Origin of the sequence: Pseudoalteromonas sp. D15MCD-2, from assembly GCF_038562745.1 — a bacterium.
In the GTDB taxonomy this organism is placed as follows: domain Bacteria; phylum Pseudomonadota; class Gammaproteobacteria; order Enterobacterales; family Alteromonadaceae; genus Pseudoalteromonas.
Genome location: NZ_JBCFQE010000001.1, coordinates 1,190,637 through 2,113,382 on the forward strand (window position 1 = coordinate 1,190,637; position 922,746 = coordinate 2,113,382).

Below are 922,746 nucleotides of genomic sequence, written 5' to 3' on the forward strand. Positions count from 1 at the left end.
CTACTTGTCTTATTTGGTTGAGGCTATTATTACTAACTTGAAGCGGACAAAACCTGTTCTAGATCAAAGTTTCAAAAATGTTTGAACTAAGTGAAGCCATTTATTGATTTAGATTAAGTTTTTAAACAGGTACAGCAAAAAAAAGATTGACTCTTATTGACTCTATATTCAGTTGCGGCTGGTAAACTAACAGGGTTATTTGCTTAATTAGGTGTTTTTCATGGCTGATCCTCAGCACTTATTTCTTCATGGCTCGATTTCAAAAGCGTTACTTAAATTAGGTATCCCGATCATCTTAATCAATATTTTGCAGTCTGCTTATCAGTTGACCGATGCATTTTGGGTAGGGCGCTTAGGGGCAGAACAAGTGGCTGCCGTTTCTGTCAGTATGCCCGTTACCTTTTTGGTGATTGCTATTGGCTCTGGTTTGGCAATGGCGGGCGCTATTTTATCCGCTCAATACATGGGAGCTGGTCAGCAAGATCAGGTAAACCATGTTGCTGCCCAAACTATGTTAATGGTGACAATTACCGCAACCATACTTGGTTTAATAGGCTATGTGCTTTCTCCTTACTTTTTGACTTTATTAGGTGTTGAAGATCAAGTGTTTGGTGATGCGCTTAAATTTATGCATGTATCTTTTATTGGCGTTGTGTTTGTATTTATTTATGCCATGTTTCAAGCCTTAATGCGTGGCATAGGGCAAACCAAGGTACCGCTTTATATTGTAAGCGCTACTGTATTACTCAATTTTGTGCTCGACCCTTTACTGATTTTTGGTTTTGGTGACTTTGCTGGATTTGGCGTAATGGGGGCTGCACTAGCCACACTAATCACGCAAAGCTTAGCGGCTGCAATCGGGGTATGGGTGTTTTTGCGAGGCCGCCACGGCATCCAACTTAAACTCTCTAGCTTTAAACCAGACTGGCAATATATGAAACAAGCCTTCTTTTTAGGGGCTCCTGGCTCGGTTGAACTTTCTGCGAGAGCCTTTGGCTTAATCATTATGTCGTTTTTGGTTGCCAGCTTTGGTACGCACACCATTGCCTCTTATGGTGTTGGTTCTAATATTTTACAAATGGTGATGATCCCTGCAATGGGTCTTTCAATGGCTGTTTCAACCTTGGTTGGTCAAAACATGGGGGCAAGAAATCCACAGCGTGCAGCACAAATAACACGTTTAGCCTCGCTTTGGGGATTACTAGGGCTAACATTAGTGGGCGTTGTTGCTTATCTGTTTGCTGAATACTTTGTGGCTTTTTTCATTCCTGATGATGAGTCTGTGATTGCTGGTGGCGCAGAGTTCATTCGCGTTATGTGTTTAACTTGGGGCGGAATAGGCGTGCAGCTTTGTGTGGTTGCTGCATTTAGGGCTTCAGGAAACATGCTCAATGCTATGGTTGTGTCACTGCTTTCGCAATGCGTTATTCAATTTCCTACCGCGTATATTTTGTCAAAGCATACTTCACTTGGACCACAGGGCATATGGTATTCGTTTGCTATTACTAATGTACTTGTGGCTATTATTACTTATCTTTGGTTCGCAGCTGGTCGTTGGCAGCGAACACAATTAACCAAAGAAGACAAAGATATTGCCAAGGTAACCCAAGAAACCCTCATTGAAGAAGGAAATCATTAATTTAAGTTTCACACTGCGGTCATAATCTCTCGTTGTAATAACCTAAGCTTTCTAACTGACTAGGGTTATTATGAGTTTGATATCAAATGCAGAGTTAGCAACGCGCTCAGTAGTGCAGTCTGACGTGGTAGAAACATTACAAACCTTGATCCGATTTAAATCGGTAACGCCTGCTCAAGCTGGTGCAATTGATTGGCTTGAAAGTAATTTAAGCCAGCTCGGCTTTGACTGTGAAGTATTTAGCTTTAATCATGTTACTAATTTAATTGCTAAAATCACCTTTGGTGATGGCCCTATCGTTGCTTTTTCTGGTCATATTGATGTGGTCCCTACTGCAGAAGGTGATTGGCGAGTTGATCCTTTTAGTGGTGAGATAGTCGATGGCAATATCTATGGCCGTGGCGCAGCAGACATGAAAGGCGGCGTTGCTGCTATGCTTTGCGCAACAAAACGTTTTTTAGCGCAAAATAGCAATAAACGCGGCACATTTTACTGGTTAATTACCTCAGATGAAGAGGGCGAGGCTGAATACGGCTCTTTACTGATTGCTGAGCGTCTAGCCAAACAAGGTGTTGTGCTTGATGGTTGCCTAGTAGGCGAGCCGACGAGTCATTTGCATGTGGGTGATACCATTAAAAATGGCAGAAGAGGCGCTTTGTCTGCTCGATTATCTATTCAAGGTAAAGCTGGGCATGTTGCTTATCCAGAAAACACCATAAACGCAGCGCATTTAAGTGCAGAGGTTGTGAAGCGCCTAACGGCAATTAGTTGGCACAAAGATGAAGCTAGTTCGGCTACAACACTGCAAGTGACCGGAATTAATATTGCCAATGTGGTCGATAATCTTGTTCCTGCTCAATGTGAGCTCACGTTTAACGTACGTTATAGTCATGGCTATAAAAGTAAAGACGTTAAAGAAGAAATTCAGTTTGCATTGGCAGATCTAGCATCACAGCTAACGCTTGTTTGGGAACGCCCGTGTGAATCATTTTATACCCTGCATCAAGCAAGCAATTGCTTATTGCAGCAGCTTGAACAAGCCGTGCATGAAATCACTGGCAGCTTTCCGATGCTTAGTACTAGTGGTGGCACATCAGATGGTCGCTTTTTTGCTAATGAGCACACGCAAGTGATTGAATGTGGAGTGCGAAACCATACCATTCATCAAGTTAATGAGCATGTTCCTATCACAGATTTAAAAACTATTGAGCAAATATATTTAGCTGCGCTTAGAAATACCTTTAATTAAAAAGAAAAAAGTCGGCGAGCGTGCCGACTTTTTTTAGCTATTTTATAACGACTATTCGCGTGTCTGTCCTAAGTATCGTTTGGCTTTACTCGCTTTCACTTTATCTAGGTCGACAAGCACTAAACCATCGATGCAGTTATTAAACTCAGGGTCGATGCTAAAACTTAAAAATTGTACGCCACCAGGTTCGCAAAGCTCGGTGTATTGTTTAAATAGGGTTGGGACTTGCGCGCCGATATTGGCAAGTACATGCTTAAGTTCAACAAAGTCTTCTTTAATATCATCCCCAGCAAATAGCTGAGCACATTGTTCTTTTTGTGATTCGGTATGGCGATATTCATTATTGGGGATAGCTAACACTTGTTTAGCACCATAATAATGCTGGTAATAATGAACGAGTAGTGATTTAGCTTGCTCGGGGAGTGCGTTAGATACGCTAACTGCGCCAAACAAATAGCGGTATTGCGGGTAGCGGTTCACAAATGCGCCAATGCCGAACCATAAATAATCTAAGCTCTTTCTGCCCCAGTACTTGGGTTGCACAAAGCTGCGACCAAGCTCAATGCCCTTTTCAAAATAAGGCGCAATATCATCGCTGTAGCTAAATAGGCTATCGGTATATAAACCTTTACGGCCATGTTTTTCTATAATGTCTTGTGCGCAGGCAAGTCGGTATGCGCCGACTAGTTCAAGTTGCTTAGCATCCCACAGCACAAGGTGTTGATAATCCATGTCGTATTTATCTATATCTCGGCGTTTGCCACTGCCTTCACCGACTGCCCGAAACGCAATTTCACGCAGTCGCCCCAGTTCACGGAAAATCGGTGAGCTACCACAGTATTGATATAAGTAAATTTTCATACCATCAGAGGTTTCACCTAATAACTCACATTCTTCAATGGCTTTTTTTAGGTCTTTCGTTGCTTCTGGACTGGCAATAGGGGTTTGCGTTTTTAACGGCAGAGGTTTTTTTGTGATAAGTCGATACAACTGCTTTCTTATCAGCTGAGCTATTTCTTTGTCTTTTAAATTCTCGATTAAATATGACTCAGGCGGGATGGACGCGCCAATTTCAAACTCTAATGATTTTTGTCGTTGTTTAAACATCTCTTTGACTAATAACAAACTGGCTAAGGGTTTGTAGATCATTGAGGTGCCGTAGAATAACGGGCTGTTTTTCGCTTTGATGTAAATAGGCAAAATAGGTGCGTTGGCCTTTTTCGCCATACGTAAAAAGCCAGTATTCCATTTACAGTCTTTAATGCCCGTTGGACTTAAGCGTGACACCTCTCCTGCAGGAAAGATTAATAACGCACCGTCTGATTTTAAATGCTGTTGGATATTAGCAAGCTCTTTCTTTTTGCTTGTACCAGAGAGGTTGTCAACGGGAAGAAGTAATGAATGCATCGGAGTGATTGACATCAGCATGCGGTTTGCAACGACTTTTAAGTCAGGGCGAACACTTGATAAGACTTTTATTAGCGCTAATGCATCAAGAGAACCGATAGGGTGGTTAGCGACAATAACGACATTACCTTCACTAGGAATATGTTCCATCTGCTTTGGCTTGTAGCGCGTGTCAAAGTCTAGCTCATCAAGTACTTGCTCTACAAACTCAAGTCCTTGTAAGTGTGGGTATGCATCACCAAAGGCAACAAACTCTTGCTCGTGTAATAAATAACCCAAACCTTTCTTTACTAAGCCTTTTACTTTTGGTGAATTTTCTAACTGTGGTAAATTTGCTTCTATTACTTTATCAACACTGATCATACAAACCTCAAACATAAACGCATTCAGCGATGAGGTTAGGGTAAGAGTTCGCTGTGACAGTTAGGTTGCAGTTGTGTGACTTTTTAAAGAGCGCTTCGAGTACGAGGCAAAATGGAGAAGACAATGATTTTACTTGTAGCTGTAACAGGCCGAGATTGCAGCCAATTAATTGCCCGATTACAAGCGTTATTACCAGAGGTTGACGTGCAGCTTTGGTCTGAATGCACTGATTACCAAGCCGTTGAGTTTGTACTGGCTTGGAATGCCCCTGCTGACTTATGGCCTAAGCTGGTAAATTTAAAAGCGGTTTCTTCATTTGGGGCTGGCGTTGATAGCATCGACTTAACGAAGATAGCGGCGCACGTCCCCGTTGTTAGAATTGTTGATGATAATCTTGCAAATGATATGGCAGAGTACGTGCTGACCCATGTGTTGGCACACAAGCTGAGACTCAAAGAATATTATTTAAAACAATCAGGCTGTACTTGGAAGCCAAAGCGAGCGTATTCACATCAACATGTGGGTATTTTGGGTTATGGTGAACTAGGTAAAGTCTGTGCTAAGCGGTTACTCGCAAATGGCTTTAGAGTGAGTGCTTGGTCTAATAGTGAAAAACACGATGCTGAAGTAAGTACCTATTACACACAGCAGGGATTAGATGACATGCTTGGTCAAATTGATTATCTCGTGTGCTTGTTGCCACTTAACCAACACACTCAGGGTATCATTAACAAATCACTGCTAAGTAAATTGCAAAATCATGCGGTGCTTATTAATGTTGCCAGAGGCAAGCATGTTGTCGATGAAGATTTGCTTGAAGCACTTGATAGTGAGCAATTACGCGGCGCTACCCTTGATGTGTTTAGCGAAGAGCCTTTACCTAAGTCGCATGCTTACTGGTCTCATGAAAAGGTGACCTTAACACCTCACTGTGCTGCATTGTCAGATTTAGAGACTGTGACTTTGCAAATTGCGGGTAATGTCAAAAGGTTAATTGAAGGTAAAAATCTAATAAATCAGGTTGATAGAACAAAAGGTTATTGACACATTACAAATTAGTTTAATGTACAGCTTGTTAACATCTGTAACTTTGCTATTCTGTTGTTGCTCAATAAAAAAACAACAATAAAAAAGAGGCGTTATGAAATCTAATCAAGGTGGAGCTAAATTTAGTCTAGTCGTAGTGTCAGTAATCGTTCTTGGTGTTTCAGCATGGTTTAATCAAGCGAATGCGTCGGAGCAGCCAGCTCAGGCTATTGAAGTAAGCCAATCATAACCAACCAATCACAGTTAATATGTGCAGCATGTTTTTATGCTGCACTTCAATCACTTATTCTATTAACTTCTTTTTGAATGGATTTCTCTGTTCTCGTGTTTCTTCTCGTCTGACTTTTTAATCATCACATACGTCGCACCGCTACCACCATGATGCTTAAGGGCGCTATGAAAGGCTAAAACCGCTGGAATTTCTTGCAGCCACTTATTGGTATAGCTCTTTAAAATACCCGGCTGTGATTTATTTTTGATACCAATACCATGGCGAATTAGTACGACACGAATATTTCGTTTATGGCAGTCATCAATAAAATTAAAAAGCGTACTGCGCGCTCGTTGAAGAGGCTGGCCATGCAAATCAAGCGTGGCATCGAGTTGATATTTAGCTAAGCGCAGATTTTTATATACTTGGCCTTGTACGCCATCTTTTTTAAATGCCAATATGGCATGAGGATCTAATAGCTCAACGAATTCAGTACGTAAATAGTTTTCATCAATTGCTAAATCACACTCAGCTGCTTTACGTTTTTCTTGTTGCGCTAAAGAAGGGCCCTGTTTCGTAGAATCAAATTGAACAGTGTCATGCTTAAGAGGTTTTACGTCTTCCATTGATGAGAGAAATAAGTCGAAGTCGTTTAATGACATAAGGTACCTCCAAATTATCTATACCCAAACCACCTCAAGATGCGAGTTTCAGTTGGAATTAAAAGCGATTTAGGCAAGGCATTGATTGCAAATAATAGTGGTTCTATTGTTAAAATCAATAACGCAGTATAAATCGCTTTTAAACCAACCCTCTGGGCGTTTCACAGGCACTTACTCTCATCGTTGTTACTTCTTAAAAGGGACCACCATTCTTGCAAAGTAACGCCTTGATATTAAGCACCTGTGAAACGCTGAATTCTGCATCTTGAGGTGGCTTGGGTATATATACGCCATTAATGGTATCTCAGTTCAATCATTTTGTAAGTAAAAAAAAGCCCAAGCAGAGGACTGCTTGGGCATAAAAGCTGATAGATGGGATAGCCTATTCTATCAATTTATCTTAGGAGAAGATTAACCTTGATTGATATTCAATTGGCCAAATGTGTAGACCTTGAATAAATAAAATGTGTTGATCAACACCAAGCTCATATTTGAGATAACGCTTGATGACATCAGATCTAAACTAAACGATAAAAATAATAAACTACACGCGCTAATCGCTGCAAAACGCAGTAATGTAAGCTGGTTAATAAAAAATGCACCTAGTCCTAGTGCAAGTAACGTTAAGTTTAAAAGCCAATCTAGCTCGTTTAGCATGGTCGTATCTGATCGTGTCTGTGTTGAAAAAGGAGCGCCATTATGGTGATCTTTTACACAGCTTTCAACCAAGTAATTTTAAATTTTCGGATTAGATTTTTTAATCCATTATTAGCTTTTTCATGGCAGCAAAAAAACCACTTTGCTCTGTCACGCGATACTTCTGGCAGGTATCTGGTTTGCGCTTATCCTGGCACAGGTAAATAATGTTGCGGCTTAGGTCTGCACGGGGGCTGAGGGTTGAATCAAATAAGTTTGCACCATAACCAAAAACCCCTGGCCAAAATACACTTTGCGAGACCATACCTAGCTTTTCATAAGTGATTAACACAGGTTTGGGCGTAATTAGCAGAATTAATACAACTGCTGCGAGCGCATACCACCGTGTTTTACTTTTTTTAAGTTCGACTTCAGGAACGCTTTGCTGCGCAGCTTGTGCACGCGCTTGTTGCTGGGGGGCTGGTCTTTGGCGCTTTGCTTGTGTTGGTTTTTTTCGTGCAGGTGTTTTACCAAGCAAAGATTGTTTTTTTATTTTATTAGACATAAAGCTTATCTGGCCTTTTAAACATAGGTCTCTATAATGAGATTATAACGAAGTTTTTGATATAATAGTCAAATTCAAATCACTTATAGCTTAAATGCGTTACACTCTACAGTGCAATGAGTGTTTATCTTCATAGTTTAAGAGGAATAGTATGGATACGCAGCTTTCAATTCTTATTGTGGACGACGTAGGCACAGTTCGCAGTTTTTTAAATCAAACATTAATGCACCTAGGTATCGATAATGTGCGTGAGGCTTCTACGGCCGCGCAGTGTTTAAGCGTATGTAAAGAAAAAGAGTTCAATATTATCTTTTTAGATATTGAATTACCCGATGGTGACGGCAAAGAGATTATCTCGCAAATCAACGAAATTTCGCCTGAAGCAAACGTAGTAATGGTTTCAGCCCATTCAACAGTAGAAAACGTTAAAGAAGCGATTGAGAAGGGCGCTAAAGGGTTTGTAGTAAAACCTTTCACACCTAAGAAGATTGCCGCTATGCTGAAAAAGTTTTATCCAGAGCTCGAAATTGTCTAGTTAACAACTTTAATGAGGCATATAGAACACGTGCCTTTTATACCAACCCGCAATAATACTTAATCATTTTGAGGGATTAAACCTGTCGCTAGCAGCGTTAAAAATTTCTCTTTTAGAACAACTAAATAACGAAATTTTTGCCTTTTTATCAACGAGGTTTTATTGCCTCAAAATAGACTACTTAATTAAGAGGATTGGTATTAAATTACAGATAAAAAAAAACCGGCAAAAGCCGGTTTTTTCATATTCATCAAAAACAAATTATAGCGCTTTGATTTTAGCTGCTAAACGACTCTTATGACGAGCTGCTTTGTTCTTGTGGATTAGACCTTTAGTTGCGTAACGGTCTAGGATAGGTGTTGCAACAGCGAATGCCGCTTGTGCAGCTTCTTTGTCGCCCGCTTCAATAGCAGTAACTACTTTTTTGAAGTAAGTACGCATCATTGAACGACGGCTTGCGTTATGTTGACGATTTTTTTCGCTCGTAATAGCGCGTTTTTTTGCAGACTTGATGTTAGCCAAGGTTTGCTCCTAACAATCTTAAAATAAGCTTAATTTAAAGGCCGTGGAATATGCCTGTTTTTATCATGAATGTCAACGAAATTTTGACATCTCAAGAAAAACTGCTCCTTATAACGAACATCAATTTGCCGCTTTAGCAGTTAATATCGCCATTGTAACAAAGGGTCGGGTTCGAGCCTAGTGCTTTAAAGATATTTTAGGCATAATCGCCCATCTTAGAAGTTTTTTGATAATGGGTTTAAGGTGGCAAAAGGATTATTTCGTTCTGGGATGATTGTTAGTGCAATGACGATGATCTCGCGTATTTTAGGGTTAGTACGAGATGCTGTTGTGGCAAATCTGCTAGGTGCCAGTGCTGCTGCGGATGTGTTTTTATTTGCCAATCGAATTCCTAACTTTTTAAGACGTTTGTTTGCCGAAGGTGCCTTTGCTCAAGCTTTTGTGCCGGTTTTATCTGAGATAAAAGAACAACAAGGCGATGATAAAGTGAGGCTGTTTGTAGCTCAAGCAGCCGGTACCCTAGGTACTATTTTATTAATTGTTACTTTGTTTGGGGTTGTTGCCTCTCCTGTGATAGCGGCCTTATTTGGTACTGGCTGGTTTATCGATTGGTGGCAAGGAGGCGAAAATGCAGAAAAGTTCGTACTGGCTAGTGCACTGTTAAAGCTGACTTTCCCTTATTTATTTTTTGTGAGTCTGGTTGCCTTAAGTGGTGCGGTTATGAACGTATATAATCGTTTTGCTGTGGCTGCATTTACGCCTGTGCTGTTAAATGTATCAATTATCACGTGTGCTGTTTTTCTACACGATAAATTTTCGGTGGGGGCATACGCGCTTGCCATCGGCGTGTTTGTAGGGGGCTTAGTACAGTTATTATTCCAGTTGCCATTTTTGTATCGTGCCCGCATGTTGAGCCGCCCTAAATGGGGCTGGCAAGATGAAAACGTTAAGAAAGTCCGAAAACTCATGCTACCAGCCTTGTTTGGCGTGTCTATCAGTCAAATAAACCTGTTACTCGACACTATGATCGCCTCAATGTTGATGACCGGCTCTATCGCGTGGCTCTACTACTCAGACCGTTTAATTGAGTTTCCTCTTGGTTTATTCGGTATCGGTATCGCGACGGTCATATTGCCTGCATTGTCTAAGTTACATAGCACCAATAGCACAAAAGATTTTCAACTAACCCTCGATTGGGGGGTGAGGTTTGTAATTTTCTTAGGCTTGCCGGCCATGTTTGGCTTAATGGTGATAAGCCCGCTCATTATTACGGTTTTATTTGATCATGGTGCGTTTCAAAACGGTGAAATTGATCATGTAAAAGCGGTAAGTTACGGTGTGATGGCCTACTCAGTGGGACTGGTTAGCTTTATGTTAATCAAGGTGTTAGCTCCAGGTTTTTATTCACGTCAAGATACTAAAACTCCAGTAAAAATAGGCATTAAAACACTGGTGTTAAATATGGTGTTTAACATTATGCTAGCTCCATTTATTGGCTATTTGGGGTTAGCGTTAGCAACCGCGATGTCGGCCAGTTGTAATGCCTATTTGTTGTACCATCAACTACGTAAAGAAGGCGTTTATCAGTTTTCTGCGATGAGCCTTGGCTTCACCTTTAAGTGTTTGTTTTCAAGTTTATTAATGGCTGCTGCAGTGTGGTATGTTGGCCAGCAATTTGCGTGGAAAACATGGTACTTTACTGAACAAGTGCTGCTGTTGAGTGGGTTATTAGTGCTGGCGGTTTTTGTTTACTTTGCTGCCTTATTCATTTTAGGTGTGCGACTAAATACGATAAAAAGTGTTGCAACTACTGAATCAAACTAAAAAAAAGATTATAATCGGCGCTTCAAGCCCGATATCAATCTTTTGGGCTCGCTGATAAAGGCAAAAAGGTGGCATGGAGTTAATTAGAGGTATTCACAATATTCGCGCGCAGCATTATGGCTGTGTGTTGACCATTGGTAATTTTGATGGCGTGCACTTAGGTCATGCAGAAGTGATTAAAGGCTTGCTGCAAGACGCAGAAAAGCATCAATTGCCAAGTACCGTGATGTTATTTGAGCCTCAGCCACAAGAGTTTTTTGCTAAAGATAATGCTCCCGCGCGTTTAACTCGACTACGTGATAAGCTCAGTTTGCTTGCTAAATTAGGCGTGGAGAGAGTGATTTGCATTAGCTTTAATCAGCAATTTGCCAACATGGAAGCAGAACAGTTTGTCAGCCAAGTACTGGTTGAAAAACTAGGCGTTAAGGCATTAACTGTTGGTGATGACTTTTGTTTTGGCAAACGTCGTCGTGGTGATTTTGCATTACTAAAAACCATGGGCACTGAGCTGAACATGGATGTGAAAAGTACTGCAAGTTTTCGCAGACTCAATGATAGAGTTAGTAGTACCCTTATTCGCCATGCGCTTGCTGCAGGGCAATTAGAAGATGCAAAAACCATGTTAGGTCATGGTTATGCGATTTCTGGACGTGTTATTCATGGCTGGGCGAAAGGTCGTGAATTAGGGTTCAGAACTGCCAACATAGCACTAAAACGCCAAGTATGCCCTGTAAATGGGGTATTTGCGGTACGAGCTAAAGTTGGTGATAAAGAATTATATGGGGTTGCAAATATTGGCAACAAACCCACATTTAATGGAACACGCGCATTGTTAGAAGTCCATCTTTTCGACTTTGCGCAAGACATTTACGGACAATTTATGCACGTGGAGCTAATTAAAAAGCTTCGCGATGAGAAAAAATTCGAGACATTAACACAACTGACGGCGCAGATTGCAGATGATGTAACCGCCGCTAAGCAGTGTTTTGGTTTAAATTAGGTAGCCGATACGGAAAGTAGGATTAATGAGCGACTACAAACATACTTTGAATTTACCGGAAACAGCGTTTCCAATGCGCGGCAATTTGGCACAACGTGAACCAAAGATGCTTAAGACATGGTATGAAGACGATCTTTACGGTCAAATTCGCAGCGCTAAAAAAGGTAAAAAAACCTTCATTTTGCATGACGGTCCTCCGTATGCAAACGGTGATATCCATTTAGGCCACTCGGTAAACAAAATTCTTAAAGATATTATTGTTAAGTCAAAAACTTTGTCTGACTTCGACGCACCTTACGTGCCGGGTTGGGACTGTCACGGTTTACCAATTGAATTAATGGTTGAAAAGAAAGTAGGCAAGCCAGGCGTGAAAGTGTCTGCTGCTGAGTTCCGTGAAAAATGTCGCGCATACGCAAAAAAACAAGTCGAAGGTCAAAAAACAGACTTTAAACGTCTTGGTGTATTTGGTGACTGGGACAAGCCTTACTTAACAATGAACTTTGACTTTGAAGCGAATGCAATTCGTGTACTTGGTCGCATCATTAAAAATGGTCACTTACACAAAGGTGCTAAGCCTGTTCACTGGTGTACAGATTGTGGTTCAGCACTTGCTGAAGCGGAAGTTGAATACCAAGATAAACAGTCTCCAGCAATCGATGTGCGTTTTCAGTTTGCTGATCAAGATGCTGTAATCAATGCGTTTGAACTTGCTGAAGGCCATGAAGGTACAGGTGCAGTTAGTACAGTGATCTGGACGACAACACCTTGGACATTACCAGCTAACCGTGCAGTAGCGGTTCACGAAAAGCTTGAATATGCTCTTGTTCAAATTGATGATGAAGGTGCACAGCAACGTCTAATTTTAGGTTCTGAGCTAGTTAAAGATGCTATGGACCGTTATGGCTTCAAACATTACCACGTACTCGGTTATGTAAAAGGTGCTGCACTTGAGAACTTACAAGTTGCTCACCCATTCTATGACTTCACAGTGCCTGTGATTGTTGCTGATCACGTAACGACTGATTCTGGTACTGGTGTTGTTCATACTGCACCTGGTCATGGTCAAGAGGATTTCGCGGCAGGTCTTGCTTATGGTTTAGAAGTAGCTAATCCGGTTGGGGCTAACGGTGTTTACTTACCTGACACACCAATGTTTGCAGGTCAGCACGTATTTAAAGCGAATGCGAGCGTTATTGACGTATTAACTGAAAACAATGCGTTATTGCATCATCATGCACTTACGCACAGCTACCCACATTGCTGGCGTCATAAAACTCCTATTATCTTCCGTGCTACGCCACAGTGGTTCGTAAGTATGGACCAAGCTAACCTTCGTCAAGATTCATTAAGCGAAATCAAAAAGACTGAGTGGTTACCTGAGTGGGGCGAGAGCCGCATTGCAAACATGGTTGAAGGCCGTCCTGATTGGTGTATTTCACGTCAACGTACATGGGGTGTGCCAATTGCATTATTCGTTGATAAAGACACTGGTGTGCTTCATCCGAATACTGAAGAGCTAATTGAAGAAGCTGCGAAATTGGTTGAAAAATCAGGTATTCAAGCTTGGTATGACTTAGATCCAGCAACCTTACTTGGCGATGACGCTGAGCAATACATGAAAGTACAAGATACGCTAGATGTATGGTTTGACTCAGGTGTGACTCACGCATGTGTGGTTGATGCACGTGAAGATTTAACCGGTCCTGCTGATCTTTACTTAGAAGGTTCTGATCAACACCGTGGTTGGTTTATGTCGTCAATGATGACATCGGTTGCTATTAATGGTCATGCGCCATATAAGCAAGTGCTAACACATGGTTTCACGGTTGATGAAAATGGCCGCAAGATGTCTAAATCATTAGGCAACGTAATTTCGCCACAAAACGTGATGAACAAACTAGGTGCTGACATCTTACGTTTATGGGTTGCATCAACTGATTTTACAGCTGAAATGACTGTATCTGATGAAATCTTTAAGCGTTCAGCAGACCGTTATCGTCGTATTCGTAACACGAGCCGTTACTTACTTGCGAACTTAAATGGTTTTGATCCAAAAACTGATCAAGTTGCTATTGAAGACATGGTTGAGCTTGACCGTTGGATTGTGGGCCGTGCAGCTGAACTTCAAGATGAAATCTTAGCGGCTTACGACAAGTATCAAATGCTACTTGTAACGCAAAAGCTAATGAACTTCTGTACTGGTGAGCTTGGTTCGTTCTACCTAGACGTAATCAAAGATCGTCAATACACAGCGAAAAGCGACAGCCATGCGCGTCGTTCATGTCAAACTGCGCTTTACCATATTGCTGAAGCAATGACGCGTTGGATGGCACCGATCTTAAGCTTCACCGCGCAAGAAATCTGGGAAGCATTACCAGGTGAGCGTGACAAATTTGTATTCACTTCAGTGTGGTACGATGGCTTGCAAGCCTCTTCACAAGGTAAATTCAGCAACGAGGATTGGTTAACAATCCTTAACGTGCGTGATGAAGTAAACCGTGTACTAGAAGCAGCTCGTAAAGAAGAAGTTATTGGTGCAACTCTACAAGCAAACGTAAACATTTATGCAGGTGAAGAGCTAAGCGCGAAATTAGCTGCATTAGGTGATGAACTACGCTTTGTACTATTAACGTCAGGCGTAACCGTTGAAACTGTGACAGCACAGCCAGAAGATACGCAAGCTACAGAAATTGATGGCTTATACATTAAAGTTGCTGCAACAACCGCTGAAAAATGTGAGCGTTGTTGGCATTACTGTGATGATGTAGGTGCTGATCCTGCTCACCCTGAGATCTGTGGCCGTTGTGTAAGCAATGTTGATGGCGATGGTGAACAGCGTCAGTTCGCATAGGAGTTGTTTGTGAGCAAACTAGCCGGAAAAAGTGGCTTGGTTTGGTTATGGCTTAGTCTACTACTTTTGGTAGTAGACTATGCGACAAAATCACTTGTCGTTAGTACCATGGCCTACGAAGAGTCGATTGATATTCTGCCGTTTTTTAATTTCACTTATGTACATAATTATGGTGCAGCCTTCAGCTTTTTAAGTGATTCAGGTGGCTGGCAGCGTTGGTTCTTTAGTTTGATTGCAGTGTCGATCAGTGTGCTTTTAGTGTGGTGGCTGAAACGCTTACCAGCGTCTAATAAAGTATTATGTTCTGCTTATGCGTTAGTATTAGCCGGTGCGATTGGCAACTTATACGACCGCATAGCTTATGGCTATGTCATTGACTTCCTGCATGTATATTACGAAAACTGGCACTTTCCTGTTTTTAATATTGCCGATTGTGCAATTTGTATCGGTGCCGCATTACTTTTATTTGATGCCTTCACAGGCGAAAGTCCTAAGGAGCAACAAGCATGAGCCAAGCTGTAATTGGTGAAAACTCTGAAGTGATCTTTCATTTCTCAATTAAGTTAGAAGATGGCTCAGCAGCCGATTCAACTAAGGTACATAATAAACCTGCAAAATTGCGAATGGGTGATGGTAGCCTGACAGAAAACTTTGAAAAGTGTTTACTCGGTTTAGCGGCTGGTGACAGTAAGTCATTTGCATTAGAGCCAGAAGATGCATTTGGTCAGCCAAACCCAGATAACATTTATTATGTTGACCGCAGTAAGTTTGGTGCAGACACTCCAGCTGAAGTAGGTAATATTATTGCCTTTACTCAGCCTGATGGCACTGAGCTTCCGGGTCTTGTTCGTGAAGTCCAAGGTGACTCAGTCACGATTGACTTCAATCACCCTCTTGCAGGGCAGCGATTAACCTTTGAAGTTGATATTTTAGAGGTAACAGGCTAATGGACATTTTATTAGCAAATCCACGTGGCTTTTGCGCAGGTGTAGACCGTGCAATTAGCATTGTGGAGCGTGCACTGGATATCTTTGAAAAGCCAATTTATGTGCGCCATGAAGTCGTTCACAACCGATATGTTGTTGATGGCTTAAAAAATCGCGGTGCTGTGTTTGTTGAAGAGCTAGATCAGGTTCCTGACGACAGCATTGTTATCTTCAGTGCGCATGGTGTATCGCAGGCAGTTCGTAGTGAAGCAAAACGCCGCGACCTTAAAGTGTTCGATGCCACTTGCCCACTGGTAACAAAAGTACATATGGAAGTAACACGCGCAAGTCGTAAAGGCACTGAGTGCGTGTTAATTGGTCACCATGGTCATCCTGAAGTAGAAGGCACAATGGGGCAGTACGACAACGAAGCGGGTGGTATTTACTTAGTAGAAACCCCTGAAGATGTTGCTGGCCTAACGGTTAAAAACCCTGAAAACCTGTTTTACTGTAGCCAAACGACGTTATCTGTAGATGATACGGCAGATGTGATAGATGCACTTCGTACTAAGTTTCCGGCAATTGATGGCCCGCGTAAAGATGACATTTGTTATGCTACGCAAAACCGTCAAGATGCAGTCCGTGACTTGGCAGATAAAGTGGATGTGCTGCTTGTAGTAGGGGCTAAAAATAGCTCTAACTCAAATCGTTTACGTGAACTTGCTGACAAAATGGGCACCACTGCTTATTTAATTGATGATGCGAGTAATGTTGAAGCGGATTGGTTCAACAGTGTCAATGCAGTGGGTGTGACTGCAGGTGCATCTGCACCAGAAGTTTTAGTTCAACAAGTAATTGCTCGTCTAAAAGAATTGGGTGGCAATCAAGTTGTTGAAAATCCTGGTGAAGAAGAGAACATAGTATTTGCCGTTCCTGTTGAGCTACGCTAATCTAAGCAAATAGCAGTCAACAGTTAAAAGAGGAGCCCATGAGCAAACAGCCTAATTCTAACGGCTTGCTGATTGCGGCTCTTTTTCAATCTCGCGGTGTCCTTGCCACACTGATCGTCAGCCAAGTCATCGCTATTTTGCTCGCCTTCTCCCCCATGAGCTTAGGTGATGTTTGGTTACGCCTTGCTATATTTAGTTGCTTTTTACATCTAATCTTTCTTTCAAGCTTGTCGTTACTGTATGTGTGCCGAGCCTTACTTACAAAGCTGTCACATTCAAAGCAGCTATTCATTCTGATATTCACGTTACTGGCATTAACGTATGTTTTTAGCTGGCTGTTTTTGTCAGTGTTTTCAGATGTGTTCCCTATGGAGTCGAGGGCTAGCTTTATTGTCAGCAATTTACTGATCATATTTTTGGTCACAGCGTTATTCAGCCAATTCCTGCTTATTCATAATCAAAAAGAGCAACAAACGAAAGCGTTAGCGCAGGCTGAACTTGATGCATTACAAGCAAGAATACGCCCTCACTTTTTGTTTAATAGTTTAAACACTGCTGCTGAGCTTACCCATTATGATGCTGAGGCGGCTGAACAAGCAATTTTGGCGCTGGCGGCGCTGTCGCAGGCCGCAATGCGCAGCGGTAAAGCCATAAAGCTTGCTGATGAAATCACTTTGTGCCAGCAGTATGTAGCCCTTGAGCGTTGGCGCTATGGCGAACGCCTAGCATTAAGCTGGCAATTACCTGACGAGTTGCCAGACATTGATATTCCGTGTTTAACAATACAGCCGATTATTGAAAATGCGGTATTTTATGGCGTCGAGCCAGCAGAACAAGGCAATATTTCTGTCGAGATGCATCAATCGGATAAAGCTTATACCTTCCTTATAACTAACCCAGTAGCATCACAAGTGAGCCATTCGCGGACAGGTAATGGTATGGCACTGGATAATATTCGCCAACGTTTGGCGCTTTTCTATCAACAAAAAGCGCAACTTACGACGACTATCCGTGAGGGAATTTTTAGAGTGAAGTTGGTTATACCAAAGCAGAGGGGCGCATGATAAAAGTATTGATTGCTGATGATGAGCCTTTAGCAAGGGCACGTATCAAACGTTTATTATCTACTAATGAAGATTGCACTATTGTTGGTGAAGCCAATAATGGTGAGCAAGCAATAGCGCTTTGTAAGCAGCTCCAGCCCGATTTAGTGATGCTTGATATTAATATGCCTAAGCAGTCTGGCCTTGAGGTGGCTGCAGAGCTAAAACAGTTTTCGATCCCGCCTGCAGTCATGTTTTTAACAGCGCATTCAGAACATGCATTAACCGCATTTGAGCTCGCTGTTGATGGCTATTTAGTTAAACCTGTGTCTGAGCAGGCATTAGCTAAAGCAATGGCACAACTGAGTAAACTAAATCGTACTCAAATAAGCCCCCCTGAAAATAATTACATTAGTTATCAACTTGCAGGTGTAATACGACGAGTCAATTTAGATGATGTGGTTTGCTGTATCGCAGAGCAAAAATATACCCGAGTAGTGTTTTTTGAAGGTGAGGCACTTGTTGAGCAAAGTTTAAAGCAACTAGAGCAAACCTATCCGCTGCAGCTACTTAGAATTCACCGAAATACACTTGTGAATAAGCAACATATTGTTAGCCTTAATAGCCCATCTTCAGGTGGGCATACAGTTACAATGAAGCAGTTTGAGGAGCCTTTGGCAGTTAGTCGCCGAGAGCTTAAAAATGTTAAAGCTGTAATGGGTAAATAATAAAAATTCTCAATACAGCAGCTTATCTCCTAAAGTCCCAGCTTCTTTATTATTCGCGACTTGGTTCTGAAGAAAGTTAAAGTGCCGTTTATCGCGCATTATGACCGCTTGTCCATATACAGATTGTTATTTATCTGTGTCGTAATATTCTTATGGTATGTAAAAGTATCATTGAACTTCACCATGATTAAACATTCTGAGCAGAACGGCTTTACGCTTATTGAAGTACTTATTGCCTTTGTTATTTTAAGCTTTGGTTTATTAGGCGCTGTGGCCCTGCAAGCAAAAGCGAAGCAGGCAAGCTTTGATTCTATGCAGCGTGCAGCTGCTGTAGCACTTGGTAATGACATTATCCAGCGTATGCGAGCGAACGACTCACCTGGCTTTGCAGCGTTATATAATGGCACTTTCGATAGTGATACAGCTCTAAATACGAGTTTGAGTTGCTATAACTCAGCATGTAGTGCTCAGCAATTGGCAGAATTAGATAAACAACAGTGGGTGCGTGCAATTCAGGCTCGTGAAAACACCGGCGCTTTAGACGATGCAACTGTGTGCATTAGTAGTACTCCCGTTGCTGCAGGCAATGCCAGCGAATTCAATATTGAGGTTGTGATCAGTTGGCAAGGCCGTCAAGAACTTAGTGCTAATAAAGATACAGCTGCAATTGATTGTGGTTCTAAAGGCGATAAGCGACGTTTGATTGTTCTACAAAGCTATATTTATTTAAGGTCTTGATATGAAAAAGCATAATGGATTTACTCTCGTCGAGATGATGGTTGCTTTATTCATCGGAGGTGTGGTGCTCGGCGGGGTGATGTTTACCTATATAAGCATGAAATCAACAACTCGTGACACGATGACAATTGGTGAGCTACAAGAAACTGGTAGACTGGCTATGAATATCATGCAACGTGATATTGAACAGATTGGTTTTTGGGGCACGTTTTATGAAGACTCATTTTCGGATGCAAATACAAACAGTTTAGGAAATCCCGGTAATGATTGTTCAGAAGGCCTTAATAATGGCAGCTTTCCAGATACAGCTGCAACCAGTAACTTTCGTTCTGTTTATGCAGTGCAAACAACCACTAGCACGGCACTTGGCTGTATTACTAATGTTGAGAAAAATACAGATGTACTGCAAATTAAGTTTTTAGAAGGCTTACAAATTCAACCTGCTGATACTAGTGATAACTATTACTATTTTATTGCTGAGCAAGAGCTTGCTGAGTTTCAGCGCGGCCCAATCGCGGCAGCAGCTGTAAATGGTAATGCTACGATTTGGCGTTATCGACATCATGTTTATTACATAACAAAGCAAACCTACACCATTAATGACCAAAGAGTGTCTGTTCCTTTACTTAGACGTAAACGCTTAACTCCTTCTGGGGGCATGACAACTGAAACGGTTATGGAAGGGGTAGAAAATATGCACTTTGTGTTTGGTCTTGATACTACAAATAACAGTCGTGTTGATACATATAAAAGTATCAGCCAGATGACCAACACTGATTGGGAAAATCGCCGTGGTATTTTGACAGTGCAAGTATTCTTACTTGTGAGATCGCTTTTACCAGATTCAAACCTTAAGTTAAAAAATCAAACTTATACATTGGGTGAAGACGCAAATAGCCGCGTTCTTACATTTGACGATAACTACCGACGCGCACTATTTACGACCACTATCCGCTTGAACAATGTTGGGGCAAACTTATGGCGCATTTAACTTTGATGCATAAGCAACAAGGTGTTGTATTAATCGTTGCTTTGATCATGGTTATTGCGATAACCGGTATTGCTGTGACTTTGATGAGTAGCAGTAGTGTAGATATTAAAATCACAAATGCCGCTCAAGAGAGAGAAGCGGCAGAGAATGAATTAATTGGTGATGTACAAAATCTCATTGCTAATGAAGCAAAAAAATTAGGTAACAGCCGATTTTTCTTTAGTCGAGGGCAAGTTCCTGAAACAGGCCTCGATCTAGGTAATACAAATGACACATCTAATACCATGTTTAACAAAAATGAAGGCCCTATGGCTTTAAGGTGCCCAAGACGTTTTGATGATACTGCAGGCTTAAGATGCAATATGGTTGAGATTAATTCAGTGATTGAATATGGCTCTAAAAGTAAGCATAACCTCACTATTACAACAGGGATTGCTCAAGAAATGCTGAGCTTAAATAGTGGAAATTAATGGAGTAAGGCGAGTATGAGAATGAAGTTAAACAGCCTATTTTTTATTTTTGCATGTGTATTTTGCCAAAATCTTTATGCTGAAGATATAGACCTATATGTAAATTATGAAGTAGCGGAAGATGAAAAATTACGGGTCTTACTTGTTTTTGATACATCGAATAGCATGGCATTCTCTATAGAGACGGGCAAAGTCTGTAGAAGTAAGGGGAAGCTTATACTATGTCCAGAAGGAAGTCGTTTAGAGGTCGCACAGGAGGCGATGATTAAATTAATTAACGACAATAGTGATATTGAGTTTGGTTTAATGCGGCTCATTAAAGGAACTGGTGGGTATATTATTCACGGAATTGGAACAAATCATAATAAGATAAAAAATACTATCCGAAACTGGGATGTAACTGATCTTGAAGGGGGAACACCACTTGTAGAAACTATTACAGAAGCATGGCGATATCTAACGGGCGACGAAATATCCTATGCTAATTTAGTAGATCCCGTTGAACGAGATACTTCTATAGAACAAAGTGGTAAGTATATTTCTCCATTCAAGCAGTACTCAGGTGATCCAATTCGTTGTGATAATAGCGTTAATATCATATTGATGACAGACGGTGAGCCTTATTGGGATGTTGATCAAGATGATTATATTAAACGCCTGTACAAAAGTATTTATGGTACTGAACCTCAAGCAGTTGGTAAGAGTCATTTACCATCAATGGCAACAATTCTTCATGGTAAAAAGAATGAAAATAGGGATATATACCCTGCAACAAGTGTTGTAGATGGCGCAAATGTTTACACGATAGGTTTTGGTAAAGGCTTAGTTAAAAACGCAGGAGATATTTTACAGGCGACTGCTGATAATGGTGGTGGTGATTATATTTTCGCAGAGTCTCCAGAAGAGTTAAGTGAGGCATTTGATTATGTTGTCGACAATATAAGAAAGGTTAACTCAACATTTTCTTCGCCAGCGGTAGCATCAAATAATTCAGATAAATTATCGCACCGTGATGCAGTTTATTATCCTATGTTTTTACCTTCAAACGATGCTCGATGGCGAGGGAACCTTAAAAAGCTAAAAGTATCCAGTGGTGTCGTAGTTGATGCTAACCTTGACTCTGCCCTTGATAATGATGGGGCGATTTTATCAACAGCAAAAACATATTGGCAATCTAATAGCAACCTCATTGCTGATGGTGGTTCCGTTGAAAAAGGAGGCGTAAACGCTTATTTAGCTGAACAATCGAGTATTCCAAATAAAGGCCGGAAAGTGATCACCAACTTATCGGGCGGTCGAATGCTCAATTTTACGGTTTATAGAGTTATTTTCCATTATGTAAATCGATTTAAGGCTGCCGTTGATTTTGAAGCAGACCCAGATGAAGTCTTTGATCTTATTAATTGGTCTCGTGGACTTGATGTTGATGATGAAGATCAGGACGGTTCAACAGACGATTCTCGCCATGATATTTTTGGTGATGTACTGCACTCTAAGCCTGTTACGATAGATTATGGCTACAATGATGTTCGTATTCTTATTGGCACTAATGCGGGCTATTTACATATGTTTAGGGACAGAAACGATGTTTTAAGCGAGAGCTGGGCATTTATGCCTGCGGAACTGTACTCAATTATTAAGCCATTACGCGATAAAAAGATACACACAAAAGTATATGGAGTGGATGGCCCAATAACCGTTTATTTTGATGATAAAAACGAAGACGGCATCGTTAATAATGATGACAGGGTATGGGCATTTTTCGGATTACGTCGAGGTGGTAGTAGCTATTACGGTTTAGATATAACTAACCCTAATTCACCTTCTCTGATGTGGGGTGGTCCGTTAAAAAGTGGTGATGGAAAATTTTTAGAACTAGCACAAACATGGTCTAAACCTCAAATTACATTTATCAATCTTAAAGGCTATGAAGATAGACCGCTATTGGTTTTTGGTGCTGGCTACGACACGAATAAAGATAATTCAATCTCAACAGATTCTAAAGGGCGAGGCTTATACATTGTTGATGCAGAAACTGGAAAACAAGTTTGGGCGTTAACAAACTCAGAAGGTGGCTTTAAAGGGCAGCACAGTATAGCGTCAGACATACATTTACTTGATTCTGATTACGATGGTTACACTGACAGATTGTATGCAAGTGATACTGGTGGTGGGATCTGGCGAGTTGACTTAGCAACAAACAACAAAAAAAATTGGACGCACTTTCAACTTGCAAAATTAGGCAATAATAACCGCCGCTTTTTTTATGAGCCATATGTTTCAAGAACTTTGTTCAGTAAAGTAACAGAAACAACACTTGATGGTGAAACAACTTACTCAAGAATTGATACCCCATTTGATGCAGTACTTATAGGAAGTGGTGATCGTACAGATCCATTGAATTTAAAAGTCGGTGATAAGCTCTATATGATTCGAGATATAAACACAGTAACTCGAAGCTTTGAAGAGAAAGAAATACCAGATTTAATTTGGCAATCAGATTTAATGAATGTAAATAGTGACCCATTTGCCAAAGTTACCGACAGTTTGAAAGACTTTGTTGAACTAGAAGCTGATTTAGCTGAAAAAGATGGTTGGTTTTATAATTTAGGGTGGGGTGAAAAGGCAACTTCGAAGGCTACCGTGTTAGGAGGCGTTGCTTATTTTACTACATATAAACCAGATACTAATTCTTCATCGGATTCACAGTGCTCAATTGCAGAAGGGCAAGGTTATCTTTATGCATTTCATCTTCACTATGGGACCAAAGTGTATAATTGGTTAAGAACCCCAACAGCGGCAGAACTACCAGATACACCAACTATGTATGTTGAAAATGGTGATGTGTATATCTTTCCATTACCAAATAAAGACCCAAATTGTACTGAAAACTGTGAGAAAATTGAGGCTAAAGTAGTTAATGGGCCAACTCCTAGCGTTGATGAAAATGGCAATGTTCAGCTTTATGATGAGGAACCACTTAAATTAGAAGTTCATCAAAGTTATATTTATAAGCAAGAAAGAAATGATAATAGCTTGTGATTAAACTGTTTTTTGCTTAATTTTTATATTTAATTTCTTATTTATTTAAATCGTATTTTCAACCTGGGAATTTGTCTGGGTTGGAAATTTTTTATAATCGCTATTTCATTGCTGGTTATCTAGTATTTATAATCTCCTGCCGTAACTTTGTCCTGAAAAGTTTACATTTAACCTGTTGTAATTTGGTTGATTTTTTCTTTTGATTCTAGGCGCTTTGTAACATTTTAAATTAATTGAAATTTTCTTTTTTACCTTTCTTATTTTTCTTTTATTAAATCTTTAAATATTTTAATAAATAACTGGAATGATGTTGTGTATTTATTATAATACTAATTAGTTAGCCTTAATTGGTTGCGTGTTTTAAATTTAAAAATACTTTTTACCTGATTTTGTTTTGCTGACTTAGATATTACTAGGCGAGATGTAGATGAAATATCAACACGAAGGTTTGCTATGAAAAACTTTTCAATTAATCGAAATAGAAAAAACAGTGTTCCTAATATACGAAAACAGCAAGGTATTGTGCTTATTATTGCTTTGATTATGGTCGTTGCTGTGACAGGTATAGCTGTGACTTTAATGAATAGCAGCAGTGTAGATATAAAAATTACAAACTCAGCTCAAGAGCGTGAGACTGCAGAAAATAGCTTAATTGGTACAGTGCAAAAAGTTATCGCTAATGAAGCGGCAGCAGGTGGTAATAGTGCTTTTTTAATGAAGGCATCTGAGATACCTGAGGGTGGTTTTGGTATGGATGATATGGATGGCGCATCTAATACTATGACAAATCTAAATAATGGTGCGCTAGATTTACCATGCCCACGTAAATTTAACTTTACCGCCGGTGTGTCATGTAACATGGTCCAAGTAGATACCACTATTACTTATGGCACTAAGAGTAAACATACCTTAACGATCAGCACAGGTGTTGCCCAAGAAATGGCTAGCCTCAATACCGGTGGTTAGTGGAGAAAAGTGATGAATTTAGAAAAAATAACTCAACGTATACTGCTAACTTCTTTAGCAGTGTTTAGTTTTTTGGGTCACGCTGAAGATATTGAATTATATGTCAATCACAATGCCAATCTAGATGAAAAACCTCGGGTTCTTATTGTTTTTGATACCTCAGGGAGTATGGCTTTTTCGACTAGTTCCGGTAACAGTTGTGGCTACTCAGGTGGTTATATTTTATGTAGTGATAGTCGTTTAGGCGTTGCGCAAGATGCTATCACTAAACTGGTTGATGGTAACGATGATATTGATTTTGGTTTAATGCGTTTTAACAGTACCAATGGTGGCTATGTGCTTGCTGGCATTGGTTCAGATATATCAGCCTTAAAGACTACAATTGCGGGTCTTCCAGCTGATGGCGGGACACCATTGACCGAAACGCTTTGGGAAGCCTATCTTTACATTACTGGGCAAAGCCTTTTCTACGGCGAAAAAGTTAATGCCGCACTACGTGATACCACAATAGAAAGAGGAACGCCTTATACGACATCAGTTAAGGTGTGCTCAGGTAAGGGGTGGAGAAGAGTTTGTTGGTACGAGCCACGCATTGAATATACCTATTCATACATTTCACCGTTTGATAATACTGAAGAAGTAAAACGCTGTGATAACTCAGTTAACATTATCTATATGACAGACGGTGACCCATCAGCTGGCTCTGATAATGAACAAGACTCTAATATTAGTGCTTTACACAAGTCGTATTTTGGTAGTTATTTAAGTGATAGCGATAAAATTGCCGGGGTGTATTTACACAAGCTCGCAAAAGTTATTCACGGTACTGATGATGTAGAGGTTGACTTAAGGCCAACGACGACAGATATTCACGAAACAGGTCGAGTCTATACCATAGGTTTTGGTTCTGGTATGAGTGATAATGGTAAGCGCTTACTATCAGAAACAGCAGCTGAAGGTGGCGGTAAGTACCTGCATGCCAACACTGCAGAGCAACTTTCTGAAGCCCTTAAAAATACCATAACTCAAATTCGAGAAGTGAACGATACGTTCACGGCGCCATCTATAGCAAGTAACAACGTTGACCAAACTCGTAGTCGCGAATCGATTTATTATGCGATGTTTTACCCTAAAACAGGGGCTCGTTGGCGCGGAAATCTGAAAAAGCTAAAAGTATCTGGCGATCAAATTATCGATAGAGATGGTAAATCTGCTTTAAATGAAGATGGTTTAATCGATAAAGACGCTAAAACCTTTTGGCTGCCTAGCGGTGAGAGCGCTGATGGTAATTCAGTTGAGTTAGGTGGTGTAAACCTGTATTTATCTAATTCTTCGAGCGTGCCAAATGAAGGGCGTAAAGTACTAACAAATGTAAACGGCCGCATGCTTAACTTTACCCGTTATCGGGTTGTATTCCATTATGGAACTATAGACAAGGCTGCCGTTGATTTTGAAGCTGATCCGGATGAAGTTGAAGACCTTATTAACTGGTCAAGAGGCCTAGATATTGATGATGAAGACAAAGATGGATCGACAACGGATTCGCGTAAAGATATCTTTGGTGACCCACTGCATTCAAAACCTGTAACAATTGACTATGGTAATGATGATATCCGAGTTTTAATAGGCACTAATGCCGGTTACTTGCACATGTTCCAAGATAAAAATGATGTGCTAAGTGAAAGCTGGGCGTTTATCCCCAGAAGCTTGTATAAAATAATAAAGCCACTTCGTGATAACCAAGCAGATACCAAGGTTTATGGTGTTGACGGGCCAATCTCAGTATTCTTTGATGATAAAAATAGTGATGGCGTAGTAAATGGCTCAGACCGAGTTTGGGCATTCTTTGGCTTAAGACGCGGTGGAAATTACTACTACGGACTCGATATAACTAACCCAGACTCGCCAAGTCTACTGTGGGATCAACCAATTGTAGGTGGCACAGGCGACTTTAAAGAATTAGGGCAAACTTGGTCTAAACCTTCTGTTACTTATGTGAATCTAGATGGTTACAAAGACAGACCTGTGCTTATTTTTGGCGCGGGTTATGATACAAACAAAGACAATGTTATTCGTACAGACGACACTCATGGACGTGGTATTTTTATTGTTGACGCGCAAACGGGCAAAAAAGTGTGGGCATTAACGCCGAGTGAGAATAGCTTTTTAGGTAAGCATAGTATTGCATCAGATATTAGTATCTTAGATTCTGACTATGATGGTTATATTGATAGGCTATATGCAACGGATACGGGCGGTGATGTGTGGCGTGTTGATATGCCTTCTGACAGCCCAACAGATTCAGAAAACCCATGGACACATTTTAAATTAGCAAGCTTAGGTAGCACACTTTCAACCCAAGATCGTCGCTTTTTCTATAAGCCTTTGATTGCAAGAACTATGTTCAGCAAAGTATCAGAAACATCTGTTAATGGTGAAACAGTAACTACACGAATTGATACGCCATTTGATGCTGTGCTAATAGGTAGTGGTAACCGCTCTAAACCAACGAGCACTGTTACCAACGATCAACTGTTCATGATCCGTGATATCAATACGGTAACTCAACCATTCCTTGGTAATGATGTACCCGCAGCAATTACACAAGCAGACTTGATGAATATGGATTCTGATCCATTTGGAAATTCACTGGACGACGTGGATAAATTTACTGACTTAGAAATTGAGTTAGGTGAGTATCACGGTTGGTATTACAATTTATCTTCTGCTGGTGAAAAATCCCTTGCAGCAAGTACAGTTATCGGTGGTGTAGCTTATTTCACCACTTATACACCAGCTTCAGCGACAGAAACAGCGAACCAGTGTTCACTAACTGGTGGTTCAGGAAGTTTATACGCTTTCCACTTACATTACGGTACAAAGGTGTATGACAGTTTGAAATTTACTACCTCGAATGATGTTCCTGATACTCCTCAACTTTATTTTGGTGTAGGTGACAGCTGTGTTGATGGTAATAGCGATGGTTACTGTGATGACAACACTGATGAAAAGGTTAAAGAGCAAAGTCAGTTTTTAACCATTGGTCCAGGTATCAAAGGTGAGCAAAATCCACTGAAAGTACAGGAGATCCAAGGTCCAGGTTTAGTTATCGAAGATGGTAAAATTAAACTTGTTAGTGATGCAGTGCCTATTGGCTTTGGCTTTAAAACGCAACAAACTTTCATTTATAAGCAAGAGCGAAACGATAATAGCCAATAATGCACTAAGTGACTGCTCTGCCTTACATGTTAAGGCAGAGCATGTGGTCGCTATTTGAATACTCGCCTTAATTGCATAATTATTGTTAGCCATCTAAGATAAGAACAAATAGAGGTAATTCCTCTAAAAAACAATTATATAGGTTTTTAAAATATGAACTTTATAAGAACAAAGAGTCATAATGGTTTTACGCTAATCGAGCTGATGATTACTGTAGCTATCTTAGGGATCATCGCTAGCATTGCTATTCCTAGTTATTTTGAGCACGTAAAACGTACCGCTCGAACTGAGGCAATTACTTCGTTATTAGATGCAGCTAATAAACAAGAGCAATACTTTGTTGATAATCGAGAATATACAAGCACAATTGCTGATTTAGGTGTTTCTAGTACTACAGAAAATAACTTCTATACCATTACTGTAGAAGTAGACAATAGTGCGGGTACATTTGCATTTAAAGCAACACCTAAATCAGGCCCACCATTACAAGATACCGAATGTAAAACATTGTCTATTTCAGATACGGGTTTAAAAACGTCAACGGGGTCTGCTGATTCAAGCACCTGTTGGGGTAAATAAGCTTTATCAATTATCAGTTTGGCATTTATCAGTATCAATTAATCTAACTCGGCCTATCGGGCTGACCCTAATTGCAAGCCCTTTGAGGCTTGCTTTTATGTATTCTGGGCAGTAGATAAATGTCCCGTTACCTAGCCCCATCGGCATACCTGCTGGGCTAAATGTGACTGAATGACGTGGATAAGTCAGCATATCAAACTTACTTATTGCTTCGATTTCCATTAGTTTAGTATCACCACTTTCAAATACACCTAGTTCGCCTTTGTCTACAAAAACGGTTAACGATTTGTGCCATATAGCTTTGTTGCATCTGTTGTGTTTTAAGGCGCAGAAGGTGACATAGGCATCATTTGTTTGCGCTTTTAGGCGAGTAAACTGCAGCGCTCTTTTCACCGTTTGCATGTTGCTTTCTAAACGGTTTGTAGCCAGAAGTGGCTTATATTCAAATAAGGCGATATGCAGCAGGAGTGATATAATTGATAGCACTACGAGGCTTTCAATTAACGTCGCTCCGTTGAGGCTGCGCAGAGTTGTAAATGCCTTCATCCTTGAAGATTCCAAATTTGCGGCTGTTTATTTAACTATAATTCGAGAAGGTGGGCTGTCAATTTCTGAAGCTTAATTACAGCCATCTGTCGTACTGCCAATATATAAAGCAGTCCCTGAGGCAAATACCTCAAGTTGTTTGTTATTATCGTCATCAGCTTTTGAAGGGCAGTAAGTGAATTTTCCAGTATTTGACGTGAGCATCCCGCTGGTATCAAATGTGATAAAGTTATCACCAGTGAAATTTAACTGACTGTTCTCTGGAACTTCTTCCATGACTCTTAAAATGATATCGCCAACTCTTGGGTTGTAAACACCATTTTGGTTTGAATCGAAAAAGACGAATACAGTACCTTGGCTCCAATCGTTTAAGCATGGAACTCGTCTGTTACTTTCAACTCTTGAAGTGTTGCCACTACAAACAACAATAATTGCATCACTACTTGTTGCTTTTGCTCGTGCAAAGCTGAGTGTACGTTTTAATTCTAATAAGTAGCTCTCAGCTCGGTCATTTTCAAGCATATCTGAGCTATCCCATAGTGCTATCAGTGCAACGATACCCACAATAGCAAGCGTGACCATCAGCTCTAATAATGTAAAACCCCGTTGTAATGATTTCATTGTTGTCTCTATTTTGAATCACTTTGTTTAATAATATCATGATTGCTGATTTAATCACCGTAATTCATAGCTTTGTTTGCCATCAGCAATGGGATTGTCTAAAATCGAGGCAATCGAGAAATAATAAGTAACCCGAAAATGAAAAAAATCGAAGCAATTATTAAACCATTTAAGCTTGATGATGTACGCGAAGCATTATCAGATGTGGGCATCACAGGTATGACGGTAAGTGAAGTAAAAGGCTTTGGCCGTCAAAAAGGACATACCGAGCTTTATCGCGGTGCTGAGTACATGGTGGACTTTTTACCTAAGGTAAAACTAGATATCGTATTAAGCGACGAAGATGTTGACCGTGCTATCGATGTTATCGTTAAAACATCGCAAACTGGTAAAATTGGTGACGGTAAAATCTTTGTCACTGACGTTGAGCGTGTAGTACGTATTCGTACCGCTGAAGAAGATGAAGATGCGATTTAATACAAATTTAAATTAACCGCAAACATTAAAAAAGGCGCCTAAGGCGCCTTTTTTGCTTTTAGTCTATTTTAACGCTTGTTAGCTTCTCGCGTCGCTTTAGCGTGTTCGCTCAACTCAGGTAAACCCAGCTTGTTGTAGCTTTTTTCCATGATCTCTAGTGCTTGATCAAGGTAGCTGCTTTGTGAGTAGTGCTCAACCACATATTTACCACGGTTTGCTGCAGCAAGGTATGCCTCACGCTCATAGTAGTATTCAGCAACTTTTAACTCGTAGCGTGCCATTTTATTCAGTAGCCATACTAAACGTTTTTTCGCTTCTGGTGCGTAGGCACTGTTAGGAAAACGCTTTAAAAGTGTTGATAAATCAGTAAATGCGACACGAGTACGATTTGCGTCTCTGTCGGCACGGTCTACACCAAAATATTCTTGGAATGCGTTTTCATCCGCTTTGATGTTTACCAAGCCACGCATGTAATACATGTAGTCTAAATCTTTGTGGTTTGGGTTTAAACGAATGAAACGGTCGATAGTTGCTAGTGCTTGCTCAGTATTACCTGCTTGATAATGCGCAAATACTAAGTCCATTTGTACTTGTTTTGATAAAGGACCAAAAGGATAGCGAGAATCAATAGCACTTAATAGCTCAATTGCACGAGCATACAAGCCAGAATCTAATGTTTGTTTTGCATCTTCATATAAAGCTTGCGCAGATTTATTAGGAACGCGTTGGATATCTTCTTGGTCTGGTGCTGATGAACAGGCACCTAAGCCAAGTACAGATACTGAAAAAACTATGGCGAACGCACGTTTCCCTATTTTATTTATCATTTTATTTCTTACCTTCGATGTCTTCGGCTAGGCCAAGTGAGGAAAACCGAGTAAACTATACGTATTATATTAAAGCGATTCTAACCCAGTCGAGCACAGCTTGCACTGGTAAATTGGGTAAAGTTACTAATGTCAGAGCAAATTTCTCTCCAAGCCGAGGTTCCAATTGACCTTGGCGGTAAACGTCTAGACCAAGTATTAGCGCAATTGTTCCCTGATTATTCTCGTTCACGCATAAAAACGTGGATTTTGGATGATAAAATCACAGTAAACGGCGAAATATTAAACACACCGCGCGAAAAACTACTCGGTGGCGAAACGGTGAGTGTTGAAACAACCATCGAAGCCCCTCGTGAATACGAGGCACAAAATATCAAATTAAACATCGTTTATGAAGACGATGATATTTTGGTGATCAATAAACCTATGGGATTAGTAGTACATCCAGGGGCGGGTAACCCAGATGGCACGGTATTAAATGCTTTGCTACATCATTATCCTGACATCATTAATGTGCCTCGTGCAGGTATTGTGCATCGTCTAGATAAAGACACCACCGGTTTAATGGTGGTGGCGAAAACAATTCCGGCACAAACTCATTTAGTTTCTGCTTTACAAAAGCGTGAAAACTTCACCCGTGAATACGAAGCAATCTGTAATGGCACAATGACAGCAGGTGGCATGGTTGAAAAACCAATTGGTCGCCATGCAACAAAACGTACTCACATGGCCGTGCATGAAATGGGCAAACCAGCTGTGACGCATTATCGTGTTGCAGAAAAATTCCGTGCACATACACGCTTACGTTTACGCCTAGAAACAGGCCGTACTCACCAAATCCGTGTACACATGGCTTATTTAAATCATCCATTAGTTGGCGATCAACTGTATGGTGGTCGTCCGCGCCCGCCAAAAGGTGCTACACCTGAGCTGTTTCAAATGCTACGCGACTTTAAACGCCAAGCATTACATGCTGTTAAGCTATCAATTGCACACCCAATTACAGGTGAGCTAATGACTTGGCAAGCGCCAATTCCAGATGATATGGCAGCTATGACAGAAGCATTACGCGCTGATACTAAAGCAAACCCAAATATCGAGTTCTAAGCGTTATGTTCAAACCAGCATGGACTGCACCAAACTCTGTTAGCGCGCTGAGTACCACCCGACAGGGTGGTGTTTCGGTTGCACCCTTTGATAGTTTTAATGTGGGTTTACATGTTGGTGATGATGAGCAAGCCGTGCTTGCAAATCGTGCCTTACTTGCAAATCAGCTGCCTAATCCTGCTGTGTGGTTAAACCAAACACATAGCAGCGATGTAGTCGTGATTGATGAAGAGTCTGATTTAAGCGAACTACGCTCTGCTGATGCGCTCTACACCCGTTTAGTAAAGCAGCCGCTTGCTATAATGACAGCAGACTGTTTGCCGGTACTACTTTGTTCGAGTTCTGGGGATGAAGTCGCTGCTGTACATGGTGGCTGGCGTGGTTTAGCGCAAGGTATATTGGCAAACACGGTTTCGCATTTTCAAGCGCCAGCAAGCGATATTATTGCTTGGTTAGGCCCAGCTATTGGTCCTTTACAATTTGAAGTCGGGCAAGAAGTAAGAGAGTGTTTTTGCTCACAAAACCCAGAGCATCAACAAGCTTTTACAGCCAAACATGAAAAATACATGGCTGATATCTATTTATTAGCACGTCAGCAATTAGCACAATTAGGTGTGGTCAAAATGTATGGTGGTGAGCACTGTACTGTTACTGAAAAATCACAGTTTTTCTCTTATCGCCGTGACGGACAAACAGGCCGTATGGCGAGCTTGATCTGGCGCAATTAATACGCCTTTTTTGCGATTAAATTTTCTTCTTTTACTTGAACAAATCACTAAGCATACCCATTAATTAAGCAATTAGATTTTTTAATAGGTAAACCCTTATGCGTTTAGATAGATTTACAAGTAAATTTCAATCTGCGCTTTCAGATGCGCAGTCATTAGCACTTGGGCGCGATCATCAATTTATTGAGCCTGTGCATTTAATGTATTCATTGCTTCAGCAAAATGGTTCAAGTGTGCGTGCGTTACTTGCACAAGCAGGTGTGAGTGCTGATGAGTTAAACACCAAGTTATCCCAAGAAATCGAGAAACTGTTTAAAGTTGAAGGTATTGGTGGCGATGTTCAGCTGTCAAATAACCTGATTTCATTAATTAACTTATGCGATAAATATGCTCAAAAACGAAAAGATAAATTCATTTCGAGTGAGTTGTTTGTTCTTGCCGCGTGTGATGATAAAGGTCCATTAGGTGACATTTTTAAAGCGCTGAATATTACTTCTAGCAAGATCGAATCTGCAATTGAAGCCATTCGTGGTGGCCAAAAAGTAGAAGACCCAAATGCTGAAGAAACTCGTCAGGCATTAAAAAAATTCACCATCGATTTAACTGAGCGAGCAGAGCAAGGTAAGCTTGATCCTGTTATTGGTCGTGATGACGAAATTCGTCGTACTATCCAAGTTTTACAGCGCCGAACTAAAAATAATCCGGTGTTAATTGGTGAGCCAGGTGTAGGTAAAACAGCGATCGCTGAGGGCCTTGCACAACGTATTATCAATGGTGAAGTACCTGAAGGCCTAAAAAACAAGCGAGTGTTATCGCTCGACTTAGGTGCTTTGGTTGCTGGCGCTAAATACCGTGGTGAGTTTGAAGAACGTTTAAAATCAGTATTGAATGAACTTGCCAAAGAAGAAGGCCAAGTCATCCTCTTTATTGATGAAATTCATACTATGGTAGGCGCAGGTAAAACAGACGGTGCAATGGATGCGGGTAATATGTTAAAGCCTGCACTTGCCCGTGGTGAGTTACATTGCGTGGGTGCTACAACTCTTGATGAGTATCGTCAATACATTGAAAAAGATGCGGCACTTGAGCGTCGTTTCCAAAAGGTATTTGTTGATGAACCATCGGTTGAAGACACCATTGCGATTTTACGTGGTTTAAAAGAGCGTTATGAGCTGCATCACTCAGTTGATATTACCGATCCGGCCATTGTTGCCGCGGCGCAGTTGTCGCACCGTTACATCAGCGATCGCCAATTACCAGATAAGGCAATAGATTTAATTGACGAAGCGGGTTCTTCAATTCGTTTGCAAATTGACTCAAAACCAGAGTCTTTAGACAAACTTGAGCGTCGTATTATTCAGTTAAAACTGGAAGACAATGCGTTGGCGAAAGAAAAAGACGAAGCAAGTCAAAAGCGCCGCACCGAAATGCAAGAGCTGATCACTGAACTTGAAGCGCAATACCGCGAACTAGATGAAGTGTGGAATGCTGAGAAGGCCTCACTGCAAGGCACGCAAGTTATCAAAGCAGAGCTTGAGCAGGCACGCCTTGATTTAGACGTGGCGCGTCGTGCCAGCGATTTACAGCGTATGTCTGAACTTCAATATGGTCGTATTCCTGAACTTGAGCGCAAACTCGACCTTGCTTCACAAGCTGAAATGCAAGAAATGAGCTTGCTTAAAAACCAAGTAGGTGAAGACGAAATCGCTGAGATTTTATCGCGTTGGACAGGTATTCCGGTATCGAAAATGCTGCAAGGCGAACGTGAAAAGCTACTGCAAATGGAAGATCAATTACACCACAAAGTGATTGGTCAAGATGAAGCTGTTGTAGCTGTTGCAAATGCAATTCGTCGTTCTCGCGCAGGGCTTGCTGATCCAAATCGCCCAATCGGCTCATTCTTATTCTTAGGCCCAACAGGGGTGGGTAAAACTGAGCTGACCAAAGCACTCGCCAGCTTCATGTTTGACACTGAAGATGCCATGGTGCGCATTGATATGTCGGAGTTTATGGAGAAACATTCGGTGGCACGTTTAGTCGGTGCACCTCCGGGTTATGTTGGCTATGAAGAGGGTGGCTATTTAACTGAAGCGGTACGCCGTCGTCCGTATTCCGTCATTTTATTGGATGAAGTCGAAAAAGCGCACCCTGATGTATTTAACATCTTACTGCAAGTTCTTGATGATGGGCGCTTAACGGATGGTCAGGGCCGTACCGTTGATTTTAAAAATACGGTGATCATCATGACCTCTAACTTGGGTTCAGATATTATCCAAGAGCAAGCAGGTTCAAATGATTATGCCGGGTTAAAAGAAAAAGTGATGGGCGTATTAGTTAGTCAGTTCCGCCCTGAGTTTATTAACCGAATCGACGAAACCGTGGTATTCCATCCACTTGCTAATGAGCACATTAAGGAAATTGCAGATATTCAGTTAAGTAAGCTACGTGAGCGATTAACTGAAAAAGGCTACATTCTTGAAGTTACGGATGCAGCTTTAGACCGCATCGCTGAAAGTGGTTTTGATCCTGTGTATGGGGCAAGGCCTTTAAAACGTGCTATTCAACATACCATTGAAAACCCATTAGCACAGCGCCTGCTCGGAGGGGATTACCAACCAGGTGCCATCATCCATATTGATGCTGATGAGAATGGACTTGTTTTCTCGAGTCGTTAATTAGCCCTAAAAACAAAAGCCGCATCAATTATGATGCGGCTTTTTTGTATCAGTTAAGTTTAAACTTTAAAGGTTAACAGCATATCGTTAACTTTGCGTGAGCCTTCAACAAGCCCCGCTGCATCTTTAGCCACGTTGTAGCTAAGCTTTAAGTTCTCTTCGCTGTGTCCTTTAATGCTTTCTACATTTTCGCGTATATCGGTGCTGACAACTTGTTGTTCCTCAGCAGCCGTCGAAATCTCCGTCGCAAGGCCTGATATTTCATCAATTTGTGCGAAGATGCTCGCAAGCTCAGTTTGAGTGTGAGCAGTCGTATCAACACAACTATCTGCTTGCGCTTTAGTTGATTGCATCACTTTAGACCAGCTAAATAACGTATCTTGGATCTCTTTAATTGAGCTATGAATTTGTGCCGTCGCATTTTGCGTGCGTGAAGAAAGTGCGCGTACTTCATCTGCTACAACCGCAAAACCACGGCCATGTTCACCGGCACGTGCTGCCTCAATTGCTGCATTCAGCGCTAATAAGTTCGTTTGTTCAGCAATGCCTTCAATCTCACTCATTACTTGGCCTATTTTGTCGGCTTCACTAGCAAGAGAATTAGCGGTAGTGGCTGCTTGCTCTACTTGGTTAGCTAGATCAGTCACCATGCTGCTATTATCTTCAATATGCAGTTTGATATCGTTACAGCTTTGGTAAGTGGTTTTAACCTTATCAGCAGTGTGATGGGTATTAGCTGAAATCTCGCCGATAGTTGCACTCATTTGTGTCATTGCCGTAGCAATATCACTTAAACGTTGGCCTTGTGCAGCAATACCTTGCTCGGTTAGTGACGATTGTTTATCTAAGTTGGTAGCAATGTCTTTAAATGAGTAAGTAGAGTCTTTAACACGACCTAATACAGTTCTAAGCTTAGCGAACAGCATTTGCTGATTATAGGCAGCAATACTAAATGGGTGCGAGCCCGAATACACATAACGTGATACTGAATCAAACTCTGCACGTTGCTGCTTTAAATGTCTTGGCGTAACTACGAGTTCGTCATAATTTAAAGCAAAAAGTAGTACTACAAGGACACAGGCGGTTAAAGCAATCATCCATGAGGCGGCCACAGCTAAACCAACAATGCCTGCAATTAATAAAATCGCAGACACTATTTGTCTAAGTGAAATATTCTCACGAAATGATGCGACTGATTTACCGTCATTAATTTTAGTGTAAAGGGCCATCGCACGGGTTTTTAATTGCTCAGATGGTTTGGTACGCACTGATTGATAGCCAACTAACTGGCCATGTTCATATATAGGTGTAACGAACGCATCAACCCAATAGTAGCGACCATCTTTACAGAGGTTTTTTACCATGCCACGCCAAGAGTGGCCCTCTTTAAGTTTTTCCCACATCTCTTTAAATGCCGCTTTAGGCATATCAGGGTGGCGTACAATATTATGATTTTTTCCGAGAAGCTCTTCTTCGGTGTAACCTGCTATAGTACAAAATTCCTTATTTACGTATGTGATTACACCGCGTAAATCTGTGGTAGAGACAAGCTCTTGATTATCTGAGTATGTCACTTCTTGATTGACGATTTCTTGCCCACGACGCATATGAGTCCTCGAAATATACTTTTTTATGGTGTGCGGATTATAGTCTCAGAAAAATGTAAGGGAAGGGGGGACATAGTGTTAACTGTGAAACTTTTAATAATTTCATCTTCCCTTTGATCTAAAACAATATCTTGCCTGAATTATTATGTTTAGCCTCAGTCTTTTATATTAGTTAAAAGGTCTAATATCCTCAAGGAAAAAGCCTAAATTGTATTTTTAACCGTTTTAGCAACAATGAAGTGCCACCAAAGCAATTGTATATTGTGACTCACAATGGCAAGATTGAGCTTCAAGTGTATGGGTAAATAATGAAACTGATATTTCTGACTTGAGTAATTGTTTTTTGCCCCCATACACTTAGGATTAAAGCCACGCGGCTCGAGGAAGCATTTTTGATAAAACATGATTTAAATAAAACGCTAGAAGCGTTAACGGCACAATTTCCTAACGCAATTAATGGGATTCAACGTGGTATCGAGCGAGAAGCATTAAGGATAAAACCAAGTGGTGTTATCTCACAGCAAGGTCATCCACAAGGCGTAGGTAGCGCTTTAACGAATGATCATGTCACCACTGATTTTTCAGAATCACTTTTAGAATTTATCACTCCGGTTAGTACATCTGCAGAGCAAACACTCGCGCAGCTAAAAGACTTGCAAAAGTTCACCTTATCGCAGATGGGCGATGAGCTGTTATGGCCGATTAGTATGCCATGCTTTATTGAACATCAAGATGACATTGTACTCGCACAGTTTGGTGACTCAAACATTGGCCGCATGAAAACACTTTACCGTGAAGGCTTAAAGAACCGTTATGGCAGCATGATGCAGGCCATTGCCGGTGTGCATTTTAATATCTCTTTCCCAGAGAGCTTATGGCAAAGCCTGTATAGCTTAAACGGCAACCAAGGTACATTAGCTGAGTCTATTTCGAATGGCTATTTAGGGCTTATTCGTAACTTTAAGCGTGAGCTTTGGTTGATCAGCTTTTTATTTGGTGCATCACCAGCATTATGTAGTTCATTCTTACAAGGGCGCGCGACTGATTTACCATTCAAAAAGCTAGGTAAAGGTACCCTTTACTTAGAAGTGGGTACAGCGCTGCGTTTGGGTAACCTTGGTTACACTAACAGTGCACAATCGTCTTTACGTGTTATGTATAACTCACTCGAAGAATATGTAGCAGGCTTAAAAGAGGCGATTCATACACCATCAGATATTTATGGCCATATAGATGACTACACGAGTGCTGAGCCAAAGCAATTAAATAAAAATATTCTGCAAATCGAAAACGAGTTTTACTCGCCAATTCGTCCTAAGCGCAATGCAGCATCGGGCGAAACACCAACCGATGCATTACTTCGCGGCGGTATAGAATACATCGAGGTACGTGCGCTTGATGTTAACCCGTTTAGCGAAACGGGTATCGATTTACAACAAATTCGTTTCTTAGACGTATTCTTAACTTATTGCCTCTTGAATGACTCGCCAGAAATGGATTGGCAAGAGCAAAAATTAAGTACCACTAACCTTGATGCGGTTGTCAATGAAGGTCGAGACCCAGAGCTAATGCTCAACAAGCAGGGGGAGATGGTGCGTCTAACTGATTGGGCCGAGACAATTTTTACTCAGCTATCTGAGGTTGCCCGTTACATGGATAATGCATATGGCGTGAGTTATTACAGCGAAACCATAGCTGAGCTTGCAACCTGGGTGAACAGCCCAAGTAAAACGTTCTCTGGCAAATATGTTAGTGCGCTGGCAAAAGAGAACCAGGATAATGGTCATTTCGCTTTAGCACTTGCACAGCAGTACAAGCAAAGCCACCTTGATGCTGATTACCAATTTTATGATCAAGCATTTTTGGCAAAGCAAGCGGTTGACTCTGTGCTTAAAGAGCGTGAAGTTAAAGCGGCAGACAGTGTATCTTTCACTGAATTTTTAGATGACTATTTTGCTAAAGCTTAGTATGGTGAAGGCATAAAAAAACGCAGCCTAGGGAGGCTGCGTCAAAGATTCTTCAGGGATGAAACAATGCTATACTGCTGCATTCATAAGTTCAGACTGACCTGATGAGAAAAAGTTCAGCGAGATCCATAAAAAAATGAAAAAAAGTATAATTATTTTATCGCTGGCCGCATCTTTGGCTGGTTGTGCAACGGCTCCCCCTGAGCAACCTCATGATATATGTAAGATTTTTGAAGAAAAACCTGACTGGTATTACGATGCTCGTGATGCACAAGAAAAATGGGGTTCGCCAAAACATGTGCTAATGAGCATGATGTATCAAGAAAGCTCATTCCGCCATGATGCAGCGCCACCAATGGAATACTTCTTATGGGTAATTCCAATCGGACGTGCTAGCTCTGCATATGGCTACTCTCAAGCAAAAACCCCAACATGGTCAGATTACATTCGTGAAACAGGTAACAGCGGTGCAGACAGAGATGATTTTGATGATGCTATCGATTTTATGGCCTGGTTCGTTTACAAAACTCATAAAGTAAATGGTATATCGAAATGGGACGCCTACGCGCAGTACCTAAATTACCACGAAGGGTGGGGCGGCTATAAGCGAGGCACTTATAAAAGTAAAAAATGGCTAATGAGCGTTGCTAATAAAGTTAAACATCGAGCTAGCCGCTATGGCGCACAACTTAAAAAGTGTGAAGCCGATTTAGACAAAAACTGGTTTGAACGCTTATTTAGTTAATGCATAAATTGAAAGCCCGCATCAATTAGCGGGCTTTTTGTTAGCTATTTACCAGGGAACTGGTGAATGTGAACATCCCTTTGCGGGAATGGAATAGTGATATCAGCGGCGTCAAAGGCAATTTTAACGCGTTCGTATAAGCCAAAATACACTGGCCAGTAGTTATCAGACTCAACCCACGCCCATACCAACATGCCAATATGGCTTTCACCGTGCTGGCTAACATGAACCGATGGTTTTTTATCTTCTATATCTTTTAGTATTAAATCATAGTCATTAAGCACGCTCATAAGCACATCACGGGCTTTATGGACATTATCTCCATAACTAATGCCAAATTCGATAGCAACGCGGTGTGTTGGCTCTGAAAACTTATTCTTAACGCAGCCATTTGATAGCGTGCCATTAGGAATAATGATTTTTTCATTGTCGTAGGTGAGTAAAACAGTGACAAAAATTTGTATCTCAACAACTGTACCCATGTAGCCTTGCGCTTCGATTACATCGCCAACTTTAAAAGGCTTAAAGAACAGGATAAGCACGCCACCTGCAAAGTTAGCAAGGCTACCTTGAAGAGCCATGCCGACCGCAAGGCCTGCAGCACCTAGCATTGCGATAAACGACGTGGTTTCTATGCCAATCATAGAAGCAACAGATATCAGCAACAGTACTTTTAAAATGACCGAGATAAAGGAGACTAAAAAGTGCGTAAGGCCAACTTCAAACTTGACCTTGTTCATTGATTTTTCGGCCATATTAGCAATTCTACCAATTAACCACCAACCTATAATTAAAACCAGTATTGCTAGAATAAACTTTGGCCCGTAAAGCATCAGCAATTCGATAGCTTGGTTATAGATTTTCTCGATTGATATTTCGTCCATTATTTTCCCTTTTATATCAATATATGCAAAAGAAAATAATAGTAGAGGAATTCGTGTTCGGGTGTGCGGGATAGCTAATAAAATGTGAATCTTCAGAGGTAATTCAGCTATAAGTAACAAAAAAGGAGTAGCAAGCTACTCCTTTTGTTTAGATGGTGTAGAAAATTATTCTGTACGTTTGCTTGGAATAACTTTAACTAACTTCACCATATTTTCTTTTATCTCGATAACTTCAATAGGGTATCCGGCAATACGCAAACTTAGGTTTGAGTCTGGGATGTCCTCTAAGTATTCAACAATTAAACCACTTAGCGTTTTCGGGCCATCAATCGGTAGCTCCCAACCCATTTCTTTATTTAAATCACGAATATTGGCACCGCCATCAACAAGTACTGAGCCATCATCTTGCTCTGTTACTTCTTCACTCGGTGTACGCGTTTGCGTTGTAGTGAAATCACCCACTACTTCTTCAAGAATATCTTCAAGGGTTACTAGACCTTGAATATCACCATACTCATCGACAACTAAGCCAATACGTTCTTTTGATTGCTGAAACTTAAGTAGTTGCGTGTTCAGTGATGTGCCTTCAGGAATAAAGTAGATTTCACGTACCGCACGCAGTAGTGATGGTTTATCAAACTGCTCTTTCGTTAATAGACGCAGTGCATCACGTGAGTGAATAAAGCCAACAGCATCATCAATTTGGTCACGATACAACAGTACACGGGTGTGCTGTGCATGAGTAAGTTGGCGGCTGATAAGCTTCCAATCATCATTGATATCAATAGCAACAATTTCGTTGCGTGGGATCATGATATCTTCAACAGTGACTTGCTCTAAATCTAAAATTGAAGTCAGCATGCTTTGGTGGCGAGCAGGTAATAGTGCACCTGATTCGTTCACCACCGTTTTTAATTCTTCTTTACTTAAGCTGTGCTCTTCAATTTGTGCTGTGGTAATGCCAAACAAGCGTAACATGCCGTTGGTCATCCAGTTTACGATAACCACAAACGGGAAAAGGATTTTCAAAAGGCCTTTGAGCACAATTGAGCTTGGAAAAGCAACCTTCTCTGGGTATAGCGCAGCAAGTGTTTTTGGCGTTACTTCGGCAAAGATTAAAACAACCAGTGTTAGCGCGCCGGTTGCAATAGCGATACCGAGATCACCATACAAACGAATACCAATAATCGTTGCAACCTGTGCTGCAGCGATGTTTACAAGGTTATTACCAATTAAGATCAGACCAATGAGTCTGTCAGGGCGACTTAATAGTTTGCTGACGCGCTTCGCTGCACGGTGATCTTCTTTAGCAAGATGACGCAGGCGAATACGGTTGATTGACATAATTCCAGTTTCAGAACCAGAAAAATAAGCAGAAATAAGTATCAATAATCCCAATATAATAAACAGGGTACTAGTCGATATGTCGTCCAAGGATGGATCCTTTTTTTATAAATCAGTGCATATTAAGCTAGAGACAGCTTGCTGAGTCAAGTTAAAACTTATTTAGAACCACTTCTTGGATGAAACGGCTGCCAAAATAAGCAAGTGACAAGATAAAAGCGGCTATCATGATCGAAAATACCACAGGCTTACCACGCCAGCCTTGGCGTAAATGACCTACAGTGACCACAGTGAAAATTAGCCAAGCAATTAATGATAAGACCGTTTTGTGGATAAACTCACTGGCAAACATTCCCTCTAAGAAGATGAACCCAGAAAGGAGAGCAAAAGTCAGTAAGATAGTACCCAGCGTGAGTAATTGATATAGCTGACGCTCAACCACCATCAAAGGAGGGAGGTGGCTGTGTACAATTGCCAAGTCTTTGCGTTTGAGGCGCTTATCAATAAAGTAGAACTGGACTGCATAAAGTGTTGAGATTATCAAAACACAATAGGCTAGCAGTGATAACGATATGTGAGTAACTAAACCAAGCTCAACATCGATTGACTGTAAAATCACATGATGCGGTATAAACAAACTGGCAAGGGTCAGTAAGGCTGCAAAACCATAAACAACTGGCAACAATAAAGTCGCGGGGAATTTGAGAGACACAGCAGTCACCGACACCACAATGACCCAACAGGTTAATAAGGCAACGTTGACGATACTTAAATCTTGGCCGTCAGCACGAAAAACTGAATTAACCAGTAATAGCATATGAGCAAGGATAGCCACAGTGCTAAGAATGACTGTGAGTTTTTGGCTTGGACCTTGTTTGTGAAAAAGGCGTGATAGCACATGTGACGTTGCTAACACATAAAACAAACTAGCAATAATAGTTAAACTAATAATCATCGTGTTTTGGCCACTTAATTTATATCGATAAATCCTTGTCTCTTTGATGCCATTGTATTTTATAGCAAGGCAAAAGCATAGAGTTTGTAAAAAGAAACTCAAACTGCACACTTGAACACTGTATTGTCGACCACCATTTACGGTATACTGCTAGGAATTAAATTTTAATATTGCCTGTATTGTCGCCAAACTTGTTTGATTTATGTACATTGCAGGTGCAACACGTTTTATCGGAACCTTTACATGTTTGAGAATCTCCAAGAACGCTTAGGTAAAACCTTAAAAAATATCAGTGGCCGCGGACGCCTAACTGAAGACAATATAAAAGATACATTACGCGAAGTCCGCATGGCATTTTTGGAAGCGGACGTAGCATTACCTGTTGTTCGTGAGTTCGTTAAGCAAGTTAAAGAACGCGCTGTAGGTGTTGAAGTAACAAAGAGCTTAAGCCCTGGCCAAGTCTTTATAAAGATTGTTCGTGAAGAACTTGAAAAAGCCATGGGTGAAGCTAATGAAGAGCTAAGCCTTAATGCACAGCCGCCAGCGGTCGTGATGATGGCGGGTTTACAAGGTGCTGGTAAAACGACCAGTGTTGGTAAACTAGCTAAATTCTTAAAAGAGCGTAAAAAGAAATCTGTATTAGTTGTGAGTGCTGACGTTTACCGTCCGGCAGCAATCAAACAGCTTGAAACACTTGCTGATGAAGTGGGTGTTGAGTTCTTCCCAAGTGACATTTCACAAAAGCCGGTTGATATTGCAAACAATGCGATTTCGCACGCGAAGAAGAAATTCATTGATGTGGTATTAGTTGATACCGCAGGTCGTTTACACGTCGATAACGACATGATGGACGAGATCAAAGCACTTCACAGCGCGATTAACCCAATCGAAACCTTGTTCGTTGTTGATGCGATGACAGGTCAAGATGCGGCAAACACTGCAAAAGCATTTGATGAGGCGCTTCCTCTAAGTGGTGTGATCTTAACTAAGACCGATGGTGATGCCCGTGGTGGTGCTGCATTATCGATTCGTCATATTACCGGTAAGCCAATTAAGTTTATGGGTGTGGGTGAGCGCACTGATGCTCTTGAACCATTCCACCCTGACCGTATTGCTTCTCGTATCCTAGGTATGGGTGATGTACTTTCATTAATCGAAGAAGTCGAAATGAAAGTAGATAAAGAGAAAGCCGCTAAAGTTGCCGAAAAAGTATTTAAAGGCGATGGTTTCACATTAGATGACTTTGCTGAGCAACTTCGTCAGATGAAGAACATGGGCGGTATGATGTCGATGCTTGATAAGCTGCCAGGCATGCAAAACCTACCAGACGCTGTAAAAGGCCAGATGGGTGATAAAACTTTCGTACAAATGGAAGCTATCATCAACTCTATGACGCCAAAAGAGCGTGCTCGCCCGGAAATCATCAAAGGCTCACGTAAAAAACGTATTGCTGCAGGTTCTGGCACTCAGGTGCAAGAAATCAATAAACTGCTTAAGCAATTTACGCAAATGCAGAAGATGATGAAGAAGATGAAAGGCAAAGGTGGCATGAAGAAAATGATGCGCGGCATGAAAGGCATGTTACCACCAGGTATGATGGGTGGCGGCCCTAAATTTTAATAGTGCTGTCTATTAAGTGTATAAAAAGGAGCATATAGCTCCTTTTTTTGTAGATAATTTATGCGTAGTTGTTAGCTGCATGTAAGATTTAAAGCCCAGATCAGTGTTTAATCAACTAAACTTACATTTTGCAGCAGTTCTTACTTGCAATGTTGCAAAAAACTCGTACAATTCCCCAGCTTCCCGTACTGGGGAGTAAATCTTATTAATGAAAACAGTCAATCTAATGTAGAGGACGGTATGGTAACTATTCGTTTGCAACGTGGTGGCGCTAAAAAACGCCCTTTCTATCAAATTGTGGTTGCGGATAGCCGTTTCTCGCGTGACGGTCGCTTCATCGAGAAAGTAGGTTTCTTTAACCCAATCGCTTCTGGTCAGGAAGAAAAAGTACGTTTAGATTTATCTCGTGTTGATCACTGGGTAGGTCAAGGCGCATCTCTTTCAGATCGCGTAGCTAAGTTAGTTAAAGACGCTCGTAAAGCGGCTTAATAGGCGTAAGAGTAACCATGAGTCAAGAGAACACCTCGTATATTACAGTAGGAAAGCTCGGTGCCCCGTATGGTATAAAGGGCTGGCTTAAGGTGCATTCATTTACTGATGATCCCGAAGGGATCTTCGATTTCAGCCCATGGTTGATAGGGCAACAAGGTAAATGGCAGACCTTAGAAGTGGTCGACTGGCGTCGCCACAACAAAGGCTTTATCGCTAAAGTTGCGCAAGTAAACGACCGAGACGAAGCAATGGCTTTAACCAATGCAGAAATCTCAGTAGATGCAGCGCAGCTACCAGAATTACCGCAAGGTGAATTCTATTGGCGAGATCTGATCGGCATGTCTGTTGTAACTGATAAAGGTTATAACTTAGGCACTGTTGATGACCTAATGGAGACAGGGTCAAATGACGTTTTGGTTGTGAAAGCAAACAAAAAAGATGCATTTGGCCAAGCAGAGCGTTTAATTCCTTTCTTAACAGATTCTGTTATTAAAGAAGTTAAACATGATGCAAGAGAAATTACCGTAGACTGGGACCCAGGGTTTTAATGTCACAAACGAGTTCGCTATGGGTAGGGGTGATAAGCCTTTTCCCGGACATGTTTGATGCGATTACCACCCAAGGGGTAACAGGTCGCGCAGTTAAAAATGGTCTAATCGACTTTAACTGTTGGAACCCACGTGACTATGCTACTGATAAGCATAGAACTGTGGATGATCGTCCTTACGGGGGCGGTCCTGGCATGTTAATGATGGTTGAACCATTGAAACAAGCTATCCTTGACGCTAAAAAAGCGGCAGGTGATGGTGCAAAAGTAATTTATATGTCACCGCAAGGGCGCAAATTAGATCAGCAAGGTGCAAGCGAGCTTGCACAATCAGAAAAGCTGATTTTAATTGCAGGTCGCTATGAAGGTATAGATGAGCGAATTATAGAATCATACGTTGACGAAGAATGGTCAATTGGTGATTTTATTTTAAGTGGTGGTGAGCTACCCGCGATGACGCTAATTGATGCAGCAGCACGATTAGTACCAGGGGTGTTAGGTCATAACCAGTCAGCTGAGCAGGATTCATTTTCGAATGGCTTGCTTGATTGTCCTCACTATACACGGCCAGAGACATTGGATGATAAACAGGTGCCTGCTGTATTACTCAGCGGAAACCACCAAGAAATCGCTAAGTGGCGCACAAAGCAATCACTTGGTAGAACTTGGCTTCGTCGTCCTGACTTGTTGCATAACCTAGCTCTGACTGAGGAGCAAGCGGCACTCCTTGCTGAATTTCAGCAAGAGTACCAACAAGCTTGTGGCTAGAAGACAGTTACACCTAGGAAAGTGAGAAATATAATGGCAAAAGTAAACCAAAATATTATTAAAGCGCTTGAAGAAGAGCAGCTTAAAACAGACGTACCAGCATTCGGCGCTGGTGATACAGTAGTTGTACAGGTACGTGTAAAAGAAGGTAACAAAGAGCGTCTACAGGCCTTTGAAGGTGTTGTAATCGCTAAGCGTAATCGTGGTCTTCACTCAGCATTCACAGTTCGTAAAATCTCGAGCGGTGAAGGTGTTGAGCGTGTATTCCAAACGCACAGCCCTCTTATCGATAGTATCTCAGTTAAACGTCGCGGTGCTGTTCGCCGTGCGAAACTTTACTATCTACGTGAGCGTTCTGGTAAATCTGCACGTATTAGAGAAAAACTTAACTAATACGCGCTGTTTTACAACGCAAAATAAAACGGGTTGCAGCCTTAGGTTGCAACCCGTTTTGGTTTTTATACCACAAAAAAATTTCTCTCCCCTGAGAAATACTCCCTTCTAAATTATCTGTTATCCCTTTATGAGCTATGCTACATGCACGTTAGGGCTTTGTGCTTTGGCTGTTATCCTGTTACTATAATTTGTATTAAAAGCTTTACTTTTTTGTATATAAATATTTACGTTTTAAGGGTTTGAGGTGTGGTAACGTGGTAACAGTGAATGATCTAGCTGATTTAAGAGCAGGAATAGATGAATGTGATGCGCAATTGGTGGCATTACTGGCAAAGCGTAATGGGATTACAGAAAAAATAGGCGCAATTAAGCAACAAATCGGTGCTCCATTACATGCACCTGATCGCGAGGCTGATTTACTCGCGGCACGTCGTCAAGAAGCAATCGCACAAGGGGTTAACCCTGAGTTAGTTGAGGACATCCTACGCCGTATGATGCGTGAAGCTTATCAGAATCAGCAAGGTAGCCTTGCTTGTGTTGCGCCTCAGTTATCACCTATTGTAATTGTTGGTGGTGAAGGTGCAATGGGCCAGTTGTTTGCACAACAGTTTACTCGTTCAGGTTATGAAGTGCGTATTTTAGATAAAGCACAGCAAGCACAAAGTGAAACGATATTAAAAGGGGCAAAATTGGTTCTTGTCAGTGTGCCAATTAATGCACTTGAGCAAATCGTCGCAGCATTGCCAACACTTGATGATGACTGTTTGCTGGTTGATATTACCTCTGTTAAGCAAAAGCCTTTAAAAGCACTTATGGCGGCTCATAGCGGCCCAGTAGTTGGCTTACACCCCATGTTTGGCCCAGATATTTCACACTGGGTAAAGCAAACGGTCGTCGTGTGTGAAGGGCGAGATCATGAAGTGGCTAAAGGGTTAATGGCACAACTACAAGTTTGGGGCTGTCAAGTAGTTGAAATGGATGCTAAAAAACACGATGAAGCAATGCAGATCATTCAGGTTATGCGCCACTTAACAACCTTTGTATATGGCCAGTTTCTTGCCAAGCAAAGCCATACACTTGCAGAGCTTCGCAGCTGCTCATCACCCATTTATCAATTAGAGTTAATGATGGTAGGGCGCTTATTTGCCCAATCGCCAGAGCTTTACTCTGACATCATGTTAGCGCAATTCGACGATGTAGAAGCACTGCTTGCCAACTACCAAGATACTTTTGCAGACACGCTAGAAAAGCTAAAAGCTGGGGATAAAGCATCATTGATTGCCGCATTTGCTGATGCAAAAGAATACTTCTCTGATGCAACTGCACATTTCTTAACGCAAAGCCGCAGCTTACTTAATAAAGCAAACGACGCGAAAGTACTTGATTAAATGCCTCTTATTTAGCAAAAAAGAGCTCTAGCAAAAAAGCCCGCATCAAACGGGCTTTTTAGTTGCAAATGTTTTGTTTTAAATAATCGTTTTAATGACCACCTAATGAGCCAGGTAACGCACCGCTGTGGTGATTGATTAATCCCCATTGATAAAGTAAGTCAGTCATATCTGAAAGGCTGAATAAGGTCATGCTCAAGCCAACAATCGTCAACACTATGGTATAAGGTAGCGCCATGTATACCATGCGTCCATAAGATAGCCTTAACACAGGGGCTAATGTTGATGTAAGCAAGAATAAGAATGCAGCTTGTCCATTTGGTGTAGCAACACTTGGCAGGTTGGTACCGGTATTAATTGCTACAGCTAACAAATCAAACTGATCACGGGTAATTTGACCTGCCTGTAACGCAGCAGCCACTTCATTGATATACACAGTACCCACGAAAACGTTATCGCTGACCATCGACAGAATACCGTTGGCAATAAAGAACATCACTAGTTGCAGCTGACCTTCAAAGGTAAGCACCCATGCGATCACAGGTGTAAATAAATGCTGGTCAATAATAACGGCAACGATAGAGAAGAAAACGCAAAGTAATGCTGTGAATGGTAGGGCTTCTTCAAATGCTTTACCTAACTGGTGTTCTTCAATAATACCAGCACTGGCTGTGGCAAAAATAATTACAGACAAACCAATTAAACCAACAGTGGCTAGGTGAAGGGCTAAACCTATGATCAACCAAACAGCAATGAAAGCTTGAATCGCTAGGTTCACTTTGTCGCGTGTGGTGCGTTTTTTCTCAAGCTTTTTAGCATGATCCGATAAAATCGTGTGGATGGGGGCAGGGAGTTTTGCGCCGTAACCAAAGGCTTTGGTTTTTTCGAGTAAGAAAGTAGTAGCAATACCGGCGATCATAACGGGTAAAGTAATAGGCAACATTCGGAAGAAAAATTCGCCAAATAACCAGCCAGCACGCTCTGCAATGATCAAGTTCTGTGGCTCACCTACCATGGTACAAACACCGCCTAAGGCAGTACCAATTGATGCATGCATTAATAAGTTACGAAGAAAAGCACGAAACTCTTCAAGCTCCTGACGATTGACAGGGCGAACTTGGTTATCGTCATTAATATCATGCTCGCTGCTAGAGTCTTTTCCTGATGCAACCTTGTGGTAAATACTGTAAAAGCCCATCGCGACAGCAATAACAACGGCCATCACCGTTAACGCATCTAAGAAAGCAGATAAAAAAGCCGCAGCAATCGTGAACGACAGCGACAATACGGTTTTACTTCGCACCGAAACAACCAGCTTTGTGAAGATATACAAAAGCAAGTCTTTCATAAAATAGATGCCGGCAACCATAAAGATAAGTAACAGGATCACATCGATATTCTGAACTATTTCATGTTCAACTTGGCCGGCGGTTGTCATGCCGATAAATAAGGCCTCAATTGCTAATAAGCCTCCCGGTTGTAGCGGGTAACATTTAAGCGCCATGGCGAGTGTAAAAATAAACTCTAGCACTAACACCCATCCTGCCAGGTAAGGGTTAAGTTGAAATAACACCGGGTTGATTAGTAAAAACGCAATAATGGTGTATTTATACCACTGTGGTGAAGTCCCCAAAAAATTTTTAAATATTGCTGGTAAAACGCGCTGCTGCATGGCCGTACCTTTTAATAGTGCTGGTTGTTATTGTTAATATTTGGAAATTCAATATACCGAAAGTATTGTTATTTGGTGTACTTTTAATCCAAAAGGTCATTTATTTATCGAGATTTTACAGATTTTTATGCACTGCGGAGTTAGTTTACTTGTTAGTTGCTGATCATCTGGTACAATCAGTGAGTTGAACACCAAATGCGGTAAAAGTAGTTGCTAACTCAAGTGGAAATTGGATGAGAATTTTTAAAGCGAAAAGCCCAGCAGGTTTTGCTGAAGAATACATTGTTGAATCTATTTGGAATGGTGACTTTCCGCCTGGCTCAATTCTTCCTGCTGAACGTGAATTGTCAGAGCTGATTGGTGTAACACGTACAACCTTACGTGAAGTACTTCAGCGTCTAGCCCGTGATGGCTGGCTAACGATTCAACACGGTAAACCTACCCGTGTAAATAACTTCTGGGAAACCTCGGGTCTTAACATTTTAGAGACGCTAGCACGTCTTGATGAAGACAAAATGCCAGAGCTTACAGACCAATTACTTTCTGCTCGCACTAATATCAGCGCAATTTATACCCGTGCGGCTATTAAACTTGCCCCAGAGCGTGTAATTGAAATTTTATCGCAAAGTGAAGAACTTGAAGACAGTGCTCAAGCATTTGCTGATTACGATTATAAAGTTCACCATGAATTAGCAGTAGCAGGTAATAATCGTATCTATGTGCTTATCTTAAATGGTTTTAAAGGTTTCTACTCAAAAATTGGCTGCCATTACTTCTCTGATTCACGTACTCGTGAATTAGCGCGTCAGTTTTATAAAGACCTAACAGAGCTTGCTGAGCGTCGTGAGCATGACGGTGCGATTTCTATGATGCGTAAATATGGTCATCAAACAGGTGAAATCTGGCAGCAAATCCGTGGTGATATGCCAGAAGATATCATGGACTAAGCGTCTGTATTGATATTCATTTAAGGACCCAGCTAAAAGCTGGGTTTTTTGTGTTCTGTGGGTCAATTTGCACACTAATATAGAGTTATCTCAATCCACGTTTATAGCGAATCAATTTTTCCGATTAAGCATATCGTTTTTTTCGATTGTTCATTTGTCTGTAACCTCATTAAACTATCTTGCAAATTATCAATACTTACTCTTGGTTTTTGATTTTTAGTAACCATATCTAAGTGAGTATTGCATAGGCAATTGGAAATAAACTCAAATATTTGGAGATAAAAATGGGTGTATTAGTTGGCCGTCAGGCACCAGACTTTACTGCAGCAGCTGTTCTTGGTAACGGTGAAATCGTTGAAAACTTCAACCTAAAAGAAACTATCAAAGGTAAAAAAGCAGTTATCTTCTTTTACCCGTTAGACTTCACTTTCGTTTGTCCTTCAGAGCTAATCGCTTTCGACAAGCGTTTTGAAGAGTTCCAAAAGCGTGGCGTTGAAGTAATCGGTGTTTCTATCGATTCACAATTCTCACACAATGCATGGCGTAACACTGCCGTTGCTGACGGTGGTATTGGTCAAGTTAAATATGCACTAGTTGCAGACGTTAAACACGAAATCTGTCAAGCATACGACGTTGAGCACCCAGAAGCAGGTGTTGCTTTCCGTGGTTCTTTCCTAATCGACGAAGAAGGTAACGTACGTCACCAAGTAGTTAACGACCTTCCACTAGGCCGTAACATCGACGAAATGATCCGCATGGTTGACGCGCTAGCGTTCCACAGCGAGCACGGTGAAGTATGTCCAGCTGGTTGGACTGAAGGTAAAAAAGGTATGGACGCAAGCCCTGCAGGTGTTGCTAAATTCCTTTCTGAAAACGAAGGTGACCTATAATCTAGGCCTTAGTTAAAGAATTAAAAAACCCGCCAATTGGCGGGTTTTTGTTTTTAAGCTCAACGAGATTAGTTAAAGCGCATTGTTAGCTTAGTATAGAAATAACGACCACGTGGGTTATGTACGCTTGATACATAGCCATATAAGTCGCCATCACCATCACCGATTGCAAACGGAGGATCTTCATCAAACACGTTATTCACACCCACAGAAAGTTTGATTTTCTCTGAGAAGTTATACGCAGTTTGTAAATCAACTAGCGTTTGTGAATCAACCATACGTGATGTGTTGCTATCAAAGTCTAGATTACCGTCAAAGTCGATATCTGGCGTATCTTCAAACTCGCCAGTGTAACTAACGTTTACATTAGTATTGAAGTCACCCATTTCCCAGTTTGTTGAGAAAATCCAACGGTTTTCAGGGTAACGGTACTCGCCAGTGTAATCGCGGCCATCTTTCTTAAATTCGTTTTGGTAAGCCCATTCTAAATTGAATTTTAAGAAGCCATAATCGTTCATCGCATGCGTGTAGTTAGCCGATACATCGACACCAGATACCTCTTGTGATGAAACGTTTTCAAAGGTGCTGTAAACTTTTTGGATTACACCTAAACTCTGACCATTTTGTGGTGCTAAACGCACACACACAGTGCTGTTTTGGTCATTACAGTTGTTATCGTAAATAGGGCCGAACTCTTGCTCGTCAATCTTATTATCTTGAGTAATGCTCCATACATCGATTCCAAAACCAAATTCAGCGGTAGGTGCCCAAATGAAACCCACATTCCATGACTCTGATTCTTCAGCTTCAAGGTTCGGGTTACCCGCAAATTGGATATTGTAATCAAGCGCATTACAGTCAAGTCCCGTTGCCTGACAACGGTAAGTATCTACAAAGAACTGACTCTCTTCAGATGGACCTAAACCAATTTGTGCCAGTGAAGGCGCGCGGAAACCTTGAGCCCATGAGCCACGCACAGTGATTGAATCAGTTGGTGCCCAGCGAACAGCTACTTTAGGGTTTGTTGTTGAGCCAAAATCGCTGTAGTCATCGTATCGACCCGCTAATTGCAGTTCTAGGTTATCCGCTAAAGGAATTGAAAACTCAATATATGCTGCGTATTGGTCGCGTTCAGCAGCGGCTGAGACAGATTCAGTACCAAAGATTAAACCACGTTGGAATTGGTCGTCTGGAATATCGCTTACATCTTCTTCACGGTATTCAATACCAGCAGCCATCATCACCACATCATCGCCAAAGCTGAATGCTTCACCACTGATATTTGCATCAAATGAAGTCATATGAGACTCACCACGGCGCACTAAGCTTGTCGTGATACGGTCAATCACTGCTTGGTCATTATAGGTGCCACCAAATGGGTTATAGTTACCAGCATCGATTTCTTGTTGTAAGAAATCAGTGCGCACCCAACCTTGGCTTCTGTCACCGGTTTGCATTGATTTACTGCGACCTTTTTGCACTGCGGCTTCCCAGCTCCAGTCACTGATCTCACCTTTTAGGCCTGCAACAAAACGCAGCGTATCTGATTCAATATCCCATTGGCGAGGGCCGGCATCTACCGTTCTGTAGCGACCAATTTCGATATCTTGGCCAAACGGGTTGTTAGGGTGGCTTGCTGGCACGGTAAGGCCTGCGTCTTCATCAAGAGGCGTTGGTGCACCTGCAGCTTGCGATGTATTATGTTGTACTGCAACCTCTAAGAAAGCTGAAATACCATTGTCGAAGTTATATTCAAATTGTGAGATAGCACCGACACGCTCAGATGCTGGAGTTACGTAACCATATGGGCCGTAGTCAAATAAGCAGCTGCCACTTGCAGTTGCATTTTCTGCCGGACAGGCCGGATCAATGGTTTTTTCACCATCTACATAGAAGTAGCCTGGGAAGCCACGGGATGAGCGAAAATCCATACCACCGTATGGTTCTTGGTTTGCTGTGCCTAGGCGGCCCATTTCATCAGAAGAGAGCGCGGTATTGTTAAAATAATCAATAATAATTGATGCGCTGCTTTTCTCTGTACTGGTACCCCAAACTAGGCTTGCTGTTTTTTCTTCGTAGTTAGGACCGTCAGTGCCACCATATCCAAGGTTTACCTCTAGGCCGTTAATATCTTTTTTTAAGATAATATTAACTACACCTGCAACTGCATCAGAACCATAAATAGCTGATGCGCCATCCTTTAAAATATCGATACGCTCAATCGCAGAGACAGGGATTGAGTTGATATCAACAAACGAATTAGTAATGCTTTCAGCAAAAGCGCTAATAGATACACGACGGCCATTAATAAGTACCAATGTTGCGTCTGAGCCTAAGCCTCGAAGGCTGACTGCTGCAGCACCATTAGCTGTAGAGTCTTGGTTATTACCGCGAGTAGAGAAAGTACCATTACCTGCAACTGGCATACGTTCTAATAGTTGTTGTAGGTTGTCGTAGCCCATGTTATCGATGTCTGCACGACTGATTGATTGAACCGGTGATGGCCCTTCAATATCTGAGCGCTTAATGCGAGAACCTGTAACTTCAATACGCTCGACCTTTTCAGCTCCGTCTGACTCTGCAGCAACTGACATAAAACTTGTGCCTGCTAATGCTGCAACTGTAAATGCATAGAGAGGTCGTTGTATAAAGCGATGGGTGTTCTTCATATATTTCAATCCTTGTATAATTGTGAAAGTGTTGTGAATTAATCACGACAAAGATTGATATCATGTAAATGCAGGAGATTGAAATAGCAAAAAAGTATGGGTTTATTAAGGGGTTAAGGTTCTTAAGTAGGGAAAGTCAGGACTGGTAAGGGGTACGAGCCTACCAAAAAGGTTAGGCTCATTTCATAAATTAAGCTTTATGTTTCATCAGGCGTTCTTTTTCACGCGCCCAATCTTTATTTTTTCCGTCTTCACGTTTGTCGTGCATCTTTTTACCTTTAGCAAGGTGGAACTCCAACTTCACCCAGCATTTTTTCCAGTACATTGCAGTCGCGATTAATGAAAAACCTTCGCGTTCTGTAGCACCGATAAGACGATCGATTTCACGCTTATTTAAAAGTAACTTACGATACCTTAAAGGATCGCAAATTACGTGAGTAGAAGCACTGTTGAGAGGCTGAATTTGACTGCCAAGTAAAAATGCTTCGCCGTTTTTAATGTGAATATAAGTCTCAGAGATGTTTACTTTACCAGCTCGGATACTTTTTACTTCCCAGCCCTGTAGTTCAACCCCTGCTTCGAACTTATCGTGTAAAAAATACTCATGACGCGCTTTTTTGTTAAGCGCGATGGTATTACTTGTCGATTTAGATGATTTTTTCTTAGCCATAGTGGCTCATATTATACGGAAAAACAGCGTTTTTACATCGCTTTTTTAAGGCTTTGCAGATATTTTCGTGTTACTAAAATTTGGGGAAATAGCCAAAGCTTGCTAAAATTCGCCGACAAAGTTGGGAGTGAATATGCCGCAAATAGAAAAAAGTGCGCTGGTAATGTACAGCAGCAAAGAAATGTTTGATTTAGTGAATGATGTTGATGCTTATCCAGAGTTTTTACCACATTGCTCAGATGCTAAAATCGTTACACAACAAGCCAGTGGCATGACGGCCAGTTTAGAGATCTCAAAAGCGGGTTTAAAAAAGTGGTTCACTACCGAAAATACCTTCATAGATGAGCAAACTGTTGCACTACGCTTAGTCGATGGCCCATTTAAAAAGCTGCAAGGTAAATGGCATTTTTTACCGCTGGACGATAAAGCATGTAAAGTTCAGCTTCACCTTGAGTTTGAATTTGCTAGTAAACTTATTGAGATGGCTTTCGGAAAAGTATTTAACGAAGTCGCTAAGAACATGGTTAATGCATTTACACAACGTGCTAAAACTGTATATGGAGTTCGCCCATGATCACTGTTGAAGTGGTTTTTGCTTTACCAACAACGGCAACCAGTTTGCTGGTAGAAGTACCAGTAGGTACTACAGCTGAGCAAGCGGTGATTAAGTCAGGTATTATTGATAAGTGCCCAGAAATAGACGCAAATAACCTAACGCTTGGGATTTGGAATCGTACTTGTAAACTGCATCAAGAAGTAAAAGATGGCGATCGCATAGAAATCTATCGACCGCTTATTGCTGATCCAAAGGATGCACGCAGACGCCGGGCTGAAAAAGCCAAAGAAGAGGGCCGAGCCAACAAAGTGACGGGCGGTCGCCCTTTAAATAAAGCATAAAAAAGGGTAGCTTAGGCTACCCTTAATAATTTGCGCTGCTATTACTCTTGTTCAAGCGGCGTATTAAATTCGCTAGGTTGTTCATAGTCTCCCGACAACGAAACAAGCTTATCGTTTTCAAAGTTAATAGTGAGTGACTTTCGTTGCTCGTTGCTACGACCAAGGTTGAATACGTACAGGTAGTGCCAGGTATTTTTATCAAATGAGTCTTCAGCTACTGGCTTGCCTAGTACATACAGTACTTGCTCGCGAGTCATATTTACACGAAGCTTATCTACATCTGATTGCTCTAGGAAGTTACCTTGAGGAATGTTGATTCGGTAAACCCAGCTTGAACACCCTGCTGTAGCACTTAAAGTAAGGGTAAGTACTAACCAAAAAGAAAAAGTTTTAAACGACTGCATTATTTGTTTGAATCCTTATTTTTTATACACTGCATGATACCGATTAGTCACAGAAGGTAAAACCCTTTTCAGTAATTGTTTTTACTGAAATGCGATTAACAATCACGAGGCACAGATTTGACCACAGCAAACCCAGAAAGTTTACAGCAGCTTATAAAAAACAACGAAAATTCAGAGGCTCTGTGGCATTTGTATATAGTGCAGACACGTTTAGGTCATTGGTACACTGGGATAAGCACTAACGTTGAAAAGCGCTTTATGCAGCATCAAGCGGGAAAAGGGGCTAAAAACCTCAAAGGCAAAGGGCCTTTAACACTTATCTATCAACAGCAGGTAGGTAATCGTAGTGAAGCAACTAAACTTGAAATAAGCGTAAAAAAGCTCAGCAAAGCACAAAAAAGGCAGTTTGTTTTAACCTCTGAACTACCCAAATAACTAACTTGGAAGCTTTTCAATAAATAGGGCTATTTTCGCCATGGCATATTCGAACAATGTAAAGTCGATGTGCGCCGCCGTGTCGGTGCTTTGATGATGATGTTTATCGTGTCCGATGCCAAAATAAATGTATGGGATCCCGGCTTTAGCGAATGAATAATGGTCACTTGCTCTGCGCCAATCAACTTTGAGATCAAATAATCGATTCAGCCTCGCTGACGAGCTAGTTGCCATAAAGGTTAGATGCTCATCAGATAGGGTTTTAATGTCAGTTTGATATTGCGCTAATGATTGCTTATCTAAAAACGCATAGATACGCGGTTTTCGTGGGTTTACAACGAGCATATCTAAATTAATATTAAGTTTGATTTCGTCTTTATTAAGTGTCGATACCAAGTACTCGCTACCATGTAGGCCATTTTCTTCTGCATCGGTTGCAACAAAAACTAATTGATAGGGCTGGGGGCTTTGTGCAAAGTGTTTAGCTAAATAAAGTAAAGCGGCAACGCCGCTGGCATTGTCATTAGCACCAGGATAAAGCCGACTGCCTTTTTGCCCTAGGTGATCATAGTGGGCAGTAAAAATAACTTTTTTACAGTTTTCACAGCGGCTATTTTGGGACGCAATAATGTTCCGTCCTGTAGCCTTGCCAAAGAATCCTGATTGATAAGTAAAACCTTGTTCATTAACCGAATAGCCAAGTGCTACAAAGCGCTCTACTATGAAGTCGGCGGCTAATTTCGCGCCCTCGGTATTCGTTTTTCGTCCTGCAAATTGAGCCGATGTTAGCGTTATGATGTCGTGTTCTAAGTCTGTATTGGCAAATGCTTGCCCAATGCTTATCAGTACAGCACTAGCGGTAATCAATAAGCTTTGCAGTATGCGAGCGAAGCGCTTGTAATTTACTCTCATAACGCTGTTTATCATGATCAAAGTCTGCTTTATTGTTAGCCATAGTTAAATACTTTTTAGCCAGCTTTAAGTCACCCAATTGATAGTAGGTTCTCGCTAAACCAAAATCAGTATCATGCAGGGTTGGATTTAAGTCACGGGCTTTTTTGTAGTGCTTTATAGCATCTTGATAACGGGCGGTTGTATAGGCGTCATTTCCTAAAGAAATATGGTAATAAGGGTTTGCTTGGCGCTTTTTATCAAGCTTGGCTAATATAGCTTGACCTTGCTCTTTACGATCGGTCAGGTTATAGAGTCTTGCTAAATTGCCTAATGCGGTATTGTTATCAGGATCTAAACTAATCGCGTATTGGTAGGCTGTTTCAGCACTTTGATAGTCATTTGTTAATCTGAATAACACGCCAAGGTTGCCCCATGCACCTGAGTAGTTGCTATCAATATCAACTGCTGCTTTGTAGTAGCTAAAAGCAGTATCATAATCATGTTTTAGCATCGCAGCTGCGCCTTTATTGTTATAAAACATTGCTGTGATGCGGTCTTTATTGATGTTGCTGGTTTTAAACGCTTCTTGGCGGCTGTTAGGATCAAAGTCTATCACTAAAGAGCGCTCTTCTGGGTAAATGACTTTTCTATTTACCACAAGTTTTTGAGCTTCACTTACTTTTAAGTTGATATGGCCTGTGAGTAAATTAAAGCCATTATCAAGTGCCCAATATTCTGGGATATGCACTTTTTGAAATTGCCCTGCAAGGCCGAGGTAGTCAGCAAGGCTATAGGCTAAAATCGATAACGATAAACAGTTAGCGTTTAAATTTGAGTAGGCTTGATTAGCGGTTAAGGTAGCACCAGATTGATAAGATAAAGACGCATCGCCATTTTGCAACAGGAACTTCAGCAAACGTTTAGTGCTTTGCAATGAACGGCTGTCTTTTGGAAAAGCACTATCAAGTTGCTCTTTAACATGTTCGCTTAATGCAAAAATCTCTTGTTGAGTTTCAACTGGGGTTTGAGTAAACGTATTACTTTGCGTCAAAGCAAATGGTGGGGGAGCGGTGTTATTTTCTGTACTACTACACGCCGTTAATAAGCAAAAGCTTGAGGCTAAAACAATGCTAGGTAATTTCATCTGACCCTCTTAAATCATGGCCTAATACCATTTAAGTATAGGCCGTGAATGAAAAAGGGTCAGGGTTAACTGTTACAAAACGTGTCAGCGTTTATCAAAAGTCGCAACAAGGTCATCAAGAGTTTGCGCACTGTTCGCTAAGTCTTTGATTGCTTGTTCACTGTCAATTTGTTCACGCATGACGTTATCACTAATGTCACTTATTTGCTCAATGTTACGACCCACATCTGCCACAACATTACTTTGCTCTTCGGTCGCAGTTGCTATTAAGGTTGCCATATCGTTTATTTCATTGGCAGCATCGTTAATGGCATTAAGTAATTCAACAGAGCTCTGCATTGCATCAACGCTTAATTGAGCTTGTGATTTCGAGTGATTGATGTGATTGACTACTAAATCAGAGGTACTGGTAAGTTCACTGATCATAGTTTGAATTTCAGTTGTTGATTGTGAAGTGCGATTTGCAAGCGCTCTTACTTCATCAGCTACAACAGCAAAGCCTCGGCCGTGCTCACCCGCACGAGCAGATTCAATCGCTGCGTTGAGTGCTAACAAGTTGGTTTGTTCAGAAATACCCCTGATAGAGTCAACAATACTGGCGATAGCTTGCGTTTTATTTGCCAGCTCGTTTACTTGCTCGGTGATATTATCGATATCACATGCCAGCTCTATTATCGCTTCTTTACTTTGCGTTACCTGAGTATGGCTTTGTTCAGTGTTCTGCTTACTATTCTCAGTGAGCTTAGCCGTGTTCGCTGCGCTTGAGGCAATTTCTTGCACTGTCGCACCCATTTCATTAATTGCCGCAGCAACAGAGATTGTTTGCTCTTTTTGATTATCAAGTGCTACTGAGTTCTTTTGTGCTTGCTGAAACACATGATCAGCGCTTTGTCTGATTTCACTACTCTCTTGAGCTACTTGGCTAATTGCAGTTTCAATCTTAGAGATAAATTGGTTAAAGCCAGCAGATAAGTTAGCAAGTTCTGGCTGCTCAGAGTCAGGAAGTCTATATGCTAAGTTAGCATCACCAGAGCCTAAACGGGTGAATAACTCAGCCATTTTCGACAGCGGCGATGAAAGCGTGCGTGCAAGCACTAAACCAGCAAAACTTGCGATCAGCGCAATCACTATTGCAAAGCTGATGATTTGCCATTGTAAAACCTGAATACTCGAAAACACTTCGTGCTTAGGTACTTGGGCAATAACAAATAAATCGGTGTTTTTAATTGGACTTGCAGCCACTAAGGTTGCTTCACCATTAAGCTCAATCTCTTGTAAATTGAAGTCGCTTTGCATAAGCAGAGTACGCGTGATTCCCGTTTTATAAACGTCATCCAATTTAGCTTTAGCGACCTTATTTTCGTCTTTATGTAACTGTATGAGGCCGTTTTTATCGGCAACAAATACAAAACCGGTTTCTTCGATTTGGAAGCGCTGCAGCATAGCCTGCATATCGTCAATGCTTTTAGCAAGGCCTGCTAAACCAATGCCGTTGGTTTGCTGGTGGTTTACAAACATTTTCACATCAGTCGGTGATTCTTGATAGATACTGATAGAAAAAGGCTGTGCGGTGTTTGTAAACGCAAAAAACCAACCATCTTGTTCTTGTGTTAAAACGCGCAAGAAACCGTCTTGGTTCCAATATTGTGCCGTTTCACGATTAGCCCACGAGGCGGTTGCTAAATCGTATTGCTTAACAAGGCGGTTAAGTTCTTTTAGCAGTGTTTTATCATCAGTATTGCCTGAACGCGCCCACTCTAATACAAACTCGTTACTAGAGAGTTGCTCAGCTGCACTGATCATTTGATTTATATCGTGAGTAATATAGTTATCAATTGCTTGAAGTTTGCTAGGTAGCTCAGATTCTATCATTCGTTTTTCGATGATTTGTTTTGCACTGTATATCGCTGTTGCGCCGATTAACGCAGCAACAATGAGAGCTATAGAACTGCCAAGCAGTGTAATTTTTTTAGTAATGGTGAGTTGATTTAACGCCATGAAAGTGTCTTAGTTTACAACATTTAAGTCAGTAATTTTAGCATACACTTTACAGATGACGAATCAATGTAGGGACAAAAAAAAAGCCCAAAGCATATAAGCAATTGGGCTTGGTTTCTAACAAGCGAAACTTACTTTCCAGGGTTAAACAATTTTCTTCATTGCTGACATGTAACCACGTAGCTTGCTACCAATGATTTCAACCGGGTGCTCGCGTAGTGCTTTATTCACGGCAATCAAGGTTTGGTTATCAACTTGGTTGCTTGCACTATCAAGACCTTTACCAATCACATCTGTATCGATGCCTTTCATAAAGTCTTGTAGCAGCGGTAAACACGCGTGGTTGTATAAGTAACAGCCATACTCTGCAGTATCTGAAATAGTTCGGTTCATTTCGAAAAGCTTCTTACGAGCAATGGTGTTTGCGATAAGCGGCGTTTCGTGTAGTGATTCATAGTAAGCAGATTCAGCGATGATACCTGCGGCAGTCATGGTTTCGAAAGCAAGCTCAACACCTGCTTTAACCATGGCAACCATTAAAATACCTTGATCGAAGAATGCTTGCTCGCTGATCTCTTGGTCGGTATTTTGTTGCTTTTCGAATGCAGTTTCGGCAGTTTCTGCGCGCCATGCTAGTAATTTTGCGTCATCTTCAGCCCAGTCAGCCATCATACCGCGAGAGAATTCGCCGCTGATGATATCGTCCATATGCTTGTTATAAAGTGGACGCATAATTGTTTTAAGTTCTTCACTTAATTCAAATGCTTTCACTTTTGCTGGGTTTGATAAGCGGTCAAGCATGTTAGTTACGCCACCATACTTAAGTGCTTCAGTGATCACTTCCCAACCGTATTGGATTAGTTTTGATGCGTAACTTGCATCAATGCCTTTTTCGACCATTTTATCGAAGCAAAGTAGTGAGCCTGTTTGTAACATGCCACATAGAATCGTTTGCTCACCCATTAAGTCAGATTTAACTTCTGCAATGAATGATGATTTTAATACACCCGCACGATGACCGCCGGTACCTGCTGCATACGCTTTAGCTTGTGCTAAACCATGGCCTTGAGGGTCGTTTTCTGGGTGAACCGCAATTAATGTTGGTACACCAAAGCCACGTTTGTACTCTTCACGTACTTCTGAACCAGGGCACTTAGGTGCAACCATGATTACTGTTAAGTCTTCACGGATTTGCATGCCTTCTTCAACAATGTTGAAGCCGTGTGAATAAGCAAGTGTTGCACCTTGTTTCATTAACGGCATGATGGCAGTTACAACAGCCGTATGTTGTTTATCAGGCGTTAGGTTTAATACTACATCTGCTGTTGGGATAAGCTCTTCATAAGTGCCTACAGTAAAACCATTTTCAGATGCGTTTAAGAAAGATTGACGACGCTCAGCAATAGCTGACTCACGAAGAGTATAAGAAACATCTAAACCTGAATCACGTAAATTTAAACCTTGGTTAAGGCCTTGTGCGCCACAACCGACAATAACGAGTTTTTTCCCTTTTAAAGCGTCTACACCATCAGCAAACTCTGCTGGGTCCATAAATTCACACTGCGCTAATTGCGCTAACTGCTCTCTTAAAGGAAGAGTATTAAAATAATTCGCCATTGTTAGTGTCCTATAAATACAATTTTGTTAGAAAATCAAAGAACCGACGTGGTGTTCTTTGTATGTATTAACACTATGCAATTTTTTACCTTGCGTAAAATGATATATTTGAATTAAAGTATTTCATAAAATGAAATGGTGGCGATATGGATCACAAACATCTTAATTACTTTTTGGCGTTAGCTAAGACGCTGCACTTTGCTAGGGCCAGTGAGCTTTGTCATATCAGTGCGCCAACATTGAGCCGCAACATCAAGCAACTTGAAGAAGAAGTTGGGGTAGTGCTGTTTAATCGGGATAATCGCACCGTCAAATTAACTCGCGAGGGTGAGTCATTTATTGAGTACGCTAATGCGACGCTGGCTAACTGGCACCGTTTTAAGGCTAACGTACAAGAGCCGCAACAGCATGTTTATGGCAATGTCAGTATTTATTGCTCAGTAACAGCCTCTTATAGTTTTTTACACCAAATACTTGAGCAACTGCGAATGCAGCATCCATATATTGAAATTACCCTCAATACCGGTGATCCTGCTCTTGCAATAAATCGTGTTTTAGATGGCCATGAAGATATGGCAATTGCTGCAAAACCCTTAAAGTTACCAGGGCAAATAGCCTTTACCAGCGTTGGTTACTCACCATTAGTATTGATAGCACCAAAAATAGTGTGCCCGATCAGCGAAAAGCTAACTGCCAGTGAACAAATTGATTGGTCAGATTTAGAATTTATTGTTGCTGAGCAGGGGTTATCAAGGCAACGTCTTGAGCAGTGGTGGCGTAAAAAGAATATTCATGGCCGTATATATGCGCAGGTTGCAGGTCATGAAGCTATGGTTTCTATGGTGAGCTTAGGCTTAGGTATTGCCATGGTGCCAAAAATTGTACTGGATAACAGCCCGCTCAAAGATAAAGTACAAATAGTGAGTGATGCAGAGCAGACTATTGCAGGATTTGAAATTGGTCTAGCTGTTTTAAATAAAGAGCGCCATGATCCGGCACTCAACGCAATTTGGAGTATTGCTCAATCGCTTACTCAGCAAGCAATCTAGCTTAAGATCTAGTCAATAACACTTTATTGTTAAATATATTATGTTGATACAAATGGCTTAATTTAAATTAATCATTTAGTATTGGTTTTTGTAAAAAATATTCGTGGTTTTTGCTGGTTTTACGTTTGTAAAATCCTTTTTCATTGATTTTTTTAATGGGGTTGATACCGTATTTTAAAATAATAAAACTTTCATGGCCTTGACTCATGATACTTTCAGCGCAAGCCGAACACTCTTTAAGCTACTCGAGCCACTGTCTGAAGCTCGCAATTCCTCTAATGGTTAAGTACAAAATGCCAATTACTCCGCTTAATTATGCGCTTTGGTATTGTTATGTTAGCGAAAAGAACCAAGACTTAAACGAAGAGCTTGATAGTATTATTAAAAAGCACAATACCTGTAGCCATGAGCAGGCAAAGCACCTTTTCAACAAGTATTTATCTCGGGACGACTTGGCACTATTTTATCAGCTATCTGGCGGCTTTAATGATGTTGTTGGTAAAGTGCATCAAGATATCAATGAGGCACTTAGTTACTCAGCTGAATTCAACCAAGCTTTGCAAGAATGCCGTGACACACTAACTAGTGCAGATATAAGTCAGGAAAGGGGCTTTGATGATGTACTTGATTGTGTCGAGCGCTTAAGTGACGAGTCGGCAGCTTTGCAAAGTCGTGCACAAGATTTTCAAAATCAGCTTGCGCTGGCATACTCAGAAATTACAGAATTAAAACAAGAGCTTGTCAGGTCTAGAAGTAAAGCCGAAAAAGACCCGCTTACAGGGCTTTATAACCGCGGTAAGTTTGATGAAGATATCACGCGGTTTTGTCAAACCAATGACTTAGCTGAAGTCACTGTTCTTACTATGGTTGATATCGATCACTTTAAACAATTTAACGACACTTTTGGTCATCAAAAAGGAGACCAAGTTTTGCGTGCAGTTTCAGCAAAACTACTTAAACATGTATCTAGTGTTGGTCAGGCCTATCGTTATGGTGGTGAAGAGTTTTGTTTCACCGCACAGTTTGCAAGTATCAGTGACATGACTAATTTTACTCAGCAGCTGCGTCATGCTGTCGCTAAATTACAGATTAAAGAGCCTAAATCTAATAAGGTGTTAAGCCAAGTCACTGCTAGCTTTGGTATTGCTATAAAAGCTAAAAATAGTAATCCAGAACAACTCATAGCAAAAGCCGATAAAGCACTCTATTTAGCCAAAGAGCATGGCCGAAATCGTATCGAAATCGTCGAAGAGTAACAAACTTAACCGATATATGTATCAAATTTGTGAATAGTTGTAACCTTGCAACGACAGTTTGTTCACATCTTGATATTATGCTCTTATTGCAAAACCCCTTTGGTCGTAAAATAACAATGAAATCTCAAACGATCAGGATGTGCGCAGCGGTTTATGTCTTGATAGGCATTCTAGTAAGTCAAGCAAGCGCCGATGACTCAACGCGCACTGAACGTGAAAGCCGTGTGGCAAATCAACAGATCGATACCCAGCAGTGGCACCTAAGTATTAATACGGGAGCTGGGGTGATCACGAACCCTCTTCATGGTGGTGATAACTTACCATTAATTGTGCTGCCTGAAATCGCTTTTTATGGTGAAAAATGGTTCTTTGATAATGGCCGTTTAGGTTATTCATTCCAAGAAAGCGATACTCATGTTGTTAATTTCGTAACCGAGTTCAACCCTGAGACTCGCTTCTTTATAGATTTTCACCCTAGCAATGTTTTCGCACTGCAAACATCGAATAGCTTTATTGTTGAATCGACCACCAGTAATGAACTGGCAGAAAAGTCAGTATCAACAAGCGATATCAAAAAGAGACGATGGGCATTAGATGCTGGCTTAAGCTATCACTATATTCATAATAATCATGTGATTTCTTTACAGGCACTAGCCGATGTTTCGGGCGTTTATAAAGGCCTTCGTAGTGCTTTACAATGGCAATCACATCACCGAATAGGAAACTTATCTGTCGCACCTAGCTTAGGGGTTTGGTACAAATCAGCCAGACTAAATGATTATTTTTATGGTTTATCGGCTAAAGAGTCCTCATATGGGGAAATAGATGTTGGCAGTAGTTGGCAACCTTATGCTAAAATCGACGCCCGTTGGCCCCTGAGTGAGGCTAACTCTCTTCGTTTTCATTTAGCATATTATGACTACTCAGCCGTGGATGACAGTCCGCTTTTTGAACACACGTACTCGATGACTGCATTTATAGGATTCAATCATATTTTTTAATATGAAGTATTTTGTTTTTAGTCTGTGTGTGTTTGTTGCTGTTATTTGGGTTACCCCAAGCCATGCGCAAGCGACTCAGTTTGATATCACGCCAAAAGTGTGTGTTGTATTACAACAGCACGAATTTTGTGATCTTGAGTTAAAAATCAGCTGGCAAACACAGCTGCCTCAAGATCTGTGTTTGTTTCAAAATAACCAACAAATTCAATGCTGGAACGACAGCAAAAAAGGGCTTTACAGCCATAAAGCGCGGGTTCAGGTTGAAACAATATACTCCTTAGTCAATCCGCACACGGGGAGCAAAATTGCGACCGCAAAAGTCGAAGTGCAAAGCACCGAAGCAAAAACAACGAGGCGTAGATTACGCTCACCGTGGAGCTTTTTTTAATTCAGGAGCAACCAATGGCAAAGATTTTACTTGTTGAAGATGATCTCGGCTTACAGCAGTTAACACGTGATTACCTTCAACATAATGGGTTGGATGTTGCGGTCCTTGAACGCGGCGACGAAGTATTTGAATACCTTGAAAACAACCCAGTTGATTTAATGATTTTAGATGTCATGTTACCGGGTAAAGATGGCTTTAGCGTTTGCCGTCAGGTACGTGATAAATTTAGCTTACCTATCTTAATGCTGACAGCTAAAGGTGAAGACTTTGACCAAGTGATTGGCCTTGAACTTGGCGCAGATGATTATGTAATTAAGCCTGCAGAACCTCGTGTATTGTTAGCACGTATCAATGCATTGTTACGTCGCGGTCAAGCTACAAACAAAGCGCCAGAAGAGCTTAGCTTTGGCGATTTAACCATTGATAAAACTAGCCGCATTGTTACACTTAAAGGCAGTGAAATTACACTGACTTCTCATGAATTTGAGCTGCTTTGGTTGCTTGCGTCAAATGCTGGTGAAGTGTTAAGTCGTGAGCATGTTCATCAACACATGATTGGTCGTCAATATGATGGTTTAGACCGAACCGTTGACGTACGTGTATCGCGTATCCGTAAGAAATTAGGTGATAACAGTGATAAACCATACCGAATTAAAACAGTTTGGGGACAGGGTTACCTTTTTGTATCTGACGCATGGGATATGTAATTTTTAATGGGGAAACTATTTGCTAGCTTATATCTTTATATAATAGTTTCTCTGTTTCTAGTTAGTGGGGTCATAGAGCAGTTATGGCCCTACGAAGAAACGCAACAGCAAATAGCCCTAGACCAAGAATTTGGTAAATCTCTGTGGTTCTTAAGCCAAACTGAAAATGGCTTAGCGACACTCCAACAAGAATTCGAAAGCGAGATAATTAATCTTACCGATCTAGCACTTCCTGAAGACCTAAAAACACAGCTCAACAATGACCATTACCTGTATTTGTTCAATCAAGAACAAAAAGTGGTTTGGTACATAGCTCTTAATGACACTCAGCTTTTACATGTAGGCCCACTTTCAGTTGAAAATCCAAACTTTAGCTCCGTTTGGCCATACTTTTTATTATTAACTGTGATTGGCCTACCAATTGGACTCTGGAGCCTATTGCTATGGCGTGACTTTAATAAATTGACGCTTGCCTGTGAAGCTGTAGGAGGATCGCAAGACTTTGAGCTTCAGGATGCCTCTAAATCATTTTTTCTGCCGATTACTGATACCCTAAACGCGATGCAAGAACGTATTCAGTATCTACTGGCTGCGCAGCAAGAGCTGACTTCTTCCGTTTCTCATGAGTTTAGAACACCCCTTGCGCGTTTAAAGTTTGCTGTTGCCATGCTCGAAGAGCAAATCGAGAATGAAAAGTCGTATGCATACATTGATAACATGCAGGCTGATATTGCAGAGCTTGAAGCACTGGTGTCAGAAATGCTTGAATACGCACGACTTGATTCACACCAACCAAGCTTAAAGCCCCGTTCCTGTGACCTAACAGCGCTTATCAATAGTGTGGTGAATAAACTTGAGTTTGCTACTGATATAGAGGTTGCAGTGAGTGCACCTAAGCAGCTTTACTACGAGTGTGACGAGCATTTTATGGCGCGTTGTATTCAAAACCTATTAGGCAATGCACAAAAATACGCCAATCATAAAATTCATGTAAGTCTTGAAGATTTAGGGGATTCGATACAAATAAGTGTTGAAGACGACGGCCCAGGGATCGCTAAATCTGAGTGGCAAAGTATTTTTAAGCCATTCACTCGTTTAGATAAAAGTCGTGATAAGAAAACCGGTGGTTTTGGGTTAGGTCTGGCGATTGTTGCTAAAATTGTTAGTTGGCATCAAGGGCAGTCTGAGGTGTGTGACTCACCATTAGGTGGAGCTAAATTTACTATTCATTTGTTTAAAAGTAACTCGCTTTAAATTGCAGGCATAAAAAAAGCGCCTAGGGCGCTTTTTAAAGATTAAAACCAAAAATAAACAAGTAGCAAAGTAATAGACCGCACTTAAAAATAAAAGTTCGAAAAAATTTTAATTATTTTTCATCTAATAATGGCATTAGCATTTTTTCAAGGCCATTGAGCTTCACTTCATACATCATTGCCAGCTGTGCGCCTAACTGGGAATCAGGAAATCCTTGCTGTTTAAACCAGACTAAATAAGGCTCTGGCAGCAACAATAAAGGGCGACCAGCATACTTTCCAAATGGCATCTTAGTATTTATGGCGCGTTTGAGTTGAGCTGAATCCATCTTTATCTCAAAGAAATTTTAAAGCTAGATGATACGGTAAAAAGGAGAGAGAAAATAGGCTGTGACGGGCAAGAAACAGCCTATTTAGTGAGGGATGTAGGCCCTCAGAATAACAACCACTAATTACGGCGTATTAGTGTAGTTGGTGACGACGCTTTTTCGTAAAGCCAAGTTTATTTAGCTTAACGACAATAGCTGGGTCGTCGATTCGTTCTGGTGTTTCACCATCACGAAGAAAATGATCGCTTGGTACTTGATATACATCGAGCATCTTGTTGAATAGCACTGTTCTAATATCCATTGCAGTCATGCCATTGTTTTGTAACTCATCAAGTTGCTGCTGAATATCTGAAAGTTTCCCAGCACGTGCATCATCCGTGTTTGCTAAAAATTCGTTGGTAAACTTATTTTTCATTTAAACAACCTCAATCCATCTAACAGTGCTGAATTAAAAACAGCGGTAATACACAACACTGTTAAACTTTTTTGTGTTAAAAATAGATACTTAGCTAAGCATCTTGAAATTAATTCTACTCTTTTTTTTAGCCTGATTGCTAATCTGGATGTAAAGCTTTGTAAATAAGCTTGACCCAATAGAGGGACTGATTTGATATGTCGTGAAAACTAGTTAGCCAACTAACTGAATACAGTGAAAATAATTCTCAGTACCATGAAAAGGTACCGAGAATTATTTTTTACATTAAGAGAAAAGTTTTTGTTTTACATGCTCTGCGAAGCCGCTACCAGCTTCTAAATAGAAGTTATAAGTAGAATCGACACCCATATCCTCTAGTTCTTTTTGCTGATCTGGATAGTTTGCAATCGCTGTAACTTGACCTTCATAACCAGAAGCACGCAGTTGCTCTAAGGCAAAAATATTTTGCATGTGTTTTGGCATTGCAAGCATCACCATACCTACATGTGAGTGGTTTACCCGCTGCCAAAAGTCAGGGTCAGTGGCATCAGCAAGTAACACTCTGCGGCCTCGTTTAATATGCTTATCAACAACATCCGGCTTAATATCGATACCAGCGACAAGGTTAGGGTGAGTTTGGCTGATTGTTTCATAGGCACCTGTACCAATTCGACCCATACCAAAGATCACGATTTTAGTGTCATTTAGATTAACTGGCAGCTCTTCTGCAAGACGGCTGTTACTTTCAAATTTAAGCAACCAATGTTCAATTTTTACATACACTTCATTCGAGCGTTTATTTAAAGGTGATGCGAGTATAAAGGTGATTGACACAGCGATAGCCATGACAGCTAGCCATTCAGACGTGATTAGATTGCTGGTGGCTGCAACGGCGCAGACAATCAAACCAAATTCACTGTAGTTAGCTAAGCTAAACGCGCTTAATAGTGAAGTACGAGCACGTAATTTGAAAGCGTTTGTCAGCACATAATAAAGTGCAACTTTTACAGGCAAAACCAAAATAATAATGAGTGCAACAATTACAGCATGGCTAGTCAGCTCTGCATTCAAACCAATATTTAAGAAAAAGCCAACCAGTAACACGTCTTTTAAATTAAGAAGTGATTTTGATAATTCACCGGCTTTTTTGTGCGACGCGAACATCATACCGATAATCAACGCACCTAAATCACCTTTAAGGCCTGCAAACTCGAAGGCTTGGTAACCAATAATTAGCGCAAAGAAAAAGCCAAACAGGGGCAATAACTCACCGTGTTTTGAGCGATTTAATACCCAAAACATCACAGGGCGTAAAATAGGTAAACCAACCAATAATGCCAAAGCCCAAATGTTAGGGGCTTTACCAGTGCTGATGGCTAAGAATATAACGGCAAAGATATCTTGCATAACTAAGATACCAATGGCGATTTTACCATGGAGGCTTGCCATTTCACCGCGTTCTTCAAGCACTTTTACGGCAAATACGGTGCTCGAGAAGCTAAAGGCAAAACCGACTAACAATGCACTTTGCCAACTAAGTTCGTTAAATAAAGGCAGTGCAAGGGCTCCTAGCAACAACATAAAACCACTAAAGAGCGTACTGCTTAAAACAATATGCATTGAGGCGGGCGCCCAAACTTGTGGTTTCATTAAGTTTGATACTTTGAGCTTAAGACCAATGCTAAACAATAACAAAGTAACTCCCAAGCTTGCCAACGTATTAAGCAGCTCGGTTGTCTTATATCCATATAGGTTAAGTGCAAAACCCGCTAATAAAAAGCCGATAAGAGGAGGCAGCTTTAGCTGGTAAACAGCAAAGCCACAAACGAACGCGGTAGCAAAGTAGATTAGTTCCATAGTTTTTCTTTTGACTTCATTTGCTAGAAGTGTAGCGAAATATTTGTTGTTGGAAAACAATATCAGACAGTGAGAGTTCAAAAAATAAGCACTTATACATGATTTATTGATTAATCCACCAAAAGCATCATTTTTTCGCTGACATTAGCTTTTAATTGTGGTTAAGATGCATTAACAAAGGAATTTAAGCCATAGGTTATAAGCTGGCTTAAGGAGAAAAGATGTTTAAGAAAATCCTTGCATCAGTAGGTATTGGTGCAGCAAAAGTTGACACTGTACTTGAGACAGAGCATTTACAACCGGGTCAAAAATTTAATGCCGTTATTGTTATTAAAGGCGGCGATGTTGATCAAGACATATCGGGTTTAGACTTAGCACTGATGACACGTGTTAAAGTCGAAGGTGAAGATGGTGAGTACTTTACAAACCATGTAATTGAAAAGTGGCGAATTACAGATATCGGCACGATTGCAGCAGGTGCAGAAAAACATATTCCATTTGAAGCGCGACTGCATTCAGAAACACCGATCACCGAAATTAACGCTGGTTATAACCAATCACATGTGTGGCTTGAAACAGGCCTAGATATTGATTTAGCACTTGATCCAACTGATCGTGATGCACTTCACATTTATCCTAATGATGCCGTAAGCACGTTAATGGAAGCGATGGATAGGCTTGGTTTTAGCCTAGTGAAAGCGGATGTTGAAAAAGGCTTCTTAAGAGCACCTACATTCCAATCACATTCGGGATGTTATCAAGAGCTAGAGTATCGCCCAAATAGCCGAAGCCTATTTGGTCTACAAGAGATAGAGTTGTCGTTTGTGCCTGAAGCGCACAAAACTCATGTACTGATTGAACTTGACCGTGCCTTTAGAGGGGATGGTTATGTCGATTTAACTATAGAGCATGATCATGTAAACCTATCGCAGTTGTGTGATCAGCTAGAACGATTATTTGCTTAAAGATTAACGACTAAATAGCTAGTTAAAACCCAGCTACGGCTGGGTTTTTTGTCTTCATAAAGGAGCGTTATGTTTACTGTTAAAAGTTATAGCGAACTCAGTAAAGATGAGTTATTTGCCATTTTACGGGCGCGGGTAGATGTATTTGTGGTAGAGCAAACTTGCCCTTACCCAGAAATTGACGAAGTGGATAACAATGAACTGACCCAGCACGTGTTCTTATTTAAAGGTCAGCAAGTGGCAGCCTATGCACGATGCTATAAAAAGAGTGAGCAATTTAGCGCATTTGGTCGTGTGCTGGTAGCAAAGCAATTTCGTGGTGAAGGTTTGGCGAGTAAGTTGGTGCAAACTGCGATAGACACATGTAAAGAGCATTGGCCTGACAAAGCGATTATGATTGGTGCTCAGTGTTATTTAACAGGGTTTTATCAGCAATTTGGTTTTGAAAATGTGGGCGATGATTACCTAGAAGATGGCATTCCACATCAAGATATGTGTTTGAAGTAGCCTAAATGGCCACTTCAAACATAAACATTTGTTAGCTTAACAGAGAGTTGGCAAATACCAGTGATATGGCTAGTGGGCAAATAAACTTGATATACCATGGCCATACTTTCCAGAAGAAGCTATTGGCAGCTTCAGGGCATCCTTGTTGAATTTCTTTTAGCAGTGACGCGCGATGCCAAATCCAACCGACAAAAATACAACACATTAAGCCTAGAATTGGTTGACCAATCTTAGTGGTTAAGGTGATCACAAAGCCAAACAAGGTGCCTAAGTTAAAGACAATTGTAAAACTAATGAGCGCAATAATACCGCCAATGATCCATGTTGCTTGCACACGCTTTAACGCAAAGCGTTCAACAGCATAGGAAACTGGTGCTTCTAGCATCGAAATCGATGAGGTTAACGCTGCAATACTCATTAACGCGAAAAAAGCAAAGCCAACAAAAATACCCACATCACCCATGCTAGTGAAAAGTGCCGGAAGAACTTGGAATACTAAGGTATCTTCAGAAAGTAGTGCACCCTCGGCTGAAAAAATTTGTACGCCTTGTGCCTGTGCTACATACATTGCAGGAATAATGAGTAAACCGGCTACAAAGGCAATGAACACATCGATTAAAGTCACATAAGCGCCTAACGATACTAAGTTCTCTTTCTTGCTGATGTATGAGCCATAGATGATCATTACGCTGGTACCAAGCGATAATGAGAAAAATGCTTGTCCTAACGCATTCACTAATAACTCAGGGTTTAAAATCGATGAAAAGTCTGGCACTAAATACGCTTTTAAGCCTTCCATTGCGCCATCTTGAGTCATTACATAGATAATTAGCATAAATAAAATGCCTAACAGGGCAGGCATTAAGCGCTTAGACCATTTTTCAATGCCGTTTTCGACGCCTTTAGAGATAATCGCAACAGTTAAAATAATAAATGCGGCAGTGAATAAAAGGTTTCTTGATAGTGACTGCTCACTAAGCCAAGTGCCAGCTTGCTCTTGCCCCGCTAATTGCGCAACGGGTTCGAGTGTCGCACTCAGCATCCAGCCTGCGACGATAGCATAGAAGCTTAAAATTAAACCCGCACAAATAATACCGCCAAAACCTACCATGAAGGCAAACTTCTTTTGCCATGCTTGATTTGTTACTTTTCGAAGTGAAGTGACGGCATTAGCTTGACCATGACGACCAATGACTAACTCAGCCATTAAAGCAGGATAAGCAAGACAAAATGCTAACACTAAATAAGCCACTAAAAATGCGGCACCGCCATTACTTGCAGTTTGTGTAGGGAAACCCCAAATATTTCCTAAGCCAACAGCAGAGCCTGCTGCAGCCATAATAAATCCAAAGCGGGAGCTAAACTCCCCACGTGATGCGCTCATATTGTTGTTACTTCTCTATTTGTGACGGCGCTGACAATCTACTTGAATTAACGCTAAATAAAAAGGATTAATCATCCGCATTTTCGTTGTTCTTCGTTATGTGCGAGCTGTCAGCGTAGATTTCGTGCAATTGCGCATTACAATACGAAACAATTAGCACAAATGAAACATGTTTAGTGGCTTTTATTTTGAATTGAAAGAGTAAAACACGCGCCACCTAGTTGCTTACTTTTTGATACTTCGACCGTACCATGATGCCAATCAACCACTTTCGCAACGATAGCAAGGCCAAGCCCGTAGCTTTCGCCATCCCGGTTACGATGTGTTTGTTCTTGGAAAAATGGAGTAAATACTTTTTGCCAGTTTTGTTCGCTGACACCCGGACCGTCATCTTCAATTTTTATGGTGACGGATTCACTGGTACTGGTTGCACTGAGCAAAATTTCTGATTCAGCAAAGTCGCAAGCATTACTTAATAAATTAACAATGGCCCGAGCTAACCAGTGTAAATCAGCACAAATATCACCGCCTTCAACTCGGTGATTAATGCGCAAGCTTTGTTGTTCAAGCTTAGGCTCAATTTGATGAATTAAAGTAAGAATATAGGTTTCTAGATCAGAATGATTAAAGGTCAACTGATTCGCTTTTTGCTCAAGGGTTGCAAATGCCAAGTAACTTTTTAGCATTGACTCCATTTGATCTAAGTCGTTTTCCATTCGAGCAAGATACTCAAGGCGCTTTTCGTTATTAGGGCAGTCTTGCGCTGCCTCGAGACCAAACCTTAAGCAGGCGATAGGTGTGCGAATATCGTGAGATAAACTTGATGCCATTAACTTATTTTCATCAAGAAGTTTTTCAATTTGACTCGCCATACGGTTAAATGTCAGCTCAACATCTTTGATATAGGTAAAGTGAGATAAGTGAATACGGCTTTTTAAATCACCTTTAGCAAAGCGTTGTGCCGCTTCGTTTAATACCGTTAAACGCTTGGCCAGTGGCGCAATGATAAAGCCCATAAATACGCATAACCCAGCGTAGAATAACAAGGTCAGTAATACATCGTTGCCTTGCTCGTGTGTTAAGTCTTTATCTAAACGCATTTTTAAGTGGTGTGTGCCTAAAGCTGCTTCACTGTAAAGTAAATAGTATCCTTGCTGATCTTCGAGGATAAGGCCACTAGGTTGGGTTATTTGTGTTAACAATGAATGAGGTAGCGCAAGCGACTGTGTAGGGCGATACTCTAGTTGCACAGCAAAGTTTTGGTTAATATCCGCAATAGCTTGCTCACGCTCTTTAGCATCATACTTAGCGAGTTGCTTTGCAAAGCCTTTAATCATTTGTGTTTCGCTAGAAAACACATCCTGAGGTGCTTGGGTTTGTTGGCTAAAAGCATCAATTAGCCAACCCAACACGATGATTGAAAGCAGGGCACTGCCAAGGAGTGAGATATAAAACTTTTTCACAGGCGCGAGTCGTTATTGCCAAGCGGTGGCAACAAGTAAATAGCCTTTGCCCCAGATAGTTTTAATTTTTTCAGGGTGCTGAGGGTCATCATTAAATTTTTTACGTAATGATGAAATCAGCACATCCACACTTCTGTCTAAGCCATCATATTCGCGCCCTTTCGTTGCCTTAAACACTGCATCACGTGAAACCACTTGACCTGCATTACTTGCTAAATAATGCAGTAGTAGGTACTCAGCGCTTGAGATATGAACCTCATCATTATTAAAGTAAACGGTACGTGACTCAGTATTGATTGATAACTTACCCACATTAATAAGCTCAGAGCTTGTGCTTGATTCTTGTGTATCTGATTTAGAGCGAAGTGCTGCTTTTATACGTGCTAATAAAGCGCGAGGGCGAACGGGTTTCATCATGTAATCACTGGCACCAACTTCAAGGCCAATCACTTCATCCATTTCATCATCACGTGCGGTGAGCATAATAATCGGGGCCTGATAAAACTGTCTTAAATCACGGCACACACTAATACCGTCTTGACCAGGCAGCATAATATCTAACAAAACTAAGTCAGGGTTTGTTTTACGCACCTGTTCAACCACTTGGTCGCCACGTTGGCATATTGTTGTTTGATAGCCTTGTTCAATTAAATATTCCGCAACCCAATTGGCGAGAGAAATATCATCTTCTACTAATAAGATAGTTCCGTAATGTTCCATTATTTACTCCTGCTTAGAACAGTCGCCAACGACGTTTCTTCTGACGATTTTGATAGACCCACTGTAATTGTATTTCAGTACTTGCGACAACCTTACCGTTATCACTGCTTATAAGTTCAAAACCTATGGTTTCTGCTGAATCAAATTGGTATCTAAATAAGCCCTTTTGTTGCATCAACCAGCACTGAATAATGTGCTTGCTTTGCGCATTACGTAAGCAGTAATTACCAACTTGCTGCTGATGCCATGTTAAATCAACTTCAGCGTAGCAATTCCTACCTTCACGCAGCGCTACGCAAGTGTCGGGCAGGGCAACTAACGCATTTTCAATATCTTTCTTGCCTACAGATTGCTGCTCAGCGAGTAATGGCCCTGACAGTAATAAGGTAAAGCACAAGTAATACTTAGAAAACATAACGCACGCCTACCTTGGCTTTATGCTGATACTCTTGAGAAATAATAGGGCTTTGGTGAATATCGTTTGAAAACCAAGTCGATAACCAACCAGTTAAAAACACCCAATGTCTGTTAATTGGGTATTCTGCATGAAATTCAAAAATAAGGCTGTAAGAGGTATCTGGGTTATATACAGGGCGAGTTTCGAGTGCTTCAGCTTCTGAAATGCCAAAGTAGTAATTTGTAAAGTCTGCTGAGTAGGCACTTAAGCCAACGCCAGAGCGAAACTCCCAATTTCGCCAAGGAATGATCTGACTAAAAAACGAATTCATTACCCAGCCATTATGCGCACCTGATATATCATGCAGGTATTCAAATGAAATTTGCGAGTTTTCAAAGCGACGTGATAGGCGAAGACCTACATCAAAGTCGTAGTCGCGTGTTCTGATCCCTTCAAGCTCTTTAATTACTTCGTTACCATAAATATTTAAGCCTGTTTCATCAAAGCCAGATTGAATGTTGGTGCCGACAATATCTAAGCCCCATTCAAATTTATCGATAACGCTGTAACCTAATGTTAAACCGCCGCTAAGTTGGCTTTGGTCGTAATCGAGGTAAAAGCTGTCGTAAGAAACTGCGAGGTGTACGTCTGGCTCTATGCCATCATTGTAAGAGTCCATGCCTACAAGGTAAGAATCTTCAATGTAGTAACCTAAACCAATGCCCCAGTCCCATGCAAAGCCTTGGCTTGGCTCTAAAGTATTGTCTGCATAATAGCGGTTACTTGCTTGGCTTGTGGTACTAAGCAAGGTTAAACATATCAATAATAGGGCACTGTAAGCTCGCAATGTTGCTTCCTTGTCTGTGAGAAAGGGTAATAGCTTATAGTATATTGTTAAGGAGTTCCTGTAATCTGTAAAAAAATGTAGTAATAGAAATTGCAAGTGTAAGAAAGTGTTGCAAATTCAAGGAGGGAAGCTGTTTGCCTATGGGCAGACAAACAGCAAAAGTTAGTTACTGAACTTTAATTTTATCGATTAAAATGCTGCTCAGGTAGTACTGCATCATAGGTGTAAGTGCACTAATTTCTGTACGGTTACACGGGCCTTGCTCTTTTTTTAAGGCGGTCATTTGCGTGATAGTTTGATAAGCAGGAATCGTCACTTCTTGATTAATTCGCGCCATGCGAGCTTGTTCCGAGTTTTGCTCGTGCACAAAGCTCGCTACTTCAAGCTCATTCTTGATTACTTGCTGTTGTACAAAGCTATAAATTAGGGGTTCACGGTGAAAGCTTGCGCTGTCAATTGATGACTTTGCAAACCACACAACATCACCGGTTTTCTTGTGAGTTAAGCGCATGCTTACTTGACCTAAAATAGTCGCACATTGCTGAACTGGAAACTGTTTTGCAACTTCATCAAATAAAGGCAGAGGCTTTTCTGGTTTGACTAATTGATATTCTGTGTCTTCAATCAGTTCAAGGTCAAGCTGGTGAATAGATAGGGTGTAATCTGCTTGAGTGCCATCTTCTACAACCTTTAATTGTTTGGCTGTAAGTGCTTCAGTCAGTTGCGTATAAAGTGTATCTGTCACACTGGTTTTGTCGGCAACTATCACCACAGTTTGGTTTTTACTAACTGCATGTGCAGGCAACTGTACTGACTTCACTTTAGGAGCTGCATGCTCTGTTTGATACTCTACTTGAAAGCGTTGGCTTTGTAAGCTTGGTTTCTTTGGCATCGAAAGTAATGGCGCAGGTTCAGGTTTAAGGGCACAACCAGCTGAAATTAAAGTAAAAAACAAAACTACAAGTAAGCGCATAAAGATTAATCTACCCATAAATATTTAAGATTAAGCGTATTGTACGTTAGTCGAGGCAAAAGTTCATGATATTATGTTATAAGAAACTTCCTAAACAGACTTAAAAAAATAAATAATGAAGTACAGCTTAACTTTAATTCCCTTTCTTTTTTCTTTTTTACTGCTTTTTGTTAGCGGAGAAGCTGCTTCGAGTGATAAGCAATGGCAAACTTTCGTTGCTGATTATAATAAACACCTTACCCGAAAATTAAAAAGTAAAGGGATACCAGGTGGTTCATTGGCGATTGTAAATATTGGTCATGATGATTTTATTAATGGTATTGGTCGAACAAAAATAGAAAAAGGTCGTAAAGTCGATAAACATACCCGCTTTCGATTGGCATCAGTCTCTAAAACCTTTGCGGGCTCATTAACTGCTAAACTTGCAGCGCAAGGGGAGTTTAATATTGATGACCCAATAAGTAAGTTTATTCCTGCTTTTTCTAATACTGCTTACAAAGATGACTTAAAAATTTATCATATCCTTAGTCATTCTAGTGGCCTAGTACCTAATGCATACGATAACCTAATTGAGTCGCGTATGAGTTACCCAGATATTGTCGAGCGGCTATTGACTGTTGAGCCTATCTGCAAACCAAGCGAGTGCTACGGCTATCAAAATGTGATGTTTAGTTTGATTGACTCAGTGATTTATCAATCAACACAGATGGACTACTCACATTGGATTTCAGAATATATCTTTGCACCTTTAAAAATGGTGGATGCCAGTGTTGGTTTTGAGGGGATGGTTAAAGACAACAACTATGCTCACCCTCATGTACGCGGTAGAAAGCGTTGGTATACATCTCGTTTAAAGAAAAATTACTATAAAGTGCCTGCAGCTGCAGGTGTAAACGCCAGCGCAAATGACATGGCTATTTGGTTAAATGCGCAGCTAGGACAATACCCAGATGTATTACCACTCGAAGCATTGATCAAACAAACCCGTCCTTATACACATACTAAAAAAGAAACTCGTCGCCGAGTTTGGCGAAGCCATGTTAAAGATGCTTACTATGGATTGGGTTGGCGTGTTTACAACTATGATGATGAAGTACTTTATTACCACAGTGGTTGGGTTCAAGGCTATCGCAGCGATATTGTAGTATTCCCGCATCTAAACATAGGGTTTAGCTTAGTTCTCAATGCAGAAACAGGGTTAATTAATGAATTAACTACCGAGTTTATTAATCGGGTTCTTAAATACACGCGAGAGCAAAAATAGCCTAGCTAAAAAGTTTAGTTACAAATTAATGCAAAATTATTTCTGCCTACAAAAAAGCCAGCATATTTGCTGGCTTTTTCTGATTCGAAATTTCACAAGGCAGGATTAACCGCGTGGTAATTGAATCTTTTTCTCTTCGCTTTGGCGATACAATACAATTGTATGGCCAATTGTTTGTAGTTTTATTGCGCCTGTCTCGCGAACAATTGCGTCAAAAATCAATGTTTTAGTTTCACGTTCATCTGTAGGAACTTTAACTTTGATTAGTTCATGAATTTCTAGGGCGCTTTCAATTTCAACTAAAACGCCTTCGGTTAATCCGTTTGCACCAAGTAATACAACAGGTTTTAAACTGTGCGCTTGGCCTTTTAAAAACTGCTTTTGTTTGTTCGATAATTTCATCATGTTACAAATTTTGCTGAATATGGCTTGAATTAAGGGTATTCTAACGCCATCTAGAGAATATTACTAATTAGTTACGTATTAATTTTATGGCAAATAAAAAACATTCAGCCAGTTCTAAGCGTTGGCTGAAAGAACATTTCGACGATCCTTATGTTCACGAAGCGCAAAAGAAAGGTTGGCGTTCTCGTGCGGTATTCAAATTAGACGAAATTCAAAACAAAGATAAATTAATCAAACCATCGATGACGGTGGTTGATTTAGGTGCTGCGCCAGGTAGTTGGTCGCAATATTTAGCAGAAAAAGTAGGTGATAAAGGTCAAGTAATTGCTTGTGATATCTTACCTATGGATTCCTTAGCAGGTGTTGACTTCTTACAAGGCGACTTTCGTGAAGAAGCGGTACTTGATGCACTATTGACCCGTATTGATGGAAAAAATGTTGATGTAGTTTTTTCTGATATGGCACCCAATATGAGCGGCAATACATCTGTTGACCAAGCTGGTAGTATGTACTTAGTTGAGTTGGCATTAGATATGTGCCACCAAGTTTTAAAGAAAAATGGCGCATTTTGTGTCAAAGTCTTCCAAGGCGAAGGATTTGATCAATACTTGCAGGAAGTACGTAATAGCTTTAAAGCGGTTAAAATTAGAAAGCCCGATGCATCACGCGCCCGTTCTCGGGAAGTTTATATAGTGGCGACAGGCTACAAACTGTAGTACAGTTGTGCTGCGTTAAGTTGAATTTAAATTAATTGGATACAAGAGGTTAACTCCTTGAGCGATATGGCGAAAAATCTAATACTCTGGCTGGTCATTGCAGTAGTGCTAATGTCAGTGTTTCAGAGCTTTAATGGTGGTGATCAGGCAGATCGCCAAACAAGTTACACTCAATTTGTTAGCGACGCTCGTAGTGGCGCTATCCAAGAAGTCTCAATTGAAAGCACCACAGGTACGATTACTGGTACTAAAACAAATGGTGAGCGCTTTCAAACCATCATGCCAATGTATGATAAAGACATCTTGAATGATCTTTTAAAAAGCAACGTTAATGTAAAAGGCGTTAAGCCAGAAGAGCAGTCATTCCTCGCCAGCATTTTAATCTCTTGGTTCCCGATGTTACTGCTTATTGGTGTGTGGATTTTCTTCATGCGTCAAATGCAAGGTGGTGGCGGTAAAGGCGCGATGTCTTTCGGTAAGAGTAAAGCGCGCCTGATGAGTGAAGACCAAGTTAAAACGACGTTTGCTGATGTTGCTGGTTGTGACGAAGCGAAAGAAGATGTAACTGAGCTGGTTGACTTCTTACGTGACCCATCAAAATTCCAAAAGCTAGGTGGTAGCATCCCGAAAGGCGTGTTGATGGTTGGTCCTCCAGGTACGGGTAAAACGTTACTTGCTAAAGCAGTAGCTGGTGAAGCTAAAGTGCCGTTTTTCACAATTTCAGGTTCTGATTTCGTAGAAATGTTTGTAGGTGTTGGTGCTTCACGTGTACGTGACATGTTCGAGCAAGCGAAAAAAGCAGCACCTTGTATCATCTTTATAGATGAAATCGATGCAGTAGGCCGTAAACGTGGCGCTGGTATGGGTGGTGGTCACGATGAGCGTGAGCAAACACTTAACCAAATGCTTGTTGAAATGGACGGCTTTGAAGGTAACGAAGGTATTATCGTTATCGCTGCAACGAACCGCCCAGATGTATTAGACCCTGCGTTATTACGTCCTGGTCGTTTTGACCGTCAAGTTGTTGTTGGACTTCCTGATATTCGTGGTCGTGAACAAATTCTTAAAGTTCACATGCGTAAAGTGCCACTAGGCGACAACGTAGAAGCCGCAGTTATTGCACGTGGTACGCCAGGTTTCTCTGGTGCTGACCTTGCAAACTTAGTTAACGAAGCCGCGTTATACGCAGCTCGTGGTAACAAACGTGTAGTAAGCATGGCAGAGTTTGACGCTGCAAAAGATAAAATCATGATGGGTGCAGAGCGCAAGACCATGGTGATGAGTGAGCAGGAAAAAGAAATGACTGCTTACCATGAAGCGGGTCACGCGATTGTTGGTCGCATGGTACCTGAACATGATCCAGTTTATAAAGTGTCTATCATTCCTCGTGGTCGTGCACTTGGTGTCACTATGTACCTGCCTGAGCAAGACCGTGTGAGCCACTCTAAAGAGCTATTAGAGTCAATGATCTCTAGCCTTTACGGTGGTCGTATAGCAGAAGCACTGATCTATGGTGAAGATAAAGTGACAACCGGTGCAAGTAACGATATTGAACGTGCAACCGATATTGCTCGTAAAATGGTTACTCAATGGGGTCTAAGTGAAAAACTAGGTCCATTACTTTACGCTGAAGATCAAAACGAAATGTACATGGGTGGCGGCGGTAGCCGTGCTATGAGCATGTCTGATGAAACTGCAAAAGTGATCGACACAGAAGTTCGTTTATTCTCAGATCGTAACTACCAACGTGCAGAGCAAATCCTTAAAGATAACATTGATATCTTACATGCGATGAAAGATGCACTTATGAAGTACGAGACGATTGATGCGGGTCAAATTGATGACTTAATGGCACGTCAGCCTGTACGTGAGCCACGTGATGTTCATGACCGCCGTTCAGATGATAAAAAGCCAGCTCCTTCTGCTGCAAAAGTTGTCGAAAACGACACAAAAGAGCCAGAAGAATCATCAGAAACAAAAACAAATGTTGATGACAAAGCCGAATAGTCGGTACAATTAGACACAGAAAGGCCCCGCTAGTCGGGGCTTTTTTATTTCAAAAAATGCGCAATTTTCAAACTGTTATCTAGAATAATAAATGCGCAATTGACGCTAATTTATAGCATAGGTGTTCAATGACCGTTCTTAACTTACCTCGAGGTCGCACATTACACCTCGATTCCCCAGTGGTGATGGGGATTTTAAATGTCACTCCAGATTCATTCTCTGATGGCGGTAGTTATTGCCAGCTAGACAGCGCTGTCAAACAAGCTCATGCGTTATTAAATCAAGGCGCAAAAATAATTGATATAGGTGGTGAGTCTACCCGCCCAGGGGCACCTGATGTATCTCTTGAAGATGAGCTTGAACGCGTTATTCCTTTAGTTAAAGCGCTTAGAGCAAGCAGTGATTGTATTATTTCGATTGATACCAGCAAGAGCGAAGTAATGCGCCAAGCGATAATCGCAGGAGCTGACATCATCAATGATGTTAGAGCGTTACAAGAACCTGGTGCAATTGAGGTACTGGCACAATACCCAGAGGTGGCAATTTGCTTAATGCATATGCAAGGTCAGCCTCGCACTATGCAAAGTAACCCGCATTATAATGACTTGTTTAATGATATTAATGAGTTCTTTGCAGAGCGTTTAGCTGTGTGTGAGCAAGCGGGCATTCAGCAACAACGTATTATTTTAGACCCGGGCTTTGGCTTTGGTAAGACTTTGGCTCATAATTATCAAATACTTAAAGAGTTTAATATATTTAATAAATTCAATTTACCAGTACTAGCAGGCCTTTCTCGTAAATCGATGATTGGTAATTTATTAAATAGAGACACACATGAACGCTTAGCGGGAAGCCTTGCCGGTGCGCTGATAGCAGCACAAAATGGCGCAAAAATTATTCGTGTTCATGACGTACAAGAAACAGCTGACGTGCTAGCGGTTTGGCAAGCATGTGATCGAGGAATTTCAAATGAGTAACACAAGAAAGTATTTTGGCACAGATGGTGTTCGTGGCATGGTGGGTGAGTTTCCAATCACACCTGAATTTGCTTTAAAGTTAGGTTGGGCTGCAGGGCGTGTATTATCAAAAATTGGCACAAAAAAAGTCATTATTGGTAAAGATACCCGTATTTCTGGCTACATGCTCGAAACATCACTTGAGGCAGGTTTAATTGCTGCTGGTATTGATGTTGTTTTGTTAGGCCCAATGCCGACACCAGCTGTTGCTTATTTAACGCAAACTTTCCGTGCTGAAGCGGGTATTGTGATTAGTGCATCTCATAACCCTTACCATGATAACGGTATTAAGTTTTTCAGTGGTCGTGGTTTAAAGCTTGCAGATGAAGTAGAACTTGAAATTGAAGCCATGATGGATGAACCAATGACCTGTGTTGCTTCTGATAAGCTTGGTAAAGCGCGTCGTTTAGAAACTGCTGATGGTCGCTACATTGAATTCTGCAAAAGCCAATTCCCGCAAGGCTTATCGCTTGAAGGTTTAAAAATTGTTCTCGATTGTGCTAACGGTGCTACTTATAACATTGCACCTTCAGTAATGCGTGAACTAGGCGCGGATGTTATCTGCCATGCCTGTGAGCCAAACGGGGTAAATATCAACTTAGAGTGTGGAGCAACTCATGTTGAAACGCTTAAACGCAAGGTATTAGAACACAATGCCGATGTTGGTATTGCCTACGATGGCGATGGTGACCGAGTAATGATGGTTGACCATAATGGCCGTGTATTTGATGGCGATGACATTGTCTATATCATTGCTTGCCAAGCTGCAAATGACGATATTTTAGGTGGTGGTGTCGTTGGCACTGTCATGTCAAATATGGGTCTTGAGAATGCCTTAAAGGCTCGTGGAATCGAGTTTGCTCGCAGCAAAGTGGGTGACCGCTATGTGATGGAGCTACTTCAAGAGAAGGGTTGGAAAATCGGCGGCGAGAGCTCAGGTCACGTATTAAATCTAGATTTAATTAGCACAGGTGATGGCATTATCTCAAGCTTGCAAGTATTAGCAGCGATGGTAGCGCAGAATAAAACATTGCAAGACTTAGGGGCTGGCTTTACAAAATATCCAATGAAAATGATTAATGTGCGCTACCCACAAGGTACTGATCCAACGCAAGATCAAACGGTGATTGATGCTGTTGCACAAGTTGAAGAAAAATTAGGTGATACAGGTCGTGTATTACTTCGTAAATCAGGTACTGAACCTGTTGTGCGAGTAATGGTTGAAGCTGAACAGGAAAAAGTTGTCCTTGATAGCGCACGTAAAATAGCCGCAGTTGTCGAAACTGTGAGCAAACAAACCCAGGCATAACAATAACCTCTTGTAACTTTGGGCAAGTCGAGTTAGTATCTTGCCCGCTTTCTAATGTGGAGTGGAATAATGGCAACACGTAAGCCGATGGTCGCAGGTAATTGGAAAATGAACGGCTCTCTAGAGCTTGTTGAACAGTTATCAACTGCTATCAAAAATGTTCAATCGGATGAACTGGATATAGTGGTCTTTCCACCATTCCCATTGTTGAGTTCTTTGCAGCAACAAAACGTCACGTTTGGTTCGCAAACAGTCTCTGAAAACCAAGCTGGTGCTTTTACTGGTGAAGTTGATGCTCAGCTAGTCAAAGACCTAGGCGCAGCTTACACTTTGGTTGGTCACTCTGAACGTCGTAGTATCTACGGAGAGTCAGATGAAGTTGTTGCAGATAAGTTTGCGCGAGCGCAGCAAGTTGGCTTAACTCCTATCCTTTGTGTGGGTGAAAGTGAGCAGCAACGTGAAGCAAACGAAACTGAATTAGTGGTTGCAGCTCAAATTGATGCTGTAATTAGCAAATTAGGTGTAGCAGCACTGAAGAATTCTGTGGTAGCATACGAGCCCGTTTGGGCCATTGGCACAGGTAAGACTGCCTCTCCTGAGCAAGCGCAAGCCGTGCACAAGTTTATCCGCGAGAAGATTGCTTCTTCAGATAGCGACGTAGCACAGCAATTAACCATCTTATATGGTGGTAGCGTGAATGAAAAAAATAGCGAATTATTATTTGCACAACCAGATATAGACGGCGGCCTTATTGGTGGCGCGAGTCTTAAAGCAGATTCATTTACTGCTATCTGTGAAAGTGCAAAAGGGACCGTATAAGATGTACGAAATTTTATTAGTAGTTTATTTAATTGTTGCTTTAGCATTAGTTGGTATGGTTTTAATCCAACAAGGTAAAGGCGCAGATATGGGTTCATCATTTGGTGCTGGCGCTTCTGGTACCGTATTTGGCTCATCAGGTGCTGGTAACTTCATGACTAAAACAACAACAATCTTAGCGACGATCTTCTTCGTACTAAGTATTGTTCTAGGTAACCTTACTGCAGGTCAAATCAAAAAGACTGATGAGTGGGAAAACCTAGAAGCTGCGCCAGCTGTTGAAACTGTAACGCCAGCACAATCTGATGTGCCTGCGACAGAAGATAAAACGTCTGACGTACCTAACTAATTAGCTTTGCTAATTATCGTTAAGCAGTTTTCATTCCTCAAGTAAACGTAAAGCTTAACAACATACAGAATTGTATGCGGATGTGGTGGAATTGGTAGACACGCCATCTTGAGGGGGTGGTGGCTTCGGCCGTGGGGGTTCAAGTCCCCCCATCCGCACCAAAATTAAAAAGCTGTAACTCACAGAGTTACAGCTTTTTTCGTTTTAGTGCTTCATAAAACAAAATGCGCACCTTTATAGTGCTTTTATTCTAATGTCATTCCCGTTCACGAAATTAACTAATTGATTATTAATTGAAATAAAAATTGGAGTCTTCCTTGCTTAACTAGAGTGGATATCACTACTTTGAGGAAGCAAGATGGCCAGAATGAGTTATTTAAGTGCTATAGAACGCTATGAAGAGCAACAACAGCTTATTCATGAACTTCTTCTTTCTATACTTGCCAGTGTTCAGGCATCGTTGACTAACAAGCAAGCCTACCAACAGCTCGTCAATCAATATCCATTTCTAGAATTGCAATATTGCTTGAATGAACAAGGCATTCAGCAAGGTGACAATGTTTGCTTTAAGCGTCAGTACAAAAAGAAACTGGGTCATATTGGGGCTGGGCAGGACTTAAGTGCTCGGCCTTATTTTTTACTCGCTTCGTCAACACCCGTGCCGCATTTTACTTCGCCATATATTTCGACTGCGACTAAGCACCTTTGTATCTCAGTGATCAAAACAATCCCTTCAGGCAACGATAAACAGCAGTTTTTGGTTATCGATGTGTGTTTAACAGAACTGATTGAATTTATTATGGGAGACACCAAGCGAGCCAGAATGACACCTTACTTTAAGGTGGGCTATGGCTTGATTGTCGCTTGTTTGTTCTGCTTGGTGTTCTATCTGTTATATAAAGTATTTGCCGGAATGGCGGACTTAGTCTTAAGCGAAGACACCCAGTCAGACCCGCTTAAACCATTTACTATTATTATCTTTGTTACTTTAGCGTTGGCTATTTTTGATTTAGGCAAAACAATTCTAGAAGAAGAAATCCTCATGCATAAGGATATTTTTCGGCACAGCTCGACAAGACGAACGATCACACGCTTTATCTCAACAATTTTGATTGCAGTATCGATAGAAGCCTTACTAACCATGTTTAAAGCAGCACTCGGGCAAACTGAGTATGTTATACCTGCTGTATTGATGATGTTTGCTGTGGTAGGTCTGTTGATTGCACTGGCAATTTACGTTTACCTAGGCGCCAAAGCTGAAGATGTGCTGACCCAGGTACAGCGCTTAAAAGTAAAACACTAATGATAGGGCGCTTTGTTTAAAACGCAGCGCCCTGAAATTGATTAAAGTGTACCGCCAATGCCAATACTTGGGTTAACGTACACAGGACCTACTTTAAATGGCGCATTAATATCTAGGCTTGCATAGGGGGTGCAGGCATTTAAAGCTAACATTGCAGCCGCAAGAGCAGCTAAGCGAATCATTTTTTTATTCATTACATTTGCTCCTGAATTACAATACCAGCACCCGCTGGATCACGAATAATGGCGACGCTGCCACTTCGTACTTTGTCATTTGGTGCCATTAGAACTATGCCGCCTGCGGCGGTTACTTTTAATAGGGTCGCGTCAACATCGGCTACTTTAATGTAATTCACCCATGTGTTGCCTATCTCGGCATCTGGTTTTTTTACAAAGCCAATCGCAGGTGTGCCATTTAAGGCTAAGTAGTTGTAATTGCCATTTTTAAGCGGTTTACTTTGTGCTGAATAATTACCAAGTGATTGGTAAAAGGCTTTGCTCTGCTCTGGGTTATCACTCCATACTTCTTGCCAAATCCAGCCGTTATCGGTTTGATGCGTTTCAGGGTCACCATTAACAGTATTGATCAGTGAAAAAACAGCCCCTTGGGGGTCTTCTAATACAGCAATAGTGCCACGGCCTTTAATTTCGGTACTGCTTACTAAGACTTTACCTCCGGCTTTGATAGTTTTTTCACTGACGGCAGCGATGTCTTTACTACTGATAAGGCTCAGCCAGTGGCTGGCATTTTGCTTATTATCAAGTTCAGCCATGCCTGCAATTAATTTTCCGTCTAAGGATGCCAGCGTATAGCTATCGTTAACGGCTTGAAACTGCCAACCAAATACACTGCCATAAAATGTTTGAGATTGTGCCAAATTGGGTGTAATCAAATCATGCCACACAACGTGACCTGAGTTTTTTGTTCCTGAATCACTGATTGCAGGTAATTCACTTGAGGTAAGCTGGCAACCTGTCAATGAGACCGCTGTGACTGCCATTAAAATTGTGGCGCGTAAGGGGGTGAGTACTTTCAAAGTTTGCTCCTTGCAAAATGGGGTCAAGTAAAAGCATAGACCATTATTTGTTTGTTATTCAATCAAAAACGATTTTCCCAAAAGGCAAAGAGTTAAATAATTATTTTGCAAAAATACTTAAAGCTTTGAGCAATGCTGTATAGCGCATGTTATAGGCGCTAGGATGGAAACAGAATTATGAGGCTGTACCAAGTTCCAACTTAATTGCAATTTAGCCCGCAAGCTTATTGAGTTTGTCTATATTTCTTTCGCACCACTGCAAGGCTTTTTGTTTGTTTTTAACATTAATTTTTTGGTAAATCTTGTGCAAGTGAACTCGCACCGTCGCTTCGCTAATAAATAAAGTATCGGCGATTTGAGGGCAGGTCGCGCCAGAAGAAAGCAAGTGCAGTACTTTAGATTCTTTAAACGTTAAGTTATTTGATTGAATTTGATTTTTTTGCTCAGTTTCGAGCATTTCTCTCATCCATTTATCGCTTACTGTTCTTGGAAACCACAAGGCTCCCTTTTTAATTTCTTGTAGCCCTTGTTCAAAAATATCAGTCTTGGTGTTTTTGAAAAATAACCCTTTTAGCTTTGGCCAGTCTTTTAATGGCAGCACATCCGCTCTATCAGGCATATTAAAAATTACCAGATGATGATAGCCATGAACCTTCATAAATTCACTTATTAATTCACGGTTGGTTAAAGTGTCTAAAGAGTCGTAATTAAGCAGCAGAGTTTTATCATCATTCGCAATACAGTAGGGAAGAGTCGAAGCAGGTGACACAGAATCAGCCGCGTTTTTATTAAAAAGAAAATCCATATTCACGCCAAAAACTATCGATAAATGATAACAAGTAAATTGTGTTGCTGATTATTACGTTTAAAAAATGAAATTCCAACAGAGGAAAATTTTGCGCACATTTTTGTTTAGTTAGCTTTTGCCAACTTGGCTGCACTTAATTAAACATTACCTGAGCTAGGTACTCTTTGGAAGCTGAGAAATTTCTGAAATTTGTTTCTACTTTATTGAAAAACAACAAAAATAATGTTCACTTTTTGTTCATTTTAATTGTGTTAACAAGTAAGTTTATAGCGGTAATACAGAGCTAAACATTTATTTTTATTTACTAATTTGCAAAGAATTTAGTAGCTTATAATTCGAAAATACGGAGGTGATGTGGTTTATTTATACAGTTTTTGATAAAAATTAAAATAATTATACATATTTTCACAAAACTAACATATAATACCCCTCCAGAGGAAAGATGCTTATACCTAAGCGTCTTTTTTTATGCCTGAAATTTACGGGTAAAAATACACACACACGGTATCCTTTGGAGTTTTAATTGAAATTACGTCACCTCTCACAGTTAACTGTAGCCATTGTTGCTGCATTATCTACTTCAGCCTTTGCTGAGCAAGAAAAAACCACTGCTAAACAAGATGCTTTTGAAAAAATCGAAGTAACAGCGCGTAAGCGTACAGAAAGCATTTTTGAGTCGCCAACAGCAGTGACATCAATCGGCGAAAACCTGATTGATAAAGCGAACATGAGCAACCTTGAAGACATCGGTAAATACGTACCTAACCTAAACATCACTCGTTATGGTGTAGGTAATGCGGCCCATGCATCTGTATTTATTCGTGGTATTGGTTTACAAGACCACGTGATCACAACTGATCCGGGGGTAGGTGTTTACTTAGACGGTGTTTACCTTGGTCGCCAAATGGGCTCTAACTTATCATTACCAAATGTTGAGCGTGTAGAGGTATTACGTGGTCCACAAGGTACTTTGTACGGTCGTAACACATTAGGTGGTGCAGTAAATATTATTACTAAACAACCTGGTGATGAAGGCATTGTGACTACAAATGCAAAAGTAGGTAGCCGTGGTCGTTTAGCCGGTGACGTTTACTTTAATAACAGCCTTACTGACACTGTAAGCATGTCTGCAAGCGTGTCTTATAAGCAACGCGATGGTGTAGGTGAAGCAATTAACCTTGCAAACCCAGAAAAAGAAATTGGTGAAGAGCAAGAGTTAAGCGGTCGTATGGCGCTTAAATGGCAAGCAAACAGCGACTTATCTTTTGTGTTCTCAATTGATGGTGTTGATAACGAATCAGGCCAATCACCATACACAATTGAACTAACGGCGCCACTTGACCCGAATGACCCATTCAATGGTGATTTCCCACTACTAACAGAAGACATGTTACCAAGCGATCCTGATGATTTAGCAACAACGGTAGCGGGTATTGAATCGACGGCTTATTCAGGCTGGGGTACTTCACTAACAGCTGACTGGGATATCAATAATACGTATACGGCTAAGTTCATCACCAGCTACCGTAGCTCAGAATACGAAGGGGGTCTTGATGATGACGCTGTTGCCCTTAACTTATCTGAATTCCCTGAAGAAGGCGGCGCAGATCAATATTCATTCGAAATCCAGTTAAACGGTAGCTTCGATAACATGGACTTTGTGTCTGGCTTATATTTCTTTAATGAAGATGGCTTCACAAGTTCTGGCCCGTTTGTATTTAGCCCATTCAATACACCTGATGGTCTTCTGAATGATGGTAATACAGCGTCTTTTGGTGATTACGGTTACTTTGATATCAACCAAGAAACTAACTCATACGCAGCTTATATCAATGCAAGCTATGACCTAAGCGACGATTTAACTGTGGGCGGTGGTCTACGTTATTCGAAAGATAAAAAAGAAGCAGATGCCTTATTCCCAACGTTTGCAACACGCAAATACGTAAGTGCTGATTTTGATGCAGTAACATGGGATTTAAATGCGTCGTACCAGCTTAGCAATAACATGAACGTGTATGGCCAAATCCAAAAAGGTTATCAAACAGGTGGTTTCCCTCCGCGTCCATTTGGTGGTCCTGATCAATTTGTTTCTTTCGATGAAACAAAAGCAATTAACTATGAGCTTGGCCTAAAAGGTCAAGTACATGAAGATGTATCTATGATGCTTGCTGTGTTTGTTACTGACTACACAGACCTGGCATTACCATTCTCAGATCCAACTGCAGGTGGCGGTTTCGTTACTATCGTAGAAAATGCGGGTGAGTCTAAAGCACAAGGTATCGAGCTTGAGACAACAATTGCATTTACTGATGACTTTACGCTACGTAGCGCAATTGGTTACCTAGATTCAGAAATCACAGAAGTAGATGACGGTGTATTAGGTATTGGTAAAGGTGACTCACCAGCACTAACACCACGTTGGACTGTGATGGTCGCACCTTCTTATTTCATTGATTTAAGTAACGGTGGCACAGTGGCAGTAAACGCTAACTACTCATACCGCAGCGATATGCAAGGTCAATCAGTTTACAACCAAAGTGAACACATTGACTCGCGTGAATTAGTGGGTTTCAACATCTCTTACTTAAACCCGAACGGTGACTTTGAAGTGACTCTTTACGGTGAGAACGTGTTAAACGAAGTGTACGATGTAGGTCGTTTACAACAATCTGGTTTTGTTGGCGTTATGCGCAGCAACGACCGCAGTGAATTTGGCTTAAAATTCAAAAAAGAATTTGAGCTTTAATTACTAACAAAAAAGGGCAAGTAAATACTTGCCCTTTCTTTTTAATTATTTTTCTCTTGTTCTCGCTTTTCGCGCGCTTCTCTTAATTCTTCAGCCAGTTCTTTTGCTTTTTGCTTGGTTTTTTCAGACAGCTCACCAGCCGCTTCTTTACTCTCAATCCATGCATCTAAGGCAATTTCTTTACCGTCGTCATACATGCTTAATCCCATTTTCTTACTCTCTTCGAGTAACTCTTGCAGTGAGTCGTCGTTAAACTCGTTGGTGGCGTCTTCTACGTCGCTCCAAGCATCATTTAGGGCTTGCTTTACTTCATCTTTTGCTTCGCTGGCATCTTTCTTGGCTTGTTCTGCGTCATCACAACCCGTTAAGGCAATACAGCCTAATAAAACTAAGCTTGCTAATTTGTTCATATTTTTCTCTAATGGTTAATCAACTCTTAAGCAGTATAAGCAATAAAAAATGAATATAGCTAGAACAGCACGATTAAGTTTTCGGTTAATGGATGAAAATGATGCCGAGCTACTTTATGAGCTCGATAACGACCCTGAGGTAATGAAACATTTAACGCGTGGCAAAGTATCCAGTATGCAGACCATTAAAGAGGTGTTTATTCCACGCTTGAATGCCTATAAAAATGAGCAAAAAGGGTGGGGGCTTTGGCAAGTAAACATCATCGAGAGCAATGAATTTATTGGTTGGGTATTAGTCAGGCCTATGGGCTTTTTTGAACAGCCTGATTTTAGTGATTTAGAAATTGGCTGGCGCTTTAAAAAAATGAGCTGGGGCAAAGGCTATGCGTCTGAGGCAGCACTTGCCATTGCTAAAGCCGTAAGCGAGCCAGAAGAAATAAAGTCGCTCAGTGCCACAGCACTTCAAGATAACCTAGGCTCAATAAAGGTGATGGAAAAACTAGGCCTTAAGTTTGTAAAAAACTATATCCATAAAGATGAGCAAGGTGAATTACCTGCAGTACTTTATTCATGTCCTAAAGAGCAGCTTAGCTAAGTTAATCGTAACTAATTGACCTTAAGGGTTTCGCATGTCTAAATGGTCAAAATAACATCAAGAAAAAGGAAGTACCATGGCAAATTTAGTCAAATACGCGGCACATCTGTTGATCGTTACCGCGATATTCTTTCATCCGTCAAGTTTTGCAAAACAAGCGGCCGTCGCGATGCCAGATAGTTACAGCAGTGATACGGCACGGGCTATTTTAGAGCAAGGCGGTAACGCCGTTGATGCGGCAATTGCAGCACAGTTTGTATTAGCGGTTACTTTACCAGAAGCCGGAAACATCGGTGGTGGGGGCTTTATGCTGATCCAAAAAGATGGCAAAGGTGATTTTATTGATTACCGCGAAACCGCCCCTGCTGCAGCTCATCGCGATATGTACCTTGATGATAAAGGCGATGTTATTGATAACATGTCAGTGTACGGTATTCACGCAAGTGGAGTTCCGGGCAGTGTTGCTGGAATGTGGCTTGCCCATCAAAAGCACGGAAGCTTAGAGTGGAAAACTCTGCTAGAGCCTGCGGTTAAATTAGCCGAGCAGGGCTTTATTGTGCATCCTAAGCTAGCCGCAAGTATCGAGCGTTACATTGCGCGAATGGCCAAAAAATCGGTAAACATTAACTTTGCCGATTACTTTGCTGATGCCAAAGCAAATAAGGTATTTAAACAGCCGGAACTTGCCGCCACACTAAAACGTATTCGTGATCAAGGTAAAGCAGGTTTCTACGAAGGTGAGACAGCGAAGATCATTGCGACGTTTATGAAGCAACACGGCGGTATTATTACTGAGCAAGACTTAAAAGCTTATCAAGCTAAATCGCGTACACCGATTAAAGGTAATTGGCGCGGTTACGAAGTGCTCACATCGCCACCGCCAAGTTCAGGTGGTATTGCTATTTTACAATGGCTAAAAATGTACGACTTGGCAAAGCCAGAAGAAAAGCTTGAGCACAACTCGACCACCTATGTTCATATTTTGGCTGAAGTAGGTAAACGCGTATTTGCCGACAGAGCAGAATATTTAGGCGACCCAGATTTTTATGAGGTGCCAGAAACAGCTCTACTTGCAGATGATTACCTTAACAATCGTGCAAGTACAATTCGCCCAGATGCCATTTCAACTACCGAGAACATCAAACCAGGTTTACACGAAAGTGAGCAAACAACGCATTTTTCTATTCTAGATAAGTGGGGTAATGCCGTTGCTAATACCACAACCATCAACTTAAGCTTTGGCAGTGGCGTGGTTGTATCGGGCGCAGGATTTATTTTGAATGATGAAATGGATGACTTTAGTGCCAAGCCAGGTGTGATGAATGTATTTGGTGCAATTGGTGGTAAAGCTAACGAAATTCAACCTCATAAACGTATGTTGAGCTCAATGACACCGACCATTCTACTTCAGGATAATAAAGTTAAAATGGTAACTGGCTCTCCGGGTGGCACCACGATTATTAGCTCTGTGTATGAGTCTATTTTAAATGCGGTTGAATTTGATATGACTGCAGAGCAAGTGGTAGACAGCCCACGTTTTCATCACCAGCTATGGCCTAAAAATGTGATTAGATACCACACAGGTCTTGAACCAAAGGTTGTTAAAGCGCTTGAGAAGATGGGTTATACACTTGATGAACGCCATTTTGGTGATATGCATGTGATCATCAATAAAGACGGTAAATTAGATGCAGCCTCTGAAGCATCTGGCCGTGGTAAAGCAATGGTGTTTTAATTAAGCTTTAAACCAGACACAAAAAAGCACCCTCGGGTGCTTTTTTTGATGAGCTGTTTAACCAATCGCTGGAATAAGCCCCGCCATTTGTAAACCTTGAGCACTAATAATAAGCACACCAAACAGGGCGGCCAGTGCTAAGCCAATATTACCACCTTTAACTTGGTAACCTGCATCAGGATTGCTGCTTCGTTGCTTATAGACCATAGCAACCGGTAAAAACACCGCTAAAATAACCAGCGCAATGGCGGCGTAGCCAAGTGCCATAATAAACCCTTGTGGATAGAATAGCGCAAAGCCTAGCGGTGGAATAAAGGTGATCAAGGCTGTTTTGATTCGATCTTTACTGCCATCACCTTTTTTGAATGCATCAGCAAAAAAGTCGAATAAACCTAAACTCACCCCTAAGAAAGATGTGGCTAACGCTAAATCAGCAAAAATGTTCACAGCAGTAGCAACATGTGGGCTGTGAGCAATGCTAGCAACACTGCTTACAAATCCAGGTAAGCCTTGGCTTTGCAATAAGTCGTTTTGACTCATTATGCCTTGGCTAAGTAACTGCCAAAAAATGTAAATGACTAAAGGTAGTGCCGCACCTGCCACCATTACTTTACGAAGTGTTTTGATATCTAAACCCACGTATTTCACAATCGATGGAATAGAGCCATGAAAACCAAATGAGGTAAACACCACCGGGATTGCAGATAAAATTAGACCTTGTTCAATCGGCATTTCAAGTAAGTGTTGACCGTGAACATAAGGCGTCAGCATATAAAATAAGCTGGCTAATACACACACTTTAATGGTGAACAGGACGCGGTTAAGTTTATCGACTTTGCTAGTACCTAGTGTCACCACAGTACCAATCACAACAGCCAGAATAACTGAGCCAACTTGCGGCGCTAAAGAAAGCGATAAACCATTGTTGAGCTTTTCTTGTAATTGCGCACCGCCACCTGCGATATAGGCAGCGCATAATGCGTAAAACAAAAACATCACCGAAAAGTTAGCGACCCATTGCCCACGTTTACCCAACCATGACTTAGCTAACGTATTGAGGGTTGCATCTCTGTCGGCATATTGATGGAGCTCTAGCATCAGCAATGCTGTGTAGGTCATTAAAACCCAAGTTAAAAAGATTAGTGATAACGCTGTTGTGAAACCAAGCCCTGCGGAGGCGATAGGCAATGCCAGCATCCCTGCACCTATGGTGGTGCCAGCAACAATTAACATGCTACCTATTGTTTTATTTTTAAGCACTTTTTGCCCCTTAAACTTCGTGAGAGGCAAGCAAGATATAACTTGTTTAACAAAACTTAAATAGTTTTGTTATAAATCAAAGAAATTAAATGTAACCTATGATTTACATGTGCAAACAGGCTGTTGAAATCAGCAAATAACTTTTTGCCAAATAGCATGAGTATTCGTGTTGACAAAATCACCATTTAGGCGGATTCTTAAGCTTCTTCAACTTACTTTATTAAATACCATGATGCAGCTAAACCAACGACCAACAAACAATTGTATGCGCCTGACCTCATCAGTCGTATGGTCTGTTATGTGCTGCGGTTAATTAAGTAAGTTTTACTAACCGCGTTCTAAGCGGTTGGTTATTTCCCTTTTAAATTCTCTTCCGCTTTTTTCGCCTTTTTAAAGGAATAAGCTTGTGCCTGTTAAAGCCTCATATTTTTTAATGGTGGTGATTTGGTCAACAACACCACTGGGTATTGTTTGGAGTAGTGAAACGGTAGCGCCGACTCTGGCTGTGTTTTTACGCATGCTGGTGGGGCTGGTGTTGGCTTGGTTTGTCGTTGCTGTTGCCAATATCCGAGTGCCATGGCATCGCCGTGCTTTATTCCTTTATGGCTATTCAAGCATAGGTATTTTTGGCGGCATGTTATTAAGCTACATGGCTGCTAAAACAGTGCCTTCAGGGTTAATATCATTGATGTTTGGCCTTGCGCCAATTTTATCGGGCTTACTTGCGCAAAAGATCTTGAATGAACCTAAGTTTAGCGCCATTAAGCTTGGCGCACTTGGCTGTGCTTTAATCGGTTTATTTTTAGTAAGCCAACGCCATATTCAAGGTGGGGTAGAGCAGCTTAGTGGTCTGTTATATGTATTTATGGCGGTGTGCTTTTTTAGTTTGAGCGGTGTGATGATCAAACGGGTAAGAATTGCTATTCATCCAATGGCCACCACATTTGGTGCGTTGGTTTTTGTAACCCCACTGTTTTTTATTACTTGGTTGCTTGTAGATGGCCAACTAAATAGCCAGATGTGGAGTGCAAAATCACTGTACTCAATTGTTTACTTAGGCGTGTTTGGTTCATTAGTTGGTGCGCTGGCGTATTTTCATGTATTGCAGAAGTTGAACGCCAGCACGGTCGCATTAACAACCCTGATCACACCAAGTTTTGCAATCGCGATTGGTGGTTTACTTAATGATGAGCCCATTGACCAAGCACTGATTGTTGGCGCGACCATCATTATGATTAGCCTCGCATTTTTTCAGTTTGGCGATAAGTGGCTAAAGCGCTTTAAAGGCGTGAAGTCGGTAGAAATGAGTTAAGGTTAGTAGCCGCTGCAGCGGCTACATTTTTGCAATTTGAATGACTAAACGACGGTTTTTGTTTCGGTCTAAAATGTTGTCGTTGCTAGCAACATGGCGCTTTTCACCGTAACCATCGGTATCTACTTTGCTTTCATCGACCCCTAAGCTAACAATGTAATCCTTAATCGCTTTAGCGCGTTTCTTTGATAATTCGAGGTTGTTCCAGCGACCACCGTAGCTGTCGGTGTAAGATGATATTGAAATAGACTCAATATTGGTGTCGTACTTTAAGTATTCGCCAATTTTGTCTAAGCGTTTTTGTGATGATTTAGTCAGCTTGCTGGTATTAGGCTCATAGTTCATCACTGTGAACGAAATATCTTCAAAGCTGTAAGGCAGCATTGCATCTCGGCACTGTAAAAACGCCCAATAGGCTTGCTTAAAGTTGACACTCGATAAACCAACGGCAATTTTATCGGCACTGTTTTGCCAGTCTTGGTAATAAAATGTCGGTTGGTAACCTTTTTCAAGTTCGGTCAGCATTTCCCAAGCAGTTTTGTTGCCAAGCTCGCCGTCAAATTTGCGTAATAGTTTCATATTCGCTAAGTCTCGAGCAGGCATACCTGCACGCCAACTAGGTGGTACGGCTTTTAGACCAGCAATACTGTAGTTGTCTGGGCGTACGACCATATCAAGGTTAAAGTTTACGTCTTTATTTTTACTGGCAGTGGTGCTGAAAATTGCTTCACCATAGTAAGGAACTTCATGATTTAATTGGCATTCTAAGCGAGATGTTTTAACCATTTGCCAGTTCGACATATCAGCATTAGCGGTATACTCACGCATGGCTGCATGCGCATTTATACTTGCAACTGAGGTTAATAGGCCTAGGCTTAAAGGAAGTAATGAAAGCTTCATCACGGTAATTCTCCAACAAATCATCAATGCCAAATAATTGGCAATTTTTGTGTTTAATTGCATCAGCATACTAAACACAGGGCTAGCTGATTAATGTAAAGCAAGTAATGTGCCTAAAAACTCAGTAAGAATCTGCGATTTCACACTATTTACTCTAGCAGAGTAGCCGTGGTTTTTGACATAATAGCCAGCTTACACTGGCAAACCAAGAAGACTATGGAAAATACTGAACAAACTCTTTTCGCAAAACGCTTTCGTGGCTTTTTTCCTGTTGTGATTGATGTTGAAACCGCAGGTTTTAACAAAGAGACCGATGCGTTATTAGAAATCGCTGCATCTGTCCTTAAAATGGATGACGACGGCGTGTTAAGTATTGATCATACTGTGCATTTTCATGTTGAGCCATTTGAAGGCGCGAATATTGAACAAGCGGCCATTGAGTTTAATGGTATTGATCCATTCTCTGCGCTGCGTGGTGCAGTGCCTGAAGAAGAAGCGATTAAAGAAATCTGTAAAGTTGTGCGCAAGGCACAAAAAGCAGCGGGTTGTCAGCGTTCAGTGGTAGTAGCACATAATGCAGCGTTTGATCACGGCTTTTTAAATGCCGCCATTGAGCGTTGTAAAATTAAGCGCACGCCATTTCACCCATTTGTTAGCTTTGATACCACATCACTGGCAGGTCTTGCACTAGGGCAAACAGTATTAGCTAAAGCTTGTAGGGCGGCAGGTATTGAGTTTGATAATAAACAAGCTCACTCAGCACTTTATGATACCGAGCGTACTGCAGAACTGTTTTGTTTAATCGTTAATCGCTGGCAACAACTCGGCGGTTGGCCATTGCCTGAAACTGAAGCAAGTGAAGAAGAGCAAGACTCAGCCGTTAAAACGACTGAGTGATCTTACCTTCAAAAAAACGCACCATGTTAGGAGGGTAAATACGTGAAAACTGTTTACTCTCTTGCGCTATCTTAAGCTCCACCCCTGGATGCATTAATTCATTCACTTTTAAGCGGCTTGTTGCCAATAAGCGCGCAATCTTAATTTTCACTAAGTGTTTCTTTTTCTTCGTGCTGGCTGTTTTAATTTTAATCTGCTGTTCGCTGGCAGTTATCTTTTTAATATAATGCGCACGCTGGGCTGGGTCGGGTATTTTATTGGCCTTTTTGCGAGCTTGTTGTAAGGCAGCTGCTTTTGTCGCTAATAACTTTTCAAAGTCATTAATTTGCTGCTGCTTTTGGCGTAAATCATGCCAGTACTGAGCAATGAAAACCCGTGTTTTAGTGCCTGATGGCGCACCAAGCTCGCCAGTTTCAATTCGCATCGCATCTAAAATATTGCCACCAATAATTTTGCCTCGCGGGTTATTGGCTTTGCCGACTCGAATAAGGCGGCGAGCGCTTAAATCACAATGTAAAGCTTGGCGTTCAATGAATAAATCTTGCTCTGTTTTTATATGGCAGTACTGAGCATAACCCACTGAGATAGTGCGCGAAGCCGTGATGTTACAGGTAAAGTTTTCGACGTTTTCACGTTTTCTGCCAACAGCCCCAAGCATGACGGTGACTTCACTTTTACTTTCAATTGTGGCTGATTCAACAAAGCCTAATACAGTGATATCCCCCGTGGCTTTGACGCGCATACCATCTTTTACATCACCACTAATAATAACACTGCCATCAAATTCGACATGGCCCGTACTCACATCTACATGATGAAAGCACAATACGTCGTCAACGCGCATACCGCGGGGTAGGGCAACAGGCACCCCCTTCGCATCGGCAATCAACATATCGCTATTATTAGGGTCAATACGCGTTCCTTCGAATGGCTCAAGGGGTAAGTCTTTACCGGGCTTAGCTGGCATCACATCACCAAACACAGTAAAGCCATCTTCACCGGGTGTTGCAGGAACTCGTTGCATTAATGGTGTACCCGGCTTAACGGTAATAATGGCACCTAAATTACGCATGTCGACTTTACCGCCAGAGGTCGCTTGCGGGCTAAGAACGCGGTCTTGGGCTGTAGAGCATAAGCGTACAAATTTAGCATCAGTGCCTTCTTTAGGCATTCTGCCATGGGCAACAATTGCGGTGTAATGGGCGCCCGGTGGTTGCTTAAATTGTTGGCCTAAAAAGGTATCAAGGGCACGTAAACTAATGCCTTTAATCACTCCCGCCTCTGCAAGCACCTCTTGCGCCATATCCATGCTAACAATTTTACCGCCACGGGCTGTTGTTAAGCTTGCTTCAACCACCATGTTTTTAGCATCGACTTTTACTTCAAGGTGAGCATCAACGGCTTTAGCAACCACTAAAGATTGGTTTTGATATTGGCTGCTAGGTATAAACAACTTACCTATATTGGCATCAATATATTCGTAGCAGGCATAAGCAGACTGCTCAAGTAATTCAATTAGTTGAGAACTTGTAGTAGGAAAACCCGCATCTCGAGGATGCTCACACAAAGTGACATAGCCGCTTTGTTCATCGAATGAAAACATCGACATCTGAAAAGCCCTGTAAAAAACTGCCTGTTATTATAGTTATGTGTTGTTACAGGTTATTTTTGAAGAAGGGTAACAACGTTTCCTATTTCAGCACAACTTTTGTACTATGTTAAGAAAATGTATGCATTAAATGTAAAAATATGTATAAAAACAGATTTTTCTTGCTGGAAAATTCAGCATTCAAAGGCACTTAGCAAAAATTTCCTGATTAATGCCTTGAGTATGAATAGGCTACTCAGTTATACTGCACGAACACTCTGAATGAGATACCAAATTCAGGGGCTGATTAGGATTCGACGGAATTCAAGACGCCCGAGGTGCATGTCGAGGTGCGGTTGGCCTCGTAAAAAAGCCGCAATTTAAAGTAATCGCAAACGACGATAACTACGCTCTAGCGGCATAATAGCCCGCTAGCACTTCTCCGGTGTATGTCTGTGGACCCGGTTCTGAAGTGTCACCCTACACGGACTCGCTACGGAAACCCTGGCCGGGGTTGAAGGGCTAAAACTAAGCGGCCTCGCCTTTGCAGATCGTGTTCGTCCGAGCTGTATAAGGTTAACTAAAAGACGATACTAAGCATGTAGTACCAAAGGTCGAGGCTTTTCGGACGGGGGTTCAAATCCCCCCAGCTCCACCAAATATGAAAAAGGCTGCTCTCAGAGCGGCCTTTTTTATTGTCTAAAATGTTTATAAAAATGTAATTTTACTTCGCATTAAGAGTGATATGCCATTTGACTAATCCACTTTTATAGAGTTAATAAACGATATATGCTCTGGAGTAGAAATAAACCCATTTGCTTTTAACCCCTCTGTTGCTGGGCCTGATAGAGCTTCTGTTAGTTTTAGTTTTATATAGGAGCGTTTATCAAGCTTGTTGGCGAATTGTTGGCTAATATCGATGTCTGTATCTTTCTCTATTTTCATTTTTTCATAGCTAGATTTATCTGAATAATTAGTATCCCAGCCTTCGGACTTAAACTTGTCGTATAGCACATAAGAAGTTCTCTTCAAGGGAAGGTTTTCACCAAGGACATCATCTTTCCTGAGTATATGTATTGTACCTTGAAACTCCAGAGTTGCATCGTTTTCAAGTAAAATCCTCTCTATGAAAAGTTGCTCCTCAGATGCACTTTTCCAAAGGTCAGTAACAATTGATCCTGCTAAACTTCCTAAAGTAGAGCTAATTGTTTGTCCTATTGTAATAAAAATACCAGCTAAACCAGGGCTGTCATCGTAAGCTTTTACAGCAGCTTTTTTTAAATCAAACCCCTCAACTTCATATAATTTGAATGTAACCCTATAAGGGTTATCTGCACCATGAGTAAACACAATTTTCTCAGAAGCATCTAATGCCACTTTAGCGTAAGATTCTGAGTTTATTTTTATGTTTGTCGTTTTGTAGTAGGTTTTGCTTTGTCGCTCTAATACATCTTCTGCTGATAAACTCTCAATCCTTGTTAAGAGCCAAAGCTCTTTCCCGAAAAGGTGGGAGGTTATTTTTTTTTCGAATCCTATGTATTTATCATCGTCTAAGGTAGGACTTGACTCACCGTTATGGATCCAGCCAGGCTGAAGGTAATCAATTTCTAATTGAAATACAGAATCAGTGTCGACGTAAATTGGATTATTTCCGGTTGATGGGATTTCGTAGATATTATTATTTTTTTGCTTATATAAAATAGCTTCTGAAAAGTGATTAGTCGTGCAGCCACAGAATGTTAATAAGACAAATAATATTCCATATCTCATAATTATCTCCTTAATACTATTTACTAATTTATACTTACTACATATAGCGAGGTAATAAATGAACTGCTTGAGATAAAGCTTTGCTTAAAATAAGAAGGTTTCAAGTTTTTGAGACATTTTGATTTTAAAATACGCAATATTTATGGTGCAGCTAGAGATTTTTTTAAAGATATTTAGTCTCTTTTTATTAGGTTTGTTAAAACCGCTTTTGAATTTTATCTGGGTTAATTGGGTTGTTTTTTATTTTATTTTTAATGATTTAGTTTTGGGTGCCTTCAACTCGAAGACACCTTTGTCCAGTTACAGCGTTTGTTTCCTAAACAACCAACTGAACGGCATCAATAATCGGTTTGTTTTCGGTATCAATGGTGTCGATGATGTGTTTGTGTAGGCGCTTTTTGTGCTCTGCGAAAATAGCGCGTTTTTTATCGAATTGGCTGGCAAATTCGAGGGCGGTATTAAATAAAGCTTCGCTGTTTGGGCAAGCTTGTTCGATAACATGATCTGTGGCAAGTTCGCCAGCGGTAACGCGGCGGCCAGTTAGCATCATTTCGTTAAAGCGATAGTCTGGAATGGCTTTTTTAATAAAGGCGAGCATGCCCGGTAAAAACGGGATCGATAAGTCCACTTCGGGGAAGCAGAAGAAACCACGGTCGCTTTGCATAAACCTAAAATCACAAGCGCACGATAAAATAGCGCCATTACCAAATGCGTGGCCATTTATCGCTGCGATTACTGGCATTGGGAAGAGTAATAGGCGTTTAAATACCGCATCCATCGAGTGCATAAAGCCACTTACTTCTGCAAATTCTTGTGCTTTTAATGCCGGCATAAGCCAATCGGTATCTATGCCCAAGCTCCATGATTTTTCGCTGCTTGAAGTGATCACCAGTGCTTTGTGTTCAGGATTGCGTTCGATTTCGTCAAGGCAATTTAAAAAAGCCTCTGCAAAAGCAGGGTTATGACGATTTTCAGCTGTTGTCATAGTTAAGATAGCAACAGAACCTTGTGTGCTTACATTCATCAGTGTCATGCTGTGCCTTCAATTTTATAGTGTTGTGGGCATAGTTATAACCCATAGGTTTAACAAAATAAACCACAAGTCTGACCAGTTGTGAATTTAGGGGCACTTCTCTTTTGGTTGATATGGTCTTTTAGTCGAAAGGGTTTTTCAAATAGTCGCTAATAGTGGTGAGCCATGATAGCGTTAGCTCAAACACACTATTTAAAGCGTAACAATGGATTTGATCAGTTGGCAGTTTTTGGGTGGAGATTTATTAAGTCCGATCAGCACTATAATGCTCATTGTGGTTGCGGGCTTTACTTCTATGATTTCAGCAGCTTTTGGTGCGGGTGGCGGCTTAATGCTGCTGGTGATCATGGCATCTATGCTTCCTATGAGTGTGGTTATTCCTGTCCATGGGTTAGTACAGTTAGGCTCTAACGCAAACCGCTTTTTATTTACGTTTAAACATATTGATGGCGCTATGTTTGTGTACTTCTCTTTAGGGGGAGTCATAGGAGCGCTGGTTGCCTCAACGATTGTCACATCAATTCCCCTTGAATTAATGAAAATAGTGGTCGCTGCCTTTGTGCTTTATTTACTGTGGGGTGTGACGCCAAAGCTCAGAGAAACCTCAAAGTTATGGCGTGTTCTTGCTGGGCTTTGGACCACGTTCATTTCGATGTTTGTAGGGGCAAGTGGGCCTTTGGTTGGCAGCTGCTTATATGTCAATAATTATAATAAGCTTAAGTTTACTGCCACATTTTCAAGCTGCATGACAGTACAACATACCTTAAAAGCGATTTTATATGGGGCTGTGGGGTTTGCATTTTGGCAGTGGTTGCCGCTGGTTATGCTCATGATATTGAGCGGTGCTTTAAGTACTTGGCTTGGCCTTAAGTTACTGCACCGCATTTCGTCAGATAAATTTAAAAAGATTTTTCGTTTAGTGTTAACGGTGCTTTCCCTGCAACTTGCGTGGCAGGGAATTATGGCTTTTAGTATTTAAACAAACCCAGTTTGGCAACGATGCCGCGTTCTAATTCATTGAGTTGGCCTATGGTGTTATCAAGGTGCTGAGCTTCTTGCGATAGGCTCTTAGCGCCTTGGTTAATGAGCTGCATGGTATTTAAGATATCAGCGGTCACACTGGTTTGCTCTTCAGAACTTGCTGCCACGCTTTCGTTCATTTGATTAATGGTATTGATTTGTTTAGCAATATCTTTAAACACCGCTTGGCTTTTTTGATTCGCTTGGCTCACTTTATCGCTGAGTGACTTACTTTGCTCCGTTGCGGTTACACAATCAGAGGTATTGTTGTGTAGCGATACAATAATCGACTCAATCTCAGACGTTGAATCATAGGTTTTACTAGCAAGCGCTCTTACTTCATCGGCCACCACCGCAAAGCCACGACCTGATTCCCCTGCACGAGCCGCTTCAATAGCAGCATTTAGAGCCAGTAAATTGGTTTGCTCGGCAATACTTTTTATAACATCGAGCACTTGGCTGATTTCGTTACTGCTGGCGTTTAATTGTTTAACTACGTTTGATGTATGGTCGAGTTGTGCAGCTAATTCGCCAACCATGTTGCCATTGGCATTCATATTTTGTTCGCCCTGTTGGCATAAGCGATGAACGTCGGTTGTTTGCTGTGCAGTTTGATTAGCTCCTTGCGCAATCTCTTTGGTTGCTTCACTTAACTGACTAAGCGCATTGGTTGCTGAATCAGTGCGGTTATATTCAAGCTCGGCTTCGTTTTTAGAGCGCACAGATGCTTCGTTTACTGTACTGGCTATCATTTCAAGTTCACTGGCTGTGCTGCCTAGCTCTGTAATTATTTCTTGTACTTGCGCTATAAATCGATTGAAACCATCAACCAAATAGCCTATTTCATCATTAGATTGATAGCTAATACGTTTTGTAAGGTCGCCTTCACCTTTGACAATTTCATCAACAAGGCTATTTACGCTATCTATTGGTTTTATCACTAACAGTCGCACGATATAAATAATCACCGCACCCAAGGCGATAAAAGAGACCAGCAAGGTAATAAACATGGTGCGTGTTGAATCAGCAATGGTGCTATGCAGTGCTTGTTGTGAGTAACCAATTTTTATGTGACCAATTAAATTATCTAAATAGTGCAAATCAATAGTTTTGCTAACCGATGCGTTATTGCTTTGTTTTGTAATAGCGGCCAGTGGCTTATTGCGATGATCTGTCACTGAAATGCTATGTACATGTTTGTTTTGCGAAAAGGCTTTAATAATCTGATTGATTAACGGTTCATCATAAGAGAATACCGGCTCGGCTAAAATAACCTGCATTTGCTCATTAAGAGCCGTGATGTCGTCTTGCCATTGTTGTGTTTGACTCGACTTTGCCAGCAGGTAGTTTGCACTGATCACGAAGATCACGCTCAGTAAAAGGCACAAAGACAGTGCCAAGGTCATTTTATATTTTAATGATTTCATTGTGCGCTCATTGAAATGGGTTAAACCACAAAGGGCTATTTTTATTAGGTGTGTTCGACGATAATGTTGGGTTATCTAGCTCAATAACGCGACGCGAGCTTAAGTTGGCTTTTGATAAAACCGTTTGTACTTGGCTGTCTGCCAAAAACATGGCGTTAAATGTGCCATCAGCAATCATCTCGTTTAGCGCATCATTTAGCTGTTTATGCAGCGTGTGGTTGTTTTTGTTGACGAAAAAGTAAAGTGGTGCGGTGTACTTAATGACCAAGTGTGGCTCAACAGTGAGGTTAAGCTCTGAGTGATTGGCAATTTCATCCCAAGGTTCATTCACACCGCGTGGGAAGTAATCAAAGCGCTCGCCTTCAAGCATTGGGAACAAATTAGGGTATTTTAATGTGGTAACAACGGGTAGTTGATTTGCTTTTAATATTTTAGTGTCTGGCCAGGTTTTACCTTGCCCAGCGGTAAAACGTTTTAAATCTTGTAAGCTAGTTACTGATCTAAACAGTTCGCGATTTTGTGCTTTCACAATCGCGACTCGCATGCCAAGTAAGCCACGAAACAAGGGAATATAAACGGCTTTATAATCCTGTTCTAACTGAGTTGATGTCATGCTCCACATCACATCAAGCTGGTTGTTTTTTACATCGTTTAAGATACGTGCATTAGAGATATCTTTATTGGTTTCATAAGGGTGAATATACTCTAAGTCAGCACGTTCGATGGCGCTGATCAGTAATTTGTGGGGAAGGGAGGTATCGCCACTGTAGCTTTGAACTTTTACCGGTGCGGCAAAACAAGCCGACGTAAAAGCAAAGCAAAAAAGTAAAGCAAAATGACGCATAAAGCACCTTTGTTATTATTATGTAAACAATAAACTAAAGTGCTTTACGCGCTTTCTCAATCTTATTTCTTATGCATACGTATTCATACCTAATCAATCGCCTAGTAGGCTGTCGATTGACTTATCACCATTAAATAATTCAAACACTTGTGGTTTTTTCGGTGTATGTTCAGCAAGGTATAGCAGGGTATCTGCTACATCTTCACGGTTGATCACCGCATCTTGGCGGGTTGCAGGCCGCGTGGTGGTTAATAGCCCTGTTGCAGCGTCATTTAATAGCGTGCCAGGTCTGACAATGCTGTGATTCAATTCGCTATTGATTAAATGTTGATCAGCCATGTGTTTTGCAACTAAATACGGTTTGATACTACTTTCAATGTTGTCAGGGGCATCAGCACCAATAGAGCTCACCATTATAAAGTGCTTAACCTTGGCATCTACCGCATAATTAATCGCTTTAACAGCGGCCCATAGATCTATCAGTAAGGTTTTATCAGCACCCGTTGCGCCGCCGGAGCCCGCGCTAAAAATCACTTGTTCAACGCCCTCGAAGGCACGACTAAAATCGTTTTCGAGGTCTTGCTCTACAATCATTAAATGACTACTTTCAAGTGTACTCAGTTTGCTTTTATCTCGAACCAGAGCCACTACATCATGACCGTTTGCCAGCATTTTTTCGGTGGTCATTTTACCTATTTGGCCCGTTGCGCCAATGATTAAGGTCTTCATATCAAACTCCTTCTAATTGCTTTGTTACTAAAGACCTTGGGGTGTGGATTTATTTTTAAAGGGGTACAAGCAAACTTTGAATAAAAAAGTATTATTTGGCATAGTACTGAACTAGGTACAAATTCAATTAAAAGGACTTAAAGTGAAAATATTTATTAAACCTTTGGTGTTAGTAATATTGGCATTTTGCAACGCGGTATCTGCTAATCAATGGTTATCACCTTATCCAAATAGTGACGTTGAAAAGTCGGTTAAACTAAGTGGCGAACAGACACAATTAATGAATCAGTTTGATGACAGTAAAAAGTCATCAGAGCGATTTAGTTACACAGACTTTATTGGCGATGTAACCCACACATTGTACGAAATAAACAATGTTGCCACTCTCAAAGTATTTGAAAACTATAAACACGCTTTACTCAGCGATGGTTTTAATATTGTTTATTCTTGTCAGCTAGACGCTTGCGGTGACAGCAGTGATTTTGCAGAGGAAGTCGGTTACTTTCAGCTCTATAATTATCATCGTAAGCCATATTATCTACTTGCCACTAAAGGTGAAAAGCCTGAGTTTGCTGTGTCATTATTTGTTGGCCAGTACAACAGTAAAACGCGTGTTATGAATAGCTCAATTGCGATTAAAGAGCTTGAAACAGACCTGATAAAAGCCAATACAGCTGCTTTTGCAAAACAGCAAACAAATCCCGTTACCAAAGCACCTAAAGACGATATTAGAGGCTCAAGCGATCATCCATTACTTAGCCGTTATCCTGGTAGTTTTATTGAAGACTACGAGCAAATTGATTACGAAGAATTTTCACTACCAACAGGAATATTCAACCGTAAAAACAAAGCGCTACCTGTTGAAGATGTGATAGGTGATATCACTCGTATTACTTATGAAATTAGAAAAGTATCAACCCTTAAGGTCTTTCATAACTATGTGTCTGCCTTAACAAAAGAAGGCTTCGAAACGGTTTTTAGTTGCGAGCGTCAAGCATGTGGTGACGACCGTAAGATAATACAAGCACTTGGTGATCACTTGTCGGTAAAACAAGTTTATAACTATTATCGCCAGCCGCGCTATCAGTTAATGAAAAGCACCATAGAAAATCAAACAACCTATGTCGCATTTTTTGTTGGGAATTACCAAGGCACTTCGCGAGTGCAGCTTGTTATAATTCGAACAGAGCCTTTACAAGGCGATTTAGTTAAAACCAATCCGGACCAAGTGTTAAAGCAACTAGAGCAAAAAGGTAAAGCAGCCATTTATGGCATTTACTTTGATCATGATAAATCAGACATTAAGCCAGAGTCAGCAGAGTCATTAAAAGTGATTGCAGATGTTTTAAATAAAAATAACAGCTTAAACTTGTACGTTGTTGGTCATACAGATGATAAAGGAAGCCCAGAATATAATTTAGGGCTGTCATCTAAGCGAGCTAAAGCAGTTGTTAAAGCGCTCGTGAGTCAATATGGCATTAAAGAGTCGCGTTTAATTAGTTATGGCGTAGGCCCTTATGCGCCAGCTGCCAATAATAAAAATGATTTGGGTCGTCAGCTAAACCGGCGCGTAGAGCTAGTTGAGCGATTAAGTAATTAACAATCAAAAGGGGCTTTTTGGCCCCTTTAAATTTTATTACGAATTAGGTCGCGAACAATAAAGCGGGCGGGGTGAATAGCCTGACTCACGCGCTCGCTAAACGGTCTTGGCTCATTGTTTAAACATGCAATTAAATGCTCAGCACACAAAGGGGCACTGCACAGGCCTCTTGCACCAAAGCCAGTGAGTAGATGCAAGCCTTGCTGAGGTTTCGTTAACGTTTGGTACTGATAACGCTTACCTAATCTTAAATTAGCAAACGCACTTACATAATCACTTTGTTCAGCCCATTCACCAGCCATAGGTAAATGGTCAATGAAGGTACACCTTACAGCTGCTTTCGCTGCAGTTATCTCACCTAAGGTCGTTGCAAACTCGCTGTTTGTGTAAAAACTTAATAGTTGTTCGCGATTGGTGTGGTTGTCTTGCTCTTTAACTTCACGGCTTTTTGAGTTTTTTTCAAAAGTCGCGCCCATGCAATGATGGCCCTGATATTCAGGAGTAAAATAGCCCTTATGGCAAAGCACGGTCTTTAGGCGTTTTGACTGCTCGCTTGCTTGCACATGCGAGACTTGGCCGCGCACACCAACAATAGGTAGCGCTTGAGTTTGGCTAAACTGGTCACTGTGTTCACCTGCACAATTAATCACATCACTAAATGGCCCGAAAGTTTGCTCTTTGCTGTGTAGTAACCAGCCATCAGCGGTTTTCTCGAGCTTTTCAATATGGCAATTAAAGTGACTGTCCATTTTATTATTGGTAGTTGCACTTAACGAATTTGCCGCATTAAATAATGCTGTAACCAGTGCTGGTGGATTTACCCAGCCACCTTTTGCAAAGAATACACCTGAGTAGCCTGTTTCTACACCGGCAATTTCGTCACCTTCTTCGGCGCTTACATTACGCATTAATTCAGCTGGCCAAAGTTCTTTATCGGCAAGGTTTTGATGTTTATCAGCTAGGCCTTGTTTAACCGCGTGCTGTAATACACCACACCACTGGTGAGGGTAGTCAAAACCATCATCAAGTAATTGTTGGTATAGACGCATCGTATATAAAAAACTATGGGCGAACATTTCACTGTGTGGTGAATTTTTCGCTTGTAAATGCGGATACACAGCCCCTTGTACATTGTGAGAAGCGCCCATGGCAAGCGCTTCGTCTTGGCAAAAAAGCGTGGCTTTTAGGCCTCTTTTTGCCAGTGAATACAGTACACTGCTACTGGCAATACCACCGCCAATAACAGCAACATTACTCAGTTCACTTTGCTGATGAGCAAAATAGGCAGGCCCTGACTGTTGCTCATTAGGCTCAGAGAGATCGCCAATCAGCATTTCGCGCTTTTTACCATAGCCTTTTGCTTTACTCATGCTAAAGCCAGCTTCGATGAGTCCTCTTCTGACAAAGCCTGCGGCAGTGAAAGTGGCGAGTGTGGCATTTGCTCTTGAGATAGCACGCATTTTGTTGAACAAACTCTGTTGCCACATATCTGGGTTTTTGCTCGGAGCAAAGCCGTCTAAATACCACGCATCGACAATCCCTTCACTTGGGTAGCTCATGGCATCAATACTGTCTTGCACGTCACCAAAGTAAAGGTCGAGTATTAGTTTGCCGCCTGCAAATTCAAGGCGATGACAGCCGGCCAAATTAATTGGGTATTGAGTAATTAGTTGCTCACTATACTTGCTTAAACTAGGCCAGGCTTTGAGTGCTTGAGCAAGGTCATCACGCTTAATAGGAAATTTTTCAAAAGAGATAAAGTGCAAGCGGGAAACACTCTTTTTACCACTATGGTCGGGTTGATTTTGAACTTCTTGCTCTGCATGCTGCCTATCTAGGTGAGCAGCAAAGTGCTGCCAGGTATTTAAAAAGTTAAGCCCCGTACCAAAGCCTGTTTCAGCAATTGCAAAGTGGTTACGGTCATGATTTTGTAATCGTTGCGGGATATGGTTTTGTTGATAAAACACATAATGTGATTCGGCTAAGCCATCCTCATTAGAGAAATAAACATCGTCAAACTGATCGGCGACAGGGGTACCAAGGTGATTAAAATGAATATGTGCGTTTTTGATCATGGTTTAACTAATTAACTACAAACTTTTTTCATTATTTTACGTGTTTTCTTTGAAATAGTCTGGCGTTATTTATAAGCTAGACATTCAGAGTACATGTGTACGCTAGAAAGCTGACCACTTCGAAAGTAATTTCAGCGTAAAATAGAACACAATTTAGTATAGAGCTAAGGTAATTACCCATGAGAAGAGCCGTTATTACGGGCATCGGTGTTGTTTCAAGCATCGGTAACAACAAAGAAGAAGTATTAGAATCATTAAAACAAGGCCGTAGTGGTATCGCGTTCAACCAAGAGTTTGCTGACTACAACCTACGTAGTACCGTATCTGGCAAAATCGATATTGATGTTAAAGAGTTTGTTGATCGTAAAGCAATGCGCTTTATGGGCGATGCTGCTGCATACGCTTATATCTCAATGTCACAAGCGATTGCAGATGCTGGCCTTAGTGAAGATCAAGTTTCAAACGAGCGCACTGGTTTATTAGTGGGTTCAGGTGGTGGTTCATCTAAATGGCAAGTTGAAGCGGCTGACATTTTACGTGAAAAAGGCGTAAAACGTGTTGGTCCTTACATGGTACCACGTACTATGGCTAGTACGACTTCGGCGTGTCTTGCAACACCATTTAAAATTAAAGGTGTTAACTACTCATTAAGCTCTGCATGTGCGACATCTGCACACTGTATCGGTCATGCGGTTGAGCAAATTCAATTAGGCAAGCAAGACGTAATCTTTGCAGGTGGTGGTGAAGAGCTTCACTGGACGCTAGCAATGGAATTCGATGCAATGGGTGCATTGTCTACTAAGTACAATGAAACACCAGAGAAAGCATCACGTACATACGATGCAAACCGTGACGGTTTCGTTATCTCTGGCGGTGGCGGTATCGTTGTTGTTGAAGAACTTGAGCATGCACTGGCTCGTGGCGCGCACATTTATGCAGAAATCACTGGTTACGGTGCAACTTCTGACGGCTACGACATGGTAGCTCCATCAGGTGAAGGCGCTGTACGTTGTATGAAGCAAGCAATGCAAGATCTTGAAGGCGGCATTGATTACTTAAATACTCACGGTACTTCAACACCTGTTGGTGATGTGAAAGAGCTTGGCGCTATTCAAGAAGTATTTGGTGGTAACTCGCCAATGATCAGTGCAACCAAAGCGATGACAGGTCACGCTTTAGGTGCAGCAGGCGTTCATGAAGCAATCTTCTCGCTATTAATGCTTGAGCATAACTTTGTTGCTCCATCTATCAACATTGATGAACTAGATGAGCAAGCTGAAGGTCTAAATATTGTAACTGAGCGTAAAGACGTTGAACTAAATACAGTTATGTCTAACAGCTTCGGTTTCGGTGGCACTAACGCCACATTAGTAATGAGCAAATATAAAGGTTAAACCTCTCCAGTATTTGCTTAAAGCCGAGCAATAGCTCGGCTTTTTCATTTGTTATAAAGTCTTAGTTGTTACCTATCCGAATACTGATAAATTCGCTACAATAGCGCCACTTTCTGCCTCTCGGACACACAAATGAAAATTCTTGCAGATCAAAATATGCCATTGGTTGAGCAGTACTTTGCCGATTTTGGTGATGTTGAGCGATTTGATGGCCGTAATCTTCAACCCGAGCAGCTAGTCGGGGTTGATATCTTGTTAACCCGCTCTGTTACCAATGTAGATAAAGCCTTACTCACTCAAGCAGATAAATTAAAATTTGTGGGCACAGCAACCATAGGTGTTGATCACATTGATACCGAGTTACTTGCTGAGCGAAATATCGCATTTAGCAGCGCACCAGGTTGTAATGCCGTGGCGGTTGCTGAATATGTTATTAGCTGCTTGTATGCCTTGAGCCAAGAAAATGCCAGTTCATTACAAGGTAAAACCATCGGCATAGTGGGTGTTGGCAGTATAGGTAGCTGTTTACGTGATAAGCTTAGCCTGCTTGGTATGAATGTATTGTTATGTGATCCACCAAAACATGAAGCCGGTGAGCTTGCAGAGCATATTGAGTTAGACACATTACTAGCCCAAGCCGATATTGTGACTTTTCACGTGCCATTGGTTAAACAAGGTCCGCATAAAACCTTGCACATGCTAGACGAAACTCGCTTAAAAGCACTTAAGCCGGGTATGACGATTATCAATGCAAGCCGTGGTGATGTGATTGATAACCAAGCATTGCTAGCATTGTTTGAGCAAGGCGCAAAATTAGATTGTGTGCTTGATGTTTGGGAAAACGAACCCAATATACTGACACCTCTGCTTGATTATGTACGTTATGCCAGTGTGCATATTGCAGGGCATACACTTGAAGGCAAAGCCCGCGGTACACAAATGCTGTATCAGCAAGTATGTGAGCTTGAAGGCATCGCAGCGCTTAAGTCTCTGGACGATTTTTTGCCAGAACCAATTAGCCACTCTGTCACGCTAGGTGAAACCTTTAACCTAGATGATATAGGTCGCTTAGTGCACTTAATTTATGATGTGCGTCGCGACGATGGCATTTTACGAAGTAAATTAGCAAGCGAAGGCTTTGATAGTTTACGCAAGAATTACCCGCCACGACGCGAGTTTAGTACTTTGTCGGTGGCTGCCAACAGTGCATGTGAAGGCGCATTAGCTGCACTGGGATTTAGAATTAACGAATAAAGCCATTTGCTTTATTCAAAAGAGGAAAACACATGTCGCAAAAATTTAATGTAGCCGTATTAGGTGCCACAGGTTTAGTGGGTCGTCAGATTATCGAAACTTTAGAAGATCGTAAGTTTCCGGTAGACCAATTATTTTTACTCGCAAGCAGCCGTAGTGCTGGTGAAGAAATTCAATTTCGCGGTGAGAGCATTGAAGTAATCGATGTTGAAGAGTTTGATTTTAGCCAAGCTCACATTGGTTTATTTTCAGCAGGCGGCAGTGTCTCTGAAAAATACGCACCGATTGCGGCGGACGCAGGCTGTGTGGTAATTGATAATACCTCACACTTTCGTAATGACTACGATGTGCCACTAATTATTCCTGAAGTGAATGCATCAAGCTTAGCGGATTTCAGAAACCGCAACATCATTGCAAACCCTAACTGCTCAACGATTCAAATGCTGGTGGCACTAAAGCCAATTTATGATGCTTATGGCATTGACCGCATTAACGTATCAACTTATCAAGCTGTATCGGGTGCGGGTAAAGAAGCCGTTGATGAACTAGCTAAGCAAACAGCAAACTTAATGAATGCGCGCCCGATGGATAATGCTGTTTTCCCTAAACAAATTGCTTTTAACGTGATCCCACAAATCGATAGCTTTGAAGATAACGGTTATACCCGCGAAGAAATGAAAATGGTCAACGAAACACAAAAAATCTTAGGTGATAACAGTGTTGTGGTTAACCCTACTTGTGTTCGTGTTCCCGTGTTCTTTGGTCACAGTGAAGCGATTAATATTGAAACGCGTATGCCAGTAGATATCGAACATGTGAAGCAGCTATTAAACGATGCACCTGGTGTAGAGTTTATTGAAGATTTAGCCGATTATCCAACTGCAGTATCAGACGCTAGTGGTAACGATACTGTATACGTAGGTCGTTTACGTGCTGATATTTCGCACCCGCATGGTTTAAACATGTGGGTTGTTAGCGATAATACGCGCAAAGGTGCGGCAACAAATAGTGTGCAGATTGCTGAAGAGCTAATCGCAAATTATTTATAAACCTGATGATTTAGGCTGAGCTAAATTTAAGAAAAGCGGCAATTTGCCGCTTTTTTTGTGAATTCACTGCCAAATTATTGCCGCATACGCTGTAAAAGCGTATAAACTTAACGATAACAATAAAAAAGCCTCTCAGCCGCTATTATTTAAGCTATTTACTATCAAGGTGTTGCAATAGATATTGCAAGGCAACTAAGTTATAGTTTGCAGCTGGAATAGAGCTTGCAAGAAAACATAATTAAGAATCAATTCTGCAAGAATTACTTGATGTTTAAGCAACCAAGGTTGCTGCGTTAACATTTAAAACATAAAGGATCAGCATGCGCGGTTTAGCAACACTCTTCATATTAGCGTCTGCATTGGTGGTAACACCGACATACTCTGATGAAGGCACCACACTTAAAGGCCCTAAAGGTGTCGATTACGGTGCGCAGGGGCGCTCTATTGGTCCAATTAAACCGACCGATACATTATGGCGTATTGCCGCTAAAATTCGCCCTGACAACTCTGTAAGCATTTATCAGGTCATGCAAGCTCTGTATGACAAAAACCCATCGTCATTTTTAGATCAAAACCTAAATCATATGCGTGATGGCGCATACCTAAAAATTCCAACCATTGCAGAAATGCGTGCGGTCAACCCGACATTAGCAAAAGCGCGTTCTGAACAAGATGATGAGCTGTGGGAAAAAAAGAAAAATGGTACGCTGACTACAGCTGAAATTAATGAATCGCAAAAGAAAGTAACTCAAGCCCGTAAAGTTGATGTAGACGAAGCAAAACAAGAACTTAAGCAAGAAATCAACACCATTAAAACAGAGCAGGGCACGCAGCTAGTAGAGCTTCAAAAGCAGTTTAAATCGTCGGTTGAGAATGTTGAAGAAATCCTAGCTGAGAACAACAAGCTCAAAAAGCAACTGAGCGGTATTTCTAAAGAGCTTGAAACCGTTCGTGATCAACTTGGCCAAGACAGTGAAATTCAAAAGCAGCTGAAAGAACTGATCAATAAACAAAATGAAATCATAGAGCAGCAAAAAGCAAAAAAGATTGAAGAGGACAGTGGATTTAGTTTTTCGAATTTACTGAGCAACCCATTTGTTCTCGGTGCTTTAATGTTTATTCCTGCATTACTTATCATTGCAGCCGTTGTGATGTTTTTGAAAAAACGCAACAGCGCCAATGATAATACAGATGCCAGCGATGACGATGAATTTTTACCACAAAGCCCAAGTTATAACCCTGATGATGATTTAGAGCCGATTGTAGAAACTGATCCGCTAGTTCCCGATCCGGTCGAAGACAATGATGACTTGAGTGTGCGGTTAGATGACGACTTAGACCAAGACATGTTGCCAGATGATGACATCATTTTTGACGACAGCATCGATGATAGTTTTGATGAAGATGACAGTGTTTTAAATCAAGATGAACTAGAAGGTTTATTAAGTGATGACATCGAGTTTAATGATGAGCCTTCAAGTAGTGCTGACGATGATGATTTAGATGCATTTTTACAGCAAGATTTCGATCAAACCGATGACGATAGTTTAGGTGATGAAATTGACCTAGATAGCGAACAGTCTCCAGCAGATTCATCGGGTGATATTTTAAGTGCTGATGACATTGATGACCTATTTGATACTGATGAAGATGACTCGTTAGATAACGCCAATGATGAAATGGCAGCGCTTAGTGAAGAGCTTGCAGAAGATGACGCTGAAGATGATTTTGACATTGATAGCTTAATTGATGAGCAAAACAACACGGATTCTAATCAAGATGTAAACCTAGACGATATTGATGACTTACTCGATGAAAATAATGATGCCTCAACAACTAATGTTGAAGCAGAACTTATTGATGAAGACGATTTCGATATCGACAGCTTAATTGATGAAGCGCAAACAGAAGAGCCAGCAGCCGAAGCTAACGATGCATTAGAAAGCGATGATCTTGATGATGCGCTGGATGTTGATGACATTGACTCGCTGTTAGATGAAGTTCAAGAAGAAGCGCCAGCCGAAGAACCAAGCGCGGATGAGCTCATCGATGAAGATGATTTCGATATCGACAGCTTAATTGATGATGCACAAACAGAAGAGCCAGTTGCTGAAGCTAACGATGCATTAGAAAACGATGCTCTTGATGATGCGCTGGATGTTGATGACATTGACTCACTATTAGACGAAGTTCAAGAAGAACCTGCAGAAGAACCTAGCGCAGACGATTTAATCGACGAAGACGAGCTTGATGATGCCCTTGATGTTGATGACATTGATTCATTGCTAGATGAGACACAAACAGAGCCTGAAGCTGAACTTGTTGAGGAGCAGCCTGAAGAGCTTGCAGAAGAACCTAGCGCAGACGATTTAATCGATGAAGATGAGCTTGATGATGATTTAGATGTCGATGACATTGATTCATTATTAGATGAGGCACAAGCAGAGCAAGAGCCTGAAGCGGAGCTTGTTGAGGAGCAGCCTGAAGATCTTGTTGAAGAAACTAGTGCAGACGATTTAATCGATGAAGACGAGCTCGGTGATGAACTAGATGTTGAGGACATTGACTCGTTATTAGATGAGGCACAAGCAGAGCAAGAGCCTGAAGCGGAGCTTGTTGAGGAGCAGCCTGAAGAGCTTGCAGAAGAACCAAGCGCAGACGATTTAATCGACGAAGACGAGCTTGATGATGCCCTCGATGTTAATGACATTGATTCATTACTAGATGAGACACAAGCAGAGCCTGAAGCAGAACTTGTTGAAGAGCAGCCGGAAGAGCTTGTTGAAGAACTTAGTGCAGACGATTTAATCGACGAAGACGAGCTTGATGATGATTTAGATGTTGATGACATTGATTCATTATTAGATGAGGCGCATGTAGAGCAAGAGCCTGAAGCGGAGCTTGTTGAGGAGCAGCCTGAAGAGCTTATAGAAGAACCTAGTACAGACGATTTAATCGACGAAGACGAGCTTGATGACGAACTAGATGTTGATGACATTGATTCATTATTAGATGAAGCTCAAACAGAGCATGAGCCTGAATCGGAACTTGTTGATGAGCAGCCTGAAGAGCTTGTAGAAGAACCAAGTGCAGACGATTTAATCGATGAAGATGAGCTTGATGATGCCCTAGATGTCGATGACATCGACTCACTATTAGATGAAGCTCAAGAAAAGCCTGAATCTGAAGAGCTGGTTGAAGAGTCAATTGAAGAACCTAGTGCAGACGATTTAATAGACGAAGATGAGCTTGATGATGATTTAGATGTCGATGACATCGACTCATTATTGGATGAAGCGCAGGAAGAGCCAGAAGAAGAACCAGTTGAAGAGCTTACCGAAGAGCCTATTACGGATGATTTAAGCGATGAGTTTGATACTGATGAAATAGACTCACTACTTCATGAGGTTGATGCAGAGTCAGAAGAACCTGAGTTAACAGATGAAAGTAGCTCAGATATTGATGACAATGCTGAGCAAGACGATGAGCTCGATGTAGCAGATATTGACTCATTACTTGATGAAGACGCTGGTGATGAGCAGGAATCTGACGTTAATGATGAGCTCGAAGAGCTTATTCAGCAAACAAATGAGCTGAAGCAAGACACTGAAGCCCAGATCTCAGATTTAAGTCATGAACAGAGTGACAGTGCAGAGCATGATGAGAATCTACAAGAATCGCTAGAAGATTTAGCCGATGCTGATCAAGCGGTTGATGACATGAATGTTGAATCGATTGCTTCAGAGTTGGTTGATGATACAGATGAAGTTGATATCGATGAAGCGCTCAATCAAGAGTTTAATGAAGATAGCGATGAGCTATTAGATGAAGATGATAGCCTTGACGAGTTTGCTGATCCGTCACTGAAAAGTGTTGATGAGTTATTAAATGAAATTGGTGAAGAAGATGACTATGTCGAAGCACCAGACTGGTCAATAGATGAACCAGAGCAAGACATAGAAGAAGTTGAAATTGATTTAGGTGATGATCCGCTAGCAGATGAAGACCTAACTGATGAATTTGATTTAACCGCCGACGAAGAGCCATTACAGCAAGATACGGTGACTCCTAGCCAAGAGTTGGAAGAGTATCCAGAGCTTGAGTTAGATGAAGCTGGTTTTGAATTGGATGAGTCTGATGAAGGCACTTCTAGTGAGTTAGATGAAGATGCACCATTACAGTTAAGTCAGGCAGAGCAAGACCTTGCTAATTCATTAGCAACGGGTAATGAGCTTGATCAGCTAGACGATGATTTTGATGATGAGATCTTGCTTGATAATGAATTTACAGAAGATGATATTCTTGATCCTGATGACGACTTATCGGAACAATCACAGAGTGAAGGCACAACAGAGTTAACGAGCGAAGCGCCAATTGACGATGAGGTGGCTGATAGCCAAGACGAATTAGAAGAGTTCCCTGAATTCGAATTGGACGATATTGAACTTGATGATGCCGTAGAAGCAGAGCAAACATTAGCTGATATCGAGTCCAATTTAGCTGACGAGGCTGATTTAAGTGAGCTGTCAGACGATGAAATCGATGATGATTTTATGGCTGACCTTACTCAAACAGACTTTGATGCGCTGTTAAATGAATTAGCAGAGCCAGATGAAGCTGATATTGCTGATGCCAGTGAGTTCGACGTTGATTTTAATGCACTATTAAATGAAGACTTACAGGGTGAAAGCGAACAGCCAGTTGAACCTGAAGTACAGGCATTAGATTCCGAGGGGCAACAAACTACTTCAACGGATGAGTTTGTAGATATCGATTCATTACTTGAACAAAGTGACGATGAAGCACTCGACCACGAACCTTATGATGAGGTTGATATGGATGTAGGGCTGAGTGATTTTAATGACTTACTAGCGGGTGAGAACCCAACTGATGTTGATGCCGAAAGTGGTGGTTACTCAGCGAAACTGGACTTAGCTCGGGCATATATCGAAATAGACGACTTTGACTCAGCGTTGCAAGCCATTGAAGATGTTATTGCCAATGGTCCAGAGGAAGTGCAAGAAGAAGCACAATCACTTAAGGCTAAAATTAACGAGTAATAAGTAAAACTGACAATAAAAAACCGAGCAACTAGCTCGGTTTTTTGTATCTAAGCGAAGACTATTGAGTGTCTTGTAAGCGACGAGCTTTGAAATCAGACTCGGCTTTCCACTTAGGCCAATCGCCGTTATCAGCAAGTTTGGCGGCAATATCAACAATCAGTTCAATATCTTGCTCAACACCGCCCATAGACCAATCTGCTGAATAGTCGTCAGCTTCTTTATGGTATTTGTGCGCGATGTAATCAGGATCTGTATCACCTAAACTCATAAATAGTAAGCTAGGAACGCCTTGTTTAGCTAAAGAGAAGTGATCAGAGCGGAAGAACAAACCATTTTGAGGACGAGGGTCCATTTTTACATGACGACCTTGTGCTTTCGCGGCATCTGCTAGGTAGTCTTCCATTTCAGACATGCCTTTACCGTATTGTAATATGTAGTCAACGCCATCAAGTACGTTCATACCATCAATATTAAGCAGTGCGACCATTTGCTTGGTTGGTACAATTTCGCCAGTAGCGAATTGCTCAGAACCAATAAGACCAGTTTCTTCAGCCGTAAAGTTGGCAAAGATAATCGAGCGTTTAAATGGTTTTTTCTTATGCATTTCAGTAAGAATACGGGCTATTTCTACCGTTGCTGCGCTACCTGATGCGTTATCAACAGCACCATTGTAGATTTTCACGCCGTCATCTGTTTGCTTGGTGCCAAAGTGGTCCCAGTGCGCACCAATTACAATGTACTCATTAGGGGTTTCTCTACCTTTAAGGGTTGCAACAACATTATGCGATTGCGCTTGAGAGATATCACTTTTCAGTGTCAACGCTGCTTTCGCTTTTAAGTCGACAGGTTTAAAGTCAGCTTTTAGCGCGTTGGCTTTTTCAGTTTGATAATCAAGGCCTGCTTGAGCAAAAATTTCATTTGCTGCTTGCTCATCAATCCAACCCATTACAGGGATGTCAGAAGCATTCTTATCTTGGTCGATTAAAGTATATTTGCTACCCGTGTTCGAGCTTTCTACAACGCCCCAAGGGTATGCGGCAGGAGCCGTTTCGTGAACGATAAATACTGCTTTTGCACCTTGGCGAGCACCTTCTTCATATTTGTAAGTCCAACGACCGTAGTAGGTCATAGCATTACCGGTGAAAAGCGCGTCGTCTTGGGTGGCAAAACCAGGATCATTAACAAGCACGATAATTGTTTTGTCTTTTACATCAATATCTGCAAAGTCATCCCAATTATATTCAGGTGCATTAATACCATAGCCAACAAAAACAACATCAGAGCCATCAATGTTGATTTCAGGGTTAATTTGTTGGGTACGGGCGGTAAAATCACTGCCAGCATTAAAGCTCAAATCACCCACTTGTAAGCTCATGTTTTGATCTGGAGTGAGTTTTGCCATAGTAACTGGTTGTAAAAACTCGCCATTAAAACTACCGCTTAAGCCGAGTTTTTTATATTCATCGGCTAAATAGTTAATAGTGAGCGTTTCGCCTTCAGTTAAAGGGCCACGGCCTAAAAATTCATCAGAGGCGAGGGTTTTAATATGTGAGCGTACATTGGCAATGTTTACGGCTTCATTGCTTTCAGCGTTTGGTTTATCAGTGCTTGTTGTTGGTTGCTCAGAGCAGCCGAATAAACCAATTGCAAGTGCCAAGCTTGCATACTTAAGGTGAGTTGTCATAGTTTTTCTGGTTGATTGTACAGGGTTTCACTATATGGGACGCGAAGGGGGGCTGTCCAGAAAGAGTCTACAAATAACTAATTATTCAGGATGAAAGGATAATAATGCACCTTTCATCCTGCCAATTTTACCACCACGTTTTATCAATCGCCGTATCTTGAATTTTAAATACCTCTCCAACTAGCGGAGTACTCAGTGATACTTGCTCTTGTCCTGCTTTTTTAGCGACACGTTTAAGTGGTTCATACCAAGCATGAAAGGCCAGATCGAATGTACCATTATGCACTGGCACCATCACATCACCTTGTAAGTCGAGGTGAGCTTGCACTGATTGTTCTGGTGTCATGTGAATGTCAGCCCAATCTTTGTCGTAAGCACCGGTTTCAATAAAAGTGATATCAAACGGCCCATAGCGATTACCAATCTCTTTAAAGCCAGCAAAATAGCCAGAGTCACCGCTAAAATAAAAGCGCTTGTCATTTACTTTAATAGCCCAAGAGCCCCAAAGAGTTTTATTGCCGTCTGTTAAGCCTCGGCCAGAAAAGTGCTGGGTTGGTGTAAATACAATTTGGCTATTTGCCATATTTTGCTCTTGCCACCAATCAAAGCTATGGACTTTTTGTTTATCAACGCCCCATTTTTTCAGGTCGTTTTCGACTCCTAATGGCACATAAAAAGAATCTGTTTTATCAACAAGCTGTTTAATTGCTGCTTTATCTAAGTGATCATAATGGTTGTGCGAAATAAACACTTTAGCAATGTTTGGTAGCTCTGCAATGCTGATAGGTGTTGGCTGAAAGCGCTTTGGCCCCATGAATGAAAAAGGCGAAGCGCGCTCTGAAAATACCGGATCAAATAGCCAGTATTCGTCATACACTTTCGCTAAAATAGAGGAGTGACCTAATTTCACAAAATGCACTGTGTCATTAGATAAACGCTCAAGCTGTGCATGAGAAACAGAATGCATAGGCAGTTCACCTTTTGGCTCTGCATCAATTTTCTTTTCTGTAATAAAGCGTTTGAAGATACCTAGCGTTTTCTTAAAGCTGGGTCTTTCTACCTCAGCAGTATTGTGGAACTTGCCATCAGATAATTGCGCAGAGTGGCTGTTATCACTCACGCCTTCAGCGGCTAATTGGTTATTCATAATAAACACTCCTATCACGATGCAGAGAGTGGCGATTGCGAGCCATTTTAGAAATTTCATATCGTCACCATAAGTAAACTACACGGTGTAGTTTTTCATGGTTTGCTATAAAAGTAAACTATCTAGTGCATTTTTTATTTTTGCGTTACACTAGTAACCCTTATCGGAGGGGTCCATGAAATTATCACAGAGAAAACGATTAGATATTTTGAATGCAGCTGAGACATTGTTTTTTCAGCAAGGTGTTGAGCATACCAGTATGGATCAGGTTGCAAGCTTAGCGGGTGCCTCAAAGCGTACCGTATATAATCACTTTGAAAATAAAGATGTGTTGTTTCAAGCCATTCTAGTGTTTATGTTTGAAAAAGTCCGCCAAGAGCAAGCGGTTGTATTTGATGCCGCTGTGCCAATTGCACAGCAGTTAACACGCATTGCTGAACAAGAAGTGGCACTTTTGACCTCTGAAGAGTTTTTAAAAGTAGCGAAAGTCGCTTTCATGCAGATGTTACAGCAGCCTGATTTAGCAAAATCATTAGCCAGTAATAACATGGGCTGTATGCAAGATCTGGTGGCGTTTTTAGAAGCAGCTGTGAAGGCACAGGTTTTAACTATTGATGATGTTGAGTTTGCAGCAAAACAGTTTGTGTATCAGTTAAAGTCTCTGATCTTTTATCCGTTGCTGTATGGCTTTGAGCGCCAAGAAGGCGACTCAGATAACAAAGTAATAAGCGAAACTGTAAAAATGTTCTTAGCGCGTTATGGGCGCTGATATTTTGGAACATAAAAAAGCCCGCTTAATGCGGGCTTTTTAAATATCTGCAAGAAGGTTTACTTCACTTCTTTACCAGCTGCTTGTTGGTCAGCATGGTAGCTTGAGCGAACAAATGGACCACAGGCCGCATGTGTAAAGCCAATTTCGTCTGCATAATCTTTTAAAGCATCAAACTCTGCTGGCGGCACATAGCGTTTGACCGGTAAGTGGTGCTTAGAAGGTTGTAGGTATTGACCTACTGTTAGCATATCAACGTTATGCTCGCGTAAGTCACGTAACACTTCTTCGATTTCGCTAATTTCTTCACCTAAACCTACCATCAAACCAGACTTAGTTTTCACATCTGGATGTGCTTCTTTGAAGCGGCGTAACAACTCAAGTGACCATTTATAGTCAGCACCTGGACGCGCTAATTTGTATAAACGCGGTGCTGTTTCTAAATTGTGGTTAAATACATCTGGCGGCGTCTCGATTAAGATATCAAGGGCTCTGTCCATACGACCACGGAAATCAGGTACTAGAATTTCAATCGTGATTTCTGGGTTGTGCTTACGAATTTCACGAATACAGTCAGCAAAGTGCTGTGCACCACCATCACGTAAATCATCACGGTCTACTGACGTGATTACAACATAGCTTAGCTTCATGTCTTTAATAGTCAGCGCTAGCTTTTCTGGCTCAGCTGCGTCTGGCTTTAATGGACGGCCATGGGCAACATCACAGAACGGACAACGACGAGTACAAATAGCACCTAAGATCATGAAAGTCGCAGTACCATGGTTGAAGCATTCAGATAGGTTAGGGCACGAAGCCTCTTCACACACTGAGTGTAAACCATGTTTACGCATCGCTTGTTTAATACCATCAATACGTTCAGTTGATTTTGGTAAGCGAATTTTAAGCCACTCTGGCTTACGCAACATTTCGTTTTTTTCAGTCGGTAAAACTTTAACTGGGATCAGTGCCATTTTTTCTGCATCACGCAGTTTTACGCCTGGTTCCATTTTGACTGGTTTATTCATTCGTTTTCAAACCCTTCAGTGTGCTTAACCACAGTAGCATTAAGCTTTTTAATCATGTGTTTTACAAGCCCTGCACCTGCTTGCTCGAGGTTTTGCGGACCGTTAAGATCGGTTGTTTGCACCATGTTCATGCCAGCATAGCCGCATGGATTAATACGTAAGAATGGACTTAGATCCATACTTACATTTAGTGCTAAACCGTGGAAAGAGCAACCGCGGCGAACGCGAAGGCCTAATGAGGCAACTTTGCTGTCGTTAACGTAAACACCGGGTGCATCCGCTTTCGCGTAGGCATCAATGTCGTAGTCTTTTAACGTATCAATAATGCACTCTTCAAGCCAGGTTACTAGCTCCCTTACACCAATGTTTAAACGACGTAAGTTGAATAGCACATACATCATTTGTTGGCCTGGTCCGTGATAGGTAACTTGACCACCACGATCCACTTGGATCACTTCGATATCACCGGTATTTAATAAGTGCTCAGCTTTGCCTGCTTGGCCTTGCGTAAATACTGGCTCGTGCTCTACAAGCCAAATTTCATCTGCTGTGTGCTCATCACGGGTGTCGGTAAAAGATTGCATTTTTTGCCAAATTGGCATGTAACGCTGACGACCTAATTGACGAACGATTAATTCTCTTTCACTCACGAGTTACTCCGTAATCGGCCTATAGCATGTGACGTACGTCATCGATGTTGCTGATCACGTTATAAATTTCTTCGATGTGCTCTTTACTTGTAACGGTTGCTACAAGCGTTACAGATTCGTAATTACCTTTGCTGCTTGGTTTTACCTTTGGCGCATAATCGCCAGGTGCAATTGGTTGCAGCTTTTCTAGGATCTGATCTGTTAGATTTACGTTAGCTAAGCCCATGATTTTAAATGTGAATGGGCAAGGGAAATCTAAATACTCATCAAACTTAGTATTTTTTACAGGTTGAACCACGACGGTGACTCCTCAAACAGTGAGTGTGCTTAATAGAGGTGTTCTCTGCCATTTCTTGGCGTTAAGCAAACTTAGATTACGACGCACTCGACCCAGCGCGACTGATATGGGGCGCATTCTATCATTTTTCAGACAAAAAAAAACGCCTTGCGGTGCAAGGCGTTTATAAACTTTATGACCAGATTACTGAATTTGTAAACGTAGGTAATCGTAGATCTTGCTAAAGAAGCTGCCTTCTTCCACTTCTTCTAGTGTAACTAGTGGATATTGTGCAATTTCTTCACCTTCAAGCTGTAAGAATAGCGTGCCTACTTTAGTACCTTTAGCAAGCGGCGCTTCTAATGTTTTATCAAGCTCGAAGTTCGCTTTTAAGTTTTTACGCTGACCACGTGGAATAGTAATAGGTGTATCTTCTAAGATACCTAACGATACGTTTTCTTTGTTACCCATCCAAATACGTTGCTCAGCAAAGCTGTCGCCTGCTTTATATGGCGTGATTGTTTCGAAAAAGCGGAAACCGTAGTTCAATAGTTTTTTGCTTTCAACTTTACGAGCACGTTCGCTTTCTGTGCCCATTACTACCGCGATTAAACGCATGTCATCTTTAGTTGCAGAAGTTACTAAGCTATAACCCGCTTCTGATGTATGGCCAGTTTTAATACCGTCAACGTTCATGCTTTCATCCCATAACAATGAGTTACGGTTGTATTGCTTGATGCCGTTAAAAGTGAATGATTTTTTCGCGTATACTTCGTACTCATCAGGTACATCGCGAATAAGTGCAGCACCTAAGGTTGCCATATCACGTGGTGTCGTGAAGTGTTCGTTAGTATCTAAACCATGGCTATTTACGAAGTGGCTGTTAGTCATGCCAAGCTTTTCAGCGTGGGCATTCATTAAATCAGCAAATGCGCTTTCACTACCAGCAATGTGTTCTGCCATTGCTACACAGGCATCGTTACCCGATTGAATAATGATACCGTGGTTTAAGTCATCAACGCTGATCTGCTTACCGACTTCGATAAACATTTTTGATGATTCAGGGAAATTTTTTGCCCAGGCTTTTTCACTGACTGTAACCATATCAGTTGGTGCAATATTACCTGCTTTGATTTCAGTACCAATTACATAACTGGTCATCATTTTGGTTAAACTAGCCGGTGCTAATTTTGTATCTGCTTCGCCTTCGGCAATCACTTTACCTGTGGTGAAATCAACCAAGAAATAACCTTTCGCATTAACTTGAGGTGGGGCAGGGATAATTTGGGCTGTTGCAGAAAATACGCTAGCAGTGCAAACAAGGCCACAAACGCCACTTAAGATTTTATATTTTATAGATTTCATCGTACTCATTAATGGTTAAAGTTAAACATGTTGCGTTGACCTATTCTAAAGGTCTTACTCACTGTAAAGCAAGAACGCGTTCTGAAATTGGTTTTGTTTTAGCTTTTCTAAAACTGCTTGTGCTTCTGCGGCATCTTTTATTGGACCAAGACGTAATCGATAGATTCCATCTTTTTCAACAATGTTTGTTGGCACATGATATTGCTGACGAAGTTGAAACGCGAGCGCTTCAACATTAGCAAGAGTACTTCCCGCTGCAACCTGAATGTAGCTTAAACGAGGGGCAGAATTGGCAAGGGTAACAGCCTCAACCTTAACACGGGCTGTACCTTGTCGGTAATAACCTAATTTATAGGCCGCAGAATAAGATAAATCGATAATTCGGTCATCATGAAATGGGCCACGGTCGTTTACACGAACAATTACTGATTTTCCGTTATCTAAATTTGTTACTCTGGCAAAGCTCGGTAGCGGCAGCGTTTTATGGGCTGCTGTCATCGCAAACATATCGTACACCTCGCCGTTTGAGGTGTGATAATTGTGAAACTTTCGACCATACCACGAAGCAATCCCTTCTTCTGCATAGCCTGTTTCATCTAACATCGGCGTGTAGCGTTTACCACGGACTTCGTAAGGGCGACTAGCGCTTGCGCTTTTAACAACCGGGGTGACTATGGCATCTTGCATTTCAAGTTCGGTTGGTTTTCGAAGCGGGGCTGCATCATGCTCCATAGCATAACGGCCTTGCTGAGATGAAGAGCTACATGCTGCTAGCAGCACAGAAAATAACGCTATAAGTAAGTAATTGACTCGCTGTGTCATTATTTTAAAAGCATCCTTTTATCGGTGGCGATAGACATGATAATGCCAAATCCGGCCATCAAGGTCACCATTGAGGTGCCACCATAGCTTATTAGTGGTAACGGAACACCTACTACAGGCAGTAAGCCCGAAACCATGCCAATATTTACAAATACATAAACGAAGAAGGTCAGTGTTAATGCGCCGGCAAGCAGTTTACCAAACGCATCTTGCGCATTGACTGCAATATATAAGCCACGGCCAATAATAAACAAGTACATACAAAGTAATAAACAAACCCCGAACAGGCCAAACTCTTCGCTCAGTACAGAAAAGATAAAATCGGTATGACGCTCAGGTAAAAACTCCAATTGTGATTGGGTGCCTTGCAGCCAGCCTTTACCCTCAATGCCACCAGAACCTATCGCAATTTTCGATTGAATAATGTGGTAACCCGAGCCAAGCGGATCGCTTTCAGGATCTAAAAAGGTCAGTACCCGTTGTTTTTGATAATCAAGCATCACGTAATGCCAAAACGGCCATGCTGCCAAACCAACAGCAGCAGATAAAAAGCCAATAAGACGCCAACTTAGTCCAGATAAAAACAATACAAATATCCCTGAGCTGGCAATCAAAATAGAGGTACCTAAGTCGGGTTGCTCTTTAATTAAAATGGTTGGCACCATTACAATCGCAAAGCCAATAATTAAATGGATGATTCTTGGCGGTAAATGGTTACGCCCGATATACCATGCAACCATCATTGGCACGGCAATTTTCATTAACTCTGACGGCTGGAAACGGGTCACACCTAAGTCAAGCCAGCGCTGTGCACCTTTTGAACTAACCCCAAATAACAACACCCCAACCAGCATCAAAAGCCCCACGCAGTAGAGCGGAATGACCATACTTTTTAATGTGTTAGGCGAAAACTGCGCGAGTATAAACATACCTAAGATAGCGCCAAACATACGTGTTGCGTGGCGTATCATCATCGCTGAGTCTTGGCCGCTGGCACTGTATACAATGGCAAGGCTGGCTACCATCATCGTCATCAGAGCTAGAAGCAACGGTAAGTCTAGGTGTAGGCGCTGCCAAATTGAGTGTTTTTTATTTAATGGGATCATGGCGCGTCACTTTGGGCTATTTGAATCGGGTTCGCTGAGAAGTAGTAATCCATTAATTGACGCGCAATTGGCGCACCAACGGTACTACCACCACCGGTGTTTTCAACCACCACAGAGACCACAATTTGTGGGTCGTTATAGGGTGCAAAACCAATGTAGATAGCGTTATCACGTTGGCGCTCTTTAAGTGACTTAGCATCATAACGCTCACCTTGAGCAATACTTACAACCTGAGCAGTACCCGTTTTACCTGCTGGGTCATAATTCGCCCCTTTAAATGCTTTATGTGCAGTACCTGTGACTTTATGTACGGTGTTGTGCATCGCATCTAGCGCAATTTGCCAATGATGAGGATTTTTTAATACTACAGGTGGCTTTTCATCATTATTGATTTGCGTTACTTCGTTTTCTTTTTTAGCGACTTGTACAAGGTGCGGAGGATGATCGAGCCCGCGGTTCACTAATATGTTGGTAGCATTAGCTATTTGCATTGGTGTTGCGGTCCAATAACCTTGCCCGATACCCACTGAAATGGTGTCGCCGCGCCACCATGACTCTCTAAAGCGGGCTTCTTTCCACTCTCGCGATGGCATAATGGCAGATGTTTCTTCGTGAATATCGATTCCAGAGAGCTCGCCAAAGCCAAACTGCGTCATAAAGTCACTTATTTTGGTGATCCCTAAACGGTAAGCAACATCGTAAAAATAGGTATCGCATGATTCTTCAATAGCACGATAAACATCAACATGACCATGGCCCCAACGTTTCCAGTCACGCCATTTGTGTTCCACATTAGGAATTTGGAAAAAGCCCGGATCCCAAATTTGTGTTTGCTCTGTTACCAGTCCTTCTTCAAGGGCAAGAATTGACATATGAGGTTTAACTGTAGAGGCAGGTGCATAACGCCCTTGCGTGGTACGGTTAATTAGCGGTCGGTCTGGGTTTAACAACTTTTTGTAATCTGTGCTGCTGATACCATGAACAAATAAATTCGGGTCATAACTTGGGTTAGAGTAGAGTGCTAAAACGCCGCCATCTTTAGCATCAAGCACTACAATGGCACCACGCATATCTTTTAAGGCATGTTGAGCAATTTGTTGCAGGCCAATATCCAAAGTAAGTACTAAGTCGTGACCTGGTTCAGGTGGCGTGAGGCTTAAAGTACGGATAACTCGGCCACGGTTATTCACTTCAACGCGCTGCGAACCAACCACACCATGAAGAAGTTCTTCGTAATACTTTTCGATACCGAGCTTACCAATGTCGTGCGTTGCACGGTAGTTGGTTGCTTGGTCTTCTGCTTCAAGTTTGGTGAGTTCTTTTTTGTTAAGTTTGGCAACATAACCTAAGGCATGGGTAAGGGTATCACCATAAGGGTAATAGCGAGCCAAACGTGCTTCGATACTAAAGCCTGGAAACTTATGCTGATTAACCGAGAACTTTGCAACTTCGGTTTCGTCTAAACGGGCTTTTAATACTTGGCTTTTAAAGCGGCGATTGTGCTTAATGTCATCTAGAAAGTCAGCTTTTTGTTGCTCAGTTATTTCAATAACTTTTTCAACTTCGCTCAGTGCCTCTTCAAGGTTATCAACTTCCTCGGGTATGACTTCTAAATTATAAACTGGCTTGTTTTCAGCCAGTAATACGCCATTTCTGTCGTAAATAAGCCCACGGTTAGGGGCAATTGGAATAACTTTGATGCGGTTATCGTTCGAACGTGTCTGGTAGTCTTGATGTTCGATAACTTGGATGTTGTATAGGTTAGATAACAACACACCAATTAACAGTGTAACAAACACAAAACCCACAAATGCTCGGCGAGCAAATAAGTTTGCCTCAGCCGAGTGGTCTCGAATCGTGGGTCTGTGTTTTCGCATTGGCTTTACTACTCGCGATGATAAGGGTGGTTGTTATTCAAGCTCCAGCCTCGGTATAGGCTTTCTGCAACAATAATGCGCACTAGAGGGTGCGGTAGTGTCAGGTTTGATAATGACCACTTTTGCTCAGACGCTGCAATACACTCAGGTGCTAAACCTTCTGGTCCGCCGATCAATAAGCTGACATCGCGACCATCAAGCTGCCATTTTTCCATACTTTTTGCCAGCTGATGGGTATCCATTGGCTTACCGGTGACCTCTAGCGTCACAATGCGGTTGCCTTTAGGGATAGCAGCAAGGGTCTTTTCGCCTTCAAGTTGTAAAATACGTTTGATATCCGCATTTTTACCACGTTTACCTGCGGGGATTTCAATTAGCTCAAGGGGCATATCACGTGGGAAGCGACGTTGATATTCTGTGAATCCGGTTTCAACCCATGCTGGCATTTTGGTACCAACAGCAATCAATTGTATTTTCAAAATGGTTACCTATGTCCTTGCTAAGGGTTAGCCCCAAAGTTTCTCTAGATCATAGAAGTCGCGAGATTGGTCTTGCATTACATGCACTACCACATCACCTAGGTCTACCAGCACCCATTCGCCTTCGTTTTGGCCTTCGTATCCGAGAGGCTCTTCACCTGCATGGCGTGCTTCTTTAGCAACGTGATCAGCAATCGATTGTACATGGCGTTTAGAGTTACCTGAGCACACTAACATGTAATCAGTAATGTCAGACTTACCACGAACATCAAGCTGTACCACATCACGGGCTTTCATATCGTCGACTTTATCAAGGGCAAATGCGAGTAGTTGTTTAGAATCCAAAGTGTTTTCTCAAAAATAAATAATCTTAATTTGTTATTTTATCACGCAGGCAGTATTTATTCATCTGTTTGGTAAAGATGATGCTGCGCAATGTATTGACTTACATTGGTAGGTAAAAGTTCCGCTATATCATTATTTAAATGCAGCTTTTTTCTGATTTCGCTTGAGGCGGCATTAACTTGTAAGCCATTTAAAAAGAATAACTTACCTGCAGGGGCCTGTTGTAGCTGGCTAAGTTGCTCTGTTACGGCATTCTCTTTATAAGCTGCAAGTTCACCAGATACTTGGCAGTGCTGCCCCGGGCGCTGGTACACGACGATATGACAAAGTTTGACAATCTCTTGCCATTTAAACCATTTATCTAGGCTATTGAATGAGTCCATGCCGATTAAAAACATAATTGGCGCTGCTGGGTTTTCTGCACGAAGCTCTTCTAAACTCAACAAAGAATAAGACGCACCTTCTCGGTTTAGTTCGCGGTAATCGATAGCAAAATGCGGATTGTCGGCAATCGCAAGTTTTAGCATATTAATGCGATGCTCATCACTAATTCCTGGCTTGGCTTTATGAGCAGGAATAGCACAAGGCATGAAGTAAAGGGTATCGAGTTGGCACTGCTGAACACACTGCTGGGCCATATTAATATGACCTAAGTGAATTGGATCAAAGGTGCCACCAAAAATAGCAATCATGAATTGTTACTCTTAGTCAAAGACCGGGTGGCAAGGTAAAGGTATCGCCACTGGTTGGCAAAACACTAAGCATATTTGCATTAATGCTTGGTAGGGGGCTACAAGGTTGCCTTGTTTATATGCAGCATCAAACTGAGCTAATTGTTTGGTAATTTGTTCAAGTACTTGGATGTTCAAGCGGTTTAAGGCCTGTTGTACAACAGCTTGTTGGTTTTTCCAAATATTATACTTTTTGTATAAATCAGCCATATTGGCACCATTCAAGCGCCCGTGTTGCATTGCCAGTAAGTTAGCTGCTTCTTTATTGATGGCCCAAAAAATACTCATGGCTTCAGTGTTATCGGCAGCCAGCTTAGTCATTACTTTAATCGCTTGTTCGGCGTGGCCATTTAATAAAGCATCACTCAAATCAAAAATATCAAACTTTGACTGATTTAGTAGCCCTTGCATCACAGCTTGTTGGTCAATTAGCTCACTACCATAAAGCAAAGATAGCTTTTCTAACTCTTGATGACAGGCAAGTAAATTTCCTTCAGTGGCATCAATTAAGCTTTGTTTCGCGTTGTTATGAAGGTTTAAGTTTAAACGATAGCACTGTTCATCTAACCAGCGGCTCAGGTGATTACCTGTTAATGGGTAACAAGGAACAAATAAGCCTTGCTTATCGAGGGCTTTAAACCAAGCACTGCGCTGAATATCTTGGCTGGCTTTGGCACCTTTTAAAACCAAAATAGTATCGGGATTAGAAAGCTCAACAAGCTGCTTAAAGATTTGACTGCCTTGCGTACCAGGTTTTTGCTCGTTTAAATCGAACTCAATTAGGGTACGAGCGCTGAACAGTGACATACTTTGGTATTGAGCAACAATTTCTTGCCAATCAAAACCCGGCATTAAGGTAAATTTAATGACTTCGTCAAAGCCTTGCTGTTTAGCTGCTTGACGAATTTGCAAGATGCACTGAGCAATTTGATAAGGCTCTTCACCAAACACCATGTAAAAAGGCGCGAGGCCTTTTTTTAACTGGCTAGGAAGCTGGTTTGCATAACAACGCATTACAGTTGTGATAACTCACGAACAATACGACGACTCGCTTGCTTACGAATTTCGCCTAATAGCAAATCAAGCTCTTTTGCTTTTGCAAGGGCATTGTCTGGGTCGTCTTGGTAGTTACGATACAATTCAAAGCTTTGATTAATCGCTTTTTGTCCAGGGCGCTTCAGGGTATAGCTTACGCTATAGGCAAGTTCATATTCAGCAACCTGACCATTATCAAATAATGACAAGATTTGACGCTCTAAGCGGTCTTTGTGAATCTTTAACTCAGGGTGTTTACCAACTTGGTTAAGCTCAACTTTACTCGCAATCAGTTCTTTTTCGACTAATTCGAATAAGGCTGACTTTTCATCATCACCAACAAGGGTGAGTACTTTCAAGTCGTCAGGCAAGTTAGAGGCTTTCTTTAAGTGAAAGCCACAACTTGTCAGCAGTAAACAGACTAGCGCAAGGGCTAGTCCGTTTTTCAGTGCTTGAAGCGCTGCCATCTTAGTTAGCAACCACGTTAAGTAGTTTGCCAGGTACGTAAATTACTTTACGGATAGTCGCGCCCTCAGTGAACTTAGTCACGTTTTCTTCAGCAAATGCTAATGCTTCAACTTGCTCTTTGGTTGCATCTGCAGGCACTGTTAACTTAGCACGTAGCTTACCGTTAACTTGTACAATGATTAGCTTCTCATCTTCAACAAGTGCTGACTCATCAACTGTTGGCCATGCTGCATCTAAGATGTCGCCTTCTTTGCCAAGGTCTTGCCATAACTGGTGACACATGTGTGGTGTGATAGGCGCAAGCATGATAAGTAATGCTTCAAGTGCTTCGTTAGCAATTGCTACATCTTGTTTATCAGCAAGTGGTGCTTTAAGTAACTTGTTCGAGATTTCCATGATAGCAGCGATTGCAGTGTTGAATGTTTGACGACGTTCAACGTCATCAGTCACTTTTGCAATTGCTTTATGAAGTTCACGACGAAGAACTTTTTGGTCGTTGTTTAATGCTGATTTATCAAGCGCTTGGTAGCCTACTGTTTCTACATCAACAGCGTATTTCCAAATACGTTTTAAGAAACGCATTGCACCTTCAACACCTGAATCAGACCATTCAAGAGTTTGCTCTGGTGGCGCTGTAAACATCATGAATAAACGAACTGTATCTGCACCGTATTCGGCAATAACTTGTTGTGGGTCGATACCGTTGTTTTTCGATTTCGACATTTTGCTCATGCCCGCAGAGAATACCGGCTCGCCATCTTCTTTGTGCCACGCTTTAACAACACGACCTTTGTCGTCTGTTTCAGTTTGTACATCAGTTGGTGAAATCCAGATATCACCGCCTTTCTCATCTTTACGATAGAAAGTATCAGCTAGTACCATGCCTTGACATAATAAGCGCTCAAATGGCTCATCTGAGTTTACTAAACCAAAGTCACGTAATAGTTTGTGGAAGAAACGCGAGTAAAGTAAGTGCAAGATCGCATGCTCAATACCACCAATGTATTGGTTTACTGGTAACCAGTAATTTGCAGCACCTGGCTCGATCATGCCTTCGTCAAAACGTGGGCTACAGTAACGAGCGTAGTACCAAGACGATTCCATGAAGGTATCGAAGGTATCTGTTTCGTGGAATGCAGGCGCGCCATTTACCGTTGTTTTAGCCCACTCAGGATCCGCTTTGATTGGTGAAGTCACACCATTCATAACTACGTCTTCTGGTAAGCGAACTGGTAGCATGTCTTCTGTTGCTGCAAGCTCATCACCATTTTCGTCGCTAAGCATTGGAATTGGAGAACCCCAGTAACGCTGACGGCTAACACCCCAGTCACGTAGACGGAAATTAACTTTACGCTCACCTACACCCAGCGCTTCTAGTTTGTCTGCAACGGCATTAAATGCTGCTTCAAACTCAAGACCATCGAACTCACCCGAGTTAACTAACACGCCTTTTTCAGTGAATGCTTGGTTGTCTAAATCAACCGTTTCTTCAGAACCTGCAGCTGGTGCGATAACTTGGGCAATTTCAAGGCCATAAGCTGATGCGAACTCGTAGTCACGTTGGTCATGTGCAGGAACAGCCATAACTGCGCCTGAGCCGTAATCCATTAATACAAAGTTAGCAACCCAAATCGGTACTTGCTTACCTGTTAATGGGTGAATCGCATAAAAGCCAGTTGCAATGCCTTTTTTGTCCATGGTTGCCATGTCTGCTTCAGCGATTTTCGTGTTTTTACACTCATCAACAAACATAGCTACAGCGTCGCTGTTTTTAGCGGCTTCTTGTGCAATTGGGTGACCTGCAGCAACAGCTACGTACGTCACACCCATAAAGGTATCTGGGCGTGTTGTATAAACACTGAATGTATCTTCGTTATCAGCACGCTTAAATTCGATTTCTAAACCTTCAGAGCGACCAATCCAGTTGCGCTGCATGGTTTTAACTTGCTCAGGCCAGTGATCAAGCTTATCTAAATCGTCTAGTAGCTCTTGTGCGTAATCAGTGATTTTGATGAACCATTGTGGAATTTCTTTTTGCTCAACAATGGCACCTGAACGCCAACCACGACCATCAATAACTTGTTCGTTAGCAAGTACAGTTTGGTCAACTGGATCCCAGTTTACTGTTGACATCTTTTTGTATACTAAGCCTTTTTCGTAAAGCTTAGTGAAGAACCACTGTTCCCACTTGTAGTATTCTGGGTGACATGTTGCGATTTCACGATCCCAGTCGTAACCAAAGCCTAATTGCTTTAATTGGTCGCGCATGTAATCGATGTTTTCGTAAGTCCACTTAGCAGGGGCTGTGTTATTTTTGATTGCCGCATTTTCAGCAGGTAGACCAAACGCATCCCAACCCATAGGTTGCATTACGTTTTTGCCTTGCAAGCGTTGGAAGCGTGATACTACGTCACCAATGGTGTAGTTACGAACGTGACCCATGTGGAGTCGGCCGCTTGGGTATGGGAACATAGATAGGCAGTAATACTTTTCTTTGCTCTCATCTTCAGTGACTTTAAATACTTGGTTTTCTTCCCAGTAGGCTTGTACTTTTGACTCAATGTCTTGCGGGTTATATTGCTCTTGCATCTACGATTCCAGACTTCTTGCAAATTAATAAAAAATTGTCGATAAGGATAACCCAAAATACATGCTAATCACAGCGGCAAATAGGCGCTTTTGTTAATTTTCCAATGAAATATATTTTCAGGGCAGGTTAACCTATACTCAACTAGAATAACGGTTGATTTTTCATCATTTTTGAAGGAGTAAACGATGGCAGATTATAAATCTTGGCTTAGCGATTTAAGTGCATGGCTTAAAGACGTAAAAGATCATGAGCTAAAAGATGCAATGGAAAAATTTGTTGAGTCAGAGCAGGCACTTAAAGACTTAGGACAAGAAAAGCTTAATCAGTATCGTGACTATCTACAGCGCGATATCGACCACATTAAAGAAAACGACAGTCACTATGATTCACTCGCATGGCTAGAGCTTAAAGAATCGCTTTGGTATGAGTTATCGCACATTGAAGATAAAACCCAGCTCGAATGGCAAGCCTTAAACCAAGATTTTCAACACAATGGTGTTTATCAAGAGGGAGAATGGATAGCCATGGGCACATTAGTATGTAAAAATTGTCAGCATAGTTACGATGTTTACCATGCTACGCAAATTACTCCTTGTACTGAATGTGGCGGTATTTATTTTCGCCGTAAGGCATTACAACCTTAATCAGTGACGCAGGCTTGTGCTGGGCGTTACCTATAATGCCCAGTCAAGACTGGGAAATAAGAAGTTAGAATGACAAAAAAACTAATCCCTCTACCTATTTCTGCGTTAGCGCCTAAGATTGCCGCAAGTCATGTTGCGACTTGTATGCAAAACCCATATCCAGAAGCGTTGCCATTTATTGGTCAACAACGTGCACAAAGTGCCCTCGACTTTTCACTCGGAATGGAATTACCGGGTTACAATGTTTATGTGATGGGTGAAGCGGCTCATGGTCGTTACACCTTAGTAAAAGACAAACTCACAGCCCATTCAAAAGACCGCCCAACGCCTAATGAGTGGTTGTATGTTAACAACTATGATGACCACCGCGAGCCAATCGCGTTATTCATGCAAGCAGGTCAATCAAAGCAGTTAGCTGACGATATAGACTCATTTATCGACGAAGTACTCGATACATTCCCAGCGGCTTTTGATAACCCGGGTTATCAGCGCAAGAAAAAGTCAATCGACCGTGAGTTTACCGATACTTACGATGCGGCAATTACTGCTGTTGAAATTGCAGCACTTGAGCAAAGCGTAGCATTGATTGAAGAAAATGGTGTTGTGGGATTTGCGCCTTTAGTGAATGGTAAACAACTGAGCGACAGTGAATTTGCAGCCCTTGATGAGCCACTGCGTATTGAATTTTATGAGGTTATCGAAAAGCTTGAAGATGCGTTAATCGAAGCATTAATTGAGCTCCCTCGCTGGAAACGAGAGTCATCTGAAAAACTGCGTAACCTTAAAAAATCAACTGCTGAGCTTGCCACTAAGCCACTCATTAAAGCCCTTGAACATAAATACGCTACGCACATTGGTGTATTACGTTATTTAAAAGACATTCGTGAAGAAATCATTGATGCGGTACTTGAATGGCTCGACGATGATGAAAACGACGAAAACAAAGAAGACTTTGACCGTAAAGGGATGCTCACAGACTTCTTTGCGCCAAATATTCTAGTCGAATACAAAGAGGGCGATGCAGCCCCTGTAGTGTATGAGCCAAACCCGACTTTTGGCAATATTTTCGGCAAAATTGAATATGCGACTTCGCAAGGCTCGCTTATCACCAGTTACCGCTCAATTCAGCCAGGTGCACTGCATCGTGCTAATGGTGGCTATTTGATTATGGATGCCGAGAAAGTCATGGCGAACCCACAAGTGTGGGATGGCCTTAAGCTTTCTTTAAAAACGCATCAAATCAAAAACGACTTACCCTATCAAGACAGCTCTGTGGGAAGTAGCTTTACGTTACGTCCGCAGCTTATTCCTCTTGATGTAAAAATAGTGCTGCTAGGCTCTCGCGACCTTTATTACACCATAGGTGAATATGACGAAGAGTTTGCAGAGTTATTCCGTGTCCTTGCTGACTTTGATTATTACTTGCCAAGTAGCGATAAACTGCAATATCAGTTCATTACCAAGGTGACTGAGTATTGTCAGCAAACACTCAACTGCACTGTAAATGAAGCGGCAATGGCGAGATTATTAAAGTTTAGTTATCGCCAAGCTGAGCACCATAACAAGCTCTCAGCTCGTTTTGCTGATGTATTAGAGTTAGTGGCAGAAGCCAGTTTTTATGCCAAACAAGATGGCCAAACAGTGATTGATGCTCATCACATAGATGAAGCCATTGTTGGTAAGCAATACCGTACAGGGCAAATTTCAGAAACCATGCTGAGTGATATCAAAGAAGGGCAAATTTTAATTGCAACCGAAGGTCACGCAGTGGGCAAAGTAAATGGCTTAACTGTGCTGCATATTGGCGATACCTCATTTGGCACACCAGCACGCATTACAGCCACTGTGTACGCAGGTGCTGATGGCGTAATTGACGTTGAACGAGAAGCTGAACTAGGTAAAGCCATTCACTCTAAAGGAGTGATGCTATTAACCGGTTACTTAGGAAATAAGTATGCTCAGCAATTTAGTCTAACGCTCAGTGCCAATATCGCAATAGAGCAAAGCTATGGCTATATCGACGGTGATAGCGCCTCATTAGCAGAGCTGTGCGCGCTTATATCAGCCATTACGAACTTACCTATTAGCCAATCTATCGCACTGACAGGTTCAATTAACCAGCATGGTGATGTGCAATCAATTGGTGGCGTAAACGAGAAAATAGAAGGCTTCTTCAAGCTTTGTAAAATGCGTGGCTTAACCGGTGAGCAAGGGGTGATTATTCCTAAATCAAACCAAGTTAATTTAGTGCTTGATGACGAAGTACTCGATGCGGTTGAAAAAGGGCGCTTTAATATTTATGCCGTTGAAACGGTTGATCAAGCACTGAGCTTATTAATGGATAAAGACGCAGGTGAAATGACCGCAGAAGGTTATCCCGAAGGCTCTATTAATGCACTTGCGTTAGCAAGGCTTGCCAATATTGCAGATATCGTAAATGGCGACAATGATGATGAGAAGGACGCAGAATGATTAATTTAATACTTTTACTGATCATTGGTATTTTTTGTTTTTTAATTTTTAAAAACAGTAAAAAGGCGAAGCTACAAGCCCTTGAAAATGAAAAGCTCGCCGCGGACTTTTTAGCAAATAACAGTAAAGCCGACGATGTTCATGAAACCGCATCTGGGCTGCAATACAAAATTGAGCAAAGTTCAGGTAATGACACAAAGCCAAGTGCAACTAGTAAAGTAAAGGTTCACTATCATGGCACGCTTATGGATGGCAGTGTTTTTGACAGCTCAGTGGTAAGAAATTCGCCAATCAGCTTTGGTTTGAATCAAGTCATTGCAGGTTGGACCGAAGGCTTACAGCTAATGAACGAAGGGGATAAGTTTACCTTTTATATCCCGCCTCAGCTTGCTTACGGCCGTAAACGCGTCGGTAGCATTCCAGCAGGCTCTCTACTTATATTTGATGTAGAGTTGATAAAGATAGAATCTTAAAATGTTAAAAAGGCTTCATCATGAAGCCTTTTTTAATTGCCTGCTAAAGTAGTTGAACAGATTTACCTCAATGCAAACATTATTGAATGTAAAGTAGCTGAGACTTTTAAAGTAATTTGCTCTTTCGAACATGCACGTTGCAGTGTAATAACTAGTTAATCTTGCGTTGACAAAATTGCTCGGTCGCTATATATGTTCTACAGTACCTTTTTTGGGTATTTTATTTGCACTGAAGTAGTAAAGCCTCATCTCATTTTTTAAAATGAACCTCTATAGCCCATAGAAAACCTTCAGAAAATTAGGTTGTTTCTTGTATTTTGGTTATTTTAAAGTTGCATTAATAAAAGGATTTTTGAATGTACAAACTTATATTATTGTTTATTATTTTTTCGGGAATATCCTTGCCTGCTTTTGGTCAGGCAGAAGTTGAAATCTGCAATAATTGCTCTCAAAGTCAAAAAGACAAGGTTGCAAGGCTAAGCGTTAACTCTGATACTAAAGCTGTCATTGTGGTCGATATGATTAATGAAACAGCATTAAAATATGATACTAACTACATTGAAGATCGTTATGGTGAGCCAGTAGTTAGTGTTTCTTTGTCTGAGCTTAGTAATGATGAAGCTTTTGATTTAGACCTTCTCTATGAATACCGCAAAGAGTTAGTACGTGTAATAACGCGTGCTTCTGAAAAGAGTATGCTTAAAAATGCGCAAAGTACTCAACGTAATATATCGACTCCTAAGTATACTAATTCCAATGTAAATGATAATTCTCCGATAGGAAAGGGGATTGAAGTCAAGGGAAGTCCCTATGACTTTTTGCTTGCCAGTTATTTTAGAAATGATGTTTATGACTTTTATTTTGCGGGTGAGACATTAGCTTTAACAAAAATATTATTACCAACTAAGGGAACAATTAAATTTCCGAATATGAATAAGTTAAAGCTATATGTTCGTATAAACTTTTATAGTGATGATTTGGCTAAAAGCCTAAATGGTTTTGTTAGCGTAACACTAAACCCAGTAATTAAGTCATTTAATATTTTAGGCGGGCGGGATGGATTTAAAAACTCAATTCCTTTGAACCAAGACGAAATTAGTGGTCATGATTTTATATTCGCAAATGCTAAGAGCGAAAGAAATGAACACGCCAAGTTTGAAAGATACTCCAGCTCACTAGACGGAGGAGTTAGCTGCCGAGTTGTGGAAACCAAAACGAAGGGAAATAAAAAAATATACACTTATCAATGCTAGCGTTATAAGTTAAAGAGTGGAGTTACCACTCTTTAACTGTTGTCTAAACTTTTATTTGTTATTTTTAATCCTAGCAAGCACACCAACAGTACTGAGTAGCATCACCACCGCCCATACCGGCCAATTGCCGTATTGGCTATAGATACTATCGCCTTTGATTAAAGTGATATTGGCCTCAAGTACATCAGCTTTAAATTGTGGCATAGCTAATTGTGATTGAGCGATAGGGTCGTAAACGGCGCTAATACCATTATTAGTAACACGAATTAGTGGGCGCTGTAACTCTAGGGCGCGCATACGCGCTATTTGCATGTGCTGATGCGGGCCATGTGAGTCACCGAACCACGCATCGTTACTCACCGTGAATAAAATGTCGGAGTCACTGCGATAATTTCCGCGAACCAACTCAGAAAAAGCAATTTCATAGCAAATAGCCGGTAAAATATTTAAGCCATTTGCGCGTAAATTGTTTTGCACTTCATCGCCACGAGTGAAAGATGACATAGGTAAATCAAACAGTGGCGCAATTGGACGCAAGAAGTCCTGAAACGGCACAAATTCACCAATAGGTAATAACTGATGCTTTTGATAGCGGTTTTTACCTAAATATTGATAGTGGCCTTCACTGTCATCGTGTTCTTTTTTACCAAGCACTATTAAAGTGTTAAAAATGTTACGCGTGTCGTATTGGTAATCAACGATACCAGTAATAAGCGCGGTGTCATTAAAGGTTGCGGCACTATCAAGGCCTGTTAAATACTCGGTTGATAAAGCTTCAAGCTCCGGCACCGCAGCTTCTGGCCAAACAATTAAATCAGCATCCCAATGTAAGCGAGTCATATCTTGGTATTTGCTCATAGTCGTCCAAAACTCAGACGGCTCAAAGCGAAGATGCTGCTTAATATTGCCCTGCACCAGTACAGTTTTAATGGTTTTGTCTTGGTAGTGTAGCTGGCTGCTGCTTGCTATCGTATATAAGCCAGCTAATAAGGCTACAGAGGCGATAAGTGGTTTGCCATCTTTGTAAGCTGTGCGATATAAAGCAAACGCAATTAACATACATACAAGCGTAATCCCAAACTCGCCAATTACCGGGGCTAAAAAATTAAGTGGGCTGTCTGTTTGCGTGTAACCAAAACTCAGCCACGGAAAGCCTGTTAACAATGTGCCACGTAAGTATTCTGTGGTTGCGATAGCGGCGAGTAACCAACATATAAAGCTATATGGGCCTTTAGCAAGGCGTGTTGCCAGCCAAGTAGCTAATGCAGGATAAAGGGCTAAATAAGCACAAAGCAGCACCATTAACGAAAGTGATGCGATTAATGGCATGCCACCAAAGGTCGCTATTGATACATGCACCCAGCTTATACCTGCACCAAACCAACCTAAACCAAATATAAAGCCATATTTAGCACTTTGTTTAGCGGCTAATTTACCGTTTGCGAGAGGGTTAATGCAGTAGAGTAGAGCACCAAGGGAAAGAAAAGTTATAAACCATAGGTTATAGGGTGCGTAACTTAAGGTTAAAAAGAGGCCCGCAATAAGTGCGAGCCAGGCTTTTTTATCTTTTGCAAGGTGACTTAGGTTAGTTAGCAGTTTCTTCACTGTCGTTATCATCAGCCTTTGGAATGGTGACTTGCAATTGTAAGATACGGCGGTTATCTGCGTTAGTGACTTTAAATTGTAAGCCTTCTACCTCGATTGTTTCACCACGGCTTGGCATGTGGCCAAATGCATGTAAAACAATACCACCTATGGTGTCAGCATCTGAGGTGCTGTAACCAGTTTTAAAATACTCATTAAAGTCATCAACTTCAGTCAGCGCTTGCACAGCGTAAACGTGTTTTGCAACTTGGCGAATATCTTGTAGGTCTTCACTTTCATCGTGCTCGTCTTCGATTTCACCCACGATGATTTCAAGGATATCTTCGATAGTGACAAGACCAGACACACCACCATACTCATCAATAACAATCGCCATGTGGTAACGTTGTTGACGGAACTCATTAAGCAGCGTGTCTACACGTTTACTTTCAGGCACTACAACTGCAGGACGCAAATATTCACGTAAAGAAGGCAGTTGCTCATCTTTGTTGATGATAAGTGGTAATAAATCTTTTGCTAATAAAATACCTTCAACATGGTCTTTGTCTTCACATACCACAGGAAAACGTGAATGTGTTGAATCAACCATCATAGGTAATAGCTCTTCTAATGGTGTATCAACCTCTAAGGTTACCATTTGCGAGCGTGGGATCATGATGTCCCGCACTTTTAGCTCTGATACACCTAGCACCCCTTCAATCATATCTTTGGTTTCAGGGTCGATAAGGTCGCGTTCTTGCGCATCGGCAATTACTTCTACCAGCTCTTCTCTATTCTGGGGTTCCCCTTGCAACATTTGGGCTATGCGGCCCAGCCACGTTTTGCCAGAAGAACCCTGGCTAGTTTGCGAGTTGTCGTCGCTCATTGCGTCTAATTGCTCCGTTAATTTAAATATCGTCTCGATATGGGTCAGCGATGTTCAGATCGGCAAGTAATTGCTTTTCAATGCTTTCCATTTCAAGTGCATCTTCGTCCTTTATATGGTCAAATCCAAGTAAATGCAAGCATCCATGGATAACCATATGGGCAAAATGGTCGTGAAAAGTTTTTTCTTGCTCAATTGATTCGGCTAAAACAATAGCCGGGCAAATGATTAAATCACCTACTAAAGGTAACTCAATGCCCGGTGGTGCTTCAAATGGAAAAGATAAGACATTAGTCGGTTTATCTTTGCCGCGGTAATCATTGTTGAGCTGCTGGCTTTGTGCTTCATCACTGATCACTATAGTCAGCTCTGCATCTTCACGGTAGTTGCTAAGGGCTTTGTCAGCCCATAGCTGGAATTGTTCAAAGCTTGGTAAGTCGTCAAACTCACAGGCTATTTGTAAATCTAATTCGGTCACGAGTTTGCTTCTTGTTGGTTTGCTTGTGCTTCTTTCAGACGTTGCTTCTCTGCACGTTTTAAACATTCTGCTTCATCGTTTCGCTCATAAGCTTCAACGATACGAGCAACAACCGGGTGGCGAACCACATCGTGTGATTGGAAGAAGTTAAAGCTAATTTCATCGACACCGTTTAATACTTCGATGGCATGACGTAGGCCTGAGCGGGCACCGCGCGGTAAATCGACTTGTGTAATATCACCCGTGATCACCGCTTTTGAATTAAAACCAATACGGGTTAAGAACATTTTCATTTGTTCTGCTGTGGTATTTTGGCTTTCATCGAGAATAATAAACGCGTCATTAAGCGTACGACCACGCATATAGGCAAGGGGCGCGACTTCAATCACATTTTTCTCAATTAGCTTTTCAACTCGTTCAAAACCCAGCATTTCAAATAATGCATCATATAAAGGGCGTAAATACGGGTCGATTTTTTGGCTTAAGTCACCCGGTAAAAAGCCTAGCTTTTCACCTGCTTCAACCGCAGGACGAGTTAACAAAATACGGCGAATTTCTTGACGCTCTAAGGCATCAACGGCTGCAGCAACCGCTAAATAAGTTTTACCTGTACCAGCAGGGCCAATACCAAAGGTAATATCGTGATGCAAAATATTTGCAACATACACGCCTTGATTATCATTGCGCGGTTTAATAACGCCACGGCGAGTTTTAATCACCATGTCTTTGCCATATACACCTGGGTTTTCATCTTGCTCTAGCGCATTTGATTCGCTAATTGCCAAATGTACGGCTTCAGGTTCAATCTCGCCAATCAGGCCGCGAATAGGTTGAGTTTCAATATAGAGGTTTTTTAGTATCTCAACAGCCGCAGCTGCAAGGTGCAGTTTACCGGTTACTCTGAAGAAATTATCACGGTGTGCAATCTCAACGCCAAGGCGGCGTTCAATTTGCTTAATGTTTTCGTCAAACGGACCACATAAAGATGAAAGGCGTTTGTTGTCGGCGGGTTCTAAATAAATCTCTAATGTTTTTAACTGATTACTCAAAATTGCTTCCTATTGATGGGTGCAGGCTGTGCCTGCACCAAGTGTCACCCTAAGGTACGAAAGTAGCAACGCCAATTTCGTTAGGGGCCGTAGCGGCCTCAGCTTCAGCAGCTTTATTTAAAATAGCTGAAGGTGCCACATCACGGCGTAAGTTCATTTCTGATTCTGTACGAATTAATTCACCACGTAAAGAGTTTGGCAATGCTTCTGTAATACGTACATCAACGAATTGACCGATCACTGAGTGAGGGCCTTCAAAGTTAACCACTCGGTTGTTCTCAGTACGGCCACGTAATTCCATTGGGTTCTTCTTAGAAGGACCTTCAACTAGGATACGCTGTTCGGTATCAAACATTTGGCGGCTGATTTGCTGCGCCATTTGCGTGATACGGTTTTGCAGAATGTATAAACGTTCTTTTTTCTCTTGCTCTGTTACGTCATCTGGTAAATCAGCAGCAGGCGTACCAGGGCGCGCACTGTAGATGAAGCTAAAGCTCATATCAAAGCCAATATCATTGATAAGGTTCATAGTTGCTTCAAAGTCCGCTTTACTTTCGCCAGGGAAACCAATGATGAAGTCTGAAGACATGCTTAGGTTAGGGCGAATTTTACGTAACTTACGAATCGTAGATTTGTACTCGAGTGCAGTGTGACCACGCTTCATAAGGTTAAGAACACGGTCTGAACCACTTTGCACTGGTAAGTGTAGGTGGTCAACAAGCTCAGGTACGTCTGCATACGCATCAATAATATCTGGCGTAAATTCTACAGGGTGCGATGTGGTGTAACGAATACGGTCAATACCGTCAATCGCAGCGACATAACGTAGTAGGTCAGAGAAGTAACAAATTTCACCGTCGTGAGTTTCACCGCGATACGCATTTACGTTTTGACCAAGTAGGTTTACTTCGCGAACACCTTGCTCTGCAAGTTGGGCAACTTCAAGTAAGACGTCATCAAGTGGGCGGCTTACTTCTTCACCACGCGTATAAGGAACTACGCAGAATGTACAGTATTTAGAACAACCTTCCATAATTGATACAAACGCAGTAGGGCCTTCCGCTTTTGGCTCAGGTAAACGATCGAACTTTTCAATCTCAGGGAATGAAACGTCAACTACCGAGCTGCTGTCGCCACTTTGCACTTGCTTAATCATTTCAGGTAAGCGGTGTAATGTTTGCGGGCCAAAGATTACGTCAACAAACGGCGCACGTTGACGAATTGAGTCACCTTCTTGCGATGCAACACAGCCACCAACACCAATGATTAACTCAGGTTTGTCGTCTTTTAATAGTTTCCAACGGCCAAGCTGATGGAATACTTTCTCTTGTGCCTTTTCACGGATTGAACAGGTATTGAGTAAGATCACGTCAGCGTCTTCAGCTTCTTCAGTTAACTGATAGCCGTTAGTCGCATCTAGTAGATCAGCCATTTTCTGAGAGTCGTACTCGTTCATCTGACAACCCCAGGTTTTAATATGCAGCTTTTTACTCATTGAAATATAGCCTCGTTTTCAATTCGGTAGTGACACAAAAATGTGTTAGAAACAGGATTAAGTGGCAAGTATGCCGACTTAAAGGACGCGTATTTTAGCTGGATACCCGCACAGATCCAAGTATAGTTTTTATCTTTGTGGTGTGAAATCAAACAAGTCACTGTTTTGAAATTCATAAGCAGTAAATGCACTGACACGCAATATTGAATTACGTTACAATTTATCCCGTATTTAAATAGCCAAATGAGCGAATATTAAATGAATAAAAATAAGGTAATTGTTGTCGGTGGCGGCATGGTAGGTGCTGCTACTGCTGTAAAACTGGCCAAGCAGGGTAGGGATGTCACCGTTATTGAAAAGCACCTTATCGATGCTGATCAAATTTTAAGCTCAGATAAGGTAGATATTCGCATTTCGGCTATTAATCGTTTTTCAGAGAATTTACTTGATGAGCTTGGTGCAATGCCGTTACTAAGACAAAATCGTATCGCACCCTATCAACAATTAGAGGCCTACCAGCAACAAGGCGAGAATTTATTGTTTGATAGCCATGAGATTGGCGAAACGCATTTAGGTCATTTAATCGAAAATAATTTAATTCAAGCAAGTCTTTGGCAGCAATTCGCCAAGTACAACATCGAAGTGATAGAGCAGTTATCTGCCATCACGGATATTACTCAAACGGCTGATTCAATCACCTTACATTATGGCGATACTCAATATACCGCTGATTTAGTTGTTGCTGCAGATGGTGGACAGTCACAATTGCGAACTAAAGCTGGTTTAGGTGTAACGGGTTGGCAATATGGCCAGCATTGCATGGGCGTGTTAATCAAATTAGATGCCCCACAGCAGGTAAAAACGTGGCAACAATTTACGCCAACCGGGCCTGTGGCGTTTCTACCGATGCAGGCGCCTTATGCTAATTTAATTTGTTATCACGATGCTGCAGTTTTAAAGCAGTGGCAAAAATTGTCGAATGAGCAACTCAAAGCAAAGTTCATTGACCATTTTCCTGAACTACCGGGTGACTTTGAATTACTTGAGCATGCTGTTTTTCCACTTGCACGCCAACATGCCAATGATTACTCGCACGGACGTTTAGTTTTGGTGGGTGATTCGGCGCACACAATTAACCCGCTCGCAGGGCAAGGTGTGAACCTAGGGTTTCAAGATGTTGTAGCACTGGCAGATATTTTGGCAGATCAACCTGATGTTGGTCAGCAAGCGTTATTAAAACGCTACGAGAAAAAACGCCGCCACGCTAATTTACTAATGATGAGTATGATGGATGCATGTTATTTTGGTTTTTCAAACGAGATTAAACCACTGAGCTGGGTGCGCAGTAAGTTTTTAAAGCTTGCTAATAACACAGGCCCTGCAAAGAACTGGGTTTTAAAGTATGCGATTAGCGGGACATTAAGTTAATCGTAAAAAATTAATTGTACAAAAGATAAAGAAGCGGGGTAATGAAAATTAGCCCGTTTTTTTTGTGCTAATTGTGCTAAAAATTACCGAATATACTTTGAGAAACTTGAAACTTGAAACTTGAAACTTGAAACTTGAAACTTGAAAGGGAAGTAAGTAGTTGGCTGGGATACCAGGATTTGAACCTGGGAATGGCAGGATCAAAACCTGCTGCCTTACCGCTTGGCGATATCCCAACGCTAAACTTGAAGAGTTTTAGTTCTACTTAAGAACATGGTGCGGAAGGAGAGACTTGAACTCTCACAACCGAAGTTACTGGAACCTAAATCCAGCGCGTCTACCAATTCCGCCACTCCCGCACATTGTGTGATGCAAGTGTATAGTAATGGAACCTAAATCCTGCGTCTAATCAAGACACCAGCCAATTCCGCCACTCCCGCATCAAAGTGTTTGCTAATTTAAACTCTTAGCGTGAGTTTTCTTATTCACTCTCTTGGTAGAGAAAGTGGCTGGGATACCAGGATTTGAACCTGGGAATGGCAGGATCAAAACCTGCTGCCTTACCGCTTGGCGATATCCCAACAAAGAATAAGTTGATAGTTTTGGTTCTTATCAAGAACATGGTGCGGAAGGAGAGACTTGAACTCTCACAACCGAAGTTACTGGAACCTAAATCCAGCGCGTCTACCAATTCCGCCACTCCCGCATCAAAGTGTTTGCTAATTTAAACTCTTAGCGTGAGTTATCTTATTCACTCTCTTGGTAGAGAAAGTGGCTGGGATACCAGGATTTGAACCTGGGAATGGCAGGATCAAAACCTGCTGCCTTACCGCTTGGCGATATCCCAACAAAGAATAAATTGATAGTTTTGGTTCTTATCAAGAACATGGTGCGGAAGGAGAGACTTGAACTCTCACAACCGAAGTTACTGGAACCTAAATCCAGCGCGTCTACCAATTCCGCCACTCCCGCATCATTCGTACTAAAAGTACTGGTAGTTATTTTAAACTCTTCATTGAGTGCAGCTTTAACTCCTGCAGAGCCATTCTAAAAGAAGAATGGTGGCTAAGACGGGATTTGAACCTGTGACCCCATCATTATGAGTGATGTGCTCTAACCAACTGAGCTACTTAGCCATCGTGGCTGGGATACCAGGATTTGAACCTGGGAATGGCAGGATCAAAACCTGCTGCCTTACCGCTTGGCGATATCCCAACAAAAGCTTGATAGTTTGAGTTCTTATCAAGAACATGGTGCGGAAGGAGAGACTTGAACTCTCACAACCGAAGTTACTGGAACCTAAATCCAGCGCGTCTACCAATTCCGCCACTCCCGCATCATTCGTACTTAAAGTACTGGTAGTTATTTTAAACTCTTCATTGAGCAACAAAAAGAATGGTGGCTAAGACGGGATTTGAACCTGTGACCCCATCATTATGAGTGATGTGCTCTAACCAACTGAGCTACTTAGCCATCTTTTTTGTTAGCACTTCATCGCTGAGTGCGGGGCGTATTATGCTGATATGACCTAAATCCGTCAACACCTTTTTTGCAAAAAAATGCTTATCAGTGTTTGTTTGCATTAAAATTAAGCTAAGTGGCGAAATTTCATTTAAATTGCTGTTTTTTTGACTGCAATTTATTAGTTTAATTCCCAAATGCATAATAAGAGTTTTAAAACGCACATTTAAAGTTGCTTGATTTTTATACAAAAATCAAGTTTCAAAATTAGTAAGTGTGTTTTTTTAACGTGTTTAACTGCAAAAAATGAAAAGCGAATGATTTTATACAGGCAAATTTGCGATTAATCGGCCTAGTTTTTACTTCTAAAATACCCACAATTTGCTAATCGAGCAGTCAATAGGTCGCAAAATTGCTAGCGAGTTTTTAAATCCCCTCTAATTGACAGTTGTTATCACTCATTTGCTTTCGACGTATTTATTAATACGATTTACTGTTAAGCATAAATAACACCGTACATCACTAAAAAGAACAAGCAGAGGTATTACTCACCATGCTTTAATGTTTTAGGAATATTTAGGCAATAAAAAAGGCTCGTAATAACGAGCCTTTTGTAATCGAATGAACGAATATGCTTATACGTTAAATAAGAAGTTCATCACATCGCCGTCTTTAACGATGTATTCTTTACCTTCTTGACGCATCTTACCAGCTTCTTTAGCACCGCTTTCGCCTTTAAACTCAATGTAGTCGTCAAATGCGATAGTTTGTGCACGGATAAAGCCACGCTCAAAGTCAGTGTGGATTTTACCCGCAGCTTGTGGTGCAGTCGCACCTACTGGGATTGTCCATGCACGTACTTCTTTAACGCCAGCAGTGAAGTAGGTTTGTAATTTAAGTAACTCGTAACCACCACGGATCACTAAGTTAAGACCTGGTTCTTCTAAACCTAGGTCAGCCATAAATTCTAGTTTATCTTCTTCTTCAAGTTCAGATAACTCAGATTCAATCGCTGCACATACTGGAATAACAACTGCGTCTTCTGCAGCGGCAATTTCACGTACTTTGTCTAGGTAAGGGTTATTTTCAAAACCATCTTCTGCCACGTTCGCAATGTACATGGTAGGTTTGATTGTTAAGAAGTTAAGTGGCTTAATTGCTGCTTTTTCTTCTTTTGTTAGTTCTAAAGAACGTAACGTTAAACCTTCATCTAAGTGTACTTTTACTTTTTCTAAAACAGCATTTTGCTCTTTAGCGTCTTTGTCGCCGCCTTTTGCTTTTTTAGCATTACGAACAATCGCTTTATCAGCACTGTCCATATCAGCAAGTACTAATTCAGTGTTAATTACATCGATATCATCAGCAGGGTCAATTGTGCCAGCAACGTGAACAATGTTTTCGTCTTCAAAACAACGAACAACGTGACCAATCGCATCTGTTTCACGAATGTTTGCTAGGAATTGGTTACCTAAACCTTCACCTTTCGATGCGCCTTTTACTAGACCGGCAATATCAACGAATTCCATCGTCGTTGGTAAAATACGCTGAGGATTTACGATAGCGGCTAAATCATTCAAGCGCGCATCAGGAACCGGTACCACACCCGTGTTAGGCTCAATGGTACAGAAAGGGAAGTTAGCGGCTTCAATACCCGCTTTAGTTAGTGCATTAAATAGAGTTGATTTACCAACGTTTGGCAAACCAACGATGCCACATTTAAAACCCATAGTAAGATACCTTGTGTAATTTCATTAAAACGGATTAAGGTTTAAATGAATGTAGTCTGTTTTGTGCTTTTAACACACCATCTTTTGCAAGTATTTCCATACAACGAACTGCTTCGTCAACGGCGGCATCCATTTTTTCTTGATCGTCTTTCGCGGCTTTACCTAGCACCCAGCCTGTTACCAATTCTCGGTGGCCTGGATGACCAATGCCTATGCGAAGGCGCATGAAATCTTTTTGGTTTGCCATTTTCGCAATAATATCTTTTAAACCATTGTGACCGCCGTGGCCGCCACCTTTTTTAAGTTTTGCAATCCCAGGATCTAAGTCCATTTCGTCATGAGCAACGAGAATGTTCTCAACAGGGATTTTAAAGAAATTAGCGAGACTACTCACCGCCTTACCACTTAAATTCATATAAGTTGTAGGGATCAGTAATTTAAATTCTTGGCCTTGAATAATCACTTTGCCGGTGAGGCCGTGATATTTAGGATCATGTTTGAGTGTGCAGTTATAACGTGCAGCCAGTTCTTCGATGAACCAAGCACCTGCATTATGGCGTGTGTTTGCGTATTCGGGGCCTGGATTAGCCAGGCCCACAAGCATTTGAATAGAATTCAAGGTGTTTACACCTTAAAAATTATTCTGCAGCGTCTTCTGAAGCTTCTTCTTCAGCTGGAGCTGCTTTGTTAGCTTTAACAGTAACAACTGACTGATCGTGATCAGCGCCTTTAGTTAGCTCAACAGATGAAACACCTGAAGGAAGTTTAAGGTCAGAAAGGTGGATTGAATCACCAGCTACTAAATCTGAAACGTTAACTTCAACGAACTCAGGAAGTGCTTTAGGAAGACACGTGATTTCGATTTCAGTTAATTGGTGAACAACAGTGTTACCAGCTTTAGTTACTTTCTCTTCACCGATGAAGTGTACAGGCACTTTAGTGTGAAGTTTGTGAGTAGCATCTACACGTTGGAAGTCTAAGTGAGTGATCTTAGGCTTGTACGGGTGACGTTGAATATCTTTAAGGATAGCTTCAACTGACTCGCCACCGATGTTTAAAGTAAGGATGTGCGTGTAGAAACCTTCGTCTTCTTGCGCTTTGATCATATCTTTGTGTGCAAGAACGATTGATGCAGCTTCTTTGTCAGCACCGTAAAGGATTGCAGGAACTTTATCTTCACGGCGTAGGCGGCGGCTCGCACCAGTACCTGTTTCTGTACGTAATTCTGCATTGTATGTGTAAGTTGACATAATGTCTCCAATAATTAATAGTCTTAGGGCCTTTGCGACCAAGGTCCCCAGCCAAAAGGCGCGCTATCATACCACCCCTTTCGGGGAAAATAAATAACGACTACAAAAAAAGCACCTAGACGGTGCTTTTTTTAGTATTGCAGTAATGTTGATTAGTGTTCAAACATCGCTGAAATAGATTCTTCGTTGCTGATACGACGGATTGTTTCAGCAAGCATATCTGCAAGTGTAAGCACTTTGATTTTATCAATTGCTTTAAGCTCATCAGATAGTGTGATTGAGTCAGTTACGATAACTTCGTCAATGACTGAGTTACGAATGTTCTCAGCTGCATTACCTGAAAGTACTGGGTGAGTAGCGTAAGCAAATACGCGTTTTGCACCGTGTTCTTTAAGCGCTGCTGCTGCTTTACATAAAGTGCCACCGGTATCGATCATGTCATCAACGATGATACAGTCACGACCTTCAACGTCACCAATAATGTGCATTACTTGTGAAACGTTTGCTTGTGGACGACGCTTGTCGATAATTGCAAGGTCTGTGTCGTTTAATAGCTTAGCGATTGCACGAGCACGAACAACACCACCGATATCAGGAGAAACAACAACAACGTCATCGAAGTCGCGTTCTTTCATATCTTCAAGTAGAACTGGGCTACCAAATACGTTATCAACTGGTACGTCGAAGAAACCTTGGATTTGTTCAGCGTGTAAATCAACCGTTAGAACGCGGTCAACACCAACACTTGAAAGGAAATCTGCAACTACTTTAGCTGTAATTGGTACACGAGCAGAACGCACGCGGCGGTCTTGACGTGAATAACCAAAGTAAGGGATAACGGCTGTAATACGTCCAGCAGACGCACGACGTAGGGCATCAACCATAACGATAAGCTCCATTAAGTTATCGTTAGTAGGGTTACAGGTTGATTGGACAATGAAAACGTCAGAGCCACGAACATTTTCATTAATTTGAACACTGATCTCACCGTCACTAAAACGGCCAACAACAGCATCGCCTAATTCAATATACAAACGTTTTGCAACTTTTTGAGCTAGCTCAGGTGTTGCGTTACCAGCGAAGAGCTTCATGTCAGGCACGGTAGGGTTCCTCAGGCACTGAATTTTGGGACTAACAGGCTATGGTAGGCACCAAAGCAGGTTAACATTTACTTGTACGTTACTTCATTTCAAAGTGAGCATTTAATGCTGTATGAGCAGGAGAAAGTGTAGCACTACTTGCAACAAAACCTGTCCATTTTTCTGGTAATTGAGCTAAAACTTGTTGTGCTTGTGCCTCGGTTGAAAACTCAGCAAAGCAGCAAGCGCCTGTACCAGTCATCTTTGACGGGGCGTATTTTAGCAACCACTGCAGGGCTTTTTCAACCTCGGGGCAGAGCTTTTTAACTAAAGCCTCACAATCATTGCCTAAATTTTCTGTTTGCCAGTCTGCTTTTAGCTTAGGTGTGTCGCGCTTTAAATCTGGGTGGGTAAAAATTTTCGCGGTGCTCACATGCTGCCCTGGATGCACCACACAGAACCAACTTTGCGGTAATTCAACATTTTCTAGTTGCTCGCCAATCCCATGCGCAATGGCAGTGTGACCATTTATAAATACCGGTACATCAGCGCCTAATTTCACCCCAAGCTCTGCTAATTCTGTAAGTGATAAATCACAGCCCCATAGTTTATTAAGAGCAAGTAGGGTAGTGGCGGCATCAGATGAGCCGCCGCCTACACCACCGCCCATTGGCAAACGTTTTAATAGCTTTATTGAAGCGCCTTGTTGGCAATTACAGTGTTGTTGTAATAAACGGGCTGCTTTATATATAAGGTTATCTGCAAGCTCAATACCGTTTGTATCACCGGTTACAGAAATACCTGGCTCGTTGTTGACAGTAAATGTTAAGTCATCACCAAACTCTAAAAAGGTAAATAAGGTTTCGAGTTCATGGTAGCCATCTTCACGGCGACCATTTATATGAAGGAATAAATTAAGTTTTGCAGGTGCTATTAAAGTTAGCGGGGCGGTTGAAGCGTGTGTCATGATTAATTTAACTGCCAATCATTAAGTTGAATTTTAATACGAATTTTATTGTTTTTAAGGCTTAGCTTAACAGGAAGCCAATAACCATCTTGTTTGATGTAGTCTGAATAGGTTATTTGCCACTGTTGACCATTGTGAGCTTGCCAAATAAGACTTTTTAAACGGCCTTGCTCATCATAGCTTGCTTGGTCGTTCTCGACGGTGCCTTTTAGCCATTTTGCGGCATTATCTAATGGGATTGAAAAACCGGTTAAACGATATAACAACATTGGGGCATCACGGTCGGTATACACATTGTCGTCATACTCAAGTTCAGCACCTTGTGCATTTTGTTTTAAAGACAAAATGCGGGTACCAATAAAACTGGTAAGTACCATGTCACTGTATTGCTCATCATGTTGCCAATTTAAATTGGCTGACTGGCGCTGCTTTGTACTAATAAATGCCATTTTGCCTTGCACTTGCCATTGAGCTTGTTGTTCTAATCGGCTTTTCCAGTCAGGATAAATGTAATCAACAGTTGAAATTTTTTGCGCACAACCGCCGATAAATAAAAAAAACATGAATAAAATCAAATATTGTTTAATCAAATGTCGTTCCTTACTTTCCATATTCCGCTGATTTTTGGTAAAATTAATGCCTTTACAGCTGGGCTTAGCAATATTTGGTACATATGACCATCGTAGCACTTGGTATAAATCACAAAACCGCATCCGTAGAATTACGCGAAAAAGTCGCGTTTTCGCCTGAGCAAATGTCTGAGGCGTTACAGCAATTAAGTGGTCATGCGCATTTTAATGAAGCGGTTATCGTTTCGACCTGCAACCGAACTGAAATCTATTGTAGCCTTGCCGAGCGTAATTCCCAAACCTTGTTGCGCTGGTTAGCCAGTTTCCATGGTTTGGATGAACAAGAACTGAGCAATAATATCTATTATCATGAAGATCACGAAGCAATTAATCACTTAATGCGGGTGTCTTGTGGTCTAGATTCGTTAGTACTCGGCGAGCCGCAAATTTTAGGGCAAATAAAACAAGCCTACCATAATGCAAAAACTCACGATGCCATTGGTGTAACCTTTGACCGCTTGTTTCAAAAAACATTTTCTGTGGCAAAACAAGTTCGTACCGAAACTGACATCGGTGCCAGCGCCGTATCTGTTGCGTATGCTGCGGTAAATCTTGCGAAACATATTTACGGTAAACTAGATAAAACCAATGTACTGCTAATTGGTGCAGGTGAGACGATTGAATTAGTTGCTAAGCACTTATACCAAAACGATCCGCAAAAAATAACGGTGGCAAACCGTACTATTGAACGCGCTAAAACCTTAGCCAGTGAAGTTAACGCGGATGTGATTGCACTTGCCCAGTTACCTGAGCGTTTACACGACGCCGATATTGTTATTAGTTCAACCGCCAGTACCTTGCCTATTATTGGTAAAGGGGTGGTAGAACAGGCGTTGAAAAAGCGCCGCCACAAACCAATGTTATTTATCGATATTGCGGTACCGCGTGATATCGAAAGCCAAGTAGGCGAATTAGATGCTGCCTATTTGTATTCAGTTGATGACTTACAAGCCATAGTAAGCGAGAATATCGCCGCCCGTGAGCAGGCTGCGGAGCAAGCGCAAGCTATTATTCGCTCACGTACCGATGAATTTGCTATGTGGTTGCGTTCACTCGATTCGGTGGATCTTATTCGCCATTATCGCAACGATGTACAAGATATAAAGTCAGAACTTGTCGAAAAAGCCCTTGGCCAGCTACAAGCAGGTAAAGAGGCAGAAAAAGTAATACTCGAGTTGGCAAACAAACTGACCAACCGCTTGATGCACGCACCTACCCGTGCCATTCAAGATGCTGCTAAAAAAGGTGAAGCAGCGGAGTTAAGCCAATTAAAGAAAATGTTAGGTATTGATCAGGAATAGTCGTTAAATGAAAGAGTCTGTTTATAGAAAATTAGAAACCTTAGTTGAGCGTTATGAGGAAGTGCAAGCGCTACTAAGCGACCCCTCTGTGATCAGCGACCAAAATCGCTTTCGTGCCTTATCTAAAGAATACTCAGAATTAGAAGAAATCGTAAAAGCATTTTTAGCGTACCAACAAGCACAAGATGATGTTGCTACAGCTGAAGAAATGTTAAAAGACTCTGATCCTGATATGCGTGAAATGGCGCAAGAAGAATACAAAGAAGCAAAAGCACAAATTATTGCATTAGAAGATGAAATCCAAATTCTAATGTTACCAAAAGACCCTAAAGACAATAATAACGTTTATTTAGAGGTTCGTGCCGGTACCGGTGGTGATGAAGCTGCTATTTTCGCAGGTGACTTATTCCGTATGTACAGCCGCTACGCTGAAACTAAAAAGTGGAAAGTAGAAGTAGTAAGTACTAACGAAGGTGAGCACGGCGGTTATAAAGAAGTCATTGCGCATATCTCTGGCGAAGGCGTGTATGGTCAGCTTAAGTTTGAATCAGGTGCGCACCGTGTACAACGTGTTCCAGAGACAGAATCGCAAGGCCGTGTTCATACTTCAGCTTGTACTGTAGCCGTTATGGCAGAAATTCCTGAAGCGGAAGCAATTGAAATTAACCCTGCTGATATTAAAGTCGATACCTTCCGTGCATCGGGTGCCGGTGGTCAGCACGTAAATAAAACTGACTCAGCAATCCGTATTACACACATTCCAACGGGTGTGGTTGTAGAGTGTCAGGATGAGCGTTCACAGCATAAAAACCGTGCCAAAGCGATGTCTGTACTAGGTGCACGTTTACAACAAGCTGAAGATGAAAAGCGTCAAGCGGCTGAAGCGTCAGAACGTCGTAACTTAGTAGGTAGTGGTGACCGCTCTGAGCGTATTCGTACTTATAACTACCCGCAAGGTCGTATTACCGATCACCGTATTAATTTAACACTTTATCGTTTGAATGAAGTGGTTGCCGGTGATTTAGGAAGTGTTATCGAACCTCTAATGCAAGAACACCAAGCTGACTTACTTGCTGCGATGGGCGATGAATAATCGTGCCACAAAGCATTGAACAAGCAATTGTTGCTGCAACGGCGTTATTAACGCCTAGCAGCGACAGTGCTAAGTTAGACGCACAAGTCCTGTTATTATCCATTCTTGATAAACCTCGCAGTTATTTATTTACCTGGCCCGAAAAACAACTTACCGAACAGCAACAAATTGACTTTGAACAAGCATGTCAGCGTCGTTTAAATGGTGAACCAGTTGCTCATATTGTTGGTTTTCGTGAATTTTGGAGTCTTCCTTTAAAGGTTAATCCAACAACTCTGATCCCAAGACCTGATACCGAAACATTAGTTGAATATGCTTTAGGCCTTGAGCTTCCTACTGCTGCAAACGTGCTTGACTTAGGCACTGGCACAGGGGCAATTGCCTTGGCATTAGCCAGTGAAATGCCTAATTGGCAGGTGACAGGGGTTGATAGAGTGGCTGATGCAGTTGAGCTTGCCGAAGAGAACAAACAACGACTCAATATTAACAACGCCACTTTTGCGTTAAGCAATTGGTTTAGTGCAGTAAGTACACAAAAGTTTGACCTAATTGTTAGCAACCCACCGTATATTGAACATGATGATGAGCACTTAAGCCAAGGTGATGTTCGCTTTGAACCGCTCTCTGCATTAGTTGCAGATGACGACGGTATGGCTGATATTAAACAAATTATTACTATCGCACGTGACTATTTAGCAACAAATGGCTATCTTTTAATTGAACATGGCTACAAACAAAGTGTGAAGGTACAAGAATTTTTTGCACAAATGTCGTATAGCCATATACTTACAATTAAAGATCTTGGCGGTAATGACCGTGTAACGTTAGCACAATGGCCTAAATAACAATTAAGTGCACTGTGCGTACATAGCCTTTGAGGATCCCATAGAATGGATGATTTTTTGTTTTCGGATGAAGCACTTGATGAAGTAAATGAGGTGGTTCAGGGTAGTTGGAAAGTCATCGTCGTTGATGACGAGCCAGAAGTACATGCCGTAACAAAGCTTGCGTTGAGTGACTTTGAATTTCAAGATAAACGTTTAGAGTTTATCAGCGCCTATTCGGGTGAAGAAGCCAAGCAGGTTATTCAACAGCACCCAGATGCTGCTATCGTGCTACTCGATGTGGTTATGGAAACCGATGATGCAGGTCTCAAAGTTGCTAAGTTCATTCGCGAAACCGCAAAAAATAATCACATTCGTATCATTCTTCGTACAGGTCAGCCTGGGCAAGCGCCAGAGCGTCAAGTTATCGTTAATTACGATATCAATGACTACAAATCAAAAACTGAACTAACAGCACAAAAACTATTCACTGTGGTGATGTCGAGCTTACGTTCTTACCGTGACATTTTATCGATTGAGCAATCTCGCCAAGGCCTTGAAAAAATTATTAAAGCATCTCGTAATATTTTCTCGACTCATTCACTAGAAAGCTTTATTGAAGGGGTGATGCAGCAACTTACCTCATTGCTAGGTACTGTTGATCAAGCTATGTATGCAACAAGTTTAGTTGCCAGTAACCCGCAAGATAACCAAAAGAAGCTTGTGGTGTTTTCAGGGCGAGGTGAGTTTGAACGCAGTGAAGGCAAGGCGATTGAAGAAGTGCTTGATGAGGAGCAGTTACAAGCCTGCCAACAAGCACTGAGCGAAAAAACCATCGTCTACCGTGAAAACTATTTATTTGCTTATTGCTGTAGTGAATGTAATCACAACTCGATGTTATTTATTTCCGGTATCCCTAAGCATTTAACCGACACTCAGCGTCATTTGATTGAAATTTTCTCGCAAAATGTACAGCTGGCGTATGAAAATGTGCAGCTACAATCTGAAATTGAAGCAACACAGCAAGAGTTAGTATTTAGACTTAGTGAAGCATTAGAGCAACGTTCAACAGAAACAGGTAATCATGTAAAACGTGTATCGCACATTTGTTATGAACTTGCCATGGGCTATGGTCTATCAAAACGCGAAGCAGAGCTTATTCGCTTAGCTGCGCCACTGCATGATGTGGGTAAAGTGGGTATTCCTGATGCTATCTTAAATAAGCCTGGGCCTTTAACCGACGAAGAGTGGGGCATCATGCAACAGCATGCTGAAAAAGGTCATTTAATTTTAAAAGGCTCAAATCGTGACATTGTTAATACTGGGGCGATTATTGCGTTATCGCACCATGAGCGTTGGGATGGTTCAGGCTATCCGAAAGGTCTAAAAGGTGATGACATTCCAATTGCTGGTCGCATTGTGGCTTTAGCTGATGTTTTTGATGCACTGCGCCATAAGCGTTGTTATAAAGAGCCGTGGTCACTAGACGATGTTGTGAAAGAAATTAATGCGCAACAGGGTAAACAATTTGATCCTAAGCTAATCGAAGTGTTTAATCAGCGTGTTAAAGAAATAGAAGACGTACTTGTACGTTATCCAGATTAATTAAAATAAAATTAGGGGCATATGGATTATTTAGCAGTAAAACATACTCACATGTTGTTTGCCGTGTTGAGTATTATCTTATTTTACGTTCGTTCTTTTTCACGCTTAAAGACGGGCGCTCTGGCAAAAAATAAAGTGGTGTTTATTGGCAGCCACAGTATCGACACCTTATTACTTGTTTCTGCCGTGGCATTGATTGTAATGGCAGGTTTTAACCCACTTGAACAATCTTGGTTATTAGAAAAGATAATCTTAGTGGTTGCTTATATTGTGCTAGGTATTGTTGCAGCTAAGCAAAGCGCACAAGGCGCGAAGGTTGTATTACTTGCTATAACCACGATTATTTTATTAGCAATTGGTTATTTAGCGTCTGCTAAAACAGCACTTCTTTTATAACAAATCTCTAGGCGGTATTTGATGGCATAGGCTGTCGTACCGCTTTTTTATATCTCATCGCTCAGTATTGGTAACTTAGGGCAAAAGTAGGTAAACTAGCTGTTCGTTTTTGAAAGAGATGTAGCAGTATAAATGACCACCCCTTGGTTTGAAGATCAAAATGAATCCTATCAAGATGAGGCCTTTGACGCATTTTCTTCTAAAGTGCTTTATCGTTGTATCGACGCCGAATTAAAGTGGGATCAACAAGCTGATTTAACAGCCTGTTATGACACTCTTAATGAGCTTGAAAATACGGTAACAGCTCTTTGCGCTGAATTAAAAGAGCCACATGAGCGTCTCGATAAGTTACTTGATACCTTTTATCAGCAATGGCTGTTTAGCTCATCAAGCTTAAAAGTGCCTGAGTATACGTTAAATAGTTTTAGCTATACCATTACCATGCGCAGTGGCACACAAACCACGCTGGCAATTTTACTTTGCCATTTATTACAGCATGCTGAACTTGATGCCACAGTCACGCTTAGTCAGGGAGACGTGCATGTTCACGTTGGGATGAGTGATGAAGAGGGTTATTTAATTGAGCCAAGCACAGGTCAGCAGAGTTGGTACATAACACCAGAGAATGCTTGTGAAGAAAATGGCGATGAGCAAGAACCGCTGGAACTGATTTTTGAAGAAGAGCTTTATAAGCTGTATCTAGCTCAACAAAAATGGTCGTTTATCAGCGAAAGTAAATTTGGCCATGCTTTGCATTGTGTGGAAATGCTGATGGAATTACTTGGTGATGATCCGTACGAGCGTCGTGACCGCGGCTATTTACTTAATCAGCTAGATTGCCCAAAAATGGCACGGGATGATTTGCAGTACTTTGTCAATGAGTGCCCAGATGATCCTGCTATCGAAGTTATTCAGCATCAAATTGCTGAAATAGAAGACAACAATAATACACACCACTAATTTAAAGGAACATTTATGACTGACGCCCACAGTGCGCTAATTACCAATGACGCAGTCGTACTTGGTTTGCTTGCCGTTATTTTGGGGTTTATTTTTAAAACCTCGCACAGTAATAATGCTGCCTGCCAAAAATTTTATAAATATGTACCGGCATTATTGCTTTGCTACTTTTTACCATCATTACTCAATACCTTTGGGATTGTTGATGGTCATTCTTCAAATGTATATTTTGTGGCGTCGCGCTATTTACTACCAGCTTGCTTAATATTGCTTACAATTAGTATTGATTTAAAAGCGATTTTAAACCTTGGGCCAAAAGCATTAATCATGTTTTTAACAGGCACCATGGGTATTGTTATCGGTGGCCCACTGGCTATCTTAGTGATGAGCGCCGTTTACCCAGAGGCTGTGGGTGGTCATGGCCCTGACGCTGTTTGGCGTGGTATGACGACCATTGCCGGCAGCTGGATTGGTGGCGGCGCAAACCAAGCTTCAATGAAAGAAATGTTTGAAGTAGGCGGCGATATCTTCTCTGCAATGGTGACTGTTGATGTGATAGTAGCTAACTTATGGATGGCTGTACTGTTATTAATGGCAGCAAACCATAAGGCGATTGATGCTAAAACAGGCGCAGATACGCGTGCAATTGAAGATTTAAAAGAGCGCGTAGAAAAGTATCATGCTGAGCATGCGCGCATGCCAACTCTAAATGATTATATGACGATTATTGCTATTGCCTTTGGTATTACAGGCCTTGCACATTTTTGTGCAGACTTTTTAGGTCCGTTTTTTGGGGCTAACTTCCCATGGGCACAAGAGTATAGTTTAAACAGTAAATTCTTTTGGTTAATTGTTATCTCTACCACAATTGGTATTAGTTTATCGTTTACTAAAGTTCGCCATATTGAAGCTTTTGGTGCGTCAAAAGTAGCATCAAGCTTTTTATATATCCTTGTTGCTTCAATTGGCTTACACATGAATATTACCGCGATTTTTGACTCGCCAATGTACTTTGTACTCGGTGCGATTTGGATGATTACCCATGCAAGCTTAATGCTTATTGTGGCGAAATTAATTAAAGCTCCACTGTTTTACATGGCAGTAGGCTCTCAAGCCAATGTAGGCGGCGCGGCATCAGCACCTGTTGTTGCATCAGCTTTCCACCCATCGCTTGCGCCAGTAGGTGTTTTACTTGCTGTTTTAGGCTATGGTGTTGGTACCTACATGGCTTATATTTGTGGATTAATGCTACAAGCTGTTGCACCTTAAGGAATAGAAATGAACAACCAGTTAATTAAAATTAACGAGATTGAATTAGCCAACGACAAACCATTTGTATTGTTTGGTGGTATGAACGTACTTGAATCACGTGATTTAGCGATGCGTATTGCGGAGCATTACGTAGAAGTAACATCAAAGCTAAACATTCCATACGTTTTTAAAGCCTCTTTTGATAAAGCTAATCGCTCTTCAATTAACTCATACCGTGGCCCGGGCATGGAAGAAGGTTTAAAAATCTTTGAAGAAATTAAATCTACTTTTAATGTGCCACTTATCACCGACGTACATGAGCCGCATCAAGCTGCTCCTGTAGCTGAAGTGGTTGATGTAATTCAGTTACCGGCATTCCTAGCTCGTCAAACTGACCTAGTTGTTGCTATGGCAAAAACGGGTGCCATCATCAACGTGAAAAAACCACAGTTTTTAGCACCACACGAAATGCGTCATATCATTAAAAAGTTTAATGAAGCGGGCAACAACAATGTTGCACTGTGTGAGCGTGGTACTAGCTTTGGTTATAACAACCTTGTGGTTGATATGCTTGGTATGGATGATATGAAACCTATGGCGCCGGTAATCTTTGATGCAACTCACGCATTACAACGCCCAGGTGGCCGAGCTGACTCTGCGGATGGTCGTCGTGCTCAAGCTGCAGAACTTGCTCGCAGTGGTATGGCATTAGGCATTGCGGGTTTATTTATTGAAGCGCATCCTAATCCGAATGAAGCAAAATGTGATGGTCCATGTGCACTTGCACTAAGCAAGCTAGAAGGTTATTTATCGCAAATGAAAGCGGTTGATGACTTAGTTAAAAGCTTTGCACCACTCGATACCAGCGCAAGCGATTTATAATTTAAGTATATAAGTATGAATAAGGCGACCATGGTCGCCTTTTTTTATTTGTATCGCTATAATCGATGCATAAGAAAAACTAATTCTAAGTTTGGTGTTTATGTCTCGTCGTTTACCTCCTTTAAATGCACTAAAAGCATTCGAAGCCGCTGCCCGCCATTTGAGCTTTACCAAAGCAGCAGAAGAGCTATATGTAACGCAGGCCGCGGTGAGCCACCAAATTAAAACCCTTGAAGAGCATTTAGGTTTAAAGCTGTTTTTACGTAAAAATCGTTCTTTGCTTTTAACTGAAGAAGGGCAAGGCTACTTTTTAGATATTAAAGAAATTTTTACCCAGCTGATCGATGCCACTGAAAAACTACTTGCCCGAGGTGCAAAAGGGTCATTAACGGTAAGTTTAACGCCAAGCTTTGCGATTCAATGGTTAGTACCCAGACTTAGTTTATTTAATGAATTACATCCAGAAATCGACGTGCGAATTAAAGCGCAAGATCAGGATGAAAATTCACTTTCTGACGATGTTGATATTGCTATTTACTACGGCCGTGGTCACTGGAGCGGGGTGCAGACATATAAGCTCCACACTGAATATCTAGTGCCTTTATGTAGCCCATTGTTGTTAACGGGCCCTAAGCCGCTTAATCAACCCAGTGATTTAGCAAATCATACCTTATTGCATGATACCACCCGTAAAAATTGGAAAACCTGGATGAAAACGGCAGGTGTACGTAATGTACAAGTTAACCAAGGGCCGATTTTTAGTCACTCATCGATGGTATTGCAAGCAGCGGTTCATGGGCAGGGGGTTGCAATTGGTAATAGCGTTTTAGCAAAACCTGATATTGATGCGGGCCGACTCGTCATTCCATTTAGTCACTCATTAGAAAGTAAAAATGCTTATTATTTAGTGATCCGCGAATCGCAAACAGAGCTTGGTAAAATAGTCTCTTTCAAAGACTGGATGCTGAGTTTAGTTGAGCAAGAACAAGAGTATTAACATGTTACAGTGGTTTAAAAGTGCAACGGGCAAGGCGCGTGCACAATTTATATTTGCCCATGGTGCAGGGGCAGGCAGTGATTCTGAGTTTATGCAAACAATGGCTAACTTGATTAGTCAGCATGATATTGATGTAGCGCTGTTTGATTTTCAGTATATGCAAATTGCAAAAGAAACAGGCAAGCGTAGACCTCCCGAGCGTGCTCCTAAGTTACTTGCCTACTTTAGTGAAGTTTTAGCCGAGCGCCAGCCAGATTTACCGCTATTTATTGGGGGGAAATCTATGGGTGGGCGTATGGCTTCTATGCTCTGTGCCGAGCAGGACCAAGCTCAAATTGCTGGCGTGGTTGCTTTTGGCTATCCGTTTCACCCACCGGGTAAACCCGAAAAACTTCGCATAGACCATTTTGTTGATATGCCATGCCCTTTTTTAGTCCTGCAAGGTGAGCGTGATACGTTTGGGAATCAGCAAGAACTCGCTGAGCTTGAAATGGTTAATCCGCCAGAGATTAAATTTCTCAAAGATGGTGACCACTCATTAAAACCTCGTAAAAAAAGTGGCATTACAGAACAAGAAAACTTACAGCAAGCTGCAGATTATGCAGCGCAGTTTATTATGAATTTAGCGGCTGGAGATGCGCAATGATCAAACTATATTTAATGATTGGTAGCTTATTTTGCATGCTTTCGGTAATGCTTGGCGCATTTGCTGCTCATGGTTTAAAAAGCCGTGTTTCTGAGTATGCGATTGGAATTTTTAAAACCGCCGCTGAATACCAAATGGTGCATGGCCTTGCATTGATAGCAATTGCTATCTTAATTAAGTGGGGCATGAACTTAAGCTGGGCTGGTGGATTTTTTATCGCAGGTACCGTGTTATTTAGCGGTAGTTTGTATTTACTCGCACTAACGGGCATGAAGTGGCTTGGGCCTATCACCCCAATTGGCGGTGTTTGTTTTATTATTGGTTGGGCTATTTTGTTAGTTCAAGCAGCACGATATAAGTTTTAAGGGTTGTCTATGTCGAGTGTAGTTATTTATTGTCGCAGTGGTTTTGAAAATGATGCCGCTGCTGAAATTACTTTTCAGGCTGCTGAACAAGGCTTTGCTGGTTACGTAAAAACAAAACCAAATACAGGTATTGTTGTTTACGAATGTTTTGATGCAAGCCACGGTGAAGAAATCATCAAAAAAGTAGATTTCAAGAATATGGTATTTGCTCGCCAATGGTTTACTGGCACCTTAGTCGATAACATGCCACTTGAAGACCGTGTAAGTGCTATTGTTGAAGCTGCCGCTGAGTTTCCTGAATGTGGTGACCTACGTGTAGAAACGCCAGACACCAACGAAGGTAAAGAGCTTAGTAAGTTCTGCAAGAAGATTTCGACGCCACTGAAAAAATCGCTTGAAAAGCGCTCGAAGGTAACACGCGAGCTTGCCGAGAAAAAACCAGTTATGCATGTGTTATTTTTAGCAAACGACAGTGCTTATGTTGGCTACTCATACACATTTAATAATTCGCCTTTCTTTATGGGCATTCCGCGTTTACGTATGCCTAATGATGCGCCAAGCCGCTCAACGTTAAAACTCGATGAAGCCTTTAACGTATTTATTCCACCTCATGAAGCTGAAGAGCGTATGCAACCTGGCATGCGAGGTGTTGATTTAGGTGCTTGCCCTGGTGGTTGGACTTATCAGCTAGTGCGCCGTGGAATGTTTGTAAGCGCAATCGATAATGGCCCTATGAATGATGACTTGATGGAAACTGGTCAGGTAAAGCACTTTAGAGTAGATGGTTTTAAATACCGCCCAGAAAAGCGCAATATTCAATGGTTAGTGTGTGACATGGTAGAAAAGCCGGCTAAAGTGACCAACCTTATGATAGATTGGGCGGTGAATGCCTACGCAAAAGAGCTTATTTTTAATCTTAAACTACCGATGAAAAAACGTTTTGATAGCGTTTACGAGTGTTTAAAAATGATTAAAGAAGAGCTTGAAAAGTATGGTGTAAGTTACGAATTACAAGCCAAGCATTTATATCATGACCGTGAAGAAGTCACCGTACATTTAAATGTAACCAAGGTGCCACAGAGCCTTTACAGTTAACCTTAATTTGAAATTAAAAAGGCCAATAGTGTGAGCTATTGGCCTTTTTAATAGGTATCTGAAAACCTAATTTTTAACGGTATTTACTACGATAATTATCGACCCATAAACGAGTACCACCGCACACAGCAACAGGCATGACAATTAAGTTTACGAATGGAATTGCAGTTAAAATCATTACCGCTAATCCAAAACCATAAGAAAGTGTTTGCTTTTGCTTTAAGTCATTTTTCATTTCGTTAAAGCTAATTTTATGGTTATCGAACGCGTAGTCTTCGTATTGCACTGCATACATCCAACAGGTGAATAACACCCATAAAACTTGCCCGATCACAGGTAAAATCCACAACAAAATAAAAAAGCCAATAGCACGTGGTAGGTAATAGCACAGTTTTGTCCATTCTCGGCCGAGCATACGTGGCACATCTTTCATTGTATCGAAAAGGCTGTCGTCATTAATTTTTTGCCCTGTTAAGTAAAGCTCAACTTTTTCACTGAGTAGGCCGTTAAATGGGGCTGCTATAAAATTAGTGATTACCGTAAAGAGCATGCTGTAACTAAATAAAATCACCAGCACGGCAATCGGCCACATTAGCCATTCGAGCCAGCTAAGCCATTCGGGTAATAACGAGTTCATGTAAGCAAAGCCATCGGTAAGCCAGCCATATAAAAAAAACAGCGAACTACCAAAAAGCAGGATATTGATTGTTAAAGGAATAAGTACAAAACGTTTCAACCCCTTTTGGCTAATTAACTTAAAGCCAGAAAAGAAGTATTCCATACCTTGAGTGAACTGCACGAGAAAACCTCATCTTTTTTCTTGTTGTTTGCAGTATATGGTTTTAACGATATTTGAACAGCTTTTTTCCGTAACAAAGTGTTTAACTCTTTACGTGGACAGTCATTTTAAGCCCAGTACTTAGTTGAAATCTAGAGGAACAAATTTAAATGGACAGTCACTACATTTAAGTGCTCTTGCAGCATAAAAATTTTTGTCTACACTTTAGTTACAGCTAATGCATTTCAAATTATCAGTTCAAGGAGTGGACGATGGCTTTAGCAAGGAAGCGGCAAATCTGTTTGTCGAACACCAAATATTATCATTGTGTATCCCGTTGTGTTAGGCGTGCCTACCTTTGCGGGGAAGACGTACTCACAGGTAAATCATATGAACATCGCAGATGGTGGGTTGAAGAGCGCCTGCTTGCTCTTGCAAAGGTATTTAGTATTGATGTATGTGCTTATGCGGTGATGAGCAATCATACTCATATTGTGCTTTATGTTGATGATAAAAAAGCAAATAGGCTAACCGATAAGGCCATCCTTTTACGCTGGTTTAAGCTCAGTAAAATGACCTCGTTAGGCCAAAAGTTTCTCTATGGTGAGCCGTTAAGTGACGGCCAACAAGTCTTCTTAAATAAAGAGGTTGCAGAATATAGATCGCGTCTTTCGAGCATTAGTTGGTTCATGAGGATGCTTAATGAATATATTGCCAGGCGTGCAAATAAAGAAGACGAGTGTACGGGTCACTTTTGGGAAGGACGCTTTAAGAGCCAAGCATTGCTTGATGAATCAGCGCTTTTAGCATGTATGGCCTATGTTGACTTAAACCCTGTTCGTGCTAAAGCTGCGAGCACGCCGGAGCAATCGGACTATACCAGTTTTAAAAAGCGATGCCAGAGCATGAAGGAGTCAAAGCAACCTAAAGTACTAGCTCGTTTTATTGGTGGTATGAGTAAGTATAAATCAAAGGGAATACCTTTTGAGTTAAAGTCATACCTGCTACTGGTAGAGCAAACTGGGCGTTGTATTTGTACTAATAAGCCCGGATTTATAGAACATCATTTACCTCCTATTCTTGAAAGGCTGAATTTCGAACCGGAAAAATGGTTAACACTAACAACCCACTTTGAAAACTTATTTCATGGAGCTGTAGGTCGAGTAGGTGCAATTGAAAATTATTGTAGTAAAACTGCTCGCAGGCGACGAAGTAACTGTACTAATAGTCGATTATTGTTTGCTAGCTAATTTCTATGTGATTTTTGTAAGAAGGATTTAAGTTCACTGCTTTAGTATGTCTAGAGGTTCTCATACATATTGAAATAGGTCCCAAAATTTAAGAATAAATCAGTACTTTCTAAATAAGTGGTTCTGCGAAGTCATTTTCAACTGAAACTAAGATGAATTTCATTTCAACTCTAAGGCTTTTATTTTTAAGTGACTGTCTTGTTAAAATTTGTCAGCAGAAAGCATTAATCCTAAATAGGGTGGTGTAGGTTGGACTTTAATTTTTATCAACTGGGCGTTTTTTCAGTTACATACCGTTGAACTAAGCGATAGTATGACGGTCTGAACAGTACCTATAAAAATGAATATTGAAAACAAGAGTAGAGGATCAGACTAATATCCGATATCATTGTTAACATCATTAACAAAAACGACATATAAAAATGGGAGTTTTATGCAGTTAGTCGATTTAAATCCACATGATCCTGAAGTAGTTAACGTGTTTTCTGATATAGACCGACTCATAAACTCATTATACCCCGTTGCTACAGCCCAATCTTTAAGCCTTGAAGAGCTAGCTGAGCCTAATGTTTATGCTATAGGCTTAAAAAATGAAGATGGTATCGTTGCATGTGGCGCAATCGTGATGCAAGAAGGCAACCCTCCATACGGTGAAATCCGCCGTCTATATGTAAAACCAAGTTACCGTGGTAAAGGCTTATCACGTCGAATTATGCAAATACTATTGCATCACGCTGGTGAGCAGCAAATTCCACTAATTCGATTAGAAACAGGTCCTAAGCAAACAGAATCTATTAGCTTATACGAAAACTTAGGTTTCAATCGTTGTGGTCCGTTTGGTAACTACAGTGAAAATCCACAAAGTTTATTTATGGAGTTAGGGCTTAACCAATAATTTAAGTGTTAAGCCATGTTTTAGTGAGGTCACCTTAATTTATAAATACTCCTTAAAAATCTTATGTTTTACTATGATTTTATTGATAGCTTCTTGCGGTGATAAACCGAAGCTATCTAATTTTACTAAAAATAAGCAGCCAGACCTTACTATTGGTGCCACTCAGTTCTATTTAAACTCATGTCATTCCCTCACTGGTGTCTTCAATCATAATGGCACTATAAAAACAAAAGTAATTCTTACACTTCCTACTCGTCCTTTAAGTGTTTGCAATAATAAGCAATCACAACTGAATTTTGATGGTACTTACCTTACTGTAAAAATTTGCCGTACTGCTTTTGGTGCTGGTGGCTGTGGGGTTGAAAAGTATCGCACAAAAGACTTCGAGAATTGGCAGGAATACATTGGTATTACTTGGCATGGCAATGAGCAATATGAAGCGTGGAGGCAACTAGGGTCAAACTCTTCAAAAGCTGATGACATCACAAAAGTAGTGCCTGTCCACTGAAATGAAGATGGATTTCACAAACACATATTTTCTAACATATATTTTTGCAGTGACTGTCTTTTTAAAAATTGCTCATTTGCCATATTGAGTGCCTGTCCATCTAAAGGAATTTTAAAATCTAACAACTAAATTAAACCCTAATAATATTGGAGTTTATCGATTAGTTTTTCACATCAAAAATCACTCGTTACGAGTAAAAATTCTTGTTGGACTTGAATCACTATTTTTCTTTTAATGCGCGGCAACAACCCTTGCCGATTTCGGCACTACTAAAATAAAAGAGAAAGATAGATGAAAGAGACAACATCACTAGAACAAGCTCGCACGAGTTACAATGTTCGTCATTGGAGCCAAGGTTTCTTTGGTATTAATGATCAAGGTGATGTGTATGTTGCGCCAAAGGCCCATGCCCCAGAGCAAACCATTGCACTAATCGATATCGCACAGCAGTTACAAGATAAAGGCTTAAGCTTGCCTGCGTTGGTTCGTTTTCCACAAATTTTACATCATCGTGTACATAGCTTATGTCAGGCATTTAACACGGCGATTGAAAATTATGGTTACCCGAAAGACTATTTGCTTGTTTACCCAATTAAAGTAAACCAACAGCGTGAAGTTGTTGAGGAAATTGTTGCAAGCCAAGCTGATATTGAAAAGAAACAATTAGGTCTAGAGGCGGGCAGTAAACCTGAGCTATTAACTGTATTAGCGATGGCTGAAAAAACCAGTGCTGTCATTGTGTGTAATGGCTACAAAGACCAAGAATACATTCGTTTAGCATTGATTGGCGAAAAGCTAGGTCACAAGGTTTACATTGTTCTCGAAAAACTGTCTGAGCTAGACATGGTGCTTAGCCAAGCTAAAGAGTTAAACGTAAAGCCACGCATTGGTATTCGCGTACGTTTAGCATCGCAAGGTAAGGGCAAATGGCAAGCAAGTGGTGGCGAAAAATCAAAATTTGGTTTGTCGGCATCGCAAGTACTCAGTGTGGTTAATCACCTTAAAGCGTCTGATCAACTCGATCTGATCCAACTTGTACACTTTCACTTAGGCTCGCAAATGGCAAACATCCGCGATGTTCGTTTAGGTGTGAGTGAAGCTGCGCGTTTTTACTGTGAGTTACGCAAGTTAGGTGCACAAATTGATTGCTTAGATGTGGGTGGCGGTTTAGCGGTAGATTATGACGGTACACGCAGCCAGTCTCATAACTCAATGAACTACAGCCTAAGTGAATACGCTAATAACATTGTATACACCATTGGTGATACCTGTAAGTTATATGAGCAGCCAATGCCGCGCATTATTTCTGAGTCAGGTCGTGCGTTAACAGCGCACCATGCTGTATTGATTTCGAATGTTATCGGCACCGAAAGCTATGTACCTGAAGAAATTCAAGCGCCAGCAGCAGATGCACCCCTATTGTTAAAAAACATGTGGACATCATGGCAACAGTTAAGTAATGACAATGACGACCGTGCATTAATCGAAATTTATCACGATAGCCAAGGTGATTTAGCCGAGGCACATAATCAATTTGCACTTGGTTTGTTAGATTTAACAGAGCGAGCATGGGCGGAGCAAGTTAACTTACGTGTATGTTATGAACTTAACAAACATATGGATAACAAAAACCGTTTTCATCGCCCGATTATTGATGAATTAAATGCGCGTTTAGCAGATAAGTTTTTTGTGAACTTTTCATTATTCCAGTCATTACCGGATGCATGGGGTATTGACCAAGTGTTTCCTGTTCTACCGCTAAGTGGTTTAACAGAAACACCACAAAAACGCGCTGTGTTACTTGATATCACTTGCGACTCAGATGGTGCTATGGAGCATTATGTAGACGGTCAAGGTATTGAAAGTACATTGCCTGTGCCAGCTTTTAGCGAAGAAAAACCTTACTTAATGGGCTTTTTCTTAGTGGGTGCTTATCAGGAGATTTTAGGTGATATGCACAACTTATTTGGCGACACACACAGTGCAATTATAAAAATGGATGAGCAAGGTCAGGCGCAAATCACTGAAGTTAACGAAGGTGATACCGTTGCAGACATGATGCGTTACGTACATTTAGATGTAGAAAGCTTCCAGCAATCTTACGCCCAGCTGGTGGCAGCTAAATTGCCAGAAACTGAGCAGCAAAGCGTATTAGATGAGCTGCAAACTGGCTTAAATGGTTACACTTATTTAGAAGAGTTATAAGCAATGTCGACATTGTTTGACCACACAGATCATTCATTGTACTCAAACGGCATGACGTTTTTACGTCAGCCGATGGTGCAAAACATCACAGCAATCGATGCCGATGTAGTGGTGTTAGGTTTACCCTTTGATTTGGCGACCTCAGGTCGCCCTGGTGCTCGTTTAGGGCCTGACGCAATTCGTCGTGCCTCAGTGCACCTGGCATGGGAAGAAACCAAGTACCCGTGGACGTTTCCGTTGTTTGAGCGTTTAAAATTAGCTGATGCAGGTGATTTTACTTACCCAGTAGGCGACCCAGAATATTTTACCGCGCAGTTAGAGTTAGCGGCTGAGCAAATTCTTCGCCAAGGTAAAACATTATTAGGTTTAGGTGGCGACCATTTTGTGACTTTGCCGCTACTGCGTGCCCATGCAAAACAACACGGTAAAATGGCATTAGTGCATTTTGATGCCCACACAGATACTTACAGCAATGGCTCTCGCTATGATCACGGCACCATGTTTTATCATGCTCCGATGGAAGGGCTTATTGATGTTGAGCACAGTATTCAAATTGGTATTCGTACTGACTTTGATCAGAGTAAGCATGAGTTTGCGGTAATTGATGCAATGGCAGCCAATGATTTGCCAGCGCAAGATATCGCAGAGCAAATCAAAGCGCGCGTCGGTGACTTACCTGTGTACTTAACCTTTGATATTGACTGCCTTGATCCCGCATTCGCTCCAGGGACAGGCACGCCAGTATGTGGTGGCTTAACCAGCGATAAAGTACTCAAAGTACTTCGTGCATTGAAAGGCATTAATATGGTCGGTATGGATGTGGTTGAAGTGTCGCCATCCTATGACCAAAGTGAATTAACGGCGATTGCCGCAGCGACTATTGCCAATGAGTTATTACACTTATGGGCTTTGAAGCATAAATACTAAATGAGAGAGACAAAGAGCGCCATTAGGCGCTCTTTTTTTTGATATTGGATGAAGCAATTAAGCGCTTCGAACATCAACCTTTAATTTAAGCTTTTGCCCAGGTTGAATGTATTTTTGCCCAGCTAATGAGTTCCATTTAATAATATCTTCTACAGACACATTAAACTTAGCAGCAATGCGCGCTAACGAGTCACCACGACGAACTTTATAGGTAATGGTGCGCTCTTTGATTTGTGTAGCAGCAAGTTGTGATTTTTCTTGCTTATACACAGTTAGCTTTTGACCAACACGCAGTACAGCGTCTTTTTTTAGCTTATTCCATGTTGCAAGTTCAGCTATGGTCACATCGTACTCACGGCTGATATCCCACAGTGTATCGCCACTGGCCACTTTATGGCTTAGCTTTTTACGTGTTGCTTTATTAGCCGCCATACGCACTGATTTTGGTAAATGCTGGCTATTAATCTCACCATCGCTCAGTGGCACAAGTAATTGCTGACCAACACGAATTGTATTCGATGAAAGCTTATTCAGGGTTTTAATAGCGTTTGTGCTTGTCGAAAACTTCTTCGCAATCACAGATAAACTGTCACCGCGTGCTACCACATATTGCTGCCAGCGTAGGCGGTCTTTTTGCTCTGTTTTTGCAAGCTTGTCAGTAAACGCTTCAACTTTATCAGACGGTAATAATAAAAAGTGTGGGCCATTTGGATCTGTCGCCCAGCGATTAAAACCAGGGTTTAAACGATAAAGCTCTGTTAAGCTAATACCTGCCATGTCAGCGGCAAGTGCTAAGTCAATTTGGCTCCCGACATTAACTGCTTCAACGACTTGAGCATTAATAATTGGTTGCCATTTAACACCAAATTCGTCACTGCGTTTTACTAGATCAGACAGCGCTAACAGCTTAGGTACGTAGGCAGTGGTCTCTCTTGGTAAATCAAGTGACCAAAAATCCGTTGGTAAATGCTTTTTACGGTTCTTTTTAATGGCACGCAGTAAACGACCTTCACCTGAGTTATAGGCTGCAATGGCATTTAGCCAATCGCCTTCTAAGGTTTTGTGTAAATATGATAAGTAATCTAGCGCTGCACGGGTCGATTGTACAATGTCACGGCGACCGTCATACCACCAGTTTTGTTTTAAATCGAAACGCTCACCAGTCTGTGGCATAAATTGCCAAATGCCAGAAGCACTGCGATGTGAATAACCAAATGGGTCAAACGCACTTTCTACAATAGGTAAAAGCGCAATTTCGATTGGCATTTGACGCTTTTCGACTTCTTCTACAATAAAGTATAAGTAAGGCTCAGCTCGCTTAGATATTCGATCTAAATAGGCCTGATGACGTGCATAATAGTTGCGCTCTGCAACAACTGGGCGGTTTTGTGGCACATCAATCGAAAGCTGATAACGAATACGTTCCCATACATCATCAAATACAGGAGGCGGCTCATCAATATCGGTTAATTGTTGATATTGAGCGTTAATCATCAATGCATCATTGATATCGCTCGGACTTGCGCCGTCTAATTGTTGCTCAACATTATTGCTTGCAACATCTGTACTTGCTGAATCAGAAGCTGTTAATTGACAGCCACTTAAAATCAACGCAAGTGATAAAACTAAAGGAGACTTATACATATATACCCATACATCAGGTAAAAAAACTCGGCGAATATTACCTGCTCTGAGAACATATTGCCACTTTATGACCAGTTTATGTCAGCTTATTATTGCAAGATGCTGATCTAAATATACAAAATTGTAACTACCGGTGTTTACGTTTTTTTAAAAGTTATCTTTCCAGGCTCTGAGACCTGCAAAGCGTTGCCAAGGTTCATTCAGATCCAAATTAATTTTTAGCTCATCAGGAAGCTCATCAGTGATTGTTGCTATATTGCTACGTAAAAATGGATTTATTTGTTTTTCAACACCTAATTGAGTTGGTAAACTTATTTCGTCTTTGGCACGCAGCGCATCTACTTCTTCACTGTAGCTGATAAGGTATTCGTTATTTGGTTCAACGGCTTTTGCGAAAGCTAAGTTGGCTTGCGTGTACTCATGGGTGCAGTAGATTTTACACTCATCTGGCAGGGCTCTTAGCTTACATAACGAGTGCCACATTTGTTCTGCGCTGCCTTCAAATAATCGTCCGCAGCCAGCACTAAATAAGGTGTCGCCAGTAAAACTTAATTCGTCATTAATGTAACAAACATGGTCTAGGGTATGACCAGGTGTCGCAAGCACAGTAAAGGTGTAATCATACACAGTGACTTTATCCGCTTCTGATACGCCATGAGTAATACCTTTAAAAGGGCTATGTCTTGGCCCATAAACCGGAATATCACGAAATTCCTTAACCAGTGCAGCCACACCATCGGTATGATCATAATGGTGGTGAGTAATCAAAATACCGCTAAGTGTTAAGTTATGCTCGCTCAGATAGTTTAAAACAGGCTCTGCTTGACCTGGGTCGACGACCCAGGCTGTTTGCTCAGCTTCATTGCTGATGCACCAAATGTAATTATCAGAAAAGGCTTTAATTGCTTTAACTTGCACCATGTTTAATTGCTCTATAAAGTGACAGTTAACACACAGTATAACGAGCTCAGAAAATGAAACCAGCCCTTAGTTTTCAAGAAGGTCCTAAGCCATACACTTGGCAGCAGTTCCCTCATGGCGACTATTTACGTGCTGAAATTGAACGTAAGCTAACGCCATGGTTGCCACGCATGTTTGGCTATCACATGCTCAAACTTGGTAATTTAAGTGGCGAGCTGGCAACCAGTGAAAGTCCTATTAAGCATCAAGTTTGTGTAGCAGAGCAAGGGTTATTTACAGGTGTTATTGCTGATGTAGACGAGCTGCCTTTTTATGAGCACAGTGTTGATGCTTGTATATTATCGCATTGCTTAGAATATCATTCTGATCCACACCACATCTTACGTGAAGCACATCGTACTTTAATTCCCGGTGGCTATCTGGTGATCACGGGCTTTAACCCGTTTAGCTTGTGTGGCTTGGCGCAGCTTTTACCTTTTAGTCGCCAAAAGTTACCTTGGACAGGGCGCTTTTTTACGCCATCACGAGTAAAAGACTGGTTGAATCTATTAGGCTTTGAGATTATTTCGGACGAGCGATTTATCCATTCATCGCTTGCAAGAGGCAACCGTTTGTCACGTTTTGCGGCGTGGCGCAGCTTTGGCCAGCAATATTTAAAGCCAATGGGCAGTGTTTATATGCTGGTGGCTCGAAAACGTGTGGCCCCGCTGACACCAATTAAACCTAAATGGCATGCAAGGCCGCAATTTTCGCCGGTAAAAGGAGCAGGGCTCAGGCAAACATCAAAGCAGCACTGTGAGCGGGATAGCTAAATAGTGTTGTTGCGTGTCTGTTTTACTTGGGTACTGGCCTGCACGAATATTTAATTGAATAGAAGGGTGCAACAGCTTTGGTACAGCCAAGGTTGCATCGCGGCCTTCCCGAGTCGCAATAAAGCTTTGTTTATCGCCTTTTAAATGAATGTTTTGCTCACGCTGCTCTTTCACTGTGGTTTTGTTCGCAAGAGGGCGGCCATCTGGTTGATAGTCATGACACATCCAAAGTACGGTATCGTCAGGAAAAGCTAAAATTCGCTGTAGTGAGTCATATAACTCACCGGCACTGCCTCCTGGGAAATCACAGCGGGCTGTGCCACTGTCTGGCATAAAGAAGGTGTCGCCAACAAATACATTGCCATTAATGTGAAAACACACGCTGTCAGGTGTATGGCCCGGTGTGGCAATCACATCTACTGTGTAATCACCTAACTGAAATTGTGCTTTATCAGCAAATAAAGCATCAAAAGGTTCACCATTACATGGCATATCAAGATTATAAAGTTGGCTAAAGTGTTGTTGCACTTGTGTGATCCCTTCACCCGTGCCGAGTTTACAAGGGTGTGTGTCTTGTAATTGCTGCTTTATGTAACTTGCTGCAGTGATATGGTCAGCATGGGCATGAGTTTCAAGGAGCCATTGTAGTGTCAGCTGCTCAGTCTTTATATAGTTAATGATCTCATTGGCGGTGGTAAAACTTAATTCGCCACTTGGCATATCAAAATCAGCTGGCGCATCAATTAGCAAGCACTGTTTAGTGCTTTCGCAACTGACTAAGTAACAGAGAGTGGCGCTTTGTTGATGAAAAAAAGAGTGAATGCGCAGAGCCATAATGAATCCTTTATATTTCGTTATAGCCAAATCTTATAACATATAACAAAAATATAAAACGACCTGCGCCAAGTTTATTTCAAGGTACTTTTAATTACCGTCGTAACCTGTGTCTTCAAGTAATTGATCGCTGCCAGCTGCTTCGCGGGCTAGATCGTCAACAATCTCATTGTATTTATTGCCGCTATGGCCTTTTACCCAACGCCACTCTACCTCGTGTTGTTGGCAGGCAGCATCGAGTCGTTTCCATAAATCGACATTCTTAACTGGTTTTTTAGCAGCGGTTTTCCAGCCGCGCTTTTTCCAATTTTCAACCCATGACTCAATGCCTTGTTTCACATATTGGCTATCGGTCGTCAGAATGACGTGACAAGAGCGGGTGAGGGTTTCTAGTGCAACGATAGCTGCGAGCATTTCCATCCGATTATTTGTTGTTAGGGTGTAGCCTTGACTTAACTGCTTTTCGTGGCCGTTGTATCGCATCACGATGCCATACCCTCCAGGCCCTGGATTTCCTAAACATGATCCATCGGTGTAAATCTCTACGGTTTTCTGCACTGTTTTACCTTGATATTGTGTACAATAAAGTGAATATAGAAAGATACCAGAGTCAGGCTTAAGACGATATGGCACATAGACAAATAGTTTTAGATACAGAAACCACGGGTATTGACCCAAAGCAAGGCCACCGCATTATTGAAATCGGTTGTGTTGAACTTGTAAATCGCCGTCTTACTGGCAACAACTTTCATGTGTATATCAATCCACAACGTGAAATAGAAGAAGAAGCAATAGACGTTCACGGTATCACCAATGAATTTTTGCGTGATAAACCCCTGTACCACCAAATTGCCCATGAGTTTTTAGAGTATATTCGTGGCGCTGAGCTTGTTATTCATAACGCAGCGTTCGATATCGGCCACATGGATAATGAGTTTGCATTGTTAAATCAAGGTTTTCCGAATACGGCCGATGTATGTACTGTACTTGATACTTTAAAAATGGCGCGTGACTTGCACCCAGGTCAAAAGAATAACCTTGATGCACTTTGCCGTCGTTACGATATTGATAACTCAAAGCGTACGTTACACGGCGCTTTACTGGATTCTGAGATCTTAGCCGATGTTTACTTGTCGATGACGGGTGGGCAAGTAAAGCTGAATCTTAATCAAAATAAAGATGAAGGCTCAACTCAACAAGCTGGTGGTATTCGCCGACTAAGTGCTGATAGAGCACCGCTTGTGGTATTAAGAGCAACAGAACAAGAGCACGCCGCTCACGAAGAGCGTTTAGACTTGGTTGCAAAGGGTGGCCAATGCCTATGGCGTGCAGAATAAGGTAATAAAATGAGAAAACAACTACTAGCAGGATTAGTGTGTTTAATTCCCTTAGCGGGATTTGCCAACGAGCAAGATAAAATAACCCCATTAGAACGTGATGGGGTGCAAAATGAAATTCCCCTGCTAGAGAACCGTTTTCGTATTGACCATAAAGTCGATAAAGTAACCTTACTCTTCTTTCGTAAACGCGGTGCTCCTGCCGTTGTGTTAGTACGCCCTGACGGCACTAAGTATTACGCTACTGATTCTGTAAACAATGATGACCTCGACTGGCATGATGAACTGAGCTACGACCTGATCACCATTAGCAACCCCATGCCTGGTCCTTGGCAAGTGGTCGGTAGTATCTTGCCAGATAGCCGTATTATGGTGCTGGGTGAAATAGAGCTTAATGTTGATCCACTCCCGCCCATGCTGTTTCGTGGCGAAACAGTAAAGCTGACTGGCCGCGTATTAAATGATGGTGAACCAATAGAAGTTGGTCAGTTTCGCGATGTGATAAGTTTGCACGTTGATTTTGTCAGCACTAATAATAGTGATTACGCAAACTTTGGTGCGGGCACGCAAAGTGTTACCGATTTTAGAGATGATGGCCGTGGCTTTGATGAGCGTCCGCTTGATGGTGTGTTTACCGGTGAGTTTAAACTGGTCTTTCCGGCAGGAGAGTGGCAACCAGAACTATATATAGAAACGCCTATATTAAAGCGTACTGTAGTACAAAAGCCAATTGTGGTGCATGAGCCGCCTTTTGATTATGAAGTAGCACTTGCTGAGCAAGATGAAGATGACCACATTTTAACAATCTCGCTAAATCCTGAAATCGTTAAACCAGAAACTGTACTTATTCAAGGAAAAATATATTACCCCAATAATGAAGAGCAAATGTTCTCTTTAGATGCTGATAAATCGCAAACACGAGAGCTTGCAATTAAAAATTATGATTGGGGACGATACAGTGTTGAGCTCTCTGTATTTGGTAGCAACATAAATGACCGTGAATTTATGGCGACGTTACCTACTTATAAATTTGAAATTGAGCGACCAATTGAAGCTGTACCAGAAATTGTTCGCCCTGAAATCGATTTAGAAGCGCAAGCAGAGCAACAACGAATTCTTGAAGAAGAACAAAAAGCGTCCACCATGCTCATGGTGACCTTAATTGTTGTTGGAAATTTAACCGTCCTTTTATTAGGTTGGCTGGCAATTAGAATTTTTGTTCAGAAGAAACCGCTGAAATTTAAAATTTCTTTACCGTTTTTAAAGAAAAAAAATCAAACCGAAAATGATGAGCAAACAACGAATGAAAATGAAGTTGGCAAAAATGGCTCAAAAAATGACAAATCAGGTGAAATTTTAAACCTTTCGATGTCAGATGACTAAAAAACCTGTAAAAATACAAAAAACCCCTTGACGAACCAGAGGGTGATTCGTATTATTCACGCCGCTGTCAGGGGAGACTCAGTCAGCAACGAAAATGTGGAGTGGTAGTTCAGTTGGTTAGAATACCGGCCTGTCACGCCGGGGGTCGCGGGTTCGAGTCCCGTCCACTCCGCCAATTTTCGACAATTTGTAAGTATGCGCTGGAGTGGTAGTTCAGTTGGTTAGAATACCGGCCTGTCACGCCGGGGGTCGCGGGTTCGAGTCCCGTCCACTCCGCCAATTACTTACACAACTTATGGTTGTAAAACATTTTCCTTTGCGGAGTGGTAGTTCAGTTGGTTAGAATACCGGCCTGTCACGCCGGGGGTCGCGGGTTCGAGTCCCGTCCACTCCGCCAATAGGAAAAATAAATAGCATTAGATACTGCGGAGTGGTAGTTCAGTTGGTTAGAATACCGGCCTGTCACGCCGGGGGTCGCGGGTTCGAGTCCCGTCCACTCCGCCACTATTTAAACGCTATTTTATTACAAAATTTGTATCGCGGAGTGGTAGTTCAGTTGGTTAGAATACCGGCCTGTCACGCCGGGGGTCGCGGGTTCGAGTCCCGTCCACTCCGCCAACAAATTAAGTAATAACAATGATATCTCTGCGGAGTGGTAGTTCAGTTGGTTAGAATACCGGCCTGTCACGCCGGGGGTCGCGGGTTCGAGTCCCGTCCACTCCGCCATTTGATATCATAAACAAATTAAGTGCATTACCCCATGCACATACCACTGCGGAGTGGTAGTTCAGTTGGTTAGAATACCGGCCTGTCACGCCGGGGGTCGCGGGTTCGAGTCCCGTCCACTCCGCCATTTGTTTTCCTCAAACAAATGATTAGATAAGTCTTTACATTAAAACGTACTTTTCTCTTATACTGTCAACGTATCTCGTATCTCGTATCTCGTATCTCGTATCTCGTATCTCGTATCTCGTATCTCGTATCTCGTATCTCGTATCTCGTATCTCGTATCTCGTATCTCGTATCTCGTATCTCGTATCTTGTATCTTGTATCTTGTATCTTGTATCTCGTATCTCGTATCTTTCATCCTATCTTGCTAATATTCTTCATTATTCCTATTTATTCAGCTTTTTATATCTGCATGAATAGCAAAGAATGGCGGCTCCACAACAAAAAGGAAATGCGTTATGAGTACATTCGGAACACAACTAAAACACTATCGCAGTGAGCTAAAACTAAGCCAACCAGAATTTGCAGAGCAAGTTGGAATAGAACAAAGTTACCTTTCAAAGCTTGAGAACGATAAATCAGTGCCTTCGAATGACACATTTCGTTCAATATTAACGGCGCTCAATCTAACAATTTGCGACTTTATGGAGCCATTAAAACATTCTGTAGATAAAGCTCGGTTGATTAATGTGCCTGACATTGAAGCTTGGTATAAGCAACAAAGTAATAAGCAATTCATTAAACAGCGTTCACTCGTCTATATTGCCATACTGTTAAGTGCGCTAGGCTGTGCCATGTTTTATTTAGGGCATCAAGAAAAGCTATTCAATACAAAGTTCTATGAGTACAAATCATATGGTGTAGTGAAAGATAATGAACCAGATGGTATTTTTCATGATTGGCGTACGCTACTCGTAGAACAAAGCAGCGAGAAAATAGATGCAAAACGTCGAGAAATGATCAGCAGGCATGATTTTAAGTTTATTATCTCAGCGGACTATAAAGGTATTTCGTTTGTAGAATCTGGCGAGCAAGGCAGGCGTTTATATAGCCTTACTTCAAAAACACCTATTATCAAGCCCCATAAAGGCCATGTGTGGCTTGAGTTTATAGGTATCTTATTGTTTGTAGTTGGTGCAGGTCTCATAACATTTGAGAGTAAACTGACAAGACAGCATTAATGAGTTGTAGAACCTGACGCGTGTTAGCTTGCGTCAGGATCTCGAGGAATTAAATGTGCAAATTGCTGCTGGTGGATTTGTTCATATAGGGTAGCTGCATAGCTTTGCGCATCATGTAATCTGCGCGTACTGATGTGTTTTCTAAGATCATCAAGTGCAGCCGTTGCAGGTTCATAACCTTGGCTACTTGCCAGACTTAACCACACCGCGCCATGAAAAACACTGTGCGGTACACCTTGTCCTTTGATGAAAAACAGCCCCATATAAAATTGCGCCCTATGGTTACCTGCCATAGCTGCTAAGCGCATCCATTTGGCAGCAAGGGGAGGCTGTTCATTTTTTAAATAATACAAAGCTTTGTTTAGTACGTTTTCAACAGATTGAGTACTTTTATTTGGCGCCGACCCTTTATCGGGTTGGGTAATAAAGGCAAGTACATTATCAAGCTGTTGCTCTAAATCTAAGCCTACTGGCGAATTATCAGACATAGTTTAGTTATTTTCTTGAAATAAAAGACCTTATTAGTTTAGAACATTGCAAGGTAAAATGTCCTCTTATTGAGATAAAATATGATAAAATTAGCCAATTAATCTCAACTTAAAGTTCAACATGTTCGAAAGACTTTTCAAAATCACTGAAAATAACACTTCTGTGCGCCGCGAGACTATTGCTGGCATCACAACATTCATTACCATGGTTTACATTGTATTTGTTAACCCTGCCATGCTTGCAGAAGCGGGAATGGATCAAGGTGCGGCATTCGTAGCAACCTGTATTGCTGCTGCAATTGGCTGTTTTATCATGGGTTTATGGGCAAACTACCCATTAGCACTGGCTCCGGGTATGGGCTTAAACGCCTTCTTCACTTATGGTGTTGTTTTGGGCATGGGCTACACTTGGCAAGCTGCATTAGGTGCAGTTTTTATGTCTGGCTGTATCTTCTTATTCTTAAGCCTATTTAAGGTGAGAGAGTGGATCATTGATGCTATTCCTCTGGTGTTAAAACGTGCCATTGCCACAGGTATCGGTGCTTTCTTAGCCCTTATTGCACTGAAAAACGCCGGTATTATCGTAGCAAGCCCTGCAACCTTAGTGCAGTTAGGCGATATCACAGCCCCAGGCCCACTACTTGCGATTTTTAGCTTCTTTGTTATTGCAGCACTGTTATACCGCGATATGAAAAGCGGCGTACTTATCAGTATTTTATTAGTAACCGCAATTGCGCTTGGTTTAGACCTTGTGGAGTATCAAGGAATTATTTCAATGCCGCCTTCAATTGCACCAACCTTTATGCAATTGGATTTTGCAGCAGCATTCGAAATCTCAATGCTAACAGTGGTTTTTGCGTTCTTATTTGTTGATTTGTTTGATACTTCAGGCACTTTAGTTGCTGTAACGCAAAAAGCAGGTATTGCTGATGAACAAGGTAAAATGCCTCGTTTAGGTCGCGCACTAAGTGCCGACAGTACAGCTACTATTGCAGGCTCAATGCTTGGTACGTCAACAACAACGTCTTACATTGAATCAGTAGCAGGTGTGTCTGTGGGCGGCCGTACAGGTCTTACCGCTGTGGTTGTAGGTATTTGTTTCTTGTTAATGATGTTCTTTGCGCCACTTGCTGGCATGATCCCAGCTTATGCAACGGCAGGTGCAATTTTATATGTTGCTGTGTTAATGATGCAAAACTTAAAGCTGGTAAATTGGGATGATATGACAGATGCCATTCCAGTGAGTGTGGTATTATTGATGACGCCGTTAACTTTCTCGATTGCGCACGGTATCGCCCTTGGTTTTATCTCGTATACTGCCGTGAAGTTGGTATGTGGTAAAAAAGATGAAATCAGTATTAGTGTGTGGGTATTAACAGCGCTGTTTATTGTTAAGTTTGCGTTTTTATCTTAATTTGCACAAAGCAAAGAAAAAGTGGTTTACCACTTTTTCTTTGGTGCGAATAATACGTCTAAATCGTCCTGCTCTTGTTCTGCTTTCTTCTTTAGTGACGTTGCATTTGATGCTTTCAACTCAGAGCTAATCGTTTCTAAATAGCCTTCAACTTCTTGTCTTTTCGAGTTTACATATTCATCGCTATAGCTAACTGAGGTCAGTGTTGCTAGTGCTTTTTCAAAATACTGTCTGGCAGAGCCCACCATATTTGCTGAGCGAGCTGAAATCCCGCGCTTAATTTGGCTTTCTACATTGATTCTTAACTGCAATTTTTCAAGGCGTTTATCTTCAGCAACAAATACTTGGCTATCTACCTTGCCTTTACCATGCTCTGAGCGAAGTACTGCTCGTAATTTCTTTATACCTTGAATTAGAGCTATTAATTGTTTGTCGTTATCTGGTAGTGCTAATGCATCGCTATTACTTGCTTCGATAGGAGAGGCTAGGCGTTCTTTAGATTCTTTTAGTCTGTTTTTTAATTCTTTTGAGCTTGGAGAAAGCTCGACCATTGAAACAAGTGCATCATAAATACGGCGTTGAATAATACGCAGAATATTTTCAGACATGGGGATATTGGCACTGTTAAGCAGTACATCTTCTGCCTCTTCAATGATTTTTTTTTGTTTTGTAAGCTCTTTACGGCGCTCTGCTTCTTGTTTTTCTTTATGTTGCTGCACAGCGCTGACCCATAAAGCGATCACGATTAATGCAACAATGAGCATGATGATGATAGAAACAATCATTACTAAATCTCAGTTTTAACTATCTAATTTTTTTATCTTACCTTAAAAAGATTAGATCTGAACAGTTTTGCGGTAGTTATCTCGAATAAACTTATTACGATTACTACTTTATAACGAGTATAGCGCTAAACTAGCACCTTTATTGAATATTTTGCGAGTAAACACGGCTACCGAGCAGTAATTTAATGTGTTAGCCTTAGAAACAATCGATATAAATGTATAGCGCGATGAAATATCGCTTGGCATTGCGCTTTGCAGCCTTTATAAATAAACAATAACAACGTTTACAATGCAGCCATGAAACTACAACAACTCAGATATATAGTCGAAGTCCAAAATCATAAACTGAATGTCTCTGCGACAGCCGAAAGTTTATTTACCTCGCAACCGGGGATCTCGAAACAAGTTCGTATGCTTGAAGACGAACTGGGTGTACAGATCTTTGGCCGTAGTGGCAAACACCTTACCCATGTAACCAGTGCCGGTAACGAAATTATTAATATTTCACGAGAAATACTGTCGAAAGTTGAAGGTATTAAAGCGGTTGCCAATGAGCATACCTTGCCTGATCAAGGTAAACTTAACATTGCGACCACTCATACTCAGGCTCGTTACGCATTACCGAATGTTATTCAAGGCTTTATGAAAAAGTACCCAGCAGTGTCTTTACACATGCATCAGGGTACGCCACAGCAAATTTCCGATGCGGCAGCACGCGGTGATGCTGATTTTGCCATTGCGACTGAGGCGCTGCATTTATATTCTGATTTAGTTATGTTGCCGTGCTATCACTGGAATCGCAGTATTGTTGTGGCAAAAACACACCCGCTTGCGCAAAAGGCTGATAATTTAACGGTTGCCGATGTGGCTAAATACCCACTTATTACTTATGTGTTTGGTTTTACTGGTCGTTCTGAGTTAGATAAGGCCTTCAATGCACATGGTCTTGAGCCGCATATTGTTTTTACTGCAACAGATGCTGATGTAATTAAAACCTATGTTCGTTTAGGCCTAGGTGTAGGTGTTGTGGCGTCTATGGCGATTGATCAAATAACAGATACTGATTTAGTGTGTATTGATGCAAGCCACTTATTTGAAGCTAGCACCACTAAAATTGGTTTTAGAAAGGGCAGCTTTTTACGCAGTTACATGTATGATTTTATTGAGCGTTTTGCACCGCACTTAACGAAAGAACTGGTTGAGCGAGCAAGCTTATTACGTAACCAAGAAGATGTTGATAAGCTCTTCGAAAACATTGAGTTACCAGTAAAATAGAGATAAAAAAGCCGCTTTAAAGCGGCTTTTTTATGCTGAAAGCGTGCTGTAAATTAACACTCGATGATATTAACTGCTAAGCCACCGCGAGCGGTTTCTTTGTATTTCGTTTTCATATCATTACCTGTGTCGAGCATGGTTTTAATTACCTTATCAAGGGTCACTTTTTGCTCGCCAGAACCACGCATTGCAAGGCGTGACGCATTAATTGCTTTAATTGAGCCCATCGCATTACGTTCAATACACGGTACTTGTACAAGGCCGCCAACCGGGTCACAGGTTAGGCCTAGGTTGTGCTCCATGCCGATTTCAGCGGCGTTTTCAACCTGTACTACATTGCCACCCATGATTTCAGTAAGTGCACCTGCTGCCATTGAGCAAGCAACGCCCACTTCACCTTGGCAACCTACTTCAGCACCCGAAATTGACGCGTTCTTTTTATATAAAATACCAATTGCTGCCGCCGTTAATAAGTAACGTGTTGCGATATCACGGTCTACTTCTTTAATGAAAGTGTGATAATACATTAATACCGCTGGCAAAATACCTGCAGCACCATTGGTTGGTGCGGTAACAACACGGCCGCCGGCAGCATTTTCTTCGTTTACTGCAAGGGCAAATAAATCAACCCAATCCATAGCACGTAATGGGTCGTTGTTTACCTCAATATTTAACTTAAGGTGTAAACTAGGGGCACGACGTTTTACTTTTAAACCACCTGGTAAGATACCTTCTGTACGCATACCACGCTCAATACAGGCTTTCATTACTTGCCAAATATTAAACAGCTCATCTTTGATGTCTTTTTCGCTGCGCAGGGTTTTTTCGTTGTGCATCATAAGCGTTGATACACTAAAACCTGACTCACGGCACAGTTCTAACAGCTCTTTTGCCGTGTTAAACGGATAAGGCGCTGGGTTTTCTTCGCGGATTTCGAGTGCTTTTTGTTTTTCGTTCTCGAACTCTTCATCACTGACGATAAAGCCGCCACCGATTGAGTAATACACTTTACTGAATAACTTTTCGCCATTTTGGCTGGCAATGATTTCCATTGCATTTGAATGTTTTGGTAATGTTTTACGACGATGAAATACAATCGCACCTTGTTTAGGGAAATTGGCTTTATGGCTTTGATTTAAATAAATAACCTGCTCTTTTTCGATTTTTGCGAGGATATCGTCGACTAAATCAGCATCAATGGTTTCTGGATCATAACCGGCAAGGCCTAAGATCACAGCTTTACCAGAGCCGTGACCAATACCTGTTTGGCCGAGTGAGCCAAATAGCTCAACTTTAATATCGGTGACGTTTGCAAGTAAGTTTTTTTCTTCTAGTTCGTTTACAAATAAACGCGAAGCGCGCATTGGGCCAACAGTGTGAGATGACGATGGGCCAATACCAATACTAAACATATCGAATGCACTGATCATAATTTGCTACTCATTTTTCTATTAACGGCATACTACCTGCCTTTGAACGGTGCCACATGATAACGTTTAAACGTGCCTGTGTAACCCTAAAAGCAGGATAATTAAACTGGTAGGGCGAGCTGTTTTATAAAGTTATTAATTATGCTCGCTGTTGCTCCCCAAAGCAGTCCATGGGGGGTCATCAAACCTTGCAAAGTAATGGTTTTACCATTTCGCACAAAGGGAAGGGGTTGCCAATTTTGTTGATTACTTAAATAAGATAAGGGCAGTAAAAAGCTGGCAGCAACTTCGTTGGGATCAGCTTGCCACGTTGTGCCTTCACTAAGCACACACACAAAAGGCTCAATAGTGAAACCGGTTAGGGTCGCGTACTGATGTAATTTACCGTGGACACTCACTTGGTGTGTCGCAATGTTAAGCTCTTCATTAAGCTCTCGAAGAGCGGTGTGCATTAACGTGTCATCTTGTTCTTCATACTTGCCACCCGGTAAGCAAATCTCCCCCGGGTGATGAAGTAAATAACTAGGTCGCTTGCACAGCAACAAATGCGCTTCGTCGTTAACATCAAGCAGAGGTAACATTACGGCACTGGCACGCTTTTCGGCATTAAAGCGAATGGTTGCTGGGCGCTCTGTGGTTTGACTTAAACTAAAACGGGCAATTATTTGCTGGCTATTCAAGGTAGTTACTTCAACTTTTACTTTAATAAAGGCAGTATTTTATTTACTTTATCGTAAGTTTCTTGGTACTCCAAGTCGACCTTTGAATCAGCCACAATGCCACCGCCAGCCCAGCAATAGATTGCACCTTTGTGGCACACTAAAGTACGAATTGTGATACTGGTATCCATGTTGCCACAGGCACTTAAATAGCCAATTGAGCCGCAGTACACACTACGGCGATGCGGCTCGAGCTCTTCTATGATTTCCATAGCGCGAATTTTCGGCGCTCCGGTAATTGAACCACCTGGGAAAGCGGCATGAATTTGGTCAACGGCATCTTTGCCATCTGCTAACTCTGCGCGCACTGTACTTACTAAATGATGCACAGCCGGAAAGCTTTCAATTGCAAATAACAAGGGGACGGTGACACTACCTGGGCGAGCCACTTTGCCTAAATCGTTGCGCAGCAGATCAACAATCATGACATTTTCTGCGCGGTCTTTTTCTGATTGTTGTAAACGAGTTGCTTGCGCTTGGTCTTGTTCAGAGCCAGCCAATCGAGGGAGCGTTCCTTTAATTGGCTTGGTTTCTATTTGGCCCTGATTAATCGAAATAAAACGCTCTGGTGAAATAGATAAAATAGCGCCATCTGGGTGATTTATATAGCTTGAAAAAGGTGCTTTATTGGCTTCTCGAAGTTGTTTATATGCTTGCCATGTTGAACCTGAAAATTCAGCTTTAAAACGCTGTGCAAGGTTGATCTGGTAGCAGTCACCACTTTTTAAATAAGCTTGAATTTTCTCGAACTTTTCGCTGTAGCTGGCTTGACTCATGTTTGATTGCCAGTCGCTTTGTAGCGCGAACTCTGCACTTGCTGGTGTTTCGTTTAGGTGCTGCTGGTATAGCGCTAAGCGATTATGATTTGGCTGACAGACGTAAAACCAGCTTTGTTGTTGCTTATCATAAATAAGAGCATCTGGATAAAGGCCTACAGCCATTTGTGGCATGTTAATGTCGTTTTCGGCAGTACTTGGCATGCTTTCAATCACACGACCTAGGTCATAACCAAAATAGCCAAGCCACCCACCTGTAAAGGGTAGGTTATTAGGGTTAGCTGTGTGATTAAATTCCTGAAGACCTTCTTTCATCAAGCTAAAACAATCACTTGATTGTGTTTTGCCGTCGACAAAGCATGTATTTTCGCGCACTTCTAATTGCTTTAATGGTGCAATAGCAATGATATCGAAGCGGCTATTTACATGCTCGCTATTGGCTGAATCGAGCAACACAGCATGAGGCAAATGAGCAAAATGACTAAATAGCGCGATGCAATCACCACTTAAATTTAATTTAATGCACAAATTTTCATCGTTTATCATCTACATTGCCCTGAATAACTAGCCCGAAACGGGCGAGGAGGGTATCATAAGTTAAATTTGATTGGCAGCGTTATGATTTCCTTTATAGTGATGCCATGACTAACCCGTAGAGTAAATCTTCGTCACCGGTTTACTCAGGATCACGTACAGCGCTACGCGATAAAAACTTAAGGAACCCGTAATGAGTACAATTCGTCAGCAAGACTTCATTGATAGCATTGAAGATGCATTGCAATACATTTCTTTTTATCACCCTCTCGATTTCGTACAAGCCTTAGAAAAAGCTTACAACAAAGAGCAAAGCAAAGCGGCAAAAGATGCCATTGCGCAAATTTTAATTAACTCTCGTATGTCTGCTGAAGGTAAACGTCCACTGTGCCAAGATACAGGTATCATTACTTGTTTCGTAAAAGTAGGTATGGATGTTAAGTGGGATAAAACAGACATGACTGTTCAGCAAATGGTTGATGAAGGTACACGTCGCGCATACTTAAACCCAGATAACCCATTACGTGCATCAATTGTTGCAGACCCTGCTGGCACGCGTAAAAACACCAAAGACAATACTCCATCAGTTGTTCATATCGACTTAGTGCCAGGCGCTGAAGTAGAAGTAATGGTGGCAGCGAAGGGCGGCGGCTCAGAAAATAAAACGAAAATGGTTATGCTTAACCCATCTGATGATGTGGCTGCATGGGTTGAAAAAACATTACCAACAATGGGTGCGGGCTGGTGTCCACCTGGCATGCTAGGTATAGGTATTGGTGGTACTGCAGAAAAAGCTGCGGTACTTGCTAAAGAATCATTAATGGATCCGGTTGATATTCACGAGCTTATTGAGCGCGGCGCAGAAACAACTGAAGAAAAAATGCGTATCGATATCTTCGAACGTGCTAATAAATTAGGTATTGGTGCACAAGGCCTAGGTGGTTTAACAACCGTAGTTGATGTGAAAGTTAAAACGGCACCGACCCACGCAGCATCAAAACCAGTGGTTATGATCCCGAACTGTGCGGCAACTCGTCACGTTCACTTCACATTAGATGGTTCAGGCCCAGCTGATCTTAAAGCGCCTAAACTTGAAGATTGGCCAGAAGTTACATTTGAAGTAGGTGAAGGTACACGTCGTGTTGATTTAAACACACTGACTAAAGAAGACACGCAAGAATGGAAGATGGGTGAAACGGTTCTTCTGTCTGGTACTATCTTAACGGGTCGTGATGCCGCGCATAAACGTTTACAAGATATGATCCAATCAGGTGAAGGTTTACCTGAAGGCGTTGATTTTGATAACAAGTTTATCTACTACGTTGGCCCTGTAGATGCAGTGGGTGATGAAGCGGTAGGTCCTGCTGGCCCTACAACTGCGACTCGTATGGATAAATTCACTGATATGATGTTAGAAAAAACGGGCATCATTGGTATGATTGGTAAAGCAGAGCGTGGTCCTGCAACAGTTGAATCAATCAAAAACAATAAATCTATCTACTTAATGGCAGTAGGTGGTGCAGCTTACCTTGTATCTAAAGCAATCAAGAAAGCACGTGTTGTTGCGTTCGAAGATTTAGGTATGGAAGCAATCTACGAGTTTGAAGTAGAAGATATGCCAGTAACGGTTGCTGTTGATAGTGAAGGCGCCAATGCGCATACGCAAGGTCCTGCTATTTGGAAAGCAAAAATCGAAGAACTTGATGGCAAATTAAAGTAACCATCTTGCAACTCTCTTGAAAAAACGGCGCACCTGCGCCGTTTTTTTTCAGCTCTGACCAGTCTCAGCTATTTCTCTAACATCTCTTTAAAAGCCGATTTTAATTGGCTTTATCGGCACATTCTTCTTGTCACTTTTTCTTTACGCTATACTTTACCTTTACGTTCACGTAATAAAGTTTGTAATGTTAATATTTTGTTTTGAATTAACAATGCTTAATGCGTACATTGATTGGTATATTTTTTCCATAAAGTGTTAGTTTTTGAGTTGTTATTTCGGTCTGAGAACTTTGCTTAGTTTTATCATCTCATTTAGTGGCAAGGGAGCAAACGAAGTGATAAAGTCTCGACACTTTCAGCGCTCACACCCCTTAGGGTAAGAAAATTTCGGAGTATTTAACTGTGGCTGTATTTAATAAAGTCGACTTTGATAACCACGAGCAAGTGGTGTTTTGTTCAGATAAAGAATCAGGCCTAAAAGCTATTATCGCGGTTCACAATACCAAGTTAGGTCCAGCGGTTGGTGGTTGCAGAATGTGGAACTACACAACTGATGAAGATGCTGTTACTGATGCACTTCGTTTATCAAAAGGTATGACCTACAAAAATGCTGTGGCACGTTTACCATTTGGTGGCGGTAAGTCAGTGATCATCGGTAATGCTAAAGAAATTAAATCAGAGCAACTTTTCCGTGCATTTGGTCGCCAGTTAGAGCGTTTAAGCGGTAGCTACTATTCAGCTGAAGATGTAAACATCACTTGTGATGATGTGGCAATCATGAATAAAGAAACTAACTATGTATTAGGCCTTGAAGGTAAAAGTGGTAACCCTTCACCGTTCACAGCATATGGTACATTCTTAGGTATTAAAGCCGCTTTACAACATCAACGAGGTCATCAAGATCTTGCTGGTATCAAAGTAGCCGTGCAAGGTTTAGGTGCAGTAGCATATGGCCTTTGTAAACACCTACATGAAGCGGGCGCAACATTATTTGTAACAGATATCAACGAACAAGCTGTTGAGCGTGTTGTAAATGACTTCAATGCAACGGCTGTGGGTATTGATGAAATCTACGACTTAGATGTTGATGTGTATGCACCATGTGCACTTGGCGCAACGGTAAATGACACGACTATCCCGCGTTTAAAAGCAACAATTATTGCAGGTTGTGCGAATAACCAATTAGCAGAGTCTCGTCACGGTGAGATCATCCGCGAAAAAGGTATCTTATATGCACCAGATTACGTAATTAACGCAGGTGGTATCATCAACGTTTATTACGAAACGGCACCAGAAGGTTATAGTGCAGAAGCATCAACGAAACACGTTGAAGGCATTTTTGATACGCTAACAGAAATCTTTGCTCGCTCTGAAAAAGAGCAGAAGTCGACGCATTTAATTGCCGATGAACTCGCATTAGAAATCATCGAAAACGGCTTATAATTTAGTAAATCGATAAATTTACAGGTAAAAAGGTGCGCAAGTCGCACCTTTTTTGTCTCTGTTATTTATCGCATCAAGGTGACGAAGTCACGCAGGCTAGGTAAACTCGGCTTTTAAATCTCGAGGGCACCTAATGAAAACTCCATCTTGTGAAATCACACCTATCGATCTAGCTACTTGGCCTCGCAAACAGCATTTCGCTTTTTTCAAAGAATTTTCTCTGCCATATTTTAATGTATGTGTTTCACTCGACATGGCGGCTCTTTACAACAAGTGCAAAGCAGAACCGTATTCCTTCTTTCACAGCTATGTTTACCTAACACTTGAAGCATGTCATGACTATGCACCAATGCGCCAACGTATTATTGATTCGTTGCCGGTACAACTGTCATCGGTAAGAGGAAGTGTGGTCGAGCTTGCAGAAGATGAAACATTTCGCTTTAGTTATTTTGAAAAACAAGCGTCGATGGCAGACTTTTCAAAACACGCTATTGCTGTGGGTAAAACAAGTAAAGCAAAACCATTTTTCTCTGATGCATTTGCTGCAACAGAAGGGCAGCCTGACCTTATTCATATCTCAGTACTTCCATGGTTAAACTTTAGCGGCTTCTCGCATGCTGTAAGTGAGGGGCATGGTCTTGGTATTCCTAAGTTTGTGTTTGGTCAATATGATTCACAAACTGGCAAGATGCCGCTTTCAATCGATGTGCATCATGCTTTGATGGATGGCTTGCATGTGGCACGATTTGTGAAAATACTGCAAGAAAAAATTACGAATTTTTGTAATTGATTGTTGCTAAATGTCATTAAAGTGAGTAAAAATTGCAACTAATGTAGTATTATCTGAAGTTAGGGATGACTTTGGCTTCACAGAGCTACATCACTGAATAGAACGATAATAAATATCAGGGTTTTAGTTTTATGGTGCGGGTAGTTAGTTGTATTTTTCTTTTATTGAGTTTCAGCGTTTTTGCTGATTCTGCACGCCTCTCTTTAAGTGATTATTTTACAGAGACTTGGAGCACTCGCGCCGGCCTTCCTCACAATAGCATTAATGGCGTAACGCAAACCAAAGATGGTTACATTTGGATAGCGACTTGGGAAGGGCTTGCCCGTTTTAATGGTCGTGAGTTTAAACTTTTTACTCGAACAGAAATTCCTGGCTTACCTGATTCTGGCTTACGTAGCCTGATCCCGATGGAGAATGGTGATTTATATATCGTGGGTGCTCGTGGCGGTATTGCGCTTCGTTCACAAGGGGGGTGGCGAGCATTACCTAGTTCATCAGCCATGGTTAACCATGCACTCGTTACTGAACAAGGTGAGCTATGGCTGGCACTTGAAGGACAAGGCATTGTGTATCGAGCCTCTGAAACTGCCACTGAGCAAAAACTGCTTGATAAGCTAAGCGCCTATCGTCTTTTACAAGACAAAACAGGCGTGATTTGGGCTGCCACCAGTGATGGTCTTTATCAAATAAAGAATAAGCAAGTTAGTAAGGTCAGTGAAGACTCTGGGCTCCCTAATGCCTCTGTGTTTACCTTATTACTTACTCATTCGGGCACTTTAATTGTCGGCACTGAAAAAGGCGCATGGCAAAAGCAAAACGATAAGTTTGTTGCTATTAATCCTGTCCTTAACAACGAATCAATTGCCAGCTTACTCGAAGATGCGCAGGGCGATTTGTGGTTTGGTACCATCAATAAAGGGGTGTTCAGACTCAGTAGTTTAGGCCTTGAAAACTTAGCGGCAGATGATGGCTTACCCAACAACCGTATTTTATCTTTACTGCAAGACCGCGAAAAAAGTATTTGGGTTGGCACTAATGCCGGGTTATTCCGCTTGCGTGAAGCACCATTTACTAATTGGAGTGAAAGTCGTGGGCTTGCATCCGACTATGTACGTACCGTGTTATCGCATTCTGATGGCAGCTTATGGGTGGGTAGCAGTAATGGCTTAAACCGCATTGAAAATGGCAAGCTTACAACCCTTACTCAAGCCTATGAAAAAGACCCACTATCCGTTTTAAGTTTAACCGAGGATAAGCAAGGTGGTGTTTGGTTAGGTACTTACACTGCCGGTTTAATGAAAGTGGTTAATGGGCAAATTTACCCAGTAAAAAACCGCAATAATGGCCTGAACAGTAACGAAGTTCGTGCTGTGTTGTTCGATAAAGCAGATAACTTATGGATTGGCACCGCCGGTGGTTTAACCAAAATAGACCCTGCTGGGCAAACCGAATTATTCACCACCGAAGATGGCTTAATTGGTGATTTTATTATGGCCCTTGTTGAGGATGACCATGGCAGGTTATGGGTCGGCACGGGAGTGGGTGTGTCCATTTATGACCCAGCGACAAAGCAGTTTAAAACACTCGAGTTTCCAAAGCAGTTCAGCACTGAATATGCATTCGGCTTTTACTTAGATGGCGATAAAATGTGGCTTGCGACCGATAGAGGTCTCGTTCGTTACAATCTCAGTACAGATAAAATGAGTTTGTTTGGTCGAGACCAAGGTTTACCGGTCGATAAGCTATTCCAAGTCATAGAGCAAGGTGATTCATTGTGGCTGACCAGTAACCGCGGTGTTATTCAAGTGAACAAAGCTCAGCTAGTTGCACTTTTAGATAACCCTGAAAAAGTTCAACCAATGAGCGTTTCGATGCAGCTTTATGATGAAGGCGATGGCATGCTAAGCGCGCAAGCGAATGGCGGTTCAAACCCTGCTGCTGTACTTCATTCAGATGGTCAAGTATGGGTTGCAACAGCCAAAGGCGTCGCTATTGCGACACCAGAGCGCTTAAAAGAAGCCAGTAAACGACGATTATCGACGGTTATTGAAAGCTTTGAAGTCGATGGCAAACCCATGACTTTACCTGTTGGTAATGAGGTTTTGAGCTTACCTGCTGGTGTTTCTCGTGTTTCGTTTAACTACGCTGGGCTAAGTTTTATCATGCCTGGGCGGTTAAATTACCAAACTCAACTAAGTGGTTACAATCAACAATGGGTAGACAGGGGGCGCTTGGCCATTACCGAGTACACCAATTTACCACCAGGTAAATATACCTTTAAAGTGCGTGCAGGTTACCCAAATAGTGACTGGCAAAATAATGAGCAAGTTCTGCGTTTTAAAATTGCCCCTTATTTTTGGCAAAAAACCAGCTTTAAGTTATTTGTCTTAGTTGCTGTGCTTTTTGCTGCTTATGCCATTTATAAATACCGCTTATATCATTACAAGCGCATTGAAATTGAGTTAACGGAAAAAGTTGAACAGCAAATGCATGATTTGCAAACGCAAGCCGATGCCTTTGCTCATTTAGCGAATCATGACCAATTAACGCAATTACCGAATAGACGTGCTTTCGATATGTGGCTGTCTGAAAACTTTAGTCAGTTCCAACGTGATAATAAAACGCTCAGTATTGCCATTATGGATATTGATCACTTCAAACTGATTAATGACAATTTCTCGCACTTAATTGGTGATAAAGTGATTTGTGAAATTGCTCGTTTACTGCGTATGAATTTCCCTGATGAAGGCTATGCGGCGCGTTGGGGTGGCGAAGAATTTACCCTGTTGTTCCCATACAAAAATGCTGAAGAAGCCGCAAGATTGTGTGAAATTATCCGTTTAGAGATAGCGGGTTACGATTTCTCAGAATTAGCAGATAGTCTTTCTGTCACGGTAAGTTTTGGTGTAGCAGATAACGCGCAAGTTGCTGATTATGACCGCTTGCTATCACATGCCGATAACGCTTTATACAATGCGAAGAATAACGGTCGAAACCAAATTTTTATTTATAATCAAGGCTGTATTACGCTCGATTAATCAGCTTTTCAAATAAAAATGTGTGTAAACAATTGATCTTTTTTTGTTTGCACACATTAAAGTATCAAGATTGTTTTTTAGGCGATAGTAATGCTGAACCTGGTTTTGATACTTTTTTTAATAATTTTTGTTGTGTGTTACTGGCGCTGGGACGATATCCGTAATCACTTTTGGCAGAAAAAATACCTTAATAACTCCCTCAATGTTCAGCAAAAAAATCTGCTGTTAAAATATATGCCTATCTACCGAAAGATGACGGATGCCGATCGTGAAAAGCTGGAGCGTCACATCGTTTGGTTTTTAAATGAAAAACGCTTTATTGGTTGTGATGGTCTTAAGCTTAATGATGCAATGAAGCTGATTGTAGCGGCAGATGCCTGTGTTTTAGTGCTTAATAAACCGTGGCCATTGTATCGTAATGTAAAAGAGATCCTTTTATACCCAAGCGCGTATTATGCCCCGCAAACTTCTCGTGATAATGCTGGGCTTGTGAGTTATCACAATACCGTGCGTCAAGGTGAATCATGGCCTGGTGGAACCTTGGTATTGAGTTGGCATGATGTCCTTGAGGGGAACCGCTTACCAAGTGATGGTCATAATTTGGTATTTCATGAATTTGCCCATCAGCTCGACCAAGAAACCGGTAAAACCACGGGTACACCACTGCTTTCGAGTAACGAAGATTACCAAAAGTGGGCAAAAGTATTTAGCCGCGCGTTTAATCAACTCAAAACCCATTTAGCTTATGGCATGCCTCATGTTATTCATAGCTATGGCGCGACCAATGAGGCAGAGTTTTTTGCTGTTATCACCGAAACCTTCTTAGAAAAACCCGCTGAGCTAAGACAGTTTGACCCAGAAATTTATCATTTACTGGTTGGCTTTTATCAGTTTGATCCGATTGCGTGGCATTAGTCGACTATTTACGTCTGTTTAACACGAATCACTGGAATCTTGCTATGCTATTTGGTGCAATCTTAAAAGTGTGCATATAAGCAAAACAATAAAAAGTGAGATTTCAATGAAGAAAATGCTTCATACAGCGCTCGCTGTATCTATTTCACTTGCTCTAACTGGGCAAGTGGCGGCAGCTGAGCAATCAAATGACGACAAATGGCAGGTGGACGCACCAAAAGGCCAATTCCTAGACGCTAAAATTAGTGTTGAGCAGGGCACGTGGATGAACGTAGATATTAGCCCTGATGGTAAAACAGTGGTGTTTGACCTACTCGGCGATATTTATACCATGCCAATGTCAGGTGGCACTGCAACTCAATTAACCAGTGATATTGCATGGCAAATGCAACCACGCTTTAGCCCTGATGGTAAGCACATTGCGTTTACTTCAGACCAAGGAGGTGGCGATAACATTTGGGTTATGGATTTAAACGGTGAAAACCAAAAAGCCGTAACGAACGAAACATTTCGTTTGTTAAACAGCCCAGCTTGGAGCCCAGATGGTGACTACTTAGTTGCGCGTAAGCACTTTACTGCAAGCCGCTCTTTAGGGGCTGGTGAAGTATGGCTCTACCACAAAGCGGGTGGTAAAGGTGTACAGCTAACCGCACGCGAAAACGACCAAAAAGACTTAGGCGAGCCAATGTTCTCACCAGATGGTCGTTATGTTTATTTCTCTCATGATGCAACGCCGGGTAAAACATTCCATTACTCTAAAGATTCTGTAGCGGGTATTTATAAAATTAAACGCTATGACCGTGAAACCGGCGAAATTGAAACAATTATAGATGGTATGGGTGGGGCTATTCGACCAACACCTTCACCAGATGGTAAAAAGCTTGCGTATATCAAGCGCGATGATTTCCAAACAAGCTTGTACTTATATGATCTTCACACCGGTGAGCATACCAAGCTGTATGGCGAGCTTGAGCGTGATATGCAAGAGACATGGGCAATTCATGGCGTATACCCAACAATTGCTTGGACACCAGATAATGAACAGCTGGTCTTTTGGGCGGGTGGTACCATTCATAAGCTAGATGTAGATGATAAGTCTGTCTCGACTATTCCATTTAAAGTTGAGACCAATAAGCAAATTCAAAAAGCGGTGCGTTTTACACAAAACATCGATAGCGATAATTTTGATGTGAAAATGCTGCGCAATGTACAAATTTCACCGGATGGTGAAACGGCTATTTTTGAAGCGCTAGGTCATATTTATAAACGTGATTTAGAGTCTGGCAAAGTAAAGCGCCTGACTAAGCAAGACGACCACTTTGAATTATTCCCGCAGTTCTCTCGTGATGGTAAGAAGGTTGTTTACACCACATGGGATGATAACGAACAGGGCTCAGTACGTGTTGTATCTGCGCGCAGTGGCCGTGGCGATACCATTACTAAAGAGCCGGGTAAATATGTAGAGCCAACTTTCAGCCCTGATGGCAAAACAGTTGTTTACCGTAAAGCGTCTGGCGGCAGTATCCTTAACCCAACATGGTCATTAGAGCCTGGCATTTACTCAGTAAGTGCTAAAGGTGGTAAAGCGACGCTAATCACTAAATCAGGATATCAGCCACAATTTGGTGCAGCGAATGACCGTATTTATGTGATGAGCACTTGGCCGAAACCAACATTAAGTGTTGTTGAGCTTGAATCAAAGCAAGTTCGTAAACTTTACGAATCAGAACATGCTACAGAGTTTAGAGTATCACCAGATGGCCAATACTTAGCGTTTGCAGAGCGTTTTAAAGTATTTGTTACGCCATTTGTTGAGCGTGGCAAAACCATTAATATTGGCCCGAAAGATAGCCAATTCCCAATTGAGCAGCTTTCTGTTCGCGCGGGTGAAAACATCAGCTGGAGTGGCACAAGCGATAAACTTTATTGGAGCTTAGGCCCAGAGTTATATCATGCAAGCTTAGCGGGTTTATTTGATATTAACCAAAATGCAGAGACTGACTTTAAAGTTAAAAGCGGCGATAACATCGGTTTTACAAAAACCATGGCGGAGCCTAAATCAATCTTTGCGTTAACTGGTGCGCGTATTATCACCATGAACGGTGAGCAGGTCATTGAAAACGGCGTTATTGTTACTGATGGTAAGCATATTAAAGCGGTTGGTAGTAAAGACAGTGTTGCTATTCCTAAAGGCGCAGAAGTAATTGATGTAACTGGCAAGACAATTATGCCGGGTATTGTTGATGCGCATGCGCACGGCTCACAAGGTAGCGATGAGATCATTCCACAGCAAAACTGGAAGAACTTAGCTGGCTTAGCGTTAGGTGTGACAACGATTCACGATCCATCAAACGACACCACAGAGATTTTTGCTGCAAGCGAAATGCAAAAAGCAGGCATGATTGTCGGCCCTCGTATTTTCTCAACGGGTACCATTTTATATGGTGCAAATATGCCAGGTTATACATCGCATATTGACTCGTTAGAAGATGCTAAATTCCATCTTGAGCGTTTAAAGAAAGTAGGTGCGTTTAGTGTTAAATCATATAACCAACCTCGTCGTGAACAGCGCCAACAAGTTATTGAAGCAGGTCGTGAACTTGAAATGATGGTTGTGCCAGAAGGCGGTTCATTACTGCAGCACAACTTAACTATGGTAGTTGATGGTCATACGGGTATTGAACACTCAATTCCTGTTGCCAATATTTACGATGATATTCGCCAGCTTTGGTCTCAAAGCGATGTGGGTTATACGCCGACACTGGGTGTAGCTTACGGTGGTATTTGGGGTGAAAATTATTGGTACGACAAGACGGATGTGTGGAATCACCCACGCTTAAGTAAGTTTGTACCAAAGAATCAGCTTTTACCTCGCTCAATGCGTCGTGTTAAGGCGCCCGATCATCACTATAACCACTTTAACAACGCCCGTGTTGCTAAAGAGCTGCAAGACTTAGGTGTTTTAGTAAACCTTGGTGCTCACGGTCAACGTGAAGGTTTAGCGGCACATTGGGAAATTTGGATGTTTGCGCAAGGTGGTATGACACCACTTGAAGCTATTCGTGCAGCAACCTTAGATCCTGCTAAATACATTGGCCTTGATAACAACATCGGTTCTCTTGAGCCGGGTAAACTTGCCGATTTAATTGTTATTGACGGGAACCCGCTAACTAACATTCGTGATACAGATAAAATCGATTACACCATGATCAATGGTCGTTTATTTGATGCTGCAACCATGAACGAAGTGGGTGAGAAAAAACGCGAAAAGTTATATTTTGAAAAAATCTAACATAGCAAAAATCTAAACTGAAAGCGGCCATTGTGCCGCTTTTTTATTGTTAATTTATTGTTTTAAATGAGGAAACTGTTTAATTCCTACTAGTTTTGCTTGGCAGATCATGCCCTCTACAAGCGTCATCAAATAGTGGCTGTGCGAGTCTAGCTGCGAACTTTCCATGTTATTACACGCTGATAAACGCTGTTTAATTAACTGCTGTACTGCCATTTTATGCTCTTTGCAGGCTTGGTTAATTGGGCTGGCCGGATCAGCAAACTCAGCGGCAGTGTTAATAAATAAACAGCCATTGAAATCTCCTAATTCAGTCACTTCAGAATTAAACCAAGCTTCATGGCAGCTGATCAAAGCGACTTTAAATTCTTCAATAGTGGTTAGCTTGCTGGTGGCATGCGTTAACCAATTTAAAAATCTGTTATGTCGCTCACTGAGGCACGCTAATAATAACTCATCTTTACTTGCGAAATGATGGTACATGGTTTTTTTGGCGACACCCGCCACACTAATAATTTCGTTTATTCCCACACTATGAATGCCTTTTTGATAAAAAAGTGACAGGGCGGTCATAATAATATGTGTTCGTTTATCCATAATAAGGTCTCATTAGGTGACTAAAGATAGCTTGACAGAAGTAGACCGACTTGTCTACCATTTGCTGGTAGACAAATCGGTCTACCTGTTGGAGGTTTTATGGAGAATAAAGTAATCAAGGCGGCCATTGCGGGTATATTTGCTTGTATGGCAATTTTTGTGTTGGCCTATTTACAGCAATTAGGAAGTTATGGTGTGTGGTTGATGGCTCCATTTGGAGCAACTGCGGTGCTGGTATTTGGTGTGCCACACAGTCCTTTAGCTAAAGCGAAGAATGTTATCGGTGGGCACTTTTTAACTGCACTAATCGGCGTTGTTTTTGTAAATTATGTCGGTGTAGGGCCTGTTGAAATTGCTATAGCTACAGGGTTGGCAATAAGTCTTATGATGTTGACAGATACCGTACATCCAGCGGCAGGCGCAAACCCAATTTTGATAATGCAATCTATGCAAAGCTGGGACTTTTTAGTGATGCCTGTATTGATTGGAACCGTATTTATAGTGTTGTTTGGCCATGTTAGCCAATGGATTATAACTAGCCAAATGAACAGCCATAAAAAAACCGCTAACGAGTAGCGGTTTTTAAAATTGCTAAGTGTAATTTGATTACACAACACCACGCGGTAAACGACAATCGTGGTCTTTTTCAGCTAGGTTAACAATCCAAAGCTCTTCAGCTTTGTAACCGTCATCGTTTGCTGTAACAACAGTGAACGATGCTTTCTTAGCTGTTTTAGCCGGTGCAGCGGTTTTAGTTTTGGTTTTTTTCGCTGGTGCTTTAGGTGCTTCTTCTGCTTTAGGCTCAGCTGTTTTACCAGAAGTGAGCTCTTCAGTCAGCGCTGCAACATCAGCAAGGCGCATATTTTTGCCACCGTCGATGCTATACCAACCAGGTTTTGTTGTGATTTCAGGTTTCTTACCATTCGCTGCTTCGTATGCTGCTTCGAAGGCATTTAACACTTCTGTTTTGTCTAGTTTGCTCATCAGAGACCCTATACGTTGTAAACACAGATTAAGAATATATATTTATACCTATTTTCAGCTTACTTTTCAATTTTTTGCGATTTTCCTTCCATTTTTCACTCATAAACGCCAAAATTTGCACAAAATAGAGGGTTGAAGGACGATTTTTATATGCAACGCAAACAATTTACTCAATTATTAAACGACATTCTTAAACCTGATTCTATCGCTGACTTTTGCCCAAATGGCTTACAAGTTGAAGGTGCGAGCGAAGTAAAAAAGATAGTGACGGGTGTCACCGCTAGCCAAGCATTGATTGATGCCGCTATTGCAGAAAATGCAGATACTATTTTGGTACACCATGGTTATTTCTGGAAAGGGGAATCGCAGCCAATCACGGGCATGAAAAAGCGCCGTATTGCAGCGCTTTTAAATAATGATATTAACTTATATGGCTATCATTTACCGCTAGATATACACCCTGAAATTGGTAATAACGCGCAACTGGCTAAGTTACTCGATATTGAGTTCACAGGTGGGCTTGAATCTGGCCCAAATAGTGTGCCGGTAAAAGGCCGTTTAAAAACACCTTTAAGTGGTGAAGAATTTACCGCCAAAATAACCCAAGTACTTGACCGTGCACCATTAACTAGTTTGGTAAGAAAAGAGAAAATCGAAACCATCGCTTGGTGCACAGGTGGCGGACAAGGGTATATTGATTTAGCGGCAGCTCAAGGTATTGATGCTTATCTTACAGGTGAAGCCTCTGAGCAAACGATTCATAGTTCACGCGAGCAAAGTATCGACTTTTTTGCAGCAGGGCACCATGCGACTGAGCGTTATGGCATTAAAGCCTTAGGCGAGCTTTTAGCTCAGCAGCATGGTTTTGATGTAACGTTTATCGATATCGACAATCCAGTCTGATGTTCTACAGCGCCTCTGGATCAATCCAGCGGCGCACACTCACCCATGCACTGCCAATTTTCTCATGCGCTACTCTGGTCACTGCAACAAGTACTGCAATGTTAGGTATAAACTGTTTGTACGTTGGATACTGACTAAAATCTTGAAAGTCGGTTGCCGCTGGGATCACATCAATGCCTTGTGCATTAAATAAGTCTTTCGCTCGCGGCATGTGGCTCGCTGAGGTGACTAAGGCAGTTTTTTTATCGACTAAATAAATGGCAAGTCGTTTCGCCTCTTCTGCGGTGTCCATAGCGAGGGGGTTTTGTTTAATTCTCGTTGCAGAAATACCTAACGCTTTTGCTGTCTCAAACATGAGCTGGCTATTGGTGGTATTAGCAAAGCCGCCTCCTGATACATAAAGGGTGGCATTTGGATAGTGATGGGCAAGCTTAACACCTTCAAGTAATCGAGCAAGCGCGCAATCGCCTAACTGGTGGTTTGCTTGAAGGCGCGAGTTGGGCATTATTGAGCAGCCAAGTACCACAATGTTATCGAGTTTAGGGTGTTTCGCTTGTTTAAATTGCCAAGCTGGGTTATTGCTTGCAGCTATCAGTGATTGACCAATAAATGGCGTGCTTATCAGCATTAAAGTTAAAATACTAACAAAGCCAAAATAGAGTGCTTTGCGTTTATGTGCAATGGCTAAAAATACCATCACTAAAGTAAGAAGCCCGAGCAAAGGCAGGGGCATTAATAATGAGCCAATGATCTTTTTAATTTCAAACATGTATCAACACTATTGTTTGTAACAGATGCAGCTATGTTAGTTATTTTGCCTAGCTTTAGCGACCGTTATTTTGCTTACATGTATTTAAAAAGTGGCGATAAACTGGGTTATCTTTCATATTCTTTTTCATCGCTAAATACATAGGGCGAGTAAGGCCTAGTGCACCTAACGGAATAGACTTAATGAGCCCTTGGCTTTCATAAGGGGTGACTAGCCAGTCTGGTAATGCTGCAACCCCCATACCTGCACTCACTAATTGAAATATCAATAAGCCTTGGTCAACCGTTTTAAGCGTGCCATCAAAGCGTGCATTTTGAATAAAATGTTTAAAGATGTCTTGGCGCTCACGGGGAATAGGGTACGAAATAATTGTTTCGTTCTTTAAATCAAGGGCGGTGACATAGGCTTTTTTAGCCAACTCATGATCCGGTGCAACGATTAGTTTTAATTTAAAATCAAACAGGTGAGCATACTCAAGTTGATCTGGTTCACGAATATCAGAAGTCAGCACTAGATCTAATTCATCATTAATTAAATCTGGAATGGCGTCGTAACTAAAGCCGCGCTCGTAATCAATTTTAATATCAGGCCAAAAATTATTAAATTCTTTGATGGTTGGGAGCAACCAATGAAAGCAGGCATGACACTCAACGCTTAAACGTAAATTTGAAATTGGCTGGTTAAGGCTTTCTTTTAACCGACATTTTGTTGCCTCAACACGAGGTAATACTTCATTAGCAAGCTCCAGAAGTAGCATACCTTGCGGAGTAAAACGCACAGGCTGTGTTTTACGTTCGAACAGCTGGCAATCTAACTTATTCTCGAGATCTTTAATTTGATGCGATAAAGCCGATTGAGTTAAAAACAACTCACGGGCGGTATTGACCAAAGAGCCTGTTTCTTTAAGGGTCGCTATGGTTTTTAGGTGCTTTATATCAATCATCTTTAAAAAATCTCATGGAAAATGTGAGCCTAACTCAGATTACGAACATACTACGCCTTAGAATTTATTTTTTCAACGTCTAGACGTCTAAAACCTGCAGTTATTTTAACTGCTTTTTTACAATACGCCTTTTGATAAATAATTGACAGCGTTGTCATGTGGTTTTTTGTAGTTTAACTATGAAATTCCATGAATTTACCTCAAGTTGAAACTTGAAGTTTAAATCGTGATACAGCTTGCGATTAGTAATTTGATTTTTAATTAAAATTACTGAGAGTAGGGTTTAGTTTTTTGCTAAGATATTATTTTTTAAGGTGTTATTATCTTCTATTAGGTGTAACGTGATTTTTAAAGGGATGCTTGTGATACGTACCGTACTTTTACTCTGTGCATGCTGGGTTTTGCCTGTTTGCGCTGGCACTATCTACAGCCAGTTTCCAACAGAGATTGACCCGCATGGTCACTATGTTTTTTATTCACATGGTTTTATCGTTGAAGGGACAAACCCTAAGCCTGTTCACAAAACCTTTGGTGTTTATGACTTTATTGCAGTAAAAGAAGCACTGGCAGATGAGAGCTATCATTTAATTGCCTATCACAGGCCAGAGGGCACTGAGCCATTTACGTTTGCGAAAAAGCTCGCTGTAGATGTTGAAGCATTGATCAGTGCCGGTGTTGCTGAGTCGAACATTAGTTTGGTTGGTTTTTCACGGGGCGGGGCATTGTCGATCCTAGCAGCCAATGAACTTAAGCGTACACATATTAACTTAATTATATTGGCAGGTTGTGCAGGCCTTATAAAAAATCACACATCAGTTAAGGCTTATGGCAAGGTGTATTCTATCTTTGAGCGCTCAGATCAGGTTGGCTCTTGCCAATTTTTAATTGATAGAAGTGACGTAACCAAGTTCGAAGAATTAAGCATTAATACAGGGCTCTCCCATGGCGCATTTTATAAACCAAAAGATGAGTGGCTGTTACCAATTAAGAAGTGGTTAAAGGATTAACTATGCCTTATATATTGCTCGTTTTGGTGATCAGTGTTTTGGGCGTGACCTCCGTAAGCTATGCTGAGCCGTTTACTTTGCCACATACTAATACTGTGTTACTTAAAGATAAACATACCGAAAACGAATACCCCATTACGATTAAATTGCCACGCAGCTACCAAAAGCAAAACCAGAAGCGCTACCCAGTTGTTTACCTGTTAGATGCAAACTACAGTTTGCCAATTACCTCTGGTGCTAGTCGCTTTATGATGAATTCGGGGACTATAGAAGAGGTAATTATCGTTGCAGTAGGATATCAAAAAGGTGTATCAGGGCTTGATAGCCGTATTTATGACTATACGCCATTTGAAGATAAAAATTGGCAGCGTAAAACTGGCGGAGCAAGTCAGTATCTAAACTACCTAAAACATACTGTATTGCCTTATATTGAGGCCGACTTCAGAACAACCCAAAAAAGTACGTTAGTCGGTAACTCACTTGGCGGTTTATTTGCGGCTTATACCTTATTCACTGAGCCTTCGCTTTTTTCAAATTATATTATCGGCAGTCCTTCAGTGTGGTTTAAAGAAAACTCAATATTAGCTATGGCTGTAAAACCAGCTGCCAACACAACAAAAGTTTACATCGCAGTGGGAGAACTTGAAGAAAGCGAAGGTGAAAAAATGGTGGCGGGCGCAAGGCAATTAGCAGCTAAAATTAATAAACATAGCGGCGCGCTGGTTACAACAAATTTATTTGTTATCCCTCAGGCACGCCATGCAACTGCATTCCCAACAACGATTACCCAAGCCTTAGACTGGATTTACCAGGTTAATGGTAATTAAAGAGCGTGACACTTTTTATATTTTTTGCCGCTCCCACAAGGGCACTCGTCGTTACGGCCAATTTTAATATCTGCAACTGGCGTTATATCACCATCTAAGTAACGCCATAGGCCATCTTCTTTAATAAAACGCGACTTTTCGTGTAACTCACAATACAAGTTTTGGTAAAAGTAATTAGCTTTAAATTCGACAAAACCTTCTTGATCATTATGTTCAGTATCTAAAACACTTAGCTTGGTAAAACGGCAGCTATTAGCAAAATCTTTAATTTCGCGAACAGGGTTAGCGGCTTGCTGGCTTTGTGCATAGGTACTGAATACATATTTCGCATCTTTCAGCGCGTATGCACTAAAACGAGAACGCATAAGTTGCTCTGGCGTATCAGCTTGGCTTGCACCTGTATGAAAAGGTTGGCAGCAAAGCTCGTAAGTCGATTCGCTGCCACAAGGACAAAGGGAGTGTGTGAGTGATGTCATAACAACTTACCTAAAACTATAAATTGTTATTTTAACAAGCCTATTGTGGCTGCGGTACTAAATTGTTTAATTGAGCGCTTTTTGTAAAACAATAAAACTTAGCAGATGCCTGCTCAAGGTTTAAGTTCATCGAATCAAGTTGATGATTGTTAACAATATCTGTCCATGTGATCACAGCAGCAAAATTACCGTTATGTAATGCTGAACTAAGAACATACTCAAGATTAACTAAATGTTTTTGTCTGATCACAAGAAGTTTGCTGGTATCAATCGAACACGAATCTAGTAAGGCTTTACTAGGAACATGATCAGGAGCAATTAATAGTGTCCATGCATTTTGGCTATTGTAATGATGCAATACTTTTAATAGCTCAAAGGTTGCTGATATTTCGTCTTCAATTTGAATTAAATTAACAGACGCTTTGTCGTTATCTTGTTGGTAGCTTTTAACTGTTCTTAAGGTAATTGGCTGTAACATAACTTTCACTCACTGGTTGTTTATACAGTATGTGTATACAGTAGTTTATACAGTGTTTTTGCGCAAGTACTTTTTTGCTATTTTTTAACCAATTATTCAGTTTTATTTTAGTTAATATTATTTAATTGTTATTAAACAGTTGCTTATGGTTTTATTTTGAAGGTTGGAAAAGGTGAAAAATTTACCATTAAATCCATACAGTATTTTATACAGTACTGTATAAACTGTTAAATTTTGATTCTATACAGGTGTTTTGCATAAAAAAGCCGGCATAATACCGGCTCTTTATCTTTGCAATTTTGCTATTTATCTAAGTAGGTATTTAAGAACTCAAGGTATGCATTTGAGGCTTTTATGCGGTTTTCTTTTTTAGTAAAACCATGGCCTTCATCATCGAATAATACATATTCAACAGGCACGCCATTTGCCTTTACAGCGGCAACAAGTTCATCGCTTTCAACTTGTAAAACGCGTGGGTCGTTAGCACCTTGGATCACCATTAATGGCTTGGTGATGTTTTTAGCATGAAATAGTGGCGAAATGGCACGGTGACGTTCACCGTCTGTCGCTGGGTCGCCCATTTCATCATACAGTGCCTTTTTAAAGCTTTCCCACCATGGTGGAATTGAGTTTAAGGTTCTAACCCAGTTTGTTACACCAAATATATTAATGCCTACTTTGAACTCTTCTGGTTCAAAGGCAAGTGCTGCGGCGGTCATAAAGCCACCATAGCTGCCCCCCATGATGCCAATTTTATCAGCATCAACCCAATCTAGGCTTTGCAGGTGTTTTTTACCGTAAACAATATCTTGTAAATCGTCAGTGCCGTGTTTTTTATCATCTAAATGGAAGAAGGTTTTACCATAGCCTGAGCTGCCACGGTTATTTACTGCAAAAATGGCATAACCATGATTGACTAGATGCTGCTGCATTGCACTATATCCTGTGCGACTTTGGCCGCCAGGACCGCCGTGCACCCAAACTAAAGCTGGTACTTTGTTGTTACTATTAGCTTGCTTAGGCTTATATAAAACCCCAGGGATCTCTAAACCATCAAAGCTTTTAAAGCGCACAATTGTGCTTTCAACCAAGTCATTTTGATCAATGGCATCACTTAATGTGTTGGTTAATTGTTTAGCTTTTGATTCACCGAGTTGCCACACAAATAGGTTACTTGGCGAGGTATCTGAATTTAAATAAAACGCCATGGTCTTTTCATCAGCTGAAAAGTTCACACCACGTAAGTTACCAGCTGGCAGCGATGGCATGGCAATAGCTTTACCTGTGGTGGTATCAATTATCGACACTTTAGTGCTTGCGTCAGCATTAACACCGCTTACTTGATAACGGCCAGATTTAGAGAAGTAAATGAAGCTCACATCCCACTCATCTTTGAGGGCAGGGCTGTGCTCGCCGGTCGTTAAGTCATAGCGCCACACTTCTGCAAATTCACCTTTGGCATCGGTTGAGTAATATAATGATTTACTGTCTCTTGAGAAGGTTTCAGGGCCATATTTTGCGTCGTCGTCATGACGGGTAATGAGTTCTGGTTTCAGTGTTTTCTTACGCGTATCGAGAATAAAAACATCGCTGTCTTTGTTCGAATTGTTTTTCGATAAAGCAATAAAGCGGCCGTCAGGGCTGATTGCGCCGACATCTAGCCCCATAGTATTTTGGTAAACAGGCGTTACTTTATAGCTGTTAGCATCAACACGATATAGGTCCATAAACTTAGCATCACGCTGATTGCTGGTTATAAAAAAGTGTTTACCGTCTTCTGTGAAGCCTGCAAATCCTGCACGGGTTTCTTCACCTGGCGTAAGATCTTTAACTGTGCCATCTGTTTCGCGAACGTAGATGTGATAACGCTCGTTACCACCAGAGTCTTTAGTAAATAGTACGCGCTCATCTTTAGGAAAATAAGCCACAGCATAGGTACTGTCTTCAAAGTCTGTTAAGCGGGTTTTTTGGGCGGTTTTTATATCTACTTCATACAGGCTATAAATGCCGCTTTCGTCACTGCTAACGAGTATTTTGTCGCCTTTCGGTGAAAAGCTGCTGCCCATAATTGAGGTTGTATCAAAAAAGGTTTCAGCGTCGTACTGTTTAACAGTTTGGCTTTGTTGCACGCTTTTGGTGCTACTTGTTGATGGGGTTGATTGAGAACATCCTGCAAGCGCAAGGCTAAGCGCGCATGCAACGGCAGCTAGTTGAAAACTCGGTTTCATTGTAATTATTCCTTGTTAATTTTTCGTTATCAAGTGTTGCCTGTTCATAATCTAAACGCAAGTTTTACCCGTTCGATATTTGTTACAAATCATGTAAATAAATAGGGACATGAGTGTGCTAGAGGGTTTATAAACAAAAAAAACCAGCGCAATTTGCGCTGGTTTGGTTTTTCATAACAATTGGAATTGTTTTGCTAGCTTAAGCGGCGTCTGCTTTTTTATCGCTCTCGCCGCGGGCAACATTACCTGCAACTAAGTCTGCTGGGTCAAAGTCGTCAACGTTAATAACGTCAAGACGGGCTTTTTCAACAGCAGCTAGTTTGTCGGCTTCAGCTTGGCTTAAAATGCCTGCTTCTAGGCCCATTTGCGCTACTTTATCAAGCTGGAAGAAAGGCAGTTTTACGCCTTTTCACGGCATACCTTGTCAAACAGAGGCTCAACTTCAAGAATGTCTTTAAGCGTTTGCTCTTGACGGCCAACAAGGTTAAGTGGCTCGTTTTTAAGGTAAATGTAGTTAGCCAAACGGTTACGAGTTTCGCTTGGTACTTGTAATAAGTGTGCAAGTTTGTGCTCAAGCTTATCAGTAGGCTTACGAACTGGACGACCGAATGGGAATAACATGATTTTTAGCATCGCACGTAGTGGTGCAGATGGCATGTTATTAATTAAGTCAGCGAGTGCACGTTGGCAGTGGTAAAGGTGATCTTGGCAGCTCCATTGAACAAGCGCAAAATCTTCTTTTTTACGGCCTTCGTCGTTGTAACGTTTAAGTGTTGCAGATACAAGGTATAAGTAGCTTAGTAAGTCACCTAAACGTGCAGAAATACGCTCTTTACGTTTTAATGAACCACCAAATACTGCCATGCTGATATCTGACATTAATGCTAATGATGCACTGAAACGTGACGCAACACGATAAAACTCAGCTGTTTCGTCTTTGTACGGTGTACTTGTGAAGCGAGCATTTGTTAATGCTAACCACTTAGTACGAACAAGGTTCGAAATAGTAAAGCCAACGTGACCCATTAATGCTTTATCGAATACTGCTAGCGCTTCTTCACGGTCTTCAATAGTACAAGCACCTAGCTCAGTTAACACGAATGGATGACAACGAATTGCACCTTGACCATAAATGATCATGTTACGCGTTAAGATATTTGCACCTTCAACGGTAATTGCAATTGGCGCACCTTGGTAACCGCGACCTAAGTAGTTGTTTGGACCAAGCATGATGCCTTTACCACCATGAACATCCATGCCGTGAATAGTCGCTTCACGCATTTGCTCAGTTAAGTGGTATTTGATAATCGCAGAGACAACCGATGGTTTTTCACCAAGGTCAACAGCCCCTGTAGACATGCTAACAGCAGCATCAGAGCTATATGCGTAACCTGCAAGTTTTGCCATTGATTCTTCAACACCTTCCATTTGACCAATTGGTAAACGGAATTGACGACGAATACGGCTGTAAGAGCCTGTTGCAAGCGCAATTGTTTTAATGCCACCTGTAGAGTTAGACGGCAATGTAATTGCACGACCAACAGATAAACATTCAACAAGCATACGCCAGCCTTGACCTGCCATTTTCGGGCCACCAATGATGTAATCAAGTGGTACGAAGATGTCTTTACCGCGAGTAGGACCATTTTGGAATGGTACGTTTAGCGGGAAGTGACGACGGCCAATTTCGACCCCTGGAGTATCTGTAGGGATCAGCGCACAGGTAATACCAGGTTCTTTGTCATCACCTAGTAAACCGTCAGGATCTTGTAGTTTAAATGCAAGACCAAGTACAGTCGCAACAGGAGCAAGAGTAATGTAACGCTTGTTCCATGTTAGGCTAATACCAACAACTTCTTCGCCGTTCCATTGACCTTTACAAACAACACCGTAATCAGGAATTGCACTTGCGTCAGAACCAGCTTCTGGTGATGTTAAAGCAAAACATGGGATCTCTTGACCACTTGCTAAACGTGGTAAGTAATGATCTTTTTGCTCTTTAGTACCATAGTGCTGAAGTAATTCGCCCGGACCTAATGAGTTAGGTACACCTACGATAGAAGAAAGTAACGTTGATTTACTGGTTAACTTTTGCAGTACACATGATTGTGCATAAGCAGAAAACTCTAAACCGCCGAATTCTTTTTTGATGATCATGGCAAAGAATTTATTATCTTTTAGATATTGCCAAACATCTTGCGGTAAATCAGTTAGTTCGTGAGTTGCGTGCCAGTCATCTAGCATGCTACACACTTCTTCAACAGGACCATCAATAAATGCTTGCTCTTCGATAGTCAGTTTAGGTGCTGGGTATTGGTGCAATTTGTTCCAGTCAGGACGACCACAAAACAGATCCGCTTCCCACCACGTAGTACCGGCATCGATTGCTGATTTTTCAGTATCCGACATAGTCGGGGTTACTTTTTTGAAAGCAGCGAAGATAGGTTTAATGATGTATTGTTGACGAACGCCAGTCACAGAAAGTGGCACAGCGATAAGTAAGAATAGTAGCCAACTAATTGCGCCAAACGCGCCAGCAAATGTGCCAACAAGTAAAGTCGCAACGGCAATACCTAAGCAGGTATTCCAGCTTGCTCTGTGGTAACTCGCGATACTAAGCAGCACGAGTAAACCAAGTAAAAATATGAGAGTCATTGATTATTCCTTAATAGAGGTCAGACCACCTCTTTTAGAGTAGCGCTAGAAAAGCGAATTATCAAGAGGGGAACAAGGATTAAAACGGCTTGTTTGGTGAGTTTTATTATTTTAAAAATGGCTATCAGTGCAAAAACATTTACAGCAGATGAGGAATTGTTGAGTAATTACTTATAATCAGCGCCGCTATACTTGCGATTAGTTGTGAATTGCTCAGATAGTTCTGAAAATCTCAGCATAGCAGTTGCCATCTTTAGCGCTATGATTAACAATGAGCGCAGGCAGGGATCAGCCCATCATGCCTTCCTTCGATTAGTTTTATAGGTTAAGAGTTCTATGTGTGAGTTGCTTGGCATGTCGGCCAATGTACCAACGGATATTTGTTTCAGTTTTTCAGGATTATTAGAGCGCGGTGGTAATACTGGCCCACATAAAGATGGCTGGGGCATCACTTTTTATGAAGGTAAAGGCTGTCGTACATTTAAAGATCCTGAGCCAAGCTGCCAGTCAGAAATTGCCAAACTCGTAAAAGCTTACCCAATAAAAAGTATTTCGGTGATAAGCCATATTCGCCAAGGTAATCGTGGTCGTGTCTGTCTTGAAAACACCCACCCATTTACTCGTGAGTTATGGGGACGCGAGATTACGTATGCCCACAATGGGCAATTATCAAATTATCATGATTTAAAACCAGACTATTACAGGCCTGTCGGTAATACCGACAGTGAACTGGCGTTTTGCTGGCTGCTCGATAAAATTCGCGAAAAATACCCTAAGCGCCCATCAAATATGGCGTCTGTATTTCGCTATGCTGCCAAGCTTGCTCACACACTGCGTGAAAAAGGCGTATTTAATATGCTACTTACCGATGGTGTTTTCGTTTTAGCTTATTGCACCAATAATCTACATTGGATCACACGCCGTGCGCCGTTTGGCAAAGCGACATTAATTGATGCAGACATGGTGGTTGATTTTCAAAAAGAAACCACACCTAACGATGTGGTTACTGTGATTGCAACAAGGCCACTCACCAATGATGAACGCTGGCAGAAAATGGAGCCCGGTGAGTTTGCACTTTTTAAAATGGGCGAAAAGATTTAAATAAAAGATGGAGCGCTACTCAGGCGCTTCATTACTCACTTCATTATTTGTTACGGCGACTGGCGTGGTCACGGTAAATGAATTAAGTTGCACTTCAAATTGCTCTACGCCTTTTTCACCTTTCCACATACGAACTAGCATGTAGTCCATTTCTGGGGCAAACCAAGCGAGTGCTTGACGCTTGTCGTTATCGTATAAACGTTTTACTTTAATCGCTTCTACATTGCCGATGGGCAATGAAATCATTTCTGTGCCGACAACTTCAAAGTTGTAGTTACGTAAATTGCCTTTTTTATCAACAAGTGGATAAGATAATTGCGTTTTGCCTTGTTTTAGCTCTTCGCGAACTTGCACTTGATAAGACAGTGAATCTTGAAATTCATCTGACCAATCAATTTTAAGAGGATATTTACTTTGGCTGCTTTGAACTTGTTTTTGCATCGCATCAAATTTCAAGCTGTATTCTTTATCAGGCCCTGTGCCTGAGCGCTCCATGGTGTAACTCATTGGAGAAACTTTCTGATCATGATAAGTAAACATGGATGTTTCTTTTCGTGAGTCCGAAAAAATCATCCATTCGATTTCACTGTGATAGGTGATCACGTAGTTACCGTCAGCGGCTTTTTTCAGCTCGCGTACTGCTTTACCATGGGTTTCGCCTTTACGAAGTACATCGTATTTGGCTTGGTATTGAGTGAGGTCGCCAGCTAAAACACTGGTAGGAAGTAATAAAGTGCCCACACAAGCGAGTAGGGCACTTAGATTTTTATTCTGGGTAGTGCGCGCCGTGTGCAGGAAGTTTCTTTTCGTCAAAAACTGCATAATCTGCTTCCATCTTGAGTCGTTGTTCACTGAACCACTTGACCACCAATGGATAGATTATATGTTCTTGCTGATGAACACGTTGTGCGAGTGTCTCTGCGGTATCGTTTTCGAGTACCGGAACTTTGGCTTGAAGAACAACGGGACCGCCGTCTAGCTCTTCTGTGACAAAGTGAACACTAACACCATGAACGTCATCTTTTGCATCTATCGCTCGTTGGTGGGTATTCAGCCCTTGGTACTTAGGCAACAAAGAAGGGTGAATGTTCAACATTTTTCCCTTAAACTTTTGCACTAAGCTAGGTGTAAGAATACGCATAAAACCAGCTAATACAACTAGATTTGGTTCAAAATTGCCAATAATGTCCATTAACTCAGCATCATAGGCCTCGCGCGAGTCAAAATCTTTATGGCTAAGTACACGTGTTTGTATACCTGCATTTTTTGCTCGCTCAAGGCCATAGGCGTCGGCTTTATTACTAATTACAGCGGCGATTTCGGCCTTTATCTCACCACGCGCACATGCGTCGATGATGGCTTGAAGGTTTGAACCGCTACCAGAAATTAATACAACAAGACGACAAGGGGTCATTAGTCACGACCACCTAAAATTTCTACTTGCTCTTCACCTGCTTTCGCATCTTGGATCTCACCGATATGCCATGCATTTTCGCCAAGATCTTTAAGAATTGTTAAGCTTTGCTCAAGTTTGTCAGCTGGAACAACTAAAACCATGCCTACACCACAGTTAAATGTACGGTACATTTCGTGTGTTGTGATGTTGCCGTTTTCTTGTAACCAGTTGAAAACAACAGGCCATTCCCAGCTATCACCTTTGATTACTGCTTTTGCAGATTCAGGAAGTACGCGCGGGATGTTTTCCCAGAAACCACCACCCGTGATGTGAGATAACGCGTGAACGTCAACCTGCTTGAATAGCTCAAGTAGTTGTTTAACGTAGATACGAGTTGGCTCTAAAAGGTGATCGCCTAGTGTTTTGCCTTCAAGCTCTGCACTTGTGTCTGCGCCAGATACTTCAAGAACTTTACGAATTAATGAGAAGCCGTTTGAGTGAGGACCACTTGATGCAAGAGCGATTAATTGGTCGCCTGCAGCAACTTTAGTACCGTCGATAATTTTTGATTTTTCTACAACACCAGTACAGAAACCAGCCATGTCGTAGTCTTCGCCGTCGTACATACCTGGCATTTCAGCAGTTTCACCACCGATTAAAGCGCAGCCAGAGAGCTCACAGCCTTTACCAATACCTGTTACAACATCAGCCGCAGTATCTACGTCTAATTTACCAGTTGCATAGTAATCAAGGAAAAATAGTGGCTCTGCACCTTGTACAATAAGGTCGTTTACACACATAGCAACAAGGTCGATACCCACTGTGTCGTGCTTTTTAAGATCGATTGCTAAACGTAGTTTTGTACCAACACCGTCTGTGCCAGCAACCAGTACAGGCTCTTTATAGCCAGTTGGTAGTTCGCAAAGTGCGCCAAAACCACCGATACCGCCCATTACTTCAGGACGTCTGGTTTTTTTTACTACGCCTTTAATACGCTCAACAAGTGCATTACCGGCATCGATATCTACGCCCGCGTCTTTATAGCTAAGAGACTGTTTTTGTTCGCTCACAGGTTTTCCTCAAAAAAGTTGCATGTGGGTTGCTTAGAAACGCGCGTATTTTACAACAATTGCACTGGCGCGGCTAGTTGAAAAATCACTTTAACCGACTTGACAAGGACAGTTGTCCGGTTTTTTGTTTTCAAGTTCCAAGGCAAAAGTATCAGGCAAATGAACTTTTAACCTTGAAACTCGAAACTTCTCACTATTTGTTAAGCTTTCGCGGTTAAAATAGCGCGAAGAGGGGCAGGGTAACCTTCAATGGTTTTGCTGGTGTCATTTGGGTCTAAAAAGTCGACTAATGATTCGTTTTCCATCCACTGGGTTTTACGTTGTTCTTCAAGCGTTGTGATTGCGCAGTCTTTAACTTGTACATCTTTAAAGCCAACGCGCTCCATCCATAGTTTTAATGCCGCGGTGCTTGGGATAAACCATACATTACGCATTTTCGCATAGCGGTCAGTTGGCACTAAAACTGTGTGCTCATCACCTTCAACAACCAGTGTTTCAAGGACTAACTCACCACCAGGGCGAAGCTGTGCTTTTAATTGCGCTAAAAAGTCGATAGGTGAACGACGATGATATAAAACACCCATTGAAAATACCGTATCGAATGCTTTTAGCTCTGGCAGAGCTTCAACACCTAACGGCAATAAATGCACGTTTTCATCTTGGTGATAATGCTTTATCGCTTGGAATTGGCATAAGAATAAATCAGATGGATCAATGCCCACTACAAAATTAGCGCCTTCACCGCGCATGCGCCACAAGTGATAACCTGAGCCACAGCCAATATCAAGCACAGTGCGGCCTTTTAACGGTTCTATATGAGGCAGTAAACGATCCCATTTCCAATCACTGCGCCACTCAGTATCAATTTCGATACCGTGTAAGCTAAATGGCCCTTTACGCCATGGCATCATGCGCTTTAATAAATGCGTTAACTGTTTTTGCTGACCTTCAGATAGCTCATCACCGGTGCCAATTTGTACTTTATCCTGAAGATTCACATGGTTTGTGCTTACCTCAGGTAAGTTTTTCAGCACTTTTTGCCATTTCGGTAAATCACCGTGGCTGGCTTCTAGTTCCCAGTGTTTTAATTGACCAGGCAAAGTTTCGAGCCAGTGGCTAAGCGGGCTTTGTGCAATCGCAGCGTAAAATTGGTTAAACCATTGAGACATGAAATACTCTTTATATCGTTGTGATGATTACTTGATTGCAATCATCGAGCAGAAGTTAAAACATTGATACCACACTTGCGTTTGGCTAAAACCAATTTCACTTAATCGGTTTAAGTGGGTAGATAAATGATCAGGGCGCATGACATTTTCGATAGCCGTACGCTTTTGGCTGATCTCAAGCTCTGAATAGCCGTTGTGACGTTTAAAGTCATGGTGTAAATCAATGAGCAAATTATCGCATTGCTCATTTTCACCTCTAATTTTTTCGCTCAGCAGCAAAACACCGCCTGGTTTTAAATTTGCGTAAATCTTTTCAAGCACCGCTTGGCGCTTTTCAGGTGGAATAAACTGTAGTGTAAAGTTCATCGCGACCACAGAGGCATTCTCGATAGCTAAATCGTTGATATCACCCAGTGTAACTGTGACTGGTACTTCAGAGCGAAAACCTTGTAAATGTAATTTACAGCGCTCAACCATCGCTTCTGAATTATCAACAGCAATGATATTACAGTTATCAGTGCGAATATTGCGGCGCATACTTAACGTTACAGCACCAAGAGAACAGCCTAAGTCGTATAGGTTTGAATTGCTTTGCGCGTACTCACCAGCCAGCTTACCCATGGTGCTAACAATAGTTGCATAACCTGGCACCGAGCGCTGGATCATATCAGGGAAAACTTCTACTACATGTTGGTCAAAGCTAAAGTCTTTAACCGCTTGCTCAGTGGCATAAATACTGTCTTTTTGCGTCACTTGAACAGTCTCTTTAAAAAATAATACCGCTATTTTAGCATTTTTAACTGGATAGTCAGTGATAAATTCAGTAGCTTGGCTAGAATTATCAATAACAAGTACAAAAAAGAGAAGTTTAATGACAAAAAGCAAAGTGATCAGTACTGAAGATATCTTATCAACTCTGTGTCATTCAGTGACTGGAGTTCTGTCTTCAGCAAGCGGTAACAGTATTAGTTATTCTGCTATGGTTCAAAAAATCACCCGCACCTGTATGCGCCCAGATATTGGCTGTTTTGTATTGTTCGATGGTGGCTTTACCGGTCTTGTGGTAACAAACTTCACAGCGCAAGCAGCCATGGAAATTTACCATGACTATATGCGTAACATGGGTATGCCTGAGGACGAAATTGCACAAAGCCATTTATCAGATGATGTGGCAAACGTACTCGGCGAGCTGATGAACCAAATCGTTGGTGACTTTACGTCAAAAGTACGCGACCAGCTGCATACTTCTATCACGCAAAACCAACCTAAGATGATGGCGATTAATAAACAAGTGCAAATCTCTGTTGATACCACCATGGATAGACCACAAGCGCGCCGTGTGACCTTCACTACAGCGAAGCAAAATATCTTCTATCTAGAACTGGCAATGGATAAAACTGAGTTTATCAAACTACATGATTTTGATATTTCAGAAGCCGTTGACCCGGATGACATCATCGAAAACGAAGCTAAACAAAAAGCTGAAAAGCAAAAAGCATCATCACAAGCAGACGATGCAGATGATGATTTTATGGCAGAGCTTGGTTTGTAACCTAACGACTTGAGCTGTCAGCTATCAGCCGTCAGATAAAATAGAGGCGCGGGTCAGACCGCGCTTTTTTGTTTTTAAAAGGCTATAGCACTTAGTGTTTTATGTTGAGTTTATTTCAACGCTGAAATTCAATTGAGGGTACTAAGCCCTAAGTTTGAAATATGGTTTTGCAGCTTTCGTTAAATTAATGTTTTGGTGTGTAATACATAAATTAATCTACTGAAATAACTCAATAGGCAATTGAATTGGAATTTAATCACATATATCAAGATGTTATAGTCGATGAAGTAAAGTTAAAACGCTCTGGGAGTGAGTTTCAAGTGTTTGTGACATTCCAAACTCAATCGGAGACTTTACATGTTGTACTTAATGGAGTCCGAGAGATTGATAATATTTCTGATTTGTTAGAGGCAAAACAACTTTGGCTTGAAGATAGCGAATCTAATCAAGCTGAGTATGGAAAATTTAACCTTGGTATTTCACATGAGAGTTACACGGAAATTTGCTTTGACTCATTAGGTTAAGGGCCTTGTAAGCTACCTTGGTATAAAAAATAGTGCTTGGTAGCAATTGCTTACATTCTTAGGTTAAGGAAAATAGTGCTACAAGAATTAGAAAATTGGAGAAATTCAAAATCTAAAATTTTGACAATTGAAAATCTCAAGGTGGTTCTTTCTGCTCAATTGGGTGAGCCAACTAAAGCTCAATACATTGAAATTAAGGGCAATGGCCTTATAGCAAGGGCAACACTTTGGGAAAATGGTAACCTTGTATTAAAAGCAGTTAGTTGTCAGTCTGATAAGCAGGTAATTTTAAAACATCTGAATTCATGTAAGGCATGGCAAATTGACGATGAACTTAACTGGTTGTTGAGTCAAATTGTTATTTACGAACCTTCATAATCGATGTAGTTGAGTAACTAGTCTTGGCTCAAAACTTACAGTTTAAAGCTTTGAACTTAAAGCTCGTTTTAAAGCCTACATTCATCCAATTTATGCTTTACTCATAAAGCCTTAAATGGATTTGATGATTACATGAATTACTTAAAAAACTTTATAACTAAATTTGTTTTCATGATGCAGAAGCGGCCGGGGTTGATGGCGGTGTTGGCTTTTTGCAGTGGTGTGGCAAGCTATGTCTTTGTTGAGCGAAAAGAATCGTTTTCGCAACTTATCTCTATTTTGCTATTAGTCACTTGGTTGTGGTTGTTAATAGATAACTGGCTAAGAGATAAAGTAGAGGAGCGTTTTGGTGTGGCAGTGTCGCCCAACGTGATGCGCTTTGCGCTGCAAGTTGTGCAGCAAGAAAGTTTGTTTTTTGCTTTACCATTTTTCTTGGCGGTGACTACTTGGGACCATGGTCAGGCCGCGTTTACCGCTTTAATTATACTTTGTGCGTTCGTTTCTGTTGTTGATCCCCTTTATTACAAAAAGCTTGCAAGGCACAGTGTCTGGTTTAGTGTGTTTCATAGCTTTTCTTTGTTTGTCGTGCTGTCGGTTACCTTGCCAATTTTATTAAAGTTAACAACCAGCCAAAGTTTTGAAATAGCGCTGATCACGGCTGTTATTTTAACGATTCCAAGTCTTGGTAATTTGATGCCCAATGCTAAATGGTGGCGTTTCCCGCTGTTGGTGTTATTGCTTTGTGCATTAGGTACCGGGCTTTGGCAATTACGTAGCTTTGTGCCACCTGCGGCACTGCGTTTAACCGATATGAGCATGTCGTATCAGCTTGATGCACAAGCACGTAAACCGCTTTCGCCAATATCAGAACTCACTGAGCAGAGCTTACATGAAAAAGGTCTATATAGTTTTAGTGCGGTAAAAGCACCGCGAGGTTTAAATGAAAAAATCTTCCACGTTTGGGTGCATAATCGAAAAGAAGTTGACCGCATAGCCTTGGATATTTCTGGTGGTCGTAAAGAGGGCTATCGAGCGTGGAGCCATAAAACGAATTTCCCTGCTAATGCTGCAGGGAAATGGGTCGTTAAAGTGGTTACCGAGTCTGGGCAGCTGATAGGGCAAAGAAGGTTTGAGGTTTCAGAAGTTTAGCTGTCAGCTTTCAGCCGTCAGTTTTTAGCTGATCGAGATGGAGGATAGTTATTAGAGTTTTTGAACAACAAGAGCTTAACATTCATTCCCCAGGTTTTATGTTTTTGATAGCTGATAGCTGATAGCTGATAGCTGATAGCTGATAGCTGATAGCTGATAGCTGATAGCTGATAGTTTTAATACGGATTTTTCCCTTCACCTACCAGCACACTGAATATTCTTAAATCTAGTTCTAGTTGATGATATTGCGGCTCCATGTGGCAGCATAGTTGATAGAAAGCTTTGTTGTGGTCTTTTTCTTTAAAATGAGCCAGCTCGTGTACGACGAGTGCTTTGAGAAGTGGCTCAGGTGCGCGAAGCAGGTCGCTATTAATGGCAAGGTCGTGTTTTCGGGTTTTACCTTGCATACGGAAAGTATGGGTGCCTAAGGCATTCGTGACCATATCGCCTTGTTTTTTGAATGCAGCACGACCAAAAGGCAGGGCATTTTTAAGGTAGCGCTTTTTCAGCTCAGTGGCGTAACTGTATAAAGCTTTATCGCTGGTAATGCTATGCGCATCAGGGTATTTGCCCTTTAGGTAGTTAGCAGCTCTGTCGCCATTAAATAGCTGTAACACTTGCTCAATGATGTGAGGCGGGTAACCTTGAAAATAACGGCTGTAATCTTTCATATTTTCTCTGATAAATCGGGCGCTAAAATAAACTGCTTTGGCTTGCTTCGCGTTCACCTATAAAAGGCGCAAGCACGGGGTGATTGTAACCTAAATCTTGGCAAAACTGTCTTGCTAAAAGTGGTGACTGGCGATTATCTGCGGTATGAAAAAACAAATAGGGTGATTTTCCTTCATCAAGCCATTGCTTTACTTTTTTCAGCCATGGCTGGTAATACGACTTGTATTCATGTTCAAGACTGGCAATCACTAAGCGCAGCATAGGCTGATTTCCTGTTGCAATGGCATGCACAGGTAAATAAGGTTTTTTCTTTTGCGCATCAATGAGTGCATCGGTATCGGCGGGTACAGCAAATAAAGCGCGGGTATCCATACTGATACGGTCTATATTATTTTCAATTAATAGCTGATTTAAACGAATTTCTGCATCATCTTTTTGAAAGAAACCGGGGTGACGTACTTCTATACCGTAACTAAGTTGTTTGGGTAGTTGTGCAATAAAATTAGCAAGCAGTGGCAGTGCATCTGGTCCAAAGGCACGGGGTAGCTGCAACATTATTTGCCCCGTTTTAGCAAAAATTGGCTCAAATAAGTTTAGCCACGCATTAAGCTCACTAGTTATATTCGTCAGTTGTAATTCGTGACTAAAACGCCGATGAAACTTAAAAGTAAATTTAAAGTCTTCGGGTACCGCATCATGCCAGCGCAATAATGACTCATGACTTGGATCAGCATAAAAACTGGTGTTGCCCTCGACTGAGTTAAAGCATTGCGCATATTCACTGAGCATGTCGGCGCTTTTACAGTGACTAGAGAGTAAATTTCCTTTCCATGCGGTGCTAGACCACTGCGGACAACCTAAATACAGCATTAAACCAACCAATAAATTTAAACTTTAGCTAGTGTATCAAAAGAAATGTTTGCTCAGAAGTCGGGGTATATGTTTAGCCCCCGACAGGCACTGCTGGCACTCGCATTTTGCGATGGTTTGGGTATAATGCTCTGCCTTAAATGATTACTTTGTATAGTGGCTTTTGCTCTCAAAATAGCGAACTCTTAAGAGCAGGCGGCTATAAGTCTTTAACTGACAGGAATACTATGCGCTCTATATATTGCGGACAGCTAAACAAATCTCACGTAGATCAAGAAGTTGAACTATGTGGTTGGATCAACAAACGCCGTGACCTTGGTGGCCTTATCTTCGTCGATTTACGTGACAGAGAAGGTTTAGTACAAGTTGTTTTTGATCCTGAAGTAGAAGGATTAATGGATACTGCGAATAAACTACGTCAAGAGTTTTGTGTGCAGTTAAAAGGTGTTGTTCGCGCACGCCCTGATAGCCAAGTAAATAAAGACATGGCAACAGGTGAAGTTGAAATTTTAGGCACAAGCTTAACTATCATCAACCGTTCAGAGCCATTACCACTTGATTTTAATCAGCAAAACTCTGAAGAGCGCCGCTTAAAATACCGTTACCTAGATTTACGTCGTCTTGAAATGAGCGATCGTATCAAACTTCGTGCAAAAGCGAGCAGCTTTGTGCGTCGTTTCTTAGATGACAACGGTTTCTTAGATATCGAAACACCGGTACTAACAAAAGCAACGCCAGAAGGTGCGCGTGACTACTTAGTACCTAGCCGTGTTCACAAGGGGAGCTTCTACGCTTTACCTCAGTCACCACAGTTATTTAAACAATTATTAATGATGTCGGGCTTTGACCGTTACTATCAAATTGTTAAATGTTTCCGTGACGAAGATTTACGTGCTGACCGTCAGCCAGAATTCACACAAATCGATTTAGAGACGTCATTCATGAGCTCTGATGAAGTGCGTGCAATGACTGAGAAAATGATCCGTGAAATGTGGCAATCATTATTAGACGTTGATTTAGGCGACTTCCCAGTAATGCCATACAGCGAAGCAATGAGTTTATATGGTTCTGATAAACCAGACTTACGTAACCCAATGCAACTTGTAGACGTTGCTGATTTAGTAAAAGACGTTGAGTTTAAAGTATTCTCTGGTCCTGCTAATGACGAAAAAGGCCGTGTTGCTGTATTAACTGTACCAGGCGGTGCTGAGCTTTCTCGTAAACAAATCGACGATTACACTAAGTTCATTGGTATCTATGGCGCGAAAGGCCTAGCATGGATGAAAGTGAACGACCGTGCTGCGGGCGTTGAAGGTGTACAATCACCAATCGCTAAGTTCTTAAACGAAGAGGTGATCAACCAGTTACTTGAGCGTACTAACGCACAATCTGGCGACATCATTTTATTTGGTGCTGACAAGCGCAACGTTGTAAACGAAGCAATGGGTGCGCTACGTCTTAAGATTGGTGTTGATTTAGGCATTACTGATCTAGATAGCTGGAAACCATTATGGGTTGTTGACTTCCCTATGTTCGAAGAAGACGACGAAGGTACATTGCATGCGGTTCACCACCCATTCACTGCACCGAAAGGTATTTCTCCTGAAGAGCTTGAAGCAAACCCAGCTGGTGCACTATCAGATGCATACGACATGGTATTAAACGGCTACGAAGTTGGTGGTGGTTCGGTACGTATTCACAATGCAGAAATGCAAGAAACAGCATTCAGAATTTTAGGTATCGAAGCGCAAGAGCAACAAGACAAGTTTGGTTTCTTACTTGATGCACTTAAATACGGTACGCCACCGCATGCAGGTCTTGCGTTTGGTCTTGACCGCTTAGTTATGTTGTTATGCGGTACTGATAACATTCGTGACGTTATTGCTTTCCCTAAAACAACTCAAGCATCATGTTTATTAACAGATGCACCAAGCAAAGCAAATGCAGATGCATTAACTGAGCTTGCTATTGATGTTGTAGCGAAAGACGCTGAATAATTCATAATAACCTGAATTATAAGACTTAATGAATAATAACCCTAAGGTGTATGCCTTAGGGTTTTTTTGTGCTTAAATGAATATTTAGTATGTTCTTCAAGGAGAGAGAATGAATATCAGTGCAACTTTTCTAGGTTATTTTGTACTTGTTATGGTCCCACTGTTTGCCGCTATCAGCTATTACTTAGGTAAGCGCAAAACTTCAACACCAATCGTGGTGGCCGCTATTGGTGGCTTTTTAGCGCTAATTCCATTGTTTGGTCTTATTTTTATTGCAGTACTTGTGCTTAAACAAGATATTGAGACCACCGCGTGATCGCAAGCCATTCGCTTTATTTTGAACACACCTTTGAAGCAAACCTTGCAGGGCAAACATTTTCGCATTGCGAATTTGAGCAATGTGAATTTATCGACTGTGACTTTAGCAATAGTCAGTTTGAAAACTGTCGGTTCATAGAGTGCGAGTTTAAAAACTCTAATTTAGCTGCCCTTGGGCTTAGATACACCTCGCTTGAAGAAGTAAGCTTTAAACAGTGTAAATTAACCAGCGTGCGCTTTACTGATGTTGATTGGCCACTACTCGCCAGCCGTGCTCCCGTGAGTTTTGTTGGTTGTGAACTTAGCCACAGCAGCTTTTTTGAACTTAGTTTAAAAGCTTTAAAAATGCGTAGCTGTTTTGCCAAAGATGTTGATTTTAGACATGCAGATTTATCTTCAGCTGATTTTACTGATACGGACTTTCGTGACAGCTTGTTCCAACAAACCAACCTCAGTAAGGCTAACTTTATTGGTGCCAGCCACTTCGCCATTGATATAACAGCTAACAATATCAGTAAGGCCAAATTTGAACGTTATGCCGCTTTGGATTTATTAGCAGGGCTCGATATAGAGCTGGTGGATTAAATATTATTGCTACTTAAGGTTAAGAAAAGTTATGGATTTAAGTCCCATCACCTTAGAAGGTCAATTTGTTAAATTAGTGCCGTTGACGCTTGAGCACCGTGATGCTTTAGTAAACGCAGCTTCAGATGGAAAGCTTTGGGAGCTTTGGTTTACCTCGGTGCCTAATGAAGAACGTGTTGACGATTATTTAAGTATGGCGTTTGAACAACAGTCACTTGGTCGCGCATTACCATTTGCTGTCATCGATAAACACACCGATGAGGTGATAGGCTCAACTCGCTTTTGTAATATCGACAATAAAAACCGCCGTTTAGAAATTGGCTATACCTGGTATGCCAAGCGTTTTCAGCGTACTGGGGTTAATACTGATTGTAAAAAACTGCTGCTGAGTTATGCATTTGAAACACTTAATGTGATTGCCGTTGAGTTTCGTACCCATTGGCATAACCAGGCTTCACGCAATGCCATTGCCCGCTTAGGAGCGAAACAAGATGGGGTGCTTCGTAATCACCAAATTATGGCCGATGGATGCGTACGCGACACCGTGGTGTTTTCAATTATTGATGGTGAGTGGCCTATGGTTAAACGTAGCTTAGAATTCAAATTAGCATGTTAAATATTAAAAAGGCGGCGCTAATGCTTGCTTTAACGCTTTGCGGGCAAACAGCCTTTGCAAATCAAACAGAGACACTGTTTGATACTGAGCGGGCACGCCATATTCCGGTGACCATTACAGCAGCCGATAGCAAATGCACGATAAAGAAGAAATGCCCCGTGGCGTTTATTGGGGCAGGCTATGGTATGGCACATACAGACTATCAATTTGCTCAGCAGGCCTTTCATCAGCATGGTTATTTAACGGTTGAAGTTGCTCATGAGTTAAAAGGTGATCCGAGTTTAAACCCTGAGCCACCATACATGACTACCCGTATGGAAAACTGGCACCGTGGTGTGCAAACCCTTGAGTTTTTAGCCGTAGAACTTGCAAAGCGTTACCCTGCGTATGACTTTAATCAGCTCACTTTATTTGGGCACTCAAATGGGGGAGATATTGCAGCATTATATGCCGCTATTTATCCCGCTAAGGTGTCTAAGCTGATCACCCTTGATCATCGCCGTATGCTGACCCCAAGGAACAAAAATATTGCTGTACTGACACTACGCGGTAGCGATTACCCGGCAGATGACAACGTATTGCTAACGCCGCAAGAGCTCGCTGTATACCCAGTGACGCAAATTAAGCTTAAAGATTCGCGCCATAACGATATGTATGATGGTGGCCCAAAATCGCTTGTTGCACGTATGAGTGAAGAACTTAACGCGTTTTTATCTCGCTATTGATGCTCAGTTAAAACTGAGCATCAATGTCGCTGCGAAAATTAAAATAACCCATCTCGACAAGGTTGTTATACACACCCTCAATATTCAGTGGTAGCCATTGCTGGTACATTTTTAAATGGCTGTATTTAGGCAAGCTTATTTCTTTTTGTAAGGTCGCAAGGTTTTTACCTTTTAACATGCCATCGCGCACGGCAGTGTGTAAGTCTTGAATATAGTGTAAGTACGAGACAACATCATCGCGGTTGCCAGTATCTGCATGGCCACCTATAAATGCAGCAAACGCAGGTTCATTTAGCACCGCTTTGGTTGAATGCAGCATGCCGTTAATATCGTAACCAATCAGGTTTTTATATGGCATGCGGCCAAGCACAATCCAATCAACAACATAAAGTACGTTGGCAGGCATAAAGCGCATACTGACATTGCCTCGGCCATTATTAGGCCCATAATATTTCAGCTGCACGTAACTATCACCTAAATCGACTTTTAGTGTATCGGTAAATGTAAGATCAGGCAGGGCAGTAGGCACTTTATTTAATTTAAGGTCCTCAGCTGCAAATTGATGAGCAACGACCGTGGTGTTGTTATCGATTAGCTCATTACCGCCCATCGCATGGTCAACATGGCTATGGCTGTACAGCATAAATTTGATTTCGGCGTTAAAGGTTTTCTTGATATAGCTTTTTAAGTATTTTGCGGCATCGCTATTAATAGGATCAGTCACTAAGGCCTGGTTATCAACAATCATAAAAGCGCTGTGATAATGGCCAGCACTAAAGCGATATACGTTGTCTTTAATATTTTCGACTTTATAGTTTGCTTGTTCTGCACAGATGGCCTGATTGGTTACAAGTATCAGCGCACTGAAAAGTAAGATTTGCAGACTTTTGAACATTAGCGATCCTTTTGCGTTGAAATGTGTCTAATTAACCATATCAAAGTTTAGGTAATAGTACATATTATACTACTTAAGGGGTTAGTTGATCTGTATCAAAGTTAAGGAGCTAAGCAAGGTGGGGCGGACATAAGTCCTTATGTTTTTGCCTGTGTTTCTCTATCCTCGCGAAGCGCTATAATGAAGAAATGCTATGCTTAGCACAGACTTCTAGAACCTTATTCACTGGAAAAGACAAATGCAACATTTACCTACCGTTGATTATAAAGCGAGCGATGCGGCCGCTCAATTTGTTGAGTCACTAAGAAACACAGGTTTCGGTGTATTAAAAAATCACCCAATCCCTCAGTCATTAGTTGAGTCTATTTACAAAAATTGGCAAGAATTCTTTAATTCTGAGCAAAAGCACGAGTTTTTATTTTCAAAAGAAACACAAGATGGTTACTTCCCACCATCAGTGTCAGAAGTTGCAAAAGGCTTTACCGTTAAAGATATTAAAGAGTATTACCACGTTTATCCAAAAGGCCGTGTTCCAGCACAGCTAGAAGAAGAAATCCGTGAGTACTACCGTTTAGCGAATGAGTTTGCAGCAACATTATTAAGCTGGGTTCAAGCTGAAGCTCCAGAAGAAGTGCGTGCTAAGTTCTCTATCGACCTTAAAGATATGATTGCTAACTCTGAGCAAACACTCCTGCGTATTCTGCATTACCCTCCAATGACAGGTGATGAAGAGCCAGGTGCAATCCGTGCAGCAGCGCATGGCGATATTAACTTACTAACTGTATTACCTGCGGCAAATGAGCCAGGTTTACAAGTACAAAAAACAGATGGTGGTTGGTTAGACGTACCATGTGATTTTGGTAACCTGATCATCAATATTGGTGACATGTTACAAGAAGCGTCAGGTGGTTACTTCCCATCAACGATTCACCGCGTGATCAACCCAACGGGCAAAGCGTCAACGAAATCACGTATTTCGTTACCATTATTCTTACACCCGCGTCCTGATGTTGTGCTTTCTGAGCGTTACACAGCAGACAGCTACTTACAAGAGCGTTTACGCGAACTTGGTGTTAAGTAAAGATAGGTTATAAGAATAAAGCGGCATTTGAGCCGCTTTTTTTATGTCTTAAATTTGTCTGCTAAGTTCAGCATTAAGTGTTAGTTTGCAAATAATTCCATGCATTATTGACTATCCTAGGTATAATGCGCGCACTTCGCCGTATCGGCTGAATTTTTTAAAGAGAGATAGTATGAGTTTTGATGGGTTAGGTTTATCACCAGCTTTAGTAAATGCAGTTTTAGAAAAGGGCTATGAAGCACCAACGCCTATTCAATCACAAGCTATCCCTGCGATCATTGAAGGCCGCGATGTTATGGCCGCAGCGCAAACTGGCACAGGTAAAACAGCAGGTTTTACGCTGCCGTTAATTGAGCGTTTGTCAAAAGGCCCTAAAGCGGGTGGCAACAAAGTACGCGCATTAGTATTGGCACCAACCCGTGAGCTGGCTTTACAAGTAAGCGAAAATGTTGAGCAATACGCTAAACATTCAAATGTTAGCTCATTTGTTGTTTATGGCGGCGTTAAAATTAATCCGCAAATGATGCGCCTTCGTAAAGGTGTTGATATTTTAGTTGCCACACCTGGTCGTTTATTAGACCTACACAATCAAAATGCTGTTAAGTTTGATGATTTAGAAGTGCTGATCCTTGATGAAGCCGACCGTATGCTTGATATGGGCTTTATACATGACATCAAACGTATCATTGCTAAATTGCCTGCTAAACGTCAAAACTTGATGTTCTCAGCGACTTTCTCAGATGAAATTCGTGAACTAGCAAAAGGGCTCATTAACGACCCCGTTGAAATTTCAGTCGCGGCAAAAAACACCACAGCTAAAACGGTTGCTCAATCTGTATATGCGGTAGATAAATCACGTAAAACAGCATTACTTAGCCATTTGATCCGTACCAATAATTGGCAACAAGTATTAGTATTTTGCCGTACCAAGCATGGTGCAAACCGTTTAGTTAAGCAGCTTGAACGCGATGATATTGTGGGTGCTGCCATTCACGGTAATAAATCGCAAGGCGCTCGCGTTAAGGCACTCGAAGGTTTTAAATCCGGTGAAGTGCGCGTATTAGTTGCAACCGATATTGTTGCCCGTGGTCTAGATATTGTTGAGCTGCCTCACGTTGTTAACTACGATTTACCAAATATTTATGAAGATTACGTACACCGTATTGGCCGTACAGGCCGAGCGGGTGCATCGGGTCATGCTATTTCGTTTGTAACAGTAGATGATGCCGACGATTTGTATGGTATTGAGCGCTTTATTGGTGAGCTTATTCCGCGTGCAACAGAAGCAGGTTTTGAGCCAAGCAAACCAGTTGCTGAAAAGCCGCTAGATACGCGTCCAATCAAGCCGAAAAAGCCAAAGAAACCGAAAAAGCCAAAAGCACCAGCTCAAGACGGTCAAGGTGCTGCAAAACCCTCACAAAAGCCAAAACCTAAATCGCAAAAGCGACCTTCACAAGGTAAGTGGCAGGGTAAGGGTAAAGAGCAGGGCCAAAACCAAAAAGGCGCTAACAACGGGAATAAATCGAATAACACTAAACCAGCAGGTAATAAACCTGCGGGTAATCGTCAGCGTGTATCGGGACCATCTCGCCCAAGACGTAAACCCGCTGCGGATAGTTAATAACAGTAAAAACAAAAAACGCGCAATTGCGCGTTTTTGTTTTTCTAAGCGATTAAACGAGTTTAATGCAATATAAGGTGGCGACACCAATAAAGAGTGTTACGGTGACACTTAACAAAGTGCCCAGCATGACATATTCAGTGAGTTGTTTTTCGCTACTTTCTTTTAAATCACCAAATCGAAAGATCGACTTGGCCGCTAGCAGAAAGCCCACGCCGCCGTATTCACCTAGCAAAATAAAGCTCAACATTAACACTCGCTCGAGCAAGCCTATAAAATGCCCCGCAGCAGGAATACTGCCTTCATTGTTTATCTGAATATTGATTTTCTCCAGCATCATGCGAATAAACACAGAGCTTGGGTTGAGCACCAATAAATAAGCTGCAATAACAAACAAGGTTTCGAGGGCAATCAGCTTCTGCCACGCTAAGCTATAAAATTCATTCTTATCACTAAGCCAAACGCTCAGCATTACAATCACAACAAGATGTGCCAATTGGTCGAGTAAAAACGGCACTACGCCTTTATTTGAGTATGACTTTGCCAAGTCAATGACATAGTGGCTTAGCATAATCGCACCAGCTGCTAACAATACACGAGAGAACTCTTGCCAGCCGTATGTGTATTCCCACAGTGTGAGTACAGCTAAAGAGGTCACACCATGTGTCAATACGTGCAAATAGAGCTTACTGGCACGAAAGTGACGGTTGTTTCTGTCGTGTACCCAGCTCATTGGCTGCCAATAAAAGTCAGCAAGTAAGTGACCTAGTACTAACGCGGTGAGTAATAGAGCAAAACTGGTCATAACAATCCTTTGAGTGTGGTTTGGCAGTAATTTATAAAGCGCTCGATAAGTTGATAATGGGCTAGGTTGAGTAACTTAGTGACATTCTCTCGGCTAGTATTAAGCTCTTTGGCAAGCTCTGCATGGCTATTGTTCTCGGCGGTTAAATAATAAAACAGGGCATTAGCCTGCTTTTGACTCATTTTTTCAAGCAGGACTTCGACAAGCGCAATATTAAGCGCAAAGCCTTCTTCAAGGGGGTTATTTTCAATATTAAACACTAAGCGTTGCTGGCTCATGTTATCTAAACCACGGCCTGATAAGGTATAAGCACTGCCTGTGGCTGTTTTTATATCGGCGCGTGGGTTGTCGAGTGAGCCAATAGCCAAGCTTTGTCGCAGCTCATAATTGGCTGCCTTCATTTGCAAATACAACAAGATGGCTGCATGACATACAAGCTCAGGCTCTTTTAGCTGTAATTGCAATGCATCGCCACGGTAAATGGTAAAGCTTGCGTTAAAGCGCTTAGCAACAAAGCGTAAGCTTTGATCGAGCTGATAAAGCATGGCGTCGTATTCTTGTTGTGGAATTTTTTGTGATTTAATTAAATCACCGCTGATCACCGCAATCATTATGATCCCTTAGATTAAGTAACTTAATTTAGTTACATCGCGATAAGTAACCAAATTTGGTTACTTTATTTTATGTAACCAATTTAGGTTACTTTTTCGTAAATATCAACCTAGATATGCTACAGTGAACACAAATCACTAAAAACAGAAAAATTATGTCAGTAGTTGATAAGCCAAGAGTCGGTATCTTTGTAGATGTACAAAACATTTATTACACCTGTAGAGAAAGCTACAAGAAAAATTTTGACTACAATGCCTTTTGGGCGCAAATGAGCGAACGCTACCAAATCGATTGCGCCATTGCGTATGCAATTTACCGTGGGGATGAAAAGCAATCGCAGTTTCAAAATATTTTGCGCGCAATTGGCTTTGAGGTAAAACTGAAACCTTTTATTCAGCGCAAAGATGGCAGTGCGAAAGGGGATTGGGATGTTGGCATTACCATTGACATGCTAGAACATGCCAAGCAGCTTGATAAAATGGTATTACTTTCGGGTGATGGTGATTTTGCATTATTACTTGGTCACTTAGCAAATAAGTATCAGCTACCGTGTGATGTCTATGGGGCAGAGCACCTTACCGCTGATGTTTTAAAGCAAGCTGCTGCTGAATTTCATTGTATTGATGATTCACTGCTACTATCAAGGTAAAAAAATATTCCTATAAAAATAAAATGTTTAACTAAAGTATTATTTCGGCTAAGCTAACATTAGCTACACTTGATGATAAATAAAGGAATAGTCACGCACAACGCACTAAATTATGCAAAAAAGCATAAATAAAGGTGTTATAGGACATTGTTGATGTGGTTTCTAATTTTCTTGTCTGTTAAATAAAGCGTTTTAATTCAATAAATTAAAAATAAATATGAAAGTTATACGAATTTTTATAAAAAATATAATGACAACGCTGTCATTTGTTGTGTAACATTAAATCAACAAAGGTTGAGATGATTTCGCATTCTGATAAGAAAAATAATGCGATTTAGACAAAAACTAAACGAAGGCTAGGGGTCGTTAAATGATGGCGAAGAGTGTGAATGAGGACCAATTGTTTATTGGTATCGATGGTGGCGGAACGAAATGTCGAGCAACTATCTACTCTGTTAAACAAGGTGTATTAGGAACTGGCCTAGGTGGTCCTGCAAATCCATTACATGGTTTGGAACGTACTCTCGAATCAATTATGGTCTCAACACAATTAGCACTTCGTGATGCGGGTTTACCGCTTGAAACCGTTCATCAGCTTTATGCCGGCTTAGGTTTAGCAGGCGTAAACCTACCAAGCTTGTACGACAAGATTATGGAATGGGAGCATCCATTTAAACAAATGTTCCTCACCACTGACTTACATACAGCCTGTATCGGCGCCCATGAAGGGAGTGATGGTGCGGTTATCATCACAGGCACTGGCTCTTGTGGTTTTTCTTGTGTAAATGGTCGCACAACTAACTTTGGCGGTCATGGCTTTGCTCTAGGCGATAAAGGCAGTGGTGCCTGGATGGGTCTTGAAGCAATAAAAGCAACCTTGTTAGACCTTGATGGCCTAGGTGAAGTAACAAATCTGACTAACGTGATCACCGAGCATTTTGCAGCTGACAATGCGATGGCGATTGTTGAGAAAATGTCTGGTCAGCCTCGAGTAGTTTTGCCAAATTAGCCCGCTATGTATTTGAAGCAGCCAATAACAATGACAAAGTTGCGGTTTCGATTGTTAAAGAGGGCGCTGATTATGTCAGTAAATTAGCTCAGCGTTTATTAGAGAATAACCCGCCACGCTTATCTATGATTGGTGGCTTAGCCGAGCCATTAAATAAGTGGCTTGCAGAGGATATTGCGAAACGCGTTGAATCTCCTATTCAACCACCGGAAATGGGCGCTGTGTATTTTGCTCAGCAATCTGTGCTTGAACAAAACCAAGAGGTAAGTTTGTAATGACGATTTATCATGCAAGTTCATTGTTTACCGGTGACGAATTTTTATCTGATGTGTATTTTAGCGTCGACAATGGTGTGTTTAAGCGTGTTGAAGCAAATGCTAATGCCGTTGCATTAACGGGTTTAGTGGCACCCGGTTTTATTGATGTACAAGTGAATGGCGGTGGCGGGGCGTTTTTTAACGCTGAACAAACGCCAGATTGCTTAGATAGAATAGCCAAAGCACATGGTCAGTTTGGTTCAACAGCGATTATGCCAACCCTGATTACCGACCAAGTCGAAGTCATGGCAAAAGCGGCCGATGCCACTGCACAAGCAATTGCTGAAGGTGTTCCGGGCGTAATGGGTGTGCACTTCGAGGGGCCACACCTTTCATTACCTAAAAAAGGCACCCACAGCGAGCAATTTATTCGACCTATTACAGAGCAAGAATTTGCGATTTATGCCCGCCAAGATCTAGGCATTAAAATGGTAACCCTAGCGCCTGAAAATGTCAGTGCTGATGATATCGCGCGCTTGGTTGAGTGTAGTGTAAAAGTATCAATTGGCCACACCAATGCAGACTTTGCGACCACTAATGCAGCACTTGCGGCAGGGGCTGATGGTTTTACCCACTTATTTAATGCTATGTCAGCATTTACATCACGAGAGCCGGGTGTTGTAGGTGCTGCACTTTGGGATGATAACAGCTGGTGCGGCTTAATTGTTGATGGTCACCATGTACACCCATCATCAGCAAAATTAGCAATTCGTAGCAAACAGCGCGGAAAAATTATGTTAGTCACAGATGCTATGCCACCTGTAGGGACTGACGATATGGAGTTTGATTTCTTTGATGGTCGTAAAGTTATTCGTACTGGCGATAGATTAAATTCAACGACCGGTGAATTAGCAGGCAGCGTACTTGATATGGCAAGTGCGGTGCGCAACACAGTGAACACATTGGATGTTAGCCTTGCTGAGAGCTTACGTATGGCATCACTTTATCCTGCACAATATTTAGGTTTACATAAAAAAGGTCGCTTACTGAGCGGGTTCGACGCTGACTTTGTGGTGTTAGACGCACAGCAAAATGTACAAGCCACCTTTATTGCTGGAAAAGCGCTATAACAAGCTTCCCTGGTAAAAACCCCGCCGTTGTATCGCGGGGCTTTTTCTATTTAAGGTAATACAATGACAACAACACAACCAACAAGAAAACGTTTGGCATCGCTGGATGCACTGCGCGGCATGGATATGTTTTGGATATTAGGCGGACAGTCACTATTCGCAGCGCTCTTCGTTTTAACTGGCTGGACTGGCTGGAAAGTTTTTGAAGCACACACCGTGCACAGCGTTTGGCATGGCTTCACATTTTACGATCTGATTTTCCCATTGTTTATATTCTTATCGGGTGTGGCGATGGGGTTAGCCCCGAAACGCATTGACCATTTACCGTTTGATGAGCGCAAAGTGTATTACCGTAAGGCGGGTAAACGTCTTTTACTATTGTGTTTATTAGGTATTTTGTATAACCACGGCTGGGGCACAGGGATGCCAATGGCGTTGGATGAAATTCGTTATGCCAGTGTGCTTGGCCGCATCGCTATTGCGTGGTTCTTCTGTGCAATGTTGGTTTGGCATACCAGTTTACGAACACAAATTATTACCGCAGCAGCTATTTTAGTGGGTTATTGGCTACTACTTTGTTTTGTTCCAGTGCCGGGTGGCAGTGCTGGCGACCTTTCAGCAGCAGGAAGTTGGAATGCATGGTTTGATGCACACTTACTACCGGGGATTAGTTATCAAAACCGTGTGGTAGACCCAGAAGGTGTATTGTCGAATATCCCAGCGATAGTTAATGCATTAATGGGTGTGTTTGCAGGTCAACTAGTGGCTCGTGCTCAGCAAATTGGCGAGTGGAAAATGACCGCCTTATTGTTCGCCGCAGGTGTGGTAAGTGTGTGTTTAGGTTGGTTATGGGATTTACAGTTCCCAGTAAATAAAGAGCTTTGGACTAGCTCATTTGTGCTTGTAACCGTTGGCTGGAGTGCCATATTGCTCGCCGTTTTTTATGCACTGGTGGATATTCTGCCAGGGCAACGCGCCGCGTATCCCTTTGTGATCATAGGTGCAAACTCTATTATTATTTACTTAGCGTCAAGTCTTGTGAATTGGGGCTATGTCAGCCAAAGCGTATTTGGTGGGGTGGTTCGAGCTGTGCCAGAGGCATGGCAACCCCTGATGGCGGTATTTGCATTATTAGCAGTACAAATGCTGGTATTGCATTGGATGTATCGCCGTAAGATCTTTGTTAGTGTTTAATAATTATTAGACACTAACAAAAAGAGTAATTTTTTATTCACTTTTACTTTACAAAGATAAAACTAGAAGTGATAATGACAGCGTTGTCATAATGGTTATAGCTACTGCATCGTATCCTGGCAGTGGTTTGATCTAAAACCCAGCTCGATTGCACGTGGGGTTGGGTTTTAGGTCCCATTTTTTTCCAACTTATAATTAGAGCTAATCGATATGCAAATAGTGATTCTTGATGATGCAGCCCAAGTTGCAGCGTATGGTGCCAACATCTTTGCGAAACAATTACTAAAAAAACCAGCCTCAGTACTTGGTCTTGCCACAGGGTCAACACCTGTTGCTTTGTATCAACAACTGATCGAAAAAAATAAAGCTGGCGATATTTCGTTTAGCCAAGCGACAACATTTAACTTAGATGAATACTTAGGTTTAACTGGCGAGCATCCACAAAGTTATCGTTACTTTATGAATGAACAGCTATTTAACCATGTTGATATCGATAAACAAAACACCCATGTACCGCCGGGTGATGCAGTAAACCCGCTTGTTGCTTGTAATGAATATGAGCAAAAAATCACAGCGGCTGGTGGTGTTGACGTACAACTACTTGGTATTGGCCGTAATGGTCATATTGGCTTTAACGAACCTTCATCTGGTTTGACATCACGCACCCGTGTTAAAACACTGACCAAAGCGACAATTGAAGACAATGCGCGATTTTTTGCTGAGGGTGAGTATCAACCGCATTTATCAATCACTATGGGTATTGGCACTATTTTAGAAGCCAAAAAAGTAGTGCTTTTAGCAACCGGTGCAAGTAAAGCTGATGCCGTTCATGCCATGGTAGAAGGCCCGTTAATGGCTAAATGCCCAGCTTCAGCACTGCAACTTCATAAAGATGCGGTGATCATCATTGATAAAGCTGCAGCGAGTCAATTAGAAGATTTAGAGTTCTATCAGCATATTGAAGCTGAGAACCAAAAACTACAAGCGCACCTAGCGACCTTGTAAAATTGTGAGAGAGAATAAAAAAGCCCAGTTTGGGCTTTTTTTATGCCTGTAATAAATTGGGTTTATCATCCGCTTATGGTAGTTTTAGCGAGTAAACTATTTTCAAGGAATGCCATGCTGAATTACTCTCAAATGCCATTGGATCGTGCATCAAATCGTCGTAAAGATCCAAAGTGGTTAAAGGCTCAAATGAATTCTCAGAGTCGCTGGTTATTGGTCAATAACAATCAAAGTTTATTTGTTAAAGACAGTCCTGAAGTGTGTTATTTACGCTTATCTCAAGTGGATCATCTCGACTTATCAAAAAGCATTTTATTGGGTTTAGACGACGATGATGTGGCTCATTTTGCTTTAGACGTCAGCCATGTTCCAGACTCACTTATTGAGCCTATGCTTAATGGCGCTGAATTTGTAGATATTCGCAAGTTAGGCCCACAAGTTGAGTTAAAACAAGGTTCGATTGCCGCACTGGCAAGGGGCCTGTGTTTTTGGCACGCAACGCACTGGTATTGTGGCCGTTGTGGTCATGAAAATAATATGGTTGAAGCTGGGCATTCACGATTATGTGAGAACCAAACTTGCCAGCATCAAACCTTTCCGCGAACCGATCCTGCGGTGATTATGATAGTTACTAAAACCTTTTCAGATGGGGTTGAGCGCTGCTTGTTAGGCCGTCAAGCAAGCTGGCCTGAAGGTGTTTTTTCAACTCTTGCTGGTTTTGTAGACCCTGGTGAAACACTAGAGCAGGCCGTTGCCCGCGAAGTCATGGAAGAAGCCGGTGTTGCGGTGACAGATATTCAATATATCGCTTCACAGCCTTGGCCATTTCCATCATCAATTATGTTTGGTTTTATGGCTACAGCGGTTTCAGAAGATATTCAGGTAGATAAAGACGAGTTAGACGATGCAAGATGGTTTAGCCGTGCTGAACTTAATGAATTCGGCCAATGGCATGAGCAGGGCAGTCATCTTAAACTAACCCGACAAGATTCTATTTCTCGATTTTTGGTTGAGCACTGGCGCAACCTGTAAAGCACAGCTTGGACAAATTATGACAAAGACAAATAAAAATACCCAAATCGTCTCTGCAGGGCGTAAAAAAGCGTACACACAAGGGGTTGTGAACCCTGTGGTGCAACGTGCATCAACGGTAGTATTCGATTCAGTGGCTGATTTAAAAGCAGCGGCGAAGAAACGAGGCGACAAAACGTTATTTTATGGCCGTCGCGGTACGACGACACACTTTGCTTTGCAAGAAGCCATTGCTGAACTTGAAGGTGGCGAAGGCTGTGCGCTATATCCATCAGGTGCGGCTGCAATAAGCAATGCGCTACTCTCGTTTGTGAAAGCGGGCGATCATATTTTAATGGTGGATACCGCTTACGAGCCGACCCGTGATTTTTGCGACAAAATACTGGCTGGATTAGGAATTGAAACAACTTATTACCCGCCGGGAATTGGTGCAGGGATTAGTGAGCTTATTAAAGATAACACTCGCGTATTGTTTTTAGAATCACCTGGCTCAATCACCATGGAAGTGCAAGATGTGCCAGCCATGGTTGCAAAGGCAAATGAGCGCGGTGTAATGACCATGCTAGATAACACCTGGGGGAATGGTCTGCATTTTAGACCGCTTGAGCATGGCGTAGATATTAGTATTCAAGCAGCGACAAAATATATCGTTGGTCACTCAGATGTGATGATGGGGGTGGCGGTTGCCAATAAAAAGTATTGGCCAACCCTTCGCGAAAATTCATACCTACTTGGTCAATGTACCTCTGCTGATGATGCTTATTTAGCGCTTCGTGGTCTGCGTACTATGGCTGTGCGTTTAAAGCAGCATGAACAAGCCGCCATCGAAGTGGCTAAATGGCTTGAAACACACCCATTGGTTGATCATATTCGCCATCCGGCTTTTGCAACGTGCCCGGGTCATGAGTTCTTTAAACGAGACTTTGATGGCAGCAACGGCTTATTTTCATTTGTAATGAAGCAGGGTAATCAACAAGCGATTGATTCGTTTTTAGATAGCTTGCACCATTTTAAAATGGGCTTTTCTTGGGGTGGTTATGAGAGTTTAGTCACAGCAAACCTGAGCATGAAAGGGCTTCGCTCTGAAACAGGTTGGTCGCAAGGTCCGGTAATAAGGCTACACATTGGTCTTGAAGATGTGGCTGATTTACTAGCCGACCTTGACCAAGCGCTTGCAGTGTACGAAAGCCACCTCTAGGTTAAAAGTTTATACTTTGTTACATAAGACCCGCTTGTCGGGTCTTTTTTTTCTGGTAATTCAAGCTGTTTCAACTTAGTGTAATTCTAATAATAAAATTCATTAAGGATTATGAGTGACGCAGTTACATCCTAAACGTCTTGCACAAATTGCCCAATTTGAGCTAGTACGACTATTTCTGACCAAACGTGGTTTGTTGGCGGTTGCCGCTTTTGCCATTTGTTGGCTACTTATTTTACGCTATCCTATAGCCCAATCTGTGACCTTGATTAGCTCACCTGATTTTGCCGACTTTGCAAGACAAGCATTTGGCGCCATTGGCATCAGTAAATTACTTGATTGGCCTGAATCTGAACTTGCTGTTTATTGGCTGATTGCTTTATTTAGTTTCCCAAGCTTCTGTTTGTTTTTATGTAGTGACCAAACAGTGGGCGATAGACAGCGAGGTACGTTACGCTTTTTATCACTTAGAGCGACTCGTTCAGAAATTATTATTGGCCGCTTTTTAGGGCAGCTACTCATTTTAGCAGCATTGTTGTTTGTTACCTTGATGGCAACGGTTGCAATGCTTGGCTATCGTGAGCCAAGTTTGCTGCTTTCTGGCTTATCGCGAAGCTTTATGTTGTTATTTTATTTGCTTGTTGCGGTTATGCCATTTATTGCGTTGATGAGCTTTTTGAATACATTTGCCCGTTCATCGCGCCTTGCATTTGTATTGGCTATTTTGTTCTTTGCTGGCGGTAATATTGTGATTGGCTTACTAACATGGCAATGGCCTGCATTTGAGGTTTTAAATTACATATTTCCGGGCTATCAACTTGATTTAATGGCAGGCCAGCGTGCAGGTGTCACATTGGCTCTAGGTTTACCACTTTTACAAACGGCAGTGCTACTGGTTGCTGGTGAACGAATTTTTGCGAGGAGCTCATTATGACCGTTTTAATTCAAGCACAAGGCTTGTCAAAAAACTACGGGGCTAAACGAGCGCTCGATAACGTCAGCTTTGAGATAAACAAAGGGGCACCGGTAGCGCTAGTTGGTCCAAATGGTGCGGGTAAAACAACGTTATTCAGTTTGTTATGTGGCTATATTTTACCAAGCTCAGGAAAGCTATCGGTAATGGGGCATACCCCAGGTAATGCGGCGTTATTCGGTAAGCTAACCGCGTTACCGCAAGATGCCCAGCTTGATCCTCGTTTTAGTATTGCGCATCAACTTAACTTTTATGGTCAATTACAAGGGCTCAGTGGTGCGGTTCGTAAAAAAGAAACGGCTCGTGTTTTAGAGCTCGTTGGTTTGTCAGAAGTGGCTAAGCAGCGACCGGATGACCTTTCTCATGGTATGCGTAAGCGAGTGACGATTGCACAGGCATTAATTGGTTCACCTGAAATAGTGATGCTTGATGAAGCAACTGCAGGCCTTGATCCAATTCATGCTCGTGAGGTAAGGGAGCTGGTAAGTTCTTTAAGTAACGAAGCAACATTTATTTTAAGCTCCCATGACTTAACTGAGCTTGAGCGTTTATGCTCTCAGGTTTTACACCTCGATAAAGGGGTGTTAAGTGAGCATCAAGCCCGTTCTAGCACGCAGGATAATAAACACTTTATTACGCTGCAGTTAAATCAACAATATGATGATGTAGAAGCAAAGCTTGCTGGCCTTGCCCATGTACATCATGTTTATATGAGCCAAGCAAAAGAATATGTGATCGAGTTTGAAAAAACCGCTGAGCCTTTTGATATCAATCTTCTACACTTTTGTTATCAACAAGGTTGGCAGTATCGTCAACTGGTAAATGGTCACACACTCGAAAACCAAATTTTTCATAAGGAGAGCTAATTATGGGTCTATTAAGCGGATTAATGGGTAACGCAAGTGAAGTCGATAACGATGATTTAGAAGAGCTGCTTGCTAATACCCTGATTGATGGTGAAACAGTACAAAAAGCCTATAAAGTCATTCGTGATATGTTCATCTTTACCAATAAAAGATTAATTATTATTGATAAACAAGGCGTTACTGGTTCTAAAGTTGAAATGCTGAGTATTGCTTACTCAAAAATTACTAAGTTTAGTAAAGAGAGTGCTGGGCATTTTGACCTTGATGCTGAACTAAAAATTTGGGTTGGTTCAGATCCAACGCCAATCAGTAAAGACTTTAAAGCAGGAGATAACATTAATGAGGTTTATAGAATTATAAGCGAGTTTGCTTTATAAGGTACTGACAAGCTTTATTTTTTCACTAAAAGTTGGTTTAGAGACGCAAGTTTCGGCCAACTTTTTCTTTACATTTGCCGACACTTTATTACAATTAATCAAGTAAAAACAAATGCTTAGTTAAGTTTCCATTCAGTTTTCTCACGTTAGCATGTGCCCAACTTAGCCATCAGGCTAGTTTTCAACAGCAATGAAACAATGTTAATAGGGAAATCTGTTTATGAAAAAGTTAGCAGTTATTATTTCGAGTATGCTTCTGTCAACTGCCGCGACTGCTGCGGATAGTTACCAATCAATCAGCCATTTAGGATACATGGACACCGATGGCAACGACACAGTAAGTGTTGATTCAACGTATTACTTCGCGCCAAAGAAAACAATGGGTCCATACGACCAGTTTGAATACATCAACAGAACAACCAACGTGTTTGGTTCGTACGCAGATGATGACTTTGGTGATGTAACTAATATCGGTGGTGAATACTTCGTACAAGATTTTGTATTTGGTGCGGGTTACAGCAACTACGATTACGGTTCAGATACTGATTTATTCAATGTGTCTGCAGGTTACTTCTTTAATCCTAACCTTCTTCTTAAAGCGACATTTATCGACGTAGAAGACGGTGATAACACTGTAATGTTCGACCTTAAATACAATCACCAGCTTAACAGCACTGATTACTTAGGTTTCACATTCACAGCAGACGATGAGTTTGATTACCGTGCAGTAAATGCAAAATACTTCATGGATCTTCAACAAGGTAACTACCTAACAATTGAAGGTACAATCTCAGATACAGACGATAGCGGTAGCTCTTGGGAACTAGGTTCTAACTACTACTTCTCTAAAGCAACGTCAGCATTTGTAACGTTTAATAAAGAAGATGACTACAGCTTTGGTGCACAGCACTTCTTTAACAAAAACATTGGTTTAAAAGCAGGTTATGCAAACAACTGGGATGACTCAGACTACGATGCATACTTTGCAAACGTAAGCTTACAGTTTTAATCATTAATTTGATGATATAAAAAAGCCCGCATTATGCGGGCTTTTTCGTTTTTATCATTACCAACCGCACTGGCGGCCTTCATTTTGCTCATCAAGGTATTTTTGTAACGGTGCAAAGTAATCTAAGATTGCTGTTGCATCCATTTCTTCTTTACCAGTGATAGTAGCAAGAGCTTCTTGCCATGGGCGGCTTGAGCCCATTTCTAACATAGCATTTAGTTTTTCACCTGCCTCAGCAGAGTTGTATACAGAACAACGGTGAATCGCTTCTTCGTTACCGGCAATTTCACATAAACTTCTGTGGAAGTCGAATTGTAAAATGTGCGCTAGGAAATAACGTGTGTAAGGCGTGTTGCCTGGTACGTGATACTTAGCACCTGGATCGAAGTCTGCTTCGCTACGTGCGATAGGCGCTTGTACACCTTGGTATTTTTCACGTAATTCCCACCACGCTTTGTTGTAGTTCTCAGGTGTTACTTCACCTGAGAAAACTTTCCAGCGCCATTGGTCTACTAATAAACCAAATGGAATAAATGCTACTTTGTCTAATGCCATTTTCATTAATAGGCCAATATCTTTAGATTCATCAGGTACTTCGTCTAATAAACCAATTTCTTTTAAATAACCTGGCGTTACAGAAAGAGCAATGGTGTCACCAATCGCTTCGTGGAAACCATCGTTCGCACTTTCTTGATAATAAATAGGCTGCGTGTTGTACGCGCGTTGATAGAAGTTATGGCCTAACTCATGGTGAATAACAGAGAATTCTTCACCTGTGCGTTGAATACACATCTTAATACGTAGGTCGTCTTTGCTATCAATATTCCAAGCTGACGCATGGCACTGTACGTCACGATCTTGAGGTTTAGTGAATAGTGAGCGCTCATAGAAGGTATCTGGCAATGGCGCAAAACCCATTGAGGTGAAGAACTTCTCAGCGCCACGTACCATTTTAAGTTCGTCGTAATCGTGCTCAGCTAATAGTTCTGTTACGTCATAACCAGGATCGGCATTTTCTGGTGCAACAACATCGTAAATGTTACCCCACGTTTGTGCCCACATATTTCCTAGTAGGTGTGCAGGGATAGGCTGGTCTTGTGGTACTTTATCTTCGCCATATTTTTCACCTAGCTTGGCACGAACATGACAATGTAATGAATCATAAAGCGGTTTAACTTGGCCCCAAATACGGTCGAGTTCTTTTGCAAAATCATCGGCTGGCATGTCGTATTTACTACGCCACATAGCACCTGTATCTGCATAACCTAGCTCTTTTGCACCTTCATTGGTGAGGGCAACTTGTTGCTCATAAAGCGGGCGCATAGGTTTTGAAACTTGACGCCAACCTTGCCATAAATCAAGCAATTCATTGTAATCACGGCTCGTTGCCATTTTTGCGGTCATGTCGCCAAGGCTTAAACAGCTACCATCTTCTTTACAGTATTTACCTTTACCATAAATACCCCCTAGCTCAGCCACTAATTGTGAGAGCTTAGCTGTTTTTTCAGCATCTTGTGGTGCAGGTAAGGTAAGCGCTAGTTTAAGTTTATCGAGTTTACGACGCGCATCGTAATCTAGCTCTAAACTATCGAATTTTGCAGCTTCATTAGCAAGGCGAACTACGGCTTCGGTCATCTTGCGATTTACTTCAGCAGATAGTTCCGCAGTATCATGGGTAATGAAGTTGGCATAAATCCATTCAGCACGGCTTGCTTCTAAATAAAGCGCGCTTAATTCTTTTTCAGTAGCGGCGATAAATTTATCGGCATCTTGTGCGGTAACTTGGCTTGTTTTGACTTCAGCAGTCGTTGTTTTATTGCTCGCAGTGTCATCATTACAGCCAGTAAGTGCTAGTGCACTTGCGACCATAAGCGCGCTGATGCTGAGCTTAAATGGAGTCTTTTTCATAACGTTCCCTAGAAGTTTATTGTTATTTATTGCCCATGCATAATAGCAGTGTCTTAGTAAACAACAAACTGCCTAGTTGAAAACAACCTAAGTAAGAGCTGCTTACGTTGTATTTATGGCACGATCAGTCATACTTGAAGCAGTTAATTAAAATAAAAGGATTGCACAATGACGACCGTAATCATTCTGTTACTGGTTGCTGTGATTGTAATTTTTGCGGTGAAAGACATTCGCCTCAATCTTGTCACACGACCTACGTTTAGTATGTTTAAAAAAGTTTTGCCGCCGTTATCGCAAACAGAACGTGAAGCTATGGAAGCAGGTGATGTTTGGTGGGATGGTGAACTATTCAGTGGTAACCCTGATTGGCAAAAACTGCATCGTTTTCCTAAACCTGAACTCAGCGAAAAAGAACGCGCATTTATGAGCGAGCAAGTCGAAACCTTGTTAGCCATGCTTGATGATTATCAAATCGTGCAAAAAGATAAAGACCTACCAAAAGAAGTGTGGGACTACCTAAAAAAAGAAGGATTTTTTGCGTTAATCATTCCTGAAAAATTTGGTGGTCGCGAGTTTTCGGCGATTGCAAATTCAACCATCGTATCGAAAATTGCCACTAAGAGCTTAACCGCTGCGGTCACCGTAATGGTGCCCAATAGTTTAGGTCCAGGTGAATTACTCCTTCATTATGGTACTACCGAGCAACAAGAGCGTTGGTTGCCAAGCCTGGCTAAGGGTGATGATGTGCCTTGTTTTGCATTAACGGGTCCTGAGGCTGGGTCTGATGCAGGCAGTATTCCTGATACAGGGGTGGTTTGTAAGGGCATGCATAATGGTGAAGAAGTGATTGGTTTAAAACTTAACTGGTCAAAACGTTATATCACCCTTGCGCCAATTGCCACAGTGCTGGGTCTTGCATTTAAAATGTACGATCCTGAGGGCTTATTAGGAGATAAAAAAGAGCTTGGCATTACGTGTGCGCTTATTCCAACTGATCACGAAGGTGTACAAACAGGTGAGCGTCATTATCCGTTAAACATGGCATTTATGAATGGCACAACATACGGTAAAGATGTGTTTATTCCGCTTGATTGGATCATCGGTGGTGAAAAGGGCGCTGGTCGAGGCTGGCGTATGTTAGTTGAATGTTTAAGTGCGGGCCGCGGTATTTCGTTACCGGCACTTAGTACAGCCACTGGCCACTTGGCTTCAAGAATGACATCAGCCTATGCAACCGTTCGCCAACAATTTGGTGTGTCAATTGGCCAGTTTGAAGGTGTTCAAGAGGCGCTTGCTCGCATTGGTGGTTTAACTTACACCTTAGAATCAGCAAGGCTAATGACCGCAGGGGCGATTGATTTAAAATTGAGCCCGTCTGTGGTTACCGCTATAGCTAAGTACCATATGACTGAAATGGGCCGTACAGTAATGAATGACGCTATGGACATTCATTCGGGTAAAGGTATTCAAGTCGGGCCGAATAACTATCTAGCTCATGGCTATATGGGGATCCCGGTATCGATTACCGTTGAAGGTGCAAATATTCTTACTCGTAATTTGATGATCTTTGGTCAAGGTGCCACTCGCTGTCATCCGTTTGTTTTAAAAGAAATGGAAGCAGCAGCAATGGAAGACCATGATGTTGCCTTAAAAGAATTTGATTCATTACTACTGCAACATATTTTATTTGCTGGCAGTAATGCAGGTATGGCATTTGTGCACGGTTTAACACGCAGTTACTTCGCTAAAGCCCCTGTATGTGGCGCAACTACTGTTTACTACAAACAGTTAAGCCGCATGAGTCGTGGTTTAGCATTTTGTACTGATGTTGCGATGCTAGTATTAGGTGGTGAGTTAAAACGCAAAGAGATGATTTCGGCGCGTTTAGGTGATGTGCTTAGCCACTTATATCTTGCTTCATGTGTACTGAAACGTTATGAAGATGAAGGACGCCAGCAAGCTGACCTGCCATTTGTGCAATATGCTGTTGAGCACTCGTTATTCTGCATTGGTCAGGCATTCGACGGCTTCTTTAAAAACTTCTCTAATCCTGTGGTTAATTTTTTACTAAAACGTATTGTGTTCCCACTTGGTAATCATTACCACCGTCCAAGCGATGAGTTAGCTCAAACTATGTGTGAACACATGAGCAAACCAGGAGTCTTTAGAGATAGATTAACCCACCTTTGTTATGTCGATGAAAATGCAGGGACTGGTGTAATGGAAAATGCCTTTTTAGCCATGATTGATACTCATGAAGACTTTAAGCAGCTTCGTAAATGGCAAAAAGAAGGCACTATTGCCAAAAATCTTGAACTTGAGGGCGCAATTGCCGAAGCAAAAGAGAAAAACTTGATTAACGAAACCGTTGCAGAGCGCATGAATCAAGCCAATGAGTTACGTAAACAAGCGATAGCCGTTGATAACTTTGCACCTGGCGAGCTGTAACTTTTTGTAAAGTATAAACAAACTAAGCCTTGTATTTGCAAGGCTTTTTTATATTAGCATTATAGGCCGTGAGTGATGACTTTTTCTGCTTCACTGGCTGGCATGGGTTTCGCTTTTAAAAAGCCTTGACCAAACTTACATTGAGTTTGTTTTAGGATTGCCAATTGTTTTTCTGTTTCAATCCCTTCAGCAACGACATCGAGTTTTAACGATTGTGCTAATGATAAAATGGCATCAACCAAGGGGTTATGCGCTTTGTTTAAGTGGTCAATGAAACTTTTATCAATTTTCATTATGTGAATCGGTAATTGATGTAAATAACCAAGCGCTGAGTAGCCTGTGCCAAAGTCATCTAAACACAGTTTTACTTCAAGAGGCTCAAGGCCCTTAATGATTTTTGTTGCCAGCTCTAAATTGCCAATAAGGCCAGACTCTGTGATTTCTAAGCATAGTGAGCCAAGTGGCAATTTATATTGTTTGTATAAGGAATGTATTTGCGCTACAAAATCTAGGCTCGCAAAATGACGTGATGATACATTCACAGTAATGCGGCCAAATGCTTTTCCTTCACTCGTCCACTTTGCGATTTGCTTTGCAGCAAGCTCAAGCAAATGTAAATCTAGATTAATAATCTGGCCGGTGTCTTCTGCAACCGGAATAAAATCATTTGGCGAGACGAAGCCTTTACTTGGGTGGTGCCAGCGTACAAGTGCTTCAAAACCTACAACTCTTGTGTCTTGAATGGTAAAAATTGGCTGGTAGTAAAGCTCAAAATCGTCATGCTCAATACCATGCTGTAAATCATTTTCTATATCCGCATGATTTTTAAGTTTTTTACGCATGGTATTGTTGAAAAACTTAACCTTACCACGGCCAGATGACTTTGCCTCGTACATTGCTGCATCGGCATGCTGCAGTAGCTTGTATGCTTGATCGCGACTGCTTTCACAAAAGGCAACGCCTATACTGGTAGATGCTTGCAATAGGTGGCCGTCAATATTGAGAGGCTCTGTTAGTACCTGTTGAATGCGATCTAGAGCATCATTAATTTGTTGTTTATCGGTGATGTTTTCCATAAAGATGGCAAACTCATCCCCCCCTAAACGGGCAAAGGTATCGGTATTGCGAATGGTACCTAAGATCAACTCACAGATTTTTACCAAAAAGTGGTCGCCAACCTCATGACCTAATGAATCATTGATACTCTTGAAGCGGTCAAAGTCTAGATAGAGCAGGGCATGTTGGTGACGCTTATCGGCTCTTGCAAGGCGAAGGATCGCATGTTTAATACGTTCTATTAATAACGAGCGATTAGCAAGGCCGGTTAATTCGTCGTGAAGAGCGCGGTGCTCAAGCTCTTGTCTTGATAATTGACGATCTATTGCCATGCTAATTTGGCGGCTCACATACGTAAGTAAGGCACGGTCATGTTCGTCATAATGATAGCTTTTACTGTAACTTTGTACGGCGATAACACCACTAATGCGCTCATTTACTTTAAATGGCACACCCAGCCAAGACTCGGCCTGACGACCAACCATTTTAAAATGACCAGCATCAATATGCTGTTGAAATTCTTCTTTCGTAAAAAGTAAAGATTGGTCGATATTTAATAAGTAATAAGATGCGGTGTCTTTTAATTGTTCTTTCGATATTTTCTTATGCGCGTTAGAACGCACGCCTTCTTCGATAATGTAAACTAAATCAAGTACATCTAGTTGCTTGTCATACAGGCCAATGAAGAAGTTATCAGCCCTAAGTAAAGAGGTAATAATGCCGTGTAAAGATTCAAAGAAGCTATCTAGCTCGCTTGATTGATAGGTTAAGTTAGCAATTTGCAGCATCGAGCGTTCTAGCTTTTGCGCATCATTTAACTGCATCACAGTTTGCTGTAAGTCTTCTACGGTGCGAACTTGATTTATCTTGGCACTTAATAGATGCGCCACTGTTGATAAAATCTCTAAATGGGCGTCGTTGTAGTAATCTTTTTGCGGGTGCTCACAGTCAATGACACCCAGTACTTTTTCTTTATAAACTAATGGTACGCAAAGCTCAGAAAGAGCAGGGCGAGAGTCAGCGATATAACGTGGGTCTTCACTGACATCGCCAATCATTAACGGTTTACCAGTGCTTGCGACATACCCCGTAATACCTTGGTCAAAGCTAATTTCTGTTCGGTCGATATGGTAAGTATCGTGGCTGCTTGCTGTGCCAATAGACGCCATTTCTTTGAGGGTGCGAGTTTTGTCATCGGCTAGATAAATAACACACTCTATAAAACCTAGGCGGCTTACCACTTCTGACGTGACATACTCTAACAATTCTTCAACTGTGTCTAATTGCATCACAGATGATGAGAACTGATTAATAATATGTAGTTGGTCTGTTTTGACCTCAAGTGCAAAAGCAGCGTCTAAACTCTTAGGCATAGAATAAAAGGTAACCGAAATGTTGTATTAATTTATTACGTTAACCTACTATCAAACTATCCACAAAGTTATTTTCAAAAAAAACTGGAACTGGTGTAAACTAGGCACCTGAATATGAACTTGGGTAAATAAGCGAGGTTATTTGCTCAATGTTTACGCTATCCCCCTAACTTTAGCCGTGGAAACAAGCAATGTCAGATTTAAATTCGATGCAAACTCTAACAATTACACGCCCTGATGATTGGCACATTCATTTACGTGATGGCGAGCAACTCGTTGATACCGTTCGTGATGCTAGCCGTTATATGGGTCGCGCGATCATCATGCCAAACCTTGTTCCACCGGCAACCTGCACAGACACTGCGTTATCTTACTATGAGCGAATTAAAGCTGCGGGCCCACAAGGTAACTTTGAGCCATTAATGGTGCTTTACCTAACAGACAAAACTACACCAGAAGAAATCAAAAAAGCTAAAGCGACAGGTAAAATTGTTGCTGCTAAGTTGTACCCAGCTGGTGCGACGACCAACTCAGATTCGGGTGTAACATCAATCAAAAACATTTACCCTGTACTTGAGGCAATGCAAGAAGTAGGAATGTTGCTGCTAGTGCACGGTGAAGTAACCGATTCATCAATTGATATTTTTGACCGTGAGAAGGTATTTTTAGAAACAATTCTAGCGGACGTGGTAAATGACTTCCCGAGTCTTAAAATTGTGCTTGAGCACATCACCACGAAAGATGCAGTAGAGTTTGTTAATAATGCACCAGAGAATGTTGCTGCAACAATTACTGCTCATCACCTTCTTTATAACCGTAATCATATGCTAGCAGGTGGTATTCGCCCGCATTATTACTGCTTACCTATTTTAAAGCGTAACATTCACCAGCAAGCGTTAATTGGTGCTGCAACAAGCGGCAGCAAAAAATTCTTCTTAGGTACTGACTCTGCACCACATTACAAAGACAAAAAAGAAGCGGCCTGTGGTTGTGCCGGTGCATATACTGCACATGCAGCTATTGAGCTTTATGCAGAAGCGTTTGAAGAAGCGGGTGCTTTAGACAAGCTTGAAGGTTTTGCGAGTCACTTTGGCCCTGACTTCTATGGTATGCCACGAAACCAAGATACAATTACACTAGTTAAAGAGAGCTGGACAGTACCAGCAAGCTATAAACTAGGTGATTCAGAAGTGGTACCAATCAAAGCAGAAGCGCAAATGGATTGGCAAGTTAAGTAAGTTTTAGCAAGCTATAAATTGAGATTTAAAAGCCCATCTATTTGATGGGCTTTTTTCATTGATAATTAATTGTTTATAAATAGTACTGTCATATATTTTTGTTTAGGCAGTTGACCTTAAAATTATTTTCGATTAATAGAGCTAAAAGCAATTTAATGTGTTAGTCTTAAATTGCTTTGAGTTTTTGCGTATTGAATTTACGGATAATGTGCGGCTGTACGGTTACCGGTTTGGTTATTGGTTCTTCCTGTACTTTACCCCAAGTTTTTTGGGCATTCACTCAGGGAGGATAGAGCCATTATGGCTGAATTTTAATAATTGACTTACAGGAAAATTTGGTATGTCAAACACGGTTACTGGTAAAGTTAAGTTCTTCAACGAAGCTAAAGGCTTCGGTTTTATTGAACAAGAAAATGGCCCTGATGTATTCGTACACTTCAGCGCTATCACAGGTACAGGCTTCCGCACTCTAAGCGAAGGTCAGCAAGTATCTTTCGGCATCAAACAAGGTCAAAAAGGCCCTGAAGCTGAGAACGTAGAAGTAGCATAATTAATTATGCGAACCTAAGCATTTTGGTGAAACAGTTTCTGTTTCACCAAAAATTCATTTTTATCTCCTGCCAAACCCCGAGTTTTAACTCTCTATAAATAGTCATAAACTGTACCGAAATTATATTCCTCCAAAGGCATTGTTTAAGACTAAATTAATCAGCCAATAAGCTAGAACTTCGCATTCTATGTCCTAAAAGCTACTCTCCATAACTAAAGTATTATATGCTGTACCGATAGGATTTATTTAACATGACATCACCCGTTATGTTTAGTTTGTAGTTTTAATCGAACTCGAAAGTGAGCAGCTAAAAAAGTTTATAGTTATTTTTCACCAATCTAGAAATAACCCGCTAAACTTAAATTATCCACATGTGGAATAAATGCTGAGTAACTTATACTTGTTTGATGAAATATAATGAAGGTTTGCTAATCGATGAGCATAGGAAACAATATACTTTTGGTAGACGACCACCCGATGGTAGCAACAGCAATTAAAATGGTACTCGCTAAGTCTACACTAGTTAACGAAGTACAAGCTGTTGGAAGTCAAAAGGAAGCATTGCAGTTTTTAAAAAGTAATAATGTAGCGCTGGCAATTTTAGACATTGAGTTAGAAGACTCAGATGGCTTTAGTTTATATAAGCGCGCAGTCAGTAGTGGGTTTACTGGCAAAGTATTGTTTTTATCTGCTAAGCAAGACAAACATATTATTCGCACTGCAGCAAAGCTAGGCGCTCAAGGATTTGTTAACAAGGCCGAAAGCCTTGAAGATATCTCCTCCGCAGTTGAAATGATTTTGCGTGGCTATACTTTCTTTCCACAAGAGCACCTAATAGCGTCTGAAAAAGACATAGACGAGTTACTCACTGAACGTGAACTCGCAGTGATGAATTATCTACTACAAGGCTTATCAAACAAAGATATTGGTGAAAAACTTTTCATCAGTAATAAAACGGTAAGTACATACAAAGCGAAAATATTTGAAAAACTTGAAGTTGATTCAATTATCTCTCTCGCTAAGCTAGTTAAAGACCGCGCCGTATTTTAACTCTCTCACCCGTAGCGGTGAGAGATTTCAACTCTCTCATTCTTGTGTTTAGTGTCTGATTTGGCTGCTTATTGAGCGGTTAGATGTATTGAGTGCATAAAAATTCTTCAAAACAGATTTTTTAGATGAACAAAGTGAATTTTTTTTTCATTTTTCTTCAGCACTTTCAGATTTCATAAAATGTTACATTTATGTTTAAGGTTGAACCTAATATGAATGCAATGTTCGCCAGTAAAGGGCTATAGAAGTACCACATGAATACCTCTGTTATATTTTTGTTAATTCATTGTTTTGGTTATTTTCATCTCAACGACGAGTCACCAAATTTTTCCGATGAAAGCCGAACATCAAGTTGACAGACTCTGAAGCATTTAGCATTATTGGAGAGTTGATATCTATTAAAAGATATCAGGGTTGTCCTCTTCGGAGGATAATTAAATTATAAAAGTAACATTACTTAATTGGTTGGGAACTATGTCTGTTAAAATCAGAAAGAGTCTTGTAGCATCAGCGTTGGTTGGCGCTTTTGCATTTGCAAGCAGCAATGTGATTGCAGATCCTTTGAAAGATGTGCAAGATGCAGGTCAACAAATTCAAAAGGCTGCTGTTAAGTCTCAAACTAAAATTGACAATGTATATGGTCAAACTCAAGAGCTAATCGCTGAGTACCGTAGCGTTGTTGACGAAACTGAGCTAATGAAGGTTTACAACGATCACGTAGCACGTTTGGTCGCTGACCAAAACGCTTCAATCGAATCGTTTGACCGTCAAATCGCAACTATCGATAACACGAAACAAAACGTTGTGCCTTTGATGTATCGCATGATCGATACGCTTGAGCAATTCATCAAAGCGGACGTTCCGTTCAATCTTGAAAACCGTCTTGCACGTGTTGAAAGACTTCGTGACATCATGGCGTCAGCATCAGTTACTACATCTGAAAAATTCCGCCAAGTTCTTGAAGCTTACACTGTTGAAACTGCATACAGCTCAGCTGTAACTGCTTCTCAAGGTACTCTTGAGATTGATGGTAAGAGCATCAACGTTGACTTCGGTCGTTTAGGTCGTATCACTTACGTAGCTCAGTCTTTTGACCTTAAGCACGCGTGGGTGTGGGATAACAACACTAAACAGTGGAAAGAATTAGGTGAAGAATACCTAAAACCTGTTAAAGAAGTTATCCGTATGGCGCGTAAACAAGCGACATTAGAACTTGTTAAACTACCAATTTTTGGCGCGGAGTAATCAATAATGAAGAAACTATTTAAAGGTTTTGCTGTTGCAGCAGTACTATCTGTTTCTGCAGGTACCGCGCTTAATGCACACGCAAACACTGATGCTTTAGACAAAATTCTTGAGCAAGTTAAGCAAGAACGTATCTCTGAAGGCAAATTAAATAAGCAACGTGAACAAGAGTTCCTTTCAGCTCGTGCTGACAAGCAAGCGTTACTTAACAAAGCTAAAAGCGACCTAGCTGCTGAAAAAGCACGTGGTGACCGTTTAGCTAAAGAATATGCTCAAAACGAAAATACTTTAGCAGAAAAAGAGCAAGCTCTTTTAAATGCTCAAGGTACATTAGGTGAGATGTTCGGTGTTGTACGTCGTGCAGCTGCTGATGCAATCGGTTCAATCGAAGCATCACTTGTTTCAGCTGAAAAACCAGGACGTGCTGAAGTACTTCGCTCACTAGCTGCTGCGAAAGAACTTCCAACTGTTCGTGAACTAGAAGAGCTTTGGATTTCTCTTCAAACTGAAATGACTGAGTCAGCTAAAGTTTCAACTTTCGAAACTGAAGTTGCAGGTCTTGACGGTTCATCTTCTGTGAAGAAAGTAACTCGTATCGGTAACTTCAACTTAGTAACTGACGACGGTTATTTAATCTACTCTCCAGAAACTAAAGCGATTCAACCTCTAGGTAAGCAACCTGATAGCTACATCCTAGCTGGTATCAGCGATTTAGAAGGTACTTCTGCAGATAACTATGCTGGCGTATACATCGACCCGACTCGTGGCGCGATCTTACGTATCAACACGCAGAAGAAATCACTAATGGAATACTACGAGCAAGGTGCTGAAGTAGGTTACATCATCACATTACTATTAATTGTTGGTCTACTTATCTTCATCGTTCGTTTCATTGATCTTGCGCTCACTAGCACTAAGATTAAGAGCCAGCTTAAAAACCTTTCTACTCCGAATACAAACAACCCACTGGGTCGTATTCTTAAGGTATACGCTGACAACAAGAATCAAGACGTTGAAAACCTTGAGCTTAAACTTGACGAAGCAATCCTACGTGAAACGCCTCGCATCGAAGCTGGTATCAACATCATCAAGATCTTGGCAGCAATCGCTCCATTACTAGGTCTACTAGGTACGGTAATCGGTATGATCCTTACGTTCCAAACAATCACATTGTTCGGTACAGGTGATCCGAAGATCATGGCTGGTAATATCTCTCTAGCACTTGTTACTACAGCGTTAGGTCTAATTGCAGCTCTACCACTTATCCTACTTCACTCAATTGTTGCGGGTCGTAGTAAGTCGGTTTTACATGTCCTTGATGAGCAAAGCGCTGGTATCATCGCTGCTCACGCGGAGAAGGAGAAAGCCTAATGCTAGTCCTGATGGAGATCTGGGAATCTATCAGGGATTTTGTTGGCACAGGCGGCCAGGTATTATACGTGGTCGCGATAGCACTCTTTCTTATGTGGGTTTTAATGATTGAGCGCTATTGGTTCCTACTAGCTGAGTTTCCTCGTATGACGAAGAACATTGTAGCTCAGTGGGATGCCCGCCAAGACACTACGTCTTGGTACGCACACAGAATCCGTGAAGCATGGATTTCTGAAGCGTCTGAAAAATTAGATCAGCGTATGTTGTTGATTAAGACATTAGTAGCTGTTTGTCCTTTAATCGGCTTATTAGGTACTGTAACGGGTATGATCGCGGTTTTCGAAACCATGGCTACTCAAGGTACTGGTAACGCACGTTTAATGGCATCAGGTATTTCAATGGCAACAATCCCAACAATGGCTGGAATGGTTGCGGCACTATCTGGAGTATTCTTTAGCTCACGTCTAGAAGCGAGAGCGAGAATGGCGAAAGCTAAACTTGTAGATAGCATGCCTCATCACTAGAGAGAGAATTAAATATGGCACGTAAACAACGTTTTCGTGAAGAAGAAGAAGCAGCGGTTGACATGACGCCAATGCTTGACATCGTATTTATCATGCTTATTTTCTTTATCGTAACTACATCGTTCGTTAAAGAGGCTGGTATCGAAGTCAATAAACCTAAAGCAGCTGCAGCTACGAAGCAAAAAAATGCAAACATTTTTGTTGCTATCCGCGCTGACGGTGCGATCTGGATTGATAAACAACAAGTAGACGTTGAGCGTGTATCAGCTAAGCTTGAAAGTTTATTAGCAGAACAACCTACTGAAGTTGTAATTTTGCAAGCTGATAAAGAAGCAAAACACGGCGTAGTAGTTAAAGTTATGGACCAGATCAAAGCGACGGGTGATAACCTTAAAATTTCAATAGCTGGAGATCAGTAATGATTCGTTTTCTGTTTTCACTGATTGCAGGTGGGGCAGTTACTTTCGGCTTGTTCTACTTCATGGCGTACCTCATCTCCGGTGGAGCTGATCGTGCGACTGAACAAAAAGAACAGATTGTAGTCGAAATTATGACGAATCCGCCTGAATCTAAGGTGCAGGAGAGGAAGCGTGTTCCGCCTCCGCCTCCGCCACCGCCAAAGCAGCCGCCTAAGCCGCAGCCGCCTCAGCCGGAAAACAGCAACCCGAACACTGGTGGTTTGTCATTTAATATGCCAAGCATCGATGTGGGTAGCACAGCTGGTGGCCTAAGTGGTCCAGGTGCATTTGGACGTGATGGTGACGCGACACCTATCGTTCGTATTGAACCAAAATACCCTACGCAAGCAGCGCGTGATGGTAAAGAAGGTTGGGTACAACTTTCATTCACTATCAATGAAGTGGGTGGTGTAGAAGATGTTCAAGTGATCGACGCAGATCCTAAACGTATCTTCGACCGCGAAGCTAAACGTGCGCTACGTAAGTGGAAATACCGTCCGAAAATCATCGATGGTAAACCACAGAAGCAATTTGGTCTTCAAGTACAATTAGACTTTAAACTTAACCAAGGCAACTAAGGAGGCGAGTAATGAGAAATTTATCTAAAGTAACTGCACTTGCGCTTCTTATGTCTCTATCAGGTGTAGCTTTCACTGCACCTGCTTTAGCGGCGCCAGATTACGCGAAAATTGAAGCGCGTAAAAAAGCAAAAACTAAAGTTATGGGCGAGCGCGTTGGTAAGAAAGTTATTAAAGCGTTTGACTTGTACAATGAAGATAAGCTTGATGAAGCGATTGCACTACTTAAAGAAATTGATCCTTCAGATGATTTCGATAAGGCAACGGTTGATCGTTACTTAGGCCAAATGTACGCTCAAAAAGAGCAGTACCAATTGGCTATTAAGCACATCTCAGCGGCAGTTAAGCCTGACGTTTTAAACTTTGCTGACCAAGAGCAAGGCCTAAAACTTCTAGGTGATATGTACGCGGGTACTGAGCAATATGCAAAAGCAAAAGAAGCTTATGCAGCTTGGATGGACTTCACAGGTGAGGAAGACGACAAAGTTTATACACGTATTGCGCAAGCAAACTACGAGCTAAAACTTTACAAAGACGTACTTCCTGCTGCAGACAAAGCAATCGAATTGGCAAAAGAACCTGCTAAAGCTTCTTACCAATTAAAGTTAGCTGCCTATTTTGAACTTAAACAGTACAAAAACATGGTAGCAGTAGCTGAAGAGATTGTTCGTGTTTGGCCTGAAGACAAAAAAGCCTGGGTTGGTTTAGGTAAATACTACCTACAAACCGAAGACTTCAAGAAAGGTCTAGCGACCATGGAAGTTGCCTACAAAAATGGCTATTTTGAAAACGAAGTTGAATACAAAGTACTTTCTAACTTCTATTCGTTAAATGATATTCCTTACAAAGCAGCAGTCGTGCTTGAAAAGGCAATCAACGAAGAAAAAGTTAAGCGTAACAAGCAAAATATCAGTGCAGTGGCATCTAACTACCACCGTTCTAAAGATATTGAAAAAGCAGCTAAATACTATGAAGAAGCGGCTAAATTTGATGACGATGCAGAGCTTTATCGCAAAGCGGGTTCATTACTTTTACAATCGCAAAACTATAGTGCAGCCGTTGTTCGTTTGAACAAGGCATTAGAGTTAGGTTCTGACAAAAAAGGAACTATCTACTCTGATTTAGCTGAAGCTTACTACTACCAAGAGAAGTACAAGCAAGCTTACAACGCTATCACTAAAGCAATGGATGATCCGCGCACGCGTCGTTTCGCGAAGAGCTGGTCAACCTTCATCAAAGATAAAGCCGCTCGTAACGGTGTAAAAATCTAATTGATGTTGTTTTAAATTAAAAAGCCCCTCTGGGGCTTTTTTTATGGAATTTTAAAATGCTAAGACAGATCGTATTATTAGTTGTCGCAAGTGTGATGCTGATAGCTTGCTCTGAGCAAACATCAGGTTTCAAAACATTTCGTGAAGGGCAGCAAGCGCTGCAAACTATTAATAATTTATTATCGACTCAAGAACAGCAAAGTGAAGCTGCTAGCTGGCCTTTCTCAGAAAGTTATTTGCAAGCGCGTCATCAAGCTTATCAAGGACTAAAAGCGATTAAGTTAGATGTGTCACAACATGCGCAATTAAATTATTTAATTATTGCTGAGCGTTATCCTGAGCGTTACTTTGTATGGCCTGTACAACGTGATGTTATTAGCCAAGCTCGTTCATTAGATGACTACTCAGTAAATGCACTAGCTAACTGGCTAGAGTTAGTTGAAACGCAGTTAATTGCAGCTGAGCAAAGCAATCTGAAATTAAATAAAATCGAATTAACGCTTTTACATAATATGGTCAAATCGCACCTTGATAATAGCGATGACAGTGTACAAGCAGCACTAAACAAACTTAATCAATATTTAACTCAGTATAAACCGCGTACAAAACTTGGTTTAGTTGGTTTGGCAAACGGTAAAGATTGGTATCAAAGTAAACTTAATTACTTTAGTGGTGAAACTAAGCCACCTTTAAATTGGTTAAGTGAGATACAGGCTTCGTTAAAGCAATCGCAGAGTGCAGATTTTGTATTACCTGTATCAGACTCTCACGCTAAACCATTAGTAATGAATTATTTTGTAGAAAATCATCAGCACACAGGCCTTGATTGGCAGCTTGATTATCTCGACCCGCTCAAAAGTAAGCGTAAATTAACACAAGGGGAGCAATATTTCTGGCAAGTTATGATGGAAACTGACTTAGGTATTCATTATCACACGTGGAGTGAACAGCAAGCACGTGTCAACTTGATGAAGCGTTTAGGTGTAGATCAGCAGCAAGCTGATTGGTTAATTGAGGATATCGTGCTTTATCCTGCGATGAGCTTTATTTTTATAAATTAGTACAGCGCTGCGCTCTATGGAGCGCAACGTCGACAGCGTTGGCTTGCAGGATCTGCAAGTAAACGTTCGTCATCAATTTTTTCTTCACAATCACAGCAATAGCCATACTGCCCAATATCGATTTGGCATAGTGCTGCTTCTAACTTTTCTATTCGAGCAATCAATATTTGATACTCAGAACCGAGATTATTTGCTGTCAGCTCTAACCAGTCTGAAGGGGGATTATCCTTGAGTTGCGATAGCAGTTGCTGATGATAGGCTTGATCAGAATTAGCCAGCATATCGAGTAAACGTTGTCTAACCTGCGCAAGTTCCGCAGATAACTTTGTTTGAATTTCAGTATTGTTCATCGCTTTTCTTCCAAGTGGGCAATACTGGTATTATCAAACAAAATCGATTTGCTAATTATGATTTGTATCAATACTCGGCGCTTTCGCGTACTTTCTTAGTACATCTGCAACTTCATCTTTGGCTTTTAGACGGCGGATCTCATCAAAAAGTGCGTTAGCTTGTGGGTATTGGCGTTTTAAATAGCCGAGCCACTGCTTAGTACGAGAAGCAAAATACTTTTCACATTTGCTCTCGTCTTGATGCATAGATGAATGAATAATGTGGTATATCACATGCTCCCATAACATCGGAGTGTAATGCTCGTTTTCTGCATGAGATTTTATTTGTTTTGCTAAATCAGGCATCGCTAATGCACCACGACCAAGCATTAAATCTTGGCAATGACTGCGCTTTTGACAAAGCATGGCATCTTCAACTTGCCAAATTTCGCCGTTAGCAACGACCGAAATATTTTTATCTTTGATCAATGGCGGGATTTTTTCCCAATATGCCGGTGGGTTGTAACCATCTCTTTTAGTTCTGGCATGAATAGCAAGACTTGAAGCACCAGCGCTAACAACAGCATCAACAATTTCTTGGCTATTACTATCATCATCAAAACCAAGCCTAATTTTGGCACTAACTTCATGGCAAGGGTCAACAGCATCACGTACGGTTTTAATAATTTCGTACATGTGTTCAGGATCTTTTAACAGTACCGCACCACCTTTACTTTTGTTCACTGTTTTAGCAGGGCAACCAAAATTTAAGTCGATACCATGCGAGCCTAGGCGTATTGCTTTGACAGCATTTGCTGCCAAAGCATCGGCAACTTGACCTAGCAACTGAATACGCACTGGCGTACCTGCACGGGTATAGCCTCCTGTTTTTAGCTCAGGACAATAGCGATGAAACACGCGTTCGGGTAGTATGTCTTCAACGACACGAACAAACTCTGTTACGCATAAATCAAATCCACCTAAATCAGTTAGGAGTTGTCGCATTTTAAAATCCACAACGCCTTCCATCGGTGCTAAAACTAGTCGCATGATACCTGTTAACTCATCAAAAATTAGGACGCGTATTCTAGCTGTTCTGGATTGTTTTATAAATCGTAATTTGCATTCTTGGCACTTTCAGAAAATAATTATAAAAATTTTGAAAGTAATTTTTAGTTCTCGGGTCTTGTTTAATAACCCTTTATAAAAAAGAGAGTCATCGAATGAACACAGTTAAGAAAAATTCAATTGCATTAACATTAGGTGCGGTTGTAGTAGGTGCGTCAAGTTTTGCAGCCACTGATGCCAGTGCAAACCCATTTGAATTTCAGCAAATGCAAGCAGGCTATCAACTAGATGCCGCAGAAGGTAAATGTGGTGAAGGTAAATGCGGCGGCGATAAAAAAGCCGAAAAAGAAGGCAAATGTGGCGAAGGTAAATGCGGCGCAGACAAAAAAGCAGCTAAAGAAGGCAAGTGCGGCGAAGGTAAATGTGGCGCAGACAAAAAAGCAGCTAAAGAAGGCAAGTGCGGCGAAGGTAAATGTGGCGCAGACAAAAAAGCAGCTAAAGAAGGCAAGTGCGGCGAAGGTAAATGCGGCGCGGACAAAAAAGCAGCTAAAGAAGGAAAGTGCGGCGAAGGTAAATGTGGCGCGGACAAAAAAGCAGCTAAAGAAGGAAAGTGCGGCGAAGGTAAATGTGGCGCAGACAAAAAGAAAGCTAAAGAAGGTAAGTGTGGTGAAGGAAAATGTGGTTCTAACCACTAAACGCTTATTTAGCTTTTAAAAGGGCCGTAAAGGCCCTTTTTAGTAGGAGGTAGTATGTTAAAAGAATCAGTAGCTGATTTTGGGCAGGTTGGTTTAGGTTTGCGCCGAGAAATGCTTGATGAAATGCTCATTGATGTTCCAAAACCCATTGAGTTTTTAGAAGTTGCACCAGAAAATTGGCTCAAGCTAGGCGGGCGTTTTGGAAAACAATTTAAACAGCTTACCGAACAACATGCCTTTGTATGCCATGGTTTATCGTTATCAATTGGCTCACCTGCAGCGCTTGATATTGACTTTGTGCAATCGCTTAAAACTTTCTTTAAAGAGCATAATATTCGTTTATTCAGCGAACACTTAAGCTACTGCTCGGGCGAAGGGCATATGTACGATTTAATGCCCATTCCGTTTACTGAAGATGCAATTAAACATGTGGCCTCTCGTATTAGGCAAGTACAAGATATTCTAGAGCAGCCAATTGCCATCGAAAATGTCTCTTACTATGGCGCGCCCGGCCAACAAATGACTGAACTTGAGTTCACTAATGCGGTGTTAGAAGAAGCGGATTGTAAACTACTGCTCGACGTGAATAACATTTATGTTAATTCGATTAATCATGGTTATGACGCAGAGCAATTCTTAGCGGCGTTACCAACAAAACGTATTGCCTATGGGCATGTTGCGGGCCACTACACTGAGGCAGAAGATTTACTGGTTGATACCCATGGTGCGCCAGTTATCGATCCTGTTTGGCAATTACTTGAAAAAGCTTATGAAGTTCATGGGGTATTTCCCACCTTATTAGAACGAGATTTTAATATTCCGCCGATGAGTGAGTTATTAGCTGAACTGAAAACCATTGAAGCACTACAGCAAACAGCCAACAAACAAAACCAAGCAAGGGTGAAACACAGTGCCTAATCATTTTACCCAAGTGCAGCAAGCGTTTATGGCGCATATCCGCGACCCTCAGCAACATGCTAAGCCTAGTGATGTTGAAGAGCGCCGTATGGCGATTTATCGCGACTTATTTTTTAACAATGTGGATGGCTTTGTTAGCTCTGCGTATCCAGTACTAAAAAGTTTATATTCAGAGCAAGCTTGGCATGGCCTCGTTAGACAGTTTTTTAGCCAGCATGATTGTAAATCACCTTATTTTTTAGATATTGCAGGGGAGTTTTTGGCCTTCCTTGCTAATGACTATGAAGTGCAAAGCGATGATCCCGCGTTTATGTTAGAGCTAGCGCACTATGAATGGGTTGAGCTTGATGTATCGGTTGCTCAAGAGGTGCCAGAAGAAGTGAGCTTATCGGCTCATCAAGTGACAAGCTCTGCATTATTCTTAAGTTCGCTTGCGCGTAACTTGAGTTACAGTTTTCCTGTTCATACCATTAGTGTAGATAATCAACCAAGTGAACCCGCGGCACAACCAAGTTACTTTGTGGTTTATCGTGATAGCGATGACGAAGTACAGTTTTTATCGACAAATGCGATGACTGCATTACTTCTTAATATCATAGAATCTCAGCCGGGTGCAGATTTAAATGATATATGCCAAGCAGTTGCAGAGCATGCGCCTCAATTTAGCCAGGAGCAGCTGTATCAGGGAGCGCTCAATACCTTAAGTGCCATGGCAGAGCGCGGCATTGTGGTGACTAATACATTGGTTTAAAAATCGGCTAAAGCTCTTTATTGATGAGGGCAGTTCGACTATTATGTGCGCCTTATTTTGTCGTGCTTAAATAAAGGTAGTAACTATGTCGAATGATAAAGACTTTAAAGATCCGTTCAATGCAACTTATTTCATTGCGTTTTTAGCTGTATTCGGTGGCATTGGCTGTCTAAACGCTATTCTTGGTTGGATCACTTCTTTATCTTAATCTGCGTAAGCAAATTTAAGACAATAGGCTGCATAATGCAGCCTTTTTTATAGTTGATATTTCTTGTTAAGTGATTAATTTCGAAACTTGCTACCGACTTTCCCCTAAGGTGATGTTATACTCTCGAGCTTTGTTAGATAAACTTTTTGAGCAGTATAATTATGACTCAAGCAACTTCAACGCTCATCAAACAGAGCATTGCAACGATCGCTGATTACCCAAAGCCGGGCATTATGTTCCGCGACGTAACAACTTTAATGGCTAATGCTGACGCATTTAAAGCAACTATCGACAGCTTTATTGCAGCATATAAAGACCAAGGTTTTACAAAAATCATCGGTACTGAATCTCGTGGCTTTATCTTTGGTGCACCACTTTCTTATGCACTAGGTATTCCATTCATTCCAGTTCGTAAACCAGGAAAACTTCCTCGCGAAGTGATTTCACAAAGTTACCAATTAGAGTATGGTGAAGATATTCTTGAGCTTCATACAGACGCAATTGTCCCTGGCGATAAAGTGTTACTGGTAGATGACTTACTGGCGACAGGTGGCACAATCGAAGCAACTGCAAAATTAGTTGCTAAACTAGGCGGTAACGCAACTGATGCCGCATTTGTTGTTTCTTTACCTGAGCTGGGTGGTGAGCAACGAGTTGCTGATATGGGCATCAAAATCTTAAAGTTGGTTGAATTCGAAGGCGAATAATTAATGAGTTATCAGGTTCTAGCAAGGAAATGGCGACCACAAACCTTTCACGAGTTAGTGGGGCAGTCTCATGTTAAACAGGCATTGGTTAATGCATTAACACAAAATAGACTCCATCATGCTTATCTCTTTACTGGAACCCGTGGGGTGGGTAAAACAACCATTGCACGTATATTCGCTAAAAGCCTCAACTGCGATAAGGGTATCTCTGCTGAGCCATGCGGCCAATGTTCAAGTTGTACTGACATTGAAGCAGGCCGTTATATCGATTTGTTAGAAATCGATGCGGCATCACGTACCAAAGTAGAAGATACCCGCGAAATCCTTGATAACGTTCAATACGCACCAACACGTGGTCGTTACAAGGTATACCTAATCGATGAAGTTCACATGCTGTCAAAGCATAGTTTCAATGCATTACTTAAAACATTGGAAGAGCCGCCAGAGCATGTGAAGTTTTTATTAGCGACAACCGATCCGCAGAAACTGCCAGTGACGATTTTATCGCGTTGCTTACAGTTTAATTTAAATGCTTTGTCGCAATCAGAAATTCATGATCAGCTTGCCCATGTTCTTAATCAAGAGCAGCTAAGTTTTGATGATAAATCATTGTCTATTTTAGCTAAGGCAGCCGATGGTAGTATGCGTGATGCACTGAGTCTTACAGACCAAGCAATTGCGCAAACCAATGGCAATATTAATCATCAGGCTGTGCAAACTATGCTTGGCTTGATGGATACTCAATATAGCCAAACCATGTTAGCAGCGTTATTGTGCCAAGATGGCGATGCATTACTTCAAGAAGTAAAAGCGGTCGTTAGCCGAAACCCTAACTTTGTAGCTTTGCTCGACGATTTAATTGCCTTGACGCATCTTATTCAGCTTGTGCAACTTGTGCCTAGTGCAGCGGCACTTGATGATACTAACCGAGATTTTATTGAGCAGGTGGCACAAACCACTGATGCACAGCAGATGCAGGTTTACTACCAATTGCTATTAAATGGTAAAAAAGATTTGCAATGGGCACCCGATGCTAAACTTGGCTTTGAAATGATCATGTTGCGACTGCTTGCATTCCAACCTACGCAATTTGCACAAAGCCAAACACCAACGAATACCCAGCAACAGGTTAAGCCAAGTGGTGCCGGTGCACTGCGTGATATTTTGAAAAAATCTACGGCGCAACGTGAACAAGCAGCTTCAGAGCAAGCACCAGTTGCACATAGCTCTGCACAGACAACTGCTGTTCCTTCAGAGCCTCAGCCAACACAAGCTGAGCCTATTCAAGCAGCCAAGGCAGAAACGGTACATAGCCATGAGCCTGCCCTGCAAGTTGAAGCAACAGCAGAAGAGCAGCCTGATGTTGGTCAACAGCCTCAGCAATCTGTTGAAACTGCAATGGCCGCTGAAGTTCAACCAGCGCCTCAACACCAAGAGCAAAGCCACTCAGAGCAAGTGCCTGCAGATGAGTACTCATCACCAGAGTATTCTTCGCAAGATTATATGGACGATCATGATGCGCAAATGGACCCATCACTTGCTGCGCAATACGATGATGTCATGAATAGCGCCTATGATCAGGGCTTTACTGCCAATGAAGCATCTGCGCCTCAGCAACAGCAAACTGCACCTGCACAATTACAACAGCAGCAAAGTCAGGCGCAGTCGGCCATTGCTCGTATTTTACAAGATCGCAATATTTCAGGTGCCGGGCGTTTAAGTGGTGCACCAACGCAAACTCATGCTAAAGCAGAACCACAGCCTGAAGCTAAGCCCAAAGCAGAGCCGCCAGCGCAACAAAGCACAGCCACGACCAATATTCAGTCTCAGCAGCAAGCAATGGCTGCTGAAGTAAAAAAGCCCATCCCCCAGCAAACGGGGGAGAGCAGTAGTAAAGTAAAAAAAGTCGACTTTCGAGAAAAGCATCAAACAATCACCGAAAACTTAGCGCCAGAGTTACTTGAGCAGATCAATCCACAAAAAGCGCCAGAGCCAGTAGTTGAAGAAGCCAGTATTCCGATACCTGATGATTTTGAAAGCCCGATCAGCAGTATTAAATTTGCACACGAACAAGACGAATGGGCGTATTTAATTAAACGCATGGGACTGGGTGGTCGCATGCGCCAATTTGCGCTGCATTCAATCTTTACCAAGCAGAATAATCAGCTGCACATTGAAGTTGATTCATCACAGCGCCATTTAGATAGCGCAGTGCTTAGACAAAAGCTCAATGCCGCATTAAGTGAAATTTACGGCCATAATGTTGAGCTTAGTATCGAGTTTGCTGATGGCGTAATTGATTCACCGTACTTGATTCAACAAAAAATTGATGCGGGACGTCATCAACAAGCGATTGATGTAATAAATAGCGATGAAAATATAGTGCAATTTCAACAGTTATTTAGCGCTATAATCGATGAAAACAGTATTCAGGCATTGTAATTAGTTACAATAGCCCTTATCTTCATGCCAATTAAAGTAGTTTAGAAAGAGAGACAGTTATGTTTAAAGGTGGAATGGGTAACATGATGAAGCAAGCGCAGCAAATGCAAGAGCGCATGCAAAAAGCCCAAGAAGAAATCGCAAACCTTGAAGTTGTAGGTGAAGCAGGTGCAGGCCTAGTTAAAGTAACTATGCTTGGTAACCACAATGTTCGTCGTGTTGAATTAGATGACAGCCTAATGGAAGACGACAAAGACATGATCGAAGATTTATTAGCGGCAGCGTGTAATGATGCTGTTCGTCGTGTTGCTGAAGAAACTCAAGAGCGCATGAGCAAAGTAACTGGCGGTATGCAATTACCACCAGGTATGAAAATGCCATTCTAAGTGATTTTGTATGCAACTATCTCCTAGTTTAACACAGCTAATTGAAGCGCTACGATGCCAGCCGGGCATAGGTCCTAAGTCGGCACAGCGCATTGCTTTTCATTTGCTTGAGCGTGACCGTCAGGGTGGTAAACAGCTTGGCCATGCGTTAACCAAGGCAATGGATGAAGTAGGGCATTGTCAATCTTGTCGTACTTTTACAGAGCAAGCTGTATGCGATATTTGTTCAAGTGTTAAACGCCAAGATAGTGGTTTATTGTGTGTGGTCGAATCACCAACCGATGTACTCGCTATTGAGCAAACTGGTCAATACCAAGGTCTCTACTTTGTTTTAATGGGTCACTTGTCGCCAATTGATGGCATAGGACCAAAAGAAATTGGCCTTGATATTCTTGAAAGCAAGTTGCAGCAAGGCGGCATTAATGAGGTGATCCTCGCGACCAATCCAAGTGTTGAAGGTGAAACCACTGCCCACTACATTGCTGAGCTTTGTCATAAGTATCAGGTAGGTGCATCTCGAATTGCTCACGGTGTCCCTGTTGGTGGTGAACTCGACTTACTCGATGGTATGACATTGATGCACGCATTTAGCGGACGACGCGCCGTAAACCAAAATTAATACCGAAAATGGTATCAAAAGCCTGCTTTAAGCAGGCTTTTTTGTGTATAGCCCCCCAATTTAGCCGTAAATTTAATTTTTTGCCTTGAAGTTCAAAAAGCCTGCCCCATATAAAGAGTCATAGTGCAGATTAGACACTTTGTTAATTGGAGATTTACACAATGACTGCAGCACAAAAAGAAACATTAGGCTTTCAAACAGAAGTCAAACAACTATTAAACCTGATGATTCATTCAATTTAGTCATTCAGAACAATTAATTACCTCTCCGCAACAAACCTTCTTATTATATAAAATTCAATACGTTACATCGATTTTAAACGGCTTTAATCCGCACTGTTAACGACTGAAAAGAACTGTTATGCTTGGCAAGCGCGTACCAAGCTGTGTACCATAAATTTAAAACGGCAAATTTGGTACGCATTTGGTACACAGTTAGAGCGTGAGCATAATGAAAATAACAGCTGCAAAACTTAAAAGCATAAGTGGGAAACCTTATAGCGGAAAGCCTGAAGTCTCTGATGGTGATAATTTGTCACTGCGTATTTCACCTAAAGGAAAGATCACGTTTCAGATTAGATACAGGCTAAAAGGTAAGCCTGCACGTTATAAGATAGGCACATACCCTGAAATGAGCTTGGCGAATGCAAGAGAGGAATGCGAACGTCAAATGACTCAGGTTAGAAAAGAGTTAGATCCGCGGAACATGAAAGCGGTAAATAATGTCAGCATTGTTGAAACAGAAAACCCTACTTTAATTGACGCAATTAATTTTTGGTACGCACAATACTGCGTCAACATGCGCGATCGCCCACAAGAAATTTATAACCGTATCGTTTCCTGTATTAATGACGATTGGCGCAATCAATACGTTGCTGAAATTAGTAAGCATCACTTTTCTGTTCTATTTAAGCAAATGAATACCGATAGTATTGCTGCTGGCCGTGGCGATGGTTTTGCTTTTAACTCTATCATTGAGCTGCGTTCAGCTTTGCGTTTTTGTTTGAGACAAGCTTATATAACGAATGCTGAATTTGAGGCATTGCGTCCTGGTGACTTTGCGAATGATTACCAACCAAGAGAGCACTTCTTAACAATAAATGAGTGCCGACTTATTTGGTCTAATATTGACAACCTTGCTCTTACTGATAGAAACAAAGTTATCCTTAAATGCGCTATGATTTTTGGTTGTCGTATTAGTGAAGTGTATACAGCACATAAAACTGATTTTGATTTAGAAGAGAAATTATTCACCGTTAGGCGTGAAAATACTAAAGGTAAAACACAGTCAATTGTTAGACCTATCCCTGACATTTTGATTGATGACCTTCAATATCTAAAAGATCTTAGTCCTGGCTTCATTCACATGTTCCATAATCGTGGAGGGGATAAGCCGGCGAGTGGATCAAGTGTCAGCACAATAGCCAATACATGCTATGAAGAAATTGAGGGCGTAAGGCCATTCAGAATGCACGATTTTAGACGAACCTTATCAACTCACTTAACAGATGCAGGTTGTCCACTGCAGTTTACTGAGAAGCTCCTAGGTCATAAGATGAAAGGAGTGCTTGCCATTTACAATAAATCCCCAATGCTTGATGGTTTGACTGAGTGGCTTGATAAGTGGATAGCAATGATCACGGAAAGAATTTAATTTTCAGAATTGTAGTTACATTCAAGTTGAATTTTATTAAAGCGTGCTTCTTCTTCGTTTCTCCACTTATCATAAACTTCAGACTCCAAAGGGAATCGCTTAGGTTTTGTGATGCCGTATTTTCTTGTTGGCTTGTGTGGTTCAGGGTGATTTTCAGTCGGTGTTAAATATGGTTTTTTAGATGCAATAAATGTTGAGTCAATTATATGGATTGAGCTGGTGTTAATTGCTTTTACATTACTTTCACTTAATGACCAAAAAAATGAAAATGGGCCGCTGGAACCGATATAAGTAAGACAAGAAATACTGGTCTCATTCTTTCCATATTTCACGGTTTGTATTTCCATCTTAGCTTCCTTTATTAAGTGCGGGGCTAAAGAGGTTCTATTTAGAATGGTAAATGCTGTAAACGTTAGTATAAGAAAACCAACAAAAAAAACAGGACGTTTAAATCTATTTATTTTTTCACGGATGGGATCTAACATCCTAATTTCATCATTAACTAAGAAAAGCTCTAATAGCGTGTAAATTATCATACTGAAAGACAATAACAGCATAAAAATATCTAGCGATGCTGTTATCTTTCTGATGCCTAAAATTAGATAATCAGAAAAAGTTGCATAGGCAAAAAAATCAATTCCAAATGCTGAAAACAACTGATTTGTAGTGGATAAACTGACAATTAAACACAGCGCTAAAATTACACTTGAAAAAATAGCACTGTATGTTTTGAAGTTATCAATAAGGTGTTGGATATGGTTGTTCATAATTGCACTGTAGGATTAAATATCTCAATTTAACAGATTAAAGCATTAATAACATTATAATTACTTGCGCTTTAACCTGTTAAGTCTTCCCATAAAATACCTTTGTAACAATTAAAATGCTTTGACTAATAAGCATATATTATGCGCTTTGTTTTAATGAGTCGTCTAAATCAGCGTAATGCTGATCTATTACGGTTTTTAACCAGCGATGTGGCCTACCTTCAATGGTAGGCTTCATAAAGTCACCTTTAGCAACCTGCTTTCTTAAGTAGTCTTCTGTTACACCTTCCATAGCGGCAACTTCTTTCGTTGTGTAAAATTTGCTTGATGGTAAGCTCATAAATCACCTATGCTGTTTTCTTGTTATAAATCGGGTTTGCAGCTAAATAGATGGCACTATTAATATGTCCCGCCACTGTATTTAAACGCTCTGAAAAATCTTCGTCTTGGTATGGTATTTCCATATCGTAATAAGTGCGGCCTTTCACAGTGCTGTAATAAATGCGTATCTTTGGCTCGGTCATTACATCATTCATAAACAGGTGAAAATGCTTGGCTGCTTCACCTGGCTTATCAGGCATTGCTATCCGCATTTGTTGGAATAAGTGCGTTAGGTACTGTTTGCAAGTTGGTCGTTTTTTCATGGTTTCACCTTTTGCTTTACTACCTTCATTTTGTGTTCGCATTTAAAATTGCCATGCGCCGCACACTTGCTATTAACACCAGCTTTGCCGCACAGGGCAAAAGCTTTTCCTACTTTGCCTAGTACGCCATCAACTCGGCATTTATACTCATTTTTTGCCATGGGCAACCCCTCTTTGTTATTGAGTGCAAACCAGTTATGCGCTCGGCGTTTAACGACTGCTTTCATTAAGCTGCTACCTCCATTACTTCCGCATGTTCAAAGTTTGCTTTTACTAATGCTTGCGCGATAGGTGGACATACTGCATTACCACATCGAGCAACTTGGTTTTTCTTGGTGTTCTTTTTGCCTTTAGAATCAAATGCAATTTGGTAGTCAGCAGGAAAGCCCATTGCTGCAAATAGTTCATGCGGTTCAAGCATCCTCATTCCTATATCAACTATTTGGTATTGCTCGCCCTTAACAGTTACCAGACCAAAACGATCTTTAGTTGTCACTGTTCCGAGTGGCTTCTTGACGTCTTGTGCATCAGATGTACCGTAATACTTAATTAAGAACGCTTGTACTTCACCAAAATGATTGCCGCCGGCTGATATTGTCTGCAATGGCTCACTGGTAGCGTGACCAACATTGTCACCACGCAGTTTTATCATATGGCTTGTTACAAGTGCTGATTTACCGCCACCGCCTGCAGTGATAGTTGCCAATGGAGCATTAGCTCGATTGCAAGTTGACGCGCTAAACTGCCTTTCAATGATTGGGGCCACTAGTGCAAAATGACCGCCTTTAACTTGAGCGCAAATAGTTCTTAGTGGCTCATTTACTGCCATGTTGCGCTGGTTAGAAGCATTCGCATGCTCTGTAATAAAGGGCGCTGCTTTTTCACTATCAACAATAAATGGCTCATCAGCTTCAACTATGAATTTTTGAATGCCTTTTGCTATGCGAGACATAGTTGATTCAGCTAAGTCTTTTTTTCGATTAAATATCGACTTAACTGGAATGGACCAGTCGATAATATCCGCTGCTGTTTTGTAGGGGGCTAAACCTGAGCCAGTTTTGCCGTGCGTTGGCATTGGCCAATTGATAGATAATCCATCATTTCGTCCAATCAGGAAAAGCCGCTTTCTTGTTGTTGGTGCGCCGAAATCGCAAGCAGTTAATATTTTATGTTCAATGTCATACCCTAATCCGGTTTCTAACTTGTCATATGGGAAGTCATCGCCAAGTACTTCTTTAATTTCAGTCCATGCAGGGTGATTTATATCCAAGCCTGTTGTCATGCAATCAATAAAGGCATTAAATGTTTCACCTTTTCGGTGAGGGCATGGCCTATATTTCCCTGGCTCAACTTCAATAACCGGTCCCCAGGTTAAAAACTCTTCAACATTCTCTAGCATGAATGTGCGCATTGGCACTAGAGCGGCCCAACGAACTACCACCCAAGCTAGACCTCGAATTGACTTTTCTACAGGTTTAGCGCCCTTGGCTTTACTAAAATGTTTACAGTCAGGACTAAACCAAGCTAGACCAACAGGGCGGCCAGCACATGCTTCAATAGGACTAACATCCCAAACTGATTCACAATAGTGTTTTGTTTCTGGGTGATTAACTTTGTGCATATCAATAGCCGCAGGGTCGTGATTGATTGCTATATCAACGTGCCTATTCAAGCCTAATTCCATGCCAGTGCTCGCGCCTCCACCTCCGGCAAAGTTATCAACGACGATTTCATTTTTTAATAAGCTCATGCCGCTTTCGCCTTCTTATTTAATTTACCCACTTCATTACCCCAAACAGACCAGCCTTTAACACGCTTACGAGAAAACAACTCGATACGAGGCACGTCACCTGCGAGCTCTACGCATGCCTCTCTAAACTCATTTGGCTTTTCGCTATGCTGTCCTACCTTAAAAGCACCGCTAAATATTGTGTGCTTCAAAACTTCATCTAAGCTTTCAGGATCGTAGTGACCCACGGCTCTAACTGAATGGCTTGCAACTTTTGGCTTACCTTTAATTGCGATAATGGCTGACTCGCTTCCACCGCGAGTCCAAAAGCCCATACCAAAAAATGGGATGTTATTTACAGTGAGCTTGTTCCATACGAAGCCATTCATATTTTTAAGTGTAAAACCCCATGCTTTCACAACGTCTAAAGCTTCTTGCGGCATTGCGCCGACATACCACAGAACCAATATGCAATTTTCGGCTGCAATGTCATCTATAGGCATTGCTTTTATTTCATCTACAGTCATTGTCGACTTGTATTGATGCTTAGCACCGCTTGTCATGCTTCCGCCTGTATTTTTATTGCTGAATGACCAAGCGGGGTCTGCGTATATCAGGTTGAATTTATTGCCTTTAAATTGTTTAAACATAAGCTATTACCTGTATCTCTTAAAAACTACCTAAGGCAGTTAGGATTGTTGAAATGCCAAATGTTAAGCTAATTATAAGAATTGAAATTGCTTTAACTAAGGCAGCTCTATCTGCACCTTTCGCTGTCATTTTCCCGGTAATCTGAACACTGCTTTTAAGTAAGTTATTCATGCAAATCTCCAATTTTGGGCTTGGTATTTGCTCTCCACTGAAGCGACACTAAATGACAGTTAGATTACTTAAAAATGACAGTAATGTTACAGAACCCACTCTCAAGTAATCCTCAGAACGGAATATCGTCGTCAAAATCAATAGGTGGTTCCATAGGGTTTTGCGGTCCGCCGTACTGCTGTGATTGTTGCGGTTTATGGGCATATCCACCTTGTGCATTGTTATTTCGCGAATTGCTTTGACGTTGGTTATTCTGTTGTCCGCCTTGATGTGGACTTCTTTGTTGCTGTCCACCTTGATAACCGGCTTGTTGATGGCCGCCCTGATAACCACCACCTTGATAGCCAGTTCCTTGATGTTGGTCGTAGCTTCGGCCACCAAGCATCTGCATCTGTCCGCCCATGTCGACAACGATTTCTGTTGTGAATTTTTCTTGGCCTGATTGGTCGGTCCATTTGCGAGTTTGCAAGCGACCTTCAATGTAAACCTGTGAACCTTTACGTAAGTATTCACCGGCTACTTCAGCAAGTTTCCCGAACAAAATGACGCGATGCCATTCTGTGCGCTCTTGCAATTGACCTGTATTTTTGTCCTTCCAGCTATCAGTTGTAGCCACACTGATATTTGCCACGCCATTGCCATTAGGCATGTAACGCACTTCAGGATCTTGGCCTAAGTTGCCTACTAAGATTACTTTATTAACTCCGCGAGCCATGGTTTACTCCTTACTTAACTAATACTTCTCGAGCGCCGTTATGACCAGGCGCGGTGATGATGCCGTTTGCTTCAAGCTGTTCAACTAATCGAGCAGCTCGGTTATAGCCAATTCGAAATTTACGCTGAATACATGAGACAGATGCGTGCTGAGACTTTTGAACAAATTTAACTGCTTCGGCATAGAATTCATCATTGCCATTGTTGTCTTGAAATTTTGAGAGCAATGATTCGTTAGAATCGTCTTGATCTTCAGGGAACCCATTAACAAGGCCGCCATTTGTAAGCTCGGTCACCATTTCGACCAATTCACTTGCAATTAAAATGAAGTCTGCATCTAACTTAATTGGCATATCTTCAGCAGGAATATCAGCGTTTTCTTCTTTCAGTGAGTCTGAATAGCCAACTTGTTTGATGGCACCATCATTTTGGAAGTTAAACTTGATACGGTCTTTCCAGTTAAGAGCTAGTTTTGTTACTCGTTTACCCAAATCTAAATGAGCTTTAATTTCGTCACCTTGTAAGTCATGGCCTTTCAGTTTTACAATTGCGCCACTATCGTCTGCCTCTTGCATTTCGGCATCTGCGCCAATTGAGAAGTTGGCAGGGGTAGAAAAGTTAGTTAACCAATCAGTAAGAAAGACATCCAAATCAAATTCGCCAAATGCTGGAACGATTGGCAGGGTGCCAAGTGACTTACGCAATAGGGCGGTGAGCTCTTCAGCCTTTCCAAAACTAGCGCTGTTAACCACTAATAAACCGCTGTCCATATCAATGAATGCGTATTGTAGGCTTGATTTAGTAAACGCTTGAGGTAGCAGCGTGTGCAAAGTGTTTTCTTTTAGTTCGTCACGTTCTTTCTTCTTAACTGTGCGATTTTCCTCAAGTTCAATTTGCTCAATTTTTTCGGCAACTATTTCATTAATCACAGCCGCTGGAAGGACTTTTTCTTCACGTTTAGCGCACACTAGGATTTTGCGATTTGAAAAGTGGCATAGTGCTTCACCATGCTTCCCAAAAGCTTTAGTCCAACCTAAAGTTGACAACTCTTGTTCACCACAATGACGAAACATATCTTGCTCAAGCGCTTCGTTGAATTGTTCATTATTGAACTCAATTTCTTGCTTGAATTTATAAATTATTAAATTTGAAAAAAGCATAAAATTACCTTTAAAAAAATTCTTCATTGATGAGCTCTTGAGTGAAATTTTGTTCAAGAGGTACCCACTCAAAAATTGGTTGTTTAGTACGCTTGGAGTATTGCAAGGCACCTTTTTTATCTGCTTTATGTACTCGTCTCATACCTTTTAAAGCTCGTATATCGCCCGTTTTATTTGCTAGCTCTATAAAGTCATCAACTAGGCTTGGACTTGATAATTCGCCGCTGACAGCTGTAGGTTTTGACTTTAAAAACAATTCTTCAGTCATAACCTCAACCAGTTGTTTGTGCTGTGCTGGATTTTTTGGCGCAAGTTCGCCACGCATAGCATTTACCTTCTTTTCAGCAGCGGCTTTAGATTTCTTTTTACTTACGCCAAAGACACAAAACATACTGGGCCTACTTGGTTGTGAGCCAGACAACGGTGGCAACTAAAATCACAATTGCCCCAATGACAGCAGTTAATTTGAAGAACTCTTTACGTTTTCGAGCTTTACAAGCACGTGTTGAGTTGCCGCGGATTGCCATGTAATCGTGCATCATAGTTAAGCCGCTCTATCTGCGTGAGTTAATGGTTTTATGCCGCCTAGAACCTCTATTAGGCTGTGCATCTTTCTGCACGTTTTAAAAGCCTCAGTTCTATTTCGAGTAAATTTCCCACCTGGTAAAACCCAACCTTCTACGTCTTCTTTTTTTGCACTTACTACTATTGCTGACCCAAAAATGATGTTGTTACATCGCAAGTGCTGAGTCATACGGTGTTGGGCTATTCTTGTTACTGATGACATAGTTTCTCCCCTTAAATGGCGCGCCCGAAGGCGCTAAATTTGTTTAAAGTTTGGAATTAAGCCGCAAGCGCTTTGTTTAATTCAGCTTCTAAGAATGCGATGTGACTTTCAGCTACTTCGAGCTGATCACAAACGCGGTCTAATTCATCGTTCTCTGCTCGGTCCATTGCACTCGGCCATAAGTCCAGAGGGATATAGCCATCAGTATTAGTTGTAGTTTCAAAAACATCTGACTTGATTGTCCCGCCTAGAAGCGGTGCATCTTGAGATTGAAGTTGGTTATCTTCTTGTTGTTCAAATTGAGCCTGCTGAACGCTATGCACATCTTGGTTGGTAGCTTGCTCTTCAATTGGCTGAGCAACTGAGTTAACAGATTCAAGTTGTATGGCTTGTGTAAGCATCATTCGCAATTGCTGAATTACCTGTGCTTGAAGCTGAATAACTTCATCTAGACGTGGTCCAAAGTCACTTTCAGTAGGTGTGTAGTTTTCTAACTGAGTAATACGGTCTTGGATCACTTGGCTAGACTTGCCAAAGAAATCCATAGGGCTGTTACGCAATTTATTAATGCGGTTTTCAATAGTACGCTCTTTTTCAATTTGCTCTTCTTTGGCGCGTAACTCAGCACGTTCAGCTTCAACTTTTTCATTAGCTTTTGCTGTCTGATACATTTCATTAAGTGTTTCGATCACTTCTTTTTTAGCGTCGATAGCTTCATGAATAATGTCTTTGTGGAATGAATCAGTTTCGATGAGATCTACTGACTCCAGTGCATCAGCGATATACTGAGAGTCTTTGCCTTTACATTGCTGAATAAAGCCTTTGAACTCAGCAATATCTAGGCGTTGCTTATCTAGCATCGCTTCGTGTTCTGCTTTAATGCGTGCAGCTTCTTCTTTACGGCGTTTATCCTCTGCTTCAAACGCTGTAATGATAGGATTGTAAATAACATCAATTTTATTTATTAAGTCATCACCGTGATCTTTTAGCTCACTAGTGAAGCTGATTCGACGATCATTGATTGCCTTTGCTAGCTTGTTACGCTCAGTTCGAATTTTACGGGCTTCTTTGAAGTCATCATCATCTTGCATATCAAGTTTTAAAGACTTCGGGTACTTCTTACGAAGTTCTGCCAGACCTTGCTTTGTTAGGTCTTCTTGAAATACGACTTCTACTAGGCTTGTTGCAGTGCTTTGCTTTGCTGTAGTCATGGTGCTATGCTCCATTTAGTTTCTTAGGTTGATTAGTGCTTGTTGATGCGCTTCGTTTACCTGGCTAACAAAATTGGTTGCGTCAATTTTGTTAGCTCTACAATGGCCCTTAACCTCTTGAAGCAGTTTCTTATGGTTAAGGTTTAAAATTGATTCGTTCTCAGCGCTTGTGATCAGGTCGCTGATTTTTGTTTTAATCCAATTCAAAAACTTTTTGTTTTTATTTATTGCCTCATCTTGGTTTTGCTTCTCAAGCTCAGCTTTTTTGCGGTCTTTGATTGCTATCGCTTTGTCACGAATATCGATTCTGTTTACAGCTTCAGCGTATTTGTATGCTTTGTTATAAGCTTCGCGCATTGATTCCATTAATTCTGCAGACTCAATCGCCTCTAAGTACTTATCGAATTTAGCTTTTGGTAACGCCCAATCTGGTAGTTGTGGAGGAAACCATTGCGCTTCCATTTTTGGGCCGTTTTTCTGTTGCTTATTAAGCGGAATGCGTATGTATTCACCATCACACTCGAAACGGTTATTAACTGGTGAGCAAGTTGCAAACTCTGATTCAAGAGAGTAGAGGTAACGGCCAATACCAAATTGAACGGCTGTTCGCTTCATAGCACCCGATAAAGCACCTTTGAGGGGTTCTATATTCGTGTACTCTGCGCCATCCCACTTAGTTACCCATTTATCACCAATGCGAACTTTTAACCCGCAAAGGTAGCCTTTACCGTTAGATGCTTCTTGATAGACATTCTCCCAGCCATCCAGACCTAGAACGTCATCTAATCGTTGTTGGATTGCGCGGTTAGTGATGTATGGAATAACCATTACCCAAGGCTTTTGATTGTTAGATACACCGCTTTGTTGAACACGCCATTCAATGTCATGTTCTTCAAAAGGATCTGCCAAAAGGTCTTTTATTTTTGTAACGTCCATGGTCTTAGCTCACTAAATCGAGAGGGCAGTTAAGCTGATTAAGCTCGTCGGTTACCGCATTGATTTTTTGCGCTGAATCTTTCGCATTTAGCAAAATGGTTTCTAAGACAACAGTCTCGTTTGACTCGTCTTTTATGAAGATTGAAACCACATCATTAGCTGGTGAAATATTCACGCAAGCTGTGTGCTTTGCTAGAGCGAAAGAAAGCGATGCTGAAATTAGACGATGTAGTGCTATTTCAACTGACTCTTTATGTTGTTTAGTGTTGCTATCCATGTTGATACCTTTGTTCATTTTTCTAAACTTTATTTAAGTTTATATATGCAAACAAATCTGTCAACAAAAAAGTTCAAAAAACTAAACTTTTTGTTCGGAGTTATAAATTTCTATTGGTGTTTCTGTGTGCTTAAGAATGTTTAAACGGGAATGTTGATATATAGCTATTTATTGTTTAGGGTTAGTTAAAACCTAAGTAAAGCGACGTGATTTATATGGATATAATTTTAATTATTGGTGGGATTTTCGTAGTTTGGTATTTACTTGATAATCGTGACTCAGATAAAACAAAGACTAAAGAAAAAAGATATGAGCGGTTTGAAACTGAGAATGGTTATGTAGAACGCGAACAAACAAGAGTTTTTACTAGTTCTTCTACAAAATTCAATGTAAATAATGAGAAGCTAGAAAAGCCTATAGACCATATTCCAAAAGTATCATCCAACGTTCAACAGCCCTTAGAACATAAACCAGACCTGATTTCTAGGCAAGAAGCAGCAGTTATTCAGCGTAATGCTGGTTCAAAAACCAAAAAGTGTTCCAAGTGCCTAAATAACCTTGCAATCTCATCCTTTGGGCAAAGCGAAAGAAATAAGGACGGTTTAACCAAGTGGTGCCTTGACTGCTTGAGAGCTGATAATAGCAGGAAGCAAATAAAGTATAAGATTTGCTCTGGTTGTGGGAAAAGGCGAAGAGGTACAAGTTTCTACCATTCTAATAAGACTCAAGATGGTCTTACAAAATGGTGCAAGTCTTGTCATAGAGGTTAGTTAAAAATCTTGTATGACTTGTTTGACTACCCCAATGATAGTGCAGTTTCCATTGATAGGCATTGTCGGGTAGCTGTTATTAAATGGCTTTAAGTATTTCGCACCTCCATCAATAACTAATTGCTTTAAAGTTGCTTCGTTGCTGTCTTCTAGTCTTGCGACGATTACTTTTCCATGTTCAGCTTGCATGTTCGGGTCAACTATTATTACAGAGCCCTCAGGTATTGATTTCCCACCCGTAAAACTCGTCATACTGTCACCTTTAACACGAAGTGCAAATGCTTCATCACTAACATTTGCTGTATGTTGATAGAAAGTGATGTCAGACGCTTGTTGCAAATTTTCCAAATCAATTTCTTTCCATTTGCCAGCCTGTACCCAAGATATTAGAGGGGCCTTGCCTCTAAGGTCTGGACCTAGCTCTAATTCTAGGTTTTTATTGGGTAACCCTTTTCCTTCAATTAACCATGTAAGATTACAGCGTAAAAACTTAGCTAATCTAACAGCGTTTTCGCCTCTAGGCTTGCTTACACCATTACGCCACTGACTTACGGTTCCCTTAGAGATTTTCAGTTTGTTGACTATATCAATTCCTTTAACACCCTCAGATTTCATCTGTGCTTCTAAACGTTCTTGAAATGTCATTTTTATATTCTCTAAGTATAGTTATCTAAACATCTTACTATTTTATTGGTTCACTTTGCTTGACTTGCAAATGTTCATAAAACTATACTTCTCGCATACTTATTTAGGAGATGTATATGAAAACCAGCGATGCAGTTTCATATTTTGGTAGTAAGTCAAAGTTAGCTAAAGCTTTTTCTCCACCGTTAAGCAAAGGATCAATAACCCATTGGACAAATGATGGTCGAGTTCCTCGCGGTCGAGCTTTTGAACTTCAAATGATCACAAAGGGGGCGCTTAAAGTTGATCTGTCTCTTTATGAGAATGACCAGCCTAAGTCAGCAGCATAAGGAAGAATATAAATGCTTTTATCTAAAAAAAGTACGTGTGCTCATGCACCAGCCGCACGATGCCCAATGGCAGCAGCTGAAAGTTATAAGAATGACTACAACATTGCTGAACTTGCTAGACAGATGGGTATGAATCCAACAGTTCTTAGAAGCAAGTTGGATGATGGTTGTGATACTCACATTCTTGGGTATCGACAAATTATTGCAATGTCAGACCTAACACAAGACTACCGTTCATTAGAAGCCTGGGCATTTAGCGTAGGCAAAACAGTTGTTGATTTGCCTGATGTTGGCTTATCAGATGAAGAACTAGCAGACCAAATACTTCAGTTACAAGCCGCATGCGGTGACTTTGCCAAAGCTGTTCACACTTCACGTTCTGATGGCGTTATTACCGAATCAAATTTTGATGTCATTCAAAAGCGAGCCCAACAAGCTATTACAGCTATTTTGCATGTGACCGCAGAGCTTGAGCAAATGGTTCGTCCTGATCCAAATGAACCAGCTTCAGTGAAAGCTACATCATTGAAGGTGGCTTGAATATGAGTGACGAGCTCATGAGTTTTATTAATGAAGATACGCCGCCACCTTGGCTGCATCTAGTTGATAAACCCATTTTTACAACGGAGCTTAAATGGGCTGAATGGCCTGAATCAAAACTTAGGGAATTCCGAGATCTGTTTTGCGAGCATGGCGAAGTGCGCCTTGATCGCATTATCTATTGGGACTTCATACCCACAGGGGCAAATGTACACCGATTGGTCATGAAACCAACTAGGCGGTTTATTGAATTTTGCTTTGCACACCGGGCAGAGCACAGGTGGTAAGTGATCAATATTTGGCATGTTTAGTCCTTTTGTTTGCTGTTTGTTTACTCGCATATTCATCCTAGCAAACGAAAGGACACTTTTTAATCAATATATGAAGGTGGTTTTACATGAGCGATAACAATTTAAATCTGGTTGATGGCAAGCTTTATTCGTTCTCTTTTAATGGGCGCACCTGTGCGGGTGTTTTTATCGAGGCGCTTGTAGAAGATACGGACGAAGAATCAGGTTTTTACTGTAATGGTAAAGCTATTTGCTCATTAACTGACGCTCAACAAATTACGCCTTTATATAGCGAGGGTGATTTCCCTAAAGCTAAAGATGAAGTTCGATTATCAGATGGGAAAAAAAGAGATAGCTATATCAAATATGACGAGGCAGCAAAAGGACTTGGCGAGCTAATAAGTACAAAGGCAGATGAATTGGGTTTTCATGGCAGTGCTCGTGATGGGTTTGTTCTTGATGTTACGAATTATGTGGAAGGCCTACGAAAAGGATCCGTAAGCCGGTAAATGAGTCGTGGGTTAACAGCCAACTTTGCCTTGGTCATATACAGAAGAAGATTTTTTGAACTCTTTTTCAAAATCGACTTTAAGAAGTTCTAGGCCTTTTGATGTTAAGTAGTAATTCGCGTTATCTGCGTGATCGCCTTCAAACATCAAGTAGTTATTTGCTGCTAGGTAATAAAGGGTTGCTCTTAGCAAAGGTATATCATTCTTTGCGTCGAAGTCTGGGGCTTCATAACGTTGAAGGTGGATCTTTAGTGGTAATGGGAATTGCTCAGCGAGGGTATTTAAAAGCGGTTTAGCAATTCTATTAAAAGAAGAAATATCGAAGTTCATTTTTAGTCCTTTTGTGTGGCTGGTTTTTGTAATTCGCACTTGCATGCTAGCAGACAAAAGGGCGCTTTAAAATTGGCAGTTTGTGATGTGTTAACCGTGAAAGGTTAACAGTTGTAGTGATCTTTACAGAGACTTGAAACTTCATGAGAAATCTCACTCCATCACAAGTCGCCGAGCGCTCAGCGACCAATGAAAATTTGGCCGACGAGTTCCGAGCCTTGCAAACTCGGAGGCAAGGGAGGGGGAGTCTATTAGTCCCTAATCACGTCTAGGGCAACGGTCTGTGCAAGCCAATAGACTAACTCTCCCTGTCGCTACCGCCTATAGCGAACACACAGAATGTGTATTTTTTAAAATTTATTCAAGTAGTTAATGGAGTCGTAATGGATGCAGCTGATAACGCTCAAATTGAAATAGAGCGAGAACAAGAAAGACAGTTAGCGAACTTAAGACAAGAAGATGTTCAAGAGTCATTAGAGTGTATTGATTGCGGTGCTGATATTCCCGAAGAGCGTAGAAAGGCAGTTAAAACTAATTTATGTATTGGCTGCGCTGAACTTCGAGAAATACAAAGACGCCAGTTTAGGCGTTGAGTATGAGCTTTATAGTTCGTCACTCTATAAGCATTGGGGTGCTGTTGATGGTGATAAGTACTCTCGTCAGTAAACATAAAACAATTTCTGATTTATTAGCCATGTTAGCTGTGATGGCTTTTGTAATTGACTTAATTGGTTGCGTGGTTATTGGAAGAAAAAAACTGAATAAAGCAAAAGAATTTAAGGCGCGAGCTACAGCAAAGGCTGATGTAACTCGCAGATAAAACAAAACCCGCATCAGCTTTGGTCGGCAGGATAGCGGGTTCAGTAATAACAGGAGTAATTATGGCTAATTTAGCAGAGATTTACAAGTTCCCATGTAGCCAGGAGCAAACCAAACAGGCCGAGGTCGTTACTGTGGCAAGTTTAGAAAAAGGCTTTACGCGCCTAGCAAATACATTGCTGGATGCTGCGATTAGTCATGATATGACAAAGCGTCAATATAAGGTGTTTCTAGCAGTCATACGTAAGACGTATGGCTTTCAGAAGAAGCGCGACCGTATTAGTGGCTCTCAGTTATCTGAGATAACTAATATGCCAAGAGCACGCTGTAGTGAAGTATTGAATGAATTGATTGAAATGAAGCTGATTATCCGTACAGGCGGAACTCAAGGCGAGCTAGAAATCAATAAAAAAACGAGCGAATGGACAGAGCATAAACCTAAGAAGTGTTACCAAAACAGTACTAGCAAAAAACCAAAACAGTACAGTACTGAAACAGTAACACTTACTAGTACTGAAACGGTAACACATGCTAGTACTGAAACAGTACACACAAAAGAAAGTCTTAAAGACAACTCTAAAGATAAAGAATTAACTAAAGTTAATTCTTGCTCAGAGCAAGGCTCTGAACCAGCCGTTGCATGGATACCGACCAACAAAAAAGATGAACGTTACGAAATAACTCAAACCCAAATTGATGAATGGTCTGAAACGTATCCGGCAGTTGATGTTTTACAGCAACTACGAGAAATGTATTCGTGGAGTAACGCAAACCCCACTCGTCGTAAAACACAGCGAGGTATGCCGCGATTTATTGTTAGCTGGTTATCGAGAGAGCAGGACCGGCCATCAGCATCAAGCCATTTTAGCCAACGCAAATCTAACAACGTTGGTGACCAACTAGCTGCAATGCAAGCAGCGGTGGCACACATGCCAGCACTTCATGATGATGAGGTGATCGGATGAACAATCAAATATCAAAACTCAATCAATCGCAACGCTGTCCTGATCAGGCGCTTGCAAGCCTGATCGGTGGTGAGATATTGCCAGCGCTAAGAGCTTACTACCCAGCAAGTGATTTTAATTGGCGTGGAAACTTAGAGCAGACAGCAATTGAATATGCGAATCAACTTTTTGGCATGAAGTTTTTGGTAAAGGAAATCAGAGCTGCACTTAACTTAGCTAGAACACGATCTGTTTCAGAACGTCACGCACCAAATCCCATTGAATTTAAAATTTTATGTTTGCATGCCCGCGGTATGCCAACACTTGCGCAATGCATGGCTGAGATAAACGACCAACGAGTTAAAAACTACGGCAAAGACAAAGAATGGTCTGAGCCATTAGTTTACTGGCTTAACCAAAGTATCGCTGCAGCAAGAGCAAATCTAACTGATAGCGCTTGGCAGAAAATGGCTAAAGAGAAATACACAAAGCTTGCAGAGCTATATGGCAAAGGAGAACTAAACCCTATACCGCTAAAGCTTGAGTACTCAGCGCCACCGGCTTACTTGAAGTACGTGGGGTGAGCCATGAAGTCTTACGAACAAGACCAAAAGCAATTCATCCGTGCACTAAAAGAGATTTTAGGTGATGGGTATTGGCTTGCAGTCGTTGAAGCGCGTAAGGCCAAGGAAGCGGTACTTAAAGGAATAAATGAGCCAAGCGCAAGAGACTTAAATGCAGCTACTGCAGCAGGCAATAGAGTAATGGCCAGAGCAGCAAAACTTGCTGGTGTTCAAAGTGTTCCTCAGTACATCAAAGATCAGAAAGAAGTATTTAAGCAGGAAAAGATAAAACGTGAAGAGTCCCGCCGTCAGCATCGTAAAGCTGCAAATCAAATGAGTAATGTAAAAGCTCACCCGGGTAACTTCACATCAAATAAAGTTCCATCACATCAGGGTTATTCGCTCAACGCTGAAATGGAAAAAACATTTAAACAAGCAAGAACCGCATAGAGGTTAATCATGGCACAAGTTAAGAAAAGCACATTACAGCAACTATCACCAACCGGCGAGCTGATCAGTGATGGGTTCCTATCAGCTGCAAAAGGGCATGCAGCAAAAGCTATCCAAGAGGGAAGCCAGGCAAATGTGAATAAAGCAATTGAACTACTGGTTAAGTCAACAACAGTGATCACTGAGCGATACAACTTGCCCCGTGATTTACGTGACTCAATGCTAGCTGCAACTGCAGAAGTATTGAAACTGGCACATCAAGAGGAAGTAGCCAAACAAGAGTCAGCAAAAGAACCTGAGAAGGCTGCGTAAATGGCAAAGAAAGTAATAACGGCTACTAATGCGCAGTATTACTTGCCTCAAATAGGGCAAGCAGTAAGAGATATGTTGCGCTTTGGTAAAGACGTTGTGATTGAGTTCAAAGAATTCAAAGCAAGGCGTTCTTTAGCTCAGAACCGACTTATGTGGGTGTGGAATCAGGAAATAGCTGAACACTTGCGAGAGCATTTTGGACAAGAAAACAGCTCAGAAGATGTTCACGAAGTATTTGTGCGCAAAAAGTTTGGTGTGCGCGTTATCCAAGCAGGCAATGAAGAGCCAATCATTGTCAGAAAACGCACTCGAAAGCTGAATACCAAAGAGTTTACTGAATACCTTAATTGGTTAGAGCAATACTGCGCAGAGTACTTAGAGCTAATGCTAACAAGGCCTGACGATTTATACATGCTCGCTCTATATGGGGAAACAAATGTCGCTCATTAGTAAGAAAATTCGAAATAGCGCCAGAGGCCAACAATGCCAAGTGCGCATACCTGGTGTGTGCAATGGCAATAGTGAAACAGTTGTACTTGCGCATGTAGGGAAAGGCTCAGGTATGGGCCAGAAGTGTGATGACATACATGCAACGTATGCGTGCTCGGCATGCCACGATGTTATTGATAACAGAACTCGAGTAGGCGATCCGCGTATCAACCGTTTGTATGCATATGAAGGGATGATCAGAACGCAATCAATTCTATTAGAGCAAGGTTTAATTGAGGTACCAAGCGCATGCTAACAATTGGAATAGATCCCGACTTTGTTAAAAGTGGTATTGCTGTCATTCAAGGAAAAACTATTTTACACCTTGAATCACTGAGCTTTGTTGACCTATTTGAATACATCGCTGCAGCTGGCCCAAAAGAGTCAATCACAATCAAAGTAGAAAACCCCGAAGCAATAAAGCCACTATTCGGTGAGAAAGTTAAGAACAAGCGCTCTGTACGCGAAAAAATTTGCCAAGACGTAGGAGCGTGTAAAGCGACTGCTCGACTAATTTGTGAAGTACTTGAAAGCCAAGGTTACCGAGTTACTAAAGTAAGACCTCTTAAAGGGCAACATAAGCGACAAGCTAAAAAAGATGGAAATTACTTTAATAAAATCACTGGATGGCAAGGCCGAACAAACGAAGACAAACGTGACGCAGCAATGATTGCGCTTTGGGGGTAAATAGAATGCAGCCGATTAAACTACTAGCAAAACTAACAACTAAAACACTTAATCTAACTGGTACGTTTGGCGGCAGCGGTCAAGACGTTATCGATTGGAGAACGGCAGCACATGCACTTGCTGGACTGCCACCATGTCAAACAAGCTGGGCTTACTTTCGATATGTAGGTGAAGAGCAGAGGCTTAAACGCGTAGTGCGCTCTTTAACGATGCATGCAACCTTGTTTATCAAAATACGACAGTACAAGATAAAGCCAGAAACATTGAACGGCCTGGTAATGTCGGCAATATATGAGCACGTACAGCCGGTATGTAATGAATGTGATGGAAACGGTTTAGCACCTGGGGAGAAAGCAACAAGTCCAAGCCCTGATATTTGCATTCACTGCCATGGTAGAGGGCGTAGGCCAATATCAAAGAGAAGCCGTTGCCAGATCATCGGTATCAATCACAAAAGCTACAGCTGTGCACATGACGAAGTAACCAAAGAGCTTTTAAGGCTAATTAGTGAATGGGAGAGAGGTATATTTAAAAACATCTATGAAAAGATGGAAGATGTAGCTTAAAATAACTGGTCGGAGCAGTTGTTTTGTATTATGATGTTGATGTGGGCGATTTTATAGCCCTCAAAGTAGTTAAGGCGCTACCAAACAATCGTTTGGTAGCAATTATTCATACAGAAACTAGTACAAATAATGTTGACACTAATATTTTAAGCTAGTTTCCTCTTTAGAGGAATAAAAAATGACAAAAAAGCGAATTATAGCAGCCAAAAAAGATAAAAAAGGAAATATCATTGCTGTTAAGGGTGAAGGTAATAAGAGGTTTTATAATAAGGATCAGGCAATAAAGCTAGCGGAAAAAGGAGTGCTAGATTTAGTTGTAGTAAACCCGAGCAATAAGGATAAACACATTAGGACTCCACCCAACAAAAAGGTAAAGGATAACTTAGATAACTTACCATCATCATAACATCATTAAGCCCAGTAGTCTGGGCTTTTACTTTTCCGCTTTTAACTTTTTAAAACAAGACATTTGCAAATTTTCTGCGCACTATTACTGCGCAGTATCTCATATTCCACTTTAGCTATTTGATTTAATTAATATATAAAATAAAGCATAATTACCAGAGTGCGCAGAATTACGATTAAATGCGCTATGATAAAAGAAGGTCGGCATAGCATTTAAAGGAGGTAACATGCAAAAAAAGCTCGCTAACATTAAAGTACAGCCAGTAGGATTTGGCGATTACTGTAATTTCACATTAGCTCTAGATATCGACAATGAACATTTAGAGGCTTATTTCAATAAGAATGATACCAAAGCGACGATTGCTTATAAGCTAAGAGCCTTGGCTGACAAAATTGAGCGAGATAAAAACAGTTAACCTAGCCCTAATGAAATACGAACTATACCTAGCAGGACTCAGAATTTACTGATTTTAATATTTTGAGAAACCACTAATTATTAATGTTATGTAAAACTCAAAAACAGGTAGAGCTATGAGCGTGTTGCTAAGTAATGTAATTAAAGGAGATAGTTATAATGCATTTCAAAATGGAGTTGCGGGGTTAATTGAAAAGAACAAAGATGCAACTTTTTATGGAATAGCCAGCGGTCGTTCTATGGAAGGAGTCGGAATTTTTGACGGTGACTTGCTAATCATTGACCGCAGCGTTGATGTTAAGCAGGGCGATGTTATTGTTTGTGCGTACAACGGTGTGTTTGTTTGTAAAATTGCTGACCTCAAAAATAACTTACTGCTTTCTGCAAGCGATGAATACCCACCAGTAAAAGTTACCAAGCATGATGAGTACCTTTTTGAAGGAGTTGTGATTAGTTCTGTGCGAATGCATAGAGGAAGTGTAAAAAGTGTTGTTTAAGGGTTAGTTTATGGAAAATCTGGACTTAGTTAGTAAGCACAAGAACTATCAAGAAAAGGAATATGAAAAGTGGAGGTTTAGGTTTGAAATTTCTCTTTCGTTAACTTGGATTTTACCGTTACTGCTATTAGGTGCTCAGTTTGCACTTGTTGGAAATCAAATCGACTATGATGTAATGAAGTTATCTAATTGGGTAGGCATAGAGGCTGCGTTTGCATTACCCATTAGACTTTTTGTATTAATGGTAACTATAACAACGTTATTGGGTTTATACGCTAGAAGTTTGCAGTTTTCCGAGCAGCTAAGATTATCAAAGATGCAGCAAAATTTAGCTTTTGAACAATTAAAGATAGCTCAAAAACAGTCTGATAGACTTGAGAGTCAATTGTCACTTTACATGAAAAAAGAAAGTTTCTTGCTTTATCATGAGCATATACAAAGGTTTAAGGATAAATTAGATAATTTGTTAACGTTAAGTAAGAAAATGTTTAGGTATAATTCTAAAGTTGAAGGGGAGAGTTTGTTAATTTTATCTGAAAGGCTATACAAGCATGCTTTTCCTGAGAACACTCATCTCGAAATTCAAAATGCTAATTTGAAATCTAGTAATGTCATCTTTAATAAAGACAACCCCATAGTAAGCTTTGATAGATTAAGCCAGTTGGATACTTCAGCAAAAGGCGTTGTTTTAGAAGAGCAACTAAGAATTGTAACTGAAAACTTTATGTTTATTGGGGTACATATAAAATTACACTCAAACTCTGGTACGGATTTTGATATAGCGTTGTTTGCAATTGATTTGCAGAGGGCGTTATTTTTGATAAATATGCTAGGCTTGATGAGCGATGAACATTTCGATGAAGTCTTTTCTAAGTCTCTACCTTATTTTAAACCATTTTTTGTTGAGTCAGAAAATGACGACTCTAACTTGCAAACCCCCCAATCCTGATATAGTATTTTCCATGTTGAAGAAATCCGCTTAGTTTATGACTTGGCGGATTTTTAGTTTTAAAGGGATGTAAAATGACCGTTCAAGATGATAGTAGTACTCTGGACCTATTCAGAGAAAGATTAGCAAGCCCATTCATTTTTACTTTTTTTTGGGTTTCTTGTACTTGGAACTGGAAGCTACTTTATTGGTTCTTTTATGAGCCGTTAAAGCCAAGCCTTAAATTACAGCAAATCCCTTACGAATGGCATTACATTTACCCTTTTCTGCTTACAATAGTCATTATTGTTGTCATCCCTTGGGTAAATAACCTTGTAGAACTTTTGAAACGCTTTGCGGGCAATTGGTTTAATAAATGGCTTCATTCCAAGGGCTGGAAGGAGATGGTTTCCAATGATGAACATTTACAAATACTAGATGAATTATCTATAACTAAATCTAGGGCCCATGACTTAACAAATAAATATGATGAATTATTAAGAAGAGAAAAAGAAGTACAAAAAAGTTTAATTAAAGAGCGTGAAGAAAATTCAAAATTATTGAGTGATATTGCCACTGAAAAAGAACGCTCCAGTATTTATGAAATCTCAAGAAATGAAATAAAAGAAAAGCAGCTTGAAGCTGAAGAACTTCATCTTAAGGCTCACAACGAAGCAATAGAGTTAACAAAAGAGCTGAAAAAAAGTAGAGGCGCATACCGACAACTTCTTTTTGAAAATTCGTCAATCAATGAAAAGCTAGATGGAATTAAAGTTGAAATAAATACGCTGCAAAATATATATAAACTCGATAGTGTGAATAATATAGTCATACCGAGGCATCATGAAGTAATAGATACCATCAATAGCTTACGAAATATAAGAAAAATATTAGAAAAATAGTTTTATTGTTATTTTTAACAACCCGCACCTCGCGGGTTTTTTTATGCCTAAATTTGAGAACAAACTATGAAAGCAGGAAAACTTATAGCGCTGGGGTTTTCCGGCATTCTTGCGGCTGCAGGTGTAACAATCGCTACTTTTGAGGGCCAAGAGTTAACTGGCTATGTTGACCCTGTTGGCATTGCAACCACTTGCTATGGCCATACTGAAACAGCTGTTGTTGGCAAAGAGTACACAGAAGATGAGTGTTTGAACTTGTTAGCTGATGATTTGGCAACTCATAACGAACAGCTAATGAGCGCTATTAATACAAAGCTGAGCCAAGGCGAGCACATTGCGTATTTATCATTTCACTACAACGTAGGCTCAGGCAACTTCCAAAGCAGCACATTACTTAAAAAACTAAACAACAATGATCGCATTGGCGCTTGCAATGAGTTGTCTCGATGGATTTTTGCTAAAGGCCAAAAGTTACCAGGCTTAATCATACGAAGAGAAAAAGAGCGTTCAATATGTCTTGATGGAGTAGCAAATGTTCAAAGCACTATTCAGCAGCATTGAAAGAATCGCTATCGTCGCATTACTAGTGGCACTGGCTTACGCAACATATCAGCTTGTGACGATTGAAAACGATCTTACAGAAGCTAATAAAACGATTAAAAGTAAAAGCTTAGAGATTGATAACTTAACAATGCAAACTGAGTTCTTAGCGCAAAGCGTCGAACTAACTGAAAAGCAGAATCAAAAATTAATACGTGAGCGAGAGTCATTGTCACGCATTAATCAAGCCTACCAAGATGAAGTAAGCCAGCTAACGAACAGCTTACATACATCACAATCTGAAATCGACAAGTTACGAGAGTCAAGCGATGAAGCTATTAAACAATGGGCTAATGATAGCGTTCCTTGTGATGCTATCCGCTTGCTCAAGTACGCAAGAGCCAGCGAGTGTGACAAGGACGGTGGTACAGACGAAATACGTGTACGTAACACCGCCGGAAGAATATCTATCCAACTGTAACATCGACATTAAACAAATAGCAGGAAATGCGAGTTTGTTAGCGTATGCGCAGTATTTAGAGTTTGTCATAGATAAATGCAATGAAAATATTAAACGAACCAAACAATGGGCCAGTGAATTTAACAATGGATAAATCAACAGCAGCAGCTAGTTACACCGCAAGTATCGGTACTGGTGTCGGTGGCTTATTGTCACTTAATAACATTGCCCTTGCGCTTGGTATTTTGTTCACAGTGATAACGTTTTTAATGAACTGGCGTTATCAGAGCAAAAAGCATGAGCTTGAACTTCAGAAACGCCGTGAAGATGCTGAGTACCATAAGGCACGTATGAGGGAACTGGTGCGTGATGATGAACAAGCATTAGCTGAGTGCAAGGCAGGCTACGGTGAACAGTAGTGTCAAAATGGGACGATTTAAAGACACTATTCTTAAAGGAGCATGAAGAAAGTGGTATAGGTCCGCGTGATTTCTGTGAAAGTCACGGCCTTAATTACGCAACAGCAAGACGTTATATAAAGCTGCCTCAAACCAATCTGAAGAAACAACCAAAGGCTAGAGAGCGTAAAACCAAGGAAGGCAAGCAAAAGCCCGGTGTAAAACCTGGTACTCGAAATCGGCACCTTGTAACGCATGGTGGTTATACAAAATACTTCGAGAATGAAGTAAATCAACTTGTAGAAGCCACAACCCTTGAAGATGAGCTCGCTCTTTGTCGAGCACGCATTCACATGGTTATGAAGGCCATGGAAGGGATCAATAAGAAGCTTGAAGATCCTGAAACGGATGTTGATACAGTTGCGCGGTTTTATGAGTCATTATTCAAAGCAGAGTCAGCGCTAGATAGAAACATTACACGCGTTGAATCAATTATAAAAACGCTATCAAATCTTGAAACGGACTCACTCGCACGCGGCAAGTTGATTGCTGAAACATCAAGAATATCACAACAAACTAAAGCACTGGTTCATGCAACTAAGCGCGGTAAACATCAAGCGGAAATTGCTGAACACGAAGCTACGAAAGCGAGAAAAGAAGCGGGTGGTACTAGCAAGCTTGATAACTTCATTGATAGTCGCACTGACGGCTTAGATCAGGTGGTAAGTGAATAATGCAGCCAAAGCTCGCTAAATATCCAAAAAGCACCTGGTTAACAGAAGAAGAACGCTTCACTTTAGATGATGTAGACCTGTTAGAACGTTGTGAGCCATATTTAGACTGTTGGTGGTGGCGACTAAACAACCTTTACATAATCGCTAACGAGAAAGGCCAAGAAGTTTTATTTCGTTGCCGGCTGGCACAGACCATGTTGTTTATGACCATGTGGTTTTTAAACATCATATTAAAAGCGCGTCAGTTGGGCTTTAGTACAGCTATTCAAGTTTTCATTCTTGATCACGCTATGTTTAACGATAACAGACAGTGTGGTGTTATTGCCCAAGGTAAAGATGAGGCAAGCGCGATATTCTCATCCAAGATACTTTACCCATACGAACGGTTACCAAGCTGGCTAAAGACAGGTAAGCGCTCGATTAAAAGTAAAACGGGCACTGGTATTTGGTTTAATAATGATAGCTGGGTACGTGTTGCTGTTTCGTTCCGCTCTGGAACACTTCAAGTCTTACACGTTTCCGAGTACGGCAAGATATGCGCGCAATACCCATTACGTGCAGAAGAAGTTAAAAGCGGCTCATTCAATGCTGTTCATGACGGCTCATTAATATTTGTTGAATCGACAGCAGAAGGCGCTGCAGGTAATTTTTTCGATATGTCTGTAGAAGCAATGGAGCTGCTAGAGTCAGGCATTGCATTAACGAGACAAAACTTTAAGTTTCACTTCTTTCCTTGGTTTGAAGATCCTAAGTATGTTGCAGCAGTCCCAACAAGCGGACTAAAGCTAACTAAAGAGCAAGTTAAATACTTTAAGTCAGTTGAAGCGGCTAATGGAATAACGCTCAGTGAAGAGCAAATATGTTGGTACATCGGCAAAGAACGCAACATGAAAGACAAGATGAAACAGGAGTTTCCATCTACGCCAATGGAAGCGTTTTTAACATCAGGTCGAAAAGTCTTTGCGAGTGACGATTTGATGCGTGTTGAAGGTCGTTGCAAAAAGCCTCTCATTGTTTATGAAATTGAGCCCTATACAGGCAAGCTCAAAAAGATGAATGGCAAAGTGGACCTGTCATCTAAAGCAGCTGACAAGCTAGCACAATCAACACTTGGTTACTTACTCGTTTGGGAACTGCCAGACGATGACGAAGAATATGCGATCGGCGGCGATGTTGCAGAAGGACTTGAGCACGGCGATCGCAGCTCATTAGATGTATGCGCGAAATCAGACGGTCGCCAAGTCGCTCATTGGTTTGGTCATATAGATCCTAAACGCTTTGCTCATATCAATAAGCATATTGGCCTGATGTATAACAAGGCGTTTATTGGCATAGAGCGTAACAACCACGGCCATGCAACACTTCAAGAGTTAGTTGAGATTTACCCGACTAGCCGGATTTACACAGAAGAACACATTGATCGTGAAGACACGGACGAAGAAACAAAAAAAGTAGGATGGCATACCAGTGCACAGTCTAAACCAATACTCACTAGTGGTTTGGATGAACTACTTACACATGACAAGGACGGCATTGTTTGGCGCGGAACAGCCAACGAATTAAACACCTTTGTTTACGATAAAAAAGGACGCATGGGCGCGCAGCCCGGCGGCTTTGATGACCAAGTAATGAGCTACATGATTGCTAAAGAAATGCTTGTCAGAATGCCGAAGAAACTCATTAAAGATAATACTCCCGCACCGCACAACCCTAACTCTTGGATGGCACGATAATAAATGGCTGATTTTGCAAAGAACAAAGATGGTTTGTCGTTAGATAAGCTATTGTCGATCCTTGGTGACATTGACTCACAACCTGATTGGCGAACACCCGCAACAAAAGCATGTGCGTATTATGATGGTGATCAATTAAGTGCAAAAGTTAAAGCTATTCTAGAAGAGCGTGGGCAACCAGACATAGTGCACAACATGATTGGCCCCACAATTGATGGCGTATTAGGTTTAGAAGCTCGTTCACGTTCTGACTTGATGGTTTCAGCTGATGACGAGCAAGGCGAAGAGTTAGCGAAGGCACTTAATGAAAAGTTCAAAGACTATTGGCGCTTAGCTAATGGCGACCGAGCGTGTTCCGATGCATACGCGAGCCAATTAAAAGCGGGTATTGGCTGGGTAGAAGTTACTAGAAATCCAATTCCTTTTGCAGCACCATACCGAATTAAGTTTATTCATCGTCGTGAGGTTTGGTGGGACTTTCACGCTGTTGAAGCTGATAGAAGTGATGCACGCTGGATTGCTCGCCGAAAATGGCTTGATTTAGATGAAGCAATAGCGACTTTTCCAGAGCATAAGGAAATCTTGGAGCAATCAGTTAATCACTGGGAAGACTTCTTAAGAACGTTGGATGAAGAACACACCGAAGATCATGCACTGCAATCTGCTTGGAGCGATGCACAAAGCTGGAATAGGTCAACTAGTGAGTGGTTAGACACAACACGTAAACGCGTGTTACTGCAAGTTATCTATTACAAAGTCTGGAAGCGTGCTCACATCATTCGACTGTCTGATGGCCGTGTTATCGAGTTTGATAAAAACAATACGGCACATGTTGCAGCTGTTAATAGCGGTAAAGTTCAGCTTGAATATGCTGCATTCCCTAATGTGCGTGAAGCATGGTTTATTGGTCCACATCGTATTATTGATCGACCAAGCGAAGCACCAGGTGGCATGTTTAACCTTGTTCCATTCATTGGTTATCAAAAAGACGCAAGCGGTGAACCTTATGGTTTAGTCAGTCGAATGATGCCTGCACAAGATGGTATTAATGCGCGTGTTATACGCCTGAACTACTTATTGCAGGCAAGGCGTGTTATCGCAGATGAAGATGCAACACAGTTATCAGATAGACGTGTGAAGGAAGAGGTCGAAAAGCCAGATGGCTACATTAAGCTTAATCCGGAGCGTAAGAATAAAGGCAAGGCTAGTGATGCAATAAGCATTCAAAACGACGTAGGCATTGCAGCACAGCAGTTTAACTTGATGCAGCATGATATGAAGCTGATACAAGATTGTGCTGGTGTTTATAACTCGATGTTAGGTCAAGACAGTAATGCAACAAGTGGTGTAGCTATTGCCAACTTGGTAGAACAAGGCACAACAACACTTGCTGAAATAAACGATAATTTCCATTACTCGCGAAACAAAGTAGGTGAGTTACTTCTTGCTTATATTATCGAAGAGCTTAAACCTCAAAATAACATCGAGGTAACTGTTAACCGTGAAGATAAAGCAAAACGCCGCTCTATCGTCATTAATGAGCCAAACCCTGAAGGGAAGCGCAATAACGACGTAACTCGTTGGCGCGGGCACATGGCACTGGCACCAGTTAAAGCCACGCCAACATACAGACAACAACAAGCAACACTGCTTACAAATACTATTAGCCAGTTACCACCAGAAGCACAAGCAGCAACTTTACCAATGCTTGTAGAGCTTATGGACCTACCAAACAAAGAAGAGTTTTTATCGACACTACGCCAAGCCTTGAACATTCCAAAAGCTAAAGAGGATATGACCGAGGAAGAATTAGCACAGGCACAAGCTCAGTCTGAAAAACAACAAGCAATGGAGCAACTGCAGCAACAAGAAATTCAGCAGAAGGTGCAAAAAATCGTACTAGAAAACAAGCAGCTTGAAGCACGTATCAATGAAATTCAGAAGAAAGCCGAAACTGAAGGCGTGAAAGACGAGAAGATCCAAGCCGAAACGCAAAATATCCTTGCTGAGGTGCAGAAGAAACAAGCAGAAGTCGCAGCGCTTAAGTCATCAATCCAAACAAACTTACAACAGCAACTAGACGCAATACAGGTGTAAAAATGAGTGAGCAAACCGAAGAATTAATAAATGTTTTAGTGTGCGGTAATGATGGCGCAACTGTTCATATTCGTGAAGTAATGGCTGAGTTTCAATGCTTCAAAGTGGTACAGGCAGCTGAAATTAAATCAGTAGCTAAGTTAGAGGAACAACCAGAGCTCTCTTTAATTATTGGTATACCGGGCACTGATGTCCAATTGCCGTATTTAGCAAGCACCGAACTTACGGCTAGATACAAGCCAGTAGCAGGTGATTATTTAGTACTTTATGAAAATGATTATGTCTCTTTTAGTCCTAAAGAAGTTTTCGAAGATGGATATAACAAAATTGAGTTTGCTGATTTTGAAGGCGCTGACGAGCTCGGCATTCCAAAAGAGCATATGGGGCAGGTGACAGCAATTGCTAAAATGTGCCATGAAGTAAACCGAGCTTATTGCAAAGCGCTTCGTGAAGAACAGCCAAGTTGGGAAATGGCACCACAATGGCAAATTGACTCAGCGATTAAAGGTGTTGCTTTTCATATTCTGAACCCTGATGCACCTGCTAGTGCTTCCCATGATAGCTGGATGGCTGAAAAAGCTATTCAAGGTTGGAAGTATGGCAAGGTTAAAGATGCTGATAAAAAAGAGCATCCTTGTATGGTCCCGTTCCACCATCTACCGGTAGAACAACAAGCGAAAGACTTTATTTTTAGCACCATAGTTAAACAAGCTATTCAGGGCTAAATATGAACTTATTAAAACACTTCTTTTTAAAGTTCATAATGCCAGCTTTCATGCCTGTTGAAAGCCATCAAATACAACAATTAAAACCAGAGCTAATAAATCAAAGTATTAAGCAACGCAAACCAGTTTATGTAATTAGCTGGGGAAGTGTTGATGTGAGGTTACGTAAACCTTACCGGTAATAAATCCAATTAAGTATGTACTACGCAGAAATTAAGCCGCTTTAGGGAAACCCAAGGCGGCTTTTTTGTGCGATGCACAACAACTCGCAAAGGCAGCGTACAGCCTACAACTTTAATTTTCGCAGCTATGTGTCAAATAGTGATGGAGTCATAAGTGGATAATCTCGACGATATTTTAGAAAACGGCACACCAGAAGAAATCGAAGCGGCATTGGCCGACGTTGATCTTGATGGTGACACGCTTTTTGGTGATGAAGATGGCAGCGAAGTAAGCGAGCCTGTAGTAGACACTAAAGAAGAGCCTGCAGCGGAAGCTGAAGCCGAACAGGAGCAAGGCAAAGAACAAGCTGAAACAGACGTAAATCCGGAATCGTCAACCGAAGCAAGTGAGCAAAAAGGTGATGTGCCTGAAGGTTTTGTGGAAATCGACGGTAAATACTACGTTGAAGCAACAGACATTACGAGTAAGAACGGCCAGCACAGCTTGCCTTATGATGTACTAGTCAAAGCGAGACAACGTGCGGCAGACGCAGAAGCGGCAAGCCAACGTATAGCCGATGAAAAAGCAGAGCTGGAAAGCAAGTACGAAGAAACTAAGCAGTTAGCTGAATTGCACAGCAGTCAGTTAAAAGACGCGGGTATCGACGCACGCAAATTGCCTAAGCAAATGCTTGAAGATCCTGAATTGTTGGCACGTATCAAAGAGGAATATCCAGACTTAGGGGAAATGGTCGGCGCTTTAGCTGAACAACTCCGAGAGCACAACGCTAATAAGCAAGCATCCCAAGAGCCTCAGAAGCAAGAAGAGCCCTCAAGTGATAATTCGGTCCAAACTGCTTTTGAAAGTTCAAAGCATCTGAAATCGTGGCGTGATAATGATTCAGACAAGTGGGAAATGGCCCAAGTTATTGATGAAAAGCTCGCAAGTGACCCGTCTTTTAAAAACAAATCAGTAGCAGAGCGCTTTGCAGAAGTTGAAAAGCGTGTTCAGTCAGCGTTTGGAGAGCAACACAAGCCTAAGCCAAGCGAAGTCCCATCTGCTGCAATCCCCAATTCACCGACCGACTTAGGATCACAAGCAAGCGACCTTAGCGCAAATGCAAGTTTGCTCGATAAGGACGCGGCAACGATGACTGATGAAATGTCAAACATGACAGAGGCTCAGATCGAAGCCTTGTTATCTGAAGCGTCGGACGTTTTATTCTAGGAATTAAATAATGAGTACGATCACTAGAGCACAGGCTGCAAAAGCATTTGGCGCAGCCTTGTTTACACACACTCGCCGTCAAAACACGTTTGTAAACATGTTGACCGGCGGTGCTCCGCAATCTGCGAAAAAAGACACGAACCATGGCAAAAACCAAACCGAGAAAGGTGCGCCAATTGTGATGATCCGTGACTTGGAATCTCAAGCCGGTGATACGGTTGAAATGGATTTATTCCACAACCTAAATGGTTTGCCAACTATGGGTGATAAGAAACTGGAAGGCCGCGGTGAGAGCTTAAGCAAAACAGTGTTTGAATTACGCATTGATCAAGGCCGTAAAATGGTTGATTCAGGTGGCAAGATGAGCCAAAAGCGTACTAAGCATAACCTGCTTAGCACTGCTAAAACGCTGTTAGGTAATTACTACAACGACCTGAAAGATGAAGTGGCAATGTATCACCTGGCAGGTGCACGCGGTTCATTTAACCCAAGTGACATTATCGTTCCACTTGAAGACCATGAAGAGTTTAACGAAATCATGGTTAATGAAGTTCAAGCGCCTACTTATGACCGTCATATCTTTGGTGGTGACGCAACGTCATTTGAAACGTTGGACCCAGCTGACATTTTAACGTTAGACAAATTAGATGATTTAGCGTTGATCCTTGAAGAGCAGCAAAACCCAATGAAGCATATTTCGTTTGAAAAAGACGAAATGGCTAACGAGTCGCCGTTCTTCATCCTGTTTGTTACTCCGCGTCAGTGGCGTGACTTATGGAATAGTGCGTCAGAGAAGAAAATGCAAGAGCTTATGTCTCGTGCAATGGCGCGTGGTCGCGGCTTTAACCATCCAGTATTCAAAGGTGATGTGATCATGTGGCGTAACATTCTTGTTCGTCAATATCGTAAGCCAGTACGTTTCTATGCAGGTGATACTGTCACTGTTTCAAACAATGACAAGTTAGCAACGACTAAACAAGTAACAGCTGGTGCGGATATCGACCGCGCAATCTTGCTGGGTGGTCAAGCGCTAGGTAATGCGTATGGTAAAGCTGAGTCAGGTACTCACTTCCATATGAGCACGAAGAAGGTCGACCATGACAACGGTAATGAAACAGCCATTGTTTGGATGAACGGCTGTAAGAAAGTGCGATTTGCAGACCGTGAAGGCCGTGTAAATGACTACGGCACGATGGTTCTTGATACTGCTGTAACACTTCAGTAAATCTTAAAGGCGGTTCATACCGCCTTTTAATTCTAACTTTATAAATAGTGAAAAAGATCATGAAAGAAACATTCTATCGCGGTGCGCAAGGTAATTTGTCATTACATGTGCTAACGCTATCGCTAGCTGCACTAGCAGCGGGTTCAACGGTCATTGCAGCCGAGCAACTGCCTATTGGTACACAAGTAACCGGTATTCGCGTTATTAATGGTGCGCTTGGTGCTGACACAGAGCTAACGACAAAGCTCGTTGATTCAAAAGGTACAGAAACTGAGTTGTCAGTTATTGATACTGTTTCAGCAGGTACTGATGTAACACCTGTAAAACCAATTTATATTGGTGATAAAGGACCGAGTGATTTGGTGATTGAAAACTCAGGTACGGCTGCTGCTACTGGTGAAGTAACACTTCAACTAGAGTATCGATTCAAAGGCTACTAAAAGCTATTTGATGTTGTAATTAAAACCCTGCAAATGCAGGGTTTTTTATTTTGAATTACTGACTTATGGAGTCATTAGAATGGCTACGAATATTGTTTATATTGGTTCAAAACCTGTAAAGAAAGATACGGTGTGTGGTACGCGCCTTATTTTTAAACGCCACGAACCTATTCCGGTAGATGATGCATTAGCGCCACGTTTTTTAGATTTTCCTACCGTGTGGGTAAAGGAAAGCCAGCTAGAAGGCGTTATTGAGCGACAAAAAATGCTAGACAAACTGGCTGAAGAAGAGCGACTTGCTGCAGAAGAGGCCGCTAAGAAAGCTGAAGCAGATGCCAACATGGTTGTGATTGTAGAAGGGGAAGAAGTTGATCTTGCTAAGTACAGCTCAAAACAGCTAGATACCTTTGTTGTCGCGCATGAATTAGAAATCGAAGGCCCTAAAAAGCCAGTAGATGACTACCGCAAAAAAGTGCGTGATGCATTTCGTACCTTAACGAGCAAAGAGGGCGAGGAATAATCATGGCTCAGCTGTCTACCTTGATCCCGCTTGTTCGAGAGCGTTGCGGTGGCGTTCTTGACAAATTTGCACTTGATCACCTTAAGCGTGCATATCAAAAGTTTTGCGCAGAGTCCTTGTATTTGGCTCGCTCACAACAATTCAATCAAGGTGAGGCAGCACTGTTAACCAGTGATGATGAGCATTCGTTTGGGGGTGTTAGTTTTGTTCTCGATACTAACGGCCATGAGCTAGAGCGGGGTATTGATTACAACGTATCAGTGAATGGCGAAGTATTTCTAACAAAGAATACCTCAGTCATTAAAGTGTTCTATTACATTACACCGCTGTTTTCACTACCTGATGATTTTAACGCAAATAACACGCTGATCAGTAAGTACGCTGATTACCTTGCCGATGGCGCAGCATCAACACTCATGAAAATGCCTAACACTCAATGGACTGATATTAATTTTTCAGAGCACTACCGTCGCAGCTTTATAGACGGTTACCGCCTTGCATACCGCGAAGCTATCAATGCGCTGGACGAACAGCGACCAACTAAACCTAGAGAGTTTTACTAATGGCTATTGTCACATCAAAAGAAATTACTACGCGAGTAAATAAGTTACTAAACGATCCGGGCTTTGTTCGCTGGCCTGAAGAAGAGTTATTGAATTACTTGAATGATGCGCAGCGTGCGATTGTTCTACGCCGTCCTGATTCATATAGCATTGATATTGATGATTTTGCATGTGTAGAAGGTACTAAACAAGCACTGCCAGCAGATGCGCTGCGATTGATTGATATTACTCGTAACGCAACCGGCAAGGCTATTCGCGGTCCATATAACCGTCAAGTGCTCGATGATAATCATGAGAACTGGTATGCAGGAACTGATGCTACTGAAGTTCAGCTCTATATTTATGATGAGCGTGTGCCAAAAACCTTTTATGTTTATCCAGGTGTAACAGCTGGTGTTCTATTGACATTAGCCTATTCGAAAGCGCCAGCGTCAATTGATATGACAGCTCATAATGCAAGCGAAGTCATTGCACTCGATGATATTTATGTTAACGCGATCATTGAGTGGGTTTTATATCGCTCATATATGAAAGACGCTGAATACGCAGCAGATCCAAACAAGAGCACTATGCACTTACAAGCTTTTGAGAACCAGCTGGGCCAGAAAAATCAAGCTGATAGTGCAATGATGGGTCAGCAGAAGGGGCAGTAAGATGACAGCAAGTGCAGGCGCGTGGTATCGCGTTGGAACAGTAAACGTAACTGGTGGTAGCCAATATGTAACAGGTGTAAGTACTAATTGGCAAAATGATGTTATCTCGATTGCAATAGGTGATATTTTTACGCTTGATGCTAAAACATGGTACGAAGTAACTGCTGTAAATAGTGATACAAACATTACATTAGATCGTGACTTCGAGGGAGTCACTTTAAACGGTCAAAGCTATGCAATTGTGCGCAATACATCCGGCACAATCCTAACGCGTATTGCGGGACAGATATCAGTACAGTTCAATCAAAAGCAGCTGTTCTTAGATGAATTACGCACTTGGCTAAACTCTGATAATGCTAGTGAGCCACTTACTGATAGCCACGGCGTTAAACAGTCCCTAAAAACACCAGCACAAATGGTTCGCGATCATGATGATAAGTTGGCTGCTTTAGATGCTATTCATCCTTATCCTTGGGCAATTCGCAAAGGTGTATTTGAGTCTAATAGAAACACTGGGCGTAAAAGATTTGCTGCAAGTTCATTTATATCGTTTGGTAAGCACTCAGGTGTTGATAACGTTATAGGAGAAGGATTACAGACCTACTCGTCATTTACAGTTGCGGAGCAAGCGAACTCTATTTTGCTAGGTAGAACAGCAGCAGAGTCAAGTTCAAGCGCCAAATCAAGCACCGATTCCGCAGTGCTCAATTTTGATGGTGTTGAAATAACGATTGATATGCAAGAGTCAATTCAGTACCACAGAACAAAAATTAACTTTCCGCCCCCAGAAGAAGGCACAAGAACGTACGATAACGAGGCAGGAATAAGCGTAGTTCATGCATCACCAGCAGTTGCATTTGTGAGTGAAACAGAAACAAACAAGGTCGTAACAGATCGAGTGGATTTATGGGGTTTTGAAATTTTCCTTAGAGAAATAAACGAAAACGACCCGTTTGTTTATGACAAAGGGATGCTACAAAGCAAAGCTTCAACTATTAATGGAGTACCCGCAACTTACAACGCTATTAGACCATTATCATACTTTGCTTGGTATATCGGTGATGAGTCAGTTCGTGGTCAAGGTGTTAACTGGTTAACTGCCAGTGAAGAAAGCAGAGCCAAAATTGCATCCGATCCGAGTCATAATATCTTTTTTGATGACGAAACGGGTAAGTTTTACCAGTGGACGGTAAGAGGTAGAACAATTGCAGGATTGGGTAATGGTGACTGGGCGTCTATCGATTCAGCAAAAGGCCCTAGTACTGCATACCCTATTTTAAAATGGGATGGATTGACTAAAGTCCGGCCTCAAGGTGTGTTTGATACTGTCGAAGAACCTTCAACACCTGAAGGTACTGGAATTTACACATCTAAAAACAACGGCGTATCTTGGGGTGGGGATAAAGAGATAAAAGATAGAGGTATTTATCAGGCATGGTCAAGTTCTGGTTACAAAAACACAGATTATTTTGCCTCGGGTTATAGGAACTGTTACTTCGTAGTTTGTGGCACATTACCTAGATTGAACCTCGGAGGGCACCACCCGCGTGAAAATCCGCTAGGTTCTAGAATGTGGACTAAACCAGGTAACACAACAGCAGGTGTTTGGTGTACCTCGCAGTTTATTGGAACACAGAATAAAGCTATGTGTTTTGAAGTAGGCTCAGTAGGAGATGGTGCACCTGTTGCTGTAGGTTCTGGTCGCATAGTAAGTGGTCTATCAGGTCGTGCAGACAAGCGTTATGCAGATGCAGTTTATGCGTCAGGGTTAGGCGGTATTTGTCGTGATATGCGCTATTCAGCAAAGGGTCTGCAACCTAAAGACTTTGCCGAGGGTGATTTACTAAATAAGGCGGGTCTGTTTAGAGGTAGGGAACTATTACCATTTACTCGAAATATTGTGGATTCTACAATTTCTATTTCTCGATCGGATAAGTATTTTACTATTTCAGTAACTGATAATACTGAAAGTGAGTTTGATTGGATTGATTCAACACAAGCGGCATTCCCCACTTTGGCGCATGGAACAATTTTTGTTGATGGCATCGCATATACTGTTTTAGGGGCATCTAAATCTGGCTCTACAGATATAATCTTAAATACCGATAGAGTTGTAACTTCAACTCAAGGTGAAGCAGTAACTGGCTGTTTTGGTTACTATATGAATGTATCCGTGGCTGGGGTTTATACTCATACAGATGTGATAGGTTCACCAGATAAAATTAAAGTTTGTATGGAATTAAAAGATGGCTGGCAAGGGAGTTGGATACCAAAAGTACCGGATGGTGTAATAGATAGTTTTCCACTGACTAAACCATTTTATGGAACAGGTAGCAGTATTGAGCGATTAACAACCCTTAATGATGGTGCAACCTGGAATGTTGAATCTATTAGCCTATGGAATGCCGTCACAAATGAAACAGGATACACAAATCTGTCAGCCTCAGCCGTTGTTGTACTATCGTATCAAACCAAATCAAAGACAACTGAACAAGCAGCAAATACAGCTATCCATGCGGGTGTCGAGGGTATCGGCAACGTATGGTTTTGTAACTTTGGTGGCGGGACAGTAATAAATGGTAGACTATTGGCCTACAGCCTAATTGATAAAATTACCACCGGTTCAAACTCTTACGCTAGAGAAGCGAATGCTACTTTAACACGATGGTCACTGGCTTCTAACCCATCATTATTTCCCAATGCAACGCCTGCTATTCTCAAGCATGAATCTCTAGAATTTGAAGCGAGCAACTCACCTACAGTTAAGGCTTTAAACTATTCAGTTAATGATATGGGCCAAGGCTACCTTCATTATGCCTTTGCAGAACTAGTGCATAACGGCACGGATTGGGGGGATGATGAGCAGATCCATATCACCGATAACTTATCTACGATGCTCGACGAAAACGGTAACACTGTTTTAGTAGGCACAGCCCGTTGTGTAGAACCATTAGGATGGATTAAAAATGACAAATAAATTAGACCCTATTTTAGATTTTATTGTACTCGATAACGAGCAGGTGCCACTTGTGGACGAGCGTGGTATTCCTTCGCTCAAACAACGTCCTATTGTTAAATCTATCCCTGATTTAATAGCAAAAGGCAAAGTCCAAAATATTGAAATGTTTGCAGAACAATTTGCGCAAGTTGAACAATGGGATTGGGCGGAACAGTACATTGCTTATCTGATTAGTGTTCATGAGGTAGAACAGCACAATGCGAATTTACCAACCTATTTGAACAATGAAGGGGAGGAAGTTGAAGCGTTACCTCTAGAATTACCTGAGGAACCAGAAAGGCCACCAATTCAAACGCCTACAGAAGTGCTTGAGCCGTATCAAAAGCAAATTACTAAAACGCTTGGCATAGAGTTCAAAGGGGTGCATGTATCACTTAATGAGTCAAACCAAAATGGCTTGTCTGCGTTAAAAAGTGCGCTTGAGCTATCCAAGGAATTTGAGGTTGATGACCAATTTTTTCCTATTAATTTTAACGCTGAAACATGCGATGGAACACGGGTATTAACTCTTATTAGTGAAGCAGAATTTAAAGATTTTGGTTTGCAATTTATTATGGCTAGAAAGGCTTTTTTTGAGTAGGTGAGTATGGAAAGTATTAAAACTTTAAGAACGTTAACGGGCTACATTTTATGTGGCCTTTTATTTATAGGGCCATTTATTTTTTTATCGGCATTTGCGTTGTTTGGTAGTGCCTGGGCTTTCAATAGTTTATATAGCATCGACATAGCGATTTGCAGTATTTGCCATGGCACCAAGCTCGAGTCAATTTCCGCTCGTAGCTACAGGTTGCGGCAGAATAAGCGTTACAACTATCAGATGCTCATTATTGATTTTTTAGCTAAGCCCTTCGATGGTGATAATCACTGCTACAAAGCTTACAAGTGGGAGAGCAAAGTAATAAAACTCAAGCAATAACACCACCTTTCAATTTCAACTTACACTAAGCGAATTACAATGCCTGCGATCACTGTTAAAACTTTTGCCGGTGAACGGCCTAAACTCGATCCTCGTTTACTTCCCAATGAATCTGCATCTATCGCATATGGTTGTCATTTTGATAATGGCAACCTATCACCACTAAAACGTCCAGCCTTGACAGGTATCGCGGTACAACAAACAGCAAAGACAATATACCAATACTTAAATGAATACTGGTTTGCTTGGGATAATCACGTTCATGCGGTGCCAAGTCCTATCGCAGATGATCCGTGGCAACGTGTGTATTTTACTGGCGATGGATACCCGAAAGTAACAAATAACGAAATATTCAGTGGCTCAAATATGCCTGCAGCATCTTACCGATTAGGCTTGCAAGCGCCAGAGGTGCCAATTATAGCGTCTGTAACTGAGAGAGTTGACGAAAACGAAGATGGTGCAAGCATTGACCCTAATGATGACGAAACAAGGTATTACACTCATACATTTGTCACTGCAGCAGGTGAGGAAGGACCACCAGGTGAAGCTTCACAGAGGGTTGAAATTAAATATCCAGATGAAGATAGCACCTATGTAACGCTGGTATTTTCTCCGCCGAACGTGAACGCATCAAACATAACACATAGACGTATTTATAGAACGGCAACCGGAGGCGGCTCAGCCGATTATTTATTTGTGGCTGAAATACCAATCTCGCAAAACGCTTTCACTGATGATATTCAAGGAGATGAATTAGGCGCGTCACTTGATACCTACGACTATGAAATGCCAAACGAAGCTATGATCGGACTAACGTCGATGGCGAACGGTATTCTTGCTGGCTTTTTTGATAGCACAGTTTGTTTTAGTGAGGCGTACCTGCCTTATGCATGGCCGAGTGATTATCAGCAGACTACAGAGCATGACATTGTGACAGTTGCTGCCCTAGGCAATACATTGGCGGTACTAACTAAAGGTTACCCGTACTTGTTCAGTGGTATCACGCCCAGTGCAATGGCAGGGCAAAAATTGGAATTTAATCAAGCGTGCGCAAGTGGGCGATCAGCAGTTATTGTTAATGGCTCGCTGATCTATGCAAGTCCAGATGGTTTAATTTCATTGTCAACAAGCGGCCTTAGCATGCTGACCAATCAAATAATTACTCGCGAACAATGGCAAGAGTATGAGCCTCAAACAATAGAAGCATATCACCAAGAAGGGCGCTACCTCGCGTTCTACGGAGAAAATTTAGACAAAGGTTTTATATTCGATCCAAACACAGGTGACTTTCGGCATTTTACAGCAACCGCAGACTGTGGCTTTAACAGCTTAGTTGATGATGCGTTATATACATGCCAAGGAGGAAATCTAAGCAAATGGGAGTCTAGCCCTTCTGTTATGAGTTATCAGTGGCGGTCTAAGGACTTTGAAGCACAAGACATAAGCTTTGCTTGTGGCATGGTTAAAGGGGTTAACGTTAACCAATCAGGTTTACGTATTTTTGCTGACGCAATAGAAGTGCTACACCTTGAGCCCGGTAAAATTCCTAGCGCAGCGTTCAGGCTCCCTCCATCTCGCGGCGATTCTTGGGCGTTTGAGGTTTATGGTAGAGGGACAATTCACAGTGTTTCAATTGCAACGACAATGCGTGAGGTTGTGGCTTAATGGTAAAGAAGCTAAAGAAAAGTGATTTTCCTGGTATTGGCCGACAAAGTGGCAAGCAAACGCAAAGTGCTTTAGCTGAAAATATAGAGTTACTTACAGGTCAACGTGGCGACGGTCAAAATAGGGCTTTATTAGTTAGAGATCTGGTTAACCTTGATCAGATGAAACTTGATGCACTGAGACAAAGTGCCACAAGTGGCAACACTAATAGTGGTGGTCTACCTATTGTGGTTGGAGGTGTCGAAAAGCCGCATAAGCCTGTTAACCTTTCTGGTACTGGCGGCTTTACTTTCATCGCACTTACTTGGGATAGCCCAACATATTGTGGTCATGCTTATGCTGAAATTTGGCGAAGTGAAACTGACTCATTTAGCAGTGCTGTACTTATTGCGACAGAAGTAGCCGATGTATTTAGTGACTCAGTTGGCATGGGTGCTGAATATTATTATTGGGTCCGCTTTGTAAACGTTGCAGATATGAAAGGCCCAACACACGCTGCAGCTGGTTTGAAAGTGGTAACACAAGAATCTGCGGCTATGATCCTAGATGAAATTGGCGGCTTGATTGAAAAGTCACATTTAGGTGATTTCCTCACTTCTGCCATAGACTCTATCCCCGATATTGAAAACATAATAGACAGTATAGTTTTAGAGGAAATACCAGCACTAAAAGTTGATATTGACGAATTTGAGATTGATATTGCTGAGTTACGAACCAATGTCGACCAGTTTTTTATTGATATTCCAGAGCTAAGATCAGATCTTGATAAAGTTAGTCTTGTAGAGATACCTGAGTTAAAGACTGATATTGACCAGTTTAAAATTGATATTCCCGCTTTGCGTGAGAACGTAGACCAATTTTTAATTGATATACCTAGTATTCAAGGTGCCGTTAGCAATATACAAGTAGAAATACCTAATATTAACAACTCGATCAATGCTTTAAACGTTGAAACTGAAAATGCTAAACAGAGCGCCGATGAAGCTAAAAACAGAGTTGAATCAATTGAAATAAGTAATGACGATTTAGCAAGACAGTTAATAGATGCGGCTCTTATTAACGACGAAAATTGGCAAAATAACGCGACTAAGTTTGTTCTGTTTGAGTCTGAACTTAATAACATGAGCGCTCGGATAGAGGCCGAGTTTCTAACCAAAACAGAAGCTAATGAAGCTATTGCTGCTGCAGCGGAAACAATACGTGTAGAAATTGAAGAACATGGCACATCATTAAGCGGTGACATATCAAATACGTACTACACAAAAGCGACCACTGATCAGGCGATAGCAACATCAAGAAATCAGCTTAAGGCAGAAATAGAAGATCCTGAAGGTACTAGTGTAGGGGCCCTACTCAATACGCAATATTACACGAAGGTTGATACCGATAGTGCTATTAGTCTATTCGCTCAGCAACTAAAGGCTGAAATCGAAAATCCAAGCGGTAATAGCTTGGGCGCTTTAATTAATAATGATTATTATACAAGCGTCGAAACTGACAGTGCTATCTCTGCTTATGGTATTCAGCTTAAGGCATTGATTGAAGATCCAGAAGGGGATAGCTTAGGGGCTTCACTCCAAACAAACTACTACACAAAAACGGACACGGATAGCGCTCTAAGCCAACTAACTACAAATCTTGAATCAGCCATTGAGATAGCAGGGCAAGACACTGAAAGTAGCATACAGGCCACATTAGACACGCAGTATTACACCATCACTGAAACTGATAGTGCAATTAGCCAAGCTACTACACAGTTAAAATCACAAATTGACGGTGAGATAAGTGCGACATTAACCAGTGATTATTTTACGAAAGCAGAAACTAACGAAGCAGTCACTACAGCATCGCAATTGCTCAAGTCAGAAATTGAAGATCCAGAAGGGAACAGCTTAGGCGCAACGCTTTTCACTGACTACTTTACGAAGGCAGATACCGAAGCCGCTATATCGCGCTCTATTTTTGAATTGAACAGCCAGTTTGACCCGCTAGCACAAGCTGTTATTGATAATGCGCTAGCTAATGATGAAGCACACAGCAAACAACAAGTTATAACGGCCAACATTCTACAGCAACAGCAAGTTACTACGGATGAGACAAAAGCGCTTGCAGAGTCATTAACTGTTATTGAGTCGCAATTCAATGACAGTAGCGCTCGCATAACAGAGTTAACCAAGTCATTTTCAGATAGCTTGGCAGCAAATGCAAAAAGCACGTTCCAACTACTTAGTACGATAAATGAAAACAAAGCATTCTTAGAAACAAATTATCTTACAAAGGTTGATACTGAAGAAGCCATAAGCCAAGCTGAAACGCGATTACAATCAAGCATAAACGGCACAAGTTCTGACATTTATCAAAACTTCTACACAAAATCGCAAACAGACAGCGCGATAAGTACAGCAGTAACCGTGCTGGGTTCAGCCATAGATAGCGATATAGGCGAAGTTTCCGCAGACTTACAAAACAACTATTTCACAAGCATTGAAACAGATAGCGCTATAAGCCAGGCAACGCAGCTTTTAAAAAGTGAAATAGAAGATCCAGAAGGCAATAGCATTGGCGCTATATTAATAAGCGACTATTCGACAAAAACAGAAATAGACAACGCTATAAGCGAAGCGTCCCTTCAACTGAGTAGCAGCATTGATGATTTAGAAGCCAGTATTTTTGATAGTGTTTACACTATTGCTGGTGCTGATGAAGCGATTGCAAATAGTGTTACAGCGTTGAGAGCAGAACTAAACCAAGCCATTGATAATGGGGATATCGAAACACTGCAAGCAGTCACTGCAGATTTACAAAGTAATTACTATACAAATGTGACTATTGATAGTGCGATTGCTCAAGCCACAACGACGCTAAAAAGTGAAATCGAAGACCCTAGCGGTGACAGCCTAGGCGCTGAGCTGTTTACTCAGTATTACACCAAGACTGATACAGACGGTGCGCTTGCTGAGTTAAATACACAGATCAGGGCTGAAATGGACCCATTAAGCCATGCTGCTATTGAAAACGCGCTGGCGAATGATGAATCAAACAGTCAAAGACTTCTTTTTGAAGCAGAAATAATATCCAAACAACAAGCGCTTGTTGACGAACAAGGGGCTATTGCTGAATCTATATTTGCACTACGCTCCGAATTTGGAGATAGCCAAGCAGAGCTATATAGGTTAGAGGAAACGTTTGCTGGAACCGTTCTAGCGACAGCTAAAGAAGTTACCCGACTAGAGTCATCCATAGACGACGTATCAGCAACATTATTGAACAGCTATGATACATCAGCAACGACAGCTGAAGCGATAACAAGCGCAACGACAGCGTTAAGAAGTTTAATTGAAGATCCAGATGGAAATAGTGTAGGAGCGAACTTACAGTTAAATTATTATACAAAGACAGATACTGACAACGCTTTAAGTGAATTAAACACGCAACTTCAATCATCAATAGATGGTGTGAGTGCTGATATTTACGAAAATTTTTACACGAAAGCGAATGCTGACAGTGCTATAAGTTCAGCAGTAACGGCGCTTCGATCCGACGTTGAAACTGATATAGGGCTAATTAATGCAGGTTTAGACCAAAACTATTACACTAAAACAGAAACGGATAGCTCTATTACACGGGCGGACCAATTACTAAAAGCCGCAATTGAAGATCCTGAAGGTGAGAGTTTAGGTGCTACCTTATTTAATTCATATTACTCAAAGGTGGCGACAGATAGCGCAATAAGCGACGCAACTACAGCCTTAAACTCAACGCTTAGCCAATTGGTTTCTGACGGTGACCAGACTGTTATTGATGAAATAAGCGCTGACTTACAAGTTAACTACTACACCAAGACAGTAACGGATCAGGCGATTGCTGATGCAACAACACAGTTACAGTCAAATATTGATGATGCAAATGCGGATTTATATGAAAACTTTTTCACGAAGTCTCAAACAAGCAGTGCCATAACAAATGCTACAACAGCGCTAAGATCTTCACTAACTCAAGATATTGAAGATGGTGATCAGGGCATTAAAGACGAAATAAACGCAGACTTACAAGTTAATTATTCAACTACGGCAGAAACCTACACAGCCATTAGCCAGGCAACCACTGCGTTAAAAAGTGAAATTGAAGATCCAGACGGGGATAGCTTAGGCGCTACGCTCTTTAAAGATTTTCAAACAAAAGCGGACGCAGTAGAAGCCAGTGCAAGCACCAGCCAACATTTAAGAGCCGAGTTTGAACCAAGTGCACAAGCGATTATCGAAAACGCGCTTGCTAATGACTTAGAAGGTGAAAGACGGATATTTGCCGAGGCTGACTTAATCCTCAATCAGCGTGTGCTTGCTAATGAGCAAACTGCTCTGTCTGAAAGTGTTTTTGCTTTGAATGCAGCTATAGATGAAAGCAACGCAGGCTTATACCAACTGCAAACAGCGTTTGCTACAAAGGCGCAAGCCACAGCACTAGACTTATTAAAGCTTGACAGTGATGTAGGTGACGTTAAAGCAGATTTAATAAACAACTACCTTACAAACGCTAGTGTAAACGAAGCAATTGCAAGTGCTGATCTTGCGTTGCGTGCAGCGATGGAAGATCCTGATGGTGATAGTATCGGCGCTGATTTACAAACGAACTACTATACGAAAGCCGCAGCTGATAGCGCCATTAGCTCAGCAACAACGCAATTGAAAAACGTAATCGAGGACCCAAGCGGCGACAGTATAGGTGCTGATTTATTTGTTAACTACTTAACAAAGGCAGAAACGAACGCTGTAATTAGCGAAGCTAAAACGCTTTTAAATTCGACTATTGATGATCTTGAATCAGACTTGCAGGTTAACTATTCAACAACTGTGGAAGTGGATGCAGCAATAAGCGAAGCATCAGAAGTTTTAAAATCTAACATCGATAGCAACCAAGCAATGCTAGTGTCTGATTATTACACGAAAGTTGCTACAGATGGCGCCATAAGCTCAGCAATCAATGCTCTTCAGTCTAGTTTTGATAGTGATATCGATTTCTTGGTGTCGGACTTACAAACCAATTATTACACAAAAACGGCTGCAGATAGTGCTATAAGCAATGCGACAACGCAATTAAAAAGCACCATAGAAGATCAGGCTGGTAGTAGCATAGGCGCGGATTTATACAACAACTACTATACAAAAACAGCAGCAAACAACGCTATTAGCACTGCAACAACAACGTTAAAATCACAAATTGAAGATACTAACGGTTCAAGCGTTGGCGCTAGCCTGCAAACACTAAGTCAAACAGTCGCGACAAACGAAGGTGTTTTTTCATCGCTTTGGGGAGTTAAAACGAATGTTAACGGCTTGCAGTCTAGTATTGGCCTTGTAAATGATGGTGTGGAACCTATATTTGCGGTGAAGGGCGCGAAGTTTGCTGTTATAACAGATCAAGATCCTACTAACTTAACTCCTGTATTTGCTGTTTCTGACGGCAAGACAGTTATAAATACGGCAGTAATTGACCAAGCATTTATTCAAAGCTTAGTTACCGATGAGTTGCTATCAAACCGTGTAGTTGTAGGCTCTCAATTAAGCTCTCCATCTATAAACTATAATCCGAGTACGGGAGCAAGAAGTAACAACTTCTCGATTGATCCTAATGGCAATATGCTAGCTAAAAGCGCAACTCTAGAATCAGTCACTATAAAAGATAGTAGTGGCAATGTAGTTATGTCGTCTACAGGGGCTATACCATCATCTAAAGTGACAGGACTAGGGACATTTGCGAGTAAAAATTCATTAAATTACAATGAGTTGGGAGGGAAACCTACGCTTGGAACTCTAGCGGCAAAAAATTCGCTCTCTTTCAATGAGTTAACAGGCTACTTGGATTATGACGAGATAACAGGAAAACCCGTGCTAGGCCCGTTTGCTGGACTTAGTAAAATCCTGAGCTCAAACGTTAGTACATATATTGCAAATGGTGCGATTGGCAGTGCTCAAATAGATCAGGCCTATATCAACACATTGTTTGGTAATAATGCGAGTTTCTATGGAACAGTTTACGCTGCAAATATTGAGGGTGATGTAACTGATTTAAGAGTGAAAACATCATCTAACGTAAATGCGACAACTCATAGCCAAGAATACACGGTGATCAGTTTCACAATTGCAAGTTTGCCATTTGCTCGAAGTGTTACAGTAAGTGGAATTAAGATTATTGGTAGTCACGGATTCAGCGCTGCACCCGAAGCGGAGGTATTGCTGTATGTGTCCGGTTTCAGCGGTGCACAAGATTCATACACGCATGCATTTAGTGGTGATGATGGAACGCGAACTGCGGTAACCAAAACATTAGCGGCAACAATACCAGCGAACTCTAGTAGAACAGTAACATTGAAAATCAAGAAGACATCAACGGAAGGAACGCAGACCGTTAACGCTCCGGCGCAAAGTATTATCTGCCAAACTTTCAAAGATGGCTCAACGATTAGTTAATGGCAAAACCCCCCAATATAGGTTAGTATTTTTACATAATGGACAAATCGTATCTGCAGTGTGTGTCATGGGCCAACCACCGTGACCGGCTTAAAGAGCCAATAACGCGAATAGGTAACACGGCGAACGAACCCAACTTGTTCAAAGAAATAGATAAAGCCTGCTCAAATGAGTGGGCTTTTTTGTTTGTAGCGCCCGATGGCTTCGTTGTTTTGAGGCCGCGTTCGCAAATGAAACATGAGTATATCCAAGTGTGCGTTGCTTCCTGTCATGGGGGCGATGCAATCAACCGGTATCTCTATCACATCATTCGCCTTGCCAAGTGTGGCCGGGCATCCTTCATAGAGTTTTCAACAGCACGTAAAGGTTTTAATAAAGTCGCACCGGCTTATGGTTGGCGTCGATTTTGTGTGCGTGACGGTTTAGTTGTCTGGCGGCATTTTTTAGAGGTTTGTAAAGCATGAGTAAATCAGGCGGGGATATTAAAGAGACTGAGTACGAGAAAGAACTCGCAAAAGTCTATGCAGAAGAATGGGCCTATTATCAAGATAGCATAGTCCCATTTGAAAACATGGTGATTGATGACGCTAAAGAAGCGAACGATGAAACTGTTTATTCAGACATTGCTGAAAGTGCAAACCTTGGTAGCCAAAAAGCATTCACTAATGCAAGAACAAACACCGCCACGAATTTAGCTGCAAGTGGTGTCAATCCAAATTCAGGTAAATTTAAAGGCACGTTAAGCGACTTTAGCGACAAGCAATCAGTTGTATCGAGTGACACCACAGCACGGTCACAGGTAGCAGGGCAAGAACGCTATATAGACAAAATGAGCAATGTAATGGCGATGGGCCAAGGTCAATCTCAAGAAGCAACAGCGACCTTAACGGAGATTGCCCAAGGCTCACAGCGTAAAGCCTTCAATGATGCAAGTATCTCGCAACAACAAAGCGACAACTTACTTGGCGCAGCTGGAGCAATAGCAGGTGCAGGGGCTAGTTATTACAAGAATCAGCCCGCTGTAAATTCAAACAATGCCAACACAATCACCTATAACGCAACCACTAACAGTAGCTTGCTCGACGATAGCAATATCAACGCAACTAGAACAACTTAGGAGATAACATCATGGCAGATACACCAGCAACAACAGATGACCCATTTGATCTTTATGCAGTTGATTCCAGCCAAATACGCACAGGTCGGTATCAAGATGCGTTAGCGGATCTAACGCGCCAACAATTTGAAGATTACAAAAAGCGTTACCTTCCTGTGCAAGAAAAATTATTTTCGTTAGCAACGGATGATTCGCTATTAACAGAACAGCTTGAACGAAATCAGCAGAACATTGATAGCAACTTCAAGATTGCTAAAGAAAGCGAGGAGCGGCAGCTAGCACGTTTTGGTGTTAACGCAGCAAACAGCAAGCAAGATAATAACAATAATAACCTGCTTAAAAGCCTCACAACGGCATCTGTCAATAATGAAACCCGCAGTTCAGTTGATGACCTGCAAAACAAAATACTTACCGGTCAAGGTGGTGCTACAAGCACGCTTGCTGATATAGGAAACGTCTAATGTCTTATTCAATTATGAACGCAGGCCAAAGCACTAAGGCCAAATCAACTCAGTCACTCAAAACGCTCTCAGATATGGAGCAAAACCGAGAAATTGCAAATGACCAAGCAGATCAGGCGCAAAAAAATTCGCAAATGAGCGGCACTGCAACCGGTGCAATGATTGGCACACAGATAATGCCAGGCTGGGGCACTGCTATTGGTGCTGTAATTGGTTTTGCTGCAGGTTCATTATAAGGGGGAGTTATGGCAGGTGCATTCGTAGATGGCGCGTTAAAGGGTTTCAATATGATGGAGCGCCATCAGTCTCGTCAATTCAATGAACAGCGTTTAAGTGATTTAGATAAGCGAAATGAGGAACGCTATCAGCAAGGTCAAATGCGACTTGCTGATTTAGACAAACAAAGAAAAGCAGAGCGTGCAGAAGATGTGGCATTTAGAAATCAGCAGGCCAAGCAAAACAATGAACATCGAAATGCAACGCTTAGGTCAATGAATGACTATCGTAATAAATCTCTAGAACAGCGTGCTGCTGAAACTACATGGCAGCAAAATTACCAAACGCAACAAGATAATTGGAAAAAAGACCAGCCAGTAATTTCTATGGCTTGGCAAGCATTCAGAGATACAGGAAAGATACCGGAAGATTTAGAGCCTGTAATGCAGAGAAATAAGGCGATGGATCCGCGGACTTACGCAAAGCCTGAAGCTAGAGAAAATATAAAAATGTTCGACTCTTTTCTCGGTGAAGTTGCAAAAACAGGCAAAGTATCAGAACTAAACTCGCCTAAATCAATAGAGCTAACAAACGCTGCTTTTTCCGACAAGCTAAATTCAACCATTGGACGGTACAACGAGAGTGTTAAATCGAAGGTAGCAAACAATAAAATTGTTAGATACGTGCCGCTTAGTGAAAAAGGCGAGCCTGCAAGATTTGGCTTTGAAATAGAGGTCACTTATGAAAATGGCATGAAAGAAATAAAACCAATGACCAAGGGCAGAACATCTGAACCTGATGATCCAGTAATGACCTATACGCCCAAAGAGCTTTTTGGCACTGTAAAAGCGCGCGCAATGATGGCAGATATGATGGAACGGCCAGAGTATTACGATCGTCTTGGTATGCAATTAAATGCGAATATGGGTATTCGAACCACCCCTCAATCTAAAGCTAATGACGCCAAAGAAGCTGAATATAGAAAAGCTAAGTTGCAACTGCTTGAGTCCAAGACAAAAGCGTTAGCAGATGTTGAATCAGGAAAAGGAACAACTGTTCCATTAGAGGGAGAAGCCAAAGAACAGGCGATCGCAGGTGTAGAGACTCAGTTTCAAAAGCAGATGGAACAATTAGACAGCATCTACGGGAAAAGTAGCTCTTCAGAAAAATCAAATAAAAAGCAAGTGGGAACAGTTAATTACACGAGTCATATTGATGGTGTGGATGCAAAAGGAGTGATTGCTAAATTTATGGAAGCCAATAAAAATTTGTCAGAACAACAAGCCATTCAAATTGCAATTCAGCAAGGGTATTTATCAAATGAACAATAAAATAATAGACCCATTCACTAAGAAAGAAATTGAATTTATAGATCCATTTGCTGAAGAACAGACAGAGAGTGGAATAGCTGCATCATTTGGTGCAGGTGTTGATAAGCTACAAGAGTTAGGTTACCGAGCTGTAAAAGGTTTCACAGATGTTGGCAAACCTAAAGAAGATCAAACAAATTCATTAGGCAGAGCTATAGGTCAAGGAGGTTCATTATCGAAATGGGCTCAAGAAGGCATTGACAGAAATATTGAAGAACAAAATAGCTATGAACCTACAGTTAAATCATACAAAGACATTGATAGCCTAGGTGATTTTGCGAGTTATGCAGGCGAGTTAACCGCTGGCTCTATTCCATACATGGTGGGAGCGGCAACGGGTGTAGGCGCTTTTGGTATGGCCGGTGGCCTTGCGCAAGAAGCTTACGAAAAACAGCCTGAAGGTGAAAAAGATGCAACACGCGCAGTTGTTTCAGGTGCTGGTCAAATGCTGCTTGAACGACTTGGCATTAAAGCTAGCATGGGCCAACTAGGTAAAGATATTTTAAGAGATGGAGTTCTTGAGACAGCAAAGCGTTATGGTAAAGGTGAATTAACAGAAGCTGTACGTGATCCTAGTATTGCTAAACGGCTACTAAAAGGCGCAGTTGGTGAAGGCGTTACAGAGACAGGCCAAGAAGCATTAGCGCAGTGGGGGGCTGGCAAAAGTCTGGATGAGTTTGAAAAATTGGACGAGGCTTTTGTAGGCGGTTTGGTTGTAGGGGGTATAGTTAGAACTGGCTCTGAGGCAACTCAAAAAGCACTGAGCTATCAGCAAAGAACAGCTGAGGTAGTGAAGAATAGTGCTGATAGTTTAGTAGAGTCAGGTGTACCTCAAGACGAAGCAATTGATATGGTACGAGTCAAACAGTTTGAAGCGGCTAAAAAGCAAGGTTTTACTGATGCTGAAGCCTCGGCAATTGTTGCTCGAACCATGAAAGAAAAGTTTGGTATAGATAACGACTTATTTAATGCAGCATCACAACCTGAGCCATTACCTGAGCAGGCTTCGCCTAATGAAAATCTGACAACTAATCTAGGTGAAAATGATGCAGTTAGTGATGTAAATTATGACGCACCAACTGCAGCGAGACAAGCTGGCTTTGGTGAGTCAAACAAAGATGCCGGGCAATATGGTGATATGCTTACAAGCCCAGCCCAAGAATCAATAAAAGCACTTAATGATGGCAATACATCTCCGACAGTCAATGAGCTAGTACAAGCAGCGGCTTTAGATAAATCACCAACTCCTGAGGACCGTTTTAGCCCTATTAAGTACACGCATGAAGGCGACTACCTAGAAGCTGAGCCTCAGAGTAGGCAAGGTATTGAAAAAGCTCCAATCGAAGGAACTACAGAACCAGAACAGGCTAGGCTCCCAACTTCACAAGAAACAGCGGATCGTCAAGAGCGTGAAAAGCTTTTTGCTGATCTTGCCGCGCAACCAGAAGGCATTGAACAAAAAGATATTATCTTTGCTGAAGATGGCAGGCCAAAGCAAGAAGCTCAACAACGAGTAGAGAAAGCAGGCCGTGACGCTGAGAATTTATTGCCACATAAAGATATAATTTTTTCAGGTAACCAAAGTGGTGTAAACGTTCAAAAAGACGGACAACCATTTAAGAGCAAACGCGATGCATTGTTAAGCAAAGAGGCGCGTGCAGCACGTAGAGCTGGCGATAAAACTAAAGCTGTTTCCTTTGATAATGGTTTTGGTTGGACGATTAAAAGTCCCGCTCAAAATAAAGGTAAGGGCACTGAGCCCGCATCAGAAGAAGCCACAGGACAACAGGCCGACATTAAAGGCGAAATGATAGATTCTGAATGGCAGGCTTTTTCACCACAAAGCCAAACTAAAAAAATACCGCGTGCTGAAATGCCACAAATAAAAGCGGAAAATCGCGGTGCCATGGTTAACTTCATGAAAGCCAGAGGCATTGAGCACAAGCAAGATACAGTTTCAGCACAGTCTTTAAAACCAACTCAAGCAGAGTTCTCACCTAACAAAGTTATACAAGCTAAAGAATACGATGGCGGCGAGCGTTCCATTTTAGTGTCGGATGATAACCATATATTAGATGGTCACCACCAATGGCTAGCTGCTAGTGAAAAAAATAAGCCTGTTAAAATAATTCGTTTAGATGCACCAATAGAGCGATTAGTGCCACTGGCAAAAGAAATGCCGAGTACTGAAACTCAAGACACCAATGGTAAATCAATTGAACAAGAGCCGGTAACCCTTGAACAAACAAACGAACTGCCAGCAATCCTGAAAACATCTAAACGGAAATGGCTTCAAACTGAAGCTAAAAAGCAAGGTCTTAAAAAAGATTCACCTGGCTATGACGCTGCTATGAAAAAACTAGATGAAGGGTATGAGTCTGCTGTTGATAAAGCGTTTGCAGAGCAGTCTTTTGAAACTTATCAGCGGTTTAATGCTGACACACCTGAAAGTATTAATCGGCAGGCTTATAACGAGTTAAGAAAAGAGTTCGGCATAAAAGACAATGAGCCGCCTATTTCTGACAAGAAACCAGATCAAAAATCAGAGCCGCCACAGAGCGGCTTTTCTGTGCGTAGCGAACAGGAAAGAAAAAAAACAAGTGATTCAGAAGTCATTGAAGATTTCGGTGAAAAGCTAGGTGGTGCTCGTAAAGATTTATGGGGCGGGTTTGCAGAAAGTCTTGATGAAAAATCAGATTCGATTAAATCGAAACCATTAAGCAAAGCCTTACCTCAACCTGATTATCAAAAAATGTCAGATGAAGGCGCAGATCCTAAAGTATTAACTTTTATTGCAATGGCTAGAGGAAGCATACCTTCAAAACCAAAATTGAGTCATAAGGTCAGTGACTGGGCTGATTATGTAGATAAAGTTAAGCAATCGATTAATCGAGTTTTGAAAGAAGGAGCAGATCCCGAAAGTGAAATTAATTTACTTAGTCACTTCATGCGCAAAGGGACCTTGAATGGCGCTAAAGAGGCTTTAGGCACAATTGCAAATGCGAACCCTGCAATTTTGAAAGAGGCGTCGAAATACCGCATACGTTCTGCAAAATATAGCTTGTTCAATGGTAAAGAGCACAAGCCAGCTAAAACTTTTTACACAATTGAAAAGCAAGGTCGCCGCATAAGCTTAGATAATGCAGTTGAGACATTAGAAGAAGCTCAAAAGCAGTTAGCTGAGATAATTAAGATTGAGAGTCAATCAACAAATAGACAAGCAAGACATTCCAAAATAAATGTGTTTCGTGATCGGTACACGGGCCAAGTTTATTTGGGCTGGAAGGGCGCGAGTGGTGTATTGAAGATTCAAGACTTCAAAACACCGGCAGAAGCTCGGGAGCATTTAAGCTTTAACAGAGATGCAGTTGAAGCGAATTTGCAGAAATTAAAGTCCACACCGAATATGCGTAAGCCTGTGAATGCGGAACGAACAGGACCAGAAAGACACTCTGATAATGTTACACCAGGTACGTTTACTGAAACATTTGGGTTTCGTGGTGTGGAATTTGGGAATTGGGTTGAACAGGGCAAGAGACAAAAGGATCTCAATCAAGCATATGATGCATTGATGGATTTAGCTGAAGCGATAGATGTGCCTCCGAAATCGCTTAGTCTAAATGGGCAGCTTGGCCTTGCATTTGGTGCCAGAGGAACGGGGGGCAAAGAGCCCGCAGCAGCACATTACGAATCAGGCAATATGGTTATTAACTTAACTAAGAAGTCGGGTTCAGGTTCCCTTGCTCATGAATGGTGGCACGCACTAGATAATTATTTTGGCAGGCAAAAAAATAGCGGCTCAGACTTTATTACAGAGTCACCATATCACTTAAAAGGCGATGAAGTTCGTCCAGAAATGGCTGAAGCGTTTAAGAGGGTGCGAAATGTTATTAATGCAAGCGATTTACCCAGCCGGTCATTGAAGTTAGATCAACGTAAATCTAAAAAGTACTGGTCTACAAATGTTGAAATGACAGCGCGTTCATTTGAGACATTCATAATTGATAAGTTAGAGAAAGGCAAAATCACAAACGATTATTTAGCAAATGTAGTAAGTGATGAAGCTTGGAGTGCTGCGGAGTCACTTGGTTTTGAAGATGGCAATACATTCCCTTACCCATTGAGTTCAGAACAAACCCCAATCAATGAAGCCTATCAAGCATTGTTTGACACAATCGAACATAAAGAAACGCCTGAAGGGATCAAGTTCTTCTCTAAATCTAATGCCAAAGAAAAGCCTAAAGGTATTGCAAAAGGTGATGCTGAAAAAACAGCAAATAGTTTCATTAAATCTTTGAATGGCGCCAATGGAATTAATGTTCATGTACTCGAATCAACTAAAGATGCTGAGAAGCTATGGCGTATGAGTTTAAGTGACTCAATCGTTAAGGGGGCTTATAACGATAAAACTAAAACGGTCTATGTAATAGCAGAGAATATTGAAAGTGAATCAGATTTAAAACGAACTTTAGCACATGAAACTATTGCTCATGGTGGTTTAGACACTGTTATAGGTAAGGAAGCACATCAAGAGTTCTTAAATCGCATAAAAAAAACGAAAGGTCGAAAAGCATTTGAACAATATTGGAAAGATGCCAATAAAGATTATTGGGATTCCAGTGATGACGTAAAAGCAGAAGAGATCTTTGCACGATTTGTTGAAAATGAGCCTAGTAAAGGTGAGCTTAAGTATTGGTGGCAGGCATTAAAGCGTTGGCTAAAAGCACAGCTTGATAAAGCTGGTATTATGTATCGTGAAGATGATGAAATTACTCATATGCGCGAAATGCTGCACAGTATTGTTAAAGGCTTTAAATCGAAAAGTGCTCCATACACCGACTCAATAGGGGAGTTAGCATACAGCCAGAAGGGGAACAAATTTAGTCAAACGACTACTTCAGATAACCGCACTGCCAAAGAAAAGCTGGGTTTAACTGAAAATGCTCAGAAAACCTTGTCAGATAAAGCGAAAGAGCGAACGGCTGAAGTTATGGGGACTTTAAAGAGTGCTCCATTTTGGAACCGTTTGAATGAAGGTATCTTTGATGGGCTTGCAGGTATTAAGCAAGCCGAGGAAGCGATTGGTGTAACAGATCCAAATAAACAAGGCTATGTGAGCGCACGTTTGGCAGCAGGGGTTTCTGACGTTTTACACGGTGTATTCAATTACGGTGCGCCGCAATGGAAAGACGGGATCATTCAACGCAAAGAAAACACGAAAGGCTTACTCGAAGTATTTAGTATGGTTGAAAACGATCTAAATGATTGGTTAGCGTGGATGGGGGCTCACAGAGCTGAACGATTAAAGGCACAAGGAAGAGAAAATAATTTATCAAAAGCTGATATTGAAGAGCTCAAGTCACTAGCGAAAGGAAAAGAAAAACTCTTTGAAGAGGTTAGAGCTGAGTACAATAAAATCAATTCAGCTATTCTCGATGTAGCCCAAGGTGCTGGGCTTATTAATACGCAACAGCGTAAATCATTCGATGAAGAATACTACGTCCCATTTTTCCGAGATATGGGTGAAACTGATCCAGAAATGGATGCAATCAAACGCTCTATCGTCGAGCCTCACACTCGCAAAGGGATTGCTGGCCAGTCAGCGCAAATTAAAGAACTTAAGGGCGGCAAGCAATCTACCAAGGACCTATTAGAGAACATTATCACTCGCCAAAGGACTTTAATAGAAGCATCACTCAAGAACAAAGCGATGCAGGAAGTCGTATCAAACCTTGATGGTACTGACTTTATGATCCATGAAAAAAGCGATGATGCTAAAAGCATGACGCAAGAAGAATTGAATCGAAACAGTAAAGTACGGGTTATGATAAACGGTGAGCCACAAGCTTACTTAGTTAGTGATCCTGCTCTCATGCGCTCACTTATTCAAGTGAACAGCTCTGGCAGCCATAACATCGTTAATAAAATCGGCCGTAGCGCAAAAAGGTTTTTAACTGCAGGTATCACATTATCACCTGACTTTATTGCAAAGAACTTTATTCGTGATGCGGCGCATGCTTGGATGATCAATAAAGATGGGTTCAAATTCGCTGCAGACAGCGTTAAAGGTTTGAAAAAAGCGTTTAAGGAAGATGAAGCGTACCGGGACCTTATATTCAGTGGAGCAGCCTTCCAAGGTGGTTATATTCATGGGGCAGATCCAGAAGCTGCCGCACAGCAAACTCGTAGAGCATTAGCAAAGAAAGGTTTATCTGAGAACGAGATAAATACTTATCTAGGCAGTTTAGTGACCAACGGTAAGCAGTTATTAGAGACATACCGAAATATAAGTGACAAAGTTGAGAATGCTAACCGGTTAAGCACTTATGAAGCGGCATTAGCAAACAATAAAAGTAAGCGACAAGCAGCTTTTGAAGCGAAAGACTTAATGGATTACAGTCTAAAAGGTAATTTTACGACAATTAATTTCATGGTTGATGTATTGCCATTCTTCAATGCTCGATTGCAAGGCATGAGCAAACTCGTCAGAGCGGCCAAAGCACAAGGTGATGATCAGTTAATTAAAGTGCTAAGTCGTGAACTGGCAATGAAAGGTATAAAAGTCGCAGCGTTTAGTCTTGCATTGGCTATGTATAATGATGATGACGAACGTTACCAGGCATTACCTGATTGGGACAAAGATGCTAACTGGCATTTCTTTTCTGGTGATGATCATTGGCGTATTCCAAAGCCATTTGAGTTAGGCGTGATTTTTGGCACCATACCAGAGAGGCTATTTAATTATGCCGCAGGTAATCAGAGCAGCAAGGACCTGCAAAAATCATTAATGCATGCAGCCCTGACAACGATGGCATTAAACCCTACACCCCAATTTATACTGCCGCTTGTTGAAACGTCTTTAAACCGTTCATTCTTTAGAGATGCACCTATTGAAGGCATGGCAGATCAAAATAAACAAGCCCAAGACCGTTATAGTGCTTTCACTAGCGATACAGCAATTGCATTGGGCAAAACGCTTGGTTGGTCACCTAAGAAAATTGAGCATGTGATTTTAGGTTATACCGGTACGATGGGGAGTTATGTTCTTGGAGTCAGCGATATGATAGCAAGACAAGCCATTGGTAAGGTTAATGCTGAAACGCCACTTAATAGATACCCGGTGATTAAATCTTTTTACCAAGGTAGCACACCCAAATCGAACACTAAGTTTGCAAATGAGTTCTATGATGCCCTTGATGCTGCAAATCAAGCCTATGGAAGTTATAAACGCGCTACGGAGCTTAGTGACACTACTCGTATTAAGGAGCTGCTTGAAGATGAAGGTAGCAAACTACGCTCTAGAGCAGGACTAGCAAAGGTTCAGCGTTCTATATCAAAATTAACCAAAGCCAAGGATGCAATTAATGATAGCAAGCAGTTAACTAGTTCTCAGAAACGAGAGAAGGTAGATAAAATCCAGAAGCAAATTAATGCTATTTACCATAAAGCTTACGTAGCATTTAGATTAGGCGGAAAATAAAAAAGCATACAAACAAATGAATGTAGGGAAGTTTGTATGCTTGGGTATTGAAATTATGTGGGTGTCTACTAAATATAGAATTTATGAAATTCATATTTAAGTTAGGAGCTGCAGTAACAGTTGTCAAATTATATTCTAAAAAAATTATATAACTCTATTTATTTATGCTAATTTCAAAGAATAAAGTAATTAAAAATTATGAATTTTATGGCTAGTGATAAGAGCTGTTTAGTAGCGAATTCAAATTTAATAAGAAGAATTGCATCTAAGCGAGAGGATTTACTCACCGATACACATCTATTCATGAAAGAGATTATCCTTTTGGGGCTTAATGCTTTAGATGTAAGTCGAATTTCAATTTGGATGATTGAAGATGGTAAATATTTGAAGTGTGTTTCGAATTCTGAGTGGTACTTTACGGAAGTTCCACCACACCCCCCAATCATCGAGAAAAAAAATCATCCAGAATACTTTTCTGCAATAGATTTTGGCAACTCAATTGTTGTCAATGATGCAGAAACAGATGAGCGAACCAAGAGCTTTTTCGATGATTACCTCAAGCCGCAGAACATTAAGTCAATGTTGGATACGATAATTTTTAAAGAAGGGTTTCCAATTGGTGTTGTTTGTTGTGAACAAGCAAATGAATCTAGAGAGTGGTCGGTAGAAGAGGTTCATTTCACAGAAGTTTTGGCGGATTGTTGTACATATCGATTTATGGCGAGAGAACAAGCTAAGCTTGAGAGAAAGCTTGAGACTTTAGCCTTTAAAGATGAATTAACGGGTGTCCATAATCGCAGATTCTTTTTCGAATCTATAGATGCAATTTTTAATCAACATGTAAGAGAGAAGCGACCTTTATCCTTTGCAATGATAGATCTTGATAATTTTAAATCAATAAACGATAAATTTGGCCATGAGGCAGGTGATTTAGTTCTTCGTAAATTCGCAGAAATTGTAAAATCATCATTGAGAAAAAGTGATCTTTTTTGTCGTTTAGGTGGAGAAGAGTTTGTCATCGCTTTTCAAGGATTAACTTCTGATAAAGCAAAAGAAGTATTGGAGAGAATTTCAAAATCGGTTCATGAATGCTCCATAGTTTACTTAAATGCTAAAGTAAAATTTACGTTTTCTGCAGGTATTAGTCAGTTGAATTATAATGAAACTGTTATTGCCTCAATTAGACATGCGGATGAAGCTGTCTATCAAGCAAAAAAGAGAGGCAAAGATCAAGTGTTTATAAGTAAGTAATCTGTTTTACTTACTTGATAAATTATAAACTTATAAAAGCCTAATTTAATCTCAATCAAAAGTAGGTCCAATACTATTATTGGACCTACTTCAATTGTCCAAAGCTTCTGACCCTTGGGTAGAGGGCCTCCACAGATGGAGTGTCCTAAAAGAATAAAACAATGAAGAAGCAAGTACTTTCGGTTTATAATTGCGGACAACATGAAGTTACATAAAACGATACCTCATAGTCAACGAGTTTTAACTGTTTTAAAGGGAATTCATATGAAACTGTTTATTTTTTTATCGTTATCCATTATTTCTTTATCATCTGCTGCTCATAGTGGACGAACAAATTCAGAGGGCTGTCATAATGACCGCAAAAATGGTGGTTATCATTGTCATGGCACAAAGACAAAGTCCTACACAAGTAAATCTACTTCAGTAATCTCACCAACTTCTCCGCCGCTTTTAACAAACTACAATAGAAAAGATTGGCCTCATTGGGTCGATGCTGATTCTGACTGCCAAGATACTCGCGCTGAGATACTGATCCGCGACTCTCGAACTCCTGTAAAATTCAAAAGAAATAAAGGCTGTAATGTTTCATGGGGGGAATGGTTAGATCCATACACTTCACAGGTTTTTACTAAAGCATCTGATTTAGACATTGACCACGTAGTCCCTCTAGCTCATGCACATGAAACAGGTGCTGCAAATTGGACTCGAGAACAAAAGCGGGCTTTTGCGAATGATTTTGAAAACTTACTAACAGTTGAAGATAATTCAAATCAAGCTAAAGGCTCTAAATCACCATTAGAATGGATGCCGGAAAATAAGGCTTTTCACTGTGAATATTTAGAAAAGTGGTTGAGGGTTAAAATTAAGTACAAACTATATCTTTCTAAAAGAGAGTCTAAATTTGTAATGACCAAAGTCTATGATTGCAGGAATAAATAAACCCGCAAGATACGGGTTTATTTACATAAAAGCTTTGTTTAAGCTAACTTTTTGCTTGCACGCTCATTTGCTCTTTGGTAGCGCTTAACAGACTCTTCAGGAGTCGGTTTGTTTCGTTCAAACAAATCCTTCATTAGCTTCTTCATACCGTCTTGTGAAGTGTTTTTAAAATCAGGTTTAAGATTCATCAGATTTTCCATCGTTTTCATCCTCCTCATTTGCATCTGGCACAATAAAGTCTTGCACCAAGTTTCTGCAATATAGCTCGGTAATGTTGAGTGTGCGTATTGTACGCATTAAATGTTCAAATTCAATGCTAGCATCTTCTACTTTATCGAATAATTCTTTGCTTTCATTTCTATCAATTACATATCCGTGTGAGGGATAAGTAGAAATTAATCTGTTAAGTGCTTTATCTTTCAGGTTTCCCGAATTTAAATTGGAACCATATTGTTCAGCAATCTGCATTGCTCTTTTAAATTCACCAAGTCGTACAGGTTCAATTTGTGCATAAATCGGGCTTAGAGAGTTTGTCGCCATTCTTTGTGCAACATCAAAAGCTTGTTTAGTACTTAAGCCTGCTCCATTTCTTAACTCGACAAAAGTGTTGGCTACAATGGACCTTGCCTGTTCATCTAAAAACTCTAGAGCCTGAAAAATATTCAGCCCTGATGCTAACTCACCAACTTCATCTTTTTTTGCTATCTGTATATCAAGTGGTCCGAATTCACCACGCTTACCCATTATTAAAGTGTTTGCAGATATAGACATTAGCGTACCAGTGCTTTTGCATAAACCTCCAATTGCATAGTACACATTTTTATATTCATTCTTTAAATATCTTGCAATTCGATACCCAATATCAGGCACACCACCAAGAGTTTGCAAAAATAATATTACATTATTTTTTTTATTTTCCTGCATTTCAACTATGTTTATAAACATATCATCTGCATGGGCGGTTAAATTCCCAGAAAATAAGAAAATATCTGCATCGTACTTATCTCTAATGCTTTTGACCGAAGTTTCTATCAATGGTTCCATAAACGTCCTTATTTGAAGATTAGATCAACTTTTATACACTACGCCAAAACATTTACATTTACAATTTACTAGCATAATTTAAGCCATATTAGTTAACTAATAGGGTTTCTTCGTTCAAATAATGTCTGTGATAAATAATACAATACAACACAGTAGTCCTAGTGACCAAAATAGACTCTCTTGTTCATTCCTCCATTTATCTGAGCCTATATTTAAGCAGGCTAACCCAAGCAGGCAAATTGGGCCTCCAATGATTAACCCCACCTTATCTATAAGAGCCAAGCCAAGTATCACTAAAATTAGCATTAAGACGATGTGCATATTTAAACCGCTTAAGTTAAATTGATGAAACGTTAGTAGACTGCTTCACTTAATTCCACGTGTTTTTTATTGCTGTTAGCACTTGAATTGTTTACCTAGTGACACAATATTCGTTTCAGAAGCGAAAGCTTAACAATTGAAATGCGTACCAAACTGTGTACCAAAAGTGTTAAAGGTATTACCATGGCAGAACAAAAAGATATTACAAAACATGAATTTGGCTCAGATACGGGCAAGTTATTGCATCTAATGATTCATTCTCTTTACTCTAATAAAGAGATTTTCCTACGTGAGCTTGTATCAAACGCGTCAGATGCGGCAGATAAATTACGTTTCCTTGCGCTTTCTAATGGCGATTTATACGAAAACGATGCGGAACTAAAAGTACGTATCAGTGCCGATAAAGAAGCAAACACGGTCACCATTACTGATAATGGTATTGGTATGAGCCGTGAAGATGTGATCAATTCACTAGGTACAATTGCAAAATCAGGCACCGCAGAATTTTTCCAAAACCTAACTGGTGACCAAAGCAAAGATTCACAATTGATTGGTCAATTTGGTGTTGGTTTTTACTCAGCGTTTATCGTTGCTGACAAAGTAACAGTACGTACGCGTAAAGCAGGTGAAAGCCAAGGTATTGAATGGCAATCTGCAGGTGAAGGTGAGTACACATTACAAGAGATTGATAAACCATCACGTGGTACCGAAATCATTCTTCACCTTCGTGAAGATGAAACAGAGTTTGCTGATGAGTTCCGTCTACGTAGCATCGTAACTAAATATTCAGACCATATTTCTATTCCAGTTGAGATGTATAAAGCAGAAGTACCTGAATCTGAAGGTCCTGACGGCGAGAAAATTCCAGCACAGCCAGGCGAGTGGGAAGGTATTAACCGCGCAACAGCACTATGGACTCGTGATAAGTCAGAAGTAACAGACGAAGAGTACAAAGAGTTTTATAAGCACATCGGTCATGATTGGGAAGAGCCACTAAGCTGGGCACATAACAAGGTTGAAGGTAAAACTGAATACACGAGCTTGTTATACATCCCGAAAAAAGCACCTTTCGATTTATGGAACCGTGAGCGTCAATCTGGTTTAAAACTGTATGTACAACGCGTTTTCATTATGGATGACGCTGAGCAGTTCATGCCAAGCTATTTACGTTTTGTGAAAGGTTTACTTGATTCAAACGACTTGCCACTTAACGTGTCACGTGAAATTTTACAAGACAACAAAGTAACGCAAGCAATCCGTAAAGGTTGTACATCGCGTGTACTTAAAATGCTTGAGCGTATGGCGAAAAACCGCGAAGAAGATTACCAATCTTTCTGGAATGAGTTTGGTCAGGTGTTAAAAGAAGGCCCAGCTGAAGATGCGGCTAACAAAGAAGCTATTGCTAAGCTATTGCGTTTCTCTTCTACACATACTGATGAAAGCACACAAAATGTATCGCTTGAGCAATATATTGAGCGTATGAAGCCAGAGCAAGACAAAATCTACTATGTAGTTGCTGATTCATTCGCTGCAGCGAAGAACTCACCACATTTAGAGATCTTCCGTAAGAAGGGCATCGAAGTATTGCTTCTAAGCGACCGTGTTGATGAGTGGATGATGAGCTACTTAACAGAGTTCAACGAAAAATCATTCCAGTCAATTACCCGTGGTGACTTAGATTTAGGCAACATGGATGACGAAGAAACGAAAAAAGCGCAAGAAGAGTCAGAAAAAGAAGTTGCTGGCCTAGTCGAGCGTATTAAAACAGCACTAGGTGATAACGTTAAAGACGTACGCTTTACGCACCGTCTAACTGACTCGCCTGCATGTGTTGTTGCTGATGAGCACGATATGAGCTCGCAAATGCAAAAGTTAATGGAATCAGTTGGTCAAACAGTGCCTGAGCAAAAGCCAATTTTTGAGCTTAACCCAGAGCATCAGCTTGTTAAACACCTAAATGTTGAACAAGACGAAGACAAGTTTGCTCAGTGGTCACAAGTACTTTTAGATCAAGCATTACTGGCTGAGCGCGGTACTTTAAAAGACCCTGCAGGCTTTGTAACTCGTTTGAACAAACTTATGCTAGATTTAAGCAAATAAGCGTTTTAGCTGAATGAGTTGGAAAAGGGAGCAAGGCTCCCTTTTTTATTGCCGCTAATATAGGCAATTGGTATAAGTTACTTGAGGTATAGCCTTAGTTGTGGAAGAATTCAGGCTCTAAAAACAAAACTCCACTGATCGACCATTTTTAAGATTAGTATCACACAGAGGACAATGATATGCGCATTATTCTTTTGGGCGCGCCGGGTGCAGGTAAAGGTACTCAAGCTCAGTTTTTGATGGACAAATACGGTATTCCACAAATTTCTACGGGCGATATGCTGCGTGCAGCAATCAAAGAAGGTACACCACTTGGTCTTGAAGCTAAAAAAGTAATGGATGCAGGTCAATTAGTATCTGACGAAATTATTATCGGTCTAGTTAAAGAGCGCATTGCTAAGCCAGATTGCGAAAAAGGTTTCTTACTAGACGGTTTCCCTCGTACTATTCCTCAAGCAGATGCAATGAAAGAGAATGGCGTGGTAGTTGATCACGTTATCGAATTTGACGTTGCTGATGAAATTATCGTTGAGCGTATGGGCGGCCGTCGCGTACACCCTGGCTCTGGCCGTGTTTATCACGTTGTTTATAATCCACCTAAAGTTGATGGCAAAGATGACATCACAGGTGAAGACCTAATCATTCGTGATGACGACACTGAAGAAACAGTTCGTAAGCGTTTAGGTATTTACCACGACCAAACTAAACCATTAGTTGATTACTACCAAGCTGAAGCAAAAGCAGGCAACACTCAGTACCACAAATTAGACGGTACACAAGCTGTTGAAGCTGTTAGCCAACAACTTGGTGAGCTTTTAGGTTAATTTACCTTTTAGAATCACAAATAAAAAACCGCCTCTGGGCGGTTTTTTTGTGTCTGTCTCACTGCAAGTTAAATTGCGCTTTACAGTTTCTTTAATGCCGCAATAGCACTGTCGTAATCAGGCTCTTTTGAAAGGTTATCGACAAGCTGCTTGTAAACGATGTTATGTTCTTTATCGAGCACAAATACGGCGCGGGTTAACAAGCCCATATCTTTGATAATCAAACCGTAGTTCTTACCAAAGTCACGCCATACTGAGTCAGATAAAGTCACTACTTTGTCTATATTCTCTGCTTTACAAAAACGCTTCTGTGCGAATGGTAAGTCTGCACTTAAGGTCAGCATCGCCACACTTGGGTATTCTGAAGCTACTTTTTCATTAAAGTGTTTGGTTTGAATACTACATACACCGGTGTCTAAACTTGGCACAACGCTTAAAAGCACGGCTTGGCCTTGATAGTTGTCTAGTGTAACTGGCGTAAAGCTGCCATCTACTACTTTAAAATTAGGCGCTTTTTGACCAACTTCAACACCTTGTCCTAGTATAGTGACTGGCTTAGACTGGGCAGAAACCTTACCAGCATCTAAACTATTTTCTGATAAATCACCTGCATAACTAAACGTGCACACTGCACTTAATGCAAATATAAGTGGACGTAACATAATAAGATTCCTTCAAATTAACGCATTTAACATCAGTGTATTATACTCATGAGGTGGCTCCAAGGATTAGTGCAATTTAAAATTGTAAATAACCAGTAGTTTGATTAACATGTGTTCGTGACCCTATTTTTTATATATAAAAATAAGAATAAAGTTGCTAGGCTGATTTGCGTCTAGTTAAAAAGTACGGATTTAGAGAGAGAGTATGTCAACATCGGTATTAGTTTGTGATGATTCAAAGTTAGCTCGTCGACAATTAGCACGCTCTTTACCCGATGATTGGGATATTAAAGTTGAGTTTGCTGAAGACGGTGTTCATTGTATTGAGCAAATCAAAAAAATTCAGCCTGAAATACTGTTTCTCGATTTAAACATGCCTGAAATGGATGGCTACGAAGTACTTCAAGCTATTCAAGAACAAGACCTTCATGTTCTCACCGTGGTTGTGTCTGGTGATATTCAGCCTAACGCTCACCAACGTGTGCTTGAGTTAGGCGCTATCGACTTTATTCAAAAACCTTGCTCTGCAGAAAAGCTTGCTAATATCATCGAGCACCATGGAATTAAAGATAAAGCCATGCGTGAGCGCCTTGCTAATAAGCTAGGTGAGCAAGTTGACCCTGATGTACGTGACATCTATCAAGAGCTCACAAACGTGGCTATGGGGCAAGCAGGGGACTTATTAGCGCGTCTTCTTAATGTATTCGTAAAGCTTCCTATTCCTAATGTAAATGTATTAGAGGTAAATGAGCTCGATATGGCTTTACGCTCGATTGATGCGAATGCCACTACATCTGGTGTGTGCCAAGGTTTTATCGGTGGTGGTGTATCTGGTGAAGCCTTATTACTGTTAAATGATTCAAGTTTTAAAGAAATTGCGTCACTTATGAATTACGAAGGCGAGCTTAACGATAAAGTTGAGCTTGAGCTGCTGATGGATGTCAGCAATATTCTAATTGGCGCGATTTTATCAGGGCTTTCTAAACAGCTCGATATGCGTTTTAGCCAAGGGCACCCTGTGGTGCTAGGACAACATTGTGATGTGACCGATTTAGTAAAAGCCAATAAATCTCGCTGGCAACGAACGCTGGCGATTGAGATCAGCTATGGCATCGAAAATCACAATATTAACTGTGATTTGATGTTGCTGTTCACCGAGGACTCATTAAAAACCCTTAAGTACAAAGTAGCTTATTTATTAGAAGACTAAACTATGCCTGCAGCCGATTTTAATATGAATGAACTCCATTGGTTAATGGATATGTTTAATACCGTTGATGTAGGCCTAGTGGTGCTCGATAGAGACTACAAAGTATGCATCTGGAATGGGTTTATGGAAAACCATTCCGGCTTATTGCCAAGCGCGGTAAAAGATAAAGACCTGTTTGACTTATTTCCATCAATCGATGAAAAATGGTTTCGCAGCAAATCTGAGTCTGTGTTCATTCTAAATAATCGCTCATTTACTATTTGGGAGCAGCAGCCGTATATTTTCCGTTTTAAAAATTACCGTCCAATTACCGGTAAAGCGGATCATATGTATCAAAATGCCACTTTTATTCCGCTGACGACGACCACAGGTGAAGTATCGCATATCTGTATCATTATCTATGATGTAACCGATGAAGCGGTGAATAAAAAAGAGCTAGAAGAAGCCAACAGTAAGCTTGAACAAATGAGCCGTACCGATGCACTTACTAAGCTTACTAACCGTGGTTATTGGGAAGAAAAGCTACGCAAAGAATATATGCGCATTGTGCGCAGTGGCGGATGTAGCAGTTTGTTGATGTTTGATATTGACCACTTTAAAAAGGTTAATGATGAGCATGGCCATCGTGGCGGTGATGAGGCACTGCGTCATATTGCAGACTTACTACGTAAAACTCTGCGTGAAACAGACTTAGCAGGTCGCTATGGTGGTGAAGAGTTTGCGGTAACATTGCTTGATACTGATCATGAAGGTGCACATATATTTGCTGAGCGACTAAGAACACTGATTGAGAACTCATCAATTTACTTTGATGGCAAACAAATTCAACTGACGGTCAGTATTGGTTTTGCTTGCTTTGACGAGAAGTTTGATCGCTACGAAAAATGGGTTGAAGCAGCCGATAAAGCTTTATATCACTCAAAAGAAAACGGCCGTAACAAGGTCACAGCTTATACAGATTTATAAACAAATAAGGGGCAAATAAGCCCCTTTTTGATATCTATTTGATTAAGTTTGCGGGTTAAACCCCAAGTGGTGGTAGAACAAGAATATCTGTTTTAAGTAGCTTCATGACTTTTTCGGCGGTATTACCAATTAAATGGCCTTTAATACCTGTATTACCTACCGAACCCATAATCACTAAGTCTGCATTTAATTTAGCTGCAACACTTGGGATCACTTGCTCAACGACACCGGCTTTGATTTTAAGTTTTTCTTTTAAGTCGTGGGCTTCGATTAAGGTACGCTGTGCTACGGGTAGCTTTTCAAAGGCGTTAATTACTTGCTCGTCTGAAAAGACAATGCCTAAATCACGTAAAAACGGCGATACATGTACGGTATAACAAGCGTAAAACTCGCTGTCGTAGTCTTTAGCATAGGCTAAGCCTGCTTTGATAATTGCTTCGTTTAAACAGTATTTAGTCGCCTTTTCGCTGCCTAAATCAAGGGCTGCCAGTACATTGGTATTGTTACGCCACTTGTTATCGGCGGCCAAATAAAGCGGTAGTGGACTAAAGCGAATAAGCTGCCAGTCTAGCTCTGTAAATTGCGTTTCTTCGTCGATGTGGCGAGTTTTAATCACCATTTCATAATCTGACGTATCAAGCTCATTGGCTAGCCACTGTACTGGGCTTTCATGCCACAGGGTTTGCAAAGTATAGCTACCATCATTTAAATGCTCACTGATAAGTGGACCAAGTGCTGCACGGACTTTAGCGAGCTCTTTGTCTTGAATAGCGAGCGCTTCATCAGGTGGAATAGAGAATAAAATGTTATTGGTGTCTTCGTAGCTAAAAGCAACAATATCAATATGCTTCACGCCTTTGGATTTTTGCTTTGCATGTAATATAGACGTTTTAGCATCGGCTGTAGAGTCGATGATCACCAGTATTTTTTTATTCATTTTTGGCTACTCTGTTGTGTGTCGGGTATCACTGCTTGGGCATTCACCCAATAATGAAACTTCACCTGTTGCGGTTTCTTGTTCCAGTTTTACCTTAAAGCCCCATAGCCTGTAAAGGTGTTTTAACACTTCATCTTTTGATTTAGCTAACGGAATATTGTTATGCGGTACATAACGCAGAGTAAGTGAACGATCTCCTCTAATATCAACATTATAGACTTGGATATTTGGTTCGTGATTACTTAGATTGTATTGTGCCGACAGAGTTTCACGAACCTGATGATAGCCCATTTCATCATGGATGGCACCGACATTGAGAGTCGGCTCTTTTTCATGATCAATAATGGTAAACAACTTAAAATCACGAATAATTTTTGGCGATAAAAACTGGCTAATAAAGCTCTCATCTTTAAAGTTTTGCATTGCAAAGTGCAGGGTTTCTAACCAATCACTGCCGGCATACTCCGGAAACCATTTCTTGTCTTCTTCTGTTGGGTTTTCGCAAATACGGCGAATATCAACCATCATGTTAAAGCCAAGAGCATAGGGGTTGATCCCTGAATAATAATTGCTGTTATAGGGCGGTTGATACACCACATTGGTGTGACTTTGTAAAAACTCAAGCATAAAGGCATCGGTGAGCTTACCTTCGTCGTACAGGTGGTTCAAAATGGTGTAATGCCAAAACGTAGCCCAGCCCTCATTCATCACTTGAGTTTGTTTTTGTGGGTAAAAATATTGCGAAATTTTACGCACAATACGAATTATTTCTCGTTGCCATGACTCAAGTAGTGGGGCATTTTTTTCTATGAAGTACAAAATGTTTTCTTGTGGCTCTTCTGGAAAACGACGCTCACGCTTTTTCGACTCTTGCTGCGAAGTAGGGATTGTGCGCCACAACTCGTTGACTTGCGATTGTAGGTAGTCTTCACGTTCTTGTTGGCGTTTTTGTTCTTCAAAAAGTGAAATACGTTGCGGGCGTTTGTAGCGGTCTACACCATAATTCATTAACGCATGGCATGAATCAATCAGGTTTTCGACCTCGGTAATACCGTATTTCTCTTCGCACTTGGCAATGTAATTTTTGGCAAATAATAAGTAATCGATAATTGAGCTGGCATCAGTCCAGGTTTTAAATAAGTAATTGCCTTTAAAAAAAGAGTTGTGACCATAGCAGGCGTGGGCCATTACCAAGGCTTGCATAGGCAGTGTGTTTTCTTCCATTAAATAGGCAATACACGGGTCTGAGTTAATAACTATTTCATAAGCAAGGCCCATTTGCCCACGCTTATAATTTTGCTCTGTTTGAATGAATTTTTTACCATACGACCAGTGGCTATAGCCAATCGGCATTCCCACACTCGAATAGGCATCCATCATTTGTTCAGCAGTGATCACCTCAATTTGATTTGGGTAGGTATCGAGTTTATAAATTTTCGCTACCCGTTCAATTTCAGTTTGATACTCTGTTAATAGATCAAATGTCCAATCAGGACCGTCGCTAATACGTTTATCGGCCATACTTTACCTCACTGGCAAGGCTATGCGGCGCCTTGCTGCTGACGATTCTTTTTAAATAATTCACGGAAAATAGGGTAAATGTCCTCAACGCCACGAATGTGCTGCATGGCAAAATTGTCGTGGGTTTGCACTATTGATTGATACTCTCGCCATAAACTTTGATGAGCACGAGCGGTAATTTCGATGTAGGCGTAATAGCGCACTGCCTTTAACAGTTTATTACGTAAAATTTCGCCACAGTTTGGCGAATCATCAGCCCAGTTATCACCATCAGAGGCTTGCGCTGCGTAAATATTCCACTCTTCAGGGTTATAACGTTCAGCGATTATTTCGTTCATCAGTTTTAATGCACTTGATACTATGGTGCCACCCGTTTCTTGAGAATAGAAAAACTCTTGCTCATCGACTTCTTTCGCTTGGGTATGATGACGAATATAGACAACCTCTATATTTTTGTAGCTACGAGTTAAAAATTGATAAAGCAGAATATAAAAGCGTTTTGCCATGTCTTTCGTTGCTTGATCCATCGAGCCAGACACATCCATTAAACAAAACATCACAGCTTTGCTTGTTGGGTGTGGTTGCTTTTCATAATTACGAAAACGTAAGTCGTAATTATCAATAAAAGGCACTGCTTTAATGCGGTTTTGCAACTCCTCAATTTGGCGTTCAAGTAAGGCAATTGCCGCCTTGTCTGGCTGCTGTTCAGCTTGTAGCAGAGCGAGCTGGCCTTCAAGCTCAGCAAGGTGACGTTTTTTGCCTGCAGTCATCGCCACTCTGCGAGCAAGCGAGCCTTGCAATGAGCGAACAATATCAATATTGCTTGGCATGCCGTCGTTACAAAAACCAGCGCGATGGGTTTTCATTTGCACCAGTTTATCGAGCTGGTTTTGTTGCAGGTTAGGCAGCTCAAGATCTTCGAACAATAAGTCTAAGTATTCATCTTTTGAAATAGAGAATACAAAGTCGTCTTGTCCTTCACCAGAGTCACTGGCTTCACCTTCGCCACTACCACCACCTTGACCGCCCCCTTGCGGGCGCTTGATTTTGTCGCCCGTAGAAAACTGGTCATTGCCTGGGTGGATCTGTTCACGGTCGCCACCACGTCCTTGATGAAAAATAGGCTCACTGATATCACGTTGCGGAATAGAGATACTCTCGCCGCTGGTGGTATCGGTTACACTGCGCTTATTAATGGCATCAGATACCGCTTCTTTAATCTGTTTTTTATAACGCCTGATGAACCGTTGACGATTCAAGGTACTTTTGTTTTTTCCATTCAGGCGTCGGTCAATAAAATGCGCCATAACAACCCCCTTAAAACAAACGTTTTTTACTGCGATTTCCTAACGCGTAAATACCATTCAGAAAGTAAACGTACTTGTTTTTGGGTATAGCCTTTCTCAACCATACGATTGACAAAGTCTTCGTGTTTTTTCTGATCTTCTGCAGAGGTTTTCGCATTGAAGGAAATAACCGGCAGCAGATCTTCGGTATTTGAGAACATTTTCTTCTCAATAACTGTGCGAAGTTTTTCGTAGCTGGTCCAAAGCGGATTCTTGCCTTGGTTGTGGGCACGCGCCCGCAGTACGAAATTAACTATCTCATTACGGAAATCTTTAGGGTTTGAAATACCCGCAGGTTTTTCAATCTTCTCAAGCTCTGCGTTAAGCGCAGCACGGTCAAATAACTGGCCAGTATCTGGGTCGCGGTATTCTTGATCTTGGATCCAGAAATCTGCATAAGTGACGTAGCGGTCAAAGATGTTTTGCCCATATTCTGAGTAAGATTCTAAATAGGCTGTTTGTAACTCTTTCCCGATAAACTCTACATACTGAGGAATGAGGTATCCTTTTAAGTGGCTTAAGTAACGCTCTTCAACATCGGCGGTAAATTGCTCTCGCTCAATTTGCTGTTCAAGAACATAGAATAAGTGCACTGGGTTGGCTGCCACTTCAGTGGTATCGAAGTTAAATACCCGCGATAGGATCTTGAACGCAAAGCGAGTAGAAAGCCCTGTCATGCCCTCATCAACACCCGCGTAATCGCGGTATTCTTGATACGACTTCGCCTTCGGATCGGTGTCTTTTAAGCTTTCGCCGTCATAGACCCGCATTTTTGAATAGATACTTGAGTTTTCAGGCTCTTTAATACGCGAAAGGGTGGTAAATTGTGCCAGTGTTTTTAATGTCCCCGGTGCACAAGGGGCATCATGTAATTCACTGTTTTCGAGTAGTTTATTGTAAATTTTAACTTCTTCAGATACACGTAAACAATAAGGCACTTTGACGATGTAAACACGGTCTAAAAATGCTTCATTGTTTTTGTTGTTCTTAAATGTTTGCCACTCAGATTCATTTGAGTGAGCTAAAATCATGCCATTGAACGGCAGGGCACTAATGCCTTCTGTGCCGTTGTAATTGCCTTCTTGCGTTGCTGTAAGTAGTGGGTGTAGCACCTTGATTGGCGCTTTAAACATTTCCACAAATTCCATTAAGCCTTGGTTTGCTAAACAAAGTGCACCTGAGTAGGCATACGCATCAGGGTCGTTCTGTGCAAAGTGCTCAAGCTGGCGAATATCTACCTTACCAACTAACGCTGAAATGTCTTGATTGTTTTCATCGCCGGGCTCAGTTTTCGCAATCGCAACTTGATTTAAAATAGATGGGAAGCGCTTAACCACTCTAAATTGGCTAATATCACCATTAAATTCACTTAAGCGTTTTGCGGCCCACGGTGACATCACCGTTTTTAAATAACGCGGTTTAATGCCGTATTCTTTTTCTAAAAGCTCTGCGTCTTCATTTGGGTCAAATAAGGCTAAAGGGTGGTCGTTAACAGGCGAACCTTTGATTGAGTAAATAGGTACCTGCTGCATTAAGTATTTTAGCTTTTCAGCAATGGATGATTTACCGCCACCTACTGGGCCAAGTAAATACAGTACTTGCTTACATTCTTCTAAGCCTTGCGCAGCATGTTTTAAATAAGAGACGATTTGCTCAATGGCATCTTCCATACCATAAAAATCGTGAAATGCAGGGTAGCGTGCGACTACGCGATTAGAAAACAGCCTGCTTAAGCGCGCATCGGTTGAAGTGTCGATAATCTCCGGCTCACCGATGGCCATTAATAGCCGCTCAGGTGCGCTGGCATAAGCTGATTTATCCTTCTTACAGATCTCGAGAAATTCCTCAATACTGTATTCTTCTTCTTGCGCTGCTTCGTATCGTGATTGGTAATGCTCAAAAATACTCATAGAGACCTCCGAAAACCCGCTAAAATGACGTGTAATTAGATTAAGAGAAAAGCAAAGGCTAATTAAAGCTTAGTCACGATTTTGAATTTTTGCGCAAGAAAATTAAGAATTTAATTGAAAAAAGCTCATCTTGATTACGCTTTTTGGCTGAGGGCTTGGCTGCGACTTAGAAGGGGCGTGCACTGGCAATAAAAAAGACGCCGAAGCGTCTTTTTTTGATTACTGCTAGTAACAGAAGATTAAGCGAAGTTAGCGTTCGCGAAGTCCCAGTTAACTAATGCCCAGAAACCTTTTAGGTAATCTGGACGAACGTTACGGTAATCGATGTAGTAAGCGTGTTCCCAAAGATCCACAGTTAGGATTGGAGTAACACCTTCATCAGTTAAAGGCGTTGCAGCATTTGATGTGTTAACGATATCAAGTGTGCCGTCAGCTAGTTTAACTAACCAAGTCCAGCTTGAACCGAAGTTGTTTACTGCTTTGTCGTTTAACGCTTCTTTGAATGCGTCGAAAGAACCCCATTTAGCGTTGATCGCGTCAGCGATTGCGCCTGTAGGCTCGCCACCGCCGTTTGGAGATAGGCTGTTCCAGTAGAACGTGTGGTTCCAGATTTGTGCAGCATTGTTAAATACGCCACCTTCTGAAGAACATACGATTTCTTCTAGAGATTTGTTTTCGAATTCTGTGCCTGGGATCAGACCGTTTAATTTCACAACGTAAGTGTTGTGGTGTTTACCGTGGTGAAACTCTAGAGTCTCTTTTGAAATATGTGGCTCTAATGCATCGATTGCGTATGGTAGTGACGGTAGTTCAAATGCCATTTTTTATCTCCATCTTCTTGGTTGATAGTCCACTCAGTTATAGGTAATAGCAAGGTAAACAGCGTACTTCCCTATACCAAGTGGTATTATAGTGTTACTATAATTGTTGAGTATTTTACTCAAGTTTTAGCAAACAGCAATGCTATTGCTAAAGACTATTTAAAATTGTGGCTACGAATGCCGATTTTAAGTTATATATCTGAGGCCACAGTGAAACTTTTTCAAGGCCAATGTAGTAAGCCAATGTCTTTTTTGAGGTTGTAAATGGAAACCATCGATAAAATTAAACAGCAAATTTCTGAAAATCCTATCCTTCTTTACATGAAAGGATCACCAAAGTTACCTAACTGTGGTTTTTCTTCACAAGCATCACAAGCACTTATGGCGTGTGGTGAGCAGTTTGCTTACGTTGACATTCTACTTAACCCAGATATCCGTGCAGAGTTACCTGCATACGCAAACTGGCCAACATTCCCACAACTATGGGTAGAAGGCGAGCTTATCGGTGGTTGTGACATTATCATCGAAATGTTTCAACGTGGTGAATTACAGCCACTAATCACTGAAACAGCTGCAAAGTACAAAGAAAAAGACGCTGAATAATTATATTTAGTGTAGAAAGAAGCCGCTGATTGCGGCTTTTTTTATACCAATTTGCTTAGTTAAGTACAGCTTAAAAATAAAATGCATGTTCAATTTTCTGCTGGGTTGATTATTAAATGAAATGTGAAGCTCCACCACTTGTTGTGTCTGATGCGCTAGTAAAACAGGAAAGTTCCTACTTTTTCAAAGGGGTGCCTTTTACGGGGGTTGCGATTTTCACTGAAAGCGGGGTTGTTGTTAGCAAAAAGCAATTTTTTAATGGCGAAATATTAGGAGATTACAATTTTCCTTATATCGATATTAAAGGGCTTGAGTTATTAGATAGTATCATTGATGAAAAATGGGATGGAAACTTACAGCTTTTTCATGAAGGTAAGCCTTTTAATGGTGTTGTTTATGAGATTGCTTATGACTGGGTGTGTGATGTACGTTGTATCATTGAAGGGTGGGAATTAGATGGTTTGTCTCAACATTTTCAAAAGCATGATTGTTACTCTGAATTAATTTATGGCGCTGGTCCTATTCAGTATGAATATATATGGAATGAGCCTTCAGTGTTGTCTTATTACAAAGTGAAGGTTCAAGCTGGGGATAAAAGAAGTTTAAAGTTATCATTTAATAAAGATAATAAGCTTCGTGGTATATATATCTATAAGAGTATTGACGATATCTTTTCTTTGAATGCTAAGGTTGATGACTCACCGCTAAAAATCACGAGTTTTAGCGATATAAAAAAATTGCTTTCTGATAATGTTATAGAGCTTAGCTTACAAGACGTAACGGATGTAAAATTTACAGAATTATTGCCGTCGCTGTTAGAGTTCCCAGTTAATACGCTTTTAGTTTCAAATATTAGCTGGGGTGTTTTATACGAGCTGAAAAAACATGCTTGGCTGGAGCTAGAAGAACTAAGCTTTCACCATTTAGTTAATTTAACATTAGATGAGGTCATTTCTTTTCGAAATGATAATTTTCAGAAGGTAAAAATATTATACAAACTTAAGCTTTATTAATGAGTTAAGATTTATGTTTTTTCATAAGTCTTTTCTCTATGTTCTTTTAAAGTTTTATTTACCAGTTGATCAGCTTGACGTGTTGTCTCGGGAAGTCTGTATTTAGGCGTTAGCTTGAGAACCCACTCAACTGCTGTATCTAAAGATACTTTATGGCCAATAGATACATAAACAGGTTTAATGTTATCTTGTGTGCGTAACACTTTGCCAATAACTTCGTCGTTATCTAATAAATCTGCCGTTGCGCCGCGGTGTTCTGCAAGTTTATTAAACTCGCCTAATAACTTGGTTTTTCCGCAACCTATGGTGGGGATATCTAATATGACACCCAAGTGGCAAGCAAGACCAAAACGCCGTGGATGTGCAAGGCCATGGCCATCGCAAACAATTAAATCAGGTGTTATGGCCAGTTTGTTATATGCATTTAAAAGCGGTGGCACTTCACGAAATGAAAATAGCCCTGGTATATAAGGAAAGCTGATGGGCTCAATACTAGTTTGTACTTCAAGTACTTTTAATGTATCAGCATTCAGTACCGCAATTGCGCCAACAACTTCAGATGATTGTTCGTTATAAGCAACATCGACACCAGCAATTGTCTTAACACACTGCTTTTCATCGGATGCTCTTACTTTTTTAGAGAGCGACAGCTGTGCTTCTCTTAAACTATTGATATCCATAAAATCTTAAAAATTCTAAGTATAATGTGAGATTTTATCATAATTAAAAAATGCTAGTTGTATGAAAAAAATAAAGTTTATTATTACTCCTCAAAAAAGCAGGTACATGTAAATAATGAATAAAAACTTAGAAAAATTTTTACGAAAGCGTAAGCGTGCAATCAAAGGCCCGGAAAAGTATAAAAATATTTTTGAGGATAATATTGTTAGAATTACTCACTATATTGAGCATGGTAAAACCCAGGGAGAAGAGTTTTCTAATGAGCGATTACCTTTTGCTCCTTGGGAAAAGCTTAATATTGAACTGTCAGGCCAATGTAAAATTTACGAAAATATTGCACAGGCTAGTTTAGTTAAGGACAGCGTGATTGATGCAGAGCACTTAAGTTATTATTTAAATTATGGATACTATGAATTAGCAATTGCGCATATAAAGCAAAAACGCTGTTTTATTCGTTTTGGAGTTGAAAACGAAGGAGTTATTTCACCTGGCAGTGTATTTCAATTAGCTACAGCTGTTTTATTACATCAGTATGATTATGCTCGGCAATTTTATAGATTATTCGAAAACGGTTATATGAAAAACTGGATAAACCGCTCAAAAAGTCATATTGGTGATTTTATCATCTTGTTGTTTGATAGGGCGAAAGGTGATAATACCCTAAAGCCGATTGTAGATGACTTTGCTTATCAAGCTATTTTAGATAACTGGGATAGTACAGACTTAACAAAAGTTACCGCTTATCTAAATCAGTTATGTGATGATCAAGTCGCTCAGGTTGCATCACCACCGAGTAAGATGTTTTTTGAGTTCGATAATATGAACTGGCAATTTACACCTTATGCTGCACTTATGCTGCTAACGCTAAGAGCACAACATGGCCTTGAAAACCCTGATTTTGATCACCCAGGTTTTGGCAATGTTACTTCTTTACTACTAACTCAGCCTGTAGCCCCTCAAAAAGATGAGGTGCTTGAACAACTCGTTGCCAAGTTACATGAGCAAGGTTTCAACGAAAAGGCTTTACTAGCATAGAGGTTTAAATAAGTGGTAATTTAATCAGTATGATACGGCTTAGCATTGCAAAAGCTCATATTATGTTACGGGTTTCTTTGTTAATCATGATCCATATCGAATGTGTTAAAGGCTATTAGGGCAGCATAACATGGACGCTTAATCCACCTTGCTCGCGGTTATGTAAGCTGATTTGCCCGTGGTGTGCTTCAACTATTTCCCTGCAAAGTGCTAACCCTAAGCCACTACCTGTTGCTTTGGTTGAGTAAAAGGGAATAAGTGCGTTCGCCATTACAGCTTCACTCATACCTTTGCCTTTATCACTCACCGTGATGTGTGTGCCACTTGCTTCTTGTTGCACTGTTAAGCTGACATCTTCGGGGTTTGACCCTGACTCATAGGCATTTTTTAATAGGTTTATAAGTAACTGTTCGAGCTGAGTGTGATCAGCATCAGTTGTCACTCGCTCATCAAGTGAGACCTCGACCTGCCACTGACTTTTTAATTGCTCAATCAGCGTCGGCCAGTTAATCGTTGATAGTTGAGGGGTGGGTAACTTGGCAAATTTACCATAGCCTTGCACAAACTCATTAAGGTGTTTTATGCGTTCTCCAATGGTGGTAAATACCCGTTTTAAGCGTGGCTCGTCAACTTCTTTTGTTAAAAGTTGCGCGCTATGAAGCATAGACGACATTGGTCCAAGGGAGTTGTTAAGCTCATGGCTAATAATACGAATAACTTTTTTCCAAACCTCTACTTCTTGGCGGCTTAGTTCACGGGTCAGTTGTTTAAAAACATACAGTTGGTGAAACTGATTATTAAGTAATAATCGACCTGTTGCCATATGCCAAGTTTGTGATTCTTGATCTGCTTTGTCGAGGGTAAATAAGCCATCAACGCCTTTGTGAATGGCACGCGTTAATTGCTCGCAGCTTGAATCTAATAAATGTTCAAGCTTGGCGCCTTCAAGGGCTGATTTAGCATCGAGTAAACTGCGAGCACTGTGGTTGCTATACACAATAAAGCCTTGGTCGTTAGTCAAAAGTACAGCTTGTGGCGAGCTTTGCAGTACTTTGTCGAGCATTAGCTCACGCTGATAAATCCATTGCTTTTCTTGGCGAAGCTGTTTTGCGGTTTGGTTATAAAGCCGGCATAAATCACCTAGCTCATCACTGCCATCATAGGCTAATAATGTGGCCAGCTCACCATCTTTAAAATTAAGCAGCCCGGTTTCGAGCGAGTTCATGCCATCAATGAGCGGAGCTGATAATTGCGCGGCAAAAAATCCGCTGATCAAGGTGCAAGCACTCAGGGCAAATAGGCTGTAAAGCAAGCTTATGCCCGCAAAATAACAAACCAATATAAGCGGCAATGCAGGCGCTGCAATACACAAAGTGATGATTTTATATCGAAACGAAAAACGCATTAGTATTCAATCTTAAATTTATCAAGCCTGCGATAAAGCGCTTGGCGGCTTAAGCCAAAATGGCGAGCCACTTTAGCAATCACACCTTTGTATTCGCGCATGGCAAGCTCAATCTCTTGTTTGTTAGGCTCTGCTCTTGTTTGTGTTGGGCTGTTTGTTTCAACTTGTAAGCCAAAATCAGCAAGCTCAATCACCCCTGTGGGTTTTAAAACTGCAGCACGTTTACAGGCATTTTCAAGCTCACGAACATTACCCGGCCAACTATGGGCGAGCAGGGCTTTTTCTGTACTTAGCGACAGTGTGCGCTCAGGTAAAAAGTGTGCGACTAAAGCTAAAATATCATCTGGGCGATGGGCAAGGCTTGGTAAATTTAACTCAATCACATTTAAGCGGTAGTAAAGGTCTTCTCGAAATTGACCTGTTTTAATTGCATGGCTTAAATCTTCATTGGTAGCTGAAATCACCCGCACATTCACTTTACGAGTTTGTGTTGAACCTAAACGTTCAAATTCACCGGTTTGTAAAATGCGTAATAATTTCATTTGCCCAGAAAGTGGTAAGTTACCAATTTCGTCTAAAAATAGGGTGCCACCATCGGCCGCTTCAAAACGACCAATACGCTGTTTAGTAATACCGGTGTAGGCGCCCGCTTCGGCACCAAATAATTCAGCCTCAATAAGCTCGCTTGGCAAAGCACCCGCATTAACAGTGATAAAGGGTTTATCAGCTAATAATGAATTAGCCTGTATTATTTGCGCAATTCGCTCTTTACCACTGCCGTTGGGGCCTGTGATCAGCACTGAAATATCCGATTTAGCCACTTGAACCGCAAGATTAACAATGTGCTCCATAGCGGTACTTTTATAAACCAAGCCCACCAAATTTGCTTGTTGCACAGATGCGTCACGCTCTTGCTGGTGGCGTGTAAAGGTTTCGTTTTGCTGTTTTGCTTTACCTAGCTCGATTAGGTTATTTACACAAGTAAGTAGCTTGGCATCGTCCCATGGTTTTGGTAAATAATCAGCAGCCCCTGCTTTGACAAGTTCAACGGCAGTAGAAAGCTCTGTCCATGCGGTGATCAAAATAATCGGTAGGTGAGGATTTATGTCTCGTAAGGCATAAAAAAGTTCTTTGCCTTCTTCGCCGGAAGTGGTGTCGGCGGTAAAGTTCATGTCTTGAATAACAAGCGCAATACGTTGGTATTGTACGGCTTGAATTGCCTCAAACGGGTTACTTGCTGTAACAACATCAAAACCGTGAATTTCGAGTAATAACGACAATGCATCCAAAATGGCTGGGTTATCGTCGACGATCAGTATTTTTTCCATATTATTGTTTTAGTTATTTTCCTAATAAGGGTGCAAGATGAATGCTACACTGTTAATCCAGTGTAGCATAGGTTGGAAGAACTAAATTGTTCGAGTTGCAATGCTCGGTGAGATATTCGCAGCCCGTTTTGCTGGAGCAAGTACTGCTAATAAACTCATAACGAACACTGACAGCGCAGTAGCAAGCACGTAGCTAATATCAAGCTGAGCAATTGAAAAGTGCTGCATGAGCAACTGGCCTAAATACACGGCAGCAATCACACCAATCACTAAACCAACTATACATATCATGGCGTTTTCAACTAAAAAGTAGCTGATGATGGCCGATTTTCTGGCCCCTAAAGCGCGGCGAGTACCTATTTGTTTAGTACGCTTGCTAATATTGAACAGCGTTAGGCCGAAAATACCCAGGGCCGTCACCAACACTAAAATAGTAATAAGTACAATCAGCATGCGCATCATTAATGTATCTTCAGCCATGTATGACTCTTTATCGTCATCTAAGCCACGAATGCGAGAAATAACACGTTTGTTGTAGTTTTTCAGCATGGCTTCTTCAACACGGTTCATGACCGATTGACGTTGACCAGGCTCTGTTCTAACCACAAAGCGTGCATTTGTACCAGGCTTAATAAAAGGCAGCAGTGCTACGTTATCTGGGCGGCTGTCTTTAAGCCATGGGCCCTTCATAAGATCAATTACACCAATTATTTTCATTGGAATATCACCAAAATAGACTGTTTGGCCTAAACCATTGCCGTCAGGGAACAGCTCATCGAGTAGAGTTTTAGTGACAACGGTTACTTTTGAAAGCTCATCATAGTTATCGGTGACGATCACTTCGTCTTCGGTGTAGTTACGCCCAGCAACGAGTTTAACGCCATAGGTATTGATACCATGCTCATCGATAAACATGTATGAAGTACGGGCTGATTTACTCTCTTCAGGTGCTGGTTTTAAGCTAAAATCTGACGAAGAACCACTGCCCGAAAGCGGTGTGTTACTCGAATAAGCAGCATCGACTACCCCAGGTATTTGACGAAGCATGGCTTCATCAAGCTCATATTGCTGAGACGGTGACACATCTTTGCCAAACATCATGACATTAAAAACGAAAATGTCTTGTTCAGGGTAGCCGGTTTCTTGGCTTAAATAGCTAACTCTGTCTTGGATAATAAACGCCGCATTACTAACAATGGCAGTGGTGATGGCAATTTGGATCAGTAATAAAATGGCGCCAACTTTTGAGCGGCATAAGGCGTGAAAGATAGGTTTAATTTCTAACATGGGTGTCTTCCTTATTGGCTCTTAAGATAAATAGCAGGGTTGGTTTTACATACCAGCCAAGCAGGGTATAGACCCGCTATCACACAGGTGCTAATTGCAATCACCGGTGCGCTAAGTAGCATGGTTAAGTCCATTGTGGCTAAGCTTTGATAGTAGCTATAGCTTTGACGTACGCCTAACAAACCTACTTGCGCCAATATAATACCCAAGATGCCACCTAAGAAACCTAACATCGCTACCTCAACAATATGTTGAAAGAATATTTGACGTTTACTGGCACCTAATGCACGGCGCACACCGACTTCAGGAGCACGGCGTAAGAATTTCGCTAGTAATAAACCTAAAATGTTGGCAAGGCATACCGCTAAAAACATAAAGCTAAGGCCAACCAGAATTTCGTTGTCTTCGCTAACGACATTGTTGTACTGCATCCACTCATTTACATCGCGTAAGGTGGCAGTTAATTTTTCACGGTTAAAACGACCTAGCTTTTGTTGCTCTTGCATATAGGCCATTAAAAAGTCTTGGTAAGCTTGCTTTTCTGCAGGAGTTTTTAGTTCAACCCAAAATTGTAACCACACCATTTCTGAATTGAGCTTATCGTTAAAGGTATTGGTTTTTTCGTGCTTCCAACCATTAGTATTACCCCAGTTTTCAAGCTCTCGGGCTTTCATTAGGCTAAATGGTAAAAATAGTTGCTCGGTCTTATTAAATGCACCGTTGTTCAGATCATAATATTTGGTGGTGATATCCCAATCATCAATCACGCCAATAACTTCGTAGCTGGCATCATCAAGGTACACCATTTTGCCTACTGGGTTTTCACCAGCAAAGAGCTTGTCGTTTAATTCTTTATTGATCACTACAACAGGTGCTGCATCGGCTTCTTGTTGCGCGCTCCAAACCCCACCGTAAATAAACGATAGGTTAAACATCTCGAAAAAATCAGGCGTGGTTAGGCGTGCTTGACCAATAAATGGTTTTACTTTGTCTGAGTCTAAATAAACCGAAAAACCCGTTCTAACCATAGTGACACGTTTACCACCTGCTTTGGCCTGATTAAGGTTAACAGCATCTTGATAGGTTAATTGCAGTGGCATATTATCTACTGTCCACCACGTACGGCCTTCATCCATGGTTTGTAACTGCACAGAATAAAGGTCACTACTTTTTTCAGGAATAGGGTCTGCCGACATCATGTGATACACAGATAAACTGGTCATGGTTACGCCAATACCAATAGCAATGGCCAATACCATTAAAAAGCTCACAAGTGGCGTGCGCTTAAAGCTGCGCCAGCTCAAATCTAAATAATGAAGGAACATGGTTACACTCCAGCCGCTTTAAGGTTTTGAGTGCCTTGATACAAGGTGAAGTCAGCTAGTTGGCCATCAACAACTTGGATGTTACGTGGTGCTCTGCGGGCAAGCTCTGGATCATGGGTAACCATGATGATAGTTGCGCCATCACGGTTGATTTGCTCAAGTAGCTCCATCACTTGACGCGCCATTAAACTATCTAAATTACCAGTTGGCTCATCGGCAAGTAAAAAACGCGGTTCACCAGCAAGGGCTCTGGCAATGGCCACACGTTGTTGTTGGCCACCAGAAAGTTGTTGCGGTAAGTGCTTAGCGCGTGATGCTAAACCAACTTGCTCTAGGCATTGCTCAATACGGCGCTTACGCTCGGCGGCCTTAATACCACGATAACGCAGTGGTACTTCAATATTTTCATAGAGGTTCAAATCTGGAATTAGGTTGAATCCTTGGAAAATAAAACCAATTTTTTGATTACGTAAGTCAGCACGCTGGTTGTCGTTGAGCTTACCCACATCAATACCGTCTAACATGTATTGGCCTTCGCTAAATGGTTCTAACATACCGGCGATGTTTAAAAATGTGGTTTTACCTGAGCCACTTGGGCCCGTTACGGCAATAAATTCACCTTCTTCAACTTGTAGATTAAAGTCGCGAAGGGCATGCGTTTGTACCATATCTGTTTGATACACTTTGCTGATGTTGTTCATTGTAAGCATGTTGATTATTCCTTTTATTTGTTAGCGTAAAACCAGTGTGGGTGCTTTTTTAAAGCGATCGTAGTTTGAGATAATTAACTTATCGCCAGGCTCTACACCTTCAATTATCTCGACAGCATTGATACTGCTTGCACCGGTTTTTATATCGATTAAATAAGCCATGTCACCATCAACTTTATAAGCATAGGTGCCACCTTGTTGTAAGAATGCGCCGCGTTTCACTTGCAATACATCGTCGCGATTCTCTAGTAAAATACGTGCGGTTAAGCGTTGGTTTTGGCGAATGCCAGAAATCTCATTGTCAAAGCGTACGCGGGTTGTGACCTCGCGATTATTTACTTCAGGTGATATAGCCGATAGCGTGCCTGTGACATGACGAGCACCTAAAGTAAGCTCAACTTGCATACCAAGACCCAGCTCATTGGCGTAGCTTTCTGGTACTTGCAGTTCTGCTTCAAAGTTACTTAAATCGACCAATGTCATTAATGGTTGGCTTTGTGTGACCGCTTCTTTTTGTTGCACTAATAAGTTACCCACAATGCCGCTTACACTCGCGGTAATAGTGAGTTCATTTACTTGTCTGAGTAAGTCATCCACAATTAGTTGTTGACGTGCCAGATCACGCTCTGCTGCTTTTAGCTCAAATGCGAGGGTATCTTTAGCTAAGCTGACTTCTTGCTCGGCGTGCTTATATGAAAGCTTGGCACGGGCTAAGTCATCAACGGCTTTTTCTAAATCTATTTGGCTAATTAAATGTTTCTCGATAGAGATTTTAGCTCGGCGGTTTTCTCTATCTGCGGCATTTAACTCAACTTGCGCTAAATCTAGCGCTTTAGTCAGGCTTAGTTTTTGTCTGCGCGCTTCAAGTTGTTTTCGTTGTAACTCGCCTTCTAATCGCGCTAATACTGATTGTTGCTGTTTTAGTTCGTTAGTCAGCTCAGGGCTGGTTACGGTTGCGATCACTTCATTTACTTCAACGCTATCACCGGCTTTTACTTTTAAATCGACAAAGCCGCGTTCTGGGCTGTAAACCTTTGGCGCATTAGCTGCAACGATTTTACCGCTCGCTGCCACATCTCTAGTAAGTGTCTTTTGGCTTACTTCACTAATTTGTAGGCTTGCTGCATCAACCGAAATGCTGCCATCGTTACTGGCAAACAATGCTTGAAAGCCGAGCGAACCAACAAGTATTACACCTGCAGCTATTATAAGTGGCTTTTTAATGGTGTTTTTCTTAGCCACGGTAATATCTTGGGCACTGGTATCCTTAATCATCATAACTCCTTACGATTCTCAAAACACACAATCATGAAGCCAACGGCAAGCATGGTAAGTGGAGAAGCCATAAACAAACTGATAGTGAACATTTTGAAATCCTCAATTTCGCTGATGTCTTATCTATACCAGTAGCATGCCAATTTTTAATATATTGATTTTTAATGATTTTATTTTTGAAGAATGGATTGATGTCTGTCCGCGGACAGAAAAAGTGTCCGCAGCGGACACTTTTAGATTGCTTATTGTTGACGCAAGGGTAAAGAAACTCGGTCATTGCGACTAAGGTAGTCTGCTCAGATACATAGTTTGTAACTATGCTAAAGCCAAGAGTAAATAATGATGCAGTTAGGCTAGGCGACACCCCGTAAAAAACTGCATTGATATTCATAATGTGAATAATTATTCAAAATAAAGCGCAGTTTACGTTAACGTAAAGCGGCGGGTTTTTAGATTGTTTTTTTACAAGTTGTTAAATTTGACACCAGTGTCATAAAAAAATAACGGGTAAAATGCGACTAAATGTAAAAAAATAGCATAGAATTTAAAAAGTGCTTTAAGTGAGAAATATTCATGAATATGAATATGTATTCAAAACTCTATTGACTCATGAGGTATTTGGCGATAGTTTTGTTCGTCTGCTAGCACTGTCACAAAAGACTGAACCGCTAGTCGTTGTAGCAAGGGGAGGGGTCTATGTTATACGACTCAAAATTAGAAAAAGATAATTGTGGCTTTGGCTTAATAGCCCAGGTCAATGGTCAGGCGAGTCACCGCTTGATTCGAACAGCAATCACTGGCTTAGATCGCATGGAACACCGTGGTGGTATTTCTGCTGATGGTAAAACAGGTGATGGCTGTGGTTTATTAATGCAAAAACCTGATAGCTTCTTTCGTGCTATTGCCAGCGAACATGATTGGCATCTAGGAAAGAACTACGCCGTTGGCATGGTATTTTTAAATGCTGATCCTGTACTTGCGCAAACAGCTAAAGATGTGTTGAGTGAAGAACTCGAAAAAGAAACCTTGAGCATTCAAGGCTGGCGTGTAGTACCTACCGATGCATCATGTTTAGGGCCAATTGCAAAAAAACAACTACCCGGCTTTGAACAAATTTTTGTAAGCGCACCAGAAGGCTGGCGTCCAAAAGATTTAGAACGTCGTTTATATGTAGCGCGTCGTCGTGCTGAAAAGCGCCTCGTAAATGATGAACATTTTTATATTGCCAGCTTATCTGGTTTAGTTACTGTCTATAAAGGCTTAATGATGCCTGTAGACTTACCTAACTTTTATTTAGACCTAGCTGACATTCGCATGACCAGTGCGATTTGTGTATTTCACCAACGTTTCTCTACTAATACACAACCTCGTTGGCCACTGGCGCAACCATTCCGCTATTTAGCGCATAATGGTGAAATTAATACGATTCAAGGTAACCGCCAATGGGCTCGTGCCCGTGCGTATAAGTTTGCCTCACCACTTATTCCTGATTTGCAATCAGCAGCACCATTCGTTAACGAAAGCGGCTCAGACTCTTCTAGCTTAGATAATATGCTTGAGTTGTTCTTAGCCGGTGGCATGGATTTATTCCGTGCAATGCGTATGCTTGTGCCGCCAGCTTGGCAAAAAAACCGTGCTATGGATGATGACCTACGTGCATTCTACGACTTTAACTCAATGCATATGGAACCATGGGATGGCCCCGCTGGTATTGTAATGTCTGACGGTCGTTTTGCCGCTTGTAACCTTGACCGTAACGGTTTACGCCCTGCGCGCTATGTCATCACTCAAGATGGTTTTATTACCCTTGCCTCAGAAGTAGGTATTTGGGACTACGCGCCAGACGAAGTGGTTGAGAAAGGCCGTGTTGGCCCTGGTGAGTTATTAGTTATTGATACTCATCAAGGTAAAATTTGGCATTCAGATGAGATTGACCAAGATCTTAAGTCACGCCATCCATATAAAGCATGGCTTGAAGCTAACGTTAAGCGTTTAACGCCATTTGAACAGTTATCTGAAAAAGATGCGGGTAACCGTTCATTTGATGACGAAACACTGCTTAAGTATCAAAAAATGTTTGGCTACACCAACGAAGAGCTTGATAGCGTTATTCGTGTAATGGGTGAAAATGGTCAAGAAGCAACGGGTTCAATGGGTGATGACACACCATTTGCGGTACTGTCAGAAGGTCATCGTTCACTGTTCGATTACTTCCGACAAAAATTTGCGCAAGTAACTAATCCACCGATTGACCCACTTCGTGAAAATCACGTTATGTCACTGGCAACTTGTATTGGTAGTGAGCAAAACGTATTTAACGAAACAACCGGCCACGCTAAGCGTTTACAGTTTGAGACGCCGATTTTGATGTACGCTGATATGCAACAGCTGATCAATGCTGACGATGAGCATTACAGCTACTGTAAAATTGATATCACTTACACGTTGGAAGAAGGCTTAGAAAACGCAATCACACGTATTTGTGATGAAGCACAAGAAAAAGCAGCGTCAGGCTGTGTCATGCTTATTTTAAGTGACCGTAACTTTAGCGAAACTCATTTGCCGATTCCTGCGGCGATGGCGGTTGGTTCAATTCAAAAGCGTTTAGTCGATAATAACTTACGTTGTGAATCTAATATCATCATCGAATCGGGCAGTGTCCGTGATGCGCATCAATTTGCGGTATTACTTGGTTTTGGTGCAACGGCAATTTATCCGTACCTTGCTTATGAATCATTAGTTGCAATGAGCGACAAAAAGACCCTGAACAAGAGCTATTGCGAAGTAACGCTTGCTTATCGTAATGCGATTAATAAGGGTCTGTATAAAATTATGTCAAAAATGGGTATCAGTACTGTCGCTTCGTACCGCTGCTCAATGTTATTTGAGGCAGTTGGATTATCAGATGCGGTTGTAGAAACCTGTTTTAACGGTGTAGCTAGTCGTATTAAAGGGGCGTGTTTCACTGATTTTGATGATGACCAACGTAAACTTCATAAGCTGGCATTTAGTAAACGTAAGTTATTAAGTCATGGTGGCTTACTAAAATATGTTCACGGTGGTGAGTACCATGCTTATAACCCAGATGTAATTCAAACACTACAAAAAGCAGTGCGCTCTGGGGATTATAAAGACTACTTGGCATATGCTGATTTAGTAAATAACCGCCCGATCACCAATTTACGTGACATGCTGGCGGTTAAAATTCCTGATACGGGTGTGAGTGTTGACGACGTAGAGCCTGCAACTGAGCTGTACAAACGTTTTGACTCAGCCGCAATGAGTATTGGTGCATTATCGCCAGAAGCGCATGAAGCACTCGCGATTGCAATGAACCGCTTAGGTGGTTGTTCAAACTCAGGTGAAGGTGGTGAAGACAAGCTTCGCTACGGTACAGAGAAAAACTCACGTATTAAGCAAGTTGCTTCGGGCCGTTTTGGTGTTACACCACATTACTTACGCAGCGCTGATGTCATTCAGATTAAAGTGGCGCAAGGTGCAAAACCAGGTGAGGGTGGTCAATTACCGGGTGAAAAAGTAACGCCGTATATTGCAAAATTACGTTATTCAGTGCCAGGTGTGACCTTGATTTCGCCTCCGCCGCATCACGATATTTACTCGATTGAAGATTTAGCCCAGCTTATTTTCGATTTAAAACAAGTAAACCCAGATGCACTAATTTCGGTGAAACTCGTTTCTGAGCCGGGTGTAGGTACTATCGCAACAGGCGTAGCTAAAGCCTATGCAGATTTAATTACCATTGCTGGTTATGACGGTGGTACAGGTGCAAGCCCGCTTACTTCTGTTAAGTATGCAGGTAGCCCTTGGGAGCTTGGTCTTGCTGAAACCCAGCAAGCGTTGGTAGAAAATGGTTTACGTCACCGTATTCGCCTACAAACAGATGGTGGTCTGAAAACGGGTCTAGATATTATTAAGGCGGCTATTTTAGGTGCTGAAAGCTTTGGCTTTGGTACGGGCCCTATGGTGGCACTAGGTTGTAAATACTTACGTATTTGTCACTTAAATAACTGTGCGACCGGTGTTGCAACGCAAGACGATACGCTGCGCCAAAAGCATTATCATGGCCTGCCAGAAATGGCGATGAACTACTTCAAGTTTATAGCCGAAGAAGCGCGCCAAATTATGGCAAGCTTAGGTGTAACTCGTTTAACTGATTTAATTGGTCGTTTGGACTTACTTGAAGCAATTGAAGGCAACACAGAGAAACAAAAGAAAGTAGATCTGTCGTCTGTGATTGCTGTGCCTAACAACCCTACGGGTGAAACCTTGTATTGTAGTGCGCCAAATAGCTCACACTACTTAGGTCAGCTAAATGAAACCTTGCTTGAAAAAGCCAAGCAAGCAATTGACGAAAAGTCGGGTATCTCACTGGTTAACCGTATTTGCAATACTGATCGCTCAGTGGGCGCTATGTTGTCTGGCTATATCGCTTCTAAACATGGTAACCAAGGTATGGCTGCTGATCCTGTCTCTATTGAGCTTCATGGTACAGCGGGACAATCCTTTGGTGTATGGAACGCTGGCGGCCTTGAAATGACACTCGTTGGTGATGCCAATGACTATGTTGGTAAAGGCATGGCTGGCGGTAAGCTAGTAATTCGCCCACCGCTGGGTTCATCTTTTGAAAGCCACAAAGCAACCATTGCCGGTAATACCTGTTTATATGGTGCAACGGGCGGTAAATTATTTGCTGCAGGCTGCGCTGGTGAGCGTTTTGCAGTGCGTAACTCAGGCGTGCAAGCGGTTGTAGAAGGTGTTGGTGACAACGGCTGTGAATACATGACAGGTGGTGTGGTTTGCGTACTTGGCAAAGTGGGTATCAACTTTGGTGCAGGTATGACAGGTGGTTTTGCTTATATTCTTGATGAAGGCAATGACTTTGAAAAACGCATTAACCCTGAGCTTGTTGAAATTGTTACGCTTGAAGGGTTGGCGTCACACCAAGAACATTTACGCGGTCTCATTGCTGAGCATTTAGAGCTTACAGGCTCAAACCGCGCTGAGCAGATTTTAGCTAACTTCGATTTATACATGCCAATGTTTAAATTAGTTAAGCCAAAATCTAGTGATGTAAAAAGTTTACTCGGACACCGAGCGCGCAGCAGCGCAGAGCTTCGTGTTCAGGCTCAGTAAGGGGGTAGTATGAGCGAAAATGTATACCAGTTTATCGATGTACAACGTGTAGATCCGCGTAAAAAGCCAATTTCAGCACGTAAACAATCTTTCGTAGAAATCTACGAGCCGTTTTCTGAGACACAAGTTAACTCACAGGCGGATCGCTGTTTAGATTGTGGTAACCCGTACTGTGAATGGAAATGCCCAGTACATAACTATATTCCACAATGGTTAAAGCTCATTCGTACTGGCCGTATTTTAGAAGCGGCAGAGCTGTCTCACCGTACAAACAGCTTACCAGAGGTGTGTGGACGAGTTTGTCCACAAGATCGCTTGTGTGAAGGCTCGTGCACACTTGAAGAAGAGTTTGGTGCTGTCACTATCGGTAATATCGAAAAGTACATCACTGATACGGCATTTAAAATGGGCTGGAAACCAGATATGTCGTATGTGGTTTGGTCTGACAAAAAAGTGGCTATCATTGGTGCAGGCCCAGCTGGTTTAGGTTGTGCGGATATTTTAGTACGTAACGGTGTTAAGCCTGTGGTGTTTGACCGTCACCCAGAAATCGGTGGTCTTCTTACGTTTGGTATTCCTTCATTCAAACTTGAAAAAGAAGTAATGCAAAAGCGTCGTGAAATTTTCACTGAAATGGGTGTCGAGTTTCAGCTAAACACTGAAGTTGGCGTTGATATTACGCTTGATGAAATCTTAGCAGAATATGATGCCGTATTCTTAGGTGTTGGTACCTATCAAAGTATGCGTGCAGGCCTTGAAAACGAAGATGCTGATGGTGTGTTTGATGCACTGCCGTTCTTAATTGGTAACACAAACCGAGTTATGGGCTATGCAGAAGATAAGCAAACTTATATCGATATGGCGAACGAAAAAGTCGTCGTGTTAGGCGGTGGTGATACAGCAATGGACTGTGTGAGAACCTCTATTCGACAAGGTGCTGCAAAAGTAACCTGTGCTTATCGTCGTGACGAAGAAAACATGCCAGGCTCAAAACGTGAAGTTAAAAATGCCCGTGAAGAGGGCGTAGAATTTACCTTTAACGTTCAACCTAAAGGCATTGTGGTTGATGAGCAAGGGAAAGTTGCTGGCGTTAAGATGGTGAAAACGCAACTTGGTGAGCCGGACGAAAATGGTCGTCGTCGTGCTGAAGAAGTAGCTGATTCTGAGCATGTTATTGAAGCAACCAAAGTGCTCATGGCGTTTGGTTTTAAACCTCATAAAATGGATTGGTTAGAACCGTACGGTGTTGAAATCAATCATTGGGGTGGTATCAATGCACCAGAAAAAGGTGAGTTTACTCACCAAACAACTAACCCGAAAATCTTTGCTGGTGGCGATATTGTCCGCGGCTCAGATTTAGTGGTAACGGCTATTTTCGAAGGCCGAAATGCCGCTGAAGGGATTATGGATTACTTAGACGTTTAATTCTAAAGCTCCATTCAACATTTTTAAAAGCAAGCTGCCTAGCTTGCTTTTTTATTGCCTAGTTTTATACCAATCCGCAATAATACTTAATCATTTAGAGGGATTAAACCTGTCGCTATCTGCGTTAAAAATATCTGATTTAGAACAACTAAATAACGAAATTTTTGCCTTGCTATCAACGAGGTTTTATTGCCTCAAAATAGATCACTTAATTAAGCGAAATGGTATTAGCTGTTTTGATAATCAAATCAAGATTCAGAAAAATAATGAAAAAATAACGCTTATTACCTACAATCTACGAATGAATTTTACAGTTAAATAGAAAAAATTCATTATTTCGTACTAGCTCCATATTTGCTCCATATTGTTGCGTTTTAATGTTTATCAGAGGCAGAAGCCCATCTGAATATTTGATGCTAACAACATGGATAAAAAGAAAATGTTTTGCGAACACACAAATAACGAGCAGTTAAGCTTTTTTCAGCCAAGTTCAAAATCTGAAAATGATTTACTCAATGAGGTCATGAATAGTGAAGACCTGCACGATATTCTGACTATGGTTTTACTAGATGAGACCTTATCAGACGCCCTTAAAGCGATGGTGAAGCAACAACTAAAAACAATAAAAAAAATATAAAACGGAAATAAAAATGCCGCAGATATTAGTCGTTGAAGACGACTTAGATATTGCAGAACAAGTGCTGTTGTTCTTCAATGCATCTGGCTTTACTACTCACCACATCACTGATGGCAGTGCTGTGGTGTCGTGGGTTAAAGAAAATAATCCTGATGCAATAATTCTAGATGTAATGTTACCCAATTTAGATGGCGTGGAGTGCATGAAGCAGATCCGCGCTTTTTCTATGGTGCCTATTATTATGGTAACCGCTAAAGTCGAAGAGGCTGATAGGTTAAAAGGGTTAGAACATGGTGCTGATGACTATGTCTGTAAACCTTTTAGCGGTGCAGAGCTGGTGATGCGTGTTAAAGCTATTTTAAGGCGCTGCGCGCCGGTATCTAATAGCAATGAAACTGTTGAAACGCCAGCTACTATTTGTTTAAACGAAGATGCGCTTGAAGTTGAGATTAAAGGCGTGTCTTTGGGTTTAACTAAAGTGGAATTTGACGTATTTAAGCTTTTGTATAAAGCCCCTAAGCGCGTTTTTTCAAGACAGCAGATACTTGATCATATCCAACCCAATAACTTTGATATTACCGACCGCGTAATCGACAGTCATATCAAAAATATTCGCAAAAAACTAAAGAATTTACAGTTCTCTCCTAAGATAGTCGCTTCCGTTTACGGTGCAGGCTATCGCTATGATGAACGTCAAATCAATTGATTTGGCGTTCATCGCTTTCATATCAGTTACACAAAGTACGTTCACCTTTTCGAATAGAATGGCTGAACACATACACTGATAATTCTCTTGCTTGAATATCTTGCCAAATGCGTTTGCTAGGACTAGGGCACAACGCATAATGTAAATATTGACTTAACGCCTCACCTTCAAGGGCTATCGCGGTAGGTGTTTGTACATAGACCTGAATCGCATTAGTTGAGTACTTTATTTGATTTAAGCGCCACTGGCCCATTAAGAATTGCTTTGCAAAGAACTGGGAGATACGTTGTTTAGCTGCTTCAGATAGTGGAGGGTACTCTATTGGCTTTTCGTAGCTTGCATAATAGAGTCCTGCACTTAACATTATGCTGGCAAGGGCCGCGTAAATTGGCAGTGGCGACTTTTTGGTTTTTTTAACTTTGCTTTGGCGGTGTTTACGCTCAACAGATTTTGCCCATTGAGCGTGCTTTAATGACTCTGACATGGTTCCATTCCACAGTAGTTTATAGTGCTATTTAAGCAATAAAATGTGGTGGAAAAATGGAGAGGCTTATTTATTCCCTAAAGGCAGTAATACTCTGATACATAAGCCACCTGACTTACCTGGTAATGCGTTAATAGTACCTGACATCAATTCGACAAAACTCTGGCAAATTGACAGTCCTAAACCAGAACCCCCCGATGCGCGGCTACGAGACTCTTCAACACGATATAAACGGTCAAAAAGTTTACCTATATGAGCTTTACCGACACCCGGAGAAGTATCATCGACTTGAATAAACAGCTCTTGCTTGTTGGCCCGAACTTTAAGTCGGACATGGCCTGGGGTGTCTGTGTATAGACACGCATTAGTAAAAATATTGTTGAGGATTTGGTCGAGCTTTTGTTTATCTACCGTGATTTCAACATCATCAGCAATAACAATGTCAGCAAAAAATGTGAGCTGATGACTGCAAACATAACGGCGCATGTCTTGCTCGTATTCAGCAAAAATTTGCGCGGCATTATATTGGTGAAGGTTCAATGTCAGGGTTTTGTTTTCAGCTTGAGATAACTGATATACATCTGAAATTAAGTTATTAAGTTGCGCTATCTTGCCATTAATTTTGCTGTAGGCGAGATCGCGGTTTTCTTGAATATCGAGCTCAAGCGCTTCTATATGCAGTTTCAATACACTCAGTGGAGTGCGTAATTCATGAGAGATATCAGCAAGCATTTTGTCTTTTTCAATTAAGTTATATTGATAAAGCTTGGCTTTAAATAACGCTTTTCGATGCTTGAAGTAATAGAGTACTAACGCAAGGGTACTAAACAACAAAACAATACCAGCAGATAACAACCAAATTTGTTTTTCTAGTCGCTGGTTATTCATTTGTGCAGTTGCGAGTTTGTTTTTTTGAATTTCATCATCAATACGTTGCTGTTGCTCGATTGCTGTTAATTGCTTTTTATTCTTTTCCACGGCTTTATTTAAATGCTCTTCAAATAAAGACGCGGCCAGTTTACTTTCAAGCTTTAGCTGCTCAGCAGCTAGCTTGTAATCACCGATAAGTTCAGCATAAATTGCGGTATAGCCGTGCTGTTTTTGATTCAATAAGCGGTTATCAATATCAGTTAACAACTCTTTTGTTCGACTTAAATAGAGACCAATTAGCTCAGAGTTTTTAAGTGCTAAATGTAATTCAACTAAGTTAAAGTAAGAGTAAATTTTACTTAAAGCCGAGCCAGATTTAAGCGCTGCGTTAAGCCCAGACTCAGCACTACTCAATGCCATATGCTGGTTGCCTATTTTCAAATACAATTGCATCAACGTATGCTTCGCCGTCGCCATATTCTCATAGGCATTGACGTCGGCTAATCGTGTATAGGCGGTATTTAATAAGGGAAGAGCCTGCTCTAAATCGCCTCGTTTATACACCAGCTTGGCTAGCTGTAAGCTGGTATCTGCAATATTCATTTGGTTTTTGGTTTTAATATCAAACTCGAGTGCTTTTTTATAGAAGTACTCAGATTGCGAGAGGTCATCAAGCCTGTGAGCAAGGTTTGCTAAGTTATAAAAATTAGTGGCAACTAGTTCATAATTATCGCTGTTTTCCAATAACGCTTGTGCTTTTACTTGATGATGCATTGATTGTTCAAGATCATTAAGCGTGTCGTATAGTGAACCCAAATTGCTATGGCTTTGTGCTTGTAGGTTTTTGTCTTCAAGCTCATTTGCAAGTGCTAAGGCTGCCATATAATGATTTTTTGCTTCTATTGTTTTTACTTGGCGACGGTAGTTGATCCCTAGCTCTTTTTGAATGTGGTATTGGTCTTTTTTACTCAAGCTAGCAAGCTTTTGTAATGGCGTTAGCAGTTCTATCGCCTCGTTATAATGACCTTGTTTACGTAAAAGAGGCGCTTGTGCCATAGCAATTTCGGTGGTCGATGTAGCGGTATTATTATCTTTGTATTGCTCAAGAATAGTGAGTGCTTCACTGAGCCTGCCTTGGTTCTCAAGGTCAGTGACTTGATTTAATAGAGAGCTGGGCAGTGAGGTTGCTACACACGAAAAAGACAGTAAACACGTAGCGATAAGTAAAGAGTATTTCATTTGTGGTTAGAATAAGCTTAATGTGTTCTTATACTAACCAGCAATTGTGTGCAAATTATGGAGTACGTAATCACTGCTTTTAAAGTGAGTTAACAGCTGCTTAATAGAAAAGTTGTATCCTTTATGTATTAAAGGCCTATATTTTATTGTTTTTAGCCTTTTCATACCATTATCAAAAATTTCTGATTGTATTCAATCGACTGAAGCCTAGAATTAGCTTGGACATAATTTATACATAATTAGGTTAATGATAAATAATTTATTTATCATTTTTGCTAATAATAAAGTTTTGGTTAATTCTTCAGGTGAAAACACAATGAAAAAATCTATTCTATCTGTATTGATGGTATGCGGAGCCGTAACTGCTGATGCTTCGGCAAATAGCTGCACAGGCGAGTTGTATGGTATTAACTCTGGTCGAGGTCATTTAGGCGTTGTTTTTTCGCTTGATGAACAAGCGCAAACAGCAGCTATCCATTCTAAAGCGAAGTTTTCTTCAGCTGCAATGGCGTTCGATAGTACTCGTAATCGTTTATATTATGTTTCGGCGCCACGCGCTTTAACATATAAGTTAGACCCAAGCTCATTGAATTTATCAGATGATGAATTAAAAGACTTACCAATCAAAGGCGAAAAGTATAAATACACAAAATTAGCCTATGTTGATATGGAAACAAATAAGCACACAGAAGTTGCTAGAACAAGTCCAATGACTCGTTTAGCGTATGATCCAAACCGTGATGTTATCTACGGCTCTAAAGGCAGTAAGTTTTATATTATTTATCCAGATTCTGGCGAGACACAGTTTGTAGGTAATATGACTGGCTATGGTAATAGCTTAGATATTTTCCGTGGTGATATGGTTGTTAAAAATGGTGAAGTCTATTTGATTTCTGCAACCAGCATTTTCTCTTTGGATCTTTCTACACTTGAGTTATCGAAAAAGTCTGAACATGGTTTAACAACGGTAACAGGTGCTGCACTTGATCAAAATGGTGAGCTGCTTATTTCTCGTGAAGTAATAAATGACCAAGGTAATCACAATGTAACTAAGCTGTATAAAGCGTCGATTGAAACGGGGAAAACATGTGCAATGGGTACTTACCCTATGCGTATTAACGATTTGGCACTTAATACATTAAAACCGGTTGCGTGCTATGCTCAGCCAACCTGTAGCACTGGTGCGGAGTCGTTTGTTATCACGAGTATCGATAAAGAGCGAAAAGCAACTTGGCAAAACTATACTTTGAATGGGAAGTTATTTTATGAGCCTATTGCAAAACTTATGAGCTCTACAAATTTTGGCGAAGGTGGAATTGTTAATAAAACAGTTTCAATAAATCATGATTTTGCTGCAGCAAACTCTATCACTGAAGCTGCTATCGATAGTTATGAGACAGATATCTTTTATATGGGTAGTTTCTATGATACAGATTTCACAGATGCTGAAATCCTAGAGCTTTATAACTGGTCAAAAAAATCAGGCAATGTCACTATTATTGCAGCCGATTCTGATATGCCAAATGAAAAAGTGTATGCGAAATGGGGCTACACGGTTACTCGTGTTGGTTATGTTGATGGTCCAAATACACAAAATCCTGAAGGTGTAGGTACTCAAGCTCAACAGGCTATTTTTGCTGGTCCATTTGGTGGTGTAACTAGTTTCTATCAAGCAGGTGGTGCTAAAGGATACTTCTCTGAAATGCCAGTGGGTACGCAAGTGTTAGCTGTAAACCAAGATGGCTTACCAACGATAGTGCTTGATTCAGAAACGGGTGACATTCTTTTATCAGATAGTGGGATGCTTACCAATCAAGGTAAAGTTGGTAACTATACTGAGGGTACAGGTGTTTCAAGTATGACAGACCGTTTATTTATGAACTTGATTAATTTCGCCAGCGAAATTGAGTAAGCTAACTAAGTCATGTGTACTTAAAGAATCGCGAAGCATTTTTGCTTCGCGATTTTGTATATTTAACGATGATTTTATTTACCAACAGCCTGTGAGGGTACTTTTCACTCTATTAGTGTGTTGCTTAACTAGTAAATAACTAATACCAACCAGCAATGTATGGCTGACTGCTAAAGCAATCAACCAAGACGACATACTCTGTGTTAATTGATTGATTGTTACTAGGCTAATAAGCATGAAAACTAACGATGAATTTAACACAGTTTGTAGTAACTGCTTAAAACGTAAATGCTTCCAACGACTCCAAATAACCAACAAAAATGCGGTAGTCGGGAGGGCAATTAAAATACATTCAAATAAAATAACGATTAATTGCGCACCTTGATAAGCTGAATCAGCTGTTGAACCCTGTGAATGGCTTGAACTCAGTGCAATCAAGCCAAGCACTAAAGCGGTACCCATATTTTTAATATTCATTTCTAAACTCTAACCAACTTAAACTCTCAACAGTATTAACTATTAACTTATGCATGTGCGCTAATAAGCTCTTTGGCATTCGCTCTTGCCATTTTACTGATGTTGTCACCAGCGAGTAGTCGGGCAATTTCATCGATACGGCCATCTTTTGAAAGTTTATTCATTTGCGTAAAGGTTTCGCCGTTTGCAATTTCTTTGGCTACAAAAAATTGCTGATGTCCAGAACTTGCAACCTGTGGCAAGTGAGTTACACAAATAACTTGGGTTGATTTACCTAATTGGCGTAATAGCTTGCCGACTGCAGAAGCTGTAGGGCCTGAAATACCCACATCAACTTCATCGAAAATGAGGGTCGGGGTAGTAACTCGCTGAGCAATAATGACCTGAATAGCTAAACTAATGCGCGATAACTCACCACCAGAGGCCACTTTAGACAGTGCTTGTAGCGGTTGACCTGGGTTGGTCGATACTAAAAACGACACAGTATCAAAACCCATTGCACTTGGTGCTTTATCGCTAGCTTGTTGAATATCAATAGCAAACTTGCCGTTTTCCATCGATAAATTCGCCATGCTATCACTAATTAACTGATTAAGCGTATCAGCATAACTATGGCGGCTTTCACTTAATAGTTGAGCTGCTTGTTTGTATTGCTCAAGGGCATCGCTGATTTCGCTTTCAAGTGCCACAAGGCGGTCGCTGTTATAACTAATTGATGCTAATTCTTCAGAGATTGACTGGTGAAACTCAACAAGCTCTTCTGGCTTTATGTGATGTTTACGGGCAAGATCCATAGCACCTGTTAAACGAGTTTCAACTTCGTCTAAGCGTGCTGGGTCTAAGTCGGTAACATCAACATAGCTGCGTATCTCGCGGCTTGCTTCTTCAACTTGAACGGCAGCTTCACTCAGTAGTGATGCTATGCTAGATAAGCTCTCATCGTAGCTTGCTAGTTCTGCAAATTGTTGAGCACTATGTTGCAATAATGAACACGCACTTTGCTCATCACTTTCGTATAAGTGTTGTAGCTCACGTTGGCATGACTCTAAAATAGTCTGGCTATGGCTTAGTTTATGATGCTCAGCTTCAATCTCTTCAAATTCACCCGGTTGCAGAGCAAATTCATCAAGTTCGGCTACTTGATACTCAAGTAATTGCTTTTGAGCGGCCTGTTGCTGCTGTTGTTGTTCAAGCTGGTTAAATTCTTTGAGTAAGGCTTGGTAGGCTTTAAAGCGTTCTTTAACATCAGCTAATAACTGATTGTGGCCGGCATAGGCATCAAGCAGATGTAGCTGGTGTTCAGCTTTTAATAAATGTTGATGGGCATGTTGGCCGTGAATAGAAATTAAGTACTGACCCAACTCTTTTAACTGTGCAGCGGTAACTGAGCTGCCATTAATATAGCTTTTGCTACGGCCATTTTTGCAAATAACACGGCGTAGTAAACATTCGCCTTCGTTGTTTGAGAGTAAATGTTGCTCTAAAAAGTGTTGGGCAAGAGGGAGTTGGCTAATATCAAATTGTGCGCATATTTCTGCACGATCAGTACCAGGGCGAACGGCACCAGCATCAGCGCGTTCACCTAAACATAATGAGAGGGCATCAATTGCAATTGATTTCCCCGCACCTGTTTCACCTGTAATGGCTGTCATACCATTGTGCCACTCAGTACTTAAATTACTTACAATGGCAAAGTTTTTAATTTCTAACCCGATTAACATACTGTTTATCCATCCAGCTAATTAACTGTTAATTTATACAGTGTTTTCGGGTTTTGCAAATTAAATTTTTAAGCTTTGCTTAATTCTGACAATTGATTTTCTGGTGTGGAATCGTCTGACGCTTGTGTGCTCTGGGCTGGCGGCTGATCGTCTTGTAAATCGGCGGGGGGCTGATATTTAATTACTTCAATCAGTGATGGAAGGGACTCTTGGTAAAACGCTTTGTTATATTCAATACCATTATAAGGTAATTCAGCCATGAAATACTGTAATCTGTCTGCAAGCTGATCAATCTGTTCTGGGTTTTGTGCTTTACTGGCTTCCATAATTATTGTGTTGAGCAGTAAATCACTAACGTATTCAAGATATGTGAGGTTTTCTTCGTTATGGGCTTGTACAACAAAGTAATTGCTAGTGATCATGCTCAAACGCGAGATGTTCTTCGGACGAATAATTTTACTCTCGCTGAAATCAATTAACTTATCTTTAAAATCATTATTGATTTCTTTTACTCGTTGATTAAAACGTTTTTTTTCAGCTTCAATAGCCTTGCGACGGTTGCTCTCAACCATCCAGTAACAACCTAGCAAGGTGATCAGTAATAACAGAGCAAGAAAAACGATATAGCTCATTTCGCCTTAGAATCCTTAAAAAAGTACAGCATTAAGTTTGATTATTTTGCGCTATTCAATGTGCCTTGGCAATCAATTGAGATAAAAAAGCCGCTTAAAATAAACGGCTTCCCCAGTTTAATTTTTTTCTTAATACATTGTAGTAAGAGTATTCTTTAGGGTGGATCAAGCGCAGACGCTTATCTGCTTTTTTTATCACCACTTCATCGCCAGGTAATACAGCTAAAACCACATGGCTGTCACAACTGACTTGCAAGCTATCAGTATTTTCAAGACTGAGCTTTAAACGCACTTCGTTATCAGCATCAACCACAAGAGGGCGGCTTGATAATGTGTGCGGGAACATAGGCACAAGTGAAATCGCATTAAGCTCTGGCGTCAAAATCGGCCCGCCACCAGATAATGAATAAGCAGTTGAGCCTGTAGGTGTTGAAACAATTAAACCGTCTGAGCGTTGCGAGAATACAAAATCGTTGTTAATAAAGGCCTCAAACTCAATCATATGAGCAACTTTATCGGCATGAAGTACTGCTTCATTCACTGCCAAGTTAGCACTTTTGAGTTCGGCATGGCGATATACTTCAACTTCAAGCAAGAAGCGTTTTTCTTCGAGGAACTGGCCACTTAATACTTGTTCAAGGCTGGCTTCGAAACCTTCTGGGTTTAAATCAGTTAAAAAGCCTAAATTACCACGGTTTACACCAATTACGGCAACATCAAAACGCGCTAAAACTCGAGCTGCGCCAAGCATATTGCCATCACCGCCGACGACTATGGCTAAGTCTGCACGTTCACCTAAATCTACCAATTTAACAAGGTTTTCTCGAGGAAGGTCTTCAAGTTGGCGGCCGGTGCGCTGTTCTACTAGCACTTCAAAACCCAAGGCTCGCAAAAATGTGTGCAGGCGAGCAAGTGTGGCAGCTGCTCCGCTGTGATTAGGTTTGCCAATTAAACCTATGGTTTTAAACGGTGAATCCATGTTATTTGCACTTAAACTTTCATATCGCTAGATTACATTAAAAACTAATGCTTTGAAAATAACTTGAAATAAACTTGCTGCGCCCAAATATCCACTGGCAAGTACCAAGATGTATAAATTATGAAATTAAATCCGCGTGACCAACAAATTTTTTCAGCTGTAATGAGCCTTTACTGTAACGGTGAAGGTCAGCCTGTTGCCTCTACCCGTATTGCCAAGCAAAAAGGCATGGCGGTATGTTCAGCTACTGTGCGCAATGCAATGGCTCGGCTAGAAAAAGTGGGCTTACTCTATTCGCCACATACTTCTGCTGGCCGCGTACCTACCAATGCCGGGTTTGATTATTGGCTTACTGAGTTTTTTGCTCTGCCTGAAATTGCAACATATTGGCAGCCCGAGCAAGCAGAATTAGTTGAGCTCGCCCATGGTTTGAGTCAGCGTTATAAAGTGTGCTGTTGTGTGGGCTTACCTCAAGTCAGCTCTCAGCTGGTCTTTCGAGTAGAGGTGCTTGATTTTGATGGTAGTAATTGGCTTATTCTACTCATCGATAGAGCAGGGCAAAGCCATAACATTTGCATTACCAAACCTGAAGATTCATCTGATGCCGTTCGTTACCAGTTTGCTACTTGGCTTAATACGGTGTTTAGCCAGCAAACCTTAATGGAAGGCTTATATCGAATGCAAGCAATGGCAGCCACTGCACCACATAATTGCCATGACTCTTTAACACAATGGACTCGGCAATTAAGTCAAAAACTCGGTTCAGATAACAGCATTGTGGTAGGTGAAAATTACCTTTACCGCCAAGTTGATTGCCAAACCAGTTTAAACATTGGTGTATCGTTTTTAAATTTTGTTGAAGATAAACTCGCATTTAAAAATGGGTTATCAGTGTTAAACACAGAACAGTTGCCATTTACAGACTGTAATGAGTTGATGGTGATCAGCGTTCCTTATTTTAATAACCATGAATACCAGAGCCGATTTTGTGTAATTTGTCCAAAATCAGCGCAAATAGAAGCAATCATCCAAGAATTTAAGTTAATCGGCTCATCAGCCTCTTGAATCTTTTAATTCAATCCCCATAATTACCGCAGTTGTAAAGAATTGGAGCATGTAAGCTATGTCTGAGCAGACAAAATCACCAGAGCAAGAAGTTGAACTAAACGAAGAATTTGAACAAATGCAAGCTGAAGTAGAAGCTGCAGAAAAAGCGGCTGAACAAGTTGACGGCGAAGAAATGAGCCCTGAAGCTGAAATCGCACTACTACACAGCGAATTAGAAGCGGCTAAACAAACGATCAACGATCAAAAAGACAGTGTTGTTCGTGCTGCTGCAGATGTTGAGAACATGCGTCGTCGTGCCGCTCAAGATGTAGAAAAAGCGCATAAGTTTGCACTTGAAAAGTTTGCTAACGAATTACTACCTGTTATCGATAACCTAGAGCGTGCGATTGAGTTTTCTGATAAAGAAAATGAGCAGCTTAAGCCTGTGCTTGAAGGTATCGAAATGACTGTTAAGAGCTTTAATGATGCGGTATCAAAATTCGGTGTTGAAATTGTTAACCCACAGGGTGAACAATTTAACCCTGAATTCCATCAAGCAATGTCAATTCAGCCAAGCAATGATGTAGCGCCAAATACTGTTCTTGCAGTAATGCAAAAAGGTTATACATTAAATGGCCGTTTATTACGCCCTGCAATGGTTATGGTATCGAAAGAAGCTGAATAAGCTTTAAAGAGATATAAAAAATGCCTGTTAATTACAGGCATTTTTTTATTACAATTGTGTTCAATATTTAAGTCGATTGGTATCGTTTTCGATGCAAAAGCTGTACAAGCAAGATCAGTATCAGTGCGCTGAACATCATAGCAGAAAATGGAATCGCACTTTGTGGGTGAACAAAAGCAAGGATAGGCCCAACTAAAGCGCCACTGCCGAATCTCAGGGTACCAATAACAGCTGTTGCAGTGCCTGACTTTTCCTCAAATTGCATCAGTATTAATGAGTCTGCATTACTCGCGACAATACCCAAGCTCATCATCAGTGGTGCGATGGTGGCAACGATAAAATACAGCGATAAATGCATCACACTGAATAACAACAATGCCCCGCCAGACACAAAGCCAATACCTAGCCCAATAAATAACAGTTTACGAGAACCCAAGCGCGGCACTAAACGTGTATTCATAAAGTTACCGAACATTAAAGCCAGCACGTTAAAGGCGAATAACACACCGAACAATTGCTCATCTACTTTGAAGAAATCGAGATATACATAAGGTACCGATGTTAAAAAGCAAAAGAATGCGAATGAGGCAAACATTGAACTGGCAATATCGGCAAGGGCACTACGACGAGAAAATACCGTTTTATAACTATTAAAGAACAGTGCCAAACCACGTTGCTGACTCTTAAAGATTGGAATATCGATTAAATGAATTTGCACCAAAGCTAAAATGGCAAAACTATAAGCAGCTAATGCGATGAAAATGACCTGCCATGTCGAAATTCCCATGATTAATGAGCCTAGAGTAGGGGCAATTAACGGGGCAACCATCATAATCATCGAGACATAAGACATGCCCTTGGCGGTGTTCTCTCGGTAAATGTGGCGAATAATACCCGGCACTACGACGGTTGCAGCAGCGCCAGTGAATGCTTGCACGGCTCTTAAAGACCAAAATAATTCGATGTTGGTACAAAATGCCAGTGCTAATGAGCTGATGCCAAATAGCGCTAAACCCACCTTAGCGAGTAATCGCCTACCAAGCTCATCGGCTATCGGGCCAAAGAACAACATACCCAGGGCATAACCCGCCAAATAAATACTGAGCGAGATTTGCACATTTGGCATGGTAGTTTGTAAGTCGTTGGCAATCACCAACATCGCCGGTAAATATAAATCAATTGCTAAAGGCGTAATTGCGACAATACTTGCCAGTAAAGGTAATAAAATGCGTTTATTTAAAGTTTCAGGGGAAGGCATTGTTTACTCATTCATCAAACATTAGGTCACTATTGTAGCAGTGTGAGTTACTGTGGTGAACTTAGTTTGCCTGCTAAGTAAAAGAATTAACTAAATGATAACAACTGAGCGGGTGATTGTTCATTTTCATATAAAATTAAGCAATGCTTTGCTATATTAGCCACAATTACACTAAGTATTTGAAGGACTAGTATGAAAAAGTTAATCATGGCAGTGTTAGCCACCGCTGTTTTAGCTGGCTGTAAAACCTCTCCAACAGGGCGTACACAAATCGCGCTTTATTCAGACCAACAAATGAGCCAAATGGGTCAAGCAAGCTTTGCTGAAATGAAAAAAACACAGCCTGTTAATACCGACCCTGGCGTCAATGCTTACGTGAAATGTATTGCCGATGATGTTATTGCCGTTTTACCTAATGAGTATGCAAAGCAGTCTTGGGAAGTTGTTGTGTTTGAAGAAGACTCAGCAAACGCATTTGCATTACCGGGGGGTTATATTGGCGTTCATACAGGTTTATTAAAAGTTGCTGTAAATCAAGACCAACTGGCAACGGTACTAGGTCACGAGGTTGCACACGTTATTGCTGAGCATTCTAATGAACGTGTATCACAAAATGCATTGTTACAAACAGGTCTGCAAGTTGGTGGTGCAGCACTTGATATGGGGAATGTGCAATATCGCGGCGAAATAATGCAAGCCTTAGGCTTAGGCGCACAGTATGGTGTTGTTTTGCCATTTAGCCGCTCACATGAATCAGAAGCAGATATTGTTGGCTTAGATTTAATGGCAAAAGCAGGGTTTAACCCAGAGCAATCAGTGTCGCTTTGGCAAAATATGAGTGCAGCTGGTAGTAGCGGTACCCCAGAGTTTATGTCGACTCACCCTGCACCAGGTAACCGCATCAAAGAGCTTCAAAAGCACATGTCGGATGCATTAAAAGCCCAACAAGCCGCTAAAGCAAAAGGCAAAACCCCACAGTGTAAACTGTAATTAAATCTTCCCAGAGCTGCTTACGCAGCTCTTTTTGTTTCATTTTTCATCGATGTCTATTATCATAAAATAACTATCTGATTTAATAATAAAAACAATTAAATGGAATTAATATGAAGTATTCTATCCCTACTTTTTTGCTATGTACTTTAGTGTCTTTAACCGCCTGTAAAAGCACCAAACAGCAGCAAACTCAAGCAATTGCCTTAAAGCCTACACCTCCTATAGCGTTAAATGCAGTGCATTTTGCCCTTGGAGTTGAAGCAGATAAAGTTCAACGTGATTGTGTCATGCTTGATAAGTTAGCTAATTCGATTACTGATTCAGCAAAAAATTATTTAGTAACATTAGTTGAACAACAAGAAAAATCCAAAGCAGAGTATGTCGTTGAAGCGAAATATATTGAAATTAACTCGCATAGATGGGTTTTTCCATCGGTGAGACCAAGCTCATCAGCAACATTACATGTGCAACTTAAAAAAGGTGATGAGATTATAGCTAAAACAACGAAGGAAATTGGTTCAGGAGTTGCTTTTGGTGCCTGCGACCGTTTAGAGAAAATAGCTGTTGCAGGTGGTCGCTATGTGTCTAAATGGACTTCTAATCAATTTAATTAAAACAAAGCCTGTATTCTAGCTGACTACAGGCTTTAATTCTTATGACTCGTAACTCGTAACTCGTAACTCGTAACTCGTTAGAACGTCCACTCAACGTGAAGTTGTGGTACTGACTCAGTTGTGTCTGTACCTAGCTTGTTGTGCCAATATTGCCATTCAAGGCCTAGCAGTAGCGTATTTTCTTTCATGCTCATTGCGTGACCTAAATCCCAGGTGATGATTGGCTGCGCTAAAATCCATGCTTTAACGTCTTCACCAAATTCATTTTCACGCTCTGCAATATATTCAACATGGCCTGTTACGTTGAACTTTTGTGAACCAATAGTGAATGGGTAGCCCCAAGCAACATCAATCATCCAGCTGTTTGTTTCAGTTGGTGCACCACCGCGTGCTACGCCTTCACTGTCATCGATGTAAGCGGTAAATAAAGTAGATAAAAAGCTAAAGCCCGGTGCTTGCCAGCTAAGCTTTACACCAGGTAAATACTTAAGAACTTTCGAGTCACCTGCGGCATTAAAACCTGCCGTTAAACCCACATCAGCAATTGCGCCGTATGAAAAATCACTGCCAGAGATTTTTGATAAGCTAAATGTTGAATACCACTCGCCGTAAAAGTCTTTATCTTGATAGCCATCTTGACGGTCGTCATTGCTGTAATCAATAAAAAAGAAATTGTCGCCATAGTCATAACCAGAGGCATGCTGTAGTGATACAACCGTGGTATTTGACTTAGTTAATGAAAACGGGTTTTTGTGTTCACCGTTATTAACGTGTAATTGCGTAGAGCTCCAATTAGCGGCATAGCTCGAAGTACTTACTGCACAAAGCGCAGCAACAGAAAGGATCTTTTTCAAGTTCATATCTCAATATTGATGGTGTAAAGGGGGATACAAAGGTTGGATTATAGCAGATACGCCCATATTTGGGCGTATCTTGAGAAAAATTATTTAACTTATGCTTTATTTCTGCGTAAGCAAATTACTGCAACGGCAGTAAAGGCAAGAATAAAGCAGTAGTAAGAAGAGGTAGAGACTTCCCATGGGCTAATTTTGAATGTTGCGCCGAGTAGAAGTGCTTGTGCGCCATACGGCAATGAGCCTTGCGTAACACAAGCAAAAATATCAAGTAAGCTTGCTGAACGCTTGCCTGTAATTTCGCCATCATCTGCTAATTTTTTAGCAATTGGGCCTGCAACAATAATAGATACGGTATTATTGGCAATACATAAGTTACTAGTCATAACCAGTGCAGCAATACCTAATTGATCTGCTACTTTACGGTGCCATTTTGCAATGATTTTTGTAATTGCCTGAATTTTGTTAGCAATATAATCAAGACCACCATTAATACGGATAAACTCTGAAAGACCGCCAATAAACATCGATAGCAAGAAAATTTCCTGCATATCAGTAAAGCCTTTATAAACATCTTTTACAAAGCTTGCACCTTCATAGCTGCCAGTAAAGCCCATAAGTGCAGCGAAGATTATACCGCTAAACAGCACCACGAATACGTTAAAGCCCATTACTGCGAGCACTAAGATAAAGGCATAAGGTAATACTAGTAAGATATCGAAGTCTTGTGTCTCTACAGCTTCTGCTGCAGGCGTTAAGAAGAATAACAAGCCGATAGTTAATGCCGCAGCAGGTAAGGCGATTTTTAAGTTCTCACGAAATTTATCTTTCATTTCACAGCCTTGCGTGCGGGTTGCAGCAATAGTTGTGTCAGAGATGATTGATAAGTTATCACCAAACATGGCACCTGATACAATCGTGCCTGCCATCAGAGATGGATCAATGCCTGTTTTTTGGGCGACGGCATAAGCAATCGGGCCAATCGCACCGATAGTACCCATTGAAGTACCCATCGCAGTCGACACTACCGCAGCAATTAAAAATAACCCTGGTAGTAACAGAGCAGGTGGAATAAGTGATAAACCGGCATTAACTACGGCATCAACACCACCGGTCGCACCAGCAACCGCAGAAAACGCACCTGCCAGCAGATAAATCAAACACATAGTGATAATGTTGCTATGGCCAGCACCTTTAATAAAGGTTTCAACACTGTGGTTGATGGTATTTTTATTTAAGATAAACGCCAGCATGATGGCTGGCAAAATTGCAACAGGAGCAGGCAATTGATAGAAGGCGTAATCGACACCTTGAGACTGTAAGTATAAGCCAGCGCCTAAAAATAAGCCGACAAACACCAAAAGCGGCAGCAAAGAAAGTTTTGCTTTTGTTTTATTAAATGATGGCTGCATCATATTCCTCGTTAGATAACCAATAACACAGCCAAACACTTCTTTTAGCTGTATTTAGTTGTGTCTAAAAGACAACAACAGCGCCCGCAAGCCAAAGACCAAATCGGCGCAAAGGAAGAAGTTTAAATGTATAGATGGCTAAATGCAAAGACTATCTGTTATTATTGTTGTTCTATTAATAAATCTAAAATTAGCTCTGTATTTTTTATAAGCTAACCTGACTATTACATGAGTTTTCGATAAAATCCAGCCAGCTAAGAAGAATAGATAAGGTAACTATATGAACCGCATAGGTGTATTTGGCGCAAACGGCCGCATGGGACTTGCACTTTTAGAAGCTGTCTCAAAAAAAGATGACGCAACATTAACGGGCGCGTACGTGCGTGATAACTCGCCACTTTTAGATATTGCGGTTAATCAATTAAACAGCGCTGCATCAGCAAATGTATCATTTAGTAAAGAAACAGACGTAAAAGATGCAGATGTATTGATTGATTTCACTTTACCGGCAGGAATGCGCAACCATTTAAAAACAGCGGTCGAAAAAAATATCGCCATGGTTATTGGTACTACGGGCCTTAACCAAGATGATCTTGATGCGCTTCATGAAGCGGCGAAACACATTCCGATTGTTTTTGCCCGCAACTATAGCGTAGGTGTGAATTTACTGCTTAACTTAGTGCAGACTGCGGCTGTGAAGTTTGGCGATGATATGGATATCGAAATATTTGAGGCCCACCATCGTCACAAAATCGATGCGCCATCAGGAACTGCATTGGCAATTGGTGAAGCTATTGCCGAGGCAAAAGGTTGGCAGCATGATGAAGTCGCGCGTTTTGATAGAAGCAATGACGAACACGCAAAATCGCAAAATGAAATCGGTTATTCAGTCATGAGAGGCGGAGATATAGTAGGTGAACACACCGCATATTTCGCAACTTCTGGCGAAAGGCTAGAATTAACTCATAAAGCAAGTTCAAGAATCACCTTCGCATTAGGTGCTGTAAGAGCTGCGGGCTGGTTGAAAAATAAACCAGCTGGACTTTATGACATGCAAGATGTGCTTGACTTGAAGTAGTTTAGTTTCTTTTTTGGCAGTTTCAGTGAATTTTTAGTTAATAACGCTTATTTTTACTATTTTATTAATTAAGATTAGATCTGAATGCTAATTTACTGTAGAATAGCGCCAATTTGCCAAAAATTCATAAATGCGTGTTTCCAATCGCTATAAACGGGCAGTAGAGCAAATGACTTTACTCCCGTTTTTTACTGTTAGGAGGTTAACTTGACTAAATCCGCTCTGTTAGTCCTAGAAGACGGCACAGTGTTTCGCGGTACTGCAATCGGCGCTGACGGCATGTCAGTCGGTGAAGTAGTATTCAATACGTCTATGACTGGTTATCAAGAAATTTTGACTGACCCTTCATACGCGGAACAAATCGTAACTTTGACGTACCCACATATCGGTAATACGGGTACTAACAGCGAAGACGAAGAAGCGGGTCAAATCTGGGCTAAAGGCCTAGTGATCCGTGATTTGCCACTGCTAGCAAGTAATTTCCGTAACGAGCAATCGTTAAGTGATTACTTAAAAGAACGCAATATCTTAGGTATTGCTGACATCGACACTCGTAAATTAACACGTATCTTACGTGATAAAGGCGCTCAAAATGGTTGTATCATTGCAGGCGACGAGTTAGATGAGAATAAAGCGCTTGAAGCTGCGCAAGCCTTCCCAGGCTTAAAAGGCATGGATTTAGCAAAAGTTGTCTCAACCAAGGAAAATTTTGAGTGGCGCGAATCAAGCTGGACGTTAGGTTCAGGCTTTAAAACGCTAGAAGCAGCAGACGAGAAGTTCCACGTTGTTGCTTATGACTTCGGTGTTAAACGTAATATCTTACGTATGTTAGTTGACCGCGGTTGTAAATTAACCGTTGTTCCTGCACAAACATCTGCAGAAGACGTACTGGCACTAAACCCAGACGGTATCTTCTTATCAAATGGCCCAGGCGACCCTGAGCCGTGTACATACGCGATTGAAGCAATTAAAACTTTCCTAGAAACAGACACGCCAATTTTTGGTATCTGTTTAGGTCACCAATTACTTGCACTTGCTTCAGGTGCACAAACGGTGAAAATGAAGTTTGGTCACCATGGTGGTAACCACCCAGTTAAAGACCTTGACCGCAATGTTGTAATGATCACAGCGCAAAACCACGGTTTCGCAGCTGACGAAGCAACATTACCAGCGAATTTACGTGCAACTCACGTTTCTTTATTCGATGGCACGCTACAAGGTATTCACCGCACAGATAAGCCTGCATTTAGCTTCCAAGGTCACCCTGAAGCAAGCCCTGGTCCACATGATGCGGCGCCATTATTTGACCACTTCATCGACCTGATGCAAGCACGTTCTAACTAATTTAACCGGAGTAACAATGCCAAAACGTACCGACATAAAAAGCATTCTTATCTTAGGCGCAGGCCCGATCGTAATCGGTCAAGCTTGTGAATTTGACTACTCTGGTGCACAAGCGTGTAAAGCACTACGAGAAGAAGGCTTTCGAGTAATTCTTGTAAACTCGAACCCTGCAACTATCATGACTGACCCTGAAATGGCGGATGCGACGTACATCGAGCCAATTCACTGGGAAGTGGTAGAGAAAATCATTGAAAAAGAAAAGCCAGATGCAGTGCTGCCTACTATGGGTGGTCAAACAGCATTAAACTGTGCACTTGATTTAGATAAGCACGGCGTACTGGCAAAACACGGTGTTGAGTTAATCGGTGCAACTGCTGATGCAATCGATAAAGCTGAAAACCGTGAGCGTTTTGACGTAGCAATGAAGAACATTGGCCTTGAGTGTCCGCGTGCAGAAATCGCTCACTCAATGGAAGAAGCACACGATGTACTTAGCCGTATCGGTTTCCCATGTATCATTCGTCCATCATTCACTATGGGTGGTACCGGTGGTGGTGTTGCATACAACCAAGAAGAATTTGATGAAATTTGTGAGCGTGGTTTAGATTTATCACCAACAAATGAACTTTTAATCGATGAATCATTAATCGGTTGGAAAGAGTACGAAATGGAAGTTGTTCGTGACAAAAACGACAACTGTATCATCGTATGTTCTATCGAAAACTTTGACCCTATGGGTGTTCACACTGGTGACTCAATCACGGTTGCTCCTGCGCAAACACTAACTGATAAAGAATACCAAATCATGCGTAATGCATCGATGGCGGTACTTCGTGAAATCGGTGTTGAAACAGGTGGTTCAAACGTACAGTTTGGTGTGAATCCAGTTGATGGCCGTATGGTTATCATCGAGATGAACCCACGTGTATCGCGTTCTTCAGCACTAGCATCAAAAGCAACGGGTTTCCCAATTGCGAAAATCGCTGCAAAACTAGCAGTAGGTTACACCCTTGATGAGCTACAAAACGACATCACTGGCGGTAAAACACCAGCGTCTTTCGAGCCGTCAATTGACTACGTTGTTACTAAGATCCCACGTTTTAACTTCGAAAAATTCGCAGGTTCAAACGACCGTCTAACAACACAGATGAAATCTGTGGGTGAAGTGATGGCAATTGGTCGTAACCAACAAGAGTCACTGCATAAAGCATTACGTGGTCTTGAAGTAGGCGCAACGGGCTTTAACCCAATTGTTGCCCTTGATGATCCGAAAGCAAAAGAAAAAATCATCCGTGAATTACGTGAGCCAGGTGCTGAGCGTATTTGGTACGTTGCTGATGCAATGCGTCACGGTATGAGCGTAGAAGACGTTTTCGAACTCACTAAGATTGACCCTTGGTACCTAGTACAAATCGAAGACATCTTAAAAGACGAAGCAACAATCAGCGAAGTAGGTATGGCTGGTTTAAATGCTGAGTTTTTACGCAAGCTTAAGCGTAAAGGTTTTGCTGATGCGCGTATCGCTGAAATTGCCGGTGTTTCTGAAGCAGAAATTCGTAAGAAGCGTCACCAGTTAGATATCGTGCCTGTATATAAGCGCGTTGATACGTGTGCTGCAGAGTTCAGCTCAGACACAGCTTACATGTACTCATCTTATGATGAAGAATGTGAAGCGAATCCATCTGAAAAAGATAAAATCATGGTAATCGGTGGTGGCCCTAACCGTATCGGTCAAGGTATCGAATTCGATTACTGTTGTGTTCACGCAGCATTAGCTTTACGTGAAGACGGCTATGAAACAATTATGGTTAACTGTAACCCTGAAACTGTTTCAACTGACTACGACACATCAGATCGCTTATTCTTCGAGCCAATCACGCTTGAAGATGTATTAGAAATCGTACGCGTTGAAAAGCCAAAAGGTGTTATCGTTCAGTACGGTGGTCAAACACCACTGAAACTTGCTCGTGAACTTGAAGCGAATGGTGTGCCAGTTATTGGTACTTCACCAGATGCAATCGACCGTGCAGAAGACCGTGAGCGTTTCCAACAGCTTGTTGAGCGTCTAGATCTTCTTCAACCAGAGAATGCAACGGTTACTTCTTTAGAAGAAGCGATTGTTAAGTCTGCTGAAATCGGCTTCCCACTTGTTGTACGTCCTTCATATGTATTAGGTGGTCGCGCAATGGAAGTAGTTTATGATGAAGACGATTTACGTCGTTACATGACAGAAGCAGTATCAGCGTCAAATGAAGCGCCAGTACTACTTGACCACTTCTTAGATAACGCAATCGAAGTTGACGTTGATGCTATCTGTGACGGTGAGCAAGTAATCATCGGTGGTATCATGGAGCACATTGAGCAAGCAGGTGTTCACTCAGGTGACTCAGCGTGTTCATTACCAGCTCACTCACTAACTGCTGAAGTACAAGACGTAATGCGTAAGCAAGTGACTGATATGGCACTAGAGCTTGGCGTAGTAGGTCTGATGAATACTCAGTTTGCTGTGAAAGACGGTAAAGTTTACTTAATCGAAGTAAACCCACGTGCTGCGCGTACAGTACCGTTTGTTTCTAAAGCGACAGGTATCGCACTTGCTAAAGTAGCGGCACGTTGTATGGCGGGTCAGTCGCTAGCAAGCCAAGGTATTACAAAAGAAGTAATCCCTCCTTACTACAGCGTAAAAGAAGTGGTACTGCCATTTGCTAAGTTCCAAGGTGTTGACCCAATCCGTGGCCCAGAAATGCGCTCAACGGGTGAGGTAATGGGTGTTGGTGAAACTTTCGCCGAAGCATTCGCAAAAGCACAATTAGGTGCAAGCAACACTTTACCACGCGGTGGTCGCGCGTTACTATCGGTACGCAACAGTGACAAACCACGTATCGTTGAACTAGCTAAAACCATGACTGATCTTGGTTTCGAGCTAGATGCGACAGGTGGCACTGCAAAAGCACTTGAAGAAGCAGGCATTGCAGTTCGTCGCGTGAATAAAGTATACGAAGGTCGTCCTCATATTCTTGATAGAATTAAAAATGGTGAATACAGCTACATTGTAAACACTACTGAAGGCCGCCAAGCGATTGAAGATTCGAAGGTGTTACGTCGTGGTGCGTTACAGCATAAGACTAACTACACAACGACTCTGAACGCGGCATTTGCTAACTGTACTGCAAACCAAGCAGACGACCGTAGCAAGGTGACGTCAGTTCAGGAACTACATCAGCGAATGAACTAAGGAAATGTGCCAAGGGCGAGGCAATCGCCCTTGGGATTAAGTGAGAATAATATGCAATCAATTCCGATGACAGTTCGTGGTGCAGCATTACTGCGCGAAGAACTTAACGAATTAAAAACAGTTACCCGTCCAAAAATCGTTGCTGATATCGCTGAAGCACGTGAGCACGGTGATTTGAAAGAAAACGCTGAATACCATGCTGCTCGTGAGCAACAAGGTTTCTGCGAAGGCCGTATTCAAGAAATTGAAGCGAAGCTTTCAAATGTGCAAATCATTGATGTAACTAAAATGCCTAACACAGGTAAAGTTATTTTTGGCACAACGGTTACTATCGTTAATGTTGAAACCGATGCTGAAGTAAAATACCGAATCGTAGGCGATGACGAAGCAGATATCAAAAATAACCTGATTTCTGTTAACTCACCAATCGCGCGTGGTTTAATTGGTAAAGAGGTAGATGATGCCGTTATCATTAAAACACCAAACGGTGAAGTAGAGTACGAAATCATTGAAGTTGAGTATATTTAGTAGCTTAACCAAGCATTGAGAAAAACCGCAGTTCATACTGCGGTTTTTTTATGCCTGTTTACAGGCGTGAATTTATTCGGTACGTTGGCTACAAGACAGTCGTAATGAAGGAGTAATAATGGCGAAAATTCAGTATCCTAAACCGCTTGAGCAAGGTGATAAAATAGCCATATGTGCTTTTTCATCTGGTGTTGATAAAGCCTTTTATGGGCGCTTAGACATAGTACTTAATGGCTTAACAGCCAAAGGTTTTACTGTTATTGAAGGTGCCTGCTTACGTCAGTCACACAACAGTGCAAAGCAACGTGCTGATGAGCTAATGCAGTATTTAACTGATGATTCAATCGCAGCCATCATGCCGCCATGGGGCGGTGATCTTACCATGGAAATTTTACCTCTTCTGGATTTCAATGCGATAAGTAAAGCAAGGCCTAAGTGGTTGGTTGGCTTTTCTGATATCAGCACGTTTGCATGTGCATTAACAACTCGTTGTGGCTGGGCAACTTTGCACGCTGCAAATTTAATGCAAATTCACCCTGACGATCCCGATGTTTATTTAGCAAATATATTCAGTGCCATGTCGCTTGAAGAAAAACAGCGACTCCATCAAGTCGCGTCGCCATTTTATCAGCAAAAACCAATTGATTATAAAGCTAAGCCAGAGGCTCAATTTGACTATACTGCTCCTAGCCAATGGCGATGTATTAACTATAAAGATAAACGCCAAATTGAAGTGTCTGGGCGATTAATTGGCGGTTGTTTAGATACGTTAGGTCTGTTGCTACCCTCAAATTACTATGCATTGCATGAGTTTAAAAAACAGTATGCACCAGAGGGGTTAATTTTATACCTAGAAAATGCAGAGCTTAGTCCGATGGCCCTTGCACGTTGTTTGTTATCGTTAAAGTTGAATGATGTTTTTACTGATGTAAATGCTGTGGTATTTGGCCGCAGCCCTGCAATTAATAACGACTGCTACTTCGATGAATACCAAGCAATAGAACTTGCATTTAAAGGCAATTTGTTCCCAGTTATCGTTGATGCCGACATTGGCCACGTAGCCCCTAATTTAGCATTAATTAATGGTGCTGTTGCCACAATTACTGCAGATTTGTGTGAAGGTATGGCGAGTAATGTGGTTGTGAAGACTGACCTTAAATAACAATTATGCAGGCCAAGCCTGCATAATCTTTAGGCTTTAAACTACAGTAATTACCGCATCTTTATCTAAACGCGATTTTGGTAATGCAGCATTATAATCTTGCTCTGGCTCGTGATAACCAATAGCGAGTGCCACTTCACATACATAACCATCTAACTCATCAGCGAATAGCTCACCGAGTAAGTCTTTATCGACACCTTCCATCGGTGTTGAATCTAAATCTAAACGAGCCACTGTGTGCATGGTATTACCTAATGCAATGTAGGTTTGAGCTTTAGTCCAAGCGGCGTTATCACCTTGCTCATCTGTATTTAAATCAACAAAGGCGAAGGCACCAAAAGCCTGCTCTTTGTTTTCAGCTTTTGTACGGCCATTAGCAATATCGGCATCAATTACTTTTTCATAATCAGCACGTTTATAGCTTGGGTTATAAGCAAATAAAATGGTGTGTGATGCCGCTTTTGCATGAACTTGGTTAAATTGAAACTTATTTGCAAAACTATCATGCAGACGCTGTTTACCTTGCTCTGATTCAATTACCACAAATTTCCATGGTTGAGAATTAATAGACGATGGCGACAGGCGTAATGCTTCTAAAATTACAGCTAAGTCTGCTTGGCTAATTTGTTTTGAAGCGTCGTAACGTTTACTTGTATAACGGCGTTGTAAGTCTGAAATGATTGGGTGTGTCATGATTTGCTCCCGCATGTATAACAATTAGGTGCAGTTTACGCCTTGCATACTATACGATAAAGCGCATAATCGAATAAACATTATCAAAAATTTTTAGTTAATATGTTGGTTGAAGATCTCAAATTAATCCTTAAGGTTGCTGAGTTTCGTAGTATTACAACCGCAGCAGCCAAATTAGACATGCGAGCCGCTACCGCCAGCGCTGCTATTAAGCGTGTTGAAGCAGCGCTGGGTGCTGAGTTATTTGTTCGTACAACTCGTCATTTGCGGTTATCTGCGGCTGGGGAGCGCTTTTTACCTCAGTGTCAGCAAGCAGTGCTCATGCTAGACCAAGCCACACTTGCCTTAAAAGGTGAGCATGATGAAATTGATGGGGAGCTAAGAGTCGCATTATCTTCAGACTTAGGCCGCAACATCATTATCCCATGGTTAGATGAGTTACTTGATGAGTATCCAAAGCTGAGTATGCGCCCGCATATTAGCGATAGTAATGTTGACTTTTACCGAGACTCCGTTGATTTTGCACTTAGGTATGGCTCGCCATCCGACTCAAATTTATATGGCTTTAAAATTTGTAATGTTCCGCGGCTGTTATGTGCAACCCCAGAGTACATTGCTGAACATGGCGCGCCGACACATCCCGATGAATTAAATCAGCATCAAGGCCTATTTTATCAACTGCAAGATATCATCAATAATGTCTGGGAATTTACCGATGGAACCGAGCGTTTTAAGGTGAAAATGCAAGGCCGTCGAGCATCTAATGATGGCGATTTGGTAAGGCGTTGGTGTGTGGCTGGTAAAGGCCTAGCGGTTAAATCTTGCATTGATATCAGTGATGATTTACTAAGTGGACGGGTAGTGCCCGTGATGCAAAATTATCCTCACTTATGTGCAGAGCTTTGGCTAATATGCCCAAGTCGACAATCTATTACACCCGCGGTTCGTCTAGTGCGTGATATATGCCGAGAAAAAACCAAGGCGATACTCAATCAACTGATTGAAAAAGGCATATTAGATAAGCGGGTACTCGATAACTAATTATTTTAGGTATAGAATAGCTTGGCTTATTCATCTTATTGATTAAGCAACATTCTCAGGGCGGGGTGAAATTCCCCACCGGCGGTATACTTTGAAATAAAGTGAGCCCGCGAGCGCTTTAACTTTGGTTAAAGGTCAGCAGATCTGGTGAGAGGCCAGAGCCGACGGTGATAGTCCGGATGAAAGAGAAAGATGATGTAGAAAATCTATAAAACAGTAATTGGCTGCCTGCGGGTGGTCTTTTTTGCTGTGCCTTTCAATGTCCTGAATCTTTTCATATTTAATTTAATAGGTATTAAAAATGATGATTCAGTCTTCTTTACTCAGCCAATTTGGCGAACCACTTGAACGCGTTGAACGTGCTATTGCTGCTTTGCAGCAGGGTGAAGGCGTGCTTGTAGTAGATGACGAAAACCGTGAAAACGAAGGTGATTTTGTGTACTCAGCACAGCACCTGACCACAGAGCAAATGGCCATGATGATCCGTGAAGGCAGCGGTATTGTGTGTCTTTGCATGGGCGATGAGCGTGTTAAACAGCTTGATTTACCACAAATGGTTGAGCATAACACCAGCCAGAACAAAACAGCGTATACAGTGACTATTGAAGCTAAAACGGGCGTGACAACTGGCGTTTCTGCGGCTGATCGTGTAACCACCATTAAAGCGGCAACAGCAGACAATGCAAAGCCTGAAGATTTATCTCGCCCAGGGCATGTGTTTGGACTGCGTGCACAAACGGGTGGTGTATTAGTCCGTCGTGGCCATACTGAGGCATCGGTTGATTTAATGCAGTTAGCGGGTTTAACACCGTTTGGTGTTATTTGCGAATTAACGAATCCAGATGGTTCAATGGCTCGCTTGCCTGAAGTTAGCAAGTTTGCCTGTGAGCACAATATGCCCGTTGTATCGATTGAAGATTTAGTTGCTTATATCCAAGCAACGCAAAAACAGGCTTGTTAAAAGCTTTATGCTTTGAGCTGTAAGTCAAAAAGTGAGGCCACTTTTGTGGCCTATATTTATTGTAATTTCTCAATCGCTTGTTTAGCACTTTCACTGTCAGGATTAAGTTTTAACGCACTTTTGTAACTTGCTAATGCTTTTTGTTTATCACCTGCTGCTAAATATGCTTCACCTAAACTGTCAAATGTATTTGCTGATTCTGGATAAGATTGATTATTGAGTTCAAACACCGTGATTGCGGCGCCTAGCTCATCCATTTGCATTAATTCATAGCCAAAGTAGTTTAGCGACCTTTCTCTAGGCGTATTACCCTCACTCACCATTTGCTGATAGGTATTCTTTAACCCTGCAATACCTTCACGTTTAAATACGTTATAAAGTTTACTATCTACATGCTCTGTAGCTTTTTCGTAGGGTTTGCCATAGTAGATTGCAAGTAAGCCATTAGTCATGGGTGTGAGTGGCGCACCACCGGTGTTATTTAAAATAATAACCAGTAATTTGTCTTCGATTATTCTACTTATAAATGCTTTAAAACCATTGATGCCACCGCCATGTTGAATACGGGTTAGCGGTTTTCCGTAGGTGCTTTTATCAAGGTTTGTAACTTCCCAACCAAGCGCATAATTTCTTTGCTCAGAAACTTGATACATCTGTTTCTTATACTCTTTGTTCAATAACTTATCCGTGTAGAGAGCTTGATCCCATTTTAGTAAATCCCGTGCTGTTGAGTACATTGATCCTGCTGCAAATGGGATAGACATATCTAAATAATCAGTATTGCTATAACCTCCTAGACCATTGTCGTAACCCGATACGCGAAATTTAATGATTTTATTGTGAGAATCATAGCCTGTATCCTTCATATCGAGTGGATCTAAAATATTCTTCTGTAATACATCTTGATATTTTTGACCTGTTACCTTTTCGATTACCGCACCCAAAATAAAATAGCCAGAGTTGCTATAACGAAATTCAGTGCCAGGCTCGAACACGAGATCATCACTACATAGCAAGCGAATAAATTCATCAACACTGTAAGGGTTTCGGCTGTACTCATCACGAAAAGATTTTGCCTGAGTATAATTTCCAAGACCAGAGGTGTGATTAAGTATTTGGCGAAGGGTAATTTTAGTGGCTATATCTTTTCTGTAATCAGGGAGGTATGTTGCAAGGTGATCATCGAGTTTAAGTTTTCCATCTTGTGCCAATTGCAGAATTAACATGGCGGTAAATTGTTTGGTAATTGAACCAATTCTAAATTTACTTTTATTACTATGTCTTATATCCCATTCAAAGTTGGCATAGCCAACGCTTTGTTCAAACAGTACTTTTCCATCCTTAGCAACTAATACATTGCCATTAAACTGCTTAAAGTTATGAAAGCCACTAATAAAGTCAGCCATCTCTGCTTGCATGTTTTGGCTATGTGCGAGGCTTGAAATTGCGACTAAATAAAAAACTACAAGCAACCTTAGCTTATTAAAGAATATGTTCATTGCTGTCCTTGTTATTTGTTGGTTACATTAATCGATGTAAAACCTCATTGCGCATAGCTTGATTAATAAGGCTTACCATTCTGGTGTGATCTAAATTACTGTAATGCACTATGGATACACTCTTATTTTGAAGTGCTTGCCAATAATCAGCAGGGCTTATAGGGTCTGCGTTACTAACATAGAGTGTGGTTCTATTAGCTGATTGTTTGTCGTTCAGTCGTGCGATTAAATCAAGCTGTGTTTCATCAATACCACTGTCGTGAATCACATTTTTTGCTGCGGTTTTAAAATCATCATCTTTGAAAAAGTAGCTTATGGTTGGGTGGTAATTTTTAGCTACGGACATTAATGCGGTGTCAAAATGCACCATTGGTGCAACCATAATTTGTTGATTTACATTAGGCATCTGCTTTGCAAGTTGCATAGCGGCAATACTGCCCATTGAATAACTTAAAATATCAATTTGTTGGTATTGGTTGGTATTTAAAAAATGCTTTAATACATCAAGACTATTTAGACCAAACTTGAATTCACTATACTGATTGCTCGCAGGCATAAGGATGACATCTTTGCCAGTAAAATGACTTAGCCAACGGGCTTGAAAACTATAAATCAAACTACTCACACCATAACCTGGGAATACTATAATCGCTGAATCGTTTTTCCGTTTGGCGCCATTTATAGAGGTCAAAGCTGTTTCAAATGTTTCTAATTCCTCTTTTGATTTAAGTTGAAAAGTTATGCCAAATTGTTCACCTTGCTCAAAATATTCTATTAAATCATTATGGGAAAATATTCTAACTGCTATACAGTTATGCGTAGTGTTACATGTTTTGTGAGGTATACCTTCGTAAACGGTATTTAACATTGGGTCGTCAGGGTCACCGTAAGATATTTCTTCTACAGGTTGAGTGATTTGATAAGCAATAAAACTCTGACAACCACTAAGGACTGAAATATAAAAAATGCAGAGGATAAAGCGCATAATTCCCTTTGTTGTTATTGTAGTATTTCCATTAATCACAACAACTTACCAATCAAGCAGTAATAATGCAATTGGATAATATTTAAACAAGGAATATATGAAGCTTGCAATTACCACCTAGCGGTAAATCCACGGTTATCTATGTGAACAAAACCACCGTGGTGGGAGGCGGGTTTATAACGGCCAATACCGCCATTATAGCGGCTCTGTTTTTGGAACTTTTCAAACACTTTATAAAGCACATCAACATCAGCAACCGTTAGTTTGCCATCGCCGTTTAAATCGTCCATTCGGCCATCACCATCTTCGTCTATATATAGGTCAAAGGCATCGCCGTATTGGTGTCGGCTGTGTTTGCCATTACCAATTGAGCGATTGTAATGGGGTGTTCTATAGCCGCTGATAAAGGCAAATTTACTGACTTTAATCCCTTCATTTTGTACAAACCTGAGCAGATCTTCGAGCATCATCAAGCCATCGTTGTTGACATAAAGATACTTTGGAAAGCCACTCACTTGCTTACAAATTACATTTTTAACTTGCACATGAGGAGTCAGCTGCCGTGATAAGTCTTTCTCAAAAATTTCTATAAACCCGTTTGGCGCACTGTACTGTGGGTAGTTTTTATACGGGGCAGGGTAGAGGCCTATTTGATAATTATTCAATTGCTTATTGTTAGCATTGAATGGTTTTTTCACTATAACGAGTAAGCGTTTGCTCGTTTTGTTGTTACTCAGTACTAGGCTATAAAACCCTGCATTTTCTGGGGCATAAACGGCAATGCTATTTGGCCCTAATCGCTCAGTCTCAACATCTGATACTGCAGTTGGAGCAAAATCAGCCGTGTTATCAAGTGTTAGAACTTGTTTTGCATCAAGTACAAGGCTGTGCAGCGAATCAGTTAATTCAATAGCAGCAACAGAGCATGTAGTTAACGCTAAGCACACACTAAAAATAATACGGCTGAAATACATAGTGACCTCTAAATTGTATTGTTTGCTAATGGTGTGGTGAGTGCTTTTAATAACGCGCCATCGCGATTATAAACGTCGGTATAAAATTGTAGGCCTTCGTCGTTACCCGCAACGGTCCAATACATTAAAAGTACGTCTAGCGGTTTTGATAAGCTGACTTTTTTAGTTTCTTTTGAAGCAATGGCGTCATCAATTTCACTACGGCTCCAATTATCCGAGGTTTCTAAGATTTTCTCAGCTAAGGTGAATGGATCATCAACTCTTACACAGCCGTGGCTAAATGCACGTTGGTCTTGCTGGAATAAACTTTTTGCAGGGGTATCGTGCAAATAGATTGAGTATTTATTTGGGAACATAAACTTGATTTGCCCCAATGAATTATTCTCTGAAGGCTGTTGTACAAACCAATACGGGAAGTTTTTTCGGCTAGCATTCGGCCAATCAATACTCTCGCTATCAACTGGGTTACGGCGACTATCAACTACTACAAAATCTTTCTCTTTTAAGTAGTTTGGGTTTTCTTTCATTTTTTTGATGATGCCACCTGAAATACTCCGCGGTACTGTCCACGTTGGATTCATCACGATATAGCTCATTTGCCCTTTAAATATTGGGGTTTTGGTGTAGTTTCTGCCTACAACTACATTGGTTTGCCATTTTAATTTATTGTCTTCAAATAAATACAGCAGGTAACCTGCGATATTTACCACTAAGAAGCGCTCTGTTAGCGTGTTATCAACCCAACGAATGCGCTCTAGGTTTACTAAAATATCATTAACATACTCACTGTAATCTTTGTTGAGTAGTTTTAACGTTGCATTGCCAATCACACCATCATCAGCAACTTGATGGGCATTTTGAAAGCGTTTAACTGCTGCGACTAGCTCATCGTTATAATCAGTGGCATCACTGTTACTGCCGTCAAAATACTTTAGTCGTTTTAACTTTTGTCTTAAAAGCGGCACTGCTGGGTCTGATTGCCCCGGTTTTAATACTTTATTTTGCAGTGCGAAGTCAGGTAACTCGCCAATGGCATCAAGCTCTCGATAAAACACGAGGGCGTCTTTTAAGCGCTTATAATGAGGTAAAACAGGTTTTAGGTTTTCAAGGCCCTTTTCAAGGCTTTTGGATTTTACATGTTTAAGTAATGAGGCCGCTGCAGCATCTGGGCTGACATCAAACTGTTCATAATTCCATGTGGCTGCCAATTGTTTTGGATTTACTTTTCCGCGAATTAAGTGTTTTGCATAGGTCATCACGGCATCTGTCATTAGAACATCAAACTGGGCTTCGACGGCATCTGCTCCGCGTTTATCTATTTCGCTGGCTAGCGCCATTAATGTATCAAAGTGATAGTCGTTAGGAGATAGCCCTTCAAGTTCTGCTTGCGCAATTAAGTTGAGCGCTTGCTTGGCATATTTTACGTTGTCCCACACTCGTTCAAAACTATTTGCTTTATAAGTAGCAACAGTCATTTCTGGGGAGTGGATTTGTTGTCCTTCTATACTGTGAGACTCACCAATCAGAATAGGCTCAAGCTGTTGTTGTAAGTATTGGTTTTCGGCCAGCACAGGCATACAAATGGATAAACAACTAACCAAAGCTGTGTAGCGTAGAATTTTCATAGCTATGTCCTTATAACGTATTTAGTAATTTGATGAATTGTTTCTTTTTTGCTCATTTAAGCTTAGCAAAACAATACGATTTATAGGAACATCTTTTTAAATAAAAAAAACGCTTGGCAAATTTATTGCCAAGCGTTCGGTTGGGAGCGTGAGAGGGGCTTAATTACTGGTTGTTTGTAATTTTGCTTCTGGCTCTGCTTTTTTACCTCTTAGCTTGCCAATTAAGCGTTTAAAGTCTTCTAAGGCGACGTACTGGCAAGGGATTAAAATAAGCGTAATGACCGTTGCAAATAACACCCCGAATGCTAGAGATACAGCCATTGGGATAACGATTTTTGCTTGTAAGCTTGTTTCCATAATGATTGGTAATACACCAATAAAGGTCGTTATTGAGGTCAGTAATATTGCTCTAAAACGACGCGCACCGGCTTGCATTACAGCCTCTTTGATTGCTACACCTTCGGCGCGAGCTTTATTGACAAAGTCGACCATCACTAGCGAGTCGTTTACGACCACACCTGCAACCGCGATAATACCAAATACTGACAAGCTGCTCATTGTCATACCTAAAATCATATGACCGAACATTGCACCAATGACACCAAATGGAATAACCGACATGATGATAAATGGCTGTGAGTACGAACGTAGTGGAATAGCAAGTAACGCAAAGATAATCATCATTGATAAAGCAAAATCACGTACTTGTTCTGCCACACTGTCCATTTCTTCTTGAATACGACCTGCCACATTACTTTCTACACCAGGGTAGCTTTTCAGTAGGCTAGGTAAGTATTCGTCACGAATTTCTTTTGCAATGGCAAATGGTTCAGCTTGGTCTGTGTTAACCGCAGCCCAAACGTTTACAGTACGTTTAGCGTTTTCACGACGAATACGGTTTACACCATCCACAATGTTGACTTTAGCAACTTCAGCAAGCGGTACTTCAACACCCGTTGGTGTAATGATACGTGCATCTGTGATGTCACTTACTGCGTTTCGCGATTCACGAGGGTAGCGGATCATCACTTTAATCTCTTCACCGTCACGTAAAATACGTTGTGCTTCTAAACCGTAGTAGCTAAAGCTAACTTGTGATGCCACATCTGAAAGGGTTAACCCTAAGCTGTAAGCAAGCGGTTTAAGTTCAAGTTGAACCTCGTCAGTTGCAGATTGGAGCGAGTCATTTACATCACCTACGCCTTGCATGCTATTTAGCTTTTCTTTTAACTTTGCAGCCACTTCTTTGAGCTTATTGATATCTTTGCCTTCTAAGCGAAAGCTAACATCACCGTCATCACGGCCGCCATTCATGATACTGTCTTCAATATTCAGCGTTTTCACACCTGGCAGTGGTGGCATTTGTTCGCGCCACATTGCACTTAACTGGAAAGTATCAATAGGGCGTAAGTCCGGTTCGACCAAAATCGCCATAATGCGTGCACTTGTACGACCACGTAAACTAACCGATAAGTCGCGGATCATCGCTTGACCATATTGCTCTTCAAGTTGTTTATCGACATCTAAAATCAGCTTTTCAATGGTTTGCGCTGTCTCAAGGGTTGCTTGCTCAGAAGAAGATAAATTCATTTCAACTGAGATACGCGGGAAATCATGTGGAATTTTAGGGTTCGCAACAAATTTCACTAAGCCACCAGCGAACATACCGCCACTAACAATAAGCACACAGATAAAGCCAACAATCACGGTGTAACGGTAATGAATACAGCGACCAATAAATGGTGTGTAGTAATTATCAACAAAGTTCTTTAAGCCATTATCCATACCTAAACGTAAGCGATGTAATGGATTTTTAGGGTTCGCAGGTTTATTTTTCATGGCTGCTAAGTGAGCCGGTAAAATTAGTTTTGACTCAATTAATGAAAAAATTAAACATAGGATAATTACACCACCAATGGCTTTAGAAAACGCAGAGCCAGGTCCTGATGCCAATGTTTGTGGTAGGAATGCGGCAATTGTGGTTAACACCCCAAAGGTTGCAGGAATAGCAACGCGTTTTACGCCGCGCACTACGTTATCTAGGCTGTGACCGTGTTTTTCAATTTCAGCACTGGCAGACTCACCGACGACGATAGCATCATCAACGACTATCCCGAGCACCAGTATAAATGCGAATAAAGAAGCTAAGTTAACAGTGATATCAATAAAGCCCAGTGGCATCATTAAAAATGCACCTAGGAATGACACAGGTAAGCCCATCATTACCCAAAACGCTAAGCGTAGTGGTAAAAATAGCGCCAGTACCACCATCACTAAAATACCACCCCAAATCATGTTGTCGATCATCATGTTTAGACGACCTTCAAGGTAGTAAGTTAAATCAACAATCGGTGATAGCTTTACGCCTGCTGGTAACTGTGGTGCTTTATCTGCTAGATATTTTTTTAATACCGCAGCAACTTTAGTGATATCTTGATCTTTCGAAGCATTTACTTCAAAAGTTAGTGAGTTTTTACCGTTGTACTTAGAGTATTGTAAGCCTTCTTCAAAGCCGTCATTAATTGTTGCTACATCACCTAAGAAAACTTGTGCACCATCTGGTAAGTGTAATAAAGGCAGATTTTCGAACTCTTTACCACGATACGCTTGATTTTCAACACGCATCGAAATGTAGCCATTTTCAGAGCGAATTTGACCTGCAGACATATTGGCAGAAAAGCTGCGAACGGCTGTGGCAATATCACGGAAAGTTAAACCATACTCACGTAGTTTATCTGGGCTGATTTCAATGCCAATTTCGTAGTTTAAGCCACTGTAAAAGTTGACCAAGTTAATTTGTGGTAAAGCTTGTAGCTCATCTTTTATGTCGTTACCAAGTTCTTTGAGCTGGTAGTTACTCATATCGCCATACAGCGCGAGTATCATCACTTCTTGCTCAAACTTTTCACGGCGAACAATTGGGCGTTCCATCTCTGCAGGGAAGGTATTGATTGAATCAACCTGCATCTTGATTTCATCGAGTACTTCTTGTGGATCGTACTTTTCTTCGATTTCTATCCAAGCTTGTGAAAAACCACGGTTCGAATAGGTAATTAAACGTTTAATGCCTTCGAGACCTTCTAATGACTCTTCGACCTTAATGGTGATGCCTTCTTCTACCTCTTGCGGCGCAGCCCCCGGATAAACAGCTTGAATACTGATCCAGTTACTTTCAAATTGTGGGAACATTTGCTTACGCACCGACATTGCTGTCAATAAGCCTCCCACTAAAATGAAAATCATAAGTAAGTTTGCTGCTACTGGGTTGCGAGCAAACCAGGCAATAAGCCCTTTTTCTCTGTGCGTGGTCATGGCTTATTCCTCTTTTAACGCTAACTGCGTTGTTGGCACACTCAGTTTTGCGTCATCTAGCTTGACCGCCATGCCTTCAGTTGGGTATTCAAGTGCCGAGGTAATCAGTTGCTCACCATTAGCAAGGCCATTATCGGCGATCACCTTGCCATTTTGTTCGCGAACGATGTTAAGTGTTTTAAAGGTAAGCGTTTCGCCATCTTGTAAAACAGCGACTTTTTTGTCTTTAACTAAATGGTGCGGAACAACAATCGCATTATCCAGCGCACGGCCTTCGATAGTGGCATTAATGTATGAGCCAAAACGTAATGGCTGCTTTTGCTCATAAGGCGTTGCTACTTGTGCTACTAAGTAATTCATGCGGCTACGTTGGTCTACAACTCCTTCGCTACGTACGATAGTTGCTTGCCAGGTTGTTTGTTTACCTGCAAATTCAGCATTAATTGATACGCTTGCACCAATTCCTTGGTTATTTAGGTATTGCAGATCTTTATCAGCAACAGGTAAACGAATTTCGGCCAGTGACGTTGAGCTCAGACTACCAAAGCTGTTACCAGGGTTTACTACACTGCCTAAACTAATTAGACGCTCGTCAATAATCGCGTCGTATGGTGCTTTAATATATGTACGTTCAAGATTACGTTTAGCTCGTTTTACACTCGCTTGCGCTGCACGGTAACTTGCAAGTTTTTCAGCAAGTTGTGGTTTACGTAAATAAAGCTCAGATGGAATAACTTGGTTTGAGTCACCTTTGATGCGGTCCCACTCAGCTTGCGCAACTGACACCTGTGCACGTTCAATCTCGAGTGCAGAGCTTGCTTGTGCCAAACCGGCTTCAGCTTCAATGAGTGCCGCTTCGTAATCATTTGGGTCAATACGTGCTAGAATGTCGCCTTGCTTAACAAATCCACCTTGTACAAATTGATCTGATAACGACACAACCTGACCACTCACTTGCGCAACAAGTTCAGTTTGGTTTTTAGGTTTAACAATACCGTATGATTTTACATCAAGGGTAATGGCGTCAAAGCTTAACGGTTTAATTGATACAAGCGGGCGCAGATCTTGTTCTGGTTTTTCGACTGGCGGTTGCTTCATAGAGGCAAATGCGAATGCCATTCCAAGTCCGCCGACTAATACGGCGATAGGGAGAATGATTTGTTTTTTACTAGCCACGGGATAGTCCCTCACGGTTGACGGTAATTAAAAATAAATTTGATAGGCTAAGCATACGCAATAAAGTGTTTACAAGGCGTTTGAAGATGTAACAAACCATTACACATATTACAAAGGCGCTACAAAGGTTCTATAAGAGGTACTCAATGACAGATAAAATGGCATGTAGATTAGGCTGTGGCGCCTGTTGTATTGCACCCAGTATTAGCTCACCGATCCCAGGAATGCCCAACGGGAAAGCCGCGGGAGAGCGCTGTATTCAACTTGATGATAATAACCTATGTAAATTATTTGGTGATGAATCAAGGCCTAAGGTGTGTAGTGACTTTTCTGCCACGATTGATGTGTGTGGCACCACTAACGAACAAGCACTGTATTTAATTACTGAACTTGAGCAGATGACTTAAAAAGATTAAACCTTTAACACTTTTTAACGGTTGCTGGGATCAGTTGTGTTTTATGGCTAAAGTTTTCTTTATGGCGTTTAATATAATTTTGTTATGGTTTGATAGATATCTCGGAAAGTAACGTGACACCAAAATGCCAGTCAATTGACTGGCATTATTGTTTTTGCTTACCACGTATAGGTAGCGCTAAGAGTATATTGTTCGCCGCGGCCTGGGGTACCCGGTACTTCTTCGAAAGATTCATCCCAAATGTTGTCAGCTGCAAAGGTAACAAACACATTATCAAGCTGAGCTGGGGTGAATTTTAGCGTTAACTGCGTGAAGAAGGCTTCATCATCAGAGTTACGTAAGCGGTTACTATGTTGCTTACGCCATTCGTTATCGATACGCAGCTCAAGCACATCCATTGGTTGCCATATTGCACCCAGTGTTACACGGTGATCAGGGTAGTTAAGCGCATAAAAGCTCGCATCAATATCTGCCGTGCCATAGTCTTCTGATTTTTCTAAATAGGTATAGCTGGCAATTAACTCAGTGCTTTCGAACGTTTTATTCGCTAAAAACTCAACGCCTAAGGTGTCTATATCAACCGGGTTTGCAAAACGTGCAGAGGTTGCATCAAAGCGATATGTCCAATCCGTAAGGTTTTTATCTTTACGGTAGAAAATAGCTGAATCTAAACGCCATGAAGACTGTTCAATCAGTAAACCTAATTCAAGGTTATCGGTGGTTTCGCGCTCAAGGCTGTAGTTACTTCTGAATAACCCGCCCGTTTCACTGCCGCCGATGGCGGTATAACCGGGAACTTGTGATGCTTCTGCGTATGACGCATACCAAGTATGTTCACTGCCATTTTGATTAGCTACTTTAAGGCTGGCATCGGCAATAAATGAGGTATCTGAGCTATCACGGTTCGTATCATCAAATGCAGCACCAACACGTAAAGTAAGCTCTTTGTTCGCTGTAAGAGCTGTCTTGTACTCAGGCAAGATACTTAGCTTGGTGTAATTGCGTGATGTAAAGTTGTTTTCAAGAGACGTTGATTCAATTTCATCAGCAATAAATTGGCCAGCATAATTAATTGCATAGTGGTCATTTAAACGGTGGCGTCCAGAGAGTGCCAATGACTTAACCGTGGTTTCGTGAAACGCTTCAAAAATAGCTGGGTTTTCACGAGACAAAACGTAATGGTCGTTATGTTTACGATAATAACCAGTCACTTCAAGGCTATTGCTCTTACCATACATTTGCTTGTGATTGAGCATGAAAAGCTTGGTTTCAAGATCTTCGGTTTCGTTAAAGTTAAATGGCGTATAAAGGTTTGGCCAACCAAAAAACTTCTCTTGGCGTCCGAACATTAAATCAGTTTGTGAGGTAGAGCTTGCGAGTTGAATACGCGCTGAGGCACGTTCGAAGTCGTGGTCGCCATTATCAATTGAGCCATCACTTTTTGAGTGAGAGTATTCCCCTTCAAAACCTAATCGCCAATCAGGTTTGCTATCAAGCTTTTGGCTATGGGCAGCATGAATGCTTTGTAAATTAAAGCCATTCGTACCTGTGCCAAGAGAAACGCTGCCAGTACTTGTGATAGGGCGCCAGCCAAATGAAACCGTACCAACCGAGCTATTCATACCATAAAGGGCATTATCAGCACCTGTAAGCACTGAAGGGCCTGTTAGCATCTGCGGCGCAATTGGAATTTCAGCAAAGTAGTGACCAGATTGAGGGTCAAATAATGTACTGCTGCCTACACGAAAGCCAGTATTTTCGAAAATACCACCACGAATGGTTACATCAGCTTGTGCTTCAGCCATATTGCGCGATTGCAAATCGACACGCGGGTCATATTCTAAGTTTGATACTGGCGCATCAAAAGTACCTACAGGTTCTTTATTTGCGGTTGCTGAAACTTCAACGGTGATTTGTTCAATATTGTTGGTGTCTTCTGCTAGCACTGAGCAAGTGACGAATAATGCGGGAAGTGTAAGCTGTACTGCGCGTACCATCTAAAACTCTCTTGATTTTGTTTAATCTGGGGTAGTGGGCTAGTTAGGCGCACTGAAAATTGCGGGTATTGTATCTGAATCACTGAGTTATACCACTCCAACCAGATTTAAACAGGCAATAAAAAACCGCGCTAATTGCGCGGTCTTTTAACTAAAACAGTGTTTAGTTTTGATTAATTGATTGCGGTGGGAAGTTACTTAGAATGTTAGCAACAGTCTCTTTGATAACTTCAGTGCGCTTTTCAGGTGATTGGTTCTTTTGCAAACGACCTTCTTTCGCACCACGCCAAACTAATTGGTTAGAAGCACGGTCTACCACGTCTAGAATTAACGTACCCACTTCATATTCGCGAGTGGTTGTTTGCGTGTTATAACCCATACCCCAGTAATTCCAGCGTGCGCCGTAACCGACGTTGAAGGTATCTACATCAATTTTAGTATCAACAGAGGCATGATAGTTAATCAGTACATCTGCTTGTGCTAAATCAACTAGCTTCATACCGCTTTTTTCAAGTTCAGCATTTACAGCGTCACGAACACGTTTTTCCATTAAAGGGCTAATTTGGTAGTTCGCTACGTTTTTAGTCAAGCTGGCATTAGGTACCCAAGAGAAGGTTTTATAATTACTAAAATCTGCTGATTTGTCGTAATCCCAATCAGGCGTTTTAGCACAAGCCGCTAAAAATAATACAGCCGTCGCGATTAATAAGTTCTTCATATTGTTTGCTCCTTGGCAAAATTTCCACTACTTGATTGATAACATAACACAAATAATACTCAACTGAATGATTATTTAAAAACTATGGCACATTTACAAAAAAGTACTGTAATAGTTTGTAAACATAGTCATCCTTGACTGAATCAATGATTAATTTTTGTAATTAAACAGTGTGTTCCACATCTATCCAGTCTTTTTCATCCACCCAGTTTTGTGCACCATCTTTAACAGTACGAATAGGGACGATGTAATCACAGCTAACTTGTGGTTTAACTGAGGCAAAAATCGGCACAAAGCCAAAGCTAAGAGCGGTTTCGATAATTGCTTTTTGGTTTTGTGGGTCGATATCGGCAGCTTCATCGATATAAATCGGAATACGATACAAGTTTTGTTCTTGGTCGCTTAATAAGTAACGAATAAACAGCATGCCGCAAAGTAGCTTAATGGTGATACGGGTACCGTTAGAGCCGGCTGAATCGATTTTTTCGAAGTGCTCAGTTTCACCAGCACGGTTTACTACTTCAAAACGAATATCAAATAAGTCGGTCAGTGTTAAACCGGCTTTTTCTGAGGCAAGCTTAATCAAATGATCTTTCGCTTCGTTTACAGCAGATTCGCTATAAGGCTCTTGGCTTAATAGGTCTAGGGTATCGCCTTGCTCAAACTGATTTGAGGTACTAATAATGGTATCAATGCTATCAACCAACATCTTGCGCGGAATAACATTAATTTTGAATGCTTGAAGATTAGAGATCCGATGCTGACTAATGCCTTTATTAAAGCTGTTCATTTCGCGGCGCAGGCGATCTAAGTCTTCACGCAAGCCTTTAATAGTAGCGGCTACTTCGGTTAACGCAACTCGGCCTTGACGTTCAACCGCATCGCGCTCGTTATCGATGTTATGAAACGCGCTAATAAGCTTTTCGTATTTAGTAAACTCATCGTTTTCGTTATCAAATTTAGTAATACCCGCATTGTAAATATGCATGTAGGTGTTACGTACGTTGATATCAAAGTTACGTAGCTCTTGGCAGTCTTTGTTAAAGTGATGAATGAGGTCACTTAAGTTATCAAAATCAATATTGATTTCAATCATGTACGGAGTGACTTTGCCTGAGTAAAAATCAAGCGTGTGATCGATACGTTCTGATTTAACTTGACGCAAACGGTCAGCTTGGCGAGCAAGCAGATCTTTTTTCGACTTGATAATTGAGCGACGATCGCTAATTGAGCCACTGTTCTTTTGAATATCTTGCAGGTAGTCGTCAACTTGCTCGCGTTCTGCATTTAACTGCTCTTTTAGCAGAGTTTGTGCATCGACAGATTGCTGCATCACTTCAAATTGTTCAAAGCGTTTTAATGCTTCTTCTGAAGCCATTAGCTCATCATATAAGGCATCTTTTTCTTTTTGCTTTTCGGCCACATTAGCAGCGACTTCGCGCTGTTGTTTAAACTCTTTCAGTGAGTTTTCAAGAGCAGCGAGTTGCGCGGTTAATTGCTCTTTATTTTCGCCCGTTTGCATTTGCACTGGGCTTAGCTTTTTAAGTTTAATCGTTGCGCCAGGAAGAGTCAGTACACCGCCTTTCACGTTAGCTGATAACTGCTCTAAAAACTCACCAAAGGCATCTTCGTCTGTTATATCAACATCACCATTGCTGGTGGTGGCAAACGATAAGATATCTGGGTTTAGAATACGCGAAATTTCTTCAACTTCTTTTAAAGACAAATCTTCACGCATGCGAGTGAATAAATTGAACTCGAGGTTCTTTAACTGCAGTTTTAAGCTCTTAATTTGCTTTTGTGTTTCGCTGATACGGTAATCTAGCGTGTGCAAGCTTTGACCTTGAGCACTGCTTAATGAATGCGATAGCGATTCATAATCTTGTTTAAGCTGAGTAAGGCTTACTTTTAAAGTGGCTTTATTAACTAGTTCAAACTCAGATTTAAGCGTTCGATAGTCTAAAAACCATTGTTCAATTTGTGTTTGCTTACGTTCAATATCACGGGATTGCTGAATATACAGCTGCTGCTTTTGGTCGAACTCATGCTTTTCGTTTTCAATATCTTCAAGGGCAATATTTAGCTCAGTGAGTTGGTCTTGTTGATAGGTTTCAAAGTCAATCAGTGCTTGGTCAATTTTTGGCGCATAGGCAGCAAGTTTGCCTTTTAAAACCGTTTGGTTTTCAAGCATAGATTCAAGGGCTGCGATAGGCTCTTGCATTGACTCAAGGGCTTTTAATTCACGTTTAGCGCGGTTCACTTTATCGAATGAACGTCGCCATACCTCATAAAAATCAACCCGTGAGTTTGACATATGGCGCTCAAATACACGTAACATAAAGCGCTTAACATCACTGGCACCTAACTTATGCAAGTTAAGAATACGGCGGAAAATTTCTTTGTAAATTGCTGAATCTTGCACGTTATTGAGGGGGATCATCTTTAAGTTGATATCGCCATCAAATGGGGTTGCGCCGCCAGTGAGTAGGGCGTTTAGCTCCTGCGCTTTTAATTCAATTGGATTGAAACCTTGCTCTTTTAAGTGATTAAAAAGCTTGGTGAATTTTACAATGGTTTTGCCTTGAGTGTAGTGATCAAGGTTCAACTTACCTTGGTAACAAAAAAACTGATGCGCGTAACCGGCAATTTTACCAAGGCCGGCAACACCAATCACCACAGGGCCATTAGGTAGGTCAGCTTCGAGTAAAATATAGGATTGATCTGACGAAAAGTAGAATTTTCGGGTTTCGTCTAAATCGTGGCCATCCCATTCTGTTAAACGCAAATCGTTAATCAATGGAAATTGCAGGGCATTAATTACCGAGCTTTTACCGGTATTATTCGGTGCACAAATAGAGCTACTTTTATCCAGTGGGATCACGCATTTTGCATAGCCTGCGGTATTTAAAAGCGCAAGTTTGCTGAGTCCGTATAGGCTTTGGCTTTGCATTAGTCGTCATCTCCTAGGTAGGTTTCTTCGTTTACTTCCATTAATGCATCGATATAACGATAAATAGGTGCTTGCAGCATAAAGCCGTTTTCTACTTCGCGAGCAAGACCTAAACGTACCATACGTAGATAAACGTCTTTACGTAAATCTGAGCCAGAGAAGATTTCTAATTGATCAAACAGGTGCTTGTTGATTTGCACTAAGGTTTGCATCAGTTCAAGGTCGTTTACTTCGTCAAACAAAGCACGCATTGGATCTTTACCGGTATTGGCATAGTGCTCAATTAAGATGTAGATAGTCAGTGCGATGGCACGCGAAATTTTACCCATGTTTGGGGTGCTTTCGTCGCTGCCAAAATAGTAAAAGCCACGGCTATCATGTTGTAGGTCATGGCCAAGGGCGTTAAATAACGCGCGATAAGCATCAATGTGTTGGTCAAGCTCTTGCCACATCAGCGTGTCTTGTTCGCTAATGTGGTAGCCTGATGTGAGCTTTTTATTAATAGCTTGCAGATGCGTTAAATCATCTAAATTAATATCTGTCATGGTTATTGCTCTGTTGCTTTTTTATCGTCAGCAATCGATGAGTTAAATGGGTAAAGAGAGAAGTGTTGCTGGGCAATTTTTATTTTTACTTTCTCTTGGCTTTGGCTGATTTCAAGGTCGCCATCGCTAATCAATTTTTGATACAAGAACAGCATTTCGTCAGCTTCTAAGTCTGGGTAGCTTTCATCTAAGAAACTAAGCAGCGGCTGAGCTTTTTTGCTGGCTTTTTTAAAGCGTTTTCTAAATTGTGTTTTAACGTCGTTGTAATCAGGAATATGCGGGCTTTGATAGGCGGGCACATCATCATGTTCAGGAAGCTGATATTCATCGTGCTCAAAGTCAACTAAGCCTGCCATATAAGCCACGATATGACGTTGCTGACCAAGTGAAAAACGTTGTGCGTCTGAGACAAAGTTAGGCTGTACTGCACTTAACATGTTATCGACGCCATTTTTACGCACTAAACCAAGCACTTTAGCCGCTTGGCGAGTAATTAGGTTGTTGCGACGTAACTCTTCACGTAGCGGCATCAGCATATCGGCGCTTTTACGTAAGCTTTCACGGCCAACTAAATGCATTTCTAGAATACGAGTACGTAATTGTTCAAGCATGCGCTTATCTTGATACGACTTACCAAGGCGGTCAATTTGCTCTATTTGCGCGCTAATTTGTGCTTCGATGGTATTAAAGCAAGCATGGAAGTCACCACGAATATCAACCATTTCAAGCATAGGCTCGATGTATTCATCGAACGCTTCAATTACAGCCTGATAGCGTTTTTGCAGTGATTGCACCGCGTTATCAGCTTTCGCTTGCTCAACAATATTTAAAATAGCGTTTTCATTGTGGGCAAACAATTTCATTATTTTGCGTACCCGATCATCCATAATACGGCTGAAGCGGCGAAGCTCGTCGTAATCTTCAATTTCACCGGCTTTAGCAAGGCGATTACCAAGGCGAGCTAAATCATCAACAAGCACACTTATTTCTTGGGCAAGACCTAAGTGTTCTTCTTGTAGCAAGAAAGTCGCAAAATCGGCGATCGCGCGGTTGATTTCTAACTGCGATGATTTTGCCAGTGGAATGATAATATCTTGATTCAATAAACGATTTGTTTCTTTATAAATGCGTTCATTTGACCATGAAGGTTGTTTTTGTTTTATCGCATTTTGTACGTCTTTCAAGCTGAAATCAGCCATCTTAAAACGTTTAAATAGCAGTTCTAACACCCCCCAATGCTCAGTAAGGGTATTTAATAACTTTTTAGCTGGGATCATAAGGCTCCAGTAAATTCAGACTTTGGTGTTAGCGATTAGTATTAAATTATGTAATTGAGAATAGTTTTATGCTTTCTATGCTGCTAGAATCCGCGCCGAAACACTCGACTTACAATTTTTACATTATTATAAAGGTTGTTCAAACACCATGGTAACCCCACTTATCCTAACCCTGATAGCGGTGGCATTTTTGCTTATCGTTATAGAGGATATTATCCATGTAAACAAGGCCAAAACGACGCTTTTTTTTGGCACTTTATGCTGGATTATCTTATTTATCTCTCCAATTCATGGGCAAAGCCCAGAAACCATACAACATCAACTGGATCACAACATATTAGAAATCGCGACTTTGTGGCTGTTCTTAATGGCTGCGATGACCTTTGTAGCGTATTTAAACTCTAAAGGTTTTATCCAGAATATTGTTCATAAAATTATGCCAAATCAAATCAGTGAACGAAAGCTGATGTTTCTGATTGGTGGGTTTGCGTTTCTATTTTCATCTATTTCAGACAACATAACTGCAACTTTAATCTCGCTTGCGGTGGTGATGTCACTTAAGTTAGATCCTAAAAAATTAATAAAATATGCGACCTTAATTGTATTTAGTGTTAATTCGGGTGGGGTGTCGTTGATTACGGGTGATGTTACAACCCTGATGATTTTCTTAGACGAAAAAGTCACGATTGCTAATCTACTATTATTAATTGCCCCTGCACTGACAAGTGTTGCACTGCTCGCGGCGATGTTGTCGGTGGGTATGTCGGGTAATGTTGTGTTTGAAAAACAAGCAGCCCGTCGTATCGAAAAGACAGATATTACTATTGCGGTTATCTTCTTCTCGACGATTATTGCTACGTTAACTTTGAGTGTGCTTTATAGTGTGCCGCCGTTATTAACCTTTTTATTTGGTTTATCTCTGATGTTTTTGGTTGCGCAATTCTTAATGCGCAAAAAAGACGTTAACAAAAAAATCATCGATTATATTCGTGAAATTGAATACGACACCTTATTGTTCTTCGTTGGTGTGTTATTGCTGGTTGGCGCATTAAAAGAAGTTGGTATGCTTGCTAAATTTACTCATTTATATGAGTTGATGGCACCGGAATATGCCAACTACTTGATGGGGCTATTATCAGCGGCGGTAGATAACGTACCTCTAACTGCAGCACTTTTAAAAGCTGATATTGTGATGAGTCCTCAGCAATGGCTGTCGTTTACTTACGCAACTGGGGTCGGTGGCTCAATGCTTATTATCGGCTCTGCGGCAGGTATTATTGCCATGAGTAAGGTTAAGGCACTGACCTTTATGAGCTATCTTAAAATGTCGGTTTATTTATTAGTTGCTTATACCGTTGGTTATTATGGTTCGCACTTAGCGGGCAGTTTAATTTCATAAAACAACTTGACAGCTAGACGTCTAAACGTTAACTTTCGAAGCCTGCTTTTAACAGCAGGCTTTGTTATTTTAACCAGGTGTTAACTTAACATTCAGAAGAGGTGCGATACTTAGGTAATTAATGTGAGGTGACGAACGCCGATGACCATTAATGAGGGAAGTACTCGCCGAGAAAATTAACCGGACGTCACGGTTATTTTTCGGTTTATGGGGCTGAATCCTCAAAACTGTCACCAAACTAGGTGGAGAGCTTCTGGCATGGACTACTCTTTATTTTCAAAGCACCCCCTTGCCGAGTTCTTCTTGAATTACTGTGGATAGTTTTCCACAAAAGGAGACGACATGAATACCCAATTAGCCGCCAACACAAAATCAGATTACGTTGTTGCAAAATTTGGTGGCACCAGTGTAGCTAACTTTGATGCTATGAGCCGCTGTGCAGAAATTATTTGTGCTGATAATCAAGTACGTATTGTTGCTGTGAGTGCCAGTGCAGGCGTGACCAATCATTTAGTTGCATTGTGTAAAGCTGATTTGAGTGCGGCTGAACGTGATGAGCATATTACTGGCGTTGTCGCCATTCAAGAAGCAATCTTGGCAGAGCTGTCACTGGATGCTGATTTAGCACATGGCTTTAATGAAACGCTTAAGGCTTTTCAAAAGCTAGCATCAGACGGGGCTAAGTCAGTAGCAGATCAAGATGAACTACTGAGCTTTGGCGAGCGTTTATCATCGTATTTATTTACTCAAGTATTACGAGGGCAAGGTCTTGATGCGGTGCGTTTTGATGTACGTAAAGTGCTAAAAACAGATAGCCAATTTGCTAAAGCTACCCCAAATGTTGCAGCAACCGCTGCGGCAGCTAAAGAGCATTTAGTGCCATTACTTGATGACCATGTTGTGGTAACTCAAGGTTTTATTGGTAGCAATGAGCACAATCAAACGACCACTTTAGGCCGTGGTGGTTCAGATTACAGTGCTGCATTACTCGCTGAAGCAATTAACGCAAAAAGCGTGCATATTTGGACCGATGTTGTGGGTATTTTCAGTACTGATCCGCGTTTATGCGCTAAAGCAAGCCCAATTGCACGCTTAAGCTTTGATGAAGCGGCAGAAATGGCAACGTTTGGGGCAAAAGTACTGCACCCGGCAACCATTTTACCTGCAAGCCGAAGCCATATTAGTGTGTTTGTTGGTTCAAGCCGTGAACCACAGTTAGGTGGTACATGGATTGAAAAAGAAAAATCTCAGCAACCAGGTATTCGAGCCGTAACACAGCGTAAAAATCAAATTCTGTTAACGGTTAAAAGCCCAGAAATGCTCCTAGCGAGTGGTTTCTTAGCCCGTGTATTCACCATTTTAAGTGAGTTTAATATTTCGGTTGATTTGGTTACTACCTCAGAGATCAGTGTTGCAATTACTTTGGATAACGCACCAAATGCATCACGCCCTGAGCTTGATCAAGCTTGTTTAGATAAGCTTTCTGAGTTTTGTCATGTGTCGGTTGAGAATAACTTAACGCTGGTGGCTTTAATTGGTTCTGAAATTCAATTACGTCAGCAAGAAATGAACTTAATGCAGGTATTGAGTGATTTTAATATTCGTTTAATTTGCCACGGTGCAAGTAAACATAACCTGTGCTTCTTAGTTGAGCAAAGTGAGTCAGATGAAGTCGTGCAGGCTATTCACAGCCGACTATTAGAAAGCCAAGTCGCGGCGTAAGTCGTTAAAATTAATAAAAGAGCACTGCCAGTCAGTGCTTTTTTGTGCCACAACACTTATATCAAAGCCTTCAACAGAGTTACTACTCGCGCTGAAATTATGTTTGCTCAATTCTTCAAATACATTAGGAGCAAGTAGTTTCGCAATTGGCTGAGCACTTGCTTTGGCAAGCGACTCTTTTAATGTCCAAATTCTAAAAAAGCACTGTGCCTGTTCATCGGGAGCGTCAAAACGGCTAATTAAGTCAACTTCATCTTGATGATAAAAATGCTTTGCGAGTTTGATAAAAGGGCGAGGCTTACTGCTTTGTTCAATATCAAAACCAAATCGCTGCTGTTCGGGGTTAAGGGCTGCGCCAATTAAACCATTTGAATGTGATAAACAGGCCCACACAGGTTCTCTGCGTTTTGTATGTAATTTGAGCTTACTGTCTTTGTCATTAAACTGGCTTGATATTTCATTGAGAGCTAAATCATCACTAGGGTAAGCATGTTGATACAAATACTTTAACGTTAGGCGAGTCGCTAAGTACTCTTGCTTGGCGCTAGGCACTTTGCGTTTTTCAAGCACGCTTAATTCAAACTCACTGAGTAATTTATCAACGGGTAAACTTGCAACATCAATACGTGTTGCATCCATCAGCATAATTTTTTTGGCCGTTGATTGGCTTTGCTGCTCGATGACAAGGGTGTTCGAAAAGTAGTGACTGCTCATGGTTTAACGCTTACACGAAGGCTCGTATTTAGTTTTGTTCATTTTTACAGCAGATGCACATTTATAGGCATGAACAAACGCAAATAGTTTACGCAGTTGACTGTAATTATGGTTTAATGATGAAAAATAATAACAGATTTGTAGATGTATGGCACAAGTTCGTGACGGCTTTCAAAGTCGATTAGGTTTCGTTTTAGCAGCTTCTGGTGCGGCGGTAGGTTTAGGTAATATTTGGGGCTTTCCAACACAAGCGGCAAACCATGGCGGCGGTGCATTTTTACTCGTTTACTTCATTGTTATCTTCTTATTAGCGCTTCCGGCTCTGTATACTGAGCTGTATTTAGGCCACCAAGCGCAAGCGAATCCAGTAAAAGCATTATCTAACGCATGGCAAGACACAGCGCCTAAAGTGGGGGCAGCAGCTGGTTATATTGGCCTGTTTGGTGCGGTTGTAATGCTGAGCTTTTATTCGATAGTTGCCGGGTGGATGCTCGCTTATGCGCTCGAGCCAGTCGCAAGCTTCTTTGGTTTTACTGAGTTAAGTAACTTTTTACACAGTGACTCTATGGCACGTAATTTTGTGTTTACGCCACTGATGCTTATTCTTACCGCGAGTATTATTTTAAAAGGCGTTAAATCAGGTATCGAAACTTGGTCACGCCGCTTAATGCCATTATTGCTAGTGTTATTAGTGGCGTTAATTGCTTATATCGCCACCCTAGATGGTGCGATGGATGGCTTTGCAGCCTATTTAGTGCCAGATTTTAGTCAAATTTTTGATGCAAACTTAATTATTGCGGCAATGGGACAAGCGTTCTTTTCATTGTCGTTAGGTGTTGGTTGTATGATGGTTTACGGCTCTTATTTAAAGCCAGATGCCAACCTGCCTAAATTAACTGGTACTGTGGCATTGCTTGATACTGGTGTAGCCTTTTTAGCGGGTTTATTGATTATTCCGGCTATTTTTGTTGCTCAACACAACGGTGTAGAGGTATTTAGCGGCGGTAAATTGGTCGGTGAAGGGCAGTTAATTTTTGCAATTTTACCTGAACTGTTTAGCACGATGGGCCAAATGGGTTTACTCGTTGGCTTATTATTTTTTGTATTAATGTCGATTGCCTCAGTGACATCAACCATCTCATCGACCGAAATTCCAGTAGCATTTTTAGTTGAGAATCACAGTGTAGAGCGCAAAAAAGCAACCTTATTTGTAACGTTAATCGTGTTTATTGCCTCATCACTGATTATCTTAAACTTTGACTGGTTATTTGGTTTAGTCATTATGGTGCTTACACAGTACCAATTACCTTTAATGGGACTGTTCTATTTCATTACTGTTGGCTGGTTATGGCAGCGTGGTAATAAATTGCATCAAGTATCGAGCGGTCCTCATTATTGGTTTGCCCAGTACATTCGCTTTGTCTGCCCGTTATTAATGACGGCGGTTTTTGTGAACGTGGCGTTGTTGAAATAGAGATTTGAGTTGCTAGTTGCTAGTTTTAAGTGAAAAGACAAAAAGTAAAAGGCGTGGGGGTTAAACCTCACGCCTTTTTAATTTAAGGGGCGCTTGCTTTAAATAACTTCGTTAGTTAGTGGTAAGTCTTGGCTTATTTCATTAGCACTTTGTAATGTGGTGCAGGCTATTTCGCTAAGTGCTTCTTGGGTGAAGAAGCCTTGGTGGCCTGTCACTAACACATTTGGAAAGCTAATAAGGCGTGAAAAAATATCGTCTTGCATGATTTCTTCACGATGATCTTTAAAGAATAACTCTGACTCTTGCTCATACACATCAAGCCCTAGGTGTCCGAGCTTTTTAGACTTAAGCGCCTGAATACATGCTTGGCTATCAAGAAGTGCACCACGAGAGGTGTTAATCAGCATGACACCATCTTTCATTTTCTCAAATGCGCTAGCATCAATTAAATGATGAGTATGCTCGTTGAGCGGGCAGTGCAATGAGATGACATCACTTTGTGTGAGTAAAGTGTCTAAATCGCACAGGGTATAAGGGCCTTCACCAGCCATTGGGTCGCAAACGAGTACCTTAGCTCCAAAGCCATTTAATATATTTACCAGCGCTAAACCGATTTTGCCGCAGCCTATAATCCCAATAGTTTTTTTAAACAGATTAAAACCAAGTAAACCGTTTAAATCAAAGTTACCTTCACGTACGCGGTTAAAGGCTTTATGGGTTTTTCGGTTGAGCGTTAGCATAAGGGCAATACAATGCTCTGCTACTGCTTCTGGGCTATATGCAGGGACGCGGCAAACCTTGATGTTATGCTCTTTGGCAGCATCAAGGTCTACATTATTGAAGCCTGCACAGCGTAATAAGATTGCTTTAATGCCAACAGCCGCCATATCTGCAATGACGTGTTTATCGACCGTATCGTTTACAAACACGCACACTGCATCGAAACCTTGGCAGAGGGGCGTGGTATTGCTGTTTAAGGATTGCTCAAAATAACTGAGCGAAACAGACTCAGCGTATTCAGTTAGATTCCTTTCAAAAAACGGTTGCTCATACTTTTGCGCACTGAATAAGGCCAGTTTCATCATTTAAATTACTCTCTATCACCATTTTGAGGGTTTCGGGTTTGGTGCGCGGGGCATATCGCGCAACGAGTTGACCCTCTGAGTTTATAAGAAATTTGGTGAAATTCCATTTAATTGCGCGGTTTTGTGCAATTCCACGGGTATGACACTTTAAATAATTAAATAACGGGTGGGCGTCTGGGCCGTTGACTAAGACCTTGTTAAAAATAGGAAAACTGACATCAAAGTGCTGCTGATAAAAGGCTTTAAGCTCATTGCCATCAAGTGGCTCATTGTGGCCAAATTGATTGCAGGCAAAACCCAGTACGGTAAAACCTTGCTGTTTATATTCTTGATACAACTTTTCAAGGCTTGCCATTTGAACTGAAAAATTACATTTGCTGGCAATATTGACGATAAGCGCTGTTTTTCCTTGTAACGATTCAAGGCTAAAGTTTTCACCAGATGCAAGCTGGGCATTGAAACGATATATACTATCCATGTTTTACCTGTGTGTTTTTAAACGGTTTAAATGAACTTTTTTTCATTCGCTTTTTAGTTATTCGGTTGAGATAATGAAATTGTTACTAATTTATCACTCAAATAGGTCAGTTTTATGTCAATGAAAGTCGCCTTCATCGGATTAGGTGTAATGGGTTATCCAATGGCGGGTCACCTTGCCAACGCAGGTCACAGTGTGACAGTTTACAACCGCACAACGGCTAAAGCGCAAAAGTGGGTATCAGAGTATCAAGGTGAATACTCTGAAACGCCAAGTGAAGCCGCAAAAGGGGCTGATATCGTTTTCATGTGCGTAGGCAATGATGATGATTTACGTTCAGTTGTTTATGGTGAAAATGGTGTGCTGGCAAGCATGCATGAGGGCAGCTATTTAGTTGACCACACTACAACATCAGCTGAAGTGGCACGTGAAGTTGGCGCTCAAGCAAAATTACAAGGCATCGGATTTTTAGATGCGCCGGTTTCTGGCGGCCAAGCGGGTGCAGAAAATGGTGTATTAACTGTGATGGTTGGTGGCGACGAAGCTGATTTTAATGTTGTTCAACCTGTCATGGCTGCTTTTAGCCGTTTTAGCCAATTATTAGGTGAAGTAGGTTCTGGTCAACTTTGTAAAATGGTAAATCAAATTTGTATTGCTGGTGTGGTGCAAGGCTTGGCTGAGGGTTTACACTTTGCAAAACAAGCTGGCCTTGATGGTGAAAAAGTAATTGAAACCATCTCTAAAGGCGCTGCAGGCTCATGGCAAATGGAAAACCGCTACAAAACAATGTGGGCTGGCGAATACGAGTTTGGTTTCGCTGTAGATTGGATGCGCAAAGATTTAGGCATCGCTTTGGATGAGGCAAAGGCAAACGGCGCAACTTTGCCGATGACGGCAACAGTTGATCAATATTACGCCGATGTACAAGCTTTAGGCGGCGGCCGTTTCGACACCTCTAGCTTATTAGCGCGTATCGAAGCGTTACATAAAAAGTAATATTCATAAAAAACGCGACAATAATTGTCGCGTTTTTTTACATGCTTTGTGCGTAATTGTACAAGGCTTTTAAAATATGCAGATTTTTCTCGTTATCATCATTTTCATGAGCCAGATTTTCCAGGGTGATCATGAAATCTTGGCCACTTATCGACGGGCTATCTTCGCCATGCATTAGCTTGTTTTGGCAATACTGGCGCCAACTGGCTAATTCATCTTGGCTAAGGGTGTGTGGCCAGTTTCGCGCGCGGTATCTAAATAACAAGGTAGCAAACTTTTTATCATCGAAATCAAGCTGCATTGAGGCTAATTGCTCAGGGCTTGCATCACGTATCATAGCAAATTTTGCTTTATCAGCATGGCTGGTAAAACCATCATAAAGTTGATAATCAGGGTTAGTGGTTTCGCCATAATCACGTTGTTCGTTAAACACTTCGGTGACTTTGTCGCGAAGCTCAGTATTGGATTTTAAAATAGCGAGATTTTGTAGGCATTTTTCGCGGTCAATACCTAAACGTGCTGCGTTCTCTGGTAACAAGGTTTTTGCTGGTGCAAGAATAGGGCACTTGTTTAAATGCACGAGTTTTAAGCCTACCGGTGCTTCGTCTTCGCCAAGGTCGCTGTGTTTTGTGTAAAGACGCGTTCGTAGCTCTTCAACTGATAAATCTAATAAGACTTGCGGATCTTCAGTCAAATTAAAGCAAATAATGGCGTTTTTATTGACTGGGTGAAAGCTCATTGGTGCAATCCAGCTGGTGCAGCCTTGGCTTGCTGGAATTCGTGATGAAGTGTGCACCAGTGGTGTCATGTTAAATACATCAACTAAATCAGCCAGTGCTTTTTTAGAGCGTAAGCTAAAGAAGAACTGATACAACTTAGGTTGTTTTTCTTTTATTAATTTTGCCAACGCTATGGTTGCCGTTACATCACTTAATGCATCGTGAGCAGCAGCGTGCTCAATGCCATTGGCAACGGTTAAATGCTCGAGCTTAAAGCTCGGTGACCCGTCTTCTTTAAGCGGCCATTCAATGCCTTCTGGGCGTAGTGCATAACAGGCACGCACTAAATCAATAATATCCCAGCGGCTATTATTGTTTTTGTATTCACGCTCGTATGGGTCATAAAAGTTACGATATAAGCTGTAACGTGTGACTTCATCATCAAAACGGATACTGTTATAGCCCGCAACACAGGTATTAGGTTGGCTAAATTCAGCATGGATCTTTGCCATAAACTCAGCTTCGACTAAGCCTTTTTGCATCGCAACTTGTGGGGTAATACCCGTTATTAAACACGCTTCAGGGTGGGGCAAATAATCGGCAGCTGGCTTGCAATACTCAATTAACGGCTCACCAATAATATTCAAATCGAGATCGGTACGAATACCTGCAAATTGACTCGGTCGGTCCTTTTGAGGGCTTGCGCCAAATGTTTCGTAGTCGTGCCAATAAATTGTTGGTTGCTGTTGTTCTGGATATGCCATGCATTAAACCTTGCTAAGCGTAGGACCGCTTTGACTTATTTTTTGAATTAACAGAATTATGGCATAGAGCCTAGCTAGTTTATAGAGCTAAACGGTTTGATGCCGTTCAGCGTACGTTTTGCATACACGGTTAGTATAAAAAATGGCCTAACGGTTTAATTTTATGCTTATATAGGGTCTAGTCGTTAGTTTTTACCCAAATTTGTATTTTAGTGGCTCGGTATTTGCTAACGAAAACTATCTTTAACAATGAAGGAACAAAAAAATGACTTTATCAGCTTTATTACTATCTGCTTTAGCATTCGACGCAGCACCAGTTTCAAGCTTTGATACTACAAAACTTCAAGGTACTGGTGGAATAATTATTCTAAACCCTAAAAAGAAAAATCAAGAATTACAGGGAACTGGTGGGATAATCATTCTTAACCCGAAGAAAAAAGAAAATTAATATAAATTAAAGAAAACCAGCCAAGAGCTGGTTTTTTTTATACTATAAGATTATGATTATGAACATCTTTAGTAGGATGATTCATGCAATATTTAGTCGAATTATACAATGAGTTGCTTGTAGCAACAGCTGTTCATAAAGTGTTTTCAGTGCAAGTTATCATTGCAATAAGTTATGCAGTTGCTTTAGTCCTATCATTTTATAGAGCACTACGAAATAGAGAGCTCTTCAGTGATTTCTTATCAATAGCCGTGGTTGTTTTTAAATATCAACTTACATCTCTACTGATGGAAAAAGTACTGATCTACGTGCAAGAAACCGGTGAAAGTGGAATTGCTCAAAATGTTTATCTGATTGTGGCTGGGATAAACCTATTAAGTTTATATATCCTATACAAATTGCATCAGCGATTCAGCTATAAGTATGGAGAGCTGTTTTTAAGTGTATTTAAGCTTACGATCGTAGTGACAATCGCACATTTAATTGTGTGGGTTAAATTTGTTGTCTTAAACATTCAAGAAGAACACGCCTATATACACTACATGTATAGCTTTATTGTGCTCTACATTAGTATTGTGCTTGCTGTTGTGATGTTGTTTCCGGGTCTTTTGAAAACCAAATTAAAACTATTACTTAGTCCAAGCTGGCCGTTTGGAACAAAAACTTAACATTAATTATTAGATGATTTTCAGTCTCATACTAGCATTTATAATGCTTTTTCCTGATGTATTACGGACCAAGTTTGGGTGTATAGTAACATTTAGTTTACCGAGGGATCGTAATGCTTGAACTAATTTACATAGCCATTGCCGTTTTAGCCATCTTGCTGATTGCAAGTACATGGTTGATTGCGCGCAAAAATATCTTTGAAGATCAAATCAGGTCTAAGTCTGTTGAGGTTGTTTGGTGCACGTTACAAGCCGAGCATGAAACAGATATCAGCAAAGCAATTAAACTATTCAATAAAGCTGAACAACTAAAGAACGAAATTGCGACCTTAATGGGCACTTCACCGCACGCTGCAAATTTTAAATTAGCAGAACCGACTGGGCTTGGTAGCGATAAAATAAAGGAGTTATCGCTTGGAGAGCTGCAGCGATACTACGATAAGCAAAACAACATATCTGACATTTACGAGAAAATGTACAAAGGTAAGAATTAGTAAAAAAGCCAGGTTATTTAACCTGGCTTTGTATTTTGAGCTCTTTTGCTATTTGTTTTAGCTGAATATCTGCAAGTTGACTAAGTGCTTCTTGCGTTTGATTTTCACCCTTAATTAACCCCGCCATTGATAGCTTTTTTATACTCTTGATAATACCGTTACTCACTGCTTCTAATACCGGCCCATCGAGTATAGCTGTGGTTTGGTTATTACCATTAAGTAGTGAATCAAAGCTAACCTCAGAAGCTTTAGTCACTTTATCAATTAACTCATAAGGAACAGTTGCAAGCTCAATGCTTTGCTCACAAAAGCCACGTTGTAATGATAAATGTTGCTCTAATTCTAAATTATTTTGCACCTGGCAAAGCGTACATAAGCGCATAAAAATATCACTTACATGCTGTTGCTCAGTGCTAAGCGTTTGATTGAACATAGCATGTCCTTGCACTGCTTTTTTATTTATATTAAACGACTTTTTAAAAAATCTCATGCATAAAGTGATACTTAGCGAATCTTTTAATTCATATACAATGCTATTTGATGATACAAGCCAATTCCTAGTAATACATTGAAAGGAAAGGTAATACCTAAAGAACATAACATGGCTAAGCCTATATCAGCATCAGGAATCGCTGCTTTAATAGCCGCTGGAGCAGCAATATAAGAGGCACTAGCAACTAGGCTTGCTAATATTACTACCGAGCCCAGTTCGAGTTGAAGGGCAGTACCAACACAGACGCCGATAGCACCCAATAGGTTAGGTGTTATAAGTGCAAATAATGCTAAACGCCAATGATGCCATGGAATAGGGCGCAGTGTTTGTGCAGCCATTAAACCCATTTCGAGCAAGAATAACGCTAATACAACTTTAAAGCTGTTTGTTAAAAGGCTAGTTACTTGGCTGCCTTGTTGTGTGCCGTACATCATGCCAATAATTACACCACCTACAAGCAGAATCACGCTTTTGTTAGTCAGTGTTTCATGCCATAGCGCTTTGAGTGATAGGTTTTGCCCAGACCCATTTCCCAGACGGCGGAATAGTAACAAACCAACGATGATGGCAGGTAACTCAAGCATTACTAAGTAAAGCGTGACTTCAGCACCCACATTAAGTGAGTTCGATTCGGCATATGCTAAAGCAACGGCGAATGTACCTGCACTTACTGAACCATAGTGGGCGGCAATACTTGCGCTATTAGCAACAGAGAGGTTTAGCAGTTTGTTTAAAACTGGGTAAAGCATTAAAGGTATTAAGCCGCCAAGCAGTAACACAGCGCCCATTTCGGGTAAGAGTTGCCAATGTAAATTGCCATGTAGCACCATGCCGCCTTTTAAGCCAATGGTGAGCATCAACAATAGGCTAAGAGTTTCATAGGTTGCTTGCGGAATTTTTAGGTCAGAGCGAAGTAATCCGGCTGTGAGTCCTAAAACAAAAAACATTACAACAATATCAGGCACTTTGTTCTCCTCTTGGTTAAAAGCGTCGCTATTCTAGATAAAAATTCACATAGTAAATAATTAAATAAGTGATAGTATCTTATAGATAATAATCTATGGGTTGGGTTTTATGGACTTAAGACATATTTCTTTTCGCTTACTAGAAGTGTTTATGTGTGTGGTAAAAACGCGCTCTATCAGTGAAACAGCAAGGCAGTTACACTTAACGCAACCAACGGTTTCGCAACAAATTAAACGCTTACAAGAAACAGTTAATGAGCCATTAGTGATGGTTAACCAGCAGCGTATACATGTTACAGAAGCAGGTTTTGCGTTGTTTCAAACATGTCAGCAGGTGTTTGGTCATTTTGATGACTATCAAGATTACTTAGCTGAGCTTAGAGGCGGTGAGCGCGGGCGCTGTAAAATAGCCATGGTTAACACCGCACAATATATTTTGCCTAAGTTACTTGGTCCGTATAGTAATTTACATCCGCATGTTGAATTGCCACTAGAAATTGGTAATCGTGCTGAGGTGCTTGCCCGGTTTGAAAGAGGCGAAGACGATATTTATGTATTTAGTCATCCCCCTTCGTTAGAACACGCAAAAGCGGGGCGGTTTTTACAAAATCCTCTTGTATTTATTGCGGCAAATAACCATAAGCTTGCGAGTAAAAGTCATGTAACTTTACATGACTTAGTGAGTGAACGTTTTTTACTTCGCGAGCCAGGTTCAGCTACGCGAATGCTGTTTGAGAGTGAACTGCAAAGCAGAGGTTTTGTCCTTAGCAACACAGTTCAAATGGCGAGTAACGAGGCTATTCGTGTTGCTGTTGGCTCAGGAATGGGGCTGGGGGTGGTTTCGCGCCATGTACTGCCACCTCACGATACGAGTTTTTGCATGCTAAATGTTGAAGATGTGAATTTGGCCAGCCATTGGTATTTTGTAGTGCGCACCGATCGCCATTTATCACATGCGGCGCGCAACTTTTTAAAATTTGCCCAACTGAACTTAGAGCAATGCTTAGATAAACAGTGGGTGACCAATGAGCTAAGCCAGCTAAATGAGAGCTTAAATTAAACTAACAAGTTGTTGCGTTAAAATGCCATGGTCACAACCTGATTACGGCCATTTAATTTTGCTTTGTATAAGCCTTTGTCGGCTTCTGCCAGTAACTCGTTAACATTATTTGTGCCCGATTTATGGGTGATGATGCCGATACTGATAGACAGGTTTATTTCATTGTCATTGTGCACAAAGCTATCATTATGAATGGCTAAACGAATTCGCTCAGATAAGATTTCTCCTTTAGCTTGGCTAGTATTGGGTAGTATTACTGCAAACTCTTCACCGCCAATCCTAGCTACTAGATCGTGCTCACGTAGCTGGCTTTTAATCTTTTTAGCAACCCACTTAAGTGCTTCATCACCCGTTTCGTGGCCATGCTGATCATTAACTCTCTTGAAGAAATCGATATCTATCATCAAAGCGCAAAGTTTTGTTAGGTTGTTGTTTGCTTGTTCTAAATAATTGTTACTAACGCTAATAAACGCACGACGATTCAATAAACCGGTTAGCGAATCACGATTAGCAAGGTCGCTCAGTACCTGCTCATGCTCTAAGAACATCATTAATGGCCAGATCATGGCGGTTAGTGTGGTAATAACAATATGGCTTATGAGAATAACAGCTAATATTTGTTTCAAGTCTGTTTGCAACAAACCTAGGTAATCACTAAGTAGTAGTGAAAACTGGGTTACCATAATCAAAGCGTGAATGACGAAACACAACTTGAGTAATACTAAATGCATGATGCGTTTAACATGCAACTTCCTTAGCGCGAAAGCTGCATAGCTAAAACATGCTGCAATTATGGCTGTTGTGAATAACTGGCTAAATGGTGAATCATAAACAAGGAGTAATATTACTGCAGCTGCAACTAACACATATGCACATTTATTTTGACATTTATTGTCTGATTGACTGTAAGCATGAATACCTAGTATGGCTGCTAAGGGAGCTGAAATTATCAGTAAATCAGCTAGATAATGTGTAATTAGAGGAAGGTCGATAAAAATACGCAGAGAAGCTGCTATTTGTGCGCCTACAAATATGAGACACGAGCTACCCCAATATAAATAACTTGATTGTTGTCTTAAAAAATACAAAGACAATAAGAACGACCCAATAATCACATTCAATAAAATTGATATGCTGATTATGGTGGGTAAATGCATCATGACTTTCCCTGAAGAATCACTCGACTAAAATCTATTTAATTATTATGTATTAGTTGGGTATTAGCAACCCGTACATTGTAACTATAATTTCAGGCTTTCTAATGCCGGCTGCAATGTTGGATAGTGGAAGCGGTAATTGTGACTAAGTAGTTTATTCGGAAGCACAAATTGACCATGAAGCAGAAGATCAGACATTTCTCCCATCATCAATTTTAAAACCCAGCTAGGCATACGTAGCATGGCAGGTCGCGAAATCACACTCGCGAGTGTTTGACTAAATTCATTATTATCAACAGGGTTTGGCGCAGTGGCATTGACAGGCCCGTGTATCTCTTGATGTGAAAGCACAAAAAGGATGAGTTGGATCATGTCGTCAATGTGGATCCACGACATTCCTTGTTGACCATGACCTACTGGTCCACCCAAGCCAAATTTAAAAGCAGGCAGCATTTTACCTAAAGCACCACCTTGCTTAGCTAATACGATACCTGTACGAAGTAGGCATACTCGAGTTTGGTCAGATTGTGCTTTCGTCGCTGCATGCTCCCAATCACGGCAAAGAACATGGCTAAACTCAGGGTAAATATCATTAAAGCTTTCATCAATTGGCTGGTTTTCTTGGCGGCCATAAAAGCCAATCGCACTGCCAGAAATAAAGGTATGAGGCGGCGATTCACAACGGCTAATTGCTTTAGATATCTGTAAAGTAAGAATGATCCGGCTATTCAGCAAAGTTCGTTTTTGCGACTCGCTCCAGCGCTTGTTGACGATTGGCTCTCCAGCTAGATTAATGACAGCGTCAACCTCTTCAAAGTTGACTTCATCGAGTGACTTAACAGTGTGTACTTGATGAGTCAGTATGACCGCGGCTTGAATAGGGTTGCGTGTTAGCACAGTAACCTTGTGGTGATTCAATAAAAAAGGGCACAAATGTCTACCAATAAGGCCCGTTCCACCTGTTAATAAAATATGCATAGTGCTGCCTTAATTAATATCTGTGTGTATTTTTTATACATAGTGATGGTGATTTTTGCAAATATATACGTATAAAGCAGTAATTTAGATTAGTCTTCTTGATTGTGGTTGTTGTAAATATGATAGCTATTTTTTAACTCATGTTTAGCGTGATACATTGCTTGGTCAGCTAATCTCAGCAATTCTTGGTGATCTAGGCTGTGATCTGGAGCAAGGGCTACCCCAATACTTAATGAAATATTTAATGTGAGCTGTTCAAATACAAATGGGTTATCAAAACGTGCCAATAGATGCGTGCTCATGGCATTAATGTGTCTGTATTTAACGATATTATGTGTAATTATGACGAATTCATCTCCCCCATAACGATACACATCATCATCGGCTCTAACTGATGACGTAATCCGTTTTGCGGTTTCAATAAGAACTTGGTCACCAATTAAATGGCCGTATTCATCATTGAGTTGTTTAAATTTATTTATATCTATAAATATAACAGCCAGTTTATTGTCTTCAGAGCAAGTAGTAATGGCTTGCTTCAATGCTGGCTTTAACTCTGTGCGATTTAAAACGCCTGTTAGATGATCATGACTAGCTTGAAAATTTAACTTACTCGTTCGCTCATAAACGATGTCACTCATGCGTGCAAAGCGTTTTAACACATAGCCAATTTCATCATGGCTACTAATCGTCAACGTTTTTGGTTTTTCGCCTTTTTCTAGTTGATCAGTGTTTTGAATTAATAACTTTAGAGGTTTAAAAAGCTTTGCATTGATATAAAAAGCGCAAAAAACTAACAAGATGAGCATTAATGGTATTTGCAAAGTTACGAAGCGAGTAATAAATAGTCTGTTTTTTTGGTAGTCAGCATTTTGCTGTTCTAACTTGGCAAGCTCAGTATTTTGAAACAGTAAAATATGCTCGCGGATCTGGTCCATATACTTTTTACCCTCATTCGTTAACACAACCGCTTTAGCTTCTTCGAGGGCATATGGCGTGCCCTGCATTACAAGTGTGACAGTTAATGCTAACTCTGCTAATTTTTTGTCGACCAGCTCATCAATTTCAGTAAGAGTGTCTTGTTGTTCGGGGTTATTTAGCGTTAGCTTATTGATAGTCAAAAAATGTTGTTTAACTTGTTCAAGTGCTGTGTAGTAGGGTTCTAAATAGTTGAGGTCTTGAGTTAATAAATAACCACGTTGCCCAGTTTCTGCGTTCGTTATTTGATTGTAGAGCTTTTCAGATTCATCGAGAGCATCATGAGTATGGATCACCGCCTCAAGCTAGCCTGACCTTGCTTATCTAATACATAGATAATGAAGGTATTGGCTACCACCACTAAAAAAATAGAGGAAAGTAGAAGGATAAATTTAGCTCTCAGCGACATTAAAATAGTAGTAACCTAAAATTATTAGCTCTTAGTTGAAAAGTATTGACCAATCATCGAACTTTGCCAATATATCAACAAGAAACGTCTGTTTTAATGCTATCTCATGATGTTTTTAATGAAATTTGGTTCTTTAGCCTGTTTTAAGTGTACGCTCAGTAATTTATTGATATGCTAACTTGAACTAGATGCAGTTTTAAGTGACAAGGAGTGACTGTGAACTTTCTGCGCCAATTCCACGATATAGTATCTAATCAAGAAATTGATTTTTCCGACAAAGTAATCAAGTTACTAGAATTTGGTTTAGAGGTATTTGATCTCGAATTTGCGATTGTGAGTCAAGTTGATGACAAGCTCTATACGGTCATTCATGTGGTGGCGCCTGATAATGCAATCCCGGTTGGTACGCAATTCGATCTGGAAGGTACCTATTGTGCTCACACTTTAGAAGCTAATAAAGCGCTTTCATTTCATCATGCCTCAAATAGTCGGATTGCACAGCACCCTTGTTATGTAAACTTTCAACTAGAATCTTACATTGGCGCACCTATTTTTGTTGGCAAAAGTGTTTTCGGCACAGTTAACTTCTCAGCGCCTAAAGTATCAAAACCTTTTAGTGAAGAGTCTCACGATTATGTAGAGTTATTTGCTCAATGGTTAGGTAACGAATTAGCACGTAATGCCTCATCTGAGAGATTAGTTAAAAAGAACTATATGCTCGCGCAAGTCGAAGAAGTTGCTCGTATAGGGTCTTGGGAACTCGACTTGCTAGAAAATAAGCTCTACTGGAGTAAACAAACTAAAGCAATCCATGAAGTCCCTGCAGATTATTCTCCAAACCTTGAAACGGCTATTGAATTTTATAAAGAAGGTGAAAGTCGTGATGCAATACAACAAGTAGTCCAAGAAGCAATTGAGCATGGTAAAGATTGGAATATTGAAATTCAGCTTATTACAGCGAAAGGGAATCCTGTATGGGTTTCAACCTATGGCGAAGCGGAATTTGAAAACGGGCAATGTGTTCGTTTAATAGGTACTTTTCAAGATGTAACGAAAGAGGTGCTACTTCGTGAGGAGCTTAAAAAGCAAAAAGCCGATGCTGAGCGAACTCTTGAAGACCGAAGTATCTTGCTTGCTAAGATCAGCCATGAACTGCGCACGCCGTTAAATGGCATTACAGGCATGCTAACGACTTTACTCTATGAAAAGTCAGAGCAAAAGCGAGAAGAAAAACTCAAAGTTGCATTACGAAGTGCAGATATTTTGTTAAATATAATTAACGAAGTGCTCGACTTTTCTAAAATAAATCATGGTGAACTGAAATTAGAGCCTAGTCACTTTTTATTAAAAACAATTTTTGTTGATTTAGCGTCGTTATATTTACCTTTATATCAAGAAAAGAATCTTTATTTTGACGTCGAAATTGATATTAGTGAAGAATGTTGGACTTACTGTGATAACACCCGACTCACCCAAATTGCGTCTAATTTATTGAGTAATGCATTAAAGTTTACTGAGCAAGGCACTATTAAGTTATACGTATCTGCTAGAGTTCAAAATGACGATGTCATCTTGAATTTGCAAGTTTCTGATACGGGTATAGGCATGACGGAAACCTTTATGAAGTCACTTTTTTCACCATTTACCCAAGAGCTAAATAAGGACCGAAAAAAGGGGGGCACAGGGCTTGGCCTTGCAATAGTGAAGGAACTTATCGATTATATGGGAGGCATAATAAAGGTCAGTAGCGAATTCCAAAAAGGCAGTTGTTTTGATATTCAATTACCTCTAAAACTAGGACAGCCACAATCACATGATACGCTGCATGCCTCTGATATCGACTTTTCAGCCTTACCTTTATCGATACTGGTTGTTGATGACAACCAAATTAACCGCTTTGTGTTAAAAGCACACCTAGAAAAGTTAGGCTTAACGGCCGATTATGCCTGCGATGGTATTGATGCGATAAATAAATGCAAGCAAAACAAATACAATCTGATTTTTATGGATTGCGTAATGCCAGAAATGGATGGCATTGAAGCAACACGTATTTTAAGAGATGAGCAAATTTGCCCAACTGATACAACTTATATTATTGCTTTAACAGCAAATACTTCTGCAGATGATAAAGCAGCTTGCAAACGAGCTGGAATGGATTTATTTGTTTCAAAGCCTGTTAAAAATACGGCTATTGAGCAAGCAATTGTGACAGCTAAAGAGCATTTTTTAATCTAAATAATTGTAGTTTGTGAATACTCGGCTTAGAAAAATCATTGCTGGGTAAATGAGTAGTTATTTTAGGCAATTTTCAAATTTAACCTATACTTTTAACGGGTTTAATATGTTGGAAATACTAAATGGGCTACTCAGATAACCGCCGAGACTTTTTAAAAACATTAGGTGTTGGTGCCATAGCATCAACAGTTGCCTTTAAAGCTCCCTATGTATTCGCTAAGAATACTCCCACAATTAGGGTTATGGGGACCCACGTAACTTTACAAGAAGAGCTCAGACAAAAAGCCATGCTTGAGCTGGGTATTAATATTGAATTTACCCCAATGGGCAGTGCTGCGGTGTTGCAAAAGGCAGCATCAGACCCAAGTAGTTTTGACTTATACGAGCAATGGTCAGATTCAATTAATATTCTTTGGCAAGCAGGTGCCATTCAACCTATAGAAACTGAGCGGTTAACCTATTGGCATGAAATCAATCCACTCTCTAAAACAGGTAAAATTGTGCCTGAAGCCAAGTTAGGCGCTGGTGACTCACCCAACAAACTTCTTTACGTGCAAGCAGATGGAACGCTTGCGACTACACCAAGCGATGCAATTAGTTTCTTGCCTTACGTGCATAATGTCGACTCGTTTGGTTACAACACTCAGTTCATAGAAAAGGGGATTCCTTATCAAACTGAGTCTTGGTCTTGGTTACTCGATGAAAAGAATAAAGGTAAGGTTGCGCTTGTTAATGCGCCAACAATCGGTATTTTTGATTCTGCTCTGGCTGCCGAAGCGCAGGGGCTGATGAAGTTTAAAGATATGGGCAATATGAGTATTAGCGAAATTGACCAGCTATTTGCAATTTTACTGCAAAAGAAAAGGCAAGGTCATTTTGCTGGCTTTTGGACTTCGGTGCCGCAGTCGGTCGACTTTATGAAAATGAAACGCGTCACTATTCAAAGTATGTTTTCGCCCGGAGTCAGTGCCTGCAAAGGGCAAGGTATCCCGGTTGTTTATGCTTCACCCAAAGAAGGTTATCGTGCTTGGCACGGGGTTATGTGCTTATCAGCAAATGCACAGGGACATGTTAAAGATGCTGCTTATGAATACATGAATTGGTGGCTTTCTGGCTATCCAGGCGCATTTATCGCAAGACAAGGTTATTACATTTCTAATCCTGAGCGGAGTCAGCCTCTTATGTCAAAAGCAGAATGGCAATATTGGTATGAAGGGCAAGAAGCATCCATGGATTTACGCGGAACAGACGGCAAAATATCTGTTCTAGCGGGTCAAGCTCGTGATGGAGGAAGCTATATCAAGCGTTTTTCGAATATAGCGGTCTGGAATACGGTAATGCCGAATTATGATTATAGTTTAGATAAATGGTATGAGTTGTTGAACTCATAAGGAGCTACATTGCTAACCATTTTTTCTAGGTCTTTAGCAGCCAAAGTGTTATTGGCATTGACACTCGTTTTACTTGTAATGGGGGCGAGTTATTTTGTCTTGAACAAGCGATTACAAAGAATTGAAACATCTTTTAACGATATAAGCCGCATTAGTAATTATGCCGTGGGTATACTTCGTATAAATAAAGATATTGTTGAAATGCAGCGTGATATTTCAGTTTATGGATTCTCAGGTAGTAAAACCGTATTTAGTAAAATAATAGAGAACTTTGAAAGTATAAAAGCACGTTTAGAAAGTGTTGATTTGAAAAGTGATGAACTTGAAAGCCAAGTTTATTTAAATTCAATGACACAGCTGATTTCTCGGTACGGTGAAAATCTAGATGTGCTTGCCAAGCGTTATGAAATAAAAACAGAGCTCACTGACGTTGAGTTACCGCAAATCTATTTAGCAGCTATTAATGAATTAACCAACCTCAAATTAACTGCGACTACCAATGAAAACAAATTGGCTATCACTGAACATCTCAATGTATGGCATGAATTACATCGTGATGCCTCTTTGTTTCTTGCCAAAAAAGATTATTCTAAAAGAGCAGCGGTTAATAAGGCGCTGGCTATTTTATCAAATCAGTCACAAACCAACACTGATCTAAGTAATAACCGTGAACATGCTAAAACATATAAACAGGCTTTTTCGAGAGGCGTGCAGGCTAACCGAAACTATTTAAGCTTGGTTAATGTTGTTATGGCTGGCGATGCTATAGAGTTCAGTACCCTTGCAGATAAACTAAGAGAGCAATCCCTAGCAAAATTGCAAAAGATTAAAAGTGAAGCGCAAGAAACAGTAATAAAAACAGATCAAACTCTGCGTTTTCTTGCTGTTGGTGTAGTTATCTACATTATCGCGCTTGCAATCTATTTCCATCTGCATATATCGCGTGCAATTACACGTTTAACCACAAGTTTTCAATACTTCTTAGCTGGTGATTTATCAGCTCCTATTTATGATTTAAAGCGTAACGATGAAATTGGTGTGCTTGCAACTGCGGCAGATAGATTTCGGGTGTTAAGCCAAGACCTTACCCAAGCCAAGAAAACGGCAGAACACACCACCAAGGTGAAATCAGAATTTTTGGCAAATATGAGCCATGAAATTAGAACCCCTATGAATGGCATTTTAGGAATGGCGCGGCAGTTGAGTCGTACCAGTTTGTCTCATGAACAAATGAAGATGCTTAATATTATACAATCGTCAGGGGCAGGTTTATTGGTAATCATCAACGACATTTTAGATATAAGTAAGATTGAGGCGTCTAAAATTGAGCTAGAGTCTGTGCCTATACATTTAAATTCGCTACTAGATGAGTTACAGCATTTATTTAAAGAGCAAGCCCAAAATAAGCATATTAAGTTGAATATTTCTGTTGCTGAAGAGTATCAACATTGTGTTTTCTTTGCTGATGAAGCCCGCCTAAAACAAGTGTTGATAAACCTTATTGGGAATGCAATTAAATTCACCGAGAAAGGCTGTGTGACCCTCAACGTAAAAATTAATGAGCTAGGCGGCGATGATTTGAGCATCAAATTTAGTGTGATTGATACAGGAATAGGTATCGCAAAAGAAAATCTCGGTAAGTTATTTGAAGCGTTTTCTCAAGCGGATACCTCAATTACAAGGCGCTTCGGTGGTACAGGGCTCGGCCTTGCTATCTCAAGCAAATTACTAATTTTGATGAATGCTCCTTTGCAGGTAGAAAGTGAGCTAGGGCAGGGTTCTTGTTTTTATTTTGAGCTAAAAACAACACAGGTTATTGAGCACTCTGAGTTTGAAACCGCAACGAGGCAAGAAAATGAAGAGGAACAAGTAGACTTTTCATCATTAAATGTATTGGTCGTCGAAGACAATGATATTAATCAGGTTGTTATCGAAGCTATGTTAAATGAGTTTGGTATAAGCTCAATAAAAATAGCAGGGGATGGCGAGCAGGCTGTTGCGCTATGTAAGGAACATAGTGGGGAAAATAATCTGCAAAACTGCTTTGATATTATATTTATGGATATGCAGATGCCTATACTTGATGGCCCGCAAGCAACAATACGCATAAGAGAAATGCCAGAGTATAAAGCGACTCCTATTATTGCCTTAACGGCCAATGTACTTGAAGGAGATAAGCAACGATGTTTTGCCGCAGGAATGAATGATTTTGTTGCCAAGCCGATTGACTACCAATGTGTTAAAACGGCTTTACTAAAGTGGTCTAAAAGTGAAGTGAGCGCTACGAGTGACTGTGATACCATCCCGCAATAATACTTAATCATTTTGAGGGATTAAACCTGTCGCTATCTGCGTTAAAAATTTCTGTTTTACGACTGCATGGATGCAGAAGGTAGAGCAATGCAGGAGCAATTGCCGAGCACAACTAAATAACGAAATTTTTGCCTTGCTATCAACGAGGTTTTATTGCCTCAAAATAGATCCACTTAATTAAGCGAATTGGTATTAAAAATTGATTTTAAGTCGCTAAAATAAAAAAGAGTTACCTCTTCGGTGTTAAAAACACTGAGGTAACTCTCTTATAGCTAATTAATTATGTTTAAATGAATTAAACCAGTTTAGCTAGGATGTCATTAAATGTTGAGCTTGGACGCATTGCTTTGAATGCTAACTCATCATTTGGTTGGAAGTAACCGCCAACACTCATTGCTGGACCTTGTGCATCGTTTAATTCAGTAACGATTTGGTCTTTTTGAGACTCAAGATCAGCAGCGATTTGTGTGAACTGTGCTTTTAATTCCGCATCATCATTTTGTGCAGCAAGTTCTTGTGCCCAGAATAAAGAAAGGAAGAAGTGCGAACCACGGTTATCAATCTCTTTCACTTTACGTGAAGGTGATTTGTTTTCAGCTAGGAAAGTACCAGTTGCTTTATCAAGCGTATCAGCAAGAACTTGTGCTTTCTTATTACCAGTATTAACTGCTAAGTGCTCTAAAGAAGCCGCAAGCGCTAAGAACTCACCTAATGAATCCCAACGTAAGTGGTTTTCTTTTTCGAACTGTTGAACGTGCTTAGGTGCTGAACCACCTGCACCTGTTTCGAATAAGCCACCACCATTCATAAGTGGTACGATTGAAAGCATTTTAGCACTTGTACCAAGCTCAAGAATTGGGAATAAGTCAGTTAGGTAGTCACGTAATACGTTACCAGTTACTGAAATAGTGTCTTTACCTTCTTTGATGCGCTCTAATGAGAACTTAGTCGCTTCAATTGGTGCTAAGATGTGGATTTCAAGACCATCAGTATCATGTTGCGGTAAATACGCGTTTACTTTTTTGATTAGCTCAGCATCGTGTGCACGGTTTTCGTCTAACCAGAAAACTGCTGGCGTGTTAGTTGCGCGAGCGCGATTAACAGCAAGTTTAACCCAATCTTGGATTGGTGCGTCTTTCACCTGACACATACGCCAGATATCACCTTGCTCAACAGCATGCTCAAGTAAAGTTGTACCAGCTGTGTCAACTACACGGATTGTACCAGCAGCAGCTACTTCAAACGTTTTGTCGTGTGAACCGTACTCTTCAGCTTTTTGAGCCATAAGACCAACGTTAGGTACGCTACCCATAGTTGTTGGATCGAATGCACCATTTTCTTTACAGAAATCGATAGTTGCTTGGTAAACACCTGAGTAACAACGATCTGGAATTACAAAGCTAGTGTCTTGTAATTTACCTTCGCTATTCCACATTTGACCGCTAGAACGGATTGCAGCAGGCATTGATGCATCGATGATCACATCACTTGGTACGTGAAGGTTAGTGATACCACGGTCAGAATCAACCATTGCAATAGCAGGGTTGTTGTCGTATACCGCTTGGATATCAGCTTCGATTTCAGCTTTCTTAGCTGCATCTAGGCTTTCGATTTTTGAGAATACATCACCAAAGCCGTTGTTTACGTCGACATCTAGTTCTTTGAAAAGATCAGCGTGTTTTGTGAATACGTCTTTGAAGAACACTTTTACAGCGTGACCGAAGATGATTGGGTCAGACACTTTCATCATAGTTGCTTTCATGTGTAATGAGAACAACACGCCTTTGTCTTTTGCTGCTTGAATTTCTTTTGCAAGAAAAGCTTGAAGCTTAGCAGCACTCATGCGAGACGCGTCAATTACTTCACCCGCTAGTAATGGTGTGCTTGCTTTAAGAACTGTAATGTCACCATTTTCAGCAACATGCTCGATACGTACGTCAGTTGCTTCTGCAACAGTCACTGATTGCTCAGAACCGAAGAAGTCACCTTCTTCCATGCTAGCAACGTAAGACTGAGAATCTTTGCTCCATGCACCCATTGAGTGTGGATTATTGCGAGCGTACTCTTTTACTGAACCTGGAGCACGACGGTCTGAGTTACCTTCACGAAGTACCGGGTTTACAGCAGAACCTTTGATTTTGTCGTAAGTTGCTTTAACTTTCTTTTCTTCATCAGTTTTTGGCTCTGAAGGGTAGTCAGGTAATGCGTAACCTTTTTCTTGTAACTCTTTGATTACTGCACGTAGCTGAGGGATAGAAGCACTGATATTAGGTAACTTGATAATGTTAGCTTCAGGTGTTTTAGCCATTTCACCTAACTCTGCAAGTGCATCATCAATACGTTGATCTTCAGTTAAGTACTCAGGGAAGTTTGCAATTACACGACCCGCTAATGAAATATCGCGAGTTTCAACTTCAACACCCGCAGCGTTTGTATACGCTTGGATGATTGGTAACAATGAATACGTTGCAAGAGCTGGCGCTTCATCTGTTTTAGTATAGATAATTTTTGATGTCATCATCATTCCTAGATAGTTGGCGTAATGTTTGGTAATGACTGCTAGCAGTAACCCTTAATTAGCCATATTCAACAATGCAATAGATAGCCTTGAATTACCAAGCTTAAGTGCCTTGATAAAACAACAGCAAGCAGTCTGTTAGCTGTTGCAACTCAATACATAGTATTAAAATAACCACAGCTGACAGACTGTAAAATTCTTATAGCTCAAATAAGCAAATTATGAAATTAGCCAAAAGCCTTACGTCAAAATGACGAAAAAGCTAAATTTAAGCAACAAGAGTGTAACAAGCTTGGCTCTAAAGGGCTAATAACAATTAAACAATTGGGGTAAAGAAATGGAATTTCAAGGGAAGTGAGAGATATATTTAAATGAGAAGAGTAAGCGAGGATCTTAACAAGGTCGCTCGCTTGATACTCGAATAGGTTTTACCTAAGAGATTTCATCGTTAGGCGCAATATTCGTTGCGTGTAACCCTTTTGGACCTTGTTGCAATTCGAATGTTACATCTTGACCAGCTTTAAGTGTTTTATAACCGTCCATTACAATCGTTGAGTAATGAGCGAATATATCAGTCTCGCTGCCGTCTTCTACGATGAAGCCAAAACCTTTGGCATTGTTGAACCATTTGACTTTTCCACAAGCCATACTTCTACATCCTTCTATAAGTTGACTAATTTAGTTATTCTAAACCGTGTAATTTGCTAGACTGACTAATGATTAATCAATCTATATTTGACTGTAGTTTATTTAGCCAGTCAGTCAAGTGTTTTAGACTATTTTTTAACAATTTATTTATTTTTTTATTCAAGTTTGCTTGAGTTCTAAAGACAAGACTATATTTAATTATGAGTGGCATGAAAGATTCTGGTGTTATTGAAACAGTTCGCGATAGTGAAAAGCAAAAATTGCAACCACCGCGAAAATATAAAGTCATTTTAAATAATGATGATTACACGCCTATGGACTTTGTGATAGAAGTACTAATGACGTTTTTTAATATGGATAGCGATAGAGCAACAGATGTGATGCTTCAAGTTCATCATAACGGTAAAGCAATTTGCGGTGTTTACAGCGCCGATGTAGCTCATACCAAAGCTGAACAAGTTAATCGTTACGCACGAGACAACGAGCATCCACTGCTATGTAGTTGTGAGCAGGAATAAATACCAAGGTAGGGTGAACCAATTAGCCCGTCACAACGGTATATAAATATTATCTCAGTAAGGGGTTGCCAATGCTAAACAAAGACTTAGAACTAACCTTGAATGCGGCGTTTCGCGAAGCGAGAACACGCCGTCATGAATTTATGACCGTCGAGCATCTTTTACTTGCACTGCTCGATAACCCTTCTGCTGGAGAAGCGCTTAACGCCTGCGGCGTTGATATGGGCGCATTAAAAGTCGAATTATCAGATTTTATTGATGAAACAACGCCGGTTATTCCTGATCTTGAAGAAGACAGAGAAACACAACCGACGTTAGGTTTTCAGCGTGTATTACAGCGCGCTGTGTTTCACGTGCAATCATCAGGCAAAAACGAAGTAACTGGCGTTAATGTGCTAGTGGCAATTTTTTCTGAGCAAGAAAGCCAAGCTGTTTATCTACTTAAAAAATCAGATGTTAATCGTTTAGATATTGTTAACTTCATTTCGCATGGCATTTCCAAAACAGATGACGACATTGGCGGTGAAGACCACGATGACATTCATGAAGAAGTGCAAGAAGTGCAAGGCGAGGAGCCGACTAAGCTTGAAAACTTTACGACTAATCTAAATCAGCAAGCAATTGATGGCAATATAGACCCATTAGTGGGTCGCGACAACGAAGTTGAACGCACTGTACAAGTGTTATGTCGTCGTAAGAAAAATAACCCGCTCTTGGTTGGTGAAGCTGGTGTGGGTAAAACAGCCATTGCTGAAGGCCTTGCTTATCGTATTGTAAATAAAGAAGTACCTGAAGTGATTGCCGATGCAGTTGTTTACTCACTCGATATGGGCGCATTATTAGCGGGTACCAAATACCGTGGTGATTTTGAAAAACGTTTTAAATCGCTGCTTAAAGAGTTACAAGCTAAACCAGGTTCAATTTTATTTATTGATGAAATTCATACCATCATTGGTGCCGGCGCAGCATCGGGTGGTGTAATGGATGCATCGAACCTAATTAAACCGCTACTTTCGAGTGGTAAGTTGCGCTGCATGGGCTCAACTACTTATAACGAGTTCAAGAATATCTTTGAAAAAGACCGTGCGCTAGTGCGTCGTTTCCAAAAAATTGATGTGCTTGAACCAAGTGTGGCTGATACCACGAAAATTCTTAACGGTTTAAAAGAGCGTTACGAAGAGCACCATGGTATTCGTTATACTCAAAAAGCATTGAAAGCAGCAGCAGAACTTAGTGCTAAATACATTAATGAACGTCACTTACCTGACAAGGCTATTGATGTTATTGATGAAGCAGGTGCTAATCAGCGTTTACAGCCCGTTTCTAAGCGTAAGAAAACAATCGGTGTGGCTGATATCGAGCTCATTGTATCTAAAATGGCGCGTATTCCTCAGCAAAGCGTTTCTTCTAGCGATAAAGAGACACTTAAGAACCTTGACCGTAACCTGAAAATGCTGGTGTTTGGTCAAGACCAATCAATCGATGCATTGACTTCAGCAATTCGTTTATCGCGCTCAGGCCTTGCTAACGAAGATAAACCGGTGGGTTCGTTCTTATTTGCAGGCCCAACAGGGGTTGGTAAAACAGAAGTCACTAAGCAGCTTGCTAAATGTATGGGTGTTGAGTTTATTCGCTTTGATATGTCTGAATACGTTGAACGTCATGCGGTCAGCCGTCTAATTGGTGCACCTCCTGGCTATGTAGGTTTTGAGCAAGGTGGTTTATTAACTGAAGCGGTAATTAAAAACCCGCATGCAGTTGTGCTACTGGACGAAATTGAAAAAGCACATTCAGATATTTACAACATTCTACTGCAAGTAATGGATCACGGTACCCTTACTGATAACAACGGTCGTAAAGCCGATTTCAGAAATGTAGTATTGGTGATGACGACGAATGCGGGTGTTCAAGAGACTGTACGTAAGTCGATTGGCTTTACCGAACAAGACCATTCTCATGATGCAATGAGTGAAATCAACAAAGTGTTTTCACCTGAGTTTAGAAACCGCTTAGATAATATCATTTGGTTTAATCACCTTGAGAAAGAGATTATCTTGCAAGTGGTTGATAAGTTCATTGTTGAGTTACAAGCACAACTTGATAAGAAGTCGGTTAACCTTGAACTTACATCCAAAGCAAGAGAGTGGTTGGCAGATAAAGGCTACGATAAAGCGATGGGTGCACGCCCGATGGCTCGTGTTATCCAAGATGAGCTTAAAAAGCCGCTTGCAAATGCAATCTTGTTTGGTGAGCTAGCCGATGGTGGTTCAGTTAAGGTATCGGTTAAAGATAAGAAAATTCACTTTGACTTTGAAACTAGCCTAGAAACAGCTTAAGTTGTTTTTAGCTGAAAACAAAAAGCCCAGCAATTGCTGGGCTTTTTGTTTATTAAATGGAATTAAAACTAAGTTAGTTTTAACACCATTTAACAAACGCTTTTAGCTCTTTGTAATAAACACACCTGCTCATTCAAAGCAGCAAAAAGCTAAATCTCTCGTTAACGCACTAACTTAGCGAGCACGGAATACGATGCGACCTTTCGATAAATCGTAAGGAGTCATTTCTACGGTTACTTTGTCGCCAGTTAAGATGCGGATGTAGTTTTTGCGCATTTTACCAGAGATATGAGCCACAACAACGTGACCATTTTCTAGCTCAACTCGGAACATTGTATTTGGTAAAGTATCAAGGACCGTACCTTGCATTTCGATTACGTCTTCTTTCGCCATGTTTAGCGTAACACCTCTTTAATAGTTAAACGCTGCAGATTTTGCCGAAAATACAGCAATAAGTAAAGCTACAGGGCTCAATTTTGTAAATTAAATCGCCAACCACTCGTCGCCAATGTGCTTTTGTGCAGGCAAAAATTGGGTTTTATATTTCATTTTAGTGCATTCGTCGATTTGGTAACCTAAATAGACAAATTGTTTTGCTTGTTGTTTTGCAAATTTAATTTGTTCCATGATCATGATGCTACCAATACTGTATTGCTCATAATCAGGGTCAAAAAAGGTATAAATCGCTGATAGGGCATTGGTCATGCAATCGGTTACCGCGACAGCAACTAATTTATCGCCATCTCTTAACTCTAAGAACGTAACGGGTAGCCACTGGCAAAACAAAAAGCTTTCGTACTGACTTTGATCAGGCGGAAACATTGAACCATCTTGATGCCTTTGCGTGATGTATTTGCAATATAACGGGTAATATTCTGCGCGTTCGTATTCACTATAACTGACTGTGAAAACCTTATTTGCTTTATTTAATTTGCGCTTTTGCGATTTTGAAGGGGTAAATTGTTGGGCCAAAACGCGCACTGAATTACAGGCATTACAAATAGGGCAATGTGGACGATAGATTTGGTCGCCACTGCGTCTAAAACCCAATGCTAATAACTGTTCAAATTTATCAGGGCAATAACAACTTGGATCAAGTATAACAAGTAGTTGCTCCTGACGGTCGGGTAAATAACTGCAATCAAATTGCTGGCTTAAACCAAGCCTAGCGGGTAAGTGCTCAGTCATAAATATTAATCAACTCTTGTGGTTGCCACATATCTTTTTTAGGCACATAACTGTGCGCTAATTTAAGTCTAGTTAAAAATTCTCTACGTGGGATAACTTTTGCACCTAAAGTGATTAAATAAGGGTTTTCTAGTTGGCAATCAATAAAATGGGCTTGGTGCTTCTTAAGCCAATTAACTAATGCCCACATCGCCAGCTTTGAGCCATTACTGACTTGATGAAACATTGATTCACCACAAAATATGCCATTTTGCATAATGCCATAGAGACCAGCTACGAGTTCATCTTGGTGCCATATTTCAAGGCTGTGCGCTAGACCCTGGTGGTGCGCTTCAATGTAGGCATGCATCATTTGCTCAGTGATCCAGGTACCTTCTGCATCGATACGTTGCTCACGACAGGCATTGATAACGTGGGAAAATGCATGATTTATGGTGACACGCACAGGAAAACGCTTTAAATGCTTTTTTAAGCTGCGACTAACATGAAATTCATTTAGCTCAATAACACCACGCATGCTAGGTGACCACCACATAATGGGCTCATAGTCACTAAACCAAGGAAAAATACCTGTGTTGTAGGAATTTTTAATGCGCTCAACTGATAAATCCCCGCCAATTGCCAACAGGCCATCGGGCTCATCAAGGGCGAGTTCTGGGTCTGGAAAATCAACAGTCTCGGGCGAGAGTTGGTACAGTTGCTTGATCATATCAGCGTATCGTTGTTATTTGCTCTGATTTTAACAAAAATTTAGCTATAAAAAAGGGGCTGTTTACAACAGCCCCTAGTATCTAGTGCTTTAGATCAACTATTTTATAGGTTATCTAAGAAGCGTTCTGCATCAAGTGCAGCCATACAACCCGTACCTGCTGATGTGATTGCTTGACGATAAATGTGATCAGACACGTCACCTGCAGCAAATACACCTGGTACGCTTGTTTGTGTTGCGTTACCGTTTAAACCAGACTGAACGACTAAATAGCCGTCTTTCATTTCTAGCTGACCTTCAAACATGTCAGTGTTTGGCTTATGGCCAATTGCAATGAATACACCGGCAAGATCTAAGTTTTCTGTTTCTTCAGAATCAGTTGCTTTAATACGGATGCCAGTTACGCCCATTTCATCACCAAGTACTTCATCCAAAGTGCGATTATAATGTAAAACAACGTTACCGTTTTCAGCTTTTTCTTTTAAACGATCAGCTAAGATTTTTTCACTACGGAAGCTGTCACGACGATGTATAACGTGAACTTCATCAACGATATTTGATAAGTAAAGTGCTTCTTCAACAGCAGTGTTACCACCGCCTACAACCGCTACTTTTTGACCACGGTAGAAGAAACCATCACAGGTTGCACAAGCAGAAACACCACGACCTTGGAAGTTAGTCTCTGATTCTAAACCTAAGTATTTAGCCGACGCGCCTGTTGCGATAATTAATGCATCACACGTATAAGTGCCTGAGTCACCAGTTAAAGTGAAAGGGCGCTTTGAAACATCAACTTTATTAATATGATCAAAAACAATTTCAGTCTCGAAACGTTCAGCGTGTTCTTTCATACGGTCCATTAATGCTGGGCCTGTTAAACCGTGTGCATCGCCAGGCCAGTTTTCAACTTCAGTGGTTGTCGTTAATTGACCACCTTGCTGAATACCAGTGATAAGAACAGGGTTAAGGTTGGCACGTGCTGCGTATACCGCTGCCGTGTAGCCTGCTGGGCCAGAACCTAAGATTAATAGTTTACAGTGTTTTGCGTCACTCATGGTTTTTCCTAAAAACGTTTCAATACGATGTCTATGCGCCCGATTCTAAGAAAAACAAGGCGGATGTAAACAAAAGCCCTGATTATTTTTTTAGTCAAATCGCTAAGCTGTCAAATAATCCTTACTTATTATAATTTAAATAACTCTTTTTGCTCATAAAACAGGCTAATTACAAATTGTTCTGTGATCAAAGTACGGTAATTCATGACCAAGCAATATTTTTTTGGTATGTTTTAGCTAATTTTGATATTAGCTCTTGGTATGAGCTAACTAAACGAACAGGCAATTATGGTATTTTGGCAGGAAAAGCCCGCTTTTGGGCTGACTACAGAAGACGTACAAGTCTTAACCAATGCAAAAGAGTATCGCACTGAACTATTGCGTTTAATTGGTGCAGCGAAAAAAAGAATTTATATTACTGCTTTATATTTGCAAGACGATGAAGCTGGGCGAGAAATATTAACTGCGTTACATGAAGCATCACTTGCTAACCCTGAGTTAGAAGTAAAAGTACTCGTTGATTTTCACCGAGCTCAACGTGGTTTAATTGGTGCGGCTAAGTCTGATGGCAATGCCAGCATGTATTGTGATTTTCAAGAGCAGTATCAATCAAATGTTAAAGTTCATGGTGTTCCAGTAAAAGCCAAAGAGCTTTTCGGAGTCCTGCATTTAAAAGGCTTTGTGATTGACGACACATTATTATACAGCGGCGCAAGCTTAAATAATGTGTATCTGCAGCAAGACGAACGTTACCGTTTAGACCGCTACTTTTTAGTTAGCCAAGCTGGATTATGTAATTCGGTCATCGAATTTATAGAAACACATCTTTTAAGCTCAGCTGCAGTGCCACGTATTGATATGCGTCCACTGGTAAAGTTTAATGATATTAAAGTCGCGCAAAAACAATTGATGCGTGAACTTAAATCGGCAAGTTACGAAAGTGCTGCAGAAGCCAGTGCCGGTGAGTTGGGTGTGCGTTTATTTTTAGGTTTAGGACGCAGAAGTAATAAGCTGAATCGTTTAATTAAGTCGTTATTCGATACCACAGAGCAAGAACTCGTTCTTTATACCCCTTACTTTAACTTTCCGGCACCATTAATGCGTTCATTACGCCGTTTATTGAAGCAAGGCAAGCAAGTAACTATTGTGGTAGGGGATAAAACCGCAAACGATTTTTACCTGCCGCCAAGTGAGCCGTTTAGTAAAATTGGTGCATTACCTTATTTATATGAAACCATTTTGTATAAGTTTTTAAAGTCACAAAAACGCCACATCAGTAATGGTAATTTGAATGTTTACCTTTGGAAACATGAAAGTAATTCTTTTCACTTAAAAGGGATTTGCTCAGATAAGCGCTTACATTTATTAAGTGGGCATAATTTAAATCCGCGCGCATGGGGCTTAGATATCGAAAACGGTATTTTAATTGACGACCCTAAGCAGCATATTCTTGAGCAAATAGAAAATGAAAAACAAGCTATTTTGCAGCATTGTCGTCGTTTAACAGGTCCACAGGATTTAGAGACGATGGATGACTATCCTGCACCGGTTAAAAAGCTATTGGGGCAGGCTAAACGTGTAAAAGTTGATTTTATTATCAAACGTTTTATTTAATCGAAAATTAAAAAAGCAGCGAAAGCTGCTTTTTTGTGTCTAGATATTAGTAATCTACTTTACTTTTGTTGAGCATCTAAAGACTGGCCGTTTACCTCTTTAGAGTCTTCGCTCATCAAGTATAAATATGTTGGCATTAAATCTTCAGGTGTTGCTAACTTATCTCTATCTTCACCTGGGTATGCTGATGCACGCATCGATGTGCGAGTAGCACCTGGGTTAATACAGTTTACGCGAATATTGGTTTTACCCACTTCACAAGCCCACGTTTGCATCATACCTTCAACAGCAAATTTTGAGATTGCATACGCACCCCAGTGTTCACGGCCTTGGCGACCAACACCTGACGAAGTAAAAATAACAGATGCGCTATCAGATTTGCGAAGCAGAGGGAACATGAATTTAGTGATCATCGCTTGTGCAGTTACATTCACTTTCATGATGTTTTCAAAGGTAGAAACACAGAAATGTTCTAGAGGACCTAATGAACCTAAAATACCTGCGTTATTGAGTAAACCATCTAACTTACCGAACTGCATTTCGATGGTTGCAGCTAAGTCACGGTAGTTTTGTTTTGTGGCACCTTTTAGATCCATTGGCACAATAGCCGGTTGTGGATAGCCTGCATTTACGATTTCATCATAAACACATTCAAGTTTATTGGTTGTTTTTCCAAGTAAAATAACAGTGGCACCATGCTTAGCATAAGTTAATGCGGCAACACGACCAATGCCGTCACCAGCACCTGTTATTAAAATTACTTTGTCTTTTAGCGCATTCTCTGCGGCTTTATAAGTATGCATAAACGTACCATCGATTAGATTTTTCATCATTTTACCATAGCAAAAAGCCAAGTTATCGAATTTATTGCAAATTAAGGTGGCGAAAATTGAAACTTTACGTTAACTTTAACTGGTCTAATGTCTCATTAATAACCTAATTACATTAAATTAACTTAGAATGAAGGTAGTAGAATAACTACTTTTAACCCTGAACACACAATAACAATAAGATTTGCGCGGAGCGAAATTATGAAAAAACTGCTACTCTCACTAGCCATTGCGTCAGCCATTACTGGCTGTGGTGGAGGAGAAACATTAGAAGATGTAAAAAATGATAATCCTCCTGTTCTCCCAACCGCGACAGTAAAATTTGACCCAGCGAATAGTGTAATCTCAGTACCGAATGATTTACTGATGAGTGGTACCCTTGATGGTACTTTAAACATGCCGGGTGAATTAGACGACAACAATGTCAGTGTTGAACGTGCAGCTTATGCTGATCCTCAGCTTGCACTTGGTGCCCTTGATGGCTGGTCAACACAAACTCCGTTTAAAATCGATTTAACTTTTCCTGCGGGTATTTCTCTTGATATGACTTCTGCTGCTTCACCAGGAGCTGTGCGTATTTTTGAAGTTGTAATGGGTGCAAGCCAAACAGATGAAACTTGCTCGCAAGTGCCAGCGGGTATTGCTTGTAAATTAGTGTCTGAATTAACCTTTGGCGTTGACTTCATTACTCAAGGTTCTGGTGATGCGGTTGCTGTTATCCCACTTAAGCCATTTAAAGCGGGAAGCACTTACATTAATGTTCTGACAACGTCATTAATGGACTCAGAAGGGCGTTCAATTGAGCCATCTTCAACTTATGCACTAGTGAGCGAAGAGACAACACTTATCACTGATTCGCAAAAGTCACTTCAAGCGGTTATCAATAGCTACGAAGATGCTGTGACATCGGGTGGTGCAATCACAAAAGATGAAATTATCTATTCTGCTGCGATGACAATGCAATCAGCAGGTCAAGTACTTGGTACAGTAAAACAGCTGCTTGCAGCAAGTTTAACGCAAGATGCTCTACCTACGCCGATGGTGCAAATTCCTGAGCAACCAGTTATTACAGTTGAGCAAGTATTCGCATCACAAGGTGTTACAGGTTTATCACCTGTGTTTGGTGGTGTGCAGTATCAAAAGGGTAGCGTAATGTTACCTATGTATTTAGCAACACCAACAGGCACAACGGTCGATGATTTATCAGCGACTTATTGGCAAGGTTTGTGTGATAGTGGTGTAGCTGTGTTAGGTTATGCGGCAGCAGCCGGTGACTCATTCCCAACAGACCCTATTAGCGAAACTGATGGCCTTTGTATGGCGTTAAGTGATGGTAAGTTACGTGATTTAGGGTTAGATCAAACAAAACACTTAACTAAGTACAACACAATTCCAAAAACACAAAGCATTGCTAATGTGCCGGTACAAATTACTAAACCAATTTTACCTGTGATTAATGCAGTGCGAGCTCAGCTTGGCTTAGACGCATTGAGCATGCCTGAGACAGGCTGGCCTGTTGTTATCCTTCAGCACGGCATTACTTCTAAAAAAGAAGATATGCTAGCTATTACCGCACAGCTAACAATGCAAGGCTTTGCAACAGCTGCAATCGATCACCCTATGCATGGTGAGCGTGGTGTAGATGTAGACGGCGACGGTACTGACGACTTTAATGCCTCTACAGGTTCTGTATTAAGCTATATGAACTTAAAGTCATTATTAGTAGCGCGTGATAGCTTACGCCAATCAGTTGCTGATTTACTTGGCTTACGCTTAGGTCTTAACTTTACCGGTGCTGCTGATTTAAATGCACAAGATGTATCATTCTTAGGTCATTCATTAGGCTCGGTAGTTGCTCCAGCATTTGTTGCTGTGACTAATGCACCGCTAGCTGACCAAGTTGATCCATTGTTCAACGTTAAAAGCGTAGCACTTGCCAGTGGTGGCGGTGGTATCGCCAGCTTCTTAATTGAGTCAAATACATTTGGCCCATTTGTACAAGGCTCTGTATTACTTGCAGCAGGCACAGCTGAATCAGCGGAGTTTGGTGCTTATACTCAAAATGAAGCGCTATCAAACTGTGGTTCACTTGCGTCTAACCAAACGGCTTTCGTTACATGTGCTTATAAAGAGTACGTAAGTTCGTTAACAATGGCAGGCGAAACAGCAAAATTAGCTAACATTCAAAGTGTGATCACTCAGTTTGCCTTTGCTGCGCAAACAGCACTTGATAGCGGCGACCCATCTAACTACGCAGCATCTGTTGCGGCGCTTGGTACGCCAGTCTACATGAGCGTAGTAGTAGGTGATGGTGAAAATAATAATGCTGATATGGTTATTCCACCTATGGTGGCGAGTAACCCAATTGCTGGCAGCTTACCTCTTGCTAACCTAATGGGCTTATCAACCGTGGTTGAAACTCAAGGGCCAACAGCTGATCCAATGAGCTATGTGGTTAAATTCACTAAAGGCCATCACAGCTCAGTGTTAACACCGGTTGCAACAGCAGATTCAGGTGCAACAGCTGAAGAAAGTGCAGCGGCAACTGCTGAAATGCAATTGCAAATCGCGACTTTCCTAGCTAGCCGTGGTCAGTATCTTCAGGTTACTAATACAGAAGTCGTTACTGAATAATCGGAACCTTACTAATTAAGTAATAACCAATTAAGTAAAAAGCCACATCATGTGGCTTTTTTTTACTTTAAAGCGTGGTAAATTGTGCCGATGCATTAATAAATGGAGAGTTTGATTGGAATTTTTATATGAATACGGGTTATTTTTTGCAAAGACCCTGACATTTGTCATCGCAATTGCTGTGATTGTTGCCATTATCATGGGCGCTGCAGTGAAACCCAAAGCGAAGAAAGGGGAGATAACGATTGATGATTTGAGTGAGCAACTTGATGATCTAAAACAAAGCTTTATCGAAAATACTCTTTCAAAAAAAGAGCTCAAGGCTCACCAAAAACAGCAAAAAGCTGAGACTAAAAAACAGCAAAACGACGAGCCTAAATCACGTTTATATGTAATTGACTTTAATGGCAGTGTTGATGCCCACGAAGTAGAAAGCCTACGAGAAGAAATTACCGCTATTTTAACCATTGCCGACAAAGAAAAAGATCGCGTGCTGGTACGCCTTGAAAGTGGTGGTGGTGTGGTACACGGCTATGGCCTTGCTGCCTCTCAACTACAACGCTTACGTAATGCTGGAATTCATTTAACTGTTGCTATTGATAAAGTAGCAGCAAGTGGTGGCTATATGATGGCCTGTGTGGCCAATGAGATTATTGCAGCACCTTTTGCAATTGTTGGCTCGATTGGTGTTATTGCGCAAATTCCTAACTTTAATAAAATCTTGAAAAAGAATGATGTTGATTTTGAGCAAATCACCGCAGGTGAATACAAGCGAACGCTAACTATCTTTGGTGAAAATACCGATAAAGGCCGTGAAAAATTCAAAGAAGAAATTGAACAGACTCACGGTTTATTTAAAACCTTTGTGAGTGAGCAGCGCCCATCTCTAGATATTGATACTGTTGCAACCGGTGAGCATTGGTTTGCTACCCAAGCGTTCGATAAAGGTTTAGTTGATAAGATTGACACAAGTGATGATATCTTATTGAGCCAAGCTAAAGAACGTCAAATTTATAAAGTTAAATACCGTATTAAGAAGAATTTAAGCGATAAGCTAGCCGTTGGTTTAAGTTCAGGGGTAAGTAAAGCGGGTGTTAGTTTAATGTCACGTCTTAAAGGCTTAAATCCATAACCAAGCACTATCAATAAAAAACCCGCTAACTTAGCGGGTTTTTTATGGGCTGCAGATAAGTAATTACTTAATTGACTTATGATAGTCCTCTAAATCTTTAGCTGCATTAGGGTCATTAAATACGTCCTCATCAAATTCACCTTCAGATTTTGCAACCACACAGGTAACCATACAGTCACCGGTTACGTTGACAGCGGTACGTGTCATATCGAGTAAACGGTCAACACCAATGATGATAGCAATACCTTCTACAGGTAAGCCTACTTGGTTTAACACCATGGCTAACATAATAAGACCAACACCAGGTACACCCGCAGTACCCACAGAAGCAAGTGTTGCGGTTAAAATTACCATTAAGTAATCAGAAATTGTTAAATCAACTGAAAATACCTGTGCGATGAACACGGTCGCAACACCTTGCATAATTGCTGTGCCGTCCATGTTAATGGTTGCGCCTAAAGGCACAGTAAACGAAGCAACTGAGTTGTGCGCACCTAACTTCTTGCTCGCAGTTTCAAGGGTAATAGGCATAGTTGCACTTGAGCTAGATGTACTAAATGCAAATAGGCAAGCGTTTTTCATCTTCTTTAAAAACGTAATTGGGTTAAGGCCGGTAAATAACTTTAACAAGACACTGTAGTTAACTAAACCGTGGAACAGAAGTGCAAATACAACCACACCGAAGTATAAAGCAAGGCTCTTAATTAGCTTTAAGTCGATGGTTGTAAAGAGTTTTGCCATCAAGAAGAACACACCATAAGGTGCAATGTTCATAAGTAAGGTAACTAGCTTTAAAATAACAGTATTTAAGTCTTCAAAAACATTTGCAACACGTTGGCCTGCTTTACCGCTAAGGGCCATAGCAACACCGAATAATAATGCAAAAACAATAACCTGTAGCATATTACCACTTGCCATAGCATCAATAGGGTTTGTTGGGAACATACCGATAATGACTTGCGCAAGGGTAGGTGCTTCTTTTGCACTGTAGTTAGCATCCGAAGGTAAATTGATTCCTTCACCTGGGTTAACTAATAAGGCTAAAGTAATAGCAACAGTAATCGCAATTGCGGTCGTTGCTAAATAAAGCAAAATTGACTTACCGCCTAAACGGCCTAATTTTTTAGGGTCGCTTAAGCTACAAGTACCACAGACTAATGATACAAAAACCAGTGGCACCACAAGCATCTTTAAGCTTGCAATGAAAATTTGACCACCAACATGGAAAATACCATCAACAAAAAATGCTTTAATTGGTAAAGAGAATAACCCTAGTGGAATAAGGAAATCGTCTTCACCCGCTAAAATGGCTTGAAAGATAAAACCAACGATTACACCTAGTACCATACCTACCATGATACGAGATGTAAGGCTTAAAGATCGTACTTTTGACATACACCCAGTCTATTTTTTTATAAATTTTGCCATAGACTACCAGCATGAAGATTTTTATACAGAAAAATTCGATAAATAGTTAAATAATTTCGTTGCCTTTAAAGGAAAAAAATTATGATCTTCGTTTAATTTTTAGGTTAATATTAGGTAAACAATCACATAAGTAAAAAATAGCTAACTAGGGAGAGGTCGATGCCTTTATTGCGATGGCTAAGTGTTTTAGTTTTCATCTCATTGTTAGCCGCCTGTGGCGGTGGAGGATCATTAGATAGTGATTCATCCGATGGAGATGATGACACAACCGTAGAAACAAACTATGTTGTGTCTGTTCAAGGCTACAACCAATCTACTACAGATGAAGCGAGTGCAGTTACAGCTGACACACCGTTAACCATCTCGGCAACATTGACTAATAATGACGAAGCCGTTGTAGGTGCAGTTATTAATTTCAGTCTAGATGGTGACATAGGTCTATTAGACCCAGTTTCTGGAACAGATTTAACTGATTCTGATGGTGTTGCATCAATTACGTTAACTGCGGGTGATACTGCGGGGGCAGGTATTGTTACTGCTACATATGTAATTGATAGTGAGACATATACTGATACGTTTGGTTTTACATCAGATGGCTCTGAAACAGATGACTCGAGTGTTAGCGGTAGTATTACGCTAAGCCTTAACATCGTAGATAGCTCAGGTCAGCCATTCTCTCTAGATAACCCAGTGAGTAAAGATAACAAAGGTACGGTTACTGCGACTTTACTTGATGAAGACACGCCACTCGATGGGCAACTTATTTCATTTACCACTAACTACACAGGTAAAATTACACCAGTACTAGGCACAGCCCTTACCGATGAAAATGGTGAGGCATTTGTAACGCTTAGCAGTGGTGACTCAAAAGGTGCAGGTCAAGTCGTTGCAACTTACACAGATGAAAGTGGTAACAGTATCACAAAAATCGCAGGCTTTATTTCAAATGGTGATGATGCCCCAGTTGAAAGTGCTGAAGCTGAGCTTGATATTAAACTACTTCAAGGCTGTGCGACTGATTGGGATGCCAATCGCAGTACAACATCTCTTGAAACTACTTACTTAACGTCAGGGTGTACAGTTGTAAATCAATTCTCATCTGACGAACTTATCGATGTAATGGTTAAAGTGACAGATACAAGCTCGGGCGACGGTATCGACGGTATTATCGCTGAGCTTTCAACAGATCTTGGTGGTTTATTACCAGAATCTGGAAAAGCCTTGACTGACAACTTTGGCTTTGCCATTTTAAAATTACAGCCTGGCGCCAATAGTGGTGCGGGCGAGGTTACTGTGACTGCTAAGTCTGTGACTTCTTCAAAAGCATTTGAAATTGCGACAGCTGAATTAAGCGTTGAAATTTCAAATGGTTTATATAACAAGCTTGATGACTCAGGCAATGTTATTGATGACGAATTTGTGCCGCTTGCTGCAGGTGCGACTACTGTTATTACAGTAACAATTTATGATGCAGCTGGTGATTTATATGTTTCTCCTCTTGATGTTGAGTTCACTTCAGGGTGTGTTGAATCAGATTTATCTGTAATGGATGAAACCGCGACGAGTATTAGCGGCATTGCTACAGCAACATACAGAAGCAACGGCTGTAACACTTCACAGGGCGATACAGTAACAGCAACAGTACTAACTGGTGGAACACCAAAAGTGGTATCAGTGAATGTGCCTGTATCAGCAGCTGAAGTAAGCTCAATCGAATTTGTAGAAGCGACAGAAAATGTGCTTGCTCTAAAAGGGACGGGTGGTGTTTCACGCCAAGAAACAAGCCAACTTACTTTTAAACTTACCGATGCAATTGGTAATGTTGCGAAGCAAAAACGTTTAGATTTTCGTTTAAGCTCTACTAATGGTGGAATTTCACTCTCTGAAGTTACAGATGCAAGTGGTTTTTCTCATGCCAGCGTGTCAACTGACTCAGAAGGTTTAGCTCGAATTCAGATAAACTCTGGTTTTGTTCCACAAGCAGTGCGTGTACAAGCTTGTTATATTCCTGATGACCAAATCCCAGCAGATCAAAATGATAATGTAACTTGTTGGAAAGAGCTTTATGACGAATGTCTTCTAGATGAAGCAGACCGTGATAGCAGTGTTTCATGTCCTTCTGGTGAGCTTTCGTTGGTTTCATTAGATGAGCAAGTAACAAGCGTATCAGATCTTGTTTCAATCAGCTCAGGCTTACCTGATGGTAATAGCTTTACCGCAGGCCCGGAAATCATCAACATTGAAGCATTAAATTACATTGGTGATACCACAGATATTTCGGTTTATGTTGCAGATCACTTCAATAACCCAGTACCAGATGGGACTTCGGTTTATTTAACGACAGAAGGCGGCGCTGTAGGGACACTAGATGGTGAGGAGTTTAACCCTCAACTTGAATGTAACACGGTTGATGGTGCGTGCGTTGCACAGTGGCGCTCACAAAACCCGATTCCATTTAGCGAAGATAAATGGGGCAATAAAATCAATAGCACTAACCCAAAAACAAGTGCAATTAACTGCGACCTATATTTTGGTGTGGCAGCACCTTGTATGGCGGGTATTTTAAATGCTGCGTTTGATGATGATGGTGTACCTCTCGGTGCTCGCGCAACAGTACTTGTGACTGCAAAAGGTCAAGAGTCATTTATCGACATTAATGGTAATGGACTTTATGACAAAAATGAGTATTACAGTGGTTATGACTTACCTGAAGCGTCTGTCGATCATAATGAAAATGGCGTTTATGACGGTCTAGCTGCAATTTATGACCCAGTTACAGCAGCGGTCACTAAAGCTGCTGAAAACTGTCAAGAAGGTGATGCAAGCGACCCATGTAGTGCAACGAATACTAATGCAGGTCATACAGAAGAAAACTTCGATATTGACTTAAATGAGATGCATACACTTGCTGATGGTAAATACAATGGTCTTGAGTGCTCTGCAGCCGCGACAGATCCTGATGAAGACGCAACATTTGAGACTTTATGTACCAAAGAGCTTATTGATGTTCGTGACTCATTTGAGATTATTATGTCAGGAAGCTTTGCATACAGTCGTTTTGTAGTAACAAAAGATGAGCTACGTAACCGCTTTGCTGAAGCACTTGCTGAAACAACAGAAGACGATCCAACTGTATTTACAGATAATGCAATGCAACTTGCTGTGGATATTGAGAACTGTAATACAATTTATCGACAAGCAGATACGCAGTCAGGTGCTATTATTGCTCGTTTAGAAGCCACAGCGAATACTGACTACTGTGATTTAGGCTCAATTAACATTACTACCGCTGATTCAGGTAACCAGTTGTCAGCGCTGAGTTTTGAGCTTTATTTCTCTGATATTTACAACAACCCAATGCCTTCAGGCACCGCGGTTGCAATTAGTGCAGATAATGGTGATTATAGTGGTACATCTGGTTTTGATATTGGTAATACAAGCCAAACAACAGCGACTGGGGTTGCCCTTACGATTAGCCGTGAAGCTGATCCAAATGATAAAACTGATGGTTTCTTAACTGTTGAATTCACAACAGGTAAAGACAATGTATCAACTGCTACAATAGCAATAAGTGACGATGGCTAATTAAGTAGATAATTGTTTAAATTTAAAAAAATGCCAACCAGAAGGTTGGCATTTTTGTTGCTGTTCTATATATTCCCCTTGAAATTACCGCAAAACACCACATTGACTAAATTAGCAACAAAAATTGTTTAATTATTCACTCAATGAAGAAAAGTTTCTATTAAAAGCTTGTAACAATTGGTGTTTGTAGATATACCTATAAATATTCGTGCTCCAATGTTAAAAAATCATACTTATTTGTTTAATGTGATGGATATACATTTATAAGGGCAAAAAACTTTTAAAATACTCGGTCAGAAATAGGCAGCTATGGGCAAATCACTTGTAATTGTAGAGTCTCCAGCAAAGGCAAAAACAATTAATAAATACTTAGGTAACGATTTCATCGTAAAGTCCAGCGTTGGACATGTGCGTGATCTACCAACTTCAGGTTCAGGCAAAACGAAGACTGCAGCTACGAAAACGCCTGCTGAAGTTCGAAAAATGTCACCAGAAGAAAAAGCTGCCTATAAGAAGCAACGCGATTATAAAAATCTTGTTGCTCGCATGGGTATTGATCCTGAAAAAGGCTGGGAACCACATTACGAAGTCTTACCGGGCAAAGAAAAAGTTGTACAAGAATTAAAAAAACTTGCTGAAAACGCCGATAAAATCTATCTCGCAACCGATTTGGATAGAGAAGGGGAAGCCATTGCATGGCACCTTGAACAGATTATCGGCGGTGAACCTGAAAAGTATAAGCGAGTTGTTTTTAACGAGATCACTAAGAATGCGATTCAGCAAGCATTCGAAACACCAGGTGAATTAAACACTGACATGGTTTACGCACAGCAAGCGCGTCGTTTCCTTGACCGTGTAGTGGGTTTTATGGTGTCGCCATTACTGTGGGCTAAAGTGGCACGTGGCTTATCAGCCGGTCGTGTGCAATCTGTTGCAGTACGTTTACTTGTTGAACGTGAACGCGAAATCAAAGCATTTATTCCTGAAGAGTTCTGGGATATCCATGCTGATGTTAAAAATACAGAAGCAGCTTTACGCCTAGAAGTGACTAAACACGCTGACAAGCCTTTTAAGCCAGTTAATGAAGAGCAGGCGATGTCTGCCGTTAGTCAACTTGAAAAAGCTGACTACAAGGTCATTAGCGTTGAAGAAAAGCCTAGTAAGAGTAAACCAAGCGCACCATTTATTACTTCAACCATGCAACAGGCAGCAAGTACACGCCTAGGTTATGGTGTTAAGAAGACCATGATGCTGGCTCAACGCTTATATGAAGCAGGTCACATTACCTATATGCGTACCGATTCAACTAACTTATCGAAAGATGCGGTTGAAATGTGTCGTGATTACGTGACAGAGCAGTTTGGTGAGAAGTATTTACCGAAAGCACCGATTAGTTATAGCTCAAAAGGTAATGCTCAAGAGGCGCACGAAGCGATTCGTCCTTCTAGTGTTACTGTGTTGTCTGGTCATTTAGACGGTGTTGAAGCGGATGCTAAAAAACTCTACGAATTAATTTGGCGTCAGTTTGTTGCCTGCCAAATGGTTCCAGCAGAATACGATTTAACAACTTTAACGGTTGGTGCTGGTGATTATCAGTTAAAAGCAAAAGGCCGCGTGCTTCGTTTTGATGGTTGGACTAAAGTTCAGCCAGCTGTTCGTAAAAAGAACGAAGAAGATCAATCACTGCCTGCAGTTAAAGAAGGTGATGTACTGACCCTTGTTGAGTTAGATCCTAAACAACATTTTACAAAGCCACCCGCACGTTTTAGTGAAGCAAGCTTAGTTAAAGAATTAGAAAAGCGCGGCATCGGCCGTCCTTCTACGTATGCATCTATTATCTCAACGATTCAAGACCGTGGTTACGTACGTGTTGAAAACCGCCGTTTCTTCGCCGAAAAAATGGGTGAGATTGTTACAGACCGCTTAGTTGAAAACTTCGAAGATCTGATGAACTTTGATTTTACCGCTAAGATGGAAGGTCGTCTGGATGATATTGCTGAAGGTGAGCGTGTTTGGACACAAGTTCTTGATAAATTCTATGCAGACTTTTCAACTCAGCTTGAAATTGCCTCTGGCGATGAAGAGCGCGGTGGTATGCGCCAAAACCAAATGGTTGAGACTGATATCGATTGTCCGACTTGTGGTCGTAAAATGGGTATTCGTACTGCATCAACCGGTGTATTCTTAGGTTGTACGGGTTACAACCTGCCACCTAAAGAGCGTTGTACTACGACCATGAACTTGGTGCCAGGCGATGAAGCCATTGCGGCTGATGTGGAAGATGTAGAAACTGAATCTTTGATGCAAATGAAGCGTTGCCCAATCTGTGAAACGGCAATGGATTCATACCTGATCGACGAAACACGTAAATTACATGTGTGCGGTAACAATCCAGCGTGTAAGGGTTATATCGTTGAACAAGGTACCTTTAAAATTAAAGGTTACGACGGCCCAATTATCGAATGTGATAAATGTGGCTCAGATATGCAGTTAAAATCGGGTCGTTTTGGTAAGTACTTCGGTTGTAGTAATGAAGAGTGTAAAAATACACGTAAGTTACTTAAAAACGGTGAAGCCGCGCCACCAAAAGAAGATCCAGTTCATTTACCTGAACTTGAATGTGAAAAATCAGAAGCTTACTTTGTACTGCGTGATGGTGCATCGGGTATTTTCTTAGCTGCAAATACCTTCCCTAAATCACGTGAAACGCGTGCGCCAAAAGTGGAAGAATTAAAACGTTTTAGAGATCGTATTTCTGAAAAGTTTTATTACCTTGCTGACGCACCTGCAAAAGACCCTGATGGTAATCCTTCAGTTGTTCGTTACAGCCGTAAAAATAAAGAGCAGTATGTAATGAGTGAAGTAGATGGTAAAGCCACAGGCTGGACTGCTCACTACCAAAATGGCAAGTGGGTAGAAGAGAGCAAAAAGAAAGCCCCAGCTAAGAAAAAAGCGGCGGCTAAAAAGTAAATTTACATCTATCTTGATTATAAAAAGGGATTGCAATTGCAATCCCTTTTTTGTGCTTGTATGACACTGCGAATGTCGTTTTTTACCAATATTTGCTTTTAGGCTGTTGTTATTCTGTCATCAACATCAAGACAGGAGATTTAAAATGCAAACACGTTTATCACAACAGCAGCTATATTCACTCAACCCAGGACTTGTTAAACATTTAACTGGGCTCAGCGCACTGCCAGAAGATACAAATATAACCGCGAAGCTCGCTGATTTAATAAGACTAAGAGTGTCGCAAATTAATGGCTGTGGGTTTTGTCAGCATATGCATTCAGCAGAGCTGAGAAGCCAAGGTGAGCGTCAACAGCGACTCGATGTACTAGCCGCTTGGCGTGAAGTCCCTGTATTTTCAGAACAAGAAACTGCAGCACTCGCTTGGGCGGAAGCCTTAACAAATATCATTGATAAACATGTTGAAGACGATGTTTACAACCAAGTATCTGCTATCTTAAACGAAAAAGACATTGTTGTATTAACGGCGGTAGTACTTGAGATAAACAGCTGGAATCGCATAGTTAAAGCATTTCACTTTATCCCTGAGTTAACAGAATAAGGAATGGTCATGAAGTTTACACTCGCACCTAAAGTTAATGCGTTGGTGAATATCATATCAGCATGCGCCTTTTTCTTTGGGAGTACCTTATTTCTACCTGCATTTATAGAATATGCCACAGTGGGGGTGGTGTTATTCATGGTAGGTTCGTTATTATTTTTATTAAGTGCATTAGCTGATTATTACAGTCATTAAAAACAAAAAACCGGAGCGCACATCATTGTGTCATTCCGGTTTTTCTATATTCTAAGTAGGCGTAAAATTAGATTTGTACGTCTTTTACTTTTTTATAGCCTTCAGCTTCAAGCTCATCGTTTAAACATTTTAATACGTATGGCTTTAACTCTTCGTTGCTGATGTCATCATCTTTTGCCCAGTTTAAGCACATTTCAGTGTATTCTTTGATCATTTCAGCTGATGCTTCAGGTGCTTCGTTAGCGATTGCATTCGTTGCTGACACACTTAAAACAGGTGCCAAAATTAGTGCTAGCAATGCTTTTTTCATTTAATTATTCCTAATCAACAAAAGTAATTATTACCGGCTCAATTGCACAGTAATGGTGCGCAATGTGTATCTCACTTTGCTTGAGTGAATTTATAAACTAAATTTCAAAAAAAGATAACGAAAAATTTTTATCGTAAAGATAAGCAAAAAATAACCATTCTTTTGCTTCTAATGCTGGTAATCGTAAGGTCAAAACACGTATTATCGCGCTAATTTTAAAAGAAAAGTGAACTAACTTATGTCTGAACAAGTGACTCATTCAAAAATAAAGAAAGTACCAACCAAACTAGAGCAAGTTGTGGAGACTTTTATCTTTCGCTCGCGTTGGTTATTAGCACCATTCTTTATTGGCTTATTAGTCGCTGTGGTATTACTGCTGCTAAAGTTCTTTAAGTATTTATACAGTATGGCCTTAAATACGTTCACTGCGTCAAACCAAGAGCTTTTGGTAGGTATTTTGACTTTAGTTGACACTGCACTACTAGCAGGGCTTTTGCTTATCATCATTTTCAGTGGCTATGAAAATTTTGTGTCAAAGTTGAATATAGACAATCATGAAGACAGGCCTGTGTGGATGGGTAAAGTTGGTTTCTCGGGTCTGAAGATGAAACTGATAAGCGCTATTGTCGCTATATCGGCTGTGGAGCTTTTAAAAGTCTTTATTAGCTCGAACAACCATTCAACAGATGAGCTACTCTGGAAGGTGTTAATACATGTCACGTTTGTGGTGTCGGGGGTGTTGTTTGCGCTCACAGATTACATTAATAGTAAAACCATGAACCACTAATACCACGATTAGGAATAAAAAAGCCCTGCATTGCAGGGCTTGGTTTTTAACAACTGATTATTAATTCAGGGTTGCGTAAAAGCAACCGAACCCGGGCAGAGTGACTGTATTATTGTTTAATTCAGCTGTGTGATGAGATATCTCAGTATGCTGTGAAGACACAGAATCAGAGATTGTCAGTTCACTAGTTTGTGCACCTAAGTTGAATGCACAAAGCATTTTAGTGTCGTTAAGCGTTCTATAAAAAGCAAGCACTGGCTCTTGCGTTTCGATAAATTCAATATCGCCTTCTAACAATACGTTCTTATCTTTACGCCATGCCATAAATTCACGATAAGCATTCAAAATTGAATCTTTATCTTGATCTTGCGTATTTACGGCGACTGATTTGTGCGCATCGCCCACAGGTAGCCAAGGTTTTACTGTTGAGAAACCTGCTTGCTCAGCATCTGCTGCATTCCATGGCATTGGTGTACGACACCCGTCACGTCCTTTAAAGTTTGGCCAAAATGTAATGCCATATGGGTCTTGTAAGTCTTCAAATGCAACTTCAGCTTCACCTAAACCAAGTTCTTCACCTTGGTACATACAAACGCTACCACGTAACGAAGCAAGTAGGGCTGTTAGCATCTTACATTGCTGAGGCTCAATTTTTTCACCTTGACTCCAACGGCTAGCAACACGTTCAACGTCGTGGTTGCTAAATGCCCAACATGGCCAACCTTCGGTCATGCGCTGCTCTAAAGTGCTAACTGTAGTACGAATATATTCCGCGCTATAGTCGTTAGTAAGTAGCTCAAAGCTATAACCCATATGAAGTTTGTCACCACCTGATGTGTACTCAGCCATGGTTGCGAGTGAATCTTCAGATGAGATTTCTCCTAATGCAACTGTACCAGGGTACTTGTTTAGTAGGGCACGAATGTCCTGCATAAAACTAAGGTTTTCAGGTTGCGTATTATTGTAGTAGTGATACTGGAACGCATAAGGGTTGTCTTCGCTAAAGCCACGGCCTTGACGTTTCTCTGGTGGCTTAGCTGGATTATCACGTAATTGAGCATCGTGATAGCAAAAGTTAATTGCATCTAAACGGAAGCCATCAACGCCTTTCTTCAGCCAAAACTCAACATTATCTAATACTGCTTTGCGTACTTCAGGGTTATGGAAGTTTAAATCTGGCTGCTCAGCAAAGAAGTTATGTAAGTAATATTGACCACGACGCGGTTCCCATTGCCATGCAGGGCCACCAAAAATTGATAACCAGTTATTTGGCTGTGTGCCATCAGGCTTTGCATCAGCCCAAACGTACCAATCTGATTTGTCGTTGGTTTTATCTTCACGGCTATCAAGGAACCATTGATGTTGATCTGAGGTATGGCTCAATACCTGATCAATAATGATCTTAATATCACGTTGATGAGCTTGTGCGATGAGTTCATCAAAATCGTCAAGGTTACCAAACAATGGGTCGATATCACGATAGTCACTGATGTCATAACCAAAGTCTTTCATTGGTGATTTAAAGAAAGGCGAAACCCAAATAGCATCAACACCTAGGCTTTTAATATAATCAATACGATCAATGATACCTTTGATATCACCAATGCCATCGCCATTGGTGTCTTGGAAACTGCGCGGGTAAACTTGATAAATAACCGCACCTTTATACCACTGCTTTTGAGCCATGTTTTTCTCCATCGTGACACTCAGTGTATGTAAACTGTTAGGCAACCGTTAATGCAATATGTTGCCGGAATGTCAAAAGCATACGTGAAGGGTGAGATACTGTAAAAACTCTGCATACGTATGCACGCCAAATTCATCTTTGTTCTCAGTAAAATTTATTAACTTGATTTAAAAGTAAACAACTCGAATTTCTATCAATAAAATTTACCAATTAGGTTTGCTGGGTTTTAATTATGATCGCGAACGCCAGCTTGGTGCATAATATAGCTGGCTTACACCATAATGGTGCAGAGGCTATATTGGTAAGACCAATTATCATTGGTATAGACTAGTACCTTTTATGATTGCGTTAAGTCACCATTTTACCGAGATAAATGGCTTAGTACCTATTTGTGTAACCAAATTTGGGGCGAAAATATAGCGAAAATGTTTCAATACTATTAAATCACACAATAAAATTGATAAATCATTTATATTCATATGGTTATAATTCTATTTTGTAAAAATGTTGTTAATTTTCGTGGTGGTGGGCTACGCTGAATACGTATGCATAAATTTGTTAAGAAAATAATCAGAGCGTTAATATTCAATTCGACAACAAAATCAGTCAGCGAATTACAGCTATTATGTTAATGAATAACTGCAACACGTTGGCATTACAATTTGGGTAATGGGAAAACATCATGTCTATGTTCAAACCAAGTATATTAACTCTGGCTTTAACAGCCGCAGGTTTAAATAGCTTTGTAGCGTATGCTGCAGAAGAAGACCAAAAAGCAAAAAACGATAACGTTGAAGTTATCGAAGTAAAAGGTTTTCGTGGCAGTGTTGTAGAATCTATTAATACTAAACGCTTCACGCCTGAAGTCGTTGAGTCAATTTCAGCAGAAGATATCGGTAAATTGCCTGATTCATCAATTGCAGAATCAATCGCACGCCTTCCTGGTTTAACAGCACAACGTCTAGACGGTCGAGCTAGCCGTGTAAGTGTTCGTGGTTTCAGTGAAGACGAAAGTGCAACAACATTCAACGGTCGTGAGCAAGTTTCAATTGGCGACAACCGTGGCGTTGAATTTGACCTTTACCCATCAGAAATTATGAGTGGTGTAACGGTATATAAAACACCAAGCGCAGGCATTGAAGCAGAGGGTATTGCTGGTGTAATCGACATGCAAACAATTAAGCCTTTGAGTAAAGGTGAGCAAGTTATCATGTTCAATGGCCAGTACGAGCAAACAGGTTTTGATAAATTAAACCCAGACGGTGACGATAAAGGTTTCCGCGGCACGGTTTCGTACATTGATCAATTTGCTGATGATACAATCGGTGTTGCATTCGCTTACAACACGATGAGCTCACCTAATCAAGAAAAACGTTGGAACGCATGGGGTTACCCAGAGTTTACTGCTGATGATGGCAATACATACTCAATTCTAGGTGGTGCAAAACCGTATGTTCGTTCATCGACTTTGGAGCGTGACTCAGCAATGCTAGTTGTTGAGGCATCGCCTAACGATCGTTTAAATATGACGTTTGATGCGCTATATATCGATTTTACAGATAAACAAATCTTACGTGGTATTGAAATACCATTTGCATGGGGCCAAGGTTCAATCGATCCAAGTTCAGCAGTTGTTGATGCTGAAAGTGGTTTTATCACAAGCGCAGTAACAGAAGGTCAACGTGTTGTTGTTCGTAATGATTACCAAGAGCGTGATGCGGATTTAACTCAATTTGGTTTCAATGCAAAATACGATATCAGCGATGACTGGTCAGTTGAATTTGACGCAAGCCGCTCTGAAGTTGAACGTAAACTATGGAGTGTTGAAAGTTATTCTGGCACAGGTCGTGGTAACGATAGAGGTGTTGCAGATAATCTTGGCTATGAACTTGACGGCGGTAATACAGGTGCAAAATTTTCTCATGAACTTGATTACAGCGATTATGATTTAATTCAGCTCGGTGGCCCACTATCATGGGGCGCTAGCAAACCGCTTAATTTAAAGTATGGCTTAGTAGATGAAGAAGGAAATGATATTTCTGGCTACAAGGACCAAGCACAAGATGGTTTTATAAATGCTCCTGAGATTAATGATGAATTAAGTACGCTAAAGCTTGCGGCTAGTAAAGTGCTCGATAATGAATATATTAGCCGTGTGTCATTTGGTATGTCTTATCGTGACCGTGAGAAAACTAAATTTTCTGAAGGTTACTTTATGACACTTTCAGGTTTCTCACTTGATAACCCAGGAATGGTGGTTGTACCTGAGCAATATCGCTTAGGAACTGCTAGTCTCGACTTCATTGGTATGGGTGATATGATCGCCTATGACACTAACGCGCTGATCAAAGACGGCTACTACGACCTTTTCCAAGAAAGTTTAAATGATGAAAAACACAAGACTCAGTCTTGGACAGTACAAGAGGAAGTAACCGCATTCTTCGCTCAAGCTGACATAAATGCAGAGCTGGGGTCTATCCCTGTAACAGGTAATGTTGGTGTGCGTTATGTAAGAACAGAGCAGTCATCTCAAGGGTTTGCGTCAAGTGGCGCTACAGGCGTGGTTGTCGTATCACCAACAGACATCAGCCACGATTATAGCCACTTCTTACCTAGCCTGAACTTATCGTTTGCCATTGATGAAGAGCAAACTGTACGTTTTGGTGCAGCTAAAACGATTTCACGAGCTCGCTTAGATGAAATGAATGCATCATTAAGTGCTAGTTATGGGCAAGTTCCAGATGAGAATGGTAACTACTGGAGTGTATCAGGTGGTAATCCTACGCTTGAACCAAAAGAAGCAGTTGGTTTTGATTTAAGCTACGAAAACTACTTCCATGAAGAAGGTTACTTCGCTGCTGCATTTTTCTATAAAGACATTAAGCAATGGATTTTCGATGGTACTTATGAAATCGACATGAGCGGTGTAGCTGACCCGTCTACTGGTGAAATCCCTGAAACTTCAACAGGCACGGGCTCTGGTAAAGTCAATGGCGGTGGTGGTGATCTGTGGGGCTATGAGCTATCACTTGCATTACCATTCTCTATCTTTAGTGAGTCACTGGAAGGTTTTGGCTTAATCGCGAGTCACACAGGTGTTGAACAGGATATTACAGACCAAAATGGTAATGAGTTTGAGCTACCAGGTTTATCAGAACAAATTGATAGCTTAACAGTTTACTTTGAGCGTAACGGTTTCCAAGCGCGTACTAGCATGCGTAAACGTAGCGACTTTAAAGGTAATGTTAACGGGCTAGGCCTCGCTGCAACTCAGGTTGATATCGAAGGCGAAACAATTTGGGATGCTCAGATTGGTTATGACTTTAGCGAAGGCGGTGTTGAGAGCCTTGACGGTTTATCTGTAACATTCCAAGTACAGAACATCACAGAAGAGCCGTTCACAACTTTATCAGGTGATAATTCACTTCAAGTACGTGACTATCAAGACTACGGTCGTACATTCCTGTTAGGCTTCAGCTACAAGCTGTAATTAGCTAAAACAGCGATAGAAAATTGCCCTTGTGATTTGTTTTACAAGGGCTTTTTTATATCAGTGAGCTACACTCAATGAATTGAAATTGGCGTTAGGTGTACTATGGAAACAAAAAAAATAACCAAGGTCGTGATTGCCGGTGGTGGTACTGCAGGTTGGATAACCGCTGCATTACTTAATAAAGTGTTAGGAAAAGTGCTTGATATCACCCTGGTTGAGTCAGCAGAGATTGGCACTGTTGGTGTAGGCGAAGCAAGCATCCCACCTATTTTGCATCTAAATGGTGCGCTAGGCATTTCTGAAAAAGAATTTATTAAGGCTACTGGTGCCACGATTAAGCTTGGTATCGAGTTTGAAAATTGGCGCAGCCAAGGCCACAGTTACATGCATGCATTTGGTGAGATAGGTAAGGATTTTCCGTTTTGTGAGTTTTATCATTTTTGGCTAAAAGCAAATCAAGCTAATAATGCGCCTGATTTTTGGGATTTTTCACTTAATTATCAAGCTGCAAAAGCGCATAAATTTGCTCACCTCAAGCACATTCCTAACACTCAGTTGGCGGGCTTACATTATGCCTACCATTTTGATGCCACTCGTTATGGCGAATTTTTAAAGGAATTAGCCCAATCACGAGGCGTAAAACGCATTGAAGGCAAAATTGAATCGGTTAACCAATGCCATGAAAGCGGGTATATTCGCTCTTTGCTACTTAAAAATGGCGAGCAAATAGACGGCGACTTATTTATTGATTGCACCGGTTTACGTGCTTTATTAATAGAACAAACTCTTAATACCGGCTTTGAAGATTGGTCGCATTGGTTACCATGTGATAGTGCGATTGCGGTGCAAAGTGAATCAGCTTCTGATGCAATTCCTTATACACGTTCAATTGCAAGAGACTCGGGTTGGCAGTGGCAAATTCCATTACAGCATCGTGTAGGCAACGGCCTTGTGTATTCTTCGCGCTTCTTATCAGACGAAGCGGCAAAACAACAGCTCTTAGAAAACCTACCTGCTAAACCACTGACAGAGCCCCGCGTTATTAAGTTTAAAACAGGTCGTCGCTTAAAACAGTGGCATAAAAATGTAGTATCAGTTGGCTTATCAAGCGGATTTTTAGAGCCATTAGAATCGACCAGTATTCATTTAATTCAAAGTGCAGCCATTCGTTTAATTAAGTTTTTTCCTCATCAAGGTATTAAACAAAGCCTTGTGGATGAATTTAATCAACAAAGTAAAACAGAATTTGAGCGAATTCGTGACTTTATTATTCTTCATTACAAGATTACTGAGCGTGATGACAGTGCGTTTTGGCGCTTTTGTAAAGGCATGGATATTCCAAGCAGTCTTAAAAAGAAAATTGAGCTATTTAAAACCAGCGGAAAGCTCGTAAGAGAAGACGATGAGCTATTTGCCGAAGTTGCGTGGCAGCAAGTGATGATAGGGCAAGGGCTAATTGCAGAGGATCACCATCCATTAACTGATGCGTTATCAGACGAGCAATTAAATGAGTTATTTAGCAATCTAAAAACCTTGATTAATAGCACTGTCGAGCAACTGCCGAGGCACAGTCAATTCTTAGAAAAAGTACAAAATTAACTATGAAAACAACACGAACATTTTTAGCGTTAACGACCGCATTTACACTTTTTAACTCAACAGCAAGTTTTGCTATTACTGCGTCACCAGAAAACTGGTGGGTGGGCATGCAAAATGACTCGTTACAAGTCATGCTTTACGATAACAATATTGCTAACAAAACGTGGCAAATGATGCCTTATAAAGGTGTTGAGTTTAAAGGGGTGACAACAACGAATAACCCTAACTACGCGTTTTTAGATTTAACCATTAGCGATAATGCAAAGGCGGGAACACTGACTTTTAAAGCTAAAGATGGCACAGAATTTACTTACCCATTAAATACCCGTGATAAGCAAAGTGCCAATCGTCATGGCTTTACAAATAAAGATACGCTTTATTTAATCAATCCTGATCGCTTTGTAAATGGTGACCCAAACAATGACACCGTTGCTGGTATGAAGGAGCCTGCAAACCCAAGCTTTAAAGGTGGCCGTCATGGCGGTGACATTCAAGGTGTTATTAATAGCCTAGATTATCTTGAGAACTTAGGCGTGACTCAACTTTGGTTAACGCCGGTGCTTGAAAATGACATGCCAAGTTATTCTTATCATGGTTATGCTATTACTGACTTTTACAAAGTTGATCCGCGTATGGGCAGTAATTCGCTTTATAAAACCTTATCTGCAGAAGCGAAAGAGCATGGTATCGGCTTAGTGATGGACATGGTACTTAACCACTTTGGTTCATCGCATCAGTGGATGTCTGATATGCCTACTGCTGATTGGGTTAACTTTGATGGCAAGTTTGAAAACGGTAAAAATGCAACCAGTCACGCCAGACAAACAATCCAAGACCCTCACGCAAGCAAATACGACAAACGTCAATTTAACGATGGTTGGTTTGTTGAGTCTATGCCTGATCTAAATCAGCGCCAGCCGTTACTATCAACGTATTTGATTCAAAATGCCATTTGGTGGATTGAATACGCCAACTTAAGCGGCATTCGTGTTGATACCTACTCATACTCAGATAAAGCATTTTTAGCCGATTGGACTAAAGCGATTATGACCGAGTATCCAAACTTTAATATTGTTGGCGAAGAGTGGACAACCAACCCGGCTATTGCATCTTATTGGCAGCGTGGCAAAGTCAATCAAGATGGTTATACCTCTGATTTACCAAGTGTGATGGACTTTTCATTACAAGAAGCGCTGATCCAAGCACTCAACGAAGAAGAAAGCTGGAATACAGGTTGGGTAAAAGTGTACCAATCGCTAGCGAATGACTTTTTATATGCTGATACAGATAACATTTTAGTGTTTGCTGATAATCATGACATGAGCCGTGTTTACACTGAGCTTGGTCAAGACCTCGCAAAAACAAAATTAGCCATGACGCTGCTGTTAACAACTCGTGGTATTCCACAAATTTATTACGGCACAGAACTGTTACTTGATAACACACCAAGTAATGACCACGGTGATATTCGCATTGACTTCCCGGGTGGGTTTAAAGGTCAAAAAGCGAATGCCTTCACAGGTAAGTGGCTTTCAGCTGATCAGCAAGAGATGTTAGCTAGCATGAAAAAACTGCTTAAGCTTCGTCAAGAAAAACCAGCGTTAAGCGAAGGTCGTTTAATGCATTTTTCACCCAAGCAAGGCGTGTATAGTTATGTGAGAGAACACAATGGCCAAACTGTATTGGTTATTCTTAACAAAAACCAACAAGCCATTGGTTGGGATTTAAGCTACATGCAAGAAGTGCTGAAAGGTAATAATAAAGGACGCGATTTAATCAGTGAAAAACGCGTTGATCTTGCAGCGACAATCCGCTTAAAAGCTATGCAAGCACGCTTAATCGAGCTTGAATAATTGCAACTAATAGGCTGAATACGTATGCATTTACTGTCCGTATGCAGCCCTTAACATTAGTATGAACTGATATTTACAGAAAAATGAAGTAATGATGACAACATACAAACTAACTGCGTTAGTAGTGGCTTCGGTTTTAGGTTTAACTGCCTGTGGTAACGATGCGCCAGTACAGCAGAACACGCAACAGCAACAATCAGAATCTAGCCAAGCAGCTATCTCTAAGCCTGTGGTTTACCAAGTATTCACTCGATTATTTGGTAACACTAACACCACCAATAAACCGTGGGGCACATTAGAAGAAAATGGGGTAGGTAAATTCGCTGATTTTAATGATGCAGCATTACAAGGCATTAAAGAGCTAGGAACAACACATGTTTGGTACACTGGTGTACCGCGTCATGCTTTAGTAACTGACTATACCGAATACGGTTTGTCACAAGATGACCCTGATGTTGTAAAAGGCCGTGCAGGCTCACCTTATGCAGTGAAAGACTATTACGATGTTAATCCTGATTTAGCAATTAACCCTGAGCGCCGCTTAGAAGAGTTTGTAGAGCTAATTAATCGTACTCATAAGCACGGTATGAAAGTTGTTATTGATATTGTGCCAAATCACGTAGCGCGTAATTACGAGTCAGTCGCCAAGCCTGAGGGCGTAAAGGATTTTGGTGCTGAAGATGACACGACGAAAACCTATGCTCGCGATAATAACTTTTACTATGTAACAGGGCAGTCATTTCAAGTGCCTACCAGCGATAGCTACCAAGTGTTAGGTGGTAACCCGCATCCTCTTGCTGATAATCAGTTTGCCGAAACCCCAGCAAAATGGACGGGTAATGGGGCCCGTGCCGCTAAACCTGACATTAATGATTGGTACGAAACAGTTAAAATCAATTACGGTGTGAAACCAGACGGTAGCTACGACTTCCCAACACTACCGGATGATTACGCTGATAAAGATTACCGTGCGCACTACGCCTTTTGGCAAGATAAAGATCTACCAAATAGCTGGTATAAATTCCGCGATATCGCGCTTTATTGGTTAGATAAAGGTGTCGATGGCTTCCGTTATGATATGGCCGAGATGGTGCCTGTTGAGTTTTGGAGCTTTTTAAATTCATCAATCAAGATGCAAAAAAGCGATGCCTTTATTTTGGCTGAGGTATATAACCCAACGCTTTACCGCCCATATATCCAACAAGGTAAGATGGATTACCTTTACGACAAAGTCGGTTTTTACGACACGGTTAAAGCTGTGATGCAAGGCAAGCAATCAGCGGATACTATTTTCGATATCCAAAGCCAAGTGGCTGATATTGAACAGCACATGCTGCACTTTTTAGAAAACCATGATGAGCAACGTATTGCTAGCCCAGATTTCGCTGGTAGTAGTGAAAAAGGTAAGCCAGCGATGGTGGTATCTACATTGATGTCGCGCTCGCCAACCTTACTTTATTTTGGTCAAGCTGTCGGTGAAGATGGCTCTGAGGACGGTGGTTTTGGCGACCCAACGCGTACCAGCATTTTCGATTATATGGGTGTACCTGCGCATCAAGCATGGATGAATAATGGTAAATTCGATGGCGGTTCGCTTTCAAAGCAGCAAGCTGATCTTCGCGCTTACTACACCAAGTTGATGTCGTTAAACACACTTCCTGCCATTGTTGGTGGTGACATGCAAGCGGTTGAATTGACAGGCTCAGAGCAAGTTATTGCGTTCACACGTAAGCTAGGCCAACAACTAGTGCTTGTAGTAAGTAACTTTTCAGAAAACCAACAAAATGTTGAGCTTACTCTTAACCAAGCGTTGTTACCTAAGCTTAACCACAGTGGTTTAACGTTTACTGATAACCTAGAAAATCATGCCGACATTGTGATTCCTGAGGCATCTACTAAGGCGCCAATTCAATTACAACTGAACGGCTTAAGCAGTGCAGTATTTACCTTAAAGGCTGACTATGAATAATAACAAACCAACGCTAAGCTTTTGGCAAATATGGAATATGTGTTTTGGATTCTTAGGGATCCAATTTGGCTTTGCATTACAGAACGGTAATGTAAGCCGTATTTTTCAAACCTTAGGTGCCAATGTAGATGATATTCCAATCCTGTGGGTTGCAGCACCATTAACAGGCCTTATTGTTCAGCCGATCATCGGTTATTGGAGTGATAAAACATGGAGTAAGTTAGGCCGTCGTCGTCCGTTCTTTTTCTATGGGGCTATTTTAACAACGTTATCGTTATTCATTATGCCTAACTCACCAAGCCTGTGGATTGCGGCGGGTATGTTATGGATCATGGATGCGTCAATTAACGTAACTATGGAGCCATTCCGTGCTCTTGTCAGTGATAACTTACCGAAAAAGCAACGTGCAACTGGTTATGCAATGCAAAGCTTCTTCATTGGTGTTGGTGCGGTTGTCGCGTCTGCATTACCTTGGATGATGACTAACTGGTTCGATATTGCCAATACTGCACCTGCAGGGCAAATTCCAGATTCTGTAAAATTCTCGTTTTACTTTGGCGCAGTAGTATTAATTATTGCTGTGTTTTGGACTGTCTTTACTACTAAAGAATATCCACCAGAAGAACTTGAAAGCTTTCATGAACAAGAGCAAAGCGATGACTCGGGCGATGTTCAAAGTGATGTAAACTTTAACAAAGGCGCTGCAATCTTTACGGTTCTTGGTCTAGTAGTACTTGGTATTGTTACGGGTCTATCGCTTGAAAAAGAGCTTTATTTACTTGCTGGTGGTTTGATTAGCTTTGGTGTTATTCAATTTATTGCTGGTGCTTTAAAGGCTAAAAACGCAACCAGTGGTGGCTTTTATCAAGTTGTGAATGATGTATTCACTATGCCAGAAACGATGAAACAATTGGCTTGGGTACAATTTTTTAGCTGGTTCTCATTGTTTGCAATGTGGATTTACACCACATCGGCAGTAACTAGCTTCCACTACGGCAGCAGTGATACAAGCTCTCTTGCCTACAATAACGGTGCGGATTGGGTTGGTGTATTATTTGCCGCTTACAATGGTTTTGCTGCCATTGCAGCACTGTGTATTCCGGTTATCGTTAAAAAAGTAGGACTAAAAATGGCTCACGCTATTAACCTAGTGCTAGGTGCATTGGGTCTGGTCAGCTTCATTATTATCAAAGATCCAAGTTTACTGATCTGGCCAATGATTGGAGTAGGGTTTGCTTGGGCGTCAATTCTATCTTTACCATACGCAATGTTAAGTACCTCAGTACCAAGTAAAAAAATGGGTGTGTACATGGGTATCTTTAACTTCTTTATTGTTATTCCGCAGCTTTTAGCGGCAAGCGTATTAGGCCTAATTTTACGTCACTTTTTTGATAATCAACCGATTTATGCGTTAGTGCTAGGTGCAGTGTCATTCGTACTAGCAGCGGTCGCTGTACTGCGCGTTAAGCAACAATAATAAGGACACACCATGAAAAAATTTAATCTCATTACAGCAAGCTTGTTAGTGTTAGGTTTAACAGCTTGTAGTTCAGAACAATCAGCTAATACAGCAGTTGAGCAGGTGTCTGCACCAGGAGCACCGGGTGTTGAGCCTTTTTGGGCATACTCTGGTAAAACGGGGATTGGTACCTCTTACGAGCAATACCAAGATGGCCACTACAGCGACGCAGCTGCTACCGGCAAAGTATCAAAAGTTTGGTTTTCAATCGCGAAAGGCATGATCACCGAAACCATGTTTGGTTTAATTCACCAAGCACAAATCAAAGATATGCAGTTTGTTGTAGTTGGTAAAGACTTTACCGTTACAGAAAACGATGATCTCGATGTAAGCATTGATTATTTATACAAAGACGACGCTGGTCGTCCATTATCGCTTGCTTACAAAGTAGTAAGTAAAGATAAACAAGGTCGTTTCACTTTAGAAAAACATATCTTTACAGATCCAAACGGCCAAACATTGTTTGTTCGTAGCGTATTTAATACTGAACTTGAAGGTGTGAAAGCCTACGTTAATGTGAACCCTTACATTGATAACAACGGTTTAGACGATTTTGCAAAAGTAACTGATAAGGGTCTAGTTGCTTGGCAAGATGATAACTTTTTATCTTTACAAGCCGCTCAACCATTTAAGCAAGCAAGCGTTGGCTTTACGGGTGTAAGTGATGGCTTAAAAGAGTTAGAAGCATCGCAATCATTATCAACGACTTACCAAAGTACTGGTGATAAGTCGGGTAATGTAAGCTTACTTGCAGAGCTTGGTGAAGTATCAAAAAACACCACCTTTGATTTAGCTTTAAGCTTTGGTAACTCTGAAGCTGCAAGCTTAAAAGAAGGTCAAGCAAGTTTAAATCAAGGCTACCAAAAAGTACTTGCTGCATATAACGGTGAAGGTGTTGCAATTGGTTGGCAAGACTACTTAGCAAGCCTTGAACCTTTGAGCACATTAACTAACAGCACCGCAGATAATGGAAAGTTGCTTTATACCAGCGCCATGGTATTAAAAGCGCAAGAAGATAAAACTCATGCCGGTGCTTTAATTGCGTCACTTTCTAACCCTTGGGGTGAAACGGTGTCGGCAAAAACAGGTTCTACTGGTTATAAAGCGGTTTGGGTACGTGATTTCTATCAAGTAGCAATGGCATTTATGGCCATGGGTGATACACGTACCGCAAAAACGGCGTTTGAATATCTAGAAAAAGTACAAGTAACAGATAACACACCAGGCAATGGTGGTGACACAGGTTGGTTCTTACAAAAGACTCATGTTGATGGTGAGCTTGAGTGGGTAGGTGTTCAGCTTGACCAAACAGCAATGCCAATTATGTTAGCGTGGAAACTACATCAAGCTGGCGTTCTTAGCGATCAAGAGCTGACAGATTGGTATGGCAAAATGTTAAAACCAGCTGCTGATTTCTTAGTTGATGGTGGCCTTGCGAAAATTCTTTGGAATGACACACAAATTACACCGCCAGCAACGCAACAAGAGCGTTGGGAAGAACAAAATGGTTTTTCACCATCAACAACGGCTGCGGTTGTTGCAGGCCTAGTTACAGCTGCTGATATTGCTAAAAAAGCAGGTGACACTAAAAATGCAGAGCGTTACCTAGCAACGGCTAAAACGTACAATAGTGAAATTGAAAGTACGATGTTTACGACTCAAGGTAACCTTAAGTCTGAAAACAGCGATGGTGAATATTTCATTCGTATCGGTCAAGACAAAGATCCAAACTCATCAACCACACTTAATGCCAATAACGGGCGTGAAGGCTTTGATAAAAAGCAAATCCTTGATGGTGGATTCTTAGAGCTTGTACGTTATGGTGTTCGTGATGCACTTGCGCCAAGCATTGTAAAAACATTACCAGAGTACGATGACGAAACCTTAGTCGATAATCTGCAAGTGCGTTACACCTTTAATTTTGCTGATGGCTCGGGTTCATTCCCAGGCTACCGCCGCTATGGTAACGATGGTTACGGTGAAGATGAAGTGACAGGTAATAACTATGCCGAAGGTGGCAATAACACCCCTGGTCAACGTGGTCGTGTATGGCCGTTTTTTACAGGTGAACGCGGTCACTATGAAATCGCCGCTGCAAACGCAACCAACAGCCTTGATGCGATGAAGCAACAAGCGATTAAAGACACTTATGTAAAAGGTATGGAAGCATTTGCCAATGAAGGCATGATGTTACCTGAACAAGTTTGGGATGGCGTAGGCAACAATAAAGCAGGCTATCAGCTAGGTGAGGGTACAAACTCAGCCACACCACTGGCTTGGACTCACGCTGAATACATTAAGTTACTCCGTTCAGTGAGCGATAAACATGTATGGGACCATTACCCAGTTGTTGAAGACGCATTGAAGTAAAAACTTATTTAACATGCCCAATATTTATTGGGCATGTTGCTTTTGGCAAAAGGAAAAATAATGTTAAAAAGAATGGCTTTATGTGCTCTATTAGCGGTAAGTACGCAAAGTAAAGCGGATGATTACTTGCTTTACTTTATGGGTGGCCAATCAAATATGGAAGGATTTGGCTTTAATAAAGATTTACCCGCGCAGTATAAAAAACCAGTTGAAAATACCTTACTCTTTTTTGGTAACCCTGTTGCTGATGATGCATTAAATGGTGGTAAAGGTGTTTGGACTAATTTAATGCCTGGCTTTGGAACAGGCGCTAGATCGACAGATCATTCAATTATTTTATCTGAAAGATTTGGTCCTGAATTGAGTTTTGGTAAACGCTTATCTGAGCTTACAGATAAGAAAATAGCCATTATTAAATATGCACGTGGAGGCTCATCTATTGCGCTTGGGGCATCTGGCTTTGGTACATGGGGGCAGAACTATGCTGACAACACTAAGATTAACCAATGGGATAACTTTCAAACTACCGTAAGAGCTGCGTTAGCTAACAATGATATAGATGGTGATGGTGAAGCCGATACTTTAGTCCCAGCAGGGATCATTTGGATGCAGGGTGAGGCAGATGCCTATCATGAGCAAGCATCTAAGGTTTATTTAGCTAATTTAACAAGTCTGATGAATGATATGAAGATGACTTTTGGCAATAAAGAGTTACCAATCATACTTGGCAGAATAGAAGACTCTGGTAAAACACCCCAAACACGAATGATGCCATATATTGAGAGTGTATGGGATGCTCAGGAAAAGTTCGTTAAATCAAATGCTAATGCTCATTTAGTTGCCTTTGATGAGCCTGTCGAATTCATTGAGGATAAATGGCACTATAAAAGTAATTACTATATAAAACTAGGTAACCTTTTTGCAGAAAAAGCAGCCGAAACATTAGCTAAGTAAGCTTCTTTTAAATAACTACTTAAATAATTAAACCGCCGAATTAACCTCGGCGGTTTTTTGTTTTGCACTTTTTTACAATTTAATTGTGCTTTCCTTATATAGGTACGTTAAGATAGCTTAACATTAATTCAGTAAACAAAAGCCATTACTATTTGGTGTAATTTGTAGCTGAACAATTAATTCAGGGAAGGTGCAAATATGTTCAAGGCTTTATCTACTTTGTTGGGTGTTGGTTTATTGTGTTCTTGTGCAATAAATACAAACGTGGGTGAGTATGTGCTTGGTGATGTTGAAACTTCAGTCCGAGGTCACAATGTTGAAGTATTTACAGAACGCCAATTAGTGAGCCACAGAGCAACATTTCTTGGCCAGGTTTCGAGCTATTATTGCCAATTAGAAAGTGATATGCATTTACCACAAGCGGGTCCGTTTGATGATATTAATGGTTCTAGAAGTCAACTCCAAGACACTCTTAAAAGTAAAGTACAGCAAAGGGGTGGCAACGCGATTGTATTTGGACAGTGTTATATCAGTGCTCATGCAGATACTGATTGCCAAAAAGCGCTGAGTTGTGAAGGGTTTGCGTACCAAGTTGAATATTAAAAACTTTTACTATTTCCATCTCGTTACTTAAGGTCTGGACTGTGGCGAATTATCCTAACGCTATCCTAGGTTTGATGTTACTTTTTCATGCTTCTATTACCAGTTGTGCTGAACTTAAACCCTTCACTACAGATGGTTGCAGCTCTTTTCCTGATGGAACAATAGAACATAAAAACTTATGGTTGGCGTGCTGTACAGCCCATGATCTTGCATATTGGCAAGGGGGGACTTTCAAGCAACGTGAGCAAGCTGATATAGATTTAAAAGCGTGTGTTGCACAAGTAGGTGAGCAAGAAATTGCAGTATTGATGCTTGCCGGTGTTAGAGTGGGTGGAACACCTTTTTTACCTACTAGCTTTCGCTGGGGTTATGGCTGGCCATACCCTAAGCTTTATGGTGAACTAACAGAGCAAGAGCGCTTACAAGTTGAAAGTCGTCTAGCTGAGCTTAAAACTAAATAACCTATAGCTATCTAAATTCTTTACAGGTTTTTGATGCATCGTTGATCACAGTTGCTTCAGCGCTTTTGGCAAAACGTGATGACATGTAAAGACCTAATTGATGGTCGGGCATTTTAATGCGTGTAATGCCATTAAAGCGGTGAGGCTCAATATCTTTTGCAATCACAGCAGGAAGGGCTGTTATACCAGCTCTGTTCTTAGCCACAAAATCAACGGCTTGTTGCCATGTACTGACTTGATGTTCATGGCTTATCGATTCATTTTTATCAATGCCTAAATATTTAAGCATTAAGGTACGTGCCCCAGTTCCGCGTTTATAGACGATACCATTTTAGTTTGCCTGTCTGCGTAAATTCTCGATACTCAAGTCTGGGTTAGTACTGTGGCTGATTAACTCATATCCAACTTGATAAATTGTTGCTGAGCGAGTCGCAAATAGATCTCTCTGTGGTAACGATAAAAGAGGCATGGCAATATCTACTTCATTGTTTTGCAGCATTTTAATATGCCGTGCTTGCGGTACAGTGATTACGTCGTAGTTGCTATCAAGTTGATTGATAACGCAGCTATAGGCTGATTTTAATTCACCGTTAAATTGTTTGCGTGAGTACTTTAATGACTCGCCATTTTCACTTGATACACCAATAAGCACTTTAGCGGAAATTGAATGACTGAGTGAAATACTCATTAGAGCGAATAAGGTAAATAAAAAACGTAATAAATCCATTTATTAAAACATAATGTGGTAAGAGGTGAGTAATTTAGCAATGGCTACTCATAAATACAATATGGTTGCTGGAGCCAAAGCAGTGTGATTAATTTTACATATCAGCTTGCTGACTATTTCTTACTTTAAAACAATGAAATAAAGAGATTTTTGCTCAGTTAAGCTGAAACTACCGCTGCTAAAATCATGTAGCATTTTGTAGCTTACAGATGAACTATCGAAAGATAAATTAAGAGCTCTGATTGTTCATAACATTGGCTGGGTTCCTAAAATGGAAGATAGGTTATTCACTTACAAAATTACAGGGCATTACCGATATAAACCCTAACATTCACATTAGGCTTCAATTAGTTACCACTTTAATATACATTTAAGATATCGTTTGTACCTCAATTGGGTTTAGTTTAATTTTAACTTATAAGGGATTTATATGAAAAATGTTAGTAAATGCATTGCTAGCTTATTGTTGCTACTTCCGACGACTATTTTTGCTGCTCAAGAAGTTGTGATTGAAAAGTCAGATAAATTTACCGAACTGTCAAAAGGCTTAAAGGTAAGTGTTAGAACTGGCCCTACAAAAAATGCCAAAATTTATGACTTTTCGACCAAAAAAATAACCATCAACGATGAGCATGGTGCGCCTTTTCAACGTTACTATTTGCAAATTGCCACAGCAGATAAAGAATGGGCTAAAGACATCATTACGTTTGATGATAAAACAAATACAATTGACTTAAATGCACTACTTTTTGGTCAATTGGTAGACACTTCTGAACTGAAGAAATTAGACTCAGCGCATGCTTTTTCTTTATATAATCGCCTTGAAAGTATCCTCTCGGAAGAATACGGAACATTTGAACAGGTTTATAATAATGGCCTTGCTGACTATTTAAATTATATGTCGATAGACGCCGGTTTTGAGAATTACATAGTAAGAACCGGGGGAGCGGGCGATAAACTCACAGAATCACTAAAAGAAATAAAGATGCCGCCTCTTGTTGAACACCAACAATTAATAAGTGAGTTTATTAAGGCTGTAAATCAAAAAGACAAAACATGGTTGTTGGCACAGCAAAGACCTAATTCCTCACAGCGAGACTCGGGAATTTATGCGCGCGGTCTAAACGTGCTGTTTGAGTATTTTGATAGCATAGGTAACCCTACAAAGTTTAATATTACCCGAGAAACACAAGGTCGCTCTTATGACCTTAATTCTAATAAATACTTTATTGTTGAATTACTTGAGCACAAAGGCCGAAGAGAAAAAATAGAGATGGAGTTTATGTTTGTAGATACTTATGGTGGCCGTTTCATTGCTGAATACGACATTACAGGTGTTCGTTTTCGTTAAGTAACGGGTTAAGTAAAGTTGAAAAGCCGCAAGTTACGAAAACGTGCGGCTTTGATATTTCTTCGTTATAGCCCTGCTTTTTTAGCGCGAGCAGCGTGTAGCTTTTTATAGCTTTCGATTAAACGAAGGTGCCTGTCTAAGCCCTCAAGCTTCATGCTGGTTTCTGTTAAACCATAGAACATAACATCGCCGTTGATTGAGCCAACGACTGCATCCATCGTTTCTTGACCAAACATACGGGTGAAGCTATGAATGTAATCTTCAATTTCTAGGTCATCGCTGAGTGCGACTTCCAATGTTGCATGCATTGCTTGGTAGAATAGGCCGCGTTCAACAATGGTATTGTCGTTATACTGTAAGAATGCTTCAACAAGCTCCATTGCTGCTTCTAAATCACCAAGTGCTAAGTAAATAAGTAGCTTCAGCTCAAGAATCGTTAGCTGACCCCACACTGTGTTTTCATCAAACTCAATACCGATTAAGGTGATGATATCTATGTAGTTATCTAGTTCACTTTCTTCTAAGCGCTCAACTAAATCAGCAAGTTGATCTTCTGATAAACGATGCAGGTTTAAGATATCCTCGCGGAAGTTAAGTGATTTATTGGTATTGTCCCAAATCAAGTCTTCCACAGGATAAACTTCTGAGTAATCAGGCACTAAAATACGACATGCAGTACCAAGGTCTGAGAACTCAGCAATGTAAGCTTCTTTACCTAAGCTTTCTAAAATACCGAATAAGCTCGCTGTTTCTTCTTCATTGCTACCTGAGAAATCCCATTCAACAAAATCATAATCGTGCTTAGCGCTGAAGAAGCGCCATGAGATCACGCCAGTTGAATCAATGAAGTGCTCTACAAAGTTTTCCGGTTCAAAAACTGCCATACTATTGAACGTTGGCTTAGGTACATCGTTTAAGCCTTCGAAGCTTCTGCCTTGTAATAACTCAGTTAAGCTGCGCTCTAATGCAACTTCAAAGCTTGGGTGCGCACCAAAAGAAGCAAATACACCGCCTGTTTTAGGGTTCATGAGTGTTACGCACATCACTGGGAACTGACCACCTAGCGAGGCATCTTTTACTACAACAGGGAAACCTTGTTCTTCAAGACCATTAATACCCGCAACAATACCTGGGTACTTGTTTAAAACCTCTTGAGGTACGTCTGGTAAAACAATTTCTTGCTCAATGATTTGGCGCTTAACTGCACGCTCAAAAATTTCAGATAAGCACTGTACTTTTGCTTCGGCAAAGTTGTTACCAGCACTCATACCATTACTTAAGAATAAGTTTTCAATTAGGTTTGAAGGGAAGTAAACCGTTTCACCGTCTGACTGGCGAACATAAGGAATAGAGCAAATACCACGTTCTTTATTACCAGAGTTAGTATCGATTAAGTGTGAGCCACATAGCTCACCATCTGGATTATAAATTTCACGGGTATAATCATCTAATATGCCCTCTGGTAGAGAGTCATCATCAGTCAGAGCAAACCACTTTTCATTTGGGTAATGAACAAACTCGCTATTGGCAATGTCTTCGCCTAAGAACTGATCGTTATAGAAGAAGTTACAGTTTAAGCGCTCAATAAACTCGCCTAAAGCTGAGCATAGCGCGCTTTCTTTCGTTGCACCTTTACCATTGGTAAAACACATTGGTGAGGCTGCATCACGAATATGAAGTGACCATACATTTGGCACAATATTACGCCAAGAAGAGATTTCGATTTTCATCCCTAACTCTTCAAGGATGGCCGTCATATTTGCGATGGTTTCTTCAAGGGGTAAGTCTTTACCTAAAATAAAGGTATTACTGTCATCACCTGGTTTTGCCATCAACATTGCTTGCGCGTCTGCTTCGATGCTTTCAACAGTATCGATTTTAAATTCTGGGCCAGTTTGAATAACACGTTTTACTGTACAACGCTCAACAGAACGTAAAATACCCGTGCGGTCTTTCTCAGAAAGGCTTTCTGGTAACTCAACCTGAATTTGGAAAATTTGGTTATAGCGGTCTTCTGGATCAACGATATTGTTTTGTGCAACACGAATACCATCTGTCGGGATATCGCGTGAATTACAATACACTTTAATAAAGTAAGCCGCACACAATGCAGAAGATGCTAAGAAGTAATCGAATGGACTTGGTGCAGTACCATCACCCTTATAGCGAATAGGTTGGTCTGCAATGACAGAGAAATCATCAAACTTGGCTTCAAGCCTGAGGTTGTCGAGAAAATTAACTTTAATTTCCATTAAAAAATTCCACCTTTGTGCGCGTTGTTATCTAAAGCTTTGTTTGCCAGATAAGCGTTTTCAACATAATAGGCGTAATTATCTGCTTTTTCGAAGTAATAGTCTTGGGTAAATCGAAAAAAAACTGATTTTAATGCAATAAGTTTCTGGTTGGGTAAGGAGGAGGCGATAACAAAGCTGTCATCGCTAAAAATTAAACACTCGAACCACGAATAATTAAACGCGGAGGTAAAAGGGTATTCTCTACATCTTCACCACGAATAAGTTTGAGCAGGTTATCGACCAACATTTGTCCGGCGAGGGTGGTGTCTTGCTGTACGGTGGTAAGTGGTGGGTTTACAAAGCTGGCAACAGCAATGTTATCAAAGCCAACAACATGTACATCATCAGGAACCTTGATTTTCGCTTCTTTCAAGGCGCGAATAGCACCAATAGCAATAAGGTCACTGGCGGCAAACAATGAGTTAAAGCGAATGTTATTTGCTATGAGGGAACGAGTCGCGTGATAGCCTGATTCTTCAGTTGAAATCGCATTTGCCATCTTACGTTCGTTTAAAGCCACGCCTTTGGCTAAGAAAGCATCTTTAAAACCTTGGTAGCGAGCAAAAAATTCAGGGCTATGATCAGAAGCATCACCAATAAATGCACAGTCGGTTCTACCTGTTGCGAGTAAATGTTCTGCTGCTAATTTACCACCGCCGTAGTTATCGCAGCTGACTGTTAAATCTGGGCGGTTATCTACGCTTGCACCCCAACAGACAAACTTAGTGTGTTGGTCAATTAAGGTTTTAAATTTAGGTTGATAATCGAGGTAATCACCATAACCAAGCAGTATTAAGCCATCTGCACGGTGGCTGTCTTCGTAATCGGCTTGCCAATCAGAGCTGCTCGACTGAAACGATACCAGTAAGTCGTAGCCTTCTTTTGCACAAGCTCTTGTAATACTGCCCAGCATCGCCAAAAAGAAAGGGTTTATTTGTGATTCATCCGAAGTGGGATCTTCAAATAATAACAGGGCGAGGGTGCTACTTTGTTGAGTTCTTAAGTTACTGGCATTTTTATCAACTTTATAGTTGAGTTGTTTTGCTACCTCATGAACACGTCGACGCGTTTCTTCGTTGACCAAAGGGCTATTTCGCAGCGCGCGAGACACGGTTGACTGCGACACACCCGCATAATGTGCAATGTCAAAAGATGTCGCCTTACCTTTCATATGGTTACCAAATAACAGAAGTAGTAATTGCCATTTTCGGCTATTTAATATTTTTTTCAAGCTATTTGTGACAAGTGGCGTGTGTGTGGCTGTTCTGTACACAGCTAGGCATTTTTTATGCGTATATAAATGCTTTTTCGATACTTAATACGCAGGTTTTATCAATAAATACGTATGCATGCACAAATAATGAAAATTTTTATTGATCCTAATCTGACACCGGTGTCATAATGTCACTGTTTTATCATTTTGTTGTCAAAACGTATTTGGCTGCCCATTCATTTGGGCAGCATTTTTTTAATACAAAAGATAGCTTCTTTGAGGCAATGACCCAAAGTTTAGCAGACACAGTGGCTTTGCCATTGAAAACTAGAAAAATAAGCGGCAACTAGCTTAGACAAATAGAGAAAACATCATGAACACACAGACAACTACAGAATTCGCTCCTATTCTTGTTGCCGATATCGGCGGCACTAACGCTCGTTTCGCTTTAATCACTGACTTTAATGCACAAACTAACCAGTTTGTTATCGAGCACAATTTAACTTTTCCAAGTGCTGACTTTGGCTCTTTAGAAAGTGCGATAAATCAGTACTTCAGCCAAATTTCGTTTCCAAAGCCAAGCCGTGCATGTTTAGCAGTAGCTGGCCCGATCAAAGCAGGCCAAGTTCACTTAACAAACCTTGGCTGGCACTTTAACGTTGCAGATTTAAAAGCTGAGTTTTCATTTGAGCAACTCGAAGTAATCAACGACTTTGCAGCATTTGCCTATGCAGCACCTTATTTAGATGATTCGCAAAATATGGCTGTTAAAGCAGGCCAGGCTGATGAAAATGCGAATATCGCAGTTATGGGGCCAGGTACAGGTTTTGGTGCTGCGTGTTTAGTTCGCACATCACAAGGCAGCGCTGTTCTTAGCTGCGAAGCAGGGCACATTACCCTTGCGGCAGTGACAGAGTTAGACCGCTTGTTAATCACTGAGCTTAAAAAGCAGTTAAATCATGTATCTGTTGAGACTGTGTTCTCAGGCCCTGGTATTGCGCATTTATATGGCGCTATGGCTGCGGTAAAAGGCGTTGAAGCGAAGAATTTAGATGCTGCACAAATCAGCGAGCTTGCAACCACTGGTCAGTGTGAAGTCTGTGATGCAACACTTAATCAATTTTGTGATTGGATTGGCAGCGTAGCAGGGGACTTAGCCCTGACATTTGGCGCATTAGGTGGCGTATTTATTGGCGGTGGTATTTTACCTCGCATGCAACAACGTCTATTATCTAGTCGATTTGTTGAGCGTTTTGCAGACAAAGGCATTATGTCGCAATATACTTCACAGATCCCCGTTACGCTTGTAACACAAGACAACATTCCATTCATTGGTGCTGCTGCGTGTATACATGTTAAAAGTAACGCGTAATTAGCAGTTGGATGTAGAGCGGATGAAGAAAGTAACCATCAACAGTGTCGCCAGCTATGCCGGTGTATCGAAAAAAACAGTATCTCGCGTGCTTAACAATGAGCCTAACGTGAGTGATGCAACGCGCGAAAAAGTACTTAAAGTATTTAAAGAGCTTGATTACACACCAAACCCAATCGCTCGTGGCTTGGCACAAAACCGCAGTTTCATAATTGGTTGCTTGTACGACAATCCGAGTAAAAGCTATATTACACGTGTACAAACCGGTGCTTTAGCGGCATGTCATGAGCTTAACTACAATTTATTGATCCACCCATGTGAATTACGCGGCGAAGAATTAATTAGTAACATTGAGCAATTAATTCAAACCTCACGTTTAGACGGCATTGTACTGACCCCACCATTTTCAGATTTCCCTGAACTTGTAAGCTTTTTGAAGTCGAAAAAGATCCCTTATGCCCGTGTCGCATCTGCGGTACTTGAAGACGACTCTATTTCGGTAAGAAGTAACGACGAGCAGGGAGCGTTTGAAATAACAGAGCATCTTATTAAGCTGGGCCATAAAGAAATCGCCTTCATCAAAGGTCACCCTGATCACAGTGCGACAGAGCAGCGTTTTAAAGGTTATAGAAGAGCGCTTGCGTCAAATGGTATTGAGTTTGATGAACGCTTAGTTGAAGAAGGTAACTTCAGTTATCACTCTGGTGTTGACAGTGCTCGTACAATCTTAGATTTGAACCCTCGCCCAACAGCGGTATTTGCTTCAAATGATTACATGGCAGCGGCGGTATTAAAGCTTGCTACGCAAATGCAGTTAAGAGTGCCAGATGATATTTCTATTGCTGGGTTTGATAATGCCCCAATTGCACGTCATATTTGGCCAGGGTTAACGACCATTGCACAACCAGTTGAAGAAATGACTCAGCAAGCAGTTAAGCAATTGATCACTCATATTGGTGATCCACAAGAGTCGCCTTATCAAGTAACCCTTGAAGCAAAACTCATTACTCGTGAGTCGACAGCAGCAATTAAATAAATTTCATCTTGTTTTTTCACAGTAGCCCGAGAATGAGTGACGCGTTCTCGGGCTTTTTTATTTCAAGCTTAAAAACTTAATGAAAAGCTATAAGTTACTGTTTTTATACCAATCCGCTTAATTAAGTAGCCTATTTTGAGGCAATAAAACCTCGTTGATAACAAGGCAAAAATTTCGTTATTTAGTTGTTCTAAATGAGAAATTTTTAACACAGTTAGCGACAGGTTTAATCCCTCAAAATGATTAAGTATTATTGCGGGTTGGTATTAATTAAAACAAACCCCAAAGCTTGTCTTGTCTATAGGCCTTTGATAGCGGTGCTTCACATGAATTCTACTCATATTCTACTAAAATTTAATTGTTCATTATTTGGTCATTTAAAAAAATTAAACTAAATTTAACAGATAAGGTTGACACCGGTGTCACAGTCATGAGTTAATACAGTGACACCGGTGTCAGGTTGGTTGTGAGAGACAGCCTGTCAGCGTACCTTTGAACGGGTAAATCAAAGTTGCTCAGTACAATTATTTTCGTGGAGTCTGTAATTGTTACTGAGCCTTTATCCTCTAACTATAGAGATGAGTCGAATTTATATGTTGCATCCTCGTATCCAAGAAGTCACCGAACGCGTTATCGAACGCAGTAAAGAGACCCGCCAAGCTTATTTAGAGAGAATCGCGCACGCAAAAAAACAAACAAGAGTTCGTGCTGGTTTAGGCTGTGGTAATATTGCACACGTTATGGCTGCTTGTAGCAGCGATGACAAAGCTCGTTTAAAATCAGACGAGCAACCAAATCTAGCTATCATCAACGCTTATAACGACATGCTTTCAGCGCATGTTCCTTACAAAGATTATCCAGAAATTATCAAAAGCCTTGCCACTAAGTTTGATGCTACAGCACAAGTTGCTGGTGGCGTACCTGCTATGTGTGACGGTGTTACACAAGGCCGTGATGGCATGGAGCTTTCATTGTTCTCGCGTGATGTGATTGCAATGTCTACTGCGGTTTCTTTATCGCATGACGTGTTCGACGGTGTTTTCTGTTTAGGTGTGTGTGACAAGATTGTCCCAGGACTTTTAATTGGTGCCTTATCATTTGGTCATTTACCAACGTATTTCTTACCAGCAGGTCCAATGCAATCGGGTATCCCGAATAAAGAAAAAGCCCGTGTACGTCAAAAATTTGCACAGGGCTTAGTAAGCCGTGAAGAGCTATTAGAAGCAGAAAGCGCATCGTATCACAGTGCAGGTACATGTACTTTCTACGGTACGGCAAACTCGAATCAAATGTTAATGGAAATCATGGGCCTACATTTACCAGGTAGCTCTTTCATTAACCCTTACACAGAACTACGTGATGGCTTAACAGGTCATGCTGTAGAAACCATGTTAAAGCAGCTAATCGAAACAAAAGATGCTAACTGCCTTGCAGACGTAGTAAGTGAAAAAACAATTATTAATGGTTTAGTTGGCTTGTTATCAACAGGCGGCTCAACAAACCACGCAATCCACCTAGTAGCTATCGCGAAAGCAGCGGGTGTAATCCTTACTTGGAAAGACATGGCTGACTTATCAGAAGTTGTGCCACTTCTTACACGTATTTACCCGAACGGCTCAGCAGATGTGAACCACTTCCAAGCTGCCGGCGGTATGGGCTTTTTAATGAAGCAACTACTAAGCAAAGGTTACTTACATAACGACGTGAAAACGATTGTGGGTGATGGCTTAGAAGCATACACCACAGAGCCAATGCTAGATAAAGATTCATCAGTGATCATGACTAACAGCACTGGCCCAAGCAAAGTTAAATGGGTAGCGTGCCCAGAAAAATCACACGATGAAGAAGTGTTACGTCCGATTGATAACCCGTTTAGCAAGCAGGGTGGATTACAGCTTCTTACAGGTAACCTTGGTAAAGCTGTTATCAAAGTATCGGCAGTGGCTGAGTCTCACCAAGTTGTTTCTGCACCAGCTAAAGTATTTAGCTCACAAGGTGAGTTACAAGAAGCGTATAGCCGTGGTGAATTAAACACAGACTTTATTGCTGTAATTAAAGAGCAAGGTCCAAAAGCGAAAGGCATGCCTGAGCTTCACAAATTAACGCCAGTAATGGCAACACTACAAGACCAAGGCTACAAAGTGGCGATTGTGACTGACGGCCGTATGTCGGGTGCATCAGGTAAAGTTCCTGCTGCAATCCACTTAGCACCAGAAGCGGTTGAAGGTGGTGTAATCGCAAAAATTCACGAAGGTGATTTAGTGACGCTTGATGCACCAGCGGGTGTATTGAAAGTACACGTAAGCGATGAAGAATTAGCAAAACGTGAATTACAACTTAGCCAACCAAGCCAAACATATGGTACAGGCCGAGAGTTATTCGCAGGTTTCAGAAATATAGTAAGTAGTGCAGACCTAGGCGCAAGTGCCTTTGGTTTAGAATAATAATACGCCGTTACTGGGCTATGAGGAACAAACAATGAGCATTGAGAAAATTTTATCATCGGCACCTGTGGTACCGGTTGTTGTTATCGAAAAACTTGAAGATGCAGCACCCCTTGCACGTGCGCTTTATAACGGTGGCTTAAAAGCACTAGAAATTACTTTACGTACGCCTATTGCGGCAGAAGCTGTAAAGCTAATGAAAGAAGCCGTACCAGAAGCATACGTTGGCACAGGTACTGTGGTTGATAAAGCGACATTTAATGCATCTGTTGAAGCCGGTGCTGACTTCATGGTTAGCCCAGGTGTAAACGACGAATTATTAGCACTGGCTAAAGACACTGATATTCCATTTTTACCAGGTGCAGCAACACCAAGTGAAGTAATGAAATTAGCAAGCCATGGCTTTAAGTTCTTAAAGTTCTTTCCTGCAGAAGCAGCAGGTGGCACTGCAATGCTGAAATCAATTGGTGGCCCTTTACCACAAGTAACTTTTTGCCCTACAGGCGGCATTAGCCTTGAAACAGCACCTAACTACCTGGCACTTAAAAACGTAATTTGTGTAGGTGGTACTTGGATGCTAGATAAACAACTTATTGAAAACAAAGACTGGCAAGCCATTGAAGCGCTTGCTCGCCAAGCAAGTGAAGTAAGATAATTAACGGGAGATATTAGAATGATTAATGTTGCAATTAATGGCTATGGACGTATCGGTCGTAACGTATTACGTGCCCTTTATGAGTCAGCTCAAAACAACGAAATCAAAATCGTTGCAATCAACGATTTAGCACCAGCAAATGTTAACGCGCATTTAACTCAATTTGACTCAGTACACGGTCAATTTTCTCAAAAGGTAACACTTGCTGAAAACACCATGCTAATTGGTAATGACGAAATTACCCTTACGCAAGAGCGTGATCCTGCAAACCTTCCTTGGAAAGCACTAAACGTAGATATCGTTTTAGAATGTACTGGTTTATTCACTTCACGTGACGCAGCGGCTAAACATATTGAAGCGGGTGCTAAAAAAGTAATCGTTTCTGCGCCTGGTACTGACATGGATGCAACAGTTGTTCATGGTGTTAACAGCGAAGTATTAAATGCTGACAGCAACATCATTTCAAATGCATCGTGTACAACAAACTGTCTAGCGCCAATTGCAAAAGCAATTAACGATACAGTAGGTATTGAGCAAGGTAGCATGACGACAATCCATGCTTACACAAACGATCAAAACTTATCTGACGTTTATCACCCAGACTTATACCGTGCACGTAGTGCAACTCAGTCAATGATCCCAACGAAAACAGGTGCAGCTAAAGCAGTTGGTTTAGTACTTCCTGAACTTGCGGGTAAACTTGACGGTATGGCAGTACGTGTACCAACAATCAACGTTTCTTTAGTAGACTTAACGTTTGTTGCTAAGCGTGAAACAACTGCAGCAGAAATCAACGAAGTCGTTAAAGCAGCATCAGAAGGTGCAATGCAAGGTATTCTTGAATACAACGAATTACCGCTTGTTTCTATCGACTTTAACCACAACCCTGCGTCTTCAATCTTCGATTCTACCCAAACTAAAGTAGATGGTAAGCTTGTTAAAGTGATGGCTTGGTACGATAACGAGTGGGGTTTCTCAAACCGCATGTTAGACCAAGTTAAAGCGCTAGGTCAGTTCTTATAATAGAACAGTAAAAGTTTAAGCTTTATCCAACAAAGCCACGTTTATCGTGGCTTTTTTGGTTTTGCTGGATAAAAGCATTTATTCACAGTATCTTGTCTTTAAACATTTTTAGGGGCAGATGATGAATAAATTTTTAATACCTTTATGCCTCTTGTTAGTGTCTTGCTCATCAACACAAGATAAAAACCTACCCGACTTTAATATTCCCAAAGATGTGATAACAAAAGCTAAAGACGACTTCAGACGATCTGATGATAAAATTTTATTTATGATGATGGTTAATCAAGCGGGTGATGTTGTGAAAGTCAGTGTATTAGATAATAAGCTGCAAAATAAGCAATTCTTAAATATGTTTAAAAAGAATATGTATAACCTTAAATATCCAAAAGCTCAGCAAGGGGACCCTGAATTTAGAGAATTCATTTTACCATTTGGTGTAAAAACTGAAGTAGAATTCTATGGTTAATCTCAGTTTATGAGGAAAATAATGAAAAAAATCTTATTAACTACTTCACTCTTTGTAATGTCGTTACTTCCTAGTTATGCTTCAGCATCAGAAGAAGCTCAGCAACTTGCAGTGTGTTTAACTGATTCACTAAATGGCAAAGAGCGGAAAAATCTCGCTAAGTGGATTTATCTGGGTATGTCGACGCATAGTATTATTAAGCCTTTCTCGAATGTGACAGAGCAAGATATAGATGACACTAATCGCTATGTTGGTGCATTAGTTACGCGTTTATTAACCGAAGACTGCCCAAAGCAAGCAAAGGCTGCGATTGAAGTCGGCGGTCAGGGAGCAATGGAAAACGCATTCGGTATTGTCGGTGAAGTTGCAATGCAAGAGTTAATGGCTGAGCCAAGTGTGGGGAATGCTCTAGGTGCATTCGATAAATACCTAGATCAAGATAAGTTTGATAAAGCATTTCAATAATAGTTTAAAGGCTTATTATTTTATAAGCCTAAATCGTTTCATAGGGATATGGATATTCAATAATCTTAGACAGTTATTCGCTAATAACTGGTTATGCACACATAATAGTAATGGTCTAGCGGATATTTGTTCCTAAATTCTTCTGTGTTAAGCTGCAAAAAATTGATAAATGGATTTTTATATCATGACACGTCTTTATCATCGGCTATTTAGGGCTGAGCAGTTTCAAGTGGGTGAAGGCAATATCAGTGGCTATATTGCTTGCTTCTTAGCGATTTTATCCTGTTTAGGGGTGTTAGCCTTTCATTTTCCAGAGTACTTAACGACCCCAGAGCTCAGGCAAAATTACAGTGTCGAGTTTTTACGCCAGCTGATGTTTGTGGCATTGATTATTTCAGGCAGTTTAGGGTTGTTGAACTTTGTTCGTAATACTAATAAGCGGCTCGGTGCAACAGCTTGGGTGTTGATCTTACTTGCTATTGCATTTGGTGGGCCGAATGTTGAAGTGGGTGATTTTAGAGATAATACGCCGTACTTGGGGCTTGATTGGTTCATTCTTGACTTACTTGGCTCCACACTGATTTTTATTCTAATTGAGAAGCTACTGCCGCACCGTAAAGAACAAAAAATTCTCCGCTCTGAGTGGCAGGGTGATTTAAACCATTTCTTTGTTAATCACTTAATTATTGGTTTTGTATTGCTGGCTACCAATCAGTTTGTGCATCACGCATTTGGCTGGGCTGTGTCTGATACTGTACAAGGCTTTATTATTCAACTGCCATTTGTACTGCAGTTATTTTTAATTATTTTAGTGGCCGATTTAATGCAGTATTTTGTGCATAGAGCTTATCACGAAGTACCCCTGCTTTGGCGTTTTCATGCCGTACATCACAGTGCAAAAGAAATGGATTGGCTTGCAGGCTCACGTCAGCATATTTTAGAAATACTCGTGACGCGTAGCTTAGTGCTCACACCTATTTTTGTGCTCGGCTTTCCATCGGATGTTATTAGCCTATATGTCATTATTGTTGGCTTTCAGGCTGTGTTTAACCACGCTAATGTTCGGGTGAAGTTTGGTTGGCTAAAGTATTTGCTGGTTACGCCTCAGTTTCATCATTGGCATCATTCATCTGATAAAGCGGCCATTGACCGTAACTATGCTGCGCATTTTTCTTTTTTAGATTATCTATTTGGTACTGCTGTAAAAGGTCAAGCAGAGTGGCCTGATAAATATGGTGTGGTTGGCGATTACATGCCAGAAGGTATGTTAAAGCAACAGGTGTTCCCGTTTAAAAAGCAAAAATAAAGCCTCACTGAGGCTTTATTTATAATTATCTACACTCATAATCGCGAAACTAGCTCAGAAAAGCGAGGGCGTTTGTCAGAGTTGAGTACTAAGCACTCTTGAGCTATGTCAGCAAGCATGTTGGTAATGTCGTTTTCTTCACTCACTACAGTCAGTAAATCATCGATGAAATAACCAAGGGCACGTACTTCAATGCCTTCTAATAGCAGCTGTTGATTAGGCGTCAGCATTGATAAGTCAGTTGCAGCACCAAAGTCACCAAATAATAACTCGCCATGTGAATTGATCATGCTGTTATGGGCATAAATGTCACCATGGCTTACTTGTTTTTGATGCAAATGGGCGAGGGTACTTGCCATTTGCTTGACAATTTTTAGTACCATTTCTGGCGAATACTGGCTGTTGTCTTCGAATGTGTCACGGGTACAAGTTGCAAGGGAGGGCGGCAAACCAAGATTTGTGAACTCTTTACTGATAAGCTCCATCACTAAACCAAGTTGTGACTCTTCATCAACATAGCCTAATGCTTTTATGAGATTTGGATGCTCACTTGCTTTTAAACAACAATTTAGCTCATCAAGTGGATAGCCATCACTGGTGATCTCGCCTTTAAATAACTTAAGGGCAACAGGACGTTGATGCCAATTGGCCAAATGAATAACCCCAGACGCACCTTGGCCAATCTGCTTTTTAACATCGATTTCATTCAGGGCGATTTTGCTAAACTGCTCACAGTGTAAGTTAGTTGAGCGATTTAAATCGTTACCAGAGAAGGCAAGCCAAGCAAGTTTCGGTAAAGCTAAAAGCCAATCTTCAACTTTTGTAAGCTTATTGGCACTTAAACGGATTAGCTCAAGCTCTTTACAATTAGCCATTGAAGCTGGCAAATCAGTTAACTGATTACCTGCCAGTGCGAGCTTTTTAAGCTTGCTGTACTCACCGAATGTATCAGGCAAAGCGGGAATTTGATTATCAGTTAAGATCAGCCATTCAATCTTCGTTGGTAAACAGTGCGCTTTAAATTCAGTAATTTGATTACCTTTAAATGCCACCATGATTAAGTTTGGGCATTGTCTTAGCACGTCTGGAATATGTTTAAACTGATTAAATGATAAAAACAGCCGTTTGAGATTTTTTAATTTGTAAAAATCGTCAGGTAAATCACTTAGCTGGTTATTAGATAAGTCGAGGATTTCTAACGTATCGGCTAGGGTATAAATTTCTTTTGGCAATTCGGTTAGTTCTGCAACAAGCTGAAGCCGTGTACAACCTTGTAGAGAACCGGCTTTTAACTCTTCGAGGGTATTCAATGTTGATTCCTTTGGGCTAAAGGTAAAAGGCCAACTTGGTTGGCCTTTTTAATTAAAACTGTGCGTTGTGGTAAACGTTTTGTACGTCGTCACAGTCTTCTAGCATGGCTAAAAAGCGTTCCATGACTTCAACGTCTTCACCTTCAATGGGTGCTTCTACTTGCGGCACAAAAGCAATTAGATCTTCGTGGAAATCAGTAATCCCCATTTCTTCAAGTGCTGTACGCGTGTTGTTGTACTCAGTGTGTGGAGCGAATACAGTCACTTTACCGTCTTCAACTTCTACATCTGTTACATCTACATCTGCCATCATTAGTGCTTCTAAAACAGCCTCGTCATCATCACCATCAAATACAAAAATAGCGAGGTGATCAAATAAGTGTGATACTGAGTTTTGCGCACCAATTTTTGCATTCGCTTTTGTAAAACAAACACGTACGTCAGCAAAGGTACGTTTGTTGTTGTCGGTTAAACAGTCAACAATGATCATACAGTTGCCCGGGCCGTAACCTTCGTAGCGAGTTGCTACATAATCTTCGCCGCCACCGCCTTTGGCTTTATCGATTGCACGCTCGATTACATGCGTAGGTACTTGGTCTTTCTTAGCACGCTCAATTAAGCGACGAAGCGCTAAGTTGCCATCGGGATCAACACCACCATTCTTAGCGCAGATATAAATTTCTTTTCCGTACTTTGAATAAACTTTGGTTTTTGCACCCGCAGTTTTTGCCATTGAGTCTTTTTTGTTTTGATAAGCTCTGCCCATCTGCGTGTTGCCTTTTTGTTATAGATAAAAATAAAGCGGTTATTCTAATCATTTAACCTACTAGTTAACAGTGTTTATTCATCGCTTTGCTGTAACTGCCACATTCGTGCGTATTCACCATTTGCTTCAAGCAGTTGTTGATGTTGACCTTGTTCAACAACCTGTCCTTGTTTCATAACAATAATTTTGTCTGCGTCAGTAATTGTTGATAAACGATGCGCAATGACTAAGCTGGTATGTCTTTGTGCAACTTCACGCATAGCGCTGAGAATGGCTTGTTCTGAATGCGAATCTAGCGCCGATGTTGCCTCATCAAATAATAAAATGGGTGAACCCTTTAAAATGGCTCTGGCAATTGCAATGCGTTGTTTTTCACCACCCGACACTTTTAAACCGCGTTCACCAACAAGGGTTTTATCGCCTTTATCTAGGCTGGCAATGAATCCATCTAAATGGGCAAGGCTTATGGCTTTATCAATTTCATCTTCGCTTGCCGTTGGATTCCCGTAGGCGATGTTTTCTCGAATGCTGGTATTAAATAGCACGGTATCCTGCGGTACGATGGCAATTGCTTGGCGCAAACTTTCAAGAGTCACTGTGTTGATTGCTTGCTCATCAATATAAATTTTACCCGCATCAACATCATAAAAACGATAGAGTAGGCGGCTTAGAGTGCTCTTACCTGCGCCACTGGCACCCACAATCGCTACTTTGCTACCAGAAGTAACTTCAAAACTTAACTTATTTAATATTCGCCTTTGTTTGTCGTAACTAAACGACACATTTTCAAATCGGATAGCTGCTTTGGTTGTTTTTAATGGTTTTGCATCTTTGTCATCGCTAATAGCGGCTTTTCGATTCAACAGCCCCAGCATGTTTTCAAGGTCAGTCAGCGCACGGCGTATCTCACGATAAACAAAACCTAAAAAGTTAAGCGGTAAAAATAACTGGATCATATAAGCATTGATCATCACAAGCTCACCTATTGTTAGCTCTTTGTTGACCACTGAGCTGGCACCTAGCCACATTAGCGCTGTAATAGCCGCGGCAATAATAAGTGCTTGCCCTGAATTAAGCGCAAGTAACGATAAACGATTTTTTAGCCTCGCTTGCTCCCATTTAGCTAAAAAGCCGTCGTAGGTGCTCGCTTCATAGTGTTCATTGTTGAAGTACTTAACGGTTTCGTAATTTAGTAAGCTGTCGATTGCACGGGTGTTTGAGTTGTTATCGGCAGCATTTGCTTCACGAATAAATCGGTTACGCCACTGAGTTACAATCACAGTAAAAGCAATGTAACTAGCAACCGCAATTAATGTGACCAGTGCAAACCAAGGTGAAAACAAGGTTGCAAAAATAATGGCTACTGTGATTATTTCAAATAGGGTTGGCACAATATTAAACATCAAAAAGCGCATTAAAAAGCTGAGGCCACTTGTGCCACGCTCTATATCGCGACTGATACCGCCTGTTTGCCTGTCAAGATGAAAGGCAAGTTCTAAACTATGCAAGTGTTTAAAAACTTTTAAGCCAATATGGCGCATAGCGTGCTCAGTAACACGGCCAAATAACGCATCGCGTACTTCACCAAAAAACACACTGGCAAAGCGCAGCAAACCATAGGCGATGAGCAAGGCAATAGGAACGCTTAATAGCGGGTTGATACTCGCATCAACCGCGTCAATTATTTCTTTTAGTGCCCAAGGCATCAGCAATGTTGCGCCTTTTGCAGCAATAAGCGCTAAGACGGCTAATATGACTCGGCCTTTAAAGCTCATTAAATAAGGCCAGAGTGTTTTGATGCTTTGTGATAGGTTCATTGCATCAGGCGATCTCGTCACCTGTTCTTTGCGGCTCATTCCACGCATGAGGGTCTCTTAAAATCAATTTGATAAAAATAGGCAAAAGCTTTCGCGTTTTAGGCAAGTGTAATTTGTTAATTTACCTCTATACTGAATGCATTATACACCAGCGCATTAGCAAATTAGTTAATGCATGAGTAAAACACGAAGAAAACTAAGGAGTAAGCATGAAAACCGTCGGTTATGCAGCACATGATTCTGAAAAACCATTAGAGCCGTATCATTTTGAACGCCGTGCACTTCGTGATGAAGATGTATCAATTGAAATTCTATATTGTGGCGTGTGCCATTCTGACTTACACACCGCAGAAAACGACTGGGGCTGGACTCAGTACCCAGTGGTACCAGGCCATGAAATCGTTGGTCGCGTCCTTGAAGTAGGCAGCGGCGTTACAAAATATAAAGTGGGCGATAATGTTGCTGTGGGTTGTATGGTTGATAGCTGTTTAAGCTGCGACCAGTGTCATAACGGTGAAGAGCAGTTTTGTCGCGAAGGGATGGTAGGAACTTACTCAGGACAAGACCGTATCAGTGGTGAGCTCACTCAAGGTGGTTATTCAAAACACATTGTGGTGCGTGAAGAGTTTGTATTGAGCGTGCCTGAAGGCTTAGACCTTGCTAAATGTGCACCAATTTTATGTGCGGGTATCACAACCTATTCGCCACTACGTACATGGAATGTGGGCCCAGGTAGCCGTGTTGGTGTGATTGGGCTAGGTGGTTTAGGTCATATGGCAATAAAAATCGCAGCTGCAATGGGCGCACATGTTACGGCAATTAGCCGTAGTGATAAGAAAAAACAGCAGGTTTTATCTTATGGCGCAAAAGATTTATTGGTATCGAGCGATGAAGCTGCCATGCAAGCGCATGCAAATCAATTTGATGTGATCATTAATACCATTCCGGTAAAACACGACTTTACGCCGTATATTCCGCTTTTAGATATTGATGGTACGCAAGTATTGGTTGGTCAAGTGGGTGAACTTGAAGAAACTAACTCAGTGCCATTATTAATGGGACGTCGCCGTGTTGCTGGCTCATTGATTGGTGGTATAGCGCAAACTCAAGAAATCCTCGATTTCTGTGCACTGCATAATATTCTGCCAGAAGTTGAAATGATTAAAATGGACCAAATAAATGACGCATTCGATAAGTTAAAGCAAGGTGATATGGCCTCACGCTTTGTTATCGATATGTCATCATTAGAAGTTTAACAAAGTTAAATTACTAAGCGGGCTTAATTAGGCCCGCTTTTATTGTAGTCACTTTTATTTTGTTACTGTTTGTTTAAGTAATAACTTGTGTTTTATTTTTTTGCCCTCATTATATCCCTGTTATCCACTTAATTTATTGGTCAGTTCTTGTTACGGTTTTTCTCAGTCATTTTCTTGCTATTTACTGTGTTCTTTAGCGCACAGAGCATGGCTATGCCTGACACGCACTCACACTTTGCTGCGACTAAATTGTTCCAAGTCGAGCTGACTAAAACCCCAGTTATTTCCCAAACTCATGCAGTTGAACATCCTAAACCGGTAGAACCATCCGGGTTTGATACCCTAGTGCCGCGTTTAACTGCCAGTAATTCATCATTATTTCTTTATCACAGTCAGGTTGACCCTGATTACGAGTTATTAATTGAATTCTTTGCTGAAGACTGGAGAAAAGAGCACTTTTTAGCGCCGCCAGGTGTAGTGCGTGTACTCCCATGGTTTGCATTAGCAACTCAACGAAAATCCCGCATTAGTGGCTGGAAAGACGCCAACCTCTTGTACAAAGCCAATACCACCTTCCATAGCTAAACGACTTCCTTCGTTACTTTTTATTTTTTTTAATTAAATATTTACCGGCTGACAATGCCGGAAGGAAGTCATGTATGTCACATAAATCAAAGCCGGCGCTATGGCGTCGTCTAAAAATGAGTTATGTCGCTATGATAGCGGCGTGTTTTTTATTAGCGGTTAGTGCACTACCTAACCTTTACCCTAACAAATCTTGGTTGCACATTAGCTTGCCAGATCAAACTGTGACGCTGCAAAGTGTGACAACATCACTAAATCAACATGGTTTTGAAGTGACTGAAGCCAATGATAGCCAAGCACTGCTGGCTATTTTATTAGCTGAGCCGACTCAAAGTGCCAATGCGTTGAGCTTTATAAAAACGCAATACCCACAGCTAGATGCTAAAATTGTTGAGCATGCGACAAGCCCACAATGGCTTCAGCAGCTGGGTCTTTCACCGATTAAATTGGGACTCGATTTAAATGGTGGGGTGTTATTTGTGCTTGATGTTGACCTAGATAAAGCAATGCAAGAGCACTTAAACAGTGTGTATCAACAAACAAAATTGACGCTTCGTAAAGACAAAATCCGTGGTATTCGGGCAAGTGAAGTAAAAGAAGGGGTTGAGCTACAAATTTTACCAAGTGGTGAGGAGCAACTCGCAGGGCTTGTATCAACGTTACAAGGCCAATTCAAAGGCCTGATGCAAACTAAATCAACAACGAATAACCTAACCACGGTATTACTGCATTTTAATGAGCAAAGCCAAAACGAATTCAATAAACAAGTTATGGCGCAAAGCTTAACAACCCTGCGTGGTCGCATTGAAGAGCTTGGTATCACTGAAGCGGTAACGCAAAGACAAGGTAAGCAGCGCATTCGCATTGAGTTACCCGGTGTGCAAGACCCATCTGAAGCTAAGCGTATTATTGGTGCAACTGCGACCCTCGATTTTTATCAGGTCGTCGAAGTAGGAGGTAAAGCGTTTAATTTACAAGGCGGTGGCGTTGTTAATTTAAACCCTGTTGCGATTTTTTCAGGTGATCACATTAATAATGCCAGTGTTGGCAAAGATGAATGGGGCAAGCCTTTAGTTCAGCTTAGTTTAGATTCGCAAGGTGGCGATGCGATGTCTGCATTTTCTAAGCACAATATAGGTAAGCCTATGGCCACGGTGTATTCGGAATACTCACGGGATGCAAATGGCGACGTTGTGAAAAAAAGCGAAGTGATCAATGTGGCAAACATTGCCCAGCATTTAAGTTCTCGTTTTAGTATTACTAATATGAAAAGCCCGCAAGCAGCCTACGATTTAGCGCTTTTACTGCGCGCAGGTTCACTCACAGCGCCAGTGACCATTGTACAAGAACAAACCATAGGCCCAAGCTTAGGCAGTGAAAACATTGAACACGGCTTAGCTGCGTTAATGCTGGGCATCGGTATTACCCTTGCATTTATGGCGCTTTGGTATCGTCGCTTAGGGTTGATTGCCAATATTGCTTTACTCCTTAATTTAACGGCTTTAGTTGGTTTAATGTCGTTATTGCCGGGTGTTGTGTTGACACTGCCAGGTATTGCAGGGCTTGTACTAACGATAGGTATGGCAGTTGATACAAATGTGATTATCTTTGAGCGAATAAAAGAAGAGAAACGTAAAGGTCGACCTACTTATCAAGCGATTGAACAAGGCTATAACCAAGCATTTACGACCATTTTTGATGCCAATGTAACAACCATGATCACAGCAATTATCCTATACGCCATTGGATATGGACCGGTGAAAGGCTTTGCAATCACATTAGCGCTTGGGCTATTAACCAGTGTCTTTACTGGCGTTTATATTTCAAAAGCGCTTAGCCAAACACTCTACATTAAACTAACCAATTTGACGGGGGCTAAAGCATGAGTTGGTCAATATTAACTGCAGCGAGTAAAGCACGCGTTTTAGGTCTAGTGCTAAGCTGTGTTTTAGTCATCGCGAGCCTAGGTGTTTTATCTTTAAAAGGACTAAATTTTGGCCTTGATTTTACAGGTGGCTACATCAGTGAAATCAACACAACGTCAGTCACGACAATTGCTGATTTAAAGGCAAAGTTAAGCCCCGAGGTTGCGAGCAAATTAACCATCACTAAAGCAGGTGAATATCACTTTGTTTTAAGAGAAGCACCAGAGGCTAGCAAAGCCAGTACTTGGCAAGCAGAGCTGAATGACCAAGGTGTAGAGTATAGCGTATTATCTAGCTCATTTTTAGGCTCACAAGTGGGTGATGAGCTTTTTGAACAAGGTTGTTTAGCTTTATTTGCGGCGCTGATTGCAATTATGGTTTATTTAGCAGTGCGCTTTGAATGGCGACTCGCGGTAGGTTCAGTGGTTGCACTGTTACATGATTTAACTTTAGTGCTTGGTTTGTTTTCCTTGCTAGAGCTTGAGTTTAATTTAACCGTGCTGGCGAGTTTACTGGCTATTATTGGTTATTCATTAAATGACTCAATTATAGTTGGCGACAGAGTTAGAGAGCTTTTACGTATTCAGCCAGACAATCAAAGCATTAACACCCATGTTGTGATTAATGATGCAATTGGCTCTACGTTAACGCGTACATTGATCACCTCAGGCACAACACTTGCGACCATTGCCTGTATTTGGTTGCTTGCTGGTGCTGCATTAACGGGCTTTGCCATTGCGTTATTTGCAGGCATTGTGGTGGGAACCTTCTCATCGATTTGTATCGCCGCTACCTTGCCGCAGTTATTGGGGTTAAGTTCAGAAAATTACACCCAAACACTGGATGATAAAACCAAAGCCTATATGGATATGCCGTAAGTCAGTTTTATAACTTACTTTCATCAGCCGCTATTTTTCCATAGAATAGCGGCTTTTCTGTTTTAACTGCTTTGATATGAATAAAACACACGTAATTGAACATTTACGCTTTGCGCTAGAGGCACAACTGCAAAACGCCAAAGCAGCTGCAAAAGCGGCTCATGACGCTGCAACCCACGAAGAAAGTGTTGCTGAAACCCAATACGATACCTTGGGTTTAGAGGCCGCATACTTAGCGCAAGGGCAAGCTGAACGAGTTAATGAGTGCTACCGTGATATTCAGGCATTCAATACGGTGTTTAAAGAAAGCGAATTTAATAAGGTTCGTGAAGGTGCATTAGTGTGTCTTGTCGATGAACAAGATTACGCAAAGTGGTTTTTTATGGGCCCAAGTGCAGGTGGCTTAGTGGTAACCGTAAAAGAGCAGCCTATTTATGTTGTGACAAGAGAAGCGCCGTTAGGTAAGCAATTGATTGGAAAGTGCCTTGATGATGAAGTTGAACTCTCTATTGCTGGCAATAAACAGTTGTACACCATAGATCAGTTAATTTAATTAATGGTATTTTTAATCAGTAAATTTAATCTTCAAGTAAAAAATATCTCGTTGGTCACAAAGCAAAAAAACCTCTATAAATCACATCAAGCTTAATGCTTATAAGCACCCATCTAGTTAAGTGAAGTTTAGCCTCATGCGTTCACTTAATTGGCTGGGTGTTTTCATTTTTTCATAAGACTTAATTTAGGAAAAGTCGTGTTTAAAACCTTGATTGTGGTTGATAACAATGAGCAACGTATTGCTCAAAATTTCGAAAATGTCATTACCTTTGACACCTACTTACGTGATTACCCAAAGCATAATGAGCCAAAAACACGCATTTTAAACTTGTGTGATACAGGGCAGTATTTAAGTAAAGGTTATTATTGTTCTTTGCTTGCTGAAGCAAGAAAGCACCAGGTATTACCGAGTGTAAAAACAATTAATGCGCTACGTAGCGATGAGTATAGCACGCGTCATAAAGCGCTTGCTGGTGGCACTGTCTTTTTTGGTCACACAGATCAAGAACAGCAAAGTAAGGCAACCAAAGCATTATTCTCGCAATATCCAGCGCCTATTTTGGTGTGTGATGATCACGGTGTTGTGAAGCAAGGCACGATTGCATCATTAGATGATATTGGCTTTACAGAGTTTGTAAAACAGCTCAATAGCTTTACGATGTCTGTATGGCGCATTCACGATAAAAAACGTCGTTACCGTTGGGATATGGCTATATTGGTTGATCACCAAGAAAAAGTGCCACCAAGTGATAAAGATGCCATTGCTAAATTTATTAAAGCAGCCGCTAAACATGGTATTTATGCCCAAGCACTGACATTTGATGAAATTACCAATATTGCACAATTTGATGCGTTATTTATTCGTCAAACAACTGCCATCGACCATCCAACCTATCGTTTAGCGAGTAAAGCACAAAGCTTAGGATTAGTGGTCATTGATGATGCAGAGTCAATACTGCGCTGTTGTAATAAAGTGTATTTGCACGATGCCTTTAATTATCAAAAAGTGCCGAGTTTAAAAACTCACGTTGTAGCTGATACAAGTGAAGAGACAATTGAAAGTTTAGAAGCAAACTTCAGCTACCCACTGGTATTAAAAATGCCAGAAGGCTCTTTCTCAAAAGGCGTATTTAAAGTCGCTAATCGTGATGAGTTAGTTGCTAAGTTAACAGAACTGTTTGAGTTCAGCGCACTTGTGCTAGCACAAGAGTACATGTACACCGAATATGATTGGCGTGTCGGGGTGTTAAATGGCCGTGCAATTTATGCGTGTCGTTATTTAATGGCGCGTAATCACTGGCAAATATACAACCATGATGCAAAACGATTTTTCTCAGGTGGCTTTGAAACCTTGCCAACGTTTGAGTTACCTAAAGTGGTACTTGATGCAGCATTAAAAGCCTGTAAAACAGTGGGTAAAGGTTTGTATGGCGTTGATGTTAAAGAGCATCAAGGTAAAGCATACGTGTTAGAAGTGAATGACAACCCGAGTATCGACCACAAAGTCGAAGATGCCTATTTAGGTGATGAGCTTTATATGATCATTATGGATGAGTTTAAACAACGCCTAGAAGCACGAGGCCGCGGTTAATGAACGTATCTGTTTGTCAAATCCGCTTTGCTAAGGCTGCGGATTTGACGGCTCTTGTCGTCATTGAAAAGCAAAGCTTTAACCAAGATAGATTAAGTAGCCGTAGTTTAAAACGCTGGATCAGCGCAAGCCACGGCTTACTGATGGTGGCTGAGGTAGATAATCAACTGGTTGGTTATGGTTTAGTGTGGTGTCACAAAGGAACGCGGCTTGCTCGGTTATATTCACTGGCGGTTTTGCAATCTCAGCAAGGTAAAGGTATTGCTTCAAAGTTACTACTTGCGCTTGAAAATGAAACGGCTAAACGGGGCCGTTTATACATGCGTTTAGAAGTTGCGGTAAACAACCAATCAGCAATTCGTTTATATGAAAAACTGGGTTACCAGGTGTTTGGTCATTATAGTGATTATTATGATGACCATAGTGATGCCCATCGAATGCAAAAAAACATTCGTCGTAATATCGAATTTAATGCCGATAAACACACACCTTGGTACCAGCAAACTACCGAATTTACCTGTGGCCCAGCGGCGTTATTAATGGCAATGTCATCATTGAATGATATCGCAATGAGCCAACTTAAAGAGCTGGATATATGGCGTGAAGCCACGACTATTTTCATGACTTCAGGGCATGGCGGTTGTCATCCTCTAGGGTTAGCACTTGCAGCAATGAAACGTGGTTTTAAAGCCGATGTTGTTTTAAATACCCGTGATACTTTGTTTATTGATGGTGTAAGAAGTGAAAAGAAAAAAGCCATTTTGCATACCGTACACAATCAGTTTGTGGCTGAATCAATAGCTGCAAAACTGCCTGTGAGGTATCAAGAGTTAACCTTGGCTACCATTGAGGATTGGCTTGCTGAGGGTAAAGCGGTGGTGTTATTGATCAGCACCTATCGGTTTGATGGTAAAAAGTCACCGCACTGGGTGTGTGTAACGCATATTGATGAGCATTGCTTGTACGTGCATGACCCGTTTTGTGAAAACGAAAAACAATTGGCGATTGATTGTCAGCATGTGCCAATAGCCAAAGCCGATTTTAGCAAAATGGCGAGTTTTGGTTCATCACGACTCAGCACTGCGATGGCCTTTTATTTATAATTTTGATTGTTAGTTTGATTTGGAAGTGCAGTGACACTGAGTAGTTTATTTGATATTGCCCCTTATTCTTGGTCAGCAATTGGTAGCGCTGCATTTTGCGGCGCAATTATTGGTATGGAGCGTCAATTACGCGGCAAACCTGTGGGTATTCGCACGTCAGCGCTCATTGTGTTAGGTACTTATTTGTTTCTATCAACAGCGTTTATGTTGCATGGAGAAGATATTGATCATTCACGTGTGGTTGGCCAAATTATCACCGGTATTGGCTTCTTAGGTGCAGGGGTGATGCTTGCAAAAGATGGCGCGGTAGTTGGTGTAACATCCGCTGCGACAATATGGGTATTAGCATCAATTGGTGTTGTCATTGCCACCGACAACTTGCTAGCTGCAATAAAGCTATCGGTGCTAGTGGTAGGTATTTTATATGGCGTAGATGTACTTGAAGCTAAATTTAAGAGCTTAGGGCGCGGTGTACATGCCCGTGTAAAACGCTATTCAAAGTTGTATTATCGAAAAGAAAAGTGAAGTTAGAAGGTAATAGAGGTTAGAATTTAGAAGTTAGAAGTGAGTTTCTAACCATAGTATTTAAATGCTTTTTGGTATTGATATACTTTGTTTCATAAGGCATAAAAAAGGGATTTATATATATGAAATTACTCTTGTTTATTCTGACTTCACTCTGTTTTGTTATAAGTCATACGGTTAATGCGATTGTACCAAACACTGAATATTATCAATCAGCGCTAGTGTATATTATTAAGTTAAATGAACAGCTTTCTAAAGTTGAAATTGCATTGAAAACAGAACATAACAAAGACGTTTATCAACAATTGCAAAAAAACTTACAAGATGAAATTGTATTAATCTAAAAGCGAGTTGCTTTATACAAACAAATAGAGCAACAAAATTTGATCATGTATTCAAGCACTCATACAACAAAGTAGCGAATGGAAAAAAGTTACATAATTAAGCCAGCTAGTTTAGAAGATTTGTTACTTGTCGATAGTCAAATTCCTGAGTTTGATGGTCGAAATACCCTTAGTAAATTACAAGCACAGTGTGCAGATGTTGACCACCTAGCTTTAGTCGCTTATATCGATAATAAGCCTGTGGCCTACAAACTGGGTTATGCGTTAGATTCAAACACCTTTTATAGTTGGCTTGGCGCGGTTGCGCCAGAATGTAGAGGGCAGGGCATTGCACAGGCTTTATTAAACGCGCAAGAAGCATGGGTTAAAGCCCACAGTTATCTAGCTATAAAAGTTAAGTCGATGAACCGTTTTCCTGCAATGCTGAGTCTGCTTATCAAAAATGACTATGCAATAGTAGGTTATGAAGACAGAGGCTGCACACAAACTAGTAAGATTTTATTCACGAAAGACATTTAAACTTTTTAGCTTACTTTGGCAAACTAATTAAAAAGTGGGCGCCTACATCACTTTCTTGTACGCAAATATCGCCTTGCAGTTGTTGGCTAACTATTTTCTTCGCTATGCTGAGGCCAAGCCCTATACCTGATTGGTTGTTTTTACCTTTATAAAATGGGGTGAAAATTGAGCTTAGTTCAGTACTGCTGATACCGGTGCCGTTATCGGTGTAGTGAATTTTTAACACCTCATCAAAATCAAAAATATCAATTTCTATTAAAGGGTCTGTAATATTGTTGAATGCATGCTCAATTGAGTTTTGCAATAAAATAAACAGCACTTGTTTTAGCAAGTCTATTTCAACTTCTAATTGGCTATGCGGGTTTTGATAATTAATGTCTAATTTGATACTGCGATGTTTTATTTGCTCTTCTAAGTGTTTATACAATGACTCAGAGAGTTGCTCTAACGTCATGATTGTTTTACTTGATTGTGATTTGGTATACAACAAATCTTGTAAAATACGTATTTTATAAGCAGATGATGTTAAGTTTCTATTTAGTAGTTCATTGGTATTTATCAATGTCTCTAAAGTATTTTGCAGTGCTTGTTGGCTAAGTCGTTTTTTTAAAAGTCTGGTTTGTGTTTCTTTGACAGCAAGTTGAGTAACATCTACTGCGGTAATGCAGTTACCGAGTGGTGTGTTGAGCTCGTGGGCTATTCCTCTAATTAAAGTGGCTAGTTCAGCAAACTGTTGCTGCTCAAACGCTTGTTTTTGCTGATACAATAATTTCAGTTGGGTTTCGAAGCTTTGCTTAATGGTTTCGAGTAGTTTTATCACAGGCTCGTTATATTCATGGGGTTTGCTATCTAAGATACAAATTGTGCCAAATGGGGTGGTGTCTCCTGCACATATAGGTAAACCTAAATAAGAAATCATATTAAGCTTGATATCTGGGTTTTCTTTGAAGTCTTCATCAATAAGTGCGTTTGGAATGTTCAGTAATTTCTGCGTTTTTACGACATGCTCACAATAAAGGCCTGAATCTTCTAACTCTTCACTGTCACCAATTTCATAAGGATTATCTTGGTTATTGTTTTTTGAAAATACACTAATAATATTGTTTTCTACTTTCATTACTAAGGCGACGGGCACATCAGCAAAAAGGGCTAAAACTTCGAGGGTTTTATTCCAACTTTGCACTAATTCATCATAATCAAGCTGATACATTTTTAGACTCAAACAAATACCTATACAACTAACTAAAAGCTTAGTAATAATTTTTAATTCAGCAACTTAAATATGATTAATCTGACCTTTGCTTAGAACATTTCCGGCATTTTAGCTTTATCCAAATAGTTTTCGTCTAACGACTGTGCGATATTCACTAGGTGTTTGTGAAAGCACTTTCTTGAATACCCGTGTTAAGTGACCTTGGTCGTTATAACCAACTTCCAGTGCAACTTCTTGAATAGACAAATTTGAAGACGCTAATAACTCTTTTGCAGTTTGTACCCGCAACTGTTGCCAATACTCCACAGGAGTTTGGCTGGTGGCTTGGCGAAAACGGCGTGTAAAGGTGCGGTAGCTTAAACTAAATTGTGCTGCAATTTCTTGCAGAGTCAGTTCAGATGTTAAATTGTTTTTTAGCCAAAATTGAATTTGTGCGATGAGTTCATCTGGGTGTTTATCGACGGCACCCTCAAGGTAGCGCTGATCTTCATAGGGCTTACGAATTTCATGGGAGAAATTACGCTCAACATGTTGTGCCGCTTCTCGTCCGTAATATTGACTAATAATATGCACAATAACATCGGCAAGGGCATTTAAACTCGCAACTGTATACATGCGCTCAGATTGTGTGATGAAAAAATCAGGCTTAAGCTGCACTTTAGGGTAGTCACGTTTAAATTGTTCTGCGTAATGCCAGTGGGTGGTAGCCGGGTGGCCATCCAATAAGCCTGCTTCTGCAACTAAACAATTACCTGTGCCTACACCAATGATATGACTGCCTTGTTGCCAAGAATCACCAAGCCAGTTCACCAAACTTTGCTGATTGCTCACCACAGGACGCGGGTTTCGCCAAATCCCAGGCACAATAATCAAGTCACTAGCAGGCGCGGTGACGGTTTCGCAATCGGGCATAATTGAAAGCCCAGTACGATTAGGGATCGCTTTTAGACTACTTGCCACTAAATTGATGTTTAGAGGTTTAAATTCGTTCTGCTGACGATGGCTTTTTGCAAAGGCCTCACCAGCTCTGAGCATTTCAATAGGCAGGGTTAAACTGGTTATTAATAAATGAGGATAAACCAAAATACTAATTTCAATGGCTTTTACTTGTTGAAGTTTCGTCACTTAAATTGCTCCGACCAGTTGTTTTTGGCCTATTGTGCATGTTATTTGGCTATTTAAGCATAAAGTGTGTTAATTAATCCATTTAAACTTGGTTTAATTCTCATAACACGTTTTCTCAAGGTTTTTTATGACAGCATTACCCGTTATTGTTGGTATGGGTGGTATTAATGCCGCTGGCCGCACTTCTTTTCATCAAGGTTATCGTCGTATCGTGTTAGACAGCTTGGACGCTAAAGCCCGTCAGGAGACATTTTTAGGTTTAGCGACATTAATGAACTTAGTCACTCTTACTGAAGGCGTACTTAAAGATGCCCAAGGCAATACCATTGCCGAATCAGACATCGAAGCTAAGTTCGGTGAACAAATTTTAGCTGGCACACTTATTCGTAAAATTGAAAAAAACCACTTCGATGTGGATGCGACTCCATGGCAGCAAAAAATGACGTTAACAGCGTCAGATGAACAGCAGATTGTTTTTGAAACGCGCCGCCGTGATTTACCAACTCCAGTACCAAGTGCTTGGCAGGTTGAAGAATTAACTGATAAAAAAGTTAAAGTCACAATTAGTGCTGATCTTGCTATTAAACATGACAGTACGCGCGATAATCCAATTAAAGCGGCCGGTCAATTACCATCAGGTTTTGAACCTTCGGCTATGTATAACAGCCGTTATCAACCAAGGGGTCTGCAAGCGACTATCTTTGCCGCAACCGATGCGATTCGTTCGACAGGTCTGGCGTGGCAGCAGGTGATGAATAGTGTTGAGCCTGATCAAATTGGCACTTACTCAGCTTCTGTGGCGGGTCAAGTTGATGATGAAGGATTTGGTGGATTAATACGTGCGCGTCAGCAGGGCGATCGTGTGAGTACAAAACAGCTTGCACTTGGCTTAAACACTATGTCTACTGACTTTATCAATGCTTATGTAACAGGCAATGTGGGTACAACCTTTACTACATCAGGTGCATGTGCAACTTTTTTATATAACTTACGTGCTGCAGTAAACGATATTCAAGCGGGTCGTACGCGTGTAGCTATTGTGGCGTCTGTTGAGTGTGCTATTACACCTGAAATTGTTGAAGGTTTTGGCAATATGAGCGCACTTGCAAATGAAGAAGGTCTAAAGCGCCTTGATAATACAGATGTGGTTGATCATCGCCGTACAAGTCGTCCATTTGGTGAAAACTGTGGTTTTACAATTGGTGAAGGCGCACAAGTTGCTATATTAATGGATGATGCATTGGCATTAGAGTTAGGCGCTGATGTGTTAGGCAGCGTTGCAGATGTGTTCGTCAATGCCGATGGTATTAAAAAATCAATTACAGCCCCGGGCCCAGGTAACTACATCACGATGGCAAAATCTGTTGCACTAGCAAACAGTATTGTTGGCCAAGAAGCGGTACAAAAGCGTAGCTTTATTTTGGCACATGGCTCAAGTACACCACAAAACCGCGTAACAGAATCACTGATCTATCATAAAGTGGCAGAAACATTTGCAATTGATAATTGGAAGGTTGCTGCGCCTAAAGCATATGTTGGCCATACCATTGCTCCAGCCAGTGGTGATCAATTAGCTATGGCATTAGGTGTGTTTAGTCACAACATTATGCCGGGTATTACGACAATCGATAAAGTGGCAGATGATGTGTATAGCGAGCATTTAGACATTCGTACTGAACACTATCAGTGTGATGCAATGGATATTGCCTTCATTAACTCAAAAGGCTTTGGTGGTAATAACGCAACTGCGACTGTGTTATCACCGGCAATTACATTAAAGATGCTAGCAAAGCGTCATGGTGATGAGGTTATGGCGCAATATCAAGACCGTCATACTCAGGTAGCCAAAGCGCAAGTTGACTATCAACAACACGCTGATTTAGGTCATTATGAGCTAATTTATCGTTTTGGTGATGGCTTAATTGATGAAAATGGCATTGAAATTAGTGAAGATTCAATGACAATCCCAGGTTTTGATAAAAAAGTTTTATTATCAAAACCAAACCCTTACCAGGATATGTTTTAAGATCAAGGCATGTTTAAGCACATTCTTGACAGCAAGGCGCTTTTAAAGCGCCTTTTTTAGTGCTATAAATGTTCCTATCAAAGGGAATTGGAGCCATTATCATGATTAAATTCACAAAACTCGCAGCACTTTGTTCACTTATCGCATTACCAACACAGGCTTTAGCACGAGACGTCAATGACTTAGGTGTTGATGTTCAAGCTGCTACCTCTGCTTATATTGTTAAAAATTCAAACAAACGTTACCCAGGTAGTTATAACGGCTCTCGTCTAGAAGGCTGGGCATTAATGTCTTATGTGGTTGATACACAAGGTAAGGCAAAAGACATTGAAGTGATCATGGCATCTGATACTCGGGGTAGTGAAGAAAATGCAGAGAAATACTTAACCAACTTAGAGTTTGCACCTGCCACAAAAGAAGGCAAAACCGTAGAAGGGGGTTACCTGTTTTCATTTGAAGTAGGTAAGTATTTTAATGGTTACTCAAATGATAAAGCGAGCCGTGGTTTTATTAATGAATACGATGAAATCAACAAAATGCTGCAAGCTAAAGAGTTTAAAAAAGCTGAGCAAGCATTGGCTGAGTTATATAAAGACCATACTAAAAACACCTCTGAACAGGCATTATTTGCATGGTTGAAAAGCCAATTTTATTATCATCAACAACAATGGTTTGGCTTTGATGAGCAGTTGTCTGTAGCCTATTTACTGCGAGCTAAGTTACCAACAGATATACAATATTTAGTCGCTAAAAGTGCTCTACAATGGTACAGCTTCAAGGGCGATTTTAATCTTGCATACAATGCTATTTATGCGTTAGATAATATCGAGGGTAAACAGTTTTCAGAAGAAAACAAACTTGCCACTATCAAGCAAATTGATGACTTATTGGCGCGAACACCGCAGATTAATTCACAAATCAATGTTTCAAAAGATAAGCTGTCATATTTATCTTTATCTCGCGGTTCTATCAAAATAGAAGGCGCGAGCGATGTTTCTAAATTACAGATCCGCTGTGCAGATCAAGTCATTGACCTTGAAGCAAGTGAATCGGTTAATTATGTCATTGATGAGCAGAGCAGACGTTGCGGTTTATTAGTTAAATCTGCAAGCCCTGCTGAGATTAAAGTTAAACAAACTGGCTATGCCATAGTTAACTCAAAATATGACGCGAGTTAATTGTTTACTTTAAGCGCTTAACATATCTTAGCGTTACGAAATTAATCAACGCCATTAAAAAGGCGATTTCGTAACGACTAAATGCCACAGCAATGCCAATAAGTCCCATGTTCCAAATACTGGCTGCTGTGGCTGTTCCATAGGTAGAGTTTTTGTTCTTCAAAATGGCACCACCGCCAATAAAGCCAATACCCGTGATAATCCCTTCGAGTACTTTTGATTCTGCCTCTGAACTTGTTAAAACAGACATGCCCACTAATGCATAACCACATGATGCAACAGCGACTAATGGAAATGTTCGTAGACCTGCACCATTACTGGTTTTTTCTCGATCAAAAGCCATTGGAAGGGCAAGTAAATAGGCAATACCTAGATGAATTAAATTATCGAGAATTTCATACCAATCAATATTAAAGTCCATGCTTTGCTCCTTGCTATAAAGATTATGATAGCTTTGCAATTTCAATACCCGATCAACAAATTAAATAAAATGAGGAAACTAGGGACATGTAGCCGGGTTTTTAAAAGCATGCCTTGCTATAATTTGCGATTTTTACGCAGTGCTATGTCATTTTTTCAGCCTTTTGGCTGTTTGAATTTTAGCCATGCTAACAGTATGCTAAACACGCTGACAAAATAGGCTTCACATTGAAACATTCCATCTCCTCTCTTGAAAAAACTGCGCTTGCACTGTGTATGTTTGGTGCACTGATTGCTGTGATTTTGCCTGATGTTATCACTGAGCAAGTTCAGCCGTTCGTACAAATGCTGTTAAAATGGACTGGTAGTAGCTTTTTCTTATTGGTGAATTTTTTATTGTTTGCCATCATTATTTTAGCAATTAGCCCACTCGGTAGCCGTAAAGTAGGTGGTGAGCAGGCTGTTGTTGAGTATTCAAACTTTGGCTGGTTTGCCATGTTGTTTGCAGCAGGAATGGGCTCTGGCTTGGTTTTTTGGGGCGTAGCAGAGCCTGCGTTACACTCACTCGACCCACCACTTAAACAAAGCTTATATCCAGATAGACTAGCCAGTAGCCTCGCTTTAACCCTAGTGAATTGGGGCGCTCATGCTTGGGCACTTTATGCTGTATTTGCGCTAGTGCTTGGCGGATTAACGCAATACAGTGGGAGGTCAGGAGATATTTGTGCCCCTGTTTTAACGGCGCTTGGTAATCGCATTGATAAGTCTGCAAAATTTACTGTGTCGTTTATTGTAAGGTTAATTGCGGTAATCGCTATTTTTTTTGGTGTCGTCGGCACCATAGCTAATTCCACTTTACTGATCAGTAAAGGCGTTGAAATAGAGTTGGGGGTTACTTCAACTTTATTAGTGGGTTCATTAATCGTTTGTTTGTTAGCAGTTATTTATTCGCTGTCGGTTAAATTTGGATTACGACGCGGGGTACAGTCACTAAGTATATTTAACGTATTTCTAGCATTTAGTCTGCTTTTTTGGTTGCTACTAGTGGTGCCAATTGAGCCTATTATAAAGATTGCTTTAGATGGAACAGGCTACTATTTACAGTTGCTTGCAACTGGCACTTGGCAATTCGATAGCCAATTAAAAGCCCCGGTATGGGCCACTCATTGGACATATAATTATTACTTTTGGTGGTTAGCGTGGGGGCCATTTGTTGGTGTGTTCCTAGCCAAAATTAGCCAGGGGCGTAAAGTTTGGCAATTTATTTTGGCGGTTGTGTGTATTCCAACTTTAGTGACTATTATTTGGTTTGCGACCTTTTCGGGGGCAGCAATTGAATGGGATAGACTTAACCAAGCGGGCATTTTAGTTGCTATAAAACAAGATTACAGCCAAGGCTTATTTGTATTTTTTAATCAACTAGACTGGCAAGGAACCGTGTTTATTTGGTTAAGCTTATTACTACTGTTGATATTTGTTGCTACATCCGCAGACTCTGCAATATTAGTCATAAGAGAGCTGGTTGGCTCTGAGCAAAATAACCGTGTGACACTCTACGCATGGTGTTTAGCATTATTCATATGTAGCTTTGCATTGTTACTGCTACAAGATGAGCCATTAAATCGTAGCGTTGCAATTTTAGGCGCTTTACCTTTCTTGTTAATATTCCTATTACAGTTAGTTGGGTTTTTAAAAGAGTTTATTCGTGATATTTGTGATTAATCTACAGTTTTTTACAGTTAAATTACCTGTTTGTTATTATGCTTAGAAAATAAGCTTAAGTGTATTGGAGGACCGATGCTTAAATCTTTGTACGTAATACTATCAGTAAGTTTACTCAGTGGCTGTACTGCAGTTGGCTTAGTTGCAGATGGAATTGGCGGACGCACGAGTCAGGCACAGCCGGCAAGCGCTTATGCAGATAAAAAAGATAATGACCGAGTTAACTATGGCATGACCATGACGATGCTAGGTTATGAAATCGACAAAGCGATTATTGAAGGCCTAGAGAGCGGTAGTAAAGACAAAGACGTTGAGCTTAAATGTCGTCAAATTAGTCGCGCAGTAAAAGAATGTGTTGAGGTTAAAGCTGAGCCAAAAAAAAGACCTACATTAATGGATAGTTTTAATAATGAAGATTAGCTTTTCAAAACTTGTTATTTGCTTAGTAAGCTACCAATTAGTGGGGTGTACAGTGGCGGGGTCAATAGTTGATGGCTATGCAAAAAACTCACAACCAACAAATCTTGCAACTACAAATGCAAATCAAAGTAACAGCACAGTAACGGACTCTGAAGGCTTTTCATTCGCAAAGTTAGGCTTTGAAATTGATAGCGCTGTTATTGGCTTACTCAAACCAAAAGAAGAACAACCGCAATTAGTTTGCAGGCAAATCACACGCAGTATTAAAGAGTGTGAGGAAGTTAAGCCCTCACACTAAAAATTAAGTATTAATTACAGATACTTTTGATGAAACATCAGGTGTTCGTCAATAAAGCTGCTGATAAAGAAGTAACTATGATCATAACCCGCGTGCATGTTGATCTCAGCTGGGTAATCTTTTTCGTTTACGACAGCAAATAAGTTCTCAGTTTTGAGTTGCTCAGTTAAGAAGTTATCGGCCTCACCTTGATCAATACGCATCGGTAAATAATCATCAGCGGCAGCTTTTTTCATCAATTCACAGCTGTCGTATTCAAGCCAACTTGCTTTATCACTACCTAGGTAATTACTGAACGCTTTTTCACCCCAAGGGCAATTAATCGGGTTCACAATCGGGCTAAAAGCACTGGCGCTGACGTATTGTTTAGGGTTTTTAAGTGCAATCATCAATGCGCCGTGACCACCCATAGAATGACCAGCAATGGCTTTTTTGGTCGTCACAGGGAAGTGCGCTTCGATAAGTGCGGGTAACTCAGAAACCACATAGTCGTACATGTTGTAGTGCACATTGTAAGGCGCTTGAGTCGCATTGACATAAAAACCAGCACCTTGACCAAAATCGTAATTTTCATCGTCAGGCACATTTTCACCGCGCGGGCTAGTATCTGGTGCGACAATCGCAATACCTAGTTCAGCCGCTTTTTTAAATGCTCCGGCTTTTTGCATAAAGTTTTCATCTGTACAGGTTAAACCTGACAACCAATACATCACTGGTACTTTATTCGTTTCGCTGGCACCTGGCGGTAAAAAAATCGCAAAGCGCATAGCACAATGTGTGCTGCTAGCTTGGTGGGTATATTGTTTATGCCAGCCACCGCTGACTTTTGTTGAGCTTATGTTTTCTAGCATAACCAAATCCTTGAAACAAAGGCGCTAGGAGTCAATCTAGCGCCAAATTAAAAGATTAATAATGAATAACTGAACGGATGCTCTTACCTTCGTGCATTAAGTCGAAAGCTTCATTGATATCTTCAAGTTTCATGGTGTGTGTGATGAAATCGTTTAACGCAAACTCACCATTCATATAGCGCTTAACAATCTCTGGTAATTCAGAGCGACCTTTAACGCCACCAAATGCACTACCGCGCCATACACGACCTGTTACTAGTTGGAAAGGACGAGTAGAGATCTCTTGGCCTGCACCTGCAACACCAATGATTACTGATTCACCCCAACCTTTGTGACAACACTCAAGAGCAGAACGCATTACATTAACGTTACCGATACATTCAAATGAGAAATCAACACCACCGTCAGTCATTTCAACGATAACTTCTTGGATTGGTTTGTCGAAGTCATTTGGATTGATTAAATCAGTTGCACCTAGTTTAGTAGCAAGATCAAACTTACTGGTGTTGATATCAACACCAATAATACGGCCAGCGCCCGCCATTTTCGCACCGATAATCGCCGATAAACCGATACCACCTAAGCCAAAAATAGCCACTGTATCGCCTTTTTGAACTTTTGCTGTTTTAGTAACAGCACCCATGCCGGTTGTTACACCACAACCAAGTAAACAAATTTCTTCAAGAGGCGCTTCTTTGCTTACTTTAGCAAGTGAAATTTCTGGTAATACAGTGTACTCAGAGAAGGTAGAGCAACCCATGTAGTGATAAATTGGTTGACCATCTTTATAGAAACGCGTTGTGCCATCAGGCATTAAACCTTTACCTTGCGTTTCACGTACCGCAGAGCATAAATTTGTTTTGCCCGATTTACACATTTTACACTCGCCACATTCAGCAGTGTAAAGAGGAATAACATGATCGCCTACTTCAACATGTGTTACACCTTCACCTACCGCTTCAACAATACCGCCACCTTCATGGCCAAGGATTGCTGGGAAAATACCTTCAGGGTCTTCACCAGATAAAGTAAATGCATCGGTATGACAAACACCTGTAGCAACAATCTTTACAAGCACTTCGCCTTTTTTAGGCATCATTACATCCACTTCTTCAATTGATAGTGGTTGATTTGGACCCCAAGCGATAGCCGCTTTTGATTTGATAAAATCAGTCATAACGTTCCCTTATAGTTGTTGGAAGTAAGTATTAAACTTAGTCTATTTTATTTGTTTCTCAATGAATGATAATCTTCGTTTTATTAAAACACTTTTACAGTATGGTAATAATGAATCGTTGGCACGGAATTGATGAGTTTTTAGCGGTAGCAGAAACAGGCAGTTTTACAAAAGCAAGTAAACTACTGGGTATGTCAGTGGCCCATGTAAGCCGGTATGTGAGTCAATTAGAAGAGCGATTAAACACACAATTGTTAACCCGAACAACCCGTAAAGTGGTGCTAACGCAAGAAGGGCAGGTGTTTGCGCATCAAACTAAACAATTACAGCATGCCATGGATGATGCCACGGCACTGCTTGCAGAGCAGCAACTGACACCAAAAGGTAGTATAAAACTAACAGCTCCTGTGATGTATGGTGAAAGTTTCATCATGCCTGCGGTACATTCGTTTATGCAAAAGCACCCAGATATTGAAGTGATCAGCCATTTAAGCAATGAGCAAGTCAATCTACTAGAAGATGGGTATGATCTCGCTATTCGCCTTGGTCATTTAAAAGATTCATCTTTAAAAGCACGGCGCATTAGTCAGCGCAGGCTTGTTATTTGTTGTAGCTCTGAATATATCAATAAATTCGGCCAACCACACAGTGTGAGTGAATTACATCAGCACAATTGCCTGATTGGTAATAACAGTTACTGGCGGGTAAAAGAGCAGGGTCAAGATAAGCACATCAAAGTGGCAGGGCGTTTGGCCTGTAACAGTGGCTGGGCATTGGTTGACGCTGCAATAAAAGGGTTAGGCATCGTGCAACTACCAGATTACTATGTCAATGACCACCTAGCCAATGGCAGGTTGAGTGCTGTACTTTCGAATGTTGCACCGGCACCTGAAGGTGTATGGGGGGTGTATCCACCAAGGCAGTTTATCGCAACCAATGTAAAAGCATTACTTGACCATTTGGTTGCTACTGTTCAAGTATCAGATTTATAATTATTTTTTACAATTTCGCGCATCCCATGCTAGCTAAATCTATGCTAATATGAGCGCATATTTAGCCCTTGGAATACCCATAATTTATTATGTTTCAACCTGTTAGCCTTTTTATAGGGCTGAGATATAGTCGCTCCTCAAAGGGCAATGCCTTTATCTCATTTATTTCATTTTTCTCTATCGCGGGCATTGCTATTGGTTTAATGGCCTTGTTTACAGTCAGTTCAGTAATGAATGGTTTTGAGAATAACCTTAAAACCAACATGCTTGGTTTAATTCCACATATTGAAGTATCAGCCGAAGATAACTCGAAAGAAACCATGTTGCAGTTAAAGCAGCAACTAGCAAATTCTCAAGATGTTAAACAAGTTAACCTATACCGCCATGGCGAAGCCATTTTACAAACTAACCAAGATTTGCACGGCGTATTGTTACAAGGCCTTTATGATGAAGGAAGCTCCATCTATAACGTAAAAGATAAAATTGTTGCCGGCAATTGGTCACAAGTAATGGACAGCAACTACCATATTGCGATTAGCCGCTACTTGAGTCGAAAATTGGGTATTTCTCTTGGGGATAAAGTACGGGTGATCATGCCTAATGCCAGTTCGTATACCCCCCTTGGTCGAGTACCGAGTCAGCGCTTGTTTACCGTTGCTGCACTTTATGAAACACAGTCAGAAATTGATATGTCATTGGCATTTACCAGTGGCTATTCGTTAGGCAGAGTTTTAAAACTAGCAAAATCAGCAGCCCCTAATTTGAGTGTATCGCTGTATGAACCATTTGCTGTTGAGCAAGTATTGCAATCGCAGTTAGCTATTTTAAACGATTACACAGTGACTGACTGGCGAGCTAGCCAAGGCACACTATTTGCCGCTGTGGCAATGGAAAAGCGCATTATGTCGATGTTACTTGGCTTAATCGTGCTCGTTGCAGTGTTTAATATCATTTCAGCATTAACCATGATGGTCAGTGAGAAGCAAAGTGAAGTCGCTATTTTACAAACACAGGGTTTAACTCCGTTACAAGTGCAGCACGTGTTTATGATCCAAGGCTTATATAACGGCCTTATCGGTACCAGTATTGGTGCGTTACTTGGTGTGCTATTGAGTAGCAACATTAATGAATTATTGAATATGTTAGGCATCAATTTACTAGCGGGCGTGAGTTTACCCGTTAAATTTGATGTTATGAGTTTGAGTTTTATTGCCGCAGGGAGTATTGCGATGAGCTTTTTAGCTACCTTGTATCCTGCCAGAAAAGCTGCAAAAGTGAATCCAGCAGAGGTATTACGTTATGAGTGATTTAGTTATCAATTGTCAGCAGTTAAATAAAGTCTATCAAGATGGCGATAACGAGGTTGCGGTATTAAAAGGGGTTGATTTAGCACTTAAACAAGGCGAAATGTTAGCTGTTGTAGGGAGCTCTGGCTCTGGTAAAAGTACCTTATTGCACATATTAGGCACCTTAGATAACGAAAGCTCAGGCAAGGTTGAAATTAAAGGTCAGCAGGTTTCTAAATTAAACCGTAAACAGCAAGCCAGTTTCCGAAATGAAAATTTGGGCTTTATTTATCAATTCCATCATCTATTAATGGAGTTTACTGCCATCGAAAATGTTGCAATGCCATTATTAATTAAAGGCTTAAGCGCAAAAGCGGCAACCGAAAAAGCCTGTAACATGCTAGATAAAGTAGGGTTATCTCATCGTAGCGAACATAAACCTTCGGCGTTATCAGGTGGTGAGAGGCAGCGGGTTGCAATAGCACGTGCATTAGTAACCGAGCCTGCTTTGGTGCTTGCCGATGAACCAACCGGTAACCTAGATAAACAAAACGCAATTAAGATTTACGATTTAATTAAAGAATTAAATACTAGCTTAAAAACCAGTTTTGTTGTGGTAACCCATGATTTAGAACTTGCAGATAAACTAGGCAAAATTGCCTATTTAGATGATGGTAAGCTCGCAATTAAAGAGTCTCAGCATGTTGCTTAGTGCCTTTATTTCAAAACGCTTTCGTGCCCATAGTGGCCAAAAAGACGGACAAAACGGTTTTGTTAGTTTTATCGCTAAAGCATCGACAATCGGCATTCTTTTAGGTGTCGCTGTGCTAATTGTTGCTTTATCAGTTATTAATGGTTTTGAGCAGCAGCTAGTACATCGGCTTTTATCGGTCGTACCTCAGGTTGAATATGTTGCGCCTAATAAACCAATCAATAATTGGCAGTCAAAAGTTGCACTACTGCGCTCTCAAGCCGGTGTAACAGGTGCTGCGCCGTTTATTAGTGTCAACGGCATGGCGCAATATAAAAGTGAGTTAAAAGCAGTTGAAGTGCGTGGTGTAAGCCCTGAATTTGAAAACCAAGTGTCGGCGTTAAATCAATTTACAGAAGGGCGCTTAGTTAGCCAGCTACAACAAGAAGATGTGCTTTTAGGCCAACAAATCGTTAACCGATTGGGCCTTAAAATTGGCGACCCAGTTACCTTATTAATCCCACAGATAAACCAGCAAAGTAACACTTTATTGGCGCCAAAGCGTGTTAGCTTGAATCTTGCGGGTATTATAAAAATGGGCGGCCCAATTGATGAAACAGCGGCTTTTATTCGCCTTGATAAAGCGCAAAGTGTGTTGAGTTTTGAGCAAAACCAAGTAACCGGTTTACGTCTACGAGTAGCTGATGTGTTCGCGGCCCATCAAACGGCGATGCGTGTGGGGCAAGTTATTCCTGATTATGTCTATGTCTCAAGTTGGTTTAGAACCCAGGGTAGCTTGTATCAAGATATTCAAATGGTTCGCACGATTGTGTATATCGTGGTGTTTTTAATAATTGCGGTAGCGAGTTTTAATATTGTTTCGTCATTAGTGATGGAAGTACGTGAAAAACAGGCAAATATCGCAATTTTAAAAACCATGGGCGCACAAGATAGCACCATTTTAGCAACCTTCGTAATGCAAGGTTTTACACAAGCTTTAATTGGTGTGATCTTAGGCACTGTTATCGGTGTGATGCTCGCGTTAAACATCAGTGAACTGTTCACTTGGGCAAGTAACTTACTTGGCGATAACCCGTTACAAGGTGTTTATTTTATTGAGTTTTTACCCAGTAAACTAGTTTGGCAAGATATTGTTATCACGGTGATTGTTACTTTTGTTCTCGCTATTTTGGCAACCTTATATCCTGCGTGGCAAGCAACCCGAGTTGACCCTGCAAAAGTTCTTGGTAATTAAGGAGTGTTTATGGATAAGCAACGCATTATCGATTTTTGGTTTAATGAATTAGGACCAGAAGCTTGGTATCAGCAATCAGATGAAGTTGATGCCTTAATTACACGTGAGTTTTCAGAGTGCCTTTTGCAGGTTATCGCTGGCGAGCATGCTGACTGGCGAGTTGATGCTCAAGGCTCTTTAGCTGAAATTATCGTGTTAGATCAGTTTTCACGCAATATTTACCGTAATACGGTGAAAGCGTTTAGCCAAGACCCACAAGCACTAAGCCTAGCGCAAAGAGCCATTGAATTAGGTTTTGATAAAAAATTACCTAGCTCTCAAGCTGCGTTTATTTATATGCCGTTTATGCACAGTGAATCGAAAGTCATTCATCAGCAAGCTGAGAAATTGTTTAAAGGCATGAGTAATTATGAATTTGAACTAAAACACAAAGTGATTATTGATAGGTTCGGTCGTTACCCACATCGAAATAAAATTTTAGGTCGTGAATCAACAGCTGAAGAGCTGCAATTTTTAACAGAGCCTAACTCTTCTTTCTGAGTTGATTGAATAGTACGCAAGTAAATTTAAATGCTCTTTGATTGCCCGTAAACACTTGCACAGCGCCATTTTAAACCTTAAAGTGTCAGAAATGTTGTAAAAGAGTAACTACCATGGAACAAAAACAAGCAAGACCATTAACACCAGAAGAACAAGCCGAAGCGCAAAAACAAAGTGTTATTTGGCAAAGAGAATGTTTCCAAAATGCACAAAAGCATTTAGCTGAAAAAGGCGTTATTCCGCAAACTGTTGTAGAAAAAGAAAGCCGTTTTATCGCCCCATTAGTAGCGATTTGGAAATTTAAAGCACAAAACGGTAAGAGCTATTGGGTGATCACCGGTCGTTTACCTACCGATCACGCTGAAGCAAGTGCAGCAAATAATGCACGTGAAGTATTACGTTATTTCTCAATGCAGTGGCAAATGAAGGCTGATCAGCTAATGCAATCAGGTGCGGTAGATAAAACCAAAGTTGATTTTGCTAACCTGTTAATCAACCGTGCTCATGGTTTATATGAGCTATTTGAAAAAGAAGAAATGTGGCAAAACGAGCCTGCATAACTTCTAATAAGAAAGCTGAATAATGTTATTCAGCTTTTTTATTTAACATATACCTTAATGCACCAAAGTGAATGGCCGCGTATCAAATTGCTTAATAGGGCAGAGCATTCGCTGCCTTGGAATACCAGCCTCCATAAATACTAAGCCATCAGCCGAAAAACCATTTCGTTTAAATCTATCTACTTCGTTCAATATGCAATTAATGCTGACGCAATCACAGCCTTGCTTTTCAGCCATGCCTACTAAGTAATTCAATAATGATTTGTAAACCGAACGGTTACGATGTTCAGGTAAAACTGCAATACGCCCAATGAGGCCATCATTACATAAACGCCCAGTGGCAACTGGGCATTTACACTCGTCGGTCACGAGTACGTGATGTGCTGTTTTATCTAAATGATCAAACTCAATGTCTTTAGGAATATGTAGTTCGCATACAAATACTCGCTCTCTGATCTGTTGTAAGAGTTCCTTGTCGATACTCCATTCAACTTCATCTATTTGATAGCTCATAAACACACGCTCCTAACAAAACCAAATACCCTCATTTAAAAGTGTAGTAAAGGTTTTCAAGAAAATGTGATTATTTTTTGAACTATTTATATCGGCAGCGGTCAGCCAGGTTTGATCTGTGAGCTTTGTTATTAATTCAAGGTCAGTTAAATCATGCATATAATTAACACCATTAATACTTAAAAGTATTTTATCGTCAATTACTTGATAAATGGCACGGGTACCACCTAAACGCTCAAAAACAACGTCCTCATCATTAAGTAAGTCATTTACGTCATCTAGTGTATATGGCTCCTCTAAAGGCGCTAAATCCATGTCATGTTTTGGCTGACTCATACTGTTACCAAGCCAAGTCTTGAATACTGCGTCATCATTAATCGCAGCAATCATAAGTTGCTTCACTTTTTCTGCTTCAGTTTGGTTAAGTTCACCTTTAGATGAACGCAACTTAAGCTCTGCATCACCATATCGTTGATTACCAAGCTCAGTATCGATGAGGTGATCGGCAAATTGTGATAATAAATCGCGTTGATTTGGCGCTCTAAAACCTACAGAGTAATTAAGTGCATTTTCAACTGCGTAACCTTCATGTGGGCAACCTGGTGGAATATAGAGAATATCTCCCGGCTCTAACACACAGTCGATCACGGCAGGAAATTGTTCAACTTGTAACAGGCTCTTATTTTGTGCAAATTGCTTTAAGTTCGCATCAGGTAAACCAACTCGCCAGTGGCGCTTTCCTTCACCTTGAATAATAAACACGTCGTATTGATCTAAATGCGGACCCACGCCACCACCCGGGGTAGAGTAGCTGATCATTAAATCATCGATACGCCAGTTTGGAATAAAGCGAAATGGCTCCAGTAGTTGCGCTGCATCGCTATGCCAATGGTCAACTGCTTGCACCAGTAATGTTGAGTGCTTTTCAGTTAGCAAGCTAAAGTCTTCAAAAGGACCATGGTATGCTTGCCAATCATCTGAGTGATTGGTCACAATACGTGATTCAATGCTTTCTTCCATGGCAAGACCGGCCAATTCTTCGGGCTCAATCGGATCTGCAAAATCCTTGAAGCCTTGCTTTATAAGTAATGGTTTTTTCTGCCAATACTCAGCTAAAAATTGCTCTTGGGTTAATGAATTGATGGTTAATTGATACATAACATGACCTAAGCGAATTGATATAAAAAAAGCGAAAGGAAGGCCTTTCGCTTTTTTAAGTCTTAATTTGAATTTAAGCTAAGTTGTCGATGAACTCAACAGCACGACCAATGTAATTAGCCGGAGTTAATTTTTTCATTTCTACTTTTGCTTCTTCAGGTAACTCAAGACCATCGATGAAATCAGCCATGATTTCTTGGTTTACGCGCTTACCACGAGTAAGGTCTTTAAGTTTTTCATATGGCTTTTCGATACCATATTTACGCATAACTGTTTGGATTGGCTCTGCTAGTAATTCCCAGTTTTGGTCTAGCTCTGCTAATAAACGCTCTTCGTTTACTTCAAGCTTGCTAACACCTTTTAATGTCGCTTGGTAAGCGATAAGTGTGTAGCCCATACCAACACCTAGGTTACGTAATACTGTTGAGTCAGTTAAGTCACGTTGCCAGCGAGAAACAGGTAGTTTTTGCGCAAGGTGAGTAAAGATAGCGTTAGCAATACCTAAGTTACCTTCAGAGTTTTCAAAATCAATCGGGTTTACTTTGTGAGGCATAGTTGATGAACCAATCTCACCTGCGATTGTTTTTTGTTTGAAGTGGTTAAGTGCAATGTAGCCCCAAACGTCACGGTCAAAATCAAGTAATACAGTGTTGAAACGTGCAACTGCATCGAATAACTCAGCAATGTAATCGTGTGGCTCGATTTGTGTTGTGAACGGGTTGAATGTTAAACCTAGGCTCGTTACGAACTGCTCAGCGTGGCTGTGCCAATCGTAATCTGGGTATGCACTTAGGTGAGCGTTGTAGTTACCTACAGCACCGTTGATTTTACCTAACATTTCTACGTTAGCAATTTGGTCACGTTGACGCTTTAAGCGCATGTAGACGTTTGCAAATTCTTTACCCATTGTAGAAGGGGTAGCTGGTTGACCGTGGGTACGTGTCATCATCGCAACTGACTTGTACTCAACTGCTTTTTCTTTTAATGCATTTAGAAGTTGGTCACAGTATGGAAGTAATACTTTGTCACGGGCTTCTGTCAGCATTAAACCGTGAGACAGGTTATTGATGTCTTCTGAAGTACAGGCAAAGTGAATGAATTCGTTAACTGCGTTAAGCTCTGCGTTATCAGCTACTTTTTCTTTAAGTAGGTATTCAACTGCTTTTACGTCATGGTTAGTTGTGCGCTCGATCTCTTTAACGCGTGCTGCATCAGCTTCGCTAAAGTTATCAACAATGGCATTAAGTAAAGCATTAGCCTCGTCGCTAAATGCCGGTACTTCTTTGATTGCGCTAGCTGCAGATAAAGCTTGTAACCAACGAACTTCAACAGTTACACGGTATTTGATTAAACCAAATTCGCTGAAAATGCTGCGTAGTTCCGTGGTCTTGCTGCCATAGCGACCATCTACCGGAGAGATAGCGGTTAACGCTGAAAGCTCCATAATGACTCCTAAATTGTCTAGTTTGAACGATAATTAAATTGATTGTTTAGCAATGGCGAGGATTTTTCTTTTTGCAAAGAAAAAGTGACGGCGTTTCCCGCCCATTTGTCGCCATAACACGGCACTACGAATTCCGGCCAATAATAGGGCACGAATTTTGTTTTGCGTGAGCTGCTGTTTTAATAACTCTGGCTTGCCATACACTTGAATACGATGCCCAAGGGGGCTTAGCACCGATGAGTAAATATCAGCAAGCGCTGCTACTACAGTATCATCTGTGATAGCAAAGTGGTCGAGGCGGCGTTTAACATCATCAATGCGACGACCTAATTCATTTAAGCTGTTTTGTTTTGAACTTAATGCACGTTCTAATTGCATTAAACCACCCACATATTTTACGATTTCGACGTCTTTGTCTGCGCCGGCAGAAAGCTGTGCAATCAAAATGCGATAGCCTTCACGTAAATTATGTTTACCCTGATACACGTCTTCAGGGCTATTTGGTGATGTTTCGACAATACAGTTTAGTAATTTTTCTAATTCGTGATCACTGCCTTGGCCATATTGCGCAACTTTTTGTACTTGTTTAGCAACTTGACACATGGCAGCTAAAGCCATGACTTGGTGCTCTGTCATTATTTGATCACCGAATCAATAATACCACCACCTAAACATACTTCGTCAGCGTAGAATACGGCTGATTGGCCCGGTGTCACTGCTTTTTGTGGCTCATCAAATAGTACGCGTGCCATACCATCTTCACCAACAAGTAAAGTACAGCTGATATCTTCTTGGCGATAACGAGTTTTAACAGTACAGCGTGTGGTCCCTTTAGGACCTTCGCGGTCAACCCAGTGAAGCTGGTTTGCATTTAAACCATTGCTGTAAAGGCGAGGGTGGTCTTTACCTTGACCAACCACTAATACGTTACGATCAACGTCTTTATCAACTACATACCAAGGTTCACCCGAACCTTCTTTCATGCCGCCAATTAATAGACCTTTACGTTGACCAAGTGTGTGGTACATTAAACCTTCGTGATCACCCACTTCATTGCCATCGGTATCTTCAATTTTACCTGGCTGTGCTGGTAAGAACTTCTGTAAGAAGTCTTTAAATTTACGCTCACCAATAAAACAAATACCGGTACTGTCTTTTTTATCGTGAGTGATTAAGTCTTGCTCTTCAGCGATGCGGCGTACTTCAGGCTTAGCAATATCGCCAACAGGGAAAAGTGTTTGCCCAATATGCTCATGGCTTAGAGTGTATAAGAAATAGCTTTGATCTTTGTTGTCATCAAGGCCACGACACATTACAAATTTATCACCGCGCTTTTCACGGCGAACATAGTGGCCAGTAGCGATGTAATCAGCACCAAGTGCTTGTGCTGCAAATTCTAAAAAAGCTTTGAATTTGATTTCTTTATTACACATGATGTCTGGGTTTGGTGTACGACCTGCTTTGTACTCTGCTAGAAAGTATTCAAACACGTTGTCCCAGTATTCGGCTGCAAAATTTACAGTGTGAAGCTCAATACCTAGCTTATCGCACACAGCTTGTGCGTCTTGTAGGTCTTCAGCTGCAGCGCAATATTCATCATTATCGTCTTCTTCCCAGTTTTTCATGAACAGGCCTTCAACTTGATAGCCTTGTTGCTTTAATAAATACGCTGATACAGAAGAATCAACACCGCCGGACATACCCACGATGACTTTAATGTGACTATTTTCGCTCATAATATTCGCTGTCATTTTTTAACTGCTATGGAAAGGCCGATATTATATACCCAAACCACCTCAAGATGCGAGTTTCAGTTGGAATTAAAAGCGATTTAGGCAAGGCATTGATTGCAAGTAATAGTGGTTTGGGCATAGCAAACTTTTAGACACCCAAACCAGCCAAAATCACAGCGGTTATTGGTAAATTAAACTAAGTGGGTAGGCTTTACCAGCTAAATGATCTTCAATGCATTTTAAAACCAGAGGGCTTCGAAGTGGCAGGTTTTTAATTTGCTCAAGGCTAAACCAATCTGCGCTAAGAATGTCATTATCTTGGGGAGATGGTTCAAATAGCTCTGGGCTATTAAAAGCAAAGCTAAAACGCATATAGTGAACGCCATTTGCGGCATGCAAATTATAAATGCCAACAAGGTGATTGGCATTAAGGCTAATGCCTGTTTCTTCAATAAGTTCGCGATGAGCTGCTTCTGCTAAGGTTTCATTGGCTTCTAAATGACCCGCAGGCTGGTTATAGCAAATATCACCTGTGTGTTTATCGCGCTCTTTAACAAGTAAAAAATTGTCTTGGCATGTGACGATGGCGGCCACTGTGACATTGGGTTTATGCATCAGGGTTGTTCACTACTTTAAACTGGCCATTCTCTAATCCATCAAGGGTATAGTTACCAATGCTGTAACGAATTAATCGCAAAGTAGGGAAGCCAACATGCGCTGTCATACGGCGAACTTGGCGATTACGCCCCTCAGTGATAGAGATTTCTAACCAGCTGGTTGGAATGTTTTTACGCTCGCGAACGGGCGGAGTACGAGGCCAAATTGACGGCTCGTCAATACGTCTAACTTTGGCAGGCTTGGTCATGCCATCTTTAAGCTCTACGCCTTTGTTAAGCGAAAAGATTGCCTCATCAGTAACATCACCTTCTACTTGCACCCAATAAGTTTTAGCTGTTTTTTTATTGGGTTCAGTGAGTGTGTGTTGTAATTTACCGCAGTTGGTAAGTAGCAACAGTCCCTCGCTATCTCTGTCTAGGCGTCCTGCTGCATACACGTCTTTAATAGTAATAAAGTCGGCAAGCGTTTTGCGGTTTTGGTCATCGGTAAATTGGCAAAGCACATCAAATGGTTTGTTAAATAGCACCACTTTGCGCTGCTCAGGGCTAATTGTTTTTTTAACTTGGCGTTTTTGAGTAGGCCTTGAATAAGTTCGGCCGCTGCTGCGGCGTGGTTTGCTATTGGCTTTATTAACCATTAAATACACCTAGCGGGTTTAGGTAAACCTGCAATTTTAGTCGCTTGCTTTGCTGGGCCTTTAGGGAATAGCTTATACAAATACATGCTATTACCTTTTTCCTCACCTAGCTTTTGGGCCATTGCTTTGACCAGCATGCGTATTGCAGGGCTAGTGTTGTACTCTACGTAAAAATCACGCACAAAATGCACAACTTCCCAGTGCTGCTCACTTAAGGTTATGTTCTCTTGTTCAGCAATAATAGGTGCAAGCTCTTCACACCAATCATTTGAATCAAGTAAATACCCTTGTTTGTCTGTTTCTATCTGTTTGTTATTAAATTCAAGCATGGTTTACCAAGTAATCGTGTTTTTTGCGTTTAAAGTCATTTCTACAAATTGTGCATAGTTTATTGCGATATCGCCTTGATTAAATGAAATATCACGGGCTACAGCGTCTTCTTCAAGTAAATGAATTGCTGAAGAGAATTGCTTAAACTGCATGTTGTTATAACAAGCGTCACTAACAAGTAGCACTGTATCTTGCGAAGAAATCAAATTTGCCAACATATTATTGCAATAGTGAGCTAAGGGTTTTGAAAAAATATGCAAGGTACTCATAAGGTCACCACTTGATGCTGCTCTGTAATTAATTCACGCTGTTGCTCAAAGTTAGCTACTTTAACATCGATAATCAGACTATCTTCTGAAAGGTTAAAATCCATTAACGACTTTTCACATACATATATGTTTTCAACATCGTATAACTCAAGGGTTTTAATGGTTTTAAAATAGTTTTTTATGCCAAGTTGCTCTGGCTGTTGATTTTTTTTCAAAGCTAAAACAGCCTCACCACTTAGAAGCCAACTAATGTTCTGTTCAATAGCAGCAAAAATCAGTGTGGTGTCGAGTGAGTCACGAATATGTTGATCATCAAATGGACTATGTTGGCTTATTACTAAAATGTTTTTCATTTAAATTGCACCCATTTATCCGCTTCACTGACAAGCATCGCAAATTCTGCAAGCCCAGCGACGGTAAACACGCCTGTGTTATCGATATCTAAACCACGCTTTTCAGCAGCAGTGACACATAGCAGTAGAGGGATCTCTTGCTCACTTAACGACTGCCACAAACGATTAATTGGAAGCTCGTCGCTGGCAAGTTCTAAATGGTTACTTGCGTGGTAAACACCAGCTTGATAAAGAAAGATAGCTGCAATTGAGTGACCAGAGTCAAGACAGGCCTGTGCAAATTTAATTAGCCGTTGAGTTGTGTCGTGATCGGTCGGCGCGGTATGAAGAGAAAGTACAAATTGTGCCAAAACGCATCCAATAAAAAAGCCCCTAGAAAGGGGCTATTTTAGCAGAACTATTTAATTAGTCATCACTTGCACCAAGTAGGTGAAGAAGAGACGTAAATAAATTATACACGTTCAGGTATAAAGCAACTGTTGCGCGAATGTAATTAGTCTCGCCGCCATTAATAATGCGGCTAGTATCAAATAAGATTAAACCAGACATGATTAGCACAACTGCAGCATTAATAACCATAAAGGTAATTGAGCTGCCAATAAATAAGTTAACTAGGCTTGCAATAATAACCACGATTAAACCTACAGTTAAAAAGCCACCCATAAATGAGAAGTCTTTTTTAGTGGTAAGCGCATAAGCCGACAAACCAAAGAAGATTAACGCAGTAGAGCCTAATGCTTGCATAATAAGCATAGGACCATTTGGCATTGCAGCGTAGTAGTTAAGCATTGGACCAAGTCCTGCGCCCATTAAACCTGTGAAAACAAATACCCAAGCAACACCTGAAGCACTGTCTGCTTTTTTGTGAACAACAAAAAGTACACCGAATGCAATCAAACTAAATACTAACCCCATAAAATAAGGTAGATTCATTGCCATTGATATACCTGCTGTCACTGCGCTAAATGCCAGTGTCATTGCCAGTAAGAAATAGGTATTCTTTAAAACTTTATTGGTTTCAATAGTCGACATTACTGGTCTTGCAGTATTGTACGATTGATTAAACGCCATTGTTAGAGCTCCTTTAAATGAACTTATACGTTCGTTAGTTCCAATTATTAAACTGAACTAAGCCTATCAAGAGTTATATATTTGGGCAAACTATTGTGGATCAATAGACAAGATAAATAATCGAAAAGTTCAATGTTGCGCACAATCTAAACGCTACTGTATTAATGCTGAGCAAATTAATTGTTTTTTAATCACTTAAACAGTTTTTTGAAAAAAAAGCTTCACAAGCACGGCCGCTTTATCTATTATGCACGCCGTCGGAGAGATGGCAGAGTGGTCGAATGCACCGGTCTTGAAAACCGGCAGGGGTTTGTAGCCCCTCTAGGGTTCAAATCCCTATCTCTCCACCATTATTTTTACTACTGGCGTAAGCGGGTAGGTTTCCGCATTCGGAGAGATGGCAGAGTGGTCGAATGCACCGGTCTTGAAAACCGGCAGGGGTTTGTAGCCCCTCTAGGGTTCAAATCCCTATCTCTCCACCATCATTTAAGCCGCTGAATTTATTCAGCGGCTTTTTTGTTTCTTGTGCTTTTCATTTGTTCTGCAAATTACGACTATTGTCGATATTTCGCATTTTAACTAGTTAGTCCATGCTTAACACTTCTCGTATTATCTTTGTGACATTAGGGAATTTATGAAACATCGTTTAGCAAAGAGTGTAGGACTTTCTTTATTATCGCCTGTGATCATCGGTTGTATCTTGGGTCTTTATTATGCGTTTACACTTGAAGGAAATGGTTTAAACATTTTCTTTAACTTATTCGTTAGCGCAATCGCCAATGCCCACATTGTAGGTCTTACTATGGCAGCGTTTGTGGTACCTGGTTATTTACTTATGTATAAGTATGCAAAGGTTAATTATTCAGGTGTTCTGACACTTGGCTTACTAGGTGGCGCTATTTTCAGCTACTTACTTAGCGCTACAACAGGTATGGCTTTTATAGTCAATGCTGTGATGTCTGCTCTGGCAGCTGGACTGTTTTTATTTGGTTTAAGACAGGGCCTTACAACACAATCTTCTCATCAATAGCAGAATATTTAATCAAGCTGACTGAAATTGAGGGCAAAATGTTTTTTTTTGCCCTTAAAAGGTTTCATTTGTCGTCTACAAAGAGTACCTTTAGCTACTGTATGTTTAATAAGAAGTAGTTTGGTATGCAAAAGCAAGATTTTTACCAGTCATTAGTTAAACAAACTGAGTCGCTAATCACTGGTGAATCAAATGTTATTGCCAACATGGCAAATATTAGTGCGCTGTTATTTACCTCTTTAGAGGATATCAATTGGGCGGGCTTTTATTTAATGGATTCACCTGAAGAATTAGTGCTAGGGCCGTTTCAAGGTAATCCTGCATGTATCCGTATTCCAGTAGGTAAAGGGGTATGTGGAACTGCCGCGCAAACACAACAAACACAACTCATTGAAGACGTGCATGCATTTGCCGGTCACATTGCCTGTGATGCTGCATCTAACTCTGAAGTAGTTGTGCCGATTTTCAAAGACGGTAAAGTATTTGCTGTACTTGATATCGACAGCCCAAGCATTGCGCGATTCGATGCTGATGATCAAGCTGGTTTAGAAGCATTGGTAAAGTGCTTTGAGGCAAATCTAAAATGAAAGATCTGCTAAATGTGCAAGATTACCTCTTTGCAATCCAAGATGTTGGTGATTGGGAAGGGGAAGAAGAAGTTGTTGCCGAAAGGCTCAACGACTTGATTCACATGGCATGGGAGCGTCTACCAGATGACCTTGACTGTGAATCAATTGATGAAATTATAAATGGTATTTGGGAACACCTTCGAGGTGATTTAGCGCTTATTGAAGCGGACTTCGAAGAGTTGACCGACTGGGTAACACACTATGTCGATTCATCACTTGATGAAAAGATGTAATAAAAGGTTCTAACATGGAAACCACAAACAAGCTAAAAGATATTAATGAAGTACTGGATTTCTTATACCAAGAATTTCCAAAATGTTTTAAACAAAAAGACGGTATTCAGCCGCTTAAAGTAGGTATTTTTAAAGATATCGCTGAGCGTATTGAAGGTTCTGAGAAAGTAAGTAAAACTCAGGTTCGTCAAGCACTAAGAAAGTACACCTCAAACTGGCGCTATTTAGAAGCTGTAACTAAGTCTGAGTTCCGTATCGATCTTGATGGTAATCAAGACGAAAAAGTAGAACAAGAGCACATTGAGCACGCACAAAAAGCGTTAGAAGAAAGCCGCGCTAAAATGGCAAAGCGTAAGAAGCCACAACGTCCACGTAAAGACGGTGACACAAAATCTTACAAAAAGAATAGTGGCCACCACGCTAAATCTGGCGAAAAAGGCGCTAAAGTAAATAATAAGACTGCTAAAGCTGCTCCTGCAAAACGTTCAGGAAAAGTTGAACCTTTACCTGCCTCAGAGGTCAAGGTTAATAGCAAAGTTAAAGTTAAACTTGGCCAAGCACTTGTAAACGCGGTTATTACTGAAGTGAATAAAGATGAAGTTCACGTTGAGTTAGTAACAGGGATGCAAGTTAAGACCAAAGCAGACAGCCTGTATATCATTTAATAGCTGTAAAAAATAAAGGAGTTGTGTATGAGTAAAAAGTTTACGCTCATTCCGTTAGTCGCTGCCCTGTTTTCAGGTTCATTATTGGCATCTTCAGATAATCTGACTGAAAAAGACCTGCCAGTACTCAAGCAAGAAAGCCAACATAGTACGGCAAGCAAACGGGTGACAAACTTATTTACTCGTGCACACTACAAACCAATTAAATTTAACGATGAATTATCTGAGAAGGTTTTTGATCGTTATATTGAATCTCTCGACTACAATAAAAATGTGTTTTTAGCCTCTGACATTGCCTCGTTTGAGCAATATAAAGACCAGTTTGATAATGCATTGTCGACAGGTAAATTGGGATTTGCCTTTGATATTTTTAACTTAAGTTTAAAACGTCGTTTTGAACGCTATGACTATTCTTTATCGTTACTTGAAAACGAAATGAAGTTCGATAAAGAAGATGAGTATCTGTTTGACCGCGAAGACGCAAACTGGGCAACAAGCCAAGCTGAGCTTGATGAACTTTGGCGTCAACGCGTTAAATACGATGCTTTACGATTAAAAATGACTGGTAAAGATTGGCAAGGGATTAAAGAAGTCTTGACCAAACGCTACCACAACGCACAAAAGCGTTTAGTACAAACTAACAGTGAAGATGCTTTTCAAATCGTGATGAATTCATTCGCACGAAGCATTGAAGCGCATACCTCTTATTTATCACCTCGTCGCGCTGAGCAATTCAAGATGGACATGGATCTTGAATTAGAAGGTATTGGTGCGGTACTTAGCTATGATGAAGACTACACAGTTATCCGTAGCTTAGTACCTGGCGGTCCGGCTGATAAGTCTGAACAAATTAAAGCAGATGACCGTATTATTGGTGTTGCTCAAGAAGGTGAAGAATTTGTTGATGTGATTGGCTGGCGTTTAGATGACGTAGTTGATTTAATCAAAGGCCCTAAAGGGACAAAAGTTCGTCTGCAATATCTAAAAGGGGCGGATGCTCACGGCACACCAAAAGTGGTTGAAATCACGCGTGATAAAATTCGCTTAGAAGACCGCGCTGCAAAATCTGAAGTATTTGAAGCAAAATATTCAGACTTAACCAGCAAAATTGGTGTGATTGAAATCCCAGGTTTCTATAACAACCTATCACAAGACGTTAAAGTTGAAATTGCAAAATTAAAAGAAGCCAAAGTAGACGGTATCATCATCGATTTACGTCAAAACGGCGGCGGTTCACTTTACGAAGCGACTCAGCTTTCTGGCTTATTTATCGATCAAGGTCCTGTAGTACAAATTCATACGCTAAATAATCGTATTGAAGAGCAAAAAGACCGTGACGGCGTCACTTTTTATGATGGCCCACTTACTGTGTTGGTTGATCGCTACAGCGCATCTGCCTCAGAGATTTTTGCAGCAGCGATGCAAGATTACGGCCGTGCTATTGTGATTGGTGAGCAAACCTTTGGTAAGGGTACTGTACAGCAGCACAAACCACTTGGCCGTGCTTATGACTTATATGATCATCCATTAGGTAGCGTGCAGTATACCATTGCAAAATTCTACCGAATTAATGGCGGAAGCACACAGCACAAAGGCGTTATTCCAGATGTGTCATTCCCATCGGCAATTGAGCCATCAGAGTGGGGCGAGAGTCAACAAGACAACGCGCTACCTTGGGATAGCATCATACGTGCTAAGTACAACTCGGTTGATAACCTAAAACCAGCGATTGCTTACGTTAATAAGCTTCATGATGCGCGTATTGCAGATGAGCCTGAATTTGGTTATGTGTTTGCTGATATTAAACGCTATCAAGAAGAGAAAGACCGTAAGACTATCTCATTGGTTGAAGCGACGCGTCTAAAAGAGAAAGACGAAGGTGAAGAACGCGCGTTAGAACGTGCTAATGAACGACTTGTTCGCCTTGGAGAAAAGCCAGTAGAGAAGCTTGACGATTTACCTGATAGCCTTGACGAGCTAGACCCTTTCTTAGAAGAAGCCGCATTAATCACCCAAGATTATATAAAATATGGTCGTATCGCTAAGAAATAATTAGCAATTAATTAGCAATATCGATTAATAAAAAGGCGCTTAAGCGCCTTTTTTGCTACCTAAAACAGGTTAGATTGGTATAATCACAAAATCTGGCTGCATAAGGCCACTGAAGTTTTGCGTCAAAGCTTACAATAATAATTAAACACGCCACATAAGACGTGTAGGAGACTATCTTTTGAATTCAATTGAAGAGAAGCCAATTAAACAGGCCAGTTTTTTAGATGCCTTAATCCCAATTACTGTGCTCGTGTGCCTACTAGGCGCTGCTGTTTATTTATTCGGTGATAATTCATCATCAGGTCCTAACCAAATTGCTTTATTATTCGCTACATTTACCGCGGCATTAATAGGCTTAAAAAATGGTTACACCTGGAAGAAACTAGAACAAGCTATGATTGAGGGGATCACCTTATCCCTTGGAGCAATCATTATATTATTAATGGTGGGTGCCTTAATTGGTACTTGGCTGTTATCAGGCACAGTACCCACTCTAATTTACTATGGCTTACAAATTATCAACCCAAGTTGGTTCTATGCCGCTAGTTGTTTAATTTGTGGCATTGTCGCTATGAGTATTGGTAGCTCTTGGACCACAGCAGCGACTATTGGTGTGGCGCTATTAGGTGTTGCAACCGGTCTTGGTTTAGAACAAGTTGTCACAGCAGGTGCGGTGATTTCTGGTGCCTACTTTGGTGATAAATTAAGCCCGCTTTCTGAAACAACAAACTTAGCACCAGCAGTGGCTGGGGCAGATTTATTTGAGCATATCCATCACATGCTTTGGACTACAGTGCCAAGCTTCATTATTGCGTTAATCATTTTTATTTTTATGGGCTTTAATGCCGGTGGTTCAGCTGAAGCTGGACGTATTGATGAAATCGTTAATTTATTAGAGCAAAACTTTAATATTGGTTTTGAAATGCTAGTACCACTGGTGGTGTTGCTGTTTTTAGCAATTCGTAAGATGCCAGCTTTCCCAGCTATATCGATTGGTGCCGTGCTAGGTGCAATTTGGGCTATGTTATTTCAATCAGATTTAATCAATAGTCAAATTGATGCCTCACAAGGCCAAGCAATTGGTTACTTCAAATTAGTTTGGACAACATTCTTCGATGGATTCAGCATTGATACTGGCGATGAAAAAATGGATTCATTATTAAGCGGTGGTGGTATGGCTGGCATGCTAACAACCACTTGGCTGATTATGACGGCCTTGATGTTTGGCGCTATCATGGAAAAAACCGGCTTACTTGATATGTTCGTAAAGAGCATCTTAAAAATTGCTAAAAGCACGGGTTCTCTTATCACAGCAACGATTGCAACGTGTATTGGTACCAATGCGGTTGCAGCTGACCAATATATCGCGATTGTTGTTCCTGGTCGTATGTTTAAAGATGAATATGAAAAACGCGGTTTAAAGCCTGTAAATTTATCTCGCACATTAGAAGATGGTGGCACAATTACTAGCCCACTTATTCCTTGGAATACCTGTGGTGCCTATATGCAAAGTGTTTTACTAATCAATCCATTTGACTATGCAATGTACGCCTTCTTTAATTTAATTAATCCATTCTTAGCGGTTGTTTATGCCTATTTTGGTATTAAAATTTTACGTATTACCCCAAAACATCTTAAACAAGAAGCTAACGCCGAATAAACTATTTAGGCCCTGCTAAGCAGGGCCATTTGGAGTCAGTAATGTCTGCTACGAGTAAACCTCAAGCTCAATATTTAAAAGATTACCAAGCCCCACAATTTTCAATCCAACATATCGATTTACGTTTCGAATTAGCCCCTTTAAAAACATCAGTGCAGTCAACAATGACAATCAATCGTACCGATGAAAGCAATGCAGATCTTGCGCTAGATGGTGTTGATTTAACGCTAATTTCAGTGATTGTTGATGACAAAGCGTATGATGATTTCACGCTTGAAGATGAAAAGCTGATCATTCATAACTTACCTGAAAGCTTTATTCTGAAAATTGAAAACCATATTGACCCGCAAACGAATACCTCGTTAGAAGGTTTGTACTTGTCGGGTGGTGCTTACTGTACGCAATGTGAGGCAGAAGGTTTTAGAAAGATTACCTATTACCTTGACCGCCCAGACGTGCTTGCTAGCTTTGATGTAACCATTATTGCCGACAAAAAGTACACTCACTTGCTGTCTAATGGTAACCAAATTGAATCAGGTAACTTAGATGACGGTCGTCATTTTGTAAAATGGCAAGACCCATTTAAAAAGCCTAGCTACTTATTTGCATTAGTCGCCGGTGATTTTGACGTATTACGTGACCATTACACGACGCAGTCTGGACGAAAAGTTGAATTAGCCTTGTTTGTTGATAAAGGTAATTTATCAAAAACGCCTCATGCCATGACTTCTTTAAAGAAATCAATGCAATGGGATGAAGAGCGCTTTAACCTTGAATACGATTTAGATATTTACATGATTGTTGCCGTTGATTTCTTCAACATGGGCGCAATGGAAAATAAAGGCCTGAATATCTTTAACTCTAAATGTGTTCTTGCTAATCAAGAAACAGCTACAGACAAAGATTACCATACGATTGAATCAATTGTAGGTCACGAGTACTTCCATAACTGGACCGGCAACCGTGTGACTTGCCGTGACTGGTTCCAGTTGTCTTTAAAAGAAGGCTTAACGGTTTTCCGTGACCAAGAGTTTAGTAGCGACTTAGGCTCACGTGCGCTTAATCGTATTGATGCGGTTAAAGTAATGCGTACTCACCAGTTTAGTGAAGATGCAGGCCCTATGGCTCACCCAATTCGCCCTGAAAAAGTCATTGAAATGAATAACTTTTATACAGTGACTGTGTATGACAAAGGGGCTGAAGTTATTCGCATGATGCACACCTTACTTGGAGAAGAAAAGTTCCAACAAGGTATGGCATTGTATTTCGAGCGCCATGACGGACAAGCAGTTACTTGTGATGATTTTGTCGCTGCCATGAGTGATGCGTCTGGCATTGATTTAACGCAATTTAAGCGCTGGTATAGTCAAGCGGGTACACCTAAGCTCAATGTAGAGCAAGCGTATGATGAACAAAACCAAACTTTCACATTAAGCATTGAGCAGTTTGCACCTGATAATCAGCCTAACAATGCCTTACTGCATATTCCTTTTGCTATTGAACTTTTAGATAGTGATGGGCAGTCGCTACCACTTTTGATTGATAATCAGCCACAAGATTCGGTATTGAATGTCACAGAAAAAACACAGCAGTTTGTTTTTGAGGGCATTAAACAGCGCCCAGTCGCAGTGCTATTAGAAGATTTCTCTGCGCCATGCATCGTTAATCAGAATACATCTGCCGCTGATCTGTTACATATTATGCGTTTTGCTCGCAGTGACTTTTCACGTTGGGATGCTCAGCAGCGCTTATTTACTAATGAAATGAAAGCAGCGATTGCCAGTGGTGAAGCTTGCTTATCGGATGATATCTTGTCGGCATTAAAGCTACTAGTTGATAATCGTGAAGGTGACCTTGCGCTGATTGCGGAGCTGTTAAAACTGCCTAGCTACGATACTCTTGCAGCTGAATATGCTGTCCTGTTGATGACATTATTGCTGTTCAAAATGCATTTGAATCGCAAATTGCCAACTTCCTAACAGAATCATTGGTTAATTGTTATAACGCGCTTGAAGATGATGGTTCAACATCTGCTACAGCCGTTGCAGTGCGTGCTCTTAAGCAACTTTGTTTACACTATTTAGCGAAAACAAATCACAGCGACGTTAATGGCCTTATCGAAGAGTCTGCCCACAGTAATAATATGACCAATGCACTTACTGCATTAAGTGCTGTTGTAAAAGCAAATCACTCACTATGTGATACGCTTTTAACAGAGTTTGATGCTAAATGGCGTCATGATGTGCTCGTTATGGATAAATGGTTTGCACTGCAAGCGATGAAAGATTCAGCAACGAGTATCAGCGATATTAAAGCGCTCTATGATCACCCAAGTTTTGACTTTGGTAATCCTAACCGTGTTCGTGCTTTGGTTGGTAGCTTTAGCCACTTTAATATCACTCAATTCCATCGAGCCGATGGTGAAGGGTATCAGCTATTAGGTGACTTATTAGTGAGGCTTAATGATATTAACCCGCAAAATGCATCACGCATGCTAACGCCATTTATGTCATGGAAACGCTACGATGAAAATCGTTCTGCGGCAATGAAAGCACAACTTCAACGTTTAGCTGATTTAGACGGCCTCAGTGATGATCTGTTTGAAAAAGTAGAGAAAGCACTTGAAAGTTAATGACAGAGTACTATTTTGCCTTGTATCTGAGTTACTCAGAGTGTCTTGATTACTATCATGGTAAATATAAATCTGTGCAAGTCACAGAAGATGGTGGTAAGACAGTTCGCTTTGACGCTCACCATTTGCGTCCTTTTATTTCTTCGCTAGGAATAAGAGGGCGCTTTAGGTTGACATTAACGGCTGAAAATCAGTTTTTAAAACTCGAGAAAATTAGTTAAAAAAGCAGCATTAGCTGCTTTTTTTGTAATATTTGTCTCCCAAAATGCTAAATTTCACTGTCCCCAATTCGCTAAATTTATTATATTTTTGTTAATTCGATTTGTTCTATTGTTAATTTACGTGTATAAAATATCTGGTATGACGTCTTACCAATACGTAAACGTCACATTTTTAAATAAATATTAACCGATTGAACGCGTTCTATATTGTAATTTTACTGTTTCGCTTCTATCGTTAGAAAGATACTAAAAACAACAATTTGATCACAAAACAACCCGTTACAGGGGGATGAACACAATGATAAAACGATCGCTTTTTGTTAAAAACAAAATAGCTTTGGGACTCGCGGCGGCTACACTCGGACTCTCAAGCACATCTTTGCATGCGGCAAACTTTGAGTTAGGTGACTTCGATATACGTTTTGACTCTAACTTCTCTTATGGCCAAAGCATTCGTGTCGAAGACCGAGATTTTCAACATATAGGTAAGAGTAATAATCCTTCATTTGACTGGACGGGTTATCATTCTGCTTTAAATCCAATTTATTCTTCTGCTGATGTATGGAACCAACCAGGTGCATACTCAAATAATGGTGATGCAGGTAACCTCAATTTTGATAGTGGTGATTCATTCTCAAAGTTATTAAAAGGTAACCATGAGTTATCAATCAGCAAAGATAATTTTGGTTTCTTCACTCGCTTTATGTACTTTTACGACTTTGCCTTGATGGATGGTGATTACGCTTATAGCAACCCAACATCAGGTAACAAAGTAGACCCATGTGACGATGATGACACAAAAGAACAAGTGTGTGCTGATTTACGTTTACTAGACGCTTATGTATGGGCAAACTTTGATTTAAATGAAGGCCGTAACCCGCTGTCTATTCGTTTAGGCCAACAAGTTGTGAACTGGGGTGAGAGTACCTTGATTTCTCATGGTATTAACGTTAACCCTGTTGATATCGATCGTTTAAAAGCGCCAGGTGCAGAGTTAAAAGAAGCTTTCATACCTGTTGGTATGCTTTGGGCATCACTAGGCATCACAGATAACTTAACGCTAGAAGGTTTCTACCAATATGAATGGCATGAAACACGCCTTCCAGCGGCTGGTACTTACTTCTCGACGAACGATTTCGCGTCAGAAAATGGTTATCAGCAAAATATTCAATTGGGCTTCACGTCTAACCCTGATATTGATTTAGCATTCTTAACTGAAAGCTTAAATAATTTAGATGACATTGTTCGCTCGCAAGGTGTTGATCCTACATCTGCACAAGGCCAAGCAATGATGGCGCAAATGTACCTAGCTTACCCAACCAAAGTGGCGTTAAAAGGCAAAGGTGGTGCAGGTAAAAACGAGCCAGACGATGGTGGCCAGTATGGTTTACGTTTAGGTATGTATTTACCTGAATTAAACGACACTGAAGTGGCGTTATACCACATTAACTATCATAGCCGTCGTCCGGTAATTTCTGGTCAGGTATCAAACTTCACTGATGCGGCAATCGCTGCTGATATCGGTATGTTATTAACTACAGATATCACAGAAGATAATGTAACTAGCCTTCAAGCATTCACTAAAGGTCAGTTAGAATATCCTGAAGATATTAAACTGTACGGTCTTAGCTTCAACACATCTGTGGGCGAAACGGCACTTGCTGGTGAATTTGCATTCCGCCAAGATGAGCCTCTGCAAATTGATGACGTAGAGCTGTTATATGCGGGTATGCCAGAGCAATTAGCAGTTGCAGGTATTCGTCCTGACTTTGCTGGTATTTCACAAATGAGCCCAGGCGATGCTACAAGCGTTGTAGGCCCTGGTGAAGTAGCACAAGGATTTATCCTACGTAACACTGCACAATTACAATTTACAGCAACACACCTATTTGGTCCTTCACTTGGAGCTGATAGCTGGGCGGTAGTTGGTGAAATTGGTGGTGTACGCATTAACGATATGCCAGATTACGATGAGCTTCGTTTAAATGTTGCTGGTACTGGTCGAAGCGGTATTATGCAAGGCCCATTAAGTGATGATTATTCAACACTGCACTTAGGTCTTTCTAATGGTCCTGAAACGAACCCGTTCCCAACGGCTTCTGCATGGGGTTATCGTTTAATTGCGAAAGGTGATTATTATAACTTCTTCAGTGGTGTTAACTTCTCTCCACGTTTTGTGTTCTCGCACGATGTGAATGGTATTACACCTGATCCAATGTTCTTATTTGTTGAAGACCGTAAATCGCTCGGTGTTACTATGAACTTCAATTATCAAAATGCGTGGTCGTTCGACTTTAGCTACAACTCATTCTGGGGTGGTGGTGCAACGAATACTTTCTCTGACCGCGATTATGTATCTTTCAATATTAAATATTCAATCTAAGGGTAAATTATGATTATTAGAAAACCTACCCTCATTGCTGCAGCATTTTGTGGCGTTTTCGCAAGCTCAAGTGTACTTGCAAAAATTACCGCTGATGAAGCGGCACGTTTAGGTAAAGATTTAACTCCTATTGGCGCAGAAAAAGCTGCGAATAAAGACGGTTCTATCCCAGCTTGGGATGGTGGTATCACAACACCACCTGCTGGTTATAAACCGGGAATGCATCATCCTGATCCGTTTGCTGATGATAAAATCTTATTCACGATTGATAAATCGAATGTAGCTGAGTACAAAGATTACTTGAGCCCAGGTCAAATTGAATTATTCAATACCTATCCTGATACGTTCAAAATGAACATCTATCCAACGCGTCGTAGCGCGTCGTATCCTCAGTTTGTATATGATGCAACTAAAAAATATGCAACGACAGCTGAGTTAGTAGAGGGCGGTAACGGTATTAAAAATACCGCTGTGGGTGTTCCGTTCCCAATCCCTAAAGATGGCTTAGAAGCGATTTGGAACCACTTATTACGTTTCCGTGGTTTATCAATTGAGCGTTCTGGTGGTCAAGCTGCACCGACAGCATCTGGTTCATATAACTATGTAGGTTTTGATGAGCAACTGTTAGTTGAGTATTCATCACCGGAAGCAACGCCTGAAAAGCTACAAGAATCTAATATCTTGTTTAAGTTTAAGCAAAAAGTAACTGAGCCAGCGCGTCTTGCTGGTACTGCGTTACTAGTTCATGAAACAATGGACCAAATCTTAACGCCACGCCAAGCATGGACATACAACTCAGGTCAGCGTCGTGTTCGTCGTGCACCTAATGTTGCCTATGATGCACCGGGAACAGCTGCAGATAGCTTACGTACAACTGATGACTTTGATATGTTCAACGGTTCTCCAAATCGTTACAACTGGACATTAAAAGGTAAGCAAGAGCTTTATATTCCTTATAACAGCTATAAGCTTCACAGTGACAAACTAAGCTACGATGATATTCTGCAAGCAGGTCATATCAATCCTGAACATGTTCGTTATGAAAAACACCGTGTTTGGGTTGTTGAAGCGAACCTGAAAGAGGGCACGCGTCATATCTATAAAAAACGTGTTTTCTATATTGATGAAGATAGCTGGCAAGTTCATGTAACGGATATCTATGATAACCGTGATCAAATGTATCGTGTAGCGATGGCGCATGGTCTTAACTACTATGAAGTACCAACTCATTGGAGTACGTTAGAAGTTTACCATGACCTTAACTCTCGTCGTTATTTAGCAATTGGTTTAGACAACCAAGAAAAAATGTATGATTTCTCACAATCATTCAACGATAACGAGTTTACTTCAAGCGCATTACGCCGCGAAGGTCGTTAATCAAATTAAGGCACCTGACCCCAGGTGCCTTTTGCAATTCGCGTAAGTCATCAGTACACGCAATAGATTTCTCAGTGGCTTTTTTGACTTCTCTTTTTATTTTTTCGAAGGCGATTTATCTTTATGAAGTATTTGCTTTATGCCTGTCTTGCTTATAGTGCTTCATGTTTTGCTCAAGACATGCCTATGCCGCAACAAGCGATTAGCGCTGTTAACGCAAACAAAACTCTTCTCACCGACATTGAACTAGCTGGCCCAAATCTCATTGCAGTTGGTAAACACGGTGTGGTTATCACAAGTACAGACGCTCAAACTTGGCAACAAGCCAGTGTGCCTACTCAAGTGCTGCTAACAGCGGTTGATTTTTATAATAACGATTTAGGCTGGGCATGTGGTCATGATGCAACCATCATTAATACTGTAGATGCAGGAAAAACCTGGCAGTTACAGCAATCTTTACCAAACATGGATAAGCCATGTTTAGATATTTTATTTACTACTGAACAACATGGCTATGCAGTCGGTGCATATGGAATGTTTTTTGAAACTAACGATGGTGGCCAAACTTGGCAGAAGCGTTTTTTAGATAGCCTGTTATTTGAAGAAGACCGTGAATACCTCAATGATTTAAAAGACAGTGACCCAGAAGGCTATGAAATTGAAACAGCTTCAATACTGCCACATTTTAATCGCATCGTTAAAACTGAGGAGAGTCTATTTCTAGCCGGTGAAATGGGTTTAATGGCACAAAGTTTCGACAATGGTCAAACCTGGCAGCGTCTTGAAGAGATCTATATGGGCTCTTTCTTTACGTTTGCGTCAACTGCAGATCAAGGTGGTGAAGATCTAGTTGCAGGCCTTCGAGGCAACATTTTCACTCGACAAGCCGGCAGTGATCAATGGCAACAAATACCACACGACAATTATGCAACCGTGAATAGCGCGATTAAATACAACAACCAGTGGTTATTATTTGCCAACAGCGGAGTGATTTTCCAAATTGAGAATGGCCAATTAACAGAACAACAAATGGCCGATGGTAAATCGTTACTTGATGGTGTTGTGTTTCAAGACAAACTAGTTATGGCTTCAGAAAATGGCATTAAAGTGAAGGAGTTGAATCCGTAATGCGTGGTTTTTTAGATATTTTAGAAAGAGCGGTGTTTCGTCATCGCTTATTCGCAATTATTTCCTTTGCTTTGATCACCTGTTTCTTATTATTCAAAGCAACACAAATACAATTAGACGCTTCTTTTAATAAAAATATTCCGCTTAATCATGACTACATGAAAGTTTACACCAAACATGAAAAACAGTTTGGTGGAGCAAACAGCATTTTGATTTCTGTCTGTGATGCAGATGGTGATATTTTTAATGAGGAATTTTTCACCCAACTTAAAGCAGTTCATGATCAGCTTTACTTTATTCCTGGTGTAAATCGCCCGTTAGTTAATTCAATCTTCGCACCGAGTGCGCGCTTTGTTGAAGTGGTTGAAGATGGTTTTGCTGGCGGTCCAATTATTCCGGCAAACTTTACCGCTGATAAACGTGGTCTTGCGGTTGTAAAAGAAAACATCGAAAAAGCAAAAGTCGTTGGCCGTATGATTGCCAGTGACTACTCGTGTGCGATGGTAACCGCCCAGCTACTTGAAACTGATCCACAAACACAAGAAAAACTAGATACTTTAGCGTTTGCAGAAAAGCTAGAAACACAAGTTCGTGAACCGCTAAGTACTGACAAGGTCAGTATTCATATTATCGGTTTTGCGAAAATGGCAGGGGATGTAGCAGAGGGTGCTAAAGGGGTACTGTTATTTTTTGCTATTGCCATTGCTTTCACATTCGTAATGGTTTGGCTGTTCTGCCATTCTTTAAAACTGACTATTTTACCAATTGCCTGTTCAATCATTGCTGTTGTTTGGCAGTTAGGCTTGCTTTCAAGCTTAGGCTTTGGTTTAGACCCTATGTCAATTTTAGTGCCGTTTTTAGTGTTTGCGATTGGTGTAAGCCATGGCGTGCAAATGATCAATGACATTGGCAAAAAAGTGTCTACGGGTAGTTCAACTCGGGTTTGTTGTCAGGCAAGCTTTAGAGCACTTCTGATCCCAGGTGGTATTGCACTGCTATCAGACACAATTGGTTTTTTAACCTTACTCACCATTGATATTGGTATTATTCGTGAACTTGCTATCACAGCAAGTTTAGGTGTGGCGGTAATTATTTTCACCAACTTAATTTTATTACCTGTATGGGCATCGTACATGCGTTTTGAAGGCTCTGTGCATATTCAAGCAGGTACTCACACAGACAAACCAAATCTACTAGACAAGTTACGCGAGCTATTAGTAAAAGCGACTGATCGTAAAACAGCTGGTTTTATTATCGTCTTTACGGCTGTGTTATTTGCAGTGGGTTACTGGCAAGCTGACAAAATGCGTATTGGTGACTTACATGCTGGTGCGCCATCTTTGCACCAAGATGCCCGCTATAACCAAGACACCTTTTTGATTTCTGATAAATACACCATTTCATCAGATATCCTAAAAGTGATTGTAGAAGCGTATCCTGCTGCGTGTACTGAGCATGATGTTATGGAGCGTATTAGTCGTTTCCAATGGCAGATGGAAAACGTTGCAGGGGTACAATCGGCTGTGAGCTTAAGCTCAGTTGCGCAATCTGTGAACGCCGGCTTCAACGAAGGTAACTTAAAATGGCAAAGCTTGCCGCGCAATACGGCAAGTTTAGTGCAAGCTACTTCACGGGTTGAAACAAGCTCAGGTTTACTCGATGGAAACTGCTCTGTAATGCCTGTGATTATTTTCTTGAATGACCACAAAGCAGAAACAATTGACCATGTGGTAGCTAAAGTTAAAGAGTTTGCTAAGGCTGAAGAAACCGATGAATTAAAGTTTAAGCTGGCGTCAGGCCCTGTCGGTGTAATGGCTGCAACGAACGAATCGGTATCGGCTGCACAGCTACCTATGATGCTTTACGTTTACGGCGCCGTAATCCTGCTATGCTTAATTAGCTTTAGAAGTGTTAAGGCAACGGTCGCGGTTGTATTACCTCTGTACATCGTATCAACCTTAGCGCAAGCGTTGATGGTACAACTTGAAATAGGTTTAACAGTGTCGACATTACCAGTTATCGCTTTAGGTGTTGGTATTGGTGTCGATTACGGGATTTACATACTTTCATCAATGATGGGGCAGCTAAAACAAGGTGTGGCACTCGAAGTGGCTTATCGTAATGCATTAGCAGAGCGTGGTAGTGCAGTGCTGTTCACAGGTATTACCTTAGCCATTGGTGTTAGCACATGGATTTTCTCTGATCTGAAGTTCCAAGTGGATATGGGTATTCTGCTAACCTTCATGTTTTTGGTTAACATGTTGGGTGCAGTACTACTTTTACCTGCTATTGGTAGCTTCCTCTGGACTGACCAGAAAAAATAATGTGAATAATTGTGCTCCAATATGGCCAGTAATGGCCATTTATATCTATATTTTGTGAATAGATGACCAAATAGCTGAAAAGCTTAAAATGATTTCATCGAAAAGGCTGTTTATTAGCTGTAAAAGAGTTAGAATTTACCTGACTCCACGCTAATAAATGGCTGTACAAATATTCTACTAATCGATAAGTAGTATAGATTAAGGAACATACAATGACACGAAATGAAGGGCAAGCCTCGGTTATCTTAGATAATGTCTGTAAGCTGATCCAGAAAAAAGTTCACGCTGATAATGTGTTACTCGTTGAGAAATTCGCCAAAGCCTTGTACAGCAATATGTCTAAAGAGGATTTGGCTCATCGCAACGATAGTGACTTATATGGCGCTGCACTAAGCCTATGGAACTCGCTAGAAAAAAATAATTCTGATGACGCGGTTGTCCGTGTTTTCAATCCTGAAGTAGCAAAAGATGGCTGGCAGTCATCGCACACTATTGTTGAAATCATCGCGAAAGACATGCCTTTCCTCGTTGATTCTGTGCGTATGGCCATGACCCGCGCAAACATCGCTTCTCACTTATTACTTCACTCTCCGCTGAAAATCCAACGTGATAAAAATGCTAAAATCACCGGTATTTCAAGCTTAAAAGCAGAGCAAGAATCAACGTCGACAAAAACTGTGTTCTTTATCGAAATTGATCGTCAAACAGATGCAAAAGTAATTGAGTCTTTCAAAAAAGAACTTGAGTCTGTGTTAGTTGACGTCTCTATCGCTGTAGAAGATTGGCAGCCAATTCGTGAAAAGCTAATTGCGGTAACGAAAGACTTACCTAAACGCCACCATAATAATAACGAAAGCGAAGTTGCAGAAACGGTAGAGTTTTTAGACTGGTTAGCTAAAGATAACTTTACGCTAATGGGTTACCGTGAATATGAACTTTCGCCAGTGCAAGGTGATTACCAGTTAAAAGGTAAAAAGGGCACTAGCCTTGGTCTAATGAAAAACACAGACGAAGAGCATAGCCGCTTACTTTCTGAGTTACCTGAAGTAGCGCGCCAAGAAGCGCGTAGCAGTAACTTATTAATTTTAACGAAAACAAATTCAGTGTCTCGTGTACATCGACCTGCATACATCGACTACGTGGGTATTAAGCGTTTTGATGATGAGGGCAATGTAATTGGTGAAGATCGCTTCCTTGGTTTATTCTCATCAAGCTTTTACAACAACAGCGCCGCTGATGTACCTGTACTGAAAAGTAAGATTAACCGCATTATGGAAATGTGTGACTTTGCTAAAGGCACCCATGCATACAAAGCGGTATTAAATATTTTAGAAACGTATCCACGTGATGAGCTTGTGCAAGCACGTGAAGCTGAACTACTTGAAGTTGCCATGGGCGTATTACAAGTACAAGAGCGTGATATGTGCCGTATTTTTGTGCGTAAAGACGCATATGGCCGTTTCTTCTCTTGCATGGTATATGTTCCGCGTGAGCGCTATAACACGGCACTACGTCGTGAAACGCAACGTATCTTAGCCAATGCATTTAATTCTGACGACAAAGTCGAATTTACTACTTTCTTCTCTGAGTCAACATTAGCCCGTACACATTACACGGTGCGTGTGACTGACAATAATATTGAATATAACGTGAAAGACATCGAAAACAACCTAATTGAAGCTGCCCGTACTTGGGAAGATAGACTCCAATCTGCACTACTTGAAAGCGCAGGTGAAGCACGCGGTAAAGAACTAAACCGTAAATATGCACAAGCGTTTGCAAGTGCGTATAAAGACCAGGTTTTACCAAGTGCAGCGGTTGTTGATATTGAAAAGCTAGAACTTCTAAACGACGAGAACAAACTTGAGATGTTGTTCTACCGTCCACAAGAAGAAGCAAACACAAATGTTGTTCGTTTAAGCTTATTCCATAAAGATGTGCCAATTCACTTATCTGACGTAATGCCGATGTTAGAAAACTTTGGTTTACGCGTAGTAGGTGAAACACCTTACTCAGTGAAAACAACTGACGGTAAAGTTAATTGGATCATGGATTTTACCATGCTAATTGACAACAAGGGCATTGCTGACTTTGATAAAGTGTCAGCGCGTTTCCGTGCTGCATTAACGAACGTGTGGAATAACCGTTTAGAAAATGATGGTTTCAACCGTTTAGTATTAATGGGTGGCTTAACAGGTCGTGAAGCGTCTATTCTACGTGCCTACGCTAAATACATGCGTCAAATTGGTGTAACTTTCTCGCAAACTTACATCGAAAGCACATTTGCAAATTACCCACACATTGCATCGCAAATTGTTAACTTATTCACTAAAAAGTTCTCAGTTAAGAACCCAGGTAGTGAAAAGACACTTGAGAAGCTAGTAGCACAAGTTAACCTTGAACTAGAAAACGTAGCAAACCTAGATGATGACCGTATCATCCGTTTATACGTTGATATGATCAATGCAACACTTAGAACGAACTTCTTCCAAAAAGAAGCGGACGGCCAATTTAAGTCATACGTATCGTTCAAAGTTCAGCCTTCTATGATCCCTGAAATGCCATTACCACTGCCTGCGTTTGAGATCTTTGTATACTCGCCGCGCGTTGAAGGCGTTCATTTACGTGGTGGTAAAGTTGCTCGTGGTGGTTTACGTTGGTCTGATCGTCGTGAAGACTTCCGTACTGAAGTACTGGGTCTTGTTAAAGCGCAACAAGTTAAAAACACGGTTATCGTACCAGTAGGTTCGAAAGGTGGTTTCGTATGTAAACAGCTACCGACAGACCGTGAAGCATTCTTCAAAGAAGGTCAAGAGTGTTACAAGATTTTCATCCGTGGTTTATTAGATATCACAGATAACATTGAACGTGGTGAGATTGTTCCACCAGTTGATGTTGTTCGTCATGATGAAGATGACCCGTATTTAGTTGTTGCTGCCGATAAGGGTACTGCGACTTTCTCTGATATCGCTAACGGCATTGCAAATGAATATAACTTCTGGCTAGGTGATGCATTCGCATCAGGTGGCTCAGTAGGTTACGACCACAAGAAAATGGGTATCACTGCAAAAGGTGCGTGGGAATCTGTTAAGCGTCATTTCCGTGAAATGGACATTGACTGTCAAACAACTGATTTCACTGTGGTGGCAATCGGCGACATGGCGGGTGACGTATTTGGTAATGGTATGTTGCTTTCTAAGCATATTCGCTTACAAGTAGCGTTTAACCACATGCACATCTTTGTTGATCCAAACCCAGATGCAGCGACATCTTACCCAGAGCGTGAGCGTTTATTTAATCTACCGCGTTCTTCTTGGGAAGATTACAATAAAGACCTCATTTCTCAAGGTGGTGGTATTTTCTCTCGTGCGGCTAAATCAATTAGCTTAAGCCCAGAAATGAAGAAAATGCTTGGCACTAAGAAAGCGAGCATGACACCTAACGAGTTAATCAAAGCAGCTCTAATGATGGAGTTTGATTTACTTTGGAATGGTGGTATCGGTACTTACATCAAGAACTCTAAAGAGACTGATGCTGATGTGGGTGACCGCGCGAATGATGCGCTTCGTATTAACGGTTCTGAGCTTGGTGCGAAGATCTTAGGTGAGGGCGGTAACTTAGGTGCGACTCAATTAGGTCGTATCGAATTTGCGGCTAAAGGCGGTCGCGTTAACACTGACTTCATCGATAACGTAGGTGGTGTTGCGTGTTCAGATAACGAAGTAAACATCAAAATCTTACTTAATGGCCTAGTTGCTGAAGGTGACTTAACACGTAAACAGCGTGATGAGTTACTTTATTCAATGACTGATGAAGTGTCTGAGTTAGTATTAAAAGATTGTTACCGTCAAACGCATACCTTATCGATTACTCAATCAAAAGGTACGTCAACGCTTAAAGAAAAAGTACGTTTCATCCATGCCCTTGAAAAAGATGGCAAGCTTAACCGTGCAATCGAGTTTATTCCAACGGATGAAGAGCTTGCAGAGCGCGCAGCAGCGGGTAAAGATTTAACTCGTCCAGAGCTTTCTGTACTTGTTTCTTACGCGAAGATGGTTCTTAAAGAGTCTCTAGTGGTTGATGAAATCACTGAAAACCCTTACTACCGTCAGTTATTAGTTAAGTCGTTCCCAGTGCCACTTCGTGAGAAGTTCAACGATGCAATGGATAACCACCCACTTCGTAAAGAGATTATCGCAACGAAACTTGCAAACAACATCGTTAACGATATGGGTCTTAACTTTATGATTCGTATGCACGAAGAAACAGGTGCTAACGAAGCTGAAATCGCACTTTGCTACTCAATCGCAAAAGAAGTGTTCGAGATGCCAGAAACATGGTCATCAATTGTTGCACTTGATAATAAGATCCCAGCAGCTGTACAAACAGAAATGCTATATCAATTACGTCGTACGGTTCGTCGTGCAACACGTTGGTTCTTACGTCATCGCAATAAAGCACAAACGATTGAGCAAGCAATTGAGTTCTTTGCACCAACATTTGCTGATTTAAGTGAAAACTTAAACAGCTACATGGTTGAAAAAGAAAGCGAGCGCCTAGTTAAAGCGGCAGATAAGCTAATTGACAGCAATGTACCAAAAGCACTTGCAACACGTATTGTGTCATTATCAAGCTTATTCTCTGTAATGGACTTAGCTGAAATTGCTAATAATTCAGAGCGTAGCATTGATATGGTTTCTAACACCTACTTCAAGCTAGGTGCGCGTATGGGCTTACATTGGTTCCTTGACCAAATCACCAACCAACCAGTTGCGAACCACTGGCAAGCACTTGCTCGTGCTTCTTACCGTGAAGAGCTAGATTGGCAACAACGTACATTATCAGCTGTGGTACTTAATAGCTTTGCTGCAGACAGCAAAGACATTGATGCACAAATTGATGAGTGGATGGATAACCAAGATCTACTATTACAACGTTGGAAGCAGATGCTATCTGAGTTCAAAACATCGCAAAGCCATGATTTTGCGAAGTTCTCAGTGGCACTTCGTGAACTAATGTTGTTAAGCCACAACTGTGACACTTCCAAATAAGTGAAAAGTCGTTAAAATACATACCCCAGCTCGCTGGGGTATTTTTTTGCCCTTAATTTGCAATGGTCCGTTTACAAACGGCTACCTTGTTTATTTTTACCTAAGGAACAAACCATGTTTTATGATCTAGCTCGCCGTTTTATGTTTACCCGTGATGCGGAGTGGGCTCATGAATTTGCACTTAATAATTTACGCCGATTTGCTCATACGCCATTGAGTGCTGCGTGGTCTCAATCTGTCCCTAATAAACCCGTTAACTTTTTAGGTTTAGAGTTTAAAAATCCAGTAGGGTTAGCGGCAGGCTTAGATAAAAATGCCGAGTGTATTGATGCATTTTCGCAAATGGGTTTTGGTTTTGTTGAAGTAGGTACTGTTACACCACGTCCTCAAGCGGGTAATGACAAGCCGCGTATTTTCCGCTTACCTGAATCAAATGCGATTATTAACCGCATGGGCTTTAACAATAAGGGCGTTGATAACCTAGTTAACAATGTTAAAGCAGCGAAATACGACGGTATTCTAGGTATTAATATTGGTAAAAATAAAGATACACCAAACGAACAGGGTAAAGATGATTACATTCACTGTATGCGTAAAGTATTTGAGCATGCATCGTATATCACAGTAAATATTTCTTCACCGAATACCCCAGGTCTTCGTGATTTACAATACGGCGAAGCGCTTGATGACTTATTGCAAAGCTTAAAGAATGAACAACTTGATCTAGTGGCCAAACATAACAAGCAAGTGCCTATGCTAGTTAAGATCGCCCCTGATCTTGATGAAGTACAAATCGGCCAAGTTAGTGAGTCATTGATCAACAATAAGATCGATGGTGTTATTGCTACAAACACCACACTTGAGCGCGCAATGGTACAAGGTCAACAGTATGCAAATGAAGCGGGTGGTTTATCAGGCCAGCCTGTGCGTCAGCGTTCAACCCACGTGGTTAGTGAGCTTAAGCGTTTAACCGAAGGTAAACTACCTATCATTGGTGTGGGTGGCATCGATGATGCTGATTCGGCAAAAGAAAAATTTGCAGCAGGTGCTGACCTTGTACAAGTTTACACTGGTTTCATTTATAAAGGCCCAGAATTGGTAAAAACGATCCTAAATAGCTTATAAGGATCAGTTATCTAAGCAATTGATCATTAATAAAATGTTCTAAGAAATCATTTTATTAATGGTCTGCTTTAGTTATAATTTGTGATTATGCGCACAGTATTTATTCGTTAGGGAGGAGACATGTTACAAGCATCTAAGCAATGGAAATGGCTTGCTTGTGCAAAAAACAATCGTCTTTTGGTTGACCTAGACCAAGATATGCAACTGTGCACGCCTTACAAACTTCGCCAACTCACCGATGCTGTTTTACAAGAGCCTAACTTTAGCCTTGAAGACGCTGCATTTTATCAGCAAGTTTATCAATACCTCGAAACTTTCTCACTATGGAACCCTGCGGAACTTTGCCAAATCGCGCTGAATGCCACTGCGGTCAAATTTCATTTAAAGCCAGTACTTGCAAAAAGTTGGTTCTTTCATGAGTATAATGGCAGCCAACCAAGTGTCGAAGCTGTAGTGAAATTGTGCTCACAGGCACAAGAAGGTGAGTTTTTAATTGTTGATCACTCAAGCGAAGCCTCAGTGTGTATTAACCTAAGCCAACACTTTCAATTAGACGAAAACCTTTCTCTTGAACAGTTTGAGGCTATTAAGGTTTTAAATAACCGTATCCATCCTGTTTATATTCAACAAAAACAGTTTAAATCTGCCTAATATCCCTGCAAATGTTGGCGTTTTTGTTCGCCAAGCTATGCTATAATCCTGCGCAATTAGCATTTAAGGGTTTTTACTTTGCAATTTATCGCACTTACTTCTATCGGAATAGAAAATTTACTTGTTGATGAGCTTACAGCACTCGGTGCAGAAGTCTCAAAACAAACCGTGGGCTCTGTACGTTTTGAAGCAGATAGCTTATTAGCACAAAAGATTTGTTTATCGAGCCGTTTTGCGACTCGTATCATGATGCTGATAGAAGAAAAAGAAGGCGTAAAAGACAAAGACAGCCTTTATCAATTTGCACGCTTACAGCCTTGGCAGGAGTGGTTTAGTCCTAAACAAACCTTTGCTGTTGATTTTACTGGTACTAATAACGATTTAAAAAATACGCAATTTTCAGGTCTAGTTGTAAAAGATGCGATTGTTGATTACTTCGCGGATTTATTCGAGCAACGTCCTGATGTTGATAAATACAATGCCAATGTACGTGTTGTAGCAAGGTTGAACCGTCAAGGTGTTGCGCTTTATATCGATTATTCTGGCCCGCGTTTATCTGAGCGTGGTTATCGTCAAGATCAAGGCAAAGCGCCGATTAAAGAGCATTTAGCTGCAGCCCTTGTGAAACGAAGTGGTTGGCTTGAAAACGTACAGCAACCTTTATTCGATCCATGTTGTGGCTCTGGTACCATTTTAATTGAAGCTGCAAGCATGGCACGCAATGAAGCGCCGGGCTTATTCCGTGAAGGTTTTGCCTTTGAGCGCCTGCCTAGTTTCCGAATTCAAAAATACAAAGAATTAAAAGCAGAACTAACTGCACAAATTACAGATCCTAAACTTTGGCTTATTGGCCATGATATTGACGCCAGTGTGATTTCAAAAGCTCAAGAAAACGCAGAGCGTGCTGACCTTGGTAATGTGATTAAGTTTAAACAAAGCGATGCCACTAAGTTAACCCCAGTTGCGAAACTACCTGGTGTGGTGATTTCAAACTTACCTTATGGTGAACGTTTAGGCTCAATGGCTGAGCTGGTTAACTTACACCGTAGCTTAGGTGTTGGCTTCAAAAAGCACTTTAATCATTGGAAACTTGCTTTACTTGGCACTGACGAAAGCTTATTTAAGTTATTAAAGTTAGTTAAGTTAAAACGCTATAAGTTTAAAAATGGCCCGTTAGATGTTGTATTAAATCTTTACCAACTTGACGATAAACAAGTAGAACTTAGCAAAGAAGATAAGCCGGCTCTTAATTTTGAAGGTTCAACAGCCTTTGCAAACCGTTTAAAGAAAAATAAGCAAAATTTAAAGAACTGGTTAAAGCAAAATGAAGTAAGCTGCTACCGTGTTTATGATGCGGATATTCCAGAATATAACGTAGCTGTAGATGTATACGATGATTCAGCGGTTATTTTTGAATATGCTGCACCGAAAGAAATCGATGACAATACGGCTCAAAAACGTTTGCAAGATGTGATCAGCTTGACCGCTGAGCAGTTAAATATAGCACCAGAAAATATTGCAGTTAAAGTGCGTAAAAAGCAAAAAGGTGAAGAGCAATATACCAAGGTAGCAAAACAAAATCGTACTCAAGTAGTGGAAGAGTTTGGCGCTAAATTCAAAGTAAACTTATTTGATTATTTAGATACTGGTTTGTTCTTAGATCACCGATTAGCTCGTCGTTATATCCAACAAAACGCACAAGGCAAACGTTTCTTAAATTTGTTTGCTTATACAGGCAGCGCATCTGTGCATGCTGCTGTGGGTGGTGCTAAAGCCATTACCACGGTTGATATGTCAAAAACCTACTTAAAGTGGGCGCAAGAAAACTTTGCTCTGAATGATATCAGTAATACCCGTTATCGTTTTGAGCAAGCAGACTGCTTGAAGTGGCTTGAGTATGCACAAGGCCAATATGATTTAATTTTCTTAGATCCACCGACGTTCTCAAACTCAAAACGTATGAAAGATGCGTTTGATGTACAACGCGACCATATCAAACTACTTACCTGGGTTAAGAAAATTTTAAGCCCTAACGGTACGCTTATATTCTCAAATAATAAGCGTGGCTTTAGCATAGATGAAGTAGGGCTAATGGGTCTGGGTTTAAAAGCAGAAAACATTTCTGACAAGACTTTATCACCAGATTTTAAACGTAATAAGCAAATTCATAATAGCTGGCTTATTACCCATGGCTAACTTTATCCTCTACCACACTAATGGCTGTCATCTGTGTGAAATGGCCGATGAATTATTAATTGCTACAAACGCTTCGTTTGTAGCAAAAGATATTATGGACAGTGAACAGCTGATTGAACTTTACCAAACCAGTATTCCGGTTGTGGAATCTCATCAAGGCAAGAAATTATTTTGGCCTTTTGATGCTGAGCAATTAGCGCAATTTATTGCTGATAATAAAGAATAAGAGTAGTAATCACGATGGATTTAATCAGAATAGCCAAAGCTCAACTCGCTTATGGTACGCATCCGCTACTAGATGATGCCGATGCCGTTATTGAGTCAGGTGAGCGCGTTTGTATCGTTGGTCGAAACGGTGCAGGTAAATCAACACTATTAAAAGTGCTTGATGGCCAAGTGACATTGGATGATGGTGAAATCAACCAATTAGGCGGTATTCGCATTTCACGTTTAGAGCAAGATCCACCAAAAGGGGCGGCAGGCTCAGTATTTGATTATGTCGCGCAGGGCATGCCTGATATTGCTAACTTACTGATAGAATATCACCAAGTTAGTAATCAAATGCAAACAGACTATAACGATAAATTGCTTAACAAATTAGAGCGTTTATCTAATCAATTAGAAACCGTTGATGGCTGGCGTTTTGATACCCGTATTCAGCTCGTTTTATCTCGCTTAGAGCTAGACCCAGAAGCCAAGCTTGAATCATTATCGGGTGGTTGGCTACGTAAAGTTGCTCTTGCACGAGCCTTGGTTAGTGAACCTGATTTACTGCTACTTGATGAGCCTACCAACCACTTAGATATGAGTAGTGTTATTTGGCTTGAGCAATTTTTAAAAGAGTTTAAAGGCGGCATCGTTTTTATTTCTCACGACCGTGCATTCATTCGAGCAGTTGCAACCCGTATTCTTGATTTAGACCGTGGTAAGCTGGTTTCATACCCTGGCGATTATGCGACATATCTTGAACAAAAAGCGCATGATCTAAAAGTAGAAGAAACACAAAACGCATTATTTGATAAGCGCTTAGCAGAAGAAGAAGCGTGGATCCGCCAAGGTATTAAAGCACGTAGAACGCGTAATGAAGGCCGTGTACGTGCTTTAAAAGAGTTACGTAAAGAGCGTAAGCAGCGTGTTGATCAAGTCGGTAAAACTGATTTCAATATTGAAACAGCGGATCGTTCGGGTAAATTAGTATTCGAAGCGAAAAACATCTGTCATGCATTTAAAGATAAAGTCATCGCAAAAGACTTTTCAACCCTTGTTATGCGTGGCGATCGTGTTGGCCTTGTTGGGCCAAATGGTATTGGTAAAACAACACTGCTTAAAATTTTATTTGGTGACTTAACACCTGATAGCGGCAGTGTTAAGCAAGGTGTTAACTTAGAGTTTGCTTATTTTGACCAGTATCGTCAAAAGCTTGATGAAGAAGCCACAGTACAAGATAACGTAGCTGAAGGTAAGCAAGAAGTGATGATGGGCGGGCGCTCACGTCATGTACTAGGTTACTTACAAGACTTCTTATTTCCACCGGCAAGAGCGCGTACGCCAGTAAAAGCGCTTTCAGGTGGTGAGAAAAACCGCTTATTATTAGCAAAGTTATTTTTAAAGCCATCTAACATTATTGTTCTCGATGAGCCAACCAATGACCTCGATATTGAAACTTTAGAGCTTTTAGAAGAGATCATTAACCAATATCAGGGCACTGTACTGATTGTAAGCCATGACCGTGAATTTATTGATAATACCTGTAATTCTGTATGGGCATTTGAAGGTAACGGCAAGATCACCGACATTGTTGGTGGTTATAGCGACTATGAAGCGTATGCAGCTCATTTAGCTGAGCAAGAAAAACAACAACAGCAACAAATTAAGCAAGAAAAGCCGGCCGTTGTTAGCCAAGATAAAACACCAAAGAAAAGTAATAAACTCTCTTACAAATTAAAACTTGAATTAGAAGAATTACCCAGTAAAGTGGAACAACTTGAAAAAGCGTTAGACGCTCAGCAAGTTGTGGTTAATGACCCTGACTTTTTTAAGCAAGATGCTGCAATTACAACAGAAGCATTGAACCATTTAGCCGAGTTAGAGTCTGAGCTTGAAGTCGCTTTTGAGCGCTGGGAAGAACTCGAAGATTTAAAGAATCAGTAGTAAGGATTAAAATGAAATACAAATTACTCGCTGCCAGTATTTTAGCCACCCTAAGTACCTCAGCGATAAGCGCAACCTATAAATTAGAAGAATTAGGTGGAATTGATGGCGCTAAATTTAACTACGTAACAGATGTTAGTGAAAACGGTCACATCATAGGCTTAGCAAATGGCCTTTACAAATTACCCGTTGATGTCTCTTATATCGATTTTACAGATTCGTCGATCAAAGATTCTTATGATACAGCTAAAAAGCAGTATGAACTCATTGATAAAGAAATTACATTCACGCTTGATGATATTGAGAATAACGATGCGGTAAATACAAATGCCGATGCTCATGCATTTATGGTAAGTTTTTTAACAGGTCGTTCAACTGACTCTGAATATCAAAAATTATCAAGTGCAATTGCAACGCTTTACACATCTGAAGGTGCTTCAGAGCAAGTTTTATTTGATGAACAGTCTCTTGATTTTGACGGCTTAACACGCTCGACTTCTAACTTACTAAATGCTGTAACAGATGACGGTGTAATGGTTGGTTGGGGCAGTGCACCTTACGAAAAAACATCGTTCACTCAAACAGATGAAGATGAAGAAGAAACCCACTTTTTAAGAGACTTCATTAGCCGTGCAATTGTTATTACCGAAGACGGTGTGAAAGTTGAACTTGCACCAGAGTTTGATGATTACGGCGGTATTAGCTCGGCAAATGACATTATCAAAACAGCTAATGGTTACGAAGTTGTAGGTACTGTTTCAACGAATATTGCGGTTGATCCACTGGATGATATTACTGATAACTGTGATGGCGAAGATGAACCAGTTTCAGACTGTGTTGAAGCGTACAACCGTACTTATTCAACGGGTATTTATAATAAACGTGCTGTTAAGTGGACATTAGACACTAATCTAAACATCACCAATACAGAAATGTATGGCTTAGGTTTAACGCCTGAAGATGATGAAGATTTCGCGTTCCGTAGCAATGCAATTGCAATCAACGAAAATGGTTTAGTGGTTGGTACGTCTGATGTGCGTTACAAGAGTAATAGCACACGTATTACTATGCCTGTTGTTTTCGAAAATGGTGAAGTAAAAGAATTTATCGACCAAGAGGATGATTGGATTTCGGGTCAGCCTTTAGCGGTTAATAATGATGATGTTATTGTTGGCTATGCGAGCAAGCGTATCGACGGTACAACGCGTACAAAATTTTTCTACTACGATAAAAATAGCGACAGCGTTGTTTTCCCAACTGATTACTTCTCAAGCTCAAGCTCATTAGCTAACGATATCAATGATAATGGTATAGTTGTTGGTGAGGGTGAAACAGATATTTATAATACTTCTACGCGTCGTCGTGAAGGTTTCATGTACACCATTGGTGAAGACTCAGTTGTAAACTTAAACGATTTATTACCTTGTTATGAAGAAGATGGTGAGACTCGCTTTAAATACACGGTTGCTGAAGCGAAATCAATTAACAACAATAATGAAATCTTCGGTGTTGCGACTAAAACTGTTGAAAAGACAGATTCATTCGGTAACGTTGTAGTCGATGTTAATGGCAATATCGAATATGAAAGTGTCGCAGTGGCTGTTAAGTTAACACCAATTGACGGCAGTGTTGAAGAATGTCCTGCAGAAGAGATTGAACAATACGAGCGTCAATCAGCAAGCTTCCCTTGGTATGCATTATTGCTATTACCATTTGCAGCAGCACGTCGTGTATTTCGTAAGAAGTAATAATTAGAGAGCTTTATGCAAAGCAAATAGCTTTCTTACAAGAAATAAAAAACCCAGCTTCAAGCTGGGTTTTTTGTCTATACTGAAATCAGTTATTTTTTATGGCGGTGTATCCATGCTTTACGGACTGAGCGTTTCCAAAGCATGTCGGTACCAAAATAACCAATGATTGCCGCAGCTGTTGCACAAATAAATGAGCCAACTAAAAACGCAGGGCCGATAGTTGTAAGGCTATCTATAAACCATTGCCAGCTTGGTTCAAATTGGAAGTGCTGCTGTGGTTGAGCAAGGGCAATCGTGCCTACAATATATGAACAATAGAAAATAGGAGGCATGGTTAGTGGGTTAGTGATCCACACTGTTGCAACAGAAATCGGTAAATTTACTCGAAATGGAATAGCCAGGGCGGCTGCAAGAACCATTTGAAAAGGAACAGGGATGAACGCAAAAAATAAACCAACCGCAAATGCACCGCGTGCTGAGCGTCTATTTAAGTGCCATAAATTGGCATCATGCAATAAACGACCAAAAATTCTTAAATACTTGTGTTCTTTTACCTTGTTATGATCAGGTAAAAAGCGTTGGATCGTTTTCTTAGCCATTTAAAGCAACCATTTACATCTATTTGGTTATGCAGCGGCTTTGTCATAGGCTGTTTTTTCACCCTATATACATTTGGCACTGCGGCGTTTTATATAATGAGTTTTGCTGTATTGCTAGCAGGTGCCTATTTTAAGCCTTTTTTAACTCTATTGTCAGGGTTTATTTGCGCTATTTTAGTAGTGATTTTTCATTACATCATCTTTTACTCTATCTCTAACTGTCAAATCGATTATCAACAAAGCCGATTAGTTCGATTTGAGGTAGCTGAAACTTACAGTGAACAAAGCCCTTATTACATTAAAGCAAGTCTAAAAAATATTGAATTTTGCTCTACAGGTATGCGACCTGCTCCTAATGCAATGCTAAGCATTACTTCAGATAGACCTGTTACTAGTGGAGATGAATTAAGCGCAGAACTCAAACTTAAACCTTACAGATCGGTAAAAAATTTCTATAGTTTTGATAGAGAACGGCAAGCATTACTTGAGCGAGTATTTTATAAAGGCCGAAGCGTAGGGGAGATAAGCTATTTAAATCATCATCGATATGACTCCCTTCGAGTGAGCTACCGCACATATATTGAAAAAGTGACGGCAAGCACCCAATTACAATGGCTTTATTATGCGCTTTTAACCGGTGACAAAAGTAAAATAAGCTATGAAGATAGAAAACACTTACGTGAATTAGGTTTGTCGCATCTGCTTGCTATTTCAGGTCTTCATATCGGACTTATCTTTGCAGTCGGCTTTTATAGTAGTAAGTGGCTGTTAAGAGTGAGTCATTTACGCGTAAGACAATCAATTCAATTAAATAAGTTATTTGTTTTTGTAGGGTTCTGTTGCTCGTTCGTCTATGTCTACTTAAGTGATTTTATAGTTTCCGCAAGCCGAGCACTGCTGATGTTAGGCTGTTACCTTGTTATTTATAACCTAGGGAAAAACCCAGTGCGTTGGCGTTCAATTTTGTACGCCTTGAGTGTTGTGTTGTTTATAGACCCATTTGCACTTTTGAACCCCGGGCTCTATTTCAGTTTTTTGGCCGTTACGCTCATCTTTCTACTGACTAAAAACACAGTTAATTTGTCACTTGGTTTTTTAAAGCGGTTTGCACAGCTACTGCAAGTTCAGTGCGCTTTATTTGTCGGTTTACTGCCTCTATCCTTATATTACTTCTCAGGCACTAGTGTCATAGGTTTATTGATTAACCTTATTGCTGTGCCCTTGGTTGGTGTGCTGTTATTGCCTTTCTTAATTTTTTATAGTTTGGTTTCTAGTCTACTGGATATTTCTGGTTTGTTATCACTCGTCGACAGTGCGCTGTATTATGGCTATCAATTACTACTTTCTATCCCTAATGACTGGCGTTGGTTCTCGCTCAATGAGTTTGGTTTTTCATTATTGATCATAAGTTACATAACACTTCTGCTGTTGTACTTTAGTCCAAATAAATATGTGTGCTTAATTCCTGTTTGTGTATATGCCGTTGATAGTGAATTACAGCCAGAAGCTAAGTTTCAGTTAGATGTGTTTGATGTAGGGCATGGATTAATGGTGATGGTAAGCCACAAAAACAAAGCGATAATTTATGATTTAGGGCCACAGTACTTTGGCCGTTATGATTATGTACGCCGTGTATTACTCAACAACATCAATAAACAACAGTTATCTATTATTGCAACAATAATAAGCCACTTAGATAACGACCATTCTGGCGGTTTAACAAGTTGGCAAATGGCAGGCTATCAACACACCTTAGCTACTTTTCATCCTCAGGGGCTTGGAAATAAGTGCAAAACAACAACGCTCAGGCCTGATGAGCTTAAAATCAGAAGTTTTACAGCAAAGGTAGAAAATGCAAGTCGTAATGATCAGTCGTGTTTATTAAAAGTAACGGGTTTTAATTATTCAGTGTTATTGACTGGGGATATATCTGCAGCGGCAGAAACTAAGCTTGTTGAAGAGGGGATGGATTTAGGAGCGACTATTTTAATAAGCCCCCATCATGGTAGTAATACCTCTTCAAGTTATGAATTTATAGGTGCAGTAAACCCTGAAGTGGTCATCCATTCATCTGCTTATCAAGGGCAATGGCACTTTCCTCATCCTGAGGTTGTAAATCGTTATAACCAACACTATATAAAGCAGTTATCGACGGCAGAGAATGGCCATATACGCATAAAATTTTATTCAGATACTTATCGCTTAGAATTTGCGCGAGAGCAGGAAAGTTATTGGTTCGAACAAGATTGACGTTTTGTTTTTACCCCCTAAAGGCTACAATAGTCGAAGTCTATGAATAAGAGAGTGTTATGGATCAAACTACATCCCAAATCTATAAGCGATTAATCAGTTATGTGGGTGATTATAAGTTAATCGCGTTTTTCGCCATTGTAGGCATGATTGGCTATTCAGCCATGGATGCATTGTTTATCAATTTAATGAAGCCCTTCATTGATGAAGGTTTAAATGATCGTAACACTGATGTTTTAACTTATGCACCATTTGTTGTAATTGCATTGGTATTAGGTCGTGGCATGTTTAACTATATGTCGTCGTACTGTTTAAGTTATGTTGGCTCGCAAGTTGTAAGAACGTTGCGCCAACAATTATTCGAACATATTTTACATCTGCCGGTGTCTTTTCATGATAAAAACTCAAATGGCGATTTAATCTCTAAAATCACCTTTGATACTGAGCAGGTTCAACAAGCCATTACTAAAGCCCTATTAATTGTTGTTAGAGAAGGGGCCTTTGTTGTTTTCTTACTATTTAATATGTTTTATACCAGTTGGAAGCTATCACTGATATTTTTAGTCATTATTCCGCTGGTGGCTGTGATCGTTGCCTTTGTATCGAAACGTTTTCGTATGATTTCGAAAAAAATCCAATCTGCTATGGGCCAAGTAACTCGCAGCTCAGAGCAAATGCTATCTGGTCACAAGGTGATTCATGGTTTTGGTGGTCAACAGCAAGAGATATCGCAATTCTCGGCTATTAATAATCATAATCGTCAGCAGCGCATTAAAATGGATGCAACTAAAGCGTTAAGCGTTTCTGTTATCCAAATTTTGGCAGCAAGCGCGATGGCCGTGATTTTATGGGTTGTGTCTATGCCATCGATGATTGATACCATCAGTTCAGGTGACTTTGTATTACTTATTTCTTCAATGATGATGTTATTACGCCCACTGAAGCAACTTTCAAACGTTAATAGCGATTTACAACGTGGTATTTCGGCAGCGCAAAGTATCTTTTTAGTACTTGATGAAGAAGTAGAAAAAGACACTGGCACTTACAGCGTTGACAAAGTAACTGGGAAAATTGAAGTGAACAATGTGACCTTTAAATACCCAACGAAAGATGAGCCTGTATTAAAGAATTTATCACTTTCGATTAATGCCGGTGAAAGCATCGCATTGGTTGGCCGTTCTGGCTCAGGTAAATCGACCATCTCAAATTTATTACCACGTTATTATGAGCTTGAAGGTGACAGTGAAATTTTGCTTGATGGCGTCAACATTGCTGATTACAAACTGACAGATTTACGTAAGCAATTTGCACTCGTTTCACAGCAAGTGGTTTTATTTAACGACACCATAACGAATAACATTTGCTATGGCCTCGACCGCGAATTAACAAACGAGGAGTTAATGGCCGTTGCCAAGCAAGCCCATGTTTGGGAGTTTGTTAAAGACTTACCAGAAGGTTTAGATACCATGGTGGGTGAAAACGGCGTTATGTTGTCAGGTGGCCAGCGTCAGCGAATAGCCATTGCACGTGCAATATTAAAAGATGCCCCTATTTTGATTCTAGATGAGGCGACATCTGCACTTGACACTGAATCTGAAAAACTGATCCAGCAAGCACTTGATAGCTTAATGAAAGAAAAAACATCGATTGTGATAGCACACCGTTTATCAACAATAGAAAACAGTGATTGCATTTATGTCATCGACCATGGTCAAGTTATCGAAAAGGGCACGCATAGCGAGCTGCTTGAAAAAGACGGTACCTATAGTGCGTTATGTAAAATGCAGTTTGGTGAGCAATAGTGAGTGTTATTGAAAAAAGCTGGTATAAAAAGCCAGGTTTAATCAGTGTTTTACTGTTACCTTTCAGTGTGCTTTTTTGGCTTATCTCAACACTTCGCGCTTTGTTTTATAAGCTTAATATTCTAAAAGCATTTAAAGCGCATCTTCCTGTCATTGTTGTTGGTAACATTAGTGTGGGTGGAAACGGCAAAACGCCATTTGTTATTTGGCTTGCTGAGTACTTACAGCAGCAAGGTTTAAAAGTGGCGGTGATCAGTCGTGGCTATGGTGGTCAGTCTGATTCGTATCCTTTGTTAGTGACTGAACATACGAGTACAGCGCAAGCTGGTGACGAACCTGTACTTATTAAACGCCGCCTAGGTTGTGTTGTAATGGTTGGCCCTGACCGACAAGCGAGTATAAAAAAATTAGAGCAACATGATATCGATGTCATTATTTCTGATGATGGCATGCAGCATTATAAAATGGCGCGTGATATCGAATGTTGTATCGTTGATAGTGAACGCCAATTTGGTAACGGTTTATTAATGCCTGCAGGTCCACTTCGTGAAACCAAAGCGCGCTTAAAATCGGTTGATTTAGTCATAGAAAATGGTGGCAACTCTCAAAGCCGCTATGATTTAACATCAAGCCCATTTCGAACCGTAAGTAATTCAGAACTTGCCAATTCAGTTCAAGATAAAGGCCATGCGGTCAGTGCTATTGGTAACCCCAAACGCTTTGAAATAAGTCTTGAGCAGCAAGGGATTAACTTACTATCGACTCATCATTTTCGTGATCATTATGCCTACCAAGCTAATGACTTTATCGATTTTGCAGATGACGCTGTATTTATGACAGAAAAAGATGCAGTTAAATGCTTTAGTTTTGCTAAACCAAATTGGTATTATTTACCTGTTGATGCAAAGCCAACAGCAGCAGTTATCGAAAAACTTAATTTATTATTAAAACAAAAAGGGATCCTCAATGGCCTTTGATACAAAATTACTTGAAATTATCGCTTGCCCAGTGTGTAAAGGTAAACTACGTCTTGATAAAGAAAATCAAGAGCTTATCAGTACTGCTGCGAAACTAGCGTACCCAATCAAAGACGATATCCCGGTGCTTTTAGAAAATGAAGCCCGTGAATTAAGCCAAGAAGAGGTTGATAAGTGGAATTCGTAGTTGTTATCCCAGCTCGCTACGCATCGACGCGTTTACCAGGTAAACCACTTGCTGATATTTGTGGTAAACCAATGATCCAACATGTTTATGAAAAAGCGGTAGCTTCAGGTGCTTCACAAGTTTATGTAGCGACTGATCATCAAACAGTGTTTGATGCAGTAAAGAAGTTTACTGATAATGTATTGATGACACGAGAAGATCACCAATCAGGCACAGAACGTTTAGCTGAAGTTGTTGAACAGTTAAAACTTGAAAGTGACACTATTGTTGTCAACGTGCAAGGTGATGAGCCTTTATTGGCAAGCGAAAATGTATCTCAAGTTGCCATGCTACTTGCTGATTCTGATGCGCCAATGGCGACTTTGAGCACCAGCATTGATGAGATTGATGATATATTTAATCCCAATTGCGTGAAAGTCATTAACGATGCAGACAACAACGCACTGTATTTTTCGCGTTCGCCAATCCCTTATCATCGTGATGCGATGATGAATGATGACCGAGAAAAGCTAAATCTTGCTGATTTTGCGCGCCATATTGGTATTTATGCTTATCGTGCTGGCTTTATTAAGGACTACATCGAATTACCAGAATCTCGATTAGAGCTTTTAGAGTCATTAGAGCAGCTTCGCGTACTTTATCATGGTCACAAAATTAAAATCGCAAAAGCTCTGTGTGCACCGCAAGCAGGCGTAGATACCCCTGAAGACTTAGCGCGCGTTATTGCAGTGCTTGGCAACTAAAAATGCATGATGTAAACAATGTTCATCTTCATGCCAGTGAAGATGACTTCTTTGTTTTTTATAAACCAGCAGGTGTGAGCTTTCATAGTGAACAATGTGCTGGTTTTGTCGTACTTGCTGAAGAGCATGTTAATGAGAAGCTCTATCCGGTTCATAGGCTAGATAAAGTAACATCAGGTTTAATTATATTAGCCCGTAACAAAGAAGCAGCAGCCGAATTCACTTCGCTATTTTCTGATCAAAAAATAAATAAGTTTTACCTAGCCGTAAGTGATGCTAAGCCTAAGAAAAAGCAAGGTTGGATAAAAGGGGATATGCAGAAAAGTCGTCGTGGTGCATTTAAGCTGTTAAAGAGCCAAACGAATCCTGCTATCACACGCTTTTACTCAAAAAGTATTCGACCAGGGCTTCGTGCATACTTGTTAAAGCCATTCTCTGGTAAGACACATCAGCTTAGAGTCGCGATGAAAAGCTTAGGCGCTCCAATTCTAGGTGATAGTACGTATGCTGGTAGTAAAGACGAGCGCACAAACTTGCATGCCTATGCACTACAATTTAGCTATAAAGAGCAGCTTAAAGAGTATCGATGTGATTACACTTTAGGTACTCATCTTAATGAAGTTTTTAACTCAGACGAATTCAAAGAGTGGACAGCTCCTTGGACGTTGGATTGGTAAATGAAAGAAACAACACAAGACATTCGTTTTGGTGGCATTAAACGTTTATATGGTCATCAACAATTTGATTGGTTACAACAAGCACATTTTTGTGTCATTGGAATTGGTGGCGTAGGTAGTTGGGCTGCTGAAGCATTGGCTCGAACGGGTGTAGGGCAACTAACCCTCATTGATTTAGATGATATTTGTGCAACCAATGTTAATCGTCAAATTCATGCTTTAACTGGCACCGTAGGCGAAGCAAAAGTAGAAGCGATGAAAACACGTTGTGAGCTTATAAATCCAGATATCAAAATTAATGTTATTGACGATTTCATTACGCTAGATAACATTCGTGAGCATATTCAAGGTTTTGACTATGTGATTGATTGTATTGATGCTGTAAAAGAAAAAGCTGCGCTTATTGCTCACTGTAAACGCATAAAACTACCGGTTATTACAACCGGAGGCGCAGGCGGGCAAACCGACCCTAGTCAAATCAGTTTGGGTGACGTTGCAAAGACAACCCATGATCCATTGCTTGCAAAAGTACGTTATATTTTGCGAAAACAGTACAACTTTAGTAGCAATCCAAAGCGAAAATTTAACGTTGATTGTGTTTATTCAACAGAGCAGCTTGTATATCCAACCTCTGAAGGTGAGGTTTGCCAAGCAAAACAAGGTGCAGATGGTTCAATGAATATGGACTGTAATAATGGTTTTGGCTCTGCAACTATGGTGACAGGCAGCTTTGGCTTTTTTGTTGCAGCCAAAGCGATTAGAAAATACCTCGATAAAAAACAGCGTAGTTTATAAAACTTATTGTTTTTGTTTAGCCATGGTTTGAATTTTATCAACCATGGCTTTAATACCATTACCACGAGAAGGGCTCAAATGGCTAATTAGACCGAGTCGTTCAAATTCATCATAGGCATTAATTTGCGCTGCTTGCTCCGGTGTTAGACCATTGTATAAGGCTAAAATTAAAGCCAATAGTCCTTTAACGATGCGAGTATCTGAATCGCCCGCTAATACTAGGCTGTTTTCTGTATGATCAAAGTCGATATATAGCCAAACTTTACTTTCACAGCCTTTAACTAGGGCATCATCTACTTTGAGCACTTCAGGCATAACAGGTAATTGCTTACCTAAGAGCATTATTTGGCGATATTTTTGCTGCCAGCCAGCAGCTGTTTCAATGTTTTTACTAACGGATTCAAACGCTGAATTCATAACTTATCCAAAATTAATCTAATAACTCGATACTACTTTTAACAGCACTGATAAAGGAATCGACATCAGCTTTATTGTTATATAACGCAAAACTTGCTCGTACAGTTCCTGGTATACCTAAATGGCTCATTATAGGTTGCGTACAATGATGACCACTTCGCACGGCAATGCCAAATCCATCAAGTAGGGTGGCTAAATCAAACGGATGTTCATCGCGATAATTAAAACTAATGTTACCGATGTTATCTATTTGGTTTGAATAGATATTAATACCATCAATAGCTGATAATTGTTTTATCGCATAGTCAAAAACTGTATGCTCATGTTGACGCATTTGCTGAAAATCTAACGATGTTAAATAATTTATTGCCTCACTAAAGGCAATGACACCTGCAATATTGGGTGTTCCTGCTTCAAATTTACCCGGTGCATCACGAAAAGTGCTGTGTGTTAGGCTCACTGTTTCGATCATTTCTCCACCGGTTTGATATACATCCAGCGAATTTAACAGCTCAAATCGGCCATAAAGGCCTCCTAAACCTGTCGGCCCGAGCATTTTATGGGCAGAAAATACGTAAAAATCACAGGAAATCTCTTGTAAATTAGGGCGTAAATGCATCGCTGCCTGCGCACCATCAACAACAGAAATAGCATTAATGGCTTTACATGCGCTAATGATTGGCGCTAAATCAGTGATGTTACCAAGGGTATTTGATGCATGGGTAATAGCGACTATTTTAGGCTTTTGTTGCTTGATAAATTCACTACAGTGCACGCTATTAATAGTTAAATCATTTTCTATCGGCAAAATAATGACTTCTGCACCGGTACGCTGAGCTAGCTGTTGCCAAGGGACGATGTTAGCGTGATGTTCAATAGCAGATAGGGCAATTTTATCGCCAGGATTGAGCCTCGAAGCCAGACCATTTGCGATTAAATTAATCGATTCGGTTGCCCCTTTGGTCCACACTATCTCATTATTTTTTACAGAAAAATAATCTGCAAGTAGCGTTCGTGTATGCTCATATTGGCGTGTCGCGTTTTCACTGAGTGTGTGGCGGCCGCGGTGCACATTGGCGTTCTCGTGCCTATAAAAACGGCTAAGAGCATTAATAACTGCCTGTGGTTTTTGCGAGGTAGCCGCAGAGTCTAAATACACCAAAGGCTGCTCATTGACTGTTTCATTCAGTATTGGAAAGTCAGCACGTATTTTTGTGATATCGAACATGAAAGGCCTTAAGCTACAAGAATGCGACGATTTTAATTACTTTGCACAAATAGACAAGTGCAGGGCAACAAAAAAGGCCGCATAGCGGCCTTTTTTAAACGCAAATTCGTATTAACGCTTGTCTGTTGGTACGTAATCGCGTGAAGTTTCACCAGTGTATAACTGACGAGGACGGCTGATCTTGTGACCAGGTTGAGAAAGCATCTCATCCCAGTGAGAGATCCAACCAACAGTACGTGACATTGCAAAGATTACAGTGAACATGCTTGTTGGAATACCGATTGCTTTTAAGATGATACCTGAGTAGAAATCTACGTTAGGGTAAAGTTTCTTCTCAACAAAGTATGGGTCTTCAAGTGCAATTTGCTCAAGCTTCATAGCGATATCAAGAAGTGGATCTTGAATGTTTAGCTCAGCAAGTACTTCGTGACATGTTTGACGCATTACTGTCGCACGAGGGTCGAAGTTTTTGTATACACGGTGACCAAAGCCCATAAGACGGAAAGGGTCAGACTTATCTTTTGCTTTAGCAACATACTCGTCGATACGGTCAACAGAGCCGATTTCTTCTAACATGTTAAGACAAGCTTCGTTAGCACCACCGTGCGCAGGGCCCCATAGAGATGCGATACCAGCCGCGATACACGCGTAAGGGTTAGCACCTGAAGAACCAGCTAGACGAACAGTTGACGTTGATGCGTTTTGCTCGTGGTCAGCGTGAAGCATGAAGATTTTGTCCATTGCTTTAGCAAGAACAGGGCTTACTTTGTATTCTTCAGCTGGTACTGAGAACATCATGTGTAAGAAGTTTTCAGCGAAGCTTAAGTCGTTACGCGGGTAAACAAACGGTTGACCTACATTGTATTTGTAAGCCATCGCAGCGATAGTTGGTAATTTAGCAACTAGCTTGATTGCGCTTGTTTTACGTTGTGTTGCGTCAGTGATGTCTAAATCTTCGTGGTAGAAAGAAGAAAGAGCACCTACAACACCACACAGCATTGCCATTGGGTGAGCGTCAAAGCGGAAACCTTGGAAGAAGTTTGCGATTTTAGTATCAAGCATTGTGTTGTGCGTGATTTCTTGAGCAAACGCTTCGTATTGTTCTTTAGTCGGTAATTCGCCGTTTAATAGTAAGTAGCAAAGCTCGATGTAGTTTGATTCATCAGCTAATTGCTCGATTGGGTAACCACGGTGTAATAAAACACCTTTGCCGCCATCGATGTAAGTGATTGAAGATTCACAAGAACCGGTCGACATGAAACCTGGGTCGTAAGTGAAGTGACCGTGTGAACCTAACGTACGTACGTCGATTACATCTTGGCCAGCAGTGCCTTGGTAAATTGGAAGTTCGATTGGATCAAGACCATCAATATGGACCGTGGCTTTCTTATCCGCCATCTATTTATCTCCTATTAAGATAACAACTCTGATTGTTATGTTCTGAATCTGTTTAAGCACATTCTTTTCATTTTAACGTGAAAGAGGGGTATAAAGTCAATTTTTATAAACATTATGCACAAATGGATAATAAATATTCTGCCAGGATTAAATATTATACTATTGGCTAATTCGCAAACGTCTCTTACTAAACAAGAATTGTAAAAAGACCTTTGGCTATATATACTATCCAAGGTTTTATACCGTATTGTCTGTAGGTAAACTTTATTTTTACATTTGAGTTTTGCATAAGTGTGAACTTTTTGTGTATCAACACGGTTTACTTAGATAGTTCCATCGAAATTCATTTTGATGGGTTTTAGAAAAACAAGTAGATGAGCTCCTTAGTGGGCAAGATGGGCAAGTAACTGTGAAAAAGCAAAGACCTGTAAATCTAGATCTAACAACTATATCTATGCCGGCAACGGCTAAAGCATCAATTTTTCACCGCGTCACCGGTGTAGCATTATTTTTTGCTTTAACGTTTGTCATTTGGGCTTGGTCTGAGTCTCTTTCTTCTGCAGAAGGTTTTGAATTCGTCAAGGGTCTGTTCAGCGGATTCATTGCCAAATTCATAGCATGGGGCACCATTTCTGTATTGGCGTATCACTTAATCGGTGGTATCCGTCATATCATTATGGACATGGGTCACTGGGAAGAACTTGAATCAGGTAACTTCAGCGCTAAAGTTGCATTAGCTTTAGGTGTTGTAGCTGCAATTCTAGCAGGAGTGTGGATATGGTTTTAAATCAAGCAACTCTTAAACGTGATGGTGTACAAGATTTCGTATCACTACGTGCAACAGCATTAATAATCAGCGCTTACGCGATTTTTATTATCGGCTATTTTTTATGTACGCCAGAAGTCACTTTCGAAGCCTGGCAAGGCCTATTCTCTAACCTAGCAATGAAAGGGTTTACCTTAATCACCCTAGTTTGCATCATGGTTCACACCCGTATCGGCCTTTGGCAAGTTCTTACTGACTATGTTAAATGCGCTAAATTACGTGCTGTTTTAGGCTTTGTATTAAACCTTATGGCTGTTGCTTACGTAGCAATTGGTCTAATCGTTTTATGGGGTGTTTAAGTGAATTATTCTGTTCGTGAATTTGACGCAGTAGTGATTGGTGCCGGTGGTGCGGGTATGCGCGCAGCACTAGCTATCACTGAATCAGGCAAAACCTGTGCACTTATCTCTAAAGTTTTCCCTACACGTTCTCACACTGTGTCTGCACAGGGTGGTATTACGGTTGCTCTGGGTAACTCACATGAAGATAACTGGGAATGGCACATGTACGATACGGTTAAAGGTTCCGATTTCATCGGTGACCAAGACGCTATCGAATATATGTGTAAAACAGGCCCAGAAGCTATTACTGAATTAGAAAACATGGGTTTACCATTTTCTCGTTTTGAAAATGGCCGTGTTTACCAACGTCCTTTCGGCGGTCAGTCGAAAAACTTTGGTGGTGAACAGGCTGCACGTACAGCTGCAGCAGCTGACCGTACTGGTCACGCGCTATTACACTGTTTATACCAACAGAACGTTAAAAACAAAACTAACGTATTCTCTGAGTGGTACGCACTAGATTTAGTTAAAAACAGCGACGGTCACGTTGTTGGTTGTACAGCAATCGACATCGAGTCTGGCGAAGTTGTTTACTTCAAATCAAAAGCTGTTGTTTTAGCAACAGGTGGTGCAGGCCGTATCTACGCATCGACAACGAATGCACACATCAATACTGGTGACGGTGTTGGTATGGCTACACGTGCTGGTGTTGCAATGCAAGATATGGAAATGTGGCAGTTCCACCCAACAGGTATCGCCGGTGCCGGTGTACTTGTAACTGAAGGTTGTCGTGGTGAAGGTGGTTACCTTCTAAATAAAGACGGCGAACGCTTCATGGAACGTTACGCACCAAATGCTAAAGACTTAGCGTCTCGTGACGTTGTTGCTCGTTCAATGATGACTGAGATCCGTGAAGGTCGTGGTTGTGATGGTCCTTACGGTCCACACATCAAGCTTAAGCTTGACCACTTAGGTGAAGAAACACTTAACTTACGTCTTCCAGGTGTATGTGACCTTGCGAAAACATTCGCACACGTTGATCCAGCTAAAGAACCAATTCCAGTTATCCCAACATGTCACTACATGATGGGTGGTGTTCCAACTAACGTAAATGGTCAAGCATTACAAATTGATGCAAACGGCCAAGAGAAAGTAGTTGAAGGTTTATTCGCTGTTGGTGAGATTGCATGTGTATCTGTACACGGTGCTAACCGCCTAGGTGGTAACTCACTACTTGACTTAGTTGTATTCGGCCGCGCAGCTGGTAACTTCTTAGGTAAGTACCTTAACGGTGTTGAAGCAGGTAAAGATGCGTCTGATTCAGACCTTGAAGCATCACTTGCACGCTTTAACCGTTGGGAAAACTCTAAAGCTGGCCAAGGTGAAGACCCAGTACAAATCAAGAAAGACCTTCAAATGTGTATGCAACTTAACTTCTCGGTATTCCGTGAAGGTGATGCAATGGCAACAGGTCTTAAAGAGCTTAAAGAAATTCGTGAACGTCTTCAGTACGCTCGTCTTGACGACAAGTCGACTGAGTTCAACACTGCACGTATCGAATGTCTAGAGCTTGATAACTTGATGGAAACAGCATACTCAACAGCAGTAGCTGCAAACTTCCGTACAGAAAGCCGTGGTGCACACTCTCGTTTTGATTTCCCAGATCGTGATGACGATAACTGGCTATGTCACTCTATCTATAACCCAGTTACAGATGAAATGACAAAACGTGAAGTAAACTACGCGCCGAAACTGCGTGAAGCTTTCCCACCTAAAGCACGTACATACTAGGAGCGAGACGATGGCACAAGTACAATTTTCGGTTTATCGTTACAATCCAGATGTTGATAATGCACCACGTATGCAGGACTTCTCGCTAGAAACGCAAGAAGGCCAAGATATGATGGTATTGGATGCGCTTATGCAATTAAAAGAGCAAGATCCAACATTATCATTCCGTCGTTCATGCCGTGAAGGTGTGTGTGGTTCAGACGGTATCAACATGAATGGTAAAAACGGTTTAGCGTGTATTACTCCTTTATCAACGCTACTTAAAGGTGGCAAAGGTAAAATCGTAATTCGTCCTTTACCAGGTTTACCAGTGGTACGTGACCTTGTTATTGACATGAGTCAGTTCTACACTCAATACGAAAAAGTTAAGCCTTACCTAATCAACGACACGCCTGCGGCGGGTGAGCGTCTTCAGTCAATCGAAGAACGTGATAAGTTAGATGGCTTATATGAGTGTATCTTATGTGCATGTTGTTCAACATCGTGTCCTTCGTTCTGGTGGAATCCAGACAAGTTCATCGGTCCTGCGGGTCTTCTTCATGCTTATCGTTTCTTGGCTGATAGCCGCGATACAGCTACTGAAGAGCGTCTTGCTGACCTTGACGATGCGTTCAGCGTGTTCCGTTGTCACAGTATCATGAACTGTGTTAGCGTGTGTCCAAAAGGTCTTAACCCGACCAAAGCAATTGGACAAATCAAATCAATGCTTTTAAACCGCGCTGTTTAAAGCTTGAATATGTAAGGTGGTTAAGTGATTAACCACCTTGTTTTTACAACAATTAATTTCTGCGCTAAAGAAAAGGGCTTATAAATGCACGAAGGTGTGATGAAGGCATGGCTAGAATCTTCTCACTTAAACGGCGGTAACGTTGCTTACGTAGAAGAGCTTTATGAAGCGTACTTAGATGATGCGACTTCTGTGCCAGAAGAATGGCGAGAAGTGTTCGAACAATTACCAAAAGTTGATGGTGTGGATGTTGACGTTAAACATTCAGAAGTTCGTTCACAATTTGCACAGCTTGCTAAAAACAAGCATAGAGAAGTAGTGGTAGCAGAGGGTGGCTCTGGCGATCCTAAACAGGTCAAGGTGCTACAACTTATTAATGCTTTCCGTTTCCGTGGTCACCAAAATGCCAACTTAGATCCATTAGGTATTTGGCAACGCGAACGTGTTCGTGATCTAGAATTAGAGTACCACGATTTATCTGAAGCTGATTTTGACCGTGAATTCAATGTGGGTTCGTTTGCTGTCGGTCGCGAAACCATGCCATTAGGTGAGCTATATCAAGCACTCAAAACGACTTATTGTGGGTCGGTAGGTGCTGAGTATATGCACATCACTTCAACTGAAGAAAAACGTTGGTTACAACAACGTTTAGAATCAGTGCAATCACGTCCAACGTTCTCTAAAGAAGAAAAGCTACGTATCCTTAAAGGATTAACAGCTGCAGATGGCCTTGAAAAATATTTAGGGGCTAAGTTCCCTGGTGCAAAACGTTTCTCACTTGAAGGTGGTGACGCATTAGTACCAATGCTTAAAGAACTAATTCATCGTGCAGGTGAAAGCGGACAAAAAGAAGCTGTTATTGGTATGGCTCACCGCGGTCGCTTGAACGTACTAGTGAACGTTTTAGGTAAAAACCCATCAGAATTATTCGATGAGTTCGCTGGTAAACACAAAGACACATTAGGCTCAGGTGATGTTAAATATCACATGGGTTATTCATCTGACTTTGCAACTAACGGTGGCAACGTGCACATGGCACTTGCATTTAACCCGTCTCACTTAGAAATCGTTAACCCGGTGGTTATGGGTTCGGTACGTGCTCGTTTAGACCGTCTAGGTGATAAGTCAGGTATTAAAGCATTACCAATTACTATTCACGGTGACTCTGCAATCGCAGGTCAAGGTGTTGTACAAGAAACATTTAACTTATCGCAAACTAATGCATTTAGTTGTGGTGGTAGTATCCGTATCGTTGTTAATAACCAAGTTGGTTTCACAACGTCTAAACAGTCTGATGTACGTTCTACACCATACTGTACTGATATTGCGAAAATGGTTCAGGCACCAATTTTCCACGTTAACTCTGACGATCCTGAAGCGGTTGCATTTGTTACTCAAATCGCACTTGATTTCAGAAACCAGTTTAAACGTGATGTAGTGATTGATTTAGTATGTTATCGCCGTCATGGTCATAACGAAGCGGATGAGCCGAACGCGACTCAACCACTTATGTACCAAAAAATCAAAAAGCATCCAGTACCTCGTCTAATTTACGCAGATCAATTAGTTGCTGAAGGTTCATTCTCAGAAAATGAAGTTAAAGCACTTGCTGATGATTACCGTAACGGTTTAGACAAAGGCAACTGTGTTGTTGAAGAAATTCAACTAGAAACATCGCACTCTTCTGATTGGGCTAAGTTTGTTGGTCATGATTGGGATGTTGAGTACGATGCAACAGTGTCGGTTGAGAAGTTAAAAGAGCTTGGCGAAAAAGTAGCAAGCTTCCCAGAAAGCCACAAAGCACAGTCGCGCGTTAAGAAAATCTACGACGACCGTAAGCTAATGGCAACAGGTGAAAAACCACTTGATTGGGGTATGGCTGAAACACTTGCTTATGCAACGCTTGTTGATGCGGGTACTGATATCCGTTTAACAGGTCAAGATTCAGGCCGTGGTACATTCTTCCACCGTCATGCTGTTGTTCATAACCAAACTGACGCATCAACATACTTGCCGCTGCAAAATATCAGCGAAAAGCAAGGTGCATTTGAAGTATATGACTCAGTTCTTTCTGAAGAAGCAGTACTTGCATTTGAATATGGTTACGCAACAGCTGAACCTACGTCACTTGTAATGTGGGAAGCACAATTTGGTGACTTCGCTAACGGTGCACAAGTTGTATTTGATCAATTCTTAAGTTCAGGTGAGCAGAAGTGGGGCCGTTTATGTGGTCTTACATGTTTACTTCCACATGGTTATGAAGGTCAAGGTCCTGAGCATAGCTCGGCACGTTTAGAGCGTTTCTTACAGTTGTGTGCTGATCACAACATGCAAGTATGTGTTCCTTCAACACCTGCGCAAGTTTATGCAATGCTTCGTCGTCAATCTGTACGTCCACTTCGTCGTCCATTGATTGTTATGACGCCTAAGTCGCTACTTCGTCACCCGTTGGCAACATCTTCACTTGAAGAGTTATCTGAAGGTGTGTTCCACAATATGATCGATGAAATCGATGATATTGCAGCAGATAAAGTAGATCGCGTTGTATTCTGTAGCGGTAAAGTTTACTACGAACTACTACAAGAGCGTCGTAAGCAAGAATTAAATAACATTGCTATTGTTCGTGTAGAACAATTATATCCATTCCCACACGCTGAGATGGATACAATCATGCAGCGTTACCAACACGTTAAAGATTTTGTTTGGTGTCAAGAAGAGCCGCAAAACCAAGGTGCATGGTATTGTTCTCAACACCACTTTGTTGACGCAATCCCAGCCGGTGCTAAATTAACTTACGCAGGTCGTAAAGCATCAGCATCACCAGCGTGTGGTTACATGTCAGTGCATAATAAAGAACAACAAGCGCTAATTGCAGATGCGCTTACTATTGAAAAGAAAGGATAAGCAATGAGCACAGAAATTAAAGTTCCTGTACTTCCTGAGTCGGTTGCTGATGCTACAGTTGCAACTTGGCACGTAAGTGTTGGCGACAAAGTAAGCCGCGACCAAAACTTAGTAGATATTGAAACAGATAAAGTTGTTTTAGAAGTTGTTGCACCAAATGACGGTGTAATCACTGAAATTTCACAAGAAGAAGGTGCAACGGTACTTGGCGAACAAGTAATTGCATTACTTGGTGATGCAGATGCTGCACCAGCAAGTGACGACTCTGCACCAGCTAAATCAGAAGACGCGCCAGCGGCGCAATCAGCACCAGCATCAGAAGGTAAAGAAGTGGACATTAAAGTACCTGTACTTCCAGAATCAGTCGCAGACGCGACAATTGCTACTTGGCACGTTCAACCAGGTGAAGCGGTAACTCGCGACCAAAACCTTGTTGACATCGAAACTGATAAAGTTGTTCTTGAAGTTGTTGCTCAAGAAGACGGTATCATGGGTGAGCACATTCACGCTGAAGGCGAAACAGTACTTGGTGAGCAAGTAATTGGTACAGTTAAAGCGGGTGCAGCACCGGCAGCAGCAGCTCCTAAAGCTGAAGCAGCACCAGCAAGCGAATCAAATGACAGCTCTGACGTATTAACGCCGTCAGTTCGTCGTTTAATCGCTGAGAAAGGCCTTGATGCATCAAAAATCAAAGGTACTGGCAAAAATGGCCGTGTAACTAAAGAAGATGTTGATACATTCTTAAAAGCACCGGCAGCAGCTCCTAAAGCGGAAGCAGCAGCGCCAGCAGCACCTATGGGTGACCGTACACAAAAACGTGTTCCTATGACTCGTTTACGTAAAACAATCGCTAATCGTCTTCTTGAAGCGAAAAACTCAACTGCAATGTTAACGACTTTCAACGAAGTTAACATGAAGCCAATCATGGACCTTCGTAAGCAGTACCAAGAAGTATTCGAAAAGCGTCACGGTATCCGTTTAGGCTTCATGTCTTTCTACGTGAAAGCAGTTACTGAAGCACTTAAGCGTTTCCCTGAAGTAAATGCGTCTATCGACGGTGATGATATTGTTTATCACAACTACTTCGACATCAGCATCGCGGTTTCTACACCACGTGGTCTTGTTACTCCAGTTCTTAAAGACTGTGACAAGCTATCAGTTGCTGAAATCGAAAAAGGTATCCGTGAGCTAGCGCTTAAAGGTCGTGACGGTAAATTATCAATTGATGACATGACAGGTGGTAACTTCACTATCACTAACGGTGGTGTATTCGGTTCATTACTATCTACACCAATCATCAACTTACCACAGTCTTCAATCTTAGGTATGCACAAAATCCAAGAGCGTCCTATGGCTGTAAATGGTAAAGTTGAAATCTTACCTATGATGTACTTAGCGTTATCTTATGATCACCGCCAAATCGATGGTAAAGAATCAGTAGGTTTCTTAGTAACAATTAAAGAGTTACTTGAAGATCCGACTCGTTTACTACTAGATGTTTAATCTGGTTGTATGAAAACTAAGCTGTGAACCTCGTTCACAGCTTTTTTTTTGCGCCTTTGGTCTAACTGGGGTTTTCATGTGGAGCCTTGGGATTTATACTAAGTGCGCAATTTGGGATAGCTGTTTATTTTGCATAAATATTCAGCTCTTTTAGTATAAAAAATTGGATAAAGCATCATGAATTTGCATGAGTATCAGGCAAAACAACTTTTTGCCGAATATGGTTTACCAGTTTCTCAAGGTTTCGCTTGCGATACACCTGAAGAAGCTGCAGCAGCTGCTGAGAAAATCGGCGGTGATATGTGGGTTGTTAAAACACAGGTTCACGCAGGTGGCCGTGGTAAAGCTGGCGGTGTTAAGCTAGTTAAAACAACTGACGAAGTTAAAGAGTTCGCTGCGAACTGGTTAGGTAAAAACTTAGTTACTTACCAAACAGACGAAAATGGTCAGCCAGTATCAAAAATTCTTGTTGAAAGCTGCACTGACATCGCTAACGAATTATACCTTGGCGCTGTAGTAGATCGTGCTTCTCGTAAAGTTGTTTTCATGGCATCTACTGAAGGTGGTGTTGAAATCGAGCAAGTTGCAGAAGAAACTCCAGAACTAATTCACAAAGCTGAGATCGATCCACTAGTTGGTCCTCAAGCTTACCAAGCTCGTGAGTTAGGCTTCAAACTAGGTTTAAACCCTACTCAAATGAAACAGTTCGTTAAGATCTTCATGGGTCTTGCTAACATGTTCAACGATTTCGATTTCGCTCTATTAGAAATCAACCCGCTAGTAATCACAGACGAAGGTAACCTTCACTGTCTAGACGGTAAAATCGGTGTAGATGGTAACGCGCTTTACCGTCAACCTAAAATCCGTGAAATGCACGATCCTTCACAAGAAGATGCGCGTGAAGCTCACGCTGCAAGCTTTGAGCTTAACTACGTTGCACTAGACGGTAACGTTGGTTGTATGGTTAACGGTGCAGGCCTAGCAATGGGTACTATGGACATCGTAAACCTACACGGTGGCAAGCCAGCTAACTTCCTAGATGTTGGTGGCGGTGCAACTAAAGAGCGTGTATCTGAAGCATTCAAGATCATCTTATCTGACGACAACGTTAAAGCTGTTTTAGTTAACATCTTTGGTGGTATCGTACGTTGTGACATGATCGCAGAAGGTATCATCGGCGCAGTTAAAGAAGTAGGTGTTAACGTTCCTGTAGTAGTACGTTTAGAAGGTACTAACGCTGAACTTGGTCGTGAAGTACTAGCTAGTTCTGACCTTAACATCATCGCTGCTGAATCACTAACAGACGCAGCTGAAAAAGTTGTTGCTGCTGCGGAGGGCAAATAATGTCTGTATTAATCAATAAAGATACAAAAGTTATCTGTCAAGGTTTCACAGGTGGCCAAGGTACTTTCCACTCTGAGCAAGCGCTTGAGTACGGTACACAAATGGTTGGTGGTGTAAGCCCAGGTAAAGGCGGTCAGACGCACCTTGGTCTTCCAGTATTCAACACAGTACGTGACGCTGTTGAAGCAACTGGCGCAACTGCATCAGTTATCTACGTACCAGCACCTTTCTGTAAAGATGCAATCTTAGAAGCAATCGATGCTGGCATCGAGCTAATCGTTTGTATCACTGAAGGTATCCCAACACTAGACATGGTTGACGTTAAAGTTAAGCTTGATGAAACTGGTGTTCGTATGATCGGTCCTAACTGCCCAGGTGTTATCACTCCGGGTGAAACTAAGATCGGTATCATGCCTGGCCACATCCACAAGCCTGGTAAAGTAGGTATCGTATCACGTTCTGGTACTCTTACTTACGAAGCGGTTAAGCAAACTACTGACGCTGGTTTCGGCCAATCAACATGTGTTGGTATCGGTGGTGACCCAATCCCTGGCACTAACTTCATCGACGTTTTAGAAATGTTCGAAAAAGACGAGCAAACTGAAGCTATCGTTATGATCGGTGAAATCGGTGGTACTGCAGAAGAAGAAGCTGCAGAATACATCAAGCACAACGTGACTAAACCAGTTGTTTCTTACATTGCGGGTGTTACTGCACCTCCAGGTAAGCGTATGGGTCACGCTGGTGCAATCATCGCAGGCGGTAAAGGTACTGCTGATGAGAAATTTGCTGCATTAGAAGCTGCTGGCGTAAAAACTGTACGTTCATTAGCTGATATCGGTAATGCACTTAAAGAGAAAACAGGCTGGTAATCAGTTCTAATCTCTTAAAAAAGGCTCGCTTATGCGGGCCTTTTTTGTATCTATCACATCCTTCTACCCGGCAAGAAAATTCCAATCATAAATTAAGAATAATAATGCTTTATTTGTGAATATAAATTCTCTACACTTGTGGCTTGTATATCTGTTTTTATTAAAACATTCGACTTTAATAAGGTAAATATTACGTGCGTACCACAGAATTGGTAGATGGATTTCGCCAGTCAACCCCATACGTTAATGCTCACCGCGGTAAAACATTCGTTGTTATGCTTGGCGGAGAGGCGATCGATCAGTCTGGTTGTCGTAGCATCATCAACGATGTCGCGCTATTAACTAGTCTTGGTATTAAGATTGTTTTAGTGTTTGGTGCTCGCCCACAGTTTAACGCAGCGCTTGAACAAGTTGGCATAACTAGTCAGTTTCATAATGAGATACGGGTAACTGATAACGCAACATTTGATGTGATTAAAAAGGTTGCGGGTGCAATGCAGTTCGATATAACCGCGCGTTTATCTACGTCTTTAAGTAGTACACCTATGTCTGGCTCATTTTTAAATGTGGTGAGTGGCAACTTTGTTATTGCTCAGCCTTTAGGTGTTGATGAAGGTGTTGACTATCATCATTCAGGTAGAGTGAGACGTATCGATGTTGCGGGTATTCGCCACCAGTTAGATAACAACGGAATTGTTCTGCTTGGGCCAATAGCGGCGTCTTTCACAGGTGAAAGCTTTAACTTAACTGCTGAAGAAATCGCTACGCAAGTAGCTCTCAAATTACGCGCCGATAAAATGCTTGGCTTTTGTAAAGAAGCCGGTATTTTGGATGAAAATGGTGAGGCGATTGCAGAGCTAATGCCAAATGAAGCTGAGCAGCTACTAGTAAACTATCGTAAGCAACCAGATTCATGTGTAAGCGCAACCGTATTCTTACAAGCTGCAATTGATGCATGTCGAGGTGGCGTACATCGTTGCCATCTTGTTAGTTACAAAGAAGATGGTGCACTATTACAAGAGCTGTTCTCTTTAGATGGTATTGGTACACAAATCGCTCCGCAAAGCTCTGAGCAATTACGAAGTGCTAGTATTGCTGATATTACCGGAATCATTAACCTTATTAGACCCCTTGAACAGCAAGGCTATTTGGTGCGCCGCTCTCGTGAACAGCTAGAAATTGAAATTGAACAATTTACGGTTATTGAGCGCGATGGTCTTATTATAGCCTGTGCTGCTTTGTATCCGTTTGCCGACGAACAAGTGGGGGAGTTTGCAAGTTTGGCTGTTCACCCTCAGTACCGAGATGCTGATCGCGGCAGTTATCTACTGAGGTTTATTATTAATAAGGCTAAACGTGCGGGTTATTCGCATTTATTTGCTCTCACCACACGCAGCATTCACTGGTTTTTAGAGCAAAGTTTTGAAATAGTGACAGTTGATGAACTACCTGCGAAGAAAAAAGCGCTTTATAACCATGAACGCCGCTCTAAAGTATTGCGTCTAGATTTAACTAAGCTAGGAAATAAGAGGTGACGCATGCGTCACCTCTTATATACCCAAACATCCTCACGGTGCGAGTTTCAGCATCTTGAGGGGGCTTGGTTATACTCTTAATATTGATAGTTAATGTGCTGATAAAAACGCACGCGTAAATCTTGGCGAGTTGGATTAAATGCCAGCTCGTCAGTAACTTCATTTATCGCACTTTGCACTTGATTCATAAACTTACCATAACCAATGTCATGCTTGTCTTTATCGGCTGCGGCAATCACAAAATGTAGTGAATCTACAAGTTGATCTGCATCCCAATACTGTTGTAATTGCACCTGCTCAGAGCTGCAATCAAAGGTTAGTTTTTGCAGTTCGCTGTTACTTTGTGCGTTATCAATATTGCTATTACGAACAATAGGGCGAGTACCGTTAGCGATGAAAGCGCCGAGTGTTAATCCGCGTTTATCACATGCTCGTTTGAACGCATCAAAGATATATTGATAAAACTGCGTATAATTCTCTTCATTCAACATATGCTGAAATTGCGTTTTAATGGCGCGAGTTACTGGAATCGAAAACCCAGCGTATGTCATTTCACTGTGTTCATTTGGTAAATGACATTGGCGAGACTGGTAACGTGGATATAAGCTACGTAATTTATAGCCATAGCTTTCTTTGTGACCTTTTGCTTTAGCAAATAAATCATAAGTGAGATGTTGGTGGTCACGAATTTTAAGAGGTGGTTGGCCGCTTAGTAGTTTTTCTTGTAGTGAGTTGATCACTCTTTGCACATTATGATGAAAACTAGCCGCATGAGCGCGAATATCTTCACCGGTCGCTAAGAATAATAAACGAATTTTTTTGCATTTTTGCTCACCATCAGCAAATACATTATGTGCTTCATGGTATTGTGGGTTATAGAAAAACAAAATTTGCTTAGCGGTTTCTAAGCTATATGCCTCATCATGGTAACGAACCACTGGCAGTTTATCGTTGGCGATTAGGTGTACATTATGTAATTCATACTCATCACATAGTGCAAATAACTCCCTTGCAAGACGCTTATAAGCACAGCTCACATTGGTGAACTGGGCAAAAAACTCATCAGTAGGTTTAAATTCAACTAACACATACTGGTTTGCACGTGCTGAGCTTGGAATATAGACTCGATGTTGATTGAGCGAAGCCATCTTTTTTCCTTATTGGTAGTGAAACTGACGGCACTATATCGCTAGTCAATGATCATTTTATTGCGTTAGAACAATTTTTTTACCGATTTTGTCGAGTCTGTGAACTATGTATTCAACATTCGACGTAATATCTTCAATAAACATGATGCAACCACTGTATGTTAGGGTTTGTTTTTGTAATAATGCATTAGTTTTGTCACCATGCAATATTCAGAGGATTATGCTCCTATGGCGGAAATTGAGAATCGCCCAAGTAACTTTATTAGAACGCGTATCGACGAAGATCTAGCAAGCGGTAAGCATGCGACTACACACACGCGTTTTCCACCAGAACCAAACGGTTTTTTACACATTGGTCATGCAAAGTCTATTTGTTTAAATTTTGGTATCGCCCAAGATTATCAAGGTCTTTGTAACTTACGTTTTGATGATACGAATCCAGAAAAAGAAGACATCAACTACGTAAACTCGATTAAAGAAGATGTGCAATGGTTAGGTTTCCAGTGGGATGGTGAAATTAAATATTCATCTAACTATTTCGATGCGTTATATGGCTATGCTGTTGAGCTTATCGAAAAAGGCCTAGCATATGTGTGTTTCTTATCGCCAGATCAAGCCCGTGAATACCGTGGTACTTTAAAAGAGCCAGGTAAAAACAGCCCATACCGTGATACGCCAGTTGAAGAAAACCTAGCGTTATTCGAAAAAATGCGTAATGGCGAATTCAAAGAAGGTGAGTGTGTACTGCGTGCTAAAATTGATATGGCAAGCTCATTCATGGTACTGCGTGATCCGATTATTTACCGTGTACGTTTTGCTCATCACCACCAAACTGGTGACAAGTGGTGCATTTACCCAATGTACGACTTCACGCACTGTATTTCAGATGCGCTAGAAGGTATTACACATTCATTATGTACGCTTGAGTTCCAAGATAACCGTCGCTTATACGATTGGGTATTAGATAACATCAGCCTTGAGTGTCATCCGCAACAAATCGAGTTCTCACGATTAAATCTTGAGTACACCATTATGTCTAAGCGTAAATTAAACGACTTAGTGGTAAATGGTCATGTTGAAGGCTGGGACGACCCACGTATGCCAACGATTGCTGGTTTACGTCGTCGTGGTTATACACCTGCATCAGTACGTGAGTTCTGTTCTCGTATCGGTATCACTAAACAAGAGAACATGGTTGAAATGGGTATGCTAGAAGCCTGTATCCGTGAAGACCTAAATGAGCATGCACCTCGTGCAATGGCTGTTCTTGATCCTGTGAAGATTGTTATCGAAAACTATGACGCAGATAAAGTAGAAACGTTATCTGTAGCTAATCACCCGAATAAAGAAGAGATGGGTCGCCGTGACGTACCTTTCACTCGCGAACTTTATATCGAGCGTGAAGACTTCCGTGAAGAAGCAAACAATAAGTTTAAGCGTTTAGTTCTTGATAAAGAAGTACGTTTACGTGGTGCTTATGTAATTAAAGCTGAGCGCGTTGAAAAAGACGAAAACGGCGAAATTACGACTATCTTCTGCTCTTATGATCCTGAAACTCTGGGTAAAAACCCAAGTGATGGCCGTAAAGTTAAAGGTGTTATCCATTGGGTATCAGCGAGTGAATCTATCACAGCTGAAGTTCGTTTATACGACCGTTTATTTAACGTACCAAACCCAGCGGCAGCAGAAGACTTTAACGCAACACTAAACCCTGAATCACTTGTGGTTCTTGAAAATGCGAAAGTTGAGCCATCACTTGCAAATGCACAAGCAGAGCAGGGCTTCCAGTTTGAGCGTACAGGTTACTTCTGTCGTGATAGCAAAGCAGAAACCTTAGTATTCAATCAAACTGTGGGTCTTCGTGATTCATGGGCAAAGATTGAACAAAAGGGCTAATAGCTAATTTTACTTAGTTTCTATGCTTAATAAAAAACCCTTTCACTTTAAAAGTGAAAGGGTTTTTTTATAACTATTAAAAGCGATTAGAAATAACCGCGAATACCCAAGCTGAAGTTACGACCAGGTAGTGGTGCTTTTTCTTTAATGAATGAGCTGTGTACGAAACCAAGTTCATCGGTTAAGTTGTCAACATTGATGTAAAGCTGTGTATCAACAGGACCTAAGTCAAGTTGGTAGTTAGCTGATGCATCAAACAGGGTATAACCGTCAGTTTTTGTCTCGTAAGCAGTAATGTCAGACTGCTCAAAATAATGAGTACCGGTTAGGCTAAACTTCCAATCAGACACTGTGTACTGTAATTCAGAACCCAGTTTATTAGCAGGGATACGAGGTAAGTAACCTTCATCATCTTTTAGCTTAGCCGTTGTTGAATCGCCAAACACTTTAACTAGCGCACTTGGCGTCACTTGATAATGTACGTCAAACTCAATACCGTATAATTTCGCATCTTTACTTGTAAATTGGTAAACCGCCATTGCATCTTCATCTGCATCAGCTGCTGATTCTAAGCCATGCTCTTCATCAAAAACTAAACCGGTGTTTTGCTGGTAGTAATAGTTTTCAATGTCGTTATAGAAGAAGTTAACTGTGTAACCAAAGTCACCAATAAAGCGGCGGAAACTTAAATCAAAGTTCGTTGCTGTTTCTTGCTCGATATCTTCTGGCTCAAAATGAATTTCGCCATCTTCAATATGATAACCAAGACCTAGCTCGTAAGTGCCTGTTGCGATATGAATGCCGTTTGATAGTAATTCAGCACTTAGAGGCGCACGTTCTGAACGAGATACACTTAAAGCAACACTTTGGCCTTCTTGATATTGCCAAATTGCACCTGCAGATAAGCTTAAGTTTGTGAAATCTTCACTGTAGTTAATGATTTCAGCTTCTTCTTCGTCATGGTGCTCTTCTTCCTCTTCATGATCGTGATGATGCTCAGCCATGCTTACAGCAGAGTCGATTTGGTAATCTTCAAGGCGTGCACCTAGCTCAACGGTCACATCACCAAACTGGCGTTCTTCAAGAACGAATAACGCGTTTGTTTTAGTAACACTTGCTGGCGTAAAGGCTTCTTCACCATCTGCATCATAGTCAGACTCAGTGTAGTGATAACCAGCCATACCGTGCCAAAGGCCTAACTTGTGCTCAACAGTTGCACGTGCTTCGGTTGTTTTGTTTGTAAACACCGTGCCCACTGCACCATCTTCAATTTCAGCGTGTTTGTAGTCTGTGTAGCCAACGCGTAGTGAGATATTTTCAATCCAGTTATCATGAAGTGCATAGCTCATGTAACCTTGCCAGCGGTCTTGCTCTAGCTGTGCAAATACTGATTCTTCGTGCTCTTCTTCACCTTCATGTTCATCATGATCTTCCTCTTCTTCATGATGATGATGCTCATGAGCAGGAATGCCATAATCTGTTTCGATGCGACCGAATGACACACCTAGCGTTAGGTGATCGCCTACGTAACTAGTACCAAAGTTAACTGTTTGGCTATCGATAAAGGTGTTTTCTACGCTATTAGCTGTTTCGTGTTCTTCATGCTCTTCACCTTCATGCTCCTCGTGCTCTTCATGTTCCTCAGGAAGCTCGAAGTTTGGCGTGTCATAATCGTGACCTTTGCGCTTTGTACCATCGAAATGGAAGTTGAAACCATCATTACCGGTTTCAAGTTTTGCAGCATAAGTGTTTGTATTTGATACTGTATCGTGTGTGTATTGTGCAGCACCGGTTAAAGAGTCAATGTTATCGGTAGGAATACGGTTATCAACAACGTTCACCACACCACCGATAGCACCAGAGCCATAAAGTAGGGTAGCAGGGCCGCGAAGTACTTCGATTTGCTCTGCTGCTAGGCTGTCATTTGATGTTGCGTGGTCAGGGCCGATACGAGATGCATCACTGCTATCAAGGCCATTTTGGGTGATCTTCACACGCGGACCATCTAAACCACGAATAATAGGGCTTGATGAAACTGGGCCAAAGTAGCTAGCATTAACGCCCGGTAAACCTTTTAGTGTTTCCCCTAATGTCGGTTTTGCTTTGTCTTTTAACTCATCACCGGCTAAAACATTCACAGGCGAAATCATTTCAAGACTATTTTTATGAAGTGCTGATGCATAAACAACAACAGTTTCAACCGATGTTGGTGTAAGCGTAACTACAACATTTTGGTCTTCGCCATTAATAGCAACACGCTTATCGATGAAATTGTTTTTACTGATGTGAAGCTGACCTTTATTGTCTACATCAATTTTAAACTGACCTTGTTTGTCAGTGACAACGCTTTGTGATTTGCCGTGTACATGTATTTCAGCATTGCTGATAGGTTGTTGGTTTTTATCTAATACTTGACCTGTGATCACAGCAGCCATTGTTGATTGAGAAAACAGCGCAGCGGCAACAGCACTAGAAAGAATTGAAACTTGTTTCATCATTACTACTTCTAAGTTTGTTGTTGAGTGTGGTGATATAATATAACACTGCAATTTTTTAACTGCAATAACGTTATACTATAACTTTACCTTAAGTCGCGATTTTAACACCATACACTATACTTAGACTGTTACACTGAGATGGCCAAATCTTATGTCTGATAAAAATAGGGTATTCAAAGCAAATTTTACCATTGCTGATTTAAGAGAGCATCGTAATCACAAAGAGGTGTTTACCACTGCTTGTGACCGTCGCGAAAGCTATGAACACTTTGTACTCAAGCTTTTAAGTTATTGCTTATTTTCACACAACGAAACAGCCATATTGAATGCAAGGTTCAGTCATGCTGAACCAGATGTATCAATAAAAGCGCTTGATGACCATTATCAAACATGGCTTGCTGTTGACCAACCGGATATTTTACAGCTCAACAAAATTGCAAAGCGGGTTGATGAGCTATGGGTCGTGACAACCTTAAATAACGATTGGCTTAAAGAAAATGAACACCAGTTAGAACTTATCAATAATGGTCATTTAATTGCGTTTGATGACAATTTCATTGAGCAATTAGCGAGTCATCTAACTAAAAACTTACAGTGGGATGTTACGATTGATCAGCAAATGGTGAGTGTGTCAGATAAAGAAAATTTCTACCAAACCAGTGAGCTTATTTGGCATTAAAGCTCAATTTTTATCTTTCCATTGGGTTTACTACAACACAGCAACACTTCGCCTGTTCGAACGAACGCAAGCGGCTCTTGATTGTAGCTCACATCACCTTCGACTAATTTTGCACGGCAAGCGCCACAATAACCTTCACGGCATTGGTAGGGGACATCTATTTTGTTTTGTTCTAGGCATTCAAGGAGAGATGAACAGCCAGAATCAAATTCAAGATTCTGGCTGTCTGTTCCTGCAAGGATAACCTCTGCAGTGTTGTTTGAGCTCATTACAGGTCGAAGTCACCAAAGTCAGATGCATCAACTTGAGAGTCAATTTGACCAACAAGGTAAGAGCTGATTTCAGCTTCTTGTGGAGCAACTTGAACGTTGTCTGATACTAACCAAGAGTTGATCCAAGGAATAGGGTTACTCTTACTTTCGAACTGTGCAGGTAGGCCTACCGCAGTCATACGTGCATTAGTGATGTATTCAACGTATTGGCATAATATATCTTTGTTAAGACCAATCATAGAACCATCTTTGAACAGGTATTCTGCCCAATCTTTTTCTTGTTCTGCTGCTTCAACAAACATCTGAATTGCTTCTTCACGACATTGTGCTGCAACGATTGCCATTTCTGGGTCGTCTTTACCTTCTTGCATAATGTTCAAGATGTGCTGTGTACCAGATAAGTGTAACGCTTCATCACGGGCGATTAGCTTGATGATTTTTGCATTACCTTCCATTAATTCACGCTCAGCGAAAGCAAATGAACAAGCAAAGCTTACATAGAAACGAATCGCTTCTAAGATGTTAACCGACATCATTGCTAGGTAAAGTTGCTTTTTAAGGTCAAATAAGCTGATTTTAACTTCTTCACCGTTGATCACATGTTTACCTTCACCGTATAGGTTGTAAACAGAAATCATGCTGATTAAATCATCGTAGTACTTAGTTACCGCATCAGCACGCTCACTGATTTTTTCGTTGCTTACGATATCGTCAAAGATAAGTTCAGGAGATTGCGTAACGTTACGGATAATGTGTGTGTATGAACGGCTGTGAATAGTTTCACTGAACGCCCATGTTTCAATCCAAGTTTCTAGCTCAGGAATAGACACAATAGGTAGTAACGCAACGTTAGGCGAACGACCTTGCACACTATCAAGTAGCGTTTGATATTTTAAGTTGCTTAAAAAGATGTGCTTTTCGTGCTCTGGTAACGCTTGGAAGTCAAGACGGTCTTTACTTACATCAACTTCTTCAGGACGCCAAAAGAACGAAAGTTGCTTTTCAATTAGCTTTTCGAAGATAGGGTACTTTTGTTGGTCGTAACGTGACACGTTTACCGTTTGGCCGAAAAACATCGGTTCTTGTAATTGGTTATTATGATTTCGGCTAAAAGTTGTATATGACATAGTGATTTCTCAAAAAACAGTCAGGACAAAGCGGGCTAATGAGCCCGCTTTTGTTATGTTATTAATTTAATTAGATTTTACAAGCGCCGCCTGCACAACCGTCATCTTCTACCTCTGGTGTTAACTCATCTTGAGAGTCTGATGCACCATCACGTGTGTTGTGATAGTACAGGGTTTTAACACCAAGTTTATACGCAGTCAGTAGGTCTTTTAATAGCACCTTCATAGGTACTTTACCGCCTTCGTACTTAGATGGATCATAGTTAGTGTTTGCAGAGATCGTTTGGTCAACGAATTTTTGCATAATACCAACCAGTTGTAGGTAACCATCGTTTGAAGGAATATCCCACAGTAGCTCGTAGTTATCTTTCAGATTTTCATAATCTGGCACTACTTGCTTTAAGATACCATCTTTACTTGCTTTAACGCTGATATGACCACGTGGTGGTTCAATACCATTTGTTGCGTTAGAGATTTGCGATGATGTCTCTGAAGGCATTAGGGCAGATAGCGTAGAGTTACGCATACCGTGCTCTTTAATGCTTTCTCGTAATGAGTCCCAATCTAAGTGAAGCGGCTCTTCACAGAACTGATCTAGGTCACGCTTGTAAGTATCTGTTGGCATAATGCCTTGAGAATACGTTGTCTCGTTAAATTTAGGACACGCACCACGTTCTTTCGCTAACTCATTTGATGCTTTCATTAGATAATATTGAATTGCTTCAAATGTTTTGTGAGTTAGGGCATTTGCGCTGCCATCTGAGTAACGCTTACCATTTTTCGCTAAGTAGTACGCGTAGTTAATAACACCAATACCTAGCGTACGACGACCCATAGTTGCGTTTTTCGCCGCAGGAACAGGGTAGTCTTGGAAATCAAGTAAGTTATCAAGAGCACGTACTGCAAGTTCAGCAAGTTCCTCTAATTCGTCAAGTGATTCAATTGCACCTAAGTTAAACGCCGACAGCGTACAAAGTGCAATTTCACCTTCTTCATCCATTACATTGCTAAGTGGCTTAGTTGGTAATGCAATTTCTAAACATAAGTTAGATTGACGAATTGGTGCCACAGTCGAGATGAACGGGCTGTGCGTATTACAGTGGTCAACGTTTTGTAAGTAGATACGACCTGTGCTCGCACGCTCTTGTGCAAACATTGAGAATAACTCAATCGCCTTAATACGTTTTTTACGAATTGACTCGTCTTGCTCGTATTTGATGTATAGCTCATCAAACTTTGCTTGATCTTCAAAGAACGCATCGTATAGACCTGGTACATCTGAAGGGCTAAATAATGTGATGTAATCGTCTTTGATTAAACGGCTATACATTAATTTGTTGAACTGCACACCGTAGTCAAGGTGACGTACACGGTTATCATCAACACCACGGTTGTTCTTAAGAACAAGTAGGTTTTCAACTTCTAAGTGCCAAAGCGGGTAGAACAGTGTTGCTGCGCCGCCACGAACACCACCTTGTGAACAGCTCTTAACCGCTGTTTGGAAGTGCTTATAAAACGGAATACAACCTGTGTGGTACGCTTCGCCGTTACGAATAGGGCTACCAAGCGCACGGATGCGACCGGCATTAATACCAATACCGGCACGTTGTGAAACGTATTTAACAATCGCAGACGATGTTGCATTGATAGAATCTAGGCTATCACCACATTCAATAAGTACACATGAGCTGAACTGACGTGTAGGGGTACGTACACCTGCCATGATAGGGGTAGGTAATGAAATTTTGAATGTAGATACTGCATCATAAAAACGCTTGATGTAATCAAGGCGTGTCTCTTTTGGATAATCAGAGAATAAGCTTGCAGCCACTAAGATATATAAAAACTGTGCACTTTCGTAGATTTCACCAGTAACACGGTTTTGAACTAAATACTTACCTTCAAGTTGCTTTACAGCAGCGTAGCTGAAGTTTAAGTCACGGTTGTGATCGATGTAAGCATCTAACTCGTCAATTTCTTGCTCGGTATAATCAACAAGTAGGTGTTGATCATAACGCTTGTCTTCAACTAATTTCGTGATGTGATCGTATAAGCGTGGTGGCTCAAATTGACCGTACGCTTTTTTACGTAAATGGAATACAGCTAAGCGAGCAGCTAGGTATTGGTAATCAGGCGTATCTTTAGAGATCTGATCAGCTGCAGCTTTGATGATTGTTTCATGAATGTCATCGGTACGAATGCCGTCATAAAATTGAATATGTGATTTTAATTCAACTTGTGAGACAGACACATTCTCTAGACCTTCTGCGGCCCAAGCGATCACGCGATGGATCTTATCTAGATCAAGTGACTCTTTACGGCCGTCACGTTTGCTTACAGATAGCTGTTGGTTCATAGTTTTGCCTGTATTCCTTGGGAAATTATAGTTGTAAAGACAAAGGTATTCTTTATGTAATTATTATTATTAAACGCCAGGGTGATCTAATTGAATAACATTTAGCCACAATATCTGGTGTTGTTTAAATTGCAGATCACAAGATAGTGTGGTCTGCGCTGTTTTGCAAGGGATAGAATTGCCCCATTTTGTGGATAACTATTGGATAAACGCATTGTGTTAGTGACCATTAACCTTTGAACATTCATAGACGACGAAATTTGTAGAAATCAACAAAAGATCCAGAAAATTTACCGTTTTTAAAAATAAATTTTGACTGATTTTTTTATCATCAATGAATGCTCAAAAGTAAATCAAATCACAATATATGGTGTTTCAGTTATCAAATAACACTATATATGGTTGAAACCATCAATCGGCGTTTGCCAATTGAAATCCGCTTGCCAGCCAAGTGCAGCGTCTACACTGGGTATATAACCCCATAACGCTGTTGCGCTGTACATATTGGCCGCTTTTGCAGCTTGAATATCACGTTCAGCATCACCGATATACAAACAACGGCTCGGATCAACGTCTAAGATCTCAGCGGTGTGTAATAGTGGATCCGGTGATGGTTTTGATACAGCTAATGTATCGCCACTCACAACTGCCTTTGCATCACGCAAGGAGGGAATAGCTTGCACTAAGGGCTCAGTTAAAAAGCCGGGCTTATTAGTCATAATGCCCCACTTAATATTGTTTTGCTCAAGTGCAATTAAAAGCTGTTCGATGCCATTGAAACATTTACTGTGCACAGCAATATCTTCGGCGTAGTAGTCAAGAAGCTGCTGGCGCAAGGCGAGTTGTTCAAGTTCGGGCCATTTATCCCCAAACCCTACTTCTAATAATGCATTTGCACCGTTAGACGCAGCAGGGCGATAAACATGCTCAGCAACAGGCGCCACATTGGCATCTGCTAACACGCGGTTCAATGCGCCACCTAAGTCATCTGCGGTATCGAGTAGTGTGCCATCTAAATCAAAGATAAAAGCATCAAAATCGATAGAGGGTGTTTGTACACCACTCATCAGGCTAGTTTCTCAAAGTGCAGGATGTAATTAACACTTACATCATCATTTAAGCTGTACTGCTTAGAAAACGGGTTATAGTTAAGGCCGGTACTGGCGCGTACTTTTAATCCCGCTTCTTCTGCCCATGCAATAAGCTGTGCAGGTTTAATAAACTTTTTATGGTCATGAGTACCTTCAGGAACCATCTTTAAAAGCTTTTCAGCACCGACAATAGCAAACAAATAAGCTTTTGGTGTTTTATTTAATGTTGAAAAGAAGACATCGGCGCCCGGTTTAGCAAGCTCTGCTACAGCACGAATAATAGAAGCAGGATCTGGAACATGCTCAAGCATTTCCATACAGGTCACAACATCAAAGCGAGCAGGGTGCTCAGCAGCAAATTGCTCTGCAGGTACTTTTATATAATCAACAGGTACGCCTGTTTCTAAACTATGTAACTTAGCAACGGTAAGTGGCTCTTGGCCCATATCGATGCCGGTTACTTTAGCGCCCATACGCGCCATACTTTCACTTAAGATGCCGCCACCACAGCCAACATCTAAGGTTTCCTTATCAAATAAGCCGCCTACTTTATCAGCGACAAAATCCAAACGTAGAGGATTTATTTCATGAAGGGGTTTGAACTCTCCGTCGCGGTCCCACCAACGTTCTGCGATGGCTTCAAACTTTGCAATTTCTGCATTATCTACATTTTGATGCTCGGTCATAAAAAACTTCCTCGTTAATCTGAGGCCATTATATAGGGGGAAATTAATAAATCGCAAAGATTTAGCGCCTGTAAATCTAAATAAATTGTGATAGCATGGTCTGGAAATAATAACTAAAGCTCTTAAGACGGCGGTTTGCCTCTTAATGAGTCAATACTGAAGGAATGTGAAATCAAATGACTGATCTCGCCAATGAAATTCTGCCAGTCAATATTGAAGATGAATTAAAAAACTCCTACCTTGATTACGCGATGAGTGTAATCGTAGGACGTGCATTGCCAGACGTACGTGACGGCTTAAAGCCAGTTCACCGCCGCGTTCTGTTTGCAATGAACGAACTCAATAATGATTGGAATAAACCTTACAAGAAATCAGCACGTGTTGTTGGTGATGTAATCGGTAAGTACCACCCACATGGCGACAGCGCGGTATATGACACCATCGTTCGTATGGCGCAGCCTTTCTCATTACGCTACATGCTTGTTGACGGCCAAGGTAACTTTGGTTCTGTTGACGGTGACTCTGCGGCAGCAATGCGTTATACGGAAGTCCGTATGGCGAAAATGTCACATGAATTATTAGCTGATTTAGAAAAAGAAACGGTTGATTACGTACCGAACTACGACGGTACTGAGCAAATTCCTGACGTATTACCTACTAAAGTACCTAACTTATTAGTAAATGGTTCTTCGGGTATCGCGGTTGGTATGGCGACTAACATTCCACCTCATAACTTAACAGAAGTTATCAATGGTTGTTTAGCGCTTATTCAAAACCCTGATATGTCAATTGCTGACCTTATTGAATATATCCCGGGTCCAGATTTCCCGACTGCGGCGATTATCAATGGTAAAAAAGGCATTGAGCAAGCGTACTTAACCGGTCGTGGTAAAGTATATATCCGTGCTCGCGCTGAAATCGAAGTTGACGAAAAAACCGGTCGTGAAACAATCATCGTTCACGAAATCCCTTATCAAGTTAACAAAGCACGCCTTATTGAAAAGATCGCAGAGCTTGTTAAAGATAAGAAGATTGAAGGTATTAGCGCACTACGTGACGAATCAGATAAAGACGGTATGCGTATCGTTATCGAAATCAAACGTGGTGATGTTGGTGAAGTAATCTTGAACAACCTATATGCACAAACTCAGTTACAAACTGTGTTTGGTATGAACATGGTTGCACTTGATAACAACCAACCTAAGTGTTTCAACCTAAAAGAAATGCTTGAAGCGTTTATCGTGCACCGTCGTGAAGTTGTTACACGTCGTACTGTATTCGATTTACGTAAAGCCCGTGACCGTGCTCACACGCTTGAAGGCCTCGCGATTGCCCTTGCGAATATCGACCCAATTATCGAACTTATTCGTAAGTCACCAACACCAGCAGAAGCAAAAGCTGCACTAACAGCACGTCCTTGGGAACTAGGCACTGTTAAAGCGATGCTTGAAAAAGCGGGTGAAGATAACGTAGCACGTCCTGATTGGTTAGCGGCTGAACTAGGTATCCGTGACGGTCAGTACTATCTATCTGACCAACAAGCACAGGCAATTCTAGACCTACGTTTACACAAACTAACAGGTCTTGAGCATGAGAAGATCTTAGACGAGTACCAAAACTTACTTGATCTAATTGCTGAGCTTTTACACATTCTTTCAAGCCCAGAGCGTCTAATGGAAGTTATCCGCGATGAGCTTGTAGAAATTAAAGAGCAATATGGTGACGAACGTCGTACTGAAATCAGTGCAGCTGCTCACGATATTAGCCTTGAAGACCTAATCAATGAAGAAGACGTTGTCGTAACGCTTTCTCACGAAGGTTACGTTAAGTATCAACCATTATCTGACTACGAAGCACAGCGTCGTGGTGGTAAAGGTAAATCAGCAACGAAGATGAAAGATGAAGACTTCATCGAACGTCTATTAGTTGCTAACACGCACGATACAATCTTATGTTTCTCAACAGCAGGTCGCTTATACTGGTTGAAAGTATATCAGTTACCATTAGCAAGCCGTGCAGCGCGTGGTAAGCCAATTGTTAACTTATTACCACTTGAAGCTGATGAACGTATTACTGCTATCTTACCAGTACGTGAGTACGAAGAAGATAAATTCATCTTCATGGCAACTGCGTTTGGTACAGTTAAGAAAACACCACTTACAGCATACAGCCGTCAACGTGCGAGCGGTATCATCGCTGTTAACTTAAATGAAGGCGATAGCCTAATTGGTGTTGATATCACTGATGGCACGAATGAAATCATGCTATTCACTGATGCTGGTAAAGTTGTTCGCTTTAAAGAAGCAGAAGAGTCAGAAGTTGTTGATGAAAACGGTAACCCAGTTCTAGACGAAAACGGTAACCCAGAAATCCGCTTCAAAGGTGTACGTCCAATGGGTCGTACAGCAACAGGTGTTCGTGGTATTAAGATGGCTGACGACCAACGCGTTGTGTCGTTAATCGTACCTAAGTCAGATGGTGCAATCCTAACTGTGACAGAAAACGGTTACGGTAAGCGTACAGCACTTGAAGATTACCCCTCGAAGAGCCGTGCAACACAAGGTGTTGTATCAATCAAAGTAAGCGAGCGTAATGGCGCTGTGGTTGGTGCAGTACAAGTTGACGATAACGACGAAATCATGATTATCTCTAATCGCGGTACCTTAGTACGTACCCGTGTAAACGAGGTTTCTACGGTTGGTCGTAATACTCAAGGCGTTATTTTGATACGAACTATTGACGAAGAGCAAGTAGTTGGTTTACAACGTATCGAAGAAATCGAAGTTGATGAGCTTGAAGCCATCGAAGGCGAGGCCGTTGAAGTAGTCGATACCAATACTGAAGAAACGGGTGATAACCCACCTTCAGAATAACATTGATTTAAAAAGCGGCTTCGGCCGCTTTTTTTATCCGCACTATAATTACTGGAATGAGGCAAAGTAATGACTAAGTATAATTTTTGTGCAGGACCGGCAATGCTACCGCCGGCAGTTATGCAAAAAGCACAAAAAGAATTTATAGATTGGCAAGGTTTAGGTGTCTCTGTGATGGAAATTAGCCATCGCAGCAGCGACTTTTTAGCGCTTACCACTAAATGTGAAGCAAGCCTGCGTCGTTTAATGAATATTAGCGATGAGTTTGAAGTGTTATTTATGCACGGCGGTGGCCGTGGTCAATTCAGTGCTGTACCATTGAATCTTCACCTTGATGATAAGCCAGCCGTGTACTGTGAAAACGGTGTGTGGTCTAAAGGGGCTACTTCAGAAGCGGCAAAATTCACTGCAGTTGAAAGCATCAATGTACGTGATGATGAGCAGCAAAATGGCCAGTTCTCTATAAAACCAGCAAGCAGCTGGGAATTACCAGCTGATGCGTCATACATTCACTATTGTCCGAATGAAACCGTAGATGGCATAGAAATTTTTGACGTACCATCACACCCATCAGCACCGATTGTGGCTGATATGTCATCGACTATTTTATCGCGCGAGTTTGACGTAAATCAGTTTGATCTTATTTACGCTGGCGCACAAAAGAATATTGGCCCATCTGGTTTATCGATTGTTATTGTACGTAAAACGCTATTAGAGCGTGAAGGGCTTGCAAAGCCAGGTATTCTTGATTACGCCTTAGAAGCAAAACAAGGCAGCATGTATAACACACCACCTACATTTGCGTGGTATTTAGCTGCTGAAGTATTTGAGTGGCTTGAAGCAAACGGCGGCGTTAAAGCGATGGAAGAACAAAACATCGCAAAAGCAGAACTTCTTTACAGCTACATTGATAGCTCAGATTTTTATAGCAACAAAGTTGCTAAGCATTGCCGTTCGCGTATGAACGTACCGTTTTGGTTAAACGACGAATCACTGAATGATAAATTCATTAGTGAGTCAAAAGAAGCAGGCTTATTAGCCCTTGAAGGTCACCGTATTGTCGGTGGTATGCGCGCAAGCATTTATAATGCGATGCCACTTGAAGGTGTTCAAGCCTTGGTTAATTTTATGGAAAAATTCGCCAAGGAGAACAGCTAATTATGGAACAGCTTCGTCTTGAACCGATTACAAAGGTAAATGGTAGTGTGACACTACCAGGCTCAAAAAGCTTATCAAACCGTATCTTACTGCTTGCTGCTCTTGCAGAGGGCACAACGGTTGTTGAAAACCTATTAGATAGTGATGATATTCGTCACATGCTAGGTGCATTAAATCTTTTAGGCGTAAATGTTTCGCTTAATGAAGATAAAACAGTGGCCACCGTAGAGGGTGTTGCAGGTAAATTTAAAACTCCGAGCGAGCCTTTATTTTTAGGTAATGCCGGTACTGCTTATCGTCCACTTACAGCCGTTTTAGCAGCTGTAGAAGGCGAGTACCAGCTGGTTGGCGAGCCTCGCATGGAAGAGCGCCCAATTGGCCATTTGGTAGATGCACTGCAAGCACTGGGTGGTGATGTTGAATACCTTAAGCATAAAGATTATCCACCACTGGCCATTAAAGGCGGCAAAATCAACGGTGGCAAAGTTGCAATTGATGGCAGCATTTCTAGCCAGTTCTTAACAGCGTTACTAATGGCAGCACCATTATTTAATGGCGATACAGAAATTACCATTAAAGGTACACTGGTATCAAAGCCTTACATTGACATTACCCTAGATGTAATGAAGCGTTTTGGCGTTACAGTAAGCCATGACAATTACGAAACATTTTACGTTAAAGGCTGTCAGCAGTATCAAGCACTTGAGCGCATTATGGTTGAAGGTGATGCATCAAGCGCCTCTTATTTTGTTGCGGCGGCTGCAATAGCAGGTGGCGAAATTGAAATTAACGGGGTAGGTGCGGTATCTGTTCAAGGTGATATTGGTTTTGCCAAAGTTATGGAGCAAGTAGGCGCCAAAATCGATTGGTATGATGAAAAGCTGGTGGTTCGTAAAGGCGAGCTAAACGCTGTCGATATTGATGCCAATGCAATTCCAGATGCGGCAATGACACTCGCCACTGTTGCGCTTTTTGCTAAAGGTAAAACAGCTATTCGTAATATCTATAACTGGCGTGTAAAAGAAACAGATCGCCTATATGCCATGGCGACTGAGCTTCGTAAAGTTGGTGCAGAAGTGGTTGAAGGTGAAGATTTCATCGAAATTACACCACCAGAAACATTTAACGATGTAGCGATTGATACCTATAACGATCACCGTATTGCCATGTGTTTTGCAATGGTTGCCGTTGGCGGAAAGCCGATAACCATTAACGATCCTAAGTGTACATACAAAACTTTTCCAACGTTTTTCAAAGTACTAGAGTCTGTCTCAAGTCAATAAAACAGAAGAAAATATAAAAAGTTACATTCTAAATGCGGATCTATTTCTAGAACTGGCGTATAATATCGCGGTTTTATTTTGGTGTGCATTGCAGGAGGTTATAAATGCAGGCGTTATCAATGCCCGTAATCACCATCGATGGCCCAAGTGGTTCAGGTAAAGGAACTGTTTGTCGCTTGTTAGCCGAGAAATTAGGTTGGGATGTATTAGACAGTGGAGCGATTTACCGTGTGCTGTCACTTGCAGCGCTTCATCATCAAATTGAACTAGATAATGAAGATGCGCTAGTACCGCTAGCTGCAAACTTAGATGTGCAGTTTTTGGTCGATAGCCAAACGCATACTTCTAAAATTGTATTGGAAGGCGAAGACGTCACAACCACAATTCGTAACGAAGAAGTGGGTGCTGCGGCATCAAAGATTGCTGCATTACCACGGGTGAGAGAAGCATTATTACGTCGTCAACGTGCGTTTCGTACTGAGAGCGGCTTAATTGCCGATGGTCGTGACATGGGCACAGTTGTGTTCCCTGATGCACCATTGAAGATTTATTTAACCGCATCAGCTGAAGAGCGCGCTCGTCGTCGCTTTGCTGAGTTGAACGAACGCGGTCTTGATGTTACACTAAGTGGTCTACTTGAGGACATAAAAGCTCGCGATCACCGTGATATGACGCGTGAAGTTGCGCCGCTTGTTCCTGCAGAAGACGCCATTGAGCTCGATACTAGCGAGCTTAATGCAATGCAAGTGTTTGATAAAGTTGTAACTTTACTCGACGAAGCAGTACTTGCAGGAAAGCTTCCAAAAGCTTAAAAGTAATTTATTAAGGTGCCGGCAGGAAGCTAGTGCTATTTTAACAACCCCATGCAGCATGGTTGCTAATTGGTTATTTAATTATTTAGAGACGTATAATGTCAGAAAATTTTGCGCAGTTATTTGAAGAAAGCCTTAAGGGTTTTGAAGCAGAGCAAGGCTCTATCGTTAAAGGTACTGTTATCTCAATCGAGAACAACATCGTACTTGTTGATGCTGGTCTTAAATCTGAAAGTGCAATCCCTGCTGAGCAATTCAAAAATGCTGCTGGTGAACTAGAAGTTGCTGTTGGCGACGAAGTAGATGTTGCTTTAGACGCAATCGAAGACGGTTTCGGTGAAACTATCCTTTCTCGTGAGAAAGCGAAGCGTCACGAAGCGTGGATCCGCTTAGAAAAAGCATGTGAAGAGCAAGAGACTGTTACTGGTGTTATCAACGGTAAAGTTAAAGGCGGTTTCACTGTTGAAGTTGATTCAATCCGTGCCTTCCTACCTGGTTCACTTGTTGATGTTCGTCCAGTACGTGACACAACTCACCTTGAAGGTAAAGAGCTTGAGTTCAAAGTAATCAAGCTTGACCAAAAACGTAACAACGTTGTTGTTTCTCGCCGTGCAGTTATCGAATCAGAGAACTCACAAGAGCGTGAAGAACTTCTTGCTAACCTTGTTGAAGGTCAAGAAGTTAAAGGTATCGTTAAGAACCTTACAGACTACGGTGCGTTCGTTGACCTTGGTGGTGTTGACGGTCTACTACACATCACAGACATGGCGTGGAAGCGTGTTAAGCACCCTTCAGAAATCGTTAATGTTGGCGACGAAATCGCAGTTAAAGTTCTTAAATTCGACAAAGAAAAGACTCGTGTATCTCTAGGCCTTAAACAGCTTGGCGAAGATCCATGGGCAGCTATCGCTGGTCGTTACCCAGAAGGTTCTAAGCTTTCTGGTCGTGTAACTAACCTTACTGACTACGGTTGTTTCGTTGAAATCGAAGAAGGCGTAGAAGGTCTAGTACACGTTTCTGAAATGGATTGGACTAACAAGAACATCCACCCTTCAAAAGTTGTTTCACTAGGTGACACTGTTGAAGTTATGGTTCTTGAAATCGACGAAGAGCGTCGTCGTATTTCTCTTGGTCTTAAGCAATGTATTGCTAACCCATGGCAAGAATTTGCTCGTCTACAAAACAAAGGCGACCAAGTTACTGGTAAGATCAAATCAATCACTGACTTCGGTATCTTCATCGGTCTTGAAGGCGGTATTGACGGTCTTGTTCACCTTTCAGACATTTCTTGGAACACGCCAGGCGAAGAAGCTGTACGTGAATTCAAGAAAGGCGACGAAATCACTGCTATCGTATTACAAGTTGACCCAGAGCGTGAGCGTATCTCTCTAGGCGTTAAACAAATCGAAGCTGACCCATTCAATAACTACCTGGACGCAAACAAAAAAGGTGCTATTGTTAAAGGTAAAGTGACTGAAGTTGATGCGAAAGGCGCAACTGTTGAGCTAATCGAAGGCGTTGAAGGTTACATCCGTGTAGCTGATATCGCTCAAGAGCGTGTTGAAGATGCTACTACTGTAGTTTCTGCAGGCGACGAAATCGAAGCGAAATACGTTGGTGTTGATCGTAAGAACCGCACTTTAAGCTTATCTGTTAAAGCTCTTTTCGAAGCAGAAGAGAAAGAAGTACTAGAGAAGCTTAAGAAAGAAGAGCCAGCGTTCGAAAACGCTATGGCTGCAGCATTCAAAAATGCTCAAAAAGACTAATATCTAGTCTTTTAAAATTGGAAGGGCAGTTTTGCCCTTCCTTTACCACTCTTTAAGGAAACGCTATGACTAAGTCAGAATTGATAGAACAACTTGCCGAGCAACACGCACACATCCCTGTGAAAGATGTTGAAAATGCCGTTAAAGAAATTCTTGAACAAATGGCCGGCTCATTATCTAGCTCAGATCGCATCGAGATCCGTGGCTTTGGAAGTTTCTCATTGCATTATCGTTCTCCTCGCACAGGTCGTAATCCAAAGACTGGCGAAACAGTTGAGTTAGACGGTAAGCACGTACCACATTTTAAACCAGGTAAAGAATTACGTGACCGCGTAAATGCGAGTATTGCCTAGTTTTATACAGGAGTAGTTACTTGTTTAGGGTATTAAAAATTGTATTAATTGCGCTGTGTTTATTTATTGCGTTTGTACTTGGTTCACAGAATCCACAATTGGTGCAAATCAATTATTTAATCGCCAGTAATACTTTGCCCTTAGCTGTTGTAATAAGTATCTGCTTTATTTTAGGTGTCGCAATTGGTTGTTTTATAAGCTTTACACTGTTTTCTCAGTTAAAGTGGCAAAATTATCGCTTAAAGAAAAAATTAGCGCCTGAAAAAAACAATAAAAAGCTTGTTGCTAATAAAGACACCTAATCATGATTGAGCTTCTGTTTTTACTTTTACCCGTTGCAGCCGGTTACGGTTGGATAATGGGTAAAAACAGCGCTAAAAACCAAGCTCATCAGCTTAATCGCCAAATTACCTCTGAATATTCTAAAGGCCTTAAATTTCTCTTAGACAGAGAAGAAGACCAAGGCTTAGAGCACCTTATCAACCTACTCGAAGTTGCCGCTGATTCAGTTGAACACTATTCAACGCTTGCAACAATGTTCCGCCGCCGTGGCGAACTTGACCGCGCCATTAAAATTCATGAGCTGCTATTAAAACATCCAAGTCTTGATGACCAACAAGCTGCAACCAGCCGCTTAGAACTTGCTGAAGATTACATTATGGCAGGCTTGTTAGATGGTGCAGAAGAGCATTTAGTATGGCTTGTTAAGGCAGGCTATAAAGAAGCCTTAGAGCCTATTATTAATCTTTATTCACAAACCCGTGAATGGGAAAAGGGCATTAACATGTACGAGGCCCACAGTGAGTTGTTCACTAAACCTCAGCATGTAAAAGCGATTGCCAATTTTTACTGTGAAGCAGCCTTACAAGATAACGATACGCAAATTATGCGTAAAGCCATTAGCTTAAACCACAAAGCCATTCGCCCACTGTATGAGCTTGGCCATAGTGCTTTCACCAAAGAAGATTATGTGAAAGCAATTTACTACTGGCGCGAGCTGATTAGCCAATTCACGTTTTTTGCGCCGGTATTTATTGAAGAATTAGCGCTCAGTTATCAAAAGCTCAATTTAACGCATCAGTTTTACGAATTACTCAATGAACTGCTCGATAAAGGTGGCGTATTAATAAAAATAAAACACTGCCAAGCGTTACTTGAGCAAGGTCACATAGAGCAAGCAATTAAATTTTTAACGGATAGTTTAAAGCGTCACCCAACTATTCGTGGCTTTAGCTTTTTATTACAGCTACTAGCTAAACAAAACAACGATATTAAAGATGTACTCGATCAAATTGATAAGCTAGTTACGTCTTATATCGCAACCAAACCTGATTTTCAGTGCCAACACTGTGGCTTTACCAGTCATACCATTTATTGGGTATGTCCATCTTGTAAGCACTGGGAAACAATTGTTCCAAGCCGTGGCATAGACGGTTTTTAATTCATATTAGTCCATTAGTTTTTAGGAAAGTTATGTCTGTCGAAGATTCAAAAAAAGTATTAATTGCCCTTGATTATGATGATCAACAAACAGCTCTTGCGTTTGTAAAGCAATTATCGCCTGATACGTGTCGCCTTAAAGTAGGCAAAGAAATGTTCACGTATTTTGGTCCTAGCTTTGTTAAGGAACTAATCGACTTAGGTTTTGATGTATTCTTAGACCTAAAATTTCACGATATTCCAAATACAGTGGCTAAAGCTGTAACAGCGGCTGCAAAAATGGGTGTGTGGATGGTTAACGTACATGCCTCTGGTGGCGTTGAAATGATGACTAAAGCAAAACAAGCTTTAGAGCAGTTTGGTGATGACGCACCATTACTGATTGCGGTAACCGTACTAACCAGTATGGATGCCGCAGAGCTTACTCGTTTAGGTGTAGATAAAACACCTGAAGAGCAAGTAATTTACCTAGCAAACCTTGCTAAAGAATCAGGCCTTGATGGGGTAGTGTGCTCAGCACAAGAAGCGAAAAAGCTAAAAGCAGAACTTGGCGCAGACTTTAAACTGGTTACTCCTGGTATTCGCCCAGCAGGCAGCGATGCAGGCGACCAAAAGCGCATCATGACACCAAAACAAGCCGTTGAAGATGGCAGCGACTATTTAGTTGTAGGCCGCCCAATCACCCAATCGGCAGATCCAGTTGCAACATTAAAAGAAATTAACGACTCACTAAAATAATCTCGTTATTTTCAAACAGTTTCTAAAGAGCATTGTAAGCGTGATTTATATCGCGCTATATACAATGCTCTTTTTGTTTTTGTGGCAAGCTCACAATACTTAATCAGGTGAATTCCCTAGAACTCTAGCGATCAAAAAGTGTTTATTAAGATTGGCTAAATATCATGTTTAATCAATTGCTAAACTGCTCTTTTCAGCAATGAACGTTGCGATCAGATTACTCATTTTAATTTGACTTTAATGTCTTAAAAAACTATGTGGTAGTAATCATTTAGGGAATTTGTTAAAAATGTAGAAATCTGATAATTGGCGTTAAGTCTGCAAAGTATGCGCGATGAACGCACCATTTAAATATTAGGTTTCTATGGATAAAGTATACCTGCTAGAGCATTTGCACATAATTTCTGAAAACAATGATTGTGTAAAGACAATCGGGATTTATGCTTCTGAGCAAGAGGCAATTGCTGCTGTTGGAAGGCTAAAAGAGCAACCTGGGTTTAGAGATTTTCCAAATATTAACCCCGCTTCTTGTGACGAAAGTGGTTTCTATATATCGTGTTACTCACTTGGTAAAGATAATTGGGCTGAAGGTTTCGTAATAATCGACACCTAACAAAGTCATAGTCATCAGCCTAAAAAGCTTGGTTTTCTCTCATTCCTAGCTAAATTTAGCCTAGCTTTTTAGGCACATATTAAGGCGTTAGTTGCCTATGAAACTTAAACGTGTAATTTATGAACTGTATGAAGTTGACTTTGGTTCGCTAAAAGGAGAATCAGGCTCTGATTCTCACGAAATAGATCGTGAGATATATTTGGAATTTGAATCGGGTAATAGGGTTTATTTTTCTTGGTGCTATGAGCCTGTTCAATACTGCATTGGTTTTCAATCTAGCAGATTCAATGCTAGTGAACCTGATCATGTCATTGAAGCAACTAACTGGAATATTTGGCGTGATTTAATTGGTCAAAGTCTTAATTTTGTCTTTATTGATGAGTCGCACCAAGTTTTGGAGTTAAAAGGCCAGATTTCATCTGTTTTTCTGTCTAGCCAAGAACAAGGGTCGTGGGTGGCAGATGTATTACATATTTCAAAAGATTTGCCAGTAATAGACAACTAACAAGTTACTCAAAAGGATTCAAAGCGCTTGGTTTGAACCCTTTTGTGGCAAATTTAAGCCAAGTATTTATGCGACTATTAGTAAGGGGATAGATAGCTACTTTAAGCTTAAATAGCTCTAAAACTCTTTTTAGTTTGCCAATTTAAAAAATGCTTCAGGGTTATTCGTAAGGAAAATATTAGGACATGGAAAAATTTGTACTCGCAATTTTAGTAATCCCACTGCTTATTGGGTTTGTAATTTTTTCTGTCAATTCAGTCTCTGAATTTAGAAAATCATTAGAAAATTGTTCTCATCCATTGCTCGTTAGTTGTTTCCCGTTTTTATTTCTAACTAATAACTTCTTCAATTCAATTGCGATTTCACATAAAAAAGAGGCTTTTAAAAACCTAGGACTGGCTTTATTGTGCTGGCTAACCGGAGCTGTTATTTTGAATGTTGCCCATCAATTCCAATATGTATAAGAAGCTAATGATTAGCGGTGGACTTGAATTAACTCTTTGTTTGATTGAGATATTACTTATTATTATGTGTTTGTTATTAATGACTCTTTTGGTATAAAAAGCTATGTACCTTTAAGTGATTATGAACAATAAGTTGTAATTGATGAAGAGCATCAGCTTTACCTTGAGCTTTCTATTTTATTTCTGGCCAAGCTAATTATCTGTTGCTAATGATTATTTTGAGTAAATATCTATTTTTTATTAGTTTCATTTACTTGTTTAGCTATACAAGGAAATGAATCGCCTGACACTGTTTGGGCTTATTCACCAAAGCATTTTGACTGTAGCCCTAATGAAATTAGCGTAAACGGTAGAGTCTCTATTATGTTTGGAGAGAACTCATTTAAAGAGTTAGCTATTTATCGTGAAGCCGATAGCACATGGTTATTTTTGGTTGTTGATAGTGCTCCAAAAGAAATGAAAAGTTTAATGTCTACTTCTCAGCTTAAAGCTACAAGTTTAGTCAGCTTAACCCCCGAAACCATGGGTTTTCGCTGGGAAGCTAATGGTTTTAATGAGATTCTTTTCACAGTTCCCGGTAAATACACTTTTTATAATAGTGATAATTTAGAAAGCGAAATGGGTGGGTATAAATGCGATATTGCTATTACCCGAAGCTGATTTTCTAAACTACAAGGTATGATATGTGGAGTGAAATTGATAACGGAGAAACCATAGGAACGATAGATCTGAAAGTGGTGAAATAATTAAAGACGAGGAGCATTCAAAAGGTGCTCGCCTAACTTTAGAAAAAGATAGTGTTAATGCACCATACACCTTAACAAGTGGGGTTTACGGTTGCTTCTTTCATACAACTCACTTATCAAACATAAAAGAGGGGATTAGTGAATTTGAAGCAATGAAAGCTGAAATATCAGAGTTCGTTAATAAAGAAACATCAACTGATGAAGAACATGATTGGATTTTAGCGTTTGTTGGTAGAAATAAATAACTATCAATTAATTATAAAGTAGAAATTAAACAGGTATAGCTTTATCGACAAACACTTTGTGTAAATATTAATACCTAATAGTAGCCTTTAACAGACAGTACAAAATAAGCTATGGAAAAATTTGAAGAAGAGCTAACAAACTACATTCACGATTTGTTTCTAGAGAATGAATTCTTACAATGGAGAAAAGGGCTTAAGCAATATTCAGAAGGCCAGTGGCACTCGCTAATCGTAAAGTTAGCTAACGCCAATGCACCGATAGATAAGTTAATGTACTTCGGTGAAAAAATTTATTCTCAATTAGTTTTCAATTATGTTAAAGCTCCGGATTACAAAGAATCTAGAATGTTAATGATCCAGTTTACTGTCACAGGGAGCCTATGGCACTGTTTGGTATGGCATTGTCCAGAACGAAATTAAAACGCTTATTAAATCACTCAACCTATACGCTTACTATTCTGACGCTAAGAAAGAACAGTCAAAATGTTTTTTAAATTGGGGATAGAAATTACAAATAGAGTTAGTTCAAAGAGAATGTTGTAAGCATTTATGTGTAGTTTATGCTCTTATTGAAGTATATAAACCATTATAATCTCTTAAGTAAAGGATTTAATTAATGGAAATCAAACTAGGTCATGGAATCGACACAATTCAATTTGGTCTTACAGAGACGCAAGCTGTTTCTGCGTTAGGAGTACCTGATAAGATATTTTTCACCGATTCAGAAAATAAGCGATTGCAGTTTAACCAGCTTTTAATAGAGCTGACTTTTGAAATTGACAATGATAATCGTCTTGGCTGGATCGAAGTTTACAATAAAAGTGCAGCTTTGTTTGGTTATCAACTTATAGGTAAGCCAATGGCCGAAGTTTTATCAATTATTAAGACCGAACTAGACTCTGAACCTTCTGTTGATGATTATGGCTCGTTTGTATCTGTAACGTTTGAAAAAGAATGGCTAGAACTTCAATTTCATTTTAATAACCTCACAAACATTAATTTTGGTGTTTTGTATAGCGATAACGATCAGCCTATATGGCCAACAACACCACAAGGATGCATTTAACAGCGAGTATAAAACCTTGTATGTTCAGATTAATTTAGGTTTACTATTAAATTTAATTAACTCAAACGTAAATTACATAGTTATTGAAACTAAAAAAAGAGTAAAGCTTTCACTTTACTCTTTCAGATAATTCATTATCTTGTTAACTCGCAACTCGCAACTCGCAACTCGCAACTCGCAACTCGCAACTTATTTCAATCTAATCGATGTCGCTTCAATCTCGATTAAACCTTGTTTAAACAAGCCGCCAATGGCTTTTTTGTAGTTTGCTTTACTGGTTGAGAAAGTCTTTTTAATTGCTTCTGGGTCTGACTTATCACCTAAGTGAAGTACGCCGCCTTCGGCTTTTAATTTAGCTAAGATTTTTTCGCCTAAGTCGTTTACTTTGCCCATACCTGGCTTTTCAAGTAGTACGTCGATTTTACCGTCTTCACGTACTTTTTGAATAAAGCCTTTTAAGCGTTGGCCAACAAACAGCTTTTTAAATACCGTGTTGTAATAAACAACGCCAATGTGAGCTTCGTTTACAAGTACTTTGTAGCCTAGGTCTGTTTTACCGGCAACGATTAAGTCAACTTCTTCCATTACAGAGTAAGTTGGTTCATCTTTCGATAAAAACTTATTAAAGTTGCTCGATGCACAAATACGTTGGCTGGCGTTATCGAGGTATAAACGTACAAGATACGAAAAGCTGTCTTTCATTTTTGGCTTTTGTTCGTTGTATGGCGCTAGTACGTCTTTTTCGAGGCCCCAATCCATAAACGCACCAGTGCTATTGATTGCTTTAACACGTAGTAGGGCAAATTCGCCTACTTCAGCTAAAGGTTTTTTTGTAGTGCCGGTTGGGTGACCAGCGTGATCTAAGTAAATAAATACTTGCACGCTGTCGCCAGCTTCTAGTTCGTAATCAATTTCTTTGCTTGGTAAGAATACTTCGCCTAAATCACGGCCATCTAAATAAGCACCTTCGTTAGACATTTCGTTAACGAAAAGGGTTTGTGTGGTTCCTAAAATACTCATTGTTATTCCTGTTCTGGCTTTTTCTTACGGCGCATTGGAGCAAAACCATCTACATCAATTGGTGCTTGAATAGGGGCTTTTGGCTTTTTAGGGGCTGCTTTGCGTTTTGGTTTTGCAGGTTTAGCAGCCACTTTTTTCTCTGCTTTTTTCCAAACTGTGTTTGGTTTTTTCTCACGCAGACCTTTAAATTTACCAACAAGGCCGTCAACGGTGAAAAAGCTTAATTCATCATTTAAAAATGCTTTAATTGCTTTGTAGCTTGGCCAATCTTTCGGGCCCACTAACGAAATAGCAGTTCCTTTAAAGCCTGCGCGACCAGTACGACCAATACGGTGCACATACTCTTCAGCATGTTTTGGTAGGTCGAAATTAATTACGTGGGTTACGCTTAATAAATCAAGACCACGTGATGCAACATCAGTGGTGATTAAGATTTTAAAGTTTTCACGGCTGAAGGCGTCCATAATTTCTAGGCGTTTGGCCTGTGTTAAGTCACCCGCAAGCGCTTGCGCTTTAAAGCCTTTATCATTTAATAGCTGGCTTAAACGCTGAGTGTCGGCACGTGTTGCGGTGAAAATAATGCACTGTCCAACATTGTCTTGTTTTACAAAGTGCTCAAGTAGAGCTTCTTTGTGATCTAAGTGATCAGCTAAATAAAGTTGCTGGGTAATGTCACTATGTTGCTCGTTAGAAGCACTTAACAGAATTTGTTTTGGCGAACGTAAAAGGTTACGTGACAGGGCATCAACTTGTGCATGGTCAAGAGTTGCAGAAAACAATAACGTTTGGCGTAAACGGTGATCAGCAAGCTCGTTAATCATTTTAACTTGATCGGTAAAACCTAAATCTAAAATACGGTCCGCTTCGTCAAAAATTAACAGTTCTAAGCCTGAAAGCTGTAATGAGCGTTGACTCAAATGGTCAGCTAAACGACCCGGTGTGCCCACCACAAAATGTGGATCTTTACGAAGAGCCTTTATTTGGTCATTAAAGTTTTCACCACCCAGTACTTTTACAGCACTAATATTTGTACCAGCAATTAATAGCCTTAATTGGCTGTACACTTGGGTTGCTAATTCGCGGGTAGGCGCAACGATTAAAACGCGAGGGTCGCGTTTACTGAGTGCTTTTTGTTTCATTACGCGCTGTACAGCAGGTAATAAAAACGCCAGCGTTTTGCCCGATCCTGTTTTTGACTGTGCAAAAATATCATGGCCTGCGATAGCTGTAGGTACCGCGTGAGCTTGAATGTCAGTGGGCTGGGTGATGCCTTGATGCGCAAGTTGTTTTTCGAGGCGTGTATCAATCCCAAGTTCAGTAAAATGCAATGCGTAATCTCCGATGAGCAAAATTTGTAAATCCTGTTCATTATAACGCACTTGCCTCACTTGGAGACAGTAAAAACACAGCTATTTCGCATCAGTTTTTGCAATTATCGCTAATTCGCGTAAAATACGCGCCCTCAATGCGCCGGATTTGCGATTCGGTTAACGCCCCACATGGGCATTTAAAGCAAAAGGTAAAACCATGACTGCTGTTCATAAAGACAATGTAACTAGCGAGCACTTTGTTGTTTGCGCACTTTACAAATTTGTAGCCCTTCCTGATTTTGAAGCGATTCGCCAACCACTACTTAAAGTAATGGAAGACAATGAAGTACGCGGTACTTTGTTACTTGCGGCTGAAGGTATCAACGGTACTGTTTCTGCTAAACGTGAAGGTATCGATAACCTACTTGCATGGTTAGATTCACAACCAAACCTAGACAACATTGTGACTAAAGAGTCATACGATGACGAATGCCCGTTCTACCGTACTAAGGTAAAGCTGAAAAAAGAAATCGTAACTATGGGTGTTGAAGGTATCGACCCACGTGAAGTTGTGGGTACATACGTAAAACCAGCTGACTGGAATGCGTTAATTTCAGACCCAGAAGTGATTCTTATCGATACACGTAACGATTACGAAATCGAAATTGGTACTTTCCAAAATGCGGTTGATCCAAACACCAAAACGTTCCGCGAATTCCCAGCGTGGGCGAAAGAAAACCTAGACCCAGAAAAGCACAAAAAAGTGGCGATGTTCTGTACCGGTGGTATTCGCTGTGAAAAATCAACTGCGTACATGAAAGAGCAAGGCTTTGACGAAGTATTCCACCTTGAAGGCGGCATTCTTAAGTACTTAGAAGAAGTACCAAAAGAAGAAACCATGTGGGAAGGTGAGTGTTTTGTTTTTGATAACCGTGTAGCGGTAAATCACGACTTACAAAAAGGCTCTTACGACCAATGTCACGCGTGTCGTATGCCTATCACTGAAGAAGAAAAGCAAAAGCCAGAATACATGGAAGGTGTATCGTGTCATCACTGTCACGACAGCCTAACAGAAGAGCAACGTGCACGTTTTGCTGAGCGTCAAAAGCAAATCGAACTAGCACAGGCGCGTGGCGAAGGTCACATCGGTAACGAAGCGCAAGAAGTTCTTCGTAAGCGAAAAGAAGCTAAAAAAGCGCAAAAAGAGGCACAGCGCCAACAGTAATTGTTAGCTTTATGAATTGATAGAAACCCCAGCATAGTCTGGGGTTTTTTTATGCCTATTCAAAAAGAACAAATAACTGATCAATCTGATTGTGTAGAGGTAACCATAGCAAGCGAAGCACACTTAAAAGAGGTCGATTCATCACATTGTCGTTTCTAATTAGAAAACAAAGGCGATGTATGGGTTTATTTCACCTTGGCTAATTGTTTATTAAACGAAGTCAGCTTTTTATTGATCACAAAGCTGTTACACTTCGTAACAATTAAAACGATTCTTATTTAGGTGAAATTTTGACAATTGGCAAATTACATACATGGACTTTAATTGCCTGTATTAGTTGTGTTTCCGTCGCTGAGGCGGCTAATGTAGTTGTAGAATCAGTGTCTGTTGAAAAGTCTAAACAACAGATAAAAGCAGTGGGTAATGCAGAAGCGATCCACTCAGTCACTCTTTACCCAGCCGTTGGGGACAGAGTCACTGCTGTTTACTTTAAACCAGGCGATAACGTTGCCAAAGGTGACTTACTTTTAGAGCTTGATTCACGTAGACAAAAAGCAGCGTTGATCGAAGCTGAAATTACTTTAAAAGATGCTGAGCGTACCATGAAAAGGCTTGAAGAAAGTCACGCCCGTGGTGCGGTGCCGCAAAGTGATTTAGATGATGCAAAAACGCTTTATGAGCTTGCAAAAGTTCAGTTAATGCAAGCGAAAACAGAGCGTGAAGACCGCGAAGTTCGTGCTCCTTTTAGTGGTGTTATGGGTTTAACTGACGTTGAAGTAGGCGATAGGATCACAACCCAAACAGCCATTGCGACTATCGATGATATTTCTGAGCTTTATATCAATTTTAATGCCCCAGAAGCCGCTATCTCAGTGCTTAAACAAAAGTCCTCGGTCGAAGTGGTGCCTTGGTTAGGCGATAAAGCTTACACGGCTAAGGTGGCAGAGCTTGATTCGCGTATCAATGCCCAAACCCGCACTCTTAGAACAAAAGCCAAACTTGATAATAATGCCCAGCAATTTATGCCGGGTATGAGCTTTCGTGTGCACATAAATATTCTAGGTGAAGAGCTTGCTGTAGTACCTGAAGCTGCGATGATGTGGGGGGCAGCAGGTCCTTACGTATGGAAAAGCGTCGATAAAAAAGCAACTCGCGTTGATGTAAAAATTGAGCAGCGTCTAGCAGGGCGCTTGTTAGTCTCTGGTGGCTTAAACGAAGGTGACTTATTGGTGACAGAAGGAGTTCAGCGCCTAAGACCTAATCAAGAGCTTAACTTCATCAATGACGTGCAGTTAGCCAAGGAGTAATGATGAAACAGCAACCTATGATGGAAGACTTACCATCAATGGCGATACGTCGCCCTGTTTTAATCGTGGTACTTAACTTACTCATTATTATCGCCGGTATTGCAGCAATAGCAGGGGTTGAAGTACGTGAGCTACCTGATGTTGATAGACCTCGTATTACTGTATCAGCGTCTTTTCCTGGTGGTTCACCGGAGACCGTAGATACCGAAGTAACTAGCAAGCTCGAAGGGGCGGTTGCTAGGGTTAGTGGTGTAAAGTCGATTCGCGCGCAAAGTGAAGAAAACAATGCTCGTATCGTGGTTGAGTTTCGTCCCGGTGTAAATTTAGATGATGCTGCAAACGAAACGCGTGAATCGGTAGCCCGTGTGCAGCGAGAATTACCCGAAGAAGTTGAACGGGTATCAATTATTAAAGCCGATAACGATGCCGAAGCGGTTGTATCGTTAACGGTATCAAGTGATAGCTTATCCCTTGAGGCGTTGACAGAGCGTGTTGATGTCGACTTAGCTCCGCAGTTTTTAACCATTCCTGGCGTTGCTGATGTTCGTTTAAATGGCGACCGTGAACGGGTGCTTAGAGTGCGCATCGACCCACTTAAGTTAAGCAGCTTTAACCTTACGGTACCAGATATTGCCAATGTACTTCGCCAAGCTCCCTTTGATGTGCCTGCGGGTAGTTTAAAATCAAGCGACCAACAGGTGATTGTTCGTGCTGATGCAACGTCAATATCAGCAGAACAAGTAGCCGATATCATCGTTCGTGACGATACCCGTATTGGCGATGTTGCGGCTGTTTACTTTGGCCCAGCCGATCCGCGTTCATTCGTAAGGCTTAATGGCACACCAGTGATTGGCATGGAAATTATTCGTCAGGCGCAATCTAATACCATTGAAATTTCTGATGAAGTGCTAACTTTAATCGAACGTATGCGAGTGCGTTTTCCTGAAATGGAATTTACTTTAACCTCTGACGATGCTCAGTTTATCAGAAGCTCAGTTGATGAAGTTATTAACTCACTGTTACTAACCGTGCTGTTAGTGGTGATCACACTGTGGGTGTTTATTGGCTCATGGCGCGCAACGCTGGTTCCTGCATTTGCGATACCTGTTGCATTAATTGGCTCTTTAGCACTTATTTGGGCGCTTGGTTTCTCAATTAATATTCTTACCTTGCTTGCACTCGTGTTAGCTACAGGCCTAATTGTAGATGATGCCATTGTGGTAAGTGAAAACATACAACGTCAGCGGGGCTTAGGTCTTGGTCGTCGAGCAGCTGCAGTGGTTGGTACCCGTGAAGTATTCTTTGCTGTTGTGGCAACAACCGCTGTATTGGCTGCGGTATTTGTGCCTATCGCTTTTTTACCATCAACAGCAGGGCGACTATTTAGAGAGTTTGGTGGGGTATTAGCTGGCGCTGTTATCATATCAAGCTTTGTTGCCCTGTCTTTGGTCCCTGCGCTGACATCAAAACTGAAATTAAAGCAGGGCGGTTTTCATCCATTTGCAAAAGTTGGCCATGTGTTAGCCGCTGTTTATAAGCGTACAATACATGGTGTACTTGAGCATGCATGGCTTACCTTCTTTGCATGTTTGTTGGTTGCTGCGGGCTCTGGGGCACTGTATTTCAATTTAGATAACGAGTTATTACCAACAGAAGATCGCGGTAAAATCCGTATTTTTGCCCGTGGCCCTGATGGTGTTGGCCTGAATTTTATGGACAGGCAAGCGGTTCAAATGGAAGATATCTTACTGCCGTATGTTGAAAGTGGTGATATTGAGTCTATTTACACTGTGGTTGGGCAGTGGGATCCAAATATTGTATTTATTACTGTGCCACTAAAACATTGGGACGAACGTCACTTTAGTCAGCAAGAAATTATCAATAAAATACGTGAGCCTTTAGGGAATATTCCTGGTGCGGCTGGTTACCCAGGTGGCTCAAATAGTTTGAACCTGCGTGGTCAAGGTGGTGGTATTGAACTTGCCTTATTGGGCCAAGACTACCTCGAGATATTTAAAGCCGCGCAAGTCTTCTCTGCTGAAATTGAAAAAGCAGTGCCAGAAGTGGCACCTGTACGTATTTCATATCAGCCGTCACAGCCACAATTACGGGTTAATATTGATAGACGTCGTGCTGAAGAGCTTGGCGTATCGCTCAATGATATCTCTGTGACACTTCGCGCTGCAATCAATGGTGATGATATTGCCGATTTAAACATTGGTGACCAATCAATCCCGATTATGTTGCAAGCACAAAACCAAACCATTACAAACCCGAGCGATTTAGCTAACTTGTATGTTGGTGGCCGTAATGGTCAGTTAGTGCCATTAAGTAGTGTGGCAACAATTACGGAAGAAGGTGTTGCAGCTGAGCTTGAGCGCCACGCGCAGCGCCGTGCTATTGAACTGAGTATGGAAATGCCAGAGGGCGTAACTATTGCTGAGCTGGTTACAAAAATCCGTGATATTTCCGAGCAATCTTTACCTGCAGGCATCAGCTTGGCGTTTAAAGGTGAGGCATTAACCTTTGAAGAAACTGCCAATGAAGTATTAGTGACCTATGTTCTGGCCTTTTTAATTGTTCTGCTGGTATTGGCAGCACAATTTGAAAGTGTGAATAGTGCAATCGTTGTTATGATCACAGTACCGTTTGGTATTACATCTGCAATTCTAGCGCTGTATCTAACGGGTACATCATTAAACATTTACTCGCAAATTGGTTTAGTGATGCTGATTGGTCTAATTGCTAAAAATGCCATCTTGCTGGTGGAGTTTGCTGACCAATTACGTGACCAAGGTCGCTCGGTTAGAGTTGCGGTAGAAGAGGCTGCACTAGTGCGCCTTCGCCCAATTGCGATGACACTGGTTTCAACCTTACTGGGTGCATTACCACTTATTTTATCTACCGGCGCAGGGGCTGAAGCTCGTAACGCCATTGGTTGGGTGGTATTTGGCGGTTTAGCACTGGCGGTGTTATTTACCCTGTATTTAACGCCTGTTATTTATCTTGGTTTAGCCCGCTTTACTAAACCAAGGGGAGATGAGTCGAAACTTCTGGCTGAAGAGTTAGAAAAGGCTTAATCCTACTTAATTGGCTATTTTTTCTTTGAAAAAATAGCCAATTACCCTCACAATTAAATCAAATGGTTTAATCTAGGTACGCGTATGCAAGCCGAACACGTCGATATCGCCCAATTTCTTTCTGATCATGCTCCATTTGATGATCTTCCTGAAGAGGCAGTAAATAAACTCGCAGCACAAATCGAAATCGCTTATTTTCGCGCAGGCACAGAAATATTAAATTATGGCGAAGATATCGCTGATTTATATGTCATACGCAGTGGTGCCGTTGAAATGTATCGCCGTGACGGTGATTTATACAACCGTTTAACTATCGGTGGGATCTTTGGTTCAATGGGCCTTCTTATGAACCGTAAAGTACGTTTTCCGGCAAAGGCGCTTGAAGATACCTTAGTTTATTGCATCAATGTTAAGTTGTTTAACGAGTTTTGTGATGAGTACGAAGTGTTCGCCGATTTCTTTGAAGCCGATGGTAATGTGCGCCTTCACCAAGCAATTGTTGAACAAGCTGACAGCAATGATTTAACAACTGCTAAGGTTAAGTCGCTTCTTCATCGTGATGTTGTCACTGTGGCAAAAGATGCCTCAGTGCAAATGGTTGCGCAATTGATGACGCAAGAGTCGGTATCGTCTGTGCTGGTTACTGATGCCGATAAACCAATCAGTGATGATCCTGATGACGACGACGGCCAAGTAGTTGGCATCATTACCGACCGTGACTTACGTACCAGTGTGATTGCTGAAGGGTTAAGTTACGAAGCGCCAGCCGCGCAAATAATGCAAAAGGACTTAGTACTTCTTGATAGCAATGCGTATGTGTTTGAAGCCGTGCTTGCAATGCTCAGAGATAATATTCACCACCTGCCTGTAGTCGTTAAGAAAAAACCGATTGGCGTTATTTCGTTATCAGATATTTTACGCTACGAGTCGCAAAGTAGCTTATTGTTAGTACGCGGTATATTAGCTCAGCAATCGGTTGAAGATTTAGCTCACTATGCAAGGCAGCTGCCTAATGTGTTTGTACGCATGGTTAACGAAGACGCTAACTCACACATGATTGGTACCGCAATGGCTGTAATAGGGCGTACCTTCAAACAGCGTTTACTTGATTTAGCTGAAGAAAAGTTTGGCCCACCGCCGGTTCCTTATTGCTTCATCGCTCTAGGTTCAATGGCGCGTGATGAGCAATTAATTGTTACTGACCAAGATAATGCCATTATCCTTGATAATAATTTTAACGAGGAGTTACATGACGAGTACTTCCAGAATTTGGCTGATTTTGTTTGTGACGGTTTAGCTGAGTGTGGCTACAAGTATTGTGAAGGCGAAATTATGGCGTCATTTAAAAAGTGGCGTTTAACACGCGAGCAGTGGAAAGAGCAATTTGCAGGTTGGATGGCCGAACCTAAACCGCAGGCTTTGTTACACAGCTCGATCTTTTTTGATTTAGACGGTGTTTACGGTAAAAACAAATGGGCCGATGAGCTCAAACGCTTTATCGCAACAGAAGGGCGTAAGAATAAACGTTTCTTGGCAAACCTTGCAGCGAATGCGCGTAACAGAACACCGCCTTTAGGTTTCTTTAAAGACTTTGTGTTAGAGCATAATGGACAACACAAGCGCTCTATGAACTTAAAACGCCGTGGTACAGCGCCTTTATCTGACGTAATACGCGTGCACGCATTAGCAACAGGTAGCCGTAAACAAAATTCATTCGAGCGTTTAGAGGATATTATCGAAGCTAAATTACTCCCTGAAGGTAAAGCACAAGATTTACGAGACGCCCTAGAATACATTGCCATGATCAGAATTAGACACCAAGCATGGCAAATAGAAAAGCTTGATGAAACGCCAGATAACGACTTAGAGCCTCATTTACTTTCTCCTTTTGAGCAGCGTAATCTCAAAGAGGCGTTTGCCATTTTAGATAAAGCGCAGAGCTTCCTTAAATTCAGGTATTCTGCTAACACTGGGATGAAGTAATGGCAAAACAAGGCGCAAAACTTGATTGGTCGACTCGGTATCAACAGTTATTAGCACAGAGCAAACAGCCACTAATTCAAGCGTTTTATGAATCAGCTCTTTGTGATTTAAACATGCCTATTAGCGATGTACCCTTAGTAGCGCTTGACTTTGAGACAACCGGTCTAAATTATCAAAATGACGATATCGTCAGTGTTGGTTTAATCCCATTCAATACTAAGCGTATTTTTTGTAAAGATAGCCAACATTGGATTGTTCAACCAAGGCGTAAGCTTGCTGAAGAGTCGATTGTTATACATGGTATAACTCACTCAGAAGTGAGCGATGCACCTGATTTTTCAACGATTATGGAGCCTTTGTTAGCAGCATTAAAAGGCAAAATTATAGTGGTGCATTTTGCTCCCATTGAACGGCACTTTTTATATCAAGCGTTGCAAGCTCGCTTAGGCGAAGGGCTTGAATTTGCTGTTATAGACACGCTAGATCTGGAAACTCGTGCTCTTAGAGCAAAGCAAGGGTTACTAGGGCGATTATTTAACTCTAAGCTTGATTCTGTGCGCTTAGCAGACTCTCGTATTCGTTATTCGTTACCTGCGTATCAAAACCACAACGCACTGAATGATGCCACAGCCACCGCAGAGCTGCTACAAGCGCAAATAGCTTACCACTACCGCCAAGATACACCGCTAAGCGAATTACTCATATAGCGCCAGTAGCAACGGCTTTTGCCAGTTAATTTAAATTATCTGAGCAAAGCTTATAAATAAAAAACGCCGCAAATGCGGCGTTTTTTATTATTTAACGGCAGGTTTAGTGTCTTGGTTCTGTTCGTAAGCCAAGAATTAAACTTACACACATTAATAGCAATACAAAGGTAAATGGCAAGCCCGTAGATACGGCGCCGGCTTGTAAGGCTTCGATTGCTTGTGTGCCACCAATCCAAACAAGTGCTGCTGCAATAGCACCCTCGATTGTTGCCCAGAAAATACGTTGAGGTACTGGTGCGTCAACTTTACCACCGGCAGTGATAGAGTCGATTACTAATGATCCTGAGTCTGATGAAGTAATAAAAAACACGAGTACTAACACAATTGCAATGAATGAAAGCACTTGCGACATTGGTAGGGCTTCAAACATTTGGAACATTGCAAGTGGTACATCAGTTAAGCCTTTTTCACCTAGTACACCCACTTTATCAATAACTTGTTCAATAGCGATACCACCATAAATCGACATCCAGAAGATAGTCACAACAGTAGGAACTAGTAATACAGCAATTAAGAACTCACGGATTGTACGGCCTTCAGATACGCGCGCAATGAACATACCTACAAACGGTGACCATGAAATCCACCAAGCCCAGTAGAATACAGTCCAGCCATGCATCCATGTTTCATCTTCACGACCATGAGGGTTACTTAATGGAATAATGTTCTCAACATAACCCATTACAGTATTTGGAAGGTTGCCAAATGCTGCAGAAAAACCAACAAGTGCAACAAATACAAGTAATACAAAAGCAATAAGCATGTTTACGTTACTAAGCAGTTTTACACCGCCATCAATACCGCGAACAACAGAAATCACAGCAAGTAACGTCACACCCACAATAACGCCAATTTGTAAGCCAATTCCGCTATCAGTACCAAATACATGGTTAATACCTGCAGCAGCTTGTTGCGCGCCTAAACCAAGAGACGTTGCAAGGCCAAATAGAGTGGCAAGTACAGCGAGAATATCAATAAGGTGGCCAGGCCAGCCCCATGCTTTGTCACCTAAAATAGGGTAAAAAATTGAACGAATTGATAACGGCAAACCTTTGTTATAGCAAAAGAATGCGAGAGAAAGCGAAACAACGGCGTAAATTGCCCAAGGGTGTAAACCCCAATGGAACATAGTTGCACCCATTGCCATTTTGGCAGCTTCTGGCGTGTTTGCTTCAACACCGAGAGGTGTTTCGTACCAGCCTGTAAAGTAAGCTACAGGTTCTGCTACGCCCCAGAACATTAAGCCTATACCCATACCTGCAGCAAATAACATTGCTAACCAAGAAATACGAGAGTGAGTTGGACGCGCTTCTTTACCACCAAGGCGGATGTTACCGTATGGTGAAACAATTAACGCTAAGCAAAACAATACGAATAAGTTTGCTGACCACATAAAAAAGCCATCAAAGTTATTAATAATGTCGTTCTTAATACCATTCAGGGTTGTTTTTGCTGTTTCAGCATCTGAAATAAGTGTTGCCACTAAGAATAGGGCAATTAAACCAGCACTAATGCCAAATACAGGGTTATGCACATCAAAACCCCATTTTTGTACATTGTCCTGACCGACGGTGTAGTCGGTATTGTCGATACTGTACTTATCATGATGTTCGCTCATGAATACCTCTTGTTGTAGTTATATCTAGCAGAAAGCTAAACGGCCGGATGGCACAAGTTCAACTAATACTCTTTACGTGTAAAACTTAAAATTAGTTTGTAGACGAACTAAATTTGTACCAAAGTCTAGTCTTTAGTGTAGGAGTTCGAAAAAAAATGTAAATGGTTTTGTCCCTAAACAGCCGAATAAATGCAGTTTTTTACGTTTTTTGTTGGAATTGTGAACAAATTGGGTAGGGGGAAGGAATAATTTGATGACAGTATTATTTCAAAGCAAATTATTTCAATTGAGAGGAAAGTGCTGCAAACACAGGGCTTGCAGCACAAAGTTACTACTTTTTGTAAGCGTCGTTATGAACGCCAGCAGCACGACCTGAAGGGTCAGCATTGTTTTGGAATGATGCATCCCAAGCTAGTGCTTCAGGAGTAGAACAAGCAACTGATTTGCCATGCGGAACACATTTCGCAGCTGCATCACCAGGGAAGTGCTCTTCGAAAATACTACGATAAAAATACGCTTCTTTAGAATCAGGCGTATTGATCGGGTATTTGTATTTTGCATTAGCAAGGTCTTGATCGCTTACTTGTTCGTTCACATACTCTTTTAAAGTATCAATCCAGTTATAGCCTACGCCATCAGAGAACTGCTCTTTTTGACGCCAAAGTACGTCGTCTGGTAGATAGCCGTCGAACGCTTCACGAATAATGTGTTTTTCGATTTTACCGTCTTTACACATTTTCGCTTCTGGGTTGATACGCATTGCTACGTCTACAAATTCTTTATCTAAGAATGGCACTCGCGCTTCAACGCCCCATGCTGCCATTGATTTATTCGCACGCAAGCAATCGAACATATGTAGTTTAGAGACTTTACGGTTAAGTTCTTCATGGAACTCTTGCGCATTTGGTGCTTTGTGGAAATAAAGGTAACCACCAAATAGCTCATCAGCACCTTCGCCCGATAACACCATTTTAATACCCATGGCTTTAATTTGGCGCGCCATTAAGTACATCGGCGTTGAGGCACGAATAGTTGTTACATCGTACGTTTCGATGTGATAAATCACTTCACGCAGGGCATCAATACCTTCTTGAATAGTAAAGTGAATAGGGTGGTGAACCGTACCAATCATATCAGCTACTTTTTGTGCAGCTGCTAAATCGGGTGAGCCTTCTAGACCCACAGAGAAAGAATGCAGTTTTGGCCACCATGCATCAGACTCGTCATTATCTTCGATACGTTTTGCAGCAAAACGCTGTGTGATAGCAGAGATAACCGATGAATCTAAACCACCAGATAATAGAACGCCATATGGAACGTCACACATTAGTTGACGTTTAACAGCTGCCTCTAAGCCTTCTTTAACATCGCTCACTTTAGCTTCGTTGTCTTTTACTGCATCATAGCTTTGCCAATCACGGCTGTAGTACTTACGAAGTTGACCATCTTTGCTCCACAAGAAATGACCCGGAGGGAACTCTTCAATATGTTTACAAATTGGCGATAATGCTTTTAATTCTGAGGCAACATAAAAGTTACCATGCTCATCATGACCCGTATAAAGCGGAATAATCCCGATATGGTCACGACCAATTAAGTAAGCATCTTGCTCTTCGTCGTATAAACAAAACGCAAAAATACCATTTAAATCGTCTAAAAACTCAGGGCCTTTTTGTTTATATAAAGCCAAAATAACTTCACAGTCTGATTGAGTTTGAAAAGTAAAATCAGTTTCTAAGCTAGCAGCGAGCTCTTTGTGATTATAAATTTCACCGTTAACAGCAAGAATATTTGTACGCTCAGGGTTGTACAAAGGCTGTGCACCACTTGATACGCCAACAATCGCTAGACGCTCGTGCACTAAAATAGCTTTATCTGATGAATACACGCCAGACCAATCTGGCCCGCGGTGCCTTAATAGTTTTGACATCTCAATTGCTTGGCTACGCAATTGAGCGGGATCAGATTTAATATCTAATACCCCAAAAATTGAACACATAGTGACTCCTCATTCCAAATATGTGCGCAGTTAACAGAATTTATATAACTGCGAATGTTTGTTTTAACAGAAATAATTACCTAAGTCACACAGGTTTTTTAATTAATTGAGAATAAAATATGCACCTGCGGTTACCTCTTTGCACCAGTATGGGGTAAGTGGTTAAAGGGTGAGCAGTTTAAATGCTTGATTTGTGCAAATTGGATGATAATGAGTCTGGAATAAAGGCTTTTGTTACTAAACTTTCTGCACAGCTTTGGTGCAAAGGAATACGTAGGGTTTTTACCTTTTTAAATGTATAGACAAGCTATGAAGTTAACGCGAGCAAAGACTTTCTTTGCTCGCATTTTAAACATCAATAAATTAAGCGCTATTTATTAATATAGTTTAGTGCTATCGCAAGTTGATTTAAGTGCGCAGTTAGCTTTTCTTGTGCCTCGTGGGCTTCGTTGAGTGTAACAAACTTAAAGTGAAGGAAGTCGCCGGGTTTTAATTGTGCAAAATGACGAAGATCCGCTTCGATCACGGTGCCGAGCAATGGATAACCACCCGTTGTTTGCGCATCGTTTAATAGCACTATGGGTTCACCATTTGGCGGAAGCTGAATACAGCCAGGAGCAACAGCCATAGAGGGTAATGAAACATCATGGCTGATATCACACTCATCACTTAATAGTCTTGTGCCCATGCGGTTACTATTAGGCGATACATGCCAAGAATGATTTATAAAGTTAACGATGGTTTCTTTTGGTAACAGTGCTGCATGTGGTGCAGCATGAATACGAATTTGTGTACTTTTAGGTGGTAGCATGGCACCTAAGCCAACTTTGGTATTGTACCTTGGCGTTATATCAAAACTATCGCCAGCCTGTAGTGCTTGACCGGTTAAGCCACCAAAACCCGCTAATATATCTGTTGAGTAAGAATCTAAAATGGGCTCAGGTAAATGCCACTCGCCGCCAATAGCAAGGTAGCTTCTAAAACCATGACGTGCAGCATTAAACTTTAATACATCGCCTTTTTTTATGTAAAAGCTCCAGCCAGGATCAACAGGGTTGCCATTCACTGTGGCTTTCATATCAGTGCCGTGCAGAGCAATGTAGTAATCGTTATCGAACTGAATTTCGGCAAGACCTAAAGTGATCTCAATAACGGGGTTGTTGTCGTCGTTGCCAACTAAACGATTTGTAATAACTTGAGCGTAAGGGTCTATGCAACCTGATTGACCAATGCCTAAATGGCGAGAGCCTGTTCGGCCTTGATCTTGTATAGACATTTGCATGCCAGGTTTGATGATAGTGATCATTTTAACACCTCCTGAATAACAAACTCTAAAGTATCACCAGGTTCAATAGCACAAGGCGAGGCTGCATTGATATCAAACAGACGAAAATCTGTATGACCAATAATTTGCCAGCCACCAGGTGAGCTTTCAGGGTAAATACCGGTTTGATCGCCGCCGATAGCAACAGAACCTTTTGGAACAGAGAGCCTTGGTTCAGCATGACGAGGTGTGTAAAGTTGTGGATTTAAACCATCTAAATAAGCAAAACCGGGCTTAAAGCCTAAAAAAAGCACGTGGTATTTGGCACTGCTGTGCATTTGAGCAACATCATCAACAGAAAGCTTATGATGTCTAGCAACATGCGCTATATCAGGCCCATATTCACCTCCATAACGAGTCGCAAGTTTATGATGACGTGAGTTAAAGTCTGTGGCTTTAAGTTCGTGCCATTGTTCTAGCAATCGTGGCAGCCAACCAGCAAGTTGAGCGGGCTCTTTCAGGTAAAGCGTTAAATTATTATTGGCAGGGACTACATCAACAAAGTCATCACTGCTTTGGCAATATTGGGCTAATGCCCATATTTTCTTTTGCGTAGTGAGTGTGTCGCTTGCTGTTTCATAGGCATCAAAAAAGATGCTATGCGTAGTGAGCGCCATAATTTTAGGTGTACTATTGGTCGTCGTCATTGCGTATCAATCTTATTATTATCCCTTAATGCTTATTAGCATATAGGCTGTTTGTTGATGATGTAAATGTGTCTTTAGTGTTAATTAGAAAAACTCAAGACAATCAAGTGGCTATAATAGCTTATAACCACTTGATAAAGTGCAATGCCTAATTACTGTGCGTTATTTAGTAACCAATTAGACAGTAAACGTACGCCATAGCCTGTACCGCCTTCAGCTAGTTCATCTTTTGCTTTAGAATTTAGCGCGTTACCAGCAATATCAATGTGAACCCAACGTGTGTCACCGGCAAAGTTTTGTAAGAAACTCGCTGCTGTAGTAGCACCTGGGCCATGTGAACCGATGTTTTTAAGATCAGCAATGTCTGACTTTAAAGCATCTTCATAACCTAGAGGTAAACGCCATAGGTTTTCGTTTACTTGTTTACCAGCAACAGTTAGTTGCTCTACAAGGGTGTCGTCGTCAGAAAACACAGCCGCATAGTCATTACCTACAGCACGAATTTTAGACCCTGTTAGGGTAGCAACATCAACCATAATACTTGGTTTGTACTTGTCGCGGGCATACCACATTGCATCACTTAATACTAAACGGCCTTCAGCATCTGTATTTACAATTTCAACGCTTAAACCTTCAGCGGTTCTTACAACGTCACCCGGCGCGACAGCAAATTGCGATACCATATTAGCTGCCATGCCCATTACAGCAACAACGTTTGTGTCGGCTTTAGCCAGTGCCATTGCTTTTACAGTACCCAGTACAGCAGCTGCACCTGCCATGTCTGATTTCATGCGGGCGATTGAAGCGCCTGTTTTAAGGCTGTAACCACCAGAATCAAAGGTAATACCTTTACCCACTAATGCGATAGGGGTGTTTTTATTACCTTGATAATGTGCAACCACTAAACGTGCACCTTCTTCGCTACCACGGCCAACAGCCTCAAGTGCACCCATGCCCAGCTTTTTAAGTTGCTTAGGCTCTAAAACAGTAATTTTAACACCTAACTTTTTAAGCTCTTTTGCCGCTTTAGCAAAATCAACCGGCGTCATTTCTGTTGCAACTTCAGACGTTAAGTCACGCGCTAAAAATACACCTTGTTCAATGCTTTGTAGTAGTTTATGGGTTTTGACCGCTTGGTCTAAATTTTCAACATCTAATGTGTAGTTAACAACATGGCTGTCTTGTTCTTTTTTGTATTGCTCAAAACGGTGGTCACGTAAATTTGCGCCATGTGCAAATTCTGCTGCATATTTAGCATTGATTGCGCTGTCTTTTAGCTCTGAAAAATCAAGGCTAACATTTTCCTGTTTAGCCGACTGCAATTTAGCGTGAACGTTACCACCTAGTTTTGCCATTTTTGCTGCATCTAGTTTTGGCTGCTCTCCTAAGCCAACAAGTAAGATGCGCTGATGGTCGCTACCGTTTGGTGCGATAACTTCTAAAGTTTTGCCATAGCCTGCTTTAAAGTCGCTAAATTCAATGACTTTATTTATGTGAGTTTGGGTTTCTGGCTTTAAATAATTAAAGTTAGCAACTTGGCTATCTGTATCTAAAAATAAAACTAGGGTGTTGTCGTTCGGTTTAATTGATTTCGCAAAAGTGAACTCTGCGGCATTCACTTGCGTAGCAAGTGTTAATCCTAATGCAATAGCAGATAAGCTGTGTGCAATTTTCATTTTTTAATATCCCAATGTTAAAAAGCTGTTTTTTACCGTAAATAAGGTTAAGAGTTAAATTGTTAGCGGTGAATCGCTGTTTGCATGCGTTTAAGTTGAAATTATTAATACCTATGCTCGGTCTGTCTTAAATACAGGCTTTTAAGAGGAAATTAGTATGACAATTAAGTCGATGTTACTGACACTATTCACTTGCAGTGCCATTTTTACCACCAGCCCAATTAAAGCTGACACAATGCCAGATAACGCGACAGGGCATATTGAAACCATTGTGCTTGGTTCAGGTTGCTTTTGGGGAGCAGAAAAACGATACGAAGCACTGGATGGTGTATTGGATGCGGTATCTGGCTATGCCGATGGGCATGGATTTAAAGCGACCTACAAGAACATAACACGTAGCTCACGACGCTTTGATAAAAACAATTATGCAGAAGTTGTTAAAGTGACATACAACAGCAACGAGTTAACAACACAATCACTGTTAAAGCATTATTTTGAAAATCATGATCCAACTCAGCTAAATCGCCAAGGGAATGATGTTGGTACTCAATACCGCTCAACAATTTTGGTAAGTAATAATGAGCAACAAGAAGTTGCGAATAAACTTAAAGATGAATACCAAAGCAAATTAACAGCAGCAGGCTACGGCAAGATTGTAACTGTGATAAAACCGCTTGATGCATTTTATGCCGCTGAGGATTATCACCAAGATTATTTAAAGAAAAACCCCAATGGCTATTGCCCTGATCATTCAACGGGCGTTGTATTTACACCAGTAGAAAAACAGCAGGTTGATAACACAGCCTTATTGGCAGGTAAGCAAATTGTAGTGATAGATGCAAAAGGTTATTGCCCATACTGTGAAAAATTTAAAAAAGAGGTCGCCAATCAGTACATGGGTTCGATACCAATGACCTTTCGACATGCTGATCAACTTGATGGCTTAACGGTTAAAACGCCGACTTGGGCAACACCCACGTTATTATTTATAGAAAATGGCGAAGAGGTTTATGGTCGCCAAGGGTATGTTAGTAAAGGTGAGTTTTACAAAGCCTTAGGGGCATTTAAACTAGGTGACAGTGAAGCTTTTAGAGTGGCATTTCATGCCAGAACTGACAGCCCATTTTGTAAGCAGTACGATATCTTTAAAAATACACCGGATGGAATTTTTATTGATAAGCTAAGTGGAGCGCCGCTATTCGATACCCGAGATAGATTTAACTCGGGCACTGGCTGGCTTTCTTTTACACATCCAGTAAAAGACAGTGTAACTATGCATGAAGACAACAGTTATGGCATGCAGCGTATTGAGCTTAAATCAAAAAGCTCGGGTATTCATTTAGGGCATTTGTTCCCTGGTGAAGGGCCAAGAGGTAAAGATAGATACTGTATTAATGCTACAGTGCTTGATTTTGTGCCAAGAGATAAATCTTAAAAGGTAACTGACGTAAGAAAACCAGCCGACATGGCTGGTTTTCTTTTAGCCTGATGACTTATTACCACAATTTTAATTCCTGTTTAGCGAGGTTTAAGTTGAACGACACCAGCTCGTTATTATTGAGCTGCACAGCCTCATAAAAGTCAGCAATGGCCGCGGTATCATTTTTTGCCATTAGTCGGGCAATACCTCTATTACTTAATGCATAAGACGTCAGTTCATTACGCTTATAGTGCGAGGCATTGACCTTTTTAAGCATCGCGATTGCTTGCGAGCAATCTTGATCAGCTTTATCAAACTGCTTCAGTTTCACACTCGCAACACAGCGGTTAAACGGCACGATATAGTTGTTAGCTTCGTTCATTGTATCTAATGAATTTGCAAAGTTGCCTTGCATAATTGCTTTTGAGCTTGCGTTATCGTCAACAACCATGAGTTTAAAGTCGTTATTGTTGGCAAGTGCAAAATTTGAACAAACAAATAATATTAACCACACGCAGGGTTTAAGATTTAATTTAAACATTGTTTTCTCCTTGTTAGCGTAAGCGTTGTGCTTACTCTATAAAGTTAGAAAACGGGGTATAAAACTGACAAACGATATAATCGCACCCATAAGGTGAAGAAAAGTATTCTATAACGCAGATATTTTAGACGAAAAAAAGCCCGGTCAGAACACACAAGAACCGGGCTTTCGACAACAATTTGGTTGGGGTTACTTTTACAGCGCTAGGTTTTGTTTTGCGCGGCTTAAGTTGTGGTTAACAAGTTCGTTTTTAGAAATTTGCACTGCTTCATAAAAGTCAGAAAGAGCAGCAGTATCGTTTTCAGACATGATGCGTGCAACACCACGGTTACTAAGTGCAAACGATGTTAGTTCACGGCGTTTGTAACCTGGTACTTTACTTGTGCTTAGAAGAGAAATTGCTTGTGTACACAGGCTTTCCGCTTCTGAAAAATTCTTTTCTTTAACGCTTAATGCACAGCGGTTGAAGGCAGTTTCGTATTGGCTAGTTGCATTGTCGTTAGTTTGAGCTTGCTCAATAACCATCAGTTTATAATCAGCTTGGTCGGCTACTGCCATCGCTGAGCAAGTTAATAAAGAGCTAAGTGCAATAGTTTTTACAAGTGTTTTTAACATGATAGTTTTCCTCTGAATAAGTTGGTATTTCTTGCCAACGAGTGAACTTTAAAATATTCCTATAAGCTAAACAAACGATTAAATTAAAACTGATAGATGAAGAAATTTAATCTATAGAGTAATTACTCAGGATTCAGGGTTTTACTGTGGTGTAGAGGAGGTGAAGTTGTTTTATTCCTGTATTGGAAAGTCAAAATAGCTTAGCTGAGTGCTGATAATTTAATGCCGTCACTTCATGTACAAATGTTATTTGGGTTTAAGGGACGCGGCCGTACTGTTAGAACAGTAGCAAAAGGTAAGTAACTTTGTTAAAAATAGTCTTTTAAGTAATATTCTGTCGAATTGTTCAAAGTGCTCAATATGCCTGTTAAAAAACTCTTGGTGGTTCATGAAGCTAATCGTATTGCTTGTTAGAAAAGCTATAGATTCTAAATTTAAAGTATTTGGCTTAAAAATTATACAGGATATAAAAACTGATGATTTTATAAATATATTAGACTTTTGCCTGAAAAATGGCTGGGTTAAAACTTATGAATACGATAATTTTGATGCATGGATTGATTACGGTAAGGTTAAGCTAGTAAAAGAAAATCGTGTACTTAAATTTGAGTGGGATCATTGGTTTGAAGGTGAAATATCAGGCAAAGCCGATGATATTGTTTTCATAGCTAAAAAATTTGGTTTAATACCCAGAGATAAACCGGCTTGGATTGAAGTTAAATAAAAGGCTCTTTTTCTAAATAGCGACAAAATTAGAAAATTTGAATTCTGTTCGCTTTGCAGTCATTTTAACCTACCGTTAAAGCTAATTAAGTTGGCGAAACAACTCAAGGAAAGGCATGGCTAAATTTATTTGGGAAATTACTGTTCAAGATCTTAATGAACATGCTGTTTGGCTTTTTAAGTATTGTAAGGATGATTCAGTTGATGAAACGATTGTAACACCAGCCTCTGAAGCTGATACATTAAACCCAAATAATCAGTTACTTGTAAAATCACAGTTTACTGATGCTATTGGCAATAAATTCTTGGGTTACATTCATATCGGCTTAGCCGGGATTGAGTATACGCAACCATGTATGTTTGTTGATGATGAACCAGTTGGCTTTTGGTTTGGCATATCAACACCTAATACAATTGATTTACCAAAACTAAACTTTCCAATTCAAGCTGTTTCAGAGCCTATCTATGGTCTGCCTTCTCAAATCGAGACAATTAGTGGTTATGGTTATTTAGACATGTACTCAAACAAAATTTATCTCGATTAGGCCTGATTAATAGCATTATTCTGTTTAGGATGTATTTTACTCGAAATTATTGAAATATACATTTGGACATTAACTTCTATAAAAAGGAATTCATTAATGAAGATCGCAGCAGCCAATTCAGCACCATGGAATATAGCAGAAAGTGATAATGGCGGTATGCCTAGACTAATTCGTTATCGAACTGATCTGGTATCTTTTATCGCAAGCAGTGATTATCCTCAAAGATTAGTTATCATATGGGAGTACGATGCAGATAACCTTAATGGAATGCCATCAACTGAGCAAAGTGAAACGATGAAATGTTTTGAGGACGCTTTAGATGCGACTCTTGACTCAGATCGTATAGCTGTCTTAGCGTTTGTACTTACTTGTAATGGAAGCCGTGAATGGCATTACTATATTAATCGTGTTGAAGAAGTCGGTCTTAGAATCAATACAGCCTTATCTGAGTTTCCAAAGTTACCTATACACCTGCAGGTTGAAAACGATCCTGAGTGGGAGCAAATTAGCCTTGTATACCAAATCTGCGGTGTTTAGCTAAAACAATTAAATGTTGTTCAAAGGATTTAATCCACGATGAATAAATTAATTATTTCAAGTTTAATGCTTGTTAGTATGATTGCATTTTCTGCACCTGATCAAATTATGCATTGGGGGGATTTAGCATCAATTAATAGTGAATTAATCGAAGATAAAGCAAGAACATTTTTGTTGCGTGAGAAGCCTGAACTAAAAAATGTTGCTGTTAAATTTGTTCAGATCGATGCTCAAATCCATAAAAACGAAGGCCCAACTTTGAATGTGGTGTTTATACATGCAAACTCCTTTAAACCAATCGAGCAAAGTGAACTTTACGGTGAGTTAAAGAATTCCAGTGAAATAAGATATTGTATGGAATTTATCCTCATCTTTTTTTCAAAAAATGGCGAACCAGAAAAATTGGTCGTCAAAGATGTTTTGCTTAGTAAAGATATTGATTATTCGAAGAAATTTTTTTTGGATACATACAATTCATTTTAATGCAGAAACAATGAGTTAAGATTTTAATCTTATTTTTACTTCTTGGTATGCTTGCAACAAATATTAACATTCTATTTTGAGTTTATATTTTTAAGGACAGAATTATGAAAAAAGGACTGTTATCGGTCGGATTATTATTTTTATCAAACCTTGCTTTTGCAGACTGTAAAGTAGCACTTGAAGAAAGGTTAAAAGACGATTTAAACCTCACATACCAACAATTTGATCAGACATACGATGCTGGGTTTAGGTTATTAGAAAAATTAGGTTGCCATGCTGAAGCCGCAATTCTAATAAAACGTTTTATTTCTCACAATAATTCAAAAGAAAGCTCATTAACTTGGCATTTAGCTCAAATGGAAGGGCTAGCGGGTGATTATCAACAAGCTGTCTTTTACGCTAAAAAAGTATTGGATCCCGATGAGAAGATAAGTAGTTCAAAAATGTATTGGAATGACTTTGTGTTAGGAAATATCGCCTTTTGGAATAAAGACAAAGCAAAACTAAAACAACACATAGCGAATATTGAAAAGGGACAAAGTTTTAAACCTAATCAGATAAACCTGAACTACTTAAATCAGTTACTCAAACATTTTGATTTAAGCTATAAACAAGCACTATCTGTGTAGCCAACTATGTAGACTGAATTACTGAAACATCAACGTATCTGACTTAAACCTTACAAATATTACTAAATATATTATGCAAAAATTATCTAAAGCTCTTTTACTGCCAACATTCATATCTGGAGTGCTTTCATTTAAGGCGTTTGCTAACGCCCAGTCAGCTGACGTCGAAGTAATTAATCTCGCTGATGATTTTTATACTTTATATCAGTCAAGCAAGACGTTGACTGCAGAAAATAGAGCAGAGCAGTTTTCTCAACATTTCACCTCTCAATTTGCGCCTTTTTATAGTGATAAAAGCTTTGTTAAAGCTATTGAGGGTTTCAGTGAAATAGAAGATGTATATTTATCAAAAAATAGGCGTTTATCTAAAGATTTAAACAGCAGTATGGAATCATTTATTGCTACTTTCCCTGATTTCAAATCTGAAACCCCCATTTACATACTTCACTCGTAAGGAAGGTTCAATGGGGCAACGCGAGAGTTAAATGGTAAGTCTTACTTAATGTTCGGCGTAGATCTTATGGCCAAGTATCATACTTGGAAAAACGATACGCCATTTTTTCATCACGAGTTATTTCATGTTTATCATGAAAAATTATTTCAATGTAAGGATGAGCTATGGTGCTCTATTTGGACTGAGGGGTTAGCTACTTACGTTTCATATAAATTAACTCCGTCAGCCAGTGATGATGAATTGATGCTAAACATACCTAGCAATCTGGTGAAAAAGATTCGCTCAAGACAGCTCGATTCTCTCGTTGACCTCAAGAAAAAGTTTTATTCAAAAAAACCTGAAATATATTCTTCATTTTTCAACTTTGCAAAGGACGAGACAAAGCTGCCATACCGAAGAGGTTATTACCTAGGATTTATTTTAGCCAAAGAAATTGGCAAAAATTACAGCTTAGAGCAATTGGCTAAAATGGATAAACAGACAGTAGAGAGCTTATTACTAAAAGAGCTTGATTTATTAATAAAAGCGGAAGGCTAAAAAACTAAACACCTAAACGACAAAACCCAGCCTAAGCTGGGTTTTGAGACAACACAATTCTGTGAGAACTTATAAAGCTAAGTTCTTTTTCGCACGAGTTAAGTTGTGCTCAACTAACTCGTTCCCTGAAATTTGTACTGCTTCGTAAAAGTCTGACAATGCAGCAGTGTCATTTTCAGACATGATGCGTGCAACACCACGGTTACTTAACGTAAATGACGTTAGTTCGCGACGTTTATAGCTAGGTACTTTACTCGTACTTAGTAAGCTGATTGCTTTTGAGCATAATGTTTCAGCTTCAGAGAATTTTTTCTCTTTAACACTCAAAGCACAGTCATTAAATGCTTGTTCGTATTGACGGTTCTCTGCAACATCAGCAGTGATAGATTGGTCAATTACCATCAATTTGTAGTCACTCTGATCAGCCACTGCCATAGCTGAACAAGTTAATAAAGAGCTAAGTGCAACGCGTTTCATAAGTGTACTAAACATAATCTTTTCCTCTATTTGAATCGGTATCAATCGCCGACAAATGAACTTTAATTGAGCAGAGCAAATTCAACAAACGATAAAAAATGACCTAATAGATGAAGAAATTTAACCTATAGACTTTAGTCTAATGTAGTGAGTTAGTCTTATAGCTGTCAGGTCTGTGATCTGACCCCGATAAAGTAGACACGGGGTTTAAATAGCTAATGTTTACGATAAAGAAAAATAAGGAGGCAGAGTACGCAAAACAAACAAATTGTTGTTAATTAAAAATAAAATCGGTACTTTATGATGGTATGTATAGTTGATGACTTAATTTATTTAGAATAAGCGTATAACCATGAAACTGATATTTGCGTTGTTACTTTTAGGATCTGTTATTGCCAATGCAGCTGAAGATAAAGTCGCTGTTTATCTTAATTTTGAGCAGGCTTATTTGAGCAATGATGTATCTTTGTTTACGCCATTATTAAGTAAAAACTATACGATTAGACAAACATTGCATATTCCAGGCATAGGGTCAGATACTGTACCTGTTACTAAAGCTCAGTTACTTGAAGGCATGAAGCAAAATCCTAACCCTAGTTCATTACCGCGCTCAAAAGCTGAATCAGTTATAATAGAAACAATTTCAAAACAGCAATTCTGTGCAAGTTCTCAAACTTTAGATCAAGTCGTAGTAGCAGGTAAAAACTACGAAGAGAAGGAACTAAGAAAAGCGTGTTTTAAACACGAAAATAATAGCTATGAAGCTATATCACATACCATTGATGTGTATTATCGAGAGCTTTGATAGAGATAGTTAACATTCAGAAATTTCCGTGTATCAAATAAACTTACTAACTGATATTAATTACAGATAAACCTTATAAATGAGATAAGGAAATAAATATGAACAAACAGTTAGGTTTAGTAGCTGGGGTATTACTAGCATCATCGAACTGTTTCGCAGCTGATAGTTTTCAAGTTGAAACTGCTGTTTATAGAGCGAATGAGCTTCTAGCATCGCCAGTAATGCTGGTGGAAGAAAAACAACCTGCGAGCATCTCTATAGGTGAGGGGTTTAGCTATGAAGTTACAGTGATACCACAACAAAATAATACGGCAGCTGTAGAAACATCAATCACACTCGCTGGCAGCTATTTTACTCCTTCTTTTATTGTGGAGTATGGTAAACAGGCGTCTTTCGAAATTGGTGAAAACAAAGTGAGTATTTTAGTAACCAAGTCGAAAAGTTAAATTAGCAATAAAAGACCCTCAACAAAATTGAGGGTCTTTTATCTATTATTTTAGATGTTTAAAAGTATCAATCATCCATTTTATAAATAGCTCTAATTGTGCATTAGTTTCGCTAGGATCGTGTTGCACTAAGTAATATTTATCTTTCGTTTTTAATGGCATATCGGTGAAATTAAATAACCACTGCTCATCAAACCAAGTCTGACTGATAGGTAAGGGGATTAGGGCAATACCCATACCCTGTTGCGCGGCACGTGCCACACCAAACATACTATCAACTTGAATAATTTGCTTTGGTGCAAAGTCTTCAATACCAGCATGCTCTGCCCATTGGTGCCAAGCCCAAGGACGCGCTTTATGAAGTATAAGAGGTACTTCATTTAATGCCTGAAACGGGTTTTCTTGCCATGCTTGCCAGTTTTCTTTATTGCAAGCTGGTGTATACGATAGCGAAAATAGCTCATGTACAACGCCTTCGTGCGGTTTAGACGAAGATAATACAATCGACAAATCGCTTTGCTTAGTCAGCTCTTTACGCGTTTTTAAGGTATTAAGCTGTAAGTTTGTATTTGGGTGCTCACTGGTCCATTCGCTCAGTTTTGGCATTAAAAGCTCACTGGCAAAAAACTCAGGTAGCGTAATACTGATCGTTACGTTTTCTTGTAACTGACTAAATTCATTGATGGTTTTTTCTAGCGCTTTGATCAGCGGTGATACAGAGTCATAAAAATTCTTCCCCGCAGCAGTTAGGCGGATAGAGCGGGTTTGACGTTCAAATAGTTCAATACCCAATTGTTCTTCTAATTGTTTGATCTGATGGCTTACGGCAGACGGTGTAAGGTAAAGTTGGTTTGCAGCATCTTTAAAGCTAAGGGTGCGTGCAGCAAAACAAAATGAGCGTAGGCCACGAATAGGTGTTTGCATAGTTAATTTCAGTAAGTCTCAATAGCGCTTGTTAGTTAATTAACTGCTAAGCAATTATTATCCCAAAATGTAAAAAAATAGAGAGTAAAGAATGAATATAGCTAACTCTTGCCATATTGTATAAAAAACAATCGTGAATCGCTCGTTTAATCTATGTTTAGGCAAATGTTTAGTATAAAAGTGATCTTAGCAGTTTTAGCTATTTCGTCATAGTCTCAGTATTAGATACTGCCAATTCACTAAAGCAGGGCATTTTATACTATTTATGTGACAAAATGGTGCGGCGAAAGGCTGACTTTAGATAAAAAAAATCCCTCTTGCGAGGGATTTTGGGTAACTCAGCGCCATTGGCACTGGGAATGAGGTCGGTACATGGGATGTGAGTGGCTTAAAAAGCCATCTCTGGAACATCACCTTCAACAAGCAATTTGCCTGCCGTTTTACTAATAATTTCATCTACCGACACGCCTGGAGCGCGTTCGATTAGATGAAATGCGCCGTCTTTAACTTGTAGTACGGCTAAATCAGTTACGATTTTCTTTACACAGTTAACCCCAGTTAGCGGTAAAGTGCAACTTTCTAATAACTTAGAGTCGCCATGCTTGCTTGCATGAGTCATCGTAACAATAATATTCTTCGCGCCAGCAACGAGGTCCATCGCGCCACCCATGCCTTTAATTAGCTTTTTTGGGATCATCCACGATGCGATGTTACCGTTCTGGTCAACTTCAAATGCACCTAATACTGTTAAGTCTACATGACCACCCCGTATCATGGCAAAACTATCTGCACTATTAAATATTGCTGCACCTGTGGCTGCTGTCACGGTTTCTTTACCCGCGTTGATCATATCTGCATCAACTTGGTCTTTGGTTGGGTACGCACCCATACCTAATAAGCCATTTTCAGACTGCAACATAACTTCGATACCGTCAGGTACATAGTTAGCAACCAGAGTAGGGATACCAATACCTAGGTTTACGTAATAGCCATCTTGTAGTTCTTGTGCAACACGCATTGCAACTTGTTCACGTGATAATGCCATTTTATTACTCCTTAATCGCGAGTTGTTACACGTTCAATGCGTTTTTCAAAGTCGCCTTTGATCACGCGATTAACATAAATACCTGGGGTATGAATTTGGCATGGTTCAAGTTCACCTGGCTCAACAATTTCTTCAACTTCAGCAACAGTAATTTTACCTGCTGTCGCGGCCATCGGGTTGAAGTTCATTGCTGTGTGGCGAAATACAAGATTACCGTAGCGGTCAGCTTTCCATGCTTTAACAATAGCAAACTCACCTGTAATTGACTCTTCTAAGATATATGGGCGACCATCAAATTCTTTGACTTCTTTACCTTCGGCAACAGGAGTACCGTAACCTGTAGCTGTATAAAACGCAGGAATACCCGCACCACCAGCGCGCATCTTCTCAGCGAGTGTCCCTTGTGGTGTTAAAACAACATCAATTTCGCCATCGAGTAGTTGTTTTTCGAATAGCGCATTTTCACCCACATAAGAAGCGATGATTTTTTTAATTTGCTTATCATGAAGTAAAACCCCTAAACCAAAATCATCAACACCGCAGTTGTTCGAAACAACGGTTAGATTTTTAGTCTGTTTACGCTTAATTTCACTGATAAGTCCTTCAGGAATACCACACAAGCCAAAGCCACCAGCGATAATAGTATCGCCATCTTTTAAACCTTCCATTGCAGCTTCATAACTTGAAACCACTTTATCGAAACCGGCCATGAGCCTACTCCTTAATTATTCTGAGTGTTCTTTAGAGCAAGTGATACCTTGCTGACAGGTTGTTTATTTAGTGCACTGCAAATAGCCCAACCAGCTTTCGCCAGTCTTTCTAAATCAATTCCATGCTCTATGCCAAGCCCTTGTAGTAAGTAAACTACATCTTCAGTGGCAACATTTCCTGACGCACCTTTGGCATAAGGGCAGCCACCAAGGCCTGCAACAGCACTATCAACCGTTGCTATACCGCGTGTTAGGGCGGTATAAATATTTGTGAGCGCTTGTCCGTAAGTGTCGTGAAAATGTACAGCGAGTTTTGATTTATCAATATGTTGCAAGAGTAAATCTAATAACTCATCGACTTTTTTCGCCGTACCTACACCAATGGTGTCGCCAAGGCTAATTTCGTAACAACCAAGCTCTAATAATCGCTCTGATACTTTTAATACATCATTGTAGTCGACATCACCTTGATATGGACAACCCATAACGCAGCTAACATAACCTCTAACACGAATGTTATTCGCTTTGGCAAAATCCATTACATCTTTAAAGCGGTCAATACTTTCATCAATAGAGCAGTTAATGTTCTTTTGACAAAACGCTTCACTTGCTGCTGTAAAGATTGCAAATTCTTGTATGCCGACTTGTTTTGCCGCCTCTGCACCCCGTAAATTCGGGGTGAGGGCACTTAAGTTAACATTAGGCAAATTTAACGCGCTAATTACATCGCTTGAGTCAGCCATTTGTGGCACCCATTTAGGTGACACAAAGGCGCCTGCTTCAATATCTTTAAGCCCAGCATCTGCAAGGGCGTTGATAAGAGCGACTTTATCTTGCGTGCTAACGGCGGCTTCATTTTGCAAACCGTCTCTGGCGCCAACTTCTACAATGCGAACAAAATCAGGAAACTGTGCCATTACGCCTCCGGCTCTTCAACAATCGCGAGCATATCACCATGACTCACCAGTTCACCTTCAGCAAAGCAATAGCTCGTTAATACACCATCATGCGGGGCATTAAGGGTGTATTCCATTTTCATCGCTTCAATGATGACAACAGCGTCACCTTTAGCGACAGTAGTACCTACCTCAACTAAATGTTTAACAACAGTACCATTGAGTGGTGCAGCGAGTGGCAATGCATCACTTTCGTGTTCACTAATATAGTGTTTATCAATCAGCTCTAGCACCTTTTGCTGTGCTTTGTACATCACTGTGATGTGAGAGTCTGTTTGATTAATATGAGCTACAACTTTTTCGCCATTAACGACTAGGTTTGCAAGGCCATTTTCAACCTTGCCCGAGGTTGTATAGTCAACTTCATTTAGGCTGATTTTAAAGCCATCTGAGGTCTTAACCGCATGAACGTTTAAATCCACAAACGGAATTGTTGTTTTAGCGTCACTGTTTAGCATAAAGCCTGTTAATTGTTGCCATGGGCTGCTGCTTTCACCTTTTAGTTGGTGTGCATACGCATAGGCTGCCACAACGCTTGCAATAACAGACTGTTGCTCGTTTTTAGCAACAAGGCGCTCACCTTGGTCTTCAATAAAGTGCGTATCGGGTGCACCAGCTTGAAAAGTAGGGTGGTTAGCAAGATTATGTAAGAAATTAACGTTGCAGCTAAAACCTGCTAGGTGGAATTGCTCTAGTGCTTTTGACAAACGCCCAAGCGCTGCCTCACGGTTATCGTCATGCACAATTAACTTAGCAATCATAGGGTCGTAAAACGGGCTGATTTCATCACCCGCTGCAATCCCTGTATCTATTCGAACAAATTCAGATTCGTTCGGTGTAAATAGGGCATCAATGTGACCAGAACACGGAATAAAGTCATTACTTGGATCTTCAGCATAAATACGCGCTTCAAAGCTGTGACCTTGTAGCTGAATATCTGCTTGGCTAAGTGGTAAAACTTCACCTGCCGCAATATTGATTTGCCAATTCACCAAATCAACACCGGTTACCATTTCTGTTACAGGGTGCTCTACTTGTAAACGGGTGTTCATTTCCATGAAGAAGAATTCATCACCGCATAATAAAAACTCAACCGTACCTGCACCGCGATAGTTAATCGCTTGGGCACAACGTACTGCTGCTTCACCCATTTCTTTGCGAAGCGCATCAGATAGACCCGGTGCAGGGGCTTCTTCAATTACTTTTTGGTGACGACGCTGTAAAGAGCAGTCACGGTCGCCTAAGTACACACAGTTACCATGGCTATCGGCAAAAACTTGTACTTCAACATGGCGAGGTTTGGTGACATAGCGCTCTAACAGTACTAAATCGTTACCAAAACCGGCTTTTGCTTCACGTTTTGCGCCTTCAAGTGCACTGATAAAATCTTTTGCGTGTTCTACAACTCGCATACCTTTACCACCGCCACCAAAAGCCGCTTTAATCAGTACCGGGTAACCAATTTTTTCAGCTTCGGCTTGTAAGAACTCAGTATCTTGGTTATCACCATAGTAACCAGGCACTAAAGGTACATTTGCTTGATGCATAATTTCTTTAGCGCGGGTTTTTGAGCCCATGGCTTCAATGCTTGATGCTGGCGGGCCTATAAAGGCGATATCATTTTTCTCACACGCGAGGGCAAAGTCACAGTTCTCAGATAAAAAACCATAGCCAGGGTGAATACAATCAACACCAGCTTGTTTTGCAACATCGATGATTTTGTCTGCCACTAAGTATGAGTCTTTACTTGGCGCAGGGCCAATATGATACGCCTCATCAGCAAGCTTTACGTGTTGAGCATGTTTATCGGCATCTGAGTACACTGCAACCGTTGTTAAGCCCATTTGTTTTGCTGTACGCATAACTCGGCAGGCAATTTCACCACGGTTGGCAACGAGAATTTTTTTCAATGATTTTGTTGTCATAATGGTTCCTATTTCTGCCAGTTAGGGGCACGTTTTTCAAAAAATGCAGTCAGGCCTTCTTGGCCTTCTTCAGATACACGAATGCGTGCAATACGCTCTGCGGTTAACTCAATCAGTGCATCATCTATTACGTTGCCAGCGACATCATTGATTAGCTGCTTTGCTGCTTTAACAGCAATAGGGCCATTGTTAACAAGGTTTTGTAAGTGTTTATCGAGCGCTGTTTGTAAATCGCCGGTGATCTGGTGAATTAAACCCAGTTGCTTAGCTGTATGCGCGTCAAAAATCTCTGCCGTTAAAAAATAACGACGTGCAGCGCGCTCACCGATAGCTTTAATGACATAAGGGCTGATAACCGCAGGAATAAGGCCCAGCTTTACTTCACTTAAGCAAAACTGTGCATCGTCTTGGCAAATTGCGATATCACAACACGCAATCAAGCCTAACGCACCGCCAAATGCAGCACCTTGTACGGCACAAATTGTTGGATGTGGGCTTGTAGCAAGAACTTTCATAAGCTTTGCTAGCTGCATAGAGTCCGCTAAGTTTTCTGCAAAGTCATTGCCAGCCATCGACTTCATCCAGTTTAAATCAGCGCCAGCAGAGAAGTGCTTACCTTCGGTTCTTAAAACCAGTGCGCGCACATCACAGCTATTTGCGTGTTCAATTAAACGGATCAGCTCACTGATGACTTCTTCGTTAAATGCATTGTGTTTTTCTGGGCGACTTAGTACCAGTACAGCCACATTTGATTTTGTTATTTCGAGTGTTACTGACATAAGGCCTCCATTACATTCTAAATACGCCGAACTGAGAATCGCGCTCTGGTGCATTTTTAGCTGCACTTAAGGCAAGCCCTAATACATTGCGAGTATCAGCAGGATCGATAATGCCATCATCCCAAAGGCGGGCACTGGCGTAATATGGATGACCTTGTTTTTCGTATTGCTCGATAATTGGCTTTTTAAACTCACTGACCTGCTCATCAGTCATGCTTTCGCCTTTACGGGCTAAACCATCTTGTTTAACTTGTGCAAGAACGCCTGCTGCTTGTTCACCACCCATTACAGATATACGGGCATTTGGCCACATCCACATCATGGTAGGTTCAAACGCGCGGCCACACATACCGTAGTTACCTGCACCATACGAGCCACCAATTAACACGGTGAATTTTGGCACATCAGCACATGACACAGCGGTTACCATTTTCGCACCATGTTTGGCGATGCCTTCGGCTTCGTATTTTTTACCAACCATAAAGCCAGTAATGTTTTGTAAAAACACTAAAGGAATTTTGCGTTGTGCACATAGTTGTATAAAGTGCGCGCCTTTTTGCGCTGATTCACTAAATAAAATGCCGTTGTTGGCAACAATACCGACAGGGTGACCAAATATTTTTGCAAAGCCGGTTACTAGTGTTTCGCCAAAGTAGCGTTTAAATTCATCAAACGATGAATCATCAACAACACGGGCAATTACTTCGCGTACATCAAATGGCTTTTTAAGGTCAGTACCCACAATGCCGTAAATTTCGTTAATGTCGTAACGCGGTGGTTTAACATCATCAAGTAATGGTGCAGTAGGGCGCTGATAGTTTATTCGTTCAATACATTGGCGCGCGATAGAAAGTGCATGGGCATCGTTTTCAGCATAGTGGTCAGCAACACCGGATGTTTTACAGTGAACATCGGCACCACCGAGCTCTTCAGCACTCACTTCTTCACCCGTAGCTGCTTTAACCAGTGGCGGGCCTGCTAAGAAAATTGTACCTTGCTCTTTTACGATAATACTTTCATCAGCCATCGCTGGTACATAAGCACCACCTGCGGTACATAAACCCATTACGACTGCAATTTGTGGAATGCCTTTACCAGACATACGAGCCTGATTATAGAAAATACGGCCAAAGTGTAATTTATCAGGAAATACATCATCTTGTTCAGGCAGGTTTGCACCGCCTGAATCAACTAAATAAATACACGGTAAATGACAACGTTCTGCGATATCTTGGGCACGTAGATGTTTTTTCACTGTTAGTGGAAAGTATGTACCGCCTTTTACGGTTGCATCATTGGCGATGATCATACATTCAACGCCTTTCACACGACCAATACCAGCCACAACACCGGCACAAGGAATAGCTTGTTCGTACACACCAAAGGCAGCAAATTGAGAAATCTCTAAAAATGGCGAGCCTTCATCAAGCAGCGTTTCAATACGGTCACGAACAAATAACTTACCACGGCCTTGGTGGCGCTCAATCAGGGCAGGGCCACCACCTAAACGGATATCAGCGACTTTTTCACGTAAATCACTTACGAGCGCTGCCATGTTGTCGTGATTTTGCAAAAATTGCGGATCGTGTGGATTTACACTCGATTTTAAAATCGTCATAACAAGGTCCTATCGGCTTTCAGTGAATAATTCGCGACCAATTAGCATGCGGCGGATTTCTGAAGTACCTGCGCCAATTTCATATAGTTTTGCATCACGTAATAAGCGACCAGTCGCATATTCGTTGATATAACCATTACCACCTAAGATTTGGATAGCATCTAGGGCCATCTTAGTTGCAAGCTCTGCTGCATATAAAATAGCGCCAGCGGCATCTTTACGCGTTGTTTCGCCGCGGTCACATGCACGAGCTACCGTGTAAACGTATGAACGAGCTGCATTCATTTGCGTGTACATGTCAGCAATTTTGCCTTGAATAAGTTGGAACTGACCAATTGGGCTATCAAATTGTTTACGTTCATGAATATAAGGAACCACAATGTCCATACATGCTTGCATAATACCAAGCGGGCCTGCAGCTAAAACAACACGCTCATAATCAAGGCCACTCATAAGTACTTTTACGCCTTCGTTTAAGTTACCTAGAATGTTTTCTGCTGGTACTTCGCAGTTCTCGAACACTAATTCACAGGTGTTAGAGCCACGCATACCAAGTTTGTCTAGCTTTTGTGCAGTAGAGAATCCTGGTGTGTTACGTTCTACGATGAACGCTGTAATGCCCTTAGGGCCGGCATTTAAATCTGTTTTTGCGTAGATAACAAAGGTATCGGCATCTGGACCATTAGTGATCCACATTTTGTTACCGTTAAGTACAAATACATCGCCTTTTTTCTCAGCTTTTAATTTCATTGATACAACATCAGAACCAGCATTTGGCTCACTCATCGCAAGGGCACCAATGTGCTCACCGCTGATAAGCTTAGGTAGGTATTTTTCTTTTTGAGCCTGAGACCCATTACGGTTAATTTGGTTAACACATAAATTTGAATGAGCACCATAACTTAAACCAATCGATGCACTTGCACGGCTAATTTCTTCCATTGCAATAACATGTTCAAGGTAGCCAAGGCCAGCACCGCCAAATTCTTCAGGTACTGTCATACCTAATAAGCCCATTTCGCCAAGCTGTGGCCAAAGTTGATTAGGGAAGGCATTGTCTACATCTGTTTGTTCTGCAAGTGGGGCAATTTCTTGGCTAGCAAAGCTATTTACATGATCGCGGATCATGTCTGCTGTTTCGCCAAGTCCGAAGTTCATTTCTTTATAAAGTGAAATAGTGCTCATAATGTGTGTTCCTGTGAGAGTCTGTTGACGAGATTGTTGTCAGGTTATTCGTCTAAATTATTAAGGGTTTCACGACAGCGACGTTCTGCGGTCACCAATTCCATTAGTACAACTTTAATGTCGTCCATTTGTTGGCTTAGGTCCGCTTTTTTCTCTGCGATAAGGTCAAGCATAGTGACTAGCTGTTTAGCGCTCGATTTATCTGCATCGTAAAGTTCAAACAAACGGCCCGTTTCAGCCAAGGTAAAGCCTAAGCGTTTACCACGTAGAATAAGTTTTAGTCTTACTTTGTCGCGTTTTGAATAAATACGGGTTTGACCATTGCGATCAGGTGAGATCAGGCCTTGGTCTTCATAAAAGCGGATAGAGCGGGTCGTTATATCAAATTCTTTTGCTAGTTCGCTGATACTAAACGTTTGCTCATTGCTAGCAGGTTCAACTGCTGCGCTTTCAAAGTTTGTTTGATTGTCTTGTTTCATGATTTATTTACCTCATTCGAATAACACCAATATAAGTGAAGTTTACGTAAAGGTAAAGGGGGATTTGGGAGTTATACTTTAGACTTATAAAGATAACTGGTTGGATTTGTTGAAAAGCCTTATTTATCTAGCCTTGTAAGCAGATGTTCGATTTTTCATACAACAAAATACAGATAAGTTTACAGTTTTACCGGCCGCAAAAATGTTGATTTTAGATTTACGTTGGCGTAAACGTAAATATTATGTATGCTGAATTAAATCGAAATTAAACTATAACAAATTAACTGTTTGGTTACACATGATTTGAACACATGATGATAACCACTTACATGGAGCCAATTATGACTACTGAAGCCGTTGTTATTGTTGCCGCAAAACGTACCCCTATGGGTGGTTTTATGGGCGCACTAAGTGGTGCACACGCAACTGATTTAGGTGCTACAGCTATTAAAAGTAGCTTAGAGCAAGCCGGTTTATCTGCCGATAAGATTGATGAAGTGATTATGGGCTGTGTATTACCAGCAGGTCTTGGTCAAGCACCTACACGCCAAGCAATGTTAAAAGCGGGTCTTAATCAAGGTACTGGTGCTACAACAATCAATAAAGTATGTGGCTCTGGCTTAAAAGCTGCAATGTTTGCCCATGACTTAATTAAATCAGGCTCTATCAACTCAGCGGTTGCTGGTGGCATGGAAAGCATGAGTAATGCCCCTTACATGTTACCAAATGCACGTTCAGGTATGCGTATGGGTCATGGCGAAGTAAAAGATCACATGATGTGTGATGGCCTTGAAGATGCTTACGACAACAAAGCAATGGGTTGTTTTGCACAAGACACTGCCGATCAGTATTCAATTGGTCGTGAACAAATGGATAACTTTGCACTTAGCTCTCTGACTAAAGCGAATAGTGCGATTGAAACAGGTGCATTTGCAAACGAGATTGCCGCGCACACTATTTCTACACGCAAAGGTGATGTGACCGTTGCGATTGATGAGCAACCAGGCAATGCACGTCCTGATAAAATCCCAGGTTTACGTCCTGCATTCAAAAAAGACGGCACTATTACAGCTGCAAACTCGTCATCAATTTCTGATGGTGCAGCAGCGCTTGTGTTAATGCGTGAATCTGATGCAAAAGCACAAGGTTTAACACCACTTTGTCGTATCGTTGCTCACAGCACACACTCTCAAGCACCAAGCGAATTTACTTTAGCACCAGTTGGCGCGATGCAATCGCTTTTAGAAAAAGCCGGTTGGTCTGTTAATGATGTTGATTTATGGGAAATCAACGAAGCGTTTGCCATGGTGACTATGCTTGCAATTAACGAGCTAAAACTTGATGAAAGCAAAGTAAACGTAAACGGCGGTGCCTGTGCACTTGGTCACCCAATCGGTGCAAGCGGCGCGCGTATCTTAGTTACCTTAATTCATGCATTAAAGAATCGTGGTCTTAGCAAAGGTGTTGCCTCATTGTGTATCGGTGGTGGTGAAGCTGTTGCTATGGCAGTTGAAGCTCTTTAATCGCTTTAGAATTTTAATCTCTCACAGCCGCAACGTATTTTAAAAACTATCATGTTGCGGCCTCTTTATACCCACTGGGGAGGAGTGCCTCATGCACCAAGTACCTTTATTTATCAACGGCGAATTTACCCAATCAAGTTCATCGCAGCTGATTGATGTTATCAATCCTGCAAACCAAGAAGTGTTAGCTCAAGTTCCGTGTGCAACAGATGCTGAAATGGATGCAGCCATTGCCTCTGCAAAAGAAACATTTAAAACATGGAAAGAAGTGCCAATTTCTGAACGTGCGCGCATTATGATGAAATACGCAGCACTACTAAAAGAAAACCATGATGAGCTTGCGACGATCATTTGTCATGAGCTGGGTAAAACATTTGAAGACGCCAAAGGTGATGTTTGGCGTGGTATTGAAGTTGTTGAGCAAGCAGCCAATGCACCATCATTAATGATGGGCGAAACAATGGAAAACGTAGCGCGTAAAATCGATACTTATTCTTACATGCAGCCACTGGGTGTATGTGCGGGTATTACGCCATTTAACTTCCCTGCGATGATCCCATTATGGATGTTCCCACTGGCTATTGTGTGTGGTAACACCTTTATTTTGAAACCTTCAGAGCAAGATCCACTAACACCAATGCGTTTAGCTGAACTATTTGTTGAAGCAGGTGCACCAAAAGGGGTGTTACAAGTTGTTCATGGTACAAAACCACAAGTTGACCGTTTATTAGAAGACCCAGCAGTACGTGCTATTTCATTTGTTGGTTCGTGTGGTGTAGGTGAATACATCTATTCAAAAGGCACTGCAAACCTTAAACGCGTGCAAGCTTGTGTAGGTGCAAAAAACCACATGGTTATTATGCCTGATGCAAGTAAATCGCATGTTGTAAACAACCTTGTAGGTGCGTCTGTAGGTGCTGCGGGTCAGCGCTGTATGGGTATTTCGGTTGCTGTATTCGTTGGTCAAGCAAAAGACTGGGTTGATGAAATTAAAGCAGGCTTTGAAAACGTACGCCCAGGTGTATGGGATGATGCTAACGCGGCTTACGGCCCACAAACATCAAAAGCAGCTAAAGATCGTATTTTATCACTTATCGCAAGTGGTAAAGAACAAGGTGCAACGTGTTTAATTGATGGCTCTGACTTTACTGTTGAAGGTTACGAGCAAGGTAACTGGGTTGGTCCAACGCTATTTACTGATGTAACCACCGAGATGGATTTATACAAAGAAGAGATCTTTGGTCCTGTACTGGCTTGTATGTTTGTAGATACTCTTGAAGAGGCGATTGAGCTTATCAATAACTCGCCTTACGGTAACGGTACTTCGTTATTCACATCAAGCGGTGCTGCTGCACGTAAATTCCAACATGAAATCGAAGTAGGTCAAGTTGGTATCAATGTGCCAATTCCTGTGCCACTACCGTTTTTCTCATTCACAGGTTGGAAAGGCTCATTCTACGGTGACCAACACACCTATGGTAAGCAAGGTATTCGTTTTTACACAGAAACGAAAACAATTACTTCACGTTGGTTCGAGGATGATATCGCCTCAGGTCCGAACATGAGTATCAACCTAAAATAAGCCGTAATTAATTTACTGCTGAGCGAGCACATGCTCGCTCAAAGAACACACATTTAAACGACAACAATCGTTATTCACACAAGAATAAGACAACAAAATAGAGGTCTACTATGGACTTTAATTTAACCGAAGATCAGCAAGCGTTTGCTGAAACAGCCCGTCAGTTTGCAGAGTCTGAACTTGCTCCACATGCTGCTAAGTGGGACCAAGAACACATTTTCCCTAAAGACACCATTAAAGCAGCCGGTGAGCTTGGCTTTTGTGGTTTATATACCCCAGAAGAAGCGGGCGGCTTAGGTTTATCTCGCTTAGATTCAAGCATTATCTTTGAACAGCTTGCAATGGGTTGTACAGCAACCACCGCTATGTTGACAATTCATAATATGGCAACCTGGATGATTGCAAGCTTTGGTACTGAAGATGTTAAAGCTCAGTACTGTGAGCAATTAGTCATGGGTGAGTTACTTGCTTCTTACTGCTTAACAGAGCCTGGCTCTGGCTCTGATGCAGCATCACTAAAAACTAAAGCGGTAAAAGAGGGCGATGAGTATGTGATCTCAGGCTCTAAAATGTTTATCTCGGGTGCTGGTGAAACTGATTTACTTGTAGTTATGGCGCGCACTGGTGGTGAAGGCGCAGCCGGTATTTCGGCATTTGTTGTGCCTGCTGACGCAGCAGGTATTGAATATGGTAAAGCTGAAGAAAAAATGGGCTGGAATGCACAGCCAACACGTTTAATTAGCTTTGAAGGTGTCAGAATTCCTGCGTCTAACTTACTAGGCCAAGAAGGCGAAGGCTTTAAGTTTGCAATGCAAGGCCTAGATGGTGGCCGAATTAATATTGCTACCTGTTCATTAGGTACAGCACAAGCAGCTCTTAATACTGCGCGCGAATACTTAAAAGAACGTGAGCAATTTGGTAAGCCATTAGCTGCTTTCCAAGCACTGCAATTTAAAATTGCCGACATGAACACCGAGCTTGTTGCAGCTCGTCAAATGGTGCGCTTAGCCGCATTTAAACTAGATACCGGTGACAGCGAAAAAACCACTTACTGCGCGATGGCAAAACGTTTTGCTACAGATGTTGGTTTTAAAGTATGTGACGACGCACTACAAATTCATGGTGGTTATGGTTACATCAAAGAATACCCATTAGAGCGTCATTTCAGAGACGTACGTGTGCATCAAATTCTTGAAGGCACAAACGAAATCATGCGTGTGATTATCGCACGTCGTATCTTAGCTGAGTCAGCTGGCGACATTCTATAAGGAGCATACTATGTCTAATCCATCGATTGATTTAAATATTGAAGGTAACGTAGCGGTTTTAACCATGAATAACCCGCCAGCGAATACCTGGACACAAGATACACTAACCGCGCTTAAAGACACTGTAACTGAGTTAAATGCTAACAAAAATGTCTATGCATTAGTGATTACAGGCCAAGGTGAAAAGTTCTTTAGTGCTGGTGCCGATCTGAACGTATTTGCCAGCGGTGACAAAGGCGTTGCTGCCACTATGTCAAAAGTGTTTGGTGATGCATTTGAGGCACTAACAAATTTCCGTGGTGTATCAATTGCTGCAATTAATGGTTATGCCATGGGCGGTGGTCTTGAAGTAGCCCTTGCTTGTGATATTCGTATTGCTGAAGAGCAAGCTCAAATGGCACTTCCTGAAGCGAAAGTTGGCTTGTTGCCTTGTGCTGGCGGTACGCAAAACCTTGCATGGCTTGTTGGTGAAGGTTGGGCAAAACGCATGATCTTATGTGGCGAGCGCCTAAAAGCTGAAAAAGCACGCGAAATTGGCCTTGTAGAAGAAGTGGTTGGTGCTGGCGAAAGTTTAGCTGCAGCAATGAAACTTGCTAACCAAGTTGGCGAGCAAAGCCCGGTTGCTGTGACTGCATGTAAAGAGCTTATTCAAAAAGGTCGCACACAACCTATGGCTCATGCGTTGCCATTAGAGCGTGAGCTATTTGTTCAGTTGTTTGATACGCAAGACCAAAAAGAAGGCGTGAATGCGTTCTTAGAAAAGCGTAAAGCAAATTGGGTAAATGGCTAATGACTAATGTAACACTACTAAATCATCAAGATGCGCCTGTGGTGTTTGAAACTGCAGAGGCCGAGAGTGGCCTCATTGCAATTGCGACACTCAATGCGCCGAAATCGTTAAATGCCTTAAATTACGACATGATCCAACTGCTTGAGCCTCAGCTTAGAAAATGGGCTGACGATGACGCCGTTGCCATGGTCGTGCTAAAAGGGGCTGGCGAAAAAGCATTTTGTGCCGGTGGCGATGTAGTAAGCCTGCATAAAGCAATGAGCACAGGTGAGCCTGCTAACTATATTGAAGACTTTTTTACCCTTGAGTACAAATTAGACTACCTAATTCACTGCTATGAAAAGCCAATATTACTTTGGGGTAATGGCATTGTTATGGGTGGCGGCCTTGGCTTAATGGCCGGGGCAAGTCACCGAGTGGTAACAGAAACATCGCGTATTGCAATGCCTGAACTAACCATTGGTTTATACCCTGATGTGGGCGGCAGTTACTTCTTACATAAAATGCCTGAGCAAGTGGGTCTATTCTTAGGGTTAACTGCTGCGTCTATCAATGCTGAAGATGCCTTGTTTGTTAATCTTGCTGATCACTATGCAACAGCAGATAAATATGACGCTATTTTAACGGCTATCACCGCTGAAAAATGGGGCAAAACAGCCTCATTAAATCACGAAAAGCTGACTAACATTCTAATCTCGATTGATAATATTTCAGGCCGTGTTCCTAAAGGTAATGTAAAAGATAACTTAGCGGTTATTCAAAAGCTGGCTGAATTTGACTCACTGCAGGGCAAAATTGACTACATTCAAGCTTTACAAACTGAAGACAAATGGCTTAATCGTGCGCAAAAATCATTAGCACATGGTTGTCCGCTTAGTTGTGCGCTGGTTGAACGTCAATTAGTTAATTCAAAAGAGATGACGTTAGCACAGTGCTTTAAAATGGAGCTAGGTATGTCAGTACGCTGTGGCGAAGTAGGCGAGTTCCAAGAGGGCGTTCGTGCGCTACTAATCGACAAAGACGGTGTACCTAACTGGCAGTTTAAATCGCTTAGCGATATCGACGAAGCAGTTGTAGATAGCTTCTTTACAGCACGCTGGGATGAGCAATCTCACCCACTAAACTCATTAACGTCATCTTAAGTCGAAGGGGTAAACAAATGGCTAAATTAACAATAGGATTTATTGGTTTAGGCAACATGGGTGGCCCAATGGCGGCAAACCTTGTCAATGCAGGTCATACAGTTCGTGTGTTTGACTTAAATAAAGCAGCGGTCAGTGAGCTTGCCGATAAAGGTGCAATTGCTGCTACCGATGCATCTGAGTGTGCCATTGGCGCTGATATTTTTATCAGTATGCTGCCAGCAAGCAAACACGTTAAGTCTCTTTATTTAGGCGAAACAGGCCTTATCAACTTACTTGATAGCAAAACTTTAGTGATTGACTGCTCAACCATTGATGCAGAATCAGCGCGTCAAGTGGGTAGCGAACTTGCTCAAAAAGGCATTGATTTTGTTGATGCTCCGGTATCAGGTGGTGTTGCAGGTGCAACAGCGGGTACTTTAACCTTTATCGTCGGTGGTGAGCAAAGCCACTTTGAAAAAGCCAAACTGGCTTTAGTGGATATGGGTAAAAACATCTTCCATGCTGGTGATATTGGTGCAGGCCAAGTCGCAAAAATATGTAACAACATGCTGCTAAGCATTTTAATGGCTGGTACTAGCGAAGCACTACAAATGGGCATTAACAACGGGCTTGATCCAAAAGTGTTAAGTGACATCATGACTGCAAGCTCTGGCCGTAACTGGACGCTTGAGCTTTACAACCCATGCCCTGGTGTAATGGAAACAGCACCAGCAAGTAATGATTATAAACCTGGCTTTATGGTTGATTTGATGGCAAAAGACTTAGGTCTTGCTATGGAAGCGGCTCAGCAAAGTAATTCATCTACCCCAATGGGGTCAATGGCGAAGAATCTATACACTATGCTTCAGCATCAAGGTGCGGGTAGTGATGATTTTAGCGCTATTTTTAAATTATTCTCGAAGTAGGAGATTGTTGTGGAAATTAAAAACAACAACATCGTAATTACCGGTGGTGCGCAAGGTTTAGGCTTTGCGATGGCCGAGAAATTTGCATCCCTTGGCGCGAACATCGCCCTTATCGATATGCAACAAGACGTTCTTGATACTGCAGTATCAGCGCTTGCTAAATATGGTACAAAAGTTATGGCGTATGCTGCTAATGTTACAGATGAAGATGCTGTGGTAGCAACGTTCAACACTATTAACAAAGACTTTGGCCATATCGGCGTGTTAATTAATAACGCAGGTATCTTACGCGATGGTATGTTTATCAAAGCAAAAGAAGGCAAAGTGGTAGATAAAATGTCGTTAGCTCAATTTCAATCTGTTATTGATGTGAACCTGACCGGTGTATTCTTAGCAGGTCGTGAAGCTGCGAGCCACATGATTGAGTCTAGCAAAGGTGGCGTTATTGTTAATATGTCGAGTGTTGCCCGTGCTGGTAACATTGGCCAAACAAACTATGCTGCGTCTAAAGCTGGTGTTGTTGCGATGACAACGGGTTGGGCGAAAGAATTAGGTCGCTTTGGTATCCGTGTTGGTGCAATCGCACCAGGTGTTATTCGCACAGCAATGACAGATGCAATGAAACCAGAAGCAAAACAACGCATGATGGCGGTAACGCCAGTGGGTCGTTTTGGTGAAGCAGAAGAAATTGCCCAAACAGCACAATACATTGTAGAGAATGACTTCTTTACAGGTCGTGTTGTTGAAATTGATGGCGGTATTCGCCTTTAATTTCAAAAGGTAACCCTTTACCCATTGAAAGTACCAAAACGGTAAGCCTAGCTTGCCGTTTTTTTATTTTTAAAGTATTTTAAATTCATAATGATAAGGAGATTTGTTATGAACACTGATGGCATTACAGTATCAATGAGCAAGGGAATCAAAGCTAACTTCAAACTAGGTGAACATTTAATTGAATACTGGGGTTCGGCTTATTCAGGAAAAGAAGTACTGAAAGTAGACGGTGAATTAATAGCAGAATCACGTAACTTTAAAACTAAATCTGTTCATGAGTTTAGTATTGATGGTAAAGCCTGTCAGTTGTGTGTAAGGGTTAAACCCTTTTTTAAGTTCTCAGCCGTTATTTCATTAGAGTGTGAAGGTGAATTAGTTCAGCGCTACAGACTCACATACGGTAAAACACGAAAAGTCGCTTGGTATTTCAGGTATCTCGATCTCTTAGCTTTTTTTGTTTTGGGATGGGTATTCATGGCAGAAGCAATATCAATGAACGAGCTAATTTTACTTGCTGGTGCCATTTTAATTTTTTCCGAAATAGTTTTTAAAAATCATGGCTGGATCATCGAAGAGCAAAAGCCTTGTAATTAACTGCCTAGCATTCAATAATTAAGCGGTTAAAAGCCGCTTAACTTTGAGAGATGTAGTGAATCCCAAACAAATCCGCAATTTTTATATCAATGAAGAACAGTCTGTTTATTTACTGTCTCACCATGATGCTAAAAAGCACCGCCAATGGCTTAATATTTGTATTAAACAGCTTACTTTGCTTGGTTACAGTGACGTTGAATTAATTGGCTCTGGTGCGTTTGGATTTGTTTTTGCCGGTGTTGATGATGAAGACTTACCTTGGGTATTTAAGTTTTCACGTATAACCCTTGCACAAAGTGTACGTGACCGTTTAGAAGACGAAGCGTACATGCTCTCGCAAGTTAATAATCCGCTCGTGCCAAAATTTTATGCCTTTGAACGCATTAAAAAGCAAGGCATTTTAATGATGGAGCGCGCTCTAGGTGAAGACTTAGAAAAAATCTCCATTAAACAGGGGCGTTTTAGTGCAGCAAAAGTTATGGCGCTGGCACTTAGGCTACGTAATGTGCTTTTAGATTTACGTGAACACAAAAATGGCTTAAGCCCACAGCCAATTGTGCATGGCGATATTAAACCCTCTAACATCGTTTATGATGAACAAACTAACAAGTTGTCTTTGGTAGACTGGGGCAGCTCTGTTTATGCACAAATAGATGCTGATGGTAATCCGGTTGCCAGCAATTTTATGGATCTTATGTCTGCTGATATCAGTACCACTAATGCACGTATGGGTGATGTGTACTTTATTGGTGATGAGCAAATGTCAGGCGGGCAGTCATCGCCACGTTTTGATGAACAAGGTGTTGCCTCAACCCTTTATGCATTGGCCTCTGCACAATCTTGTAGATTTGGTGCTGCGGTTATTCCGGCTACAAGCCTGAATTTACCTATGGAGCTTGCCCGGGTTATTGACGGTATGCTTTCAAAAGATAAGGCAACCAGAGATGGCGCAGGTGATTATTTTATGCGAAACATGCCTACAATGGCTAAAGCTTACCTCCCTGAGCTGCCCCGTAAAGTCATTCGCCCGTATATTCCTTATTGGTTTAGTGAGTTTGATGAACACCCAGACACGGTGGTATATAGCTCTCGTAAGCAATTTTTAAGACAAGCGGACCATAATCAACAATTACTAGATGTAAACGATGCCCAGCTCGACAGATACTACAAAGAGTTTTTATTTGATACCGGCGACACCGAAAAAGCATTTTTGGCCTCAATAAGCCGATTAGCAAAATACCCAGTAGTAGGGGGCTTGAGTTTTCATTGGAAAGAAAACTCACTGTTTGTCGAGTCTTCCCTTATTCTGCATGATGAAACGCTTGGCACTGCGTTTACCGATGCGATTAACAACACGGTGATGTTAGCGCAAGGAATTGAACAAAAAGGTCTCTTTAAATGTTGCTTGTTTGATGCGCGTAAAACCATTCAGCTCGAGCGTGATGGCACAGGTGCGTTTAAATTTGAACATTTACCTGAGCTTGATTACGAAGTAATGGATGTACAAGCCTCAGACGTAACCAGGCCACACTCTTACTTTGAAGATGGTAAAGACCCTGATGAGCAATTACAGCTCCCGAAAAAGGTTATAAAGTGCGTATTTGAGCTAAACCAAATACACCACACGGGCTGTATCATTTTCGAAGCCTTACCTGATAGGATGAAAATACATCATTACTATCGTTTGCTTGATGCCAGTAAAGAGCCTGAATTTAAACGCTTATTAAGTAAGCTTATGCAGTACGCAGTTAATATCACAGATGTCGGTGTGGCAGGCTTTATGAAGCTACCTTACAAAAATACCCGTGAATTTAATTTATGTACTAAACAGCCCGATGAGTTTTATCCGCGAGATCCCAAAAGAGTGGAATGCTAAAAGCTAACCTGATTCAAGCAGTTAAGGAGAATAATAAACATGGACTACAGCCCAAATTATAAAAATTATTCATTAGATGAGCTATTAGATGCTCAAAAGTATATTGATAAAGAAAGCTTCCCACAAAGAGCGCAAGAGTTAGAATTAGAGATTGCAAATAAATTAAAAGACCCAGAAATAAAAGCAGAGTTTGAAGAGCTAGAAACGAGTAAAAGGTATGCTACTTTTTGGCCTCGTTTTTGGGCTGCTATTATTGATGGCTTAATTTTTACAGCATTACTTTATATCGAATGCTTACTCTTTGACGTTGAATATTCTTACGAAAACTCGATTTTACAAGCTGTTAATGGCTTTCAGTACATTGGCTATGTTGTTTTCATGCATGGGTTTTATGGTCAAACACTTGGCAAGATGGTCATGGATGTTAAAGTCCTCAATCATGAAACCGAAACGAGCATTACGCTTAAGCAATCGGTTCGCAGAGAATCTGTTAATATTGCTATTAACTCGTCTTGGATACTATTAGTTTTTTCTATTTCAATATCGTTACAACAACTTGGTAGCGTACCTGCGGTTTTAACTTATTTAATTATGGGTCTGAATTCATTAGCTACAGTTTGGGCATTGTCAGAATTTATAACCATGCTGTTTAATGAAAAGCGTCGTGCAATACATGACTTCATCGGTAGAACGGTTGTTGTTAGATTGTAATAAGGAGATCTACAATGACAACCGTAAAAAAACACCTTAATTACCTAATGATGTAGTCGTTAGTTCTTTTTGTAGTGGCTAATAATAGGTATTGTTTATTCATCCTTTCAATTTATCTAAAGGCTTTCAGTGAATGCTAATGTCTAAAGTCCTTGTCGAGAATTTATATTATGATGGGCCAAGAGGGGGTATCACATCTATTGAGGGGAGACATTACAGGTTTGTTTCAGACTTCAATGATGACAGTGGTTTTACTGATGAGTTTTCTCTTTATTTAATATCGGAATCTGAACTTCAATTAGAGATTGAGCAATGGCAAATTTTTGTTAAATGAAATAAAAAATATCAGTCAGGTGAATTAAAAGCCGATAGTCATCCTGGGCATGGTGGTATATCTAAAAGATGGGATGAAATAGAGCAAGCTTTGGCAATTAACAGAAAAGATACGTCAAACTTTAAATTTAAAGCTACAGCGACCTTTACCCGGAATGATCAAGAACTGCAATATGATTTAAATGGCCCTTGTTATGATGTTTCTTGGCACTTTCTTTAATTATAAGTGTATTTAAAAAACGATGGCTACTCGCTAAAAGTTACAGTGTTTTTTATTCATTTCAAATAAAAAGCTTTTTATAGAGCCTGACATTCACTTGCTAATGCAAAACATACAAACACTGACTACTACATATCAAAAGCGTAAATTAAAAAACCTGCTAAATAGCAGGTTTGTGGGTAATTGGCTTTTACTTATGCTCTTCAATTATCTCAGTGATCCCTTCAGCAGAAAGTATCTCTATCCAATAACCATCTGGGTCTTTTATAAAGGCTAGACCTTTCATAGAGCCATCGTCTGGTTTTTTTACAAACTCAACATCGTATCTTGCAAAACGCTCGCATGCTGCATATACGTCTGGCACACTAATACCGATATGACCAAAGCCTTTTGGTTCATCATTACCACTATGGTAACCAGCAAAACTGTCGTCGTTTTCTGTGCCCCAATTGTGTGTAAGCTCGATAAGAGCAGGGCGACGAAACACCCACTGTGCTTTTTCTTTATCTGTGCCTTTTGGCATTTCTTGCTCATAACCTAAAAAGTACAGCGTAAACTCCATTTTAGGGAAGTCATATTTACCCAGTAACTTCATGCCTAAAACATTTTGATAGAAATCTAAAGAAGGCTTTGGATCTTTAATGCGCAACATTGTTTGTTGCATCACGAAATCTTGCGTTGCATTTGCGATTTGTTCAGGTGATTCGTTGTAGTTAGACATACACATCCTTTTTTAATTACATTAATGATGATTAACTCAGTCTAACATATTCAAGTTACGCTTCGATTAATAACAGATAAACTATGAGCCCTTTGTACTATGGTAAGTTAAAAATCATGGTGCTATAATTTGAAGATAGGTAACGGAGTTTTTGAACTAACGCACAAATGGAATAGCGAGCACATTATGGAAGATTTGCAAAATAAAAGAAGCTTTTCACAACGGTTCTTTGGTGAATACGCCAGCACTCCAAAGGTTTTGTGGACTATGTCTATCTGTATCATTGCTTTTTTATGGTTGACACGTGAAGGTGGACTTTTTGACATGCTTATTGCTGGTGATTTCAACTCTGCTTTCTTGCTGACAATAATTGGTTATTTATCAGAATTTAGATATCGAATTATAAAAGAATCAAGAAATGATTGACGTATTTAGGTAACCCTTCAATTCTCAACTTGCTAACTTGCTAACTTGCTAACTTGCTAACTTGCTAACTTGCTAACTTGCTAACTTGCTAACTTGCTAACTTGCTAACTTGCTAACTTGCTAACTTGCTAACTCAAATAAAAAACCGCCCTTAAAGGCGGCTTATTTCAACTAACAGCTTATAGCTCAGAGCTAAAGCTTAATTACCCCAAGGATTACTCGCACTTGAACGTTGTTTACGGGTGCGGGCTTTTTGCTTGGCTTCTTTTTTAGCGTGAATACGTTTAGCGTCAGTAAAACTTAACTCACATGGTTCACCTGGTTTTTGATCAGCAGGGATCACACGATCGCGCGGCGGTAATTCATAGTTTACATCATCTGGGCGTGGTAAATTTTTGAGACGATACAAATAAAAGTTCTCTACTTTTTCTTGTGCCCATTGGGTTTTACGTAAAAACTTAACCGCAGATTTTACATCTGGGTTATTCTTAAAGCAGTTCAAACGCATATAGGCGTGGAGTAATTCCCAGCCATATTGTTCGACAAGCTCTGTCACTACTTGCTCGATACCAACACCTTGCAGTGGGTTATTGCTGAAAATTTCTTTATTACTCATTAGACTGTCCGGTATTACAAAACTAGGGTAAGTATAATTGCCTTTACCCTAGTTTTATAGCTAACTTGCTAAGAATGTTTATATTCGAGCTAATTCTTTACAATTGACCACTACACGGCCGCGAATTTCACCTTTTAATAGGGCTTCTGCATTTGCAACGGCTTCAGAAAGTGGAATTTCTTGCGAAATAGCATCGAGGTACTGAGCTTCAACTAACTCACTTAGACGTTGCCATGCTTCAATTCGGTCAGCTTTAGGGCGCATTACACTATCTATACCCATTAGACTAATGCCACGAAGGATAAACGGCGCTACCGTTGCTGGAAAGTCCATACCTTGTGCTAAACCACACGCTGTTACAACACCACCGTATTTAATCGATGCACACACATTTGCAAGGGTGTGGCTACCCACAGAATCAATTGCGCCAGCGAATTGCTCTTTAGCGAGTGGTTTCCCAGGTGCTGAGAATTCTTCGCGAGATAAAACGCGTTTTGCGCCTAATTTTTCAAGGTGATCTGCTTCGTTCATTCGTCCTGTTGTCGCAACTACATCAAAACCTAGTTTATTTAATAAATAGATAGCAAAACTACCCACGCCGCCATTAGCACCGGTAACAAGAATTTCGCCACTTTGGGGTGTGATACCTTGTTTTTCTAAAGCGATGATACTCAGCATTGCCGTATAACCTGCAGTACCAATTTGCATAGCCTGTTTTGGTGTTAAATTAGCAGGGAGGGGGATGATCCAATCAGCACTCATAGACGCTTTTGAACTCAAACCACCTAGGTATTTTTCCCCAACACCAAAGCCATTTAACAGAACTTTATCACCTACTTTAAATTCATCGCTTTTAGAGTCTGTTACTGTACCTGCAAGGTCTATCCCGGGGATCATAGGAAATGTTCTTACCACAGGTCCTCTACCTGTAATGGCTAGGGCATCTTTGTAATTCAATGTACTGTAGTCAACATCAATATTTACATCTTGCTGGTGGATGCTTTCTACAGGAAAGTCTGTGTATTCGGCACGGTAGCCTTGATCATCTTTGTTTATAACTACCGATTTTACTGATGTTGTCATGTTGACTCCTTTTAGACCGATCGTCTTTTAATGGTTAAAATAAAACCGTATTTAAACGGCTTTATAAAATTAAGCGTAAAAATTGTGCTGTATAAAGGGTAAGCGGTTCACTTGATTTATCAAGTTTAGAGCGCATCACTGCGCCTTCCCAGCCAATCCAGAAGAACTCAGCAAGCATTTTGCAATCTGATGATTGAGGAATTTGCTTTTGCTTCTTAGCATCAACTAAGCATTGCTCGATTAAAGCTTGCCAGTTGGCGTAAGCCTGTTTTATGCGGTCAATCATAGGCTCATCAAGGTGACTGATTTCTTGGTTTAAATTACCTATTAAGCAGCCGCGTTTAAACTCAAACTTTGCCATGCCTTGCTTGGCGTCATTGGCAAATAGCACAATCCTCTCAAGAGGGGTTGTTGAATCGTTGTTTAGGTGGCGTTTTAACTTTGCCTGAAAATAGCTGTCGTAAGCATCAATGAGTGCTAAGCCAAAATCATTCTTGCTTTTGAAGTAATGATAAAAAGAGCCCTTAGGTACCTGAGCTGATTTTAAGATTAAATCAATACCCGTTGCACTAAAGCCTTTTTCGGTTAATACAGCTAGCCCCGTATTAATTAACAGGGCACGGGTATCTGCATTTGAACGCGCTATTTTTGGTGGCCTGCCACGACGGCTTGGCACAGAGTTATTTGTTTCCATACCGACTATATTAGACCGATCGGTTTTTAATATGCAAGCATTAAATTGACTAAATTGTAATCATCATAAATTTGTCATGATTACAATTTAATTGGGAACTTTGCCGAAATTGGCTTGGTCACAAATAATGAAGCTAAAAGAGCTGTATCGTTTTTAGCTGAATTTAAGTGTATTAATAGATGGTTTTAGTTAAAGAGGTACGACCACTTAGTCATTTAAAATGTTAATTCATTTGAGCATCAGCACGTTAGTTATTGTCAATTTATTTAATTGCTTTTTGCTATTTGAATTTAACAGTTTTATTAACTATTCATTAAATGTAGATGTCAATTTCGCTACATATCTATAAATATAAAAAGGTGAGGATATTACCTATGAAGAGACAGAAAAGAGATCGTTTAGAAAGAGCTCATTCTCAAGGTTATAAAGCAGGCTTGGCAGGCCGTTCCAAAGAACAATGCCCTTATCAACAAATCGACCCTAAATCTGAGTGGTTAGGTGGCTGGCGAGAAGCCATTGAAAACCGAAACATGTTTAAAACTTAATATAGGCACCTTATTTACGCAAAAAAGCCCCATCTAGGGGCTTTTTTGTATCTGCTATTTTGTATCTTAAATTAAAGATTAAAACGCAGATGTATCTTGGAAAAGACCTACTTTAAGATCTTTTGCTTCATAGATTACTCGGCCATCTACTTCTACAGTACCATCAGCCATACCCATGAATAATTTACGTTTAATAACACGCTTCATGTCTAAACGATAAGTTACTTTTTTAGCTGTTGGTAAGATTTGACCTGTGAATTTAACTTCACCTACACCAAGTGCACGACCAAGACCTGGACCACCAGACCAACCTAGGAAGAAACCAACTAATTGCCACATAGCATCAAGACCAAGACAACCAGGCATTACTGGGTCACCTTTAAAATGACAGTCGAAGAACCAAAGATCAGGGTTGATATCTAGTTCTGCAACGATTTGGCCTTTACCGTGCTCACCACCATCAGCAGTGATAGAGATAATGCGGTCCATCATTAGCATGTTGTCACTTGGTAAACGACAGTTGCCTTCACCGAACATTTCACCTTGACCGCAAAGGACCAATTCTTCTTTTGTATAGCTGTTTTTAGGTTCCATAACTCTCATTCATCGCTTAGAAATTGCCCCGTACTTTAGCGTACACTTGTACGCTAAACAACTCGGAGCAGTTAATTATTTGCTATTTTTAGCTTGTTTTATGACCATTTAATTAAACTGTCGCTGATAAAGGGAGATAAAACCGCGCATTGTGAAGTAAAAATCATTATAATTGCTGTGATTCTTTAACCAGTCTAAAGGAAATTTATGATCCTTTTTGTAAACTCACTGACAGTGATTGATTTTTCTTACTTGTGTAATAAACGCGGCGCAGTTGGCGAGAGCTGGATTGTGGATTTAACTCTGCACGGTCAATTAAATGATGAGTCGATGGTGCTTGATTTTGGCTTAGTTAAAAAGCAAATCAAGGGCATTATTGATAACTGTATCGACCATAAACTTGCTGTGCCAGCTTCTCTAAACGGTTCACTAAAACAGCATGCTGAGCACAGCGTGCTAGATTGTCACTTTGGTGATAATTATCACTTAGCTATGAGTGCTCCTAACCAAGCATACTGTTTAATCGATGCTGATGTTATTGATGAAAAATCTGTAACTGAGTTTTTAATTAAAACTATTATGCCTGAGCTCCCTAGCAACATCGAAAAGATTGAAATTAATTTATACCCAGAGCATAGCCAAAGTTTTTATTATCATTACAGCCATGGTCTTAAAAAGCACGATGGTAATTGTCAGCGTATTATTCATGGTCATCGCTCTCAGATTGGTATTAGCCTTGATGGTATGGCTATGCCTCGCTTACAAAAAGAGTGGGCAGATAAATGGGACGACATTTATCTAGCAACAGCTGAAGATGAAATCAATAAATCAGACCTTAAGCATGTAACTGCACAACAGAACGATGTGTGCTTTGCTTATACATCACAGCAGGGCTATTTTGAAATGGCGATAGACAAATCACGCTGTGACATTTTACCTTGCGATACTACGGTTGAGTGCATTGCAGACTACTTAAGTTCACAAGTTAAAAACCAATACCCTGATTCAGAAGTTAAAATTACAGCTTACGAAGGGGTTGGCAAGGGGTCAATCAGTTATGCGTAAAGGATTATTTATAGCAGCATTTGCAGGATTGTTTTCTTTAACTGCAAGTGCTGTTGAATTAAAAGGACATTTAACTCAAGGCGGTTTAGTAACAGGCCAAATTGATGGCGCTAAAAGTGTTAGCTTCAATGGTGAGCCTCTTAAGCTTTCAACAAATGGTGAGTTTGTATTTGGCTTTGGTCGTGATGCCAAGACAAATCATAGCCTTTCTTGGGTTGATAGTGCTGGTGTAAGCCACGAACAAGCAATTGTGATCACTAAGCGTGATTACAAAATTGATAAAATCACCGGTGTAGCAAAAAAATATGTTTCGCCACCTAAAGAAGTGTCTGAGCGTATTAGCCGTGAAGCTGTAGCTGTACGTAAAGCTAGGCAAGTCAATTCTGACTTAAGGTACTTTTTAGACCCTGTTTATAAGCCGGCAACGGGGCGCATTTCAGGTGTTTATGGTAGCCAGCGTTACTTTAATGGTGAACCTCGCCGCCCGCACTTTGGTTTAGACATTGCTAATAAAACGGGTAGCCCAGTGTATGCACCAGTGAGCGGCACAGTTGTTTTTGCTGATGCTGACTTATATTACTCTGGTGGTACCCTGATTCTTGACCATGGCCATGGTGTTACCTCTACTTATATTCATTTAAGCAAATTAGATGTAAAAGTAGGTGACGAAATTAAGCGTGGCGATAAAATTGCCGAGATCGGTGCGACCGGCCGCGTAACTGGCCCACATTTAGACTGGCGTTTTAATTGGAAAAATGAACGCCTTGACCCTGCGCTAATGATGCAAGACACATTAGCTAATAAAAAGTAGAGACTATGACACAACAAATCGATCGTGACGCTATTATTGCAAAGCGTATTGCTGACTCAACAACGTCGGTAACAAAAACAGTTTTTCCTGGCCGTACTAACCACCACAATACTTTGTTTGGCGGTGACGCGTTGGCATGGATGGATGAAGTAGCGTTTATTGCTGCTACACGTTTTTGCCGTAAGCCACTTGTAACGATTTCGTCTGACCGTGTTGATTTTAAAGAGGCCATTCCGGCTGGTACATTTGCAGAGCTTATTTCTAAAGTTGTACACGTAGGTAATACTAGCCTTAAAGTAGATGTTGAAATCTTCTTAGAAACAATGCACAAAGACGATAAACACTTAGCTATTTCGGGTAGCTTTACGTTTGTTGCTGTTGATGATAACCACAGACCAACTCCGGTAGTGTGCGACAAAATGATCAACGGATTCGAATAAGACTTACAGTAAGTTTTAAATAAATTAAGTACCTTCGGGTGCTTAATTTAATATATAATAAGAACACATCATACTATATTTGATTTAAGCATATCTCAGCAAGGAACAAAATATGCAGCTATAAGTTATCAGAGGAGGGGAGCGATGCGTTTAATATTTTTATTCTGTTATATAGCTATATTAGTGTTAGCATTTAATCAATTCGATGGTTACTTATTCGATTTGGCGGCCGCTTTACGAGGGTTGCTGATTGTATGTAGTTTTTTACCTGCATTTTTTTTGTTGTGGTGGAACAAAAAACTATCTCTCAGTTTAATTGCTCTAAGTATTTGCTTAGTACTATTTCATTTTAAACCTTACTCATCACCTGAAGCGACTCAAAACACAGATATCAAAATCGCCCAGGTAAATTTGCAATATAGTAACCCTAACTTAGCAAATATCATCACTAGCCAATTTATAAATGCGCAAAATGATATCTTAGTACTGTTTGAATTCAATGATACGCAGCGGCATGTGCTTGATGAGCTAAACTCTAAATATCATTTATTTGGTTATGCTGAAGTTGAAGGGGCGCCATTTGGCATTATTGTTCTATCAAAACTTCCAATCGTACAAAGGCAAATTAAACGCTTTGATAATCCTAAGCTTGGCTACGTAAAGCTTAGCTTTTTACATAATAACGTTATGTTAAATAGTGTGTTTTTACATCCTCCATCACCTAGAACTCAAAATTTGTGGAGTCAGAGAAACTTAGTTTTAAGTGAAGTTGCTTCAGAAATTAAAAAGTTAAAGGGGAGTTGGTTAGTTGCTGGTGATTTTAATACAGTACCTTGGTCACGATACTTTATGAGTATTAAAAGCAGTTGTTTTAATCACGCAGGTTTTTATACATCTTGGTCTTTAAAAAACCAGCTAAGTGATTTAAAAGTTTTGGGTTTACCAATAGATCATTGTTTAGTGAGTGAAGATGTTTCTTTATCTAATGTTGGTGTTAACTCTGTAAACGGCAGCGACCACAAACTGCTGCACTATGAACTCACATTTTCTACGGATTGATTAAATTTAAGGTGACTATTTTCAATTAATATATCAACAAGCATAGTTAGCTCAAAGTTATCCCAAGGTTTTGCGGTAATCATATTAGCTATATTATTGTTAAGCGCACTTTTAGAAGCTTCTAGCTCTGCATAGCCGGTAATCAAAAGGCGAGAGCAGTTCGGCTGTAGCAATTTAATGTCCTCTAAAACAGCAAAACCACTGATTGCAGGCATCAACAGATCACAAATGACTAAACTAATTGGGTACTGTTTCGCATACTCAATTGCCGATAGAGGGTCGCTGAAACAAATTACATGGTTATTAGTACCTAATAATCGTTTTAGCGACCTTAAAATTGCTTCATCATCATCGATGATTACAATGTTTTTTCTCATGAATGTGCTCCAAATAAGTGCTTCAAGTCATAGAGCATATGTTTAAAGTTTCGTTTATGAGGGAATAGCCAAAAGGCTTTATTCGAATACATAAGTGCTTTTGAATACTGACCAAGTTCACGATAGAACTCGCCATAACATTCACTTAAACGTGCTTTGATTTTTTTAAGTTCATTGTTTGATACAACAGATTGGTTACGATTAATAATTTCAACCATAGCCGCTAGTCTATTTTCTCTATTTGATGTTATAGAGTTAGCACGCATTAGATAGTGCATTGCACACAGCGTTGAATAACCTACATAACCTTTTTTTGCTATTTTTAACCAGCAATCTAAATCGGTAGCGCTACTTAACTTATTGTCAAAACCACCCACATCAACAATGGTTGAACGTTTAACCATGACCGACGAAGTCCCAACGATATTGGTTGTGATCATTTGGCTTATTGGATTATCTAGAAACTGGAAGTCTGTGTTTTCTTTATTGCATTTAAATTCGGGCCAATAATCAAAACAGCCAATTATATCTTCGTTGTTTTCATTAAAATGCATGTAGTCAGTAAAACTTAAAACACAGTCTGGATGTTTTTTATGAAATGCTAACTGAGCTGCAAGTTTATCGGCTGACCAATAATCATCTGCATCTAAAAAAGCTACGTACTCTGACTTTGCTTGCGTAATTGCAAGGTTACGAGCAGCGACAACGCCTTTTCTTTGTTGGCTAAATATGCGTACTTCACTTTTGTCAGCAGCAAGTTGCTCAAGGTATTCTTTACTGCCATCTGTAGAACCATCATCAACAATAATAATTTCGAAATTAACATTTTTTTGCTGGTAAATGCTGTTAATACAGGTATCTAGATACTGCAAACAGTTGTAGTTAGGAATGATAATACTGACTTGGCTGTTCATAATATGCTCCAATAGCATTTCTTCACGTAGTAAAGGATACGCAATTTAGACGCCAGCTTTAAATCTGTATTTTCTGTGAAATTACTCAGCCTTTTCTCTTTGTGCGTTGCATTTTGCAAATCTTCGGTAATTTTTTATCTCAATTCGGGAATATTTCGGTTTTTTTGCTGGGTATGGAACTTGCCATAGCTCTTATAACAGTTTTTATAGGAGCGTTTTTATGAAGCACATTGCTATTTTGGTTCCAAGCTTTCCAATTGCATCTGAAACATTTGTTGTAACGGAAATTAAAGCTCTTCTAAATGCAGGGCATAAGGTGACAGTTCTTACATTTGAAAAAACCAGTGTGATGATTAACTTAACCAGTGCCATTGAAGTTAAAAAAATCACTAAGCCTGCTTTTAAATCAATCTTACCTTTTATGTTTAACATTTATAAGTTAGCAAGGGCAACGCATACTGCAGCTCAATTTAAATCAATTTCAACACAATCCTTGCTTGCTTATGGTTATCAAATTGCACGTTATATAAAAGCTGCAAAGATAGATCATTTACATTGCCATTTTATGCATGGGCCTCTTGCATACGGTATCGTTGCGGCAAAACTTGCAGACATTACAGTATCTTCTATTGGTCATGGCCATGATGTTTACGTAAACAACGCAGACTTAAAACCCAAATTAGCTCTTTGTGATTTTTCAATAGCGGTTTGTGAAGAAATGGCTATGCAATTTAAACGCTTTTCGAAGAGCAATGTTAAATTGTTGCATTGTGGTATCGATACTAGCCAATTTAAGTTTGTACCATCCTCCCTAAATGAATCTGTTCGTTTAATTTTTATCGGTCGTCTAGTCGAAAAGAAAGGGCTGCAATTCCTATTACCGGCACTTAAGCATATTCCAAAAGAGTTTGGTATAACCCTAGATATAGTAGGGGACGGGCCAATGCTTAACGATTTAATGTATATGGCTGAAGAGCTTGGTATTCGTAAATCTATCCGTTTTCTAGGCGAAAAACCTCATGACTGGGTTAGCTCAAACCTGATTTACTATTCTGCGCTTATCGCCCCTTTTTGTGTCGCAGAAAATGGCGACCGTGATACAGGCCCGTTAGTTTTAAAAGAAGCCATGGCTTGTGGCCTTCCTGTTCTCACAACCACCTTAATGGGAGCAAACGAAATTGTAACCCCAAGTGTTGGTATGAAATGTATGCCAGGTAGTATCTCAGGACTCAGCAAAATGCTTTATAAATTTCACCAATTATCTCCACATAAGCGTTATCTACTTGGTCAAAATGCTAAGCAACATGTTAACGAGCATTACAACGCAGTTAAGCAAGCTAAGCAACTTTCCAAATGGGTTGAATCTTTATAGGGAGCTTTTATGAGTAACTTAAAACAAATTGGTTACTTTGCTTTAGCTATTTTTGCAGTAAAAGGGTTTGGCTTTTTACTTTTACCAATTACAACTCGCTTTTTAGAGAAGAGCGAGTTTGGTGAGCTGAACTTCTTAGTAACCATGTCAGCGCTATGCTCTTTAGTGGTTTCTCTTGGTTTACCTGAGCTACTACTAAAACAACAGTACCCATCTTTTCGTGAAAAAATGGCGTTATTTAGAGACTCTCTGGTATTAACAATCTGTTTTAGTGCGCTTTTTTTAGGCTGTAGCTTTATATTTAGCGAGCAAATTATTGCAACCTTACCTGCGCAAATAAAGGTGATTGATTTTAGGTTACTTATTTTAAATTTAACTTTTGCCTCGGTACTTGCTATCCCGTACACCTACTACCGGTTATTTGGTTACGCGCAAAAGTATTGTTTTTATAGTATTGCGCATGCTGTCATACAAACTTGTTTAACAATCACTTTGTTATTTCTTGGTTTTAATGTAACCGGTGTAATGGTTTCAGGTGTTGTCTGCACGTTCATTATTATGTGTTTAACCTTAAGTGATATGCGAAGTGCACTTAAAGTGAGCTATTCTCGCTTTAGCTGGAGAATAAAAAAATCACAGACTGTATTCTTAACTTCAATTATCGCATCAGGTTTGTTTGTTTATGCCGGTAATGGGGCTGAAAACTGGTTTATCGTTGCCGAATTTAACGAGAGTGTTTTAGCGAGTTATTACGTTGCAGCGCAATTTGCCATTATAACTTCGTTCACATTTGAGCCGATTAGGCTTTGGTGGTTCGCCAAACGTTTTAGCTTAATTAAGCAAGATAAAACGCAATATCAAAATTATGCAATAACCTCATTAAATGCAGGCTTAGCTATGTGTGTTTTAATGAGTTTATTGGCACCAATCGCATTAAACTCAGTACTTCCTGCTGAATACCATGGCAAAGATAGCTGGCTGATTCTGTTGATTATTGTTGTTGCCATACGCCATCACAGCGATATTTTTAATATTGGTTGCTACATGCATAAAAATGGTGTGTTTGTATCAATTATAAATTTCTTTACGGCACTTTTAGGCCTTAGCCTGCTGTACTTTTTAGTGCCAAAACTTGGTGTTGAAGGCGCTATTTTGGCGCTAATCATTATGCAAAGTTTTAAATTAGTTTGCCTTTACTCAGTTAGTCAGCATTTCGAACCTCTAAAGCTAAATTTTGCAGCATTAATACCAAGCTGGTTAGCATTAGGCTCTATAACACTGATCACTTTACTGTTTAGCGAACTAAGTTTGGCTAAATGGATTGTATGTTTTATCTATATTGTTGGTATGGCTTATCAATATAGAGCATTAATTAAGCAAGTAATAAAAAGCTTAATGAAGGAGCATCACTATGCTCAATTACTATAAACAAAATCAGTTATTCATTAATGGCATTTTAGTAACCTTACTTGTGGTTGTTACCTATGCCATTTTGGGCCCGATAGCAGTATTTGCATTGCTGCTATTACCTTTTGCCGCTTTCACTGCAGTAAAGGTAAGTGTGGCTTTTATAATTTTGTTTATTTTATTTAGCTACTTTAGATTACACGAAGCTTTTCCTTTTTTAATGCCTTTTAAAATTCCTAAGTTACTCGCGCTTGCGTCGCTATTGGGAATAGCTTGGCACCTGTTTATCTCACAAAAATTAAAGCCACATTGGCATACCAATCATCTGATATTTTTTGTTTGGTTTATTTGGCTGACTGTTTGCGTTTTTAGTGCCTCAAATCGGGGTTTAGCGATGGAGTACTGGTCAGGTGTACTAACAAAAGTACTCATTATGGTATTTGCAATCTCGTGGTGGATGAGCACATTAAAGCATTTTAATGTGGTTAGAATTGGCATCATGATCTCAGGTGCCGCCATTGCTTTAGTTGCCCTGAGTAACAAAATGAATGGTATTGGCCTTGTAGAAGGTACCCGCGTCACTATTTCGCGAGAACTTCGCTCACAACTTGGTGATCCTAACGATTTATCACTTGTAATGATGTTTCCCGTGTCTTTTTTAGCTGCTGAAGTATTTGATTCAAGTGCCCATAAATTTAGACGCATCATTGCATTTATTTGCTTAGTTATCGCAATCAGCGGTGTTATTGCAACACAAAGCCGAGGAGGCTTACTTGGCATTGCTGCTGTACTTAGTTTCTTTATTTACCAGAAAGTTAAAAATCCTGTAGTGGTCGGCTGCATTGGTGCCGTGGGCATGTTAGCCATGGTTGCTTTTGCAGGTATTGCAGATAGACAAAGTGGCGGCTCCCATGAGGGCGGTGTTGATGAATCTGCTATGGGCCGTATTTACGCATGGCAAGCTGCAATCAATATGGCAATACATAATCCATTAACAGGGGTTGGGGTTAATAACTTTGTCGTTAATTACTATTTCTACAGCCCACATTGGGATGGCAAGAATCATGCAGTACACAGTACGTGGTTTCAGGTATTAGGTGAAACGGGCATCGTAGGAATATGCATTTTTGTATTAGTGATTGCCTGTATTTATCGCACCTTGAACCGTGTGTTCTTAATGAATAAACAGATTAATGACAAACAAATAGATGTAAATGCGAAAGCTCTAAAGGGCGGCCTAATTGGCTTTATGGTGTCAGGCACCTTTTTAACTCAGGCATTTACATGGCCTATTTATATCATTCTTGCTTTAACTATTGCATTAGAAAAGCTTGTAATCGATAAACAAAGGGAGAGCTCACATGAGTGAAAATATTAAACAATGGCTTAAATCAAGTGACAGCCCATTTGCAAAATCACTTTTTCAATTTGCGAAATCGATTCGCAATCCGCAAATGTGGGTTATCCCAGGTATTCATTCATTTATATATAAATTGCATTTATTGGTTAAAACAGTAGTGAGTGAGCTAGGGCGCATTTTTTATTACACACCACTATTTAAAAGCCAAATCAAGGGCTCAAAAGCAAATTTATACCTATATTCTGGTATGCCGCAAATTTTAGGAAAACTTGAAATTAGCTGTAATGACAACACACGAATTAGTGGCATCAGTACTTTTTGTGGGCGTAGTCATGGTAATAACACACCCAAACTTATAATTGGCAGTAATGTAGATATTGGTTGGCAAAATGCGTTTTCTGTTGGTCGAAAAATTGTTTTAGAAGATGATGTTCGCCTTGCAGGTCGGGTATTTTTAGCTGGTTTTCCTGGTCACCCTCTAAACTCTGAAAGACGTGCTCTTGGTGAGCCTGATGATGAATGCCAAGTTGGCGATATCATTATCAAACAAGGCGCTTGGATAGGCACCGGCGCAACTGTGCTTGCAGGTGTAACAATAGGCGAGGGTGCTATAGTTGCTGCAAGCGCGGTAGTTACTAAAGATGTCCCAGCAAATACTATTGTTGCTGGCAATCCAGCAAAAATTGTTAAACAGCTGGAGGGGACGCTATGAAATTTATTGTATTCGGTGAAGACTGGCAAAGTCACCCAAGTAGTACACAGCACCTATTTAAACAACTATCAAAACAACATCATGTTATTTGGATTAACTCGATTGGTATGCGAAAACCAACATTTCGCTTGATTGATGTGAAACGAGTTTTTAATAAATTAAAAAGCCTTTTTTTATCAAAGCGCACAGGGTCAAATGCTAAAACAACGAATACTAGCCAAAACATTAATTTAACATCACACACATTAGCGGTTTTACCCTGGCACGATAACGTTATAGTAAGGCTATTTAATAAATGGATTTTTAATCGAAAAGGTTTCATAGATGATGAGCCAATTGTTTATTGGCTTAGTGTGCCTACTGCAATTAGTCTAATTTCACCGCGGGATCAAGATAAGGTAATTTATTATTGTGGTGATGACTTCTCTGCACTTGCGGGGGTTGATCATAAAATGGTCGCGCCTTTTGAAAGTGACCTTATCGAAAAAGCTGACACCATCTATGTTGTGAGTGAGTTTCTTGCCAACAAAATGCCTAAATCTAAAGTTAAAATGCTTTCTCATGGTGTCGATTTAGAACTTTTTACCGTGCAAACCACAAAAGCCGTTGAACTTGAGCAAATAAGCAAACCTATTATTGGGTTTTATGGTTCCTTGAATGCTTGGCTTGATAAAGCCTTATTGTTGAAGCTAGCCAAAGAAAGGCCTGAGTACCAATTAGTATTGATAGGCCACCTTGTCGAAGACTTCTCTGATCTACTCAAGTTAGACAATGTAACCCATATACCGGCTGTAGAGCATGATCGTTTAGCTTCATTTTCTCAGCATTGGCAGGTATCTATCTTGCCATTTGTTGATAATGAGCAGATCAGGGCCTGTGATCCACTTAAATTAAAAGAATACATAGCCACAGGCACACCAATTGTTACAACACGCTTTGCTGCGGTTAATCCGTACCAAGAGACCATATTAATAGCAGACAACCACCAGGGCTTTATTGAGCGATTAGACTATGCTGTAAGCCTAAGTAAATCAAACAACTTAAATTGGCGAGCCAACCAATCTCAGCAGGCAAGTGATCATAGCTGGCAAGCAAAAGCCAAGCTAGTCTGTAAACAACTTAGGTTTTGCTAAATAAACCTTTCAACCCAAAGCCGCATCTTGTATCGCTACAAGATGCGGCTTTTTCATTTTGGCTCATTAACTGCAATTAACTAACTATCTATAGAAATCTCGGTTGTTTTTATCAATTTGCAAATTAAAACCGAGCAATTTCGCAAAATGCAAAGCAAAAGGTAAAGTATGTTAGTTAAAGAGCAGATCAAACGGTTAATTTATTTAGGGCTTTATGCGCTTTACACGCGTATTAAGCTCTTTATTATTCCGTTTTGCATTGTGCCAATCGTCGTCATTGCACTTGGTTTATCTGCTCAAAAACAATATACCAATCACGCTACCATCTTAATTGAAGAGTCAGCACTACTTAATCCTTACTTAGATGATCTGTCTTTCTCGTTTCAGCTTTCTGACCGTATGGCAGCACTGCGTACCTTAGTTATAAGCCGCAAGGTACTTATTGCAGTAGCAAAAGAAACCCAATTAATAGCTGAAGATGCTACGCCAAAGCAAGTTGAAGAAATCCATCAAAAACTATCTAAAGCGTTATCACTTTCGTTAATTGGTGATGAGCTGGTCCGCATAAACTTTATTTGGCATGACCAATCACAAATGAAGCCAGTGCTTGAAAAGGTGGTAGAAAAATTTATTGAACGTTTATTAGCACCAACAAAGGCATCACTTGATACTTCTGAGCAGTTTTTCTTTAAGCAGCTGGATAGTTTACGCGAAGAACTTGAGTTATCTGAAGAGGCACTTGCTGATTTTAAAACCAAAAACAGTAACACCTTACCCGATGTTTTACATAGCAATCGCCAAACCTTCGACAGCTTACTAAGTGAAAAACAACAAAAGCTGATTGCTCTTTCAGGGGCTAAAGCAAAACTGAATGCCTTAGTGAGTAAAGTAGGGCAAGCCAATCCAATTTTAGGCAATTTAGAAGAAAAGATAATTCGTACTGAATCAGAGTTAAGTCTTTTGAGAACACGCTATACCGATAAACATAGCAAAATTATCGAGAAAAAACGCACCCTTGCAAATTTAAAAAGCCGCCAACAGGCGCTGTTAGCATCTAGTGAAGAGCTAGACACAACGAATCTTGATCAGTTATGGCAAATGGTTAATACGCTTCCTTCTGGTGATGGTAAAGAGAGCAGCGTTTTAGTTTCACAACTTCTTGCGCTTGAAGAGGCCCGTAATAATTTACTTCAGCAAGAACAAGAATTTGCAATGCTCGAAGAGCAAGTTCAGCTAGTCAGTGAACGTCTGTTAGTTACCAGTGATGTAGAAAAACAATTACGTAAACTAGAGCGTGATTACGATGTTAAACAGTCACTTTATAAAGATATGCTTAGCCGTTACGAAATGGCCAAAGTTACGGGCAAATTAGTTAAATACGAAGGACCTGACAAAGTTAAAACTATCGAGCGAGCTTATAGCCCAACACAACCTATCAATACCTCAATGCTGATGACCGTTATCGTTGGCATTGTGCTTGGGATTTTCACAGGTAGTGCAAGCGTATTTGTTGCTGCACTTTGTGACAGTCACTTAAAAGATATTAAAACCATCGAAAAACTTACCAGCGCAGAGGTGGTAACAGTACTTCCTATCGTCAATGCCGAAACTAACTTCGGTAATATTGAAGGAGATAAATCATGAATGTCATGCACTTAGTTCAACACCTACAAGTAGGTGGCCTAGAAAAAATGGCAATTACTTTACTCAAAAATAGTCAATTTAGTAGCTCGAGTATTATTGTTTCTCTTGAAGGAAACAGGCAATCTGCGTTTGAGCAATGGCCAGAGCTTGAACAATATAGCCATCGAGTTATTTGTTTAAACAAAAAACCAGGCGTGAGTATTTCTGTTATCGCAAAGATAAAGGCATTAATAAAAGAGCATGATATCGATATTATTCACAGTCATCATGTTGGTCCTGTTATTTATGCCGGCCTTGCTTGTGCGTTGACCGGTGATTCGGTTCGTCATATATCAACAATTCATGATGCCTGGTATTTAAATAACGTTAAGCAATGTACTTTCACTAAGTTACTTAACTCGTTAACGAATATTTATTGGGTCGCAGATGCACGTATTGTTGCTGATGAATTTAGAGCTAAAACAGCAATTATTCCTGAGCGCACCATTTTAAATGGTATAGATTGCGATAATTTTGTCGCAATTAATCAATCAACCGCCAGAAATCAGCTCAATTTACCCCACAAAGTTAAGCTAGTTGGCTGTGCTGCAAGGTTAATTGAAGGTAAAGGACACAAAGATCTTATTCATGCATTGCATTACTTACCTGAAGATTACCATATGGTGTTTGCTGGAGATGGCGATCTAAAAGTCATTTTAATGAATTTGGTACGTAATTTAGGGCTTAACGAGCGTGTGCACTTTTTAGGCAACGTTCACGATATGCGAGCCTTTTATTCGAGTATCGACGTGATGTGTTTGTATTCACAGCGTGAAGGTTTGCCATTATCGATTATTGAAGCCATGGCATGTGGTATTCCAGTTGTAGCGTCTGATGTAGGTGGAATTCATGAAGTTGTCACCGATAACGAAGGTGAGCTTGTGTCTTTGAACGAGTTTAACAAGCTTGCACCGGCTATTTTGAGAGCATGTAAACTGCCACATGGTCTTTGCATTCGTCATCATGCTATTGCAGTCGCTGATGCAAGAACCATGAGTAGTAAATACGATAATTTATATTCTGCATTAGCAGTGTAGGAGCCAACCATGACTATTTTTACTACATTATTTATCATTTTAATGTGTATTGCTGCGTATCATCATATTGGCTACCCATTATTACTAAAGTGTGTTGCAAGCAAAAAGCAAAAACCAAGCAAGCAAACCGTTTTTGATGACAGCTACACACCGAATATTGCTGTTTTGATGTGTGCTTACAATGAACAACAGCATATTGCAGAAAAGCTTTATAACTTAGCATCACTAGTTTATGACACTCATCATTATTCTATTCATGTTTATTTTGATGGTTGCACCGATAAAAGCTATCAACAAGCTCTTAAAGCACAGCAGGTATTACATAAGCAAGGCGTGCAGTGCTATTTTCACCATCGTGATGAAAACCAAGGGAAAGTACAAGGGTTAAATACCTTGATGGGGATGGCAAAATATCACAATGATATTTTACTGTTCACTGATGTTAGTGCTTTATTGAGTATTGATGCATTAAACAAAGTAGCTAAGCAATTTAGTGATCCGCAAGTGGCAATTTCGACAGGTGTTTACACCTTAGATGAAAATGCACCAGATGCGCAAAAAGCCTACTGGCAGTACCAAAACCAAGTGAAAAAATCCGAGTCAAACCTTGGCGCTGTGATTGGCGTACCTGGGGCAATGTTTGCAATGCGCGCTCAGTATGCAAATGAATTAGAAAAAAACACCATTAACGACGACTTCGTGCTATCAATGAAAGCTTTAAGTAAAGGTGGTAAAGCCATTGTCGATGAAGACGTAGTCATTTACGAGCGCGAATGCGATGAGCAAAGTGAAGATTATAAACGCCGAGTAAGATTAGGTGCCGGTAATTGGCAACAAATAAAAGCGCTGCTTTTATTACTTAACCCGCGTTTAGGTTGGACTTGTATGAACTTTTTCTCGCACAAAGTATTACGTGGGGTTATGCCAATTATTTTAGCCTGTATTTATGCTTGTGTATTTATAGAAGCTATCGTCACGCAATCTGTATGGTCACAATTGATTGCTACAGGCATTTTATCGCTTCACACACTGCAAGCGGTTAAAACTATATTCGCTTTTAAAAGACGCATTCCTATCGTCGATAAAGTTAATTACATCTTAAATAGCTACTTTTTAGCACTTTGGGGGATCATTCGTTATGAACAAGGTTACTTCGACACCCCTTGGCAACGTGTAAAATCTGCGAGTAAAGCACAAACCAAATCTGTTATTAAAGTCATCAAAAGAAGCTTAGATATTGCAGGTGCCTTATTTGCACTAAGTCTAGTTTGGCCTGTTTGTTTAATTGCAGCACTGGCTATAAAGCTTACATCTAAAGGTCCTATCATCTTTAAGCAACTTAGAGTGGGTGAAAGCTCAGATGACTTCGTTGAGTTATTTTATGTTTATAAGTTTCGCTCTATGGTGGTTGATGCTGAGTCACGTTCTGGTGCTGTGTGGGCCAGTAAAGATGATCCAAGAATAACGGCAGTAGGGCGCTTTATGCGTAAAACACGAATTGACGAACTTCCGCAATTAATTAATGTGCTTAAAGGTGAGATGTCATTAATTGGCCCAAGACCAGAGCGCCCTGTGTTTTATGGTAAATTAGAAAAAGACATTCCTTATTTTTGCCAGCGTACTTACGGGGTTAAACCAGGTATTTCTGGTCTTGCTCAAGTGATGAACGGCTACGATGAAACCATTGACGATGCACGCAGTAAAATTGGCTGGGATTACGCCTATTCACTGAGTATGTCATCACCGCGTGCTTGGGCGAAGCTTGAGTTCTCAATTGTGATTAAAACATTACAAGTTATCTTTACTGGCAAAGGGCAGTGATACCAATCCACGTCTTTTTACCAAATAAATTAAGCAAATCACGTTGCATAATGCAAATTAACAGTAAAAAGTTAATTGCATTATGCATCGCCCCATCATTTAACCTTTAAATTTCAACACCTTATAAACTGGCATTTTAGTTGTACTAGTTACTATGACTAACCAATTTAACTAAGGTGAAGATCATGGCTAACAACACATCATTTTCTAACAATACCAAACTAATTTCACTACCTAGTGACTTTTCTGGTCTAGCCGTTGATGGCTTTAAAGATCAGTTTGAAGAAGTTGCACACGGCAAACAGCAAAGTGTGGTACTCGATTTTAGCTCTACTACATTTATTGATTCATCTGGCATTGGTGCCATGGTGTTCCTATACAAACGGATTGAGAAAAAAGGGCAAAAACTATCACTGCTTAATGTGTCTGGGCAACCACACAAATTAATGAGTCTATTAAGAGTTGATAAGACGATTCCATTTATCGAACAAGCTGATATCGCGTGAGGTGATTTATGAAGCACATACTATTTACAATCATTTTGCTAACGCTTGGTGGATGTGCTTCTTGGCCTGATGAGGGGCAAGGAGGCTGGGCTGAAAAATATCAAAATTATCCGCTTACTGATGAACAACACGAGATGATTTACGACACACAAGAAACCGTGGTGCTAAGCGAATTTGAACATCATGTTTTAAAGTTAGATTTATTAAAAGCACAAGGGATACAGCAATGTATGCCAGCGCAATTGCTAAAAGCACAAATATACGAAAACCGTATAAGACGCCTAATAGCAGCGCAAATGTGGTCTGATGCTGAGCATGATTTACTTATTCACTATCACGGTTTAAATCAGCTTGCGAAGCACTTTGAAACTGTTAATGCGATGAGCCAATGTGCAGGCGTTACTGATACTGAAAAAAACATGACAGCATCACTTAAAGACCAGATCACTGAGCTTTTAAATAGTGATAACCAGTTTTCGTTAAATGATTTTCAGGTTACTCCTAAATACATCACACGTTTAGCACAAGCGGCTGACTTAATTAAACAAGTTGATGAGGTTAACTTACTGCTTGTTGGTCATGCTGACATTAGTGGTCAGCAACAAAACAACTATGAGTTAGCACTTAAGCGTGCCGAAACAGTAAAACACTGGCTAGGTATTTATGGTGTAAACCCAGCAACAATAACAACCTTAACGCAAGGTAGTCTAACACCGTACAGCGACGAACCTGACTCACGCTCAAAACGTCATTCAGATAGACGAGTAGAGGCAATTATTATCGACATGAGTGACGATAAAGCCACTAAACAAAAACATGCATTATCCAGCTGGACCAAAATCTTAAATGGTCCTAAGGAGCAATAACATGAAACAGTTAATCTTACTTTGCTTACTTATAATCGCGTTACCTACTTTCGCAGAAGAGATTGAAGTCGGTAATAAACTTTACTTATACCTACCAGGCGAAGCTGAATTTAGCGAACCGTTTGAAGTTGATAAAGAAGGTGCTATTACCTTACCAGAGCTAGGTCGTTTTAAAGTAGCAGGCTTACAGCTAGATGATGTGCAAAGCCAGCTACGCACAGCATTAAGTGAAATGTATGTGGCGATGGATGACTTTTATGTCGAAATTCATTCACGAGATATTTTTATCAATGTTATGGGCTATGTGAACGACCCATCACAAGTAAGTATTCCTAAAGATGGCAACATTCAAATGGTCATCGCCCGTGCAGGCGGCTTAAAACCAGGCGCTCAACTAGACCGTTTACAAATTCGCCGTGGCACCGAGATGATTGAGTTTAACTATAAAGCCTACTTAGACTCAGGCAACATTGATTTATTACCTGCATTACAAAGCGCTGACACGGTCTTTGTGCCTGTGTCTCCGCTGTTAGGTAACGTACAAATTGACTTTGATGCACAAACCTTAAGTGCATCAGGTGATGCAAGTGATAACAGTGCTATTACTTTGCTTGGCGAGGTGCACAATCCTGGTAGCTTTTCATTTAAAGAAAACATGAGTGTACTTGATGCGCTAATGCGTGCTGAGGGTGTAACCCGCTATGCAGATGTAACCAAAATTCGCGTTATCGTTGATAAAACCCCAGTCGTGTTCGATTTAAAAGCATATTTAGATAAACCTAATAACGACACTATGCCAGAGCTAAAAGCGGGTTCTACTATTTATGTGCCTATCATGGTTGATGATGTAAATACCACTTCAAGAACAGTTTATATCATGGGCGAAGTACAAAAGCCGGGCGCTTATGAAGCAGGCGAAAGCACCAGCTTTTTAGATATTCTGGCTAATGCAGGTGGCCCAACCCGTTTTGCAGAAACTCGTCAGATTAAAATCTTAACTCCAGCAGGAGAAAGCATCTTATTTGACTTACAAGGTTATAGCGAAGGCATAGTTACAGTAAAAGTGCCAAGCCTTAACCCTGGCGATGTGATTTTTGTACCAGAGAAAACCGATCAAAACGAAAAAAGCTGGTTAAAAGTACCCCCAAAACGTGCCATCAAAATTATCGGAGCCATTTTATCTCCGGGTCGTTATGAGTGGAGCCCTGAAATGGACTTTACCGATTTACTTGCGCATGCCGGCGGCCCAACTAAAGGTGCCAATATCAATGATATTAAAATTGTAAGAAACGGTGAGGTGACCAAACGTTTCGATTTAGAGCAATACACTATTAATGATTCGGGCAAATATGAACTGCCAAATTTAATGGCTGGCGATACCATTATTGTTGAAGAGTTACCAGTTGACCCTGCAGACAATAAGTCTCAATGGATCCGTCAAGAATCAAGCAAGTCTATTTACATTATGGGGCAAGTGGGCTCACCAGGTCGCTATGCATTTAATACTAATATGCACTTTATCGACATTTTAGCCGCTGCTGATGGCCCTACAGATAACGCTGACTTACGCAATATTCGTATTACTCATCGTAACGGCAATACAGCAAGAGTCAGCAAATTAAACCTTGCACTGTATTTTGAAACCGGTGATGAAACTTTATTTCCACACGTTTTACCGGGCGATACCATCTATATCCCAGAAAAAGATAAAGACTGGTTACGTACGCCAAAAGAGCAAGTAGTTCGCATCATGGGCGCAGTTGAAAAGCCTGGTCGTTATAGCTTTGATGACACTATGACTGTACTTGATGTACTTGCAGAAGCGGGCGGCCCATCAAGCTCAGCGCTTATCGACAAAATCGTGGTGGTAAATCATTCATGCTGTAAAGAGCAGTCTCGTGTATTTGATTTAGAAGAGTTCGTTAAAAACCCTAACTCAGCGTATATCCCTGTGTTACGTGCTGGCGATACCCTGTATGTACCAGACAAAGGCCAAGATTTAATGAGCCAGTTTAAATCAAACTTCTTAGATTTTATTACTGTTGTAGCTTTAGTGGTGGGCTTATGAAACTAATACCAGCGCAATACCAAGAACTTGAAGCCGTGTGTAACGAAATAGATAACAGTAAAGCCCGTTGTATCTGCTTTATTTCGTTAACCGGCAACGAAGGCTCTACATCACTTTGTGCGAGTGTTGCACAGCGCTTAAGTTTGCAAGCCGCCAAAGTACTTATAATCGACTTAAATCCGTTAAATCCATTTAAGTTTGATGAACCAAAAAAACCAGAATCTTGGTGCTTCAGCGATATTTCGTGTCAGCTGAATATCATCAATACTGAACAGGTAGACCTGCTCACCATGGCGCATCTTAAAGAGCTTGAATCGGTGAAAAACAAAAGCGTACTAAATGATGCAATAGAACGCATAAAACAAGAATATGACTATATATTTTTAGATATGAGCCCAGCTCTTAAATGTAATCGGGGCAATGTACCGCTGCATGCGCTTAGTTTATGTACCGAACTGACATTTTTAACGGTATCGCTTGGTTATAACGACGAAGAAGCTCTATGTCACGGTATGGCAAATCTTGAACACGCAGGCGTCAATAACGTAAAGATTGTTGTTGCGCAGCATCAGTTTGCTCCATTGGGTAGCCGCATCGTGAAAACGCTCAAAGCGTTTCAACCAAAATGGCCTAAACTCACAGAGTACTTATTAAACAAAGTTATTAAACAGCGCTGGTTGTTTTTACCTTATTGAGAACCTGTATGGACTGCTTATATCAAAAATCATTTAGTCTAGATTGGCCCACAGTCAGTGAGATTCGCCATATTTTAAAACATGTTTTGACGGCGATCAGTGTTAAAAATCAAGATATAGATGCAGCAGGGTTAGTAGCAACCGAATACCTAACTAATCTGTTACGCCATAGCCAAGAAACGTCAATGCATGTGCAGTTTGCTATGCATAAACTGCCCGATAAACAGCTGCTAATTGAATTTAAAGACAGTATGCCAAGCTATGATTTATTTAATCAACAACCATCAGGGTGGCAATTAGACAGTGGTGAATTAGTTGAAGGGGGTATGGGGGTGGCGCTTATAAAGCATTACTTTCCAAACGCTTGTTATAAAACTGTTGGCCAACAGAATACATTTTCTTTTTGTTTAACCAATATCGATAAACGACCTACGCTTATCTACATAGACGATGATAAAGCACAACTTGCTTTACTGAATGCTTATTTATCTGAGCATTTTCAGGTTATTTGCTGTGAGGATAGTGAATCGGGTTGGCAAGAAATTCTCACCTCTGGGGCAACAATTTTATTGCTTGATCATAAACTTAAAAATGGCACAAGTGAGCCTTTACTTAAAAAGCTTAATCAATCTAACCTAAAAACTAATTTATCTGTGGTTATGCTGACAGGTGATGACAGTGAAGAACTTATAAAACGTATAAACCTATTAGGGGTTGATGATTATTTAGTAAAACCCGTAAGCAAAACTCGGTTATTACAAAGTATTGAGCGCATTGTTCATCGTTTTTCTGCATTAAAGTATTTAATTAACGAAGAGCGCATGCAAACAAGGCAAAAAATAGGGGAGTTTAATGCCTATAATTTTGGCTCCATTATCAGCCAAAATGGCGGAGATTTTTGTATGTATCCCCACCAGCAGCAAGCACCTGTGATCATTGGCGATATGATGGGGCACGGTATAACAGCACTAAAAGAAAGTTTTGCCATAAAGGGCTTTTTAAGTGGCTGTTTAGCGACAGAAATACCAATAAGAAATGTTTTAACAACCTTGAACCAAGCCCTTTATGAACAGCGGTTATGTAAAACTAGTTTAGTCACTTTACTAATAAGTTTTATTGAAAATAACACACTTCACTGGTTTAACGCAGGTCATCCAGCCCCCTGTGTGATAACCAAAAATGGTAAATTGATCCAGCTAAGCGGCACTGATCCCTTGCTTGGCCTTAGTGATGATCATGTTTATCAACATTATAGTTATGACTTAAATGACGTTGAACACATTTTATTATTCACCGATGGTTGGCTTGATAATCAGCAATTAAGCGATGTAGACCAAATTATTACTAAATTAACTGACGAAAATGTGCAAAGTGAAGAGTTTGCTTATGCACTTTGGCAGGCAAGCCAAGTTGAGTTAACTGCTGAAATAGACGATGCCTCGTTAATTGTGATCAATAAACACTAAAGTTTGAGTTTACAAACCGGTCAAATACGCACTAAGCTACTAATAAGGAACTGTTAAATAATCACTTTATCTCAGCAAAAAAACGATAATAAAGGAAGTCTGTAATGCCACCTAAAATACTCATTGTTGAAGATACAGAATCGCTAGCGCTGATGTACCAATCATATTTGATCCCAACCGGGGTCGAAACACGCATTGCCTACAATGGTGAACAAGCCGTCGTTGCTCTGCAGGAGTTTGAGCCTGATTTAGTGATTTTAGATGTTATGTTGCCAGATATGAACGGGCTAGATATATTATCCTCTTTAGACCCTGACTCAGCTCCACAAGTGATTGTTTTAACAGGGCATGCCACTAAAGAAATGGCAATCAAAGCCATTAAACTCGGTGCCAGTGACTTTCTAGAAAAACCAATCGAAGCAGATCGTTTTCGCATTACAGTAAACAACGCATTAAAACTTAAAGATTTAAAACAAACAGTCAAAAGCTATCAAACAACTTACGAGAACGGTAAATACTATGATTTGATTGGTAGCTCATCAGAAATGCAATCTGTTTACCAAATCATAAAATCAGCATCGGCAAGTAAAGCCACAGTGTTTATTACTGGTGAAAGTGGTACCGGTAAAGAACTGTGCGCCCGTGCGGTACATTTAGCGTCACCGCGTGCGAATAAACCCTTTGTAGCCCTTAACTGTGCAGCAATACCAAAAGATCTAATCGAAAGTGAAATATTCGGTCACTTAAAAGGGGCGTTCACTGGCGCGATTGCCAATCGTGAAGGGGCGGCTGGCCAAGCTGATGGTGGTACGTTGTTTTTAGATGAACTATGTGAAATGGACATCAACTTACAAAGTAAGCTACTGCGCTTTATTCAAACCGGTTGTTACCAGCAGGTAGGCAGCGAAAAAGAAGTTAAAGTAGATGTGCGCTTTGTGTGCGCCACCAACCGCGACCCATTATTAGAAGTGCAAGAAGGCCGTTTTCGTGAAGACTTATATTATCGCCTACATGTTATCCCTATTGCCTTACCACCGTTGAATCAGCGTGGCAAAGATGTGATCGAAATTGCCGATGCATTATTTAAAAAAATAAGTAAAGAAGAAGGCCGTGCATACAAAGGCATGTCAGAAGGCGTTAAAAATCTATTTTTGAGCTATGGCTGGCCTGGTAATGTTCGCCAATTAGAAAACACCATACGTAACATTCTTGTTTTGCATGATGAATCTTACATTGAAGCGAGTATGATACCAGCACTACCAAACGCACAAAATCAATCACAACCAGTAGCAGCAACTGTTAATACTGTAGCCTCGGAGGTGATGCCGTCACAAAGCTTTACATCGCCATCAACTGAAGCCACTCCTGTTATCAGCGAAGTTGCAACAGCATTTTCTCAAGCCGATATTGAACCGCTTTGGTTGGTAGAAAAACGTTATATTGAGCAAGCCATTGATGCTTGTGATAACAATATTCCTAAAGCTGCAGCTCTTTTGGATGTGAGTCCATCTACGATTTATCGTAAAATTAAAAGCTGGGAAGAGATGCAAGTAAGCTAGAGCTATAGACTCTATCTAGCTGCTTAAATTGCTGCTCTCCAGAAAAACGTTGTTTAACAAGTCTTTGTGCATTGCCTAGCATGTAGCTTCTTTGATCAACACTCAACATAATTACGTTGTTCAGCTGTTTATGCAAAGCATCGCTTGTACTTTCAGTCATCATTAACCCATTTGATAGGTGATTAATTATCTGAGGTAACTGACCAACAGGCGATGCAATAACGAGTACCCCGTGTGCCATTGCTTCTAGTGCCACCATAGGTAGACCTTCAGCCCGAGAGCAGATCACCAATACATCGAGTTGTTGCCATATTTGTTGTTGCTCACACTGTCCATGATAACTCACCGCTGACATATCAAGCTCATTGAGCATAGGGCCATCACCAAACATATGAAATTTTAAGTTTGCCGTGTTGAATCGCTTGGCTGTTTCAATAAAAATGTCAGGGCCTTTTTCATGGGATAAACGACCAACAAATCCGACGTTTAATTGATCATTATTTTTTAGACCTAATACTTTAGTAGATTCATTTACCTGAATAAAATTTTCAAGTAATTCAGCATTGTAAAGCTCTTCGGTGAGTTTGCTAGACACAGCAAAGTTAAGTGAAAAGTAACTTAGTAGTTTGTCGAGCTTATTGTAAAAATAAACCTTACCCGTGCCTGCTTCACCGGCATGATAGGTTGAAATACAAGGGCGGTTTTGCCAGCGACACACTAACTTGCCCATGATACTTGCCTTGTACCCATGGGTATGGAGTAACGCTGAGCGAGGAAACATTTTTAGTATTTCGTTCAAGCTTTTTAAATTTCCGCCAGCAAAACCGAAAGTGATATTTGCATTTTCTAAGCGATTATATAATTCACGGTTATTATGATCTTGATAAAATAGTACCGAGCTCATAATATTATATCGTTCTAACAGCTTACTCATGGCAATCAAATGGCTTTCGATGCCACCAATTAAGCTTGAATCTACGAATAAAATAACACTATATTTCATATTCACTCCAAGGTGAGACCATGATAGATACTGCGACCTATACGCAATTACAACAGGATGTTGGTGACGACCTAGCAAAACAACTTTTGCAGGTATATATCACTGAGTCCCGCCAAATCGTTGCTGATCTTGCTGACGCAACGAAACAGTCTGAAATCGAAATAAATGCCCATAGTTTAAAAAGCAGTAGCCGTAGTTACGGGGCATTAGCCGTAGGCGGCCTTGCAGAACAAATTGAGCAAAAAGCGAAGGCATCACAATTTGACGATGAACTACAAAGCTTAATAGCCTTACTGCAAGACCAATTTGCACAAACGCTAACTCACGCGCAAAGTTTGATTGCTACTGACTAGTTCCTCAGCTTCTAGGCTTAACGGCATTTTTAATATTTCGCCAAATACATTACTTAGCTGCTCAATGTCGTGCTGCTGGTTTGGCGATTTAACAACATCGTCAAAGTGAGACACAATTTCACTAAGCGCATCTAAAGAGATACTCATGTCACAAAACCGGTAACCAAGCATGCCTTCGAGCCAATCAACCGGTTTCATATCGAGCGATTTAATTACGCTGGCTTCTTTGGCAATATTTTCGATAAACAATCGGCATGCTGATGTTTGTTGAACCGCTTTAGCTATGTCTTCAACTAACATGGCAGGCATTACACTGGTAATTAAACTTCCAGGGCCAATTATTAGCATATCGGCGTTTTCAATAGCTTGAACCACACCAGGAGCAGCATTCACATCTTGTGAGAGCGTTAAATAGTCTGGGAGCTCTTCTTGTGAATCAATATCGCATTCACCAAATACTTTTATGCCTGATGACATAACAGCTAGTAAATCGGTCGGCTCGTCTGACATGGGTAGAATCGTTTCTGAATTACCCAACATGGCATTGAACCATGCAACCGCTTGAGTTGCTGAGTTAGTTTGTTGGGTTAAGCTTAATAAGGCTAAATTACCAAGGCTGTGGCCATTGAGTTCACCCCCATCAAAACGGTGGTGAAAAACTTGGTGGATTAATGAGTCACTATCAGCTAATTGCAAACAACAACGTCTAATATCACCAAGGGCAACTACATCTTGGCTTTGACGTAATTTACCTGTGCTGCCGCCGTTGTCTGTGGTTGCAACGATAGCTGTCAGTTCGGCGCAGTGAGGTCTAATTGCACTTAACATATGGGATAAACCGTGTCCGCCGCCTATGCATACTATTTTCATAACTGTCACCTTGGTTAAACTTGATTAATATTTAGTTAGCATGGCCCGTACCAAGTGTTCGGATTTATATAACACAATGAAATTTAAATAATTTATTTTGATATTTTTATGGCTAAACTGAGAACTGTTTTCTATATTTGCAATATGCGATGCAATATTAACTAGGAATGGCAATGGCAGAGTTAAACTTAGAGCAATTACAACTTGAGCTAACAGCATTTCATGGCATAAATGATAGCCGTGCATTAAAAGCTCAACTTGAAAAAGTGCTTCTGCCATATTTTTCGTTTAAAGAGTTTTGTTTAATAAATTTCGAAGATTCAAAAGCATCCCTCGAAATGCGTACTATTAAGTACATTGAATTTGACGAAACAATATTAAAGTCAAAGATACAACAAGCGCAGTCACAGTGGTTATTTAATGAAGATAACTCACTGTTTTATAGTAATGAGTTCGTAAATAACCTAATTTTTCATGTTGATATCTCTGAACACACAACGCAGTGCTTGGTCTTTTTCGATATAAAAGAGCAGGCTAGTTTTAATGATAAATCACAAACCGCAATCAAAATCTTATTACAGCAAGTAGCGGTTCAATTAGCTGCGCAAACAAGGCTTAACCGGCAAAAGTTTCACTCAACCTCTTTACTAACAAGACTAGGCGAGTTATCTGAGTTATTTAGAGACTTTGCCAGCGAATGGTTTTGGCGTACTAATAAAGATGAGCACTTTATTAATGTTTTAACTACCGCCAGCCACAGTAACTTATACAAACGTCATTTTTTACATAAAAATTTTGATGCCATCATCACTGAGCAGGAACAAAATCAGTTAAAAAAGTGGTCGCACTTTAAACACTTGCTGGCTGAGCATGCCGAGTTTTTAGATTTTGAATTTGAAGTTAATTCGTCGCCTCCGGCCTGGGTCTCTTTAAGTGGTAAGCCACAATTTGATTCAAGCGGGAAATTTCGCGGCTATTTAGGTATTGCCAAAGATATCACTGTCAATAAAGACCGCGAGCAAGCACTACAATTAGCAAAAGAAAAAGCAGAAGAAGCAAACCAAGCAAAGTCTCAGTTTTTAACGGTGATGTCTCATGAGATCAGAACACCTATGAACGCCATTGTAGGCATGTTGGAGTTGTTAGCCGATTCAGAACTTAATGACAAGCAAACACGTTGGCTCGATTACGCAAACTCAAGCGCTGACTTATTACTTGATTTGATCAGTGATGTACTGGATTTTTCAAAAATTGAAAGTGGCTCGATGGAGCTTGATGTTAAAGCGACAGATATAAATGCGCTGGTTAAAAATATTACTGCACAGTTTCAAGAAACCACTCAAGGCTCTAATGTCTTGTTTACCACAGAGATAAGCGATGGCTTACCCAACAAAATTAATATTGATGGGGTTCGGGTCGGGCAAATTCTGTTTAATATTTTAGATAATGCCTTTAAGTTTACCAAAGTAGGCACCGTCAATTTCAGAGCAGATTTTAATGATACCCATTTGTTATTTGAGATAGCAGATACTGGGCAGGGAATCTCTCAATCTCAAATAGCCAGCATTTACGATGCCTTTAAACAGCATGATTATGGTGTAAATCGACAAGTTGAAGGGATTGGCCTTGGACTTAGCATTACCAAAAGCCTAGTTGATTTAATGAAAGGCGAGATTAGAGTAGCTAGTGCAATCAATATTGGTACTAAATTTAATATTTACATACCATACTCTATCGTCGCCGATGATCAGCAATCAATAGAGCATGAACAAACTCTTGAGCCCATGGCTATTCTTGTTACTGAAGATAACAAAACCAACCAAGTGCTAATCAAAACCTTTTTAGAAAAGCTCAATCACCATGTCACCCTTGCAGATAATGGCCAGCAAGCAATTGATAAAGTACAACAGCAAAACTTCGATTTAGTTTTAATGGATATGATGATGCCAGTGATGGATGGTATTACAGCAACTAAATACATGCGTGAAGAATTAAAAATGACTTTACCCATTGTCGCCTTAACAGCCAATGCATCTCATCAAGATAAAGCCACTTGCTTAGAAGCAGGAATGAACAAAGTGCTGACAAAACCCATTCGCTTTCATGATCTAAACCGCGCACTGCGTATTTTGTTTAGCCAATAAAAAAGCCCCAAATGGGGCTTTTAAAATGAAACTCGACTTTACAACACCATTGCCGCAACCCAGCCAGCAACAAGTAGCGGAATATTAAAATGGATGAAAGTAGGTACTACTGAATCCCAAATATGGTCGTGTTGACCATCTGCATTTAGGCCAGATGTTGGGCCAAGTGTTGAGTCAGAGGCAGGGGAGCCTGCATCACCTAGCGCTCCAGCAGTACCAACCAGTGCTGCAGTAGCCATAACAGAAAAGTTTAATTCCATACAAAGTGGTACAAACAGGGTGGCTATAATTGGCACTGTCGAAAACGAGCTACCAATGCCCATGGTGATCAATAAGCCAACGAGTAAAATTAATGCTGCGGCAAGTGGCTTGTTACCTTCAATCATTCCTGCAGCAGAGCTAACTAATGAAGCAACATCACCGGTTGCTTTCATCACCGAAGCAAAGCCTTGCGCAGAAATCATAATAAAGCCAATCATCGCCATCATAGCAATACCTTTGCTAAATACATCGCCGTTTTGCTCAAGCTTTACAACACCAAATAAGGTAAATATAGCTACCCCAACAAGACCACCTAGGATCATAGAGCCGCTAATATTTTGTGCCACTAATGAACAAAGTACGGCGGTAATTCCCACTGCTAACACCTTTTTAGGCTGCTCAATGACAACCTCTTGCTGTTGCTCTGTTAGGCTGTGAGACTCGTAACTACGGCGTTTTCGATAAGATATAAACACCGCAACCAATAAACCAAATGACATCCCAATGGCTGGAATGATCATTGCAATCGGCACTTGAGTATTAACAATCTCTAGGCCATTTTCAGTGAGGTTCTTGTGTAGTATCGAGTATAAGTAAATGCCACCAAAACCATAAGGTAGCACCATGTAAGAGGTGGCTAAGCCGAAGGTTAAGATACACGCAATTGCTCGTCTATCAAGGCGTAACTTGTTAAACACCACAAGTAGAGGCGGAATTAGAATTGGGATAAAAGCTATATGTACGGGTATCAAATTTTGCGACGAGATCGCACACAGCAAAATAATACTCAATATAAGATAACTAAGCGTCGTTTCGCCTTTATGGCTATTCTCGTTTACTTGCTTTAGTAACTTAGACGCTAAAATACGTGTTAAACCTGACTTAGAAATAGCCACCGCAAATGCACCTAACATCGCATAGCTAAGTGCTATTTCAGCGCCGCCCGATAAGCCATCATTAAATGCATTAACGGTTTGTGATAAACCAAGGCCTGCGGTCAAACCCGCAATAATTGCGCTTACCGTCATCGCCACAATGACATTAATTCGACAAAGTGTCAGGATCAGCATCAACATAACACCGACAATTACTGCATTCATATTGTTCTCTATTTGGCTGTTTTGAGAGAGTTTAACAGAACTCGTACGCGGTTTTTGCGATTTTGGTTATATGATTGCTGTTGGTAACGTACTTCGATGATTATTTGCTCAAACTCACATAAATATGCCTCTGTTCTAGGCTTTTGCTGTTTAATTAAAGCAATATTTTGTAGTGGCGTGTTGGTATCAAGTGGCTCAATGCCTTGCTTTTTTGCCCACAGGTAAAGCTTAGTGATGTCATTAACCAGCGGCTCTCTACTTCGAATAGGGCGTTTGTTATATAAGAAATAGCCAGTAAAGCTCACTAATAATGTGCCTAACACAATTAAAGGCGTTAGCCATGCTGACTTATTACCAAACAGTGAATCAAATAAATTTTGTTGTGATTCTTGGTCAAACGTAAGCACCCAGTTAGTCCATTTATAGTCGAGCTCTTCAAGATGAATTCTAAGCCAGTTTATTGCTTTAAAATGACTCCAGCGCTTTAGACCAAAGTTAAGATTGTCGTTAAAGCTTTCGTTTAAATCACCCAGTTGTGATAACGAACCGTTTAAACGCTCAGGAGCAACAACAGCGGTAGCATCAAAAATATGCCATTTTTCATCAAAGAACACTTCGACCCATGCATGGGCATCGTATTGATAAATGTTAAGCGTAGCGGCTTTAGTTTGCTCTCCACCTAAATAACCCGACACAACACGGGCAGGGTAGCCGGCAACACGAAACATAAATGCAGCGGTGCTGGCATAGTGACCACAAAAGCCACGTTTGGTATCAAACACGAACTGGTCTAGCGTATTATCACCATACATGGGTGTAGGTGTTAATGTGTAAGCAAACTGCTGCTGATTAAAGTAATCAAGTAGCGCGTTAAAGTAAGCTTGCGCATTTTCATGATCAGCAGCCAGCTGATTTGCCAGTGCCGTTGTTTGTGGATTAGTTGTTTTCGGTAAGCGGGTATATAAGCGTTTTTCAAAGTCATTTAGACTCAGCATAGCCTCACTACTGGTTACCGCGTATTTAATGTTTTTGTTTAAGTTACCTTTGCGCTTTAACAAACCATTGTAGGTTGAGTGCACATCAGAATTAGCACTTTGCGCAAAGCCAAGCCCAAACAACCAGTTTGATGATGAGGGCTCTGCAATAACCTGATAATTAACGCTATTACTTTGAGTAATTGTACGGCGAATTGGGTTAAATTGTTGAGACTTCAAAATGTCCGATATTAACCATTCACTGCCATTAAACTCATCATGAATAAGGCTGCGCCAGTAATAGGGGGCTTGTAAGGTTTGCCCTAGCTGTTGCTCTACCCGAAAAACCAAGTCATCTGACTCAGCTAATTTCGCAATAGAAAAGGGGTTAACTTGCTCTGATAAACCCGTTTTAGCAAGCTTTGGCCCCGGTAGCTGCCAAAACGCTGGAATTTTAGGTAAAAATAAAATCAAAAACGCCGCTATGGGTAAGGCTAGTAGTATGGTTTTAAAACTTTGTTTGTTAGCGGCCTTAAAGCTTTGCGGGCTAGTTAAATAGCCAAGTACCGCGAAGTTAACAATATAAAGTACACTGACTACCAAGGTTTCAAATAACCCTTGATGAAACAAATACACCGTTGAAAGGTTAAAAAACACCAGTAAACACACAGTTTGATACTGTTTAACAGTTTTCGCTTGTAGCAATTTAAAGCTGCTAGCAAGTAGCATCATGGATACAAATAGCTTGACCGTATCGCTCACGCCAACCAGAACAAATAAAGCAACTAAGCAAACCGCAGCCAAAATATTCGCCACCAATCCATTTAGTTTTTTATAAAACTTACCTAAAAACAAGTTTAAAAAGCTTAGGCCCGCCAATATGGCAAAGAATGGAGTAGGTACTTCAGTAAACAAAAAGCCACTGGTAACAATAAACAGCAGTGATAAAACGGTATTTATAAGCGGTGTATTCATAATTAAAACTCCGCTAATGCTTGCAAGCAGGCTTTTTGATGGTTGACCCCTTGGCCTTTCGCTATGGGTTTATTGGGTAAGGTTAACGAAAACGCCATTTGTTGGTCGGTTAATTGGTTCACCAAAAAACATAACTGGCTTAATCTATGCTCATTATTGCCACTCAACATATTGAAATTAAGCGCTAATTCCTGTGATGCGTCACTGGTAAATTCTTTCGTTAATAGTTGCTGAGTTTTAGCGTAGTGTTTCCACGATACCTTATTAAGCGCTGTTCCTTTCACAAAAGGGGTAAGCTGATAAAAGTCATCATTACCGGCTTTAACTTGTGCGTTATCGCCATCGTGTTCGTCATTGTCATGGAGCTGAGTATCAAGCTTTTCAGCGGCGATAGGTTGTGGGTAAACATAAACCGTATCTGTTGGCTCTATATAACTCCACACAGACACCAAACCAAATGGAAAGTGGCTAATGATTTTTATTCTATCAAAGCTATATGCACCACGTTCACTGCATTTTAGCGCTATTTCAACGGTCTTTTTCTCTTTACTTTGCAGTGACACAGTTTCAGATTTAAAGTTGTCATTAATAAGTTTTATAAGTTCACAGTATGATTGTGCTTGAATTTGAAAACGCGCAATAGGGGCTTTTGGCGCATAACTTTCGTTTACTGACTGGTATTTAACCGACAAACCTCTCACATTTTTATAGCCGGTGAGTATCGCAAACACCAAAACAACCACCATTAAATACGCCATGGCTAAAATCAGGTTGTTTTGATAGTTAATGCCCATTACAAAGTTTAGTAAGGCAATTAGTAAAAACTGCCCACCAAGTTTTGAGGGTAATACATAAATCGTTTTATGTTGAAGCTCAATTTCGTTCATTTTATGCTTGTTTTTTAATAACTTATTAAAAACAGACTGACGAAATTGATCAATAAAAGCAGGGCGCTTAAACATGTTCTATAAGCTTACAGGCACATGTTTAAGTGTATAGCCGCTGTCATCAGCGTTTAATCCAAGCCTGTGATCAGTCACACTAGGAAAAACAGCTTGTACATCTTCAGGCATTACAAAATCACGACCTTCAATATACGCCCATGACTTTGCAGCTCGGGCAAGCGCAATGCTGGCTCTTGGAGATAGTGGGTTTACAAAATGGTTATCTTGGCGAGTAAACGCAACTAGCTCAAGGATATAATCAACCACCGAGTTGCTGATCGTTACTTTGTTAATTTCTTTTTGAATAACAGAAAGTTGCTCAGGATTAATACGAACAGGCAAGTCGTCATAATTACGATTGTTTAGGCCTAAAATGAGGTTTTTCTCAGCTTGTTTATCAGGAAAACCTAAACTAATACGCATGAAAAAGCGGTCTAATTGTGACTCTGGTAACGGGTAAGTGCCAGATTGATGCACAGGATTTTGCGTAGCAATCACAAAAAATGGCGATGGTAGGGCGTGTTTAACCGAATCTACCGTCACTTGTTTTTCTTCCATAGCTTCTAATAGCGCACTTTGTGTTTTAGGGCCGGCACGATTAATTTCATCACCTAAAACAACTTGGCTAAATACTGGGCCTTGATGAAATGAAAAACTATGTTCTTTAGCATCAAAAATGTTTGTACCAAGAATGTCAGAAGGTAATAAATCGCTAGTGAATTGAATGCGTTGATATGACAAGCCAAGAACTGCGGCAAGTGCATGAGATAAAGTGGTTTTTCCCATGCCTGGTAAATCTTCAATTAACAGGTGGCCTTCACTAAATAAACACGTAAGGGCGAGTTTGATTTGTTGTTGTTTACCAAAAATAACCGTTGATAAGTCATCTATAATGAGTTGGATTGTCGAATTCATAAACTACTTAGTTTGTTATGGTTTCCATCAATTCTAGACGTTTCATAACAGAGTCGACTTTTTTTGCGTTGAATGGTTTAGCGATAAAACCTTTAGCACCTAATTCCCAGGTGTTTTGCACATTCTCAAGACTATTGTGGCCAGAGCACATAACAACATGAGTATGAGGATGGCGGTCATTTAAGTATTCAAGAATATCCGTACCGTCAGTATTAGGTAGTTCAATATCAAGAAAGATAACGTTAGGCGACTTTTCTTCAATAACGGTTTTAGCTGATTCAAAATCTCGACTTTCTAAAATATCGTCAAAACCAAGACCAGTTAAAATTTGATTTAGATAGTCGCGGATATCTTGCATATCATCGATTATCAAAATAGGTTCTAACGGCTTCACAAATTCCATATCGTTTACATCTTATCGTTACATCTCAAGTTGATAGTTTTAATATAAGTCATGAGATAACTAAGCTCAAGAAACAAGCACTAATAAAATGAATAATATGATAAAACACTACCAAAATGTCCGATACCGTCTAGTATTGGACTTAACATGCACAGAGAATAGGTGTAGATATGTATAGATACTTTACTTCCTATAATTTATATTATGTTAAATAACGTATTTATCTTTATAATCAGGTTCATTGGTCGTTAGATTTTAAGGTTTTTTAGCCCCTTTTTTACTTAATTTGGGCTTTCACGAATTTTTAGCCTTTTATGAGGTTCTCATTTTTACTTTGTAAATTTTCAAGCAAACTTACTTCATTCCAATAAGCCCACAACGGTGACTTTTTACTAACCTAGATTTGATATGTCTTACTTGTACGGCTCCCCAAAAATATAAAATCAATTTTGTTTTCACTGCCCGTAACCGTTATGGCTTTAAGTTCATTAACTATGATTGATTTCTACAACAGCTGCTCGTTATAACGAAAGCCATGTAGATGCCCTACAAGCTCAAATTGAACACCTTTATGATTTAGTTGAAGCCAGTGAAACCCTTAAAATCATTGGTAATGACTTAATCAAAATGAGTGATCAGCTTGCTTTAAAAGATATTGTGTTAAAGTATGGAGATAAGAAAACTGCATAAGATTTATTATGGCCGTTTTTAACGGTCATAATACTAAAAGGAATTATATGAAAAAAGAAATACCAAGAACTGAATTAATAAGAGGAAAACTCCCTGTCTTTTCGAGGCAAACAGCCTTTTCAGAACTTAATGACAAACATTCAGGGTATCGAAAATCAATGATATCGATGGCGATATTCTCATTACTTATCAACTTTTCTGGTATAAGAATCACAAAATCAGAGTTTGGAATTATCGGCGGCACAATATCGAATCCTGATATTATCCCACTCTTTTTGTTTATTATTTGTTGCTACTTAACAGTTTTGTTCGCTGCATATACCTCTTGTAGGCATAGCTTCTATGGCTTAAGTACAAAAAACTATATAAAAAGCACATTTTTTCGAGAGCTTGGTGAGGCAAGATTAACAGAACAACTATTTATATACCTCAAACAAAATATTCCAAATTTAGTTGATATCTACATTCCTGACTCACAAGGTGACCATCGAACAATTACATTCAAGCTCTTTTTCAAAAAATATCTAACTGGAGATGTTCAAAATAAGATTATTGAAACAGCGAAAACATATGGATTTGAAGTTACCTGTAGCAAAAAGCCACATAATACGATTACTGCGTATAGTGGTTATGAAGACGTAGTTGACCAATATTTTAACTGGACTTTTATCCCTTCTGTTGATGATGAAACTTTTATCGAAAACTACTACAAACCTCTTAGACTAAAAGACATTAGTAACTTTATAGAAATTAGGCTCCCTTTATATTTTTCAATTGCAGCTATTTATAGCTACGCCTTACAATTTGATTCTTTGATGGAATTTATTTCTTAGGATATTAAAAAGCCCACGAAATTGCGGGCTTTTTAGGTTTAAACCTTTAGAAGAAAGATTAATCTACTTTAAAGCTTCAGATAATGCATTAACTATTTCATCATAAGATTATTTTCTGACTTACTTGCCAAATGCCTTGCAGTAGCTAAACATACTCGTTTTATAAATGCTTCAGTTAGCAGTTTGGCTGATAAATATTTACCTAATGTCGCTATCATGATTTACCCTGTAGTTTCGTTATATCTTCACCGTGTTTTCAATTACATGCTTAATCCAAGTTATGTCTGTTATCAATGCGGCAACGAAGGCGATCTCGCCTCCAATTTGCACAATTACAATGAAAAGTAAGCTTATTGAGTTTGCATCGACTGTCATGCCCTACCCTTACCTTAAGATATTAAGAGAAATAAACTAATGCGCCCTTTATCTCAGTCCGATTGAATAAACATTAATCTTTAGTGTAATATCTCAAAGTCACCAGCGACAACACAGCCTATTCAAGTTTCTTTGTAGAGGTAGACGACATCGAATCCGGGCGCTTCACAGTACTAAATTGGGAAAAATGGTAACGTAGAAGTTGACCTATCTCCAATTCTAAAGTTATTAAAAAAATAAGTCATTCTGCAAGGAACTAAAATGACTCTGACAGATATTCTTCTATTCTGCTTAACAATTATTACTGTTTGTATTCCATTATATTTTAGAAAATATCTTTCAGAGAAAGGTAAAAACTTAGCTACAACTCAAGACATAGACAAAATTACGACTATTGTCGAAACCGTCAAAACAGAACATGCAAAAAAGTTAGAAGAAATTAAACAAAATTACCAACTTGCACTATCCACTAAAAACAAACACCAAGACTTAAAAATCAAGATCTATTGTGAAGCAATGGAAGCTATAAGCAGAGCTTCAAATTGTTTTGTCATGTTTTGTGACTTTACATATTCAGCAAAACATTTTAATGACGAACTAAAGTATGTAGGTTTTTCTATTTCTAAGGTTCAAGTTGTTGGAAATACCAACACTGTTAATAGCGTGCTTGAAGTGTTAGGGGTTTTTAACAAGGGAACTCTTGAACTAATGAAAGCTAGAGTCCCAATATTAGATAAAATCGAACTCATAAATTCACTAACAAGTGAGTTAAATGAATGCGGTCAAGCCGATGCAGAAAAAATCAACAATAGATTGAACGATTTAGAAAGTAGCATAGTTGATGACCAGCTTTCCTTTTCTCAACTATGTGTAGAAAAACATGATGAAGTAAGTGAGGCACTACCCCCTTTTATATCTGCCATAAGGCAAGAATTAGAATTAACGCCGCTAGATTTTGATCAAATAGGAAGCTTTTTAAGCGATATGAGCTCTACTTTTGATAGCTTTGTCGATGATATGAAAAAATACAATTAAAGCTTTGGTTAAATAATTATAAATTTCCCATTGAATTATGATAATTATTGAAAGGGATCGTTTTGTGGATTATATTACTAACAAGTCACATATTTTTGTTGTGACTGTCACACAGGAATTGATGACAAAGGGCTATTAAGGGAACACTTCCCTGAGGAGGTGACAAATGTTTGATTCTATTAAAAAATTCTTTACATATAAACCAAATACTGATGAAATCAAAGTTAAGGTTTCAGGTGGTAAGTATTTTATAGCTGATTTAAACTCACTTTCGAAAAGTGAAGTTGTCAAGCAGCAAGTAAAGCAAGCTAGGTCTTATGTAAAAAGAGCTAGTTGAGGAAAGCGCCTTAATGGCGCTTTTTTTATAGGGAAATTATGATTAAACCTACAGTTATTTTTATTATGGTTATCACTATTGCTGGCCATATCTACAGAAAGACTAACTATAAATTATATCCAAAATACGAGGCATCAGAGGGTTATCATACCTTTTTACTTGCAGCGTCAACTGGCATGTTGCTTTTTGTGTTTTCATATATTTTTGTAACTGATGTTTCTCATTATAGTTTTGCCAAGTCTATAGGAGCTTGGTTTAGTTCTAAATTAAGCATCCTGACCCCTTCTGTTGGTCAAAATTTTGAAATTGTTAATTTAATTTCAGTATTATTCTTCACAATTGTTTTCAGTTGGCTTGTGCCTAAACTTAAACTCTTTGTTGCTTCTTTCCGAGAAGACTCACCTCTTTACAACAGCTGGAAGGCAGCTGCGAGAAAAGATTTAACTCCTGAGTTTACTCATTTAGCATTTAATTCATGGGAATACGGGTTACCCGTAGCTTTAACTCTGTCTAACAATAAAGTATATATAGGTTATATTTCTGAAATTGGTATTGATAGCAATGATATACATTTGCTGCCAATTTTAAGTGGCTATAGATGTGATGATACAAAGGATCTTGTATATCTGATTGATTATAGCCCTGTAATTAGGCATATCCTTGAAGAGGAATGTACTGAAGGTAATGGAACAACAGATGTTGATTTAGCTAATGAGGAACTCGATAATGATGATTCATCGAGTACAATAGAACCCAATGATATTTATAAAAAGTTTGCAATTGCAATACCTCACCGAGAAATAATCCATGCAAACTTACATGATACAAAATATAAGAAACACTTTGATCGCTTCAGATATGATCGAAGTGAAGTAAAGGCTCAAACAGTTAAAATAAACTCAGAATTGATAAAGTAACTTTATAATCTCATATAAACACCCTCACATGCATTATTGGCAATTTTAGAAACTTCATAACTGACCGTTTTGGTAGTGAAGCGAAAGATAAAGTTGTGCCCGAATACGAATCAGAGTGGTTAAATGAAGAAACCATTTCGGAAATTCACTTCCCCCAATCAAACGCCCTAGCAACACCCAGCGCTATTTCATGCAATACAACAAAACCCGCACCGTAGAGAGTTGCCCAAGCAGGGATAATGATAAAGTCGAGAGTTGAGGTTGATGATGAAACTGAGACTTCTTGGTAATTAGTAAGCCATGGGTAAAAACCAAAGCAGTAAAATATAACAATTGGAGCAGCAAAGAGTACTAAACGTAGTTTTCGTGCTTTAAAAAACGGTATAAATGAAGCTCCTAGCATCAATAATAACGGCACGAACACGTATATCAACGAGATAAAATCATTCAGCGTTATGCCTAAACCTATGGTTAGAATCAGCATGAATAAAGCAGTGAAAATGCGGTAAGCGGCTGTAAAATTCATAGTCATTCCTTGTAATTTACCTACAACCACCCTAGCACGCTTAATTATAAATGACTATTTTATAGACCAATTTGCCTATTACAGCCGATACTTTCTACAAAATATTTATCATGACTCACAAGTATAAACCCACCTTTAAAGCCCTGTAATGATTGAGCCAAGAGCTGTTTTGATTCTAGGTCGAGATGATTATCGGGCTCATCGAGTAACAAAAATGCGGTGCTTTCAATATTACTGACGATACACATGGCGAGCTTCATTTTCTCGCCACCACTTAAAAGCGCTGCATGTTTAAAAACAGCGTCTTTTCTAAAGCCAATACTGGCAAGTAGAGTTCGTGTGGTGGTCTCATTAAGGTTTTTACAATAAGTTATCACGTTTTCAAGCAGGGTTAGCTCGTTGTTTATTAATGTAAAATGTTGGTCTAAATAATAGAGTGCTTGATTGCAATGTAACTGCCCTGCTTTTACTGGTATTTCGTAGTTCAGGGTTTTGAGTAAGGTTGATTTACCAGTACCATTTGCGCCAGCTAAATGAATTTTATCATCACTGAATACCTGAAAATTAAGTGGCTTTTGTGTGCCGTGAGCTATTACAACCTCCTCCAGGCTAAGTACCTTATGATGCTTAGCTTGATTTGATTGCGCTAAGTAAAATTGCTGCGCTTTAGTTTGTTCAAGCTGGCTAGAAAGCTCTTGTTTATTACGAGTGAGTTCACCTTCTCGCTTAGCTGTGTTTTTACTTTGTGATGATAAATTGGCGCTGGCTTTATCTTTTTTAGCATCCATCAGCACTTTAGGTTGGCTGCCTGATTTTCTTAGGGCGGTGCCCTGACTTGCTCGTTTTTGTGTTTTTTGCTTTTGTAGTTGCTCTGCTGCCTTGAGCTTACTTTGCTGTTTAACAACGTGGTTTAATTTGTTTTCAAGGGCAGCAACTTGCTGCTGTTTTTGTATTTGGTATTCAGAGAAATGCATACCATATTGTGTTAAGCCAAGGGTTGTTAGCTCCCAAATTTCATGGGCTTGTTCTAGTAATTCTATGTCGTGACTTATTAGTAATAATTGCCCATTAAAGTTGTGTATTTGCTTTATAAGCCAGCTTTTGCCTTTTTCATCTAGGTGGTTTGATGGCTCATCCAGTATTAAAATGTCGGGCTTTATGCAGGTAAATAGTGCCCAAAGCTTTAATTGGCTAAGCTGGCCACCACTTAAATGTTTGCTTAAGGAGTTAGGGGTTTTGTTGTTTATGCCAAGCCTTACAAGTTCTGCATTAAAGCGCTCTTCTAAATCCCAATTGCCTTCAAGTAAAGATAAATTTTGCTCTGTAACTTGCCCTTGGTTTATCGCATGAAGGGCTTTAAACACAGGCTCTTGCCCAATAGCCTCTGCAATTGTTAGGTTATCAACCTGATTCACATCGTTCATTTGCTCATAAAAGCCAAGGGCTGAATTACAAACAACCGTACCAGAGCTAGGCTCTCTTTGCTTAGCAAGTATTAACGCTAAGATAGATTTACCACAGCCATTTCTGCCGATTAGCGCGGTGACTTTAGCAGTGAGTGAAAATGAAAGGTCGTTAAATACAACATCGCCATTGCCATGTTGGTAACATAAATTAAAAGCTTGAAGATGTGGCATAGTGCCTCCTGTATTACAGGGGCATAAGCATTTGATCACACGAGAAGTAATATAATGTAAGTGATAGTGAGCAACGCCTACTAACCCTGTTGGTCCAAAAAGATAAAAATGAAATTGGATAACAGGTTTAGTTGTTCATGTTGGCGGTAACTCCTAAGAAGTGAGGCTAGATAATAACCACCCTCTGCTCAAATAGCAACGAGTTATGATAGTCTTAAATTATTAGCTTCTTAAAGGAATGTATTTTGAATTTAGTTAAAAGCCCTCTTGCCTCGCAAAACCCAATTCAAGTTAAGATGCAAATTAATGAAAGTAAACGTGTATTTGTTATTGGCGATTTAGATGCAGATTTAACTAAATTTGAACAGGCGCTTTGCTCTGTTAATTTTAACCCAAGCGAAGATATCTTGTTTTCATTGGGCGATGTGATTGACCGGGGTGAGCACAGCATTGCGTTACTTGCGCGTTTTAAAGAGCTTGGTGTACATATGTGCCTTGGTAACCATGAGCATATGTTGCTTGAGTCATTACTTACTAATGATAAAGGTTACTACCGTTTATGGGTTGAGAACGGCGGCCGTTGGCACCTAGAAGCAAGCGATGAAGAGCTCGCATTTGCCTGTAAGCAGCTACTTAAATGCCCGCTTTCTTACTATGTTGAATACGGTGCATTAAAAATTGGTTTATCACATACCATCTGTGCTGATTGGGATTGGCAAAACCCTACAACCGACAAACAACAAGCGATTGGCGCATTGCTTTGGGATAGAAGCTTAACCAAAGCGAAAAAGCCGGTAATAAATCCAAGTATCGACTTTTCTGTGCATGGCCATAACACCACCCAAAAGCCCTATTGGCTTGGCAATAGTTACCATCTTGATACCAATTATCTCAGCGGTAAGCCCACCATTGTTGAGCTTAGCACGCTGATCAAGTAGTTTTCATCAATGTAAACTTGCCAGTCGTTCGACCGTTTTCTCTTCAAGGTATTTTTTGTAGGTTAACCTTGCATGCCACAGTTGCTCATCGGTTTCTTGAATGTAGATGATAGGGCCGGCAATTTTGCTCGCTAAACTCGTAAGTTTACTGTATTCACGCGTATCAATTTTGCCATCGCTGAAGTAGCTTTGCGCGGTATTTAAAAACTGATCGTCTTTATAAATATCGCTATGCCAAATAAGCGAGCGATACATACTAGCGGTTATTTCGGTTGGCTTATCGTTGGAACGAAAGATTTTAACTTCGGTGTAAATTGAATTACCGGTAATTACAATCCCTATTAACGACAGCGTCGTAAGAGTCATCATCCATTTCATGCTCTATTCCTCACAGTTAGGTACTAATTTAACTATAGGAGAGAAAGATGAATGTATGCTGTTTATTTAATCAATTAGGATTGGCAAAACTATTTTCTGGAGACTTAATTATTGTTTTTAGTCCCTAATTTACTGCTTTGGGATAAAACATTAATTTGTGTATTAGGCTAAAAGGCCTAATACACAAGCATCACACTAGTGAAGCGCTGCTGTAAACGGAATATTTTTACAGATTTCGGCTTCTGCGATGAGGATCTCTTCAAGGCGTGTATCAACATCTTGCTTATCGAAATACTCGTAGGCAAGTTCAACGAATAAGTTTTTATGTTTTTCTTCTGATTTAGCAATCGCGACATAAAACTCTTTTTCTTTGCCTGCTGGTAAGGCTTCTGCTACAAGCGAAAAGCGCTCGTGTCCGCGTGCTTCAATAACGCCTGCTACTAATAAACGGTCCATTAAAAATTCATCACGACCATTTCTAAATACCGCACGAATTTGTTTGATGTAAGGATCTTTTTGGTCATTGCCAAGAGATACATCACGTTCCATTAATAGCTTTAAAACTTGCTTAAAGTGAATCATTTCTTCCAGAGCTAAGTCTGTCATGGCTCTAACAAGCTTACGACGGTCAGGGTAATGAGAAAGCATAGACATAGCCATACCAGAGGCTTTTTTCTCTGCTGCAGCATGATCTTGTAAAAAGGTATCGAAGTCAGCTAAGACACCTTCTGTCCATTCAAATGGCGTGTGGTATTTCAATTCAAACATGATAAGGAACAACTAAACTTATAATGGCGGCGATTTTAACGTATTTTACGTGTGATTATAACCAAGAGATTTATCAATTTTACCACTTCGGGTCGATGATACTTTATCGGGGTGTTTTATATCATTCCACGCTGTGACCTTACCGCCTATATTAAGCTGTTTAAAGTTAATTGGCTGCTGAGTGTTTAAAAACTGCTGTAGTAATTGCGAGCTGTTTGAGTCTGCTACATTAAGTGTTAATAACTGCTGTTCACGCCCTTTGAAGTAGTCTGCTACTTGCTGTTGGTGGCGGTTATAACACGCTGTTAAGTATTCATCAGATTCTAACTCTGCCAAGCTGTAATGGCCAAATACATCGAGGTAGCAGCGCTTTAAATGGATATTAAAGCCACCGTCTGGGCGCATTAAATTAGTGTGCATACGTGCTAATAACTGCCTAATCGAAGGCAGCCATTTAGTTAAATCACGTTCAAGGTTAATAAACCGGCTATTTGCAAAATGTTTATCAAGTAAGGCGTATTCGCTAAATACCGGGGTATCGGCAATAACATCTGCGGTTGTAATTGCTTGTTGGGTATAGGCTGTGTGGGCGGTTTTATATCCGAGTTGTAAAAAGCTATTACAGATACTGGTTGTGCCGGTTCGTGGCAAACCGATTATAAAAATTTTAGAGCTCATGGCACCTGATCAAGTGATAACCACAGAGACTTATCATCTACAGGAGTTAACTTAGGTAATTGGTTATTCTTTAATTCTATAATAATTTTGTCATGAAGATGGGCATTTTTAATGAAATCACCATTATATTTAAAAAATAGCTCGTCAAACTCACCACTTTTACGCATAACTTTTAAACCCTCATTCACTGCTTTTGCAATTTCAGGATTATCTTTATTAAAAAAGAAATAAATTGGGCTTTGATATTTCAGCATTAGTTGCGGTAATACAACTAGGTCAATTTTTTTCTCATAAAAATTTTTTTCACTCTCTATTTCAAGCAAAGAACGTGGAAATAACTGCCCTCTACCTTTATCAAGCATAACAAACAGTGACTCAAAATCTTGTGCGGTAGCGACGGTCAAATCGTTATCTCTTAAAATAAAGGTATCTGGCCAGTCCTCACCTTGTATAAAAATAATATTCTTTAAATCTTCGAAGGTTTTTACTTGGCTAAGATAAGGTAATTGTTTCTGTGTTGTGAACATTAACCGCCAACCAAAAAGCCCTTTGAAAATGGGGGTTCTAAGTGGTAACAACCTATTTTCACGATCAATATTAGTCATACTCCAGTTTACGTTTATGCCTGACCCTGTCTCTATTTCTTTAAGAACTCGGTTTTGACCTAACAGCTCAGATGCAGGATCGATAGTAAATTTATAACCACTTCTTTCAAGAGCGGTACGGAGGAGTATGAGCGGATAAAGTGTTTCTTCATTAAGGTTTGGCATCGTCTTAGGGTAAATCACCCTAAGAGTTTCAGGAGGAGCGTTAATGTTTTTTTTAGCATTGATTGTTTTCACATTAGCCATACTGATACTTGATAAAAGCAGAAGAGATAGTGTGAAAACAACTTTTTGCATATTAGAACACCTGTGTAACTAATAACATCACTGCACTGATCAACATAGTTAAGAAAGTTAGCATCATCCCTAATACACGTAATTTCATCAGATTATCAGCGAGTGCATAACTATGACAAAAACGGCCAGCCAAGAGCATTGCCCCTAAAATATAGCAATAATGGCTTGGAAGACCTTGGTACTCTAATAAAAATAGCATAATCAAGGAAAATGGCACATATTCAATAAAATTAGCATGAGCGCGTATTGCCGCTTGTAGGCTAGCATCGCCACCATCGCCAAGTGAAATGCGTTTTGCTTTACGCAGTTTAATTACACGAAAGCTAAGTTGAATGTATAAAATGGCCAAAATGGCAGCAAACGTTGAAACAATCACAGTTTTTCCAATTTTTATTTAAAGTTAGACGCTTAGCACTGTTTATTGCTAGGCTGTTAAGTAAGTAGTTAGGTTAGCTCAGTATGATATTTAATGTCTAACAGTTCTTAAGGAAGTGCATGTTTACGCCAAGAAAAATCGCCGATAACTACCGCGAGATGATCAGTAGTATCGGTTTTTACCCTTCAATGCTCTCTGTGGTGTTTTTAGTATTTGGATTAGTTACCACAGCAGTCGAGTATTCGTCTTTATCAATGGAATTTAAAAAGCTAATTGGCGTGTTATTGGTCGATAGCGAAGAGAATGCTCGAACCATCCTCAGCACACTTGCAGGCAGTATTATCTCATTAACCGTTTTTAGCTTTTCTATGGTTATGGTGGTGCTTAATAGTGCCAGTGCGAGCCTTTCACCGCGTGTGTTACCTGGGCTTATTACCCGTAAGTCACACCAATTAGTGCTAGGGTTTTATCTTGGCAGTATTATCTACACCATATTAATGTTGATAAACATACGCACCATTGGCGATGGCGACATGGGGATCCCATCGCTCGGTATCTTCTTTTCTTTGGTGTTTGGTTTAATTTCGCTGGGCTTTTTTGTGTTTTTTATTCACTCAATTTCAAAAGCAATTCAGGTCGATAATGTACTAAACGACTTGTTTAAAAAAACCAAAAGCGAGCTTAAATGCATAATTGACATGCAACAAGAAAACCCTGTTGAACATTTTCCTGAGTTTGATGACTGGCATAGTGTTAAAAGTAAAACAGAAGGCTACTTTAAGGGCGCTCATACCGACAAATTGTGCGCCTTGTGCCAACAGCACGGTATAAAAATTTATATTTCGGTTAAGCAAGGTTTCTTTACGGTTAAAGGTTATCCGTTTTTAAAGTGTGATACTGACTTATCTGACAAACCTGAGCTAGTAGAGCAATTACTAGACTGCTTTATCTTTTATATCGAAGAATATATTAGCGATCATTACCGCTACGGTATGACGCAAATTTCAGAAATCGCTGTAAAAGCTATGAGCCCGGGTATTAACGATCCCGGTACTGCGGTAAAAGCCATTGATATGTTGAGTATATTGCTCATATTGCGTTTAGACATTTACGATGTGAACTACTCGCTTAAACGATGCGAGAACAATCAACCGCACTTATTTATACACGAAACGTCATTCGATGAATTACTGCATGATAACTTTACGCCAATTCGTAACTACGCAAAAAATGATGCCTATGTAATGGTGAATGTATTAGAGGCGTTTAAAAACATATTGTTTAGGGCATCTGATAACGAAAAAGCAACTGATAGTCTATTTGTTTACTTAGGGGCGATTATTGAAGATGTAGATACGCATATTAGTAATGAGTACGACCGTGAACAAATTACTAATATGCTAAAAGCGATTGCTCGTATTTCAGAGCAACAGGGTGAAAAATTGCTGGCAAGGTTTGCCAGCAAAAAATAACTGAATTTAGTTTTCGATTAGATATACCGCATAGCTGCTTGCGGTAATCGTAAGCTCACCACCGTTGTATGCATCAGGTACATAGTTATCTGGTGCTGCTTCTGCCATAACCATTTTACTGGCACGCATATAAGGTTGGCTACCTGTATCGAGTGGGCTACTTGATGCAGTATAAAGGCCTTTAAGTTCAACCCCGTAATCACTGGCAAATTCTTTTGCAGCAGCACGGGCATCTTTAATAGCAAGTTTTTGCGCTTTCTTTTGTAGCTCTTCGTACTTGCTTGATAAAAACTGAGTTTGATTAATCTCATTAATACCCGAGTTCACTAGTTGCTGAAGCATTATTGGGTATTTTTTTATATCAGTTAACGTAACAGATAAACTACGCGTTACTCTGTAGCCTACAAAGTTTTGCTTACCTGTTTCGCGGTTATATTCTGTTTGGCGATGAATTGAGATATTAGAGGCATAAATGCCCTTTTCTTCTACACCTTGGCTTTTAGCAAGCTTAATTGCTTTCGCCATGGTTGCATCGGCTTTGTTTTTAGCGGCAATTAAATCTTTATCTACTTCAACAATACCTACTGTCAGTTTAACGTTATCAGGGATTGCTTTAACCGTTGCGTTACCTTGAATATAAATATGTGGCGCATCAGGTGTTGCTTCTGCTAATGCATTAAAACTTAGCGCGGCGGCCATAGCGGTAAAAACTAACTTACGCATAATACTGTTCCTTAATTTAAAACTCCGTTCATTATCACCTTAAAGGGTTAATTCAATATGAACAACCCCTGTTATCCAGATATAAAAAAACAGGCGTTAAAAGCCTGTTTTTTCAATTACTAAATGCGTTATAGCTTAGATACTACGACGCTTGTAGTTACGGTACTCTGGAAGCCAGTAGTTTTTCTCGATTGCTGCCCATAGTGCTTCATCGCTCAGCTCAAGTGCAACACCTTCTTCCATCGCTTTTTTCGCTACTGCAAATGCAATACGTTTACTTAACGATTGGATTTCTGTTAATGCTGGTAATAAGCTGCCTTTACCAGAGTTTGCACGTGGTGAAGACTCAGCCAGTGTTTCACTTGATACAATTAGCATTGCATCTGTGATACGTGTTGCTTTAGCAGCAATAACACCTAAACCAATACCCGGGAAAATGTAGCTGTTGTTACATTGTGGGATTGGGAACGTTTGGCCGTTATACTCAACCGGATCAAATGGGCTACCAGAGGCAACAATCGCTTGGCCGTCTGTCCATTCGATTACATCAGAAGGAAGCGCTTCAACTTGCTTAGACGGATTACTTAACGGGAAAATAATCGGTTGTGGGCAAGATGCGTGCATTGCACGAATAACTTGTTCTGTGAATAAACCAGGTTGGCCAGATACACCAATTAGGATGTCTGGTTGTGCACAGTGCATTACATCTAATAACGATGCGTACTCACCACTGTAAGTCCACTCGCTTAAGCCATCTTTAGATTGGCAAAGTGCTTGTTGGAAGTCACGTAAGCCTTCCATACCTTCAGTAAGTAGACCAAAACGGTCAACCATGAAGATTTGAGAACGCGCTTGTTCATCGCTAATGCCTTCAGCAACCATGGTACTGATAATTTGCTCAGCAATACCACAACCCGCAGAGCCTGCACCTACAAATACCACTTTTTGCTCAGAAAGCTTCGCACCTTTAACACGACATGCAGCAAGTAAAGAACCTACAGTTACCGCAGCAGTACCTTGAATGTCATCGTTAAAGCTACAGATTTCATCGCGGTAGCGTTTTAGTAATGGCATTGCATTTGGTTGTGCAAAGTCTTCGAACTGAAGTAACACACTTGGCCAACGACGTTTAACGGCTTTAATGAATAGATCTAAGAATTCGTCATACTCTTCTTGAGAAATACGTTTATGACGCGCACCCATGTACATAGGGTCGTTAAGTAGTTTTTCGTTGTTTGTACCAACATCAATCATTACTGGTAACGTATATGCTGGGCTAATACCACCACATGCTGTGTAAAGTGATAATTTACCAATTGGAATACCCATACCACCAATACCTTGGTCACCTAGACCAAGAATACGCTCACCGTCTGTCACAACGATAACTTTTACTTTGCCTTTAGTAGCGTTACGTAAAATATCATCAATTTGGAAACGATCTTCATAAGAGATAAATAGACCACGGGCACTGCGGTAGATGTCTGAGAATTTTTCACAGGCATCACCTACCGTAGGTGTGTAGATAATTGGCATCATTTCTTCAAGATGATCACGCACTAAACGGTAGTAAAGTGTTTCGTTGTTATCTTGAATAGCACGTAGGTAAATGTGCTTGTTTAAATTATCGCTAAAGCTTGAATACTGTTGGTAACAACGCTCAACTTGTTCTTCGATCGTTTCATAACGCGGTGGCAGTAAACCGGCTAAGTTGAAATTTTCCCTTTCTTTTTGTGAAAAAGCACTGCCTTTATTTAATAGTGGCGTTTCGATCAGACCTGGGCCTGAATAAGGAATATAAAGATAATTTGGATCGGTATTTGTAGTCATATTTCCAAGCTTTGATGCGTCATAATTATGACCTGACATTATTACTCTTGAAGGCGAAATTGCAATGACAATTCACCTTGTCAGACCATTGAAGAAAATGAATTATATGCTCTAAATAGCATAGCAGATAGTATACATGAAAACTCAGCAGCTTTAAGGCTGCTGAGCTTGTTTTTAGTGGCTTTTATCACTTAAAGCGATGCCTTCGCGGCGCGGATCGGCTGCGCCATAAAGTTTACCGTCTTTAACTTCAACAGCATGTAAACCAGAGTTTAAATCTAGGATACGAACTGTGTGTCCGCGGTTAACAAATTCAGCTTCAGCATTGGCAAGTTCAGTGCCCTTTTCTAGGCTTGTGTAATTATTGCGATTAGTAATGCGCGGTAAGTTAATAGCTGTTTGCGCATCTAGGTTCCAATCAAGCACACCTACAACCACTTGAGCTACATAATCAATGATACGGCTACCACCTGGTGAGCCAACCACTAAACGTAAGCTGCCGTCTTTGTTAAACACCATGACTGGCGACATTGAACTACGCGGGCGTTTACCCGCTTCAACGCGATTAGCTAATGGCTTACCATTTTTGGTAGGCGATAAAGCAAAGTCTGTTAGTTGATTGTTCAAAATATACCCGTTCACCATTACTGTTGAACCAAACGCCATTTCGATAGAGCTGGTCATCGAAACCGCATTACCTTGGCTATCAACAATCGATACATGGGTGGTTGATGGTAACTCGTATGCATCATCTTGCGCGTACGCAAGTGAGTTAGGCGGTGTGCCTGCTTCTGCGTGAGCATCTTTTTCAGAAATAAGCTTTGCACGACCTGCAAGGTAGTCTTTATCGAGTAATCCTTGTGTTGGGATTGGCATAAAGTCAGGGTCACCCATATACACGTTGCGATCAGCAAACGCTAAACGCGATGCTTGGGTAAAGTAATGCAATGCTTGAACAGAGTTTGGTTTGAGTTTTGCCATGTCTTTATGTTCAAGTAAGGCTAAAATCTGTAATACAGCTACACCACCACTACTTGGAGGTGCCATTGAGCACACTTCGTATTGGCGATAATCAACACACACAGGTGCACGCTCTTTACTTTTGTAATTAGCTAAGTCTTCAACCGTTAAAGTACCCGGTGCAACTGCTGAGTTTTGCACTGCATGCACAAGCTCTTTGGCGTTTTCACCTTTATAGAAAGCATCAATGCCTTGTTTCGCTATATCTTTATAAAGCGCAGCAAGTTCAGGGTTCTTTTTAACGGTACCTACAGCGAGTGGTTTACCATCAGGGAAAAAGTAGTCACGAATAACAGGTAGCTTAGTAACCCCAGGGTTTAATTCTTTAGCCAATAATTGATGTAAACGCGGCGAAACAATAAAGCCTTTATCAGCCAATTCAATGGCAGGGCCAAACAAGGTTTGCCATTCTAACTTACCGTAACGTTTATGGGCTGTGGCAAAAGCGTCTAAAATACCTGGAACACCAACAGAACGACCACCTACAACGGCTTCAATCCATTTTACGGCTTTACCATGCTTATCTAAAAATAGTGTTTCATCAGCATTGCTTGGAGCCGTTTCGCGGCCATCAAAGCTGGTTAGGCTTTTGGTTTTGCTGTCGAAGTACATCATAAATGTACCACCACCGATGCCCGATGATTGCGGTTCTACCAGTGTCAGTACTAATTGCGTTGCAATGGCTGCATCAACTGCGGAGCCGCCTAGCTCAAGCATTTTTTGCCCAGCTTTTACTGCATAAGGGTTTGCTGCTGCGACCATGTACTTATCACCTTCAACAACCTGTTTATGAGCAAAGCCTGTAGCAGCTTCAGGTTCGCGAGTTTCAATTTTTGCAGGGGTTGCAAAAATAGCCGTTGAATAAATTAATGAGGTGGACAGAGCTAACAGCGCTTTGGTTTTGAATAACATAAATAAACTTAATCCCGTAGTATATTTGGCATCTTAAAATTAAACGTGCACAATAGGCGACAATCTCAGATACAACAAAAATAACATGATAAACCTGCCCCTGAAACTAGAATATATTCTGCCGCCATTGTGTTTAGTAATACTAAGTTCCTTATTTGCTACTTTTAACTTAAATGAATATCTCGAATTTAACCGTGAGTTAGTTGCAAATGGTGAATTTTGGCGCATTTTCACTAGTCAATTTGTACACGCAAATTGGCCCCATTTAGGCTTAAATTGTGCCGGAATTTTATTAATTTGGGCGCTTCACGCTGAGCATACAAGCCCTGCTCGCTATGCGTTTAATATTGCCATTCTTGCATTATGGTGTGGCTTAGGTGTGTGGCTATTTTGCCCAGATATCCAAATTTACACCGGGTTAAGTGCCCTACTGCACGGTGTGATCATTTGGGGTGCAGTTAAAGATGTACAAGCAGGCATGTTTTCAGGCTGGTTATTGTTTGCTGGTACTTGGGCTAAAGTGATTTGGGAGCAAATAGCAGGCCCGAGTGAATCGGTGAGTCAGCTAATCGCCTCTAATGTTGCTATTGATGCCCACTTTATTGGCGCAATTGGCGGCACACTGTTGGCTTTGCCTGTCTTTATAAAAATAATAAAAAAGCGCGGGTAACCTTTCTCACTTTTTACAAATTCTCTTTTAACTCGAAAAAGGAACTTTAAATGAATGAAAATAAAGGACATATTTACCTTCGCATTATACTATTCTGTCTTTACGGGCCTCTATTGGCTGGGCTATTTGGCCAATTGGTAAACTTAAAATTTGTTTCACCAACGTTTATGGCAAGCCTTGATAATATTTATTACATCATAGTATTTTGCTCACTTTGTATTGGGTTTTGTCTGTTGTTAGCAAAATACAGTATCGTTAAAGAATCGTTTAAGAATAAAATTATTGCTCATTTGACCCTTATTCTTAGTATTTTATATTCATGCTTAATGTTCTTTGGTATTGGCTTACTTATATTATTCAACAACATATTTAACTCAAATACTGATTACGTTCACCAAGAACAGGCATTTGAATATCGCACCTTTTATGTCTACACATCAGACCCTGGAGCTTTTGGAACTGCTCACCATTATGTGTATTTAAAGTGTCCTGTTCCGTTTAATCGCTATGAATTGGAGTTAATAGCCAATCTATCATGGATGAGAGACTATAAAATGAGTTTAGAGGGTGATAATTTAATTTTTGAAAACGACTCAGAGCAAAGCAAGACTGTACTCGATGTGAGTGAATTTCATTGCAAATAACCCTTTATAGATAAATTCTATTACAAACAAAAACAGCCACTTAAAGTGGCTGTTTTTCATTTACGCTTATTAATTAAAGCGTTTCTTTAAATAGCTTATGAATACGGCGGTATTCATCTAACCAGCTTGATGGTTGTACAAAACCATGTGGTTCAACTGGGAAGATCGCTGTTTCAAAGTTTTCTTTTTCTAGCTCAATTAAGCGCTGTACTAAGCGTACTGAGTCTTGGAAGAATACATTGTCATCAACCATAGGCGCATTAATTAATAAATGACTCTTAAGACCTTCAGCAAAGTAAATTGGTGAGCTCTTTTCATAGGCAATTGGGTCAACATCTGGGTGGTTTAAGATGTTAGACGTATAAGGACCATTGTAGTGAGCCCAATCAGTTACCGGACGAAGTGCAGCACCTGCTTTGAATAAATCAGGTTGTGTGAATAGCGCCATAAACGTCATGAAACCACCGTAAGAACCACCATAAGTGCCTACAGCTTGTGTATCTACGTTTGCGTTGTCTGCCATCCAGCTTACGCCATCTGCTAAATCTTGGATCTCAGGTGTACCCATTTGACGATAAATAGCTGTACGCCAATCACGGCCGTAACCTTTCGATGCACGGTAATCCATGTCCATTACTACGTAGCCTTCTGAAGCAAGTAGTGAGTGGAACATAAACTCACGGAAGTAACCAGACCAACCCATGTGTGAGTTTTGTAGGTAACCAGCACCGTGGTTAAAGATAACTGCTTTACGGTTTTTACCTGTTTCACCTTCTTTATAATCAGCTGGGTAATATACTTTTGCATAAATTGGCTGATCAGTGTGGCTTGAAGGTACAGCAACAATCTTAGGTGCAATTAGTTTCTTCGCTAAAAACTCATCAGATACTGTATGCGTTAACTGAGTTGCTTGGGTGTTTGCTTTTGCATCAGCGACATAAAGCTCAGGCGGCGACATAATTTTTGAGTGAGTTAGCAATAGTTTGCTTTCATCTGGGCTTAACTGATAATCAGTCATACCATCAAGGTTGGTTACTTGCTCAGATTCACCGGTTGCAGGGTTTACACGATAGATTTCGTAAAGACCTGGGTGCTCAACGTTTGCTTTGTAGTAAATCGCTGAGTTATCAGCCGTTAAAGTTAAGTTAGAAACAACAAATTGGCCTTTAGTAAGCTGCGTTGCTTTACCATTAAGTGGCTTTTTATAAATGTGGCTGTAACCAGACTCTTCAGATAAGTAGTAAAGCGTGTCTGAGTTGTTCAACCAACCAAAATCGTTGTATGCATAGTTAACCCATGCATCGTCGTGTAAGCGGTGCTGCGAAACAAGTTTGTTGTTTTGTGTATCAACAGTGGCTAACCAACGGTCTTTGTTGTCCCATGCTTCAAGCATAAGAGCTACTTTTGAACCATCTGTGTTCCATTGGATTGCACTTTGGTCCCAGCCCCAATCCATCATTAAATTGATGGCACGTGGTGCTTTTTCAGACTTATAAGTTTTGCCATCACGAGCGTAGTTTTCTTTCTTAACTGCTGCAAGTACGTCTTCATCAAAACCTGGTAAGGTATCGAATGCAAGGGTTGTTTGCTCGCCTGATTTAAGGTCAATGTAAACAACGTCTGAGCTGATTGGTTTTTCATCAGCAACACGACGGCGTACTTTTTCTGCTTTTACGCGTGCATCATCGGCAATGTAATTAGGCATTATATCGCCTTCATCACGCCATGAACGGCTTTCTGTGGTTACTGCAACAAGGGCTTGGCCATTTGGTGAAAGCTGTACATCGGCTAAACGCTTACCTTTACCTAAATAAAATTGTGCGTTAGCAATGCTGTCGTTTTGCTCGTTAATTTGTGCTTTACGCTCTTCACGATCTTTTTTGTTTTTGTGCGTCAGCGCAATGTAATCAATTAGTTTGTGCTGCTCTTTTGCGATGTAAGTATCAGGCTCTTGTACACCTTTAGGTGCATCGTCTAGGTGTAAGTTAACTAATTCAACTTGACGACCCGTTGCTAAATCAACTTTATAAAACGCATTACCTTGGCGATATGCAAGGCTACCATCAGTTAAAAACTGTGGTTTTGATTGTTGTGCGCTGTCGTGAGTGATTTGTGTAATTTGACCAGTGCTTAGGTTTTTAACGAAGATATTACCTTCAAATGCATAAGCCTGTTGCTTTTTATCAGCTGAGTAAACGGCATTTTTAGCACCTACAGTGTGTAGTTTGTTTAACGCTAATTGTGACGCAGATTGGCTATTTACCGCTTGAATGTATAAATCGCGTAGCTCATTGCCTTGTTGCTTTTGTGCATAAACGATGCTGTTAGAATCACCATTCCAGAAAGCACGCTCAGGCTGACGGCCTAACCAATCAGGGTGAGCCATTGCTTGCTCTAACGTGATTTCAGCTGAACCTGTATCAGCAGGAGTAGCAACAACTGGGGCTACATTGGTAACTTGTTCTTCAGAAGGCGTTGAGGCGGTTGATTGACAACCTGCTAGCATGAAGCTAGATGCGACTGCGAGAGCCACTAACGTTTTATTAGCAGTGGTTTTGAATTTCATAGTGCTTCTTACGGGTTATTATAATTCGCCCTATTTAAGCAGAAGCACTTATGAAATAGCAATTTTTATAGGATAAACAGCCAAAGATTTCCGTTTAATAACAGCTTATTTTAAGCTGATATCAAGCCATACCATACGGTGATCAGACGATGCGTTACGATCTTTAATCAAACGGAACAGTTCAGAGTTTTTCTGTGGCCAAAAAACTCCACCATCGTTTATCTCAATACCATAATTTGATGGTAAAACGTAATCAGCACGAGCTTGCCAATAAGCGGTATAGTTTTTAGCGTAATCTTCTTTATACGATTCTTTAGCGCCTTTGCTTGTTGGCGTAAAAGAAGTATTCACTAATGGATTTTTTAAAATTTGGTCTGTGGTTTTCGGGCGTGCCTTACCCCCTTCTGGCGCAGCATTTAAATCACCAACAATAACAAAGCGGCTTTTCGCTTTTAAGCCACCTTTTTGACCTTTATCATCGTAAATGTAGTTAGCATTGTTGATGTAATCAGCAACTAGGCGTACTTCATCGTGGTTACGCTTACCGTTACGGTCTTCGTCACCATCAAATACTGGCGGCGTTGGGTGCGAAGCAAGTAAATGAACCGTTTTGCCTTTTACATCTATCGGTAAGTCCCAAAAAGACTTAGAGCTTAGGTGAATTGCTTGCCATTCCTCAGCAGAATACCAGTCTTTACCTGTTTTGGGGTCGATAGGCATTTGTGCATTTGGCATATCTTTATATTTGAATGTTTGTAATGTACGCGCTTTTTCTAAATCGATTGGGTAGCGCGACAATACGGCCATTGCATAATGCCCCTCAAAGAAGCCAAAGCCGTGTGCGTCACCTTTGTAATGCCCCTTTACACCATCGTTGTCTAGGTCAAACTCAGTAGGTAAACCAGTGTTAACAGGTGCAATAAAGTAATACGGGTAATCGATGGCAACTTGCTTATTTTGCGATACTTGCAGGTAGTTTTTACGAAATACGTTAATGCCTTTGTCGGCATCAATATAATCAAACTCATTGAGTAAAATTACATCAGGTCTTACGCGCTGAATAATTTCGGCAATATTGCGAATTTGCTGGTGGTTGCTCGCTAATGCTTTGCTTAAAGCGTCTTTATCTATTGCTTCGCCTTTTTTAGCATAGTTGGTTGCATCCATACTCACGTTAAAGGTAGCAACACGTAAATCAGCTGCCGATACATTGTTTGCAAATAAGCCTACAGCCACTGCTATTGAAGAAGTTAATAAAGCGTTTTTCATGAAATAAATCCGTCTACTATAAGTAGTAAAATAATACTGCTGACAATGATCCATAAGATCATCGCCATGATAAAAGGTTTAATGCCCGCTTGTTTTAAGACTGAAATAGATAAACCACTACCAATCAAAAATAAGGTCATTACTAACACTTGTTTAGCACCAACATTGAGTGCATGCCACAGTGTTTGATACTCAGGAAAGCTCGAATTAATCAGCGCCGCCGCTAAAAAACCAAATATAAACAACGGGATACTTGCTTTTTCATCTGATTTCCAAAACACACCCGCAATACTTGTATAAGGGATTATCCACATCGCTCTAGTAAGTTTAATGGTTGTGGCAATAGCAAGCGCTGATGCGCCATAGGCAGCGGAAGCCCCCACTACACTACTGGTGTCGTGAATCGCAAGTGCAGCCCAAACACCGAATTGTTGCTCAGTCAGGCCAAAGTAATGGCCAATCATCGGAAACAACACTAAGCCAAGGGCATTTAATAAAAACACCACAGCGAGTGATATAGCTACTTCGTGATCTTTGGCCTTTATAACCGGCGCCATTGCAGCAATTGCGCTACCACCACAAATGGCAGTACCAAATGAAATAAGTACACCGGTGTTTTTATTTAACTTAAATAACTGAGATAAAATTTCACCAAGGCCAATAATAGCGGTAATACTGACAATAGTAAGCACAATAGAGCTACGCCCTACTTCTATTACTTGATTAAAGTCAACAGCAAAACCTAAGCCAACTACCGCCAACTTTAGCATCCATTTACTTATTTTTTGTGACTGTGCTGCAAATGGATTACCCAATATCATTGCAAATAAAGCACCTACTACAAGTGCCGTAGCAGAACCAACAAATGGTAATGCTGATACTAAAAATAGCGCAATAAATAGAAACTGCTTTGGGCGTTCGGCTATCACAACGGTGCTCTGATAAGTTTATTGGTTAGCTTATGCACCACAGGTGCAACAAAAATAACGGTAGGAAATGCCACACAAAATGCAAAAGCCCATGCTTTAAGCCAAATGGTTGCAATGTTATCGATTAAACCAACGTTAAAGATGCTGATCACTAAAGACATAAATCCAGACATAAACAGCGCCATAAAGAACGCAAATACGACTGTTCTAAATCGAGGATGTAACATAACGAACTAATATTAATATAAAAATATTAGTCTATAGCAAGATGTTCCTGACGCAAGTGCTTTGAGACAAGAGGTACAAAATTAGCGAAGTTTGTGGATATATAATAGCGATTAAAAAGCCGAGATAAACTCGGCTTTTAAGAATTTAAACTGATTAGTTTAAAATAAGTTGAGTGCTGGTAGCTGCTACACCTGGGTAGTCTTGCTCTGGCAGAATTTCAGCCAGTGCCGCTAAACGCTCACCTAATTGGTGAAGGTTATCGGCCGATACATTGATATGACCCATCTTACGACCCGGTTTAGCCGTTTTACCATACCAGTGACTTGTAACGTCTTGCGTTGCGAGTACTGAATGTGGGATTGAAGGCTGACCTAATACGTTGATCATAGCAGTAGGACGAAGACACTCTGTACTACCTAATGGTAGACCTGCAACAGCGCGCATGTGGTTTTCGAACTGTGAGCAATGTGTACCCTGCTGTGTCCAGTGACCTGAGTTATGAACCCGTGGCGCAATTTCGTTTACTAATAACGTACCTTGTACATCAAAAAACTCAATTGCTAATACACCTACATAATCAAGTTCTTGCGCTAACTTGTTAAATGCCAGCTCTGCTTGTTCTTGAATTGCTGCTTTTTCTTTACCCGCAACTGAAAGCGTAAGTACACCATTGGTGTGTTGGTTTTCAGTTAATGGATAAATAACTGTGTTACCCGCTTTGTCGCGAGCACCAATGATAGATACTTCACGGTCAAATGGGATCATCTTTTCAGCGATAATAGAATGCGGCGCACTTTCAGTGCCTGATGCTATGAAATCTGCCATTTCTGACCAGATTTGGTCAATTTGATCATCAGACTTTAAGCGCCATTGCCCTTTACCATCGTAACCCGCTTGGCAAGTTTTGATCACAAGCGGCTTGCCTAAACGCTCTACAGCAGCAACAAGGTGCGCTTTTTCTGTAATTAATTGGTAAGGCGCACATTCAACATCTGTTTTATCAAGTAATGCTTTTTCAAGTGCGCGGTCGCCACCTGTTTTAATTGCCGCTTTACCCGGATAAAACTTATTGCTTTGACAACATAGTGTAAGTACATCATCAGGAATGTGTTCAAACTCTGCTGTTATCGCGTCTGCGTTATCAATAGCTTGTTGTAATGTGCTGTTATGAACTTCACCAGTTAATGGATGAATGATTTTTTCACTACCCACATCGTAGGCAACAACATTTAAATCAAGCGGTGCACCCGCTAAGCTCATCATGCGAGCTAACTGACCTGCACCTAAAATTAGAATATTCATATTACTCTGCAGGATTAGGGTTAGCTAAGATAGTGTCTGTTTGTTCTTTACGGAAAGCTTCTACTTTTGCGAAGATTTCAGGCTGTTGGCAACCTAAAATTTGTGCCGCTAAAAGGCCAGCATTTGCAGCGCCTGCTTCACCAATAGCAAGAGTACCTACCGCAACACCTTTAGGCATTTGGCAGATAGATAATAACGAATCAACACCATTAAGTGTTTTAGACTTAACTGGTACACCTAAAACTGGCAGTGATGTAAACGCCGCAGCCATACCTGGTAGGTGAGCAGCACCACCGGCACCTGCGATAATAATTTTAATGCCACGATCTGCAGCTGAGCTTGCATAGTCAGCAAGTAATTGAGGGGTACGGTGAGCAGAAACAACTTTAGTTTCGTATTCAATGCCGAATTTTTCTAGCATTAACGCCGCATGTTCCATCGTTGGCCAGTCTGATTTGGAACCCATAATAATGCCAACAGTCATAAATACACCTCAGTTAAATAGTTTTCTAAAAAGCGGACTTTTGTCCTTATTTTGTGGCGGGTATTATATACCTAACTCACATCAAGATGCGAGTTTCAGTTGGAATTAAAAGCGATTTTGCAAGGCGTTGATGCAAATAATAGAGGTTCTATTGTTAAAATCGATAACGCAGTATAAATCGCTCTTAGACCACATCAAGATGCGACTCTAGAAGCACAAAAAAGCCATGACATGCATGGCTTTTAATCACTCATCAGCTAATTAAGCTTCTTTGCTTGCTAGGTACTCAGTGTATGTACCTTTAAAGTCGATAACTTTACCGTCTTTGATTTCCCAAATACGGTTTGCAAGCGATGATACAAATTGCCTATCGTGTGATACGAACAATAATGTCCCTTCGTATGCTTCAAGCGCTAGGTTAAGCGCTTCGATAGATTCCATATCCATGTGGTTGGTTGGCTCATCCATTAATAAGATGTTTGGTTTATGCATCATAATTTTGCCAAACAACATACGGCCTTGCTCACCGCCTGAAATCACTTTTACTGACTTTTTGATATCGTTTTGTGAAAACAGCATACGACCTAAGAAACTACGAACAACTTGTTCGTCGTCACCTTCTTGTTGCCATTGTTCCATCCACTCAAATAAGTTCATGTCTTGTTCGAACTCGTCAGCATGGTCCTGAGCGTAATAACCGATATTAGCGTTATCAGACCATTTAAATTCACCTTGTTTTGGTGCTAAACGACCTGCAAGGGTATTTAATAGTGTGGTTTTACCAACACCGTTCTCACCGATAATTGCAATGCGCTCGCCTACTTCAACCAGGCCTTCAAGGCCACTGAATAATGTTTCTTCAAAGCCTTGTGTTAAATTTGTTAGCTCTAAGGCATTACGGAATAACTGCTTTTCTTGCTCAAAACGAATAAACGGGCTTTGACGAGAAGAAGCTTTAACTTCTTCAAGCTGAATTTTATCGATTTGTTTAGCACGTGATGTTGCTTGTTTTGCTTTTGAAGCATTCGCAGAGAAGCGCGATACGAACTGTTGAAGTTCGGCAATTTGGCTCTTCTTTTTCGCGTTTTCGCTTAGTAGACGCTCACGAGCTTGCGTTGCAGCAAACATGTACTCATCATAATTACCAGGGTAAATACGAAGCTCACCGTAATCGATGTCAGCCATGTGTGTACATACTGAGTTTAAGAAGTGACGGTCGTGCGAAATGATGATCATGGTACAGTCGCGCTGGTTTAGCACGTCTTCTAGCCACTTGATGGTGTAAATGTCCAAGTTATTGGTAGGCTCATCGAGTAGCATGATATCTGGATCAGAAAACAGCACCTGCGCAAGTAACACACGCAGTTTAAAACCTGGTGCAATTTCAGACATAAGGCCGTAGTGTTGCTCTGTGCCAATACCTACACCAATTAGTAACTCACCTGCTTTAGCTTCTGCTGAGTAACCATCCATTTCGGCAAACTCAGTTTCTAGGTCTGCTACACGCATACCGTCTTCTTCGCTCATCTCAGGTAAGCTGTAAATACGGTCACGTTCTTTTTTTACTTCCCACAGCTCTTTATGACCCATGATCACTGTGTCGATTACAGAAAACTCTTCGTAAGCAAACTGGTCTTGGTTTAGTTTAGCAATACGCTCGTTTGGATCTGTGCTGACATTGCCTGAAGATGGCTCTAGTTCACCACTTAGGATTTTCATGAAGGTTGATTTACCACAGCCATTCGCACCGATTAAACCGTAACGGTTACCATCGCCAAATTTTGCTGAGATATTTTCGAATAAAGGTTTAGCACCAAATTGCATGGTGATATTAGCTGTACTTATGATAGCGGTACCCTCCAGCGGGTAAAAAGTAAAAACGAAACTGCGTGCAATTTTAAACTAAAGCCGCTTTGCACGCCATGAAAGTTTAATTAAATACACAGGCTAATTTTACAAGATCAACACTTACGACTACCTTTAGTGAGCGCGCTCACTTAATTATATGAGCACGCTCACTTTTAAAATAACTAAATACAAACAGTAGGTTAAGAATGAGCAAACATGGAGACACTCACCAACGTATTTTAGATGCGGCTTGGCACCTTTTTACTGAGCAAGGGTTTAACGATACCTCTACACGGCAAATTTCAGCAGCAAGCAACATAGCGGTTGGCACCTTGTTTAATCATTTTGCAGATAAAGTGGCTATTTTAGAAGCTTGCCTCGAAGATAAATTCAATGATGTGTTAGAGCGCGCAAAAGAAACCGACATACACCGCCCTGCTCGCTTAAAGATTAATCATTACGCACAATATTTTTATCAGTTTTATTGTTTACATCACCGCTTTTATAAAGTGCTTTTTAGCCAGCGATTATTTTCGCAATCATTCCAGCAACAACACATGGAGCTAATTCAATCATTGGTTTTTGCCGACCAACCGCAATTTAATAAAGTAAAAGCAGCTATATTGCTCGACTGCTATTTTATGACCTTGTTGTATGGCTTAGGCGCCGAAACCCCAAACACTAAACTTATGCTCAGAACGCTAAGCCAGAAAGTGTCTATTTTTTAGGCTTAGTAACTCATTGATAATTCAATATAGTGAACCTAAAGTGAATAATTTTTCCTCAAAGTCGGTTTGTTGCATGATAATTTTTCACTTTTGACCCTATTTTAGCTTTGATAATCTCCGTTCCTTAACTAAATTATACCTATTAGGGACAATATTTAATCAAGGTACTTTATGAAAAGAACACACACTGCCTTATTTGTTGCAGGCATGCTTGCCATACCTACAGCCACTGCCATCGAGATCTATAACGATCAAACCAATAGCGTTACTTTTGGTGGCTTTATCGATGCAAGGGTGATTAATACGCAAGGCGAAACTGAGGTAGTAAACGGTGCATCACGCATTAATTTTGATTTTAAGCGCCAATTAAAAAACGGCTGGCAAGCGTTTGCTTTGCTTGAATGGGGTGTAAACCCTGTTGGTAGCAGCGATATCGTTTACAGCAATCGCTTTGAGTCTATTCAAGATGAGTTTTTATATAACCGCTTAGGTTATGTTGGCCTTAAACATGACGATTACGGCCAAGTGACATTAGGTAAACAATGGGGCGCATGGTACGACGTTGTTTACAACACCAACTACAGCTTAGTGTGGGATGGTAACGCTGCAGGTGTTTATACCTACAATAAAGATGATGGTGCTGTGAATGGTACAGGCCGCGGCGATAAAGTACTGCAGTATCGAAATACCTGGGGTGATTTTCATTTAGCACTTCAAGCACAGCTAAAATCTGATGAATTTTATACCTGCGACATCGTTGATATTTCAAGAAGCTCTTGTGAAGTACTTTGGAACCAAGGAAACAATGCTGCACAAAAAGTAGAATTTAACTCGACTTATGGGGCCGCACTCACCTACTCGGTTAGCCCTAATTTAAAAGTTACTGCCGGTGTTAACCGTGGCCAGTTTGATATTGTGTATGCCGGTGGCAGAAATCAATCAGTAAACGATTTAATTTATGGTATGGGCATTACCTATGGTGATTTTTATAAACCGGGTTGGTATGCATCAGCGAATATAAATAAAAACGAAAACCACGATACCGACAACTTAGGCCGCTTAATAAAAGATGCTGTTGGTTTAGAGTCAATTTTAAGCTACCGCTTTGATAATGACATACGTACTTTTGTTGCTTACAACGTATTTGATGCAGGTAGTGACTATGTTATTCAGCCGAACTTTAATGCCGACCCTGAAGATGTGTTTAAACGCCAATTTGCTGTGATAGGTGCGCACTACTTTATGGCAGAAGACACCATTTTATATATCGAAGCGCGTAAAGATTTTAGCGACTTCTCGAGTAATGACGCTGAGCAAGAAGCACAGATGTCACAAACCGAAGATGACGGTATAGCTATCGGATTTAATTACACTTTGTAGTTACGATAAACACTAAGCCCACTATTGTGGGCTTTTTTCTAATCCAATTGCACACTTTCAAGATTGTTCGCAATATCAATCAACGTCTGCTATTACTTAACAATCATAAAACTAAAATACGTCAATATTTGAGGTTGTTGTGTCTAACAAGATAAAGCTAATTCTACTTTCATCAATATCTAGCGTTTCGTTCATGCTCTTTTACTGGCTAACAAATGTTAGAGAATCGGATACGGTATTTGGTGTTAGTTCAGATTTGTCAGGTGGTTTAGTAATGGGCTTTGCTATTGGTGTGATGCTAGTTACATTAAGCACATTTAAGTTAAACAAGTATTGAGTGTTTTTTGGAATCAAACGTTTAAACCCTTTTGACTCTTCGCTTCCAAATAATGTGATTGTGGCTAATTATTTCATGAGCTCCTTTTTAGATCCTACACACTTACCCTGCTTATTAAAAAGCTTAAATTTAAGGATATGCTGAGATTGAAATTAACCTCAAATTAGTATGATGTGTTCTTTTGTGGTTAATGGCTATTTCAATGAATAATCACGTTCTACTTTAGCAATACGCGTTGTAAACGCACTGTACCATTTGTCTTTGCCGAGCTGTTGGGCTTTTAAGTGTTCAACGTTTTGTTTCCAGGCTTTTATTGCATCTAAGCTTTGCCAATACGACACCGTAATACCCAAACCATCACGAACAGACTCCATACCTAAGTACTCAGGTTGTTGCTCTGCAAGTTCCACCATTCTATTGGCCAGATCTTCATAACCGGCGGTATCATCTGATAAGGTATTCGTAAAAATCACGGCGTAATATGGCGGTTTTGGTGTATTCGCTATCATGGCTGTTACTTCCCTCTACTTGGTTCAAAACCATCATAACATGGGATTTTTGTGTTAAACGTATCCCAATTTGCTTTAGAGCTTACAAAGTTATGACTGATCGGGCGCTCATTTATATCGCTATCTAATAAACCTAAGCGAATACGTAATCGGCTTGGGTCATCTCTATTTTCGCTATAAATAGGCGAGCCACAACAGCTACAAAAATAGCGAATTCTGCCGGGTTTAAATTCAAACGCACTTAGATGCTGCTTGCCTTCTGTGAGGTTAAAACCATCTCGTTGAATAAAGCCATTGGTTGCGTAGGCTGTGCCTGAGTTTTTACGACATAAGGAGCAATGACAATGAATAATTGAGTCTATGCCACCAGCAATAGTTACTTTTACTTTCCCGCACAAACAACTTCCTTGATACATAGTCCCTCTCAGGTTTAAAGATTAATAACCGCGATGCTTCCAAAATTCAGTGGCAGTGCCTTCGGCTTCCTTTAATAAGTTAAAGGATTTATCAGCAATTATATGGCCATTTAACTCAATAGTCATGCGCCAAATACCTACTTTATTATCAACAGGTGCCCATATCGTATCACCTAAATAAAACTGCCAATCGTTTGTTTTAACGTACTGTTCGCCCTCAAACGGTGGCATGATCTCGCCATCTTCATCCGGAATATCTGGGTGGTAAACGCAAAATTTAATTTTTTGTCCTTTGGCCTTTTTAATGTTAACTATAAAGCCAAATTCAATATCTAACTGTGCAGGAACGTCTGTTGTAAACTCGGTGATTTGAGGCAGGTCTTTTTCTTTTGCATCCCAATGACTGTAAATGCCGTAACTTTCAATACTGGTAATTGGTTTGGCTTTTGCCATAGCTGCAAGCGCTCCTTTTTTAAAATAAGGCGCTATTTTATAGTAGCAACCCTAGCAGAACAAGATTGTACTATTATAGTAATTAGCTAACGTATTTTACCCAGTGAGTGTCATGTTGTTGAAAGCCACATTTAGTTAAAAGTTTAATACTTGCGCTATTATTTGGGTTAACTAAAGCTAACACACTGTTTAGCGGAGCAGGTACAAAGGTCGTCAGTTTTTCAAATAGCATATCTAGTACCTTTTGCATTACTCCTTTGCCAAAGTACTGCGATGCCAATTCAAACCCCAACATGCCCTGCCCGTCAATTATGTTAAATATGCCTACGCTGCCAATAACCTGCCCACTACTTCGTAAAACAATAACTAAACGAATGCCTTGTTGATTATAAAAACGTTCTATGTCGCCTTGAATAAAGTCGTACACGTCACCTTTCGTTATATCAGCGCCGTAATCATTAAACGTTTGTACTTGCGGATCTTTTAAAATATCCCATATCGCTTGGCAATCTCTATGACGAATTGGGCGTAAGTCAAAGGCTAGGTCATCGTGGCTAGACACGTTAATTTCTTCTTTTTGCTTTATGAGCTGGCATTATTGTCTTACTATAAACGCAATTTCAAGCAATTAGATTAAGTTCGATGAGTGAAGAATTTAAAGTAATTCAACCTACCACCACAGTATACTGTAAAGAACGCGGTGAAGGCTGGACCTTAACAGGGATCACCAGTATCGATGAGCATACTTCTGTGATGTTTGATGGCGTAAGGTATACCTTACCGGCCCGTGAAATTGTTGAGGTATTATTGCCACAACAACTCGAGCGAGAGAAAAATCAATAATAAAAAAAGCCAGCATCAAGCTGGCTTTTTCTCGTTTTAAATTAACGTAATGCGTTAATACGCTCATCAAGTGGTGGGTGCGATGAGAATAACTCGGCAACACCTTTACCGCTTGCAATACCAAATGCCATCATTGAACCTTCTAGTTGTGATGGGTGGTTTTGTTTTAAACGCTCAAGGGCGCTACGCATTTTATCTGCACCTACTAGTTTTGCTGCACCCGCATCCGCAGAGAATTCGCGTTTACGGCTGTAGTAAGCAACAATCACACTTGCTAGAACACCAAATAACATTTGGAAAATCATATCGAACAAGAAGTATGTCCAGCTACTACCGCCCTCTTCCTCATCACTATTAAGGAAGTTATCAACAATACCTGCCAATACTTTCGCCATAAAGATAACAAAGGTATTCACTACACCTTGAATAAGAGTAAGCGTTACCATGTCACCATTTGCAATGTGAGATACCTCATGAGCCAATACCGCCTCAGCTTGATCTTGATTCATGTTGTGTAATAAACCTGTGCTCACAGCCACCAGCGAGTTGTTCTTACTTGGGCCGGTCGCAAATGCGTTCATTTCAGGGCTATCGTAAATAGCCACTTCTGGCATCGCGATACCTGCTTTTTTCGCTTGCGCAGCTACCGTTGAAACCAACCATTGTTCTGTTTCAGAACGAGGCTGTTCAATAACATGTGCACCGGTTGATTTTTTTGCCATCCATTTCGACATAAATAACGAAATAAACGATCCACCAAAACCAAATACGGTTGAAATAACTAAAATGCCGCCTAAACTGCGATGGCTAATACCCAGTACGCTCATCACAATAGACAACACAATACCTAACACTAGCATTACCGCTAAGTTTGTAAGTAGAAACAGAAATACACGCTTCATAAAAACCTCAGAATAAACATACCAATTGTATTAACTAACGACATGGTTAAAAATCGTTAGTTAATAAAATTATCTGGGTACTCTACCAACTCAGTTTAGGGCTTATGCAATTGGTTGCAAGGAACTAATTGCAACCAATTGTGACAGAGTATGTCAAAAGTAACAACTCAATTATTATGGGTTGATAGATAAAATTTCAAGTAAGGTTTTGTAAATTTTTAATTTAGGGGTGCCGTCTGTATACGGACTAATCGCTAAAAGCGGGAAAGGTAGTGCTGATTTTAAAGTTTCTAAATTGGCGTCTTGTTCACGCATGTTTGGGTCTACATGATTTGCTATCCAACCCACACAATTTACACCGAGCGCTTTAAAGTGAGCAGCTGTCAATAGTGCGTGATTAAGGCAACCAAGCTTCATGCCTACTACTAGCACAACATTAAGGTTTTGTGATTTAACCCAATCGCTGAGTAAATCGGTTTCGTTGATAGGTAAACACCAACCGCCTGCACCTTCTGTAAGAATATAATCGGTATTGAGTGCTTTTACATTTGCATAAGCAACATCAAGTTTAGCAAATGTCAGTCTGTCACCTACTAGGGCAGCTGCAATATGCGGTGCAATGGGTGGCTCATAGGTAAAGGGGTTAACTATGTTATATTTAACCCCAATTGATGAGCTTTCCATTAAGGTTAATGCATCATCATTGACTAGCTGTCCAAATGCTTCTTCTGCACCTGCTGCAATGGGTTTAAAACCCACCGCACGCTGTTTATGTTGCGCTAGTAAGTTTAATAATAAACTGGTGACATGGGTTTTTCCGGCATCGGTGTCTGTACCCGTGATAAAAAATTCTTTCATTTTTGAGTTAATTCTATTTTTCTAGTTCTAAAAGGACAACTTGATAGCTCACTCTAGCATGCCCATCAACCAGAGGGTATGCCCTACAAACACTATTAAGTGCCTGCCTCGTTAATAACCCTTGGCGTTTTTGCTTAGTTTGCAATGAGGTAGCACCAATCGCTTTTATCGACCGCAGCGCATCTAAAGGAGAGTTATAGGCATCTATATAACATCTATCAGCGGCAAAATTGAGTTTAAACCCCGCCAATTTTGCATACTCAATAATGTGACTAGCACAATGAAACTGATTAATATGGTTTTGCTCATCTAAACAAGCAAAAGCCTGTTTGATTTCTTTGAGCGATCCATCTACCACGCAGCTTAAATAAACCTTACCACCCGCTTTTAATGCGGAAAAAAGATTTTTAAGTAGTGCCTCTAAATCAGCAGACCATTGCATTGCAAAATTACTAAACACACAATTTAGCGAACTTTGCTGTAATGGTAGGTTGTCCATATCAGCACACACTTTTAAACAATGCGGGTTTTGTTCTGTGCTGAGCATGGAATGACTTAAGTCCATTGCCAATACAGTATCAAAGTGTGTTTTAAGCATTGCCGTGTTAACTAAAGGCCCAGCACCTAAATCAAGGCAAGTACCCTGCTGATGTTTACTGGCCATCATTTTGAATAAGTGCGCAGCCGCTTGTTTTTGAACATTAGCATGGCTCGCGTAATTTGCAGCCGCTTTAGAGAACTTAGTTTGTGTTGTTAGCTTATTACTGTGTTGAAAGCTTAAAGGCGCTTGCAGTTGAACACTCATAAACACTCCACTAGCGAATAAACCAGCTGTTTTATATCCTCAGCTTGATGCGCGCTACTTATGGTTACTCTAAGTCGTGCCGTATTAAATGGCACCGTGGGAGGTCGAATAGCAGTTAACCACACGCCTTTATTTTTAAGATTATCAGCAACAGCAAGAGTATGTTCTGCATCGCCCAGTACCAAAGGCTGAATAGCCGTTGTTGATTCCATTAATGCTAAGTTATGCTCTTTAGCTAGCGCTCTAAAGTAGGTAATATTCTCTGTCAGCTGAGAGCGTCTCTTATCTGCTTTTAGTAACTTTTCGAGTCGTTCAAGAGTACAACTTGCCATCAGTGGTGACATCGCCGTTGAATATATGTATTCACGATTAAACTGCAACATGTAATCAATCATTTGCTTTGATGCAAGCAAGCAAGCGCCACTACTTGCCAATGCCTTGCCAAAGGTGATAATCAGTAAATCAGGCTTGATTGCCTCACAGCTCCCTAAGCCTTGCTCGCCTGACACGCCAAAGCCATGTGCGTCGTCAATCATCAACCACGCATTGTATTGTTTAGCAAGTTTACAGAGTGCTTCAATGGGGGCTTGATCGCCATCCATCGAAAACACCCCTTCGCTTACTATGAGCTTATGCTTTGCTTTCGATTTTTGTAACCGAGACTCTAAGTGCTTAAGGTCGTTATGATTAAAGCGCACCATGGCAGCGGCAGAATGAAGTCCGCCATCAATTAAGCTGGCATGATTAAGCTTATCTTGAAAAATTGCCGATGATTGCGCCACGCTTTTATCTTGAAACAGCGCTTTTAATACGCTGCTATTAGCACTAAATCCGCTATTAAATAACATGGCGCTTTCATAGCCTAATAACTCGCATAAACGCTGCTCAAGCTGTTGTTGTGGTTTATTATAACCATTCACTAATGCTGAACTGTGGCTACCTAGTTGCTGCGCTTGTATTTCAATAAAATCATCAGCAAAGCCAAGGTAGTCATTACTGGCAAAATTTAAATACTGTTTACCTGCAACCTGAATAAAGCGCCCGCTTGATTGCTCAACAAGTTGACGCTTTCTCAGTAATGCATCTGCTTGTCGCTCAACAAGATGCTCGGCAATAAAATCAAAAGCCATTTAAATATTACGCTTCGTAAAATAGTTCTGATGTTGCTTTATCAGCAACTTTTGATGAAAGTGATGCAGCAACCGCTTCATCAGAATAATCTTCACGGGTTTCTGGGTTCATGCCTAATTTTTTAATCAGCATCATGTCTGCGTCTGCTTCAGGGTTTTCTGTAGTCAGTAGTTTATCACCGTAGAAAATTGAATTAGCACCAGCAAAGAAACACATAGATTGCATTTGTTCATTCATCGCCGTACGACCAGCTGATAAACGAACATAGCTTTTCGGCATCATTATACGTGCAACAGCAATGGTACGAATAAACTCAAAGTGGTCTAAGTCTTCGACATCTTCAAGTGGCGTGCCTTTAACCTTAACCAACATATTAATTGGCACACTCTCTGGCTGCTGCGGCAAATTAGCTAATTGCATTAATAAACCAAAACGGTCAGCTGCCTGCTCGCCCATACCAACAATACCGCCAGAACACACTTTCATGCCGGCATCACGCACGTTATCGATGGTGTTTAAACGGTCTTGGTAAGTACGTGTTGTAATGATCTGCTGGTAATACTCAGGTGATGTATCTAGGTTATGGTTGTAGTAATCAAGGCCCGCGTCTTTTAATGCATGGGCTTTTTCGTTATCTAGCATGCCAAGCGTCATACAGGTTTCAAGGCCTAGCTCTTTAACCTCTTTTACCATTTTTGAAATATAAGGCATGTCACGTTCTTTCGGATCAGACCACGCAGCACCCATACAAAAACGGGTTGCGCCTTTTTCTTTTGCAACACGTGCTTGCTCAACCACTTTTTCTACTTCCATTAAACGTTCACGGTCTAAGTCTGTTTTATAATGACCTGACTGAGGACAATATTTGCAATCTTCTGGGCAAGCACCGGTTTTAATCGATAACAAAGTAGAAATTTGTACTTCATTTGGGTTGAAGTTTTCACGATGCACACTGGCCGCTTTAAATAACAAATCATTGAACGGCATTTCGAATAATGCTTTTACTTCTTGGTGACTCCAATCGTGACGGACAACTGCGTGCTCCATAATAGTCTCTTTTTTTAAATTATTGGGACGGTTTGATTGGCTTAGTCTACGACTTGACGTAACATTGTCAACGAAACGAAGCGATATAAAGTTTACATATGACCAATAAACAACCAATAGATTTAGATTTTGATCGTGAGCATATTTGGCACCCTTATACTTCTATGACTCAGCCCCTTCCTGTGTACCCAGTCAGTCATGCCAATGCAAATCGTATTTTCTTAGAAACAGGCGAAAGCCTAATAGATGGTATGGCCTCTTGGTGGAGTGCGATTCATGGTTACTGCCATCCTGTTTTAAATGAGGCAATCACTACACAGGTTAGTAAAATGAGCCATGTCATGTTTGGTGGCTTAACTCATGAGCCTGCTGTTGAGTTGTGTAAAAAGCTAGTCAGTATCACACCTAAGTCACTCGATAAGGTGTTCTTAGCCGACAGTGGCTCTGTGAGTGTTGAAGTTGCAATAAAAATGGCCTTGCAGTACTGGCTTAGCCAAGGTTACACCAGCAAACAAAAATTAATGACGCCGCTTAAGGGCTACCATGGCGATACTTTTGCAGCCATGAGCGTTTGCGATCCAGTTAATTCAATGCACAGCATGTACTCAGGGTTTTTACCTGAACATGTTTTTGTACCTGCGCCGAGTGCTAAATTTAATGGTGAGTTTAGCCCAACTGAGGCTGATACGCTTGAAAGCTACTTTGCAGCTCACCACCAAGATGTTGCTGCATTTATCATTGAACCCATTGTACAAAATGCTGGGGGCATGAATTTTTACCACCCTGATTACTTAAAACACCTGCGCATTCTTTGTGATAAATATGATGTTTTACTTATTTGTGACGAAATCGCTACAGGCTTTGGTCGCACCGGCACCTTGTTTGCTGTTGAACACGCCAACATTGAGCCGGATATTTTATGTATTGGCAAAGCATTAACGGGCGGCATGATGACCCTATCAGCGACATTAACCACTAGCAAAGTCGCTGTTGGCATTAGTGAGGGTGAAGCCGGCGTATTAATGCATGGCCCAACTTTTATGGGTAACCCGCTTGCCTGTGCCACAGCCTGCGCGAGTATTGATTTACTGTTAGAGCAACCTTGGCAAGAGCAAATTGAACATATAAATGATGTGCTAACAACCCAGCTTGCTAAATGTAAGCCGCTTAATGCAGTCGTTGATGTACGCACATTAGGTGCAATTGGAGTTGTTGAGCTTAATCGAAGTGTAGATGTAGCAAAAATTCAACGCTTTTTTATCGAGCAAGGTGTGTGGATCCGCCCGTTTGGTAAATTAATTTATTTGATGCCGCCTTACATAAGCGACGAACAAAGCTTAACTAAGTTATGCAATACTATTTATGCAGCCATTGAACAACAGGCGTATTAAAAAAGGAAGCTAATGCTTCCTTTTCCTTTAAACTTTACCATTCAAACATATAAGCCATTTTACTGATCATTCGAAGCGGTACTTTATGTTCACAGCGCTTGGCGTAAAGATGCTGCAATGATTTATCTTTAATTTCACCAACGATCACTTCTTTTACTTGATAACCCAGTGCAGTGGCCGCTTGTGCGTAGGCGATAAATTCCCACTTTTTAATATTAGTGTTATCAACAATTACTAACGGGATTTCTTCTGCTAGGGCATTAATAAAGCGGGCAAGGTTTAGATTGTGATACTCAGATAACTTGTACTTATCAAATTGATACACACCTTCGCTATTGTAAAAATAATCATCTGTTGCGCACACGACATAATCACTTTCATTACCAGCTACCAACTCATCAGCAAGGCTTTGTGCGTAATATGATTTACCTGAGCCTGGTAAGCCGCGAAGAATAAAAACTTGTTTCATAGCACCTGTTATACAATTTAATTAAAGACTAAAGGACAGTTATCCTATTGAGAATTGTTAATAATGCCACAAAATAACCAATTAGCGCAGCGAGAATTTAAATAAACGCAAATTTTACGCAAAATATTGCTGCTATTTTACTCAATTGAAGAAAAACTACTAAAGAGTACGCCTCAATAGTTTTTTTATTTGATTTACGAGGGTAAGATAGTCGATTCAAGTGCAATGCACAGCATTATTATATTAGGCAACTTATATCATTGGAGTGAAGATGAGCCATTTAGCGATTTCAGAGCTATTAAAAGGCAAGGTTGCGGTAGACAGCCAAGTAACAGTAAAAGGCTGGATCCGTACACGCCGCGATTCAAAAGCAGGAATTTCATTTTTAGCCGTTCATGACGGTTCGTGTTTTGATCCTATTCAAGCGGTAGTACCTAATTCACTCAATAATTATGATGAAGTAACACGTTTAACTGCAGGTTGTTCTGTATCTGTAACAGGTGTTCTTGTGCCTTCTGCAGGTCAAGGTCAGTCTTTCGAAATTCAAGCTAACTCTGTAGAAGTATTAGGTTGGGTTGAGAATCCAGACACCTACCCTATGTCTGCGAAACGTCACAGCATTGAATATTTACGTGAGCACGCACACCTTCGCCCTCGTACTAACATCATGGGCGCGGTAACCCGTGTACGTAACTGTTTAGCACAAGCGATTCACCGTTTTTATCATGAGCAAGGTTACTACTGGATCAGCACACCGATCATCACTGCAAGTGACTGTGAAGGCGCCGGTGAAATGTTCCGTGTGTCTACTTTAGATATGCAAAACTTACCACGCACAGATAAAGGCGACATCGATTACAGTGAAGATTTTTTCGGTAAAGAAGCATTCTTAACAGTATCTGGTCAATTAAATGGTGAGACATATGCCTCAGCAATGTCAAAAATCTATACCTTTGGCCCGACTTTCCGTGCTGAAAACTCAAATACATCTCGTCACTTAGCAGAGTTTTGGATGGTTGAACCTGAAGTTGCATTCGCGGATTTAGAAGATATCGCAAAACTTGCTGAAGACATGCTTAAATACGTTTTCAATGCAGTATTAACTGAGCGTCGTGATGATATGGAATTCTTTGCACAACGTGTTGAGAAAACAGCTATCTCTCGTTTAGAAGAGTTCGTAACTAAAGATTTCGCACAAGTTGATTACACAGATGCTATCGAAATCTTAAAAGCGTGTGGTAAGAAGTTCGAATACCCTGTTGAATGGGGTGTAGATTTACAGTCTGAGCACGAGCGTTACCTTGCTGAAGAGCACTTTAATGCGCCAGTAGTTATTAAAAACTACCCGCGTGATATTAAAGCCTTCTACATGCGTCAAAACGAAGACGGCAAAACAGTCGCTGCAATGGACGTAGTTGCACCAGGTATTGGTGAAATCATCGGTGGTTCTCAACGTGAAGAGCGTCTAGATGTACTAGATAAGCGTCTAGAAGAAATGGGCTTAAACAAAGAAGATTACAGCTGGTACCGCGACCTACGTAAATACGGCACTGTACCGCACTCAGGTTTTGGTCTAGGTTTTGAGCGTTTAGTTGCATATGTAACAGGTATGGGTAACGTACGTGACGTTATCGCCTTCCCTCGTACAAAAGGCAGCGCGACTTACTAATAAGAAACGCTACATAGTCTAAAAGCCGCTTTCGAGCGGCTTTTTTGTGTGTAAATCATTAAATGTTTTAAAAAATTACAGTATAAAGAATTAGCAAAGCCAGACATATTGCCTATATTGATAAGAAGCTAACTATTAAGGAGTTTGCGTCTACTATGCTATTTCGCTCTATGAAAGCCCTTTTGCTATCTACAACCCTTATCTCTGCACATAGTGCGTATGCAATTGAAGCAAATATTAATTCGAAGCCTATTTTTATTGCAGGCTCAACCACTGTCACTGAACTATTAATCGATATGAAAGCCGACTTAAGCCAAGAGTTTGGCAATAGCATACAAATCAGGCCAATGGGCAGTGATAAAGGCATTAAAGCCATTGCAGAAAATGTTATAGATATCGGCACCAGCTCTCGTTATTTAACAAAAGAAGAACAACAACGTTGGCCTTTTTTAAGGCAAATTATTATAGCCCAAGATGCAATCGCATTTTTTGTAAATAAAAACTTAAACATTACTGAAGTTACCACTAAAAAGCTGAGCGATATCTACCAAGGAAAACTAAAGGCGTGGTCTGAAGTTTCACCTTATACACCTGAGCTCAGTGCCAAAAATGACGAGATCCTACTTTTTAGTAAAGGCACTAGTCACGGTAGTTTTGATGTCTTTTTAGAGTATTTAAATTTAGATTATATTCAAGAACCAGGCAGTAACTTCATACGCTTAAAAATGGCGGGTAATAGAGGTTTATTTTCTAAACAAAAAGTAGAACTTTACGATCAGTTCAATCAAGCATTGGGTATAGTGCAGCGTATTCCAAATGCCATTGCTTACGATTCATATGGCGCTATTAGTAAATTAGAAAATGACAGACGTATTAACAGAGTAACTTTGCTTGAGATTGACGGTGTAAGCCCTTCCGTTGAATCAATTCAAAGTGGCGAATATGCCTTTGTTAGGCCGCTAGTGCTAATTGTAAACACACAATCATCCCGCTCAAAAAAGATTGGCGACAAACTTGCTGTGATTGTTAAATCAAACAAGATTCAACAGAAAATGCTTGAGTTTGGTTACCTTCCAGTAAAATAGTAATCTGAAGATATAAACGAAAAAAAGCTGCGCACCTAAAAGGTGAACAGCTTTTAACAACCAGAATCGTTATGAATTACAGAGCGCTTTCAAGCTCTGGTAACACATCAAATAAATCAGCAACTAAACCATAGTCAGCGACTTGGAAAATTGGTGCATCAGGGTCTTTATTGATGGCAACAATCACTTTTGAGTCTTTCATACCTGCTAAATGTTGAATCGCACCACTGATACCCACAGCAATATATAAATCTGGCGCAACAATTTTACCGGTTTGACCTACTTGCATATCGTTTGGTACAAAGCCCGCATCAACAGCAGCACGTGAAGCACCAATGGCTGCGCCTAGTTTATCGGCAATACCATTTAATAACGCAAAGTTTTCACCATTTTGCATACCACGACCACCTGAAATAACCACAGGTGCGGCTGTTAGCTCTGGACGCTCAGATTCAGTTTGTTCTTCTGATACAAACTCACTCAGACCAACAGAACCTTTACCAGTAACACTCGTTACAGCTACTGGCGCTTGCTCTTGTGCAATATCAAAGCTACTTGCACGAACAGTAATAACCTTTTTGCTATCTAGTGATTTAACTGTCGCAATTGCATTACCTGCATAAATAGGACGCTTAAAGGTATCTGCATCAATAACGTCGATGATTTCAGAGATTTGTGCAACATCTAAAAGTGCAGCAACACGTGGCATAAAGTTTTTACCCGTTGTTGTTGCGCTTGCGACAATGTGTGAATAGTTATCAGCTAAAGATAAAACTAGATCAGCTAGGTTTTCTGCAAGTTGATTAGCATAAGCTGCATCATCGGCAATCAGTACATTGCTAACACCTGCAATTGACGCTGCTTGCTCGCTCATTGCAGCTAAATTTTCGCCGGCAAGTAGTAAATCTACATCAAAGCCTAGTTTAACAGCAGCAGTAATCGTTTTATTGGTTTCAGGCTTTAGAACACCTTTATCGTGTTCGGCTATCACTAATGTTTTCATTTAGATCACCTTCGCTTCTGTTTTTAACTTTTCTACTAATGTCGCAACATCTTCAACGACAATACCGCCACTGCGTTTTTCTGGCTCGTTTACTTCTACCAGCTGTACGCGAGGCGCAAGGTCTACACCTAGGCTGTCAGCAGCAATTACATCTAGAGGTTTACGCTTTGCTTTCATAATGTTTGGTAATGAAGCATAGCGCGGTTCATTTAAACGTAAGTCTGTGGTTACGATAGCAGGTAGTTTAAGAGCGACTGTTTGTAAGCCACCGTCTACTTCACGCGTTACATTAACAGTACCTGCTTGAACATCGACTTTAGATGCAAAGGTACCTTGGCCACGACCCGTTAAAGCAGCAAGCATTTGACCGGTTTGATTGTTGTCAGAGTCAATCGATTGCTTACCTAAAATAACCAGCTCAGGTGATTCTTGCTCTACAATCTTGCTAAGTAATTTAGCAACATGTAAAGATTCAAGCTTTTCTTCTGTTTCAATATGAATGGCTTTATCAGCACCGAGTGCTAAGGCCGTACGTAATTGCTCTTGAGATGATTTATTACCAATAGTTACAGCAACAACCTCAGTGGCAGTTCCTGCTTCTTTTAAACGAATAGCTTCTTCAATTGCAATTTCACAAAATGGGTTCATCGCCATTTTTACATTAGCTAGATCAACATCCGTTTTATCGGCTTTAACGCGTGCTTTGACGTTGTAGTCAATTACTCTTTTAATTGGAACGAGGACTTTCATCGTGACTCCATCAATTGTGTGTTCTCAAAGTTGACCTAAACGTCAACTTATTTATTTTATGAATTCAGACTACTTCCTGTTGACGTAAACGTCAACCTAAAATAACCTTAATGTATTCACAGCCTGTAACGTTTCATTTGCAAGTATGAAATAAGGTTCTTTATAGCAGGTCCGTCACCGAGAAGAGGTTTATATGGTCGAACGCGAAACCATGGAATTTGATGTAGTCATCGTAGGCGCAGGCCCAGCAGGTTTATCAACTGCGATTAGATTGGCTCAACAAGCACAAGAAAAACAACAAGAATTAATGATCTGTGTGGTAGAAAAAGGCTCTGAGGTGGGCGCACACATTTTATCGGGTGCGGTTTTTGAAACTAAAGCGCTAGATGAATTATTACCTGATTGGCAGTCATTAGGCGCTCCAGTTACCACTAAAGTAACGCAAGATGATATTTACTGGTTCAATAACAGTGAAAAAGCCACCAGCATCCCCCACTTTGCTAGCCCTAAAACATTCCATAACGAAGGCAATTACATTGTCTCTATGGGTAATGTATGTCGCTTTTTAGCAGAGCAAGCGGAAAACTTAGGGGTAGAAATATTCCCTGGCTTTAGTGCTCACTCTTTGATTATTGAAGACGAAACAGTGAAAGGCATTATCACTGGCGATATGGGCCTTGATAAAGACGGCAACGAAAAAGATGGTTATATGCCGGGTATGGAGCTTAGAGCTAAATACACAGTATTTGCAGAAGGTTGCCGCGGTCATTTAGGTAAAGAGCTAATCAAACACTTTGCCCTTGATAAAGATGCATCACCACAGCATTACGGTTTAGGTTTCAAAGAAATTTGGCAAATCGACCCGAGTAAACACAAAGAAGGCACAGTAGTTCATGGCACAGGCTGGCCGTTAACCGGTGATACCAGTGGTGGTGCATTTATGTATCATAGCGATAACAACCAAGTTGTGGTGGGCTTAATTGTTGACCTTAACTACTCAAACCCACATCTAAGCCCGTTTGATGAATTTCAGCGCATGAAACATCACCCTGTCTTTAAAGGTGTTTTAGAAGGCGGAGAACGTATAGCCTATGGCGCAAGAGCCATTGCCAAAGGTGGCCTGCGCTCTTTACCGAAAATGCACTTCCCGGGGGGGTTACTTGTAGGTTGTGATGCGGGCACATTGAACTTTGCCAAGATCAAAGGTAACCACACAGCCATGAAATCAGGCATGGTTGCCGCTGATGTGATTGTTGCAGCCCTTAGCAACGGTAAAGAAAATGCCGATTTAACTGAATATAAATCAGCCTTTGAACAAAGCTGGGCGTACAAAGAGCTTTATCAATCGCGTAACTTTGGCCCTGTTATGCATAAACTTGGTAAGTTCTTAGGTGGTGCTTATAACACCCTCGATCAAAACCTATTTGGTGGCAACTTACCATTTAACTTTGAAGACAACATGCCAGATCATGCCACATTAGTTGCAGCTGACCAGGCCGAAAAAATCGATTACCCGAAAGCAGACGGCAAGCTTAGTTTCGATAAACTTTCATCGGTGTTTTTATCAAATACCAATCATGAAGAGTCACAGCCATGCCATTTAAAGCTAAATGATAACTCGATTCCAATTAAGTTGAATTTACCGCAATTTGATGAGCCAGCACAACGCTACTGCCCTGCGGGAGTTTACGAAGTACAAGAAGTTGAAGGTGAAAAAGAGTTTGTGATCAACTCACAAAACTGTGTGCACTGTAAAACCTGCGACATAAAAGACCCAAGTCAAAACATTACTTGGGTAACACCTGAGGGAGCTGGCGGGCCAAACTATCCTAATATGTAACGCACGTTACTCATTTAATTAAAATTTATCCTAAATTGCAGGGGCTTCGGCCCCTTTTTTAGGCTATGCTGAAAATGTCGTGTTTTATAAAAGTGAGTAAAGTATGCCGTCTTCAAGTGTAACCTTTCGTTTTTTAGCTGAACCTACTGATGTCAATTTTGGCGGTAAAGTTCATGGTGGTGTGGTAATGAAGTGGATTGACCAAGCTGGTTACGCCTGTGCTGCAGGTTGGAGCGGTCATTACTGCGTAACTGTCTCAGTTGCGGGTGTAAAGTTTCAGCGCCCTATTTTGGTTGGCCAAATAGTCGAAGTGAAAGCTAGTATCGCACACACAGGTAAAACCAGTATGCAAATCTTTATTCAAGTACGCTGCGGCGACCCTAAAACCCAAAACCTAGTTGAAACCAATCATTGTGTTATAAGTTTTATTGCTATGGATGAAGCAGGCTACCCAATCGAAGTACCTTCATATACAGCCGTAACAGACGAAGAAAAGAAAATCGAAAACTATGCGATAAAAATGAAAGAGATTGCGATAGAAACAGAAACCCTTTTACAAAAAGCCTAAAAGCTTAAAAGCTTAAAGGAACAAAAAATTATAAACCGTACCTAGTAACTTCTACAGAGCACCCTGAAATTGTTACGACTGCCAAACTGAATGCCTGATTACAGTTTCAACAAACTGCACAAAAAACCACTTAAAAAAGCCTAAAAACAATACTTTAGGCTTTGTTTTAAGCTTGGCATTGCCGTTGCAATACTCCTTGTGAATGACGCGAAACATTCGTTTATTTATTTTATAAAGGAGCTATTAAATGATTAAAGCAATTTCACTTTCTGCACTTTCTTTAGCACTACTAGGTTTTAATAATGCTGCACATGCAGATATTACCGAAATGGATTCTCCGCGTATTTATACCGGTATCGGCTACGGCCAATATTCTTTTGAGTTTGAAGACAGTGAAAATGACACTGACTTTGATGACGATTCACAAATGCTGAAAGGTTATATTGGTACTCAGTTTAACAAGTACTTGAGCCTTGAACTTGCCTATCAAAATTTTGATGAAGTAAGCGATATCGATTCTAAAGCCGAAATTGACGGTGTTTCATTAGCAGCACGCTTAGCAGCCCCAATTACAGATAGCTTTTCTGTTTATGCCAAAGGTGGTTGGCTAGAGTGGGATGCTGAAATTGAGCAAGACCTAGGCGAGCTTGGCAGTATCAGTGCTGATACAGACGGTGGTGATGTATTTTATGGTGCAGGTGTAGAATATGCTTTCACAACAAACATGCAAGTACGTTTAGAGTATGAGCGCTATAAATTAGAAGATGATATTGACCCAGATATGGATGTAGCGTCTGTATCATTCCAATACATGTTTTAATTTAGACTACATAGTCTAAATATTAAAAGGCAGTCTCGACTGCCTTTTTTTACGTTTGCATGTAAAATGTCGGCAGATTTTCTTAACAACAATGCACAATGAGCGAATACCAATTAACTGCCGTCGGCCATATTCAATCTCCTTATAAACAAAAGTTTGCCATACCTCGCCAACCTCGTTTGGTTCCTGAGGCTAAAGCAAAGCTGGTATTCAGCAGCGATTTTAATCGTGAAGAGTTTGTACGCGGCCTCGATGAATTTAGCCATATTTGGTTACTATTCAGATTTCATGAAACCGCAGATAAAGGCTATTCAGCAATGGTGAGACCCCCTCGCCTAGGCGGTAATGAACGTAAAGGTGTATTTGCAACACGTGCAACCTTTCGCCCAAATGCTATAGGCATGAGTGCTGTAAAACTTGAAGGCATTGAATATAAAAATGGTCAATTAAGCTTATTGCTTTCAGGTATCGATTTACTCGATGGCACACCTATTTTAGACATTAAACCTTATTTGCCCTACTCAGACGCAATGACCGATGCCACCGCAGGCTTTGCCGATACCCGACCAGAAACCGATATGAGCGTTGAGTTTAGTGAAGAAGCCCTGGCGTTTATCGAAAAACAGACCGAACAACCTGAATTAAAAGCGTTTATAAGCAATGTATTAAAGCAAGATCCTCGCCCAGCTTATAAAAAGCAACGTGACTCAGAACAAAGCTACGGCATGACCTTATATGATTTTAATATTAGGTGGCATGTTCAGGACAATCATAATACAGTGACCAGCATTGAAAAATGCTAGTTTTTAGCATATAGCGCTTTAGTGTCAGTGCTTCCACTGGTAAACTTAGCGCCTTGTTATTACTCAAACGTCTTGAGTAAACGATAATAATTTTAACACTACTTGGAATAGAGATGCGTACCAGTCAATATATACTCGCAACACTTAAAGAAACTCCGTCTGATGCAGAAATTGTTTCTCATCAATTAATGCTACGAGCAGGCATGATCCGCCGCGTTGCGTCGGGTTTGTATACATGGTTGCCCTCTGGTCTACGCGTACTTAAAAAAGTAGAAAACATCGTACGTGAAGAAATGGATAAAGCAGGCGCTATCGAAATGTTAATGCCTATAATCCAACCAGCTGATCTTTGGGAAGAGTCTGGTCGTTGGGAGCAATTTGGTCCTGAATTACTTCGTATTAATGACCGTCACAACCGCCCATTTGCACTTGGCCCTACACACGAAGAAGTGATCACTGATTTTGTACGTAAAGAAGTAAACTCTTATAAGCAATTACCGCTTACTCTTTACCAAGTACAAACAAAAGTACGTGACGAAGTTCGCCCTCGTTTTGGTGTAATGCGTGCTCGTGAATTTACGATGAAAGATGCTTACTCTTTTCACTTAAGTGATGAGTGTTTAGAGAAAACTTACCAAGTTATGCACAAAGCTTACTGCAACATCTTCGAGCGCCTTGGTCTTGATTACCGCCCTGTTATCGCTGATACCGGTTCTATCGGTGGTAGCGTGTCACATGAATTCCATGTGCTTGCAGAATCAGGCGAAGATGCAATCGCATTTAGTGATGCAAGTGATTATGCTGCAAATATCGAAAAAGCAGAAGCACTGGCACCGACTGAAGACCGCCCAGTTGCAAGCAAAGAACTAAAAGTGTTCCCAACGCCTGATGCAAAATCAATTGCTGAGCTTAAAAAGCACTATGGTGTTAAACCTCATCGCGGTGTAAAAACATTAATCGTGTATGGCGCACCAGATGAAAACGAACAACGTGGTTTAGTTGCCCTTGTATTACGTGGTGACCATGATCTAAACGAGTTAAAAGCTGAGAAACACCCGCTTGTTGACTCACCGCTTGAAATGGCAAAAGAAGAAGACATCGTTGCTGCTATTGGCGCAAAACCAGGTTCATTAGGCCCAGTCGGCCTATCAATGCCAATAATTGTTGACCGCACAGCTAACGTAATGGCTGATTTTGTAGCTGGTGCTAATAAAGATGGTGAACATTTCAGCGGTATCAACTGGGATCGCGATGTAGAAAACTACGAAGTGGCTGATATCCGTAATATCGTGGAAGGCGATCCAAGCCCGTGTGGCCAAGGTTCACTGCAAATTAAACGTGGTGTTGAAGTTGGCCATATTTTCCAACTTGGCACTAAGTACTCAGAAGCAATGAAAGCAGGCGTATTAAGTGAATCAGGTAAAAACCAAGTAATGACAATGGGTTGTTACGGCATAGGTGTATCACGTATCGTAGCTGCCGCTATTGAGCAAAACAACGACCAATACGGTATTAAATGGCCGCAACCTATCGCACCATTTGATTTAGCAATTGTACCTATGAACATGCATAAGTCTCATCGTATTCCTGATATTGCAGATAACCTTTACAAAGGTTTAAAAGATGCAGGTTTAGATGTGTTGTTTGATGACCGTAAAGAGCGCCCTGGCGTTATGTTTAACGACATGGAGTTATTAGGTGTGCCTTTCACGCTGGTTATTGGTGAGCGTAACCTTGATGAAAATAAGGTGGAGCTTAAAAACCGTCGTACTGGTGAAAAGCTAATGCTTGATTTAGACAGTGCCGCTTCCGAAATTGCCGCACTTGTTAAAGGCTAATTAAGTCAGCTCAACAAAATATAAAAAACCGCTTCGGCGGTTTTTTTGTATTTCTTAATTGTCATAGATGTTTCGCTAAAGCGTCTTTTAACTGTCATTGATTCTGCCTAGCATTTACTTTATTACACCATGAGTAAATGCCATGAATAACACCACTTGCAGTAGTAAAACCCACTATCCTGCCGTTTGGATTTCCGACGTTCACTTAGGTTATAAAGACTGCCAAGCGCAGTATTTACTAGACTTTTTAAATGCGATTGAATGCGATGTTCTGTATTTGGTCGGTGATATTGTCGATTTATGGTCGATGAAACGACAGTTCTTTTGGCACCCTAGTCATTATGATGTATTAGCGCTTATTCAACAAAAAGCGAAAGATGGCACTCGAGTGATCTATATACCGGGTAACCACGACGAAACCTTTCGCCATTATGCCAATGATTCATTATTCGGTATTGAAGTACATAAACAATATATCCATACCACAAAAGCCAACAAACGGTTTTTACTGTTGCATGGCGACGATTTTGATTCAGCAACCCGCTACAACAAATTAATCAGTATTGCGGGCGATGCAGGATACGACTTTTTACTTTTTTTAAATCGTTGGACTAATCGCATTCGCCGTTTATTTGGTGGTAATTATTGGTCATTGGCCTCTTGGATAAAAGCGCGAGTGCATAAAGCACGTGAAGCAATTGACGCATTTGAAAAAGCGGCAATCCACGAAGCAAAAAAACAAGCCGTCGATGGCATCATTTGTGGGCATATTCATCACCCAGCCGTTAAAGTGGTTGATGGAATTTTGTATTGCAATGATGGCGACTGGATTGAGAGCTGCACTGCATTAGTTGAAAACAGCTCTGGCCGTATTGAGTTATTGCACTGGAGTGAAACACAAAAAGTGATTCACTCTGCTGATATTAGTACATTAACGCCTAAACCTGCATTTAATAAAGATCGTGATGCCGCTTAAGTCTTCAGCCACATTGAGAGCTTTTTACGCAATGTGGCTTGTTTAATTGGCTTGGTGATATAGTCGTTCATACCAACACTGAGGCATTTTTCTCTATCGCCAGCCATCGCGCTTGCGGTCATGGCTATGATCACCACATCTTGGTATTTCTCACCTGTTTTTCCCTGCCTGATTGCTTTGGTACAGTCATACCCATTTAAGTTTGGCATTTGGCAATCCATTAAGATCAGATCAAATTGAGTTTCGCTGTTATTCAATACCTCAATTGCTTCAAGACCATCGCTGGCTGATTCAATATGAACATAGCTATCTCTTAAGATCGCTTTGCTCACCTCAATATTAATCATATTATCGTCGACGATAAGCACTGAACGAGATGTTAAATCAAGCTCAATAATTTCTTTTGTATCTGTATTTTTACGCTCAATAACAGAATCATTGTTATTAAATAAAACAGCGAGTTTGTAGGCTAATTCATCAGGAGTGACAGGTTTTGCAATAACAGTACAATTGCTCGGTAATGTTTCTTTTTGTTTAAGTGATGCCATAACACCTAAAATTAATACACAGGTGTCGGAGTATTTATTTGCAAAACTCAACACATTGTTTAGTTCTGGGTGTTTATGATCAATGATAAGTAAATCTAACTCATTGAAAACATTGTCAGGTATATCACTTAATCGAGAAACATTCGATGGCTGAGGCTGACAAGTTTTCTCTAATTGGGTTTCTATGTTTTGACCAAGCAGATCATATAAAACTGCACAACCAACGTGTTTGTTATTCAAAGCCGTAATCGCCCCCTGCTCTTTTAATGAGGCACTGAGTGATACTGTGATACTGGCACAAAAGCGGCTGCCCTTGCCTTTTTCACTTTCAACGATAATATCACCGCCCATCAACTGAGCGAGTTTTCGGCTTATTGAAAGGCCTAAACCACTGCCACCATAATGGCGTGTTGTACTTGAGTCCTCTTGAGTAAACACTTCAAACAATTTACTTTGGTTTTCTTTCGAAATACCAATACCTGTATCTTCAACTACAAAGCTTAGGCAAAGCGACTTATCTGTATGCAGCTGTTCCTTAACCGTTAAACTAACATGACCTTTATGAGTAAACTTAAATGCATTACTGAGTAAATTATTGAGAATTTGTTTTAAGCGGTGGCTATCCCCCATCACGGTTCGCTGAGTAATATCATGCGCATCGAACAGTATCTCAATACCTTTTTTCTGACCTTGAACAGCCATCGATGTTATTAAATCACTGCACACTGAAACGACATCAAATTCGTGACTATCTAAATCAAGTTTACCAGCTTCAATTTTTGAAAAATCTAGAATGTCATTAATCAGTGTCATCAATGAGTTAGCGCTGGTATTTGCATAATGTAAGTATTGCATTTGCTGAGTAGATAATGGCTCTTCTTCAAGCATTTCGAGCATGCCAAGTACGCCATTCATCGGGGTGCGGATTTCATGGGAGATATTGGCGACAAATTCACTTTTAGCTTTACTTGCAGCTAATGCTTCTTCGGTGGCCTTTTCGAGCTCGGCTGTGCGGCTTTTCACTTTTTCTTCTAGTGTCACATTAAGCTTTTCTAGTTGATGTTGAGCGCACTTAAGTGAATCAATATTGCGTAGTATTGCCGCTATTTGATATTGCTGTTTTGCTGCATCAAAAACAGGTGTCATGGTAATCGAGAAATAATGTGTGCTTAGCTCGCTGATGTGAACCGCTTCAAACGAGCACCGCTGCCCTTCTTTAATGGCTTGTGCAATCCCTTGAAAATCTTCATCGTTATAATTAAACAATGTATCAAAATGGGTGGTTTGTTCTGTTATACCAAAAAACGTTTTTGCCGTTTCATTGGCATTACAAATAACACCATCTGGCTGAACCATAATAATGGCATCTGTTGAGTTTTCTATAATTTTACTGTTCTTTTCTTTTAGAAAACTGAGCTCAATTTTTCTGTTGATGTCACGTTGATAGATTATAAATAACATCAGCACAACTAAAATGATTAAGCATAAAATGCCAATAAACCTTAATCGTTTTTGATGTATTTCATTCAGCAGTGTATCAGTGCTTATAGAGACAGCCAGTGTAAACGGCTGCATATGTACACCATCTTTAAACTCAATAATTTTATCTAGATAAAGTTTTTCAGGTAGGTTTACTACGTCAAAAAAATCAACTGAACTAATTTTGAGGTCGGCACTAAATTCCTCTGACCAATAATGTGGATCATCTAACTCAAAACTAAAACGGTATGATTCCTCTGGATGATAGATAAATTGTTGTTGAGCATTTAACAGATAAACAGAGAATTTATCTGATGATTTGCTTGTTAGCTTGTTAATAAGATCTTCTGCATAATAATTGAGGATAAGAACAGCAAAGGGCTTACCTTCGTTATCTTTCACCAGCTTTGCAATCCGGTATGTGCTGGTATAAGGCTGTTGTAAACGACCATTTTCGCGGTTGTAGTTAATTGGTGATAAGTAGATTTGACCATTTTCAAGCTTTGCCGTAATTTGCATGTAATCACGTTGGCCTTTGTGTTGTAAGTCCTCCTCACTAATTCTAAAGAGATGTTTATTCACACTATCAACGCGTACAACCTCTTTGCCGTTATCAGCAATGTAGATATAACGAGCCTGAGCTAAGTCTTTATCTGTTGTCATAAAACCAGTAAAGATTTTAGCTAGGCGATCTTTCCATGCCGAGATAGGCGTGCCTAAAACGGGATCTATATTTTGATCATTGGTTGCGCGCATAATTGCAAGCACTGGCGGCGTTGAATCTAAAAAGTTAAGTGCAGAAATATTCTCTCTTAAACTTGTTTTTAGTACACTTTCTTTAGTGTCGAGCTCTCTTTGCATCTGTTCAAAGGTGCGGCTGAACACATCCTCTCTAAGGTCGTATTCATACTTTACAGTTACAAAAATTGCCAATAGCAAGAGAATACAAAAAGCAAGTATTGGTAATTTGTGACGTTGATAGAAATGCGCTGAATGTCCAGAATCCATTGAATCGAAAGCCTTCTTTTCTACTCTGCTTTAGAGTATAGGAGAGAATAGTAATAAAAGCGGAGTATACAGAAAATATATTAATTAATAAGGATTAGCAGGTACTTAGCTTGGCTTACAAACAAATAAAGCACCAAAATGGTGCTTTATTATTAGGTAAAATCAGTATCTCTTATCTAAATAAGACATCTTCTTTATTAAACCATTTAACGCAAAACGCGAGTAATGCACCTGCCACAATCACTGTCGCTAAGAAAATTAAACCCACGAGTGTGTAATCAACTGTACCTTTAATAATTTCTTTGATTGCCAAAGCTACATTTGTAACAGGAATAAAAGCAGTTTTGCTCGTCAGTTCAACATTTGGCATCAAGGCAACCATAATTGGGAAAATTACACCCATGCTAAGTGGTGCCATGTAGTTTTGCGCTTCTTTAAAGGTTCGCGCATAAATTGAAATAGCCAACGCTAATGATGAGAAGATTGCGGCAATAGGTAATAACAACACAAAAATCAGCCCTAAATCTAATACGGTTAAAGAGCTAAATGCGTTTTTAACAACTGCTAAATCTACAAATGCAATGGCCACTGATATCCATACACCCATACTGAGTACAGTAATGGTGGTTGTTGCAATAGAAGAAGCAAGTAAGGTTACAAACTTACCTAACACCAGCTGTGTACGGGTGATTGGTGTAAGTAGAAGGGTTTCGAGGGTACCGCGCTCTTTTTCCCCAGCTCCTAAATCAATCGCCGGATACGTTGCGCCCATCAATACCAGAGGAATAAGTAGATAAGGAATAAACCCACCTATTTTCTCGCCAAGATTTTCACGTTTATCTGCAGTGTCGACCTTCACAACTTTAATAGGCTCGATAATGGCAGCTTGTTGCTCTTCTGATACACCAAAGCTTAATAGTTTGTTTGTACGCAGCGTATCGCCATATTCTTTTGCCAGTTCTTTTACACGGTCAAATAGGAAGTTAATTGCTTTTGCGTCGTTATACACAACTTGCCATTCGCTTTGCTTTGCATCATCTAACGTTTGCTTAGCGTCTGACGGTAAATAGATACCCATGTCTATGGTGCCTGCTTTTACCGCTTTAGTGAGATCTTCTACCGTATTAAAGGTTTCGTCGCCTTTATATAAAGCAAAGCTCTTATGGTAAAACACCTTATCTGTAAAATCTTGCGCGTAATTACCATTGATAATAGCGTAAGTATGGACCTCTTGTTCTGCCTCTAACGCCGCTTGTGAACTAATAAAGGCCATAACAGCAAATAAAAGTGGGAAGATAGCAACCGGTAGTGCAACAACGAATATCAATGTTTTACGGTCACGTAATAGCTCTTTTAATTCCTTTTTAAATACTTCAAACATCACGGCTCTCCGTTAAAATATTCATAAACGCTTGGTTTAATTCTTCACTTTGACCTGTTTGTTTAAACTCATCTAAGGTGCCATCAAAGCAACTAATTCCTTGGTTTATCACTGCAACACGGTCACAAAGTAAGGCAACTTCATCTAAATGGTGCGTTGAGAAAATAACTGGTGTGCCCTGCTCTTTAAGGCCGCGAATAAAGTTAATTACGGTTTGCGTAGTCATAATATCTAAACCAGTTGTCGGCTCATCAAGAATAACCACATCAGGATGATGAACAACAGCACGGGCAATATTGGCTTTTTGCTTCATACCTGTTGAAAGGTTTTCGGCGCGTTTATCAATAAAGCTGTGCATATCAAGTAAGGTGAATAGCTCATCACAACGAGCGGCTACCGCTTTTTTACTCATGCCATGTAAACGGGCAAAGTATTCAACGTTTTCTTTAACTGTTAAACGCCCATATAAGCCGGTACTACCTGACAGAAATCCAATTGATTTGCGGCCAACCAATGGCTTTTTAACGATATCGTGACCAGAGATGGTAATGCTGCCTTCATCTGGTTTTAAGGCTGTTGAAATCATTCTAAGGGTGGTTGTTTTACCGGCACCATTTGGGCCGAGTAAACCGAGTACTTCACCTTTGTTACATTGAAAGCTGACGTCTCTTACAGAATGAAAAAACTCTTTATCTTCACGGGGGTCTACGTTGTCCGTTTTATTTTTTTTATGATCTTTTGTTAGCTTAAACTTCTTTTTAAGCCCTGCCACTTCAATCATGTGCGTTTCCTTCGTTTCGGTCTAAAGTAATCAGTGTTACTGTAAAATTCTGGATCTTCATTGTCAGTCCACCATCCTGGTACGCCTAACAAGGGTAAGGGTGATAAGTTTTTATTATCACGCAAACAATCATCAAGCTTTATCATCTCATAAAGACGTTGATCTAGATACGCATATTGCTCGCTTAAATCTTTACAAAATATGTCATCAGGAACAATTACAAATAATGCTTTACCCGTTAAACCAATATACGGCTGAGTGAGCATTTCGTAGTTAGCATGACCAAACATAAATGGCCTAATGCTTTTACCCCAATGTTCACGTTGTTCTACAAAGGCTTGCTGCCATTGGTGGTCGCGTAATTGCTGCTGCCAGCTTTGCTCAGTAATTGCCAGTACCACACCGCATTCGTCAAATAAAGTAAGCGCATTTCGGTGTTTACTACGCTCTTTTAGACCATGCAGTTTAATTTCTTCGATATGCTGATGATTAATCAGCGCTTTGGTTTTTGGAAATAAACACCAAATAAAGCCACCAAAAAGGTCATGCCAATTTTGTTGTCTTGTTGGTACTTGCCCTGTCTCAAATATGATTTGCTCATAATAACGGGTTTCATCAGCAAACTTTTCATCTTCAACAAAGGTTATGGCTTTGCCCTGTGTAGTTTTCGCATTTAGATATTGATTAAACCACTGGCAAGATGGCCAATCTGACAGTTTATCTAAATTAAATAGCGTCGCTAGGTCACTAAAAGCACCCGTTGTCAGGTATTGTGTTGACCATTGCTCGGGAGCAGTAAATCGTTTCATTGCTTATTTTTTAACTTCTTGATGTATTGTGGGTAGTTTACCGTAAAAACTGGTTCTCATTAATAGAACCTCATATACTAATACCACCATAAAACAAAAAAAGAGCTATTATGAAACGCTATTTTCCAATGACAGTCCTTGCAAGTGCCATCCTTGCGGGCTGTGCTTCAACAAGTATCACATCAAGTGATGTCGAAAAAGCCTATCAAAGCATTAATTCAGAGCAATTAGCAGAGCATATTAAAGTGCTTGCCTCTGATGAGTTCGGTGGCCGTGCACCATCATCTAAAGGTGAAGAGCTAACGCTTGCCTATTTAACCGACCAATTTAAAGCATTGGGTTTTGAGCCGGGTAACGGTGATAGCTTCTTACAAGAAGTACCGCTTGTTTCACTAGAAGCTGATTCAGACATGGTACTTACCATTGGCGGCAAAGATTACCAATACAAAAAAGATATGGTAATGGGTAGCAGCCGTATTAGTGCTAAGCAAAGCATTAAAGATTCTGAATTAGTATTCGTTGGCTACGGTGTTAATGCACCAGAATACAACTGGAACGACTACGAAGGCCTAGATGTTAAAGGCAAAACAGTTGTTATGCTGGTAAACGATCCTGGTTTTGCGACGAAAAACCCTGATTTATTCACCGGCGATGCCATGACCTATTACGGTCGTTGGACATACAAATATGAAGAAGCAAGCCGTCAAGGTGCAGCAGGTGCGATTATCATTCACGAAACCGCACCGGCTTCTTACCCATGGTCAGTTGTTGAAAACTCTTGGAGCGGTGAGCAATTTGGTTTCCAAAAAGAAAATAACAACATGGACCGTGTTGCTGTTGAAGGCTGGGTAACAACTGATGTTGCTAAAGAGCTTTTCACAAAAGCAGGCTTAGATTTCGACACAATGAAAGCTAATGCGGCAAAAGGCGCTTACCATGTTGATATGGGCGACCTAACAGCAAGTGTTGAAGTAAATAACACAATCAAAAAGTCAATTTCGTATAATTTCATCGCGACGTTACCGGGTAGCGAAAAGCCAGACGAGCACATCATTTATTCAGCTCACTGGGATCACCTTGGTACTGATAAAACCCGCAAAGGCGACCAAATCTATAATGGTGCCCATGATAATGCAACGGGTACTGCTGGTTTAATAGAAGTTGCTGAAGCATTCGCTACTTTACCTGAGCACCCTAGCCGTTCAATGACTTTCTTAGCCGTTACTGCTGAAGAACAAGGTTTACTTGGCTCGAAATATTATGCTGCAAACCCAGTGATCCCAGCATCACAAACGGTTGCTAACATCAATATGGATAGCTTAAACCTATTAGGTAAAGTAAAAGACATCAGTGTTGTTGGTATTGGCAAATCAGAAATGGATAGCCTGCTAGAAACAGCTGCAAAAGCTCAAGGTCGTACAGTATCTGGTGATCCTAAACCGTCTTCAGGTGGTTATTACCGCTCTGATCACTTTGCATTTGCAAACATGGGTGTACCAGCAATGTATGCCGGTGGTGGTAGTGAAGCTCTTGACGAAGAAACGGCTAATTACCGTAAGCGTATGAGCTTAGTGCTTCGTGGTTGTTATCATCAGCCTTGCGACCGTTACCGTGATGAATGGGATTTATCAGGTGCCGTTCAGGACCTTCAGTTATTCTATCAAGTAGGTTTTGATATCTCAGAACGTAAAGAGTGGCCGACCTGGAATGCCACTTCTGAGTTCCAACGCAAATAGATACAAATGAGATTGATTTTCATTTAAAATCGTAATACAGTGTAACCTGATTAATTTTTAGGTTGCACTGTATGCTCTCACTAACACAAACGAGGTTTATTCCTAATAAAGCGAGGTGTTACATTACGGACAATAAACGCTTAATTTTACCCCTTTTATTACTGATTTCTTTAGCGGTACCTGCAAGCCGAGAATTCACCCTACAAGCGCTTAGTGATGCTTTTTTTCAAGTATCTGTATTTGTTGCAGCCACCTTATTAATCTATTACTACCTTATTGATCGACTTCCTCAATTACAGCTTAGCTATTTACGTGCTAAATCAGGCATTCTAGAGGTGAGCTTTGCATCTATTTTAGGTGCTTTGCCTGGCTGTGGGGGTGCCATTATTGTGGTAACCCAATTTACTAAAAAGCAGGCTAGCTTTGGCTCTGTTGTTGCTGTCTTAACCGCAACCATGGGCGATGCCGCCTTTTTACTGTTAGCAACCCGCCCGCTTGATGGTTTATTAATGATGTTAATCGGTGTTGCTGTAGGTATTATTAGCGGTCAGATAGTTAATACATTTCATAGCCCAGATAAATTTCAACCTGACGAAGCAAGTGAATATACTGAGCAGCCACAATGCCAACCAAGCGCTTTGAAATTTAGTCGCCCTATTTGGAAGTTTACCCTAGTACCAAGCTTGATTATTGCTTCTGTCATAGCTACCAATTCTGACCTTAGCGAATTTAGTCAAAGCGTTAATACTGGCGTCACCCTGTTTGGCTCAATCATGGCGCTATTCACCGTGGTTGTGTGGTCTCTGTCTTCTAAAGGCAGCAGTTATAAGCAAGTAACCAGTGAAGAAGCGCCTTGCACACCTCCCTCAAAGCTCACGAAAGTATTAATGGACACACACTTTGTTACTGCCTGGGTTGTTGCCAGTTTTATGCTGTTTGAAATTCTCGTTAACCTAGTCGGTGTTGATTTAACAGCCTGGTTTTCTGAGTATGCTTATCTTGCACCGCTGGTGGCTGTGGCTATTGGCTTATTACCTGGCTGCGGGCCACAAATCGTCGTAATGACACTCTATATTCAGGGTATTATTCCATTTAGTGCGATGACAGCCAATGCAATTTCAAATGACGGCGATGCCCTATTCCCAGCTATCGCATTAGCACCAAAAGCGGCCTTAATCGCGACGGTGTATTCATCAATACCTGCGCTGTTACTCGGTTATGGGTTGTATTTTTACGGAAAATAGCAAATACAAAATTTACAATTAAAAAAACCAGCCGAGGCTGGTTTTTTAATGCTTACTAATGTTAGCTCATCGCCATCATCATTTTTGCAGGGTCTTCTAAGTAAGACTTCCATAAGTTATTGAAACGGGCAATTGTACCGCCATCAATCACTCGGTGGTCTCCAGACCAGCTTACTTGCATAATAGCAGCTGAAACGACATTGCCTTGTGCATCAAAGCGAGGTAAATGCTGCAGTTTGCCTAAAGCAACAATAGCTACCTCAGGTTTATTGATGATCGGGGTTGCAATTGTGCCGCCAATCGCACCGATGTTAGAAATGCTAATAGTGCCGCCTTTCAAATCATCCGGTGAAACACGACCATCACGTGCTGCTTCAGTTAAACGAGTCACTTCGTTTGCAACATCTACGATACTCTTTGACTGACATGATTTAATGTTTGGTACGAGTAAACCAATCTTAGAATCAACCGCCATACCGATGTTATGATCATCAAAGTAAGTTAGCTCACTGCAATCATCATTTACTTGCGAGTTTAGTACTGGGAATTGCTTAATCGCTAACGACAGTGCTTTGATAAAGAACGGCATCATAGTGAGCTTAACGCCCTGTTGCTTATACTGCTCTTTAAGCTCACTGCGCATTGCAATTAGTTTAGTTAGGTCAATTTCATCACAGAAAGTAAAGTGAGGAATTGTCGAAACTGAAGCAACCATTTGCTTAGCCATTGCCGCTTTAATGCCTTTAATAGGCTCTACGCGATTGCCACTAGAAGACGCCACAGTTGAGACAGGCTCTGCCGCTTTTGGCGCAGTTTGTTGTGATGCTGCTTGGCTTGGTGTTTCATTCAAGAAATCTTCGATATCTTGCTTATAAATACGGCCATTTTTACCAGAGCCTGGCACTTGTGTTAAATCAACATCAAGTTCGCGGGCTTTACGACGAACAGCAGGTGAAGCAACAGCTTTCTTATTCAGTTGTTTGCTAGAGTTTGCTGAAGTCGCAGACTTCTGCGAAGGTTTAGTTGCTGCATTTGTTTGTGCTTTAACTACCGCAGAACTTACATCTGGCTCTGCACTTTGGCCTGCAATGCTCATTTGGAATAATGGGCTGTGAACCGCTGCAATATCACCTTTTTGATAATAAAGCTTTTCAACTTTACCTGTGTATTTAGCCGGAATTTGCACCAATGCTTTGTCTGTCATTACATCACACACAGCTTGGTCTTCTACGATTTCATCGCCTTCACTCACTAACCACTCAACGATTTCACACTCAACGATACCTTCACCGATATCTGGTAAAATGAAATCTTCTAAGTGCTCACCCGCCTCAGATGATGCTTCAGTTGGAGTTGCAGGAGCTTGCACTTCTTCGCTTTGTGTTGGTGCTTCGCCATCAACATCCATTGCAAATAATGGTGCATGTACTTTCGCAATATCCCCTTTTGCATAATAAAGCTTACTGATCACACCATCATGAACAGCAGGAATTTGCACAAGCGCCTTGTCGGTCATAACATCACAAATAGGCTGGTCTTCTTTTACAGAATCGCCTTCTGCAACTAACCATTCAACAATTTCACACTCTACGATGCCTTCGCCGATATCTGGCAAGATAAAATCTTTAGACATACTGACTCCTAAAACTCTACTGATTGCTTAATCGCAGCAAGCACTTTAAGTGCATCCGGCACATATTCTTTTTCAAGTGCTAATGGGTATGGCGTATCTAAACCACACACGCGAGCAATTGGCGATTCAAGGTGTAAGAAACACTCTTGTTGAATTGTTGCAACGATTTCCGCACCAAAACCATTCGTGATTGGTGCCTCGTGGCTTACCACTAAACGGCCTGTTTTAGTCACTGATTGAGCAATGGTCTCAACATCCCATGGTAAAATGGTACGTAAGTCGATCACTTCACAACTAATACCTTGCTCTGCAGCTTTTTTAGCGGCGTCTTCGATAATTTCCATCTGAGCACCCCAAGCAAGTACAGTGACATCAGTACCTTCTTGCACGATTTCAGCTTTACCGAGCTCGATGCTGTAATCTTCTTCTGGAACTTCACCTGTTGATGCACGGTACAAACGTTTCGGCTCAAAGAAAATAACAGGGTTATCATCTTTAATCGATGCACGAAGCAAACCTTTTGCTTGGTATGGGTTACGTGGCACCACCAACTTTAAACCCGGTGTGTGAGCAAAATAAGCTTCTGGTGATTGTGAGTGATATAAGCCGCCTGCAATACCACCACCGTACGGTGTACGAATTGTTAGATTGCCAACATTAAATTCATTACCACTACGGTAACGGAACTTAGCTGATTCATTCACGATTTGGTCAAATGCAGGGAAAATATAATCTGCAAACTGAATTTCAGCTAATGCAGGGGCACCAAACGCCGCTAAACCATTTGCAAAACCTAAAATACCTTGCTCAGTTAACGGTGTATTGAACACACGATGCTTACCATATTTTTCTTGTAAGCCAGATGTAGCACGGAATACACCACCAAAATAACCAACGTCTTCACCGAAAATACATGCATTTGGATGCTCTGCCATGGTGATATCAAGGGCAGAGTTAATTGCATGAAGCATGTTCATTTTAGCCATTACTTTAATCTCCCTGCAGTTGTTGGATAAGCATCAGGATGCTGCAAAATGTGCTCTTTTAGTTCTTCATATTGTTTTTGCAGTGATGGGATTGGCTTATCATAAACATCAGAAATAAGGTCTTCTAATGCTGGCTTTTCAACTTTTTCAGCGCGTTTAAGGGCTGCTAAAATTTCTTCACGAATAGTTTCTTTGTCTTTTGCGTCTTGCGCTTCGTCTAACCAACCTTGCTTTAATAGCCACTTACGGAAACGCTCGATTGGACAGCCTTTATGTTTTGCTTCTTCATCTTTTGTACGGTAACCGCTTGGATCGTCACTGGTTGAGTGAGCGCCTAGACGATAGGCAATCGATTCAATTAAAACAGGTTCACCTTTGGTAGTCGCAATTTCACGGGCTTTTTTCGTTGCTGCATAAACAGCAAGTGCATCAGCACCGTCAACACGGATTGTTTTAATGCCATAGCCAACACCACGTGATGCAATACCATCACCTTTAAATTGCTCGTCAGCAGGTGTAGAAATCGCATAACCATTGTTACGGGCAAAGAAAATTACCGGTGCTTCATGAACTGCGGCCATATTTAAACCAGCATGGAAATCACCTTCAGATGCAGCGCCTTCACCAAAGTAACAAATAGTGATGTTATCAATAGTGCTGTTTAACTCACCTGTTTGGGCATCAATATGACGAACTTTTTGGCCATATGCATAACCTGTTGCTTGCGGAATTTGTGTACCAAGCGGTGATGAAATAGTCATGTAGTTAAGTTCGCGTGAGCCATAGTGAATTGGCATTTGACGACCTTTACCCAAATCTTTTTCATTTGAGAACATTTGATTCATGAATTGGTCAAGGCTAAAACCACGATAACGTAAAGCTGCTTGCTCACGGTATTGGGCCATGATCATATCGTTTTGATCAAGCGCTGCAGCTGATGCTGTTACAGCCGCTTCTTCGCCTAGACATTGCATATAAAAGCTAACACGGCCTTGACGCTGTGCTGCTTGCATACGCTCATCAAGTGCTCTAATAAAACGCATTGTTTCATATAGGCGGATTGCCGTTGCTTTGTCGATATCAGGTGCGGTTGCACCTTCGTAGATGTCGCCTTCCTCATTAAGAATACTTAATGTAGGAATCGTTAATGCGTGACCATCAATAAATGACAGTTCATGATTAATGTTTAGCGATACGTTATTTGGATTACTCATAACCTACCTTCTTTCGTTGTCAGAAACCTACGCTACTGCCCTTAATTATATTTTTAATCAGCATGAGCTGTAAGGATAAAGTTTGCGCAATATTCAATCTAATTAAATTAAACTGCCGTCACTTTACGTTAACGTAAGTTGTTATTCAACTAATCATAGACGAATAGATGACAAATGGCTAAAAACGCATGGAAAGTTAACTATACAACAAGATAAGTTCTTTATAGTCATATAGTTAACTAAATATAGATGGGTGTTAATGCAGAGATTTTAAATAAAGTTGCTATCAACTTGCATTGGAATAACTGTAAGCAAAGCGCGCTGACCTAAGGCTACATCAGCGTTTGGGAAGATAATAGCTTCACCATCTACTTCCGCTTCATATCTGGTCTGACCATCAACTGCCATTAATTCACCCTTTGCGAAACCGGTGAAATTTTCCACATCATCAGCAAATGGAAAACTAAAGTCTTCGCAAGTACGGTTTATTGTTCTATATACTGAAAACAACTCGAAATCCTCTGCATTGAATTCTTTATATTCAACAGATTCTTGACTAATTAATGCAGTTAAGGTTTGTTTGGTTTTCTCAAATCGCGACATGTCATTTTCGCCAAATGGTTTTACTTGGCCAAGTTCTACCGTAAATGAGTCAGCTCCATGTACAAACGACGAGTAGTAACTGAAGGTAGTTGCCGCTGATTTCATCATTAGTACCGTGTTTACGCCACAGCTAAGTAAAAATTGCAGTTGTGATTTTTTCCACGGTTTACCATGTAAGAAAGGATACACTGCAAACTTTTCATTTTTAGAGCCACGAATTGCAGTGTGAAGATCATAATGAAAACGCTCACTGTCTTGGTTGCCTCTAGCAAAGAAATCAGTAACCACGTCTTCAAGTAGCTTTGCACGAACTCGCTCAGGGTTAGAAGCAATGCCTTCAACAGTATGATGACCATTAAACAAACGGTTTAAGTTTTCATCTACAAAACGCTTACCGATATTAATAGATTTAGGATTACCATAAATAAACAGTACACGCTGCTTCAAGGTAAGTTGTTCTGTAATGATTGACTTGATTAATTGATCGCAAATTTCAATTGGCGCAGTTTCGTTACCATGTACCGCACTTGAAAGTACAATATCTTTGTTTGTTTGCTGTGCAGGTTGAAACTCAATGATACCCGTGTCGTGAACAGTGACATCAGTACCGTTTGTAAGGGTAAATGCACAAGGTTCTAGTGAAAATTCATTGTTGCGGGTCAAGGTTAAAAAGTCGCCAGTACTTTTTAATTCTTCGAGATATGAAGGAGTTGAATAGCTCATTGTTCTATCCTAAAAATGCGTGAGAGTAGAATACAAAAACGGCTGAGAATCTCAGCCGTTTTAATAGGTAAAAAAGAAATTAGCTAATTACTGAATCAACCAGCTTTTTCGCTTCTTTTTCTAATAATGCTAGATGTTCTTCACCTTTGAATGATTCAAGGTAAATTTTATAAATGTCTTCAGTGCCAGATGGGCGTGCAGCAAACCAACCGTTTTCAGTAACAACTTTTAAACCGCCGATAGCAGCGTTATTACCAGGGGCATGGGTTAATTTTTGCGTAATAGCATCACCCGCTAATGTACTTGCAGTTACATCATCAGCTGATAACGCTTTTAAACGTGATTTTTGCTCAGCACTAGCTGGCGCATCAATACGTTTATAAATAGGCGCACCGAACTCTTGTTCAAGTTCTTTATAAAGCTGTGAAGGTGTTTTACCTGTTACAGCTAAAATTTCAGCAGCAAGTAGACCTAAGATGAAACCATCTTTATCAGTGTTCCAAACTGTTCCATCAAAACGTAAGAATGACGCCCCTGCACTTTCTTCACCACCAAAAGCAAGGGTACCTTTGCTTAGACCTTCTACAAACCATTTAAAGCCTACCGGTACTTCTTTTACTTCACGGTTATTACGTGCAACAACTTTATCAATCATGCCGCTTGATACCAGTGTTTTACCAATTGCGACATCTTTTGACCATTCGCGGTTATTTAATAAGTAGTCAATCGCAACTGCTAAAAAGTGATTTGGATTCATTAAACCGTCAGGCGTAACAATACCATGGCGGTCATAATCAGGGTCGTTACCAATACCGATATCATAGTCATCTTTTAATGCAATAAGGTTTGTCATTGCATAAGGAGAAGAGCAATCCATACGGATTTTGCCGTCTTTATCTAAAGGCATGAACGAAAATGTTGGGTCAACAGACTCATTTACGACCGTTAAGTCTAAATTATATTTTTCTGCAATGACTGGCCAAAAGTTGATACCAGAACCACCAAGTGGATCAACACCAATTTTGATTTTCGCATCGCTAATTGCTTTTAGATTAACGATATTAACTAAGTCATCAACATAAGGGGTAATTAAGTCTTGGTACTTAATAAAACCAGAACGTGATGCTTTAGCATATGGAAATAACTCTACCTCAACTAAGTCTTCTAAAAGTAATTGATTTGCTCTGTCTTCAATCCACTTAGTCACATCAGTATCTGCAGGTCCACCATTTGGCGGGTTATATTTAAAACCACCGTCTTCTGGCGGATTATGTGAAGGAGTTACCACAATACCATCAGCAAGTTCATTTGGGTTTTCTTTGTTATGGCAAACAACAGCATGACTGATCACCGGCGTTGGTGTGTAATCGTCATTTTCTTGTGCAATGACTTGCACTTCGTTTGCAACAAGTACTTCAATAGCAGAGTTAAAAGCCGCTTCACTCAATGCATGTGTATCTTTACCTAAGAAAAGTGGACCAAAAATATTGTTTTCTTTACGGTAATCACAAATTGCTTGAGTGATCGCTAAAATATGCGATTCATTAAATTTTACATCGAACGAACAACCACGATGGCCAGACGTCCCAAAAGCAACACAATGCTCTGGGTTTTGTTCTAGGTCAGGTTCATTTAAGTAATAAGCCGAGATCAGTTTTGGTACATTCACTAAGCTTGATTGCGGTGCAGGTTTACCTGCATCTGGATGAATCGCCATATTATTTCCTTATGGATTATAAGTAATCACGAATTTTTTCTGCTTCATCCGCACTGTAACCTAAGCACAGTGCAACTTCGTGAAGCATCATTTTTTTTCTGGTTGTATTTGAATTTGTCATCACCCAATACTCAGTATCAGTGATATTTTTTGGATTCATGCTGCTACCGCTTTCCAGTAGTGCTTCTTTGCTAGTGGCAAAATAAACACGGTCACGGCCTTTAATTTCAAGCACGTTAACAAAATCTTTTTTATGCGTTCTATATAAAGCAGCTAGTATAAATAAGAATCGACCAACAACACCTTTTTGCATTGCTAGCTCTTCTTTGTTTAATACATTAAACACATTACCTTTCACTTGTGTCGATGCTGTGACAGTTTGTGCAGCCTCTTCAACATTTTCGTCGCTTGGTTCAGGGCTTGTTTCTTGTTCTGCTTGTTCTTGTACTTCAACAACTGGGGTTTCTTGTTCAGTTTTAGTAGTTGTTTCAACTGGGGCATTGGCGCCATCAGAGAGGTTTAATAAACGACGCAAAATGGTTGATGCACTTTCACCAATACTTTGCGTGTTGCTTGCAATGTATTGATATAACTCGTCGTCTATGTCGATTTTTTTCATGTTATTCCTGTCTTTACGGGTCACATTTTAAAAGTTCTCAATGATTATACCTAAGCTCGCAGCAATTCTCTATGTTTTGCATTTTGTAATTTCACTAGGCAAAATACTGCCATTAAAATTAGGAGTTGAAAATGCTATTAAACTACCAACAAATGGGTCAAGGTTCAGACGTTGTATTGATCCACGGTTTGTTTGGCTCACTTGAAAACCTCAATGTAATCGCAAAAGCATTAGCTGAAAATTATCGTGTAACGAATATTGATTTACGTAACCACGGTAAATCATTCCATAGCAATACCATGAATTATCACGCTATGGCTGAAGATGTCAGTGAGTTACTTGAACACCTAAATATTAGTAAAGCGCACATCATAGGTCATTCAATGGGTGGCAAAGTGGCCATGCAATTAGCACTTAATCACTCTGCACTTATCGATAAGCTTGTAGTGTTAGATATTTCTCCTGTTGCTAATAACCCTCGTCACAGCGCTATTTTTGCAGGCCTAAACGAAGTTGCACAATCTAATATCACAGATAGAAAAGCGGCTGATGAAATACTTACCAAGCACATTGATGAAATTGGCGTACGTCAGTTTTTATTAAAAAGCTTTGCTAAAAATGATCAAGGTCACTATCAATGGCGCTTTAATTTAGCTGTTTTATACCAGCAATATGAAAATATTTTAGCGCAAGTTAGTGAAAATGATTCTTGTTTATGTGATACTTTATTCATTAAAGGTAATGATTCTGACTACATTTTAGCAGAACACCGCCCTGCTATTATGGCGTTATTCCCTAATGCAAAAGCAAAAATTATTCATGGTGCAGGTCACTGGCTACATGCCCAAAAACCACTTGCTGTAAATAAAGCAATCAGCGATTTTTTAGCTCATTAATTGGGCTGATAAAATTCGCTGTTTTTGATCGTGCGCACTAAATTATTACAAATTTGTGTGCTATAGTACGCGCCGTTTAATTTAAAGGTTTATACGTTGATGGTCAGTCAGTTAATTAACGAATTTGATACCTTAGGGTTGTATTTTGGCTTAGCCGGTATTTTCTTTTTTATTGGAATGGCAATTCAAGACGTCCTTAAAAAAGGTGATGTACCACGATTTGGCCGATACATCGTTTGGTTAGTGCTATTTTTAGGCTGTTCTGGGTTTATAGCGAAAGGACTTATTCAAGTCTTCTGGCAAGGCGCAGGTGTGGGCTAGACATGGCAAAGTCAGAAACAGATAGAACAACACCCGATTTATTTGAATACGAAAAGCGTCCAGGTAGGCCGAAAACAAATCCCCTACCTCGCGATATGCAATTAAAAGTAAATAAACGTAATCAAATAAAGCGAGATAAAGCACGTGGTTTAAAGCGTGTAGAATTTAAGGTTTCATCACAGTTATATCAAGCATTAAGCGATATGGCAGATGCGCAGAATATTAGCCGTAGCGCGTTGATTGAAACAATTTTACAAGAAAGATTGGCTATTGATAGATAGAAGGTTTTAAATCCATGTCAAGCGTAGGTATTTTTTTCGGAAGTGACACAGGCAATACTGAACACGTAGCTAAAATGATTCAAAAAGAATTAGGTAAAAAGCTAGTAGCGGTTCACGACATTGCAAAAAGTTCTAAAGAAGAGATTGCTGAATTCGATTTATTGTTATTCGGTATTCCAACTTGGTACTACGGTGAAGCTCAATGTGACTGGGACGATTTCTTCCCTGAATTAGAAGAAGTTGACTTCGAAGGTAAACTTGTTGCTATTTTCGGCTGCGGTGACCAAGAAGACTATGCAGAATACTTCTTAGATGCAATGGGCATGATCAACGATATCGTTACTGAGCGTGGCGCAATCGTAGTGGGTCATTGGTCAACTGAAGGCTACGACTTTGAAGCTTCAAAAGCACTAGTAGATGACAGCAATTTTGTTGGCCTTGGTATTGATGAAGACCGTCAACCAGAGCTTACTGAAAAGCGTGTTAAAGACTGGTGTGCTCAGGTTTATGACGAAATGTGTTTAGCGGAACTTGCTGATTAATAACAAGTACTACTCGCATTTACTAGCTGATGTAAAGATGCACAACCAGTTCATTTTTGTTTGAAAAATCGGCAAATAGACGAATTGTTCTTTGCACTTAGTAACTAGGCACGTTATTCTAATAGTTGCTAATGTGTCGTGTGCATCTTGATGATGCCTAGTATAACTAAATAAAATTGAGACAGATTGAATGACTGATCACAACTTGGAATTAAAAAAAGCAGGGTTAAAAGTAACTCTGCCGCGTATTAAAATTTTAGAGATTCTGCAATCTCCAGACAACCAACACATCAGCGCTGAAGATGTCTATAAAATTCTTTTAGACAAAGGCGAAGAGATTGGTCTTGCAACTGTCTACCGTGTTCTTAACCAATTTGATGATGCAGGTATTGTATCTCGCCACCACTTCGAAGGCGGCAAGTCAGTATTTGAATTATCAGGTAGCACTCACCATGACCACTTAGTGTGCCTAAAATGTGGTAAGGTTGTTGAGTTTGAAGACGATACAATTGAACGTCGTCAAGAAGAAATCGCAACAGAGAATGGTATTAAACTGACCAACCACTCTCTTTACCTATATGGTGAATGTGAAGACACTGCTGCGTGTAAAGAATACGCTGAATCAAATAGCTAATTAGCTATTTGTTTCAGACATAAAAAAACCTGCTTTAAGCAGGTTTTTTTATGTCTATTTGAAATCGATTAGATGATTTCTAATAGCTCAACGTCAAAGATTAGCGTTGAGAAAGGAGCGATTGCTGCACCAGCACCGCGCTCACCGTAAGCAAGTTCGTGTGGTACGTATAAGCGCCACTTAGAACCAGTACCCATCATTTGTACTGCTTCAGTCCAACCTTTGATTACACCGCCAACTGGGAATTCAGCTGGTTGACCACGCTCGTAAGAGCTGTCAAATACTGTACCGTTGATTAGTGTACCGTGGTAGTGTGCACGGATTGTTGAATCAGCAGTTGGTTTTTCACCGTCGCCTGCAGTAAGTACTTCGTATTGAAGGCCTGATTCAGTTACTGTTACTTCAGGACGTTTTGCATTTTCTTCTAAGAATGCAATACCTTCAGCTGCAAGAACTTTAGCTTCTTCTTCACGACGAGCTTGGATCTCAGCGTTGATTTTCTCAAAAGCTGCTTGAATTTCTGGGATTTCAACTTGGAAATCATTACCAGTGTATGCGTCTTTCATACCTTCAAATACAGAATTTAAGTTTAAACCTTCGAATGGATTCGCTTTTAATTGCTCACCCATTTGTAAACCAATACCGTAACTTGCTTTTTCAGCGTCTGTTGTAAAATTATCTGACATGTTTTAATTCACGTTTATTTAGTTAAAAGACGTGCTCATACTAACATAAAAAAACAACGAATATCGCCTAGTTTTACTGCGTTTGCTCAGTGTTTGCACTAATTCGCTGCTTTATTTTATCAATTACAAATGTCGCAACAGGTAATGTAGCGATCATCGAAGCAATAAAAAAGCCGCTCATTAAACCATCTTTGCCTAACATAATTAAAGGCACAGCAATAAGACCCACTGTAGAAATCACACATGCAGCAATGACAGGCCAATGCTTGTCGTATTTGCCAATAAGGTGCCCTACTAACACATTAAAGCCAATACCATAAGCGATTGAAGATATTAACCCGTAATCAGGCTGCGCATCATGGGCCATAGCTACAAGTACATTGATCCCGCTGTGATAAAAATAAGAAAAGATACACCAAAGCAGAACATGTTTAACAATGCGCATTAGTGTAGAAGAAGACTCGCTTGCTGACATTACTTATCTCCAGATAGCAAAAAACCGCCCTAAAGGCGGTTTTTCTAAATAATGGTGGAGAGATAGGGATTTGAACCCTAGAGGGGCTACAAACCCCTGCCGGTTTTCAAGACCGGTGCATTCGACCACTCTGCCATCTCTCCGTACGGCGCGCATAATAGTGCTTACTGCGTTCGTTGTAAAGCCATAAATGTAAAAAACTTTAAAAAAGTAATTTTAATAGTACTGCTTAGGGCGCTTTGCGATTAAAGAGCAAACTAAACAAACAATTAAACTAACAATTGCAAAGCCTGAACCCTGCACTATTACGTCAATTTTATTGAGGTTATAGCTAGGTATAATGACTAATGCAAAGGCTGGTAAGCAGGTGATCGTTAAAACGTAGCAACAAATTTTAAAAGCGCGGCCGAAATCGAAACGTTTAGTGCTTTGCATCCACCAAGTCAGTAGGAGTAATACCACTACAGCAGACAAGCCAAGGTAATGAGGTTGTTTCGTAGACATGGCAACAAAAAAAGTGACCACGGCACCAACTAAGCCCCAAATTGACCAAGCGAACCAATTTTCTTTTTCACGTAAAAATAAGTTTCCCATCGTTCTCGTCTTCTTTATCGTTATTTTTTTAAGACTATCCATACGTTAACAAAAAATAACCGATTAAAAAACACACTGAAGAAGAATTATTTCGTTTTTTGCATCCGTGCGCTTCTTACAGCTAAGCTAAATCTAAAAAAACTAACATATGTAAGCTTAATAGTGTCTGACTGCTTAACTGCAAAAAAGTTCCTAATATTTATAAATTCTCAAAAAACGTCTCTGGCTTGTGTCTTATTGGTTTTTTAATGTCTACTTCTGGTGTACCTAGATATAAGTAGCCAACAATCTCATCTTGTTCTTTACAACCTAATGCCGCTTTAACAGCAGGGCTCTGTGCAAAATAACCTGTGCGCCAAATGCCCCCTAAACCTTGCGCAAATGCCGCTTGTTGCATTGCAAGTACAGCGCAGCCTGCACTTTGTACTTGTTCAATACGTGGCACTTTTGGGTTTTCAGTTACATCAGCAATGGCAATGATCATCATAGGAGAGCGTAGAGGTAGATCTTTAGCGCGCTCAATGGTTCTTTCATCTTGATTTTCAGCGACTGCGGCTTGATGGTAGATATCGCCTAATTTATTACGTGCATTGCCTTCAACGAGAATAAATCGCCAAGGAGCAATACAGCCATGATCAGGCACTTTAATGGCCGCTCGCTTAATAATTTCAAGTTGTTCTGCAGTTGGTCCTGGTGCGATAAGGCGAGGATCTGATTGTCGAGTTTGTAATAGCGTCAAAGCGTCCATGAATATTCCGTAAATGCTTAAGTACGATGCCCCTTAATAATCGGGGCAGAAAACCCAAGCTTATCATTTATCTTTATTAGCAATAAAGCTATTCGATGCTTTTCTAGTTAACCAATAATCTAAACTGACGTAACGACCGCCACCTGCAAAAAATAAACTTAAAAGCATAACAAAGTATATTGCGGAAAACTCAATACCATTATTTAAGATCACAGGTTTCCCTTTCGCATAGAGGTACTCTGTATAACCATGCGTTTCTAGCAACTCGCGCATTTTGGTTAATCTTTCACTGGCTTCATTGGAATTAACTAAACTGGCTTCACTTCCTGGTATTGCTAGCCAATTCAGCACTCTCGCAGGGCTGGTACTGGCATCGGTAGGTGTTACAGCAAACCAACCATTACTGGCATGTACTGTTGTCGCTGCAACCAGCATGGTGATCATTAAAGGGATTGCTGTTAAACGAGTAAATAAACCCAATAATATAAAGATCCCCCCTAAAAACTCAGTCCATGCAGCTAAAAAGGCCAGTAGAGAGGGCATAGGTAGGCCTAAACCCCATTCACTATTTCCGAACCAAGCAACAATATCATCTGATGCTAAAAAGTATTGATAAAAATGAGTTACATCACCGCTTAAAGCTAGTTTATTAAAGCCGGCAATGATCATCACTGGGGCTAAGATCAAGCGAATTAACAGGCTGGGGAGCCCATCTAAAAACTGCAGTTTATTTAAAATGCGATGGTAAAGGGGTATTAGGTGTGTGTTCAACATAGCGGTCTCGTGACTAAATAGATTAATCACACAGACCGCACGTTTTCTAGTTTACTTTCAATTAAATTTTACGAGCAACTTGTAGCGCTTCAAAAATCGCACGTTTTGCATCAATAGCAGCAGCTAGTTTTGCGCCACCAATAACGTGTACTTTAGCGTTTTCGGTTTGATTATCGAACGTTTCAGTATTTGACACCTGACCAATACAGGCAATCACAGTATCAACATCGAGGATTTGCTCTTCACCTTTTACCGTTATCTTCAAACCTTGCTTATCAAAGCTTAGATACTGACACTCAGCGATTTGTTTAACACCGTGTTGTTTAGCAACTTGACGGTGGATCCAACCCGTTGTTTTACCCAGTTCACTACCAAAGCGCCCTGCACTTCGCTTAAGCATGTAAATTTGACGATTGTCTTTTTCAGGCGCAGCTTCGCATTCAATACCCCATTGAGTTTTGAATTGCTCAATTGTTTGGCCTTTGTGTTCACTTAAAAAGGCAACCATATCAAAACCGATACCACCGGCACCTAGAATCGCAATTTTATCCCCTAGTTCTACTTCACCACGAATTACTTCATCGTAGGCGAATACACGTTTGCCATCACTGCATTCTATTTTGGCTTCGCGCGGACGTACGCCTGTTGCAAACACCACATCATCGTATTGATTGAGCATATTGTCAGTAAATTCAGTACCGAGCTGTAAATCGACATTTAAACGTTTTAATTCATTAGTAAAGTAGTTAAGGGTATGGTTAAAGTCTTCTTTACCCGGCACTTGCATGGCTAAATTAAATTGGCCACCCATTTGTTCTTTACGTTCAATTAAAGTCACTTTGTGGCCTTTCGATGCTAAGTAACAACTTGCAGCAAGGCCAGCAGGGCCAGCACCCACAACCAGGACTAATCGAGAAGATGGTGCTTTTTCAAGGCTGTAATCTAACTCAAAAGCCGCTTGCGGGTTAACCAAACAGGTTGCACGTTTATTTTTAAACACATGGTCTAAGCAGCCCTGATTACAACCAATACAAATATTGATTTGCTCAGACTTATTATTAACGTATTTATTGAAAAACTCTGGGTCTGCTAATAAAGGACGTGCCATCGAAATTAAATCAGACTCGCCTGCTTCTAAAATTCCATTGGCAATTTCAGGAGTGTTAATACGGTTAACCGCGATCACTGGCACTGATACCGTTTCTTTTAAGCGTTTTGATGCTTCTTTAAATGCACCTGCTGGTACCATACTGGCAATGGTTGGTACACGAGCTTCGTGCCAACCAATACCCGTGTTAAAAATATCAACGCCAGCTTGTTCAAGTGCCAATGCTTGTTGTTTTACTTCATCAGGTGTTGATCCATTAGGAATTAAATCCATCACAGACAAACGAAATACAATAATGAACTTTTGACTTACTTTAGCGCGTACAGCTTTAACAATTTCAACAGCCAAGCGCATGCGGTTTTCTAAACTACCGCCATAGTTGTCTGTTCTTTTATTAGTGTGGTTAGCCATGAATTCATTAATCAAATAACCTTCAGAACCCATGATTTCAACACCGTCATAACCTGCTTTTTCAGCCAATTTTGCTGAGTTAGCAAAGTCTTTGATGGTTTTTTTAATTGAACCTAACGACATTTCTTTAGGTTTATACGGATTAATAGGTGCCTGAATTGAGCTTGGCGCTTGATTGAATGGATGATAAGCATAGCGACCTGCATGCAATAATTGTAAGCAAATTTTTCCGCCATGCTGATGCACTGCATCAGTATATGCTTTGTGTTTGATCACATCATAAAATGAGTTAAATGTTGATGCGAACGGAGATAGCTTGCCACGAATATTTGGGCTATAACCACCTGTAATGATTAAACCCGTGCCGCCTTTGGCACGTGCTTCGTAGAATGCACGTAAGCGTTTACGGTTATGCCAGCCTTCTTCTAAGCCGGTATGCATTGAGCCCATAACCAAACGATTACGAAGTTCGGTATGCGGTAATTGTAATTTTTGTTCTAACATTGTGTGCCCCGTTAACTGGTCGAACCTCTATTTGAAATAGATTCTGCGGCAATAACTTAGAATAATCAACTTTTCACTGGTAATTTATATGTAGCAAATTGTCGTTTTAAACACTCTGTTACTATTTAACAGTTAATTTTAAAGTTATTCTAAGCTAAGATGAGATCACTACTAAGCTGTACTGAATTAAGGATTTATTTTGCTAGCAAAGATATTTAAAGGCATTTGGACCGGGATTAATTTCTCCCGCCGTTTGGTCCTAAACATATTATTTCTATTACTAGTAATACTCTTCTTTGTTGCCATCACAGGTGAAGAAGACCAAGTAAAAGTAGCAGACGGAACCGTGCTACGCCTAAACTTAAATGGCCCTATTGTTGAAGAAAAAACGTATGTTGATCCTGTAGAAGCAGCAATCAACGATGCAACTATGGGTAAAGAAGCACCATCAGAAATTCTACTTGATGATGTTGTTGAAGTGATCAACCAAGCAACTAAAGATGATCGCATCAGTGTGATGCTTCTTGATCTACAAAAAATGCCAAGTGCACACATCAATAAGCTAAAACAAATAACTAAAGCAATTGATGCGTTTAAAGAAGCAGGCAAGCAAGTTATTGCAACGGGCTATTACTATACACAAGCTCAATACTATATTGCAGCCCACGCTAATGAAGTGTCTATGCACCCTTATGGTGGTGTGAGCATTGAAGGCTACGGTATGTTCCCGCTTTACTTCAAAGATGCGCTTGAAAAATTAAAAGTAACTCAACATATTTTCCGTGTTGGTACTTATAAGTCAGCGGTTGAGCCTTTTATTCGTAATGACATGTCAGATGCGGCAAAAGAAGCGAATAGCGTTTGGTTAACTGCACTTTGGAACGAGTATAAAACTGACGTTGCTGCGAGCCGTCCATTCGATGAAAGTAATTTCGATGAAGATATGGATGTTTACCTTGCAAAAATGCAAGCAGTAGACGGTAACTCGGGCCAATACGCTCTAAATAATCAGTGGGTTGATTCTTTAAAAACCTCACAACAAATTCGCCAACAGCTTATTGAGTTAGTTGGTGCAGAAGAAACAGGCAAAACCTTTAAGCAAGTAAGCTTCCGTGAGTATTTATCGCTGGTAAAACCGCCTGTTGAGTTCGATAACCCAATCACTGAAAAAGTAGCTGTGGTTGTTGCGAAAGGAACCATTGTTGATGGCGAGCGTAAAGCAGGTGAAATTGGTGGTGACTCTACAGCAGCCCTACTTCGCAAAGCGCGTCTTGATGACAAAGTGAAAGCCGTTGTACTACGCATCGATTCAGGTGGTGGTAGTATGTTTGCTTCTGAAGTTATCCGTGCTGAAGTATTAGCTCTTAAAGCAGCGGGTAAACCGGTTATCGCTTCAATGAGCTCAGTGGCAGCATCAGGTGGTTACTGGATTGCATCTGCAGCCAATGAAATTTGGGCAGCCCCTAGCACAATTACAGGTTCAATCGGTGTATTCGGTACTTTCATGACGTTTGAAAATACTATGGCTGAATTAGGTATATACTCAGATGGCGTTGCTACAACAGACCTTGCTGGCTTCTCTATTGCACGCCCACTTGACGAGAAAATGTCAGATATCATTCAAATGAGCGTTGAAAATGCATACAAACGTTTTTTAAATGTAGTGGCTGAAGCGCGTAACATGACCCCTGAGCAAGTTGATAAAATTGCCCAAGGCCGTGTATGGATTGCAACTCAAGCAAAAGAACTGGGTTTAGTTGATAAACTTGGTGATAAGCAAGATGCAATTAAGGCGGCAGCTGAGCTTGCTAAGCTTAATCATTATGATGTTAAAACCATCAAGCAATCGCTCACACCACAAGAGCAAATGCTGCAAGATATCTTTGGCACCGCGGCTGTTAAGAGCTTTTTTGCTAAATCTGATTCATCACAATCAGTACTAGCAACACAAGCCAACTTACAAAGCCTAATTAATCAGTTAAGTAGTGAAATTGATAACCTAAAAGATTACAACGATCCACAAGGCGTTTACGCTCGTTGTTTAGTGTGTAATGTAATTCAATAAGTTACTTAGCTAAGCGATTTTAGGTATACTAAGCCCAGTTATTTAACTGGGCTTTTTTTATGAAACGTAAACGTATATATATCGCCTATACGGGTGGTACTATCGGTATGAAAAAATCGAGCCGTGGCTATGTTCCAGCGGAAGGTTTTTTAACCGAAACAGTGGTCAATAATGCAGAGTTTAATCGTGATGAAATGCCTTTGTTTGATATTCACGAATATTGCCCGCTCATTGATTCTTCAGATATGTCCCCTGCCCACTGGCAATTAATTGCTGACGATATTAAGAGTAAATACCAAGACTATGATGGCTTTGTGGTTCTGCATGGTACCGATACCATGGCCTACACAGCTTCTGCTTTGTCTTTCATGTTCGAAAACCTCACAAAACCTGTAATTGTGACAGGCTCACAAATTCCATTGTCGCAACTTCGTTCTGATGGCCAAGTAAACTTACTTAATGCCATGTATTTAGCCGCTAATTACCCAATTGCTGAAGTAAGCCTGTTTTTTAATAACCAATTATTCCGCGGTAACCGTGCAACAAAAGCCCATGCTGATGGCTTTGATGCCTTTGCATCACCGAACCTTGAACCATTAGCACTATCAGGAATTAATATTCAACTGATCAAAGGGCAACTTAGCCCTTATGTTGATAACGAACTACAGGTGTCAAATATCACGCCACAGCCAATTGGTGTGCTTTATCTCTATCCTGGGATCAGCCCAAAAGTGGTTAAAAGTTTAGTTAATGACGACATCAAAGCACTAGTTTTATTAAGTTTTGGCGTAGGTAATGCCCCGCAAGATCCGGCGTTCTTAGATATTCTTAATGATGCAAGTAAACGCGGTATGGTGATTGTTAATCTAACGCAGTGCTTAAAAGGCCAAGTTAATATGGGCGGTTATGCAACCGGTAATGCCTTATTAAATTGTGGTGTGATCAGTGGCTACGATATGACATTAGAAGCGTGTTTGACCAAGTTACACTACTTATTTAGTCAAAAGCTTGAAGTAGAAACAATTCGTCACTTGATGCAAGACAACCTGCGCGGTGAGCTAAGTCGTTAATGCAGCAAATACAAAAAAAGGCACCAATTGGTGCCTTTTTTATGCTTTTTGATAATTAACGAACTTTTTCGTCAATCTCAACTAAGTCTGTTAAATGGCAAATCTCACCACTGTGAGTTTTAATACCATGTTCACCGAAGTAGTCACGTTGTGCTTGAACTAGATGACCATTACTTGGTGTTGTTAACGTCGCAATGTAAGTTTGCGTTGCTGTTAACACTGGGAATGCAAGACCAGATGAAACTGCTGCACCCGTTACTTTACGTAATGCTGCTGATTCACGCTGCATAGAATCAATAAATTCTACACCTTCAGCTACATTGTCTAAGTAATCAGCACGGATGATACAACCTGCGCGCCACGTTTGTAGCGTTTTAGAAAGATCTACTTTCCACTGATGCGCACGAGACGCACCTTTGATAAGCGCTAAACCTTGGCGGTAAGCAAGTAAACTTGCCAATGTGAATGCGTCTTTTAGCTCTGCTAAGTCTAAATCAACGGTATCAGTTGCTTTAGCAGCGTAAGTCATTTCTTTAGCAGCATGCGTATCACACGTATTTGTTAAGTGACGTGCTTGAACAGCTGCAACTAGTGATGGCACTGCAATACCAAGCTCTAGGGCATTTTGTGCAGTCCATAAACCCGTGCCTTTCGCGCCAACTTTATTGTCGATTAAATCAACTAGTGGCTCACCTTCTGTCGTTTCAAGGCTTAAGATATGGCTTGAAATTGACAATAAGTAGCTATTTAAAGTGCCTTCAGACCATTCATTGAAAATGTCAGCCACTTCTTTTGGTGAACGATTAGTACCTAAACGTAATAATTGATACATTTCTGCAATTAATTGCATTAAGGCATATTCGATACCGTTATGAACCATTTTCACAAAGTGACCACTTGCAGATTGGCCTACACGTGCAAAACACGACTCACCTTTGTAGCTTGCCGCTACTTTTTCAAACCACGGCTCGACACGCTCCCAGCCGCCTTCTGAACCACTTGCCATCATTGCAGGACCGTGACGTGCGCCTTCTGCACCGCCAGAAATACCCATAGTGGCAAATTCAAATTTGTTTTGATATTTAAGTTTACGGCTAATGCCATCTTTGTAGTTACTGTTGCCGCAATCTACGATAATGTCATCACAGTCAACACCTGCTTCTGCAAGCTCTGTACATACTTTATCAACCAATTCACCAGCAGGAACTAAAAGAAGAATCGAACGAGGCGGCTCTAAGCGTCTAACCATATCATTTAAATCAGACACAATATGTAAACGGTCTGCCAAACCTAGTGCTTTCGCACAGCTTAGTAACTCGGCACCCGCATCTGGGTTTTTATCATAAGCTACTAATGTCAGCCCTTTTTCAATCAGGTTGAGGGCAAGATTTTTACCCATAACGCCTAACCCTACTAATGCAACTTGCATTTAGTGTCCTCCTCGGTAACAACTATTGGTTAGTTAATCAAAATAATTACGCGCGCATTATACCCTAGCAGCCCAAAAATGCGAGCTTGACAGCCAACTTGAGATAAATCATCGAAATCATGAAGCGACGTTGCCCTCAGTATATCAAAATAACCAAGGCATCGGACCAGATTTTTATAATACCCTTTAAAAAGGTATGTGTATTGACGCTACCTGACACCGGTGTCATAATAACGTCATTCACCCTTTGTATACTCTATAATTAATACAAAGAGCCAGATTCTCATAAGTAAAAACAATCATTTTTTACTTATGAGTTCTACATTGTGCTTATGTATAAGCCTATATTAAAGGTTTATAGCACGACATTTTAATAGATAACCATCAATTCGCTTAATATATTTGAGCGCACAGGAGAATTTGATGCTAAGACGCACAAAAATTGTTGCGACCCTTGGACCGGCAACCGATCGCGATAACAACCTAGAAAAAATTATTCGTGCAGGTGCAAATGTGGTTCGTTTGAACTTCTCACATGGCGTAGCACAAGATCACAAAGACCGCGCAGAAGCGGTACGCAGCATTGCTAAGCGTTTAGGCAAACACGTTGCTATCCTTGCAGACTTACAAGGTCCTAAAATTCGTGTATCAACGTTTAAAGACGGTAAAGTAAACCTAGAAGTTGGCGCAAAATTTACCCTTGACGCAAAAATGGAAAAAGGCCAAGGCGACGTTAATGTGGTAGGTATCGACTATAAAGAGCTACCTAACGACGTTAAAACAGGCGACTTACTGTTATTAAACGACGGATTAATTCAATTAACAGTAGATAGCGTTGACGGTGACCTAGTGCACACGACTGTTACTGTTGGTGGTGTGCTTTCGAACAATAAAGGTATTAACCGTTTAGGTGGTGGTTTAACAGCCCCTGCTTTCACTGATAAAGATAAAGAAGATTTAATTACTGCCACTGAGATTGGCGTTGATTATATTGCTGTTTCATTCCCACGCAGTGGTGATGACATGCGTTATGTTCGCTCTTTAGCAGAAGCCGCTGGCTCAAACGCACAACTATTAGCGAAAATCGAACGTGCAGAAGCCGTTGAAAACGTTGAAGCAATTGACGATATCGTACTTGCTTCTGACGCTGTAATGGTTGCTCGTGGTGACTTAGGTGTTGAAATTGGTGATGCAGCCCTAGTTGGTAAGCAAAAGCTTATCATTAGCCGTGCTCGTTCACTTAACCGTACAGTTGTTACTGCAACACAAATGATGGAATCAATGATCGATAACCCTATGCCAACACGTGCAGAGGTTATGGACGTAGCAAACGCCGTATTAGATGGTACTGATGCAGTTATGTTATCTGCTGAAACAGCCGCTGGTGACTACCCTGAAGAAACAGTAGCGACTATGGCTCGCGTTTGTTTAGGTGCTGAATCACAAAAAGAAACGCACGTTTCTAAGCATCGTTTAGACAGCCGTTTTTCATCAAATGCTGAATCAATTGCATTATCTGCGATGTATGCAGCTAACCACTTAGATTCTGTTAAAGCTATTGTGACTCTGACTGAATCAGGTAGTACAGCTAAATTGATGTCGCGCATCAGCTCTGGTTTACCAATTTATTCATTATCACGTCATCCAAGCACACTGGGCCAAACAGCACTTTACCGTGGTGTTTATCCTGTATTTTTCGATTCAACGAAGTGTGAAGATGAAAGCATGGTACGTGATGCATTAAACACACTTGTTGAGCAAGGCTCACTAGTAGCTGGTGATACTGTGATTTTAACTCACGGTGATGCAATGGAAACGATTGGTGCAACAAACACAATGAAGATTGTAACTGTTTAATCTGTCAAAAATTTTCAATAAAAAAGGCGCAATTAATAATTGCGCCTTTTTTGTTTTTAACTTATTAAATTTTGAATAGCTATTAGCTAGCGAGCGCTGCTTTCACTTTATCGCGATAGCTACGGCTTACTTTTAGTTCTTGGCCGTTATCTAACACTAAAAGATACTCACCGCTTACTTGAGTTACAAGCTTGCTAATTTGCTTCGTATTCACAATGGCACTGCGATGAACTCGCACAAATAGTTGTGGATCAAGCTCTTGTTCAAGCTCTTTCATTGTTTTACGAAGGATATGCGTTTGCCCATCTTGGCAATGAAGGCACATATAATCACCAGCCGCATCAACCCATTGAATTGTAATAACAGGCACACGAACAATCTCGCCCTGCTCTTTTACAGCTAATGATTCTGGATAACGACGGTCAGCAAGGCTATCACCCGTTGCTAACTTCTTTAAAATTTCTTCGCAATTATTGCCTGTAATACCTGCAACAAAGCTCGCTAGTTTTTTCTTATGGGCGTTATCTTGTTGCGTTTTTAAATAGGTATGCACTTTTTCTACCGCCTGTTTTAGTCTGTTGTCATCGACTGGTTTAAGAATATAATCCAACGCATGAATCTCGAATGCTTTAACTGCAAACTGGTCAAAAGCCGTTACAAACACAATAGCGGGTAATGGATTTACGCTCTCACTAAGTGCTCTTGCAACTTCAAAACCGTTCATATTTGGCATTTGAATATCTAAGAAAACCAATTGAATATTGCCCGATAAGCATTCATCAATTGCCTCTTGACCATTGCTACATAAACGAATGACTTCTAAATCGTCAAACTCAGAAAGTCGAACTGCTAAGCCTTTTCTTGCTAGCGGTTCATCATCAACGATCAAAGTTCTAATTTTGCTCATTTCTTAACAGCCTTTTCAAACGGAACGCGCAGATTAACTTTTAATCCACTTGGCGTATTGTCAGAGAGAACAAACGAGTAGTTGTTCTCATAAAGTGTTTTTAAGCGGTCCTGTGTATTAGCTATGCCAACGCCTTGAGAATTAACCAGTTGGCCATTTTTAAGCTCAGTGCCAGGACCATTATCGCCTACTTCCAATAATAGTTCATTTGCAAAAACTTGTGCTTTAATATCAATCACACCACCTTCATTTAGTTGCGCTATCGCATACTTTATCGAGTTTTCGATAATCGGTTGGAGGATCAAGCTTGGTACCAAGGCTTCTTTTGCCTGCTCGCTTACATCTACATTAACTTGTAAACGTTCATCAAAGCGTACTTTTTCAATTTCTAAGTACAGCATGAGGGCATGAATTTCTTGCTCTAATGGCACCTTTTTTATTGGGTCGGTATTGAGTGTGTATCGTAAGAAGTCACTCAATTTTGACACCATTAAATTTGCATCTTTGTTCTCTTTTACCAAAATTAAGGTTGATATTGCATTTAAGGTATTAAATAAAAAGTGCGGATTAAGTTGATAGCGAAGCATTTTCAGCTGAGCTTCGTGAGCCATAGTCGTTGCTTTTAGGGCCTTTTGACGCTCACTTTGTAATAGCTGGTAATACTTAATACCAAAATACAAACCACTCCAACAAAGAATGATGTAAACCGAATCTAACCCTTGTTGTAAGTAATAAAACCATTCATTTGGTCGGTAACCGTGACGGTAGATTTCCCATAAATTGAATTTTTGTACAACGGCCCATAATGTGCCTGTGACATAGGAAGCACCAAAAACGACAAGCATTAATACCCAAGGTGAGGCATTCCAAACTTTACGATACATATAACGTAAAGGTACTGTCATTAAACAGCCTGCATAAGCGTTTAATACAATAACAAATACGTAAATATCACGCATTTCAAAGACTTTTGAGCCGATATAATTAACTAACGCATAACCTATCCAGCCTGCAATTTGCAAAACCCAGAAAAAGCGTTGTCGATTATCAACTAATGATTGCCAATTCAAAATATCAGATTACCTTTCATAATTATTTTTATTATACCGATAGTCACGAGAGCAAAGCACTGCCGCCTATCTTAATTTTTTATAGCCTTACCGCATTCTTCGGACATTAAAAAAGCGAAGGCCACAACAGCCTTCGCTTTTTCTCTGCTTTATTTTTAAGCTAGTTTATCTGAAGCCACTTTATAATTTGGATCTTCAATCACATTCACTTCAACTAAATCACGCGCATTGTGTAATAGTTGAATACAATCAGGGCTTAAATGACGTAAATGCAGTTTCTTACCCACTTTTGCGTATTTGTCTGCAAGACTGTCAATTGCTTCAATCGCACTGTGATCAGCAACACGGCTATGTTTGAATTCAATGATCACGTCTTCTGGGTCATTTTTAACATCAAATAACTCGGCAAAGTTCTTAACCGAACCAAAGAATAAAGGACCATGAAGCTCATACACTTTAGAGCCTTGCTCATCGATGTAATTGCTTGTGTAAATGTGTTTCGCATGTTGCCAAGCAAAAACCAAAGCCGAAACAATCACACCCACACATACCGCGATCGCAAGGTCTGTTGCTACGGTTACACCTGAAACAAGCACAATAACAAAAGCATCAGACTTAGGTACACGCTTCATCATCTTGAAGCTTGCCCACTCGAAGGTACCAAGTACAACCATGAACATAACGCCAACTAAGGCAGCTAATGGGATCATCTCAATGAGGCTGGCTGCAAAAATAATGAATGCTAGCAGTATTATTGCTGCACTAATACCAGATAATCGTGAGCGACCGCCCGAGTTAATATTGATCATTGATTGACCAATCATCGCACAACCACCCATTGCACCAAAGAAACCACAGGTAATATTTGCAGCGCCTTGACCAATACACTCTTTATTACTGTGACCACGGGTTTCAGTAATTTCGTCAATTAGGGTCAGTGTTAATAACGATTCAATTAAACCAATCGCCGCTAAAACTAAGGCATAAGGGAAGATAATTTTTAATGTTTCAAGATTAAATGGCACCATAGGAATATGGAACTCAGGCAAGCCACCGGCAATGGTTGCTTGCTCATTGCCTGTCATTCCTTTTAAGAAATCAAGTACAGTGCGCGCTTCTAAATCAAAACCAATCACAATCGCTGTTACAGTTACAATGGCAGCTAACGATGAAGGTACTGCAGTGGTTAGCTTAGGTAAGAAATGAATAATAGCCATAGTTAACGCTACTAAGCCAAGCATAATATAAAGTGCTTGCCCTTCCATCCACTGTTGACCGCCCATACCGTCTGGTACTTTAAATTGACCCAGTTGAGCTAAGAAAATAACAATCGCAAGACCATTTACAAAGCCCAGCATTACTGGGTGCGGAACCATGCGAATAAACTTGCCGAGCTTGAAGATACCTGCGAGTACCTGCAGTATCCCCATCAATAACACGGTAGCAAATAAATACTCTACACCATGATCTAAAACTAAACTTACCATTACAACGGCTAGTGCACCGGTAGCACCAGAAATCATACCTGGACGACCACCAAAAATAGCCGTAATTAAGCCAACAATAAATGCGGCATATAAACCAACCAAAGGCTCAACATTAGCAACAAAAGCAAACGCAACCGCTTCTGGTACCAATGCCAACGCAACGGTCAAGCCTGATAGAATATCGTTTTTAGCAGAGCTTGGCGCTTTGCTGAGTAAGTTAAACATTAAGATCCTCTTTATAGTGAATGCATTTCGGCAAGGCGCAGAATTCTAGCAAAATCCGCAAAAGTTAACAATTATTAACAACAAAACGGCTAGTACCTAAAAGCACTAACCGTTTTCGAAAAAATAAAACGTAGTAGAAAAAGATTAAAGAGGTAAAGACGTACTACGCTTAACGCATGTCATGGTCACGTTTGAGTGAACTTCTTGAACAAACTCAAGGTTTAGTAGGTTATCACGAACAAACTGCTCATAACCTTCAATACCTTTAGAAATAATTCGAAGCATGAAATCCATGGTACCCGCCATGCTGTAACACTCGGTTACTTCATCATAGCTCATAATTAAACGCTCAAACTCAGCTAGGTTCGTTCTACCGTGGTTAGAAAGACGAACATGGGCATAGACCAACATATCAAAGCCAAGCTTTTTCTCATCAAGCAAAGCAACTTTACCTTTGATATAGCCATCTTGCTCAAGCTTAGCAATACGACGCCAACATGGAGATTGAGATAAACCAACTTTATCGGCAATTTCTGCCGTAGATAAGCTAGCATCCTGCTGTAATAATGCCAAAATTTGGCGATCTACTTGGTTCAGAGACATTTTATTTCTTTTTCTGTAAAAATACTGGTTAAATTATATAACTGATTTAAAAATCAGTCTGCCTATTTTCTACTATTTATGCAAAAAAATTGCAATTTTATACCGTTCCACTTACAAACTACTTAACTTATGTTACGCGTTGGCATTAACCAAAACGTCCGCTAATAAATGGATTTGTTTTTCGCTCATGCCCTACGGTGGTATTCGGACCGTGGCCTGGCAAAATAGCAACTTCATCAGAGAATGATAAAATCTCAGACTTAATTGATTCGAGTAATTGCGCACTATCCCCTTTTGGAAAGTCAGTACGACCAACAGAGCCTTGAAAAATCACGTCACCCACTATCACCTGTTCTGAACCTTGGTGGTAAAAAACAACATGACCAGGAGTATGCCCTGGGCAATGGCGTACAGATAATTCAAGTTCACCCACTGTGATTGTATCGCCATGATTTAGCCACTTTGTTGGATAAAATGGTGTAATTGGTGAAAAACCAAACATTTGCGCTTGCATTGGCAAGGCATCAAACCAAAATTTATCATCTAAATGTGGGCCAATGATATCAACGCTAAAATGCTCTGCGAGTTGCTTTGCTGCGCCCACATGGTCTAAGTGGCCATGTGTTAAATAAATTGCCTCTAATTGGCAATTTAAAGCAGCAAGTTCTGTTTGAAGTTTATCTGCATCGCCACCAGGGTCAACCAATGCCGCTTTATTCGTTTGCTCACAAATAATAATGCGGCAATTTTGCGCAAAGCCAGTAACAGGAACAGCTTTCACTTTCATGTTATTGTCCTTTTTGTAACTGCTCAAACGCCATTAAAATTGGGTATTTTAAATAGCCTTGATCATAAAACGGTGTACGCTCATAGAGCCAATGCAAGCGCGCATCAGCATCTTTTGCAAAGTTTTTATCTTCACGAATTTTTTTATCGAACTCTAAAGCCAATGCAGGTTTTTCTTTAAGCATTTGTCGTGCATAAGGCATTAAAGCGTAATTCTCAACGTATTCAGTGCGCTGAAAAATAGTATTAAACTCGCCCCAAGCAAAGAATGAATCTGGCGCTTCTGGGTGTAGTAAGTGTGTAGCCAGTTCTGAGTATGGCTGCTCAGTTGAGACTTTGTACCAGCCGGTCATATCGACATTTTCTACGGTGTTGTAATCAAATGTCGCCTCTACACGAAAACGTCCTTCAAAAGGTGCTTTTGCAAATGAGTAATCAGCAACGCTTGCTTGCGTTAATGGCTCAGAAGCAAAACCATTCACTGTCGTTACCTCTACGCCGTGTAATTTAAGCTTACTTACCAATTGGCTGTACGCTGGCGGAATATAAAACGCTGCAGGAACGTTAACGGTCTTTTTAACCTCTTTCTGCCAGTAAATAGGCAAAGCGTCATAGTTTTTAGCTTCACCTAAATATTTAACTTCAGCTTGCCCTGACAATGCACTTTCAGTTCTTGAATAAGCGATACCTTTAAATTCGATGGTATCTGGCTCTTTTGCATAACCACGTTCAACAACTAATTGCGTAGGTTTGAAATCGAGCTCTTTTTGAACCGCTTCATTAAGGGCTTTATCATTTGCAGCTAAAGCGTCAATGGCACCATCAATAAATACATAAGTACCTAATACGCGCTGCTTATAAGGTTTTAAAGAGTGGTTCTCAACTAATATTGTTGGTAATGAACGTAAATCACCCCAACCATTTGAAAAACGTGGTGTTGCCACCCAACCAGCTAAACCTTTTTTAAATTCGCGCTTGTCCATTACAAAAACCAGTGGACCAGGAATATGCCCTGCTTTTTCGAGTTTGGCATCAATAACAGGTTTAAACAGATTATCTAACGCTTGTGACACACTTGGTGATTCACTAGAAAATACCGGATTATAGCCGTAGGTAACATCATATTGGTAATCAGCGCCATCTGTTACATGGACATCCAGGTATAAATCTGGCTTAAATTGATTAATAACCTGCATTACACCGCGTACTTCGGGTGTATCTAGCTTAGTGTAATCACGATTTAAATTTAAATTTAGACCATTCGTTCGAAAGCCCATTTCTACTGGGCCACGCTGATTAATACGGTTGTATTGGCTACTACGCTCGTGACCATCAACGTTTAAAATAGGAATAAACAGAATATTTACTTTGCTAAGAATATCGCGGCGTTTACCTGTTGCAATGTCGCGTAGCAACATAAACATGGCGTCTTTGCCATCAATTTCACCACTGTGAATGCCTGCTTGAATAAAGATGGTTGGTTTTGTATCAGCAACAAGTTGTTTGGCATCAAACAAACCTTGCTCATTCGCCACTAACATCTTAACCGCACGACCTGCACTGCTTGTCGCAATAGTCGTTACTTTGAATTGTGTTGGGTTTGCGGCAACAAGGCGTTCTACGAACGCCATAGTGTCTGCATAATCAGGCGATAAAGTGCCTTCGCTTAATTCGAAATCTGTGGTTAAAGGTCCTTTTTCTTGCATTAAAGACACACTATCGCCTTGCCATGGCAATAATGGGGGTAAGTGGCTGTCTAAAGTTACTGCAGCAGATAAAAACACTAAACTCGCAAACATATCACTCTCAAGTGCGGTACTTATTCTATATTGGGGAAATTATAACAACTAATCTGAATGGATTGCGTAAACTGCGGTGATTCAACAAAAAAATGGAGCAAACGACATACGCTATGCAAAATCGTTGTTAGTTATGAATATTAATTAAGATCAAAAAAAGGAGCACTAGGCTCCTTTTTAAACTTTATGAAAAGCGAAATTAAGCCGCTAGGCCTTCTTTTGCTTTTGCAACAAGCGCTGCGAATGCAACTTGGTCATAAACAGCGATATCTGCAAGGATCTTACGATCGATTTCTACAGAAGTCTTTTTAAGACCATTGATAAAACGGCTGTATGAAAGACCGTTTTGACGAGCTGCTGCATTGATACGTGCAATCCAAAGTTGACGGAAAGTACGTTTCTTAGCACGACGGTCACGGTAAGCGTATTGACCCGCTTTAGTAACTGCCTGGAAAGCTACGCGGTAAACACGTGAACGTGCTCCGTAGTAACCTTTAGCTTGCTTTAAAACTTTTTTGTGACGTGCACGTGCGATAACACCGCGTTTAACTCTTGCCATTTCTGAAGACTCCTATTAAGCGAATGGTAACATACGTGAAACTAGACCATGGTCATTCTTATGAACCATCATCTTAGGACGTAAGTGTAATTTACGCTTAGAAGTTTTCTTAGTCAGAATGTGACGAAGATGCGCTTGTTTACGCTTGAAACCGCCAGAAGCAGTTTTCTTGAAACGCTTAGCCGCGCCTCTGTGAGTTTTTAGCTTGTAAGCCATTGCAATAACTCCAAATGTATTGCTTAAAAATTAGCAAGCAGGCGAGAGATATAAAAATAGCTCTACTTTTAAGGCCTAACTTACTGCCATAATCCGGTGAAGGCTCACTACAAAAGCAGTGCAACCTTACTTATAACCGGTTATTTCAGGTGAACAGTAAACTGTTACTTGCAGACCTGAAATAAAATCGGTGCGTAATATACCCTGTTTATTGCTTTTTAGCAATAGGTGCCATCATCATAACCATCTGGCGACCTTCAACACGATTTGGGAATGATTCAACTTGTGAAACATCTTCCAAATCAGTTTTAACACGGTTTAATAATTCGATACCAATTTCTTGGTGAGCCATTTCACGACCACGGAAACGGATAGTGATTTTAGCTTTATCACCCGCTTCTAAGAACTTGCGTAAGTTGCGTAGCTTAACCTGGTAGTCACCTTCATCCGTACCTGGACGGAATTTGATTTCTTTAACCTGGATTTGCTTTTGCTTTTTCTTTTGTTCTTTTAGTTCTTTGCTTTTTTCAAAGATGAACTTACCGTAGTCCATAACCTTACAAACAGGTGGCTCAGCATTAGGACTGATTTCTACAAGATCTACACCCGCATCATCAGCGATAGCTTGCGCCTCTTTTAATGACACGATGCCAGCTTGCTCGCCGTCGATGCCAATTAAACGAACTTCTTTAGCTGTAATATCTTCGTTGATACGATTTTTTTGAGCTGTTTGTTGCCCTTTCTTGCCGCCTCTAATGGTACGATCCTCCAAGAATATAAAATAAAAAGCGTGTAGTTGGCTGTTTGTTTTGCCCTACACGCTCATGATTTATTGTCGATTTTTAATTTCTTCGCTTACTTTAGCAACGAAATCATCAACACTAAATTTGCCTAGGTCTTCACCTGTGCGAGTGCGTACTGCCACTTCTTGTTGTTCAACTTCTTTATCGCCAACAACAAGTAAATATGGAATACGTTTTAACGTATGTTCACGGATTTTAAAGCCAATCTTCTCATTTCTCAAGTCAGCAGCGGCTCTAATTCCAAGTTTATTTAATTTTTGTACAATTTCTTGCACATAATCTGCTTGTTTGTCCGTGATGTTCATGATCACAACTTGCTTAGGAGCAAGCCACGTTGGGAACAAGCCAGCGTATTCTTCAGTTAAAATACCGATGAAACGCTCAATTGAACCTAAAATTGCGCGGTGGATCATAACTGGTGTACGACGTTCGTTATTTTCAGCAACATAAGTTGCACCTAAACGACCTGGTAATGCAAAGTCTAGCTGTACAGTACCACATTGCCATGCACGGTCTAAACAGTCATAAAGTGTAAACTCAATCTTAGGACCGTAGAATGCACCTTCACCTGGTAGGTAATCAAACTCAATGTCGTTTGCTTTTAATGCATCAGCTAGTGCAAGCTCAGCTTTATCCCACATTTCGTCTTCACCGATACGTTTTTCTGGACGAGTAGATAGTTTTACAACGATCTTCTCAAAGCCAAACGTTTCGTATGTGTCGTAAACCATTTTGATACATGCAGACACTTCATCCATGATTTGCTCTTCAGTACAGAAGATATGCGCATCATCTTGAGTAAAGCCACGTACACGCATTAAGCCGTGTAATGCACCTGATGGTTCGTTACGGTGACAACAACCAAACTCTGCCATACGTAATGGAAGATCACGGTATGATTTTAAACCTTGGTTAAAGATTTGTACGTGACCCGGGCAGTTCATTGGTTTGATTGCGTATTCACGCTTTTCAGATTCAGTTGTGAACATCGCATCTGCGTATTTGTCCCAGTGACCTGATTTTTCCCATAAACCACGGTCCATCATTAATGGGCCTTTAACTTCTTCGTAATCGTACTCACGTAGTTTTTCACGAACGAAGTCTTCTAGTTCACGGTAAATGCTCCAACCATCGTTGTGCCAAAACACCATGCCTGGTGCTTCTTCTTGCCAGTGCCATAAATCAAGCGCTTTACCAATACGACGGTGATCACGTTTTTCAGCTTCTTCTAAACGTTTTAAATACGCTTTAAGTTGCTTTTTATCTGCCCATGCAGTGCCGTAGATACGTTGCAGCATCTTGTTTTCAGAATCACCGCGCCAATAAGCACCTGCCACTTTCATGATTTTGAAATGTTGACAGAATTTCATGTTTGGAACGTGTGGACCACGACACATGTCGATGTATTCTTCGTGATGGTATAAGCCTGGACGATCATCTTTCGCGATGTTCTCGTCTAGAATTTCCATTTTATAGGTTTCACCACGCGCTTCAAAAGTATCGCGTGCTTCTTGCCAGCTTACGGTCTTTTTAACAACGTCGTAGTTTGTTTTAGCAAGCTCAAGCATACGCTTTTCGATAGCATCTAAATCATCTTGGCTTAAAGAGTGTTCCATATCGATATCGTAATAGAATCCGTTATCGATGGTCGGACCGATTGCCATTTTTGCTTCAGGGAAAAGCTGCTTAACCGCATGACCAATAAGGTGCGCACATGAGTGACGGATAATCTCTAAACCATCATCATCTTTTGCTGTGATAATTTCTAAACGCGCATCTTCGGTGATTAAATCACATGCATCAACACGGGTACCATTAACACGGCCTGCAATTGTTGCTTTGGCAAGACCTGGACCAATATCGCTTGCTACGTCATATGTGCTTACTGGGTTTTCAAAACTACGCTGACTGCCGTCAGGGAGGGTAATAACTGGCATTATAAATCCTTAATACAGTGGTGATGCCTACAATGCATCACATGTAATATTTTTAAAAAATTTTATGTAACTCTGCAACGCTTTTACGAATAAGCATTGCTATTTAAGCTTGTATTTACTGAGTCTTCGCAAATACAAGCGACCATTGTCGCCGCTCACGTTCTTAAATACAAGTAGTTAGAAGAGTAAATTGACAATTAGTTAAGTCATTTCATACTTAGTGAGTCAGTACTTTTAGGGTGATGAAGATGCCAAACACGCGTACGTTCAAATTTGCAACGTTTAACTTATTAAATTATACCGCGCCACCCTATTCGTTTTACCAATTACATGAACGCTATAACAATACGCAATGGCAGCAAAAACAATCGTTTGTAGCTAATTTCTTAAATGAAGCAACCCCTGATGTGGTGGCGTTTCAAGAAGTGTTTAGTCAGCATGCTCTAGAAGTGCAATGCAAAGAAGCGGGATATGATTATTTTAAAACGGTCGATAGCCCGTCCCATGATAGCCTTTATCCGCAAGTGTTATTCAATCCTGTGGTTGCCATTGCCAGTAAATACCCGTTTAAATCGGCCGATGCATTGACACCATGCCCTGAATTACTTGAGTACTTAAACAATCAAAGTGAGTTCAAATTTAACCGCACCCCAATTAAATGTATGATTGATTTACCTGATTTTGGTGAAGTCTGCTTTTATGTTGTTCACTTTAAGTCACAACGTGTGCAGTCAATGGCACACATTCTTAACATTCACAACCTTGAAGATCCGTTGCTGCAGTTGTTACACCAAACAGTAGGTACCATGCAATCTCAAATATCGCGTTCATTAGAAGCATCCATTGTTTATTATGATGCGCTAAAAACCCAACGCGAAAAACAATGTGCAACACTCGTTATGGGTGATTTTAACGATGTACTAACCAGCCCTACTTTATCGTTTATGACACAAGGGTTTCATCCTACACGTTGTGAACCCTGCATAGAACATAACGAACCCGTTGTTGGCCTAACCGACAGCTATGAGTTTAGCCGCTCGTTTTATGATAAGAAAAACAAACCCTTTAGCCATTATTACCAAGGTAAAGGTAATGTACTAGATTATATTCTTGCCTCTGCACATTTTAATCCCGATTGCCAAGTTTCAAAGGTGAAAGCGCTCGACTATGAAAGTTATGACAAGCATATTTCCCCTACACAACTGACCGAAGACATTAGTGTAAGTGACCATAGTGTTATCGCTATAAAAATTCATTTTTAAAGCAACTGTTTTTCATAACGTTACTTGCTATAATTGCGCAAATTAAGTTATTTAGAGAATGACCATGAGAACATGCGGTGTAGAAATTACAGGTAGCGACGTACTACTGTGTATTTTAACCAAAGACAATGACGTATTTGATATCCGTGATGTCAGACAAACACGTTTTACCTTAGGTAACGGTAATGACACAGAAGTAATGCGTAAATTCCAATTTGATTTCAAAAAATTAATGGAAGATTACCAAATTGACTCTGTAGCAATCAAAGAGCGCCAAGCAAAAGGTAAATTCGCTGGTAGTGCGAAAGGTTTCAAAATGGAAACGGCTATTCAGTTAATTGAGCGCTTAGATGTGCAAGTTTTATCTGCAACTGAAATCAAAGAGCAGCTTAAGCGCAACCCAGTGCCTATTGATTTTGAAGACACAGGCCTGAAAAAATTCCAAGAAAACGCATTCATTAGTGCTTACGTGTACATTATGCGTAAAACTTATAAGCAAGATGAGCCAAAAGCTTAGTTGATACTTATTACCAAAAAACGTGCTACGGCACGTTTTTTTACACCCCAAAAACCACTCTTTATTCTGTTTTATTAAAATTACACTCTGTACATTAGTCTTATAAAGCTTTTCTTTGTCGACAATCTATGTTTAGTTAATCAGGTACGCATGTTTTGAAATCATCTTAAATGATAGTTTCAATTCTTTTGCATCAAGTCCATGACAACAAATTAACCGGACACGGAGAATACAATGCAGACAAAGAACACACACATCAATGCGCTTCCACTCACTCAAAGCTATTATCAAGGCCGTACAGACATTCCATTGATAGAACAAACAATTGGACAGTATCTTGACGATATTGTCGACAATTACCCTGATCACCCCGCAATTGTGGTTCATCATCAACAGATCCGATTAACCTATAGACAATACCAGCAGCAGATTAACCAGTTAGCAATGGGGTTATTATCACTTGGCGTAAAACCTGGCGATCGGGTTGGTATTTGGTCACCCAATAATATCGAATGGTGTTTAACTCAATTTGCTACAGCTAAAATTGGTGCAATCATGGTATGCATTAACCCTGCATATCGACCAAGCGAATTAAAATACGCACTCAATAGTGTTGAGTGTTCAACACTTATAACAGCGAGTGAATTTAAAGCCAGTAATTATATAAACATGCTCAATGAGCTCGCACCGGAACTTAAAGATTCACAAGCAGGTGAATTAAATTTAAACGCCCTGCCACACCTAAAAAATATAATTCGTATTGGTGATGAGCCTGCTGCTGGCATGTTTAGCTTTAGCGATATCATGCAGCGCGCAACAGATGCCCATAAGCTAGAGCTTGATGCAATAGCTGCTACTTTAAGCTGTGACCAAGATATCAATATTCAATTTACTTCTGGTACTACGGGTAATCCAAAAGGAGCGACCTTATCTCATAAAAACATCCTCAATAATGGATTTTTGATGGCCCAAGCGATGAAGCTTACACATGAAGATAAACTCTGTATTCCGGTGCCTTTATATCACTGCTTTGGTATGGTGCTTGGCAATTTAGTATGTATAAGTAAAGGTGCTACCGCAGTTTTCCCGGGTGATTCATTCGACCCTAAAACAACCCTTGAAGTTGTTGAAAAAGTACGTTGTACTGGCCTACATGGTGTTCCAACTATGTTTATCGCCGAGTTAGAGCTTAAAGACTTTGCAAACTATGACTTATCTAGCCTACGAACAGGCGTGATGGCCGGCTCAACCTGCCCCGAGCAAGTTATGCGTAAAGTTCACTCATTAATGCATATGAAAGAAGTTGTAATTGGTTATGGCCAAACAGAATGTAGCCCGATAAATAACGTGACCGAAACCGACTCACCACTCGAAAAACAAGTTACCACAGTGGGCCGTGCATTAGCCCATACTGAAGTGAAGATTATCGACGAGCTGGGTGATATTCAAAAAGTTGGCATACCGGGTGAAGTATGTAGTCGTGGTGCTGGAATTATGCGCTGCTATTGGAATGATGAAGAGAAAACGAAAGCAACAATTGATCAAGACGGTTGGTTACATTCTGGTGACTTAGGTGTTATGGACGAAGATGGCTTTGTTGCTATCGTTGGTCGAATAAAAGACATGATCATCCGTGGTGGTGAAAATATTTACCCAAGAGAAATAGAAGAAGTTCTCTACACCTACCCTGGTATTCAAGATGCAGCCATATTTGGCATTAGCGATGAAAAATACGGTGAAGAAGTATGCGCTTGGATCCAACCTAAAGATGATGCAGTACTTGATGAAAATGCCATTCGTGATTTCTTAAAAGATAAACTAGCCTATTTCAAAGTACCAAAGCACATCCGCTTTGTTGAAGAATACCCAATGACAGTAACAGGCAAACTTCAAAAATTTAAAATGCGCGAACAAATGCAAGAACTCCTAAGCGAAAAAGCCTTCTCGTAACCATTTACGTGCAAAAATACACCCTAATTTCAATCAAGCTCAGCACCGCTGAGCTTTTTAAATTAATTAAGACACCCAAATTATGAAAAGATATTAAGACACCCATATTAAATTAAGACGCTCATATTTATTTAAGGAGTTAACCGAGCTTCATATCTAAAGAATTAATTTAAGAAGACACCCAACTTAATATTTCTCACTTCTCAAAATTATGACTAAACTTAAATTGTTCAACTCATGGAGGAGAAGAGCATGGCAACCCCACGTAGAAACTTGATTAGCGTTTCAAACACGCCTTATTACCATTGTATTTCACGCTGCGTTCGTCGCGCTTATTTGTGCGGAAAAGATCCACTAACGGGTCGTTCGTATGAACACCGGCGCGATTGGGTTGAAAAGAAACTACTTCAACTTGGGCGAATATTTTGTATTGATATTTGCGCCTACGCTGTAATGAGTAATCACACTCATCTGGTTCTTCACATTGATATAGCAAAAGCTAGGCGTCTAAATAATAAAGCGATTCTTATTAGATGGCACAAATTATTCAAAAGTACATTCCTTTGCCAACGATTCTTAAATGGCGAATTGCTAACACAAACCGAGCTCGCTACGGTTAATACCAAAGTAAATTTATATAGAGAAAGGCTCAGCAGCATTAGTTGGTTTATGCGAGTTCTTAACGAGGGTATTGCACGAAAAGCGAATCAAGAAGATGGATGTAAAGGGCGGTTCTGGGAAGGTCGCTTTAAATCACAAGCTTTACTTGATGAAGCAGCACTTGCCGCTTGCCTTGCTTATGTTGATTTAAACCCAGTAAGAGCAAAAGCGGCTGATTTACCTGAGCAATCTGACTACACCAGTATTAAAGCCCGAATTCAGTTAGCTCAAAATAAAAAGCAACCGAAATCGCTTATGCGCTTTGCAGGTAAACCTCGTGAACATATGCCTAAGGGATTACCATTTGAGCTCAAGACATATCTGCAACTTGTAGATTGGACAGGCCGTTCAATACGAGAAGATAAGCCAGGTAAAATCCCAGAAAATGCGTTACCAATACTTGAAAGATTAAATATTTGTACAGAAAACTGGCTCACACTCACCACTTCCTTTACCCGCTCGTTTAAAAATACAGCGGGTAAAGAGCAAGCTATAACTGAGTATGCAAAACACATGAAACGAAAGAGAAGAAGCTCAATAACTAATAGCCAAGCTTTGTTTTGCTAAACACTTAAACTTTTCATTTACTACTTTTATTCATCTATTTTAAATAAATAGAAAATGTCTACGTTTATTTTAAATAAATAGTAAATGTCTACGTTCTGAAATTAACTTTAGCTAAAACTAAATGACCAACCCTTAAATCTAAATAATATAAAAGAACTAAACATCATTATATGCAAAATTAGTTCAATCAAAAGCTGTGACTATCTACTTTTTACATACTAAAAGTGGGTGTCTTTTTATAAAAATGGATGTCTTTTATTTATTACACTACTCCTTGTTTTAACATTGCATCTGCAACTCGTTCAAACCCAGCTATATTCGCACCAAGTACCAAGTCGTGTTCATTCGAGTACTGCTTGGCAGTAGCTGAAATTGTATCGAAAATAGACTTCATAACTTGCTGAAGTTTCTCATCAACTTGCTCAGCTCGCCACTTTTGCATACTGGCATTTTGAGCCATTTCAAATTGACTGGTAGCAACACCACCAGCATTTGCAGCCTTACTTGGCCCTAAAAATACATCGTTGTCTTTAAAAACTTTTAACGCATCAGCTGTGGTCGGCATGTTTGCCCCCTCGCATACAACAGAGCAGCCATTTTCAACCAAAGCTTCAGCATCTTTTTCGGTAATTTCATTTTGAGTTGCACAAGGAAGTGCAATATCTGCTTCATATCGCCACACTTGATGTCCGTCGCTAGGATATTGATTTACTGGCGTAAACTCAGCATCTTGGTGTTCATTCAAATAATCCCTAAGCTCTGCACCTCGTTCATTTTTCAAGTGTTTTACAAGAGCCACATCAAGCCCACCTTTACAATACAAGGTCCCTTTTGAATCACTACAGCTAAGAATAACAGCATCGTATTGGTCAAGCTTTTCCATCAAATACAATGCTACATTACCAGCACCAGAAACTAGGCATCGCTTACCTCTTAAAGAATCACCTTTAGCATCTAGCATGGCACTTAAAAAATATGCAACACCATAGCCAGTTGCTTCTGTTCTCAGTGAAGAACCTGCCATAATCTCAGGCTTACCAGTTAACACCCCTTCAAATTGATTAGTGATCCGTTTATATTGACCAAATAGATAACCAATTTCTCTCGCCCCAACGCCAATATCACCAGCAGGAACATCTGTGTTAGCACCTATGTGACGATAGAGTTCAGTCATATATGACTGACAAAAACGCATAATTTCATTGTCACTTTTTCCTTTAGGGTTAAAGTCAGCACCGCCTTTAGCCCCTCCTAATTGCAACCCTGTGAGTGCATTCTTCAAAACTTGCTCAAAGCCTAAAAACTTCACCACACTTTGATTGACACTCGGGTGGAACCTCAAGCCCCCTTTATAAGGGCCTAGAGTTGAGCTAAATTCGATTCTAAAACCACGGTTAACTTGCACTTTGCCGTCATCATCAAGCCAAGGAACCCTAAATATTGCTTGCCTTTCAGGCTCAACTAACCGCTCTAGAATTGCCTGCTGTTGATATTCACTATTCCCTTCTACTACCTGATTTATTGATGAAAGCACTTCTTCAACAGCTTGATAAAACTCAGGCTCATTTGGATTAGACTCTTTAACTGATTGCAGTACCTCTTCGATATATTGCATTACAAAATCCTCTTTCAAGCTGTTGAAAATATTCAGTCTATTAGAATTAAACTAACTTAGACATAATATCGATCACTCATGTTTAACGAATAATGAACACCGCTGATTGCTCCCCATCATATTGCCACTCAAAACGCAGTGGTTCATTTTGAGAATCATAAAACCAAACTTCTGCCACAAGCTCTAAAGCACTATTTGCCAGCATCACAGTCGACGTTAATTTGCTTTGTTTTAGAGGTGCCCGCAATAAGCATTGATTGTAATCAGCCTTATTATCATCGCCTTTCAAGCAGATATTTAAATACGCTCTGCTATCACCCATGTTCAAATCAACATCTATGTTTAGTTCTATCTTGCTACTTAAATCAAATTGAGGAGCAATCGTTAGGTCAGCCATTGTCTCTGTTTCTACACTCGTGTCAGGAGGTGTTGTTTCTGGTGGCGGCGTGCTTGTTGTGGGTGTCTGCGTAACAGTTGTACTTACCGCTTCAGTTGAAGAGCTACCTTCACCACCGCCACCACACGCAGATAACATTAAGCTAATGATTAATAAAGTATAATGTTTCATGACTATTCTCCTCGTAGAATAACATTTGCAAGTTTTGCATTATTAAACCAAAGCGGCTTTTCCCGTCCCTCTGATTCAGCAAATGCTCTAAAGTCACTATACGCATGTGTTATATCAACACTCTCTTTTGGATGCGCCCATGAACTGCCAATCTCCATTGCCCAAGGTAGACCAGTTTCAGTTTGGAAATAATATCTTTGAGCACTATTACTGGCATCATCAGAGTCAGTGATTGAAAATAATTGTGAATTGAATTTTTCGGTTGGTTGTTGATTCTTAATATGAACTTCCCAACCACGTGGGTTTTGTCCAACTAAAAACTCACCATGGTAGTGATCTTGAGCTGCGAAAATAAATGGGTCTAAAGTATATTTTGGCGCTTCAATTGTGGTCACTCCATTTTGAAGTGAAACGGTTAAACTAAACGAAACTTTGCTGTTGGTATCACAGCCTGTTTCAGTTCTAAAATAACTACAACTTGACTGCTTATCTGCATAATCCCAAGTGTCTGGCATGATAATGAAAATAGCATCTTCAACCCCTTGTTCTAATATAGAATGTGATTGTGTTTCGCCATTTATCGTTAAATTAATTGAACTTGTATCTATCTGACTTCTTAATATTCGTTTATCAACATCATCGGCTATCGTTTGATACAAACGAACTGCAAAGCCATTATGAAAATCAGCACCAATTCCAACCAACTCCCCTTCTATTTTGTAACCAATGGCCTGACCTTCTTTATCAATCAATGTAGTACGGTAATTTACAACTAAATCGTTAAAGTCATAATCACCAGCAAAAGGCCATTGATCTTCGTAGGCAAGGGTTACCCAGCCGTTTTCACTTGGGTATACCAAACTTCCATATGTTGTTACCGGGTAATCCTCGACTTCGCCGCCTGTTACCCCACCACTTGCGGTAATTGGGTTAGCCTCGCTGCCATCGGTTACACGAAAGCGTGCCCATGTTGCTCCCATCACAGCATCACTCGGTACATCCAACAGCACACTGTTATCACCTTGATTTAAGCTGTATTTACTTACTGTGATTTCGTCTGGATCAAACTGGAAATTTTGATCCCAATCGAACCAAGCATATAAATAACCATTATCATTAGGTGCGGTCACAATTATCTGGCTGGTAGAACCTGCAACAAAATCAGTGACAAATTTAACACCATCATCTGAGCTATCGACGGGCGATGCCTGTAAATCTGCAGGAGTGTTAATGTTTTCACCATCAACAACGGCTCCTAAATAAACTAAATTTGATTGGTCTTCATTAGGGTCAAACAGATGTCGGGCACCACTATCAGCAAGCGCTGTTTTATATGGCATAGGGGCATCGCCAAAGTCGATTGAGTTATCAGTTACTTTTACTTCTGCAATAGCACAGCGTGCACCATCATTTTGATTCGATGTTGGCCCTAAGGTGAAAACTGCTGCGGTAGGTGTATAACCAACCACAGGGCTGGTGCTTAAATCTACTTTATGGATTTTACCGCTGCGGTTATTACTAAAATAAAACTGACCTTGCACATCAAAGTAACCTGCACCATTAGCGCCAGTATCGCCAGCTATGTCGAGGTTTGCTATAAAAGTGGGTGTCTGATTATCTAAGTTGATTTCGTAAAGGTCGCCGTTAGACTCAACTGCATACAAAAGATTGCTATGTGGATGAAAAGCAAAATCATAAATAGCTAAATTCCAGTTCGCTGAGCCTGCAACTAATTGTGCCTGATACTCATCGGCCTCTTCAGTTAAATCAATGCCAAATAAACCAAATTTAGGGTGGTATAAATAGTAAACCGCCTGATTAGTTTCACTATTCACATGAATATCACCAACATAAAAATTGGTATCTGGTAGACCATTAACAATTAAACGTTGTAAAACATAATCATCACCAATACGTACAACACTTCTCGGGGCTTGTTTGCTAAAGCCATACATGTACTGGTCTTGATAATTAAAGCCAACCGCATTTACGCTGTCGTTATTCGCCTCTGTTGTAAAATCCATTGACGCCGCAAGCACGGTGGTTTTTGCAGATACTAGGTCAACGCCAAACATTTGCGCAGGCGAACCTTGAATCAAAAATGCTTTACTCGGGCACTGTTCAAATGGTGCAGCACTTACAAAGCCTGTTGCAAGTGCGGTTATTAGGTAAGCGGGTATGTTACTTTTCATAATTACACTCTCCTGTGGATGTGTTATTACTAAAAGCAGTAACCATTCCAAAATATAACTCACGCTATAACAAGGTGTTATGAAAAATCAGACTGAGTATTTGCAAGATGCAAGAGGCATAGTTGCATAATGCAATTCTTTTTAGCTATAAAAGCAAATCATTCCCACTTAAAAGAATGGCATGCTAGACTAGTTAGGAATAAAAATAATAATAAACCCCACTATGAAACTTAAAGCCCCTGTAATTCTGTACTTTGCCTTATCAATGAACAGTGCTTTTGCATCAACACTGCAACAAAACATTGATGAAGCCAGAACAATCAGTGACTACCAAAAACGATATGACTATTTAAAAGCCATCGATAAAAAGCTTATTGAGTCTGCCAGCCTTGCAGAACAAGTAAGCTATAACGTTAGATTAATTCACGTTCACATACACCTCGGCCAATTTCAACAAGCGCAAACTATCATTGATGAACTTGAAGCGGGCCCAAAATACAAAAAAGACTCCCCCATTTACAGCGAGTTGTATCTAGCGAAAGCGCGGTTGGCATATAGAAAAAGTGACTTAGAAACCGCAATTTATTTATCGCAACAAAATGTCGCCCTATTTCAGCGCTTACAACTTACCCATTATGAAATTGATGCCGTGGCGAGTCTTGTCAGTGCTTATCATAATGCTGGCGAGTATCAAGCAGCCTTAAACTTGCTTGAAGTTTATATTCACGACAACAATCGCGAATTAACCTTAAAGCAAAAAGAAATGCTCTATCATGGTTATTCGCGTAATCTTGAACAGTTAGACCGCTTAACGCTTGCACTCGAATATAAGCTAAAACGCCGTGAAGTTATTCAACAGATGTCGCCGTCTATCTCGTTACAAGCCGGCATTAGTTATTCAATTGCTCAAAGTTATTTAGATTTAGAACAATACGAAAAAGCAAAGAGCGAGTTTATTACAGCCCTTAGTTTTGATAGGCAAACGGGCTCACTTTCTGATATCGGACATAGTTTAGTTAAACTATCCCAATGCGAATATGGGCTAAAAAACTACAATGTAGCGCTTGAATACGCACAAGAGGCTCAACAGGTGTTCGCAAGTTATAACAGCGCACGAAATACTGCCTGGGCAAATCATAATATTGCGATAAATTTGCTCGAAGTCGATAAAGCAACTCAAGCATTAACCATTGAAAAACAAGTGATCACTGAACTCAAGCAAGACGATCACTTATATATTGATGTATTACTCACATTAGCAAAGCTATACATTGGCTCTACTGAGCACGAACAAGCTAAACATTTTGCTGAGCAAGCCTACAAGTTAAGCAACCAAAAAAATAAGCTGCAAAAGCAAATCACAGCCCTAGAACATTTGATCACTGTGGCAGTACAACAAGCTGATTACAAACAAGCGTTGTCGTACCAACGGACTATTACAGAGCTTGAAAAAGGCTTTGCCCACAACAACTACAATCAACGTTTAGCGGAGCTGCAAAACTCCATTGCAATGCGCGACCGCGATTTGGCCATTCAAGATTTAAAGCTCCTAGACAATGAAAAAAGCCAAGCAATTGCCTCACAGCGCCAAACTATCTTATACAGCATTTTATTATTTAGCCTGCTTTTAGCTGTAATGGGCATTGCTTTATTAAGAATAAGACAGAGAAAACAGCTTATTGAACAGCGCCGAAATTATCTGGATAAACAAATCAGTCAACGTAGTAAGTTATTATCACAAGTTGCTCACGAGTTAAGTGGTCCATTAACCGGGTTGCGCTTACACCTTGAAACGCTCCAAGCAGGCTTAACTCAATTTAATGAGCTTACATACGAAAAGCTCAACCAAAAAATCACCGATATGGCAACTTTAGTCACTGATTTAAATAAAATTTCACTTTTAGAGCAAAGCAGCTTTCAGCTCAACGTAACAACACTTAATGCAGCTGAGTATTTCCAAAGCTTACACGCAGATATGGCAATCCAGCTTGATAAATTTGAAGTGAGATTCTCACAAAATGTTGCTGATGAATTAAACTTTGAGTGCGATGCAACACGGCTTTCACAGTTATTTGCAAACTTAATCAGTAATTCGCTTAAGTACACAAATCACCCTGGTAAGATTAATTTGAGGATTAGCCAAAACCAAACTCAGCTCTTAATCTGCTATGAAGATTCAGCCCCTGGTGTCAGCGATGAAAGTTTAGCAAAGATTTTTGACCATCTTTATAGAGTGCCAGACTTAAAAACGGTGAAACAGTCAGGCTCAGGAATTGGGCTTGCGATAGTAAAACAAATTGTCGAAGCCCATAACTGGCATATTACAGCTGTTCATAGCGAACTGGGAGGTGTCCGCTATGACCTTACAATTCCTATTTAGTTGATTTTTCTGGCCATTCAAACGCGCCAACATCGCCAGGAAAGACAACCGGTGATTCAATACCGTCTTTGTTTACAGCGGCAACACCAAAATAGTAGTTATCGATAACAACATTTTTAAGGGTTGCTTCGGTTACATTGCCAACATCGCGGCTAAATTGCCATTGTGGTTCACTCGTGTAACGCCAATAGATTTTATAACTGACCACCGTTGGATCATCGCTTTTATGCCACGCTAATGTTGTACTTGGCTTTACTGCACCTGAAATACTAACGCCCGTTGGTGGCGCTGGAGCCCATGCCATCGAAGCCATCGTCACTGCATTAAGTGACGTTAACTTCGCCGCATAGGCAAAATCAACATGGTCAATGGTATCACCGTAGGTAATACCATTTTCAGTACGCAAGTCTTGATGCTGTTGATTATAGTTTTCGTTGGTTTCCATTATACGCACAGCTGCAAAGCCAACATCGTTAAATGGACGGTGATGCCCTCCTCGACCAAAACGATCGAGTCGATAAACCAACATGGTATCCAAATTCTCAATGTAGCGATCTGCGATTGTATCTATGTAACGCGCTAGGTTTCGACTTGCAGAGTCAACTTCACCACCCGTAAAACGGCGTTTATGGGCTTGCTCTTTGGTTTCAATAACGCGAGTACCTTCAGAGAAGATACGTGCAGTTGTGTTATCTGTTACCCCATTAATGCCGGTTGAATTACCAATCATGTCGTTGTTTAAAACACCATGAACACGCCAATTATGCTGTTGTGCATATTTAGCTAAAATTTTACCGCCAAACAAGCCTTGCTCTTCACCAGATAAAGCTGCATAAACAATTGAGCCATTAAATTTATACTTTGATAAAACACGCGCCGATTCCAGCACGCCAGCCACACCAGATGCATTATCGTTAGCCCCTGGCGCATCTGAGGTATAATCCATTACATCAGACACTCTCGAGTCAATATCACCCGACATCATAACCATTCGGTTCGCATCAACTTGACCGCGCTGAATAGCCACAATATTGACAACTTCAACCGGGTTTGGAATACGCTTTTCACCGGAAATAGTGTCTTTTACTTCGATGATTTCTAGGCAGTTACCGCAGGCTTTAGAAATTGCCTCAAACTCAGACTTGATCCAACGCCTTGCTGCTCCAATACCACGCGTATTTGATTTCGTCTCAGAGAGAGTATGGCGAGTGCCAAAATCAACCAGCGTTTGAATATCTTGCTCTATACGTGTTTTAGAAACAGCATTTGCAATATCATGTAAAGCTTGTTGATCTTTATATTGAGGTGTTGTGGCATGAGCTGCCGAGATCAATAACAGCGATGAGCTAAACAAAGCACCCGTTGTTGTTATTATTTTACGCTTAAACATAGTTTCACTCCTTCAATGAATCATTCAAGGCTAACTAATATTTCATTTCGCGCAATAGTTATGAGTTAGAAAACAAATTATTAGGTTGAAACCATATACCAGCATTGCCTTAAATAAGTTACCCTGTATTTTTAGCGCCGGGTAACTTTATTCCATCATTGTAAAACACCATACGATTACCCCCTTCATACTTTGCTTTGTACATGGCTTTATCGGCACACTGAATGAGATATTCTGCGTCACCATAATGCTCGGGGAACAATACGGCACCAATACTTGGCGAGTAAATAAGCTCTGCATCGTTATAAATTAAGGGTTGGCAAATCTCGGTTATTAATTCGTCAACCATTTCGATGACGTCTTTTTTGTGTTTAATGCTATTGAGGATCACCACAAATTCATCGCCCCCTAAGCGCCCTACACTGTCTTCTTTTTTTAAGACATGACGAATACGCATAGCAATGGTTTTTAAGAGCTTGTCTCCAGCGCCATGACCATGAATATCATTAACTTGCTTAAAGCCATCAATATCGATAAACAGTACTGCAATCACGGTTGAAATGGTGTTCGCAATCGACAATGATTCCTCAAGCTGGGTGGTTAAGAAACTGCGGTTGGGGAGATCGGTCAGAGGGTCGTGCCCAGCCATATAAATCAGTTTTTGTTCGAGCTTTTTTTGCTCTGTAATGTCATAAGCAATAGCCACTCTAACTTGCTTTTCTTTAGACCAATAAACAGACCATAAAACATGCACTATTCTGCCATCTTTTCTAACCCAGCGGTTTTCAAATCGTGGGTGCTGATCATTGACCACAATTTGATTAATGGCATTGATGGTTTTGGCTCTGTCTTCTGGATAAACAAAGTCCAACATTTTTCTATTAATGGCTTCTTCTGGCGCGTATCCGAAAATTGTTTCAAAGGCAGGATTAGTAAAAAGTAACGTGCCTTTGGCATCAACTACACATACTGCATCGAGTAGAAGCTCAATAATATCTGACAAATAATCCGATGTATCTATGTTCATACGCAACTTTTAGGCTAGGTCTACACTGAGTATAGACGAAACCTAACAAGTCACTGAAAGTTTAAGCCTTAATTGGATATAACTTTTTGCAAAGCCAAGCTGAAAAAGCACTGAAAACGGCAATACCCACAAAATCAGCGATTAAATCGACAAAATCTAGCGTCCGAGATTCGACAAAATACTGGCTTAGCTCTTCTAAAATCACAAATGTACTTACAATCAGCACAGCTAAATAAATAGGCCGCCCAGCAATATTCATTGTTTTAAACTTAAAGGCGAGGTTGATGAATAGCGTAAGTAGTCCAAATAAGCAAAAATGCCCCAACTTATCACCGTAAGGAATTGCCGCAACAAGTTCGAAAAACACCGACTTTTGCCCAGTATTGGCAAGATAGATAACCCAACCAATAAAACCAAAAAAGCTGATAGCAATTAACACAAGAATACGTTGAAACATCTTTTATGGCGCCATATGTGAGGTTAAAAATAAAAATTGATAGGCAATCACTTTATTCCAATAGTGCCAGTCATGAATGCCCGGACGTTCAACATAGTCATGGCGGATGCGCATTTTCAACATCGCTTGGTGTAGCGCTCGGTTTTGCTCAATAAAAAAGTCATCAACGCCTATATCAAGCATAATCGGTAAGGTATCAGCGCCCTTTTTCCATGCCGTATTGCCTGCAGCAATTTTATGGAGGTTATTAATAATGGCTATGCTATCCCATTTTTCTTTGTTTTCAGCGTAACTGCCGAGTACTTTTGCAAGATCAAACTCTGCACTAAAGGGCCTAACATCAACCCCAGCAGACATCCCTGAAACTGCTGCAAACAGGTTTGGGTGATTTATTGCAATGTGCAAAGCACCAAAGCCCCCCATTGATAAGCCTGTGATTGCACGGCCACTTTTAGACTGATTGGTCGAATATTTAGAATCGATATAATTTAGTAAGTCGTCTGCGATATAGGTTTCGTATTGTGAGCTTTTATCGATATCAGAATCGAGATACCACGAACCGAAGTTGCCATCAGGGTTAACAATGATGACATCATATTGGTCTGCCAGTTTTTCAATGTTTGTCAGCTTTGTCCAATCGCTGTGATTGCCACTATAGCCATGTAATACATAGATAACATTGTACTCTTTTGAGTCTTGATAGCCGTCAGGTAATGTCACCGTTACGGGTTTTTCGATGGCAGTTTTTTTGCCCTTAAATATGTGGGTGTCGGTTTGGTAGGCACAAAGCGGTAAACTAAAAACGAGAGACAGCGTACAAAGCAACTTTTTCATCATTAATTCCTTTTTCTTATTATATTTTCATTTCTCACACTAGATGTAAATAACTGAATAGTTGATAGATTTTAATCTTAGTTTTTAAATTAAATGAACTGATAAAAAACCACTCAAATGGTATAGTAAGGCTACTTTGATTTTTAAAAAGCGTCGTCTATGTATCGTTTATTTGAGCGGATGACTAATCCGTTTCCTAAAGAGCAACCCTCTCAGCCACCTAATAGCTTATTTGCTTTTTGCCGTCATTATACCCGTGGCATGGAACTATCACTGCTATTTATGTCTTTGAGTGCCGCAGCGCTCGCTATTTTAGAAGTATCGCTATTTAGTTACATGGGGCAACTGGTCGATTGGCTTGGCGAATATACCCCAGATACCTTGTTTGTAGAGCAGCAGGCTGAACTTACAAAAATGGCGATTATGTTGCTGGTGGTGTTACCTATTGTCGTGTTCTTTCACTCAGCGGTGTTACATCAAGCGCTCCTTGGCAACTATCCTATGTCTATCCGTTGGTTAGCACACCGTTATTTGCTTCGTCAGAGTGTTAGTTTTTATCAAAACGAATTTGCCGGCCGTATTGCGACAAAAGTCATGCAAACCTCATTAGCTGTTCGTGAATCAGTGATGAAATTGCTCGATGTATTAATGTATATCGTTGTCTACTTTGGCGCCATGGTGTTTTTGGTCGCAGAATCTGACTGGCGTTTGATGTTGCCATTATTGATTTGGCTAGTTTTATACGCAGTAATTCAAATGTATTTTGTTCCTAAGCTAAAAAAAGTAGCCAGCTCGCAAGCTGATGCACGCTCAGAAATGACCGGACGTGTAGTTGATAGCTACACTAACATTTCTACTATCAAATTGTTCTCCTACACACAGCGAGAAGAACAATATGCAAAAGACAGCATGGATGTGTTTTTACAACCGGTATATAAGCAAATGCGCTTAGTTACTAGCCTAAACTTCTCTATCAACACGCTAAATTACTTATTGGTATTTAGTATTGCTGCCCTCTCTTTATATCTATGGTCAATTAGCGCCATCAGTGTTGGTGCTATCGCCATTGCGGTGAGTTTATCGCTGAGATTAAACGGTATGGCACAGTGGATCATGTGGGAGATCAGTAGCCTATTTGAAAACATTGGTACTGTTGCTGATGGTATGAAAACCCTATCAACGCCGATTGAAGTTGATGATAAAGAAAACGCAAGCACTCTTACTGTTAATGAAGGGTCGATAAGCTTTGAGAATGTGCAATTTAACTATGGTAAAGCTGCCAACGAGACCCACCGCGGCCCTGTTATCAATGGCTTAAATTTAGACATTAAACCGGGTGAAAAAATAGGTTTAGTGGGTCGCTCTGGCGCGGGTAAATCTACCTTAGTGAATTTATTACTGCGTTTTTATGATGTTGACTCGGGCACAATTCGTATTGGTGGTCAAAACATCGCTGAGGTAAGCCAAGAAAGCTTACGTAAGCACATTGCGATGGTGACGCAAGATACCTCACTGTTACACCGCTCAGTAAAAGATAACATTCTTTATGGTAGACCCGATGCAACTGAAGATGAAATGCTTGCGGCCGCAAAGCAAGCAGAAGCAATTGAGTTCATCGAAGACCTTGAAGACAGCAAAGGCAATAAAGGCTTTGCCGCACAAGTTGGTGAACGCGGTGTGAAGCTTTCTGGTGGTCAACGTCAACGTATTGCTATTGCACGAGTCCTTCTAAAAGATGCGCCAATTCTTATATTGGATGAAGCAACCAGTGCTCTTGATTCTGAAGTTGAAGCCGCGATTCAAACCAGCCTAGACGATTTAATGACTGGCAAAACAGTAATTGCCATTGCACACCGTTTATCAACTATTGCACAAATGGATAGGCTCATTGTGCTTGATGAAGGTGGCGTGGTTGAACAAGGCTCTCATGAGCAATTAATCGCACAAGGTGGCATCTATGCTGCCCTGTGGTCACATCAGACCGGTGGCTTTATCGGCGTTGAGTAGCTAGGTTTTCACTATTAAAAAAGGCATTGAATGAGTATTCTTTCAATGCCTTTTTTATATGTTAGCAATGCTGTTTAAATCAAACGTAAACCAATCAGAACGAGCATCACAATATTTGCCAAAGCAGCGATTAAAAAGAAATAGCTGCGTGGGCTTGGATTCTTCTCAGTAGCCACACCATAATACAGCAGCATATGAATGATTCTGGCTATCACATACATCCAAATACACAGTGCAAATGCGCTGCTGTTCAAGTTTAAAAAGAACCCCAGAAATACGGTACCTAAAAATAACGGGCTATTTTCTAAGGTATTCATAAATGTGCGATGCGAACGAAACACAAAGCTGTCATGGCTTAATGAATTATCGAGTTTACCAGGCACCGCATTGGGTTGTTTGGCTTTAGTGACAGAAGCAATTATCCACTGAATAGTCAGCATAATTAGATAAACATACACAGCCGCATATGCTGAAAAAGTAAGTTCAGGCATTTTCATTTCCTTTTCTATAACAACATGAATGCCTATTCCTTGCAAAAAACCAACCAAACCAAAAAACTAAATTAACTTACTGATTTTAAATAATTATCTATCTGTTAAAAACTATGTATGCTGTGCCACTGTTACCTATTTTGTATAAAATTTACAGAGTGGATAGATATTTGTTAAACACATGAACTTAACGCAACTCGCCTCTTTTACTTTACCCTTGCTTCGACTCTCTATAGTCTTAAGATCTGTTTTATATAACGATAGCTGTTTTATCTATCAGTTAATGTACTAAAAATAATAATAAAAGGTTTTATCATGCGTTTAGGACCCGGACTTCTTGTTACCGCTGCTTTTATTGGCCCAGGTACTATCACCACAGCAAGTGTTGCTGGTGCTAATTTTGGCTTTGCTCTTATTTGGACTTTATTGTTCTCTGTCATAGCGACTATTTTGCTGCAATCTATGGCAGCTCGTCTTGGTGTGGCTACAGGGTTAGATTTAGCCTCTGCACTTAGAAGCACCATTCAAACACCGATTTTTAAAGCCCTGGCTGTAATATTAGTAATAAGTGCGATTGGCATTGGCAGTGCAGCTTATGAAGCTGGTAATCTGACTGGTGCCAGTTTAGGATTGCAAGAAATACTACCTTCTGTAAACCCATTACTCTCGACTCCCCTTATTGCAGTTTTAGGTGCAGTTCTTTTGTACACTGGCAAACATAAAGTCATTGAGGGTGCGTTAATTGTTCTAGTGGTGTTGATGAGTTTAGTATTTATTTCAACGCTGGTGATGGCGGCTCCGCCACTTGGTGAAGTGCTAAAAGGATTTATACCTAGCTTACCTGATAATTCAATTACCACGGTACTTGCCTTGATAGGCACAACAATTGTGCCCTACAACCTGTTTTTACACTCTGGGGTACTTGCAGAAAAACACGATAGTTCAAAAAATATCGACAAAGTAATCAAAGAAACAAACCTTGATACCGGTATTTCGATAACTTTAGGTGGCATAATCACGTTAGCTATCTTATCAACAGCCTCTGTGGCATTTTACGGTACTGATGCAGGTAAAATTTCAGCGGCCAATATGGCTGTGCAGCTTGAGCCACTTCTAGGTGGTATGGCTCATTATTTCTTTGCTATCGGTTTATGTTCTGCCGGGCTTACTAGCGCAATAACTGCACCTCTTGCGGGTGCTTACGCTGTTTGCGGCATGCTTGGTTGGTCAACACAAATGAGTGATACACGTTTTAAACTGGTTGCTATCACTATCCTTGTTTTCGGTGCACTGGTCGCATCGCTTGGGCTTGATCCGGTTGCGGTTATCATCTTTGCGCAAGCTGCCAATGGTTTATTACTGCCAATTGTAACCTGTTACCTTGTTTGGTTGGTAAATCAAAAATCGGTGATGAAAAGCTACACTAATTCGCTTTTACTTAACCTTGTAATTGTGCCAGTAATACTGCTTATATTTGGCCTTAGCCTTTATAAACTAAGCAATCTAATTTTTTAGTTTTTAGTTTGAAAATATGTATTAAAAAAAGGCCGCAAGTTTGCGGCCTTTTCATATGTTGAGCGCTTATTTAGTATAAGCGCGTGGCATCGCTGAATCAGTTGTATAACGATCGCGTAGTTTATCTTGACGCGCTTCGGTTGAAACCTCTTCACCGTTGATCCACATTTTGCTTACGTGTGAGTTAAGCTCAAATGGATCTGCAGACCACATAACTAGGTTTGCACGTTTACCTTTGGCAATTGCGCCTGAGTTTAAACCAAAAACATCAGCAATATTGCTGGTTACTGCGCTAAGTGCACCTTGTTGGCTCATACCGTATGACACAGCATTACCTGCATCAAAACGTAATTGGTATACATTGTGGCTTGAGTCACCAGCAACACCAATAATGACTTTTACACCAGCTTTTTCAAGCTTACCTGCGTTAGCAAGGTTTGCATGTAATGAGTCAAAGCTACCCGGTAAGTTAGCCATAGAGCTGATGATCACAGGAACATCCGCTTTAGCTAGAGCATCCGCAACCACAACAGCATCATCACCGCCATGAATCACTAAATTGATGCCATAGGTTTCTTTTAACTTAACAAGCTCATAGATGTCTGATGCGCGTTGAACACTCGCAATCAGTGGCATATCACCCGCAAGCACAGCTGCTAGCACTTTTTGCTCTGTTGATGGCTCTTTTTTGTCATCTTTTTTAGCTGACTTTTCGCCTTCAAGCTTGTCGATAAGTGTTTTCATCGACATAGCACGTGAGCCTTTACTCTTTTCACCTAAATGAACAACAAGTGCAACTTGCTTTTTATTTACGCTTTCAAAGCTACCTGATAGATCAACTACAGATGCAAGACCCGCAAAGATACTGTCACCGCCGTTTGGTACAATTACGTCTTGTGTAATGCCGCCTTTGCGTGCATAAGGAATTAAGCTACTGCGTGGGTTGAATGCAAGGCTTGGATCAAAATCAATGCCCGCTTTGTCGTCACCACCATCGCGCGACCCTGCAACAGCACCCACTTCGACTAAGCCTAATTGGTTCATAGTGCCAATAAAGCCAGCAGTCACGATTTGGCCTTTTGCATCAATGGTTGTATCCGCGTTGATAGATGCTGGGTTAATAGCAACAATTTTGCCATCTTCAATAACAATGCTTGCGCCTTCAAGTACGCCTTGCTCTGTTGAAGTGTGTAGTGTTGCATTTACAATCGCTACCGATGCAGCACTTGCTGTCGCAGAAAATAAGCCAGCAGCAACAAGTGACAGCTTTAATGATTTAGTTAATTTTGTCATCAATGTTACTCCTATTTTTGACCTAGCATGAAATCACTTTGTGCTTGGTATTTATCATCGTTACGATCATAAACTTTGGCACCATCGATAAATACTTGTTCAGCTTTCGCATAAACACTGAATGGGTTTTGGTTCCAAATAACCACATCAGCTTGCTTACCTGCTTCAAGTGAACCTGTTTTATCATCAATACCTAGCGATTTAGCCGCGTTTGAAGTGATCCACTTGATTGCGTGTTGCTCAGAGATGTCATAGCCCACATCATTCGCGCGATACATAACTTTACCGGCTTCTTGGTTTAAGCGTTGGATAGTTGTATCTGAATCAGAGTGAACAACGGCACATGAATTTTTAACAGCATCTACAATTGCTACGTTCTCTTGAACCATGTCGTAGGCTTCCATTTTAAAGCCCCACCAATCTGGCCAAAGTGCCGCACAGTTACCGTTCTCAGCAAGTAAATCAGCAATTTTGTATGCTTCAACACCGTGATGGAAAGTACCTGAGTGATAGCCGAACTCTTTACCAAGGTCGATCATCATGGCCATTTCTTCTGCTTTATAACAGTGGTTATGGATTAAAATGTCACCTTCTAACACACCAGCTAGTGTATCTAGCTTAATGTCGCGATGAGGTACTGCAGGGTTTTTACCCGCGGCATAATCACTTTCGTATTTATCCCACTCGCGTTTGTACTCAGTCGCTTCAATCCACGCTGTGCGATAGCCCGCCATGTTACCCATACGCGTTGATGGTAAAACACCTTTACGGCCATAAACACGTTTCGGGTTTTCACCACATGCCATTTTTAAACCATACGGTGCTTCAGGAAATTTCATACCCTGCATCGTGTGCGAAGGAATGTTTTTAAGTGTTACACCGCGGCCACCAATTAAGTTTGCTGAACCTGGTAGAATTTGTAATGACGTAATACCGCCTTCACGAGCACGGTTAAAGCCAGGATCTTGTGGCCATACTGAATGCTCAACCCATACTTCTGCAGTCACAGGGCTGGTCATTTCATTACCATCTTGGTGAGATGCCACTGATGGAGTTGGGTATGCACCTAAATGTGAATGCACGTCAATAATACCCGGCGTTACCCATTTACCTTCTGCATCAATTGTTTTATCAGCTTGTACAGAAAGGTCTTTACCTATTTGTTGTACTTTGCCATCAACAAAGAATACATCTGCGTCATCTAAACGTTCACCTGTGCCGGTTAAAACAGTGGCATTAGTGATTAACGTACTTTGTGATGCAAGTGGCTGATAAGTGCTTGGGTATGGGTTTTTGTTAATCGAGACTTTTGGATCTTGTGGGCCATTGTCTTGGCAACCCGCTAACGCGACACCAAGCGCCATAACCAACAAGGATGGTGCAAATTTTTGCATTCTTACGTTCCTCTTTTTTATTATTTAATTACTTTAACTAATTGTTAATTCTAATGCGAGTAAACGAGGCCAGTCACCAATATTCAAGACGAACAACCAGCCTCACAGAGCACTATTTCTTTATGTAGTTGTTATATAGCTGCTCTAACGCACCTTCGGTCGTCAAGCTCGGATCTTTGTTGATAAAATGTTTCACAGTTCGAGTTACAAAATCAGAGTTTTGCTTATGCTGCTTGGCAAAACTTTTAATCAGTGAATCAGCATCGTTAGCTGCGGTTACTTTTTCGTGTCGATGGCGGTATTGACTCAATGCACGGTTAAAATCGCCGTTATAATCTTCTACCACCAGCTTATAGAATTCTGTTCTGTCGACTTGTAAATCATTAATGCAGTAATTAAGCGCGTCTTTAAAGTCATAAAAGACTTTGCCTTGCACATCAAATTCAGCACGCTTCTCACGAATAGTGACACTGGCATCTTCAGTTGCATAGCTATAACCTTGAAATGCAAGTCGCTCTGCTGCCTCTGCACCTAACTTCATGCCTGCTTTAATACTGTGCACAAACTCATCACTCATATCGTGAAGTTCACTCTCATGCCACATGTGATAAATTCTCAGCGCTTTTGCATACTTTGTTGAAAGTTTCTTTTTAAGCTTTGTAACTCGCCCATCAATAGTCAGCACTCGTTCGTTATGCAGTAATGCAAAGCACTCATAACATGCTGGAATTGATATAAATTCAGCCTCTTCGCCTAAATCTATAATGCTTTGCAGCATATGCAGTGGCGGACAAAAATCTCGCTCAGTTGCTTCACAACCACAATAAAAACATTGATTAAAGTGTTTTGATTCAGATGCATAGGCTTGTTGATAATAGCCTGCTAATTTTGTGGTCACTCATGCTCCTTATACTCTGATTAGCCTTTTTAAGAAAAGCTAGAGTTAATACTTAAATGTAACAGCTACGTAAAAATTAAGCCTTTAATACGAGCCAAAACACGTTTTAAAAAATAAATGAAAAAAAATTTCAGCCTATTTGTGTCAAAATTCACACTTTAAAATAGCACTAATCAAGCGGTTAGTTTTACTTGTTCACATCTACATACTTACTTACATCTTGTCGATTTTCATTAACAGCAATTGTTCTTGTTTAGCGTAATACTTTAAATGTGCCCAGCAAACAGGAAGTGTGAAGTATCCATAAAAGCGAGGTCGCACATACTAAACGTAATACGGACAACAACTGGAGAGAAAGATGAATACGTTAACTACAGCACTAGGTACAGCATTAATTTTAGGTTCTTCATTAGCAGCAACTGATGCAAGTGCAGCACAATTTGTCGCAGCAGATAACTCTGTTGGCACGCAAGCTTGCATGGCCATTGCTTCTAACAAACCATTAAACGTATCAAGCACAATGCGCGATCTACGCTTAAGCAAACGAGTAATGACAGAAAAACTACTTTGCAATGATATGACGACTGATAAGTTTGCAAGCACTTATGGTTTTCATAACTCTGCGAAATACTTAAATTTTGAAACAGCAACAAAAACAAGTATTCAAGATATTGCTAAAGTATCTGATGACACAGTGATTGTTATTGCTGGTTCGAAATAATGATGAATTCACTGTAGCAGGTCTTTAAAGGCCTGCTACAAATTCCTTCTTCGTTAAACTAGCGCAGCGATCAGGCCAAATAGGCCGCCAAATACTCCGCCCCAAATCACTAACCAACCTAAATGTTCTTTGATCATGGTTTGAATAATATCTTTCACCATGGTTGGCGTAAGCTCATTCAAACGCTCATCAACTAAACGCTCAACAGTACTGTGCAATGAGCCACCAAGATGAGAGTTGGCAAATAGCTTTTCATCTAGAATGGTTTTAAATTCGTCGCTCTTTGAAATATCAATCACCGCTGCTTTCATTTTTTCAATGAAAGGTTCACGCATCGGCTCAAGCGCATCACGGCCACCAAACATTGATAGCATGCCACCAAACTGTGAGTTTTCGATAACCTCAATTAATGAGTCATAAGCCGGACTTAAATTAACTTCACTGATCACTGGCTCTAAATCAATATTTGGCTTAGCTAACGCCATTACCTGATCGATTTTCTCTTCGGCGAAGAACTCGGTCATTACCAAGTTACGAATAGCCACCTTAAAAGAGGCAAACTTTAAAGTGATAACCCCAGAGCCGTATAAAAATGGTACTTTTTCGAATAGCATGTGAATAGCAAGCCAGTTAGTTACTGCGCCCGATAACGCAAATAAACCAACAGAAAGCACAATTGCTTGTTCAAATAAAAATCCGACTAATACTAAGGCAAGCGCCACTAAATTAGTGATGAGACTTTTATTCATCTGACCCCTCATAAATACTTCGATAAACTTTAACAATATTAACGCTATGGGTTTGTTAATTCATCGTCTTTTTGCCATAGTTTAATTATATGGTTAAAAGGTGAACAAAATTATGTGGAATTCGGTGAATGAACAGATTAGCCAAGCGATGCACTTTGATTTTAAGCATACCTTTAAGCGCCAATTACAATCACCCAATAACGACAAATACTTCCAAATTGGTGATGATCTACACCACTTCTTTGTGAAAGTTGCTCACTTGAGTGATCTAGAGCGCCTAGAGTGCGAAGCCTTTAATCTTGAGCTATTAACCCAAGAAAGCCTATTTATGATCCCAGACTGCATCACCACAGGTTGCAATATTGAGTTTTCATTTATCGTGCTTGAATGGTTAGAGCTTGATAAACAGCCCCATACCAATTGGCATGAAATGGGGGAACACCTTGCCCATTTACACCAAAAGCATACCCAAGCCATGTTCGGCTTAGATAACGATAATTTTCTTGGCCCTACTCTACAACCAAATCGTTGGCACAAAAAATGGGATGTATTTTTTGCTGAAGAACGCATCGGTTGGCAATTGCAGTTATTACAAGAAAAAGGCGTTGAGCTTGTCAACCAAGACACCTTCATCGCTTTTGTTAAAGACGCACTGCATAGCCATGTTGTAGAGCCATCGTTATTGCATGGTGATTTTTGGCGTCGAAATATGGGCTTTTATAATAATGTACCCAGTGTATTTGACCCTGCTTGTTATTATGGTGATCGGGAATGCGATATTGCCATGAGTGAGCTATATGCGCCACTGCCTGATAGCTTTTATGATGCCTACAACGAAATCTATCCACTGCAAGCAGGTTACGAGCAACGTAGAGCTATCTATCAACTATACCCTATGCTCAATAATGCCAATATATTTGCTGGGCACTATCTTACTGAAGCAAAACAACAAATTGATCAGCTACTGAAATAAGCACGAAATCACTGTAAAAGGAATGTCACAAACCGCTAAACACAGCTATATTTATCTTATAAAGCGTATTAATAAAGATGCTAACCGAATTGGTAGCACTACGCTTATATCAATTCGGTTAGTGAGTTATATCAATCTAATTAAATCTAGATTCATTTTTGATGAGTTAGGGTTTAATGAAGATTGCAATTTAACGAACTCAGGCATGCCTGATTAAGGTAAAAGCTGATGAAAGACCAATACACACAACGGATTTCATGCCCTCACTGTGGCCACCATATTCATGTTGCACTTGATGCAAGCGACGGTGACCAAGATTACTATGAAGATTGCGCAGCATGTTGCAATCCCATTCATTTAAATATGCATATAGATTACGCACACAACAAACTCGAATTACATGTCGATAGTGACGACGAGCAAATTTTTTAATTTGCTCGTTTGCTATATTTATTAAGCTCGTTTGATGTATTTATTTTGCTTGTTGCGAAAGATAATTTTCGACCGTGTTGATAATGGTATAAGTTTGCTGATCGACTTCGATATTTAACTTATCACCCTCGCGGTAGTTATCAAGATTGGTAATAGAGAGTGTTTCTGGGATCAAGTGTAGCCAAAAGCCCTGCTCATCAACTTCACCTACAGTGAGGCTTGCCCCGTTAACGCTCACAAATCCCTTATAAAGCACGTATTTTTGCCACTCTTTTGCTAATGCTAATTGCATTTTACAGTTATCTTGATGGTGGTTAATTGAAAGTATCTCGGCCATACAATGAATGTGACCAGACACGATATGTCCGCCTAATTCAGTACCAAAAGTCACTGAACGTTCAAAATTCACCGTATCATTGACAGCCAGCATACCTAGGTTGGTTAACTTTAATGTTTCATCAATCACATCAAAATTTATAACACAGCACCCTTTCGTGTCTGATACAAACTTCACCACCGTTAAACAACAACCATTAATGGCTATGCTCGCACCGATATTCAAGTTTTCAGCATATTGCTGATCTACTTTTAAAGCTAGCCTTAGTACACCGCCTTGGTTAGTAGCGTCAACCACAACGGCTTGCGTTTGCACAATTCCAGTGAACATCGCTTTCTCTTTTCTTCATTAAATAGATAACTGCGATTTTTATTGATCTATGAATAGATTACAATGGCTGTCTGTTTATTTAGTCGTGTAATTTATGTCTTTTTGTAGTTGGGAAGCCAAAAGGTTAATTTCGTTAGCCATTCCTGTTTTTTTGGCACAGGTAACCCTTATTTTAATGACGGTTGTTGATACCGTGATGGCAGGCCAAGTGAGTGCAACAGACTTGGCAGCACTTTCTATTGCAACGGGTATTTGGAATCCGTTGATGCTTGCACTGCAAGGCATATTATTGGCGTTAACCGGGATCATAGCGCAGTTTGCTGGTTCAAACGATAAACAAGGTATTAGTCATTATTTTCAACAGGGCCTGTATCTGGCGTTAGTACTTGCCATAATCGGTTTAGGGCTGGCAAGCCTTGCTGATACTGTGCTTAGTCAATTAGATACTTCACAGTCTATTACCCACTTAGCTGAGCAATACATTCATTTTGTTAAATGGGGTATTTTTGGTTTTTTACTTTTCAGTGTGTACCGAAATATCACTGAAGGTATGGGAATGACCAAACCTGCTTTTTACATTAGTTTAATTGGCTTAGCAGTTAATATTCCGGCCAACTACGTATTTATACACGGTAAATTAGGTTTTCAAGCGTACGGTGGCGCGGGCTGTGGTATTGCCACGGCGCTGGTATTTACAGCAATGGCGTTAACTCAGGTTATTTATTGTCACTTTAACAAAAAGATTGATGCCAAAGCATTGCTAGCCAATTTCGAAGCGCCAAAGCCCGCTACTTTGTGGACTATCACCAAAGTAGGTATTCCAATTTCATTAGCTACTTTTTTTGAAGTAACGCTATTTGCTTGTATTCCTTTGTTTATAGCACACTTAGGTGCGGTTGCTGTTGCCGGTCACCAAATTGCAGCCAGTGTGACGACATTACTGTTTATGATGCCGTTGAGCCTCTCAATTGCCATTAGCATTCGAATAGGCAATTTGTTTGGCCAACAACATTATCAGCAGTTAAAAAATGCCGTTAAAACGAGTTATATTCTCGCGGCAATTATTGCTTTTTTACTGGCAAGTGTGACCTTTTTTGCTCGAGATATTATAAGCCAATTGTATTCTGACAACCCTGAAGTATTAGCTCTTGCTTCTTCAATCATGGTACTTGCTTGTATCTACCAGTTACCAGATGCCCTGCAAGTTTCTGCCAATGGTATTTTACGTGGATTGAAATACACGGCACCGATTGGTTATATCACCTTTGTATCCTATTGGTTGATCGGCTTTGCGCTTGGCTTCGTACTTGCTCGTACAGATTTAATTGTTCCAGCACTGGGCCCTCATGGCTTTTGGATAGGTATTATTGTGGGGTTAAGTGCCGCAGCAATTATGTTGATGTTCACTGTTCATAGGCGATTTAAACATGCACCTTTTTTGCAAAACCAATAGCCTTTTAAACTCTATCATCGCAACAGCGTGCCTGGCACTTATTGCCTGCACGCCCTCTTCCGGTGATGTAAATCACACCTACGCACAAAGATTAGAAAACGTACTTAAAACTGAAAGTTTTAAACTCTCTAAACCAAGTACACTAACTGTTAACCGCTTTTCTGAAAATACTGAAGATAAAGCAACCATTGGCATGCTTGAACTTGCCCAGTTACGTCAATGTAAACTTGCAACCCTTATTGCTGAGCACAATAACCAGCTTGGCAAAACAGCGACGCCTGCTAACATTCTTAGTTATCAAATTAAGTTTATTCAAAGCGCAAATGAGTGCTTAGAAAGCTTTGAAGATCAGGATGATCTGTTTGAAAAAATAAAACTCACCGCAGTACAAAAGCAAGCAAACCTTCCTAACTACTTTAAAGCTATGCTGCTCAACGAAAGCGAGTTTAAGCAAATCTGGCAGCTAAGTTCGACTCACATTGATGAAAACACCGCAGGTTTTAGCGAAACCGTGAGCGCGATGGAGCAAATTGCTAAATTAAACAACCATATTAATAACGGCAAAATAAACGCTGTAGACCCTGAGCAAATCATCAACCAACTCGAAGTATTAAACCGTTTTAAATACAACAAGCTTCTTATTTCGGCGGCAAGGGTGCAAACACATTACAATCAACAAATAACAGCGCTGCTCAAGCAGTACTCAAAAGATGAGCTCTGCCCTGCGAACAAGAATAAACAAAAGGCACAAACGCTAAGTAATGTGTTTAAAAAGTTTTATTTAGAGCAATTACAGCCCTATCAATCATTCTTAGTGGGTCGATTAGAAACCCTACAACCTCTTTACCAGCAAATATGGCGTGACACAGAAATGGGCAAATTTGTAGAGAGCGATAGTAATGATGCAATTTTACAAAATCTAAAGCGCTCAGCTAAAAGCCATGTCACTTGGTGGCAAGGTTTTTATAGAAGGTGCGAAATTAGTCCGTTATGAATAAAAAACCAGCACTTAGCATAAAAATAGCTAAAGCTGCTTGATTCACACAACCAGTCGCTATATATTAGCCTCCGTTGTTTAGCCACGCTAACAACCATTTAAAATCAAAATACAACCGTAGCTCAGTTGGTTAGAGCACTACCTTGACATGGTAGGGGTCGGTGGTTCGAATCCACTCGGTTGTACCATGATTTAGGTATAACCAAAGGAAAGAGCACTACCACTCTTAACGGCCCGCTCCAAAGGTCGGTGGTTCGAATCCACTCGGTTGTACCATGATTTAGGTATAACCAAAGGAAAGAGCACTACCACTCTTAATGGCCCGCTCCAAAGGTCGGTGGTTCGAATCCACTCGGTTGTACCAATCTTGATTTTAACATCTCAGTACGACCGTAGCTCAGTTGGTTAGAGCACTACCTTGACATGGTAGGGGTCGGTGGTTCGAATCCACTCGGTCGTACCAATTTATTCAAACTCCTCATAATTTTATTATCCTAAAATCAACATTATACAGTTCTATTTCAGTTGGTTAGAACACTACCGCTCTCTATGACCCGGCCCAAAAGTCAGTGGTTCGAATCCACTCGGTCGTACCAACTTATTCAATTCTTTATAATTTTTCTATCATAAAACCAAAATCATACAGTTGTAGCTCAGTTGATTAGCGCACTACCGCTATCTATGACCCACGCCAAAATCGGTGGTTCGAATCCACTCGGTCGTACCAATTCTAATTTTTCCGAATTATAAATTTAAAAGCTCAGTTGGTTAGAGCACTACCGCTCTCTATGACCCGCGCCAAAAGTTGGTGGTTCGAATCCACTCTGTGTACTAATTCTAAATTTCTCTAATTTAAAAAAATAAAAAGCTAAGTTTATTAGCGCATCCCTCCTCTCTGTGACCCACGTCTAATTTAACAAGGCAAATATAGCTATAAAAAAAGCGAGCAACCTGCTCGCTTTTCTCTACTTGGTTTTGTTTATCGCCTATTAACTCACATTTAGCGACCAATTATCAGTGCGCCACCTTGAGCTAGTAAGTTTAAGGTTAATTTACCACTGTTACTTACTGTGACTTGCTTACTACCTGCACTGCCATCTTTTTTATCAAACAACAGGGTGATTTTTTTACCTGCTAACATAGGCAAATCAATATCTAATGTTTTAGATTTATTTTCACCATTTATGGCTGCTACCCACCATGTTTGCTGGTGACGCCTCGCAATCGTTGCATCTTGACCCGGCTGACCTGCAATATAGCGTGTTTCATCCCATACCGTTGGCATCGCCTTTAAAGTATCAATAACAAATTTAGGTTGCTCTTCAAGGTTATTTGGCGTCAGGCCAAAATGTTGCACTGGTGATTGATAAAGCACACCTGTTGCCAGTTCAAATGTATCTGTGGTTTTACGAATATTGCCGACTGTTTGATCTTGAGATAAGCGTTTGTTTAAAAACACTGGGGCAAAGTCCATAGCGCCAATAGCATTACGAGTGAACGGTAAAATAGTCGCGTTATACGCATGTAAATCTAACGAATTTTGATGAAAAACAAGGTTCTCCGATGCCAGTACCGCTTCAGATGTGACGAAGTTAGGATACATTCTTTCCCAGCCACGCGGGATGGTGCTGCCATGAAAGGTGATCACTAAACCATACTGATTTGCATCTGTAAGAATATCTTCATAGAGTTTAATGGTCTCTTGTTTGTCACCACCAAAAAAATCTACTTTAAGCCCTTTAACACCAATGCTTTGCAACCACGCCATTTCATTTCGACGTGCTGGTGCACTGTTCATTCTATTTTGTGGGGTTTGAGGTGCGTCATTCCACCAGCCATTTGAGTTGTACCATAAAATAACATCAACGCCCTTTCCATTGGCGTACTTAACCAATTCAGCCATTCTCTCGCGGCCAATGTTTTTATCCCACCAATTGTCGATTAATACATATTCAAAATTTAATGATGCAGCTAAATCGATAAATTTGATTTGGTCATCGTAGTTGATACTTGGGTCTTGCCAAACAATCCAGCTCCATGTTGAACGACCCATTTTATATTCTTGGCTTGCTTGATAAAGGGGTTTAACCAAATCAAACGCCACGGTTGATTCAACAATTGGCTTTAAACTCGTTCCTAACGTGATGGTGCGCCAAGGTGTGGTTGCAGGCATTGCCATAGCCGCATAAGTTGCACCAATGCCATTGTTTTCTCCAGCCTGAGGAAATGAAATACGATAAACACCGTCTTTCGTGCCCTCGCTTAATTTTGAGCCAACATAATGGCTATCAACACCGGTTTCAGAAATTAATAACCAACCTTTATCGCTATTTTTAAATAATGCAGGAAATGTATAGCCCACGCCATTCGCTGACGGTGTTCCAAGGGCTTCGTTGAAGGTGTAAGGCTCTTCGTAACTTGGTTTTGTTTGCATCCAGCCCGTTTCAGGTAAGGCTTGTGGGCTTATAAACGTGGTTGCATTATCTGGTAGGTTAAAAGCACTGTATTCAGCTAACACCTTAATACGGGTATCAGTTTCAGCTCCCGATATCTGATAACGAAATGCAACATCGCTATCAGACACGTTAAACTCGACTCCTAGTACTTTGCCCTCTTGATTTTCAAATTGCGCTTTTAAGGTATTCGCCGTGTAGTTTACTTCACTCACCTTTGCATTATGCAGCTTATATCTTTCATTGACTGAAGCTGTTGTATGGCTTTTATATTTTAGGCTTTGTGAAAAATCACCCAGGTTGGTATTTAAACCAAGCTGTGATTGCTGCAAAAACTCTTGGTTGCCATAATTTACGCTATAAACAAGCTGATTTTGTTGTTTTTCGAGTTTTACAGTTATTTGTCCATCTGGGCTTGTAACGCTAAGCGGTAATTGTGCGTGAGCAAGCATAGAGCTTGTGAGAAGTGATATATAGATACTTGGTTTTATCATTGTTGTTATCCTTAAGCTGCAAAAGCATTAAGTGATATCATAATACAAATGTAAACTTTTTGTCACTCAAGTCTATTAATATAAGCTGTGATCGAAAAATGTACTCCATCCGTTAGATATTGTTACAGTTACTAGGTTGTATATTTACGGCAAAAGGCTAAGCTTTAGATAAATAACAAAAACTTAAACAATTTATGAAACTACTGACCGTATTTTTTTTATTCGCCTCATATCAAGCTCTTGCGGGCCTTACGCCTGTTAGCTTTGAAAAAAATGGCGAAATCATCACTGAAGAAGCGGTGCGTTTCAACGGCGGATATGGGTATAACTTAGATGCCAAACATGTATTAAAGCTCGTTACTTTAGATTGGCCTCCTTATATAGACGAAAACTTATGCAACAAAGGCTGGCTCTATCAATTTACTGTAAGCTCCTTACTTGAAAAAGGTTATGGCGTGCATATTGGTTTTTATCCTTGGGCACGTGCCGTAAGAGAAGCTGAACTAGGCCGCGCTGATATTCTTTTTCCTGAATATTTCGTTGAAGATGATGTTATTTCAGATAACTTCCTTGATAAAACCCGCAACGATTTACTCGCTTTGAGCCATGCCATTCCAGGTGGGGATCTTTCTTTCGTGGCGTTAAAGGGAACTCAAATTCCATTTAATGGCGATTTAAACTCTGTAAAAGACTTGCCTATTGGTGTAGTTCGCTCATATAAAAACACCAAAGAACTCGATGCCATGATTGATAATAAAGAAATCGATACAATCGTCGCTAATAATGAGTACCAACTAATTCATCTCTTACTTAGTAACCGCGTAAGCCTGATTGTGGCAGATCTTGAAGTGTTAAAAGCAAGCGTTTACAAGTCTGAATTATCAATTAGCGGCAAACGACAAATACTAGAATCACTGGTCGCATTAGAGCCTAAGCTTGAATACAAACCGCTATATTTTTCTGTCAGCAAATCAACGCCACACTGGCAAAAAGTTTTAGAAGACTTAAATGATGAAATAGAACTCATGCAACAGAGCGGCAAGTTTGATGAGTTTATTGAAGGTATGAAGCAACAATGCTACGGATTAGACAAAGCGGCGTAAACGCCGCTTTATTTTGATTATATCAGTACGCAAGTGAGTACTACTCGGGCACTCGAACCCAGCCTTCCATTAATACACGTGCACTTCGGCTCATACTTGCTTTTGTGACTTGCCAATTACCATCAACAAGTGTTGCAGCAGCGCCCACTTTTAAAGTGCCAGAAGGATGACCAAAGTTTACCTCCTGTCGCTCACCACCACCTGCAGCAAGGTTTACCAAGGTACCAGGAATAGAAGCTGCAGTACCTATTGCAACCGCAGCCGTGCCCATCATGGCATGGTGCAACTTACCCATCGACATAGCACGTACTACTAAATCAATATCAGCTTCGTTTACAACTTTACCGCTTGATGCATGATAAGTTTTAGCTGGTGCAACCCAAGCTACTTTTGGCGTATGTTGACGTGCCTTTGCTTCATCAATATGAGAAATTAGCCCCATTTTCAACGCCCCATAGGCACGAATCGTTTCTAACTTTTCAAGTGCCGATGCATCACCGTTAATGGCTTCTTGTAGCTCTGTGCCATCATAGCCAACTTCACTGGCGTTAATGAAAACTGTAGGAATACCCGCATTGATCATCGTTGCAGACAACATACCAATACCCGGCACTTCTAATTCATCGACTAAGTTACCTGTTGGGAACAAAGCCCCTTCGCCATCAGCAGGGTCCATAAATTCAAGTTTTACTTCAGCGGCTGGAAAGGTCACGCCATCAAGCTCAAAATCACCAGTTTCTTGCACTTCACCGTTAGTAATTGGCACGTGCACTATGATGGTTTTACTAATATTGACTTGCCATACTTTAACTTCAACAACGCCGTTCTCTGGAATTTTGCTGGCATCAACAAGACCATTTGACACAGCAAAGGCCCCGACTGCTGAAGTTAAATTACCGCAGTTACCACTCCAATCTACAAACGCTTTATCGATAGCAACTTGACCAAACAGATAATCAACATCGTGATCAGCTTTAGTACTTTTCGATAATATCACCGTCTTACTGGTGCTTGAGGTTGCACCGCCCATACCATCAGTTTGTTTTTGGTAAGGATCGGGGCTGCCAATCACACGTAATAACAGGTTGTCGCGCGCCTCACCTGCCACTTGAGCAGGCTCGGGTAAATCAGTCAAGTTAAAGAACACCCCTTTACTGGTGCCGCCACGCATATAGGTCGCTGGCACCTTAATTTGTGGTTTAAATACCATTGCTTAGTGCTCCTCAGATTCTAAAAAATCTTGCGCGAAACGTTGCAGTACACCACCCGCTGAATAAATTGACACTTCTTCAGCTGTATCTAAACGGCACGTCATTGGTACTTCAACGATTTCACCATTGGCACGGGTAATCACTAGTGTCAGTGTTGCGCCTGGTGTTGGCTCACCTTTAACACTGAAACTCTCACTACCATCAATACCTAGCGTAGTTCGCGTGGTACCTGCTTTAAACTCAAGCGGTAATACACCCATACCAATTAAGTTGGTACGGTGAATACGCTCAAAGCCTTCGGCTGCAATCACTTGAACACCAGCTAGGCGTACACCTTTTGCAGCCCAGTCACGTGATGACCCTTGACCATAATCGGCACCAGCCACAATGATAAGCGGTTGTTTGCGCTGCATGTAGGTTTCGATAGCTTCCCACATACGCGTCACTTTGCCTTCTGGTTCAATGCGAGCATATGAACCTTGCTTCACTTCACCATTTTCTTTAACCATTTCATTCAATAACTTAGGGTTAGCGAATGTAGCACGCTGTGCTGTTAAATGGTCACCTCGGTGAGTAGCATACGAGTTAAAATCTTCTTCTGGGAGACCCATTTTAGCGAGGTATTCACCAGCAGCACTTGACGCTAAAATCGCATTCGAAGGTGATAAATGGTCAGTAGTGATGTTGTCGCCCAACACAGCTAAGGCACGCATATCACTCAAAGAGCGTTCACCCGCTAATGCGCCTTCCCAATAAGGAGGACGGCGAATATAAGTACTTTGTGGACGCCATTGGTAAAGCGGATCGTTGTCTTCGCCATAATCTACACTTAAATCAAACATTGGCTCGTAAACCTTTTTGAACTGCTCAGGTTTAACACTTTGTTTAATCACTGCATCAATTTCTTCGTCTGATGGCCATAAATCCATAAGGCGAATTTCGTTGCCTTGTTGATCATGCCCTAATACATCTTTTTCGATATCAAAACGAATAGTACCGGCAATAGCATAAGCAACAACCAGTGGTGGTGAAGCTAAGAATGCTTGTTTAGCATAAGGGTGAATACGACCATCGAAGTTACGGTTGCCCGAAAGTACAGCCGTTGCGTATAGGTCACGGTCAATCACTTCTTGCTGAATTTTTGGATCAAGCGCACCACTCATGCCGTTACAGGTTGTACACGCGAAGGCAACAATACCAAAGCCAAGTTGTTCAAGCTCAGGTAATAAATTGGCTTCTTCTAAGTAAGATTTAACCGCTTTAGAACCCGGTGCCAGTGATGTTTTAACCCATGGCTTACGAGTTAACCCTTTAGCGTTGGCATTACGCGCAAGTAAACCTGCAGCAATAACGTTGCGTGGGTTACTGGTATTCGTACAACTTGTGATTGCAGCAATGATACAGGCGCCATCTGGCATTAAGCCTTCTTCATTCTCAACAACGCCAGTGATACCTGCTTTATCAAGTTCGCTTGTTGCAACACGGCGATGTGGATTTGAAGGGCCCGCAATATTGCGACCAACTGAAGACAGATCAAAAGTTAACACACGCTCATACTCGGCTGTTTTAAGGCTATCACTCCAAAGGCCAGTCTCTTTTGCGTAAGTTTCAACTAGTTTAACTTGCTCATCTTCACGGCCTGTTAAACGTAGGTAATCAAGTGTGTTGTCATCGATGTAGAACATCGCAGCTGTTGCGCCAAACTCTGGCGTCATATTAGAGATAGTTGCTCTATCACCTAGGGTAAGTGCATCGGCACCTTCACCATAAAATTCAAGGTAGGTCGACACAACTCTTTCATTACGTAAAAATTCGGTGATCGCTAATACGATATCGGTTGCAGTAATACCCGGTTGTGGCTTGCCTTTTAGTTCAACACCTACAATATCAGGTAAACGCATGTAAGATGCACGGCCAAGCATCACGCTTTCAGCTTCAAGGCCACCTACACCGACAGCAATTACACCTAGCGCATCAACCATAGGTGTGTGGCTATCTGTACCAACTAATGTATCTGGGAATGCCACGCCATCACGTTTTTGGATCACAGGTGACATTTTCTCTAAATTGATTTGATGCATAATGCCGTTACCCGGCGGGATCACATCAATATTTTTAAATGCTGTTTTTGTCCAATTGATAAAGTGGAATCGGTCATCGTTACGACGGTCTTCAATAGCACGGTTTTTTTCAAATGCGTCAGGTTCAAAACCTGCGTGTTCAACCGCTAATGAATGATCAACAATTAACTGTGTAGGTACCACAGGGTTCACTTTTGCAGGATCGCCGCCTTTTGCAGCTATTGCATCACGCAAGCCTGCTAAATCAACTAACGCTGTTTGACCTAAGATATCGTGACACACAACACGCGCAGGAAACCATGGAAAATCTAAATCACGCTTGCGGTCAATTAACTGCGACAGTGCATCATTTAGCATTTCAGGGTCACAGCGACGAACTAAGTTTTCGGCAAGTACTCTTGATGTGTAAGGAAGTGTGTCATAGCTGCCCGGTTTAATTGCATCAACAGCAGAGCGCGTATCAAAGTAATCGACGCCGGTGCCTGCTAATGGTTTTCTAAAATTTGTATTCATGATGATTCTACTTGTACTTGGTGACGGTGAACAAAGGTGGCCTGATTGTTTTTGTATTTATTTCGCCCCTTCATAAAGGGGCAGCCAAGCTACCCCTATCACTGATTTAATTACGATTAACGCTCAGAAATTGGCGTATAGCTACGCGCTTCTGGGCCCGTATAATCTGCACTTGGGCGAATAATACGGTTATTAGCACGTTGCTCTTTCACGTGCGCTGTCCAACCTGTTACACGGCTCATCACGAAAATTGGCGTGAATAACTTAGTTGGGATCCCCATGAAGTGATACGCAGATGCATGGAAGAAATCAGCATTACAGAATAATTTCTTTTCACGCCACATAACTTCTTCACAGCGAACAGACACAGGATATAGAACATCATCACCCACTTCTGCTGCCAGTTTTTCTGACCACTTTTTGATGATCACGTTGCGTGGATCTGATTCACGGTAAATGGCATGACCAAAGCCCATGATCTTGTCTTTACGCTCAAGCATACCCATCAGTGCATCTTCAGCTTGGTCTGCACTTGTGAAGCCTTCAATCATATCCATAGCCGCTTCGTTCGCACCACCATGTAATGGACCACGTAAACTACCAATAGCACCCGTTACACAAGAGTGAATATCAGACAATGTTGATGCACACACACGCGCAGTGAATGTTGATGCATTAAACTCATGCTCTGCATAAAGAATTAAAGACACATTCATTACTTGCTCGAACAGTGCTGATGGTGCTTCGTCATGTAATAAACGTAAGAAGTGTGCACCTACCGAATCATCATCTGTTTCAGTTTCAATACGAACGCCGTCATGGCTAAAACGATACCAGTAACAAATAATGCTTGGGAATACGGCAACTAGGCGATCAATCGCATCATTCGCTTGCGAGAAATCTTGCTCCATTTCTAGGTTACCTAGCATAGAACAACCCGTACGCATTACATCCATTGGATGCGCGTCTTTAGGAATGTTTTCAAGCACTGTTTTAAGTGCATCTGGTAAACCACGTAGTGATTTTAGCTTTGCTTTATATTCAGTCAGCTCAGACTCTGTTGGTAATTCACCGCGCGACAGTAAAAAAGACACTTCTTCAAACTGCGCTTTATCTGCTAATTCACTAATATCATAACCACAATAAGTTAAACCTGAACCTGACTTACCTACTGTACACAGTGCTGTTTCACCTGCTACTTGACCACGTAAACCTGCGCCGCCTAATGCTTTATCTACCATGAGTGTTCTCCTTATATGTTGTCGTTATGATTTTTTAGCTGAGAAAAGGTTATCGAGTGTGTTTTCATATGAGTGATAATCTAAAAACTCATATAATTCCGCACGTGTTTGCATATTGTCTACTTGGCTTTGTTGCGAGCCTTCGCTAAGAATAGACGAATACACATTAAGTGCGGCTTTGTTCATGGCTCTAAATGCACTAAGTGGATAAAGTACAATTTCAACACCCACTTCGCTCAATTGCTCTTTTGTATAAAGTGGCGTTTGACCAAATTCAGTGATATTTGCAAGAATCGGCACATTTAACGCTTTAGCAAACGCTTGGTAATCTGCTAAATCATGTACCGCTTCTGCGAAGATGGCGTCTGCACCTGCTTCAACACACGCTGCTGCGCGGTCAATCGCGGCATTTAAGCCTTCTTTTTGAAATGCATCAGTACGCGCCATAATATAAAAATCACTGTCTGTCTTGGCATCAACCGCAGCTTTAATACGGTCAACCATTTCATCTTTAGACACGATCTCTTTATTAGGACGGTGACCACAACGTTTTTGTGCTACTTGGTCTTCAATATGAAAGCCCGCTGCGCCTGCTTTGGTCATTTCTTTAACGGTACGAGCAATATTAAATGCACCGCCCCAACCTGTGTCAGCATCAACAAGAAGCGGTAAGTCGGTAGCGCTGGTGATTCGACGAATATCTTCAAGTACGTTATCAAGGCTAGTCATACCTAAATCTGGCATGCCGTATGATGCGTTAGCAACACCCGCACCTGAGAGGTAAAGTGCTTGGTGACCTGTTTTTTCTGCCATCATTGCGCAGTACGCGTTGACGGTGCCAACCACTTGCAATGGCTTGTTGTTGGCGATTGCCTGTTTGAATTTCAATCCTGCTGACATTGGATAACTCCTATCTTTGAACGGTTTTAGCTCTTTGGCTAACTCTATTTTTTAAATCTAAATTGTGACTGTTTAACTAAAGCGCTACTAATTTTTTGCTGCGAGTAAGTCAAACTTAGTCTGAATATTTGCCTGAGACGCACTGATATGGCGCTTCATAAGCATTTCGGCTAATTCACCGTCATGGTTTTCAATGGCATTAATAATAGCCAAGTGTTCATCAAACGCTTTTGATACACGCGGCCCAACCATCCCCATTTGTACACGGTACATACGAATTAACTGGTACAACTCATTACATAAAAGATGAATTAAGTGTGCGTTTTTCGACCCTTTAATAATGCGATAATGAAAATCAAGGTCGCCCGCTTCTTGGTAGTATGATTCACCTTCTTTTACACGCTGTGTTTGTAAGTGCTGGTTCAATAACTGTTTTAAACCCTGCACTTCTTCAGGTTCCATGTTATCGGCAGCTAAACGACAAGCCAGCCCTTCTAAGGCACTACGAACCTGATAGACTTCGATTAAACGCTCAGCTGTTAGTGCAACGACACGGCAACCGACATTTGCTTTACGCTCTACCAAATAACAGCTCTCTAAACGATTTAGCGCCTCACGTAAGGTGGCACGGCTTACACCATAGCGTTTAGCAAGTTCTGGCTCAGAAATTTTGCTACCCTGCTCGATGGTGCCTTGGACAATTTCACGACGCATGTCGACAAACACTTGGTCTGATGCTGTTGTTATCGTGATATCGTTGTAGTTATCGTTGGCTTTTTGCTCTGTCATAATAGGTCTATCAAAGTACTAAATTAAGATTGTCGACAATTTGTGAGTTCACTATGCGCCCTATCATTGCAAGTGTCAACCTTGAGATCGGAAAAATAGGCTAAAAAACCAACAGAATGTCGACATAAATTGATATTTATCAAAAATAATGGCTATAAAGAACATTTATATTGGCAATATGTCGACACATCAACCTCACTGTTAATAAGCTAAAAATATCCCCTGATAGCGCTATAAATGGTATGATCCAGCTATTATTACGTGATGTGAGAGCCATTTAGTGGACGCTAATACATATATACCTGACTCATTTATTGATGATGTAAAAAGCTACCTTCCCGAACATTTATCATTAGACGACTTTATTGCAGCCTGTCGCCGCCCACTCAGACGATCTGTTCGCGTAAATACCTTAAAAATGTCAGTCGATGAATTTCAGCGTCAATGCGCCAAAAAAGGATGGGAATTAACAGCAATTCCATGGTGTGAAGAAGGATTCTGGCTAACACGTCCTAGCGACGAAGAAGCGGCGCTTGCCATCGGAAATACCGATTTACACTTAAGTGGTGCTATGTATGTACAAGAAGCCAGCTCAATGTTACCGCCTGTAGCACTGAGAGCCGAAGTTCAGCAAAGCGATGCGGTACTTGATATGGCATCGGCACCGGGTTCAAAAACATCACAAATCGCTGCCATGATGGATAATAGTGGCGTGTTAGTGGCCAATGAGTTGTCATCGTCACGCTTAAAAGTATTAGCAGCAACCCTTAAACGTATGGGCGTAGGTAATTGTGCATTATCACATTTTGACGGTGTGATCTTTGGGGATTACATGTATGAGTGCTTCGACAGTATTTTGCTAGATGCCCCGTGTTCAGGTGAAGGCACGGTTCGTAAAGATGCAGACGCCCTAAAGAATTGGTCAATCGAATCTAATATTGATATTGCTGCTGTGCAAAAAGCCCTTATCAAAAGTGCCTTTTATGCATTAAAACCAGGCGGCACATTAGTGTATTCGACCTGTACTTTAACACCTCTTGAAAACCAACAAGTGTGTGAGTATCTATTAGCAGAGTTCCCTGATTGCATCGAAGTACAATCGCTCAATACTCTGTTTGATGGCGCAGACAAAGCGACAACCAGCGAAGGTTATTTGCATGTTTGGCCGCAAACTTACGACAGTGAAGGTTTCTTCATCGCTAAATTTAAAAAAATAGCGTCAAGCGATAACCCTAATCAAAAAGTTAAAAAAGGCGCATTTCCGTTTGCTGAGTTTGATAAAAAACAAAGCCAAGCGTTTATGCAAACAATTAAAAAACAGTTCGGTCTAAAATCACTCAAAGGCACGTTAATGCAGCGTGATAAAGAGCTTTGGTTGTTTCCTGGTGGCTTTGATGAACTGCAAGATAAAATTAAATACTCACGTTTAGGTATTCAACTTGGCGTGATCCACAAAGGCGGAGTTCGCTTAACTCACGAGTTTGCCACTGTCTTTGGCCAAGATTGCGATAAAAATACCTTTGAGATGTCTGCTTGCCAAGCAAACGATTACTTTAACGGTAAAGATATTAGGCTAGAAAAACCAACGCAAGATAATGGTGAAGTAGTTTTAATGTTATGTGGTTGTCCGGTAGGCCTAGGTAAGTGGCAAAAGAATAAAATTAAGAACTCATTACCTCGTGATTTGGTCCAAAATGCCCAGTTGATAACTTGGGTATAAGTTGCGCATAAAGACTGTATAAATAAGGCGCTAATTTAGGTAAAAAGCTGTAACAGACTGATTTTAAACTAGTATAAAATTTGTACATTTACCGTGCAATTTCCTGCTGATTAACTACACTTAAAAGTACTTTCTACTTCTCCCTACTGAATTTAGAAGGTGTTTTTTTATAGTTAGCGCAGGCTCACACGAGCCACCCCCTAAGCCCAGAACAATGCGGATTCGTTCTGGGCGTTTTTTTATTCAAAAGTCGCATAGCAAAGCATTAGCCTTTTTGATTTCATTGTAAAAACAATGATAAAGGATTGATTATGCTTAAACCCTTGTGCGTCGTACTACCACTTTTAATCAGCTGCCAAACTCTGGCAAAAAGCAGTGACTACCTAGGCTTTGACTACCCTAATAAGGCTAAAAATGCTGTCAGTATCACTTTTGATGATGCAAGACATAGCCAAGTTGATACCGGTTTAGCACTTTTAAACAAATACCAAATAAAAGCGACATTTTATGTATCCCCTTTTAACGTAAAAGAACGTGTTGAAAAGTGGCAAATGGCTGTAAAAACAGGTCACGAAATTGCTAATCATACGGCAAGCCACTTGTGTACCGGCAACTTTGAATGGCTTCGGGAACTTGGGGTGTCGCTTGAACAATTTACGTTAAAAGAAATGGAGCAAGATATCTTAAAGGGGCAAGATTATATAAAAGCCACACTCAACGTGACACCAACCGCTTTTGCCTACCCTTGCGGAAACACCTTTGTTGGCCGTGGTGCAAATACTAAAAGTTATGTACCGTTAATAGCCAAGCACTTTAAAACAGGTAGAACTTGGCTCGACGAAACGGCAAATAACCCCAACTTTACAGACTTTTCGCAGTTAACTAGCTTACCCATTGATGGACTTACTTTCGAAGAGATCCAAAAAACCATAGAGCAGCACCGAACTAACAATAGTTGGATCATTCTGGCAGGCCACGATATTGGCAAACGAGATCAGTACACTACCGGCACCGACGCGCTAGAGCAGCTCATTGTTTATCTACAAGATCCTAAAAATGGGTTTTGGTTAGATACAGTAAGTAATGTTGCTGACTACGTTGAGGCGAATCGCAAAGCAATAGATTAATTATCGTTTAAATCGAATTCAGTTATTTGGTTATCAGCGTGAATAAGTTCATATTTAGCAAGCAAACCGTCATTGAGCTCAATTAAGCTGATAGCCGCATTACTGACCAAATACTTTTGCCCTTCGCCTATGGTTTGGTGTTTATCAACTTCCATTTGCCAACGTTTAGTGAAAAAGTTAAGTGGGCTTTTTGGCGCATATAAAATTGAGTCGAGCTTATCGAGTACATTAATAAGTTTACGTGGGAACTCATTTTTAATGCCACTGGCGGTCAACTGCCAAATCCGATTTTTATGCTTACCAAAGCGTTTTTGCACTGAAAAACAAAATGAATAATGGACATCACCAGAGAGGATCAAGGTTTCTTTTGGCGTATCTTCACGGCGAAAAGTATCTAGCAACTTTTTAGCAGAACCTTCATGGGCCATCCAGTTTTCAACATCAACTAACAAGGGTTGCCCGCAAAAATTAAAAATCGCTTGAATTGCTTCAATCGATTTAACACCAAACACCGGAGCTGGAGATACGATAATCACTTTATCGTGAGACAATAAGCTTTCTTCTAATTCAGTGAGCCTTTCCCAATCAAGTAAACCTGATGGCTCATTGAAGTTTTGTTCATTACGCCAGCGATGGGTTCGGGTATCGAGCACTACAACCTTTGGAATGGTATTAAGCTCGTAATGCCAATGGTTAAAATTGAGTATTAACTTATCAAAGTCTTTAAAATACCAGCTCTGTTGCTGCAGACTTTCTTTAAAGCTGGGTAATAAAGACAGTGAGTTATCGCCTGCATCATTACCAATCCCCTGCATTAACCAATAACTAATTAAACCATTATTTACAATACGACGGCTAGCTGGGTGCTGATAAATAGCCTGCTCCCAGCCTGCGGTTAAGTTCCAATCATCGGTGACATCATGATCGTCAAACATCATTAATGTCGACACATTAGCGAATAACCTTTCAACGCTTTGAAGACCCTTTGCAAAGCCAACCAGTGCGTCCTTTTCAAGTTTAAATAAGTTAGCGTATTTAGGGGCTAATGCTGGGCATTCAATTGATTCAAAATCAATTAGCTGCCAAGTAACAGCGCTGAAGTTTAATAAATAAAGCGCAATAAATTCTTGAAAATGAATTAAGTGGTTTTCAGCTTTTAAACTTGAGAAGTGTGGCTCGTCTTTTTTGAGCCAATAACCAACACCAAATTTGCTCCGTTTCTGCCAAGGTACTTTGGGTAAGTGAAAATGGCGCTGATATAGTTGCTGCTCAAACTCTTCTGGCAAATCTAAATCAAGCTCTGGTTCTCGAAACACACCAAATAGGCTAATCACTTTTTCAATCGCGAGCAGCATTGGCCCTGCGACATCATCCGCATATATTTGGTCGCCAGATAACAATAATAAATCAGCACCTGCATTAAGCGATTGGCGCTGATCATTTTGCCAATTATCTGCAGCAACAAGGCTGTCTTTTGCAGGGTGATGAGGATTACGACACGAACCATGAAGAATTCTATCGAGTCGATTTGGGATCACAAATGCCGGAGATTCGGCACGTTCATAGCAATAAGACGATAAATCAAGGCTTTTTTCTTCATCATGTAATGAATAGTAGATCAGTGAATCAACTGCAAACTGGCCACTGACTGGCATGACATTAATGAAATTTAAGTAAAGGTGTTGCCCTAATTGGATTGATTCTAAGCTAGAGAATGTCTCAACACCTTTAAACTCTATTCGGTATTGGCAAGGCCTAGTTGTAACAAATTGAAAGCACACTCGCCCTGCATCTGCTCGGCGTACCATTGGCCCCATTACTAACTGAGGTAAATTCGATACGCCGTGCACTATTACGCCCTTTTAGCCTGATTGAACAACGAATAAAAGTTGTTAGTTGTTGCTTCAGCTAATTCGTTAAAAGTAAGCCCTTTTAACTCAGCGATGTAGTAAGCGACATCTTCAACATAGGCTGGTTGATTTGTTTTACCACGATATGGCACAGGCGCTAAATACGGTGAATCTGTTTCGATTAGTAAGCGATCTAGCGGAATTTGCTTTACAACGTCTTTTAACTCTACTGCATTTTTAAACGTAACAATGCCCGAAATCGAAATATAAAAGCCCATATCAATGGCTTTTTTGGCCATTTCCCAGTTCTCTGTAAAACAATGCAATACACCGCCACAATTCTCAGCATTGTGAGCGCGCATTAAGTTAATAGTGTCTTCTCTAGCGTCTCGTGTATGAATAATAAGCGGCTTATTTAGCTCATTGGCAACGTCGATATGACCCACAAAGCTTTCTTGCTGAACAATATGGGTGTCTTTTGAGTAATAGTAATCAAGACCCGTTTCGCCAATAGCAACCACTTTGTCGTGGCTTGCAAGTGAAATAAGCTTTTGCTTATCGAGTGCGTCTTTTTGATCGAGTGGATGCACACCGCATGATGCAGAAACATCTGGATAGTTCTTAATTTTATCCAGCATACTTGGGAATTGATCTAAAGTTACACTTACACATAAAAAGTGTTCTACTTTCTTTGCGCGAGCATTATCTAGTACTTGGTCTAAGTCTAAGTCTAGTTTTTCAAAATCTAAACGATCTAAATGACAATGAGAATCTACAATCATGGTACTTCTTTTATTACATGGTATAGGTCGGATTGCCGGAGTTTAACATAGTACCGAGTAGTTTTTCGATTTTCGCATTCAAATTGGTTTTATCATCGATAAAATTAACACCAATACCTGGTGGGTTTGAGCTTTGTGCACCTTGTGGTGTGATCCAAGCAACTTTACCCGTTACTACATCATCTTCTAGTGCATCTGGTAATGTGACCTTTAAAGCCAATGAATGACCCATTTCAAAGCGCATATTAGTGCGAACAAACAAACCACCATTTTTTAGATAAGGCATGTAACAGCGATATAATTCTTCTAAGTCTTCAATATCTACTAATAATTCTTGCACGATACTTCCTAATTTTGGCTTTCACGTAAAGTAAACGCTAATTGTGAAATGGCTAGTTCCATATTCAAGCCAAGCACATGTGAGTTATTATAAAGAAACTCTGAAATTGCAGTTTGTGCTTTCTGATAATTGAAAAAGTCCATTCCTAACATTAATTGCGTTTTAAGATGCTCTGTTAAGAACAAAGCAAATACATTAACCAAGCTATGATCTTTATTAAGGATGTCGACTAACGCACTGAAATTATGGCTGTCTTTTATCTCAGTTGCAAATTTATAAAGAGAATCGACAGCTTCAAGTTGGTTGTCATTTTGCCACTGCTGAACAAGTAAAGGTTGCCTAGCGAACAACTCTAACCATGAATAATTAGCAATATTTAATGATGCTAACCATTTTTTCGTATATTCAGAGTTAACTTTTATTTCGTGTACGGCACAGCGACTTAAAATTGTTGCAGGTAATAATGCTGTTTGCTCGCACGTTAACAATAAATAACGGCGTAAGCTTGGCTCTTCAAGGGTTTTTAATAAAGCATTAGCCGCAGCAGTGGTCATTTTGTGACACTGTTCGAGCACAACTACTTTGTTACCATTTTGCGCCGCTGAATGGTTGATAAAATCACTGATCTCACGAATTTCATCAACGCCTATTGTTTGGCCTTCCACCTTTACAACGCGTTTATCAGGATGAGTACCCGCTTGATTAAGTTGACAGCTTTTACAATTGCCACAGGCTTTTAAATTTACAGGTGACGCGCAAAGTAAGCCATCGGCGAGCGAATCGACTAAACATTGTTTGCCGACACCTTTATCACCATTAAATAGCTGGGCATGATGAAAGCGTTGCTGTGCAAAACTTTGCGCTAGTTGCTGATAAAGCCCTTCAAGCCACGGCAAAGGCATATTAATTTAAACCTGCAAAAAAGTTATCAAGCACAGTTGTGATTGCCGCATGTACTTCTGGCATTGTTTGGTTTGCATCCACTGTTTTGATACTGCTATCAGTTTTAGCTATTTCAAGGTAGCGTGCGCGCGTGCGCTCAAAAAAACCTAACGCTTCTTGTTCGATACGATCAAGTTCACCACGGCCTTTTGCACGGGCAAGCCCAACTGCAGGGTCAATGTCTAAATAAATGGTTAAATCAGGTTTTAAACCATTTAGCACCATATCAGCTAAAAAAGAGAGTTTAGTCTGTTCAATACCGCGACCCCCACCTTGATATGCTTGTGATGAAAGATCATGGCGATCACCTAAAACCCAAGTGCCCTTTTCAAGTGCCGGATTAATAACATTAGCAACTAATTGTGAGCGTGCTGCATACATGATTAACAGCTCTGTTTCACCCGTCACTGTTTCTTGGTGAGCCTGTTTGACGATATTACGCAGCTCTTCAGCCATAGCTGTACCGCCAGGCTCACGTACATTAATAAAATCGACTTGCTTGTTTTCTAAATAAGCTTGGCATACGGCAATGGCCGTTGATTTTCCGGCACCTTCTAGGCCTTCAATCACTATAAATTTCGCTGTCATAGACTCAATTCTGGTTGTTAGTTTAATTGGTACTGCTTTACCGCACGATTATGTTCTTGCAATGTTTTCGAAAATTGATGGCTACCATCCCCTTTCGCAACAAAATACACATATTCAGACTCAGGTGGATTAACCGCGGCCAAAATCGCTGCTTTCGAAGGCATGGCTATGGGTGTTGGCGGCAAGCCTTTTATCTTATACGTGTTATACGGTGTATAGGTTTTTAAATCTTTTCGTTTTATATCGCCATCAAAATCAGCACCAATACCATAAATAACAGTTGGATCGGTTTGTAAGCGCATATTGGTTTTTAAACGATTGGTAAATACCGCAGAAATTAATGGTCGCTCAGAAGCAAGGCCCGTTTCTTTTTCGATGATAGAAGCCAGTATTAACGCTTCATACGGTGAACTTAACACCAAATCTGCTGCTCTAGTTTGCCATGCGGTGTCTAATTCCTGCTGCATTTTGTTGTATGCGCGTTTTAATAAGCCGCTGGCACTATCTTCACTGTGGTAGTGATAGGTGTCAGGGAACAACCAGCCTTCTAAATTCTCTTGCGTGTTACTTATCTGCGCCGCTAAATTTTCTGTATCTAAGTCTTGGTTTAAATGCGCTTGCTTTTGAATATTAGCAACAACGTCTCGAAGTGGCTGACCTTCAATAATTGTGAAGCTAAAACTCACTTGTGCACCTTGATTGATACGACGAATATTATCAATAACAGCGCTTGTATCCAGTTCATATAGACCCGCTTTTAAATCGGTAAGCGTAGGATCTAATTTAGCAAGTACCTGAAATTTAAAACAGCTATCAACCCAGTGCTTTGTTTGCCATGCTTGGCAAAGCTGATTAAAGCCAGTGCCACGTTCTACTTTAAATAAAGTACTGTTTTCAACCTTTAACGGCATTTTTAATGCTGATTGAAGCTGTTTATAGCCAATACCACAACATAGCAATGCTAATAACAGCACGCTAACAATGACTTTTATCACACACTCTCCTTGGCAAACTGCGCCGTTAATAGCGCTTTACTGCATTCAATATCAAACTGTGTATCAGCAATCCGTGCAACGGGAACCACGCCCATTAAACTGTTACACATAAATACGGCATCCATAGCTAAAAGCTCATCTAATTGGATTGCTTTAAATTCAATGGCTAACTTATCACATAAAGCGCTGAGATAAACCCCAGTGATACCGCAGCGGTCTAACTTAGGTGACATAACTTGACCGTCTTTAATAGCAAATAAATTTGCAGCCGAACATTCAATCACATTGTTATCATAATCAAGAACAACAACGTCATCACATTCAAGGCTGCTCATTTGCTTTTTGATAAGCACTTGCTCTAGACGGTTCAATGTTTTTAAGCCTGCAAGTAAAGGTTGATGTGCAAGTTTCACGTCGCTGACTGCTAAGCTTACGCCCTGCTGCTGCCAACTTTTATAGTGTGAAACTACAGGCATTATACTAATCAGCACTTGAATACTTGGTGTATCTGGTAAGCCATAACCACGCCCACCTGCACCACGGGTGATAACTATTTTTAAAATACCGGTTTGTGTATCACTGATTGCGTGGTTAACTTCACGCTCAATTGCGGTTAAATCTAATTCGGGGAAAAATAGTCTTTGCGCGCATTCTTCTAAACGCGCTTTGTGTAAATCCCAGTGCTCAACGACAGAATTCACCACAGATGCTGTGGTAAAAAAGCCATCACCATAATTTAAGCCACGGTCTTGCGTGCTTATTGTGGTGTCTGGTGTGATTATTTTTATTGTTTGTTTTAATTTACTCATACAAAAAAGCCCAGTTAAACAACTGGGCTCTTCTTTTTAGTCCGTTGTTAAAAAGAATTATACCTTTTTAAATAGCAACGAGCCATTAGTACCACCAAAACCAAATGAATTACATAGTGCGTAATCCAATTTAGCATCACGTGCAGTATGCGGTACGTAGTCTAAATCACAGCCTTCATCTGGGTTATCAAGGTTGATTGTAGGGCTTACTTTCTGGTCAACAAGTGACAAGATAGTAATGATCGATTCTACCGAGCCTGCTGCACCTAACAAGTGACCCATCATTGATTTAGATGAACTTACCATCACATCTTTCGCTGCATCGCCAAAAATAGTTTTAACAGCTGATGTTTCGGCTTTATCGCCTGCATTCGTCGATGTACCGTGAGCATTAATGTAACCAACTTGGTCTGCATTAACTTGTGCATCATTTAGGGCATTTTCCATCGCTAGAGCTGCGCCTGCACCGTCTTCAGGTGGAGACGTCATGTGATATGCATCGCCACTCATACCAAAACCAACGAGTTCAGCGTAAATTTTCGCGCCACGTGCTTTAGCATGCTCATATTCTTCAAGTACGATAACACCAGCACCATCAGCAAGAACGAAACCGTCACGGTCTTTATCCCAAGGACGAGATGCTGCTTGTGGATCATCGTTACGAGTTGATAATGCACGTGCTGCATTAAAGCCACCCATACCAATTGGTGTCGATGCTTTTTCAGCACCACCGGCTACCATTGCATCTGCATCGCCGTATGCAATCATACGCGCAGCATGACCAATGTTATGTAGACCTGTAGTACAGGCTGTAACGATTGAAATATTAGGACCACGTAAACCGTGCATAATCGATAAATGACCAGAAATCATATTGATAATGGTCGAAGGCACGTAGAACGGAGAAAGCTTACGCGGGCCGCTGTTTAATAGTTTGATGTGGTTTTCTTCAATTAAAGTTAAACCACCGATGCCAGAACCCACTGCTACACCAACACGAGTGGCGTTTTCTTCAGTGATCTCTAGACCAGAATCTTGTAGTGCTTGTACACCCGCTGCAATGCCATATTGGATAAACAAATCCATTTTCTTTGCATCTTTCGGTGACATGTAAGCTGATGCATCAAAGTCATTCAGCAAACCTGCGAATTTGGTGCCGAAACTTGAGGTATCGAAATGCGTGATAGTTTGAATACCACTTTTACCGTTTAACAAACCTTGCCAAGTAGATTCAACATCATTACCTAGCGGTGTCAACATTCCTAAGCCAGTTACGACGACTCGACGTTTAGCCACGGGTTGCCTCCAATAAGGAAATTATTTTAGGTGGGGTGTATACCAAATTTATTAGTATCATTCTATAGATAGACTAAGGGCAGCTTAATGCTGCCCTTAAAATCAAAATGCGTAAAATTACTCAGCGTGAGCTGTAACGTAATCGATTGCAGCTTGAACTGTAGTGATCTTTTCAGCTTCTTCGTCTGGGATCTCAGTGTCGAATTCTTCTTCAAGAGCCATTACTAGTTCTACAGTGTCAAGTGAATCAGCACCTAAGTCGTCAACGAAAGAAGCTTCATGTTTTACTTCTTCTTCTTTAACACCTAGTTGCTCAATGATAATTTTCTTTACGCGTTCTTGGATGTCGCTCATTCTTCTTTCCTTTATTAAAAACGCCAATGCGTTATTTTCAGATTGCGGCGTAGTTTACGCCGCATAATTCTGTGATTCAAGGATTTGCTGATAATTACTTATCTGGTCAAACCTCTCGAATAGTATTTGTTCATTTATCGCTTATTTTCATAGCGAATTCAAGTATGTTTAAAGCAAGATCACAAAAATTTCAACAATTTTCGATAATCTTCCGTTAGCAAATTTTTGCTAACTTTCATTAAACCATGTACATCGCGCCATTTACGTGCAATGTTTCGCCTGATACATACGCAGCAGCGTCAGATGCTAAATAACATACCGCAGCAGCGATTTCTTCAGGTTGGCCTAAACGCCCTGCAGGTACATTTGCAAGCGTAGCTGCTTTTTGGTCTTCAGTCAGCTCGTCTGTCATATCTGTTTGGATAAAACCAGGTGCAACAACGTTCACTGTGATACCACGTGATGCAACTTCGCGTGCTAATGACTTAGTAAAACCAATTACACCCGCTTTCGCTGCAGCGTAGTTAGCTTGACCCGCATTACCCATAGTGCCCACAACAGAACCGATATTAATGATACGGCCATTTTTCTTTTTCATCATAGGGCGTAAAACAGCCTTAGATAAACGGAAAATTGAGCTTAGGTTCGTGTCGATGATGTCATCCCACTCACCGTCTTTCATACGCATTAATAAGTTATCGCGAGTAATACCCGCATTGTTAACTAATACGTCGATATCGCCTAAATCAGCCTTGATCGCAGCAAGTGTCGCCTCAATCGATTCAGGATCTGTAACGTTAAGGGCATAACCTTTACCGTTGTCACCCAGGTATTCACTGATTTTAGCAGCACCTGATTCGCTTGTTGCAGTGCCGGCTACTTTTGCACCTTGTGCAACTAGCGTATTTGCAATCGCTTTACCAATACCACGGCTTGCACCAGTGATTAGGACAACCTTGCCCTCAAGAGAAAATAAATTTGTCATTCTATTCCTACTTATTTCGCTTCATCAATAGCAGCTTGCGTATTAACCGCACCACATACCATTGCTTTATCAATTCGTTTAGCAAGACCCGTTAATACTTTACCTGGGCCAAACTCATAGCTTTGTGTGATACCTTGCGCAACTAATGCTTGTACAGTTTCAGTCCAGCGTACCGGGCTGTAAAGTTGGCGTACTAATGCATCTTTAATTGCTTCACTTGATTGCTCAGCTTTTACATCAACGTTGTTGATTACATCACACTTAGGTGTATTAAATGTTAAAGCCGCTAAATCAGCAGCTAATTTTTCAGCAGCTGGTTTCATTAGTTCACAGTGAGAAGGTACGCTTACTGCAAGTGGTAAAGCACGTTTAGCACCTGCTTCTTTACATGCTTCTGATGCACGCTCAACTGCCGCTTTGTGGCCGGCAATAACAACCTGACCTGGTGAGTTGTAGTTTACTGGTGAAACGACTTCACCATTTGCTGATGCTTCACACGCTGCTTTGATTTCGTCGTCACCTAAGCCGATGATTGCAGCCATAGAACCAACACCCGCAGGTACTGCTTCTTGCATATATAAACCACGATTTTCTACTAGTTTAACGGCTTCGCTTAAGCTTACAACGCCAGCACAAACTAATGCTGAATACTCGCCTAAACTGTGACCAGCCATAACAACATCGGCATCAGGGTTTGCGTCTAACCATTGACGGTAAATAGCAACACTAGCAGTAAGAAGTGCTGGTTGTGTACGATGGGTTTGATTTAATTCTTCTTCTGGACCATTTAGTACAAGTGCAGCTAGATCATAGCCAAGAGCTTCAGATGCTTCAGCGAATGTTGCTTTAGCAATTTGTGAATCAGCTAATAGTTCAGATAACATGCCCACAGTTTGTGAGCCTTGACCTGGAAATACGAGTGCAATTTTATGTGCCATACTTTGCTCTTATAATTAAACAAAAAAATATTCTGTAGCAGGCAGCATAACAAGTTTTAGATATGCTGCACTACTTTGTTGTTGGATGTGTTTGCTCAAAAATCGCAGCGATTTTTTCAGGGAGTTGGCGTTCGACTTCCCGCGCGGCTTCATCAATAGCAGCATGAAACGCCTTTGGTGAGGCATTGCCATGGCTTTTAACAACAATACCGCGCAATCCTACCAGACTTGCGCCGTTATACTGGTCGGGGTTCACCCGCTTGTAGAGTTTTTTTATCACTGGACGCAATAAAAACGCTAAACTTTTGTATAAGAAATGTTTGTGTAAGGCTTTGGTGAGTTTATGCATGATCAGTTTGGCAATACCTTCACAGGTTTTTAATGCCACATTACCTACAAATCCTTCGCACACTATAACATCGGCTTTTCCGCTGAAAATATCACTACCTTCACTGTAACCTGTGTAGTTGAGATATTCACACTGCTGCATTAACTGTGCAGCTTGTTTTATTCCTTCATGCCCTTTGATGTCTTCAGAGCCAATATTCAATAAACTAACTCTTGGGTTATCACACCCAAGTGCCTGCCCTGCTACCACAGAACCCATAATGCCAAATTGATAAAGGGTTTGTGCGTCACAATGCACATTCGCACCTAAATCAAGTAAATAAACAGGGTTTTTACGTTCGGTTGGAACAGCAGAGATTAATGCAGGCCGTTTTACGCCTGGAAGCATCTTTAATACATAATGCGCCATAAAAAATAACGCGCCTGTATTACCAGAGCTTACACACGCTTGCGCTTCACCCGATTTAACTAAATCGAGGGCAACTCGCATTGATGAATCTTTTTTAGAACGAACCGCTGAAGCAGGTTCACACGCATTTGTGACGACTTCGCTACAATGGCGAATAATTAAACGAGGGTGTGAAACAGAATCGAGTGCTTCGAGTTCTTTTAGAATAACTTGCTGATTACCACATAAGATGAGTCTTAAGTTGGTATTAGCATTTACCGCTTGCACGGCAGCGGGGATAGATGAACGGGGGCCGTAATCGCCCCCCATCATATCTAACGCTATGGTTAGATTGGTCAGCATATAGCAATCTCTTAGTTAGAAATTACTTTAACGCCTTTGTAGTAACCGTCAGCAGTTACGTGGTGACGACGGTGAGTCTCACCAGAAACTTGATCTACAGTTAAAGTTGGACCACTGATCGCATCGTGTGAACGGCGCATGCCGCGTCTTGCACGAGACTTTTTGCTTTTTTGTACAGCCATTAGTCTTCTCCTAAGAATCTTTCTTAAGTTGTTTCAAAATATCAAATGGATTTGGTTTGTCATCTTTTGCTGCTAATTTACCAAAGCTAGTAGGCTCTGATGAATAACTGCATGAAGCTTCGTTGTGTGTAGGCACTATTGGAATAGCTAAAATCAGTTCGTCTTCGATTAACTCAAATACGTTGATTTCACCGTTTTCGTCCAGCTCTACTTCATCGTAACCTTCAGGTAGATGATCTGACTCTGCATCCAAACCAATTGGCGAATACACAAAGTCTTGTTCCAAATCCAACCCTAATTCTCCATTACAGCGTTGACAAGTTACAGTTACATGTGTTGATAAGTTACCACTTATTACCACTAAACCTTGCTCGTCAATTTTGCAATGAATCTTTACCGCTATTTCACCTGCTTCCTCCTGCACAACTTGCTCTAAACGAGAAAGTTTTTCAAGCGGGACAATACCGTCATACGTTAAACGATGTTGAGCTGCTTTGCTGGGATGAAGAGTGATGGGAATTTTCACCTTTTGCATAGGGGCTGCATCATATAGATAGTTAGTAAGTTAGTCAAAGTAAAAAACCAATTTTGGTAGGTTTTTAACGATCTTCTGCTTTGTTTTCGGATTCATTGTGGCTTATCCTTGGCAAAATACAATTTTCATCCAGAATTTATTATGAAACCAACACTTATATTAGCGTCAAGCTCACCATTTAGACAGCAATTATTAACTAAGTTTAACTTACCTTTTCAAAGTTTTTCTCCAGATATTGATGAGTCCCCTATCGCAGCTGAAACGCCAGAGCAATTAGTTGCTCGTTTAAGCGAGCAAAAAGCCCGAGTAGCCAAACAACATTATAGTGAAGGTTTGGTAATTGGCTCTGATCAAGTTGCGGTATTCAACGATACAATTTTAGGTAAACCTCATACTAAAGAGAATGCCATTAAGCAGCTATCATCGTTTAGTGGCCATATAGTGACCTTTTTAACTGGTTTAAGTGTATTTGATATACAAAGCGACAAAGCAATTACCACCGTGGTGCCATTTGATGTGACATTTAAAGCACTCACACTTGAACAGATCAATGCTTATTGCGATGCAGAGCAGCCATACAACTGTGCAGGTAGCTTTAAAAGTGAAGGATTAGGCATCTGTTTATTTGAAAAGCTCAGTGGCGATGACCCTAATACATTGATAGGCCTGCCACTGATCACATTAACTAAAGTGCTGGCTGAGTTTGGTGTTGACGTGTTGACATGTCACAAAACTTAGTAAAATCTATTAAATAGCATAGATTAAAATTCAGCTAAAAAGGAAAGGCTTTATGACTCGACAAGGATTGTTAATAACCTTTTTTCTATCAGGGTTAAGTTTGTTTACGAGCAAAATGCATGCCTCACAAGGGTTATTAGAAGTGTACTCATGCAATACGTGTAATTATGAAAAAGCCAAAACAATTGCTAAAGAACACCACGTCAAACCTGACTGCCAAAGGGAACCTTCATCTAATGAAAGGTTACACCTTGGTCAGCCTATTCTTAAATGCGATACATCATCGAAAAACTTGATAATAGCAAATCCATTAGATAAAAGAGCTTTTAAATTTAATGTTAAGGCGACAAACAACTCATCAACTTCTCAAGAAAATGAGATTATTTCAACAATCGAAAGCTTGCCATTAAACACCTCAGAAAAAGATTTATTAAAAACTTTTTACGATATAGACCGAGATTTCAGAACCGCAGTATCGAAAAGTTCTTCCACAACATCCTCTAAAATTCAAAGTCCGCTTGAGCTTAATTCAACGAGTTCAAATAACGAAGATAGCTGTGCCTTACACCCAGTTAATTACTTTGGCAATCAACAATATCAAACCAACCTCCATGAAGATTTAACAAAATTCATAGAAAAAGAACTTTTTGATGCAAATTGGTTTGATAACTTTAAAGCCTCTGATACAACTGAAAGTGTGCTAAAACTACGTAAAGGCGACTCAGGATTTCAAATAAGTCTTCAACACAATGAAATAGGTTCTTATATTAGTAAGGTTTATGGAAGTTCGGATAACCTTTTAAACTTTGAAGTGAAATATAATGGTGAATTTAATATTGGTGGTACTCGTAAATTAAACTTAACTTACAAGTTAAACCGTGGCGCATCAATTATAGATGGTATGGCAATGAACTTATTATTCAGCCCTGTGGTGGATTTAACTGATGTAGCTATTTCAAATTGCCTACTTAAGTTTATTGAGGAAAATAGTAAAGAAATTGAAACGATTGATAGCCACACACGTGGTAATGCGCATTTAGCTGGGAATTGTAACCGAAAAATTAAAAAGGAATTGTGTTCTAATGAACACAATAGCCAAAAATGTACAAACTCGATTATTAGCTTACGTTGTTAGTGTTTAAATTGGCTAAGCAGTTAAAGCAAATATTGCTTTAACTGCTGGTATGAATCAACAACACATAACGGCGTATGTTGTTGCAACTGCGCCGGGCTATGGGCACCAAAACTCACTCCAATACAAGCAATACCTGCGGCATGAGCCATTGCCATATCGAGTTGGCTATCGCCAATCATCACAGCATCACTTTTTGCGATGCCCTGCTCGTGCAATATTTGCTCAAGCATATCTGGAGATGGCTTCGACTGTGCATCATCTGAGCATTTTACATTCAAAAAGTACTTCCCAAGACCTGACTCATTAAGAAGCCTATCAATGCCTTCACGTCCTTTACCGGTAGCCACAGCCAATTGCATACCTGCATCACTTAACTGCTTTAAAACGGATTCTACATCTTTAAATAAAGGTGTAGGTGTAACATCTAACTCACGGTACTGTGCTTTGTAACCTGCAACAAGTTCGTCGTTTAAATGTAAATGCGCCGGAAAAAGCACTTCAGTGGCTTTTGCCAGCGACAAACCAATGACGTCTTTCGCTTGTTGCTCTGTTGGAACAGGAATACCTAAGTCTCGCGCAGTATTTCGCAAGCAGGTAACAATTTTTGGCACAGAGTCCATCACAGTGCCATCCCAATCAAAAATAACCAGCTTAAACTTGTTCATTATCGGCACGTAGCTTTTTGATACAGTTTTGAAGTGCATTATCGAGTGGCGCTTCAACATGCATGGTTGTTTCGTTTTTAGGGTGCATAAAACGTAAATCATGGGCATGTAAAAACAAACGGTTTAAACCAGTCAGCTTATTTACGTATTGATCAAACTCTGCAACGCCATATTTATCATCACACGCGATTGGGTGACCTTTACATTGCGTATGCACACGAATTTGGTGAGTACGCCCCGTTACTGGCGACGCTTGCACTAATGAGCACTCAGCATATCGCTCAAGCACACGAAAACGCGTGTGCGATGGTTTACCTTCGGTATTATCAACACGAACCACACGCTCACCAGACTTCAAGGTGTTTTTACGAAGTCCTTCGGTAACGTTTTTCGTTTTAGAATCCCATTGACCATCAACTAATGCCCAATAGTTTTTCTCCATGGTTTTTTCACGTAACTGTTTATGTAAATCAGTTAACACTGAACGACGTTTAGAAATAAGCAAACAACCTGATGTGTCACGGTCTAGTCGGTGTACAAGCTCTAAACTACGCTCTTCAGGGCGAAGTACGCGAAGCGCTTCGATTAAGCCATAACTTAGGCCACTGCCACCATGCACAGCCATACCCGAAGGCTTGTTGATCACCATTAAATACTTGTCTTCAAACAAAATGGCGTCTTCAAGTTGTTTTACTTTATCGAGTTTTTTTGGCACAAACTCTTCTTTTTCGGCCACTTTAATAGGTGGAATACGAACCACATCATTTAGTTGTAGTTTGTAGACAGGTTTTATGCGTTTTTTATTTACTCGCACTTCGCCTTTACGAAGGATTTTATAAACTGCACTTTTAGGCACACCTTTTAGGTGAGTAATAAGAAAGTTATCAATACGTTGACCTAGATGGTCTTCACCTATGGTAACAAACGAAACTTGTAAGCCGGTTTTTTCTGACATTGCCTAATCACTGATTTAAGTAAATAATTTAGTTGCTAACGCGACGGTAATAGTGGGATAATCACCGTCGCGAACATAAAGTTTGCAAGTAACAACGGTGCTTTTATCACATTAATACATTCGTGAAGCATATTCTGGGTTGCCGATCATACAGATCCGCGCTAAGTTTTCCAAAGCTTTTATAATTACCCAGCCAACACGAGCGTTCAATTATCGGCGATGCGCGTAATATATTGCCTGAATAATTTGAGCACGAATGTTGATTAATGAACATAAAAAGCAATTGAACAAGATAAATTGACTGATAGTGACGACGTAGCAACGTCATTCAGAAGCAGCTGTTGTAGCAAGACATTGAATAAAAATTTGAACATGGTCGACTTCGGGACAAAACTCGTAAATTAAAACCGCAGAATTGGCGGCAGTTTTGACACCTATAAGAATTTAATAACGTGAGAACATGTTATTGTCAGCCACACTTAGTGATGCTCAATGTAAGCAAACAACTTCAGGTTTTGACTTTACCCAGTCGTGAGACTGCACAAAAACAACCGTCAGAAACCACTGAACAGACGAGTTTATATCGTCATGTCAGCGACAGAATTAGTAGAGTAACAATATGAAACGTATGCTAATCAATGCGACGCAGCAAGAAGAAATGCGCGTTGCACTGGTTGATGGCCAGCGCCTGTATGATTTAGACATAGAGAGCCCAGGTCACGAACAAAAAAAAGCAAATATTTACAAGGGTAAAATTACCCGTATCGAACCGTCACTAGAAGCTGCCTTTGTTGATTATGGCGCTGAAAGACACGGTTTCCTTCCTCTTAAAGAAATAGCTCGCACCTACTTCCCACAAGGCTATACATTCCAAGGTCGTCCAAATATCCGTGACGTGATCAAAGAAGGCCAAGAAGTCATTGTGCAAGTTGATAAAGAAGAGCGTGGCCAAAAAGGTGCTGCGTTAACGACTTTTATCAGCGTTGCAGGTAGCTATTTAGTACTTATGCCTAACAACCCTCGTGCCGGTGGTATTTCTCGCCGTATCGAAGGTGATGAGCGTACTGAACTTAAAGAAGCACTAAGCCGTTTAGAACTACCTAAAGGCATGGGCTTAATTGTTCGTACTGCGGGTGTTGGTAAATCATTTGAAGAACTAGAGTACGACTTAAAAGCCCTATTAGTGCATTGGCAAGCGATTCAGCAAGCTGCTGATAGCGGCCCTGCTCCGTTCTTAATTCACCAAGAAAGTAACGTAATTTTCCGCGCAATCCGTGACTATTTACGTCGTGACATTGGTGAAATTTTAATTGATAAAGCACGTGTATTTGAAGAAGCGAAAGCGCATATTGAGCGTTTCCGTCCTGACTTCATGAGCCGTGTTAAGCTTTATCAGGGCGATGTACCACTATTCACCCACTACCAAATTGAAAGCCAAATTGAGTCTGCTTTCCAACGTGAGGTTCGCTTACCATCAGGTGGTTCAATTGTAATTGACCCAACTGAAGCGCTAACGTCTATCGATATCAACTCATCTAAAGCCACTAAAGGCGGTGATATCGAAGAAACAGCACTTAATACTAACTTAGAAGCAGCAGACGAAATTGCCCGTCAATTACGTTTACGTGACTTAGGTGGTCTTATTGTTATCGACTTTATCGATATGACACCTCCACGCCACCAACGCGAAGTAGAGAATCGTTTAAAAGACGCTGCTCGCCCTGACCGTGCCCGTGTACAGATTGGTAAGATCTCACGCTTTGGTCTGCTTGAAATGTCGCGTCAGCGCTTACGCCCTTCATTAGGTGAAGCAAGCCAAGGCCCATGTCCTCGTTGTAATGGTCAAGGTACGATTCGTTCTAACGAATCAATTGCACTGTCTATCCTTCGTTTAATCGAAGAAGAAGCAATCAAAGACAACACATCACAAGTAAATGCACAAGTGCCTGTGGCTGTTGCCGCTTACCTATTAAACGAAAAACGTCGTAGTGTTCAACGCATCGAAAAGCGCCATAACGTTGATGTTGTGATCATTCCTAATCAACACATGGAAACGCCACATTACGAAGTAGTTCGCTTACGTAAAGACGAAACAATCGAAACAGTAAGCTACGAGCAAGTTGTTGCTCCTGAGCCAGAAGCATTTGAAATGGCTAAAGCGCCTTCAGCACCAGTTCGTGAAGAGCCGGTTCTTAAAGGTGTTGTTATGCCTACTACACCTGCACCTCAAGCTGCACCAAAAGCTGAGCAAACGACTCCTGCGGCTAAAAAGTCTGAAGGTGGCTTATTTGCTGCAATTGGTAAGTTCTTCAAGTCGTTATTCAGCAATGCCGAAGAAGAAGCTGAAAAAGAGCAAGAAGAGAAAAAAGCAGCACAAAGACGTAGCAATAATCGTCGCAACAACGACAACCGTCGTCGTAGCAACAACCAACGCCGTCGCAACTCTCGTAATAAACGTCCTGACGATGCACAAGCTAAAGAAGAAAACACAAATACTTCGAATAAGCCTGAGCAAAAAGAAGGTAACGAGAATCGCAACAAACGTCGTCGTAATTCTAACAACAGAAAACGTAATGAAAAACGTAATGATGATGTAGAACAAACGAATAAAGACACTGCACCAGAGACGAAATCTGAGCAACCAAAGGAAACTAAACCTAAGGTTCGTCGTCAACGTCGCAACTTACGCAAAAAAGTTCGCGTAACAGATGAAAGCGCAGATGAAGCAAAAGCAGTACAAACGACTGAAACAACTGAGCAAGCACCTAAAGCTGAAAAACCAGCCAAGCCTGCAAAAGAAAAAGTAGCAGTTGAAACTGAACAAGCAGAACAGCCAGTTGCTGAAAAGCAAGTATCTTCAGAGCCAGTAAAAGCTGACGCTGAGCCTAAACAAGCTGAGCAAACTGAATCGGTAGTTGAATCATCAACTGATGAAGATCAAGCTCAACCTCGTACACGCTCTCGTCGTTCACCTCGCCACTTACGTGCCGCAGGTCAACGTCGCCGTCGCCCTGAGCATGATGAAAAGTCAAGTGATGACAAAGCTGATGCGCCAGCATTTATTCCAGTTGCCGATCAAGCTGCTGCTGAATATGAAGCTGAGCTAAAAGCAAAACAGGCTCAGGCTGAAACTGAAGAACCAGTAAAAGCTGAAGAGCAAGTTAAAACTGAAGAGCCAGCTAAAGCTGAAGAGCCAGTTAAAGCTGAAGAGCCAGTTAAAACTGAAGAACCAGTGCAAGCTGAAGAACCAGTGCAAGCTGAAGAGCCAGTGAAAGCTGAAGAGCCAGTGAAAGCTGAAGAGCCAGTGAAAACTGAAGAACCAGTAAAAGCTGAAGAACCAGTAAAAGCTGAAGAGCCAGCACAAGCTGAAGAGCCAGTTAAAGCTGAAGAGCCAGTTAAAGCTGAAGAGCCAGTACAAGCTGAAGAACCAGTTAAAGCTGAAGAACCAGTACAAGCTGAAGAACCAGTACAAGCTGAAGAGTCAGTACAAGCTGAAGAACCAGTACAAGCTGAAGAGCCAGTACAAGCTGAAGAACCAGTTAAAGCTGAAGAGCCAGTGAAAGCTGAGGAACCAGTGAAAGCTGAAGAGCCAGCACAAGCTGAAGAGCCAGTACAAGCTGAAGAACCAGTGAAAGCTGTAGAACCTGCTAAAAATGAAAAAACTGTTTTAGTAAAAGGTTCAGCAAGCGCTGCAATGGCAAAACCTACGCCAGTTGCAGATAGTGAGCCAGAGCCAACACCAGAGGCTATGGCGCATGACAAGCGTACAGCTATTCCAGATAGCGGACTTCGTGCAGGTTCAATTAAACCTGCTGGCAGAGCCCGTGCTGATATGGCAAAAACCTTAGCGGCTGATTAATTTAGTCGCTTAATAAAAAAGCCGCGTTCATAACGCGGCTTTTTTGTGTGTAATGCTTTTAAATAACAACCTGTTGAGTACCTAGGTGATTTGCATAGCCACCTACAAGAACCTTATAAACACCCTGCTCATCCGAATAAACACTGGCAGAAATATGTGAACTGCACCCCATTGCTCTGCCTTGTTCAAACATAAAACGGTTTTCTTGCTGTATAAATACATGTTTTGATAAATAGCATGCAAGCGCGCCACTGGCGCTACCGGTTGCTGACTCTTCGGGTATACCAACCAAAGGCGCAAAGTTACGACAACTTGCAGTCAGCTCACTTTGCTCTTCACACAATTCAAAGGCATGCACACCAATCACGTTATGCTGTTGGCAGAAGTCTCTAAGCGCTGCCTCATCAATAACAATTTGATCTAAGTAGCCATTCGGCACAGCGACTATAATATCTGGCAATCCTGTAGTTATTACATCAATTGGCAAGCCTGTTTCTGCTAGAGTCGTTTCATCAAGTCCTAATAAGCCTGCAATGTCGTCATAAGCAAAATTACCTAAGTATTTTGGCAAGGCTTGCTCCATGGTAACTTGACCGTCTTCGGCAATTGTTACGCCTAACAAGCCCGCTTTTGTTCGCTGAGTGTAATAACCAGGTTTTAATAACCCTTGTTCGAAGAGCGTAGCAAACACCGCTAGGGTTGCGTGGCCACAAAAATCAACTTCTTCCGTTGTCGTAAAAAATGACACAGCAAAGTCAACTTCATGATCTTGCGCCACAAATGCGGTTTCTGAAAAGCCAATTTCTTTTGCAATCGTCAGTTTTTCTGCGTTTGTGAGTTTATCTGAATTCAACACGACACCTGCTGGGTTGCCGCCTGTATTATTTGCATTAAACGAGTTAACTAAAAATGCAGTTATTGTCATTATTGTATGCCTTGGTTTAAATTAAATTCATAAAACAACATGCCATTTTCCTTAGATGCTTGCTCTTCAAAAGCCAATTTTTTTAGAAGTTTAATTGATGGTGTATTTGATTCATCAACACCAGCAATAAGCTTATGCCAGTGTGGCTGAGTATCAGCCAAGTTTATAAATCCCTGCAATAACTCAAATGCAAGACCCTGCCCCCAATATTGCTCAGCTAACAAATAACCAATATGAGCATCATGGTTTTCGGTATATATAAATAAAAGCCCAACAACTTCTTGATGTTCAGATTGCAGCATTAATAAGCGGCACTCGTTAAGCATGTTAGCCAACCACTTTTCAGCAGCAGCTATAGAATCTATCCCCTGAAAATAACCAGGTAAGTTTGCAACTACAGCAGGGGTTAATATCGTTGGTAAGGCAATCGTTAATTGATGATGCTCATCCATTGACGAGCTTGCGTCTATTTCAATCACATTTAATCTTTTTGTAGTGAAAGATAAATTCATTTTTCATCACCTAGTAAAAGCAATAACAAAGTGAATTATTACTTAGACCATTTATTTGAAACAACTAAGATTGCAACACTAACGCTTATTACAGCAAATAAAAGACCTATAAGCAGTTGCTGGTATGCAATGAAGATTGAAAACCCAATAGCAGCACCGATACAAAAAAATAGCCCAGTATTAGCTTTGTTACGTTTTATCATGGTCGCGTCCCTTATTTAGCCACTGCTTTATTCCTAGTACTCATTTTTTACATTACTTCTGCCCTGAATATCCATGTTGCTGCAAGGCAAAATTATTAAATGAAGTTACTTTTCTATGACCTCTAGTACATCGTATTCATATTTTGAAATTTTTATTGCATAGGCTTTACTGCGCCACTTACTTCTCGACTCAGCGGATACATTTGCATGATCTAGCGTTGTTTTAATCATAAGTAAGAATGAATCATCATGTTCTACAAAACTAACGTATTGCCAACCTTTGGATTTTGGTAATTCAAATAAGGCTGGAACTTCGTAAAGATCGCCTGTATTTACTGATATGAATAACCTAGCATTTGGGCAAGTTTGATATTCACCATCACATTCAGTCTGCGACTCCCAGCTTTGAATGACCCTAATTTGCGGGAAAGATTTATTCTTATAAAGCACTTCCATAGAAGAAAGTATAAAGCTAAGTTCAGTATTAGACAGCTTCTGAACCGATTTAGCCTGAAAGCTTGACGCAAGCATTAACAACACTAGAACCCTGTACTTCATATAATCAACCTTGTTATTCGGTATTCATTACTGTTTCGGTAAGTCAGGGTCGAGCTTCCCGCCTTCGTTGATATAAACGCTGTCCTTTATCAATTCAGACAAGTACCCTGCATAGCCTTTTAACTCAGGATCAGTCACCAATTTCAATGATGTTTCCAAATCGTCTAAGTAATCTACATTTTTATTTTGCTCTGCAAACTGTTTTGAGTAGTTAGTCGCCAGATAAAGATATTCAAGTCGTTTATATCCATCTAAATCTCCATTTAGGGCATGTTGAATATCTTTAAATGCTCTAGCTCGATAATTATTTGCCTTATCAAGGTTCCCTAAAGACTGCTGCCAACGAGCAAGGATTCTTAGTAACTTATTTTTAAAAAATTCATCTTTTTCGCGAAGTGCGTAAGTTTGCTCGAGCAAAGCTAACTTTTGCTCGAGAGTTGGCTTCGAAATGTGTTGAGACGCAAGAAATTCCGTTATTCTCTCAATTTCTGCAGGTTTAAGTTCGTCAAAGTCCCCAGTTAAAGCTATAAAACCCGATGTTTCGCAAAACCAAATGCCATTTCTATCCGTATGCGGCCAAAACACCTGATCATATTTTGATGGCCAACTGTAAATATAACCACCATAGCTTGCAGGCTCAGCAACCGCACATTTTGCACCCTTAACGATTGGGTCATCTACTTCTAACTCTCCCCACGTTGTTGAGTTAGCAAAAGATGATAAAACCAATAAAGCCACTGATAACTTTTTTTTCATAAAAACTCTCTTATAAATATCTTTAAAAATTAGATTTGTTGTTACATCTTCACGATATTCACTAGAACGTTTCAAAATCAGTTAAGGGGTTATAATTGTCATTTTAATTTTCAGCTGGTTGGGTTTATGGATGAATTACCACTTGCCAGCAGCCTCCCGAGGGCATGCATTTTTTATCTCTGTGACAAGTTTTCTTTGCTGAGCCGTCGGTTCACCTTCAACATTCGCTACCTCATCGACGAGATAACAAATTGAAGCTGCTTGCTCTTTTGTTACTTTATCTAAGCATCGCTCAATTACTTTGTGAGGTTTATTGTAAACGTCACTAGTATGCCCTAATAAATGCACACTTGAGCTTAATAAATCTGTAGCTTCTTTCATACTTAAATGAAATTCACTGTTAAAAAGAGCTAGAATTTTTTCTTTTTGTTATTTACTCATTTCTCCATCTATTTTGGCCACTGCAACCATATATAACGCAGCCACATCCATCGGTGAATCTAACTTAAATGCGGGATTTAAATCATGGTGTTTTCTGAACTTACGACGTCGGTGCCAGCTAAAAGGATTCAACCAACCAATATCTATTCCCCCTTCTTGAAGTTTATTCAGTAACACCAAAATGGTCACTACAATACCTAAAACACCTAATACAACATGCATAGTTTTTCCTTATTTTTATCGCAGTTAATTGTTATTTATTTTTTAAATTCTTCAGCTGTAAAATTGCTTTTAAATGTGAAAGCATGTGGTGTGTCGCCGTTTTCTCGCAGATACTGCAACCTCTCTAATGCCTCTTGAGGGGTTGGAATATGGTTATCTTCAATCCACCATAAAACATAACTATCTTCTGCTAAGCGGTGAAACCATTCACCTTTTCTGCGCATGAAATCTCTGTGGTGAGTACGAAACATAAAATTTTTGAGATCTTCAACGCTTTCCCACACAGACATATTGATTATCATATTCGGATCATCAAACATTTTAATATTTGTGGCATCACCAGATTCGTCTTTTAATCGCCATACAAAACCAGCACTGCTTTCAGCAACGCCATTTATTAAATCAAGATTATCAACAAAATCTTTTATTTCTGGCGCATCTAATGGATATTTAGCAAGAGCGATATTCAATTGAGCAAGTTTCATTTATGACTCTCCTTAGCCATCGGGGAAGTTTGTACCTTGAGTGTATTAAAACTAAGCGATACTGAAAGAAAAGAAAAGCACTTTTACGCCTTCCACTATTCGAATTTTTATATTAATCATGCTAAAAACCATCTGTAGATGTTTTACTAAATCAATGATGGCAAATGGAACTACTTTATCTAATCTCCGCCACCGCAATCACCGCCGCCGTCAGAACATGAACTGTCCGATGAACAAAAGCAAAGTAAATATTAGAAGTAAATTTTTACTTAAGCTTAGGTAAAGCGAGTTGAAATTCTAAAGCTGTAAATTCATTTCTAGTGTAAGGCCCAAAAACGAACTCATTATGTTCTGCATATTTATGATCGTTCACTTTATCAATATAAAAGTAAGAACAAATATTTTCAGGGCAAGCCAAAACCGAAATGTATTTATCGTTAGACGCAATCAATTTAGGTTCATCTATACGTCCAATGAATGCACCTTCACCAAGCGAGTAGCCTAACTTTTTTGAGTTATCACTAAAATAGACTTGATATGGAGGTTCTTCCCAAAGCGGTGAACAACCAAGAACAAACAGTGATATGAATAATATAAGTTTCTTTGTCATTAATATACGAGCTAATTTTTGTTGTTATTTAACCATTCAAAATACTTCTCTAAGAACAAATGAGCATCACCCAACAAAAGTTTATCATGTGCCATTAAAAGCTTCTTAGCGTGCCAACCTAGCATGGTATTAAGATGGCTTTTGATCCTTAATCTCTTGGCATATAAGTTTAAACTTTGCTTTTTTAAAGCGATTCATAAAAGAGTTTAAATAAATTAACTGACCGTATTCATCCATAGTTGATTCTCTGTGAGATACACCTAACCAATGCTGGTAAAAGTCATCAAAGTCAGAATAAGCAATTTCTTTTGAGGCCCCTTCTACTAACCAACAATGCTCTATATCTATTAAATCGAGATTAATTGTTTTGCTTAAACTCAGCCCGAGCATTGCAAGCAATAATTTGAGCTCTTCTAAATTATTCAGGCATACAGATTCTTGCAACTCAAACCGAGACTCTAAGTTATTTAACATATTAGTATCTAAACTATTTACCGCTACAAAACTATAGTGATGCAATGTTTCTTCCTTGTAGTAGATAGTGTTTTATAGTACCCAAAACTAAAAAACCCAGCAAGTGCTGGGCTAAAAACGGTTATCTATCGTCTTATCGCTTAAAACTTGAAGCTTAAACCCGATTAACTTTCGTCCTGCTCCATAAAGCGCTGAAGCTGGTCTTTAAGATTAGGTGGAATACCTTTGATCACTAGTGTATCGGTTGCTTCGTTATACATTACGCGTTCACCTAAGTGTTTACGTTCAAAGCTCACGCTAACACCGCCGCCCATGCCAGAGAACTTCACCATACTAGTGACTGTTTTCTTATCAACAGGGAACGACTCTTCTAAGTCATAACTTTGCTCTTGGCAGAAGCTTTCAAATGGGCTGTCGTCATTTTTCGATAAGGTTGCAGAAAGCTCTTTAACGTTGGCATCTTCACCTGTTGTTACGCAATCATTACAGTAATCAAATACTTGCTTGCGTAGCTCGTCTTTTTCTGACTTATCGTATTGTTGCTCAGATAAATAATCTTCTACAGCACTAAGCATAACTTGGCTTTGCTGTTTAGGATCAATGCCCTCTTCGCAGCCTAAAAAGTCTAAAAAGAAGTCAGCCACTTTACGACCTGCACGACCTTTAATAAACGACACATAGCGATTATCTTCTGGTTGAGTATCCCACGCAGTTAAATCGACACGTGCAGCTAGTTGCATACGCGAAATATCTAAGTGACGTGATGAAGCTAAATCAAGCTCAGAAGTAATTGAATAATGCTCTTTAATATTGATCATCGCGATTAACAAAAAGTCACTTGCAACATATTGATAATGGCAAAAAACTAAATAACCCGTTTCATTAAAGGCATACTTATTTAACTCTTCTTTTAGCACATTTGTTGCTTGCTCTGTCATGTGCCAAAAGCCAAGTTCGTCGTTACGGTAACTTTGCATAGCCGAAGCAACAATGCTGTTTTTCTCGCCGCTGAATGCACAGTAGCCTTTACCTGGCTTACCATTATATGCATGGTGTAGCTGCTCTATAAAAACGGCTACTTTATCGTTAACAACCATCTCATCATTGCGTAAATGAATATCTGTATCGTCATCTTTTTTGTCTACATAATGAACGACTAATTTTTTAACATCTATTGTCATCTTTGTTTTTCACGCCTCTGGTGTTAAAATACGGGAATATAACTCTTTTTATCGAACCAACTGATGCCTATCATATCAAAATATTCTAATGACCAAGTAGAACAAATCGTTGATCAGCTGATTGATGTACTAACAGAGCACAAAGCGCCTGTTGATTTAAGCCTTATGTGTTTAGGAAATTCTATCACGCATATTTTAAAAGAGCATGTACCATCAGAGAAAAGACAAGCTGTTGCCGACAACTTTGCCAAAGCATTAGCACAGTCGGTTAAATAAGATTTATGAATTTATCGCAACAAAGTCAGTTTTCTTCAAAAGTAAGTCAGCTTTTAAGTTGGGGCCATTGGTTCACCTTTGCAAACATAGGTTTAGTGCTATTTATTAGCTTAAGCTACTTAGTTGCAGACAGTGCACCGACAACCTTCATGGGCTATTTATACATGCTCGTGACTTGGTTAAGCCACACCAGCTTTATTACTTTTATTGCCTTTGTTTTAACGATATTTCCATTAAGCTTAGTGTTTCCATACCCTCGGCATATCCGAGGGATGGCAGCCATTATTGCAACCCTCGGCGCGTCATTCTTAACGCTTGATGCCTATGTATATTTTAACTTGGGTTATCACTTAAATACGTCTGCTCTACCTGAAATCGTTTCTTTGTTGTGGCACCGTTTAACAAGCTCACCGGCATTAACAACAATTCTTGCAGGCGGCATTGTGCTGCTAATTCTAGCGTTCCAATTATTAGTCAGTAACTACACCTGGCACCACCTAGCGCGCTTAAAGCAATATAAGTTCCCGCGCTATGCAACCAGCACTATTTTAGTGTGCTTTGCACTTAGCCACAGTATTCATATTTGGGCAGATGCCAATTTAAAATTTGATATCACTAAACAAGATAATGTATTGCCGTTGTCTTACCCTACAACAGCAAAAAGCTTGTTAGCTAAAAACGATTTGCTCGATTTAGAAAGCTACAAAGAAGCACACGATGTGAGGCTTGACCCACATAATATCGATTACTTAGCACCTACTCCACTTGCCGAGTGTAAAGCTGAGTCGAGTGCGACTATCGATATTTTAGTATTTGAGAATAATGCTGACCTAGAGCAATTTGTTGCCACTGAGCCTGCACTACGCAAGACAGACTTGTTCTTACAACCTGTAGAAACCGAAGATACGTTATTTAGTTTAGTTTACGGCCTGCCAGCATTTTACAAAGCCCCTATTCTAGACAAACAGCAACTGCCTGTGTGGCTTGCTGATAATCGCTCAATTCAAATTAATGGTTTTGAGCAATTCGAATTTATTAATAACGACGACCAAAACCCAGCGGTTCGCCTTGTACGCGCAGACGCTACAACACAAGCACGTGAATCTGCTAATGCCGTATTTGCCTTTAGTCTTGCACAGCAGAGCAATGGTATTGTTACAGCCTCTCGTTTATACAGCTCAGATAAAAAAGTTGTACAAACCGAAGGCCTTATTCAACCAAGTGATATTATCGCCACCAGCGTGGGGCATTACCTTGGTTGTAAAACACTCGCAAAACAAAGCATGTTGGGTAGCAACTTATACAAACGCCATGACGACACCGGTGTTAACTACTCGCAAAATGTATTTATCGCATTTAAAAAAGACAGAATTACCCTGATAGATTCAGACGGTAACTTTAAAAACATTTCAGCAGCACAAGGCTTTGCCATTGAACAAGGATTAGATATTCCATTCCTAGTGCAAAGCATTAAAAAGCTGAAACGATATACGCCCTAGCGCTTATTGATAAATCTTTATTTCGAGCTAGCTTTAGATATTAGACACCTTATTTGATTAGGAGACACGGACGTCATGAAAGCCATAATCATTTATCTAATATCACTTACACTACTTTGTTTTACCAACACCTCACTTGCTGCCACCACAGAATACTATAAATGTGTCACAGACAGAGGCACGGTATTTAGTGAGTTCCCCTGTGGTAGCCGTGCAACCAAGCACAAAATTCAAGTCACCGACCCAGACTTACAAGCTCCGCAAAACTTCGTTAAAGAGCTCAACGAGCTTGAGCGCCAGCAAATTATCAGAAACCTCGAAGCCGAAATTCGAAGCTATAAACACCGTTTAGATATCTTAAGCCGTGATCGAGACCGAGCTCAGTACCAGCAAGAACAGCGCTTAAACCGAATTTTGTCTGATAAAGAAGCTAAAAAAATTAATAAAGACATTAAAAAACAGCTAAAAGCAATTAACAAGCAATACGGGCGCGACGTAAAAAGCGTTAATAAAAAACTCGCAAAACTTGAGAAAAAACTAGCTCGCTATAATTAAATACACTTTACTATTGGGTTTGAAGAATAAATAACATATTCTTAACACCAATAGAGTTATTGCTCTATGTTGGTTTAAGTAAGGAGTTTATATGCAGCCACAACACATTGCAGAGTTAATTTTATCTGGGTTTCGCAATCACTATAAACTCTTTCAAGCAATTACTGCCAAAGCACCACTCGCGTTTGCAGATCGTGATTGGCAAAAAATAAATGAGATAAGCAAACTCAGAATTAGCCATTACGATGATCGGGTTAACGAAACCATTGCTAAGCTAAAGTCGCTTAATGAACAGCAAATTATTACCTTAGATCAAACCTGCTGGCTCGAAACCAAACAGCTCTATCAGCAATTTTTGCGCTTTCACCCTCAGGCAGAACTTGCCGAAACCTTTTACAACTCTGTTTTTTGTCGTTTATTTCATCGTCGTTATTTTAATAATGACTTTATCTTTGTAAAAGCGACGCTTGCGGATGCCCCAGCACTACCAATGGAAGTTGAATACCGCAGTTACCACCCTGTTGTTGATGGCTTAAGACCCACAATACGCAAAATTATTAATCAGTTTGATTTTAAAGCACCCTTTGTTGATTTAGAACGCGATATTCGCTTGCTGGTAAAAGCCTTTTATAAACAAGCGCCCGATACACATCACCAAGCATGGCAAATGCGCTTTGATATACTGCAAGCCCCGTTTTACCGTAATAAAGCGGCTTATATTGTTGGCCGTGTGGTATCAGAAAGTGGCGTACAGCCATTTATTATTGCGGTATTGCATCATGAAGACAAAGGGTTATACCTTGATGCCCTACTCACCAAATCATCACAAATGCGCGTTATTTTTGGTTTTGCCCGTGCTTATTTTATGGTTGAAACTCATGCGCCATCTGCGTTAGTACGCTTTTTAAATCAGCTTATGCCGAACAAAACACTGGCTGAGCTATACAATGCAATAGGCTTTCATAAACAAGGTAAGACCGAGTTTTACCGAGAGTTTTTAAGTCATTTAGATCATTCAAACGATCAGCTTGTAATTGCCCCTGGTACACCGGGTATGGTGATGATGGTATTTACTCTGCCGTCGTTTGGTTATGTGTTTAAAGTCATTAAAGATACCTTTGGAGAAAGCAAACCCTTTGGCCGCGATACCGTATTAAAACGCTATCAATTAGTAAAAAGCCATGACCGTGTTGGCCGCATGGCCGACACCATAGAGTATTCGAACGTCGTATTTCCACTAGCCCGATTTGATAGTAAATTACTTGCAGAGTTACATAAAACCATTGGTTCTTCGATGGTTATTGAAGGCGAATGGTTAATCATCAAGCATTTGTATATAGAAAGACGCATGACACCGTTAAATCTGTATCTTGAAAATGCCAGTGAACAACAAGCGTTTGAAGCAATAGAAGAATATGGCCAAGCTTTAAAAGAAATGATCGCAGTAAATATTTTTCCAGGCGACATGCTGTTGAAAAACTTTGGGGTGAGTAAACATAATCGCATTATTTTTTACGACTATGATGAAGTTCAGTACCTAACAGACATGAACTTTCGCGCCTTACCAAAAGCAAAGTCGTACGATGATTACTTAACCAATGAGCAAAGTTACTCTGTGGCACCGCAAGATGTGTTTCCAGAGCAATTATGTACCTTTGTGACAGCAAATCCGGTGTATAAGCAATATTTATTGAGTACACACCCAGAGCTTGAAGATCCAGCCTATTGGCGACAAGCACAATACAATTATAAGCAAGGTGTAGTTAGCCACATTTATCCATACCCTGCTGCACAACGATTTATCCATTATTGGTAAACACCAAGGACACACAATGAATATAAGTAAAATAGATTTAAACTTACTTGTTTACCTAGATACGTTACTAAGGGAGTGTAATGTCACTAAAGCTGCTAACCAGCTAAGCATTACCCAACCTGCCATGAGTAATGGCCTAAAAAGACTCCGTAATTTATTTAACGACCCTATTTTAGTGCGTACCAGCGAAGGTATGGTACCAACAGAGCGCGCAAAAGAATTACAACCGGTGATCCGCGGCATTTTAATGACCCTTGAAGAAACACTGGCACCAAACCGCGAATTTGAAGCATCACAAAGTAAACGTGTTTTTCGTATCATGGCCAGTGACTACGCAGCAAGTACCCTTGCCCCACGCTTATTAAGTAAATTACACGAAGAAGCGCCCGATACCACACTCGATATTTTGACCCCAAGTGATGTTACCTTCCACGATGTTGAAAACGGTAAAGTAGATATGGCTATCAACCGCTTTGAAAACTTACCGCAATCGTTTCACTATAAACAAATTTGGAAAGACAGCTTTTGTTGCCTAGTAAAAGCAGATAACCCAATTATCAAAGACTTCAGCCTCGACAGTTATTTAAAAGCGCGCCACATCTGGGTTAGTAAAACAGGCTTTGGTGTAGGTGTGGGTATGGACCCTAAAGATGTGCAAAAGCTAGGTTGGGTGGATGAGGCGCTCGCTCACTTTGGTAAACACCGTAATATTGCCACCTTTACCCGTAACTACCACGTTGCTATTCACTTAGCGAAAGAACAAAACTTGGTTGCAACGTTGCCTTCAAAAGCGGCGAATATCTATTTAGATGATCCGGGCCTTAAAATTCTTGAGCCGCCATTCCCTATTCCGCCATTTGAGCTAGATATGATTTGGAGCCCGCTATTACACCGTGATGCAAGCCATATTTGGTTACGCCAAAAGGTTGCAGAAGTAGCCGACGAGCTTAAGTAAGATTTTACCAACAAAATTGTAATTATTGCTGATAAGCAAGGTGTTAGCTTAGCTTATCAGCAGCATCTCTCCTATTAAAAACCAATAACCAACTGAAATAAAATAACTTTATATTTAAGTAATGAACTGGAATATGCTTTGCAAGTATCTAATTGCATTGTTTTTAATATTCAAAAAGAGGTCATTATGAATACTCATCAAGGACAAGACGTTCATCATATTGCAGATATCATCCAAGTTATGAATAGCGGTATCGATTTTTATGAAAAAGCACAGGAAAAAGTAACCGACCCAAGCATTATTGCCCTATTTCAACGCATGATAGATGCGCGTAAAGTAAGTGTTGAACGCTTACAACCTTATGCTATTAACGAAAATGGCGAGCGCGAAAATGGTTCTGATTTTGCTGTAGAAGCACGTAAAGCCTATACATCACTAATTACTAAACTAGGTGCCGACAAAAACGCCACCTATGTTAGCGAACTTGAAGAAGTTGAAGATAAAACACTAGCCGAAATCAAACATGCGCTTAAAAAACCACAACCCCATGATTGTGAAGCCGCGTTATCTAAAACCCTGCTGACAATTCAAAGTTGTCATGCTGAAATGAGTAAAATGAAAAAGCATTAAATTGTGAGAGTGCAAAGCCCAGTTAAGCTGGGCTTTTATTTGTTTAGATTTAGATAAGCGGTTCGTATCTTATCTGAGAATTTTACTATTAGTTTGGAGCTTCATCTTTGGCAGCTTATATTCGCCATTTATCATTACATCGTCAGGGCCATAGCATCGAAGTGTTACGAAGAAGGGACCATCAGGCGCAGGTAGCCAATTAGTGTACTTATCGCCTTTAGGTTGCTCATGCTGAACATAAACCGTAAGTGATCCATCATCGTTATAGCGGATACCATCAGTTCTGGGACCTAGTGAATATCTGTCGATCGGATTAGCGACGAGATAGCGACCGGGAAGATCGAATAATGTTACAGACCAAAAGAATTTCACGTTCGGCAAATCTTTCTTCTCGAAATGAATGACGTATTTGTGTTTTCCGTCTAAGGGCTGACCACTAGAATCCAAAGACCACTGGCTATAAAAAGCCTCTTCTACAGAATTGGCGTAAATTCCTGCAAATGCCCCAGCAGCTCGATAAAGATAGTTATTTTTCAATTGTTCCCGTGAGCCATACACTTCGCCAGAATTGGTGAGTGAAGGCATCACCTCTTCGATTTCTTTCAATCCTTGCTCGACGCCATCAGTCAATGCTTGTTGGATATCTCGCGGTAGACTTTTGATATCGAATGGCGCACCAGCTTTGATGCCGATCTTTTCGAATCTTTTTAGAAGTTCCTTTTCAGATGGGTGAGGCTGAGTAAACTGCAAGAGAAAGTTTAAATAAGCGATGAATTCACCTGACAATGCACGACTCTCATTCCATGCCGGCCACGCTATCTCTGCAGCGGGTACCGGCGGCTTTTGACCTGCGAATTCACTGAGAGGCTGCAACACATATTTGTGCTGGATAGCCAACATGTTTTCCACATCACTCTCACCTTTGAGCTCTGTGCGAGTGAGAGTTCCTATAAATTCACTCTCACTGCGAAATACTTTCTTAATAGATGCAGGAACCTCGCCGTTCCATTCAGGCCCTGCGAAGAGATAGCTCCCCTCTCCAAATCCAGTTGCTCGAGCGCCAGTATAGGCAAAATTATGTGTGTAAAGATCAAACCACTGCTGTGTGTAATAGCGTTCTCCAGACACTTCGGGCAAGCTCAACACCCACGGTTCCGCCCTCAAGTCGAGCCACGCCCAGGAATAAGGAGTGTCATTATTGGGCGCATTTATATCCTTATCTTCAGGGGTGTTTAGTCTAGTGTAATGACGATATCTTCCGAATCCGCCAATAAAACCCGGATCAAGTGGATCTTGGGTTTGCGCCACCATGGTCTTATACCCGTATAGCATGGGATAGGCGAAGATAAATGCCTCTTTAGCAATCTTATGAGCTTCTTCAGGTGAAGTAATTATCTGTTGCGACTTTACGCCCTGAGCATACAATCCTAGCAGAGTGATTGAGAACATAAACAGTAAGCTTTTGATATTTATATGTTTTAGAAGTTTCATTCCATTTCCCTTTCTATTTAATCGCTTCAATGCATCCTCCGTATCAGGGCAGAGAGCATACTCTAAGAATAGGTATTTTTTGACCACTTATCAACACTGTAATTGTCCCGTTTACGTGATACATGAAAGGGCAAACTATAACTATTAGAAATCAAACTCATCCTTTAGCTTATACAACAGTCAGGTTTTATTAACTCCTTTTAATCAAGCATGACAAATACCCTTAATAATTATTCAATTTAGTGAGTTAACCCCAAGAAACTTATTGCCCCGTTAAACGCTTCGAAAATGAAATTGCATAAGCTGTTGAGCGTAATTTAAGTACTTTGTCATCACTTGGCATAAAGCCTTTAGATAGTAGATTTGGGTCATAATTAGTAAGGTCGCAACCTGACTCACCTGTTGATTCTATGGTGAGCTTTCCTAAATTAATTGTTTTGCGATCCGCAGGCCAACGAACTGAAGGGTCAGTTAATGCATCACCGGGCTTGGCTAATTGTGCTTGAAAACGATAATGCACCTTCCCTTTTGCTAAATCTTCTTCAAGTCGCTTAGCCAGAAATGATTTAGGGAAGGTTTTCATTTGCTCTTCAGTTAGCACCTGCTCTGGCTCTTCTGGCACCATGATCCATCTAAAGGCATGTTTAGCGCCCTTTTCATCAACCATGTAAAAGGTATGCACACCAAAATAACGTGAAGACACATAAGATGCTGGCGGGTTATGGCTTTGCAGCCAATTAAATTGCCCTAAGGTACTCGGGTTTTGATCTCTGTATGCTTTTACTTTTGCAAAATCGATTTGCCCAGTTTTTTCGTCAGGTACTAAAGTACTTAGCAAGCCAAAAAACGCTTCTGGGCTGTTACCTGCAAATACAGGTGTAGTTAGCCCTGCAATATTGTGTACATCACCATTTTCTAGCACAAACTGCACCCCCATTCCGCGTGGAGAGCGTGATGTTTCGTCAGCATGAGGGTTCCCCCCGCCCATAGAAAAACGAATATTTGCTTTTGATGGCGCATTGAATAAAGGGCTAATTGAATACTGTTTTGCTGCTTGATTAGGTGTAAATGTGCCGACAGCGCACACCCCTTTGGCGTGACCTTTTCTGATACCGGGCTGCTTTCCTGAAAGCTTTTCAAATAAATTTATAAAATCTTGCCCGTTTACTGGTTGCTCAGCAAAACTTGCTGTTGGTAAAACAAGGCACATAGCACAAACTAAAGGCTTAATTTTTAGCATTTATCCATCCTTTAAACTTAGTTCCAACAAAAATGACCAGACTAACCTCAAAATCATTTCATCAAAGCTAATAAATATTTTTACCAACAAAAACGCTACAAACATTTAATAAACTTAGAATATTTATTTAACCACCGTTTTTTTAAAAGCTGCTAACTTTAAATTTAGGATCCGAAAAACTGCTGTGGCGCCCAGCATTTTAAAATAATCCGTGTTTTTAACACGACTATGGCTAGTCCACTTAATCGTAAATTTTGTGGGTTAGTCAAAAACAACAAGGACCTAATTATGGTGAAACAACATAAAAAAACCACTGCAAACGCTGATGTAGATATGACTCCTATGCTCGATATTGTGTTTATCTTGCTGATATTTTTTATCGTCACAACCTCGTTTGTTAAAGAGCGCGCTATTGAAGTGAATCGCCCTTTAGCAAAACCAAGTCTTGAAAACCCTAAAAAACAAGCGCAATTTACTATCACTGAAAACGACAGTATTTACTTTGCAAACCGGCTTATCACACCAGAGCAGATAATCGCTAACCTTGCGTTATTTGCCGCACAGTTTGAAATGACCAATGTGCAAGTAACAGCAAGTGAGCAAAGCAGCCACAAAACCTTAGTAACCTTGCTTGATAAAATAAAACAATATCAAGATGTGCCAATTTCTATAAGCACGTCTTTATAACTAAAAAAGGGCCTAACGGCCCTTTGCAAGTTAAATAATAAAGGAATCTAAAGGGAGTTTAGAACTTGTACTCTGCACCTACGTAGTAGTACGCACCGTTAAAGCCAAATGGTGCTGAACGACGTGAGTAAGTGAATACACCTGGGCTTGAAACAATTGTGTTGCCGCTAGCATCAACAATCGTACCCGAGCGTGAATTACCTATGGTGTTCTTATCTGGATAAACATCAAATAAGTTATTTGCACCAATGTTAAATGACAGGTTTTCGTTAAAGAAGTAGTTAACTTTAACATCAGTTAAGATTTCAGCACCGTATGTTTGACGACCACCATCTTCAACTGTGTATTCGCCGTAACGGTTTAGAGATAGATTTACAGTCCAATCTTCTAAACGGTAAAGCGCGCTTAAGTTAATGCGGTCTTCTGGTTGCCATTCTTCAATAATTGATGTTTCTTGAGCAGAAAACACATCTTCTACCGGAATAGTCTCAAGACCACTGCCTGATGGCGTAAATAAATCAACTACATCTGTTTTAGTGAAGTTAGCAGCAAAGGTGAAATCTAAAGTACCGCCAAGGCCTTCTGTGTTCCATGTAGCAACTAAATCAACACCTTCTGTTTCTGTGTCTGCACCATTTAAGAAGAACTGACCCGCACCTGCGCCTGAGCTTTCAAGTGCAGCATCTAGCGTATCTGATAAACCTTTACCTAAACGGTTAGAAATAACGATACGGTCGTCGATATCAATCGAGTAGTAGTCAATGGTTAAATTGATATTGTCGGTTACGTTATACACAATACCTAAACTACGATTTTGTGATTTCTCTTCTTTTAGCTTAGGAATACCAATTGATTGCGCTAAGGTACTGTCGTTTCTAAACGTACCTACTTGCTCAGCCACTAAGCTGCCATCATCACCTACAACAAACTGTGTACTTACGTTATTAAAGTAAAGTTGTTGCATAGAAGGTGCTCTAAAACCTGTGCTTAATGCACCACGCAAAGACACATCTTCAGTGACAGACCAGTTACCCGCTAACTTAAAGTTAACTGTGTCACCAAAGCCTTTGTAGTTATCGTAACGTACCGCACCTGAAATAATTACATCATCGATAACATAGGTTTCTGCATCCATATAGAATGAGATCACATCGCGCGATTCATCAACAGATGATGCCGGGTCTGAACCACCAAAACCTTGCGTACCGCTTGCAGCGTCAACACTACCTACCCCGCCATTTAAGCCAGAATAGATGCTCATGCCATCAACAGTGTCGTAATCACGATATGCGTATTCGCTACCTTCAAGAATGCGGAACTCATCGGTACGAAGCTCAGCACCTAGTGCTAATGAGAAGTTGTCGTAATCTTTGGTGTAATCAAGATTTAAAGTTTGCAGTGATAATTCAAGGCCATATGCATACGCTGAACGCGGGATAGTGGCACGAATTTCATCAGCCGTTAAACCTTGATCATAACGAAGGTAGTTAGCGTAAGAGCCATTGATAGTATCACTTGTTGTGTAATCAATGCTGTTTTCACCGTAGGTGTACGATAAATCAATGCTTGAGTCATTATCGAACGATTTTTTATAACCAAAGTTATAAGACACGTCATCAATGACAGTATTAATTTTCGGTAAGAAACCCATAGGAATGGTTGCATCACCATCTTGTAATACAGGGTTACCATTAGCATTTGCGTTATGACGGAAAAACGCTGCTGATTCATTTTCACGATTTGAATAAGTGATAAAGCCATATAGCTCACCACCAGCAAGCTCATAGCCAGTATTAACTGTTAGAGCGAATTGTTGTGAATCTGCATCACCAATTCTAAACGTATCTCGAGGTGCTGTTAGCTCACGAGGGTCGCCTGCCAATAGCGTACCATCATCAAGTTCAGTACAGCCGTAAAATTGACATGAGCCATGAAAGCCTGCACGGTTAGTAGGTGCACGGTCACGGTAGTTGATTGTGGTGTTTAAATAACCTTCGTCACCTAAAGCAAATCCTTTGTTGAAATCAACAGTTACAGTTTCGCCATCGCCTTCTGAATACTCACCGTAGTTGATAGCCGCTTTACCGCCCTCTTCAGCGTCTTTTAATACGATATTAATAACACCTGCAATGGCATCTGAACCATATTGCGCAGCAGCACCATCACGTAAAACTTCAATACGTTTGATTGCAGCAGCAGGAATAGCATTCATGTCGGTACCCGCCGTACCACGACCTACTGACGTATTAATGTGAATAAGGCTCGCTTGGTGGCGGCGTTTACCATTGATAAGAACTAAGGTTTGATCTGGCCCTAAGCCACGTAAGGTTGCAGGACGAAGTGCATCAGTACCATCACTGATAGACGAGCTTGAAAAGTTAAAAGACGGTGCAATAGCCTGAAGCATACGGCCTACTTCTGTTTGACCTGTATTCTCTAGTGCTTCGGCACTTAAAATATCAACCGGAACCGGTAAATCTTCAACCGAGCGTCCTGCTACACGGCTACCGACAACGGCAATTTTTTCGATGTTTTGTTCTGCTGATTGATCTTCTGCTAACGCTTGCGTATTGGCGGCAAGCAGTAATGGCACGACTGCAGCGCTGACCCCTGATACTTTGATCATGTTATTATCTATCCTATCTACTTGTTTGAGTTTTATACTCAGCAAGCCTTGTTGATCAACAACCGCATCGAGCTCAGTGCCTTCTAGCATCGCATTCAGTGCATCAAGTTTGGTGTAAAAACCAAACACAGATTGCGCTTGATATTGCTTTGCTAATTCGAAAGAAAAAATGACTGTTTGTTCGGTTTGCTTTGCAAATTCGATTAACGCCAAATCAGCTCGTTGCGCTTTGATGTCAAATTGCAGCATTTGTTTTTCAGCCGCTATTGCTACTTGGCCTGTTGTAAGGCCATAAATAACAAAAGATGCAGGTAACAACGGCAATTGCTTACTGCGCAATTTAAACAAACAAGTGAGGAAGATAAATCCGCTATGTAAATTTAACTTTTTTTTAATTAATTTTTTGTGACGAGAAGGTGGCGCACAATTAACATCATTATATTGGCGTATTCTCATAGACAGAACTAACCTTTTGCAGCGATAGTTAAGCTAACACGATGTTCACCTAAACGTTGATGTTCTACACCTAAGTTGGCCTGTAAAGAATCAAGCAAACCTTTAATGTCGCCTGTTTTAAACACGCCAGCCACTTTTAACGAGGCAAGTTCTGGATCATTTAATTCAAAACGTGTGGCAGTATAACGACTCACCTCTTGTAGAGCTTCGCCTAAAGACTCGCCATTAAAAATCAGCATTTCTTGTTGCCATGCCAAATCACGCTGAACGTCATCAACCGATAACTGTTTAATTGGCTCAGTTTTACTTTGTTTTATCAGTGCTTTCTCACCAGATACAACAACATTAGCGCGAAGCGCTTTAATATCTGCACTGTTATCTGAGGCATCTTTTAAACGATTAAAGTCGCTAGCATCAACCTGAGTACTCGGATCAGCAATCATCACCTTGCCTTCAGTCACCACTAGCTCTAAGTCTGAAGCAGTATTTCGCTGAACATTAAACACCGTACCAAGTGCAGTAAATGATTTATCACCAGCAATAACCGTAAACGGACGGCTGGGATCTTTGGCAACATTGAAGCGCCCTTCACCGCGGCTCAAAATCAACTGCCGGCGATCGCCTGAATAGGCAACTTCGAGTTTAGTATTGGTATTAAGCTGAACAATAGTGCTGTCTGGCAGCACAAATTCAGCTTGCTCACCCACTTTGGTTCGGTAAATTTTGCTAAATTTGGCGTAATCGTTTTCTTCACTTTGCCAATAGCTTGAATAGATAAGCATGATAGAACCAAGCAGCATTGCCACTAAAAAGCTGGCAGCGGTTGCCATACCAAACACTGCTGGTTGTTTTTGCGGTGCTTTATAAGGAAACAAACTACTTAACTCATTAAGTACACTCATTTCATCCCATAAGGTCGCAAGTTCAAACAATGCCTCTTGATGAGCCGCACTTTGGTGAGCCCACAAATGTAGTTGGCTTACTTCATCTTTAGATAGGCCACGATCAATGGCACTGATCCACTGACTCGCCTGCTCTTGAATCATGTCTTTTGATGAAAATAGATGGACATTACTCATTTGTTCACCTCTTTTGCAGTGAACTCTGTGGTAGGGGTAAATGCCTGTGGTTGTACGTCGTGTGATTTCATTGCTCGGTGAACATGTAATAAGCCTTTGGCTATATGTTTTTCAACAGTACTTTCGCTAAGACTCATTTTAGCTGCAATTTCCTTTTGGCTTAAGCCATAGACTTTTTTTAAGATAAAACATTTTTTAACCTGAGGGCTTAATTCGTTAGTCACTCGGCAAAAAAACAAAAAACGCTCTTTAGAAGTCACTTCATCTTCAAGTGCCATTGAACGCATGTGATGCTCAACCTGCTGTTGTTCATCTAACGATTCTTTGTATTTATTGTCCCATTTAGCAATATGATTTAGCGCCAAATGCTTAGCCGTTTTCAGCATGTAACTGTGAGTATATTCGATATTTTGCTTAAGATCAGCTTCATAACTTTTTATAAACGTCTCTTGCACAATATCTTCTACATCATCAGGGCTGACGATACGTGATACAAAGCGCCTAAGCTTGCTCGATATCTCGGTAAAAGCGGTGATAACCCCAGTTTGATCTGTCATCCTTAACTCACCTTTATTATATTTTTATTGCTTTAGGGTACGAGATTTCAGTTTAATTACAAGCCATTTGTTAAGTTTTTGTACCTTAGGTAAACAAAGATTTCATAAACTCATAAAAAACCTCTGTTTTGCGCGTCACTAGGCTGTTTTGTGGTTTTAAAAACCATACTGGCGCGTCAGCATCAACAAGGCTATTAGGGAGTATTTCGATTAACCGTCCTTCGGCTAAATCATCTTTAATTGCAATATATGATTTAATCGCTATGCCATGGCCTGCAATCGCCGCCTGTGTCATGTTATCTGAGTTAGATACAGTAAAACGCGTTCTCGCATTATAGTTAACTATTTGCCCACCTTCGTTAAATTTAAGCTGTCGCTGCCATGGCAAACACACCCAGTAATGGTCTTTAAGATCAGCCACCGACTTAGGTTGCCCATATTTTTTAATATAGCTCGGTGCTGCGCACAAAATACGAGAGTTACTAACAAGCTTACGAGAAAGAAGGTTTGAATCTGCCAACTGACCTACTCGAATAGCCACATCTTGGGCGTCATCAACAATATTCACAAATTGATCTGTAATCATAAAATCGAGTTTTAAGTCGGGAAATTGCTGTTCAAAGTGGCCAAGCTCTGGCATCACGAATTTTGAAAAAACCCAAGGCGGCATAGTGACTCGTAAAAGCCCTGTTACTGCTGAACCTCGTGCGCCAATTTGATGCTCTGCATCATATAAAGCCTCTAAAATGGCACCAGCTCGTTGATAAAACAACTCCCCTGCAGGCGATAAGCGTATTCGCCGACTATCACGAAACAACAATACAGTACTTAAGGCTTTTTCTAACTTACTTAAGCGATGACTTACCGTCGCAGGTGAGAGGCCCTGAGCTTTAGCGGCGGCAACTACACCTTGGTTTTCAACTATGGCAATAAAGGTTTCTAAATCACATAAACTGTACATGGCTTTGATTCAATATTTTCGAATTTAGGTTTCAGTTTTGTATTGTATATATAAAAATTTAAAACTCTATACTTGCTACAAATTGTAAAAAATGATTGGAGTATGTATGTCTTTAAAAACCCAAATCGACGCATTTGAAGTGCAAAAGAAAGCCAATGCCCCAGCTGATATCTTAAATTTGATGGATGTCACGACTGAAAAACTGATTGCAGAACAATTAAGTAAACATGCTTTAAAAGTCGGTGATAAGTTTCCAGCATTTGAATTACCCGACAGCAAGGGCAAACAAATCAGCTCGACTGAATTGCTAGCGAAAGGCCCGCTTGTACTGAGTTTTTACCGTGGTGGTTGGTGCCCGTATTGTAATTTAGAGCTTCGCGCGCTTAACAATATGCAACAAGCATTTGCTGATCAAAATGCACAGTTAGTTGCTGTTTCGCCGCAGTTACCTGATGAAACACTGTCTACCCAACAGCAAAACGAGCTGGCTTATACGGTGCTTTCTGATGTGTCTAACTCTTTGGCTAAAAAGTGTGGCTTGGTATTCACCTTAGATGAACGCTTAATCCCAGTTTACGATCAACTTGGTTTAGATATTCCAAAAGCCAATGGTGACGAAAGCTACGAATTACCACTACCAGCAACCTATGTTATTGATTGCCAAGGGGTGATCCAATTTGCATTTGCTCATGAAGATTACACATTAAGAGCAGAGCCTTTAGATGTTCTTAACGCTGTTAAGGCACTAAATCATGTTTAAAAAAGTATTTTTTAGTCTAGTTTTATTGGTAACCCTAACTTACTCGGGAGGCACAATGGCAGAGTCTCAACACCAAGCTAAACCAAAAGTAATTGTGTTTGATGTCAACGAAACCTTGCTTGATCTTGAACAAATGCAAAGCTCAGTCGCTGAAGCGCTTAATGGCAATACCCAGCTATTACCACTTTGGTTTTCGACCATGCTGCATCACTCCTTAGTGAGTACGGTGTCTAATGATTATCATGACTTCGGTGAAATTGGCGTTGCTGCACTAATGATGGTGGCAAGTAATAATCAAATTTCGTTAACTAAAGAGCAAGCAAATCAGGCGATTGTGCCACCACTTTTATCTTTACCTGCGCATAGCGATGTTAAACCAGCTTTGGCGCAATTAAAGCAAGACTATAAACTGGTCAGCTTTACAAATTCGTCAAATAACGGTGTAAAAGCGCAGTTTCAACATGCTGGCTTAACAGATTACTTTACTCGCCGTTACAGTGTTGAAGATATTAAAGTGTATAAACCCGATCTGCGCGCTTACAAGTGGTTGCTTGAACAATTAAATGTAGCGCCTCACGAAGCTTTAATGGTTGCTGCGCACGGCTGGGATGTAGCAGGCGCTAAAGAAGCGGGTATGCAAACAGCGTTTATCGCAAGGCCCGGTAAAGCGCTTTACCCACTGGCAAAGCAGCCAGATTACATTGTTAAAAACCTTGAAGAGTTAGCCTCTTTACTAACGAAAAAGTAAAAAACGATTTAAACCGTTATATCAACGCAAAGCGAAAATGCTTTGCGTTTTTTTGCGCCTAACAAAAAAGTAAACTACAGGGTGTACCTTTCTCTTTTTTGGGTATAAACTAAACGCTAAATGAATATGCATAGTGACGTCTTTATTGCTAATAGACTATTTTTTATGCATACCTACTTAACAATTGGACTGTGGAGTAAACATGCGTCTGCCTTTCGCACCTGCCAAATTATCATTATCTGCGTTGTTATTTGTTTCTGCTCCTTTGCTACTGCAAGGTTGTTCTGAAGCGCCACAGCAACAACAGGGTCAAATGCACCCCGCTGCTGTCGCGACTATGACAATGGAAACTCACGATGCCCCTTTTACGATTGAGCTGCCAGCGACGTTGTCTGGCTCAAAAGAAGTTGAAGTTCGTGCCCGTGTCACCGGTATTCTTGAATCACGCAACTTTGAAGAAGGTCAGCGTGTAGAGCAAGGCCAATCATTATTTACTATTGACCTTGAACCTTATCAACTTGCGGTTGATCGTGCGCAAGCTGCACTTGATGGTGCAAAAGCAGCGCTTGTTCAAGCTGATCGTGACGTTAAACGATTAGCTAAACTACGTGCCGAAAAGTCCGTTTCACAACGTGATTACGATAACGCTAGTTCAGCCAATGATATTGCTAAAACTGATTTAGCCGCTGCAAAAGTCGCATTAAAAGAAGCGCAACTAAACCTTGAATATGCGCAAGTGAAAGCCCCTGTCGCAGGTGTAATGGGACGTGAGTTTGTTTCTGAAGGAACCTATGTTTCTGGTCCAGATTTATTACTGACTCAAATGACTCAGTTTGACCCTATTCGTATTCGTTTTGGCTTATCTGAGCGTGAACAACTGCAAATGCGTCAAGATGTTAAAAATGGCTCGCTGACATTACCTGAGCAAGGCCACTGGAAAACACAAATTAAACTGCAAGATGGTTCGTTATACGGGCAAACCGGTGAAGTTAACTTCTCTGATGTGCGTATTAATCCAAACACAGGTACCAGTGAGTTTCAGGCAATTATTCCTAACCCTGATTTTCAACTTCGCCCGGGCCAATTCGTTCGTGTTGAGTTAAGTGGTGCAGTACGCAAAAACGCTTTCATCGTTCCGCAACGTGCAGTGCTTGATAACGGCACTGGTAAGTTTGTTTATGTAGTAAGTAAAAACGAGCAAGGTATGGATGTCGCTTCACCTGCCCCTGTTACTGTAGGTGAATGGATCAAAAAACCAGAAAACGAGCAATACCAAAACTTTTGGTTAATTCGCAGTGGTTTAAAAGAAGGCGACCAAGTTATTGTTGATGGCATGGCACGTATTTTCTTCCCGGGTATGCCAGTCAATGTTGGCAAACCTGCCGCTAACCCAAGCCACGCAGAATAAGCACAGGGAGTCTTATGTTTTCTCGTTACTTTATAGACAGACCCATTTTTGCGTTTGTTATCTCTATTGTTATTGTGCTTGCGGGACTTGCTGCGATGCGCAGCTTACCTGTGGCGCAATATCCTGAAATAGCACCACCGGTTGTTCAAGTAACCGCAGCCTACCCCGGTGCATCTGCCGATGTGCTTGAGCAAACGGTAGCGACACCGATTGAAAATGCCATTACCGGTGTTGAAGGCATGATGTATATGTCATCAACGTCAACCAGTGCAGGTTCAACCACCATCGAAGTTACTTTTGAAATTGGCACTGATGTTGACCAAGCAGCCGTTAACGTAAACAACCGTGTTAAGCAGGTTGAAGCGCGTTTACCTGAAGAAACACGCCGCCAAGGTGTGGTAGTTCAAAAAGGTTCTTCTAGCTTTTTACAAGTTCATGCCTTTTACTCACCAGATGGAACACGTTCGAGTTTATGGACATCAAACTATGTCACTATGAACGTGCTTGACCGTGTTAAACGTATTCCTGGCACCACCAGTGTACAAATTTTTGGTGCCAAAGATTACGCAATGCGTATTTGGTTGCGCCCTGATGTGATGAGCCAGTTAGGTGTCACTGTTGAAGAAATTGCAGGGGCAATTCGCGTACAAAACTCGCAATACGCAGCAGGTAAAATTGGTGCGACGCCTACTACACAATCTCCTCAAGAGCTGGTTTACAGTGTAACTGCACAAGGGCGTTTGTCTGAGCCTGAGCAATTTGAAAATATCATTATTCGTTCAAATACCGATGGCAGTAGCTTACGCTTAAAAGACGTAGCCCGCGTTGAGCTTGGCTCAAAAGACTATAACTTCAAAGGGACAATTAACGGTAAAGAAGCGGTACTGTTAGGTATCTTCTTGCAACCAGGAGCAAACGCTCTTGATGTAGCTGAAGAAGTAAACAGTGTTATTGAAGAAATGAAAAGCCAGTTCCCGACCGGCCTTGCTCATTTAACGTCATACGACACAACCCGCTTTGTTGAAGTATCAATCCGTGAAGTTGTAAAAACACTACTTGAAGCCATGGTATTGGTATTCTTAGTAGTGTATTTATTCTTACAAAACTGGCGCGCAACGCTTATTCCAACCCTTGCAGTGCCAGTATCACTACTGGGCACATTTGCCGGCATGTATATGCTGGGTTACTCAATTAACTCTCTCACCTTATTCGGTATGGTGCTGTCGATTGGTATTGTTGTTGATGATGCCATCGTGGTACTTGAAAACGTTGAGCGTATCATGCACGAAGAAGGCCTAGGTGCCAGAGACGCCGCCGTTAAAGCGATGGGCGAAGTAAGCGGCCCGGTGGTGGCAATTGTTTTAGTACTTTGTTCAGTGTTTGTGCCAATTGCGTTTTTAGGTGGCTTAACCGGTGAGCTATTCCGCCAGTTCGCTATTACTATTTCGATTGCAGTAAGTTTATCGGGTGTCGTTGCTTTAACGATGACGCCAGCCCTTTGTGTACTTATTTTAAAACAAGAACACAAGCAAACTGCCCGCTTCTTCTTGTGGTTTAACGACATGTTTACCAAGATCACCGGCCGTTATGTTGGTGCTGTTGGCTTTATGGTGCGCCGTGGTCTGTTAGGGCTGATCTTAATGACAGGTATGATTGCCGCAACGATTGGCCTTTGGCAAAACACCCCTGGTTCACTTGTGCCAGATGAAGACCAAGGTTATTACATCTCTGCAATCTTCTTACCTGACGGTTCATCACTTGAACGCACAGAGCAAGTCACACAACAGGTTGTTGAGGCCGTACAATCAAACCCAGCGAACGAAAACGTGGTGGCGTTTACCGGTTTTGACTTTATTGGCGGTGGTTACAAAAACAGCGCTGCAACCTTATTCGTGACTCAAAAGCATTGGGATGAGCGTGAAGTTGATACCAAGGCACTGGTGCAAGAGCTATTCATGAAAACAGCAGGTATTAAAGAGGCGCTCGTTCTTGCCTTTAATCCTCCGGCTATTTTTGGTTTAGGTAACACAGGTGGCTTTGAATTTTACATTCAAAACAAAGGTGATAGCGACCCAGACAAACTTCAACATGCAATGCAGTTGATGACAGCTGAAGCACAAAAGAGTCCTATCATCAGTGGTCTGCAAACACTTTGGCGCCCTGATGCACCACAGCTACGTGTTGATGTTGACCGTGAACAAGCACGTGCAATGGGTGTCGAAATTGATGATGCGTTCACTGCTCTTGCAGGTAACTTAGGGACTTATTACGTTAACGACTTCAATAAATTTGGTCGCGCATGGCAAGTACTAATGTCTGCAGACGCTGAATTTAGAATGAAGCCTGATGACATTGGCCGTATCTATGTTAAAAACAACCAAGGTACTATGGTGCCGCTTTCAGCCTTTACCACTATCGAGTATAGCCGTGGCCCAGAAAACCTAAATCGTTATAACAACTTACCTGCTGTTAAACTGATGGGTAATGCAGCGCCGGGTTACAGCTCAGGTCAAGCTATTGCTGAAGTTGAACGTATTGCACAAGCAGTATTACCACCTAATATGACCTACGAGTGGACAGGCTCTGCATTCCAAGAGAAACGCAGTTCAGGCACCACAGGAATTGCCTTAGGCCTTGCTGTGATCATGGTATTTTTGATTCTAGCAGCGCTATATGAGCGTTGGTCACTACCACTGTCTGTGATGCTTGCCCTGCCATTTGGTACCTTTGGTGCGCTTATAGCAGTTTGGGTTGTTGGCATGACAAACGATGTGTACTTCCAAATTGGTCTAGTAACACTACTTGGTCTTGCCAGTAAGAACGCGATTCTTATTGTTGAATACGCCTTGATGAAACATCAACAAGGCTGGAGCGCAAGTACGGCTGCTCTTGAGGCTGCACGTTTACGTTTTCGACCAATCATTATGACTTCGCTTGCTTTCATTTTAGGCGTTGTGCCTTTAGTACTTAGCTCTGGCGCAGGTGCAGGTGCCCGCCACAGCGTTGGTACCGGTGTAATGGGCGGTATGATGGCAGCGACATTCCTTGCAGTATTCTTTGTGCCGCTGTTCTTTTATTGGTTAACGGCGCGAAAATTAACTGAAAAACGATCAAGACAAGAGCTTGCTGATGAGATAGCAGAACATCATCAACAAGAACATGTTAAAACCCAAGAGGGTAACCTGTAAAAAATGAAGGGCAAACAATGAGTTTGCCCTTTTTTTTGATTATTTGATTACTAGCAATTTACTGCTTCGAACGCTAGTATTAAGGAAAGATGTGTGGAGTACAGCATGAATAATCAAAAATTAGCCGAATTTGAACAGTTTTTTCAAATCAACGAGAGCAACCGTGTCAATTTATATGCGGTTGAACCTAGTGCTGTGCCAAAAACCAATGCTGAGCTCGAAGCGGATATCCCTGCCCTATTTAAACTTGCCAACGAAGTAAACGAACTTGAGCAAACAAGCTTACGACCACTGCGTAATCTGGGTGATGTTGCACAAGAACTCGCGGCCTTTTTACAGGCACAATCTCGTAAAATTGATTTAATCATGAGTCACATCTTAGCCTCAGAGCAGCCTGACGATAACGCAAACTATTGCGATAGTTATGGCGGTGGTGGTGTAAAACTTACCTCAGCTGATGTGTATGAATTAGGGCAAACATTTCGTACTAAGTTGTTCTTGCAGCACGAAGCATCTGCCATTTATTGCTATACCGAATTAGTCGCCATTGAAAAATGCGATGATGATAAATACCAATACACATTATTGTTTACTGCCATTCGCGATGCTGACCAAGATTTAGTCGTAAGAGCAGCCCTGCACGCACAAACACGCCAACTTAAAAAACGTCAGCAAGAAAACAATCAGCAAGACAGTTAAAAATCACGCTTTATCGCGCACAAAAAGCTGACATCTATGGCTAAAATGCTAAACTAGCCCCACCTTAGTTTGTTTAATACCTTCATGAAATTTAGACTTTTACCTGAATGGGCTGAGCAAGATGCCGTTATGCTCACTTGGCCTCATCAAGACACAGATTGGGCTGCAAATTTAACCGCTGTTGAGCCTGTGTATGTAGCACTTTGCCAAGCAATAAGCCAACAACAAGATGTTGTGATTGTGGCCCATGATAATGCTCTCAAAGCACATATTGCAGCTTTACTTGCAAATGCAGAGGTTGATGCTAATCGCATTCACTTTGTGGTTACACCGTGTAACGATACCTGGGCACGTGACCATGGCCCATTGACCTGTGCAAATATTGATGACGCAACTCAATTAAAAGTAATGGATTTTATTTTTAATGGTTGGGGCAATAAGTTTGCAAGTGATCTTGATAACCAAATTAATCAAGTACTTGTAAAGCAAGTCGCATGTCCTAAAAATGGTTATCAGCAAAGTGAACTGGTTCTTGAAGGCGGTGGCGTCGAGATCAATGAACACGGCGTGCTACTCACAACCAGCGAGTGCTTATTAAACCCAAATCGTAACCCAGAACTCACAAAAGCAGATATAGAACAAACGCTGGTCGAGCAACTGGGTGCTACGTCGTTTCTTTGGGTTGATCACGGTTATCTTGCAGGTGATGATACCGACAGCCATATTGATACGCTGGTACGTTTTGCACCAAACAACACCCTTGTTTATGTTAAGTGCGACGATAAAAATGATGAGCACTTTGCAGCCCTTGATGCAATGGAAAAGCAACTGCAATCATTTAAAACAGCAGAGGGTGAAAACTACACGCTGATTGCCTTACCTTGGCCAAAAGCTGTGTTCGATGAAGATGGCGACAGATTACCTGCCACATACGCTAATTATTTAATTATCAATAAAACCGTTTTAGTACCAATTTATGGTGATGAAAACGATCAACTGGCGCTTGGTCAGGTTGCCAAAGCATACCTAGATCACACTGTGGTGGGTATTAATTGTGTGCCAATTATTCACCAATTTGGCAGCTTACACTGTATTACAATGCAATTACCGCGCGGCTTTTTAGCAGGAACAAACAATGACTAAACCAACGCATTTAAAGGTTGCTCTTGTTCAGCAATCAAACACCGATAATGCTCAAGACAATATGGCAAAATCAATTGCCGGTATTCGTGATGCAGCAAGCCAAGGCGCTAAGCTTATTGTTCTTCAAGAGCTACACCGTAGCTTGTATTTTTGCCAAACCGAAGATGTAGACGTTTTTGATTTAGCAGAAACAATCCCGGGTCCAAGCACAGACACCTTAGGTGCACTTGCCAAAGAACTTAATGTGGTGATCGTGTCATCATTATTCGAAAAGCGTGCTACAGGACTTTATCACAATACTGCTGTGGTGCTTGAAACTGACGGCAGCATTGCCGGTAAATACCGTAAAATGCATATTCCTGATGACCCAGGCTTTTACGAGAAGTTTTATTTTACACCGGGTGATTTAGGTTTTGAGCCTATTCAAACCTCTGTTGGTAAACTAGGCGTATTAGTGTGTTGGGATCAATGGTTCCCAGAGGCTGCACGCTTAATGGCAATGGCCGGTGCTGAAATTTTAATTTACCCAACAGCCATTGGCTGGGACCCGCGTGATGAAAAAGACGAGCAAACACGTCAAAAAGACGCCTGGGTTATTTCACAACGTGCTCATGCAGTTGCCAACGGCGTGCCTGTGATCAGTTGTAACCGTGTTGGCCACGAAAGTGATCCAAGCGCTCAAAGTAAAGGTATTCAGTTCTGGGGTAACTCGTTTATCGCAGGCCCTCAAGGTGAAATCTTAGCCGAAGCGAACAACAGCGATGAGCAATTATTAGTTGTTGAATTAGACCAAGCGCGTAGTGAAAACATACGTCGAATTTGGCCTTACCTTCGTGATCGTCGCATCGATCACTATCAGGACTTAACCAAGATTTATCGAGACTAAGCAGTAAAAACAGTTTAAAGGAGTAGTAAATGGCGTTTGCGCAATGGGCAGCATTGCCTTGGGTAAAATCTGAAAAAGATAAAATTCAATGGGGACAACTTACCGGTAGCGGGCTTAGCATCGCTATCGCAGAAGGTGTAAAGCAACACAACGAGCTGGTTGTGATTGTCACCCCAGATACACCAAGCGCCCTACGCCTTGAAACTGAACTCGAATTTCTGTTGCCTGAAAACCCAGTCATGGTCTTCCCTGACTGGGAAACACTCCCTTACGATCATTTTTCGCCACATCAAGATATTATTTCAGCGCGCTTAGCCACGTTAAATACCTTAAAAAAAGAACAACAAAGCGTATTAATCGTGCCAGTTTCGACCTTGATGCTGCGTACTGCCCCTGCTTCGTTTATTTATGGTTCAACCCTTAACTTTAAAGTGGGCGATACCTTAGATACACACACACTACGTGAAAACTTAGAACAAGCAGGCTATTTACACGTACAACAAGTGATGGAGCATGGTGAATACGCGATTCGCGGCTCTATCGTTGACTTATACCCTATGGGTAGCCCGCACCCATTTCGTTTAGACTTTTTTGATGATGAGCTAGACAGCATTCGTTTATTTGATGTTGAAAGCCAACGCTCTGATGAAAAAGTCGACAAAATTGAGTTACTGCCAGCTCACGAGTTTCCAACTAACGACTCAGACATCGAGCGTTTTCGTATCAATTATCGTGAACAATTTGGCGCAAGCTCTGAGCAAGACTCAATTTATATGCAGGTGACTAAAGGAACTTGGCCTGCAGGTATCGAATATTATATGCCGCTGTTTTTTGATGAATTGGCAACTATCTTCGATTACTTACCAAGCAATACAACGTTTATGCATTTTGGCGATATTGAGCATGCTGCTGATCAGTTTTGGCATGATGTGAATGTACGCTATGAAAACCGTCGTGTTGATCCGCTCAGACCTTTACTTGAACCTGTAAAGCTGTATCAAAGCGTTAATGAACTATTTGGTGAGTTTGGTAAATATGCACGTATTCGCTTATCACAAGCAAAATTAGGCACCAAAGCGGGTCACACCAACCTTGCTAGTAAAGAGCTGCCAAATGTTCGTATTGATCATAAGTTACATGAACCTTACCAAGGTTTAATTGACTATGTTGCCAGTGAGAAAAAACAAAAAGGCCGCGTGCTGCTCTCGGTTGAATCGGATGGCCGCCGCGAATCATTACTCACCTTATTAAAGCCAAGTGGTTTAAAGCTTAAAGAATTTGAATCGTTTAGCGATTTTACCAATAGTTCGAGTGATGTTGGCCTAATTGTTTCGCCACTTGAGCAAAGTGTGGTGTTAGACGGTAAGCCGCGTTTAACTATTATCACAGAGCAAGAATTACTAGGCATTAAGGTCTCGCAACGTCGACGCCGTAAACACAAATACGAAGCCAGCCAAGATGCACTTATTCGTAACCTTGCTGAACTACGTGAAGGTCAACCTATTGTGCACCTTGATCATGGTGTAGGACGCTATCAAGGCCTTGAAACCATTGATGCTGCCGGTGTGATCACTGAGTTTGTTACGATCATCTACGCCAACGAGGCAAAGCTTTACGTGCCCGTTTCTGCGTTACATATGCTGAGCCGCTATTCAGGTGGTGAAGAAGCCTCTGCCCCGCTCCATAAATTAGGCTCCGATGCGTGGGAAAAAGCAAAAAAACGTGCCGCTGAAAAAGTGCGTGATGTGGCTGCTGAACTCTTAGATATTTACGCTAAACGCCAAGCAAAGCCTGGCAATAAATTTGAGCTTGATGGCAGTGCTTATCGTCAGTTTAGCGACAGCTTCCCATTTGAAGAAACTGACGATCAACGCAACGCCATTGAGTCTGTGCTCGGTGATATGCAAAGTAAGCAAGCGATGGATCGTTTAGTATGTGGTGACGTTGGCTTTGGTAAAACCGAAGTTGCAATGCGCGCAGCCTTTGTGGCCGTGAATGATAACAAGCAAGTTGCGGTACTTGTACCAACCACACTACTTGCACAGCAACATTATGAAAACTTTAAAGACCGCTTTGCCGATTTACCAATTGAGGTGGGTGTTTTATCGCGCTTTAACTCAACCAAAGAGCAAAAAGACACCCTAGATAAAATGGCTGAGGGTAAATTAGATATCGTAATTGGTACTCACAAGCTTATTCAACAAGATATTCAATTTAAAGATTTGGGCTTATTGATTGTTGACGAAGAGCACCGTTTTGGGGTGCGTCAAAAAGAAAAAATTAAAGCATTACGTGCAGATGTCGATATTTTAACGCTCACAGCGACCCCTATCCCACGTACATTAAACATGGCAATGAGTGGTATGCGTGACTTATCAATCATAGCTACACCGCCTGCGAAACGTTTAGCGGTTAAAACCTTTGTAAGACAAAGAGATGCTGAACTTATTCGCGAAGCAATTCTGCGTGAGATTAAACGCGGTGGTCAGGTGTATTTCTTACACAATAATGTTGAAACCATAGACCGAGTTGCTGAAGAAATTAGCGAATGGGTGCCTGAAGCCAGCGTAACAACCGCACATGGTCAAATGCGAGAACGCGAGCTTGAACAAATCATGAGTGATTTTTATCACCAAAAATATAACGTGATTGTGTGTACCACTATTATCGAAACCGGTATCGATGTACCCACTGCCAACACCATTATTATGGATAGAGCAGATAAACTCGGTCTGGCACAACTGCATCAGTTACGTGGTCGTGTTGGCCGTAGCCATCACCAAGCGTATGCATACCTACTCACTGGTAACCCTAAATCACTGAGTAAAGATGCGGTTAAACGATTAGAAGCGATAGAGTCACTTGAAGACTTGGGTGCAGGTTTTGCGCTTGCAACTCATGATTTAGAAATTCGTGGTGCTGGTGAACTGCTTGGTGATGATCAATCAGGTCAAATGCAAACCATTGGCTTTAGTTTGTATATGGAAATGCTTGAGCAAGCGGTTAACTCCCTCAAAGAAGGTAAAGAGCCAACCCTTGAGAACTTATTAGGTCAGCAAACTGAGGTTGACTTAAAGCTGCCAGCGTTATTGCCTGATGATTATATTCATGATGTAAATGCTCGTTTAGGTATCTATAAACGCATTGCAAGCTGTGCTAACCTCAATGATATGGACGAGTTACAGGTAGAGCTGATTGACCGTTTTGGTCTACTACCTGACGCCACAAAAAACTTATTCAGTTTGCAACATTTAAAACTGCAAGCAAGTAATATTGGCATTAAGAAGATTGAAGCAAACCCGAAAGGCGGTTATTTTGAGTTTAGCCAGCATACAAAGGTTAACCCTAGCTTCATTATAGGTTTGATACAAAGTGCACCGCAGGTGTATAAAATGGATGGCGCAAACAAACTGCGCTTTGCAATTAGCGAAGCTAACGCTCGCGAACGCTTAAAAATGGTCACTGCAATGATTGCAGATTTCGAAAAAAAGGTTAGCCATTAATGTTGTTTAGAAATAGTTTACTACTGCTTTGTTGCTTATTTACAAGCTCGTCATTTGCAGCACGTTGGTTCGAAATAGAAGTTCTTATTTATAAACAGCGCCCGGCTCCTTATTTACAGGAAGATTTCAGTTTAAAACACGATGAAATCAAGGATAAGCGTAGCAAAGATTTATTATCTCCTGCATACACAGAGCAAGCAAAACAGGCTTGTATTGAAGGCGATAGCCGCTTTCGCTCAGATTCGTTCACTGATTCTTTAGTCAATACCAACCCTCACTCAAACGTATGTGATGACAGTGTTGATTTTTTAGCAAGCTATAATCAACTGCCTGTGACACCCGTTGTTGAGCCCCGTGAAGACACTGACGAAATTTATTTAATGGCGCCAGAACAATTACAGTTTGTTGAGCAAAAAAATCAGCTTGATAGAAAAGGCTTAACCCCTATTTTGCACACCGGCTGGCGTTTTCCTGAAATGAGTGAAAGAAGAGCACCGAGTATCCGCCTCTTTGCCGGCGAGCACTTAGCAAAACACGCAAGTCCTGTAGAAGAAAACAACGATTTTATTAGTTTAGTCGGCCCTACTGAGCGCTACATTCCCGATCAGCTGCAAAATGTGCCTGAGTGGGAATTAGACGGTTTAATGAAGATTTATGTTCGTCACTACCTGTTTATAAATGCAGATTTTGATATTAGTCAGCGCTTAGAAACTGGTGATTACGAAAAAGCACGTTTTTCACAATTCAAACGTGTGATCAGTAACGAGATACATTATTTTGATCACCCACGTATGGGGATGATCGTGCAAATAAGACGCTACAACCATTAATGGATACAATTATGAAAAAATATATGGCAATTGCAGCTGCGGCTGCGGCACTTACTTTAGCTGGTTGCTCAAAAGTAAATTTAGAGAACTACGAAAAAATTGAAATTGGTATGGATAAAACTGAGGTTGAAGCTATTTTAGGTTCAGCTGATAAGTGTGAAGAAAAGACACTACACACTAACTGTATCTGGGGTAACAAAGATAAAAATATCGAAATTACCTTAGTATCAGACAAAGTGTCGCTTTACAGCAAAACAGGTTTAGACGCTAAATAAACCGAAATGGGTGGCCAAGGCCACCCTTTCATCTTTCATCTTTCATCTTTCATCTTTCATCTTTCAAAATGTCAGTTTGCGAGTAAATACGCTCAATATTGACAATTTTGCTGCGATTTAACGTAATCTTGTAGCGCTGATACAAAGTTTCATCTTCGCTTTGTGTAAACACTAATACCACATTTAACTGATAACGCCTCTCTACGGCTTTCTTAGAGATTTTATTGCTATCTAGATGATAGAGCTTACCTTCACCCCGCTTTAAATAGCGAGCAAACGGTGCCAAGCTAAATTGCATGGTTTGTTGCAAGGTATCGTAGCCAGGTAAAAACTCTTTAGCGTTAACTTGTGTTTCGCTTGCAAAATGCAGCCACTGAGCAGCCTGTTTATTTTGATGGCGGCGCTTTGAAAAAATTCTTCTTACCGCTTTAGGCAGGCGTTTAAAACTGGTGTATTCAAGCCAAATGTATTGGCTGGCAATTTTGTCTTTGGTTATGCTGTTTTTAAATTGAAAGCGCCATTTAGGTCGCCCTCGTACGATAGCTCGCCAGATCACCCGTGTTATGTCTTCTTTAAATATTTCACGAAGACCATAAATAACACCCAAGATCAAAATCAACGTCGCTGTTACTTCGGTAAAGTTTGAGCGAGCATTTAACACAACCAACATCACAAAGGCCATGATCACAGCGGTCACCGTGCCCTTTACCATACGTTTTAAATAACTGTTTAAGTGACGCGTGCTACGTGTAAGCACCACTCCATGCTCAATCAAACGTTGTAATAGGCGCATTTTGTTGGTGATACGGTTGGCATCTTCAAGTGTTGATTGCGAATTATATTCTTGCTCTTCACGGTAACTGTTTTCAGCTTTACAAAACTCTAATAGCTCACTGCGCTCTTTTGCAAAATCACTACTGCGCGGCCCTTCATCCAGTAGTTTCAAAAATGACTGCTCTACATGCCAGCTTAAGTAGTTATCAGCGTTTTTATAAAATGGCAGTAGCTTTTCATCATCTGGGGTGTAGCGTCTTAGTTTTTTCAACAAGCCTTTGGTTTGCTCGCACAACTCAATGGCTGCAGGGTAAAACTCATCGGCTTCTTGGTGTTTTAGGGTGTCTTTAATATCGGCATTCAGCGCGAGTCGAACTTGATAACAATATAAGTTTAAGTTTTGCCGATAATCTTGCTGTTCACCTTTGTTTTTACTAACAAAGCGGCTTCTAACTAAGGGTAAGTGAATGTTGTTAGCGTTATACGCAAGGTGCGATTTAAAGTTATTATTAAAGAATGATTCTTCGCTCAGTGTTTGTGGGTTAACACTCATTTCATTCGGAATGGAGAAATACAGGTCGAGTCGTTGCTCTGTGCGTGGTTTAAGCTCAGGCTCAATAATAAAAGATAAGTTTTCGTCTTGTTTAAGCAATATCACCTCGTTTGTTAAAAGTACCTCTATAGTTTACGCGTTGATAGGCTTTCAGACAATAAAAAAGGCCCAGTAAAAACTGGGCCTTAGTAATCATTTCAAACTAGATTAGAACTTGATGTTCATACCAGCGAAGAAACGACGACCTAGTACATCGTATGTGTACGGGTCAGTGTTTGAGTCATTGTTACCTGAGTAGTAAGGTGCTTGCTTATCGAATAAGTTGTTAACACCTGCAGAGAATGACACTGTGTCGTTCAGGATGTATGAACCGCTGATGTCGTGGTATACAACAGTACCAACGCTTGGTACTAGACACTCGCTGTCGTCAGCAAGACATGCGTAGCTGTCTAGACCGTCGATCATACGTGCTTGGTATTGTGCATCCCAGTTGTCGCCAGACGCGTTAAGAGTGAAGTTAGACTTAACTTTCGCGTAGCTACCGATACCTGAAGTTACAAGACCTGTGTAATCGATTGTGCTTGTGCCTGAATCAACGATGTACTCATCAAGGATTGTTACATCAAGACCTGTGCGCCAGTTAAGACCTGCAGCTTCAAATGCATACTTGAAGTTTACGTCGTAACCTTTAGTAGATTCATTACCAATGTTTTGTAATTGGTTGTTGAAGCTAATGCGACCAGTGCTTTGGTTGAAGTTGATTGCAGAAGACTGACATAGAGCAGTATCTTGGTTCTTGTATGCACCAGTAGAAGCATCAAGACAGTTTTCAACGATGTACTGGTTGTTTACGCTTGAAATTGAGTTTTCAATTTCGATTTCGTAGTAGTCAACAGTCATTGAGAAACCGTCGAACCATTCTGGAGCGTATACGAAACCAGCAGTTACTGTATCAGCAAGCTCTGGCGTTAATTGATCGTTACCACCAACAGTTACTTCAGCTTGGTCTTGTGCACCAGGGAAGTTAACTTGTTCGAATGAAGGTGATTTACCTTGGTAAAGCTCAGATACTGTAGGAGCACGGAATGCAGTTGAACGAACAGCACGTAGCATTAGTTCGTCGTTTACACGCCAAGTTAGACCTAATTTCCAAGTTTCATCTGAACCAAATGTGCTGTAATCGAATGCACGAACAGCAGCGCTTAAGTCAACCATTTGAGCAAATGGTGCGTCAGCTAGAAGTGGAACAGCGAATTCAACGTAAGCTTCGTTTACGTCAAAACGACCACCAGTTGGTTCAACACGTGGGTCATTTGCAAGACCTTGTGAAGTTAGTGAATCTGGAACGTACCATGCTTTTTCTTCACGACGCTCGATACCAGCAGCGAAACCAACATAACCAGCAGGAAGTTCCATTACTTCACCGTTAAGGCCAGCAGAAAGAACTAATAATTGGCTACCACCTGAGTTGTTTTCAGTGTAGTTGTACTGTGCAAGGTTGCTACCTGACCAATCAGCTTGGTTAAGTGGGTTGAAAGTACCCTCTTCGATTGCGTCTTGGATTGAACCCATGTTAAGTAGGTTAGTTGCGCGGTCAACTGAGTCGTTACGACCGAATACTACTGAAGTATCCCAGCCCCAACCGTTGTCAAATGCACCGTCAAGACCGATTACTGCACGTACAGTGTCAACAACTTGCTCATAGCCACGAGGACCTACGTCAGTCATACGACGACCGTAAGAGATGTCTTCACCGTCAGCTACGCCGTGAGAAAGAAGTGAGTCACCCATTGTGTCCGCATCGTAAGTGAAGTCAAACCATACTGGCTGTGGAGCCATTTGTTGAGTTGACCAACGCTTAGAGTAAGTGAACTCAGAAACTAAACGCGTTTCATCAGTTACGTCAAAATGGCCGATACCTGTTAGGTTTAAACGACGCATTGGCGTGTAAAGGTAGCTTGTTGCTGAGTAGTTGTAAGCATCACCTGCTGAAGTGAAGTCGTGCCACTCGCCGTCTGCTTGACCTTGTAAGCTTGCATTTTCAGCCCAAACGTGGCCGAAAGGCGTGTAAGAAGAACCACCACAGTAGAAGCTACCGTTTTCGTAATCTTCTTCGATTGGACAATCAGAGAAATCACGGTCTGCTTGAGAAGCGTCGCCACGGTCTGTGTATTGTAAACCAATTACAACGTTACCACGGTCAAAGCTTGAACCCATTGTGATATCGAAAGACGTTTCGTCTGCATCGCCTTCACCAGTGATAGCACCGTTAAGGTTCATGTCTAGACCTTCGAAGTCGTCTTTTAAGATGATGTTAACAACACCAGCTACCGCGTCAGTACCATATACAGCAGATGCGCCGTCTTTTAGTACTTCAACTTGCTTGATCATTGATACTGGGATTGTGTTTAAGTCAACAGTAGATGCTGCGCCAGTACCAGAGTTGATCATACGACGACCATTTACTAGTACTAGAGTACGTTGTGCGCCTAAACCACGTAGGTCAACACGTGCGTTACCGCCTGAACCGTTGTTAACAGCAGGGTTAGTCATCGCACCGCTTGCTGCAGTCATTTTTTGTAGAACGCCATCGATGCTTGATGCACCCATTGCTTTGATGTCATCTGCGCCGATTAAAGTTACAGGACTAGACGTCTCCATATCGGTACGCTTAATGCGAGAACCTGTAACTTGAATTTTTTCAATAGACTCTGCTGCATCATCAGCAGCTAAAACTTGCATGCTTGAGAACATTGGGATTGCTGAAACAACAGCTAAACCAAGAATTGATTTTTTCATGTGAAAACCCTACTTGTTGGAAATTTACCTTTAGTCAGGTAGCGCTCGTTATTATTAGAATCACGAGTCAGCGGAGGGCAACTTAGGCTCAGTTAACTGAACGAAAACTGAATGACAGGTCAAAGAAAAAACAACCCCAAAATAGCGTATCCATTTTGGGTAATAAGGTTTCACGATGTATCAATGTTAACAGAAAAAAACACTGCCACATCAGCAAGCTAACATTATTAAGTAGCAAAAAAAACACGATTGAAATCAATTGCACGCACTTTGTAATCAAGTGTAACTAAAGGCCGATTAGTGCTACAAATGAAATTTTTACAAGTTGATCACACAACGTTATAAAAACCGTAAAAGCTTGGTAAGACTGCTAACCATAGTTATTCACTAAAATTAACTAAATAGACAAAGTTAGTCCGTTAAACAGTGTATTAGAGAATGATTTCTTGGTTTTGTTCCGTCAGTTTGCAATACCGTATAAAGATACGACTAATAAAGAACATTAAAGTAGAAAAAGATGACGAAGGAATGACATAAATCACAGCTTTTAAATAATCAAAAGCTGTGATCAACAATAAATAAGGGAAGATGTTATCGAGTTTGCAGTGAATCGAAATAATAAAGCAAAGTTTGTGGTTGATTGTCACCAGTAGTATAAGTGAGCATCATTTTCCAGGTCATTACAGGCTCAGAGCATGCGCCAACCATAGTATCAGCAACCCAAACTTGCCCTGTCTGTTTAAACTGCAGTGGAATAAAACCCATATACATAGTGACCCCTTCAAGTTTTGCAGAGAGGTTTTTAGCATCTTTCGGCAGCTTTAGGTTGATTGCAAAAGGCAACTCAGGGCTGACATCTGGGTTGCTCAGCCAAACTTCTGCATTATTAGGGTAATAACAATGACTATTGTTCTCACAACTTGTACTTGTGCTGCCCTCTTCTATACTTTGGCTATCACATGCAGCTAAAAATACACTGAAAAGGAAAACGGGTAAAAAACTAGTTCGCACTCTATTTGCCTGTATAAAATAAAAGCGGATACTAGTGAGCTACCCGCGAAAAGACAACCATGCTAGATGGAATAAGCTAATAAAAATACAATCTCTGACAAAAAATAACCAACAAAGCGCTAAAATTTGATTGATGTCATAATTTTATGCAATTGACCTATCTTTTTAAGGTCAAAAATTTTATCATTTCCATCGCAAAAATAAGGGTTTCTCGAGTTTGTTTTCTGAAGCTAGCACCGCTAAGTTGGCTTTAGGTAACACGCTTGTGAAGTAATAGTAGGCCCCACTTTGTATTAAAGTGGGTAATTCATTTCTAAAACGCATTTATTGCAGCGGAAGCCAGAAAATGAGCCAAACAGTAGCATCACAAACTGAGTACAATTATAAAGTTGTACGCCAATTCGCTATTATGACAGTGATTTGGGGCATCGTTGGCATGAGTGTTGGGGTTCTGATTGCTGCCCAATTAGCTTGGCCAGCACTTAACTTTGATACACCATGGTTAACTTACTCTCGACTACGTCCGTTACACACGAACGCAGTAATTTTCGCATTTGGTACAAGTGCACTTTTTGCGACGTCTTATTACGTCGTACAACGTACATGTCAAACGCGCCTTTTCTCAGATAAACTAGCAGCCTTCACCTTCTGGGGTTGGCAACTTGTTATCGTACTAGCAGCGATTACCTTACCATTAGGTATCACCAGCTCAAAAGAATACGCTGAACTTGAATGGCCAATCGATATTCTTATCGCCGTTGTTTGGGTAACTTACGCAGTTGTATTCTTTGGTACGTTAATCAAGCGTAAAGTATCGCACATCTATGTTGCGAACTGGTTCTACGCTGGTTTCATCATTACTGTTGCCGTTTTACACATTGTAAACAGCATGGCAATTCCAGTTTCACTAACTAAATCATACTCTATCTACGCAGGTGCTGTAGATGCAATGGTTCAGTGGTGGTACGGTCACAACGCTGTTGGTTTCTTATTAACTGCTGGTTTCTTAGGTATGATGTACTACTTCGTACCAAAACAAGCAGGTCGCCCTGTTTACTCTTACCGTTTATCGGTAGTTCACTTCTGGGCTCTTGTTTCTTTATACATCTGGGCAGGTCCTCACCACCTACACTACACTGCGCTTCCAGACTGGACGCAAAGCTTAGGTATGGTTATGTCAGTAATCCTATTCGTTCCATCTTGGGGTGGTATGATCAACGGTATCATGACGTTATCAGGTGCATGGCATAAACTACGTACTGACCCAGTACTTCGTTTCTTAGTTGTTTCTCTATCTTTCTACGGTATGTCTACGTTCGAAGGCCCAATGATGGCTATTAAGTCAGTTAACGCGCTTTCTCACTACACTGACTGGACTGTAGGTCACGTACACTCAGGTGCACTAGGTTGGGTTGCAATGATTTCTATCGGTGCTATCTATCACCTAATCCCTGCACTATTCTCACAAGGCCGTATGTACAGTGTTAAACTAGTTAACACGCACTTCTGGTTACACACTGTTGGTGTTGTTCTATACATCGTAGCAATGTGGATTTCAGGTGTAATGCAAGGTCTAATGTGGCGTGCAGTAAACTCAGACGGTACGTTAATGTACAGCTTTGTACAGTCATTAGAAGCTTCGTATCCGTTCTATATCATGCGTTTCCTAGGCGGTGTATTCATCGTAACAGGTATGCTAATTATGGCTTACAACGTTTATCGTACTATTGCAGCGAAGAAAGATTCGCTTCAATTAGACGCTGACGCACAATTGGCATAATGGAGTAGCACGATGAGCAATAATAATTCACAAAACAAACACGAAATAGTCGAAAAGAACGTTGGCCTAATGGCTATCTTGACTGTCTTTGCAATCAGCTTTGGTGCGTTAGTTGAGATTACTCCACTAATGTTCCAAGACGATACGACTAAACCTGTTGATGGCTTACGCCCTCTTACAGCGTTAGAAATGGAAGGTCGTGATATCTACGTGCGTGAAGGTTGTTACAACTGTCACTCACAAATGATTCGTCCTTTCCGTGACGAGGTTGAGCGTTACGGTCACTACTCTGTAGCTGGTGAGTCAGTATGGGATCACCCATTCCAATGGGGTTCTAAGCGTACTGGTCCTGACCTAGCTCGTGTTGGTGAGCGTTACTCAGACGATTGGCACCATGCTCACTTAATGGACCCACGTGCTGTGGTTCCTGAGTCAAACATGCCAGCGTTTCCTTGGTTAGACGAAAACAGAGTCGATACGACCCATACACTTAAAAAGCTTCAAGTATTCCGTGATAGCTTCGGAATCGACAAAGCAAGCGACCGTTACGACGGTAAAGGTTACGGAAGCGACGAAGAGCTAAAAGCTGACATTGCGAAAATCGAAGCCATGAACAATGGTGAAGGCGCAACTGAAATGCAAGCTCTAATCGCTTACTTACAACAGCTTGGCACACACTTGAAGTAATTATTATGGATTACGGAACATACAGAGGCATTTTGACTCTGGTAATTTTAGTACTGTTTATTGTGATTGTTGTATGGGCATACAGCAAGCGTAGCAAAAGCCGATTTGATAACGCTGCTAATGCCATATTTGAAGATGAAAAAAAACACAACAACACAATCTCTAACGAGGAAAAGGAGTCTGAGAAATGACTAGCTTTTGGAGTATATGGGTTATCGTATTAACCCTAGCGTGTCTTGCTATCATCTTCGGCCTACTTCTGTGGAACTTAAAAAACTACACAGGTGTTAAAGAAGGCGAAAGCTGTGGTCACGAGTTTGACGGCATTGAAGAACTAAACAACCCACTACCAAAATGGTGGACTTACATGTTCTTCGCGACATTCATTTGGTCTGTATACTACCTTGCTGCTTACCCAGGTTTAGGTAACTGGGAAGGTTTAGGTAAATGGACAAGTTCTAACCAAGGTATTACTTCTTTAGCTGAGTCTAAAGAAGCGACTGAACAAGCATTAGCTAACGGTGAGAACGTTCAATTAGACCAAGAATTTATCGCTGCTGATGAGCGTTTTGGCCCAATCTTTGAGTCATTCGCAAAACAAGATATTGAAACACTAGTTAAAGATGAAAAAGCGCTTGAGATTGGTCAACGTTTATTCTCTCAAAACTGTGCACAATGTCATGGTTCAGATGCACGTGGTGGTCAAGGCTTCCCTAACCTAACGGATAACGATTGGTTATACGGCGGTACACCAGACAAGATCAAAGAAACACTTCTTTACGGTCGTGTTGCTGCGATGCCACCTTGGGGTGATGCACTTGGCGAGCAAGGCATTAAAGAAATGACTGCTCACGTACTTAGCCTTTCAGGCCGTACTGTTAACCAAAAAGACGCTGCTGCAGGTGCTGCTAAGTTTGCAATGTGTGCTGCGTGTCACGGTGCTGACGGTAAAGGTTCAGTTGCACACAATTTACCATTTGGTGCACCTAACCTAACAGATAACATCTGGTTATATGGTGGTTCTAAACGTGCTGTTGAAGAAACACTAATCAATGGCCGCGCCGGTGTAATGCCAGCATGGAAAGACATTTTAGGTGAAGATAAAGTTCACTTATTAACAGCGTACGTTTACAGCTTATCGCAAGATAAATAACCACGCGGTTAATAAAATGTATAAACAATTAATCTTTTAATTCAATAGATTAATTAAGATCAAAAAAGCCTCCATCTGGAGGCTTTTTTTTAGTCTTTTGCTTTTAAATCCGATAAAATGCGTACAACGTTTTTAAAGGTATAAGTACTATGAAACCCACTCCTTGGTATAAAAACTTTTGGCCATGGTTTTTAATCTCTTTTCCTCTTGCAGCCATCATCGGCTGTGCTGGTCTTATTTATATGGCGATTGGCAACGGCCCAGATATGGTTGTTGATGATTACTATAAAAAAGGCAAAGCAATTAACCTTGAACTCAGCAAATTTAATAAAGCAAAAGCACTTTATTTACATGGCGATTTAAATGTTGCAGGCGACAAAGTAACTTTCACTTTCACCAAGGGTGATGCAAGCAATGTTCACTCTTTAAAAATGTCATTTTATCATCGCACCATTAAAGCCAATGACTTTGATGTAAGCCTAATGAAAAACGCCCATGGCGATTTTACTGCCCTACTCGACACCCATGTTGACGGTGCATACACAGTGTTTATTGAACCAATCGATAACAGTTGGAAACTTAAAGAAGATGTCATTTTGCCAACTGATAAAACGATTTCGATTAGCCCTGAATATAAGTAGTAAACTCTAATGTCCGATAATTGCTTTCATTGTCTTGAAAGTGTGCCAAAAGGCTTTAATGCGACTGTCGAAATAGACGGTAAGGCACAACCTATGTGTTGTATTGGTTGCCAAACGGTTGCTGAGAATATCGTCGCCCAAGGCATGACCGATTACTATAAATTTAGAACTGTGCGCTCTGGTAAAGTTGAACAACTTGTTCCAGAGCAACTTGAGTTGATTAAAAGTTACGATAACGAAGATATTCAAGACGAGTTTATTTCAGCCACTAATGATTTATCAGAAGTACTATTAACGGTTGAAGGCATCACCTGTGCTGCCTGCGCTTGGTTAATCGAAAAACAACTACTTAACTTAAAAGCAATCAAACGTGTTGATGTAAATACTTCGACTAATCGTGCCATGATCCAATGGGATAAATCGGTTACACCGCTTAGCCAAATTATCACCTCATTACACGAAATCGGTTATAAAGCCTATCCGTTTCAGGCAGACCTTGAAGCGAGCCAAAAACAACAAGCCGCAAAAGCTTATATCCGCCGTTTAGGGGTTGCCGGTCTGATGACCATGCAAGTAATGATGTTTGCTTTTGCCATGTATTTTGGCATGTTCTCTGGCATGGAAGAGAATTTCGAGCAGTATTTTCGCTGGATAAGCTTAGTGCTTGCTTCTCCAGTTATTCTTTACAGTGCCCTGCCATTCTTAACCAATGCCATTAATGGTTTAAAAGCCAAACAGCTGAATATGGACTTACCCGTTTCATTAGCGATTTTTGGTGCTTATGGGGCAAGCTGTTATGCCACATTAATGTCGGTTGGCGAAGTTTATTTTGAATCTATCTGTATGTTTACCTTCTTATTATTATTAGGTAAATATTTAGAATTTAGAGCCCGTTTAAAAGCCAGTGAATTTACCGCTAACTTGCAAAAGTTACTGCCGCTTACAGCTCGTATTATCGATGAGAATAACCAAGAATCGATAATTGCCGCTAAAAAACTAAAACTGGGTGATATTGTATTAATCAAAGCAGGCGAGACTATTCCTGCTGATGGTATTGTTACAAAAGGTCAAACAACCGTTGATGAAGCCATGATGACGGGTGAACACCAGCCAGTTAACAAGTTTGTCAGCCATCAAGTTTACGCAGGAACGATTAACCACGATGGCGTGATCAGTATTGAGATCAACAAAATCGGTCAAAATACCCTGCTTAATCAAATTATTAAGTTACAACACACAGCGTTAACCAAGCGCCCGCGATTAGTTGAGATAACAGATAAAGTAGCGCAGTGGTTTGTTGCCTGCTTATTAGTGTTCGCCTCAATAACAGCAATTGGTTGGTATCAAATAGACCCCGAGCATGCCTTTTGGGTTACTATTTCTGTACTTGTTGCAACCTGCCCTTGTGCGCTTAGCTTAGCAATTCCAACCGCTCTCACATGTGCTGTAGCCAGCCTTACAAAGCGTGGAATTTTAATTAAACAAGCCCATGTGTTAGAAACGCTACCGCAACTAACCGATATTGCCTTTGATAAAACAGGCACCCTGACCCAAGGTCGTTTCACTATAGAGCGTGTTGAACTAGTAAATAGCCAGTACAGTGAAGCAGATACATTACGACTAGCAGCACAACTTGAAAGCTTCTCTGAGCACCCTATTGCTAATGCATTTGCAACTTACAATGACTCAGTTAATCCGATTGAGAATGTCACAATCGAACCAGGTAAAGGCATTACCGCTTTACTCAATGATCAGCACCTTGCGATAGGTAAAAGCGGTTGGTTCAATACCGAAAAAGCAGATGCTCAAGCAACCTTATATATCGATAAACAAGTCATTGCGCGCTTTTACTTAGCCGACAGCCTACGTAATAACGCAGAAAAATTGATTACTACACTTCATTCACAACAAATTAAGTGCCATATGTTAACGGGCGATGCCTCTAACAGTGGTGAGCGAATTGCAAAACAGCTCAATTTAGATACCGTGCATGCTGCATGTAGCCCTCGCGACAAACAAACCCATGTCGAAGCACTTGCAAGTAAAGGTGCCATTGTTGCTATGGTGGGTGATGGCGTAAATGACAGCCCAGTATTTGCCAGTGCCCATTTATCTATTGCAATGGAAACAGGCGCTGATATTTCCAAAAATAGTGCCGATGTGGTATTACTCAATAGTGATCTAACAGCCATAGAGCATTTGCTTACTGTCTCGAAAAAGACCCGCCGTATTGTTAAGCAAAACTTGGCATTATCACTTATTTACAATGGTTCGATTTTACCACTGGCAGCCCTTGGGCTTGTTGCTCCTTGGATGGCCGTAATTGGTATGTCTGCAAGCTCCATTTTGGTTATTACCAACTCATTAAGGTTATTAAAACTATGAGTATCATCTACATGCTTATCCCAATTGCCATTTTATTTGTGCTAATTGCCATTGGGGTATTCTTTTGGGCTGTAAAAAGCGAACAATTTTCTGATTTAAACAAACAGGGCCACAGTATCCTGTTCGAAGACGATAAAGAGCAGCACAACAAAAGTAATGATTGATCCGCTGTTTATTAGTGCATTTATAATGGGCTTGTTAGGCAGTGGTCATTGCCTAGCGATGTGTGGTGGCATTGCCAGTAGTTTACAACTTGCCGCCAACAAAAACCGTGCAGTGAGCTTTTCGGTTGCTTATAACCTAGGCCGCGCACTAAGTTACATGCTTGCCGGTGCTCTTGTAGCAGGAATTAGTAGTCGCTTTGCAGCGCAAAATACTTCTATATCGATAGCGTTGTCGTTTTTGAGTGGTATTTTTATGCTCCTTGTTGGGGTTTACATTATGCGTTTAGCGGCAACTCTACAGTGGCTAGAAAAACTTGGCAAAACCCTGGTATGGCAGCATTTAGCTAAACTTAATCGTTATTTATTACCGGTTGACACTACCCCAAAGGCCCTGCTCTATGGCGCTTTGTGGGGCTGGTTGCCCTGTGGATTAGTTTATTCAGCGCTAACCTGGGCACTGACTAGCCCATCAGCATCACATGGTGCAGGTGTGATGTTATTTTTCGCGTTAGGCACCTTTCCTGCCATGATAAGCGTAGGACTCGTCAGTCAGAAAATAAACACTATTTTCAACCATGTTTGGACTAGGGTTATTCTAGGCAGCGTAATAATATGGTACGGTATATACTTATTAATTATAGCAACCGATAAGCTAATTCATTAATCTTACCAGTTGTTAACTTATTTGAATGGATTTGATGTATGGACTTCTCACAAAACAAGTCAAAAGGCTTATGCACAATTAGCTGTAATAATTGCAGTATCAGCCAGCTATGTTTGCCATTTTCATTAAACGGCCAAGAAATGGATCGTCTCGATGAAATCATCGAACGTAAGAAACCACTGCATAAAGGTGATTATTTATTTGAGTCTGGCGAAAGCTTAAATGCCATTTATGCAGTACGCTCTGGTTCGTTTAAGTCTTATACTTTGTCAGAACAAGGTGATGAACAAATTACTGGTTTTCATCTAGCTGGTGATTTAGTTGGTTTCGATGCTATTAACAAAATGGCTCATCAAAGCTTCTCACAAGCCCTTGAAACTTCAATGGTATGTGAAATTCCATTCGATACTCTAGACGAATTAGCGGGTAAACTACCTAAGCTACGCCAACAAATTATGCGTTTAATGAGTAATGAAATTAACTATGACCAAGAAATGTTATTGTTACTCAATAAAAAGTCAGCTGAAGAGCGTTTAGCCAGTTTTATTTATAATCTTGCAGAGCGTTTTGGTGAACGTGGTTTCTCACGTAAAGAATTCCGTTTAACCATGACACGTGGTGAAATCGGTAATTATTTAGGCCTAACTGTTGAAACAATTAGCCGCCTTTTAAGCCGCTTCCAAAAAGCTGGTTTTATTAAGGTTGAAGGTAAATTTATCACCATTTTGGACCAGCAAGCGCTTGCAGCAACAGCAGCGATTAAATGTAAATAGAGTTTGATTTAACGCAACTTTATATTGTTTGCCCCTTTAACTGTTCTAAATTTAGGTTACACTCAAAGTACTACTTTTTGCGGAACAGTTAAGGAGCAGCACATGGACGCAATTAAACGAATTTTAGCAGTTATAGACCCAACCAAAGAGCAGCAACATAGTTTAAGCCGCTCAATTGATCTAGCCAAAAAATCTGGCGCGACCATCACCGCTTTCCTCAGTATCTACGACTTCTCTTATGAAATGACCACAATGCTTTCTGCTGATGAGCGTGAAGCAATGCGCGAAGCCGTCATAAAAGACCGCCAAGAATGGTTAAATGAACAAATTGCCCTTTACCCAGAGCTTACCATTGATAGCTGTGTGGTTTGGCATAACCGCCCTTACGAAGCCATTATCAATACCGTGATCAACGATGGTTTTGACCTTGTTGTCAAAGGCACTCATCAACACGATACACTTAAGTCTGTTATTTTCACGCCAACTGACTGGCACCTCATTCGTAAGTGCCCTGCTCCAGTTTTACTTGTTAAAGAGAAAGAGTGGCCGGAAAAAGGCAATATTTTAGCTGCTGTGAACGCAGTGAGTGAGAATGAACAACACCTTGAACTTAATAAGCGTATTATCAATGACGCTCGTTTCATTTGTGATTTGGCCAACGCAACGCTTAACTTAGTTAATGCCTACCCAGCAACTCCAGTTAATATCGCTATTGAAATCCCTGAATTCAACCCAGGTGTTTATAACGAATCAGTTAAAAAACATCACTTTGAATCAACGCTTTCATTAGCTGAAGGGTTTGATATTGATAAAGCTCATTGCCACATTGAAGAAGGCTTACCAGAAGATGTTATTCCTGATGTGGCTGCACGCCTCAACAGCGAATTAGTAGTGATAGGTACAGTTGGACGTACTGGCTTAAGTGCAGCGCTTGTCGGTAACACAGCAGAGCATGTTATTGATAGCCTTGACTGCGATGTTTTAGCACTAAAACCAGACGGCTATGTGAGCCCACTTGCTAAATAACCTTTTAAATATGCATTAAAAAAGCCCCAGTTTGGGGCTTTTTTCTTTTTATATATTTGTTACATCGATAAATAATGATTCATCAATGTTTGTCGATGAGACCACCGCCTCGCTAAAGTCATAGCTTTCACGATTGCCTTCTCTATCAAGTGGTAAATTTTCAAAATCAAATAAGTTTCTGTCAGCAAGCTGGCTTGGGCTAACATTTTGTAAAGACTTAAATATACTCTCAACACGGCCTGGAGTTTTCTTATCCCACTCAGTCAACATGGCTTTGATTGATTGACGCTGCAAGTTTTCTTGTGAGCCACATAAATTACAAGGAATAATTGGGAAGTCTTTGTGCTCAGCGTATTTAATTAAATCTTTTTCACGGCAATATGACAACGGACGGATTACCACGTTACGTTCATCATCAGAGCGCAATTTTGGTGGCATCGCTTTTAGTCGTGAACCATGGAACATATTTAAGAACATTGTCTCAACGATATCATCCATGTGATGACCAAGTGCTAGTTTAGTTGCACCAATTTTTTCTGCAAATGAATAAAGTGTGCCGCGACGAAGTCGTGAACACAGACCACAGGTAGTTTTGCCCTCTGGTACTTTTTCTTTTACTACTGAGTAAGTATCTTTATCAACGATGTAATACGGGATATTAAGCGTTTCAAAGTAATCAGGCAAAATGTGCTCAGGAAAACCAGGTTGCTTCTGATCAAGGTTTACTGCAATCACTTCAAATTTAATCGGCGCTGCTTTTTGTAAATTAAGCAAAATATCTAGCATTGCAAAAGAATCTTTACCACCACTGATACATGCCATAACAACATCACCGTCTTCAATCATGTTGTAATCAGTAATTGCGTTACCAACATGCCTTCTTAGACGCTTTTGAAGTTTATTAAATTCAAGAGTTTCTTTTCTAGTATCAGTTTGATTCATTTGCTCTGCTCATACAGGCTTTGTAAGCCATGTTTCATAGTAAAAAGTTCGGCGTGGATTATACGGACTTTTTGAGTCAGTTGAAATGATTAGCATGGGATAATTAAAGCGCTTCACTCGTAGAGATACCACGTAAAGCACAGCGCTTTGGGAATAAAGGTTAAGGATTCAGGTTATTTATATTTATAACAGGTTAAGTGGTGTTTTCTGGATTAACTAAATAATTTATATGAAACAACAATTAATCTAAAACGTTCGAAGCAGCTACTTCCGCCTCGATTATGGCTCGATGTGCTTTTAAACCAATATTTGTTGAATAAAAATCTGCTGCTATTTTGAGCTCTTGTGGTGTTAATAAACTAAGAATTTTAAGCTTAAAAGCCATCTTGGCGGCACTCATGTCTGTTGGCTCTGCCAATACAGATGTCCCCATCGCATTTATCAACAATTGCTTTTGACTTTCAGGTAAATCTTTTAGTGTATCTGCTAATATTTGCTTTGTATCAACCTCTACATTACCACCACCAAGGCCATTAAAAATTTCATCCATTTTCAATGCATTATAGAACCGTTCAAATTCTAATTCTGCATTTGGCTCAGACTGAGCCGAACACACCATAAATGGTAACGAAAACAAAATCAGCAAACAAACTCTCATTTAATTATCCTTATTTTTTAGTTTTACAACTTAGTAGAAAGCCAAATAGCAAATTTAGTGGAGTGCTTAACTACTAATCTGATTGGTGAATAGTAAAATGAACTTGTACCATTCACTTTGCCTAGGTTCTGGTGTTCAATTTCATCTTGTTGAATGCTTAGTACCGCTTGATATGCGCTTTTATTGTTGTTCTCTAAATAACTTAATTGCCATTCTAGATGATGTAGAACCGTTGATTCAACGGCTTCTGTACACACCCAAATTGCTTTACGTCCAAATAAAGCAGTAATCAAACCTAAACAATAACCACCCAAAGACCAAAACCAGATTGCGTAGCAATGCCGTATTTTATGTTCCTTTAACCAACAATCAAACGTTTTGAAATGCTCGATTTCATGATTTAGCATTTCTTTAAGCTGTACAGAGATATCTGGATATAAAAATTTAGAGACAAATAACTGAGCCTTATAAATACTTATCGCCCCAAATTCACCTGCATGATCAACACGCACAATCCTAGCGACTTCTTTTGAGATCATCTTAATTGCTTACTGTGCATTTGTAACGAGAAGCTGTACAAGCAAGGTCAGGCCAATCATCTCTGCCCCAACAGTATTTATCATTTCTAAGAGGTTTTAGATGCCAAACCACAGGCTTGCCCTTTTTATCTAAGCGGGTTTCATTTTCAAGCTGCACACGGATTAAATTTTTCTCTGCTGAGAGAATATTGTAAACGAAGGTTTTTCTCGCTTCAGACGCGGAAATATAGCCCTGCTCATCATAAGAGATTTCTAATGTTTTATTTTTAAACGTTATGGTATGAAAATTAGCTTCACAAACTGGGCTATTTGTAGACTGCCATGAGCCTTGCAACTTAGTTTGCATTTCTTGGTTGATAGGTGAATGACTGCTACAAGCTGAACATAGCAGTAAAATAACAAAAATAGGCGCTGAAGTTTTCATTAAGATGCTTTTAAGTCCCTGAAAAAGTAAGGTTTAGCATATCGAGAATCGTAAAAATGTCCAGCTATACGCTTAATAAAAAACAAAGGGCACATGAGCCCTGTGCCCTTTGTTAACTTTAAGCGCTTTTAGTTTTAGCTTTTTTATTCTTTGCCATTCGTTTAGCACGTTTTATTGCCGACTTTTTCGACGCATTTTTCTGCGCTATTTTTAACACTTTAGCCTCTTTTAATTGCTTTTTTGCTGCTTTCAAGCGCTTTTTAGCATTTTCGGCTAGTTTCTCTGCTTCACTAGCGCACTCTACAGCTGCTTGTGCTTTAAGTGCTGCATCTTTTGCAATTTCAGTGGTTTTGGCCACTTCTTTTTTACTCTTTTCGAGAATTTTTTCGAGCTTAGCAAGACGTTTCTCAAATACTGACTGTGAATTTTGCATAGTATTCTCCTTTACTGACGTGCAGACATGCGGGTAGGTTCTGTGACAATAAGCGGGTCGAGACGATTCACAATTTCGTGATCTTTTTCTGGGTAATCCAAACAGCTTAAGAAATGACGCATACAGTTGATACGCCCGCGCTTTTTATCATCAGAGCGAATTTGTGTCCAAGGTGCATCCTTAGTATGGGTATGAAACATCATGGCATCTTTGGCATCACTGTAATCATGCCATTTAGCCAGTGATGCCATATCAACTGGGCTTAGCTTCCATTGTTTGAGTGGATCATTTTGGCGAGATTTAAAGCGTCTAAATTGCTCTTCTCTGCTGACCGAAAACCAATATTTAAATAGCTTAATACCGCTATTCACCAACATACGTTCAAGTTGAGGAGTTTGACGCATAAACTCTAAATATTCGTGATCATCACAGAACCCCATTACCTTCTCAACACCGGCTCGGTTATACCAAGAACGGTCAAATAATATAATTTCACCCTTTGTTGGCAGGTGGTTAATGTAACGCTGAAAGTACCATTGATCACGCTCTCTTGCAGATGGTTTTTCTAAAGCCACCACGTGCGCCCCACGAGGGTTTAAATGCTCCATAAAGCGCTTAATAGTGCCACCTTTACCCGCCGCATCTCGACCTTCAAATAAAATCACAATTTGCTGGTTGGTCTCTTTTACCCAGCCTTGCATTTTTAAAAGCTCGATTTGCAGTTCGTGTTTATGACGCTCGTATTCAACTACGTCCATTTTGCGTTTATATGGGTATTTACCGTCAGCATTCCACTTTAAGCTTGGGTTTTTAACATTTAGATCAAAAACCACATCCTGCTTCGCATTGGCTTCGGCTAATTTCTGCTGTTTAATTGATACAGGTTCGACATTGACTGTCTGCATAACGACTCCTTTTAAACTATAACTACCTATATTGAGATCTTTATAGTTTTACTTTAAGCCAGTTATTGCTAAGTAACTTGATCTAAATCTATATTTTCAATTCTTGAAAAATCATTTAAAAATAGAAGGTTAGCACTTAATAATTAAGTAAAAATAAGGATGCTAAAATAAAATTAAACCTTTTATCTATAGCAAGAAACAATCAGTAAAAACGCATATCTTCATACTGTTTTCAGATCTAAAAACACGCTAATTCTTAAATGCACAGCAATACAAATAGTTAGAAAAGATATGAATTAAAGGGAATAATGTAGATAAAATAAACAGTCAAAGTAACTGCACTGCTTACGATGAATTTCAGATTTTGATGCTAAACCAAAATAACGAGGAAACTCTTTAAAAAAAGAGACATAAGAACTATCTGCTTCACAACGAAAAAAGGACCTAATAAGGTCCCTTTTGTCAATATTAAAACGCTTTACCAATATATGGTCGCTATTTAACAATCCACGGTGTGGCACTGATGAGCTCAGCATGACTGCTAAGCACTGTGTTATCGTCTTGCCAGTCGTCTGTTACTTTTATTGAACAACGCTGCTCTTTACAGCTAACGTCATTTGCCGAAATAGCATCTTGGCCATTAAATTTAAGAACAACACCTTGTTGTTCAGGCAGTAAAAACCACATTAATTTGCTAACAAAAAAGCCTGACAAATCAGATAACAGCTCGTCAAATTCTTCATTTAACGTATATAAGTTCGCTTTACTGAGTTCAAAATCAGCCAGATCAGTTGCTTCAATTTGTAACTTTAACTGGCATTCATGTTTTGGATTTTCAGGTTGAACAACAATTACGGCTTTATCAGTATCTAATTGCTTATCAAAAGGTAAAAGTAACTGAGCCTTATCTGTATATGTTAGGTCAAACTCTTGTTTTTCTGTAATTATTTTACCTGATTTAATTGTGCATACTTCGTTGCTAGCAATATCAGACAAATAAAAGTTAACTTGAGCGTATTGAAACTCGCCTTTATTAACAACTTTCAAACGATCGTAAAAGCCATCATAGGCAACAACAAATTCTGTTGCAGCGGCCTTTGAAGCAACTGCACCTAGCGCAACCGCGATGGTTGCTGCTTTTAACCATGGAAGGAGTTTATTCATCAAAGTAAGCTCTGTTTTGATTTATCATTTTATTCAATTCTTCAATGTACGCTTCACGTCGTTCAGAGTAAGACAGTAAACCTTGTGTTAGCTTAGTTGCATCAATTGGCTTTTGCTGGCGACGTAAATCAGCACGAATTGATCTTAAATCTTTATACGCCGCATGGGTATTAATATTTTTAAAATAAGAGTTTACAGCAGCACGTACCGATTGAAATGCAGCCACTTCGTGAGCAGCTTCGTTGGCACGGCGACGAGGAACCATGCCACAGCCTTTTTTATAACACCACTGACCGAAAAAGTTTAAGCCAATACGTGCAAAGCGTGACGTACCCCATGCTGACTCATTAGCTGCTTGCATAAGCGCAAGCTCTTTAGGAATGATATCAACACGACGAAGTGCCTGGGTAAGCGATAAAGTATCTATGGTGGTAGGCAACTTGTAGCTATTCAGTATTTTTTTAATATCTGATTGCTGTTTGCTACTTAGTGGCTCATTGTACTCCAGCATCATGCGCGCGATTTCTAGAGTCGCACGCTGCTGTAGAATCTTTTTATTTTCGGCCTCAACATGAGGGCGAATAAAATCAAAAAATGCATGTTTCTTTTCTTTCACATCAGTAAAAGCTGCAAAATCTGGCAGTTTCACATTATGTAATGGCTTTTCTTTTTTGATTACGCGCTGGGTCCCTTTTGGCGTTGTCTGCGATTGTTCAGACCCACTTTCTACTACTTCTTTATCTACAAATGGCGATAACAACGCCCATGCAAAAAAAGCAGCAAGTAAAGCTCGAAAAACGTAATTAAGCATGTATTCTCTCATATAAACTACTACTCATGTGCGGTAACGTCACGCACACACAAAGGCGAAGTATACCAAAACCCTCTATTTTTGGCGAATTTGCCCTAAGAAAATTACCTAAACCTTTACCAAAATAGCGTGATTTAGCGCCAATTTACTCGCAATTTTCAAGCGCTTGCGTATACTGAAAAGCAAGCAAACGAGAAAAAGGTAGGTTATTTTTATGTGCCAATCTTGGCAAGCTCGCATTATTGATCAGCAAAAATATCGTCCAAACGATAACCGCTCAGCTTGGCAAGTTGACCGCTCTCGAATCATCCACGCCGCAGCCTTTAGGCGGTTGCAGGCTAAAACCCAAATTATGGGTATTGGCTTAAATGATTTTTATAGAACCCGTCTGACCCATTCTTTAGAAGTTGCTCAAATTGGCAGTGGTTTATTACGTCATCTAAAAAAGCAGCACCCTGAATTTACGAATTTTCCGAGCGGTAGCCTACTCGAGACCCTATGTCTTGCTCATGATATTGGCCACCCTCCTTTTGGGCATGGTGGTGAAATAGCATTAAATTACATGATGCGCGAGCATGGAGGCTTTGAAGGTAACGCGCAAACATTAAGAATTGTGTCTAAGCTTGAGCCCTATTCAAATGGCTATGGTATGAATTTAACCAGACGCACCTTGTTAGGTTTTATTAAATACCCAGCCTTTATTGATGATTTATGGCACAGCATTCCACCTTTGAGTGAGCAGCGTAGCTTTATTAAAGCTGACCATTGGCGACCAGCCAAAGGCTTATATAAAGACGATAAAGATGTTTTCGACTGGATCATTGATCCACTGTCGAATAACGATAAAGCGCTGCTGAGTAGTCATTATAAGGTTGATGAGTTTAGAGCTAAAACCCATTACAAATCGATAGACTCAGCAATTATGGAATTAGCCGACGATATTGCTTATGCCGTACATGATTTAGAAGATGCCATAGCTACAGAGGTTTTAACGCTGGCTGATTGGCAAAATCATGCCCTTGTACAATTACAAGAGCTTGACTCTGCATGGCTAACCACCCATTTGAGCTCGATAACCGCCAGACTCTTTTCTCATCACGAGTATGAGCGTAAAGACGCTATTGGTGAGTTGGTTAACACCTTTATTATTAACGCTCAGTTAGTTGTACAAAACGCAGATTTCGAATCAGAAATACTGCAATACACAGTAAGCCTACCGGATGAATTTGCCGAAATTCTTAACGTGCTAAAACATTTTGTTTTTAAACGTTTAATTCGCGAGCCAAAGATGCAGCAAGTTGAATTTAAAGGGCAAAACCTGTTGATTGAGTTATTTAGTGCTTTTGCCAGCGACCCAATGCGCTTATTACCTGAAACAACCCAAGAAATGTGGCTAAATGCGCACCAGCAAGGTGATAATGCAATGCGCATAATATGTGACTACTTATCAGGGATGAGTGATGAATATGCTTATAAAACCTATCAGCGCTTGTTTTTGCCATCTGCTTAAGTAATTTTTGAACAGTAGTTGAAATTGTTCTAAAATTAAACAGGTCATAGTAATAACAACCTCACCCCTTGAATGCATTTTATTTAACATGGATTGAAATAATGCTCAAAAAATACCTGCTTATTAGTGCTGCTGTAGCAAGCTCATTTGCTTGCTATAGTGCAGAATCACTTCCTGATCCGCTTCTTGAAGAACGCGGCATAATCATAAAAGATGCCACTCATTTCGATTGGGTACGGCTAAATTCGGGCGAATGGCTCAAAGGCGAGCTAGTCTCCATGTATGATAAAGAGATTGAGTTCGACAGTGATGTGCTCGACACATTAATTATTGATCGCGAAGATGTCTACATGATTATCTCAGATCGCCACCATACTGTGCGCTTTAACGATGGTAATGAGCTAAGCGGCACATTAAATATCTCTGGTGGTTATGTGAAAGTTGGCGAACAAGAAGCTAAATACCGTTATCGCGATTTAGTCTCTATTGCTCCTTCAGTTGAAAGCGAACTCAGTGCATGGACAGTGAAAATATCACTAGGTGCCGATATATCAAAAGGTAATACTGACCAAACCGAATATTCGGCTCGTGCAGATATCAAGCGCCGTACGGCGTCTAGCCGTTTCCTCGCAGAGTTTTTAGGTTATCGCACCACCAGCGATGAGCAAGTCACTAAAAACAACATTCGCGCTAACGGTACCTTCGACTGGTTTCAGACCCAAAAAATGTATTACCGCCCTATCTTCTTTGAGTACTACCGTGATCCGTTTCAAAATATCGCTAACAAGTACACTGTGGGTGCCGGTGTTGGTTACTATGTAATGGATACCGATAAAACAGAATGGGATTTTTCAACAGGCCCTGCTTATCAAAAAACTGAGTTTGATACTGTCGCTACGGGTGAAGAAAAATCAAATTCATCTTGGTCATATTTTCTCGGCACTAATTACGAGCTAGAGGTCACCAAGAAAATTGATTTTACCTTTAATTACCGCTACCTAACTGCAAACAGTGATGCAGGTGGTGACTCTCAATATGCGATGGCTGCGTTTGAGTTTGAGATCACCGATGATATTGATTTTGATATGTCATTAGTATGGGACTATTTAGCTGACCCGATTGCCGATGAAAACGGTGTAGTACCAGAAAAAGAAGATTACAAAATGATTTTCGCGCTGGGTATCGATTTATAAACATCCCAATTAATCGATATAAAAACGCCGAGCTTAGCTCGGCGTTTTCATTTTAGTTAAGTATATCTTATAGCGATTTAACACCCATGTTGTATAGGGTAAAGCCATAAATATCAGCGTATTGATCAATGATCTTACTGGTTGGTGTTCCTGCACCATGACCTGCATTTGTTTCAATGCGAATAAGATACGGATTTTGTTTCGCACCTTTTTCTTGTAGCTCTGCTGCAAACTTAAATGAATGCGCAGGCACAACACGGTCATCATGATCCCCTGTTGTTACTAAGGTTGCTGGGTAGCTAACACCCTCTTTTACATTATGAACTGGTGAATAGCCTTTTAAGTACTCGAACATTTCTTTACTTTGTTCACTCGTACCGTAGTCATACGCCCAACCAGCACCCGCTGTAAAGGTGTGATAACGCAGCATATCTAAAACACCTACAGCAGGAAGCGCAACTTTAAATAGCTCAGGGCGCTGTGTCATAACCGCACCAACTAATAAGCCACCATTTGAGCCACCACGTACCGCTAGGTAATCAGGTGAGCTGTATTGTTTTTTGTTTAAGTACTCAGCCGCAGCAATAAAGTCATCAAATACATTTTGTTTCTTAAGCTGTGTACCATTTACATGCCATTCTTTACCGTATTCGCCACCACCACGAATATTAGCAACAGCATATACACCACCGTGCTCAAGCCATGCCGCAATTGTAGGGCTGTAGCTTGGTGTTAGGCTCACGTTAAAGCCACCATAACCATATAAAATAGTCGGATTTTTACCGTTAAGTTCGGTGCCCTTTTTGTACGAAATTATCATCGGAACTTTGGTGCCATCTTTTGATGTATAGAACACTTGTTCAGAGATATATTCTTCGCTATTAAATTTAGCGCCCGACTTGCGGTATACATCAGACTTACCTGATTCAACATCAAACGAATAGGTATTGCCTGGTGTAGTGTAATTAGTAAATGAGTAATACAGCGTTTGTGCATCGTGCTTACCGCTAAAGCCATATGCAGTACCCACACCTGGCAGGCTGATGTCACGCACCAATTTCCCTGATTTATCGTATTGTTTTACTTGCGAAATCGCATCAACCATATACTTAGCAAAGAAGTAGTCACCTCCTTTTGAAAGGCTAAGCACATTGTCAGTTTCTGGGATTAAATCTTGCCAATTTTCTGGGCTTGGATCAGCTGCATCAACAGTCACTACACGTTTATTTGGCGCGTTTAAGTTAGTCACTAAATACAGTTTCGAGCCGTCATTATCAATAATTGAGGTATCTGAGTCAGTGTTATCTAAAATCGTCACTAGCTCGCTGTCAGGCTTAGTTAAATCTTTGATAAAAAGTTTATTACCTGAAGTTGAAGTACTTGCAGCAATTATTAAATAACGATTATCACGGGTTACATCAGCACCAATATAACGATGTTTCTGAGCCTCTGTGCCACCATAAACTAATTGGTCATCTGCTTGTGCCGTGCCTAACTTATGGTAGTAAACTTTATGTTGATCTGTTTTTGCAGACAGCTCACTACCCTTTGGCTTATCGTAGCTCGAATAATAGAATCCTTCGTTGCCAAGCCAAGAGATACCGCTGAATTTTACATCGACTAATGCTTCTTCAATTGGTTGTTTAGTCGCTGTATCAATAATGATAATTTTGCGCCAGTCACTGCCGCCTTCAGAGATTTGATAAGCCGCTAGCGTGCCGTCTTCTGTGAATGTTAAGCCCGACATTGAGGTTGTGCCGTCGCTACTGAAAGTATTTGGATCTAAGAACACCTCAGCTTCTGAGTCACCTTTTTTACGATAAACTACATACTGATTTTGCAGACCATCGTTTTTATAAAAGTAGGTGTACTCACCCTCTTTAAATGGCGCTGTGACTTTTTCATAGTTCATCAACTTTTCAAGCGTAGTTTTTAGCTCATCGCGATACGGAATCTTTTTTAGATAAGAAAAGGTAACGTCATTTTCGGCTTTAACCCACTGGGCTGTTTCGTCGCTCATATCGTCTTCTAACCAACGGTATGGATCGGCTACTTTCTCTCCGAAGTATTCATCAACAACATTGCCTTTTTTAGTTTCTGGATAATTCACAGCAGCTTTAACCTCTGCAGTTTTCACTGTTTGTTCTTTTTTTGTTGGGGTAGATTCACCGCAGCCCGCCAATGCAACAACAATTGCACATGCTAGTGTTTTCTTGATCATAATTAATTTACTTTTAGTTATTGTTAATAAAATGAAAGTAAAATTAAAGCATTAGAATGTCTAGTAATTTGCGGTTAAACACAGGAACTGCTGTAAACCAATGTAAAAACAAAAAAGCCACGTAGTAACGTGGCTCTTCAAAGCATGTATTTGCTAAGCGATTATACTTTTGTTAACCAGCCATGAGTATCTGCTGATTTACCCCATTGAATATCATTCAATGCTTGGCGTAATTTAGCAACTTTCTCACCTGGTTCACCCGACCCCACTTTAAACTCTTGGTCGTTATGAATAAGTGTGCCAACCGAGGTAAGTACCGCAGCGGTACCTGATAACGCAGCTTCAGTACCTGGTTTAGCAGCTCTTTCTAGTAACTCAGACACAGTAAAGTTACGCTCAGATACTGTCATACCTAAATCTTTAGCAATCGTTAAAATACTATTACGCGTCACACCGTGTAAGAATGTGCTATCAAGTGCTTTAGTGATGATTTCATCACCATCAATTAGAATGAAGTTTGCAGCACCAGTTTCTTGTACATCACCACCAGGGCAGAATAAAATTTGGTCTGCTTGATGCTCTGAGCGAGCTTCTAAGATTGGACCTAATGCACTTGCATAGTTACCACCACTTTTAACCATACCCATGTGTGGTGCACAGCGCATGCCGTCTTCTTCAAGTAATACACGTAATGCTGTAGCACCGCCTGAGAAATAATCACCTACTGGCGAAAGCAATACATAAAGCAAGGAACTCATTGACGGTGCAGCCGCTTTACCGATTGCCGCTTCTGTACCAATGTGAGTTGGGCGAATATACATTGAACCCGGCGGTGTTGGTGTTTCGTCTGCGTACTCTTTTACAATGTCTTTGATCATTTGCTCAAGCATGCTTTCGTCAAAGTCAGGTAAGTTGAGTAACTTAGAGCTTTGTTTCATACGAGCAATGTTAGCATCCATACGAAAGATATAGACCGAGCCATCTTCGTGACGAAATGCTTTTAATCCTTCAAAACAGGTGCTTGAGTAATGTAATACGTGAGCACCCGCATGTAATTCGATTTTATCAGATGGGACCAGCGCGCTTTCACTCCATGAGTTATCAGCAAAACGTGCTTGGATCATTTGTGGCATAAATACAGTACCAAATGCGGCCATTGTTGTTCTCTCTTGTTTGGACTACTTTTACCCCATTGTATGCTAATCCATCCCCGTTTAACCATAGCAAACTAGTGCCTTTTATCGATTAAAGTGATAATAATCCGACCATTTGGTACAAAAAATGCGCAACCCAAGTTGCGCATTGTTTACTGAGAATCATTCGCTAACAAATGACTATAAATTATCTGTAGTTCATTTTTGCTGTGAGGCGATTAAAAAAGCCCGGGAAAAAACGCTTGATAGTCGGTGCTAAACCACTTATTCCTTCACCAATAACAACTTCATCTTTCTCGGCTTCAATGGCTTTAATCATTTTTGCAGCCGCTTTTGCCACATCCATACCGTTTTCAATTGATTCCTCTGGCTTATTTTGCGGTTTACCTTGGCCATCTAACGAATTATGCGCAATGGCTGTTTTAATTGAACCCGGGCAAATAGTCAGGCAATTCACATTTTTGTCGGCTAGTTCTGCTCTTAAGCAATCCATAAAGCCGACAACCGCATACTTAGAACCCGAATACCCAGTTCTGAACTTTGAACCGACTTTACCCGCTACACTGCTAATTGATACCACCATGCCCATACCTTGCTTCACCATCTGTGGTACGACCGCCTTAGTTAAAGCAATTAAACCAAAGTAATTTACTTCCATCAGTTGGCGATAAACAGTAAATTCATTTTCTAAAAATAGACTACGCTGCGACACCCCACCGTTATTGATAAGCACATCAATGCGGCCAATTCGCTCAATCACTGCTGGCATATCTTCAAGTAAGGCTTCGGGCTTTGCCAAATCAAGAGCGACCACATGATGATTACCACCGAGCCTTGTATTAAGAGCGTTGAGTTTTTCCTCATTGCGGGCAGACAGTACTAGCGTTGCCCCTTTTGCCGCCAATTGCTCACAAAGTGCCTCACCAATTCCAGAAGATGCCCCAGTAACCCAAACTGTTTTACCATTTAATTGCATGTGTGTTCCTTATTATTGTTGTTATGCTTTGTTAGGCCCTGCATTTTGTTCGATATGATCAGCAATATCTTTATAAAAACCAAGCATAATCAAAAACTCTGCTAATACAAATAACGGCCCTATGACCAAACCAATTAAATCATCAACAAAGGCTGGCTTTTTACCTTCAAAATAGTGACCAATAAACTGAAACACCCAACCAACAACGAAACTGCCAATGCTCACAGCTAGCCATAACTCTGTTGAAAGCGACACCACAGGCTCAGCAGCAATGCTTAACAAACTTAAGCATACAGCCATAATTAACCCCATAGATAAGCTAAGCATTAAGTAATAAAGACAGGTGAGTGCAATTACCACGGTTGCTAAAGAGATAACGGCAGGCTCTGAGATAAGCGTGACGCGTTGTAATAAACAAATAATTGCAAACACAATTAATGGAATGCCAATAAAGTGAGTGTAAATATTGCGTTTAGAACGGTGATAAAGGGCGTAATTTGTCAGTTGTTGTTTTAATGTTTTCATTGTTTTTCCTGCCAAAACTGTGTTCAAAATTCAGATTAGCAGAAAATTTACCATCAAGAATGTCAACTAGCCGACATTTAAAGTAGCTAGCTTAAACTCACACATTAAACCAGCGCATCAATAACTTTGCCTTTTTCAGCTTCTGGTCGCATATCCATGCGTTCGCGACCTTTTTGATACTCTTCATCGAGCATCGCTTGCAGCTCATTCATTTTTTCTTGCAGTGCTTTAGTATCGGCACCTTGTTGTTGCATTTGTTCAGCAAGCTTCTCTATTTGCGCTTTTATTTCATCAATTTTCTCTTTATCAACCCCGAGTCGCTGATAAACCAAAGCTTCTTGTGCCTGCGCTAAAAAAGAGCTGGACTCAGACTGCTTTTGTAAAAGTTGTTGTGCTGAAGATGCAGGCTTATGCATGGCTTTCACACCCTCAGTGCGAGCCGTTTGCGACAGCTTAGCAACAGCCGAAGCGTGATAAGGGTTATATTGATTATGAAATGTAATTGCCACAAGTGTCTTCCATTTAAGCTTGATTACAACCTTGTAGCAATTTTAGTTCCAAGCTAGCTTTGAGATTGCAATTTATCTATATCAATAATTTCAATCGTTTGATATTTAAGATTAATAATTGAATCAGCTTGCAGGGATTGTAATATTTGGTTAATAGTTTGCCGTGTTAAATAGGTCATATCGGCAAGTTGTTGCTGGGTAAGCGGCAAACAGCTTTGGAGTGACGATTGATAAAGCATGCACAACCGCTTACTTACCTTTTGCTTTGCTGTAAGGAGTGCGTGATCTTCTAATGAGTCAAACAGGTTTCGCACTTTATTGGTAAGCAGAAGCCCAAAATCATGCCAATATGCAGGGCTTTCTTGTAATAACTGGCTTAATGCCCGCTCAGGTACGTGTAAAAGTCGTACCGCAGTTTGAGCATACACATCGTGGGTGCGCTTACCACCATCAAACAGAGCAACTTCACCAAACCACATAGCACTGGTTACAAAACTGAGCACGGCTTCTTTGCCTTGGCTATTAACCCCAGAAACTCTAAGCACGCCATTAATAACACAATACAGACCGGTATTTTCATCACCACGCAAAAACAATGCATCACCAGCATTTAAGGTGATTAATTTAGCATTTTTTACTAGCTTGTCCCTAAATAATTGTGTGCGATTTTTAAACCATTTGTCTTGGTTAATTACCGAAAGGTCTTGTTCATTCAAGTGTTTATCCTTTACATTGGTGTAGTGTGCATATATCCAAGCCACCTCAAAATGCAGAATTCAGCGTTTCACAGGTTGTTTGGATATCTAAATAATAAAAGGATACGGGATGTTAAACAAACTACTTTCGACCAGCCTACTTCTCAGTGCTATTTCTACCCCTGCATTTGCGAGTGATATTAATACTGAACTTAAATCTGCCAATAAAAGCGTCAGCGAAAAAGTTATTAAATGGCGCCGTCATTTACACCAATACCCAGAGCTTAGTAACCGTGAGTTTGAAACAGCCAAATACGTGGCTAAGCATTTACGTTCGTTAGGCCTTGAGGTTCAAACAGGTGTGGCTCATACCGGTGTGGTTGCCAAACTTAAAGGGGGCAAAAAAGGTCCGCTTATTGCGCTACGTGCAGATATGGATGCACTACCTGTAAAAGAGCAAGTAGACTTACCTTTCGCGTCAACTCAAACAACAGAGTACAAAGGCAATACCGTTGGCGTAATGCATGCCTGTGGTCATGATAACCATGTGGCTATTTTAATGGCAGCAGCTGAGTCTTTAGTAAAAATTAAAGACCAACTAGCTGGTGATATTCTGTTTGTCTTCCAACCTGCTGAAGAAGGTGCACCAGATGGCGAAGAAGGCGGTGCAGAGCTGATGCTTAAAGAAGGCTTATTTAAAGAAAAGCCAGAAGCCGTATTTGGTTTACACGTAACCAGCTCACTTAATACCGGACAAATTGGTTTTCGTGAAGGGCCGCTAATGGCCAGCGCCGACAAATTTACAATTACAGTAAAAGGTCGCCAAACTCACGGCTCACGCCCTTGGAATGGGGTTGACCCAATTGTGGCGTCATCACAAATTATCATGGCAACACAAACCATTGCTTCTCGCCAAGTTGATGTGACCAAAGCGCCTTCTGTGGTTTCATTTGGTGCCATTAATGGCGGTGTGCGTAACAACATCATCCCTGATGAGGTTGAAATGGTGGGCACAATTCGTACCTTTGACCAAGAAATGCGTGCTGACATTAAAAAACGTTTAGCTAAAACCGCTGAGATGGTAGCTGAATCAGGGGGCGCAGAAGCACATGTTCACATTGACCATGGTTACCCAGTAACAGTGAACGATGTTGAATTAACCAAGAAAATGACACCAACTCTTGCTGGTGTGGTTGGCAAAGAAAACCTGATCACAACGCCACTTATCACAGGTGCCGAAGACTTTAGTTACTACGCCTTAGAAACACCAGGCATGTTCTTTTTCTTAGGTGTCACACCAGAAGGTCAAGATGCGGTTACAGCACCCAGTAACCATTCACCACACTTTTTTGCAGACGAAAAAGCTTTACAGCTTGGCGTAAATGCAATGACGCAATTAGTGGTTGATTACCTAAAATAATAAAAATTTTCTTACCGGCGGGTGACATCACTACCCGCCCTATTTTCTTAGCTGTTCAGCATCAATAAAGTTCATTTTGCTAGGGTTAGATTACTATAAACAGGTAAGGAAACCCCATGACATCAGAATACTTTCATTTTTTAAGCATTATCGGTGTAGCGTTTTTTGCTATTTCTGGCACCTTGCTGGGCCATGAAAAAAGTGTCGGTGGTTTTGGTGTGGTGGTCGTTGCCACAGTCACAGCTCTGGGTGGTGGCACACTTCGAGACATATTGCTTAACAAACCAGTATTTTGGATAGCTCAGCCCGATTATTTGTACGCAACTTATATAGCCATATTCGCGTCTATTTTATCTATTCGTCACTTACCCGATTTAAGTAACACCACAATGCTATTAATGGATGCCGTAGGGATGGCTATTTTCAACATTATTGGTATCGAAAAGGCACTGATCGGCGGCGCAGATATGGTTGTAGCCATCACCATGGGTATGACCACAGGTATTTTTGGTGGCCTGATGCGTGATGTGATCTGCCGAGAAGTGCCTTTAGTAATGGGCGAAGAACTTTATTCAACCGCTTGCTTATCTGGCGGGTTAACTTACGCAGCTTTATTCACCCTTGAGGTGAGTTATATTTGGTGCATTCTTGGCGCATTTGCTGTGACGGTATGTTTAAGATTAGGCGCCATACACTTTGGCTGGCAACCTAACCTGTTTCGTAAAAGCAGCTTTAAACGCTCTTAGCAAGTCATATAAATACAGCCATCGAGTGGCATGTCCGCTGGATACTGGGTTTGTATAAAACCCAGTTTTTCATAGGCTGTTTTAGCAAGGCTATTGTGGCTATACACAAACAACGACAAACTATCGCAGTTAAATTGCTGTTTACCCTGCTCTCCTAGTAAATTTATCAACACTTTTGCAAGACCTTTACCACGTTCACTTGGCGCGATAACTAGCCGCCCTAAATGGCAACGACCTTCACGTAAATAGTATTGACCAAACCCTAACATCTGGCCCTCGTCATTAATCAACGTGTAGGAATTCAGCGCATATAGGTTTAAATCATTCTTAAAGCTTTGCGTATCAAATGGGTAATTAAAAAATGGCCCAGACCAAATACGCAGTTCAGCCTCTGAGTTAAACCAACCCATTAACTCGTTGAGTTGGTCACTCGTTACTTTAACTAGCTTCATGTTTTAACCTATCGTATAAACCTGATGCACGAGTAACAGATTTATTCATTGCCATGAGCAATACATTTTTATCGGCCACCAGCTCAAATGTGGTTTTCGCGCGGGTGATACCCGTGTAAACCAACTGCCTGTTAATGCCCTGATTAGCCTGTTTTATTGGTGGTAAAATCATTGCTGTATAAGCAAATTCAGAACCTTGCGACTTATGAATTGTCATGGCATACACTTTGTCGTGAGCAGGTAAACGCGCGGGCGAAAAGGCACGAATATTTTCTTGCTCATCAACAAACATGGCTTTTAACTGACCTTGCTCATCGTGCATTAAAATACCTATGTCGCCATTAAACAGTTTTAGCTGGTAGTCGTTTTGGCTGATCATAATTGGCATACCCACGTAATGCCTTTGATATGGTAAGATTAAACCTTGTTGAGCCAGTGCTTTTTCAATACGCTGATTAAGGCTATTTACACCATAATCTCCCTCTCTGACTGCAGCTAACAACTGATAATGCGCAAATGCTTTATGCACACTGGCAACACTTGCCCCTTGCTGGATAAGCTGCAAATAATCGTGATATTGCAACGCCGCTTGTTGCACAAATTGCTCAATCGGTTTACTAATTACGCTGTAATTAAGTTTAAGGTCTTTAAAGCCACCTTGATTAATCGTTTGCTCAACGTAGCCTAGTAAGCCACTGTTATTGGTATTTACAGCTTGTGCTAATTGACCAATGCCGCTGCTGCCATCAAAACGATAACTTTGCTGTAAAAACGCAATACAATCGTTAAGTACAAAATGACTGCTCGCCGCGGGTATTTCGCTCTGATTATTAAAACAAACGCGATTAAGCTGCGCTGCTCTTTCACTGCTGTAATCAGGCATTTTGCCAAGCTCTAACCCTTGGCATAGGTCGCTGAGAATACTACCCGTATCAACCGAAGCTAATTGGTCTTTATCACCCAGTAAAATAAGTCTTGCATGACTCGGTAATGCCTCAATTAGTTTTGCCATAAGCGATAAATCTACCATCGATGCCTCATCAATGATCAGTACATCTAAATGCAGCGGATTACGCTTATTATGGCGAAACTTATTGGTATGCGGAATAACGCCCAGTAAACGGTGAATCGTTTGCGCGCTGTCAGGAATAAGTGGCGCGATATTATCAGGGATCATACTGAGCTTTTGCTTTGCCCCTAAAATCGACTCAGTTAAACGCGCTGCCGCTTTACCTGTCGGTGCAACCAGCTTAATTGTTAGCGGCGCACTGGCATACAAAGATTGTAATATGGCCAATAGCTTAGTTACAGTGGTGGTTTTACCTGTACCCGGGCCGCCAGTGATCACACTAAAGCCTTTTGTTGCAGCAATCGCACAGGCTACTTTTTGCCAGTTTAATGTTTTAATAGGATCGCTTGGGTTGGTTGTATGTTCACTGCTAGGAAAATACACCTCAAGTAATGCCTTTAATGCGGCTTCATCAAGTGCGAGTTCTTTCGTTGCTAAATGATGTAAACGCGAGGCCAGTGTGGTTTCGTACTCTGCCAATCGGGCAAAATAAAGTTTATTCGCAAACAATAGCAGTGGTTTGTCGTCCCCGACACACTCAGCATTCATTAGTTTATCAACGGCTTCAGCAAGGCCAAATTCCATATCAAACGGGGTTAAAACATCAGGGGCTGCAATGCTGGCATCAGCTAGGCTTTGCTGTTTAATTTCAAACGGGTTTTGCCAGTTTATATTCACCAGCTCTAAACAACTGTGCTGACTTTGCTGCGCAGCCGCAAGCAATAAAATCAGGTAAAAAACCTCACTGTGCGCTGCTTCGTTACTCTCTATCAGTGTTTGTGAACCGGCTACTGTTTCTGTGCCAGTCAATAGCTCTGCAAGTTTCACATCAACTAAGCGAATACGTTTTGCCTCCAGCAAATAACTCAGTAAAGGCTGTGTTTTAAGTTCTGTAGCAGGCAACACTGAATCGCTTTGGGCATGTTGTTCTGGTTGCTTATTCATTGGCTCGTTTGGCTCATGGTCATCAAAGCCGAATGTCATTTGACTCATAGCATGGCTCCTTGTGCGAATAAGCTATCAAGCTCAGTTATTTGCTGTTTTGTTAGCTGATTGAAATACACCCCTTGCCCTTCGCTCATACCACGTAAGAAGGTGTAGTAAACACCGCCTAAATGCATATCGCTATCGTAATCTTGAATACGTTGTTTTAATAAACGGTGCAATGCCACGGTATATATCAAATACTGCAAATGATACTGGTGACTGGTCATGGCTTGCTCTAGTTGCTCATGTTGGTAGTCAGTCGCACTATTGCCTAAAAAGTTCGATTTATAATCAAGAATATAATACTTACCCTGCCAGCAAAATATTAAATCGATAAAGCCTTTTAGTAGGCCTTGCACCTCACTAAAATCAAGCTGACCAGGTAAGTTAAAATGTTTTACTAACACTTGGTTAAGCTTATCACTTGAGAGTGATAACAGCGGTAAGTTAAATTCCATTTCGACCAAACAGGTATCAGGTTCAAGTACTGATAAACTAAGCCCTTTATCGTTTAATGGGCAATTCAGTGCAGCAAGGATCCACTGCTCGGTCATTTCCTGCCAGCTATCGTCAATATGGTATTTTTCGAATAACGTTTTGATCACTTTATCAAGTGCGTGGTCGTCTTGCTCAGTGGCTGGACGCTTTAACGCATAAGGGTCAGTAAAGTCTAATTGCTCAAAGATTTCATGCAAACAACTACCCGGCTTTGCGCCTTTAGGGAAGCTGTAAGGTGTTAAAGCATTGGCATTTTGGGCTAAAAACTCATCTTTTTCGTGATCTTCATCACTGCGACCAAGCTCAATATGATCAGTATGCTTTTTCAGCGTTAAGCTACTAAAGCTGGTTGAGCGCCAATCACGCTGAATGTCTGCTTTTACAGTATTAACTTGATAGGCTTGTTCACTGTCTGCACCAGCAAATGTTAACTTTTCAAGCTCATCTGCTTGGCTAAACGCCTCATAATGCATGTGCGCAGAGCCATCACAAAATTGTTGTAACAACGCGCGCCATTCATCGCCCGATTTAATCTCTAACCCTGCAAATAATACGTGGCCGATACTGGTACTTTGAATACCAGGGCGAGCACTGCGACCTTGGGCAATGTTATACATACCCACTGAACAAAAATGCACGGCACGAGTCAATGCCACATAAAGTAAGCGTAAATCTTCAGCCAAGCGCTCTTGCTCGGCTTTTTGCATTGCGTCGTCACCTTTAGCAAGGTCATAAATAAGCTTACCGTCTTTATGATAAAGGGCTTCTTTGCTTTCGCGATAGCCACAGGCAAACGGCATGAATACTATCGGGTACTCTAAGCCTTTTGAGGCATGCATAGTAACAATTTTCACCAAATTAGCATCGCTTTCTAGGCGTACTTGCACCGCTTCACCATCTTGTTGACTGACTTTTTGCGCAAACCAACGCAGCAATCTGTGGGTGCCCTCAAGCTCAATTTGCTTTTGCTGTAAGATTTCCCCTAAATGACGGAAATCGGTGAGCCAGCGTTCAACGTTGTAGCCTAAGCCTTGCCAACGCGCTGCGAGCTGATTATGGCTTAATAAACGCTCGAGCATCGCCATAGCGCCCTGTTTATGCCAAATGTGAGCAAGCTGAGCAAAAAAGTTTAAATGCTCTTGCCATGCGCTTTCATTTTCATGAAGCTCATAAATGCGGTTGTAGCTTAAGCAAAACAATGGCCCGGCTAGCACACCACGCAGTAACGACTCATCATACTGTCCATGCAATGCAGTTAAAAAGTTCAGTAAGTGATGACTAAGCTCTTGGTTAAAAACACTATCTCGCGATAAATACACGCTGGCAATGGCGGCTTCTGCCAGTGCTGTTTTCATCAGCTGTGCTTCGTTTCGGTCACGCACTAACACACAGATATCAGCGGCCGTGAGAGGCTTTCCTGCAATGGTTGCAGCGCCTGCATTAGCTTGCTTGAGTAGCTCAGTAATTTTTTTCGTATACTGCAAAGCCAATGCCTGTTGAGCCACCCCTTTGCTGGTTGGCTTGTTGTTGGCTTCGGCGTATTCATCAACAAAAACCGAAAATTCAAACGCACTTGGCATTTCACCGTTTATTAAAAACGCTTTGTCTTGCTGTTTTCCTTTGGCATTAACCTTTTGAAATGGGATCGCATCGTTGTAAATAAAGCTATTAGCATTTTTAGCAAATAAACGGTTTACGCTATCAACAACCCCTTCACTTGAGCGGTAGTTGGTATCTAGGGTGTATTGCTTATCCTCTGAAACAGCTTGTTTTGCGCCAATATAAGTAAAAATATCTGCACCACGGAAGCCATAAATAGCCTGTTTTGGATCACCTATCATGGCAAGCGTGGTGTTTTTAATGCCATAAATGCGGCTAAAAATACCATATTGAACTGGGTCAGTATCTTGGAATTCGTCAATCATGGCAACTGGAAACAAGGCGGCAATTTTTTCACTTAACGCTTGGCCTTGCTCACTTAAAAGCGCTTGATGCAAGTTACTTAATAAGTCATCAGGGGTGATCACGCCTTGTTCTTGCTTGCGTTTAACTAATGCATTTGCGACCCATTTAGCTGCGTATTGCACTATCGCAATATTCAAGCCGTTATTGATAAGGCTACTCAGTTCAGCCATTTCATCAAAACGAGCCAGCATTTCATGACTAAGCAAGCTGCCGTTTTTCTTATAATTTGCAGGATCGCTTAAATTTTCTGTGCCCCATACTTCAAACGAGTATTTACTGGTACCAAATACAAAAAATAGCTCATCATTGTTTATATACTCTTCAAGCGCTGCAAGGCTGTTTTTACGACCTGGAGTTTTTGAGCCACTTAAATCAGATGCTTTTACGGCATTAATAAATTCACTCTCACGGCACGCCGTTTTAAATGCTGGTACTTTTGCCACAAAGTTATCGCGCGCTTGCCATATTTCGTCAAGGTCATACTCAGGGGTAATCGTTGCCCCTTGTTTATTGAGTAGACTTACCACCTGTGAATACAGTGACGCTGGCACAGGGAAAATATCGGTAATTGCTTGGGTGCGCTCTTTTGATTGTGGGTAAACAAAGGCACGCCAAAAGTCATTAAGGGTTTCTTGAATAAGCTCTCGCTCATCTAAAATAAACTCTAAGTTAAACGCCACGCCGGATTCAAAGGCATGTTGTTTCAGCATTCGCTGACAAAAACCATGAATGGTGAATATAGCGGCTTCATCCATCGACTTTGCCGCGGCGTCTAATAAATCAAATGCGGCGTGTTTGTCAGTTACCTCGTCAATTACTTGCTCAATCAGCTCATCATCGGGCTTTTTACCAAGCAGTGCATCTCTGGCATTGATTATACGCGCCCTTACACGGTCTTTAATTTCTTGAGTTGCGGCTTCAGTGAAGGTCACCACCAGTATTTGCTCAACACTCAGCGGCGTATTTAATTGTTCATCTTCACCGGTCGCTTTTTGTAAGCCCAACAAATACCGTAAATACAAACCTGTGATGGTGTAGGTTTTACCTGTACCGGCACTGGCTTCAATAAGGCTTTGCCCACACAGCGCCATACTCATTGGATTAAGCGTTTGCATGATCTGCCTCCTGTGCTAATTCAACAATTGGCGATAACAGCAGCTCGCTCCATTTTATAAACTCTTCTTCACAGTCTTTAAGGCTCTTTATGGTTAAACGAATATACGGGTTTTCACCTTCACCTATGCCTATGTATTGCGGTGCGAACTTATTGTTTGCTTTAACCATATCTTTGTCTGTTTTTATGTACTCGTAACCACTGACCGGGAAAAACGCCACAGGGCGAGTTAAGAGCGTTTCATAAAGCGAAAACCAATTGTTTAAATAGCTGCGGGCATCGTCTTCTGACAAGGGTGAAAAACTAATTTGCTTGTCTAAACCAAGAATAAGGGTTTCAACCGGCTGCCCCATTATTTGCGCCGCTAAATGATGCACAAAGCCGCGAATAACATCTTTTGCTTTAATACTGGCGGTGCGATAAAACACCTGTTTTTGACCATAAATATGATTTAACCAACCTTCTAAAGTGGTGTTGGCTATTTTAATATTTACTTCAACGGGTAATGCTTCATCACCTTGAATATGCGCTTTCACTTGCCCAGCAAGCGCATCAACTCGGTGCTGCATACTTTCAAACACAAGATCGCCAACATGGGCTTGAGGTAATTCACCGCGCTGCATTATTTGCGCTTTGTTAAGCGGTTGCTCTTGAATGCTAGCTTCAAGAATTTCGTCAAGGTAAAAGTAACGACGTAATGCGTCTAAACTAAATGGCTCTTCATCTTTAGCGATATCGTTAAATTGCGGTAAGCGTAAACCCAAACTTTGCTGATAAAAGCTCTCGTGCGGCTGGCAAATACTGCGAATAAACTGAGTTAACTCAACACTGCTTTCTGGCTGAACACTAAGCGCTTGCTGTGGCTCAGGGTTAACAGCTTGAGTTGGCATCCACACAGGGTTATAGCTGTGTAATTGTGTGGCTAACGGTTTGTTTGCTTTTTGCTTGTCATCAATTTTCTCTGTTAGATAATAAGCCGAGTTAAATGGCTGTAAGTGCTGATAATTAATTAGCGCCTCTGGTAGCTTTAAGTGAGTGTCTTGATCAGCAAATTTAAAACTACGGGCTATGTATTCCAAAAGCTCGCTCACTAAGGTTGAGGGCATTCTTGGTTGGTTATCAAAGCAAGAACGGCCAATATAACTGATGTATAAATTCTCACGAGCACTTAAAATCGCTTCTAAAAACAGGTAACGATCGTCGAGTTTACGAGAACGGTCGCCTTTTTGGCGTTTTGAGTATGGAACTAAGTCAAAACCGATTGGCTGAACGGTACGCGGGTAATCTGCATCATTTAAACCTAGCATGCACACCACTTTAAATGGCACAGCGCGCATTGGCATCAACGTACAAAAGTTAACTTGCCCCACTAAAAAGCGCTGCCCTACACCTTTTTCTTGAATACCTTGTTTAACCAAGTAACTCACAATGCGCTGCGAAACAGCTTGTTGGTAATCGCCATTGTCATAATGCTTAATCAGTGTATCGAGCACTTTTTGCAGTACTAATAAATCCCAGCTTTGTTCACCTTCATCGCTGTACACATCGTTTAATAATTCTTTTAGAATTTCTGCCTTTTCGTTAAGCGGTGCATCAGCTTGAAGCTTGGCTTTATAACGGGCCAGTACATCAATAAATTCAATGAGTTTATTAAGTGTATTCAGTGCCATGCCTTCAACTTCATCGGCACTGTAAATCCCCGAAAACGGCAGTTGTTCATCACGTTGTGCAACACCTAATAACAAGCGGTTTAAGCCATGTTGCCAAGTGTTTAAATCTATTGCTGGTAAGCCAAAACTGTCTTTGTGTGCGGCATCTAAGCCCCATTTAACGCCAACGCGTTCAAGCCAAAAGCCAATTTGCTCATATTCATGAGGTTCAAGGTTAAACTTTTCGGCAATTTGTGTAACTTGCAGTAAATCAAGAATGTCAGACACACCAAAGCGTGAGTATGGTAAATCAGCTAAACTGGCAAACGAGCTAAGTACGGGTTTTTCTTGTTCTATGGCTAAATCGGCTAACGCATAAGGAATAAAACGTCGCCCTTCGGCACCACCAAACACCGCCTCAATATACGGGCTGTATGTGCCAACATCCGGCATCATTACAATAATATCTTTTGGTGTTAGCGCTTTATTTTCATTGAATAGATTGAGCAAGTAATCATGTAGTCGTTCGACTTCACGTAGTGGCGTGTGACAATCGCTCAGCACAATACTGGTATCGTCTGCCTGAATCGGCAATTTGCCTTCGTCATTAATAAACCATTCTTTATCAGGCGTTAATGACTCCCCCTTGAAGGCTAATTGGTAAATTTCAGACTGAATTTGCGATAACAAGCTTTGATCAAACTCGTTATCGAATCCGTCAAGCCACTGCGCGTCTAATTGTAGTAACTGCTCAAAATAGTCTCGTCCTAATTTACCCCACGACGAGAGTAACGGGTTACCAATAAAAAAATACTCGTGATCAGGGTTTTTAGCGCTGTCTTCAAGCGCTTGTAACTGCGGGCGTTTGGCATATTTAGCAGCAATCTTGGCTGCTGTTTTCTCATCGAGTGTGTCGCCCCAGTAATGTTCACTGGGGTTAAAGAAAAACAAAAATACCTGCGTTTTTTTCGCAATGGCCTGAAACACTTCAAGCTGGCTGCTCGCAATTGCAGAAATACCAAATAAACTAATGCGCTCAGGTAATAGGCTTGCGTCCATTTTTTCAAGGGCTGCAAGGAGTTTGTCTTGCATATTGGCGCGGTGATATTGGCTTTGCCCAAGTTCTTTACTATGCGCCACCAGCTTACGCCAGAGATCTGGCTGCCATGGCGCAATGCCCACATCAACATCATCAAGTTCATCGATGCCCTGCTCCCAAGTGGCAATCCAATTGGGGCGATACATTAAATATTGGTCATAAACGTCGGCAATTTTCTCGCACAAGGCAAAGGTTTTTTGCCCTTCACTGTCACCATCTAAATAGGTTTTAAGTGGTAAGTACAGCGGCTCATCAATGCAGTTTGGTAAAATCGCAAACAGCTTCCAAGCAAGGTTAGCTTTGTTATACGGTGATTCACTGGGTACATCAGGCAGCAATTGTTGGTAAAGCTGCCATATAAAACTTGAAGGCAGCGGAAAATCAACCTGAGCGGCAATCCCTAAGTGTTCACTTAAACCTATTTTTAGCCACTGCGACATACCCGGTGACTGCACAAGCACAATTTCTTTTTTAAAGGGACTCGTTAATGGATTAACTTTAATAACTTTATGAAAAAGCTCTTGCAGTGCTTCCATGCGATTTGATTGAATTATATTCAGCACTCTACACTGTCCTTGCTTGAAACTAACTAATTGACACAGTGTAAGATATTTTAATTAGATGGGATAGAGAGAAATACCCGCAAACAAGGCTTATTCCATGTTTACGGGTATGAGCTGCGGGCATGTGTTAAATATATGCGCAGCTGGCAATATTTACTGGTATGGGCTTATCGTCGATAACGCGAACTCGGTGTGCATGATCTCATCACCCTTAATACCTTTAAGCGCAATACGAATGGTAGGATCTGCTTTTTGCCAATCGATTGTTAAGTCGCCGTAGTTAACTTCATGAGTGTAATCACCCACACGGTGTTTATTAGGGCTAACATCTTTCCACTTTTCTGTAAGCCCAGAGCTGGTCATTTCATATAACGGGTAATCTAGGTTTTGTTGATATTTAGACAGCTCACCCCAGTGAGTATCACCACTGACAATAATCACACCATTTACTTTATGTTTTTTAATAAGCGCAAATAAACGCTCACGATCAGCCGGATAATTTGCCCATGACTCCCAGCCTGTAAAATCAGCCAATAACTGTAAGCTTGAGGCAATGATTTTTATCTTTTCATCTGACTTAAGCTCTTGTTCGAGCCATTGCCATTGGCTTTCGCCAAGCATAGAGGCGTTTTTATCGGTTGTTGGACTATAAGGCCCTTGTTTTGCCGGTTTACGCTCAAGTTGATAGGTCATCGCTGATACATGATTTAACGGCGCACGATTAAAACGAAGATCAGGCATGATGACCTTTACTGTTTGCTCACCTTCACCGTACGTGTACGAAGTGTAAATACCATCTTCACGAGTCCTGCGAGCAGAACCTGCTGGCTCTTGCCAAAAGTCGAGCATGATTTTTCGTGATTGCTGTTTTTTTGGGTATTCGCTGCCAGCGTCATTTTCGCCATAATCATGGTCATCCCACATGGCTATTATCGGTGTATTCGCACGTAATGTTTTAAAGCCCGGCTTTTGCCCTAAACGTTGATATTTATTGGCAAGTACCGACATATCTTCGGTATCTCCATAAATGTTGTCGCCAAGGAACATAAACAAATCGGCTTTCTCTTTGTTGATGGCGTCAAAAATTGGAATAGCCTTGTCTTGATGACCACATGAGCCAAACAAGATTTTACTTGGCGCGGCAATCGCACTCACACTACTAACGAGCATTAACCCAGATAAGGCGCTTTTAAACAAACGAAGAGTGAAACTCATTTTAAAATCTCCTTAATCGGCGCTGCCATCTTCGGGTTAACTTGCTGACTGTTGACGCCTAAAATATTCAGCACAGTTGCCGCTACTTGCGATTGTTTAAGCTCATTTTTGGGCTTAATTAAGCCTGTTGCTTTTATATCTGGGCCAATCGCTGCTAACCAAATATGCTCAGAGCCAACAATGCCGTTTGGAAAACGCTGCTTTCCTTGCTCTGAACGTGCTAAAGCACGCTTAGAACTATGATGTTGCCAATCATCAGCATGACTGCCACGGCCATGATCGGTCGTGATGATCATTGTGGTGTTGTCTTTATAGCCCGGTGTTTGTTGAATTGTTTGCCAAAGGTCACGAATAAACGCATCACTTTGTTTAGCCGATTTTAAATAGGCATCGTATTTACCGTTATGGGCAAAGTCATCGGTTTCACCCAAGCTAATAACAAGCAAACGCGGCTGTTTATTTAATAAATATTGTTTGGCAAATCGGTAGGTAAAGCTGTCGAGGCGCACATTGTGCCAAGGGCTTGGGATCTCGCTTTGCATTTGGTTTAGCAGAGTCACTTCGGCTGAGTTCACTGCATCAAAGGATTCAAAGCCAGCATTAACATAAACCCCACTGCGCTCACGATTTACAATATAAAAAAACACATCCCAGCTACCAAAAAGCGCGGTTTTACCTTTAAACTCTGGCTGAGAATTTAAACTCTCTAAAATGGTTTTATTGGGGTTAGGCACTTTATCGTTGCTATCGATATTCTCATCTACTATGCCAGTTAAAATTTCACTGTAACCTGGGTATGAGAAATACCACGGGTTGCTTACCGACATCAATGAGCCTTGAGTTCTATCGCCAATCAAAACGCCCTGCTTTGCCAGTGTTTCACTAAAAAATGGCATTAACGCTTGAGTTCGCTGTGCTTGGTCATCTCGCCAAAAAAGCGCCTTTAGTTCATCTGTATCTGCAACAAAATCAGTGTTATCGATTAGGTTTTTATCTGCACCAGAGAACACTTCTTGCCAGCGAAGCCCATCAAGAGTAACGAGCACAACATTGTCGGCAGCTTTACTGTTTAAGCTTAATAGTGATGCCGCTACCACCACCGTGGCTAAAATTAATTTTTTCATATTTCACCTGCAAAAAAGCCCATCAAAGATGGGCTGTTTAAACGTTAGCTTATTACTTAAAACTGCGCTGTCAGTGTTAAAGCTGCGGTACGTGGTGCACCAATAAAGTAGGTTGAACCATTACCTGTGCCACCTGCGAGATATGATTTATCAAACAGGTTATTCACCACAAATGCAAGGTCGATTGATTTAAACACGCCTGAATCAAGGCTGGTGTTATACCCAATGTTTAAATCAACCAAGGTGTAACCATCAACCTCATTACGCGAACGGGTTTGCTCATCAGTCCATGCACCTAAACGCTCACCTGTGTATTTAGCCGATAAACCAAAGCGGAAATCACCACTGTAGTAGTCTGCCGATACCACAAATAAATCTTGTGCTGAGTCAATCACTTCATCACCCGCTTTAAAGCTGGCTGATGCATCCTCAAGTAGCTCACCATCGCTGTTGTAAGCACTTGGATCGTTCGATTGATACTCAGAGTTATTGTAGGTATACGATGTGTAAAGATTCCATTTGTCAGTCAGCATATAGCTTGCTGATAGCTCCACACCCGTTGACTCAATACCACCAACGTTGATGTAAGAACCGTTCGTGCCAATGGTGTAATCAATACCATCGGTATCACTGCCCGGAGCAATAAAGGTAATACGGTTATCAAATTCGATGCTGTAAGCGGTTGCCGTTAAACGTAAACGGTCATCACTGTAACGCACACCTAGGTCGATGTTTTCAGCTGTTTCAGGTTCAATTTCGGTCAGTGTTGATGAATCACGTTCAAGTACACCATCTTTAATTGCCGCAAAGTTTTCGCTGTAGCTGGTGAATAGCTCTGTGCTTGCAGATAGCTGATACAGCACACCACCGCTGAAAAGTACGTCTGAATCACTGTCGATTTTATCTGAGTATTCATCTTCAAAATGATTATAACGCTGAAGCTCAACAAGGTACTGTTTAGCACCTAAATTAAGCGTGAAATCACCTAAACTGATTGAGTCTTGTACGTACCACTTGAATGTATCTGTTTCGAAGGTGTTTTTATACTGTGTCCAATACGGCGTATGGTCAAAGTGATGATAAATACGGGCATCAATAACTTTATGCCAGTCACGTGACTCATCACGGTCTGTTTGTTCAAACCAAAAACCAGCTTCAATATCATGATTACCAAGAGTTACTTGGTACTCACCGGTCATACCTAAGCGGTCTTTTTTATAGTGAGTATGACGATACGACATAACAGGAATAGCATCATCTGGGTAACAGGCAGGGTTTAAGCCAGGGCCAGATGACCATGGCCACTCTAAACTTGCCGTACAACCTGCAGCAGGTGCAAGTGGGTTACCGTCGCTGTCGGTGAAGCCGTAGCTACCAGCATTTTCGCCGCCAATTGTTGTTGGGTTGCCATCGCCATCAACAGGTGACGTTAAATAAGGCGGGATCCAATCGCCACGACCCGAGTTTTTATGGTAATACGGCGACAAGCTTAAGTTTGAAGTGGCACTAACGCGTAATCAAACTTTACATACGCAAGAGTATTTTCACGCAGTGTACCCCAGCCCTCAGCAAACATTTGATCAAAATGCGGCACGCCAGTCCAATTCCAAGTTAAACGATCCCAATCAGGGTTTTGTTCAAACTCACTAATGCTAATGCTGTTATAGTTAATTTCGTGAACATCATCATACGAAACACGACCCGTTACAGTTAAGTCACTAAAGTCTGATACAAACTTCGCTTCAATGTGCTGATTGTCTTTACCACCATTGCTGCCATCACCAATCCAGCGGCTGGTATCTGTTTGCGAATAGCTGATATAGGCTTGCGTGTTATCAAACACAGTGCCGGTTTCGTGCTTCACAAAGTAGCGGCTAGCATTATGATCGCCCGTTGTATAAGCAAACGTAGTGCTTTGCTCGGTACTCGGTTGTGCACTCACAAAATTGAAAGTACCGCCTAATGCTTCGAGTGATGCAGAGGCAATATCAGAAGTACCTTGCCCTACTTCAACCGTTGCTAAGTTTTCGCTGTCTAAGTAACGGTTTGCTTTTGCACCGCCACCATAGTTAGAACCACCATTAGGAATACCATCAATCGTCATACCTAATTGCTGTTGATTACCATCAATACTAAAGCCACGCATAGTAATGGTGGTTGACCAATCGTCACCACCAAATGCATCACCTTCGTTGATGCTAATACCCGGTAGGTTATCAATCACGGCTAACACGCTTGATACTGAACTTTGTTGCTCAAGCATGGCAGGTTCAATAACGTTATTTGCATAACTGGTTGGCTTTGCAACAACGGTAATTTCTTCAATTTCGTTATTCGTGTTTGCATTTGCCGATGTTGCTAAAAGCGTTGCGACTACAAGGCTTAGCTTTGTTTTTTTAGTTACTGTGCTCATTGTTTTTCCAAGGTTACGTATTTAAAAGCGGGCACAGTATGCAGAGCGCGTATGACATTTAGGGTCAAAATTTTTGACACAATAATTAAACAATTAATGCATTTTCATGGCAGATTTAAGACTTAACTGTTTAATAAATAAGAAAGTATTAGAAAAAACGCCCAGTTAAATTAACTGAGCGCTTGTTGGTTGGACAATATTATTAGGTTTGCTTAAATCAGTTCAGCCAGCATTTCGTCGCTGTATGGTGTTAACGCTTCACCATTTTTAACTTTACTGATGTAATCTGGGTTCGCAATGAATGGGCGACCAATCGCAATTAAGTCAAATTGGTTGTTATCGATAGCTTGATTAGCTGACTCAAAGCTATAGCTACCTACCCCGACTAAGGTACCTTTGTACGCACCGCGCATATATTCAGACGCTGACTTATCACCTAAGCTTGCAAAGCGCATGCTGTCATCAAAAATACCAACATGTAAGTACGCAAGGTTACGTGTTTCAAGGGCTGGTAATAGATAATCAAATACCGCCTTATCACCGTCACTTTCGGTCATATTAAAATACGCGCCTGGCGATAAACGTAATGCAGTTTTATTTGCACCAATTGCTGCCACTACTGCATCAACGACTTCAAGAGCAAAACGCGACATGTTTTCTGGTGTTTGACCGTATTGGTCTTCACGTTGGTTTGCAGCAAAGTGTAAGAATTGATCAATTAAGTAACCATTCGCACCATGAATTTCAACCCCGTCAAAACCCGCTTCAATAGCGTTTTCCGCCGCTTTTGCGTAGTCAGCAATCAAACCTTGGATGTCTTCGATGGTTGCCGCTTTTGGAGTAACGTAAGTTAACTCACGCATTCTTGGTACCGAACCTTCAATACCAATTGCTGATGGTGCCAGTACATCACCACCAAAAAAGTGAGGATGAGCAACACGACCAACATGCCAAAGCTGAGCAAACATTTTGCCGCCTTTAGCGTGCACAGCATCGGTCACTTTCTTCCAACCTTGTATTTGTTCACTAGTAAATAAACCCGGCGTATTTGGATAACCTTGGGCATCTGGGCGGATAATCGTTGCTTCGCTAATAATTAAGCCAGTATCAGCACGGCGTGCATAATAATCAACCATTGCTTGTGTAGGTACGAGGTTATCGTCGCTCATACAGCGCGTAAGTGGTGCCATTAGTACACGGTTTTGCAGCTCTATGCTGTCGTTTAATTTAAACGGAGAAAGTAAATCGGTTGTCATGGTTTTATCCTTATCTTGAACATACATTCAAGATAAGGGCGAAACATACACACTTCAAGGTTTATTTTGAATAATCGTTCAAGATTACGTAAACTTCGTTTATACCAATTCGCTTAATTAAGTGGTCTATTTTGAGGCAAGAAAACCTCGTTGATATCAAGGCAAAAATTTCGTTATTTAGTTGTTCTAAATCAGAAATTTTTAACGCGGGTAGCGACAGGTTTAATCCCTCAAAATGACTAAGTATTATTGCGGATTGGTATTATATACCGTGAGGAGCTTTAATGAGAACTGCTGAATTTGATACTGAATTTGTACTTCGCCAAGCCATGCATGCTTTTATGCAATATGGCTATGCGAAGACAAGTATGCAAAAGTTAAAAGAAGTAACTCACCTTCACCCGGGTTCTATTTACGCGGCTTATGGCAACAAAAAAGGCTTATTTTTAGCCGCCACCGAGCAATATCAAAAAGATAGAAACCAACAATTTACTGCCCTTTTTAATGACCAACAATCAATTTTATCGACCCTCAAACATTACTTAACTGTGATTGTTGATGAATGTATTGAAGGTGAAGTAGCTAAAGTGTGCTTGCTTACAAAGAGTATTTCTGAGGTTGAAGGCAACGACCCACAAATTTGCACTGTACTGCGTGGTAACTTAAACGCTTATGAGCATGCCCTCGCCGAACAACTTCAAAAAGCGCTAAATAACAACGAATTTGTAAGTAGCAAGTCAGCTCAACAGTTGGCGCGCTTTTTAGTCATGGGCATATACGGTATTCGTACCTATGCGCTGACAAATCAAGACCCTAAATCTCTGCAACAACTTGCTGACGATCTATTTGCCGCATTAGTAAATTAATTTAGCTATTAACTTTACTTGTCATATTAATTTATCACCTTATGATTAAGGTGTAGCTGTGTATAACTAAAAGAGTGAGCCTGTCATGAATAATGCAACTGCTAAACGTGTTGAAACTGAATTTGATGCTGTACTCGCCTTAGGCGCTAAGAAACGACTCGCTTATATGTTTGAAACGGTTCAAGAGTTTAAACAAGTGTGGATCCTCAATGATGAACATGGCTGCGTCATGCTCTCAAACGAAGACGACGACTGCGTGCCTGTGTGGCCTAGCCGTGAATTTGCCCAAAGCTGGGCAACCGGTGAATGGCAAGACTGCACGCCAAAAGCCATCCCTGTAAAAGACTGGTTAAGTCGCTGGACACCCGGCCTTGAGCAAGATGACTTACTCATTGCTGTATTCCCAACAGACCAAGACGACGGCACCATTTTATTCCCCGATGAGTTTGACTCACAACTAAGAATGCCAAAAAGACGATTTTAAGTACAAGGGAGCCAAGCGCTCCCTTTTTTATGCGATTTGTTGTAACCGAAGTGCCGAAATATCTTTTATCGGTGGCTTGCCAAAAAAGCGTGTGTACTCGCGGCTAAACTGCGATGGGCTTTCGTAACCCACTTTTAAAGCCGCAGAGCCCACATCAATTCGCTCATTCAGCATTAATTGCCTTGCCGCCTGCAACCGTAAGTTTTTTACGTATTGCAATGGGCTCATCTTTACCACATCACGAAAATGTAACCTGAATGTCGACGGACTCATGTGCGCATCACGGGCTAAATCATCAATTGAAAATTGACTCGTGTAGTTTTCTTTTAACCAACATAAGATCTTGGCTATTTTTTGATGGGCAGAGCCAGACATCACAATTTGCCTTAAATAAGGGCTGTGCGGACTATTTAACAGGCGCAATATAATTTCTTTTTTAATAAGTGGCGCAAGGTTAGCTTTTAATTGAGGCTCTTTGTCGAGTTGAATAAGCCTAAGTAAAGCATCAAGCAGGCCATTGTCAGTATCAACCACCGACATAGCTTGGTGCTTAGGGAACTTGTCTTGCCCAGCAAACTCCATTTCAGCAACAATATGGCTGATTTCATGGGCATCTAAGCGTAAGTAAATGCCGTAAAATGGCAGATCTTTACTAGCTCGCGTTATTTGTGAAGCTACAGGCACATCGACTGAGGTCACCAATGATTGGCCGTCAGTGTAATCATAACTATGTTCACCCAACACAACTCGCTTTGCACCTTGCAAGCTAATACCCAGACCTAACTCATACACGCAGGCCATCGGTAAAGAAACTTCGCTTCGTCTGAACACCAATAACTCAGGAATCGCCGTTTCAAAATTACCGTCTGCGATCGCTATCGCTTTAACCGCTTCTATTAATGCCTGACGCATTTAGATTACCTCTAAGAAATACTCAATTAAGTGTATCACCGTAATTTGAGGTTAGGACCATTTTAGGTAACAGTTCGTTATTTTAGGCAAAAATTAAATCATTTATGGCAAGCAGAAATCGCCATCATCAACCATAATGTATTTTCAATTTTTCGATTGCATGCTCTTTGCAATCAGCCAAAGCTACAAAACCTCAATACATTCAATACCTAAAATCAAAAGAGAAATTATGAACCATAACAACACGGATTTATTTGTGTTTGTCGCGATCGCTGCTTTGGTCACCGTTCATGACAAGCCCTTGTTAAAACGAGCATGTCAGCATGCATTGAATGATGGCGTTTCAATGCAAGAGTTGTGTGATACTTTACCGCATATCAGTGTGTATTCTGGGGTGCCAAAAGCATTGCTATCACTAGAGGTTTTAAAGTCCCTTGATGATATTAAAGGTTCACATACGTTGCTTATCAAACGCACAGAGCAGCAACTAAAAACCGCGCTCACATTTGGCCAGCTGCCATTTGGCATTGAGCAGCAAAATAACAGGGTATTTGAGCTTGCCTCTTTAGGCGCTTTATTTGCGCTAGACGATGCCAGCAGCTTAGTTAGCGAGCAACTTAAACGCTGTGTATTACTTGGTTATAGCCGTGAACAACTTGAATTATTAGTAATAGAACTTGCCAGAAAGGTCAGTAGCCACATTGCCATGCGCGCTAAATGTAATCTTGAAAAACACTTTGCTAAGGTGGGTTAAGAAAAGCGTATAAGTACTCTATTTTATCCGAGAATTTTGCTTCACATTGAAATTTGTCTAAGTTTTCGGATAGTTTAGAAAACGCCTCTGCTAAGCTTCAACTAAATAAATTATAGAGTATTGAAATCACTTGATTAACCCGCCTTAAGTTATAAAAAATAAAAATACTACTAAGATGAAAAAACTATAAGTTTGTCTATATTTAAGAAGATATTACTTAAATAGTGAATTGTATTAATGAAATCAACGATTTTGATAAAGCTCAACTCTTTTAAAAGTAAAGGGTTCACATTAGTTGAGCTTATGGTAGCCATCTCAATTATAGGGATCTTATCCTTAATCGCCTTGCCTAATTATCAAGGCTATGTAAATGAATCTAAGGCAGCCACCTTATTATATAGAATCCACTCTATTGGCCTTGCTTATCAGGATGTTATTGCAACTTCACCTGATGCAGTAGCAAAGCCAAATCAGCTTTCGAGTTCAAGCTTTGGTCAAGCCCCAAGCTATTTACCTGGGCTTGCCAATCAATTTTCAGAAGAGTTTGGTATTCAATTTTCAGCTCAGTTAGTTAATCACTCTGGTTTTTTTAATTTTACTGGTCATGAGGCTTTTCCTGTTTTATTTTTAAAAGCAAATAGTCAAAACGGATTGAATGTACTCAATGCCTTGGATCATGTAACTGAGTTAAAACATTCTTTTGTGACTCCTAATATGATGATTATTGCATTAGCAACACCTTATGAGACTCACCAAACCAATTTAATACCTTCAGAAACAAATACAAACCCTCCCAAAATAAATCAACCACCAAAATTAACTGATGCAGGGACTAATCAGCAACCTGATGCTAGCAATACAGGTAATACTCAACTTCCTGACGCAAGTAACACAGGTAACACCCAACCTCCAGATAGAAATAGTGGAGATAGCAACACAGGTAGCCAAACGAGTACAAGTACAGAAACTAGTACCAATGGTGATTCAGGATCGGGCAGTCGAAGCAATGCTGGTTCTAACTTGAATTGGCCTCCTGGCTGGGTAAAACATCCAGATCAACATATAGGCCAACAGCATGGGCATCATGATTAAAAAATTAGGAAGATAAAAATGATTTCAACCAATAAACGATGGCAAGAAAGTATCGCGGAAGCGATGGATGAAACGCAAAATAATCAACGAAATAAAAATAGAGCTTCCATTGTATTACCTAGCTGGCTTCCTTATGCCGCATATATTGCTTTTGGATTTTTGTTAGCAAAAACTCTACTAATTGGCCATGAAACCCACCCTGTAAATTACGACAGAGATTATCAAACAGGCAGCTCAGTGGCATTATTAATGATTGCAGAAGATGTTGAACATTACCGCACAACTTACGGAGAACTGCCAGACGATTTACCAAGCCCTATCGCATCTGTCATGGATGTAACTTATGAAAAAATTACCAATGAACATTTTCGCTTAACCATTCCACATGGTGATTCAACAATCACGTTTGATGCCAAAGACGACAAAATATATATGGAATGAGTATGATTGATAAAAATGAGGTACACAGAAGTAATGCCACTTTTAACTGGCTAAAACGATTTTGCATTGAAAAATCGACTAACAGCAATATTAATATTGAAGAAATGTATAACGGTGAGTCAGCCATTTCAGCATGGAAAAGTGCAGAGGCAATTTTGCAAGTCGACAGCAAAGTGTTAACAGCAATGATTGCAAAAAGTTACCAGTTAGATGTAGCAAAACTTCCTGATGATATGTCAGAAGAATTGCTTAATTATGTTTCTCTTAAAGTAGCTAGAGAGTATGGAATTTTTCCTTTAGGCTTTACAAATGGCTTATTAACAGTAGCTTCCCCTCACCCATTTGATACTGATATGGAATCAATGGTTGAATTTTTAACGACCCTTCATGTTAAGTCGGTATTGGCATCACCCGAGCTCATAGCAAAATGGACGGAAATGTTTTATCAGGAGCAAATGCTATCTGAAAATGACATTATTATAAAATCAAACCAACTCAACACACGAACAAAACAAAATGAGCCCGACTCTTCGAACTCAGCCATAGTTAAAATTGTATCCGAAATGCTGTTAGAAGCGTTTATATTCAAAGCCAGTGATATTCACATTGAACCCTTTAATAATGGCGGCATAATTCGTTACAGAATAGATGGCATGTTAAGGGTCATATCAGAATTACCAGCACAAGTTTTTATTCCAATAGTACAAAGAATAAAAGCATTATCTGGCCTTAACTTAGCAAAAAAAATGGTTCCACAAGATGGAAGTGCTAGTTTAGAGCTCAAAGGTCAGGATGTGGATCTACGGGTATCGACACTACCAGTTAAAGGGGGAGAAAAAGTAGTCATCCGTCTACTGATTAAATCTGTTGTAAATAAGTTAGATGATATTGGTTTACAACAGCAAGAGCTCAATACATTTAAAAACTTACTGCAAAGTAGCGAAGGTATCTTTGTAATAACAGGCCCTACTGGGTCAGGAAAGACAAGTACGCTTTATGCTGCTCTAAAAGAATTAAACACTCCGGAAAAATGCCTTGTCACCGTTGAAGACCCAATTGAATATGAGATTGAAGGTATTGCCCAGGTTAATATTAACCCACATCAGAACCTCACCTTCTCCAGCGCCCTCAGAAGCATTTTAAGACAAGATCCCGATGTAATATTAATGGGTGAAGTTCGCGATGAAGAAACGGCAGAAATGACCTTTCGCGCTGCAATAACTGGGCATTTTGTGATGACCACCTTACATACTAGTGATGCAATTACGACTATTTCAAGGTTAATAGGTTTAGGTGTGTCACGTCCTATTATTGCAGACTCCTTAAAAGGTGTTGCAGCGCAGCGATTAATTAGAAAACTATGCCCTAGTTGTAACCTAAGTGGCCCGTTGTCCACAGATACCTATGGTAAACGTTTTAAAAGCATCTTTCCTGATATAAATATTATGTCGCCATCAGGTTGCGATGACTGCGATCAGTCTGGTTACAAAGGACGTATTCCTCTGTTCGAAATAATCACTATTGATTATCAACTAGCCGATGCAATTCGTGCTGGAGAAAGTACCAGTAAGTTAAGAGAGATTGCAGCTAAATGCGGAGCGAGATCTTTATATAAAGTAGCCTTAGAAGCACTTTCAAAAGGCCTCACTTCAGTAGAAGAAATAAATAGAGTATTAGGACAGTCTTTTTGGAAAGAGTGTGAAAGAAATAACAGCTTAGATAATTAGACAAGCTAAAATGCGATTTAAAAGTATTTGTAAATGACTAAAGTTAGCTTATAAGATTAGAAATGGCGGTGACGGAGAGATTCGAACTCTCGATACGTTGCCGTATACACACTTTCCAGGCGTGCTCCTTCAGCCACTCGGACACGTCACCTAAGGCGCTTAGAGTTTAGCGCGGCGTTATAGTATGAAAACAACCCTACAGACGCAAGGGCTTTTTAAAATAGTGCAGTTAAGTGATTAGTAATCAAACAAAAAAGGCAAGGTAAACACCTTGCCTTTTGTATAGTCAATTCGTTCTTAGCGTTGAAGCGTTGCTGAAAAATCTAACATACGGTTAAGCGACTTTAATGCGCCTTCGCGCAAGTCCATATCAACAAACACTTCTTTACCTTCTGGGTCTGTCAGTGCTTCTTCAATCGCTTTTAAGCCATTCATTGCCATCCACGGGCAATGTGCGCAGCTTTTACAGGTTGCGCCTTCACCTGCTGTTGGTGCTTCAAAGAATTCTTTCTCTGGGCATAACTGCTGCATTTTGTAGAAAATGCCTCGGTCAGTTGCTACGATGAACTTTTTGTTGTCCATAGTTTGCGCTGCTTTGATTAGTTGGCTTGTTGAACCAACTGCATCAGCTAAGGCTACAATCTCCGCAGGAGACTCTGGGTGAACCAATACAGCCGCATCTGGGTGTAAGGCTTTCATATCCTTTAGTGCTTTGGTTTTAAACTCGTCATGAACGATACAGGCGCCATTCCACATGATCATGTCTGCACCTGTGTTCTTTTGAATGTAAGAACCTAAGTGTTTATCTGGACCCCAAATGATTTTTTCGCCTTGCTCATCAAGGTGCTCAACGATTTCTAGGGCACATGAAGAAGTAACAATCCAATCTGCACGCGCTTTAACAGCTGTTGATGTATTTGCATACACTACTACCTTGCGATCAGGGTGCTGATCACAAAACGCTGAGAATTCTTCAATTGGGCAACCTACGTCTAATGAACAAGTTGCAGCAAGCGTTGGCATAACAACCGTTTTATTTGGCGTTAGGATTTTTGCTGTTTCGCCCATAAAGCGAACACCGGCTACCACAATTACATCTGCGTCGTGCTTAGCGCCAAAACGCGCCATTTCTAGCGAGTCAGCAACACAACCGCCTGTTTCTTCAGCTAGTGCTTGAATTTCAGGATCAGTGTAATAATGGGCAACAAGAACCGCGTTCTTGTCTTTTAATAATTGTTTGATACGTGCCTTATACTCAGCTTGCTCGTCTTTTGATAACGGAGCTGGCTTTGGAGGGAAGATATAATCTTCAGGCATAATTTGTTCAGCTAGACTCATTTCTCGACCACTTAGTCCACAGTGCATTCATGGCGCGAATTATACGAGAATCTTAAGCTAAAGAACAGTATTGCTGTGAGCTGTTAAGATAAATAAAGGATAACTTAGAAAGAAAAGATAAATCAGGAATGGTGGGTCATGATGGACTTGAACCATCGACCAATGGATTAAAAGTCCACTGCTCTACCAACTGAGCTAATGACCCGCTCTGGATATTTAGATGCGTAAATCCGCCGATATGAGACCATTCGAAAAGAATGGTGGGTCATGATGGACTCGAACCATCGACCAATGGATTAAAAGTCCACTGCTCTACCAACTGAGCTAATGACCCGCTCTGGAAATTTAGACACGTAAATCCGTCGATATAAGACCATTCAAAGAATGGTGGGTCATGATGGACTCGAACCATCGACCAATGGATTAAAAGTCCACTGCTCTACCAACTGAGCTAATGACCCGCTCTGATGCTTGTAATAAGCTACGTAAATCCGCCGATATAAGACCATTCAAAGAATGGTGGGTCATGATGGACTCGAACCATCGACCAATGGATTAAAAGTCCACTGCTCTACCAACTGAGCTAATGACCCGCTCTGATGCTTGTAATAAGCTACGTAAATCCGCCGATATAAGACCATTCAAAGAATGGTGGGTCATGATGGACTTGAACCATCGACCAATGGATTAAAAGTCCACTGCTCTACCAACTGAGCTAATGACCCGCTCTGATGCTTGTAATAAGCTGCGTAAATCCGCCGATATAGAACCATTCAAAGAATGGTGGGTCATGATGGACTTGAACCATCGACCAATGGATTAAAAGTCCACTGCTCTACCAACTGAGCTAATGACCCGCTCTGATGCTTATAATAAGCTGCGTAAATCCGCCGATATAGAACCATTCAAAGAATGGTGGGTCATGATGGACTTGAACCATCGACCAATGGATTAAAAGTCCACTGCTCTACCAACTGAGCTAATGACCCGCTCTAATTGCTTATAAAAGCTATACGTAAATCCGTCGATTAAAGATTACCATTCTAAGAGAATGGTGGGTCATGATGGACTTGAACCATCGACCAATGGATTAAAAGTCCACTGCTCTACCAACTGAGCTAATGACCCGCTCTTTTTCCGCATTTTGGCTGTTGTTACCAATCGCCTGCTGCGGGCGCTTATAATACTTATTTAAATGCTGAGTGCAACAGAAAATATCTCTTTTTTTAAGTTTTTATGTCTAGTTGCCTAATTTTAGACCGCTTATGTCAAAAAGCAGTCTAATCAGGTCAAATCTACATTTGCGACAGACGTTCTGTGGCTAATTTAGCAGCGGTAGTACTTGGGTACTGATTAATTAAATCATTAAAGGTTTTAAGGGCTTGCTCGCCTAAACCTTGATCCGCTAATAAGTTTCCTAACTTTAACATCGCATCTGGGCGCTTATTAGAATTAGGGTATTCATTCACAACAACTTTAAAGTGCTCAGTTGCACCAGCTTGATCGTTTTGAATAGTTAACAGCTGACCTAACCAATAATGCGCATTAGATGCATACACTGAATTAGGGTAAGTAGTTAAGAATGTTTGGAACTCAGGAATTGCTTGCTCATAACGTTTATCTTTCATGATTAACGCTACAGCACGCTCATAGGCTTCGTTTTCAGATAAGTCTGAACTGATTGCCTGTGATGCACCCACATCCGTATAAGTGTTAGTAGGTTGAGTTTGTGTTGCAGCAGGCTGGCTATAAGCTTGGCTTACACGGTTCTCAATCTCTTGATAAAGCTCACGCTGACGTTGTAATACTTTTTCAAGCTTATAGCTTTGCTCTTCAGTAATACCACGTACTTGGCTCACTTCGTCTTGTAAAATATTAAGCTGCTGCTGAAGCTCAGCTTGCAATAAATTACGTGACTTCATCATGTTTTCTAAAGCGACTAAACGCTTCTCAATGCTCGATTGCGAGCTTGCAGCTTCTGAAACAGGAGCGGGAGCAGCCCATAACTGGGTGCTCCCGCTTAAGATCATTGCTGCCAAAATAATTTTCGGCTTCATAATGACTCTTTATTAGTAAACTAATACTGCGCGACGGTTCTTCGCGAACGCTTCTTCAGTGCGAGACTTAACCATTGGCTTCTCTTCACCATAGCTCACTACTGACATTTGGCTAGCAGAAACACCTAAACTTTGTAGGTATTTTTCTACTGCTTGACCACGGTGCTCACCTAGTGCGATGTTGTACTCAGGCGTACCGCGCTCATCTGCGTGACCTTCGATTAGAACTTTAACTGAAGGGTTTTGTACTAAGAACTCAGCGTGTGCTTGTAATAGTTCAGCATATTTGCTTTGGATTTTTGCGTTATCAAAACCAAAGTAAATGATTTGCTCTTGACGTAACGCTTCGTATTTTTCACGAAGTGCTTCTTCAGCTTGTTGCTCTGGAGTAAGCGTTGCAACTTCAACAGTATCAGTGTTGTTTGATTGCTCAACCATACCTTGGTTAGATTGGTTTGCAGCACCTTCGTCAACACCTGAAGAAGAGCTACACGCCGCTAATGTCATCACTGGCACAGCAATTAGCAGGCCTTTTAAAGTTTTATTAAGTTGCATTTAATTGATTCCTATATTGAGTAAACCAGTAAAATTACTGTAAATAAGGCGACCAAGCTGGTGCCTTTACTTGTCCGTTTAGCACAGGTAAGCGTGCTTTAAAGCGACCGTCCATAGAAACTAACGCCAACACCTGTTTATTATTATGAAGCGTGCTGTAGATAATCATCGAGCCGTTTGGAGCGATACTCGGTGATTCATCTAAGCGAGTTCTAGTTAATACTTGGAACGCGCCTGTAGCTAGCTCTTTCTTAGCAAGATGGTATTGACCGTTGGTACGGTTCACCATCACTAATTCTTTTCCGTCTGGAGAAACCGAACCTGCTAGGTTCATATCTCCGTCAAACGTCATGCGTTTTGACCTACCAGTTTGCAAATTTAACTTATAAATCTGGGCATTACCACCCCTTTCAGACGTAAACACAATATCTTGCCCATTAGGGAACCAAGATGGTTCAGTATCTATACTACGGTGGTTTGTAAGGCGTCTTTCTTTACGAGTTGCAAGGTCTAAAACATATACTTCTGTTGCACCATTTCGGTCTTTAGAAAGCACTAATAATAACTTTTTACCATCAGGCGAGAATTGCGGTGCACCATTAATACCAGGGTGACTTGTGATCAGCTCACGTTTACCTGTGTATAAATCTTGAATATAAATTTGGCTTTGACGATTCTCAAATGTTACGTACGCAAGCTTAGTACCGTCAGGTGACCACGCTGGTGACATTAATGGCTCTTTAGAGCGAAGTAACACTTGCTCATTAAAACCATCGTAATCAGCAACTACAAGCTGGTATGGCTTAGGCTCTTCTTCGCGAACAATCACATAAGCAATCTTCGTTAAGAATGCACCTTTTTCACCCGTAAGCGCTTCGTAAACTACATCACTAATGCGGTGCGCGTAACGGCGAAAACCTGTTTCAGCAATTACGCTTTCACGCGCGTCTAAAATGTGATCTTGGCTTTTAACTAATTGGCCATTGCTCATCATTTGCGTTTCGCCACCGGTAATTTGACCACGAATAACATCAATAAGCTCATACTTAACTAAGTAACGGCCATTTGTTTGCTGCTCTACTTGGCCTACAAGAACCGCTTCAACGCCTTTATTAACCCAAGCGCCGTAATCAACGTCGGTGTCAGTAGCTGGAAGCTGCGGCATTGTGTTCACGTCAATTGGCTTAAACTTACCACTACGCATTAAGTCAGCTGCAATCACTGAGCTTAATTTTTCAGGGATAGTTCCTACACCATTGTACTGGAAAGGTACAATCGCAATTGGACGTGCACCGTCAATACCATCGGTGATCACAATTTCTAGTGCAGCACTGGCAATGCCATGAAAGCCCAGTAATACAATAAAACATGCTGTTTTTATCTGGTTAAACATATCATTCCTTTAAAATTGAGGCGCTATTGTTAAATTAATATTTTTAAGTTGCTCAAATACTTCACGGTCTGGTGATACTGGTAGTGTGTCTGCCATACGCACCGCGCGCATTGCAGCTTCGCATACCAAGGTATCTCCGCCCAGTGATTTTACTTGAGTCACTAAGCCATTAAAACCAAGACGAATATTAAGACGACATTCTTTACCTTTCATCTTCTCATCTTTTAAGAAGTTTTGTTGAATGCGCGCCATAATTAACGCTTTATATTTTTCAACTTCGC

Annotated in this window: 835 protein-coding genes, 33 tRNA genes, 1 other RNA gene, 7 pseudogenes and 2 riboswitches (1 of these 878 cut by a window edge); of the genes and pseudogenes, 477 read left to right on the plus strand and 399 right to left on the minus strand. The window is 40.8% G+C overall.

The features are described from left to right. Nucleotides 1-220 precede the first annotated feature (220 nt). Nucleotides 221-1,639, plus strand: a complete 1,419-nt coding sequence (locus AADY36_RS05255) for an MATE family efflux transporter (RefSeq protein WP_239963801.1) — start codon at nt 221-223, stop codon at nt 1,637-1,639. Between the two features lie 70 nt (nt 1,640-1,709). Next, complete coding sequence (gene dapE / locus AADY36_RS05260) at nt 1,710-2,888, plus strand: succinyl-diaminopimelate desuccinylase (RefSeq protein WP_342408625.1); 1,179 nt, start codon at nt 1,710-1,712, stop codon at nt 2,886-2,888. A gap of 51 nt (nt 2,889-2,939) precedes the next feature. Here the strand turns inward: dapE and AADY36_RS05265 are convergent, their stop codons facing one another. After that, nucleotides 2,940-4,658: a lysophospholipid acyltransferase family protein gene (locus tag AADY36_RS05265; RefSeq protein ID WP_055198365.1), complete on the minus strand. Its 1,719-nt coding sequence runs from the start codon at nt 4,656-4,658 to the stop codon at nt 2,940-2,942. A gap of 123 nt (nt 4,659-4,781) precedes the next feature. On the opposite strand from AADY36_RS05265, the gene AADY36_RS05270 reads away from it, so the two are divergent. Further along, nucleotides 4,782-5,702 carry a 2-hydroxyacid dehydrogenase gene (locus AADY36_RS05270; protein WP_239963897.1) on the plus strand — a complete coding sequence of 307 codons (921 nt, stop codon included), beginning with the start codon at nt 4,782-4,784 and terminating at the stop codon, nt 5,700-5,702. A gap of 97 nt (nt 5,703-5,799) precedes the next feature. Continuing rightward, nucleotides 5,800-5,934 (plus strand): hypothetical protein, encoded by a 135-nt coding sequence (locus AADY36_RS05275; RefSeq protein WP_258535966.1) that lies wholly within the window; start codon nt 5,800-5,802, stop codon nt 5,932-5,934. Between the two features lie 62 nt (nt 5,935-5,996). On the opposite strand, the gene smrA is transcribed toward AADY36_RS05275, so the two are convergent. The 3 genes from smrA to AADY36_RS05290 all read right to left on the minus strand — a co-directional run bounded on the left by smrA (nt 5,997) and on the right by AADY36_RS05290 (nt 7,779). Then, entirely contained in the window at nt 5,997-6,578 is a 582-nt protein-coding gene (gene smrA, locus AADY36_RS05280; protein WP_054561916.1) for a DNA endonuclease SmrA, read from the minus strand. Nucleotides 6,579-6,989: 411 nt separating this feature from the next. Continuing rightward, nucleotides 6,990-7,235 (minus strand): hypothetical protein, encoded by a 246-nt coding sequence (locus tag AADY36_RS05285; protein WP_054551958.1) that lies wholly within the window; start codon nt 7,233-7,235, stop codon nt 6,990-6,992. Between the two features lie 100 nt (nt 7,236-7,335). Then, on the minus strand, nt 7,336-7,779 hold the full coding sequence (locus tag AADY36_RS05290; RefSeq protein ID WP_054561915.1) for a hypothetical protein: 444 nt from the start codon (nt 7,777-7,779) through the stop codon (nt 7,336-7,338). Nucleotides 7,780-7,930: 151 nt separating this feature from the next. Between AADY36_RS05290 and AADY36_RS05295 the strand changes: the two genes are divergently transcribed. After that, a complete protein-coding gene (locus tag AADY36_RS05295) occupies nt 7,931-8,314 on the plus strand; it encodes a response regulator (RefSeq protein ID WP_342408626.1) in 384 nt (127 codons plus the stop codon). A 261-nt stretch (nt 8,315-8,575) separates the two neighbouring features. Here AADY36_RS05295 and rpsT read toward each other — a convergent pair whose 3' ends face one another. Further along, nucleotides 8,576-8,836 (minus strand): 30S ribosomal protein S20, encoded by a 261-nt coding sequence (rpsT, locus tag AADY36_RS05300; protein WP_054561913.1) that lies wholly within the window; start codon nt 8,834-8,836, stop codon nt 8,576-8,578. A gap of 243 nt (nt 8,837-9,079) precedes the next feature. Here rpsT and murJ point away from each other — a divergent pair, with 243 nt between their 5' ends. From murJ to AADY36_RS05375, 15 genes are all read left to right on the plus strand, one after another. Beyond that, the gene (gene murJ, locus AADY36_RS05305; protein WP_268795220.1) at nt 9,080-10,660 is read left to right on the plus strand and encodes a murein biosynthesis integral membrane protein MurJ; all 1,581 of its coding nucleotides are present in this window, start codon (nt 9,080-9,082) and stop codon (nt 10,658-10,660) included. Between the two features lie 73 nt (nt 10,661-10,733). Then, complete coding sequence (gene ribF, locus AADY36_RS05310; protein ID WP_054561912.1) at nt 10,734-11,660, plus strand: bifunctional riboflavin kinase/FAD synthetase; 927 nt, start codon at nt 10,734-10,736, stop codon at nt 11,658-11,660. A 25-nt stretch (nt 11,661-11,685) separates the two neighbouring features. Continuing rightward, nucleotides 11,686-14,511: an isoleucine--tRNA ligase gene (gene ileS, locus AADY36_RS05315; protein ID WP_239963898.1), complete on the plus strand. Its 2,826-nt coding sequence runs from the start codon at nt 11,686-11,688 to the stop codon at nt 14,509-14,511. 9 nt (nt 14,512-14,520) lie between these two features. Then, a complete protein-coding gene (gene lspA / locus AADY36_RS05320) occupies nt 14,521-15,021 on the plus strand; it encodes a signal peptidase II (RefSeq protein WP_054561910.1) in 501 nt (166 codons plus the stop codon). After that, on the plus strand, nt 15,018-15,458 hold the full coding sequence (gene fkpB / locus AADY36_RS05325) for an FKBP-type peptidyl-prolyl cis-trans isomerase (RefSeq protein WP_239963899.1): 441 nt from the start codon (nt 15,018-15,020) through the stop codon (nt 15,456-15,458). The genes lspA and fkpB overlap by 4 nt, the downstream gene beginning before the upstream one ends. Continuing rightward, on the plus strand, nt 15,458-16,387 hold the full coding sequence (gene ispH / locus AADY36_RS05330) for a 4-hydroxy-3-methylbut-2-enyl diphosphate reductase (protein ID WP_062564284.1): 930 nt from the start codon (nt 15,458-15,460) through the stop codon (nt 16,385-16,387). The genes fkpB and ispH overlap by 1 nt, the downstream gene beginning before the upstream one ends. Before the next feature lie 38 nt (nt 16,388-16,425). Continuing rightward, a complete protein-coding gene (locus tag AADY36_RS05335) occupies nt 16,426-17,451 on the plus strand; it encodes a sensor histidine kinase (RefSeq protein ID WP_239963900.1) in 1,026 nt (341 codons plus the stop codon). Next, entirely contained in the window at nt 17,448-18,158 is a 711-nt protein-coding gene (locus tag AADY36_RS05340; RefSeq protein WP_275669182.1) for a LytR/AlgR family response regulator transcription factor, read from the plus strand. Before AADY36_RS05335 ends, AADY36_RS05340 begins: the two co-directional genes overlap by 4 nt. Before the next feature lie 183 nt (nt 18,159-18,341). Continuing rightward, nucleotides 18,342-18,896 carry a type IV pilus modification protein PilV gene (gene pilV / locus AADY36_RS05345; RefSeq protein ID WP_239963901.1) on the plus strand — a complete coding sequence of 185 codons (555 nt, stop codon included), beginning with the start codon at nt 18,342-18,344 and terminating at the stop codon, nt 18,894-18,896. A gap of 1 nt (nt 18,897) precedes the next feature. Next, nucleotides 18,898-19,887, plus strand: a complete 990-nt coding sequence (locus tag AADY36_RS05350; protein ID WP_239963902.1) for a PilW family protein — start codon at nt 18,898-18,900, stop codon at nt 19,885-19,887. Next, nucleotides 19,875-20,357 (plus strand): pilus assembly PilX family protein, encoded by a 483-nt coding sequence (locus AADY36_RS05355; protein WP_239963903.1) that lies wholly within the window; start codon nt 19,875-19,877, stop codon nt 20,355-20,357. The genes AADY36_RS05350 and AADY36_RS05355 overlap by 13 nt, the downstream gene beginning before the upstream one ends. A 21-nt stretch (nt 20,358-20,378) precedes the next feature. Next, a complete protein-coding gene (locus tag AADY36_RS05360) occupies nt 20,379-23,399 on the plus strand; it encodes a PilC/PilY family type IV pilus protein (protein ID WP_239963904.1) in 3,021 nt (1,006 codons plus the stop codon). A 453-nt stretch (nt 23,400-23,852) separates the two neighbouring features. Next, nucleotides 23,853-24,365 (plus strand): pilus assembly PilX family protein, encoded by a 513-nt coding sequence (locus tag AADY36_RS05365; RefSeq protein ID WP_130166997.1) that lies wholly within the window; start codon nt 23,853-23,855, stop codon nt 24,363-24,365. 12 nt (nt 24,366-24,377) lie between these two features. Further along, the gene (locus AADY36_RS05370; RefSeq protein WP_239963330.1) at nt 24,378-27,584 is read left to right on the plus strand and encodes a PilC/PilY family type IV pilus protein; all 3,207 of its coding nucleotides are present in this window, start codon (nt 24,378-24,380) and stop codon (nt 27,582-27,584) included. Between the two features lie 153 nt (nt 27,585-27,737). Continuing rightward, nucleotides 27,738-28,163: a type IV pilin protein gene (locus AADY36_RS05375; RefSeq protein ID WP_239963329.1), complete on the plus strand. Its 426-nt coding sequence runs from the start codon at nt 27,738-27,740 to the stop codon at nt 28,161-28,163. Between the two features lie 6 nt (nt 28,164-28,169). Here AADY36_RS05375 and AADY36_RS05380 read toward each other — a convergent pair whose 3' ends face one another. Both AADY36_RS05380 and AADY36_RS05385 read right to left on the minus strand, forming a co-directional pair. Further along, on the minus strand, nt 28,170-28,565 hold the full coding sequence (locus AADY36_RS05380) for a GspH/FimT family protein (protein ID WP_342408627.1): 396 nt from the start codon (nt 28,563-28,565) through the stop codon (nt 28,170-28,172). A gap of 216 nt (nt 28,566-28,781) precedes the next feature. Further along, nucleotides 28,782-29,330 (minus strand): GspH/FimT family pseudopilin, encoded by a 549-nt coding sequence (locus AADY36_RS05385; RefSeq protein ID WP_055197039.1) that lies wholly within the window; start codon nt 29,328-29,330, stop codon nt 28,782-28,784. Between the two features lie 138 nt (nt 29,331-29,468). On the opposite strand from AADY36_RS05385, the gene AADY36_RS05390 reads away from it, so the two are divergent. Further along, on the plus strand, nt 29,469-29,807 hold the full coding sequence (locus AADY36_RS05390) for a P-II family nitrogen regulator (protein ID WP_054551748.1): 339 nt from the start codon (nt 29,469-29,471) through the stop codon (nt 29,805-29,807). 68 nt (nt 29,808-29,875) lie between these two features. Here the strand turns inward: AADY36_RS05390 and AADY36_RS05395 are convergent, their stop codons facing one another. After that, nucleotides 29,876-30,634, minus strand: coding sequence for an outer membrane protein assembly factor BamD (locus tag AADY36_RS05395; RefSeq protein WP_054561898.1), 759 nt, complete (start codon nt 30,632-30,634; stop codon nt 29,876-29,878). Between the two features lie 129 nt (nt 30,635-30,763). Here AADY36_RS05395 and rluD point away from each other — a divergent pair, with 129 nt between their 5' ends. The 3 genes from rluD to clpB all read left to right on the plus strand — a co-directional run bounded on the left by rluD (nt 30,764) and on the right by clpB (nt 35,144). Beyond that, the gene (gene rluD / locus AADY36_RS05400) at nt 30,764-31,741 is read left to right on the plus strand and encodes a 23S rRNA pseudouridine(1911/1915/1917) synthase RluD (protein WP_239963327.1); all 978 of its coding nucleotides are present in this window, start codon (nt 30,764-30,766) and stop codon (nt 31,739-31,741) included. Nucleotides 31,742-31,746: 5 nt separating this feature from the next. Continuing rightward, nucleotides 31,747-32,469 carry a peptidoglycan editing factor PgeF gene (gene pgeF / locus AADY36_RS05405; RefSeq protein WP_239963326.1) on the plus strand — a complete coding sequence of 241 codons (723 nt, stop codon included), beginning with the start codon at nt 31,747-31,749 and terminating at the stop codon, nt 32,467-32,469. 98 nt (nt 32,470-32,567) lie between these two features. Continuing rightward, the gene (gene clpB / locus AADY36_RS05410; protein WP_054561895.1) at nt 32,568-35,144 is read left to right on the plus strand and encodes an ATP-dependent chaperone ClpB; all 2,577 of its coding nucleotides are present in this window, start codon (nt 32,568-32,570) and stop codon (nt 35,142-35,144) included. Nucleotides 35,145-35,203: 59 nt separating this feature from the next. Here clpB and AADY36_RS05415 read toward each other — a convergent pair whose 3' ends face one another. After that, on the minus strand, nt 35,204-36,751 hold the full coding sequence (locus AADY36_RS05415) for a methyl-accepting chemotaxis protein (RefSeq protein WP_342408628.1): 1,548 nt from the start codon (nt 36,749-36,751) through the stop codon (nt 35,204-35,206). A gap of 392 nt (nt 36,752-37,143) precedes the next feature. Between AADY36_RS05415 and gshA the strand changes: the two genes are divergently transcribed. Then, on the plus strand, nt 37,144-38,718 hold the full coding sequence (gene gshA / locus AADY36_RS05420) for a glutamate--cysteine ligase (protein WP_342408629.1): 1,575 nt from the start codon (nt 37,144-37,146) through the stop codon (nt 38,716-38,718). Nucleotides 38,719-38,854: 136 nt separating this feature from the next. After that, entirely contained in the window at nt 38,855-39,463 is a 609-nt protein-coding gene (locus AADY36_RS05425) for a transglycosylase SLT domain-containing protein (protein ID WP_054551741.1), read from the plus strand. A gap of 44 nt (nt 39,464-39,507) precedes the next feature. Here the strand turns inward: AADY36_RS05425 and AADY36_RS05430 are convergent, their stop codons facing one another. The 3 genes from AADY36_RS05430 to AADY36_RS05440 form a co-directional block, all read right to left on the minus strand. After that, on the minus strand, nt 39,508-40,347 hold the full coding sequence (locus tag AADY36_RS05430) for a mechanosensitive ion channel family protein (protein WP_054561892.1): 840 nt from the start codon (nt 40,345-40,347) through the stop codon (nt 39,508-39,510). A 165-nt stretch (nt 40,348-40,512) separates the two neighbouring features. Continuing rightward, on the minus strand, nt 40,513-41,781 hold the full coding sequence (locus AADY36_RS05435; protein ID WP_130051057.1) for an HlyC/CorC family transporter: 1,269 nt from the start codon (nt 41,779-41,781) through the stop codon (nt 40,513-40,515). Nucleotides 41,782-41,842: 61 nt separating this feature from the next. Continuing rightward, nucleotides 41,843-42,646 (minus strand): cytochrome C assembly family protein, encoded by an 804-nt coding sequence (locus AADY36_RS05440; protein WP_054551738.1) that lies wholly within the window; start codon nt 42,644-42,646, stop codon nt 41,843-41,845. A 243-nt stretch (nt 42,647-42,889) separates the two neighbouring features. Here AADY36_RS05440 and ffh point away from each other — a divergent pair, with 243 nt between their 5' ends. The 6 genes from ffh (at nt 42,890) to tyrA (ending at nt 47,857) form a co-directional block, all read left to right on the plus strand. Beyond that, entirely contained in the window at nt 42,890-44,266 is a 1,377-nt protein-coding gene (gene ffh, locus AADY36_RS05445; RefSeq protein WP_054551737.1) for a signal recognition particle protein, read from the plus strand. Between the two features lie 240 nt (nt 44,267-44,506). Then, entirely contained in the window at nt 44,507-44,755 is a 249-nt protein-coding gene (rpsP, locus tag AADY36_RS05450; RefSeq protein ID WP_054551736.1) for a 30S ribosomal protein S16, read from the plus strand. A gap of 17 nt (nt 44,756-44,772) precedes the next feature. Continuing rightward, entirely contained in the window at nt 44,773-45,306 is a 534-nt protein-coding gene (gene rimM, locus AADY36_RS05455; RefSeq protein ID WP_054561890.1) for a ribosome maturation factor RimM, read from the plus strand. Further along, the gene (gene trmD, locus AADY36_RS05460; RefSeq protein WP_342408630.1) at nt 45,306-46,073 is read left to right on the plus strand and encodes a tRNA (guanosine(37)-N1)-methyltransferase TrmD; all 768 of its coding nucleotides are present in this window, start codon (nt 45,306-45,308) and stop codon (nt 46,071-46,073) included. The genes rimM and trmD overlap by 1 nt, the downstream gene beginning before the upstream one ends. A 33-nt stretch (nt 46,074-46,106) precedes the next feature. Further along, the gene (gene rplS, locus AADY36_RS05465; RefSeq protein ID WP_054551733.1) at nt 46,107-46,466 is read left to right on the plus strand and encodes a 50S ribosomal protein L19; all 360 of its coding nucleotides are present in this window, start codon (nt 46,107-46,109) and stop codon (nt 46,464-46,466) included. 257 nt (nt 46,467-46,723) lie between these two features. Further along, nucleotides 46,724-47,857, plus strand: coding sequence for a bifunctional chorismate mutase/prephenate dehydrogenase (gene tyrA, locus AADY36_RS05470; protein WP_054561889.1), 1,134 nt, complete (start codon nt 46,724-46,726; stop codon nt 47,855-47,857). Between the two features lie 91 nt (nt 47,858-47,948). Here the strand turns inward: tyrA and nhaB are convergent, their stop codons facing one another. Next, entirely contained in the window at nt 47,949-49,529 is a 1,581-nt protein-coding gene (gene nhaB / locus AADY36_RS05475; protein WP_054561888.1) for a sodium/proton antiporter NhaB, read from the minus strand. Between the two features lie 233 nt (nt 49,530-49,762). Here nhaB and fadR point away from each other — a divergent pair, with 233 nt between their 5' ends. After that, on the plus strand, nt 49,763-50,476 hold the full coding sequence (gene fadR, locus AADY36_RS05480) for a fatty acid metabolism transcriptional regulator FadR (protein ID WP_054561887.1): 714 nt from the start codon (nt 49,763-49,765) through the stop codon (nt 50,474-50,476). Between the two features lie 284 nt (nt 50,477-50,760). Next, the gene (locus AADY36_RS05485; protein WP_054561886.1) at nt 50,761-51,366 is read left to right on the plus strand and encodes a peroxiredoxin C; all 606 of its coding nucleotides are present in this window, start codon (nt 50,761-50,763) and stop codon (nt 51,364-51,366) included. Between the two features lie 68 nt (nt 51,367-51,434). On the opposite strand, the gene AADY36_RS05490 is transcribed toward AADY36_RS05485, so the two are convergent. Further along, nucleotides 51,435-53,960 (minus strand): TonB-dependent receptor, encoded by a 2,526-nt coding sequence (locus AADY36_RS05490; RefSeq protein WP_446728738.1) that lies wholly within the window; start codon nt 53,958-53,960, stop codon nt 51,435-51,437. A gap of 265 nt (nt 53,961-54,225) precedes the next feature. Beyond that, nucleotides 54,226-54,705 carry an SsrA-binding protein SmpB gene (gene smpB, locus AADY36_RS05495; RefSeq protein WP_054551727.1) on the minus strand — a complete coding sequence of 160 codons (480 nt, stop codon included), beginning with the start codon at nt 54,703-54,705 and terminating at the stop codon, nt 54,226-54,228. 133 nt (nt 54,706-54,838) lie between these two features. Between smpB and AADY36_RS05500 the strand changes: the two genes are divergently transcribed. Continuing rightward, the gene (locus AADY36_RS05500; protein WP_054561884.1) at nt 54,839-55,279 is read left to right on the plus strand and encodes a type II toxin-antitoxin system RatA family toxin; all 441 of its coding nucleotides are present in this window, start codon (nt 54,839-54,841) and stop codon (nt 55,277-55,279) included. Then, entirely contained in the window at nt 55,276-55,602 is a 327-nt protein-coding gene (locus AADY36_RS05505; RefSeq protein WP_055197025.1) for an RnfH family protein, read from the plus strand. The genes AADY36_RS05500 and AADY36_RS05505 overlap by 4 nt, the downstream gene beginning before the upstream one ends. A gap of 41 nt (nt 55,603-55,643) precedes the next feature. Here AADY36_RS05505 and AADY36_RS05510 read toward each other — a convergent pair whose 3' ends face one another. Next, nucleotides 55,644-56,006 (minus strand): outer membrane protein assembly factor BamE, encoded by a 363-nt coding sequence (locus AADY36_RS05510; protein WP_054551724.1) that lies wholly within the window; start codon nt 56,004-56,006, stop codon nt 55,644-55,646. Nucleotides 56,007-56,123: 117 nt separating this feature from the next. Here AADY36_RS05510 and AADY36_RS05515 point away from each other — a divergent pair, with 117 nt between their 5' ends. After that, nucleotides 56,124-56,441 (plus strand): GIY-YIG nuclease family protein, encoded by a 318-nt coding sequence (locus AADY36_RS05515; protein ID WP_054561882.1) that lies wholly within the window; start codon nt 56,124-56,126, stop codon nt 56,439-56,441. Here AADY36_RS05515 and AADY36_RS05520 read toward each other — a convergent pair whose 3' ends face one another. From AADY36_RS05520 to ilvC, 4 genes are all read right to left on the minus strand, one after another. Next, nucleotides 56,442-57,353 carry a M20/M25/M40 family metallo-hydrolase gene (locus tag AADY36_RS05520; RefSeq protein WP_160316763.1) on the minus strand — a complete coding sequence of 304 codons (912 nt, stop codon included), beginning with the start codon at nt 57,351-57,353 and terminating at the stop codon, nt 56,442-56,444. Next, on the minus strand, nt 57,295-58,479 hold the full coding sequence (locus AADY36_RS05525) for a tetratricopeptide repeat protein (RefSeq protein ID WP_342408632.1): 1,185 nt from the start codon (nt 58,477-58,479) through the stop codon (nt 57,295-57,297). The genes AADY36_RS05520 and AADY36_RS05525 overlap by 59 nt, the downstream gene beginning before the upstream one ends. Nucleotides 58,480-58,563: 84 nt before the next feature. Next, the gene (locus tag AADY36_RS05530; protein WP_342408633.1) at nt 58,564-60,477 is read right to left on the minus strand and encodes a methyl-accepting chemotaxis protein; all 1,914 of its coding nucleotides are present in this window, start codon (nt 60,475-60,477) and stop codon (nt 58,564-58,566) included. A gap of 144 nt (nt 60,478-60,621) precedes the next feature. Continuing rightward, complete coding sequence (gene ilvC, locus AADY36_RS05535) at nt 60,622-62,094, minus strand: ketol-acid reductoisomerase (RefSeq protein WP_055020946.1); 1,473 nt, start codon at nt 62,092-62,094, stop codon at nt 60,622-60,624. Nucleotides 62,095-62,240: 146 nt separating this feature from the next. Between ilvC and ilvY the strand changes: the two genes are divergently transcribed. The 6 genes from ilvY to AADY36_RS05565 all read left to right on the plus strand — a co-directional run bounded on the left by ilvY (nt 62,241) and on the right by AADY36_RS05565 (nt 67,749). Then, on the plus strand, nt 62,241-63,143 hold the full coding sequence (gene ilvY, locus AADY36_RS05540) for an HTH-type transcriptional activator IlvY (protein ID WP_055197018.1): 903 nt from the start codon (nt 62,241-62,243) through the stop codon (nt 63,141-63,143). 278 nt (nt 63,144-63,421) lie between these two features. Further along, on the plus strand, nt 63,422-64,399 hold the full coding sequence (locus AADY36_RS05545; protein WP_239963975.1) for a GGDEF domain-containing protein: 978 nt from the start codon (nt 63,422-63,424) through the stop codon (nt 64,397-64,399). 116 nt (nt 64,400-64,515) lie between these two features. Beyond that, complete coding sequence (locus AADY36_RS05550) at nt 64,516-65,400, plus strand: MipA/OmpV family protein (protein ID WP_342408634.1); 885 nt, start codon at nt 64,516-64,518, stop codon at nt 65,398-65,400. Nucleotide 65,401: 1 nt separating this feature from the next. Next, nucleotides 65,402-65,788, plus strand: coding sequence for a DUF3019 domain-containing protein (locus AADY36_RS05555; protein WP_054561875.1), 387 nt, complete (start codon nt 65,402-65,404; stop codon nt 65,786-65,788). A 14-nt stretch (nt 65,789-65,802) separates the two neighbouring features. Beyond that, on the plus strand, nt 65,803-66,495 hold the full coding sequence (locus AADY36_RS05560) for a response regulator (RefSeq protein ID WP_054562019.1): 693 nt from the start codon (nt 65,803-65,805) through the stop codon (nt 66,493-66,495). A 6-nt stretch (nt 66,496-66,501) separates the two neighbouring features. Beyond that, the gene (locus AADY36_RS05565; RefSeq protein WP_342408635.1) at nt 66,502-67,749 is read left to right on the plus strand and encodes an ATP-binding protein; all 1,248 of its coding nucleotides are present in this window, start codon (nt 66,502-66,504) and stop codon (nt 67,747-67,749) included. Between the two features lie 112 nt (nt 67,750-67,861). Here the strand turns inward: AADY36_RS05565 and AADY36_RS05570 are convergent, their stop codons facing one another. The 3 genes from AADY36_RS05570 to AADY36_RS05580 all read right to left on the minus strand — a co-directional run bounded on the left by AADY36_RS05570 (nt 67,862) and on the right by AADY36_RS05580 (nt 70,349). Then, nucleotides 67,862-68,077 carry a DUF3820 family protein gene (locus tag AADY36_RS05570; RefSeq protein ID WP_054561873.1) on the minus strand — a complete coding sequence of 72 codons (216 nt, stop codon included), beginning with the start codon at nt 68,075-68,077 and terminating at the stop codon, nt 67,862-67,864. Between the two features lie 133 nt (nt 68,078-68,210). Beyond that, entirely contained in the window at nt 68,211-68,492 is a 282-nt protein-coding gene (locus tag AADY36_RS05575) for a hypothetical protein (protein ID WP_054561872.1), read from the minus strand. A gap of 285 nt (nt 68,493-68,777) precedes the next feature. Beyond that, a complete protein-coding gene (locus tag AADY36_RS05580; protein WP_054561871.1) occupies nt 68,778-70,349 on the minus strand; it encodes a cation:proton antiporter family protein in 1,572 nt (523 codons plus the stop codon). Nucleotides 70,350-70,570: 221 nt separating this feature from the next. Between AADY36_RS05580 and AADY36_RS05585 the strand changes: the two genes are divergently transcribed. Both AADY36_RS05585 and AADY36_RS05590 read left to right on the plus strand, forming a co-directional pair. Beyond that, a complete protein-coding gene (locus AADY36_RS05585) occupies nt 70,571-71,314 on the plus strand; it encodes a sporulation protein (RefSeq protein WP_054561870.1) in 744 nt (247 codons plus the stop codon). Nucleotides 71,315-71,383: 69 nt separating this feature from the next. After that, on the plus strand, nt 71,384-71,821 hold the full coding sequence (locus AADY36_RS05590) for a GNAT family N-acetyltransferase (protein WP_054561869.1): 438 nt from the start codon (nt 71,384-71,386) through the stop codon (nt 71,819-71,821). Between the two features lie 31 nt (nt 71,822-71,852). Here the strand turns inward: AADY36_RS05590 and AADY36_RS05595 are convergent, their stop codons facing one another. The 6 genes from AADY36_RS05595 to AADY36_RS05620 all read right to left on the minus strand — a co-directional run bounded on the left by AADY36_RS05595 (nt 71,853) and on the right by AADY36_RS05620 (nt 77,605). After that, nucleotides 71,853-73,205: a sodium-dependent transporter gene (locus AADY36_RS05595; protein ID WP_055197004.1), complete on the minus strand. Its 1,353-nt coding sequence runs from the start codon at nt 73,203-73,205 to the stop codon at nt 71,853-71,855. 173 nt (nt 73,206-73,378) lie between these two features. After that, a complete protein-coding gene (locus AADY36_RS05600; RefSeq protein ID WP_239963978.1) occupies nt 73,379-74,668 on the minus strand; it encodes an ATP-binding protein in 1,290 nt (429 codons plus the stop codon). 12 nt (nt 74,669-74,680) lie between these two features. Then, the gene (locus tag AADY36_RS05605) at nt 74,681-75,388 is read right to left on the minus strand and encodes a response regulator transcription factor (protein ID WP_054561866.1); all 708 of its coding nucleotides are present in this window, start codon (nt 75,386-75,388) and stop codon (nt 74,681-74,683) included. Nucleotides 75,389-75,401: 13 nt separating this feature from the next. Further along, the gene (locus AADY36_RS05610) at nt 75,402-75,803 is read right to left on the minus strand and encodes a DUF3019 domain-containing protein (RefSeq protein WP_054561865.1); all 402 of its coding nucleotides are present in this window, start codon (nt 75,801-75,803) and stop codon (nt 75,402-75,404) included. Beyond that, complete coding sequence (locus AADY36_RS05615; RefSeq protein WP_054561864.1) at nt 75,793-76,632, minus strand: MipA/OmpV family protein; 840 nt, start codon at nt 76,630-76,632, stop codon at nt 75,793-75,795. The genes AADY36_RS05610 and AADY36_RS05615 overlap by 11 nt, the downstream gene beginning before the upstream one ends. Before the next feature lie 166 nt (nt 76,633-76,798). Next, nucleotides 76,799-77,605 (minus strand): hypothetical protein, encoded by an 807-nt coding sequence (locus AADY36_RS05620; protein WP_054561863.1) that lies wholly within the window; start codon nt 77,603-77,605, stop codon nt 76,799-76,801. A 115-nt stretch (nt 77,606-77,720) separates the two neighbouring features. Here AADY36_RS05620 and AADY36_RS05625 point away from each other — a divergent pair, with 115 nt between their 5' ends. Continuing rightward, nucleotides 77,721-78,869: a serine hydrolase domain-containing protein gene (locus tag AADY36_RS05625; RefSeq protein WP_239963980.1), complete on the plus strand. Its 1,149-nt coding sequence runs from the start codon at nt 77,721-77,723 to the stop codon at nt 78,867-78,869. A gap of 105 nt (nt 78,870-78,974) precedes the next feature. Here AADY36_RS05625 and yhbY read toward each other — a convergent pair whose 3' ends face one another. Further along, nucleotides 78,975-79,271 (minus strand): ribosome assembly RNA-binding protein YhbY, encoded by a 297-nt coding sequence (gene yhbY, locus AADY36_RS05630; protein ID WP_054562018.1) that lies wholly within the window; start codon nt 79,269-79,271, stop codon nt 78,975-78,977. A gap of 89 nt (nt 79,272-79,360) precedes the next feature. On the opposite strand from yhbY, the gene rlmE reads away from it, so the two are divergent. From rlmE to AADY36_RS05670, 8 genes are all read left to right on the plus strand, one after another. Continuing rightward, entirely contained in the window at nt 79,361-79,990 is a 630-nt protein-coding gene (rlmE, locus tag AADY36_RS05635; RefSeq protein WP_054551703.1) for a 23S rRNA (uridine(2552)-2'-O)-methyltransferase RlmE, read from the plus strand. A 66-nt stretch (nt 79,991-80,056) separates the two neighbouring features. Continuing rightward, nucleotides 80,057-81,997 (plus strand): ATP-dependent zinc metalloprotease FtsH, encoded by a 1,941-nt coding sequence (ftsH, locus tag AADY36_RS05640; protein ID WP_054561861.1) that lies wholly within the window; start codon nt 80,057-80,059, stop codon nt 81,995-81,997. 128 nt (nt 81,998-82,125) lie between these two features. Next, the gene (gene folP / locus AADY36_RS05645) at nt 82,126-82,974 is read left to right on the plus strand and encodes a dihydropteroate synthase (RefSeq protein WP_054561860.1); all 849 of its coding nucleotides are present in this window, start codon (nt 82,126-82,128) and stop codon (nt 82,972-82,974) included. After that, entirely contained in the window at nt 82,967-84,322 is a 1,356-nt protein-coding gene (gene glmM / locus AADY36_RS05650) for a phosphoglucosamine mutase (RefSeq protein WP_054561859.1), read from the plus strand. Before folP ends, glmM begins: the two co-directional genes overlap by 8 nt. 69 nt (nt 84,323-84,391) lie before the next feature. Continuing rightward, the gene (gene tpiA / locus AADY36_RS05655) at nt 84,392-85,141 is read left to right on the plus strand and encodes a triose-phosphate isomerase (protein ID WP_055020942.1); all 750 of its coding nucleotides are present in this window, start codon (nt 84,392-84,394) and stop codon (nt 85,139-85,141) included. A 1-nt stretch (nt 85,142) separates the two neighbouring features. After that, complete coding sequence (secG, locus tag AADY36_RS05660; protein WP_054551698.1) at nt 85,143-85,490, plus strand: preprotein translocase subunit SecG; 348 nt, start codon at nt 85,143-85,145, stop codon at nt 85,488-85,490. Nucleotides 85,491-85,566: 76 nt separating this feature from the next. Next, nucleotides 85,567-85,651, plus strand: a tRNA-Leu gene (locus AADY36_RS05665). A 197-nt stretch (nt 85,652-85,848) separates the two neighbouring features. Then, the gene (locus tag AADY36_RS05670; protein WP_239964623.1) at nt 85,849-86,793 is read left to right on the plus strand and encodes a general glycosylation pathway protein; all 945 of its coding nucleotides are present in this window, start codon (nt 85,849-85,851) and stop codon (nt 86,791-86,793) included. A 41-nt stretch (nt 86,794-86,834) separates the two neighbouring features. Here AADY36_RS05670 and AADY36_RS05675 read toward each other — a convergent pair whose 3' ends face one another. The 3 genes from AADY36_RS05675 to AADY36_RS05685 form a co-directional block, all read right to left on the minus strand. Next, the gene (locus tag AADY36_RS05675; RefSeq protein ID WP_167350228.1) at nt 86,835-86,987 is read right to left on the minus strand and encodes a hypothetical protein; all 153 of its coding nucleotides are present in this window, start codon (nt 86,985-86,987) and stop codon (nt 86,835-86,837) included. Beyond that, on the minus strand, nt 86,987-87,829 hold the full coding sequence (locus AADY36_RS05680) for a VOC family protein (RefSeq protein ID WP_235575469.1): 843 nt from the start codon (nt 87,827-87,829) through the stop codon (nt 86,987-86,989). Before AADY36_RS05680 ends, AADY36_RS05675 begins: the two co-directional genes overlap by 1 nt. 211 nt (nt 87,830-88,040) lie before the next feature. Continuing rightward, a complete protein-coding gene (locus AADY36_RS05685) occupies nt 88,041-88,634 on the minus strand; it encodes a LuxR C-terminal-related transcriptional regulator (protein ID WP_054561856.1) in 594 nt (197 codons plus the stop codon). Between the two features lie 526 nt (nt 88,635-89,160). On the opposite strand from AADY36_RS05685, the gene AADY36_RS05690 reads away from it, so the two are divergent. After that, nucleotides 89,161-91,383 (plus strand): TonB-dependent receptor, encoded by a 2,223-nt coding sequence (locus AADY36_RS05690; RefSeq protein WP_054561855.1) that lies wholly within the window; start codon nt 89,161-89,163, stop codon nt 91,381-91,383. A gap of 41 nt (nt 91,384-91,424) precedes the next feature. Here AADY36_RS05690 and AADY36_RS05695 read toward each other — a convergent pair whose 3' ends face one another. Further along, nucleotides 91,425-91,793, minus strand: coding sequence for a hypothetical protein (locus AADY36_RS05695; protein WP_342408636.1), 369 nt, complete (start codon nt 91,791-91,793; stop codon nt 91,425-91,427). 49 nt (nt 91,794-91,842) lie between these two features. Here AADY36_RS05695 and AADY36_RS05700 point away from each other — a divergent pair, with 49 nt between their 5' ends. Both AADY36_RS05700 and ggt (AADY36_RS05705) read left to right on the plus strand, forming a co-directional pair. Then, entirely contained in the window at nt 91,843-92,388 is a 546-nt protein-coding gene (locus tag AADY36_RS05700) for a GNAT family N-acetyltransferase (protein WP_055020938.1), read from the plus strand. 76 nt (nt 92,389-92,464) lie between these two features. Further along, nucleotides 92,465-94,123, plus strand: a complete 1,659-nt coding sequence (ggt, locus tag AADY36_RS05705) for a gamma-glutamyltransferase (RefSeq protein ID WP_342408637.1) — start codon at nt 92,465-92,467, stop codon at nt 94,121-94,123. Nucleotides 94,124-94,180: 57 nt separating this feature from the next. Here the strand turns inward: ggt (AADY36_RS05705) and AADY36_RS05710 are convergent, their stop codons facing one another. Then, entirely contained in the window at nt 94,181-95,383 is a 1,203-nt protein-coding gene (locus AADY36_RS05710) for an aromatic amino acid transport family protein (protein ID WP_082422948.1), read from the minus strand. Between the two features lie 406 nt (nt 95,384-95,789). Here AADY36_RS05710 and AADY36_RS05715 point away from each other — a divergent pair, with 406 nt between their 5' ends. After that, nucleotides 95,790-96,695: a DMT family transporter gene (locus AADY36_RS05715; protein WP_342408638.1), complete on the plus strand. Its 906-nt coding sequence runs from the start codon at nt 95,790-95,792 to the stop codon at nt 96,693-96,695. Nucleotides 96,696-96,716: 21 nt separating this feature from the next. Here the strand turns inward: AADY36_RS05715 and AADY36_RS05720 are convergent, their stop codons facing one another. Further along, a complete protein-coding gene (locus AADY36_RS05720) occupies nt 96,717-97,595 on the minus strand; it encodes a flagellar protein MotY (RefSeq protein ID WP_054561850.1) in 879 nt (292 codons plus the stop codon). Between the two features lie 216 nt (nt 97,596-97,811). Here AADY36_RS05720 and rnt point away from each other — a divergent pair, with 216 nt between their 5' ends. Beyond that, complete coding sequence (gene rnt, locus AADY36_RS05725; RefSeq protein ID WP_054561849.1) at nt 97,812-98,492, plus strand: ribonuclease T; 681 nt, start codon at nt 97,812-97,814, stop codon at nt 98,490-98,492. On the opposite strand, the gene AADY36_RS05730 is transcribed toward rnt, so the two are convergent. After that, a complete protein-coding gene (locus tag AADY36_RS05730) occupies nt 98,476-100,101 on the minus strand; it encodes a FapA family protein (RefSeq protein ID WP_342408639.1) in 1,626 nt (541 codons plus the stop codon). The genes rnt and AADY36_RS05730 overlap by 17 nt on opposite strands. A 278-nt stretch (nt 100,102-100,379) precedes the next feature. Between AADY36_RS05730 and ssrA the strand changes: the two genes are divergently transcribed. Beyond that, nucleotides 100,380-100,738, plus strand: a transfer-messenger RNA (tmRNA) gene (gene ssrA, locus AADY36_RS05735). A 98-nt stretch (nt 100,739-100,836) separates the two neighbouring features. Here ssrA and AADY36_RS05740 read toward each other — a convergent pair. After that, complete coding sequence (locus tag AADY36_RS05740) at nt 100,837-101,850, minus strand: hypothetical protein (protein ID WP_342408640.1); 1,014 nt, start codon at nt 101,848-101,850, stop codon at nt 100,837-100,839. A gap of 316 nt (nt 101,851-102,166) precedes the next feature. After that, nucleotides 102,167-102,883 (minus strand): enoyl-CoA hydratase/isomerase family protein, encoded by a 717-nt coding sequence (locus tag AADY36_RS05745; RefSeq protein ID WP_054561844.1) that lies wholly within the window; start codon nt 102,881-102,883, stop codon nt 102,167-102,169. A gap of 205 nt (nt 102,884-103,088) precedes the next feature. Between AADY36_RS05745 and AADY36_RS05750 the strand changes: the two genes are divergently transcribed. Then, nucleotides 103,089-103,862: a sulfite exporter TauE/SafE family protein gene (locus AADY36_RS05750; RefSeq protein ID WP_342408641.1), complete on the plus strand. Its 774-nt coding sequence runs from the start codon at nt 103,089-103,091 to the stop codon at nt 103,860-103,862. Here AADY36_RS05750 and AADY36_RS05755 read toward each other — a convergent pair. The 3 genes from AADY36_RS05755 to AADY36_RS05765 form a co-directional block, all read right to left on the minus strand. Beyond that, on the minus strand, nt 103,852-105,330 hold the full coding sequence (locus AADY36_RS05755) for a methyl-accepting chemotaxis protein (protein WP_342408642.1): 1,479 nt from the start codon (nt 105,328-105,330) through the stop codon (nt 103,852-103,854). The genes AADY36_RS05750 and AADY36_RS05755 overlap by 11 nt on opposite strands. Before the next feature lie 7 nt (nt 105,331-105,337). Further along, a complete protein-coding gene (locus tag AADY36_RS05760; RefSeq protein ID WP_342408643.1) occupies nt 105,338-106,174 on the minus strand; it encodes a transporter substrate-binding domain-containing protein in 837 nt (278 codons plus the stop codon). A gap of 93 nt (nt 106,175-106,267) precedes the next feature. Then, nucleotides 106,268-106,903 carry an SDR family oxidoreductase gene (locus AADY36_RS05765; protein ID WP_055196939.1) on the minus strand — a complete coding sequence of 212 codons (636 nt, stop codon included), beginning with the start codon at nt 106,901-106,903 and terminating at the stop codon, nt 106,268-106,270. A 142-nt stretch (nt 106,904-107,045) separates the two neighbouring features. On the opposite strand from AADY36_RS05765, the gene AADY36_RS05770 reads away from it, so the two are divergent. Further along, nucleotides 107,046-108,503: an OmpA family protein gene (locus AADY36_RS05770; RefSeq protein WP_342408644.1), complete on the plus strand. Its 1,458-nt coding sequence runs from the start codon at nt 107,046-107,048 to the stop codon at nt 108,501-108,503. A 26-nt stretch (nt 108,504-108,529) separates the two neighbouring features. Here the strand turns inward: AADY36_RS05770 and mnmC are convergent, their stop codons facing one another. Continuing rightward, the gene (gene mnmC / locus AADY36_RS05775) at nt 108,530-110,578 is read right to left on the minus strand and encodes a bifunctional tRNA (5-methylaminomethyl-2-thiouridine)(34)-methyltransferase MnmD/FAD-dependent 5-carboxymethylaminomethyl-2-thiouridine(34) oxidoreductase MnmC (protein WP_342408645.1); all 2,049 of its coding nucleotides are present in this window, start codon (nt 110,576-110,578) and stop codon (nt 108,530-108,532) included. A 179-nt stretch (nt 110,579-110,757) separates the two neighbouring features. On the opposite strand from mnmC, the gene fabB reads away from it, so the two are divergent. The 4 genes from fabB to AADY36_RS05795 all read left to right on the plus strand — a co-directional run bounded on the left by fabB (nt 110,758) and on the right by AADY36_RS05795 (nt 119,335). Then, the gene (fabB, locus tag AADY36_RS05780) at nt 110,758-111,972 is read left to right on the plus strand and encodes a beta-ketoacyl-ACP synthase I (RefSeq protein WP_342408646.1); all 1,215 of its coding nucleotides are present in this window, start codon (nt 110,758-110,760) and stop codon (nt 111,970-111,972) included. A gap of 132 nt (nt 111,973-112,104) precedes the next feature. After that, complete coding sequence (locus AADY36_RS05785) at nt 112,105-113,226, plus strand: 4-phosphoerythronate dehydrogenase (RefSeq protein ID WP_054551680.1); 1,122 nt, start codon at nt 112,105-112,107, stop codon at nt 113,224-113,226. A 32-nt stretch (nt 113,227-113,258) separates the two neighbouring features. Then, a complete protein-coding gene (locus AADY36_RS05790; protein ID WP_054551679.1) occupies nt 113,259-114,275 on the plus strand; it encodes an aspartate-semialdehyde dehydrogenase in 1,017 nt (338 codons plus the stop codon). Nucleotides 114,276-114,595: 320 nt separating this feature from the next. Then, nucleotides 114,596-119,335 carry a FimV/HubP family polar landmark protein gene (locus AADY36_RS05795; protein WP_342408647.1) on the plus strand — a complete coding sequence of 1,580 codons (4,740 nt, stop codon included), beginning with the start codon at nt 114,596-114,598 and terminating at the stop codon, nt 119,333-119,335. Nucleotides 119,336-119,396: 61 nt separating this feature from the next. Here the strand turns inward: AADY36_RS05795 and AADY36_RS05800 are convergent, their stop codons facing one another. Together AADY36_RS05800 and AADY36_RS05805 are read right to left on the minus strand one after the other, a co-directional pair. Next, nucleotides 119,397-121,022 (minus strand): M28 family metallopeptidase, encoded by a 1,626-nt coding sequence (locus AADY36_RS05800; RefSeq protein WP_342408648.1) that lies wholly within the window; start codon nt 121,020-121,022, stop codon nt 119,397-119,399. A 127-nt stretch (nt 121,023-121,149) separates the two neighbouring features. Next, nucleotides 121,150-122,169, minus strand: coding sequence for an MBL fold metallo-hydrolase (locus AADY36_RS05805; protein WP_342408649.1), 1,020 nt, complete (start codon nt 122,167-122,169; stop codon nt 121,150-121,152). A gap of 175 nt (nt 122,170-122,344) precedes the next feature. Between AADY36_RS05805 and AADY36_RS05810 the strand changes: the two genes are divergently transcribed. After that, nucleotides 122,345-122,938, plus strand: coding sequence for a TetR/AcrR family transcriptional regulator (locus tag AADY36_RS05810; protein ID WP_342408650.1), 594 nt, complete (start codon nt 122,345-122,347; stop codon nt 122,936-122,938). A 59-nt stretch (nt 122,939-122,997) separates the two neighbouring features. Here the strand turns inward: AADY36_RS05810 and lipA are convergent, their stop codons facing one another. The 13 genes from lipA to leuS all read right to left on the minus strand — a co-directional run bounded on the left by lipA (nt 122,998) and on the right by leuS (nt 135,707). Further along, a complete protein-coding gene (gene lipA, locus AADY36_RS05815; protein ID WP_054551675.1) occupies nt 122,998-123,963 on the minus strand; it encodes a lipoyl synthase in 966 nt (321 codons plus the stop codon). After that, nucleotides 123,960-124,613, minus strand: coding sequence for a lipoyl(octanoyl) transferase LipB (gene lipB, locus AADY36_RS05820; protein WP_082389180.1), 654 nt, complete (start codon nt 124,611-124,613; stop codon nt 123,960-123,962). Before lipB ends, lipA begins: the two co-directional genes overlap by 4 nt. Before the next feature lie 19 nt (nt 124,614-124,632). Next, nucleotides 124,633-124,911 carry a DUF493 family protein YbeD gene (gene ybeD, locus AADY36_RS05825; protein ID WP_054551674.1) on the minus strand — a complete coding sequence of 93 codons (279 nt, stop codon included), beginning with the start codon at nt 124,909-124,911 and terminating at the stop codon, nt 124,633-124,635. A gap of 183 nt (nt 124,912-125,094) precedes the next feature. After that, nucleotides 125,095-126,255 (minus strand): serine hydrolase, encoded by a 1,161-nt coding sequence (locus AADY36_RS05830; RefSeq protein WP_054551673.1) that lies wholly within the window; start codon nt 126,253-126,255, stop codon nt 125,095-125,097. Between the two features lie 54 nt (nt 126,256-126,309). Beyond that, complete coding sequence (locus tag AADY36_RS05835) at nt 126,310-127,077, minus strand: septal ring lytic transglycosylase RlpA family protein (protein WP_054561832.1); 768 nt, start codon at nt 127,075-127,077, stop codon at nt 126,310-126,312. Further along, the gene (gene rodA / locus AADY36_RS05840; protein WP_342408651.1) at nt 127,077-128,183 is read right to left on the minus strand and encodes a rod shape-determining protein RodA; all 1,107 of its coding nucleotides are present in this window, start codon (nt 128,181-128,183) and stop codon (nt 127,077-127,079) included. The genes AADY36_RS05835 and rodA overlap by 1 nt, the downstream gene beginning before the upstream one ends. Further along, nucleotides 128,180-130,060 (minus strand): penicillin-binding protein 2, encoded by a 1,881-nt coding sequence (mrdA, locus tag AADY36_RS05845; RefSeq protein ID WP_342408652.1) that lies wholly within the window; start codon nt 130,058-130,060, stop codon nt 128,180-128,182. Before mrdA ends, rodA begins: the two co-directional genes overlap by 4 nt. Nucleotides 130,061-130,068: 8 nt before the next feature. Next, on the minus strand, nt 130,069-130,539 hold the full coding sequence (gene rlmH, locus AADY36_RS05850; RefSeq protein WP_036967350.1) for a 23S rRNA (pseudouridine(1915)-N(3))-methyltransferase RlmH: 471 nt from the start codon (nt 130,537-130,539) through the stop codon (nt 130,069-130,071). A 27-nt stretch (nt 130,540-130,566) separates the two neighbouring features. Next, the gene (rsfS, locus tag AADY36_RS05855) at nt 130,567-130,884 is read right to left on the minus strand and encodes a ribosome silencing factor (RefSeq protein ID WP_054561829.1); all 318 of its coding nucleotides are present in this window, start codon (nt 130,882-130,884) and stop codon (nt 130,567-130,569) included. Nucleotides 130,885-130,940: 56 nt separating this feature from the next. Further along, nucleotides 130,941-131,576, minus strand: coding sequence for a nicotinate-nucleotide adenylyltransferase (gene nadD / locus AADY36_RS05860; RefSeq protein WP_285220881.1), 636 nt, complete (start codon nt 131,574-131,576; stop codon nt 130,941-130,943). Nucleotides 131,577-131,588: 12 nt separating this feature from the next. Then, nucleotides 131,589-132,629: a DNA polymerase III subunit delta gene (holA, locus tag AADY36_RS05865; protein WP_342408653.1), complete on the minus strand. Its 1,041-nt coding sequence runs from the start codon at nt 132,627-132,629 to the stop codon at nt 131,589-131,591. Then, the gene (locus AADY36_RS05870; protein ID WP_054561826.1) at nt 132,629-133,117 is read right to left on the minus strand and encodes an LPS-assembly lipoprotein LptE; all 489 of its coding nucleotides are present in this window, start codon (nt 133,115-133,117) and stop codon (nt 132,629-132,631) included. The genes holA and AADY36_RS05870 overlap by 1 nt, the downstream gene beginning before the upstream one ends. A 1-nt stretch (nt 133,118) precedes the next feature. After that, nucleotides 133,119-135,707, minus strand: a complete 2,589-nt coding sequence (gene leuS / locus AADY36_RS05875) for a leucine--tRNA ligase (RefSeq protein WP_055020919.1) — start codon at nt 135,705-135,707, stop codon at nt 133,119-133,121. A 186-nt stretch (nt 135,708-135,893) separates the two neighbouring features. Here leuS and AADY36_RS05880 point away from each other — a divergent pair, with 186 nt between their 5' ends. The 4 genes from AADY36_RS05880 (at nt 135,894) to AADY36_RS05895 (ending at nt 140,550) form a co-directional block, all read left to right on the plus strand. After that, a complete protein-coding gene (locus tag AADY36_RS05880; protein WP_054551664.1) occupies nt 135,894-136,352 on the plus strand; it encodes a zinc ribbon-containing protein in 459 nt (152 codons plus the stop codon). 69 nt (nt 136,353-136,421) lie between these two features. Next, complete coding sequence (locus AADY36_RS05885) at nt 136,422-138,824, plus strand: Lon protease family protein (protein WP_055196909.1); 2,403 nt, start codon at nt 136,422-136,424, stop codon at nt 138,822-138,824. After that, nucleotides 138,821-139,297: an FKBP-type peptidyl-prolyl cis-trans isomerase gene (locus tag AADY36_RS05890; protein ID WP_055020917.1), complete on the plus strand. Its 477-nt coding sequence runs from the start codon at nt 138,821-138,823 to the stop codon at nt 139,295-139,297. The genes AADY36_RS05885 and AADY36_RS05890 overlap by 4 nt, the downstream gene beginning before the upstream one ends. Before the next feature lie 356 nt (nt 139,298-139,653). Further along, nucleotides 139,654-140,550 (plus strand): hypothetical protein, encoded by an 897-nt coding sequence (locus tag AADY36_RS05895; RefSeq protein WP_342408654.1) that lies wholly within the window; start codon nt 139,654-139,656, stop codon nt 140,548-140,550. 51 nt (nt 140,551-140,601) lie between these two features. Here the strand turns inward: AADY36_RS05895 and lnt are convergent, their stop codons facing one another. From lnt to miaB, 5 genes are read right to left on the minus strand one after another with little or no spacing between them, the layout of a single operon-like run. Next, nucleotides 140,602-142,155, minus strand: a complete 1,554-nt coding sequence (lnt, locus tag AADY36_RS05900) for an apolipoprotein N-acyltransferase (protein ID WP_342408655.1) — start codon at nt 142,153-142,155, stop codon at nt 140,602-140,604. Continuing rightward, entirely contained in the window at nt 142,136-143,020 is an 885-nt protein-coding gene (corC, locus tag AADY36_RS05905) for a CNNM family magnesium/cobalt transport protein CorC (protein ID WP_054551660.1), read from the minus strand. Before corC ends, lnt begins: the two co-directional genes overlap by 20 nt. 22 nt (nt 143,021-143,042) lie before the next feature. Next, the gene (gene ybeY, locus AADY36_RS05910) at nt 143,043-143,498 is read right to left on the minus strand and encodes an rRNA maturation RNase YbeY (protein ID WP_054551659.1); all 456 of its coding nucleotides are present in this window, start codon (nt 143,496-143,498) and stop codon (nt 143,043-143,045) included. Continuing rightward, nucleotides 143,495-144,547, minus strand: a complete 1,053-nt coding sequence (locus AADY36_RS05915) for a PhoH family protein (RefSeq protein ID WP_342408656.1) — start codon at nt 144,545-144,547, stop codon at nt 143,495-143,497. Before AADY36_RS05915 ends, ybeY begins: the two co-directional genes overlap by 4 nt. A gap of 49 nt (nt 144,548-144,596) precedes the next feature. Further along, nucleotides 144,597-146,042, minus strand: coding sequence for a tRNA (N6-isopentenyl adenosine(37)-C2)-methylthiotransferase MiaB (gene miaB, locus AADY36_RS05920; protein ID WP_054551657.1), 1,446 nt, complete (start codon nt 146,040-146,042; stop codon nt 144,597-144,599). Nucleotides 146,043-146,300: 258 nt separating this feature from the next. Between miaB and AADY36_RS05925 the strand changes: the two genes are divergently transcribed. Then, entirely contained in the window at nt 146,301-147,470 is a 1,170-nt protein-coding gene (locus AADY36_RS05925) for an FAD-dependent oxidoreductase (RefSeq protein ID WP_342408657.1), read from the plus strand. A 161-nt stretch (nt 147,471-147,631) separates the two neighbouring features. Here the strand turns inward: AADY36_RS05925 and AADY36_RS05930 are convergent. From AADY36_RS05930 to lolB, 17 genes are all read right to left on the minus strand, one after another. Continuing rightward, nucleotides 147,632-147,706: transfer RNA gene (locus AADY36_RS05930), tRNA-Gln, on the minus strand. A gap of 38 nt (nt 147,707-147,744) precedes the next feature. After that, nucleotides 147,745-147,829 (minus strand) — tRNA-Leu (locus AADY36_RS05935). Between the two features lie 147 nt (nt 147,830-147,976). Further along, nucleotides 147,977-148,051, minus strand: a tRNA-Gln gene (locus AADY36_RS05940). A 40-nt stretch (nt 148,052-148,091) separates the two neighbouring features. Beyond that, a tRNA-Leu gene (locus AADY36_RS05945) sits at nt 148,092-148,176 on the minus strand. A 66-nt stretch (nt 148,177-148,242) separates the two neighbouring features. After that, nucleotides 148,243-148,317 (minus strand) — tRNA-Gln (locus tag AADY36_RS05950). Between the two features lie 40 nt (nt 148,318-148,357). Beyond that, a tRNA-Leu gene (locus AADY36_RS05955) sits at nt 148,358-148,442 on the minus strand. 87 nt (nt 148,443-148,529) lie between these two features. Then, nucleotides 148,530-148,606 (minus strand) — tRNA-Met (locus AADY36_RS05960). 4 nt (nt 148,607-148,610) lie between these two features. Then, nucleotides 148,611-148,685, minus strand: a tRNA-Gln gene (locus AADY36_RS05965). Nucleotides 148,686-148,721: 36 nt separating this feature from the next. Then, nucleotides 148,722-148,806, minus strand: a tRNA-Leu gene (locus AADY36_RS05970). Nucleotides 148,807-148,866: 60 nt separating this feature from the next. Beyond that, nucleotides 148,867-148,943: transfer RNA gene (locus AADY36_RS05975), tRNA-Met, on the minus strand. After that, nucleotides 148,934-149,182 carry a hypothetical protein gene (locus AADY36_RS05980; protein ID WP_342408658.1) on the minus strand — a complete coding sequence of 83 codons (249 nt, stop codon included), beginning with the start codon at nt 149,180-149,182 and terminating at the stop codon, nt 148,934-148,936. The genes AADY36_RS05975 and AADY36_RS05980 overlap by 10 nt, the downstream gene beginning before the upstream one ends. A gap of 384 nt (nt 149,183-149,566) precedes the next feature. Continuing rightward, a complete protein-coding gene (ychF, locus tag AADY36_RS05985; RefSeq protein ID WP_055022130.1) occupies nt 149,567-150,658 on the minus strand; it encodes a redox-regulated ATPase YchF in 1,092 nt (363 codons plus the stop codon). Between the two features lie 34 nt (nt 150,659-150,692). Next, nucleotides 150,693-151,277, minus strand: a complete 585-nt coding sequence (pth, locus tag AADY36_RS05990) for an aminoacyl-tRNA hydrolase (RefSeq protein WP_082401577.1) — start codon at nt 151,275-151,277, stop codon at nt 150,693-150,695. A gap of 19 nt (nt 151,278-151,296) precedes the next feature. Beyond that, nucleotides 151,297-151,908 (minus strand): 50S ribosomal protein L25/general stress protein Ctc, encoded by a 612-nt coding sequence (locus AADY36_RS05995; RefSeq protein ID WP_054551653.1) that lies wholly within the window; start codon nt 151,906-151,908, stop codon nt 151,297-151,299. Between the two features lie 152 nt (nt 151,909-152,060). Further along, nucleotides 152,061-153,008: a ribose-phosphate pyrophosphokinase gene (locus tag AADY36_RS06000; protein WP_054551652.1), complete on the minus strand. Its 948-nt coding sequence runs from the start codon at nt 153,006-153,008 to the stop codon at nt 152,061-152,063. Between the two features lie 79 nt (nt 153,009-153,087). After that, nucleotides 153,088-153,954 (minus strand): 4-(cytidine 5'-diphospho)-2-C-methyl-D-erythritol kinase, encoded by an 867-nt coding sequence (gene ispE / locus AADY36_RS06005; protein WP_054561816.1) that lies wholly within the window; start codon nt 153,952-153,954, stop codon nt 153,088-153,090. Nucleotides 153,955-153,956: 2 nt separating this feature from the next. After that, nucleotides 153,957-154,517 carry a lipoprotein insertase outer membrane protein LolB gene (gene lolB, locus AADY36_RS06010; RefSeq protein ID WP_342408659.1) on the minus strand — a complete coding sequence of 187 codons (561 nt, stop codon included), beginning with the start codon at nt 154,515-154,517 and terminating at the stop codon, nt 153,957-153,959. 110 nt (nt 154,518-154,627) lie between these two features. Between lolB and hemA the strand changes: the two genes are divergently transcribed. The 12 genes from hemA to rlmM all read left to right on the plus strand — a co-directional run bounded on the left by hemA (nt 154,628) and on the right by rlmM (nt 165,998). Beyond that, a complete protein-coding gene (hemA, locus tag AADY36_RS06015) occupies nt 154,628-155,884 on the plus strand; it encodes a glutamyl-tRNA reductase (RefSeq protein ID WP_054561815.1) in 1,257 nt (418 codons plus the stop codon). Between the two features lie 7 nt (nt 155,885-155,891). Next, nucleotides 155,892-156,977, plus strand: coding sequence for a peptide chain release factor 1 (gene prfA / locus AADY36_RS06020; protein ID WP_054551648.1), 1,086 nt, complete (start codon nt 155,892-155,894; stop codon nt 156,975-156,977). A 2-nt stretch (nt 156,978-156,979) separates the two neighbouring features. After that, nucleotides 156,980-157,822: a peptide chain release factor N(5)-glutamine methyltransferase gene (gene prmC / locus AADY36_RS06025; RefSeq protein ID WP_342408660.1), complete on the plus strand. Its 843-nt coding sequence runs from the start codon at nt 156,980-156,982 to the stop codon at nt 157,820-157,822. Between the two features lie 45 nt (nt 157,823-157,867). Beyond that, nucleotides 157,868-159,406, plus strand: coding sequence for a DUF3369 domain-containing protein (locus tag AADY36_RS06030; RefSeq protein WP_342408661.1), 1,539 nt, complete (start codon nt 157,868-157,870; stop codon nt 159,404-159,406). A 21-nt stretch (nt 159,407-159,427) separates the two neighbouring features. Then, a complete protein-coding gene (locus AADY36_RS06035; protein WP_342408662.1) occupies nt 159,428-159,802 on the plus strand; it encodes a SirB2 family protein in 375 nt (124 codons plus the stop codon). A gap of 132 nt (nt 159,803-159,934) precedes the next feature. Further along, a complete protein-coding gene (locus tag AADY36_RS06040) occupies nt 159,935-160,762 on the plus strand; it encodes a tetratricopeptide repeat protein (RefSeq protein WP_054561811.1) in 828 nt (275 codons plus the stop codon). Nucleotides 160,763-160,777: 15 nt separating this feature from the next. Next, the gene (locus AADY36_RS06045; RefSeq protein ID WP_054561810.1) at nt 160,778-162,031 is read left to right on the plus strand and encodes a DUF819 family protein; all 1,254 of its coding nucleotides are present in this window, start codon (nt 160,778-160,780) and stop codon (nt 162,029-162,031) included. Nucleotides 162,032-162,040: 9 nt separating this feature from the next. Then, on the plus strand, nt 162,041-162,895 hold the full coding sequence (kdsA, locus tag AADY36_RS06050) for a 3-deoxy-8-phosphooctulonate synthase (RefSeq protein ID WP_054561809.1): 855 nt from the start codon (nt 162,041-162,043) through the stop codon (nt 162,893-162,895). Between the two features lie 100 nt (nt 162,896-162,995). Further along, nucleotides 162,996-163,892, plus strand: coding sequence for a transcriptional regulator GcvA (locus AADY36_RS06055; RefSeq protein WP_054561808.1), 897 nt, complete (start codon nt 162,996-162,998; stop codon nt 163,890-163,892). A 1-nt stretch (nt 163,893) separates the two neighbouring features. Then, nucleotides 163,894-164,538, plus strand: a complete 645-nt coding sequence (locus AADY36_RS06060) for an alpha/beta family hydrolase (RefSeq protein ID WP_342408663.1) — start codon at nt 163,894-163,896, stop codon at nt 164,536-164,538. After that, nucleotides 164,535-164,903 carry a DUF423 domain-containing protein gene (locus tag AADY36_RS06065; RefSeq protein WP_054551639.1) on the plus strand — a complete coding sequence of 123 codons (369 nt, stop codon included), beginning with the start codon at nt 164,535-164,537 and terminating at the stop codon, nt 164,901-164,903. Before AADY36_RS06060 ends, AADY36_RS06065 begins: the two co-directional genes overlap by 4 nt. 9 nt (nt 164,904-164,912) lie before the next feature. Further along, nucleotides 164,913-165,998, plus strand: a complete 1,086-nt coding sequence (gene rlmM / locus AADY36_RS06070; protein WP_055022133.1) for a 23S rRNA (cytidine(2498)-2'-O)-methyltransferase RlmM — start codon at nt 164,913-164,915, stop codon at nt 165,996-165,998. A gap of 73 nt (nt 165,999-166,071) precedes the next feature. Here the strand turns inward: rlmM and cysZ are convergent, their stop codons facing one another. Then, nucleotides 166,072-166,779, minus strand: a complete 708-nt coding sequence (cysZ, locus tag AADY36_RS06075) for a sulfate transporter CysZ (protein WP_290128525.1) — start codon at nt 166,777-166,779, stop codon at nt 166,072-166,074. A gap of 269 nt (nt 166,780-167,048) precedes the next feature. Here cysZ and AADY36_RS06080 point away from each other — a divergent pair, with 269 nt between their 5' ends. The 5 genes from AADY36_RS06080 to speB all read left to right on the plus strand — a co-directional run bounded on the left by AADY36_RS06080 (nt 167,049) and on the right by speB (nt 172,561). Next, complete coding sequence (locus AADY36_RS06080; protein ID WP_342408664.1) at nt 167,049-168,026, plus strand: transposase; 978 nt, start codon at nt 167,049-167,051, stop codon at nt 168,024-168,026. A 433-nt stretch (nt 168,027-168,459) separates the two neighbouring features. Continuing rightward, a complete protein-coding gene (locus tag AADY36_RS06085; RefSeq protein ID WP_054561803.1) occupies nt 168,460-168,921 on the plus strand; it encodes a GNAT family N-acetyltransferase in 462 nt (153 codons plus the stop codon). A 73-nt stretch (nt 168,922-168,994) separates the two neighbouring features. Next, the gene (locus AADY36_RS06090; protein WP_342408665.1) at nt 168,995-169,429 is read left to right on the plus strand and encodes a hypothetical protein; all 435 of its coding nucleotides are present in this window, start codon (nt 168,995-168,997) and stop codon (nt 169,427-169,429) included. 291 nt (nt 169,430-169,720) lie between these two features. Beyond that, a complete protein-coding gene (gene speA, locus AADY36_RS06095; RefSeq protein WP_342408666.1) occupies nt 169,721-171,634 on the plus strand; it encodes a biosynthetic arginine decarboxylase in 1,914 nt (637 codons plus the stop codon). A 3-nt stretch (nt 171,635-171,637) separates the two neighbouring features. After that, nucleotides 171,638-172,561, plus strand: coding sequence for an agmatinase (gene speB / locus AADY36_RS06100; protein WP_119852051.1), 924 nt, complete (start codon nt 171,638-171,640; stop codon nt 172,559-172,561). A gap of 57 nt (nt 172,562-172,618) precedes the next feature. On the opposite strand, the gene AADY36_RS06105 is transcribed toward speB, so the two are convergent. After that, nucleotides 172,619-174,205: a LysM peptidoglycan-binding domain-containing protein gene (locus AADY36_RS06105; protein WP_054561800.1), complete on the minus strand. Its 1,587-nt coding sequence runs from the start codon at nt 174,203-174,205 to the stop codon at nt 172,619-172,621. Nucleotides 174,206-174,352: 147 nt separating this feature from the next. Continuing rightward, the gene (gloB, locus tag AADY36_RS06110) at nt 174,353-175,126 is read right to left on the minus strand and encodes a hydroxyacylglutathione hydrolase (RefSeq protein ID WP_239962593.1); all 774 of its coding nucleotides are present in this window, start codon (nt 175,124-175,126) and stop codon (nt 174,353-174,355) included. 53 nt (nt 175,127-175,179) lie between these two features. On the opposite strand from gloB, the gene AADY36_RS06115 reads away from it, so the two are divergent. Further along, on the plus strand, nt 175,180-175,938 hold the full coding sequence (locus AADY36_RS06115; RefSeq protein WP_054551627.1) for a class I SAM-dependent methyltransferase: 759 nt from the start codon (nt 175,180-175,182) through the stop codon (nt 175,936-175,938). On the opposite strand, the gene AADY36_RS06120 is transcribed toward AADY36_RS06115, so the two are convergent. Both AADY36_RS06120 and rnhA read right to left on the minus strand, forming a co-directional pair. Next, nucleotides 175,909-176,772 carry an MBL fold metallo-hydrolase gene (locus tag AADY36_RS06120; RefSeq protein WP_239962592.1) on the minus strand — a complete coding sequence of 288 codons (864 nt, stop codon included), beginning with the start codon at nt 176,770-176,772 and terminating at the stop codon, nt 175,909-175,911. The genes AADY36_RS06115 and AADY36_RS06120 overlap by 30 nt on opposite strands. A 90-nt stretch (nt 176,773-176,862) precedes the next feature. Next, entirely contained in the window at nt 176,863-177,330 is a 468-nt protein-coding gene (gene rnhA, locus AADY36_RS06125; RefSeq protein WP_054561796.1) for a ribonuclease HI, read from the minus strand. 68 nt (nt 177,331-177,398) lie between these two features. Between rnhA and dnaQ the strand changes: the two genes are divergently transcribed. The 10 genes from dnaQ to AADY36_RS06175 all read left to right on the plus strand — a co-directional run bounded on the left by dnaQ (nt 177,399) and on the right by AADY36_RS06175 (nt 181,403). After that, nucleotides 177,399-178,109: a DNA polymerase III subunit epsilon gene (gene dnaQ / locus AADY36_RS06130; RefSeq protein WP_054561795.1), complete on the plus strand. Its 711-nt coding sequence runs from the start codon at nt 177,399-177,401 to the stop codon at nt 178,107-178,109. A gap of 9 nt (nt 178,110-178,118) precedes the next feature. Then, entirely contained in the window at nt 178,119-179,492 is a 1,374-nt protein-coding gene (locus tag AADY36_RS06135; RefSeq protein ID WP_342408667.1) for a TIGR03503 family protein, read from the plus strand. Nucleotides 179,493-179,590: 98 nt separating this feature from the next. Then, nucleotides 179,591-179,667, plus strand: a tRNA-Asp gene (locus AADY36_RS06140). 27 nt (nt 179,668-179,694) lie between these two features. Further along, nucleotides 179,695-179,771 (plus strand) — tRNA-Asp (locus AADY36_RS06145). Nucleotides 179,772-179,812: 41 nt separating this feature from the next. Continuing rightward, nucleotides 179,813-179,889, plus strand: a tRNA-Asp gene (locus AADY36_RS06150). Between the two features lie 30 nt (nt 179,890-179,919). Further along, a tRNA-Asp gene (locus AADY36_RS06155) sits at nt 179,920-179,996 on the plus strand. Nucleotides 179,997-180,033: 37 nt separating this feature from the next. Further along, nucleotides 180,034-180,110: transfer RNA gene (locus AADY36_RS06160), tRNA-Asp, on the plus strand. A 31-nt stretch (nt 180,111-180,141) separates the two neighbouring features. Beyond that, a tRNA-Asp gene (locus AADY36_RS06165) sits at nt 180,142-180,218 on the plus strand. A 50-nt stretch (nt 180,219-180,268) separates the two neighbouring features. Beyond that, nucleotides 180,269-180,345, plus strand: a tRNA-Asp gene (locus tag AADY36_RS06170). A 335-nt stretch (nt 180,346-180,680) separates the two neighbouring features. After that, complete coding sequence (locus tag AADY36_RS06175; RefSeq protein ID WP_055021511.1) at nt 180,681-181,403, plus strand: helix-turn-helix domain-containing protein; 723 nt, start codon at nt 180,681-180,683, stop codon at nt 181,401-181,403. A 23-nt stretch (nt 181,404-181,426) separates the two neighbouring features. On the opposite strand, the gene AADY36_RS06180 is transcribed toward AADY36_RS06175, so the two are convergent. Beyond that, nucleotides 181,427-181,891, minus strand: coding sequence for a sel1 repeat family protein (locus AADY36_RS06180; protein WP_054551621.1), 465 nt, complete (start codon nt 181,889-181,891; stop codon nt 181,427-181,429). Nucleotides 181,892-182,012: 121 nt separating this feature from the next. Between AADY36_RS06180 and AADY36_RS06185 the strand changes: the two genes are divergently transcribed. Continuing rightward, nucleotides 182,013-183,305, plus strand: coding sequence for an NCS2 family permease (locus tag AADY36_RS06185; protein ID WP_054551620.1), 1,293 nt, complete (start codon nt 182,013-182,015; stop codon nt 183,303-183,305). Nucleotides 183,306-183,331: 26 nt separating this feature from the next. Here AADY36_RS06185 and AADY36_RS06190 read toward each other — a convergent pair whose 3' ends face one another. Beyond that, nucleotides 183,332-184,090 carry a hypothetical protein gene (locus tag AADY36_RS06190; RefSeq protein ID WP_054561792.1) on the minus strand — a complete coding sequence of 253 codons (759 nt, stop codon included), beginning with the start codon at nt 184,088-184,090 and terminating at the stop codon, nt 183,332-183,334. 297 nt (nt 184,091-184,387) lie between these two features. On the opposite strand from AADY36_RS06190, the gene cysB reads away from it, so the two are divergent. Beyond that, nucleotides 184,388-185,365 carry an HTH-type transcriptional regulator CysB gene (gene cysB / locus AADY36_RS06195; protein WP_054551618.1) on the plus strand — a complete coding sequence of 326 codons (978 nt, stop codon included), beginning with the start codon at nt 184,388-184,390 and terminating at the stop codon, nt 185,363-185,365. 53 nt (nt 185,366-185,418) lie between these two features. On the opposite strand, the gene AADY36_RS06200 is transcribed toward cysB, so the two are convergent. From AADY36_RS06200 to pabB, 3 genes are all read right to left on the minus strand, one after another. Beyond that, nucleotides 185,419-186,795: an L-serine ammonia-lyase gene (locus AADY36_RS06200; protein WP_054551617.1), complete on the minus strand. Its 1,377-nt coding sequence runs from the start codon at nt 186,793-186,795 to the stop codon at nt 185,419-185,421. A gap of 101 nt (nt 186,796-186,896) precedes the next feature. Beyond that, nucleotides 186,897-187,475, minus strand: coding sequence for an NUDIX hydrolase (locus AADY36_RS06205; protein ID WP_342408668.1), 579 nt, complete (start codon nt 187,473-187,475; stop codon nt 186,897-186,899). Between the two features lie 17 nt (nt 187,476-187,492). After that, nucleotides 187,493-188,836, minus strand: coding sequence for an aminodeoxychorismate synthase component I (gene pabB / locus AADY36_RS06210; protein ID WP_342408669.1), 1,344 nt, complete (start codon nt 188,834-188,836; stop codon nt 187,493-187,495). Between the two features lie 181 nt (nt 188,837-189,017). Here pabB and AADY36_RS06215 point away from each other — a divergent pair, with 181 nt between their 5' ends. From AADY36_RS06215 to AADY36_RS06240, 6 genes are all read left to right on the plus strand, one after another. Continuing rightward, nucleotides 189,018-190,544 (plus strand): fumarate hydratase, encoded by a 1,527-nt coding sequence (locus AADY36_RS06215; protein ID WP_054551614.1) that lies wholly within the window; start codon nt 189,018-189,020, stop codon nt 190,542-190,544. Between the two features lie 401 nt (nt 190,545-190,945). Beyond that, a complete protein-coding gene (locus AADY36_RS06220) occupies nt 190,946-191,986 on the plus strand; it encodes a Leu/Phe/Val dehydrogenase (protein WP_054561789.1) in 1,041 nt (346 codons plus the stop codon). Between the two features lie 133 nt (nt 191,987-192,119). Then, nucleotides 192,120-192,776: a CatA-like O-acetyltransferase gene (locus tag AADY36_RS06225; RefSeq protein WP_054561788.1), complete on the plus strand. Its 657-nt coding sequence runs from the start codon at nt 192,120-192,122 to the stop codon at nt 192,774-192,776. Nucleotides 192,777-192,940: 164 nt separating this feature from the next. Continuing rightward, on the plus strand, nt 192,941-195,814 hold the full coding sequence (locus tag AADY36_RS06230) for a two-component regulator propeller domain-containing protein (protein WP_342408670.1): 2,874 nt from the start codon (nt 192,941-192,943) through the stop codon (nt 195,812-195,814). Nucleotides 195,815-195,904: 90 nt separating this feature from the next. Beyond that, entirely contained in the window at nt 195,905-196,729 is an 825-nt protein-coding gene (locus AADY36_RS06235; RefSeq protein WP_054551610.1) for a M90 family metallopeptidase, read from the plus strand. A gap of 106 nt (nt 196,730-196,835) precedes the next feature. Next, nucleotides 196,836-200,021, plus strand: coding sequence for an amidohydrolase family protein (locus tag AADY36_RS06240; RefSeq protein WP_342408671.1), 3,186 nt, complete (start codon nt 196,836-196,838; stop codon nt 200,019-200,021). A gap of 54 nt (nt 200,022-200,075) precedes the next feature. On the opposite strand, the gene AADY36_RS06245 is transcribed toward AADY36_RS06240, so the two are convergent. Next, nucleotides 200,076-200,618 carry a TetR/AcrR family transcriptional regulator gene (locus AADY36_RS06245; protein WP_342408672.1) on the minus strand — a complete coding sequence of 181 codons (543 nt, stop codon included), beginning with the start codon at nt 200,616-200,618 and terminating at the stop codon, nt 200,076-200,078. A 99-nt stretch (nt 200,619-200,717) separates the two neighbouring features. On the opposite strand from AADY36_RS06245, the gene AADY36_RS06250 reads away from it, so the two are divergent. Beyond that, a complete protein-coding gene (locus AADY36_RS06250; protein ID WP_342408673.1) occupies nt 200,718-201,194 on the plus strand; it encodes an HPP family protein in 477 nt (158 codons plus the stop codon). A gap of 30 nt (nt 201,195-201,224) precedes the next feature. Here the strand turns inward: AADY36_RS06250 and AADY36_RS06255 are convergent, their stop codons facing one another. After that, nucleotides 201,225-201,602, minus strand: coding sequence for a hypothetical protein (locus AADY36_RS06255; RefSeq protein WP_054561783.1), 378 nt, complete (start codon nt 201,600-201,602; stop codon nt 201,225-201,227). Between the two features lie 150 nt (nt 201,603-201,752). Here AADY36_RS06255 and AADY36_RS06260 point away from each other — a divergent pair, with 150 nt between their 5' ends. Beyond that, nucleotides 201,753-202,505 carry a Nif3-like dinuclear metal center hexameric protein gene (locus AADY36_RS06260; RefSeq protein WP_055196862.1) on the plus strand — a complete coding sequence of 251 codons (753 nt, stop codon included), beginning with the start codon at nt 201,753-201,755 and terminating at the stop codon, nt 202,503-202,505. 4 nt (nt 202,506-202,509) lie between these two features. Here the strand turns inward: AADY36_RS06260 and AADY36_RS06265 are convergent, their stop codons facing one another. Further along, a complete protein-coding gene (locus AADY36_RS06265; protein ID WP_287200096.1) occupies nt 202,510-203,274 on the minus strand; it encodes a YdcF family protein in 765 nt (254 codons plus the stop codon). 55 nt (nt 203,275-203,329) lie between these two features. Next, complete coding sequence (locus AADY36_RS06270) at nt 203,330-204,217, minus strand: LysR substrate-binding domain-containing protein (protein WP_054551603.1); 888 nt, start codon at nt 204,215-204,217, stop codon at nt 203,330-203,332. A gap of 362 nt (nt 204,218-204,579) precedes the next feature. Here AADY36_RS06270 and AADY36_RS06275 point away from each other — a divergent pair, with 362 nt between their 5' ends. After that, a complete protein-coding gene (locus AADY36_RS06275) occupies nt 204,580-205,224 on the plus strand; it encodes an alpha/beta hydrolase (protein WP_239964791.1) in 645 nt (214 codons plus the stop codon). A 2-nt stretch (nt 205,225-205,226) separates the two neighbouring features. Next, nucleotides 205,227-206,051, plus strand: a complete 825-nt coding sequence (locus AADY36_RS06280; protein WP_342408674.1) for an alpha/beta hydrolase — start codon at nt 205,227-205,229, stop codon at nt 206,049-206,051. Here AADY36_RS06280 and AADY36_RS06285 read toward each other — a convergent pair. The 4 genes and pseudogenes from AADY36_RS06285 to fadE form a co-directional block, all read right to left on the minus strand. After that, nucleotides 206,048-206,527 carry a YchJ family protein gene (locus AADY36_RS06285; RefSeq protein WP_055196855.1) on the minus strand — a complete coding sequence of 160 codons (480 nt, stop codon included), beginning with the start codon at nt 206,525-206,527 and terminating at the stop codon, nt 206,048-206,050. The genes AADY36_RS06280 and AADY36_RS06285 overlap by 4 nt on opposite strands. A 40-nt stretch (nt 206,528-206,567) precedes the next feature. Then, entirely contained in the window at nt 206,568-207,005 is a 438-nt protein-coding gene (locus AADY36_RS06290; protein WP_054551944.1) for a SulA-like leucine-rich domain-containing protein, read from the minus strand. 302 nt (nt 207,006-207,307) lie between these two features. Then, the gene (locus AADY36_RS06295; RefSeq protein ID WP_342408675.1) at nt 207,308-209,233 is read right to left on the minus strand and encodes a S9 family peptidase; all 1,926 of its coding nucleotides are present in this window, start codon (nt 209,231-209,233) and stop codon (nt 207,308-207,310) included. Nucleotides 209,234-209,432: 199 nt separating this feature from the next. Beyond that, nucleotides 209,433-211,888 (minus strand): annotated as a pseudogene (gene fadE, locus AADY36_RS06300) (acyl-CoA dehydrogenase FadE). A 336-nt stretch (nt 211,889-212,224) separates the two neighbouring features. Here fadE and AADY36_RS06305 point away from each other — a divergent pair. Next, entirely contained in the window at nt 212,225-212,989 is a 765-nt protein-coding gene (locus AADY36_RS06305; RefSeq protein ID WP_054561775.1) for a class II glutamine amidotransferase, read from the plus strand. 15 nt (nt 212,990-213,004) lie between these two features. On the opposite strand, the gene AADY36_RS06310 is transcribed toward AADY36_RS06305, so the two are convergent. From AADY36_RS06310 to cmoA, 5 genes are all read right to left on the minus strand, one after another. Further along, complete coding sequence (locus tag AADY36_RS06310; RefSeq protein WP_446728739.1) at nt 213,005-213,802, minus strand: DUF3108 domain-containing protein; 798 nt, start codon at nt 213,800-213,802, stop codon at nt 213,005-213,007. Beyond that, complete coding sequence (gene purN, locus AADY36_RS06315) at nt 213,756-214,403, minus strand: phosphoribosylglycinamide formyltransferase (protein WP_342408677.1); 648 nt, start codon at nt 214,401-214,403, stop codon at nt 213,756-213,758. The genes AADY36_RS06310 and purN overlap by 47 nt, the downstream gene beginning before the upstream one ends. After that, nucleotides 214,403-215,455, minus strand: a complete 1,053-nt coding sequence (gene purM / locus AADY36_RS06320; RefSeq protein WP_054551593.1) for a phosphoribosylformylglycinamidine cyclo-ligase — start codon at nt 215,453-215,455, stop codon at nt 214,403-214,405. Before purM ends, purN begins: the two co-directional genes overlap by 1 nt. 200 nt (nt 215,456-215,655) lie before the next feature. Next, nucleotides 215,656-216,624 (minus strand): tRNA 5-methoxyuridine(34)/uridine 5-oxyacetic acid(34) synthase CmoB, encoded by a 969-nt coding sequence (cmoB, locus tag AADY36_RS06325; protein WP_054551592.1) that lies wholly within the window; start codon nt 216,622-216,624, stop codon nt 215,656-215,658. 27 nt (nt 216,625-216,651) lie between these two features. Then, nucleotides 216,652-217,377, minus strand: a complete 726-nt coding sequence (gene cmoA / locus AADY36_RS06330; RefSeq protein ID WP_058585302.1) for a carboxy-S-adenosyl-L-methionine synthase CmoA — start codon at nt 217,375-217,377, stop codon at nt 216,652-216,654. Between the two features lie 118 nt (nt 217,378-217,495). Between cmoA and AADY36_RS06335 the strand changes: the two genes are divergently transcribed. From AADY36_RS06335 to AADY36_RS06350, 4 genes are all read left to right on the plus strand, one after another. After that, nucleotides 217,496-218,176, plus strand: coding sequence for a DUF3334 family protein (locus AADY36_RS06335; RefSeq protein WP_054561772.1), 681 nt, complete (start codon nt 217,496-217,498; stop codon nt 218,174-218,176). A gap of 245 nt (nt 218,177-218,421) precedes the next feature. Then, complete coding sequence (locus AADY36_RS06340; RefSeq protein ID WP_054561771.1) at nt 218,422-218,700, plus strand: hypothetical protein; 279 nt, start codon at nt 218,422-218,424, stop codon at nt 218,698-218,700. Nucleotides 218,701-218,775: 75 nt separating this feature from the next. After that, nucleotides 218,776-219,078, plus strand: coding sequence for an immunity protein TriTu family protein (locus AADY36_RS06345; RefSeq protein ID WP_054561770.1), 303 nt, complete (start codon nt 218,776-218,778; stop codon nt 219,076-219,078). A 132-nt stretch (nt 219,079-219,210) separates the two neighbouring features. Then, on the plus strand, nt 219,211-220,227 hold the full coding sequence (locus AADY36_RS06350; RefSeq protein ID WP_342408678.1) for a DUF5924 family protein: 1,017 nt from the start codon (nt 219,211-219,213) through the stop codon (nt 220,225-220,227). A 176-nt stretch (nt 220,228-220,403) separates the two neighbouring features. Here AADY36_RS06350 and AADY36_RS06355 read toward each other — a convergent pair whose 3' ends face one another. Together AADY36_RS06355 and AADY36_RS06360 are read right to left on the minus strand one after the other, a co-directional pair. Continuing rightward, nucleotides 220,404-220,898, minus strand: a complete 495-nt coding sequence (locus tag AADY36_RS06355; RefSeq protein ID WP_054561768.1) for a M48 metallopeptidase family protein — start codon at nt 220,896-220,898, stop codon at nt 220,404-220,406. A 22-nt stretch (nt 220,899-220,920) separates the two neighbouring features. After that, the gene (locus AADY36_RS06360) at nt 220,921-221,769 is read right to left on the minus strand and encodes a DUF72 domain-containing protein (RefSeq protein WP_342408679.1); all 849 of its coding nucleotides are present in this window, start codon (nt 221,767-221,769) and stop codon (nt 220,921-220,923) included. A gap of 227 nt (nt 221,770-221,996) precedes the next feature. Between AADY36_RS06360 and aspS the strand changes: the two genes are divergently transcribed. From aspS to AADY36_RS06385, 5 genes are all read left to right on the plus strand, one after another. Continuing rightward, nucleotides 221,997-223,766 carry an aspartate--tRNA ligase gene (aspS, locus tag AADY36_RS06365; protein ID WP_054561766.1) on the plus strand — a complete coding sequence of 590 codons (1,770 nt, stop codon included), beginning with the start codon at nt 221,997-221,999 and terminating at the stop codon, nt 223,764-223,766. 109 nt (nt 223,767-223,875) lie between these two features. Then, the gene (locus AADY36_RS06370; protein WP_342408680.1) at nt 223,876-224,082 is read left to right on the plus strand and encodes a hypothetical protein; all 207 of its coding nucleotides are present in this window, start codon (nt 223,876-223,878) and stop codon (nt 224,080-224,082) included. Next, nucleotides 224,079-224,669, plus strand: coding sequence for a pentapeptide repeat-containing protein (locus tag AADY36_RS06375; protein WP_342408681.1), 591 nt, complete (start codon nt 224,079-224,081; stop codon nt 224,667-224,669). The genes AADY36_RS06370 and AADY36_RS06375 overlap by 4 nt, the downstream gene beginning before the upstream one ends. Nucleotides 224,670-224,700: 31 nt before the next feature. Further along, the gene (locus AADY36_RS06380) at nt 224,701-225,285 is read left to right on the plus strand and encodes a GNAT family N-acetyltransferase (RefSeq protein ID WP_342408682.1); all 585 of its coding nucleotides are present in this window, start codon (nt 224,701-224,703) and stop codon (nt 225,283-225,285) included. Next, entirely contained in the window at nt 225,279-226,010 is a 732-nt protein-coding gene (locus AADY36_RS06385; protein WP_285221549.1) for an alpha/beta hydrolase, read from the plus strand. Before AADY36_RS06380 ends, AADY36_RS06385 begins: the two co-directional genes overlap by 7 nt. Before the next feature lie 7 nt (nt 226,011-226,017). On the opposite strand, the gene AADY36_RS06390 is transcribed toward AADY36_RS06385, so the two are convergent. Further along, the gene (locus AADY36_RS06390) at nt 226,018-226,905 is read right to left on the minus strand and encodes an MBL fold metallo-hydrolase (RefSeq protein ID WP_342408684.1); all 888 of its coding nucleotides are present in this window, start codon (nt 226,903-226,905) and stop codon (nt 226,018-226,020) included. A 238-nt stretch (nt 226,906-227,143) separates the two neighbouring features. Here AADY36_RS06390 and AADY36_RS06395 point away from each other — a divergent pair, with 238 nt between their 5' ends. Both AADY36_RS06395 and AADY36_RS06400 read left to right on the plus strand, forming a co-directional pair. Continuing rightward, nucleotides 227,144-227,986, plus strand: coding sequence for an isopenicillin N synthase family dioxygenase (locus AADY36_RS06395; RefSeq protein WP_054551580.1), 843 nt, complete (start codon nt 227,144-227,146; stop codon nt 227,984-227,986). A 172-nt stretch (nt 227,987-228,158) separates the two neighbouring features. Next, entirely contained in the window at nt 228,159-229,607 is a 1,449-nt protein-coding gene (locus AADY36_RS06400; protein WP_342408685.1) for a DEAD/DEAH box helicase, read from the plus strand. A 52-nt stretch (nt 229,608-229,659) separates the two neighbouring features. Here the strand turns inward: AADY36_RS06400 and AADY36_RS06405 are convergent, their stop codons facing one another. Next, entirely contained in the window at nt 229,660-230,412 is a 753-nt protein-coding gene (locus tag AADY36_RS06405) for a DUF3307 domain-containing protein (RefSeq protein WP_054561761.1), read from the minus strand. Next, on the minus strand, nt 230,409-231,023 hold the full coding sequence (locus tag AADY36_RS06410; RefSeq protein WP_342408686.1) for a hypothetical protein: 615 nt from the start codon (nt 231,021-231,023) through the stop codon (nt 230,409-230,411). The genes AADY36_RS06405 and AADY36_RS06410 overlap by 4 nt, the downstream gene beginning before the upstream one ends. A gap of 155 nt (nt 231,024-231,178) precedes the next feature. Between AADY36_RS06410 and AADY36_RS06415 the strand changes: the two genes are divergently transcribed. The 11 genes and pseudogenes from AADY36_RS06415 (at nt 231,179) to AADY36_RS06465 (ending at nt 241,723) form a co-directional block, all read left to right on the plus strand. Continuing rightward, entirely contained in the window at nt 231,179-231,673 is a 495-nt protein-coding gene (locus AADY36_RS06415; RefSeq protein WP_054561759.1) for a LabA-like NYN domain-containing protein, read from the plus strand. 370 nt (nt 231,674-232,043) lie between these two features. Then, nucleotides 232,044-232,957, plus strand: a pseudogene (gene nagK / locus AADY36_RS06420) (N-acetylglucosamine kinase). Next, nucleotides 232,957-234,069, plus strand: coding sequence for an N-acetylglucosamine-6-phosphate deacetylase (gene nagA / locus AADY36_RS06425; protein ID WP_342408687.1), 1,113 nt, complete (start codon nt 232,957-232,959; stop codon nt 234,067-234,069). The pseudogene nagK and the gene nagA overlap by 1 nt, the downstream one beginning before the upstream one ends. Nucleotides 234,070-234,132: 63 nt before the next feature. Beyond that, on the plus strand, nt 234,133-235,263 hold the full coding sequence (nagX, locus tag AADY36_RS06430; protein WP_342408688.1) for a transmembrane glucosamine N-acetyltransferase NagX: 1,131 nt from the start codon (nt 234,133-234,135) through the stop codon (nt 235,261-235,263). A 210-nt stretch (nt 235,264-235,473) separates the two neighbouring features. Next, on the plus strand, nt 235,474-236,268 hold the full coding sequence (gene nagB / locus AADY36_RS06435; RefSeq protein ID WP_054561755.1) for a glucosamine-6-phosphate deaminase: 795 nt from the start codon (nt 235,474-235,476) through the stop codon (nt 236,266-236,268). 114 nt (nt 236,269-236,382) lie between these two features. Then, the gene (nudC, locus tag AADY36_RS06440) at nt 236,383-237,300 is read left to right on the plus strand and encodes an NAD(+) diphosphatase (protein ID WP_342408689.1); all 918 of its coding nucleotides are present in this window, start codon (nt 236,383-236,385) and stop codon (nt 237,298-237,300) included. Nucleotides 237,301-237,319: 19 nt separating this feature from the next. After that, the gene (locus AADY36_RS06445; protein WP_239964594.1) at nt 237,320-238,498 is read left to right on the plus strand and encodes a cystathionine beta-lyase; all 1,179 of its coding nucleotides are present in this window, start codon (nt 237,320-237,322) and stop codon (nt 238,496-238,498) included. 115 nt (nt 238,499-238,613) lie between these two features. Further along, complete coding sequence (locus AADY36_RS06450) at nt 238,614-239,432, plus strand: ABC transporter permease (protein WP_054551569.1); 819 nt, start codon at nt 238,614-238,616, stop codon at nt 239,430-239,432. After that, on the plus strand, nt 239,429-240,337 hold the full coding sequence (locus tag AADY36_RS06455) for an ABC transporter ATP-binding protein (RefSeq protein WP_055021539.1): 909 nt from the start codon (nt 239,429-239,431) through the stop codon (nt 240,335-240,337). The genes AADY36_RS06450 and AADY36_RS06455 overlap by 4 nt, the downstream gene beginning before the upstream one ends. 2 nt (nt 240,338-240,339) lie before the next feature. Continuing rightward, complete coding sequence (locus AADY36_RS06460) at nt 240,340-240,714, plus strand: PH domain-containing protein (protein WP_054561750.1); 375 nt, start codon at nt 240,340-240,342, stop codon at nt 240,712-240,714. A 220-nt stretch (nt 240,715-240,934) separates the two neighbouring features. Beyond that, a complete protein-coding gene (locus AADY36_RS06465) occupies nt 240,935-241,723 on the plus strand; it encodes a putative porin (RefSeq protein WP_054561749.1) in 789 nt (262 codons plus the stop codon). A gap of 57 nt (nt 241,724-241,780) precedes the next feature. On the opposite strand, the gene AADY36_RS06470 is transcribed toward AADY36_RS06465, so the two are convergent. After that, nucleotides 241,781-243,631, minus strand: coding sequence for a M2 family metallopeptidase (locus AADY36_RS06470; RefSeq protein ID WP_054561748.1), 1,851 nt, complete (start codon nt 243,629-243,631; stop codon nt 241,781-241,783). A gap of 168 nt (nt 243,632-243,799) precedes the next feature. Here AADY36_RS06470 and AADY36_RS06475 point away from each other — a divergent pair, with 168 nt between their 5' ends. Continuing rightward, the gene (locus AADY36_RS06475) at nt 243,800-246,079 is read left to right on the plus strand and encodes an acyl-CoA dehydrogenase (protein WP_342408690.1); all 2,280 of its coding nucleotides are present in this window, start codon (nt 243,800-243,802) and stop codon (nt 246,077-246,079) included. 59 nt (nt 246,080-246,138) lie between these two features. On the opposite strand, the gene AADY36_RS06480 is transcribed toward AADY36_RS06475, so the two are convergent. Further along, nucleotides 246,139-248,508, minus strand: coding sequence for an EAL domain-containing protein (locus tag AADY36_RS06480; RefSeq protein WP_055196833.1), 2,370 nt, complete (start codon nt 248,506-248,508; stop codon nt 246,139-246,141). A gap of 191 nt (nt 248,509-248,699) precedes the next feature. Here AADY36_RS06480 and pyrC point away from each other — a divergent pair, with 191 nt between their 5' ends. The 10 genes from pyrC to AADY36_RS06530 all read left to right on the plus strand — a co-directional run bounded on the left by pyrC (nt 248,700) and on the right by AADY36_RS06530 (nt 257,854). Further along, the gene (gene pyrC, locus AADY36_RS06485) at nt 248,700-249,746 is read left to right on the plus strand and encodes a dihydroorotase (RefSeq protein WP_055196831.1); all 1,047 of its coding nucleotides are present in this window, start codon (nt 248,700-248,702) and stop codon (nt 249,744-249,746) included. A 340-nt stretch (nt 249,747-250,086) separates the two neighbouring features. Next, entirely contained in the window at nt 250,087-250,296 is a 210-nt protein-coding gene (locus AADY36_RS06490) for a cold-shock protein (protein ID WP_036967526.1), read from the plus strand. A gap of 435 nt (nt 250,297-250,731) precedes the next feature. Continuing rightward, nucleotides 250,732-251,346, plus strand: a complete 615-nt coding sequence (locus tag AADY36_RS06495) for a response regulator transcription factor (RefSeq protein ID WP_063705929.1) — start codon at nt 250,732-250,734, stop codon at nt 251,344-251,346. A 474-nt stretch (nt 251,347-251,820) separates the two neighbouring features. Beyond that, nucleotides 251,821-252,591, plus strand: a complete 771-nt coding sequence (locus AADY36_RS06500; RefSeq protein WP_054551560.1) for a DUF3450 domain-containing protein — start codon at nt 251,821-251,823, stop codon at nt 252,589-252,591. Nucleotides 252,592-252,597: 6 nt separating this feature from the next. Then, nucleotides 252,598-253,962, plus strand: coding sequence for a MotA/TolQ/ExbB proton channel family protein (locus AADY36_RS06505; RefSeq protein WP_054561743.1), 1,365 nt, complete (start codon nt 252,598-252,600; stop codon nt 253,960-253,962). Then, complete coding sequence (locus tag AADY36_RS06510; RefSeq protein ID WP_054551558.1) at nt 253,962-254,486, plus strand: MotA/TolQ/ExbB proton channel family protein; 525 nt, start codon at nt 253,962-253,964, stop codon at nt 254,484-254,486. Before AADY36_RS06505 ends, AADY36_RS06510 begins: the two co-directional genes overlap by 1 nt. A gap of 14 nt (nt 254,487-254,500) precedes the next feature. Beyond that, the gene (locus AADY36_RS06515; RefSeq protein WP_054551557.1) at nt 254,501-254,905 is read left to right on the plus strand and encodes an ExbD/TolR family protein; all 405 of its coding nucleotides are present in this window, start codon (nt 254,501-254,503) and stop codon (nt 254,903-254,905) included. Continuing rightward, nucleotides 254,905-255,522 carry an energy transducer TonB gene (locus tag AADY36_RS06520; protein ID WP_054561742.1) on the plus strand — a complete coding sequence of 206 codons (618 nt, stop codon included), beginning with the start codon at nt 254,905-254,907 and terminating at the stop codon, nt 255,520-255,522. Before AADY36_RS06515 ends, AADY36_RS06520 begins: the two co-directional genes overlap by 1 nt. 11 nt (nt 255,523-255,533) lie before the next feature. Next, complete coding sequence (locus AADY36_RS06525) at nt 255,534-256,793, plus strand: hypothetical protein (protein WP_055021542.1); 1,260 nt, start codon at nt 255,534-255,536, stop codon at nt 256,791-256,793. A gap of 56 nt (nt 256,794-256,849) precedes the next feature. After that, nucleotides 256,850-257,854, plus strand: a complete 1,005-nt coding sequence (locus AADY36_RS06530; protein ID WP_342408691.1) for a hypothetical protein — start codon at nt 256,850-256,852, stop codon at nt 257,852-257,854. Nucleotides 257,855-257,868: 14 nt separating this feature from the next. On the opposite strand, the gene AADY36_RS06535 is transcribed toward AADY36_RS06530, so the two are convergent. Continuing rightward, nucleotides 257,869-258,204, minus strand: coding sequence for a TraR/DksA family transcriptional regulator (locus AADY36_RS06535; protein WP_054561739.1), 336 nt, complete (start codon nt 258,202-258,204; stop codon nt 257,869-257,871). Nucleotides 258,205-258,255: 51 nt separating this feature from the next. Next, on the minus strand, nt 258,256-259,233 hold the full coding sequence (locus AADY36_RS06540) for a tRNA-dihydrouridine synthase (protein ID WP_342408692.1): 978 nt from the start codon (nt 259,231-259,233) through the stop codon (nt 258,256-258,258). 173 nt (nt 259,234-259,406) lie between these two features. Between AADY36_RS06540 and AADY36_RS06545 the strand changes: the two genes are divergently transcribed. From AADY36_RS06545 to AADY36_RS06585, 9 genes are all read left to right on the plus strand, one after another. Continuing rightward, nucleotides 259,407-259,946, plus strand: a complete 540-nt coding sequence (locus AADY36_RS06545) for an HvfA family oxazolone/thioamide-modified RiPP metallophore (RefSeq protein ID WP_054561737.1) — start codon at nt 259,407-259,409, stop codon at nt 259,944-259,946. 54 nt (nt 259,947-260,000) lie between these two features. Continuing rightward, nucleotides 260,001-260,864: an HvfB family MNIO-type RiPP peptide maturase gene (locus AADY36_RS06550; RefSeq protein WP_054561736.1), complete on the plus strand. Its 864-nt coding sequence runs from the start codon at nt 260,001-260,003 to the stop codon at nt 260,862-260,864. Next, entirely contained in the window at nt 260,857-261,615 is a 759-nt protein-coding gene (locus tag AADY36_RS06555; protein WP_342408693.1) for an HvfC family RiPP maturation protein, read from the plus strand. The genes AADY36_RS06550 and AADY36_RS06555 overlap by 8 nt, the downstream gene beginning before the upstream one ends. An 85-nt stretch (nt 261,616-261,700) precedes the next feature. Then, nucleotides 261,701-261,823: a hypothetical protein gene (locus AADY36_RS06560; RefSeq protein WP_254907726.1), complete on the plus strand. Its 123-nt coding sequence runs from the start codon at nt 261,701-261,703 to the stop codon at nt 261,821-261,823. A 161-nt stretch (nt 261,824-261,984) separates the two neighbouring features. Continuing rightward, nucleotides 261,985-262,530 carry an adenine phosphoribosyltransferase gene (gene apt / locus AADY36_RS06565; RefSeq protein WP_054551549.1) on the plus strand — a complete coding sequence of 182 codons (546 nt, stop codon included), beginning with the start codon at nt 261,985-261,987 and terminating at the stop codon, nt 262,528-262,530. Nucleotides 262,531-262,533: 3 nt separating this feature from the next. Continuing rightward, entirely contained in the window at nt 262,534-264,972 is a 2,439-nt protein-coding gene (gene dnaX, locus AADY36_RS06570; protein WP_342408694.1) for a DNA polymerase III subunit gamma/tau, read from the plus strand. 59 nt (nt 264,973-265,031) lie between these two features. Continuing rightward, on the plus strand, nt 265,032-265,358 hold the full coding sequence (locus AADY36_RS06575) for a YbaB/EbfC family nucleoid-associated protein (RefSeq protein ID WP_054551547.1): 327 nt from the start codon (nt 265,032-265,034) through the stop codon (nt 265,356-265,358). 10 nt (nt 265,359-265,368) lie between these two features. Further along, nucleotides 265,369-265,977, plus strand: a complete 609-nt coding sequence (gene recR, locus AADY36_RS06580; protein ID WP_054551546.1) for a recombination mediator RecR — start codon at nt 265,369-265,371, stop codon at nt 265,975-265,977. Between the two features lie 450 nt (nt 265,978-266,427). Continuing rightward, entirely contained in the window at nt 266,428-267,630 is a 1,203-nt protein-coding gene (locus AADY36_RS06585; protein ID WP_342408695.1) for a tyrosine-type recombinase/integrase, read from the plus strand. Here the strand turns inward: AADY36_RS06585 and AADY36_RS06590 are convergent. The 14 genes and pseudogenes from AADY36_RS06590 to AADY36_RS06655 form a co-directional block, all read right to left on the minus strand. Next, nucleotides 267,627-268,397 carry a hypothetical protein gene (locus tag AADY36_RS06590; protein ID WP_342408696.1) on the minus strand — a complete coding sequence of 257 codons (771 nt, stop codon included), beginning with the start codon at nt 268,395-268,397 and terminating at the stop codon, nt 267,627-267,629. The two genes, AADY36_RS06585 and AADY36_RS06590, sit on opposite strands and share 4 nt — an antisense overlap. A gap of 139 nt (nt 268,398-268,536) precedes the next feature. Beyond that, entirely contained in the window at nt 268,537-268,737 is a 201-nt protein-coding gene (locus tag AADY36_RS06595; protein ID WP_239977030.1) for a helix-turn-helix transcriptional regulator, read from the minus strand. A gap of 7 nt (nt 268,738-268,744) precedes the next feature. Beyond that, nucleotides 268,745-269,083 (minus strand): hypothetical protein, encoded by a 339-nt coding sequence (locus AADY36_RS06600; RefSeq protein ID WP_342408697.1) that lies wholly within the window; start codon nt 269,081-269,083, stop codon nt 268,745-268,747. Nucleotides 269,084-269,267: 184 nt separating this feature from the next. Beyond that, nucleotides 269,268-270,791 (minus strand): DNA cytosine methyltransferase, encoded by a 1,524-nt coding sequence (locus AADY36_RS06605; RefSeq protein WP_342408698.1) that lies wholly within the window; start codon nt 270,789-270,791, stop codon nt 269,268-269,270. After that, nucleotides 270,788-271,420: an MT-A70 family methyltransferase gene (locus tag AADY36_RS06610; protein ID WP_342408699.1), complete on the minus strand. Its 633-nt coding sequence runs from the start codon at nt 271,418-271,420 to the stop codon at nt 270,788-270,790. Before AADY36_RS06610 ends, AADY36_RS06605 begins: the two co-directional genes overlap by 4 nt. A gap of 19 nt (nt 271,421-271,439) precedes the next feature. Beyond that, entirely contained in the window at nt 271,440-271,592 is a 153-nt protein-coding gene (locus AADY36_RS06615) for a hypothetical protein (RefSeq protein ID WP_342408700.1), read from the minus strand. A 112-nt stretch (nt 271,593-271,704) separates the two neighbouring features. Next, nucleotides 271,705-272,307, minus strand: coding sequence for a single-stranded DNA-binding protein (gene ssb / locus AADY36_RS06620; RefSeq protein WP_342408701.1), 603 nt, complete (start codon nt 272,305-272,307; stop codon nt 271,705-271,707). A gap of 10 nt (nt 272,308-272,317) precedes the next feature. Continuing rightward, nucleotides 272,318-272,605, minus strand: coding sequence for a DNA translocase FtsK (locus AADY36_RS06625; protein WP_342409264.1), 288 nt, complete (start codon nt 272,603-272,605; stop codon nt 272,318-272,320). Beyond that, nucleotides 272,582-273,466: pseudogene (rdgC, locus tag AADY36_RS06630) on the minus strand (recombination-associated protein RdgC); the annotation flags it as partial. The gene AADY36_RS06625 and the pseudogene rdgC, both read right to left, overlap by 24 nt. Before the next feature lie 10 nt (nt 273,467-273,476). Beyond that, nucleotides 273,477-273,857, minus strand: a complete 381-nt coding sequence (locus AADY36_RS06635; protein WP_342408702.1) for a hypothetical protein — start codon at nt 273,855-273,857, stop codon at nt 273,477-273,479. 7 nt (nt 273,858-273,864) lie between these two features. Continuing rightward, the gene (locus AADY36_RS06640) at nt 273,865-274,008 is read right to left on the minus strand and encodes a hypothetical protein (protein ID WP_156426439.1); all 144 of its coding nucleotides are present in this window, start codon (nt 274,006-274,008) and stop codon (nt 273,865-273,867) included. A gap of 301 nt (nt 274,009-274,309) precedes the next feature. Continuing rightward, nucleotides 274,310-275,464, minus strand: a complete 1,155-nt coding sequence (locus tag AADY36_RS06645; RefSeq protein ID WP_156426438.1) for a hypothetical protein — start codon at nt 275,462-275,464, stop codon at nt 274,310-274,312. Nucleotides 275,465-275,479: 15 nt separating this feature from the next. Further along, nucleotides 275,480-276,400, minus strand: coding sequence for a Rad52/Rad22 family DNA repair protein (locus AADY36_RS06650; protein WP_342408703.1), 921 nt, complete (start codon nt 276,398-276,400; stop codon nt 275,480-275,482). Between the two features lie 4 nt (nt 276,401-276,404). Further along, complete coding sequence (locus AADY36_RS06655) at nt 276,405-276,677, minus strand: hypothetical protein (protein WP_342408704.1); 273 nt, start codon at nt 276,675-276,677, stop codon at nt 276,405-276,407. A 215-nt stretch (nt 276,678-276,892) separates the two neighbouring features. On the opposite strand from AADY36_RS06655, the gene AADY36_RS06660 reads away from it, so the two are divergent. Continuing rightward, nucleotides 276,893-277,447: a hypothetical protein gene (locus tag AADY36_RS06660; RefSeq protein WP_342408705.1), complete on the plus strand. Its 555-nt coding sequence runs from the start codon at nt 276,893-276,895 to the stop codon at nt 277,445-277,447. Here AADY36_RS06660 and AADY36_RS06665 read toward each other — a convergent pair whose 3' ends face one another. Beyond that, nucleotides 277,448-278,092, minus strand: coding sequence for a LexA family protein (locus tag AADY36_RS06665; protein ID WP_342408706.1), 645 nt, complete (start codon nt 278,090-278,092; stop codon nt 277,448-277,450). 116 nt (nt 278,093-278,208) lie between these two features. Between AADY36_RS06665 and AADY36_RS06670 the strand changes: the two genes are divergently transcribed. The 4 genes from AADY36_RS06670 to AADY36_RS06685 all read left to right on the plus strand — a co-directional run bounded on the left by AADY36_RS06670 (nt 278,209) and on the right by AADY36_RS06685 (nt 279,760). Continuing rightward, nucleotides 278,209-278,421, plus strand: a complete 213-nt coding sequence (locus AADY36_RS06670; RefSeq protein ID WP_217874312.1) for a Cro/CI family transcriptional regulator — start codon at nt 278,209-278,211, stop codon at nt 278,419-278,421. Nucleotides 278,422-278,433: 12 nt separating this feature from the next. After that, nucleotides 278,434-278,961 carry a phage regulatory CII family protein gene (locus AADY36_RS06675; RefSeq protein WP_062564183.1) on the plus strand — a complete coding sequence of 176 codons (528 nt, stop codon included), beginning with the start codon at nt 278,434-278,436 and terminating at the stop codon, nt 278,959-278,961. Nucleotides 278,962-278,963: 2 nt separating this feature from the next. Then, on the plus strand, nt 278,964-279,248 hold the full coding sequence (locus AADY36_RS06680; protein WP_062564182.1) for a hypothetical protein: 285 nt from the start codon (nt 278,964-278,966) through the stop codon (nt 279,246-279,248). Nucleotides 279,249-279,358: 110 nt separating this feature from the next. Beyond that, entirely contained in the window at nt 279,359-279,760 is a 402-nt protein-coding gene (locus tag AADY36_RS06685) for a hypothetical protein (protein WP_342408707.1), read from the plus strand. 12 nt (nt 279,761-279,772) lie between these two features. Here the strand turns inward: AADY36_RS06685 and AADY36_RS06690 are convergent, their stop codons facing one another. Continuing rightward, the gene (locus AADY36_RS06690) at nt 279,773-280,090 is read right to left on the minus strand and encodes a hypothetical protein (RefSeq protein WP_156426437.1); all 318 of its coding nucleotides are present in this window, start codon (nt 280,088-280,090) and stop codon (nt 279,773-279,775) included. A 383-nt stretch (nt 280,091-280,473) separates the two neighbouring features. Between AADY36_RS06690 and AADY36_RS06695 the strand changes: the two genes are divergently transcribed. From AADY36_RS06695 to AADY36_RS06895, 42 genes are all read left to right on the plus strand, one after another. Beyond that, the gene (locus AADY36_RS06695; RefSeq protein ID WP_342408708.1) at nt 280,474-280,683 is read left to right on the plus strand and encodes a TraR/DksA C4-type zinc finger protein; all 210 of its coding nucleotides are present in this window, start codon (nt 280,474-280,476) and stop codon (nt 280,681-280,683) included. Nucleotides 280,684-280,685: 2 nt separating this feature from the next. After that, a complete protein-coding gene (locus tag AADY36_RS06700; RefSeq protein WP_342408709.1) occupies nt 280,686-280,910 on the plus strand; it encodes a hypothetical protein in 225 nt (74 codons plus the stop codon). 61 nt (nt 280,911-280,971) lie between these two features. Next, nucleotides 280,972-281,874 carry a replication protein gene (locus AADY36_RS06705; RefSeq protein WP_342408710.1) on the plus strand — a complete coding sequence of 301 codons (903 nt, stop codon included), beginning with the start codon at nt 280,972-280,974 and terminating at the stop codon, nt 281,872-281,874. Then, nucleotides 281,871-282,437 (plus strand): hypothetical protein, encoded by a 567-nt coding sequence (locus AADY36_RS06710; protein ID WP_342408711.1) that lies wholly within the window; start codon nt 281,871-281,873, stop codon nt 282,435-282,437. Before AADY36_RS06705 ends, AADY36_RS06710 begins: the two co-directional genes overlap by 4 nt. A 3-nt stretch (nt 282,438-282,440) precedes the next feature. Further along, the gene (locus AADY36_RS06715; protein WP_342408712.1) at nt 282,441-282,866 is read left to right on the plus strand and encodes a hypothetical protein; all 426 of its coding nucleotides are present in this window, start codon (nt 282,441-282,443) and stop codon (nt 282,864-282,866) included. A gap of 9 nt (nt 282,867-282,875) precedes the next feature. Further along, complete coding sequence (locus tag AADY36_RS06720) at nt 282,876-283,178, plus strand: hypothetical protein (RefSeq protein WP_062564174.1); 303 nt, start codon at nt 282,876-282,878, stop codon at nt 283,176-283,178. Next, nucleotides 283,179-283,628, plus strand: a complete 450-nt coding sequence (locus AADY36_RS06725) for a recombination protein NinB (RefSeq protein WP_342408713.1) — start codon at nt 283,179-283,181, stop codon at nt 283,626-283,628. Beyond that, nucleotides 283,615-283,923 (plus strand): DUF1364 domain-containing protein, encoded by a 309-nt coding sequence (locus AADY36_RS06730; RefSeq protein ID WP_138557950.1) that lies wholly within the window; start codon nt 283,615-283,617, stop codon nt 283,921-283,923. Before AADY36_RS06725 ends, AADY36_RS06730 begins: the two co-directional genes overlap by 14 nt. Further along, complete coding sequence (locus tag AADY36_RS06735; RefSeq protein ID WP_062564171.1) at nt 283,917-284,354, plus strand: hypothetical protein; 438 nt, start codon at nt 283,917-283,919, stop codon at nt 284,352-284,354. Before AADY36_RS06730 ends, AADY36_RS06735 begins: the two co-directional genes overlap by 7 nt. Nucleotides 284,355-284,359: 5 nt before the next feature. After that, nucleotides 284,360-284,920, plus strand: a complete 561-nt coding sequence (locus tag AADY36_RS06740) for a hypothetical protein (protein WP_342408714.1) — start codon at nt 284,360-284,362, stop codon at nt 284,918-284,920. Nucleotides 284,921-285,098: 178 nt separating this feature from the next. After that, complete coding sequence (locus AADY36_RS06745) at nt 285,099-285,326, plus strand: DUF3892 domain-containing protein (RefSeq protein WP_062564169.1); 228 nt, start codon at nt 285,099-285,101, stop codon at nt 285,324-285,326. A gap of 226 nt (nt 285,327-285,552) precedes the next feature. Beyond that, nucleotides 285,553-285,741, plus strand: coding sequence for a hypothetical protein (locus AADY36_RS06750; protein WP_062564168.1), 189 nt, complete (start codon nt 285,553-285,555; stop codon nt 285,739-285,741). Nucleotides 285,742-285,856: 115 nt separating this feature from the next. Then, entirely contained in the window at nt 285,857-286,237 is a 381-nt protein-coding gene (locus tag AADY36_RS06755) for a LexA family protein (RefSeq protein WP_156426435.1), read from the plus strand. Nucleotides 286,238-286,247: 10 nt separating this feature from the next. Further along, complete coding sequence (locus tag AADY36_RS06760; RefSeq protein ID WP_062564167.1) at nt 286,248-287,186, plus strand: hypothetical protein; 939 nt, start codon at nt 286,248-286,250, stop codon at nt 287,184-287,186. A 74-nt stretch (nt 287,187-287,260) separates the two neighbouring features. Beyond that, entirely contained in the window at nt 287,261-288,067 is an 807-nt protein-coding gene (locus AADY36_RS06765; RefSeq protein ID WP_062564166.1) for a hypothetical protein, read from the plus strand. 66 nt (nt 288,068-288,133) lie between these two features. Then, nucleotides 288,134-288,628 (plus strand): lysozyme, encoded by a 495-nt coding sequence (locus AADY36_RS06770; RefSeq protein ID WP_062564165.1) that lies wholly within the window; start codon nt 288,134-288,136, stop codon nt 288,626-288,628. Continuing rightward, nucleotides 288,600-289,088, plus strand: coding sequence for a hypothetical protein (locus AADY36_RS06775; protein WP_342408715.1), 489 nt, complete (start codon nt 288,600-288,602; stop codon nt 289,086-289,088). Before AADY36_RS06770 ends, AADY36_RS06775 begins: the two co-directional genes overlap by 29 nt. Further along, nucleotides 288,979-289,221, plus strand: a complete 243-nt coding sequence (lysC, locus tag AADY36_RS20860) for an Rz1-like lysis system protein LysC (protein ID WP_425272492.1) — start codon at nt 288,979-288,981, stop codon at nt 289,219-289,221. Before AADY36_RS06775 ends, lysC (AADY36_RS20860) begins: the two co-directional genes overlap by 110 nt. Next, nucleotides 289,169-289,486 (plus strand): HP1 family phage holin, encoded by a 318-nt coding sequence (locus AADY36_RS06780; RefSeq protein WP_342408716.1) that lies wholly within the window; start codon nt 289,169-289,171, stop codon nt 289,484-289,486. The genes lysC (AADY36_RS20860) and AADY36_RS06780 overlap by 53 nt, the downstream gene beginning before the upstream one ends. Then, a complete protein-coding gene (locus AADY36_RS06785; RefSeq protein WP_342408717.1) occupies nt 289,486-290,199 on the plus strand; it encodes a hypothetical protein in 714 nt (237 codons plus the stop codon). The genes AADY36_RS06780 and AADY36_RS06785 overlap by 1 nt, the downstream gene beginning before the upstream one ends. Then, nucleotides 290,199-291,932: a terminase gene (locus AADY36_RS06790; RefSeq protein ID WP_208855476.1), complete on the plus strand. Its 1,734-nt coding sequence runs from the start codon at nt 290,199-290,201 to the stop codon at nt 291,930-291,932. The genes AADY36_RS06785 and AADY36_RS06790 overlap by 1 nt, the downstream gene beginning before the upstream one ends. 3 nt (nt 291,933-291,935) lie before the next feature. Continuing rightward, complete coding sequence (locus tag AADY36_RS06795) at nt 291,936-294,029, plus strand: portal protein (RefSeq protein WP_342408718.1); 2,094 nt, start codon at nt 291,936-291,938, stop codon at nt 294,027-294,029. A gap of 2 nt (nt 294,030-294,031) precedes the next feature. Next, the gene (locus AADY36_RS06800; RefSeq protein WP_342408719.1) at nt 294,032-294,754 is read left to right on the plus strand and encodes a RyR domain-containing protein; all 723 of its coding nucleotides are present in this window, start codon (nt 294,032-294,034) and stop codon (nt 294,752-294,754) included. Between the two features lie 336 nt (nt 294,755-295,090). After that, nucleotides 295,091-296,143, plus strand: coding sequence for a hypothetical protein (locus tag AADY36_RS06805; RefSeq protein ID WP_342408720.1), 1,053 nt, complete (start codon nt 295,091-295,093; stop codon nt 296,141-296,143). A 10-nt stretch (nt 296,144-296,153) separates the two neighbouring features. Further along, nucleotides 296,154-297,368: a N4-gp56 family major capsid protein gene (locus AADY36_RS06810; protein ID WP_062564158.1), complete on the plus strand. Its 1,215-nt coding sequence runs from the start codon at nt 296,154-296,156 to the stop codon at nt 297,366-297,368. Between the two features lie 59 nt (nt 297,369-297,427). Continuing rightward, nucleotides 297,428-297,808 (plus strand): hypothetical protein, encoded by a 381-nt coding sequence (locus AADY36_RS06815; protein ID WP_342408721.1) that lies wholly within the window; start codon nt 297,428-297,430, stop codon nt 297,806-297,808. Between the two features lie 79 nt (nt 297,809-297,887). Beyond that, nucleotides 297,888-298,328: a hypothetical protein gene (locus tag AADY36_RS06820; RefSeq protein ID WP_342408722.1), complete on the plus strand. Its 441-nt coding sequence runs from the start codon at nt 297,888-297,890 to the stop codon at nt 298,326-298,328. 2 nt (nt 298,329-298,330) lie between these two features. Beyond that, nucleotides 298,331-298,891 carry a hypothetical protein gene (locus AADY36_RS06825; protein WP_342408723.1) on the plus strand — a complete coding sequence of 187 codons (561 nt, stop codon included), beginning with the start codon at nt 298,331-298,333 and terminating at the stop codon, nt 298,889-298,891. Then, complete coding sequence (locus AADY36_RS06830; protein WP_342408724.1) at nt 298,891-299,544, plus strand: phage adaptor protein; 654 nt, start codon at nt 298,891-298,893, stop codon at nt 299,542-299,544. The genes AADY36_RS06825 and AADY36_RS06830 overlap by 1 nt, the downstream gene beginning before the upstream one ends. A gap of 1 nt (nt 299,545) precedes the next feature. Then, a complete protein-coding gene (locus tag AADY36_RS06835; protein WP_342408725.1) occupies nt 299,546-302,521 on the plus strand; it encodes a hypothetical protein in 2,976 nt (991 codons plus the stop codon). Then, nucleotides 302,511-303,143, plus strand: a complete 633-nt coding sequence (locus AADY36_RS06840; RefSeq protein WP_342408726.1) for a hypothetical protein — start codon at nt 302,511-302,513, stop codon at nt 303,141-303,143. The genes AADY36_RS06835 and AADY36_RS06840 overlap by 11 nt, the downstream gene beginning before the upstream one ends. Before the next feature lie 6 nt (nt 303,144-303,149). Continuing rightward, entirely contained in the window at nt 303,150-303,479 is a 330-nt protein-coding gene (locus tag AADY36_RS06845) for a hypothetical protein (RefSeq protein WP_342408727.1), read from the plus strand. Nucleotides 303,480-303,518: 39 nt separating this feature from the next. Further along, nucleotides 303,519-305,144 carry a hypothetical protein gene (locus AADY36_RS06850; RefSeq protein WP_342408728.1) on the plus strand — a complete coding sequence of 542 codons (1,626 nt, stop codon included), beginning with the start codon at nt 303,519-303,521 and terminating at the stop codon, nt 305,142-305,144. Beyond that, complete coding sequence (locus tag AADY36_RS06855) at nt 305,144-311,611, plus strand: hypothetical protein (protein WP_342408729.1); 6,468 nt, start codon at nt 305,144-305,146, stop codon at nt 311,609-311,611. The genes AADY36_RS06850 and AADY36_RS06855 overlap by 1 nt, the downstream gene beginning before the upstream one ends. A 38-nt stretch (nt 311,612-311,649) precedes the next feature. Continuing rightward, on the plus strand, nt 311,650-312,075 hold the full coding sequence (locus tag AADY36_RS06860) for a hypothetical protein (RefSeq protein ID WP_342408730.1): 426 nt from the start codon (nt 311,650-311,652) through the stop codon (nt 312,073-312,075). Further along, the gene (locus tag AADY36_RS06865; protein ID WP_342408731.1) at nt 312,072-312,728 is read left to right on the plus strand and encodes a hypothetical protein; all 657 of its coding nucleotides are present in this window, start codon (nt 312,072-312,074) and stop codon (nt 312,726-312,728) included. Before AADY36_RS06860 ends, AADY36_RS06865 begins: the two co-directional genes overlap by 4 nt. A gap of 11 nt (nt 312,729-312,739) precedes the next feature. Continuing rightward, the gene (locus tag AADY36_RS06870; RefSeq protein ID WP_342408732.1) at nt 312,740-313,189 is read left to right on the plus strand and encodes a hypothetical protein; all 450 of its coding nucleotides are present in this window, start codon (nt 312,740-312,742) and stop codon (nt 313,187-313,189) included. Next, entirely contained in the window at nt 313,189-313,425 is a 237-nt protein-coding gene (locus AADY36_RS06875) for a glycine zipper domain-containing protein (RefSeq protein WP_062564145.1), read from the plus strand. Before AADY36_RS06870 ends, AADY36_RS06875 begins: the two co-directional genes overlap by 1 nt. Nucleotides 313,426-313,434: 9 nt before the next feature. After that, nucleotides 313,435-314,736 carry a hypothetical protein gene (locus AADY36_RS06880; protein ID WP_342408733.1) on the plus strand — a complete coding sequence of 434 codons (1,302 nt, stop codon included), beginning with the start codon at nt 313,435-313,437 and terminating at the stop codon, nt 314,734-314,736. Then, nucleotides 314,726-322,255: an LPD38 domain-containing protein gene (locus AADY36_RS06885; protein ID WP_342408734.1), complete on the plus strand. Its 7,530-nt coding sequence runs from the start codon at nt 314,726-314,728 to the stop codon at nt 322,253-322,255. Before AADY36_RS06880 ends, AADY36_RS06885 begins: the two co-directional genes overlap by 11 nt. A 207-nt stretch (nt 322,256-322,462) precedes the next feature. Further along, nucleotides 322,463-323,506, plus strand: coding sequence for a sensor domain-containing diguanylate cyclase (locus AADY36_RS06890; RefSeq protein ID WP_342408735.1), 1,044 nt, complete (start codon nt 322,463-322,465; stop codon nt 323,504-323,506). Between the two features lie 201 nt (nt 323,507-323,707). Beyond that, nucleotides 323,708-324,445: an HNH endonuclease gene (locus AADY36_RS06895; RefSeq protein WP_342408736.1), complete on the plus strand. Its 738-nt coding sequence runs from the start codon at nt 323,708-323,710 to the stop codon at nt 324,443-324,445. 38 nt (nt 324,446-324,483) lie between these two features. Here the strand turns inward: AADY36_RS06895 and AADY36_RS06900 are convergent, their stop codons facing one another. Continuing rightward, nucleotides 324,484-324,633, minus strand: a complete 150-nt coding sequence (locus tag AADY36_RS06900; RefSeq protein WP_156426433.1) for a hypothetical protein — start codon at nt 324,631-324,633, stop codon at nt 324,484-324,486. Beyond that, nucleotides 324,623-325,489 (minus strand): hypothetical protein, encoded by an 867-nt coding sequence (locus AADY36_RS06905; RefSeq protein WP_342408737.1) that lies wholly within the window; start codon nt 325,487-325,489, stop codon nt 324,623-324,625. Before AADY36_RS06905 ends, AADY36_RS06900 begins: the two co-directional genes overlap by 11 nt. Before the next feature lie 504 nt (nt 325,490-325,993). Here AADY36_RS06905 and htpG point away from each other — a divergent pair. After that, a complete protein-coding gene (gene htpG / locus AADY36_RS06910; RefSeq protein WP_446728733.1) occupies nt 325,994-327,910 on the plus strand; it encodes a molecular chaperone HtpG in 1,917 nt (638 codons plus the stop codon). Between the two features lie 179 nt (nt 327,911-328,089). Next, nucleotides 328,090-328,734, plus strand: a complete 645-nt coding sequence (gene adk / locus AADY36_RS06915) for an adenylate kinase (protein WP_036967590.1) — start codon at nt 328,090-328,092, stop codon at nt 328,732-328,734. An 80-nt stretch (nt 328,735-328,814) separates the two neighbouring features. Here the strand turns inward: adk and tpx are convergent, their stop codons facing one another. Further along, nucleotides 328,815-329,396 carry a thiol peroxidase gene (gene tpx / locus AADY36_RS06920; protein WP_342408738.1) on the minus strand — a complete coding sequence of 194 codons (582 nt, stop codon included), beginning with the start codon at nt 329,394-329,396 and terminating at the stop codon, nt 328,815-328,817. Nucleotides 329,397-329,601: 205 nt separating this feature from the next. Here tpx and AADY36_RS06925 point away from each other — a divergent pair, with 205 nt between their 5' ends. Then, nucleotides 329,602-330,606, plus strand: a complete 1,005-nt coding sequence (locus AADY36_RS06925; RefSeq protein ID WP_054561731.1) for a response regulator — start codon at nt 329,602-329,604, stop codon at nt 330,604-330,606. 3 nt (nt 330,607-330,609) lie between these two features. Then, nucleotides 330,610-331,572 carry a sensor domain-containing diguanylate cyclase gene (locus AADY36_RS06930; RefSeq protein WP_054561730.1) on the plus strand — a complete coding sequence of 321 codons (963 nt, stop codon included), beginning with the start codon at nt 330,610-330,612 and terminating at the stop codon, nt 331,570-331,572. A 55-nt stretch (nt 331,573-331,627) separates the two neighbouring features. Here AADY36_RS06930 and AADY36_RS06935 read toward each other — a convergent pair whose 3' ends face one another. The 5 genes from AADY36_RS06935 to AADY36_RS06955 all read right to left on the minus strand — a co-directional run bounded on the left by AADY36_RS06935 (nt 331,628) and on the right by AADY36_RS06955 (nt 338,107). Next, nucleotides 331,628-332,509 (minus strand): universal stress protein, encoded by an 882-nt coding sequence (locus AADY36_RS06935; protein ID WP_342408739.1) that lies wholly within the window; start codon nt 332,507-332,509, stop codon nt 331,628-331,630. A 6-nt stretch (nt 332,510-332,515) separates the two neighbouring features. Next, nucleotides 332,516-334,030: a SpoVR family protein gene (locus AADY36_RS06940; RefSeq protein WP_054561728.1), complete on the minus strand. Its 1,515-nt coding sequence runs from the start codon at nt 334,028-334,030 to the stop codon at nt 332,516-332,518. 20 nt (nt 334,031-334,050) lie between these two features. Continuing rightward, entirely contained in the window at nt 334,051-335,337 is a 1,287-nt protein-coding gene (locus AADY36_RS06945; RefSeq protein WP_054561727.1) for a YeaH/YhbH family protein, read from the minus strand. Between the two features lie 26 nt (nt 335,338-335,363). Beyond that, nucleotides 335,364-337,286 (minus strand): PrkA family serine protein kinase, encoded by a 1,923-nt coding sequence (locus AADY36_RS06950; protein WP_054551538.1) that lies wholly within the window; start codon nt 337,284-337,286, stop codon nt 335,364-335,366. 239 nt (nt 337,287-337,525) lie between these two features. Beyond that, a complete protein-coding gene (locus AADY36_RS06955; RefSeq protein WP_054551537.1) occupies nt 337,526-338,107 on the minus strand; it encodes a superoxide dismutase in 582 nt (193 codons plus the stop codon). A 264-nt stretch (nt 338,108-338,371) separates the two neighbouring features. Here AADY36_RS06955 and AADY36_RS06960 point away from each other — a divergent pair, with 264 nt between their 5' ends. Both AADY36_RS06960 and AADY36_RS06965 read left to right on the plus strand, forming a co-directional pair. Beyond that, nucleotides 338,372-338,710 carry a Grx4 family monothiol glutaredoxin gene (locus AADY36_RS06960; RefSeq protein WP_054551536.1) on the plus strand — a complete coding sequence of 113 codons (339 nt, stop codon included), beginning with the start codon at nt 338,372-338,374 and terminating at the stop codon, nt 338,708-338,710. A 116-nt stretch (nt 338,711-338,826) separates the two neighbouring features. Beyond that, nucleotides 338,827-339,723: a hypothetical protein gene (locus tag AADY36_RS06965; protein WP_342408740.1), complete on the plus strand. Its 897-nt coding sequence runs from the start codon at nt 338,827-338,829 to the stop codon at nt 339,721-339,723. Nucleotides 339,724-339,734: 11 nt separating this feature from the next. On the opposite strand, the gene nfi is transcribed toward AADY36_RS06965, so the two are convergent. Then, a complete protein-coding gene (gene nfi / locus AADY36_RS06970) occupies nt 339,735-340,403 on the minus strand; it encodes a deoxyribonuclease V (protein ID WP_054561725.1) in 669 nt (222 codons plus the stop codon). Between the two features lie 115 nt (nt 340,404-340,518). On the opposite strand from nfi, the gene AADY36_RS06975 reads away from it, so the two are divergent. Then, entirely contained in the window at nt 340,519-341,439 is a 921-nt protein-coding gene (locus tag AADY36_RS06975; protein WP_054561724.1) for a hypothetical protein, read from the plus strand. Nucleotides 341,440-341,554: 115 nt separating this feature from the next. Here AADY36_RS06975 and AADY36_RS06980 read toward each other — a convergent pair whose 3' ends face one another. From AADY36_RS06980 to AADY36_RS07005, 6 genes are all read right to left on the minus strand, one after another. Then, nucleotides 341,555-342,844, minus strand: coding sequence for a sensor histidine kinase (locus AADY36_RS06980; protein ID WP_342408741.1), 1,290 nt, complete (start codon nt 342,842-342,844; stop codon nt 341,555-341,557). Beyond that, complete coding sequence (locus AADY36_RS06985) at nt 342,844-344,172, minus strand: sigma-54-dependent transcriptional regulator (protein WP_342408742.1); 1,329 nt, start codon at nt 344,170-344,172, stop codon at nt 342,844-342,846. The genes AADY36_RS06980 and AADY36_RS06985 overlap by 1 nt, the downstream gene beginning before the upstream one ends. Nucleotides 344,173-344,253: 81 nt before the next feature. After that, nucleotides 344,254-345,459, minus strand: a complete 1,206-nt coding sequence (locus AADY36_RS06990; RefSeq protein WP_342408743.1) for an ABC transporter permease — start codon at nt 345,457-345,459, stop codon at nt 344,254-344,256. An 11-nt stretch (nt 345,460-345,470) separates the two neighbouring features. After that, the gene (locus AADY36_RS06995) at nt 345,471-346,784 is read right to left on the minus strand and encodes an ABC transporter permease (protein WP_054561720.1); all 1,314 of its coding nucleotides are present in this window, start codon (nt 346,782-346,784) and stop codon (nt 345,471-345,473) included. A gap of 2 nt (nt 346,785-346,786) precedes the next feature. After that, a complete protein-coding gene (locus AADY36_RS07000) occupies nt 346,787-347,494 on the minus strand; it encodes an ABC transporter ATP-binding protein (RefSeq protein ID WP_054551528.1) in 708 nt (235 codons plus the stop codon). A 21-nt stretch (nt 347,495-347,515) separates the two neighbouring features. After that, complete coding sequence (locus AADY36_RS07005; RefSeq protein ID WP_054561719.1) at nt 347,516-348,769, minus strand: efflux RND transporter periplasmic adaptor subunit; 1,254 nt, start codon at nt 348,767-348,769, stop codon at nt 347,516-347,518. Nucleotides 348,770-349,465: 696 nt separating this feature from the next. Here AADY36_RS07005 and gltB point away from each other — a divergent pair. The 4 genes from gltB (at nt 349,466) to AADY36_RS07025 (ending at nt 356,691) form a co-directional block, all read left to right on the plus strand. Further along, a complete protein-coding gene (gene gltB, locus AADY36_RS07010; RefSeq protein WP_054561718.1) occupies nt 349,466-353,923 on the plus strand; it encodes a glutamate synthase large subunit in 4,458 nt (1,485 codons plus the stop codon). 9 nt (nt 353,924-353,932) lie between these two features. Next, nucleotides 353,933-355,348, plus strand: a complete 1,416-nt coding sequence (locus AADY36_RS07015) for an FAD-dependent oxidoreductase (RefSeq protein ID WP_054561717.1) — start codon at nt 353,933-353,935, stop codon at nt 355,346-355,348. Between the two features lie 424 nt (nt 355,349-355,772). Continuing rightward, on the plus strand, nt 355,773-355,985 hold the full coding sequence (locus AADY36_RS07020) for a hypothetical protein (RefSeq protein WP_235575464.1): 213 nt from the start codon (nt 355,773-355,775) through the stop codon (nt 355,983-355,985). 13 nt (nt 355,986-355,998) lie between these two features. Then, complete coding sequence (locus AADY36_RS07025) at nt 355,999-356,691, plus strand: response regulator (protein WP_054561716.1); 693 nt, start codon at nt 355,999-356,001, stop codon at nt 356,689-356,691. Between the two features lie 22 nt (nt 356,692-356,713). Here AADY36_RS07025 and AADY36_RS07030 read toward each other — a convergent pair whose 3' ends face one another. Both AADY36_RS07030 and AADY36_RS07035 read right to left on the minus strand, forming a co-directional pair. Continuing rightward, the gene (locus tag AADY36_RS07030; RefSeq protein ID WP_054561715.1) at nt 356,714-357,175 is read right to left on the minus strand and encodes a hypothetical protein; all 462 of its coding nucleotides are present in this window, start codon (nt 357,173-357,175) and stop codon (nt 356,714-356,716) included. A 66-nt stretch (nt 357,176-357,241) separates the two neighbouring features. Continuing rightward, on the minus strand, nt 357,242-359,284 hold the full coding sequence (locus tag AADY36_RS07035) for an ATP-binding protein (protein WP_054561714.1): 2,043 nt from the start codon (nt 359,282-359,284) through the stop codon (nt 357,242-357,244). A gap of 316 nt (nt 359,285-359,600) precedes the next feature. Between AADY36_RS07035 and AADY36_RS07040 the strand changes: the two genes are divergently transcribed. After that, nucleotides 359,601-361,196 carry a hypothetical protein gene (locus AADY36_RS07040; RefSeq protein ID WP_152966936.1) on the plus strand — a complete coding sequence of 532 codons (1,596 nt, stop codon included), beginning with the start codon at nt 359,601-359,603 and terminating at the stop codon, nt 361,194-361,196. Between the two features lie 78 nt (nt 361,197-361,274). Here AADY36_RS07040 and AADY36_RS07045 read toward each other — a convergent pair whose 3' ends face one another. The 4 genes from AADY36_RS07045 to nadK form a co-directional block, all read right to left on the minus strand. Further along, nucleotides 361,275-361,673 (minus strand): hypothetical protein, encoded by a 399-nt coding sequence (locus AADY36_RS07045; protein ID WP_054561712.1) that lies wholly within the window; start codon nt 361,671-361,673, stop codon nt 361,275-361,277. A 47-nt stretch (nt 361,674-361,720) separates the two neighbouring features. Continuing rightward, on the minus strand, nt 361,721-363,394 hold the full coding sequence (gene recN / locus AADY36_RS07050) for a DNA repair protein RecN (RefSeq protein ID WP_054561711.1): 1,674 nt from the start codon (nt 363,392-363,394) through the stop codon (nt 361,721-361,723). A 68-nt stretch (nt 363,395-363,462) separates the two neighbouring features. After that, a complete protein-coding gene (locus AADY36_RS07055) occupies nt 363,463-364,026 on the minus strand; it encodes a hypothetical protein (RefSeq protein WP_054561710.1) in 564 nt (187 codons plus the stop codon). A 94-nt stretch (nt 364,027-364,120) separates the two neighbouring features. Next, nucleotides 364,121-365,005 (minus strand): NAD(+) kinase, encoded by an 885-nt coding sequence (gene nadK, locus AADY36_RS07060; RefSeq protein ID WP_054561709.1) that lies wholly within the window; start codon nt 365,003-365,005, stop codon nt 364,121-364,123. 120 nt (nt 365,006-365,125) lie between these two features. Between nadK and AADY36_RS07065 the strand changes: the two genes are divergently transcribed. Then, nucleotides 365,126-366,070 carry an HrcA family transcriptional regulator gene (locus AADY36_RS07065; protein WP_054561708.1) on the plus strand — a complete coding sequence of 315 codons (945 nt, stop codon included), beginning with the start codon at nt 365,126-365,128 and terminating at the stop codon, nt 366,068-366,070. A 58-nt stretch (nt 366,071-366,128) separates the two neighbouring features. After that, on the plus strand, nt 366,129-366,737 hold the full coding sequence (gene grpE / locus AADY36_RS07070) for a nucleotide exchange factor GrpE (RefSeq protein ID WP_054551515.1): 609 nt from the start codon (nt 366,129-366,131) through the stop codon (nt 366,735-366,737). A 67-nt stretch (nt 366,738-366,804) separates the two neighbouring features. On the opposite strand, the gene AADY36_RS07075 is transcribed toward grpE, so the two are convergent. Next, nucleotides 366,805-367,995: a Bcr/CflA family efflux MFS transporter gene (locus tag AADY36_RS07075; RefSeq protein WP_054561707.1), complete on the minus strand. Its 1,191-nt coding sequence runs from the start codon at nt 367,993-367,995 to the stop codon at nt 366,805-366,807. A 192-nt stretch (nt 367,996-368,187) separates the two neighbouring features. On the opposite strand from AADY36_RS07075, the gene AADY36_RS07080 reads away from it, so the two are divergent. Both AADY36_RS07080 and AADY36_RS07085 read left to right on the plus strand, forming a co-directional pair. After that, on the plus strand, nt 368,188-368,985 hold the full coding sequence (locus AADY36_RS07080; protein WP_054561706.1) for a M48 family metallopeptidase: 798 nt from the start codon (nt 368,188-368,190) through the stop codon (nt 368,983-368,985). A gap of 113 nt (nt 368,986-369,098) precedes the next feature. Continuing rightward, nucleotides 369,099-369,602 carry a hypothetical protein gene (locus AADY36_RS07085; RefSeq protein WP_175079089.1) on the plus strand — a complete coding sequence of 168 codons (504 nt, stop codon included), beginning with the start codon at nt 369,099-369,101 and terminating at the stop codon, nt 369,600-369,602. A 77-nt stretch (nt 369,603-369,679) separates the two neighbouring features. Here the strand turns inward: AADY36_RS07085 and AADY36_RS07090 are convergent, their stop codons facing one another. Beyond that, nucleotides 369,680-370,462 (minus strand): outer membrane protein OmpK, encoded by a 783-nt coding sequence (locus AADY36_RS07090; RefSeq protein WP_054561705.1) that lies wholly within the window; start codon nt 370,460-370,462, stop codon nt 369,680-369,682. A gap of 92 nt (nt 370,463-370,554) precedes the next feature. After that, nucleotides 370,555-371,868 carry a Na+/H+ antiporter NhaC family protein gene (locus AADY36_RS07095; protein ID WP_054561704.1) on the minus strand — a complete coding sequence of 438 codons (1,314 nt, stop codon included), beginning with the start codon at nt 371,866-371,868 and terminating at the stop codon, nt 370,555-370,557. A gap of 280 nt (nt 371,869-372,148) precedes the next feature. On the opposite strand from AADY36_RS07095, the gene dapB reads away from it, so the two are divergent. The 5 genes from dapB (at nt 372,149) to AADY36_RS07120 (ending at nt 379,215) form a co-directional block, all read left to right on the plus strand. Then, entirely contained in the window at nt 372,149-372,946 is a 798-nt protein-coding gene (dapB, locus tag AADY36_RS07100; RefSeq protein WP_342408744.1) for a 4-hydroxy-tetrahydrodipicolinate reductase, read from the plus strand. 207 nt (nt 372,947-373,153) lie between these two features. After that, nucleotides 373,154-374,290, plus strand: coding sequence for a glutamine-hydrolyzing carbamoyl-phosphate synthase small subunit (gene carA / locus AADY36_RS07105; RefSeq protein WP_055020805.1), 1,137 nt, complete (start codon nt 373,154-373,156; stop codon nt 374,288-374,290). A 16-nt stretch (nt 374,291-374,306) separates the two neighbouring features. Then, on the plus strand, nt 374,307-377,525 hold the full coding sequence (gene carB, locus AADY36_RS07110) for a carbamoyl-phosphate synthase large subunit (protein WP_055020806.1): 3,219 nt from the start codon (nt 374,307-374,309) through the stop codon (nt 377,523-377,525). A gap of 51 nt (nt 377,526-377,576) precedes the next feature. Next, a complete protein-coding gene (greA, locus tag AADY36_RS07115) occupies nt 377,577-378,053 on the plus strand; it encodes a transcription elongation factor GreA (RefSeq protein WP_054561700.1) in 477 nt (158 codons plus the stop codon). A 118-nt stretch (nt 378,054-378,171) separates the two neighbouring features. Further along, nucleotides 378,172-379,215: a S66 family peptidase gene (locus AADY36_RS07120; protein WP_342408745.1), complete on the plus strand. Its 1,044-nt coding sequence runs from the start codon at nt 378,172-378,174 to the stop codon at nt 379,213-379,215. A gap of 36 nt (nt 379,216-379,251) precedes the next feature. On the opposite strand, the gene AADY36_RS07125 is transcribed toward AADY36_RS07120, so the two are convergent. Further along, nucleotides 379,252-379,908, minus strand: a complete 657-nt coding sequence (locus AADY36_RS07125; RefSeq protein WP_055020867.1) for a nitroreductase family protein — start codon at nt 379,906-379,908, stop codon at nt 379,252-379,254. Nucleotides 379,909-380,010: 102 nt separating this feature from the next. On the opposite strand from AADY36_RS07125, the gene AADY36_RS07130 reads away from it, so the two are divergent. Then, nucleotides 380,011-380,949, plus strand: a complete 939-nt coding sequence (locus AADY36_RS07130) for a LysR family transcriptional regulator (protein ID WP_054561698.1) — start codon at nt 380,011-380,013, stop codon at nt 380,947-380,949. 47 nt (nt 380,950-380,996) lie between these two features. Next, a riboswitch (FMN riboswitch) is annotated at nt 380,997-381,144 on the plus strand. Between the two features lie 112 nt (nt 381,145-381,256). Further along, nucleotides 381,257-381,910 (plus strand): 3,4-dihydroxy-2-butanone-4-phosphate synthase, encoded by a 654-nt coding sequence (gene ribB, locus AADY36_RS07135; RefSeq protein ID WP_095209697.1) that lies wholly within the window; start codon nt 381,257-381,259, stop codon nt 381,908-381,910. A 56-nt stretch (nt 381,911-381,966) separates the two neighbouring features. Here the strand turns inward: ribB and AADY36_RS07140 are convergent, their stop codons facing one another. From AADY36_RS07140 to AADY36_RS07165, 6 genes are all read right to left on the minus strand, one after another. Beyond that, entirely contained in the window at nt 381,967-383,409 is a 1,443-nt protein-coding gene (locus AADY36_RS07140) for a serine hydrolase (RefSeq protein WP_342408746.1), read from the minus strand. A gap of 22 nt (nt 383,410-383,431) precedes the next feature. Then, nucleotides 383,432-384,433: an alpha/beta hydrolase gene (locus tag AADY36_RS07145; RefSeq protein WP_342408747.1), complete on the minus strand. Its 1,002-nt coding sequence runs from the start codon at nt 384,431-384,433 to the stop codon at nt 383,432-383,434. Nucleotides 384,434-384,504: 71 nt separating this feature from the next. Further along, entirely contained in the window at nt 384,505-385,368 is an 864-nt protein-coding gene (locus AADY36_RS07150) for a D-Ala-D-Ala carboxypeptidase family metallohydrolase (RefSeq protein WP_342408748.1), read from the minus strand. Nucleotides 385,369-385,376: 8 nt separating this feature from the next. Next, a complete protein-coding gene (locus AADY36_RS07155) occupies nt 385,377-386,993 on the minus strand; it encodes a L,D-transpeptidase family protein (protein ID WP_342408749.1) in 1,617 nt (538 codons plus the stop codon). A 159-nt stretch (nt 386,994-387,152) separates the two neighbouring features. Next, nucleotides 387,153-390,305 carry an efflux RND transporter permease subunit gene (locus AADY36_RS07160; RefSeq protein WP_175081015.1) on the minus strand — a complete coding sequence of 1,051 codons (3,153 nt, stop codon included), beginning with the start codon at nt 390,303-390,305 and terminating at the stop codon, nt 387,153-387,155. Nucleotides 390,306-390,308: 3 nt separating this feature from the next. Continuing rightward, nucleotides 390,309-391,481, minus strand: coding sequence for an efflux RND transporter periplasmic adaptor subunit (locus AADY36_RS07165; RefSeq protein WP_342408750.1), 1,173 nt, complete (start codon nt 391,479-391,481; stop codon nt 390,309-390,311). A gap of 158 nt (nt 391,482-391,639) precedes the next feature. Between AADY36_RS07165 and AADY36_RS07170 the strand changes: the two genes are divergently transcribed. Further along, a complete protein-coding gene (locus AADY36_RS07170; protein ID WP_054562006.1) occupies nt 391,640-391,888 on the plus strand; it encodes a YkgJ family cysteine cluster protein in 249 nt (82 codons plus the stop codon). Between the two features lie 167 nt (nt 391,889-392,055). Here the strand turns inward: AADY36_RS07170 and AADY36_RS07175 are convergent, their stop codons facing one another. The 5 genes from AADY36_RS07175 to AADY36_RS07195 all read right to left on the minus strand — a co-directional run bounded on the left by AADY36_RS07175 (nt 392,056) and on the right by AADY36_RS07195 (nt 399,384). Next, the gene (locus tag AADY36_RS07175; RefSeq protein ID WP_342408751.1) at nt 392,056-393,894 is read right to left on the minus strand and encodes a TonB-dependent receptor plug domain-containing protein; all 1,839 of its coding nucleotides are present in this window, start codon (nt 393,892-393,894) and stop codon (nt 392,056-392,058) included. A gap of 163 nt (nt 393,895-394,057) precedes the next feature. Continuing rightward, on the minus strand, nt 394,058-394,612 hold the full coding sequence (locus tag AADY36_RS07180) for a DUF4136 domain-containing protein (RefSeq protein WP_054561689.1): 555 nt from the start codon (nt 394,610-394,612) through the stop codon (nt 394,058-394,060). 163 nt (nt 394,613-394,775) lie between these two features. Then, nucleotides 394,776-397,562 (minus strand): ATPase, encoded by a 2,787-nt coding sequence (locus AADY36_RS07185; RefSeq protein WP_342408752.1) that lies wholly within the window; start codon nt 397,560-397,562, stop codon nt 394,776-394,778. Continuing rightward, nucleotides 397,562-398,107 (minus strand): condensin complex protein MksE, encoded by a 546-nt coding sequence (locus tag AADY36_RS07190; RefSeq protein WP_054561687.1) that lies wholly within the window; start codon nt 398,105-398,107, stop codon nt 397,562-397,564. The genes AADY36_RS07185 and AADY36_RS07190 overlap by 1 nt, the downstream gene beginning before the upstream one ends. A 2-nt stretch (nt 398,108-398,109) precedes the next feature. Continuing rightward, nucleotides 398,110-399,384 carry a hypothetical protein gene (locus tag AADY36_RS07195; RefSeq protein ID WP_055196777.1) on the minus strand — a complete coding sequence of 425 codons (1,275 nt, stop codon included), beginning with the start codon at nt 399,382-399,384 and terminating at the stop codon, nt 398,110-398,112. A gap of 148 nt (nt 399,385-399,532) precedes the next feature. Here AADY36_RS07195 and nhaD point away from each other — a divergent pair, with 148 nt between their 5' ends. Together nhaD and lysC (AADY36_RS07205) are read left to right on the plus strand one after the other, a co-directional pair. Then, the gene (gene nhaD, locus AADY36_RS07200; protein WP_342408753.1) at nt 399,533-400,783 is read left to right on the plus strand and encodes a sodium:proton antiporter NhaD; all 1,251 of its coding nucleotides are present in this window, start codon (nt 399,533-399,535) and stop codon (nt 400,781-400,783) included. A gap of 88 nt (nt 400,784-400,871) precedes the next feature. Continuing rightward, nucleotides 400,872-401,044: riboswitch (Lysine riboswitch) on the plus strand. Between the two features lie 81 nt (nt 401,045-401,125). Then, nucleotides 401,126-402,505 (plus strand): lysine-sensitive aspartokinase 3, encoded by a 1,380-nt coding sequence (gene lysC / locus AADY36_RS07205; RefSeq protein WP_055020817.1) that lies wholly within the window; start codon nt 401,126-401,128, stop codon nt 402,503-402,505. On the opposite strand, the gene AADY36_RS07210 is transcribed toward lysC (AADY36_RS07205), so the two are convergent. Then, nucleotides 402,482-403,219, minus strand: a complete 738-nt coding sequence (locus tag AADY36_RS07210; RefSeq protein WP_342408754.1) for a 4'-phosphopantetheinyl transferase family protein — start codon at nt 403,217-403,219, stop codon at nt 402,482-402,484. The genes lysC (AADY36_RS07205) and AADY36_RS07210 overlap by 24 nt on opposite strands. A 148-nt stretch (nt 403,220-403,367) precedes the next feature. On the opposite strand from AADY36_RS07210, the gene AADY36_RS07215 reads away from it, so the two are divergent. Beyond that, nucleotides 403,368-404,693 (plus strand): sodium-dependent transporter, encoded by a 1,326-nt coding sequence (locus AADY36_RS07215; RefSeq protein ID WP_055196773.1) that lies wholly within the window; start codon nt 403,368-403,370, stop codon nt 404,691-404,693. A gap of 98 nt (nt 404,694-404,791) precedes the next feature. Here the strand turns inward: AADY36_RS07215 and AADY36_RS07220 are convergent, their stop codons facing one another. Then, nucleotides 404,792-405,775, minus strand: coding sequence for a 2-hydroxyacid dehydrogenase (locus AADY36_RS07220; protein ID WP_055020869.1), 984 nt, complete (start codon nt 405,773-405,775; stop codon nt 404,792-404,794). Beyond that, nucleotides 405,741-406,256: a glutathione peroxidase gene (locus AADY36_RS07225; RefSeq protein WP_054551485.1), complete on the minus strand. Its 516-nt coding sequence runs from the start codon at nt 406,254-406,256 to the stop codon at nt 405,741-405,743. The genes AADY36_RS07220 and AADY36_RS07225 overlap by 35 nt, the downstream gene beginning before the upstream one ends. A gap of 114 nt (nt 406,257-406,370) precedes the next feature. Between AADY36_RS07225 and AADY36_RS07230 the strand changes: the two genes are divergently transcribed. Beyond that, the gene (locus AADY36_RS07230; RefSeq protein ID WP_054561681.1) at nt 406,371-407,252 is read left to right on the plus strand and encodes an NAD(P)-dependent oxidoreductase; all 882 of its coding nucleotides are present in this window, start codon (nt 406,371-406,373) and stop codon (nt 407,250-407,252) included. A gap of 37 nt (nt 407,253-407,289) precedes the next feature. On the opposite strand, the gene sbcB is transcribed toward AADY36_RS07230, so the two are convergent. Next, nucleotides 407,290-408,735 carry an exodeoxyribonuclease I gene (gene sbcB / locus AADY36_RS07235; RefSeq protein ID WP_342408755.1) on the minus strand — a complete coding sequence of 482 codons (1,446 nt, stop codon included), beginning with the start codon at nt 408,733-408,735 and terminating at the stop codon, nt 407,290-407,292. A gap of 265 nt (nt 408,736-409,000) precedes the next feature. Between sbcB and AADY36_RS07240 the strand changes: the two genes are divergently transcribed. The 3 genes from AADY36_RS07240 to AADY36_RS07250 all read left to right on the plus strand — a co-directional run bounded on the left by AADY36_RS07240 (nt 409,001) and on the right by AADY36_RS07250 (nt 410,345). Beyond that, nucleotides 409,001-409,183: a hypothetical protein gene (locus tag AADY36_RS07240; protein ID WP_342408756.1), complete on the plus strand. Its 183-nt coding sequence runs from the start codon at nt 409,001-409,003 to the stop codon at nt 409,181-409,183. Nucleotides 409,184-409,266: 83 nt separating this feature from the next. Next, nucleotides 409,267-409,851, plus strand: coding sequence for a hypothetical protein (locus tag AADY36_RS07245; protein WP_055196762.1), 585 nt, complete (start codon nt 409,267-409,269; stop codon nt 409,849-409,851). Nucleotides 409,852-409,964: 113 nt separating this feature from the next. After that, nucleotides 409,965-410,345: a hypothetical protein gene (locus tag AADY36_RS07250; RefSeq protein WP_055196760.1), complete on the plus strand. Its 381-nt coding sequence runs from the start codon at nt 409,965-409,967 to the stop codon at nt 410,343-410,345. A gap of 13 nt (nt 410,346-410,358) precedes the next feature. Here AADY36_RS07250 and AADY36_RS07255 read toward each other — a convergent pair whose 3' ends face one another. Together AADY36_RS07255 and AADY36_RS07260 are read right to left on the minus strand one after the other, a co-directional pair. Next, on the minus strand, nt 410,359-410,778 hold the full coding sequence (locus tag AADY36_RS07255) for a hypothetical protein (protein ID WP_055196758.1): 420 nt from the start codon (nt 410,776-410,778) through the stop codon (nt 410,359-410,361). Nucleotides 410,779-410,861: 83 nt separating this feature from the next. Beyond that, nucleotides 410,862-411,803, minus strand: coding sequence for a sodium-dependent bicarbonate transport family permease (locus AADY36_RS07260; protein WP_054561675.1), 942 nt, complete (start codon nt 411,801-411,803; stop codon nt 410,862-410,864). 109 nt (nt 411,804-411,912) lie between these two features. Here AADY36_RS07260 and AADY36_RS07265 point away from each other — a divergent pair, with 109 nt between their 5' ends. Continuing rightward, on the plus strand, nt 411,913-412,863 hold the full coding sequence (locus tag AADY36_RS07265; protein WP_054561674.1) for a LysR family transcriptional regulator: 951 nt from the start codon (nt 411,913-411,915) through the stop codon (nt 412,861-412,863). 17 nt (nt 412,864-412,880) lie between these two features. Here the strand turns inward: AADY36_RS07265 and AADY36_RS07270 are convergent, their stop codons facing one another. The 3 genes from AADY36_RS07270 to AADY36_RS07280 all read right to left on the minus strand — a co-directional run bounded on the left by AADY36_RS07270 (nt 412,881) and on the right by AADY36_RS07280 (nt 416,272). Beyond that, nucleotides 412,881-413,546 (minus strand): GGDEF domain-containing protein, encoded by a 666-nt coding sequence (locus AADY36_RS07270; RefSeq protein ID WP_342408757.1) that lies wholly within the window; start codon nt 413,544-413,546, stop codon nt 412,881-412,883. A gap of 558 nt (nt 413,547-414,104) precedes the next feature. Then, a complete protein-coding gene (locus AADY36_RS07275) occupies nt 414,105-414,998 on the minus strand; it encodes a TIGR01777 family oxidoreductase (RefSeq protein WP_054561672.1) in 894 nt (297 codons plus the stop codon). Nucleotides 414,999-415,087: 89 nt separating this feature from the next. Then, a complete protein-coding gene (locus AADY36_RS07280; protein ID WP_342408758.1) occupies nt 415,088-416,272 on the minus strand; it encodes a diguanylate cyclase domain-containing protein in 1,185 nt (394 codons plus the stop codon). Between the two features lie 329 nt (nt 416,273-416,601). Between AADY36_RS07280 and AADY36_RS07285 the strand changes: the two genes are divergently transcribed. The 3 genes from AADY36_RS07285 (at nt 416,602) to AADY36_RS07295 (ending at nt 422,324) form a co-directional block, all read left to right on the plus strand. Then, complete coding sequence (locus AADY36_RS07285) at nt 416,602-418,620, plus strand: ATP-binding protein (RefSeq protein WP_342408759.1); 2,019 nt, start codon at nt 416,602-416,604, stop codon at nt 418,618-418,620. A 122-nt stretch (nt 418,621-418,742) separates the two neighbouring features. After that, entirely contained in the window at nt 418,743-420,011 is a 1,269-nt protein-coding gene (locus tag AADY36_RS07290) for an ABC transporter substrate-binding protein (protein WP_055020827.1), read from the plus strand. A 9-nt stretch (nt 420,012-420,020) separates the two neighbouring features. Beyond that, nucleotides 420,021-422,324, plus strand: a complete 2,304-nt coding sequence (locus AADY36_RS07295; protein WP_342408760.1) for a hybrid sensor histidine kinase/response regulator — start codon at nt 420,021-420,023, stop codon at nt 422,322-422,324. Nucleotides 422,325-422,619: 295 nt separating this feature from the next. Here AADY36_RS07295 and AADY36_RS07300 read toward each other — a convergent pair whose 3' ends face one another. Next, nucleotides 422,620-424,842, minus strand: coding sequence for an NADP-dependent isocitrate dehydrogenase (locus AADY36_RS07300; RefSeq protein WP_062564528.1), 2,223 nt, complete (start codon nt 424,840-424,842; stop codon nt 422,620-422,622). A gap of 432 nt (nt 424,843-425,274) precedes the next feature. Beyond that, nucleotides 425,275-425,490: a cold shock domain-containing protein CspD gene (gene cspD, locus AADY36_RS07305; RefSeq protein ID WP_036968098.1), complete on the minus strand. Its 216-nt coding sequence runs from the start codon at nt 425,488-425,490 to the stop codon at nt 425,275-425,277. A 209-nt stretch (nt 425,491-425,699) separates the two neighbouring features. Here cspD and clpS point away from each other — a divergent pair, with 209 nt between their 5' ends. Together clpS and clpA are read left to right on the plus strand one after the other, a co-directional pair. Further along, on the plus strand, nt 425,700-426,008 hold the full coding sequence (clpS, locus tag AADY36_RS07310) for an ATP-dependent Clp protease adapter ClpS (protein ID WP_161804337.1): 309 nt from the start codon (nt 425,700-425,702) through the stop codon (nt 426,006-426,008). A gap of 71 nt (nt 426,009-426,079) precedes the next feature. Next, a complete protein-coding gene (clpA, locus tag AADY36_RS07315; protein WP_054561665.1) occupies nt 426,080-428,344 on the plus strand; it encodes an ATP-dependent Clp protease ATP-binding subunit ClpA in 2,265 nt (754 codons plus the stop codon). A 174-nt stretch (nt 428,345-428,518) separates the two neighbouring features. On the opposite strand, the gene infA is transcribed toward clpA, so the two are convergent. The 4 genes from infA to trxB all read right to left on the minus strand — a co-directional run bounded on the left by infA (nt 428,519) and on the right by trxB (nt 431,296). Then, the gene (infA, locus tag AADY36_RS07320) at nt 428,519-428,737 is read right to left on the minus strand and encodes a translation initiation factor IF-1 (RefSeq protein ID WP_002962494.1); all 219 of its coding nucleotides are present in this window, start codon (nt 428,735-428,737) and stop codon (nt 428,519-428,521) included. 90 nt (nt 428,738-428,827) lie between these two features. Next, on the minus strand, nt 428,828-429,532 hold the full coding sequence (locus AADY36_RS07325) for an arginyltransferase (protein WP_054561664.1): 705 nt from the start codon (nt 429,530-429,532) through the stop codon (nt 428,828-428,830). After that, entirely contained in the window at nt 429,525-430,241 is a 717-nt protein-coding gene (gene aat / locus AADY36_RS07330) for a leucyl/phenylalanyl-tRNA--protein transferase (protein ID WP_342408761.1), read from the minus strand. Before aat ends, AADY36_RS07325 begins: the two co-directional genes overlap by 8 nt. Nucleotides 430,242-430,345: 104 nt before the next feature. Continuing rightward, nucleotides 430,346-431,296 (minus strand): thioredoxin-disulfide reductase, encoded by a 951-nt coding sequence (gene trxB / locus AADY36_RS07335; protein ID WP_342408762.1) that lies wholly within the window; start codon nt 431,294-431,296, stop codon nt 430,346-430,348. A 288-nt stretch (nt 431,297-431,584) separates the two neighbouring features. Here trxB and pssA point away from each other — a divergent pair, with 288 nt between their 5' ends. Then, nucleotides 431,585-432,910 (plus strand): CDP-diacylglycerol--serine O-phosphatidyltransferase, encoded by a 1,326-nt coding sequence (gene pssA / locus AADY36_RS07340; RefSeq protein WP_342408763.1) that lies wholly within the window; start codon nt 431,585-431,587, stop codon nt 432,908-432,910. Nucleotides 432,911-432,969: 59 nt separating this feature from the next. Here the strand turns inward: pssA and AADY36_RS07345 are convergent, their stop codons facing one another. Next, nucleotides 432,970-433,713, minus strand: coding sequence for a YciK family oxidoreductase (locus tag AADY36_RS07345; RefSeq protein WP_175079589.1), 744 nt, complete (start codon nt 433,711-433,713; stop codon nt 432,970-432,972). Between the two features lie 228 nt (nt 433,714-433,941). On the opposite strand from AADY36_RS07345, the gene AADY36_RS07350 reads away from it, so the two are divergent. Then, entirely contained in the window at nt 433,942-436,374 is a 2,433-nt protein-coding gene (locus AADY36_RS07350) for a VolA/Pla-1 family phospholipase (RefSeq protein ID WP_342408764.1), read from the plus strand. 115 nt (nt 436,375-436,489) lie between these two features. Continuing rightward, nucleotides 436,490-437,506 carry a protease SohB gene (sohB, locus tag AADY36_RS07355; protein ID WP_239964579.1) on the plus strand — a complete coding sequence of 339 codons (1,017 nt, stop codon included), beginning with the start codon at nt 436,490-436,492 and terminating at the stop codon, nt 437,504-437,506. Nucleotides 437,507-437,569: 63 nt separating this feature from the next. Here sohB and AADY36_RS07360 read toward each other — a convergent pair whose 3' ends face one another. Continuing rightward, nucleotides 437,570-438,901 carry a dicarboxylate/amino acid:cation symporter gene (locus tag AADY36_RS07360; protein WP_055020834.1) on the minus strand — a complete coding sequence of 444 codons (1,332 nt, stop codon included), beginning with the start codon at nt 438,899-438,901 and terminating at the stop codon, nt 437,570-437,572. Nucleotides 438,902-439,093: 192 nt separating this feature from the next. Between AADY36_RS07360 and AADY36_RS07365 the strand changes: the two genes are divergently transcribed. The 4 genes from AADY36_RS07365 to AADY36_RS07380 all read left to right on the plus strand — a co-directional run bounded on the left by AADY36_RS07365 (nt 439,094) and on the right by AADY36_RS07380 (nt 446,285). Beyond that, nucleotides 439,094-442,519 carry a hypothetical protein gene (locus tag AADY36_RS07365; RefSeq protein WP_342408765.1) on the plus strand — a complete coding sequence of 1,142 codons (3,426 nt, stop codon included), beginning with the start codon at nt 439,094-439,096 and terminating at the stop codon, nt 442,517-442,519. A gap of 309 nt (nt 442,520-442,828) precedes the next feature. Further along, nucleotides 442,829-445,489, plus strand: a complete 2,661-nt coding sequence (gene topA, locus AADY36_RS07370; RefSeq protein WP_055020836.1) for a type I DNA topoisomerase — start codon at nt 442,829-442,831, stop codon at nt 445,487-445,489. A gap of 145 nt (nt 445,490-445,634) precedes the next feature. After that, a complete protein-coding gene (locus tag AADY36_RS07375) occupies nt 445,635-446,090 on the plus strand; it encodes a carboxymuconolactone decarboxylase family protein (RefSeq protein ID WP_285221506.1) in 456 nt (151 codons plus the stop codon). A 9-nt stretch (nt 446,091-446,099) separates the two neighbouring features. After that, nucleotides 446,100-446,285, plus strand: coding sequence for a YrhK family protein (locus tag AADY36_RS07380; RefSeq protein ID WP_054561655.1), 186 nt, complete (start codon nt 446,100-446,102; stop codon nt 446,283-446,285). A 67-nt stretch (nt 446,286-446,352) separates the two neighbouring features. On the opposite strand, the gene AADY36_RS07385 is transcribed toward AADY36_RS07380, so the two are convergent. Further along, nucleotides 446,353-446,595 (minus strand): hypothetical protein, encoded by a 243-nt coding sequence (locus tag AADY36_RS07385; RefSeq protein ID WP_054561654.1) that lies wholly within the window; start codon nt 446,593-446,595, stop codon nt 446,353-446,355. A gap of 238 nt (nt 446,596-446,833) precedes the next feature. Between AADY36_RS07385 and AADY36_RS07390 the strand changes: the two genes are divergently transcribed. Further along, nucleotides 446,834-447,382 (plus strand): TIGR00645 family protein, encoded by a 549-nt coding sequence (locus AADY36_RS07390; RefSeq protein ID WP_055198746.1) that lies wholly within the window; start codon nt 446,834-446,836, stop codon nt 447,380-447,382. A 60-nt stretch (nt 447,383-447,442) separates the two neighbouring features. On the opposite strand, the gene AADY36_RS07395 is transcribed toward AADY36_RS07390, so the two are convergent. Next, nucleotides 447,443-449,068, minus strand: coding sequence for an alpha-glucosidase family protein (locus tag AADY36_RS07395; RefSeq protein ID WP_054561652.1), 1,626 nt, complete (start codon nt 449,066-449,068; stop codon nt 447,443-447,445). A 683-nt stretch (nt 449,069-449,751) separates the two neighbouring features. Here AADY36_RS07395 and AADY36_RS07400 point away from each other — a divergent pair. From AADY36_RS07400 to AADY36_RS07440, 9 genes are all read left to right on the plus strand, one after another. After that, nucleotides 449,752-452,559 carry a TonB-dependent receptor gene (locus tag AADY36_RS07400; RefSeq protein ID WP_342408766.1) on the plus strand — a complete coding sequence of 936 codons (2,808 nt, stop codon included), beginning with the start codon at nt 449,752-449,754 and terminating at the stop codon, nt 452,557-452,559. 105 nt (nt 452,560-452,664) lie between these two features. Further along, complete coding sequence (locus AADY36_RS07405) at nt 452,665-454,161, plus strand: tryptophan halogenase family protein (RefSeq protein ID WP_342408767.1); 1,497 nt, start codon at nt 452,665-452,667, stop codon at nt 454,159-454,161. Between the two features lie 2 nt (nt 454,162-454,163). Beyond that, on the plus strand, nt 454,164-456,014 hold the full coding sequence (locus AADY36_RS07410; protein ID WP_342408768.1) for a glycoside hydrolase family 13 protein: 1,851 nt from the start codon (nt 454,164-454,166) through the stop codon (nt 456,012-456,014). Nucleotides 456,015-456,108: 94 nt separating this feature from the next. Further along, nucleotides 456,109-457,983 carry an alpha-amylase family glycosyl hydrolase gene (locus tag AADY36_RS07415; protein ID WP_446728740.1) on the plus strand — a complete coding sequence of 625 codons (1,875 nt, stop codon included), beginning with the start codon at nt 456,109-456,111 and terminating at the stop codon, nt 457,981-457,983. Further along, nucleotides 457,976-459,460, plus strand: a complete 1,485-nt coding sequence (locus tag AADY36_RS07420; protein WP_342408770.1) for an MFS transporter — start codon at nt 457,976-457,978, stop codon at nt 459,458-459,460. The genes AADY36_RS07415 and AADY36_RS07420 overlap by 8 nt, the downstream gene beginning before the upstream one ends. Before the next feature lie 12 nt (nt 459,461-459,472). Continuing rightward, nucleotides 459,473-461,872, plus strand: coding sequence for a glucan 1,4-alpha-glucosidase (locus AADY36_RS07425; protein WP_342408771.1), 2,400 nt, complete (start codon nt 459,473-459,475; stop codon nt 461,870-461,872). A 42-nt stretch (nt 461,873-461,914) separates the two neighbouring features. After that, on the plus strand, nt 461,915-462,826 hold the full coding sequence (locus AADY36_RS07430; protein WP_342408772.1) for a sialate O-acetylesterase: 912 nt from the start codon (nt 461,915-461,917) through the stop codon (nt 462,824-462,826). A 198-nt stretch (nt 462,827-463,024) separates the two neighbouring features. After that, nucleotides 463,025-463,429, plus strand: coding sequence for a hypothetical protein (locus AADY36_RS07435; RefSeq protein ID WP_055020848.1), 405 nt, complete (start codon nt 463,025-463,027; stop codon nt 463,427-463,429). Between the two features lie 74 nt (nt 463,430-463,503). Next, complete coding sequence (locus AADY36_RS07440) at nt 463,504-463,890, plus strand: hypothetical protein (protein ID WP_055020870.1); 387 nt, start codon at nt 463,504-463,506, stop codon at nt 463,888-463,890. Between the two features lie 7 nt (nt 463,891-463,897). Here the strand turns inward: AADY36_RS07440 and AADY36_RS07445 are convergent, their stop codons facing one another. Together AADY36_RS07445 and AADY36_RS07450 are read right to left on the minus strand one after the other, a co-directional pair. Further along, nucleotides 463,898-464,179: a hypothetical protein gene (locus AADY36_RS07445; RefSeq protein WP_342408773.1), complete on the minus strand. Its 282-nt coding sequence runs from the start codon at nt 464,177-464,179 to the stop codon at nt 463,898-463,900. 42 nt (nt 464,180-464,221) lie between these two features. Then, complete coding sequence (locus AADY36_RS07450) at nt 464,222-464,617, minus strand: hypothetical protein (RefSeq protein ID WP_342408774.1); 396 nt, start codon at nt 464,615-464,617, stop codon at nt 464,222-464,224. A gap of 229 nt (nt 464,618-464,846) precedes the next feature. Between AADY36_RS07450 and AADY36_RS07455 the strand changes: the two are divergent. Further along, nucleotides 464,847-464,945, plus strand: a pseudogene (locus AADY36_RS07455) (DUF1287 domain-containing protein); the annotation flags it as partial. Between the two features lie 102 nt (nt 464,946-465,047). Further along, the gene (locus AADY36_RS07460) at nt 465,048-465,968 is read left to right on the plus strand and encodes a hypothetical protein (RefSeq protein WP_342408775.1); all 921 of its coding nucleotides are present in this window, start codon (nt 465,048-465,050) and stop codon (nt 465,966-465,968) included. Nucleotides 465,969-466,033: 65 nt separating this feature from the next. On the opposite strand, the gene AADY36_RS07465 is transcribed toward AADY36_RS07460, so the two are convergent. Beyond that, nucleotides 466,034-468,220 carry an OsmC domain/YcaO domain-containing protein gene (locus tag AADY36_RS07465; RefSeq protein ID WP_342408776.1) on the minus strand — a complete coding sequence of 729 codons (2,187 nt, stop codon included), beginning with the start codon at nt 468,218-468,220 and terminating at the stop codon, nt 466,034-466,036. 193 nt (nt 468,221-468,413) lie between these two features. Next, complete coding sequence (locus AADY36_RS07470) at nt 468,414-469,433, minus strand: LacI family DNA-binding transcriptional regulator (protein WP_055198756.1); 1,020 nt, start codon at nt 469,431-469,433, stop codon at nt 468,414-468,416. A gap of 415 nt (nt 469,434-469,848) precedes the next feature. Here AADY36_RS07470 and glk point away from each other — a divergent pair, with 415 nt between their 5' ends. The 8 genes from glk (at nt 469,849) to AADY36_RS07510 (ending at nt 478,242) form a co-directional block, all read left to right on the plus strand. Beyond that, nucleotides 469,849-470,847 (plus strand): glucokinase, encoded by a 999-nt coding sequence (gene glk / locus AADY36_RS07475; protein ID WP_055020853.1) that lies wholly within the window; start codon nt 469,849-469,851, stop codon nt 470,845-470,847. 22 nt (nt 470,848-470,869) lie between these two features. Beyond that, complete coding sequence (locus AADY36_RS07480) at nt 470,870-471,883, plus strand: LacI family DNA-binding transcriptional regulator (protein WP_054561637.1); 1,014 nt, start codon at nt 470,870-470,872, stop codon at nt 471,881-471,883. Between the two features lie 593 nt (nt 471,884-472,476). Continuing rightward, nucleotides 472,477-474,327 (plus strand): phosphogluconate dehydratase, encoded by a 1,851-nt coding sequence (gene edd, locus AADY36_RS07485; RefSeq protein ID WP_062564509.1) that lies wholly within the window; start codon nt 472,477-472,479, stop codon nt 474,325-474,327. A gap of 34 nt (nt 474,328-474,361) precedes the next feature. Further along, complete coding sequence (locus tag AADY36_RS07490) at nt 474,362-474,982, plus strand: bifunctional 4-hydroxy-2-oxoglutarate aldolase/2-dehydro-3-deoxy-phosphogluconate aldolase (protein WP_342408777.1); 621 nt, start codon at nt 474,362-474,364, stop codon at nt 474,980-474,982. An 18-nt stretch (nt 474,983-475,000) separates the two neighbouring features. Further along, nucleotides 475,001-476,005: a type I glyceraldehyde-3-phosphate dehydrogenase gene (gap, locus tag AADY36_RS07495; protein WP_054551438.1), complete on the plus strand. Its 1,005-nt coding sequence runs from the start codon at nt 475,001-475,003 to the stop codon at nt 476,003-476,005. A 121-nt stretch (nt 476,006-476,126) separates the two neighbouring features. Beyond that, nucleotides 476,127-476,471, plus strand: a complete 345-nt coding sequence (locus AADY36_RS07500) for a hypothetical protein (RefSeq protein ID WP_138600582.1) — start codon at nt 476,127-476,129, stop codon at nt 476,469-476,471. A gap of 21 nt (nt 476,472-476,492) precedes the next feature. Next, nucleotides 476,493-476,936, plus strand: coding sequence for a hypothetical protein (locus AADY36_RS07505; RefSeq protein ID WP_342408778.1), 444 nt, complete (start codon nt 476,493-476,495; stop codon nt 476,934-476,936). A gap of 169 nt (nt 476,937-477,105) precedes the next feature. After that, nucleotides 477,106-478,242, plus strand: coding sequence for a sterol desaturase family protein (locus tag AADY36_RS07510; protein WP_342408779.1), 1,137 nt, complete (start codon nt 477,106-477,108; stop codon nt 478,240-478,242). A 35-nt stretch (nt 478,243-478,277) separates the two neighbouring features. Here AADY36_RS07510 and AADY36_RS07515 read toward each other — a convergent pair whose 3' ends face one another. The 3 genes from AADY36_RS07515 to AADY36_RS07525 form a co-directional block, all read right to left on the minus strand. After that, entirely contained in the window at nt 478,278-479,552 is a 1,275-nt protein-coding gene (locus tag AADY36_RS07515; RefSeq protein WP_342408780.1) for a protein kinase, read from the minus strand. Nucleotides 479,553-479,604: 52 nt separating this feature from the next. After that, complete coding sequence (locus AADY36_RS07520; RefSeq protein WP_054561631.1) at nt 479,605-480,318, minus strand: YebC/PmpR family DNA-binding transcriptional regulator; 714 nt, start codon at nt 480,316-480,318, stop codon at nt 479,605-479,607. Between the two features lie 74 nt (nt 480,319-480,392). Beyond that, complete coding sequence (locus AADY36_RS07525; protein WP_446728741.1) at nt 480,393-482,135, minus strand: ABCB family ABC transporter ATP-binding protein/permease; 1,743 nt, start codon at nt 482,133-482,135, stop codon at nt 480,393-480,395. A gap of 209 nt (nt 482,136-482,344) precedes the next feature. On the opposite strand from AADY36_RS07525, the gene AADY36_RS07530 reads away from it, so the two are divergent. The 10 genes from AADY36_RS07530 (at nt 482,345) to AADY36_RS07575 (ending at nt 491,416) form a co-directional block, all read left to right on the plus strand. Then, the gene (locus tag AADY36_RS07530) at nt 482,345-483,391 is read left to right on the plus strand and encodes an NAD(P)-dependent alcohol dehydrogenase (protein WP_054561630.1); all 1,047 of its coding nucleotides are present in this window, start codon (nt 482,345-482,347) and stop codon (nt 483,389-483,391) included. Between the two features lie 213 nt (nt 483,392-483,604). Then, nucleotides 483,605-483,976 (plus strand): hypothetical protein, encoded by a 372-nt coding sequence (locus AADY36_RS07535; RefSeq protein ID WP_150114716.1) that lies wholly within the window; start codon nt 483,605-483,607, stop codon nt 483,974-483,976. A 74-nt stretch (nt 483,977-484,050) separates the two neighbouring features. Continuing rightward, a complete protein-coding gene (gene secD, locus AADY36_RS07540; protein ID WP_342408781.1) occupies nt 484,051-485,862 on the plus strand; it encodes a protein translocase subunit SecD in 1,812 nt (603 codons plus the stop codon). Continuing rightward, nucleotides 485,859-486,779 carry a protein translocase subunit SecF gene (secF, locus tag AADY36_RS07545; protein ID WP_342408782.1) on the plus strand — a complete coding sequence of 307 codons (921 nt, stop codon included), beginning with the start codon at nt 485,859-485,861 and terminating at the stop codon, nt 486,777-486,779. Before secD ends, secF begins: the two co-directional genes overlap by 4 nt. A gap of 76 nt (nt 486,780-486,855) precedes the next feature. Continuing rightward, on the plus strand, nt 486,856-487,332 hold the full coding sequence (locus AADY36_RS07550; RefSeq protein ID WP_342408783.1) for a transcription elongation factor GreAB: 477 nt from the start codon (nt 486,856-486,858) through the stop codon (nt 487,330-487,332). Between the two features lie 198 nt (nt 487,333-487,530). Further along, complete coding sequence (locus AADY36_RS07555; RefSeq protein ID WP_342408784.1) at nt 487,531-488,925, plus strand: RimK family protein; 1,395 nt, start codon at nt 487,531-487,533, stop codon at nt 488,923-488,925. Further along, nucleotides 488,925-490,028, plus strand: coding sequence for a GNAT family N-acetyltransferase/peptidase C39 family protein (locus AADY36_RS07560; protein WP_342408785.1), 1,104 nt, complete (start codon nt 488,925-488,927; stop codon nt 490,026-490,028). The genes AADY36_RS07555 and AADY36_RS07560 overlap by 1 nt, the downstream gene beginning before the upstream one ends. Before the next feature lie 30 nt (nt 490,029-490,058). Continuing rightward, on the plus strand, nt 490,059-490,553 hold the full coding sequence (locus tag AADY36_RS07565; RefSeq protein ID WP_054551426.1) for an MgtC/SapB family protein: 495 nt from the start codon (nt 490,059-490,061) through the stop codon (nt 490,551-490,553). Between the two features lie 122 nt (nt 490,554-490,675). Continuing rightward, on the plus strand, nt 490,676-490,897 hold the full coding sequence (locus AADY36_RS07570) for a hypothetical protein (protein WP_342408786.1): 222 nt from the start codon (nt 490,676-490,678) through the stop codon (nt 490,895-490,897). Between the two features lie 78 nt (nt 490,898-490,975). Further along, nucleotides 490,976-491,416 carry a GNAT family N-acetyltransferase gene (locus AADY36_RS07575; RefSeq protein ID WP_342408787.1) on the plus strand — a complete coding sequence of 147 codons (441 nt, stop codon included), beginning with the start codon at nt 490,976-490,978 and terminating at the stop codon, nt 491,414-491,416. A 10-nt stretch (nt 491,417-491,426) separates the two neighbouring features. On the opposite strand, the gene AADY36_RS07580 is transcribed toward AADY36_RS07575, so the two are convergent. Together AADY36_RS07580 and AADY36_RS07585 are read right to left on the minus strand one after the other, a co-directional pair. Continuing rightward, nucleotides 491,427-492,638 carry a GAF domain-containing sensor histidine kinase gene (locus AADY36_RS07580; RefSeq protein WP_342408788.1) on the minus strand — a complete coding sequence of 404 codons (1,212 nt, stop codon included), beginning with the start codon at nt 492,636-492,638 and terminating at the stop codon, nt 491,427-491,429. Between the two features lie 105 nt (nt 492,639-492,743). Next, a complete protein-coding gene (locus AADY36_RS07585; protein ID WP_239963460.1) occupies nt 492,744-493,754 on the minus strand; it encodes a GlxA family transcriptional regulator in 1,011 nt (336 codons plus the stop codon). 127 nt (nt 493,755-493,881) lie between these two features. On the opposite strand from AADY36_RS07585, the gene AADY36_RS07590 reads away from it, so the two are divergent. Together AADY36_RS07590 and AADY36_RS07595 are read left to right on the plus strand one after the other, a co-directional pair. Further along, nucleotides 493,882-495,780: a beta-ketoacyl synthase gene (locus tag AADY36_RS07590; RefSeq protein ID WP_342408789.1), complete on the plus strand. Its 1,899-nt coding sequence runs from the start codon at nt 493,882-493,884 to the stop codon at nt 495,778-495,780. A gap of 101 nt (nt 495,781-495,881) precedes the next feature. Next, entirely contained in the window at nt 495,882-496,958 is a 1,077-nt protein-coding gene (locus tag AADY36_RS07595; protein ID WP_054561618.1) for an energy transducer TonB, read from the plus strand. Nucleotides 496,959-496,962: 4 nt separating this feature from the next. Here the strand turns inward: AADY36_RS07595 and AADY36_RS07600 are convergent, their stop codons facing one another. Then, nucleotides 496,963-497,379, minus strand: a complete 417-nt coding sequence (locus AADY36_RS07600) for an MgtC/SapB family protein (RefSeq protein ID WP_054561617.1) — start codon at nt 497,377-497,379, stop codon at nt 496,963-496,965. Nucleotides 497,380-497,606: 227 nt separating this feature from the next. Between AADY36_RS07600 and AADY36_RS07605 the strand changes: the two genes are divergently transcribed. From AADY36_RS07605 to AADY36_RS07615, 3 genes are all read left to right on the plus strand, one after another. Then, on the plus strand, nt 497,607-499,100 hold the full coding sequence (locus AADY36_RS07605; RefSeq protein WP_342408790.1) for a BCCT family transporter: 1,494 nt from the start codon (nt 497,607-497,609) through the stop codon (nt 499,098-499,100). 75 nt (nt 499,101-499,175) lie between these two features. Continuing rightward, complete coding sequence (locus AADY36_RS07610; protein WP_054561615.1) at nt 499,176-499,520, plus strand: hypothetical protein; 345 nt, start codon at nt 499,176-499,178, stop codon at nt 499,518-499,520. Continuing rightward, nucleotides 499,510-499,818, plus strand: a complete 309-nt coding sequence (locus AADY36_RS07615; protein ID WP_342408791.1) for a hypothetical protein — start codon at nt 499,510-499,512, stop codon at nt 499,816-499,818. The genes AADY36_RS07610 and AADY36_RS07615 overlap by 11 nt, the downstream gene beginning before the upstream one ends. Before the next feature lie 14 nt (nt 499,819-499,832). Here AADY36_RS07615 and fghA read toward each other — a convergent pair whose 3' ends face one another. Together fghA and AADY36_RS07625 are read right to left on the minus strand one after the other, a co-directional pair. Next, nucleotides 499,833-500,669: an S-formylglutathione hydrolase gene (gene fghA, locus AADY36_RS07620; RefSeq protein WP_248526742.1), complete on the minus strand. Its 837-nt coding sequence runs from the start codon at nt 500,667-500,669 to the stop codon at nt 499,833-499,835. 55 nt (nt 500,670-500,724) lie between these two features. After that, nucleotides 500,725-501,846 carry an S-(hydroxymethyl)glutathione dehydrogenase/class III alcohol dehydrogenase gene (locus AADY36_RS07625; RefSeq protein ID WP_342408792.1) on the minus strand — a complete coding sequence of 374 codons (1,122 nt, stop codon included), beginning with the start codon at nt 501,844-501,846 and terminating at the stop codon, nt 500,725-500,727. Between the two features lie 110 nt (nt 501,847-501,956). Here AADY36_RS07625 and AADY36_RS07630 point away from each other — a divergent pair, with 110 nt between their 5' ends. The 6 genes from AADY36_RS07630 to AADY36_RS07655 all read left to right on the plus strand — a co-directional run bounded on the left by AADY36_RS07630 (nt 501,957) and on the right by AADY36_RS07655 (nt 507,170). Next, entirely contained in the window at nt 501,957-502,838 is an 882-nt protein-coding gene (locus AADY36_RS07630) for a LysR family transcriptional regulator (RefSeq protein WP_082401569.1), read from the plus strand. Between the two features lie 89 nt (nt 502,839-502,927). Further along, entirely contained in the window at nt 502,928-504,145 is a 1,218-nt protein-coding gene (locus AADY36_RS07635; RefSeq protein ID WP_342408793.1) for a lipoprotein-releasing ABC transporter permease subunit, read from the plus strand. After that, complete coding sequence (gene lolD / locus AADY36_RS07640) at nt 504,138-504,836, plus strand: lipoprotein-releasing ABC transporter ATP-binding protein LolD (RefSeq protein WP_342408794.1); 699 nt, start codon at nt 504,138-504,140, stop codon at nt 504,834-504,836. The genes AADY36_RS07635 and lolD overlap by 8 nt, the downstream gene beginning before the upstream one ends. Beyond that, entirely contained in the window at nt 504,826-506,070 is a 1,245-nt protein-coding gene (locus tag AADY36_RS07645; protein ID WP_342408795.1) for a lipoprotein-releasing ABC transporter permease subunit, read from the plus strand. Before lolD ends, AADY36_RS07645 begins: the two co-directional genes overlap by 11 nt. Nucleotides 506,071-506,079: 9 nt before the next feature. Continuing rightward, complete coding sequence (locus tag AADY36_RS07650) at nt 506,080-506,610, plus strand: DUF924 family protein (protein ID WP_342408796.1); 531 nt, start codon at nt 506,080-506,082, stop codon at nt 506,608-506,610. Nucleotides 506,611-506,723: 113 nt separating this feature from the next. Next, a complete protein-coding gene (locus AADY36_RS07655; protein ID WP_054561606.1) occupies nt 506,724-507,170 on the plus strand; it encodes a DUF4826 family protein in 447 nt (148 codons plus the stop codon). Between the two features lie 54 nt (nt 507,171-507,224). Here the strand turns inward: AADY36_RS07655 and AADY36_RS07660 are convergent, their stop codons facing one another. The 12 genes from AADY36_RS07660 to AADY36_RS07715 all read right to left on the minus strand — a co-directional run bounded on the left by AADY36_RS07660 (nt 507,225) and on the right by AADY36_RS07715 (nt 515,296). Then, nucleotides 507,225-507,683 (minus strand): GNAT family N-acetyltransferase, encoded by a 459-nt coding sequence (locus tag AADY36_RS07660; RefSeq protein WP_054561605.1) that lies wholly within the window; start codon nt 507,681-507,683, stop codon nt 507,225-507,227. 12 nt (nt 507,684-507,695) lie between these two features. Then, the gene (locus AADY36_RS07665) at nt 507,696-508,841 is read right to left on the minus strand and encodes a cupin domain-containing protein (protein WP_055198762.1); all 1,146 of its coding nucleotides are present in this window, start codon (nt 508,839-508,841) and stop codon (nt 507,696-507,698) included. Nucleotides 508,842-508,914: 73 nt separating this feature from the next. Continuing rightward, nucleotides 508,915-510,285 carry an adenylosuccinate lyase gene (purB, locus tag AADY36_RS07670; RefSeq protein ID WP_054561603.1) on the minus strand — a complete coding sequence of 457 codons (1,371 nt, stop codon included), beginning with the start codon at nt 510,283-510,285 and terminating at the stop codon, nt 508,915-508,917. Between the two features lie 33 nt (nt 510,286-510,318). Next, nucleotides 510,319-510,921: a high frequency lysogenization protein HflD gene (hflD, locus tag AADY36_RS07675; protein WP_054561602.1), complete on the minus strand. Its 603-nt coding sequence runs from the start codon at nt 510,919-510,921 to the stop codon at nt 510,319-510,321. Continuing rightward, nucleotides 510,921-512,021, minus strand: coding sequence for a tRNA 2-thiouridine(34) synthase MnmA (gene mnmA / locus AADY36_RS07680; RefSeq protein ID WP_054562001.1), 1,101 nt, complete (start codon nt 512,019-512,021; stop codon nt 510,921-510,923). The genes hflD and mnmA overlap by 1 nt, the downstream gene beginning before the upstream one ends. Nucleotides 512,022-512,198: 177 nt before the next feature. Continuing rightward, nucleotides 512,199-512,633, minus strand: a complete 435-nt coding sequence (locus tag AADY36_RS07685; protein WP_054561601.1) for an NUDIX hydrolase — start codon at nt 512,631-512,633, stop codon at nt 512,199-512,201. Next, nucleotides 512,626-513,273, minus strand: coding sequence for an rRNA large subunit pseudouridine synthase E (locus AADY36_RS07690; protein WP_054561600.1), 648 nt, complete (start codon nt 513,271-513,273; stop codon nt 512,626-512,628). Before AADY36_RS07690 ends, AADY36_RS07685 begins: the two co-directional genes overlap by 8 nt. Then, nucleotides 513,273-513,602: a TusE/DsrC/DsvC family sulfur relay protein gene (locus tag AADY36_RS07695; RefSeq protein WP_054561599.1), complete on the minus strand. Its 330-nt coding sequence runs from the start codon at nt 513,600-513,602 to the stop codon at nt 513,273-513,275. Before AADY36_RS07695 ends, AADY36_RS07690 begins: the two co-directional genes overlap by 1 nt. A 3-nt stretch (nt 513,603-513,605) precedes the next feature. Then, the gene (locus tag AADY36_RS07700; RefSeq protein ID WP_236702925.1) at nt 513,606-513,821 is read right to left on the minus strand and encodes a DsrH/TusB family sulfur relay protein; all 216 of its coding nucleotides are present in this window, start codon (nt 513,819-513,821) and stop codon (nt 513,606-513,608) included. A gap of 47 nt (nt 513,822-513,868) precedes the next feature. After that, nucleotides 513,869-514,225: a sulfurtransferase complex subunit TusC gene (tusC, locus tag AADY36_RS07705; RefSeq protein ID WP_054561597.1), complete on the minus strand. Its 357-nt coding sequence runs from the start codon at nt 514,223-514,225 to the stop codon at nt 513,869-513,871. Continuing rightward, nucleotides 514,222-514,575, minus strand: a complete 354-nt coding sequence (gene tusD, locus AADY36_RS07710; RefSeq protein ID WP_054551401.1) for a sulfurtransferase complex subunit TusD — start codon at nt 514,573-514,575, stop codon at nt 514,222-514,224. Before tusD ends, tusC begins: the two co-directional genes overlap by 4 nt. Nucleotides 514,576-514,630: 55 nt before the next feature. Continuing rightward, nucleotides 514,631-515,296: a Bax inhibitor-1/YccA family protein gene (locus tag AADY36_RS07715; RefSeq protein WP_054561596.1), complete on the minus strand. Its 666-nt coding sequence runs from the start codon at nt 515,294-515,296 to the stop codon at nt 514,631-514,633. A gap of 259 nt (nt 515,297-515,555) precedes the next feature. Between AADY36_RS07715 and AADY36_RS07720 the strand changes: the two genes are divergently transcribed. The 21 genes and pseudogenes from AADY36_RS07720 to AADY36_RS07820 all read left to right on the plus strand — a co-directional run bounded on the left by AADY36_RS07720 (nt 515,556) and on the right by AADY36_RS07820 (nt 544,552). Beyond that, a tRNA-Ser gene (locus AADY36_RS07720) sits at nt 515,556-515,646 on the plus strand. Nucleotides 515,647-515,687: 41 nt separating this feature from the next. After that, nucleotides 515,688-515,778: transfer RNA gene (locus AADY36_RS07725), tRNA-Ser, on the plus strand. Nucleotides 515,779-515,930: 152 nt separating this feature from the next. Further along, nucleotides 515,931-516,326, plus strand: a complete 396-nt coding sequence (locus AADY36_RS07730; protein ID WP_054561595.1) for a hypothetical protein — start codon at nt 515,931-515,933, stop codon at nt 516,324-516,326. Nucleotides 516,327-516,451: 125 nt separating this feature from the next. Continuing rightward, nucleotides 516,452-516,913 carry a GAF domain-containing protein gene (locus AADY36_RS07735; RefSeq protein ID WP_054561594.1) on the plus strand — a complete coding sequence of 154 codons (462 nt, stop codon included), beginning with the start codon at nt 516,452-516,454 and terminating at the stop codon, nt 516,911-516,913. Beyond that, the gene (locus AADY36_RS07740; protein ID WP_054561593.1) at nt 516,910-517,188 is read left to right on the plus strand and encodes a hypothetical protein; all 279 of its coding nucleotides are present in this window, start codon (nt 516,910-516,912) and stop codon (nt 517,186-517,188) included. Before AADY36_RS07735 ends, AADY36_RS07740 begins: the two co-directional genes overlap by 4 nt. Nucleotides 517,189-517,202: 14 nt before the next feature. Further along, a complete protein-coding gene (proQ, locus tag AADY36_RS07745; RefSeq protein WP_054561592.1) occupies nt 517,203-517,853 on the plus strand; it encodes an RNA chaperone ProQ in 651 nt (216 codons plus the stop codon). A 27-nt stretch (nt 517,854-517,880) separates the two neighbouring features. Next, nucleotides 517,881-519,905 carry a carboxy terminal-processing peptidase gene (gene prc, locus AADY36_RS07750; protein ID WP_054561591.1) on the plus strand — a complete coding sequence of 675 codons (2,025 nt, stop codon included), beginning with the start codon at nt 517,881-517,883 and terminating at the stop codon, nt 519,903-519,905. A gap of 178 nt (nt 519,906-520,083) precedes the next feature. Next, nucleotides 520,084-521,565, plus strand: coding sequence for a Na+/H+ antiporter NhaC (gene nhaC / locus AADY36_RS07755; RefSeq protein ID WP_054561590.1), 1,482 nt, complete (start codon nt 520,084-520,086; stop codon nt 521,563-521,565). Between the two features lie 41 nt (nt 521,566-521,606). After that, nucleotides 521,607-524,197 (plus strand): annotated as a pseudogene (pepN, locus tag AADY36_RS07760) (aminopeptidase N). Further along, nucleotides 524,197-524,418, plus strand: coding sequence for a DUF2835 domain-containing protein (locus tag AADY36_RS07765; protein WP_082401568.1), 222 nt, complete (start codon nt 524,197-524,199; stop codon nt 524,416-524,418). The pseudogene pepN and the gene AADY36_RS07765 overlap by 1 nt, the downstream one beginning before the upstream one ends. A gap of 298 nt (nt 524,419-524,716) precedes the next feature. Beyond that, nucleotides 524,717-526,801: a DUF1302 domain-containing protein gene (locus AADY36_RS07770; RefSeq protein WP_054561588.1), complete on the plus strand. Its 2,085-nt coding sequence runs from the start codon at nt 524,717-524,719 to the stop codon at nt 526,799-526,801. Nucleotides 526,802-526,813: 12 nt separating this feature from the next. Then, the gene (locus AADY36_RS07775; RefSeq protein ID WP_054562000.1) at nt 526,814-528,178 is read left to right on the plus strand and encodes a DUF1329 domain-containing protein; all 1,365 of its coding nucleotides are present in this window, start codon (nt 526,814-526,816) and stop codon (nt 528,176-528,178) included. Nucleotides 528,179-528,301: 123 nt separating this feature from the next. Beyond that, nucleotides 528,302-529,306: a WD40/YVTN/BNR-like repeat-containing protein gene (locus AADY36_RS07780; RefSeq protein WP_055198767.1), complete on the plus strand. Its 1,005-nt coding sequence runs from the start codon at nt 528,302-528,304 to the stop codon at nt 529,304-529,306. Further along, a complete protein-coding gene (locus AADY36_RS07785) occupies nt 529,306-531,630 on the plus strand; it encodes an efflux RND transporter permease subunit (RefSeq protein ID WP_054551390.1) in 2,325 nt (774 codons plus the stop codon). The genes AADY36_RS07780 and AADY36_RS07785 overlap by 1 nt, the downstream gene beginning before the upstream one ends. Before the next feature lie 212 nt (nt 531,631-531,842). Continuing rightward, a complete protein-coding gene (locus AADY36_RS07790; protein WP_342408797.1) occupies nt 531,843-536,681 on the plus strand; it encodes an NAD-glutamate dehydrogenase in 4,839 nt (1,612 codons plus the stop codon). Nucleotides 536,682-536,795: 114 nt separating this feature from the next. Next, nucleotides 536,796-537,806, plus strand: a complete 1,011-nt coding sequence (pyrD, locus tag AADY36_RS07795) for a quinone-dependent dihydroorotate dehydrogenase (protein ID WP_054561585.1) — start codon at nt 536,796-536,798, stop codon at nt 537,804-537,806. 120 nt (nt 537,807-537,926) lie between these two features. Then, on the plus strand, nt 537,927-538,457 hold the full coding sequence (locus AADY36_RS07800) for a cell division protein ZapC domain-containing protein (RefSeq protein ID WP_285221470.1): 531 nt from the start codon (nt 537,927-537,929) through the stop codon (nt 538,455-538,457). A 78-nt stretch (nt 538,458-538,535) separates the two neighbouring features. After that, nucleotides 538,536-540,653 carry a bifunctional 23S rRNA (guanine(2069)-N(7))-methyltransferase RlmK/23S rRNA (guanine(2445)-N(2))-methyltransferase RlmL gene (gene rlmKL, locus AADY36_RS07805; protein WP_054561583.1) on the plus strand — a complete coding sequence of 706 codons (2,118 nt, stop codon included), beginning with the start codon at nt 538,536-538,538 and terminating at the stop codon, nt 540,651-540,653. Then, entirely contained in the window at nt 540,646-540,879 is a 234-nt protein-coding gene (locus tag AADY36_RS07810; RefSeq protein WP_342408798.1) for a glutaredoxin family protein, read from the plus strand. The genes rlmKL and AADY36_RS07810 overlap by 8 nt, the downstream gene beginning before the upstream one ends. Nucleotides 540,880-540,893: 14 nt before the next feature. Further along, nucleotides 540,894-542,804 (plus strand): ATP-binding cassette ATPase Uup, encoded by a 1,911-nt coding sequence (uup, locus tag AADY36_RS07815; RefSeq protein WP_055197265.1) that lies wholly within the window; start codon nt 540,894-540,896, stop codon nt 542,802-542,804. An 11-nt stretch (nt 542,805-542,815) separates the two neighbouring features. Then, nucleotides 542,816-544,552 carry a DUF3466 family protein gene (locus AADY36_RS07820; protein ID WP_342408799.1) on the plus strand — a complete coding sequence of 579 codons (1,737 nt, stop codon included), beginning with the start codon at nt 542,816-542,818 and terminating at the stop codon, nt 544,550-544,552. A gap of 92 nt (nt 544,553-544,644) precedes the next feature. Here AADY36_RS07820 and AADY36_RS07825 read toward each other — a convergent pair whose 3' ends face one another. Then, on the minus strand, nt 544,645-545,154 hold the full coding sequence (locus AADY36_RS07825) for a DUF2062 domain-containing protein (protein ID WP_054561579.1): 510 nt from the start codon (nt 545,152-545,154) through the stop codon (nt 544,645-544,647). Between the two features lie 96 nt (nt 545,155-545,250). On the opposite strand from AADY36_RS07825, the gene AADY36_RS07830 reads away from it, so the two are divergent. The 7 genes from AADY36_RS07830 to tcdA are packed head-to-tail and all read left to right on the plus strand — an operon-like array spanning nt 545,251 to nt 552,585. Then, nucleotides 545,251-547,404: a DNA internalization-related competence protein ComEC/Rec2 gene (locus AADY36_RS07830; protein ID WP_342408800.1), complete on the plus strand. Its 2,154-nt coding sequence runs from the start codon at nt 545,251-545,253 to the stop codon at nt 547,402-547,404. Between the two features lie 59 nt (nt 547,405-547,463). Further along, nucleotides 547,464-549,206, plus strand: a complete 1,743-nt coding sequence (msbA, locus tag AADY36_RS07835) for a lipid A export permease/ATP-binding protein MsbA (protein WP_054561577.1) — start codon at nt 547,464-547,466, stop codon at nt 549,204-549,206. Further along, entirely contained in the window at nt 549,206-550,183 is a 978-nt protein-coding gene (gene lpxK, locus AADY36_RS07840) for a tetraacyldisaccharide 4'-kinase (protein ID WP_342408801.1), read from the plus strand. Before msbA ends, lpxK begins: the two co-directional genes overlap by 1 nt. Beyond that, a complete protein-coding gene (locus AADY36_RS07845) occupies nt 550,173-550,370 on the plus strand; it encodes a Trm112 family protein (protein WP_036968654.1) in 198 nt (65 codons plus the stop codon). The genes lpxK and AADY36_RS07845 overlap by 11 nt, the downstream gene beginning before the upstream one ends. Continuing rightward, nucleotides 550,358-551,113, plus strand: coding sequence for a 3-deoxy-manno-octulosonate cytidylyltransferase (kdsB, locus tag AADY36_RS07850; protein WP_054561575.1), 756 nt, complete (start codon nt 550,358-550,360; stop codon nt 551,111-551,113). Before AADY36_RS07845 ends, kdsB begins: the two co-directional genes overlap by 13 nt. A gap of 2 nt (nt 551,114-551,115) precedes the next feature. Beyond that, a complete protein-coding gene (locus AADY36_RS07855) occupies nt 551,116-551,790 on the plus strand; it encodes a TIGR01621 family pseudouridine synthase (protein ID WP_342408802.1) in 675 nt (224 codons plus the stop codon). Further along, complete coding sequence (gene tcdA / locus AADY36_RS07860; RefSeq protein ID WP_342408803.1) at nt 551,791-552,585, plus strand: tRNA cyclic N6-threonylcarbamoyladenosine(37) synthase TcdA; 795 nt, start codon at nt 551,791-551,793, stop codon at nt 552,583-552,585. It abuts the gene before it with no gap. Nucleotides 552,586-552,588: 3 nt separating this feature from the next. Here tcdA and AADY36_RS07865 read toward each other — a convergent pair whose 3' ends face one another. The 3 genes from AADY36_RS07865 to AADY36_RS07875 all read right to left on the minus strand — a co-directional run bounded on the left by AADY36_RS07865 (nt 552,589) and on the right by AADY36_RS07875 (nt 555,628). Then, the gene (locus AADY36_RS07865; RefSeq protein ID WP_055197255.1) at nt 552,589-553,002 is read right to left on the minus strand and encodes a SufE family protein; all 414 of its coding nucleotides are present in this window, start codon (nt 553,000-553,002) and stop codon (nt 552,589-552,591) included. Nucleotides 553,003-553,015: 13 nt separating this feature from the next. Beyond that, nucleotides 553,016-554,230: an aminotransferase class V-fold PLP-dependent enzyme gene (locus AADY36_RS07870; RefSeq protein WP_342408804.1), complete on the minus strand. Its 1,215-nt coding sequence runs from the start codon at nt 554,228-554,230 to the stop codon at nt 553,016-553,018. 111 nt (nt 554,231-554,341) lie between these two features. Next, nucleotides 554,342-555,628 (minus strand): citrate synthase, encoded by a 1,287-nt coding sequence (locus tag AADY36_RS07875; RefSeq protein WP_054551373.1) that lies wholly within the window; start codon nt 555,626-555,628, stop codon nt 554,342-554,344. A 409-nt stretch (nt 555,629-556,037) separates the two neighbouring features. Between AADY36_RS07875 and sdhC the strand changes: the two genes are divergently transcribed. The 9 genes from sdhC to argA all read left to right on the plus strand — a co-directional run bounded on the left by sdhC (nt 556,038) and on the right by argA (nt 567,411). After that, nucleotides 556,038-556,415, plus strand: a complete 378-nt coding sequence (gene sdhC / locus AADY36_RS07880; protein ID WP_082401567.1) for a succinate dehydrogenase, cytochrome b556 subunit — start codon at nt 556,038-556,040, stop codon at nt 556,413-556,415. Beyond that, nucleotides 556,406-556,753, plus strand: a complete 348-nt coding sequence (gene sdhD / locus AADY36_RS07885; RefSeq protein WP_054551371.1) for a succinate dehydrogenase, hydrophobic membrane anchor protein — start codon at nt 556,406-556,408, stop codon at nt 556,751-556,753. Before sdhC ends, sdhD begins: the two co-directional genes overlap by 10 nt. Beyond that, entirely contained in the window at nt 556,754-558,526 is a 1,773-nt protein-coding gene (gene sdhA, locus AADY36_RS07890; protein WP_054561569.1) for a succinate dehydrogenase flavoprotein subunit, read from the plus strand. It begins immediately after the preceding gene. 10 nt (nt 558,527-558,536) lie between these two features. Further along, entirely contained in the window at nt 558,537-559,253 is a 717-nt protein-coding gene (locus AADY36_RS07895) for a succinate dehydrogenase iron-sulfur subunit (protein WP_054551369.1), read from the plus strand. Nucleotides 559,254-559,337: 84 nt separating this feature from the next. Beyond that, nucleotides 559,338-562,157, plus strand: coding sequence for a 2-oxoglutarate dehydrogenase E1 component (locus AADY36_RS07900; protein ID WP_342408805.1), 2,820 nt, complete (start codon nt 559,338-559,340; stop codon nt 562,155-562,157). 3 nt (nt 562,158-562,160) lie between these two features. Next, on the plus strand, nt 562,161-563,660 hold the full coding sequence (odhB, locus tag AADY36_RS07905; protein ID WP_166340241.1) for a 2-oxoglutarate dehydrogenase complex dihydrolipoyllysine-residue succinyltransferase: 1,500 nt from the start codon (nt 562,161-562,163) through the stop codon (nt 563,658-563,660). 177 nt (nt 563,661-563,837) lie between these two features. Next, a complete protein-coding gene (gene sucC / locus AADY36_RS07910) occupies nt 563,838-565,004 on the plus strand; it encodes an ADP-forming succinate--CoA ligase subunit beta (protein ID WP_054561566.1) in 1,167 nt (388 codons plus the stop codon). After that, a complete protein-coding gene (gene sucD / locus AADY36_RS07915) occupies nt 565,004-565,876 on the plus strand; it encodes a succinate--CoA ligase subunit alpha (RefSeq protein ID WP_054561565.1) in 873 nt (290 codons plus the stop codon). Before sucC ends, sucD begins: the two co-directional genes overlap by 1 nt. Before the next feature lie 194 nt (nt 565,877-566,070). Beyond that, nucleotides 566,071-567,411 (plus strand): amino-acid N-acetyltransferase, encoded by a 1,341-nt coding sequence (gene argA / locus AADY36_RS07920; RefSeq protein WP_342408806.1) that lies wholly within the window; start codon nt 566,071-566,073, stop codon nt 567,409-567,411. 77 nt (nt 567,412-567,488) lie between these two features. On the opposite strand, the gene AADY36_RS07925 is transcribed toward argA, so the two are convergent. After that, on the minus strand, nt 567,489-568,559 hold the full coding sequence (locus tag AADY36_RS07925) for a DUF3083 family protein (protein WP_054561563.1): 1,071 nt from the start codon (nt 568,557-568,559) through the stop codon (nt 567,489-567,491). Nucleotides 568,560-568,787: 228 nt separating this feature from the next. Here AADY36_RS07925 and glnS point away from each other — a divergent pair, with 228 nt between their 5' ends. Then, on the plus strand, nt 568,788-570,455 hold the full coding sequence (gene glnS / locus AADY36_RS07930) for a glutamine--tRNA ligase (protein WP_054561562.1): 1,668 nt from the start codon (nt 568,788-568,790) through the stop codon (nt 570,453-570,455). Between the two features lie 86 nt (nt 570,456-570,541). Here glnS and AADY36_RS07935 read toward each other — a convergent pair whose 3' ends face one another. Beyond that, the gene (locus tag AADY36_RS07935) at nt 570,542-572,950 is read right to left on the minus strand and encodes a TonB-dependent receptor (RefSeq protein ID WP_285221582.1); all 2,409 of its coding nucleotides are present in this window, start codon (nt 572,948-572,950) and stop codon (nt 570,542-570,544) included. Nucleotides 572,951-573,104: 154 nt separating this feature from the next. Between AADY36_RS07935 and AADY36_RS07940 the strand changes: the two genes are divergently transcribed. Continuing rightward, nucleotides 573,105-573,632 (plus strand): YaeQ family protein, encoded by a 528-nt coding sequence (locus AADY36_RS07940; protein ID WP_342408807.1) that lies wholly within the window; start codon nt 573,105-573,107, stop codon nt 573,630-573,632. Here AADY36_RS07940 and yfaE read toward each other — a convergent pair. The 5 genes from yfaE to ubiG all read right to left on the minus strand — a co-directional run bounded on the left by yfaE (nt 573,629) and on the right by ubiG (nt 579,164). After that, nucleotides 573,629-573,901 (minus strand): class I ribonucleotide reductase maintenance protein YfaE, encoded by a 273-nt coding sequence (gene yfaE, locus AADY36_RS07945; RefSeq protein ID WP_055021952.1) that lies wholly within the window; start codon nt 573,899-573,901, stop codon nt 573,629-573,631. The two genes, AADY36_RS07940 and yfaE, sit on opposite strands and share 4 nt — an antisense overlap. Then, a complete protein-coding gene (gene nrdB / locus AADY36_RS07950; protein WP_054561558.1) occupies nt 573,901-575,031 on the minus strand; it encodes a class Ia ribonucleoside-diphosphate reductase subunit beta in 1,131 nt (376 codons plus the stop codon). The genes yfaE and nrdB overlap by 1 nt, the downstream gene beginning before the upstream one ends. 70 nt (nt 575,032-575,101) lie before the next feature. Further along, on the minus strand, nt 575,102-577,387 hold the full coding sequence (nrdA, locus tag AADY36_RS07955) for a class 1a ribonucleoside-diphosphate reductase subunit alpha (RefSeq protein WP_054561557.1): 2,286 nt from the start codon (nt 577,385-577,387) through the stop codon (nt 575,102-575,104). A 392-nt stretch (nt 577,388-577,779) separates the two neighbouring features. Next, the gene (locus tag AADY36_RS07960; protein ID WP_054561556.1) at nt 577,780-578,454 is read right to left on the minus strand and encodes an HAD family hydrolase; all 675 of its coding nucleotides are present in this window, start codon (nt 578,452-578,454) and stop codon (nt 577,780-577,782) included. Beyond that, nucleotides 578,454-579,164 carry a bifunctional 2-polyprenyl-6-hydroxyphenol methylase/3-demethylubiquinol 3-O-methyltransferase UbiG gene (gene ubiG, locus AADY36_RS07965; protein ID WP_105174078.1) on the minus strand — a complete coding sequence of 237 codons (711 nt, stop codon included), beginning with the start codon at nt 579,162-579,164 and terminating at the stop codon, nt 578,454-578,456. The genes AADY36_RS07960 and ubiG overlap by 1 nt, the downstream gene beginning before the upstream one ends. Nucleotides 579,165-579,340: 176 nt before the next feature. On the opposite strand from ubiG, the gene gyrA reads away from it, so the two are divergent. The 15 genes from gyrA to AADY36_RS08040 all read left to right on the plus strand — a co-directional run bounded on the left by gyrA (nt 579,341) and on the right by AADY36_RS08040 (nt 593,226). Further along, the gene (gyrA, locus tag AADY36_RS07970) at nt 579,341-582,037 is read left to right on the plus strand and encodes a DNA topoisomerase (ATP-hydrolyzing) subunit A (protein ID WP_342408808.1); all 2,697 of its coding nucleotides are present in this window, start codon (nt 579,341-579,343) and stop codon (nt 582,035-582,037) included. Between the two features lie 69 nt (nt 582,038-582,106). Beyond that, nucleotides 582,107-583,195, plus strand: a complete 1,089-nt coding sequence (gene serC, locus AADY36_RS07975; RefSeq protein ID WP_054561553.1) for a 3-phosphoserine/phosphohydroxythreonine transaminase — start codon at nt 582,107-582,109, stop codon at nt 583,193-583,195. A gap of 2 nt (nt 583,196-583,197) precedes the next feature. Next, complete coding sequence (gene aroA / locus AADY36_RS07980) at nt 583,198-584,478, plus strand: 3-phosphoshikimate 1-carboxyvinyltransferase (protein WP_342408809.1); 1,281 nt, start codon at nt 583,198-583,200, stop codon at nt 584,476-584,478. 104 nt (nt 584,479-584,582) lie between these two features. Beyond that, entirely contained in the window at nt 584,583-585,290 is a 708-nt protein-coding gene (gene cmk, locus AADY36_RS07985) for a (d)CMP kinase (RefSeq protein WP_058585079.1), read from the plus strand. Between the two features lie 98 nt (nt 585,291-585,388). Next, complete coding sequence (gene rpsA / locus AADY36_RS07990) at nt 585,389-587,056, plus strand: 30S ribosomal protein S1 (protein WP_054551350.1); 1,668 nt, start codon at nt 585,389-585,391, stop codon at nt 587,054-587,056. Nucleotides 587,057-587,121: 65 nt separating this feature from the next. After that, nucleotides 587,122-587,409 carry an integration host factor subunit beta gene (ihfB, locus tag AADY36_RS07995; protein WP_036968575.1) on the plus strand — a complete coding sequence of 96 codons (288 nt, stop codon included), beginning with the start codon at nt 587,122-587,124 and terminating at the stop codon, nt 587,407-587,409. Nucleotides 587,410-587,429: 20 nt separating this feature from the next. Then, nucleotides 587,430-587,711, plus strand: a complete 282-nt coding sequence (locus AADY36_RS08000) for a lipopolysaccharide assembly protein LapA domain-containing protein (protein WP_054551349.1) — start codon at nt 587,430-587,432, stop codon at nt 587,709-587,711. 2 nt (nt 587,712-587,713) lie between these two features. Beyond that, nucleotides 587,714-588,850 carry a lipopolysaccharide assembly protein LapB gene (gene lapB, locus AADY36_RS08005; protein WP_054561550.1) on the plus strand — a complete coding sequence of 379 codons (1,137 nt, stop codon included), beginning with the start codon at nt 587,714-587,716 and terminating at the stop codon, nt 588,848-588,850. A 32-nt stretch (nt 588,851-588,882) separates the two neighbouring features. Continuing rightward, nucleotides 588,883-589,587, plus strand: a complete 705-nt coding sequence (pyrF, locus tag AADY36_RS08010) for an orotidine-5'-phosphate decarboxylase (protein ID WP_063705476.1) — start codon at nt 588,883-588,885, stop codon at nt 589,585-589,587. A gap of 364 nt (nt 589,588-589,951) precedes the next feature. After that, on the plus strand, nt 589,952-590,200 hold the full coding sequence (locus AADY36_RS08015) for a DUF7336 domain-containing protein (RefSeq protein WP_342408810.1): 249 nt from the start codon (nt 589,952-589,954) through the stop codon (nt 590,198-590,200). A gap of 97 nt (nt 590,201-590,297) precedes the next feature. Beyond that, the gene (locus tag AADY36_RS08020) at nt 590,298-590,705 is read left to right on the plus strand and encodes a hypothetical protein (protein WP_342408811.1); all 408 of its coding nucleotides are present in this window, start codon (nt 590,298-590,300) and stop codon (nt 590,703-590,705) included. Between the two features lie 185 nt (nt 590,706-590,890). Next, the gene (locus AADY36_RS08025) at nt 590,891-591,169 is read left to right on the plus strand and encodes a hypothetical protein (RefSeq protein ID WP_342408812.1); all 279 of its coding nucleotides are present in this window, start codon (nt 590,891-590,893) and stop codon (nt 591,167-591,169) included. Between the two features lie 363 nt (nt 591,170-591,532). Continuing rightward, a complete protein-coding gene (locus AADY36_RS08030; RefSeq protein WP_055021948.1) occupies nt 591,533-591,829 on the plus strand; it encodes a hypothetical protein in 297 nt (98 codons plus the stop codon). 442 nt (nt 591,830-592,271) lie between these two features. Next, nucleotides 592,272-592,580 (plus strand): hypothetical protein, encoded by a 309-nt coding sequence (locus AADY36_RS08035; RefSeq protein ID WP_063705461.1) that lies wholly within the window; start codon nt 592,272-592,274, stop codon nt 592,578-592,580. A gap of 196 nt (nt 592,581-592,776) precedes the next feature. After that, nucleotides 592,777-593,226, plus strand: coding sequence for a hypothetical protein (locus tag AADY36_RS08040; RefSeq protein WP_063705457.1), 450 nt, complete (start codon nt 592,777-592,779; stop codon nt 593,224-593,226). Between the two features lie 189 nt (nt 593,227-593,415). On the opposite strand, the gene AADY36_RS08045 is transcribed toward AADY36_RS08040, so the two are convergent. Together AADY36_RS08045 and AADY36_RS08050 are read right to left on the minus strand one after the other, a co-directional pair. Further along, nucleotides 593,416-594,246: a CvfB family protein gene (locus AADY36_RS08045; RefSeq protein WP_342408813.1), complete on the minus strand. Its 831-nt coding sequence runs from the start codon at nt 594,244-594,246 to the stop codon at nt 593,416-593,418. A 2-nt stretch (nt 594,247-594,248) separates the two neighbouring features. Then, nucleotides 594,249-595,574: a DEAD/DEAH box helicase gene (locus tag AADY36_RS08050; protein ID WP_054551932.1), complete on the minus strand. Its 1,326-nt coding sequence runs from the start codon at nt 595,572-595,574 to the stop codon at nt 594,249-594,251. Between the two features lie 199 nt (nt 595,575-595,773). On the opposite strand from AADY36_RS08050, the gene trhO reads away from it, so the two are divergent. From trhO to AADY36_RS08075, 5 genes are all read left to right on the plus strand, one after another. Beyond that, nucleotides 595,774-596,781: an oxygen-dependent tRNA uridine(34) hydroxylase TrhO gene (gene trhO, locus AADY36_RS08055; RefSeq protein WP_055197229.1), complete on the plus strand. Its 1,008-nt coding sequence runs from the start codon at nt 595,774-595,776 to the stop codon at nt 596,779-596,781. A 290-nt stretch (nt 596,782-597,071) separates the two neighbouring features. Next, nucleotides 597,072-598,088, plus strand: coding sequence for an efflux RND transporter periplasmic adaptor subunit (locus tag AADY36_RS08060; protein ID WP_446728734.1), 1,017 nt, complete (start codon nt 597,072-597,074; stop codon nt 598,086-598,088). A 2-nt stretch (nt 598,089-598,090) separates the two neighbouring features. Continuing rightward, nucleotides 598,091-601,168: an efflux RND transporter permease subunit gene (locus tag AADY36_RS08065; RefSeq protein ID WP_342409268.1), complete on the plus strand. Its 3,078-nt coding sequence runs from the start codon at nt 598,091-598,093 to the stop codon at nt 601,166-601,168. 84 nt (nt 601,169-601,252) lie between these two features. Beyond that, nucleotides 601,253-603,151 carry a DUF294 nucleotidyltransferase-like domain-containing protein gene (locus AADY36_RS08070; protein ID WP_342408814.1) on the plus strand — a complete coding sequence of 633 codons (1,899 nt, stop codon included), beginning with the start codon at nt 601,253-601,255 and terminating at the stop codon, nt 603,149-603,151. Beyond that, nucleotides 603,151-603,858 (plus strand): 3'-5' exonuclease, encoded by a 708-nt coding sequence (locus tag AADY36_RS08075; RefSeq protein WP_342408815.1) that lies wholly within the window; start codon nt 603,151-603,153, stop codon nt 603,856-603,858. Before AADY36_RS08070 ends, AADY36_RS08075 begins: the two co-directional genes overlap by 1 nt. A 103-nt stretch (nt 603,859-603,961) precedes the next feature. On the opposite strand, the gene AADY36_RS08080 is transcribed toward AADY36_RS08075, so the two are convergent. The 5 genes from AADY36_RS08080 to AADY36_RS08100 form a co-directional block, all read right to left on the minus strand. Beyond that, complete coding sequence (locus tag AADY36_RS08080; RefSeq protein WP_054561539.1) at nt 603,962-605,536, minus strand: BCCT family transporter; 1,575 nt, start codon at nt 605,534-605,536, stop codon at nt 603,962-603,964. 331 nt (nt 605,537-605,867) lie between these two features. After that, entirely contained in the window at nt 605,868-607,535 is a 1,668-nt protein-coding gene (gene asnB / locus AADY36_RS08085; RefSeq protein WP_054561538.1) for an asparagine synthase B, read from the minus strand. 370 nt (nt 607,536-607,905) lie between these two features. Beyond that, nucleotides 607,906-608,841, minus strand: coding sequence for a 5-oxoprolinase subunit C family protein (locus AADY36_RS08090; protein ID WP_054561537.1), 936 nt, complete (start codon nt 608,839-608,841; stop codon nt 607,906-607,908). After that, a complete protein-coding gene (gene pxpB, locus AADY36_RS08095) occupies nt 608,838-609,506 on the minus strand; it encodes a 5-oxoprolinase subunit PxpB (protein WP_054561536.1) in 669 nt (222 codons plus the stop codon). Before pxpB ends, AADY36_RS08090 begins: the two co-directional genes overlap by 4 nt. A 152-nt stretch (nt 609,507-609,658) precedes the next feature. Next, nucleotides 609,659-611,182 carry a leucyl aminopeptidase gene (locus AADY36_RS08100; RefSeq protein ID WP_054561535.1) on the minus strand — a complete coding sequence of 508 codons (1,524 nt, stop codon included), beginning with the start codon at nt 611,180-611,182 and terminating at the stop codon, nt 609,659-609,661. A gap of 157 nt (nt 611,183-611,339) precedes the next feature. Here AADY36_RS08100 and msrA point away from each other — a divergent pair, with 157 nt between their 5' ends. Next, the gene (gene msrA / locus AADY36_RS08105) at nt 611,340-612,617 is read left to right on the plus strand and encodes a peptide-methionine (S)-S-oxide reductase MsrA (RefSeq protein ID WP_342408816.1); all 1,278 of its coding nucleotides are present in this window, start codon (nt 611,340-611,342) and stop codon (nt 612,615-612,617) included. 61 nt (nt 612,618-612,678) lie between these two features. Here the strand turns inward: msrA and AADY36_RS08110 are convergent, their stop codons facing one another. Together AADY36_RS08110 and AADY36_RS08115 are read right to left on the minus strand one after the other, a co-directional pair. Continuing rightward, nucleotides 612,679-613,143, minus strand: a complete 465-nt coding sequence (locus AADY36_RS08110) for a hypothetical protein (protein ID WP_342408817.1) — start codon at nt 613,141-613,143, stop codon at nt 612,679-612,681. Nucleotides 613,144-613,338: 195 nt separating this feature from the next. Then, nucleotides 613,339-613,758, minus strand: a complete 420-nt coding sequence (locus AADY36_RS08115) for a hypothetical protein (RefSeq protein WP_175081986.1) — start codon at nt 613,756-613,758, stop codon at nt 613,339-613,341. Nucleotides 613,759-614,146: 388 nt separating this feature from the next. Here AADY36_RS08115 and AADY36_RS08120 point away from each other — a divergent pair, with 388 nt between their 5' ends. The 7 genes from AADY36_RS08120 to AADY36_RS08150 all read left to right on the plus strand — a co-directional run bounded on the left by AADY36_RS08120 (nt 614,147) and on the right by AADY36_RS08150 (nt 617,666). Continuing rightward, nucleotides 614,147-614,482, plus strand: a complete 336-nt coding sequence (locus AADY36_RS08120) for a hypothetical protein (protein WP_287200680.1) — start codon at nt 614,147-614,149, stop codon at nt 614,480-614,482. Nucleotides 614,483-614,597: 115 nt separating this feature from the next. Further along, on the plus strand, nt 614,598-615,026 hold the full coding sequence (locus tag AADY36_RS08125; protein WP_342408818.1) for a hypothetical protein: 429 nt from the start codon (nt 614,598-614,600) through the stop codon (nt 615,024-615,026). Nucleotides 615,027-615,122: 96 nt separating this feature from the next. Then, complete coding sequence (locus tag AADY36_RS08130; RefSeq protein ID WP_342408819.1) at nt 615,123-615,563, plus strand: DUF695 domain-containing protein; 441 nt, start codon at nt 615,123-615,125, stop codon at nt 615,561-615,563. Between the two features lie 39 nt (nt 615,564-615,602). Further along, on the plus strand, nt 615,603-616,046 hold the full coding sequence (locus AADY36_RS08135) for a hypothetical protein (protein WP_239964824.1): 444 nt from the start codon (nt 615,603-615,605) through the stop codon (nt 616,044-616,046). Between the two features lie 104 nt (nt 616,047-616,150). Continuing rightward, nucleotides 616,151-616,675 carry a hypothetical protein gene (locus AADY36_RS08140; RefSeq protein WP_342408820.1) on the plus strand — a complete coding sequence of 175 codons (525 nt, stop codon included), beginning with the start codon at nt 616,151-616,153 and terminating at the stop codon, nt 616,673-616,675. 73 nt (nt 616,676-616,748) lie between these two features. Further along, complete coding sequence (locus AADY36_RS08145; protein WP_342408821.1) at nt 616,749-617,129, plus strand: hypothetical protein; 381 nt, start codon at nt 616,749-616,751, stop codon at nt 617,127-617,129. 66 nt (nt 617,130-617,195) lie between these two features. After that, nucleotides 617,196-617,666, plus strand: a complete 471-nt coding sequence (locus AADY36_RS08150; protein ID WP_342408822.1) for a hypothetical protein — start codon at nt 617,196-617,198, stop codon at nt 617,664-617,666. A gap of 69 nt (nt 617,667-617,735) precedes the next feature. Here the strand turns inward: AADY36_RS08150 and AADY36_RS08155 are convergent, their stop codons facing one another. Further along, nucleotides 617,736-618,158, minus strand: coding sequence for a hypothetical protein (locus AADY36_RS08155; protein WP_055197207.1), 423 nt, complete (start codon nt 618,156-618,158; stop codon nt 617,736-617,738). Nucleotides 618,159-618,495: 337 nt separating this feature from the next. On the opposite strand from AADY36_RS08155, the gene AADY36_RS08160 reads away from it, so the two are divergent. Together AADY36_RS08160 and AADY36_RS08165 are read left to right on the plus strand one after the other, a co-directional pair. Continuing rightward, on the plus strand, nt 618,496-618,948 hold the full coding sequence (locus AADY36_RS08160; protein WP_055197205.1) for a hypothetical protein: 453 nt from the start codon (nt 618,496-618,498) through the stop codon (nt 618,946-618,948). A 98-nt stretch (nt 618,949-619,046) separates the two neighbouring features. Next, on the plus strand, nt 619,047-619,394 hold the full coding sequence (locus tag AADY36_RS08165; protein WP_055197203.1) for a hypothetical protein: 348 nt from the start codon (nt 619,047-619,049) through the stop codon (nt 619,392-619,394). Between the two features lie 45 nt (nt 619,395-619,439). Here AADY36_RS08165 and AADY36_RS08170 read toward each other — a convergent pair whose 3' ends face one another. From AADY36_RS08170 to AADY36_RS08210, 9 genes are all read right to left on the minus strand, one after another. Next, complete coding sequence (locus AADY36_RS08170) at nt 619,440-620,318, minus strand: LysR family transcriptional regulator (RefSeq protein WP_054561525.1); 879 nt, start codon at nt 620,316-620,318, stop codon at nt 619,440-619,442. A 388-nt stretch (nt 620,319-620,706) separates the two neighbouring features. Beyond that, nucleotides 620,707-621,363 (minus strand): 3-oxoacid CoA-transferase subunit B, encoded by a 657-nt coding sequence (locus AADY36_RS08175; RefSeq protein ID WP_342408823.1) that lies wholly within the window; start codon nt 621,361-621,363, stop codon nt 620,707-620,709. An 11-nt stretch (nt 621,364-621,374) separates the two neighbouring features. Next, on the minus strand, nt 621,375-622,073 hold the full coding sequence (locus tag AADY36_RS08180; protein WP_342408824.1) for a CoA transferase subunit A: 699 nt from the start codon (nt 622,071-622,073) through the stop codon (nt 621,375-621,377). An 11-nt stretch (nt 622,074-622,084) separates the two neighbouring features. Further along, nucleotides 622,085-622,990, minus strand: coding sequence for a hydroxymethylglutaryl-CoA lyase (locus AADY36_RS08185; RefSeq protein ID WP_054561523.1), 906 nt, complete (start codon nt 622,988-622,990; stop codon nt 622,085-622,087). Next, nucleotides 622,990-624,954: an acetyl/propionyl/methylcrotonyl-CoA carboxylase subunit alpha gene (locus tag AADY36_RS08190; protein ID WP_342408825.1), complete on the minus strand. Its 1,965-nt coding sequence runs from the start codon at nt 624,952-624,954 to the stop codon at nt 622,990-622,992. Before AADY36_RS08190 ends, AADY36_RS08185 begins: the two co-directional genes overlap by 1 nt. An 8-nt stretch (nt 624,955-624,962) precedes the next feature. Beyond that, nucleotides 624,963-625,733, minus strand: a complete 771-nt coding sequence (locus AADY36_RS08195) for an enoyl-CoA hydratase/isomerase family protein (protein ID WP_055021361.1) — start codon at nt 625,731-625,733, stop codon at nt 624,963-624,965. A 10-nt stretch (nt 625,734-625,743) separates the two neighbouring features. Continuing rightward, entirely contained in the window at nt 625,744-627,351 is a 1,608-nt protein-coding gene (locus AADY36_RS08200) for a carboxyl transferase domain-containing protein (RefSeq protein WP_054561520.1), read from the minus strand. Nucleotides 627,352-627,360: 9 nt separating this feature from the next. Continuing rightward, entirely contained in the window at nt 627,361-628,536 is a 1,176-nt protein-coding gene (locus AADY36_RS08205; protein ID WP_054561519.1) for an isovaleryl-CoA dehydrogenase, read from the minus strand. A 44-nt stretch (nt 628,537-628,580) separates the two neighbouring features. Next, complete coding sequence (locus AADY36_RS08210) at nt 628,581-629,015, minus strand: MerR family transcriptional regulator (RefSeq protein ID WP_054553803.1); 435 nt, start codon at nt 629,013-629,015, stop codon at nt 628,581-628,583. Between the two features lie 341 nt (nt 629,016-629,356). Here AADY36_RS08210 and AADY36_RS08215 point away from each other — a divergent pair, with 341 nt between their 5' ends. From AADY36_RS08215 to AADY36_RS08260, 10 genes are all read left to right on the plus strand, one after another. Further along, entirely contained in the window at nt 629,357-630,538 is a 1,182-nt protein-coding gene (locus AADY36_RS08215; protein WP_342408826.1) for a thiolase family protein, read from the plus strand. Between the two features lie 91 nt (nt 630,539-630,629). Next, nucleotides 630,630-632,120 carry a CoA-acylating methylmalonate-semialdehyde dehydrogenase gene (locus tag AADY36_RS08220; protein ID WP_055197193.1) on the plus strand — a complete coding sequence of 497 codons (1,491 nt, stop codon included), beginning with the start codon at nt 630,630-630,632 and terminating at the stop codon, nt 632,118-632,120. Between the two features lie 110 nt (nt 632,121-632,230). Then, nucleotides 632,231-633,388, plus strand: coding sequence for an acyl-CoA dehydrogenase family protein (locus AADY36_RS08225; protein WP_239963621.1), 1,158 nt, complete (start codon nt 632,231-632,233; stop codon nt 633,386-633,388). 10 nt (nt 633,389-633,398) lie between these two features. Continuing rightward, entirely contained in the window at nt 633,399-634,178 is a 780-nt protein-coding gene (locus tag AADY36_RS08230; RefSeq protein ID WP_055021359.1) for an enoyl-CoA hydratase, read from the plus strand. Then, complete coding sequence (locus AADY36_RS08235; RefSeq protein ID WP_342408827.1) at nt 634,178-635,320, plus strand: enoyl-CoA hydratase/isomerase family protein; 1,143 nt, start codon at nt 634,178-634,180, stop codon at nt 635,318-635,320. Before AADY36_RS08230 ends, AADY36_RS08235 begins: the two co-directional genes overlap by 1 nt. A 17-nt stretch (nt 635,321-635,337) precedes the next feature. Beyond that, nucleotides 635,338-636,228 carry a 3-hydroxyisobutyrate dehydrogenase gene (gene mmsB / locus AADY36_RS08240; RefSeq protein ID WP_342408828.1) on the plus strand — a complete coding sequence of 297 codons (891 nt, stop codon included), beginning with the start codon at nt 635,338-635,340 and terminating at the stop codon, nt 636,226-636,228. A gap of 9 nt (nt 636,229-636,237) precedes the next feature. Then, nucleotides 636,238-636,999, plus strand: a complete 762-nt coding sequence (locus AADY36_RS08245) for an SDR family oxidoreductase (RefSeq protein ID WP_055021357.1) — start codon at nt 636,238-636,240, stop codon at nt 636,997-636,999. A gap of 108 nt (nt 637,000-637,107) precedes the next feature. Beyond that, entirely contained in the window at nt 637,108-637,596 is a 489-nt protein-coding gene (locus AADY36_RS08250; RefSeq protein WP_342408829.1) for a hypothetical protein, read from the plus strand. A gap of 55 nt (nt 637,597-637,651) precedes the next feature. Then, complete coding sequence (locus AADY36_RS08255) at nt 637,652-639,472, plus strand: protein kinase domain-containing protein (protein ID WP_342408830.1); 1,821 nt, start codon at nt 637,652-637,654, stop codon at nt 639,470-639,472. A gap of 39 nt (nt 639,473-639,511) precedes the next feature. Continuing rightward, on the plus strand, nt 639,512-640,183 hold the full coding sequence (locus tag AADY36_RS08260) for an RDD family protein (RefSeq protein ID WP_055021355.1): 672 nt from the start codon (nt 639,512-639,514) through the stop codon (nt 640,181-640,183). A gap of 743 nt (nt 640,184-640,926) precedes the next feature. On the opposite strand, the gene gloA is transcribed toward AADY36_RS08260, so the two are convergent. Then, the gene (gloA, locus tag AADY36_RS08265; protein WP_342408831.1) at nt 640,927-641,457 is read right to left on the minus strand and encodes a lactoylglutathione lyase; all 531 of its coding nucleotides are present in this window, start codon (nt 641,455-641,457) and stop codon (nt 640,927-640,929) included. Nucleotides 641,458-641,643: 186 nt separating this feature from the next. On the opposite strand from gloA, the gene AADY36_RS08270 reads away from it, so the two are divergent. Beyond that, a complete protein-coding gene (locus AADY36_RS08270; RefSeq protein WP_063529986.1) occupies nt 641,644-641,883 on the plus strand; it encodes a hypothetical protein in 240 nt (79 codons plus the stop codon). A gap of 199 nt (nt 641,884-642,082) precedes the next feature. On the opposite strand, the gene AADY36_RS08275 is transcribed toward AADY36_RS08270, so the two are convergent. From AADY36_RS08275 to acuR, 3 genes are all read right to left on the minus strand, one after another. Beyond that, entirely contained in the window at nt 642,083-642,499 is a 417-nt protein-coding gene (locus AADY36_RS08275) for a VF530 family protein (RefSeq protein WP_055021352.1), read from the minus strand. A gap of 78 nt (nt 642,500-642,577) precedes the next feature. Further along, nucleotides 642,578-643,582: an acrylyl-CoA reductase (NADPH) gene (gene acuI, locus AADY36_RS08280; protein WP_342408832.1), complete on the minus strand. Its 1,005-nt coding sequence runs from the start codon at nt 643,580-643,582 to the stop codon at nt 642,578-642,580. Nucleotides 643,583-643,643: 61 nt separating this feature from the next. Beyond that, on the minus strand, nt 643,644-644,276 hold the full coding sequence (gene acuR, locus AADY36_RS08285) for an acrylate utilization transcriptional regulator AcuR (RefSeq protein WP_055021350.1): 633 nt from the start codon (nt 644,274-644,276) through the stop codon (nt 643,644-643,646). Between the two features lie 374 nt (nt 644,277-644,650). Between acuR and rmf the strand changes: the two genes are divergently transcribed. Beyond that, entirely contained in the window at nt 644,651-644,821 is a 171-nt protein-coding gene (gene rmf, locus AADY36_RS08290) for a ribosome modulation factor (RefSeq protein ID WP_036968408.1), read from the plus strand. 78 nt (nt 644,822-644,899) lie between these two features. Here rmf and fabA read toward each other — a convergent pair whose 3' ends face one another. Beyond that, nucleotides 644,900-645,415 carry a bifunctional 3-hydroxydecanoyl-ACP dehydratase/trans-2-decenoyl-ACP isomerase gene (gene fabA, locus AADY36_RS08295; RefSeq protein ID WP_054553819.1) on the minus strand — a complete coding sequence of 172 codons (516 nt, stop codon included), beginning with the start codon at nt 645,413-645,415 and terminating at the stop codon, nt 644,900-644,902. 207 nt (nt 645,416-645,622) lie between these two features. On the opposite strand from fabA, the gene AADY36_RS08300 reads away from it, so the two are divergent. From AADY36_RS08300 to AADY36_RS08315, 4 genes are all read left to right on the plus strand, one after another. After that, nucleotides 645,623-646,480, plus strand: a complete 858-nt coding sequence (locus AADY36_RS08300) for a 6-carboxytetrahydropterin synthase (protein WP_342408833.1) — start codon at nt 645,623-645,625, stop codon at nt 646,478-646,480. Continuing rightward, the gene (locus tag AADY36_RS08305) at nt 646,473-647,291 is read left to right on the plus strand and encodes a M23 family metallopeptidase (RefSeq protein ID WP_054561503.1); all 819 of its coding nucleotides are present in this window, start codon (nt 646,473-646,475) and stop codon (nt 647,289-647,291) included. Before AADY36_RS08300 ends, AADY36_RS08305 begins: the two co-directional genes overlap by 8 nt. Before the next feature lie 5 nt (nt 647,292-647,296). Beyond that, nucleotides 647,297-647,731: an acyl-CoA thioesterase gene (locus tag AADY36_RS08310; RefSeq protein WP_054561502.1), complete on the plus strand. Its 435-nt coding sequence runs from the start codon at nt 647,297-647,299 to the stop codon at nt 647,729-647,731. 144 nt (nt 647,732-647,875) lie between these two features. After that, nucleotides 647,876-648,790, plus strand: a complete 915-nt coding sequence (locus AADY36_RS08315; protein ID WP_342408834.1) for an endonuclease/exonuclease/phosphatase family protein — start codon at nt 647,876-647,878, stop codon at nt 648,788-648,790. Here AADY36_RS08315 and AADY36_RS08320 read toward each other — a convergent pair. Both AADY36_RS08320 and AADY36_RS08325 read right to left on the minus strand, forming a co-directional pair. Beyond that, nucleotides 648,763-649,167 (minus strand): response regulator, encoded by a 405-nt coding sequence (locus AADY36_RS08320; protein WP_239963704.1) that lies wholly within the window; start codon nt 649,165-649,167, stop codon nt 648,763-648,765. The two genes, AADY36_RS08315 and AADY36_RS08320, sit on opposite strands and share 28 nt — an antisense overlap. Then, the gene (locus tag AADY36_RS08325) at nt 649,164-650,081 is read right to left on the minus strand and encodes a glycosyltransferase family 2 protein (protein WP_055021345.1); all 918 of its coding nucleotides are present in this window, start codon (nt 650,079-650,081) and stop codon (nt 649,164-649,166) included. Before AADY36_RS08325 ends, AADY36_RS08320 begins: the two co-directional genes overlap by 4 nt. A gap of 220 nt (nt 650,082-650,301) precedes the next feature. Between AADY36_RS08325 and AADY36_RS08330 the strand changes: the two genes are divergently transcribed. The 14 genes from AADY36_RS08330 (at nt 650,302) to AADY36_RS08395 (ending at nt 667,766) form a co-directional block, all read left to right on the plus strand. Continuing rightward, on the plus strand, nt 650,302-651,453 hold the full coding sequence (locus tag AADY36_RS08330) for a glycosyltransferase (RefSeq protein ID WP_239963705.1): 1,152 nt from the start codon (nt 650,302-650,304) through the stop codon (nt 651,451-651,453). A gap of 9 nt (nt 651,454-651,462) precedes the next feature. Then, nucleotides 651,463-652,881, plus strand: a complete 1,419-nt coding sequence (locus tag AADY36_RS08335; RefSeq protein WP_342408835.1) for a lipopolysaccharide biosynthesis protein — start codon at nt 651,463-651,465, stop codon at nt 652,879-652,881. Then, the gene (locus AADY36_RS08340; RefSeq protein WP_054561496.1) at nt 652,865-654,229 is read left to right on the plus strand and encodes an O-antigen ligase family protein; all 1,365 of its coding nucleotides are present in this window, start codon (nt 652,865-652,867) and stop codon (nt 654,227-654,229) included. The genes AADY36_RS08335 and AADY36_RS08340 overlap by 17 nt, the downstream gene beginning before the upstream one ends. After that, a complete protein-coding gene (locus AADY36_RS08345; RefSeq protein WP_054561495.1) occupies nt 654,222-654,932 on the plus strand; it encodes an acyltransferase in 711 nt (236 codons plus the stop codon). Before AADY36_RS08340 ends, AADY36_RS08345 begins: the two co-directional genes overlap by 8 nt. Next, complete coding sequence (locus AADY36_RS08350; RefSeq protein ID WP_342408836.1) at nt 654,929-656,065, plus strand: glycosyltransferase; 1,137 nt, start codon at nt 654,929-654,931, stop codon at nt 656,063-656,065. The genes AADY36_RS08345 and AADY36_RS08350 overlap by 4 nt, the downstream gene beginning before the upstream one ends. A 168-nt stretch (nt 656,066-656,233) precedes the next feature. Beyond that, complete coding sequence (locus AADY36_RS08355) at nt 656,234-657,709, plus strand: GumC family protein (RefSeq protein ID WP_054561493.1); 1,476 nt, start codon at nt 656,234-656,236, stop codon at nt 657,707-657,709. Further along, a complete protein-coding gene (locus AADY36_RS08360) occupies nt 657,706-658,785 on the plus strand; it encodes a glycosyltransferase (RefSeq protein ID WP_055197159.1) in 1,080 nt (359 codons plus the stop codon). Before AADY36_RS08355 ends, AADY36_RS08360 begins: the two co-directional genes overlap by 4 nt. Before the next feature lie 9 nt (nt 658,786-658,794). Next, nucleotides 658,795-660,606, plus strand: coding sequence for a sugar transferase (locus tag AADY36_RS08365; protein WP_342408837.1), 1,812 nt, complete (start codon nt 658,795-658,797; stop codon nt 660,604-660,606). 185 nt (nt 660,607-660,791) lie between these two features. After that, the gene (locus AADY36_RS08370; protein WP_342408838.1) at nt 660,792-661,112 is read left to right on the plus strand and encodes an STAS domain-containing protein; all 321 of its coding nucleotides are present in this window, start codon (nt 660,792-660,794) and stop codon (nt 661,110-661,112) included. Nucleotides 661,113-661,120: 8 nt separating this feature from the next. After that, nucleotides 661,121-661,978, plus strand: a complete 858-nt coding sequence (locus tag AADY36_RS08375; protein WP_054561489.1) for an OmpA family protein — start codon at nt 661,121-661,123, stop codon at nt 661,976-661,978. 1 nt (nt 661,979) lies between these two features. After that, nucleotides 661,980-664,046: an SLBB domain-containing protein gene (locus tag AADY36_RS08380; protein WP_342408839.1), complete on the plus strand. Its 2,067-nt coding sequence runs from the start codon at nt 661,980-661,982 to the stop codon at nt 664,044-664,046. Continuing rightward, a complete protein-coding gene (locus tag AADY36_RS08385; protein ID WP_054561487.1) occupies nt 664,043-664,741 on the plus strand; it encodes an AAA family ATPase in 699 nt (232 codons plus the stop codon). The genes AADY36_RS08380 and AADY36_RS08385 overlap by 4 nt, the downstream gene beginning before the upstream one ends. Before the next feature lie 8 nt (nt 664,742-664,749). Next, entirely contained in the window at nt 664,750-666,207 is a 1,458-nt protein-coding gene (locus AADY36_RS08390) for a SpoIIE family protein phosphatase (RefSeq protein WP_342408840.1), read from the plus strand. Nucleotides 666,208-666,311: 104 nt separating this feature from the next. Next, nucleotides 666,312-667,766 carry a sigma-54-dependent transcriptional regulator gene (locus AADY36_RS08395; protein ID WP_239963711.1) on the plus strand — a complete coding sequence of 485 codons (1,455 nt, stop codon included), beginning with the start codon at nt 666,312-666,314 and terminating at the stop codon, nt 667,764-667,766. Here AADY36_RS08395 and AADY36_RS08400 read toward each other — a convergent pair. Further along, entirely contained in the window at nt 667,735-668,769 is a 1,035-nt protein-coding gene (locus AADY36_RS08400; RefSeq protein ID WP_342408841.1) for a glycosyltransferase family 4 protein, read from the minus strand. The two genes, AADY36_RS08395 and AADY36_RS08400, sit on opposite strands and share 32 nt — an antisense overlap. A 20-nt stretch (nt 668,770-668,789) precedes the next feature. Between AADY36_RS08400 and AADY36_RS08405 the strand changes: the two genes are divergently transcribed. After that, nucleotides 668,790-669,122 (plus strand): Hpt domain-containing protein, encoded by a 333-nt coding sequence (locus tag AADY36_RS08405; RefSeq protein ID WP_054561483.1) that lies wholly within the window; start codon nt 668,790-668,792, stop codon nt 669,120-669,122. Here AADY36_RS08405 and AADY36_RS08410 read toward each other — a convergent pair. Then, nucleotides 669,087-669,992, minus strand: a complete 906-nt coding sequence (locus AADY36_RS08410) for a gluconeogenesis factor YvcK family protein (RefSeq protein ID WP_250659276.1) — start codon at nt 669,990-669,992, stop codon at nt 669,087-669,089. The genes AADY36_RS08405 and AADY36_RS08410 overlap by 36 nt on opposite strands. A 173-nt stretch (nt 669,993-670,165) precedes the next feature. Here AADY36_RS08410 and AADY36_RS08415 point away from each other — a divergent pair, with 173 nt between their 5' ends. Continuing rightward, nucleotides 670,166-672,136, plus strand: coding sequence for a response regulator (locus AADY36_RS08415; protein WP_055197144.1), 1,971 nt, complete (start codon nt 670,166-670,168; stop codon nt 672,134-672,136). A 38-nt stretch (nt 672,137-672,174) separates the two neighbouring features. Here AADY36_RS08415 and AADY36_RS08420 read toward each other — a convergent pair whose 3' ends face one another. From AADY36_RS08420 to AADY36_RS08440, 5 genes are read right to left on the minus strand one after another with little or no spacing between them, the layout of a single operon-like run. After that, entirely contained in the window at nt 672,175-673,497 is a 1,323-nt protein-coding gene (locus tag AADY36_RS08420; RefSeq protein WP_342408842.1) for a Na+/H+ antiporter family protein, read from the minus strand. 8 nt (nt 673,498-673,505) lie between these two features. Next, on the minus strand, nt 673,506-675,446 hold the full coding sequence (locus AADY36_RS08425; RefSeq protein ID WP_342408843.1) for a transglutaminase family protein: 1,941 nt from the start codon (nt 675,444-675,446) through the stop codon (nt 673,506-673,508). Nucleotides 675,447-675,448: 2 nt separating this feature from the next. Beyond that, nucleotides 675,449-676,408 (minus strand): DUF58 domain-containing protein, encoded by a 960-nt coding sequence (locus AADY36_RS08430; RefSeq protein ID WP_342408844.1) that lies wholly within the window; start codon nt 676,406-676,408, stop codon nt 675,449-675,451. A gap of 3 nt (nt 676,409-676,411) precedes the next feature. Further along, nucleotides 676,412-677,305: an AAA family ATPase gene (locus tag AADY36_RS08435; protein ID WP_342408845.1), complete on the minus strand. Its 894-nt coding sequence runs from the start codon at nt 677,303-677,305 to the stop codon at nt 676,412-676,414. Between the two features lie 7 nt (nt 677,306-677,312). Further along, nucleotides 677,313-677,708 (minus strand): response regulator, encoded by a 396-nt coding sequence (locus tag AADY36_RS08440; RefSeq protein ID WP_054561476.1) that lies wholly within the window; start codon nt 677,706-677,708, stop codon nt 677,313-677,315. A gap of 498 nt (nt 677,709-678,206) precedes the next feature. On the opposite strand from AADY36_RS08440, the gene AADY36_RS08445 reads away from it, so the two are divergent. From AADY36_RS08445 to AADY36_RS08465, 5 genes are all read left to right on the plus strand, one after another. After that, a complete protein-coding gene (locus AADY36_RS08445) occupies nt 678,207-678,398 on the plus strand; it encodes a hypothetical protein (protein ID WP_342408846.1) in 192 nt (63 codons plus the stop codon). A 47-nt stretch (nt 678,399-678,445) separates the two neighbouring features. Continuing rightward, a complete protein-coding gene (locus AADY36_RS08450; protein ID WP_342408847.1) occupies nt 678,446-679,231 on the plus strand; it encodes a hypothetical protein in 786 nt (261 codons plus the stop codon). A gap of 636 nt (nt 679,232-679,867) precedes the next feature. Then, entirely contained in the window at nt 679,868-680,641 is a 774-nt protein-coding gene (locus AADY36_RS08455) for a hypothetical protein (protein ID WP_342408848.1), read from the plus strand. Nucleotides 680,642-680,807: 166 nt separating this feature from the next. Next, nucleotides 680,808-680,978, plus strand: coding sequence for a hypothetical protein (locus tag AADY36_RS08460; protein ID WP_171041546.1), 171 nt, complete (start codon nt 680,808-680,810; stop codon nt 680,976-680,978). A gap of 38 nt (nt 680,979-681,016) precedes the next feature. Further along, entirely contained in the window at nt 681,017-681,895 is an 879-nt protein-coding gene (locus tag AADY36_RS08465) for a hypothetical protein (protein ID WP_342408849.1), read from the plus strand. A gap of 145 nt (nt 681,896-682,040) precedes the next feature. Here AADY36_RS08465 and AADY36_RS08470 read toward each other — a convergent pair whose 3' ends face one another. After that, nucleotides 682,041-682,421 carry a hypothetical protein gene (locus AADY36_RS08470; RefSeq protein ID WP_342408850.1) on the minus strand — a complete coding sequence of 127 codons (381 nt, stop codon included), beginning with the start codon at nt 682,419-682,421 and terminating at the stop codon, nt 682,041-682,043. A gap of 59 nt (nt 682,422-682,480) precedes the next feature. Continuing rightward, nucleotides 682,481-684,058 carry an ATP-binding cassette domain-containing protein gene (locus tag AADY36_RS08475; protein WP_342408851.1) on the minus strand — a complete coding sequence of 526 codons (1,578 nt, stop codon included), beginning with the start codon at nt 684,056-684,058 and terminating at the stop codon, nt 682,481-682,483. A gap of 245 nt (nt 684,059-684,303) precedes the next feature. Between AADY36_RS08475 and AADY36_RS08480 the strand changes: the two genes are divergently transcribed. Next, nucleotides 684,304-684,996 (plus strand): metallophosphoesterase, encoded by a 693-nt coding sequence (locus AADY36_RS08480; RefSeq protein WP_342408852.1) that lies wholly within the window; start codon nt 684,304-684,306, stop codon nt 684,994-684,996. Between the two features lie 6 nt (nt 684,997-685,002). On the opposite strand, the gene AADY36_RS08485 is transcribed toward AADY36_RS08480, so the two are convergent. The 5 genes from AADY36_RS08485 to AADY36_RS08505 all read right to left on the minus strand — a co-directional run bounded on the left by AADY36_RS08485 (nt 685,003) and on the right by AADY36_RS08505 (nt 688,098). Further along, nucleotides 685,003-685,374: a hypothetical protein gene (locus AADY36_RS08485; protein WP_055197077.1), complete on the minus strand. Its 372-nt coding sequence runs from the start codon at nt 685,372-685,374 to the stop codon at nt 685,003-685,005. Nucleotides 685,375-685,569: 195 nt separating this feature from the next. Further along, a complete protein-coding gene (gene miaE, locus AADY36_RS08490) occupies nt 685,570-686,142 on the minus strand; it encodes a tRNA-(ms[2]io[6]A)-hydroxylase (protein ID WP_054561468.1) in 573 nt (190 codons plus the stop codon). A gap of 45 nt (nt 686,143-686,187) precedes the next feature. Then, complete coding sequence (locus AADY36_RS08495) at nt 686,188-686,820, minus strand: sulfotransferase (RefSeq protein WP_342408853.1); 633 nt, start codon at nt 686,818-686,820, stop codon at nt 686,188-686,190. Further along, nucleotides 686,817-687,722, minus strand: a complete 906-nt coding sequence (locus tag AADY36_RS08500; RefSeq protein ID WP_342408854.1) for a substrate-binding periplasmic protein — start codon at nt 687,720-687,722, stop codon at nt 686,817-686,819. The genes AADY36_RS08495 and AADY36_RS08500 overlap by 4 nt, the downstream gene beginning before the upstream one ends. A 1-nt stretch (nt 687,723) precedes the next feature. Further along, entirely contained in the window at nt 687,724-688,098 is a 375-nt protein-coding gene (locus tag AADY36_RS08505) for an MAPEG family protein (RefSeq protein ID WP_054561465.1), read from the minus strand. Nucleotides 688,099-688,217: 119 nt separating this feature from the next. On the opposite strand from AADY36_RS08505, the gene AADY36_RS08510 reads away from it, so the two are divergent. Then, the gene (locus tag AADY36_RS08510) at nt 688,218-689,570 is read left to right on the plus strand and encodes a DUF2254 domain-containing protein (RefSeq protein ID WP_342408855.1); all 1,353 of its coding nucleotides are present in this window, start codon (nt 688,218-688,220) and stop codon (nt 689,568-689,570) included. Nucleotides 689,571-689,576: 6 nt separating this feature from the next. Here AADY36_RS08510 and AADY36_RS08515 read toward each other — a convergent pair whose 3' ends face one another. The 3 genes from AADY36_RS08515 to ggt (AADY36_RS08525) form a co-directional block, all read right to left on the minus strand. Then, nucleotides 689,577-690,293 carry an SIMPL domain-containing protein gene (locus AADY36_RS08515; RefSeq protein WP_342408856.1) on the minus strand — a complete coding sequence of 239 codons (717 nt, stop codon included), beginning with the start codon at nt 690,291-690,293 and terminating at the stop codon, nt 689,577-689,579. Nucleotides 690,294-690,428: 135 nt separating this feature from the next. After that, a complete protein-coding gene (locus tag AADY36_RS08520; RefSeq protein WP_342409269.1) occupies nt 690,429-692,123 on the minus strand; it encodes an NAD-dependent malic enzyme in 1,695 nt (564 codons plus the stop codon). Nucleotides 692,124-692,297: 174 nt separating this feature from the next. Next, nucleotides 692,298-694,055, minus strand: coding sequence for a gamma-glutamyltransferase (gene ggt / locus AADY36_RS08525; RefSeq protein ID WP_054561462.1), 1,758 nt, complete (start codon nt 694,053-694,055; stop codon nt 692,298-692,300). 85 nt (nt 694,056-694,140) lie between these two features. Between ggt (AADY36_RS08525) and rrtA the strand changes: the two genes are divergently transcribed. After that, entirely contained in the window at nt 694,141-694,725 is a 585-nt protein-coding gene (rrtA, locus tag AADY36_RS08530) for a rhombosortase (RefSeq protein WP_054561461.1), read from the plus strand. A 50-nt stretch (nt 694,726-694,775) separates the two neighbouring features. After that, nucleotides 694,776-695,369: a hypothetical protein gene (locus tag AADY36_RS08535; RefSeq protein WP_342408857.1), complete on the plus strand. Its 594-nt coding sequence runs from the start codon at nt 694,776-694,778 to the stop codon at nt 695,367-695,369. A gap of 73 nt (nt 695,370-695,442) precedes the next feature. Here the strand turns inward: AADY36_RS08535 and AADY36_RS08540 are convergent, their stop codons facing one another. The 7 genes from AADY36_RS08540 to AADY36_RS08570 form a co-directional block, all read right to left on the minus strand. Further along, entirely contained in the window at nt 695,443-697,935 is a 2,493-nt protein-coding gene (locus AADY36_RS08540) for a prolyl oligopeptidase family serine peptidase (protein ID WP_250660359.1), read from the minus strand. A gap of 105 nt (nt 697,936-698,040) precedes the next feature. Then, on the minus strand, nt 698,041-699,204 hold the full coding sequence (locus AADY36_RS08545) for an endonuclease/exonuclease/phosphatase family protein (protein WP_342408858.1): 1,164 nt from the start codon (nt 699,202-699,204) through the stop codon (nt 698,041-698,043). After that, nucleotides 699,201-700,133 carry a YeiH family protein gene (locus tag AADY36_RS08550; RefSeq protein WP_250660357.1) on the minus strand — a complete coding sequence of 311 codons (933 nt, stop codon included), beginning with the start codon at nt 700,131-700,133 and terminating at the stop codon, nt 699,201-699,203. The genes AADY36_RS08545 and AADY36_RS08550 overlap by 4 nt, the downstream gene beginning before the upstream one ends. Next, nucleotides 700,130-700,360, minus strand: coding sequence for a DUF2798 domain-containing protein (locus tag AADY36_RS08555; protein ID WP_054561456.1), 231 nt, complete (start codon nt 700,358-700,360; stop codon nt 700,130-700,132). The genes AADY36_RS08550 and AADY36_RS08555 overlap by 4 nt, the downstream gene beginning before the upstream one ends. A 154-nt stretch (nt 700,361-700,514) precedes the next feature. After that, nucleotides 700,515-701,663: a 5-(carboxyamino)imidazole ribonucleotide synthase gene (locus tag AADY36_RS08560; RefSeq protein WP_055021802.1), complete on the minus strand. Its 1,149-nt coding sequence runs from the start codon at nt 701,661-701,663 to the stop codon at nt 700,515-700,517. A gap of 1 nt (nt 701,664) precedes the next feature. After that, entirely contained in the window at nt 701,665-702,147 is a 483-nt protein-coding gene (purE, locus tag AADY36_RS08565) for a 5-(carboxyamino)imidazole ribonucleotide mutase (RefSeq protein WP_054553887.1), read from the minus strand. A gap of 261 nt (nt 702,148-702,408) precedes the next feature. Further along, a complete protein-coding gene (locus AADY36_RS08570) occupies nt 702,409-703,995 on the minus strand; it encodes an ABC-F family ATPase (protein WP_095209684.1) in 1,587 nt (528 codons plus the stop codon). 206 nt (nt 703,996-704,201) lie between these two features. Here AADY36_RS08570 and AADY36_RS08575 point away from each other — a divergent pair, with 206 nt between their 5' ends. Next, nucleotides 704,202-704,723, plus strand: a complete 522-nt coding sequence (locus AADY36_RS08575; protein ID WP_054561452.1) for a TetR/AcrR family transcriptional regulator — start codon at nt 704,202-704,204, stop codon at nt 704,721-704,723. A 171-nt stretch (nt 704,724-704,894) separates the two neighbouring features. Continuing rightward, entirely contained in the window at nt 704,895-706,103 is a 1,209-nt protein-coding gene (locus tag AADY36_RS08580; protein WP_055197061.1) for a porin, read from the plus strand. A gap of 531 nt (nt 706,104-706,634) precedes the next feature. Here AADY36_RS08580 and AADY36_RS08585 read toward each other — a convergent pair. The 4 genes from AADY36_RS08585 to AADY36_RS08600 form a co-directional block, all read right to left on the minus strand. Continuing rightward, nucleotides 706,635-706,949, minus strand: a complete 315-nt coding sequence (locus AADY36_RS08585) for an antibiotic biosynthesis monooxygenase family protein (protein ID WP_342408859.1) — start codon at nt 706,947-706,949, stop codon at nt 706,635-706,637. A 5-nt stretch (nt 706,950-706,954) separates the two neighbouring features. Then, the gene (locus AADY36_RS08590) at nt 706,955-707,365 is read right to left on the minus strand and encodes a GFA family protein (protein ID WP_055197057.1); all 411 of its coding nucleotides are present in this window, start codon (nt 707,363-707,365) and stop codon (nt 706,955-706,957) included. A 21-nt stretch (nt 707,366-707,386) separates the two neighbouring features. Continuing rightward, entirely contained in the window at nt 707,387-707,818 is a 432-nt protein-coding gene (locus AADY36_RS08595; protein ID WP_054553896.1) for a DUF3859 domain-containing protein, read from the minus strand. Nucleotides 707,819-707,900: 82 nt separating this feature from the next. Beyond that, nucleotides 707,901-708,380, minus strand: a complete 480-nt coding sequence (locus AADY36_RS08600) for a GNAT family N-acetyltransferase (RefSeq protein WP_055197055.1) — start codon at nt 708,378-708,380, stop codon at nt 707,901-707,903. Between the two features lie 80 nt (nt 708,381-708,460). Between AADY36_RS08600 and AADY36_RS08605 the strand changes: the two genes are divergently transcribed. Beyond that, on the plus strand, nt 708,461-708,661 hold the full coding sequence (locus AADY36_RS08605) for a hypothetical protein (RefSeq protein WP_054553898.1): 201 nt from the start codon (nt 708,461-708,463) through the stop codon (nt 708,659-708,661). Between the two features lie 41 nt (nt 708,662-708,702). Here the strand turns inward: AADY36_RS08605 and htpX are convergent, their stop codons facing one another. The 5 genes from htpX to bioB form a co-directional block, all read right to left on the minus strand. Next, nucleotides 708,703-709,563, minus strand: coding sequence for a protease HtpX (gene htpX, locus AADY36_RS08610; RefSeq protein ID WP_054561446.1), 861 nt, complete (start codon nt 709,561-709,563; stop codon nt 708,703-708,705). 174 nt (nt 709,564-709,737) lie between these two features. Then, nucleotides 709,738-710,421 carry a dethiobiotin synthase gene (gene bioD / locus AADY36_RS08615; protein WP_239963845.1) on the minus strand — a complete coding sequence of 228 codons (684 nt, stop codon included), beginning with the start codon at nt 710,419-710,421 and terminating at the stop codon, nt 709,738-709,740. 13 nt (nt 710,422-710,434) lie between these two features. After that, the gene (locus AADY36_RS08620) at nt 710,435-711,226 is read right to left on the minus strand and encodes a methyltransferase domain-containing protein (RefSeq protein WP_055197052.1); all 792 of its coding nucleotides are present in this window, start codon (nt 711,224-711,226) and stop codon (nt 710,435-710,437) included. Then, nucleotides 711,223-712,356: an aminotransferase class I/II-fold pyridoxal phosphate-dependent enzyme gene (locus tag AADY36_RS08625; RefSeq protein ID WP_342408861.1), complete on the minus strand. Its 1,134-nt coding sequence runs from the start codon at nt 712,354-712,356 to the stop codon at nt 711,223-711,225. Before AADY36_RS08625 ends, AADY36_RS08620 begins: the two co-directional genes overlap by 4 nt. A gap of 7 nt (nt 712,357-712,363) precedes the next feature. After that, nucleotides 712,364-713,404: a biotin synthase BioB gene (gene bioB / locus AADY36_RS08630; RefSeq protein WP_055197048.1), complete on the minus strand. Its 1,041-nt coding sequence runs from the start codon at nt 713,402-713,404 to the stop codon at nt 712,364-712,366. A gap of 98 nt (nt 713,405-713,502) precedes the next feature. Here bioB and bioA point away from each other — a divergent pair, with 98 nt between their 5' ends. Then, nucleotides 713,503-714,795 carry an adenosylmethionine--8-amino-7-oxononanoate transaminase gene (bioA, locus tag AADY36_RS08635; RefSeq protein ID WP_342408862.1) on the plus strand — a complete coding sequence of 431 codons (1,293 nt, stop codon included), beginning with the start codon at nt 713,503-713,505 and terminating at the stop codon, nt 714,793-714,795. A 34-nt stretch (nt 714,796-714,829) separates the two neighbouring features. On the opposite strand, the gene AADY36_RS08640 is transcribed toward bioA, so the two are convergent. After that, complete coding sequence (locus AADY36_RS08640) at nt 714,830-715,264, minus strand: ATP-binding protein (RefSeq protein ID WP_054561441.1); 435 nt, start codon at nt 715,262-715,264, stop codon at nt 714,830-714,832. A gap of 271 nt (nt 715,265-715,535) precedes the next feature. On the opposite strand from AADY36_RS08640, the gene asnS reads away from it, so the two are divergent. Beyond that, nucleotides 715,536-716,933: an asparagine--tRNA ligase gene (gene asnS, locus AADY36_RS08645; RefSeq protein ID WP_054553906.1), complete on the plus strand. Its 1,398-nt coding sequence runs from the start codon at nt 715,536-715,538 to the stop codon at nt 716,931-716,933. A gap of 155 nt (nt 716,934-717,088) precedes the next feature. Then, a complete protein-coding gene (locus tag AADY36_RS08650) occupies nt 717,089-718,018 on the plus strand; it encodes a substrate-binding domain-containing protein (RefSeq protein ID WP_342408863.1) in 930 nt (309 codons plus the stop codon). A 76-nt stretch (nt 718,019-718,094) separates the two neighbouring features. Here AADY36_RS08650 and AADY36_RS08655 read toward each other — a convergent pair whose 3' ends face one another. Beyond that, the gene (locus AADY36_RS08655; RefSeq protein WP_055021813.1) at nt 718,095-719,021 is read right to left on the minus strand and encodes an electron transfer flavoprotein subunit alpha/FixB family protein; all 927 of its coding nucleotides are present in this window, start codon (nt 719,019-719,021) and stop codon (nt 718,095-718,097) included. Beyond that, nucleotides 719,022-719,771 (minus strand): electron transfer flavoprotein subunit beta/FixA family protein, encoded by a 750-nt coding sequence (locus AADY36_RS08660; protein ID WP_054561438.1) that lies wholly within the window; start codon nt 719,769-719,771, stop codon nt 719,022-719,024. 193 nt (nt 719,772-719,964) lie between these two features. On the opposite strand from AADY36_RS08660, the gene AADY36_RS08665 reads away from it, so the two are divergent. The 6 genes from AADY36_RS08665 to AADY36_RS08690 all read left to right on the plus strand — a co-directional run bounded on the left by AADY36_RS08665 (nt 719,965) and on the right by AADY36_RS08690 (nt 726,616). Further along, entirely contained in the window at nt 719,965-721,611 is a 1,647-nt protein-coding gene (locus AADY36_RS08665) for an electron transfer flavoprotein-ubiquinone oxidoreductase (protein ID WP_342408864.1), read from the plus strand. A gap of 103 nt (nt 721,612-721,714) precedes the next feature. Continuing rightward, complete coding sequence (locus tag AADY36_RS08670) at nt 721,715-722,179, plus strand: acyl-CoA thioesterase (RefSeq protein ID WP_054561436.1); 465 nt, start codon at nt 721,715-721,717, stop codon at nt 722,177-722,179. A 247-nt stretch (nt 722,180-722,426) separates the two neighbouring features. After that, nucleotides 722,427-722,999: an outer membrane beta-barrel protein gene (locus AADY36_RS08675; RefSeq protein ID WP_054561435.1), complete on the plus strand. Its 573-nt coding sequence runs from the start codon at nt 722,427-722,429 to the stop codon at nt 722,997-722,999. A 98-nt stretch (nt 723,000-723,097) separates the two neighbouring features. After that, on the plus strand, nt 723,098-723,802 hold the full coding sequence (gene tsaA / locus AADY36_RS08680) for a tRNA (N6-threonylcarbamoyladenosine(37)-N6)-methyltransferase TrmO (RefSeq protein WP_054561434.1): 705 nt from the start codon (nt 723,098-723,100) through the stop codon (nt 723,800-723,802). A 113-nt stretch (nt 723,803-723,915) separates the two neighbouring features. Continuing rightward, the gene (locus AADY36_RS08685; RefSeq protein WP_342408865.1) at nt 723,916-725,640 is read left to right on the plus strand and encodes a proline--tRNA ligase; all 1,725 of its coding nucleotides are present in this window, start codon (nt 723,916-723,918) and stop codon (nt 725,638-725,640) included. A gap of 142 nt (nt 725,641-725,782) precedes the next feature. Continuing rightward, nucleotides 725,783-726,616, plus strand: a complete 834-nt coding sequence (locus AADY36_RS08690) for a UDP-2,3-diacylglucosamine diphosphatase (protein WP_054561432.1) — start codon at nt 725,783-725,785, stop codon at nt 726,614-726,616. On the opposite strand, the gene AADY36_RS08695 is transcribed toward AADY36_RS08690, so the two are convergent. From AADY36_RS08695 to AADY36_RS08710, 4 genes are all read right to left on the minus strand, one after another. Beyond that, nucleotides 726,613-729,651, minus strand: a complete 3,039-nt coding sequence (locus AADY36_RS08695; protein WP_342408866.1) for an ATP-binding protein — start codon at nt 729,649-729,651, stop codon at nt 726,613-726,615. The genes AADY36_RS08690 and AADY36_RS08695 overlap by 4 nt on opposite strands. 172 nt (nt 729,652-729,823) lie before the next feature. After that, nucleotides 729,824-731,032: an ABC transporter permease subunit gene (locus AADY36_RS08700; protein WP_054553916.1), complete on the minus strand. Its 1,209-nt coding sequence runs from the start codon at nt 731,030-731,032 to the stop codon at nt 729,824-729,826. After that, nucleotides 731,025-731,813, minus strand: coding sequence for an ABC transporter ATP-binding protein (locus AADY36_RS08705; RefSeq protein ID WP_054561430.1), 789 nt, complete (start codon nt 731,811-731,813; stop codon nt 731,025-731,027). The genes AADY36_RS08700 and AADY36_RS08705 overlap by 8 nt, the downstream gene beginning before the upstream one ends. Next, nucleotides 731,810-732,622 (minus strand): DUF3025 domain-containing protein, encoded by an 813-nt coding sequence (locus tag AADY36_RS08710; protein ID WP_055021818.1) that lies wholly within the window; start codon nt 732,620-732,622, stop codon nt 731,810-731,812. The genes AADY36_RS08705 and AADY36_RS08710 overlap by 4 nt, the downstream gene beginning before the upstream one ends. 110 nt (nt 732,623-732,732) lie before the next feature. Between AADY36_RS08710 and AADY36_RS08715 the strand changes: the two genes are divergently transcribed. Beyond that, the gene (locus AADY36_RS08715; RefSeq protein WP_054553919.1) at nt 732,733-734,358 is read left to right on the plus strand and encodes a M28 family metallopeptidase; all 1,626 of its coding nucleotides are present in this window, start codon (nt 732,733-732,735) and stop codon (nt 734,356-734,358) included. Nucleotides 734,359-734,429: 71 nt separating this feature from the next. Next, nucleotides 734,430-735,602 carry a putative manganese transporter gene (locus AADY36_RS08720; protein WP_054561427.1) on the plus strand — a complete coding sequence of 391 codons (1,173 nt, stop codon included), beginning with the start codon at nt 734,430-734,432 and terminating at the stop codon, nt 735,600-735,602. Between the two features lie 61 nt (nt 735,603-735,663). Here AADY36_RS08720 and AADY36_RS08725 read toward each other — a convergent pair whose 3' ends face one another. The 6 genes from AADY36_RS08725 to seqA all read right to left on the minus strand — a co-directional run bounded on the left by AADY36_RS08725 (nt 735,664) and on the right by seqA (nt 743,097). After that, on the minus strand, nt 735,664-737,235 hold the full coding sequence (locus AADY36_RS08725; RefSeq protein WP_055198348.1) for a dihydrolipoyllysine-residue acetyltransferase: 1,572 nt from the start codon (nt 737,233-737,235) through the stop codon (nt 735,664-735,666). 8 nt (nt 737,236-737,243) lie between these two features. Beyond that, the gene (locus AADY36_RS08730; RefSeq protein ID WP_054561425.1) at nt 737,244-738,221 is read right to left on the minus strand and encodes an alpha-ketoacid dehydrogenase subunit beta; all 978 of its coding nucleotides are present in this window, start codon (nt 738,219-738,221) and stop codon (nt 737,244-737,246) included. Then, nucleotides 738,221-739,435 (minus strand): thiamine pyrophosphate-dependent dehydrogenase E1 component subunit alpha, encoded by a 1,215-nt coding sequence (locus AADY36_RS08735; RefSeq protein WP_054561424.1) that lies wholly within the window; start codon nt 739,433-739,435, stop codon nt 738,221-738,223. Before AADY36_RS08735 ends, AADY36_RS08730 begins: the two co-directional genes overlap by 1 nt. Before the next feature lie 270 nt (nt 739,436-739,705). Then, nucleotides 739,706-740,761 (minus strand): succinylglutamate desuccinylase, encoded by a 1,056-nt coding sequence (gene astE / locus AADY36_RS08740; RefSeq protein ID WP_054561423.1) that lies wholly within the window; start codon nt 740,759-740,761, stop codon nt 739,706-739,708. Nucleotides 740,762-740,840: 79 nt separating this feature from the next. Beyond that, a complete protein-coding gene (gene pgm, locus AADY36_RS08745) occupies nt 740,841-742,478 on the minus strand; it encodes a phosphoglucomutase (alpha-D-glucose-1,6-bisphosphate-dependent) (RefSeq protein WP_054561422.1) in 1,638 nt (545 codons plus the stop codon). A gap of 16 nt (nt 742,479-742,494) precedes the next feature. Further along, nucleotides 742,495-743,097, minus strand: a complete 603-nt coding sequence (seqA, locus tag AADY36_RS08750) for a replication initiation negative regulator SeqA (protein WP_054561421.1) — start codon at nt 743,095-743,097, stop codon at nt 742,495-742,497. A 131-nt stretch (nt 743,098-743,228) separates the two neighbouring features. Here seqA and AADY36_RS08755 point away from each other — a divergent pair, with 131 nt between their 5' ends. The 5 genes from AADY36_RS08755 (at nt 743,229) to fur (ending at nt 745,771) form a co-directional block, all read left to right on the plus strand. Further along, entirely contained in the window at nt 743,229-743,993 is a 765-nt protein-coding gene (locus AADY36_RS08755) for an alpha/beta fold hydrolase (protein WP_342408867.1), read from the plus strand. A gap of 99 nt (nt 743,994-744,092) precedes the next feature. Further along, on the plus strand, nt 744,093-744,314 hold the full coding sequence (locus tag AADY36_RS08760) for a DUF2788 domain-containing protein (protein ID WP_036968243.1): 222 nt from the start codon (nt 744,093-744,095) through the stop codon (nt 744,312-744,314). A 2-nt stretch (nt 744,315-744,316) separates the two neighbouring features. Further along, nucleotides 744,317-744,595 carry a LexA regulated protein gene (gene ybfE / locus AADY36_RS08765; protein WP_004586673.1) on the plus strand — a complete coding sequence of 93 codons (279 nt, stop codon included), beginning with the start codon at nt 744,317-744,319 and terminating at the stop codon, nt 744,593-744,595. A gap of 14 nt (nt 744,596-744,609) precedes the next feature. Beyond that, nucleotides 744,610-745,137 (plus strand): flavodoxin FldA, encoded by a 528-nt coding sequence (fldA, locus tag AADY36_RS08770; RefSeq protein WP_054553928.1) that lies wholly within the window; start codon nt 744,610-744,612, stop codon nt 745,135-745,137. Nucleotides 745,138-745,327: 190 nt separating this feature from the next. Next, complete coding sequence (gene fur, locus AADY36_RS08775) at nt 745,328-745,771, plus strand: ferric iron uptake transcriptional regulator (protein ID WP_054561419.1); 444 nt, start codon at nt 745,328-745,330, stop codon at nt 745,769-745,771. A gap of 68 nt (nt 745,772-745,839) precedes the next feature. On the opposite strand, the gene AADY36_RS08780 is transcribed toward fur, so the two are convergent. The 7 genes from AADY36_RS08780 to AADY36_RS08810 all read right to left on the minus strand — a co-directional run bounded on the left by AADY36_RS08780 (nt 745,840) and on the right by AADY36_RS08810 (nt 751,071). After that, a complete protein-coding gene (locus AADY36_RS08780) occupies nt 745,840-746,457 on the minus strand; it encodes an FKBP-type peptidyl-prolyl cis-trans isomerase (RefSeq protein ID WP_054561418.1) in 618 nt (205 codons plus the stop codon). A 73-nt stretch (nt 746,458-746,530) separates the two neighbouring features. Further along, the gene (locus AADY36_RS08785; protein WP_054553931.1) at nt 746,531-746,932 is read right to left on the minus strand and encodes a hypothetical protein; all 402 of its coding nucleotides are present in this window, start codon (nt 746,930-746,932) and stop codon (nt 746,531-746,533) included. A 52-nt stretch (nt 746,933-746,984) separates the two neighbouring features. After that, nucleotides 746,985-747,075 (minus strand) — tRNA-Ser (locus AADY36_RS08790). A gap of 73 nt (nt 747,076-747,148) precedes the next feature. Then, the gene (locus tag AADY36_RS08795) at nt 747,149-747,526 is read right to left on the minus strand and encodes a hypothetical protein (protein ID WP_054561417.1); all 378 of its coding nucleotides are present in this window, start codon (nt 747,524-747,526) and stop codon (nt 747,149-747,151) included. Between the two features lie 199 nt (nt 747,527-747,725). Beyond that, nucleotides 747,726-748,274 (minus strand): NAD(P)H nitroreductase, encoded by a 549-nt coding sequence (locus AADY36_RS08800; RefSeq protein WP_054561416.1) that lies wholly within the window; start codon nt 748,272-748,274, stop codon nt 747,726-747,728. A gap of 63 nt (nt 748,275-748,337) precedes the next feature. Then, nucleotides 748,338-749,048, minus strand: coding sequence for an HvfX family Cu-binding RiPP maturation protein (locus AADY36_RS08805; RefSeq protein WP_054561995.1), 711 nt, complete (start codon nt 749,046-749,048; stop codon nt 748,338-748,340). 61 nt (nt 749,049-749,109) lie between these two features. Then, on the minus strand, nt 749,110-751,071 hold the full coding sequence (locus AADY36_RS08810; protein ID WP_054561415.1) for an oxidoreductase: 1,962 nt from the start codon (nt 751,069-751,071) through the stop codon (nt 749,110-749,112). A 199-nt stretch (nt 751,072-751,270) separates the two neighbouring features. On the opposite strand from AADY36_RS08810, the gene sppA reads away from it, so the two are divergent. Both sppA and ansA read left to right on the plus strand, forming a co-directional pair. Beyond that, on the plus strand, nt 751,271-753,136 hold the full coding sequence (gene sppA, locus AADY36_RS08815; protein WP_054561414.1) for a signal peptide peptidase SppA: 1,866 nt from the start codon (nt 751,271-751,273) through the stop codon (nt 753,134-753,136). Between the two features lie 59 nt (nt 753,137-753,195). Beyond that, nucleotides 753,196-754,206, plus strand: coding sequence for an asparaginase (ansA, locus tag AADY36_RS08820; RefSeq protein WP_054561413.1), 1,011 nt, complete (start codon nt 753,196-753,198; stop codon nt 754,204-754,206). 55 nt (nt 754,207-754,261) lie between these two features. On the opposite strand, the gene gndA is transcribed toward ansA, so the two are convergent. Further along, a complete protein-coding gene (gene gndA / locus AADY36_RS08825; protein ID WP_055022232.1) occupies nt 754,262-755,635 on the minus strand; it encodes an NADP-dependent phosphogluconate dehydrogenase in 1,374 nt (457 codons plus the stop codon). Between the two features lie 423 nt (nt 755,636-756,058). Between gndA and pyk the strand changes: the two genes are divergently transcribed. Beyond that, nucleotides 756,059-757,492: a pyruvate kinase gene (pyk, locus tag AADY36_RS08830; protein WP_342408868.1), complete on the plus strand. Its 1,434-nt coding sequence runs from the start codon at nt 756,059-756,061 to the stop codon at nt 757,490-757,492. Nucleotides 757,493-757,574: 82 nt separating this feature from the next. Here the strand turns inward: pyk and AADY36_RS08835 are convergent, their stop codons facing one another. The 10 genes from AADY36_RS08835 to thrS form a co-directional block, all read right to left on the minus strand. Beyond that, nucleotides 757,575-758,399, minus strand: a complete 825-nt coding sequence (locus tag AADY36_RS08835; RefSeq protein WP_054554883.1) for a LytR/AlgR family response regulator transcription factor — start codon at nt 758,397-758,399, stop codon at nt 757,575-757,577. Then, nucleotides 758,396-759,469, minus strand: a complete 1,074-nt coding sequence (locus AADY36_RS08840; protein ID WP_055198338.1) for a sensor histidine kinase — start codon at nt 759,467-759,469, stop codon at nt 758,396-758,398. The genes AADY36_RS08835 and AADY36_RS08840 overlap by 4 nt, the downstream gene beginning before the upstream one ends. A gap of 155 nt (nt 759,470-759,624) precedes the next feature. Beyond that, entirely contained in the window at nt 759,625-761,181 is a 1,557-nt protein-coding gene (locus AADY36_RS08845; RefSeq protein ID WP_055022230.1) for a SulP family inorganic anion transporter, read from the minus strand. A 144-nt stretch (nt 761,182-761,325) separates the two neighbouring features. Beyond that, on the minus strand, nt 761,326-761,784 hold the full coding sequence (locus tag AADY36_RS08850) for an Lrp/AsnC family transcriptional regulator (RefSeq protein WP_036968198.1): 459 nt from the start codon (nt 761,782-761,784) through the stop codon (nt 761,326-761,328). Nucleotides 761,785-761,929: 145 nt separating this feature from the next. After that, nucleotides 761,930-762,571 carry an MBL fold metallo-hydrolase gene (locus AADY36_RS08855; RefSeq protein WP_285221381.1) on the minus strand — a complete coding sequence of 214 codons (642 nt, stop codon included), beginning with the start codon at nt 762,569-762,571 and terminating at the stop codon, nt 761,930-761,932. Nucleotide 762,572: 1 nt separating this feature from the next. Beyond that, on the minus strand, nt 762,573-764,369 hold the full coding sequence (locus AADY36_RS08860; protein WP_342408869.1) for a M14 family metallopeptidase: 1,797 nt from the start codon (nt 764,367-764,369) through the stop codon (nt 762,573-762,575). Nucleotides 764,370-764,568: 199 nt separating this feature from the next. Next, on the minus strand, nt 764,569-764,928 hold the full coding sequence (rplT, locus tag AADY36_RS08865; RefSeq protein WP_036968189.1) for a 50S ribosomal protein L20: 360 nt from the start codon (nt 764,926-764,928) through the stop codon (nt 764,569-764,571). 15 nt (nt 764,929-764,943) lie between these two features. Next, complete coding sequence (gene rpmI, locus AADY36_RS08870; RefSeq protein ID WP_054554888.1) at nt 764,944-765,144, minus strand: 50S ribosomal protein L35; 201 nt, start codon at nt 765,142-765,144, stop codon at nt 764,944-764,946. A gap of 208 nt (nt 765,145-765,352) precedes the next feature. Beyond that, nucleotides 765,353-765,916 carry a translation initiation factor IF-3 gene (gene infC, locus AADY36_RS08875; protein WP_082401559.1) on the minus strand — a complete coding sequence of 188 codons (564 nt, stop codon included), beginning with the start codon at nt 765,914-765,916 and terminating at the stop codon, nt 765,353-765,355. A 57-nt stretch (nt 765,917-765,973) separates the two neighbouring features. Next, nucleotides 765,974-767,884: a threonine--tRNA ligase gene (gene thrS / locus AADY36_RS08880; RefSeq protein WP_054561407.1), complete on the minus strand. Its 1,911-nt coding sequence runs from the start codon at nt 767,882-767,884 to the stop codon at nt 765,974-765,976. A 248-nt stretch (nt 767,885-768,132) separates the two neighbouring features. On the opposite strand from thrS, the gene AADY36_RS08885 reads away from it, so the two are divergent. The 4 genes from AADY36_RS08885 to AADY36_RS08900 all read left to right on the plus strand — a co-directional run bounded on the left by AADY36_RS08885 (nt 768,133) and on the right by AADY36_RS08900 (nt 772,840). After that, nucleotides 768,133-769,146, plus strand: coding sequence for an endonuclease/exonuclease/phosphatase family protein (locus tag AADY36_RS08885; protein WP_342408870.1), 1,014 nt, complete (start codon nt 768,133-768,135; stop codon nt 769,144-769,146). A gap of 64 nt (nt 769,147-769,210) precedes the next feature. Continuing rightward, nucleotides 769,211-769,663: a DUF3010 family protein gene (locus tag AADY36_RS08890; protein ID WP_054561405.1), complete on the plus strand. Its 453-nt coding sequence runs from the start codon at nt 769,211-769,213 to the stop codon at nt 769,661-769,663. A 234-nt stretch (nt 769,664-769,897) separates the two neighbouring features. Next, nucleotides 769,898-771,613, plus strand: a complete 1,716-nt coding sequence (locus AADY36_RS08895; protein WP_342408871.1) for an AMP-binding protein — start codon at nt 769,898-769,900, stop codon at nt 771,611-771,613. A gap of 252 nt (nt 771,614-771,865) precedes the next feature. Further along, the gene (locus AADY36_RS08900; RefSeq protein ID WP_287199958.1) at nt 771,866-772,840 is read left to right on the plus strand and encodes a transposase; all 975 of its coding nucleotides are present in this window, start codon (nt 771,866-771,868) and stop codon (nt 772,838-772,840) included. Nucleotides 772,841-773,102: 262 nt separating this feature from the next. On the opposite strand, the gene gdhA is transcribed toward AADY36_RS08900, so the two are convergent. The 3 genes from gdhA to AADY36_RS08915 form a co-directional block, all read right to left on the minus strand. Continuing rightward, complete coding sequence (gene gdhA, locus AADY36_RS08905) at nt 773,103-774,455, minus strand: NADP-specific glutamate dehydrogenase (protein ID WP_342408872.1); 1,353 nt, start codon at nt 774,453-774,455, stop codon at nt 773,103-773,105. A gap of 82 nt (nt 774,456-774,537) precedes the next feature. Continuing rightward, nucleotides 774,538-775,023 (minus strand): hypothetical protein, encoded by a 486-nt coding sequence (locus AADY36_RS08910; RefSeq protein ID WP_250660325.1) that lies wholly within the window; start codon nt 775,021-775,023, stop codon nt 774,538-774,540. A 2-nt stretch (nt 775,024-775,025) separates the two neighbouring features. Further along, nucleotides 775,026-777,215 (minus strand): LruC domain-containing protein, encoded by a 2,190-nt coding sequence (locus tag AADY36_RS08915; RefSeq protein WP_342408873.1) that lies wholly within the window; start codon nt 777,213-777,215, stop codon nt 775,026-775,028. A 223-nt stretch (nt 777,216-777,438) separates the two neighbouring features. Here AADY36_RS08915 and AADY36_RS08920 point away from each other — a divergent pair, with 223 nt between their 5' ends. Further along, nucleotides 777,439-779,595, plus strand: coding sequence for an ATP-binding protein (locus tag AADY36_RS08920; RefSeq protein WP_342408874.1), 2,157 nt, complete (start codon nt 777,439-777,441; stop codon nt 779,593-779,595). Here AADY36_RS08920 and AADY36_RS08925 read toward each other — a convergent pair. From AADY36_RS08925 to AADY36_RS08940, 4 genes are all read right to left on the minus strand, one after another. Beyond that, nucleotides 779,588-780,985: a M28 family metallopeptidase gene (locus AADY36_RS08925; RefSeq protein WP_342408875.1), complete on the minus strand. Its 1,398-nt coding sequence runs from the start codon at nt 780,983-780,985 to the stop codon at nt 779,588-779,590. The genes AADY36_RS08920 and AADY36_RS08925 overlap by 8 nt on opposite strands. 118 nt (nt 780,986-781,103) lie before the next feature. Beyond that, complete coding sequence (locus tag AADY36_RS08930; protein WP_054561397.1) at nt 781,104-782,012, minus strand: sensor domain-containing diguanylate cyclase; 909 nt, start codon at nt 782,010-782,012, stop codon at nt 781,104-781,106. A gap of 61 nt (nt 782,013-782,073) precedes the next feature. Then, nucleotides 782,074-782,469, minus strand: a complete 396-nt coding sequence (locus AADY36_RS08935) for a VanZ family protein (protein ID WP_054561396.1) — start codon at nt 782,467-782,469, stop codon at nt 782,074-782,076. A gap of 3 nt (nt 782,470-782,472) precedes the next feature. Next, a complete protein-coding gene (locus AADY36_RS08940) occupies nt 782,473-783,306 on the minus strand; it encodes an alpha/beta hydrolase (protein WP_342408876.1) in 834 nt (277 codons plus the stop codon). A 156-nt stretch (nt 783,307-783,462) separates the two neighbouring features. On the opposite strand from AADY36_RS08940, the gene AADY36_RS08945 reads away from it, so the two are divergent. Beyond that, nucleotides 783,463-785,310 (plus strand): ABC transporter ATP-binding protein, encoded by a 1,848-nt coding sequence (locus AADY36_RS08945; RefSeq protein WP_342408877.1) that lies wholly within the window; start codon nt 783,463-783,465, stop codon nt 785,308-785,310. 74 nt (nt 785,311-785,384) lie between these two features. On the opposite strand, the gene AADY36_RS08950 is transcribed toward AADY36_RS08945, so the two are convergent. Next, a complete protein-coding gene (locus AADY36_RS08950; protein ID WP_342408878.1) occupies nt 785,385-785,801 on the minus strand; it encodes an MAPEG family protein in 417 nt (138 codons plus the stop codon). A gap of 315 nt (nt 785,802-786,116) precedes the next feature. On the opposite strand from AADY36_RS08950, the gene AADY36_RS08955 reads away from it, so the two are divergent. Next, the gene (locus tag AADY36_RS08955) at nt 786,117-787,316 is read left to right on the plus strand and encodes an Nramp family divalent metal transporter (RefSeq protein ID WP_055022252.1); all 1,200 of its coding nucleotides are present in this window, start codon (nt 786,117-786,119) and stop codon (nt 787,314-787,316) included. Nucleotides 787,317-787,382: 66 nt separating this feature from the next. Here the strand turns inward: AADY36_RS08955 and AADY36_RS08960 are convergent, their stop codons facing one another. The 3 genes from AADY36_RS08960 to AADY36_RS08970 form a co-directional block, all read right to left on the minus strand. Continuing rightward, nucleotides 787,383-788,609, minus strand: coding sequence for an amidohydrolase family protein (locus AADY36_RS08960; RefSeq protein ID WP_054561391.1), 1,227 nt, complete (start codon nt 788,607-788,609; stop codon nt 787,383-787,385). A gap of 11 nt (nt 788,610-788,620) precedes the next feature. Beyond that, complete coding sequence (locus AADY36_RS08965) at nt 788,621-790,003, minus strand: amidohydrolase (protein WP_054561390.1); 1,383 nt, start codon at nt 790,001-790,003, stop codon at nt 788,621-788,623. A 112-nt stretch (nt 790,004-790,115) separates the two neighbouring features. After that, nucleotides 790,116-790,901, minus strand: coding sequence for a hypothetical protein (locus tag AADY36_RS08970; protein ID WP_054561389.1), 786 nt, complete (start codon nt 790,899-790,901; stop codon nt 790,116-790,118). A gap of 358 nt (nt 790,902-791,259) precedes the next feature. On the opposite strand from AADY36_RS08970, the gene AADY36_RS08975 reads away from it, so the two are divergent. Next, nucleotides 791,260-791,622: a DUF3718 domain-containing protein gene (locus tag AADY36_RS08975; RefSeq protein ID WP_054561388.1), complete on the plus strand. Its 363-nt coding sequence runs from the start codon at nt 791,260-791,262 to the stop codon at nt 791,620-791,622. 53 nt (nt 791,623-791,675) lie between these two features. On the opposite strand, the gene AADY36_RS08980 is transcribed toward AADY36_RS08975, so the two are convergent. Beyond that, nucleotides 791,676-792,371, minus strand: a complete 696-nt coding sequence (locus tag AADY36_RS08980) for a hypothetical protein (protein ID WP_054561387.1) — start codon at nt 792,369-792,371, stop codon at nt 791,676-791,678. A 112-nt stretch (nt 792,372-792,483) separates the two neighbouring features. On the opposite strand from AADY36_RS08980, the gene AADY36_RS08985 reads away from it, so the two are divergent. Together AADY36_RS08985 and AADY36_RS08990 are read left to right on the plus strand one after the other, a co-directional pair. Continuing rightward, the gene (locus tag AADY36_RS08985; protein ID WP_055022253.1) at nt 792,484-793,344 is read left to right on the plus strand and encodes a fructosamine kinase family protein; all 861 of its coding nucleotides are present in this window, start codon (nt 792,484-792,486) and stop codon (nt 793,342-793,344) included. Between the two features lie 228 nt (nt 793,345-793,572). Further along, nucleotides 793,573-793,776, plus strand: a complete 204-nt coding sequence (locus tag AADY36_RS08990) for a CPXCG motif-containing cysteine-rich protein (protein WP_054561385.1) — start codon at nt 793,573-793,575, stop codon at nt 793,774-793,776. 40 nt (nt 793,777-793,816) lie between these two features. Here the strand turns inward: AADY36_RS08990 and AADY36_RS08995 are convergent, their stop codons facing one another. Beyond that, nucleotides 793,817-794,443, minus strand: a complete 627-nt coding sequence (locus AADY36_RS08995) for a riboflavin synthase (protein WP_055022255.1) — start codon at nt 794,441-794,443, stop codon at nt 793,817-793,819. 94 nt (nt 794,444-794,537) lie between these two features. On the opposite strand from AADY36_RS08995, the gene AADY36_RS09000 reads away from it, so the two are divergent. From AADY36_RS09000 to AADY36_RS09020, 5 genes are all read left to right on the plus strand, one after another. After that, nucleotides 794,538-795,896: an MATE family efflux transporter gene (locus tag AADY36_RS09000; protein WP_054561383.1), complete on the plus strand. Its 1,359-nt coding sequence runs from the start codon at nt 794,538-794,540 to the stop codon at nt 795,894-795,896. After that, entirely contained in the window at nt 795,871-796,890 is a 1,020-nt protein-coding gene (locus AADY36_RS09005) for a DUF3080 family protein (RefSeq protein WP_055022257.1), read from the plus strand. Before AADY36_RS09000 ends, AADY36_RS09005 begins: the two co-directional genes overlap by 26 nt. A 114-nt stretch (nt 796,891-797,004) precedes the next feature. Continuing rightward, nucleotides 797,005-797,081 (plus strand) — tRNA-Val (locus AADY36_RS09010). A gap of 198 nt (nt 797,082-797,279) precedes the next feature. Beyond that, nucleotides 797,280-797,356 (plus strand) — tRNA-Val (locus tag AADY36_RS09015). A gap of 294 nt (nt 797,357-797,650) precedes the next feature. Next, nucleotides 797,651-797,718 (plus strand) — tRNA-OTHER (locus AADY36_RS09020). A gap of 175 nt (nt 797,719-797,893) precedes the next feature. On the opposite strand, the gene AADY36_RS09025 is transcribed toward AADY36_RS09020, so the two are convergent. Continuing rightward, entirely contained in the window at nt 797,894-799,840 is a 1,947-nt protein-coding gene (locus AADY36_RS09025) for a glycoside hydrolase family 97 protein (RefSeq protein WP_055021024.1), read from the minus strand. Nucleotides 799,841-800,034: 194 nt separating this feature from the next. Here AADY36_RS09025 and AADY36_RS09030 point away from each other — a divergent pair, with 194 nt between their 5' ends. Continuing rightward, entirely contained in the window at nt 800,035-800,943 is a 909-nt protein-coding gene (locus AADY36_RS09030) for a substrate-binding periplasmic protein (protein WP_054561379.1), read from the plus strand. A 40-nt stretch (nt 800,944-800,983) separates the two neighbouring features. Here AADY36_RS09030 and prpF read toward each other — a convergent pair whose 3' ends face one another. The 5 genes from prpF to AADY36_RS09055 form a co-directional block, all read right to left on the minus strand. Continuing rightward, on the minus strand, nt 800,984-802,153 hold the full coding sequence (gene prpF / locus AADY36_RS09035; RefSeq protein WP_054561378.1) for a 2-methylaconitate cis-trans isomerase PrpF: 1,170 nt from the start codon (nt 802,151-802,153) through the stop codon (nt 800,984-800,986). 3 nt (nt 802,154-802,156) lie between these two features. Continuing rightward, nucleotides 802,157-804,748, minus strand: a complete 2,592-nt coding sequence (acnD, locus tag AADY36_RS09040) for a Fe/S-dependent 2-methylisocitrate dehydratase AcnD (protein WP_342408879.1) — start codon at nt 804,746-804,748, stop codon at nt 802,157-802,159. A 116-nt stretch (nt 804,749-804,864) separates the two neighbouring features. After that, on the minus strand, nt 804,865-805,989 hold the full coding sequence (gene prpC, locus AADY36_RS09045; protein WP_054554725.1) for a bifunctional 2-methylcitrate synthase/citrate synthase: 1,125 nt from the start codon (nt 805,987-805,989) through the stop codon (nt 804,865-804,867). Between the two features lie 24 nt (nt 805,990-806,013). Beyond that, nucleotides 806,014-806,889 (minus strand): methylisocitrate lyase, encoded by an 876-nt coding sequence (gene prpB / locus AADY36_RS09050; protein WP_054561375.1) that lies wholly within the window; start codon nt 806,887-806,889, stop codon nt 806,014-806,016. Nucleotides 806,890-806,976: 87 nt separating this feature from the next. Further along, nucleotides 806,977-807,678, minus strand: a complete 702-nt coding sequence (locus tag AADY36_RS09055) for a GntR family transcriptional regulator (RefSeq protein WP_054561374.1) — start codon at nt 807,676-807,678, stop codon at nt 806,977-806,979. Between the two features lie 280 nt (nt 807,679-807,958). Between AADY36_RS09055 and rsmF the strand changes: the two genes are divergently transcribed. Both rsmF and AADY36_RS09065 read left to right on the plus strand, forming a co-directional pair. Further along, the gene (gene rsmF / locus AADY36_RS09060) at nt 807,959-809,398 is read left to right on the plus strand and encodes a 16S rRNA (cytosine(1407)-C(5))-methyltransferase RsmF (protein WP_054561373.1); all 1,440 of its coding nucleotides are present in this window, start codon (nt 807,959-807,961) and stop codon (nt 809,396-809,398) included. Nucleotides 809,399-809,709: 311 nt separating this feature from the next. Further along, entirely contained in the window at nt 809,710-810,525 is an 816-nt protein-coding gene (locus AADY36_RS09065; protein WP_054561372.1) for a polysaccharide deacetylase family protein, read from the plus strand. Here AADY36_RS09065 and AADY36_RS09070 read toward each other — a convergent pair. The 14 genes from AADY36_RS09070 to yceD form a co-directional block, all read right to left on the minus strand. After that, nucleotides 810,522-812,342, minus strand: coding sequence for an alkaline phosphatase D family protein (locus AADY36_RS09070; protein ID WP_342409270.1), 1,821 nt, complete (start codon nt 812,340-812,342; stop codon nt 810,522-810,524). The genes AADY36_RS09065 and AADY36_RS09070 overlap by 4 nt on opposite strands. Before the next feature lie 35 nt (nt 812,343-812,377). Further along, the gene (locus tag AADY36_RS09075) at nt 812,378-813,157 is read right to left on the minus strand and encodes a TatD family hydrolase (RefSeq protein WP_054561371.1); all 780 of its coding nucleotides are present in this window, start codon (nt 813,155-813,157) and stop codon (nt 812,378-812,380) included. 13 nt (nt 813,158-813,170) lie between these two features. Further along, entirely contained in the window at nt 813,171-813,497 is a 327-nt protein-coding gene (locus AADY36_RS09080) for a PilZ domain-containing protein (RefSeq protein WP_054554720.1), read from the minus strand. An 8-nt stretch (nt 813,498-813,505) separates the two neighbouring features. After that, the gene (locus AADY36_RS09085) at nt 813,506-814,399 is read right to left on the minus strand and encodes a DNA polymerase III subunit (RefSeq protein ID WP_054561370.1); all 894 of its coding nucleotides are present in this window, start codon (nt 814,397-814,399) and stop codon (nt 813,506-813,508) included. A gap of 1 nt (nt 814,400) precedes the next feature. After that, nucleotides 814,401-815,027 carry a dTMP kinase gene (gene tmk, locus AADY36_RS09090; protein ID WP_054561369.1) on the minus strand — a complete coding sequence of 209 codons (627 nt, stop codon included), beginning with the start codon at nt 815,025-815,027 and terminating at the stop codon, nt 814,401-814,403. A 17-nt stretch (nt 815,028-815,044) separates the two neighbouring features. After that, a complete protein-coding gene (gene mltG / locus AADY36_RS09095; protein ID WP_342408881.1) occupies nt 815,045-816,022 on the minus strand; it encodes an endolytic transglycosylase MltG in 978 nt (325 codons plus the stop codon). Next, nucleotides 816,019-816,831, minus strand: coding sequence for an aminodeoxychorismate lyase (gene pabC / locus AADY36_RS09100; RefSeq protein ID WP_342408882.1), 813 nt, complete (start codon nt 816,829-816,831; stop codon nt 816,019-816,021). The genes mltG and pabC overlap by 4 nt, the downstream gene beginning before the upstream one ends. A gap of 57 nt (nt 816,832-816,888) precedes the next feature. Next, nucleotides 816,889-818,127, minus strand: coding sequence for a beta-ketoacyl-ACP synthase II (gene fabF / locus AADY36_RS09105; protein ID WP_054554715.1), 1,239 nt, complete (start codon nt 818,125-818,127; stop codon nt 816,889-816,891). Nucleotides 818,128-818,244: 117 nt separating this feature from the next. Further along, nucleotides 818,245-818,481: an acyl carrier protein gene (gene acpP, locus AADY36_RS09110; RefSeq protein WP_016707440.1), complete on the minus strand. Its 237-nt coding sequence runs from the start codon at nt 818,479-818,481 to the stop codon at nt 818,245-818,247. Nucleotides 818,482-818,719: 238 nt separating this feature from the next. Continuing rightward, the gene (fabG, locus tag AADY36_RS09115; protein WP_054554714.1) at nt 818,720-819,466 is read right to left on the minus strand and encodes a 3-oxoacyl-ACP reductase FabG; all 747 of its coding nucleotides are present in this window, start codon (nt 819,464-819,466) and stop codon (nt 818,720-818,722) included. 11 nt (nt 819,467-819,477) lie between these two features. Then, nucleotides 819,478-820,404: an ACP S-malonyltransferase gene (gene fabD / locus AADY36_RS09120; protein WP_054561366.1), complete on the minus strand. Its 927-nt coding sequence runs from the start codon at nt 820,402-820,404 to the stop codon at nt 819,478-819,480. 70 nt (nt 820,405-820,474) lie between these two features. Then, entirely contained in the window at nt 820,475-821,503 is a 1,029-nt protein-coding gene (gene plsX, locus AADY36_RS09125; RefSeq protein WP_054554712.1) for a phosphate acyltransferase PlsX, read from the minus strand. A gap of 11 nt (nt 821,504-821,514) precedes the next feature. Then, nucleotides 821,515-821,685 carry a 50S ribosomal protein L32 gene (rpmF, locus tag AADY36_RS09130; protein WP_036967969.1) on the minus strand — a complete coding sequence of 57 codons (171 nt, stop codon included), beginning with the start codon at nt 821,683-821,685 and terminating at the stop codon, nt 821,515-821,517. A gap of 10 nt (nt 821,686-821,695) precedes the next feature. Continuing rightward, complete coding sequence (gene yceD / locus AADY36_RS09135; protein ID WP_054554711.1) at nt 821,696-822,220, minus strand: 23S rRNA accumulation protein YceD; 525 nt, start codon at nt 822,218-822,220, stop codon at nt 821,696-821,698. Nucleotides 822,221-822,361: 141 nt separating this feature from the next. Between yceD and AADY36_RS09140 the strand changes: the two genes are divergently transcribed. Beyond that, nucleotides 822,362-822,958, plus strand: coding sequence for a Maf family protein (locus tag AADY36_RS09140; protein ID WP_054561365.1), 597 nt, complete (start codon nt 822,362-822,364; stop codon nt 822,956-822,958). Between the two features lie 52 nt (nt 822,959-823,010). Further along, entirely contained in the window at nt 823,011-824,093 is a 1,083-nt protein-coding gene (locus AADY36_RS09145) for a hypothetical protein (RefSeq protein WP_054561364.1), read from the plus strand. A 20-nt stretch (nt 824,094-824,113) separates the two neighbouring features. Here AADY36_RS09145 and AADY36_RS09150 read toward each other — a convergent pair whose 3' ends face one another. Next, nucleotides 824,114-824,758, minus strand: coding sequence for an HAD family hydrolase (locus tag AADY36_RS09150; protein WP_054561363.1), 645 nt, complete (start codon nt 824,756-824,758; stop codon nt 824,114-824,116). Continuing rightward, nucleotides 824,745-825,713: a 23S rRNA pseudouridine(955/2504/2580) synthase RluC gene (gene rluC, locus AADY36_RS09155; protein ID WP_054561362.1), complete on the minus strand. Its 969-nt coding sequence runs from the start codon at nt 825,711-825,713 to the stop codon at nt 824,745-824,747. The genes AADY36_RS09150 and rluC overlap by 14 nt, the downstream gene beginning before the upstream one ends. 619 nt (nt 825,714-826,332) lie before the next feature. On the opposite strand from rluC, the gene rne reads away from it, so the two are divergent. Then, nucleotides 826,333-829,572 (plus strand): ribonuclease E, encoded by a 3,240-nt coding sequence (rne, locus tag AADY36_RS09160; RefSeq protein ID WP_285221347.1) that lies wholly within the window; start codon nt 826,333-826,335, stop codon nt 829,570-829,572. A 58-nt stretch (nt 829,573-829,630) separates the two neighbouring features. Here the strand turns inward: rne and AADY36_RS09165 are convergent, their stop codons facing one another. The 10 genes from AADY36_RS09165 to yejK form a co-directional block, all read right to left on the minus strand. Further along, a complete protein-coding gene (locus AADY36_RS09165; RefSeq protein ID WP_054561360.1) occupies nt 829,631-830,497 on the minus strand; it encodes a PhzF family phenazine biosynthesis protein in 867 nt (288 codons plus the stop codon). Next, nucleotides 830,497-831,009, minus strand: a complete 513-nt coding sequence (locus AADY36_RS09170) for a GNAT family N-acetyltransferase (RefSeq protein ID WP_054561359.1) — start codon at nt 831,007-831,009, stop codon at nt 830,497-830,499. The genes AADY36_RS09165 and AADY36_RS09170 overlap by 1 nt, the downstream gene beginning before the upstream one ends. A gap of 308 nt (nt 831,010-831,317) precedes the next feature. Next, the gene (locus tag AADY36_RS09175; RefSeq protein WP_054561358.1) at nt 831,318-831,770 is read right to left on the minus strand and encodes a hypothetical protein; all 453 of its coding nucleotides are present in this window, start codon (nt 831,768-831,770) and stop codon (nt 831,318-831,320) included. Between the two features lie 27 nt (nt 831,771-831,797). Continuing rightward, nucleotides 831,798-832,526, minus strand: a complete 729-nt coding sequence (locus tag AADY36_RS09180) for a hypothetical protein (protein WP_054561357.1) — start codon at nt 832,524-832,526, stop codon at nt 831,798-831,800. 135 nt (nt 832,527-832,661) lie between these two features. Then, entirely contained in the window at nt 832,662-832,907 is a 246-nt protein-coding gene (locus AADY36_RS09185) for a hypothetical protein (protein ID WP_055021029.1), read from the minus strand. Nucleotides 832,908-832,955: 48 nt separating this feature from the next. After that, the gene (locus AADY36_RS09190; protein WP_054561355.1) at nt 832,956-833,189 is read right to left on the minus strand and encodes a hypothetical protein; all 234 of its coding nucleotides are present in this window, start codon (nt 833,187-833,189) and stop codon (nt 832,956-832,958) included. Nucleotides 833,190-833,224: 35 nt separating this feature from the next. Continuing rightward, nucleotides 833,225-833,674 (minus strand): DUF3291 domain-containing protein, encoded by a 450-nt coding sequence (locus AADY36_RS09195; RefSeq protein ID WP_054561354.1) that lies wholly within the window; start codon nt 833,672-833,674, stop codon nt 833,225-833,227. A gap of 265 nt (nt 833,675-833,939) precedes the next feature. Then, nucleotides 833,940-834,284 carry a hypothetical protein gene (locus AADY36_RS09200; RefSeq protein WP_054561353.1) on the minus strand — a complete coding sequence of 115 codons (345 nt, stop codon included), beginning with the start codon at nt 834,282-834,284 and terminating at the stop codon, nt 833,940-833,942. Between the two features lie 129 nt (nt 834,285-834,413). Further along, on the minus strand, nt 834,414-834,758 hold the full coding sequence (locus AADY36_RS09205; protein WP_152966932.1) for a hypothetical protein: 345 nt from the start codon (nt 834,756-834,758) through the stop codon (nt 834,414-834,416). Nucleotides 834,759-834,922: 164 nt separating this feature from the next. Then, on the minus strand, nt 834,923-835,939 hold the full coding sequence (gene yejK / locus AADY36_RS09210) for a nucleoid-associated protein YejK (protein WP_054554703.1): 1,017 nt from the start codon (nt 835,937-835,939) through the stop codon (nt 834,923-834,925). Between the two features lie 63 nt (nt 835,940-836,002). Here yejK and AADY36_RS09215 point away from each other — a divergent pair, with 63 nt between their 5' ends. The 6 genes from AADY36_RS09215 (at nt 836,003) to AADY36_RS09240 (ending at nt 841,670) form a co-directional block, all read left to right on the plus strand. Continuing rightward, on the plus strand, nt 836,003-836,215 hold the full coding sequence (locus AADY36_RS09215) for a DUF1414 domain-containing protein (RefSeq protein ID WP_054554702.1): 213 nt from the start codon (nt 836,003-836,005) through the stop codon (nt 836,213-836,215). Nucleotides 836,216-836,220: 5 nt separating this feature from the next. Then, a complete protein-coding gene (locus tag AADY36_RS09220) occupies nt 836,221-837,714 on the plus strand; it encodes a DUF3413 domain-containing protein (protein ID WP_054561351.1) in 1,494 nt (497 codons plus the stop codon). Between the two features lie 75 nt (nt 837,715-837,789). After that, entirely contained in the window at nt 837,790-838,269 is a 480-nt protein-coding gene (locus tag AADY36_RS09225) for a DUF4124 domain-containing protein (protein ID WP_055021030.1), read from the plus strand. Between the two features lie 91 nt (nt 838,270-838,360). Beyond that, complete coding sequence (gene aceK / locus AADY36_RS09230; protein WP_055021031.1) at nt 838,361-840,085, plus strand: bifunctional isocitrate dehydrogenase kinase/phosphatase; 1,725 nt, start codon at nt 838,361-838,363, stop codon at nt 840,083-840,085. 16 nt (nt 840,086-840,101) lie between these two features. After that, complete coding sequence (locus tag AADY36_RS09235) at nt 840,102-841,040, plus strand: LysR family transcriptional regulator (RefSeq protein WP_054554698.1); 939 nt, start codon at nt 840,102-840,104, stop codon at nt 841,038-841,040. Nucleotides 841,041-841,226: 186 nt separating this feature from the next. Continuing rightward, on the plus strand, nt 841,227-841,670 hold the full coding sequence (locus AADY36_RS09240; protein ID WP_054554697.1) for a ferritin-like domain-containing protein: 444 nt from the start codon (nt 841,227-841,229) through the stop codon (nt 841,668-841,670). Nucleotides 841,671-841,739: 69 nt separating this feature from the next. On the opposite strand, the gene AADY36_RS09245 is transcribed toward AADY36_RS09240, so the two are convergent. Both AADY36_RS09245 and AADY36_RS09250 read right to left on the minus strand, forming a co-directional pair. Then, nucleotides 841,740-843,161 (minus strand): DUF1254 domain-containing protein, encoded by a 1,422-nt coding sequence (locus tag AADY36_RS09245; RefSeq protein ID WP_342408883.1) that lies wholly within the window; start codon nt 843,159-843,161, stop codon nt 841,740-841,742. A gap of 262 nt (nt 843,162-843,423) precedes the next feature. Then, nucleotides 843,424-844,401 carry a catalase family peroxidase gene (locus AADY36_RS09250; protein WP_054561347.1) on the minus strand — a complete coding sequence of 326 codons (978 nt, stop codon included), beginning with the start codon at nt 844,399-844,401 and terminating at the stop codon, nt 843,424-843,426. A 288-nt stretch (nt 844,402-844,689) separates the two neighbouring features. Here AADY36_RS09250 and AADY36_RS09255 point away from each other — a divergent pair, with 288 nt between their 5' ends. Next, nucleotides 844,690-845,088, plus strand: a complete 399-nt coding sequence (locus tag AADY36_RS09255) for an ExbD/TolR family protein (RefSeq protein WP_055021032.1) — start codon at nt 844,690-844,692, stop codon at nt 845,086-845,088. 58 nt (nt 845,089-845,146) lie between these two features. On the opposite strand, the gene AADY36_RS09260 is transcribed toward AADY36_RS09255, so the two are convergent. From AADY36_RS09260 to AADY36_RS09275, 4 genes are all read right to left on the minus strand, one after another. After that, complete coding sequence (locus AADY36_RS09260; RefSeq protein ID WP_442960159.1) at nt 845,147-848,053, minus strand: TonB-dependent receptor plug domain-containing protein; 2,907 nt, start codon at nt 848,051-848,053, stop codon at nt 845,147-845,149. A gap of 125 nt (nt 848,054-848,178) precedes the next feature. Beyond that, nucleotides 848,179-849,249, minus strand: coding sequence for a FecR family protein (locus AADY36_RS09265; RefSeq protein ID WP_054561344.1), 1,071 nt, complete (start codon nt 849,247-849,249; stop codon nt 848,179-848,181). Then, nucleotides 849,246-849,806 carry an RNA polymerase sigma factor gene (locus AADY36_RS09270; protein WP_055021034.1) on the minus strand — a complete coding sequence of 187 codons (561 nt, stop codon included), beginning with the start codon at nt 849,804-849,806 and terminating at the stop codon, nt 849,246-849,248. Before AADY36_RS09270 ends, AADY36_RS09265 begins: the two co-directional genes overlap by 4 nt. An 85-nt stretch (nt 849,807-849,891) precedes the next feature. Beyond that, nucleotides 849,892-850,767: a LysR family transcriptional regulator gene (locus AADY36_RS09275; protein ID WP_054561342.1), complete on the minus strand. Its 876-nt coding sequence runs from the start codon at nt 850,765-850,767 to the stop codon at nt 849,892-849,894. Nucleotides 850,768-850,873: 106 nt separating this feature from the next. Between AADY36_RS09275 and AADY36_RS09280 the strand changes: the two genes are divergently transcribed. From AADY36_RS09280 to AADY36_RS09325, 10 genes are all read left to right on the plus strand, one after another. Continuing rightward, nucleotides 850,874-851,527, plus strand: coding sequence for a peroxiredoxin-like family protein (locus tag AADY36_RS09280; RefSeq protein ID WP_342408884.1), 654 nt, complete (start codon nt 850,874-850,876; stop codon nt 851,525-851,527). A gap of 55 nt (nt 851,528-851,582) precedes the next feature. Further along, nucleotides 851,583-852,275, plus strand: coding sequence for a haloacid dehalogenase type II (locus tag AADY36_RS09285; RefSeq protein ID WP_342408885.1), 693 nt, complete (start codon nt 851,583-851,585; stop codon nt 852,273-852,275). A 202-nt stretch (nt 852,276-852,477) separates the two neighbouring features. Then, nucleotides 852,478-853,683: an efflux RND transporter periplasmic adaptor subunit gene (locus AADY36_RS09290; RefSeq protein WP_342408886.1), complete on the plus strand. Its 1,206-nt coding sequence runs from the start codon at nt 852,478-852,480 to the stop codon at nt 853,681-853,683. A 14-nt stretch (nt 853,684-853,697) separates the two neighbouring features. Next, nucleotides 853,698-856,871: an efflux RND transporter permease subunit gene (locus tag AADY36_RS09295; protein ID WP_062565233.1), complete on the plus strand. Its 3,174-nt coding sequence runs from the start codon at nt 853,698-853,700 to the stop codon at nt 856,869-856,871. Nucleotides 856,872-856,976: 105 nt separating this feature from the next. Continuing rightward, nucleotides 856,977-857,570 carry a PilZ domain-containing protein gene (locus AADY36_RS09300; RefSeq protein WP_054561991.1) on the plus strand — a complete coding sequence of 198 codons (594 nt, stop codon included), beginning with the start codon at nt 856,977-856,979 and terminating at the stop codon, nt 857,568-857,570. 84 nt (nt 857,571-857,654) lie between these two features. Then, nucleotides 857,655-858,713, plus strand: coding sequence for an agmatine deiminase family protein (locus AADY36_RS09305; protein ID WP_342408887.1), 1,059 nt, complete (start codon nt 857,655-857,657; stop codon nt 858,711-858,713). Continuing rightward, the gene (locus AADY36_RS09310; protein WP_342408888.1) at nt 858,706-859,599 is read left to right on the plus strand and encodes a carbon-nitrogen hydrolase; all 894 of its coding nucleotides are present in this window, start codon (nt 858,706-858,708) and stop codon (nt 859,597-859,599) included. Before AADY36_RS09305 ends, AADY36_RS09310 begins: the two co-directional genes overlap by 8 nt. Nucleotides 859,600-859,628: 29 nt before the next feature. Next, on the plus strand, nt 859,629-863,102 hold the full coding sequence (gene mfd / locus AADY36_RS09315; RefSeq protein ID WP_342408889.1) for a transcription-repair coupling factor: 3,474 nt from the start codon (nt 859,629-859,631) through the stop codon (nt 863,100-863,102). Beyond that, the gene (locus tag AADY36_RS09320; protein WP_285221334.1) at nt 863,102-863,932 is read left to right on the plus strand and encodes a peptidoglycan binding protein CsiV; all 831 of its coding nucleotides are present in this window, start codon (nt 863,102-863,104) and stop codon (nt 863,930-863,932) included. The genes mfd and AADY36_RS09320 overlap by 1 nt, the downstream gene beginning before the upstream one ends. A gap of 11 nt (nt 863,933-863,943) precedes the next feature. After that, nucleotides 863,944-864,207 carry a hypothetical protein gene (locus AADY36_RS09325; protein WP_055198739.1) on the plus strand — a complete coding sequence of 88 codons (264 nt, stop codon included), beginning with the start codon at nt 863,944-863,946 and terminating at the stop codon, nt 864,205-864,207. Nucleotides 864,208-864,256: 49 nt separating this feature from the next. Here the strand turns inward: AADY36_RS09325 and AADY36_RS09330 are convergent, their stop codons facing one another. From AADY36_RS09330 to AADY36_RS09340, 3 genes are all read right to left on the minus strand, one after another. Beyond that, the gene (locus tag AADY36_RS09330) at nt 864,257-865,633 is read right to left on the minus strand and encodes a hypothetical protein (protein ID WP_054561335.1); all 1,377 of its coding nucleotides are present in this window, start codon (nt 865,631-865,633) and stop codon (nt 864,257-864,259) included. 108 nt (nt 865,634-865,741) lie between these two features. Next, a complete protein-coding gene (locus AADY36_RS09335; RefSeq protein ID WP_054561334.1) occupies nt 865,742-868,333 on the minus strand; it encodes a TonB-dependent receptor plug domain-containing protein in 2,592 nt (863 codons plus the stop codon). A gap of 591 nt (nt 868,334-868,924) precedes the next feature. Beyond that, on the minus strand, nt 868,925-869,344 hold the full coding sequence (locus AADY36_RS09340; RefSeq protein ID WP_054561333.1) for a hypothetical protein: 420 nt from the start codon (nt 869,342-869,344) through the stop codon (nt 868,925-868,927). Between the two features lie 346 nt (nt 869,345-869,690). On the opposite strand from AADY36_RS09340, the gene ccoN reads away from it, so the two are divergent. The 10 genes from ccoN (at nt 869,691) to uspE (ending at nt 878,617) form a co-directional block, all read left to right on the plus strand. Continuing rightward, nucleotides 869,691-871,124: a cytochrome-c oxidase, cbb3-type subunit I gene (gene ccoN, locus AADY36_RS09345; RefSeq protein ID WP_036967883.1), complete on the plus strand. Its 1,434-nt coding sequence runs from the start codon at nt 869,691-869,693 to the stop codon at nt 871,122-871,124. A gap of 12 nt (nt 871,125-871,136) precedes the next feature. Further along, nucleotides 871,137-871,811 (plus strand): cytochrome-c oxidase, cbb3-type subunit II, encoded by a 675-nt coding sequence (ccoO, locus tag AADY36_RS09350; RefSeq protein WP_054561332.1) that lies wholly within the window; start codon nt 871,137-871,139, stop codon nt 871,809-871,811. Nucleotides 871,812-871,816: 5 nt separating this feature from the next. Continuing rightward, complete coding sequence (locus tag AADY36_RS09355) at nt 871,817-872,002, plus strand: cbb3-type cytochrome oxidase subunit 3 (protein ID WP_054561331.1); 186 nt, start codon at nt 871,817-871,819, stop codon at nt 872,000-872,002. Continuing rightward, nucleotides 871,999-872,964, plus strand: a complete 966-nt coding sequence (ccoP, locus tag AADY36_RS09360) for a cytochrome-c oxidase, cbb3-type subunit III (protein WP_054561330.1) — start codon at nt 871,999-872,001, stop codon at nt 872,962-872,964. The genes AADY36_RS09355 and ccoP overlap by 4 nt, the downstream gene beginning before the upstream one ends. A gap of 149 nt (nt 872,965-873,113) precedes the next feature. Further along, complete coding sequence (locus AADY36_RS09365) at nt 873,114-873,605, plus strand: FixH family protein (RefSeq protein WP_054561329.1); 492 nt, start codon at nt 873,114-873,116, stop codon at nt 873,603-873,605. Nucleotides 873,606-873,614: 9 nt separating this feature from the next. Next, nucleotides 873,615-875,990 (plus strand): heavy metal translocating P-type ATPase, encoded by a 2,376-nt coding sequence (locus AADY36_RS09370; protein ID WP_342408890.1) that lies wholly within the window; start codon nt 873,615-873,617, stop codon nt 875,988-875,990. Further along, nucleotides 875,987-876,154, plus strand: a complete 168-nt coding sequence (ccoS, locus tag AADY36_RS09375) for a cbb3-type cytochrome oxidase assembly protein CcoS (protein ID WP_054553052.1) — start codon at nt 875,987-875,989, stop codon at nt 876,152-876,154. Before AADY36_RS09370 ends, ccoS begins: the two co-directional genes overlap by 4 nt. Further along, entirely contained in the window at nt 876,147-876,818 is a 672-nt protein-coding gene (locus AADY36_RS09380; RefSeq protein ID WP_054561327.1) for a sulfite exporter TauE/SafE family protein, read from the plus strand. Before ccoS ends, AADY36_RS09380 begins: the two co-directional genes overlap by 8 nt. Nucleotides 876,819-876,856: 38 nt before the next feature. Further along, the gene (locus tag AADY36_RS09385) at nt 876,857-877,591 is read left to right on the plus strand and encodes an FNR family transcription factor (protein ID WP_054553050.1); all 735 of its coding nucleotides are present in this window, start codon (nt 876,857-876,859) and stop codon (nt 877,589-877,591) included. A 102-nt stretch (nt 877,592-877,693) separates the two neighbouring features. Beyond that, nucleotides 877,694-878,617, plus strand: a complete 924-nt coding sequence (gene uspE, locus AADY36_RS09390; protein WP_055021043.1) for a universal stress protein UspE — start codon at nt 877,694-877,696, stop codon at nt 878,615-878,617. A 48-nt stretch (nt 878,618-878,665) separates the two neighbouring features. Here uspE and ttcA read toward each other — a convergent pair whose 3' ends face one another. The 8 genes from ttcA to AADY36_RS09430 form a co-directional block, all read right to left on the minus strand. Continuing rightward, nucleotides 878,666-879,559, minus strand: a complete 894-nt coding sequence (ttcA, locus tag AADY36_RS09395) for a tRNA 2-thiocytidine(32) synthetase TtcA (RefSeq protein WP_054561325.1) — start codon at nt 879,557-879,559, stop codon at nt 878,666-878,668. A gap of 241 nt (nt 879,560-879,800) precedes the next feature. Beyond that, nucleotides 879,801-880,217: a hypothetical protein gene (locus AADY36_RS09400; RefSeq protein WP_054561324.1), complete on the minus strand. Its 417-nt coding sequence runs from the start codon at nt 880,215-880,217 to the stop codon at nt 879,801-879,803. A gap of 23 nt (nt 880,218-880,240) precedes the next feature. After that, nucleotides 880,241-880,756: a demethoxyubiquinone hydroxylase family protein gene (locus AADY36_RS09405; RefSeq protein WP_342408891.1), complete on the minus strand. Its 516-nt coding sequence runs from the start codon at nt 880,754-880,756 to the stop codon at nt 880,241-880,243. Nucleotide 880,757: 1 nt separating this feature from the next. Beyond that, nucleotides 880,758-881,180 (minus strand): hypothetical protein, encoded by a 423-nt coding sequence (locus tag AADY36_RS09410; RefSeq protein ID WP_054561322.1) that lies wholly within the window; start codon nt 881,178-881,180, stop codon nt 880,758-880,760. Between the two features lie 118 nt (nt 881,181-881,298). Further along, nucleotides 881,299-881,613, minus strand: coding sequence for a hypothetical protein (locus tag AADY36_RS09415; RefSeq protein WP_054561321.1), 315 nt, complete (start codon nt 881,611-881,613; stop codon nt 881,299-881,301). Between the two features lie 11 nt (nt 881,614-881,624). Further along, nucleotides 881,625-882,518, minus strand: coding sequence for a polyphosphate kinase 2 (gene ppk2, locus AADY36_RS09420; RefSeq protein ID WP_342408892.1), 894 nt, complete (start codon nt 882,516-882,518; stop codon nt 881,625-881,627). A gap of 495 nt (nt 882,519-883,013) precedes the next feature. Further along, a complete protein-coding gene (locus tag AADY36_RS09425) occupies nt 883,014-883,682 on the minus strand; it encodes a DUF2987 domain-containing protein (RefSeq protein ID WP_054561320.1) in 669 nt (222 codons plus the stop codon). Then, on the minus strand, nt 883,675-884,493 hold the full coding sequence (locus AADY36_RS09430) for a glucosaminidase domain-containing protein (protein ID WP_058584850.1): 819 nt from the start codon (nt 884,491-884,493) through the stop codon (nt 883,675-883,677). The genes AADY36_RS09425 and AADY36_RS09430 overlap by 8 nt, the downstream gene beginning before the upstream one ends. A 214-nt stretch (nt 884,494-884,707) precedes the next feature. On the opposite strand from AADY36_RS09430, the gene AADY36_RS09435 reads away from it, so the two are divergent. Together AADY36_RS09435 and AADY36_RS09440 are read left to right on the plus strand one after the other, a co-directional pair. Next, nucleotides 884,708-886,003, plus strand: a complete 1,296-nt coding sequence (locus AADY36_RS09435) for an anti-phage deoxyguanosine triphosphatase (protein ID WP_054561318.1) — start codon at nt 884,708-884,710, stop codon at nt 886,001-886,003. 101 nt (nt 886,004-886,104) lie between these two features. Continuing rightward, the gene (locus AADY36_RS09440; RefSeq protein ID WP_342408893.1) at nt 886,105-887,196 is read left to right on the plus strand and encodes a DUF481 domain-containing protein; all 1,092 of its coding nucleotides are present in this window, start codon (nt 886,105-886,107) and stop codon (nt 887,194-887,196) included. 67 nt (nt 887,197-887,263) lie between these two features. Here the strand turns inward: AADY36_RS09440 and AADY36_RS09445 are convergent, their stop codons facing one another. The 6 genes and pseudogenes from AADY36_RS09445 to AADY36_RS09470 form a co-directional block, all read right to left on the minus strand. Next, complete coding sequence (locus tag AADY36_RS09445; RefSeq protein WP_285221324.1) at nt 887,264-889,417, minus strand: prolyl oligopeptidase family serine peptidase; 2,154 nt, start codon at nt 889,415-889,417, stop codon at nt 887,264-887,266. A gap of 161 nt (nt 889,418-889,578) precedes the next feature. Further along, a pseudogene (locus AADY36_RS09450) lies at nt 889,579-890,580 on the minus strand (branched-chain amino acid aminotransferase); the annotation flags it as partial. A gap of 178 nt (nt 890,581-890,758) precedes the next feature. Next, nucleotides 890,759-891,547: an SDR family oxidoreductase gene (locus AADY36_RS09455; RefSeq protein ID WP_054561314.1), complete on the minus strand. Its 789-nt coding sequence runs from the start codon at nt 891,545-891,547 to the stop codon at nt 890,759-890,761. Nucleotides 891,548-891,568: 21 nt separating this feature from the next. Continuing rightward, a complete protein-coding gene (locus AADY36_RS09460) occupies nt 891,569-892,072 on the minus strand; it encodes an Mpo1 family 2-hydroxy fatty acid dioxygenase (RefSeq protein ID WP_239963665.1) in 504 nt (167 codons plus the stop codon). A gap of 104 nt (nt 892,073-892,176) precedes the next feature. Further along, on the minus strand, nt 892,177-892,581 hold the full coding sequence (locus tag AADY36_RS09465; RefSeq protein WP_342408894.1) for a hypothetical protein: 405 nt from the start codon (nt 892,579-892,581) through the stop codon (nt 892,177-892,179). A gap of 53 nt (nt 892,582-892,634) precedes the next feature. Beyond that, nucleotides 892,635-893,297 carry a Crp/Fnr family transcriptional regulator gene (locus tag AADY36_RS09470; protein WP_055021052.1) on the minus strand — a complete coding sequence of 221 codons (663 nt, stop codon included), beginning with the start codon at nt 893,295-893,297 and terminating at the stop codon, nt 892,635-892,637. A gap of 109 nt (nt 893,298-893,406) precedes the next feature. On the opposite strand from AADY36_RS09470, the gene AADY36_RS09475 reads away from it, so the two are divergent. Both AADY36_RS09475 and AADY36_RS09480 read left to right on the plus strand, forming a co-directional pair. After that, on the plus strand, nt 893,407-894,696 hold the full coding sequence (locus AADY36_RS09475) for an amidohydrolase (RefSeq protein ID WP_342408895.1): 1,290 nt from the start codon (nt 893,407-893,409) through the stop codon (nt 894,694-894,696). Between the two features lie 116 nt (nt 894,697-894,812). Continuing rightward, nucleotides 894,813-895,442 (plus strand): trimeric intracellular cation channel family protein, encoded by a 630-nt coding sequence (locus tag AADY36_RS09480; protein WP_062565213.1) that lies wholly within the window; start codon nt 894,813-894,815, stop codon nt 895,440-895,442. Here AADY36_RS09480 and AADY36_RS09485 read toward each other — a convergent pair. The 8 genes and pseudogenes from AADY36_RS09485 to AADY36_RS09520 form a co-directional block, all read right to left on the minus strand. Then, nucleotides 895,439-895,894 carry a GNAT family N-acetyltransferase gene (locus AADY36_RS09485; protein WP_342408896.1) on the minus strand — a complete coding sequence of 152 codons (456 nt, stop codon included), beginning with the start codon at nt 895,892-895,894 and terminating at the stop codon, nt 895,439-895,441. The genes AADY36_RS09480 and AADY36_RS09485 overlap by 4 nt on opposite strands. Continuing rightward, on the minus strand, nt 895,881-897,956 hold the full coding sequence (gene recD / locus AADY36_RS09490; protein WP_446728735.1) for an exodeoxyribonuclease V subunit alpha: 2,076 nt from the start codon (nt 897,954-897,956) through the stop codon (nt 895,881-895,883). The genes AADY36_RS09485 and recD overlap by 14 nt, the downstream gene beginning before the upstream one ends. Next, the gene (gene recB / locus AADY36_RS09495; protein WP_342408897.1) at nt 897,953-901,528 is read right to left on the minus strand and encodes an exodeoxyribonuclease V subunit beta; all 3,576 of its coding nucleotides are present in this window, start codon (nt 901,526-901,528) and stop codon (nt 897,953-897,955) included. Before recB ends, recD begins: the two co-directional genes overlap by 4 nt. Then, nucleotides 901,515-904,838 carry an exodeoxyribonuclease V subunit gamma gene (gene recC / locus AADY36_RS09500; RefSeq protein ID WP_054561305.1) on the minus strand — a complete coding sequence of 1,108 codons (3,324 nt, stop codon included), beginning with the start codon at nt 904,836-904,838 and terminating at the stop codon, nt 901,515-901,517. Before recC ends, recB begins: the two co-directional genes overlap by 14 nt. A 153-nt stretch (nt 904,839-904,991) precedes the next feature. Then, a complete protein-coding gene (locus tag AADY36_RS09505) occupies nt 904,992-906,053 on the minus strand; it encodes an alkaline phosphatase D family protein (protein WP_054561304.1) in 1,062 nt (353 codons plus the stop codon). Then, nucleotides 906,050-907,177 (minus strand): sulfatase-like hydrolase/transferase, encoded by a 1,128-nt coding sequence (locus tag AADY36_RS09510; protein WP_054561303.1) that lies wholly within the window; start codon nt 907,175-907,177, stop codon nt 906,050-906,052. The genes AADY36_RS09505 and AADY36_RS09510 overlap by 4 nt, the downstream gene beginning before the upstream one ends. Nucleotides 907,178-907,233: 56 nt before the next feature. Further along, a pseudogene (locus tag AADY36_RS09515) lies at nt 907,234-909,590 on the minus strand (TonB-dependent receptor domain-containing protein). A 212-nt stretch (nt 909,591-909,802) separates the two neighbouring features. Further along, a complete protein-coding gene (locus tag AADY36_RS09520; RefSeq protein ID WP_054561301.1) occupies nt 909,803-910,846 on the minus strand; it encodes an alkene reductase in 1,044 nt (347 codons plus the stop codon). 284 nt (nt 910,847-911,130) lie between these two features. On the opposite strand from AADY36_RS09520, the gene AADY36_RS09525 reads away from it, so the two are divergent. Together AADY36_RS09525 and AADY36_RS09530 are read left to right on the plus strand one after the other, a co-directional pair. Continuing rightward, nucleotides 911,131-911,712 carry a TetR/AcrR family transcriptional regulator gene (locus AADY36_RS09525; RefSeq protein WP_054561300.1) on the plus strand — a complete coding sequence of 194 codons (582 nt, stop codon included), beginning with the start codon at nt 911,131-911,133 and terminating at the stop codon, nt 911,710-911,712. Nucleotides 911,713-911,797: 85 nt separating this feature from the next. Beyond that, on the plus strand, nt 911,798-912,196 hold the full coding sequence (locus tag AADY36_RS09530) for a DUF2750 domain-containing protein (protein WP_054561299.1): 399 nt from the start codon (nt 911,798-911,800) through the stop codon (nt 912,194-912,196). A gap of 27 nt (nt 912,197-912,223) precedes the next feature. Here the strand turns inward: AADY36_RS09530 and AADY36_RS09535 are convergent, their stop codons facing one another. Continuing rightward, nucleotides 912,224-913,108 (minus strand): AraC family transcriptional regulator, encoded by an 885-nt coding sequence (locus tag AADY36_RS09535; protein WP_054561298.1) that lies wholly within the window; start codon nt 913,106-913,108, stop codon nt 912,224-912,226. A gap of 229 nt (nt 913,109-913,337) precedes the next feature. Between AADY36_RS09535 and AADY36_RS09540 the strand changes: the two genes are divergently transcribed. From AADY36_RS09540 to AADY36_RS09555, 4 genes are all read left to right on the plus strand, one after another. After that, nucleotides 913,338-913,862, plus strand: coding sequence for a carboxymuconolactone decarboxylase family protein (locus AADY36_RS09540; protein ID WP_054561297.1), 525 nt, complete (start codon nt 913,338-913,340; stop codon nt 913,860-913,862). Nucleotides 913,863-914,099: 237 nt separating this feature from the next. Next, on the plus strand, nt 914,100-914,954 hold the full coding sequence (locus AADY36_RS09545) for a prepilin-type N-terminal cleavage/methylation domain-containing protein (RefSeq protein ID WP_054561296.1): 855 nt from the start codon (nt 914,100-914,102) through the stop codon (nt 914,952-914,954). Between the two features lie 18 nt (nt 914,955-914,972). Continuing rightward, the gene (locus AADY36_RS09550; protein ID WP_054561295.1) at nt 914,973-915,395 is read left to right on the plus strand and encodes a hypothetical protein; all 423 of its coding nucleotides are present in this window, start codon (nt 914,973-914,975) and stop codon (nt 915,393-915,395) included. Between the two features lie 2 nt (nt 915,396-915,397). Beyond that, on the plus strand, nt 915,398-917,122 hold the full coding sequence (locus tag AADY36_RS09555) for a GspE/PulE family protein (RefSeq protein WP_054561294.1): 1,725 nt from the start codon (nt 915,398-915,400) through the stop codon (nt 917,120-917,122). A gap of 63 nt (nt 917,123-917,185) precedes the next feature. Here AADY36_RS09555 and AADY36_RS09560 read toward each other — a convergent pair. The 14 genes from AADY36_RS09560 to tolA form a co-directional block, all read right to left on the minus strand. Continuing rightward, nucleotides 917,186-917,273: transfer RNA gene (locus AADY36_RS09560), tRNA-Ser, on the minus strand. A 146-nt stretch (nt 917,274-917,419) separates the two neighbouring features. Beyond that, on the minus strand, nt 917,420-918,460 hold the full coding sequence (gene nadA / locus AADY36_RS09565) for a quinolinate synthase NadA (protein WP_054561293.1): 1,041 nt from the start codon (nt 918,458-918,460) through the stop codon (nt 917,420-917,422). A gap of 129 nt (nt 918,461-918,589) precedes the next feature. Beyond that, nucleotides 918,590-918,665, minus strand: a tRNA-Lys gene (locus tag AADY36_RS09570). A 53-nt stretch (nt 918,666-918,718) separates the two neighbouring features. Further along, nucleotides 918,719-918,794: transfer RNA gene (locus AADY36_RS09575), tRNA-Lys, on the minus strand. A gap of 51 nt (nt 918,795-918,845) precedes the next feature. Further along, nucleotides 918,846-918,921 (minus strand) — tRNA-Lys (locus AADY36_RS09580). 56 nt (nt 918,922-918,977) lie between these two features. Next, a tRNA-Lys gene (locus AADY36_RS09585) sits at nt 918,978-919,053 on the minus strand. 56 nt (nt 919,054-919,109) lie between these two features. After that, nucleotides 919,110-919,185 (minus strand) — tRNA-Lys (locus AADY36_RS09590). Nucleotides 919,186-919,241: 56 nt separating this feature from the next. After that, nucleotides 919,242-919,317: transfer RNA gene (locus AADY36_RS09595), tRNA-Lys, on the minus strand. A gap of 56 nt (nt 919,318-919,373) precedes the next feature. Further along, nucleotides 919,374-919,449 (minus strand) — tRNA-Lys (locus AADY36_RS09600). Nucleotides 919,450-919,512: 63 nt separating this feature from the next. After that, a tRNA-Lys gene (locus AADY36_RS09605) sits at nt 919,513-919,588 on the minus strand. Nucleotides 919,589-919,755: 167 nt separating this feature from the next. Further along, nucleotides 919,756-920,517 (minus strand): tol-pal system protein YbgF, encoded by a 762-nt coding sequence (ybgF, locus tag AADY36_RS09610; protein WP_054561292.1) that lies wholly within the window; start codon nt 920,515-920,517, stop codon nt 919,756-919,758. Between the two features lie 12 nt (nt 920,518-920,529). Next, nucleotides 920,530-921,072 (minus strand): peptidoglycan-associated lipoprotein Pal, encoded by a 543-nt coding sequence (pal, locus tag AADY36_RS09615; protein WP_054553016.1) that lies wholly within the window; start codon nt 921,070-921,072, stop codon nt 920,530-920,532. Between the two features lie 34 nt (nt 921,073-921,106). Then, nucleotides 921,107-922,465: a Tol-Pal system beta propeller repeat protein TolB gene (gene tolB, locus AADY36_RS09620; protein WP_054561291.1), complete on the minus strand. Its 1,359-nt coding sequence runs from the start codon at nt 922,463-922,465 to the stop codon at nt 921,107-921,109. A 9-nt stretch (nt 922,466-922,474) separates the two neighbouring features. Further along, nucleotides 922,475-922,746: the final stretch of a cell envelope integrity protein TolA gene (tolA, locus tag AADY36_RS09625; protein ID WP_054561290.1), read on the minus strand. The gene runs 667 nt beyond the window's last position; the window shows 272 of its 939 coding nt (coding positions 668-939); its start codon lies beyond the right edge, outside the window — the gene reads right to left on this strand; its stop codon occupies nt 922,475-922,477.

Bases quoted from the DNA above. Each gene is read 5' to 3' on its own strand.
- AADY36_RS07465 (WP_342408776.1), bottom strand. From the start codon at position 468,220: ATGGAAATTAAAGTTAATTTTCTCGACAACCTCAGGCTTGAAGCCAAG.
- AADY36_RS08700 (WP_054553916.1), bottom strand. From the start codon at position 731,032: ATGTTTGAAGTATTTAAAAAGGAATTAAAAGAGCTATTACGTGACCGT.
- AADY36_RS07715 (WP_054561596.1), bottom strand. From the start codon at position 515,296: ATGGCGTTTAATCAATCGTACAATACTGCAAGACCAGTAATGTCGACT.
- AADY36_RS08340 (WP_054561496.1), top strand. From the start codon at position 652,865: ATGCTCAATTACTATAAACAAAATCAGTTATTCATTAATGGCATTTTA.
- AADY36_RS09555 (WP_054561294.1), top strand. From the start codon at position 915,398: ATGATTGATAAAAATGAGGTACACAGAAGTAATGCCACTTTTAACTGG.
- AADY36_RS05745 (WP_054561844.1), bottom strand. From the start codon at position 102,883: ATGACACTGATGAATGTAAGCACACAAGGTTCTGTTGCTATCTTAACT.
- AADY36_RS08175 (WP_342408823.1), bottom strand. From the start codon at position 621,363: ATGGCATTATCACGTGAACAAGTTGCAATGCGTGTTGCACAAGAACTA.
- AADY36_RS06825 (WP_342408723.1), top strand. From the start codon at position 298,331: ATGGCTCAGCTGTCTACCTTGATCCCGCTTGTTCGAGAGCGTTGCGGT.
- AADY36_RS05550 (WP_342408634.1), top strand. From the start codon at position 64,516: ATGAAATCTCAAACGATCAGGATGTGCGCAGCGGTTTATGTCTTGATA.
- AADY36_RS05255 (WP_239963801.1), top strand. From the start codon at position 221: ATGGCTGATCCTCAGCACTTATTTCTTCATGGCTCGATTTCAAAAGCG.
- AADY36_RS08475 (WP_342408851.1), bottom strand. From the start codon at position 684,058: ATGCCACATCTTCAAGCTTTTAATTTATGTTACCAACATGGCAATGGC.
- AADY36_RS08950 (WP_342408878.1), bottom strand. From the start codon at position 785,801: ATGCCTGAACTTACTTTTTCAGCATATGCGGCTGTGTATGTTTATCTA.
- infA (WP_002962494.1), bottom strand. From the start codon at position 428,737: ATGGCGAAAGAAGACGTAATCGAAATGCAAGGTACGGTCCTTGATACT.
- gap (WP_054551438.1), top strand. From the start codon at position 475,001: ATGATTAATGTTGCAATTAATGGCTATGGACGTATCGGTCGTAACGTA.
- ychF (WP_055022130.1), bottom strand. From the start codon at position 150,658: ATGGGTTTTAAATGTGGCATCGTTGGTTTGCCAAACGTTGGTAAATCA.
- AADY36_RS08195 (WP_055021361.1), bottom strand. From the start codon at position 625,733: ATGTCAGTAACACTCGAAATAACAAAATCAAATGTGGCTGTACTGGTA.
- prc (WP_054561591.1), top strand. From the start codon at position 517,881: ATGAGTAAAAAGTTTACGCTCATTCCGTTAGTCGCTGCCCTGTTTTCA.
- AADY36_RS07770 (WP_054561588.1), top strand. From the start codon at position 524,717: ATGATAAAACGATCGCTTTTTGTTAAAAACAAAATAGCTTTGGGACTC.
- gyrA (WP_342408808.1), top strand. From the start codon at position 579,341: ATGACTGATCTCGCCAATGAAATTCTGCCAGTCAATATTGAAGATGAA.
- AADY36_RS05365 (WP_130166997.1), top strand. From the start codon at position 23,853: ATGAAAAACTTTTCAATTAATCGAAATAGAAAAAACAGTGTTCCTAAT.
- smpB (WP_054551727.1), bottom strand. From the start codon at position 54,705: ATGGCTAAGAAAAAATCATCTAAATCGACAAGTAATACCATCGCGCTT.
- tmk (WP_054561369.1), bottom strand. From the start codon at position 815,027: ATGACAGCGAAATTTATAGTGATTGAAGGCCTAGAAGGTGCCGGAAAA.
- AADY36_RS07505 (WP_342408778.1), top strand. From the start codon at position 476,493: ATGAAAAAAATCTTATTAACTACTTCACTCTTTGTAATGTCGTTACTT.
- AADY36_RS08500 (WP_342408854.1), bottom strand. From the start codon at position 687,722: ATGCAAAAAGTTGTTTTCACACTATCTCTTCTGCTTTTATCAAGTATC.
- AADY36_RS07380 (WP_054561655.1), top strand. From the start codon at position 446,100: ATGAAGTTTACACTCGCACCTAAAGTTAATGCGTTGGTGAATATCATA.
- asnB (WP_054561538.1), bottom strand. From the start codon at position 607,535: ATGTGTTCAATTTTTGGGGTATTAGATATTAAATCTGATCCCGCTCAA.
- AADY36_RS07395 (WP_054561652.1), bottom strand. From the start codon at position 449,068: ATGGCTCAAAAGCAGTGGTATAAAGGTGCGGTTATTTATCAAGTTTAC.
- AADY36_RS07025 (WP_054561716.1), top strand. From the start codon at position 355,999: ATGCCGCAGATATTAGTCGTTGAAGACGACTTAGATATTGCAGAACAA.
- ffh (WP_054551737.1), top strand. From the start codon at position 42,890: ATGTTTGAGAATCTCCAAGAACGCTTAGGTAAAACCTTAAAAAATATC.
- AADY36_RS09510 (WP_054561303.1), bottom strand. From the start codon at position 907,177: ATGAAAAAATTAATTTTAGCCACGGTGGTGGTAGCGGCATCACTATTA.
- AADY36_RS05890 (WP_055020917.1), top strand. From the start codon at position 138,821: ATGATTAATTTAATACTTTTACTGATCATTGGTATTTTTTGTTTTTTA.
- smrA (WP_054561916.1), bottom strand. From the start codon at position 6,578: ATGTCATTAAACGACTTCGACTTATTTCTCTCATCAATGGAAGACGTA.
- edd (WP_062564509.1), top strand. From the start codon at position 472,477: ATGTTGCATCCTCGTATCCAAGAAGTCACCGAACGCGTTATCGAACGC.
- AADY36_RS05485 (WP_054561886.1), top strand. From the start codon at position 50,761: ATGGGTGTATTAGTTGGCCGTCAGGCACCAGACTTTACTGCAGCAGCT.
- AADY36_RS06880 (WP_342408733.1), top strand. From the start codon at position 313,435: ATGGCAGGTGCATTCGTAGATGGCGCGTTAAAGGGTTTCAATATGATG.
- AADY36_RS06820 (WP_342408722.1), top strand. From the start codon at position 297,888: ATGGCTACGAATATTGTTTATATTGGTTCAAAACCTGTAAAGAAAGAT.
- AADY36_RS08230 (WP_055021359.1), top strand. From the start codon at position 633,399: ATGTCTAATCCATCGATTGATTTAAATATTGAAGGTAACGTAGCGGTT.
- AADY36_RS08810 (WP_054561415.1), bottom strand. From the start codon at position 751,071: ATGTTAGAACAAAAATTACAATTACCGCATACCGAACTTCGTAATCGT.
- purB (WP_054561603.1), bottom strand. From the start codon at position 510,285: ATGGAGCTTTCAGCGTTAACCGCTATCTCTCCGGTAGATGGTCGCTAT.
- AADY36_RS06490 (WP_036967526.1), top strand. From the start codon at position 250,087: ATGTCAAACACGGTTACTGGTAAAGTTAAGTTCTTCAACGAAGCTAAA.
- AADY36_RS08015 (WP_342408810.1), top strand. From the start codon at position 589,952: ATGGATAAAGTATACCTGCTAGAGCATTTGCACATAATTTCTGAAAAC.
- AADY36_RS07655 (WP_054561606.1), top strand. From the start codon at position 506,724: ATGGAACAAAAACAAGCAAGACCATTAACACCAGAAGAACAAGCCGAA.
- AADY36_RS08520 (WP_342409269.1), bottom strand. From the start codon at position 692,123: ATGACTACAAATACCGATCCAAATTATCTTTATATTCCTTATTCAGGC.
- adk (WP_036967590.1), top strand. From the start codon at position 328,090: ATGCGCATTATTCTTTTGGGCGCGCCGGGTGCAGGTAAAGGTACTCAA.
- AADY36_RS08225 (WP_239963621.1), top strand. From the start codon at position 632,231: ATGGACTTTAATTTAACCGAAGATCAGCAAGCGTTTGCTGAAACAGCC.
- AADY36_RS07300 (WP_062564528.1), bottom strand. From the start codon at position 424,842: ATGACATCAAAAATTATCTATACTAAAACAGATGAAGCGCCAGCTCTT.
- rlmE (WP_054551703.1), top strand. From the start codon at position 79,361: ATGGCAAATAAAAAACATTCAGCCAGTTCTAAGCGTTGGCTGAAAGAA.
- AADY36_RS06640 (WP_156426439.1), bottom strand. From the start codon at position 274,008: ATGATGCACGATTACATGGCAATCCGCGGCAACTCAACACGTGCTTGT.
- mnmA (WP_054562001.1), bottom strand. From the start codon at position 512,021: ATGAGCGAAAATAGTCACATTAAAGTCATCGTGGGTATGTCCGGCGGT.
- AADY36_RS07935 (WP_285221582.1), bottom strand. From the start codon at position 572,950: ATGAAACAAGTTTCAATTCTTTCTAGTGCTGTTGCCGCTGCGCTGTTT.
- AADY36_RS06705 (WP_342408710.1), top strand. From the start codon at position 280,972: ATGGCTAATTTAGCAGAGATTTACAAGTTCCCATGTAGCCAGGAGCAA.
- AADY36_RS09425 (WP_054561320.1), bottom strand. From the start codon at position 883,682: ATGAATAAACTCCTTCCATGGTTAAAAGCAGCAACCATCGCGGTTGCG.
- AADY36_RS09000 (WP_054561383.1), top strand. From the start codon at position 794,538: ATGTCTTTTTGTAGTTGGGAAGCCAAAAGGTTAATTTCGTTAGCCATT.
- AADY36_RS08040 (WP_063705457.1), top strand. From the start codon at position 592,777: ATGGAAATCAAACTAGGTCATGGAATCGACACAATTCAATTTGGTCTT.
- AADY36_RS06590 (WP_342408696.1), bottom strand. From the start codon at position 268,397: ATGAACAACCATATCCAACACCTTATTGATAACTTCAAAACATACAGT.
- AADY36_RS05760 (WP_342408643.1), bottom strand. From the start codon at position 106,174: ATGCGTCATTTTGCTTTACTTTTTTGCTTTGCTTTTACGTCGGCTTGT.
- AADY36_RS06855 (WP_342408729.1), top strand. From the start codon at position 305,144: ATGGTAAAGAAGCTAAAGAAAAGTGATTTTCCTGGTATTGGCCGACAA.
- AADY36_RS08460 (WP_171041546.1), top strand. From the start codon at position 680,808: ATGTTTGATTCTATTAAAAAATTCTTTACATATAAACCAAATACTGAT.
- AADY36_RS05295 (WP_342408626.1), top strand. From the start codon at position 7,931: ATGGATACGCAGCTTTCAATTCTTATTGTGGACGACGTAGGCACAGTT.
- AADY36_RS08515 (WP_342408856.1), bottom strand. From the start codon at position 690,293: ATGCGTAAGTTAGTTTTTACCGCTATGGCCGCCGCGCTAAGTTTTAAT.
- purN (WP_342408677.1), bottom strand. From the start codon at position 214,403: ATGACCCCTTGTCGTCTTGTTGTATTAATTTCTGGTAGCGGTTCAAAC.
- AADY36_RS07075 (WP_054561707.1), bottom strand. From the start codon at position 367,995: ATGCCTTCCCCTGAAACTTTAAATAAACGCATTTTATTACCTTTACTG.
- AADY36_RS08685 (WP_342408865.1), top strand. From the start codon at position 723,916: ATGCGTACCAGTCAATATATACTCGCAACACTTAAAGAAACTCCGTCT.
- AADY36_RS06540 (WP_342408692.1), bottom strand. From the start codon at position 259,233: ATGCGACTAGTTTTAGCACCGATGGAAGGCGTTGTGGATTTTAAAATG.
- AADY36_RS06980 (WP_342408741.1), bottom strand. From the start codon at position 342,844: ATGCGTTTTTCGTTTCGATATAAAATCATCACTTTGTGTATTGCAGCG.
- AADY36_RS06525 (WP_055021542.1), top strand. From the start codon at position 255,534: ATGAGAAATTTATCTAAAGTAACTGCACTTGCGCTTCTTATGTCTCTA.
- AADY36_RS08535 (WP_342408857.1), top strand. From the start codon at position 694,776: ATGAATGAAAATAAAGGACATATTTACCTTCGCATTATACTATTCTGT.
- AADY36_RS06225 (WP_054561788.1), top strand. From the start codon at position 192,120: ATGAAAACTCCATCTTGTGAAATCACACCTATCGATCTAGCTACTTGG.
- AADY36_RS08725 (WP_055198348.1), bottom strand. From the start codon at position 737,235: ATGTCTAAAGATTTTATCTTGCCAGATATCGGCGAAGGCATCGTAGAG.
- AADY36_RS06850 (WP_342408728.1), top strand. From the start codon at position 303,519: ATGCCTGCGATCACTGTTAAAACTTTTGCCGGTGAACGGCCTAAACTC.
- AADY36_RS05800 (WP_342408648.1), bottom strand. From the start codon at position 121,022: ATGACAACTCACCTTAAGTATGCAAGCTTGGCACTTGCAATTGGTTTA.
- AADY36_RS08360 (WP_055197159.1), top strand. From the start codon at position 657,706: ATGAATGTCATGCACTTAGTTCAACACCTACAAGTAGGTGGCCTAGAA.
- AADY36_RS05510 (WP_054551724.1), bottom strand. From the start codon at position 56,006: ATGCAGTCGTTTAAAACTTTTTCTTTTTGGTTAGTACTTACCCTTACT.
- AADY36_RS06635 (WP_342408702.1), bottom strand. From the start codon at position 273,857: ATGTTTTGTGTCTTTGGCGTAAGTAAAAAGAAATCTAAAGCCGCTGCT.
- AADY36_RS06510 (WP_054551558.1), top strand. From the start codon at position 253,962: ATGCTAGTCCTGATGGAGATCTGGGAATCTATCAGGGATTTTGTTGGC.
- rlmM (WP_055022133.1), top strand. From the start codon at position 164,913: ATGTCGAGTGTAGTTATTTATTGTCGCAGTGGTTTTGAAAATGATGCC.
- AADY36_RS07875 (WP_054551373.1), bottom strand. From the start codon at position 555,628: ATGGCGGATAAGAAAGCCACGGTCCATATTGATGGTCTTGATCCAATC.
- AADY36_RS09025 (WP_055021024.1), bottom strand. From the start codon at position 799,840: ATGATAAAACCAAGTATCTATATATCACTTCTCACAAGCTCTATGCTT.
- AADY36_RS05375 (WP_239963329.1), top strand. From the start codon at position 27,738: ATGAACTTTATAAGAACAAAGAGTCATAATGGTTTTACGCTAATCGAG.
- AADY36_RS08780 (WP_054561418.1), bottom strand. From the start codon at position 746,457: ATGTCAGATAATTTTACAACAGACGCTGAAAAAGCAAGTTACGGTATT.
- AADY36_RS09460 (WP_239963665.1), bottom strand. From the start codon at position 892,072: ATGAAAACATTAAAACAACAACTGACAAATTACGCCCTTTATCACCGT.
- AADY36_RS09540 (WP_054561297.1), top strand. From the start codon at position 913,338: ATGAACCATAACAACACGGATTTATTTGTGTTTGTCGCGATCGCTGCT.
- AADY36_RS08735 (WP_054561424.1), bottom strand. From the start codon at position 739,435: ATGAGTAATCCAAATAACGTATCGCTAAACATTAATCATGAACTGTCA.
- AADY36_RS07000 (WP_054551528.1), bottom strand. From the start codon at position 347,494: ATGCTTACAATGAACAACATCAGCAAAGTGTATCAAACAGATATGGTA.
- AADY36_RS07405 (WP_342408767.1), top strand. From the start codon at position 452,665: ATGGAAACAAAAAAAATAACCAAGGTCGTGATTGCCGGTGGTGGTACT.
- AADY36_RS08185 (WP_054561523.1), bottom strand. From the start codon at position 622,990: ATGGCACAGTTTCCTGATTTTGTTCGCATTGTAGAAGTTGGCGCCAGA.
- sucD (WP_054561565.1), top strand. From the start codon at position 565,004: ATGTCTGTATTAATCAATAAAGATACAAAAGTTATCTGTCAAGGTTTC.
- AADY36_RS08835 (WP_054554883.1), bottom strand. From the start codon at position 758,399: ATGAGCAAAATTAGAACTTTGATCGTTGATGATGAACCGCTAGCAAGA.
- gltB (WP_054561718.1), top strand. From the start codon at position 349,466: ATGTTATACGACTCAAAATTAGAAAAAGATAATTGTGGCTTTGGCTTA.
- AADY36_RS08235 (WP_342408827.1), top strand. From the start codon at position 634,178: ATGACTAATGTAACACTACTAAATCATCAAGATGCGCCTGTGGTGTTT.
- AADY36_RS09410 (WP_054561322.1), bottom strand. From the start codon at position 881,180: ATGAAAACTTCAGCGCCTATTTTTGTTATTTTACTGCTATGTTCAGCT.
- AADY36_RS06610 (WP_342408699.1), bottom strand. From the start codon at position 271,420: ATGTTTAAACAATTTAAAGGCAATAAATTCAACCTGATATACGCAGAC.
- AADY36_RS08660 (WP_054561438.1), bottom strand. From the start codon at position 719,771: ATGAAAGTCCTCGTTCCAATTAAAAGAGTAATTGACTACAACGTCAAA.
- AADY36_RS06775 (WP_342408715.1), top strand. From the start codon at position 288,600: ATGTTCAAAGCACTATTCAGCAGCATTGAAAGAATCGCTATCGTCGCA.
- AADY36_RS07215 (WP_055196773.1), top strand. From the start codon at position 403,368: ATGGCACAAGTTCGTGACGGCTTTCAAAGTCGATTAGGTTTCGTTTTA.
- dnaQ (WP_054561795.1), top strand. From the start codon at position 177,399: ATGGCACATAGACAAATAGTTTTAGATACAGAAACCACGGGTATTGAC.
- dnaX (WP_342408694.1), top strand. From the start codon at position 262,534: ATGAGTTATCAGGTTCTAGCAAGGAAATGGCGACCACAAACCTTTCAC.
- lapB (WP_054561550.1), top strand. From the start codon at position 587,714: ATGATTGAGCTTCTGTTTTTACTTTTACCCGTTGCAGCCGGTTACGGT.
- AADY36_RS06745 (WP_062564169.1), top strand. From the start codon at position 285,099: ATGACAAAAAAGCGAATTATAGCAGCCAAAAAAGATAAAAAAGGAAAT.
- AADY36_RS05565 (WP_342408635.1), top strand. From the start codon at position 66,502: ATGGGGAAACTATTTGCTAGCTTATATCTTTATATAATAGTTTCTCTG.
- glmM (WP_054561859.1), top strand. From the start codon at position 82,967: ATGAGTAACACAAGAAAGTATTTTGGCACAGATGGTGTTCGTGGCATG.
- AADY36_RS07175 (WP_342408751.1), bottom strand. From the start codon at position 393,894: ATGGTACGCGCAGTACAGCTTACACTTCCCGCATTATTCGTCACTTGC.
- AADY36_RS07425 (WP_342408771.1), top strand. From the start codon at position 459,473: ATGAAAAAATTTAATCTCATTACAGCAAGCTTGTTAGTGTTAGGTTTA.
- AADY36_RS08940 (WP_342408876.1), bottom strand. From the start codon at position 783,306: ATGATGAAAAAGTTGCTTTGTACGCTGTCTCTCGTTTTTAGTTTACCG.
- AADY36_RS08855 (WP_285221381.1), bottom strand. From the start codon at position 762,571: ATGAAAGTGAAAGCTGTTCCTGTTACTGGCTTTGCGCAAAATTGCCGC.
- AADY36_RS05275 (WP_258535966.1), top strand. From the start codon at position 5,800: ATGAAATCTAATCAAGGTGGAGCTAAATTTAGTCTAGTCGTAGTGTCA.
- AADY36_RS08275 (WP_055021352.1), bottom strand. From the start codon at position 642,499: ATGAGTAATAAAGAAATTTTCAGCAATAACCCACTGCAAGGTGTTGGT.
- AADY36_RS09225 (WP_055021030.1), top strand. From the start codon at position 837,790: ATGAAAGCCATAATCATTTATCTAATATCACTTACACTACTTTGTTTT.
- AADY36_RS07870 (WP_342408804.1), bottom strand. From the start codon at position 554,230: ATGTTCGATATCACAAAAATACGTGCTGACTTTCCAATACTGAATGAA.
- yceD (WP_054554711.1), bottom strand. From the start codon at position 822,220: ATGCAAAAGGTGAAAATTCCCATCACTCTTCATCCCAGCAAAGCAGCT.
- AADY36_RS08670 (WP_054561436.1), top strand. From the start codon at position 721,715: ATGCCGTCTTCAAGTGTAACCTTTCGTTTTTTAGCTGAACCTACTGAT.
- AADY36_RS08100 (WP_054561535.1), bottom strand. From the start codon at position 611,182: ATGAAAATTGCACACAGCTTATCTGCTATTGCATTAGGATTAACACTT.
- mfd (WP_342408889.1), top strand. From the start codon at position 859,629: ATGGCGTTTGCGCAATGGGCAGCATTGCCTTGGGTAAAATCTGAAAAA.
- uspE (WP_055021043.1), top strand. From the start codon at position 877,694: ATGGACGCAATTAAACGAATTTTAGCAGTTATAGACCCAACCAAAGAG.
- htpG (WP_446728733.1), top strand. From the start codon at position 325,994: ATGGCAGAACAAAAAGATATTACAAAACATGAATTTGGCTCAGATACG.
- AADY36_RS06505 (WP_054561743.1), top strand. From the start codon at position 252,598: ATGAAGAAACTATTTAAAGGTTTTGCTGTTGCAGCAGTACTATCTGTT.
- AADY36_RS07410 (WP_342408768.1), top strand. From the start codon at position 454,164: ATGAAAACAACACGAACATTTTTAGCGTTAACGACCGCATTTACACTT.
- AADY36_RS06800 (WP_342408719.1), top strand. From the start codon at position 294,032: ATGAGTGAGCAAACCGAAGAATTAATAAATGTTTTAGTGTGCGGTAAT.
- AADY36_RS06770 (WP_062564165.1), top strand. From the start codon at position 288,134: ATGAAAGCAGGAAAACTTATAGCGCTGGGGTTTTCCGGCATTCTTGCG.
- AADY36_RS07195 (WP_055196777.1), bottom strand. From the start codon at position 399,384: ATGATCCCAGCTAAAAAGTTATTAAATACCCTTACTGAGCATTGGGGG.
- pgm (WP_054561422.1), bottom strand. From the start codon at position 742,478: ATGGCGATTCATCCAGATGCAGGTAAACCTGCACCGCAATCAAGCTTA.
- AADY36_RS07130 (WP_054561698.1), top strand. From the start codon at position 380,011: ATGTTGGTTGAAGATCTCAAATTAATCCTTAAGGTTGCTGAGTTTCGT.
- AADY36_RS07020 (WP_235575464.1), top strand. From the start codon at position 355,773: ATGGATAAAAAGAAAATGTTTTGCGAACACACAAATAACGAGCAGTTA.
- AADY36_RS08430 (WP_342408844.1), bottom strand. From the start codon at position 676,408: ATGTTTAAGCGCCCTGCTTTTATTGATCAATTTCGTCAGTCTGTTTTT.
- AADY36_RS08710 (WP_055021818.1), bottom strand. From the start codon at position 732,622: ATGAAACGATTTACTGCTCCCGAGCAATGGTCAACACAATACCTGACA.
- AADY36_RS06960 (WP_054551536.1), top strand. From the start codon at position 338,372: ATGGAAACCATCGATAAAATTAAACAGCAAATTTCTGAAAATCCTATC.
- AADY36_RS08260 (WP_055021355.1), top strand. From the start codon at position 639,512: ATGGACTACAGCCCAAATTATAAAAATTATTCATTAGATGAGCTATTA.
- AADY36_RS06965 (WP_342408740.1), top strand. From the start codon at position 338,827: ATGAAATGTGAAGCTCCACCACTTGTTGTGTCTGATGCGCTAGTAAAA.
- AADY36_RS05560 (WP_054562019.1), top strand. From the start codon at position 65,803: ATGGCAAAGATTTTACTTGTTGAAGATGATCTCGGCTTACAGCAGTTA.
- AADY36_RS06060 (WP_342408663.1), top strand. From the start codon at position 163,894: ATGTTACAGTGGTTTAAAAGTGCAACGGGCAAGGCGCGTGCACAATTT.
- AADY36_RS07385 (WP_054561654.1), bottom strand. From the start codon at position 446,595: ATGAAAAAAGCATTGCTAGCACTAATTTTGGCACCTGTTTTAAGTGTG.
- pyrF (WP_063705476.1), top strand. From the start codon at position 588,883: ATGTCTGTCGAAGATTCAAAAAAAGTATTAATTGCCCTTGATTATGAT.
- tusC (WP_054561597.1), bottom strand. From the start codon at position 514,225: ATGAAAAACATTTTAGTAATAAGCCAACATAGTCCATTTGATGATCAA.
- AADY36_RS07690 (WP_054561600.1), bottom strand. From the start codon at position 513,273: ATGGTTAATAAAGCCAATAGCAAACCACGCCGCAGCAGCGGCCGAACT.
- plsX (WP_054554712.1), bottom strand. From the start codon at position 821,503: ATGCTGACCAATCTAACCATAGCGTTAGATATGATGGGGGGCGATTAC.
- AADY36_RS05895 (WP_342408654.1), top strand. From the start codon at position 139,654: ATGTACAAACTTATATTATTGTTTATTATTTTTTCGGGAATATCCTTG.
- greA (WP_054561700.1), top strand. From the start codon at position 377,577: ATGCAATCAATTCCGATGACAGTTCGTGGTGCAGCATTACTGCGCGAA.
- AADY36_RS08625 (WP_342408861.1), bottom strand. From the start codon at position 712,356: ATGGCTTTTGATTTTATTGCCGAGCATCTTGTTGAGCGACAAGCAGAT.
- AADY36_RS06520 (WP_054561742.1), top strand. From the start codon at position 254,905: ATGATTCGTTTTCTGTTTTCACTGATTGCAGGTGGGGCAGTTACTTTC.
- AADY36_RS06650 (WP_342408703.1), bottom strand. From the start codon at position 276,400: ATGGACGTTACAAAAATAAAAGACCTTTTGGCAGATCCTTTTGAAGAA.
- ftsH (WP_054561861.1), top strand. From the start codon at position 80,057: ATGGCGAAAAATCTAATACTCTGGCTGGTCATTGCAGTAGTGCTAATG.
- sucC (WP_054561566.1), top strand. From the start codon at position 563,838: ATGAATTTGCATGAGTATCAGGCAAAACAACTTTTTGCCGAATATGGT.
- AADY36_RS06090 (WP_342408665.1), top strand. From the start codon at position 168,995: ATGATTTTATTGATAGCTTCTTGCGGTGATAAACCGAAGCTATCTAAT.
- trmD (WP_342408630.1), top strand. From the start codon at position 45,306: ATGTCACAAACGAGTTCGCTATGGGTAGGGGTGATAAGCCTTTTCCCG.
- AADY36_RS07650 (WP_342408796.1), top strand. From the start codon at position 506,080: ATGGATAAGCAACGCATTATCGATTTTTGGTTTAATGAATTAGGACCA.
- AADY36_RS08595 (WP_054553896.1), bottom strand. From the start codon at position 707,818: ATGGCAAAAGCCAAACCAATTACCAGTATTGAAAGTTACGGCATTTAC.
- AADY36_RS05385 (WP_055197039.1), bottom strand. From the start codon at position 29,330: ATGAAATCATTACAACGGGGTTTTACATTATTAGAGCTGATGGTCACG.
- AADY36_RS07480 (WP_054561637.1), top strand. From the start codon at position 470,870: ATGAAGAAAGTAACCATCAACAGTGTCGCCAGCTATGCCGGTGTATCG.
- sdhD (WP_054551371.1), top strand. From the start codon at position 556,406: ATGGTTTTAAATCAAGCAACTCTTAAACGTGATGGTGTACAAGATTTC.
- AADY36_RS05340 (WP_275669182.1), top strand. From the start codon at position 17,448: ATGATAAAAGTATTGATTGCTGATGATGAGCCTTTAGCAAGGGCACGT.
- AADY36_RS06930 (WP_054561730.1), top strand. From the start codon at position 330,610: ATGCCTGCAGCCGATTTTAATATGAATGAACTCCATTGGTTAATGGAT.
- AADY36_RS07150 (WP_342408748.1), bottom strand. From the start codon at position 385,368: ATGTATTTCAGCCGTATTATTTTTAGTGTGTGCTTAGCGTTAACTACA.
- AADY36_RS06985 (WP_342408742.1), bottom strand. From the start codon at position 344,172: ATGGAAAAAATACTGATCGTCGACGATAACCCAGCCATTTTGGATGCA.
- AADY36_RS09475 (WP_342408895.1), top strand. From the start codon at position 893,407: ATGTTAAACAAACTACTTTCGACCAGCCTACTTCTCAGTGCTATTTCT.
- AADY36_RS05805 (WP_342408649.1), bottom strand. From the start codon at position 122,169: ATGAATAACCAATTAGCCGCTGAAGGCGTGAGTGATAACAGCCACTCT.
- AADY36_RS08390 (WP_342408840.1), top strand. From the start codon at position 664,750: ATGGACTGCTTATATCAAAAATCATTTAGTCTAGATTGGCCCACAGTC.
- AADY36_RS09525 (WP_054561300.1), top strand. From the start codon at position 911,131: ATGAGAACTGCTGAATTTGATACTGAATTTGTACTTCGCCAAGCCATG.
- AADY36_RS08495 (WP_342408853.1), bottom strand. From the start codon at position 686,820: ATGAGCTCTAAAATTTTTATAATCGGTTTGCCACGAACCGGCACAACC.
- bioB (WP_055197048.1), bottom strand. From the start codon at position 713,404: ATGGAGCACGCAGTTGTCCGTCACGATTGGAGTCACCAAGAAGTAAAA.
- AADY36_RS08215 (WP_342408826.1), top strand. From the start codon at position 629,357: ATGACTACTGAAGCCGTTGTTATTGTTGCCGCAAAACGTACCCCTATG.
- lolD (WP_342408794.1), top strand. From the start codon at position 504,138: ATGAGTGATTTAGTTATCAATTGTCAGCAGTTAAATAAAGTCTATCAA.
- AADY36_RS07645 (WP_342408795.1), top strand. From the start codon at position 504,826: ATGTTGCTTAGTGCCTTTATTTCAAAACGCTTTCGTGCCCATAGTGGC.
- AADY36_RS08980 (WP_054561387.1), bottom strand. From the start codon at position 792,371: ATGAATAAAAGTCTCATCACTAATTTAGTGGCGCTTGCCTTAGTATTA.
- ssb (WP_342408701.1), bottom strand. From the start codon at position 272,307: ATGGCTCGCGGAGTTAATAAAGTAATCTTAGTAGGCAACTTAGGCCAA.
- cysB (WP_054551618.1), top strand. From the start codon at position 184,388: ATGAAACTACAACAACTCAGATATATAGTCGAAGTCCAAAATCATAAA.
- AADY36_RS06245 (WP_342408672.1), bottom strand. From the start codon at position 200,618: ATGGATAAACGAACACATATTATTATGACCGCCCTGTCACTTTTTTAT.
- AADY36_RS08300 (WP_342408833.1), top strand. From the start codon at position 645,623: ATGATCCTTTTTGTAAACTCACTGACAGTGATTGATTTTTCTTACTTG.
- AADY36_RS06645 (WP_156426438.1), bottom strand. From the start codon at position 275,464: ATGACTACAGCAAAGCAAAGCACTGCAACAAGCCTAGTAGAAGTCGTA.
- ilvC (WP_055020946.1), bottom strand. From the start codon at position 62,094: ATGGCGAATTATTTTAATACTCTTCCTTTAAGAGAGCAGTTAGCGCAA.
- AADY36_RS06710 (WP_342408711.1), top strand. From the start codon at position 281,871: ATGAACAATCAAATATCAAAACTCAATCAATCGCAACGCTGTCCTGAT.
- AADY36_RS06990 (WP_342408743.1), bottom strand. From the start codon at position 345,459: ATGTTAGAAATTAAACCTATCTTTCACGCCTTATGCCGCTCAAAAGTT.
- AADY36_RS07275 (WP_054561672.1), bottom strand. From the start codon at position 414,998: ATGCATATTTTATTAACAGGTGGAACGGGCCTTATTGGTAGACATTTG.
- AADY36_RS05595 (WP_055197004.1), bottom strand. From the start codon at position 73,205: ATGAGCGCATCACGTGGGGAGTTTAGCTCCCGCTTTGGATTTATTATG.
- AADY36_RS09195 (WP_054561354.1), bottom strand. From the start codon at position 833,674: ATGAAACTTGCTCAATTGAATATCGCTCTTGCTAAATATCCATTAGAT.
- fur (WP_054561419.1), top strand. From the start codon at position 745,328: ATGACTGATCACAACTTGGAATTAAAAAAAGCAGGGTTAAAAGTAACT.
- AADY36_RS09245 (WP_342408883.1), bottom strand. From the start codon at position 843,161: ATGAAACTTCTAAAACATATAAATATCAAAAGCTTACTGTTTATGTTC.
- AADY36_RS06480 (WP_055196833.1), bottom strand. From the start codon at position 248,508: ATGCCTAAGAGTTTAGACGCTGCTTTTGCACTTGAGGTCAAAACAGAC.
- AADY36_RS07470 (WP_055198756.1), bottom strand. From the start codon at position 469,433: ATGAAAGGTAAGGCGACATCTTTTGACATTGCACATTATGCGGGTGTG.
- AADY36_RS09165 (WP_054561360.1), bottom strand. From the start codon at position 830,497: ATGACAATAACTGCATTTTTAGTTAACTCGTTTAATGCAAATAATACA.
- yejK (WP_054554703.1), bottom strand. From the start codon at position 835,939: ATGACAATAGATGTTAAAAAATTAGTCGTTCATTATGTAGACAAAAAA.
- AADY36_RS08590 (WP_055197057.1), bottom strand. From the start codon at position 707,365: ATGTATCAAGGAAGTTGTTTGTGCGGGAAAGTAAAAGTAACTATTGCT.
- AADY36_RS09300 (WP_054561991.1), top strand. From the start codon at position 856,977: ATGAATAATCAAAAATTAGCCGAATTTGAACAGTTTTTTCAAATCAAC.
- AADY36_RS06115 (WP_054551627.1), top strand. From the start codon at position 175,180: ATGAAACCAGCCCTTAGTTTTCAAGAAGGTCCTAAGCCATACACTTGG.
- ccoS (WP_054553052.1), top strand. From the start codon at position 875,987: ATGAGTATCATCTACATGCTTATCCCAATTGCCATTTTATTTGTGCTA.
- AADY36_RS05505 (WP_055197025.1), top strand. From the start codon at position 55,276: ATGATCACTGTTGAAGTGGTTTTTGCTTTACCAACAACGGCAACCAGT.
- AADY36_RS06030 (WP_342408661.1), top strand. From the start codon at position 157,868: ATGGATGATTTTTTGTTTTCGGATGAAGCACTTGATGAAGTAAATGAG.
- AADY36_RS07180 (WP_054561689.1), bottom strand. From the start codon at position 394,612: ATGAAGAACTTATTAATCGCGACGGCTGTATTATTTTTAGCGGCTTGT.
- pal (WP_054553016.1), bottom strand. From the start codon at position 921,072: ATGCAACTTAATAAAACTTTAAAAGGCCTGCTAATTGCTGTGCCAGTG.
- AADY36_RS07800 (WP_285221470.1), top strand. From the start codon at position 537,927: ATGTTACAAGCATCTAAGCAATGGAAATGGCTTGCTTGTGCAAAAAAC.
- AADY36_RS05750 (WP_342408641.1), top strand. From the start codon at position 103,089: ATGGATTTGATCAGTTGGCAGTTTTTGGGTGGAGATTTATTAAGTCCG.
- AADY36_RS08075 (WP_342408815.1), top strand. From the start codon at position 603,151: ATGGCAAAACAAGGCGCAAAACTTGATTGGTCGACTCGGTATCAACAG.
- clpB (WP_054561895.1), top strand. From the start codon at position 32,568: ATGCGTTTAGATAGATTTACAAGTAAATTTCAATCTGCGCTTTCAGAT.
- AADY36_RS05625 (WP_239963980.1), top strand. From the start codon at position 77,721: ATGAAGTACAGCTTAACTTTAATTCCCTTTCTTTTTTCTTTTTTACTG.
- AADY36_RS09430 (WP_058584850.1), bottom strand. From the start codon at position 884,493: ATGCTTAATTACGTTTTTCGAGCTTTACTTGCTGCTTTTTTTGCATGG.
- ybfE (WP_004586673.1), top strand. From the start codon at position 744,317: ATGGCAAAGTCAGAAACAGATAGAACAACACCCGATTTATTTGAATAC.
- AADY36_RS06665 (WP_342408706.1), bottom strand. From the start codon at position 278,092: ATGACATTTCAAGAACGTTTAGAAGCACAGATGAAATCTGAGGGTGTT.
- ilvY (WP_055197018.1), top strand. From the start codon at position 62,241: ATGGATCACAAACATCTTAATTACTTTTTGGCGTTAGCTAAGACGCTG.
- AADY36_RS09380 (WP_054561327.1), top strand. From the start codon at position 876,147: ATGATTGATCCGCTGTTTATTAGTGCATTTATAATGGGCTTGTTAGGC.
- carB (WP_055020806.1), top strand. From the start codon at position 374,307: ATGCCAAAACGTACCGACATAAAAAGCATTCTTATCTTAGGCGCAGGC.
- rrtA (WP_054561461.1), top strand. From the start codon at position 694,141: ATGATAAACCTGCCCCTGAAACTAGAATATATTCTGCCGCCATTGTGT.
- AADY36_RS07155 (WP_342408749.1), bottom strand. From the start codon at position 386,993: ATGAAAATTCTACGCTACACAGCTTTGGTTAGTTGTTTATCCATTTGT.
- AADY36_RS08205 (WP_054561519.1), bottom strand. From the start codon at position 628,536: ATGAGCACTATTTCACTTTATAAAGAAATGAACTTCGGACTTGGCGAA.
- AADY36_RS06255 (WP_054561783.1), bottom strand. From the start codon at position 201,602: ATGAGCAAACTAGACAAAACAGAAGTGTTAAATGCCTTCGAAGCAGCA.
- AADY36_RS08020 (WP_342408811.1), top strand. From the start codon at position 590,298: ATGAAACTTAAACGTGTAATTTATGAACTGTATGAAGTTGACTTTGGT.
- AADY36_RS07610 (WP_054561615.1), top strand. From the start codon at position 499,176: ATGCTTAAATCTTTGTACGTAATACTATCAGTAAGTTTACTCAGTGGC.
- AADY36_RS06740 (WP_342408714.1), top strand. From the start codon at position 284,360: ATGCAGCCGATTAAACTACTAGCAAAACTAACAACTAAAACACTTAAT.
- rluC (WP_054561362.1), bottom strand. From the start codon at position 825,713: ATGTCAGAAAAAACCGGCTTACAAGTTTCGTTTGTTACCATAGGTGAA.
- AADY36_RS06190 (WP_054561792.1), bottom strand. From the start codon at position 184,090: ATGATTGTTTCTATCATCATCATGCTCATTGTTGCATTAATCGTGATC.
- AADY36_RS06445 (WP_239964594.1), top strand. From the start codon at position 237,320: ATGACAAAGACAAATAAAAATACCCAAATCGTCTCTGCAGGGCGTAAA.
- AADY36_RS06720 (WP_062564174.1), top strand. From the start codon at position 282,876: ATGGCACAAGTTAAGAAAAGCACATTACAGCAACTATCACCAACCGGC.
- lolB (WP_342408659.1), bottom strand. From the start codon at position 154,517: ATGTTTTTTTTATTTATCGGCGGTTGTGCGCAAAAAATTTCAACTGTT.
- AADY36_RS05335 (WP_239963900.1), top strand. From the start codon at position 16,426: ATGAGCAAACAGCCTAATTCTAACGGCTTGCTGATTGCGGCTCTTTTT.
- AADY36_RS05350 (WP_239963902.1), top strand. From the start codon at position 18,898: ATGAAAAAGCATAATGGATTTACTCTCGTCGAGATGATGGTTGCTTTA.
- AADY36_RS08785 (WP_054553931.1), bottom strand. From the start codon at position 746,932: ATGTCAGCAAGCGAGTCTTCTTCTACACTAATGCGCATTGTTAAACAT.
- AADY36_RS08045 (WP_342408813.1), bottom strand. From the start codon at position 594,246: ATGAGTATTTTAGGAACCACACAAACCCTTTTCGTTAACGAAATGTCT.
- AADY36_RS08125 (WP_342408818.1), top strand. From the start codon at position 614,598: ATGGCTAAATTTATTTGGGAAATTACTGTTCAAGATCTTAATGAACAT.
- AADY36_RS09285 (WP_342408885.1), top strand. From the start codon at position 851,583: ATGGCAGAGTCTCAACACCAAGCTAAACCAAAAGTAATTGTGTTTGAT.
- AADY36_RS06945 (WP_054561727.1), bottom strand. From the start codon at position 335,337: ATGGCGCATTTTATTGACCGACGCCTGAATGGAAAAAACAAAAGTACC.
- AADY36_RS08915 (WP_342408873.1), bottom strand. From the start codon at position 777,215: ATGAAAAGTAACATACCCGCTTACCTAATAACCGCACTTGCAACAGGC.
- AADY36_RS07855 (WP_342408802.1), top strand. From the start codon at position 551,116: ATGCATGATGTAAACAATGTTCATCTTCATGCCAGTGAAGATGACTTC.
- AADY36_RS09365 (WP_054561329.1), top strand. From the start codon at position 873,114: ATGAAACCCACTCCTTGGTATAAAAACTTTTGGCCATGGTTTTTAATC.
- AADY36_RS07035 (WP_054561714.1), bottom strand. From the start codon at position 359,284: ATGAAATACTCTTTACTTATCGCTACGTGTTTACTGTCTTTTTCGTGT.
- AADY36_RS06035 (WP_342408662.1), top strand. From the start codon at position 159,428: ATGGATTATTTAGCAGTAAAACATACTCACATGTTGTTTGCCGTGTTG.
- AADY36_RS08435 (WP_342408845.1), bottom strand. From the start codon at position 677,305: ATGAATTCGACAATCCAACTCATTATAGATGACTTATCAACGGTTATT.
- tcdA (WP_342408803.1), top strand. From the start codon at position 551,791: ATGAAAGAAACAACACAAGACATTCGTTTTGGTGGCATTAAACGTTTA.
- AADY36_RS08350 (WP_342408836.1), top strand. From the start codon at position 654,929: ATGAAATTTATTGTATTCGGTGAAGACTGGCAAAGTCACCCAAGTAGT.
- AADY36_RS06750 (WP_062564168.1), top strand. From the start codon at position 285,553: ATGCAAAAAAAGCTCGCTAACATTAAAGTACAGCCAGTAGGATTTGGC.
- AADY36_RS07630 (WP_082401569.1), top strand. From the start codon at position 501,957: ATGAATCGTTGGCACGGAATTGATGAGTTTTTAGCGGTAGCAGAAACA.
- AADY36_RS09205 (WP_152966932.1), bottom strand. From the start codon at position 834,758: ATGTTAAATAACTTAGAGTCTCGGTTTGAGTTGCAAGAATCTGTATGC.
- AADY36_RS07820 (WP_342408799.1), top strand. From the start codon at position 542,816: ATGAAATACAAATTACTCGCTGCCAGTATTTTAGCCACCCTAAGTACC.
- ihfB (WP_036968575.1), top strand. From the start codon at position 587,122: ATGACTAAGTCAGAATTGATAGAACAACTTGCCGAGCAACACGCACAC.
- AADY36_RS06875 (WP_062564145.1), top strand. From the start codon at position 313,189: ATGTCTTATTCAATTATGAACGCAGGCCAAAGCACTAAGGCCAAATCA.
- AADY36_RS08375 (WP_054561489.1), top strand. From the start codon at position 661,121: ATGAAGCACATACTATTTACAATCATTTTGCTAACGCTTGGTGGATGT.
- seqA (WP_054561421.1), bottom strand. From the start codon at position 743,097: ATGAAAAAAATCGACATAGACGACGAGTTATATCAATACATTGCAAGC.
- dapB (WP_342408744.1), top strand. From the start codon at position 372,149: ATGAACCGCATAGGTGTATTTGGCGCAAACGGCCGCATGGGACTTGCA.
- AADY36_RS08985 (WP_055022253.1), top strand. From the start codon at position 792,484: ATGTGGAATTCGGTGAATGAACAGATTAGCCAAGCGATGCACTTTGAT.
- AADY36_RS09075 (WP_054561371.1), bottom strand. From the start codon at position 813,157: ATGATTGTAGATTCTCATTGTCATTTAGATCGTTTAGATTTTGAAAAA.
- recB (WP_342408897.1), bottom strand. From the start codon at position 901,528: ATGCAAACGCTTAATCCAATGAGTATGGCGCTGTGTGGGCAAAGCCTT.
- AADY36_RS09535 (WP_054561298.1), bottom strand. From the start codon at position 913,108: ATGCGTCAGGCATTAATAGAAGCGGTTAAAGCGATAGCGATCGCAGAC.
- AADY36_RS05670 (WP_239964623.1), top strand. From the start codon at position 85,849: ATGGCCAGAATGAGTTATTTAAGTGCTATAGAACGCTATGAAGAGCAA.
- AADY36_RS06860 (WP_342408730.1), top strand. From the start codon at position 311,650: ATGGACAAATCGTATCTGCAGTGTGTGTCATGGGCCAACCACCGTGAC.
- nudC (WP_342408689.1), top strand. From the start codon at position 236,383: ATGCTGAATTACTCTCAAATGCCATTGGATCGTGCATCAAATCGTCGT.
- AADY36_RS05830 (WP_054551673.1), bottom strand. From the start codon at position 126,255: ATGAAATCTATAAAATATAAAATCTTAAGTGGCGTTTGTGGCCTTGTT.
- ybgF (WP_054561292.1), bottom strand. From the start codon at position 920,517: ATGAAGCCGAAAATTATTTTGGCAGCAATGATCTTAAGCGGGAGCACC.
- AADY36_RS07245 (WP_055196762.1), top strand. From the start codon at position 409,267: ATGCAATATTTAGTCGAATTATACAATGAGTTGCTTGTAGCAACAGCT.
- AADY36_RS05835 (WP_054561832.1), bottom strand. From the start codon at position 127,077: ATGACACAGCGAGTCAATTACTTACTTATAGCGTTATTTTCTGTGCTG.
- AADY36_RS06180 (WP_054551621.1), bottom strand. From the start codon at position 181,891: ATGTCTGATAATTCGCCAGTAGGCTTAGATTTAGAGCAACAGCTTGAT.
- AADY36_RS05795 (WP_342408647.1), top strand. From the start codon at position 114,596: ATGCGCGGTTTAGCAACACTCTTCATATTAGCGTCTGCATTGGTGGTA.
- AADY36_RS08325 (WP_055021345.1), bottom strand. From the start codon at position 650,081: ATGAACAGCCAAGTCAGTATTATCATTCCTAACTACAACTGTTTGCAG.
- nrdB (WP_054561558.1), bottom strand. From the start codon at position 575,031: ATGTCATATACAACTTTTAGCCGAAATCATAATAACCAATTACAAGAA.
- rpsP (WP_054551736.1), top strand. From the start codon at position 44,507: ATGGTAACTATTCGTTTGCAACGTGGTGGCGCTAAAAAACGCCCTTTC.
- AADY36_RS07625 (WP_342408792.1), bottom strand. From the start codon at position 501,846: ATGACTGATTTTATCAAATCAAAAGCGGCTATCGCTTGGGGTCCAAAT.
- AADY36_RS07845 (WP_036968654.1), top strand. From the start codon at position 550,173: ATGGCCTTTGATACAAAATTACTTGAAATTATCGCTTGCCCAGTGTGT.
- AADY36_RS06975 (WP_054561724.1), top strand. From the start codon at position 340,519: ATGAATAAAAACTTAGAAAAATTTTTACGAAAGCGTAAGCGTGCAATC.
- AADY36_RS06410 (WP_342408686.1), bottom strand. From the start codon at position 231,023: ATGATTGCGGTGATCAGCGGTGATTTAATTAAATCACAAAAAATTCCA.
- AADY36_RS06270 (WP_054551603.1), bottom strand. From the start codon at position 204,217: ATGATTGATATAAAGCACCTAAAAACCATAGCGACCCTTAAAGAAACA.
- AADY36_RS06460 (WP_054561750.1), top strand. From the start codon at position 240,340: ATGGGTCTATTAAGCGGATTAATGGGTAACGCAAGTGAAGTCGATAAC.
- AADY36_RS08800 (WP_054561416.1), bottom strand. From the start codon at position 748,274: ATGGACGCTTTGACGCTATTACAAACTCGACAATCAGATCCTCGCCTT.
- hemA (WP_054561815.1), top strand. From the start codon at position 154,628: ATGACCATCGTAGCACTTGGTATAAATCACAAAACCGCATCCGTAGAA.
- rnt (WP_054561849.1), top strand. From the start codon at position 97,812: ATGGAAAATACTGAACAAACTCTTTTCGCAAAACGCTTTCGTGGCTTT.
- AADY36_RS06380 (WP_342408682.1), top strand. From the start codon at position 224,701: ATGGATTTAAGTCCCATCACCTTAGAAGGTCAATTTGTTAAATTAGTG.
- AADY36_RS08665 (WP_342408864.1), top strand. From the start codon at position 719,965: ATGGTCGAACGCGAAACCATGGAATTTGATGTAGTCATCGTAGGCGCA.
- AADY36_RS06285 (WP_055196855.1), bottom strand. From the start codon at position 206,527: ATGACATCACTCACACACTCCCTTTGTCCTTGTGGCAGCGAATCGACT.
- trhO (WP_055197229.1), top strand. From the start codon at position 595,774: ATGACTGCTGTTCATAAAGACAATGTAACTAGCGAGCACTTTGTTGTT.
- AADY36_RS09170 (WP_054561359.1), bottom strand. From the start codon at position 831,009: ATGAATTTATCTTTCACTACAAAAAGATTAAATGTGATTGAAATAGAC.
- AADY36_RS07225 (WP_054551485.1), bottom strand. From the start codon at position 406,256: ATGGATAGTATATATCGTTTCAATGCCCAGCTTGCATCTGGTGAAAAC.
- ccoP (WP_054561330.1), top strand. From the start codon at position 871,999: ATGACTAGCTTTTGGAGTATATGGGTTATCGTATTAACCCTAGCGTGT.
- AADY36_RS08405 (WP_054561483.1), top strand. From the start codon at position 668,790: ATGATAGATACTGCGACCTATACGCAATTACAACAGGATGTTGGTGAC.
- proQ (WP_054561592.1), top strand. From the start codon at position 517,203: ATGGAAACCACAAACAAGCTAAAAGATATTAATGAAGTACTGGATTTC.
- bioD (WP_239963845.1), bottom strand. From the start codon at position 710,421: ATGAAAGAATTTTTTATCACGGGTACAGACACCGATGCCGGAAAAACC.
- AADY36_RS06655 (WP_342408704.1), bottom strand. From the start codon at position 276,677: ATGGATAGCAACACTAAACAACATAAAGAGTCAGTTGAAATAGCACTA.
- AADY36_RS07255 (WP_055196758.1), bottom strand. From the start codon at position 410,778: ATGTTCAATCAAACGCTTAGCACTGAGCAACAGCATGTAAGTGATATT.
- AADY36_RS09325 (WP_055198739.1), top strand. From the start codon at position 863,944: ATGAAAAAATATATGGCAATTGCAGCTGCGGCTGCGGCACTTACTTTA.
- AADY36_RS08955 (WP_055022252.1), top strand. From the start codon at position 786,117: ATGCGTTTAGGACCCGGACTTCTTGTTACCGCTGCTTTTATTGGCCCA.
- AADY36_RS08305 (WP_054561503.1), top strand. From the start codon at position 646,473: ATGCGTAAAGGATTATTTATAGCAGCATTTGCAGGATTGTTTTCTTTA.
- AADY36_RS08850 (WP_036968198.1), bottom strand. From the start codon at position 761,784: ATGTCTCTGAACCAAGTAGATCGCCAAATTTTGGCATTATTACAGCAG.
- AADY36_RS08455 (WP_342408848.1), top strand. From the start codon at position 679,868: ATGACTCTGACAGATATTCTTCTATTCTGCTTAACAATTATTACTGTT.
- AADY36_RS08355 (WP_054561493.1), top strand. From the start codon at position 656,234: ATGTTAGTTAAAGAGCAGATCAAACGGTTAATTTATTTAGGGCTTTAT.
- lysC (WP_055020817.1), top strand. From the start codon at position 401,126: ATGAATACCCAATTAGCCGCCAACACAAAATCAGATTACGTTGTTGCA.
- AADY36_RS07040 (WP_152966936.1), top strand. From the start codon at position 359,601: ATGAAAAAATCTATTCTATCTGTATTGATGGTATGCGGAGCCGTAACT.
- pyk (WP_342408868.1), top strand. From the start codon at position 756,059: ATGCTAAGACGCACAAAAATTGTTGCGACCCTTGGACCGGCAACCGAT.
- AADY36_RS07595 (WP_054561618.1), top strand. From the start codon at position 495,882: ATGATTAAATTCACAAAACTCGCAGCACTTTGTTCACTTATCGCATTA.
- AADY36_RS09240 (WP_054554697.1), top strand. From the start codon at position 841,227: ATGAATACTCATCAAGGACAAGACGTTCATCATATTGCAGATATCATC.
- AADY36_RS08510 (WP_342408855.1), top strand. From the start codon at position 688,218: ATGTTTACGCCAAGAAAAATCGCCGATAACTACCGCGAGATGATCAGT.
- kdsA (WP_054561809.1), top strand. From the start codon at position 162,041: ATGAACAACCAGTTAATTAAAATTAACGAGATTGAATTAGCCAACGAC.
- AADY36_RS05695 (WP_342408636.1), bottom strand. From the start codon at position 91,793: ATGAACAAATTAGCAAGCTTAGTTTTATTAGGCTGTATTGCCTTAACG.
- AADY36_RS05790 (WP_054551679.1), top strand. From the start codon at position 113,259: ATGTCGCAAAAATTTAATGTAGCCGTATTAGGTGCCACAGGTTTAGTG.
- prpF (WP_054561378.1), bottom strand. From the start codon at position 802,153: ATGGTATTTAAACCACAAATTAAGGTGCCAGCGACCTATATGCGTGGC.
- AADY36_RS08705 (WP_054561430.1), bottom strand. From the start codon at position 731,813: ATGATTGAAGTGGCAGGGCTTAAAAAGAAGTTTAAGCTAACAAAAGAT.
- AADY36_RS06085 (WP_054561803.1), top strand. From the start codon at position 168,460: ATGCAGTTAGTCGATTTAAATCCACATGATCCTGAAGTAGTTAACGTG.
- acpP (WP_016707440.1), bottom strand. From the start codon at position 818,481: ATGAGCGACATCCAAGAACGCGTAAAGAAAATTATCATTGAGCAACTA.
- AADY36_RS07895 (WP_054551369.1), top strand. From the start codon at position 558,537: ATGGCACAAGTACAATTTTCGGTTTATCGTTACAATCCAGATGTTGAT.
- tpx (WP_342408738.1), bottom strand. From the start codon at position 329,396: ATGTTACGTCCACTTATATTTGCATTAAGTGCAGTGTGCACGTTTAGT.
- AADY36_RS07250 (WP_055196760.1), top strand. From the start codon at position 409,965: ATGCTTGAACTAATTTACATAGCCATTGCCGTTTTAGCCATCTTGCTG.
- AADY36_RS09275 (WP_054561342.1), bottom strand. From the start codon at position 850,767: ATGTACAGTTTATGTGATTTAGAAACCTTTATTGCCATAGTTGAAAAC.
- tolB (WP_054561291.1), bottom strand. From the start codon at position 922,465: ATGTTTAACCAGATAAAAACAGCATGTTTTATTGTATTACTGGGCTTT.
- AADY36_RS07865 (WP_055197255.1), bottom strand. From the start codon at position 553,002: ATGAATTCAGCGTTTGAATCCGTTAGTAAAAACATTGAAACAGCTGCT.
- AADY36_RS07055 (WP_054561710.1), bottom strand. From the start codon at position 364,026: ATGAGCTATATCGTTTTTCTTGCTCTGTTATTACTGATCACCTTGCTA.
- AADY36_RS07350 (WP_342408764.1), top strand. From the start codon at position 433,942: ATGAAAAAACTGCTACTCTCACTAGCCATTGCGTCAGCCATTACTGGC.
- AADY36_RS05440 (WP_054551738.1), bottom strand. From the start codon at position 42,646: ATGATTATTAGTTTAACTATTATTGCTAGTTTGTTTTATGTGTTAGCA.
- AADY36_RS07825 (WP_054561579.1), bottom strand. From the start codon at position 545,154: ATGGCTAAGAAAACGATCCAACGCTTTTTACCTGATCATAACAAGGTA.
- nagA (WP_342408687.1), top strand. From the start codon at position 232,957: ATGACGATTTATCATGCAAGTTCATTGTTTACCGGTGACGAATTTTTA.
- AADY36_RS06415 (WP_054561759.1), top strand. From the start codon at position 231,179: ATGTCAGTAGTTGATAAGCCAAGAGTCGGTATCTTTGTAGATGTACAA.
- AADY36_RS09055 (WP_054561374.1), bottom strand. From the start codon at position 807,678: ATGACAGAGCAAAAAGCCAACGATAACTACAACGATATCACGATAACA.
- AADY36_RS05590 (WP_054561869.1), top strand. From the start codon at position 71,384: ATGTTTACTGTTAAAAGTTATAGCGAACTCAGTAAAGATGAGTTATTT.
- AADY36_RS05765 (WP_055196939.1), bottom strand. From the start codon at position 106,903: ATGAAGACCTTAATCATTGGCGCAACGGGCCAAATAGGTAAAATGACC.
- AADY36_RS06995 (WP_054561720.1), bottom strand. From the start codon at position 346,784: ATGTTCCTTCATTATTTAGATTTGAGCTGGCGCAGCTTTAAGCGCACG.
- AADY36_RS06260 (WP_055196862.1), top strand. From the start codon at position 201,753: ATGCAACGCAAACAATTTACTCAATTATTAAACGACATTCTTAAACCT.
- AADY36_RS08945 (WP_342408877.1), top strand. From the start codon at position 783,463: ATGTATCGTTTATTTGAGCGGATGACTAATCCGTTTCCTAAAGAGCAA.
- AADY36_RS08795 (WP_054561417.1), bottom strand. From the start codon at position 747,526: ATGGGAAACTTATTTTTACGTGAAAAAGAAAATTGGTTCGCTTGGTCA.
- AADY36_RS05885 (WP_055196909.1), top strand. From the start codon at position 136,422: ATGACAAAAAAACTAATCCCTCTACCTATTTCTGCGTTAGCGCCTAAG.
- glk (WP_055020853.1), top strand. From the start codon at position 469,849: ATGAACACACAGACAACTACAGAATTCGCTCCTATTCTTGTTGCCGAT.
- AADY36_RS08165 (WP_055197203.1), top strand. From the start codon at position 619,047: ATGAACAAACAGTTAGGTTTAGTAGCTGGGGTATTACTAGCATCATCG.
- AADY36_RS05425 (WP_054551741.1), top strand. From the start codon at position 38,855: ATGAAAAAAAGTATAATTATTTTATCGCTGGCCGCATCTTTGGCTGGT.
- AADY36_RS05675 (WP_167350228.1), bottom strand. From the start codon at position 86,987: ATGAATAAAAAAATGATTCGCTTAGCTGCTCTTGCGGCTGCAATGTTA.
- AADY36_RS08965 (WP_054561390.1), bottom strand. From the start codon at position 790,003: ATGCAAAAATTTGCACCATCCTTGTTGGTTATGGCGCTTGGTGTCGCG.
- AADY36_RS07530 (WP_054561630.1), top strand. From the start codon at position 482,345: ATGAAAACCGTCGGTTATGCAGCACATGATTCTGAAAAACCATTAGAG.
- AADY36_RS07065 (WP_054561708.1), top strand. From the start codon at position 365,126: ATGAAATTAAATCCGCGTGACCAACAAATTTTTTCAGCTGTAATGAGC.
- nagX (WP_342408688.1), top strand. From the start codon at position 234,133: ATGACAACAACACAACCAACAAGAAAACGTTTGGCATCGCTGGATGCA.
- AADY36_RS08370 (WP_342408838.1), top strand. From the start codon at position 660,792: ATGGCTAACAACACATCATTTTCTAACAATACCAAACTAATTTCACTA.
- ttcA (WP_054561325.1), bottom strand. From the start codon at position 879,559: ATGAATCAAACTGATACTAGAAAAGAAACTCTTGAATTTAATAAACTT.
- AADY36_RS09235 (WP_054554698.1), top strand. From the start codon at position 840,102: ATGAATATAAGTAAAATAGATTTAAACTTACTTGTTTACCTAGATACG.
- speA (WP_342408666.1), top strand. From the start codon at position 169,721: ATGAAAGAGACAACATCACTAGAACAAGCTCGCACGAGTTACAATGTT.
- AADY36_RS07560 (WP_342408785.1), top strand. From the start codon at position 488,925: ATGAACGTATCTGTTTGTCAAATCCGCTTTGCTAAGGCTGCGGATTTG.
- rpsA (WP_054551350.1), top strand. From the start codon at position 585,389: ATGTCAGAAAATTTTGCGCAGTTATTTGAAGAAAGCCTTAAGGGTTTT.
- AADY36_RS05755 (WP_342408642.1), bottom strand. From the start codon at position 105,330: ATGAAATCATTAAAATATAAAATGACCTTGGCACTGTCTTTGTGCCTT.
- AADY36_RS05870 (WP_054561826.1), bottom strand. From the start codon at position 133,117: ATGGCAGCGCTTCAAGCACTGAAAAACGGACTAGCCCTTGCGCTAGTC.
- AADY36_RS09265 (WP_054561344.1), bottom strand. From the start codon at position 849,249: ATGAGTAATGTCCATCTATTTTCATCAAAAGACATGATTCAAGAGCAG.
- AADY36_RS07265 (WP_054561674.1), top strand. From the start codon at position 411,913: ATGGACTTAAGACATATTTCTTTTCGCTTACTAGAAGTGTTTATGTGT.
- ppk2 (WP_342408892.1), bottom strand. From the start codon at position 882,518: ATGCAGACAGTCAATGTCGAACCTGTATCAATTAAACAGCAGAAATTA.
- AADY36_RS07525 (WP_446728741.1), bottom strand. From the start codon at position 482,135: ATGAACCTATCACAAAGCATCAAAACACTCTGGCCTTATTTAATGAGC.
- AADY36_RS08575 (WP_054561452.1), top strand. From the start codon at position 704,202: ATGAGCAAACATGGAGACACTCACCAACGTATTTTAGATGCGGCTTGG.
- AADY36_RS07090 (WP_054561705.1), bottom strand. From the start codon at position 370,462: ATGAACTTGAAAAAGATCCTTTCTGTTGCTGCGCTTTGTGCAGTAAGT.
- AADY36_RS07460 (WP_342408775.1), top strand. From the start codon at position 465,048: ATGAAAAATGTTAGTAAATGCATTGCTAGCTTATTGTTGCTACTTCCG.
- tsaA (WP_054561434.1), top strand. From the start codon at position 723,098: ATGAGCGAATACCAATTAACTGCCGTCGGCCATATTCAATCTCCTTAT.
- gloA (WP_342408831.1), bottom strand. From the start codon at position 641,457: ATGTCTAACTACAACGAATCACCTGAACAAATCGCAAATGCAACGCAA.
- AADY36_RS09270 (WP_055021034.1), bottom strand. From the start codon at position 849,806: ATGACAGATCAAACTGGGGTTATCACCGCTTTTACCGAGATATCGAGC.
- recR (WP_054551546.1), top strand. From the start codon at position 265,369: ATGCAACTATCTCCTAGTTTAACACAGCTAATTGAAGCGCTACGATGC.
- AADY36_RS09445 (WP_285221324.1), bottom strand. From the start codon at position 889,417: ATGATCAAGAAAACACTAGCATGTGCAATTGTTGTTGCATTGGCGGGC.
- AADY36_RS06690 (WP_156426437.1), bottom strand. From the start codon at position 280,090: ATGAACTTCGATATTTCTTCTTTTAATAGAATTGCTAAACCGCTTTTA.
- aroA (WP_342408809.1), top strand. From the start codon at position 583,198: ATGGAACAGCTTCGTCTTGAACCGATTACAAAGGTAAATGGTAGTGTG.
- pabB (WP_342408669.1), bottom strand. From the start codon at position 188,836: ATGATAAACGATGAAAATTTGTGCATTAAATTAAATTTAAGTGGTGAT.
- AADY36_RS08540 (WP_250660359.1), bottom strand. From the start codon at position 697,935: ATGAAATTCAAAACCACTGCTAATAAAACGTTAGTGGCTCTCGCAGTC.
- AADY36_RS08380 (WP_342408839.1), top strand. From the start codon at position 661,980: ATGAAACAGTTAATCTTACTTTGCTTACTTATAATCGCGTTACCTACT.
- rluD (WP_239963327.1), top strand. From the start codon at position 30,764: ATGTCAGAGCAAATTTCTCTCCAAGCCGAGGTTCCAATTGACCTTGGC.
- AADY36_RS06215 (WP_054551614.1), top strand. From the start codon at position 189,018: ATGAGTACAATTCGTCAGCAAGACTTCATTGATAGCATTGAAGATGCA.
- corC (WP_054551660.1), bottom strand. From the start codon at position 143,020: ATGAGCGACGACAACTCGCAAACTAGCCAGGGTTCTTCTGGCAAAACG.
- AADY36_RS07665 (WP_055198762.1), bottom strand. From the start codon at position 508,841: ATGTATCAATTAACCATCAATTCATTAACCCAAGAGCAATTTTTAGCT.
- AADY36_RS05395 (WP_054561898.1), bottom strand. From the start codon at position 30,634: ATGATAAATAAAATAGGGAAACGTGCGTTCGCCATAGTTTTTTCAGTA.
- AADY36_RS09455 (WP_054561314.1), bottom strand. From the start codon at position 891,547: ATGCAATTAAATGGTAAAACAGTTTGGGTTACTGGGGCATCTTCTGGA.
- htpX (WP_054561446.1), bottom strand. From the start codon at position 709,563: ATGAAGCGTGTATTTCTGTTTCTACTTACAAACTTAGCGGTAATGCTA.
- AADY36_RS07365 (WP_342408765.1), top strand. From the start codon at position 439,094: ATGCCTTTATTGCGATGGCTAAGTGTTTTAGTTTTCATCTCATTGTTA.
- secD (WP_342408781.1), top strand. From the start codon at position 484,051: ATGTCACATAAATCAAAGCCGGCGCTATGGCGTCGTCTAAAAATGAGT.
- AADY36_RS05355 (WP_239963903.1), top strand. From the start codon at position 19,875: ATGGCGCATTTAACTTTGATGCATAAGCAACAAGGTGTTGTATTAATC.
- AADY36_RS07445 (WP_342408773.1), bottom strand. From the start codon at position 464,179: ATGCTTAAATATTTAGGCATTGATAAAAATGAATCGATAAGCCATGAA.
- AADY36_RS09355 (WP_054561331.1), top strand. From the start codon at position 871,817: ATGGATTACGGAACATACAGAGGCATTTTGACTCTGGTAATTTTAGTA.
- AADY36_RS09250 (WP_054561347.1), bottom strand. From the start codon at position 844,401: ATGCTAAAAATTAAGCCTTTAGTTTGTGCTATGTGCCTTGTTTTACCA.
- AADY36_RS05380 (WP_342408627.1), bottom strand. From the start codon at position 28,565: ATGCAAACGGTGAAAAGAGCGCTGCAGTTTACTCGCCTAAAAGCGCAA.
- acuI (WP_342408832.1), bottom strand. From the start codon at position 643,582: ATGACAACATCAGTAAAATCGGTAGTTATAAACAAAGATGATCAAGGC.
- AADY36_RS07360 (WP_055020834.1), bottom strand. From the start codon at position 438,901: ATGTCAAAAGTACGATCTTTAAGCCTTACATCTCGTATCATGGTAGGT.
- trxB (WP_342408762.1), bottom strand. From the start codon at position 431,296: ATGAGTGACGCAAAACACTGTAAACTATTAATCTTAGGTTCTGGCCCA.
- AADY36_RS08465 (WP_342408849.1), top strand. From the start codon at position 681,017: ATGATTAAACCTACAGTTATTTTTATTATGGTTATCACTATTGCTGGC.
- AADY36_RS05390 (WP_054551748.1), top strand. From the start codon at position 29,469: ATGAAAAAAATCGAAGCAATTATTAAACCATTTAAGCTTGATGATGTA.
- AADY36_RS06175 (WP_055021511.1), top strand. From the start codon at position 180,681: ATGAGTACATTCGGAACACAACTAAAACACTATCGCAGTGAGCTAAAA.
- AADY36_RS07730 (WP_054561595.1), top strand. From the start codon at position 515,931: ATGAAACATCGTTTAGCAAAGAGTGTAGGACTTTCTTTATTATCGCCT.
- fabA (WP_054553819.1), bottom strand. From the start codon at position 645,415: ATGGAACCTAAAAACAGCTATACAAAAGAAGAATTGGTCCTTTGCGGT.
- AADY36_RS06465 (WP_054561749.1), top strand. From the start codon at position 240,935: ATGAAAAAGTTAGCAGTTATTATTTCGAGTATGCTTCTGTCAACTGCC.
- cmoB (WP_054551592.1), bottom strand. From the start codon at position 216,624: ATGTCTCAATGGTTTAACCAATTTTACGCTGCGATTGCACAAAGCCCG.
- ispH (WP_062564284.1), top strand. From the start codon at position 15,458: ATGGACATTTTATTAGCAAATCCACGTGGCTTTTGCGCAGGTGTAGAC.
- AADY36_RS08315 (WP_342408834.1), top strand. From the start codon at position 647,876: ATGCGTTTAATATTTTTATTCTGTTATATAGCTATATTAGTGTTAGCA.
- sbcB (WP_342408755.1), bottom strand. From the start codon at position 408,735: ATGGCATATCCAGAACAACAGCAACCAACAATTTATTGGCACGACTAC.
- fabG (WP_054554714.1), bottom strand. From the start codon at position 819,466: ATGACAAATTTATTTTCTCTTGAGGGCAAGGTTGTCCTAATCACTGGT.
- AADY36_RS06405 (WP_054561761.1), bottom strand. From the start codon at position 230,412: ATGACCAGTTTTGCTCTATTACTCACCGCGTTAGTACTAGGTCACTTA.
- AADY36_RS08730 (WP_054561425.1), bottom strand. From the start codon at position 738,221: ATGGCTAAAATGAACATGCTTCATGCAATTAACTCTGCCCTTGATATC.
- rplT (WP_036968189.1), bottom strand. From the start codon at position 764,928: ATGGCAAGAGTTAAACGCGGTGTTATCGCACGTGCACGTCACAAAAAA.
- gndA (WP_055022232.1), bottom strand. From the start codon at position 755,635: ATGCAAGTTGCATTAGTAGGGTTAGGCGTTATGGGTAAAAATCTTGCC.
- secG (WP_054551698.1), top strand. From the start codon at position 85,143: ATGTACGAAATTTTATTAGTAGTTTATTTAATTGTTGCTTTAGCATTA.
- AADY36_RS08755 (WP_342408867.1), top strand. From the start codon at position 743,229: ATGCTATTAAACTACCAACAAATGGGTCAAGGTTCAGACGTTGTATTG.
- AADY36_RS08065 (WP_342409268.1), top strand. From the start codon at position 598,091: ATGAAACAGCAACCTATGATGGAAGACTTACCATCAATGGCGATACGT.
- aceK (WP_055021031.1), top strand. From the start codon at position 838,361: ATGCAGCCACAACACATTGCAGAGTTAATTTTATCTGGGTTTCGCAAT.
- AADY36_RS09030 (WP_054561379.1), top strand. From the start codon at position 800,035: ATGAAACTACTGACCGTATTTTTTTTATTCGCCTCATATCAAGCTCTT.
- nadD (WP_285220881.1), bottom strand. From the start codon at position 131,576: ATGATTGCTATTTTTGGTGGCACCTTTGATCCAATTCACTTAGGTCAT.
- AADY36_RS08930 (WP_054561397.1), bottom strand. From the start codon at position 782,012: ATGAACATAGATACATCGGATTATTTGTCAGATATTATTGAGCTTCTA.
- AADY36_RS08220 (WP_055197193.1), top strand. From the start codon at position 630,630: ATGCACCAAGTACCTTTATTTATCAACGGCGAATTTACCCAATCAAGT.
- AADY36_RS07490 (WP_342408777.1), top strand. From the start codon at position 474,362: ATGAGCATTGAGAAAATTTTATCATCGGCACCTGTGGTACCGGTTGTT.
- AADY36_RS07185 (WP_342408752.1), bottom strand. From the start codon at position 397,562: ATGCAAAGCCAAAGCCTATACGGACTCAGCAAACTTGCGCTTTTAAAT.
- AADY36_RS06390 (WP_342408684.1), bottom strand. From the start codon at position 226,905: ATGTTCAAAAGTCTGCAAATCTTACTTTTCAGTGCGCTGATACTTGTA.
- rplS (WP_054551733.1), top strand. From the start codon at position 46,107: ATGGCAAAAGTAAACCAAAATATTATTAAAGCGCTTGAAGAAGAGCAG.
- AADY36_RS06925 (WP_054561731.1), top strand. From the start codon at position 329,602: ATGTCAACATCGGTATTAGTTTGTGATGATTCAAAGTTAGCTCGTCGA.
- AADY36_RS06280 (WP_342408674.1), top strand. From the start codon at position 205,227: ATGCCTTATATATTGCTCGTTTTGGTGATCAGTGTTTTGGGCGTGACC.
- clpS (WP_161804337.1), top strand. From the start codon at position 425,700: ATGAAAGATTCTGGTGTTATTGAAACAGTTCGCGATAGTGAAAAGCAA.
- AADY36_RS07575 (WP_342408787.1), top strand. From the start codon at position 490,976: ATGGAAAAAAGTTACATAATTAAGCCAGCTAGTTTAGAAGATTTGTTA.
- AADY36_RS05270 (WP_239963897.1), top strand. From the start codon at position 4,782: ATGATTTTACTTGTAGCTGTAACAGGCCGAGATTGCAGCCAATTAATT.
- AADY36_RS08210 (WP_054553803.1), bottom strand. From the start codon at position 629,015: ATGAAACAAGACAATCAAACAAACTTTGAAAGCGCAGCAGTTGAACCT.
- AADY36_RS05570 (WP_054561873.1), bottom strand. From the start codon at position 68,077: ATGGATTCAGCTCAACTCAAACGCGCCATAAATACTAAGATGCCATTT.
- prpB (WP_054561375.1), bottom strand. From the start codon at position 806,889: ATGTCAGCAGGATTGAAATTCAAACAGGCAATCGCCAACAACAAGCCA.
- nfi (WP_054561725.1), bottom strand. From the start codon at position 340,403: ATGGATATCAATAGTTTAAGAGAAGCACAGCTGTCGCTCTCTAAAAAA.
- AADY36_RS07420 (WP_342408770.1), top strand. From the start codon at position 457,976: ATGAATAATAACAAACCAACGCTAAGCTTTTGGCAAATATGGAATATG.
- AADY36_RS07190 (WP_054561687.1), bottom strand. From the start codon at position 398,107: ATGACAGATATTAATTTAGATGATTTAACGCATCTGCAAGCTATTAAT.
- rodA (WP_342408651.1), bottom strand. From the start codon at position 128,183: ATGATCCCATTAAATAAAAAACACTCAATTTGGCAGCGCCTACACCTA.
- folP (WP_054561860.1), top strand. From the start codon at position 82,126: ATGACCGTTCTTAACTTACCTCGAGGTCGCACATTACACCTCGATTCC.
- AADY36_RS06545 (WP_054561737.1), top strand. From the start codon at position 259,407: ATGAACACAGTTAAGAAAAATTCAATTGCATTAACATTAGGTGCGGTT.
- AADY36_RS08140 (WP_342408820.1), top strand. From the start codon at position 616,151: ATGAAAAAAGGACTGTTATCGGTCGGATTATTATTTTTATCAAACCTT.
- pxpB (WP_054561536.1), bottom strand. From the start codon at position 609,506: ATGACGACGACCAATAGTACACCTAAAATTATGGCGCTCACTACGCAT.
- AADY36_RS06835 (WP_342408725.1), top strand. From the start codon at position 299,546: ATGACAGCAAGTGCAGGCGCGTGGTATCGCGTTGGAACAGTAAACGTA.
- AADY36_RS05360 (WP_239963904.1), top strand. From the start codon at position 20,379: ATGAAGTTAAACAGCCTATTTTTTATTTTTGCATGTGTATTTTGCCAA.
- AADY36_RS06475 (WP_342408690.1), top strand. From the start codon at position 243,800: ATGACGACCGTAATCATTCTGTTACTGGTTGCTGTGATTGTAATTTTT.
- AADY36_RS09310 (WP_342408888.1), top strand. From the start codon at position 858,706: ATGACTAAACCAACGCATTTAAAGGTTGCTCTTGTTCAGCAATCAAAC.
- AADY36_RS08990 (WP_054561385.1), top strand. From the start codon at position 793,573: ATGAAAGACCAATACACACAACGGATTTCATGCCCTCACTGTGGCCAC.
- aat (WP_342408761.1), bottom strand. From the start codon at position 430,241: ATGATCAAGCAACTGTACCAACTCTCGCCCGAGACTGTTGATTTTCCA.
- AADY36_RS06625 (WP_342409264.1), bottom strand. From the start codon at position 272,605: ATGGTGACCGAGCTTACAAATGGCGGCCTTGTTAATGGGTTCCCTGAA.
- AADY36_RS06105 (WP_054561800.1), bottom strand. From the start codon at position 174,205: ATGTATAAGTCTCCTTTAGTTTTATCACTTGCGTTGATTTTAAGTGGC.
- AADY36_RS07140 (WP_342408746.1), bottom strand. From the start codon at position 383,409: ATGAACATATTCTTTAATAAGCTAAGGTTGCTTGTAGTTTTTTATTTA.
- AADY36_RS07685 (WP_054561601.1), bottom strand. From the start codon at position 512,633: ATGCATAAACCCAATGTCACAGTGGCCGCCATCGTCACATGCCAAGAC.
- acnD (WP_342408879.1), bottom strand. From the start codon at position 804,748: ATGAATACAAATTTTAGAAAACCATTAGCAGGCACCGGCGTCGATTAC.
- AADY36_RS08310 (WP_054561502.1), top strand. From the start codon at position 647,297: ATGACACAACAAATCGATCGTGACGCTATTATTGCAAAGCGTATTGCT.
- AADY36_RS08555 (WP_054561456.1), bottom strand. From the start codon at position 700,360: ATGTTACATCCTCGATTTAGAACAGTCGTATTTGCGTTCTTTATGGCG.
- AADY36_RS09415 (WP_054561321.1), bottom strand. From the start codon at position 881,613: ATGCAAAATTCACAGTCAGTATTTGAGAAACGTCTTGCTAAGCTCGAA.
- AADY36_RS08090 (WP_054561537.1), bottom strand. From the start codon at position 608,841: ATGATCACTATCATCAAACCTGGCATGCAAATGTCTATACAAGATCAA.
- AADY36_RS06955 (WP_054551537.1), bottom strand. From the start codon at position 338,107: ATGGCATTTGAACTACCGTCACTACCATACGCAATCGATGCATTAGAG.
- AADY36_RS09180 (WP_054561357.1), bottom strand. From the start codon at position 832,526: ATGAAAAAAAAGTTATCAGTGGCTTTATTGGTTTTATCATCTTTTGCT.
- AADY36_RS06595 (WP_239977030.1), bottom strand. From the start codon at position 268,737: ATGAGCTTACCATCAAGCAAATTTTACACAACGAAAGAAGTTGCCGCT.
- AADY36_RS09370 (WP_342408890.1), top strand. From the start codon at position 873,615: ATGTCCGATAATTGCTTTCATTGTCTTGAAAGTGTGCCAAAAGGCTTT.
- AADY36_RS06795 (WP_342408718.1), top strand. From the start codon at position 291,936: ATGGCTGATTTTGCAAAGAACAAAGATGGTTTGTCGTTAGATAAGCTA.
- AADY36_RS09085 (WP_054561370.1), bottom strand. From the start codon at position 814,399: ATGCCTTTGCCGTGGCTTGAAGGGCTTTATCAGCAACTAGCGCAAAGT.
- AADY36_RS08470 (WP_342408850.1), bottom strand. From the start codon at position 682,421: ATGAATTTTACAGCCGCTTACCGCATTTTCACTGCTTTATTCATGCTG.
- recD (WP_446728735.1), bottom strand. From the start codon at position 897,956: ATGAGTCAAATGACATTCGGCTTTGATGACCATGAGCCAAACGAGCCA.
- AADY36_RS09385 (WP_054553050.1), top strand. From the start codon at position 876,857: ATGGACTTCTCACAAAACAAGTCAAAAGGCTTATGCACAATTAGCTGT.
- AADY36_RS05730 (WP_342408639.1), bottom strand. From the start codon at position 100,101: ATGTCGATGTTTTCATTCGATGAACAAAGCGGCTATGTCACTTTGTGT.
- AADY36_RS08035 (WP_063705461.1), top strand. From the start codon at position 592,272: ATGGAAAAATTTGAAGAAGAGCTAACAAACTACATTCACGATTTGTTT.
- glnS (WP_054561562.1), top strand. From the start codon at position 568,788: ATGGCGGAAATTGAGAATCGCCCAAGTAACTTTATTAGAACGCGTATC.
- AADY36_RS07700 (WP_236702925.1), bottom strand. From the start codon at position 513,821: ATGTTGGCAAATTTGATTTCTTCGCAAGATACAGTGCTACTTGTTAGT.
- leuS (WP_055020919.1), bottom strand. From the start codon at position 135,707: ATGCAAGAGCAATATAACCCGCAAGACATTGAGTCAAAAGTACAAGCC.
- AADY36_RS08030 (WP_055021948.1), top strand. From the start codon at position 591,533: ATGTTTGGAGAGAACTCATTTAAAGAGTTAGCTATTTATCGTGAAGCC.
- astE (WP_054561423.1), bottom strand. From the start codon at position 740,761: ATGAGCTATTCAACTCCTTCATATCTCGAAGAATTAAAAAGTACTGGC.
- AADY36_RS09400 (WP_054561324.1), bottom strand. From the start codon at position 880,217: ATGAGAGTTTGTTTGCTGATTTTGTTTTCGTTACCATTTATGGTGTGT.
- AADY36_RS05585 (WP_054561870.1), top strand. From the start codon at position 70,571: ATGTTTAAGAAAATCCTTGCATCAGTAGGTATTGGTGCAGCAAAAGTT.
- cysZ (WP_290128525.1), bottom strand. From the start codon at position 166,779: ATGGAATACTTCTTTTCTGGCTTTAAGTTAATTAGCCAAAAGGGGTTG.
- AADY36_RS08580 (WP_055197061.1), top strand. From the start codon at position 704,895: ATGAAAAGAACACACACTGCCTTATTTGTTGCAGGCATGCTTGCCATA.
- AADY36_RS09280 (WP_342408884.1), top strand. From the start codon at position 850,874: ATGTCTTTAAAAACCCAAATCGACGCATTTGAAGTGCAAAAGAAAGCC.
- AADY36_RS07695 (WP_054561599.1), bottom strand. From the start codon at position 513,602: ATGCTTGAATTTAATAACAAACAGATAGAAACAGACAAACAAGGGTAT.
- AADY36_RS06815 (WP_342408721.1), top strand. From the start codon at position 297,428: ATGAAAGAAACATTCTATCGCGGTGCGCAAGGTAATTTGTCATTACAT.
- nadK (WP_054561709.1), bottom strand. From the start codon at position 365,005: ATGGATTCACCGTTTAAAACCATAGGTTTAATTGGCAAACCTAATCAC.
- AADY36_RS05880 (WP_054551664.1), top strand. From the start codon at position 135,894: ATGGCAGATTATAAATCTTGGCTTAGCGATTTAAGTGCATGGCTTAAA.
- AADY36_RS06515 (WP_054551557.1), top strand. From the start codon at position 254,501: ATGGCACGTAAACAACGTTTTCGTGAAGAAGAAGAAGCAGCGGTTGAC.
- AADY36_RS06240 (WP_342408671.1), top strand. From the start codon at position 196,836: ATGAAGAAAATGCTTCATACAGCGCTCGCTGTATCTATTTCACTTGCT.
- fkpB (WP_239963899.1), top strand. From the start codon at position 15,018: ATGAGCCAAGCTGTAATTGGTGAAAACTCTGAAGTGATCTTTCATTTC.
- mrdA (WP_342408652.1), bottom strand. From the start codon at position 130,060: ATGCGAAAACACAGACCCACGATTCGAGACCACTCGGCTGAGGCAAAC.
- mnmC (WP_342408645.1), bottom strand. From the start codon at position 110,578: ATGATCAAAAACGCACATATTCATTTTAATCACCTTGGTACCCCTGTC.
- AADY36_RS05620 (WP_054561863.1), bottom strand. From the start codon at position 77,605: ATGCGCTTACTTGTAGTTTTGTTTTTTACTTTAATTTCAGCTGGTTGT.
- AADY36_RS08250 (WP_342408829.1), top strand. From the start codon at position 637,108: ATGAACACTGATGGCATTACAGTATCAATGAGCAAGGGAATCAAAGCT.
- AADY36_RS07960 (WP_054561556.1), bottom strand. From the start codon at position 578,454: ATGAGTGGTGTACAAACACCCTCTATCGATTTTGATGCTTTTATCTTT.
- AADY36_RS08345 (WP_054561495.1), top strand. From the start codon at position 654,222: ATGAGTGAAAATATTAAACAATGGCTTAAATCAAGTGACAGCCCATTT.
- AADY36_RS06780 (WP_342408716.1), top strand. From the start codon at position 289,169: ATGAAAATATTAAACGAACCAAACAATGGGCCAGTGAATTTAACAATG.
- AADY36_RS08440 (WP_054561476.1), bottom strand. From the start codon at position 677,708: ATGGAATTTGTGAAGCCGTTAGAACCTATTTTGATAATCGATGATATG.
- AADY36_RS06810 (WP_062564158.1), top strand. From the start codon at position 296,154: ATGAGTACGATCACTAGAGCACAGGCTGCAAAAGCATTTGGCGCAGCC.
- AADY36_RS06400 (WP_342408685.1), top strand. From the start codon at position 228,159: ATGAGTTTTGATGGGTTAGGTTTATCACCAGCTTTAGTAAATGCAGTT.
- AADY36_RS07290 (WP_055020827.1), top strand. From the start codon at position 418,743: ATGGGCTACTCAGATAACCGCCGAGACTTTTTAAAAACATTAGGTGTT.
- AADY36_RS06200 (WP_054551617.1), bottom strand. From the start codon at position 186,795: ATGATCAGTGCATTCGATATGTTTAGTATTGGTATTGGCCCATCGTCA.
- grpE (WP_054551515.1), top strand. From the start codon at position 366,129: ATGTCTGAGCAGACAAAATCACCAGAGCAAGAAGTTGAACTAAACGAA.
- miaE (WP_054561468.1), bottom strand. From the start codon at position 686,142: ATGTTTGAATTGAAATACCACACGCCATTTGAATGGACAGAAGGTGTC.
- AADY36_RS07510 (WP_342408779.1), top strand. From the start codon at position 477,106: ATGGATTTTTATATCATGACACGTCTTTATCATCGGCTATTTAGGGCT.
- AADY36_RS08895 (WP_342408871.1), top strand. From the start codon at position 769,898: ATGCAGACAAAGAACACACACATCAATGCGCTTCCACTCACTCAAAGC.
- mmsB (WP_342408828.1), top strand. From the start codon at position 635,338: ATGGCTAAATTAACAATAGGATTTATTGGTTTAGGCAACATGGGTGGC.
- AADY36_RS08935 (WP_054561396.1), bottom strand. From the start codon at position 782,469: ATGTTTCAACGTATTCTTGTGTTAATTGCTATCAGCTTTTTTGGTTTT.
- AADY36_RS05545 (WP_239963975.1), top strand. From the start codon at position 63,422: ATGGTTAAGTACAAAATGCCAATTACTCCGCTTAATTATGCGCTTTGG.
- AADY36_RS09070 (WP_342409270.1), bottom strand. From the start codon at position 812,342: ATGGGGCCAATGGTACGCCGAGCAGATGCAGGGCGAGTGTGCTTTCAA.
- aspS (WP_054561766.1), top strand. From the start codon at position 221,997: ATGCGCTCTATATATTGCGGACAGCTAAACAAATCTCACGTAGATCAA.
- AADY36_RS08410 (WP_250659276.1), bottom strand. From the start codon at position 669,992: ATGAAAATAGTATGCATAGGCGGCGGACACGGTTTATCCCATATGTTA.
- AADY36_RS07230 (WP_054561681.1), top strand. From the start codon at position 406,371: ATGTCAATGAAAGTCGCCTTCATCGGATTAGGTGTAATGGGTTATCCA.
- AADY36_RS08860 (WP_342408869.1), bottom strand. From the start codon at position 764,369: ATGTTTGCGAGTTTAGTGTTTTTATCTGCTGCAGTAACTTTAGACAGC.
- AADY36_RS06940 (WP_054561728.1), bottom strand. From the start codon at position 334,030: ATGGCCGATAAACGTATTAGCGACGGTCCTGATTGGACATTTGATCTA.
- AADY36_RS08960 (WP_054561391.1), bottom strand. From the start codon at position 788,609: ATGACAAAATTAACTAAATCATTAAAGCTGTCACTTGTTGCTGCTGGC.
- prpC (WP_054554725.1), bottom strand. From the start codon at position 805,989: ATGGTAGATAAAGCATTAGGCGGCGCAGGTTTACGTGGTCAAGTAGCA.
- AADY36_RS05500 (WP_054561884.1), top strand. From the start codon at position 54,839: ATGCCGCAAATAGAAAAAAGTGCGCTGGTAATGTACAGCAGCAAAGAA.
- pilV (WP_239963901.1), top strand. From the start codon at position 18,342: ATGATTAAACATTCTGAGCAGAACGGCTTTACGCTTATTGAAGTACTT.
- odhB (WP_166340241.1), top strand. From the start codon at position 562,161: ATGAGCACAGAAATTAAAGTTCCTGTACTTCCTGAGTCGGTTGCTGAT.
- AADY36_RS09520 (WP_054561301.1), bottom strand. From the start codon at position 910,846: ATGACAACCGATTTACTTTCTCCGTTTAAATTAAACGACAGCATAGAG.
- AADY36_RS07120 (WP_342408745.1), top strand. From the start codon at position 378,172: ATGGCGAAAATTCAGTATCCTAAACCGCTTGAGCAAGGTGATAAAATA.
- AADY36_RS07095 (WP_054561704.1), bottom strand. From the start codon at position 371,868: ATGCAGCCATCATTTAATAAAACAAAAGCAAAACTTTCTTTGCTGCCG.
- AADY36_RS05290 (WP_054561915.1), bottom strand. From the start codon at position 7,779: ATGTCTAATAAAATAAAAAAACAATCTTTGCTTGGTAAAACACCTGCA.
- thrS (WP_054561407.1), bottom strand. From the start codon at position 767,884: ATGCCAGTTATTACCCTCCCTGACGGCAGTCAGCGTAGTTTTGAAAAC.
- AADY36_RS07440 (WP_055020870.1), top strand. From the start codon at position 463,504: ATGTTACTTTTTCATGCTTCTATTACCAGTTGTGCTGAACTTAAACCC.
- AADY36_RS07450 (WP_342408774.1), bottom strand. From the start codon at position 464,617: ATGGATTTATTACGTTTTTTATTTACCTTATTCGCTCTAATGAGTATT.
- AADY36_RS07030 (WP_054561715.1), bottom strand. From the start codon at position 357,175: ATGTCAGAGTCATTAAAGCACGCTCAATGGGCAAAATCTGTTGAGCGT.
- AADY36_RS07925 (WP_054561563.1), bottom strand. From the start codon at position 568,559: ATGGCTTCGCTCAATCAACATCGAGTCTATATTCCAAGCTCAGCACGT.
- AADY36_RS06575 (WP_054551547.1), top strand. From the start codon at position 265,032: ATGTTTAAAGGTGGAATGGGTAACATGATGAAGCAAGCGCAGCAAATG.
- AADY36_RS06725 (WP_342408713.1), top strand. From the start codon at position 283,179: ATGGCAAAGAAAGTAATAACGGCTACTAATGCGCAGTATTACTTGCCT.
- AADY36_RS06585 (WP_342408695.1), top strand. From the start codon at position 266,428: ATGAAAATAACAGCTGCAAAACTTAAAAGCATAAGTGGGAAACCTTAT.
- pabC (WP_342408882.1), bottom strand. From the start codon at position 816,831: ATGAGTAAATTAAAACAAACAATAAAAATAATCACACCAGACACCACA.
- AADY36_RS07210 (WP_342408754.1), bottom strand. From the start codon at position 403,219: ATGAGCAGTCACTACTTTTCGAACACCCTTGTCATCGAGCAGCAAAGC.
- AADY36_RS09005 (WP_055022257.1), top strand. From the start codon at position 795,871: ATGCACCTTTTTTGCAAAACCAATAGCCTTTTAAACTCTATCATCGCA.
- AADY36_RS08135 (WP_239964824.1), top strand. From the start codon at position 615,603: ATGAATAAATTAATTATTTCAAGTTTAATGCTTGTTAGTATGATTGCA.
- miaB (WP_054551657.1), bottom strand. From the start codon at position 146,042: ATGAGTAAAAAGCTGCATATTAAAACCTGGGGTTGTCAGATGAACGAG.
- AADY36_RS06495 (WP_063705929.1), top strand. From the start codon at position 250,732: ATGAGCATAGGAAACAATATACTTTTGGTAGACGACCACCCGATGGTA.
- AADY36_RS07325 (WP_054561664.1), bottom strand. From the start codon at position 429,532: ATGACTGAGCACTTACCCGCTAGGCTTGGTTTAAGCCAGCAATTTGAT.
- AADY36_RS05575 (WP_054561872.1), bottom strand. From the start codon at position 68,492: ATGAAAAATAAGTTTACCAACGAATTTTTAGCAAACACGGATGATGCA.
- AADY36_RS06055 (WP_054561808.1), top strand. From the start codon at position 162,996: ATGTCTCGTCGTTTACCTCCTTTAAATGCACTAAAAGCATTCGAAGCC.
- topA (WP_055020836.1), top strand. From the start codon at position 442,829: ATGGGCAAATCACTTGTAATTGTAGAGTCTCCAGCAAAGGCAAAAACA.
- nadA (WP_054561293.1), bottom strand. From the start codon at position 918,460: ATGAGTCTAGCTGAACAAATTATGCCTGAAGATTATATCTTCCCTCCA.
- cmk (WP_058585079.1), top strand. From the start codon at position 584,583: ATGCAGGCGTTATCAATGCCCGTAATCACCATCGATGGCCCAAGTGGT.
- AADY36_RS06600 (WP_342408697.1), bottom strand. From the start codon at position 269,083: ATGCGAACACAAAATGAAGGTAGTAAAGCAAAAGGTGAAACCATGAAA.
- AADY36_RS08170 (WP_054561525.1), bottom strand. From the start codon at position 620,318: ATGCAAACACCTATTCGTGGCCTACGCTCATTTTGTTTTGCTGCACGC.
- AADY36_RS08120 (WP_287200680.1), top strand. From the start codon at position 614,147: ATGAAGCTAATCGTATTGCTTGTTAGAAAAGCTATAGATTCTAAATTT.
- AADY36_RS08110 (WP_342408817.1), bottom strand. From the start codon at position 613,143: ATGTTTAAATTAAATCTTAAACCCTGCGTGTGGTTAATATTATTTGTT.
- AADY36_RS06455 (WP_055021539.1), top strand. From the start codon at position 239,429: ATGACCGTTTTAATTCAAGCACAAGGCTTGTCAAAAAACTACGGGGCT.
- AADY36_RS07160 (WP_175081015.1), bottom strand. From the start codon at position 390,305: ATGACCACGCACAGAGAAAAAGGGCTTATTGCCTGGTTTGCTCGCAAC.
- AADY36_RS05285 (WP_054551958.1), bottom strand. From the start codon at position 7,235: ATGCTAAACGAGCTAGATTGGCTTTTAAACTTAACGTTACTTGCACTA.
- nhaD (WP_342408753.1), top strand. From the start codon at position 399,533: ATGGTAACCCCACTTATCCTAACCCTGATAGCGGTGGCATTTTTGCTT.
- msbA (WP_054561577.1), top strand. From the start codon at position 547,464: ATGGATCAAACTACATCCCAAATCTATAAGCGATTAATCAGTTATGTG.
- AADY36_RS06715 (WP_342408712.1), top strand. From the start codon at position 282,441: ATGAAGTCTTACGAACAAGACCAAAAGCAATTCATCCGTGCACTAAAA.
- ispE (WP_054561816.1), bottom strand. From the start codon at position 153,954: ATGACACACGCTTCAACCGCCCCGCTAACTTTAATAGCACCTGCAAAA.
- AADY36_RS06870 (WP_342408732.1), top strand. From the start codon at position 312,740: ATGGCAGATACACCAGCAACAACAGATGACCCATTTGATCTTTATGCA.
- ubiG (WP_105174078.1), bottom strand. From the start codon at position 579,164: ATGACCGAGCATCAAAATGTAGATAATGCAGAAATTGCAAAGTTTGAA.
- AADY36_RS07435 (WP_055020848.1), top strand. From the start codon at position 463,025: ATGTTCAAGGCTTTATCTACTTTGTTGGGTGTTGGTTTATTGTGTTCT.
- rmf (WP_036968408.1), top strand. From the start codon at position 644,651: ATGAAGAGACAGAAAAGAGATCGTTTAGAAAGAGCTCATTCTCAAGGT.
- AADY36_RS05685 (WP_054561856.1), bottom strand. From the start codon at position 88,634: ATGGATTTTCTTTTTAATAAAAACGCGGCTGATTCTGTGTCACCTGCT.
- AADY36_RS09145 (WP_054561364.1), top strand. From the start codon at position 823,011: ATGACTCGACAAGGATTGTTAATAACCTTTTTTCTATCAGGGTTAAGT.
- AADY36_RS09175 (WP_054561358.1), bottom strand. From the start codon at position 831,770: ATGAAGTACAGGGTTCTAGTGTTGTTAATGCTTGCGTCAAGCTTTCAG.
- AADY36_RS05415 (WP_342408628.1), bottom strand. From the start codon at position 36,751: ATGCGTCGTGGGCAAGAAATCGTCAATCAAGAAGTGACATACTCAGAT.
- AADY36_RS06120 (WP_239962592.1), bottom strand. From the start codon at position 176,772: ATGGCTCTGCGCATTCACTCTTTTTTTCATCAACAAAGCGCCACTCTC.
- AADY36_RS05490 (WP_446728738.1), bottom strand. From the start codon at position 53,960: ATGTCAGTTGCTGCAGAGTCAGACGGAGCTGAAAAGGTCGAGCGTATT.
- AADY36_RS08080 (WP_054561539.1), bottom strand. From the start codon at position 605,536: ATGAGCGAACATCATGATAAGTACAGTATCGACAATACCGACTACACC.
- AADY36_RS09215 (WP_054554702.1), top strand. From the start codon at position 836,003: ATGCCTATCATATCAAAATATTCTAATGACCAAGTAGAACAAATCGTT.
- AADY36_RS08415 (WP_055197144.1), top strand. From the start codon at position 670,166: ATGGCAGAGTTAAACTTAGAGCAATTACAACTTGAGCTAACAGCATTT.
- AADY36_RS05925 (WP_342408657.1), top strand. From the start codon at position 146,301: ATGAATAAAAATAAGGTAATTGTTGTCGGTGGCGGCATGGTAGGTGCT.
- AADY36_RS08425 (WP_342408843.1), bottom strand. From the start codon at position 675,446: ATGAATACACCGCTTATAAATACCGTTTTATCACTGCTGTTTATTGTT.
- AADY36_RS09530 (WP_054561299.1), top strand. From the start codon at position 911,798: ATGAATAATGCAACTGCTAAACGTGTTGAAACTGAATTTGATGCTGTA.
- AADY36_RS05740 (WP_342408640.1), bottom strand. From the start codon at position 101,850: ATGAGATATGGAATATTATTTGTCTTATTAACATTCTGTGGCTGCACG.
- AADY36_RS06305 (WP_054561775.1), top strand. From the start codon at position 212,225: ATGTGTGAGTTGCTTGGCATGTCGGCCAATGTACCAACGGATATTTGT.
- AADY36_RS08925 (WP_342408875.1), bottom strand. From the start codon at position 780,985: ATGTTTAAGCGTAAAATAATAACAACAACGGGTGCTTTGTTTAGCTCA.
- AADY36_RS08845 (WP_055022230.1), bottom strand. From the start codon at position 761,181: ATGTTTAACTTACTCAGCAAAGCGCCAAGCTCTGCTAAAAACGATATT.
- AADY36_RS08160 (WP_055197205.1), top strand. From the start codon at position 618,496: ATGAAACTGATATTTGCGTTGTTACTTTTAGGATCTGTTATTGCCAAT.
- dapE (WP_342408625.1), top strand. From the start codon at position 1,710: ATGAGTTTGATATCAAATGCAGAGTTAGCAACGCGCTCAGTAGTGCAG.
- AADY36_RS06395 (WP_054551580.1), top strand. From the start codon at position 227,144: ATGCAACATTTACCTACCGTTGATTATAAAGCGAGCGATGCGGCCGCT.
- AADY36_RS08190 (WP_342408825.1), bottom strand. From the start codon at position 624,954: ATGACAACAAAATCATTGAAAAAAATTCTCGTTGCCAACCGTGGTGAA.
- AADY36_RS05430 (WP_054561892.1), bottom strand. From the start codon at position 40,347: ATGGACGAAATATCAATCGAGAAAATCTATAACCAAGCTATCGAATTG.
- AADY36_RS07600 (WP_054561617.1), bottom strand. From the start codon at position 497,379: ATGGACTTTAATATTGATTGGTATGAAATTCTCGATAATTTAATTCAT.
- fghA (WP_248526742.1), bottom strand. From the start codon at position 500,669: ATGCTAGAAAACATAAGCTCAACAAAAGTCAGCGGTGGCTGGCATAAA.
- AADY36_RS09190 (WP_054561355.1), bottom strand. From the start codon at position 833,189: ATGCATGTTGTATTAGGTGTTTTAGGTATTGTAGTGACCATTTTGGTG.
- AADY36_RS09405 (WP_342408891.1), bottom strand. From the start codon at position 880,756: ATGATCTCAAAAGAAGTCGCTAGGATTGTGCGTGTTGATCATGCAGGT.
- AADY36_RS08690 (WP_054561432.1), top strand. From the start codon at position 725,783: ATGAATAACACCACTTGCAGTAGTAAAACCCACTATCCTGCCGTTTGG.
- AADY36_RS09505 (WP_054561304.1), bottom strand. From the start codon at position 906,053: ATGAGTTTCACTCTTCGTTTGTTTAAAAGCGCCTTATCTGGGTTAATG.
- AADY36_RS07790 (WP_342408797.1), top strand. From the start codon at position 531,843: ATGACACGAAATGAAGGGCAAGCCTCGGTTATCTTAGATAATGTCTGT.
- AADY36_RS08560 (WP_055021802.1), bottom strand. From the start codon at position 701,663: ATGAATATTCTAATTTTAGGTGCAGGTCAGTTAGCTCGCATGATGAGC.
- AADY36_RS08330 (WP_239963705.1), top strand. From the start codon at position 650,302: ATGAAGCACATTGCTATTTTGGTTCCAAGCTTTCCAATTGCATCTGAA.
- AADY36_RS07375 (WP_285221506.1), top strand. From the start codon at position 445,635: ATGCAAACACGTTTATCACAACAGCAGCTATATTCACTCAACCCAGGA.
- AADY36_RS09220 (WP_054561351.1), top strand. From the start codon at position 836,221: ATGAATTTATCGCAACAAAGTCAGTTTTCTTCAAAAGTAAGTCAGCTT.
- yhbY (WP_054562018.1), bottom strand. From the start codon at position 79,271: ATGAAATTATCGAACAAACAAAAGCAGTTTTTAAAAGGCCAAGCGCAC.
- fldA (WP_054553928.1), top strand. From the start codon at position 744,610: ATGTCAAGCGTAGGTATTTTTTTCGGAAGTGACACAGGCAATACTGAA.
- AADY36_RS06670 (WP_217874312.1), top strand. From the start codon at position 278,209: ATGAAAACCAGCGATGCAGTTTCATATTTTGGTAGTAAGTCAAAGTTA.
- nhaB (WP_054561888.1), bottom strand. From the start codon at position 49,529: ATGCAGCAGCGCGTTTTACCAGCAATATTTAAAAATTTTTTGGGGACT.
- rimM (WP_054561890.1), top strand. From the start codon at position 44,773: ATGAGTCAAGAGAACACCTCGTATATTACAGTAGGAAAGCTCGGTGCC.
- AADY36_RS07550 (WP_342408783.1), top strand. From the start codon at position 486,856: ATGAATAAAACACACGTAATTGAACATTTACGCTTTGCGCTAGAGGCA.
- nagB (WP_054561755.1), top strand. From the start codon at position 235,474: ATGCAAATAGTGATTCTTGATGATGCAGCCCAAGTTGCAGCGTATGGT.
- lipA (WP_054551675.1), bottom strand. From the start codon at position 123,963: ATGAATAAACCAGTCAAAATGGAACCAGGCGTAAAACTGCGTGATGCA.
- uup (WP_055197265.1), top strand. From the start codon at position 540,894: ATGGATTTAATCAGAATAGCCAAAGCTCAACTCGCTTATGGTACGCAT.
- ccoN (WP_036967883.1), top strand. From the start codon at position 869,691: ATGAGCCAAACAGTAGCATCACAAACTGAGTACAATTATAAAGTTGTA.
- AADY36_RS08130 (WP_342408819.1), top strand. From the start codon at position 615,123: ATGAAGATCGCAGCAGCCAATTCAGCACCATGGAATATAGCAGAAAGT.
- AADY36_RS07400 (WP_342408766.1), top strand. From the start codon at position 449,752: ATGTCTATGTTCAAACCAAGTATATTAACTCTGGCTTTAACAGCCGCA.
- fabB (WP_342408646.1), top strand. From the start codon at position 110,758: ATGAGAAGAGCCGTTATTACGGGCATCGGTGTTGTTTCAAGCATCGGT.
- gloB (WP_239962593.1), bottom strand. From the start codon at position 175,126: ATGGTGCAAGTTAAAGCAATTAAAGCCTTTTCTGATAATTACATTTGG.
- AADY36_RS06675 (WP_062564183.1), top strand. From the start codon at position 278,434: ATGCTTTTATCTAAAAAAAGTACGTGTGCTCATGCACCAGCCGCACGA.
- AADY36_RS08025 (WP_342408812.1), top strand. From the start codon at position 590,891: ATGGAAAAATTTGTACTCGCAATTTTAGTAATCCCACTGCTTATTGGG.
- rpmI (WP_054554888.1), bottom strand. From the start codon at position 765,144: ATGGCTTACAAGCTAAAAACTCACAGAGGCGCGGCTAAGCGTTTCAAG.
- AADY36_RS06765 (WP_062564166.1), top strand. From the start codon at position 287,261: ATGACCGTTCAAGATGATAGTAGTACTCTGGACCTATTCAGAGAAAGA.
- AADY36_RS05810 (WP_342408650.1), top strand. From the start codon at position 122,345: ATGAAATTATCACAGAGAAAACGATTAGATATTTTGAATGCAGCTGAG.
- AADY36_RS06185 (WP_054551620.1), top strand. From the start codon at position 182,013: ATGTTCGAAAGACTTTTCAAAATCACTGAAAATAACACTTCTGTGCGC.
- AADY36_RS08270 (WP_063529986.1), top strand. From the start codon at position 641,644: ATGGAAGATTTGCAAAATAAAAGAAGCTTTTCACAACGGTTCTTTGGT.
- AADY36_RS09485 (WP_342408896.1), bottom strand. From the start codon at position 895,894: ATGAAGCTAGTTAAAGTAACGAGTGACCAACTCAACGAGTTAATGGGT.
- AADY36_RS06535 (WP_054561739.1), bottom strand. From the start codon at position 258,204: ATGAACAATACTGAAATTCAAACAAAGTTATCTGCGGAACTTGCGCAG.
- AADY36_RS06735 (WP_062564171.1), top strand. From the start codon at position 283,917: ATGCTAACAATTGGAATAGATCCCGACTTTGTTAAAAGTGGTATTGCT.
- AADY36_RS06890 (WP_342408735.1), top strand. From the start codon at position 322,463: ATGGCTAGTGATAAGAGCTGTTTAGTAGCGAATTCAAATTTAATAAGA.
- AADY36_RS08975 (WP_054561388.1), top strand. From the start codon at position 791,260: ATGAATACGTTAACTACAGCACTAGGTACAGCATTAATTTTAGGTTCT.
- AADY36_RS07780 (WP_055198767.1), top strand. From the start codon at position 528,302: ATGAAGTATTTGCTTTATGCCTGTCTTGCTTATAGTGCTTCATGTTTT.
- pgeF (WP_239963326.1), top strand. From the start codon at position 31,747: ATGTTCAAACCAGCATGGACTGCACCAAACTCTGTTAGCGCGCTGAGT.
- AADY36_RS06865 (WP_342408731.1), top strand. From the start codon at position 312,072: ATGAGTAAATCAGGCGGGGATATTAAAGAGACTGAGTACGAGAAAGAA.
- AADY36_RS08385 (WP_054561487.1), top strand. From the start codon at position 664,043: ATGAAACTAATACCAGCGCAATACCAAGAACTTGAAGCCGTGTGTAAC.
- AADY36_RS09480 (WP_062565213.1), top strand. From the start codon at position 894,813: ATGACATCAGAATACTTTCATTTTTTAAGCATTATCGGTGTAGCGTTT.
- asnS (WP_054553906.1), top strand. From the start codon at position 715,536: ATGAGCCATTTAGCGATTTCAGAGCTATTAAAAGGCAAGGTTGCGGTA.
- AADY36_RS08640 (WP_054561441.1), bottom strand. From the start codon at position 715,264: ATGAAACAAGTTTTTATTCTTCGCGGCTTACCAGGCTCAGGTAAATCA.
- AADY36_RS08720 (WP_054561427.1), top strand. From the start codon at position 734,430: ATGCTCTCACTAACACAAACGAGGTTTATTCCTAATAAAGCGAGGTGT.
- AADY36_RS06370 (WP_342408680.1), top strand. From the start codon at position 223,876: ATGAATATCAGTGCAACTTTTCTAGGTTATTTTGTACTTGTTATGGTC.
- AADY36_RS08335 (WP_342408835.1), top strand. From the start codon at position 651,463: ATGAGTAACTTAAAACAAATTGGTTACTTTGCTTTAGCTATTTTTGCA.
- AADY36_RS05720 (WP_054561850.1), bottom strand. From the start codon at position 97,595: ATGAAGCTTTCATTACTTCCTTTAAGCCTAGGCCTATTAACCTCAGTT.
- AADY36_RS06560 (WP_254907726.1), top strand. From the start codon at position 261,701: ATGTCGAATGATAAAGACTTTAAAGATCCGTTCAATGCAACTTATTTC.
- AADY36_RS08545 (WP_342408858.1), bottom strand. From the start codon at position 699,204: ATGAAAAACGCTTTATTAACTTCTTCAATAGCAGTGGCTGTAGGCTTA.
- AADY36_RS05530 (WP_342408633.1), bottom strand. From the start codon at position 60,477: ATGGCGTTAAATCAACTCACCATTACTAAAAAAATTACACTGCTTGGC.
- ansA (WP_054561413.1), top strand. From the start codon at position 753,196: ATGAAACGTAAACGTATATATATCGCCTATACGGGTGGTACTATCGGT.
- AADY36_RS05520 (WP_160316763.1), bottom strand. From the start codon at position 57,353: ATGAGAGTAAATTACAAGCGCTTCGCTCGCATACTGCAAAGCTTATTG.
- AADY36_RS08365 (WP_342408837.1), top strand. From the start codon at position 658,795: ATGACTATTTTTACTACATTATTTATCATTTTAATGTGTATTGCTGCG.
- AADY36_RS07635 (WP_342408793.1), top strand. From the start codon at position 502,928: ATGTTTCAACCTGTTAGCCTTTTTATAGGGCTGAGATATAGTCGCTCC.
- AADY36_RS05610 (WP_054561865.1), bottom strand. From the start codon at position 75,803: ATGTTTTCTAAGTATTACTTGTGCTTTACCTTATTACTGTCAGGGCCA.
- AADY36_RS06250 (WP_342408673.1), top strand. From the start codon at position 200,718: ATGGAGAATAAAGTAATCAAGGCGGCCATTGCGGGTATATTTGCTTGT.
- AADY36_RS05995 (WP_054551653.1), bottom strand. From the start codon at position 151,908: ATGTCAACTTACACATACAATGCAGAATTACGTACAGAAACAGGTACT.
- AADY36_RS07345 (WP_175079589.1), bottom strand. From the start codon at position 433,713: ATGCATACTTATAAAGCCGCAGAGAATGCGCTAAAAGACAAAGTAATT.
- AADY36_RS05580 (WP_054561871.1), bottom strand. From the start codon at position 70,349: ATGGAACTAATCTACTTTGCTACCGCGTTCGTTTGTGGCTTTGCTGTT.
- purE (WP_054553887.1), bottom strand. From the start codon at position 702,147: ATGACTGTTGGCATTATTATGGGTTCCAAATCAGACTGGCCAACGATG.
- rpmF (WP_036967969.1), bottom strand. From the start codon at position 821,685: ATGGCTGTACAAAAAAGCAAAAAGTCTCGTGCAAGACGCGGCATGCGC.
- AADY36_RS08675 (WP_054561435.1), top strand. From the start codon at position 722,427: ATGATTAAAGCAATTTCACTTTCTGCACTTTCTTTAGCACTACTAGGT.
- AADY36_RS06335 (WP_054561772.1), top strand. From the start codon at position 217,496: ATGACAAAAAGCAAAGTGATCAGTACTGAAGATATCTTATCAACTCTG.
- AADY36_RS06355 (WP_054561768.1), bottom strand. From the start codon at position 220,898: ATGAAAGATTACAGCCGTTATTTTCAAGGTTACCCGCCTCACATCATT.
- AADY36_RS05785 (WP_054551680.1), top strand. From the start codon at position 112,105: ATGAAAATTCTTGCAGATCAAAATATGCCATTGGTTGAGCAGTACTTT.
- AADY36_RS06935 (WP_342408739.1), bottom strand. From the start codon at position 332,509: ATGAATAAAAAAATACTGGTGATCATCGACTCTACAGCCGATGCTAAA.
- lysC (WP_425272492.1), top strand. From the start codon at position 288,979: ATGCTATCCGCTTGCTCAAGTACGCAAGAGCCAGCGAGTGTGACAAGG.
- speB (WP_119852051.1), top strand. From the start codon at position 171,638: ATGTCGACATTGTTTGACCACACAGATCATTCATTGTACTCAAACGGC.
- AADY36_RS06045 (WP_054561810.1), top strand. From the start codon at position 160,778: ATGACTGACGCCCACAGTGCGCTAATTACCAATGACGCAGTCGTACTT.
- AADY36_RS07085 (WP_175079089.1), top strand. From the start codon at position 369,099: ATGAAGTATTCTATCCCTACTTTTTTGCTATGTACTTTAGTGTCTTTA.
- AADY36_RS08760 (WP_036968243.1), top strand. From the start codon at position 744,093: ATGGTCAGTCAGTTAATTAACGAATTTGATACCTTAGGGTTGTATTTT.
- AADY36_RS09150 (WP_054561363.1), bottom strand. From the start codon at position 824,758: ATGAACAAGTTTAAGCTGGTTATTTTTGATTGGGATGGCACTGTGATG.
- AADY36_RS08485 (WP_055197077.1), bottom strand. From the start codon at position 685,374: ATGAAATGGATGATGACTCTTACGACGCTGTCGTTAATAGGGATTGTA.
- AADY36_RS08655 (WP_055021813.1), bottom strand. From the start codon at position 719,021: ATGAAAACATTAGTGATAGCCGAACACGATAAAGGTGTTCTAAAGCCT.
- AADY36_RS07390 (WP_055198746.1), top strand. From the start codon at position 446,834: ATGTCTGAACAAGTGACTCATTCAAAAATAAAGAAAGTACCAACCAAA.
- AADY36_RS06885 (WP_342408734.1), top strand. From the start codon at position 314,726: ATGAACAATAAAATAATAGACCCATTCACTAAGAAAGAAATTGAATTT.
- AADY36_RS08910 (WP_250660325.1), bottom strand. From the start codon at position 775,023: ATGAAACATTATACTTTATTAATCATTAGCTTAATGTTATCTGCGTGT.
- holA (WP_342408653.1), bottom strand. From the start codon at position 132,629: ATGCGTTGTTATGCAAACCAGCTTCCTAGCCAGTTAAAAAAAGGCCTC.
- AADY36_RS08885 (WP_342408870.1), top strand. From the start codon at position 768,133: ATGCCAAACACGCGTACGTTCAAATTTGCAACGTTTAACTTATTAAAT.
- AADY36_RS06680 (WP_062564182.1), top strand. From the start codon at position 278,964: ATGAGTGACGAGCTCATGAGTTTTATTAATGAAGATACGCCGCCACCT.
- AADY36_RS07570 (WP_342408786.1), top strand. From the start codon at position 490,676: ATGAAATTACTCTTGTTTATTCTGACTTCACTCTGTTTTGTTATAAGT.
- serC (WP_054561553.1), top strand. From the start codon at position 582,107: ATGACTAAGTATAATTTTTGTGCAGGACCGGCAATGCTACCGCCGGCA.
- clpA (WP_054561665.1), top strand. From the start codon at position 426,080: ATGCTAAACAAAGACTTAGAACTAACCTTGAATGCGGCGTTTCGCGAA.
- AADY36_RS07170 (WP_054562006.1), top strand. From the start codon at position 391,640: ATGGCATGTAGATTAGGCTGTGGCGCCTGTTGTATTGCACCCAGTATT.
- AADY36_RS06615 (WP_342408700.1), bottom strand. From the start codon at position 271,592: ATGAATAACTTACTTAAAAGCAGTGTTCAGATTACCGGGAAAATGACA.
- AADY36_RS08605 (WP_054553898.1), top strand. From the start codon at position 708,461: ATGAGTGAAGAATTTAAAGTAATTCAACCTACCACCACAGTATACTGT.
- AADY36_RS07500 (WP_138600582.1), top strand. From the start codon at position 476,127: ATGAATAAATTTTTAATACCTTTATGCCTCTTGTTAGTGTCTTGCTCA.
- tpiA (WP_055020942.1), top strand. From the start codon at position 84,392: ATGGCAACACGTAAGCCGATGGTCGCAGGTAATTGGAAAATGAACGGC.
- acuR (WP_055021350.1), bottom strand. From the start codon at position 644,276: ATGGAAACAAATAACTCTGTGCCAAGCCGTCGTGGCAGGCCACCAAAA.
- AADY36_RS07740 (WP_054561593.1), top strand. From the start codon at position 516,910: ATGAAAGATCTGCTAAATGTGCAAGATTACCTCTTTGCAATCCAAGAT.
- AADY36_RS06265 (WP_287200096.1), bottom strand. From the start codon at position 203,274: ATGTTTGAAATTAAAAAGATCATTGGCTCATTATTAATGCCCCTGCCT.
- yfaE (WP_055021952.1), bottom strand. From the start codon at position 573,901: ATGAGCTCAAACAACACTGCAGAGGTTATCCTTGCAGGAACAGACAGC.
- ileS (WP_239963898.1), top strand. From the start codon at position 11,686: ATGAGCGACTACAAACATACTTTGAATTTACCGGAAACAGCGTTTCCA.
- AADY36_RS08200 (WP_054561520.1), bottom strand. From the start codon at position 627,351: ATGACGATTTTAAAATCGAGTGTAAATCCACACGATCCGCAATTTTTG.
- AADY36_RS06470 (WP_054561748.1), bottom strand. From the start codon at position 243,631: ATGAAAAAGACTCCATTTAAGCTCAGCATCAGCGCGCTTATGGTCGCA.
- AADY36_RS06040 (WP_054561811.1), top strand. From the start codon at position 159,935: ATGACCACCCCTTGGTTTGAAGATCAAAATGAATCCTATCAAGATGAG.
- AADY36_RS08155 (WP_055197207.1), bottom strand. From the start codon at position 618,158: ATGTTTAGTACACTTATGAAACGCGTTGCACTTAGCTCTTTATTAACT.
- AADY36_RS07785 (WP_054551390.1), top strand. From the start codon at position 529,306: ATGCGTGGTTTTTTAGATATTTTAGAAAGAGCGGTGTTTCGTCATCGC.
- AADY36_RS06360 (WP_342408679.1), bottom strand. From the start codon at position 221,769: ATGCTGTATTTAGGTTGTCCGCAGTGGTCTAGCACCGCATGGAAAGGA.
- AADY36_RS06065 (WP_054551639.1), top strand. From the start codon at position 164,535: ATGATCAAACTATATTTAATGATTGGTAGCTTATTTTGCATGCTTTCG.
- AADY36_RS08585 (WP_342408859.1), bottom strand. From the start codon at position 706,949: ATGATAGCGAATACACCAAAACCGCCATATTACGCCGTGATTTTTACG.
- AADY36_RS08715 (WP_054553919.1), top strand. From the start codon at position 732,733: ATGAAACGCTATTTTCCAATGACAGTCCTTGCAAGTGCCATCCTTGCG.
- recN (WP_054561711.1), bottom strand. From the start codon at position 363,394: ATGTTAATCGGGTTAGAAATTAAAAACTTTGCCATTGTAAGTAATTTA.
- pyrC (WP_055196831.1), top strand. From the start codon at position 248,700: ATGTCAGATTTAAATTCGATGCAAACTCTAACAATTACACGCCCTGAT.
- AADY36_RS06295 (WP_342408675.1), bottom strand. From the start codon at position 209,233: ATGAAACCGAGTTTTCAACTAGCTGCCGTTGCATGCGCGCTTAGCCTT.
- AADY36_RS08920 (WP_342408874.1), top strand. From the start codon at position 777,439: ATGAAACTTAAAGCCCCTGTAATTCTGTACTTTGCCTTATCAATGAAC.
- AADY36_RS05525 (WP_342408632.1), bottom strand. From the start codon at position 58,479: ATGAAATTACCTAGCATTGTTTTAGCCTCAAGCTTTTGCTTATTAACG.
- AADY36_RS06500 (WP_054551560.1), top strand. From the start codon at position 251,821: ATGTCTGTTAAAATCAGAAAGAGTCTTGTAGCATCAGCGTTGGTTGGC.
- AADY36_RS06845 (WP_342408727.1), top strand. From the start codon at position 303,150: ATGGAAAGTATTAAAACTTTAAGAACGTTAACGGGCTACATTTTATGT.
- AADY36_RS06080 (WP_342408664.1), top strand. From the start codon at position 167,049: ATGGCTTTAGCAAGGAAGCGGCAAATCTGTTTGTCGAACACCAAATAT.
- bioA (WP_342408862.1), top strand. From the start codon at position 713,503: ATGACCAATAAACAACCAATAGATTTAGATTTTGATCGTGAGCATATT.
- AADY36_RS09320 (WP_285221334.1), top strand. From the start codon at position 863,102: ATGTTGTTTAGAAATAGTTTACTACTGCTTTGTTGCTTATTTACAAGC.
- AADY36_RS06830 (WP_342408724.1), top strand. From the start codon at position 298,891: ATGGCTATTGTCACATCAAAAGAAATTACTACGCGAGTAAATAAGTTA.
- AADY36_RS06905 (WP_342408737.1), bottom strand. From the start codon at position 325,489: ATGGAACCATTGATAGAAACTTCGGTCAAAAGCATTAGAGATAAGTAC.
- AADY36_RS06605 (WP_342408698.1), bottom strand. From the start codon at position 270,791: ATGAGCTTATTAAAAAATGAAATCGTCGTTGATAACTTTGCCGGAGGT.
- AADY36_RS06695 (WP_342408708.1), top strand. From the start codon at position 280,474: ATGGATGCAGCTGATAACGCTCAAATTGAAATAGAGCGAGAACAAGAA.
- AADY36_RS09335 (WP_054561334.1), bottom strand. From the start codon at position 868,333: ATGAAAAAATCAATTCTTGGTTTAGCTGTTGTTTCAGCAATCCCAATG.
- AADY36_RS06950 (WP_054551538.1), bottom strand. From the start codon at position 337,286: ATGAGTATTTTTGAGCATTACCAATCACGATACGAAGCAGCGCAAGAA.
- AADY36_RS09185 (WP_055021029.1), bottom strand. From the start codon at position 832,907: ATGAAAGAAGCTACAGATTTATTAAGCTCAAGTGTGCATTTATTAGGG.
- AADY36_RS06790 (WP_208855476.1), top strand. From the start codon at position 290,199: ATGCAGCCAAAGCTCGCTAAATATCCAAAAAGCACCTGGTTAACAGAA.
- gdhA (WP_342408872.1), bottom strand. From the start codon at position 774,455: ATGCAATATATCGAAGAGGTACTGCAATCAGTTAAAGAGTCTAATCCA.
- AADY36_RS07080 (WP_054561706.1), top strand. From the start codon at position 368,188: ATGAAAAAGTTAATCATGGCAGTGTTAGCCACCGCTGTTTTAGCTGGC.
- ggt (WP_342408637.1), top strand. From the start codon at position 92,465: ATGGCAAATTTAGTCAAATACGCGGCACATCTGTTGATCGTTACCGCG.
- AADY36_RS05265 (WP_055198365.1), bottom strand. From the start codon at position 4,658: ATGATCAGTGTTGATAAAGTAATAGAAGCAAATTTACCACAGTTAGAA.
- nrdA (WP_054561557.1), bottom strand. From the start codon at position 577,387: ATGAACCAACAGCTATCTGTAAGCAAACGTGACGGCCGTAAAGAGTCA.
- prfA (WP_054551648.1), top strand. From the start codon at position 155,892: ATGAAAGAGTCTGTTTATAGAAAATTAGAAACCTTAGTTGAGCGTTAT.
- AADY36_RS07590 (WP_342408789.1), top strand. From the start codon at position 493,882: ATGACAGCATTACCCGTTATTGTTGGTATGGGTGGTATTAATGCCGCT.
- AADY36_RS09200 (WP_054561353.1), bottom strand. From the start codon at position 834,284: ATGACAAAGAAACTTATATTATTCATATCACTGTTTGTTCTTGGTTGT.
- AADY36_RS09550 (WP_054561295.1), top strand. From the start codon at position 914,973: ATGATTTCAACCAATAAACGATGGCAAGAAAGTATCGCGGAAGCGATG.
- AADY36_RS06685 (WP_342408707.1), top strand. From the start codon at position 279,359: ATGAGCGATAACAATTTAAATCTGGTTGATGGCAAGCTTTATTCGTTC.
- AADY36_RS09305 (WP_342408887.1), top strand. From the start codon at position 857,655: ATGAAATTTAGACTTTTACCTGAATGGGCTGAGCAAGATGCCGTTATG.
- AADY36_RS07900 (WP_342408805.1), top strand. From the start codon at position 559,338: ATGCACGAAGGTGTGATGAAGGCATGGCTAGAATCTTCTCACTTAAAC.
- msrA (WP_342408816.1), top strand. From the start codon at position 611,340: ATGACAATTAAGTCGATGTTACTGACACTATTCACTTGCAGTGCCATT.
- AADY36_RS07535 (WP_150114716.1), top strand. From the start codon at position 483,605: ATGCCTGACACGCACTCACACTTTGCTGCGACTAAATTGTTCCAAGTC.
- apt (WP_054551549.1), top strand. From the start codon at position 261,985: ATGACTCAAGCAACTTCAACGCTCATCAAACAGAGCATTGCAACGATC.
- ggt (WP_054561462.1), bottom strand. From the start codon at position 694,055: ATGTTATTCAAAACCAAAGCGCTGTTAGCTCTGTCCACCTCATTAATT.
- AADY36_RS06700 (WP_342408709.1), top strand. From the start codon at position 280,686: ATGAGCTTTATAGTTCGTCACTCTATAAGCATTGGGGTGCTGTTGATG.
- AADY36_RS08805 (WP_054561995.1), bottom strand. From the start codon at position 749,048: ATGTTGAACACACACCTAATACCCCTTTACCATCGCATTTTAAATAAA.
- AADY36_RS07765 (WP_082401568.1), top strand. From the start codon at position 524,197: ATGACAGAGTACTATTTTGCCTTGTATCTGAGTTACTCAGAGTGTCTT.
- AADY36_RS06900 (WP_156426433.1), bottom strand. From the start codon at position 324,633: ATGAATCTTAAACCTGATTTTAAAAACACTTCACAAGACGGTATGAAG.
- fadR (WP_054561887.1), top strand. From the start codon at position 49,763: ATGAGAATTTTTAAAGCGAAAAGCCCAGCAGGTTTTGCTGAAGAATAC.
- AADY36_RS09140 (WP_054561365.1), top strand. From the start codon at position 822,362: ATGAAACCAACACTTATATTAGCGTCAAGCTCACCATTTAGACAGCAA.
- AADY36_RS07270 (WP_342408757.1), bottom strand. From the start codon at position 413,546: ATGGTAACCCAGTTTTCACTACTACTTAGTGATTACCTAGGTTTGTTG.
- AADY36_RS06550 (WP_054561736.1), top strand. From the start codon at position 260,001: ATGTTAAAAGAATCAGTAGCTGATTTTGGGCAGGTTGGTTTAGGTTTG.
- AADY36_RS06895 (WP_342408736.1), top strand. From the start codon at position 323,708: ATGAAGTTACATAAAACGATACCTCATAGTCAACGAGTTTTAACTGTT.
- AADY36_RS08400 (WP_342408841.1), bottom strand. From the start codon at position 668,769: ATGAAATATAGTGTTATTTTATTCGTAGATTCAAGCTTAATTGGTGGC.
- hflD (WP_054561602.1), bottom strand. From the start codon at position 510,921: ATGACAGAGCACCAAGTCATGGCTTTAGCTGCCATGTGTCAAGTTGCT.
- AADY36_RS07005 (WP_054561719.1), bottom strand. From the start codon at position 348,769: ATGATTAAGGATACCAGTGCCCAAGATATTACCGTGGCTAAGAAAAAC.
- AADY36_RS08115 (WP_175081986.1), bottom strand. From the start codon at position 613,758: ATGTTAAAAACACTTGTAAAAACTATTGCACTTAGCTCTTTATTAACT.
- AADY36_RS07830 (WP_342408800.1), top strand. From the start codon at position 545,251: ATGAGTTTTGCTGTATTGCTAGCAGGTGCCTATTTTAAGCCTTTTTTA.
- AADY36_RS07520 (WP_054561631.1), bottom strand. From the start codon at position 480,318: ATGGGCAGAGCTTATCAAAACAAAAAAGACTCAATGGCAAAAACTGCG.
- AADY36_RS08890 (WP_054561405.1), top strand. From the start codon at position 769,211: ATGAGAACATGCGGTGTAGAAATTACAGGTAGCGACGTACTACTGTGT.
- AADY36_RS08145 (WP_342408821.1), top strand. From the start codon at position 616,749: ATGCAAAAATTATCTAAAGCTCTTTTACTGCCAACATTCATATCTGGA.
- AADY36_RS09545 (WP_054561296.1), top strand. From the start codon at position 914,100: ATGAAATCAACGATTTTGATAAAGCTCAACTCTTTTAAAAGTAAAGGG.
- AADY36_RS05605 (WP_054561866.1), bottom strand. From the start codon at position 75,388: ATGGAACATTACGGAACTATCTTATTAGTAGAAGATGATATTTCTCTC.
- ccoO (WP_054561332.1), top strand. From the start codon at position 871,137: ATGAGCAATAATAATTCACAAAACAAACACGAAATAGTCGAAAAGAAC.
- AADY36_RS06135 (WP_342408667.1), top strand. From the start codon at position 178,119: ATGAGAAAACAACTACTAGCAGGATTAGTGTGTTTAATTCCCTTAGCG.
- AADY36_RS08995 (WP_055022255.1), bottom strand. From the start codon at position 794,443: ATGTTCACTGGAATTGTGCAAACGCAAGCCGTTGTGGTTGACGCTACT.
- pssA (WP_342408763.1), top strand. From the start codon at position 431,585: ATGGTATTTTGGCAGGAAAAGCCCGCTTTTGGGCTGACTACAGAAGAC.
- AADY36_RS06290 (WP_054551944.1), bottom strand. From the start codon at position 207,005: ATGTTACAGCCAATTACCTTAAGAACAGTTAAAAGCTACCAACAAGAT.
- AADY36_RS09435 (WP_054561318.1), top strand. From the start codon at position 884,708: ATGTGCCAATCTTGGCAAGCTCGCATTATTGATCAGCAAAAATATCGT.
- AADY36_RS08070 (WP_342408814.1), top strand. From the start codon at position 601,253: ATGCAAGCCGAACACGTCGATATCGCCCAATTTCTTTCTGATCATGCT.
- AADY36_RS07735 (WP_054561594.1), top strand. From the start codon at position 516,452: ATGCAAAAGCAAGATTTTTACCAGTCATTAGTTAAACAAACTGAGTCG.
- AADY36_RS07415 (WP_446728740.1), top strand. From the start codon at position 456,109: ATGACAACATACAAACTAACTGCGTTAGTAGTGGCTTCGGTTTTAGGT.
- AADY36_RS06840 (WP_342408726.1), top strand. From the start codon at position 302,511: ATGACAAATAAATTAGACCCTATTTTAGATTTTATTGTACTCGATAAC.
- fabD (WP_054561366.1), bottom strand. From the start codon at position 820,404: ATGGCACATAAAATTGCACTCGTATTTCCAGGTCAAGGCTCACAAACT.
- AADY36_RS08650 (WP_342408863.1), top strand. From the start codon at position 717,089: ATGCTATTTCGCTCTATGAAAGCCCTTTTGCTATCTACAACCCTTATC.
- AADY36_RS07125 (WP_055020867.1), bottom strand. From the start codon at position 379,908: ATGACACACCCAATCATTTCAGACTTACAACGCCGTTATACAAGTAAA.
- AADY36_RS08395 (WP_239963711.1), top strand. From the start codon at position 666,312: ATGCCACCTAAAATACTCATTGTTGAAGATACAGAATCGCTAGCGCTG.
- AADY36_RS06385 (WP_285221549.1), top strand. From the start codon at position 225,279: ATGTTAAATATTAAAAAGGCGGCGCTAATGCTTGCTTTAACGCTTTGC.
- AADY36_RS09065 (WP_054561372.1), top strand. From the start codon at position 809,710: ATGCTTAAACCCTTGTGCGTCGTACTACCACTTTTAATCAGCTGCCAA.
- AADY36_RS08450 (WP_342408847.1), top strand. From the start codon at position 678,446: ATGAAAAAAGAAATACCAAGAACTGAATTAATAAGAGGAAAACTCCCT.
- pyrD (WP_054561585.1), top strand. From the start codon at position 536,796: ATGTTTTATGATCTAGCTCGCCGTTTTATGTTTACCCGTGATGCGGAG.
- AADY36_RS07940 (WP_342408807.1), top strand. From the start codon at position 573,105: ATGTCTGATAAAAATAGGGTATTCAAAGCAAATTTTACCATTGCTGAT.
- AADY36_RS07045 (WP_054561712.1), bottom strand. From the start codon at position 361,673: ATGAATATTAAAAATATGGGTACCGCTTTAGTGCTTGGCTTGATTGCA.
- AADY36_RS07615 (WP_342408791.1), top strand. From the start codon at position 499,510: ATGAAGATTAGCTTTTCAAAACTTGTTATTTGCTTAGTAAGCTACCAA.
- ribF (WP_054561912.1), top strand. From the start codon at position 10,734: ATGGAGTTAATTAGAGGTATTCACAATATTCGCGCGCAGCATTATGGC.
- AADY36_RS07810 (WP_342408798.1), top strand. From the start codon at position 540,646: ATGGCTAACTTTATCCTCTACCACACTAATGGCTGTCATCTGTGTGAA.
- AADY36_RS06235 (WP_054551610.1), top strand. From the start codon at position 195,905: ATGCTGAACCTGGTTTTGATACTTTTTTTAATAATTTTTGTTGTGTGT.
- cspD (WP_036968098.1), bottom strand. From the start codon at position 425,490: ATGGCTTGTGGAAAAGTCAAATGGTTCAACAATGCCAAAGGTTTTGGC.
- AADY36_RS09295 (WP_062565233.1), top strand. From the start codon at position 853,698: ATGTTTTCTCGTTACTTTATAGACAGACCCATTTTTGCGTTTGTTATC.
- AADY36_RS09290 (WP_342408886.1), top strand. From the start codon at position 852,478: ATGCGTCTGCCTTTCGCACCTGCCAAATTATCATTATCTGCGTTGTTA.
- AADY36_RS08150 (WP_342408822.1), top strand. From the start codon at position 617,196: ATGGCCAAGTATCATACTTGGAAAAACGATACGCCATTTTTTCATCAC.
- AADY36_RS08320 (WP_239963704.1), bottom strand. From the start codon at position 649,167: ATGAGAAAAAACATTGTAATCATCGATGATGATGAAGCAATTTTAAGG.
- secF (WP_342408782.1), top strand. From the start codon at position 485,859: ATGAGTTGGTCAATATTAACTGCAGCGAGTAAAGCACGCGTTTTAGGT.
- AADY36_RS06530 (WP_342408691.1), top strand. From the start codon at position 256,850: ATGCTAAGACAGATCGTATTATTAGTTGTCGCAAGTGTGATGCTGATA.
- AADY36_RS08620 (WP_055197052.1), bottom strand. From the start codon at position 711,226: ATGAGTGTTCAACTGCAAGCGCCTTTAAGCTTTCAACACAGTAATAAG.
- AADY36_RS06660 (WP_342408705.1), top strand. From the start codon at position 276,893: ATGGATATAATTTTAATTATTGGTGGGATTTTCGTAGTTTGGTATTTA.
- AADY36_RS07220 (WP_055020869.1), bottom strand. From the start codon at position 405,775: ATGAAACTGGCCTTATTCAGTGCGCAAAAGTATGAGCAACCGTTTTTT.
- AADY36_RS08900 (WP_287199958.1), top strand. From the start codon at position 771,866: ATGGCAACCCCACGTAGAAACTTGATTAGCGTTTCAAACACGCCTTAT.
- AADY36_RS09440 (WP_342408893.1), top strand. From the start codon at position 886,105: ATGCTCAAAAAATACCTGCTTATTAGTGCTGCTGTAGCAAGCTCATTT.
- AADY36_RS07015 (WP_054561717.1), top strand. From the start codon at position 353,933: ATGAGCGAAAATGTATACCAGTTTATCGATGTACAACGTGTAGATCCG.
- AADY36_RS05370 (WP_239963330.1), top strand. From the start codon at position 24,378: ATGAATTTAGAAAAAATAACTCAACGTATACTGCTAACTTCTTTAGCA.
- AADY36_RS09255 (WP_055021032.1), top strand. From the start codon at position 844,690: ATGGTGAAACAACATAAAAAAACCACTGCAAACGCTGATGTAGATATG.
- AADY36_RS05700 (WP_055020938.1), top strand. From the start codon at position 91,843: ATGAATATAGCTAGAACAGCACGATTAAGTTTTCGGTTAATGGATGAA.
- AADY36_RS07660 (WP_054561605.1), bottom strand. From the start codon at position 507,683: ATGAGCTATCAAATAGATGAAGTTGAATGGAGTATCGACAAGGAACTC.
- AADY36_RS05555 (WP_054561875.1), top strand. From the start codon at position 65,402: ATGAAGTATTTTGTTTTTAGTCTGTGTGTGTTTGTTGCTGTTATTTGG.
- AADY36_RS08180 (WP_342408824.1), bottom strand. From the start codon at position 622,073: ATGGCCGGTTTCGATAAAGTGGTTTCAAGTTATGAAGCTGCAATGGAA.
- AADY36_RS08420 (WP_342408842.1), bottom strand. From the start codon at position 673,497: ATGAATGCAGTAATTGTCGGTGTTATGTTGATGCTGATCCTGACACTT.
- AADY36_RS06760 (WP_062564167.1), top strand. From the start codon at position 286,248: ATGGAAAATCTGGACTTAGTTAGTAAGCACAAGAACTATCAAGAAAAG.
- AADY36_RS06755 (WP_156426435.1), top strand. From the start codon at position 285,857: ATGAGCGTGTTGCTAAGTAATGTAATTAAAGGAGATAGTTATAATGCA.
- AADY36_RS06350 (WP_342408678.1), top strand. From the start codon at position 219,211: ATGAATTACTTAAAAAACTTTATAACTAAATTTGTTTTCATGATGCAG.
- AADY36_RS08695 (WP_342408866.1), bottom strand. From the start codon at position 729,651: ATGGATTCTGGACATTCAGCGCATTTCTATCAACGTCACAAATTACCA.
- rne (WP_285221347.1), top strand. From the start codon at position 826,333: ATGAAACGTATGCTAATCAATGCGACGCAGCAAGAAGAAATGCGCGTT.
- AADY36_RS06730 (WP_138557950.1), top strand. From the start codon at position 283,615: ATGTCGCTCATTAGTAAGAAAATTCGAAATAGCGCCAGAGGCCAACAA.
- AADY36_RS07240 (WP_342408756.1), top strand. From the start codon at position 409,001: ATGACTTTATCAGCTTTATTACTATCTGCTTTAGCATTCGACGCAGCA.